The 683,455-nt window shown below is 62.4% G+C and carries 640 protein-coding genes, 4 tRNA genes, 2 rRNA genes, 5 pseudogenes and 2 riboswitches (1 of these 653 only partly in view); of the genes and pseudogenes, 376 read left to right on the forward strand and 275 right to left on the reverse strand.

Annotated features, from left to right (window positions below; all coding sequences use genetic code 11):
* The 10 genes from RPG13_RS26880 (at window position 1) to RPG13_RS26925 (ending at window position 10,258) form a co-directional block, all read left to right on the forward strand.
* Window positions 1-738: an SCO family protein gene (locus RPG13_RS26880; RefSeq protein WP_337126411.1), complete on the forward strand. Its 738-nt coding sequence runs from the start codon at window positions 1-3 to the stop codon at window positions 736-738.
* Window positions 739-794: 56 nt separating this feature from the next.
* The gene (locus tag RPG13_RS26885; RefSeq protein WP_337126412.1) at window positions 795-959 is read left to right on the forward strand and encodes a hypothetical protein; all 165 of its coding nucleotides are present in this window, start codon (window positions 795-797) and stop codon (window positions 957-959) included.
* Window positions 960-1,181: 222 nt separating this feature from the next.
* Window positions 1,182-1,580 (forward strand): Cu(I)-responsive transcriptional regulator, encoded by a 399-nt coding sequence (cueR, locus tag RPG13_RS26890; protein ID WP_095489162.1) that lies wholly within the window; start codon window positions 1,182-1,184, stop codon window positions 1,578-1,580.
* Window positions 1,577-2,128, forward strand: a complete 552-nt coding sequence (locus tag RPG13_RS26895; protein WP_337126413.1) for a cytochrome c — start codon at window positions 1,577-1,579, stop codon at window positions 2,126-2,128. Before cueR ends, RPG13_RS26895 begins: the two co-directional genes overlap by 4 nt.
* Before the next feature lie 123 nt (window positions 2,129-2,251).
* Entirely contained in the window at window positions 2,252-2,920 is a 669-nt protein-coding gene (locus RPG13_RS26900) for a phytochelatin synthase family protein (RefSeq protein WP_292670496.1), read from the forward strand.
* 154 nt (window positions 2,921-3,074) lie between these two features.
* Entirely contained in the window at window positions 3,075-4,046 is a 972-nt protein-coding gene (locus tag RPG13_RS26905) for a helix-turn-helix domain-containing protein (protein ID WP_337126414.1), read from the forward strand.
* 47 nt (window positions 4,047-4,093) lie between these two features.
* On the forward strand, window positions 4,094-6,271 hold the full coding sequence (locus tag RPG13_RS26910) for a TonB-dependent siderophore receptor (RefSeq protein ID WP_337126415.1): 2,178 nt from the start codon (window positions 4,094-4,096) through the stop codon (window positions 6,269-6,271).
* Between the two features lie 22 nt (window positions 6,272-6,293).
* Window positions 6,294-7,175: an ABC transporter substrate-binding protein gene (locus tag RPG13_RS26915; protein ID WP_337126416.1), complete on the forward strand. Its 882-nt coding sequence runs from the start codon at window positions 6,294-6,296 to the stop codon at window positions 7,173-7,175.
* Window positions 7,168-9,165 (forward strand): Fe(3+)-hydroxamate ABC transporter permease FhuB, encoded by a 1,998-nt coding sequence (gene fhuB, locus RPG13_RS26920; RefSeq protein ID WP_337126417.1) that lies wholly within the window; start codon window positions 7,168-7,170, stop codon window positions 9,163-9,165. The genes RPG13_RS26915 and fhuB overlap by 8 nt, the downstream gene beginning before the upstream one ends.
* Complete coding sequence (locus RPG13_RS26925; RefSeq protein WP_337126418.1) at window positions 9,158-10,258, forward strand: siderophore-interacting protein; 1,101 nt, start codon at window positions 9,158-9,160, stop codon at window positions 10,256-10,258. The genes fhuB and RPG13_RS26925 overlap by 8 nt, the downstream gene beginning before the upstream one ends.
* 18 nt (window positions 10,259-10,276) lie before the next feature.
* Here the strand turns inward: RPG13_RS26925 and doeB are convergent, their stop codons facing one another.
* The 10 genes from doeB to ehuR all read right to left on the reverse strand — a co-directional run bounded on the left by doeB (window position 10,277) and on the right by ehuR (window position 20,310).
* The gene (gene doeB / locus RPG13_RS26930; RefSeq protein ID WP_337126419.1) at window positions 10,277-11,278 is read right to left on the reverse strand and encodes a N(2)-acetyl-L-2,4-diaminobutanoate deacetylase DoeB; all 1,002 of its coding nucleotides are present in this window, start codon (window positions 11,276-11,278) and stop codon (window positions 10,277-10,279) included.
* A 5-nt stretch (window positions 11,279-11,283) separates the two neighbouring features.
* Entirely contained in the window at window positions 11,284-12,462 is a 1,179-nt protein-coding gene (gene doeA, locus RPG13_RS26935; RefSeq protein WP_292652096.1) for an ectoine hydrolase DoeA, read from the reverse strand.
* A 38-nt stretch (window positions 12,463-12,500) separates the two neighbouring features.
* Window positions 12,501-13,493, reverse strand: a complete 993-nt coding sequence (gene eutC / locus RPG13_RS26940) for an ectoine utilization protein EutC (RefSeq protein ID WP_337126420.1) — start codon at window positions 13,491-13,493, stop codon at window positions 12,501-12,503.
* Entirely contained in the window at window positions 13,490-14,482 is a 993-nt protein-coding gene (eutB, locus tag RPG13_RS26945) for a hydroxyectoine utilization dehydratase EutB (RefSeq protein WP_337126421.1), read from the reverse strand. Before eutB ends, eutC begins: the two co-directional genes overlap by 4 nt.
* Before the next feature lie 16 nt (window positions 14,483-14,498).
* On the reverse strand, window positions 14,499-15,272 hold the full coding sequence (eutA, locus tag RPG13_RS26950) for an ectoine utilization protein EutA (RefSeq protein ID WP_337126422.1): 774 nt from the start codon (window positions 15,270-15,272) through the stop codon (window positions 14,499-14,501).
* A gap of 223 nt (window positions 15,273-15,495) precedes the next feature.
* Window positions 15,496-16,155, reverse strand: a complete 660-nt coding sequence (gene ehuD / locus RPG13_RS26955) for an ectoine/hydroxyectoine ABC transporter permease subunit EhuD (protein WP_128241337.1) — start codon at window positions 16,153-16,155, stop codon at window positions 15,496-15,498.
* Between the two features lie 16 nt (window positions 16,156-16,171).
* Window positions 16,172-16,831 (reverse strand): ectoine/hydroxyectoine ABC transporter permease subunit EhuC, encoded by a 660-nt coding sequence (gene ehuC, locus RPG13_RS26960; protein ID WP_126105535.1) that lies wholly within the window; start codon window positions 16,829-16,831, stop codon window positions 16,172-16,174.
* Between the two features lie 240 nt (window positions 16,832-17,071).
* Window positions 17,072-17,923: an ectoine/hydroxyectoine ABC transporter substrate-binding protein EhuB gene (gene ehuB / locus RPG13_RS26965; RefSeq protein ID WP_095489142.1), complete on the reverse strand. Its 852-nt coding sequence runs from the start codon at window positions 17,921-17,923 to the stop codon at window positions 17,072-17,074.
* A gap of 91 nt (window positions 17,924-18,014) precedes the next feature.
* Complete coding sequence (ehuA, locus tag RPG13_RS26970) at window positions 18,015-18,800, reverse strand: ectoine/hydroxyectoine ABC transporter ATP-binding protein EhuA (RefSeq protein ID WP_095489141.1); 786 nt, start codon at window positions 18,798-18,800, stop codon at window positions 18,015-18,017.
* Between the two features lie 124 nt (window positions 18,801-18,924).
* Window positions 18,925-20,310, reverse strand: a complete 1,386-nt coding sequence (gene ehuR, locus RPG13_RS26975) for a MocR-like ectoine utilization transcription factor EhuR (RefSeq protein ID WP_095489140.1) — start codon at window positions 20,308-20,310, stop codon at window positions 18,925-18,927.
* 93 nt (window positions 20,311-20,403) lie between these two features.
* On the opposite strand from ehuR, the gene RPG13_RS26980 reads away from it, so the two are divergent.
* From RPG13_RS26980 to RPG13_RS26995, 4 genes are all read left to right on the forward strand, one after another.
* Window positions 20,404-20,886: an Lrp/AsnC family transcriptional regulator gene (locus tag RPG13_RS26980; protein ID WP_164759216.1), complete on the forward strand. Its 483-nt coding sequence runs from the start codon at window positions 20,404-20,406 to the stop codon at window positions 20,884-20,886.
* 131 nt (window positions 20,887-21,017) lie between these two features.
* A complete protein-coding gene (locus tag RPG13_RS26985; protein WP_337126423.1) occupies window positions 21,018-22,511 on the forward strand; it encodes an NAD-dependent succinate-semialdehyde dehydrogenase in 1,494 nt (497 codons plus the stop codon).
* A 35-nt stretch (window positions 22,512-22,546) separates the two neighbouring features.
* Window positions 22,547-23,926 (forward strand): aspartate aminotransferase family protein, encoded by a 1,380-nt coding sequence (locus RPG13_RS26990; RefSeq protein WP_337126424.1) that lies wholly within the window; start codon window positions 22,547-22,549, stop codon window positions 23,924-23,926.
* Between the two features lie 8 nt (window positions 23,927-23,934).
* Window positions 23,935-25,044: an alcohol dehydrogenase family protein gene (locus RPG13_RS26995; protein ID WP_337126425.1), complete on the forward strand. Its 1,110-nt coding sequence runs from the start codon at window positions 23,935-23,937 to the stop codon at window positions 25,042-25,044.
* A gap of 9 nt (window positions 25,045-25,053) precedes the next feature.
* Here RPG13_RS26995 and RPG13_RS27000 read toward each other — a convergent pair whose 3' ends face one another.
* Together RPG13_RS27000 and RPG13_RS27005 are read right to left on the reverse strand one after the other, a co-directional pair.
* Complete coding sequence (locus tag RPG13_RS27000) at window positions 25,054-25,662, reverse strand: YkoF family thiamine/hydroxymethylpyrimidine-binding protein (protein ID WP_337126426.1); 609 nt, start codon at window positions 25,660-25,662, stop codon at window positions 25,054-25,056.
* A riboswitch (TPP riboswitch) is annotated at window positions 25,653-25,764 on the reverse strand. It overlaps the preceding gene by 10 nt.
* A 346-nt stretch (window positions 25,765-26,110) precedes the next feature.
* Complete coding sequence (locus RPG13_RS27005; RefSeq protein WP_337126427.1) at window positions 26,111-27,487, reverse strand: aspartate aminotransferase family protein; 1,377 nt, start codon at window positions 27,485-27,487, stop codon at window positions 26,111-26,113.
* Window positions 27,488-27,761: 274 nt separating this feature from the next.
* Between RPG13_RS27005 and RPG13_RS27010 the strand changes: the two genes are divergently transcribed.
* The 5 genes from RPG13_RS27010 to RPG13_RS27030 all read left to right on the forward strand — a co-directional run bounded on the left by RPG13_RS27010 (window position 27,762) and on the right by RPG13_RS27030 (window position 30,405).
* The gene (locus RPG13_RS27010) at window positions 27,762-28,343 is read left to right on the forward strand and encodes an NAD(P)/FAD-dependent oxidoreductase (RefSeq protein WP_337126428.1); all 582 of its coding nucleotides are present in this window, start codon (window positions 27,762-27,764) and stop codon (window positions 28,341-28,343) included.
* A gap of 329 nt (window positions 28,344-28,672) precedes the next feature.
* Complete coding sequence (locus RPG13_RS27015; RefSeq protein ID WP_337126429.1) at window positions 28,673-29,557, forward strand: hypothetical protein; 885 nt, start codon at window positions 28,673-28,675, stop codon at window positions 29,555-29,557.
* Window positions 29,554-29,778, forward strand: a complete 225-nt coding sequence (locus RPG13_RS27020; protein ID WP_095489135.1) for a hypothetical protein — start codon at window positions 29,554-29,556, stop codon at window positions 29,776-29,778. The genes RPG13_RS27015 and RPG13_RS27020 overlap by 4 nt, the downstream gene beginning before the upstream one ends.
* Complete coding sequence (locus RPG13_RS27025) at window positions 29,775-29,990, forward strand: hypothetical protein (protein ID WP_292711609.1); 216 nt, start codon at window positions 29,775-29,777, stop codon at window positions 29,988-29,990. The genes RPG13_RS27020 and RPG13_RS27025 overlap by 4 nt, the downstream gene beginning before the upstream one ends.
* 55 nt (window positions 29,991-30,045) lie before the next feature.
* Window positions 30,046-30,405 (forward strand): YybH family protein, encoded by a 360-nt coding sequence (locus RPG13_RS27030; protein ID WP_337126430.1) that lies wholly within the window; start codon window positions 30,046-30,048, stop codon window positions 30,403-30,405.
* Between the two features lie 184 nt (window positions 30,406-30,589).
* Here the strand turns inward: RPG13_RS27030 and RPG13_RS27035 are convergent, their stop codons facing one another.
* A complete protein-coding gene (locus tag RPG13_RS27035) occupies window positions 30,590-31,027 on the reverse strand; it encodes a CBS domain-containing protein (RefSeq protein WP_095489132.1) in 438 nt (145 codons plus the stop codon).
* Window positions 31,028-31,263: 236 nt separating this feature from the next.
* Here RPG13_RS27035 and RPG13_RS27040 point away from each other — a divergent pair, with 236 nt between their 5' ends.
* Both RPG13_RS27040 and RPG13_RS27045 read left to right on the forward strand, forming a co-directional pair.
* Window positions 31,264-31,704, forward strand: coding sequence for a hypothetical protein (locus RPG13_RS27040; RefSeq protein WP_127293095.1), 441 nt, complete (start codon window positions 31,264-31,266; stop codon window positions 31,702-31,704).
* A gap of 69 nt (window positions 31,705-31,773) precedes the next feature.
* The gene (locus RPG13_RS27045; RefSeq protein ID WP_127293097.1) at window positions 31,774-32,964 is read left to right on the forward strand and encodes an NADH-quinone oxidoreductase subunit D; all 1,191 of its coding nucleotides are present in this window, start codon (window positions 31,774-31,776) and stop codon (window positions 32,962-32,964) included.
* Between the two features lie 119 nt (window positions 32,965-33,083).
* Here RPG13_RS27045 and RPG13_RS27050 read toward each other — a convergent pair whose 3' ends face one another.
* On the reverse strand, window positions 33,084-33,836 hold the full coding sequence (locus tag RPG13_RS27050; RefSeq protein ID WP_095489129.1) for a metallophosphoesterase family protein: 753 nt from the start codon (window positions 33,834-33,836) through the stop codon (window positions 33,084-33,086).
* Window positions 33,829-34,641: a hypothetical protein gene (locus RPG13_RS27055; protein ID WP_095489259.1), complete on the reverse strand. Its 813-nt coding sequence runs from the start codon at window positions 34,639-34,641 to the stop codon at window positions 33,829-33,831. The genes RPG13_RS27050 and RPG13_RS27055 overlap by 8 nt, the downstream gene beginning before the upstream one ends.
* A 196-nt stretch (window positions 34,642-34,837) precedes the next feature.
* On the opposite strand from RPG13_RS27055, the gene RPG13_RS27060 reads away from it, so the two are divergent.
* On the forward strand, window positions 34,838-35,122 hold the full coding sequence (locus RPG13_RS27060) for an acylphosphatase (RefSeq protein ID WP_095489128.1): 285 nt from the start codon (window positions 34,838-34,840) through the stop codon (window positions 35,120-35,122).
* 246 nt (window positions 35,123-35,368) lie between these two features.
* Entirely contained in the window at window positions 35,369-37,075 is a 1,707-nt protein-coding gene (locus RPG13_RS27065) for an HAD-IIB family hydrolase (protein ID WP_337126431.1), read from the forward strand.
* Between the two features lie 148 nt (window positions 37,076-37,223).
* Here RPG13_RS27065 and RPG13_RS27070 read toward each other — a convergent pair whose 3' ends face one another.
* Window positions 37,224-37,658 carry a hypothetical protein gene (locus tag RPG13_RS27070; RefSeq protein WP_095489126.1) on the reverse strand — a complete coding sequence of 145 codons (435 nt, stop codon included), beginning with the start codon at window positions 37,656-37,658 and terminating at the stop codon, window positions 37,224-37,226.
* Between the two features lie 301 nt (window positions 37,659-37,959).
* Between RPG13_RS27070 and RPG13_RS27075 the strand changes: the two genes are divergently transcribed.
* Window positions 37,960-38,145, forward strand: coding sequence for a hypothetical protein (locus RPG13_RS27075; protein ID WP_095489125.1), 186 nt, complete (start codon window positions 37,960-37,962; stop codon window positions 38,143-38,145).
* Window positions 38,146-38,182: 37 nt separating this feature from the next.
* Here the strand turns inward: RPG13_RS27075 and RPG13_RS27080 are convergent, their stop codons facing one another.
* Entirely contained in the window at window positions 38,183-38,344 is a 162-nt protein-coding gene (locus RPG13_RS27080; protein WP_158302706.1) for a hypothetical protein, read from the reverse strand.
* A gap of 132 nt (window positions 38,345-38,476) precedes the next feature.
* Here RPG13_RS27080 and RPG13_RS27085 point away from each other — a divergent pair, with 132 nt between their 5' ends.
* The 8 genes from RPG13_RS27085 (at window position 38,477) to dhaL (RPG13_RS27120) (ending at window position 47,593) form a co-directional block, all read left to right on the forward strand.
* On the forward strand, window positions 38,477-39,955 hold the full coding sequence (locus tag RPG13_RS27085) for a sugar ABC transporter ATP-binding protein (RefSeq protein WP_337126432.1): 1,479 nt from the start codon (window positions 38,477-38,479) through the stop codon (window positions 39,953-39,955).
* A gap of 35 nt (window positions 39,956-39,990) precedes the next feature.
* The gene (locus RPG13_RS27090; RefSeq protein ID WP_095489258.1) at window positions 39,991-40,995 is read left to right on the forward strand and encodes an ABC transporter permease; all 1,005 of its coding nucleotides are present in this window, start codon (window positions 39,991-39,993) and stop codon (window positions 40,993-40,995) included.
* 118 nt (window positions 40,996-41,113) lie between these two features.
* Complete coding sequence (locus RPG13_RS27095) at window positions 41,114-42,100, forward strand: substrate-binding domain-containing protein (RefSeq protein ID WP_127293101.1); 987 nt, start codon at window positions 41,114-41,116, stop codon at window positions 42,098-42,100.
* Between the two features lie 60 nt (window positions 42,101-42,160).
* Window positions 42,161-42,931 carry an SDR family oxidoreductase gene (locus RPG13_RS27100; protein ID WP_337126433.1) on the forward strand — a complete coding sequence of 257 codons (771 nt, stop codon included), beginning with the start codon at window positions 42,161-42,163 and terminating at the stop codon, window positions 42,929-42,931.
* Window positions 42,932-42,953: 22 nt separating this feature from the next.
* Entirely contained in the window at window positions 42,954-43,946 is a 993-nt protein-coding gene (locus RPG13_RS27105) for a dihydroxyacetone kinase subunit DhaK (RefSeq protein WP_095489120.1), read from the forward strand.
* Between the two features lie 10 nt (window positions 43,947-43,956).
* A complete protein-coding gene (gene dhaL / locus RPG13_RS27110; RefSeq protein ID WP_095489119.1) occupies window positions 43,957-44,619 on the forward strand; it encodes a dihydroxyacetone kinase subunit DhaL in 663 nt (220 codons plus the stop codon).
* A gap of 146 nt (window positions 44,620-44,765) precedes the next feature.
* The gene (locus RPG13_RS27115) at window positions 44,766-46,862 is read left to right on the forward strand and encodes a bifunctional sugar-binding transcriptional regulator/dihydroxyacetone kinase subunit DhaK (protein WP_337126434.1); all 2,097 of its coding nucleotides are present in this window, start codon (window positions 44,766-44,768) and stop codon (window positions 46,860-46,862) included.
* A gap of 53 nt (window positions 46,863-46,915) precedes the next feature.
* Entirely contained in the window at window positions 46,916-47,593 is a 678-nt protein-coding gene (gene dhaL, locus RPG13_RS27120; protein ID WP_337126435.1) for a dihydroxyacetone kinase subunit DhaL, read from the forward strand.
* 48 nt (window positions 47,594-47,641) lie between these two features.
* On the opposite strand, the gene RPG13_RS27125 is transcribed toward dhaL (RPG13_RS27120), so the two are convergent.
* A complete protein-coding gene (locus RPG13_RS27125) occupies window positions 47,642-48,574 on the reverse strand; it encodes a GntR family transcriptional regulator (RefSeq protein WP_185928286.1) in 933 nt (310 codons plus the stop codon).
* Window positions 48,575-48,710: 136 nt separating this feature from the next.
* Between RPG13_RS27125 and RPG13_RS27130 the strand changes: the two genes are divergently transcribed.
* From RPG13_RS27130 to RPG13_RS27155, 6 genes are all read left to right on the forward strand, one after another.
* Window positions 48,711-49,910: a C45 family autoproteolytic acyltransferase/hydolase gene (locus tag RPG13_RS27130; protein ID WP_292220278.1), complete on the forward strand. Its 1,200-nt coding sequence runs from the start codon at window positions 48,711-48,713 to the stop codon at window positions 49,908-49,910.
* Entirely contained in the window at window positions 49,892-50,833 is a 942-nt protein-coding gene (locus RPG13_RS27135; protein WP_095489116.1) for an ABC transporter permease, read from the forward strand. The genes RPG13_RS27130 and RPG13_RS27135 overlap by 19 nt, the downstream gene beginning before the upstream one ends.
* The gene (locus RPG13_RS27140) at window positions 50,830-51,657 is read left to right on the forward strand and encodes an ABC transporter permease (protein WP_127205004.1); all 828 of its coding nucleotides are present in this window, start codon (window positions 50,830-50,832) and stop codon (window positions 51,655-51,657) included. Before RPG13_RS27135 ends, RPG13_RS27140 begins: the two co-directional genes overlap by 4 nt.
* An 11-nt stretch (window positions 51,658-51,668) precedes the next feature.
* The gene (locus tag RPG13_RS27145; RefSeq protein ID WP_337126436.1) at window positions 51,669-53,330 is read left to right on the forward strand and encodes an ABC transporter ATP-binding protein; all 1,662 of its coding nucleotides are present in this window, start codon (window positions 51,669-51,671) and stop codon (window positions 53,328-53,330) included.
* Window positions 53,296-54,093 carry an MOSC domain-containing protein gene (locus tag RPG13_RS27150; protein WP_337126437.1) on the forward strand — a complete coding sequence of 266 codons (798 nt, stop codon included), beginning with the start codon at window positions 53,296-53,298 and terminating at the stop codon, window positions 54,091-54,093. Before RPG13_RS27145 ends, RPG13_RS27150 begins: the two co-directional genes overlap by 35 nt.
* A 506-nt stretch (window positions 54,094-54,599) precedes the next feature.
* Entirely contained in the window at window positions 54,600-55,019 is a 420-nt protein-coding gene (locus tag RPG13_RS27155; protein WP_337126438.1) for a hypothetical protein, read from the forward strand.
* A 140-nt stretch (window positions 55,020-55,159) separates the two neighbouring features.
* Here the strand turns inward: RPG13_RS27155 and RPG13_RS27160 are convergent, their stop codons facing one another.
* The 3 genes from RPG13_RS27160 to RPG13_RS27170 all read right to left on the reverse strand — a co-directional run bounded on the left by RPG13_RS27160 (window position 55,160) and on the right by RPG13_RS27170 (window position 60,101).
* Entirely contained in the window at window positions 55,160-57,307 is a 2,148-nt protein-coding gene (locus RPG13_RS27160; protein ID WP_245467745.1) for a hypothetical protein, read from the reverse strand.
* A gap of 324 nt (window positions 57,308-57,631) precedes the next feature.
* The gene (locus RPG13_RS27165) at window positions 57,632-59,218 is read right to left on the reverse strand and encodes an ABC transporter substrate-binding protein (protein WP_337126439.1); all 1,587 of its coding nucleotides are present in this window, start codon (window positions 59,216-59,218) and stop codon (window positions 57,632-57,634) included.
* Window positions 59,219-59,249: 31 nt separating this feature from the next.
* The gene (locus RPG13_RS27170; RefSeq protein WP_337126440.1) at window positions 59,250-60,101 is read right to left on the reverse strand and encodes an alpha/beta hydrolase; all 852 of its coding nucleotides are present in this window, start codon (window positions 60,099-60,101) and stop codon (window positions 59,250-59,252) included.
* Between the two features lie 347 nt (window positions 60,102-60,448).
* Between RPG13_RS27170 and RPG13_RS27175 the strand changes: the two genes are divergently transcribed.
* On the forward strand, window positions 60,449-61,147 hold the full coding sequence (locus RPG13_RS27175; protein ID WP_337126441.1) for a GntR family transcriptional regulator: 699 nt from the start codon (window positions 60,449-60,451) through the stop codon (window positions 61,145-61,147).
* Window positions 61,148-61,159: 12 nt separating this feature from the next.
* On the opposite strand, the gene RPG13_RS27180 is transcribed toward RPG13_RS27175, so the two are convergent.
* The gene (locus tag RPG13_RS27180) at window positions 61,160-62,308 is read right to left on the reverse strand and encodes a serine hydrolase domain-containing protein (protein ID WP_337126442.1); all 1,149 of its coding nucleotides are present in this window, start codon (window positions 62,306-62,308) and stop codon (window positions 61,160-61,162) included.
* Window positions 62,309-62,660: 352 nt separating this feature from the next.
* Between RPG13_RS27180 and RPG13_RS27185 the strand changes: the two genes are divergently transcribed.
* The 4 genes from RPG13_RS27185 (at window position 62,661) to RPG13_RS27200 (ending at window position 66,562) form a co-directional block, all read left to right on the forward strand.
* Window positions 62,661-64,016 (forward strand): glutamine synthetase family protein, encoded by a 1,356-nt coding sequence (locus tag RPG13_RS27185; RefSeq protein ID WP_337126444.1) that lies wholly within the window; start codon window positions 62,661-62,663, stop codon window positions 64,014-64,016.
* Between the two features lie 330 nt (window positions 64,017-64,346).
* On the forward strand, window positions 64,347-64,712 hold the full coding sequence (locus RPG13_RS27190; RefSeq protein WP_337126446.1) for a hypothetical protein: 366 nt from the start codon (window positions 64,347-64,349) through the stop codon (window positions 64,710-64,712).
* A gap of 170 nt (window positions 64,713-64,882) precedes the next feature.
* Window positions 64,883-65,794 carry an aldo/keto reductase gene (locus RPG13_RS27195; RefSeq protein ID WP_442921397.1) on the forward strand — a complete coding sequence of 304 codons (912 nt, stop codon included), beginning with the start codon at window positions 64,883-64,885 and terminating at the stop codon, window positions 65,792-65,794.
* 102 nt (window positions 65,795-65,896) lie between these two features.
* Window positions 65,897-66,562 carry a DUF6064 family protein gene (locus RPG13_RS27200; protein WP_126105507.1) on the forward strand — a complete coding sequence of 222 codons (666 nt, stop codon included), beginning with the start codon at window positions 65,897-65,899 and terminating at the stop codon, window positions 66,560-66,562.
* Between the two features lie 29 nt (window positions 66,563-66,591).
* Here the strand turns inward: RPG13_RS27200 and RPG13_RS27205 are convergent, their stop codons facing one another.
* From RPG13_RS27205 to RPG13_RS27240, 8 genes are all read right to left on the reverse strand, one after another.
* Complete coding sequence (locus RPG13_RS27205; RefSeq protein WP_337126447.1) at window positions 66,592-67,233, reverse strand: ThuA domain-containing protein; 642 nt, start codon at window positions 67,231-67,233, stop codon at window positions 66,592-66,594.
* Between the two features lie 155 nt (window positions 67,234-67,388).
* A complete protein-coding gene (locus tag RPG13_RS27210; RefSeq protein ID WP_337126449.1) occupies window positions 67,389-68,303 on the reverse strand; it encodes a TIM barrel protein in 915 nt (304 codons plus the stop codon).
* Between the two features lie 59 nt (window positions 68,304-68,362).
* A complete protein-coding gene (locus tag RPG13_RS27215; RefSeq protein WP_337127062.1) occupies window positions 68,363-69,133 on the reverse strand; it encodes a glycerophosphodiester phosphodiesterase family protein in 771 nt (256 codons plus the stop codon).
* Window positions 69,134-69,196: 63 nt separating this feature from the next.
* On the reverse strand, window positions 69,197-70,078 hold the full coding sequence (locus RPG13_RS27220) for an ABC transporter permease (RefSeq protein WP_127293133.1): 882 nt from the start codon (window positions 70,076-70,078) through the stop codon (window positions 69,197-69,199).
* A gap of 11 nt (window positions 70,079-70,089) precedes the next feature.
* Window positions 70,090-71,016 (reverse strand): ABC transporter permease, encoded by a 927-nt coding sequence (locus tag RPG13_RS27225; RefSeq protein WP_127293135.1) that lies wholly within the window; start codon window positions 71,014-71,016, stop codon window positions 70,090-70,092.
* A gap of 10 nt (window positions 71,017-71,026) precedes the next feature.
* On the reverse strand, window positions 71,027-72,007 hold the full coding sequence (locus tag RPG13_RS27230) for an ABC transporter ATP-binding protein (RefSeq protein WP_292220307.1): 981 nt from the start codon (window positions 72,005-72,007) through the stop codon (window positions 71,027-71,029).
* Window positions 72,004-73,017, reverse strand: a complete 1,014-nt coding sequence (locus RPG13_RS27235) for an ABC transporter ATP-binding protein (protein WP_292220309.1) — start codon at window positions 73,015-73,017, stop codon at window positions 72,004-72,006. Before RPG13_RS27235 ends, RPG13_RS27230 begins: the two co-directional genes overlap by 4 nt.
* A 95-nt stretch (window positions 73,018-73,112) precedes the next feature.
* A complete protein-coding gene (locus tag RPG13_RS27240) occupies window positions 73,113-74,741 on the reverse strand; it encodes an ABC transporter substrate-binding protein (RefSeq protein WP_292220311.1) in 1,629 nt (542 codons plus the stop codon).
* 370 nt (window positions 74,742-75,111) lie between these two features.
* Between RPG13_RS27240 and RPG13_RS27245 the strand changes: the two genes are divergently transcribed.
* A complete protein-coding gene (locus RPG13_RS27245) occupies window positions 75,112-76,050 on the forward strand; it encodes a sugar-binding transcriptional regulator (protein WP_292220313.1) in 939 nt (312 codons plus the stop codon).
* A 33-nt stretch (window positions 76,051-76,083) separates the two neighbouring features.
* Here RPG13_RS27245 and RPG13_RS27250 read toward each other — a convergent pair whose 3' ends face one another.
* The 3 genes from RPG13_RS27250 to RPG13_RS27260 are packed head-to-tail and all read right to left on the reverse strand — an operon-like array spanning window position 76,084 to window position 80,091.
* Window positions 76,084-76,542, reverse strand: coding sequence for a hypothetical protein (locus tag RPG13_RS27250; RefSeq protein WP_337127103.1), 459 nt, complete (start codon window positions 76,540-76,542; stop codon window positions 76,084-76,086).
* A complete protein-coding gene (locus RPG13_RS27255; protein ID WP_292220317.1) occupies window positions 76,505-77,680 on the reverse strand; it encodes an acetate/propionate family kinase in 1,176 nt (391 codons plus the stop codon). The genes RPG13_RS27250 and RPG13_RS27255 overlap by 38 nt, the downstream gene beginning before the upstream one ends.
* Window positions 77,680-80,091, reverse strand: a complete 2,412-nt coding sequence (locus tag RPG13_RS27260; protein ID WP_292220319.1) for a phosphoketolase family protein — start codon at window positions 80,089-80,091, stop codon at window positions 77,680-77,682. The genes RPG13_RS27255 and RPG13_RS27260 overlap by 1 nt, the downstream gene beginning before the upstream one ends.
* A 285-nt stretch (window positions 80,092-80,376) precedes the next feature.
* Here RPG13_RS27260 and RPG13_RS27265 point away from each other — a divergent pair, with 285 nt between their 5' ends.
* Both RPG13_RS27265 and RPG13_RS27270 read left to right on the forward strand, forming a co-directional pair.
* On the forward strand, window positions 80,377-82,365 hold the full coding sequence (locus RPG13_RS27265) for a protein-L-isoaspartate(D-aspartate) O-methyltransferase (RefSeq protein WP_292220321.1): 1,989 nt from the start codon (window positions 80,377-80,379) through the stop codon (window positions 82,363-82,365).
* Window positions 82,366-82,461: 96 nt separating this feature from the next.
* Complete coding sequence (locus RPG13_RS27270; protein ID WP_027151394.1) at window positions 82,462-82,668, forward strand: hypothetical protein; 207 nt, start codon at window positions 82,462-82,464, stop codon at window positions 82,666-82,668.
* 21 nt (window positions 82,669-82,689) lie between these two features.
* Here the strand turns inward: RPG13_RS27270 and RPG13_RS27275 are convergent, their stop codons facing one another.
* The 4 genes from RPG13_RS27275 to RPG13_RS27290 all read right to left on the reverse strand — a co-directional run bounded on the left by RPG13_RS27275 (window position 82,690) and on the right by RPG13_RS27290 (window position 88,652).
* Window positions 82,690-83,187, reverse strand: a complete 498-nt coding sequence (locus RPG13_RS27275; RefSeq protein ID WP_127291830.1) for a DUF1772 domain-containing protein — start codon at window positions 83,185-83,187, stop codon at window positions 82,690-82,692.
* A gap of 591 nt (window positions 83,188-83,778) precedes the next feature.
* Entirely contained in the window at window positions 83,779-85,365 is a 1,587-nt protein-coding gene (locus RPG13_RS27280; protein ID WP_126105494.1) for a SpoVR family protein, read from the reverse strand.
* Window positions 85,366-85,375: 10 nt separating this feature from the next.
* Window positions 85,376-86,683 (reverse strand): YeaH/YhbH family protein, encoded by a 1,308-nt coding sequence (locus RPG13_RS27285; RefSeq protein ID WP_126105493.1) that lies wholly within the window; start codon window positions 86,681-86,683, stop codon window positions 85,376-85,378.
* A 19-nt stretch (window positions 86,684-86,702) separates the two neighbouring features.
* The gene (locus tag RPG13_RS27290) at window positions 86,703-88,652 is read right to left on the reverse strand and encodes a PrkA family serine protein kinase (RefSeq protein ID WP_126105492.1); all 1,950 of its coding nucleotides are present in this window, start codon (window positions 88,650-88,652) and stop codon (window positions 86,703-86,705) included.
* Between the two features lie 255 nt (window positions 88,653-88,907).
* Here RPG13_RS27290 and RPG13_RS27295 point away from each other — a divergent pair, with 255 nt between their 5' ends.
* The gene (locus RPG13_RS27295; RefSeq protein WP_126105491.1) at window positions 88,908-89,378 is read left to right on the forward strand and encodes a YbhB/YbcL family Raf kinase inhibitor-like protein; all 471 of its coding nucleotides are present in this window, start codon (window positions 88,908-88,910) and stop codon (window positions 89,376-89,378) included.
* A 111-nt stretch (window positions 89,379-89,489) separates the two neighbouring features.
* A complete protein-coding gene (locus tag RPG13_RS27300; protein WP_095489090.1) occupies window positions 89,490-89,651 on the forward strand; it encodes a hypothetical protein in 162 nt (53 codons plus the stop codon).
* Between the two features lie 61 nt (window positions 89,652-89,712).
* On the opposite strand, the gene RPG13_RS27305 is transcribed toward RPG13_RS27300, so the two are convergent.
* Window positions 89,713-90,150 (reverse strand): DUF2267 domain-containing protein, encoded by a 438-nt coding sequence (locus RPG13_RS27305; RefSeq protein WP_095489250.1) that lies wholly within the window; start codon window positions 90,148-90,150, stop codon window positions 89,713-89,715.
* A gap of 185 nt (window positions 90,151-90,335) precedes the next feature.
* Between RPG13_RS27305 and coxB the strand changes: the two genes are divergently transcribed.
* The 6 genes from coxB to RPG13_RS27335 are packed head-to-tail and all read left to right on the forward strand — an operon-like array spanning window position 90,336 to window position 97,343.
* Window positions 90,336-91,313, forward strand: coding sequence for a cytochrome c oxidase subunit II (gene coxB, locus RPG13_RS27310; protein WP_337126453.1), 978 nt, complete (start codon window positions 90,336-90,338; stop codon window positions 91,311-91,313).
* On the forward strand, window positions 91,310-93,826 hold the full coding sequence (gene ctaD, locus RPG13_RS27315) for a cytochrome c oxidase subunit I (RefSeq protein ID WP_337126454.1): 2,517 nt from the start codon (window positions 91,310-91,312) through the stop codon (window positions 93,824-93,826). The genes coxB and ctaD overlap by 4 nt, the downstream gene beginning before the upstream one ends.
* Before the next feature lie 7 nt (window positions 93,827-93,833).
* Window positions 93,834-94,214, forward strand: coding sequence for a hypothetical protein (locus tag RPG13_RS27320; protein ID WP_095489087.1), 381 nt, complete (start codon window positions 93,834-93,836; stop codon window positions 94,212-94,214).
* Window positions 94,211-94,834 carry a cytochrome c oxidase assembly protein gene (locus RPG13_RS27325; protein ID WP_292647520.1) on the forward strand — a complete coding sequence of 208 codons (624 nt, stop codon included), beginning with the start codon at window positions 94,211-94,213 and terminating at the stop codon, window positions 94,832-94,834. Before RPG13_RS27320 ends, RPG13_RS27325 begins: the two co-directional genes overlap by 4 nt.
* Window positions 94,834-95,919, forward strand: coding sequence for a c-type cytochrome (locus RPG13_RS27330; protein ID WP_337126456.1), 1,086 nt, complete (start codon window positions 94,834-94,836; stop codon window positions 95,917-95,919). Before RPG13_RS27325 ends, RPG13_RS27330 begins: the two co-directional genes overlap by 1 nt.
* 35 nt (window positions 95,920-95,954) lie before the next feature.
* Window positions 95,955-97,343 carry a PQQ-dependent sugar dehydrogenase gene (locus RPG13_RS27335; protein ID WP_442921360.1) on the forward strand — a complete coding sequence of 463 codons (1,389 nt, stop codon included), beginning with the start codon at window positions 95,955-95,957 and terminating at the stop codon, window positions 97,341-97,343.
* A gap of 50 nt (window positions 97,344-97,393) precedes the next feature.
* On the opposite strand, the gene RPG13_RS27340 is transcribed toward RPG13_RS27335, so the two are convergent.
* From RPG13_RS27340 to RPG13_RS27350, 3 genes are all read right to left on the reverse strand, one after another.
* Window positions 97,394-98,524, reverse strand: a complete 1,131-nt coding sequence (locus tag RPG13_RS27340; protein ID WP_292647512.1) for a GNAT family N-acetyltransferase — start codon at window positions 98,522-98,524, stop codon at window positions 97,394-97,396.
* A complete protein-coding gene (locus RPG13_RS27345) occupies window positions 98,521-99,516 on the reverse strand; it encodes a sterol desaturase family protein (protein WP_337127063.1) in 996 nt (331 codons plus the stop codon). Before RPG13_RS27345 ends, RPG13_RS27340 begins: the two co-directional genes overlap by 4 nt.
* Window positions 99,517-99,754: 238 nt before the next feature.
* On the reverse strand, window positions 99,755-101,662 hold the full coding sequence (locus tag RPG13_RS27350) for a heparinase II/III family protein (protein WP_337126457.1): 1,908 nt from the start codon (window positions 101,660-101,662) through the stop codon (window positions 99,755-99,757).
* Window positions 101,663-101,778: 116 nt separating this feature from the next.
* Between RPG13_RS27350 and RPG13_RS27355 the strand changes: the two genes are divergently transcribed.
* Together RPG13_RS27355 and asnB are read left to right on the forward strand one after the other, a co-directional pair.
* On the forward strand, window positions 101,779-103,020 hold the full coding sequence (locus tag RPG13_RS27355) for a glycoside hydrolase family 5 protein (RefSeq protein ID WP_337126458.1): 1,242 nt from the start codon (window positions 101,779-101,781) through the stop codon (window positions 103,018-103,020).
* 124 nt (window positions 103,021-103,144) lie between these two features.
* The gene (gene asnB / locus RPG13_RS27360) at window positions 103,145-105,196 is read left to right on the forward strand and encodes an asparagine synthase (glutamine-hydrolyzing) (protein ID WP_337126459.1); all 2,052 of its coding nucleotides are present in this window, start codon (window positions 103,145-103,147) and stop codon (window positions 105,194-105,196) included.
* Window positions 105,197-105,297: 101 nt separating this feature from the next.
* Here asnB and RPG13_RS27365 read toward each other — a convergent pair whose 3' ends face one another.
* Entirely contained in the window at window positions 105,298-106,416 is a 1,119-nt protein-coding gene (locus RPG13_RS27365; protein ID WP_337126460.1) for a glycosyltransferase family 4 protein, read from the reverse strand.
* Between the two features lie 152 nt (window positions 106,417-106,568).
* Here RPG13_RS27365 and RPG13_RS27370 point away from each other — a divergent pair, with 152 nt between their 5' ends.
* A complete protein-coding gene (locus RPG13_RS27370; RefSeq protein ID WP_337126461.1) occupies window positions 106,569-108,008 on the forward strand; it encodes a lipopolysaccharide biosynthesis protein in 1,440 nt (479 codons plus the stop codon).
* Window positions 108,009-108,106: 98 nt separating this feature from the next.
* On the opposite strand, the gene RPG13_RS27375 is transcribed toward RPG13_RS27370, so the two are convergent.
* From RPG13_RS27375 to wecB, 3 genes are all read right to left on the reverse strand, one after another.
* On the reverse strand, window positions 108,107-108,820 hold the full coding sequence (locus RPG13_RS27375; protein ID WP_292647497.1) for a WecB/TagA/CpsF family glycosyltransferase: 714 nt from the start codon (window positions 108,818-108,820) through the stop codon (window positions 108,107-108,109).
* Between the two features lie 86 nt (window positions 108,821-108,906).
* Window positions 108,907-110,244, reverse strand: coding sequence for a UDP-N-acetyl-D-mannosamine dehydrogenase (gene wecC / locus RPG13_RS27380; RefSeq protein ID WP_337126462.1), 1,338 nt, complete (start codon window positions 110,242-110,244; stop codon window positions 108,907-108,909).
* A complete protein-coding gene (gene wecB / locus RPG13_RS27385) occupies window positions 110,237-111,391 on the reverse strand; it encodes a non-hydrolyzing UDP-N-acetylglucosamine 2-epimerase (RefSeq protein WP_337126463.1) in 1,155 nt (384 codons plus the stop codon). Before wecB ends, wecC begins: the two co-directional genes overlap by 8 nt.
* A gap of 263 nt (window positions 111,392-111,654) precedes the next feature.
* On the opposite strand from wecB, the gene RPG13_RS27390 reads away from it, so the two are divergent.
* A complete protein-coding gene (locus RPG13_RS27390) occupies window positions 111,655-113,034 on the forward strand; it encodes a glucosamine inositolphosphorylceramide transferase family protein (protein WP_337126464.1) in 1,380 nt (459 codons plus the stop codon).
* 17 nt (window positions 113,035-113,051) lie between these two features.
* Here the strand turns inward: RPG13_RS27390 and RPG13_RS27395 are convergent, their stop codons facing one another.
* A complete protein-coding gene (locus RPG13_RS27395) occupies window positions 113,052-114,332 on the reverse strand; it encodes a VpsF family polysaccharide biosynthesis protein (protein ID WP_337127064.1) in 1,281 nt (426 codons plus the stop codon).
* Window positions 114,333-114,536: 204 nt separating this feature from the next.
* Between RPG13_RS27395 and RPG13_RS27400 the strand changes: the two genes are divergently transcribed.
* The 14 genes from RPG13_RS27400 (at window position 114,537) to RPG13_RS27465 (ending at window position 131,740) form a co-directional block, all read left to right on the forward strand.
* Window positions 114,537-116,102, forward strand: a complete 1,566-nt coding sequence (locus RPG13_RS27400; RefSeq protein ID WP_337126465.1) for a GumC family protein — start codon at window positions 114,537-114,539, stop codon at window positions 116,100-116,102.
* 8 nt (window positions 116,103-116,110) lie between these two features.
* Window positions 116,111-117,217: a glycosyltransferase gene (locus tag RPG13_RS27405; RefSeq protein ID WP_337126466.1), complete on the forward strand. Its 1,107-nt coding sequence runs from the start codon at window positions 116,111-116,113 to the stop codon at window positions 117,215-117,217.
* 156 nt (window positions 117,218-117,373) lie between these two features.
* A complete protein-coding gene (gene uxuA, locus RPG13_RS27410) occupies window positions 117,374-118,618 on the forward strand; it encodes a mannonate dehydratase (RefSeq protein WP_337126467.1) in 1,245 nt (414 codons plus the stop codon).
* 199 nt (window positions 118,619-118,817) lie between these two features.
* Window positions 118,818-120,464 carry an ABC transporter ATP-binding protein gene (locus RPG13_RS27415; RefSeq protein WP_337126468.1) on the forward strand — a complete coding sequence of 549 codons (1,647 nt, stop codon included), beginning with the start codon at window positions 118,818-118,820 and terminating at the stop codon, window positions 120,462-120,464.
* Between the two features lie 260 nt (window positions 120,465-120,724).
* Window positions 120,725-121,213: a MarR family winged helix-turn-helix transcriptional regulator gene (locus RPG13_RS27420; RefSeq protein ID WP_128241370.1), complete on the forward strand. Its 489-nt coding sequence runs from the start codon at window positions 120,725-120,727 to the stop codon at window positions 121,211-121,213.
* A 14-nt stretch (window positions 121,214-121,227) separates the two neighbouring features.
* Entirely contained in the window at window positions 121,228-121,938 is a 711-nt protein-coding gene (locus RPG13_RS27425; RefSeq protein ID WP_337126469.1) for an SDR family NAD(P)-dependent oxidoreductase, read from the forward strand.
* A 2-nt stretch (window positions 121,939-121,940) separates the two neighbouring features.
* Complete coding sequence (locus tag RPG13_RS27430) at window positions 121,941-123,272, forward strand: NAD(P)/FAD-dependent oxidoreductase (protein WP_337126470.1); 1,332 nt, start codon at window positions 121,941-121,943, stop codon at window positions 123,270-123,272.
* 145 nt (window positions 123,273-123,417) lie between these two features.
* Window positions 123,418-125,001, forward strand: coding sequence for a peptide ABC transporter substrate-binding protein (locus RPG13_RS27435; RefSeq protein WP_442921398.1), 1,584 nt, complete (start codon window positions 123,418-123,420; stop codon window positions 124,999-125,001).
* A 209-nt stretch (window positions 125,002-125,210) separates the two neighbouring features.
* Entirely contained in the window at window positions 125,211-126,161 is a 951-nt protein-coding gene (locus RPG13_RS27440) for an ABC transporter permease (protein WP_337126472.1), read from the forward strand.
* Between the two features lie 11 nt (window positions 126,162-126,172).
* Window positions 126,173-127,060 carry an ABC transporter permease gene (locus tag RPG13_RS27445; RefSeq protein ID WP_337126474.1) on the forward strand — a complete coding sequence of 296 codons (888 nt, stop codon included), beginning with the start codon at window positions 126,173-126,175 and terminating at the stop codon, window positions 127,058-127,060.
* A 12-nt stretch (window positions 127,061-127,072) separates the two neighbouring features.
* The gene (locus RPG13_RS27450) at window positions 127,073-128,395 is read left to right on the forward strand and encodes an NAD(P)/FAD-dependent oxidoreductase (RefSeq protein WP_337126475.1); all 1,323 of its coding nucleotides are present in this window, start codon (window positions 127,073-127,075) and stop codon (window positions 128,393-128,395) included.
* Between the two features lie 295 nt (window positions 128,396-128,690).
* Entirely contained in the window at window positions 128,691-129,668 is a 978-nt protein-coding gene (locus tag RPG13_RS27455; protein ID WP_337126477.1) for a tripartite tricarboxylate transporter substrate-binding protein, read from the forward strand.
* A gap of 79 nt (window positions 129,669-129,747) precedes the next feature.
* On the forward strand, window positions 129,748-130,221 hold the full coding sequence (locus RPG13_RS27460) for a tripartite tricarboxylate transporter TctB family protein (protein ID WP_128285291.1): 474 nt from the start codon (window positions 129,748-129,750) through the stop codon (window positions 130,219-130,221).
* Between the two features lie 10 nt (window positions 130,222-130,231).
* Window positions 130,232-131,740 carry a tripartite tricarboxylate transporter permease gene (locus RPG13_RS27465; protein ID WP_128285305.1) on the forward strand — a complete coding sequence of 503 codons (1,509 nt, stop codon included), beginning with the start codon at window positions 130,232-130,234 and terminating at the stop codon, window positions 131,738-131,740.
* Between the two features lie 6 nt (window positions 131,741-131,746).
* Here RPG13_RS27465 and RPG13_RS27470 read toward each other — a convergent pair whose 3' ends face one another.
* From RPG13_RS27470 to RPG13_RS27495, 6 genes are all read right to left on the reverse strand, one after another.
* Window positions 131,747-132,823, reverse strand: coding sequence for an ABC transporter ATP-binding protein (locus RPG13_RS27470; RefSeq protein ID WP_337126479.1), 1,077 nt, complete (start codon window positions 132,821-132,823; stop codon window positions 131,747-131,749).
* A 5-nt stretch (window positions 132,824-132,828) separates the two neighbouring features.
* A complete protein-coding gene (locus RPG13_RS27475; protein WP_337126480.1) occupies window positions 132,829-133,875 on the reverse strand; it encodes a carbohydrate ABC transporter permease in 1,047 nt (348 codons plus the stop codon).
* Entirely contained in the window at window positions 133,872-134,990 is a 1,119-nt protein-coding gene (locus RPG13_RS27480) for a carbohydrate ABC transporter permease (protein ID WP_337126481.1), read from the reverse strand. Before RPG13_RS27480 ends, RPG13_RS27475 begins: the two co-directional genes overlap by 4 nt.
* A gap of 92 nt (window positions 134,991-135,082) precedes the next feature.
* Window positions 135,083-136,555: an ABC transporter substrate-binding protein gene (locus tag RPG13_RS27485; RefSeq protein WP_127205247.1), complete on the reverse strand. Its 1,473-nt coding sequence runs from the start codon at window positions 136,553-136,555 to the stop codon at window positions 135,083-135,085.
* A 229-nt stretch (window positions 136,556-136,784) separates the two neighbouring features.
* Complete coding sequence (locus RPG13_RS27490) at window positions 136,785-137,291, reverse strand: SIS domain-containing protein (RefSeq protein WP_337126483.1); 507 nt, start codon at window positions 137,289-137,291, stop codon at window positions 136,785-136,787.
* Window positions 137,276-138,157, reverse strand: a complete 882-nt coding sequence (locus tag RPG13_RS27495) for an orotidine 5'-phosphate decarboxylase / HUMPS family protein (protein WP_337126484.1) — start codon at window positions 138,155-138,157, stop codon at window positions 137,276-137,278. The genes RPG13_RS27490 and RPG13_RS27495 overlap by 16 nt, the downstream gene beginning before the upstream one ends.
* Before the next feature lie 104 nt (window positions 138,158-138,261).
* Between RPG13_RS27495 and RPG13_RS27500 the strand changes: the two genes are divergently transcribed.
* From RPG13_RS27500 to RPG13_RS27510, 3 genes are all read left to right on the forward strand, one after another.
* On the forward strand, window positions 138,262-138,903 hold the full coding sequence (locus tag RPG13_RS27500) for a glucose-6-phosphate isomerase (protein WP_337126486.1): 642 nt from the start codon (window positions 138,262-138,264) through the stop codon (window positions 138,901-138,903).
* Window positions 138,904-138,982: 79 nt separating this feature from the next.
* Window positions 138,983-139,930, forward strand: a complete 948-nt coding sequence (locus RPG13_RS27505; protein ID WP_337126487.1) for a shikimate dehydrogenase family protein — start codon at window positions 138,983-138,985, stop codon at window positions 139,928-139,930.
* 88 nt (window positions 139,931-140,018) lie between these two features.
* Complete coding sequence (locus tag RPG13_RS27510) at window positions 140,019-141,542, forward strand: xylulokinase (RefSeq protein WP_337126489.1); 1,524 nt, start codon at window positions 140,019-140,021, stop codon at window positions 141,540-141,542.
* A gap of 6 nt (window positions 141,543-141,548) precedes the next feature.
* On the opposite strand, the gene speB is transcribed toward RPG13_RS27510, so the two are convergent.
* From speB to RPG13_RS27545, 7 genes are all read right to left on the reverse strand, one after another.
* A complete protein-coding gene (speB, locus tag RPG13_RS27515; protein ID WP_337126490.1) occupies window positions 141,549-142,517 on the reverse strand; it encodes an agmatinase in 969 nt (322 codons plus the stop codon).
* Window positions 142,518-142,529: 12 nt separating this feature from the next.
* A complete protein-coding gene (locus tag RPG13_RS27520) occupies window positions 142,530-143,300 on the reverse strand; it encodes a creatininase (RefSeq protein WP_337126492.1) in 771 nt (256 codons plus the stop codon).
* Window positions 143,301-143,312: 12 nt separating this feature from the next.
* Window positions 143,313-144,020, reverse strand: coding sequence for an SDR family NAD(P)-dependent oxidoreductase (locus tag RPG13_RS27525; protein WP_337126493.1), 708 nt, complete (start codon window positions 144,018-144,020; stop codon window positions 143,313-143,315).
* Window positions 144,014-144,769: an SDR family NAD(P)-dependent oxidoreductase gene (locus RPG13_RS27530; RefSeq protein WP_337126494.1), complete on the reverse strand. Its 756-nt coding sequence runs from the start codon at window positions 144,767-144,769 to the stop codon at window positions 144,014-144,016. The genes RPG13_RS27525 and RPG13_RS27530 overlap by 7 nt, the downstream gene beginning before the upstream one ends.
* Window positions 144,766-145,539 carry an ABC transporter ATP-binding protein gene (locus RPG13_RS27535; protein ID WP_127205257.1) on the reverse strand — a complete coding sequence of 258 codons (774 nt, stop codon included), beginning with the start codon at window positions 145,537-145,539 and terminating at the stop codon, window positions 144,766-144,768. Before RPG13_RS27535 ends, RPG13_RS27530 begins: the two co-directional genes overlap by 4 nt.
* Before the next feature lie 10 nt (window positions 145,540-145,549).
* Window positions 145,550-146,290, reverse strand: coding sequence for an ABC transporter permease (locus tag RPG13_RS27540; protein WP_337126496.1), 741 nt, complete (start codon window positions 146,288-146,290; stop codon window positions 145,550-145,552).
* 122 nt (window positions 146,291-146,412) lie between these two features.
* Complete coding sequence (locus RPG13_RS27545; protein WP_095489056.1) at window positions 146,413-147,405, reverse strand: ABC transporter substrate-binding protein; 993 nt, start codon at window positions 147,403-147,405, stop codon at window positions 146,413-146,415.
* A 116-nt stretch (window positions 147,406-147,521) separates the two neighbouring features.
* Here RPG13_RS27545 and RPG13_RS27550 point away from each other — a divergent pair, with 116 nt between their 5' ends.
* Window positions 147,522-148,448, forward strand: coding sequence for a LysR family transcriptional regulator (locus RPG13_RS27550; RefSeq protein WP_337126497.1), 927 nt, complete (start codon window positions 147,522-147,524; stop codon window positions 148,446-148,448).
* Between the two features lie 297 nt (window positions 148,449-148,745).
* Here RPG13_RS27550 and RPG13_RS27555 read toward each other — a convergent pair whose 3' ends face one another.
* Window positions 148,746-149,339 (reverse strand): DJ-1/PfpI family protein, encoded by a 594-nt coding sequence (locus RPG13_RS27555; RefSeq protein WP_095489053.1) that lies wholly within the window; start codon window positions 149,337-149,339, stop codon window positions 148,746-148,748.
* Window positions 149,340-149,518: 179 nt separating this feature from the next.
* Window positions 149,519-150,220, reverse strand: a complete 702-nt coding sequence (locus RPG13_RS27560; RefSeq protein WP_337126498.1) for a GntR family transcriptional regulator — start codon at window positions 150,218-150,220, stop codon at window positions 149,519-149,521.
* A gap of 145 nt (window positions 150,221-150,365) precedes the next feature.
* On the opposite strand from RPG13_RS27560, the gene RPG13_RS27565 reads away from it, so the two are divergent.
* From RPG13_RS27565 to RPG13_RS27575, 3 genes are read left to right on the forward strand one after another with little or no spacing between them, the layout of a single operon-like run.
* Window positions 150,366-151,592 (forward strand): iron-containing alcohol dehydrogenase, encoded by a 1,227-nt coding sequence (locus RPG13_RS27565; RefSeq protein WP_337126500.1) that lies wholly within the window; start codon window positions 150,366-150,368, stop codon window positions 151,590-151,592.
* An 18-nt stretch (window positions 151,593-151,610) separates the two neighbouring features.
* Window positions 151,611-153,098: an NAD-dependent succinate-semialdehyde dehydrogenase gene (locus RPG13_RS27570; RefSeq protein ID WP_337126501.1), complete on the forward strand. Its 1,488-nt coding sequence runs from the start codon at window positions 151,611-151,613 to the stop codon at window positions 153,096-153,098.
* A gap of 11 nt (window positions 153,099-153,109) precedes the next feature.
* On the forward strand, window positions 153,110-153,934 hold the full coding sequence (locus tag RPG13_RS27575; RefSeq protein ID WP_337126502.1) for an alpha/beta hydrolase: 825 nt from the start codon (window positions 153,110-153,112) through the stop codon (window positions 153,932-153,934).
* Window positions 153,935-154,026: 92 nt separating this feature from the next.
* Here the strand turns inward: RPG13_RS27575 and RPG13_RS27580 are convergent, their stop codons facing one another.
* From RPG13_RS27580 to RPG13_RS27640, 13 genes are all read right to left on the reverse strand, one after another.
* Window positions 154,027-154,968, reverse strand: coding sequence for a choline/ethanolamine kinase family protein (locus RPG13_RS27580; RefSeq protein WP_337126504.1), 942 nt, complete (start codon window positions 154,966-154,968; stop codon window positions 154,027-154,029).
* A 21-nt stretch (window positions 154,969-154,989) separates the two neighbouring features.
* Window positions 154,990-155,955 carry an aminoglycoside phosphotransferase family protein gene (locus tag RPG13_RS27585; RefSeq protein ID WP_337126506.1) on the reverse strand — a complete coding sequence of 322 codons (966 nt, stop codon included), beginning with the start codon at window positions 155,953-155,955 and terminating at the stop codon, window positions 154,990-154,992.
* Window positions 155,956-155,966: 11 nt separating this feature from the next.
* Entirely contained in the window at window positions 155,967-157,247 is a 1,281-nt protein-coding gene (locus tag RPG13_RS27590) for a Zn-dependent hydrolase (protein ID WP_337126508.1), read from the reverse strand.
* Window positions 157,240-158,001 carry a DeoR/GlpR family DNA-binding transcription regulator gene (locus RPG13_RS27595; protein WP_095489242.1) on the reverse strand — a complete coding sequence of 254 codons (762 nt, stop codon included), beginning with the start codon at window positions 157,999-158,001 and terminating at the stop codon, window positions 157,240-157,242. Before RPG13_RS27595 ends, RPG13_RS27590 begins: the two co-directional genes overlap by 8 nt.
* 48 nt (window positions 158,002-158,049) lie before the next feature.
* Window positions 158,050-159,873: an ABC transporter ATP-binding protein gene (locus tag RPG13_RS27600; protein WP_337126510.1), complete on the reverse strand. Its 1,824-nt coding sequence runs from the start codon at window positions 159,871-159,873 to the stop codon at window positions 158,050-158,052.
* Window positions 159,870-160,769: an ABC transporter permease gene (locus RPG13_RS27605; protein ID WP_441338298.1), complete on the reverse strand. Its 900-nt coding sequence runs from the start codon at window positions 160,767-160,769 to the stop codon at window positions 159,870-159,872. The genes RPG13_RS27600 and RPG13_RS27605 overlap by 4 nt, the downstream gene beginning before the upstream one ends.
* A 26-nt stretch (window positions 160,770-160,795) precedes the next feature.
* Window positions 160,796-161,776, reverse strand: coding sequence for an ABC transporter permease (locus RPG13_RS27610; RefSeq protein WP_126105440.1), 981 nt, complete (start codon window positions 161,774-161,776; stop codon window positions 160,796-160,798).
* A 261-nt stretch (window positions 161,777-162,037) separates the two neighbouring features.
* The gene (locus RPG13_RS27615) at window positions 162,038-163,621 is read right to left on the reverse strand and encodes an ABC transporter substrate-binding protein (RefSeq protein ID WP_337126513.1); all 1,584 of its coding nucleotides are present in this window, start codon (window positions 163,619-163,621) and stop codon (window positions 162,038-162,040) included.
* A gap of 380 nt (window positions 163,622-164,001) precedes the next feature.
* The gene (locus RPG13_RS27620) at window positions 164,002-164,811 is read right to left on the reverse strand and encodes a formylmethanofuran dehydrogenase subunit C (RefSeq protein WP_337126515.1); all 810 of its coding nucleotides are present in this window, start codon (window positions 164,809-164,811) and stop codon (window positions 164,002-164,004) included.
* Window positions 164,808-165,716, reverse strand: a complete 909-nt coding sequence (gene fhcD / locus RPG13_RS27625; protein ID WP_337126517.1) for a formylmethanofuran--tetrahydromethanopterin N-formyltransferase — start codon at window positions 165,714-165,716, stop codon at window positions 164,808-164,810. The genes RPG13_RS27620 and fhcD overlap by 4 nt, the downstream gene beginning before the upstream one ends.
* Window positions 165,704-167,335 carry a formylmethanofuran dehydrogenase subunit A gene (locus RPG13_RS27630; protein WP_292711468.1) on the reverse strand — a complete coding sequence of 544 codons (1,632 nt, stop codon included), beginning with the start codon at window positions 167,333-167,335 and terminating at the stop codon, window positions 165,704-165,706. Before RPG13_RS27630 ends, fhcD begins: the two co-directional genes overlap by 13 nt.
* Complete coding sequence (locus RPG13_RS27635; protein WP_126105438.1) at window positions 167,329-168,435, reverse strand: tungsten formylmethanofuran dehydrogenase; 1,107 nt, start codon at window positions 168,433-168,435, stop codon at window positions 167,329-167,331. Before RPG13_RS27635 ends, RPG13_RS27630 begins: the two co-directional genes overlap by 7 nt.
* Before the next feature lie 118 nt (window positions 168,436-168,553).
* A complete protein-coding gene (locus RPG13_RS27640) occupies window positions 168,554-168,934 on the reverse strand; it encodes a 4a-hydroxytetrahydrobiopterin dehydratase (protein ID WP_095489038.1) in 381 nt (126 codons plus the stop codon).
* 159 nt (window positions 168,935-169,093) lie between these two features.
* Between RPG13_RS27640 and RPG13_RS27645 the strand changes: the two genes are divergently transcribed.
* The 7 genes from RPG13_RS27645 (at window position 169,094) to fae (ending at window position 175,662) form a co-directional block, all read left to right on the forward strand.
* Complete coding sequence (locus tag RPG13_RS27645; RefSeq protein WP_292706108.1) at window positions 169,094-170,062, forward strand: beta-ribofuranosylaminobenzene 5'-phosphate synthase family protein; 969 nt, start codon at window positions 169,094-169,096, stop codon at window positions 170,060-170,062.
* A 39-nt stretch (window positions 170,063-170,101) separates the two neighbouring features.
* Complete coding sequence (locus RPG13_RS27650) at window positions 170,102-170,995, forward strand: NAD(P)-dependent methylenetetrahydromethanopterin dehydrogenase (RefSeq protein ID WP_292220433.1); 894 nt, start codon at window positions 170,102-170,104, stop codon at window positions 170,993-170,995.
* Window positions 170,973-172,121, forward strand: coding sequence for an ATP-grasp domain-containing protein (locus RPG13_RS27655; protein ID WP_337126518.1), 1,149 nt, complete (start codon window positions 170,973-170,975; stop codon window positions 172,119-172,121). Before RPG13_RS27650 ends, RPG13_RS27655 begins: the two co-directional genes overlap by 23 nt.
* On the forward strand, window positions 172,118-173,074 hold the full coding sequence (gene mch / locus RPG13_RS27660; protein ID WP_095489035.1) for a methenyltetrahydromethanopterin cyclohydrolase: 957 nt from the start codon (window positions 172,118-172,120) through the stop codon (window positions 173,072-173,074). Before RPG13_RS27655 ends, mch begins: the two co-directional genes overlap by 4 nt.
* Window positions 173,075-173,160: 86 nt before the next feature.
* Window positions 173,161-174,117 (forward strand): ATP-grasp domain-containing protein, encoded by a 957-nt coding sequence (locus RPG13_RS27665; RefSeq protein ID WP_442921399.1) that lies wholly within the window; start codon window positions 173,161-173,163, stop codon window positions 174,115-174,117.
* A gap of 63 nt (window positions 174,118-174,180) precedes the next feature.
* The gene (locus RPG13_RS27670) at window positions 174,181-174,987 is read left to right on the forward strand and encodes a triphosphoribosyl-dephospho-CoA synthase (protein ID WP_337126520.1); all 807 of its coding nucleotides are present in this window, start codon (window positions 174,181-174,183) and stop codon (window positions 174,985-174,987) included.
* A 168-nt stretch (window positions 174,988-175,155) separates the two neighbouring features.
* The gene (fae, locus tag RPG13_RS27675) at window positions 175,156-175,662 is read left to right on the forward strand and encodes a formaldehyde-activating enzyme (RefSeq protein ID WP_127205802.1); all 507 of its coding nucleotides are present in this window, start codon (window positions 175,156-175,158) and stop codon (window positions 175,660-175,662) included.
* A gap of 253 nt (window positions 175,663-175,915) precedes the next feature.
* Here fae and RPG13_RS27680 read toward each other — a convergent pair whose 3' ends face one another.
* Window positions 175,916-176,617 carry a HisA/HisF-related TIM barrel protein gene (locus RPG13_RS27680; RefSeq protein WP_337126521.1) on the reverse strand — a complete coding sequence of 234 codons (702 nt, stop codon included), beginning with the start codon at window positions 176,615-176,617 and terminating at the stop codon, window positions 175,916-175,918.
* A 47-nt stretch (window positions 176,618-176,664) separates the two neighbouring features.
* Between RPG13_RS27680 and RPG13_RS27685 the strand changes: the two genes are divergently transcribed.
* On the forward strand, window positions 176,665-177,699 hold the full coding sequence (locus RPG13_RS27685; protein WP_337126522.1) for a hydantoinase/oxoprolinase family protein: 1,035 nt from the start codon (window positions 176,665-176,667) through the stop codon (window positions 177,697-177,699).
* Between the two features lie 466 nt (window positions 177,700-178,165).
* On the opposite strand, the gene RPG13_RS27690 is transcribed toward RPG13_RS27685, so the two are convergent.
* The 5 genes from RPG13_RS27690 to RPG13_RS27710 form a co-directional block, all read right to left on the reverse strand.
* Window positions 178,166-182,719, reverse strand: a complete 4,554-nt coding sequence (locus RPG13_RS27690) for a hypothetical protein (protein WP_337126523.1) — start codon at window positions 182,717-182,719, stop codon at window positions 178,166-178,168.
* A gap of 504 nt (window positions 182,720-183,223) precedes the next feature.
* A complete protein-coding gene (locus RPG13_RS27695) occupies window positions 183,224-183,814 on the reverse strand; it encodes a DUF447 domain-containing protein (protein ID WP_337126524.1) in 591 nt (196 codons plus the stop codon).
* Window positions 183,815-183,817: 3 nt separating this feature from the next.
* Window positions 183,818-185,212 (reverse strand): DUF6513 domain-containing protein, encoded by a 1,395-nt coding sequence (locus RPG13_RS27700; RefSeq protein WP_337126525.1) that lies wholly within the window; start codon window positions 185,210-185,212, stop codon window positions 183,818-183,820.
* Window positions 185,205-185,756, reverse strand: a complete 552-nt coding sequence (locus RPG13_RS27705; RefSeq protein WP_127205810.1) for a flavoprotein — start codon at window positions 185,754-185,756, stop codon at window positions 185,205-185,207. The genes RPG13_RS27700 and RPG13_RS27705 overlap by 8 nt, the downstream gene beginning before the upstream one ends.
* 3 nt (window positions 185,757-185,759) lie before the next feature.
* On the reverse strand, window positions 185,760-187,586 hold the full coding sequence (locus RPG13_RS27710) for a (5-formylfuran-3-yl)methyl phosphate synthase (RefSeq protein ID WP_337126526.1): 1,827 nt from the start codon (window positions 187,584-187,586) through the stop codon (window positions 185,760-185,762).
* A gap of 223 nt (window positions 187,587-187,809) precedes the next feature.
* On the opposite strand from RPG13_RS27710, the gene RPG13_RS27715 reads away from it, so the two are divergent.
* The 6 genes from RPG13_RS27715 to RPG13_RS27740 all read left to right on the forward strand — a co-directional run bounded on the left by RPG13_RS27715 (window position 187,810) and on the right by RPG13_RS27740 (window position 193,009).
* Window positions 187,810-189,060, forward strand: coding sequence for an ABC transporter substrate-binding protein (locus RPG13_RS27715; protein WP_337126527.1), 1,251 nt, complete (start codon window positions 187,810-187,812; stop codon window positions 189,058-189,060).
* Window positions 189,029-190,054 carry a YVTN family beta-propeller repeat protein gene (locus RPG13_RS27720; RefSeq protein ID WP_442921361.1) on the forward strand — a complete coding sequence of 342 codons (1,026 nt, stop codon included), beginning with the start codon at window positions 189,029-189,031 and terminating at the stop codon, window positions 190,052-190,054. Before RPG13_RS27715 ends, RPG13_RS27720 begins: the two co-directional genes overlap by 32 nt.
* A 53-nt stretch (window positions 190,055-190,107) precedes the next feature.
* On the forward strand, window positions 190,108-190,611 hold the full coding sequence (locus tag RPG13_RS27725) for a hypothetical protein (RefSeq protein WP_337126528.1): 504 nt from the start codon (window positions 190,108-190,110) through the stop codon (window positions 190,609-190,611).
* A 138-nt stretch (window positions 190,612-190,749) separates the two neighbouring features.
* The gene (locus RPG13_RS27730; protein WP_337126529.1) at window positions 190,750-191,502 is read left to right on the forward strand and encodes an ATP-binding cassette domain-containing protein; all 753 of its coding nucleotides are present in this window, start codon (window positions 190,750-190,752) and stop codon (window positions 191,500-191,502) included.
* 35 nt (window positions 191,503-191,537) lie between these two features.
* Window positions 191,538-192,374 (forward strand): ABC transporter permease, encoded by an 837-nt coding sequence (locus tag RPG13_RS27735; RefSeq protein WP_337127066.1) that lies wholly within the window; start codon window positions 191,538-191,540, stop codon window positions 192,372-192,374.
* On the forward strand, window positions 192,374-193,009 hold the full coding sequence (locus RPG13_RS27740) for a hypothetical protein (protein WP_292622882.1): 636 nt from the start codon (window positions 192,374-192,376) through the stop codon (window positions 193,007-193,009). The genes RPG13_RS27735 and RPG13_RS27740 overlap by 1 nt, the downstream gene beginning before the upstream one ends.
* Before the next feature lie 27 nt (window positions 193,010-193,036).
* Here RPG13_RS27740 and RPG13_RS27745 read toward each other — a convergent pair whose 3' ends face one another.
* Together RPG13_RS27745 and RPG13_RS27750 are read right to left on the reverse strand one after the other, a co-directional pair.
* Window positions 193,037-193,237, reverse strand: coding sequence for a hypothetical protein (locus RPG13_RS27745; protein ID WP_095489019.1), 201 nt, complete (start codon window positions 193,235-193,237; stop codon window positions 193,037-193,039).
* A gap of 257 nt (window positions 193,238-193,494) precedes the next feature.
* Complete coding sequence (locus RPG13_RS27750) at window positions 193,495-194,436, reverse strand: LysR family transcriptional regulator (protein WP_292670405.1); 942 nt, start codon at window positions 194,434-194,436, stop codon at window positions 193,495-193,497.
* A gap of 122 nt (window positions 194,437-194,558) precedes the next feature.
* Between RPG13_RS27750 and RPG13_RS27755 the strand changes: the two genes are divergently transcribed.
* The 10 genes from RPG13_RS27755 (at window position 194,559) to gph (ending at window position 204,567) form a co-directional block, all read left to right on the forward strand.
* Complete coding sequence (locus RPG13_RS27755; protein ID WP_095489017.1) at window positions 194,559-195,605, forward strand: class 1 fructose-bisphosphatase; 1,047 nt, start codon at window positions 194,559-194,561, stop codon at window positions 195,603-195,605.
* Window positions 195,606-195,610: 5 nt separating this feature from the next.
* On the forward strand, window positions 195,611-196,483 hold the full coding sequence (locus tag RPG13_RS27760) for a phosphoribulokinase (RefSeq protein WP_127291979.1): 873 nt from the start codon (window positions 195,611-195,613) through the stop codon (window positions 196,481-196,483).
* A 10-nt stretch (window positions 196,484-196,493) separates the two neighbouring features.
* Window positions 196,494-198,515 (forward strand): transketolase, encoded by a 2,022-nt coding sequence (gene tkt / locus RPG13_RS27765; RefSeq protein ID WP_337126530.1) that lies wholly within the window; start codon window positions 196,494-196,496, stop codon window positions 198,513-198,515.
* Window positions 198,516-198,545: 30 nt separating this feature from the next.
* Window positions 198,546-199,625 carry a class II fructose-bisphosphate aldolase gene (gene fba / locus RPG13_RS27770; protein WP_337126531.1) on the forward strand — a complete coding sequence of 360 codons (1,080 nt, stop codon included), beginning with the start codon at window positions 198,546-198,548 and terminating at the stop codon, window positions 199,623-199,625.
* 21 nt (window positions 199,626-199,646) lie between these two features.
* The gene (locus tag RPG13_RS27775) at window positions 199,647-201,140 is read left to right on the forward strand and encodes a ribulose-bisphosphate carboxylase large subunit (RefSeq protein ID WP_370453282.1); all 1,494 of its coding nucleotides are present in this window, start codon (window positions 199,647-199,649) and stop codon (window positions 201,138-201,140) included.
* 18 nt (window positions 201,141-201,158) lie between these two features.
* Window positions 201,159-201,593: a ribulose bisphosphate carboxylase small subunit gene (locus tag RPG13_RS27780; RefSeq protein WP_095489012.1), complete on the forward strand. Its 435-nt coding sequence runs from the start codon at window positions 201,159-201,161 to the stop codon at window positions 201,591-201,593.
* Window positions 201,594-201,601: 8 nt separating this feature from the next.
* Window positions 201,602-202,540, forward strand: coding sequence for a CbbX protein (cbbX, locus tag RPG13_RS27785; RefSeq protein WP_337126532.1), 939 nt, complete (start codon window positions 201,602-201,604; stop codon window positions 202,538-202,540).
* Between the two features lie 62 nt (window positions 202,541-202,602).
* Window positions 202,603-203,289, forward strand: a complete 687-nt coding sequence (rpe, locus tag RPG13_RS27790; protein ID WP_292622890.1) for a ribulose-phosphate 3-epimerase — start codon at window positions 202,603-202,605, stop codon at window positions 203,287-203,289.
* A 22-nt stretch (window positions 203,290-203,311) separates the two neighbouring features.
* Window positions 203,312-203,869 (forward strand): thioredoxin family protein, encoded by a 558-nt coding sequence (locus tag RPG13_RS27795; RefSeq protein WP_337126533.1) that lies wholly within the window; start codon window positions 203,312-203,314, stop codon window positions 203,867-203,869.
* Window positions 203,866-204,567 carry a phosphoglycolate phosphatase gene (gene gph, locus RPG13_RS27800; protein ID WP_292670400.1) on the forward strand — a complete coding sequence of 234 codons (702 nt, stop codon included), beginning with the start codon at window positions 203,866-203,868 and terminating at the stop codon, window positions 204,565-204,567. The genes RPG13_RS27795 and gph overlap by 4 nt, the downstream gene beginning before the upstream one ends.
* A 135-nt stretch (window positions 204,568-204,702) precedes the next feature.
* Here the strand turns inward: gph and RPG13_RS27805 are convergent, their stop codons facing one another.
* Entirely contained in the window at window positions 204,703-205,083 is a 381-nt protein-coding gene (locus RPG13_RS27805; RefSeq protein WP_127291995.1) for a c-type cytochrome, read from the reverse strand.
* Window positions 205,084-205,337: 254 nt separating this feature from the next.
* Between RPG13_RS27805 and RPG13_RS27810 the strand changes: the two genes are divergently transcribed.
* The 10 genes from RPG13_RS27810 (at window position 205,338) to RPG13_RS27855 (ending at window position 212,624) form a co-directional block, all read left to right on the forward strand.
* Window positions 205,338-205,565: a hypothetical protein gene (locus RPG13_RS27810; RefSeq protein WP_337126534.1), complete on the forward strand. Its 228-nt coding sequence runs from the start codon at window positions 205,338-205,340 to the stop codon at window positions 205,563-205,565.
* Window positions 205,549-205,788 carry an RNA-binding protein gene (locus RPG13_RS27815; protein ID WP_337126535.1) on the forward strand — a complete coding sequence of 80 codons (240 nt, stop codon included), beginning with the start codon at window positions 205,549-205,551 and terminating at the stop codon, window positions 205,786-205,788. The genes RPG13_RS27810 and RPG13_RS27815 overlap by 17 nt, the downstream gene beginning before the upstream one ends.
* 74 nt (window positions 205,789-205,862) lie before the next feature.
* Window positions 205,863-206,468, forward strand: a complete 606-nt coding sequence (locus tag RPG13_RS27820; protein ID WP_337126536.1) for a hypothetical protein — start codon at window positions 205,863-205,865, stop codon at window positions 206,466-206,468.
* Complete coding sequence (locus RPG13_RS27825) at window positions 206,465-207,553, forward strand: helix-turn-helix domain-containing protein (RefSeq protein WP_337126537.1); 1,089 nt, start codon at window positions 206,465-206,467, stop codon at window positions 207,551-207,553. The genes RPG13_RS27820 and RPG13_RS27825 overlap by 4 nt, the downstream gene beginning before the upstream one ends.
* A 304-nt stretch (window positions 207,554-207,857) precedes the next feature.
* Window positions 207,858-208,067 carry a hypothetical protein gene (locus tag RPG13_RS27830; RefSeq protein WP_095489006.1) on the forward strand — a complete coding sequence of 70 codons (210 nt, stop codon included), beginning with the start codon at window positions 207,858-207,860 and terminating at the stop codon, window positions 208,065-208,067.
* Between the two features lie 37 nt (window positions 208,068-208,104).
* Complete coding sequence (locus tag RPG13_RS27835) at window positions 208,105-209,109, forward strand: ABC transporter substrate-binding protein (RefSeq protein ID WP_337126538.1); 1,005 nt, start codon at window positions 208,105-208,107, stop codon at window positions 209,107-209,109.
* A complete protein-coding gene (locus RPG13_RS27840) occupies window positions 209,106-209,927 on the forward strand; it encodes an ABC transporter permease (RefSeq protein WP_337126539.1) in 822 nt (273 codons plus the stop codon). Before RPG13_RS27835 ends, RPG13_RS27840 begins: the two co-directional genes overlap by 4 nt.
* Window positions 209,896-210,636 carry an ABC transporter ATP-binding protein gene (locus RPG13_RS27845; RefSeq protein WP_095489003.1) on the forward strand — a complete coding sequence of 247 codons (741 nt, stop codon included), beginning with the start codon at window positions 209,896-209,898 and terminating at the stop codon, window positions 210,634-210,636. Before RPG13_RS27840 ends, RPG13_RS27845 begins: the two co-directional genes overlap by 32 nt.
* 35 nt (window positions 210,637-210,671) lie before the next feature.
* A complete protein-coding gene (locus RPG13_RS27850; protein WP_337126540.1) occupies window positions 210,672-211,643 on the forward strand; it encodes a quinoprotein relay system zinc metallohydrolase 2 in 972 nt (323 codons plus the stop codon).
* Between the two features lie 117 nt (window positions 211,644-211,760).
* On the forward strand, window positions 211,761-212,624 hold the full coding sequence (locus RPG13_RS27855; protein ID WP_127205136.1) for a quinoprotein dehydrogenase-associated SoxYZ-like carrier: 864 nt from the start codon (window positions 211,761-211,763) through the stop codon (window positions 212,622-212,624).
* A gap of 23 nt (window positions 212,625-212,647) precedes the next feature.
* On the opposite strand, the gene RPG13_RS27860 is transcribed toward RPG13_RS27855, so the two are convergent.
* A complete protein-coding gene (locus RPG13_RS27860; protein ID WP_095489000.1) occupies window positions 212,648-213,001 on the reverse strand; it encodes a hypothetical protein in 354 nt (117 codons plus the stop codon).
* Between the two features lie 686 nt (window positions 213,002-213,687).
* On the opposite strand from RPG13_RS27860, the gene RPG13_RS27865 reads away from it, so the two are divergent.
* The 4 genes from RPG13_RS27865 (at window position 213,688) to RPG13_RS27880 (ending at window position 217,725) form a co-directional block, all read left to right on the forward strand.
* Window positions 213,688-215,586 carry a methanol/ethanol family PQQ-dependent dehydrogenase gene (locus RPG13_RS27865; RefSeq protein WP_337126541.1) on the forward strand — a complete coding sequence of 633 codons (1,899 nt, stop codon included), beginning with the start codon at window positions 213,688-213,690 and terminating at the stop codon, window positions 215,584-215,586.
* A gap of 181 nt (window positions 215,587-215,767) precedes the next feature.
* Window positions 215,768-216,292: a c-type cytochrome, methanol metabolism-related gene (locus RPG13_RS27870; protein ID WP_127292010.1), complete on the forward strand. Its 525-nt coding sequence runs from the start codon at window positions 215,768-215,770 to the stop codon at window positions 216,290-216,292.
* Window positions 216,264-217,157 carry a quinoprotein dehydrogenase-associated putative ABC transporter substrate-binding protein gene (locus RPG13_RS27875; RefSeq protein ID WP_337126542.1) on the forward strand — a complete coding sequence of 298 codons (894 nt, stop codon included), beginning with the start codon at window positions 216,264-216,266 and terminating at the stop codon, window positions 217,155-217,157. The genes RPG13_RS27870 and RPG13_RS27875 overlap by 29 nt, the downstream gene beginning before the upstream one ends.
* 10 nt (window positions 217,158-217,167) lie before the next feature.
* Window positions 217,168-217,725 carry a PQQ-dependent catabolism-associated CXXCW motif protein gene (locus RPG13_RS27880; protein WP_128285182.1) on the forward strand — a complete coding sequence of 186 codons (558 nt, stop codon included), beginning with the start codon at window positions 217,168-217,170 and terminating at the stop codon, window positions 217,723-217,725.
* A gap of 58 nt (window positions 217,726-217,783) precedes the next feature.
* Here RPG13_RS27880 and RPG13_RS27885 read toward each other — a convergent pair whose 3' ends face one another.
* Window positions 217,784-217,921: a hypothetical protein gene (locus tag RPG13_RS27885; protein WP_164547143.1), complete on the reverse strand. Its 138-nt coding sequence runs from the start codon at window positions 217,919-217,921 to the stop codon at window positions 217,784-217,786.
* Between the two features lie 220 nt (window positions 217,922-218,141).
* On the opposite strand from RPG13_RS27885, the gene pqqB reads away from it, so the two are divergent.
* The 4 genes from pqqB to pqqE are packed head-to-tail and all read left to right on the forward strand — an operon-like array spanning window position 218,142 to window position 221,246.
* The gene (gene pqqB / locus RPG13_RS27890) at window positions 218,142-219,080 is read left to right on the forward strand and encodes a pyrroloquinoline quinone biosynthesis protein PqqB (RefSeq protein WP_337126543.1); all 939 of its coding nucleotides are present in this window, start codon (window positions 218,142-218,144) and stop codon (window positions 219,078-219,080) included.
* Window positions 219,077-219,835: a pyrroloquinoline-quinone synthase PqqC gene (gene pqqC / locus RPG13_RS27895; protein ID WP_337126544.1), complete on the forward strand. Its 759-nt coding sequence runs from the start codon at window positions 219,077-219,079 to the stop codon at window positions 219,833-219,835. The genes pqqB and pqqC overlap by 4 nt, the downstream gene beginning before the upstream one ends.
* Window positions 219,832-220,128, forward strand: coding sequence for a pyrroloquinoline quinone biosynthesis peptide chaperone PqqD (gene pqqD / locus RPG13_RS27900; protein ID WP_337126545.1), 297 nt, complete (start codon window positions 219,832-219,834; stop codon window positions 220,126-220,128). Before pqqC ends, pqqD begins: the two co-directional genes overlap by 4 nt.
* The gene (gene pqqE, locus RPG13_RS27905; RefSeq protein ID WP_337126546.1) at window positions 220,125-221,246 is read left to right on the forward strand and encodes a pyrroloquinoline quinone biosynthesis protein PqqE; all 1,122 of its coding nucleotides are present in this window, start codon (window positions 220,125-220,127) and stop codon (window positions 221,244-221,246) included. The genes pqqD and pqqE overlap by 4 nt, the downstream gene beginning before the upstream one ends.
* 9 nt (window positions 221,247-221,255) lie before the next feature.
* On the opposite strand, the gene folP is transcribed toward pqqE, so the two are convergent.
* Window positions 221,256-222,089 carry a dihydropteroate synthase gene (gene folP / locus RPG13_RS27910; RefSeq protein ID WP_127292026.1) on the reverse strand — a complete coding sequence of 278 codons (834 nt, stop codon included), beginning with the start codon at window positions 222,087-222,089 and terminating at the stop codon, window positions 221,256-221,258.
* A 106-nt stretch (window positions 222,090-222,195) separates the two neighbouring features.
* On the opposite strand from folP, the gene RPG13_RS27915 reads away from it, so the two are divergent.
* The 13 genes from RPG13_RS27915 to RPG13_RS27975 all read left to right on the forward strand — a co-directional run bounded on the left by RPG13_RS27915 (window position 222,196) and on the right by RPG13_RS27975 (window position 240,276).
* Window positions 222,196-222,666 carry an SRPBCC family protein gene (locus RPG13_RS27915; protein ID WP_095488990.1) on the forward strand — a complete coding sequence of 157 codons (471 nt, stop codon included), beginning with the start codon at window positions 222,196-222,198 and terminating at the stop codon, window positions 222,664-222,666.
* Between the two features lie 23 nt (window positions 222,667-222,689).
* Window positions 222,690-223,106, forward strand: a complete 417-nt coding sequence (locus RPG13_RS27920) for a GFA family protein (protein ID WP_095488989.1) — start codon at window positions 222,690-222,692, stop codon at window positions 223,104-223,106.
* A gap of 161 nt (window positions 223,107-223,267) precedes the next feature.
* Window positions 223,268-226,396: an ATP-binding protein gene (locus tag RPG13_RS27925; RefSeq protein WP_337126547.1), complete on the forward strand. Its 3,129-nt coding sequence runs from the start codon at window positions 223,268-223,270 to the stop codon at window positions 226,394-226,396.
* Between the two features lie 29 nt (window positions 226,397-226,425).
* Window positions 226,426-227,583, forward strand: a complete 1,158-nt coding sequence (locus tag RPG13_RS27930) for a YcaO-like family protein (protein ID WP_337126548.1) — start codon at window positions 226,426-226,428, stop codon at window positions 227,581-227,583.
* Window positions 227,584-227,587: 4 nt separating this feature from the next.
* Window positions 227,588-228,316, forward strand: a complete 729-nt coding sequence (locus tag RPG13_RS27935) for a TfuA-like protein (protein WP_292645987.1) — start codon at window positions 227,588-227,590, stop codon at window positions 228,314-228,316.
* A gap of 64 nt (window positions 228,317-228,380) precedes the next feature.
* Complete coding sequence (locus RPG13_RS27940; protein ID WP_337126549.1) at window positions 228,381-229,580, forward strand: hypothetical protein; 1,200 nt, start codon at window positions 228,381-228,383, stop codon at window positions 229,578-229,580.
* A gap of 29 nt (window positions 229,581-229,609) precedes the next feature.
* Window positions 229,610-230,317, forward strand: a complete 708-nt coding sequence (locus tag RPG13_RS27945) for a hypothetical protein (RefSeq protein ID WP_292645993.1) — start codon at window positions 229,610-229,612, stop codon at window positions 230,315-230,317.
* A 1,645-nt stretch (window positions 230,318-231,962) separates the two neighbouring features.
* Window positions 231,963-233,072, forward strand: a complete 1,110-nt coding sequence (locus RPG13_RS27950) for an efflux RND transporter periplasmic adaptor subunit (RefSeq protein WP_337126550.1) — start codon at window positions 231,963-231,965, stop codon at window positions 233,070-233,072.
* Window positions 233,069-236,251 carry an efflux RND transporter permease subunit gene (locus RPG13_RS27955; protein ID WP_337126551.1) on the forward strand — a complete coding sequence of 1,061 codons (3,183 nt, stop codon included), beginning with the start codon at window positions 233,069-233,071 and terminating at the stop codon, window positions 236,249-236,251. The genes RPG13_RS27950 and RPG13_RS27955 overlap by 4 nt, the downstream gene beginning before the upstream one ends.
* Window positions 236,252-236,934: 683 nt before the next feature.
* Entirely contained in the window at window positions 236,935-237,894 is a 960-nt protein-coding gene (locus tag RPG13_RS27960; protein WP_126105387.1) for a helix-turn-helix domain-containing protein, read from the forward strand.
* A gap of 145 nt (window positions 237,895-238,039) precedes the next feature.
* Window positions 238,040-239,557, forward strand: coding sequence for an aldehyde dehydrogenase (gene adh, locus RPG13_RS27965; protein ID WP_337126552.1), 1,518 nt, complete (start codon window positions 238,040-238,042; stop codon window positions 239,555-239,557).
* Between the two features lie 68 nt (window positions 239,558-239,625).
* Window positions 239,626-239,964, forward strand: coding sequence for a DUF779 domain-containing protein (locus RPG13_RS27970; RefSeq protein WP_292622918.1), 339 nt, complete (start codon window positions 239,626-239,628; stop codon window positions 239,962-239,964).
* Between the two features lie 96 nt (window positions 239,965-240,060).
* Window positions 240,061-240,276, forward strand: coding sequence for a DUF1858 domain-containing protein (locus tag RPG13_RS27975; protein ID WP_128285192.1), 216 nt, complete (start codon window positions 240,061-240,063; stop codon window positions 240,274-240,276).
* On the opposite strand, the gene RPG13_RS27980 is transcribed toward RPG13_RS27975, so the two are convergent.
* The gene (locus RPG13_RS27980; RefSeq protein ID WP_292223811.1) at window positions 240,273-240,977 is read right to left on the reverse strand and encodes a Crp/Fnr family transcriptional regulator; all 705 of its coding nucleotides are present in this window, start codon (window positions 240,975-240,977) and stop codon (window positions 240,273-240,275) included. The two genes, RPG13_RS27975 and RPG13_RS27980, sit on opposite strands and share 4 nt — an antisense overlap.
* Before the next feature lie 226 nt (window positions 240,978-241,203).
* Here RPG13_RS27980 and RPG13_RS27985 point away from each other — a divergent pair, with 226 nt between their 5' ends.
* The 6 genes from RPG13_RS27985 to RPG13_RS28010 all read left to right on the forward strand — a co-directional run bounded on the left by RPG13_RS27985 (window position 241,204) and on the right by RPG13_RS28010 (window position 246,321).
* Complete coding sequence (locus RPG13_RS27985) at window positions 241,204-242,406, forward strand: NnrS family protein (RefSeq protein WP_337126553.1); 1,203 nt, start codon at window positions 241,204-241,206, stop codon at window positions 242,404-242,406.
* 143 nt (window positions 242,407-242,549) lie between these two features.
* Complete coding sequence (locus RPG13_RS27990) at window positions 242,550-242,996, forward strand: pseudoazurin (RefSeq protein ID WP_337126554.1); 447 nt, start codon at window positions 242,550-242,552, stop codon at window positions 242,994-242,996.
* Window positions 242,997-243,296: 300 nt separating this feature from the next.
* On the forward strand, window positions 243,297-244,400 hold the full coding sequence (gene nirK / locus RPG13_RS27995; RefSeq protein ID WP_095489237.1) for a copper-containing nitrite reductase: 1,104 nt from the start codon (window positions 243,297-243,299) through the stop codon (window positions 244,398-244,400).
* Window positions 244,401-244,473: 73 nt separating this feature from the next.
* Complete coding sequence (locus tag RPG13_RS28000) at window positions 244,474-245,346, forward strand: SUMF1/EgtB/PvdO family nonheme iron enzyme (RefSeq protein ID WP_095488976.1); 873 nt, start codon at window positions 244,474-244,476, stop codon at window positions 245,344-245,346.
* A gap of 21 nt (window positions 245,347-245,367) precedes the next feature.
* Entirely contained in the window at window positions 245,368-245,880 is a 513-nt protein-coding gene (locus tag RPG13_RS28005; RefSeq protein WP_245467816.1) for a group III truncated hemoglobin, read from the forward strand.
* Between the two features lie 9 nt (window positions 245,881-245,889).
* Window positions 245,890-246,321 carry a potassium channel family protein gene (locus tag RPG13_RS28010; protein WP_127205142.1) on the forward strand — a complete coding sequence of 144 codons (432 nt, stop codon included), beginning with the start codon at window positions 245,890-245,892 and terminating at the stop codon, window positions 246,319-246,321.
* A gap of 12 nt (window positions 246,322-246,333) precedes the next feature.
* On the opposite strand, the gene hemN is transcribed toward RPG13_RS28010, so the two are convergent.
* On the reverse strand, window positions 246,334-247,683 hold the full coding sequence (hemN, locus tag RPG13_RS28015; RefSeq protein WP_337126555.1) for an oxygen-independent coproporphyrinogen III oxidase: 1,350 nt from the start codon (window positions 247,681-247,683) through the stop codon (window positions 246,334-246,336).
* Between the two features lie 156 nt (window positions 247,684-247,839).
* On the opposite strand from hemN, the gene RPG13_RS28020 reads away from it, so the two are divergent.
* Window positions 247,840-248,568, forward strand: coding sequence for a Crp/Fnr family transcriptional regulator (locus RPG13_RS28020; RefSeq protein ID WP_337126556.1), 729 nt, complete (start codon window positions 247,840-247,842; stop codon window positions 248,566-248,568).
* Here the strand turns inward: RPG13_RS28020 and RPG13_RS28025 are convergent.
* Window positions 248,565-249,023: pseudogene (locus tag RPG13_RS28025) on the reverse strand (hemerythrin domain-containing protein). The gene RPG13_RS28020 and the pseudogene RPG13_RS28025 overlap by 4 nt on opposite strands.
* A gap of 207 nt (window positions 249,024-249,230) precedes the next feature.
* Between RPG13_RS28025 and ccoN the strand changes: the two are divergent.
* The 9 genes from ccoN to RPG13_RS28070 all read left to right on the forward strand — a co-directional run bounded on the left by ccoN (window position 249,231) and on the right by RPG13_RS28070 (window position 258,194).
* Complete coding sequence (gene ccoN / locus RPG13_RS28030) at window positions 249,231-250,841, forward strand: cytochrome-c oxidase, cbb3-type subunit I (RefSeq protein ID WP_127292063.1); 1,611 nt, start codon at window positions 249,231-249,233, stop codon at window positions 250,839-250,841.
* 9 nt (window positions 250,842-250,850) lie between these two features.
* Window positions 250,851-251,582, forward strand: coding sequence for a cytochrome-c oxidase, cbb3-type subunit II (gene ccoO / locus RPG13_RS28035; RefSeq protein ID WP_095488972.1), 732 nt, complete (start codon window positions 250,851-250,853; stop codon window positions 251,580-251,582).
* Between the two features lie 11 nt (window positions 251,583-251,593).
* Window positions 251,594-251,743, forward strand: a complete 150-nt coding sequence (locus RPG13_RS28040) for a CcoQ/FixQ family Cbb3-type cytochrome c oxidase assembly chaperone (RefSeq protein ID WP_065009122.1) — start codon at window positions 251,594-251,596, stop codon at window positions 251,741-251,743.
* A gap of 2 nt (window positions 251,744-251,745) precedes the next feature.
* Window positions 251,746-252,609: a cytochrome-c oxidase, cbb3-type subunit III gene (gene ccoP, locus RPG13_RS28045; protein ID WP_127205957.1), complete on the forward strand. Its 864-nt coding sequence runs from the start codon at window positions 251,746-251,748 to the stop codon at window positions 252,607-252,609.
* Window positions 252,610-252,826: 217 nt separating this feature from the next.
* A complete protein-coding gene (gene ccoG, locus RPG13_RS28050; protein WP_095488970.1) occupies window positions 252,827-254,386 on the forward strand; it encodes a cytochrome c oxidase accessory protein CcoG in 1,560 nt (519 codons plus the stop codon).
* The gene (locus RPG13_RS28055) at window positions 254,383-254,880 is read left to right on the forward strand and encodes a FixH family protein (protein ID WP_095488969.1); all 498 of its coding nucleotides are present in this window, start codon (window positions 254,383-254,385) and stop codon (window positions 254,878-254,880) included. Before ccoG ends, RPG13_RS28055 begins: the two co-directional genes overlap by 4 nt.
* Window positions 254,877-257,159: a cation-translocating P-type ATPase gene (locus tag RPG13_RS28060; RefSeq protein WP_292223792.1), complete on the forward strand. Its 2,283-nt coding sequence runs from the start codon at window positions 254,877-254,879 to the stop codon at window positions 257,157-257,159. The genes RPG13_RS28055 and RPG13_RS28060 overlap by 4 nt, the downstream gene beginning before the upstream one ends.
* Window positions 257,156-257,311: a cbb3-type cytochrome oxidase assembly protein CcoS gene (gene ccoS, locus RPG13_RS28065; RefSeq protein ID WP_126105375.1), complete on the forward strand. Its 156-nt coding sequence runs from the start codon at window positions 257,156-257,158 to the stop codon at window positions 257,309-257,311. The genes RPG13_RS28060 and ccoS overlap by 4 nt, the downstream gene beginning before the upstream one ends.
* A gap of 184 nt (window positions 257,312-257,495) precedes the next feature.
* Complete coding sequence (locus RPG13_RS28070) at window positions 257,496-258,194, forward strand: CBS domain-containing protein (protein WP_126105374.1); 699 nt, start codon at window positions 257,496-257,498, stop codon at window positions 258,192-258,194.
* 60 nt (window positions 258,195-258,254) lie between these two features.
* Here the strand turns inward: RPG13_RS28070 and RPG13_RS28075 are convergent, their stop codons facing one another.
* The 3 genes from RPG13_RS28075 to RPG13_RS28085 form a co-directional block, all read right to left on the reverse strand.
* On the reverse strand, window positions 258,255-258,803 hold the full coding sequence (locus RPG13_RS28075) for a hypothetical protein (protein WP_126105373.1): 549 nt from the start codon (window positions 258,801-258,803) through the stop codon (window positions 258,255-258,257).
* Window positions 258,804-258,885: 82 nt separating this feature from the next.
* On the reverse strand, window positions 258,886-259,155 hold the full coding sequence (locus RPG13_RS28080; RefSeq protein ID WP_095489234.1) for a DUF6455 family protein: 270 nt from the start codon (window positions 259,153-259,155) through the stop codon (window positions 258,886-258,888).
* 228 nt (window positions 259,156-259,383) lie between these two features.
* The gene (locus RPG13_RS28085; RefSeq protein WP_337126557.1) at window positions 259,384-260,196 is read right to left on the reverse strand and encodes a universal stress protein; all 813 of its coding nucleotides are present in this window, start codon (window positions 260,194-260,196) and stop codon (window positions 259,384-259,386) included.
* 291 nt (window positions 260,197-260,487) lie between these two features.
* Between RPG13_RS28085 and RPG13_RS28090 the strand changes: the two genes are divergently transcribed.
* Together RPG13_RS28090 and fixJ are read left to right on the forward strand one after the other, a co-directional pair.
* A complete protein-coding gene (locus tag RPG13_RS28090) occupies window positions 260,488-261,975 on the forward strand; it encodes a PAS domain S-box protein (protein ID WP_337127067.1) in 1,488 nt (495 codons plus the stop codon).
* Complete coding sequence (gene fixJ, locus RPG13_RS28095) at window positions 261,965-262,579, forward strand: response regulator FixJ (RefSeq protein WP_126107381.1); 615 nt, start codon at window positions 261,965-261,967, stop codon at window positions 262,577-262,579. Before RPG13_RS28090 ends, fixJ begins: the two co-directional genes overlap by 11 nt.
* Here fixJ and RPG13_RS28100 read toward each other — a convergent pair.
* Window positions 262,576-262,800, reverse strand: coding sequence for a hypothetical protein (locus RPG13_RS28100; RefSeq protein WP_095488963.1), 225 nt, complete (start codon window positions 262,798-262,800; stop codon window positions 262,576-262,578). The two genes, fixJ and RPG13_RS28100, sit on opposite strands and share 4 nt — an antisense overlap.
* 142 nt (window positions 262,801-262,942) lie before the next feature.
* Here RPG13_RS28100 and RPG13_RS28105 point away from each other — a divergent pair, with 142 nt between their 5' ends.
* The 3 genes from RPG13_RS28105 to RPG13_RS28115 all read left to right on the forward strand — a co-directional run bounded on the left by RPG13_RS28105 (window position 262,943) and on the right by RPG13_RS28115 (window position 265,424).
* Window positions 262,943-263,389, forward strand: a complete 447-nt coding sequence (locus RPG13_RS28105; protein WP_337126558.1) for a pyridoxamine 5'-phosphate oxidase family protein — start codon at window positions 262,943-262,945, stop codon at window positions 263,387-263,389.
* 10 nt (window positions 263,390-263,399) lie between these two features.
* Window positions 263,400-264,650: an MgtC/SapB family protein gene (locus tag RPG13_RS28110; RefSeq protein WP_337126559.1), complete on the forward strand. Its 1,251-nt coding sequence runs from the start codon at window positions 263,400-263,402 to the stop codon at window positions 264,648-264,650.
* 126 nt (window positions 264,651-264,776) lie between these two features.
* Window positions 264,777-265,424: a helix-turn-helix domain-containing protein gene (locus tag RPG13_RS28115; RefSeq protein ID WP_337126560.1), complete on the forward strand. Its 648-nt coding sequence runs from the start codon at window positions 264,777-264,779 to the stop codon at window positions 265,422-265,424.
* 410 nt (window positions 265,425-265,834) lie between these two features.
* Here the strand turns inward: RPG13_RS28115 and RPG13_RS28120 are convergent.
* Window positions 265,835-265,910, reverse strand: a tRNA-Ile gene (locus RPG13_RS28120).
* A 237-nt stretch (window positions 265,911-266,147) separates the two neighbouring features.
* Between RPG13_RS28120 and RPG13_RS28125 the strand changes: the two genes are divergently transcribed.
* The gene (locus RPG13_RS28125) at window positions 266,148-266,858 is read left to right on the forward strand and encodes an SIMPL domain-containing protein (protein ID WP_095488959.1); all 711 of its coding nucleotides are present in this window, start codon (window positions 266,148-266,150) and stop codon (window positions 266,856-266,858) included.
* 356 nt (window positions 266,859-267,214) lie between these two features.
* Here the strand turns inward: RPG13_RS28125 and RPG13_RS28130 are convergent, their stop codons facing one another.
* The 3 genes from RPG13_RS28130 to RPG13_RS28140 all read right to left on the reverse strand — a co-directional run bounded on the left by RPG13_RS28130 (window position 267,215) and on the right by RPG13_RS28140 (window position 269,445).
* Window positions 267,215-267,583 carry a hypothetical protein gene (locus RPG13_RS28130; RefSeq protein ID WP_095488958.1) on the reverse strand — a complete coding sequence of 123 codons (369 nt, stop codon included), beginning with the start codon at window positions 267,581-267,583 and terminating at the stop codon, window positions 267,215-267,217.
* A 329-nt stretch (window positions 267,584-267,912) separates the two neighbouring features.
* Complete coding sequence (locus tag RPG13_RS28135; RefSeq protein ID WP_095489233.1) at window positions 267,913-268,359, reverse strand: YcgN family cysteine cluster protein; 447 nt, start codon at window positions 268,357-268,359, stop codon at window positions 267,913-267,915.
* 432 nt (window positions 268,360-268,791) lie between these two features.
* A complete protein-coding gene (locus tag RPG13_RS28140) occupies window positions 268,792-269,445 on the reverse strand; it encodes a hypothetical protein (protein WP_337126561.1) in 654 nt (217 codons plus the stop codon).
* Window positions 269,446-269,472: 27 nt separating this feature from the next.
* Here RPG13_RS28140 and RPG13_RS28145 point away from each other — a divergent pair, with 27 nt between their 5' ends.
* Entirely contained in the window at window positions 269,473-270,762 is a 1,290-nt protein-coding gene (locus RPG13_RS28145; RefSeq protein WP_337126562.1) for an OmpA family protein, read from the forward strand.
* Window positions 270,763-271,178: 416 nt separating this feature from the next.
* Here the strand turns inward: RPG13_RS28145 and RPG13_RS28150 are convergent, their stop codons facing one another.
* Window positions 271,179-272,045, reverse strand: a complete 867-nt coding sequence (locus tag RPG13_RS28150; RefSeq protein ID WP_126105369.1) for an SDR family oxidoreductase — start codon at window positions 272,043-272,045, stop codon at window positions 271,179-271,181.
* A gap of 165 nt (window positions 272,046-272,210) precedes the next feature.
* Between RPG13_RS28150 and RPG13_RS28155 the strand changes: the two genes are divergently transcribed.
* Together RPG13_RS28155 and RPG13_RS28160 are read left to right on the forward strand one after the other, a co-directional pair.
* Window positions 272,211-272,477 carry a type II toxin-antitoxin system VapB family antitoxin gene (locus RPG13_RS28155; RefSeq protein WP_127292082.1) on the forward strand — a complete coding sequence of 89 codons (267 nt, stop codon included), beginning with the start codon at window positions 272,211-272,213 and terminating at the stop codon, window positions 272,475-272,477.
* A complete protein-coding gene (locus RPG13_RS28160; protein WP_337126563.1) occupies window positions 272,474-272,863 on the forward strand; it encodes a type II toxin-antitoxin system VapC family toxin in 390 nt (129 codons plus the stop codon). Before RPG13_RS28155 ends, RPG13_RS28160 begins: the two co-directional genes overlap by 4 nt.
* Window positions 272,864-272,870: 7 nt before the next feature.
* Here RPG13_RS28160 and RPG13_RS28165 read toward each other — a convergent pair whose 3' ends face one another.
* Entirely contained in the window at window positions 272,871-273,539 is a 669-nt protein-coding gene (locus RPG13_RS28165) for a response regulator transcription factor (RefSeq protein ID WP_337126564.1), read from the reverse strand.
* An 8-nt stretch (window positions 273,540-273,547) separates the two neighbouring features.
* Window positions 273,548-274,420: a S1C family serine protease gene (locus tag RPG13_RS28170; protein ID WP_337126565.1), complete on the reverse strand. Its 873-nt coding sequence runs from the start codon at window positions 274,418-274,420 to the stop codon at window positions 273,548-273,550.
* A gap of 271 nt (window positions 274,421-274,691) precedes the next feature.
* On the opposite strand from RPG13_RS28170, the gene RPG13_RS28175 reads away from it, so the two are divergent.
* Entirely contained in the window at window positions 274,692-275,639 is a 948-nt protein-coding gene (locus RPG13_RS28175; protein ID WP_127206536.1) for a S1C family serine protease, read from the forward strand.
* 103 nt (window positions 275,640-275,742) lie between these two features.
* Here RPG13_RS28175 and RPG13_RS28180 read toward each other — a convergent pair whose 3' ends face one another.
* Together RPG13_RS28180 and RPG13_RS28185 are read right to left on the reverse strand one after the other, a co-directional pair.
* Window positions 275,743-276,654, reverse strand: a complete 912-nt coding sequence (locus RPG13_RS28180) for an arginase family protein (RefSeq protein ID WP_337126566.1) — start codon at window positions 276,652-276,654, stop codon at window positions 275,743-275,745.
* Window positions 276,655-276,767: 113 nt separating this feature from the next.
* Window positions 276,768-277,190: a VOC family protein gene (locus RPG13_RS28185; RefSeq protein ID WP_126105364.1), complete on the reverse strand. Its 423-nt coding sequence runs from the start codon at window positions 277,188-277,190 to the stop codon at window positions 276,768-276,770.
* A 66-nt stretch (window positions 277,191-277,256) separates the two neighbouring features.
* On the opposite strand from RPG13_RS28185, the gene RPG13_RS28190 reads away from it, so the two are divergent.
* On the forward strand, window positions 277,257-277,883 hold the full coding sequence (locus tag RPG13_RS28190; RefSeq protein ID WP_127206537.1) for a TetR/AcrR family transcriptional regulator: 627 nt from the start codon (window positions 277,257-277,259) through the stop codon (window positions 277,881-277,883).
* Here the strand turns inward: RPG13_RS28190 and RPG13_RS28195 are convergent.
* A complete protein-coding gene (locus RPG13_RS28195) occupies window positions 277,825-278,772 on the reverse strand; it encodes a LysR family transcriptional regulator (RefSeq protein ID WP_337126567.1) in 948 nt (315 codons plus the stop codon). The two genes, RPG13_RS28190 and RPG13_RS28195, sit on opposite strands and share 59 nt — an antisense overlap.
* A gap of 110 nt (window positions 278,773-278,882) precedes the next feature.
* Between RPG13_RS28195 and RPG13_RS28200 the strand changes: the two genes are divergently transcribed.
* A complete protein-coding gene (locus RPG13_RS28200) occupies window positions 278,883-279,518 on the forward strand; it encodes an FMN-dependent NADH-azoreductase (protein ID WP_128243297.1) in 636 nt (211 codons plus the stop codon).
* A gap of 167 nt (window positions 279,519-279,685) precedes the next feature.
* On the opposite strand, the gene RPG13_RS28205 is transcribed toward RPG13_RS28200, so the two are convergent.
* Together RPG13_RS28205 and RPG13_RS28210 are read right to left on the reverse strand one after the other, a co-directional pair.
* Window positions 279,686-279,979 (reverse strand): HlyU family transcriptional regulator, encoded by a 294-nt coding sequence (locus RPG13_RS28205; RefSeq protein WP_095488947.1) that lies wholly within the window; start codon window positions 279,977-279,979, stop codon window positions 279,686-279,688.
* Window positions 279,980-280,093: 114 nt separating this feature from the next.
* On the reverse strand, window positions 280,094-280,765 hold the full coding sequence (locus tag RPG13_RS28210) for a PadR family transcriptional regulator (RefSeq protein ID WP_337126568.1): 672 nt from the start codon (window positions 280,763-280,765) through the stop codon (window positions 280,094-280,096).
* A 275-nt stretch (window positions 280,766-281,040) separates the two neighbouring features.
* Between RPG13_RS28210 and RPG13_RS28215 the strand changes: the two are divergent.
* A pseudogene (locus RPG13_RS28215) lies at window positions 281,041-281,299 on the forward strand (DUF2798 domain-containing protein).
* Window positions 281,300-281,377: 78 nt separating this feature from the next.
* On the opposite strand, the gene RPG13_RS28220 reads toward RPG13_RS28215, so the two are convergent.
* From RPG13_RS28220 to RPG13_RS28245, 6 genes are all read right to left on the reverse strand, one after another.
* Window positions 281,378-281,758 (reverse strand): thiol-disulfide oxidoreductase DCC family protein, encoded by a 381-nt coding sequence (locus RPG13_RS28220; RefSeq protein ID WP_337126569.1) that lies wholly within the window; start codon window positions 281,756-281,758, stop codon window positions 281,378-281,380.
* A 113-nt stretch (window positions 281,759-281,871) separates the two neighbouring features.
* On the reverse strand, window positions 281,872-282,507 hold the full coding sequence (locus tag RPG13_RS28225; RefSeq protein ID WP_095488945.1) for a sulfotransferase family 2 domain-containing protein: 636 nt from the start codon (window positions 282,505-282,507) through the stop codon (window positions 281,872-281,874).
* A 97-nt stretch (window positions 282,508-282,604) separates the two neighbouring features.
* On the reverse strand, window positions 282,605-282,898 hold the full coding sequence (locus RPG13_RS28230) for a GYD domain-containing protein (protein ID WP_095488944.1): 294 nt from the start codon (window positions 282,896-282,898) through the stop codon (window positions 282,605-282,607).
* 209 nt (window positions 282,899-283,107) lie between these two features.
* Complete coding sequence (rpoD, locus tag RPG13_RS28235) at window positions 283,108-285,129, reverse strand: RNA polymerase sigma factor RpoD (protein ID WP_095488943.1); 2,022 nt, start codon at window positions 285,127-285,129, stop codon at window positions 283,108-283,110.
* A gap of 371 nt (window positions 285,130-285,500) precedes the next feature.
* A complete protein-coding gene (gene dnaG, locus RPG13_RS28240) occupies window positions 285,501-287,456 on the reverse strand; it encodes a DNA primase (protein ID WP_337126570.1) in 1,956 nt (651 codons plus the stop codon).
* Window positions 287,457-287,615: 159 nt separating this feature from the next.
* Window positions 287,616-287,987, reverse strand: a complete 372-nt coding sequence (locus tag RPG13_RS28245) for an RcnB family protein (RefSeq protein WP_126105360.1) — start codon at window positions 287,985-287,987, stop codon at window positions 287,616-287,618.
* A gap of 387 nt (window positions 287,988-288,374) precedes the next feature.
* On the opposite strand from RPG13_RS28245, the gene RPG13_RS28250 reads away from it, so the two are divergent.
* Window positions 288,375-290,039, forward strand: a complete 1,665-nt coding sequence (locus RPG13_RS28250; RefSeq protein WP_127292098.1) for a Na/Pi cotransporter family protein — start codon at window positions 288,375-288,377, stop codon at window positions 290,037-290,039.
* A gap of 164 nt (window positions 290,040-290,203) precedes the next feature.
* Complete coding sequence (locus RPG13_RS28255) at window positions 290,204-291,385, forward strand: MFS transporter (protein ID WP_337126571.1); 1,182 nt, start codon at window positions 290,204-290,206, stop codon at window positions 291,383-291,385.
* Window positions 291,386-291,395: 10 nt separating this feature from the next.
* Here RPG13_RS28255 and RPG13_RS28260 read toward each other — a convergent pair whose 3' ends face one another.
* Window positions 291,396-291,953, reverse strand: a complete 558-nt coding sequence (locus RPG13_RS28260) for a GNAT family N-acetyltransferase (RefSeq protein ID WP_126105355.1) — start codon at window positions 291,951-291,953, stop codon at window positions 291,396-291,398.
* 237 nt (window positions 291,954-292,190) lie between these two features.
* On the opposite strand from RPG13_RS28260, the gene RPG13_RS28265 reads away from it, so the two are divergent.
* Window positions 292,191-292,643 (forward strand): DUF1801 domain-containing protein, encoded by a 453-nt coding sequence (locus RPG13_RS28265; RefSeq protein WP_337126572.1) that lies wholly within the window; start codon window positions 292,191-292,193, stop codon window positions 292,641-292,643.
* Between the two features lie 13 nt (window positions 292,644-292,656).
* Here the strand turns inward: RPG13_RS28265 and RPG13_RS28270 are convergent, their stop codons facing one another.
* The gene (locus RPG13_RS28270) at window positions 292,657-293,547 is read right to left on the reverse strand and encodes an arginase family protein (protein WP_337126573.1); all 891 of its coding nucleotides are present in this window, start codon (window positions 293,545-293,547) and stop codon (window positions 292,657-292,659) included.
* 211 nt (window positions 293,548-293,758) lie between these two features.
* Here RPG13_RS28270 and RPG13_RS28275 point away from each other — a divergent pair, with 211 nt between their 5' ends.
* A complete protein-coding gene (locus RPG13_RS28275) occupies window positions 293,759-294,208 on the forward strand; it encodes a DUF1801 domain-containing protein (protein WP_337126574.1) in 450 nt (149 codons plus the stop codon).
* Window positions 294,209-294,291: 83 nt separating this feature from the next.
* On the opposite strand, the gene RPG13_RS28280 is transcribed toward RPG13_RS28275, so the two are convergent.
* Window positions 294,292-294,741, reverse strand: coding sequence for a GatB/YqeY domain-containing protein (locus tag RPG13_RS28280; RefSeq protein WP_337126575.1), 450 nt, complete (start codon window positions 294,739-294,741; stop codon window positions 294,292-294,294).
* Between the two features lie 278 nt (window positions 294,742-295,019).
* On the opposite strand from RPG13_RS28280, the gene carA reads away from it, so the two are divergent.
* Window positions 295,020-296,237, forward strand: a complete 1,218-nt coding sequence (gene carA / locus RPG13_RS28285; protein ID WP_292706728.1) for a glutamine-hydrolyzing carbamoyl-phosphate synthase small subunit — start codon at window positions 295,020-295,022, stop codon at window positions 296,235-296,237.
* A gap of 1 nt (window position 296,238) precedes the next feature.
* Here the strand turns inward: carA and RPG13_RS28290 are convergent, their stop codons facing one another.
* The 4 genes from RPG13_RS28290 to mntR form a co-directional block, all read right to left on the reverse strand.
* Window positions 296,239-297,492 carry a TCR/Tet family MFS transporter gene (locus tag RPG13_RS28290; RefSeq protein WP_337126576.1) on the reverse strand — a complete coding sequence of 418 codons (1,254 nt, stop codon included), beginning with the start codon at window positions 297,490-297,492 and terminating at the stop codon, window positions 296,239-296,241.
* Window positions 297,493-297,682: 190 nt separating this feature from the next.
* A complete protein-coding gene (gene ypfJ, locus RPG13_RS28295; protein ID WP_126105348.1) occupies window positions 297,683-298,612 on the reverse strand; it encodes a KPN_02809 family neutral zinc metallopeptidase in 930 nt (309 codons plus the stop codon).
* Window positions 298,613-298,891: 279 nt separating this feature from the next.
* Window positions 298,892-299,080: a hypothetical protein gene (locus RPG13_RS28300; RefSeq protein WP_126105347.1), complete on the reverse strand. Its 189-nt coding sequence runs from the start codon at window positions 299,078-299,080 to the stop codon at window positions 298,892-298,894.
* Window positions 299,081-299,176: 96 nt separating this feature from the next.
* Entirely contained in the window at window positions 299,177-299,632 is a 456-nt protein-coding gene (gene mntR / locus RPG13_RS28305; RefSeq protein WP_164897566.1) for a manganese-binding transcriptional regulator MntR, read from the reverse strand.
* 245 nt (window positions 299,633-299,877) lie between these two features.
* On the opposite strand from mntR, the gene RPG13_RS28310 reads away from it, so the two are divergent.
* The 3 genes from RPG13_RS28310 (at window position 299,878) to RPG13_RS28320 (ending at window position 302,897) form a co-directional block, all read left to right on the forward strand.
* Window positions 299,878-301,245: an Nramp family divalent metal transporter gene (locus RPG13_RS28310; RefSeq protein WP_337126577.1), complete on the forward strand. Its 1,368-nt coding sequence runs from the start codon at window positions 299,878-299,880 to the stop codon at window positions 301,243-301,245.
* Window positions 301,246-301,347: 102 nt separating this feature from the next.
* Entirely contained in the window at window positions 301,348-302,136 is a 789-nt protein-coding gene (locus RPG13_RS28315) for a protein-L-isoaspartate O-methyltransferase family protein (RefSeq protein ID WP_442921362.1), read from the forward strand.
* A gap of 107 nt (window positions 302,137-302,243) precedes the next feature.
* Window positions 302,244-302,897: a dihydrofolate reductase family protein gene (locus tag RPG13_RS28320; protein ID WP_127292133.1), complete on the forward strand. Its 654-nt coding sequence runs from the start codon at window positions 302,244-302,246 to the stop codon at window positions 302,895-302,897.
* A gap of 67 nt (window positions 302,898-302,964) precedes the next feature.
* On the opposite strand, the gene RPG13_RS28325 is transcribed toward RPG13_RS28320, so the two are convergent.
* Window positions 302,965-303,834 (reverse strand): LysR family transcriptional regulator, encoded by an 870-nt coding sequence (locus tag RPG13_RS28325; protein WP_337127068.1) that lies wholly within the window; start codon window positions 303,832-303,834, stop codon window positions 302,965-302,967.
* A gap of 98 nt (window positions 303,835-303,932) precedes the next feature.
* Between RPG13_RS28325 and RPG13_RS28330 the strand changes: the two genes are divergently transcribed.
* Window positions 303,933-304,532: a LysE family translocator gene (locus tag RPG13_RS28330; protein ID WP_337126578.1), complete on the forward strand. Its 600-nt coding sequence runs from the start codon at window positions 303,933-303,935 to the stop codon at window positions 304,530-304,532.
* Between the two features lie 76 nt (window positions 304,533-304,608).
* Here the strand turns inward: RPG13_RS28330 and RPG13_RS28335 are convergent, their stop codons facing one another.
* Window positions 304,609-305,403 carry an SDR family NAD(P)-dependent oxidoreductase gene (locus tag RPG13_RS28335; protein WP_337126579.1) on the reverse strand — a complete coding sequence of 265 codons (795 nt, stop codon included), beginning with the start codon at window positions 305,401-305,403 and terminating at the stop codon, window positions 304,609-304,611.
* A 216-nt stretch (window positions 305,404-305,619) separates the two neighbouring features.
* Here RPG13_RS28335 and RPG13_RS28340 point away from each other — a divergent pair, with 216 nt between their 5' ends.
* Window positions 305,620-306,078, forward strand: a complete 459-nt coding sequence (locus RPG13_RS28340) for a MarR family winged helix-turn-helix transcriptional regulator (RefSeq protein ID WP_292646097.1) — start codon at window positions 305,620-305,622, stop codon at window positions 306,076-306,078.
* A gap of 29 nt (window positions 306,079-306,107) precedes the next feature.
* Here RPG13_RS28340 and RPG13_RS28345 read toward each other — a convergent pair whose 3' ends face one another.
* Complete coding sequence (locus RPG13_RS28345) at window positions 306,108-307,286, reverse strand: MFS transporter (protein WP_337126580.1); 1,179 nt, start codon at window positions 307,284-307,286, stop codon at window positions 306,108-306,110.
* A 192-nt stretch (window positions 307,287-307,478) separates the two neighbouring features.
* Between RPG13_RS28345 and RPG13_RS28350 the strand changes: the two genes are divergently transcribed.
* From RPG13_RS28350 to carB, 4 genes are all read left to right on the forward strand, one after another.
* The gene (locus RPG13_RS28350) at window positions 307,479-307,835 is read left to right on the forward strand and encodes an ArsR/SmtB family transcription factor (protein ID WP_127292142.1); all 357 of its coding nucleotides are present in this window, start codon (window positions 307,479-307,481) and stop codon (window positions 307,833-307,835) included.
* Window positions 307,836-307,937: 102 nt separating this feature from the next.
* Window positions 307,938-308,696 carry a metallophosphoesterase family protein gene (locus RPG13_RS28355; RefSeq protein WP_127292145.1) on the forward strand — a complete coding sequence of 253 codons (759 nt, stop codon included), beginning with the start codon at window positions 307,938-307,940 and terminating at the stop codon, window positions 308,694-308,696.
* A gap of 189 nt (window positions 308,697-308,885) precedes the next feature.
* On the forward strand, window positions 308,886-309,827 hold the full coding sequence (locus tag RPG13_RS28360; RefSeq protein ID WP_337126581.1) for an SH3 domain-containing protein: 942 nt from the start codon (window positions 308,886-308,888) through the stop codon (window positions 309,825-309,827).
* Between the two features lie 200 nt (window positions 309,828-310,027).
* Entirely contained in the window at window positions 310,028-313,525 is a 3,498-nt protein-coding gene (carB, locus tag RPG13_RS28365; RefSeq protein WP_337126582.1) for a carbamoyl-phosphate synthase large subunit, read from the forward strand.
* A 47-nt stretch (window positions 313,526-313,572) separates the two neighbouring features.
* Here the strand turns inward: carB and RPG13_RS28370 are convergent, their stop codons facing one another.
* From RPG13_RS28370 to RPG13_RS28385, 4 genes are all read right to left on the reverse strand, one after another.
* Entirely contained in the window at window positions 313,573-315,378 is a 1,806-nt protein-coding gene (locus RPG13_RS28370; RefSeq protein WP_337126583.1) for an ATP-dependent nuclease, read from the reverse strand.
* 85 nt (window positions 315,379-315,463) lie between these two features.
* Entirely contained in the window at window positions 315,464-316,249 is a 786-nt protein-coding gene (locus tag RPG13_RS28375; protein WP_292548392.1) for a type I restriction enzyme HsdR N-terminal domain-containing protein, read from the reverse strand.
* A gap of 142 nt (window positions 316,250-316,391) precedes the next feature.
* Window positions 316,392-316,856, reverse strand: a complete 465-nt coding sequence (locus tag RPG13_RS28380) for a DUF6644 family protein (RefSeq protein ID WP_337126584.1) — start codon at window positions 316,854-316,856, stop codon at window positions 316,392-316,394.
* Entirely contained in the window at window positions 316,857-317,246 is a 390-nt protein-coding gene (locus tag RPG13_RS28385) for a DUF6152 family protein (RefSeq protein ID WP_337126585.1), read from the reverse strand.
* Window positions 317,247-317,749: 503 nt separating this feature from the next.
* On the opposite strand from RPG13_RS28385, the gene RPG13_RS28390 reads away from it, so the two are divergent.
* Window positions 317,750-318,070 carry a DUF1476 domain-containing protein gene (locus tag RPG13_RS28390; protein WP_126105334.1) on the forward strand — a complete coding sequence of 107 codons (321 nt, stop codon included), beginning with the start codon at window positions 317,750-317,752 and terminating at the stop codon, window positions 318,068-318,070.
* A 123-nt stretch (window positions 318,071-318,193) separates the two neighbouring features.
* Here RPG13_RS28390 and RPG13_RS28395 read toward each other — a convergent pair whose 3' ends face one another.
* The 3 genes from RPG13_RS28395 to RPG13_RS28405 form a co-directional block, all read right to left on the reverse strand.
* Window positions 318,194-318,904: a DUF4142 domain-containing protein gene (locus RPG13_RS28395; protein ID WP_337126586.1), complete on the reverse strand. Its 711-nt coding sequence runs from the start codon at window positions 318,902-318,904 to the stop codon at window positions 318,194-318,196.
* A gap of 130 nt (window positions 318,905-319,034) precedes the next feature.
* On the reverse strand, window positions 319,035-319,778 hold the full coding sequence (locus tag RPG13_RS28400; RefSeq protein WP_337126587.1) for a DUF899 family protein: 744 nt from the start codon (window positions 319,776-319,778) through the stop codon (window positions 319,035-319,037).
* 152 nt (window positions 319,779-319,930) lie between these two features.
* On the reverse strand, window positions 319,931-320,368 hold the full coding sequence (locus RPG13_RS28405; RefSeq protein ID WP_337126588.1) for a lysozyme inhibitor LprI family protein: 438 nt from the start codon (window positions 320,366-320,368) through the stop codon (window positions 319,931-319,933).
* 199 nt (window positions 320,369-320,567) lie between these two features.
* On the opposite strand from RPG13_RS28405, the gene RPG13_RS28410 reads away from it, so the two are divergent.
* Entirely contained in the window at window positions 320,568-320,912 is a 345-nt protein-coding gene (locus RPG13_RS28410; protein ID WP_126105330.1) for a hypothetical protein, read from the forward strand.
* Between the two features lie 30 nt (window positions 320,913-320,942).
* On the opposite strand, the gene RPG13_RS28415 is transcribed toward RPG13_RS28410, so the two are convergent.
* Together RPG13_RS28415 and RPG13_RS28420 are read right to left on the reverse strand one after the other, a co-directional pair.
* A complete protein-coding gene (locus RPG13_RS28415) occupies window positions 320,943-321,431 on the reverse strand; it encodes a GNAT family N-acetyltransferase (protein WP_337126589.1) in 489 nt (162 codons plus the stop codon).
* 5 nt (window positions 321,432-321,436) lie between these two features.
* The gene (locus RPG13_RS28420; RefSeq protein WP_337126590.1) at window positions 321,437-322,288 is read right to left on the reverse strand and encodes a lytic transglycosylase domain-containing protein; all 852 of its coding nucleotides are present in this window, start codon (window positions 322,286-322,288) and stop codon (window positions 321,437-321,439) included.
* A gap of 178 nt (window positions 322,289-322,466) precedes the next feature.
* On the opposite strand from RPG13_RS28420, the gene RPG13_RS28425 reads away from it, so the two are divergent.
* Complete coding sequence (locus RPG13_RS28425; protein WP_337126591.1) at window positions 322,467-323,036, forward strand: methylated-DNA--[protein]-cysteine S-methyltransferase; 570 nt, start codon at window positions 322,467-322,469, stop codon at window positions 323,034-323,036.
* A gap of 4 nt (window positions 323,037-323,040) precedes the next feature.
* Here RPG13_RS28425 and RPG13_RS28430 read toward each other — a convergent pair whose 3' ends face one another.
* A complete protein-coding gene (locus tag RPG13_RS28430; protein WP_127294753.1) occupies window positions 323,041-323,367 on the reverse strand; it encodes a hypothetical protein in 327 nt (108 codons plus the stop codon).
* Between the two features lie 332 nt (window positions 323,368-323,699).
* Here RPG13_RS28430 and RPG13_RS28435 point away from each other — a divergent pair, with 332 nt between their 5' ends.
* Both RPG13_RS28435 and RPG13_RS28440 read left to right on the forward strand, forming a co-directional pair.
* Window positions 323,700-323,912 (forward strand): cold-shock protein, encoded by a 213-nt coding sequence (locus RPG13_RS28435; protein WP_023678332.1) that lies wholly within the window; start codon window positions 323,700-323,702, stop codon window positions 323,910-323,912.
* Between the two features lie 281 nt (window positions 323,913-324,193).
* Window positions 324,194-324,394 carry a hypothetical protein gene (locus tag RPG13_RS28440; protein WP_337126592.1) on the forward strand — a complete coding sequence of 67 codons (201 nt, stop codon included), beginning with the start codon at window positions 324,194-324,196 and terminating at the stop codon, window positions 324,392-324,394.
* Window positions 324,395-324,527: 133 nt separating this feature from the next.
* Here RPG13_RS28440 and RPG13_RS28445 read toward each other — a convergent pair whose 3' ends face one another.
* The 3 genes from RPG13_RS28445 to RPG13_RS28455 form a co-directional block, all read right to left on the reverse strand.
* Window positions 324,528-325,139 carry a glutathione S-transferase family protein gene (locus RPG13_RS28445; protein ID WP_126105325.1) on the reverse strand — a complete coding sequence of 204 codons (612 nt, stop codon included), beginning with the start codon at window positions 325,137-325,139 and terminating at the stop codon, window positions 324,528-324,530.
* Window positions 325,140-325,242: 103 nt separating this feature from the next.
* Window positions 325,243-326,097: an EAL domain-containing protein gene (locus tag RPG13_RS28450; RefSeq protein ID WP_292224283.1), complete on the reverse strand. Its 855-nt coding sequence runs from the start codon at window positions 326,095-326,097 to the stop codon at window positions 325,243-325,245.
* Window positions 326,094-326,987, reverse strand: a complete 894-nt coding sequence (locus RPG13_RS28455) for an EAL domain-containing protein (protein ID WP_127294745.1) — start codon at window positions 326,985-326,987, stop codon at window positions 326,094-326,096. Before RPG13_RS28455 ends, RPG13_RS28450 begins: the two co-directional genes overlap by 4 nt.
* A gap of 206 nt (window positions 326,988-327,193) precedes the next feature.
* Between RPG13_RS28455 and RPG13_RS28460 the strand changes: the two genes are divergently transcribed.
* Window positions 327,194-328,396, forward strand: a complete 1,203-nt coding sequence (locus tag RPG13_RS28460) for a pyridoxal phosphate-dependent aminotransferase (RefSeq protein ID WP_095489222.1) — start codon at window positions 327,194-327,196, stop codon at window positions 328,394-328,396.
* A 64-nt stretch (window positions 328,397-328,460) separates the two neighbouring features.
* Here RPG13_RS28460 and RPG13_RS28465 read toward each other — a convergent pair whose 3' ends face one another.
* Entirely contained in the window at window positions 328,461-329,978 is a 1,518-nt protein-coding gene (locus tag RPG13_RS28465) for an MFS transporter (RefSeq protein WP_337126593.1), read from the reverse strand.
* An 81-nt stretch (window positions 329,979-330,059) separates the two neighbouring features.
* Complete coding sequence (locus tag RPG13_RS28470) at window positions 330,060-330,455, reverse strand: (R)-mandelonitrile lyase (RefSeq protein WP_127294741.1); 396 nt, start codon at window positions 330,453-330,455, stop codon at window positions 330,060-330,062.
* A gap of 347 nt (window positions 330,456-330,802) precedes the next feature.
* On the opposite strand from RPG13_RS28470, the gene RPG13_RS28475 reads away from it, so the two are divergent.
* Together RPG13_RS28475 and RPG13_RS28480 are read left to right on the forward strand one after the other, a co-directional pair.
* The gene (locus tag RPG13_RS28475; protein ID WP_292714820.1) at window positions 330,803-332,854 is read left to right on the forward strand and encodes an elongation factor G; all 2,052 of its coding nucleotides are present in this window, start codon (window positions 330,803-330,805) and stop codon (window positions 332,852-332,854) included.
* Between the two features lie 843 nt (window positions 332,855-333,697).
* Window positions 333,698-334,198 carry a methyltransferase family protein gene (locus tag RPG13_RS28480; protein WP_292624076.1) on the forward strand — a complete coding sequence of 167 codons (501 nt, stop codon included), beginning with the start codon at window positions 333,698-333,700 and terminating at the stop codon, window positions 334,196-334,198.
* Between the two features lie 52 nt (window positions 334,199-334,250).
* Here the strand turns inward: RPG13_RS28480 and RPG13_RS28485 are convergent, their stop codons facing one another.
* Together RPG13_RS28485 and trxB are read right to left on the reverse strand one after the other, a co-directional pair.
* A complete protein-coding gene (locus RPG13_RS28485; protein ID WP_126105318.1) occupies window positions 334,251-335,147 on the reverse strand; it encodes a LysR family transcriptional regulator in 897 nt (298 codons plus the stop codon).
* Between the two features lie 73 nt (window positions 335,148-335,220).
* A complete protein-coding gene (gene trxB / locus RPG13_RS28490) occupies window positions 335,221-336,195 on the reverse strand; it encodes a thioredoxin-disulfide reductase (RefSeq protein ID WP_128243264.1) in 975 nt (324 codons plus the stop codon).
* Between the two features lie 259 nt (window positions 336,196-336,454).
* Here trxB and RPG13_RS28495 point away from each other — a divergent pair, with 259 nt between their 5' ends.
* Window positions 336,455-336,940: an Lrp/AsnC family transcriptional regulator gene (locus RPG13_RS28495; protein ID WP_292714825.1), complete on the forward strand. Its 486-nt coding sequence runs from the start codon at window positions 336,455-336,457 to the stop codon at window positions 336,938-336,940.
* Here RPG13_RS28495 and RPG13_RS28500 read toward each other — a convergent pair.
* From RPG13_RS28500 to RPG13_RS28515, 4 genes are all read right to left on the reverse strand, one after another.
* Window positions 336,937-337,602 (reverse strand): D-glycero-alpha-D-manno-heptose-1,7-bisphosphate 7-phosphatase, encoded by a 666-nt coding sequence (locus RPG13_RS28500; protein ID WP_337126594.1) that lies wholly within the window; start codon window positions 337,600-337,602, stop codon window positions 336,937-336,939. The genes RPG13_RS28495 and RPG13_RS28500 overlap by 4 nt on opposite strands.
* Window positions 337,595-338,167 carry a D-sedoheptulose-7-phosphate isomerase gene (locus tag RPG13_RS28505; RefSeq protein WP_095488895.1) on the reverse strand — a complete coding sequence of 191 codons (573 nt, stop codon included), beginning with the start codon at window positions 338,165-338,167 and terminating at the stop codon, window positions 337,595-337,597. Before RPG13_RS28505 ends, RPG13_RS28500 begins: the two co-directional genes overlap by 8 nt.
* 7 nt (window positions 338,168-338,174) lie before the next feature.
* Entirely contained in the window at window positions 338,175-339,665 is a 1,491-nt protein-coding gene (gene rfaE1 / locus RPG13_RS28510; RefSeq protein WP_337126595.1) for a D-glycero-beta-D-manno-heptose-7-phosphate kinase, read from the reverse strand.
* A 151-nt stretch (window positions 339,666-339,816) separates the two neighbouring features.
* Window positions 339,817-340,449 carry a LysE family translocator gene (locus RPG13_RS28515; protein ID WP_128243261.1) on the reverse strand — a complete coding sequence of 211 codons (633 nt, stop codon included), beginning with the start codon at window positions 340,447-340,449 and terminating at the stop codon, window positions 339,817-339,819.
* Window positions 340,450-340,614: 165 nt separating this feature from the next.
* On the opposite strand from RPG13_RS28515, the gene rfaD reads away from it, so the two are divergent.
* From rfaD to waaC, 3 genes are read left to right on the forward strand one after another with little or no spacing between them, the layout of a single operon-like run.
* Window positions 340,615-341,565 carry an ADP-glyceromanno-heptose 6-epimerase gene (rfaD, locus tag RPG13_RS28520; RefSeq protein ID WP_126105316.1) on the forward strand — a complete coding sequence of 317 codons (951 nt, stop codon included), beginning with the start codon at window positions 340,615-340,617 and terminating at the stop codon, window positions 341,563-341,565.
* Window positions 341,538-342,545, forward strand: coding sequence for a lipopolysaccharide heptosyltransferase II (gene waaF, locus RPG13_RS28525; RefSeq protein ID WP_127294735.1), 1,008 nt, complete (start codon window positions 341,538-341,540; stop codon window positions 342,543-342,545). Before rfaD ends, waaF begins: the two co-directional genes overlap by 28 nt.
* Window positions 342,542-343,516 carry a lipopolysaccharide heptosyltransferase I gene (waaC, locus tag RPG13_RS28530; protein ID WP_095488891.1) on the forward strand — a complete coding sequence of 325 codons (975 nt, stop codon included), beginning with the start codon at window positions 342,542-342,544 and terminating at the stop codon, window positions 343,514-343,516. Before waaF ends, waaC begins: the two co-directional genes overlap by 4 nt.
* 65 nt (window positions 343,517-343,581) lie before the next feature.
* Here the strand turns inward: waaC and greA are convergent, their stop codons facing one another.
* Window positions 343,582-344,055, reverse strand: coding sequence for a transcription elongation factor GreA (greA, locus tag RPG13_RS28535; RefSeq protein WP_065012064.1), 474 nt, complete (start codon window positions 344,053-344,055; stop codon window positions 343,582-343,584).
* Between the two features lie 285 nt (window positions 344,056-344,340).
* The gene (locus RPG13_RS28540) at window positions 344,341-344,877 is read right to left on the reverse strand and encodes a tetratricopeptide repeat protein (RefSeq protein ID WP_337126596.1); all 537 of its coding nucleotides are present in this window, start codon (window positions 344,875-344,877) and stop codon (window positions 344,341-344,343) included.
* A gap of 201 nt (window positions 344,878-345,078) precedes the next feature.
* Here RPG13_RS28540 and RPG13_RS28545 point away from each other — a divergent pair, with 201 nt between their 5' ends.
* The 4 genes from RPG13_RS28545 (at window position 345,079) to RPG13_RS28560 (ending at window position 348,397) form a co-directional block, all read left to right on the forward strand.
* Complete coding sequence (locus tag RPG13_RS28545) at window positions 345,079-345,510, forward strand: DUF3775 domain-containing protein (protein WP_442921363.1); 432 nt, start codon at window positions 345,079-345,081, stop codon at window positions 345,508-345,510.
* Between the two features lie 75 nt (window positions 345,511-345,585).
* Window positions 345,586-346,536, forward strand: a complete 951-nt coding sequence (locus tag RPG13_RS28550; RefSeq protein ID WP_337126597.1) for an extensin-like domain-containing protein — start codon at window positions 345,586-345,588, stop codon at window positions 346,534-346,536.
* A gap of 203 nt (window positions 346,537-346,739) precedes the next feature.
* The gene (locus tag RPG13_RS28555) at window positions 346,740-347,540 is read left to right on the forward strand and encodes an extensin-like domain-containing protein (RefSeq protein ID WP_292224311.1); all 801 of its coding nucleotides are present in this window, start codon (window positions 346,740-346,742) and stop codon (window positions 347,538-347,540) included.
* A 149-nt stretch (window positions 347,541-347,689) separates the two neighbouring features.
* The gene (locus tag RPG13_RS28560) at window positions 347,690-348,397 is read left to right on the forward strand and encodes an LssY C-terminal domain-containing protein (RefSeq protein WP_337126598.1); all 708 of its coding nucleotides are present in this window, start codon (window positions 347,690-347,692) and stop codon (window positions 348,395-348,397) included.
* Between the two features lie 31 nt (window positions 348,398-348,428).
* Here RPG13_RS28560 and RPG13_RS28565 read toward each other — a convergent pair whose 3' ends face one another.
* A complete protein-coding gene (locus RPG13_RS28565) occupies window positions 348,429-349,541 on the reverse strand; it encodes a Gfo/Idh/MocA family protein (RefSeq protein ID WP_292224317.1) in 1,113 nt (370 codons plus the stop codon).
* A 279-nt stretch (window positions 349,542-349,820) separates the two neighbouring features.
* Here RPG13_RS28565 and RPG13_RS28570 point away from each other — a divergent pair, with 279 nt between their 5' ends.
* The 9 genes from RPG13_RS28570 (at window position 349,821) to RPG13_RS28610 (ending at window position 357,864) form a co-directional block, all read left to right on the forward strand.
* The gene (locus RPG13_RS28570; RefSeq protein ID WP_337126599.1) at window positions 349,821-350,735 is read left to right on the forward strand and encodes a LysR family transcriptional regulator; all 915 of its coding nucleotides are present in this window, start codon (window positions 349,821-349,823) and stop codon (window positions 350,733-350,735) included.
* A 76-nt stretch (window positions 350,736-350,811) separates the two neighbouring features.
* Window positions 350,812-352,122, forward strand: a complete 1,311-nt coding sequence (locus tag RPG13_RS28575; protein WP_095488885.1) for a hemolysin family protein — start codon at window positions 350,812-350,814, stop codon at window positions 352,120-352,122.
* 547 nt (window positions 352,123-352,669) lie between these two features.
* A complete protein-coding gene (locus tag RPG13_RS28580; protein WP_206616851.1) occupies window positions 352,670-353,611 on the forward strand; it encodes an AraC family transcriptional regulator in 942 nt (313 codons plus the stop codon).
* Window positions 353,612-353,978: 367 nt separating this feature from the next.
* Entirely contained in the window at window positions 353,979-354,260 is a 282-nt protein-coding gene (locus RPG13_RS28585; RefSeq protein WP_337127069.1) for a putative quinol monooxygenase, read from the forward strand.
* On the forward strand, window positions 354,257-355,000 hold the full coding sequence (locus RPG13_RS28590) for an SDR family oxidoreductase (RefSeq protein WP_095488883.1): 744 nt from the start codon (window positions 354,257-354,259) through the stop codon (window positions 354,998-355,000). Before RPG13_RS28585 ends, RPG13_RS28590 begins: the two co-directional genes overlap by 4 nt.
* A 122-nt stretch (window positions 355,001-355,122) precedes the next feature.
* Window positions 355,123-355,779: a DUF1579 family protein gene (locus RPG13_RS28595; protein WP_128243248.1), complete on the forward strand. Its 657-nt coding sequence runs from the start codon at window positions 355,123-355,125 to the stop codon at window positions 355,777-355,779.
* 219 nt (window positions 355,780-355,998) lie between these two features.
* The gene (locus RPG13_RS28600; protein WP_095488881.1) at window positions 355,999-356,601 is read left to right on the forward strand and encodes a histidine phosphatase family protein; all 603 of its coding nucleotides are present in this window, start codon (window positions 355,999-356,001) and stop codon (window positions 356,599-356,601) included.
* A gap of 58 nt (window positions 356,602-356,659) precedes the next feature.
* Window positions 356,660-357,079 (forward strand): tautomerase family protein, encoded by a 420-nt coding sequence (locus tag RPG13_RS28605; protein WP_337126600.1) that lies wholly within the window; start codon window positions 356,660-356,662, stop codon window positions 357,077-357,079.
* A 143-nt stretch (window positions 357,080-357,222) separates the two neighbouring features.
* Window positions 357,223-357,864 (forward strand): hypothetical protein, encoded by a 642-nt coding sequence (locus tag RPG13_RS28610; RefSeq protein ID WP_292501114.1) that lies wholly within the window; start codon window positions 357,223-357,225, stop codon window positions 357,862-357,864.
* Between the two features lie 141 nt (window positions 357,865-358,005).
* On the opposite strand, the gene RPG13_RS28615 is transcribed toward RPG13_RS28610, so the two are convergent.
* Complete coding sequence (locus RPG13_RS28615) at window positions 358,006-358,986, reverse strand: quinone oxidoreductase family protein (protein ID WP_337126601.1); 981 nt, start codon at window positions 358,984-358,986, stop codon at window positions 358,006-358,008.
* Window positions 358,987-359,083: 97 nt separating this feature from the next.
* Between RPG13_RS28615 and RPG13_RS28620 the strand changes: the two genes are divergently transcribed.
* Entirely contained in the window at window positions 359,084-359,491 is a 408-nt protein-coding gene (locus tag RPG13_RS28620) for a winged helix-turn-helix transcriptional regulator (RefSeq protein WP_128285099.1), read from the forward strand.
* Window positions 359,492-359,553: 62 nt separating this feature from the next.
* On the opposite strand, the gene RPG13_RS28625 is transcribed toward RPG13_RS28620, so the two are convergent.
* Window positions 359,554-360,159: an NADPH-dependent FMN reductase gene (locus tag RPG13_RS28625; RefSeq protein ID WP_127294715.1), complete on the reverse strand. Its 606-nt coding sequence runs from the start codon at window positions 360,157-360,159 to the stop codon at window positions 359,554-359,556.
* Between the two features lie 92 nt (window positions 360,160-360,251).
* Between RPG13_RS28625 and RPG13_RS28630 the strand changes: the two genes are divergently transcribed.
* Window positions 360,252-360,620 (forward strand): winged helix-turn-helix transcriptional regulator, encoded by a 369-nt coding sequence (locus tag RPG13_RS28630; RefSeq protein WP_029350030.1) that lies wholly within the window; start codon window positions 360,252-360,254, stop codon window positions 360,618-360,620.
* A 484-nt stretch (window positions 360,621-361,104) separates the two neighbouring features.
* On the opposite strand, the gene RPG13_RS28635 is transcribed toward RPG13_RS28630, so the two are convergent.
* Window positions 361,105-361,500: an acyl-CoA thioesterase gene (locus RPG13_RS28635; protein WP_023761257.1), complete on the reverse strand. Its 396-nt coding sequence runs from the start codon at window positions 361,498-361,500 to the stop codon at window positions 361,105-361,107.
* Between RPG13_RS28635 and RPG13_RS28640 the strand changes: the two genes are divergently transcribed.
* The 4 genes from RPG13_RS28640 to RPG13_RS28650 all read left to right on the forward strand — a co-directional run bounded on the left by RPG13_RS28640 (window position 361,499) and on the right by RPG13_RS28650 (window position 366,030).
* Complete coding sequence (locus tag RPG13_RS28640; RefSeq protein ID WP_337126602.1) at window positions 361,499-362,260, forward strand: YybH family protein; 762 nt, start codon at window positions 361,499-361,501, stop codon at window positions 362,258-362,260. The genes RPG13_RS28635 and RPG13_RS28640 overlap by 2 nt on opposite strands.
* Window positions 362,261-362,561: 301 nt before the next feature.
* Window positions 362,562-363,029 (forward strand): GNAT family N-acetyltransferase, encoded by a 468-nt coding sequence (locus RPG13_RS35000; protein ID WP_128285101.1) that lies wholly within the window; start codon window positions 362,562-362,564, stop codon window positions 363,027-363,029.
* Window positions 363,030-363,205: 176 nt separating this feature from the next.
* The gene (locus tag RPG13_RS28645) at window positions 363,206-364,822 is read left to right on the forward strand and encodes a GMC family oxidoreductase (protein WP_337127070.1); all 1,617 of its coding nucleotides are present in this window, start codon (window positions 363,206-363,208) and stop codon (window positions 364,820-364,822) included.
* Window positions 364,819-366,030, forward strand: a complete 1,212-nt coding sequence (locus tag RPG13_RS28650; RefSeq protein WP_127206738.1) for a mandelate racemase/muconate lactonizing enzyme family protein — start codon at window positions 364,819-364,821, stop codon at window positions 366,028-366,030. Before RPG13_RS28645 ends, RPG13_RS28650 begins: the two co-directional genes overlap by 4 nt.
* 149 nt (window positions 366,031-366,179) lie before the next feature.
* On the opposite strand, the gene RPG13_RS28655 is transcribed toward RPG13_RS28650, so the two are convergent.
* Entirely contained in the window at window positions 366,180-367,118 is a 939-nt protein-coding gene (locus RPG13_RS28655; RefSeq protein WP_095488871.1) for a diacylglycerol/lipid kinase family protein, read from the reverse strand.
* An 892-nt stretch (window positions 367,119-368,010) separates the two neighbouring features.
* On the opposite strand from RPG13_RS28655, the gene RPG13_RS28660 reads away from it, so the two are divergent.
* Window positions 368,011-368,520, forward strand: a complete 510-nt coding sequence (locus RPG13_RS28660) for a hypothetical protein (RefSeq protein ID WP_095488870.1) — start codon at window positions 368,011-368,013, stop codon at window positions 368,518-368,520.
* Here RPG13_RS28660 and RPG13_RS28665 read toward each other — a convergent pair.
* The gene (locus tag RPG13_RS28665; protein WP_095489215.1) at window positions 368,517-369,488 is read right to left on the reverse strand and encodes a DUF3137 domain-containing protein; all 972 of its coding nucleotides are present in this window, start codon (window positions 369,486-369,488) and stop codon (window positions 368,517-368,519) included. The two genes, RPG13_RS28660 and RPG13_RS28665, sit on opposite strands and share 4 nt — an antisense overlap.
* Before the next feature lie 126 nt (window positions 369,489-369,614).
* Entirely contained in the window at window positions 369,615-370,655 is a 1,041-nt protein-coding gene (locus tag RPG13_RS28670; protein WP_337126603.1) for a CapA family protein, read from the reverse strand.
* Window positions 370,656-370,805: 150 nt separating this feature from the next.
* Here RPG13_RS28670 and RPG13_RS28675 point away from each other — a divergent pair, with 150 nt between their 5' ends.
* The 6 genes from RPG13_RS28675 (at window position 370,806) to RPG13_RS28700 (ending at window position 378,680) form a co-directional block, all read left to right on the forward strand.
* Window positions 370,806-372,059, forward strand: coding sequence for a hypothetical protein (locus RPG13_RS28675; protein WP_337126604.1), 1,254 nt, complete (start codon window positions 370,806-370,808; stop codon window positions 372,057-372,059).
* Window positions 372,060-372,171: 112 nt separating this feature from the next.
* Window positions 372,172-375,636, forward strand: coding sequence for an excinuclease ABC subunit UvrB (gene uvrB / locus RPG13_RS28680; RefSeq protein WP_442921364.1), 3,465 nt, complete (start codon window positions 372,172-372,174; stop codon window positions 375,634-375,636).
* A gap of 246 nt (window positions 375,637-375,882) precedes the next feature.
* Window positions 375,883-377,412: an ABC-F family ATP-binding cassette domain-containing protein gene (locus tag RPG13_RS28685; RefSeq protein ID WP_095488866.1), complete on the forward strand. Its 1,530-nt coding sequence runs from the start codon at window positions 375,883-375,885 to the stop codon at window positions 377,410-377,412.
* Window positions 377,413-377,516: 104 nt separating this feature from the next.
* Window positions 377,517-377,690 carry a hypothetical protein gene (locus tag RPG13_RS28690; protein WP_095488865.1) on the forward strand — a complete coding sequence of 58 codons (174 nt, stop codon included), beginning with the start codon at window positions 377,517-377,519 and terminating at the stop codon, window positions 377,688-377,690.
* 143 nt (window positions 377,691-377,833) lie between these two features.
* Complete coding sequence (locus RPG13_RS28695) at window positions 377,834-378,262, forward strand: VOC family protein (RefSeq protein ID WP_095488864.1); 429 nt, start codon at window positions 377,834-377,836, stop codon at window positions 378,260-378,262.
* Window positions 378,263-378,326: 64 nt separating this feature from the next.
* Window positions 378,327-378,680 carry a DUF1428 domain-containing protein gene (locus tag RPG13_RS28700; protein WP_095488863.1) on the forward strand — a complete coding sequence of 118 codons (354 nt, stop codon included), beginning with the start codon at window positions 378,327-378,329 and terminating at the stop codon, window positions 378,678-378,680.
* Between the two features lie 12 nt (window positions 378,681-378,692).
* Here RPG13_RS28700 and RPG13_RS28705 read toward each other — a convergent pair whose 3' ends face one another.
* The 3 genes from RPG13_RS28705 to RPG13_RS28715 all read right to left on the reverse strand — a co-directional run bounded on the left by RPG13_RS28705 (window position 378,693) and on the right by RPG13_RS28715 (window position 380,971).
* Complete coding sequence (locus RPG13_RS28705) at window positions 378,693-380,276, reverse strand: tetratricopeptide repeat-containing sulfotransferase family protein (protein ID WP_337126605.1); 1,584 nt, start codon at window positions 380,274-380,276, stop codon at window positions 378,693-378,695.
* A 212-nt stretch (window positions 380,277-380,488) separates the two neighbouring features.
* Entirely contained in the window at window positions 380,489-380,752 is a 264-nt protein-coding gene (locus RPG13_RS28710; RefSeq protein WP_095488861.1) for a DUF1488 domain-containing protein, read from the reverse strand.
* 36 nt (window positions 380,753-380,788) lie between these two features.
* Complete coding sequence (locus RPG13_RS28715) at window positions 380,789-380,971, reverse strand: hypothetical protein (RefSeq protein WP_128286122.1); 183 nt, start codon at window positions 380,969-380,971, stop codon at window positions 380,789-380,791.
* A gap of 377 nt (window positions 380,972-381,348) precedes the next feature.
* Here RPG13_RS28715 and RPG13_RS28720 point away from each other — a divergent pair, with 377 nt between their 5' ends.
* The 5 genes from RPG13_RS28720 (at window position 381,349) to RPG13_RS28740 (ending at window position 384,202) form a co-directional block, all read left to right on the forward strand.
* Window positions 381,349-381,615: a hypothetical protein gene (locus RPG13_RS28720; RefSeq protein WP_095488859.1), complete on the forward strand. Its 267-nt coding sequence runs from the start codon at window positions 381,349-381,351 to the stop codon at window positions 381,613-381,615.
* The gene (locus tag RPG13_RS28725; RefSeq protein ID WP_095488858.1) at window positions 381,612-381,860 is read left to right on the forward strand and encodes a hypothetical protein; all 249 of its coding nucleotides are present in this window, start codon (window positions 381,612-381,614) and stop codon (window positions 381,858-381,860) included. Before RPG13_RS28720 ends, RPG13_RS28725 begins: the two co-directional genes overlap by 4 nt.
* Before the next feature lie 49 nt (window positions 381,861-381,909).
* A complete protein-coding gene (locus tag RPG13_RS28730) occupies window positions 381,910-382,047 on the forward strand; it encodes a hypothetical protein (RefSeq protein WP_164547135.1) in 138 nt (45 codons plus the stop codon).
* A gap of 94 nt (window positions 382,048-382,141) precedes the next feature.
* On the forward strand, window positions 382,142-382,366 hold the full coding sequence (locus RPG13_RS28735; RefSeq protein ID WP_126105285.1) for a hypothetical protein: 225 nt from the start codon (window positions 382,142-382,144) through the stop codon (window positions 382,364-382,366).
* 282 nt (window positions 382,367-382,648) lie between these two features.
* Window positions 382,649-384,202, forward strand: coding sequence for an EAL domain-containing protein (locus RPG13_RS28740; protein WP_337126606.1), 1,554 nt, complete (start codon window positions 382,649-382,651; stop codon window positions 384,200-384,202).
* Window positions 384,203-384,285: 83 nt separating this feature from the next.
* Here RPG13_RS28740 and RPG13_RS28745 read toward each other — a convergent pair whose 3' ends face one another.
* The gene (locus RPG13_RS28745) at window positions 384,286-384,696 is read right to left on the reverse strand and encodes a Kazal-type serine protease inhibitor family protein (protein ID WP_095488855.1); all 411 of its coding nucleotides are present in this window, start codon (window positions 384,694-384,696) and stop codon (window positions 384,286-384,288) included.
* Between the two features lie 526 nt (window positions 384,697-385,222).
* Between RPG13_RS28745 and RPG13_RS28750 the strand changes: the two genes are divergently transcribed.
* The 3 genes from RPG13_RS28750 to RPG13_RS28760 all read left to right on the forward strand — a co-directional run bounded on the left by RPG13_RS28750 (window position 385,223) and on the right by RPG13_RS28760 (window position 386,541).
* Window positions 385,223-385,435, forward strand: coding sequence for a cold-shock protein (locus RPG13_RS28750; RefSeq protein ID WP_023799871.1), 213 nt, complete (start codon window positions 385,223-385,225; stop codon window positions 385,433-385,435).
* A gap of 253 nt (window positions 385,436-385,688) precedes the next feature.
* Window positions 385,689-385,901 carry a cold-shock protein gene (locus tag RPG13_RS28755; protein WP_006202521.1) on the forward strand — a complete coding sequence of 71 codons (213 nt, stop codon included), beginning with the start codon at window positions 385,689-385,691 and terminating at the stop codon, window positions 385,899-385,901.
* Between the two features lie 217 nt (window positions 385,902-386,118).
* Entirely contained in the window at window positions 386,119-386,541 is a 423-nt protein-coding gene (locus RPG13_RS28760) for a BA14K family protein (protein WP_095488854.1), read from the forward strand.
* 222 nt (window positions 386,542-386,763) lie between these two features.
* Here the strand turns inward: RPG13_RS28760 and RPG13_RS28765 are convergent, their stop codons facing one another.
* The 3 genes from RPG13_RS28765 to RPG13_RS28775 all read right to left on the reverse strand — a co-directional run bounded on the left by RPG13_RS28765 (window position 386,764) and on the right by RPG13_RS28775 (window position 388,885).
* Complete coding sequence (locus tag RPG13_RS28765; RefSeq protein ID WP_337126607.1) at window positions 386,764-387,405, reverse strand: MBL fold metallo-hydrolase; 642 nt, start codon at window positions 387,403-387,405, stop codon at window positions 386,764-386,766.
* Between the two features lie 123 nt (window positions 387,406-387,528).
* Window positions 387,529-387,846, reverse strand: a complete 318-nt coding sequence (locus RPG13_RS28770; protein ID WP_095488852.1) for a hypothetical protein — start codon at window positions 387,844-387,846, stop codon at window positions 387,529-387,531.
* A gap of 145 nt (window positions 387,847-387,991) precedes the next feature.
* Complete coding sequence (locus tag RPG13_RS28775) at window positions 387,992-388,885, reverse strand: branched-chain amino acid aminotransferase (protein ID WP_095488851.1); 894 nt, start codon at window positions 388,883-388,885, stop codon at window positions 387,992-387,994.
* A gap of 248 nt (window positions 388,886-389,133) precedes the next feature.
* Here RPG13_RS28775 and RPG13_RS28780 point away from each other — a divergent pair, with 248 nt between their 5' ends.
* From RPG13_RS28780 to RPG13_RS28795, 4 genes are all read left to right on the forward strand, one after another.
* A complete protein-coding gene (locus tag RPG13_RS28780) occupies window positions 389,134-389,667 on the forward strand; it encodes a MarR family winged helix-turn-helix transcriptional regulator (RefSeq protein WP_164547134.1) in 534 nt (177 codons plus the stop codon).
* Window positions 389,654-390,373, forward strand: coding sequence for a response regulator (locus RPG13_RS28785; RefSeq protein WP_036261013.1), 720 nt, complete (start codon window positions 389,654-389,656; stop codon window positions 390,371-390,373). Before RPG13_RS28780 ends, RPG13_RS28785 begins: the two co-directional genes overlap by 14 nt.
* 131 nt (window positions 390,374-390,504) lie before the next feature.
* Entirely contained in the window at window positions 390,505-391,917 is a 1,413-nt protein-coding gene (locus tag RPG13_RS28790) for an ATP-binding protein (protein WP_292394525.1), read from the forward strand.
* 281 nt (window positions 391,918-392,198) lie between these two features.
* A complete protein-coding gene (locus tag RPG13_RS28795) occupies window positions 392,199-393,284 on the forward strand; it encodes a glycosyltransferase family 4 protein (RefSeq protein WP_337126608.1) in 1,086 nt (361 codons plus the stop codon).
* A 168-nt stretch (window positions 393,285-393,452) separates the two neighbouring features.
* Here the strand turns inward: RPG13_RS28795 and RPG13_RS28800 are convergent, their stop codons facing one another.
* From RPG13_RS28800 to RPG13_RS28810, 3 genes are all read right to left on the reverse strand, one after another.
* The gene (locus RPG13_RS28800; RefSeq protein WP_337126609.1) at window positions 393,453-393,812 is read right to left on the reverse strand and encodes a tRNA-binding protein; all 360 of its coding nucleotides are present in this window, start codon (window positions 393,810-393,812) and stop codon (window positions 393,453-393,455) included.
* A gap of 18 nt (window positions 393,813-393,830) precedes the next feature.
* Window positions 393,831-394,331: a YbjN domain-containing protein gene (locus tag RPG13_RS28805; protein WP_095488847.1), complete on the reverse strand. Its 501-nt coding sequence runs from the start codon at window positions 394,329-394,331 to the stop codon at window positions 393,831-393,833.
* Between the two features lie 316 nt (window positions 394,332-394,647).
* Window positions 394,648-394,950 carry an accessory factor UbiK family protein gene (locus tag RPG13_RS28810; protein ID WP_095488846.1) on the reverse strand — a complete coding sequence of 101 codons (303 nt, stop codon included), beginning with the start codon at window positions 394,948-394,950 and terminating at the stop codon, window positions 394,648-394,650.
* A 131-nt stretch (window positions 394,951-395,081) separates the two neighbouring features.
* Here RPG13_RS28810 and lgt point away from each other — a divergent pair, with 131 nt between their 5' ends.
* The 6 genes and pseudogenes from lgt to RPG13_RS28840 all read left to right on the forward strand — a co-directional run bounded on the left by lgt (window position 395,082) and on the right by RPG13_RS28840 (window position 400,830).
* Window positions 395,082-395,936 (forward strand): prolipoprotein diacylglyceryl transferase, encoded by an 855-nt coding sequence (gene lgt / locus RPG13_RS28815; RefSeq protein ID WP_128243238.1) that lies wholly within the window; start codon window positions 395,082-395,084, stop codon window positions 395,934-395,936.
* Window positions 395,933-397,021 (forward strand): class I SAM-dependent methyltransferase, encoded by a 1,089-nt coding sequence (locus RPG13_RS28820; protein ID WP_337126610.1) that lies wholly within the window; start codon window positions 395,933-395,935, stop codon window positions 397,019-397,021. The genes lgt and RPG13_RS28820 overlap by 4 nt, the downstream gene beginning before the upstream one ends.
* Window positions 397,022-397,137: 116 nt before the next feature.
* On the forward strand, window positions 397,138-397,932 hold the full coding sequence (gene pgeF, locus RPG13_RS28825) for a peptidoglycan editing factor PgeF (protein ID WP_095488844.1): 795 nt from the start codon (window positions 397,138-397,140) through the stop codon (window positions 397,930-397,932).
* A pseudogene (locus RPG13_RS28830) lies at window positions 397,932-399,082 on the forward strand (M24 family metallopeptidase). Before pgeF ends, RPG13_RS28830 begins: the two are co-directional and overlap by 1 nt.
* A 54-nt stretch (window positions 399,083-399,136) precedes the next feature.
* Complete coding sequence (locus RPG13_RS28835; protein ID WP_337126611.1) at window positions 399,137-399,739, forward strand: hypothetical protein; 603 nt, start codon at window positions 399,137-399,139, stop codon at window positions 399,737-399,739.
* A gap of 155 nt (window positions 399,740-399,894) precedes the next feature.
* Window positions 399,895-400,830, forward strand: coding sequence for a ribose-phosphate pyrophosphokinase (locus RPG13_RS28840; protein ID WP_337126612.1), 936 nt, complete (start codon window positions 399,895-399,897; stop codon window positions 400,828-400,830).
* An 81-nt stretch (window positions 400,831-400,911) separates the two neighbouring features.
* Here RPG13_RS28840 and RPG13_RS28845 read toward each other — a convergent pair whose 3' ends face one another.
* Window positions 400,912-401,796 (reverse strand): AraC family transcriptional regulator, encoded by an 885-nt coding sequence (locus RPG13_RS28845; protein WP_337126613.1) that lies wholly within the window; start codon window positions 401,794-401,796, stop codon window positions 400,912-400,914.
* Between the two features lie 123 nt (window positions 401,797-401,919).
* On the opposite strand from RPG13_RS28845, the gene RPG13_RS28850 reads away from it, so the two are divergent.
* A complete protein-coding gene (locus RPG13_RS28850; protein ID WP_337126614.1) occupies window positions 401,920-403,170 on the forward strand; it encodes an MFS transporter in 1,251 nt (416 codons plus the stop codon).
* A gap of 150 nt (window positions 403,171-403,320) precedes the next feature.
* Entirely contained in the window at window positions 403,321-404,487 is a 1,167-nt protein-coding gene (locus RPG13_RS28855) for an FAD-dependent monooxygenase (protein WP_337126615.1), read from the forward strand.
* An 82-nt stretch (window positions 404,488-404,569) separates the two neighbouring features.
* On the opposite strand, the gene RPG13_RS28860 is transcribed toward RPG13_RS28855, so the two are convergent.
* Complete coding sequence (locus RPG13_RS28860; RefSeq protein WP_128243233.1) at window positions 404,570-405,169, reverse strand: TetR/AcrR family transcriptional regulator; 600 nt, start codon at window positions 405,167-405,169, stop codon at window positions 404,570-404,572.
* Between the two features lie 266 nt (window positions 405,170-405,435).
* Here RPG13_RS28860 and RPG13_RS28865 point away from each other — a divergent pair, with 266 nt between their 5' ends.
* From RPG13_RS28865 to RPG13_RS28895, 7 genes are all read left to right on the forward strand, one after another.
* Window positions 405,436-405,780, forward strand: coding sequence for an anthrone oxygenase family protein (locus RPG13_RS28865; RefSeq protein WP_337126616.1), 345 nt, complete (start codon window positions 405,436-405,438; stop codon window positions 405,778-405,780).
* A gap of 340 nt (window positions 405,781-406,120) precedes the next feature.
* Window positions 406,121-406,762: a 50S ribosomal protein L25/general stress protein Ctc gene (locus RPG13_RS28870; protein WP_126105267.1), complete on the forward strand. Its 642-nt coding sequence runs from the start codon at window positions 406,121-406,123 to the stop codon at window positions 406,760-406,762.
* Between the two features lie 23 nt (window positions 406,763-406,785).
* Window positions 406,786-407,517: an aminoacyl-tRNA hydrolase gene (gene pth / locus RPG13_RS28875; RefSeq protein WP_292224419.1), complete on the forward strand. Its 732-nt coding sequence runs from the start codon at window positions 406,786-406,788 to the stop codon at window positions 407,515-407,517.
* 97 nt (window positions 407,518-407,614) lie between these two features.
* Window positions 407,615-408,718 carry a redox-regulated ATPase YchF gene (gene ychF / locus RPG13_RS28880; RefSeq protein ID WP_292651338.1) on the forward strand — a complete coding sequence of 368 codons (1,104 nt, stop codon included), beginning with the start codon at window positions 407,615-407,617 and terminating at the stop codon, window positions 408,716-408,718.
* A 284-nt stretch (window positions 408,719-409,002) separates the two neighbouring features.
* The gene (gene corA / locus RPG13_RS28885; protein WP_095488832.1) at window positions 409,003-409,977 is read left to right on the forward strand and encodes a magnesium/cobalt transporter CorA; all 975 of its coding nucleotides are present in this window, start codon (window positions 409,003-409,005) and stop codon (window positions 409,975-409,977) included.
* Between the two features lie 200 nt (window positions 409,978-410,177).
* The gene (locus RPG13_RS28890; RefSeq protein WP_292501196.1) at window positions 410,178-410,639 is read left to right on the forward strand and encodes a MaoC family dehydratase; all 462 of its coding nucleotides are present in this window, start codon (window positions 410,178-410,180) and stop codon (window positions 410,637-410,639) included.
* Window positions 410,636-411,106: a MaoC family dehydratase gene (locus tag RPG13_RS28895; RefSeq protein ID WP_292724820.1), complete on the forward strand. Its 471-nt coding sequence runs from the start codon at window positions 410,636-410,638 to the stop codon at window positions 411,104-411,106. The genes RPG13_RS28890 and RPG13_RS28895 overlap by 4 nt, the downstream gene beginning before the upstream one ends.
* A gap of 176 nt (window positions 411,107-411,282) precedes the next feature.
* Here the strand turns inward: RPG13_RS28895 and RPG13_RS28900 are convergent, their stop codons facing one another.
* The 4 genes from RPG13_RS28900 to petA all read right to left on the reverse strand — a co-directional run bounded on the left by RPG13_RS28900 (window position 411,283) and on the right by petA (window position 414,981).
* Window positions 411,283-411,828, reverse strand: coding sequence for an adenine phosphoribosyltransferase (locus RPG13_RS28900; RefSeq protein WP_095484226.1), 546 nt, complete (start codon window positions 411,826-411,828; stop codon window positions 411,283-411,285).
* A 308-nt stretch (window positions 411,829-412,136) separates the two neighbouring features.
* Window positions 412,137-413,009 carry a cytochrome c1 gene (locus RPG13_RS28905; RefSeq protein ID WP_128241929.1) on the reverse strand — a complete coding sequence of 291 codons (873 nt, stop codon included), beginning with the start codon at window positions 413,007-413,009 and terminating at the stop codon, window positions 412,137-412,139.
* 89 nt (window positions 413,010-413,098) lie between these two features.
* Complete coding sequence (locus RPG13_RS28910; RefSeq protein WP_126105262.1) at window positions 413,099-414,403, reverse strand: cytochrome b; 1,305 nt, start codon at window positions 414,401-414,403, stop codon at window positions 413,099-413,101.
* Window positions 414,404-414,420: 17 nt separating this feature from the next.
* The gene (gene petA / locus RPG13_RS28915; protein ID WP_337126617.1) at window positions 414,421-414,981 is read right to left on the reverse strand and encodes a ubiquinol-cytochrome c reductase iron-sulfur subunit; all 561 of its coding nucleotides are present in this window, start codon (window positions 414,979-414,981) and stop codon (window positions 414,421-414,423) included.
* Window positions 414,982-415,283: 302 nt separating this feature from the next.
* Between petA and RPG13_RS28920 the strand changes: the two genes are divergently transcribed.
* A complete protein-coding gene (locus RPG13_RS28920) occupies window positions 415,284-415,640 on the forward strand; it encodes a cupin domain-containing protein (protein ID WP_095484265.1) in 357 nt (118 codons plus the stop codon).
* A gap of 287 nt (window positions 415,641-415,927) precedes the next feature.
* Here RPG13_RS28920 and RPG13_RS28925 read toward each other — a convergent pair whose 3' ends face one another.
* The 8 genes from RPG13_RS28925 to RPG13_RS28960 form a co-directional block, all read right to left on the reverse strand.
* Window positions 415,928-416,740, reverse strand: a complete 813-nt coding sequence (locus RPG13_RS28925) for a methyltransferase domain-containing protein (RefSeq protein WP_128241927.1) — start codon at window positions 416,738-416,740, stop codon at window positions 415,928-415,930.
* A 335-nt stretch (window positions 416,741-417,075) separates the two neighbouring features.
* A complete protein-coding gene (locus RPG13_RS28930; RefSeq protein WP_245457949.1) occupies window positions 417,076-417,324 on the reverse strand; it encodes a VOC family protein in 249 nt (82 codons plus the stop codon).
* A 188-nt stretch (window positions 417,325-417,512) separates the two neighbouring features.
* Window positions 417,513-417,995, reverse strand: coding sequence for a GNAT family N-acetyltransferase (locus tag RPG13_RS28935; protein WP_126107373.1), 483 nt, complete (start codon window positions 417,993-417,995; stop codon window positions 417,513-417,515).
* A gap of 51 nt (window positions 417,996-418,046) precedes the next feature.
* Window positions 418,047-419,774, reverse strand: coding sequence for an adenylate/guanylate cyclase domain-containing protein (locus RPG13_RS28940; protein WP_337126618.1), 1,728 nt, complete (start codon window positions 419,772-419,774; stop codon window positions 418,047-418,049).
* Window positions 419,775-420,184: 410 nt separating this feature from the next.
* Entirely contained in the window at window positions 420,185-420,499 is a 315-nt protein-coding gene (locus RPG13_RS28945; protein ID WP_095484264.1) for a DUF6665 family protein, read from the reverse strand.
* A 33-nt stretch (window positions 420,500-420,532) separates the two neighbouring features.
* A complete protein-coding gene (locus tag RPG13_RS28950; RefSeq protein ID WP_095484219.1) occupies window positions 420,533-422,416 on the reverse strand; it encodes an ABC transporter ATP-binding protein in 1,884 nt (627 codons plus the stop codon).
* Between the two features lie 10 nt (window positions 422,417-422,426).
* The gene (locus tag RPG13_RS28955; RefSeq protein ID WP_126107372.1) at window positions 422,427-424,301 is read right to left on the reverse strand and encodes an ABC transporter ATP-binding protein; all 1,875 of its coding nucleotides are present in this window, start codon (window positions 424,299-424,301) and stop codon (window positions 422,427-422,429) included.
* Window positions 424,302-424,330: 29 nt separating this feature from the next.
* On the reverse strand, window positions 424,331-424,756 hold the full coding sequence (locus tag RPG13_RS28960; RefSeq protein ID WP_126105257.1) for a hypothetical protein: 426 nt from the start codon (window positions 424,754-424,756) through the stop codon (window positions 424,331-424,333).
* Between the two features lie 422 nt (window positions 424,757-425,178).
* On the opposite strand from RPG13_RS28960, the gene RPG13_RS28965 reads away from it, so the two are divergent.
* Both RPG13_RS28965 and soxR read left to right on the forward strand, forming a co-directional pair.
* Window positions 425,179-425,637 carry a tRNA (cytidine(34)-2'-O)-methyltransferase gene (locus RPG13_RS28965; RefSeq protein WP_126105256.1) on the forward strand — a complete coding sequence of 153 codons (459 nt, stop codon included), beginning with the start codon at window positions 425,179-425,181 and terminating at the stop codon, window positions 425,635-425,637.
* 169 nt (window positions 425,638-425,806) lie between these two features.
* Window positions 425,807-426,253, forward strand: coding sequence for a redox-sensitive transcriptional activator SoxR (soxR, locus tag RPG13_RS28970; RefSeq protein WP_126105255.1), 447 nt, complete (start codon window positions 425,807-425,809; stop codon window positions 426,251-426,253).
* Window positions 426,254-426,393: 140 nt separating this feature from the next.
* Here soxR and RPG13_RS28975 read toward each other — a convergent pair whose 3' ends face one another.
* Window positions 426,394-426,651: a hypothetical protein gene (locus tag RPG13_RS28975; RefSeq protein ID WP_006202578.1), complete on the reverse strand. Its 258-nt coding sequence runs from the start codon at window positions 426,649-426,651 to the stop codon at window positions 426,394-426,396.
* 105 nt (window positions 426,652-426,756) lie between these two features.
* Here RPG13_RS28975 and hemF point away from each other — a divergent pair, with 105 nt between their 5' ends.
* From hemF to RPG13_RS28990, 3 genes are all read left to right on the forward strand, one after another.
* A complete protein-coding gene (gene hemF, locus RPG13_RS28980) occupies window positions 426,757-427,671 on the forward strand; it encodes an oxygen-dependent coproporphyrinogen oxidase (RefSeq protein WP_126105254.1) in 915 nt (304 codons plus the stop codon).
* A 249-nt stretch (window positions 427,672-427,920) separates the two neighbouring features.
* Complete coding sequence (locus RPG13_RS28985; protein WP_126105253.1) at window positions 427,921-428,181, forward strand: DUF1344 domain-containing protein; 261 nt, start codon at window positions 427,921-427,923, stop codon at window positions 428,179-428,181.
* A 353-nt stretch (window positions 428,182-428,534) separates the two neighbouring features.
* The gene (locus RPG13_RS28990; protein WP_023799945.1) at window positions 428,535-428,720 is read left to right on the forward strand and encodes a DUF1059 domain-containing protein; all 186 of its coding nucleotides are present in this window, start codon (window positions 428,535-428,537) and stop codon (window positions 428,718-428,720) included.
* Between the two features lie 251 nt (window positions 428,721-428,971).
* Here RPG13_RS28990 and RPG13_RS28995 read toward each other — a convergent pair whose 3' ends face one another.
* The 3 genes from RPG13_RS28995 to RPG13_RS29005 are packed head-to-tail and all read right to left on the reverse strand — an operon-like array spanning window position 428,972 to window position 431,513.
* Window positions 428,972-430,228 (reverse strand): CCA tRNA nucleotidyltransferase, encoded by a 1,257-nt coding sequence (locus tag RPG13_RS28995; protein WP_126105252.1) that lies wholly within the window; start codon window positions 430,226-430,228, stop codon window positions 428,972-428,974.
* 8 nt (window positions 430,229-430,236) lie between these two features.
* Window positions 430,237-430,869, reverse strand: coding sequence for a CoA pyrophosphatase (locus RPG13_RS29000; protein WP_126107371.1), 633 nt, complete (start codon window positions 430,867-430,869; stop codon window positions 430,237-430,239).
* Between the two features lie 14 nt (window positions 430,870-430,883).
* Window positions 430,884-431,513, reverse strand: a complete 630-nt coding sequence (locus RPG13_RS29005; protein ID WP_126107370.1) for a DUF1285 domain-containing protein — start codon at window positions 431,511-431,513, stop codon at window positions 430,884-430,886.
* Between the two features lie 146 nt (window positions 431,514-431,659).
* On the opposite strand from RPG13_RS29005, the gene RPG13_RS29010 reads away from it, so the two are divergent.
* The 4 genes from RPG13_RS29010 to RPG13_RS29025 are packed head-to-tail and all read left to right on the forward strand — an operon-like array spanning window position 431,660 to window position 438,503.
* Window positions 431,660-432,664 carry an AAA family ATPase gene (locus RPG13_RS29010; RefSeq protein WP_095484212.1) on the forward strand — a complete coding sequence of 335 codons (1,005 nt, stop codon included), beginning with the start codon at window positions 431,660-431,662 and terminating at the stop codon, window positions 432,662-432,664.
* Window positions 432,664-433,578: a DUF58 domain-containing protein gene (locus RPG13_RS29015; protein ID WP_337126619.1), complete on the forward strand. Its 915-nt coding sequence runs from the start codon at window positions 432,664-432,666 to the stop codon at window positions 433,576-433,578. Before RPG13_RS29010 ends, RPG13_RS29015 begins: the two co-directional genes overlap by 1 nt.
* Window positions 433,575-436,400: a DUF4159 domain-containing protein gene (locus RPG13_RS29020; protein WP_337126620.1), complete on the forward strand. Its 2,826-nt coding sequence runs from the start codon at window positions 433,575-433,577 to the stop codon at window positions 436,398-436,400. Before RPG13_RS29015 ends, RPG13_RS29020 begins: the two co-directional genes overlap by 4 nt.
* A gap of 3 nt (window positions 436,401-436,403) precedes the next feature.
* Window positions 436,404-438,503 carry a hypothetical protein gene (locus tag RPG13_RS29025; RefSeq protein WP_128241919.1) on the forward strand — a complete coding sequence of 700 codons (2,100 nt, stop codon included), beginning with the start codon at window positions 436,404-436,406 and terminating at the stop codon, window positions 438,501-438,503.
* A gap of 177 nt (window positions 438,504-438,680) precedes the next feature.
* Here RPG13_RS29025 and clpS read toward each other — a convergent pair whose 3' ends face one another.
* The 3 genes from clpS to RPG13_RS29040 all read right to left on the reverse strand — a co-directional run bounded on the left by clpS (window position 438,681) and on the right by RPG13_RS29040 (window position 439,857).
* The gene (clpS, locus tag RPG13_RS29030; RefSeq protein WP_126105247.1) at window positions 438,681-438,986 is read right to left on the reverse strand and encodes an ATP-dependent Clp protease adapter ClpS; all 306 of its coding nucleotides are present in this window, start codon (window positions 438,984-438,986) and stop codon (window positions 438,681-438,683) included.
* 289 nt (window positions 438,987-439,275) lie between these two features.
* Window positions 439,276-439,491 (reverse strand): hypothetical protein, encoded by a 216-nt coding sequence (locus tag RPG13_RS29035; protein WP_095484207.1) that lies wholly within the window; start codon window positions 439,489-439,491, stop codon window positions 439,276-439,278.
* 36 nt (window positions 439,492-439,527) lie between these two features.
* A complete protein-coding gene (locus tag RPG13_RS29040) occupies window positions 439,528-439,857 on the reverse strand; it encodes a hypothetical protein (protein ID WP_095484206.1) in 330 nt (109 codons plus the stop codon).
* Window positions 439,858-440,093: 236 nt separating this feature from the next.
* On the opposite strand from RPG13_RS29040, the gene RPG13_RS29045 reads away from it, so the two are divergent.
* Complete coding sequence (locus RPG13_RS29045) at window positions 440,094-440,810, forward strand: response regulator transcription factor (RefSeq protein ID WP_337126621.1); 717 nt, start codon at window positions 440,094-440,096, stop codon at window positions 440,808-440,810.
* Window positions 440,807-442,210 (forward strand): ATP-binding protein, encoded by a 1,404-nt coding sequence (locus RPG13_RS29050; RefSeq protein WP_128241918.1) that lies wholly within the window; start codon window positions 440,807-440,809, stop codon window positions 442,208-442,210. Before RPG13_RS29045 ends, RPG13_RS29050 begins: the two co-directional genes overlap by 4 nt.
* A gap of 237 nt (window positions 442,211-442,447) precedes the next feature.
* Here the strand turns inward: RPG13_RS29050 and choV are convergent, their stop codons facing one another.
* The 3 genes from choV to RPG13_RS29065 form a co-directional block, all read right to left on the reverse strand.
* Window positions 442,448-443,629 carry a choline ABC transporter ATP-binding protein gene (gene choV, locus RPG13_RS29055; protein WP_095484203.1) on the reverse strand — a complete coding sequence of 394 codons (1,182 nt, stop codon included), beginning with the start codon at window positions 443,627-443,629 and terminating at the stop codon, window positions 442,448-442,450.
* On the reverse strand, window positions 443,626-444,480 hold the full coding sequence (gene choW, locus RPG13_RS29060; RefSeq protein WP_095484202.1) for a choline ABC transporter permease subunit: 855 nt from the start codon (window positions 444,478-444,480) through the stop codon (window positions 443,626-443,628). The genes choV and choW overlap by 4 nt, the downstream gene beginning before the upstream one ends.
* A gap of 123 nt (window positions 444,481-444,603) precedes the next feature.
* On the reverse strand, window positions 444,604-445,539 hold the full coding sequence (locus RPG13_RS29065; protein ID WP_095484201.1) for a choline ABC transporter substrate-binding protein: 936 nt from the start codon (window positions 445,537-445,539) through the stop codon (window positions 444,604-444,606).
* A gap of 267 nt (window positions 445,540-445,806) precedes the next feature.
* Between RPG13_RS29065 and RPG13_RS29070 the strand changes: the two genes are divergently transcribed.
* The 3 genes from RPG13_RS29070 to RPG13_RS29080 all read left to right on the forward strand — a co-directional run bounded on the left by RPG13_RS29070 (window position 445,807) and on the right by RPG13_RS29080 (window position 449,219).
* Window positions 445,807-446,412 carry a thymidine kinase gene (locus RPG13_RS29070; protein WP_095484199.1) on the forward strand — a complete coding sequence of 202 codons (606 nt, stop codon included), beginning with the start codon at window positions 445,807-445,809 and terminating at the stop codon, window positions 446,410-446,412.
* Between the two features lie 91 nt (window positions 446,413-446,503).
* Window positions 446,504-447,703, forward strand: coding sequence for a glycosyltransferase family 4 protein (locus RPG13_RS29075; RefSeq protein WP_128335172.1), 1,200 nt, complete (start codon window positions 446,504-446,506; stop codon window positions 447,701-447,703).
* Window positions 447,704-447,827: 124 nt separating this feature from the next.
* Window positions 447,828-449,219 (forward strand): Mur ligase family protein, encoded by a 1,392-nt coding sequence (locus RPG13_RS29080; RefSeq protein ID WP_292645567.1) that lies wholly within the window; start codon window positions 447,828-447,830, stop codon window positions 449,217-449,219.
* Here the strand turns inward: RPG13_RS29080 and RPG13_RS29085 are convergent.
* Window positions 449,164-450,474 (reverse strand): Mur ligase family protein, encoded by a 1,311-nt coding sequence (locus tag RPG13_RS29085; RefSeq protein ID WP_292645564.1) that lies wholly within the window; start codon window positions 450,472-450,474, stop codon window positions 449,164-449,166. The two genes, RPG13_RS29080 and RPG13_RS29085, sit on opposite strands and share 56 nt — an antisense overlap.
* A 263-nt stretch (window positions 450,475-450,737) precedes the next feature.
* Here RPG13_RS29085 and RPG13_RS29090 point away from each other — a divergent pair, with 263 nt between their 5' ends.
* The 7 genes from RPG13_RS29090 (at window position 450,738) to RPG13_RS29120 (ending at window position 460,157) form a co-directional block, all read left to right on the forward strand.
* A complete protein-coding gene (locus RPG13_RS29090) occupies window positions 450,738-451,826 on the forward strand; it encodes a hypothetical protein (RefSeq protein WP_126105239.1) in 1,089 nt (362 codons plus the stop codon).
* A gap of 35 nt (window positions 451,827-451,861) precedes the next feature.
* Window positions 451,862-453,007, forward strand: a complete 1,146-nt coding sequence (locus RPG13_RS29095; RefSeq protein WP_095484195.1) for a hypothetical protein — start codon at window positions 451,862-451,864, stop codon at window positions 453,005-453,007.
* A 24-nt stretch (window positions 453,008-453,031) separates the two neighbouring features.
* Window positions 453,032-454,942: an AAA family ATPase gene (locus RPG13_RS29100; RefSeq protein WP_337126622.1), complete on the forward strand. Its 1,911-nt coding sequence runs from the start codon at window positions 453,032-453,034 to the stop codon at window positions 454,940-454,942.
* A gap of 162 nt (window positions 454,943-455,104) precedes the next feature.
* On the forward strand, window positions 455,105-456,409 hold the full coding sequence (locus RPG13_RS29105; RefSeq protein ID WP_127293204.1) for a DUF6638 family protein: 1,305 nt from the start codon (window positions 455,105-455,107) through the stop codon (window positions 456,407-456,409).
* Between the two features lie 51 nt (window positions 456,410-456,460).
* A complete protein-coding gene (locus RPG13_RS29110; protein ID WP_127293206.1) occupies window positions 456,461-457,603 on the forward strand; it encodes a DUF2333 family protein in 1,143 nt (380 codons plus the stop codon).
* Between the two features lie 162 nt (window positions 457,604-457,765).
* Entirely contained in the window at window positions 457,766-458,161 is a 396-nt protein-coding gene (locus tag RPG13_RS29115) for an ester cyclase (protein WP_337126623.1), read from the forward strand.
* Window positions 458,162-458,477: 316 nt separating this feature from the next.
* On the forward strand, window positions 458,478-460,157 hold the full coding sequence (locus tag RPG13_RS29120) for a formate--tetrahydrofolate ligase (protein WP_126105233.1): 1,680 nt from the start codon (window positions 458,478-458,480) through the stop codon (window positions 460,155-460,157).
* Between the two features lie 174 nt (window positions 460,158-460,331).
* On the opposite strand, the gene RPG13_RS29125 is transcribed toward RPG13_RS29120, so the two are convergent.
* Window positions 460,332-460,979 carry a cysteine hydrolase family protein gene (locus RPG13_RS29125; protein WP_126105232.1) on the reverse strand — a complete coding sequence of 216 codons (648 nt, stop codon included), beginning with the start codon at window positions 460,977-460,979 and terminating at the stop codon, window positions 460,332-460,334.
* A 130-nt stretch (window positions 460,980-461,109) separates the two neighbouring features.
* On the opposite strand from RPG13_RS29125, the gene RPG13_RS29130 reads away from it, so the two are divergent.
* The 3 genes from RPG13_RS29130 (at window position 461,110) to RPG13_RS29140 (ending at window position 463,204) form a co-directional block, all read left to right on the forward strand.
* Entirely contained in the window at window positions 461,110-462,099 is a 990-nt protein-coding gene (locus RPG13_RS29130) for a helix-turn-helix domain-containing protein (protein WP_337126624.1), read from the forward strand.
* A 119-nt stretch (window positions 462,100-462,218) separates the two neighbouring features.
* Entirely contained in the window at window positions 462,219-462,698 is a 480-nt protein-coding gene (parS, locus tag RPG13_RS29135; RefSeq protein ID WP_370453306.1) for a type II RES/Xre toxin-antitoxin system antitoxin, read from the forward strand.
* On the forward strand, window positions 462,695-463,204 hold the full coding sequence (locus tag RPG13_RS29140) for an RES family NAD+ phosphorylase (protein ID WP_126105229.1): 510 nt from the start codon (window positions 462,695-462,697) through the stop codon (window positions 463,202-463,204). The genes parS and RPG13_RS29140 overlap by 4 nt, the downstream gene beginning before the upstream one ends.
* Window positions 463,205-463,237: 33 nt before the next feature.
* On the opposite strand, the gene RPG13_RS29145 is transcribed toward RPG13_RS29140, so the two are convergent.
* A complete protein-coding gene (locus RPG13_RS29145) occupies window positions 463,238-463,795 on the reverse strand; it encodes a sugar O-acetyltransferase (RefSeq protein ID WP_292712280.1) in 558 nt (185 codons plus the stop codon).
* Window positions 463,796-463,959: 164 nt separating this feature from the next.
* Between RPG13_RS29145 and RPG13_RS29150 the strand changes: the two genes are divergently transcribed.
* From RPG13_RS29150 to RPG13_RS29175, 6 genes are all read left to right on the forward strand, one after another.
* Entirely contained in the window at window positions 463,960-464,421 is a 462-nt protein-coding gene (locus RPG13_RS29150; protein WP_126105227.1) for a DUF4126 domain-containing protein, read from the forward strand.
* Window positions 464,418-465,794: an FAD-containing oxidoreductase gene (locus tag RPG13_RS29155; protein ID WP_337126625.1), complete on the forward strand. Its 1,377-nt coding sequence runs from the start codon at window positions 464,418-464,420 to the stop codon at window positions 465,792-465,794. The genes RPG13_RS29150 and RPG13_RS29155 overlap by 4 nt, the downstream gene beginning before the upstream one ends.
* Before the next feature lie 150 nt (window positions 465,795-465,944).
* Window positions 465,945-467,126 (forward strand): MFS transporter, encoded by a 1,182-nt coding sequence (locus tag RPG13_RS29160; protein WP_095484183.1) that lies wholly within the window; start codon window positions 465,945-465,947, stop codon window positions 467,124-467,126.
* A 73-nt stretch (window positions 467,127-467,199) separates the two neighbouring features.
* On the forward strand, window positions 467,200-468,273 hold the full coding sequence (locus RPG13_RS29165; protein WP_095484182.1) for a succinylglutamate desuccinylase/aspartoacylase domain-containing protein: 1,074 nt from the start codon (window positions 467,200-467,202) through the stop codon (window positions 468,271-468,273).
* A 257-nt stretch (window positions 468,274-468,530) separates the two neighbouring features.
* Window positions 468,531-470,720 (forward strand): anthranilate synthase, encoded by a 2,190-nt coding sequence (locus RPG13_RS29170; RefSeq protein ID WP_095484257.1) that lies wholly within the window; start codon window positions 468,531-468,533, stop codon window positions 470,718-470,720.
* Window positions 470,721-470,767: 47 nt separating this feature from the next.
* Window positions 470,768-471,682: a cation diffusion facilitator family transporter gene (locus tag RPG13_RS29175; RefSeq protein ID WP_292712298.1), complete on the forward strand. Its 915-nt coding sequence runs from the start codon at window positions 470,768-470,770 to the stop codon at window positions 471,680-471,682.
* 123 nt (window positions 471,683-471,805) lie between these two features.
* Here RPG13_RS29175 and RPG13_RS29180 read toward each other — a convergent pair whose 3' ends face one another.
* Window positions 471,806-472,813: a glycosyltransferase family 10 domain-containing protein gene (locus RPG13_RS29180; protein WP_337126626.1), complete on the reverse strand. Its 1,008-nt coding sequence runs from the start codon at window positions 472,811-472,813 to the stop codon at window positions 471,806-471,808.
* Between the two features lie 168 nt (window positions 472,814-472,981).
* The gene (locus tag RPG13_RS29185) at window positions 472,982-474,055 is read right to left on the reverse strand and encodes a hypothetical protein (protein WP_292712272.1); all 1,074 of its coding nucleotides are present in this window, start codon (window positions 474,053-474,055) and stop codon (window positions 472,982-472,984) included.
* Window positions 474,056-474,151: 96 nt separating this feature from the next.
* On the opposite strand from RPG13_RS29185, the gene RPG13_RS29190 reads away from it, so the two are divergent.
* The 10 genes from RPG13_RS29190 to RPG13_RS29235 all read left to right on the forward strand — a co-directional run bounded on the left by RPG13_RS29190 (window position 474,152) and on the right by RPG13_RS29235 (window position 485,323).
* On the forward strand, window positions 474,152-474,589 hold the full coding sequence (locus tag RPG13_RS29190; RefSeq protein ID WP_127293224.1) for a DsrE family protein: 438 nt from the start codon (window positions 474,152-474,154) through the stop codon (window positions 474,587-474,589).
* Window positions 474,590-474,658: 69 nt separating this feature from the next.
* Complete coding sequence (locus RPG13_RS29195) at window positions 474,659-475,459, forward strand: SDR family NAD(P)-dependent oxidoreductase (RefSeq protein ID WP_095484178.1); 801 nt, start codon at window positions 474,659-474,661, stop codon at window positions 475,457-475,459.
* Between the two features lie 45 nt (window positions 475,460-475,504).
* Window positions 475,505-475,813 (forward strand): putative quinol monooxygenase, encoded by a 309-nt coding sequence (locus RPG13_RS29200; RefSeq protein ID WP_095484177.1) that lies wholly within the window; start codon window positions 475,505-475,507, stop codon window positions 475,811-475,813.
* Window positions 475,814-475,884: 71 nt separating this feature from the next.
* The gene (locus RPG13_RS29205; protein WP_126105219.1) at window positions 475,885-476,973 is read left to right on the forward strand and encodes an AbrB family transcriptional regulator; all 1,089 of its coding nucleotides are present in this window, start codon (window positions 475,885-475,887) and stop codon (window positions 476,971-476,973) included.
* 177 nt (window positions 476,974-477,150) lie between these two features.
* On the forward strand, window positions 477,151-477,624 hold the full coding sequence (locus RPG13_RS29210) for a hypothetical protein (RefSeq protein ID WP_337126627.1): 474 nt from the start codon (window positions 477,151-477,153) through the stop codon (window positions 477,622-477,624).
* On the forward strand, window positions 477,537-479,261 hold the full coding sequence (locus RPG13_RS29215; protein WP_442921365.1) for a TonB-dependent siderophore receptor: 1,725 nt from the start codon (window positions 477,537-477,539) through the stop codon (window positions 479,259-479,261). Before RPG13_RS29210 ends, RPG13_RS29215 begins: the two co-directional genes overlap by 88 nt.
* Window positions 479,262-479,919: 658 nt before the next feature.
* Window positions 479,920-481,596: a 2-isopropylmalate synthase gene (gene leuA / locus RPG13_RS29220; RefSeq protein WP_164897627.1), complete on the forward strand. Its 1,677-nt coding sequence runs from the start codon at window positions 479,920-479,922 to the stop codon at window positions 481,594-481,596.
* A gap of 193 nt (window positions 481,597-481,789) precedes the next feature.
* Window positions 481,790-483,568 (forward strand): hypothetical protein, encoded by a 1,779-nt coding sequence (locus tag RPG13_RS29225; protein WP_337126628.1) that lies wholly within the window; start codon window positions 481,790-481,792, stop codon window positions 483,566-483,568.
* A gap of 99 nt (window positions 483,569-483,667) precedes the next feature.
* Window positions 483,668-484,471, forward strand: coding sequence for an alpha/beta fold hydrolase (locus RPG13_RS29230; protein ID WP_292645517.1), 804 nt, complete (start codon window positions 483,668-483,670; stop codon window positions 484,469-484,471).
* A gap of 228 nt (window positions 484,472-484,699) precedes the next feature.
* On the forward strand, window positions 484,700-485,323 hold the full coding sequence (locus RPG13_RS29235) for a hypothetical protein (protein WP_095484170.1): 624 nt from the start codon (window positions 484,700-484,702) through the stop codon (window positions 485,321-485,323).
* On the opposite strand, the gene RPG13_RS29240 is transcribed toward RPG13_RS29235, so the two are convergent.
* Window positions 485,313-486,227, reverse strand: coding sequence for a metallophosphoesterase family protein (locus RPG13_RS29240; RefSeq protein WP_127204895.1), 915 nt, complete (start codon window positions 486,225-486,227; stop codon window positions 485,313-485,315). The two genes, RPG13_RS29235 and RPG13_RS29240, sit on opposite strands and share 11 nt — an antisense overlap.
* 53 nt (window positions 486,228-486,280) lie before the next feature.
* Between RPG13_RS29240 and RPG13_RS29245 the strand changes: the two genes are divergently transcribed.
* Window positions 486,281-486,781, forward strand: a complete 501-nt coding sequence (locus RPG13_RS29245; RefSeq protein WP_337126629.1) for an NUDIX domain-containing protein — start codon at window positions 486,281-486,283, stop codon at window positions 486,779-486,781.
* Window position 486,782: 1 nt separating this feature from the next.
* Here RPG13_RS29245 and RPG13_RS29250 read toward each other — a convergent pair whose 3' ends face one another.
* The gene (locus RPG13_RS29250) at window positions 486,783-487,772 is read right to left on the reverse strand and encodes a glutathione S-transferase family protein (protein WP_337126630.1); all 990 of its coding nucleotides are present in this window, start codon (window positions 487,770-487,772) and stop codon (window positions 486,783-486,785) included.
* Between the two features lie 274 nt (window positions 487,773-488,046).
* On the opposite strand from RPG13_RS29250, the gene RPG13_RS29255 reads away from it, so the two are divergent.
* The 6 genes from RPG13_RS29255 to RPG13_RS29280 all read left to right on the forward strand — a co-directional run bounded on the left by RPG13_RS29255 (window position 488,047) and on the right by RPG13_RS29280 (window position 492,782).
* A complete protein-coding gene (locus RPG13_RS29255) occupies window positions 488,047-488,583 on the forward strand; it encodes a GNAT family N-acetyltransferase (RefSeq protein ID WP_337126631.1) in 537 nt (178 codons plus the stop codon).
* 70 nt (window positions 488,584-488,653) lie between these two features.
* Window positions 488,654-489,415: a 3-hydroxyacyl-CoA dehydrogenase gene (locus tag RPG13_RS29260; protein WP_292645505.1), complete on the forward strand. Its 762-nt coding sequence runs from the start codon at window positions 488,654-488,656 to the stop codon at window positions 489,413-489,415.
* Window positions 489,416-489,435: 20 nt separating this feature from the next.
* Window positions 489,436-490,608 (forward strand): CaiB/BaiF CoA transferase family protein, encoded by a 1,173-nt coding sequence (locus RPG13_RS29265; protein ID WP_095484165.1) that lies wholly within the window; start codon window positions 489,436-489,438, stop codon window positions 490,606-490,608.
* A gap of 39 nt (window positions 490,609-490,647) precedes the next feature.
* Window positions 490,648-491,427 (forward strand): HugZ family pyridoxamine 5'-phosphate oxidase, encoded by a 780-nt coding sequence (locus tag RPG13_RS29270; RefSeq protein WP_337126632.1) that lies wholly within the window; start codon window positions 490,648-490,650, stop codon window positions 491,425-491,427.
* A gap of 155 nt (window positions 491,428-491,582) precedes the next feature.
* Entirely contained in the window at window positions 491,583-491,921 is a 339-nt protein-coding gene (locus tag RPG13_RS29275) for an ArsR/SmtB family transcription factor (protein ID WP_065011891.1), read from the forward strand.
* A 57-nt stretch (window positions 491,922-491,978) separates the two neighbouring features.
* Window positions 491,979-492,782 carry a TrmH family RNA methyltransferase gene (locus tag RPG13_RS29280; RefSeq protein WP_128241895.1) on the forward strand — a complete coding sequence of 268 codons (804 nt, stop codon included), beginning with the start codon at window positions 491,979-491,981 and terminating at the stop codon, window positions 492,780-492,782.
* Between the two features lie 29 nt (window positions 492,783-492,811).
* Here RPG13_RS29280 and RPG13_RS29285 read toward each other — a convergent pair whose 3' ends face one another.
* Window positions 492,812-493,981 carry a hypothetical protein gene (locus RPG13_RS29285; protein WP_337126633.1) on the reverse strand — a complete coding sequence of 390 codons (1,170 nt, stop codon included), beginning with the start codon at window positions 493,979-493,981 and terminating at the stop codon, window positions 492,812-492,814.
* 148 nt (window positions 493,982-494,129) lie between these two features.
* Window positions 494,130-494,666 carry a DUF1134 domain-containing protein gene (locus RPG13_RS29290; RefSeq protein ID WP_245493050.1) on the reverse strand — a complete coding sequence of 179 codons (537 nt, stop codon included), beginning with the start codon at window positions 494,664-494,666 and terminating at the stop codon, window positions 494,130-494,132.
* Window positions 494,667-495,066: 400 nt separating this feature from the next.
* Between RPG13_RS29290 and chpT the strand changes: the two genes are divergently transcribed.
* Both chpT and RPG13_RS29300 read left to right on the forward strand, forming a co-directional pair.
* Window positions 495,067-495,696 (forward strand): histidine phosphotransferase ChpT, encoded by a 630-nt coding sequence (gene chpT / locus RPG13_RS29295; protein ID WP_128286229.1) that lies wholly within the window; start codon window positions 495,067-495,069, stop codon window positions 495,694-495,696.
* 246 nt (window positions 495,697-495,942) lie between these two features.
* Entirely contained in the window at window positions 495,943-496,311 is a 369-nt protein-coding gene (locus tag RPG13_RS29300) for a response regulator (RefSeq protein ID WP_095484254.1), read from the forward strand.
* Between the two features lie 120 nt (window positions 496,312-496,431).
* On the opposite strand, the gene ctrA is transcribed toward RPG13_RS29300, so the two are convergent.
* Entirely contained in the window at window positions 496,432-497,127 is a 696-nt protein-coding gene (gene ctrA, locus RPG13_RS29305; protein ID WP_006203583.1) for a response regulator transcription factor CtrA, read from the reverse strand.
* 451 nt (window positions 497,128-497,578) lie between these two features.
* Between ctrA and RPG13_RS29310 the strand changes: the two genes are divergently transcribed.
* A complete protein-coding gene (locus tag RPG13_RS29310) occupies window positions 497,579-497,956 on the forward strand; it encodes a flagellar export protein FliJ (RefSeq protein WP_337126634.1) in 378 nt (125 codons plus the stop codon).
* A gap of 88 nt (window positions 497,957-498,044) precedes the next feature.
* Here the strand turns inward: RPG13_RS29310 and RPG13_RS29315 are convergent, their stop codons facing one another.
* Window positions 498,045-498,368 carry a winged helix-turn-helix transcriptional regulator gene (locus RPG13_RS29315; RefSeq protein ID WP_245329796.1) on the reverse strand — a complete coding sequence of 108 codons (324 nt, stop codon included), beginning with the start codon at window positions 498,366-498,368 and terminating at the stop codon, window positions 498,045-498,047.
* Between the two features lie 167 nt (window positions 498,369-498,535).
* Between RPG13_RS29315 and RPG13_RS29320 the strand changes: the two genes are divergently transcribed.
* Window positions 498,536-499,462: an NADP-dependent oxidoreductase gene (locus tag RPG13_RS29320; protein WP_337126635.1), complete on the forward strand. Its 927-nt coding sequence runs from the start codon at window positions 498,536-498,538 to the stop codon at window positions 499,460-499,462.
* 72 nt (window positions 499,463-499,534) lie between these two features.
* On the opposite strand, the gene sciP is transcribed toward RPG13_RS29320, so the two are convergent.
* Window positions 499,535-499,810 (reverse strand): CtrA inhibitor SciP, encoded by a 276-nt coding sequence (gene sciP / locus RPG13_RS29325; protein ID WP_006203587.1) that lies wholly within the window; start codon window positions 499,808-499,810, stop codon window positions 499,535-499,537.
* 271 nt (window positions 499,811-500,081) lie between these two features.
* Between sciP and mnmA the strand changes: the two genes are divergently transcribed.
* The gene (mnmA, locus tag RPG13_RS29330) at window positions 500,082-501,272 is read left to right on the forward strand and encodes a tRNA 2-thiouridine(34) synthase MnmA (protein ID WP_127293241.1); all 1,191 of its coding nucleotides are present in this window, start codon (window positions 500,082-500,084) and stop codon (window positions 501,270-501,272) included.
* A gap of 15 nt (window positions 501,273-501,287) precedes the next feature.
* On the opposite strand, the gene RPG13_RS29335 is transcribed toward mnmA, so the two are convergent.
* Window positions 501,288-502,295: a Gfo/Idh/MocA family protein gene (locus tag RPG13_RS29335; protein WP_127203791.1), complete on the reverse strand. Its 1,008-nt coding sequence runs from the start codon at window positions 502,293-502,295 to the stop codon at window positions 501,288-501,290.
* Window positions 502,296-502,637: 342 nt separating this feature from the next.
* Between RPG13_RS29335 and RPG13_RS29340 the strand changes: the two genes are divergently transcribed.
* Window positions 502,638-502,714 (forward strand) — tRNA-Met (locus RPG13_RS29340).
* A 329-nt stretch (window positions 502,715-503,043) separates the two neighbouring features.
* Here RPG13_RS29340 and RPG13_RS29345 read toward each other — a convergent pair.
* From RPG13_RS29345 to RPG13_RS29360, 4 genes are all read right to left on the reverse strand, one after another.
* Entirely contained in the window at window positions 503,044-503,751 is a 708-nt protein-coding gene (locus tag RPG13_RS29345; RefSeq protein ID WP_245493051.1) for an SDR family oxidoreductase, read from the reverse strand.
* Between the two features lie 140 nt (window positions 503,752-503,891).
* Entirely contained in the window at window positions 503,892-504,227 is a 336-nt protein-coding gene (locus RPG13_RS29350; RefSeq protein WP_095484154.1) for a hypothetical protein, read from the reverse strand.
* Entirely contained in the window at window positions 504,227-505,093 is an 867-nt protein-coding gene (locus RPG13_RS29355) for a DUF6772 family protein (RefSeq protein WP_095484252.1), read from the reverse strand. The genes RPG13_RS29350 and RPG13_RS29355 overlap by 1 nt, the downstream gene beginning before the upstream one ends.
* A gap of 58 nt (window positions 505,094-505,151) precedes the next feature.
* A complete protein-coding gene (locus tag RPG13_RS29360; RefSeq protein WP_442921366.1) occupies window positions 505,152-506,276 on the reverse strand; it encodes a mandelate racemase/muconate lactonizing enzyme family protein in 1,125 nt (374 codons plus the stop codon).
* 142 nt (window positions 506,277-506,418) lie between these two features.
* On the opposite strand from RPG13_RS29360, the gene RPG13_RS29365 reads away from it, so the two are divergent.
* The 6 genes from RPG13_RS29365 (at window position 506,419) to RPG13_RS29390 (ending at window position 512,109) form a co-directional block, all read left to right on the forward strand.
* Window positions 506,419-507,177, forward strand: a complete 759-nt coding sequence (locus tag RPG13_RS29365) for a FadR/GntR family transcriptional regulator (RefSeq protein ID WP_095484153.1) — start codon at window positions 506,419-506,421, stop codon at window positions 507,175-507,177.
* Window positions 507,174-507,965 carry an SDR family NAD(P)-dependent oxidoreductase gene (locus tag RPG13_RS29370; protein WP_292712244.1) on the forward strand — a complete coding sequence of 264 codons (792 nt, stop codon included), beginning with the start codon at window positions 507,174-507,176 and terminating at the stop codon, window positions 507,963-507,965. Before RPG13_RS29365 ends, RPG13_RS29370 begins: the two co-directional genes overlap by 4 nt.
* A gap of 78 nt (window positions 507,966-508,043) precedes the next feature.
* Window positions 508,044-509,288 carry an ABC transporter substrate-binding protein gene (locus tag RPG13_RS29375; RefSeq protein WP_337126636.1) on the forward strand — a complete coding sequence of 415 codons (1,245 nt, stop codon included), beginning with the start codon at window positions 508,044-508,046 and terminating at the stop codon, window positions 509,286-509,288.
* Window positions 509,289-509,329: 41 nt separating this feature from the next.
* Window positions 509,330-510,232, forward strand: coding sequence for a carbohydrate ABC transporter permease (locus tag RPG13_RS29380; RefSeq protein ID WP_095484249.1), 903 nt, complete (start codon window positions 509,330-509,332; stop codon window positions 510,230-510,232).
* Window positions 510,229-511,071 carry a carbohydrate ABC transporter permease gene (locus RPG13_RS29385; RefSeq protein ID WP_292500948.1) on the forward strand — a complete coding sequence of 281 codons (843 nt, stop codon included), beginning with the start codon at window positions 510,229-510,231 and terminating at the stop codon, window positions 511,069-511,071. Before RPG13_RS29380 ends, RPG13_RS29385 begins: the two co-directional genes overlap by 4 nt.
* A 12-nt stretch (window positions 511,072-511,083) precedes the next feature.
* Window positions 511,084-512,109: an ABC transporter ATP-binding protein gene (locus tag RPG13_RS29390; protein ID WP_127203793.1), complete on the forward strand. Its 1,026-nt coding sequence runs from the start codon at window positions 511,084-511,086 to the stop codon at window positions 512,107-512,109.
* A 205-nt stretch (window positions 512,110-512,314) separates the two neighbouring features.
* Here the strand turns inward: RPG13_RS29390 and RPG13_RS29395 are convergent, their stop codons facing one another.
* Window positions 512,315-512,530 carry a hypothetical protein gene (locus RPG13_RS29395; protein ID WP_337126637.1) on the reverse strand — a complete coding sequence of 72 codons (216 nt, stop codon included), beginning with the start codon at window positions 512,528-512,530 and terminating at the stop codon, window positions 512,315-512,317.
* Between the two features lie 26 nt (window positions 512,531-512,556).
* Window positions 512,557-513,207: a hydrolase gene (locus tag RPG13_RS29400; protein ID WP_337126638.1), complete on the reverse strand. Its 651-nt coding sequence runs from the start codon at window positions 513,205-513,207 to the stop codon at window positions 512,557-512,559.
* 154 nt (window positions 513,208-513,361) lie between these two features.
* Here RPG13_RS29400 and RPG13_RS29405 point away from each other — a divergent pair, with 154 nt between their 5' ends.
* The 3 genes from RPG13_RS29405 to RPG13_RS29420 all read left to right on the forward strand — a co-directional run bounded on the left by RPG13_RS29405 (window position 513,362) and on the right by RPG13_RS29420 (window position 516,170).
* Window positions 513,362-514,255, forward strand: coding sequence for a LysR family transcriptional regulator (locus RPG13_RS29405; protein ID WP_095484148.1), 894 nt, complete (start codon window positions 513,362-513,364; stop codon window positions 514,253-514,255).
* A 271-nt stretch (window positions 514,256-514,526) separates the two neighbouring features.
* Entirely contained in the window at window positions 514,527-515,462 is a 936-nt protein-coding gene (locus tag RPG13_RS29410; RefSeq protein ID WP_337126639.1) for a pirin family protein, read from the forward strand.
* Window positions 515,463-515,819: 357 nt separating this feature from the next.
* Entirely contained in the window at window positions 515,820-516,170 is a 351-nt protein-coding gene (locus RPG13_RS29420) for an ethanolamine utilization protein (RefSeq protein ID WP_095484146.1), read from the forward strand.
* An 826-nt stretch (window positions 516,171-516,996) separates the two neighbouring features.
* Here RPG13_RS29420 and RPG13_RS29425 read toward each other — a convergent pair.
* Window positions 516,997-517,293, reverse strand: a complete 297-nt coding sequence (locus RPG13_RS29425) for a hypothetical protein (RefSeq protein WP_337126640.1) — start codon at window positions 517,291-517,293, stop codon at window positions 516,997-516,999.
* Window positions 517,294-517,744: 451 nt separating this feature from the next.
* Between RPG13_RS29425 and RPG13_RS29430 the strand changes: the two genes are divergently transcribed.
* The 6 genes from RPG13_RS29430 (at window position 517,745) to RPG13_RS29455 (ending at window position 524,176) form a co-directional block, all read left to right on the forward strand.
* Window positions 517,745-518,833, forward strand: a complete 1,089-nt coding sequence (locus RPG13_RS29430; RefSeq protein ID WP_337126641.1) for a sedoheptulose 7-phosphate cyclase — start codon at window positions 517,745-517,747, stop codon at window positions 518,831-518,833.
* 157 nt (window positions 518,834-518,990) lie between these two features.
* Entirely contained in the window at window positions 518,991-520,220 is a 1,230-nt protein-coding gene (locus RPG13_RS29435) for a family 4 glycosyl hydrolase (RefSeq protein WP_337126642.1), read from the forward strand.
* Window positions 520,217-521,293: an ROK family protein gene (locus RPG13_RS29440; RefSeq protein WP_292500928.1), complete on the forward strand. Its 1,077-nt coding sequence runs from the start codon at window positions 520,217-520,219 to the stop codon at window positions 521,291-521,293. The genes RPG13_RS29435 and RPG13_RS29440 overlap by 4 nt, the downstream gene beginning before the upstream one ends.
* Window positions 521,235-522,344, forward strand: a complete 1,110-nt coding sequence (locus tag RPG13_RS29445; protein WP_337126643.1) for an alcohol dehydrogenase catalytic domain-containing protein — start codon at window positions 521,235-521,237, stop codon at window positions 522,342-522,344. Before RPG13_RS29440 ends, RPG13_RS29445 begins: the two co-directional genes overlap by 59 nt.
* Window positions 522,341-523,252: a sugar phosphate isomerase/epimerase family protein gene (locus RPG13_RS29450; protein ID WP_337126644.1), complete on the forward strand. Its 912-nt coding sequence runs from the start codon at window positions 522,341-522,343 to the stop codon at window positions 523,250-523,252. Before RPG13_RS29445 ends, RPG13_RS29450 begins: the two co-directional genes overlap by 4 nt.
* A 15-nt stretch (window positions 523,253-523,267) precedes the next feature.
* Window positions 523,268-524,176 carry a hypothetical protein gene (locus RPG13_RS29455; RefSeq protein ID WP_245465617.1) on the forward strand — a complete coding sequence of 303 codons (909 nt, stop codon included), beginning with the start codon at window positions 523,268-523,270 and terminating at the stop codon, window positions 524,174-524,176.
* 29 nt (window positions 524,177-524,205) lie between these two features.
* Here the strand turns inward: RPG13_RS29455 and RPG13_RS29460 are convergent, their stop codons facing one another.
* From RPG13_RS29460 to RPG13_RS29480, 5 genes are read right to left on the reverse strand one after another with little or no spacing between them, the layout of a single operon-like run.
* On the reverse strand, window positions 524,206-525,204 hold the full coding sequence (locus tag RPG13_RS29460; RefSeq protein ID WP_337126645.1) for an NAD-dependent epimerase/dehydratase family protein: 999 nt from the start codon (window positions 525,202-525,204) through the stop codon (window positions 524,206-524,208).
* The gene (locus RPG13_RS29465; protein WP_337126646.1) at window positions 525,201-526,079 is read right to left on the reverse strand and encodes an NAD-dependent epimerase/dehydratase family protein; all 879 of its coding nucleotides are present in this window, start codon (window positions 526,077-526,079) and stop codon (window positions 525,201-525,203) included. Before RPG13_RS29465 ends, RPG13_RS29460 begins: the two co-directional genes overlap by 4 nt.
* The gene (locus RPG13_RS29470; protein WP_128241878.1) at window positions 526,076-526,993 is read right to left on the reverse strand and encodes a sugar phosphate nucleotidyltransferase; all 918 of its coding nucleotides are present in this window, start codon (window positions 526,991-526,993) and stop codon (window positions 526,076-526,078) included. The genes RPG13_RS29465 and RPG13_RS29470 overlap by 4 nt, the downstream gene beginning before the upstream one ends.
* Window positions 526,990-528,183, reverse strand: coding sequence for a glycosyltransferase (locus tag RPG13_RS29475; RefSeq protein ID WP_292500895.1), 1,194 nt, complete (start codon window positions 528,181-528,183; stop codon window positions 526,990-526,992). Before RPG13_RS29475 ends, RPG13_RS29470 begins: the two co-directional genes overlap by 4 nt.
* Window positions 528,183-529,046, reverse strand: coding sequence for a class I SAM-dependent methyltransferase (locus tag RPG13_RS29480; RefSeq protein WP_337126647.1), 864 nt, complete (start codon window positions 529,044-529,046; stop codon window positions 528,183-528,185). Before RPG13_RS29480 ends, RPG13_RS29475 begins: the two co-directional genes overlap by 1 nt.
* Here RPG13_RS29480 and RPG13_RS29485 point away from each other — a divergent pair.
* Window positions 529,041-529,382, forward strand: a complete 342-nt coding sequence (locus RPG13_RS29485) for a hypothetical protein (RefSeq protein WP_128284280.1) — start codon at window positions 529,041-529,043, stop codon at window positions 529,380-529,382. The two genes, RPG13_RS29480 and RPG13_RS29485, sit on opposite strands and share 6 nt — an antisense overlap.
* Before the next feature lie 268 nt (window positions 529,383-529,650).
* Window positions 529,651-530,610, forward strand: coding sequence for a DMT family transporter (locus tag RPG13_RS29490; RefSeq protein ID WP_292500891.1), 960 nt, complete (start codon window positions 529,651-529,653; stop codon window positions 530,608-530,610).
* Between the two features lie 81 nt (window positions 530,611-530,691).
* Here RPG13_RS29490 and RPG13_RS29495 read toward each other — a convergent pair whose 3' ends face one another.
* Window positions 530,692-531,930 (reverse strand): ROK family transcriptional regulator, encoded by a 1,239-nt coding sequence (locus tag RPG13_RS29495; protein WP_337126648.1) that lies wholly within the window; start codon window positions 531,928-531,930, stop codon window positions 530,692-530,694.
* 99 nt (window positions 531,931-532,029) lie between these two features.
* On the opposite strand from RPG13_RS29495, the gene RPG13_RS29500 reads away from it, so the two are divergent.
* From RPG13_RS29500 to RPG13_RS29550, 11 genes are all read left to right on the forward strand, one after another.
* A complete protein-coding gene (locus RPG13_RS29500; RefSeq protein ID WP_337126649.1) occupies window positions 532,030-533,295 on the forward strand; it encodes an ABC transporter substrate-binding protein in 1,266 nt (421 codons plus the stop codon).
* A 60-nt stretch (window positions 533,296-533,355) separates the two neighbouring features.
* On the forward strand, window positions 533,356-534,291 hold the full coding sequence (locus RPG13_RS29505) for a carbohydrate ABC transporter permease (protein WP_337126650.1): 936 nt from the start codon (window positions 533,356-533,358) through the stop codon (window positions 534,289-534,291).
* Complete coding sequence (locus RPG13_RS29510; RefSeq protein WP_126105183.1) at window positions 534,284-535,186, forward strand: carbohydrate ABC transporter permease; 903 nt, start codon at window positions 534,284-534,286, stop codon at window positions 535,184-535,186. Before RPG13_RS29505 ends, RPG13_RS29510 begins: the two co-directional genes overlap by 8 nt.
* 10 nt (window positions 535,187-535,196) lie before the next feature.
* The gene (locus RPG13_RS29515; protein ID WP_337126651.1) at window positions 535,197-536,294 is read left to right on the forward strand and encodes an ABC transporter ATP-binding protein; all 1,098 of its coding nucleotides are present in this window, start codon (window positions 535,197-535,199) and stop codon (window positions 536,292-536,294) included.
* 10 nt (window positions 536,295-536,304) lie between these two features.
* Complete coding sequence (locus RPG13_RS29520) at window positions 536,305-537,072, forward strand: SDR family NAD(P)-dependent oxidoreductase (protein WP_185928295.1); 768 nt, start codon at window positions 536,305-536,307, stop codon at window positions 537,070-537,072.
* Between the two features lie 40 nt (window positions 537,073-537,112).
* Window positions 537,113-538,114, forward strand: a complete 1,002-nt coding sequence (locus RPG13_RS29525; RefSeq protein WP_095484247.1) for a sugar phosphate isomerase/epimerase family protein — start codon at window positions 537,113-537,115, stop codon at window positions 538,112-538,114.
* Window positions 538,111-538,923, forward strand: a complete 813-nt coding sequence (locus RPG13_RS29530; RefSeq protein ID WP_095484126.1) for an SDR family NAD(P)-dependent oxidoreductase — start codon at window positions 538,111-538,113, stop codon at window positions 538,921-538,923. The genes RPG13_RS29525 and RPG13_RS29530 overlap by 4 nt, the downstream gene beginning before the upstream one ends.
* A 350-nt stretch (window positions 538,924-539,273) precedes the next feature.
* Entirely contained in the window at window positions 539,274-540,461 is a 1,188-nt protein-coding gene (locus tag RPG13_RS29535; protein WP_095484125.1) for a magnesium transporter, read from the forward strand.
* 428 nt (window positions 540,462-540,889) lie between these two features.
* Entirely contained in the window at window positions 540,890-542,146 is a 1,257-nt protein-coding gene (locus tag RPG13_RS29540) for a tetratricopeptide repeat protein (RefSeq protein WP_127203804.1), read from the forward strand.
* A 95-nt stretch (window positions 542,147-542,241) separates the two neighbouring features.
* On the forward strand, window positions 542,242-542,952 hold the full coding sequence (locus tag RPG13_RS29545) for a FecR domain-containing protein (RefSeq protein WP_337126652.1): 711 nt from the start codon (window positions 542,242-542,244) through the stop codon (window positions 542,950-542,952).
* 15 nt (window positions 542,953-542,967) lie between these two features.
* Entirely contained in the window at window positions 542,968-544,890 is a 1,923-nt protein-coding gene (locus tag RPG13_RS29550; protein WP_337126653.1) for a CHASE2 domain-containing protein, read from the forward strand.
* A gap of 160 nt (window positions 544,891-545,050) precedes the next feature.
* Here the strand turns inward: RPG13_RS29550 and RPG13_RS29555 are convergent, their stop codons facing one another.
* The 4 genes from RPG13_RS29555 to RPG13_RS29570 all read right to left on the reverse strand — a co-directional run bounded on the left by RPG13_RS29555 (window position 545,051) and on the right by RPG13_RS29570 (window position 547,181).
* Complete coding sequence (locus RPG13_RS29555) at window positions 545,051-545,254, reverse strand: hypothetical protein (protein WP_337126654.1); 204 nt, start codon at window positions 545,252-545,254, stop codon at window positions 545,051-545,053.
* Between the two features lie 200 nt (window positions 545,255-545,454).
* Window positions 545,455-545,964, reverse strand: a complete 510-nt coding sequence (locus tag RPG13_RS29560) for a superoxide dismutase family protein (protein ID WP_292712206.1) — start codon at window positions 545,962-545,964, stop codon at window positions 545,455-545,457.
* A gap of 148 nt (window positions 545,965-546,112) precedes the next feature.
* Entirely contained in the window at window positions 546,113-546,889 is a 777-nt protein-coding gene (locus RPG13_RS29565; protein WP_292712204.1) for a sulfite exporter TauE/SafE family protein, read from the reverse strand.
* Window positions 546,890-546,983: 94 nt separating this feature from the next.
* Window positions 546,984-547,181: a hypothetical protein gene (locus RPG13_RS29570; protein WP_292672031.1), complete on the reverse strand. Its 198-nt coding sequence runs from the start codon at window positions 547,179-547,181 to the stop codon at window positions 546,984-546,986.
* A riboswitch (TPP riboswitch) is annotated at window positions 547,176-547,288 on the forward strand. (Overlaps the previous gene by 6 nt.)
* Before the next feature lie 120 nt (window positions 547,289-547,408).
* On the opposite strand from RPG13_RS29570, the gene RPG13_RS29575 reads away from it, so the two are divergent.
* The 5 genes from RPG13_RS29575 (at window position 547,409) to RPG13_RS29595 (ending at window position 553,152) form a co-directional block, all read left to right on the forward strand.
* Window positions 547,409-548,209: an ABC transporter permease gene (locus RPG13_RS29575; RefSeq protein ID WP_337126655.1), complete on the forward strand. Its 801-nt coding sequence runs from the start codon at window positions 547,409-547,411 to the stop codon at window positions 548,207-548,209.
* Window positions 548,206-548,964 (forward strand): ABC transporter ATP-binding protein, encoded by a 759-nt coding sequence (locus RPG13_RS29580; RefSeq protein WP_337126656.1) that lies wholly within the window; start codon window positions 548,206-548,208, stop codon window positions 548,962-548,964. The genes RPG13_RS29575 and RPG13_RS29580 overlap by 4 nt, the downstream gene beginning before the upstream one ends.
* Complete coding sequence (locus RPG13_RS29585) at window positions 548,961-549,974, forward strand: ABC transporter substrate-binding protein (protein ID WP_337126657.1); 1,014 nt, start codon at window positions 548,961-548,963, stop codon at window positions 549,972-549,974. The genes RPG13_RS29580 and RPG13_RS29585 overlap by 4 nt, the downstream gene beginning before the upstream one ends.
* Window positions 549,971-551,266: an LLM class flavin-dependent oxidoreductase gene (locus RPG13_RS29590; protein WP_292500875.1), complete on the forward strand. Its 1,296-nt coding sequence runs from the start codon at window positions 549,971-549,973 to the stop codon at window positions 551,264-551,266. The genes RPG13_RS29585 and RPG13_RS29590 overlap by 4 nt, the downstream gene beginning before the upstream one ends.
* A gap of 176 nt (window positions 551,267-551,442) precedes the next feature.
* Window positions 551,443-553,152, forward strand: coding sequence for an ABC transporter ATP-binding protein (locus RPG13_RS29595; protein ID WP_292500873.1), 1,710 nt, complete (start codon window positions 551,443-551,445; stop codon window positions 553,150-553,152).
* Here the strand turns inward: RPG13_RS29595 and RPG13_RS29600 are convergent.
* Window positions 553,122-554,237: an AI-2E family transporter gene (locus tag RPG13_RS29600; RefSeq protein WP_292500870.1), complete on the reverse strand. Its 1,116-nt coding sequence runs from the start codon at window positions 554,235-554,237 to the stop codon at window positions 553,122-553,124. The two genes, RPG13_RS29595 and RPG13_RS29600, sit on opposite strands and share 31 nt — an antisense overlap.
* 520 nt (window positions 554,238-554,757) lie before the next feature.
* Here RPG13_RS29600 and RPG13_RS29605 point away from each other — a divergent pair.
* Window positions 554,758-555,627 (forward strand): annotated as a pseudogene (locus RPG13_RS29605) (hypothetical protein).
* A 51-nt stretch (window positions 555,628-555,678) separates the two neighbouring features.
* Here the strand turns inward: RPG13_RS29605 and amaB are convergent.
* From amaB to RPG13_RS29645, 8 genes are all read right to left on the reverse strand, one after another.
* Entirely contained in the window at window positions 555,679-557,190 is a 1,512-nt protein-coding gene (gene amaB / locus RPG13_RS29610; RefSeq protein WP_292220575.1) for an L-piperidine-6-carboxylate dehydrogenase, read from the reverse strand.
* A gap of 178 nt (window positions 557,191-557,368) precedes the next feature.
* Window positions 557,369-558,643, reverse strand: coding sequence for an RNA polymerase sigma factor (locus RPG13_RS29615; RefSeq protein WP_337126658.1), 1,275 nt, complete (start codon window positions 558,641-558,643; stop codon window positions 557,369-557,371).
* Complete coding sequence (locus RPG13_RS29620; protein WP_095484111.1) at window positions 558,640-559,014, reverse strand: YciI family protein; 375 nt, start codon at window positions 559,012-559,014, stop codon at window positions 558,640-558,642. Before RPG13_RS29620 ends, RPG13_RS29615 begins: the two co-directional genes overlap by 4 nt.
* A 111-nt stretch (window positions 559,015-559,125) precedes the next feature.
* The gene (locus tag RPG13_RS29625) at window positions 559,126-560,226 is read right to left on the reverse strand and encodes a DNA topoisomerase IB (RefSeq protein ID WP_292500863.1); all 1,101 of its coding nucleotides are present in this window, start codon (window positions 560,224-560,226) and stop codon (window positions 559,126-559,128) included.
* Between the two features lie 147 nt (window positions 560,227-560,373).
* The gene (locus tag RPG13_RS29630) at window positions 560,374-561,258 is read right to left on the reverse strand and encodes a transglutaminase family protein (RefSeq protein WP_337126659.1); all 885 of its coding nucleotides are present in this window, start codon (window positions 561,256-561,258) and stop codon (window positions 560,374-560,376) included.
* Between the two features lie 2 nt (window positions 561,259-561,260).
* Window positions 561,261-563,663 carry a circularly permuted type 2 ATP-grasp protein gene (locus RPG13_RS29635; RefSeq protein ID WP_337126660.1) on the reverse strand — a complete coding sequence of 801 codons (2,403 nt, stop codon included), beginning with the start codon at window positions 563,661-563,663 and terminating at the stop codon, window positions 561,261-561,263.
* Window positions 563,664-563,669: 6 nt separating this feature from the next.
* A complete protein-coding gene (locus RPG13_RS29640) occupies window positions 563,670-567,047 on the reverse strand; it encodes a transglutaminase family protein (RefSeq protein ID WP_292624592.1) in 3,378 nt (1,125 codons plus the stop codon).
* Window positions 567,048-567,157: 110 nt separating this feature from the next.
* Window positions 567,158-568,348 (reverse strand): acyl-CoA dehydrogenase, encoded by a 1,191-nt coding sequence (locus tag RPG13_RS29645; RefSeq protein ID WP_095484107.1) that lies wholly within the window; start codon window positions 568,346-568,348, stop codon window positions 567,158-567,160.
* Between the two features lie 108 nt (window positions 568,349-568,456).
* Here RPG13_RS29645 and RPG13_RS29650 point away from each other — a divergent pair, with 108 nt between their 5' ends.
* Window positions 568,457-569,353: a LysR family transcriptional regulator gene (locus RPG13_RS29650; protein ID WP_337126661.1), complete on the forward strand. Its 897-nt coding sequence runs from the start codon at window positions 568,457-568,459 to the stop codon at window positions 569,351-569,353.
* Here RPG13_RS29650 and RPG13_RS29655 read toward each other — a convergent pair whose 3' ends face one another.
* The 8 genes from RPG13_RS29655 to RPG13_RS29690 all read right to left on the reverse strand — a co-directional run bounded on the left by RPG13_RS29655 (window position 569,354) and on the right by RPG13_RS29690 (window position 580,347).
* Window positions 569,354-571,666 carry a Tex family protein gene (locus tag RPG13_RS29655; protein WP_337126662.1) on the reverse strand — a complete coding sequence of 771 codons (2,313 nt, stop codon included), beginning with the start codon at window positions 571,664-571,666 and terminating at the stop codon, window positions 569,354-569,356.
* A 210-nt stretch (window positions 571,667-571,876) separates the two neighbouring features.
* A complete protein-coding gene (locus RPG13_RS29660) occupies window positions 571,877-573,073 on the reverse strand; it encodes a serine hydrolase domain-containing protein (protein WP_126105161.1) in 1,197 nt (398 codons plus the stop codon).
* 67 nt (window positions 573,074-573,140) lie between these two features.
* Complete coding sequence (locus RPG13_RS29665; RefSeq protein WP_337126663.1) at window positions 573,141-574,568, reverse strand: amidase; 1,428 nt, start codon at window positions 574,566-574,568, stop codon at window positions 573,141-573,143.
* 111 nt (window positions 574,569-574,679) lie between these two features.
* Window positions 574,680-575,714 carry an ABC transporter substrate-binding protein gene (locus tag RPG13_RS29670; protein ID WP_126105159.1) on the reverse strand — a complete coding sequence of 345 codons (1,035 nt, stop codon included), beginning with the start codon at window positions 575,712-575,714 and terminating at the stop codon, window positions 574,680-574,682.
* A gap of 25 nt (window positions 575,715-575,739) precedes the next feature.
* Entirely contained in the window at window positions 575,740-576,546 is an 807-nt protein-coding gene (locus RPG13_RS29675) for an ABC transporter permease (RefSeq protein WP_127203822.1), read from the reverse strand.
* Window positions 576,539-577,459, reverse strand: a complete 921-nt coding sequence (locus tag RPG13_RS29680) for an ABC transporter permease (protein WP_127293326.1) — start codon at window positions 577,457-577,459, stop codon at window positions 576,539-576,541. Before RPG13_RS29680 ends, RPG13_RS29675 begins: the two co-directional genes overlap by 8 nt.
* The gene (locus tag RPG13_RS29685; protein ID WP_337126664.1) at window positions 577,459-578,553 is read right to left on the reverse strand and encodes an ABC transporter ATP-binding protein; all 1,095 of its coding nucleotides are present in this window, start codon (window positions 578,551-578,553) and stop codon (window positions 577,459-577,461) included. Before RPG13_RS29685 ends, RPG13_RS29680 begins: the two co-directional genes overlap by 1 nt.
* A gap of 126 nt (window positions 578,554-578,679) precedes the next feature.
* The gene (locus RPG13_RS29690) at window positions 578,680-580,347 is read right to left on the reverse strand and encodes an amidohydrolase (protein WP_337126665.1); all 1,668 of its coding nucleotides are present in this window, start codon (window positions 580,345-580,347) and stop codon (window positions 578,680-578,682) included.
* A 171-nt stretch (window positions 580,348-580,518) separates the two neighbouring features.
* Between RPG13_RS29690 and RPG13_RS29695 the strand changes: the two genes are divergently transcribed.
* Window positions 580,519-581,550 carry a histone deacetylase family protein gene (locus RPG13_RS29695; RefSeq protein ID WP_337126666.1) on the forward strand — a complete coding sequence of 344 codons (1,032 nt, stop codon included), beginning with the start codon at window positions 580,519-580,521 and terminating at the stop codon, window positions 581,548-581,550.
* 299 nt (window positions 581,551-581,849) lie between these two features.
* On the forward strand, window positions 581,850-583,493 hold the full coding sequence (locus RPG13_RS29700; protein WP_337126667.1) for an MFS transporter: 1,644 nt from the start codon (window positions 581,850-581,852) through the stop codon (window positions 583,491-583,493).
* 20 nt (window positions 583,494-583,513) lie between these two features.
* Here the strand turns inward: RPG13_RS29700 and RPG13_RS29705 are convergent, their stop codons facing one another.
* Both RPG13_RS29705 and RPG13_RS29710 read right to left on the reverse strand, forming a co-directional pair.
* Complete coding sequence (locus RPG13_RS29705) at window positions 583,514-584,926, reverse strand: hypothetical protein (protein WP_292645372.1); 1,413 nt, start codon at window positions 584,924-584,926, stop codon at window positions 583,514-583,516.
* 455 nt (window positions 584,927-585,381) lie between these two features.
* Window positions 585,382-586,494 (reverse strand): TauD/TfdA family dioxygenase, encoded by a 1,113-nt coding sequence (locus RPG13_RS29710; RefSeq protein ID WP_126105151.1) that lies wholly within the window; start codon window positions 586,492-586,494, stop codon window positions 585,382-585,384.
* 433 nt (window positions 586,495-586,927) lie between these two features.
* Here RPG13_RS29710 and RPG13_RS29715 point away from each other — a divergent pair, with 433 nt between their 5' ends.
* Window positions 586,928-587,212, forward strand: a complete 285-nt coding sequence (locus RPG13_RS29715) for an SCP2 sterol-binding domain-containing protein (RefSeq protein ID WP_095484241.1) — start codon at window positions 586,928-586,930, stop codon at window positions 587,210-587,212.
* 63 nt (window positions 587,213-587,275) lie between these two features.
* On the opposite strand, the gene RPG13_RS29720 is transcribed toward RPG13_RS29715, so the two are convergent.
* Together RPG13_RS29720 and odc2 are read right to left on the reverse strand one after the other, a co-directional pair.
* Window positions 587,276-587,839 (reverse strand): GNAT family N-acetyltransferase, encoded by a 564-nt coding sequence (locus tag RPG13_RS29720; protein WP_337127073.1) that lies wholly within the window; start codon window positions 587,837-587,839, stop codon window positions 587,276-587,278.
* A 262-nt stretch (window positions 587,840-588,101) separates the two neighbouring features.
* Window positions 588,102-589,235 carry an ornithine/lysine decarboxylase gene (gene odc2 / locus RPG13_RS29725; RefSeq protein WP_337126668.1) on the reverse strand — a complete coding sequence of 378 codons (1,134 nt, stop codon included), beginning with the start codon at window positions 589,233-589,235 and terminating at the stop codon, window positions 588,102-588,104.
* Between the two features lie 543 nt (window positions 589,236-589,778).
* Here odc2 and RPG13_RS29730 point away from each other — a divergent pair.
* The 4 genes from RPG13_RS29730 (at window position 589,779) to RPG13_RS29745 (ending at window position 593,783) form a co-directional block, all read left to right on the forward strand.
* Window positions 589,779-590,978 (forward strand): amidase, encoded by a 1,200-nt coding sequence (locus RPG13_RS29730; RefSeq protein ID WP_337126669.1) that lies wholly within the window; start codon window positions 589,779-589,781, stop codon window positions 590,976-590,978.
* 1 nt (window position 590,979) lies between these two features.
* A complete protein-coding gene (locus tag RPG13_RS29735) occupies window positions 590,980-591,879 on the forward strand; it encodes a LysR family transcriptional regulator (RefSeq protein WP_337126670.1) in 900 nt (299 codons plus the stop codon).
* A gap of 85 nt (window positions 591,880-591,964) precedes the next feature.
* Entirely contained in the window at window positions 591,965-592,633 is a 669-nt protein-coding gene (locus RPG13_RS29740) for a DUF1007 family protein (protein ID WP_337126671.1), read from the forward strand.
* 4 nt (window positions 592,634-592,637) lie between these two features.
* A complete protein-coding gene (locus tag RPG13_RS29745) occupies window positions 592,638-593,783 on the forward strand; it encodes a nickel/cobalt transporter (RefSeq protein WP_442921367.1) in 1,146 nt (381 codons plus the stop codon).
* A gap of 284 nt (window positions 593,784-594,067) precedes the next feature.
* On the opposite strand, the gene denD is transcribed toward RPG13_RS29745, so the two are convergent.
* The 4 genes from denD to RPG13_RS29765 form a co-directional block, all read right to left on the reverse strand.
* Window positions 594,068-595,039, reverse strand: a complete 972-nt coding sequence (denD, locus tag RPG13_RS29750; protein WP_337126672.1) for a D-erythronate dehydrogenase — start codon at window positions 595,037-595,039, stop codon at window positions 594,068-594,070.
* A 1-nt stretch (window position 595,040) separates the two neighbouring features.
* Window positions 595,041-595,247, reverse strand: coding sequence for a hypothetical protein (locus RPG13_RS29755; protein ID WP_128241839.1), 207 nt, complete (start codon window positions 595,245-595,247; stop codon window positions 595,041-595,043).
* A gap of 63 nt (window positions 595,248-595,310) precedes the next feature.
* Window positions 595,311-596,297, reverse strand: a complete 987-nt coding sequence (locus tag RPG13_RS29760) for a cation diffusion facilitator family transporter (protein WP_292220620.1) — start codon at window positions 596,295-596,297, stop codon at window positions 595,311-595,313.
* Window positions 596,298-596,310: 13 nt separating this feature from the next.
* Window positions 596,311-596,997 (reverse strand): GNAT family N-acetyltransferase, encoded by a 687-nt coding sequence (locus RPG13_RS29765; protein ID WP_127294558.1) that lies wholly within the window; start codon window positions 596,995-596,997, stop codon window positions 596,311-596,313.
* Between the two features lie 83 nt (window positions 596,998-597,080).
* On the opposite strand from RPG13_RS29765, the gene RPG13_RS29770 reads away from it, so the two are divergent.
* Both RPG13_RS29770 and RPG13_RS29775 read left to right on the forward strand, forming a co-directional pair.
* The gene (locus RPG13_RS29770; protein ID WP_292624616.1) at window positions 597,081-598,265 is read left to right on the forward strand and encodes a pyridoxal phosphate-dependent aminotransferase; all 1,185 of its coding nucleotides are present in this window, start codon (window positions 597,081-597,083) and stop codon (window positions 598,263-598,265) included.
* Window positions 598,266-598,390: 125 nt separating this feature from the next.
* Complete coding sequence (locus RPG13_RS29775) at window positions 598,391-598,771, forward strand: YciI family protein (protein ID WP_292624618.1); 381 nt, start codon at window positions 598,391-598,393, stop codon at window positions 598,769-598,771.
* A 9-nt stretch (window positions 598,772-598,780) separates the two neighbouring features.
* Here RPG13_RS29775 and RPG13_RS29780 read toward each other — a convergent pair whose 3' ends face one another.
* From RPG13_RS29780 to trhO, 3 genes are all read right to left on the reverse strand, one after another.
* Window positions 598,781-599,536 carry an SDR family oxidoreductase gene (locus tag RPG13_RS29780; RefSeq protein ID WP_128241834.1) on the reverse strand — a complete coding sequence of 252 codons (756 nt, stop codon included), beginning with the start codon at window positions 599,534-599,536 and terminating at the stop codon, window positions 598,781-598,783.
* Window positions 599,537-599,808: 272 nt separating this feature from the next.
* Window positions 599,809-600,573, reverse strand: coding sequence for a tellurite resistance TerB family protein (locus RPG13_RS29785; RefSeq protein WP_095484085.1), 765 nt, complete (start codon window positions 600,571-600,573; stop codon window positions 599,809-599,811).
* Window positions 600,574-600,926: 353 nt separating this feature from the next.
* A complete protein-coding gene (gene trhO, locus RPG13_RS29790; protein ID WP_337126673.1) occupies window positions 600,927-601,850 on the reverse strand; it encodes an oxygen-dependent tRNA uridine(34) hydroxylase TrhO in 924 nt (307 codons plus the stop codon).
* Between the two features lie 191 nt (window positions 601,851-602,041).
* Here trhO and RPG13_RS29795 point away from each other — a divergent pair, with 191 nt between their 5' ends.
* Window positions 602,042-602,680 carry a 2-dehydro-3-deoxy-phosphogluconate aldolase gene (locus tag RPG13_RS29795; protein WP_126105139.1) on the forward strand — a complete coding sequence of 213 codons (639 nt, stop codon included), beginning with the start codon at window positions 602,042-602,044 and terminating at the stop codon, window positions 602,678-602,680.
* 75 nt (window positions 602,681-602,755) lie between these two features.
* On the opposite strand, the gene RPG13_RS29800 is transcribed toward RPG13_RS29795, so the two are convergent.
* Both RPG13_RS29800 and RPG13_RS29805 read right to left on the reverse strand, forming a co-directional pair.
* Window positions 602,756-604,615 (reverse strand): DUF882 domain-containing protein, encoded by a 1,860-nt coding sequence (locus tag RPG13_RS29800; RefSeq protein WP_292672040.1) that lies wholly within the window; start codon window positions 604,613-604,615, stop codon window positions 602,756-602,758.
* Between the two features lie 378 nt (window positions 604,616-604,993).
* Window positions 604,994-606,535, reverse strand: a complete 1,542-nt coding sequence (locus tag RPG13_RS29805) for a sigma-54-dependent transcriptional regulator (RefSeq protein WP_337126674.1) — start codon at window positions 606,533-606,535, stop codon at window positions 604,994-604,996.
* A gap of 185 nt (window positions 606,536-606,720) precedes the next feature.
* On the opposite strand from RPG13_RS29805, the gene RPG13_RS29810 reads away from it, so the two are divergent.
* The 4 genes from RPG13_RS29810 (at window position 606,721) to RPG13_RS29825 (ending at window position 611,611) form a co-directional block, all read left to right on the forward strand.
* On the forward strand, window positions 606,721-608,559 hold the full coding sequence (locus tag RPG13_RS29810) for a M3 family oligoendopeptidase (protein ID WP_128335176.1): 1,839 nt from the start codon (window positions 606,721-606,723) through the stop codon (window positions 608,557-608,559).
* 375 nt (window positions 608,560-608,934) lie between these two features.
* Window positions 608,935-609,687, forward strand: coding sequence for a proton-conducting membrane transporter (locus tag RPG13_RS29815; RefSeq protein WP_337126675.1), 753 nt, complete (start codon window positions 608,935-608,937; stop codon window positions 609,685-609,687).
* A gap of 167 nt (window positions 609,688-609,854) precedes the next feature.
* On the forward strand, window positions 609,855-611,000 hold the full coding sequence (locus RPG13_RS29820; RefSeq protein ID WP_095484079.1) for an aminodeoxychorismate synthase component I: 1,146 nt from the start codon (window positions 609,855-609,857) through the stop codon (window positions 610,998-611,000).
* Entirely contained in the window at window positions 610,949-611,611 is a 663-nt protein-coding gene (locus RPG13_RS29825) for an aminotransferase class IV family protein (protein ID WP_127294538.1), read from the forward strand. The genes RPG13_RS29820 and RPG13_RS29825 overlap by 52 nt, the downstream gene beginning before the upstream one ends.
* A 133-nt stretch (window positions 611,612-611,744) precedes the next feature.
* Here RPG13_RS29825 and aztD read toward each other — a convergent pair whose 3' ends face one another.
* Together aztD and aztC are read right to left on the reverse strand one after the other, a co-directional pair.
* The gene (aztD, locus tag RPG13_RS29830; protein WP_337126676.1) at window positions 611,745-612,956 is read right to left on the reverse strand and encodes a zinc metallochaperone AztD; all 1,212 of its coding nucleotides are present in this window, start codon (window positions 612,954-612,956) and stop codon (window positions 611,745-611,747) included.
* A 78-nt stretch (window positions 612,957-613,034) separates the two neighbouring features.
* Window positions 613,035-614,021, reverse strand: coding sequence for a zinc ABC transporter substrate-binding protein AztC (gene aztC, locus RPG13_RS29835; RefSeq protein ID WP_292712164.1), 987 nt, complete (start codon window positions 614,019-614,021; stop codon window positions 613,035-613,037).
* Window positions 614,022-614,286: 265 nt separating this feature from the next.
* On the opposite strand from aztC, the gene RPG13_RS29840 reads away from it, so the two are divergent.
* Window positions 614,287-614,667, forward strand: a complete 381-nt coding sequence (locus RPG13_RS29840; RefSeq protein WP_095484236.1) for a Fur family transcriptional regulator — start codon at window positions 614,287-614,289, stop codon at window positions 614,665-614,667.
* Between the two features lie 161 nt (window positions 614,668-614,828).
* Here the strand turns inward: RPG13_RS29840 and RPG13_RS29845 are convergent, their stop codons facing one another.
* Together RPG13_RS29845 and RPG13_RS29850 are read right to left on the reverse strand one after the other, a co-directional pair.
* Window positions 614,829-615,272, reverse strand: a complete 444-nt coding sequence (locus RPG13_RS29845) for a DUF6640 family protein (RefSeq protein ID WP_127294532.1) — start codon at window positions 615,270-615,272, stop codon at window positions 614,829-614,831.
* Window positions 615,273-615,408: 136 nt separating this feature from the next.
* On the reverse strand, window positions 615,409-615,735 hold the full coding sequence (locus tag RPG13_RS29850; protein WP_095484075.1) for a MoaF-related domain-containing protein: 327 nt from the start codon (window positions 615,733-615,735) through the stop codon (window positions 615,409-615,411).
* 194 nt (window positions 615,736-615,929) lie between these two features.
* On the opposite strand from RPG13_RS29850, the gene RPG13_RS29855 reads away from it, so the two are divergent.
* Entirely contained in the window at window positions 615,930-616,979 is a 1,050-nt protein-coding gene (locus tag RPG13_RS29855) for a LacI family DNA-binding transcriptional regulator (RefSeq protein ID WP_337126677.1), read from the forward strand.
* A 254-nt stretch (window positions 616,980-617,233) separates the two neighbouring features.
* Here RPG13_RS29855 and RPG13_RS29860 read toward each other — a convergent pair whose 3' ends face one another.
* Window positions 617,234-617,659 (reverse strand): YybH family protein, encoded by a 426-nt coding sequence (locus tag RPG13_RS29860; RefSeq protein WP_337126678.1) that lies wholly within the window; start codon window positions 617,657-617,659, stop codon window positions 617,234-617,236.
* 141 nt (window positions 617,660-617,800) lie between these two features.
* On the opposite strand from RPG13_RS29860, the gene RPG13_RS29865 reads away from it, so the two are divergent.
* The 7 genes from RPG13_RS29865 to RPG13_RS29895 all read left to right on the forward strand — a co-directional run bounded on the left by RPG13_RS29865 (window position 617,801) and on the right by RPG13_RS29895 (window position 626,201).
* Window positions 617,801-618,736: a LysR family transcriptional regulator gene (locus RPG13_RS29865; RefSeq protein WP_337126679.1), complete on the forward strand. Its 936-nt coding sequence runs from the start codon at window positions 617,801-617,803 to the stop codon at window positions 618,734-618,736.
* A gap of 369 nt (window positions 618,737-619,105) precedes the next feature.
* Window positions 619,106-620,551, forward strand: a complete 1,446-nt coding sequence (locus RPG13_RS29870) for a homospermidine synthase (RefSeq protein WP_337126680.1) — start codon at window positions 619,106-619,108, stop codon at window positions 620,549-620,551.
* Between the two features lie 197 nt (window positions 620,552-620,748).
* On the forward strand, window positions 620,749-621,120 hold the full coding sequence (locus RPG13_RS29875) for a hypothetical protein (RefSeq protein WP_095484234.1): 372 nt from the start codon (window positions 620,749-620,751) through the stop codon (window positions 621,118-621,120).
* 178 nt (window positions 621,121-621,298) lie between these two features.
* Window positions 621,299-623,308 carry a 5'-nucleotidase C-terminal domain-containing protein gene (locus RPG13_RS29880; protein WP_337126681.1) on the forward strand — a complete coding sequence of 670 codons (2,010 nt, stop codon included), beginning with the start codon at window positions 621,299-621,301 and terminating at the stop codon, window positions 623,306-623,308.
* A gap of 146 nt (window positions 623,309-623,454) precedes the next feature.
* The gene (hemH, locus tag RPG13_RS29885; RefSeq protein ID WP_337126682.1) at window positions 623,455-624,519 is read left to right on the forward strand and encodes a ferrochelatase; all 1,065 of its coding nucleotides are present in this window, start codon (window positions 623,455-623,457) and stop codon (window positions 624,517-624,519) included.
* Window positions 624,520-624,772: 253 nt separating this feature from the next.
* Window positions 624,773-625,720: an SPFH domain-containing protein gene (locus RPG13_RS29890; protein ID WP_337126683.1), complete on the forward strand. Its 948-nt coding sequence runs from the start codon at window positions 624,773-624,775 to the stop codon at window positions 625,718-625,720.
* A gap of 10 nt (window positions 625,721-625,730) precedes the next feature.
* A complete protein-coding gene (locus RPG13_RS29895) occupies window positions 625,731-626,201 on the forward strand; it encodes an NfeD family protein (protein ID WP_095484068.1) in 471 nt (156 codons plus the stop codon).
* A gap of 47 nt (window positions 626,202-626,248) precedes the next feature.
* Here RPG13_RS29895 and RPG13_RS29900 read toward each other — a convergent pair whose 3' ends face one another.
* Window positions 626,249-627,250 (reverse strand): KpsF/GutQ family sugar-phosphate isomerase, encoded by a 1,002-nt coding sequence (locus RPG13_RS29900; protein WP_337126684.1) that lies wholly within the window; start codon window positions 627,248-627,250, stop codon window positions 626,249-626,251.
* A 151-nt stretch (window positions 627,251-627,401) separates the two neighbouring features.
* On the opposite strand from RPG13_RS29900, the gene RPG13_RS29905 reads away from it, so the two are divergent.
* Window positions 627,402-629,114 carry an outer membrane beta-barrel protein gene (locus tag RPG13_RS29905; RefSeq protein ID WP_337126685.1) on the forward strand — a complete coding sequence of 571 codons (1,713 nt, stop codon included), beginning with the start codon at window positions 627,402-627,404 and terminating at the stop codon, window positions 629,112-629,114.
* 151 nt (window positions 629,115-629,265) lie between these two features.
* Here the strand turns inward: RPG13_RS29905 and galU are convergent, their stop codons facing one another.
* A complete protein-coding gene (gene galU / locus RPG13_RS29910; protein ID WP_095484065.1) occupies window positions 629,266-630,171 on the reverse strand; it encodes a UTP--glucose-1-phosphate uridylyltransferase GalU in 906 nt (301 codons plus the stop codon).
* Window positions 630,172-630,383: 212 nt separating this feature from the next.
* Here galU and RPG13_RS29915 point away from each other — a divergent pair, with 212 nt between their 5' ends.
* The gene (locus RPG13_RS29915; RefSeq protein ID WP_337126686.1) at window positions 630,384-631,610 is read left to right on the forward strand and encodes a lytic murein transglycosylase; all 1,227 of its coding nucleotides are present in this window, start codon (window positions 630,384-630,386) and stop codon (window positions 631,608-631,610) included.
* Between the two features lie 113 nt (window positions 631,611-631,723).
* On the forward strand, window positions 631,724-632,947 hold the full coding sequence (locus RPG13_RS29920; RefSeq protein ID WP_337126687.1) for an SGNH/GDSL hydrolase family protein: 1,224 nt from the start codon (window positions 631,724-631,726) through the stop codon (window positions 632,945-632,947).
* Window positions 632,948-633,163: 216 nt separating this feature from the next.
* Here the strand turns inward: RPG13_RS29920 and RPG13_RS29925 are convergent, their stop codons facing one another.
* Window positions 633,164-634,618 carry a glutamate synthase subunit beta gene (locus RPG13_RS29925; protein ID WP_337126688.1) on the reverse strand — a complete coding sequence of 485 codons (1,455 nt, stop codon included), beginning with the start codon at window positions 634,616-634,618 and terminating at the stop codon, window positions 633,164-633,166.
* Window positions 634,619-634,761: 143 nt separating this feature from the next.
* On the reverse strand, window positions 634,762-639,498 hold the full coding sequence (gltB, locus tag RPG13_RS29930) for a glutamate synthase large subunit (RefSeq protein WP_128284585.1): 4,737 nt from the start codon (window positions 639,496-639,498) through the stop codon (window positions 634,762-634,764).
* Window positions 639,499-639,967: 469 nt separating this feature from the next.
* Between gltB and RPG13_RS29935 the strand changes: the two genes are divergently transcribed.
* Entirely contained in the window at window positions 639,968-641,020 is a 1,053-nt protein-coding gene (locus RPG13_RS29935; RefSeq protein WP_127294516.1) for a threonine aldolase family protein, read from the forward strand.
* A gap of 77 nt (window positions 641,021-641,097) precedes the next feature.
* Here RPG13_RS29935 and RPG13_RS29940 read toward each other — a convergent pair whose 3' ends face one another.
* Window positions 641,098-641,565, reverse strand: coding sequence for an Hsp20 family protein (locus tag RPG13_RS29940; RefSeq protein WP_095484062.1), 468 nt, complete (start codon window positions 641,563-641,565; stop codon window positions 641,098-641,100).
* Between the two features lie 539 nt (window positions 641,566-642,104).
* On the opposite strand from RPG13_RS29940, the gene RPG13_RS29945 reads away from it, so the two are divergent.
* Window positions 642,105-643,076 (forward strand): alpha/beta hydrolase, encoded by a 972-nt coding sequence (locus tag RPG13_RS29945; RefSeq protein WP_337126689.1) that lies wholly within the window; start codon window positions 642,105-642,107, stop codon window positions 643,074-643,076.
* Window positions 643,077-643,099: 23 nt separating this feature from the next.
* Here the strand turns inward: RPG13_RS29945 and RPG13_RS29950 are convergent, their stop codons facing one another.
* From RPG13_RS29950 to RPG13_RS29960, 3 genes are all read right to left on the reverse strand, one after another.
* Window positions 643,100-643,612, reverse strand: coding sequence for a DUF1579 domain-containing protein (locus RPG13_RS29950; RefSeq protein WP_126105119.1), 513 nt, complete (start codon window positions 643,610-643,612; stop codon window positions 643,100-643,102).
* A 119-nt stretch (window positions 643,613-643,731) separates the two neighbouring features.
* The gene (gene hisN / locus RPG13_RS29955) at window positions 643,732-644,505 is read right to left on the reverse strand and encodes a histidinol-phosphatase (RefSeq protein ID WP_095484228.1); all 774 of its coding nucleotides are present in this window, start codon (window positions 644,503-644,505) and stop codon (window positions 643,732-643,734) included.
* A gap of 409 nt (window positions 644,506-644,914) precedes the next feature.
* Window positions 644,915-645,856, reverse strand: a complete 942-nt coding sequence (locus RPG13_RS29960) for an N-formylglutamate amidohydrolase (RefSeq protein WP_095484227.1) — start codon at window positions 645,854-645,856, stop codon at window positions 644,915-644,917.
* Between the two features lie 162 nt (window positions 645,857-646,018).
* Between RPG13_RS29960 and cpdR the strand changes: the two genes are divergently transcribed.
* Window positions 646,019-646,381, forward strand: coding sequence for a cell cycle two-component system response regulator CpdR (cpdR, locus tag RPG13_RS29965; RefSeq protein ID WP_006199474.1), 363 nt, complete (start codon window positions 646,019-646,021; stop codon window positions 646,379-646,381).
* Window positions 646,382-646,485: 104 nt separating this feature from the next.
* Window positions 646,486-646,560 (forward strand) — tRNA-Val (locus RPG13_RS29970).
* Window positions 646,561-647,230: 670 nt separating this feature from the next.
* Here the strand turns inward: RPG13_RS29970 and fcl are convergent.
* On the reverse strand, window positions 647,231-648,193 hold the full coding sequence (gene fcl / locus RPG13_RS29975; protein WP_095484059.1) for a GDP-L-fucose synthase: 963 nt from the start codon (window positions 648,191-648,193) through the stop codon (window positions 647,231-647,233).
* A 145-nt stretch (window positions 648,194-648,338) separates the two neighbouring features.
* Window positions 648,339-649,493, reverse strand: a complete 1,155-nt coding sequence (locus RPG13_RS29980; protein WP_127205835.1) for a dihydrodipicolinate synthase family protein — start codon at window positions 649,491-649,493, stop codon at window positions 648,339-648,341.
* Window positions 649,494-649,732: 239 nt separating this feature from the next.
* On the opposite strand from RPG13_RS29980, the gene RPG13_RS29985 reads away from it, so the two are divergent.
* The 13 genes and pseudogenes from RPG13_RS29985 to RPG13_RS30045 all read left to right on the forward strand — a co-directional run bounded on the left by RPG13_RS29985 (window position 649,733) and on the right by RPG13_RS30045 (window position 664,399).
* On the forward strand, window positions 649,733-650,776 hold the full coding sequence (locus RPG13_RS29985) for a LacI family DNA-binding transcriptional regulator (RefSeq protein ID WP_337126690.1): 1,044 nt from the start codon (window positions 649,733-649,735) through the stop codon (window positions 650,774-650,776).
* Window positions 650,773-651,789: a Gfo/Idh/MocA family protein gene (locus tag RPG13_RS29990; protein WP_337126691.1), complete on the forward strand. Its 1,017-nt coding sequence runs from the start codon at window positions 650,773-650,775 to the stop codon at window positions 651,787-651,789. Before RPG13_RS29985 ends, RPG13_RS29990 begins: the two co-directional genes overlap by 4 nt.
* Complete coding sequence (locus RPG13_RS29995; RefSeq protein ID WP_337126692.1) at window positions 651,786-653,387, forward strand: acyl CoA:acetate/3-ketoacid CoA transferase; 1,602 nt, start codon at window positions 651,786-651,788, stop codon at window positions 653,385-653,387. Before RPG13_RS29990 ends, RPG13_RS29995 begins: the two co-directional genes overlap by 4 nt.
* Window positions 653,380-654,156: an enoyl-CoA hydratase/isomerase family protein gene (locus RPG13_RS30000; RefSeq protein WP_337126693.1), complete on the forward strand. Its 777-nt coding sequence runs from the start codon at window positions 653,380-653,382 to the stop codon at window positions 654,154-654,156. Before RPG13_RS29995 ends, RPG13_RS30000 begins: the two co-directional genes overlap by 8 nt.
* 19 nt (window positions 654,157-654,175) lie before the next feature.
* A pseudogene (locus RPG13_RS30005) lies at window positions 654,176-655,685 on the forward strand (aldehyde dehydrogenase family protein).
* A 59-nt stretch (window positions 655,686-655,744) separates the two neighbouring features.
* Entirely contained in the window at window positions 655,745-656,998 is a 1,254-nt protein-coding gene (locus RPG13_RS30010; protein WP_337126694.1) for an ABC transporter substrate-binding protein, read from the forward strand.
* A 136-nt stretch (window positions 656,999-657,134) separates the two neighbouring features.
* Entirely contained in the window at window positions 657,135-658,091 is a 957-nt protein-coding gene (locus RPG13_RS30015) for a carbohydrate ABC transporter permease (RefSeq protein WP_128284570.1), read from the forward strand.
* Complete coding sequence (locus RPG13_RS30020; protein WP_095484050.1) at window positions 658,088-659,032, forward strand: carbohydrate ABC transporter permease; 945 nt, start codon at window positions 658,088-658,090, stop codon at window positions 659,030-659,032. Before RPG13_RS30015 ends, RPG13_RS30020 begins: the two co-directional genes overlap by 4 nt.
* Window positions 659,033-659,036: 4 nt before the next feature.
* Window positions 659,037-660,152, forward strand: coding sequence for an ABC transporter ATP-binding protein (locus RPG13_RS30025; protein WP_095484049.1), 1,116 nt, complete (start codon window positions 659,037-659,039; stop codon window positions 660,150-660,152).
* A gap of 5 nt (window positions 660,153-660,157) precedes the next feature.
* Window positions 660,158-661,675 carry a GMC family oxidoreductase gene (locus tag RPG13_RS30030; protein WP_337126695.1) on the forward strand — a complete coding sequence of 506 codons (1,518 nt, stop codon included), beginning with the start codon at window positions 660,158-660,160 and terminating at the stop codon, window positions 661,673-661,675.
* The gene (locus tag RPG13_RS30035; RefSeq protein WP_337126696.1) at window positions 661,672-662,433 is read left to right on the forward strand and encodes a 3-ketoacyl-ACP reductase; all 762 of its coding nucleotides are present in this window, start codon (window positions 661,672-661,674) and stop codon (window positions 662,431-662,433) included. Before RPG13_RS30030 ends, RPG13_RS30035 begins: the two co-directional genes overlap by 4 nt.
* Window positions 662,434-662,445: 12 nt before the next feature.
* A complete protein-coding gene (locus tag RPG13_RS30040; protein ID WP_337126697.1) occupies window positions 662,446-664,074 on the forward strand; it encodes a GMC family oxidoreductase in 1,629 nt (542 codons plus the stop codon).
* 10 nt (window positions 664,075-664,084) lie between these two features.
* Complete coding sequence (locus tag RPG13_RS30045; RefSeq protein WP_292226914.1) at window positions 664,085-664,399, forward strand: Dabb family protein; 315 nt, start codon at window positions 664,085-664,087, stop codon at window positions 664,397-664,399.
* On the opposite strand, the gene RPG13_RS30050 is transcribed toward RPG13_RS30045, so the two are convergent.
* The 3 genes from RPG13_RS30050 to RPG13_RS30060 all read right to left on the reverse strand — a co-directional run bounded on the left by RPG13_RS30050 (window position 664,400) and on the right by RPG13_RS30060 (window position 667,815).
* Window positions 664,400-665,245: an EamA family transporter gene (locus tag RPG13_RS30050; RefSeq protein WP_095484044.1), complete on the reverse strand. Its 846-nt coding sequence runs from the start codon at window positions 665,243-665,245 to the stop codon at window positions 664,400-664,402.
* Between the two features lie 7 nt (window positions 665,246-665,252).
* A complete protein-coding gene (locus tag RPG13_RS30055; RefSeq protein WP_337126698.1) occupies window positions 665,253-666,167 on the reverse strand; it encodes an endonuclease/exonuclease/phosphatase family protein in 915 nt (304 codons plus the stop codon).
* A gap of 97 nt (window positions 666,168-666,264) precedes the next feature.
* Entirely contained in the window at window positions 666,265-667,815 is a 1,551-nt protein-coding gene (locus RPG13_RS30060) for a cation:proton antiporter (RefSeq protein WP_337126699.1), read from the reverse strand.
* A 124-nt stretch (window positions 667,816-667,939) separates the two neighbouring features.
* Here RPG13_RS30060 and RPG13_RS30065 point away from each other — a divergent pair, with 124 nt between their 5' ends.
* On the forward strand, window positions 667,940-668,566 hold the full coding sequence (locus RPG13_RS30065; RefSeq protein WP_337126700.1) for a glutathione S-transferase family protein: 627 nt from the start codon (window positions 667,940-667,942) through the stop codon (window positions 668,564-668,566).
* A gap of 223 nt (window positions 668,567-668,789) precedes the next feature.
* Here the strand turns inward: RPG13_RS30065 and RPG13_RS30070 are convergent, their stop codons facing one another.
* From RPG13_RS30070 to RPG13_RS30110, 9 genes are all read right to left on the reverse strand, one after another.
* Window positions 668,790-669,854 carry an ABC transporter ATP-binding protein gene (locus RPG13_RS30070; RefSeq protein WP_126105102.1) on the reverse strand — a complete coding sequence of 355 codons (1,065 nt, stop codon included), beginning with the start codon at window positions 669,852-669,854 and terminating at the stop codon, window positions 668,790-668,792.
* Between the two features lie 26 nt (window positions 669,855-669,880).
* The gene (locus RPG13_RS30075; RefSeq protein WP_337126701.1) at window positions 669,881-670,672 is read right to left on the reverse strand and encodes an ABC transporter permease; all 792 of its coding nucleotides are present in this window, start codon (window positions 670,670-670,672) and stop codon (window positions 669,881-669,883) included.
* Window positions 670,669-671,658 (reverse strand): ABC transporter permease, encoded by a 990-nt coding sequence (locus tag RPG13_RS30080; RefSeq protein WP_095484039.1) that lies wholly within the window; start codon window positions 671,656-671,658, stop codon window positions 670,669-670,671. Before RPG13_RS30080 ends, RPG13_RS30075 begins: the two co-directional genes overlap by 4 nt.
* A 164-nt stretch (window positions 671,659-671,822) precedes the next feature.
* Window positions 671,823-672,929, reverse strand: a complete 1,107-nt coding sequence (locus tag RPG13_RS30085; protein WP_095484038.1) for an ABC transporter substrate-binding protein — start codon at window positions 672,927-672,929, stop codon at window positions 671,823-671,825.
* Window positions 672,930-673,172: 243 nt separating this feature from the next.
* Window positions 673,173-674,345, reverse strand: coding sequence for an iron-containing alcohol dehydrogenase (locus RPG13_RS30090; RefSeq protein WP_337126702.1), 1,173 nt, complete (start codon window positions 674,343-674,345; stop codon window positions 673,173-673,175).
* Window positions 674,346-674,362: 17 nt separating this feature from the next.
* Window positions 674,363-675,751: an aldehyde dehydrogenase family protein gene (locus RPG13_RS30095; protein ID WP_337126703.1), complete on the reverse strand. Its 1,389-nt coding sequence runs from the start codon at window positions 675,749-675,751 to the stop codon at window positions 674,363-674,365.
* Window positions 675,752-675,836: 85 nt separating this feature from the next.
* The gene (locus RPG13_RS30100; protein WP_128284559.1) at window positions 675,837-677,207 is read right to left on the reverse strand and encodes a glutamine synthetase family protein; all 1,371 of its coding nucleotides are present in this window, start codon (window positions 677,205-677,207) and stop codon (window positions 675,837-675,839) included.
* A gap of 96 nt (window positions 677,208-677,303) precedes the next feature.
* A complete protein-coding gene (locus RPG13_RS30105) occupies window positions 677,304-678,866 on the reverse strand; it encodes an amino acid permease (RefSeq protein ID WP_127294478.1) in 1,563 nt (520 codons plus the stop codon).
* Between the two features lie 19 nt (window positions 678,867-678,885).
* Window positions 678,886-679,704: an N-formylglutamate amidohydrolase gene (locus RPG13_RS30110; RefSeq protein ID WP_337126704.1), complete on the reverse strand. Its 819-nt coding sequence runs from the start codon at window positions 679,702-679,704 to the stop codon at window positions 678,886-678,888.
* Between the two features lie 134 nt (window positions 679,705-679,838).
* Between RPG13_RS30110 and RPG13_RS30115 the strand changes: the two genes are divergently transcribed.
* Window positions 679,839-680,666: a MurR/RpiR family transcriptional regulator gene (locus tag RPG13_RS30115; RefSeq protein WP_095484032.1), complete on the forward strand. Its 828-nt coding sequence runs from the start codon at window positions 679,839-679,841 to the stop codon at window positions 680,664-680,666.
* 198 nt (window positions 680,667-680,864) lie between these two features.
* Here RPG13_RS30115 and RPG13_RS30120 read toward each other — a convergent pair.
* The 3 genes from RPG13_RS30120 to RPG13_RS30130 form a co-directional block, all read right to left on the reverse strand.
* Window positions 680,865-680,941 (reverse strand) — tRNA-Met (locus RPG13_RS30120).
* A gap of 133 nt (window positions 680,942-681,074) precedes the next feature.
* Window positions 681,075-681,189 (reverse strand): 5S ribosomal RNA (gene rrf, locus RPG13_RS30125).
* A 219-nt stretch (window positions 681,190-681,408) separates the two neighbouring features.
* A 23S ribosomal RNA gene (locus RPG13_RS30130) occupies window positions 681,409-683,455 on the reverse strand; it runs 760 nt beyond the window's last position.

Here is a 683,455-nt window from a genome sequence, read left to right on the forward strand (position 1 = left end):
ATGTCCGAGCCAAAGGCTCGCTGCGTCGCGCCGGCTTTGAACGAATGGAGGCGTTTGCTGCTACGCGTAATTGCCATCGCGGCGCTGATCGCAGGCTTTGCGTATCCGGCGCAAGCTCACTCGCTCGGCGAAGTCGATGCCATGCTTCAGAGCGACGAGAAATATTTCCAGACGCTCGACAGACCGGCGCCCGATTTCACACTGCGTACCGCCGACGGGCGTGTCGTGCGGCTGGTCGATTTGCGCGGCAAGGTCGTCATCCTCCACTTCATCTACACATCGTGCCCCGATGTGTGCCCCCTGCATGCCGAGAAGATCGCCGAGATCCAGAAAATGGTGAACGGCACGCCGATGAAAGGCCAGGTAACCTTTGTGACCATCACCACCGACCCTGTGAGGGACACGCCGGACGTGCTGCGCAATTACGGACCGGCGCACGGGCTCGACCCGGTCAATTGGCTGTTCCTGACCACGACCGCGGGTCAGCCTGAGGATGCGACCCGGAAGCTCGCGGAAGCCTTCGGCCACAAGTTCGCCTTGACCGATGGCGGTTACCAGATGCACGGCACCGTCGCGCATGTGATCGACAAACAAGGCCATTGGCGCGCGAATTTCCACGGCCTGAGTTTCGCGGCGGTCAATCTTGTCACCTTCGTCAACGCGCTGACCAACAATGTCGAGCGCCCGCACCATGAGAAGGAAACGGGGTGGTGGGCGAAAATCAAGGGCATGTTCTGAGGCACCATTCGTCTTGACCGAAATTTACGACGAACTAATTCCCATCGGAATCGCCGATGCTCACCGGCGAGGGCGGGCTTCCACCGACCATAGAGGCGACCGCAATGATGAATGGCCCAATGGGTATGTGGATGATGGGCGGCATGGGGCTCACATGGGTCCTGGTGCTTGTCGCCCTTGTGCTCGTGATTGCAGCGCTCCTCAAATACCTGCGAAGCTGACGGGGCTGACGATCGCGACCCGAAGAGCGACAGGACCGCGATAGGAGAAAGGATCGCGGACAGGTGAAATTCCCAGTCCGCAAGCACGGTTTTACCGACGAGCAGATCGTGGACGCGCCGAACCTGTGGGACGGCTGCGGCGGGGCATCCAAATTGCCATACCGGGTTGACCTTCTAGCTACAGGAAGGTTTACTTTCCCACTGACCAAGGAGATTTTCATCATGAACATTGGCATCGCATCCGAAAAATCCGGCCTGCCGTCCAAGACGATACGCTACTATGAGGACATCGGGCTTTTGCGCCCGGCCCGGACGGAGAATGGCTATCGTGACTATTCGGCAGACGACATCCACCGCTTGCGATTTCTGCAGCGCTCGCGCAGCCTGGGTTTTTCGGTCGACGAGTGCCGCCAGTTGCTGTCGCTCTATCAAGACAGGGACCGCGACAGCGCCGACGTGAAGGCCATTGCCAAAGCCAAGCTCGTGGAGATCGACAGGAAGATCGCCGAACTGGTGGGATTGCGCGGCCTGCTGCATCATCTGGTTGAGCATTGCCATGGCGACGAGCGGCCGGACTGCCCGATCATCGACGAACTGGCGGGAGAAGGCCTGGTTCAGTGAAATGGACCGCCGCCACCGTGATGCTGTCGCTTGCCTGCGCCTCCGCGGTGGTGGCCGCGGCTGGACCTGACCCAATCATTGCGACGCGCCAGTCCTCGATGAAGGAGATGGCCGCCGCCGCGAAAACGATCGCCGCGATGTTCGACGGCAAGCTGGCCTATGACGCCGCGGCGTTCAAGGCGGCGGCCGAGACCATCCGCGCCCGCACCGGCCCTACGCTTATCACGGAATTTCCGAGCGCGACATTGGGCGCGCCTTCGGGCGCCAAGTTGGAAATCGATCAAGCCCGTTCGGAATTCGAGGCTCTGGCCCATCACATCGGGACGCTGGCCACCACGCTTGCCGCCAAGGCCGAGCGGGCGCCCGCCAGCATCACCGACGACATGAGGATGGGTACCGGCCCGGCGATGGGCGGCGGCAGTCTGCTTGGCAAGCGGCCGGCAGCGGCGCAAGCCGATCCTGCCAAGGCTCCTGCCGAGCACCTGTTGCATCTTATCCTGCAGGATTGCTCAAGCTGTCATTCGAAGTTCCGGCAGAAGGTCCTGTGAAGGCCCGACCGTTCTGCGGGATCTGTGCCGGACCGGATGGCTGATTGGCGGGATGTGGCGCCTGATTGACGTTGCGGCGGCTTTTCTTCATTGTCCGATTGCTGCCTGCCGCGAGGTTCAGCAATGAAGCGCAGTCTCGCTTTCGGTGTGATTGTGATCGCCGTCGTCGGCGTGCTGGGCGGCACTGCACTTTTGATTGCTGGTCAGTCAAGAGTTTCGCAAGACGCAATCCAGTCATCGGTTATCCGCACCCCTGAATTGATCGACAGCGCCTGGAAGCTGCCCGTGGCTGCCACTTTCAACGCCGACGTCACATGGCAATCGAACGGGTCGAGGTGCGGCCCGGCAAGTGTCGCAAACACATTCCGCTCCATCGGCGAGGAGGAGACAACCGAAGCCGAAGTCCTCGCGGGAACGGGAAAGTGCTGGACAGGCCTCTGCATCATCGGGCTCACGCTGGACGAGCTTGCCGAGGTCGCTCGAACGAACACCAAGCGGAAGGTCTCCGTGCTTCGGGATCTGAGCGCCGATGCGTTTCGCGAGCACATGAAGCGCGCCAACGATCCCGCCCGCCGCTACATCGTCAACTTTACCCGTGAGAAGATTTTCGGCGCCGGCGTTGGCCATTTTTCCCCGGTCGGAGGGTATCTGGAGGCCGAGGACATGGTCTTTGTGCTCGACGTAAACGAGGACTACAAGCCCTGGCTGATCGAGCGAGAGCGCCTGTTCTCAGCCATGGACACAATCGATAGCGACGGCGACAAAAAGCGCGGCTTGCTGCTTATCGAGTAACACCGTTCGCAAGCAGTTTTGCAGGCCGTCAACGAGCGCGGTGCCTTCGGCTCGGGCGCGGAGGCCGAGGTCCTGTTGGACTCGGAAAACTTGATAATTTTCATCATGATATATATCAAGGCGAATGGTTCATGGCACTACAGGGAAACGGGAAGTGGCCTTCGCCCCGCGCATGGAAAGTCGCATTCAGGGTTTTTCCGTCATTGGCGGCCTGAAAGGGCATGTCTGGGACGGCGTCGTCGCCGACCTCTGGGACGTTTCGTGCGGGGAGCAAGCGGGAGGCTATTATGTCTCTCCCGACCCCCGGCTCTTTGTCGCGCTGGATGTGGATGGCGACGGCGCCTTTTTCGTTGAGGGTTCGCAGGGCGAATTGCGCCGTCACGACCGGGCATTTTCGATGGCCTATATACCGGCCGGGGTCCCCATCAGGGGCAGGGTCGAGGGCCTGCGCCGCATCAAGCACCTCGATCTGCACTTCGACGAGGCAGCGCTGACGCGCCGTTTCGGCGGCAGCCTGGACCGCGACGCCTTGCATGTGGCGCGGTTTCAGTTTCGCGACGACCGGATCGCCATGCTTGCCGGCCTGATCGCGGCCGAATGCGACAGCGGCCAGCCGATGCACGATCTCTACGGCGAGGGCCTGCTGAATGCATTGTTCGCCGGGCTTTTCGAAATCGGCCAACCGGACGGACAGCGGCGCCGCACGCCGCTGTCTCGTCGAAAGCTGCGCCTAGTCACCGACTACATCGACGCCCATTGCCTGGGCAAGATCCGTCTTGCCGATCTGGCCGCGCTGACGGGCCTGTCGGAAACTGCCACTAGCCACGCATTCAAGGCGGCTACGGGTATACCGCCGCACCGTTGGCAGATGCAGGCACGGGTTCGAAAAATTCAGACAATGATGGCGCATGAATCCGCCTCACTCGGCGATATCGCGGAAGCAACCGGCTTTTTCGATCAGGCGCATCTGACGCGGGTGTTCAAATCCGTCGTCGGATTGACGCCTGGTGCGTGGATGAGGAGCGCCGGCAGGCGCAGCGATGCAACATCAAGTCGCAATGTCCGCCTTTTGGGACAAAAACCGACAAACCCCGCAAATCCATCCAATGACCCCAACATAAGCTGAGGTAAACAGTCAGGTATATGCGTTTCGATAACCCTGGGGTTTGCCTTATGAACAGAATCTGCCGGATGAAGCTGCTGTTGGGGGGCGCCGCCCTCGCTTTGATCCCGACCATGACCGCGTTCGCCCAGCAAAACGACGTCCAGCTCGAGCCTGTGGTGGTCGAGGGCGAGGCCGGCGACAGCGCGACCGGACCGGTCGACGGCGTCGTTGCCAAGGAGACAAAGACCGGGTCCAAGACCGCGACCAAACTCACCGAGATCCCGCAATCCGTCTCGGTGATCGGACGGCAGGAAATCGACGATCAGGGAGCGCAGAAGATCGACGAGTCGCTGCGATATACGGCCGGCGTTTTCACGCAGCCCTTCGGTCCCGACAGCGATACCAACTGGATTTTCATCCGTGGCTTCCAGGCGACGGACACCGGCATCTACATGGATGGCCTGCAGCTGTTCAGCTATGGCTTCGGCGGATTCTATATAGATTCCTTCGGGATCGAGCGCATCGAAGTGCTGAAAGGTCCGGCCTCGGTGCTCTATGGCGGCAGCAATCCGGGCGGCATCGTCAACTATGTCAGCAAGCGTCCCGACGGCAGGCAGCGCTATGTCGAAACCGGCGTCAACGACGCCGGTAGGGTCTATCTCGGCTTCGACATCGGCGACATGGCTAGCGACGGCGTGGTCAGCTACCGCGTCAACGGCCGCGTCGCCGGCGGCGATACCTATAGCGACCTGCAGGACGGCTGGCGCGGCTTCATCTCGCCAAGCATCACCTGGCAGCCCGACGAGCAGACCCGGCTGACGGTGCTCGCGAATTTCAGCCACATCGACGAGAACCACAATGGCGGCAACTTCCTGCCCTACATTGGCACAGTGGTGGACCGGGTCGTCGACGGCGTGAACTATGGCCGCATTGATCCCGACGCCAACTCCACAGAACCGTCCATCGATCTCTACAAGCGCGAGCAGGGCTCGATCAGCTACGAGTTCGAGCACACGTTAGACAATGACTGGACAGTGCGTTCCAACACGCGCTTCGGCGCGGCATCCATCGACGAGGTCAGCGTCTACCCCAACGGCTGGGCGAGCGCGACGGAACTGGATCGTATCAATTTCGGCCACGATACCGACGTCATGACATTTCTGTCGGACCTCCAGATCGAAGGCAAATTTGAGACCGGCGCGATCGAACATACGCTGCTGGCCGGTATCGACTACAAATATTACAACATCGACCAGGTGCAGTCGTCGGCGGTCTTTGGAACGACCCCTCCCATCGATGCCTTCGACCCTGTCTACGGCGCGCCGTTGACGCCTCGCGTCAGCTATCTCAACCAGGACCTGACGCAAAAGCAGTTCGGCTTCTATGCGCAGGACCAGCTTCGCTTCGGCGATGGCTGGTTGGTGACGCTGAACGGCCGCTACGATCGCGGCTGGCTCGAAGCCGACAACCGTCCGACCTACTATTCGGAGACCTTCGGCCTTCCCGTCATCGACCAGAGCAGCACCGTTGGCGATTTCTCCGGCCGTGCCGGCCTTGCCTATGAGTTCGACAACGGCGTCACCCCCTATGTCAGCGTCGCCACCTTCTTCAACCCGATCATCGGAACCGACGCGAATGGCGATCTGTTCAAGCCGGAAGAGGGCGTGCAGTATGAGGTGGGCGTCAAGTATGAACCGACCTTCATCGATGGCCTGTTCACCCTGTCGGTGTTCGACCTCACACGCCAAAACGTGGCCATCGCCAGCGACACCGATCCTTTTGCCCAGGTCCAGGCCGACGAGCTGCGCTCTCGCGGTGTGGAGCTCGAAGGCAAGGTGAACGTCACCGAGGATCTCAGGGTGACTGCGGCGCTAACCGCCTATGATATCGACTTCACCAAGAGCGACGACCCCGACCTGATCGGCAAGACGCCTTTCATCGTGCCCGAAGTCATGGCCTCGGCGTCGGTTGATTACACCTTCCGCGGTGATTGGTATGACGGCATCTCGCTCGGCGCTGGCGTGCGCCATCTCGGCTCCTCATGGGCTGACAACGAGAACACGGCGAAGGTGCCGGCCGTCACGCTGGCTGATCTGAAGCTCGGCTACGAGAAGGAGAACTGGGGCGTCGACCTCAACATCACCAATCTCTTCGACAAGACATATGTGGCAAGCTGCCAGACGACTCTGACCTGTGCCTATGGCGAAGGCCGGTCGTTCAAGCTGAAGGCCCATACGACTTGGTAGCTATCGGCTGTAGGCCCTGGTGATGATCCACCTCCTCCCCAGCAGACGGCGGGTGCTCGCGCTTGGCATGGCGGCCATGTTGCCGCCGATCGCCGCCAAGGCTGCGCCGCTGCGCGTCGCGGCGATCGACTGGGGCATGCTGGAGACCTTGATCGCGCTTGGCATCGCGCCGGTCGCGGCGACCGAACTCATCCAGTTTCGCAAACTGGCGGTGGAACCCGAGGTGCCCCGATCGGTAACCGATCTCGGGCTGCGCGGCACGCCCAATTACGAACTGTTGCGCATCGTCGCGCCGGATCTTGTCGCCATCTCCAGTTTCTACGAATACCAGCGCCCGATGCTCGAGCGCATCGCGCCAGTCCTTGCGCAAACGGTCTATGAACCTGGCGTGCCGCCCTACCCGCTCGCCGAAGCGGCGACGCTGGCGCTTGGCGAAAAGCTCGGGCGACAGACCGAAGCGAAACGCTACGTCGACGAGACATCAGGCGAAATCGCGCGACGGCGCGCCACGCTGCCGCCCGCCTCCGGGCGGCCGGTCTTCGTCATCAGCCTTGGCGATTCACGCCATTTCCGTGCCTTTGGCCGGGATTCCATGTTCGGCGACGTGCTACGGCGTCTCGGCGTTGAGAATGCCTGGGCCGACGAGACGAGCTACAGCGCCGCCGCTCCGGTCGGGCTGGAGGCGCTGGCGCGCGTTCCCGACGCCTCGATCCTCGTCGTTTCGCCGCTGCCGGCCGATGTCGGCCGCGCGCTTCCCGAAAATGCGCTGTGGAACGCACTGCCGGCGGTCCGGAACAGCCGTGTCGCCCTGCTCGAGCCGATCAATCACTTCGGCTGCCTGCCCTCGGCACGCCGCTTCGCCCGGTTGGCGACGGCCGCCCTTGCCGGGCAGACTCATGGTTGACCGCGCCATGACCGAGCGCGCCACGGCTGGCCGTGCGCTGTCGCCGATCGCGCTCTGGGGCCTCCTCGCGGCGTTGGCGGCGCTGCTGTTCGCATGGCGCATCAGCACGCAGTGGCCGACCGCGCCGGCGGGCGACATCGATCTCGATCGCATCATCCTTTTCTACAGCACGCTGCCGCGTGCGGTGGTGGCGGTGCTGGCCGGCGCCGTCCTTGGCCTGTCCGGGCTTCTGCTGCAGCGTGTGCTGCGCAACCCTCTGGCCGAGCCGTCGACGCTCGGCATCTCGTCGGGTGCGCAACTGGCAATGACGGCCGCCTCCGTCTATGCGCCGTTTCTGATGGAGCGGTCGCAAGGCACGGTCGCCTTTGCCGGCGGCACTGCTGCGGTGCTGCTGGTGCTGTCGCTGACCTGGCGGCGCGGGCTTGAGCCGGTCTCCGTCGTGCTTGCCGGCATGATGGTGGCGCTCACCGCAAGCGCCATCAGCGCCGCCCTGATCCTCGCCAATGGCGACTATCTGTTCTCGCTGTTCATCTGGGGCGGCGGATCGCTGGTCCAGCAGGATTGGGGGCCGGCCATCGCCCTGTCGACCAGGCTTGCGGTCGGCGCCGGCGCCGCCCTGCTGCTGCTCAGGCCGCTGACGATCCTTGGCCTTGACGACGCTTCTGCGCGCAGTCTCGGCATCGCGCGCCACACCAGCCGCTTCCTCGTCATTGCGCTTGCCGTGTGGATGGCGACCACGGTGGTCGCAGAGGTCGGCGTCATCGGCTTCGTCGGCCTTGCAGCACCGGCGCTCGCCACGCTTTCAGGCGCGCGTTCGCTAGGGCAGAAGTTGCTGGCCGCGCCGTTGATCGGCGCCATCCTGCTGTGGCTGACGGATGGGCTGGTACAGCTTGCGGCTGGCGCCGGTGGCGAACGCATTCCGACCGGCGCGGGCACCGCGCTCCTCGGCGGCCCGGTTTTGCTCTGGCTGTTGCCGAGGCTGCGCCTATTGGAATGGCCGAGCCTGAACACATCAGGCACATCCCCGCGCAAGGCCGGTCGGTTCATCATCCTGCTGCTGCTTCTGCTGACCCTTGTCGCGGCGGTGGTGGCGCTTGTCGTCGGGCGCGGTCCGGCGGGCTGGTCAATCGCCGGTGGCGAGATGCTGGCCGATCTCGCCGCCTGGCGCGCGCCGCGGATCGGCGTGGCGGCAGCCGCCGGCGCCATGCTGGCAGTGGCGGGCGTCGTCATCCAGCGGATCACCGGCAATCCATTGGAAAGCCCCGAGGTGCTGGGGGTCGGTACCGGTGCCGGTGCCGGCCTGACCGCGGTCTTGATGGTCAGCGCCACGGCCGGGCTCGGCTGGCAACTCGCCGGATCCGTTTTCGGTTCGCTGGCGGTGCTGATCGCCATGCTAACCATTGCCGCACGGGCGAAATTCGGCTCCGAGCGGTTGCTGCTTGCCGGCATTGCCATGAGCGCGCTGTGCAGCGCCGTGATCACCGCGACGATCGCCATGGGAAATTCGCAATCCTATGTCCTGCTGCGCTGGCTCAGCGGCTCGACCAGCCAGGCGACCGGCGCCGATGCCTGGGTGGCCTTGGCGTGTCTGATGCTGTTGACGCTGCCGCTGTTTCTCGCCGCCCGCTGGCTCGATATCTTGCCGCTCGGCGAGGATACCGCACGCGGGCTCGGCCTGCCGATCGCGGGCGGACGACTGACGCTGATCGTGCTCGCAGCAATCCTCACCGCGCTTGCCGCGATGTTCGTCGGGCCGCTGAGCTTCGTCGGTCTCATCGCGCCGCACCTTGCAGGGCTGATCGGCTTTGCCCGCGCCCGCCTTCACCTCGCCGGCGCGGTCCTTGTCGGCGCGCTGCTGATGATCGTGTCGGACTGGCTGGCGCGCATGGTGGCGTTTCCATACGAACTGCCCGTCGGCCTGTTCGCCTCGCTGCTTGGCGGACCTTATCTCGTCCATCTGCTCGCAAAAGGAGTGCCGCGCCATGGTTGAAATGCCGAGGAACCTCAAGGCATCCGCCGAAATCATGCTGTCTTGTCCGCAAGACATCATGAAGCGGCTTTGCGCGCATTTTGCCGACCATGGCGATGTCGCCGTCGACGGCGCCCGCAGCCGCATCGACACGGCCTTCGGCTCGGCCAGCATGGAAGCCTGCCAAAGCTGCCTGAAGGTTTTTGCCGAAGGCAAGGACGAGACGTCCCTGGCTTATGTGAAGCTCTCCATCGCCGAGCATCTGCTGCATTTCGCAGCGGCGGAAAACCCCAGCATCATCTGGCAGGGCGACGGTGCAGCAGGTCAGCCGCTACCCTATTTCCGCGAGATGCGCGTTGTGCGGACCGCCGATGTGACACCGCATATGCGACGGCTGACCCTGGCCGGAAGCGACCTTGGACGCTTCGCAACGGGCGGGCTTCATGTCCGTCTGCTGCTTCCCAAGGATGGCGCAGTACCCGCCTGGCCGGTCACCGGCGTGGACGGCCGTCCGGTATGGCCGGAAGCGGAACGGCGGCCGGATGTGCGCGTCTACACGATCCGCCGCATCGACGTCGAAAAGGGAGAGGTCGATATCGACTTCGTATTGCATGATGGCGATGGCATGCCCGGCGCGCGTTTCGCGGCCAATGCACGGATCGGCGATATCGTCGGGATGACCGGCCCGGGCGGCGGCGACGTGCCCACAGCCGACTGGTGCCTGCTTGCCGGCGACGAGACCGCCCTGCCCGCGATCGGCCGCATCGTGGAGGCGCTGCCGGCGGGCGTGCACGCCGTCGTTCGCATCGAAGTCGCTGATGGCGACGAGGAGCAGAAGCTGGTTTCCCAGGCCACACTGGACATAAAATGGCTGCACAGGAATGGCGTGGCCCCAGGCAAATCCGCTTTGCTTCAGGACGCGGTCCGGAACGTGCCTTGGCCCGAAGATGGGCGCAGCGTCTTCGCCTGGGTCGGCTGCGAGCACAAGAGCTTCCGCGCCTTCCGGTCCTACCTCAGGCAGGACCGGAAGCTGCCGCGCGACGCGCACCTCGTCGTCGCCTATTGGCGTTGCGGCTTCGAAGGCGATACCGCGCGGCAGAGCGACCAAACCTGAGTTTGGCTGGCTCCGCCTTCAATCGACCAGCACAGCGACCACTGCGGTGCAGTCGCCCGCCTTGACCAGTCCGGGGAAATGCCGCGCGGCCAGAAGGCCGGACATTCTTGCCCTGATCTCCTGCGGTGCGGAACCGGTGCGGCCGATGGAATGGATGCGCGCCAGGACCTGGCCCTCTTCGACGGGCTCGCCGAGATCGATCATCGTTTCGATCATTCCGTCATCCTCGGCAAACGAGAAGCAATCGCCCGACGGCATGTCCAGCCAGCGGGTCGGCTGCATCTCGACCGCACCGGCGACAATGCCGGCATGGCGCAGCACATTGAGCGCCCCGCGACGAGCGATCCGCACCGTTTCCGCGCGAGAAGTCCCACCGCCGCCAAGCTCGGTGGTGATGAACAGCTTGCCCATTTCTTCGGCGGCAGTGTCGAACATGCCGACCGCGTCGATCTCCAGCATCTTCATCGACCACGGTGCCGAGAACGCCTCGACCGCGGCGAAGCCCTTCGCCTCCAGCACCTTGTCGGGCCGGATATGGGCGGCGCAGAACGGCACGAAGTCGAGTGTCTTGCCGCCGGAATGGAAGTCGAGCGCAATGTCTGTGCGCGGCAAGAGTTCGCGCTGGAAGTAGTCGGCGATCTTCTCGGTCACCGTGCCGTCTGGCCGGCCTGGAAAGCTGCGGTTCAGATTACCCTTGTCGATCGGCGAGGTGCGGGTGCCGGCGCGGAACGCCGGATAGTTCATCGCCGGCACGATGATGACCGTGCCGCTGACGTGCTTCGGATCGAGCGTGCGGGCGAGATCATAAAGCGCCAGCGGCCCCTCATATTCGTCGCCATGATTGCCGCCGGTGAGCAACGCGCTCGGCCCGTTGCCGTTACGGATCACGCAAATCGGGATCATCACCGATCCCCAGGCTGAGTCGTCACGGCTGTAGGGCAGCCGCAGGAATCCGTGCTGCACGCCGTCGCGGTCGAAGTCGACGGTCGGCGTGATCGGCGATGGGCGAAGCTGGGACATCGGGCTCAATTCTTCACCACCAGCTTGCGCGGCACGTTGGCCAGGCACTCGACGCCAGTCTCGGTGATCAGGATGGATTCGGTGATCTCGAGCCCCATCGTCTCCAGCCACAGGCCAGTCATGAAATGGAAAGTCATGCCGGGCTTCAGCTCGGTGCGATCGCCAGGGCGCAGGCTCATCGTGCGTTCGCCCCAGTCCGGTGGATAGGAAAGCCCGATCGGATAGCCGGTGCGGTTATCCTTGACGATGCCATATCTCTTCAGCACGGCGAAGAAGGCATTGGCGATGTCTTCGCATGTGTTGCCGGGCTTTGCCGCGGCAAGCCCAGCCTCCATGCCTTCCAGCGTCGCCTTTTCGGCATCGAGGAATTCCTGCGTGGGTTTACCAAGGAACACAGTCCGCGAAAGCGGACAATGGTAGCGGTTGTAGCAGCCGGCGATCTCGAAGAAGGTGCCCTCGCCCGACTTCATCGGCTTGTCGTCCCAGGTCAGATGCGGCGCCGACGCATCGGCGCCCGACGGCAGCAGCGGCACGATCGCCGGATAGTCGCCGCCGATACCGTCGACGCCGCGCGTGCCGGCATCATAGATCTCCGCGACCAGATCGCACTTGCGCATGCCGACTTCGATCTTGTCGACGATGCGCTGGTGCATCGCTTCCACGATGCGGGCGGCCTTGCGCATATAGTCGATCTCGGTCGGGCTCTTCACCGCGCGCTGCCAGTTGACGAGAGCCGTGGCGTCGACGAAGCGCGCATTGGGCAGATGTTTCTGCAGTGACGCGAAGGCAGCGGCCGAGAACCAGTAATTGTCCATCTCGACGCCAATGCTAAGCTTGCCCCAGCCGCGATCGGCCAGCACCTGCGAGAGAAAATCCATCGGGTGGCGTTCGGTCGACTGCACATAGTGGTCGGCATAGCCGACGATGTTGTCGTGGGCGAGATAGGCGGTGCGCTTGGCGCCGTTGGCGTCCTGGCCGCGCCCGTACCACACCGGTTCGCCCGACGGCGGCACGATGACGGCCTGATGCACATAGAACGACCAGCCGTCATAACCGGTCAGCCAGGCCATGTTGGATGGGTCGCTGACAACAAGCAGATCGACGCCCTTGGCCTCCATGGCCTTCCGTGTCTTGGCCAGGCGCTCCGCATATTCGCCGCGCGAGAATTTGAGATTAGGCTGCATTGTTCTTGGTCCTCGTTTGTTGGGCCTTGCGGCCAGCATCAGCTTTCGAAAATCGTACCGGCATTCCCCGCTCGGGCACGGTCGCGGGCGAGCGTGGCGATCGCCGTATCCTGCACGCCGGTGCCGGTGAGGTCGGCGATGGTGATGTCGCTAGCCGAGCGCCGGCCATGTCTTTCGCCGGCGATGATCTGGCCAAGCTCGGTGATCTCGGCATCGGCCGCCATCACGCCCGTCGCGATGGCATGATGCAGTTCGCCCAGCAGCCGCGTCTGTTTCGCGCTGTCGGCGACGTAGAGATCGGCCATGCGCAGGATCGCCGGAGCGATCTCGTTCTTGTGCTCGGCATCCGAGCCCATAGCGGTGATGTGCTGGCCGGCGGAGATGAAGCCGGCCTTGATCAGCGGCTCGGTCGACGGCGTCGTGGTGACGATGATGTCGGCGCCGGCCGCCGCTATTGCCGCATCGGGCTCCGCACGCACGACAATTCCCAGTCTTTCGCGCAATGCATCCACCGCGGCTTCGGCCTTGGCGGCGTCCCTGGCCCAGATGCGGGCCTCGGCGATCGGCCGCACCAGCCTGAGTGCCTCGAGCTGCAGCCCGGCCTGGATACCGGCGCCGAAGATCGCGGCAATCGAGGAGTCCGGCCGCGAAAGGTGTTTCGCCGCGACCGCTCCAGCCGCCGCCGTGCGGACGTCGGTCAGATAGCCATTGTCGAGCAGCAGGGCCTCGACCAGTCCTGTTTTTGACGACAGCAGCACCATCATGCCGTTGACGCTGGGTAGGCCGAGCTTCGGATTGTCGAAAAAGCCGGGACTAATCTTTATCGCAAAACCGTCGATCCCAGGCACATAGGCGGTCTTGACGTCGACCTCGCCGCGATGCTCGGGAATGTCGAGCCGTAGGATCGGCGGCATCGCCACCGGCAAGGTGGCAAGCGCGCGGAAGGCGTTCTCGACGCAGGCGACGGCATCGAGATCGAGCTTAACGATCGCGCGCAATTCGGCTTCGGTGAGTATCGTCATCCGGCTCATGCGGCGCTCTCCTCAATTGCTTCGCCACAAATTACTTTCCTGTGCAGCGTCATGTCGATGTTGCGGCCCGACAGAATGAGCACTGTGGGGCCGCTCGCCCTGACCTTGCCGGCAAGCACGGCGGCGATGCAGACCGCGCCGGCGCCTTCGACGATCTCGCGCTCCTGTTCATAGGAATGGCGGATGCCGGCGGCGATCTCGTCCTCGCTGAGCAGGATCACGTCGTCGAGCAGGTCGCCGCACATCGAAAAGGTCAGCCGGTTGTCGAGGCCGATGCCGCCGCCGAGCGAATCTGCCAGCGTTGGCAGTTCCTCGACCAAAACTGGATGTCCGGCATCGAGGCTTGCCTTCATCGCCGCACCGCGCGCCATCGAAACGCCGATGACCTTCGTGCTCGGGCTTACACCCTTCACGGCAGCGGCGACACCCGCCGCCAGCCCACCGCCTGACAGCGGCACCAGCACCAGGGCGGCGTCCGCAACCTGCTCGATGATCTCCAGCCCGAGCGTCCCTTGTCCGGCGATGATATCAGGATGATCGAAGGGCGGCAGCATGACCAGTCCCTCTTCCGCGACCAATCGATCGACCTCTTGCTGCGCATCGTCCTGACTGTTGCCGACGATGCGGATCTCGGCGCCGAGCCGGCGGATTTCGTCGAGCTTATTCTGCGGCACCAGTCGCGACATGCAGATCGTCGCACGCAAGCCTTCGAGCTTCGCCGCATGGGCCAGCGCCCGGCCATGATTGCCGGTCGAGGCGGCGACCACGCCACGCGCCTTCTCGTCGGTGTTCAGCGACGCGATGGCGTTCGAGGCGCCGCGCAGCTTGAAGCTGCCGGTGATCTGCCGATGTTCGAGCTTGAGATAAACAGGCGCGCCCAAGTGCCCGGAAAGACTCGGGGAAAGCGCGGTCGGTGTGCGCTCGACCTTACCTGCGATACGCTCGCGGGCAGCGCGGATATCGGAGAGGGTGACGTCGTTCGCGGTCATGGCCTTTGCTCTGCAATCAATTCAACGGCAGCGTCATCAGACGGCCGAATTCGGCGCGCGGCTCATCGTCGCCGCAAAGCCGCAGGCAGTTCCAGGCCGTTGCCTGGTTGCTGGTGACGACCGGACGGCCGATCGCCTCTTCCATGCCGACCACAGCAAGCGCGGCCCGCAGCGCCGTGCAGGAGACGAACAGCGCGTCCGCCTTCGCATCGGTCGCCTCGCGCGCCAGATCGACCAGCGACGCCGGCGCAATCCGTGCCATCTCGCGGTCGTCCTCGAAGCCGAGGCAGGTGAAGCTGGCGATCTCGAAACCATGCGCCGCGAAATAGGCCGCCATCGGCCGGCTGGTCTCGACCGTGTAGGGCGTGAGAATGCTGATCGTCCTGGCGCCCAGCGCCTTCAAGCCACGCACCCCTGCCGTCGGCGGCGTGACCACGGGCACGCCGGGCTTGGCTGCCTGCACCGCCGCCTCGATCTCGGCATCGCCGATGACCACCGAGGCCGACGTGCAGGAATAGCAGATCGCGTCGAGCGGCTCGTCGGGCAGGATGAGCGCCGCGCCCGCGGTAAGCGACGGCTGCATCTTGCGCAAATTCTCCTGCGTCGTCGGATTGGCGTAGGGGATGCGCGCGACATAGACGCCTACCCGGTCGCTTGCCACCATGCGGCGAAAATCCGGCTCGGTCGTATGGTCGGTGGCAAGGATGATCAGGCCGACGCGCTTTTCCAGCGGACGCGCGTCGAGCGCCGGCCGTGTCGAGTGCAAGCGGATGTCGACAGGAGTGGTCACCACCCGCTCCTTGCCAACGGTTTGCACTCTACGGCGCCCTCCTCTGTCCTGCCGGACATCTCCCCCACACGGGGGGAGATCGGCAGCTTCGCTGACAGCGCCTGTTCATCAACATTGGAGATTGGCGAAAGCAACGGTGACAGCCAATCTCCCCCCAAGTGGGGGAGATGTCCGGCAGGACAGAGGGGGGCGCCGTAGAGCAAGGGCATTGCAGGAACCACTGTCATGTTTCGATCCGCCCATAGCGGCGTTCCAGCCAACGCAGCAGCACGACCGAGAATAGGCTGATGACGAGGAAGAAAGCGCCGACCAAGGTCATCGGCTCGACATAGCGGTAATAGGTGTTGGCGACGCTCTTAGCCTGGTTCATCAGTTCCAGCACGGTGATCGCCGAAAGCAGCGGCGTCTCCTTGAACATGGCGATGAAGTAGTTGGCAAGCGCCGGGATCATCGGCGGAATAGCCTGCGGCATGATGATGTGGGTCCAGGTCTGCCTGGCGTTGAGATTGCAGGCCTTGGCGGCTTCCCACTGGCCGCGCGGCACATTCTCGATGCCGGCGCGATAGACTTCGGCCGTGTAGGTGCCGTAGTGCAGGCCGAGGCCGATGACGCCCGCCACCAGCGGCGGCAGCAGGATACCGATATCCGGCAGCACGTAGAAGATGAAATAGAGTTGCACCAGCAGCGGCGTGCCGCGGATGAACTCGGCGAGGAAGCCGACGGTGCGCGACAAGCCCTTGTTCGGCGAGCGCCGCGCCAGCGCGATGGCCAGCCCCACGATCGCGGCCAGAACCGAGCCGAGCAGCGTCGCCAGGATGGTGATCTTCACGCCCTGGATCAGCGTCGGCATGATCTCCCAGACGAAATTCCAATCCCACTCCATTATGAGACCCGATCCATCAGACACGCACCCCGTCTAGGCCGCGCGCCATGCGCCTTTCAAGCGATCGAACACCCCAGGAAATGATCAGCGCAAGGACGAAATAGATGATGAGGATGGTGGTGAACGGCACCAGCGTGTTGCCGGTCTGCGAGCGCACCACTTGCGCCTGGAAGGTCAGGTCGGTGAGCGAGATCAGCGAAACCACGGCGGTGGCCTTGAGCAATTCGATGGCGTTGTTGCCGAAGGTCGGCAGCATGACAAGCAGCGCCTGCGGCAGGATGACATGGCGCATGGCTTGCCAGCGGCCGAGATTGAGCGCGGTGCAGGCCTCGTACTGTTCGCGGCCGATCGACTGGATGGCGCCGCGCACTACCTCCGCCGCATAGGCGCCGACATTGAGGCCAAGCGCCAGCACGCCGGCCTGCAGCGGCGTCAGCGAAATGCCGATGAAGGGCAGCACGAAATAGGCCCAGAACAGCTGCACGAAGATCGACGTGCCGCGGAAGAATTCGATATAGGCGGTGGCCAGCGCTCGAATGGCGAAAAAACGCGACAGCCGTCCCAGCCCGGCGAGAAAGGCCATGATCAAGGCAAGCACCGAGCCCATCAGCGTCAGCTCGATGGTGATCAGCGCTCCCTGCAATATCAGGCCGAAATAGCCGGACCATTGGGTCATGAAGTCAAGAGTTTCCAACGTTTACAGTTGTGCGAGGCGGTAGTCTTGGCCCCTTCTCCCCGTTCACGGGGAGAAGATGCCGGCAGGCAGATGAGGGGCAGGGCCAGCTTCGTAAAACTTTGTGCTGTCCCTCATCCGGCCTTGTTTGTGCATGTCGTTATCCCAAAACCGCTGCGCACTTTTGGGCGACATGCATTAGGACCACCTTCTCCCCGTGAACGGCGAGAAGGAAAAAGGCGCCTACTTTGCCGAGCAGAGCTTGTCGCGGCTCGTCGACATCGCCGCCGCCGCCGAGAAGCCGTAAGGCTCGATGATCTTGGCGAACTCGCCGGACTGCTTCAGCTTGGCCAGCTCGACGTCATAGGCGTCGCGCAGCGCCTCGTCGCCCTTCTTGAACGCCGCGCCGTCGCAATAGACCGGCGCGCCGACCACCGGAGCGACGACTTCGAGGTTCGGATCGTTGGCCTTCTTGACCAGATCGTTGATCGACAGCACGGGCAGCGAATAGGCATCGATACGGCCGTCCTGCAGCATTTTCAGGCCGCTCTGGCCATCCGGCACGACGATGACGCGGTCACGCGGCACGCCAGCGGTGAGCGCCAGCTTCTCCTCGGTGCCGCCGCCCGGCGCCCCGATCGTCGCGGTGGCATCCTTGGCGACATCCTCGTAGCTCTTGAAGCCCTTCGGATTGCCCTTCTTCACCAGCATCGCCTCGGCGTCGCACAATACCGGCTCCGAATAGACGACCGCTGCGCAACGCTCCGGCTTCATGAACAGGCCGGCAGTGACGACGTCGAAACGGCCTGCCTGCAGGCCGGGGATCATGGCGCCATATTCCGAGATCGAGGCGACGATGTCGTTGACGCCGAGGCGCTTGAAGATCTCGCGCGCCACATCGGGCGCCGCGCCCGAAACCTTGCCGTCGGCCGCAACCGCCGTATAGGGCGGCTCATTGGCGATGGCGACGCGGGCGAAGCCCTGTGCCTTGAGCTCTTCGAGCTTGCTGTCGTCGGCCGATCTCGCGGTCGATGCGGCCAGAATCGCGGTCAGTGCAACACCGGCCACGCCGGCCAGAATGCCAAGTTTCTTCATTGTTCCCAACTCCTTGCTTCTCTTCTTGGTTCGCTTTGGTCGAGACGGCTTCGCCGCCCTTGAGGACGGCGTTGCCGCCTTGGCATGGCGGTCAGACGCGATGTCCGGCCGCGATGATCTTCTTCAGGAAGCCTTGCGTGCGCTCCTGCTTGGGATTGCGGAAAATCTCGTCGGGCTTGCCTTCTTCGACAATCTTGCCGCGGTCAAAGAACAAAACCCGGTCGGCGAAATCATGGGCAAAACCCATTTCGTGGGTGACGAGCAGCATGGTCATGTCGGTCTCGGAGCAGAGTCGCCACAAGACGTTCAGCACCTCCTCGACCAGTTCTGGATCGAGCGCCGATGTCACCTCGTCGAACAGCATGATCCTGGGCTGCAGGGCCAGCGCCCGGGCGATCGCCACGCGCTGTTTCTGCCCACCGGAGAGCTGTGCCGGCATCGCTTTGGCCTTGTCGGCCATGCCGACCATGTCGAGCAGCTCCATCGCCCGCTTTTCGGCGGCGGCGCGCGGCATGCCCTTGGTCAAGATCGGCGCCAGTGTGACGTTGTCGATGACGCTCTTGTGCGGAAACAGGTTGAACAGCTGGAAGACCATGCCGATCTTCTGGCGCATTCTTGCCAGATGCCGTTCGTCGGCGGCCAACAACTGGCCGTTGCGCTCCATGTGGTAAAGCTGCTCGCCGTCGATCTGGATGTGGCCGCTGTCGATCCTCTCCAGCGTCATCAGGATGCGCAGGATCGTCGTCTTGCCCGAGCCGGACGGGCCGATCAGCGCCAGCTTCTCGCGCGGCATGACCTGCATCGACAGGCCGTCCAGCACCTTGAAGGTGCCGAAGCTTTTCGAAATGCCGTCGATCTTGATGATGGGCGCGGACAATGAATTTCCCCGTGCTGGAGAACCTGGTGCCTTCAACGATGCGGAACGCGCCAAATCATGTCAATCAGGAAAATAATATCATGACAATGTTTCTGGCTCCGCACAATTTCGCGGCAATGTCTGCCTAGATCGCCAGCAGAAGATGCTCCGGATCGCCGAGCAGAAGTTTGGTGACAACGCTCAAGCCGGCGCGCAGTTCCCCCTCGGTGGTCGAGCCCAGCGAGATCCGCACTGCCGGCTGCCATGGCTCCTGCGAAATGCGGAAGGATGTGCCTGGCGCGATCGCCACGCCCTGCAAACGGGCCTGTGAGACGAAACTCTCCTCGGCGCGGTCGCCGGGCAGCTGCAGCCACAGATGCAATCCGTCGCGATGGACACGGTAGTCGACCCCGGCAAGCACTTCGGCGGCGATCTCCTGCCGCCGCCGCAGCGCCGAACGTTGCCAGCGGACGAGCTCCATCGCCGTGCCGTCGGCCACCCATTTTGTGGCGATCTCCGCCACCAGTGGCGTCGCCATCCAGTTGGAGACGAGATGCCGGTTGGCGACGGCGGCTACATAGCGGTCAGGCGCCGCGAGGTAACCGATGCGCAGGCCCGGCACCACGATCTTGGTGAAGGAGGTGACGTAGAGCGTGCGCTCTGGCGCGAAGGCGGCGACCGGCGGCGGCCGGCCCTCGACCAGGGGGCCGAGCACGTCGTTCTCGATGATGGCGATGTCGTGCTTGCGCGCCACCGCGGCGATCTGCTCGCGCCGTGCGGCATCCATCAGTGTTGCGGTCGGGTTGATCACCGAAGGCTGCACGAATACGGCGCGGATATCGGACAACCGGCACGCCTCGTCGAGCGCCTCCGGGATCACGCCATTGTCGTCGATCGGCAGTCCTTCGAGGTTGAAGCCGAGATAGCGCGCCAGCGGGATCAGCGTGTGATGGCCGATCGCCTCGGTGGCGACGGTCGAACCCGGCGGCGCCACGCTCATCAGCGCCACCGTCATCCCGGCCGTGGCGCCGTTGGTCAGGCTGACATTCTGCGCGGACACATCGAGACCGCAGAGCCGCAGCCAGTCGACCGCGACGGCGCGGTGGCGCGGAAACACCATGTTCGGCCGGAACGACAGCGCCGAGCTGGACGGCAGGTTCTCGGCGAGCCAGCCCAGCGCCTGCTTTAGCCGCTCCAGATGCATCGGCTCGCACACCGGCTTCAGGATGGAGAGGTCGATGACCTCGCCGAGGCGCTCCGGCAGGTATGGCGGCTCCGGCTCGCGGCGCTGTGTCTGGACGAAGCTGCCGCGGCCGATCTCGCCGGAAACCAAGCCCCGGCGGATCAGTTCCTCATAGGCGCGACTGACCGTCTGCACCGAAAGCTTCAGGTCGTCGGCCAGCCGGCGATGCGTCGGCAGCCGCGCGCCGTTGGCCAGCCGCCCGTCATGGATCGCACGCGCAAACTGGTCGGCGAGCGATTGATAGGCCGGCCGCCGGATGAGCGCGGGATCTGGACGCCACAATGTCATGACTTATTAGAGATCGAAATCAGTGCAATTGACAATCGAAATAATGCGCCGTCATGGTGTCGGGCAAGAAAAAAGCAGACGCTCATGGCCGCATTGAAACTCGATCAGATCGACCTCAAAATCCTCGACGCGGTTCAGCGCGACGGGCGCATCACCAAGCTGGCGCTGGCCGACAAGGTTGGCCTGTCGCCGACGCCGTGCTGGATGCGGCTGCGCAAGCTGGAAAAGGCCGGCATCGTCTCCGGCTATCACGCCAAGGTTGCGATGCGCGCCGTCGCGCCGGTCGCCACCGTGCTGATGGAGGTGACGCTGGCCAGCCACCGACAAGCCGATTTCGACCGCTTCGAGCGCGTCATCCGCGATGTTCCCGAAATCGTTGCCTGCTGGTCGGTGGGCGGCGGCGTCGACTATCTGCTGAAAGTGATGGCGCGCGACATCGACGCCTATCAGCGGCTCGTAGACGCGCTGCTCGAACGCGAGATCGGCATCGATCGCTATTTCACCTACATCGTCACCAAGACGGTGAAGGAGGAGATTTCCTTGCCGGTGGCGGATCTGCTGCCGGTGTCGTCGTAACGCTAGAGAGATCGTCTACCCGGGCGATGCAATAGAGACAATCTCTCTACGCAACGGCGTTGAAACAGTCTCTCTGTCTGCACCGCGCGCATAGTCTCTCCACATCGCCTCGACATCGGGAGACCTCGAACATGTCCGCGCATTTTGCCCGCCCACACCGCCATGATGCACTCGACCGCCTCGCCGACCGCCGGCTGCTGCGCGAACTCGCCTATGTCGACGGCCATTGGACGGCGAGTGAGGCCGCCGAGAGCTTCGAGGTGACCGATCCTGCCACAGGCGCCACCGTCGCCTTCGTTGCCGCGCTCGATGCCAAACAGACGAGCAAGGCGATCGACGCGGCCTCGCGCGCCTTTCCGGCCTGGCGGGGACTTTTGCCGCAGGAGCGCTCGAAAATCCTGCGAAAATGGTTCGACCTGATCATCGCTGCCAAAGAGGATCTGGCGCTCTTGATGACGCTCGAGCAGGGCAAGCCGCTTAGGGAAGCGCTTGGCGAGATCGACTACGCCGCCTCTTTCGTCGAGTGGTATGCCGAGGAGGCAAAACGCCTTAACGCCGAAAGCGTCACCAGCCATCTGCCGAACGCCGAGATGATGGTGCGGCGCGAGCCGCTTGGTGTCGTCGGCGTCGTCACGCCGTGGAATTTTCCCGCGGCCATGCTGACCCGCAAGGCGGCCGCCGCCCTTGCCGCCGGCTGCACCATCGTCGCGCACCCCTCGTCTGAAACGCCGCTATCGGCACTGGCGCTGGCCGAGCTCGGCGAACGCGCCGGCCTGCCGGCAGGCGTCTTCAACGTTCTCACCGGCAAGGCTTCGACCATCGTTGGGCGGATGTGCGAAGACGCTCGCATGCGGGCCATGAGCTTCACCGGCTCGACCGAGATCGGCAGGCTGATCGCGGCGCAAAGTGCGCCGACGATGAAGCGGCTGGTGATGGAGCTTGGCGGTCATGCGCCGCTGATCGTCTTTGCCGACGCCGATCTCGACAAGGCTGTGACCATAGCCGTCGATGCCAAATTCGCCACGTCCGGCCAGGATTGCCTCGCCGCCAACCGCATCTATGTCCAGCGCCCGATCTACGATCGTTTCTGCGCCGCCTTCGCCAGGCGCATCGACGCGTTGCGTACAGGCAATGGCCTGGCCGATGACACCGACATCGGGCCCTTGATGCACGAGCGCGGCGTCAAGAAGGTCGAGGAGCAGGTCGCCGATGCGCTCGCCCATGGCGCACGCTGCCTCACCGGCGGCAAACGCGATTCTGCAGGACCGCTGTTCTACCAGCCGACCCTGCTGGCCGATGTCACCGACGACGCGCTGATCATGCGCGAGGAAACTTTTGGTCCGGTCGCCGCGGTGACGCCCTTCGACAGCGAAGAGGAAGTCGTCGCCCGCGCCAACGCCACCGAGTACGGCCTCGTCGCCTATGTCGTCACCGAGAACGGCGGCCGCCAGTTGCGCATGGGCCGCGCGCTCGACTACGGCATGGTCGCCATCAACCGGGTCAAGATCACCGGCGCGCCGATCCCGTTCGGCGGCGTCAAACAGTCCGGCATCGGCCGCGAGGGCTCGCGCCATGGGCTCGAAGCCTTTACCGATCTCAAATACCTCTGCCTGGATGTGGCCTAGGCCGCGCCCCACACTTTTCCTTAGGAGTAAAAAAGATGCTCGACCAGTCCAACGAACTCGCCGCTTGGGACCGCGACCACTTCTTCCATCCCTCGACCCATATGGGCACCCACGCGCGCGGCGAGAGCCCGACCCGCATCATCGCCGGCGGCGAAGGCGTCACCATCTGGGACAATAATGGGCGCAAGAGCATCGATGCTTTCGCCGGGCTTTACTGCGTCAATGTCGGTTATGGCCGCCAGAAAATCGCGGATGCCATCGCCGCGCAAGCCAAGAACCTCGCCTACTACCATGCCTATGTCGGCCACGGCACCGAGGCGTCGATCACGCTCTCCAAGATGATCATCGACCGCGCCCCGCAAGGGATGTCGAGGGTCTATTTCGGCCTCTCCGGCTCCGACGCCAACGAGACCAACATCAAGCTGATCTGGTACTACAACAACGTGCTCGGCCGGCCGGAGAAGAAGAAGATCATCTCGCGCTGGCGCGGCTATCACGGCTCCGGCGTCATGACCGGTTCGCTGACCGGGCTCGACCTGTTCCACAACGCCTTCGACCTGCCGCGTGCGCCGATCCTGCACACCGAGGCGCCCTACTATTTCCGCCGCGCCGACCGCTCGATGAGCGAGGAGCAGTTTTCCCAACACTGCGCCGACAAGCTCGAAGAGATGATCCTGGCCGAGGGCCCGGACACGATCGCCGCCTTCATCGGCGAGCCGATCCTCGGCACCGGCGGCATCGTGCCGCCGCCCGCCCTCTACTGGGAAAAAATCCAGGCGGTGCTGAAGAAGTACGACGTGCTGCTGGTCGCCGACGAAGTGGTCACCGGCTTCGGCCGGCTGGGCACCATGTTCGGCTCCGACCATTACGGCATCAAGCCCGACCTGATCACCATCGCCAAGGGCCTGACCTCGGCCTATGCGCCGCTGTCGGGCGTCATCGTCGCAGACAAGGTCTGGCAGGTGCTGGTGCAGGGTTCCGACAAGCTCGGCAGCATAGGCCATGGCTGGACCTATTCGGCGCATCCGATCTGCGTTGCCGCCGGCGTCGCCAATCTCGAGCTGATCGACGAGATGGACCTGGTGACCAACGCCGGCGAGACCGGCGCCTATTTCCGCGCCGAACTGACGAAAGCCGTCGGCGGCCACAAACATGTCGGTGAGGTGCGCGGCGACGGCATGCTGGCGGCAATCGAGTTCGTCGCCGACCGGGACGACCGCGTGTTCTTCGACGCCTCGCAGAAGATCGGGCCGCAGGTCGCGACCGCCCTTGCGGCAAGCGGCGTCATCGGCCGCGCCATGCCGCAAGGCGACATTCTCGGCTTCGCGCCGCCGCTCTGCCTGACGCGCGAAGAGGCCGACATCGTCGTGTCGAAGACGGCGGATGCGGTGAAGAGCGTGTTTGCCAACATCTGAAAACTGACATGAACGCCATGACCAAAACCCTCCCCGCCACCATGGCCGCCGTGCAGCTGACTGGTCACGGCGGACCGGAAAAGCTCGTCTACCGCACCGACGTGAAAGTGCCGTCGCCCGCCCCTGACGAAGTGCTGATCAAGGTCACCGCTTGCGGCATGAACAACACCGATGTCTGGGTGCGACAGGGCGCCTATGGCACGGAGGAAGATGCTGCCGCCGTATCGACCTGGCGGCGTCAGGGCAACACGCTGACCTTCCCGCGCATCCAGGGCACCGACACGGTCGGCCACATCGTCTCAGTCGGCGATGGTGTCTCGCCGAACCGTATCGGCGAGCGGGTGATGGTCGACTTCTCCATCTACAACCGCGACGACGATTCACTCGCCGACATCGACTATATGGGCCACGGCCGCGACGGCGGCTATGCCGAGTATCAGACCGTGCCGGCCGAGAACGCCCATGTCGTCGACACCGAGTTGACCGATGTCGAACTCGCCACCTTCTGTTGCGCCTATCTCACCGGCGAGCAGATGCTGGAACGTGCCGCATTGAAGGCCGGCGAGCGCGTGCTGGTCACCGGCGCGTCGGGCGGCGTCGGCTCCGGCATCGTGCAGCTGGCGCGGGCGCGCGGCGCCGTCCCCTATGCAGTCGTCGGCAAGGGCAAGGAACAGGCCGTGCTCGACATCGGCGCCGAGGCGGTGATCACCCGGGGTGTGGCCGACCTGCCGGCTGCGGTAAATGAGGCAACCGGCGGCCAGCCGATCGACGTGGTTGCCGATCTGGTCGGCGGCGCGATCTTCAACGATCTGCTGCGCATCCTCAGGCCCGAAGGCCGCTACACCACAGCCGGCGCAATTGCCGGCCCGGTCGTGCAGCTCGATCTGCGCACCATGTATCTCAAGCAGTTGCAGTTGCACGGCTCGAGCCAGGGCACGCGGCACGACTTCCGCCGTATTGTTCGCTACATCGAAGACAAGAAGATCCGGCCGCTGGTCGGCGGCGTCTACAGGCTCTCCGATTTCCACCGCGCCCAAGCGGATTTCATCGCCAAGGATTTCGTCGGCAAGCTGGTGGTCGTTCCAGACGCCATTTCGGATCTCGCAGCGACCCGTTGATAGCCAACACTAACAAGGACTCGGGCTGTTCGCCGACACGGTGAGATCGAGCGCGACATGGCCTTGCGGCGCGCCGAAACGAAGGAAGGCTTCCGACAGCGTCGCGAACACCGGTCCGGCATCGCCTCTCAGCTTCGTGCAGAAATTCTTCGACCTGTCGAAGACGCCCGAAATCTTGAGGAAGTCGATGCAGCCGTAGATCTCATCCATGTGATGGCCCTCGCCGAGCGGATAGAGCGAGAACTGCGCGGCGACCTCTTGTCCGAGTTTTTTCGCACCATCGACATGCGCCCGCGCCGCGCCGATGCGCTCGGCCAGGGACAGCTCGTGGCTGCTGCCGGAAATCGGTGTGCAGATCGGATCGTCAGGCTCGCCCGGACAGCCGCGCGACACCGTCGCCGACAACACGCAATGCAAGCCACTCGCCGCCGCCGATGCGAAGAGGTCGCGCATGGCCGGGAAAAGCTGTTCCGGCGGGCCGACGATCAGCGTCGAGATGTCGTCGGTCTCGATGCGGAAATTCGGTCGATACGGATCGAGCGCCGAAAGCGCCCCAAGGATGACGCCGACGAAATCGTCGCACATCGGATACAGGGAAATCTGTGCACCTGAAAACATGGTCGCCTCGCTCCGCTGGCATTACCCAGATCAGCTTGAGGGACCGAAGGCTTGCACCCACCATCTCAGCCCCGGCAATACGGAGCGCCCCTGTCGATATGGGCGACGTAGCACCCGCGCAACGGATGTTCAAGTGTGGCCCAGGGCAATCGTTCCCAGCAATCGCTTCAGACCAATTACCGAGCTTGGCGGCGCCGCCGAAGCTGCCGATCTCCCCCCTTGCGGGGGAGATGCCGGCAGGCAGAGGGGGTGCTTCCCTCCGACCTGTCAATCGATCGCAGCCGCGCCCTCAAGCTGATTCGGGTTGGCAAGGCTGAAGTCGAAAGTTGGCGATCCTTCACACCCCCTCTGTCCTACCGGACATCTCCCCCGCAAGGGGGGAGATTGGATACCGCTTCGGCTTCGCCAATCACCAAGGCCCATTCAGCTCTGGCTTTGGACGACCTGATCAGCTCTGTGATCCGACCTGCTTGACCGCGGCTTCGAGCGATCTTTCAAACGCGTCGATCATCTGATCGACCTGGGGCTCTGCGATGATCAGCGGCGGGCAGAAGGCCAGCGCGTCGCCCATGTTGCGCGAGATGACGCCGTTCTGCTGCATGAAGCCGTTGACAAGCCCGCCCAGCGCGCCGGCCGTCTCCCACGGCGTCTTGGTCACCTTATCGCCGACCAGTTCGACCGCCGCGATCAGGCCGACGCCACGCACCTCGCCGACAAGCGGGTGCGAAGCGAGGTTGCGCAGCCGTTTCTGCATATGCGCGCCGACCGTGCGCGCATTGCCGACAAGGTCGCGCTCCTCGATCAGCTTCAGGTTCTCGAGCGCGACCGCCGCCGCGACGGGATGGCCGCCGCCGGTGAAGCCATGACCGAAGGTGCCGATCCGATTGCTTTCGTCGGCAATCGGCTCGAACATTTTCTCGTTGATCAGCAGGGCCGAGATCGGCAGGTAGGAGGAAGAGATCTGCTTCGACAGCACCATGATGTCAGGCCTGATGCCGAAGGTCTGCGAACCGAACATCTCGCCGGTTCGGCCAAAACCGCAGATGACCTCGTCGGCGACGATCAGGATGTCGTACTTCGACAGGACCGCCTGTATCTTCTCCCAGTAGCCGGCCGGGGGAACGATGACGCCGCCGGCGCCCATGATCGGCTCGCCGAAGAAGGCGGCGATGGTTTCCGGGCCCTCGGCCAGGATCAGCTTTTCCAAGTCGTCGGCAAGCCGGCTCGAAAACTGCTCTTCGCTCTCGCCTGGCAGCGCCTCGCGCCAATGGTGCGGTGTCGACGTGTGCAGCACATTGGCGATCGGCAGGTCGAAGGAAATGTGATTGTTGGGCAGGCCGGTCAGGCTTGCCGAGGCGATGGTGACGCCGTGATAGCCGCGAATGCGGCTGATGATCTTCTTGCGTGCCGGCTGGCCGAGCGCATTCGACCGGTACCAGATCATCTTCATGGCCGTGTCGTTGGCCTCGGAGCCGGAATTGGTGAAATACGCCTTGCTCATCGGCACCGGCGCCATCTGCACCAGCTTCTCGGCGAGATCGATCAGCGGCGAATGCGATTTGGAGCCGAAGTCGTGATAATAAGGCAGCTTGGACATCTGGCGCACCGCCGCATCGACCAGCCGCTTCTCCGAGAAGCCGACCGCGACGCTCCAAAGCCCGGCCATCGCCTCGATGTAGCGGTTGCCGGCCAGATCCTCGACATAGATGCCGTCGCCCTTCTCGATCACGAGCGGCCCTGCCTCCTCATGCTTGCGGGCATTGGTGTAGGCGTGCATGTGGTAGCTGATGTCGCGGGCTTCGGGAGAATTCGGTCGTGCGTCCATGATGGTTCCTGTCCTGCATGCCGGGACTAGGCCCTGCCGCCGTTTCGGCGCGTATCGCCTCTTGCATTATGCTGTTGGATGCATCTGTTTCTCGTAAGGGTGTCAAGCCCTTTCCGAAGGGCTGGCGGGTGGACGCAGACATGCTGAATTTCAGCTTCGAGGTCGCAGAACGCGAGAACCTGCGCGGAGCCGCCTATGCGCATCGCCGGATCGTGATCGTCGAACGGCTCACCGGCAGCACAACAACAAGGCTGAGGTGGCCCGATCATGGACCATGTCGACTGCATCGTGGCCGGCGCCGGCGTCATTGGCCTCGCGATTGCGCGAGAGATGGCGCAACGCGGCCCTGGACAACCTGATCCTCGAAGCCGAGAACGCCATCGGCACCGGGACCAGCTCGCGCAATTCCGAGGTCATCCATGCGGGCATCTACTATCCGGCCGGATCGCAGAAGGCCCGGCTCTGCGTGGCAGGCCGGGAACAGCTTTACCGTTATTGCGAGGAGCGGGCGGTTCCGCATGCGCGCTGCGGCAAGCTCATCGTCGCCACAGATGCCGAACAGGAGCCGGCGCTTGCTTCCATCCTGGCCAACGCCTCTGCTTGCGGCGCGGGCGACCTGACACCCTTGACCGCAGCAGAGGCACGCGCGCTAGAGCCCAAGCTGCGGTGCACGGCCGCCGCCCTGCTGTCGCCCGCCACCGGCATCATCGACAGCCACGCCCTGATGCTTGCTTTGCGGGGCGACGTAGAGGAGCACGGGGGCACTCAGCCTCAACACCCGCATCGTCTGCGGCCGCATCGAGGGTGGGCGCATCGTTCTCGACACGGTCGACAGCACCAGCGGCGAGCGCTTTGAGATCGTCACCGCGCGCTTCATCAACGCCGCCGGGCTTGGCGCCACGACGCTTGCCCGCTCACTTGACGGGCTCGACCCGCAATTCGTGCCGGAACTTCGCTATGCCAAGGGCAATTATTTTTCGGTCGCCGGCCGGGCGCCGTTCTCGCGGCTGGTCTATCCCATACCCGAGCCGACACCGCGCGGGCGTGCCGCTGCCAAAGGCATAATCCAAACGCCCGTAAGCCATCCGTAAGCCGGGGTCGCAGAACCTCGGTCCGTCGATCACAGCCGATCACCGGAAGCCTCGAGCTCTCCGGAACCGTCGGCTCCATGACGAGGAGGGTTCGATGCGATTCGACAACGATCACGCGCCGCTCCGCCGGGACGACGCGCTATCCGAATGGCATACTGCCTCGGCGCTGGCCGAGCTCTTGTCCTTCGAGCCGTCGAGTCTCGACGCGAAACCGAAGGCTGCGGGTCCTGGCCGGACCGCGGAGGCGCTTTCACGATTTGCGGCGGCGATCCGGGCGCGTATGGCCGGTCCTGGCGGCTACTACAATCTTGGCAACGCGCTCGGGCTGGTGATGGGCGTCACGATCCAGCTCGCCGCCCCTCAGGGATCCGGCATGCGCGGCGGCGCCGCGCTGTTCGACTCTTTCGCTGGCAGCAGCAGTGCGGTGGCGCTGACCTTGGCAACGCTGGTCTTCTTCTGCAGCGGCGAGGTCTATCACCGCGCCTGGGCCGGGCGGGATGTCCCCGATCCAGCGCTTAACCGCCTCGCCGATCTCCTGTCGGGGATCGGCGCGATCGGGCTTGGCGCAGCACTGTTCCTGTTCGGCCAGCCGGTGCTGGCGGCGACCGCCGGACTGCTGCATGCGCTCGGCAAGTTCGGCAGCGCCGCCTACAGGCCCGGCGCCAGCGTGCCCGGGTGGCCGGCTGGATGGCCCGATCCGTTCCGCAGTGCGGTGCTGGCCAGCCGCCTGCCGGCGATGCTCGCGGCGGCGCTGTCGATGGGCGCCGCCTTGCCTGAGGTGTGGTTGGGCGGTTCCCCTGCCCTCGTTGCCGCGCCGCTGACATTGCTTGCCTGCTATCTGCTGTGGGCCAGGGCCGACCTACTCCTGTTTGCCAACAGCGCTGGCGAAAGCGCGCCCGCACTGCCCACCACGGCACGGCCCATGCCCTTGCATCCTCGACCGCCCAAGGCAACCAAACGACCGGGACCATCGATATGAAGCACCGTTTCGAAGCTATACCGAACCCAAGCTGCCGGTTCGAGATCTGGGACAATGAGAACGACGAGCCCGTCGTCCATCACGACCGGCTGCTCACCTTCGCCTCGGCGAAGTTGGCGGCAAGGATCGCCGACTTCCTCAACGAGGGCCGCAGCCACCGGCGCCGCGCCGGCGCCGCCAAATGGCGAGTTGCGGACCGCGATGTCGACCGGGGAGGATGATCGCCACGCTGCTCTACCTCGGGGAAATCCAGGTCTCCCTGACCTTGGCGTCCATGCCGGTATTCAAGGCTAGCGCCAAGGATCCACTGCTGGGCTGGATCGCATCCGGAAGCAGTCTTCACATCAACCTCGGCGGCGAATCCACCTACGATGTTTCCCTCAAGGGCAGTGCCCAGGCCGCCAAGGCCTTTGCGGCAGCCTGCAACTCATGAGACCCTGCAGTTCGTGAGAACCTGTAGTTCATGAGAGCGTCGGAGGAGCGTCGCCATGACCGATGAGCCAAGCCGTGAGCCGGCGCGTGATCCCCAGGATTTGGAGCGCCTGCTGGTTTCCCGGCAGTGGGTGGGAGACATCGACGGCATGGCCGCGCTTTTTGAGCAGAACGCCGTCGTCGACAGCGGTGAAGGGCAGCTGACGCGTGGCCGGGAAGCGATCCGGGCACTCTTCGCGGAGATCACCGCAACGGGCCGAAAATTTGCTGCCGGAAATCAGGCCCCGGCTGTTGTCAGCGGAGACCTGGCACTCACCTCAACCCATCTTCCCGATGGCACCGTGACCGCCGAGGTCGCCCGCCGCCAAGGCGACGGAACATGGCTGTGGGTCATCGATCGATTCTCCGTTGCATAACATCGGGCCCGACGCATGATCCACCGGGAAAATCGGAATCGATTTTCCCGGTGGATCATGCGAACGGGCGCACGGCGCTGTAGCGCAAAGGCGTGAAACCGTGCAGTTTTGGATTTCGAAGTTCCCGAGCGACGATGCCGGCGATGGAGCAGGAACTTCGAATTCAATTATGATGTATGATGCATCAGTGCGCTGTCTGCGAATGGTCGCCGCCCGGCTGCGAAATGCCGCCCAGCGCTTCGCCGGCCCAGGCCGCCTCGCCATTCGCGGCGAGATCGCCGAGCGAGACAATGCCAACCAACCGCCGGTCGCGGCTGATCACCGGCATTCGCCGCAGTTTGAGATTGCCCATGTTCTGAAGGACATCGTCGACTTCCTGGTCGTCAAAGCAGCATTGCACCTCCGCGCTCATCACGTCCCTGATCTTGGCGTCGGGGCCTCTGCCCTCCGCGATGCCGCGGACGGCAATGTCGCGGTCCGTGATCATGCCGACCAGCCGGTCATTCTCGCCGACGGGCAGAACACCGGCGTCAAGATCGGCCATGGCTCGTGCGGCATCCCGCAAGGACTGCTCCGGACTGGCGACCTGAACATTCTGTGTCATGCACTCGCTGATTCTCATGGCTTTCTCCTCGAGGTGAAGCGCCCCGCCAAACCTGTGATCAAGGGTGTGATCGGGGGAGAATGAACGCCTTTCGGAATCGTTCCATGTTTCGACCACGCGCGACCGGATGGGCGATGCGGCAGAGCTTCCACCAATGGCCATATCCGTGACGACGGGAACCATAATCCGGCACAATGGTTGAGTGGTGACCAAGTGATCCTCCCCGAGCAAAACGGAAAACGGAAGGAACGATCATGCGCATGTTGACGACAATTGCCGCCCTTTCGGGATTGGCCCTGGCGCAGCCGATCCACGCGCAATCCACCGACCCGCAGCTTCCCCAAATCGCACCCCCGGCCCCGGAAGTCCTGCCCGATCCAAGCCTGCCTAACCAAACGCCGCCCGACCAAGCCCTGCCGGATCAAGCGCTACCGGATCAGGGTTTCACGGACCAGAACTTTACCGGGATTGCGATCGTCGCCCTCGAGGATTTGCCTCCGGAACTCAAGACACAAGCCGAGGCCGTGATCACCCAGACCAGCGTTGAAGATCTGCTCACCCTGCAGAGCTCGATCGATGCGTCGCCGCAGGCAGCAACGGCGCTGGCGGCAAGCGGGCTGGATTCCTCGCAGGTTGTCGCTGCCAACATCGATGGCGATGGCATGCTGACGCTGATCATCCAGACAACGACCTGATCGGGCCGGGCGTGGCTGACCGGAGCACCCGGCTTCGGCCGTAAAGACCCAGTACAGCGGAGCACCGTCATGGTCGAAGCCGCAGTTCGCAACTTCACCCTCAACTTCGGGCCGCAGCATCCTTCTGCTCACGGCGTCCTGCGGCTGGTGCTGGAACTGGACGGCGAGATCGTCGACCGCGCCGATCCCCACATCGGCCTGCTCCACCGCGGCACGGAAAAACTCATCGAGTACAAGAATTATCTGCAGGCCTTGCCCTATTTCGACCGGCTCGATTACGTGGCGCCGATGAACCAGGAGCATGCGTTCTGCCTCGCCGCCGAGAAGCTGCTCGAAATATCGGTGCCGAAGCGCGGACAGCTTATCCGTGTTCTCTTTTGCGAAATCGGCCGGCTCTTGTCACATCTCCTCAACGTCACGACCCAGGCCATGGACATCGGCGCGCTGACCCCGCCGCTCTGGGGTTTCGCCGAGCGCGAGAAGCTGATGGTCTTTTACGAGCGCGCCTCCGGCGCCCGCATGCATGCGAATTATTTCAGGGTCGGCGGCGTGCACCAGGACCTGCCTCCGAAGCTTCTGGACGACATCTGGGCTTTCTGCGACCCGTTCCTCAAGGTCTGCGACAACCTCGACGAATTGCTCACCGGCAACCGCATCTTCAAGCAGCGCAATGTCGATGTCGGTGTGATCGGGCAGGACGACGCCTGGGCCTGGGGCTTCTCCGGCCCCATGGTGCGCGGATCGGGAGCGGCATGGGATTTGCGCAAGGCACAGCCATATGAATGCTACCCCGAGATGGATTTCGACATTCCGGTCGGCAAGAACGGCGACTGCTATGACCGCTATCTCGTCCGCATGGAGGAAATGCGCCAATCGGTCCGGATCATGAAGCAATGCCTGGAGAAATTGAGAGCGCCCGAAGGCCGCGGGCCGGTCGCGATCCCGAACCAGAAGATCACGCCGCCGCCGCGAGCGACGATGAAGCGCTCAATGGAAGCGACGATCCACCATTTCAAACTCTACACGGAGGGTATTCGCGTGCCCGCTGGAGAAGTCTACGCCGCCGTGGAGGCGCCGAAGGGCGAGTTCGGCGTCTATCTGGTTTCGAATGGCAGCAATACTCCGTATCGATGCAAGATCCGGGCGCCGTCCTTTGCCCATCTGCAGGCGATGGATTTTCTGTCGCGGGGGCACATGATCGCCGATGTCGCTGCGATCATCGGGTCGCTCGATATCGTATTCGGCGAGATCGACCGCTAGAGCATTTTGCAGCCAAGCGGAATCACTTGGCGTCGCAGAAATGCGGCTAAAACAAACAGATAGAGCGGGATGTCTAGTTCAACTTGACCGCGTCCCGCTCTAACGACGCGCAGGGAGTTTCAGATTTCGAGCAAGGCGTAAGGACGGCCGGTCGGCTTCGCCACGTGCATGGCGACGTTATATACCGGGGCACCACCGGGTGTGCGGCCTTCATAGACGCCGCGATGCGCGTGGCCATGCACCACGGCGGTGACCTTGAACCGATCGATCGTCTCCGCCAGGCGCGACGAGCCCAGGAACGGAAAAATCTCCAACGGCTCGCCAGCGACCGTCTCGATGACCGGAGCGTAGTGCAGGACGACGAGCGTGCGTTCGGTGCGAACCTGCCGCATTGCGTTTTCGAGCCGCATCGACTCGCTGACGCTTTCAGCAACCATCGCCTTGATCGCCGGCTCACCGAACGAGCCGAGCATGCGTGACCCAAAACCGCCAATGAAACCCTTCACGCCGACAAAGCCGACCTCCTTGATTTCCGTCGTCTGGCCGTCAAGAAGATGGACGCCTGCCTGCCGAAGGATGTGGGCGACGTCTTCGACCGCGCCGGATTCATAGTCATGGTTGCCGAGCACGGCGACGACCGGGATTGCGCAGGCGCGCAAATCCTCCGCAAGGATTTCGGCCTCTCGGGGCTTGCCGAGATTGGTGAGGTCGCCAGTGAGAACGAGGACGTCCGCTTCGCGCGAGACCTCGCCGAAGAGATCACGGCAGGAGGCCTGGCCGTCTTCACGCACATGCAGGTCGCCGACAGCCGCAATCCTGACGGTGCCGCCGTTCCCAACTCTTGCCGTGGCGGTTGTGCCCTTCTCAGCCATCACGAAATTCTCCTGTTCCACCGACGCCGGCAAAGCCCCATTCCTTCACGTCGATCTCGTAGTCGGTCGGCGAAAGCAGGCGTCCGCGGCAGATTTTCATTCGGGGAGTAGGCAACTCCCTCTGCTTGGCGAGCCGGTCAAGCAATTCGTCGAGCAGCCAGGCCGGGATATGATCGCGCTCGCTCGGATAGATCCATCGGAAATTCAGAAGCTGCATCAGCAGCACCTCCCAGTGAACCTCCAGATAGGAAAGCAGCCGGTGCCAATCGATCTGATCCTGCGCCTTGAGGATGGTATGAGCGACGTCGGCGCCGTCGTGGCGGCCTCTGTCCTGGATGAAGCACTTGGACCAGATAAGCTCGGTCGGACCTACGATCCGCACCTGACTGCCCAGCAGCTCGATTTGCCGTGCATGCTCCAGCCACTGGTCGCCGACCGGCATGGTGCCGTTCGCCGATGCGAATATGACGTCAAAAAAATGCGTGCTTTTGAAGACCTTTCCAAGCCATCGGTCGTCCACGATCTCGACCGCATAGCCGGCCTGCTTGAAATGGGCGAGAATGCGCGCGTAGTCGCCGGCCTTGCAGAAAATGTCGAGATCCTTCGTCTGGCGCGTGACGCCCGTATAGGCGCTCACCGCGTAAGTGCCGGCAACAAGAAACGGGATGTCCGTCGCGGCGAGTTCGCGGATCGCCTCTGTGTAGAAGACCTCGGCCTCCGCGTGCTGAAGGGTCGGCGCGGCTTTTGGATCGATCGTCGGAACGGATGCCGGGATGGCGCCTCCCGTTGGAGAATCGTTGGTCATGAAATCGTGGCTCCGAAGCCCAGCAACCTGCAGCTGTCCGTCCTTAACAAAGCCGCCGCCGCAAGGTTCCGTTGCCGATATCATGCGGACCGACGTCTGGCGGCCGGCCGAAGCCCTTGGAAATGCGAAGGCGGAGCCTTTTCCGCCGCCGGGGAGTTGAAGATATGAGAAAACCACTGGCACGGAGGTGATCATGATGGAGGATGGGCGCAAAGCGGTACGCGTCAGGCTCAGTGGAAGGGTGCAAGGCGTCTCGTTTCGCGTGTGGACACGGACCGAGGCCGAGAGGCTCGGTCTGTCCGGATGGGTTCGCAACGAAGATGACGGATCCGTAACGGCACTGATCGTCGGGGCCGAAGGCGCGGTTTCGACGATGATGAACCGGTTGTGGAAAGGGCCGACCGGAGCGTCGGTTTCCGGCGTGACATCCCAAGACGTCGATCCCGGTCAGGAGCCGAACGGATTCAGGATCATCGGCTAGAAAGTGGGTACCAGCTTTGGGAAAACCCAATGCTCAACCAAAAAGCCAGGCCTCCGCGATTCTTGCCTTGCGCCGCTGGGAACAATCGACAGCCAGCGCCGTTGGGACCAATCAGCCATGATTGCGGGCGGCCATGACAAACGATGACGGGATTCGGCCAATGGAAGTCACCGAAACAGATGCCTTTCCGCTCAGTTCGGCGAGAAAGCATCTCGGGTCGGCTTTCGGGCTGCCGACAATGGCTCGATGTATGCCCTTGCGCTAGCCACTGACTACGACGGCACACTCGCGGAAAACGGGATCGTTTCCGATGCGACCCGTGCTGCTCTCGAGCGGCTGAAGGAAACCGGCCGCAAGTTGATAATGGTGACCGGTCGCGAGCTTGCCGACCTCGAAAGCGTTTTCCCGGAGCTTGGCATTTTCGACAAGGTCGTCGCCGAAAACGGCGCGCTCGTCTACACGCCGGCTTCGAAGAAGGAGCGCATCCTTGCGCCTGCCCCTCCGGCGGAATTCGTCGACAGGCTGATGATGCGCAAGATCGCGCCCCTGTCGATGGGACGTTCCGTCGTCGCCACCAGGGAGCCCAACGAGACCATCGTGCTGGAAGTGATCAAGGACCTTGGCTTGGAGCTGGAGATAATCTTCAACAAGGGCGCCGTCATGGTGCTGCCGAGCGGGGTCAACAAGGCGACCGGTCTTGCCGCTGCCCTCGAGGATCTGGAATTGTCCGCCCACAATGTCGTCGGCATCGGCGATGCGGAGAACGATCACGCCTTTCTGCGCGCCGTCGGCTTCGGTGTTGCAGTTGCCAATGCCCTGCCGAAGGTAAGGGAGACGGCGGGCCACGTGACGAATGGTGCCCGCGGCGCGGGCGTGAGGGAGTTGATCGAGGGCCTCATCTCGCATGACGCCGCCTCGCTGGACACAGCGCGGCAACGCATCGAGATTGGCGCGGACGACGGATCGGGCGCAGTGATGCACCTTTCACCACGCGGCGGCAGCGTCCTGCTGGCCGGCACGTCCGGGATCGGAAAATCCACCCTCGCCACCGCCCTGACCGAACGCTTCGTCGAGCGAGGCTTCCAGTTTTGCGTGCTCGACCCGGAAGGCGACTACGAGGAACTGGAGGACGTGCTGGTGGTTGGCGACGCCAAAAGCCCGCCGAGCTCACGCGAAATCTTCGACCTTTTGTCCAAGCCGTCCAACAATGTCGCCGTCAACATGCTCGGGATCAAGACCGGGGAGCGGCCAAACGCCTTCGCCAAGCTGCTGCCGGAGCTTGCCGCGCTTCGCGCCCGCACCGGACGCCCGCACTGGCTGATCATCGACGAGGCACACCACCTGTTGCCGCACGCGCGCGACGGCACATCCTTTGCGCTTCCAAAAAGCCTTTCGGCGACCATTCTGGTCACAGTCCATCCCGATCTGGTTTCGCGCGACGTGCTGACAGGTGTCGACACGGTGCTGGCTCTTGGCCCGGAAGCCGACAAGGTCGTCGAAAGCTTCTGTGCCGCAATTGGCGAGGACGTGCCGGAGGGCGTCGTGCCGCCGCCGGAAAACAAGGTTTTGTATTGGAACCGGTCGACAGCCGATCCCGCGAGGTCGATCTCGGTCGAACGTCCCCGGCAGGAACGCAAGCGCCATATACGCAAATATGCCGAAGGCGATCTTGGCGACAACAGCTTCTATTTCCGCGGCGCTGACGGCACGCTCAACCTGAAAGCGCAAAATCTCATGATGTTCCTCCATCTCGCCGAGGGGATCGACGACCGCACCTGGGAGCATCACTTGCGCGCGGGCGACTATTCGGCCTGGTTCCGCAACCAGGTCAAGGACATGGAACTTGCGGAGGAAGCGGCTATCATCGAGGATGACGATAGTCTCGATCCGCATAGAAGCCGCGCCGCCATCGCGGAAGCGGTCCATCGCCGCTACACCGCGCCCGCCGACTGAATCCCGCCCATGCGGATGGTATCCAAGTCTCGCCGATGGCGGATCGCCGCCGAACGGCATCCGTCATCAACGACCATTGGAGGCGTGAAAATCACTTCGCCGCCTCCATCATCCGAACATGCCGACCTGTAGCGTCAATGCCGATGCTTCAATGCATGAATGTGCCGCGCAGCCAGGCAAAGAAACCGAACCTCTCCGACATTGCCGCACGGACGCGAGAGGCAGCCCACCGCGCTCGTATCGTGGCGCCGACATGGCAATGGCAGACGATTTCGTGCAACTGCCAGTCGGTCAGCTCGAAGAAGCGCCTGGCTTCGCCATAGGTGTCATCTCTCAAGCCTTGTGCGCGAAAAATCGGATCCTCGAAGGCAACGGTGAGAGGCGAGTCGTTGTAGCGCATTTTTTCGCGTATCTCAGGGGATTTGTATTCGGTGCCCGTCAGCGCTTCGAGACGCCGATCGGGATTTTGCTCCAGCAGTTTCGCCCAACGTTCGAGACGCTGGCTTCGAGTCGCCACGAGGTCTGTTGCTTCAGCGTGAACGTCGGCAACGGCATGCAGTTGGTCAAGTGTTTGGTGCTTCACGACCGCCTCCTATTCAGCAGGTGAGTTTGTCCCACCCTGAAATGGAAATTATGGCGCTCCACGACGCCGACAAGGCCCTCATGCGGGGACCATTCGATCAATTTTCTGACGGCGCCGTCCTGCCACGGGCGCCTGATGCCTGCGGGATCGTCGGAGGCTCGTATCGGAACCATAGGCACGCGTGGTCGTTCAGCGTGCATCAGCCCGTAGAGCGAAACCGGTCGACGGGTGGCGTCAGAAATCCCACCCGACGTCGATGACCCGCCAAGGCAGAATGCAGCGAGCGGAAGGAAATCACACCATGGCCATTCTTCCCACTCCCGAACCAACGCCCACTCCGGCGCCCACGCCACCGCCGTTTCCCGAGCCGAAGCCGGTGCGTGAGCCGGATCCGGACAGACTTCCCGACGAAGCCCCCGTCCCCAATCCGGATGAAAACGACGCGCCACTGAAAATTGGCCCCAAAGCGTCCGATCCCGGCATTTGACGGATCGGATCTAGCGTGAAGCGATCGGGGAAAACACTCATTCGAGATCGCCCGACTCCTTATGGATGCCGCAGAAGATGTCGGCGCACTGCGTGGCCGAACGGCCGGCATGCGCGTTGCGGTCGCCGTCGTCTCGGCACCTACCCGGCAAGTGCGATGTTGCGGCCGCTTCGACCCTGATTTCCAGCGCCACGATCAAGCCGAATCCACGACTTGACATTTGTCGAACAAATATTGACTATTGTCACATTGGCACCACGGCGGAGGCTACCCGTGTCGATCGGCTCCCCACCAAAAAGGATTGCCGAATGCCCAAAGGGAGGAAGACTACGTGGAGCTTTTGCTCGAGGTGGAAGGGCTGGCAAAGTCCTTTGGCGGCGTTGCAGCCTTGCGCGAAGGCCGCCTCCAGCTTCGCGCCGGCACGGTCCATGCCCTGTGCGGCGGTAACGGCGCCGGCAAGTCGACCTTTCTCAAGATATTGATGGGTATCTTCAACCGCGATGCCGGCTCGATCCGCCGCCGCGGCAAGGATGTGGAATTCGCAAGCCCCGCCGACGCGCTGGCGTCGGGCATTGCCATTATCGAGCAGGAGCTCAGCCCTGTTCCCCACATGACGGTTGTCGAGAATATCTATCTCGGCCGCGAGCCCAAGGCGCGCTTCGGAGGCATCGATTTCCGTGCGATGAACCGGTCCGCGCAAAGGCTGCTGGACGATCTGGAATTCGATATCCGGGCCACACAGTACATGATGAACCTCTCGGTTGCGCAGATGCAGCTCGTCGAGATTGCCAAGGCGCTCAGTCACGACGCCGAGGTCATCTTCATGGATGAGCCGACGTCGGCGATCGGCGAGCGGGAGGCGCAGCACCTGTTTGCCGCGATCCGCCGCCTGCAGGCGCAAGGGCGTGGCATCGTCTATGTTTCCCACCGTCTGTCGGAGATCTTTCAGATCGCCGATTCCTACACGGTCTTTCGCGACGGCGCCTATGTTGGCAGCGGCGCGCTTGCGGACATCGATCGGCCCGAGCTCATTCGCATGATCGTTGGCCGCGAGCTGTCGGAGGAATTCGCCAAGACCAGCACGCCGACGCAAGAACCCGGTATCGAAATTGCCGGGCTCAGTTGCCCGAACAAGATCGAGGACATTTCGTTTTCGGTGCGAAAGGGTGAAATCTTCGGCATCTACGGCCTGATGGGAGCCGGGCGGACAGAAATCTTCAACTGCCTCTTCGGGCTCGACAAGCCATCGACGGGAAGCATCAAGGTCGACGGTATCGAGGTCACCATTTCAAAGCCGGCGGATGCCATGGCGCATGGGTTGGCTCTGGTCACCGAGGACCGCAAGCTGACCGGTCTCAATCTCTCCGACAGCGTGCGCGCAAACATCTGCATGGCGAGCCTGCCTGAAATGAGCCCCAGCTTCGCCATGGATCGGGCTCGGGAGGCGCAAGCAAGCCGCGACATGCGCGAGCAGTTCCAGATCAAGGCTGCCCGCGACACGATGCCGGTTTCCGGCCTTTCGGGCGGCAACCAGCAGAAGGTGGTGCTCGGCAAATGGTTCCTTCGCAATCCGAAAGTCCTGCTTCTGGACGAGCCGACCCGCGGTGTCGATGTCGGCGCCAAGCGTGAAATCTACCGGATCATCAGCGATTTCGCCGCTGCCGGCGGCACGGTCGTGATGATCTCGTCCGAAATCGACGAGGTCCTCGGCATGGCGGACCGGATCATGGTGATGCGCGCCGGCAGAAGTGCCGGAATCTACAGCCGGGAGGAAACGAATGCCCAATCACTCGTCCACCTTTCAACATGAACAGGGGTGTTCGCTCAGCGGCAAAGGAGCCGGTGATGTCGGTTAGCGACAACAGGAATGCGAGCGGCTGGCTCGGCTCGGAGCAGCGCCGGCTGTTGATTCAGGAATACGGGATCTTCCTCGCGTTCCTGATCCTGGCGGCGGTTCTCTCGGTCTCCAACGAGTTCTTCCTGACGGCCGGCAACATCTCGAACGTGCTGCTGCAGACCTCGATCAACGGTGTCCTCGCCATCGGCATGACCTTCGTCATCCTGACGCGCGGCATCGATCTCTCGGTCGGCTCCGTCGTCGCGCTTGCCGGCATCGTCAGCGCCAGCTTCGTGACCTCCTCCGCGACCGCCGGGATTTCCGGCGCGCCCTATCCGGTCGCCCTGGGTCTCGGCATCGGCCTGCTGGTCGGCATTGCCTGCGGTGCCGTTTCCGGCGTGATCGTGTCGCGGTTTTCGGTGCCGGCCTTCGTGGCGACGCTAGGCATGCTGTCGGCGGCGCGCGGACTGACCCTCATCTATGGCGGAGGTCGTCCGGTTCCCGCGCTGACACCGGCATTCCGCTGGATCGGCACAGGCAACGTCCTTGGCATACCCGCACCGGTCGTCGTTCTCGCAGTCGTGTTCGCGGTCTCCTGGTGGATCCTCAATCGGACCCGTTTCGGCCGTTACATCTATGCCGTCGGCGGCAACCCTCACGCGGCCAGGACCTCGGGCATCAACGTTACCCGCATCCAGTTCGTCGTCTATGTCATATCCGGCGGCCTTGCCGGCCTCGCCGGGATGCTGCTCAGCGCCCGCACCGGCTCCGCGCTTCCCCAGGCCGGCATTGCCTATGAGTTGGATGCGATCGCGGCGGTGGTGATCGGCGGGACCAGCCTTTCAGGGGGCATCGGCCGGGTGACGGGCACGTTGATCGGCGCGCTGATCATCGGCGTCATGAACAACGGCCTCGATCTGATGGGTATCCAATCCTACTACCAGCAAGTTCTCAAGGGCGCCCTGATCGTCGGCGCCGTGATGCTTGACCAGAAAAGAAACTACGGGGCTTAGAGCATCGGACCAAATCCGATGCTCAGACAAAAGGCCTCTTTGCGAAATCGGACCTGCACTGCGCGTGTCCGTTGATAGGCGAACCATGTCGGTCGCTCACTTAAAGTGGAGGTACGGAATGAAAAGATTGATGATAGCGCTCGCGTCCGCGACCGCGCTGCTGGCCTCGTCGGCCATGGCGCAGGAGAAGATCAAGATCGGCGCAGCGCCTTACGGATTGAATGCGGAGTTCATGCAGATCTGGTCGGCAGCGCTTCAGGAGCACCCGGCCGTCAAAAGCGGCGAAGTTGAGCTGACGGTCTTCGACGGCCGCTATGATGCCCTGGTCCAGCAGGACCAGTTCAAGACGATGGTCACCCAGCAGTACAATGCGATCATCTTCGCTCCGATCGACGTCGACGCCGGCGCGGCAGCCGTGCAAACGGCAGCCGATGCTGGCATTCCGGTTGTCGGTTCGAACACCCGCGTCAATTCCGATCTGTTGACCTCCTATGTCGGGTCCGACGACACGATCTCGGGCTACATGGAAGCCAAGACCGTGCTCGACAAGATCGGTTGCAAGGGCAATGTGGTCATCCTCGAAGGACCGGTCGGCCAGTCCGCGCAGATTTCCCGTCTCGAAGGCAACAAGAAAGCGCTTGCCGAGTGCCCGGATGTCAAGATCCTTGAAGACCAGACCGCAAACTGGTCGCGCGCCGAAGCCCAGACGCTCATGGAAAACTGGCTCACCTCGCATCCGAACCAGATCAACGGCGTGATTGGCCAGAATGACGAAATGGCGCTTGGCGCCATCGAAGCGATCAAGGCCGCTGGCCTCGACGTGAAGAGCTTCGCCATTGCCGGCATCGACGGCATTACCGATGCGCTCCACGCCGTCAAGGCCGGTGAAATGACCTCGATCCTTCAGGACGCGCGCGCCCAGGCTCAAGGTGCGCTCGACCTTGCCATCTTCGCTGCCAAGAAGGGGGACTACAAGCCGCAGTCCGACATCTGGGCAACCTACAAGGACATGCCGTGGAACGACGGCAAGGAGAAGATCTACAATGTGCCGTGGACGCCGGTGACGGCGGAAAACGTCGACCAGCTGCTTGCGACGCGCAAGTAATCCAGCCGTGGGGCGGGCTCTCTTGCCCGCCCCACTTTCCAACAAGCCGGGAAGAGCACCATGACGGATTCAATACAGGTTGATCTCAATTTTTCGCTGGGCGGCAAGGTCGCTCTGGTCACCGGCGGCGCCTCCGGCATCGGCAGCGCCATAGCGTCGGCGTTTGCCGCGAAGGGCGCTGTCGTCGGGGTGATCGATATCAATGAATCGGTTGCCAAGGCGAAGGCCGACGAACTCGGCAACGGCGCGAAATCCTTCGTCTGCGACGTGTCGGATCCGCAATCGGTGGAAGCCGTGTTTGCTGCGGCGCAAGCCGCCTTCGGCCATATCGACATCGTCGTCAACAGCGCCGGCGTCGCCCTGCTCGCTCCCGCCGAGGACCTCAGCCTCGATGCCTGGGACAGGACCATCGATATCAATCTCAAGGGAACGTTCCTTGTTTCCCAGGCCGCCGGACGCGTCCTGATCAAAGCCGGCAAGGGCGGCAAGATCATCAACATGGCCTCGCAGGCCGGCACTGTCGCGATCGACCAGCACGTCGCCTATTGCGCTTCGAAATTCGGCGTCATCGGCCTGTCCAAGACACTGGCCGCCGAATGGGGCAAGCACGGCATCACGGTCAACACGATCTCGCCGACGGTGGTGCTGACCGACCTCGGCAGAAAGGCCTGGGACGGGCCGCGCGGGGAGGCGCTGAAGCAACGCATTCCGACCGGCCGCTTTGCCTTCCCGGAAGAGATAGCCGCCGCGGCGGTGTTCCTGGCATCGAACGGCGCCGACATGATCAATGGCGCCGACCTTCTGGTCGATGGCGGCTACACCATTGTCTGACCGGCGCAGGATTGGAGCAACAATGCAGCGGTTCATCAACAATCCCGACGAGGTCGTCGAAGACACCGTCAAGGGCTTCGTCAAGGCGCATGCCGACATCGTCAGGCTCGGCAGCAACCCGCGCGTCATCGCAGCCCGCCATGCGCCGGTCAGCGGCAAGGTCGGCGTGATCACCGGTGGCGGCTCCGGCCATGAGCCTGCCTTCATCGGCTACACCGGCCGCAACATGCTGGACGCGGTCGCGGTCGGCGAGCTCTTCTCGTCGCCGACGGCAAAGAGCTTCCTTGACGCCGCAAGGGAGGCGAATGGCGGCAAGGGTGTCGTTTGCCTCTACGGCAATTATGCCGGCGACAACATGAATGTGAAGATGGCCGTCAAGCTCGCGGCCAAGGAGGACATTACGATCGCAACCGTCGTCGCCAACGACGATGTATGCTCGGCCGGACCGGATGAGCGTGAGAAGCGCCGAGGCGTCGCCGGCGAGATCTTCATGTGGAAATGCGCCGGCGCCAAGGCCCAGCAAGGTGCCAGCCTCGAGGACGTGCAGGCAACGGCGCAGCGGGCGATCGACAATTGCCGCTCCATCGGCGTTGGCCTTGGTCCTTGCACGCTGCCTGCCGTGGGGCATCCCAACTTCCTGATTGAGCCGGGCACGATGGAAGTCGGCATCGGTCATCATGGTGAGCCGGGCGTCAGGGTCGAGCCGCTGAAGTCCGCGGTCGAAATAGCGCAGCAGATGGTCAGGATCGTGCTGGATGATCACGATCTTGCCGCCGGAACCGAAGTTGCGGTTCTTGTGTCCGGCCTCGGCGCAACGCCGGTCAACGAACTCTACATCCTCCACGATACGATCGAGCAGGAAATCACCGGACGCGGGTTAGCCATCTACAAGACCTACATCGGCAACTACTTCACCTCGCTGGAAATGGTCGGCGCCACACTCACGGTCATGGCGCTCGACGCCGAGCTGAAAAGGCTGCTGGACGTGGATGTCGATTGTCCCGCAAGGCTTTAGGAGCAGGCGAATGCAGCAGTTTGACAACGCTTCCGCTGGCGACATCGTTCTTTCGATCGCCGACCGGATCATCGAAAACCGAGCCTATCTGAGCGAGATCGACGGCAAGATCGGTGACGGCGATCACGGCGTCAACATGGCCAAGGGCTTCGGCATGGCTGCGGAGCGGATCAGGGGCAACGACATGTCGCTGGCCACCGCCTTTGATACGCTGGGCACGGTGTTGATGACCGAGATCGGCGGCTCCATGGGGCCGCTCTATGGCGTCATGTTCACGCAATTCGCCGAAACGATCGAGAAATCTTCATCCATCGATGCCCGGACTTTCAGTGCCATGCTCACCAGTGGTCTCGACGGCATCCAGGCGATCGGATCGGCCAAGGTCGGCGACAAGACGCTTCTCGACACGCTCGTGCCGGCGATCGAAGCGTTCGACGGCGCCAACGCCGACGGCAAGCCGTTCCCGGAAGCTCTGGATGCGCTCGTCGTCGCAGCCGAAAAAGGCCGTGACGGCACAAAGGACCTGGTTGCAAGGATTGGCCGCGCCAGCCGCCTGGGCGAACGCTCGCTCGGCGTGCTCGACGCCGGCGCCACATCCTGTGCGTTGATTCTGAAAGCCCTGGCGCTCGGTGCCAAGGAGAAGCTGCAGCAGTCTGCGACTGCGAGCGATTGAGCTACGACTACACTCCTCCCGAGCGCTGGCCTCCGGCTGATTTTACAGCCGGAAGCCAGGTTAACGCCTGATCGAACCAAGATTGTGAGTTCTTCCGTTTGCGCTCATCTTGAGGATCGATTCTGGATTCGGGGAAACCAGGCAGCATGACAGTCAAGACATCATCGACGCGGAAGAACGGAACGGTGCGGACAGGACCCGAGGCTGGCGCCGAACCCATTCCCTTGCGCTATGGTGACGATCCCTATGTCTGGGCCTGTTGGCTTTACTACGAAGACCACATGACGCAAGGCGATATCGCCGAAATCATGGGCATTTCGCGGGCGACAGTGAACAGCTACCTGGCCGATGCCCGCGCCCGCGGCATCGTCAACATTTCCCTCGAGCCATCACGGCTGAGTTCGCTCTCGATCGCACAGGAGCTCAAACGGCATTTCGGGCTGCATGACTGCCTCGTCGTGCCGAGCGACGACAATGCGCGTCCACTGATCGATCGTCTCGGCACCGCGGCCGCGCAGGCTCTGACCAAGCTTCTGAAATCCGGCGACACGGTGGCCGTTGCCTGGGGGCGAACCGTGTTGGCGATTGGCGAGCAGGCCTCCGTGCCCGGCCTTCAGGACGTCACTGTCGTGCAGGCGACTGGCGGCACGCGAGCAAGTTTTGCCTATACTCCGGAACTCTGCGCGGCCGCCATCGCCAATGCCGTCAATGGCAAGCTGATCAACATCACCGCGCCGGCTATCGTTTCCAATGCGGAAGTCCGCGACATTCTTCTGCGCGAGCCGCTGATCGAAAGTCAGTTCGCAGCGCTTTCTAAAGCCAACAAAGCGCTATTCGGCATCGCCTCGCTGCGTCCGAATTCAACGATCCACACCAGCGGTTTTTTCGAATCGGTTTCGGTGCAGCAATATCTCGCCAAAGATGCCGTGGGCGTCCTCGCCGGACGCTTCATCGACGGGCGGGGCAACCCGGTAGCCGGCCCGCTCGACGACCGGACGATCGGAATATCGCTCGACATGCTCAGGGCTATCGGCCTGCGGATCGCGGTCGCCGGTGGTTTCGACAAGGTGCCGGCGATCCTTGCCGCGCTCCGCGGCGGCTACGTCAACGTGCTCATCACCGACGCTGCCACGGGCCGCGGCATTCTGAATGCCGATGGCGTGACGGAGCTCGATCAAAAGCTTTCCCAACGCCCGAAGATCGATAGCTCGGTGGCCCTGCCCAGCAACTTCCGAACCCACATCAAGAAGTTCCTGAACGACCCTGACGATGTCGTCGAGGAGATGCTTGACGGCGTGGTGAAAGCGCATGGCGCCTATATCCAGCCGATCAAAGGCTCGCATCGCGCCCTCGTCGCCCGCACGGGGCCGCGACCTGGCAAGGTGGGGCTTGTGATCGGCGGCGGCACCGGGCACGAGCCCTGCTTTCTCGGCTATGTCGGCAAGGGTCTCGCCGATGCCGTGGCTGTCGGCAATATCTTTTCATCGCCGCCTCCCGGCCCGATCTTTCAGTGCGCCAGGGCGGCATCCGGCGGGCAAGGCGTGCTCTTCGTCTATGGCAACTATGCCGGCGATGTCATGAACTTCGAGATGGCGGCCGAGATGGCGGCGGAAAACAACATCGAGGTCCGAACGGTCGTGACGACCGACGATATCGCCTCTTCGCCGCTGGAGGACAGGGAAGGCCGCCGCGGCGTTGCCGGCAACTTCTTCATGTTCAAGATCGCCGGCGCCGCCTGCGATCGCGGCCTGTCGCTCGATGCCTGCGAAGCGGCGACACGCAAGGCCAATTCGAGGACATTCACGATGGGCGTCGCATTGGAACCCTGCTCCCTCCCGCAGACCCGCCGCCACAATTTCGAGATCGGTCCCGATGACATTGAGATCGGCATGGGCATCCACGGCGAACGCGGCGTCATCCGCGAAAAAATGATGAGCGCCGACGAGATCACCGACCGGGTGATGGACCGTATCTTTTCCGAAATGAAGCCGGCATCGGGCGACCGTGTCGCGGTGCTGATCAATTCATTCGGGGCAACGCCGCTGATGGAACTCTACATTTTGTTCAGGCGCGTCGAGCAGCGGCTGAGCGCCAAGGACATCAAGATAGAGGCGAACTGGGTGGGACATTATTGCACCTCGCTCGACATGGTCGGCGCGTCCATATCGATCCTGCACCTCGACAATGAGTTGACGGAGCTATTGCACCATCCTTGCGATACCGCTGTCCTGCGGGTCGGCTGAGGATACAGGATACGCGCCTGTGGCCGCATCCTGCTGGAACCGGGAGGAACATGATGTCCGAAAACGCGGCGCAATGCCTGAGCAGGATGTTTTATCGCATATCCATCGCGATCGAGGCGGGAAAGGACCATCTCTCGGATCTCGATGGCGCCATTGGCGATGCCGACCATGGCATTACCATGTCTCTCGGCTTCATGGCTGTGAACGCTGAGCTGGCCAAGCTCGATCTCGACCATATGCTGCCGTCAGAGGTTTTCACGGCTGCCGCGTCCGCCTTTCTCGATGCCGTCGGTGCTTCCACCGGGCCGCTTTATGCGACCGCGTTCCGCAGAGCGGCGCAAGCCCTCAAACAGGACGAACGCCTTTCACCTTCAGGCCAGGCGGCGATCATCGAGGCCATGACGACCGGCATTCAGGAGCGCGGCAAGGGACAGCGCGGCGACAAGACCATGCTCGACGCCTGGATTCCAGCAACCGAAGCTGCGGTCAGCGCACAGGCGCGCGCCGCCGGCAGCTGGGAGATGTGGAACGGCATCCTGGCGGCCGCGGAAGCCGGCGCGAATTCGACACGGTCCATGGTCGCTGCCCGTGGCCGGGCGGCACGGCTCGGGGAGCGGTCCCTGGGGCACATCGACCCAGGCGCGGCCTCGGCCGTCATTATCCTGCGCGCAATGAAAGACACCTTTGCTGACAGCGCACCAGGAACGATCAGCAGCAGTGGAACGGACTGATCAGGCTCGAACCTGACCAGCCCAAATAGCGGCCGGAATCGCTGCCCGTCAGATCGAGCGCTGCGGCGCAGCGAACTCGGAGGCCTGCCGTAGATGCTGGCGCAGCAGCGCCTCGGCCCATTCGATCTCGCCCGCCTCGACGGCATCGAGAATGGCGAGGTGTTCCCGGCAGGACTGCTCGATGCGTTCCGCCGGCAGTTCCTCGAAACCCGCCGATTCCTGCAACCGGCGCAGATTGTTCTGCTGACGCACCGCATCGGCCAGGAACCGGTTGCCGGAGCAGGCCGCAAGTCCTTCGTGAAACGATGCGTTGATCCGGAACCATTCATCGCCGCCGATCAGCGTCTTGCCCGTCGACACGATCGCCAGGATGCGCTCGTGTGCGCGGCGGACCGGCGCCAGTTGCTGGGGGTCTGCATTGAACATGGGCGACCGCAGCGCCGCGCATTCGACAGCCATCCGGAATTCATAGCTTTCCCGGTAGGCGTCCTCGCCGACAAGTGTGTCGGCGAAACGCCAGCCATGCCCCGGCAGGCGCTGCACCAGCCCCTCGGCGGCAAAGCGAAGCAAAAGCTTGCGCACGATGCCGCGCGACGCCTGATAGCGCGGCATCAGTTCCGCCTCGGACACCTCCTGGGGCAGTTGGTCGAGCGCGCGTTCCCGCATCATCCTGCGGTAAAGCTCCTCGAGCGGAGAACTTGGCAGGATATCCTCCGGGTCGAGATCGGCGACATCGCGCGCCAGTTGCAGCCCCCTCGTCTCGAAGGGACTTAAGATGCCCTGGGCGACCAGCAGTTCCAGCGCTGCGCTGACGGGAGAACGCGAAACGCCGAACGTGCGGGCAAGGTCCGGCACCGAGACGCGGGTTCCAACCGTCCAGCCCGAATCCCTGATCCGCTCCAGGATCCGCCGCGCCAGATCTATCTGCAGCGGGCTGGCCGCCTCACTGCGTGGCTGCCGGTCGATGATCGTTTCGTTCATATGCACTTCCTCAGGCATTCGCATTATAGATATGCGCCACGCAGTTCGAACTGGCAATCTATCGAATTTTTCTGCTTTTCATTCAATCAAAATGCATTACTATCCGGACTCATACGAGTTTGAGGCTTTCCTTTTGATGACAACAGTCACACCATTTCCGCTTGTCGAAATCGCAGGAGCGCCGAAAGCGCGCGGCACGGCCTACGGCGAACAGGCGCGCGGGCGCATCGGCGCTTCGGTGGCGCTCTACGCTGCGCAGCTCGACCGTTTCGGCTTCAGGCGGGACGATGTCGGGCGGTTCTCCGGCATCTTCCTGCCTCGCCTTCGGCAATGGGCGCCCGACCTCGTCGAGGAAATGGAAGGGATCGCGTCAGGCGCCAATGTCGATCTGTCCTCGATCGTCCTGGTCAATGCGCGCACCGAAATCCTGCAGCTTGCCCGGCGCGAGAAAGGCATTTCCGACGACGAGCCCGACGGTTGCACGGGCGCGGCGATCCTGCCGGAAGCAACCCGGAACGGCAGGCTCATCCATGGCCAGAACTGGGACTGGAAGGCCGAATGCGCCGAGACATCGGTGGTGTTGCGCATCCGGCGAACGGACGGGCCGGACCTCCTCACCTTCACCGAAGCCGGCGGACTGGCGCGCAGCGGCTTCAACGCGGCCGGCATCGGCATCACCGCGAACTATCTCGAATCCGACCGTGACTATCGCGAGATCGGCATTCCGCTTCCCTTCATCCGCCGCCGGGCCCTCGAGGCGCAGCATTTCTCCCACGCCATCAAGGTGGTGGCGACGACGCCGAAATCCGGCTCCAACAACATGATCCTGAGCACCGCCGAGGGGTTCACGGTCGATCTCGAATGCGCGCCGGACGAGGTGTTTGCGATCTATCCGGACAAGGACATGATCGTCCATGCCAATCACTGGCAAAGCCCGGTCGCGCTGTCCAAGCTGCGTGAGACCGGACTTCGCGATGTGCCGGACAGTCTCTATCGTGACCATCGCGTGCGCCGGCATTTGTCGGCGCGGCATGGCGACATCACGATCGACGATGTGAAGGAAGCCCTGTTCGACGATTTCGCTTCGCCGTTCAGCGTGTGCCGTCCAGTGGTCAGGAAAGAAGGTGGCAATCTCTCGGCGACAGTCGCGATGATCGTCTTCGAACCAGCCACCGGCGTCATGGAGATCGCTCCGATGCCGGCTGAAAACCGCGAGTTCACCAGCTACGAGCTCACCATGGACGATGCGGTCCTCGCAAGGGCGGAGAAGGCAGTGCCGGCACGGGAGACATCTTCGATATCAGCACAGGAGAAACGATGGTCCGCTTTGTCCTGACCCGCATCGCCAGCGCCATACCGACACTTATCCTGGTGTCGGTTGCGGTCTTCGTGATGATGCGCTTCATCCCGGGCGATCCCGCGACCTTGATGCTGGGAGACCTCGCACAGCCCGGACAGGTCGAGGCGATGCGGCATCAGATGGGGCTCGACCAGCCCGTGGTGGTGCAATATCTGATCTGGATCGGCAATGTCCTTTCAGGCGATTTCGGGCGCTCGATCGGCAGCGGGCAAGAAGTGCTGCCGCTGATCCTCGACCGTTTCGCCGTCTCCTCGATCATCGTTTTTCTTGCTGTGCTTGTCGCCTCGGCGATCGCCGTGCCCGCCGGCATGCTGGCCGCCTGGAAGCAGGACAGTCTGCGCGATATCGCCGTCGTCGCCACCTCGACCATCCTGCTCTCGATCCCCAGTTTCTGGCTGGGGCTGATGCTCATGCTGATCTTCGGCCTCTATCTCGGCTGGTTGCCGATCGTCGGCTATGTGCCGTTCAGCCGCGACTTCGCGCAAGCCGCTCTGTATGTGATCCTGCCCGTGGTCACCCTGGTGCTCGTCGAGTCCGGCCCGATTGCGCGCATGGCCAGGGCCAGCACGATCGAGGTGGCGCGCCTGGAATACATCACCCATGCGCGGGCAAAGGGGCTTTCGGAAAGCGCGGTGATGTGGCGCCACGCATTCAAGAATGCCTTCGCGCCCACCTGGACCCTGATCGGGCTCGTGCTCGGCAGCCTGCTATCCAGCATCGTCGTCATCGAGACCGTCTTCACCATTCCCGGCCTCGGCCGGCTGCTGGTCGACGCCATCTATGCCCGCGACTATCCCGTCGTTCAGGGAACGATGCTGTTCGTCGCCTTCATCTATGTCGCGGTCAATCTTCTCGTCGACCTCGTCTATCCGCTGCTCGATCCGAGGGTTACCGCATGATCGCCCGTGCTCTCGGCCGGCCCGGTCTGAAATTCAACGCGATCTTCGGGATCATCGTCACCGGAACATTGATCCTTCTAGCCGTGTTCGGTCCGTGGATCGCTCCCTACGATCCGCTCAAGCTCGATCTGCCGTCGCGCCTCAGCGGGCCCTCGTCTCTGCATCTGCTCGGCGCCGACGAATTCGGACGCGACGTGCTCAGCCGCCTCGCCAGCGGCGCGCGTACCAGCGCCTGGATCGCTTTTGCAACTGTTATATTCGCATTGATCACCGGCACCGTGTTCGGCGTTCTCGCAGGTTTCCTGCGGGGCTGGGTCGATCGCATCATCATGATGGTCAACGATGCCTTCCTCGCCTTCCCAGGCCTGCTCCTGGCGCTTGGCCTGATGGCGGTGATCGGTGCCAGCCGCGAAGGCATCATCCTTGCGCTCGGCCTTGCCTATATGCCGATCGTGGTGCGCGTGGTGCGGGCTTCCGTGATGTCCATTCGCGAGCGGGAATATGTCGAGGCCTCGCGCGTGATGGGCAACAGCGAGATCATCACCATGGCGCGGCACGTGCTGCCCAACTGTGTCGCCCCGATCATCGTGCTCGCCACCACCATGTTCGGCTGGATCATCCTGTCGGAGAGCGCGCTGAGCTTTCTGGGACTGGGCGTCCCGCCTCCGGCGCCGAGCTGGGGCAACATGCTGTCGACGGCACGGCCCTATATCGGCCAGGCGCCGCATTTGATCATCCTGCCAGGTCTCTGCATCTCGATCACGCTGCTCGGCATCAACATGCTGGGCGACGCGGTGCGCGACTGGCTCGACCCGAAAATGTAGGTGCTGGAAACATGCTCGTGCCGACCGGGGACAAGAACACGATGCTTTCAGTGCGCAACCTGTCGATCTCGGTCGGGCCATCGGGAAAGCGGATCGTCGACGAGCTGAATTTCGATCTCGCGCCCGGTGACATGCTGGCGCTGGTCGGCGAATCCGGTTCGGGCAAGACGATGGCGGCCCGCTCGATCTTGAACCTGCTCCCTGCCCCGCTGGTCACGACCCCGGACAGCAGCATCCGCTTCGGCGGGCAGGAACTCACCAACCTTGCCCCAAAGGCGCTGCGCCAGATACGCGGTGCGCAGATCGGCATGGTTTTTCAGGAGCCAATGGTCTCGCTCAATCCCGCTGTCACCATCGGCGAGCAGATGGCGGAAGGGCTTCGCCTGCATCGCGACATGTCGCGCGCCGAGATAAAGGACCGCTCGCTGGCAATGCTGGAGAGAATCCAGATCAAGGATCCCGGCAAATGCCTTGCCGCCTATCCGCACGAATTCTCGGGCGGCATGCGCCAGCGCATCATGCTCGCATCGGTCATGCTGCTCAAACCGCGCCTGCTGATTGCCGACGAGCCGACCACGGCGCTCGACACGCTGGTGCAGCGCGACGTGCTCGACCTCATGGTGGAGCTGACGCGGGAGAATGGAACCGCCGTCCTGCTGATCAGCCACGACCTCGGCATGGTGTCGCATTATGTGAACAACGTGACGGTGATGTGCGAAGGCAAGGCGGTCGAACAGGGAAGCAGCACCCAGGTCCTTCACGCGCCGCAGCACGACTATACAAGGCGGTTGGTCGACGCGCTTCCCAAGCGCAGCGCCGGCGGGTCGAGAAAAGCCCTCGACGGCCCTCCCCTGGTCGAGATCAGCAACGTCGTCATCGACTATCCGGGCCGTCCGAGGCTGTTTGCGCGCGCGGAACCGAAGCGCGCCGTCGACGGCGTCGATCTGACCATCCGGCGCGGCGAAACCCTGGCGCTGGTCGGCGCGTCGGGCTCCGGCAAGACGACGCTCGGGCGTGCCATTGTCGGCCTCGTCAGGCCGGCCAGTGGAACGATTTCGTTTCTTGGCAAGGCGATTGCAAGTGATCGATCGGCTGACGCGGGTGAGCAGCGTCGCGACATGCAGATCGTCTTCCAGGATCCCTATTCCTCGCTCGACCCTCGCCAGTCCATTGCTAAGATCGTCACCGAGCCGTTGAAGCTCGACCCCGAATTGGACCGCAAGCGGCGGACCGCGCGCATGGATGAGGTCATCGAGGAAGTGGGGCTGACGCGCGACCTTCTCACGCGTTTCCCGCATCAGCTGTCGGGCGGCCAGCGCCAGCGCGTCGCGATTGCGCGGGCGATCGTCAGGCGACCAGCCTTCGTCGTCGCCGACGAGCCGGTTTCGGCACTGGACATGACGGTGCAGAAACAGATCCTGCTGCTGATCCGGTCGTTGCAGGAACGCTACGGTTTCGCCTGCCTCTTCGTCTCGCATGATCTGGGTGCGGTCGAGCAGGTTGCCGACCGGGTCGCCGTCATGCAGGACGGAAAGATTGTCGAGCTCGGCGACCGCGACGACGTCTTCGACCGGCCGCGCCACGCCTATACGCGCGCCCTCCTCGATGCGGCGATGCTGATCGATCGCCGTTTCGCCGATGGCGCGGGCGCCCGCAAGGCCGTGGCGCAATGACGGCGACACGGCTCGTCTCCGCACCATGACACCGTTCGGCCATATCAAGGAAATCTGGCGATATCCCGTCAGTTCGATGGGCGGTGAACGGCTGGACGGAACGGAGCTTGCGGAAGGCGGTATTCCGGGCGACCGGATCTGGGGCATCGTCGACCGGCGCGACGGAATTGTTGCCGCGCCGGAGAAGCGAAAGCATTGGCGGCCGCTGCCCAACCTTCTTGCAAGGCTGAAGGGCGACCGGCCGGAAATCGGATTGGACGATGGCTCCTGGATCGATGTCGGCTCCAGCCGCGCAGGCGAGCTGGTTTCGGCCTTCCTCGATTTCCCGGCGGCGCTGCACCCGCACGTCCCCTTCGGCTCGGAGGCCCAGGATCATATCGCGCCACGCTATCAGCGCGCCGACATCCACATCGTCACGTCAGCCTCGACGAACAGGCTCGCCGGCCTGCTTGCGGATCCCTCGCAAGTGGATACCAGGCGGTTCCGGCCCAACATCGTGATCGAGACCGACGCTTCGCGGGATGGTTTCGTCGAGCAGCAGATCATCGGAAAAGTGCTTTCGATCGGCGAGGCGCGGATCATGATTTCGGAATCCTGCGCGCGCTGCACCTTCACCGCGCTTGCGCAAGGCGATCTCGCTTTCGAACCGGCAGTGCTGCAAACCATAGCGCGCCATGGTGAAGGCGGCTTCGGCGCGCTCTGTCGGGTCATGCAGCCGGGCAAAGTCAGGATGGGCGACCGGGTCACCTTGAACGAAGCCTGATCTTTATCCAGCTTTCGGTGTTGGACGGCGGCACGTTGCGGCGGCTGATGGGTGAGATGGGCCGTAAGTTTGATGGCGGCTATGCGGAGTATGCGTTGTTTGCCGAACTCGCTGCTGATGCCGGCCACTACGCACCGCGTCCTTGATACACCGGATTCATCCCCTAGTTTAGCTCCGTGGGCGCCTTAGTCGCGAGTTTGCCTGAGGGCGGCGGCGGTCGCGCCGTCCTGACTGCATGCCGCGGAAAGACGGTTCGACCGACGCACTTTATGGAGGTGGTCGTGCGTCAATCCCCTGAATCCAGCTGGGCATATTTCGCATTCGTTTGCTCGATCGCGGTAGCTTGCGTAGGAGCTGCTGCCGGCGGCGAGCGCGGCGAAGGCAATAGCGCTGGCAACCATGGTGGCGGAGGCAATAGCGCTGGCAGCCATCACGGTGAAGGCCGCAAAGGCGGCTCGCACAAAGGGCCTGGCGCCAAGCCCAGCGGCTCCAGCAGTAGTTCACCGGTGGACGACGATGGAACCAGCACCGCCGCAACGGCGGCAGTGCCGGCCACTCCGGCAGCCACTGCCGTCAGTGTCGCCCGGTCCGCAGGGGCCGGACGGTCGCTCGACCTCCCGGCCAACCTCCAGCCTCTCAGCGCCAGCAACAGTCCATCGACGGTCCGTCCAATCAAGGCGCTGCCGGGCGTCCCGGATGAAGTCGTTCGCGCCTGCCATGATGCAATCGAGTCGGCCGCCGCCCCGTTTGGCGCGACCAGTGTGCGCGTCAACAGCGCAGGTTCCATACGTCGGTTGAGCCCGGATACGATCTCGGCTCCCGTTGAGGTCAGCATCGACTATGGACGGCAAGGCAACGTGGAGACGCGGCAGGCGCCGATCAAATGCGAATTGAACGCGACAGGCAGGGTGATCGGGCTGACATAGCGTATCGCGCAGAACTCCCCGCCGACGAGAGCAGGATGAATTCGAAGGGTGATCCATCCGCGGCGTCGTGAGAGGGTGCGAGGCAACGCCTCCCAAAGGCCCTGGGCCTTCGATAGGAGGATGCACATTCGTTTTGGAAATCACTCCAAGGTCACGTGTCTTGGCCTGAGGGAATAGGGAAGTGTGAGAGAACGCACCCGGGCAATCCGCGACGGGTTGCGAACCTTGCTGCGTGCAGTCTTCTGGCTGACAGCCTTCAACCCGCCGGCAGCGGCTGCTGCGCGGCCAGCGCGCGGCTTCGGCGGCCGCTCAATCTGCGCGCTGCGACGCTCAGCCCTGAGCCTGTCATTGTCCGCGCGCGCCGCAGCCAGGTCGCGGGCAAGAGAAACATTGTCTTCACGTTGCTTGTCCAGAGCCTCGTTCAGCCTGGTGACCCGTACCAAAAGTGCTCGAGCGGCGGCGCGTTCGAGGCGAACCTTATCGAGATCCTCATGGGTCGAGGCTGCTGCAGCGCGTTCTCGTGCCAGCGCTTGCGCCGTCTCGGTTGCAGTCTGCTCTGCACGCTCTGTCGCTGAGACTGCTCTGGCTCGTTCCTGTTCAGCCGCGACGCGCTCGAGGCGAGCTTTTTCCAGCTCGTCACGCGTCGACGCTGTTGCAGCACGTTCTCGTGCCAGAGCCTGTGCCGTCTCGGTTGCAGTCTGCTCGGCACGCTCTCTCGCTGACACCGCTCTTGCTCGTTCCTGTTCAGACGCGTCGCGCTCAAGGCGAGCTTTTTTTAGCTCCTCACGAATCGACGCTGCTGCAGCGCGTTCTCGAGCCAGCGCGCCCTCCGTCTGGGCCGCGGTCTGCTCCACTCGTTCTCTCGCTGTGACTGCACCGGTCCGTTCCTGCTCAGCCGCGTCCGCGCGCTCCTTGAGCGCGGCATTGGACAGTTTCACTTCGGCGAGATCGCCACCAAGGTTCTCTGACTTCCGGCGTTCGTCGTCGAGCATTCCGCTCGCTTGCGCCAGCGAAGCCTTGGCCTTGGCGCGATTCTCGGCCGCCTCGGCCTCAAGCTGTTCAATTTTCGCCCGCGCTCGCGACAGATCGCGCGCCCGCCATTCGGCTCGCTGACGCTCCAGATGAGCAGCGGGCATCTCCGTAAAGACATAGTTGGTGGCCTCGCGCAGCATTGTGCGGGCATCTCCCGCTATGCGCCGCAATGCGTCAAGTGTGCGGGCTGCCGCGAGCTCGTTGCGCAATCGCTCCTCGTGTGCGTTGTCGGAGGCTGCGATGCTTGTCCTCAGCGCATCGATCTGCTTGCGCGACTCGAGGAGTGCTCCCTGTAGAGCAGCGCTCCTGGCGCGTTCGCTTTCCGCCACCCGGTGCTCCTGGCCGCCCAATTCCCCTGCAGCGGCTGCCTGACCACCGGCTGCCCCGACTTGCAGCCGGGCAGCCGTGAGATCCGGGCTGAGCAAGTCGACACTCGTGCCTTGGGCCCGCGAAATGGCGGGGGCGCTTTCGACCCAGTTTTGTCTCGTCATCGCATAGCTAAGCGGCACGGCCAGACAGATTGCGGCGACGCCCAAGCGGGGCACAAGACCGATTGGCTTGCCAACGCGAGGAGGGGTGGCCGTTACGATGGTCGGCTCGGGATCCAGGCTGAACCCTCCCCTTTGAGCTGTGACATTCAAACCGCGATGCGCCGGATTGGCCAACTGAGCAACTTTGCGCGGCGAAACCTTATGACCCAATTGGTCCCATGCTGACCCGCAAATTCGCTCCCCACGTTCCGCCGCGGCGAGTTGTGTCGGCATACGGCTCAGGGCCCTCAATACTGGACTACTTACGTTGGCAAGATTAGCAGCCACCTGCCTACGAACATAGCCAGCGATTTCTCTGACCGATGTCGCAAGGCGGCCGGATTGCGGCATGTTCGTCGCGGAAGCGAAAGCGTTGGTCTGGGCCACAGACGAGCTCTCGTAAGCTTCGGAGATCACGTCGAAATACTCGATTCGCACCCCGAACCGAAGGTAAGTGGCATCGTGATGCCGATCATCCAGGTCTGCCGTGTCTGAGGGCACGGCAACCTGAGAAGAAGAAGCAGGCTCGGTTGCAAGGTCGACCGGGCTTTCCCAATCCCAAGATGCCTCCTCGGGGGGATCAGATTCGCCTTCGCTCTCATCTGATGTGAGGCGACGGATACGCCGGAGCATAAGATAGAGGCCCACCGAGGCAAGTGTTGCTATCCCGCCCAGGATAACGAGATCTGCGTTGTTTGCGTAAATTTCGGCAAGATGATTTGGCATTGCCGTGCCTGTGGGCGGTCCGCTTGAGCTTTAAGTTAGGTCACAAAGCTAGGTCACAGACCTCCACGGTCAACCGTCACCTCGTACTAAAGGTCAGAGACACTTCGGCCACGCAGAACGGCCATTGCTGCTCGGATCGCTGTCGAACGATCGCTCCTGGCGCAAACGCGCCATGGGAGAGCTGGTGAGTTTAGGTCTCCTTCCCGCCCTGAGCGGGTTTACGGCCCCGGTACCAAGCGTCAGGTTTTCACCACCAGGTAGCTCAAACAATAGATCGGAGGCCACACGCCTCCGACCTTTCGAGCAACAGGCAACCGCCAGCTCCTATTCGCTTTTCCAGACACCCCATGCGCGGGGGTTTGCCGCGGGCCATACTGAATAGCCTTTCACCTTCGGCGACACGGCGTCGACGGATGGCTCGTAATAGAGGCCAAGGATTGGCACATCCTTTGCCATGAGGGCATGGAGCTGCTTGAACAGCGCCTTGCGTTGCGCGGGGTCGGTCGTGGCCATCGACTTCGTGTAGAGGTCGAGGGCCTCCTTGCTGTCCCACTGCGCTGTCGGATCGGTCGCCTTGTCGCCGAGGATGACGCCATACATCAGTGACGGATCGAGACGCGCCGAATAGCCGAAGGACTGGATCTGGAACTTGCCGGCAAGGTAATTGTCGAGCTGTGCCGCCCAATCCAGCACTTCGAGCTGCGCATTGAAGCCCGCGGCCGTCAGCATCGCCTGCAGCAGCACGGCGTTTTCATACATGCCCTGGTAGCGCGTGTTGGTCTGGATCTTGATCGGCTCGCCCTTGTAGCCGGCCTCGTCTAGCAGCGCCTTGGCCTTGACCGGGTCGTATTCCGGCCATTTGAGAAAATCCCCGTCGAAGAATGAGCTCGCCTGGGCGACGGCAGAGGGGTCACCGGCGGCGACACCGTTGGTGCGAGCGGCGGCGATCTGGTTGATGTCGGCGGCATGCGCCAGCGCCTCGCGTATCTTGACGTTCGACAGCAGCGGATCCTTGGTCTGCAGCAGGATCGCCGTCCACGACAGGCCTTGCGTCGACAGCACCGTCATGCCCCGCGACTTGGCTTCCTCGACACGCGATGATTCAAGATCGGGCAGAACGTCGAGCTCGCCGGCGAACAGCGCGGTTTCCGATGCCGCCGTGTCGGGAATGACCATGAAGCGCACCTCGTCGACATAGGCCTCACGGCTGCCGGCAAAGCCGCTCGGCGCCTCCTTCACCGGCTTGTAATCGGCAAAGCGTTCGAGCGTGACATACTGGCCCTTGACCCATTCCTTCAGTTTGAAGGGGCCACTGCCGATGGCGCTGTCGGCGATCCACTTGCCGTCGGTGCCGACATTCTTCGGGCTGGCGACCCAGCCATTGCACTGGACATTGGCGAGCTGCGCGAGAAAGAGCGCATTCGGCGCGTTGAGCGTGAAGACAACGGTGCGTGGATCAGGCGTCGCCACCTCATCGACCTTGAGCCCCTGGCTGCCGTCGAAGAACGGAATGCAGAACCACTCGTTGGCCGCATGCATGCGGCGGTCCCAGTTCCATTTGACGTCGGATGAGGTCACGGCGTCGCCATTGTGGAAAGCCGCGCCGTCGCGCAGCGTGAAGGCATAGGTCTTGCCGTCGTCCGACACTTTCCAGGATTCGGCCAGTGCCGGGCCGACCGTGAGATCGGCGCGGTAGGCCACCAGCGTCTCGAAGATCTGGTGCAGCACCGTGTCGGTGTTCGCGTCGCGATTAAGACCGTCGGTGGCGCGGATGTCGGCGTTGATACGAACCTTGAGCGTGCCGCCGGTTTTCGGCTGCTCCTGCGCCATCGCCGGCAGCGCACACGCCATCATGGCGATTGCCGCCAGCACCCGGATCAATCGTCTTCCCATTCCCGATCTTGTTCCCATTTTTATCTCCAGTTTTGTTGACTGCAGTTTTTCAGGCGGGCGCGGCAACCCCATTCAATGCCCGCGCAAAGAAGTCCTTGACCTTGGCGATGAGCTCGCGGTCGTCGTGGGTGATGCCGGGCACGACATCCAGCTGCACCTCGACGCCGTGTCTCTCCAGGCTGCCCTTCAACGACCTGATCCGGTCGTTGCGGGTCGCGCCGGCGAGATCGGCGCCGGGCATCCACCAGGCATCGTCCGGCTTGATGGTGATCTCCCAGGTTTCGAGATCGTCACCGCCGATCACCATCTGCACGGCGACCTTGCGCATGGCGTCGAGGTCGACCTTCTTGCCGAACACTTTCTCGAAGTCGCGCACCCCGACCCAGAAATCCTGATCGAAGTCGAGCAGGGTCACGACGCCTGGCGCGCCGATCGATGCAGCCAGCAGGCGTTCGGGATGGAGGAACAGGAAACGATGGGTGAAATGGCCGCCGCCGGAGAAGCCGTACATCAGCACGCGGTCGCCGCGGATGCGGTAGCGCTCCCGCATTTCCTCGACCATGTCGAGCATCACGGCATCGTAGTGGAGGTCGCCCTCGCGCAGCATCTTGTAGGAGGAAAGGTCGCCCGGAAAACAGATATTCGCCGGGAAGAGCGGGGCGTGCACGATCACGCCGTTCTGCTCGGCGAAGTCGGCAAAGGCATCGCGGTAGGCGAGCATGCCGCGTTCGGTGCCATGCACGATCACCGCTAGCGGATATGTCTTGTCGCCGTCCTCGTCATAGTCGTCGGGCACATAGGCGCAATAGGGGAAGCGCTGGTCGAAGCGGGAGGCGTACACCGTCGTGTGGCCGAAATCGTAATAGGACAGGCGCTTGCCATGTCCGCTGACGTTGCGCATCGAATTTTCCCCAGTCTCAATTTTATTGTTTCATCATTTTGTGTGACTGAAAAGCATTTATTTATCTGGGACACCGGGAAAGTACGCATTTTACATCGCGTAACGCCGAGCGCTCCTGGAGCAGGCATGAGCTGTTGTCCGGCCGGCTTTGTGTCGGCGCGGCATTTGCTGGGCGCAACCGGGAAGGCGGCGACGACGCGGCTTGCAGCGTTGCGGTTGCAGCGTCTATCATGTGCTTGAAAAAACGCTGACTTCGGCCTTCATGCCGCGTTCGGCCAGCCATCATTTCTAGCGGCAGATGTAGCCAGCTGCGTAGATTTCAGAACGAATGAAGTAGCGCACCGCCAATGGCCGATAAAACGCTTTTCGGGTTGACCGCCGTCGACACCGTGCCCCTGCATGAGAAAGTCTATCTCGAACTCGTCAGGGCATTGATGTCGGGCCAGTTTGCGCCCGGCCAGAAGCTGACCTCGCGCAAGCTCGCCAAGGAACTGGGCACCAGCGACATGCCGGTGCGCAGCGCCTTCATGCGGCTGCAGGCGCTGCGTGCGCTGAGCCCGATGCCGAACGGCAGCATGGAGGTGCCGGTCATCTCGGCCGAAAGGTTCTCGCAGCTGACCGAGGTGCGAACGATCCTCGAAGGCTCCGCGACCGAGCTTGCCGCAAAGCTGATCAATGGCAACAATCTGCGAGCGATCCGTCGCCACTGCACGGAGCTGACCCTGGCAGCCCGCAAGGGCGACATCGACGATTACCTGCGCAAGAACTACAACTTCAAGTTCTGGATCTATCGCCACTGCGGCAATGAGCAGATGATCTTCCTGATCGAGACGGTGTGGATGCAGGTCGGTCCGTTTCTCAGGAACCTGACCACCGGTTTCGAGGACAATCTCGCCGCCATTCTCGAGATCGATTACCACGAGGAAGCCGTCGCCGCGATCGAGGTCCAGGACGGGCCACGCGCACGGGCCGCCATCGTGCGCGACATAAACGACGGCGCGACGCATCTTTTGCAGCACGTCAAGTTTCCGGAAACCCGGAACTGACTATCGAGGCCGTCACGAGGCAGCGGAAACTGCCTTCATCACCGCGACGACCGTCTGATCCATCCGGTCGTTGACCGGGTCGGGTTCCGAGGACTGCCTGACAATGACGGTTTGTGTCGCCGGATCGATCCAGAGCCACTGGCCATGGATGCCCAAGGCGGCGAGCGCACCCGTGCCGGTGTCGTACCAATAATTGCGGTAGCTTCCGCCCGGATAGGCATAGCCCTGGTCGCCGGCGGCCCAGATGGCGCGGTCGCCGCCGGCCCAGAGGCTGGCGATCCAGTCTGCCGGAACGATGCCGCCGCCACCGGTGCGAACCAGCTCACCGACGCGGGCGAGATCGCGCGCGGTCATCGAGATGCCGCCCGAGGCGCGCGGATTGCCGGCCCGATCGACGGTTATCTGCGCGTCGGAATGGGCGCCCATCGGCTGCCACAGGAGCCGGCTCAGCAATTCGGCGAAGCGTTCGCCCGATGCCTGCTCGAGGATGATGGCCGCCATGTCGACATTGGGTGACCGGTAGGCGTGCCGCGTGCCGTGCGGATGTGCGGCCTTCGGCAAGGTGCACAGGAAAGTCTTGAGATCGGGCGCGGGATCGTCCGCCTTGTCCGGATTCCACAGCATCGCCCGCCTGTAACGATCGAAAGCGCCGTCTCTGCTCAGATAGGCTTCGTCGAAATCGATGCTGATCTGCATGTTGAGGAGATCGCGTAACGTGGCGTCGCCATAGGCCGATCCGGCGGCTTCGGGCAGGTGCTTTGCCAAGCGGTCGTCCAGCGAGAGCATCCCGTGGCCGATCAGGATTCCCGCCAGAAGGCCGGTGATGGATTTGGACACCGAAAACACCAGATGCGGCTTTGCCGGATCGCTTGTCGGGGCATGCCACTCGGCCACGAGATTTCCGCCGCGCATCACCACGAAATTGTCGGTGTCGCTTTCAAGCAGGAAATCCGGCAATGGACGCGGCTTGCCGGCAACGTCGGCAACCACAAGGTCGGACAGCCGCCCGAGGTCGAGTGTCGGCGTTTCCGGCTGGCGCGCGCTGCGGATCGTGGCGGACGGCACCAGTTCCGCCGCGTTCTGGAACGACCAGGCCGAATAGGGCCTTGTCCTCCAGTTCGACAGGTCGATCTCCGCGCGGTGCGACGGCGTATTTGTCATTTTGGCTCATCCCTCTGACTGCTGCGTGGCGGCGAACGGTGTCTTCGCAACCGCCCGCTCCTGTTCTTTCATGTCCCGGCGCGAAGGCCGGCTCGGCCTATTCCCGCTCCTTGCCGAGCCGCCAATAGCCCGGCTCAAATCCGCTTGGCTTTCCCCAACCTTACCACTATATTGCGATCGCAAATCGCGCAATTGGTCCTGAAATGCCACCCGATATCCCAGCTAGTGAATTGAAAAAATAAGCAAAATCCTCTGGTGGCAGCCAGAGCGGTTTTCATAAACTCACAAGCTATCTATAAGAGATATCGTAACCGATCAGGGCCGCGGCACCTTTCGGAACCAGGGGTTGAAATTGGGCGATGCAATCACGGACGTTCTGAATTGGCTTGAAAGCAGGGACGACATCCATAGCCTTCGGGCTGCGGTGTGCGACCTCAACGGCATCATGCGCGGCAAGCGCATACCCGTCGAGCAGGCACGCAAGGCGCTGGAGGGCAAGCTGCGCATGCCTTATTCGCTGGTTGGGCTCGACATCTGGGGCGAGGATATCGAGAACAACACGCTGGTTTTCGGCAACGGCGACGCCGACGGCCTTTGCCAGTGGACGGGACGCGGCATCGTGCCGGTGAACTGGACGGCATATCCGACAGCACTCGTTCCGCTCTGGCTTGCCGATGAGAACGGCGCGCCGTTTCTCGGTGATCCGCGGCGGGCGCTGGCTCGTATCCTCGACCGCTACAAGGCTCTGGGCCTGACCCCGGTCACTGCTACGGAACTGGAATTCTACCTGGTCGACCCACAATCGCAGCGGCCGATCGGGCCTGTCTCGCCGGTGACCGGTCGCCGTCTCGATTCCGATGCGGCCCTGTCGATCGACGAGATTGACGACTTCGAAGCCTTCATCCACGACGTCTGCGACGCCTGCCGCATGCAAGGCATTCCCGTCGACACCGCGATCGCCGAAAACGGTGTCGGCCAGTTCGAGATCAATCTGAACCATGTCGCGGACGCCTTGCGCGCCGCCGACGATGCCGTGCTGTTCAAGCGCACCGTCAAGGGCATCGCCCGTAAGCACGGCTTTGCCGCCTGCTTCATGGCCAAGCCCTATGGTGACCGTGCCGGCAACGGTTTTCACGTCCATTTCAGCCTGACCGACGCCGAAGGCCGCAACGTCTTCGACAACGGCAGCGACCAGGGGTCGGACATCATGCGCCATGCCGTCGGCGGTCTGCTCGCCGCCATGGCCGAAAGCACGCTGGTTTTTGCACCGCACTTCAATTCCTACCGCAGGCTGCGTCCTGGATCCTATGCGCCGAACGCGGTTGCCTGGGGCTACGAGAACCGCATGATCGCGATCCGAATCCCCGGCGGGCCGGCGAGCGCACGCCGGATCGAGCATCGCGTCGCCGGCGCGGACGCCAACCCGTACCTCGTCCTTGCGGCTATCTTGGGCGCCGCACTCATCGGCATCGAAAGGCAATTGTCGCCTGACGATCCGACGGGCAGAGACGGGCAAGGACGTCAGCCGGCGAAGCTGCCGCCTGACTGGGCCTCGGCGATCGCCAGCTTCGAGAGCGGGGCGCATATTGCGGAGATATTTCCGGCCATCCTGCGCGACTCCTTCATCGCCTGCAAACGGCAGGAGCTGAATACGTTCGCGCTCAATGTCAGCGATTTCGAGCTCGAGACCTATCTCGAAAGCGTTTGATCGGCAGGGCGCGCTGGCGACCGCCCAACGTCGAAGATGCTCAGGCGACGCCGCGACCGCCGGCAGCAGATCCCGTCAGTGCAGCCACTGCGCTGAGCGGCACGTCAACGACATCGTGAAGTTGTGCAGGTTGACTCGATTGTCTGCTTGCCTAACTAGGGTCTCGGGTCGGCGCAATTCATCACAGTCGGTATGATATTTTCCAGCATCCGAAAGCCTGTCCTTCTTGTTCTCTTGGCCGGCAGTTCTATCGTGTCCTCCTGCGTCGCCCCTGACGATACGTCGACCATCGCGAAGGAGGACGCAACGACAGCGGCAGCCCGCAAAGAGATGATCGGTCTCAGCGAGGCTGATGTTCGAATGTGCGCCGGCTTTCCGAGTGCCACCGCTGATGCGGGCGGATCAGGTCAGATCTGGACCTATCAGCGTACCGTTCAACGCGGCAATCTCATCGTCGTGATTCCAACCTTGGCGGTGGGTGCGATCCCGACGGTTGGAGGATCCCTCAATGTCAATCCTGGCGGCTATTGCAACACACAACTTCGAATGGTCGATGGCCGTGTTGCCGAGGTTGCCTACGCCGGCGACAACAATACGCCGAACAACCGCGATGCGCTCTGCGTCAGCACGGTAGACGCCTGCGTGGCCTATGCCCGCCAGCACCGTCAGGTCAGGACAGGGGCTACCTCCAGGTAATCGGGCTGGTTGCAGAGCGAGTGACAAACTTACAGCGGTTGGGCGGTTCTATCAAAAGCTGAACCGCTCTTGAGACCGGCCGGCTCCCCGCCGATCGCCCCCAGATCGGCCTTGCGAAGGCCGGTCGCCCGGAACCATTTTTGTGGTCAGGAGTATAGGGATGGCAGATGATGATTATCACCCGCAGGACATTCGTGAAGACTGCCGCCGCTTCCGGAGCGGCCTTCGTGTTGCCGGGAACCGCGCCCGGCGCGCCTGCGCCGCTGATGCGGGCTGTGCCCTCCTCGGGAGAGATGCTTCCCGCAGTTGGGCTGGGCACCTGGATCACCTTCAATGTCGGCGACGATCCGGTGCTGCGCGACGAATGCGCCGAGGTGATCGCGGCCTTCTTCGAGGCAGGCGGCCGCATGATCGATTCCTCGCCGATGTACGGCTCCTCGCAGCCGGTGATCGGCTATGGCCTCGAGAAGCTCGGCCGGCCCAAAGCGCTGTTTTCCGCCGAGAAGGTCTGGACTTCCGCCGCCGACGGAGCCGCGCAGATCGAGCAGTCGCGCCGCTTCTGGGGTGTGCCGCGCTTCGACCTCATGCAGGTCCATAATCTCGTCGGCTGGGAGGCGCATCTCGAAACCCTGTTCGCCATGAAGGCGGACGGGCGCATCCGCTATGTCGGCATCACGACATCCGAAGGACGGCGGCACGACCTGTTCGAACAAATCATGCGCGCGCATCGGCTCGACGTCGTGCAGCTCACCTACAACGTCGTCGACCGTGAGGCGGAGGAACGGCTCCTGCCGCTGGCGGCCGAGCGCGGCATGGCCGTCATCGTCAACCGGCCGTTTCAGCAAGGCGCGCTGACGCGCCAGCTCGAAGGCGAGACACTGCCGGACTGGGCGGCCGAGATCGGCGCCGGATCCTGGGCGCAGTTCATCTTGAAGTTCATCCTTGCGCATCCCTCCGTCACCGTCGCCATCCCCGCCACGACCCGCGTCGACCATGTGCGCGAGAACGTGATGGCCGCGACCGGTCCCTTCCCCGACGCGGCCATGCGCGAGCGGATGGCGGCCTACATCCGGGACCTCTAAGCAGGCATTCGTGGGCTGGCTCACGAATGCCTGCTTAGATTCTGTTGTTTGTCGCAGGTTCTTGTCGCAAAACCGTGGGACACTTTTGCGGAACCTGCTTAGATGTCGGAATGGTGGACCTACCGGCTGGAAGATTTCCTGCTCTTCTCGCCGCGCGTCTACTGGCGCATGTTCGAGTTGCACAATGCAGCCTTCTGGCCGCTGCATCTCCTGGCACTCGCCGCCGGTCTTGCCATTGCCCTGCTCGTGCTGCGGCGGCCGCGTCGCCATGGTCTCTGGATCGCACTCATCCTTGCCGTGCTCTTTGCCCTCGTCGGCTGGTCCTTCCTGTGGAGCCGCTATGCCGTGATCAACTGGGCGATCGCCTATGTCGCGCCGGCCTTCGGCCTGCAGGCGCTGCTGCTGGTAATCGGCGGTGCCGCACGCGGCAGCCTCGCCTTCGACAGGCGGGACATGACGGGTCGGCTCGGGCTGCTGATCATGGCCGTTGGCATCGTTGTCTATCCGCTCCTGCCGCCGCTCTTCGGGCGGCCATGGGCGAGCGCCGAAATCTTCGGCATCGCGCCGGACCCGACGGCGATCGCGGCGCTCGGCGTCCTGCTTGCAGCGAGCGGCGGGCCTGTGCCGCTGCTGTTTCCGATACCGCTGTTGTGGCTGCTGCTCAGCGGCCTGACGCTCCATGCCATGGGCGATCCGCAAGCCTGGCTGCCGCTTCTGGCAGCGGCCACCGCTGTCGCTGCCTTGGCCCTGCGCCGCATTGCCCGATGAAACGACGGTGCGTGCTCCGGCAAGCGCTCTCAGCGCGCCGCCCACACCAGGCCGCGACGAAATATCGTTCGCATCTGCGGCACCGCGAACTCCTTGGCGGCATGGCCGAGCGCCGAATAGAACACCCTTCCCTTGCCGTGCCGGCGCTTCCAGACGACCGGCATGACCACGCCTTCGATCCAGGATGCGTGCTCGCCGGAGAAGGTGGTTGTCGCCAGCACCTCGTTCGACGGATCCACATGCATGTAGTACTGCTCCGAGCGGTACGAAAAATCATCGATGCCGTTCATGATGGGATCGTCGCGCCTGGAGATGTCGATCCGGTAGTCGATGATGTTGCCCGGGTGGGCCACCCACTGGCCGCCGCACATGAACTGGTATTCCGTGGCTTCGCGAAATGCATCGCACATGCCGCCGTGATAGCCGCCAAGGCCGACACCGCCCTCGACTGCTTTTGTCAGGTTGAGCTCCTCGTTCTTCGCAAGCTTGGCCATTGTGTAGATCGGGACGATCAGGCTCAAATCGGCGATCGCGGGGTCGGCGAATATCTCCGTCGTGGTTTCGACGCGCACGCCAAACCCCTCCTCTTCGAGCATCGCCTTGACGACGCGCGCACCCTCTTCCGGCTCGTGTCCGTCCCAGCCGCCCCACACGATCAGCGCTTGCCGCATATCTTCTCCATCAGTTGGTTGCGTCGCCAACACGAACCTTAAGCGGCAGTGCGGCCGGCCGATCCGGCCGGCTGCTCCCCAATTCGAACTATGCCAACGATACCCAGACAGTCTCGACCGTTGCAATGTCCTTCAGGCCAAAATCCAATGGCCTGTCATTCGGCAGCCATGGAACTGCGCGTGCCGTTCAGCGCCATTAGGCGTGTCGCGCGTTCGAGGCTGGCTGGCTGCTCGCTGCGGTAGCGTTCGCCGATCTCCATCATCAGCACCGTTCCCGGCAGGAACGCCAGCTCGCTGAAAATCTCCTCCCAGGCGATGTCGCCCCAGCCGAGCGGCATGTGCAGGTCGCCGAGGCCCAGCGCCGTCGCTTCCTGTAGGAAATAGGGCTTGTAAAAACCCTGTGGGCGGCCGAAGGAATCGTGGACATGCAGATGCCCGGCCACTGGCGCCATGGCGCGGATCTGCTCGCGGAAGTTCAGTCCGCGATAGGTCGCTTCGAGATAGGCATGACTGAAGTCGATCAGCGCGACCAGATTGGGATGGTTGACGGCCTTGACGGTCTCGGCCACCTCCGCTGGCGTTTGCCGGTATTGCCCCGGTTCCGCGGTGAAGATGTTCTCCAGCGCGATGCGCACGCCGTAAGGCTTGGCGAATTCCGCCAGTTCGGACAGAGCCTCGCGCTCGCGCCGGTCCGCATCCGCGCGCAAGAGAGGCTGGTCGGCGCGCAGGAAACCGCCATGCTGGACGAGGATACGGGCGCCGATCCGGTCGCAGATCTCGACCAGCGCCTTGGCAGCCTGCAGCTGGTACGTGCAAGTCGCAGGGTCCATGAAGTTGGAGGAGACGAGGCCATGAACCGTGTAGCGGAAGGAAAACTTGGCCGTCAACGCGACGAGCCTGTCCGCTCTTTCCCTAATGATGCGGCCGCCCGCGATGAGATCGATGCTGGTGAGCGCAAGCTCGACGGTGTCGACGCCGATATTTTCGAGCCGGCGAAGATCGGCTTCGAGGCTATCCAACTCGCCGTCGCGAGACTGCGCGTTGAAGCCGGTTGCGATAAGATTGCTCATTTGCTTTGTCTCCAGGTTGGGCCAGATTGGCATTGTCGTTATGCGGCCGATCGGCGTGATCAGGCCCGGTTGGTTTCGAGCGGCGCTGCCGTCACCACGGCGGAGCGCAAGGCGATGGCGAGGTCCGGGCGGTCCGATGTCAGGCGGCCGATCCGCCGTCCCAGCCAGTGGCGGATCGTCGCCTCCTCGTTCACCGTCCACACGCAAAGCCGGTCGAGCGGCAGCGCGGCGCGAACCAGGTCCCATTGCGCCTCCATCAGCTCGTGATGGATGGCGATGATGTCCACGAGGCCGTCGACCCGAGCAAGGAATGCCGCCAGGCCACCCTGTCTTTCAGCCCAGTCCGCATTGACGGAGACGAGACGCGCGACCTGCGGCGCGTGGCGCCGGCAGTCTTCCAGGACGGAAATGTCGAAGGACGTCAGATGCGTCCTATCCTCCACGCCGAAGCGTCGAAGCTCCTCGGTGACGCGCCGGGCAATGTCGGGACAGGGCGTGCCGGTTTCGTCGGTCTTGATCTCGACATGCAGGTCCGGCCCGGCCCTAGAAGAAAGCGCGGCCAGCACGTCCGCCAGTGTTGGGATGGCTTCCTCCGTGCCTGTTAGTCTCGTGCCTACCCGCGCCTGCGGCGTCAGCATGCGCACCGGCCCGAAGCCTTCCGTCGTGCGTTCCAGCGTCGCGTCATGGATCACCACGAGCTCGCCCGACTCGGCCAGATGGACGTCGAATTCGATGGCATCGACACCGAGCTTCAGCGTGTTGCGGAAGCCGGCAAGCGAGTTCTCGGGCCACAGATTGCGGGCGCCGCGATGGCCGGTGATCAAAGTCATGCCAGTGATCAAAGTCATGCCAGTGATCAAAGTCATGGAAGTCTCCTAGAACTGATCGACATCTCACCGCACCGTGGGATCGAGCCTGTCGCGCAGCCAGTCTCCAACCAGCGAGATGGACAGCGTGGTGAGCATGATGACGGCGGCCGGCGCCAGCATGATCCACGGCGCGCGGGTGAGATATTCGCGGCCGAAGCCGACCATATTGCCGAGGCTGGTCGCCGGCGGCTGGACGCCAAGGCCGAGGAAGGACAGCCCGCTTTCCATCAGGATGATCTCGGGAAAGGTCAGCGTCATCGAAACGATCAGCGTCGAGGCGACATTGGGCAGGATGTGGCGCAGGTAAACCCGCGCCGGCGTGGCGCCGAGCTGCACCACCGAGGCCGCATAGCCCTGCGCGCCCGCCGAGATCGCGAGACCGCGCGCGATGCGCGCATAGCGCTCCCAGCCGTAAAAACCCATCAGGCAGACCAGCAGCACCATGGAGGAGCCGAAGAACGCCAGCACCGCCAGCGACATGATGAGAAACGGCAGGGCCGCCTGGAAGTCGGCCAGCGCCAGCACCAGATGCTCGACCAAACCGCGAAACTGCGCGGCGGCGAAGCCGAGCGCCGTGCCGAACACGGCCGAAAGAAGCGTCGCCCCGAAGGCGATGACGAGTGAAAGGCGGATCGACTGGATGAGGCGCGAAAGCACGTCGCGGCCCAGCTCGTCGGTGCCCAGCAAGTGCTTCAGCATGCCGGGGGGCGAAAGCCGGCTGGTGAGATCCATCTGCGTGATCCCATAGGGGCGGATGCGGTCGGCAAATATGGCAACCAGCACCATGGCGACCAGCCACAGGATTCCGAGACCGACGCTCAGCGGCAGGTTGCGGCGAATGGACGACAGGAAACCAGCCCTTTGCCTCGCGTTTGGCTGTGTGGTCGCCGGATAGATCGAAGCCATGCCGGTTCTCCTCAATGGCTCGCGGGCGAGCGCAGGCGCGGGTCGAGCCAGCCGTAGAGCAGGTCGACGACGAGGTTCGACACCACCATGGTGGCCGCGACGATGAGCAGGATGCACTGGACGACAGCAAGGTCGCGATTGCTGACCGAGACAATCAGCAGCCTGCCGATGCCCGGCCAGGAGAAGATCGATTCAACCACCACCGCGCCGGCGATCAGCGAGCCGACCATGAAGCCGACGATGGTCACGATCGGCACGGCTGCGTTGGGCAGCGCATGGCCCCACACCACGTCGCGCCATTTCAGCCCCTTGGCGGAAGCTGTGCGGATATAGGGTTGCCCCATCACCTCGATCATGGCGCTGCGCGAGAAACGGGCGAGTATGCCTACGCCGCCCACGCTCATGGTGAGCGTCGGCAGGATGCCGTGCACCCATGTCTCCTGACCGCCGGAAGGCAACGCGCCCAGCGTCACCGAAAAGATCAGCACCAGCAGCAGGCCCATGACAAAGGAGGGGATGGTAAAGCCGAGGATCGCCAGCAGGATCACGCCGCGATCGGCGAAGCTCTGGCGGTGCAGCGCCGCATAGACGCCTGCCGGAATTCCGATCAGCAGCTTCAGGATGAGCGCCGGAACGGTCAGTTGCAGCGTGGCCGGCACGCGCTCCAGCACCAGTTGCAGCGCGGGCGCCTTGTCGCGCATCGACACGCCGAAATCGCCGGTGAAGATCGACTTGAGGTAAGCCAGATATTGAATCCAGAGCGGCTGGTCGAGACCCCACGACTTGCGGAACGCCTCGATGACATTTTGCGGCACGTCCGGCCCCAGCATCACCTCGGCCGGGTCCCCCGACATGCGCAGCACGACGAAGGCGAAGGTCATCACCGCAAGGATGGTGATGACGGCCCTCATAACGCGCACGAGAACGAAACGGATCATGCGGGCTCCATCAGGCGGCGATCGCGGTGTTGTCCGCCACGACATGGCAGGCGGCGGTGCGCCCCTTCTCGATCTGGCGCAGCGCCGGCGTGCTGGTGCGGCAGATGTCGCGCGCGACGGGACAGCGGGGATGGAAGGCGCAGCCAGACGGACGTGCGGCCGGATTGGGCGGCTCGCCTTGGAGGATGACGCGTCCCTCCAGCTTCTTGCCGGGGACCGGCATGCTGGAAACCAGCGCCTTGGTGTAGGGATGCCGGGGCGACTGGAAAATCACGTCGGAGGAGGCTTCCTCCACGATCCTGCCGAGATACATGACGGCGACACGGTCGGCCAGGTTGCGCACGACCTTCAGGTCATGGCTGATGAAGATCATGGCGATGCCGTTCTCTTCCTGCAGGTCGCTCAACATATTCACCACCTGCGCCTGGATCGACACGTCAAGCGCGGAGACCGGCTCGTCGCACACCAGGAGCTTGGGCCGGGCGGCCAGGGCCCGCGCGATCACCGCCCGCTGGCGCTGCCCGCCGGAAAGCTCGTGCGGATAGCTGCCGGCCTGGTCGGGGCGCAGGCCGACGGCCGCCATTAGCTCCTCAACGCGACCGGCGCGGCTTTCCCTGGGCCCGAAGCGATGAATGTCCAGCGGTTCGCCGATCTGGGTCGCGATCGTCTGCCGGCGATCGAGTGCTGCCAGCGGGTCCTGATAGACAAGCTGCATTTTGGCGCGCAGCGCCCGCCATTCCGGCGTGCCAAGCCTCGGCATCGGCTGCCCTTCGAAGCGCACCTCGCCGCCCTGGGCCGGATCGATGCCGAGCAGCATTCGTCCGAGCGTCGACTTTCCGGAGCCAGACTCCCCGACAATGCCCAGCGTTTCGCCGGGGAATACCGACAGCGAGATATCCTCCACGGCGCGAACAAAACTGGGGCGGGAGAAGGGTCCGTGCCTGAGCGCGTAAATGCGCACCAGCTCCTTTGCTTCGATCAGCGGCGTCATTGCAGCAGATCTTCGGGGACTTTGCGTTCGGCCTTGCCGGTTACCGCAAGCTCGATCGGGTGCGCGCAGGCGAGCTTGCGGCCGTCCTTTTGCGGCATCAGGAGGGGTGGCGACGTTTCGCAGAAAGCGGTGACGCGCGAGCAGCGCGGCGCAAAGGCACAGCCCCTTGGCAGCGTCTTCGGGTTCGGCACCGTGCCCGGTATCGGGATCAGCCGTTTTCGGAGACCGTCGATGCGCGGGATCGCGTCGAACAGGCCGCGTGTATAAGGATGGCGAGGACTGGAAAACAGCTGCGCGACCGAACCCTCCTCTACGATGCGGCCCGCATACATCACGCAAACGCGTTCGCAGACCTGCGACACCGCGCCGAGATCATGGCTGATGAACACCAGCGCCATGCCGGTTTCGGCCTGCAGCCGGATCAGGAGATCGAGTATCTGGGCCTGGATGGTCGCATCGAGCGCGGTGGTCGGCTCGTCCGCGATCAACAGGTCCGGTTCACCCGCCAGCGCCATGGCGATCATCAGGCGCTGGCATTGTCCGCCGGAAAATTCATGTGTGTAGAGATCGAAGCGGCGGCGGGCATCGGGAATGCCGACCATGTCCATCAGCCTCAGCGCCTCGGTCTTCGCTGCCTCGCCCCGTAGCCCCCGATGAATGGCCAGCGCCTCGGTGATCTGGCGGCCGATCGACAGGACCGGGTTGAGCGAGCTCGACGGATCCTGGAAGATCATGGCAATCCGCCCGCCCCGCACCTGCTCCAACGTGCTGCGCGGGCTGCCGCATAGCTCGCGTCCCTCGAGGCGCACGGAGCCGGTCACGCTTGCCTTGCCGGGCAACAGGCCGAGCGCCGCCAGCCATGTCACTGACTTGCCGCATCCTGATTCCCCGACGAGGCCGAGCGCCTCACCGCGTGCGACATCGAGATCGATGCCGTGCAGCACCTGAACGCCGTCGAAGGCGACTTTCAGGTTGCGCAGTTCCACCAGATTGGCCGTTGCAGCTGTCATCGCCATCCGCTTCCGCTCCGTCCGCCCGAAGGACATCGTGAAAAGAAAAAGCTCCGGCGGGCGTTTCCCTGCCGGAGCCGGTTTGTGGCTACTGGTCAGCTTGCCCAGTTGGTGGAGCGGAAATCCATGGCGAAGGCGGGGGCGGCCTTCCACTTCAGCGATGACTTCATACCGGTGAACACCGCATTCTGGTGAAGGATCTGATAGACCGGATCCTCCCGCTCGCAGATTTCCAGCATGCGGGCGAAGGCCTTCTTGCGGGCGGCGTGGTCGGTGCCGGTTTCCAAGATCGCGGCCATCTGATTGGCCTCGGGATTGGTCCAATCCTTCTTCTGCTGGACTTCACCATTCGGGCCGTACTGGTTGACGATGCCGCCAACAGGATCGTTGAAAGCGCATCCGGCTGACCAGTCGCGCACGCCTTTCACGCCGGCCGGGTCGTGGATCTGTGCCCAGTTTTCCTTCATCTCGATCTGCACGTTGAGGCCGACCTGGTTCCACATCTCGACCATGATCTGGCCGTTCGCAGTCTGGTTCGTGTAGTAATTGTCGAGGAGCCGGAAGGGGATCGCGTCGCCCTTGTAGTTGGCCTGCTTCAGCAGCTCGCGCGCCAGATCGGGGTTATAATCCGGCACCTTCCAGCCCTGCACGAACATCTCGTCATAGAAGGGGAACTGTAGCCCGGCCGGAATCGTCGTCTGGCCTGCCCATAGCGCTTCAATGATCGCCTGGCGGTCGATGGAATGGGTCATGGCGCGGCGCACCAGCGGGTTTTCGAGTATCGGATTCTGGGTGTTGAACACCGAAACCCTGTGATTGAGGATCGTCGAGCCCTGCACCTCGAAGCCGGGGGCGCCCTGAACGGCGGGAATCTGGTCGGGCGGCAGGTCACAGGCAAAATCATACTCGCCAGACAGAAGCCCGTTGACGCGCGAGGCGACCTCCGGAACCTCGACAAAACGGATCTGCTCGAGTGGCGGGCGACCGCCCCAATAGTCGTCGAAGGCCACGAGAGTAAGCGACACGTCCGGCTTGAACTCGCCGACCGAATAGGGGCCGGTGGTGACCGGCTTGCGCGCCCAGTCGACATAGTTCGCCGCCTCGTCCCAGGCACGGCGGTTGGCGATCTGGCTGCCGAAGGCATAGAGGCGGCCCTCCAGCGTCACATCCGAGGTCGCGTTGTGGAAACGCACCGTGTGTTTGTCCACCGCCTCGACGCCGGCGAGCCGGGGCCACAGCCGGCGGCCGATGCCGGGTATCGTGGCAGGCAGTTCCTTTGGCGTTGCGGGTTTGTGGTCGTCCTCGAAGATCGTCTTGCCGCCGACCGGCTGCGTGTCGCCGAAAACGCGCTGGGCCGAGAAGCTGAACACCACGTCATCGGCGGTCAGCTCGTCGCCATTGTGGAACTTCACGCCCTGGCGCAGCTTGAGCTCGACGGTCTTATCGTCGATCCGTTTCCACTCGGTCGCGAGGCCGGGAACCGGGCCTTGGTTGCCCATCCAGTTGCGCAGGATCAGCCCTTCCCAGAAATTGGGGAAGAACACCCGCTCGCCCACATTGGATTGCTCGTTCCATATGTCGAGCGTGTTGTTATTGGTGATCTTCTGCACCGCGATGGTGACGGACGGGCGCGCGCCCTGACCGATCGCAAAGCGCGGCAGCATCATGCTGCCTGCGGTTGCGCCGAGGATACCAAGCGCGCCGCGCCGAGTGAGTGAAAACATCGGAATCTCCTTTTTGCGGGAATGGCAAGTCGTGGCCAAAGCAATCCGACCGGTTTTATGTTCAGCACTGTGTCTGTTTCGCAATGAACAGATGAATTATTTATGACAATCCGCAGATTACACATTTAGGCACAAAGTATTAATATAACTATCTTCTAAATAAGCACGGCGTATCCTGCCCATGCCTAGAGCATTTATCCATGTTGATCTATTCTTGTTGAATCTGCTATCCGGCTAAACGGCCATGACTTCCTTGCTGACATCGGCCAGTCAGCCGGAAACAGATCGCCGGGATTCGTAAGTTACAAATGCTACACTAGTGTGACGTTTGTAACCGAAAGCCGCCACGGCGCGGGGAGGAGGAAAGCGCATGGACCAGCAGGAGCTGATGATCAGGGCCGCATGGCTCTATCATGTGGAGGGTCTGACGCAGGCTGAGATCGGCGAGCGGATGCATCTCACCCGCCGCAGGGTCAACGAGCTTCTTGCCGCAGCTCTTGAGGAAGGGATCGTGCGGATAGGCTTCAGCTCGCCGCTTGCCGCCAATATCGAACTCGAGGCCGAATTGCGAAGCCGGTTCGGCCTTCAGGATGCCGTCGTGGTGCCGACGCCGGGCGACCCGCGGCTGGTGCACTCGGTTATCGGACGGGGTGCGGCCGCCTATCTGGACCGGCTGATTCAAAGCCGCAAGACTGCCTCCATCGGCGTCGGCTGGGGAGCGACGTTGCGGGAAACCGTGCGGCACATGACGGCCGTCAGCGAGCCGCAGATGGAGATTCGGTCGATGATGGGCGGACTGACGCGCGGCTCGGAGATCAACACATTCGAGATCGTCCGCGGCTTCGCGCAGGTCCTGGGCGCGCAATGCTGCTATTTCGCGGCGCCGATCTACGCCGAGAGCCCGCAATCGCGCGAGGCGATCATTTCCCAATCGGTGTTCCAGAGGATATTCCCCCGCACCTATGATGTGGATGTCTCCTATCTGAGCGTGGGGGACGTATCGCGGCAATCGCTGCAAGTGCGTTACGGCCTGCCTGAGGGAACGGATGCGCGTGATCTCATTGCCGCCGGCGCCGTCGGCGACCTCCTGGGCCGCTATCTCGATGCCGAAGGTAAGCCTGTGGACCACCCTCTCAACCGCCAGGTGCTTTCGCCGGAGCTCGAAGACTACCGCAATATCCCCTGCCGCATCATCGCCTCAGGCGGGACGCACAAACATGCCATTCTTCTAGCTGTGGCGGGGGCCGGGTTGGCGACGGTCATCGTAACGGATGCCGATAGCGCAAAAGCCATGCTTGATTGCCGATAGCCAGGCTCGGCACTGCAAGGTGGTCATCTGTCCCTAGAACCACCGCCGCTCAGGCTCGGAACTCTTCGCAATCACAATTCCGAGAAGGACACCGAATACGCCGCCAAGCACCATCGCCGAAGACATTGTGCCTGGGTTCTGCTGGACAGTCTCAGACACGGTGTGCGCCTGGTTGCGCAATTGTCGGGCCGCACGCGAGGCCCGGTCGGCCGCGCTATCGTACCAGCCCTGTGCCTCCTCGGCTTGGTCGGAAAGGGTCCGATTTATTTTGGTGATTTCGCGGCGAAGCTCAGCGATCTGCTTCTTCATCGCCTCCTGGGCTTCGGTTGTCGCCTTTGAGGCGCCTGCCGTACTGGTGGTCTCGGCCATTGGATTTCTCCCTTTGGTAATCAGATGGGGAAACGGGCGCGGGCGCGCAGGGTTCCTTGCGTTGGAAACCGTGCCGTTGATTGCGTTATCGAGCATTCCCTTGCACCCGCGTGTGGCGGGCAATGATGCTCTCCTCGTCGGTCGCGACGACGCGTATTTCGACCTTGCTGTCCGGCCGGCTTATGATCCCGGCATGCGAGGCATTGGATGGCTCGTCGATCGCCACGCCAAGCCAATGGAGCCTTTCGCATATTGCTTTGCGGACCGGCGCCGAGCGCTCGCCAATGCCGGCGGTGAACACGAGGCATTCGAGGCCGCCCAAAGTGTTGGCGAGCGCGGCGGCCTCCCTTGCGGCCCGGAACGCAAAAAGGCTCACCGCTTCGCGCGCGTGGGGGTCGTCGCTCGCTTCCAGCGTGCGCATGTCACCTGAGATGCCGGATATTCCGAGCAGCCCGGATTCCTCATAGAGCATGTGCTGCAGAGCCTCCGCCGCAATGCCTCTTTCCAGGACGAAGTACAAGAGCACGCCCGGATCGATGGCGCCGCAGCGTGTGCCCATGACCAGGCCGTCGAGCGCGGAAAAGCCCATCGTCGTATCGACGCTTCTTCCGTCGTGCATGGCACATAGGCTCGCTCCGCTGCCGAGATGGGCAACGATCGTCCGCTTCGCTGCAAGAGCGGGCGATATCTCCTTGAGCCGCCCGGCGATGTATTCGTAGGAAAGCCCATGAAACCCGTAGCGGCGGATCCCTTCCGCATCGTATTTGCGCGGCAGCGCGAAGCGGCTCACGATCGGATCGATCGTCTGATGGAAAGCTGTGTCGAAACATCCGACCTGCGGCAGATCCGGCCGCAGCGCGGCAAGTGTGCGGATCGGCGCGAGACTGCGAGGCTGGTGCAGCGGAGCGAGCGGCGTCAGCCTGTCCAAGGCCTCGATCACATCAGGCGTCAGACGGACGGGTTCGACGAATTCGCGCCCGCCATGCACGATGCGGTGGCCGGCGGAGATTAGTTTCCGCCCGCCAAGCTCGCTCTCGATCCAGTCGAGCAACGCGCCGATGCCGGCCTCGTGCGCATCCCCGGCAAGCGGCCGATCACGCTGCACCGTTCCGTCGGCCGCTTTCGCGCTGAGCCTCGGTGCGTCGCCGAGATCCAGCGCACCACGCGAGACGAGTTGCAGTTCCCCAGAGGGTTCAAGGTCGTATAGTCCGAACTTGATGCTGGAGGAGCCGGCGTTCAGCGCGAGAATTGCCTGTCGCATCAATCGCCGGCCTTTGTCGCACCGCTTTGGGGCCAGTTCCAATTCTGAATCTCGGGCATGTCTTCGCCGTGCTCGCGGACATAGGCCCTATGTTCCACAAGCTTCGCTTGAAGTTCGACGGCAAGATCTTTCGCCCGTTCGGCGAGCCCAGGCACGTGTTTGATCGCGGCGAGCGCCAGGTGGAAACGGTCGAGCTCGTTGAGCACGACCATGTCGAACGGTGTGGTCGTCGTGCCCTCCTCGCGAAAACCGTGCACGTGCATGTTGTCATGGTTGGCGCGTCGATAGGTCAGGCGGTGGATGAGATAGGGATAGCCGTGATAGGCGAAGATCACCGGCTTGGCTTTCGTGAACAGCGCGTCGAAATCCTCATCGGCGAGGCCATGCGGATGCTCTGAATTCGACTGCAGCGTCATTAGGTCGACCACGTTGACGACGCGAACCTTCAGGTCCGGAAGCGCCGAGCGCAGAATGTCGGTGGCAGCGAGCGTCTCCAGTGTCGGCACGTCGCCGGCGCAGGCCATGACCACATCCGGGTCCTCGCCCTCCGCAACCGTCCCAGCCCATTCCCAGATCCCCGCCCCCGCCCTGCAGTGCGTTTCTGCGTCTTCAGCAGACAGCCATTGCGGCGCCGGCTGCTTGCCGGCGGTGATCACATTGATGCGGTTGTAGGTTCTCAGGCAATGATCGGTGATCCAGAGCAGTGTGTTGGCATCCGGCGGGAAATAGAGCCTGACCGTATCGGCCTTCTTGTTGGCGACGAAATCGGCAAAGCCCGGGTCCTGGTGGCTGAAGCCGTTGTGATCCTGCCGCCAGACATGAGAGGTCAGCAGGTAATTGAGTGAAGCGATCGGCTTGCGCCAGGCAAGCTCTCTGGATGTCTTCAGCCATTTCGCATGCTGGTTGACCATGGAATCGACGATGTGGATGAACGCCTCGTAGCAGGAGAACAGGCCATGGCGGCCGGTCAGCAGATAGCCCTCCAGCCAACCCTGGCAGAGATGCTCGCTGAGCACTTCCATGACGCGGCCGTCACGGGAGAGCTGGACATCATAGGGCTCGATCCGCTGCATCCAGACCCGGTCCGAGACTTCGAAGACGTCGTCAAGGCGGTTGGAGGATGTCTCATCCGGTCCCATCAGCCGAAAATTCCTGGCCTCAGCATTCAGGCGTATGACGTCGCGGAGATAGCTTCCGAGAATCCGCGTCGCCTCGGCCTTGGCGCCTCCTGGACGCGGCACATCGAGCGCCAGGCTTTTCCAATCGGGAAGCACCAGGTCGCGCTTCAGCAATCCGCCATTGGCGTATGGGGTTGCGCCCATGCGCTTGGACCCGGTTGGCGCAAGCGCCGCAAGGTCTGGAAGCAGACGCCCGCTGTCGTCGAACAGCTTTTCCGGTTCGTAGCTCCGCATCCAGTCTTCGAGGATCTTGCGGTGCGCCTCGTTGCCGCGGGCATTCGACACCGGCACTTGATGCGAGCGCCAGAAATCCTCGACCTTCTTGCCATCGACCTCTTTCGGTCCGGTCCAGCCCTTCGGGCTGCGCAGCACGATCATCGGCCACAGCGGACGCTCTCCCTGCCAGCCCGAAGCACGGGCTCGGTTCTGGATCGAGCGGATCCTGTCCAGCGCGGTGTCCAGCTTCGTGGCCATCAACCGATGCATGGGAATTGGCTCGTGACCTTCGACGAAAAATGGTTCGTAGCCATAGCCGGCAAACAGGCTTCGCAATTCCACGTCATCCATGCGGGCTAGGATTGTCGGGTTGGCGATCTTGTAGCCGTTGAGATGCAGGATCGGCAGCACGGCGCCGTCGGATGCCGGGTTCAGGAACTTGTTGGAGTGCCATGCCGCCGCGAGCGGACCGGTTTCCGCCTCACCGTCGCCGACGACGCAGGCGACCACCAGATCGGGATTGTCGAAGGCCGCGCCGAAAGCATGGACCAGCGCATATCCCAGTTCTCCGCCTTCATGGATCGAGCCGGGCGTTTCGGGCGCCACATGGCTAGGCACGCCGCCAGGAAAGGAGAATTGCCGGAAGAGCTTTCTCAGGCCGTCTTCGCCCTGGCCGATTTCGGGATAGATCTCGCTGTAGGTGCCCTCGAGCCATGTGTTCGCGACCATCGCCGGGCCGCCATGACCTGGGCCGCAGATAAACAGAATTTCGAGACTGCGCTCACGGATGACGCGGTTCAGGTGGACGTAGATGAAATTGAGGCCGGGTGTCGTGCCCCAATGGCCGAGCAGCCGCGGCTTGACGTGCTCGGCTTTCAGGGGCTCGCGCAGGAGCGGATTGTCGAGCAGGTAGATCTGGCCAACCGAAATGTAGTTCGCGGCGCGCCAATAGCGGTTCATGAGATTGACCTGATCAAGGCCTGTTGTCTGCGTAATGGTCCGAGCCTCGTCGTTCATCGAAACGTCTCCAGAATGCGTTCGCTTGTCGATATCTGGAGTGGCATCGCCCCGGAGAAAGGATTTTCACGGAAATAAGTTCGGCTGGAACCGTCGTTGCGCCTGCCAATCGCTCTTTTGCAGGAACCTGGAAGCTCGCCAACGGTTAAGGAGACGAGCCGCAGGAAAATGAGATCAAGCGCTGCCGAGGCCAAAGCGCACGCCGATGGAGGGATTGTTGCCGTTTGGGCACGATTGGGGGCACAATCGGAGCGGAGGGCCGTCAGCTGGCAAGAGGAGCAAAAGATGCTCGATCTTCCCGATGCACGCAACCGAATGGTCGAAGTCCATCTCAGTCGCCGTGGTATCCATGACCGCGAGGTGCTGGAAGCGATGCGTGAGGTTCCGCGCGAGGCTTTCGTCGCACCCGGCTTTGAAGAATTCGCCTACGAGGATGGGCCGCTGCCGATTGCGGAGGGCCAGACGATATCGCAGCCCTACATCGTCGCATTGATGATCGAGATGGCGGAGATCGGACCGGGCGACCATGTCCTGGAGGTTGGCACCGGCTCAGGGTACGCGGCTGCCGTGATGAGCCGGATCGTCGAACGCGTTTACACGATCGAACGCCACGCTGGATTGGCCGAAACGGCGAGACAGCGGTTCGAAGAGCTTGGCTATGACAATATCGAAGTTCGCACCGGCGATGGCACCAAAGGCTGGCCCGACGCAGCGCCCTTCGACGCCATTCTGGTCGCAGCCGGCGGACCCGGTGCGCCGCTTGCGCTTCAGGAGCAGCTCGACGTCGGCGGCAGGCTCATCATCCCGGTCGGCGACGAACCGCATGATCAGCGCCTTCTCAAGGTCACCCGAACCGGCGCTGCAACTTACAGCGAGGAGGATTTCGGCGGCGTGCGGTTTGTCCCGCTCATCGGCGAGCAGGGTTGGCCCGAGAATGGCAGCCTCGCGGATCGTCCGTCCGGACGCGCGCGCACGCGCAGCCTGCCGGAGATGATCGCGGCGGCGGCCGAACCGCTGCCGGATTTCGACGATCCGGCGTTCGGCGAATTGTTCGATTGGTTTGGCGACAGGCGCGTCGTCCTGCTCGGTGAAGCGAGCCACGGCACATCGGAGTTCTACCGGGCCCGCGCGGCGATCACCCGCAGGCTCATCGAGAAGCACGGCTTCACCATCGTCGCAGTCGAGGCCGACTGGCCTGATGCAGCGGCGATCGATCGCTACGTCCGCCATCGGCCGTCACGGGCTGACGCCGATCCGCCGTTCCAGCGGTTTCCCACCTGGATGTGGCGCAACACGGACGTTGCAGCGTTCGTCGACTGGATGCGACAACACAATGAAAGGATCAGGATATCGTCCCGACTGGCGGGGTTCTATGGCCTCGACATCTACAATATGAGCGGATCGATCGCCGCGGTCCTGCAATATCTCGACCGGGTCGATCCGCAGGCAGCAAAAATCGCACGTGAACGCTATGGCTGCCTGACGCCCTGGCAAAACGAGCCATCCACCTATGGCCGTGTCGCGCTCACATCGGGTTACGAGAAATGCGAGCAGGCCGTGCTTCAACAATGCCGCGAACTGCTTGCCAAACAGCTCGACTATGCGCAGCAGGACGGCGTCGATTTTCTGGATGTCACCCAGAATGCCCGGCTGATCGCTTCCGCGGAACGCTACTATCGGATCATGTACTATGGCGGCGCGCAGTCGTGGAACCTGCGCGACACCCATATGTTCGAGACGCTCGAGCATCTGCTGGAAGCCCGCGGGCCGAACGCCAAGGCGGTCGTGTGGGCGCATAATTCCCATATTGGCGACGCCCGCTATACCGAGATGGGAATTGTCAGGGACGAAGTGAACATAGGCCAGCTCTGCCGCCAGCGTTTCGGCGACGGGGCAGCCTTGATCGGGCTCGGCACGCATTCCGGGACAGTGGCCGCGGCCTCCGACTGGGACGGCGAGATGGAAATCAAGCGGGTGCGGCCTTCCCATAGCGATAGCTACGAGCGGCTTTGCCACGACTGCGGCGTCTCGCGTTTCCTGCTCGACATCAAGCGCGACGACACGCTGCGCGAACGGCTTCTGGAGCGTCGGCTGGAGCGCTTCATCGGCGTGATCTATCGGCCGGAGACCGAGCTGCGCAGCCACTATGCGGATGCCTCTCTTTCCCAGCAATTTGACGCGTTCGTCTGGTTTGACGAGACCGCCGCGGTGACGCCGCTTGGGCCGGAGCATGTCGGAACGGGCGTTCCCGACACCTATCCGTTCGGGCTTTAGCGCCTCACGGCAGAGCCGCATCAAGGTGCGTTTCGGCGGAACATTCATCGCGCCCTGCTGTTTCTAGAACAGGACCCTTTTCGAAGGAGTTGTGCCATGAGCGGAACCAAACATCCAAAATGGAAAAAGCCGAGCGATGCCGATCTGAGGAACAATCCCGGTATCGGGACCTCCAAGGGCACGATCAAGGAAGGCGACGAACTCGTGCTCGAAGGCGAAAACACGATCGAAGGCGATGTCGAGAACGACACGAACGCCCTTGGCGGGATCAATCCAAGGCAAAAGATGCGGACGAACAAATAGCGTCGCTGCCATCCCTCCGCGCTATTCACTCCCAGCAAAAAATGTCGCGGCGACAGCAATTGAGATCAGGCTCAGCATCGCCAGGCCTGCCCTGGCGACGTGAGAGGCTTCCCAAACGTCGCGCAAGTCCCTCCAGTCGCGGCTTTGCTTCCGAGGGAGCATTGAAAAAAACGTCGCGGCTGGTTTCGATACAGCGATATCTTGCATCCAGAAATTGTTGACGGGATGCGTGACCAACCAATAGGTCGCATGTTCCGCCACCAAGAAGACAAGTGCCATCAAGGTCCACCAGAATCGAGCGCCTGGATAAGGCGTCAGGTAGAGCAGGATGGCGAGCGCAATGATGCCGCCGATCTCGGCGAACCCGCCGACAGTGAAGCCGGGATAGTAGATCGCCTGCACAGATTTGTAGGTTGCCTCCTTGAGGCGCAACTTGCCGGGCAACTCCAACGCGTGCGCGAGCGAGAGAGCCATCGTGATTGCGACCAGAAGAAGGGCGACAATCATGAATGCGCGCATGCTGTTACTCCCTGCCTCGCAATACGCAGCGTACATAGAGTGCTCCCCGACCCGGTAAAGGTGACGACGGTGGAGGCACCGTCCCATTTCCAATGCCGCCTGACATTGAACCGCGCCGAATTTGTCGTTCGGCCGGCGCGCCCGTGCCATCGGCCTTCACCAAAATGGCCACGTCCGTGACGGCAGGGAACCATCGCTAGGCACGATGGTTGTCATCCCAGGTGATCCTCCTCGAGGAACATCCCAGCTGATCCTCCTCAAGGAAACGGACATGCCCGATCCTGATCCGAACAATCCCGTGCCGATACCGGATAATCCCAATCCTGAGCCTGCGCGGCCGCCTGCTCCGCCGGAAACTCCGCCGAATGAGCCTCCGGGCGTTCCTCCGCCTTCGCCTGATCCCGTTCCCAGCCCGGAAAGGCAGCCCGTCGAAATTCCTCCCGATACACCACCCGAGATTCCCACGGAACCGACCTTCCCGGGTCCTACGGCCAGGGCATCGGACCCACAGCAAGCTTGATCACGAGAGGCTGCGCTGACGCATGGCGAAACGGCGCGGACCTTTGCAGCGATTGGCTGTAGACCGGTTGGTCATTCCCCGATTTGGCTGGTCGAACGTTCGTTGAGCGTCCCACCCGTTTGCGCATCGATCGCCGCCAGGCTGACCTCATAGCCCCACAGGCGACGGATATGGCGCAGTGTCGCGTCGCGACTGGCCTCCTCCAGCACGATGCCGTTCTTCACCTTGTGCTCCAGTCGCAACTGTCGGTCGCCGAGCAGGTCCACATCCACCACCTGGATATCCGGCCGGCTGGCGCCGATGTCGTAGCTGTGGGCGAGCCCGGCGCGTATCTTTTCGTAGCCACGCTCATTGTGTATCGACGCGACTTCGTAATGCGGTTCGCTGGCGGCATCGGCGAGGATAAAGAACCGCCATTTCCGCATCAGGGCGGGGCTCAGATACTGGCGGATGAAAGATTCGTCGCGATGGTTCGCCCACGCGTCGAGCAGGGTTTCGCGCCAATTGCCGTTGCCGGCTATATCGGGGAACCAGTCACGATCCTCGGCGGTCGGCTCAGTCGATATGCGCTGGATGTCCTGCATCATGTCGAGGCCCAAGGCATAGGGATTGATGCCGGAAAACCGCGGATCGTCGAAAGCCGGCTGAAAGATCACGTTCGAATGGTTGCGCAGGATTTCCAGCATCGCGCCTTCGGTGATCTGGCCGCGATCGAACAGCATGTTCATGAGTGTGTAGTGCACGAAGGTGGCACAACCTTCGTTCATCACCTGCGTTTGCCGCTGCGGATAAAAGTATTGCGCGACGACGCGGACGATCCTGATGATTTCACGTTGCCAAGGCTCCAGGACCAGGCTGTTTTTTTCCAGGAAGTAGAGCAGGTTCTCCTCGGGCAGCTTGAGCGTTTTCTTCCGCTCCGCCATGCCGAGGTCCGTTTCGCTGGCCTTGGTCCCGTCCTTCGAACGCGGGAGCGTGCGCCACAGGTCGTTGTAGGAACGCTCTTCGTACTCCAGGCGCTCGCGAATGCCTTCACGCTGCCGCTCCGACGACAGCTTCGGCGGCCGATGGTATCTGAACACGCCCTGTTCCATCAGCGCGTGGGCCGAGTCGAGGATCGCCTCCACCGCGGCCACGCCGTGCCGCTCCTCGCAGCGGGCAATGTAGCCTTTGGCGAAATCAAGATAACTCAGGATCGCGCTGGCATCCGTCCACTGCCGGAACAGATGATTGTTCTTGAAGAAATGATTATGGCCAAGTGCTGCATGAGCTGTCACCAGGGCCTGCAGGGCCATGGTGTTTTCCTCCATCAGGTAGACGATGCAAGGATTGGAATTGATGACCAGTTCATAGGCGAGCCCCCGCCCGCCTTTGCGATAGAGCAATTCCTGATAGAGGAAATGCTTGCCGAAGGACCAATGGCGATACATCAGCGGCATGCCGACCGAGGAATAGGCGTCGAGCATCTGCTGGGACGAGATGATCTCCATCTGCACTGGATAGACGTCAAGGTGAAGCTCTTCGATCGCGATCGCCTCGATCGCTTCGTAGGCGCGCGACAATGTCTTGAAATCCCAGTCGGACCCCGAAAAGAGCAAACCTGATTTGCTGGTTTGGCCGGATTTGCTGGTCTGGCCGAATTTGCTGGTCTGGTTCGCCATCAGCTCACCTTCAAGCGCTCTTCTGGAAGGCCGGCTGCCTGGCAAAGAGCTGGCGGAAGACCGGATAGATGTCGGCTGCGTTGGCGATGCGGCTCATCTGGAAATTCGGCCATCTCTGGTTGACAGCATTGTAGGCGCGCCAGAGCGAGGTTCCATTGTCGGTGGTGCCGAAAATATGGCTCTCGCGTTCGTCGATGATCTCGACATAGGCGAAATACTGGCACAGGCGCATGATCTGGCTGTCCATGAGGCCTATGCAGCGCTCGGAATCGGTCACGAAATTGTCGCCATCCGATGCCTGGGCGGCATAGATGTTCCACTCGTTGCTGGGATAGCGTTGCTCGATGATGCGGTGCATCTCTTCGAGGGCCGTGGAAACGACCGTACCGCCGCTTTGCGTATTGTAGAAGAAGGTTTCCTCGTCCACCTCCTGCGCCTCGTGCGTATGACGGATGAAGACGATTTCGGTGCGATCGTAGCGCCGTTTCAGGAACAGGTGCAGCAGCACGAAGAAGCGCTTGGCCAAATCCTTCTCGCGCTCGCCCATTGAGCCGGATACGTCCATGAGACAGAACATGACCGCATTGGCATTCGGCACGGGCCGGAAGTCGAAACGGTTGAAGCGGATGTCGACCGGGTCGACATAGGCGATCCGCTTGCGGCGGCGCTCAAGTCGCTCAAGCTCTTCCCGCAACGCTGTAATGCGCTGGCCTGCCGCCGCGCTCGCGGGCTCTGCCTCCAGGATTGCGAGTTCCTCCGCAATCGCATCGAGTTCCCCCTGCTTGGGACGCCTGAGCGCAATTCGGCGACCATGGCTGTTTCGCATCGTGCGCCCGACATTGATGTTGGTTGGGGCACCGGTCGCGGCGAACCCAGCCCGGCGCGGCTTGAAGGCAAGTATCTCCTTGAGATTGAGCTTGACCATGTCGGGAAGTTCGAGATCCTCGAAGAAGAGATCGAGCACCTCCTCGCGCGAGAGCACGAAACGAAAGTCGTCTTCCGAGACCGCTTTCCCGGGAGACGAGCCGCCGCCGCCCTGGCCGGGCTTGGGAACCCGGTCGCCTGGGGCGAAATGCTTGTTGCCCGGCAGGATGTGCTGCCGCCTGCCGCTGTCCTTCGCATCGCCGAAGCTCGGCTCGGCTGTGCCCCTCGCTGGCATGGAGACGGCATGCTCGGCATCCACATCCGCGATCTTGCCGGTGCGGATCTGATCCCGGATGCTTCGCTTCAGTTCCTCGCGCGCACGCTTCAGGAAGCGCTGGCGGTTGCCGAGGCTCTTGTCCTTCGGGTTCAGTCGGCGATCGATGAAGATCGGCATGGAACCATCCCGGCCGGACTCAACCCGCCTTGTTCACCCGCATGTACCAGTCCACCAGCCGGCGGACCTGACGTTCGGTGTAACCGCGTCCGACCATCCGATGCACGAACTCGGTATGCCGCTTCTCTGTTACGCTGTCCTGCTTGGAGCCGAAGCTGATCACCGGGAGCAGATCCTCGACCTGGCCGAACATCCGCTTTTCGATGACTTCGCGCAGCTTTTCATAGCTTGTCCATGACGGATTGCGGCCATTATTCCTGGCCCGGGCGCGCAACGTGAACTTCACGACCTCGTTGCGGAAGTCCTTGGGATTGGCGATGCCGGCCGGCTTTTCGACTTGCGACAGTTCGTTGTCCAGCACCTCGCGATTGAGGATCTGGCCGGTGTCGGAGTCTTTGTAGTCCTGATCCTCGATCCAGGCGTCGGCGTAGGCGATGTAGCGGTCGAACAGGTTCTGGCCGTATTCGCTGTAGGATTCCAGATAAGCCTTCTGGATCTCATGGCCGATAAACTCGGCATAACGCGGGGCGAGTTCGGACTTTATGAAGTCGAGATAAGCAGCTTCCGTTTCCTTTGGGAACTGCTCGCGCTTGATCGCCTCCTCCAGAATGTACATCAGATGCACGGGATCGGCGGCCACTTCCTTGGTGTCGTAGTTGAATGTCTGCGACAGGATCTTGAAAGCAAAGCGCGTGCTGACGCCGGTCATCCCTTCGTCGACCCCAGCGGCATCGCGGTATTCCTGAACCGACTTCGCCTTGGGATCTATGTCCTTGAGGTTTTCGCCGTCATAAACGCGCATCTTCGTGTAGAGCGGCGAATTGTCGTGCTCGGCCAGACGCGTCGATACGGTGAACCGGCTGAGAATGTCCAGGACCTCCGGAGCACAAGAACTGGAGGCCAACTCGCTTTCGCGCAGCAGCTTTTCGTAGATCTGCCTTTCTTCGGTGACCCGCAGGCAATATGGCACCTTGACCACCAGGATACGGTCGAGGAACGCCTCGTTGTTCTTGTTGTTCTTGAACTGCAGCCATTCCGATTCGTTGGAATGGGCTACGACGATGCCCTGATAAGGGAAAGATCCGAAGTTTTCCGTGCCGTTGTAGCTGCCTTCCTGGGTAGCGGTCAGCAACGGATGGAGGACCTTGATCGGCGCCTTGAACATCTCGACGAACTCAAGCAACCCTTGCGTGGTCCGGTTCAGGCCGCCGCTGTAGGAATAGGCGTCCGGATCGGATTGGCTGAAATGCTCGAGTTGTCTTATGTCGACCTTGCCGACCAGGGCCGAAACGTCCTGGTTGTTCTCATCGCCTGGCTCGGTCTTGGCGATGCCGATCTGGCGCAGCCGCGAAGGCATCAGCTTGACGACGCTGAACTTGGAGATGTCGCCGGACAGTTCATCGAGGCGCTTGGCCGCCCACGGCGAGATCAAGCCGTTCAACCGGCGCCGCGCGATGCCGTATTTGTCCTCCAAAAGGTCAGCCATGCGGTCGGGATGGAAAAGCCCGAGCGGCGATTCGAAAACCGGGCTGATCTGGTCGCCGACCTTCAGCGTATAGATCGGACGCTGCTCCATCAGCTTCTTCAGCCGTTCGGCCAGCGAGGACTTGCCGCCGCCGACAGGGCCGAGCAGGTAAAGAATCTGCTTGCGCTCCTCAAGCCCTTGAGAGGCGTAGCGAAAATAGCCGGCGATACGCTCGATCGTGTCCTCCATGCCATAAAACTCGGCGAAGGAGGGATACACCTTGATTGTCCTGTTCGCGAAAATGCGGCCGAGCCGCTCATCCATGCTGGTGTCGACCAGAGTGGGTTCGCCGATCGCCTCGACCATCCGTTCGGGCGCCGAGGCATACATCGATTTATCCTCACGGCAGGCGAGGAGATATTGCTGGATGCTAATCTCCTCCTGCGCCGCATTCGTGTAAATCTCCGAAAACAGATCGAAGACGTCGGAGTGGTTCTCGCGCATGGTATCCTCGCCCCGGCCGGTCTGGTTGCTGTCGCCTCTTCATTCAACTGTCGGAAAGCCTTTGTGGTTCCCTCTCAACACGTAGTGAGTCTGAGACCAGATGTTAGGGGTCCAGACAGATATCGTCAAAGCCTGAAAACCAGCCAGCCAATGGTTCGCACAATGGAACGTTTCCGAGGGACGTCCATTCCTCCATCAGTGCGCTTGCCGAGCACAAGCACGCCACGAACAAGCCGTTTTTTGGAGGAATGAGCCATGCCGCTTACGCTCAGCAGTTCCGCCTTTGCCGAGGGTGGAAAAATTCCGGAAAGATATACCCGTGATGGAAAGAACGTGTCCCCGCCGCTGAAATGGTCGGGTGTGCCGGATAAGGCGAAGAGCCTCGTTCTCGTCGTGCAGGATCCCGATGCGCCGAACGGAACCTTCGGTCACTGGGCAGTGTTCAACATCCCGCCTGACGTCGGCGAACTGCCCGACGCTGAGAGTGGCAAGCCTGGTCCTGCAGCGCTCAGGCAAGCCACAAACGACTTTGGCAACGCTTACTATGACGGTCCTGAACCGCCGATCGGGCACGGCATCCATCATTACCATTTCCGACTTGCCGCGCTCGACACGCCGAGCCTCGCGATTCCGGGGTCCGCGGGCGTGGAGCGCATCTGGCAAGAAGCCAAAAAACATGTCCTGGAGGAAGCAGAATTGGTGGGGACATACGAACGCAACGGTTGAATTGGCGGCACAGGTCATTCGGTTGAAGATATCTACACCGTGCTGTCCGCCCCTGCACCAGAAGGGAGGAACGGTTCCACCTTCTCGACAATGAGGGAAAGGAGATGTTCCATGTTCGAGAACAGCATGTGGTTGATCGTCGTTGCCGGCGGCCCGCTATTGCTGGCGATCCTGATCGCCTACGCACTCCTCACGCAGCGCGATCGCGGTCCGGCAGAACGCAGAGAAAGCGATCGGGCGACCGAGCGCTTGTATCGCGAGCAAAAGGACTGACCGGCTGGGGCGGAGCCAGTTGAAGATCACATCGGCAGCCCGACCTTTGTCTTTGCTGCCACTACACTCCGACGCTTTCGGGCCAAAGCGCCTGGATGTGTTTCGGCAAAGCGTCTCGCACTTTCGCCGACTGGCCGAGGTCGACATGCCGAGCGAGAACTTTGAACACAGATCTCGTCGCATCCTCGGGATTCACGGGTCGAGTGGATTTCATCTCCTCGGCCACGCGCTGCAGGAATTCCTCCAATGAACGGCTGTTGGTCGGCAGATTATGCGGCCGATACCGATCATAGTAGGCGCCGCGTATGAGAAGCGGCAGCTCCGCTCCCAAATTGGCAGCCAGTTCGATCTGCAGCCAGTCTCGCAAAGTGCGCAAAACGGCGCCCAGCATATGCCAGGCAACGCGCCTATCGGGCCCGTGGTCGGCCATGATCTCGTCCAGCCAGATGTGTGTTGTTTGCAGGGTTTTGTCAAAAACTTCCAGGCCGGTTGCGCTCATCGTCGCCTCCTTAAGCATGGGCAATCCCAATACCCACCATGACGGGCAAACGGGGATCGAGCGCAATTGTTTCGTCAGTGGTTGAAAAATTGCCCAAGAGCCGCGGCGAATGCAGCTTTAGTTCGAAAGCTCAATCGCCCGGAACCTTCCGCCCATCTCGCCGGTTTACCGCGGAGGGGTTGGAAATGGGTCAATATTTCAGCCTGTCCGCTGCGTCTTTTTTGCTCGCGAGCGGCTATGCCGGCGCTCGGTCGGTACTTGAGCCCGCGGGAGAGGAAGCGCAGCAGATAGCCGTGCTGTTCTGGGTAATGCTAAGCGGCGGCGCGCTCATCTGGCTGAGCGTGGTCGGCCTGCTTCTTCATTCAGCCCTGTTCAATCGCCGCAGGCTGGCCGAAAAGTCCGCCAGCAGGATCATCCTTTGGGGCGGCGTGGTCTTCCCGTCGGCCACGCTTTGTGCCCTGCTCGCCTATGCACTGTGGCTGATGCCTGGCCTCCGGCCCTTCGCCCAGGCGAGCTCCGCCGCCCTGCGGATCGAGGTCACCGGCAGGCAGTTCTGGTGGGAAGTTGTCTATCACCCATCTCAGGGGTCACCGGTCGCTTCTGCCAACGAGATCAGGCTGCCGGTCGGCGAGCGGGTCGAATTGACCCTGAAAAGTGCCGATGTGATCCATTCCTTCTGGATTCCACCGCTCGGCGGCAAGATGGACATGATCCCCGGCCGCATCAACAGGCTTTCACTCAAGGCCACGAAACCCGGTGTTTTCCGGGGACCCTGTGCCGAATATTGCGGCACGTCTCACGCGCTGATGGCGTTCTCGGCCGTGGCGATGGAGCCCGAAGCATTCCGGTCCTGGCTGGCCGCCCAGGCGATTCCTGCGCCAAGCGCAGGCGCGAGCGGCAGCGCGCTGTTCCTGCGTCATGGCTGCGGGTCCTGCCATTTCGTCGCGGGCACAGATGCGCGCGGCACGATCGGCCCGGATCTTTCGCATCTCGGATCCCGCGTCACCGTCGGAGCTGGCATCCTGCCCAACACCGAAGACGCCGTCGCCCGCTTCATCGCCCGGCCCGAACTGATCAAGCCCGGCTCCAGCATGCCGGCTTTCGACATGTTGCCACCGGACGACGTTCGCGCCATAGCCGCCTGGCTGAGAGGCCTGCAATGAGCGCTGCGGTCAAGGAGCGTTCGCGGGAAGAATACAAGGCGCAGGAAGAGCGGCTGCGCACCGTGTGGGCCAATCCGACCGGCTGGCGCTACTGGACCTCGGTGAACAATTTCCAGATCGGCCTCTGGTACGGCTCGGCCGCCTTCGCCTTCATGCTGTTCGCCGGCGCGCTCGCGCTGCTCATGCGCCTGCAGCTCGCCGTGCCCGACAACGACTTCCTGTCGGCCGACTTCTTCAACCAGGCCTTCACCCTGCACGGCACGGTGATGATGTTCCTGTTCGCGGTGCCGATCTTCGAGGCGGTCGCGATCTTCCTCCTGCCGCCGATGCTGGGCGCGCGCGAGATGCCGTTCCCGCGCCTCGGTGCCTTCAGTTTTTGGAGCTTTTTCCTTGGCGGTATCTTCGTCTGTGGCTCGATCTTCTTCAATGCTGCGCCGTCGACAGGCTGGTTCATGTATCCGCCGCTCGCCACCGACAAGGAGTTCTCCGGCATCGGCGCCGACATTTGGCTGCTAGGCCTTTCGTTCATCGAAGTCGCCTCGATCGCGGCCGCCGTCGAGCTCATCGTCGGCATCATGAAATGCCGTGCGCCGGGCATGCGCATCAACCTGATGCCGCTCTTCGCCTGGTACCTGCTGATCGTGGCGGGAATGATCCTGTTCGCCTTTCCGCCGCTGATCGCCGGCGACCTCCTGTTCGAGATGGAACGGATGTTCGATTGGCCGTTCTTCGATGCGGCACGTGGCGGCGACCCACTGCTCTGGCAGCATCTGTTCTGGATCTTCGGCCATCCGGAGGTCTACATCATCTTCCTGCCGGCCATCGCGCTGATGGCGATGATCGTGCCGACTTTTTCCCAGCGTCCGATCGTCGGTTATTCCTGGATCGTGCTTGCGGCAGTGGGAACTGGGTTCCTCTCCTTCGGCCTGTGGGTGCATCACATGTTTGCGACAGGCCTGCCGCAGATCTCGCTGGCCTTCTTCTCGGCGGCCTCCGAGGCGGTGGCGATCCCGACCGGCGTGCAGATCTTCGTCTTCATCGCCACCATGCTTGCCGGCCGGGTGATCTTCTCGACGCCGATGCTGTTCGGTGCCGGAGGATTGGCCATCTTCGTCATCGGCGGGCTGACGGGGGTCATGGTGGCGCTAGCACCCTTCGACTGGCAGGCGCACGACACGTATTTTGTCGTCGCGCACCTGCATTATGTGCTGATCGGCGGCATGCTTTTTCCGGTCGTGGCCGGACTCTATTACTATTACCCGCTGATCGACGCGAAGCAGCTTTCCGACCGTCTGGGTCGGCTCGCCTTCTGGCTGATGTTCTGCGGCTTCAACATCGCCTTCTTCCCCATGCATCTGAGCGGCTTGCGCGGCATGCCCCGGCGCGTCTTCACTTATCCGGCTGAAATCGGCTGGGACTGGCTGAACCTCATCTCGACGGCCGGAGCCTTCGTCTTCGCAGCGGGCGTGCTGGTGGTTGTCTTCGACGTGCTCAGGCCGAAGCACCGGCAGCCGCGCGGCGAACTCAACCCGTGGAACGCCGGCACGCTGGAATGGATTTCCGAGCCGGAGGAGAACTGGGGCGTCCGCTCGATACCCCTCGTGCGCAGCCGCTATCCCCTGTGGGACCAAAAGGACCTTGCCCGCAAGGTCAATGAAGGCCGCTATTACCTGCCCGACGCGGAAGAGGGATGGCGCGAGGGACTGGTCACCTCCGTGCTCGACGCCGAACCCATCCAGGTGCTGCGCGTCGGCGGCACGTCCTATGTCACCATCGTCTCGGCCCTCTCGCTCGGGGCCGCCTTCATCGCGCTTACCTTCCACTGGTGGATCGCGACGGCGCTGGCTGCAATTATCTGCTTTTGCGCCGTCCTCTATTGGCTCTGGACGGGCACCGGCGAAATCCCCGAGAAGCCGGAAAAAGATGTCGGCCTCGGCCTTAGCCTGCCGCTTTATGCCTCCGGTGCCGATTCGGTCGGCTGGTGGGCGATGTTCATCACCATGGTGGGCGACGGCACGGCCTTTGCCAGCCTTGTCTTCGGTTATTTCTTCTACTGGACGATCCATGCCGACTTCACCGCGGGGATTGCCGGGCCTGATGCGGTTTGGTCGCTGGTAGCTGCCATCCTGTTTGCTGCGGCGTGGGGCCTGATGGTGGCGGCACGCACATTCAACAGGCGCGGCGCCACGGCCGCTATGCGCGGCTTGCTGGTGCTGTCCTTGCTAACCACCATCGGCGCGTCGGCCGCAGGCTTGGCCGGACCGTGGTCTCCCGGCATGGACCCGACGCGCCACGTCTATCCCGCAATCGTGTGGATCCTCGTGCTCTGGGTGCTCGCCCATGCATCGGTCGGCACGGTCATGCAGGCCTATTGCCTGGCGCGCTCGCTGGCGGGCCGGCTGACGCCGAAGCATGACATGGATCTAGGCAACGTGGTGCTCTACTGGCATTTCCTGCTGGTCACCGCCGTCATCACCTTCACCATCATCGGCCTCTTTCCGGCAGCGATGTGAGGCGGCGATGCGGCTCATCCCGAAACAGATCGAGACACTCTGGACGCTGTTTACCGCGCCCGTGGTCTGGGCTGCGCATTTCCTCGTCTGCTACCTGGGCGCGGCGATCTATTGCGCTAAACCCGAGCTTGTCGGGCTGAGTTTCAGCGCTGTGCGCGCGGGTATCGCCGCCGCCACTGTGATCGCCCTCTCACTGATCGCGCTGTCCGCATGGCTCGCCTGGCGGCAATGGGGCTTCGGCACCGATGATCCGCCCCATGACGATCCGACGAGACGGGACCGGACCCTGTTCCAGGGCTTTGCGACGCTGCTGCTCTCGGGTCTCAGCTTCATCGCCGTGATCTTCACCGCGATGCCCGCATTGTTCCTGACGGAGTGTATCCGGTGAGACGCGCTTGCCTCATCCTCGGCCTCTTCGTCCTCGCCCTGGTCTGGCTCGGGCCGCTGCCCGACGCCTGGCGGGATTCGTTTTCGGCGCACATGCTGGCGCATATGGGAGTGGTAGCGATCGCCGCGCCGCTGATGGCGACTGGGATCCCGCTCGGTCCAACACCAGATGCAAACCGGACGTTCGCCCTACCCCTCCTCGCCTCGCTCGTCGAGCTTGTCATTGTCTGGTCCTGGCACGCGCCGGCCATGCGGGGGCTGGCTCAAAGCTCGCTGTTGGCCACCGCCATCGAGCAGGCCACGTTCCTCGCCGCCGGGCTGTTCTTGTGGTTGGCCTGCCTGCCGCGCCGCGGCTCGGACACCACAGGCAATGCCGCCGGAGCCTTCGCCCTGCTTCTCACATCCATCCATATGACCTTGCTCGGCGCGCTGCTGGCGCTGACCCCAAGGCCGCTTTATGGGAAAGGCGAGGTAAGCTGCTTCGGCATCGCGCTTTCCGCGCAGCAGGATCAGGAGCTTGGCGGCGTGATCATGCTTCTGGTTGGTGCTGCGGTCTACCTGGCCGGCGGCTTGACGCTTTTCGCGCGCATGCTCGCCACTCCGTCGCGGGAGACAGGCTGATGCATATCAGCTGGAAAAAGCTCGCCATAGCGCTGGCCATTCTGCCCTTCGTCGTGGTGCTGGCGGCCTGGATCGGCTTTTTCAATGTCGGTGCCTCAAGCGGCCACTGGAAGATCACGGAATGGTTTCTCCATTTCGCCATGCGATCGGCTGTGCGCACCTATGCGCTGGCGGTCGACGTTCCGGAAACTCTGCCGCGCCATGCGATCCAGCCGGCCGCCGGACATTTCGCGCGCGGCTGCGCCATCTGTCACGGAGCGCCAGGCGAGCCGCGATCTCCTGTCGTCACGAGGATGCTGCCGCAGCCGCCCGACCTTGCCGGGTCCGTCGGCGAATGGACCGACGCGCAGCTTTTCCGCATCGTCAAGCACGGCGTGCGCTTCACCGGCATGCCTGCCTGGCCGACGCAGGAACGCGACGACGAGGTTTGGGCGATGGTCGCCTTCCTGCGCGAGCTGCCGTCGATGGACGAAGCCACCTATCGTGACCTCGCCTTTGGAGAAACGCTAGCGTCTCGCGAAGGCGATGCCGGGCCCCTGCCGCAGGCGCTCGCGGATTGCGTCCGCTGCCACGGTGGGAACGGACGGGGTCGCGGTCCCGCGATACCCATTCTCGCCGGGCAGAGCGAAGCCTATCTCCTTGAAAGCCTGCGTGCCTACGCCGAAGGAAGCCGGGCAAGCGGGATGATGAGCCTGCCCGCCATTGAGGCGGGGCCTCAGTTCTGGCCGGACCTGGCCAGGCATTTCGCCGCCCTGCCGACGACGCACGCCAGCGGCGGGGGCGATCCCGCGCTCATCAGGCGCGGCAAGGAAATCGCCGAGAGAGGCATGAGGCACGCCGGCGTGCCCGCTTGTCTCGGCTGCCATGGAAGACAGGACCGCAGTCCGTTCTATCCCTCCCTCGCCGGCCAGCCTGAGCGCTACATCGCGGCGCAGCTTGGGCTGTTCAGGGCCGGAAAGCGTGGCGGAACGCGCTTCGGCCATCTCATGGCCAATGCCGCAAAGGGTCTGACGGATGACGACATCCGCGCGCTTGCGGCCTATTTCTCGCGATCGGCCGCTCCGTCCGCAACCGGAACGCGATAAGCGCGTTTGCGTTCTTTCGACATTCCGAGGTTCTGGTGAAAAAGTTGCTTACCGCCGTTCTCGTGCTGATCGTTCTTTTCGTCGTCGCCGGCGGAGCGGTCTTCTTCCTGTCCCGCGAAGAGGCGACAGTTCCGATCGCAGAGGGCTATGGCCCCAACCCGACTCTGCCGGAGCCCAATCTGACCTGGCTGCCGACCGTCCATGTCGCCAAGGCCGCGCCGTGGCCGAAGGGCACGAAGCCGACAGCGGCCCAAGGATTTGCAGTCAACGAGTTTGCCGGCGGGCTCGACCATCCGCGCTGGCTGCACGTGCTGCCAAACGGCGACGTGCTGGTGGCGGAGAGCAATGCGCCGCCCAGGCCGGACGAGGGCTTTAACACACGCAGCATACGCGGCTTCCTCATAGATAGCATCCGCAGCATACGCCACTTCTTCACAGACCTCTTCCAGAGCCGGGCTGGCGCGGAAACGTCTAGCGCCAATCGCATCTCGCTGCTGCGCGATCAGGATGGCGACGGGGTGGCAGAAACCAAAACGGCCTTCCTCACTGGGCTGTTCTCGCCATTCGGCATGACCCTGCTCAATGGCAAGCTCTACGTCGCCAATGCCAATGCAATTGTGGCTTTTCCCTACCAGGAGGGCGCGACCGAGATCACCGCACCGGCGGAGAAGATCGTCGACCTGCCTGCGGGGAGGAACCACCACTGGACCAAGGACGTGACCGCCTCGCAGGACGGGACGAAGCTCTATGCAACGGTCGGATCCAATTCCAATGTCGGCGAGAACGGCTTGGAGGAAGAGGAGAGCCGCGCCGCCGTGCTGGAGATCGATCTCGCCTCGAAACAGACGCGTCTCTTCGCCTCCGGGCTGCGCAATCCCAACGGCCTGTCCTGGAATCCGGAAAGCGGCGAGCTTTGGGTCGTCGTCAACGAGCGCGACGAGATCGGCAGCGACCTCGTGCCGGACTACATGACCTCGGTGAAGGATGGCGGCTTCTACGGCTGGCCTTACAGCTACTACGGCCAGCATGTCGATGATCGCGTCGAGCCGCAGCGGCCCGACCTCGTCGCCAAGGCGATCAAGCCGGACTATGCGCTCGGGGCGCACACGGCTTCATTGGGACTGGCCTTCAACACGGGCGACCTGTTCGGCCCTCCATACAGGAATGGCGCCTTCGTCGGGCAGCATGGCTCGTGGAATCGCAAGCCGCGCAGCGGCTACAAGGTGATTTTCGTGCCATTTGCCGGCGGCAAGCCCTCTGGCCCGCCTCAAGACATCCTCACCGGCTTCCTGAGCCAGGACGACAAGGCTTTCGGCCGTCCTGTGGGGGTGGCGATAGACCGGCGCGGCGCCCTTCTGGTAGCTGACGATGTCGGCAATAAAGTCTGGCGGGTCGTTCCATCTCAGACACAATCGGCACTTTGAGCGGTTCGTGCTGCCGGCGACCTGATGAGGCTGGCGCAATCAAGCCGAAATCAAGGTGTCGGTACCACCCCGCGCCCGCGTACATGCCGGACCGTCTGACGCATACGATCGGCAAGAAAAGCGAGCTGGCCTTGCGCCGTGCGCGTCCCAAGAACGGATTGTAGGATAACACCCTGCGTTGCGAACTTGTTCTTGAACGACTCTGCGCCACAGAGGAAATCGACCATGCCCAAGCCATGATCGATCGACCACTGTATGTAGTCCATGATCAGGATTATGCCCGGCGACGCTCGGCTGAAATCCGGATCGAAGGTGGTCACAAACGCCATCATGGTGTGGTGCTGGACGAAGTTGATCGAGACTGCGACCATCACGCCATCGCATTCAAGCACGAAAATGCGCAGCAAGCCGGCGCGCGCCAGCGCGTCGACGAGTGCGGCGAGCACTGGCGCTCCCTCCTCGAAAAGTTGGGATTCACGCGTGTGCTGCACCAGCCATCTGCGCTTCAGGGCAGCGAGCCGCTCCAATACCGGCTGCAGCGGCTCATCGGGCGCAAGCAAGCGAAATTTCACTTTCCCGGTTTCTTCCAATGCCTTGATGCCTCGCCGATAGTTCTGGCGTGTCTTTTTGGACTGGTCCTCGAACCATGCCGCTCCGCTCTTCCACGGTCCGGCGACGCGATAACTGACTTCCTCCCTGTGATTGGGGCGAAGCCTGATGCCGCGTGAGACATCCTCAGTGAAAATTTTGCGCGCCGCCGCACCCGGCAAAAGACGATTGAGAAAGGCAAGATCGAAGCCGCCGGCGTCACATATCTGGGCCCATACGCCCTGCAGGGCCGATAATGAGCATTCCGGAGCAATGAGAATATCCCCGTAATCGGTATAGCTGTTGGCCGCCCATTCAAGAAACCGCAGGCCTTTGCGCTTGCCGATCGCCAGGGGAACGATGGCAACGAGCCTGTCACCGTTCCAGACCAGGCCGATCCGCAGCGCGCGTTGGTCACGGTCCGCTACAGTATTCCACCATGCCGAAACCCAGGCATGACTCTGAAAGATCAGCGCATCGGTGCGATGCCAAAGATGCATCCAATCGGCTTCGACCGCAGCCAGGCGTTCCGCCGAACGGACAACTTCCAGGCGCTCTGCGCTCGAAGCGTCAATCGAAACAATGGTGTTCATGAAGGGGAACGATCCTGTGGCTGTGCGATGACATCGGGACGCCTGTGGAACAGTCTGATAACATGCCCTCCCATCTTCTTGAGCGGCAGGATGTAAAGCCCAAAGAGCGATTGATAGTCGCGCACATCGCGATCTATCAGGCCAAATTTGAGGTCTTCCTCCGGATCCGGGACAAACTGCGTTCCGAAGAGGCGGTCCCAGAACGAAAAAAGCAGGCCAAAATTCTTGTCATAGTGGCGAGGGTCGATGCTGTGGTGCACCTGATGCCAGTGCGGGCACAAGATGATGTTGTTCAACGGGCCGAAGGAAATCTTGAAATGTGTATGGCGAACAAAGTCCATCATCAGGATGTTGCGGATGACATAGACGTTGATGCCGAAGATAGCGATCTCCACCGGATCGAGCGCGATCAGGCTCCAGATGCCGAGGCAGATCCCCGGGATGACGCCATCCCACATACGATTCATCAGATCGTCCAGCGGATGAACCCGATCCTTGGTGATTCCCACCATCACTTCGGCCGAATGATGCACCTTGTGCAATTCCCACAGGAACGGGAAGTGGTGCTGGGCGACATGGTAGAGATAGTATGAGATATCGTAGGCGATCAGCATGGTTGCGGTGAAGATGGCGATCGTCACCGGTCCGGCCGGGCCGCCGATGAGCGGCGCCTGGATGTCGAACAGCCACCCGATTGCCTGGTGTGTCCCATAGCCAACTGCAGCAACGAAGGTGACGCCGGCAGGGATGAGCAGAAAAGGCATCATCAGCCGTTTCGTGACCCAAAATAGGACATCGGCTCGCGCCGACGGGTGTAGAATGACTTCCGCCGGGAACGCGAAATCGAAAAAGTCCCTGAAGGATTTATGCTCGACAGTTCGCCAGTAAGCGACCACCGCGCTCCCCAGTGCCGTGAGAAAAAGCAGGCCGAGCGTCAGCAGATTGAGGTTCGAAAGCTTTTCCACAACCACTCTGGCGAATTCAGAAAACATCGGTGCAGTGGCTCCTGGGCCATGAGATGGCGATCCGGCGAATTGCGAAGCAAAAAGCTTGCCAAACCCACTGCATGTTGCCTGCAACCAGGCGGCTATTGCGGCTGCAACGAGCAAAGCATGCCGGATTTGCGCCAAACTAGCAGATCAACCGTAACAAAACGCTAAATGTCCGAACGTAATTAATCTCGAATACGGCCGGAACAACGGATAGGCCGTTCTGCTGCGGCGCCGGTCGCTATCTTTGCGACGGGGAGATTGGCGCGAGGTGGATCTTGATTCCGTCTTCGCCCACTTCGCCACGCCAGGCGATGCGTTCGGCTGGCTGCCTGGCGCCAAAACACGGTGAAACCCAGCCGCCCTGCCCCGGTGCGTCGCCGCCGGCGCGGATTTCGACCCCAGCGTCAGGAAACCGGATGGCCATCAGCGGCTCATCGCCACGCAATACCGTGACCGTGTTTGCTTGTTGGTTGGCACTGAGGCCGGCTGCAAGTTGGAAGACGACCTCGGCCACGCGCCTGCCGCCGAGCAGTTGGTCGGCCACGAGAATGCCGTCGGCCTGTTGCGTCACGGTGCGCTGGTGGACGACGCCGAAGCGGCTTTTATACCCGTCATGCCGGGCGCGCAGCTTCCAGTGGGTTCCCGGCTCGCTGTCCATCAATGTCGCAACCGCCTTGTGCGACCAGTTAAACTCCCCGGCGATAATGCTTTGGCTTTTGCCCTCGATATTCAGTGTGTTGTGCGCCGGTGTCGAGCGGAACCAGTCGCGCCAGACGCCCCCCGAGCCGTACAGCCAGGTGCCGGGGTCGACCAGCACCGGCTCGCCATCGATGCACAAGGTGAGCGACAGCGCGTCGGCATGGCCGTGAGCCGCGATCGAGAGATAGCCGAGCGGGCCGTGGTCGAATGTCAGATCGATGCTGCGGCCATTCATCTCGCCGCGCCAGACGGAGAGCCCGCCTTGCGTGAACGTTTGCAGCCCGTGTGGAACCGGTGCCGGTTCGGACGGCGTGCCAAAGAAAAGCGCACGAAAATCGTCTGGCTTCGACGCGTCGCCCGGCATCCGCAGAAAACCATGGATGGCGGCGGCGACGGATTGGACATAGCCCGGCTCATCCCCGAGCGTCAGCACGCGACCTTCGTCGTTGTCGCCAAAGCCGGCGGCTGGCGGGAGCCAGCCGACGAAATTGGCAAATGCGGCCAGACGCGCTTCGACGGGCGAGGGAAACGGCGCCCCGCCCTGGCGTGCCGCAGCGGCGCACAGCAAGATGAGTTCGGCCGTGAAGGCGGCGTAGGTCGGGGTCTGCTCGGCACCGGCGCCATCGGCGAGAATCTGCTTGCGCGTCTCGGCCAGGAGGGCTCCGCGTGCAGCGTCGGCCTCGGTCCCCAACGCCAGGCCGATCAGATACTCGCCAGCCAGTTCTGCGACGAGATGGTTGTTGGCGGAGGAAAACCGGGAGGGAAACCGCGGCAGCCAATAGGCGCTTGCCGCCAGGATTTCACCCACTTGCTGCCGTGTCGCCGCGCCCAGTCGGTCGCCGACGAGGTCCAGGGTGACAATCAGGCTGATGGCTCGCAGCGCTACTTCGATGCCGGAAGCCCAGCCGACCCCTCGAAACGGCGGGTTGGCTGAATGCCAGCTGTCGATCGCCGCCTCGATGGCGATCTGGGACCCTTCGTCGCCGGCGAGAAGCAGATGGGCGGCAAGTGGCGGCAACTGCTGCAGCCGATTGATCTCCCAAACATATTTCACATCGCCACGGTCGCCACCATCGCGAAAATCGATATCGAAAGTATGGCTCTCGGGACCCGGCCAAAGCCTGCCGGTTACCGGATCAAGGCGCCAAAGCTCGGGAGGAAACAGCCGATCGCGGTCGCGCGGCGGCCATGTCCGCCCAAGTGCGGAAAACTGGCCCTCAAGCGTTTTTTGCGCCGCCGCCGCTATGGCTTGCCGTTGTGCCGGCGTCGCAGCCAGCGCAGCTTGGCGCCACCCAAGCAGCACCGGATGCAACGGGGGCGAAGCATAACGCTCCCAGCCGTCGTCGCGGCGGCGCGAAGCGATCCTTCGACGCTGCTCGCCCAGCCGGTGCAACACCTCGGCCGGCTCCATGCTGCGCAACCGGTTGATGTACCAGCCGACTCTCATACGCGCTCCGCCAAGGTTTCGATTCTTATATACCATGCTGTCGAAAAGCCGCGCGACGGCAATCATCTTTTCCGATCCTGCGGTTAATATCTCCGACCATGATGCGGAGAGTGGCGATGAGAAGGATTGCGTGTATTGCAGCGTGGGTGCTCGGCATGGCGATGGCCGCCAACGCTGCGCCGATCCCGCTCCAGCGCGGCGTTGGCGTGCATGGATGGCTCAACTGGTCGCCGATAGAGGATGATGGATCCTACCGTTGGCCGCCCTATCGCAGCGAGAAGGAGTGGCGCGCCGGAGATAGGCCGCTCGCCAACTGGCGTGATGGCGAGGCGTTTGCAAGCATTCGATCGATGGGTTTCGACTTCGTCCGGCTGAGTGTCGACCCCGGCCCTCTGCTTGCCAGCGAGGGCGCCAAACGGCAGCAGGCGCTGGACATACTTGCCGCGGCGGTCGAGCGGGTCACGTCGGCCGGCCTCAAGGTGGTTTTCGACCTGCACGGCGTCACCCAGGTTCCGGCCTACAGCATGGAGATGATCTATGACGGTGCCGACAGCGGGGGCGTTGCCAGCTATCGCGAAATGGTCGTGGCGGTCGCCACCATGCTGGTCAAAATCGGCACCGACAAGGTAGCCATCGAGCCTTATAACGAGCCGGCCTACTACCCCTGCGATTCGAGCGGGAGCGATGACTGGCAGCGGATCATGGCAGGCACCATCCGCGATATCCGCGCAGTCAGCAGCGAGCTCACCATCGTCGCAACGGGCGCCTGTGGCGGCAGCATTGCCGGACTGGTCAATCTCACCCCGGGCTTTGACGACCCGAACCTCTACTACAGCTTCCACATGTATGAGCCCCACAGTTTCACGCATCAGCGGTCCGACGGGACAAACACCTTCGCCTCGGGCCTTCCCTGGCCGGCCGACAGCAGCACGCCTGAAGTGGTGATCGAAACCCTTAAGGCGCAGATGGACGCTGCCGGCTTGAGCCCGGTCGAGCAGGTGATGAACATGGTAGCGGCGCGTGAAGCAATCGCCCGATATTTCGAGCAGAATTGGGGCCCAAGCCAACTCGAGGCGAGCTTCCGTCAGGCGGTCGACTGGGCCGAGGCCCATGGCATTCCTAGCCGACGGCTCTTCATGGGCGAATTCGGCGTCATCCTCATGTCTGCGGACGGCCGCATGGGCGCGTTCGACGCTGACCGTCTGCGCTATCTCAAGGCGGTGCGCCAGCAGGCGGAACGCTTTGCGATACCATGGTCTGTCTGGGAATTCTCCAATCCCTATGGAATGACCGTCATCCGGCAAGAAGGGCCTGCGGTCCCAGACTCCGAGATGCTGCGGGCCCTGGGCCTGCCATAGCTGCCGTTACCCTCTTGGCGGGTGAACCAGCCGGGCGGCAACGCCAACCCTCACCCCTGCCACACTGGATCGGGATCGGCCTGGCTTCGTTAAACCGTCTTGCCGCCTCCGGCCGCAACCGCCGGTGGCACTTCATCCGGAACGGGCAGAGCTTCATCGAACCGATCAAGCTCAGCTTCACCACCTTGCGGCCTTTTTCCGCGCGATCCGGTTTGTCAGCAACCAAGTGTTTAATACATTCGTCGTAAATAGCGCCGCAAATACGCGCTCGCCCAAGGGAAAGAAAATGTGTGGAATTGGCGGCTGGGTAGGGCCGAGGGTTGAGAATCCACAAGATCGGGCCGCCAGAATGTCCAACGCATTGCGGCATCGTGGCCCCGATGCCGAAGGTACCGAGTTCTTGGACTTGAACACCGGCGAGAACCAATTGGCATTGGTGCATCGCCGCTTGGCGATTATTGACCTAAATGCCGATTCAAATCAGCCGATGCATGTCGACGACGGCCGCCTCAGAATTATTTTCAACGGCGAAATATACAACTATATCGAGCTGCGCCAGGAACTGATCGGCCTCGGTCATCATTTTCGAACACGCTCCGATACTGAGGTGCTGCTCAGAGCTTATGATCAGTGGCACTTGTCCATGTTTGACCGATTGAGCGGCATGTTCGCTTTCGCGCTCTGGGATGCTCAGAGGCAGGAATTGATCCTCGGCCGGGATCCCTTCGGCAAAAAGCCCCTTTACCTCATGCAAAGCGGAAAATTGCTGTCGTTTGCCTCAGAGATCAATGCGTTGTTGTCGTCGCAGCCAGATGCGCAGCAGCTCGATTTGGACGCTGTCCACGAGTATCTGCGCTGGCGTTATGTGCCTGGACCGCGCACGCTTTTCAAACAAATCCGCAAACTCAACCCCGGAAGCTATGCTGTTTGGTCGCAAGGGACAGTGACGGAAACGCGCTATTATACGCCTCCAGATCAAACCGATCTGACCGAGGATATCGACGAAGAAACCGCCAAGCGACGATTTCTGGAACTGCTCGACCATTCCGTCGAGATTAGAATGCGCAGCGATGCACCCTTTGGCGCCTTTCTCTCCGGAGGGCTCGACTCGTCGGCGATCGTTGCCCTGATGACCAAGCACAGCGACAAGCCCATTCGTACATTTTCGGTCGGTTTCAGCGAGCCGGCTTACAGTGAGTTCCCATTCGCCCGACGCGTCGCCGATCATTTCAAGACTGATCATTGCGAGCTGGTCATTGAAGCGGACGACCTGATCGACCACCTGCCCAAGTTGATTCGCCATTTGGGGGCGCCTGTTTCACAAAGTTCGGACATTCCAATTTACCTGATGTCGGAGCGGGCCTCGCAGGACGTCAAGATGGTGCTCACTGGGGAAGGGGCAGACGAGATTCTCGGCGGGTATCCCAAACATCGCGCAGAATCACTGGCTGGAATCTACCGGTCGCTGGTTCCAGCCTTGCTCCACAACAACCTCCTCGCCCCTTTGATACGCGCGATGCCTGGCGCAACGGCCAAGTTCGATACATTTGCCCGAAGCGCGGGTGAAAGGGACTTTGCCACCCGGATGATCTCCTGGTTTGGGGCCATGACAGCACGGGAACACCATCGCCTCATTGGTGCGCCGGCCAATTGCCGCAGTGGACGCAACAACTTCCCGTTCTCCTCAAGCGCGACGGCGTCCCACCTTCGCCGCGCGCTGTTTTTCGATCAGACATCGTGGTTGCCCGACAATCTCTTGGAACGAGGCGACCGGATGATGATGGCCGGTTCAATCGAAGGAAGAATGCCATTCCTCGATCGCGATCTGGTTGCGTTCGTCAGCACATTGCCCGATCGCTACAAGGTGGGTTGGCGAAAGGGTAAGCTGATCTTGCGCAACAGTATGGCCAACATGCTTCCTGAGGAAATTCTCAATCGCCGCAAGATCGGGTTCAAGGTGCCCGTCGCCGAATGGTTTCGCGGCTCGATGAGGAACTACGTGCACGACCATCTTTGCTCCTCTCAGTCCGTCATTCGCAGCTATTTGAGCGCAAAACACCTTGATCAAATTGTCTCGGAGCACACCAAGGGGGCCGCAGACCACGAAAAGCTGATATGGGCGCTGTTGAATTTGGAGATATTCCACCGCGAGTTCGCGCTTGGAGCGCCGCAGTGACGCCAATGGGATCGATGTCGCGCTCAACCCTCAGCAGCTCGTCATAAGGTCACCTTCCGCAAGCATGGCGCGCACGCTAAGCGTCCATGCATACGACAGCGTCAGTGCTTGACCGATTGAGCCTTTAACGTCACCGACCTCCAGACGTCGCAAATCGCGCCGACAAACGGTGCGAGATCAAGCCGTTCCCGATGCACGGCCATCGCGGCAGCACCAAGCCTGGCTCTCAATGCCGGATTTTCGACCAGCCGTGTCAGCGCATCGGTCAACGCCGCAACATCGCCGGGCGGCACCAGCAATCCGGATTGCTCGTTGGTGATGATATCCTCCACGGCGCCGACAGGCGTCGTCACCACTGCGAGGCCTGCGGCCATGCCTTCGATGACCGAGACCGGCAGGTTTTCGGCAAAGGAGGGCAGCACCAGAATGTCCGCCGAAGCGATCAGCGATGCGACCTCGTCAGGCCCGACCCAGCCAGGAAAGGTAACGCGCTCGGCAAGGCTCAGTTCGGCCGTTCTCATCCGCGCCGCCTCGACGTCGCCATCGCCGGCGATCGTGGCGCGCCAACCCTCGATCGGTTTCATCCGGTGCAGCGCATCGATCAATTGCGGCACGCCCTTGCGGTCGCCGATGCGACCAAGGAACAGGATATGCAAATGGTCGCCGCCGCCGACATGCGCCAAGGTGGGAACCGCGGTGGCATTGGGAACGATGACAATATTGCCGGCCGCCCCCGGTGCCCGGCTGGCGACGAAGTCGCGCCAGAGCCCGCCCAAGACGATCACCCGACCGGCATGCTCGAACAGAGCTTCGATGCGGCGGCTCATGAAACCACGATCGTCTTTCCAGAATGTCTCATACTGCGCCCCGTGCAAATGCAGGACATAAGGTATCGACAGCAGCCGTGCGCAGGCGGCGATCACCATCTTGCGATAGGTGCTGCCGGAGACTGATATATTGATGTGGATGACATCGGCACGCTTGGCCAAACGCGCCGCGAGCATCCGCAAGCAAAAGTCGAACATGTAGAAGATCGAAAGCCCGACATGCCCCGGGCCGCGGCTGGCAAGGAAGCGTACATCGATGTCGGCGATCTCCTGCCGCTCGAACTCGTGCTTCAGCGCCCCCATGATGCGGTCGATGCCTCCCTGCCCCGAAACGCCCGAGGGCGTTGCGACAAGGACATGCACTTTTCGATTGTGAACCAGACGCTGCAACATGACTCCATTTCGGAACTACAAAGCAAAGGTTTCAAACTAGGTTTACGACAAATCCGTTAGTTCAAACTGAATCTGTTCACCCTTTGCCGTCATCGCGCTGGATTTTCCGCCGGTCGACGGTTAATCGAGGGTGAATTTCCGGGGAAAACCCTTTGCTGCTCCGCTCCACGCTCATCTATGCCCCGGCGATCCTGCTGACGCGGATCTCCGCGCTGCTCCTGCTGGTCATCGTGACGCGGTTGATCGACCAGACCGAGTATGGCCTGCTGACCCTGGTGGTGACCGTCGGCGAAATGACCGACGTTGCCGTTACCAACTGGCTGCGCATAGCGTTGCTCAGGCTTGGCGGCAAAGGCGACATCAGCCGCGGCAGCCTGATGCTGGCCGGGCGGGTGTTGCTTGCCAGCACAGCGCTGGCGCTGATTATATCCGTGGTCGCCTCGGCAGTGGTCGTGCCGGAGCGCTGGGTCGAGTTCGCGATCGCCGTCTGCAGCTACCTGATCGCCGGTTCCATCGGCCGCTTCGCGTTGACGGTGCTGCAGATGCAGCAGCGTCATTCGGTCTATTCGATGCTCGAGTTTCTGCGCGCCGTGCTGCAACTCGCGCTGCCGATAGGCGCCGTCGTCCTGTTTCAGGATTCCTTTCTGACGGTATCGCTCGGCTCGAGCCTCGGCGTTTTAATCGCCGGCATCGTGGCGGGCATAATGGCATCGCGACGTGTCGTTGCCGGTCCGCCACGCTTCACCCAAAAGGAGTTCTTCGTCCTCGGTGTGCCCCTGGTCATCATGGCGCTGGTTGGCTTCGGCCTGCACAGCGCAGAGCGCGTATTCCTCAAGATCTATTACGATGCCGGCGCCGTGGCGATCTTCGCCGCAGCCTATGCATTGGCCCGCCAGCCGATCGACATGGTCGCCAACTCCATCAATATGGGCGCCTTTCCCGAGGTGGTCAGCCGGTTCGACGACGACGGGCCTGCGGCATCGGGCCGGCTGCTGTCGCAATTGATGGCCTTGATGACCCGCCTTTGCCTGCCGGTTGCGGCGATGCTGGTCGCACTCAGCAGCGATATCACGCAGCTCCTGCTGCCCTCGCAATATCACGGCCGCTTCGGCCTGCTCTTTCCGATCATCGCCTTCAGCGTGCTGTGTGCCAACCTCGCGAGCTTCGTCTATGGCACCGTGGTGCACGCGCACAAGCGTCCGTGGTTGCTGATCATCGCCAATTCCTTCGGTTCCGTAGTGACAATCGCACTGTCCGTGCTGTTGATCCCTCCGATGGCGGAGGTCGGTGCTGCTTTGGCGCTGGCGGGCGGATCGCTGGTGGGCCTTTTAGCCTGCATCATCATCAGCGAACGGCTCACGCCGGTGCCGGTGCCATGGCGCGACATCGGCGTTTCGATCGTCATCTCGCTCAGCACGGGGTTGGCCGCCAGCCTTGCCAGCGCTCTACTCGGCGACATGCCGGCGATCTTCTCGCTCCTCGCCGGCGGCACCGCTGGCGCAGTGGTTTTCTTCGGGCTGACCTGGCTGTTTTATCCCGCCGCCGCGATGCAATTCGCAGCGAAGTTGTGGGCGCGGCTACGGCTCGCATAAACCTGCGACGGCGCATGTCGTTCTGGAAAAGCGGTTCCGATTTCGCGCCGACGCTGTAGTCCCAGCGCCGGTGCCCTATTTTTTGGGGTAACCGGTGCTTATAGATCGACCTTCCGGCGCCCCCGACGGTCCCAGAACTCCCGGCACAGCAGCCCTGCGTAGGCAGTGTTGGTGTCGTAGTAGCGGCGCCACAAGCGTCGCGGCTCCTGTGCCACGCGAAACAACCACTCGAGACCGGCCGCCTGAATCAGTTTTGGCGCCCGGGCAACCTTGCCACCATAGACATCGAAACTGCCGCCCACGCCCATGACAAAACTCGGAGTGAGTTCGTCACGATAGCGCTTGAGAAAGCGCTCCTTGCGCGGTGTCGGCATGGCCACCAACAGGCAGTCGGCGCCAGAGGCGTTGATCGCCTCGACGATGCCGGCCTCGTCTTCCGGTTTGAAATAGCCATTGCGAATGCCGGCGACGACGAGGCTCGGATGATCCTTGGCAAGTCGCCTTCCGACCGCATCGAGAACGGACTGCTCGGCACCCAGGAGGAAGGGCCTGAAGCCGCGCTTCGCGCAGAGGCTCAACAGATTGGTCATGATATCGACGCCGGCTACCCGCTCCGGCAGCGCGACGCCGCAAAGACGCGCGCCCCAAAGCACGCCGATGCCGTCGACGTTAATCACATCCGCCGTCGCAACATCCTCCCGCAGCTCGGTATTGTTGCGCATGTTCACGAGCTTGGCGACATTCACGACCACATGGTGGAGCGGCCGCCGCAGGGTCATCGCCTCATCGGCGATGGCCAGCGTCTCGGCCATGGTCAGCGCATGGATCGGCGCGCCAAGGAACTCCCGGCGCCGTGACGCCAATAGGCGATGCTGCGCCCATACTGGATCGTGCGCGTTCATGCGGCCTCCTCTGCACCTGCAGGAAATGCCAGGTGCTCGATCGCTGATTTCTTGCCTTCGATGCGGGCGTCGGGCTTGCGTGCCTTGCGCCAGGTCCACAGACCCCGCGTGTCGATGAGCTTCTTGTCCTTGAGCGCTTCGGGATCAACCAGATTGAACTGCCGATGGTCGACCAGCAGGACGACGATATCGCACTGGTCGATGGCGGAAAGTGCATCGGTGAAGACGATGCCCTTGCCCTCGAGCTCATGCGGCAGCCTATGTGTGTTGGGCTCAGCCGCGATGATCTTCAGGTTGGGAATATCTGACAAAAGCTTCACCACCTCGACAGCCGGGCTCTCGCGCATATCGTCGATATTGGCTTTGAAGCTGAGGCCAAGACAGGCGATCGTCTGCTTGCGGGACGGGTCGAGCAGGGCTTCTATATCCCTGACCACCGACAAAGGACGCTCGGAATTGATCCGGCGTGCCGAAGCCATCAGCCGCGTGCTGTTAGGCGCGGCATCGATGATGAAATACGGATCGACCGCAATGCAGTGGCCGCCAACGCCCGGGCTCGGCTGGAGGATGTTCACGCGTGGATGCCGGTTAGCGAGATCGATCACCTCCCAGACGTTGAGCGACAGATCCTGGCACACCGCCGCAAGCTCGTTGGCAAAGGCGATATTGACGTCGCGGAACGCGTTCTCGGTCAGCTTCACCAGTTCCGCGCTTTCGGCCTTGGTCGTGAACAGGTCGCCGGCAACAAAGGTTGAATAGAGTGCCGCGGTTCGTTCCGACGACTTGCGCGACAGTCCGCCGATCGAGCGATCGTTGTTGATCAGCTCGGTAAGGACCTTTCCCGGCAACACGCGCTCGGGCGAATAGGCGACCAGGACATCGGCCTCTTCGCCATGCACGAGAGGAAACTTGAGATCGGGCCGCAACTCGGAAAGCAGTGCCGTCATGATGCGCGTCGTGCCGACCGGCGATGTCGATTCCAGCACCACAAGGTCTCCCCGCTTCAGCACGGAGGCGATGCTTCGTGCTGCCGCGAGCACATAGCTCACATCCGGCTTGTGGTCCTCGGTCATCGGGGTCGGCACGGCGATGATAAAGGCGTCCGCCGGCTGCGGCGTACTGAAAGCCCTGAGCTTGCCGTTGGCCACAACCTTCTGGATCAAACCATCAAGGTCCGGCTCGACGATGTGGATTTCGCCGCGATTGACCTTCTCGACCACGGCCTCGTTGACGTCGACGCCAATGACGTCGAGCCCACGACTGGCGAAAATGGCACAGGTCGGCAGGCCGATATAGCCCATGCCGATAACGGAAACGGTCTTGATCTCAGCCATGATGCAGCAGTTCCTCAACGATCCGGTTACTGGCTCGGCCATCGCCATATGGGTTGTGTCGTTCCGCCATGCCGCGATAGGCGGCCTGATCGTCGAGCAGGCTGTTGGCATTGGACAGGATTTTTTCGATATCGGTGCCGACGAGACGGGCGGTACCTGCCGCGATCCCCTCGGGTCGCTCGGTATTCTCACGCATCACCAGCACCGGCTTGCCGAGCGAAGGCGCTTCTTCCTGCACGCCGCCGCTATCGGTCAGCACCAGATAGCTCTGCTTCTGCAGGAACAGGAACGGCAGATAATCCTGCGGGTCGACCAGATGGATGTTCGGCACACCCCCTAGCTCTGCGTTGACCACCGAGCGCACATTGGGATTGGGATGGACAGGATAGACGATCTGCACGTCCTCGCGCACCGCCAATCGCCTCAGCGCCGCACAGATACGGTGGATGCCGCCGTCGAAATTCTCACGGCGATGACCGGTGACGAGGATCATTTTCTTGGTGGGATCGAGGAAAGGGAAACGAGTGGCGAGCTTCGCGCTCATCAACTTGTCGCCGTCGATCGCGCCGGAAAAATGCAACAACGTGTCGATCACCGTATTGCCGGTCACGAAGATGGTGCTAGCGTCCTTTCCTTCGGCGATGAGATTGTCGCGCGCCTGGATGGTCGGCGCGAAATGCCACGTCGCGATATCGCCGGCAATCTTGCGGTTCAGCTCCTCCGGAAAGGGAGAGTTGATATCGTGGCTGCGCAATCCTGCCTCGATATGGGCGACCGGGATGCGCTTGTAGAAGGCAGCCAGAGCCGCAGTCATCGCCGTGGTCGTGTCGCCTTGCACCAGGACGATATCGGGCTTCGCCTTCTCCAGCACTTCGGCCATGCCCAGCAGCACGCGCGAGGTCACGTCGAACAATGTCTGGCCGGGCTGCATGATGTTGAGATCGTGATGCACCGGCAGGCCAGTCAGTTCGATGACCTGGTCGACCATCTCGCGATGCTGGCCGGTGATGCACGTCTCGGTAATAAAACCTGGATGGGCAAGCGCGGCACGCACCACCGGAAAGCATTTGAGCGCCTCCGGCCTCGTGCCGAACACGATCAGCAGTTTTTGCCTGGACGGCAGTTTTGGATGTGAAAGGACGTTCATTGCTGATCCTGGTCGCCAGAAGGCGTCGCGACCTGCTGATTATTCGCCACAAGAGCTATAATAGCGGCAGAAGCCGCCTTCGTGACCTTAAATCTTAATATATGATTAACAGCCAAGCCTGCGTTCTCCCCGGTAACTCTTATGAAAGCCTAACCCGATAGGTATCCTGGCAGAGTAGTCTTGAAAAAGAACATATTCGATTGACTAATATTTTAATTATCGACCACATCGTTGGATCTCGGCGCTGGGAAAATGAGCTTCTGGTGCGGTTGAACGCAGCTGGCCACGTGGTTTCGAGCTGCCGCGCGCCTACGCCTGGGCCGATCGCTCGCGGACTGGACATTGTGCTGGCGGTCGAGAGCCGGCGCTTCGGACCCTCGTTGGCAAGCCCCTCCGACCCGTTGCCGTCTGGCGGTTCCGGTCCAGCCGACCTCGTGATCGATCTCACCGGCACTTTCGCACGACTCGGCACACCGGTTCTGACGCTCGAATTTTGCGGCCGCAGCACCTTTCCCGCCGGGGTGGCCGAGATGCTGGCGAGCGGGCGATTGCCCGAGCTTGCCGTTCGCCTCGATGGCGTCACGGTCGCCCGCGGGCGACCGATGCTCGGCGACCGGCTCTGGCTGTCTCGCAGCTGCAACGACCTGCTCGCCGGGGCCATCTCGCTGGTTGCGCAAAGCGCCGCCCGTTTTTCCGCGGGCGGACTTGTGCCAATCGCCGATAGCCCGGCGCCGATCCTGAGGAATGGCGGTTTTGTCCGGCACTATCTGCCCTTTTTCTGCAGGGGGTTGATCGATCGCGCCGTGCAAAAACTGAGACTTGGACGGCGCCCCTTCTATTGGCAGGTTGCCTATCGGCTGATCGACGGGCCAGGTGTCGCCGAAACCGGGCAACTCGACGGTACGCCGTTCACCGTCCTCCCGGACGACGGCCAGCGATTCTACGCCGATCCATTCGTCATCGAGCGGGATGGCCGCCACTATCTGTTTGTCGAGGAATTTCCCTATGCCACCGGTCGCGGCGTGATTTCTGTCGCCGAGCTGGGTGACGACGGCACCTTCGGTGCGCCGAGGGTTGTGTTGGAGGAAGCGCACCATCTGTCGTATCCGCAGGTGTTCGCTCACGCCGGCGAGATTTTCATGATCCCTGAAAGTGGAGCGGCGCGCGAGCTCGTGCTCTACCGTGCCGCGCAGTTTCCAGATCACTGGGTACGCGACACCGTGCTGATGACGGACAAGGATTTCAATGACGCCACGCTGCTCGAATCGGATGGGCGCTTCTGGCTGTTCGGGACGGAGCGGTTCGGTTATGGCAGCGCGTCGGATACGATGACGGTCTATTCCGCGCGCTCGCTGCGCGGGCCGTGGATTGGACATGCGCTCAACCCCGTCGCCGTCGATCACTCGGCCGCTCGACCCGGTGGCGCCTTTATCCGCTGGGGTGACGCCCCGGTGCTGCCGGTACAAAACGGGTCGAGAGCCTATGGCGGCGGCCTGGGGTTGATGCGGCTGGATCGGCTTGACGATTTCGATGTCCGTTTTGCGCCGCCCCACCCGATCGGCCCGGGGCCGGCATGGGCCCGCGCCGGCATTCACACGCTTAACCGCGCCGGCAATGTCGAGGTTGTGGATAGCGCCGGCTGACGCGTCTGGAGCCTGCCTTATCCAAGCCGATCCAGTTTCGGCTCGGATGCAACAGCGGTCGAAGATGTGCTCTTCGGCTGATTTCTATACGGCACGTTTCTATAGGCGAGCAGCAACACCACGATAGTCGTGATATCCGGCGCTTTTGACGAGAGCGCGTTGTTCGACAGCGCAGCAAGCAGGAACGTCATGGTGCCGATCCATGCCGGCAGCGGCGCCGCGCGCAGCAGCCGAAAAATGAACCAGAATACCAGCACGATAAAGAGCACGGCTATCGGCAAGCCGAAGAGCATGATGATGACCACCGGCGCGCTCTCGATATAGGGCAGATGCAGCTTCTCGTTGACGATCGCCAGGAGGGCGTCGACGTTCATGCCAAACAGGATGTCTTTCCAGCTAACAAGTCCGAATATCTGGTAGATCGTCACCCGCGCCATGAAATTCTCGTCAAAGATCGTGTTGCCGAATCGATTCAGCAGCCCGCCCGAAAACAGTATGGCCACCAGCGCTGCGCCGCCCGCCAGGGCGAACAGCAGCACGACGGACTTGGCCTGCCGCTGGTGCTTGAGAGTCAGGCGCGGCCAAGGCACGAACATCAGCAGAATGAGGGTTTCTCCGGCAGCGAGCATCAGGGCGGCGCGGGCGCCTGACGCAGCACAACCGACGAGCAACACGAGAATCGATGCCACCCGCACCCATATGCGCCAGCGCGTCAGCGGTACGAATCCGATGGCTGTGGCGCAGAGCGCGCCTAGTGCCAGCGGGTGCGCCGATAGGCCGATTGGCCTGAATTGCAGTTCGTTGAGACCGTAAGGCGTAAATCGATGTTGAGTCACCGCTTCGATCGTGCCGAGCACAGCGCTGAGGATCACCATTCCAAGCACGACGTCGCCCAACGCCCGTCGCACTTCCGCGTTCAAGGCCAGCATCAAAAGGCCTGCGGCGCCCGCCACCAGATAAGTATCGATGATGAACCCGGAGGAGCCCGCACGGCCGGTGATGAACAGATACGGCACCAGCGCGAACATCAGCGCAGAATAGAGTATTAAAGCCTTGAATATTCCAATTTCGTCGCCCTGCAGCAGGAACGGTCGGCTGAAAAGAACGATAGGAAGCAGCAGAAAGATAGCATAGGTGCCGAAATGCAGTTTCTCGTAGAATGAGCCACCGTCGGCCGTATAGTCGACGACCATGTTCATAATCTGCGGTGACACCGTGAGGCGGAGCAGGAACGCAAACGCCGCGCATAGGAAAAACAGAACCGACAGCGCGTTCTGACGGCGCGCCTGGCTGGACATCAATCGTTCCGAAGCGGCAGCGGGATAGCTCATGTCCCATCCAAGTGGCGGTATTCAAACGGCATTCTGACCAACGAGATCCATTCAAGGGACCGCCGAACGGCCGCGGCGCGTGAATAGGCAAAATATGCCAACTTGGAAAATGAGATGTTAACGATCTTTCTGTAGTGCTGGCCCGCATAGCGAATAACCAGAGTTAGCACCATGTCCGCCGCTTCCGACACATCCCTTCCCTCTGTGGCGGATTCCGATATCAGCGCGCTTGAGCGTATCGCCAATGCACGGCGCGCCAGCAGGGCAAGGCTGCAACAGGATGCCCCAGTCATGGCACGCACCTCCGCCCCTGTCACTCCGCACACGCCCGAGCCTGTCCCGACGGTGACGCTTGACAAGATCGGCGATTTCCTTGAGCTCGATTTTCGACGCCTGTTTGTCTGGCTGCGTGCCGGGCTCGCCGTGGCCTGCATGCTGGCAGTGGCCGGCGGCGTCATCGGCGCCGCCTATGGGCTGCTGAGCAAACAGCGTTATACCGTTGCAACGGAAATCCTCATCAATCCTGCCAATTTGCAGGTTGTGGAAAACGACCTCTACTCGCAACCGGGCCAGGTCGACAGCCAAATTCTCAACGCGCGCAGCAAGCAGCGCATCTTGACCTCGGGCAACGTGCTTGCACGTGTGGTGGACGAACTCGGTCTAGCCAACGATCCGGAGTTTTTCGACCCGGACCAGAGTGCCTCCACGTCTGGTGTTGGAGCGAGTGGCGGCAAGTCCGATCCGAAGCTTATCGCCCAGAAGAGCCTGGCGGAGCGGGTCGATGTCACTGCGGATGAAACGTCGTTCGTCACGACCCTCTCGGTATCGGCGGAAACCACCAGCAAGGCGATCCTGATCTCGCAAGCCATAGTAAAAGCTTTCCAGGAAGAACTGGCCAAGGCCGAAGCCGCTGGTGCCAGCCGTGCCGCAGCTGCTCTTGACGGCCGGCTCGGCCAACTCAAGCGCGACGTGCAAGCGGCCGAAGAGAAGGTCGAGAGCTACAGGCGCAGCCACAACCTGTCCTCCAGCAATGGCCAGCTTGTCAGTTCGCAGACGATGACGCAGCTCAATAGCGAAATTGGGGAGGCGCAATCGCGCGTGATCGCTGCGCAGGCAAGTTACGACGCCTTGATTGCGTCCGGTGTCAATGGAGCCAACCCTGACCCGGCGGATTCGGCAGCACTTGCAGCACTGCGCGACAAGGCAAACGGCCTGCGGCAGCAAATCGATTCACAGTCCATGACCTTTGGTCCGCGCCACCCGACGATTGTCAGGCTCAGGACAGAATTCGAAACCGTCAGTTCTCAACTCAGGGCAGAGTTCTCCCGCACGGTCGGCACGGCAAAAGCCAACCTGGACAAGGCCAACGCTTCGTTGGCTTCCCTCAGCGCCAAGATGAACGATCTGAAGAGCAATGTTTTCACCGACAGCGAGTCCCAGGTCGCCCTACGTGAGCTTGAACGGGATGCCGCATCGAGAAGGACGATCTATGAAAGCTTCCTGTCTCGCGCGCGCCAAATCACCGAGCGCGAGCAGATCGACACCACGAATGTGCAGGTGATTTCCACCGCAGTACCGCCAAACGGGCGCTCGTGGCCGCCCCGCACCCCCCTGATGGCAGGCCTGGGGGCTTTCGCTGGCTTTGCTCTAGGCATGCTGCTCGCCTTAGCCATGGGCATCGTGCGCGACATGCGCCAGCCGCCGAACCGATCAGGCATTGGCGTCAGCCAAGCCTGAATCCAGGCATGGCGAAGCGCATCGTTTTTCACATTGCCAGTCTCAGGGGCGGCGGCGCCGAGCGCGTCTTCGTCCTCATGGCAAATGAATTGGCATCGCGTGGGCACGATGTCACACTTTTTACCTGGAACGCGGAAGGACCTAACGCCGCGCTGCGCTCCCCCGCCGTGCACCTGGTCGATTTCGACCTTCCTATCCGGGGCGAGGGCTACGGCAAGTGGGCGACGCTGAAAGGCATCGTGCGAAGCGCGCGTTTGTTCGACCGCCTTGGGCCCCATGCGGTCTATAGCGCCCCGGAATTTGCCAATCTGGTCGTGACGCTGGCGCTTCTCCTGGCGCGAAGCCGAGCGAGGTTCTTTCCAAGCTTCCACGCAGCGGCCTCCCTGCCTTCCGGCAGCCTCGGCGCGAGAATAGCGGTCTGGCTTTCCGCGCTGGTTGCAGCGCGCGCAACCAAAGCCATCGCCGTCTCAGTAGGCGTCGGCCGCGATATTGCGGCCCGCGGCTTCCCCAAATCCAAGGTTGTCGTCATTAACAACCCGCTGCCGCCGGCTGCGGCGCCCCAGGAAGATTCCTATGCCTGGCAGGCAAAGCTGGCGGCGATGGGCGATGGCCCGGTCATTGCCACCGCCGGGCGCCTGGTGCCGGTCAAGGATCATCGGACTTTGCTCCAAGCCTTCGCTATCCTGCGCGCCGGTCGCCGCGTTCGACTTGCCATCTTCGGTGAAGGTCCACTGGCCGACGAGTTGCGCACCTATGCCCAGGAACTTGGCATAGGCGCCGATGTGCTCTTTGCTGGCTACGTCAATGATCCCGCGGCCTGTTATGCCGCAGCCGATCTGTTCGTGCTTTCCTCGACGAGCGAGGGCTTTGGCAATGTGTTGGTCGAGGCCATGGCTGGTGGTGTCCCCGTAGTCTCCACAGATGCACCACATGGCCCGCGCGAGATTCTGGGTGACGGTCGTTTTGGCGCCTTGGTGCCGGTCGGCGATGTCGCGGCCCTGGCAAAGGCGATGGCCGAAATGCTGGACCACCCCACTTCTGCTGCCCTCCTGGAGAGCAGGGCAGCGGATTTCGAAGTTGAAAAGATCGGCGATCTATACGAAGCGCTGCTCTAACCAGGAACTTCGCTTGGCGGTACAGGCGCCAGAGCAGGATCGTCACATACATCGGAATCTGATAGCAGCCGATGAAGAGGAGCAGCGGATCGGTCACCGCGACGGGAAACGCGGGCGCGTAGCCGCATGGCGATTCTTTTCTAACGGAGTATTCGAATGAGACATGTTTGGCGTTGGTTCGGCCCAGTCGACAAGGTGACGATCGCGGACGCGCGCCAAGCCGGTGCGCAAGGCATCGTCTCGGCCCTTCACCACGTTCCTTACGGCGCCGTCTGGCTACCCGCCGAAATCCAAAACCGTCAGCGCGAAGTCGCATCTTTGCCGGATGGAAGCGCAAGCGATCTGAACTGGGAGATCGTCGAGAGCCTGCCGGTTTCCGAAGCGATCAAGACGCAGGTCGGCGAGTGGCGCAGCCATATTGCCAACTACAGGACATCGTTGGAAAACCTGGCGCGGGCCGGCATTTCGGTCATCTGCTACAATTTCATGCCCGTGCTCGACTGGACCCGCACCGACCTCGCCTGGCGCCTGCCGCATGGCGGCACCACCATGCGCTTCGATCTGTTCGACTTCGCCGCATTCGACATCCATATCCTGAAACGCCAAGGGGCGCTCGGCGATTACACGCCGGAGATCGCGTCTGAGGCGGAGCGGCGACACGCGCAGATGGATGATTTTGCACGCAAGGTTCTGGCAAGAAGCGTCAATTCCGGTCTGCCCGGATCGACCGAAGACACGTCTCTCGACGGTCTCGCGGCGCAACTGTCAAGTTATGACCGCATCGACGCAACAACCCTGCGCCGGCACTTCGTCGATTTCCTGGCGGAGGTCGTGCCTACGGCCGAACGCCTCGGCCTGCGTCTCTGCTGCCACCCTGACGATCCGCCGTTTCCGCTGCTGGGCCTGCCGCGCGTCATGTCGACCGAGGCCGACTATCGGTACATTCTGGACGCGGTCGACAGCCCGGCCAACGGAGCGACACTGTGCACGGGATCGCTCGGTGCGAGACCGGATAATGATCTGCCGGGCATGATCGAGCGGATGGGGCCAAAAATCCACTTCGCGCATTTGCGCAATGTGCGCAAGGAAGCGGCCGGCATACCCTGCTCGTTCCACGAGGATGAGCATCTTGCCGGCGACACCGACATGGTGGCGGTGGTGACGGCGCTACTCCACGAGGAAGCGCGGCGCAAGAAGGAAGGGCGCCCGGACGCTCTCATCCCGATGCGCCCCGACCATGGCCAGGATATCCTCGACGACCTGACGCGTGGGGCCCAGCCCGGCTACCCGGCCATCGGTCGGCTCAAAGGATTGGCCGAACTCCGCGGCGTCGAACATGCCATTCGCAAGTCGGCTTCATTCGCCGCGGGCCCGCCTCGCCTCCCCGGCCCCGTTCAATAAACGGCAATATCCAGAAGCAGTTCGGTCGCGGAAGCCAGTCCGAAATTATCGAGATATGGCCGCCCCGGATAAGATCACTATGATTTCGGAGCGATCTCAAGACACACCGGTGCCTATCGCAAAAATGCGGGCTTGCGCTGATGGTAGGACGTGCGGCTAGTATGCGTCGTCAGATCATTGGACTTCGAAAGGCCAAGCAATGCTGCCGAGCGAAATGACCACAGGCGATCCGATCGAGGAAGCTGTTCTCTCCGTTCGAAATCTGACTATCCGCCTGCCCAGGAACATGGAGCGTGAGAACGCGGTCGAAAACATATCCTTCGACATGAAGAAGGGTGAGATGCTCTGCATCGTCGGCGAATCCGGCTCCGGCAAGTCCGTCACCGCAAATGCGATCATGGGTCTGCTGCCATCTTCGGTGCGGATTACGCAGGGAAGCATCTGGTTCAAGGGTCACGATCTGGCCAGCGCACGGGAAGACGTCCTGCGCGGCCTCAGGGGCCGTTCGGTCTCCATCGTCTTCCAGGATCCGCTTTCGGCGCTCAATCCGCTGATGACCGTCGGCCAGCAGGTCGCGGAGGTTATGGAAGCGCACCACGCAGGCACTTCGGCGACCCGCACGAAGGCGGTTGTCGATCTGCTCGGCGAAGTCGGCCTGCCGGAGCCGGAGGTCCTGCGGCATCAGTATCCGTTCCAACTCTCGGGCGGGCAGCGCCAGCGCGTCATGATCGCCATGGCGCTCGCGCTCGGGCCCGATCTGCTGATCGCCGACGAGCCGACGACGGCTCTCGACGTCACCACCCAGGCGCAGATCCTTGCGTTGATCCGGCGGCTGCAACGCGAAAAGAACATGAGCGTCATGTTCATCACGCACGATTTTGGCGTTGTCGCAGAAATCGCCGATCGCGTCATCGTCATGGAGAAAGGCGCGATGGTCGAGCAAGGCGGCGTTTCCGACGTGCTCGGCAATCCTAGCCATCCCTACACCAGGCGACTGATCGCCGCCGTTCCACACATGATCGAGAATGAGACGAAGTCGCGCGGCGATGCGCCTGTCGTGCTGGAGGTGCAGAAGCTCGACAAGACCTACCGGCCAGGCATCGGGTTCTTCTCACGATCGCGCATCGTACACGCCGTCAAGCAGGTCAGCTTTGAAGTCCGCCAAGGCCGGACACTTGGGATCGTCGGGGAGTCCGGCTCGGGAAAATCGTCGCTAGGCCGCGTCCTCCTGAAGCTGCTGGACAGCGATGGCGGCAGCATTCTGTTCGACGGCAAGGATATCGCGGCGCTTTCGGCTTCCGAGTTCCGGCCGATGCGGCCGCATATTCAGATGATTTTCCAGGATCCATTCGCCTCGCTCAATCCGCGGCAGACGATCGCCAAGATCCTCACCGTCGGCCCGATGGCGCACGGCCTGTCCGCTCGCGAAGCGCGCGCGAAAGCGTTGAAGCTGCTTCGGCTGGTCGGGCTCGACGAGGGTGCCTACGACCGGTTTCCGCATGAATTTTCAGGCGGCCAGCGCCAGCGGATCGGCATCGCTCGGGCTCTGATGATGGACCCCAAGGTCCTGGTCGCCGACGAAGCGGTCTCCGCCCTCGACGTCTCCATCCAGGCGCAGATTCTTGATCTGCTGGCCAATATCCAGGAGGAAATGAAGATCGCCATGATCTTCATCACTCACGACCTGAGAGTGGCAAGCCGTATCTGTGACGAGATTCTGGTCATGAACCGCGGCGAAGTCGTGGAGTCCGGCCCGCCTTGGCAGATATTCCGATCCCCGCGTCACGCCTATACCCAGCAACTCATCTCTGCCATTCCCGGCAAGGAATGGGTCCCCGCCGCCTAGGCGGCGATCGAGAACGTCCCGCGATCCATCGATGACGGCGCCGATAGAGGACGCGGATCGCAAGGCCGTGTCTCGATCGAACTGCACGCGCGCACCTCGGACCTTCCTGCAGGGGAGATAGTTGCTTTTGTCCATCAAAAGTAGTTGCAATTGTCCACTACCCGCTCAACTATGGCTTTGAAGGCTCGCGGCAACCTCGATTTTCAAGGCTGCCGGTGATCTCGATGCAGGCTGCCAGGAAAGCCTCAGGAGAGTGTCCGTTGCCGAAGAAGAAGAAAGGCCCTCCTCATACCGTCGAGACGGTAGGGCTCGATGTCCTCGAAGACACGTTGAGCTTCTATATCAGAAGCATCAACATCGCCCTTTCTCGTGATCTCGATGACCGCCTGGAGGGTCTCGATGTCGCCCGGGGAACCGGGAAGATCACCACCTTGCTTCTTGTCGACAGCCATCCCGGGATACGGCCCTCGGTCATCGCGCAGCTCATTATGCGCGATCGTTCCGCCATGGGCAGGCTGGTCGACCAGATGATCGAGCACGATCTTCTGACGCGTGAGGCCGCAGCGGACGACGGACGCGCGCAGGAGCTCCATATCACCGAAAAGGGGGCGGACCTCGCCCGCAAGGTGCGCAAGATCGCTACCAAGCAGTCCAGCGATTTCTTCGCCGGTGTGCCCGAGGAAGACCAGAAGCGTCTGCTCGACATATTGCGGCGCGTCTATCGTCGCACCGTGGGTCTCGGCCAATGAGGGAGCCGGCGGCAATGGGCAGAGTGCAAGCCGCCCAGCGGGTGGCTCTCCTGTCCGGCGCAAGTCGCGGCATCGGCGCGGCTTGCGCCCGGCACTTGTATAAAACGGGCTGGTCACTGTCGCTCGGCATGCGCAAACCGATGCAGCCCGACTGGGCTGACAGAGAGCGCGTCCGCGTATTCCCCTATGAGGCCGCGGCCGCCAACGCCGAACAGGCCTGGGTCGACGGCACCATCGATGGTTTCGGTCGGATCGACGCAGTCATTGCCTGTGCCGGCATCATGATTCCGAAGTCGGTCATCGACGTCGACGACACGGATCTCGATCTGATGTTCGACATCAACGTGAAGGCTCCGCGCCGCCTGGTGCGCGCGTCATGGGAGTCGCTTGCGGCAAGTCGAGCAGGCCGTGTCATCATTCTCGCCTCGCTGTCGGGCAAGCGGGTCAAGTCCGCGACATCAGGCTCTTATTCGATCTCCAAGTTTGCTGCCGTCGCCCTTTCCCACGGCATCCGGCAGGCGGGGTGGGATCTTGGAATTCGAGCCACGGCCGTCTGCCCCGGATTCGTCGCCACCGATATGGCGCGCAGCATCACCGATCGCGCCGATGCACTGATGACCGATCCCGATGATCTCGCACGGACCATCGGGATGCTCCTCGATCTGCCCAATAATGCAAGCGTCGCGGAATTTTCCATCAATTGCCAGCTCGAGGAGCTCTACTGAGCATGCCCGGACCGTTCGTCATCCCCGTTCATGGAGATATTGAACTGCCAAAGGAGGTGGACTGCGTCGTCATCGGCGGCGGCATCGTCGGCGCCTCGACGGCGCTGGAACTCTCAGAAAGCGGTTTGCGGGTGGCGTTGTGCGAAAAGGGCGGAATCGGCCAGGAGCAGTCCAGCCGCAACTGGGGCTGGGTACGCATCTCCCGTCGGGATCCGCGCGAGGTCCCGCTAATGGCGGAAGCACTGCGCATCTGGTCGAGGCTCTCCGAACGAACAGGGCGAGATACCGGCTATGCCCGAGCCGGAATTGTGTTCACCTGCGCGAACGACAAGGAATACGAACAGCACGAACGCTGGGGACGTCACCTCGAAGGCTATCAGCTCGAGTCGCGAATGATCGGTGCGGGAGAATTGCGCGACCTCCTCCCCAGCTCCAATCTCGATGTCAAAGGCGCGCTGTACACACCCGCCGACGGGCGCGCCGAGCCGCAGAAGGCCGCCCCGGCGATTGCTGAAGGCGCGCGCGAGCGCGGCGCCGCCATTCTAACGGAGTGCGCGGTGCGCGGCGTGGAGACAACCAACGGCTCCGTCTCGGGCGTCGTGACCGAACGTGGTTTCATTGCCTGCAAGGCAGTCGTCCTTGCCGGAGGCGCCTGGTCGAACCTGTTTTGCGGAGCGCTTGACCTTGACCTGCCGCAGTTGAAGGTCATGAACACGGTTCTTCGCACGACGCCGGTCGAGAACGGGCCGGAACAGGCCGTGTGGGCAAACAATTTCGCCATGCGCAGGCGCCAGGATGGCGGATATACCATCGCTTCCAGCACCACCAATGTCGTCGATATCGTGCCGAACTCCTTTCGCTACGCGCGCGACTTCCTTCCGGCCTGGAAGATGGAATGGCGATCGCTGAATTTCCGCCTGGGAGGCCGTTTCCTCGAAGAGGCAAGAGTGCCGACCCGTTGGGCAATGGATGAGGCCAGCCCCTTCGAATACTGTCGCGTGCTCGATCCAAAGCCATCGAAGAAAAGCTCCGAGCGTGTCCTTTCGAACGCCCGCAAGGCATTTCCGGTTCTGGACAAGGCAGAGATCGCGCAGCGCTGGGCCGGCTATATCGACGTCACGCCCGACGCCGTCCCCGTCATTTCCGCGGTCGATGCCGTCCCCGGCTTCCATGTCGCCACCGGATTCTCGGGCCATGGCTTCGGCATCGGCCCGGCCGCAGGCAGGCTGATGGCAGACATCGTCACGGGGCGGCCGCCGATCGTCGATCCGACTGATTTCAGATGGTCACGGTTTTCGGACGGATCGAAGGTCGCGCCGATCAATGGATTCTAACCGCTCCGACAAGAGAGCGGGACGCAGCAAAAGTGGAACACTTCAAAAGGAGACTCTTATGTCAAACCAGAGTAGCAGCACCATCTTTCGGCCGACGCGTCGTCAGACGCTTGGAATGGCAATCGCCGGCGCCGCCGGCCTCGCCATGCCCAACCTGACAGGGGCCGGCAAAGCCCTTGCCGCAACCCCGCCGAGCGCACCCAAGGGGCAGGTGATCGTCGGCTTTTCTCAAGAACCCACCGTCTTCAATCCGCACATGGTGCATATCGAGGTCGACGAGGGCATTCACTTCAGCGTCTTCGATCCGCTGTTTGGCGTCGACCCGAAAGGTAATTTCTACCCAGCACTCGCCAAGGAGGTGCCGACCGTCGAAAACGGCGGCATCTCGGCCGACGGGCTTGAGTGGCACGTAAAGCTGCGCGATGACGTCAAGTGGCATGACGGAAAGCCGTTCACGGCTGAGGACGTCAAGTTCACGCTCGAACTCTTGGTCGACCCGAAATTTCTGAGCTGGCGGCGCGCCGGCCACGAACTTATCCAGCATTTGACCGTCGTCTCGCCAACCGAGATCAGCTGGAAGATGAAGGAGCCTTACGCCCCCTATCCATCGATCCTGGCGGCGACCTTCATCGTCCCGAAACATGTGCTCGGTGCGGCGGAGGACAAGAATACCGCACCGTTCAACAATGCTCCCATCGGAACCGGGCCGTTCAAATGGGTGGAACGCACGGCCGGAGATCATATCGAGCTGGCCGCCAACACCGACTACTTTGGCGACGGCCCCTATCTCGAGCGGCTGATCTACAAATACATTCCGGACCTGACGGTTCTCTACACCCAGTTCAAGACCGGCGACATCGACGTCATCGGTCTGCAGTGGATCACGCCCGACCACTATGAGGAAGCCAAGGCATTGAGCGGAACGTCCGTTGCCGTCATTCCCGCCGCCACGGTCGAATCGCTCAGCTTCAACATGGAGCGCCCGCAGTTCAAGGAACTCGCCGTTCGCCAGGCGCTGTATTATGCGCTGGACAAGCAGACTATCATCGACGCCCTCTACTATGGACTGCCGACCCCGACCGAAACCTACATGCCGCAGCAATCCTTCTACTACAATCCGGATCTGCCTAAGCAGGAATACGATCTGGACAAGGCGAAGAAATTGCTGGACGACGCCGGCTGGGTCCCTGGCAGCGACGGTATTCGCGTCAAGGATGGCGTCCGCCTCTCGTTCAAGAACTCGACCACGGCGGGCAATCATATCCGCGAACAGGCGCAGCAGTTCATTCAGCAATCGTATCGCGACGTCGGTGTCGAAGTGGAGATCTCCAACCTGCCGCCTGCTGTCATGTGGGGGGACTACTGGATGAAGTCGGAATTCGATTCCGTTGTCGTCGGCATCAACTTCCTGACAGGATCCGACCCCAATACTTCGGATTACCTCAGTTCGAAATCAATTCCGGCCAAGGGTGGGGCCGGCCAGAATACCTGGCAATATGTCAGTCCGGAGGTGGACAAGCTGCTTGAAGCCGGCGGTGTTGAATTCGTGCCGGAAAAGCGCAAGCAAGCCTACCTGAAAATCCAGGAGACCGTGCGCAACGACCTGCCATTCCTGCCGATATTCCAATACGCGACGGTCCGCGGACACAAGGCCGGTGTCGAAGGCGTCGTCCCCAACATCAATGTGCGCATCGACTCCTGGGACGTAGCCACCTGGTATTGGTCATAGCGCCGGAAATGGCCCCGGGCCGGCAATGCCGGCTCGGCCTGCATCGCCGACTACCGCCTCGACCCGAAAATCGGAATCGATTTTCGGAAAGTACGATGCGTAGATTCAAAGTGTTAGAGCGTACTTTGTGCGTCCAATTGGACGCACGTCGCTCTAAGGCGCGCCCTGGCGCAACCGTATCCGACTGACAGCAAACGGAGGCTACCGGCATGCTTCGCTATCTGCTGGGACGTTTCTGGCAAAGTCTTGTCCTGCTCCTGCTGGTCTCGATGATTGGCTTTGCCGTCCTGAACCTCGCTCCGGGTGGGCCGCTTTCGCAGTTCAGCCTCACGCCGGGGATGACGCAGGCCGATCTCGATCGCATCGCCTCGCAAATGGGTCTCGATCGACCTCTTCCGGTCCAGTACATCGACTGGCTGGGGCATCTGCTTCGCGGTGACTGGGGACGTTCCTTCCGGGACGGCAGGCCCGTGCTCGACATCATCTGGGAGCACCTTCTCGCGACACTGCTGCTGATGGGCGTATCGACCGCGATCGCCATCTTCGTCGGCACTTGGATAGGTGTACTGGGCGCGCTCAAACGGTACTCGATCTTCGACTACGCGGCGACGGTCGGCGCGATGGTGGCATTGTCGATCCCGACCTTCTGGTTCGGGTTGATCGCGATTTACATCTTCTCGCTCCGGCTCAGATGGCTGCCGGCCGGCAACATGTACACGATCGGCGACGGCTCGCTCGGTGACTATGCGATCCATCTCATCATGCCGAGCATCGTTCTTGCGCTGGTCAATATCGCCGTGTGGAGCCGCTACATGCGAACCGCGACGCTCGACGTCATCAATCAGGATTTCGTCCGCACTGCCCGGGCCAAGGGGTTGAGGCGCCGACGTGTGTTGATCCGTCACATCCTCGGAAACGCTCTGCTTCCGATGATCACGCTGCTGGGGCTGCAGCTGCCGACAATACTGGGTGGCGCCCTGGTGACGGAAACCGTCTTCACCTGGCCCGGCATGGGACGGCTGTTCCTCGACAGTCTCGGCTACAGCGACTACCCCGTGGTGATGGGCCTGCTGATGATGTCCGCGGTTCTCGTCCTGGTCGGCAATCTGGCCGCCGACCTCACCGTCGCATTCGTCGATCCGCGCATTCGATTGAGCTGAGGAACGAAAAAATGAGCCCGTCGGAATTACTCGTCTCCGCCCGCTCCACGCAACCCTGGTGGCGCAGCCGCACCGTGCGCCGATTTGCCCGCCATCGGCTGGCGATGTTTGGCTTGGCCACGATCATTATACTGGTCCTCGCCTGCGTCATCGGACCCTTTCTCCTGCCCTTTGACGATCTTTACATCGACCTGCGTGGACGGTTCTCCCCGCCGTTCACCGGCTACCATTTCTTCGGCACCGATCCGCTCGGACGCGACATCGCGGCGCGCCTTCTCATGGCTGGCCGCGTTTCGCTGCTGGTCGGTTTCGCTGCCATGCTCCTCAGCACCGTCTTCGGAACCGTACTCGGGATTGTGGCAGGCTTCTTCGGCGGCCGCATCGGGACCGTGCTGATGCGTTTCGTCGACGCGATGCTGTCCTTTCCCAACATCTTCCTGCTGCTGGCGATGGCTGCCTTCATCAAGCCGAGCCCGACCATGATCACCCTGATCATAGCGGCGACGAGCTGGATGGAAATCGCACGCATTGTCGAGGCGGAAGTGCGCTCCCTGCGCGAACGCGACTTCGTGGTTGCCGCCCGGATGCTCGGGCTCAGTAACAGCCACATCATGTTTCGCGAGCTTCTGCCCAATGCGATCGGCCCGATCATCGTCGCGGCCACGCTTACCGTCGCCCGGGCCATCCTCCTTGAGGCCTATGTCAGCTTCCTTGGCTATGGCATCCAGCCGCCGCTGCCGAGTTGGGGCAACATGCTCAACGGCGCCCAGCAGTATCTCGATAGCGCGCCGTGGCTGGCGATCGTTCCTGGCGCCGCCATCACACTGGCGGTCACCAGTTTCAATTTTATCGGCGATGGGCTGCGCGATGCGCTCGACGCGCGAAGCGACATGCTTTGAGGCAGGCCCGGCATGGCAAGGTTTTCGCCGTTTGAAGTCTCACTCTGGTATGCGACCGCGAAGCGGGCGCCAAAAACCGGCCCGCTGCAAGGACGCACGCGGGCGGACGTCTGCATCGTCGGCGGTGGCTATACCGGATTGACGACTGCGCTCGATCTCGCTCGCGACGGCATACGCGTCATTCTTCTCGAAGCCCAGGAGATCGGGTTCGGCGGCTCGGGGCGCAATGCCGGCCACTGTACGCCAACCTTCACGCATTACAGCCTGCCCGAACTGCGTGCCATGTTGGGCGAGCCGTGGGCCGAAAGGCTGATCGCCCGGCAGACAGGGGCCAACAGACAAGTCGCGGGGATGATCAAGCGTTACCGCATCGACTGCGAATGGCAGCAGAACGGCTACGTCATGGGCGCGCTTACGCCAGGCGCCGTCGCCAAGCTCGAGGCGAAGGCGCAGCAGTACAATGCAGTTGGCGCCAAGACGCGGATGCTCGACAGGCATACTACCGAGGAGATGACCGGCAGCCCGCGATATTATGGCGGCTGGTTTCATTCCGAGGCTGGTCACCTCAATCCTTTGAGCTACGCGAGAGGGCTGGCGCGCGCCGTCATCGAAGAGGGCGGCACTATCCATACCAAGTCGCCTGTCCACGATGTCGTGCGGCAGGACGGCGCCTGGGCCGTACACTCGGGCGAAGGGGTTGTGGTTGCGGACAAGGTCATCTTTGCGACAGGTGCCTACACCGTTGACGGTTGGCCCGGTCTCGACCGGACCTACAAGATCCAGAAGGTGTTCGTCGCCGCGACGCAGCCGCTGACTGGCACGGAACGCCGAACCGTCCTGCCACGCAATACCACCATGCATGACGGCCGCGGCGACATCTTCGTCTACAAGTACAACGCCGAAGGACGGATTGTCGCCTCGATGTTCCCGATGGGTCGGCGCGGCCGGGACATGGCGTTCACACACCGCCTCATGTCCGACCGCCTGCATTGGCTCCATCCGCAGATCAGCAGCGACCTGAAATGGGAGTATTTCTGGTTCGGTGAACTGGACATGCAGAAGCGCACCATCCCACGATTCTACCAGCTCGCGCCCGGCGTCGTCGCGCTGACTGGCCTGTCCGGTCGTGGCGTGCCGACCGGAAGCATGCTCGGCGGCATACTTGGTGAGTGGGCGAAGGGCGTCCCCGAAAAAGACCTGTCGTTGAAGCTCGAACCGCTCCGGCGAGCATCCTTCTTCATGTCGTTCGCTCCGGCTGCCATGTTGCGATACTATCGCGTCTCGGACTGGCTGCGGGCACAGGCGAGCGGATCTCCACTTCCACCCCACGCCTAGTGAGTGCGGAAAAGAGCACCAGAATAGACCGGAGGAAGGTTAAGAGGGGTCCGCAACCGGTATTCGCCAAACCCACGGCCATCAGATTTCGACCATCGGGCATCCCGCAACCCGTCTCTCCGGCTCGATGTCCACCTTTCCACCCATTTTGCGCGGACGGGTTGTGCATAATCGCAGTTTGCGGTTTGAGTCCGATTGCAATCCGCTAGCGTGCGCTAGTTATTGCTCCATCCAGCCGGTGTTGAAAGGAACTCTAGGCAGCGGTGGGGAATTCATATCCTGGGAGGAAATCACGATGAGAAAGTTCGCCGCCGCTCTGGCCGCAGCCGCAGCCGTCACGCTCTATCCGTTCGCCGTGGGCGCGCAAACCTATCCCGAACGCACCATCACCGTTGTGGTGCCGTTTTCGGCCGGCGGCCCGACCGACACGGTCACGCGCCTCGTCGCGGAAGCCATGTCGAAGGATCTCGGTCAGCAGATCATCGTCGAGAATGTAGGCGGCGCCGGCGGCACACTGGGCGCCGGTCGCGTCGCGCAAGCTGATCCCGACGGCTATACGCTGCTCCTCCATCACATCGGCATGGCGACAAGCGCGACGCTATACAGAAAGCTCGCATACGACACGCTAAACGGCTTCGAGTATGTCGGCCTCGTCACCGAGGTGCCGATGACCATCGTCGGCCGCAAGGACCTCGAGCCGACGGATCTGAAAGGGCTGGTCGACTACGCCAAGGCCAACAAGGATACCGTCACCGTCGCCAATGCCGGCATAGGCGCGGCCTCGCATCTGTGCGGCATGCTGTTCATGAGTGCGATCGGTACGCCGCTGGTCACCGTACCCTACAAGGGCACCGGCCCGGCCATGACCGATCTTCTCGGCGGCCAGGTCGACATCATGTGCGACCAGACGACCAATACCACCAAGCAGATCCAGGGCGGCACGATCAAGGCCTACGCCGTCACCTCACCGCAACGCCTCGATGTGTTGCCCGATCTGCCGACGACGACGGAAGCCGGTCTCCCGGAAGTGCAGGTCGGCATCTGGCACGGCCTCTACGCGCCCAAGGGCACGCCGGCCGAGGTCACCGAGCGCCTGTCGAAGTCGCTTCAGGTCGCGCTGAAGGACCCGAATGTCGCCGCCCGCTTCGCCGAACTCGGCACCAAGCCGTCGTCCGACGCAGATGCGACGCCGGCGGCGCTGAAGGCCAAGCTGGAAAGCGAGATCGCGCGCTGGAAGCCGATCATCGAAGCCGCCGGCCAGTACGCCGACTAAGGTTTTGAACGGGGCGCCACTAGCGCCCCGTTTTTCACACCGGCATCAGCGTGCCCCGCGGCGGGCCTGGGAGGACGTCATGAAACCTTTCACGATCGACACGACCAACGGCATATGCGCCGCGCTATTCATCTTTCTTGGCGGATTTTTCGCTCTGCAGTCGCTCGGCCTCGAAATCGGCACCGCCTTCCGCATGGGACCGGGCTATTTCCCTCTGGTCCTGGCGATCGTGCTGATCCTGCTTGGCGCCGTCATACTCGTCGAAGCGGTGCGCTTCGAGAGCGAGCCGATCGGGCATATAGCCTGGCGCGGCATGCTGTTCATCCTCCCTGCCCCGATCTTCTTCGGCCTGACTGTGCGCGGCATCGGCTTCATCCCCTCGATCTTCCTGACGGCGCTGATCGCATCCTTTGCCAGCGGCCGCATGAGGCCGCTGACCGCGCTCGTGCTCTCCGCTTGCCTGACGCTGTTTGCGTTCCTCGTCTTCAGCTATGCGCTCGGCCTGCCGTTCCGGCGCTTCGGCCCGTGGCTGCCTCCATGGCTGGTATGGTGAGAGGATGAACATGGAACTCCTCGACAACCTCGCGCTCGGCTTTTCGACGGCCACGTCGCTGGCAAACCTCGGTTTCTGCCTGATCGGCGTCCTTCTCGGCACGCTGATCGGCGTCCTGCCCGGTATCGGCGCCACCGCGACCATCGCCATGCTGTTGCCGATCACCTTCCAGATCGGCGACCCGGTTTCCTCCCTGATCATGCTCGCCGGCATCTACTACGGCGCGCAATATGGCGGATCGACCACCGCCATCCTCATCAACATGCCCGGCGAATCCTCGTCAGCCGTCACCGCGATCGACGGCTACCAGATGGCCAAGAACGGCCGCGCCGGGGCGGCACTCGCGATCGCGGCGATAGGCTCGTTCTTTGCCGGCACGGTGTCGACGTTCCTCGTTGCCATCTTCGCTCCGCCGCTGACGGCGATCGCGCTGCAATTCGGCGCGGCCGAGTATTTTTCGCTGATGATCGTCGGCCTCGTCTCGTCCGTCGCGCTCGCCCACGGCTCGATTGTCAAGGCGCTGGCGATGGTCGTGCTCGGCCTGCTGCTCGGCATTGTCGGCACCGACATCTACACCGGCACACCGCGCTTCACGCTCGGCATCCGCGAATATGCTGACGGGCTGAATTTCGTCGCGGTGGCGGTCGGCGTCTTCGGCGTTGCCGAAATACTGCGAAACCTTGAAAACGAGCACGAGCGCTCCGTGATGATCCGAAGCGTCTCCGGCCTTATGCCGACCCGCGAGGACTTTCGGCGTATGGCGGCGCCCATCGTGCGCGGCACGATCATCGGTTCGGCGCTCGGCATCTTGCCGGGAGGCGGCGCGATCCTTGCAGCGTTTGCCTCCTACACGGTCGAAAAGCGCGTATCGAAAAACCCCGGGGAATTCGGCAAGGGCGCCATCGAAGGCGTCGCCGGACCGGAATCGGCCAACAATGCCGGCGCGCAGACCTCCTTCATCCCAATGCTAACGCTCGGCATTCCGGCCAACCCGGTCATGGCGCTGATGATCGGCGCGATGATCATCCAGGGCATCGTGCCCGGCCCCAATGTCGCGATCGAACAGCCGGCGCTATTTTGGGGCATCATCGCCTCGATGTGGATCGGCAATCTGATGCTGATCGTTTTGAACCTGCCACTGATCGGGCTTTGGGTAAAACTCCTGACGATCCCCTACTACGTGCTCTTCCCGATCATCATGGCGTTCTGCTCGATCGGCGTTTACAGCGTCAACACCAACATCTACGACCTCTACGCCGTCGCCTTCTTCGGCTTCCTCGGCTACCTCCTGACCAAGCTACGCTGCGAGCCCGCGCCGCTGCTGCTCGGCTTCGTGCTTGGCCCGCTGCTCGAGGAAAACCTGCGCCGCGCCATGATTCTCGCGCGCGGCGACCCGAGCACCTTCCTCACCAGGCCGATCAGCGCCGGCCTGCTCTTCATCGCGCTCGCCGTGCTCGTCATCGTCTTCCTGCCGGCGGTCAAGAAGAAGCGCGAAGAGGTGTTCGTGGAGGAGAATTAGCGAACGTCACGCGGCTGCCTGTCCACGAGCGCGGCCGCCGATGCGACCCCCGGTTTCCGAATCGAACAGAAAGACGGCGGTGTCCTGGAAGGTGATGCCGATCGGCTCATCCATGTCGTAGTGCGCCGATTTATCGGCCTTGACGGTTACGGTGGGCCCACCGAATTGGCAGGTGATCAAGGTATGATCGCCGATCAGTTCCACAGCGTAGACCCGTGCCGCAATCTTGCCCTCCGATGGGCCCGTGACCCGGCAATCCTCGGGCCGAAGGCCGGCAGTGACCTTTTTCCGGCTCTCGGCAACGCTGGTCGCAAATCGTCCTTCCGCACACACGAAGGTACCCTCGACCAGCTCGCCATGGAGAAAATTCATCGGCGGTGAGCCGATGAAGCCAGCGACGAACAGGTTCGCCGGATCGTCGTAGATCTGTCGGGGTGTCGCGATCTGCTGCACGACGCCACGGTTCATGATGGCAACACGGTGAGCCAAGGTCATGGCCTCGATCTGATCGTGGGTGACGTAAATCGTCGTCACGCCCAGATCGGCCTGCAAGCGCTTCAGCTCCGAACGCATGTGGCCGCGCAGCTTGGCGTCGAGATTGGAGAGCGGCTCGTCCATCAGGAAGACGCTCGGCCGCCGCACCATGGCGCGGGCAAGCGCGATGCGCTGCCGCTGACCGCCGGAAAGCTGCCGTGGATAGCGGTCGAGGAACTCCTCGAGGTGGACCTTGACGGCGGCGCTGCGGACGGAGGCGTCGCGCTCAGTGCGCGGCACGCCCCGCAGCTTCAGCGGATATGCGATGTTCTCCGCAACGGTCATGTGCGGATAGAGCGCGTAGGACTGGAACACCATCGCCACGTCGCGATACTTGGGCAACACATGGGTGACGTCGCGGTCGCCGATGAGGACGCGGCCAGAACTCACCGATTCAAGCCCGGCGACCATGCGCAGCGCCGTCGTCTTGCCGCAGCCCGAGGGGCCGAGCAGCACCAGGAACTCGCCGTCCTGGATCTCCAGGTCGAGCCCTTTGACCACCTCGACCGCGCCGAAGGACTTGTAGATATCGGACAGTGTGACCCGCATATCGACTAGCCCTTCACTGCGCCGACCAGCAGCCCGCGCGCAATGTGCTTCTGCAGGATGCTCGAGATGACGATCACGGGGGCGATCATCACGGTGATCAAAACCGACATGTTCCACCATTGCGGCCCGCGCGTCGTGTTCTGTGCCGATACCAGCACCGGCATCGTCTGCGCGTCGGCATTGGAAAGGAAGAGGGCTAGCAGATACTCGTTCCAGGCAAGGATCAGCACCAGCAGAAAGGTCGCGACCAAGCCGGATCGCACCAGCGGCAGCGCGATGGTGAAGAAAACGCGGAACTTGGAGGCCCCATCTATCTGTGCGCTCTCCTCAAGGTCGAGCGGGATGCCGGCGAAGAAATCGCGAGTCAGCCACACGACGATCGGCAGGTTGATGGCGGTATAGGTGACGATCAGCGCCAGCTGCGTGTCAAGCAGGCGCATCTGCTGGAACATCACGTAGATCGGCAACACGGCGACGATCGGCGGCATGATGCGGTTCGAGATGATCCAGAATTCAATGTCGTTGTTGCCGACTGCAAGCCTCGTGCGTCCAACGAGCGTGAACAGGGCGATTATGAAGAGAGCGGCTGCCACGGCAACGGCGATCTCCCACTGCACGCCGAAAGTGGCCACCGCCACGATGATTGCGGTGAGCAGGATCAAGAAGATTGCAACGGCGGCGAGCTTTACCTGGAAGCGGATACGCACCAGCGCATAGGCCGCCAGCGAACCGATCAGGACTGCGAGCAGCGTGCTGGCCACCGCGACCACGACCGAATTCATGTAAGGGCGCAGGGTATAATTCTGCACGAGCATGAAGTTCCATGCCTGCAGCGAGGGGGCAAAGTCGACGAACGGGAGATAGAACGGCCCATTGTCGACCTCCCCAGGTCCCTTGAAGGACGTGATGAACACCCAATAGAGGGGAATCACGACAACAAGCGTCCACAGGAACAGCAGCACATAGGTCACTACCCTGGCGACCGGCGCCTGGCTGTCGATCGAGGCCGGCTCGAACAGCCGGCGCGCCAGCGAGCGCGGCTCGGCGCTCATGCTTCGAACCGGCGCGCCGGCCGGACCACAAAATTGAAGAACGAGACGCATACGATGGTGGAGATGAAGAGAAGCATGTAGCCGACAGCGGCCGAGCCGCCGAGATCCTGGGTGCGCCAGGAAATGAAGGAATGGAGCGTCATCGATTCCGTCGCCAGGCCGGGGCCGCCGCCGGTGAGCACGTTCGGCAGGTCGATGATCTTGAAAGCCTCGATGAGCCGGATCAGCACGACGGTAGCGGCAATCGGCGCGATCGCCGGCCAGGTAATGTCGCGAAAGATCTGGAAGCCGTTGGCTCCGTCGAGCCGCGCCGCCTCGACTTGGTCGCGCGGCTGGTTCTCAACGGCCGCCAGCAGCACGATGAACATGAACGGCGTCCACTGCCAGGTATCGCCGACCAACACCATCAGCCGCGCCGACCAGGCCTCTGTGGCCCACGACCACTCGCTGATGCCGAAAGCGCGCACGAGCGGGGCGAAGGGGCCCTTCTGCATGTCAGCGAGCATGCGAAACGTGTAGGCGATGCCGACCGGGGTCACCATCAGCGGGATGAAGAAGAGGACACGAAAGAAATTCCTGCCGCGGATTGGCTGGCCGCAGAGGAGCGCGAGGCCCAGCCCCAGTGCGAACTGCACGGCCACACCGACGAACACGTAGAGAAGCGTGTTGACGACAGTCCCTGGCACGCCGCCCGGTGCCATGGTGGCCAGCGCGAGAACCGCCAGGCCCATAGCCATTGCCGTCGCGAGAAGGCGACCAATCACGCCGGCGATGGTCGGCCTGCCACGCCAGAGATAGCGGGCGAGAAGAAAAAGCAGCCCTGCCGCGACCAACGCCAGCAAAGCGGATTGGACAAAACCGAACGTGCCGAATTTGCCGAGCAGGTGATACTGCTGCGAACCGACCAGCAACTTGCGGAAGTTCACAAGTCCGATGAATTTTAGCGTGAATCCGCCCGGCGCGAGCGCAAAGCGCGAAAGCGCGAGATAGGCCGAGATGATGAGCGGAAAAATCGCGAAGCAGAGAAGCACGACGACGGCTGGCAGCACCATGATCCGGCCCGAGTGACCGTCCAGCCATTCGGCCCAGCTGCGGCGGTCGGCAGCTTCTGGCATAGTGTCGGTTGCGGTCATCATAACCCGGGAATGTGGGGCAGGCATGAGACCCGGCGCGGACCGATGCCACGCCGGGTCGATTGCCTGGCCGCCTATTTGGCGCCGATAGTCGCCTTGTAAAGTTCGAGCTGCTTGTCTTTGCCAATCTCGTCGTTCAGTTCATTCCAGCCTTCCTCGACCGCCGAAACCGTCGCTTCCTTGTCGATTTCGCCGGCGAGGAAGCGCGAGACCGCTTCATCGAGCACGACCTGCTGGTATTTCTGATTTTGTGGGATGCGCAGATCGAGGATCATGTTCGGGCTGCTCATGCTGTCGTTGATCGCGCCCAGGTATACTTTGGCCTCATCCTCGCTCATGTTGGCCTTCTTCCAAAGGTCGCTGTAGCTGAGCTGTGAGGTGCGATACGGGTTGAAGCCGGTGCCGCCGACGGTCACGTCGGCGTTCGACTGTGCCGGCTGCGTCATGAACGAGAAGTAGGCGTAGGCGGCGTCTTTTACCTTCGGATCGGCCGCCGCATTGATGCCGCCGCCCCAGCCGCCAAAGGCGGCGAATGGTGCATGATTCACGCCGTCGATCGCGTGCGGGCAGTTTTCTGCCGTGCAGGCCTCGAGCTTGCCGGTGTCCCAGTTCAGGACCTCCTTGGATCCGGGCATGATCGCCGCGCCCCATTTGCCCATCACCTTGGACTGAGCCGGATCGATCGAGATCGTGCCTACATCACCCCAGTCGAGGTTCAGCGCGCAGCGGCCAGAAGCGAAGAGCGGCCTTGTATCGCTGACATCGAGGTTTAGCTCGTCCGGCGGGCCGTATTTGGTCGATTCAGACAGGAAGTCGAGGGCCTTGCGGAAGGCGTCGTTGTTGACGAGCGGCGTCATGTCCTTGGTGTTGAAAAAAGTGCCCTGGCTGGTTCCCTTGGACTGGGTCATCGAGCCGACCACATCGGTGACGAACCAATAGCTCTGCGCGTTGCGCTTCTTGGCGATGCACGAGCCGAAATCGGGCGTGCCATCGCCGCTCATGTCCTTGCCATGCGTGGCCTTGGCGACCTCGAGATACTCGTCCCAGGTTTTCGGCACCGCCAGGCCGGCGGCTTCCAGCACGTCCTTGCGGTAGTACATCATGTGGAAGTCGCCATCGAGCGTGATCATGTAGGTCTTGCCGCTGTACTTCTCGGAGAAGTCTCGGAAGAACGCGCCCACATCGTCCTGCTGGATGTCCTTGTCGGCCTCGACCCGCGGCGTCAGGTCCTCGAGGTAGCCGCCGGCAATGTAGTCGACCATCCATTGCGGGGCGAACACCCCGGCGTCGACCGAATTGGTGCCGCTCGCCCAGTCGGTGAGAATCTTTTGATAGAGATCCGAGAAGGGCACCGCGATGACATTGATCTTGGCGCCGGTGAGCGCTTCGAACTCGGGCGCGCGCCTCTGTAGCGGCTCCTGAATCGCCCCGGTCTGGGTAATGACGTTCACGGTAACTCCCGCAAACGGCTTGTCCTGCGCAAAGGCAGGTGCGCCAACCAGCGCGGCAAAAGCCGAGACGCCGGCCAGAAAGACCCCAATTCTCATCAGACTTCCTCCCATATTGACCGGGACCTGTTCCTGCGAACCAAGCCGCCGGCATCTCCCCGTCGGTTGCCGTCGCCAGAGCACGGCACCAACGCTCCTCAAGTACAATATCGGCATCCCGCAGCGAGTCCAGTGCCTTGCCGCAACGGAAGATGAGGTGCTCGGCCGGGCTTCCCAGCTGATGCATGTCGCTCAAAAGCATGCCCTCGGGCGTGCCCGGGGTGCGCGGTCATTGCAAGTTGGTGTGGCGGTGCAACATCAGCTTGTGCGCGTCGGGTATCTGCTGCGCCAGGCCGAGCACAACGCTGTCGAGCAGGATCAGGCAGGATTGCTCGAACAGGCTGCCGCCAAACTGTTTCGATTCCCCGATGGGTATATGCAGCGTGACATCGGCAATGCCGGCCAGGGTCCCCGCTGGCTTATGCGTCAGCGTAACGACCTTGGCGCCTTCCGCCTTGGCGATGCGGGCAAAGCCTGTGCTGACCGGCGTCTCCCCGGAGCCGGAGATGATCAGCAGCGCATCGCCCCTGCGTATCGAGGGCGCCGATGCCTCACCGACGAAATGCACCGTTCGGCCAAGATGCATGAAGCGCATCGCGCCCATCTGCGCGACAAGGCCGGAGCGTCCCTGCCCGGAAAAGAACCATCGCTGATCGGGATCATCGAACGCCTGCACCAGCCTTGCAAAGGCGTCGGCGTCGATCCGGCCAAGAAGGTCGGTTATCTCCTGTCCCACGGCCAGCCACGGCCTGGATTGGGCAATCTGTCGCGAATCCATCGTGCTACCTCTTTTGGGCTTGCGGATTCTGTGATGGCGCTGCCGACCACGAGGATTTCGGGCTCGACTGCGATCACCGCTTCCAGCGTGTCGGGGCCGATCCCGCCGGCGAGCGAAACCAGAAAGCCGCGATCGTGCATCTTTCTCACGGCGTCGATATGTGACGTGGAGGTGTTGCCCGCCAGCCGCGCATCGGTTGGCGAGTGGATCGCGATGTAGCCGAAGCTTTCGGGGAAGACAGCATTCAAGGGAAGCAATTCTGCCTTGCCCGACTCGGTGATGGTGTCGACGATGACCGTCGCGCCGAAGGCGGCGGCACGTTTTCCCACCGCCTCATGCGTGGCGGACGAAGCACACGACAGCACCGTCATGAACGCGGCACCGGCGCCGAATACCATATCGGCCTCGAACTGGCCGCCGTCGACGGTTTTGGTATCAGCCAACACCTTGACGCCAGGGCAGAGCTCGCGCGCCGTGGTGATGGCGGAGAGGCCAAGGCGTTTCAGCAACGGCGTGCCGATCTCGATAATATCGGCGAACGCCTTCATCTGCGGGAGCAGGGCCAGGTGTTCAGGCTTGTCGAAGGCGACTTGGAGGAGCAAGGCGGTTCTCTCGGATTGCTTAAGGCCGGTTATGGCCCGGTTACGGCATTGAGAAGGCTGCCAACCGGCAGTCGGTGCTTTGACAGCGGCTATTTCGACGCGACCGACACGGCTTGACGTGGCGCGGCAGCGGGTGCGACGTGACGACAACGCCCGACCTACTGTCATGTGCCTTGTAGTCGAAATCTGCCATAGTCCAGCAACCTCCAAGCTGGTCCGCATAGGGAGAGCAAATCATACCCTGCAAAGCAAGTGTGGTTCTTGTCGAAAGCAGGAGCGGCCAGATCAGCGCCGACACCAACAGCAAAGCAATATGAGGTAGTCCCTTGACCAGATTGTTTGAGCCCACTGGATGCAACATCGATCTGTCGACTGGCGCGATGGGAAATGCAACCGGCAGCTATCAGAAACGTTTCCGCGATCTGGATGGGCTCTATGCGGACGCCGCCGCCTTCAAAGCCATGTACGCGGAATGGGGCGAGCGCATCGTCTACGAGGTCTCTGAGTTCCGGCCGACCGAGCAGTCGGGCGATCTGATTTTCGGCGTCACGCGCATGGCGCCCGGCAAGGTCGGTGACGAGTATTTCATGACGCGCGGTCACATCCACAAGCAGGCCGACCGGCCCGAGATCTACTATGGTCAGAAGGGCCATGGCCTCATGCTGATGGAATCGCCGGAGGGCAAGGTCCGGATCCTGCCCGTCGAAGCGCAGACCGTCTGTTACGTCCCCCCTTTCTGGATCCACCGCTCGATCAATGTCGGGGAAGACGATCTGATGATGCTGTTCTGCTACCCCGCCGATTCAGGGCAGGACTACGAGATCATCGCAAGATCGGGAGGCATGCGCTCGCGCGTGGTCGCCGGCGATGGAGGCTGGAAGGAAGTCGAGAACCCGGATTGGCGACCGCGTGATGCGAAGCTGATCTCCGCGCTCTACGGGCAACGATCCCGCACGGTGCCGGCATGAAGGCTCGCTTCGAGATCGCTGCTTCACTTCGCACTTCTGCTTCTGTACTGAGCACGAGCGAAATCCGGGAGATCGGCAAATGAGCCGCTACCGCCCGGCTACCCAGCCGACGTTCTATTTTATCGGCGTCACGACGACGAGCAGTTCGATCATGCGGGTTTTCCCTGCATGGGCGCGCCACCTCCGGCTGAAGGAAGCGGTTCTCAAGGGCATCGACTTTCCACTTCATGCCGATCCGGAGGCCTACCGTGAGGTCGTTTCTTTCATAAAATCCGACCCGCTGTCGCTCGGCGCGCTCGTCACCACGCATAAGATCGATCTCTTCAACGCGGCGCGCGACCTGTTCGACGTCATCGATCCGCACGCTCGCCTGATGCACGAGACCAGCTGCCTGTCGAAGCGGGGCGGCAAACTCATCTGCCATGCCAAGGATCCGATCTCTTCGGGCCTTGCGATAGATGGTTTCATCCCGGCGGGATACTTCGCGGACACCAGTGCGGAAGTCCTGTCCATGGGCGCCGGCGGATCGACGATTGCGATCACCTGGCACCTGATGCGCAAGCGCGCCGACGTGCCTTCGCGCATCATTATCACCGACCGTTCGCAGCCGCGTCTCGATGAAATCGAGCGCATCCACAAAGACATGATGTCGACGGTCGAGATCGAATATGTCCTGGCAGACCGGCCCGAGACCAACGATGAGACGTTGGCGGCGCTGAAACCCGGCTCGCTGGTGATCAACGCGACGGGACTTGGCAAGGACGCCCCAGGCTCGCCGATCACCGATGACGGCGTGTTCCCCAAGCGCGGCATAGCCTGGGACCTCAATTATCGCGGCGACCTGATCTTCCTCGGCCAGGCAAGACGGCAGCAGGCCGGACAACAGTTGCAGATCGAGGACGGCTGGACGTATTTCCTGCATGGCTGGACGCAAGTGATCGCCGAGGTCTTCGACATCCCGATCCCGGTGTCGGGGGCGGATTTCGACGAGATTTCGCGCATCGCCATCGAAGCGGCGAAAGGGTAATGCCGTGGAATGCATTCTCGCCACGCCGCGCTCGCTCTGACCGATAGACAGAGGATCACATGTTTGCCCATCTCAGGACCGTGTCGAAATGAACGGCGAGCTTTTCCTCGCCATCGATGTCGGCACGGGCAGCGTCCGCGCCGCACTGGTCGATGTCAGCGGCAAGATCCTCGAACTTGCGTCGCGAGAGCACGACCAGATCGTGCCGGAGTTCGGCTGGGCCGAACAGCGGCCGGTCGACTGGTGGGAGGGGGCGCGAACGAGCGTCAAGACGGTGCTGGACCGCGTCGATGGCGCCCGCGAACACATCTCCGCCATCTGCGTCTGCGGGCAGATGCACGGGCTGGTCCTGCTCGACGCGCACGGAGCGCTGACCCGCGAGACCGCACCGCTCTGGAACGACAAGCGCTCCGTTGATCTCGTACGTCGCTTCGAAGAAGAAAATGAGCCGGACAGCTACTTGCCCGAAAGCGGCAACACGCCTACCCCCGCATGGCCGGCCTTCAAACTGCAATGGGTCCGAGACAACGATCCCGCCGCATACGCCCGCAGCGCCGTCGCCATCATGCCGAAGGATTACATCAATTACCGGCTGACCGGCGAGATTGCCATGGATACTGGCGACGCGTCGTGCAGCTTCCTAATGAACCCAGAGCGGCTCGACTGGTCGCCGGCGATGATCGAACGCATGGGTCTGGACGCCGCCAAGCTGCCGCCGATCCGCAACCCGCTGGATGTCGTCGGCCACGTCACCAAACAGGCGGCGCGCGACACCGGCCTGAAGTCTGGAACCCCCGTGCTGGTCGGCGGTGCCGACTATCCGGTGGCACTGCTCGGTTCAGGCGCTTGTCGGCCGGGAATGGGTTCCGACAGCACCGGCACGGGCGCCATCGTCACGGCGATCGCGGAGAAGCCGCTGCTTGACCCGGAAATCTCGAACGTTGCGACGATCGAAGGCAACTGGGCGCAGTTCGTGCTGCTGGAGACGGGCGGCGACGGCATGCGCTGGGCACGCCGCGCCTTCCACGGCAACGCGCTGTCCTATGACGAGATCGTCGCCCGCGCTGCCGAGGCACCTGCCGGTTGCGACGCATTGCTCTTCATGCCCTTTCTCACCGGTGAGCGTCTGGGGCGCCATCGCAACGCCCGCGCACAGTTCTTCGGATTGGGCGCCGCGCATGGCATGGAGCATCTGCACCGCTCGATCCTGGAAGGCATCGCCTTTGCCATGACGCGTCACATCCGCATCATGGAACACGCATCAAACAAGCCGCTGGAGCGCGTTATCGCCGCCGGCGGCGGGGCGCGCACCGAACTCTGGCTGAAGATCAAGGCGAGTGCCTTCAACATTCCGATCCTGGTTCCGCGGGAGCCCGAATGCGGCATCGTCGGCTGTGCCGCGATGGCCGCGACGGCGACAGGCCGCTTCTCGCGCGTCGAACAGGCGGCCGAGCGTTTCGTGAGCTACGGCGCCGAAATCCTGCCGGACCCCAGATGGGCCGAGACCTACAGGCGCACCCAACCGGTTTTCGACCGGCTCTACCACCACAGCCAGGCGCTCTACGACGACCTCGACGCGCTGGCGGCCGTCACGCAGCCGACGCAGCCGTGACCCATCTCAGGCCAGCCGAACCCTGCCTGCAGCGACGGACTTGGCAATCACGCACAGCAGTTCGAACATCATCGTTGCCCCCGCCAGCGCTGTCATCCCGCCAAGATCGAACGGCGGTGCCACTTCCACGACATCAGCGCCGACTATGGCCACCGTGTCGAGAAGGCGGACCATTTCCTGCGCTTCGCGGGTGGTGAAGCCGCCAAGCTCGGGGGTGCCGGTGCCGGGCGCCATCGAGGGGTCGATGCAATCGATGTCGAAGGTCACATAGGTGGGACCGCTGCTGACAATGCCGCGCGCCTCTTCCATGACGCTGGCCGCGCCTCGCCGGACAAACTCCTCCATGTAGATGATGCGGATGCCCTGAGCGACCGCCCAATCATGCTCGTTGGGCTCGTAGATGGAACCGCGGATGCCGATCTGGACGACACGTTTGGGATCGAGCAGGCCCTCTTCGATGGCCCGCCGGAAGGGTGTGCCATGCGTGTAGGGATTGTCGCCGAAATAGCGGTCATTGGTATCGGAATGCGCGTCGAAATGGATCATGCCGACCGGCGCATCGCGCGCGACCGCACGCAGCACCGGCAGCGTTGTCAGATGATCGCCGCCGGCAGCAAGTGGAATGGCACCGGCTGCGACAATTGCCGCAATGCCGTCCTCGATGCGCTTCAGACCGTCCAGGAGATTGATCGGATTGACCGAGAGGTCGCCGACATCGGCAATGTTGGCGATGCTGAACGGCTCGGTTCCCGAGACGTGATGGGCCCGCCGCATCAGGCTCGACTGGTTACGGATCTCGCGCGGACCATGGCGCGCGCCGGCGCGGTTGGTCGTACCGCCATCCCAAGGTATGCCGACGAGTGCGATGTCCAGCCCCTCGGCGCTTGCCACGGCCGGCAGTCTCATGAAGGTCGAAAGCCCGGCGAAGCGGGGAACTGCGGCCGCATCGACCGGCTGAAAGAAATTGCTGTTCATGTTGTCGTCACCTCAGAAGAATTCACGTTTGACGATGTCGGCGAGCCGCGTCTCGCAGTCGTCGAGCAGCCATCGGCCCTTTTCCGCCGACGAGCCCTCGGTCAAGGACAGGACGCCGGACGGCGGCACGTCCTCGGACGGTCTGGGATAGCGGTCATAGGGCTTGAATTGCGCGGGGCCGTCATGCAGCGCCTTGCCGAGATCGACCAGCTCCGGGCGCAGCGCCAGCATCATCGACGTCTCGATCACGCTCGCATGCTCCAGCTCGATGCCGGGATAGCCGTCGGGGAACACTTTCGCCAGCGTTTCGCTGCGCACCATGTCCCAGTGGTCGACGCGCAGGATCGTCAGGTCCGTCGCACGTTCGCGGCCGATGGCGTCGAGCGCCAATTCGATGCCTTCGATCGACGGGCCGATGTTCTCATAGTGACCGTTGAGCACAACGATGCGTCGGACCTTCTGGCGATACAGGTCGCAAATCACATCCTTGACCAGAAGCGAGAAAGTCTGTGCGGTGATGTTGATCGTGCCGGGAAAGGCTGGGCCGCCGCCTGACCGGGGCTGCGAGCGGTTGCCGTAGGCGATCGTCGGCGCCACTAGCCCTCCGACCTGCGCCGCCACCTTTTCGGCGATAGCGGTCGGGATCACCACATCGACATTCATCGCCATGTGGTGGCCGTGTTGTTCGGTCGCGCCGAGCGGCAGGAAGACGGGAGCGCCGGCGGCGATCCGCTCCTTAGCCTCGGGCCACGACAGCTCAGCCAGGAAAACGCGGTCTTTCATGATCATCTCTTCTCAAAGCATCGCCGCGCCACCATTGGCGCCCAGGCATTGTCCGGTGAAAAAGGTTGCGCCGGGGCCGGCCAGGAACACCACCGCGGCGGCGATTTCATCCGGCCGTCCGATCCGCCCCAGTGGGTGTGTCGTTTCCAGCGCGCGCTGGCTCTCGGTCAGCGCGTCGAAGCCAAGAAGCGGCGTGTCGGTCGGCCCGGGCGCCACGGCGTTGACCAGGATGCGGGGCGCAAGTTCGCGCGCCCAGGAGCGGGTAAGGCCGAGCAGCGCCGCCTTCGTCGCGCAGTAGACCGAAGCGCCCGACCGGCCGAGATAGGCGAGCTCGGAGGCGATGTTGATGATGCGTCCGCCCTCGGGAAGATGCGGCAGGACTTCCCGCGCCACGATGATCGCGCCCCGCACATTGACCGCGAACATGCGGTCGACATGATCGAGCGAAATCCCGCCAAGCGGTGCTTCCTGCAGGATGCCGGCATTGTTGACGAGGATGTCATAGCCGCCAATCCGGTCCCTGCCCTGCCCGACCGCGGCAATGATGTCGGTTTCGCTGGCGACGTCGCAGGCAAGAATGGGGAAATCGCCCTCCGACGCCTCGATATCGAGTCCAAGAACCGTGGCCCCGGCTTCGCGCAAGGCGTGCGCGGTCGCGCGGCCGATGCCGCTGGCTGCGCCAGTGACCAGCGCGCGTTTTCCGTGAAGCGGGCTTACCAAGGCACTTCTCCCCTGTCGACACCAAGCGACTGCCCGGTGATGTTGGCTGCGAGTTCCGACGCCAGGAAGAGATAGGTGCCCGCGATGTCGGCCGGCTCCATCAGGCCCGGCAGGGCCTGTGCGCCGACGATGCTTTCGAGCAGTTTTGCCTCGTTGACGGCGTCTCTCTCGGCCATGCGGCCGAGCGAGCGCATCGACGCGTCCGTGCGAACCCACCCGGGACAGACCGCATTGACGCGGATGCCCCTGGCCCCGAGTTCCTTGGCCCAGGTCTTCGTCAGGCCGATTATGGCGTGCTTGGAGGCGACGTATGCACCGAACTGCGCCTCGGCAACGCGGCCCCAGATCGATGCGGTGTTGACGATCGAACCGCCGGCCTGCATGCGTGGCAGCGCGCGCGCCGTGACGAGCGCCGTGCCGATGATATTGATCTCGATGATGCGCCGGAAGGCGGCTTCGACATCGTCGCCGCTGTCGGTGATCGGCGTCATCAGTTCGAGGCCGGCATTGTTGATGAGCACGTCTATGCGAGCGACAGGTTCGAAAGCTGCCGCGACGGCCGAACGATCGGCAATATCGGCTTCCGTGCTGGTGGCGCCCAATTCACGCGCCCGTTCGTGCACAGCCGCTTCGTTGGCGATGAGATGCAGGCTGGCGCCGGCTTGCGCAAAACCCTTAGCGATGCCGAGCCCGATGCCACGGCTGGCCCCGGTGATCACGACCGACTTTCCGGAGAAGGACAGGCTCATGCGATCACTCCTGTCTGGTTGCGGATCAGATGCAGGACCTTGTTGCGCAGCTCGAAGAATTTCTGCGTTTCCCGGATTTCCAATGGCCGTTGCGGACCAAGCTGGGCCGCCACGTCGATGTCGGCTACGACCGAGGCCGGCCGGCGCGAAAACAGGATGATCCGGTCGGCGAGGAACACCGCTTCTTCCACGTCGTGGGTGACGAAGATGACGGTCTTTTCCTCGCGAATCTGGATCTGCCGCAGCTCGACCTGAAGGCGCTCGCGCGTCAGCGCGTCGAGCGCACCGAAAGGCTCGTCCATCAACAGCACATCCGAACCGGCGGCGAGCGTGCGCGCTATGGCCACGCGCTGGCGCATGCCGCCCGAAATCCGGTTCGGATAGGAGCCGGCGAAGTCGGCAAGCCCGAACAATTCGAGATAATGGCGCATCCGCTCGGCCTTCTCGGCCGCGCCAATATCTTTCCTGTAGCGCATGCCGAAGGCAATGTTCTTCTCGACAGTCAGCCAGGGAAACGACGAATAGGACTGGAACACCATGCCGCGCCGGCGATCCGGTCCGACAACTTTTTCGCCGCCGAGCACGATCGAGCCCGAGCTAGGTTCGTCGAGGCCGCCGACCATCCGCATCAAGGTTGTCTTGCCGCAACCCGATGGGCCTAGGAAGACCACCAGCGAATTGCGGTCGAGACCAAGATCGGTTTTTCGCACGACATCGACCGGGCCGAAGGACTTGGCCGTATCGACGAACTGAATGTAGCCGCTCGCCATGACCTATCCCTCACAGATACCGGAAGAGCCGGCGGTGAAGCAGGCGAAGCAGCTGGTCGGTGATGAGGCCGATCAGCCCGATGACGACGACGCCTGCCATTACTTCGGGCGTTTTGACGAAGCGGCGCGCCGTCCAGATCACGTAGCCGACGCCGGAATCGGCCGCGACAATCTCGGCGATGATCAAATATGTCCAGCACCAGCCGAGCGTGATCCTGAGATTGTCAATCAGGGTCGGCCCCATCCAGCGCAAGGCGACATCGGTCATCACTTGCCTTGAGCTGGCGCCGACGGTGCGGGCGACCTCGACGAACTCCTGCGGCACCCGCCGCATGTCGTCGGCCACGAGAAGCACGAGCTGGAAGAAAGTGCCCAGCCAGAGCAGGAAGATTTTGGTCTCCTCGCCGACGCCGAACCAGATGATGGACAGTGGCACAAGTGCGGGAACCGGAAGATAGCGGATGAAATCGATCATCGGCTCGAGTGCGGCTCCGACAATCCGGTAGCTGCTCATCATGATGCCGATCGGGATGGCCATGGCGGCGGCGAGCAGGAAGGCGATCCACACACGCGTGGTCGAGACCACGACATGCCAGACGAGGTTCTGCTCGGTCAGCATCGTCCACAAGGCGATGATGACGCGGCTTGGTGAGGGGAGGAACTGCGGCGCAATAATGCCCGCGCGTGCCGCCAGCTCCCAACCCGCGACGACCAGGGCGGCCGCCGCAACGCTGACGGCGGATTCCGCCATCGGCGAAGCTCGGCCGCGAAAAACAAACAGACTGCTGAACAAGATCACTATCCCCGGATGCCGGCATGGCATGGCCGCCGGCGGCCGCCGGAAGGCGGGCCGCCGGACCTGGTCCATTGCCGTTACTTAGCCGACACCTTGTTGATCACCGAATTGTCGATCTGGTCCGTCGCCACGAGCTTGTTGTCGGCAGCGCCGTTCTCCAGGTTGAGGTCCATCACCGTATCGAAGATGCCGTGGAGCGTGCCTTTTTCTCCCGGTTTGCCCATGTAGGCGAGAGATTCGGCGAGCGTCGTGTAGGATAGGCTGGAGTCGACGATCTCGGTCACCTCAGCCGGCGTCAGGCCGAAATGCTTGGAGGCCATATCGGCGAATTTTCCCGGCTCGGCCTTCAGGAAATCGACGGCCTCGTAGATGCAGCCGAGAAACTTCGCGTATTTGTCCGGGTTCGCCTTGAAGTCATCGTTGCGGACGATGATCGCATCGATGATGATGCCGCGATGATCCTTGGACGAGACCAGCATGCGAGCACCCGGACGGGTCGAGGCCTTCAGCGCCTGCGACATGAACGGTTCATAGGTCGCGATCGCGGCAATCGAGTCATCGACGAAAACCGCGCCCGTGTCGGCCGTTGCGATGTCCTTGATCTGGAGGTCCTTCAGTGACAGTCCCGCCTGCTTCAGCTCCATCTGGAGCAACAGGCGTGAGGGAATGTTCGGCTCGGCAGCGACGACCTTGCCCTTGAGATCCGCCACCGTCTTGATCTGGTCGTCGGTGATGATGCCGTCGCCGCCGACGGATTCATCGATCGTGCCGATGATGATGCCCGGTGTGGAGGCGTCGCGCGGGCGCCCCTGATATTCGCCGACGGAGCGCATCTGCATCTCGATGTCGCCGCGCGCCATCGCTGCCATGACGTTGGTGAGGTCATCCTCGAACTTGATGCTGACGTCTAGGTCTTTGCCGGCGAAGCAGCCCAGGTCGCCGGCGATGTGGACAGGTGCAAATCCCAGCCACGTCGGAGCAAGGATGCGTATCTGGTCGGCGCTGAAGGCGAACTGCGAACTGGCGAGCACCAGTGCTGCGGACAGCGCTATGCGGAGTGACGATTTCATGATTGTTCCCCATTTTTGTTCCGCGCAGGCTCGCGATTTCAAGTATTGATGTAAATGAGTTTATTTAGAATTTTACATCGAATAATGTCGATGTATCGCCGTTCGAGGGACAAGCCATGCGTCGTTTGGACAACATCGACATCCGCCTGCTGCGCGTCTTCGTGGCGCTGGCCGATTCAGGCGGCTTCGCCGACGCGCAGATCACCCTCAACCTGTCGCAGCCGACGCTCAGCACGCATCTTGCGGAGTTGGAGAAACGCATCGGCGCCCAGCTCTGCCATCGCGGACGCAAAAAGTTCCGCCTGACCGAGGTCGGACAGGCGACCTACGACGCGGCGCAGAAACTGTTTCGCGATCTCGACGATTTCGGGCACCGCATCAGCGCAGCCAGCGGCAGCCTGTCCGGCCGGTTGCGGATCGGCACGTCCGATGGCGTGTTCACAAGCAGTGAATTGGGCATCCAGCATGCCCTCAGACGCTTCATGGGTCCTGATTCCGATGTTTTCATCGACCTATCGCTTGGCACGCCATCCGAGCTTGAGCAGCAAGTCGCTGATGGCGGCCGCGACATCGTCATCGGGCCGCTGTCGCAGAAAGCGCCCGGTGTCGTTTACCGGGATTATTGCGGCGAGCCGCATTTTCTCTATTGCGGCCGACGGCACCCGCTTTTTGCAATGCCAGATTCAAGGATCGACCAAAGCGCCATCCACGCTGCGCGGTTTTCTGTACGCAGCTATCGGTATTTCGACGACCTCTATCTCGTCGGGCATCCCAAGGCCAGCGCGTCAGTGATCCACATGGAAGCACAATTGATGCTGATCCTGTCGGAGAATTTCATCGGCTTCCTGCCGGCTCATTTCGCATCGTCATGGGTCCACGCCGGCGAGTTGCGGGCGATCAAGCCCGGGTCCTATACCTTCAGTTCGCGGCATCTGATCGCGTACCGCAGGGCAGACGAAACAAGAAATCTGGTCCGGGCGTTCCTTCGAGAACTGACCAGAGGATCGGGGACGGTTCCGTTGAAAGAGGGTGGAGCAAAATAGGAAGAATTTCGGTCTGCCCGAGCAATCCAGCAGTCTGTTCGGCCAGATCAATCAACCCGGCGTCGAACCCCGCCCGCTGGGGCAGGCTGCGATCTACTGGAAGGGCCGCTCGACATCGCCGAGATGCGCGTGGGCGGCAAAACAACCCCGTCTGGATCATTTCGGCGGGCGTCGTTGCCAATGTCGGCAGCGATGCGTTCGTCGCCTTGCCCATGAGCACGGAGGCGTTGCCATGAGCCGTGGACGATCTGAGGAGGAACCGATGCATCCCGTCTGGGATGCATCGGAAGGATTGACTCAGTTGTGGCGGATTTCCGTTCCCAGCACCTTCAGGCACTCGCGGATGAACGCGGCAAGTGCGGTCCAGCCCTTTGCCGAGACCATCGTTCCGTCGACATAGGCCTCAGTCGGGGACAGGTCGATATAGGTTCCACCGGCGAGGGTCACTTCCGGCTCGCAGGCAGCCAGCGCACCTACTTTCTTGCCACGCACGACGCCGTCGACCGCGATCAGGATCTGTACGCCATGGCAGATCGTGAAGATCGGCTTCTTGTTTTCGTGGAAATGGCGGACGATCGCCTGCACGCGCTTATCCGTGCGGATGTACTCGGGGCCACGACCGCCCGCGCAATATACGGCGTGATACTGGTCGAGCTGTCTCTCCGCTTCCGAAAAGGTCTTGTTCATCAAAGCATAGTGGCCGGGCTTTTCGGTGTAGGTTTGGTCACCTTCGAAGTCGTGGAGCGATGTCTTGATCAGGTCTCCAGCGTTCTTGTCAGGACAGACAACGTGGACGATGTGGCCGACGGCCTCCATCGCCTGCTGATAGACGAAGATCTCGTATTCTTCGGTAAACTCACCGGTCAACATTAGTATTTTCTTGCCTGGCATGGTCGGTTTCCTCGTTTTGTGGATGGAAGTCAGGCGGGCGTTGCACTCGCCCGGCGGCGCGGCCTCAGAAAAGGGAATCCGGGACGTGGTATCCCCGGCCGTTTGCTTGCGTGATCAACGGTGCATCCAGATTGACGGCGGCGCTCCCGATGTGGACGGTGACTGACATCGTGACAGTCTCAATCGAACGCCAGCAACAAACGATCACGAGAATGCTCGATATGGCGGCGCATCGCCTGTTCCGCCGCGGCGGGGTCGGAGGCAGCGAAGGCGGCCAGGATGGCCTCATGCTCGTCGAGCGCTTCCTCGGTAACGCGCGAATGGAACATCAGGCGAAAGATGTGGAAGTGCGTATGCTGGAACGCGAGAGTCTGGCGCACGAGTTCATTGTTTGCAAATTCCATGATCCTGTCGTGGAAAATGGCGTCCTGCCGCGCAAAGTTGGAGTAACGCAGGCGTTCATCCTTGCCTTCGCGGCGCGCCATGCCCCCTGCGGACTCCTGAAGCACCGCAAGTTTCGTCTCATCCATCAATGCGGCTGCTTTGGCTGCACCATGCGGCTCGAGCAACAGGCGAAGCTCATAGAGCTCGTCAAATCGGCGCTTGGTTATCTGCGGCGCGGCACGGTAGCCGATCAAATGTGTCTTCAGCACAAGGCCTTCGCCTTCGAGGCGGCCAAGCGCTTCACGGATTGGCGTGTGTGATACTTCGAGTTCCTTGACCAGACTGTCGACGGTGATCCGCGAGCCAGGCGCGATCTTCAGCGACATGAGTTGCGCGAAGATCGCTTCATACACGTCTTCCACCAGACTGTTGGATCGCTGGATGCGTCCGCTAGCCGGGTCGACTTCTCGGGCATTGCTTAAGTTCGTGACCTGCATCTTTGCCTCTTGACAGGATCACTGGCTAACACGATGCTTCGCTCAATGCAATCCTATATCATATACGATTTAATAGATGATACCTTTGGATCGAACTCGACGAGCTTTCGCTTTCCACTCCCAACATCATCGAGGGACGCAGAACATGAGCCTTTTCGCTGCCGTAAGGCTCCCGCGTGAGATCCTCTTCGGGAAGGGCCAGCGCCATGTCATTCCAACCGTTGCGGCCAAGCTGGGCCGTCGCGCTCTTGTCTGCACGGACGAGCGCTTTGCCGCGACTGTCGCCTTCGCAGAGATCATGGCGGCGCTCGAAGGCGCATCGATAGACGTGCTCGTGCATGACCGCGTGCTGCCCGACGTCCCCCGAGACACCGTTGCCGTCTGCGTCGAAGTGGCGCGAAAGTTCGCGCCGGACATGGTGATCGGCATTGGAGGCGGCAGTTGTCTCGACATGGCCAAATGCGCCGCATTGCTCATCAGTCACGGCGGCCTGCTCCAGGACTACTATGGCGAGTTCAAGGTGCCTGGTCCGACGCTGCCGGTGATCGCGGTGCCAACGACAGCCGGCACCGGCTCGGAAGTGACCCCTGTCGCGGTGATCTCCGATCCGGATCGCGCCTTGAAGGTCGGCATCTCCAGCCCGCATCTGATCGCGGCAGCCGCCATCTGCGACCCGGAACTGACGATGACATGTCCCCCGGGACTGACGGCGATCGCGGGTGCAGACGCGCTGACACATGCAATCGAGGCTTTTACCGCCGTCAGGCGCGGCACTGACCCCAGCCTCCCGCAACAGCATGTCTTCATCGGAAAGAGCGCGCTGACCGATCATTTTGCGCTGCTCGCGATCAAGCTGCTTGGCCGCAGTCTCGAGAAGGCATACAGCGACCCCGCCGACGAGGACGCTCGGGCCGATGTGATGATGGGCGCGCTTGCTGCCGGCTGTGCGTTCGGTACGGCCGGAACGGCGGCGGCGCACGCGGTGCAATATCCGGTCGGCGCCCTCACCCACACCGCTCACGGGCTGGGTGTCGCCACCATGTTGCCGTATGTCATGAAGTACAACAGGGCCGCCGCGGCCGCCGAGATGACCGAGATCGGCCTCGCCCTTGGTCTCGACGGGAGGGACCGGAGTGCCGGTGAGATGGCCGACGCGACGATCGACGAGATCGGCCGGCTGTTTGGAGCGATCGGGATCACGCCTTCGCTGGCCAAGCTCGGGCTTCCCGCCGACAAGCTCGATTGGACGGCCGAACAGGCGCTCGGCATTGACCGTCTCATCAAGAACAATCCGCGGCCATTCGATCTGGCAGCCATGCGGGGCCTGATCCAGGCAGCCTATGATGGCGACCTCGCCACCTACGTCATGTGAGCAATCGAGGAGCAGGCCATGAACATATCTCATCAGGTGCTGGAGGACGATCAGGACACTGCCGACTTCCATAGATTCTCCCACGGCTTGTATATCGGCGGCCAATGGAGGCAATCCGCCGACGGCAGGGAAATCCAGGTCGTGGACCCTTCCACGGAAGCGGTGATCGCCGCCGTTCCCGATGCGACGATCGAAGATGCCGCGGCCGCCGTGGAGGCTGCGGCCAAGGCCGCCGATGGCTGGCGCACAACGGCACCCCGCAAGCGTTCCGAAATCCTCAGGCGTTGCTTCGAGCTGATGACGCAACGTTCCGAGACGCTGGCAACCCTGATCTCGCTGGAAAACGGCAAGGCACTCCGGGACGCGCGTGGCGAGATCGCCTATGCTGCGGAATTCTTTCGCTGGAATGCCGAGGAAGCCGTTCGCATCACCGGTGAATTCGGGATAGCGCCTTCCGGCACGAACCGGATCGTGGTCGACTACGAGCCCATCGGCATCTGCGTCCTTGTCACGCCCTGGAACTTCCCTGCCGCCATGGCGACGCGCAAGATCGCGCCCGCCTTGGCTGCCGGGTGCACGGTAATTTTGAAGCCAGCCAGCGAGACCCCGCTCACGGCCTACGCGCTTGCCGCGCTCTACCAGGAAGCAGGCGTTCCGCCAGGTGTGGTGAACGTTCTGACAACCTCCAATCCCGGCCCTGTGACGGCCGCTATGCTGGCCGATCCGCGGGTGCGGAAACTCTCCTTTACGGGCTCGACGGGTGTCGGGCGCGTTCTCCTGGCCGAGGCGGCAAAGCACGTGGTTTCGTGTTCGATGGAACTTGGCGGCAACGCGCCATTCCTTGTGTTCGATGACGCGGATCTCGACGCGGCGGTCGACGGGGCGATGGTGGCGAAGATGCGCAACGCCGGCGAGGCCTGCACGGCTGCAAACCGCATCTATGTCCAGTCCGGCGTTTATGACGCCTTTGGCGAAAGCCTCGCCAGGCGGATGTCGGCACTCAAGATCGGCGCTGGCACGGACGCGGCCACGGAGTGCGGGCCGATGATCACCAGGAAGGCCGTCGACAAGATCGGCCGTCTGGTCAACGATGCTGTCGCCCGTGGCGCGCGGGTGCTGTGCGGGGGCAAGGCAGGCTCGGGAATGGGATACTACTATCCGCCGACCGTGCTCTGCGACGTCCCGGCCGAGGCGGAGATGGCGCATGAGGAAATTTTTGGGCCGGTGGCGCCGATCTCGAGATTCGAGACGGAAGCCGATGTCATCGCGCGCGCCAACGACACCGAATACGGTCTTGCCGCCTACATCTACACGCGCGATCTTGCGCGTGGAATGCGGGTGGCATCCAAGATCGAAGCCGGGATGATCGCTCTCAACCGCGGCTTGATGTCCGATCCGGCAGCACCCTTCGGCGGGGTGAAGCAGAGCGGCCTCGGCCGCGAGGGCGGCCAGCATCACGGCATTGCCGAGTTCATGGAGGCGAAATACCTCGCCATCAGCATCTGAGCGGAGGAAGAGTGCAAAGCGATCCGTTTCGCATCCGCGACTACGTCGCGGATTTTGACAAAATCGTGCAGGACATCGTTCACCGCAGCGAGGCCGTTCGCGCAACCATTCCAATGGCTGCGGACGTTGCCTATGGGCCGGATCAGACCGAAACCATCGACCTGTTCTTTCCCACGGGCAAAAGAAGCGGCCTGCCGGTGCACATGTTTATCCATGGCGGCTACTGGAGAATGTTCTCCAAGCGCGACTACTCATACGTCGCGACGACGATTACCCAGGCGGGTGCGATTGCCGTCATCGTCGACTATGCTCTGATGCCCAACGTCAGAATGGCTACGATCGTCGACCAGGTGCGCCGCGCCAAGCAGTGGGTTCTCGCCCATATCGCCGACCATGGCGGAAACCCGGCAGAACTGACTGTCAGCGGTCATTCGGCCGGAGCACATCTTTCAACGTTTCTGTTCAACAGCGAGAATACCCCCTCGAATGTGCGGGCAGCTCTTCTGCTCGGCGGACTCTACGATTTGAAACCGCTCCAGAACTCCTTTCTCGCCAACGAGATTGGAATCACCGATGAGGAAGTCGCCATGTTTACACCTCTTGCCTATCGGCATGATCCTCAAACCAAGGCGACGGTTCTGGTCGGAGCCAATGAGACGCCGCCTTTCCATCAGCAAGCAGATCGATTCAAAGAGAACCTGCTGCAGCAGGGTTCGCCGGTAACGTCGCTTGTTCTCACGAACCGCAACCACATGGACAGTGTCAGAGATCTCGGCGTGCCAGGGAGCCAGGCGGGTGGTTGCCTGACGAAACTGATTGCCAACGACAGCCGCTAGCCCTCCCTGCAGACATGGCGGCCATCACCCATGGCGGCTTAACTGCAATGCCGTCTGCGTCCAACCGGGAATTGCTCCGCCCGTGACACTCGTCAGACCGCCTTGAGATACTCGACCCATTGCGGAGTCTGCATCACCGAGCGCGCGCGCATATATTTCCACGCCCCGTATTTGTAGAAATCGAAGTCGAGCGCCGATACGACGTTCTGCACCATCGCCCAGGTTCCCCACTTCACATCGGCGAGCACCTTGTGCACGACCAGCCGGGCCTTCAACCGAGGGTCAAACCTGCCGAAATATTCCTCGATGACTTCGGCCTCGACCGCATCGGAGAAGAACATTTCCCCGCACCAGATGCCGAGTTCGTAACAGCGGTCGTTGTTTGCGGCATACTCATAGTCGATCAGCATCATCGACCGGTCGGGCGCGATCATGAAGTTTCCGGGCATCGGATCGTTGAAGCATGGAACCAGGTCGATACCCGAAGCCTCGAGCGCCGCCCGTGCCAGCAGGTATTGGCGATGCAGCCACGCAAAATCCGCCGGCAGCGCGCCTCCAAGCTCGCCGACCTGATCGACATGCTCGTCGATCATGTCGAAGACCGTCTTGGTCAGCGACAGAAGGCCCGAATCGTTGAAGCGCCGGTAGAGACCCAGCACCGAGCGGCGTACATCCGGGTCGAGGAAATCACGGTTGGTACAGGAGCGCCGCCCCTCCATGAAATCGGCGATCTCGACGCCGCGTTCGTCCAGATAGCCGTAGACCGCGGGTCCGATACCGAGCGAGTACGCTCGCCGGCTCGCCTCCGCCGCCGCTTTTCGGTCGATGAACATCTCGGTGCCGCGGCCCGGAACCTTCACGAAATAGCTCCCTGACTGTCCCGCGATGCGAACGCGCCAGTTGGAATTGCTGATGCCGCCATGCACCGGCCGGTAGCGGAGATCGCGGCCGGTCCATGGTTCGACGGCACAGATGACGGCCTCGATCTCCCGCTCGGCTTCGCTCACCGCCTCGCCCGGCCGCTTCTCAATCATGTAGGGCCTCCTTGCAGCCGCTCAAAGCCGTCTCAACTTCAGTTCGAAGTCCGGATGGCGAAGAGCCATCCGGCAGCGCAGCAACCGCCACTGCGCGTATTTCAGAAACTCGATGTCGCCGCGCGGCGATGTCGAGTTCAACAACAGACCCCATAGCCCCCACATCAGATCGTCCGCCGCCGCATATGCACGGCAACGGTTGAGGGAAGCCTGACGGAACGACCCCTCGAACATCTCAAGCGCCGGCCGCATCTCTTCTTCGAACGGAAAGGCCTCGTTAAGTAGAATGCCGACCTCGTAGAGGGGATCGATATTGCGGGCGTCGTCGAAATCGACGAGCTGAACCGCCCCGTCCTGGCCTATCATGATGTTGGAGGCGAGGCCGTCGGCGTGGCTCGGCCGGACATCGTAACCCGCAGCGGTGATCGCGCGCTCGATCTCGCCGACGCCGTCGAGCATCCACCAAAGATCGTCCGGGCGCTCGACGCCGGCAGCTTTCCGGGCGTCGTCCAGCACCCGGATCCTATCGAATACCGTCCACGACAAAGTAAATGGCCGCGATCCGTGGATCGCCTTTTTGAGCCCGATGACCTGCTCCATCACGTCCGCCCGTCGCAGATCGTCCATGCGCGCTGTTTTCCAACCGGGCGGCAAGAGATCGAAGACGATCGCGTCGGCGTCTCGCGCAAGATGCCGGGGACTTGGCGTGCAGCCCAGTCCGGCCGCGATGGAGGCGGCTTCAAACACGGCCTCCAGATCGACGAACGCCTTCTGGTCGGAGTTCACGATCTTCAGGAAATAGGCCGGAGACGACTGGTCGACCGCCACCAGCCATGCTTCGCTGTCGACGCCGCGATGCGAGGGCGATGCGATACCCGGAGAGGCGGGCGCAAAACCGATCTGTTTTCCCGTCCAGTTCGCAATAGCGGTGAGCGCCGCCTCGGCACGAACTTCCGCGGGGGTGGAGGCTTCGCCGATCGTCTTCATCGCCTAGTCCTTCAGTTCTTCAGGATGTTGCCGTCGACACAGAACCGCCACAGCATCCCCGCGAGCAATTCCGTCCCCAGGAGCCGGTCCTCGGGCGTGGTAAACTCCGTCGGGTGGTGGATGACACCGCCGACGCTCGGCACGCCGATAACGATCGCCGGCGTAACCGCCGACATGCTGACGGCGTCGTGCCCACCGATCGTGTCGAGCCGCAGGACCGTCTGCCCGAGCGATTTGGCGGTCTGTTCGGCCAGATCGATCAGCCCGGCGTCGAATTCTCCTGCTCGCCTCCGGTCTATGGATCGGACTTCGAACGACGTGTGGGCGCGGGCGGCACAGGTCTCGATCTTCTCCTTGAGTTCCGCTTCGGCCGACGCCAGAAGCTCGGCGCTTCCCGACCGCAGTTCGATGAACATCACCGTTTCTCCCGGCACCACATTCGGTGAATTGGGATAGACTTCCAGCCGCGCCGCCGAGGTGTGCAGATCCGGACCGGCCTTGTCGGCCATGTCCCTGAGTTCGGCGATCAGATAGGCGGCAGCAAGCAGCGCATCCTGCCGCTCGGCCATCGGTGTGGGGCCGGTGTGGGCCTGCCGGCCAACATAGGCGAGGCGATATTTGACGGCACCCCAGAAACGGGTGAATGCCCCGATCCGCAGGCCGGCCTTCTCGAGATGGGCCGAGCCCTCGATGTGGATCTCGATCAAGGCGTCCGGCACCACGCGAGCGGCCTCGCCCGCATAGCCGATTTCCGACAGCGCCTCGGCCACCGAAACGCCGGAACCGTCCCGGCGCGCCAGCGCGAAATCGAGGTCGATCTCGCCGGAATTGACGCTGCTGCCAAGCAGGCTGGGCTGGAACCGCGCACCTTCCTCGTTGGTCCAGTTGACGATGACGAAGTTGCATTTCGGTTTGATGCCGGTTTCGGCCACCCGGCGCCTTATCGCCTCTATCGCGCTGCAGGCGGCGATCACTCCATAAGCGCCGTCGAAACGGCCACCATTCGGCTGACTGTCGAGATGCGACCCGCACATGATCCAGGGCGCATCCTTGCCGGCCCAGTCGAGAAATCCGTACATGTTGCCGATCGCGTCGACCTCAAGGCGCAGGCCTTCCTGCGCGAACCATGCAGCCAGCCAGTCGCGTGCCAGTCCATCCTCGCGGGACAGGGTCAGTCGCGTCATCGAGCCGCCTGGACCACCGCCGAAGGTGGAAACCTCATCCATCATCCGATGGAGGGCTTCGGCGTCAACGCCGGGGAAGGCCGACGGGTCCTTGCGAATTTCAAGCATAGAGCACCTTTACCTGCGTCTGATCCATTTGCGCGGCGAAGTCCGCCTTGAGGGGAGCGTCGGTGATCAGGATGTCGACGTCCCGGAATTCGTATGTGCAGATGGAGCCCTGCCGGCCAAACTTGCTGCTGTCGGCCAGCATGACGCACTGTTTGGAGTGCTTTCGCAGCGCGCGGCGAATGTTCGCCTCGTCCTGTCCGAGGTCCATGAAGCCGAACCTGCTGTCGACGGTTGCAATGCTGACGAAAGCGATGTCGAACAGATGCCGCGTGACGAGATCGACCGGATCCGGACCCATGAAGGCCCGGTAGCTCGGCCTGACGTCGCCGCCGACCGCCACGAGATTGGGATGTCCGGCATCGGCGAGCAGTGCGACGATATCGAGCGAGTTGGTATAGACGGTGATATCGGGCCAGTTCCTCAGATGCTTGGCGAACGCCAGCGTCGTCGTGCCGGCGTCGACGAATATCTTGATGTGGTCTCTGAGCAGGGTCGCCGCACGTTCGGCGATGCGCGCCTTCTCGCGCGCGTTCAGCCGCATCCGGTCGGCGATGGGCTCGTCGGCGTCAGGGCGCGGCTTGACGCCACCACCATAGATGCATCGCAGGTGGCCCTCGAGTTCCAGTTGCTTCAGGTCGCGACGCACCGTTTCCCGGCTGACATGGAAATGCTCGGCGAGTGCCTGCACCGATACGCGCCCGTGCTTCTCGAGTTCGGCAAGTGCGTATTGCATGCGATCTTCAGGATCGCTCATGCGGATTTCGCTTCCATCGATATGTTCCTCCCCGTCTTTTCTTGTCGATCATGCGGCGGCGCGAGTTCCCGTTGTTTCAACGAGGAAGCAGGCCGCCAACTCGCCGTGATTTCGCGCCGTCAGCGTCGGGCTCTCGGCACGGCACCGGTCGAAGGCATGCGGACACCGGCTGGCGAAACTGCAACCCGGCGGCAGGTCGATCGGGCTCGGCGGCTCTCCCTCGAGCAGGCATTCCTCCGGCTTGTAGCGGCGCTCCTCCAGTGTCGGAACCGCGCTCAACAGCGCCTTCGTGTAAGGATGCCCGGGATCGAAGAAAAGACGCTCATTGTGGGCGATCTCCACCACCTCGCCGAGATACATCACAGCGACCCGGTTGCAAACGCGGCGGACCATTGCAAGGTCATGCGAGATGAAGACGTAGGTCAGGCCGTGCTGGGCCTGCAGTTTTTCGAACAGCGCCAGCAGGCGGAACTGCTCGGTCTGGTCAAGCGACGACAGCGTCTCGTCCATGATGAGCACTTTTGGCTCGAGCACCATGGCGCGGGCGACATTGACGCGTTGGCGTTGGCCGGCGCTGAGACCAAGCGGCAATTCATCGTAGAGGTTCGCGGGAAGCTCGACCTCGGCCATGACCGCCAGGACGCGTTCGCGTATCTCCTTCGCATTGCGCATGCCGTGCACCCGCAGCGGATCCTCCAGGATCGCGCCGATGGACGTGCGCGGCGGCAGCGAGTTGAACGGATCCTGCAGCACCAGCTGAAAATCGCGCCGGAACTTCAGCAGCGTCTTTCCCCTCAGTTTCGAAAGATCCTCGCCATTGCAGATGACGCTGCCGCTGTCCGGAAACTCCAGGCGGCTGAGAAGCCGCATCAGGGTGGACTTGCCGCAGCCGGACTCGCCGACCACGCCGAAATTCTCGCCCGGCATGACGTCGAAGGTGACGTTGCGCACGGCGCGAACCTCGCTGTGAGCCGCGAATGTTCCCCGTTTGCGAACACGGTAGGTGCGGGTTGCGTCGCGTATGCTGATCGTTGGCATGGCCGCGCTCGTCGTACGCGGAACGGCGACCGCCTCGCTCGTCCAGATTTTCGGAATCTGGCTGATCAACTGCAGCGTATAGGGATGCTGCGGCGCGTCGATGAGCCGCTGCGGGGTGTTGCGCTCGACGATCCTGCCTTCGGACAGCACCAGGACCTGATCGGCCGCCTCCTTGACCGTCGGCAGCGACGACGAAACGAACACCACCGCGGTGTCGAAACGCTCCGTCAACTCGCGCATCAGACGCAGGACCTGCGCCGCGACTGTCACGTCGAGCGGCTGGGTGACGTTGTCGGCGACGAGAAAGGCTGGATTGCTGATCAAAGCGTCGACGATCAGCGCGCGCTGCATCATGCCGCCGCTGAATTGCGAGGGATACTCGTCGAAGCGCAACCGTGGCGAGGGAATGCGGACCGCTCCAAGAAGGTCGATGACCCGCTTGCGGGCCTCCGATGGATCGATGCCGGGTACCACGGCGCTGAGTTTCTCGACGATCTGGCGGCCGACCGGCAAAGTGGGATCCAGCGCTCCCATGGGATTGGCACCGACATAGGCGATCTCTCTGCGCAGCAGTCGCATCCGTCCGCCGGCCAGGTCGAGGATGTTCTGCGACTTGTACTCGACCGAGCCGGACGAGATGCGCAGCGGCGGGTCGATCCAGTTGACCAGGGCTCGCGCCAGAACGGTCTTGCCCGAACCGCTGGCTCCGATGATGCCGACGATTTCGCGCGGGGCGAGATCGAAGCTCACATCGGAGACGACCGGCCGGGCGCCCGCGCCCGTGCCCACTTCCACGCCGAGATTCTTGACCGACAGGACCGGGCTGCTGTTCACGACACGCCTCCGTAGATCCGGTTGCGGGCCCGCTCGAGCGAAGCGCCCATCAGGTTGATGCTGGTCAGGGTAAGGCACAGGAACACCCCCGGCATAGTGGCGATCCACCATGCATTGAGCAGGTATTTCCTGCCGTCGGCGATGATGTTGCCGAAGGTCGGCGTCGGAGGCTGCACGCCGAGGCCGATGAAGCCGAGGATCGACTCGAAGATCATCATGCGCGCCACGTCGAGCACCGACACGAAGATGATCGGCGGCAGCACCAGCGGCGCCAGCAGCCAGACCATGATGCGAAAATCCGAAGCCCCGCTGACCTGGGCGGCGCGCACATATTCGCTCTTGCGTTCGGTCATCACGACGCTGCGCGTGACGCGGGCATAGACCGGCCAGCTCGAAAGGCCGAGTACAAGGATGATCGCCGGAATCGTCGGCCGCGATACCCCCAGAACGGTAATCGCGAGGATGATCATCGGGATGGAGAGCTGCGCGTCGGTGATCCGCATGATCACCATGTCGATCCTGCCCCCATAGTAACCGGCGAGCGTGCCGAGCGAGCAGCCGATGATCAGCATCACCACCACGGTGGACAGGCCGATCAGCAGGGAATAGCGCAAGCCCACCAGACTGCGCACGAGCATGTCGCGACCGATCTGATCGGTGCCGAGCGGTGCCGCCCAATTCCATTTGTCGCCGAGGAAGGGTGGCGACTGCAAACGGCCGGCGACGTTCATCTTGGTGGGGTCGATGCCGCTCAAGGCCGGGTAGAGCAGCGCCGCGAGACCCAGCAGGGCGAAGATCACGAGGCCGACCCGGAATTCGTTCGACGCCAGCGCCGCCTTCCATATCCGCCGAGACAGCGAAGCGCCGCGCTGCGCTTCCGGCGCGGTTACCTTCATGCTCAGATGGGTTTGCACGACGCTCATCAGTATTCCAGTCTCGGATCGATCAGCGTTGCGACCAGATCGACCGCGATGTTGATCAGGACGAAGATGGCGCTGGTGACGATCGCGATGCCCTGAATCAGGGGAAAGTCGCGCTGCAGCACGGCGTTGATGGTCAGAAGCCCCAGTCCGGGATAATCGAAGATGAATTCGATCACGAGCACGCCGCCGAGCAGGCCGCTGATCTGGATGCCGAGAAGGTTGAGCAGCGGAACCGAGGCATTGCGCAGCGCGTGCGCGAAGATGATCCGACGCTGGCTGAGCCCGCGCACGCGGCCGACGGCAATGAACGGCATCATCATTGCCGAGGAAATCGAGCCGGTTAGCGTCCGGATCAGAACTGGCGAAAGTTCGACAGCCAAGACGATCGCCGGCAGGATAGTGTAGGCAAAGCCCTTGTAGCCGATCGCCGGCAGCCAGCCGAGCTTCACGGACAGCAGCAGCGCAAGCACGATGCCGAGCCAGAAACCCGGCAGGGATATGAAGATCGACGACACGTAAAAGGCGACCCTGTCCGGCCATCGTCCAGGAGACAATCCGGCCGGGATGCCGATCAGGAACGAAAAGAGCATCGCGAACACGATCGCCAGAAAGGCGAGCTGCAGCGTCATCGGCAGGGTCTCGCCGATAAGGGTGAGCACGTCGGCGCGCTCGCCGCGCGTGGCATCCCCGAAACTAGATCCGCCGGTCGAGGCGCCGCTGGCCGGCCGAACGAACGACTGGCCGAGGTCGCCCCTGACGACGCCGCTCATATAGCGCCCGAACTGAACCAGCACCGGGTCGCGAAGCCCCATCTCCTTGGCGATCTGCTCGATCAACGCCTCGGGCGCCATTCCGCCCGCCATCAACCGGACGGGATCGCCCGGAACGACACGAAGCAAGGTGAATATCAGCAGCGTTACAAGAAAAATGATCAGCGCACCCTGGGCCAGGCGGCGGACAAGAAAGCTAATGATGAACATTCCATCTCCTGCGGCGGACGAAGCCCGAGGACTGGTTGCCGGCTCTCCTTCTCCCCTTGTGGGAGAAGGTGGCCGAGCGAAGCTCGGTCGGATGAGGGTGTTCCAGCTTGGTACCAACAGCGCTCCGGCCAGCACCCCTCAACCGTCTTGGCGCTGCGCGCCAATCCACCTTCTCCCACAAGGGGAGAAGGCAAGACAGGGCTGCGCTTCGACGGCTGTCACGGCCCGGGTTTGTTTCTCCCGCGCCGCGGCTGACGCCAATCAGGCGAACGCCCCCTTCGACGCATCCATCGAACCGTCCGGATAGATGAAGAGCCCCGTGAGAGACTTGTCCATCGCGTGGATCATGACGGAAGTGAACAGGGAGAACGACGGCACTTTCGCGGCAATCATCGGCATCGTCTCGGTCTGGAGGATCTGTTTGCGCTCCTCGAGCGACGCCGCGCTGCGCTCCTTGTCGAGTGAGGCGTCCAGTTCGGGATCGACGATGCCGGTGATGCGCTTGGACGAGGAATGGAAATGCGTGCGCAGCACGAGGTCCGGCTCTGGCGATCCGGTCGACCAGCCGCAGTCGACCATATGGCCCGGACCGCCGCCGGGACGGTCGTAGAGACGCTCATTCCATGCCGCGATCTCCAGCACCGACAGCGTGACGGGGAACCCCTGCTCCTGCAGCATGGCAGTGATCACCTCGCCATACTCCTTGGTCTTGGGATAGAACCCGACCGAGGTGATGTATTCGAGTTCGGGCAGGCCCTGCCCCTTCGGGAAGCCTGCTTCGGCGAGCAGAGCCTGGCATTTCTCCGGGCTGTATTCGGGATAATTGGGCAAGTCGACATAGCCGAACTTCACCGGCGAGACATAATTCGCCGAGGCATGGCCGGCTTCGCCGAGGATTTCGAGCAGCATGGACCGGTCGATCGCGTGACAGGCTGCCATGCGCACGCGGGGATCGTCGAAGGGCGGCTTGGAACAGCGGAACCACAGATATTTGTTCTCGACCGAGACCACGCTGCTGATCGCCACATTCTCGTTACCTTTGAGGGTTGCCACCTGCTCCGGTTCGAGCCGCTCCACGATGGACGCCTGGCCGTTCATCAGCGACAGCATGCGGGTGGTCGAGTCGCCGACGAAATTGAAGCTGATGCCGGGGATGGCCGGCGCCCCGAGGAAGTAGCCCGGGTAGGCTTCCAACACCGTGTCGTTGCCTCGCTGCTCGACGAACTTGTAAGGCCCGGTGCCGTTCAGGCGCTGCGAAAGCGGCCCGCTCGGCCCGGCGGCGATGTCGGTTGCCGACAGCATCGGCAGGTAGGAGGCGAGGAAGATGAACAGATGCGCCGGATAGCCGCCCTTCGATGTGTCGACGATCACCGTATAGTCGTCCGGCGTCGTGATCGTCAGCGTCTCAGTCGGGCCTGGATACCATTGCGCCGGCCGGTCGGGCTGCGAGCCGTATTCGAAGGTCGCCTTGACGTCTTCCGCCTTGAACGGCTTTCCGTCGTGGAACTTCACCCCTTCACGCAGCTTGATCTCAAGCTTGGTCGGCTCAAGCAAGGTGATCTTTGTGGCGAGCTCGTAGATGACCTCGTCGGGATTTTCGACGCGCATCGGCGTGCGCGTCAGGAACCCCATGACGAAACCCTCGATGTTCTTCTGCGACAGCGTCGTGTGGGCCGTCGGATCCCAGTTGCCGGTGATGTTCTCGGCCGACAGGAAGACCAGTTGCTTGCCCGCCTGCGCAGCCGCGCCAGAGACCAGGAATTCCGGGTTGATCACCATAAGACCGGCGCCCGCTCCGAACGCCGCCATGCCCTTCATGAAATCACGCCTGCTTGACTCGGTCATATGTCGTTCCCCTTTTTTCATTATGTGGTTTTGTGGTTTTTCTTACGTTAGCCAAAACTCTCCACTTGGCAACACGGATTCTACTGTGCGCTGCTGATACTGCGCCAAAAAAGCGCAATTGCCTTACAATGTTGATATTTTGGGCATATTGACGCGAAAACGTTCTGCTGGAGAAACGCCGAGATAGCCTCATTGCCCAATAAGGCGGCATTGGATTAGGTTGTGGAGTGGTGTGGTTTCTTCCAAAACGTCGCAAAGCCAAACGCTGCGCGAAAATATCTCGCGGGAAGAAAATCAGCTATTCAACCGGAACATGCAGCCGCAATTTGCGGATGTCGGCTGGAGCATGGCGCTGAAGGCATTTGCGTAATCAACACGCCTCAGCGAGGGAAAAGAACCTCACCCATTCCAAGCACCGCGTTGTCGCCGCCATATTTTTGCGGCGCATTGCCCAGAAGCGGCCGTTTCAAAATACCCTCGGCGATCAGATGGCGATCGACGATGGCGGCAAAAACGCTCTCCGGCGCGCCGCATTCGACGAAGCTCGGCGACAGGCTTTTCGGCACGCGATCGAGCAGGATCGAGCCGCGACGCATCAGATAGCCGGGCATTTCGCCGGTGCCGCCGGCCACCACCAGCGTGCCGGCGATCATGCGGCTGCCGGCATTGTCGCCTGAGCCCTTCAGCACCGCGATCAGGCCGCGCCGCATGCGGTCGGCGGCAAAAGCGCCCGCTTTGCCCCTGACGATCAGCACGCCGCCATTCATGCCGGCAAGCTCCCCGGCGAGCGGCGCGCCAAGGTGATCGCCGGCGTTGCCTGTTATTTCAATCCTGCCGCCGCGCATTCCGGAGCCGGCATGTGGACCCGCATTGCCTTCGATCGTCAGCTTGCCGCCGCGCATGGCGCGCCCGGCCTGGGCGCCTGCATTGCCGACAATGCGAACCGAACCGCCCCGCATGCCTTCCGCCACGCGGTCGAGGCGCGCGCTTCCACCTTCGAACACGATGTCCAGCGCATCGTTGCCGGCGACGCGAAAAATATCGCCGACCTGCGATCCATGCTTCGACATGCCGATCTGGATTCTTTCGATATCGCGCCTTTCGATCCCGGCAAGCCGCTCCGGCGTCAGCGGCGACAGGTCGAGGCGCTCGGGCGGCTCGGCGACTAGGGTGAAGGTCAGTGCCCTCATGGCAGCATATCCTTCAGCGAATAGATGAATTTTCCGAGCTTGCCGCCGTAGTTGCCGGCGCTTATGCGAACCGCGCCTTTCTTCGGCCCAAGCCCGATGACGGCCTTGATGCCGGCCTTCATCGCGGCGGCAACGGCGTCGTTGGTCTCGCCATCGATGACGATTTCCAGGACGGCGTTGATGTCGGGACCGAGCTCACTTCTGACGACACCGCGCAGCGTCGGCGCGTAGGCTTCGTTGGCCGAGGCGATCATGCCCTTGTATTTACCGCCGATCTTGGAACCCGAACGGGCAATGCCGCCCGGAAACGGCACGATCGCGCCGGGCACCAGGCCTATCGCGGCGACCGCGGCCTCTGCGGCAACCAAGGCCTTGGCGCTGCTTTCAGCCATGACGAAGAAATTGCCGCCGCCGACGGCATCCTTCGTCAGCCCGGTCGTTGCTTCGCACAGGAATTCGCCATCCATGACGGGAACGCGCCAAAAATGCCGGCCGCCGATTTTCTTGGAGATCTGCCAGCCGTCGCCAAAATAACGCAGCGCCGAACCGAGCTTCAACTCGGCGCTGCCCTCCAGTCCGGCGAAGCAGGCGGACCCCGGCGAGGTCAAGACACACTGGCCGACGCGATTGAGCAGTTGTTTCTGCAGTTCGTCGGTTCCCATCGCGAAGATCATCACGCGGCAGCCGGGCCGGCCATCCGGTGTGGTCGATGGCGGCAGTTCGACATCGATTGCCGCTTCGCAGCCGCAGCCGATCACCGAGGTGGCAAAGCCGGTCATGGTGACCGCCGCCTGGCGAGCCCATTTCCGGTTCGGCGCGGTGATGACGATGGCGGTCGCGCGCATGCCGAAAGCCTCGGCAAAGGTATCGTCGATCACTATGCCATTTACACTCACGTTCGGCATGAAACCTCGCCGAATGGCTGTTCGCGCGCGATCGCGGAATCCGGGAAATTGAACCAGTCCAGCGACAGGCCGTAGCGCTGCTGGTGATAGTCCTCCAGACGCCGCACCATCGCCTTGTCCGGCGACGGATTGAGCCTGAGCGCCTTGCCCCAACGGTAATGGGTGATTTCTCCGTCTTGCACGACGAGATCGCCATCCTTGAAGACGTATGCCGCCTGCCCCAGCATTTTCGCGACATTCCCGTCCCTGCGGTAAACAGCGATGTCGGCTATGGCGCCGGGCCCGAGATGGCCCCGATCCGTCAGCCCGAGCAGCTTGGCTGGGGCGGCGCGCGTCATGATGGCAATTTCCTCGAACGTGTATTCGCGATCGATTGCAGCCAGGGTGGAGAGCGCCATGGCGGATTTTGGAAGTCCGGCAATCATTTCGGTGCGTGCTTCCCTGCTCATCAGCAGCTCGAACAGAGCCGGGTAGACGGTAAACGGCGCGCCGTTCGGATGATCGGTGGTGAAGAAGACACGCCAGGGATCGTCGATCAGGAGAAAAAGCTCGAGCCCGATCGCCCACTGCATCGCGCCATAGAAATCCTTGCCATAGCTGTAGGGCACGATGCCGCCGCCATTGCCATCGCCGTCATGGATGACGGATTTCTTCGGGCTCGCACTGCCACGCGCCGAAAACTGCCGCATGACGTCGGAGGAGACGGTGACCGTCTGGCCGAACATCACCTGGCCGATATCGATGGTAACCTCCGGCGTCGCGTTGACCAGTTCGGCGAGACGCGCCGCGGCCGAGGAAAACCTGCGCTTGCCTTCCGTGCCGTAGCCATAGAACTGGAGATGGGCGAGGTGCAGCGGCAACCCTTCCGCCGCCGCGATCGTCGCGGCCGCCGTATCCGCCGATCCGGGGCTGCCCAGATTGTTGCAATGGACATGCAAAGGATGCGGGACGCCAAGGCTGTCGACGGCGGCCTGCAGCGTCTTGACGATCTTGCGCGAGCTGACGCCATAGGAAGGCACCACATCGTCCAGCGAGAAGGTGCGGACGTTTTCCTTGAAGGCCGCCGCCGCGCCGGCGTTGATCACTTTGACCCCAAGCGCCCGTGTCGAGGCGACTGTCCAGGCGACATAGTCCTCGATCATTTGAGACGAAGCGTCGTCGCGGATCATCGACAGCAGGAAATCGTCGTTGCCGAGAATGGCGAGCGTCGCCTTGTCGATGATCGGGATGTCGGCCAATTCGAGATGGGTGTGAAGTGCCGCTCCCGGCGACATAGCCGGCTCGACGACCGTGGTGAAACCCATCTTGGCGTAGAGGCAGCCGGTCTGGAAGGTCGACCAGCCGGCATTGGAGAGCGGCGTCGTCGCCGGCCGCGCCTGATGCGCGGCATGCTGCTCGGGCAGGAGCAGCCGTGCCGTGTTCACATTGCCGCCACCGATGTGGGAATGGATGTCGATGGCGCCCGCCATCACGACGCAGCCGGCAGCGTCGATGGTCCGGTCGGCAGCGCCCCCCGCCGGCGCCGCAACGATCTTATCGTCCCTGATCCAGAGGTCGCCCTTGCCGAGACGACCGTTGACCGGATCGATGATGTCGCCGCCCGCAATTTTCGTCAGCATGGCAACGCGGCCTCGGCGGAGACATGACTGGCGACCAGGCGGATGACAGTCGCAGCGGAGGGCAGTTCGGACGCCGCTCGCGCATCGATCGACCTTAGCGAACCGGTGCGGCTGGAATAGACCACCGCCTCGTGATCGACGCCCGCTTCGCCGATGGCGATGGTGACCGCAGCGCCCGCGACCGGCTTCTGCGTTTTCGCCAACGCGATCAGCGCCATGCGGTTCCTTTTCTTCTGCGGCTGGACAATTGAGGAGGAGATCCGCAGGTGCAGGTCGGCTTCGCCGGCAGCGATCATGCGCGCGACATCGTAACGCCAGGGATCGAATTCCGGGAAGCCGCGCGCAAAGCCCGTGCGCAGCGGAAAACCCGCCATCCAGGTCGAGGCGAGCGCGCTTCCCCATCCGTTTTCGCGCGCCGGCAGATGAAGGCCGGATGCGCGTGATTTGCGGTTGAGATCGGCGATCAGTCCTTGCAGCATCTCCAGCGCCAGCCCTTCGGTTGCGTCGCCTGAAAACAGGAAGACTGGAAAATGCGCAGCCTCCAGGGCTTTGGCGAAATCGTCGAAGTTCGACACCGGCTGCGAAGTCTGACGCCCCCTGCACTGCGTCCTCAGCGCCGCCAGCGTCGCGCCGAGGCTTGCCTCGCCGCAGGAGAGGAGCGTCGCCGTCCGCCCGTTGCTCAACGGCGGCGCAGACGCCCCGTTCGACCCGACCAGAAAGATTTCACGTTGATTCTTGCCTGTGAGATCGGGGGCCGAGAGATCGGGAACCGTGGCCGAGAGCTCGCCGACAAATTCATGATGGATTTGCGGGAGTTCGCCCACGATCACCACGACATCGGCGCGCCGGCGCGTCTCGCCGGGCGCGACGGTCATCGCGCCTTTGTCGGTAAAAAGCGCGGTCTCCCGGGAAACTGCCGCGCCATCGGCATGATCGTATGCCGCGCCAACCCGCTCAGCCAGCGCGATCGCCGCCCTGGTGCCGTGTATATCCGTATCCAAGCTGAAAACCGGGCACCGGCTCGACCCCAACAACGCAGCGGCATGTGCAGCCGCGCGCTCGACCAGCGTTTCCCGGTTGCCGATCCAAGCAACCGCCATTCACTACGCTACTTTCTGGTGCCGGCCCGATCCTAGACGAAACTGGATCGGCCGTGAACCCCGCCTGCCAGCAGATTAGCGAATGTTTTCATACGCCATCAACAAATTCCGACCGCGCTTAATCATATTTGATGTAAGCGAAGCGCTGATCGGTCGGCGGAGTGCCTTCCAGCGCGCCGCCTTCCTTGGCCGGCTGCCACTGGACAACATCCTCGATCTTTTTGGCCAGCTCGAAGTCTTTGTCGGTGATGCCCTTCGCTGCATGGTTCATCAGGCGCACCTCGACCCAGGCATAGGACGCCGTGATGTCGGGATGGTGCCACGCCGCCTCGGCGAGATGGCCGACCGTGTTGATCACCATCAGTGTCGATTTCCAGCTGTGGGTCTTGTATTTGCGCCGGATCCAGCCGTTCTCGTAGCGCCATTTCGGCAGCTCCTTCTCGAGCCGGTCGGCGATCTCGGCTTCCGAATAGACCTTTTCCTTAGCTGTCTCGCTCATCTCGACCTCCGCGAATGGCCCGGTCCGTTTTCGCGCCGGGGCCAAAGAAGATAAAACGAATGCACTCTCTCCGGCTTGCCCCTTCTACGAAAACAGCTATCATGGCGACGGGCACCTAAACTTCCATGATGCGTCTATGATGCACCCATCGGAGGGTAGATGTCGAATTCTGTCACCATACGAGTGCCCTCCCGCCTGCACCTTGGCTTCCTCGATCTCAATGGTGATACCGGACGTCGCTTTGGCAGCGTCGGGCTACCTCTGAGCGAACCCGAAACCGTCGTCACCCTGTCTCGATCCAGCGAGACCATCGTCGAAGGCCCCGAGAGCCGTCGCGCCGGCGAACATTTGTCGACGCTCTGCAGCCATCTCGGCGTTCGCGGTCAGCACCGGCTGGCGGTCGAGCAGTCGATCCCGAGCCATGCCGGCCTCGGCTCCGGCACGCAGATCGCCCTTGCCGTCGCCTCGGCGCTGCGCACGCTCCACCAACTGCCTCTCGATATCGGCGGCGACGCGACCCTGCTCGATCGGGGCGGCCGATCCGGCATCGGCATCGCCAGTTTCGAAAGCGGTGGTGTCATTGTCGACGCCGGCAAGGACGACAGCGGCAGGCCGCCGCCGGTCGTGGCGCGATTGCCGTTTCCGGAAGAGTGGCGCGTCATCCTGATCCTCGACCATGCCGGGCATGGACTGCATGGCGATGCCGAGATCGCGGCGTTTCGCTCGCTGCCGCCCTTCCCGGCATCCGGCAGCGGCGAGATCTGCCGGCGGGTGCTGATGGGCATGATGCCGGCTCTGGTCGAGCACGACCTTCCAGCCTTCGGCGCCGCCGTCGCCGCGATCCAGATGCTGATCGGCACCCATTTCGCCCCGGCGCAAGGCGGCGTTTTCACCTCCAAGCGGGTCGAGAGGGTGGCCCATGCTCTCAATGAAGCAGGCGCCGTCGGCATCGGCCAGAGCTCGTGGGGACCAACAGGGTTTGCCTTCGCCCCATCGCAAGACGCCGCGGTCAGGTTCGTCAGCGCGGTTCAGCAGACAGTTGAGCACGGCATCGGGATCAGGATCGTCAAGGGCAGGAATTCCGGCGCGAAGATCAGTTCGACCAAACTTGATCTCGTCGGCAGCTGACGGTTCGGCAACGATCAGGTTCAAGAAGAAAGGCGAGAAATGGCCCGCAAACATATCCTGCACATGCTGACGCCGTTGAAGCACATGAGCCCTTTCGACGTGAACATGGCGCTCGATGCAGGCTTCGACGCCGTCGTTCCCTATGTCGATGTAAGCCTCGGCGAGGTGACAGGCCTCGTGCAGGACGCGATCTTTTCGCGCCCGCCCGATGCGGGGGTCGATACCGGCATCTTCATCGCCGGCAAGGATGCCTCGCTGGCGCTCGATATGTTCGATGCAGCGCGAAAGGCGATGGTGCCGCCTTTCCAGGTTTCGGTATTCGCCGATCCGGCTGGCTCGTTCACCACGGCCGCGGCGATGGTGGCCAAGGTCGAAAAAGCGCTGGAGAAGAAATTCGAGCGCGGGCTGAAAGACACCAGGATCGCCGTTTTCGGCGCCACCGGCGTCGTCGGCTTCTGCACCGCCGTCATCGCGGCCAGGGAAGGCGCCCGGGTCACGCTGGTGGGCCATGACGGCATCGAAAGGGTCGAGCAGATCGCGGCCGAGATCAAAAACCGATTCAAGATCGCCGTCGATGCGGCCGACGGATCGAGCGAGGCCCGGAAGACGAAGCTGGTCGAGGCGAGCGAGGTGATCCTGGCTTGCGCCAAGGCCGGCGTCCAGGTGGTCTCGAAAGCCCAGTTGAAAGGCGACGGCCTGCTCATTGCCGCCGACGTCAATGCGGTTCCGCCGGCCGGCATCGAAGGCGTGGCCGTCAACGCCAATAGCGATCCGCTCGAAGCGGCAAAAGCTGTCGGCATTGGTCCGCTTGCCATCGGCAACGTGAAATACAAGGTCGAATTCGGCCTCTTCAAAAGAATGATCGAATCCGAAAAAACCATCACGCTCGATTTCCAGGAAGCATTTTCCCTTGCACGCGAGATTGCCAAGTAACGCCGGATCCCTCCTGATCGCGGCGATTTCAGGCCGGGCGCTGGCTGCCGCTGCGCGCCGCGCCGGCTATCGTCCGCTGGTCGCCGATTTCTTTTGCGACACGGACACGGTCGCGCTCGCCGAACGCGCGACGTTGCTGCCGGGTGATCTGCAAGGCGGCATCAACGGGGAGCGCATCGTCGAGACGCTTCGGCAACTGGCTGGAGACGACCGGCCGGTCGCCATCGTCCTGGGCTCGGGCTTCGAGCGGATGACGGAGACAGTAGACGAGGTCGCGCGCCATTTTCCGCTCGCCGGCAATAGTGGCGCCGCGATCCGCAGGATCAAAGACCCGCAAATGCTGGCCGCCGATTGCGCCGAACTCGGCATCCCGCATCCGGAATTCCGATGGGACCGGCCGCCCGATCCGGAGAACTGGGTGGTCAAGACCGCGGGCGGCGCCGGCGGCACGCATATCAGACGGGCCACCGGAGAAACCCCGATATTACAGTGTCAGGCTCCTGGCGGCCGCTATTTCCAGCGTTTCGTTGCCGGCTGCAGCATCTCGGCTCTGTTCGTCGGCGACGGCCGAACCGCTGATATCGTCGGCTTCAGCCAACAATGGGCGTCCCCCGCCCCGGCAGCGCCCTACCGCTATGGCGGCGCCGTGCGGTTGCGACGCTTCGATCGCAGGCAGGCGGCGATGATCCGCGGCTGGCTTTCAGGTCTGGCGCGCCGCGCCGGCCTGGTCGGATTGTGCAGCGCCGATCTCATTCGCGGACCGGATGGCTACAAGCTCATCGAGATCAATCCGAGGCCAGGCGCCACGCTCGACATTTTCGACGATGCCGACGCGCCCCTGATCGAAGCGCATTTGCGCGCCGCCGCAGGCAAGGCCTACCGCCTGCCGCGCTTCATCGATTCGATGGCATCGATGGTGACCTACGCCGCGGCGCCGATCGCCCAGTTTCCATCGATTGCCTGGCCTGAATGGACTGCGGACCATCAGTCGCCCGGCACCCGTCTGATTGCCGGCGACCCTGTCTGCACCATCTTCGCGCGCGGTCCGAGCGCCAATTTGACCAGGCGGCTCATCAAGGGACAAGCCAGCCGATTGCAACACCAATGGGAAGGAGACCGGACATGAAAGACGGTTCGGCATTCCTGAACGACAATGCGCAGCGCATCATCGACGGCATGATCGGCAACGCCGAACGCCTGCGTATCGCCGTTTCCAGGGGGCCATTGGGCGAGTGCCTGATCGATGCCGGCGCCAAGGCCACCGGCGGCGTCGAGGCCGGGCTGCGCATGGCGGAAGCCGCGATGGGCGGGCTCGGCAGCATTTCGGTCTGCATGGACCGCGCGTCGGAGAAATGGCCGTTGACCATCGAAGTGCGGTCCTCGCAGCCGGTGCTTGCCTGCCTGGGCAGCCAGTATGCGGGCTGGAACCTGTCGAGCCAGGGCTATTTCGCCATGGGATCGGGACCGGCGCGGGCGCTCGCCCGCGTCGAGCCGCTGTTCGAAGCGCTTTCCTATCGCGACACCGCGTCATCCGCCGTGCTTATCCTGGAGACGGCCGAACCGCCGCCCCAAGCGATCGTCGAGAAGGTCGGCAAGGCGACCGGATTGCCAACCGAAAAGCTCACCTTCCTCTACGCGCCGACACAAAGCCTTGCGGGCAGCGTGCAGATCGTTGCGCGCGCGCTCGAGGTCGCCTTGCACAAGAGCAACGATCTCAAGTTTCCGCTGGAGAATATCATCGACGGCATCGGCACTGCGCCTATCCCCGCCCCCCATCCGGATTTCCTGACCGCCATGGGCAGAACCAACGACGCCATCATCTATGGCGGCAGCGTTCAGCTCTTCGTAAAAGGCTCGGCGAAAGACGCCAGGGAGCTCGCGGAGCGACTGCCGAGCCGCGCCTCTCGGGACCACGGCCACCCGTTCGCCGAGGTTTTCAAGCGGTTCAAGGGTGATTTCTATGCCATCGATCCGCTGCTGTTCAGCCCGGCCGAAGTGATCGTCACGGCGATCGAGACCGGCGACACGTTTCGCGCCGGCGAGCGTGATCTGCGGATGCTCGAACGGAGCCTCGGTTAGACCATGGCGGTGCAATGGATTCGTCTGTCATCCGCCTGCCGGGCCGCTCGCTCGCGCTTTCGGTATACCGGTATCCGGAGCGTGACATGATCCCCCGCATCCTGATCGTCAGCGACAATTCGGACGCTCGCGCCAAAGGCCTGGCGGCAAGGCTGGACAGGCGGGGCGCCGTTGTCGCAACCGTGCCGCTGGCGGCGATCGCGTTCGACACCGGCAGCCCGAGCGGACTGTCGATCCCCGGCTTCGACGGCGCGCTGCCCGATGCCGTGCTGGTCCGTTCGATCGCCGCCGGATCGTTCGAAGCGGTCACCCGGCGCCTCGGTGTGCTGCACGCATTCGCCAAGCTTTCCATTCCGGTGTGGAACTCCGCGCAGGCGATAGAACGCTGCGTCGACAAGTCGATGACGACCTTCCTCCTGAAGAATGCCGGCCTGCCGACGCCGCCGACATTCGCGGTCGAGGGACGTGCCATGGCCGAAGCGATCGCCGAACGCGAACTGCCGTTCACGCCGCTGGTGCTGAAGCCGCTTTTCGGCGCGCAGGGCCGCGGCATCAGGCTGATCGAAACATTGTCCGATCTCCCCGCCGACGAGGAGGTGAACAGCGTCTACTATCTCCAGCATTACGTGCCGCGTCCCGGGCCTCCTTTCCGCGATTTTCGCGTTTTCGTCTGCGCCGGCGAAGTCCTGGCGATGATGAGCCGGCGTGGCGACGACTGGATCACCAACATCAACCGCGGGGCGGTGCCCGAGCAAGTCTCGGGGCACGGCGAAACCGAACTGGCGGCGCTGGCAAGAGCCGCCGCCGCCGCTATGTCAGCGGATTTCGCCGGCGTCGATATCGTGCCGGCGGCCGACGGCAAGCTGTTCGTGCTGGAGGTCAACAGCATGCCCGCCTGGTCCGGGCTTCAATCGGTCGTCGCGGTGAACATCGCCGATGCGATTGCCGACGCCCTGCTGAAATTCCTGGCCGATCGCCGAGCTGATCGCCCAGAGGGGGCGGCGGCGCGCCCCTACCGCCTCACCGCGCCGGCGAATTCGTGACGAGCCGGTAGCATGGCGCTTTCGCGAGAACGCCTCCGGGTTGCCTACAAGGACGCCTGCCGGATGGAGATCGAGGCGCTGAAACCGGGCAACGTCCACCTGTTCGCCGACGGGCACGGCATGTCCGCCGCTCAGTTCATGATGAGCGCAGAGGTCTCGTCGGGGCCGCTGACCGATCCTCGCCTGCCGGTCGGACAGCGTATGCTGGAAGCCGTCCGCGCGACACGTCAAGCGGTCGCGACCAACACCAACCTCGGTATCATCCTTCTGGCAGGGCCCCTGCTATGCGCCGCCGAAATGACGGGCGCCCCACTGCACGACAATCGACTGCACGACAATCTCGACGCGGTGCTGCACGCGATGAGCATGGACGATACCAGGGCGGTGTTCGAGGCGATCGTCGCCGCCGCGCCGGGCGGCCTTGGAGAGGCCGCGAACGATGTGCGGCAAACGCCTAAGGTTCATCTGCTCGAAGCCATGCGGGAGGCGGCCGACCGTGACATGATCGCCCGCCAGTATGTTACCTGTTTCGGCGACGTGTTCGGCGTCGGGCTTGCGGCTCTGGAAGCGGCGCTGGCACGCGGGGAAGGCGGCATGTGGCCGACGGTGTTCGCCTATATGGCGTTTCTCGCCGGCTTCCCCGACAGTCATGTGATGCGCAACCATGGCGCTGAAGCCGCAAATCAGGCGCGGCAAGAAGCCCTTGCCGTTCAGGCGGCGCTCCATGCCAACGACGACGAAGCGTCACGCATTCGTCGGCTCATGGAACTCGACCGCCGGCTGAAGGCGGACAAGGTCAACCCCGGCACCTCGGCCGACCTGACCGTGGCTACTCTTTTAGTCCACCTCCTCGGCGTTCAGCTTGCATAATCGCAACGTTGGTGGTTGACTTTCAGGAGCGGAAGCTGGGCTTCCGCGGCTATCCAGCCAACCGGTCCGGATGTCCGGGCGCTGCCAACAAGGATAGCTGTCCATCGAGCGCTCGCTCGGTTTGCGGCGTCTTTGGACACCATAACTGTGTCTTGGAGGAAAATTGGCATGGCAAAGATCTCGAAAGTAATGGTCGGTGAATCGCTGGTAGGAGACGGCAACGAAGTGGCGCATGTCGACCTGCTCATCGGCCCGCGGGGGAGCGCGGTCGAAACGGCATTTTGCAACGCGCTTACCAACAACAAGGACGGCTTTACCTCCCTTTTGGCGGTGATCGCGCCCAATCTTCAGTGCAAGCCCAACACCGTGATGTTCAATAAGGTCACGATCAAGGGCGCCAAGCAGGCCGTGCAGATGTTCGGCCCGGCCCAGCATGCGGTCGCAAAGGCAGTGCAGGATAGCGTCGCCGAGGGGATCATTCCTGCCAGCGAGGCGGACGATCTGTTCATCTGCGTCGGCGTTTTCATCCACTGGGACGCGGCGGACGACGCCAAGATCCAGAAGTACAATTACGAAGCGACAAAGGAAGCCATCCAACGCGCCGTCTCGGGAACGCCGACGGCCGCCGAAGCCACGGATAAGCGGGACCAGGTGAAGCACCCGTTCGCGGCTTAGACAAGAGACAGCCCCGCACAGGCAAAACCCTCCGCTGAGCCGGATGGTCTGTTGCGCCGCCTGAAAAAGCTACTGGGCCTTTAGAGCATCGGACCCAAAGCCTGCCCTCAGGCCTGACCCGAGGGTCGGGAATCGTTTTTGGGAAATCCGATGCTCCAGCAAAGAGATAGAGCGGCGACACGATCGACTTGAGAGTTCGCCGCTCTTAATCTGAGGCACAGTTTCCGAGGCAGAGTTCGAGGTTACGCGAATGTCAGGCGCCAAGCGTCGCGAGGTGTTCGGGCGTGAGCGTGCCGTCGTGCAGCGAGGTCGCGACCAGCGCAGCAGTGATACCGAGTGACGAAAGGGCGCGAATGTCAGCCTCGTTGCGCACCCCGCCGGCCGCGATCACGGAGCGGCTTCCAGCCTTTGCCTTGATCGCCTCGAGCCGCGTGAAATCGGGACCGGAGGCGGAGCCGACCTTGGCCAGTGTCATGACGATCACCTTTTGCGGCCAAAGCTCCGGCTCGTCGAGAAATGATGCCGGACCGCGAAACCCGTCGTCGAAGAAATCCAGCGACAGGATAAGGTCTGGATGATCGCAAAAACGCCGGAACAGCGCGTCGTCTTGCTGCGATTCGGAACCCAGGACCGGGTAAAGACGACAGGGTTCGGCAAGTGCTGCCGAAAGGGTTTTCTCGTCGGCGATGCCGGCATCGACCCAAAGCTCCGGCGGCTCCGCCATCGCCTTCAGCCGGGCGAGCGCGCCACTGTTTGGCGTACCGCCTTCGATGGCATCCAGATCGGCGATATAGAAGGTCGGAAAAGGGTAAAGCCCGCGGAGGCCCTCAGTGACCGCGACGACATCGGAGCTTTGGCTGAGCGGCGTGACGATCGGCCTGTAGCGATCGCGTTTTCCTTGCTGGGCGCGGACCACTTCGCCGCCTTTCAGGTCGAGAACCGGAATGATACGCAACGCTTTTTCTCGCTAACCAACTGTCCCTTGTGATGAAAGCTTGAAGTGTGGAAAAAAGAAAGAGCATCGTTGCCGGCTTCGATATCGGCGGCGCGCATCTGAAGGTGACGCGCGCGGAAGACGGCCGCATCGTCGAGGCCGTAACGATCGCCACGCCGCTTTGGCTCGGGCTCGACAAGCTGACCTCGGCATTCGAGGAAACGGCTCCGATTTATGCGGGCGCCGATCTCAACGCATTCACCATGACCGGCGAACTGGCTGACATCTTTCCGTCCCGCGATGCCGGCGTCGCAGCTCTGCTGGATGAAATTTCAAGCCGTTTCCCCGGCGAAAAACTGATCTATGCTGGGCCGTTTGGCTTTGTCGGGGTCGAGCAGGCAGCGCGGCTGAGCATCGATGTCGCCTCCGCCAACTGGCACGCGACAGCGTCGCTGGTGGCCAAACTCGCCGGCGATGCCCTGTTCGTCGATATGGGCTCCACCACCACCGACATTATCGCCGTCAAGAATGGCGCCGTCGCCAATGACGGCTACACCGATGCCGGACGGCTGCTGACCGGCGAACTGGTCTACACCGGCTTCAGCAGGACGTTCCTGTTCGGTGTGGCCTCGTCGGCCCCCGTCCGCGGCAGGCTGACACCGCTGATGAACGAGTATTTCGCCTCGATCGCCGACGCGCACCGGATCCTGGGGGTGCTCGACGAGAAGGACGACAGGCACTCTACCGCCGACGGCAAGGAAAAAACGGTCGACGGTTCGATCGCGCGGCTGGCGCGCATGATCGGGCGCGACGCCGCCGACCTGACACAGCCGGAATGGCGTGAAATCGCGCGCTGGTTCAGCGAGCAGCAATTGCGCAAGATCCACGACGCAGCATCCCTTGTTGCCGGGCCCCTGGCTCGGGATGTGCCGATCGTCGGCGCCGGAACCGGCCGCTGGCAGATCAGGCGGCTGGCCGAACGCATGGAACGCCGCTTCGTCGATTTCGCCGAGATCATCCCCGCAGATGACGCCGTTCGCGGCGAAGCGAGCAGCGTGGCACCCGCGTCAGCGGTGGCGCTGTTGGCGGGATCTCAATTGTAGGCGCTATATCATGGCCATCCGATCAATCCGGGAGATGAGATACTGCCCGGCTTGAAAGATCTCAACCCGTACCAGTGCATCCAAAATCGGACCGCGCGCAGGGTCGCAGGGTGGAAAGCTGACGTTCGGCACCCGCTCGGCGCGTGTCCGGTTCGCGCCCCTTTCCAGCCGTTCGTCCAACTATCGCAAGTTCCTGAAAGCGGACAGTCTGCTTTCTCGAAGGCGATATCAGCTTGGGGGTGTGAAGCGGTCATTTCCGACAGTTAATCTCAAGCGTATGCTTGCGCCAAAAGCGGACTCACCTCCGACCAGCCTCTGACGGAACTCAGTGAAGCGGTAATCTAGGTCCGACGCGCGAACCCGAGCCGCATCGGCCCGTCAGACACATTCACGTAGTCGAACCCGCCGACAAGGTGGTCTACAGGCTCCAGGTCGACGCGGCCAATTGGATCGAAGATCGGCATGCCTATCGCCCCTTGCGCTGATCAGCGGCACCAAGCAAGGCGACGCCGATGCCGATCGCCAACAGCGCCCAGCCGATCCACCCCGCGATCTCGGGGATGTCGAGCTGAATGCCCAGGTATCTATCGAGGGCCCATTCGACAACGACTTGGAATACGCCGGTGATAGCCGTGACGCCGGCGGTCGCGATCATCGTCCCCAGCCGCAGCAGGGTCGTGCCCCAACGCCAGCGGAGAAAATCGAAGATGCGGTCCCAGATATCCTTCTTGCCCTGCACCGGCGGAATCCGGGTCAGGTCGATGCCGATCACCTCAATGTCATCGAGCGTGGGCACCTGGTCTTCCTTGGCCTCCCACTGCGCCCGAGCGGCCGCAACGGTCTCCTCCAGAGTCGGGGGCGGCGACCACGGCCAGCGCCATCGCTTCGACCGGGCCAGAAGGAACACGGCAAGCACGCCGCGGTGCGACGTGTTTCCGGCCTCAAGAGTGTCTATCCAGGACACGGCCGGCGTGTCCTCGGACGTGCCGGTAACGAGCGGCTGGGCGGCTGCATACCCTATGCCGGATAGCAGCAGCGAAGGCGAAGGCGGTGGCCCGGCCGGCGCAGCCACGCTGTAGGCGTTGTCGGACTGGGCCTCCAGCCGGGCCTGCACCAGCTCCCGCACAGCTTGCGCATCGGCAATGTCCAGCACCCCGGCATCGAGCGATCGGCTGTCCTCGGCCGCCTCCTTCAACTGCAGCAGGCGCAGTCTCGCGGTGTCGCCGAGCTGGCGGGCGCTCCGGGGGCGGCGTTCGAAGTGCTCGCCCAGATAGAGCATGTCCTGGGGCTCGAAGGGTTCGAAGTCGCCTTCGCGCTCGGCCTTGCTGCGCAGCAGTCCCGAGAGCCATTCCCGGCCCGGTTGCGAGGTCGCGATCTCGCGGAGCGCCAGCAGCGCCTCCTTTCCGGGCTGGTCGCGCAACCGATCGAGGATGTTGTCGCGGGCCTCTTGGGCATGGTCGCGCAATCCGGGGCTGTAGACTCCCGAACCGGCGCGGTGAATATCGTCGGCCCGCCGAATGTACTGGTGCAGGATGCCATAGAGCCGGCGCAGCGATCGGGGCTGCATAAAGGCCGACCGGGCCACCGGTCCGGCGTGGAAGTCCCCTCCGAACAAGGCAACCGCCGTGTGCATCGCTAGTTCGGTCGCCTGCTTGGCCGGGAGCGCCGCAAGGTGGCCAGCGAAGGCCGGGATCGCCGCGTCCGGCTCCACGCCCATCCACGCCGCGAACCACTGTCCAAGGTGTGAAACCTCCGCCACGCTCTGGCTTTTCGGCCGCGCCAGGGCGGCGATGGCCGCATCGGGGCCGCTAGCGCCCCTCACGATCCTCAGCACCTTGCTCAAGGCGCCGCTATCCGCCGGCTCATGCTCGTGCAGCAGCTCGATCAGCATCGGACTCAGATCGTCCCAGGCCCATTGGCCCGACCAGCTCACGTCGCCGAGGACGTCGTTGCCCCGGTTTTCAGCGACAGCCCCGGTCAGTTCATACCGGATCTGGGCAAACAGGAAGGCCGTCACTGCCTCGCGATGGTGCTCGTGAAGCGTGGGAAACCAGGTCGGGAAGCCGTTGAGCTCGAACACCGCGTGCCGCGACGCGATCTCAACCTCATCTGGACTCAGAGTTTTGAGGATCGAAGGCGTTTCTCGCGTCTCGATAGCGAGGCCGGCAAGGCCCAGGATGGTGGCGAACGCCGTTTCATTGGCCGGCGCCCCTTCAGACCGGAGCGTCGGCCGGTTGAGGCGCCAGAAACTCTGCGCCGCGTCCCTGAACAGCCGCGCCAGGTCGTCCCCGAAGTCCGCGGCCAGACCACGCCAGTCATAGCTCGACCAGTGGTTCTGGTGCTGGTCGTCTCGGGTGCGGTCGAAAAGGTAACGGATCGCGTTCAGCTGGCCAGCCCGCTCCGGGTGAGAGCTGAGCTCGGTACGCAACTGTTCGAGATGCGCATTGAGATTGTCGCGAGACTCCCTGAGCTCTCTCGCCTCGGCCGCCCGGCGCTCCTTGTCGCGGCGCGTCCATCGCCGCTGTTGGGCCTTCAGTTTGCGCATCTCCGGATCGGCCACCGGGTGCAACAGCGCCTGCAGCCTATCCGCCACTTCCCCATCTGCTGCAGCTCGCTTCATAGCCGTCAGCCAGTGCCGCGGGCGACCATTGTTCTGGTAGAGATGGAAGGCCAGCGTCAGGGCAACGAGTTGATCGTCCAGCACCGGCTTCGACGTCATCGCCTCGACCGTATGATCGAAATCGTCGGCGCCGAACTTCCAGGCCGCACCGTAGTTTGCCGGCCGCCACCAGTCGACGACCCGCCGCCCGCCCTTTGCGGCCTGGTGGCCCCGCAATTGCTCGACATCATGCCAGAACTGCGCCCGGTTGAGCTCCGGCCACGCCGGAACGAGTTCGGCGAACGTCTCCTTCTCCCCCGACAGTACGTCGCTCTGGTAGCTGCGGGCGGTGCTCACACGGCGGATGATGCTGTGAGCGGCAGGCGTCAGCACGATGGTGTCACGCTCCTGGATCAGCCGATCCACCGCCCGCGAGGCCGCGACCAGCACCCACTCGAAGCGCTGCGAGACCTGGTTACTCAGGTTGCTGAGCATCGGCGCGGTGCCCAGCAGCGCCTCCAGGCCGACTACTAGGGCCGGGTCGATGACCGGACTCCGCTCCACATAGGCGGCAAGCTCATGCGACAGATGATCGACGGCGTGCTCCTTTTTCGGCGCCGCACGGCCGATTGCCGCGAGCAACCAGGTGACGCTCGCCGGTGTGCCGGGCAAGCCCGAGATCAACTCGGACAGTAGCCGCCGGTCGAGATCGGGCTCCGCCAGGACCGCCTGGCGCACTGCGTCGATTTCGAGTTCCGTCCCGATCGCATTGAGGGCGCGGAAAGCCGTCAGCCGGCGATAGCCGGCATCGGCGGGATCGCTGGCCAGTTTGATGACTTCGGGGGCGAGGTCGCGAAGCTGTCCGAGCCAGACCATCCTGAGCAGGAAGGGCGCAACTTCCGGATCGTCCGCATAGCGCTGCAGCAGCACCCGAATCTCGTCCGCAATGTCCTCTTTTGCGAATCGTTGTACCGCCGAGTAGTCCTCCACCGAGCGTCTAGACGTGTGCTTGGAAAGTTGCTCGCAAACGTCGGCCAGGATCCTCTTGCGATCGGCCAAAGGCAAGCGGCTCGGGTCCCCGCCTTCGAAGACCACCTCCGGCGCCAAGGCCAGCACCCGCCGGCGGATGCCTTCATCCATCAGCATGAGCCAAGGCAGCACCGGGCGCAGCATCGACGACAGCACCTCGATCCCGTACTGGCGGCGAAAGAACAGCTGTTCCAGGCCAAGGCGCGACGGCGCCTGCCCGAGGCGGTCGGCGAACCATTGCGCCGCCAGGAATTCACGAACCGACCGGTGATGGAACCGGACCGTTCCGTAGATGGCGCCGTCAAACACGGGGCGTTGCAGCAGCACCCCCGCTTCGGCATCAGTCCACTGCGGGAGAACGGTGGAGATGGCAACGCCATCGGTGGTGTCCGCACCATCGGGCACCCGAATGACCGGCAACCCGGTCAGCGTCACGGCAGCTGCCAGGGCCTGTGCACCCAACCTGGCCTTCTCGGGCGACAGGGCGTTGACATCGGCCCGGTTCTGATCGCGCTCCTCCAGCCGGCGGTCAATGCTGGCCGTCAGGATCTCCCACCGCGAGCCTATCCTGCCATTCACACGCCAGAAATCGACCAGCTCGTCCAAATCCTGGGGCCGTCCCGCGAAGCCCTTGGCATCGGCGCGTTCTACGGCATCGACGAACGCTGCAGGATTTTCGACCCCGCGGGCGGCGACAAAGCGGCTGACCTGGTCGTCGCCTAGGTCCTCGAGGGCGACCACTCGGTACCCGGATGTGACGCCGCCTCGGACACGCTCCGTCCGGACAGTGTCGCCGTCCAACGCATCGCCGCTCTCGTTCGTCCGTGTATTGGTGTCCGGTGAAGGATGCGGCAGCAGCTCGACGCACAGGCCCAGGTCGGTGGCAGGTCGCCAGGCGCTGATGCGGCTGGTCAGCACGATGTGGGCGCGGGCCTTCGCCGCACCCAGCACGCTGGCGAACTTTCGGATCGCGATCCCGAAATCGCCAGGATGGCGCAACCGTGCCTCGTCCACGGAGTCGAGGAGCAGCCAGGCTTCTTCCTGGCCGGCCAGCCACGCCTCGAAATCCGGATACTGCTCCGGCTCGAACGCGAGCTCGAAATTCTCCGCCAGCAACTCCAGGCGGATGAAGAACGCCACCTTGCCTTCGTGGCGGAGGCGGCCGGCGAGATTGCGGATCTCCCAGGTCTTTCCGGCTCCCGCCTCGGCCAATACTACCACCCGCATTTCCGGGCAGAGCTCGGCCCAGGTGCTCGAAGCGCCCGAACCCATGCGCCTCTGCAGGTCGAGCTCGTCCGTCAGGTTCTCGCCGACCGGGATGTCACGCAGCGTGCGATCGAGGTCTATGAACTCGGACTGGCCAGTGGTCGAAAGATTGGCGAGGTTTTGCATTCCTCTTGCTAACACGCTCGCGGAACAAGGTGATCGAGCGGACGGCCCTAATTCAGATGTATCTTCCGACAAAAGTCCAGACGTGCGACCCAAAACGTGCCTCTATGACCCGCGAAGATGCGGCCTGGCCGACGCGACAGCATAAGCCCCCTGAATTAGAGGCCTTTTCGTCTTAGGCTTGCCTGCCGCCCATCAGGGACCGCTTAGGGGACGGGGATAAATGAACGGCAGCTTTGGGGCAATCAGGAAAAGCCGAAAGCACTGCTGCTTGAATGAATGGCCAAAAGGAGTCGGAACCTACCGTGCGCCTGATCCAAGCTTATGTCCGCTTCACTAGCATCGCGCACGAGACCGGACGGTCTCCTCACGGCCCCACTCCGGTCATCGTGCATACCGGGCTCAATGACCGCAAGGGGTCGAACACCGCCGTTTGAGAACAGCGCCACCGTGTATCATGCTAAAACGCGTCAGCCCGGACGCTTACCCTGGTTCAGCATACCCCGTTCAGCCGCGCGCATCCTCGCCGCTGGCATCCTCGGCCGCGAGGTGGTCGCCGACGCGCTGCATCAGCCAGCCCCAGGCTTCCTTTTCCCCCTCGCCTGCGGTCTTTTCGACAGCGATCGAAAGGTAGGCGATTTCCGCCTCGATCTTGTCGCGCGGCAGCATGCCGAGCCGGCTGACCAGTATGGCCAGTTCCAGCACCGCCGCCTTGGCGCGGTTGAGGCCGGTGAACGGCGCATGCGTTTCCTCCCGCACCACGCGGCAGAAATGGCGAGGTCGCATAGCGTCGTCATCGACACTTTCGACTTCGAGGACCGAATGCGCGAGCGCCGCCTCGAGCCGCGGCACCGCAAACCCGTCGACCGCAACCGTTGGCCAATCCTTGCGGCCGGTCAGGCAGCCGGCAAAGATACGCACGTCGTCGGTGTAATTGGCGATGGCGAACGGCACTTCGGCGAGATTGTCGAGCGTCACCGACGGCCGGAACGGCGCGATGACCCAGCCGTCCTTCTCGGCGATGATGCCGATCGGCGCGATATGAATGTCGCCGGTCTTGTTGACAGTGGTGATGATCGTTTCGCTGATATAGGGCATGGTTTAGCGCTCTTTCTTCGCGCGAAGCGTGTGGCCCGCTTCCGCAAGGCGGGTGCGATCGGTTTCGGGAGCCGGCGCGGCCACGCCCCATGCGAGCGGCTCGTCCTGCACATAGCGCTTGCCGAGGCGCCACGCGATCTCGGCCTTCATCAGCTCCGCGCCGAGATAGAACGCGTGCGCGCCATCGGACTCAACGCCAAGCCCGGCAAAGAGTTCGAACGCATCCGTGGCAACCGCATGCCCGTTACTGTTGAAGACATGGATGCCGTCTTCCGCGGTCATGATGCGGAAATTGGCGTCGCGTACCTCGGTCGCCAATGCATCGATATCCCCGGTGGAGGCCGTGAAGGGCTTGCGGTCGTGAATCTGCAGGAGCCCTGGATGGTAACTCCGCGGCAGCGCACCGTCGTTCTTCGCGGCAAACAGGATGCGGCGGGCAATATCGTGCTCCTCGATCGTTCGCAGCGTGTGCGGGCTGACATGCACGGCAAGCACGTTCCGGATCTGAAGTTCCGAGCAGAGCCCGGCCAGAACGGCGGTAACCCCGGAACTGTCGGCGTCGGTCAATTCGGTGAGATTGCCGGTGCCCATCAGCAGTTCGACCTCGGGCCAGCGGCGGCGCGCCTCGATGAAGCGCGCAAGTGAGGCGGCAAAGCCGAAATGGATCGGGTCAAGCACGGGATCGGCGATGAAGGCGACACCGGCCTTTTGCGCCGCGTCGATGGCCCGGCCGAGCGAATCCAGGTCGCCGGGCGTGGACGGGATCAACACTGGTACAGCCTTGTGGTCGAAGGCCAAAGGCAGCGTGTTCTCATCGAGGCTGAGAAGATAGTCCGCTCCGGCGCGTGCGCCGATCGAAAGTTCGTCCGTGCTGGCCGAATCGACACTGACCAGAAACCCCTGTGCCTTCAGCTCGAGCACGGCCTTTTCCAGCAATGGAAACGGCGTCTCCGGCAGGCAGCCGAGATCGATGACGTCGGCGCCGGCTGCAGCCAGCGTCCGTGCCCTCGCCACCAGCGCCTCGACCGACAGCATCGGCGCATCGACGATTTCGGCGAAGATGCGCATGTCGTGACGCGAAAGGTCGGGCGGCTCGCCCGCCCGGCCGAGAAAGCCCGGCAGATCGGCGATCTCGTCGGGACCGCGCACAAACGGCACGCCGAAATGGTTCGACAGATGCTCGATGTCCCCCCGATAGCGGCCGGGCAGGATGACGCGGTCGGCGCCGCCCGTCAGGGTGAGCCGCCGCTTGATGATGTCTTCGCTCATCAGCGCCGCGACCTTGACGCCAATGTCGATGATCTCCCACGCAAATTCGGTTTCGCCCAGTCCGGTCAGCAGCCTTTCCAGCCGGACCTTGGCCAGATGACCGGTAAGAAAGGCCAGCCGCTCAGCCATGGCTTGCGAGTTCGGCGTGGCGCCGTCTGACCGAGGCTTCGAGTTCGGCGAGCGACTCGACCACCTGGGTCCGCTCGAAGCTCTTCAATTGTCTGGTATTCTCCAGGTCGATGCTGCGCGGATAGACCTTGACCAGACCGTGCGGCGCCATGGTTTCGAGCTCCGGCGCGGTGTCGCAGGCAAAGACGATGGCCGGCACCCGGCATTTTCCCGCCTGGGCAAAGACATTGGTAGCGAGCGTGTCGGAAATGCCGTGCACGCATTTGGCGACCGTATTGGAACTGGCCGGCGCCACCACGACCGTGTGATAGACGCCGTGATAGAATTCGCCGACCGGGATCGCGCTCGCCGTCTTGTCGTGCAGAACGCGCGTCGTCTCCGGGAAATCGAGCTTGAGCTTGTACATGCGCAGCACTTCGTTGGCGGCTTTCGACACGAAGACATCACAATGCTCGAGCTGGTGAATGAGTGCGAAGCTCTCCGTAAAAAAATGACCGGAACCGGTCAGAACCCATGCCCAGCGCGGCGTATGCAGCTTCGCCATCGCCTACCCTGCTTTTCTTGCCGGCCGGATCGGGGGCGCGATCGCGATGCCGGGCAGATTGCCCGTCGCGAGCAGGGCCCCGGCCTCGGCAGCATCTTTCGGACCGGCGAGATGGACATCGACACCGTCGGGCAGCATGGCGGCAAAGCCGGCATCGACGATGCCTCTGGCCCTCAGGCTGTCGATCGTATCGCTGCCGAAGAATGCGCCGGTTTGCTTGATCAGCAGCAGCGCCTTCGCACCGAGCTTGCCGGCAAGCCAGGCGGCAAGGGAATCGGAAGTCATGTCCCAGGAAGCCGGAATGTCCGGCGCCGGCAGAGCCAATGACGACGGTAGCCACACCGGGACCTTCCCCGCAGCCCACGCTTGCACCATTTCTTCCAGCGACCGTGCCGGCACCAGCCTTTCATGCCGATCGAGGATGATTTGGCCGAACTGCTCCATGGCGAGGATCGCCATGGCGTGGGCAGCGGTATCGGAAAAATCCATGTAAATCTGGCTCTCTCGCACCTGGTCGGCAAACTGCCCGCCGCCGGGCACGATCACGATCGGCAGCTTGGAGCTTGCCAGCGCCGCGATCCAGTTCTCCATTTCCGCCGCACGCGCCGTGCTGCCGCCGAGCTTGACAATGGTTGGCCTGATGACCTCAGGCCTTTCCTGTCGCGGCTGGGAAACAGCGCTTTGCTCTTTTCGGCCGGCAGGGCCGGAGGCAACGCCGCGGCCTGCCGCTTGGCGTTTGCGTTCGATCTCGACGCCGACGCCGCCTGGGCCGAGTTCGAGTTTTTCCACTCTTACCGTGACGCGCACGACCCGCGGGTTCTCCAGAATGTACGTCGCCACCTGCTCGGCCAAGGCCTCGCTAAGCTGGATGTGGCCTCGCGCGACGATGGTGCGAATGCCGTCCATGATGATGTCGTAGGAGAACACATGGCGCATGTCTTCGGGATGGTCGGTGACTTGCAGCACGTCGGCGGTCACGTCGAAACGCACCTTCTGTGTATGGCCGTGCTCGAAGCTGTAAGCGCCGATCTGGACCGGCAGGACAAAGTCCCGCACGAATATCTTGTCCGTGCCCAATGTCGGGTCGGTGCCCGGCGAATAGCCCCTCGCCGCCAGCAGGCGGTAGTCGACGCTCGACGGCCCGCCGGCCCGGGATTCCTCCGGGACCAATTCGCGGATCTGCGAAACCGCCTCGGCGCTGATCGAACCTGCGCGGCCGGCGTGGCCGCACAGCGCCCCGCGAAAGCCGAGAAAATCGGGAGCGAAAGGCAACAGGCGCGGAATGTCGGGGGCTTCCAGCGATCCGCTCAGGCCAACCATCAGACCAAGCGATTTGGCTCGATCGATGAACCCCGGGATACGCTCGGGCGGCAGATGGTCGAGCAGCCGCCCGTTAGCCTTGTTCGCAGTGTCGACCATGGCGCCATGGAAGCGATGTTTGGCAAACACCGGCAAAAGCTCGAAATCCGGCGCCAGATCGGCGAAAAGCACGGCGATCAGCTTCGTTCGCGCGGCGAGCGGCGCGAGCGCCTCTGCACAAGCGACGGCATTTGCCGACGGAAAGAAGCCTATCTTGACGTAATCGGCGCCGGTCGCAGCGATCTCTTCGGCCTTGGCGCGGATCGTCTCGGGTTCCATCGGCAGATCGCCGCAGACCGCGCTGATCGGCGCCCGGCCGGCGATGAACGAGGTGGCCTGGCCAATAATTTCGGAGGCTACCGCCCCAAGGGCACCGGCTTTCGGATCCTTCAGATCTATGATGTCGACGCCGCCCGAAAGCGCGATTTTCGCCTCGTCGACGCCGGTGACACTGGCCAGCATTCTGGTCATTGGACTTTCTCCGGCATGAGGGACAGGACGATCTCGGGCCCGAATACCGACATCCGCCCAGTTGCCGTTCCGGCGACAAGGCATGGCACTAAAGCAGACGCGATAAGTCCACTTTCAGGGTTTGATAAATTTTGCCGGTCAGCTAAGCTCATCATGGGCACCTTGACTTCGCGCCGGTCCGACAACAATCGGACTTTAGCGCAAGAACGGGTAATTTTTATCGATGACGAGCGCGGTGCCGGGCACTCTCGCGGCCTTTTTGTGCTTTTTTTCCCTGACCGTCAACGTTCCGGGCGCGCTAGCCCAAGAGGCGACGGGCGAGCAACCGGCTGCAACGGCCAAGCCGGAAAAAAAGATAACCGAAATCAAGATAGGCTATTTGCGCGCTTATGCGCCGCAGCTGGCCTTGTCGGTGCTCGACGTTCCGCCGCGCGACGAAGGCGTTGCCGGCGGCAATGTGGCGATTGCCGACAACAACACGACCGGCAGCTTCCTCGGCCAGAAATTCAGCCTCGACGTGACCGAGGTAAAGCCGGATGCGGACGTCGTTTCGGCCTTTCAGGACATGATCGCCAAAGGCGACCGCTATGTGGTTGCAGATATCTCGGCCAGGCAATTGCTGTCGATCGCCGATCTTGCCCGCGACAACGGCGTGTTGATCTTCAATGCCGGCGCAACCGACGACAGTCTCCGCGAGGAGGAATGCCGCGCCAACATCTTCCACACCATCCCGACGCGCAGCATGCTGGCCGACGGGCTGGCGCAATATCTCATCTGGAAGCAATGGCGGCGCTGGGTGCTGATCTATGGCTCGCATGAGCGCGACCGGCTTTTTGCCGAGGCATTGCGCCGGGCGGCGACGCGCTTCGGCGGCGAGATGGTCGGCGAAAAGGAATTCAAGGACACCGGCACGGCACGGCGGACCGATTCCGGCGTCGTCCAGATCCAGCGGCAGATGCCTGTCTTCACCCAGGACCTGCCGGAGCACGATGTGTTGCTGGTCGCCGACGAAAGCGAGGTGTTCGGCACCTACGTGCCGTTCCGCACCTGGATTCCGCGGCCGGTCGCCGGCACCGCCGGCCTCACCCCGTCGGCCTGGCATCCGGCCAGCGAGCAATGGGGCGGCACCCAGATCCAGAACCGCTTCGCCAAGGCAAACGGCCGCCGCATGGTGTCGAAGGATATGGCGGCATGGACCGCGGTGCGCATCCTCGGCGAGGCGGCGACCCGCACCCAGGGCGCCGACCCGCGGAAGATGGCTGACTTCATCCGCTCCGACGATTTTTCGATCGCCGCCTTCAAAGGCCAGAAACTGACCTTCCGCAAGTGGAACCAGCAGTTGCGGCAGCCGATCTTCCTCGGCGACGGCCGATCGGTCGTCTCGACATCGCCGCAGGAAGGTTTTTTGCACCAAGTATCCGAGCTCGATACGCTCGGGGTCGATGAGCCGGAAACAAAATGCGTGCTTAAGTAGAACCGATTGGGAGGGAATTTCAGTGCACAGAGGAGCTTACGCGCTCGCCATTCTGGCCACCGGCTTCATGACCGGTCCGGCGTCGGCCTACATGGCCTATATCTCCAACGAGAAAGACAACACGATGAGCGTCGTCGACACCGCGACGATGCAGGTGGTGAAGACCGTCAATGTCGGGCAGCGTCCGCGCGGCATCACCATCTCGCATGACGGCAAGCACGTCTATCTCTGCGCCAGCGACGATGATTCCATCGAGGTGATCGACACGGCAACCCTGGAGATCGTCGATACCTTGCCTTCCGGGCCTGACCCGGAGCTCTTCGTGCTCTCGCCTGACGGCAAGACACTCTACGTCGCCAATGAGGACGACAATCTCGTCACCGTCATCGACATAGAGGGCAAGAAGGTGCTGGCCGAGATCCCGGTCGGCGTCGAACCGGAGGGCATGGGCATCAGCCCGGACGGAAAGACCATGGTCAACACGTCGGAAACGACGAACATGGCGCATTTCATCGATACGTCGTCCCACGAGATCACCGACAACGTGCTGGTGGATGCGCGCCCGCGCTTTGTCGAGTTCACGCCCGACGGCAAGCAGGCCTGGGTGAGTGCCGAGATCGGTGGCACGGTTTCAGTGATCGACAATCAAACGCGCGAAGTTGTCCAGAAGATCACCTTCGAAATTGCCGGCCTGAGGGCCGAATCCATCCAGCCGGTCGGTGTGCGCATCACCGCCGACGGCAAGAAAGCCTATGTGGCGCTCGGACCTGCCAACCGCGTCGCGGTGGTCAATACCGAGACATACGAGGTCGAGAAATACGTGCTGGTCGGCCAGCGCGTCTGGCAGCTCGCCTTCACCCCGGACCAGAAGACCATCATCTCGACCAACGGTGTGTCGAACGACATCACCTTCATCGACGTGGCGACCGACGAGCCGGTTCAGTCGGTGACCGTCGGCGCGCTGCCGTGGGGCGTCGTCGTCTCGCCCAATTGAATCAACCCCAATTTGAATCAACAGACAGAAAAACAGCAGAAGGGCAGGAAATCATGCGGAAATTTCGGGCAGTCGCTTTCGCGGCGCTGGTGGGCATGGCACTCACGCAGGGCCAGGCCTGGGCGCAGGACAACGACGGCGATGACGATGACGCGGCCGCCAGTGCGGCCACCAAGACGGATGCCAGTCCCGAAGCCGAGAAGGCAACCCGGGCCAGCAAGGACGTGCCGGAACTTATCCTCGGCACCAAGGAAGATCAGTTCACCGCCAACCAGAAGGACTTCCAGCTGATCGCCGGCCAGGGCTATCGCTGGAAGATCACCGCAGCGGGCGGGCTGGAGTACAAATTCCATACCGACCTGTTCCGCAATGTGTGGAACAACCAGATCGTCATCAACGACCTCGAGGTGCACATGAACGGCGCACCCGCATGGCTCGAATTCGACGCTGACGGCACCATCCAGGTCCAGTTTACCACCGTGCGGCCCGGCATCTACACATGGTCGGTGCCCGACCTTGCCGACAGGGGCATGAAAGGCACGATCACGATCAAGTAGGGTCACCGGAAAGCAGGACTGCGCGGGTCCGGCGCGCCAGACTGTCGGTGTGTCAGACTCCCGGTGTGCTAGACTATTGTCGACGACAGGGAGCGAGCCGGCGTGCAGCATGTGAGGACAAGCGGACCAGGAGAGGAGGTGGCGGCGCTCGATGTCGCCGGCGTCAGCCATTCCTATGGTTCGAGGCGGGCGCTCAACGACGTGTCATTCTCAATCGCGCCGGCGACGTTCACCGTTCTTCTCGGCCTCAACGGCGCCGGCAAGACAACGCTGTTTTCGCTGATCAGCCATCTTTACGACACGCGCCGCGGATCGATCCGCATCTTCGGCCACGACGTCAGCCGTGCTTCGGGCGAAGCGCTCCGGCGTGTCGGCATCGTGTTCCAGGCCCGCACGCTCGACCTCGATCTCAGCGTCCACCAGAACCTCTCCTACCACGCCTCGCTGCATGGCATTGGCGGACGCGAGGCGCGGCAGCGTATTGCCGCGCTGCTCGATATTGTCGACATGCCGGGCCGTCAGCATGACAAGGCACGCAGTCTTTCCGGCGGCCAGATGCGGCGCATCGAGATCGCCAGGGCGCTGCTCCACCGCCCGTCCCTGCTGCTGCTCGACGAGGCGACCGTCGGTCTCGACATCCAGTCGCGCGCAGGCATTCTCGCCACCATCCGCAAGCTCGTCGAAACCGAGGGCATCGGCGTGCTGTGGGCGACGCACCTGATCGACGAGGTTGAAGACGGCGACCATGTCGTCGTCTTGCGGCAGGGCGACCTGGTCGCCAAGGGCAAGGTGGCCGATGTCGTCAGGACGAGCGGCGCCACGTCGATCCGCGACGCCTTTTCGAGGCTCAGCCGCATCGAGGCAGCCGGCACCGCGGAGATATCGCCATGAGCGCTCCCGCAATGCCCGAAAAAGTCGCAGGCGTCATGCCGGTGAGGTTCGAGAAATTCGGCCTTCGCCACTATCTCATTTGCCTCAAAGGCGTCGTCCTGCGGGAGTGCCTGCGCTTCCTGCATCAGCGCGAGCGCTTCATATCCTCGCTGGTTCGGCCGCTCATCTGGCTGTTCATCTTTGCCGCCGGATTCCGGCAGGTGCTCGGCGTATCGATCATCCCGCCCTACAAGACCTACGTGCTGTACGAGGTCTACATCACGCCGGGCTTGTGCGGCATGATCCTGCTGTTCTCGGGCATGCAGTCTTCGCTGTCGATGGTCTATGACCGCGAGATGGGCAACATGCGCACCTTGCTGGTCAGCCCCTTCCCGCGCTGGTTCCTGCTGGTCTCGAAGATGCTCGCCGGCGTCGCCGTATCGATCGCGCAGGTCTACGCGTTCCTGATCGTTGCCTGGTTCTGGGGCGTCAAGGGCCCGCCGCTCGGCTATCTCATGGTGCTGCCAGCGCTATTCCTGTCGGGCATGATGCTTTGCGCGCTCGGCATGCTTTTGTCCTCGATGATCAAGCAGCTCGAAAACTTCGCCGGCATCATGAACTTCGTCATCTTTCCCGGCTATTTCGCCTCTCCGGCGCTCTATCCCTTGTGGCGCATCCAGGAGGCGAGCCCGCTGCTCTACAAAATCTGCCTCGCCAATCCGTTCACCTATGCGGTCGAACTGATCCGCTTCGCCTTCTACGGCCAGATTGACTGGCTGTCGCTGGGCGTCGTTGCCGGCTGCACACTGCTGTTCCTTGCCGCCGCCATCATCGCCTACGACCCTTCGCGCGGCCTGATAAGCCGGAAACAGGACACGGGAGGAAATGCCTGATGGAACGAATGAGCCTTGCTCGCAGCCTGGCTGTGGCTGCCATGCTCATGCCGAGCATGAACGCCAAGGCGGCGGCGAACAACGATCCGGACTGGCCCTGCATACAGCGCAAGGTGCCGCAGCTCTCGCTCGGCCAAATCTGGAACGGGCCGGAGCTTCCCCCAGCGGCGAAGGACCTGTCGAAGGACCCTGCCGTCTCCGCCCTGGTCGAGGAGGTGGCAGCCCGGCGAATGCCGATTGCCGAAGCCCAAAAGAAGATCAGGGATTTCGCCGCATCGTTGCCGGCCGAGCAGCTTGCGCCGAAAATGGCGATGCTGGTGCAAGGCATGTTCGATCATATGGACACTGAGCGTTCGCACGTGATCTCAGGCATTTCCCGCTACGCCCACAAGCAGCTCGAAATGGCCGCCGCGTTGCGCAAGGAAGCGTCCGACGTCGATGCGCTGCGGGAAAAACCCGATGCAGATCCCGACGAGGTCGAACGGCGAACCGAACAGCTGAAATTCGCAACGCGAATTTTCAACGAACGCGTCCAATCGCTGACTTACGTCTGTGACGTGCCGACGATAATCGAGCAGCGGCTATATCAACTGTCCAAGGCCGTCTCGGAAACGCTCGCCGCGAAGAAGAATTAGAACCTCATTCGATCTTCGCGGCGGATCTCACGATTCCCGGCCGGGCAGCACGCGCCAGCGCCGCACGAAATAACCGGGATGCGTCTCGATCCACTGGGCCACCAGCGGCTGCGCCTGCATGAAGGCGGTCCCGGGATTCATCGCCAGGCCGTCCACCATCTGTTCGCGTTGTTCACAGGTCTGCGGCATATCCGTCAGGCAGACCATCATAACGAGCGTGTAAAGCATTACCCCTTGTCCCCATCGAATTCCCGAACCCCATGCCCGGGAGGTTTCCGAAATACCGACCAGTCTGCAGGGGTCGCACATACAGATCGCTTACGGGTGGAAAGGACGTGGCCCCTGTTCTTTCGCACTGCAACATAACATATCGCTTATCTAACACCAACGATCGCCGGGCGTTCTCCACTCCCTTCTCGGGGCTATCTCGCGATCTCTGGCGTTTGGTATGTCTGTCGTTCAGGTCGAGTTCCGCCCGTCCAACGTCATCCCGCTCTGGTCTGCGGATAGAGCTTGCCGAACAGGGGCAGGTACATCGCGCCCTTGCGCATCAGGAAATCGTGGAATGTCGCCATGGCCGGCGAGATCGCGTGATCGCTGCGCATCACCGAAAACCATTGCCGGCGGATCGGCATGCCGACAACGTCGAGGATGACCAGCCGGCCGGATTCGGTTTCCGCGGCGATGGTGTGGGCAGAGATGAAGGCGATGCCGAGCCCGGCCATCACCGCCTGCTTGATGGTCTCGTTCGAGCCCATCTCGACGCCGAGATCGTCGATGCGGCCGGGCACGTCGCTCAGGAATATTTCCAGCGAGATGCGCGTGCCGGAGCCGGGCTCGCGAATGAGGAAATGCTCTTCGGCGATCCGCTCCTTGGATATCTCGCGTGCCGACGCCAGCGGGTGGTCGGGCGGCGCAATGATGACCAGCGGGTGATCGCCAAACACCGAGGCACGCACCGGGACCTCCTTCGCCGGGCGTCCCATCAGCGCAATGTCGATGTCGTGGTTCTTCAGCCTGTCGATCGTTTCGGCGCGGTTGCCGATGGCAAGCCGCATGTCGATGTCGGGATGCTCCTTCATGAAGCCGGCCATAAGCCGCGGCGCGAAATATTTGGCGGTGGAAACGACGCCGAGCCTCAAGCTGCCGATGCGCACGCCCTTGATCGCATCCATCTTGTCTTCGAGCAGGCGAAGCCGCTCCTCGATCGCCTGCGCCGTCTCGACGAAGGCCAGGCCTGCGGCAGTGGGACGCATGCCGTCCGACGTCCGGTCGAACAAGGCCAGTTGGAACTCCTCCTCCACTTGCCGCAACTGGATTGTCACCGCTGGAGGAGACAGGCCTAACACCTTGGCTGCACTGACGATTTTCCCGTGGCTGATGATTGCTTGGACGGTCTTGAACTGCTTGAGCGTGAGGTTTCTCATATGCCATACTAAAATTTTTTTACTGCGAAAGTAAAGTTATTGAATTTTACTTATCATACACCGTTTGTTTTCATTCCCCAATCCGGCCGATCCGAGGAGATGCGGCTGGATGGGAGGTTACAATGCCAGCGGCAACGCTCGACGCTTTTCTGAATTCCTATCTCGGTCAGCCGGACGAGCTGCGCTCCGCGGTCGTTGCGACTGTCCGCCAGTTGACGCAGGCCGCAACCAAGATCCGCAACACCATCAATCAGGGGGTGCTCGGCACCGCCTTTGCCGGGACCCGCGGCGCCAATGCCGACGGCGACATCCAGAAGGACCTCGACATCTTCGCCGACGACATCTTCCTCGACGCCATGCGCCATGCTCCGGTCGCGCTCTACGCCTCCGAGGAACTGGAGCAGCCGGTCCTGCTCGACAGCAAAGCGCCTCTCGCCATCGCCATCGACCCGCTCGACGGCTCCTCCAACATCGACACCAACGTGTCGATTGGAACGATTTTCTCGCTCCTCCCTGCAACTGGCGCGCCGGACGGAAATCCGGCCGCCTCTTTTTTGCAGGCAGGCGTGAACCAGCTGGGCGCCGGCTTCTTCATCTACGGGCCGCAGCTGGCGCTGGTTCTGTCGCTCGGCAGCGGCACGCATGTCTTCGTTCTCTCGACTAGGCTCGGCACCTTCGTCCAGGCCTACGAGAGCCGGATCATCCCGCAGCGCACCCAAGAGTTCGCCATCAACGCCGCCAATTACCGGCATTGGGACGAGGCGGTGCGGCTCTACATCGACGATTGCCTCGAAGGCATCGAAGGCCCAAGAGAGAAGGATTTCAACATGCGCTGGATCGCCTCCCTGGTCGCCGACTGCTACCGCATATTGATGCGCGGCGGTGTATTCCTGTATCCAGGCGACAAGCGCAAGGGTTATCGCCAGGGACGGCTGCGCCTCGTCTATGAGGCCAACCCGATCGCCTATCTCATCGAGCAGGCGGCCGGTGCCGCCACCGATACGATCACCCGCATCCTCGAAATCGAACCCGAGAGCCTGCATCAGCGCGTGCCCGTGGTGTTCGGATCGGCGCGGGAAGTCGCTCGCATCACCCGCTATCACACCGAGCCCAGCGCCATCGGCGAGCGTGCGCCGCTGTTCAGCCGCCGCGGCCTGTTCAGGGCCTGAGCACCATGTCGGCAAAGCACCCCATCATCACCATCACCGGGTCGTCGGGCGCGGGCACCACCTCGGTCAAGCGCATCTTCGATCTGATCTTCCGGCGCGAGAACATCGAGGCCGCCTTCATCGAAGGCGATGCCTTTCACCGCTACGACCGCGCCACGATGAAGACAAAAGTGGCCGAGGAGGAGAAGGCGGGCAATCCGAACTTCACCCACTTCAATGCCGAGGCCAACGAACTCGCGATCCTCGAAGAGGTGTTTGAGGAATATGGCCGCCGGGGAACCGGAAAGACCCGCACCTACATCCATGACGAGGAAGAGGAGAAGCAGTACGGCACGCCGCCGGGACATTTTACCGAATGGCGCGAATTCCCGCCGAGCGACCTGCTCTTCTACGAGGGCCTGCATGGCTGTGTCGTCACCGACAAGATCAACCTGGCCAAGCACGCGGACCTCAGGATCGGTGTGGTGCCGGTCATAAATCTCGAATGGATCCAGAAGATTCATCGCGACCGCGCAACGCGCGGCTATTCCACCGAGGCGGTGATGGACGTGATCCTGCGCCGCATGCCGGACTATGTCCGCTACATCGTCCCGCAGTTCTCGCAGACCGCCATCAACTTCCAGCGCGTGCCGATCGTCGACACGTCCAACCCATTCATCGCGCGCTGGATTCCGACGCCTGACGAATCGATGCTGGTCATCCGCTTCGCCAATCCCCGCGGCATCGATTTCCCCTACCTGCTCTCGATGATCCACGACTCGTTCATGTCGCGACCGAATTCCATAGTGGTGCCAGGCAACAAGCTCGACCTTGCCATGCAGCTGATCCTGACGCCGCTCATCCTGCAATTGATCGAACGCAAGAACCGTGTGTCGTGAGGAGGACGCCATGAACAGCCAAGCAGCAGCATTGAAGCCCGTCGCCGCCGTCTCGGAGCGCGACATGGCGAACGCCATTCGCGCACTGGCGATGGACAGCGTCCAAAAGGCCAATTCCGGCCATCCGGGCATGCCGATGGGCATGGCCGATGTCGCGACGGTGCTGTTCAGCCGCTTCATCAACATCGATCCGTCGGCGCCCAACTGGCCCGATCGCGACCGCTTCGTGCTTTCGGCCGGGCACGGCTCGATGCTGCAATATGCGCTGCACTACCTGCTCGGCTTTGAAGACATGCCGATCGAGGAATTGCAGCGGTTTCGCCAGCTGGGCAGCCGCACCGCCGGACATCCCGAATATGGCCATGCGCTCGGCATCGAGACGACGACCGGCCCGCTCGGACAAGGCATCTCGACCGCCGTCGGCATGGCGCTGGCGGAGCGTATGCTTGCTGCCCGCCATGGCGCCGACCTCGTCGACCATTTCACCTACGTGATCGCCGGCGACGGCTGCCTGCAGGAAGGCATCAGCCATGAGGCGATCGACCTTGCCGGTCACCTGAAGCTCTCCCGGCTGATCGTCTTCTGGGACGACAATGCGATCTCGATCGACGGACCGACGTCGCTGTCGACATCGATGGACCAGCCGGCCCGGTTCAAGGCCGCGGGATGGCAGGTCCAATCGGTGGACGGCCATGACACGGAAGCCGTTGGAGCAGCAATCGAAGCAGCACAGCAGTCGGATCGGCCGTCCCTGATCGCCTGCCGCACGGTGATCGGCAAGGGCGCGCCCAATCTGGGCGGCTCGGAAAAGACGCATGGCGCACCGCTGGGCGATGCAGAGATCGCCGCGACGCGCGAAAACATCGGCTGGGCCTACGCGCCGTTCGAGGTGCCGGACGACATCCTTTTCACCTGGCGCGAAATTGCCGAGCGCGGGCAAGCGGCGCGGCGCGCCTGGGAGCAGCGGCTTGCCGCCTCGCCGCAGCGCCAGGCGTTTGAGAGCGCGGTCGCCGGCAACCTGCCCGACGCAGTCTTCGAAGCGCTCGGCGCATTCCGCAAGGAGCATGTCGAGAAGGTGACCAAGGTTGCCACGCGAAAAGCCTCCGAAATGGCGCTCGGCGCAATCAACGCCGCAACCGACCTGACCGTCGGTGGCTCCGCCGATCTGACGCATTCGAACCTGACGATCACCAAGGGCATGGATCGCATAGCGCCTGATGACTATGCCGGCCGCTACATCCACTACGGGATCCGCGAGCACGGCATGGCCGCGGCCATGAACGGCATCGCGCTGCATGGCGGCTTCGTGCCTTATGGCGGCACGTTCCTGTGCTTTGCCGACTATGCGCGCGGCGCGATGCGGCTCTCGGCGCTGATGGGCCAGCGCGTCGTCTATGTGATGACCCATGATTCCATCGGTCTCGGCGAGGACGGCCCGACCCACCAGCCGGTCGAGCACCTGGCGATGCTGCGGGCCACGCCAAACCTCAACGTCTTTCGTCCGGCCGACATCATCGAAACGGCGGAGTGCTGGGAATTGGCGCTGAAGAGCAAGAACCGGCCGAGCGTGCTGGTGCTCTCGCGCCAGAACCTGCCGATGCTGCGCCAAGCACACAGCGAGGAGGCACAGAGCGATGAGAACCGGTCGAGCCAGGGCGCTTACGTCCTGCGCGAGCCGGCCGAGCACCGCGCCGTGACGCTGATCGCCACCGGCTCGGAGGTCGAGATCGCCGTGGCCGCCGCCGAACGGCTGGAGAGCGAGCACGGCATCGCCGCCGCGGTCGTCTCGATGCCGTGCTGGGAGCTTTTCGAGGAACAGGATGCGGACTACCGCAAGTCCGTCCTCGGCTCGGCGCCGCGCATCGCCGTCGAGGCCGCCGCCCGGCTCGGCTGGGACCGCTGGATCGGCGATACCGGCGCTTTCGTCGGCATGGCCGGTTTCGGCGCCAGCGCCCCTGCCCCGGATCTCTACCGGCATTTCGACATCACGCCCGAAGCCGTCGCCGCAGCGGCGCTGAAGCTCATCATCTAGCCCAACTTCCGCAGCTAAGAGGACCCGACAATGGCCCGCATCACCCTTCGCCAGCTTCTCGACCATGCCGCCGAGCACGGTTACGGCGTTCCGGCATTCAACATCAACAACATGGAACAAGGCCTTGCCATCATGGAGGCGGCCAAGGCCTGCGACGCGCCGGTCATCATCCAGGCGTCACGCGGCGCCCGTTCCTATGCCAACGACATCATGCTGGCCAAGATGATGGAGGCGCTGACCGAAATGCATCCGGCCATTCCGCTATGCATCCATCAGGATCACGGCAACAACGAAGCCACCTGCCTTTCGGCGATCCGCCACGGCTTCACCTCGGTGATGATGGACGGGTCATTGATGGCGGATGCCAAGACGCCGGCGAGCTACGACTACAACGTCGCCATCACCGAACGTGTCGCCCGCATGGCGCATTGGGTCGGCGCTTCCGTCGAAGGCGAACTCGGCGTGCTCGGCTCGCTGGAAACCGGCCAGGGCGAGGCCGAGGACGGTCATGGCGCGGAAGGTGCGCTTTCCCACGACCAGCTTTTGACCGATCCCGATCAGGCGGTCGACTTCGTCACCGCCACCCAGGTCGACGCGCTGGCGATTGCCTGCGGCACCTCGCACGGCGCCTACAAATTCAGCCGCAAGCCCGACGGCGGCATCCTCGCCATGCAGGTGATCGAGGCGATCCACGAAAAGCTGCCCAACACGCATCTGGTCATGCATGGCTCTTCCTCCGTGCCGCAGGAACTGCAGGACATCATCAACAAATATGGCGGCGAGATGCCCCAGACGTTTGGCGTTCCGGTCGAGGAGATCGAGCGCGGCATCCGCTACGGCGTGCGCAAGGTCAACATCGACACCGATTGCCGCATGGCCATGGCCGGGCAGTTCCGCCGCGTCGCGATGGAGGACCCGCGCGAGTTCGATCCGCGTAAATTCCTGAAACCCGCCATGGACGCCTTGCGCGACCTTTGCCGCGATCGCTTCGAACGCTTCGGCACCGCGGGCAACGCCTCGAAGATCCGGGTTATCGCCATGGACGAGATGGCGAAACGTTATGCCGCGGGAAAGCTCGACCCGCAAATCGCAACCGCGAAAGCCGCCTGAGCGGCAAACAGGAGACCTGTCATGAACAAGATCGACATGCCGTCAGCGGGCACGCTCAAGGAAGGCAGCGAACGCTACAAGTCGGGCGTCATCCCCTACAAGAAGATGGGCTACTGGGAGCCGGACTACCGGCCCAAGGAGACCGACCTGATCGCCATGTTTCGGATCACGCCGCAGCCCGGCGTCGACCACGAGGAGGCGGCCGCCGCCATCGCCGGTGAATCCTCGACCGCGACATGGACCGTGGTGTGGACCGACAGGCTGACCGCCTGCGAGCTCTACCGCGCCAAGGCGTTCAAATCCGAGCCGGTGCCGAACACAGGTCCCGGCACCAAGACCGAGCAGCAGTACTTCGCTTACATCGCCTACGACCTCGACCTGTTCGAGCCGGGCTCAATCGCCAACCTGACGGCATCGATCATCGGCAACGTGTTCGGCTTCAAGGCGGTCAAGGCCTTGCGGCTCGAGGATATGCGCATCCCGGTGGCTTACCTCAAAACCTTCCAGGGCCCGGCGACCGGCATCGTGGTGGAACGGGAGCGGCTCGACAAGTTCGGCCGGCCGCTGCTCGGCGCGACGACGAAGCCGAAGCTTGGCCTGTCAGGCCGCAATTACGGTCGCGTCGTCTACGAGGCGCTGAAGGGTGGCCTCGACTTCGTCAAGGACGACGAGAACATCAACTCGCAGCCCTTCATGCACTGGCGCGACCGCTTCCTCTACTGCATGGAGGCTGTGAACAAGGCGTCGGCCGCCACCGGCGAAGTCAAGGGCCATTATCTCAACGTCACCGCCGGCACGATGGAGGAGATGTACGAGCGCGCCGAATTCGCAAAACAGCTTGGCTCCTGCATCGTCATGATCGACCTCGTCATCGGCTACACGGCGATCCAGTCGATGGCCAAGTGGGCACGCCGCAACGACATGATCCTGCACCTGCACCGCGCCGGCAACTCGACCTATTCGCGCCAGAAGAACCACGGCATGAATTTTCGCGTCATCTGCAAATGGATGCGGATGGCCGGCGTCGATCACATCCATGCCGGCACGGTGGTCGGCAAGCTGGAAGGCGACCCGCTGATGATCAAGGGGTTTTATGACACGCTGCGCGAGGAGCGCACACCGCAGAACCTCGAAACCGGGCTGTTCTTCGATCAGGACTGGGCCTCGCTCAACAAGGTGATGCCCGTCGCCTCCGGCGGCATCCATGCCGGCCAGATGCACCAGCTGATCCATTATCTCGGCGAGGACGTCATCCTGCAGTTCGGCGGCGGCACGATCGGCCATCCGGACGGCATCCAGGCTGGTGCGACGGCCAATCGCGTCGCGTTGGAGGCGATGATCCTCGCCCGCAACGAGGGCCGCGACTATCTGCGCGAAGGGACCAAAATCCTCGAACAGGCGGCCAGATGGTGCACGCCGCTGAAGGCGGCCCTGGAGACCTGGAAGGACGTCACCTTCAACTACGAATCGACCGACACGGCCGACTTCGTGCCAACCGCAACGCCCAGCTTCTAGACGAAAGGAACCGTCGCCATGATGACCAATCCGGGAAACAAGGTCACGCAGGGACAGTTTTCGTTCCTGCCCGACCTGACCGATGAGCAGATTTCGGCGCAGATCAAATACGCGCTGAAAAACCACTGGGCGGTCAGCGTCGAGTACACGGACGATCCGCATCCGCGAAACACCTATTGGGAAATGTACGGCAACCCGATGTTCGACCTGAAGGACCCGGCGGGCATCCTGCTTGAAATCAACAATTGCCGGAAAGCCATGGCCAACATGTATGTCCGGGTCACCGCCTTCGATTCGACCAAGGGCTGGGAAGCGCCGCGCATGTCGTTCATCGTCAACCGGCCGCCCAGCGAACCCGGGTTCCGGCTGCTGCGCCAGGAGCGCGACGGCCGCAGCCAGGGCTATTCGATCGTGCCTTATGCGACCGACAGGCCCGAAGGCGAGCGGAGCTAGGCGAAACCATGCTTGACGCGATAGCAAAGGGCGCTGCCGCGCAGGACGAATCGTTCGATCTGCAGGCCGAGTTCGAGGCGTCCAACATCGACGAGGTGATGGACAAGCTCGACCGCGAGCTCGTTGGCTTGAAGCCGATCAAGACCCGCATCCGCGAGATCGCGGCGCTGCTCCTGGTCGACCGGCTTCGCCGCAAGTTCGGGCTGACCTCGGGCGCGCCGACGCTGCACATGAACTTTACGGGAAATCCCGGCACCGGAAAGACCACCGTGGCGCTGAGGATGGCCGAAATCCTGCATCGTCTCGGCTATGTCCGCGAAGGCCACATGGTTGCGGTGACGCGAGACGATCTCGTCGGTCAGTATGTTGGCCACACCGCGCCCAAGACCCGCGAGGTGATCAAGCGCGCCATGGGCGGGGTGCTTTTCATCGACGAGGCCTACTATCTCTACAAGCCCGAGAACGAACGCGACTACGGCCAGGAATCGATCGAAATCCTGCTGCAATGCATGGAGAACAACCGTGACGATCTGGTTGTGATTCTTGCCGGCTACAAGAACAAGATGGACCGCTTCTTCGACAGCAATCCCGGCATGCGCTCGCGCATCGCCCACCACCTCGATTTTCCCGACTACGGCGTCGGCGAGCTCAAATCGATCGCCGAGATCATGCTGGCGGAACAGAACTACCGTCTCAGCGAGGCGGCGGCCAAGGCGCTCGAAGAGTATCTCCCGATCCGCATGCGGCTGCCGCATTTCTCCAACGCTCGCTCGGTCCGCAATGGGCTCGACCGGGCGCGGCTTCGCCAGGCCAACCGGCTTTTCGCGGCGCGCGACCGGGCGTTGACGAAGACCGACCTTATCACCATTGAGGAATCCGATATTCGCGGCAGCCGCGTGTTCGCGGAAGGTAAGCTCGAAGGCGAGCCGGAGACGAAGGCGCGCTGACAAGGTGACGCCGGTTGGTGTGCAGCGACCGGAAACGGAAGATAGAATGGGAGCCGACGACCATGGGTACCAAGACAATCATCGCGCCCTCGGTGCTTTCTGCGGACTTCTCGCGGCTCGGCGACGAGGTCGAAACGGTCGTCCGGGCGGGCGCCGACTGGATCCATCTCGACGTGATGGATGGCCATTTCGTGCCCAACATCACCTTCGGTCCGCCGGTGATCAAGGCGATCCGTGATCGAACGGACAAGATCTTCGATTGCCATCTGATGATCGCGCCAGCCGACGCCTATCTCGCCGCCTTCGCTGATGCCGGCTGCGACATCATCACGGTGCATGCCGAGGCCGGGCCGCATCTCGACCGTTCGCTGCAGGCAATCAGGAATCTCGGCAAGAAGGCCGGCGTGTCGCTGAACCCGTCGACACCGGAAAGCGTCATCGAATATGTGCTCGACCGGCTCGATCTGGTGCTTCTGATGACCGTCAATCCAGGCTTCGGCGGCCAGGCTTTCATTTCGGCTGTCGTCGACAAGGTCAGGCGGGTCAAGGCGCTGATCGGCGACCGCCCGATCGACATCGAGATCGACGGCGGCGTCACGCCCGAGACCGCTCCGCTGGTCACCGCGGCCGGCGCCAATGTGCTGGTCGCCGGCTCGGCCATCTTTAGGGGTGGCACCGAGGCTGCCTTTCGCGCCAATATCGGCGCCATCAGGCAGGCGGCCGACGGGGCGATCCGGAAAGCCGCGTAAACCGTCACATCGGAGGGCAAATATGGCGGCAATCCCACCTGTCTGCGATTTCGGCTGGCAAGCCATCGATGCCGTTTTGCCCGGCGTTGACGGCAAATCGCATTCGATCTTCAGCCACGCCGGCCCGAACGGGCTGGTGGTGGCCTTCATCTGCCACCACTGTCCCTATGTGAAGGCGGTGATTTCACGCATCGTCCGCGACGCCAACGACCTCAAGGCGCAAGGCATCGGCTTTGTCGCGATCAACGCCAACGATGCCGACGCCTACCCCGATGATTCCTTCGACAACATGAAGCTTTTCGCCAGAACGAACAGCTTCACCTTCCCCTACCTCCACGACGAGCGCCAGACAGTGGCGCGTGCCTATGGAGCCGTTTGCACTCCGGATTTCTTCGGGCTCAACAGCGACTTGACGCTGCAATATCGCGGCCGGCTGGACGCGGCGCGGCGCGACGCCGGACCGCCCGGGCTGAGGCGCGACCTGTTCGAGGCGATGAAGCAAATTGCCCGAACCGGCGACGGACCGCTGGACCAGATCGCTTCGATCGGCTGCTCGATCAAGTGGAAGGACGCCGCATGAACGTCGGCATGGGCAGGCCGTTTCGATCGCCGAAGGCAATCCTATTCGATCTCGACGGCACGCTGGTCGATTCGGCGCCTGATATAACGGCCGCAGTCAACGAGTTGCTGGCCGGCCGCGATCTGCCGCCGCTGCGCCTGGAGCAAGTCAAGGCCATGATCGGCGGCGGCGTCAGGAAACTGATCGAGCGAGCCTTCGCGGCTTCCGGCACGCCGCTTCTCGGCAGCGCGCTCGATGAGGCCAACCGCGTCATGGCGCCGATCTACCGCAGACATCTGACCGGCCTGACAAAGCTGATGCCTGGCGTCAGGGAGGTTCTCACGCACTTCCACTTGAGCGGAATAGCCATGGGCGTGGTGACCAACAAGCCGCAGTTGGCGGCTCGGGAAATCCTGCTGCATTTCGGGCTGACGGACTATCTCGGCGCGATCGTCGGCGGAGATGCGGTGACATGCCTGAAACCGGCGCCCGACGCTCTGCTGCTGGCGCTCGACCAGCTTCAGGTCGAACCGCGTGACACGTTGATGGTCGGAGACAGCAGCGCCGACGTGGCCGCCGCGCGCGCCGCCGGCATGCCCGTCATCCTGCTGCGTGGCGGCTACACCCAGATTGCTGTTGAAGAGCTTGGCGCCGACCTCGTTTGCGACGGTCTGCTCGACCTGCCGTCCGCCATGCAGAGGCTGCAAGACGCCGCTTGACCGGCGGCGCCAACCACCAGGGAGGGCGCCGGCCGAACGCAGTTTCGAACGGCCGGCGAAGTCGCGTTACTTCGTGCGAAGAACCGGGTTATTTCCTGCGGAAAAACCGGGTTATTTCCTAACGGAAAAACCGGGTTATTTGGAGAATTGCTTCAGATAGGCGATGACGTTGGCAAGATCCTCGTCCTTCTTGAGGCCGGGAAACGCCATCTTTGTGCCTTTGATCATGGCCTTGGGATCGCGAAGATAGGTCGTCAGCGTGGCTTCGTCCCATTTGACGCCGGATCCACCCGCCTCGGTCATGGGTTTGGAATATTTGAACCCCGGATGCGTGCCGGCCGTCCGGCCGATAACGCCGCTCAACGACGGACCGATCTTGTTCTTGTCCTCGTCGACGACGTGGCAGGCCTTGCATTTGGCGAAGACCTTCTCACCCGCGGCGGCATCCTGCGCCTGAGATTGGTTCGTGATAGCAGTCGCAACGGACACGACGGCGAAAAATGCGATTGCACGCATGGCATTTCCTCATTGATCGTCAAGGTGCCCTGGACGATTTGCGCAGGCCGTTTGATCATCGGCATGCGTCGTTTTATGGCAGAGCGGAAACTTCTCCCTTGTGGAGTTGCAACGCCTGCATCTTGGAAGCTACCCGGCAGACGAGGGATGTCAACCATACTGAAGTTCAGGTAGTGTCTCAGTTTGAAATTCAGAAAATCGCCGGTCGTGTTTGAAGCCCTAGGCGAAACCGCCTATGCTTAGCGGAAAGCATTTTGGAGGACGGCGCCTTGGAATCGATGGAAGAGTTGATGAAGGAAGCTCGGCAACTGCATGACCAAAACATGCGGAAGCTGGCTGCCATATATTTTGACAAGGTGTCGCCCGCTCCAGGCATCACGAAGGACGACGCTATCGCAATCCTGAAGGAAGACATCCTGCGCATGCGCGCAATGATGAAAAGATATGGCGGTTGGAGCGACAACGATGCCGACCGGACCTAAAGGCCAGAAGCGCCCCGCCGATGTGATCGGCAACGCCGTCCGCGTCATGCGCATTGCGACCGGCGAAGAAGAAGACACCGTGATTGACGACGGCAAAGACCCTGCCGCCAAGGCGCTTGGTGCGAAGGGCGGAAAGAAGCGCGCGGAAAACATGACGCCAGAGCGGCGAGCCGAGATCGCCAAGAAGGCGGCGGCAAAGCGGTGGAATAAGCCGGACGCATAGCATCGCGCATAATTCGGAGTTGCATTCCGGAAAGACCCATGCGATGATTCCCCATCGAATCGCGGGAAACATCTATGCCCAATCCAGATGAAGCGGTAGTTCGGCGTGTGCTCGCTCAAAATGAACGGGACGTGCGAATTCGATCTTGTATTGAGAAAGCTTGGGAGGACTTGAAAGAGAGATACGCTGACCGGGCTTGGTGGCGACGTACATCCACGACGCGGGCGGTCATGTGGGAAAATAGTGTTCAGGCCGTCTTGGCTGAGCTGAGCGTGGATGAAGGCATTCGGCCCGTTCCACATGACGATACTGTTTCGTTCATCGCAGATGATTTGGTCAGATTCCGCCTAAAGAAGGCTGCCCTCAGCCTCTTTACGTCAAATTTTCCGACCCAGCTTGCAGATCTATTTCACATTCACCAAGCAGACATGTTTGGACATGTCGGGCATCACCGCGTGGAAATCGTTCATGTGTTCAATCGCTTTCAGACGGCGCTTGACTGGATCGGCGTAGTCGCTCGCGAAAAAAATGAAATTCTGTGGAAGTTCGAACTTCCTCAAGGTGGCGCTGCCGTAGTGGCTTTGCCGCCTGTGGTGCCGACCAAGCCCGCTTCGGATTCTGTCCTGCGGCCGGCGGCGAAGACGGATCAAGACAAGAAGACGGATGACGATAAGAAGTGACCAACGCCACCTTCAATGCATCGCTACTGCTTCTCGCGAGGCAGTACAGGAGAGCGAGTCAGGGCGAGGTCGCCGCTAAGGCTGGTCTCAACCAAGGTCACTACTCGCGCATTGAAAATGGGCTGCTACCGGATGGCCCCTCTCATGAGAATGTGGAGCGGATAGCGGCTGCGCTCCAATTCCCCTCTACATTCTTCTATCAGACGGACGGTCTCACTGGGTTGCCATTGAGCGTACATCCCATGCACCGCAAAAGGGCTGCGGTCGGCGAGCGCGTTCTCAAACAGATTCACGCTGAACTGAACATCCGCCTGATCCACCTTCGGCGATACCTTCGGGCCGCCGACTTACACCCAGAATTGCCGCTCCCGCATGTGGATGTTGATGAAGGCGGTGGGCCACAGGAAATTGCACATCTGATCCGCCGCGCTTGGTCCATACCAGAAGGCCCCATAGCCAACTTGACGGACTACTGTGAGCGGGCCGGAATTCTCATAATCTGGTGCGATCTCGAAAAGGGCATCGATGGCGTTACGATGCGCGTGCGGGATTTGCCGCCGTGTATTTTTCTAAATCGAAGCGTGCCACCTGATCGAATGCGCGCATCCCTTGCTCATGAGCTCGGGCATGTAATCATGCATCGCATCCCAACGGAAAACATTGAAGATGAGGCAAATGCTTTTGCAGCCGAACTGATGGTTCCTGAAAGGCAGTTTCGACGTCAGTTCATTGGACGGGCGGGCATCTCGCTGGAATGGCTGGCGCTCCAAAAGGCGCACTGGAAAATGTCGATGGCCTTTTTGCTTTATCGGGCTGGCGCAATCGATGCGATTACTCGACATCAAAGTGAGTATGCCTGGAAGAAGATCGCATCCATGGGTTGGAGGCTTAGAGAGCCTCACGAAACTGACTTCCCTTATGAAGAACCGTCGATCTTCCCCGCGCTTTTGAGGATGCACAGCGAGACCCTTGGTTTCGATCTCGAAACCATTGGTCGACTTGTTAGCTGCGACGTCGGCGAGTTGCAGCAGATGTATCGGCCCTATCTCGGTCGCGGCAAGCCCGGCCTCTATGTCGTTAAGTGAACGTTTATGCTTGAAGCGATTGCCCTCGTATTTTCATTGCTTTGTGACGGCAGCTATGCTAGGAATTTATTCATGGTGCTGATTTGCGCCAACGACCCGCCGTCGAGGCGGGTTTTTTTGTTTCAGGCTTCGGCGCCCCGTCCATTCGCCTTTATTGACGGCCATTGGGCGAACGCGTAGCCTAAAACCATTCCGGTTTTCCATGGGCACCTCGGGACTCCGGCAGTTGGCGATTTTGTCCAGGCTCGCAGATCGAGCCGGATCTCGCCGAAGCGGGCGTCTTCAAGCGCGCAAGAGGTGCTGAATGGATATGGTCGACCTCATACTAACGGTTTGCCTGATTGCCAATCCGGGCAACTGCCGAGACGAACATCTCTATTTCGAGAGCCGTGGCTCTCTGTTCCAATGTATGATGCTGGCGCCCAGCGAAATCGCGAAATGGTCGCAGGAACACCCGACCCTCAAGGTCAAGCGCTGGAAATGCGCTTCGCCGAGCAAGGACCGTGCGATCTGATCGGCGCCCGGCTTATCCTGGCCCGGGAGGAGGCATCATGATGATTTCGCGTCGAGGAACGCTCCGTCTGGCAGCTCTTGGAACAGCCGCGGCGCTTGTCTCAAGGCCCTCCTTCGCCACGACCCCCTCCTTCGCCATGGGCAAGGTTCGCATCGGCGTGCTGAAGTTCGGCACCGTGAGCTGGGCGCTTGACACCATGAAGCAGCACAAGTTCGATGCAGCCAACGGCATCGATCTGGAGATCGTCGATTTCGCCGGCGAGGATGCAACCAACGTCGCGATGCTGGCCGGCGCGATCGACATCATCGTCTCCGACTGGTTGTGGGTCTCGCGCCAGCGCTCGGAAGGCGTCGACCTCACATTGGTCCCCTATTCGACCGCCGTCGGGGCGATCATGGTGAAGGAGCAATCGCCGGTCCGGACGATCGCCGATCTCAAGGGAAAAAAGATCGGCGTCGCCGGCGGGCCTCTCGATAAAAGCTGGCTGCTGATCCAGGCGCTGGCCAGACGCGATCACGGCCTCGACCTGCCGGCAACCAGCGACATCGTCTTTGGCGCGCCGCCGCTGATTTCGGAAAAGGCGATGCAAGGCGAACTCGATGCGGTGCTCAATTTCTGGCATTTTTGCGCCCGGCTCGAGGCCAACGGCTTTCGTCGGCTGATCGGCGCGGATGATGCGGCGAAAGCGCTCGGGGCCTCGGGCGCGGTGTCGGCGCTCGGCTATGTCTTTCATGACAAATGGGCGAACGAGAATCCGGACGCTATCAGGGGCTTCATCAAGGCCTCAGCGCAGTCCAAGGACTTGCTGGCCAGATCCGACGATGAGTGGCTGCGCCTTGCGCCGATTATCCGCGCACAAGGCGAGGAATTGGCAAAACTGCGTGACCGCTATCGCGACGGCATTCCCAGACGCCCCGTCGCCGAGGATGCGGCCGACGCAGGCAAGCTCTACCGCGTGCTGGCCGAGATCGGCGGCGAAAAGCTGGTCGGCCGCGCGCCCGAAATGGCGCCCGGCACGTTCTGGCAGGAACCCCCGAAATGACCGCACCCGACACCGGCGATCGCACGCCTGGTGCTGCGGCCGGCAGCCAATCCAGCCTAGCAACGGCGCTGACACCCGTGCTGACGGTCGCGGTCTCTCTGCTCGGGCTTTGCCTGCTGTGGGGTTTTGCGGCAAATGCCTGGCCGAGCCGTGCCTTTCCAGGGCCGGGACAGGTCTGGCAGGTGCTGCTGGCAGAGGCGGCGAGCGGCGACCTTTTCTACCATCTCGGCGCGACACTCGGCCGGGTTGCCGCGGCATATGTCATCGCGATGGTCGTTGGCTCGGTCATCGGCGTTGCCCTCGGCAGCTACCGCAGCGCAGACCGGTTCTTCAGTCCCTGGGTGATCCTGTTTCTCAACATTCCCGCGCTGGTGGTCATCGTGCTCGCCTACATCTGGTTCGGCCTCAACGAAGCGGCGGCGATTGGAGCGGTTGCCGTCAACAAGATCCCGAATGTCGTGGTGACGATGCGCGAAGGCGCCAGGGCGCTTGATCCGAACTATGCCGAAATGGCCGTCGTCTACCGCTTCGGTCTTCTCGACCGCATACGCCATGTCCTGCTGCCGCAGTTGCAGCCCTATCTTGCCGCCGCCTCACGATCCGGCATCGCCCTCATCTGGAAGATCGTCCTGGTGGTCGAGCTGCTCGGCCGTTCCAATGGCGTCGGCTTCCAGATCTATCTCTATTTCCAGCTCTTCGACGTCGCCGCCATTCTTGCCTACACGCTGGCTTTCGTGGCGGTGATGCTTGTCATCGAACTTCTTGTGGTGCAGCCCGTTGAACGACATGCAACCCGTTGGCGCCGTCGTCCCGCTTAGGGTCGACATCGCCGAAAAGACCTTCAGGTCCGCGCAGGGCGTCTCGATCACGGCGCTCCAGGACCTTTCGTTCGAGGTCCGGCAAGGCGAATTCGCCTGCTTGCTGGGGCCGTCGGGCTGCGGCAAGACCACGACGCTGCGCATCCTGCTTGGGTTGGACAAAGATTTTTCCGGCTCCTTCCAACTGCCTGAAGGCGGCTCCAACCGGATCGCCGCCGTATTCCAGGAGCCGATTCTGCTGCCATGGCGGACAGTGGAGCAGAATGTCAGGCTGGCACTGCCGAAAAGCCTGAGAACGAAGAACCTCGACGGGCTGTTCGACACGCTCGGTCTCGCCGGCATGCGCTCGCTCTATCCGGCGGAGCTTTCGCTCGGCCTTGCGCGCAGGGCAGCGCTGGCCAGGGCCTTCGCCACCGAACCGGCAGTGCTTTTCCTGGACGAACCCTTTGCCTCGCTCGACGAACGGACCGCCGAGCGGCTTCGGCACCTGCTTTTGACCGTGTGGTCGGCGCGGCCTACGACCGCCCTGATGGTCACGCACAATCTGCGCGAGGCCCTGATGCTGTCGGATCGCATCATCGTGCTCGCGCAGCGGCCAGCCCATGTGCTCGGCATGTTCGACGTAAGGCTGCCGCGGCACTATCGCAATCCACAGGTGATGAGCGACCTTTTGCGGTCTTTCCACCAAAAATTTCCGGGCGTGGTCTGATCGCCTTACAGCTCGAATGCATATCGGGGGAAGCCATGCCGATCGATAGGGTACGACGCAAGCTTATGAGCGGCTTCGCCTGCACCGCGGTTAGCGCCGCGATGCTGCCCTGTTGCCTCGGGCGGGCCGCTCTTGCCGCTGCCGGCGGCCTTGAAGTCACGGTCAGGAAAGTCGCCGACGGCGTCTTCGCTTTCCAGGGCGTGGATGAATTGATGAACGCCGCCAACCAGGGCGCGATCTCTAACCTGGGCGTCGTCGTCGGGACCGATGCCGTTGCCGTCATCGACAGCGGCGGCAGCATGGTCGAGGCGAACGCCTTCATCGCCGCGATCGGCAAAATAAGCCCCAAGCCGGTTCGCTACCTGATCAACACCCACATGCACCCCGACCACATCTTCGGCAACGCGGCATTCCGGGAGATCGGCGCGACCATCGTCGGCCATCACAATCTGCCGCGCGCGCTTGAGGCGCGCGGCGCGTTCTACCTGCAAAGCTTTCGCCAACAGATCGGCGACGCGCTCATGAAAGGGGTCGAGATCATACCGCCGACGATGCTGGTCGATGATCGCCTGCAGCTCGACCTCGGCGGGCGCGTGCTCGAATTGCAGGCATGGAAAGCGGCGCACACCGACAACGACCTGACCGTCTTCGACAGCGCGACCCGCACGCTGTTTGCCGGCGATCTCGTTTTCGTCGGTTCCTTGCCGACGCTCGACGGATCGCTGCTCGGCTGGCTTCGCCAGATGGATGCGCTCGCCGCGATCGGCGCCGCGCGCGCCGTGCCGGGTCATGGCCCGGTGCCGGCCGACTGGCCGGAGGCGCTGACGGCGGAGCGGCGCTATTTCGAGGTTCTGGCGCGCGACATTCGCAAGGCGATCGCCGACGGGATGCCGCTCAGCGAGTCCGTCAAGACCGCCGGCGCAAGCGAACGGGGCAATTGGCATCTGTTCGACGAGTACAATGAGCGCAATGCAACGGCCGCCTTTGCCGAACTCGAATGGGAATAGACCGCACGACAAGCGCTGGAAGTGGACGAGGTCGATCGATTTGCCAACGCATCGTCAAGGGCTTATCCTCGACATCAGCCTGGGCACCACCTCTCTGACATTGGTGGAGGCATCGAAATGCAGAACCACGCTTACCGGAGCCGGCAGCCCGCCTTGCCGCTCGCAGCCATCCTTGCCGCGATCATCCTGGCTGCTGGCACGCTCGTTGGTTCCTCCGGAGCCGCCAACGCGCAGCAAACAACCGCATCTTCGGACAGTATCTGGCAGGATTTGAAAGGCGACGTGTTCGGCGATCGGGCAATTCTGGTCGATAGCGGCGTCGTCAGGATCGAGGCACCGAAGCGGGCGCAGGATGCCGCCATCGTGCCCGTCGACATCTATATCGACCCCGCCAAGGCGCCTGACGGCATCAAATCCGTCACCTTGATCATCGACGTCAATCCGGCACCGGTGGCGGCGACGTTCCAGATCGGCAAGGACGCCGGCGTGACGCATCTGTCGACGCGCGTGCGCGTCAACGACTATTCCTATCTGCGTGCCATAGCAGAAACGCAGGGTGGCGAGCTCCACATGGCTCAGACCTTCGTCAAGGCATCGGGCGGATGCTCGGCCCCGGCGGTCAAGAACCAGGACGAGGCGCTGGCGACGATGGGGCAGATGAAGCTGCGCCAATTCCCGCCTCAAGAGACGATGACAAAGGCACAGGAATTGCAGCTGATGATCCGGCACCCGAACAATTCGGGCCTGCAGCGCAACCCGCTGACCCAGTATTTCATCCCCGCGCATTTTGTTCAGAAACTATCGATCTCGCAGGCAGACCGGCCGATTCTCTCGATGGAAGGTGGAATATCGATTTCGGAAGATCCCAATTTCCGATTCGATTTCACGGCGCACGGCAATGGCCAAATCCAGGTCGAAGCTATCGATACGGATGGCAAGGTATTTCGCAATCAATGGCCACTGGAGGCTACGGGGCTCTGAAGCCGCGTGCGCAACGCGTTTGTTTAAAAGCAGCGCACGTCGGCTTCCGCCTGCGCGCGCTTCAGTTCCGTGCTCGCGGCTTTTGCCGGCGCGCTTTCGCGAAACAGTCCCGAACGCTCCCCTGTCGTCAGGGACATGCTCTTGAAGGTCTCGGCCCTTTCATAATCCTCGAACGGAAGGATCGAGGCGATGACGTCGATCGAGCAGGAACAGCTCTCCAGCGCCCGACGTGTCTGGCCATTCGTCTGCATGCAGCCGAGCACATAGTCGACAACCGTCACCGTCGGATAATCTCCGGCGGCGCCGGCCGGATTGGCGAAGGCCAGGGCCGATGTAAGCAACAGCGGCAAGGTCGAAAAGCCGACATATCTGAGCATGGGGAACCCTCCGATTGGTCTGGACGCGATAGATCGACCCGATGGATCGAGCCCGATGGATCGAGACAGATCACAGCACCAGTTGGCCTCGTGCCACCACGCCAGTCAAGTTCTCATGCAGGCCGTATAGTACCAAAGGAGCAGGGCCGTGCCGGCCGGCAAAAGGCCTCCTCGACGACACGATCACCCCCTCCGAATCCCGGTGCCGACCTTCATTTCATGTCTCCTCCACTATCGGCACCCCGAGCGACACGCGCATACTTAATTTCACACGATCCAATGAATATTCATAAATAAAACTTAATACATTCCGTCCAAAAAATACGCAAAATTGGGTAACTTATATAAATCCAGCCTCATTCACAGTCGATCAATAGCTTTCTGTATGAGTTTTTTCATATCTATTTCTCTATATTGCAGTGCAACATAGACGGAAGTGATTTTTCTTGCCTTCCGCTTGGGGATGACATAGCTTCATCCTGTTTCCGGCTTCAAGGGCGTCACCGTCATTAGGGAGCGGCGACAGTCTTTCGTAGGCCAAGTGGGATGGGCAGTAACGGTGCCCTCTGCTCATTCGGCTTAGGTCGTGACACGCTGCCGGAAATACTTCCCCCACATGAATCGCTTGGGCAAGCCCTCGTGGGCTCAACGGACGATTCGTCATTGTGAACCCTGGGAGGACTTTGATGCGTGTATTTGCGAAAACTGCCTACCTACTAACGACCGCGGCGCTCATGTCGTTCGGCGCGGTCCACATGACGTCGGCCAATGAAGAACTAATGAAAATGGCCGAAAACCCCAAGGACTGGGTGATGCAGACGGGTGACTACGCCAACACCCGCTTTTCCAAACTTAACCAGATCACCAAGGACAACGTGAAGAACCTGCAGGTCAAGTGGAGCTTCTCCACTGGCGTGCTGCGCGGCCATGAAGGCGGGCCGCTGATTATCGGCGATGTGATGTATGTCCACGCGCCGTTCCCGAACACCGTCTATGCTCTCGATCTCAACAATGACGGAAAGATCCTCTGGAAATACGAGCCCAAGCAAGACCCCAATGTTATTGGGATCATGTGCTGCGACACGGTCAATCGTGGCGTCGCCTATGGTGACGGCAAGATCATTCTAAACCAGGCCGACACCACCGTCGTGGCGCTCGATGCCAAGACCGGCAAGGTCGTCTGGTCAGTCAAGAACGGCGAGCAGACCGACGGCGGAAAGGGCGAATCCGGCACGTCAGCACCCGTAGTCGTCAAGGACAAGGTGCTGGTCGGCGTCTCCGGCGCTGAATTCGGCGTTCGCGGCTGGTTGGCCGCCTACAATCTGGCAGATGGCAAGCTCGCCTGGAAAGCCTATTCGGAAGGTCCGGACGCAGACACCCTGATCGAACCCGAGAAGACCACCCATCTCGGCAAACCTGTCGGAAAGGATTCCGGCACGAACACCTGGGAAGGCGAGCAGTGGAAGACAGGCGGCGGCACGACATGGGGATGGTATTCCTATGATCCCAAGCTGAACCTGGTTTACTATGGTACCGGCAATCCCTCGACATGGAACCCGGTCCAGCGCCCAGGCGACAATCGCTGGTCCATGACAATCATGGCTCGCGATGCGGATACTGGTGTTGCCAAATGGCTCTACCAGATGACCCCGCATGACGAATGGGACTTTGACGGCATCAACGAGATGATTCTCGTCGATGGCATGGAGGTCGGCGGCGCCAAGCGCGACGTGCTGGTGCATTTCGACCGCAATGGCTTTGCCTACACCATGGATCGCGCCAGTGGCGAACTTCTCGTCGCCAAGAAATACGATCCGGCAGTGAACTGGGCGACGGAAGTCAACATGGACCCCAGCAGCGACCAGTATGGCCGCCCGCAGGTCGTGGCCAAATATTCGACCCAGGCGAACGGCGAAGACACCAACACGACGGGCATCTGCCCGGCGGCGCTTGGAACCAAGGACCAGCAACCGGCGGCCTATTCGCCGAAGACCGGCCTGTTCTACGTGCCGACAAACCATGTCTGCATGGACTATGAGCCTTATAAGGTGAGCTACACTGCCGGTCAGCCTTACGTGGGCGCCACGGTGTCGATGTATCCTCCCCCTGGAGCCGACCACATGGGCAACTTCATTGCCTGGGATGCTGCCAAGGGCGAGATCGTCTGGTCGAAGCCCGAGAAGTTCTCGGTGTGGTCGGGCGCGCTGGCAACCGACGGCGACGTCGTCTTCTACGGCACGCTCGAGGGCTACATCAAGGCGGTCGATCATGACGGGAATGAACTCTACAAGTTCAAGACCCCGTCCGGCATCATCGGCAACATCACGGCCTACGAGCATGGCGGCAAGCAGTACATCGCCGTTCTGTCCGGCGTCGGCGGATGGGCCGGTATCGGTCTGGCAGGTGGACTGCTTTCGCCCGAAAACGCCGCTGCCTGGCATGGCGCCGTCGATCAGGGCCGTGAGCAAGGCGACGAGACTGCGGTCGTTGGGACTGCTGGTCTGGGAGCGGTCGGTGGCTACGCAGCACTGGCCGACTACACGACGCTGGGCGGTCAGCTCACCGTCTTCGGTCTCCCGGACTGACACACGGGAACCTTAGGCACACGCCTCGGGTCTTGTGAAAAGACCAAGGCTTGAAAAGCGAGAGCCCGGATCACCGGGAAGCCAGGACCGGGCTCTCGATTTCGCCGCGCCCCAAAACATCGATCAATGCCGCTTCACGACAGAAAAGCCCGTGTCCGTGGCAAATGAAGGAAGATACTGAATGTCCGTTCGCATTGTAATTTCCGCCCTCGCCCTGGCTCTGCTGCCTCTGGCAAGCTCAAGTCTCGCGCAGGCCGAGGACAGCGCGGAAAAAGCCAAGGCGGTGACGGAAGAGGCCGGCAAACATTTCGACGCGGAAGGAAACCCGACCTACAAGATCGAAAACGGAACCGTGGATTGGTACACGTTCAGCGGTTATCGCCGCTATCACTCCGATTGCCATGTCTGTCACGGACCGGACGGCACCGGTTCGAGCTATGCGCCGGCCCTGGTCAACAGCCTGAAAACCATGGATTACGGCACGTTCCTCTCGATAGTCGCCGAAGGCCGCAAGAATGTCGGCGGCGGCAAGGAGAATGTCATGCCTGCCTTTGGCGACAACAAGAACGTCTATTGCTACATGGACGATCTCTACGTTTATCTCCGCGCCCGCGCCGACGGTGCGGCGCCCCGCGGCAGGCCGCCAAAGAAAGCAGACAAGCCACAAGCAGCGAAGGATGCCGAAGCATCCTGTATGGGTGGATGATATGATTGGCCGCGATGCGTTGAAGCTGCGCTTTGTCCTGTCGATCCTCGGCGCACTCGCCTTGCTGCCTTCGAACGCCAAGGCGCAGGACGCCGGCCTTGGTGCCGCAGGAGAACTGGTCGACCCCGATATTCTGCGCGTCTGCGCCGATCCTTCGAACATGCCTTTCACCGACAAGAGCGGCGAAGGCTTCGAAAACAAGCTGGCCGAACTGGTTGCAGCTAAAACCGGTCGGAAGTCCGTCGCCTACACATGGTTTCCCGTTGTCGCCGGCTTCGTGCGCAACACGCTGGTCGCCAACCGATGCGACATCATCATGGGCTATGCCCAGGGCGACGAACTGGTGCAGAACACCAACGCCTACTATCGCTCCTCCTATGTGCTGGTGCACCCGAAGGGCAACGGCATGGAAGGTGTCGAGACGATCGAGGATCCGAAACTCACCGGCAAGAAGATCGGTGTCGTCGAAAGCACGCCACCGACTGCCAACATGGCTGCCAACAAGCTCTTGCGAACGGCAAAAATCTATCCGCTGGCGGTGGATACGCGCCTCACCCCTTCCATGGGGGAGGTCATGATCAAGGACATGCTCGCCGGCAAGATCGACGCGGCGGTCATTTGGGGACCGATGGCAGGCTACTATGCCAAGAAACTCGGCGCCGACCTCACGATCGTTCCGCTGGTGAAGGAAAAAACCGGCTCGCGCATGTCCTATCGTATCACCATGGGCGTGCGTCCATCCGACCAGGAATGGAAGCGGTCGCTCAACCGGGTGATCAGGGAAAACCAGGCGGAGATCAACAGGATCCTGCTGGACTACAATGTGCCGCTGATCGACGAGCACGATAACCCGATCACGCAATGACGATGCCGGTATGAAGGGAAAGGAGACGATTTTGCTGGTCGCTGCAGGCCTTCTCAGTCTGACCGAACCGATGTGGGCTGGCGATATCGCCGAGCCCGGCGGCTACCGGATGGACGAATATCGGGCGCCGGTGCCGCAGACGCTGCAAGGCGCGAGCGTGGTGACGACGGCAGAGGCCGAGGCGCTCTGGCGGGAGAAGAAGGCGGTGTTCTTCGACGTCATGCCGAACACGCCGAAGCCGGCCAATTTGCCGGCAGGAACGATTTGGAGAGAGGCGATCAGAAAGGACATCCCGGGCAGCATCTGGCTGGCCAACGTCGGTTACGGCGCTATCTCCGAGGAGACCGCCAGCTATTTTCGCCAAGGCCTCGCGGCCGAAGCCGGTGCCGACAAGTCGCGCGCTATCCTGTTCTATTGCATGACGAATTGCTGGATGTCCTGGAATGCCGCGAAACGGGCCGTCGAATGGGGCTACAGTTCAGTGATCTGGTATCCGCTCGGCGCCGATGGATGGGAAGGTGCAAACCTTCCGCTGGAGGAGAAGAAGCCTTACGTGATCAGCAATTGAAGCATGAGCATTGTTATTTTCGAACGTCTTGTTTTTCGATTTTTCAGAACCTACCGTTTCATTTGTCCATTTTGAGAGCTGATGGACGAGCCATTGCAATGGTGCCCAGCAATGGTTGACTGAGAAAAGGATCGGCCCCTTCGGGCTGGTAGAAGAGGAGAAATGCCATGAAGAAGAGCTGGACAAAACCGACCATGTGCCAAGTCGCTGCGGGCTTCGAAATTTCGCGGTATCTGCCTGCTGAAATTCCTCCCAAGAAGTAGGCCGCAGAGGTGCGTGTCCCTGGCAACGGGGACACGCACTTTCTTGCCGCGTGAGATCTTCGTGGAAGGCGTTGACGCGTTCGACGCGGGCGCGAAGTCATTCACGGCCGAAAATTTCCTGCTGGTTGAACAAGCCGCAGAGCGGGCATTGCAATGCGCTTGAAGATCATCGGCTCGGCGGCAGGCGGCGGCTTTCCGCAATGGAATTGCAACTATCGCCTGAGCCGCGCGGCTCGCAGCGGGGTGGCTGGCGTGCATTCGCGAACCCAATCAAGCATCGCCGCGTCAGCGGACGGGGCCGGCTGGGTTCTCTTCAACGCCTCGCCCGATATTCGCCAACAGATTGCGCAAACGCCCGAATTGCAGCCCGCGCACGATGCGCCGCTGCGTTCGACGCCTATCCGTGCGGTGGTGCTGACCAATGCCGATGTCGATCATGTCGCCGGGCTGCTCAGCCTGCGTGAGCGGCAGCCTTTCGCTATCTATGCAACGACACAGGTTCTGGCGACGCTGGAGGCGAATTCGATTTTCAATGTTCTCGATCCGGCGCTGGTGCCGCGACGCAGCTTGCCGCCGGCGAAAGAACTGGCGATCTGCGACGCAGACGGCCACGACACCGGCGTTGCTGTCGAGAGCTTTCCCGTGCCCGGGAAGATAGCGCTCTATCTCGAGGAAAGAAGCCAGCCGGACGCCAATTTCAGCTCCGACGCCGGCGACACGATTGGCGTCCGTATCGCCGGCGCCGGCCGGCGCGGCTCCGTCTTCTATGTACCGGGCTGCGCGCGCATCGATGCGACCTTGCGCGCGCGCCTAGCCAATGCCGCCTGCCTTCTGTTCGACGGCACGGTCTACATGGACGACGAGATGATTGCCGCCGGCGTCGGCCAAAAAACCGGTGCGCGCATGGGGCATCTGGCAATGTCGGGAGACGCGGGCTCGATCGCCGGCTTGGCCGATGTGAGGATCGGCCGCCGTGTCTTCGTCCACATCAACAACACCAATCCTGTTCTGGACGAGAATTCCGCCGAACACGCAGCGGTCAAAGCGGCTGGCTGGGAAGTCGCCCGCGACGGGATGGAGATGGAATTTTGAGCAATTTCCACGACGCGGCCAGGAACGGCCTGTCCTCCAGCCAGCTCGAAGCCGTGCTGCGTCAGGTCGGTGCCGAGCGCTATCACAACCGCCACCCTTTCCATCACAGGATGACCAGCGGTGCGCTGTCGAGGACCGAGATGCAGGCCTGGGCGCTGAACCGCTATTGCTACCAGGCCGTCATTCCGCGCAAGGATGCCATGATCCTCGCGCGTGCCGAGGACCCGGCGTTTCGCGCCGCCTGGCGCAAACGCATCGAAGACCACGACGGCGAGGACGGCTGGAGCGGCGGCATTGCGCGCTGGCTCCATCTGGCGACCTCGCTCGGTCTCGATGCCGACGCGGTGAAGAGCGAAAGGCTGGCGTTGCCGGCGACACGTTTCGCGGTCGGCGCTTACCTCTCCTTTTGCACGAATCGGACGCTGTTCGAGGCGGTCGCCTCGTCGCTGACCGAGATGTTCTCGCCGCTCATCATCGGCGAGCGGGTTCCGGCGATGCTGGCCAAATACGACTACATCACCGAGGATACGCTGGCCTATTTCAGCCGACGGCCCGAACAGGCCTCGCGGGACGCCGACTTCGCCCTCGCTTACGTGCTCGGCCATGCCGACACGGCGGAACGCCAGCAGCAGGCGATCGATGCGCTGGTGTTCAAATGCGATATACTCTGGGCCATGCTCGACGCGCTTCAACACGCCTATGGCGAGCCGGGAAACATACCGCCCGGCGCCTTTCGTCCGGAGGCAGCCCTATGATGGCGCTGCGCGAAAGAGCCATTGTGTCGCCGCAGTTGGTGCCATCGCTGCCGCAGCACGTGCGCATACAGCACGACCCGGTGCGGCAGGCGTTCGCCGTGCTTTCGCCCGAAAAAATATTTTGGCCGAACGACATCAGCCTCGACATATTGCGCCGCTGCGATGGGCGATCGACGGTCGGCCACATCATTGCCGACCTTGCGGCGGAATATGACGCCGAACAGGAGGCCGTGGCCGCCGACGTCGTCGCCTTCCTGCAGGAATGGTCGGACAAGCTGCTGGTGAAGCTATGAGCGAGCCCCTTCTCCCTCCGATCGGCATGCTGGCGGAACTGACGCATCGCTGCCCGCTGCAATGCCCTTATTGCTCCAATCCGCTCGAATTGCTGAAGGCCAATCGCGAACTCGACACACAGACCTGGCTCGACCTGTTCTTGCAGGCGGCCGATCTCGGCGTTCTCCAGGTGCATCTGTCCGGCGGTGAACCGACGCTGCGTCGCGACCTCGAGCAATTGATCGCCGGGCTTTCGGCGCGCGGGGTCTACACCAACCTGATCACCGCCGGCGTCGGCATTGCCGAAGGCCGCATCGAGGCGTTTGCCGAAGCCGGGCTCGACCATCTGCAGCTGAGCTTTCAAGGCGCACGGCCGGCGACCACCGACCGCATCGGCAACCACAAAGGCGGCCACGAAAAGAAGCTGGAGACGGCACGCCGGGCTCGCGCGGCCGGCCTGCCGCTCACCATCAACGCGCCGATCCATCGCCACAACATCGAGGAAGTGCCGGAATTCATCGATCTAGCGCTTTCACTGGGCGCGGAGCGGCTCGAGATCGCCAACGTGCAGTATGCCGGCTGGGCGCTGACCAATCGCGATCAACTGATGCCTGAGCGCGATGCAGTTGAACGGCAGGCGGAGATCGTCGCGGCGGCACGCGAACGGCTGACCGGCATCATGAACATCGATTTCGTCCCGCCGGATTATTTCGCCATCTATCCCAAGCCGTGCATGGGTGGCTGGGCGCGAGACGCCTTCATGGTGACGCCGGACGGCACCGTGCTGCCATGCCATGCCGCGCAGACCATCCCGTCGCTCAGCTTCGAGCGTTTTGGACCGCGCAGCCTGGCCGATATCTGGACCGATTCGCCAGCATTCAATGCCTTTCGCGGCACCGACTGGATGCAGCAGCCCTGCCGCAGCTGCGAACGGCGTGAAATCGACTGGGGCGGCTGCCGCTGCCAGGCGATGGCGATCGCCGGCGATGCCGCCGCGACGGACCCGGCTTGCGCGAAATCGCCAATCCATGCGCGCATGGCAATGCTGATCGACGAAGCCCAGCGTGCTGCGGCAGTTCCTTCGAAGGACGAACCATTCGTCTACCGGCGGATCGGCGTCGTGACCGAGCCCGCCTGACGCGCTCTTCTATTCCGCGGTCTCGCGCTCGCGCACCGCGTCGGCGAAAGCCAGCGCATCGCGGTTGACCGCGACATTGTGCACGCGAAAGATCGAAGCGCCCTTCAACCGCAGGATGACGCTTGTCGCCGCTGTGCCGACGTCGCGCCCCTCGTCAGTTCCGCCGACCAGGTGACGGGCAAGACGCTTGCGTGACGTGCCGACCAGCAATGGAAAACCGAGAGCGCGCAATTCGCCGAAGCGAGCCATGAGCTCAAGGTTTTCCTCTCCATCCTTGGCGAAGGCGAAGCCCGGGTCCAGCACGATCCGATCATCCGGGATGCCGGCATGGCGCGCGATCTCCAGCGATCTGTTCAGGAACAGGAACTGGTCGGCGATCACATCCGCCAGTTTTTCACGGCCGCGCCCGGTGTGCATGATGACGAGGCCGGCGCCGGTTTCCGCCGCGACATGCGCGATGTCGGGTTCGCGCTGCAGGCCATGCACGTCGTTGACGATATGTGCGCCCGCCGCGACCGCCAGACGCGCCGTCTCGGCCCGATAGGTGTCGACCGAAACCAGGCTGCCGCCGTCGGACGACAGCGCCTCGACGACCGGCAGGATGCGCGATTGTTCCTCGCGCGCCGAAACGGCCCCGGCGCCGGGCCGGGTGGACTCGCCGCCGACATCGATGATCGCCGCACCCTCGCCGATCATGCGCCGCGCCTGCTGGATCGCCCGCTCCGGCCGATCGAATTCTCCCCCGTCGGAAAAACTGTCGGGCGTGACGTTCAAAATCCCCATCAGCAACGATCTCGCGCCAAGATCGAGATGCCGTCCATGAGCAAGGTGCCAGCGCATCATGCATCAACCTTCTGTCATATCAGAATCCATTCGCGACACGATTGTCACTCACACGATCGCGGTTTCCTCATCTACCTATGCTCGTGAAACAAAAAGGAGCCTAGCAATGACCAAGGAAGCGATCAGCTTTACTTACTATATCGTTTCGACGCCGGGAAAGGTGTTTGAGGCCATAACGAAACCAGACCTCGCACGGCGCTACTGGGGCCACGAGAACGTCTCTGACTGGAAGCCCGGTTCGAGCTGGGAGCATATCCGCGCCAATGATGAGCGGAGCGTCGAGCTCGTCGGCAAAGTCATCGAGGTCTCCGCGCCGACCCGTCTCGTCATCACCTGGGCAAACGCTTCGCAAGCGTCCGATCCGGCGAGCTACAGCCGGGTGACCTTCGAGGTCGAGGAATACGAGGCCATGGTCCGGCTGACCGTCACCCATGACGAGCTCGAAGCCGGCAGCGGGATGGCGAACGGCATCAAGCGCGGCTGGCCGATCGTCCTCTCCAGCCTGAAATCCTTCCTCGAAACGGGTCAAGCGATCGATGTCTTCGCGAAGCCGCGCGCGTCCGAACGGGCGGCCTGACCGCGAAACAGGGAGCCGAGCACATGAGCACTCTCTACACCGGCGGATGCGCGTGCGGCGCGGTTCGCTACGAGGCTAAGGCAACCCCCATCTTCGAGAACCACTGCCACTGCCGTGATTGCCAGAAAAGAAGCGGCACCGGTCATGGATCCTATCTGACGTTTTCGTCGCGAGCGGACGTGACGATCACCGGCACGACGACGGAGTGGCGTGTTGCGGCGGACAACGGGAATGTGAAAATCCATTCCTTCTGCCCGGTCTGCGGAACCCCTGTCTACCTGACATACACCGCCATGCCGGACCCGATCACGGTCCATGCAGCAAGCCTTGACGATCCGGGCCGGTTCAATCCGACCGTGGTGACTTACGGTATCCGGGCCCTCCCCTGGGACACGATGGAAACCGGGTTGAAGACGTTCGAGAAGATGCCATCAGGCTAACCGGCGGTCAGCGAGCGTGACGCACATCGTCCGAAGTATCGCTTATGATGAGGGTCGTCCGAGCGCTCTGGTGAATATTAGCGCATTTGATAGTATCGCTCCCACTCCGCCAGCCAAGGCACCGTAGCATGTCGGAAAAGGGTCGAGTAGAGCCTCCAATCGTGGCCCTTGCCAAGGGCGTTCTGAGCAAGGTCGACGGTAGTGTGTCCGACGTTCGCAGCGAGCGGCGCGTTATGACAGCTCTCTGTTATGATCTGGTCGGATCAACCGACCTGCTCGCAGTTCTGGATATCGAGGACTATGAAGAACTGATGTCGGCCTTTCGGCGTGCGGCAAGACAGGCAATCTCATCGTACTCGGGCGTTGTCGTGAGCGAGGCCGGCGACGGCGGTGTCGCACTTTTTCCAGCAGAGATGGAGGCAAAGGACGCGGCTTCGCAAGCGATCCGGGCAGGACTCGAAATCATTGAAGCGTGCAAGCGGGTCGGGCTGGAGAAAGACCATACGGACCTACATGTTCGGGTCGGGATTGCTACATCCATGACCCTCGTTCACGGGGACGGCGGTGACCCGGCGCATGCCAGCGTCACGGGCCCTGCTTTGGCCATGGCGACGCGGCTCCAGGCTATGGCTCATCCGGATGCAATATTGGTGTCCGATGAGACCCGAAATCTGGCGCGGCGGTCCCACGTTTTCAGTTTTCGTGGCATTCACGTTATTAAGGGTTTCGCGGAGCCGCAGCGGACTTGGCGTGCCATCAGCCACAAGCGGGACGTTGACCGCTTCTTCGCCTTCGGGCGCTTGAACAATACGTTTATAGGCCGTGGGGACGAACTGGCCACCATCGCCGCATGTTGGCATGATGCCGTCGCCGGCAAGGGCGGCGTCATTTTAGTTCAGGGTGAGGCCGGTATCGGCAAGTCTCGCCTGCTTTATGAAGTCCGCAAGAGGACACGCTTTCAGCGGGCAAAATTGCTGCTTTTTCAATGCCAGCCCGGCGGCTCCCACTCGGCCCTTTATCCTCTGCTGCAAAATGTTCGGAGTGACCTCGCTGGCAAAGAGGGTCGGCTGGAGACTTCAGACGTAGCGGAGGTCTTCGCAAATCAAGGCGTTCACGATGACGAAGTGGTCGACATCTTCTCGTTTCTACTTGGGGCTGAAGGATCGAATCCCGCTCTGAAGGAGGCTGATCTCAAGGTCATCCGGGAGAAAGCCGCCTGGGCAGTTCGCAGAAGCATAGAAGCCATATGCGAACGCGGACCACTCATCCTGGTGGTCGAAGACATACATTGGATCGACCTCACGTCGAGGCAATTGCTGGCGGAACTTGCACTCTTCATTCATCGGGTGCCCGTGCTTCTCATAATGACTGCGCGACCTGGATCTGAGACTTTTTCAGGGTTCCGGGACTTGCCGCATATTACTCTGAAGCCGCTCGATCGCGAGGAAACGCGACAGGCAATCATGGCCATGCGGCCGGAAATCGGGTCAGCCGCGCATTCGGAACTCATTAGCATGGTGGAGGAGGTAACCGGGGGCGTGCCTCTTTTCATCGAGGAAATCTGCCAATGGATCGCCGAGAATGCAGCCTCCATAACGGATCGCCTTGCGCCAGCCGGCTCATCGAGCCGAATATCGGTGTTTGAAGGCATCCTTCAAGCCAGGCTGGAAGCCTTGGGCCCTGCAAGGGATGTGGCACGAGCGGCCGCCGTCGCCGGCAATCGTTTCAATCTGGAATTGCTCCAGAAGCTGTTGCCGGAATACAGTGACGAGACGATCGGGAATGCACTGGACACCCTCATCGAGGCGGGATTCCTGATCCGGGTCAGGCCTTCCGGCGAGCCCGACTATGGATTTCGTCATGCCCTGATCCGGGAGACAATCTACAATGCATTGCTGCGGAGGAGACGGCAGGCCCTCCATCAGTCGCTTTTCTCCGCTGTCGGCCGCGACCGAAATCTGGCCCCGTGGCTGGGTACGGCTGAACTGGCAGAACATGCTGAACGCGCTGGCCTTATCGAGGAAGCGATCGATCAGTTCATCGCAGCCGGCCGGGAAAGTTACGTCCGCTCTGCAATGGCCGAGGCGAGACAGATTCTCGACCATGCCATGACCCTTTGCCAGCGAGTGAGAAGGCCGGACAAGCAGGATGTTTTGCGCCTCGCCGCGATGATGCCGCTCGGGCCGATACTTACAGCCACGGAAGGTCCAAACTCGCTGCCGGCCCGCAAACTTTACGAGGACGGGGTAGAGATCGCCAGGCGGCGGCCACCCGGCGAGCGTGCGAAGTGGTTTCCGATCTACTGGGGTTGGTGGTTCACCGGCCCCACCATCGACGGGGAACGCGCACGGACCGTCCTCACCGACCTGAGGGATGTCGACGACCCCGAAGTGCAGTTTCAGGCCCGACACTGCGTTTGGGCAATCGAATTCAATCTTGGGCATCACAAGAACTGCATCGCGGCGGTCGACGAAGGACTTGCGCTCTATGGGACGGGCCAAAGGGCAGGGAATGCCACTCTGTTCGGCGGCCACGACGCCAGGGTCTGCGGCCTGTCGCATAGGGGTCTCTCTCAATGGTTTACCGGCCGGGCCGCAAGCGCAGTTCGGTCGTTGGCTGAAGCCAGGCGCTGGGCAATGCAAACGGCGCATGTTGGTAGTATCGCCCATGTCTACATCAACGAAGCGATGCTTGATTGCTATCGCCGCGATTTCTCGGCGCTGCGAGGCGTCATCGCCGATATCCGCGAATTGACGAAGCGCCACCATCTGCCCTCCCTTGCCGCCTTGGCGCAAATTCTCGAAGGCTGGTGCGAAGGAAATGCTGCTCGGATAGAGCAAGGCAGGGACCAGATCAAGGAGGGTCTCGCGATCCACGGCGAACTCCAGACGCCGGAAGACTATCCTGTCTACTACGGCATGCTGGCAGAGCTTCTGGCCCGGACAGGCGAGACTGACGAGGCCCTTACGCTTGTCTCTTCCGCGGCTGCGGAAGCCGAAGCAGGTGGCAGTCTTTCTTGGCTCGCCGAACTCTATCGGCGAAAGGCCCATCTCCTTCTACTTAGAGGTTCCTCAGGCATGGAAATTGTTGCCGCGCTTTCCAAAAGCCTGGCTACCGCCGATGAGCAAAACGCGGTGCCAATCCTGCTCAATGCATACGAGATGCTCAGGACATGGGGCGTATCAGAGGAACTATCCCGGCAGTACCGCAGTCGCGTCGACCTAGCGAAATCAGCCATCGAGCAAGGCGCGGCGTTGTACGTCAATCTAGAACCGAGCCTGCGCCACTAGCCTGCGCGGCTGGGAGATCGGGAGCCTCCATGCTGGAACGATACGAGCGCTCGGGTCCTCCGCCGCGCGAAGCACTCATGCGGCTAATGACGATGCGCGAGCTCTTGGGCATCACACGGATTGCAGACATCACAGGTCTCGACGTGCTCGACATACCCGTGGTTCAGGCGGTCAGGCCTTTCTCCCTTTTAAATTCCGTTTCGCAAGGCAAGGGGTCGACCAGAACCGAAGCTGCGGTATCGGCCATTCTCGAGGCCGCAGAGTCCTACTTTGCCGAGCGCTTGGCGCACTACGACCCCATCGCGGCCTCCGCAGACTCCCTGAATATTCCTCCTGAAAGATTCGAAGCCCATCTCCAGCCAGGTGTCGACCCGGGCTGGCGCAGCAGGGAGATAGCTTGGATTCATGCCGAGAATATCCTCAAGGGTGGTCTGCAGGATTGGGTCCCATTCGAGCTTGTACACACTGCCTACGTGTTCCCGCCGCGGCCCCACGAGGAAATCTTCGCTTCATCGACGTCCGGCCTGGCGGCCTCCTTCGAGGAAACGGACTCTATTCTGCACGGGATAATGGAATGCATCGAGCGCGACGCACTCACGCGGGCGGAGCGAATCCATGGCTTTTTCCAGCGCCGTCGAATTGACCCGAGAACGATCGACGATCCGACAGTTGCGAGCCTTCTCGAAAGCCTGGAAGCCAAAGGCCTGCTGGTCGGGCTTTGGCACGCCCCCTCACCGCTGGGACTACCGGTGATCTGGTGCCATCTCATGGAGGATCGGCCGCCGGAAACTGCAATTCTTCACCATCCGGCAGAGGGCTCGGCTGCAGGTTTCGATGCCGCGTCCGCGATCGTTCACGCAATCTACGAGGCGGCGCAGTCGCGACTGACGGCGATCTCCGGCGCCCGTGATGACCTGACGCGTGCGTCCTATCCAAAATATCCCGATTGGCAAAAAATTGCGGCGCACCGACGCCTCCTGTCCGACGGCCCTCGCGACGTACATTTCCAAGCGATTGCCGGGCAGAATTACACCAGCGCCGGAAATAGGATGTCCGCTCTTCTCGCACAGATCGAGGGCGCAGGAATCGACACAGTGTACATGATTCAGCTCGATACTAGACCGCTCGGCGACCTGTCGGTCGTCAGGATCGTCATACCGGCCTTAACGCCGCTGTTGCATGGCTAGGCAAATGCGTCCCAAGCTGGTCTTTGCCGGTCCCACCCTGTCACAGGGCGAAGTGCTGGAAGTGGTGGAGGCGATCTGCCTTCCGCCGGCTGTGCAGGGTTCGATCATTGCGGCCGTGCAGCATTTTGATCCGAGTGCGATAGTCATCATCGACGGCGGCTTTCAGTCGGAGCCGGCGGTCAGGCACAAGGAAATCCTTTGGGCAATAGCGAAAGGTGTTCCGGTAATAGGCGCGGCGAGCATGGGGGCTCTTCGCGCTGCGGAACTCTTTCCATACATGCAGGGAGTGGGGCTCATCTACCGGTGGTATCGTCGTTTTGCGTTTGCGCCTGACGATGCAGTGGCCGTGCTGCACGGACCATGGGAGGTAAACTCCGCGCCCATAACCCACGCGCTGATCGATCTTCGCATGACGGTTCGCAGGGCCTGCCGTCGAGGCATCATTTCGGCTGAATACAGAACCAGCCTGGAGCGCGCCGCGCGAGCTCTCAATTTTCGCGAGCGCACGCTCTCCCGCATGGTCGGTGACGCCTTGTCATGCGAAGGTGATCTCGTTGTCGAGAAATATCAGGAGATCCTCGCCGCAGCTTTCGTTCAGCAAAAGAAGCAGGATGCGCGTGATGCACTCCGGCTATTGGATCACGGTTTATTCAAGGAGCCTGCACCCCTGCCAGATTTCCAATTGACGGCGGCTTTCTTTAAGGATCTCGACGAAGCCGGGTTAGAGATTTGAAAGCATCAGGGCGAGAATTTTCAATCTCAATTTACAATACGTAAGATTTTGCTAATGTATTAAAATGAGAGGGGCTGAGCTACTAGGAACGCTCGATCGATCCAACGATGAAAGTCGCTCCGTCGGCACGCGCTTCCTGCTATTTCCGCAGGTGCCCCACCTTGCCAATTACGGCACACCCGAGACCGTCTGGATATCGACCCCGCCGGGCCGGTTACGCCCCGGTCCGGAGGACCATCGCATCTATGTCCGCGATCCGCTCCTCGACAAGGAACCTTACGAGTATCCCTATCTGCCGCCCTTCGTTGGCGAGGTCTTCCCGTCGGCGGAACCCGCCTACGACGGTCACTTCGACCGGATTTCATTGAATTCACGTCAGTTCCTGGCGGCACACGCCTTCGGGGCAGTCAGCCGGGTCCTGGACATCTGGGAAAGCTACCTTGGGCGGCCGATTACCTGGTACTTCGCCGAAACCTATGAGCGGCTGGAGATCATTCCGTGGGTCGACTGGAACAACGCCCAGTCTGGCTACGGTTATCTGGAACTCGGCGTGGACAGGGCGCCCGACGGTCGAAATTATCCCTATGCCCTCAACTTCGATACGATTGCGCATGAGGTCGGCCACGCGATTCTGTTTTCCCTTTTTGGAGTGCCGGCAAATGGCTTGAAGACCGGCGACTTCGCGTCGTTCCATGAGGCGAGCGCCGACATAACGTCGCTTCTGTCCTTCCTGCATTTCGACAGCGGTCTCGACCGGCTGCTGCGCCACAGCAACGGCAACCTCCTCGTCCTGAACGAGCTCAACCGCATTGCCGAACTGATCGGCGACCGGCAGATTCGCCTCGCCAGCAATTCGCGCCGCATGTCTGAGGTCTCCGACGAAATCCATGACAGGTCGCGGCCCTTCACGGGGGCGGTATTCGATACGATCGTAGACACCTACCACGCGAATCTCGTGAGTGATGGACTAGCCGACGAACGGCTTCTCGATATCGACATCAGGGATATCGACGAGGCCGCCATGCACCGCATCTCGGATTTCACGGCGCTGGCCTTCCGTGCCAGGCCGTTCCTGTTCAAGAGCGCGCTTACCCGGGCGCGTGATGATGTGGCGCTGACCCTCGCCCGGACCTGGTCCAGCCTCGAAGCTGACGATCTGACATTTGAGAATGCCGCGATGGCCGTTGCCGAAGCTGGCGGTCGCATCGCGCCGGCGCTGGGCACTAAGTTCGAGGAAAACTTCAGGTGGCGAGAAATTTCATGAACTGAATTGTCAAAGCGAGGAGGACCAACATGAGCGACTGTCATCACCGGCCCACGCTGACTTTCCCAGGTGGCGCTTATAATGCGACGCAGGTTAGACTTTATGGAATAATTCAAAATACATGGGTTCTTAGCATCAGCGAGCCATGGAAATCCAAGGTCATTGGTGGAAGTGTTGCGGTGAAAACAACACTTGAAGCTGCCCACCCCCTTAGCGATGAAGCCGGTACAGAGGTCAAGAGACTAAGGAAAGAAAAAATCAGCGAAGAGGAAATATATCGAAATATGATTGAAAAGTATAGAAATGATATAAATGTAAGACTGCCAATAGGATATTACAGTGAAGTTGTAATAGATACCAAAAAGGCATTCGGAGATGTTTCAATACACGCCTTGCAGCTGAGTAGAGAAGATGAGCTTTCGTGCGGAATTATTGTTGGATACTCATATGAGGGCCATTGCTATGATCTTCCGAAGCCGAAGATCATGCTTCTTCCGACAGTTCCGTGTCCGATACCGATAGATGATTGCGGATATACGGAACAGTATAACTCAACGACCCGGGACAAGTATGTGCTCTGGATCGTAGACAAACTCGATGAGTGTGTTGAATTCGAAATGAACCAAGGCTTTGTCGAACAGCTTGTTCTCGAGGCGAACCTTCCCGGCAAACGCTCGCCGACCATGTACGCGGCCAGGCAGGCGCTTGGGCATCGCAGTGGCAGGCTGACTGAGTAGTGATAAATTCCTGCTACTTCGCGGCCCGTTGAGAGGTTGTGTCAGCCGGCCCGAGCTTGGTGCGGTCGGAAACGATAACCTCGCGGAGCTTGGGACGTCGAGTTGGCTGCGGCGCTGCCCAATCAACTTCGGGCTTGGCACCCGGCTCGGGCCGGGTCGCTTGGCTGCGATTGTAGGAGGCGACGGGTCCGTTTTCGGCAGATGAAACCGGCAAAATACGTCGGAGGCGAGATCCCAAAGCCCATGGCGAAAGCCGCCCGGCAGTGTGCGCACAACCATCGGAAGATCGCCAGCACCGTCGCTGGAGCACTGCACGTCACGGACATGATCGCGCCTCGGTGCCCATGACGGTGCCACGACCGCCATCGTGTTCCTCCTTTGCCGCGAGCCGTGCGGTTCCCAGCCCGGCGAGCGACGTGCCTTGCGGGTCATAGGTATCATGTCATCACAAGCACCAAGGGCAGGTGAGCGGCGCAAGTTGTCTCGGCAACCGGACATTCATTCCGGCAGCAAGCAAGTCTGCAATGGGTCAAACCCGCCTATTCGCACGTCGTTGCCGCCGATCACCGCACGCACTGCAGGGAGGTCTTTCGAAGCCAGAATTCTTGGTTAGATCTGCGTCCAGTGCTTTTGACGAGAAGGAGAAATTGCCGGACAAACCCAACCAGTTCACTGGAACGCTGTGACGTTGGCAGAGATCGATGCATCTACTTGTGAAGATGTAGGTAAGTGGTTGATATTTAATAATCTGGTGGCGCCTCGCTCAGGTTCACGCGTGAGCGAGCAAATCCTGCCAGTGTTTCAGTCTCACATGAGGGGTCGCGGTAGCGTCACTTCTCTGATTGCAGAGTGCATCCTTCACGATTGTCGCGCCACAGTAGCACGCTTCCGATAAGGTGCTTGACCGGTTCGACCTCACCTCGTTCGCGCCATACATGCGCCGCTTGTCGGCGATCTTTTTTCCAAACTGCAGGAGAGACGTGCGGACGTGCGGTTGTCACGTCCCAGTGCTATTCGGATGGTGCAATAGAGCAACTCCAGGAAAAATGTGAAACGGTTTTCCCGGGAAAAGCGCATAGCGCTTTCCCTAGGGAATTGCGCAAAAACAAAGAGATAGGGCGGTTCGCGTTTCCGTGAAACGATGAACCGTTCTAGCGTTTTCGGAGTGTAGCAAATGTCCAATCTGCCGATTTCATCGAAGCCTATATCGCCGCCTATAACCGCAGAATGAGAAGCACGTCGGACCTCTATGCGAGAGCGGCCCTATTCCTCCCGACAGAACCGCCGGACGTCGGGATGCGCAATGGCTCGTCAAATCCGCTTTTAGCTCGAGCGCATGGCGATGCCTACGCAGCGGATAAACGCGAGATGTGCGTTCGCGCTCCCCGGTTAGCAGCTTCCTTGTCAAGGTTGATGATGTTCGATGTTTGTTCTATAGCAAGCTGTCGGTTGTGGTGGTCAGTTCAAAAAATTGATTTGTGCGGCACACCCGCTGCCTAGATGTTACGGACTTCGCATGAAGGGCCGATTACGAGGGGTAACCATGGTTCACACTGCACGCCTCCGCCACGATTCTCTGGCCGCCCCCTCCAGCAGAAACGTCCCCGCAAAATGGCTCGCCGCCGCGGCCTTCGCGGCGATTGGCTTGCTCGCGACCCCGGCCGCACAGGCGCAGGAAGCGCCTCCCGCGCCCGTCGTCACGGTAGCCAAGCCGGTGGTGCGCGATATCGTCGAGGACGATGAGTTCGTCGGCCGTTTCGAAGCCGTCGACCAGGTTTCGCTGCGCTCCCGCGTCGGCGGCTATCTCGACCAGGTCCATTTCCAGGACGGTACGCTGGTCAAGCAGGGCGACCTCCTGTTCACCATCGACCAGCGGCCGTTCAAGGCGGCGCTGAACCAGGCGCAGGCGCAGGTCGACTCGGCCAAGACCCTGGTCGAATTCAGCAAGATGCAGTTCGAGCGCGCCGAGACCCTGTCGCGCGAAGGCAACATACCGGTTTCGACACTGGACGACCGCCGCCGCGAATATCTCGCCGCCCAAGCGCAACTGGACGGCGCGGAGGCGGCACTTGAAAACGCAAGTCTCGATCTCGAATTCACCGAGATCAAGGCGCCGTTTTCCGGCCGGGTCAACCGCCGGCTCGTCTCGCCGGGCAATCTGGTGCAGGCCGACCAGACCGTGCTGACCACCATCGTCTCGATCGACCCGATCGACTTCTATTTCGACATCGATGAGCGGTCCTACTTCGCTTATGCGCGCGACGCCCGCGAGCGCGGCGGCGTCATGCAGGAGGGCGCCGGCGGCGTCGATGTTGTCGTCCGTGTCGCCGACCGTGATGAAGCGACGTTCAAGGGCAAGCTCGACTTCGCCGAGAACCGTCTGGACGAAGCTACCGGCACGATGCGGGTCAGGGCGCGCTTCGACAACAAGGACGGCGTGCTGCAGCCGGGCATGTTCGGCCGCATCAACGTGCCCGCCTCGCTGCCTCATCCGGGCGTGCTTCTGCCTGATGAGGCGATCGGCGCCGACCAGAACCGCCGCATCGTCTTCGTTGTCGACGAGGCAGGCCTGATCTCGGCCAAGCCGGTGCGCATCGGCCCGCGCATTGACGGCTATCGCGTTATCCGCGAGGGCCTCACCGGCGAAGAGACCGTGGTAACCAACGGGCTGGTGCGAGTGCGACCGGGCGTCACCGTCAAGCCCGAGATGACCACGTTGCCGCCCAAGGTTGAAGCCGAAGGGCAGACGCAATGAACTTCGCCCATTTCTTCGTCAACCGCCCGATCTTCGCAGTGGTGCTGTCGATCGTGCTCGTGCTCGTCGGCGGCATCGCCTATACGCAGCTTCCGGTCGCGCAATATCCCGAAATCGCGCCACCGACCATCGTGGTGCGCGCCTCCTATCCGGGCGCCGACGCCGAGACGGTCGCCGCGACCGTGGCGACGCCGATCGAACAGGAAATCAACGGCGTCGAGCACATGCTCTACATGTCGTCCTATTCCTCCGGCGAAGGCTCGATGTCGCTCACCATCACCTTCCGCCCCGGCACCGATCTCGACGCGGCGCAGGTGCTGGTCCAGAACCGCGTCTCGATCGCCGAAGCGCGCCTGCCGGAAGAGGTGCGCCGGCTCGGCATCACCACGGCGAAAAGTTCGCCCGACCTGATGATGGTTATTCATATGCTGTCGCCCGACGACACATATGATCAGCTCTACGTCTCGAATTATGCGCGTTCGCGCGTGCGCGACGTCCTGCTGAGACTGGACGGCGTCGGCGACGTGCAGATCTTCGGCGAGCGCGAATATTCGCTGCGCGTCTGGCTCGACCCGGAAAAGCTGTCCGCCTACGGCATGACCGCAGGCGACGTAGTCCAGGCGCTGCGCGACCAGAATGTCCAGGTGTCGGGCGGCTCGATCGGCGCGCCGCCGATTGGCGACGGCTCGGCCTTCCAGTATACGGTCACCACGCAAGGGCGCTTCGAAGACGCGCGCGACTTCCGCTACGTCATAGTCAAGTCGACCGAGGACGGCCGCTTGATCTCCCTGCAGGATGTGGCGCGCATAGAGCTCGGCGCCAGGGACTACGTCACCAATTCCTATCTCAACAACAAGGCGGCGGTGGCGCTCGGCATCTTCCAGCGGCCGGGCACCAATGCCTTGGCCTCGGCGGAAGAAATCCAGGAGACCATCGCGGCGCTTTCGGAGGATTTCCCGAAGGGGCTGGCCTACGAGATCATCTACAATCCGACCGAGTTCATCGCTGAATCTATCAACGAGGTCTATGTCACCATCGCCGAGGCGATCCTGCTGGTGGTGATCGTCATCATCGTGTTCCTGCAGTCGTGGCGCATGGCGATCGTGCCGATCGTGGCGATACCGGTCTCGCTGATCGGCACGCTTGCCGTGCTGCTCGCCTTCGGCTTCTCGCTCAACATGCTCACTCTGTTCGGGCTGGTGCTGGCGGTCGGCATCGTTGTCGACGACGCCATCGTGGTTGTGGAAAATATCGAGCGGAACATCCGGCTGGGGCTCGCCCCGCGCGCCGCTGCGCACAAGACCATGGATGAAGTGGGAAACGCGGTCCTCGCGATCTCGCTGGTGCTGATCTCCGTCTTCGTTCCGGCGGCTTTCATTCCCGGGATTTCCGGCCAGTTCTACCTGCAGTTCGCCATCACCATCGCGGTCTCCACCGCGATCTCCGCATTCAACTCGCTGACGCTTTCGCCGGCTCTCGCTGGCGTCCTTTTCAAGCCGCACACCGAGGAACATTCGAACTTCTTCCTGGCAAGGTTCGGCTGCGCTCTGGCGAACGGGTTCAACAACGGGTTCGACAGGATGGCGGACGGCTATGCGTGGCTGGTGCACAGACTGGTCGGCACGACTCTGGCGCTTGCCGCCATGCTGCTCGTCTTCGCAGGACTGCTCTACGCGACCTATCACATGCTGCAGACGGTGCCGCGTGGCTTCATCCCGAACATGGACCAGGGTTATGCGATCGTCGTCGTGCAATTGCCGGAGGGCTCTTCGCTCGCCCGAACGGACGCAATCATCCAGAAGGCGTCGGATATCATCCGCGAGACGCCGGGTGTCGCCAATGCCGTCGCCTTCGCAGGATTCAACGGCGCGACATTCACCAACGCCAGCAATTCCGGCGTGATCTTCGCGCCATTCAAGAGCTTCGAGGAACGGCTCGAGAGCGGCGATACTTCCGACAAGATCATCGGCACGCTGTTTGGCAGCCTGCAAAGCATCCAGGAGGCCTTCATCATCGCGCTGCCGCCGCCGCCAGTGCGGGGCATCGGCAACTCCGGCGGCTTCAAGATGATGCTCCAGGAGCGCAACAGCGCCGACATGCGGCCGATTCTGGCGCTGGCCAACGAAATCGCCGGCAAGGCCAACCAGACGCCCGGGTTGATGGGCGTCTTCACCACCTTCTCGGCCTCCAGCCCGCAATTCTTCCTGGCGATCGACCGCGACAAGGCGCGCATGCTGAACGTGCCGATCCCCAACATCTTCGAGACGCTGTCGATCAATCTAGGCACGGCCTACGTCAACGATTTCAATGCTTTCGGTCGCGTCTACCAGGTGCGGGCGCAAGCCGACCAGGCTTTCCGCATCGATCGCGACGATATATTGAAGCTGAAGGTGCGCTCGGCGGCCGGCGACCTGGTGCCGCTCGGCACACTGGTCGAGATCCGCGACGTCACCGGTCCCTCGCTCGTGCAACGCTACAACATGTATGTCTCCGTGCCGCTTCAGGGCAATGCAGCGCCGGGTGTCGCCACGGGCACGGCGCTCGACCTGATGGAGGGGATCGCAGCCGAATCGCTGCCGCAGGGCACTTCCTTCGAATGGACTGAACTCGCCTTCCAGGAGCGGCAGACCGGCAACACGGCGGTGTTCATCTTCGGCCTGTCGGTTCTGTTCGTCTTTCTGGTGCTCGCCGCGCTATACGAAAGCTGGATTACGCCATTCGCGATCGTGCTTATCGTCCCGCTCAGCGTGCTGGCCGCCCTCTTGGGCGTCGCCTTCCGCGGTCTCGACAACAACATCCTCGTGCAGATCGGGCTGATCGTGCTCATCGGCCTGGCGGCGAAGAACGCGATCCTGATCGTCGAGTTCGCGCGCCAAGGTGAGGAGCGTGGCCTTGACGCCGTCGAGGCGGCTGTCGAGGCCTGCCGGCTGCGGCTGCGGCCGATCCTGATGACGGCATTCGCCTTCATCCTGGGCGTGGTGCCGCTAGTGATCGCCAGCGGGCCTGGCGCGGAAATGCGCCAATCGCTCGGCACGGCCGTGTTCTCCGGCATGCTGGGCGTGACATTGTTCGGCCTCTTCCTGACGCCGGTCTTCTACGTTGCTCTGCGCAGGACATTCCGGCGCAGGCGGCCTGAAGCCGGCCCGACCTTGGCTTCCGAGAGCGGCGCAGCCGAGTAGACGCCGAGCCGATGAGGCGCCGGGTTCAGACTGAAGCCGGACCGGCGGGTTCCCGAATCTCGCGGAGGGATGGATCGGCGATCCATCCCTCGAGCGGATCGAGATGTTCCGGCGCGCCGTACGCTCGCTTCGCATCGTCCACGCCCAAGCCGTCTGGATCGCGCAGAAAAGCGCATCTAGCCGATCGCCGCTGGGGTCGTCGGCCGGCCGACGAACAGGAGCGAAAATAGAGGATAGAAACAGGCACAAGATCGCTTCTCCTGCCCTTGGATCGTGGTCAAGTGTTGCCAACTACCCGGCGCTAACCCGCGGAAATGTCGCTGCTATTCTGAGACGGGGGAAAAACCCGGAAATCGAGCAGACTGAATGGTGGGCCCGGAAGATGCATTAAAGCCGTTGATTTCATTGACTTTTTCGTGGGCCAAAATCAAAAAGCTTCCCGTATTGTTCCGCACGGTCCCGCGGCTGGTCATGGTCGTTCCTCTTTGCTCTCGATCAATGAATGCCCAATTCGTGCTGGTAGGCTTTGGGGGCACCGGCGAGGAACGACTATCGATTGGCCAAAATCACTAACTGCCAGGAGAACATAGAGGATTTACCCCATCTGGTTCTTCTGTCGAATTGACAACGCGGTGATTGAAATCGGAACCTGGTGCGACAAGAAGCGGGGATGGGAGGATAGCATGGGCGAGGATCTATCCGGTCATCATGCCGATCGCATTCAGGCCGCGATCGCTTCGGACGCGGCGGCGAAGTCCGCGCTGGTTGCCTCCTGGCGGCGGTCTTCCAGTTTGCACCGGCTCGATCCAGCCGATCGCAGTCCTCCCCGCTACCTAACGGATGCGGAATTGGGGGAGGCCCGACAACGCATCGAGCCGCTCATTCGGGCTGCCCAATCGAGCCTCGACAGACTCTATTTTGCGGTGGGCGGGGTCGGGTGCTGTGTCCTGCTCGCCGATCGCAACGGGGTGCCAGTAGAACGGCGCGGCGCGCCTGTGGATGACGAGACGTTTCATTCCTGGGGTTTGTGGACCGGCTCCGTCTGGAACGAGGAGAGCCAGGGCACCAACGGGATCGGCACCTGTCTGGTCGAACAGCGTGCGCTGACGATCCACCGCGACCAGCATTTTCAAACGCGCAACACGGGGCTGAGCTGCACCACTGCTCCAATCTACGATCATGAAGGGAATCTTGTGGCCGCGCTTGACGTCTCTTCCTGCCGGGCCGATCTGACCGAGGCCTTTGCCAGTCTTATTTCGGTGGCAGTGGTCGACGCGGTGCGTCGGATCGAGGCCGAGAACTTCAGGATGGCGTTTCCCAAGGCGCGAATTCTTTTGGCGCCGGTGACCGACAAGGCGCTGATCGCCGTTGATGCGGACGACCTTGTGGTCGGCGCGACCCGGTCGGCTCGCCTGGCGCTTGGAATTACCCAACATTGTCTCGACAAGCCGATGCCCGCAACCGATCTGCTCGGTTGGGCTGAGAGCGGCCACGAAGTTCTCGCCGAAGCGGAGCGCGGTGTTCTCCAGCGGGCGCTCGCGCGCGCAGACGGAAATGTGTCGGCTGCGGCTCAGGCGCTTGGCATCAGCCGCGCGACGCTTCACCGCAAGCTCAACCGCCTGGATGTCCACCGGTCTCACTGACCTTCGAATCCTCGCCTGACTGTCGCAATTCTGCGACACATCCCGCTCGGCCACTGTCGTCGACACGGTGACAATCGCGGCGGAAATCGCAAGTCTCTCTTCCGAAGCGTCGCATCCCGCGACGTCAGCTTTGGGAGGAAGACACATGAACAAGGTTGAATTCTCACGCTCGGTCAAGGCGCCCTTCGACAAGCGCTACGGCAATTTCATCGGCGGCAAATGGGCCGAGCCGCACTCCGGCCGCTACTTCGAGAACTTCTCGCCGGTGAACGGCCAGCTGCTGTGCGAGGTGGCGCGTTCGGATGCCCACGACATCGAGGCGGCTCTGGATGCGGCGCACGCGGCCAAGGATGCCTGGGGGCGCGCAAGCGTGGCCGAGCGCTCGCTCGTCCTCAACCGCATTGCCGACCGCATGGAGGAAAACCTCGATCTCCTCGCTCGCGCCGAAACTTGGGACAACGGCAAGCCGATCCGTGAAACGACCGCGGCTGACCTGCCTTTGGCCATCGACCATTTCCGCTATTTCGCCGGCGCCTTGCGTGGCCAGGAAGGCAGCCTTTCCCAGATCGACGACGATACCGTCGCCTATCATTTCCATGAGCCGCTCGGCGTGGTCGGCCAGATCATCCCCTGGAACTTTCCGCTGCTGATGGCATGCTGGAAACTTGCTCCCGCGCTCGCTGCCGGAAACTGCGTGGTTCTGAAGCCTGCCGAGCAGACGCCGGCCGCCATCTTGCTGTGGGCCGATCTTGTCGGCGATCTGCTGCCGCCGGGCGTGCTCAATATCGTCAACGGCTTCGGCCTCGAGGCCGGCAAGCCGCTCGCATCGTCGCCGCGCATTGCTAAGATCGCCTTTACCGGCGAGACCACGACCGGCCGGCTGATCATGCAATATGCCAGCCAGAACCTGATCCCCGTCACGCTTGAACTGGGCGGCAAGTCGCCCAACATCTTCTTTAGGGATGTCGTCGCCGAGGACGACGATTTCTTCGACAAGGCGATCGAAGGCTTCGTCATGTTCGCGCTGAACCAGGGCGAAGTCTGCACTTGCCCAAGCCGCGCGCTCATTCACGAATCGATCTATGACACGTTCATGGAACGTGCGCTGAAGCGCGTCGAGGCGATCGTGCAGGGCGATCCGCTCGATCCGGCGACGATGATCGGTGCCCAGGCCTCGTCCGAACAGCTGGAAAAGATCCTGTCCTACATCGACATCGGCCGCCAGGAAGGAGCCGAGGTTTTGACCGGCGGCGCCCGCAATGTGCTGCCCGGCGATTTGGCGGGCGGCTACTACATCAAGCCGACGGTGTTCAAGGGCCACAACAAGATGCGAATCTTCCAGGAGGAGATTTTCGGGCCGGTGGTTTCGGTCACGACCTTCAAGGACGACGACGAAGCGCTGGCGATAGCCAACGATACTCTCTACGGCCTCGGCGCCGGCGTCTGGACGCGAGATGCCAACCGTGCCTATCGCTTCGGCCGCGCAATCCAGGCCGGCCGCGTTTGGACCAACTGCTATCACGCCTATCCGGCACATGCAGCTTTCGGCGGCTACAAGCAGTCCGGCATCGGCCGCGAGACCCACAAGATGATGCTCGACCACTACCAGCAGACCAAGAACATGCTGGTCAGCTATAGCCCGAAGAAGCTCGGCTTCTTCTGATCGCCTTTTGGCTCACAGGCGCGGCCCCCTGCGGAGCCGCGCCCCCAGACTGGAAATCGAAAAAAGCCATGCATGCCAAGGTCACGGCAACGCCGGCAGCGCTTGAATTGATCGCGGAGATCGTTGCCGAGCACGGTCCGGTGCTGTTCCATCAATCCGGCGGCTGCTGCGACGGTTCTTCGCCGATGTGCTATCCGCGTGCCGGCTTCATCGTCAGCGACCATGACGTGCTGCTCGGCCACATCGGCGACGCGCCATTCTATATCGGGGCGTCGCAATTCGAGGCCTGGAAACATACCGACCTCATTATCGACGTGGTGCCTGGCCGCGGCGGCATGTTCTCGCTGGACAACGGGCGGGAGAAGCGGTTCCTGACGCGGTCGACGATCTGCGCCGTTCAACCGTGATGAGGGTGCATCCGCCTGTTTCCTCTTTGTCTCAGCGCAACGAGCATCCCGCGAAGCGGATGCAATATGTCCGCTTCCAAAGCGCGGACAAGCAGCATGAAACACAAATTCAGCGACGATGCGACGATGGACGAAATCATGAGTAGGTCGCCGGCGGCCATCCGGGTCGTGCTCCAGCACGGCATGCTTTGCGTCGGCTGCCCGATTGCTTCGTTTCACACAGTTTCCGACGCGGCACGGGAGCACGATCTGAGTGAAGAAGAACTCCGTTGCGACCTGCTGGCGGTGACGAACGCCGGCGACCCGGATTAGCCTTTTTCTTCACGGCCCTCCGCGATTAGAAGGAGTCGGTGAGGTTCGACCACGGTCACCCGCTGGCGTCCGCTTTTGACCAATCCCTGGTCTTCCCATGCCGAGAGCAGCCGGCTCACCGTATGGAGCGTTGTTCCCGTCATCTCGGCAATGTCCTGACGTGAGATGGGGAAGTCGATCAGGATGCCTTCCTCGGTCTTTTTGCCCGTCTGCTTGATCAGCTTGAGCAGCGCATGGGCGACGCGCTGATCCACCTGCTCGGTGGACATCTCGATGACGCGCGTATGGGCATCCTGCAGCCTGCTGCCCACGGCCTTGTAGGTGTTGGCGCTGAAGCTGGGGAAATCGGCGGCGAATGCCGGCCACAGGCGGCTCGGCCAGGCAAGAACTACGCAATCGACGGCAGTTATCGCATTTGCCGGATACGTGGTGCGGCCAAGCGCATGGGCGATGCCCATCAACTCGCCTGGACTTATGTATCGCACCGTCACCTCGTGGCCGTCAGGCGTCGATTTCACGACGCGCACATGTCCGTCGAGCAGCAGGAAAAACGAATGTGCTTCCTGCTCCTGCTGGAACACCGGGTGGTCCTTGGCAATCCTCTGTGACCGGGCCTGGCCGACAATACGGTCGAGATCCGTGGCGGCTATGCCTTCAAAGACAGACAACCCGGCAATCAGCGAGCGATCGAGGCTACCCAACTCCGTTCCTCCCGAACTTGACCACGGCAACGCATCCAGGTCGCCTGGTCGGAGAATGTCTCATGGGCGACCGATGGGCGGCAAGAGGCGCGCGCCTTTCCTGAAATTCCCGATCTTGTTTGCGCAGCGGCAAATTCCGTCTGCCAGGCCAGGATAGAACGACCGAAGTGGCAGCCGTCGACATGACCTGTCACGTCCGCCCGTAGCTTTCATTTCAGGGGATATCATGGCAATTCCACGCACGCGGCCAAGCGCCTATCCGGCAGTTCTCTCTTACGGTTTCCGGCCATTTTTTCTCCTCGGTTCCCTGCAGGCCGGCGCAGCTATCCTGTTCTGGCTGCCTTTGTTCTACGGCAAGCTCGAAGCCTCCAGCTTCTTCTCGCCCGTGGACTGGCATATCCACGAGTTGCTGTTTGGTTATCTGGCGGCTGTTGTGACGGGTTTCCTGCTAACTGCAATCCCGAACTGGACCGGACGTCTTCCCGTGCAGGGCCCTCCCCTGCTGGCGCTCGCATTGCTTTGGTGCGCGGGACGGTTCGTCGTCTTCTTTTCGGCGGAGACAGGCTGGTTGCTCGGCGCCGTCATAGACTGCGCCTTTCTTCTCGCGGTTGTCGCCGCCGTCGCAACGGAAATCATCGCCGGCCGAAACTGGCGAAACCTCAAGGTCCTTCTGCCTGTGACGGTGCTTCTGGCAGCGAATATGACGTTTCATGCCGAGGCGCACTATCAAGGCGTGTCCGACATCGGCCGCCGCCTCGGTCTTGGCGCAGCGGTGGTCCTCATCATGATCATAGGTGGCCGCATTATTCCCTCCTTCACCCGCAATTGGCTGGCGCGCGAGAGACGGGGACGGCTTCCGGTCCCGTTCGGCAGGTTCGACGTGGGAGCGATTACGCTCTCAGCAGCGGGATTGATGGCCTGGGCCTTTCTTCCAGACAGTGCTGGCACCGGGGCAATGCTGATCTTGGGGGCGATTCTCAATACCATTCGGCTTGCCCGGTGGGCCGGAGACCGAGCGCTGCGCGATCCTCTGGTGCTGATCCTGCATGTCGCGTTCGCCTTCGTGCCGATCGGCCTCCTGATTGCCGGCCTCGCTGTCTTCGTGCCCGAGAAAGTGCCCGCAGTAGCCGGCATTCATGCGTTCGGCGTCGGAGCGGTTGCATGTATGACGCTCGCCGTCATGACCCGCGCCACGCTCGGACACACAGGTCGCGAACTGCGGGCAAGCATCGGCACTTGTGTGATCTTTGTCGCGATCGCGCTTGCGGCCCTCTTTCGCATCGGTGCTGCATTCTCACCGGCGCAAGCGATGCTTCTCCACATTTCGGCGGCGCTATGGGTCGCATCCTTCATCGGCTACGCGGGCCTATTCGGCGGGATGCTCATTCGACCACGTTTGCAAGTGAGGCAGCCGAGAACCGCCGTTTGAAGGCCGACCGGCTCCTTAGACCAGGCAGCTCTCTCCCATGCACATTTCGCATGCCAATTTGCGCCAGCGCAAATTTCCAAGTCTCTCGGTCACGTAGAAGAGCGCAACGGTTGATGCCGTGATGAACAAAGAAAGGATCCCCCATGAAATTGCCACTGATCGCCGCGGCCATCGCCCTGCTCTCCATCGCCGGTGCGGCAAATGCCGAAGAACATGTCGTGCAGATGCTGAACAAGGGAGAGCAGGGCTCAATGGTCTACCAGCCTGCCTTTGTTCGGGCGGCGCCTGGAGACACGATCAAGTTCGTGCCGACCGACAAGTCCCACAACGCCGAAAGCATCAAGGGCATGATCCCGGACGGAGCTGAAGCTTTCAAGGGCAAGCCCAACGCGGAAATTGCCGTGACCGTGACCCAGGAGGGGGTCTATGGCGTGAAGTGCGCTCCACACTACGGCATGGGCATGGTCGCACTGATCGTGGTCGGTAAGCCTATCAACCTGGCAGCAGCGGAAGCCGTCAAGCAGGTCGGAAAAGCCAAACCAGTATTCGCCGAACTGTTCGCCGAAGTGACCAAGACCGCCTCTAACTAACCTTTTTCACAGATCCCCTCCGGTTCGGCGGCCGGGGGAAGGCCGGGTGGACCAGGGGAGAGGTCCAGCCCGGCCTATTTCATTCCCGATTTCATGCAGCAGAGCCGATGCCCTCCGATCTGATGGGAGTTGCCCTCTCTCAGGCGCGGCTTCCCATCCGGTTCGGCGTCCACGTTGGTACATGCAGTCTCCAAAACACAGAAAATTGCATCAACGTTTTGGATTTGCGTTAGCGCAAAGACTTGGCCAGAGCCGAGACTATTCTGACGACATCGAATGGCCGAAACCAAGGAGATGGAAATGCTTACGAGACGCGAAGCTTTGTTGGGTTCTGTTCTTACCGCAGCCGCGGTCGCCACTGTTGGTGCAATGCCGGCCGTGGCAAGCGCCAAGGATGTCGCCGGGCTGCCCCGTGAAAAGGTAACCATGGTCCCGCCGCCGTTCGTCCATGCTCATGATCAGGTCGCCAAGGGCGGTCCAAAGGTCGTCGAATTCATCATGACGATCGAGGAAAAGCCGGTGGTTATCGACGCCGACGGCACGCAGCTCAATGCAATGACCTACAACGGCTCGATTCCCGGTCCTCTGATGGTCGTGCATGAAGGCGACTATCTCGAGCTCACGCTCGTCAACCCCGACACCAGCACCCTCGCCCACAACATCGATTTCCACGCCGCTACCGGCGCGCTTGGCGGTGGCGAATTGACGCTGGTCAATCCGGGCGAGCAGGTCACGCTGCGCTTCAAGGCGACCCGGAGTGGAACGTTCGTCTACCACTGCGCACCCGGCGGCGCGATGATCCCATGGCACGTGGTGTCGGGCATGAGCGGGGCGGTGATGGTGCTGCCGCGCGACGGCCTCAAGGACGACAAGGGCAGGCCGGTCCGCTACGACCGCATCTATTACGTCGGCGAGAACGATTTCTACATCCCGCGCGACGAGCAAGGGCAATTCAAGAAGTACGAGTCGGCCGGCGACAATTACGAAGAAACCATGAGGGTCATGCGCGGGCTGATCCCGACGCATGTCGTGTTCAACGGCAAGGCCGGTTCCTTGACCGGGGACAATGCCATGAAGGCAAAGGTCGGCGAAACGATATTGATCGTTCATTCGCAGGCGAACCGCGACACGCGTCCGCACCTGATCGGCGGGCATGGCGACTTTGTCTGGGAACAGGGCAAGTTCGCCAACCCTCCCGCGAAAGACCTGGAAACCTGGTTCATTCGTGGCGGATCGGCCGGCGCGGCGCTCTACACGTTCCTGCAGCCAGGCATCTACGCCTATGTGAACCATAATTTGATCGAGGCAGTCGAACTCGGCGCGACCGCGCACTTTACCGTCGAGGGAAACTGGGACGACGATCTGATGATGCAGGTCGAACCGCCCAAGGCGATCGCCTCGTAGACGGGAGATCCGATCCTCAGTGCAACCCGGCGGCGGAGCCCAAAGGGTTGTACTCGCAGCCGGACTTGATGCCATGTCCTTCGACCCTGTCTTCACCTTCGGGACAATTGCGGCTGCCACACTGATCAGCATGGGCATAGCCCATACGTTCGGCGAGAGTCCCCTGAAGTTCTCCCAACCGGTCGCCGTAAGCGAACTGGTGGTCCTGGGACCCGGCTCGTTTGAGCACCCACAGGCTGGGGAATTCCTCAAGGAGAACCATCCTGTCGCAGCGCCCGTCGTGCAAACCTCCATCGACGCGCCACTGGAAATCATGAAATACCAAGTCAGTGTATCGGAATATGGACGTTGTGTGGCGGACGGCGCCTGCAAGCCAGCAGACGCACGCAATGTCGGACACCTTCCGGTCACCGGTGTGAGCTATCTCGATGCCGAAGCCTACGCGAGGTGGTTCTCGGCGCGGACAGGAGGGACATGGCGGTTGCCGACAGACGTGGAGTGGGCCTATGCGGCCAGTGAACGGTTCCGAGGTGACATTGAGGGCGGCGAAAGCGACCCGAACAACCCGGCGCGCCGGTGGCTGACACAGTATCGCCTGGAGGCCTCGCTCGGACGGAAACCTGATCCAGAGCCGAGGGCTCAAGGGTCCTTCGGTACCAATTCAAAAGGCCTAGCGGATATTGCGGGAAACGTCTGGGAATGGACCTCGACATGTTATTCCCACGCCACGATAGATATTGATGGTAAGCGGACCGCGAGTTCGATCGACAATTGCGGCGTGCACGTCGTTGAGGGGTTCCACCGCACCTATATGTCGAACTTCATCCGGGACGGAAAGAGCGGCGGTTGCGCAGTCGGCACGCCGCCCGACAATCTGGGTTTCCGGCTTGTCCGCGACCAGCCCAGTCTCGTGCAGGTTGCCCTTCGGCGCCTGGGCTTCTCCTGACAGCATAAACAAGAGTGCATGATGACATTGAAATCAGCTTTGGATCGGGCGCGCCCGATCGCGGAACAGCCTCTGAACCATACTGGCGTCGATCGAAAGTCTGTCGGAAAACTGGTCCGCGAATTCTACGCAAAAGTCAGAAGCGACGAGCGTCTGGGGCCGATTTTCGCGCGCGAGATCACCGGCGACTGGGAGCCCCATCTCGAGAAAATGACGGACTTCTGGTGTTCCGTCATCCTCAAGAGCGGCGATTATCACGGACGCCCGGTGCCGGCGCACCTCAAACTCAAGGACGTTACCGAGGCCGATTTCGAGATCTGGCAGGGCCTGTTCGGCCAGACGGCGGCTGAACTCTTCGCTCCGGAGCTGGCGGCGGTGTTTGTCGACCGAGCCGAGCGGATCGCGACAAGCCTGAAGCTGGCGATGTTCTTTCGTCCCGCTCCCGCCGAGACCGTCTGTGGCGAACAGGCCGGCCTCGGCGAAACTCGGCCGGTTTTGATTTCGCGCAAGGAACGCACCCCGAGAGATTCCTAATTTCGTCGCATGGCCCTCAATCTCTTCGTCGGCACGATCGTCATAAGCATGACGGTCCTGATTCATACCTTCGGTCTGATCGCCGTTACCCATGCGATGGGGCATCTGGTGGCACGGTTTCGCATGCACGGTCGCCGCAGCCGTATAGTCGCGATGATCAGTGTAGTGATGGGGCTGTTTGCCATCATAACCACTGAGGTTTGGCTATGGGCAGGGCTCTACCGATTGCTCGATATCTTTGCCGACTTCGAAACCGCACTGTATTTCTCGACCGTTACCTTTTCGACGGTCGGCTATGGCGATGTCGTACCCGCTCACGGGTGGCGCGTGCTGGCGGCGCTCGAGGGGGTGAACGGGTTTCTGCTCATTGGCTGGTCGACCGCCTATCTGATCGCGGCTGGCACCCGAATCGGCCCATTCAAGACCGGGGAGCATTTCTGATCAGGCCGGTGCTCAGACTGCCACCGAATGCTTGGCTTTACCGGTTTCGAAATATTTGTCGAACCTGGCCGCTATATTGCGAACAAAGGGACGATTTTCCACCGGCACTACGAAACTGTCGCCATTCAGTTCCAGCAACCGAGCAGGATCACGAAGGGCGACGGAACTCGCCTGGAGCAGAAGCTTCTGGCCGATTTCGCCGAAGCGTTCGACCAGATCGATCGCCGAGAAGGCGAAATCGCACATCAGCCTTTCGATAATCCAGCCGCGCACGCGGTCATCTTCCGACAACTCGATGCCGCGCACGGCAGCCAGACCTCCCTGGTCCACCATGCGTCCGTATTCGGCGGTCGCCGGCATGTTCTGTGCATAGCCCTGGCGGAACTGGCTGATCGATGAAGGACCAAGCCCGATCAGTGTCTCACAGCGATCCTCGGTATAGCCCTGGAAGTTCCGGTGCAAGGTTCCGGTCCGTGCCGCAACGGCCAGCGCATCACCGGATCTGGCGAAATGATCGAACCCCACGGGTTGATACCCTGCCTTCAGCATAAGGCCAGCGGCAATTTGCGATTGAGCGAAGCGTTCGACCGAATTCGGCAGCCACGCTTCGTCGATCATCGTCTGGTGCTTCTTGAACCAGGGCACATGCGCATAGCCGAAAAGCGCCATCCTGTCCGGCTCCAGAGTCAGCGCCTGCGCCACGGTGGAGGAGACGCTGTCCCGGGTCTGATGCGGCAAGCCGTAGAGCAGGTCGAGATTGACTGATTCGACGCCGCGCGAACGAACGCCCTCGACAACCGCTTTGGTCTGCAGAAAGCTCTGCTCGCGGTTGATCGCCTTCTGCACCTTAAGATCGAAATCCTGGACGCCGAGGCTCGCCCGCGTCATGCCGATTTCGGCGAGTGCACCGAGGCGAGCATCGTCCATATCGTTGGTTTCGATTTCGACACTGATCTTGGCGCCGGGAAGAAACTCGAAACTGTTGCGCAGGACAGTTCCCAGCGCCACCATATCCTCGGGTTTGAGCATCGTCGGCGAGCCGCCGCCGAAATGGACGGCACCCACACGGCCCTTGCCTCCGACAAGACTGGCGACGGTAGCTATTTCAGCGTGCAGTGAGCGCAGATACGTGGTCACCGGTTCGTAATGGCGTGTCTGCTTGGTGTGGCACGCACAGAACCAACAAAGCTTGTCGCAGTAGGGGATGTGCAGGTACAGCGAGATCTCGCAGCCATCATCGAGCCCCTGCAGCCAACCACGATAGACGGCAGCATCAACGCCTGAATGAAAATGCGGCGCGGTCGGGTAACTGGTGTAGCGGGGGACATTCTCGCCAAGTCTGGCAGCCATTTCCGGTCGCATGTCACCTTCCATCATCCTTGCAAGGCTGAATTCTGGCTGCAGATCCGCACCGTCGCCTTGATTTCGGTCAAGGCCCTCCGCGGACAAACTGCCGCAACAGATTTTCTGCCGCCGATGCTATCTTACGGGCACCTTGGATCCGTCGGGACGATTATGATGACAGTGCGGCAGGACCTTCACAGTGCCGATATTCCTGTGCTTTGCCAGTCTTGCGAGGCACGGCATCGCGGCGTCTGCGGTGCGCTCGATCCCGACCAGTTGGTCGGGCTCGCCAAGACCTCGTCGAGGCACAAGATCGAGCCGGGGATCGAACTGATTGGCGACGCCGAGACCGTCGACAGCTTTTCGAATGTGCTTTCGGGCGTGGTGAAGCTGACAAAGAGCCTTTCGGACGGACGCCAGCAGATCGTCGGCCTTCAGTTTGCGCCCGACTTTCTGGGACGGCCGTTCAAGGTGGAAAGCGCGATCAACGCGGAAGCCGCCACCGCCGTTTTCCTGTGTTCGTTTCCGAAGGCCGCCATCGAACGGATGATGAAGGAATCGCCGGAGCTCGAACATCGCATGCTCAAGCAAACGCTGAACGAGCTCGATCAAGCACGCGAGTGGATGGTGACGCTGGGACGCAAGACCGCTTCGGAAAAGGTGGCGAGCTTTCTGCTGATGATCGCCAGGAACATCGATCCCACGGTCGACCCCACCGCCAAGTCGGCGACTTTCGACCTGCCGATGACACGCTCCGACATTGCCGATTTCCTCGGCCTGACGATCGAGACGGTGAGCCGCCAGCTGACCAGGCTAAGAACGGACGGCGTGATCCGGATCGAGAACAACCGGCATGTGACGGTCGATAGTCTCAGCCGGCTGGAGCGACGCTCCGGCGCCTAGATTACGCCCTGATCGACGATTCCGATCGCCGGCAAGACATGCTCGCGCTCAAACGCGATATGACGGCGCATGCTTTCGAAAAAGCCGCGCAGCATGAAGCCGACCGCTTCGGCATTCTCGACTGTCTCACCATGGCCGACCGCCAGCAGGATTTCAGTCACCTCGCCGGCAAAGCATTCATCTTCGACGTGTTCGGCGCGCAATCGCCGGGTTGAGGCAAGGTTGGCATTGCCGCCGCTTGTAGCGACTTCATAGGCGGGGAAGATGATCGTTTCTTCATATTGATGAATATTGCGCAACAATGGGACGATTGCGTTGGCTGTGCCAAGGCACTTCGGCGATCGACGTTCGGCAAGGCGTCCGCGATTTTCTCCAGAGCACCACAGAGCTGCAGTTTCTCCCTGTGCGCGTACTGCGCTTGGGATTGCCTCTCTGCCGGATTGGCCAGCTAGCATCGAATTCTCGCGGCGCACTTCGAACAGCGACGATCCCCGCTCTTTCTCTTCGTTCAATGGCCGCCTCCAACTCGTTCGCAAAACCAACGCTGCCCAATCCAAAACCATGCAGCTTTGATTTGAATCAAGGCGGCGAGGATGCAGCCGCGGAATTGGTGTTGCTGCGGATTGGCGTCCGCGCATCGGAATCCGACATCGGGGACTGTCATGAAGTTCGGCACAGAAATCGTCGCTTTGGGCCTTTTCGCGTTTGTGGCTCTAGTGGCCGCCGGCTTCGGTGTGGACGAGCCGTTTCGCCAGCACATGTGGGTGCTTTTCTTCTTGCTGCTTGGCTTTGTCATCGTCCTCCTGCGCAACACCAGCTTTGCGCCGGCCGCATCGGTCGATCCTTCTGCCTACATGGACGGGCCAATCCGCTGCGGCGCCATCGCCACCATGTTCTGGGGCGTTGTCGGCATGCTTGTGGGTGTGGTCATCGCGCTGCAGCTCGCCTACCCGGATCTCAACATCGAGCCCTGGTTCAACTTCGGCCGCCTGCGGCCATTGCACACATCCGGCGTCGTTTTTGCCTTCGGCGGCAACGCGCTCATCTGCACGTCCATGTATGTCGTGCAACGCACCAGCCGCGCCCGGCTGTTCGGCGGCAATCTCGCCTGGTTCGTGTTCTGGGGTTATCAGCTTTTCATCGTCATGGCCGCGACCGGCTACCTGCTCGGCATCACCGAGAGCCGCGAATATGCCGAGCCCGAATGGTATGTGGACATATGGCTGACCATCGTCTGGGTCGCCTACCTCGTCCTGTTCCTCGGCACCATCCTGAAACGCAAGGAACCGCATATCTACGTCGCCAACTGGTTCTATCTGTCCTTCATCGTGACCATCGCGATGCTGCACCTGATCAACAACCTATCGATGCCGGCGTCTCTCCTGGGCTCGAAGAGCTACTCGGCCTTCTCCGGCGTCCAGGACGCCTTGACGCAATGGTGGTACGGGCACAATGCCGTCGGCTTTTTCCTGACAGCCGGCTTTCTTGGCATGATGTATTATTTCGTGCCCAAGCAGGCGAACCGGCCAGTCTATTCCTACCGGCTGTCTATCATCCACTTCTGGGCGATCATCTTTCTCTATATCTGGGCTGGGCCGCATCACCTGCACTACACCGCCCTGCCCGACTGGGCGCAAACGCTCGGCATGGTGTTTTCGATCATGCTTTGGATGCCCTCCTGGGGAGGCATGATCAACGGCCTGATGACGCTGTCCGGCGCTTGGGACAAGCTCCGCACCGACCCGATCATCCGCATGATGGTTATGGCCATCGCCTTCTACGGCATGTCGACCTTTGAAGGTCCGATGATGTCGATCAAAGCCGTCAATTCGCTGTCGCACTACACCGACTGGACCATCGGGCATGTCCATTCGGGCGCGCTCGGCTGGGTAGGCATGATCTCGTTCGGCGCGATCTACTACATGGTGCCGAAGCTGTGGAACCGTGAACGGCTCTATTCGCTGCGGCTCGTCACCTGGCACTTCTGGCTGGCGACCCTCGGGATCGTCGTCTACGCCGCGGTGATGTGGGTTTCCGGCATCATGCAGGGCCTGATGTGGCGCGAGTACGATGAGCAGGGCTTCCTGGTCTACTCGTTCGCCGAGACCGTGGCCGCCATGCATCCCTACTACGTCATGCGCGCCGTGGGTGGCGCGATGTATCTCGCCGGTGCTGTCATCATGACCTGGAACATCACCATGACTATCCTCGGCTACCAACGCGAGGAGGAGCCGATGCCAGCCTCCATCCCCTCCCTTCAGCCCGCACAATAAGGAGCCAAAATGGGCTTGATGGACAAACACGCGATCATCGAGAAGAACGCCACGCTTCTTCTCGTTGGTTCCCTCCTGGTGGTGACAGTCGGCGGTATCGTCGAAATCGCACCGCTCTTCTATCTCGACAACACGATCGAGAAGGTCGAGGGCATGCGGCCCTATTCGCCGCTCGAACTCGCCGGGCGCAATATCTATGTGCGTGAGGGCTGCTACCTCTGTCACAGCCAGATGATCAGGCCGTTCCGTGACGAAGTCGAGCGCTATGGTCACTACAGCCTGGCGGCCGAGTCGATGTACGACCACCCGTTCCAGTGGGGATCGAAGCGCACGGGGCCGGACCTCGCCAGGGTCGGAGATCGCTACTCGAACGAGTGGCACGTTCAGCATCTTATCGAACCGCGTTCGGTGGTGCCGGAATCGATCATGCCGAGCTATGCCTTCCTGAAGGATACCGCGATCGAGGTGAAGGACTTCTCGACGCACCTTATCGCAAACAGGCGTGTCGGTGTCCCCTACTCCGAAGACATGATCGCTCACGCCAGAGATGACATGATCGCGCAGGCCGATCCCAATGCCAACACATCCGAGCTGGAAGGCCGCTATCCGAAGGCGAAGCTCGGCGACTTCGACGGCAATCCGCAACAGGTCAGCGAGATGGATGCCCTGGTCGCTTACCTGCAGATGCTCGGCACGCTGGTCGATTTCAAGACCTACGACGAAGCCGCTGGCTACCGCTGAGGAGAAGGACCATGGATTACCACTGGATGAGAGAGTTCGCCGACAGTTGGGCCCTGCTCGCCATGGCGCTTTTCTTCGTCGGAACGGTCGCCTTCGCATTCCGTCCCGGGAGTGGCAAGCAGGCCGATGAAGCCGCCCGCATTCCTCTGAAGGACGACTGATCATGAGCGATGAACATATCGACGAAGTGTCGGGCATCTCTACCACCGGCCACGAGTGGGATGGTATCAGGGAGCTCAACAACCCACTTCCGCGCTGGTGGGTCATAACGTTCTACATCACCATCGTCTGGGCGATCGGCTACACCATCGCCTATCCGGCATGGCCGATGCTGACCTCGGCGACCAAGGGCGTGCTTGGCTATTCGAGCCGCGGCGACGTCAACAACGAGCTTGCTGCGGCCGAGATCGCCAAGGCGAAATATGCCGCAGCGATACAATCGAAAACCGTCTCGGAGATTGCCGGCGACGACGCGTTGCGCGAATTCGCTGTTGCCGCCGGCAGCGCTGCGTACAAGGTCAATTGCGTGCAGTGCCACGCTTCCGGCGCCCAAGGGTCCAAAGGCTTTCCCAACCTCAATGACGATGACTGGTTGTGGGGCGGCACGGCCGAGCAGATCCAGCAAACGATCACGCACGGCATACGCTTCGTATCCGTCCCGGATACACGACTGTCGGAAATGCCGGCTTTTGGCGAGATCATCACCGGGGACCAGGTCGCACAGGTCAGCACCTATGTCGCCAGCCTGTCTGGCCCGGTTCAAGATGCAAAACTGGTCGAGCCAGGCGCCAAGGTTTTCGCCGAAAACTGCGTGGCCTGCCACGGCGACAATGCAAAAGGCAACAAAGAGCTCGGCGCCCCTGATCTGACCGATGCGATCTGGCTCTACGGATCCAACGAAACCGCAATCGCCGCGCAGGTCCGCGCACCCAAGCACGGTGTGATGCCGGCCTGGGTTGAGCGTCTCGGTGAGACCAAGGTCAAGGAGCTCGCGGTCTACATCCATTCGCTTGGCGGTGGGGAATAGAGGGGGGTCCTATTCCCGGCCCTTCGCCAGCCAAGCGACGAGGCCCGGCTTGCGCCGGGCCTCGATTGCATTCGATGTCCGACGATTGACTTGCATCAACGCGCAGCAGGCTGCCCCGCCGCAAAGCTTGAGTTCAACGCGGCATTTCGCGCACCGGCCAAACAACTAAGTCCGACTGCGCGCCCCGAAATCGTAAGCTGCGCGACTGGAGACACTGGTGCTGGATAATACGCAGGTAGAACGGCTCGAAGCCGAGGCGGTCAACTCCGCCAAGGTCCGCCAGCCGCTGTATGCACCGCGCAAGAAGATCTTCCCCAAGCGCGCCTCGGGCAGCTTTCGCCGCTTCAAATGGCTGGTGATGGCGATCACCCTGGGCATCTACTACCTGACGCCCTGGCTGCGCTGGGATCGAGGTCCGTTTGCTCCCGATCAGGCCGTGCTGATCGATCTTGCTAACCGCCGCTTCTATTTCTTCTTCATCGAGATTTGGCCGCAGGAATTCTACTATGTGGCCGGTCTTCTCGTTATGGCCGGCATCGGCCTTTTCCTGATCACATCCACAGTTGGCAGAGCCTGGTGCGGCTATACCTGCCCGCAGACCGTATGGGTCGATCTGTTTCTGGTTGTAGAGCGTGCGATCGAGGGAGATCGCAACGCCCGCATAAAGCTCGACGCCGGACCGTGGACTGCGCGCAAGTTTGTGCTGCGTGTATCGAAACACGCCATCTGGCTGGTCATAGCGGCAGCGACCGGCGGTGCCTGGATCTTCTATTTCGCCGATGCGCCAACGCTGATTGGCGAGGTCTTCACCGGCACCGCTGCGCCGGTCGCCTACATCACCATCGGCGTGCTGACGGCAACCACCTACACATTCGGCGGGCTGATGCGCGAACAGGTCTGCACCTATATGTGCCCGTGGCCGCGCATCCAGGCGGCCATGCTCGACGAAAATTCGCTGACCGTGACCTATAATGACTGGCGCGGCGAACCTCGGTCGCGGCACGCCAAGAAGGTCCAGGCCGCGGGGCAGCCGGTCGGAGACTGCGTCGATTGCAATGCCTGTGTCGCCGTCTGCCCGATGGGGATCGACATTCGCGATGGCCAGCAGCTCGAATGCATCACTTGCGCGCTGTGCATCGATGCCTGCGATAGCGTCATGGACAAGCTCGGCAAGGAGCGCGGGCTGATCTCCTATGCGACGCTGTCCGATTACAACGCCAACATGGCGGTGGCGACAGCAGGCGGGTCTTGCTCGGTGAACCCGTCGCTCGTCCGGACCGACGGCGGCGCTTTCTCCGACAGGTTAGCCCATTTCCATATCCGCAAGATCTTTCGGCCGCGCACCTTCATCTACATGGGTGCATGGTCGGCGGTCGGCATTGCGCTGCTCTATTCGCTGCTGACGCGCGACCGGCTCGAGGTCAATGTTCTGCACGACCGCAATCCGCAGTTCGTCACGCTGTCCGACGGTTCGATTCGCAACGGCTACACCGTCAAGCTGCTCAACATGATCCCCGAGCCAAGGACGATCGTTGTCACGATGCAGGGCCTGCGGGGAGGCGAAATGAGCGTCGTTGGTATCGACCTTCCCGCAGACCGGTCCTTCGCCGTCGCGGTCGAACCCGACCGCCTGAAGATGCTGAAGGTTTTCGTGCGCCAGCCGGCGGACCAGGTCGGAAGCGCAACACAAACCTTCAAATTCCGCGTCGAGGACAAGGCGAGTTTCGAAACGGACGAATACACCGCCACCTTCAATGCCCCGGAGATCACCAGATGAGCGCCAATGCGCGACGGCCCCGCGAATTCACCGGTAGGCATATGTTGGCCACCATTCTCGCCTTTTTTGGTGTGGTCATCGCAGTCAATCTGACGATGGCGACATTCGCCAGCACAAGCTGGACCGGCCTTGTCGTCGAAAACACCTATGTGGCCAGCCAGCAATTCAACCGAAAGGCCGAAGAAGGCCGCGCACAGGCGGCGCTCGGCTGGACTGGCAAATTGACGATCTCTTCGGGGGAAGTCCGCTACAGTCTCAGCGATGCCGCCGGCAAGCCGGTTCCCTTGCGCAGTGTCAAGGTGCTGTTTCGTCATCCCGCCTACGAGGGCGCGGACAAAGCCGTTACTCTCGCCGCTGCCTCGGGCCAGGAATTTGCCGCGCAGCACACGCTAAGGGATGGCGTCTGGATCGTCGAAGTCGACACCGATGCCGGTCTGGCAGAGCCTTATCGCGAAGTTCGCCGGATCATGATTTCCCAGGGAGCACTGCGATGAGCTGCTGTGCGCCGGGCGCTGAAATGGCGCTGGATCTGGACGGAGCGACATCCAGCTTGCCATCGAGCCAGGAGATCAGGTTGGCAAGCCGCTCGCTTGGCAATGACCTTCGCCAGACCGATCTGTCGGTGCCGACGGTTCACTGCGCGGCCTGCATCCAGGCGATCGAGACGGCTCTCGGGAAGCTCGATCGCGTCGAGCGCGCTCGTGTCAACCTTTCGACCAAACGGGTCTCGGTCCAGTGGCGTGGGAACGAGGCTCCTCCCATCGTCGCTGCACTAGAGCTGCTGGGCTACCCGGCGCATCTTTTCGACCCCGAGGTTCATGAAAAAGACAAGACGCTTTCGGAACTGATCCGCGCCGTCGCGGTCGCCGGCTTTGCTGCGGGCAACATCATGCTGCTTTCCGTCTCGGTCTGGTCAGGAGCTGAAGGCGCGACGCGTGACCTGTTCCATTGGGTCTCAGCGCTGATCGCCATCCCGGCGCTCGCCTTCGCCGGCGGAATCTATTTCCGCTCGGCATGGAATGCGCTGCGTCACGGTCGCATGAACATGGACGTGCCGATTGCGGTTGGCGTTTCACTCGCCTACGCGATGAGCCTCTACGAGACCATCAACCATGGAGACCACGCCTATTTCGACGCGTCGGTGTCGCTGCTGTTCTTCCTGTTGATCGGCCGCACGCTGGATCACGTGATGCGCGAGCGTGCCCGGACCGCCGTGAACGGCCTGTCACGGCTGGCGGCGCGGGGCGCCATGGTGCTGCGCGAGGATGGTTCGCGCGACTACCTGCCGGTTGAGGAGATCGAACCCGGCTTGCAGCTGCTGATCACCGCCGGCGAAAGGATTCCCGTCGACGGCAAGATCATTCGAGGCTCTTCGGATCTCGATTGTTCACTGGTTTCCGGTGAGAGCACACCCAGAGCCGTGGCGTCAGGGGAAACCGTGCAGGCCGGCACACTCAATCTCACGGGCCCGCTGACCATCGAAGCAACAGCCGCCGCAAAGGATTCCTTCCTGGCCGAAATGGTCCGGCTGATGGAAGCCGCCGAGGGCGGTCGCGCGCATTATCGCAGGATCGCCGACCGCATTTCAGCGCTCTATGCTCCAGTGGTCCATCTGACCGCCTTCGTGACGTTCCTTGGCTGGATGGCGGCGACCGGCGATTGGCACCAGGCAGTAACGATCGCCATCGCCGTTCTCATCATCACCTGCCCGTGTGCGCTCGGTCTCGCCGTGCCGATCGTGCAGGTGGTCGCTGCGCGGCGTCTGTTCGAAAGCGGCGTCATGGTCAAGGATGGTTCGGCCATGGAGCGCCTGGCGGCGATCGACACGGCGGTGTTCGACAAGACAGGAACGCTTACGCTCGGACAGCCCCGGCTCGTCAACGCGTCGTCCATCGATCCGGCCATGCTGGCAATCGCTGCCGACATGGCGGCGCATTCTCGCCACCCGTTCTCAAGGGCCATAGCCGGCTCTGCGGGCTTTGCCGGCGAGCCGAAGCTCGAGTCCGTCAGCGAGCACCCTGGTTTCGGGATCGAAGCCACCGCCGCTGGCAGCACCTGGCGGCTTGGCCGGCGCGGCTGGGCCGGGTGGAAGGCCCGAACCGGCGGCGAAAGCAGATACGGCGGAACGGTTCTGACCAAAGATGGGATCATTGTCGCGTCCTTTGCCTTCGAGGACGCGCTGCGTGCAGACGCCAGAGCGGCCGTCGGGCAATTGAACAACGCCCGGATTTCCGTGGAAATGCTGTCGGGCGATACCGCAGCTGCCTGCGGCGAGGTCGCGGCGACGTTGGGCATCCATCACTTTGTTCCGGCGCTGCTTCCTTCGGGCAAGGTCGAGTATATCGAAACGCTGTCGAAGGACGGCCACAAGGTGCTGATGGTTGGCGACGGCCTCAACGACACCCCTGCGCTGGGCGCGGCACACGTCTCGATCGCTCCAGCCACGGCGGCCGATGTCGGCCGCAAAGCAGCGGATTTCGTGTTCCTGCGCGAAAGCCTTTCGGCAGTACCCCTTGCCCTCGACATCTCGCGAAAGGCCGGACGACTGATCCGGCAAAACATCGCCATAGCAATCGTCTACAACACCATCGCCGTGCCGATCGCCATCCTGGGGCACGTCACGCCGCTGATCGCGGCAATCGCGATGTCGGCTTCGTCGCTGCTTGTCATTGGCAATGCGCTGAGGCTGCAAGGCTCTGCCGCGAGCCCACCGGAGACGATTCGTACGCGCGGCAAACGTTCCAGTATCGGCGCATTGGCACGATCCTCATGACGACGCTTGTCTATCTCATACCCGTAGCTCTTTTTCTCGGCGCGCTGGGTCTGTCCGGCTTCCTGTGGGCCTTGAGGAGCGGTCAATACGAGGATCTCGACGGAGCCGCCGAGCGGATCCTTATCGATCGGGATGACAAGCTAGACAACTGATCGGGAGCCAAGGTGCGGATAACGCCGCTGGTACCGCAAACTTCGCCACTGCATGTGTCTGGCTCGAATATAAGACAGACCGGATGTTTGGCCGGCCGACGTTGCTGCTCCCAGAAAGTGACTCAGATCAAGGCACGCGACGCAGGGACCTCGATAATCAGGGAAGATGTTTGAGGAGGCAGGTATGCAAGCCGAAGCCATAATGACGACACCGGTCGTCGGAATAGAGCCGTCCGCGTCGATCACCGAAGCGGCCGGGCTGATGCTCTCCAAGAAGATCAGCGGCCTGCCCGTCATTCGCAGGGACGGTACGCTAGTGGGCATCGTCAGCGAAGGTGATTTCTTGCGCCGGGGAGAACTCGGCACGAAGCGTAAGCGCTCGCGTTGGCTGGAGCTTCTTGTGAGCCCCGGGCGAGCCGCTGATGAATATGTTCAAGCCAACGGACGACGGATCGAGGAGGTCATGACAGAAGACCTCGTCACAGCATCCCCCGGGGCATCGATCGCCGAGATCGTCGAGCTCATGACGCGCCGCCACGTCAAACGCATTCCGGTTGTCGATGGGGGAAAAGTCGTCGGGATCATCACCCGCACCGACCTTTTGCGTGCATTGCTCAACGTCCTGCCGGATGCGGGCCCGGCGTTCGTCGACGACGAACAGATCCGTCAGAAAATTATTGCCGAGCTTGCGACTCAGAAATGGGCCGGCAAGGAAATGATCTGCGTCACGGTGGGCAATGGCGTGGTCGAACTGAGCGGCGCGATCTTCGACGAACGCGAACGCCAGGCAGCCATCGTCGCCGCCGAAAACGTCGCCGGCGTCAAAGCCGTAAAGGATAACCTTTTCTGCGCGGAGCCGCTGTCGGTGGTGCTTGTCTCTTAGTTGCGGACTGCAGCATTGCGTGACCCCAGCATTCGAATTGGAAGAATGTCCGCATTGAACCTAAGTCGCAGCTACCGCTATTAATGGTCGAAGCAGCAACAAGGCGAATGCGATAAGCACCGCGCCCGCGACCCTGTCTGCCATCTCTCCGGCTCCGTTCAGACGCCTACCGAGCAAAAGCCACATTGACCCGGTGGCGGCTGTGGTCACCAAGAGTACGATCCAGAAGAAGCCCAGTTCGTACGGCCTCGCGTCCACCGGCACGATTGCCAGACAATAGATAAAGGCTTTCGGATTGAGGGCAGTAGTTACTATAACAGAAAGGCCATCCCCGTCTTCGGATGCGTCGATCTGGTCGCGGCCTATCAGACGCAGGCCAAGAATTACGAGCCATAGGGCTGCGACCAGCTTGAGTACCTGGATGGCGCCGGACGGCAGCAAGGGTCGCAGCGAAAACCAGCAGGCTGCTGCGATCCCGTATCCACAGGCCTGTGCGACCAAGAGTGCGATCGCCTTATCTCGCTTGGCCGCACCCGCCACCAAAAGAGCATTGGTTGGCCCGGGCGCAATAAAGAGCAGAAATGCTTCTAGAAGAAATAGATTGTCCAAACTGCCTGGTCCCATGGGATGCAAATCTATCGGCATAAGTTCCGTTTGCGTTCACTCGTCAGACGCATTTGTGGTGACCTTTCTAGCGTTGGCCGGCTGCGTGTTGAAGCCGTGCGATCAGGTCGCGGTTGCGGCAGTAATCCGGCGGATCATCGGCTTGCTGGTGCTCGTCGAGCCAGGTCGAGCATTCGTCCTGATGGCCGCAGGAGCGGCAGCGATCCACCGCCCGATTGGTGACGGCCGCATGGTCCGCCACGACTTTCAATTGTCTGTCGACGCCGAGCCTCCGCATCATGCGGCCCATCAAGGCCGTCCTGGCGTCAATCGAAATCAGGTAGTCGAGAAACGTCATGTCGTTCACTCCTGCATTTTGGCAATCATTGCTACATTGGCGGCTGACGACATTGATCTTGGTCAACAGGATGCTCCGTTGCCGACTCGACAGTGGATCTTGCAAACGGGTGCGTTGTCGGTTGCCAACTTCAGAGCGCGAAAGCAGCGCCATCTTCGACGAAAACGGGTGCCGGATGGGGTTGATTCCGGCCCCTCGATTAGGGCGGTGAGTGGGTTCGACAGACCTTCAATACGACAGGAAGCGATTGATGCCGTTGTCTTCGATCAGCGTGCGGGTGACGCCGCCGAAGGCCCATTCCCGGAGGCGGCTATGGCCGTAAGCACCGGAGACGATCAGATCAGCGTGGATCGAGCGCGCAAACGCCAGCAGATGGTCGCCATCCGCCTCGCCAGTGAGCAGTTCTGTTTGTGGCATGATGCCATGGTTTTCTAGATAAGCCGCGACATCGGCGAGGCTGTATCGGGCGCTTTCGCTGCGGTCGGTATCGATCGTGGCGACGATGACCTCATTGGCCCGGGCCAGGAAAGGCAATGCATCCGCTATCGCCCGTCGCGCCTCCCTGGTGTCTTTCCAGGCGACCAACACGGTCTTTGCCAAAACATGTTCGACATTGCTTGCGGCGACAAGGACTGGCCGGCCTGTGCCGAGAGCAAGGCTCCCGACATCCACGGCGCGATAGACATTTTCTCCCTCCTCGCCGCTGGTTACGATGAGGTCGGCCGCGCGGGCGGAGACGCTAAGGAAGCGGGTCGGGTTGCAGACTTCCTGCCCCCATTCGCTGCTGATCGAAGCAGGAACCAGCCTCTCGAATTCGGCACGCAGTTCGGCAAGCCGCTTTTCGATTTCCGTCCGCTGGATCTGCATGATGTCGCCTTCATAGACCATGCCGTCGCCGGTCGCGACGAGCGGCGGGACGTCTGCAGCCGCCAGGCCGATAAGGTGAGTCCCGAAGCGTTCCGCAAGCTCGATCCCCAACTTCACCATGGATGTAGGAGGTGCATCTACGGCAAGGTTTAGAATAATTGACTTGTAGGACATCGCGGTCGCCTTTCGCTGGAGCGCTTGAATGCGATAATGAAGTGCATCCGCCGGCACTCGACGCCTTGATGCGAGTCAAAAAACGCTACCTACCCAATCGGCCGCGGCTCGCTGTTTTGATCGGTTTGCATTGCTGGAAGAGATGTGCAGCAAAGCGATGAATGATAACTAGACTGCGTTGCGGGTTCCCCGATCAAAGGACTTCATTTGGACGACAAACAAACACGTGACTTATCAACCGGCGCTCGCGGTGAAGGGCCGGCCACGGCCGATCACGACCGGCTCTCCCTGATGTTCGAGCAGGCCCCGGGGTTCATGACGTTGATGCGTGAGCCGGGTCATGTCTTCGAATTGACCAATGCCGCCTATCAGCGCCTGATCGGTGAACGGCAGGTCATTGGAAAGTCGGTACGCGAGGCTCTGCCCGAGCTTGAAGGCCAAGGCTTCTATGAACTGCTGGACCAGGTATACGCAACTGGTGAACCCTATATTGGCCGGGGGGTGAAAGTCGCTCTTCGCAACAAGGATGACGAGCCGACCGAAGAGCATATCCTCGATTTCGTCTATCAGCCCATCAAGGCCGAGGATGGTCGCATCACGGCTATTTTTGTCGAAGGCACGGACGCCAGCGAGCTTTCCTATGCAAACGCCGCCCTTCGATTGCGCGAAGATCATTTGCGCTCGATCCTGGCGACGGTGCCCGACGCAATGGTCGTCATCGACGAACAAGGCCGTATTCAGTCCTTCAGCACGGCTGCCGAAACACTGTTCGGGTACCAGTCCAGCGAAGTCCTCGGTCAAAATGTCAGTCTGCTGATGCCGTCGCCCTATCGCGAAGAGCATGACGCCTATCTGCACCGCTACCTTACCACCGGAGAGCGCCGGATCATCGGGCTCGGCCGCACGGTGACGGGAATGCGCAAGGATGGCTCGACCTTTCCCATGGAACTTTCGGTTGGTGAGATGCATCCCGGGACCGGCCGCTTCTTTACCGGCTTCTGCCGCGACCTGACCGAACGCCACAAGGCAGAAGCCAGAATACAGGAGCAGCAGCAGGAGCTTCTCCATATGGCGCGGTTTACCGCGCTCGGCGAAATGGCCTCGACGTTGGCACATGAAATCAACCAGCCGCTCACGGCCATTACGAATTACCTCAAAGGCAGCCGGCGGCTTCTCGAAAAGAGCACGGAAGAGAACGCGCCGATGTTGAGGGAGGCCGTCGAAAAAGCAGCGGAACAGGCCTTGAGGGCCGGAGATGTCATTCGCCACCTTCGCGACTTCGTCGCGAGAGGCGAGAGCGAGCGGCAGATCGAACGTCTGCCGGCGCTGATCGAGGAAGCCGCTTCGCTGGCCCTGGTCGGCGCAAGGGAAATTGATGTCCGCGTCACCTACCAACTCGATCCTGCAGCCGAACTCGTCTTGACGGACCGCATCCAGATTCAACAGGTTTTGCTCAACCTGATGCGCAACGCGGTCGAGGCAATGCAAGGCGTCCCACGCCGCGAGTTGCACGTGACGACCGTTGCCAGGGATGACGGGATGGCCGAGGTGAGTGTGATCGACACTGGCACGGGCCTGGCGCCGGAGGTCTCGGCTCAGCTTTTCCAGCCATTTGTCACCACCAAAAAGCAGGGCATGGGCGTTGGCCTCTCCATTTGCCGCACTATCGTCGAATCGCACGGTGGTCACATCTGGGCCGAGGCAATGCCCGCTGGAGGAACCGCTTTCCGGTTTACCCTGCGCATCGTGCAGAAGGAAGAAGTCGCCAATGGCCAGTAACGATCTTGTGCATGTGGTCGACGACGACGTCGAGGTTCGCAAGTCGCTTGGTTTTCTTCTGGCGACGGCGGACTTCGCCGTGCGCCTATACGAATCGGCGTCGGCTTTTCTGGCCACAGCGACGGGCAATCTCGACGGCTGTATCGTGACGGACGTTCGCATGCCCGGCATTGACGGGATCGAGTTCCTGCGACAGCTCAGATCCCGCGGACATTCGATCCCGGTCATTGTCATGACCGGTCATGCCGATGTTGCGCTCGCCGTTCAGGCGATGAAAGAAGGTGCCGCCGATTTCATCGAAAAACCTTTCGACGACGATATTCTGATCGATGCGATCCGCTCTGCGTTGGGCAACCGCAACCAGGTCCATGCAGCTCACCCTCAATCCGCCGAGATACGTGCTCGCTTGTCGACATTGTCGGAGCGGGAGAAGCAGGTGCTGGACGGGCTGGTGTCGGGCCTGCCCAACAAGACGATCGCCTACGATTTGGGGATCAGCCCACGAACAGTCGAGATCCACCGCGCCAATGTCATGAGCAAGATGAATGCAAGCAGCCTGTCGCATCTCGTGCGGATGGCACTGATTGTCGAATCTCAAGCCTAAGGGTGGTCGCTAAGGGCGTCGCTCTTGCCGGCCGCAACCCGCTCCGGCGCCCACTCTCTCCAATGGGTCGGACGGATGTCGATACGCGCACCGGTCGCGGCATTCTTCCAGCCCTCCGTCCCTCGTATGCAGGGAAATACGAGCGCATGCTCGCCATCCTCGTCGAAGACGGCCAGTTCGAGATTGCGACCAAACGGAGCGCTTAGGATTGGCTTCCACATGCGCCTAGGATGCGCAGAGACAGCAAGCGCGCCTTGATCTGGATCATTTTCCGGAGTCGCCGAATGCGCGACTATGCGCCTCGCCGCCTGCGAGCCGGGCCGAAAGCACCCAGCAGGCCGCGAGACGTAGGAGATCGCACCGATGCTGATCCGCACACTTTCCGCGCTGGAATGTACGAAATTGCTGACAGCAAATCGTGTAGGCCGCCTGGCGTGCGCGAAGGACGGGCAACCCTATGTCGTGCCGTTATACTATGCGCATGCAGACAACCATCTGTACGCGTTCTCGATGCCTGGCAAGAAGATCGACTGGATGCGAGCCAATCCGCTTGTGTGCGTCCAGGTCGACGAACACGGCCAAGGTCGAGGATGGAAAAGCGTTGTTGTCGACGCCCGATACGAAGAGCTGCCTGATAGGGTCGGTCACAAGGCTGAGCGCGACCATGCATGGACTGTGCTAAGCAAATACGCGAACTGGTGGGAGCCAGGCGCCCTCAAACCCGTGATACCTCCGATTTCAGACAGCGCGCCGCATGTTTTCTTCCGAATCCTGATCCAGCAGGTGTCGGGCAGGGAAGCAGGCGAGTAAACTGCCGCCCATGGATCCACTCATCGCCCGGCTGGGACTGGCCTTGGCAATTGGCCTGCTCGTCGGACTGGAGCGTGGCTGGCGGGAGCGAGGCGCTCCCGACCGCAGCCGTACGGCTGGAATTCGCACTTTCGGCATATCCGGCTTGCTCGGCGGCATTCTCGCAGCTCTGGCGGAAGCGCTTGGCGCGGTTTCAGTGCTGGTGGGAGGATTTGTCGCCTTCGCCGCGATCTTTGCGTGGTACAAGGCGCGCGAGGCGGCTCATGACAAGGATTTCAGCGTTACGGCAGTGATCGCCGCGCTCGGCGTTTTCGCACTCGGTGCGCTATCGGTCGCCGGTGACTATCGTGTTGCCGCTGCCGGAGGGGCTGCACTTGCGGCGGTCCTTGCCAGTCGCGAGATCCTGCACGGGCTCTTGAAGCGACTGACCTGGATCGAACTGCGCTCGGCGCTGATCCTGGCGGTGATGACGGCGATCGTCTTGCCCTTACTGCCAAACCGGACGATGGATCCTTGGGGCGGCTTCAACCCCTGGGAAATCTGGTTCCTGACGGTGCTGATGGCATCGATTTCGTTCGCCGGCTACGTTGCCGTCCGCGTTCTCGGAACCACACGTGGTCTGCTTGTCAGCTCGCTCGTTGGTGCAATCGTTTCGTCCACAGCGGTGACCGCGGCGCTTGCCCGCAACGCCGCGTCAGCGGGCGACGCTCTGCCACTCGCCGGAGCAGCTTCGCTGGCTGCGATGGTTTCGGTGCTGCGTGTTTGTGCCGTGGTTCTGATCATCGAGCCAAGCGTGTTTACGTCGGTCGGTATCCCGGCCATTGCTGCTGCGCTTGTTTTCGCTGCCTGCGGCGCAATCCTGTTGATCCGCAGCGGCGAGGATAGCAAAAGTGGCGGGCTTGCGCGAAACCCATTCGAATTGGGTCCGCTGCTGCTCTTCGCTCTGCTCTTTGCAATCGTCGCGACTGCGAGTGCAGCGTTGGCAGCTCAATTTGGCGGGCGCGGCTTGCTGGCGACCTCGGCGCTAGCCGGTGCGTTCGATGTTGATGTCTCGGTGCTCGGTGCGTTGCGTCTGGTCAAGCAGTCGGTTCACGCCGAGACGATCGGGCAGGCCGTGCTGGTGGCGCTGGCGGCAAACGCGATCGGCCGCCTGTCATTGGCGGTATCTGCCGGTCCGATCGGGTTCTGGTTGCCTTTGGCCGGTGCAACCCTGATAGCTGCCGCAGTTGGTTATTTCGCCATGGCGCTGTGTGGCGTCTGAGCCCATTCAGATTCTCCACCACGTCTGTGACTTGGCTCTAGGTAGTTCCCCGTAGGGACATAACCGAATTTCGCAGCCTGCGGATTCGGGCGATTGCTGTGACACGGATTAACCGGGGAAACAGCCATGCACGCCTACACGACCTCGCGAATCGCAGCACAGTCACGGACGCCTCAGCCGCACCCGTCGGAGGTATTCCATCCGGCACTGCTGCAGCCACTCAGCTTCTTCTCCGCTGGTGCCGAAATCTATGCTCAGGGGGAAAAGGCTGGGGCCTTCTACCAGGTCGAGTTTGGCGCCGTGCGCATCTATCGCCTGCTCGCCGACGGCCGCCGGCAGATCAGTGCTTTCCACCTGGCTGGAGAGACTTTCGGCTTCGAAGCCGGCACGACGCATCATTTCTTCGCCGAAGCGGTCAACGCCACTGGCATCCGCGTCTTTCGTCTTGCCCCTGGGGCTGACATGTCTGGTCAACTGCTGCCGTTGGCGCTCAAAGGCCTGACAAGAGCACAGGAACACCTCCTGGTTCTAGGTCGCCAGAACGCCACAGAGCGCGTCGCGGCGTTCCTGGTCGATATGGCGGAGCGCCAAGGGGATCTGCGCCAGGTCGAGCTGCCGATGTCTCGTATGGATATCGGCGACTATCTCGGCCTCACCATCGAGACCGTGTCGAGGGTTTTCACCAAGCTGAAGGAAAGAGGCGTCATTCGTTTGATTAACCTGCGTTGCGTCGAAATCGTTAAGCAGGACGCGCTGCACCTTATGAGTGAATGAGTCCAACTCTGGTTATAGCAAGGAAACGCGCGGCTATGGGGGGAGCGAATAGGCTTCGAGCAATACGACCCGGGCCCCTTGCCGTTCCCGGCGGACAAGCCACTTTGCAGCACCATCGGCGACTCGATCGGCCCGAGATCAGCCGAATGACGAGCGCTTTGGAGTCTTTTGAGCCTTCGGCCGAAGGCAGAACCGCCTAATTGCACGTCGTTACCGCCGATTGCCGCATGCATCGTTCCAAGGTCTTTTGAAACCAGGGGTCTGGAGCTAGGTGTGACGGGTGCCATCAACGAGACGGAGAAAATTGACGAACGGGCCCAAAACCATTTCCTTCAAAACTAGCGGACTTAACCGACAACGTTCAATTCGATCTCGAAGAATTAAGCGTAAGTAATTCATATTTAATATTTTGGTGGGCCCGGAGGGACTCGAACCCCCAACCAAGCGGTTATGAGCCGCCGGCTCTAACCATTGAGCTACAGGCCCCACACGCGGCTGGATTAATGTTTTTCCCCGAGCCGCACAAGGCTTTCCTAACTGGCTGGCCGAGATCGCCCAAATCAGCCCATATTCAGACATTAGAGCGACGTGCGTCCACTTAGACGCACAAAGTACGCTCTAACGCTTTGAATCTACGCATCGTGCTTTCCGAAATCGATTCCGATTTTCGGGCCGACGCGGTAGTCGACAAGCGCGACTGGATCGCAGACCGAGGAGATTTTTATGACCAGACATCTTTTGCCCTTGGCGCTCGCCGCCGCAATCGCTTTTCCGGCGATGGCCGGCGCGGCCGATTCGCCGCCCCCGCCCCGCATCATCGTCACCGGCGAAGGCGAAGCGACCGCGGCCCCCGATCTGGCGCTGCTGACGCTCAGCGTCATGCGCGAAGCCAAGACCGCGCGCGCCGCGCTCGATGCCAACAACGACGCCATGGCATCCGTGATCGCAGCTATGAAGTCGGCTGGCATCAAGGAGCGCGACCTGCAGACAGCCGGCATCCAGATCAGCCCGCGCTACAACTATACCAACAAGCCGGACGGCAGCCAGGAAGCCGAACTCATCGCCTACCAGGTGACCAACACACTTTCGGTGCGTATCCGCGACATCGACAAAACAGGCGAGATTCTCGACAAGGCGGTATCGCTCGGCGTCAACCAGGGCGGCGGCATCTCGTTTTCCAACGAGAACCCGGCTGCCACCGTCGCCGAAGCCCGCAAAAAAGCGGTCGCCGACGCCATGGCCAAGGCCAAGACGCTGGCCGAAGCCGCCGGCGTCAACGTCGGGCGCGTGCTGGAAATCACCGACCAGAACGTCGCGCCGCCGCCGATACCGATGAACGCCAAGGCCTTCGACGCGGCCCGCGCATCGGTTCCGGTGGAGGCCGGCGAGAATTCCTACACGGTGCAGGTCACCGTCACTTTCGAGTTGAAGTGACCGTCGCCTGAAGGTCCGGCCCGTAGTTCAGCGTTGCTGAAGCGCGGGCAACCGGCAACATCGATCCTACTGCATCAAAAAACCCCGGAGGACTGATCCTCCGGGGTTTTTTCGAGCCGCACCCTTCCGTCTCAGCGGAAAGGGGCTCTGCTACTCCAGACCGACCTTCGCAGAAGGTCGTGTCTCCAGACCGACCTTCGCAGAAGGTCGTGTCTCCAGACCGACCTTCGCAGACGGTCATGTCCAAGCTGATCTTCGCAGAAGATCATGCTTCTGAGCTGATCCTTTCCGAAGCGGATTCGGAAAGATCATCCTTAAACAAGACCGCCGTTGCCGGTCGGCAACGTGCCGAACACTTACCGGTAGATAACTGGGCAGCCGCGCTCGTTGGCGAACACGATCACCACCCGATCGCCATACTGACGGCCCGCGACCTTGACCGTACGGCGGTTGACGTCGATGATGCGGGCGCGGCGCAGGCCCATGCGCTCGGCTTTGTTGACAGCGCGCTCCGGCGAGCAGGACCGGCGCCAGTAGCGGTCGCGGTCACGGCGGCGTTCGCGGTAGAAACCATCGTCGTCGCCGGTATAGACGCCGACGCGCGGATCGTCGTTATTGCCGAAGCCGAGATAGATGCTATCTGCATGAGCAGTGGCGGGGATAGCGGCAAGCGTGCCGAGGCTGATAAGCGCCGAAAGGGTCGCCGTCTTGATCGTGTTGAACATTGTCTTCTCTCCTTGTTCAGGGCTTCCGCCCGTCTGATCGAACCAATGGGCCGAGAACCAATACGCCTTGGTCGAACCGATGGGGAGGAGAATGCGCCTGCGTATCTGAACTTTTTACGAACCGGCCGTTCATTTCGGGTTCATGTGGCAACAAGAAATCGTTGCGCAGTCTTCTCCGCAATCCGGCTCTGAATCCTGGCCGGTTCTGAATTATCTGGCCGGTTCTGAACCATTTGGCCGGTTCTGAACTGAACTATTTGGCCGGTTCTGAACCATCTCGACAGAAACGCCCTGTCGCGCAGCCGGTTCCGGGACTTAAGGCCCGGAACCTAGGGCTCATCGTCCAGCATGTGCTCGAAATAGTCGTCCGGCTCGGCAAGATCGGTCTCGCTGGCGCTGACGCGGCCGCGCATCGAAATGCCGGCCTCATGCACCGTCTCGGCACTTCCCGACACCAGCCTGTGCCACCAGTAGAGATCGTGGCCCTCGGCGACCAGCCGGTAGGCGCAGGTTTTGGGCAGCCAGCTGATGGTGCGTACATTCTGCGGCGTCAGCCCGACGCAGTCCGGGACCCGCGCCAGCCGGTTGGCGTAGTCCGAGCAGCGGCAAGTTTCGGCATCGAACAGCCGGCAGCCGACGCTCGTCCAGTAGATCTCGCCGCTGTCTTCGTCCTCAAGTTTCGACAGGCAGCATTTGCCACAGCCGTCGCAAAGCGATTCCCACTCGGCCGGCGTCATCGCTTCGAGCGACTTGGTTTTCCAGAACGGCGTTTCCATCGACGGGATGTGGCCCCCACTGGCGTCAAGGTCAAGCACCGCAACAGGCGCAAACCCTGCAGCACCATAGGAATGACACGAAGTCGCCTTCAAAACGCCGGCCAATCGCCCTTCGCGGCCGTTAATGCCCGCTAACCGGAACCAATCCGGTTGATGAACAGTTTGGGCCGGGATGGGACGCCAAAAGGAGGATTTCTAATGAAACGCCAACCACGGATTCTGGCAGGCACGGCACTTGGCCTGTTGATGGCGTCCGCGCCGTTGGGCGCATTCCCGCTGCAAGGCAACGCCGCGTTCGGCCCGCCGCAGCGTGCCGCAACGCCGTTGATCCTGGCGCAATCGAATTGCCCCGAAGGCGAGTCGGCGGAAGGCTGCGCACAGCAGGCGGAACCGGAGCAGAGGCCTCGCAAGAAGCGCGAGCGGCAGAGCGAATCAGCTCCCATGGAGCAGGCGGCGCCTTCCGGGGACGAGCAAGAGGGCAATCAACGCAGAAAGAAGCGCGACCGGCAGCAGCAGATTGAAGCCGCACCCGCCGAACAGGCCGCCCCGGCCGAAGAGCAAAAACCGCGCAGAAAGAAGCGCGACCAACAGCAGATCGAAGCAGCACCGGCCGATCAGCCAGCCGAACAACTCCAGCCGCGCAGAAAGAAGCGCGACCGGCAGATCGAAGCAGCACCGGCCGAGCAGCCAGCAGAACAGGCGGCGCCTGCGAGCGACGAACAGCAGCCCAAGCCGCGCAGAAAGAAGCGCGACCGGCAACAGCAGATTGAAGCCGCACCCGCCGAACAGCCAGCCGAACAGGCCGCGCCTGCGAACGACGAACAGCAGCCCAAGCCACGCAGGAAGAAGCGCGACCAGCAACAGCAGATCGAGGCCGCACCCGCCGAAGAGCCCGCCGGGCAGGCGGCGCCTCGCGAAAAGGCCGCACCTGCAAATGACAACGAGCAGGTCACGCCGCGCAGGAAGAAGCGGGACCAGGATCAGCAGATCGAAGCCGCACCATCCGAACAGCCGGCCAAGAAGGAAACACCCGCCGGCGAGCCTGCCCCGCAGGCCGAGCCGCTTCCCACTCCAACCGACCGGCAAGCGGCTCCTGCCGAGGGCGAACAGCCTTTGGACCAAGCCAGAAAGCGTGGCAAGAAGCCTATCGGCGAACAGCCGGTGACGGGAGAGCAGCCCACAACCGGCGAGCAGCCCGCCGAGGGCGAACAGGCCGCGCCCGCCGAAGAGGAAGGTCCGGCCCAGGGCGAGGCTCCCGTGTTCGACAGCCAGAAGGATGCCGTGCGCAAGCGCAGAGGCGGCAGGGACAACGCGCAAGAGACGGGCGGCCAGGACGCGGGCGGTCAGCCCACCCAGCAGAACGGCGAGCAGGCGGAAGCCCCGAAGCCGGCTCCCGTCGACCAGGGACCGCCGCCCACCGACGACAGGGCGGCCCAGCAGGAGCTCAAGCTTGAGAGGATGGTTCCGGTGACGGAGGAAAAGGGCAAACGCGTTGAGCGTGCGCCCGACGATGAGGACATTCGCCGCCGTCCACGCCCGCGCGGGGTCGACGTCGTCAGGGAACTCGGCGACCGCGTTATCCTCCAGTTCAACAACCAGACGATCGTGGAAAGCGACGATGCCCCGCGCATGCACCGTGGCGCGAGGAACGTCTACTATGAGGAGCTGTCGGGCGATCGCACCCGGGAAATCGTCGAGCGTGACAACGGAATCCAGATCGTCACCATCCGCAACCGCTACGGCGACGTCATCCAGCGTTCACGCATCGCGCCCGACGGACGCGAATATGTGCTGAGCTATGTCGACGAGCGGTACTATGACGACGATAGCGACTGGCGCGATCCGGGCGACGACCTGCCGCCGATTCGGATCGACATTCCGCGCGAGGAGTACATTTTGGACGCCGAAGACATCGAGGATCCGGGCGACTACTATACCTTCCTCGAACAGCCGCCGGTGGAGCGTGTGCAGCGCCTCTACTCGATCGACGAGGTCAAGCGCTCGGCCCGCGTGCGCGACATCGCCCGCCGCATCGACCTCGACACGCTGAACTTCGAATTCGGCTCAGCCTCGATCCCCGAAACCGAGGTGCAGAAACTGGAAGGCGTCGCCAGCGCGATGGAGAAGCTGCTCGAGAAGAACCCGGCGGAAACCTTCCTGATCGAAGGCCATACCGATGCCGTCGGCAGGCCGGAGGCGAACCTCGCTCTATCCGACCGTCGCGCGGAGGCTGTCGCCGAAGCCTTGACCAATGCCTTCAGCATCCCGCCGGAGAACCTGACGACACAGGGCTATGGCGAGGAGTATCTCAAGGTCAACACGTCGGAGCCTAATCGCGAGAACCGTCGCGTCGCCATCCGCCGCATCACCTCGCTGGTGGCGCCGGTCGCTAGCGCGAATTAGGCCATGGTCCCTAAAAGTGGAAACCGGTTTTCGGAAAGACCATGGCCAACTTTAAAGCAACGATTCCAGAAACCTGAACTGGTTTCTGGAATCTATACGGGAAGACGTAGCCCACCCCGGTTTCACCGGGATGGGCGATTTCCGGGAATGAGCCGAGGGTAAAGGAGAATGTAGGTCGCGATTTTGACCAGGGATTGAATCGCGAGGTCGTCCACCCCAGATTCTGTATAGGGCTTCCCTGCCCTGTCCCGACTCCAGCGGGACACATGAGCCCCGCCGGTGTCCCCTCCCCGGCGGGGTTTTCGTTTCGGGCTCGGTGTTGAACTGAAGCCTTGCGAGGCCCAGATAATTCCTCACGGTGGCCCTCCGCCTCGGAGCCAACAAGGCCGAGGAGTGAGAGCGGCGCCCGGTGCCCGTCAGTAGATACTTTTGATGTTGGTTTCCGAATTGGCAAACACCTCGTCGGGCACGAAGAAGTCACCGGCGAGCGGACCTGTCGCATCAGGCGCATAGATCGAAAAATCGCTGACGCCTTCGGCGCGCAGCACCTCCTCGTCGATGTAGAAATTGCCGGTCGCCTCGCGCGACGGCCTAAGCAGGATCGCATGCGCGGCATCGGCCATGATGTCGGGCGAACGGCTCATCGCTGCCACCGTCGCCCCGCCCAGGAGATTGCGCACCGCTGCCGTATCGATCGTCGAGATCGGCCACAGCGAATTGACGGCGATGCCGTCCCGAGCGAACTCCGCGCTCATGCCCAGCGTGCACATGGACATGCCGAATTTGGCCATCGTATAGGCGACATGGTTCTTGAACCATTTGGCCTTCACGTCGAGCGGCGGCGCCAGATTCAAGATGTGAGGATTGGCAGCCAACTTCAGGTGCGGAATGCACATTTTGGAAACCAGAAACGTGCCGCGCGTGTTGATCTGGTGCATCAGATCGTAGCGCTTCATGTCGGTTTCCAGCGTGCCGGTAAGCTGGATGGCGCTGGCATTGTTAATGCAGATGTCGATGCCGCCGAATTTTTCGACGGTCCGGGCGACCGCCTCGGCCACCTGCTCCTCCTCGCGTATGTCGCATAATGCCGGCAGCGCCTTGCCACCGGCCTGCTCGATCTCTTGCGCCGCCGTATAGATGGTGCCCGGCAGCTTCGGGTGCGGTTCGGCGGTCTTGGCCGCGATCGTCACATTGGCGCCGTCGCGCGCAGCGCGCAGCGCGATCGCCAGCCCGATGCCGCGCGACCCGCCGGAGATGAACAGCGTCTTTCCCTTGAGTGACATATCCTTCCGCCTCCCTTGCAAATCTGTTGGTAGCGATCCTTGCCCGCGCCGTCGCAGGATACAAGAGCGGGGAGCATCGAGGGATGGTGACGCTGCGGAGGCACGACGAATCCATGGACTCAACAGCGGAGAGTATATATTCTGTAAAAAGAGGTGGAATATAGAATGGCCCTGTCGATCAAGAACACGGAAGTCGAGCAATTGGCGCGGGAACTTGCCCGCCGCCGTCGCGTGTCGGTGACGGAAGCGATCCGCCAAAGCCTCGAGCGCGAACTTGCGCGCGAGCGGCTTGTGCCGCGCGACGAGGCCGACGACCTTTTTCAGCGATTGATGGCGATTTCCGACAGTGCGGGAAAAATCCCCAAACGAGAAAATGCAATGACCGACGACGAAGTCCTCGGTTACGACGAGTTCGGGATCCCGACGAAATGATCATCGATTCCTCGGCCCTTGTCGCCGTTCTGCGCGCGGAGCCTGATCACGAGCGTTTCGTGCTGGCCATCGCACAGGCCAAAAGGCGGCTGTTGGCCGCACCAACGTTTCTTGAAACGACGATGGTTCTCGCCGGCGGCTGGCAGGATGAAATTCTTGATCGCCTCGACTCCTTCCTGCGCGTGGCCTCGATCGAGACGATCCCTTTTACGGCCGACCACGCCGCTGTGGCCCGTCAGGCCTTTCTGCGCTATGGCAAGGGCCGGCATCCGGCCGCTCTCAACTTCGGCGACTGCATCTCCTATGCCACGGCTCGCCTCGAAGCCATGCCGTTGCTGTTCAAAGGCGACGATTTCCGGCTGACGGATATCGAACCGGCTGTGTAGTCCATCGTCACACCAGCACCAAGCCTTGCCGCATGGCGATGGCGATCGCGTCGGTGCGGTTGGCTGCACCGAGCTTGATCAGGATCGCCGCGACGTGGAACTTCGCCGTATGCACGGAGATCTTCAAGCGCCGCGCGATCACCTTGTTGGGCGCGCCCTCGGCCAGCAGTGCCAGCACTTCGCTCTCGCGCGGAGAAAGCGCCGGCCTGGCGGTTCCATCGTCGACCGGCTCCTCGTCCAACGGGTCGCCGTCATGGAAGGCGAAATCATCATCATGCCGGCCAGGCACGCGGCGGCCGCCGCCTGAAATCCTGTAACCCGCCGCGGCAAGCCGGACGGCAGCGGCAACCAACAGGTCGTCAGCCGCCGGCGGCAGGACGGCGAAAAGATTGTCGTCTGTCGGCTCGTGGCCGGTCCGCCGGGACAGCAGCACTCGAGGTATGGCGGGATCGATGGCCAGGCCTTGCAGGTTCCGCTCGTCGACGACAGCGACGTCCGCTCGCTCGCCGCCATCGCTGCTGCCGGCCGTGACAGGCAGCAGATCCCCGCTCGCGGCGAGCGCGGAAGACAGGTGCTCGGCATGCGCCGCATCGCCAAGCGCGATCAGCACGGTTAGCCGCCGCTCCGCCACCACGCCATCCGCGGTCCTGTCCCTTATGATCGCCTCAACAGCCATCGATCCTCTCAGCTCAGCGGCTTTTCGCCGATGGTCAGCACGACATCGCGCTGTTCGCCGCCGCGCACCACGCCGAGCGTCACCGACGCGCCGGCGCTGTCCGGCCCGAGCCTGCGGATCAGTTCGCGCGGACCATGCACCGCCTCGCCGTTCCACGACACGATGATGTCGCCGAGATGCAGGCCGGCGGCTTTTGCCGGGCCATTGTCGTCGAGGCTCATCACCATGGCGCCATGCGAGTCGCCGCTGCGGATCGGGTGCAGGCCGGCGCCGAGATAGCCGCGCGCGACATGGCCCTTCTCGCGCAGCGTCGCAACCGCCCGTTCGATCGTCTCGTAAGGCATGACCAGCGCCCGCCGGCGCGGCCCGAACAGGAGCATGCCGATCAGTGCGCCCTTGGCGTCGAGCACCGGGCCGCCCTCGAAACGGCCGCCGGCATTGACGGCCAGATTGATGCGCCGGTCGATCGTGCCGCCGCGCATTGAGCGCCAGGCCGGACCGACCTCACCGACCGTGCCGAATGCGGCGAGCGTCGCACCGTCGCTATTGCCCACGGCGATGGCCAGATTGCCCGGCTGCACCGAGCCTGCCTTGGCCAACGGCGGCATGTCCGGCGCGCCGGTCGGCTTCAAAAGTGCGGTGCCAGTGGACGGATCGCGGCCGACCAGCTCAGCCTTCACCTTGTCGCCCGAAAAAAGCGTCAGCTCGATCTCTTCGCCGGCCTCCACCGCCTCCTCGGCAGTGACAAAATAGCCGTCGCGCCAATGGAAGGCGGTCGCCGTGCGATGCTGATGCGTGGCGAAGCTCGCCGTCACCGGCGCCGCTGCGGCGGCGATATCGGCGATGGCGTCGGAAAATGCGCTCAGATTGAAGTCGCTCATGATGGTCTCCTGGGTTTTTATCGCATCGGCCCGAAAATCGGAATCGATTTTCGGAAAGCACGATGCGAGAACTCAAAATCTTAGAGCGTACTTTGAGCGTCCAATGGACGCTCGTCGCTCTACCCCAGATATCGCTTGGCAGCGCATTCGCCGGTACTCGCCTGACGGCTAGTTGGGCGTTGGACTGGCCATCTGGTCAGGTCGCGACCGATCCGGCCGCTCCGCACATATAGGCATCCTTCATCTTGCTCTAAAGACACGGAGCCCTGCCATGTCCCTCCCCGCCCAGCAATTGCAATTCGACGATGCGCTGCTCGATGATTATTCGGCAACGGTTGCCGATGCTGTGGACCGCATCGGCCCCGCCGTCTGCCGTATCGAACGCATCGGTGGTGCCGGCGGCCAAGGCTCCGGCTTCGTTATCACGCCCGACGGGCTGGTCGTCACCAACTTCCACGTGGTCGGCGATGCCCGCACCGTCCGCGTCACCATGCCGGACGGTGCATCCAGGGAAGGCCGTGTTCTCGGCCGCGACCCCGATACCGACATCGCGCTGGTGCGTGCCGACGGCAGCTTTGCCGACATCGCGCCGCTCGGCGATTCCAAGCGCCTGCGGCGCGGCCAGATCGCCATTGCCATCGGCAACCCGCTCGGCTTCGAATGGACCGTCACATCAGGCGTCGTCTCGGCGCTCGGCCGCTCGATGCGTGCCTCCACCGGCCGGCTGATCGACGACGTCATCCAGACCGACGCAGCACTCAACCCCGGCAACTCAGGCGGACCGCTGGTGTCGTCGGCGGGCGAGGTCATCGGCGTCAACACCGCCATGATCCATGGCGCGCAAGGCATCGCCTTCGCGGTTGCCTCCAACACCGCCAATTTCGTCATTTCGGAGATCATCCGCTTCGGCCGCGTGCGCCGCGCCTTCATCGGCGTCTCGGCCGACACGGCAAACCTGCCGCGGCGCGCGGCACTCCTGTCGCAAGTGTCGAGCAGCACGGCCGTGCGCCTGCGCAGCGTCGAGGCGAACAGCCCGGCGGCCAAGGCCGGCCTCAGGGAAGGCGACATCATCGCCGTCATCGACGGACGCCCGGTCACCGGCGTCGACGATCTGGTGCGCATTCTCGATGCCGAGCGCATCGGCCGCGAGACACTGTGCACGGTGGTGCGCCGCTCCGGCATCACTCAGGTCACGGTGACGCCGGTGGCGCGAAACTGACTACCGCATCGGCTCGAAAATCGAAATCGATTTCCGGAAAGCACGATGCGCAGATTCAATGTGTTAGAGCGTGCTTTGTGCGTCCAAGTGGACGCACGTCGCTCTAACGCGGTGCAAAGATCCGGCCGAGCAGCGAAACCAGCAGCACGGCCAGTTCGCCGGTCGGATCGAGGTCCGGATCGAAAATGGTCATATCCATTCCGGTGCAGCGCGGATTCGCTACCAGCGCCGCGAGGATGGCGACGAGATCGTCGGGATCGATGCCGGGGCTGCCTGGTGAATCCACCGCCGGCATCACTGTCTGATCGAGCGCATCGACGTCAAAATGCAGCCAATAGAGCCAGCCGCTTCGCGCCAGCGTGGTCCAGGTCTTTTCCAGAACCTTTGCCGCGCCAAGCTCTCGCACCGCAAAGACGTCGATCAGCGTCATCGCGGCCGAATTGATGTCCGGCCAGGCGAAGTCGGGGTTGCGGTTCTCGCGTTCGCCGATCTGAATCACATGTTCGTCCGCAACAAGTGGGCTTGCGATATCAGGCCAGTCGGTCAGCAGCGGCTCGCCACGTCCGGTGGCGAGCGCAAGGTCCATGCCGGCGGCCGACCCGAGCGACGCGTTGATGTCATAATTGCCCGGATGGCGGAAATCGCTGTGGCCGTCGACATGGACCAGTGCCAGCGGACCGGATCGCCGTGCAGCAGCCAGTGCGCCAAGCAGGACCGCGCAGTCGCCGCCGACGACCAGCGGGAACTCGCCTCGTCCCAGCGCGCCGGCAACAACTTCGGCCAGTCCGAGATTGAAGCTTCGGATCGCGTTGCCGTTGCGCAGCCGGGTGCCCGGCTGCGGCTCCGTGCTATAGGCGGGCCGATCAAGATCAACCACTTTGAGGGGCGAAAGCGTCTCGATCAAGCCAGCTTCGGTCAACGCCTGTGGCGCACGCCACGTCCCCGGTATATGGCCTGGCAGCAGTGGGCGGAGGCCAAGGTTTGAGGGTGCGCGGACAAGGCAGATTTCACGCATGGAATAGGTCCAAGGCTGACGAGCCTCAGCATAGACCGCAAAGACATGACCGGCCACGCGGCTGAAGCCTTCACGTCACATCTACAGACAGTTCCTGCCAGCAGCTATCCCGCTTAGCCCGCCGCCCCTTCAACAAACTGCTCCAGAAACTCCGCGCTCGGCGGGATCGGCTTGATCACGTCGATCAGCACGCCATTGGGATCTCTGGTGATAAAATGGCGCTGGCCGAAGGGTTCGTCGCGGAGCGTTCGCAGGATCGGCAGGCCGGCAGCAAGGATCCGCTCGTAGACTGCATCCGGGTCTCTGACTTCGAAATTGATCAGCAGGCCGGAGGTACGGCCGCGCCCTTCTTCCGGGATCGTTTCGTGATCGCCCTGGACGATGCCGAGATTGACGCGGCGATCCTCGGCGGATTGCAGATGCACGTACCAGTCGCTCTCGAACAGCGGCTTGAAGCTGAAGTGCTTGATATAGAAGGCTTTCGTGCCGGCAACGTCGCCCGTCATCAGCACTGGATAATAGCTCGTCGTCTTCATCTTTCCTTCTCCCGTCAAATAACATACAGTCTGCATGTAAGTTGAATTAACATACAGGCTGCATGTATGCAACAGGAATCCGCGCGCCGCTCCAACCGCGATCGCACCGAAGCGACGCGCGCCGACCTGATCGCCGCGGCGCGAAAGCTGTTCACCGAAAAGTCCTATGCAGAGACCGGCACGCCGGAGATCGTGGCTGCGGCCGGCGTCACGCGCGGCGCTCTCTATCATCACTTTGCCGACAAGCAGGCGCTGTTTGCCGCGGTGGTCGAGCAGGAGGCGGCTGCTGTGGCGCAAGAGATCGAGCGCGCCTCACCGCCCTCGCTGTTTGCCCGCGATGCGCTGATCGCTGGTTCGGATGCCTACCTTGCCGCCATGCGCGCACCTGGCCGCACCCGGCTGCTGCTGCTCGACGGACCGGCCGTGCTCGGCCGCGCCGCAATGGACGAAATCGACAACCGCCACGGCAACCGCTCGCTTCGCGAGGGCCTTGTGGCGGCAATGCGCGCGCAGACCATGGTGAGGTTGCCGGTGGAAGCGCTGACCGCGCTACTCGCCGCCGCCTTCGACCGTGCTGCTCTTGCGGTCGAAGCAGGCGCCGAAACCGGCCCCTATCGCGAGGTGCTTGTCGCCCTTATCGACGGACTGTCTCCAGCTCTTCCTCAGGCAGCTGGCCCGGCTCAAGCTCGTTGAAGCAGCCAAGCTGGCGCTTGAACTCGTAGATCAGCCAAGCCGCCGCCGGTTTCGGATTGCGGTCGGCGCGATGCATGGCATAGAGCGCTGCCCGCACCTCACTGTAGGGCTCTAGGTCGAGTTCGACCAACCGACCGCTTGCCAGATCGTCGGCGATCAGCCAGCGCGGCAGCCCGCCCCAACCCAACCCTTCGCGCATCAGCGCATGCTTGGTGCGCACATCGGTCAGCCGCCAGGTGCGGTAGGCAAAGACGCCGTAGTCGCGCCCCCGCGTGCGCTCCGACTGGTCGCTGACGACAAGCTGGATATGTTCGCGCACCTCCTCGAGCGGCACCGGCCGTGGAAGCAGCGCCAAGGGGTGGCTGGGCGCGGCAGCGGGCACCAAAGTGGTGAAGCCGATCCGCAAAAGGTTGACGTTGGCTTCGCCCAAAATGCCGCCAACGCCGAGATCGGCCTGTCCGCCCACGACATGGTCAAGGATCAGGCCGAGCGAGCCTATATGCAGGCGCAACATCACGGTCGGAAACTGCGCCTCGAATGCCTTCAGCACCCGAACCAGTACCGGCAATGGCAGCGTCACGTCGACCGACATACTGACTTCCGCCTCCAGCCCTTGCTTATGGCCGTCGACACGCGAGCGGATGCGCTGCAGCATGCCGACCATGCGCCGCGCATCTTCCAGCGTCGCCCGGCCGACATCGGTCAGCTGCGGTTCGCGCGTGCCCTCGCGCTCGAAGAGCTTCAGCCCAAGCTGCGCCTCCAGATTGGCGATGGCGTAGCTGATGACCGATTGCGCGCGGTTGAGCTTGCGGCCGGCGGCGGAGAAGCTGCCGGTATCGGCGACGGCCACAAGGATCTGGAGTTGGTCGAGCGTCGGATTGGGTTGCATTGCCTTATCCAGATTGTAGATGGATTATATAGAAAATATACCAGTTTTTCAAATGGGTCGATGGACCCATATCTGGCGGGACAAATCATTCCAATCCTGGAGAGCCCGCTATGTCCATCCTTCTTGTCACGTCGAGCCCGCGCGGCACTGCCTCACATTCCACCCGCATCGCCACCGAGCTCGCGGAAAAGCTGCTCGCCGCCGATCCCTCGGCCAAGCTGGCCGTGCGCGACCTTGTCGCCAACCCGCTGCCGCATATCGATCCGGACTATTCGACCGGCATCTTTACGCCCGTCGAAGCCCGCTCCCAGCGCCAGGCCGAAGTCGTCGGCGTTTCCGACGCCGTGCTGGATGAGCTGTTTGCGGCCGACACCATCATCCTGGCCACCGGTTTCATCAATTTCGGCATCTCGTCGACCCTGAAATCCTGGGTGGATCACGTCGCCCGCTCCGGCAAGACTTTCGCTTATGGCGAGGATGGCCCGAAGGGGCTCGTCACCGGCAAGAAGGTCTACATTGTCCTTGCCTCGGGCGGCATCTATTCGGAAGGCGCCGCCGTGCAGTTGGACCACGCCATCCCTTACCTGCGTAGCGTGCTTGGCTTCATCGGCATAACCGACGTCGACGTCATCCGCATCGAAGGCGTCAGCATGGGTCCCGAGGCCATCACGGCCGCTCTGGCCAAGGCATCCGCCAAGGTGGATGCCTTGGTGGCCTCGACCGGAGCGGTCGCCACTGCCGCGTAGAGCGCGAGCAACTGCTAACCAGAATTGAAAAAGGCAGGCGCCCGGCGCCTGCCTTTTTGCCATCCGCCTGATGCCCGACGAGGCGTCGGCAGATCCTACAGCTCAAGGGCAGCGACAAGGCTTTTCTGACGTCGCTCCGAAGTCGCGCGACATCGCCATTTGCCAGGCTAACCGAACATCTTCTCGCCCTGCTCGTCGACGAGCTGGATGCCCTTCTTGATCGAGATGTCGACAGCGTCGTCGAGCCCGGCAAAACGGTCGGCGCGGATGAATTTGTGTTCCTTCATCACGCCGTCGATTTCCTTCGAAACCACGCCGCAGGTCTGGTATTGGCCCTCCGCCTTGTAGGGCGTGGCGCTGATCAGAAATCCCTTGTGCTCGATCTGCTTTGCCGGTGCAGCGCTTTTTGGCTCGCCCACGTCACTGCCGCCACCGCCAAAAAGACGCTTCAGAAAAGACATGGGGTATCCTCCAACGCAATCATCCTGCATCACATAGCGTGGTGCAGGATGATTTTCACTAGCGGTCCTTAGGCAAACGGGCAAGGGGCCGCATCCGGCCCGGCCTACCAGAGATCAGTCGCGTGACAGCGCTTCCAGGGCTTCGGCGGCCCCTTCCAATATTCTGAACGCCTCGGCCTGTTTTTCAGCCGGCGCATCGACGATGTCACCGAGGGCTGCGCGCAGCCGGTGGCGCACTGCGCGGAATTCGTCGCGCTTTTCCGAACGGCCTCGGCCGCGCCGTCCGCCATCCTCGCCATCGTCGTTCCAGCCGAACCAGTCGCGCGCCTTTGCCATCTTGCGGCCGAAACGCTCGAGATGGTCGAGCACATGGTCGATCATCTCGCGATTGTCGTTGAGATGCGCCTGCCCTGCCTCGGTAATCGAAAACACCTTCTTGTTGCCTTCCGCCGACGAGACGGCATAGCCGGCCTCTTCCAGGAACGTCAGCGTCGGATAGACCACCCCCGGGCTCGGGCTGTAGACGCCGCTGGTGCGTTCCTCCAGCGCCTTGATGATGTCGTAGCCGTGGCGCGGAGCCTCGGCCAGCAGCGACAGCGTGATCAGTTTGAGATCGCCGTCGGCCAGCATACGTCCGGCGCGGAACATGTCGCCCGGCCCGCCGCGGCCGCCGCCCCTCATGCCGTGGCCAAATGGGCCGAAGCCGCCGCCACGGCCGCCGAACTTGCCGGCCATATGCATGAAAACGCGCTCGGCGCGCTCGCCGAAATGATGATGTCTGTGCATTGTCTGCTCCTTGAGTTATGTCTTACGATATATCTTAATTAGGCAGTCAAAGCGATCAGGTCAAGATATATCTTACGATGTATCTGGAAACGGTGCTAGCGGAATTGATTTCGTCAGCGAGCTTGGCTAGAAAGTGCGCGAGGGTCGAAGACCGTTCCGTAAGCGTCTGACGTCAAGCAACGCATCCACCCCGGTTCTTTCCGGGCAGTTACGCCGGAAGACCGGCGAAATGGATGCCATGCGACGGGACCGGACACTTCAGGGAAGAATCCCAAATGACCATAAAAACCGGGCGCAGGAAGCTGCCTGCGCGCTATGCTGCGATCGTCAGCCCGCTGGTATTGTCGCTGCTGATGACCTTCGTCGTGTCGTTCATCTCGACGCTGAAAAGCCTTGGGGTGCAGCCCAACCTGCCAGCCATCTGGCTGGCCGCCTGGGGGCCTGTCCTGGCTGGTGGCGTTTCCGACGCTGCTGCTGGTGCTGCCGGTGGTGCGCCGTATCGTCGACTGGCTGTGCGAGCCCGCAACCAGATAGGCGGATTTAGATGAGGCCCGGAGGCATCTCCGGGCCCTTTCGATGGTTGCCGCGAGCTGCTTTACGGATGAATACCGCTTACCAGCGGCCCTTGCGCCGGTTCCAGGCATAGAGAAGATCGGCGAAGCGATCATAGGCATAGCGCGTCAACGGCAGCGCGACGCGGTTGCCGAACAGCGCCGCCAGCCAGCCATCGCCCGGTGTTGCCAGCCAGACGGCAATTGCGACGTCGGCGCCGACCAGCAGTTTGCCGTCCGCATCGGTTGAATGCAGCCGGCGGCGGATGTCCTCCAGCGACACGCCGTATCCGGCCAGCGCCGACGGCTCGGCATTGATGTCGCGAAACGCTATCCGCCCGGCCTTGATCGCCTCGACCAGCCGCCGCTTCTGCCTGACGATGCCGGCATCGCAAACCGGACAACGGGTGTTGTACCAGATGGTCAGCAGAGGCTTGGGCATGTGTTTAGCGACCTGAAGGGCTGCGCTGACTATCCGGGAAATGTCCTTGCCCCGCAACGGTTCGGACCAGCCTGGCCGCGCGGCATCTTGCCGACGAATTGCGGTCTGAAAAGTCAGAATTTGTAGCCGAAGCGCTCGAAATCCCTGAAATAGAGCCGTCGCACGATGCTTTTCGCCTCGTCATCGTAGACCGCGCGATAATCGTAAGGTGTATTGACGTTTGACCGGGGAAGCTTCACCTCGCCCGGCAGATCAAGTCGTTCGACCAGCGCATTAAATTGCTCGGCCAGTGTTTCAAACCGCAAAATCTCGTCGATGATGAGGTTTCCGTGCCTGTCCGAAATCCAGCTCGTCTGGTCCACCCGCACAAGCCGGTTCTTGCGTTCGAGATAGCGCAGGAAAGCCTTGAAATCCAAGACCCTGGCTCTGTGCCAGCGCCGACCGGAGAGATAGTCGCGGCGGAAATAATAAGTCGAGACCGCAAGTTCGAAAGGGTTGCGCACGACGGCGAATTTGTAGGCGCTATCATAGATCTCCGCCGGCAGCTTGTGCTTCACCCAGCTTGCTTTGTCATGCTGCCTGAGGAACGCATTTTGAGGCGTTTCGCGCACGGGAAGATGTGACAGCAGGCGACGCCACTGCGTTCGCTGCGGTCTCAAGCTCCACGGACTTAGCGCACGGGTGAGCGAGGTCCCGGCCGTCTTCGGGATATGGATGAAAATGAAGTTCTTTTCGAGCGAAAGCAGCATTCTTCCTCATGATCGGCGGATCGGGCGCCGTCAAGCGGCGCCCGACCTTCCGATATCAGGAACTCGGCCTTGCGCGGGTCTGTAGCCGCGCAGCGTCTCACCCGAGCGAGGCGATGATCTCGCGATAGGCCAATTCCGGGAAAGCCTTGAGCGTCCGCGTCCTCACGTTACCGCCTGACGCCAGCATCAGCGAGAAACGAGCGAGCACCGCGTCGTCGGGCGCTTCGACGATCGCCACCATATCGCATTCGCCCATGGTGAGATAAAACGCCCTGAATGAGCCGCCCATGTCTCCCAGCAGCTTCTTGGCGGCATCGAGCCGCTTCGGCGACTCGCGCACATTTTTGGCGCCCTGCTCCGTCCAGTTGATCAGCACGATATAGTTCGTCATGCACACCTCCCTCCGGGGCCTCGGAGCACGGCGTCACTGCCGGGGCGGGCATCCGGGTTTGTCGCCCAGAAAATGCATCCGACACGAGATTATCCTCCCACAGCAGGTGTGCTGCAAGAACAACCGCACCGTCTGCGAGACAATCTCTGTGCCGCGAACGAAAAAGGGCGCCGCAGCGCCCTTCAAATTGCTTATCCGGTACCCCGGCATCAGCTGTCGAGGAAGCTCCGCAGCTTGCGCGAGCGGCTCGGGTGCTTGAGCTTGCGCAGCGCCTTGGCTTCGATCTGGCGGATGCGCTCGCGGGTCACCGAGAACTGCTGGCCGACTTCCTCCAGCGTGTGGTCGGTGTTCATGCCGATGCCGAAACGCATTCTGAGCACGCGCTCTTCGCGCGGGGTGAGCGAAGCAAGCACCCGCGTCGTCGTTTCGCGCAGATTGGCCTGGATCGCAGCGTCGATCGGCAGGATCGCCATCTTGTCCTCGATGAAGTCGCCGAGATGCGAATCCTCCTCGTCGCCTACCGGCGTTTCGAGCGAGATCGGCTCCTTGGCGATCTTCAGCACCTTGCGCACTTTTTCCAGCGGCATGGCGAGCTTTTCTGCCAATTCCTCCGGCGTCGGCTCGCGGCCGATCTCGTGCAGCATCTGGCGCGAGGTGCGCACGATCTTGTTGATCGTCTCGATCATGTGCACCGGAATGCGGATGGTGCGCGCCTGGTCGGCGATCGAGCGGGTGATCGCCTGCCGGATCCACCAAGTCGCGTAGGTCGAGAACTTGTAACCGCGGCGGTATTCGAATTTGTCGACCGCCTTCATCAAGCCGATATTGCCTTCCTGGATCAGATCGAGGAACTGCAGGCCGCGATTGGTGTATTTCTTGGCGATGGAAATGACGAGGCGCAGATTGGCCTCCACCATTTCCTTCTTGGCGATCGCGGCTTCGCGCTCGCCCTTCTGCACTTGGTTGACGATCTTGCGGAACTCGAGGATCGAGATCGCCGTTTCGGTGGCGAGGTTCTGGATCTCGGCGCGCAGGTCGCGGATCGCATCCTTCTCGTTCTTGGTGAATTCCTTCCAGCCGCGCGAGGTCAGATTGCCGATCGAGCGCGTCCAGTTCGGATCGAGTTCCGAGCCCTGATACTCCTTCAGGAATTCCTCGCGGCGCACGCCATAGCTTTCGGCCAGCCGCAACAGCTTGCCTTCATTCTGCACCAGGCGCTTGTTGATGTCGTAGAGCTGCTCGACCAGCGCCTCGATGCGCGCCGTGTTTAGGGATAGCGACTTCACCGCCTTGATCAGCTGGTCTTTCAGCTCCTTCAGCCGGCGGTCCTGGCTGGGCGACAGCGTGCCGGCTGCGGCCAGCCGGTTCTCGACCTGCTGGTCCTGCAGCTTGCGCAACTTCTTATAGGTGTCGGCGATGACGTCGAGCGTCTCCATCACCTGCGGGCGCAGTTCCGCTTCCATCGCCGCCAGCGACAGGCTGGCCTCGTCCTCGTCTTCCTCGTCGTCATCAGTCAGACCGCGCGTGTCGGCGCCGACATTGGTGATGTCGTCCTCGTCCTCGCGTGAACGGCGCGGCTTTTCCTCGGTCTTGGCTTCCTCGATCCGCTCGACCACCGGCGCCTGCTTGGCCTCCGGCCCGGCATAGGTCGCTTCGAGGTCGATGATCTCGCGCAACAGGATCTTCGATTCATTGAGCTCGTCACGCCAGATGATGATGGCCTGGAACGTCAGCGGGCTTTCGCACAGGCCCGCGATCATCGTCTCGCGGCCGGCCTCGATGCGCTTGGCGATCGCGATTTCGCCCTCGCGCGACAGAAGCTCGACCGAGCCCATCTCGCGCAGATACATGCGAACCGGATCGTCGGTGCGATCGGTCGGCTCTTTCTTGGTGGTCGTCGCGGCAACGGCGGTGCCGGTCTGCTCGGCCAGCTCGTTGGCGTCTTCCTCGGCGTCGGCAGCCGCGTCGGCGGCTTCGGGCTCCTCGCCCTGCTCGTCGTCCTCGACCACGTTGATGCCCATGTCGGAGAGCATGGCCATCGTGTCCTCGATCTGCTCGGAGGTCACTTCCTCCGAGGGCAGCACCGAATTCAGTTCGTCCATGGTGACATAGCCGCGCTTCTTGGCGGCCTTTATCATCTTCTTGACAGCATCGTCGGAAAGGTCGAGCAGAGGGCCATCGGTGGCGCCTTCGCGTTCGGTCTCGACCTCTTCCTTTTCTTTTGTCGCCATTCTTTATTTTCTCCAAGCGGCCGAGTATCAAGCCGCGTAAGCTGCCGTTCCGGTTAAATCAGATGCGCTCGCTCTAGAACGCGCTTCCCCGGGCCAGTAACTGCATCTCTCGTTAAGTCCAGATTAACCCTGGTATCTGTGGCAGGCCGAATGCCTGTCCAGTGACCGGTACCTCACATCGCTGCATTTCCCGTCGACGCCGGCGCGGGTTAACGTTTCGAATCGTCCTGATTCCGTCATTCTGCCAGAAGGTCAAGCGCCTCTCGCATGATTCGCATGAAAAAAGCGAATCAATTACCCGACTTAAAGCGCCGCGGCTGATTCGACGCGCAAGCACGGTCCTGCACTTTCACTCTTTCGTAAGCTTCGACCTACGCCCGCCCGGCCCTGCCCGAGGACACACCGAACCCTTCGATCAGCGCTTCCGTTGCTTGCACGTCACGAAATTGCGCCTGGATCTCGATGAGATGCCGGTAATTTTCGTCCGTGGGATCGCTGGCGAGCGCCGCTTCCGCCTGTTTCAGCTCCTTATGTAAGGTGCGCGCGCTGCGCTGCAAGTGGAGCGCCTGGCTGAAGGCGTCACGGGCATCGTCAAGTCCGGCGGTTTCCAGCGCCGGCCATTGCCGCGCTCGTTTGATCAGCGCCACCGCGCGCGCCCAGATTTCGCCGCAGCCGGCCCGTTCGATCGTCGCGATCACCGCGTTGCGGTCGTTGGCCATGTCATGCGCCATCGCATCGAGAATGGCGGCGTGCAGCCGCTTCAGATCGGTGTTGGCGAGGTCGAGGAACTCGACATGGGCGAAATTCTCGTCGATCAGCGCCGGATGATTGACAAGAGCTGCAATGATCGTCGCCTCGCGCACCGACATTCCCTCGCTGCTGCGTTTGACCAGCGCCGAACGGCCGAGGCTTTCGGTGATCGCGGTACGTCCACCGCCGCCACGTGCGAACTGTCCGCCGGGAGTTGAGCCCTTGCCCTGAAAGCGCTCGCCGGGCCGGCCATCTTGACGACCTTGGCGCCCGCGCTGGGCACCAAAAAAGCTTAGCACCCGCTCGCGCATTTCCTGTTGGTAGTGATAGCGCAAGCTCTCGTCGCGGATGCGGCTGGTCAGTTCGCGCAGCGTCTTTTCCAGTTCCGCCCGCCGCTCCGGCGTGTCGAAGATGCCGCCGGCCGTTTCGCGCACCCACAAAAGGTCGGCGAGCGGCCGCGCCTCGGAAAGCACCGCGCGAAACGCGTCCGGCCCATCGGCCTTGACCAGATCGTCGGGGTCCTTGCCTTCGGGTAGAAGAGCAAAGCGCACCGAGCGGCCTGCCTGAACCGCCGGCAGCGCCATATCGGCGGCGCGCCATGCCGCCTTCAGTCCGGCCTGGTCGCCGTCGAAGCACAGCACCGGCTCGCCGGCCATGCGCCACAGGAGCTCGAGCTGGTTTTCGGTGAGCGCAGTGCCGAGCGGCGCCACGACATTCTCGAAACCGGCCTGCGCCAGCGCGATCACGTCCATATAGCCCTCGACGGCGATGACCGTGCCGCCCTTGGCCAGCGCCCCCTTTGCCAGCGCTTGGCGCGCACGGGCGAAATTGTAGAGCACATTGCCCTTGTGGAAGAGCTCGGTGTCGGGTGAATTCATGTATTTGGCGAGCGCATCGGCTGCCAGCGCCCGCCCGCCAAAGGCGATTATCTTGCCTCTGGAATCCGGGATCGGGAACATGATGCGGTCGCGGAACCAGTCATAGGAAACCGGAACGTCGTCGCCATGGCGCACCAGCCCGCATGCCTCGATGTCGGCTTTGGGCACGCCCTTGGCGGCAAGATGCTCCTTCAGCGCGTTGCGGCTGTCCGGCGCATAGCCGAGCCGGAACGATTGCTGCGTCGCCGGCGTCAGCCCTCGGTCGCGCAGATAGGCGCGGGCTTTTGCGCCTTCCGCGCCCTGCAGCCGCTCCTGGAAGAAGGCGGTCGCCATCTCCATGACATCGGTCAGGCTGGCGCGTTCCTTTTCGCGCCGTTCCTCCTGGGCATCGCGAACCGGCATCGGCACGCCGGCCATGTCGGCGATCTTCTCGACCGCTTCGGGAAAGCTCATCCCGTCGAGTTCGGTCAGGAACTTGAAATGGTCGCCCGAAACCGAGCAGCCGAAGCAATGGTAGCGGCCCTTCTTGTCCTCGCAATGGAAGGACGGGCTCTTCTCGCCATGGAAGGGACAGCACGCCCAATAGTCGCCGCGCGGCGCGTTGGTCTTCTTCCTGTCCCACGCCACGCGCTGGCCGATCACCGATGAAATCGGCACGCGGTCGCGTATCTCGTCGAGGAAGGCAGGTGGAAAGCGCATCGGGAACGGCTCGTTTGGCCTCCATATAATCACGCCGGAGAAACCCGACGACTCCTAATGCGGAACCATACCCGGTTTTCACAGGGCACAAAGAAGGCGGCCTCTGCGGGCCGCCTTCTTTTCATGTGTCCGGCACAGCGCCAGTCAGCCGTTCCGCAGTCAGTGCGTAGCGATCGCGCCGAAGATGATGCCGGAGACGACGCTGACCAAGAGATAGTCGTTGCCGACGCGGATCCATTCCTGGCCACGGCCCGGACGACGCAGGCCATAGTGGCGGTAGTCGCGGATTGGCTGGTGGCGCTTCCAGCTGGAATATTTCTGGCCGTTGCGCCAATGGTTCCTCTTTACGACGACTTTCTTCTTCACCACGACGCGCTTCTTCACGTCGACATGCTTGCCGGGCTTCTGCCAGTCAACCTGGCTGTAGGTCGACTGCGGTGCATTCGGCGTGTTCAGCGGCGCTGCCTGGCCCTGCAGCGACGTGGCAGCCAGCATCGAGAGGGCGACTGCGGAAAGAACGATGCGTTTCATGACTGGGTACTCCTTGGTTGTCGATGCCTGAGGAATAGAGCCCGAAGAATGAACCGGAACTGAACGTTCAGATTACGTTTTCGTAATGATTTCTTATATTTAGACTACCTAATTCAACACCCTGCTCAAACTGGATCTGAAGGTGTCGACTGCTCTTGACCACGCGGCCGTCCGCAAGCCGGCCGGCAATGCAACCATTTTGCGATCCATCCATTTCCGACACGCCCTGTCGCGCGCCAACAGCCACCCGAACTGGGCAAAATTTATTATCCGGCTAAAAGTAATCGGAGTAGTATCAGCCCTTGCAATGTCCTTGATTCGCACCCTCTTTTGCCCCTTTGCCATCACGATGCCCGCATCGCTGGCGCGTCGGATTGCGAGCCTGATATGAGCGGCTCTGTCGTTTTGCTGCATCTTGCCGGCGCGGTGGCGCTGATGCTGTTTGCCACCCGCTTGGTCAAGACCGGTGTCGAGCGCGCCTATGGCGATCTGCTGCGCCACAAGCTGCGCGCCACCATGCGCAATCCTTTCATGGCGGTTCTGGCCGGCTGCGGCCTGGCGATCGCGCTGCAAAGCTCCACCGCCGTCACCTTGCTGGTCGGCTCCTTCGCCGGCGCCGGCATCGTCAGCGGCATGTCGGGCCAGCTTGCCGTGCGCGGCGCCGAGATCGGCTCGGCGCTGGTGGTCAAGCTGCTCACCTTCGATCTTTCGCTGCTGGTGCCGATCTGCCTTGTCGCCGGCACCGTCATGTTCATGGCCACCGAGCGCCGCGACTGGCGCCAGTTCGGCCGTATCCTGGTCGGCATCGGGCTTTTGGTATTGTCGCTGGAGATGATCGGCCAGGCGTCGGAGCCGCTGCGCCAGAGCACGCTCATGCCGGTTATCGTCGACTACTTCTCCGGCGACCCGGTCACCGCCTATCTCCTGGCGGCGCTGGTCACCTGGCTGTTCCATTCCTCGATCGCCGCCGTCCTGCTGATGGTGACGCTGGCCGGCCGCGGCTTCATCCCGCCCGAACTCGGCATCGTGCTGGTGCTCGGCGTCAATCTCGGCTCGTCGATCATCGCGCCGCTGCTCACCCGCAACGCGGAACCGGGTGTGCGTGTCGTGCCGATCGGCAATCTCCTGATGCGCGGCATGGGCTCTCTGGCCATGCTGATCCTGTTCCTGTGGTCGAAGCCGCCGGTTGCCTTTCTCGGCGCCACCGTGCCCGACCAGATCGTCAACGCGCATATCCTCTTCAACATCCTGATCCTGGTTGCCGGCCTGCCCCTGGCCGGTCTCGTCTACCGCGCTTCGGAAAAGATCGTGGCGCTCGGCACCAAACCGGCGCCGGCCGACGCGCTTGACGTCGTCGAACTGTCCGCGCTCAACGACAGCGCCCTGGACGTGCCAAGCCAAGCGCTGGCCAACGCCACCCGTGAGGTGGTGCGGGTCTGCGAGACGGTCGAGATCATGTTGAAGCGCATCATCGAGCTCTATGAGAGTGCCGACGCCGACAAGATCAAAGCGCTGGCCGCGCTCGACGACCGCGTCGACAAGAAGCACGCAGCGATAAAGCTCTATCTGGCCAAGGTCACCAAGAACCCGTTGAGCGAGGACGAGGCGCTGCGCTGCCAGGAGTTGATCGGCGCCTGCGTCAAGCTCGAACAGGTCGGCGACATCATCGTGCGCAACATGCTGGTGCATGTCAGGAAGAAGCTCGAGCGCGGACTGGAATTCACGCCCGAGGGCTGGCGCGAGCTTAGCGCCTTCCACGCTTCGGTGCTCGCCAACGCACGGCTTGCCTTCAACGTGCTGGTCTCGCGCGATCCCGAGACCGCCCGCCAGCTGGTGCTGGAAAAGGACCGGCTGCGCGACCGCGAGAAGGAGACCAGCGCCAGCCATTTCGTGCGGCTGCGCGACGGCACCGCCAAGAGCGTCGAGACCAGTTCCATCCATCTCGACACCATCCGCGACTTGAAGCAGATCAACTCGCTGCTCGCCTCGATGGCCTATCCCGTGCTCGAGGAACGCGGCCTGCTCACCGGCTCGCGGCTGAAGGCCGGATAGGCGTTGACGCTGTTTCCTCTCTCCCCTTGTTGTTGGGAGAAGGAAAAACCGCCGCAACCGCCCCCGATCAAGAAAACCTAAAGCGGCGTCGACAATTTCTGGATTGCCCGCGGCTCTCGTTCGTGATTTGAGGCTATCCCATCCAAGGATCGCCTTCCCGCGCCATGCTTCCCCTCATCGCCCTGTTCATCGCCGCATTCGCGTTCGGCACCACCGAGTTCGTCATCGCCGGCGTGCTGCCGCAGGTGGCGGATGGCCTTGGCGTTTCCATCCCGACTGCCGGCTACCTCGTCTCGGGCTACGCCGGCGGCATCGCGATCGGCGGACCGCTGCTGACGCTCGCCACTAAGGCGATTTCCCGCAAGGCCTTGCTGCTTGGCCTTGCCGCAGCCTTCACCATCGGCCAGGCCGCTTGCGCACTTGCACCCGACTTCGCCTCCATGTTGCTGTTGCGGATTGCGGTGGCCGTGGCGCACGGCGCCTATTTCGGCGTCGCGATGGTGGTGGCGGTCGGCCTGGTCCGCCAGGACCAGCGTGGAATGGCCGTTGCGCTCATCCTGTCGGGCCTGACCGTCTCCAATGTCATCGGCGTTCCGGCCGGCACGGCGATCGGCAATGTCTGGGGGTGGCGCGCGACGTTCTGGGTGATGTGCGCGCTTGGCGTGGTGTCTATCGCAGCGATCACCGCCCTGCTGCCGAGCAAGACGGGTTCGTCGCGCCAGTCCGTCAGCTTTGGCAGCGAGGTACGCGTGCTCGCACGCCAGCAGGTCTGGACGTCGCTGATCCTCATGCTGATGCTGATGATCGGCCAGTTCGGCCTGTTCACCTACATCACGCCGACGCTGCTTGAAATCACCGGCCTCGACGAAGACCTGGTGCCCTGGGTGCTCCTGCTCAACGGGGTCGGCGCCACGATCGGCGTCTTTCTTGGCGGGCGGCTCGCCGACTGGAAACTGATGCCGTCGCTCATCACCATGCTTTTCATGCAGGCGGTGACACTTGCCGTCATTTACGCCGTCAGCCCGTACCCGGTGCCGATGGTGGTGGCGATCATTATCTGGGGCGGTCTCAGCTTTGCCATCGGCACGCCGATCCAGACCCGTATCCTGACCTGGACGGCGGATGCCTCCAACCTCGCCTCATCGCTGATCCCGGCCGGCTTCAATGTAGGCATCGCGCTGGCCGCCTCGCTCGGCGCCGCCATGCTCAATGCCGGTTATGGCTATCGCAGCCTGCCGGTGGTTGGAGCCATGGCCATGCTGGTCGCCGTGGCAGTCGCGTTTGCCTCGCATGTCCAGGAGTGGCGCAGCAGCGCGACACCACCTCTACCGGCCGCTGCCGAATAGACGGCAAGCTCTATAAATCGATCCGGTAGCGCAGGCTTTCGGCACCGCCATAGGCAGCGTCCTCGAAGAAACGCCCGACGAGCCGGCCGCCATTGACCAGCACCACCTTCTGCGAGGCGAGATTACCCGGCTTGGCGGTGATCTCGACGAAGGGCAGGCCGAGCGCCCTCGCCTCGCCGAGCATCAGCCGCAGCGCCTCGGTCGCATAGCCGCGCCGCCGCTTCCACGGCACCACCGCGTAGCCGATATGGCCGAGCACATGCGGCGGCAGCTCGGCGGTGCCGCGTTGCCAGCGAAAGCCGATCGAGCCAGCGACTTCGCCGTCCCAGATCCAGCGCCGGAACCCCGGCAGACGTGGCACTTTCGTCCCATCGGGCAAGGTGATCGGACCAGCCCTGGCCTCGGGGTCGTCGAAACCGGCGAGGAAAGCCACTGGATCCTTTTCGATGGCCGCAAGCTGCTCGCGCACCGCCTCCATCAGCCGCACATTGTCCGGCGACCAGCCGCGCTCAAGGGCGGCCTTGTAGGACGGCAGATGTTCAAGCGCCGGTTTGACGAGTTCGATCATGACGTGCGACCGATCCGCTGGGCGTCCCCAGTCATCCAAGTCGATTCCCTGGCAAAAGGATAGACCGCTTGCCGCCGGCAGGCATCCGTGCCGTTCGCCTCCGCGATGTCCGCCTGTGGGGAAGAACCTGTGGGCTTATGGGTTTGGGCAGAGATCGATAGGATTCGGAAGTTGATCTTCAGGGGCGGCTTTCTAAAATCAAGTATCATCGATGGGTCTACCACTGGAGTGAACACAATGGCCGGCAACACGTCTGAGAAGTCGGCGAAGGCCGCCGAGCGGGTCGCGACGAAGCCGACCCTCCTCTCGGGCGGCAACCCTCAGATCCCGAAGGGCTACGGCGATGCTCCCGTGCAGGCCTACATCGCGGCCATGCCGGGGTGGAAAAGCGATGTGGGGCGGCGCCTCGACGCGATCATCGTGCGCACCGTCCCCGGCGTGCACAAGGCAGTCAAATGGAATTCGCCATTTTACGGCATCGAGGGCCAGGGCTGGTTCCTGTCGTTCCATGTCTTCACCCGCTACGTCAAAGTGACCTTCTTCCGCGGCACGTCGCTGCGCCCGGTTCCTTCCGGCGAGTCCAAGCACAAGGAAGTGCGCTACCTCGACGTTTATGAGGACCAACTCGACGAAGCTCAGTTCGCCGCCTGGGTGAAGCAAGCCAGCCAATTGCCCGGCGAACGGCTGTGAGATGCATCTCGAACTAGCCAAGGGCGTCTAGAAGCACCTCATTCAAGCGTTTGAACGCGGTGGACTCGTCTGGCGCATGGGCCGGATTGACCTCCGTGATGGTCAGGCCGCGCCATTGCGGCAGGGCGGTCAACTGCTTTAGCACGAAGGCGGCTTGCTCCAATTTGAGACCGTCGCAACGGCGCACATTCTCGGCTACCGGAAAATCGATAAAGGAGAGAACATCGACATCGAAGTGAATAAGCACGCAGTCAAAGCGCGCCGCCCATTCGGCCGCGCGCGTCGCCGCCGCGTCGATATCGCTCAATGCTTCCTCGCGCGATATCGCCTCAATCGCATAATCCCTCATCGTGATGGCTTCGGGCGCAGTGATATTCTCAACACCGAAATAGAGAAGCTGCCGAGGCACGAGCATCGGATGGGTCGGGCCGAGCCTGGCGAGCGCAGGCTCGCATCCGGGAATGTCGAGCAGATGAGCAACACCCGTCCAGTCCAAGGCGCCATCGCTCGTGTCGGGCGTGTTGAGATCGGTGTCGAAGTCTATGTAGACGAGTCCAATCCGCGCGCCGGCCGCGTTTGCTCCGGCGACCGTTCCCAGCTCCACAGTACAATCCCCGCCTAAAACAAGCACGTCTTCCTGCGCTGCGATCGCCGTCGCCACGTGGCTTGCGACCAAGTCACAGGCGTGGCGCACGGCCTCCAGGTTCATAGCCTGCGGCTGCGAGGGATCCGGTCGCCATCGGAACGATGCAACATCGCCATGATCCCTGATGGTTCGGCCTCGGCTCACGAGCGCCTCTGCAAGCCCATGTCGCCGAAAGGCTGCGGGGGCTTGTTCCTGCCCCGGCGAATAGGCGCCGGCGCTGGTGGCGGCACCGATAATGTTCAACAAACGCGCTGCCAAATCGAAGCTCCATTTTCGGATGATCCTCGTTGCAAAACGTGTCCGGAGGGAGGAAGGTTCCTGCTCGACGTTGAGAGTTTGGCGCCGGAATTGGCATCAGGCCCAATAGGCCAGGCGTTTCGCGCCGGAATGGCAAACGGCTTGCACGTCGATGCCGTCGAGAGACGCCAGACGCCGAGCCTGCACAAAACCACCGGGACCTAGTACAATCATGACCAAAGCGACAACAGCCATGAAGAAGAGCGGCTCGAAGGAAGGAGAAAACACTCCCTCTCAGTTGATAGATGCGAGAATCAACGAGCTGAGCGATTGGCGGGGCGAGGTGCTCGCTCGGGCCCGAGCCCTCATCAAGCAGGCCGACCCCGAAGTGGTCGAGGAGTGGAAGTGGAGAGGGGTTCCGGTGTGGGAGCACGCCGGAATAATCTGCACCGGTGAGACGTACAAGACTGTCGTGAAGATGACCTTCGCCAAGGGCGCCTCGCTGGAAGACCCTGCAGGCCTTTTCAACTCCAGCCTCGAAGGCAACACCCGGCGCGCCATCGATATCCATGAGGGCGACAAGATCGATGAAGAGGCGTTGAAGGCGCTCATTCGCGCCGCCGTGGCACTGAACATGTCGGTGCGAGCTACCGCCCGCCCTCAGAAACCAAAGAGCGCTTGAGGATCATCCGCATCCAGCCAGACTCACTCCTCGCGGTCGCCTCCCTCAAGGCCTTACGAGCATCGCTCCAGCGGGAAAAATCCCTACTGCAGCAGTCCCTTGACCATGCCGCTCGCCTTGGAGAAATCCATCTGGCCGGCATATTTCTCCTTGAGCACGGCCATCACCTTGCCCATGTCCTTGACGCCGCTGGCGCCGGTCTCGCCGATGGCGGCGCGGATCGCCGTTTCGGTCTCGGCCTGCCCCAGTTGCGTCGGCAGGAAATCGCGGATGATAGCCATCTCGTCGCGCTCCTGCGCGGCAAGCTCCGGCCGCTTGCCGTCGTCGAACGCCTTTGCCGACTCCTCGCGCTGCTTCACCATCTTGGCCAGTATCTGCAGGATCTCGTCATCGCTGGCCGGCTCCTTGCCGGCGCCGCGATTGGCGATGTCGCGATCGTGAATGGCCGCCTGGATCAGCCGCAAGGTCGGCAGCCGGCGCTTGTCCTGCGCCTTCATCGCGCTCTTCAGGGATTCGGCGATTTTGCCGCGCATGATGCTTTCTCCTTCGAATGTGGCGGACAATAGCCGTGCCGCAAGCCCAAGGCAAATTCGACAGCGCCCGGCAAACCGCTGATATCGTTCGACGAAATAAATCGCGGCTTCGGGCATGGCCTCATTGACCGCTCTGGCGCCTTATCCTATGTACTGGGCCTTGCATGAGCTGAATTTTTGTTGCGCGCGCTGGCTGCGAAATCGCAGCTGCGCGCGGTTTGCTGCGCAGAGTGGTCCGCCGGACCGATTGAAGGGCGCAGCCTTTTAGGAGTGCCGCCATGGCAACGATGACCGCCGCGTCGACCCCCCCTTGGGCCACAGAGAAGCCGACCGCCTTGCTGGTGCTGGCCGACGGCACCGTCATTGAGGGTCGCGGTCTTGGCGCCACCGGCTCCGCCGTTGCCGAGGTTTGCTTCAACACCGCGCTGACAGGCTATCAGGAAATCCTCACCGATCCGTCCTATGCCGGCCAGATCGTCACCTTCACCTTTCCGCATATCGGCAATATCGGCACCAATGACGAGGACATCGAGGATCTCAACCCGGTTGCCCGCGCCGGCGCCGTCGGCGCCGTGTTCAAGGCCGACGTCACCAACCCGTCCAGCTATCGCGCCGCAGCTGGTCTCGACCAGTGGCTGAAGAAACGCGGCATCGTAGCGCTTTCAGGCATCGACACCCGCGCGCTTACCGCGCTGATCCGTGAAAAGGGCATGCCCAACGCCGTCATCGCGCACGCGCCCGACGGCATCTTCGACATCGACGATCTGAAGCGCCGCGCCGCCGCCTGGTCCGGCTTGATCGGGCTTGATCTGGCCAAAGACGTCACTTCCGGCCAGTCCTCGGTCTGGCGCGAGACGCCCTGGGTCTGGGACGAGGGCTTTGGCGAACAGATCGATCCGTCCATGCATGTCGTCGCCATCGACTACGGCGTCAAGCGCAACATATTGCGCCTGCTTGCCGGTCTTGGCGCCAAGGTCACCGTGGTGCCGGCCAACACCGGCGCCGAGGAGATCCTCGCCATGCGGCCCGACGGCATCTTTCTCTCCAACGGTCCCGGTGATCCGGAAGCCACCGGCGACTACGCCGTTCCGGTCATCCAGGACCTGCTGAAGACCGACATCCCGGTTTTCGGCATCTGCCTGGGCCACCAGATGCTGGCGCTGGCGCTGGGTGGCAAGACCGCAAAAATGCATCAGGGCCATCACGGCGCCAACCATCCGGTCAAGGATCACACCACCGGCAAGGTCGAGATCGTCTCGATGAATCACGGCTTTGCCGTCGATGCCGACTCGTTGCCGAGCGGCGTCGAGGAAACCCATGTCTCGCTGTTCGACGGCTCGAACTGCGGCATCACTCTGACAGGCAGGCCGGTGTTCTCGGTCCAGCATCATCCTGAAGCCTCGCCCGGCCCGCAGGATTCGCACTATCTGTTCCGCCGCTTCGTCAATCTCATCCGCGAAAAGCGCGGCGAGCCGGCGCTGGCCGAGCGCGCCTGATTCAGGTTCGCACCGTCGCCATCGTGACGTCTTTCACCGCTGCCGGTCTTTCGACCCTGAGCATGAATGCGATCAGCGACAGAGCGAGAAAGATGCCGCCGAGCACAAAGGGCGCGCCGCCGAACACCACCGGCGCGCTCGGCCCGGTGAACCAGGCGAAGATCCCCGTATAAAGCAACGGCGTGATGATGCTGGTGATCGAGAACACGCTCGTCATCGCCCCTTGCAATTCGCCTTGCGCGGAGGGCGGCACCTTGGCCGCCGCCAGGCTCCGCAGCGGCGGGTCGGCCAGCGCCTCGAGGCAGGTCGCCACGATCACCGCATAGATCATCCATCCCTTCCATGCCGCAGCATAGCCGAAGGCGGCGAGCGCGGTAAAAGCAAGACCGATGGCGGCGGTCCGCCATTCGCCGAGCCGTGGAATGACGCGCGGCAGGACAAAACCCATCACCAGTGCCCCGCCAAGACCGAAGACGCCGAGCGAGAGGCCGATCTGCTGTTCGCTCCAGCCATAGCGGTAACTGCCGACGAACGACCACACGGCAGGGTACATCATGTGGCCGAGCGTCATCAGGAAGAACACCAGCCCGATCCAGCCGATGCCATGATAGTTGCGCATCTGCTTGAGGGCGCCGAGAGGATTGGCGCGGCGCCACTCGAACCGACGCCGATGGTGCTGCTCCAGCGTTTCCGGCAGGAAGAACCAGCCGACGATGAAGTTGATGAGTGCAAGCCCCGCCGCGCCCCAGAACGGCACGCGCGGCCCGAATTCGCCAAGCAACCCGCCCAGCACCGGGCCGATGATGAACCCGACACCGAAGGCGATGCCAAGCAGGCCGAAATTCTTCGCCCTGTTCTCGTCGGTGCTGACATCGGCGATGAAGGCGGAGGCGGTCGAGTAGCTGGCGCCGCTGATGCCGGCCAGCACCCGGCCGATGAACAGGACCGAATAGGACCAGGCGACCGCGCAGATCAGATTGTCGATGGCGAAGGTCAGCACTGAGGCCAGCAGGATCGGGCGGCGCCCGAAGCGGTCGCTGAGATTGCCGACCAGCGGCGCGAACAGGAACTGCATGGCCGCATAGACGAAGAACAGCCAGCCCCCCTCGATCGCCGCTTCGCTGACACCAACGCCGGTCAGCTCCTGCAGATAGGCCGGCAGCACCGGCATGATGATGCCGATGCCGGTAATGTCGAGCAACAGCGTGGTGAAAACAAGCGCAAGCCCCCGCCTGGCGGTTTTGGCTTCGATCATGACGATATCGACTCCTGGAGCCGCCTCGGAGCGAAGGCGGAAGAACTCGTTGTAGGCGAGTCAGCCGCGCAGAACAATAAGAGAACACGCCAGGAATTTTGTTCCTGACATCAACTGTCGACATGAGTGCGGCCACGGCCTGCAGCGCAGCTCGCCGCTTCAACGGTCATTTCAACGGGGTCCGAACACCTCAGATCGGGGTGTTGAACGTATCGCAATCAGAGAGCTTGCCGCTCCTGTAGCCGCGCGCCAGCCACGTCTGCCGCTGCTGCGACGTGCCATGGTTGAAGCTTTCCGGAATGACATAGCCCTGCATCTTCTTCTGCATCGTGTCGTCGCCGATCTGCTGGGCGGCGTTCAGCGCCTCTTCCATGTCGCCCTGTTCCAGGATGCCTTTTTGCCCGGTGAAATGCGCCCAGACGCCGGCGAAGCAATCGGCCTGAAGCTCGACCTGCACCGACATATGGTTGGCCTGGGCCTCGCCCATCTGCTGGCGCATCTGGTTGAACTTGGGCAGAATGCCGGTGAGGTTCTGCACGTGGTGGCCGACTTCATGCGCGATCACATAGGCCTGGGCGAAATCGCCCGAAGCGCCGAACTGCCGGTCAAGCTGCTGGAAGAAAGTGGTGTCGAGATAGACCTTGTGGTCGCCGGGACAGTAGAACGGACCGGCGGCCGAAGAGGCAAAGCCGCAGGCCGAGCGGATCTGTCCGCTGAACAGAACCAGCTTCGGATCCTCGTAGGTCAGGCCGTTGGCCTGGAAAATGCCGCTCCAGGTATCCTCGGTCTCGGCCAAGACCGTCGAGACGAACTGCTTCATCTCGTCGGAGGCCGGCGCACCTGTGCCCTGCGCGCCGCTGTTGTCGGTGATCTGGCCGCCACCGCCCGGCAGCAGACCGCCGTCGCCGCCGGCCAGGATCTGCAGCGGGTCGATGCCGAAGGCCTTCAGCCCGAAATAGAGGACCACGAGAATGACGATGGTCGACAATGACATTCCGCCGCCGGAGCGGCCGCCGATCGGGATACGGAACCGGCCGGGCCCGCCGCCAGGCAGGCCGCCACCGCTCTGGCTGCGTTCGTCCTGGACATTATCACTCTGACGACGACCCTTCCAGAGCATGGCAACTCCCCGTGGTGCAAATTCCGGTTGATCGGTCTTATCTCGGCCGATCAGACCCAATAACAATTATCCCAACGGTTGCACCAAGTCACAGCATTTTTCGCAAAGGCACCGGCTCCGCAGCGCTGCAGCAGCCAAGGCTGGCGGATCGCAACATCGTGGGTCTTGGCATCAAGCGTAACCGTGAGACGCAGCTCCGGCATCGTGCTCGTGTACAGGTCCATGCCAGCACCGTCGCCATGCTCCCTGCTGCTGCTCGCCGCCTCCCGGCGGTTACGCTCAGATCTTCTGCTTGGTACCCGTGCTCTTGCCGTCCGAGCTTTTCGAGCGCTCCTCGAAGCGGGCCGCACTCTTTTTGAGCGGGCGACCGGTATCCGCTTCCGTCTTGCGCTCGTCCTTCGCCGCAGCTTGCTTCAATCCCTTGGCCGCTTGCTTGCCCTTCGGTGTCGGTGCCTGTTCAACGCCCATCGTATCCTCCTCGGCCTCGCGCCAATCGCGTGGCACGATCTCAAACGCAGCGGCAACGCGGCGGTTCCGGCAGGACTGTCGACAATGGCGGTAGACTTAGCGTGTCGCCGTCATCGCCTTGCGAAACGCTTCAAGCGTCTCGGCGCTGACATGGTGCTCGATGCCCTCGGCATCGATGCGCGCCGTCTCGGCGCTGACCCCGAGCGAGCGCAGGAAGGCTTCCACCGTCTGGTGGCGAATGCGGCTCTCTTCCGCGACCTTGCGGCCGGCATCGGTCAGGAAGACGCCCCGGTAGGGTTTCCTCGAGACGAGCCCGTCCGCGCACAGTCGCGTCAGCATCTTGGCGACGGTCGGCTGGGCGACGCCGAGCCGCGCCGCGATGTCGACCTGGCGCGCCTCGTTGCCGTCCTCAATCAGGTCGGCGATGAGCTCGACATAATCCTCGACCAGCGCGCTGCGGCGCGCTTCACGCGTCTGCCTAAATCCCTCCGAGTGAATTTCGGCGTCAGGCAGCGGCTTTTCGCGTGGAACCGGTCTGTTCTTCAGCGCCAATACGCGCTCCTCCTCGTCTGTCAGCGAATGGGCCGGCATTTGCACATTCATAGCACGGGCTTCCATTCTTCTGGCCGTTTATTTGCATTCGACGGCAGGCGCAACCAGCGTTTCCGATTCACCCGTGCGTCGCCAGCAGGGACACCATTCAAAAGCACAAACAATAAAACATAGCATATTGCATAATGTTCAGCCCTGACATAGATAGAAACGGCAACTTAGACGATCCAGCGGAAAATCCCCCCATGTCAGAAGCCGAAGCCGCAACAGCATCCCGAACCATGTGGCGATTTGCCCGGCCGGAAGACGACGAGCAGCCAAGCCTGCGCGAGGTCAATGCCTCGATCGCGGTGCCGCAGTCCGGCGTCTGGTTCCGCAGGCTGTTCGCCTTCATGGGGCCGGGCTACATGGTTTCGGTCGGCTACATGGACCCCGGCAACTGGGCGACCGACCTCGCCGGCGGCGCCCAGTTCGGCTACACGCTGCTCTTCATCATCATGTTGTCGAACCTCATGGCGATCCTGCTGCAGGCGCTCGCCGCCAGGCTCGGCATCGCCACCGGGCGTGACCTCGCCCAGGCCTGCCGTGCCTATTATCCGCGGCCGGTCAATTTCATGCTGTGGATCGCCTGCGAGCTGGCCATCATCGCCTGCGATCTGGCCGAAGTCATCGGCACGGCGATCGCTCTGCAGCTGCTGTTCGGAATTCCGCTGATCGGCGGCGCTGTCTTGACCGCCCTCGACGCTTTCCTCGTTCTGCTGCTGATGAACAGGGGCTTCCGTTACCTCGAAGCCTTCATCGTTGCGCTTTTGATCATCATCTTCGGTTGCTTCGCCATCCAGATATTTGCCGCCGCTCCCCCGGTCGGCTCGATCCTGCATTCCATGTTCGTGCCATCGTCGGAGATCGTCACCAACCCGGCGATGCTCTACATCGCCATCGGCATTATTGGCGCCACCGTGATGCCGCATAATCTCTATCTGCACTCCTCAATCGTGCAGACCCGCGCCTATGAGCGCACCGAAGCCGGCAAGCGCGATGCCATCAAATGGGCAACGATGGACTCGACCATCGCCTTGATATTGGCGCTGTTCGTCAACGCCTCCATCCTGATCGTCTCGGCGGTGGCTTTCCATGGCACCGGTCATCACGACGTCGCCGAAATCGGCCAGGCCTTCGAGCTTCTCTCGCCGCTGCTCGGCCTCGGCATCGCTTCGATCCTGTTTGCCGTGGCGCTGCTTGCCTCCGGCCTGAACTCCACGGTGACGGCGACGCTCGCCGGCCAGATCGTGATGGAGGGCTTCCTGCGCCTGCGCATTCCGCAATGGGCGCGCCGCCTGCTGACGCGCGGCATCGCCATCGTCCCGGTGGTGGTCGTCACCGCGCTCTATGGCGAGAAGGGAACCGGCCAGCTCCTCGTCTTCAGTCAGGTGATCCTGTCGATGCAATTGCCCTTCGCGGTGATCCCACTCGTGCAGTTCGTGTCGGACAAAATGAAGATGGGCAATCTCGCCATTCCGCGGGGCGTCGCCGCGCTTGCATGGGTGGTCGCCGCCCTCATCCTGGTGCTCAACTTCAAGCTGCTCTACGACACCGTCGCCGGCATTGGCTGAAAGTTTCTCTCAGCCAGGGCGGACGCGACAAATCGTCAATCCGCGCTATCTTGCCAAGCCATGACGCGGATTGCCGAAGCTCGAAAATTCTACGCGCGACTGATGGCTGCCAATGCAGGTTCGGCCGATCCGCGTCTCGAAGGCGTGTTCGCCGCGGTGGCGCGCGAAGTTTTTCTCGGGCCCGGGCCGTGGATGGTCGTCGCCGGCAACGGCAAGGTCGAAACGCCAACTGCCGATCCTGTTCACATCTATCAGAACGTGCTGGTAGCGCTTGACGCTGACAAGGGCATCAACAATGGCGAGCCGTTTCTGCACGCCATGTGGATCGGCAAGGTGGCGCCAAAACCCGGCGAGACCGTCACCCATGTCGGCGCAGGCACCGGCTATTACACAGCTCTGTTGGCACGGCTGGTTTCACCGGGCGGCGCAGTCACAGCGTTCGAACTGGAATCCAGTCTCGCCGACCGCGCGAGAAAGAATCTCGAAGCTTATGACGAGGTGGCCGTCATCCATGGCGATGCGGTAATCAGCGGCCTGCCACCGTCCGACATCATCTATGTCAATGCCGGCGTCGCGGCACCTCCGGCCGAGTGGTTGAAGGCGCTGAAACCCGGCGGCCGCATGGTCTTTCCGTGGCGTCCGGCGGAGCGCGTTGGCCTCGCGGTGATGGTGACCCGCACGGATAAGGGTCTTGCCTGCGATCCGTTCATGCGGTCATGGTTCATCCCTTGCATCGGCGCCTCGCTTGCAAGTTCCGCGGCGAAAATCGACCGCGAAAGCGCGGCTCGCAGCCGTTCGATCTGGCTAACGAGCGAAGCGGCCCCGGACAGGACCGCCACTGCGATCATCGGAGACGTCTGGTTCTCGTCGCGGAGCATCGGGCCTTCGTGAATCGGAATGCCGGAAATTTTTCCGGCCCCTGTCGGACCGGCGTCCATTCGCGCGTCCTTTGGCCGAACTCGGCCTAAACGGCACGGAAAATGAAAAGGGAGAATCCAATGAGGAAGATCATCACTGCGACATTCGTCAGCCTCGACGGCGTCATGCAGGCGCCTGGCGGGCCGGAAGAAGACCCGGTCGGCGGCTTCGAATTCGGTGGCTGGACGTTCCATTACTGGGACGACGTCGGAGGCGCCTTTATTGGTGAGACCTTCGCAAAGCCCTTCGCGCTGCTCCTCGGCCGCAAGACCTACGACATCTTCGCCGCGCATTGGCCGTACCAGAAGAGCGGTCCGATCGCCGACAGCTTCAACGCCGCCACCAAATATGTGGCAACGCACCGGCCCGATACGCTGTCGTGGCAAAACAGCCAGTGGCTCGGCGACGACGTCGTGGCCGCACTGCGCCAGCTCAAGCAGGAGGACGGCCCGGACCTGCTCATCCAGGGATCGAGCGAACTCATCCAGACCTTGCTCGCCAATGACTTGATCGACCAGATCAGCCTGCTGACCTTCCCGCTGGTGCTTGGCAAGGGTAAGCGGTTGTTCGGCAGCGGCGCAATTCCGGCGGCCTTCACGCTGAGCCGCTCACAGGTATCGACCACCGGCGTCATCATGGCGACCTATGAACGTGGCGGTGAGATCAAGACCGGGTCTTTCGCCCAGGAACAGCCGTCCGAAGCCGAGATCGAGAGACGCCGAACCTGGAAATAGACGACCGCGCACTGCGTTAACAACAAGGGGATGGCCGACATCGGCCATCCCTTTGCCATTTTGCCGATCACGCAGCCTGTTGCCGCCGCGCCAGCCCGTCGCGGATGCACGCGGCAAACTCCCGCGCCGCCGGCCCGACACCATGCTTCGGCAGATGCAAATTGATCGAGAAATTCGGCAAGGCCGGCAGCTCCGGATCGGCGGCCAGAATGTCGAGATCGCCCGGCACGGTGGAGGCCAGCCAGGTCGTGACGGCTAGGTCCGAACGCACCGTCGCCGTCGTCGCGTCGAGGTTGCCGTTCTCGAACACGGTCCGCCATTCCAGCCCATGCTCATTGAGCGCCGCCAGCACCGCCGGGCGGAAGGCGCAGGTGTCGGCCACCATCGAAACCGGCAAAGGCCGCTTGCGGCGGGCTATGCCGCCCTTCGCGCCGACCCAGACCAGCCGGTCGATGGCGAGACATTCGCCGGCGGACGGACCGACCGGTTCCTCGATCACGGCAAGGTCTATCGTGCCAGTCGCCAATGCCGCCGAAAGCTCTGGCGACGAGGCGCAGACCAGCGAAATCTCGACCTGCGGATAGGTCTCGGCATAGGTCTTCAGCACCGGCGCAAGCATGGTGCCAACCAGATCATACGGCACGCCGAGCCGCACCTCACCAGCGACCGCGCTGGTCGCCATCTCTGCCCATATCTCGTCATTCAGGGAGAGCAGGCGCTTGCCCTTGCCGAACAGTCGTTCCCCGGAACGGGTCAGTCTCAGCCCGCGCCGGTCGCGCTCGAACAGGCTGCAGCCGAGAACGTCCTCCAGCCGTTTGATCTGCTGGCTGACGGCGCCCTGCGTTAGATGCAGCGCATTCGCCGCCGCCGTCATGCTGGCCTTGTCGGCGACGGTGACGAAGGTCCGGACCAGGGCGGTGTCGAGATTGCGGATCATGGTTTGCATTATATTCTCTAATTCCAACCATGGCAAACATTGCATTTACTGATGCATGACAATGCTTAGCATACTGGATTCCCAACAGAGGAAACAGCATGTTCGAGACCATCCTTCCGCTCGTCCTGTTTGCGCTAGTCTCGACCTCCACGCCCGGCATGGCCACGACCTTGTTGACTGCTTCGGGGGCACAGTTCGGCTTTCGCCGCTCCGTTCCGCTGATGGCCGGAAGTGCGGCCGGCCTGGCCACGGTGGCCGCGGCAGGTGCGGCCGGGCTCGCCGGGCTGCTGGCGGCGGCCCCGTCCCTGCAGCTGGCGATGAAGATAGCCGGATCGCTCTATCTGATCTGGCTCGCCTTCAAGATCGGCCGCAGCGGCCCACCCAATCTGGACGTGACCATCGCAAAGCCGAACAGCTTTTTCGGTGGCGCCGGTCTGCAGTGGATGAACCCAAAGGGTTGGGCGATGGGATTGGGGGCGGCGGCATCTTTTGCCGCACTCGCCAACGGGCCGCTACAGCTTGCCCTTTTGCTCGGCGTGGTCTTCGGCCTGGCAGCCGCGCTGTCACTGTCAGCGTGGTGCGTGGCGGGCACGCTGCTCGCCCGGTTGCTTAGAACCGAGCGGCAGTGGCGGGTGTTGAACACTGCGCTCGGCCTGCTGTTGGCCGCCTCGATCATTCCGATGTGGCGGCCAGCCTAAACGCTTGAGTTCCTCGTCCCACCTGGGTGGGGCGAGGAACCCAAATTCTGCGGGGGCGCCAATCCCACCTCGGCCTTCAAGCCGCGTAGCGTGCCGCCGGTTTGTCAGCATGCAAGCTGCCGTAAAGGGCTTGCCGAGCGCCAAGGAAGATGTCCAGCTTGGCCGCATCGGCAAGCGCCGGTGCGGTGACGGCTTCACCCCTGGCTAGGCCGACAAGTGCTGCATCCACCAGATCGTCGGCCGTCATGATAATCTCCTTCGGGAGGCTATCGATATCGCTGCCCGCAAGTTTCCAGAATTCGGTTCGCGTGGCCCCTGGCAACACCACCTGCGCCCTCACCCCGGTGCCGGCAACTTCGCGCTGCAAGGCCTCGGTGAAGTTGACGACATAGGCCTTGGTGCCGCTGTAGATGCCGCCGAACGAGGTATCGAACGCCAGCACCGAGGCGATGTTGACGATGGCGCCGCGGTTGCGCGACAGCAGTCCCGGCAGGACCGCGCGCGTCAGCCGGGTCAGCGCCACGACATTGACCTTGATCATCCGCTCGGCCACGTCGGCGTCGGCCGTTGCCACCACCTGAGCACCGCCAAGGCCGGCATTGTTGACCAGCAACGTCACGCTGTCGTCGGCCGCAATCGCCTGCTCGACGCGGCGCACATCGTTGTCGTCGGCGAGATCGGCGCTGATCACACCGACTTTGCGGCCGTATTCGGCGCGCAGCTTGCCGGCCAGTTCCTCCAGCCGGTCGGCGCGCCGCGCCACCAGCACCAGATCATAGCCCTGCCCCGCCAGCCGGTCCGCATAGACCGCGCCGATGCCCGACGAGGCGCCGGTGACAACCGCCGTGCCCTTGTTGTTCTGTCCACTCATTGTCCTGTTCCTTTTTTCGGTTGATCTGCTTCGCTTCGAACCGGTGCAGGCACTGTGGGGACCGCCCTCGCCTTGCCGGCAAAGCCGTGCGATTAAATTAGTGGCATATGCCACTGTTTGGAAGTAGGTATATGCCACTATCTTGTCAATGATCGACGCGGGGATTATTTGTGAGGCAGCGGACGGACATCATGTCACCGTCGCCAAGGACACATCATGTCGAAAGACACCCTTCCGGGCCTGACCCTTTGCAACAACGCCGTGCTGCGCCGCGCGACGCGCAAGCTTGGTCAGTTCTACGACGATGTGGTCGCCCCGTCGGGCCTGAAGGCCACTCAGCAAGGCCTGCTCTACCAGATCCATATCGGCGACGAGCCGGCCATGGGCGCGATTGCCGCGGCCCTGGTCATGGACCTGTCGGCACTCGGCCATACTTTGAAGCCGCTGATCCGCGACGGTTATGTCGAGACCTTCACTGATCCGGACGACCGCCGCATCAAGCGCGTGCGGCTGACGCCGCAGGGCCTGATCAAGCTCGAAGAGGCCATGAAGCTGTGGCGCGTCGCCCAGCAGCGTTTTGAGGACATGGTCGGCAAGGAGCAGGCGGCAATGTTGCGCGCGGCGCTGGATGACATCGCCGCGCTGGATTTCGGTATACCGCCGGCAGCGCCCTGAGGTCTCGAACGGCCGGCGGTAGCCAGAACTTATTCCGCCGGCATGGCCACCGCCCGGGCGGCCCGGTGGCCGGCCAGCATGACGCCAAGACCCAGGATCGGGAACGCTGCCGCGACCAGGCCGAGATCGGCCGGCGCGCCATAGCGCAGCACCGCACCGCCTACGACGGCGCCCAGCGCGACGCCGAGATACAGCGCCGAGCCATTGAGCGACAGCACGATGGGTGCTGCGTCGGGCGCCAGCCTGATGATGCGGCTCGCCTGCGCCGGCGGGAAGGCCCAGCCGACAATGCCCCACGGCACCATCATCGCCATCAGCGCCGGCCCGGCGATGCTGTGCGGCAGGAACGCCGGGATGACCGAAAGCATGACCAGCATGACCGCGCTCAGCGCCAGCGACCAGCTGACGGTGCGCGTCGCGCCGAAGCGGTCGGCCGCCTGCCCGCCGGCAATGTTGCCGATGACGGCACCGACACCGAAGGCAAGCAGCATGCCGGGCAGCGCGATCGGGCTCAAGCCTCCGCCTTCGATGGCTAGCGGCGCGACAAAGGCAAAGACCGTGAAGGCGCCGGTGAGCGCCAAAAGCGTGGTCAGCAGGATCGATGGCACGCCGGGGCGAAGGGTTGCGGCCAGCCGTTGCCTGAGCGGCAGCTTGGTGCCAACGATGCCGCGGGGCAGCCGGTACCATAGGATTGCGCCGGCCAATGCGCCGAGCGCGGCGATGGCAAAGAACGTGCCGCGCCAGCCGGCAACTGTCGCGACAAGCGCGCCGAGCGGCGCGCCGACCGCCACCGCCACCGTGGTGCCGCCGACGACGACGGCAATGGCGCGGGCGCGGTGATGATCATCGACAAGCGCCACGGCCGTCCCTTGCGCCGTCGCCGCGAACAGGCCGGACGACAGCGCCATGACGATGCGCGCGATCAGCAGCAGTTCGAACGACGAACTCAGCGCCGCCGCCAGATTGCCCAGCACGAAAAACACCAGCGTCCACAAGATGACGCGCCGCCGGTCCCATTCGCCGGTGAGCGTCGCCAGGATCGGCGTGCCGAGCGCATAGGCGAGCGCGAAGGCGGTGATCAGCGTCCCGGCGAGTGGAACGGAGATGGCGGCATCGGCTGCGATGTCGGGCAGCAGGCTTGAAATGACGAAGCCTTCGGTCGCGATCGTGAATGATCCGAGCGCAAGCCAGATGAGGCGCTTGTCCATGGATTCTTCCTTAGTTCAAAATTTATTGAACAATTGAACATAACAGGGCATGATGTCAATGTAACCTCGCGAAAATAGCTGACCCCTGCTGACAGCCCTGTGTCAGGACAGGGCATGAATGTAGAAACTATGTGCACTCGCCAAAGGAGGAGATGCGTTGAAATCGGCCCCGATTGCGCTTAATTCCTGGGCATGACCCTGCCCCATCCCACCGCCGACCAGATCAGTCTGCCGAACGTGCTTGCCGTGCTCGGCGATCCCACGCGGCTGGCCATCGTGCGCTATCTCGCCAGCAAGGAAGGCGTGCCGCTGAACTGCAGCCAATTCCTCGATCTCGGCTCGAAGACCAATCTGAGCTATCATTTGGCCAAGCTGCGGGAGGCCGGCGTTACCCGCGCCGAGGTGCTCGGCACCAGCCGGCTGATTACACTGCGCCGCGACGACCTCGATGCCCGCTTTCCGGGCCTGCTCGACAGCGTCATTGCGGCTACCGTCAACGATACGGCGCTGCCCGCGATCGGCGCCCCCGAGATCGAAATCCAAGCATAGCCGTCTCCCGGCACCCGCCAGTACCGAGCACAACTCGCCAGGATTGGTTGGTGTCCTGGCAGTCCTCCTGCTATGCCTCGCTTCGACCCAACGGAGTTTCCCATGCGCATTGCCGTCCTCGCCGATATCCACGGCAACGTCCTCGCCCTGGACGCTGTGCTCGACGATCTGCGGCAACGCGGCGGCGCCGACCTCCTCGTCAATCTCGGCGATTGCGTCTCCGGCCCGCTCTGGCCGCGCGAAACCATGGAGCGGCTTGAAGCGCTCGCCCTGCCGACGGTGCGCGGCAATCACGACCGCCGCGTCGCCCGCGACACCGCCGATGAAACCATGTGGCCGTCCGACCGCTACGCACAGGAGCGGCTGACATCGGCGCAGCGCGAGGCGCTGTTCGCCTTGCCCCTCACGCTGGAGATCGCACCTGGGGTAACCGCCTTCCATGCCCGGCCCGACCATGACGAAAAATATCTGACCGATACGATAGCCGACGGCCAGCTGGTGCGCGCGCCGCTGGCCGCCATCAAGCGGCGGCTGGGCGCGCTCGATCCCGCTTGCCGCATCGTGCTGTGCGGCCATAGCCACCGCAGCGAGCTGGTCCGTATCCCCGACGGCCCGGTCGTCTTCAATCCGGGCAGCATCGGCTGTCCCGCCTATGACGATTCGACACCACCGGCGCATGTTTCCGAGCAAGGTTCTCCGCATGCACGCTACGGCATCGTAGAACTGGGCGAGCGGGGCCGCCCCGACCGCTTCGAGGCCATCGCCGTCGATTATGACCACGAGGCGGCGGCGCGGCAGGCCGAACAGGCGGGACGGCCGGAATGGGCCCACGCGCTACGCACCGGATTTATGCCAGGCTGAACGCGGAACGCGTTCATGCCGGCTGAACGAGGTACGAGCTCATGCCCGGCTGAACCGTCTTCATGCCAGGGTCGCATTTTCGGGCTTACATAGCGCCATGTCGTCCCTTATAAAATCGAGCTGGCGTCCGGTGGCGTTTCGGTGCCTGGCCGCGCCTTCGGAAATGCATCTATCGCCACGGCCAAAATGATGAGGCGCACAGTTACGCTCCGAACGACGCTGTACGCGCTGATTGCCGCCCCTCTCCTGCTGACGGCGCTGCCGGCCAGGGCCGAGGAGGCGCCTTTCGTTTCCATCGTGACCGACCTCGCACCAGGCGATCTCCTGAACGTCCGCGCCACGGCATCGGCGATGGGCAAGATCAAGGCTCGACTGCCGAATGGTACGAGCGTGAACAATCTCGGCTGCAATGACGTCAATGGCTATCGCTGGTGCAAGGTCGCAGAGATCGACAACCCGCAACTGACGGGATGGGCTCCCGCGCGCTACCTGAACCCCGAGAATCCGGCGGCCGTTGCGGATGAGGATACCGAAACGGCCGGCGAAGGCACGGCCCCTGCAGCCGAGGCTTCGAACCCGGCAACTGCAGATCAGCCGCTGCCCGACCTGACAGCGCGCCTGGGCGCGGCCGGTCAGGAAACCACGATGACAGCGGCTGAGGCAATCGGCAGGGCCGCCATAGAGGATGCCTTGGCGCTCGCTGCCAGCGGAAATCCTTCGACGGGGGAGATGCAGGTGTCCGCAGCGGCGGAGCCCATCCAGAATCGCGCCGCCAATGCGGCGCCTCCGGCCGACGCACAAACCGTTGCGCGGCTGCAGCCACCAGGGCCGCCAGCCCCTGGTATCCGCAACGAGATTCCTTGCGCGCGCTATGTCGGCCAGCCGATGACCAGATGCGGAGCCAATGTCGAGCGGCTGGCCGACGGCAAAGCCAATGTGACGGTGACCTGGCCCGACGGCGGCACGCGCGTCATCAGCTTCGCCGCCGGCCTGCCGACCAGTTCCGATGCATCAGGCGAATTCCGCTTCACCCGCGAGGGCCCCCTCTACATGATCCGCGTAGGCGTCTCCGAACGCTTCGAGATCACGGATCAGTTGGCTGGATTAGGGAATAAGGGAATAAGGCAGTAGGGCAGTATGTTTAAAGGCGCTCGAACCTCTGCCCTACTGCCCTACTCCCCTACTCCCCTACTCGCATTTTAGGGGGTTACATCAGGCAAAACTCTTCCCTATAAGGCCCTCCTAGCCTGATACCAGAATCGCGAGCACAACCGGCCGGGTCTTCCCGTCCGGTTTTTCGTGCAAAGCCGCCTGCCGAACGGACCCTCGATATGCCAAGACGCACCGACATCAAGTCGATCCTGATCATCGGGGCCGGCCCCATCGTCATCGGTCAGGCCTGCGAGTTCGACTATTCCGGCACCCAGGCCTGCAAGGCGCTCAAGGAAGAGGGTTTTCGCGTCATCCTGGTCAATTCCAATCCGGCCACCATCATGACCGACCCGGAGCTGGCCGACGCCACCTATATCGAGCCGATCACGCCGGAAGTGGTGGCCAAGATCATCGCCAAGGAGCGGCCCGACGCGCTGCTGCCGACCATGGGCGGCCAGACCGCCCTCAACACCGCTCTGTCGCTGCGCCGCATGGGCGTGCTCGAACGCTACAATGTCGAGATGATCGGCGCCGACGCCACGGCAATAGACAAGGCCGAGGACCGCGCGCTGTTTCGCGAGGCGATGAAGAAGATCGGCCTGGAAACGCCAAAGTCGATGCTGGCCAATGCCACCGACGTCAAGAACGCCGACCGCAAGACGCATGAGGCCGAGCGCGCCGCGCTGAAGGCCGAGAAGCCCGAAAACCTCGACGCCGCGCTCGACGCGCTGGAGACGCGCTGGAACCTCGGCGAAGGCGACCGCAAGCAGCGCTATATCAGCCATGGCATGGCGATCGCCGCGCAGGCGCTCGACCATGTCGGCCTGCCCGCCATCATCCGCCCGTCCTTCACCATGGGCGGCACCGGCGGTGGCATCGCCTACAACCGCGCCGAATTCTACGAGATCGTCCAGTCCGGCCTCGATGCCTCGCCGACCACCGAAGTGCTGATCGAGGAAAGCGTGCTCGGCTGGAAGGAGTATGAGATGGAGGTTGTTCGCGACAAGGCCGACAACTGCATCATTGTCTGCTCGATCGAGAACATCGACCCGATGGGCGTGCACACCGGCGATTCGATCACCGTCGCCCCTGCCCTGACGCTGACCGACAAAGAGTATCAGATGATGCGCAACGCCTCGATCGCGGTGCTGCGCGAGATCGGCGTCGAGACCGGCGGCTCCAACGTGCAATTCGCCGTCAACCCGGCCGACGGACGCCTGGTGGTCATCGAGATGAACCCGCGCGTCTCGCGCTCCTCCGCACTAGCCTCCAAGGCGACCGGCTTCCCAATAGCCAAGATCGCGGCGAAGCTCGCCGTCGGCTACACGCTGGACGAGCTGGAGAACGACATCACCGGCGGCGCGACACCCGCCTCGTTCGAGCCGTCGATCGACTACGTCGTCACCAAAATCCCGCGCTTTGCCTTCGAGAAATTTCCCGGCGCCGAGCCGACGCTGACCACGGCAATGAAGTCGGTCGGGGAGGTCATGGCCATCGGCCGCACGTTCCAGGAATCGCTGCAGAAGGCGTTGCGCGGACTGGAAACCGGCCTGACCGGCCTGGACGAGATCGAGATCCCCGGCATCGCGCACGGCGCGGCCAGCCACGCCGACGACCGCAACGCCATCCGCGCCGCCCTCGGCACGCCCACGCCGGACCGGCTGCGCATGGTGGCGCAGGCGATCCGCATGGGCACCTCGCTCGAAGACGTGCACGCCATGTGCAAGATCGACCCGTGGTTCCTCGAGCAGATCGCCGGCATCCTGGCCATGGAAGACCGCATCCGCGAGCACGGCATTCCCGAGGACGCCGCCAATCTGCGCATGCTGAAGGCGATGGGTTTTTCCGATGCCCGCCTCGCCTCCCTGGTCAGGAAGGACGTCGAAGAGATCCAGAAGATACGCGACAAGCTCGACGTTCATCCGGTTTACAAGCGCATCGACACCTGTGCGGCCGAGTTCGCCTCGCCCACCGCCTATATGTACTCGACCTATGAGGTGCCCTTCGCCGGCGCGCTCGCCAACGAGGCGCAGGTCTCGTCGCGGAAAAAAGTCGTCATCCTCGGCGGCGGCCCGAACCGCATCGGCCAGGGCATCGAGTTCGACTATTGCTGCTGCCACGCAGCCTTTGCGCTGCGCGACGCCGGCTTCGAGGCGATCATGGTCAACTGCAACCCGGAAACCGTGTCGACCGACTACGACACGTCGGACCGGCTCTATTTCGAGCCGCTGACGCCGGAGGATGTGCTGGAGATACTACGCGCCGAACAGGCCTCAGGCGAGTTGGTCGGCGTCATCGTCCAATTCGGCGGCCAGACGCCGCTGAAGCTGGCGGATGCGCTGGAGAAGGCCGGCATTCCGATCCTCGGCACCTCGCCCGACATGATCGATCTGGCCGAAGACCGTGACCGCTTCCAGAAACTCTTGCACAAGCTCGGCCTCAGCCAGCCGAAGAACGGCATCGCCTATTCGGTCGAGCAGGCCCGCCTCGTCGCCGGCGAGCTCGGCTTCCCACTGGTGGTGCGCCCGTCCTATGTGCTCGGCGGCCGCGCCATGCAGATCATCCACGACGAGAGCATGCTGCAATCCTACCTGCTCGACACCGTGCCCGGCCTGGTGCCGGAGGACATCAAGCAGAAATACCCCAACGACAAGACAGGCCAGATCAACACGCTGCTGGGCAAGAATCCGCTGCTGTTCGACACCTATCTGTCGGGCGCCATCGAAGTCGATGTCGACTGCCTGTGCGACGGCAAGTCCACTTTCGTCTCCGGCATCCTGGAACACATCGAGGAGGCCGGCATCCATTCGGGCGACAGTGCCTGCTCGCTGCCGGTGCACTCGCTGCCCTCGGAGCTTGTCGACGAGCTGGAACGCCAGACGGCGGCCCTTGCTCGCGCGCTCAATGTCGGCGGCCTGATGAACGTGCAGTACGCGATCAAGGACGGCACCGTCTATGTGCTGGAGGTCAACCCGCGGGCATCGCGCACCGTGCCTTTCGTCGCCAAGACCATCGGGCGTCCGATCGCGAAGATTGCCGCCCGCATCATGGCCGGCGAGAGCCTGGAAGATGCCTTCGCCCATTACGGCGCCATGCCCGACCCGCGTAACCCCGGCCACATCGCGGTCAAGGAAGCGGTGTTCCCCTTCGCCCGTTTCCCCGGCGTCGACATATTGCTCGGACCGGAAATGCGCTCGACCGGCGAGGTGATGGGCCTCGACCGCGACTTCGCGCTTGCCTTCGCCAAGAGCCAGTTAGGGGCCGGCGTCGACCTGCCACGCTCCGGCACGCTATTCGTCTCGGTGCGCGACGAGGACAAGAAAGGCATCCTGCCGGCGGTCAAGCGCCTGGCTGGCCAAGGTTTTAAAGTGCTGGCCACGTCAGGCACCGCCCGCTTCCTCGCCGAGAACGGCGTCGCCGCCGAGAAAATAAACAAGGTGCTGGAAGGCCGCCCGCACATCGAGGACGCCATCCGCAACCGCCAGGTGCAGATCGTCTTCAACACCACGGACGGCCAGAAGGCGGTGTCGGACTCAAAGTCGCTGCGCCGCGCGACGCTGATGCAGAAAGTGCCGTATTACACGACGCTGTCGGGCGCAGCCGCGGTGGCGGAGGCAATCGCGGCGCTGAGGGCTGGGAGCCTGGAGGTCAGGCCGCTGCAGGAGTATTTCAGCTAGTTTCAATTTGAATTGAGCGAAACCTTTGGGTTCGGATACATAGCGATCTATTTCTCGTCGACCTCCTCATTAACGCCTGAGCTCGAAAAAACCGATATACCTTTAATGAGCTCTTTCATCTCAATTGAAATTTCCTCGTTTCGCAATGCGTCTATTATGGCAGTCGGCGTCACGCTTATTTTATATTCATCTTGCAGGGCCTGATTTACGGAACTTAGCGCATCCTTCCCAGGGATAAGCCCCATTCTCAAATCTGGGTTATCCCAAAATTTATCAAACTCATTCATTGCAGCCTCGCTCACCGTCGCGTCGTTCAAATTTGGAGAGTTCTGCCTTTCAAATCGCCGGCGATTAGAAAGAAATTGCCCAGCCACGTAGTTCTTTTTCTCCAATGAGAACTTATTCAGCACAGACTCCGCAATTGGGACATATGCCTTCGCGCTTCCACCGCGACGCAGCACCTCTGAAACTTTATTGGCCGCCGCTCTATCTATCGCGGCAGGGACTAGTAAAAAGTTCTCAATCTCTTTCCGGCGATGGAGCGTCACCAGTTCCGAAAACTTCCCACAAGCTTCCTTAATAGCGGTGCATTCATCTTCGCTTCGATAGTCCCGATCAAAAACGATCGCTGATGCTATCTTCCCACCTAGGGTCAACTCCATACCAGCCTTGATATTCTTTGCTCTCTCCGGATTAAAACCCTTCACAGGTATGACCGCAAAATTTCCGCGATTACCCACCTCCGCAAACCCAAGCTTGCTGGCAAATTTCCCGAGTATCTGGAAATCCTTTCCTTCAACAAATAGCGCTCGCCGCGTTTTCGCCAATTGAGTAAGGATAGGGTTCAAGTTGGACCCAAGAGACGAGAATACATCTCCCAATTGCGAAGGGTTTTTTACACGCTGCGCCTGCCGTCTTTTCTTGTTTATGACGACGATATCGTCTGCCTCCGCCTCAGTTATTATCTCAGTTGAATGGGTGGCAATAAGTATGTCGGGACCGATATTCCTTAATAACGTAAGCAACTGACGCTGAAGTTCAGAATGAAGATAAATGTCAGGCTCATCTATCAGGAATAGAGAGTTATTGCTGGACTGAATCAAATGAGTTAACATCTGGCACCAGACTTGAAATCCGAACCCAGCCCAAAAAATCTCCCTCGGAATTCTCGATTCCGGGCAAAACATATATAGTCTCGCGTTCTTGTGCGAATAGTCGACTATTGGCTTTTCGATATCCATACCAGGCCAAGTCCGACTCAGGACTTCGCGGAATTCGTCAAACTTCTCCGGATAGTGATACCAAATATTTCTAAAGTTTCTGGCGGATCTATAATTAAAAATGGCCAATCTAGCGGCCTCTTTTTCATATAGGACTTCATTATGGTCAACAGGACCCAATATAGGGACGAAACCGATCGGGCAATTAAAGTGTCTTGTAAATTCCTTTGGAGAATGGGGCGTCTTACCGTTATTGTTCGTTGCTATTAAATGGCAGGACCCAGCTTCAGGAAAAAATAGCAGAAGTTCGTTCTTGTTAGATAAACTAAATTTGATAGAAGCGGGCTGACTGTCATCATAGTTGTAAAAAATGTTTTCTTCAGCAATTGATATGGCGGCAAGATCCACAACATATCCATAAACCGACCCCTGAGGGCCACTTACGACTTCCGCCTTTCTTGATGTCGCTTTTCGCAAAGCAGAAGCCAATATCCTGAACGCAGCTAATATAGTTGATTTTCCGGCGTTATTAGGACCGACAAGTATATTAAAATTTCGAAGATTTATAATAAATTTCTCAAAAGCTTTAAAGTGGTTGAACTCCACTCGAGTGAATCGATGCAGGTCGATCATTTCGAAATCCATAATTACGGCTATAAATGGAGCGATCGCGGGATCGAAGTCTGTTGACCGACTTTACAGCCAACTTCGGGACGCCCTAGGTCAGTTCGGCGGTAGCTACCTTCGCAGCCTTGGTCTTCGCTCTTTCCAATTTATTCATGGCTTTTCGCATCCTAGCGAAGGCTTCCTTCGCCTTCTCACCTTCGATCGTGTCCCGCTTGATCACTTCATTCTCGACCAGTTGCGACAGGTTTTCGTTGCCAACCTTGATGTCAGGAAAGAGCTTCCGAATCTCCCGCCGCACCATTGAAATCACCGGCTCCGACCGGATGATCGCTGAAACGGTAAACTTGTTGAACAACTGCGCCTGTTGGTGAAAGGCGTCCATCGCGTCGATTGTCAGCCCTTCCTTGGCAAACAGGAACAGGCACTGCAAATGATCCTCATTCTTAGGATTCATGTCGGCAAAGACGATGCGGCACACTTCTTCATGGCTGATCTGATTTGCCACGTAAATCCGGACGAGCCGCCATTCGACCGCATTGGTCAGGATCACCCAGTGAATACCTTGATGAGCCCCGTAATCGATGACTTGTCTCAGATGATTGTCGGCTAGGCTGCTGCCGGCCGATTTCACTTCAACAAGCAATCGCAGCTTTCCTCCGATCTTAATCGCAAGATCGCAGTATGTCGCTTTGATCTGATGCTCCGACGTGAGTTCATCATATTTGTCGTAGCCAAACACCTCAGCCAGGATGTCCTTGATCAAGGTAACCGTGTCAGCTTCCGCCACATCGGACTTTTGCTGAGCCAAGGCAATCCGTTGATATTTCTTGAGATTTGATGCAATTCGTTCGACGAATTTCTTCGGCAATTTATTCAAGGACTCGCCCTCCCTATCCCCGGCGGGATTTGAGGACGAGTTTACTTGAAAGACAAGCGGAAATTGTCGCCTCTCCCCTACCGTGCCATCCCTGTCTGTATGCGAGTGAGACTGGCAGACATGTAAGGCAGCGCCGCTCGGCTCAGTTCAGAAAACCAATAAACCGTCCGGCGAAAAGCACGGACGTCCACAGCACCAGCGAAAGCACCGCCAGGATGGTGACGGTCCAACCGGCCGGCTCGTCACTGCCTTTCGCGCGACGCAAGAAGATGAGGAAGTTGGCGCCGGCGAGAAGGATAAGCGTCATCTTGGCGAGGAAAATCGGCATCGCCGCATATTCCCTAGCCCTTACTGAGAAGAGCAGCGAGCCCGTGACAAGCGCCCCAGTGAACGCGCTCAACGCCACACGACGCAGCAGCGCGAGGAACGGCGCCTGCGGCAGCGAGCGGAAGGCGCCCAGGATCGTGAGGTCCATGAGCCAGACGCTGGTCAGCAGCGCGCCGATCGACATGATGTGCAGCGCATTGACTATGGGGTAGGCGACGAATGAGGCCTTCAATGCCCGCACGAAGGCGAGTTGCTCGATGCCGGCGAGGAGCCCGTCCATTCAAGCCGGTGGCACGCGGTCGGGATAGACATCGTAGTTCTTGCCGCCGACGATGATCCGGACTGCCTTCATGCGCTTCTCGGTCTCGTCGAGCGAGCGGTTGCCGATCGCGGTCACCTCGTCGCCGATCTTGGCAACCTCCTCCGTGAAGCCGGCGGCAATGGTGCGGGACGGCGGCGCCATCTCCACCCGCCAGACCTCTCCCTCTGCGTCGACATCCAACGTGGCGTGCGGATTGCCGATATAGATGGCCGTGATCTTGCCCCGGAGCTCGAAAAACCCGTCCTGCGTCCACGACCAGCCGTGATGGGCATAGGCTGCGGTGGCTGCGGCAAGGATCACTGCCGCTGTCAGCGTGACGTTCCGAATCCCGTTGAAAGGTGACTGCATCGCTCGTCTCCTCGGACCATCCCGCCAGTATTCGAGAGTAGGTCGCCGCGCGGTAACGTCAAATCACATCGGTGCGAAGGCTGTCGGCCATGACCGCTATGGACCGTTCGCCCAGGCGCCGGCCGATCGATCGCCGACAGGCAATCGCTTCAGGTTGGCGCTGCCCCTCATTCCCTGCCGGGCATTTCTCCCCGTATAGTGACGGGGAGAAAGACGCTTTCGCAAAGGATTTCGCCAATCTCCAGCGATGCAGAAAACGTGCCGAGGTTGCGGCCAGCCTCTTCTCCCCGTCCCTATACGGGGAGAAGGTGCCGGCAGGCGGATGAGGGGCGGCACCGACATCGACAATTGGTCAGTCGAGCGCCAGTTTTGTCTGCAGCGATTGTCCCGCGGAATGAACGGTCCGGTCTTGCTTATGACGTATATGCACGCCATGTTCGGCCTGCCGCTCTTCTTCTCCATCGGATGAAGGTCGGAGACTTAACACCTGAACGAGGCAAACCATGAGCAGTATTAGAGACCGTCAGGAAGGCTTCGAAAAGAAGTTTGCGATGGACGAGGAGACGAAGTTCAAGGCCATGGCGCGCCGTAACAAGCTGCTCGGCCTATGGGCCGCCGAAAAGCTCGGCAAGACCGGCGAGGACGCCGACGCCTATGCGAAGGAGGTGGTGCGCGCGGACTTCGAAGAGGCCGGGGACGACGACGTGTTCCGCAAGATACGCGCCGATCTCGACGCAGCCGGCGTCGCCCAGTCGGACCATCAGATTCGCAGCGCCATGGCCGAACTGTTGGTGACTGCGGTCGAGCAGATCAAAACCAGCTGAGAGCAGCGCCAGCTTAAAGCGCATCGCGACGCGCTTTAAGTTCTTGTTTTATGCATGTCGTTATCCCAAAACCGCTGCGCACCCTCGGGTCAGGCCCGAGGGCATGCTTTTGGGCGACATGCACTAGCTGTGGGCGGCCACCAAATCCTTTATGCGCTCTTCGTGCATCCGCAGCGTCGGTAGCGTCTTCTTGGCGAATTCCTTCAGCGCCGGGTCTTCGCCCGACCGCGCATAGGTGGAAAACAGCGCCAATGCCTGCTTGTGCGCCTCGGTCTGCAGGACGATGTATTTCGCTTGGAATTCATCGCCGTCGAGGGTCTTTAGCTGGTCCAGCATCGCCTGGTCTTTCGGCAACAAAGCGGGGCCGCTCGGTGTCACCGAGGCCGTGGTCTGGCTCTGTTGTAGGGCTGCCTTGAAATCCTCAGCAGCCTTGGTGTGATCCTTGATCATCAGCGAGGCGAAATCCTTCACATCGGCGGCGACATTCTTTTGTTCGGCCAGCTTGCTGCTTTCAATCTCGAACCGGTTGGCGCTGGGGACCGTTTTGGAGAAGGTCTCGGTCTCGATCTTGGTTTCGCCGACAGCAGGTAGATCTGCCGGCGCGGTGGACTGGGCGAAGGCCGCCGGCGTTGCAGCAAGCAGGGCAAGTGCGGCAATGGCAAGATGCGGTCTCATTGGAACCTCCGGGGTTTCATGTGTCCTCGGAGTTCCAACGCGACTCAAGCGGCGAAGTTGCGCGGAGATTGGAGCGTCCTCCCTTCTCCCCCTGTGGGAGAAGGTGGCCTCGCGCAGCGAGGTCGGATGAGGGGTGTTCCAGCTTGGCGTTACGCCCACTCACAACCGCCCATCAACGCCGAGACGGCGCATATTTGCCAACGCCTCATTTCTTCCAACACCCCTCTACCGTCTCGGCGCTAACGCGCCGATCCACCTTCTCCCACAAGGGGAGAAGGGAAGGCCCGCCTCAGTGGCAGCACGCGCCGGCATACTGCAGCTGCTCGTCCCAGTTCGGCCGGCCCTCCGGCGTGAAATCCATCAGGTTCCACAAGGGCTCGCAAGTGCCGATGGCGCGCGGATCCTGGCCGGGTTCGGACGGCGCGAAGCCGAGCTCGGAACTCCAGAAATGGCAGATGCCGTCGGCATCGCGATGGAACACCGACAGCATCGGCAACTGCGCGCCATCGTCGGCCTCGGCGTGGTAGTCGCGCTTGAAGCTGTTGCCGGCCGAGGAGACCAGCCGCATGTTCGTCCAGCCGCGGTCGCGGCCAAGCGTGATCAGGTTTTCGAGCGCGGTCTTGCCCACCACGGCGAAATTGAAGCCGGCGGCCTCCAGATGGCCAATGGCGCCATCGAACTGGTCGAGCAGCGCCGTGCACGACGGACATGGCTGGTCGGCCCGCGCGAGCTTGGCCGTGCCGCCGCTCGTCGCCACGTCGCGCGTCTCCTGCGGATGGCGCGGAAACATCATCGAGTAGACGATCAGCGTGTCCTTGCCAGGCGAGAACAGCTCCGACAGTTTTATGCGGGCCGGCTTGGCATCGGCGCCAAGCCCGTCGAACACATAGTCCTCAGGCACCAGCCCGCCCGGCGGCAACGCACGACGGGCGACCGCCACATCCTCCATGGCGCGGCGCAGCTCGATCTCCTTCTGCAAAAGGGTTTCGCGGGCGGCGCGGTATTCCTGGGATTCGTTGGGAAAGCTGATCATCGTCATCTCCATCTGTGGGGATTTTGACGACGCGCGCCAAGGTTCCGGCAACGCGCCTTGCCTCTCAAGGACGCATGGCGAAGGACGGTTCCGACATTTTGCGCGCCTAGGTCGGCGATGAGGCCTTAATCGGACTTCGCTAAAGACAGACGTCACCGCGGCGGCACCGGGCAGCTCGTGTCGCCTTCCTGGCAGTTGAGGTAGCCCTGAAAATCCTTCAGCCGGTCGTTGGTGAGGCTCTCCTTGCAACCGGCGACCACCATCGGATACATGCTGCCGGCCATATCGGGCGGGCCGCCCTGGAAAGCGCATTCGGAATCGCGGAAGGCGACCCAGGCGCGCTGCGCGCCTACCAGCAGCTTCTTCGTCGCCGCATCGTCCTTCAGCCGCTCCTCGATCTGCCTGTAGGCGTAGTTGAGCTTCTTGTCGGCTTCGGTGAACGACTTGCCGGCGCATTCGTTCATGGTCGCCTGGTCCTGCGCGTTGGCGCAATCGTCGGCACGCGCCGCGTTGGCAAGCAGTGGAACGGCGAGGATCAAGGTGGCGAGACCGGTTTTGGCCAGACCCGTTTTGGAATGCAAAAGCCGCATCGTGTTTCTCCGATTTCGAAAGCTCCCGCTGTAACAAAGCTTAACCGTGAGACGAATACAGGCAAGACGCAGTCTGTCGCCTTGGTGGACAGTTCCTTTCAGGCCGGCTCCGACGGCTGCGAAGCAATAGTGTTGCGGGGACGGGATGCATCTCACCGCATTCTTCGTTCAGGACTATAAGTCCATATCGGAAAAAACCATGCGCGAAGCCGACAATGACGAAATCGACCTGTGCTGCCCGCAGATCGTCGCAGACAATGCCGCCATGGGCCTCAGGCTGCGCGGCATATTTGGCCGCGGCGGGACCGAGATCGGCGTGGCGCGGGCCACCCAGCTCAAGAATCGACAAAAGCTTTCGCCCTCCACCGTTCGGCGCATGGTCAGCTATTTCGCTCGCCATAAGGTCGACAAAAACGGCCGCAATTCCGGCAATGAGGAGGATCCGTCGGCCGGCTATATTGCCTGGCTTTTATGGGGTGGCGACGAGGGCCGCGCCTGGGCGCTCGGCGTCAAGCAGAAGATCGGCAACGCGCCCGACATCTGAACGGCAAACAAAGCAGGTTCGTCTCGGGCTCTAGCCCTCCCAGTCGACTTCGAACATCCCCAGCCGCTCGTAGAGCCTGACGGCGGCGGCATTCTCGACCGTGCTGGTTTTGAGATCGACATGCGCAGCGCCCCGTGCGTGAAAGGCGGCGAAGACGTGCCACATCAGCGCTTCGGCGATGCCTCGGCCGCGCGCCTCGGGGTGGACGGCAAGGTCTTTCACGAACGCCCTCGTCCAGCACAGTGCCGCGCCCGCCAGCCGACCCTTGCTGTCGATGACCAGGAAACACAAAGCGGGGTCGAATTCCGCGTCGCTTGAAATGCGCGGCCACCATTCGTCGAACGGCCCATCGGCGCCATCGTCGAACACGGTGGTCAGCAGCGCATGCAAAGCGAGCGCGTCGGCGGCCTCGAAGTCGCGCATGACGAAGCCTTCCGGCCAGCGCGGCGAAGCAAGCGTGTCGTCGAGGATCTTGCGCAGCCTTATGTCGTTTGGCGCCGGCGGGCGCGGCTCAGGCATGGTGGTCAGGCATCGGGCTGCAGGCGACGCCGAGCGCGGTCGCGGCCAAGGCCGGTTTCTGCCAGCATGCCTTTGCGCTTGGCGTCGTAATAATAGCCGCTCTGGTAGAGCCGGTCGGCGCGGTTGGCGTTGCCGCCGGCCACCAGCCAGGCGCCGCGCAGGTATTTCACCGCATATTTCAGATTGGTTTCGGCGTCGAACAGCCCGCTCGCCGGCCCGACATAGCCCATGCCGCGCGCCGTCGCATGCTTGATCTGCATCAGCCCCCAATGGCCGCGATTGTAGGCTTTGGGATTGAAGGTGCTCTCGCGCTTGACGACGCGGCGCACCAGATCGACCGGCACCTCATAAAGGGCGGCGTATTTCTCGATCAGTCGCTCGATCTCGCCGCGCGGTCCCGTCGCGTACTCCTTGGCAGGGCTGGTCGAAAGCAGGGCGGACGGATCTTCAGGCACGACATAGGCGGCCTGCTGCACGCCGGGCATCGTCTTGCTTGTTTCGCCAGTGACCGGCATGGCCACAGCGGCCGTCGCATGGACAGGTGGCGTGGCGTCGCCCGCCAAGGCCGCAGGCGCAGTTGCGGCCAGCGGGGTCGGGCCGGCAAAGGCAGCTGGCTGGGCAGGCGTTGCGGCGGGGTCGACAGCCAGCGCCGCCGTCTGGACAGGCGCGACGCCGGACGATTCCGGCAGCACCGAAACCATGTCGGGCAGCACCAGTGTAAAGCCGGCATCAGAGCCTGAGGCGGCGGTTTCAGTCAGGGAAGGCACCGGCTTCGTCTGCGAGGTCGAGGTGCAGCCGCTGAGGCCGGCCGCAGCGAGCATCACGCCGATCGCGGGAAAGATGATTTTTGCTGGCAAGCCGCGCTCGGGTCCGGTTCTCTGTTAAGAAAATCCTTACACCAGCGCCTTTGCCCCGGCAATCCGCAGCCTGTTGTGGACTTCGGATGGTTTTCGGGTGGCAACCGCCACCTGGAAATGCGATATCTCGTTCTCGATATGTACTGGATTCCCGTCCGTTATCGGAAAGGAGCACATCATGGAAAGCACATCTCAAGCCACCGCCGGCCACGCGGTCTTCGAAACCGTGATCGGCTTCATGGGCATCGCCTGGAGCGAAGCCGGACTGACAAGGCTCTGCCTGCCCCAGCGCAACCGCGACGCGGTGGAACGCCGGCTCTTGCATCATGCCGGCAGCGCCGCTTCAAGCGCCCAACCGCAATGGGTTGCCGAGCTGATCGCATCGATAAAGGCCTATGCAGCCGGCGAAGACGTCGATTTCTCCGGTGTGCCGGTCGATCTCACCGGCGTCGACGATTTCCGCCTCGCCATCTACGACGCGGCGCGCAAGCTCGCCTTCGGCGAGACCACCACCTATGGCGAACTGGCCAAGCGCGCCGGCCATGCCGGTCTGGCGCGCGAGACGGGCGGCGCACTCGGCGCCAACCCGGTGCCGCTGGTCATCCCTTGCCACCGCATTCTTGCCGCCGGCGGCAAGATCGGCGGTTTTTCCGCGCCGGGCGGCTCGACCACCAAGGAAAAGATGCTGGCGATGGAAGGCGTGCGCGTCGGCCCGCCGCCGCCCGCACAGGTCTCATTCGGCTTCTAGGGTGTTAGTTAGGAAAGATGCGCCGGCGGAAACGCCGATCAGTGTCCACCCGCTTGCATTTGTAGACGATACAGGACTTCGTGTCGGCGCTCGGCACCGACGCTCGTGCCCTGACCTCACCCATGTTGCAGAAACGCTGGCTCCGCACATAGCGGTCGTAGAGCGGCAGCCCCGGCGTGCGCGTCGACTGGTAACGCAGGATGACGGCACCTTCCCGCGCAATCGTCGCCTGCACCCCGTCGCAGCTCATGCGGCTCGGGTCATAGCGCGAGATCGCCTGCGCCTCGGCGGCCACCAGCATCAGGCAGGCGGCAAGCAGAACAGTTTTCATGGTCCTCTCCCAAAACAGGACCGGACGCTCGAAGGCGGCACGATCCTTCCCCGCAGCGTGCGCGATAAGCGATACGATCCTCCGCAACGCGCGACGTTACAAGGCTTTCACGCGATTGGGGCGGCCGTTGGGCAGCGCCGCGTCAGCGCCTTTTTTCGCGCAGTCTTGTTTTTTGCGGAGAAGCGGACTATATGAGGTCCATTGATATTTCGGCCGATCGATCCGGGCCTCGCGATATTCGCGTTTGCTGACGTCTATCTCCAAAATCTCGATACAAACCGGCTGGACTTCGGTTCGGTCAAGCTAAAGCAAACGTAATAAGGACTATCGAAATGGCAACAGGTACGGTCAAGTGGTTTAACTCCACCAAGGGTTTCGGCTTCATCCAGCCTGACAGCGGCGGCGCGGACGTTTTCGTGCACATCTCCGCAGTCGAGCGCGCTGGGCTGTCAACCCTGGTCGAAGGCCAGAAGATCAACTTCGAGATCGAGCAGGACCGCCGCACTGGCAAGTCGTCCGCTGGGTCTCTGAGCAAGGCAGCCTGATTTTGCGAATGGCGCGCGCCGGGCGACAGCTCGGGGCGCGCGGCAAGTCACGGATGTACTGACGGTCGCGCGAGAAGCGCACCGGAGCGGAAAGACCCCGACAAGCCGAAGCAGCAGATTGCTGCCGGCCCGGACCGAACGCTCCCGATCAGGCTACCAAGCATGGGAAGGCGGGATTTTGTCCCGCCTTTTTGCTGTGTGCTTTCCAGTGAACCGCTGCCTCGGCCCTATAACAGTACCCACTCGTGGTACTTTTAACCCACTTATGGTACCATTAATCCATGAGCAAGCTCGAACAGATCGAAAAATCCGTCGCCGAATTGAGCCCTGAAGAGCTGAAGGCGTTTGCCGCTTGGTTCGAGGCGCTGAAAGCGGACATGTGGGATCGGCAGATCGAAGCCGACGCCAAGGCTGGCAGGCTGGATAATCTTGCCGAGCAGGCCTTGGCTGACCATCGCGCCGGCCAGACCCGCTCCCTCTGAATCACACCCACTGCGCCTCACCCAATCCGAATACGCGTCGCGGCCGAAGGCCGCAAAGCCGACCGGGCGTCGCGCCTCGTGGCGCGCCCCGTCCGGAACGAGCCGCGAAGCGGCGACGAGCGTGAGGACAGAATTAAGGCAGCCATTCCATCGGTACGTGCCCCGGATCGGCCTCGACCCGTTTTAGCCAGGCCGCCACCGCCGGATAGGCGTCGAGCTGAAAACCGCCCATCTCGGCCGTATGCGTATAGGCGTAGAGCGCGATGTCGGCGACGCTCAATGTATCACCAGCAAAGAACGCACTGCCCGCCAGATGCTTGTTCATCACGCCGAGCGCCTTGTTGCCGCGCTCCAGCGTCACCGCCAGCCGCTCCGGAGTCGCGTCCTTGGCCCGTTCGGGAAAGGTCAGCAGCGCCTTGCGCACTGCGATATAGGGCTCGTGGCTGTACTGCTCGAAGAACAGCCACTGATAGGCCAGTGCGCGCTCGTATTTGTCGGCGGGCAGGAACCGCGTGTCTTCGGCGAGATAGAGCAGGATGGCGTTGGATTCGGCAAGCCGCCTGCCGTCGTCGAGCTCGAGCAGCGGCACCATGGCGTTCGGGTTCTTGGCGACGTAGTCGGGCTTGCGCGTGTCGCCGGTATGCGAGCTCACCTCGACATTGGTGAAGGCCATGCCGAGCTTGGCCATCAGAAGGCGCGGTTTGTAGCAATTGCCGCTGTCGATCATTCCATAAAGTATGGTCATCTTTGCTCCCATCGCTCGTGCAACGACAGCCCAGGCTCTATCCCGGTGTCAACGACTTGATCCAGTGATTTGTTTTGGCGCAACCATCAGCGCCGCTGATAGATCACCCAAACAACGGCACGACGTTGTTGTCCATGCCAAGCAGCCGGTCGATGGGCAGCGGCTCCTCGTCGAAGACCGTGCCGGCCAACACCGGCCGCGCCAGATGGTAACCCTGCAAAAGGTCGACGCCGCCGTCCAGCGCGACGCGCAAACGAGTGGCATTCTCGATTCCTTCGACCAGCACCTTGGTGCCGCGGTCGTGCAGCGCGGAGACCAGCGGCCGGAAAAATCGTTCGGCGGCGGCATGGCGACAGAATTCCGCAAACCAGGTGCCGTCGATCTTGACGATGTCAGGCCGGACAAGGGCGACCCGTTCTTCCGTCGAATGCCCGGTGCCGAAATCGTCGATGGCGATGCGAATGCCGTCACGCCGCATCTCGCGCACCAGGCTGACGAGCACCTTGTCGTCGGCTGCCTGCTCGGTGATCTCGCAGACCAGCATGCCGGGGTGCAGGTCGAACTCGGTGAGATGCCTGGTCATCAGCCTGATCTCAGCCAGCGCTCGCCCGGGGTCATCATTGATCAGCGGATTGTAGTTGAAGAACAGGTCGAGCCCGTCGACACCGATGTTGCGGAAGTTCCGGAGATGCAGCACCCGGCACATCGTCTCGACGAACAGGCGATCCGGCAGGGGCACGCCCTCGAAAAACACGGGTGGTGCGACCGACCTGCCGGCGCGGTGCGGCTCAATCAGGCCTTCGACCGCTACGGCCGTCAAAAACCTGCCGCGTGGCGCAAAAATCGGCTGGTAGGCGCTCCTCAGCCGGAACGCGCCATAGACGCCATATTCGATCCCGACCTCGTCGGCGAAGATCGCCTCACCGACATTGCGCCGCCTGTCGTGCCGTCCGGTCATGGCGCCACCTTGCGGCCGAAAGCCCGTTTCGGCCGCAGCGAGGACGATACAGTCGCAGGCGCATCGCCGGCATTGGACACTGCCGCGGGCATCTGCCTGTCCTTGCCGAAAACGTGAAAGCTGGTCGGCGCAAGCTCCGGGCGCGCCAGCGCGAATCCCTGCACCATCGAGGCTCCCGATTTCTCGGCCAATTCAAGCTGCCAGCCCTCCTCGATGCCCTCGAACACCGTGCGGATGCCTTGCTCTTCGAAACTTGCCACCATGGCGGTCAGCAGCGCGAAGCCGGCGCCGGACTCCATCAGTTGCATGATCCAGCGTGCGTCGAACTTGACGATATCAGGCCTGAGCTCCTTGATGCGGTTGATGTCGGACTCATCGGCACCATAGTCGTCGACGGCGATGCGAAACCCATTGGCCCTGAGCGCCTCGACGAAATTGTAGAGGGTTTCCTGCGACGCCGATTTCTGCTCGGTCACCTCGCAGACGACGCGGTTCGCATCGATATCAGCCTCATGCAGCACCAGCCGCATGTCGCGCAGCGCCTTGTCGGCGATGCTGCGATCGGTGAACACGGACGGGTCGAAATTGATGAAGATGGACGCCTCTGGCGGCAGGCTGGCACCGGCGTTCAGAAGGTGCAGCGTCCTTGTCAGCGCCTCGATATGCAGGCGGTCGACCGTCGGACAGGTGTTGAAAAAACTCATCGGCGACTGCGGCTCGCCATCGCGGAACGGCCGGATCAGCCCCTCGAATGCGGTGACCGACAATTTTCCGTTGCTGAAGGCGAAGATCGGCTGGAAAGCGCTCTGCAGCGTATGGGTGCCCCAGACACCGCTGGCGGTGCCGTCGTCATGACGGACGATATGGGCAAGCCCGATGCTGCGCGACACGGTTCCTCGCTTTGCGAGACTGGCGGAATGGGTCGTGATCCAGCCACTCGGGGTTTTACCGCCGGTAAGTGAATTTATTGTTGCCGGATTTGCCGGGGATTTGAGATCTGGCTCATCCGACAGTGCTTGCGCTTGGCGGAATGATGCGACATGAGATGCGCCGCGGTTGGATGGACCGCCTGCATCCCAAAGGAGACAATATCGTCATGGCCTTTCTTGCCGACGTCCTTTCCCGCGTTAAGCCTTCCGCGACCATCGCAGTGACGCAGAAAGCGCGCGAGCTGAAAAACGCCGGCCGTGACGTGATCGGGCTGGGTGCCGGCGAGCCGGACTTCGACACGCCGGACAACATCAAGAACGCAGCGATCGACGCCATCCGCCGCGGCGAAACGAAATATCCGCCGGTTTCCGGCATTGTGCCGCTGCGCGAGGCGATCGCGAAAAAATTCAAGCGCGAGAACAATCTCGACTACCGGCCGGAGCAGACCATCGTCGGCACCGGCGGCAAGCAGATCCTGTTCAATGCCTTCATGGCGACGCTGAACCCCGGCGACGAGGTCATCATACCGAGGCCGTACTGGGTCAGCTATCCCGAGATGGTGGCGATCTGCGGCGGCACCTCAGCCTTTGCCGACACCTCCATCGACAACGGCTTCAAGCTGACGGCGGCGGCGCTGGAAAAGGCGATCACACCGCGCACCAAATGGCTGTTGATGAACTCGCCGTCGAACCCTTCGGGCGCCGCCTATACCGAGGCTGAATTGCGCGATCTGGCCGACGTGCTGTTGAAGCATCCGCATGTCTGGGTGCTGACCGACGACATGTACGAGCACCTGATCTATGGCGACTTCGTCTTCAAGACCATCGCCGAGGTCGAGCCGAAGCTTTATGAGCGCACGCTGACCATGAACGGAGTGTCGAAGGCCTATGCCATGACCGGCTGGCGCATCGGCTATGCGGCCGGGCCGGTGGCGCTGATCAAGGCGATGGACATGATCCAGGGCCAGCAGACGTCCGGCGCCTGCACCATCGCGCAGTGGGCGTCGGTCGAGGCGCTGAACGGTCCGCAGGATTTCATTGCGAAAAACAAGGCGATCTTCCAGGCGCGGCGCGATCTCGTCGTGTCGATGCTCAACCAGGCGCGCGGCATCACATGCCCATCGCCCGAAGGCGCCTTCTATGTCTATCCGTCCTGCGCCAAGCTGATCGGCAAGAAGACCAAAGCCGGCAAGGTGATAGACAGCGACGAGACCTTCTGCTCGGAACTGATCGAGGCGGAGGGCGTGGCGGTCGTGTTCGGCTCGGCTTTTGGCCTCGGCCCGAACTTCCGCATCTCCTACGCCACATCCGAGGCGTTGCTCGAAGAGGCCTGCACGCGCATCCAGCGCTTCACCGCCTCGCTGACCTGATCAGGGCATCCCGAACGCCAAAACCCGGCCGCGAGCCGGGTTTTCGAGGCGATAGGCACCAGCCTCATCCCTGCTCATTGGTTTCGCGCGCCGAACGTGCCTCGGCCGGCGCCAGAATGGCGACCAGAAGCCCGGCCGTGACGAACGAGACGATGGCCGCCGTCAGCATCGCCGCATGGAAGCCGCCGGCATAGGCGGCTGCGAACAGAGCGCGCAGGCCGTCCTCTCCCATCGCCGCATCGGCTGCGAAATCGTGTCTTGAAACGGCGGCGCGAGCCACCGCTCCAGCATTGGCGACCCCAGCATTTTCAAGATGCCCCGTCAGCAGGGTTGCTGCCCGCATGCTCATCAGGGCGCCGAGCAGCGCGATGCCGATGGCGGTCCCGCTCTGGCGGGTTGCGTTGATCACCGCCGACACCATGCTCGACCGCTCGCGCGGCGCAAACGACATCGCGGCGGCGCTGCCGGTCGGGATCGACAGCGCGTTGCCGAGGCCGCCGACGGCAAACAGCAGGCCGATCGTCACATAGGGGCTTGAGGCTTCAACCCAGCACATGCCCAGCATGGAAAACCCGCTCGAAAGATAGCCGGCGGCCATCAGCGCCGAATGTCCGTAGCGCTGACTGAGCCCGCCGATCGCCGGCGACACGACCATCTGGACAAGGAACAGCGGCGCCATGCGCAAGCCGGTCTGTGTCGGCGACCAGCCCTGGGCCTGCTGCAGGAACATCGAATAAAGGAAGACGCCGGTGTAGGAGGTGAGGCCGAGCGCGAACGATGCGACATTGGCGACGGCAAAGCGAATGTCGCGAAACAGGCCAAGCGGCAGCATCGGCCGCGGCGTGCGCGCCTCGAAGGCAAGGAAGACTGCCAAGCCGGCCAGGCCGGCAACAACGGCCGCGACCGTCCGCGGATCGCCCCAACCGTTTTCACCTGCCGATATCAGGCCAAAGGTCAGCGCACCCAGCCACAGAATGCTGAGCGCCAGGCCGACAAGGTCGAGATGAGCATGCTCGGGGTGGGAAGTCTCTACGATCGAAGCTGCACCCAGCACGATCGTGGCCAAGCCGAGCGGCAGGTTGATCAGGAAAATGCTCTGCCATCCGGCGGCTTCGACCAGGATGCCGCCGACGACGGGGCCGGCGAGCAGCGAGATGGCGGCAAACGACGCCCAGCCGCCAATGACGCCGGCGCGCTCGCGGGCATCGGGAAACGCCTGCGTCAGGATCGACAGCGCGCCCGGAATGATCAGCGATCCGGCGATCCCCTGCACCACCCGGCCTGCCAGCAGCACCGGCAGGTTGGGCGCGATTGCACAGATGGCAGAACCAGCCACGAAGATGCCGATGCCTGCCAGCCAGGAGCGCTTGCGCCCGTAGCGGTCACCGATCAGGCCTGCCGACAGCATGAAGGCAGACAGGCAAAGCGTGTAGGCGTCGATCACCCATTGCAGCCCGGCGAAGTCGATGCCGAGCGCAATCTGGATCGTCGGCAGGGCGACATTGACGATGCTGATGTCGAGCAGCGCGACGAATGTGCCGAGATAGACGGCGGCAACAAGAGGCAAGCGACGATTCGACATGACGACTCCAAACCTAAGTGTTGAAATCACCTATAATGACCAGACGCGACGCGCTTTTAGGACCGATCAAAAGCGCCCGGCTCAGCCGCCATACTGCTCGTCCGTCACCTTCTCCAGCCAGTCGGCATGGACGCCGTCGAGCGCCTCCTGCATGGCGATATGCTCCATCGCCGATTTCGGGGCAGCGCCGTGCCAATGCTTTTCATCAGGCGCAAACGAGATAACGTCGCCGGCCCGGATCTCCTGTATCGGCCCGCCCCAGCTTTGCGCGAGGCCGGCGCCTGATACGACGTAGAGCGTCTGCCCAAGCGGATGCGTGTGCCAGTGGGTACGCGCGCCGGGCTCGAAACTGACCATGATGGCGCGCAGACGCGCCGGGGCTTCCTTCTCGATGATCGGCGTCTGCAACACACGGCCGGTGAAGTACTTTTCCGGCGCAATGACGGTCGGCACGCTGCCGCAGGCAATGATCTTCATCGTCGCGAATCCTCAAGCTGATGGCGGACCGGTCGGCGACGGCCGTTCCTTTTTTGCGGCAAGAAACGGGCACTTTCGTCCGATAACCATCATGGCGCAACCGCTTTTGCGGCTGTTCGGTGACGGCTCGGTCGCGGGATTTGATGGGGAACCTAGGCTCGCACCCGTCGGCCCCACCGATCACGGCTCAGCATCCGCGACGTCAGGCAGCCCTCAAATCCCTTGCCCTCCCGGCTAACCCGTGGGACGATGCTTTTGGGCAGGTGGCGAACTGAAAAAAAGCCCCGCCCGCGACGGTCGACAGGCCGGCCGCCGCTCCCAGGGAAACGCCTGAGTGGAGGTCAGTCATGGGAACTCGCGCCGGAGGACGACGCACGGGACCGAAATGCATTGCCATAGTCGGTCCCTTTGCAAGCGGTAAGACGACACTTCTCGAAGCCATATTAGCCCGCACGGGCGCCATTGCCCGCCAGAATCCCGTTTCCTCGGGAAACACCGTTTCCGACCATTCGCCCGAGGCACGCGCCCACGCCATGAGCGTCGAGGCAACCTTTGCCACCACCGAATTCATGGGCGAGCAACTCACTTTCGTCGATTGTCCCGGCTCCATCGAATTCTCCTTCGAGGCAGAGCCGGTGCTTGCCACCTGCGACATCGCGGTGGTCGTCGCCGAGGCCGACGAGAAGAAGATTCCTGCCCTGCAGCTGATCATGCGCAAGCTCGACGATCTCGGCGTGCCGCGCATCATGTTCCTCAACAAGGTCGACAAGGCGATATCAGGCGTGCGCGACACGCTGAAGATGCTGCAGCCGGCAAGCTCGGTGCCGTTGCTGCTTCGCCAGGTTCCGCTGCGGAAGAACGGCGTCGTCATCGGCTCGATCGATCTCGCTCTGGAGCGCGCCTACATCTATCGCGAATATGCCGAAAGCGAGGTGGCCGAGATTCCGGGCGACGACAAGGCGCGCGAGTTGGAGGCTCGCTTTTCCATGCTGGAGACGCTCGCCGATCATGATGACCAGTTGATGGAGCAGCTCCTCGAAGAGATTGAGCCGCCGAAGGACGCGATCTTCGACGATCTCGCCGCCGACCTGCGTGACGGCGCGGTCACCCCCGTGCTGATCGGCACTGCCGAGAAGGGCAACGGCGTGCTGCGCCTGTTGAAGACGATCCGCCACGATGCGCCCGACATCGAGGCGACCCGCAAGCGCCTTGGTGCACCGGACGGAAATGCGACCGTGGTCCAGGTGATGAAAACCATTCACACCGCGCATGGCGGCAAGCTGTCGGTCTCGCGCATCCTTTCCGGCCAGCTTGCCGACGCCTCCGAGCTCTTCCTTTCGAATGGCGCCACGGCAAAAGTCTCCGGCATCTACAGAATGCTCGGCAAGGATCAGTCCAAGCTCACCTCGGCCAAGGCCGGCGACACGGTCGCGCTCGGCAAGCTGGACGACGTCACGACCGGCCAGACGCTGAGTTCGGCCAAAGGCGGCATCAAGCCGCTGGTAACGCTGGCGCCGCCGCAACCGGTCTTTGCCTTCGCGCTGCGCCCGAAGGAACGCAAGGACGAGGTGAAGATGTCGGCGGCCATCCAGCGCCTTGCCGAGGAAGACCCCTCGCTCAGCCTGCGCCACAATCAGGATTCGGCCGAAACCGTGCTGTCGGGCCATGGCGAGATGCATCTGCGCGTCGTGCGCGAGCGGCTGGAAGGCAAGAACCAGATCCCGATCGAAGGCCATCCGCCGGCCGTGCCTTATCGCGAGACGATCCGCAAAACGGCGCAGCAGCGTGGCCGCCACAAGAAGCAGTCGGGCGGCCATGGCCAGTTCGGCGACGTCGTGATCGAGATCAAGCCGCTGCCGCGCGGCTCCGGCTTCCAGTTCACCGACACCATCACCGGCGGCGCCGTGCCGAAAACCTATATCCAGTCGGTCGAGACCGGCGTGCGTGATTATCTGAAATCCGGCCCGCTCGGCTTTCCGGTGGTCGATGTCGCCGTCAATCTGTCCGACGGCTCCTATCACGCCGTCGATTCATCAGACATGGCCTTCCAGATGGCGGCGAAGCTGGCAATGAAGGAAGGCATGGCGGCCTGCTCGCCAGTGCTGCTCGAACCGGTCATGAAGGTCGAGATCGTCACGCCGTCCGACGCGACGTCGAGGATTATCGCCCTGATCCCGCAACGGCGCGGCCAGATTCTCGGCTACGATGCGCGGCCTGGCTGGCCGGGATGGGATGTGGTCGAGGCGACCATGCCGCAGGCCGAGATCGGCGACCTGATCATCGAGTTGCGTTCGGCCACCGCAGGCGTGGCCAGCTATCGTGCCGCCTTCGACCATATGGCCGAACTCACCGGTCGCCTGGCCGACGAGGCGTTGAACGCCAATGGCAAGGCCGCCTGACACTGGATTTGGCGCCAGTATCGCAGGCTGCTGAACACAAGGAAACGGCGTCCGGAATGATCCGGACGCCGCTCTCTTGCGGACCGTCTTCGTGGGAGGCGAAACGGCAGGTCCGCCGCACATGCCGCCAGCGCCTGACGGCCTCAGCGGAAGAATGGTTCGGACGCGGTAGCCGCCTGAGCCCGGATCGTCCGAGTGATGCCCCCATCTCCCGCACGAACCACACCGCGTCCTATGATCTGCTTAGTCGATGCTGAGCGCCTGTGACAGGTTACCTGAGGTTACATGTCACTGTTACGTGACAATTTCGGTCGGCTTTCCCTCAGCGCCAGCAGGTTTCGGGCAACAAAAAAGCCGGATCAATGAAGATCCGGCTGAGTTTGATTGGAAGTGCCTGTCAGGGCTAACCTCCAGAGGGGAACACTCGAGGGCGCTAATGGGAGGAGAACGCGCCCAGGAGATGATCTATATATGTGCTCATCATGCCCAAGAAACAAGCATCTATTTTGCAACACACGCATGCAAAATGACACAGGCTGTGGTCTAACCCATTCCTTGCCTTCGTAGGACCAGCAAAATCGTCGAAATGCGATGCACAGTCAGGCAAAAATCATTGTCAAGCAGCGAATCAGAGCAGATTCTCAGCCCAGAACGCAGAAACAGCGAATGACGTCGAAGCAGGCAGCACGCGTTTATTTTTGCGGCAGCCTCGCATCGGCCCGAAAACCGGAATCGATTTTGCTGCGCTGACCTTCGGTTCGGAAACACGATGCGCAGATTCAAAGTGCTAGAGCGTACCTTGCGCGTCCAAGTGGAAGCACGTCGCCCTGGAAGGAGGCCTCAATGAGGACACCTTGGGCGATCGCCGGCAGCGCATTATTCTTCGTCGCAGCGCCCGGCGTGGTCGCGGGATTGCTGCCCTGGCTGTTGACCGATCGCTATCGTCTGCCATGGTCGACCCTGCCCGGCTTGGTCCCGGTCGGCTGGGTCGTGATTGTCGTCGCAGCGGCCCTGCTGCTTCATGCCTTCGCCCGTTTTGCTCTCGAAGGCCTGGGCACGCCCGCCCCGGTCGCGCCTACCGAACGGCTGGTCGTCGGCGGCATCTACCGCCATGTCCGCAACCCGATGTATCTGGCGGTGCTGTCGATCATCCTTGGCCAGGCGCTGCTGCTTTCGAGCTGGGCTCTGGTCGCCTATGCCACTATCGCCGCCATCGCCATGGTCTCGTTCGTGAAGCTCTACGAGGAACCGACGCTCGCCCGCCGCTACGGCGCCGACTACGAGGCCTACCGCCACGCCGTTCCAGGCTGGCTGCCCCGACTGACGCCATGGTGCGGCCAGTAGGAGATGATCGCCCGCGCTGCAAAGCGGGAGGCGATTTGCAGAAGGGATTAGTCTAGAACGACCAGCTGCGCGCCTTGGCGATGATGAAATCGCGGAAGACATGCAGTTTCGCCTGGTTCTTCATCGCATCGGGATAGGCGAAATAGGTGTCGAAGGACGGCACTTCGGTCTCCGGCAGCAACTGCACCAACCCTGAGTCCTTGCTGACCACATAGTCGGGCAGCATGGCGATGCCGGCGCCGCCCTGTACCGCGCGCTTGATCGACAATATGTCGTTGATCTGCAGCGTCGGCACCCTTTGCCCGCCTTCGAAATCGCCAACCGTTTCCAGCCAGTTCAATTCCGACAGATGCGCCGGCACCGGCACGCCGAAGGTGACGATGCGATGGGCCTTCAACTCGGCGATCGACGCCGGCTTGCCATACTTGTTGACGTAGGAGGGCGCCGCGTAGAGATGAAAATGCACGGTGAACAGGCGGCGCTGGATGAGATCAGGCTGCTGCGGCTGGCGCAGCCGGATCGCGCAGTCCGCCCGGCGCATGGTGAGGTCGAGTTCCTCGTTTGCCAGGATCAACTGCAGGCTGATCTCGGGATAGAGCTCGATGAATTCCTGCACGCGCTCCGTCAGCCAGCCGGCGCCAAGCCCCACCGTGGTCGTCACCCTGAGCACGCCGGAGGGCCGGTCCTTGGCCTCGGTCAGCCGCGACTTGATCGTCTCCAGCTTCATCAGCACGTCATGAGCCGTGCGGAACAGCATTTCACCCTGCTCGGTCAGCACCAAACCGCGGGCATGACGATTGAACAGCGGCACGCCGACATCATGTTCGAGCGCGCTGACCTGCCGTGAAATCGCCGATTGCGACAGATGCAGTGTCTCGGCGGCATGGGTAAATGACCCAGCTTCCGCGGCAGCGTGAAACACGCGTAGCTTGTCCCAGTCCAACGCCATGATGCCCCTCGTTCTGTTTTTTGGCGTCTGAATGAAAAATCAGGCTTTTGCGCGGCTTTTCTCGGCCGCTTCCTTACTCCGCTGCTTCGCGGTGAACTTCGATCCCGGCAAGGTACTTTTCCGCCTCGAGCGCCGCCATGCAGCCGAGCCCCGCCGCCGTCACCGCCTGGCGGTAGATGTCGTCGGTCACGTCGCCGGCGGCAAACACGCCCGGCACGTCGGTGCAGGTCGAATCCGGCGCCGTCCACAGATAGCCGTTCGGCTTCTGCTTCAGCTTGCCGGCGAACAGCTCGACCGCCGGCGCATGGCCGATCGCCACGAACACGCCGTCGACCGTCAGATGCATCTCCTGGCCGGTCACCACATTGCGCAGCTTCAGCCCTTCCACCGACGGCGGCAGCGGCATCTTGCCGGACTGGCCGGTGATCTCGTCGACGACGGTGTCCCAGATGACGCGGACATTGTCCTTCTTGAACAGCCGCTCACTCAGGATGCGCTCGGAGCGGAAGTCGCTGCGCCGATGGATGACCGTCACGCTCTTTGCCAGGTTGGACAGATAGAGCGCCTCCTCCACCGCCGAATTGCCACCGCCGATCACCGCAACATCCTTGCCGCGATAGAAGAAGCCGTCGCAGGTGGCGCAGGCCGACACGCCGAAGCCCATGAAGGTCTGTTCACTCGGGATGCCCAGCCATTTCGCCTGCGCGCCGGTGGCGATGATCAGGGCGTCGGCGGTATAGGTGGTGCCGGAATCGCCCTTGGCTCGGAACGGCCGCACATTGAGGTCGACCTCGGTGATGATGTCGTTGATGACGTCGGTGCCGACATGCTCGGCCTGCTTCAGCATTTGTTCCATCAGCCACGGACCCTGGATCGGATCGGCGAATCCCGGATAGTTTTCGACATCGGTGGTGATCATCAACTGACCGCCCTGCTGCAGACCGGCGACCAGCATCGGCTTCAGCATGGCGCGGGCGGCGTAGATTGCCGCCGTATAGCCGGCGGGACCGGAGCCGATGATGAGAACGGGCGCGTGCTTGGTGGTCATAGCAGGGCTTTCACAACAACCGGACGCGAATGAAGCGTCCGGCACAGGGATCGATATCGGCCCTAATCTAGGTGTTGCAGGCGACGCCAGCAAGACGACCTGGCCTTCGTCCCCGGAAAGCTTCGGCACAAACAGACGATCCATGAACATCTTGCGCAGTGACTGTCCGAAAATCACCGGCTGAAGGGATGGAATGGACACCGAAGTCGTTTAATTACAAGATCACGAAAGATTCTTGCGTGAAGCGCCGAAGGTATCCATGCCGCTCAAAGCCGATCTCGATGCCATCGACTGGAAGATCCTGCGCGAGCTTCAGCAAGACGGGCGCATGACCAATGTCGAGCTGTCCGGCCGGGTCGGCATTTCGGCGCCGCCATGCCTGCGCCGTGTCAGGCGACTGGAAGAGACCGGCATTATCCGCGGCTACCGCGCCTTGCTCAATGCGCCGGCGCTCGGCCTGGACGTCGTCGCCTTCTGCCTCATCGGCCTGCACCACCAGGCCGACGCGGAGCTGAAAACCTTCGCCGAACGCACCCGCGGTTGGCCGATCGTGCGCGACGCCTGGATGGTGTCGGGCGAATCCGATTTCCTGCTGCATTGCGTGGCGAGCGACCTCGGCACCTTCCAGACATTCGTAATCGAGGAACTGGCCTCGGCGCCGAATGTCGACACGGTGCGCACTGCACTGACCATCCGCCGGGTCAAGGACGAGGGCCTGGTGGCTTTCAGCGAAATAAGAACCTAATCCCCGCCGAGTCCAGCGATGGTCTCGCATAGTTTCCTATGGTCGCTGCCGGTCGTCAGCTTGCGGGTTGTGAAAGTACCGTCGCTAGAAGTCCGATTGAATCTGCCGTGCACCAACCAGCCCTCGCATAGCCCGGCTCGCCGTCCGGCTTCCATGTCATCAGCCTTGTCGCCGACGATTATCGATCGGCTGATATCCACGCCCAGCAGATCGCGGGCGCGCAGAAGCATTCCCGGATTGGGCTTCCGCATCGGATGATCACCTGCTGCCAGTTCACCCGTCCCGCTCGAATGGTAGGCACAGGCGAGCACCAGATCGATCCGGCAACCCTGCGCTTCGAGAAGCGCCAGCAGCCGAGCATTGACGGCGGCGAAATCCGGCCAGCCGAAATAACCGCGAGCTATGCCCGACTGGTTGGAGACCACGATCGCAGGAAGGCCTGCAATGTTGGCCGTTCGGATCACCGGCAGCATCTCCGGCCGCAGCACGATGTCAGCCGGATCGCTGGGATAGCCGCTATCGACATTGATGGTGCCGTCACGATCGAGGAACAGCGCCGGCGTGCCGGCTGGAAAGACCGAGGTATCGATCCGCTCGACCCACAGGCCCGGCTCTTCGAGCGGGTACGGATTCGACCTTACCACAGGGCCGATGTCAGCCATCGCAGAGGCGCGCTTCGACCATTTCGCACAGATGATGATAGAGGCACAGATGCCCCTGCTGGATGATCGGCGTCGAGGTCGAGGGCACGTTGAGCAGGATGTCGGAGAGCGGCTTGAGCTTGCCGCCGGTGTCGCCGGTCAGGCTGATCACCGTCATGTCCATCATGCGCGCCTGTTCGGCGGCGGCGAGGATGCTGGCCGAGTTGCCGCTGGTCGAGATGGCGAGCAGCACAGCACCCGCCGCGCCATGCGCCTCGACCTGGCGTGAAAACACCGTGTCGAAGCCGTAATCATTGCCCCAGGCGGTCAGCACCGCCGCATTGGCCGGCAGCGCGATCACGTTGTAGGCCTTGCGCTCCTTCAGGAAGCGGCCGACCAGTTCGCCGGCGATGTGGATTGCGTCGCTCGCCGAGCCGCCATTGCCGCAGATCAGCAGCGCCTTCCCTTGCGAAAGTGCGGCGACGACAGCGGTAACCGCCCGCTCCATCTCGCTGCTGAGGTCGCGCTCGACCATCGCGGTGATCGCGGCCGCCGAGCGGACCAGGTAATCGTTCAGTTCGGACATGAAACCCTCAGTTTGTACTGCCGGCGCGCAACTTGCCGATGGTGCCGGTGGTGCTCTTGCCGGCGACGAGATCGACCAGCACGACGCGGCCGCCCGCCTTCTGCACCACTTCGGCGCCGACCACCTGATCGATCGTATAATCGGCGCCCTTGACCAGTATGTCGGGCTTCAGCGCCTCGATCAGGCCGAGCGGCGTGTCTTCCTCGAAGACGACGACGGCATCGACCGAGGCAAGCGCCGCCAGCACGCAGGCGCGGTCATGCTCGTCGTTGACCGGGCGCCCCGGCCCTTTCAGCCGGCGCACCGAGGCATCGCTGTTGAGGCCGAGAACCAGCCGGTCGCACTGGCTGCGCGCCGCGTGCAAAAGGCTGACATGGCCAGCGTGAAGGATATCGAAACAGCCATTGGTGAAGCCGACGCTCAGGCCTTCGTCCTTCCACGTCGCCACCAGCCGGGCAGCGGCGGCGGCATCGAGGATTGCATCCTTGTGAGCAATCGGTCCGTGCGAGCGAAACAACGCGCCGGTGAGTTCCTCGACCGTCAGCCGCGCGGTACCGCGCTTTCCCACCACCACGCCACCCGCCGCATTGGCGATGGCGGCGGCCATGATGCGGTCGGCGCCCGCGGCAAGAGCCAACGCAAACGTCGCAATGACAGTGTCGCCGGCGCCGGAAACGTCGAACACTTCCCGCGCCTGCGTGGCGATGTGCCGGGCATCGTCCGCGCCGACGACGCTCATGCCTTTTTCGCTGCGCGTCGCGACGACGAAACCGAAGCCATGTGCCGAGATCAACTCACGCGCCGCGGCCACGATCTCGTCATCGGCAAATACCGCGCGTCCGACCGCTTCGCCAAGTTCCTTGCGATTGGGCGTGATCGCCGTCGCCCCGGCATAGCACGCATAGTCGCGGCCCTTGGGATCGACCAGCACCGGCTTTCCCGCTTCGCGGCAGATCGAGATCAGTTCGGCGGCGACGCCGTCGAGCAACATGCCCTTGCCGTAGTCGGACAGGATGACGATGTCGGCTTGCACGAGCGCGGTGCGGAAATACCGGACCAGTGTCGCCCGCTCTGCGTCGCCCAGCGGCTTGATTTCCTCTTCGTCGAAGCGCAGCACCTGCTGGTTGAGCGCGCTGAACCGGCTTTTCGAAGACGTCATGCGGTTCGCGTCCTGTGCGAGGCCGCCGGTGTCGACACCAAGCTCGGCGAGCATGCGCATGAGATTGTCGCCGGCCTGATCGTCGCCGATCACCGAGACTGGTATCGCGGCAGCGCCGAGCGAGACGATGTTGGAGACGACATTGCCGGCGCCGCCCATCGCCGACGTTTCGCCGCGCCCGCGCAGCACCGGAATAGGCGCTTCAGGCGAAATCCGCTCGATGACGCCGTTGACGAAACGGTCGAGGATGAAGTCGCCGACCACCAGCACGGTGACGCCGCTGAACCGCGAGATGGCGCGGTGAAGGGGTTCGGGAGAAGGCAGGTATTGCTCGCTCATGTCATCCGCGACGTGCAATGGGAACCGGTCCCGGTGCTGCGAAAGCACTGGACTGGCAGGGCTGGTCGTTCATGGCGAAGCCGATATACCGCAATTCGGCCCAACGCAACGGCGGGCGCCGAGCGGATCAGAGTCAACGCCGGTTGGCGGATCAGCTTTTCTGCAAAGCCACATGAACGCCCAATCCGACGAGCACCGCACCGCCCGCACGCCGCATGAGGCGCTGCGCGTGGCTCGAGCGCCGCAGCCTGGTGATCAGCGCGCCTGCCAGCACCACGCAGATGACATCCGCCGAGGAGAACATCAGATTGACGATCGTCCCGAGAACGAGGAATTGGAGCCAGACGGGAAATGTCGCCGACGCGTCGATGAATTGCGGCAGGAACGCCATGAAGAAGATCGCCGTCTTGGGATTGAGCACCTCGACGGTGATGCTCTCGAAAAAGGCGCGGCGGGCCGATTTCGGCACAATGCCCGGGATGACGGCATCGTCTTGCGCCTTGGCGCGGAACAGCGAGACACCCAGCCAGATCAGATAGAGCGCGCCGGCCAGCTTGACCGCCACGTAGAGCGTCGGCACCGCGTGGAAAAGCACGGACAGCCCGGCAGCAGCGGCGATGACATGCACGTAGCCGCCAAGATGAATGCCCAGCGCCGCCGTCAGGCCGGACCAGCGGCCGCGCGCCATGGTTTGCGCAGCAGCGTAAAGCATCGCCGGACCGGGAATGTAGGCAAAGATCGCCGTGGTGGCGAAGAAGGCGATAAGCAGTTCGGTCGACGGCATTGCCTTGCTCCTGTCGCGCTTCGCCGGTGAGTCGCCGACTGAAGCGATTGCTTTGCGGCGGCACTGTGACGCTCACCCAGCCGCCGGATTGCGACCTGCTTTATCGACAGCCTCGCCAGCCTCCCCTATAAGGGCCGGAATCGGCACAAGATACCAGAGGCTTTCATGATCATCGTCACGGGCGGCGCCGGCATGATCGGCTCCAACATCGTTGCCGCCCTCAACGCCGAAGGGATTAGCGACATCCTCGTCGTCGACGACCTGACCGACGGCCACAAGATCGCCAATCTCGCCGATCTGCAGATCGCCGATTATCTCGACAAGGACGATTTCCTGCCGCGGATGGAGGCGGGGGACCTTGGCCGCATCGAGGCCGTCTTCCACCAGGGCGCCTGCTCGACCACCACCGAGTGGAACGGCAGGTTCATGATGGAGGTCAACTACGCCTATTCGAAGCGGCTGCTGCATGCCTGCCTCGCGCTGCGGGTGCCCTTCCTCTACGCCTCCTCCGCGTCGGTCTACGGCGGTGGCGCCGAGTTTCGCGAGGAGCCGGAATGCGAACGCCCGCTCAATGTCTATGCCTATTCAAAGAAGCTGTTCGACGACTATGTCCGCCGCACCGTCTTCGATACCGATCATTCGCCGGTAGCGGGCCTGCGCTATTTCAACGTCTACGGACCGCGCGAGGCGCATAAGGGCGCCATGGCCTCGGTCGCCTTCCACTTGTTCAATCAGGTCGAGCAAGGCCAAAACCCGAAGCTGTTCGGCGCCTATGAAGGTTTCGGACCCGGCGAGCAGAGCCGCGATTTCATCCATGTCGGCGATGTCGCCGACGTCAATCTGTGGCTGTGGAAACGCGGCTTAAGCGGCATCTTCAACTGCGGCACCGGCCTTGCCCAGCCGTTCCGCGCCATTGCCGAAACGGTGATCGGCGCGCTGGGCAAAGGCGAGATCGAGTTCATCGACTTCCCCGACCACCTCAAGGGCAGCTACCAGAGCTTTACGCAAGCTGATATGTCCCGGTTGCGCGCCGCCGGCTACAATGGTCAGTTTCGCACAGTGGAAACCGGCGTCAGAGACTATGTCGAATGGCTGAAAGCCCAACGATCCTCGTGATCGGCCCACGCTGGGTGGGCGACATGGTGATGGCGCAGTGCCTGTTCTCGGCGCTGAGGGAGCTTCACCCGAACGCCGCGATCGACGTGCTGGCGCCGGCATGGGCGGCGCCACTGGTCAAGCGCATGCCCGAAATACGCCAGCAGGTCGAACTGCCGCTGAAATCCGGCGCACTGGAATTCCGCACCCGAAGGCGCTTCGGCCGCCTGCTGCGCGGCCATTACGACATGGCCTATATCATGCCTGGAAGCTGGAAGTCGGCGCTGGTCCCGTTCTTTGCCCGCATTCCGCGCCGCATCGGCCATCTCAAGGAAATGCGCTACGGGCTGCTGACCGATATCGTTCCCTTGCCCGACCAGGTGAAACGGCGCACGGCGCAGGCCTATTTCGGCCTCGCCCAAGGGGGCACGTTCCGGGCCCCGAGGCTCGCCATCGACACAGAAAACCAGGCGGCACTGCTGGGCCGTTTCGGGCTGGAGGCGAACAAATTCGTGGCACTTATGCCCGGCGCCGAGTTCGGGCCCGCCAAACGCTGGCCGAGCGAACGCTATGCCGGTCTTGCCGGCGACATGATGGCGAAAGGTTTTAGGGTCGCACTGTTCGGATCGAAGAACGACGCCGAGGTGACGGCGGAAATCGCTACGCTTGCACCAGGCGCTGTCGATCTCGCCGGCCAGACGCGGCTGGAGGACGCCATCGACCTGATCGCCGCGGCCAGGCTTGCGGTATCGAACGACAGCGGGCTGATGCATGTCGCCGCCGCGGTCGGCACGCCGATCGTTGCCGTCTATGGCTCGACCTCGCCTGAGAATACGCCGCCGCTCGCCGAGCAGCGCGAACTGGTCTGGCTCGGCCTGTCCTGTTCGCCCTGCCACCAGAAAATCTGCCCGCTCGGCCATCTCAATTGCCTGAAGACGCTCGAGGTGTCACAGGTCGCGGCAGCAGCGGAACGGCTGCTGGAAATGCCGGCCGCCGCATGAGGGTGCTCATCGTCAAGACATCCTCGATGGGTGACGTCATCCACACGTTTCCGGCCGTCGAGGATGCTCGCCGCTACCGGCCGGACGTATCGTTCGACTGGTGCGTGGAAGAAGCCTTTGCCGGCATCGTGGCGCTGCATCCAGCCATCGCAACCATCCACACCGTGGCGATCCGGCGCTGGCGCACAGGCCCACTCGGCCGCGGCACATGGCGCGAGGCGGCAAGATTGCGTCGCGCCTTGCGCGATTGCCGCTACGATCTCGTCATCGATGCGCAAGGATTGCTGAAATCGGCCCTGGTGGCGAAACTGGCCGCGGCGCCGATCGCCGGCTTCGACCGCTCGAGCGCCCGCGAGCCTTCGGCGACTTTGTTCTACGACCGCCGCTATGCCGTGCCGCGCGATCTGCACGCCATCGAACGCACAAGGCGCCTGTTCGGGCTGGCGCTCGGCTATGAACCGGATTTTTCCAGGCTTGAGTCCGGCATCGTGCCGCCAGCCGGCGGTTCGACCTTTGTCGGCGAAAACCCCACCTTGCTGCTGCACGGCACCAGCCGCGAGGACAAGAAATGGCCGGTAGGCGACTGGATCGAGACTGCCGGGCTTCTCGTGGAGAGAGGAATGACGCCGGTCACCACCTGGTCTAACGACAGAGAAAAGGCGGTTGCCGAAGCGATTGCCGCGGCCGTTCGGCAGACCGTGCTGGTGCCGAAATTACCGCTTGCCGAGATCGCCGCGATCATCGGCCGCTCGGTGCTGATCATCGGCGCCGACACCGGCCTCACTCACCTCGCCAGTGCCTTCGGCCTGCCCACCGTCGCCGTGTTTCTGGCGACAGAACCCGGCCTGACCGGCCCGCGCGGGCCGTTCTCGTCAACGCTGCTGGCTGCGCCTGGCGGTCACGTCGCGCCTGCGGAGGTGGTGGCGGAGGCCGAGAGGCTGCTGGCGCTCAAATCGCAGGCCGCGACATAGGACCTTTTCAGAATTCGCTCTGGCGAGTCGCTAGTCGGCCGCCAGAGTAGAATTATCAACAGGCCCTAGATGAACTGCACCTGGACGATCTCGTAGCCCCGCGCACCGCCTGGCGCGTTGACCTCGATCGCATCGCCGACTTCCTTGCCGATCAGCGCCCGCGCGATCGGCGAGGAGATCGAGATGCGGCCGGACTTCACGTCGGCTTCCTGGTCGCCGACGATCTGGTAGGTCTTCTTCTCTTCCGTATCCTCGTCGACCAACACCACGGTCGCGCCGAACTTGACCTTTTCGCCGCTGAGCTTGGTGACGTCGATCACTTCGGCACGCGCGATGAAGTCCTCAAGCTCGTTGACGCGGCCTTCATTGAGGCTCTGCGCCTCTTTCGCCGCGTGGTATTCGGCGTTTTCGGAAAGATCGCCATGCGAGCGCGCTTCGGAGATCGCTTCGATGATGCGCGGCCGTTCTTCCTGCTGCCGCCAGCGCAGTTCTTCCTTCAATGACGCGAACCCCTCGCCTGTCATCGGGACCTTGTTCATGATGCCTGACCTTTCCTGCCGCCGCCCCCGCATTCCGGGAGCGACCTTGTCGATGGGTACAAAAAGAAAACGGTCCGGCAGCCTCGGGCTAACGGAACCGTCTCACCGCAATTTCCCCCAATATAGCAATCTTCGCGGGTTTTTCACGCCAAAAAAATCGGTTTTTAAAAATTCACCCGCCCATTTGTGGAAATGCCGTCACGGCAGCGCGGCCGGCAGGGCGAGCGGTAACAAAAAACCGGCTGCGATTGCTCGCAGCCGGTATGAGAGCGTTTTGAAGTCGAATCAGCTCTTCATGAAATGGTCTATCTGCTCAGACAGCATGCCGTATTCACGAGATCCCTTGCCGGTGCGCTTCTCGATCTCGCGGAGCTGTTTCTGGGCGCCGGCGAGATCGCCGATCTGCAGATGCGCCTCGCCGAGATATTCACGCACCAGCGTGTAATCAGGATCGATGCGCAGCGCTTCCTCGTAGTAGCCGAGGCCGACGGTGACGCGCCCGGAATGGCGATGCGAGTAGCCGAGATAGTTGAGGATGCGTGGGTCCTGCTTGTTGGCGGCCAGGCTGAGCACGGCGATAGCCTCACCATAACGTCCGGCCATCGCCAGCGCGTGGCCGGCTTCATAGATGTTGTCGTCGTCCAGCATGCCCTGCTTGGGTGCAACGCACTTCTTCAGCTTCTTGTCCCAGACCGTGCCTTTCTTGCACTGGGTGGTGGTCTGGTCGCTCCCGCCCCCACCTTCACCGGCCGAAAACACCGGAACAGCAAACAGCGGCAAGGCGGCAACCGCCAGAACCTGAATCAGCAATCGTCTGCGCATCGAAGCCTCCTTGAAGCATGACAATGCAGGACTAACGCCGGGCAAAAGCCGTTTCATCCCGGAAAAACTCGTGGCCTGCTGAAACGTTTTGGAAACGGTCCGTGCCGGCCGCAAAAATTGAAGAGCCGAACATGACGTGACGAGCGCTGCAAATTCGCTATCATCCAACATACGGCAAACGGCAAACGGAGTATACGGAGAATGCCAGTGCGGCGGCCTCTTGAAAAGGAATGGGAGCTTTCGATCGGTCCCGACACGGTGCGCCTGTTCATCCTCAAGGCGAAGGCGCTGAGCGCCGCCGTCAACGAAGACTATGCCGATGGCGCCGAGCACGAGGTAGAGCTCGACGGCCAGGCGCACGACAACCACCACCATGACGGTCTCGTCGAGGAAAGCTCCGAAAACCTCACCGAAGAAGAACTGCGCGAGCTGATCAACGATCTCAATGTCGACGAGGCAGCCGAACTCGTAGCACTCGCCTGGGTTGGCCGCGGCGACTATGACGCCTCGGAATGGGCGGACGCGCTGGCGGCCGCGCGCGAGCGCGCCAACAAGCGCACGGCGAAATATCTGCTCGGCATGCCGCTGCTGGCCGACTGGCTGGAGGAAGGGCTGGAAGCGATCGGTGCGTAACGCCGCGGTTACCGTTCGTGATCGGCCAAACCCTCATTCAGGGCAACTTCCGCATTCGCCCGCCGTTAAGATCGAATGGCGGCGCTCACCCTTCCCGGATTGCTCAGATTGGCGCTGCCTTTGGCGGCGGCGATACTGTTCGCAGGAACGGCGCTGGCCCAAGCTCCGGAATTGCCTGAAACCGTGCCCGTCCCGGAGTTCAATCGATCGCAATCGGCGCAAGAAGCCGCACCTGCCGACGTGCCGGTTCCCGAGCCGCGCCCTGATGTGCCAAAGCCTCCCGCGACCGACACGCTGAACCAGCAGGACCAGCCTAAGGAAACCCGGCCGGAGCCACCGGCAATCGCTCCAGCGCCAAGCCAAAAGCCCGCCGAGGCGGAACCGCCGGCCACCGCCCCGAAACCGCCGGAGAAGCCGACGCAAGCGCAGGGGAAAGAAATCCCTCCCGACCCGCGCTCGGCCTCTGTGCCGCAGGAAAAAATGCCGGAGGAGGAACTTGCCTGCCGCAGGCGGCTAAAGTCGATGGGCGTCGACTTCGAGGAACGCAAGGCCGAGCACGATGCGGCGGTCGGCTGCTCGATCCCCTATCCGATCGCGCTCAAGACGTTGGGCAGATCCGTTGCTATCGGCCCCGAAACCGAGCTGAACTGCCAGATGGCCGAGGCCGCCGCGCGCTTCGCCATCGATATCATCCAGCCGGCGGCCAAGGCCGAGCTCGGCGCCAATCTCAAGTCGCTCAGCCAGGCATCCGCCTTTGTCTGCCGGCCGCGCCATGGCGGAGGGAAACTGTCGGAACATGCTTTCGGCAACGCGCTCGACATCGCCAGCTTCACGTTTTCGAGCGGCAGAAAAATCGACGTCGGCCCAGCGCTACCGGAGAAGGACGCGAAATTCCTGAATGCGGTGCGCAAGGCAGCCTGCGGACCGTTCAAAACCGTGCTCGGCCCGGGCAGCGATGCGGATCACTCGCTGCATCTCCATCTCGACCTTGCACCGCGCCGCAACGGCGGCACCTTCTGCCAGTGACATGATCCCGGACCGGCATGCGTGCCGCAATTTGGCCGCAGCCGTAAACGCGGCCGCTGATTTTTCCTTTACTCTTGGCGGTTAAGCTCTGTCTCATCTGATCATGATCCCGAAAAGTGGGATCCGGTTTTCGGAGAAAGATCAGGATCAAACAATTAGGCAGAGCCTGATCGGGATCAGGCTCTGGGACAGGGATCTTGTCGATGGCCGGGATATTTCGCGCCGCGTTTGTCGCCGTGCGGCAAACCAGACGCGCGCGCATGATTGCCGGCGCGCTTGCGATCGCGGCGATCTCAGCCTGCACCACAGGCAGCGTGCTTTCGCTGGAACCGGCCGTCGATGTCGGCAGCCAGACATCAGCTGTCCCGAAATATGCCGGCATGCAGAGCCTCGTCCCGTCCAACCCGTACATGACCGCCGCCTATCCACGCATGGACGAGCCGATGGCGCCGACCGAACAGATGCCGGCCAGCGAGATCGACTGCCGCAAGGAGTTGAAACGCCTGGGCGTCGTCTACACCGACCTTGCGCCGATCCACGAAGGCCAGTGCGGCATCGACTATCCGGTCAAAGTCTCGGCCGTCGGCAGCATCGGGATGAAGCCAGCCGCGACGCTGACCTGCGACATGGCCGCCACCTTCGCCGGCTGGACCAGGAATGAACTGGTTCCGTCCGCCCGCTGGCGTTATTTCTCCGGCGTCAAGACCATTCGCCAGGGCTCGAGCTATTCCTGCCGCAGGATCGCCGGCGAAGGCGTGCTGTCGGAGCACGGCAAGGGCAACGCCCTCGACATCATGAGCATCGAGCTCAGCAATGGCAACGACATCGACGTGCGCAAGCCCGGGCTGTTCGCCTTCCGCACGCGCGGCTTCCTCAACACTGTGCGCGCCGACGGCTGTCAGTATTTCACCACGGTGCTTGGTCCCGGCTACAATTACGACCACCGCAACCATTTTCATTTCGACATCAAAAACCGCAAGAACGGCTACCGCGCCTGCCGCTAGAGCATCGGACCCAAAAGTGGATACCGGTTTTGGGATAACCCGATGCTCCAAACAACATGACACCGAACGCATGCCCACTGCCCAAGGTCTGCGCCGCCGCGTAGAATGACGCCACATAAAGTGATGCCATATCACCGGGGTGGTACCTCGTGAGCCGACGAAGCCTTCGACGACGCGCAACGACCTGGCTGGTGGCGTTCTGTGCCGGCTATCTCGTGCTCGCCTATTTCGCCGCGCCGGAATTCTGGACCCTGCGGGACCGCAACTTCCGCACACAGCGCTTCGAGATGGTGACGCACACGCCGCAAGGCATTGCGGGCGATCCGATCAATGTCGGCCTCGTCGGTACCAGAAAAGAGCTGGTCCATGCCTTCGCGGTCGCCGGATGGGACACGGCCGACGCCATCACGCTGAAGACCGCGATCGAGATCGGCGAAAGCGTGCTGTTCGATCGGCCCTATCCCGACGCGCCGGTCAGCCGGTTGTTATTCGAAGGCCGAGCACAGGATCTGGCCTTCGAGAAGCCGGTCGGCGACAGTGCCGACCGGCGTCATCACGTCCGCTTCTGGCAGACCGATGCGACCGGAGACGATGGCCGGCCGCTCTGGCTGGGTTCGGCAAGCTTCGATCGCGGCGTTGGGCTCAGCCACGACACCGGCGCGATCACTCACCATATCGGTCCCGACATCGACGCCGAGCGCGACTTCCTGATCCACGACCTGTCCGCCGCAGGCATGCTGATCTCGACCAGCGAGATATCAGGCATCGGTGCGACAAAGGCTGGGCGCAATGGCGGTGGCGACCCTTACTTCACCGACGGCAAGGCGGTGGTGGGCGTGCTCAGGCAGCTGCCGTAGGAGCGTCGCTGGCGATCCTTGGCCGGCCCGATCACGCCAGCGCGGTGCGGCTTCCGCTTTCGGCTGCTCTCTCGATCGCGGCGATGATGCGATGCACTGCGACCGCATCCTCGAAGCTCGGCGCCGAGCGGGTACCCTCGCGCAGATCCTGGGCCATCCTGGCATAAACGCGGGCGACGTTCCCCGGCTCCACATCCTCCGGCCAGCCGGAACGGTATGAGGCGGGGACCTCCAGCGGCCGGAACACCTTCTCCCCGTTCCGCGCGCCTTTGAGGGAAAGCTGCACCATCTGCGTGTGGCCGGAAGGACCCGATATCAGGATATCGCCTTCCGTGCCGTTGATCTCCCAGACCAGGCCTTCGTCATATCGAGCTGCCCCGCCTCGATAATGGATGGACAGGGGCGCGCCGCTGGCGAGGACCCCGCTGACCAGCACCTGGTCAGGGGCGGACACGGGCAGCGTTTCCCCGGTATCGACGGCGAGCGCCGTGGGCCGCCGCGTGGCCAGCACCGCGGATACCTCCGCGACTTCGCCGAGCACATCCCTGAGCGCCGCCAGCGTGTGCCCCACCGGGATCGTCAGCATGGTGGCGCCGTTGGCGCGATCCAGCAGATAGGCGTAGATCTTCTTTTCGGAGATGGAGCCTCCCCAGCCGCCGCCCCGCGCTACCAAGGTGGTCGACAGCACCTCGCCGACGAACCCGTCGGCGATCAGATGTCGCAGATACTCAATTTCGGGAGCAACGCGCGCTTGGGTTCCGACCACGCCCAGGACGCCCTTGGCCCGGGCAAGCGCGGCGAGTTCCTCAGCCTCGGCCAACCCGTTGCCAAGCGGCCATTCGCAGTAGACGTGTTTGCCCGCGCCGATCGCCGCTTTCACGATCTCCAGGTGAGGAGGCACCTTCACCGTAACAGTGACGATGTCGATCTCCGGCGCCGCGATCAACTCGGCAACGCTGGCGAAGGCCCGCGGCAGTCCGGTCGCGCCGGCCGCCTTCTCGGCGCTGGCCAAGTTGGTGTTGGCGACGCCGACGATCTCGAAGCTCTCCGATAGTGCATTGAGCGCAGGAATATGGGCCCGTGCCGCCCAACTCCTGCCCGGTTGCAATCCGACGATACCGACCCTGAAGCGTTGTCCTGGCATGGTGTTCTCCTTCACGCAGCTTTGGCTTTGCCGCTAGGATCGCGAGACCGGCCGTTCCGGAATCCTGCCCGGACAGGCTTCGACCTGGACAGTCCGAATTCGCCCGTCTGCCAGGATCTGTTGATGCCGGACCTGCTGATATCGAGGCTCATCTCGTTCCGTGCTCCGCGTTTGGTGACTACGCCGGACATCTATGCGGTTTCGCTATGGAATAAAACTCTCCGGTAGCGCATATTTGGAAACAGATTGACGAGAAAAAATATACAACGGAGAGCGGCGTTGGAACCAGCCAGCCTGCAAGGCATTCTCGCATTCGTTCAGGTGGTCGAGGCCGGCAGCTTCACCGATGCCGGCAGACGGCTGCATGTGACGAAATCGGCGGTCGGAAAATCGATCGCGCAATTGGAACAGCGACTGGGTGTTCGCCTGCTCAACCGCACGACCCGCAGCCTGAGCCCGACCAGTGAAGGCTTGGGCTATTATGAAGCCTGCGTCAGGGCACTGTCCGAAATCGAAGCCGCCCAGTCATTGCTTGCCGCACGTCGGCTGGTGCCTTCCGGCCGGCTTCGCGTCGACGTGCCCCTGGCCTTCGGCCGCAGATGCGTGGCACCTGTGCTCTTCGAGATATCCAAGCGGTTTCCGGATCTGACGATCGAAATCTCGTTCAACGACCGGCGCGTCGACCTGATCGAGGAAGGCATCGATCTGGCGGTCCGAATGGGCGACCTGGATGACAGCCTGTCGCTCGCCGCGCGCCGCATCTACGCCCAGCGCTCGGCCATCTGCGCGGCCCCCTCCTATCTCGAAAAACACGGCAGGCCGCGATCGGTTGATGATCTCGCAAACCACGGCGTCATCGGCTACGGCCGCGACGGCGTTGTCCGGCCCTGGACCGTAAAGCATGCCGACGGCCATATTGGAAAATTCCTGCCAAGGGCGCGGCTTGTCCTCGGTCACGGCGAACCGATGCTGGATGCAGCCCTTGCCGGCTGCGGCATCGTCTTTCTGCCGACCTGGCTGGCGGCCGACAGCCTCAAGAGCGGCGAACTCGAGACGGTCCTGTCGGACTGTCTCGTCGAAGACATCGTGGTGCATGCCGTCTGGCCGGTGACACGCAGCCTGACGCCAAAGGTCCGTGTCGTCGTCGACGCCCTGATCGAGCATTTTTCGTCGCCGACATGGGACGCCGCATGAGATGGTTGCCCCCGCCGCCATGAAAAATGACGTCCATCTATTTTCGAAGACCTCGCCGCAATGCTATTGACCCCTCATGCTTTACGTTGAAATCGCTATCGTGGTCGTCCTCATCTGCGTGAACGGCCTTCTGGCAATGTCCGAGCTTGCCATTGTCTCGTCGCGGCCTGCCCGTCTCAAGGCAATGATCGACCGCAACGTCACGGGTGCCGGCCGTGCCTTGGCGCTCGGCTCCAATCCCGGCAAATTCCTGTCGTCGGTGCAGATCGGCATCACCCTGGTCGGTGTTTTATCAGGCGCGTTTTCCGGCGCCACGCTGGGCGAGCGGCTGTCTGTGTTCCTGGAATCGACGGGTGTGCGCGAAAGCCTTGCCGACCCGATCGGCGTCGGCATCGTCGTCGCCCTCATCACCTACTTCTCGCTGATCATCGGCGAACTGGTGCCCAAGCAGATCGCGCTGCGCGATCCCGAGCGCGTCGCCGCCAAAGTTGCTCCGGCGATGACCATCCTTGCCACCGTCTCGGCACCGCTGGTGTTCCTGCTCGACATCTCCGGCCGCGCCATGCTGTGGCTGCTCGGCCAGCGTGGTGAAAGCGAGGAGAAGGTCACCGACGAGGAGATCAAGATGCTGGTCGCCGAGGCCGAACATCACGGCACCATCGAATCGGACGAGCGGCGCATGATCGCCGGCGTCATGCGGCTCGGCGACCGAGCCGTCCGCGCGGTGATGACGCCGCGCACCGAGGTCGACTGGATCAACCTGCAGTCCGACGACGCGGCGACCCGCAAGCTCCTGATGGAGACGCAGCATTCGCGCCTCCCAGCCGGCGATGGCAGCGTCGACGCCATGATCGGCGTCGTCCAGACCCGCGACGTGCTGGCCGCGATGCTTGGAGGTCGCGCGCTCGACCCGCGCCGGCACGTGCGCGCCGCTCCCATCGTCCATGACCAGGCCGACGCGCTGGATGTCCTTTCGACACTCAAGGAATCCAACGTGCCGATGGCGCTGGTCCATGACGAATACGGCCATTTCGAAGGCATCGTCACCCCGGCGGATATACTGGAGGCCATCACCGGCGTCTTCCGGGCGGATCTCGACGCCGGCGACGAGGAGAACGCCGTCAAGCGCGAGGACGGCTCATGGCTGCTCGCCGGATACATGCAGGCCGACGAGATGGCAGACGTTCTCGGCATCGACCTGCCCGAGAACCGCGACTACGAGACCGTCGCCGGTTACGTGTTGTCGCACATGCACCATCTGCCGGCGACCGGCGAATGCGTCGATGCGCAGGGCTGGCGCTTCGAGGTCGTCGACCTCGACGGCCGCCGCATCGACAAGCTCATCGCCACGCGCCTGCCCGGCGGCCACCGCGAGATCGTGCGGTAACAATCAACACGATTGTAGGCCTGTTCGAGTGTCAGCTCTGTGGCCGCATAGCGGACAGGCAGCTTCTAGTGTGAGATGTAAGTGAGCAGACATTCAGCTCGGCGCAGGCTCGGGCCTAATCTTGACCCGAGTCGACCTTCATGAACACATTTTGCTATCGGATAACCGACATTCGCGGCAACCAGCGCTGATGTCCCGTTGCGGACTTTCCATTGCGGACTTCCCATATCTCGCACGAAAGAGCTGGACTTGATTGAAACTCTACCGTTCGAGCAGATCAGCCACACGACCTAGCCTGCCAAATACCGGACATTGCGCCGTCGCTTCGGCATGGGAACGCGCGAGCCGGAGAAAATTCGGTGGTCGCGCAGCCGCATCATGCAGACCTATTGGATTTAGGACCCTAGAGGATCGATTCGCAGCAGTTTCTGCTTGCCGACCGAGAGTTAACGGGATGCATAAAGAGTATGCAAAGGTTCGAGGCAAAGGAATGCATATGGACGATCCGCTTAGATCCATGAATCGGCCCGGTCTTGGACGTGGAACGATGGACTACCAGCCGGCCGAGAGTGACTTGCTGAGCGAAGTTCTGCGCGACTTGCGTCTTGCCCATGCTCGATATGGCCGCAGCGAATTGACGGCGCCCTGGGGCATCGCCGTGCCGTTCAGGGAGGGTGTACGTTTTCATGCGATGCTGGAAGGTCATTGCTGGATACAAGCCAAGAGCTTGCCGCCGCTGCTGCTCGAAAAGGGCGATGTGCTTCTTCTGCCCCATGGAACAGAGCACACCATGTCCGACCTGCCCAAACGGCGAGCCTTGCCGCTTGCGGATGTCAAACCGGCGTTGATTGGGAACGGAACTTACGAGTTGAAGTCTGGCGGCAGCGGTGCGCGATCGTTGATCGCATGCTGCACGATCGGCTTTGAGGGGCCGACGGCAAATCCGCTGCTGGAACTGCTGCCTCCGGTGATGCATATCCGTCATGCCGAGCACGGCGATACCGACCTACCAATCCTCGTTGCGATGATGGCGCGCGAGGCTGAAGGGCAAAGAATCGGCTCGGCAACGGTAATGGCGCGCCTCGCCGATATTGTCATGACGCAGGTAATCAGAACCTGGGTCGAGACGTGTTCCAACGATCTGACCGGTTGGCTGGCGGCCGTGCAGGATCCACAAATCGGGGCGGCGCTTGCAAGAATCCATCGCTCCCCCGGGGAAGACTGGCCAGTCGATCGCCTGGCGGCATTGTCTGGGCTGTCGCGATCGAGGTTTTCGCAGCGATTCAAGAGTCTATTATCCGTATCCCCCGCCCGCTATCTCCTGCAATGGAGGCTTAGGCTGGCGGAATCCTGGTTGCGGAACGGATATATGTCGCTGTCACAGGTCGCGTCGGAGTTGGGATATGAGTCCGATGCATCCTTCAGCAGGGCATTCAAACGCTTCATAGGCGTCTCGCCAGGTGCGGTCCGAGATTCCGGCCGCGGGTGAGCATAACAGAGACGACATCGGTCCTGCATATCGCCTGATCCGACCCACAGCCGATGTAATCGGCGCGACAAACGGCCAGACATTCAAGCGTTTCTGCCATAGCGGCGCCGCACCAGGATCTGCAAATTCCCAAATGCCGTAACCACTTCGACCGATTCGCGAGCCAGCAACGACCGTCGCGGTGGATTATCGAAGGAGCAATAGCCCGCACTCGCATGCGCCATGAACGCATGACGCGTGAATGCAGAATACCTCCTAGGCCGCTACCAGAAGGAGACTCATATGGCGTTGGTGTTGCCTGATCTTCCCCCACCAGCCACTGGCGAACACACGCCCTATTGCATTATCGCCAAGCATTGCGCCGCTCCTGGTCAAAGGCGAAGCGCTCGTTACCCGGATGCTTGAGGATCTCGAAGCGACGAGATCAGAAACGGGCTGTCTACAGTCCCACATCCATCGTGATCGATCTGACCCTGATCTCATCGTCATCTACGAAGTCTGGCGCAGTATCGCTGCACTCAAAAGTCACTTCGGCGAGGCCTATGTCCAGAGGTTCGTCGCCGATGCCGGCGAATATGAGCCTGGCGACATGGAGACGCAGTGGCTCGAGATGCTGAGCCCATATGCCAGCGGCAGAGATCCGCGATGATCGGTGACGCGCAGCCTCTTCTGAATCAGCGCGTCGTGATCGTTGGCGGCACAAGTGGCATGGGTATGGGGGCGGCCCGGGCAGCCTCTCAAGCAGGCGCCGAGGTCATTGCGCTCGGGCGGCGCCCGTCGGCAAAATTGTCTGCAGAGCAAAGCGCCCACGGTTCGATCACGTTCCAGTCGCTGGACATGACCGATGATGCGGCGGTCGAGCAAGCGTTCGAAACACTGGGAGCGCTCGACCACCTTCTCATCACCGCAACTCCACCGAGTCCTGGAGGAACCTTCCTCTTCCAAACGATGGCCGACGCGCAGGCCGTTCTGTCTGGCAAGTTCCTGGGCAGTTGGTCTTGCGCGCGGCACGCGGCGCCCAAGATGCGGAAAGGCGGTTCGATCACATTCACTACTGGTGGCTTGGTGACCAGGCCTCGCATGGGCGCTTCGATGATGATGGTCGCGTTCGCTGCTCTGGAGGCGCTGACACGAGCCCTTGCGCTCGAACTCGGTCCGATCCGCGTCAACACAATCCGTCCAGGCGTCATAGACAGTGAGATGTGGGCCGGCATGCCGCAAACCAAGCGCGAGGCGTTTTTCGCGTTGGTACGCGAGCGCTTCCCAGCGGGTCGGGTTGGAAAGGTCGACGATATCGGCAAGGCCGCACTTTTCCTGATGACTAATGATTTCGTGACCGGCGCTATTCTAGAAGTGTCAGGAGGCGAAACACTGGTCAGCATCGAATGATCTAACAGATTAAGTCTCAGGGGTTAAGAGATCAGTATCCATCGGATTCATGCGGCAAGTTCACAACGGTGACCATCAATCAAGCGCGTTACTGACATTTCAAATAAACAAATGGACCGCAGATGAAAAGAATCATTGAGACACTACACGTTGCCCTATTTGTCGTTGCGTTCGCCCTGCCCGTTCCTTTCGGCGCATTGGCTCAAGATGGCTCGGCCGCGGCCGCGCCCCCGACGCAGTCCGAGTTGCCGAAATGGCTTAGTCGCGGATTGCCGGGTCAGGCGCATGAGGTTTTGGCGCCACTAGTTGGCACCTGGCGGGTCCAGTTGAGCTTCTACGGCACGCTCGGCCGCAGCCCCGATCAGCCGCCGCTCGTGACGGACGATCTCACGAGCCGTCGGCAGTGGTTGGCAGGCGAGCGTTATATCGAAGATACGATGGAGGGGACGCTGGACGGAGCGCCAATCTGGCGCAAAGGCTGGCTCGGCTACAGCATCATGGACGACCGATACGAGTGGATCACGATCGATCCTGTCAATACAACCATGATGTACTACAAAGGCGCCGCCGGATCGGGAAATCAAAGGCCGATCAGCATGTCGGGGGCCTTCACCGACCAAGGCGTCGCGGGCGAAGACACGGTAGGCAAGCGGGTCGGCATGCGCACAGTAATCAAAATCGAGAACAACGATCGCCATGTCTTCGAACTCTATTTCACACGTCCCGGACAGCAAGAGGCCTTGGCCACGCGCGGCGTCTATACACGGCTGAAAGAGTGAGCGTCCGCTCGAGGGCGGCCCGGCGTCTCATTAGCTCGCTCGGTGCTTGACGGCGCCGGGTCTGAACCATGGAGCCGAGAGTTTGTATGCAGATAGCGGCAAAATACCCGCAAGGCCAATAATTGTCGAACCGGCAGCAATGTCCAGGTTCACGTCCTGAACCCCTGATTTAGAATGTGTGAGCGGGGGGTTCACCAACATCTAAACTCAGGATGCATCATGCCTAGGACTGTTCGCTATTTGACCCATCCGCAGGTTCGGATCGAGCCCGAGAAGACCGTGCCAAACTGGTCGCTGAACGAGATCGGCGCGGGGCGGGTCGTCGCCTTGGCATCGCGTCCTGGATTGCTCGCCCTGACACGGCGGGTAGTTTGTAGCAACGAAACCAAGGCGATCGAGACCGCGCAACCGATTGCAAATGCTCTCGGCGTTGATCTGGAAATGCGCCCTCGCATGCACGAGAATGACCGCAGCGCGACCGGCTTCCTCCCTCCAGAAGAATTCGAGAACACCGCAGATGCCTTCTTTGCCAACCCGTCGCAAAGCGTTCGCGGCTGGGAGACGGCTCAGGATGCGCAGCGCAGGATTGTGGAAGAGGTCGAGACCTGCCTCTCCAGCCCGGGGGTAGGCGATGTGCTGTTCGTCGGGCATGGCGGCATCGGCACGCTCTTGTTTTGTGCCTTATCGGGCTTTGCCATTGATCGCCGGTTCGACCAGGGACCGGGCGGTGGCGGGTGCTGGTTTGAGTTTGAAATTGAGAAGCGCAAACCGTTGGGCGGCTGGCAGCCAATGGAAGTACTGTCGAGGATTCCTAGCCCCTGATATCGCGTCCAGTGGCTGACTTCCGCCCAGATATGCCGCCATCGAGGAGACCAGTCCAATGCCAATCATCACCGTCCGATACGCAACAAGCCACGAGGTGAGGCCCGAGGACGTGGCCAGTGCGGCGTCGGCAGCATCCACCAGCTTTTTGCGCAAGCGCGCTGACCTGACAGCCGTCATCGCCGAGCCCGTAGATCAATCTCGGTGGTTCATTGCTGGCAAAAGCCTTGCAGAGCACGCGCTGGCGAGCTTCTGGCTAGAGATCCGGATCGTTGAAGGCACCAGCACCAAAGAAGAGCGGGAGCGCTTCATAACCGGCATTTTCGAGGCGATGGGCCAACTGCTGGGACCCCTCCATCACGAAAGTTACGTGCATGTCCATGAGGTCAGGGCCGATGCCTATGGTTTCGGCGGACGCACGCAGGAGCGGCGCTTCATCGAGGCGCGACCGCTCCCTGCAGTCCCTGGGGCGGGCTGATGGTGTCTCCGGCGCCATTTAAACGGAATTCCCAAGTTGACGCACACTCTTTGAACATCTGCACAATCGCGTAGGCCTGTGTCGACGGCTCTGTCGCTCAGGATGCGCCAGCGGCGGCATGCTCACCACAGGAGATATATGCAATGGCCGACACGACAACACCCCACACCGCGCTTCTCACGGCCCTCACGACAGAGCATTTCGTGCAGCAATCGGCGATCAGCGCAACCATCAGCGAAATGGCGTCGCGAACGACCATCTACATCATGTCTCTATCGAGCGCTCTAGTGGCGACGGGCTTTGTCGCGCAGTCGCCTGAATTCCTTCAGCCGTTTCTCCTAGCCGTGCTGCCATCGCTCTTTTTACTGGGTAGCTTCACCGTCCTAAGGTTGATCGATATAGCCGCCGAGAACATGCAGGCCCATATCGGCATCGCCCGGATCAGAGCCTACTATCGAACGCTGGGGGACGATGCTGCTTTTCAGTTTTCCAAAGAGTTCGGCCGTTGGCCAGAAAACGACGCCGAACCGTCGCTGCGTTCCGGGCCGCTCCTGGCGCATCTGACCACAGCCGCGACGATGATCGCTTTCGTAAATGGCATTGTCGCGGCGGCGGGCGTGACCCTTCTAGCACTATATGTCGGATCAGCATTGGCGCCTGCACTGTGCCTTGGTGCCGGCACAACAACCGGCTTGATGATACTTTTCTATTGGTACCAACGCCTTCGAACGAAAGGCATGGTCCGTCTCGCCAAAGCTTATGGCCCTGAAAAGAGCGTTCTTTGAGCGGGAGGTCAATGCAGTATTGGCGCAACCACGACTTCCAGCGCGGTGACCGGCGCTGTCTGCTTCCAGGAATCCGCAAAGCTGATCTTTACGGCCGACATAGACAAATTCCAACGTGTGGCAATTTAATTGACTACGATACTAAGGTATCAACACGACCTTGCCGGTCGAGCGGCGCTTGTCCAGAACCCGGTGTGCTTCGCTGGCCTGGTCGAGCGCGAAGCGGCTGCCTGTCGTCACCAAAAGCTCTCCGCTGGCGGCTAGATGGAAAAGCTCTGACAGGCTACCGCGGAGCACGTCTGGAGAAAGCAGCGGCAGCAGGGCAAACCCTCTCTGCGATTGGTTTCGATTGATCATCGCCTCCAGATCGGAGGCGCCGAGCGCGTATCTGCCCAGGGCGGCAAACACCAGTTCGCCGCAAGGCGCAAGCGCGGCGAGCGCTGCCGCCGTCATCGAGCCGCCGACAGTATCGTAGACGATATCGACGCCAGCGCCGCCTGTTGCTTCCCGGACCCGCGCTACCCAATCCACACTGGAATAGTCGGTGCCCGCATCGGCTCCAAGCGACAGGGCAAGATCGAGCTTGGCCCGGCTGCCGGCGGCAGCGATCACTGCGCCGGCGCCTTGGCGCTTGGCCAGTTGGACCAGCAACGAGCCAACACCGCCGGCGGCGGCAAGGACCAGCACCGACTTGCCCTTGGGCGGGCTTTGCCGCAGCAGATGGAAGGCCGTCAGTCCCTGCACCATCAAGGCCGTCGCGGCTTCGAATGAGAGCGTGTCCGGCAGAGGCACGGCCAGCTTTGCGTCGATCGTCGCATAGTCGGCATAGCCGCCAAAGGGACGCGTTGAAGCGAACAGCGGCGCCGCGACGCGTCTCCCGGTCAGCGACGTGTCCACTCCTTGCCCGACCGCCTCCACGATCCCGGCAGCCTCGACGCCGAGGACCATCGGCAAGTCCGGTGTCACCGCGTAGCGATCCGCGCGCATCAGCACTTCGAAGAAATTCACGCCGGCTGCATGAACGCGGATCAGCACCTCGCCTGGTTGCGGCTCAGGCTTCGGCATTTCGACGACGTCGAGGACGTCGGGAGCGCCGAAACGATTCAGTTGAATGGCTCTCATGGCATGCACCCATCGCTATGGCATCGGCTGCTGTTTGCCACTATCTGCCTGATCGCGACTACACACTCATTTGTCCGCTGCTGACCAGAAGGTGACCATGGCCAAGCTGACCAAGAAGCTGCCAACCAAAAGACTGCCGATGCTGCCGGCGGAACGCGCCCTGAAAGTGATCTCGGGTCGATGGAAGGCTGTCATTCTCTACCATCTCTTCGACAGCCCCAGGCGACTGTCGGTGCTGAAGACGCTGGTGCCCAACATCACGCAGAAGGTGCTGATCCAGCAGCTTCGCGAAATGGAAGAACATGGACTTGTCAGACGCGAGATCTTTGCCGAGATTCCCTCACGCGTCGAATATTCGGCGACGAGCCTCGGCCTCAGTCTCGAGCCTATCCTTCTAGCGCTCTGTGAGTGGGGCCAGCACCATGCAGATGAGCTAAATGAGGTAGACCGCCTTGCCGACTGCATCATCAGGCCACGGCAGACACAGCAGCCGGCCATCGCCTGAATCAAAAGGGGCGACGCAAGCGCCGCCCCGGAATCCTTGGGAGGATTGTTCTGGTCTGCGGTTCAGGCCGCCTTGACTTCCTCGGCCACGGCATCGGCCTGGCGCGCCGCCTTCAGTACCTTGGCCCACCATGCGACGTCGTTGACCAGCGCGGTGGCCGCCTGATTCAGGTGCTCTAGTTCCTCGAGCTTCTTTTCACCTTGCCTGACGGCAAGGAAATCGCCCCACGCAATGTGGACGGCGGACTTGACCGGCGCCATCTGCAATTCCACGGCATACAATCTGAGCTGCTCGACTGCGCGCGAGCCACCGACGCTGCCATAACCGACGAAACCGGCAGGCTTCTTGTTCCATTCATTGGCAGCGTAGTCGATGGCGTTCTTCAGCACGGCAGTCGGGCCATGATTGTATTCGGCGGCGGTGAAGATGAAACCGTCGAATTCCGCAACCTTCTTCTGCCAGCGCTGCGCCACTTCATTCTGCGACGGCGCCCAGGCGGACGATGCGACCTCGTCGAAGAACGGCAGCGGGAAGTCGCGCAGGTCGACTACTTCCACGTCGATGTCGGCATGCGACTTGGCGATCTTGGCGATCCACTGGGTCGGAACGTCGGCAAATCGTGCGGCGCGGGTCGAACCGACGACAATGGCGATTTTGGGCTTGGACATAGAGGGGCTCTCCTTTAGGCAAATTTCTGGTATCGTTTAGATACCTGAGCTATATGAGTGACCGAGCTGATGACGCGCAAGGAGGCACCTTTTTGTTACCAAGGCACCCGCACCGCACCGAGGACTGCCGCGCCATCTCGGAAATCCTGCAGCGCGTCGGCGACAAATGGACCGTGCTGGTCGTCGGCAAGCTCGGTGACGGGCCGCTGCGCTTCAACGAGCTGCGCAGCGCCGTTGGCGGTATTTCGCAGAAGATGCTGACCACCACCTTGCGCGGGCTGGAGCGCGACGGCTTCGTCACCCGGACCGTGTTTCCAACCATTCCGCCGCGCGTCGATTATGAGCTGACCGATCTTGGCTACGAGCTTCTTGTGCCGGTCGGTGCGCTCGGCGAATGGGCGCGCAAGAACACCGAGCGTGTCAAGGCCGCGCGGGCGAGGTTCGATGGGATTCATGCCTGAAACTCTTGCGCTGCAAGGGTTTGCGCGCGGCGCGTAGCGCAGACGAATTCTTCGGCTGCATCTGCATTCCGGCCCGCAGACGGCTTTCGGTGCGTTTCGACTTCGGGCCCGATTGACCACCCTGCATGGCGCAGGCCGCCTCTTTGCCGTCACCGCGCCGGTGTCCCACGTCGTTGCAACGCGGATTCCGCTCCTGATCACTTGCCGCTTGAGAGTGTGGTTTTCGGAGGCGCCACTGGCTTCGGCCTCGTCTCGTTTGATCTCGGTTTAGGCGGTTGCGGCGAACTGGCCGAACAAGGCTACAAGCGCCTGCCAATGCGCCGTTCAGCAATCGTTGACGCATTGTCTTTTCCCCCATGCCCTACCGGACATGGTCACGGAAACGTGCAAACGCGAAGCATCACACAGCATCGCTATTCGCATCTCTTTGCGGGAGGCTGGCAGCGGCGGTGCCGTTGACTTCCAGCTGACTACATCCAGCCGATCAGCCTTCCGCCGGAACCGCCTTCGGCTTGCCTTCGCCGTCCAGCGCCACCATGACGAAATCGGCATGGGTGACCTTCTCCATCAGGTCGGAGAGGTAGCGCTGCGCCCATGCCTCGACCTTGAGCGTCATCGAGGTACGGCCAACGCGCTCGACATGCGTATAGATGCACAGCGTGTCGCCGATCTTCATCGCTTTGGCGAACGACATTTCCTTCACCGCTGCCGTCACCACGCGGCCCTTGGCGCGCTCGGCGGCGCGGATGCCGCAGGCAAGGTCCATCTGCGCCATCACCCAGCCGCCGAAGATATCGCCCGCCGCATTGGCGTCCGAAGGCATGGCCAACGTCCTGAGCGTCAGATCGCCGATCGGCCGTCCATCCGCATAATGCACCATGCGCCAAATTTCCCTCGATATCGATCTTCTCCCGATCCCGTATCGGGATGGCAACGGTGCGTCAACGCGCCGCCAGCCGGCAATGTCGCAGTTTGAAGCTCGGCTATTGGCGTCCGTTGCCAATGAGCGCGTAGCGGATGGAGCCGACCGCGGGAAGTCTCGGCGCTTGTGCCACCGGATTCGCGCGTCGCCCGCCAGGATGATTTCCGTGATTGTTTCAAGTGGTGAACGCTGGTTGTCGGGGAGCACCATCGGTGGTTACCTTGATGGCAATTTGGGAGGACAGCCTCATGCCCGGCAAGCGGGCGAAACGATGAGATTGGAGGAGACGATGCCAGGCGTTGAAGCCGCGATTAGGGAACTGCTGGAGAGTCGATCGGCCGCCACGGGCGCCAAAGACATCGAGTGGCTTATATCCCTTTACTCCAGCGACATAGTCTATTTCGACCTCGTACCGCCGCTTCGCTATGTGGGATCCAACGCCCTTCGCGAGCGGTTCTTAGATTGGTTTCCCCGCTGGTCTGGTCCGATCGGCCAGGAGCTTGGCCAACTGGATGTCGCAGCCGGCGACGCGGTTGCCGCCGCATGGATGCTTATCCGAGCGCATGGCGCCCTGAAAACAGGCGCGAATGTCGACTACTGGGTGCGCGTGAGCAATGCATTTCGTCGATCTGGAGACAGATGGACGATCACGCACGAGCACGTTTCCCTCCCCGTCGACATGCGGAGCCGGACAGCAGTCTTGGACTTGACCCCATAGCGTCGCTGGAACAACGTTCGAGAGGGGATTTTGACGTCCTTTCTACACGCCTAAAAGCAACAGGACTTGAGGGCCAGTCACCTTTTTCACAAGGGAAGCCGGAAGCCTCAGTGACGCCAGAGGCGTGCGCCGTCTATGGTAGAGCCTGAATTCCGAAGCCGCCCGCGTCCATCATGCAGACCTGTGGTTTCATCGTGAAGCACCTGACATGAAGCTTACCTTTCACCCTCTGACGCCTGATCTATGGCCCGCGCTCGGGGACCTGTTCGGTGAGAGCGCCGTCTGCAGTCGCTGTTGGTGTATGTACGGGCGTATTGGCAGTTCTTATCGAAAGCGACCAGGTGAGGAAAACAAGGCCGCGTTCCGGCAAGCCGTCGAGAATAGTCCCTCCCCAGGCATACTTGCTTTCGACGGCGAGACTGCTGTCGGCTGGTGCCAGGTGACACCGCGAGATGCCGTGCCTTGGCTCGATCGGCTGTGGCAGCTCAGGCGGGTGGATGATGCGCCGGTTTGGTCCTTGTCCTGCCTCTACGTGCGAAAAAGGTACCGCCGGCATGGCGTCACGTCACACCTGATCGCAGCGGCGCTGGAAGCTGCAAGGCGTGCGAATGCCCCTGCGCTCGAAGCCTATCCTTTTGATGCCGATGTATCGCCCAGCGCCTCCGGCTGTGGATACGCCTCCACCTTCGCTCGCGCCGGGTTCAGGGTCGTCGCCCGCAGGGTGCCAGCCCGCCCGATCATGCGTTATGATCTCAAGCAAAATGCTTGATGATGGCGTGCGATGCTTGGACCGCTTGCCCACGAGGCAAAGGCCGCTTCGGCCAGGACCCCGAAGGCAAACGATGTGCCGGTCGCTTTTTTCACAAGCGATGCCGGAAGCTCCGGTGATCGCGGCGGCTTGCGGCGTCTAGGTTGAGCAAAAATTCGGAGCCGGCCGCATCCATCATGCAGACCTATGATTTCATCGTCGTCGGCTCCGGCTCGGCCGGCTCGGTTCTTGCCGAAAGACTATCGGCCTCGGGCCGCTTCTCGGTTCTGGTGCTCGAGGCCGGCGGCACCGACCGGCGCTTCTACGTGCAAATGCCGCTCGGCTACGGCAAGACCTTCTTCGACCCGGCCGTCAACTGGAACTACAAGGCCGAGCCGGACCCCGGCCTCGCCGGCAATGTCGATCACTGGCCGCGCGGCAGGCTGCTCGGCGGCTCGAGCTCGATCAACGCCATGGTCTGGATCCGGGGCGCGCGCGAGGATTTCGACGCTTGGGCAGCGGCCGGCAATCCCGGCTGGGGCTTCGACGACCTGCTGCCTGCCTTCAAGGCGCTCGAGGACAATCAGGCCGGCGCCAACCAGTGGCGGGGTGTCGGCGGTCCGTTGCACATCACCGATTGCGCTAAGGCTGTCCACCCGCTGACCAAGCGCTACCTCGCGGCTGCCAGCCAGGCCGGCCTGCCGTTCAACCCGGATTTCAACGGCGCGTCACAGGAAGGCGTCGGCATTTATCAGATCACCACCAGGAACGGCCGCCGAATGTCGGCCGCTCGCGCCTTCCTGCGCCCCGCCATGAAGCGCAAAAATGTCCGCGTCGAGATCAACGCGCTAGCGACCAGGATCCTGTTCGAGGGCAAGCGCGCCGTTGGTATCGAGTACCTGCAGAACGGTGAAACGAAGACCGCCCGCGCCGGCCGCGAGGTCATCCTGTCGGGTGGCTCGATCAATTCGCCTCAATTGCTGCAGCTTTCCGGGGTCGGCCCATCGGCGCTCCTTGGCGCGCTCGGCATTCCGGTCGTCGATGCCAATGAGAATGTCGGGGCGAACCTGCAGGACCATGTCGGCGTCAACTACACCTTCAAGGGCAGGCTGCCGACGCTCAACCAGATCCTGCGCCCTTGGTGGGGCAAGCTCATGGTCGGCATGCAATACATGCTGATGCGCTCCGGCCCGCTGTCGCTGTCGATGAACAATGCCGGCGGCTTCTTCCGCACCGACCCGGCGGCGGCACGGCCCAACATGCAGCTCTACTTCCAGGCGTTCTCGACCGTCATCCCGAAGAGCGGTGAGCGCCCTATCCTGACGCCCGACCCGTGGCCGGGCTTTTCCATCGGCCTGTCCAACTGCCGACCGTCGAGCCGTGGCGAGATCATGATCCGCTCCAGCAATCCGCGTGAATATCCGAAGATCGTCGCCAACGCCTATTCGACCGAGGCGGACGTGGCCGAAATGCTAGCGGCAGTGAAGTTCGTGAGGAAGATCGCCTCCATGCCGGCGATGGCCGACATCATCAAGGAAGAGGTGTTGCCGGGCCCGTCAATTACCTCCGACGCGGATTTGATCGAGGATTTCAGGAAGCGCTCCGGCACCGTCTACCACCCGGTCTCGACCTGCCGCATGGGGCCGGACGCTGCCCAAGCCGTCGTCGACCCGCGCCTGCGGGTTCACGGCCTCGCTGGCTTGCGCGTCGTCGACGCCTCGATCTTTCCCGATAACATCACCGGCAACACCAACGCCGCCTCGATCATGACCGGATGGAAGGGCGCCGAATTGGTTCTGGAGGATCAAAAATGAAAATCACCGACGTCAAAACCTGGGTCGTCGGCAATCCGCCGCCCGGCATCGGCGGCAAGTATTTCATCTTCGTCAAGCTCACCACCGACGGCGGCGTCGTTGGCTATGGCGAGGCCTACAACGCCACTTTCTCCGCGCATGTCACCGCCAGGATGGTCGAGGATATGGCCGAGCGCTATCTCGTCGGCCGCGATCCGCACGACATCGAGAACTTTTTCCGCCGTGCCTATTCCTCCGGCTTCACCCAGCGTCCGGACGTTTCCGCCATGGGCTGTTTCTCGGCGCTCGAAATGGCCTGCTGGGACATTATCGGCAAGGAAGCCGGCAAGCCGGTCTACAAGCTGCTCGGCGGGCAGGTGCACGAGACGCTGCGTTCCTACACCTATCTCTACCCGCACACCGGCAGCGTCCATTCGGAGGATGCGCGCGGCAAGAACGTCTACAACGATCCCGACCTGGCGGCCGAATGCGCGCTCGAATATGTCGAGCAGGGCTTCAATGCCGTCAAGCTCGACCCGGCTGGCCCCTACACCGCCTTTGACGGTCATCAGCCGCGCCTCGTCGACATCGATCTCTCCGCCCGCATGGTCAAAGCGATCCGTAAGGCGGTCGGCACAAGGGCCGACATCCTGTTTGGCACGCACGGCCAGTTCACCGCATCGGGCGCGCTGCGCATGGCCCGCGCCATCGAACCCTACGACCCCCTGTGGTTCGAGGAGCCGGTGCCGCCCGATATGCCAGAAGTGATGGCGCAGGTGGCGCGCGGCACGTCGATCCCGATCGCCACCGGCGAGCGGCTGACGACCAAGTTCGAATTTGCCCGTGTCATCGAGAACCGCGCCGCGAGCATTTTGCAGCCGGATCTCGGCCGCTCCGGCGGCATTCTCGAAACCAAGAAGATCGCCGCCATGGCCGAGGCCTATCACATCCAAATCGCGCCGCACTGCTATTGCGGGCCGATCGTCGGTGCAGCCAACATCCAGCTTGCCGTGACCTTGCCCAACTTCCTCATCTTGGAATCGCTGAAGCAGTGGGACGGTTTTCACGAAAAGCTGCTGAAGAAGAGGATCGAATGGCAGGACGGCAACGTCATTCCGTCGAAGGAGCCAGGCCTTGGCGTCGAGCTCGACGAGGCCGTCTGCGAGGCGCATCCCTGGACCGGCACGGACCTGCATTTGCAGATGATGCAGACGCCGTTGATGCCGTGATCGCGCGAGAGCTATGCCTTCATCGCACGCCGGGTTTCCGGCTAAGATCGAGTTCTGCCATCAGGTAATTGCCACGCAATTCCAGCATGTTGGCCGGATCGCCGGAATCACGCCCTAAAGGACTTGAATCAGTCTCTCAGCACGTTGATTCAATATCTGAGCGTCAGCGTGCCGGGCAGGATCTCGAAGGTCGCTGGTATGCGCCCCGGCGATTCACCGTCTATGTCGACGAGCGCGGCGTTCTTTTGCACATCGCCGAGCGGTTCGACAACCACTTTCTTGCCGCGCAAAATGGTGATTGCCGGATGGTCGCGATGCCGCCCGCCATAGAGCAGCCGGATGTCCCAGATCAGTTTCAGCTTGCCCGCCGCGCGCAGGATGACGATGTCGAATAGTCCATCGTCCATTTCGGCATCCGGCGCGATCATCATGCCGCCGCCGAAGAATCTTCCGTTGGCCACCGCCACCAGCGCCACCCGCGCCTCGACCGGGACGCCGTCGTCGACGGTGATCACAACGTCCTGAAACCGGTAGCGCATGAATTCCCACACGGTGCGCCAGTAGAACAGCGCCTTGGCCGACACCCTGCCCTTGCGCTTGTCGGCGTTGACCGCGCGGTCGGTGGCGCCCGAAAGACCGAGGCTGGCGATGTTGATGAAATGGCGGCTGGCCAGCGCGCCATGATCGTCGACATAGGAGATGCGGCCGGCATCGACCTTGCGAGCTTTGGCCTGGGCGATACGCTTCAGCGTCAGGTCGACCTCAGCAGGCAGGCCGAGCCCGCGGGCGAAATCGATGCCGGCGCCGCAAGGCAGCAGGCCGAGCTCGGCCGTCCGGCCGCTTTCTGCGAACGCCTGCAACAGCCCGTCGGCCACTTCGCTGGCGGTGCCGTCGCCGCCCGCCGCGATCACCAGGTCGAAGCCGCTGGCGGCAAGGACGAGCGCCAGCCGTTCAGCGTCGCCGGTCGCCTGTGTTTCGCGCAGCTCGAAATCGCCGAAATGTCTCTTGAGCGAAGCATTGACCTCGGGCCAATGCCGTTTGAGCCAGCCGCCGCCGGCAATCGGATTGAGAATCACCCCGACCTTCAAGAACGTCCTCCCCAAAGGCCAGCAACGACACTGCTGTCCTAAAAGCCCTTTGCCGGCATTGAAGCCCGCGCCGCTCTGCGGAGCAAGGGCCGAATGTCTGATCATGCTGCTCGCCGCAGATCAGGTCGTGTCCGCCCCCCTGCATCTCGTCCAAAAAAACGCTGCGCCGCCGAGCTCAGTCCCCGATAATCCCGCTATTCACAGGCTCGTCGCTGTTTCGCCGAACGCTTATCCCCCGTATATTAAACCCATCTCAGGCGGCTACCGATCGCCAAGTCGAAAGGCAAGGCGAAACGGCGGATTTCCTGAGGCCCGTACGGCCCCGAATGAAAGCAGGCTTGCCTGTTTTGAGGAGGGATGCCGAGACCTACGGGGCCGCGGAAAGCGTGCGAACGCCTACGGCGGACCGATGCTGCCATGAAGGACGGCAAAAACCTTCGATGGCGCGCTGGACGAAGCTCGCAAGGGTAGAGACTGGCGAGGTCCCGAACGGACGCTGCCCTCGGGCAGTGGCTGGCAGGACCGTCAACATCAAGGCCGGCATGGCGCGACGTCTTTACGGAAGTTGCTGCCGCGACCGTGTCCTGATCTGACAGGGAGGCGCTGGGAGAAATCCCGGCGCCGACTGTCTTTGGGCTCCTGTCGCTATCCGACCGTCTGCTTCATTTGAACCAGCCGTCAGGTTCGAACACGTCTACGATTGGTGAGACCTTTCGGCCACAGTCAGCGGCCGTGAAAAATTACGCGGCGCACCGTCACGCTCATTCCACAATCGCGGCCAAATCCCGCCTTGATCCACAGCGATTGATGAGCTTTCAGCGTCGCGTGTCCTTTTCGGCCACGCGAACGATCCCAGTGATATTTGGCAGAGCAACTCAAAAGGCATAAAACCGTGATCAAGACCGCCCTTGTCGCGATGACCATCGTCGGTTGCGACTGCGACGCCAAGCTTTGCGAATATATCGGTGAGACGCCGGCCAAGTGGTCGACCATCGCCGATTGCGAAGCGGCCATGAAAAGCCAGATGCTGCACCAGCGTAATTTCAACTATCCGCTCGTCTCCGGCATCTGCCGCACGACGCAGACGCCGTCGTCACAGCTTGCCACGACGGCCTCCACGCCTGAGTTGACGACGGCAACGCAGAACGCCACCGACCGGCTCCCCTCAGAATTGAGCCGTCGCCCCAGCGTTGCGGTCGGGGCGCAGGCAACGGCGATGGAAACGGAGGCTGCCAGGCCGGTTGCCTATGAAGCGGCGGTCGATGGCGGTCGCGCCGTGCTCTATCGCACGAAGACCGGCTACGCCGTGGTCAAGACCGACCTCGGCCGCGCCGCATCCGCAACGATCGGCCTGGCGAAGCGGTCGGCTGACTGGCTGGCGGCCAAGATGCCCAGCGGCTAACTCGCCGCCTCGTCCCTTGCGCCGATCTTGCGCACCAGCGCGGCCGTCGCCAGCATCGTGCCCATGTCTGATATCATCGGCGCGACATGCTTGGCATAGTCGAGCGGCACGGACATATCAGGCAGCTCGAAGAAGTCCTTGGTCTGCGGCAACAGCAGAAAACCGTCGCTGCCATTGAGCGCAACCCGCGCCGGATCATCAGGCCGTGTCTCGCTAAGCCATGTCAGTGCCTGCGCCAGCCGGCCGCTTACCAGTGGCTGCGCCGCCTCGACATTGTCGGTGCGGAAGTCGTAGGCGGCATCGAGCTCGGGCACGCCGCATGACAATTCCTGCATCTTGCTAGCGAACATGCCGCGGAAGAAACCGACGGCCATGTTGGCCCGCCGCGCCGCCACCAATATGCCGGGAAACGGCACGACGGTCTCGAAGGCGACGACGACCCCCTTGAATGCTATCGTTCCGCTCTTGCCCGTGCCTTGCCGGAGATCCACTTCGTAAAACTCGAACGGAAATCCCTCGTAGCGGCCGGATATGACGTCGTCGAAGCGCTTGCTGTTGAACGTGCCGATCGTCTCGCGCGGCAGCCGATCGAACGAATTCGGTGTCACGTCGTGCTCGTAGCGCATATCCCTGATGAAACCGAAGATGATCGGCAGCAGTGTCTTGCGGAACGATTGCTGCAACGTGCTCGTCGGCTTGACCGCCTGGAAATAGAGCAGGATCGCCGCCACGAACCCGACGACATAGAGCAGCACATGCGGCGTCGAGAACCATCGCTCGTAGGGATCGGCGACCATATTGAAGAGCCAGGCCATAAGCGCCACGAACACCAGCACCAGGCCGACGAACAGCGGCACCCGCCAGCGGACTTGCCGGTAGGCCGAAGCCCGCCTGGCCTCATAGGCCTCGAGATTCCTTTTGATGTCGGCGATGTCAGTTTCGTCAGGCATGAAATCCGCTGCTTCCATCGCCATCCCCGTCGAAAGACCGATCACCCAGCTCGGACAATAGCTGATTTTGCCGAAAGTCGCGCGACTACAGCGGTGGGATGGTGAGCCCGCACGATTTGTCTGAGCCACCAGTCAACACAGCCATCAATTCCCGTTACCAAAAACCGTATCCAGACGCGCCAAAACCTTTTGCCTTAATGCACCCTCCAGCGCCTCGACTGGAACCAGCCGCTCGTGGTCACCAGCCCGCAGCCGCATGAAGGTATGCAGCCGGTAGGCGACAATGGCGCCACGCGTGCCGGCGTCAGCGCTGATATCCACGGTCAGGATGCCCCCGATGCGGCCGGGCCAGGGCTGGCGCGCAAAGGCGGTGCCAAGAAAATCGCCGAGCCCATAGGCGACGAGCGCCTTGCCGATCCGCTCCACCGGCTGCAAGACGTGGGCATGGTGGCCGGCTATCAGCCCGACGCCTTGCGCGGCCAAATGCTGTGCCAGTGCCCGCGTTGCGGCCTGGGGGAAGTGCCGGAACTCCCAATCCCAATGTGGCACCGCGCAGGCGAGGTCAACATCGCTGCCGCGTGGCCATTGTGCCGGGTCGCCTTGCATTGACACACGGCCCGCGAACGCAGCCGCGCCGGCATTGCGCCACAGCGTGAAAGCGGCAAAGCCTATTGTCAGCGGCCCGACCGCAAGGCGCTCGACCGGACCGGCGGCGGCGGTACCGATGCTGCGGATGCCGAGACGGTTCAGCGCCGCCACGGTCTTGTCGAAACCCTCGACGCCCTGGTCGAGCACATGATTGTTGGCGAGCGACAAAACCAGCTTCTCATGCGAGATGCCGGCGGCCGCCAGCGCCTCGGCGAGAAACCGCTCGGTCATGGCATGATGGGTGCCAAGCTTCGTGCCCATCGCCGCGCTCGGTCGCTCCACCACCGGGCTTTCGCAATTGCCGACCACAAGGTCAGCGGAGGCGAGCAGCGCCTTGATAGCCGGGTCGCATTGCGGCGCTGTTCGATTGGCCACCGCCGAGATATCACCGACAAAGGCGAGCCGCACCGTTCGCGCCGGTGGCGGCTCGATCATCGTTCCTGCCGCTGGCGCAAAACCATCGCCGTCGCCACTAAGCGTCGGCTTCAGGAAACGTGGCAGCCAAGACAATTTGTAGGAAAGCGGATAGTTCGACACGCGCAGCCTGCACCGGAATGAACGGCCACGGTAGACGATGAGCCCGATATAGCGAAGCGCTTCCGTTCGGATTCATATGGGCGAGGCGCCTGCGACAGGCGCGACACGCGAAATGCATGTATGGTCGGCATGAAGCCCTGGAGGACCAAGATGACGCGATTTTCGAGCCTGCTGGCATTCGCCCTTATTCTGCTGCTGCCGGTTGCTTCCGCTGGTGCCGCATCCCCCGAACCGGCCGCCCTGTTCGAGGCAAAAACCGTAGCGGACCGCAACAGCACGCTTACCGCACTCGAAGCCGCCGCGCCCGGTGATCCCGCGTCGGCTTACGCCGCCGGCGCCGGCCAATTCTTCACCGCGCTGGAGATCCTGGCCGGCGGCCTGCATCGCCACGGTTTCGAGAGCCCGCAATCGTTCATGCTGCCGCTGATGCGGCTGCCGGTGCCGGACAATCCCAATCCCGAACCGCTGACCTACGATGACTTCCGCGCCATCCTGGTCGCCTTCCGCGACCGGCTGCAGAAATCCGCCGCCACACTTGGGTCCGTGCCTGCCGGTGCCGATATCGGCATGGAGGTCGACCTCACGCGTCTCGGCATCGATCTCAACGAGGACGGCCAGATCGCGCCGAACGAAAGTGCCGCCGCGATCATGGCGTCTCTGTCACGCGGCGGCGGTGCGCCAGACGCGGCCGCACCTGCCCTCACCTTCCGCTTCGACCGCGCCGACGGCTACTGGCTGCAGGGCTATGCCGAGTTCCTGATGGCGCAGGCGGACTTCTGGCTGGCGCATGACTTCAGGACCATGTTCGACGGCTCCTTCCACATGCTATTCCCACGCGCCAAGCTGCCGCTGCAGGACACGCTCGTTCCGCCGGACGGCGGCATGGGCGGAAGCATGTTATCGTCCGAATGGCGCTTGGCCGATTTCATCTCGCTGGTGCATCTGGTTAACTGGCCGGTGGTCGAGCCGGAGCGCCGGCAGGCGGCACGCCGCCATCTCATGGAGATGATCCGGCTGTCGCGCGAGGACTGGAAGGCGATCCGCGCCGAGACCGACAACGACCGTGAATGGCTGCCCGGGCCGCAACAGAAAGGTGCCAGCCCGCTCACCGGCCTGGAGGTCGGCGAGGAGCAGGTCCAAGCCTGGCACGCCGCGCTTGATATGGCCGAGGATCTGCTCGAAGGTCGCACCTTGCTGCCGCATTTCCGCATCGCCGACAAAGGCATCAATATGAAGCGCTTCTTCGACGAGCCGAAGCCCTTCGATCTGGTGCTGTCGATCACCGGCCCGGCGATCGCACCCTATCTCGAAAGCGGGAAGATCCTCACCGGCGAGGAATTTGACCAGATCCAGCGCCAGTTCGGCGGCGCCGGGTTTTTGACATTTGCGCTGTGGTTTAACTGAGGGCGTGTTTCAACATCGCTCCTGACACCCTTGTGTCAGCAGCTTAAGTTCGTCCCGCGCCCCTCGTCACTCCGCTCTTTCCATTTCGGCCGATACCTCCCATATTCGGGGCATGGCCAAACTTCCTGACAAAAAGACGCCGCCGCCGGCGCGTGATGATCGCGCTTCGCCGCCCAAGCGGCGCAGCCCGCTGACCGATTTCCTCGATGCATCGGAGCCGTTGCACAAGGGCGGCTTCGCCGAGGCGCCGCAGGCCGAATTCTCAGGCACGCCGCTGACCGGCTCGATCGCCGATTGGGCCGAGCAGATCGAGCAGGAAGCCGAGCGCCAAATCTCCCCCCTTGAGGGGGAGATGTCGCCGAAGGCGACAGAGGGGGTCGGCAAAGGAAGTGCTCAGCATAAGGAACCGTCGAGCCCGGCCGCACCGACCCCACCCGACGGCTCCGCCGCCACCTTCCCCTCAAGGGGGAGGGAAGGCGCCAAGGCGAAAAAAATCCCCGAGCGCTCCTCCTCCCCCGGCCGCACGGCGCGAGGCACCTCGATGGGCGGCGCGGCTTCGGCCAGGGAGCGCACCGCGGCCGGCCTCAATCCGGTCGCCGGCCTCGATGTTTCGCTGGAGGAAGCCGAGACGATGGCCTCCGGCGGTGTCACCGCCACTGTCGCCGCGCTGTCGGCGCTGATCGAATCCGGCAACCCGCTGCACAAGGACGGCGTGCTGTGGACACCGCACCGCCCGGCCCGGCCCGAAAAATCCGAAGGCGGCATCGCCATCAAGATGGTGTCGGATTTCGAGCCGGCCGGCGACCAGCCGACGGCGATCAAGGATCTTGTCGAAGGCGTCAACGACAATGACCGCACCCAGGTGCTGCTCGGCGTCACCGGCTCGGGAAAAACCTTCACCATGGCCAAGGTGATCGAGGAGACGCAGCGTCCTGCTCTGATCCTCGCCCCCAACAAGACGCTGGCCGCACAGCTCTATTCCGAGTTCAAGAAATTCTTCCCGGAAAACGCCGTCGAGTATTTCGTCTCCTACTACGACTACTACCAGCCGGAAGCCTATGTGCCTCGGACGGATACCTTCATCGAGAAGGAATCGTCGATCAACGAACAGATCGACCGCATGCGCCACTCGGCGACGCGCTCGCTGCTGGAGCGCGACGACGTCATCATCGTCGCCTCGGTGTCCTGCATCTACGGTATCGGCTCGGTCGAGACCTATACGGCGATGACCTTTCAGATGCAGATCGGCGACCGGCTCGACCAGCGGGCGCTGCTCGCCGACCTCGTCGCTCAGCAATACAAGCGTCAGGATATCAACTTCGTCCGCGGCTCGTTCCGCGTGCGCGGTGACACGATCGAGATTTTTCCGGCTCACCTTGAGGATCGCGCATGGCGCATTTCGCTGTTCGGCGACGAGATCGAGGCGATCACTGAGTTCGACCCGCTGACCGGCCAGAAGACCGGCGAGTTGAAGAGCGTCAAGATCTACGCCAATTCGCACTATGTCACGCCGCGCCCGACCCTCAATCAGGCCATCAAGTCGATCAAGGAAGAGCTCAAGCACCGGCTGGTCGAACTCGAACGGTCCGGTCGCTTGCTCGAGGCGCAGCGGCTGGAGCAGCGCTGCCGCTTCGATCTGGAGATGCTGGAAGCGACCGGCTCCTGCGCCGGCATCGAGAACTATTCGCGCTATCTCACCGGCCGCCAGCCGGGCGATCCGCCGCCGACCCTGTTCGAATACATTCCTGACAATGCGCTGGTCTTCATCGACGAAAGCCATGTCACCGTGCCGCAGATCGGCGGCATGTATCGCGGCGACTTTCGCCGCAAGGCGACGCTGGCCGAATACGGCTTCCGTCTGCCGTCCTGCATGGACAACCGGCCGCTGCGCTTTGAGGAGTGGGACGCCATGCGCCCGCTCTCCGTCGCGGTTTCGGCGACGCCCGGCGGCTGGGAAATGGAGCAGTCCGGTGGCGTCTTCGCCGAGCAGGTCATCCGCCCGACCGGCCTGATCGATCCGCCGGTCGAGGTGCGTCCGGCCAAGACCCAGGTCGACGACGTCGTCGGCGAAATCCGCGACACGACAAAAGCCGGCTACCGCACGCTGGTCACAGTGCTGACCAAGCGCATGGCCGAGGACCTCACCGAATATCTGCACGAGCAGGGCATCCGCGTCCGCTACATGCACTCCGACATCGACACGCTGGAGCGCATCGAGATCCTGCGCGACTTGCGCCTCGGCGCCTTCGACGTGCTGGTCGGCATCAACCTTTTGCGCGAAGGCCTCGACATCCCGGAATGTGGTTTCGTCGCCATTCTCGATGCCGACAAGGAGGGCTTCCTGCGCTCGGAAACCTCGCTGATCCAGACCATCGGCCGCGCCGCCAGAAACGTCGACGGCAAGGTCATCCTCTACGCCGACCAGGTCACCGGCTCGATGGAGCGGGCGATGGCGGAAACCAACCGCCGTCGCGAAAAGCAGATGGAGTGGAACGCGGCCAACGGCATCACCCCGGAATCGGTCAAGTCGCGCATCTCCGACATCCTGGACTCGGTCTACGAGAAGGATCATGTCCGCGCCGACATCTCGCAGTTCACCGACAGCGCCGGCGCGATGATGGGCAACAACCTGAAAGCCCATCTCGACGCGATGGACAAGCAGATGCGCGACGCCGCCGCCAATCTCGACTTCGAGAAGGCGGCCCGCATCCGCGACGAGATCAAGCGACTGCGCGAGATGGAGCTGTCCATCTCCGACGATCCGCTGGCCAAATATGCCGACATGGAAAGCCCGGTTTCGGGCCGCGAGAAGGGCAAGCACAACAAGGGCGTGGCCAAACATCGTACATCAGAGGAACAAGAGCGTTTCCGCAAACTGGACGCGGCACGTGCCGCCGAAGAGGCGGCCAAGGCTGCCCGGCCCAACCTCTTCCGCAAGCCGGAGCTCGACGAAATGGGCGCTGACGGCGCTGTGCCGGTGAAGAAGCCGTTGTTCGCCAAGCCGTCGCTGGACGATATGGGGCCTGGCACCGACATGCCGAAGCCGTCAGGCGCGGTGTCGCGTTCGCTGTTCAAGAAGCAGTCGGCGCAGGAGGCGCACGGCTCGGATTTCGGTATACCGGGTGAACCGACCAAGCCGCTGTTCAAGAAGAACTCGCTGGACGAGATGACAGTGCGCCGCACCGAAAAGCCGGTCGAGGGAAAAGTGCCGGCCAAGCCACAACCGATCTCCCCCCAAGTGGGGGGCATTCCGCCAAGCCGATCGTTCGCCAGCGCGCTGGCATCGGTTCCTACGAAGACCCCGCCGACGCCCGCCGCGAAAAACGCCGGCCGGGCAAGACAGGGCGGCCGGGAAAGTAGCGCCTTCCCTTCTCCCCCTGTGGGAGAAGGTGGATCGGCGCGCAGCGCCGAGACGGTTGAGGGGTGTTCCAGCGGAGTGAGACGTTTGCGTTCCCTGGAACACCCCTCATCCGACCTCGCTTTGCGAGGCCACCTTCTCCCACAAGGGGAGAAGGGAAGGACTCCACTGTCATCGCTTGAAGCAGTCCGCTTGCCACCAGCCCCGCCTTTGGTGTAATCGCTCCGCACACTCGAACGTCTTGAAAGGAGGGCTGCGTGTCTTTCGACCACCACCGTCAGCGCGGCCCTGTCGCTGCCCTGCGAGCTTGCTTGCAGGGCTGACCAGAGACGGTCCGGGTTCTCCCGCTTCGATTTTCTTGGTCTGCCCTTCGTGGTGCCGCAACGCCTGTTCTGATGGCCAGCCTGCGCACCGTTAAAGTGCATCGAACCGGACCTTTATTCCGGGCAGACCAGAGAAATCCACATGGCCCTGATCAGCCTCAAATCCCTCGGCGTCACCATGAGTGCGCCGCTCTTCTCCAATCTCGATCTCACCATCGGCACCGGCGATCGGCTCGGCATCGTCGCCGCCAACGGCCGCGGCAAATCTACCTTGCTGAAGTGCCTGACTGGCGAAATGGAGCCGACATCAGGCGACATCACCCGCACCCGCGGCCTCCGGGTCGGCTATGTCGAGCAAGCCGTTCCCGCAATGCTGGCCGAGCGCGGCTTTCAGCAGGTGGTGGCCGACGCCTTGCCGGCCGAGCAGGCCGAAAGCGAGCAATGGCGCGTCGATGTGGTGCTCGACTCCCTCGACGTGCCTGAGCCGATGCGCGAGCGGCCGATGCGGGCGCTGAGCGGCGGCTGGCAAAGGCTGGCGCTGATCGCCCGAGTCTGGGTCACCGATCCCGATGTCCTGCTTCTCGACGAGCCGACCAACCATCTCGATCTCGCCAAGATCAGCCAGCTCGAAACCTGGCTGAACGCGCTGCCGCGTGAGGTGCCGGTGGTGATTGCCAGCCACGACCGCGCCTTCCTCGACGCCACGACCAACCGCACGCTGTTCCTGCGCCCTGAGCAGTCGTCGGTGTTTGCGCTGTCCTATTCCAGGGCGCGCGACGCTTTGAGCGAAGTCGACGCCTCGACGGAGCGCAAGTTCCAGCGCGACATGAAGGTGGCGCAGCAATTGCGCCGGCAGGCGGCCAAGCTCAACAACATCGGCATCAACTCTGGCAGCGACCTGCTGACGGTCAAGACCAAGCAGCTCAACCAGCGCGCCCAGCGCCTCGAGGAGGTCGCGGCACCGGCGCACCGCGAAAGATCGGCGGGCGCGATAAAGCTCGCCAATCGCGGCACCCATGCCAAGGTGCTGATCACGCTGGACGACGTGGTGGTCGAGACGCCTGACGGCAGGCTGCTGTTCAGGACCGGCAAGCGCCATATCTGCCAGGGCGACCGCATCGTCCTGCTCGGCCGCAACGGTGTCGGCAAGTCGCGGCTCATCAGCCTGATCAGAAATGCCATCGTCGAGCCGGATATGGCAGCGCAAGGCGTGAAGGTAACGCCGTCGACGGTGCTCGGCTACAGCGACCAGGCGCTGTCAGGCATCAGTGGCGAAGACACGCCGCTGGCGATGCTCTCGCGCAGCTTCGATGTCGGCGAGCAACGCGCCCGCTCGCTGCTCGCCGGTGCGGGCGTCAGTATCGACATGCAGGAGCGCAGGATCGGCGTGCTGTCGGGCGGACAGAAGGCGCGGCTGATGATGCTGGCGCTGAGGCTCGCCAATCCCAATTTCTACCTGCTCGACGAGCCGACCAACCATCTCGACATCGATGGCCAGGAAGCACTGGAAGCAGAATTGCTGGCCCATGAGGCAAGCTGCCTGCTTGCCTCGCACGACCGCTCCTTCATCAGGGCGATCGGCAACCGCTTCTGGCTGATCGAGAAGCGGCGGCTGGTCGAGGTCGACAGCCCGGAGGATTTCTTCCGATCGGTGGCAGAAACGCGCGGTTGAAGCTTTGCTCCAAAAAATTCCGACGGTCTGTCGGATCATGGCCGCGCGCCACGTCCTTGGGATGCCGACACGATGATGCCGGCGCCAATCGAGGAGAGAGCATCATGTCTATTCTGTCATCCGTAGGTCGCATAGCGACCCGTTACTCGGCGGCTCGCGCCCGCTACCGCAGCGAGCGCGCCATCCTTTCGTTGCCGATCGAACTGCGCAAGGACATCGGCTGGCCGGAAATCGTCATCGACCCACAGAACAGCCCGCGGATTGGCCTGGCTCCTTGACAAGAGGGCTCCTTGACAACGGGGCTCCTTGACAAGAGCCGGCCGTCGCACGGTCGGCACCAAAAAAGCGCGTCGGCCATGTAGGATCGCCGCTGCCGCATTCGTCCTGTGGTTCGCAACGCCTAACCAAAGAGGAGCAAGACATGAACGATCAGCCCCAGACCCAGCCTGCCGCGAAAGTCCTCGGTGGATTGACGCCCTACCTTCAGCTGGACGGCGCCTTCAAGGCTTCAGAATTCTATCAGAAGGCCTTCGGCGCCGAGCAGGTCTTCTTCTACCCGCCGGACGAGAAGGGCCGGACGATGCATATCCATCTCCACATCAACGGTTCGACGCTGATGATTTCCGATTTCTATCCCGAGCATGGAATGGCGGCGGTGAAGCCGCAGGGCTTCACAATGCAGCTGCATCTCGGCAGCGACGACATCGACGCCTGGTGGCAGCGCGCCGTCGACGCCGGCTGCACGGTCGGTACGCCGCTGCAGGTGATGTTCTGGGGCGACCGCTGGGGTCAGCTGACTGATCCTTTCGGCGTCGAGTGGGCGATGAACGCGCCGGTGAAGGCAGCGTAGCGCATTCCTTCCTTCTCCCCTTGCTTGTGGGAGAAGGAAAATCCCACAATCAAGGAGAACCACAATGTCCTATGTCGATGGCTTCGTACTCGCCGTGCCGAAGGCAAATCTCGATGCCTACAAGAAGATGGCGCAGCTCGGCGGCACCGTCTGGAAGGAGCATGGCGCGCTCGCCTATGTCGAATGCATAGGCGACGACGTGCCCTATGGCGAGGTCACCTCGTTTCCGCGCGCCGTGCAGGCCAAGGACGACGAGGTCGTCGTCTTCTCATGGGTCGTCTATGAATCGCGGCAGAACCGCGATGCAGTGATGGCCAAGGTAATGGCCGACCCACGCCTGAACGGAGAGCTATCGGCGATGCCCTTCGACAGCAAGCGCATGATCTTTGGCGGCTTTCAGCCCTTCATTGAGCTGTAGGCCCGCAACGCATTACGCTAGCCGGTCAAGCAGCGGCTTGAGCCGATCGCCGTAGCGCTTCCACAGATCGACCGAGCCCTGGTACATCGGCTGGCGCACTTGCGCCGCCGAGGCTGTACGCACGGGACGGTCGGTCTCGTGGAACGACAGCACTCTATCGTCCCACGGCAGGCCGAGATGAGCGATCAGCGCCCGCGTCTGCCCTTCCTGGTCGGCGACGAAATCCTCATAGCGCACATCGTGCACGACACCGGGCAGCACGGCGTGCCAATGCGCCATGATGTCGGTGTAGAGATTGTGGAAGTCGGCGAGCTCGCCGAGATCGTAGCCATAACGGTGAGTGTCGCCGCGGAAATGCACCTTGTAGATCGACAGGCAGGTCGCCGCCGCATCGCGCACGCAATGGATGATCCTGGCCTTCGGCAGCATCAGACGGATAAAGCCGATAAACAGAAAGTTGCCTGGCATTTTGTCGGTGACATGGCGGATATGCGGATAGCGGGCATGCAGCATATCGAGGTAGGCCTGCCCGGCATCGGCAAAATCCGTGTCGGGTACATCGGATACGCCCCAGGGAAAGCCACCTGGCATGGTTGACGGAAACTGCTTGCCGACCACCGTCTTTAAAATACTGAGCTCGCCGGCGCCATAGACCTGGGGATGGCTGGCGATGATCTGTTCGACCAGCGTCGTGCCCGAACGCGGCATGCCGACGATGAAGATCGGCGCATCGTCGGCGGTTGCGCTTGGCTTATGCTTTTCGAAGAAGCTGGCATCGAACACCGATTTCATCGCCTCGAATTCGGCCCGCGTCCTGACCGGATCATAATCGATGCCCTTGCGGCGGATGGCATTACCTTCGGCGAAATAATCAAAGGCGCGCGGGTAATCTTTCAGGTCGTCATTGGCCTTGCCGAGGCCGAAGGCAAGCTGCATGCGCGCCAGGCTGTCTTGCGGCGCCTTGGCATGCTGCGCCTCCATGCCGGCAAGCTCGGCGTCGCGCTCCTTCTGGCGCTTGACCTGCGTCAGCATCAGCCAGGCCCGCGCCAGGCCGGGATTGACGGTCAGCGCCTGGCGGAACAAGTCAGTCGCTTCGTCGAGCTTGCCCTTTTCCATCAGCCCGACGCCCAGCCCGTGCAGCAGGTCGGCGTCCTTAGGCCGGATCGTCAGCGCTTCCCGGAAGATGGCAAGCGCCTCATCGAGCCGCCCGGCCTCCTGCAGCGTTTCGGCAAGCCCGATGCGGGCGCGAACATGGAACGGGTTGCGACCGATGGTGCCGCGATAGATCTCCTCTGCGTCCTCGAACTGTCCCATCTGCTTTAGCGACGAGCCGAGATTGTCGCGCGCCGCAAGCTGGTCCGGGCGCAGCGCCACCGCGCCACGGAAGAAATCGACGGCTGCACTGACACGGCCGAGGTCGCGCATCACCGTGCCGAGGTTGTTGAGGAAATCCGGATTCTTGGGTTGCAGACGCACCGACTGTTCGAGGAGATCGAGGCCTTCGGCGCTGCGCCCGGTCTGGTGCAGCAGAAGCCCGAGAAAATGCGCCGCCGCCGCGTGATTGGCCTTCTGCGCCAGCACCTGCCGGTAGAGCATCTCGGCTTCCTGCCGGCGCCCCGCCTGATGCAATTGCAGCGCCTGCTGCACACGCTGGTCGAGCCCCAGCGGCGGCTGTCCGCCTGAGCCGAAATTGGCGCCCGCGCCTGCCGGTCTTCTCGGATCTCTGTTGATGGGAAACCTGCCGTGTTTTGTCCGCCTGCCGCGATCTAGGCCATCGGCGCGACAGGTTCAAGGGGTCGCAGGCCAGCTTACCTGAAATCGGCCCGGGTCAATACATACATGTTCCTGCGGCCGTGCGAATAGGCTTCGCGCGCGACATCCTGGATCGACGAGCGCTCCGCATCGAACGCGCTGAGATACTCGGCTTCGGCTCCGCTCGTGGCCGTTGCCGCCGAAAGCGCTGCAATCTCCACAAAGAACGGCACTTCGAACATGCCGTCATGGCCGACGAAACGAATGCGCTTGGCCGCCGCGTCGTAGGAGCGGCTGCGGTTGGGAAAATTGAGCGTCACACTCAAGCTCCTTGGTTTGTGGCAAAGCCGGCCACGTCAGATCAGGCGGTGGGTTTCGGCGAGCTGACGTGCCCGCCGCAGCGTGCCGTCGGTGTCGGCGATCTTTCGCCTTGCTGCCTCGTCACTTCTTATCGTCAGCCGCGCCGATATGACTTTTGTGGGCTTGATGATCGGCTTGATTGTTACGGTCGAGCCATCAGGCGTTTTCACGGAAACCATGGGCTTTCCTTTCAGACATAAATAAAAATCAATACCAGGATGAAATTTTCCGATACAATTTCAAACAATTCTTGTGAAGAGTTTGGACCGTATCATCATTCTGCAAATATCACTAGAAAAGTAATTTCGCCGCAAGATCGGCATCAGGCAGAAATCTTCTTGAATAAACCGCAATCTTGGATTAATGAATTGAGATCGTTTTTTGGGCCAAGCTTGGCATCTCGCGGCGTCAAAGGTTCTCGACCCGCCAAACTCATTCCAGATCGCCGATACCCAAATTGCCGATATAGGGACGCACGACACTCTAAGTCCCAGTGCCGCAAAGCGGGCACTACTTTATCGGAATCACGCCGGGAACGAGACTTCGAGGCACGAGAATGTCTGGCCGAACTACCCATTCCATCGCGCATTTCGAGGCGCCCTTCATGCTTGGCGGCCTGGAGGGAAAGTTGCCGGCCGGCGACTACGACATCGACCACGATGAGGAGCTTATCGATGGCATGTCATGGCTTGCCTGGCGCCGTGTCGCCACCTTCATCCATCTGCCGGCGAGAACGGTGAAAAGCCAGACCAGCCAATTGGTCGCCATCGACCTCGCCGAACTCGAAACCGCGCTGAGGCGCGACCAGGAGAATGCCGCATGATCCGCTTCCAGCAGAACGCGCGCCCGCGCACCGACACGCCCGCGCATCTTTTCGCAATCGGCCAGACCGTTCGCATGAAGAGCCGCACCGGCCTTGTCCAGAAGACCGCGGAGCTGTTCCAGATCAAGAGCAAGCTGCCGGTCAAGGACGGCTCGCCGCAATACCGCATCCGCAGCGACGAGGAGACCCATGAGCGGGTCACCACGGAAGATAATCTCGAAGTGGCCGACAATCCGAGCGCCTAGGCCCTCGTCGACCGCCACCACCACGTTCATCAATCACGAGGACCAAGAAATGGCCAAGGGTCAACAGCGCAGCAACCGCGAGACACGCAAGCCCAAGAAAGACAAGGCGGCGGCAAAGCCGGCCTCGCCCTTCGGCTCGGCCGTCAAGCAGGCGGAAGCCGGTTTGAAGCCGAAGTCCAAGGGCTAGCGCTCCGAAGCGCCGCGCGCGCCTCACCATGCTTGTGCACCTAAGCGGCTTTGGTGCACCCGCAGGACTGCGTCGCCGCAACACGGAGGCGTGTTTGAACTTCGTTGTCGAGTTCTATCGATCGCGCGACGCCGACGAAGCGATCCTCGACAGGGTATCACTCGAGGCGCCGAACCTGCGCGCCGCCCTGCAGGGCGCCACTGAGCTGTTCCGCTCGCTGGCGATGCCGCAGATCCCGGACCGCCTGCGCATTTCCGACGAAGACGGCAGCGAGCTCTATGCCGGCCCGGCCGATGGAGCGTATCCAGCGCACGGATGAGCAACACTGCATTCATTCAGCCACTAGCGGTTCTGCTTTTGATAGAATCGCCGAACCGCTCTAAGTATTTGTTCTTACGCAATTCCCCAGGGAAAGCGCTACGCGCTTTTCCCGGGAAAACCGCCACGCACCTTTTCCTGGAATTGCTCTAGCGGATCCAATTAAAGATCACGTAACGTCAAAAGCCATATAAGGTCCGCTGGAACCGGGCCCGATCACGGTTGGCTGCCCGGCAGGCCGCGCACGAAATCGTCGCTCGCAGCCAAAGGCAGGGAGGCGCACATGGACAGGCCGCGCATCATCGTGACTGCGGTGGTGTTGGCCTTGCTCGGCGCCATCGTGCCTATCGCGGCGATGTTCCACTTTTCATGGGTTCTGGCGGTTCAAGAAGAACATCAACGGCTGGATCTGTTCGCCAACCGCGCGATCGCCAGGGCCAGCATATCGCTCAAGGATGCAACCGACTCATTGCGTGAGATCGACCGGTTCACCGGCGACCGCTGTTCGGTGGGCCACATTGCCCGCATGCGGCAGCTCACCATCAACACCCGCTCGATCGAAGAGATGGGCTATTTCGAAACCGGACTGCTCAAATGCACATCCTGGGGCTCGACCGAAGGACGCGTTGCGCAAGCCGCACCGGATTTCACCACCGCAGACGGCGTTGCCGTCACTGCCCGGATACAGCCCCTGGCCGACCAGGCCCATCCGCTGATGGCCCTGCACTACAAGCACCATAATGTCCTTGTCGATCCTCTGCGCTTTGTCGACATTGTCGTCGATCCCGACATTCAGCTTGCCCTCGCGACCGACACCGGCGTCCTGCTCAGCGCGTTGAACGGGCCTGATCCCGCCCGCATCGCCAAAATCATCGCCACCCCGGGCAAAGGCCTGGATGACGGTCATCTGTTTGCCACGGCGCGCGGGACGGACTGGATCGCCGTCGCCACCGAACCGGAAAGCCAGATCGTGGACAGCGTACGCAGCCGGCAATTGCTGTTGCTTCCTCTCGGCGTTTTCATTGCCGCCTTCATCATCGGCATGGTTGCCTGGTTGTCGCGGCGGCGGCTGTCGCCGCTGGGAGAATTGCAGATTGCCGTTCGCAAGCACGAGTTCATCGTCCACTATCAGCCGATCGTCGAGCTCAGGACCGGCAATTGCGTGGGGGCCGAAGCGCTGGTTCGCTGGAGACGGCCCGACGGCTCGCTGGTCCGGCCCGATCTTTTCATCCCGCTGGCCGAAGAGAGCGGCCTGATCGCGGCAATCACCGATCAGGTCATAGCCCTTGCCGTTTTGGACCTGAAAAAGCTTCTTGTCGCCAATCCTTCCCTCCACATCGCGATTAATCTCAGCCCGGCCGACGTCAGAACGGCAAGGGTCCTTCCGGTCATCGAAAAGGCCCTGCAACACACCGGAATTCAGCCTCGGCAGATCTGGCTGGAGGCGACGGAGCGCGGTTTCGTCGACGTCGATTCAGCACGCTCGACCGTCATTCGCGCCCGCGAGCTTGGCCACGCGGTCGCAATCGACGACTTCGGCACAGGCTATTCCAGCCTGTCCCACCTCGAAGGCCTGCCGCTCGATGCGCTGAAGATCGACAAATCGTTCATCGACACGATTGCCACGGATTCCGCCACCAGTTCCGTAACGCCGCATATCATCGACATGGCCAAGACGCTGAAGCTGAAGATCATTGCCGAGGGCGTGGAGACGCAGGCACAGGCCGACTATCTGATGGAACGCGACGTCGACTATGGTCAGGGCTGGCTGTTTGCCAAACCCATGCCCGCAGCCGAGTTCATCGCCTATTGCCGCAAGGCGAGGCTGTCGGCGTAGAGGCAAGTGGCTGCCCTTCGCCCGCCTATGTCCAGTTGCTAGATGGGCCCCTCCCCGTCGCCGGACGGGGAGGAAACCAGCCCTTAGCAGGGACCGTCGTCGACGATGCGATAATCGGCGGCGCGGGCCTCGCATGCGTTGGGGAAGGTGCGCAGGTCGCCACGGCGGCGTGCACAGACAGGGGCATACTCGCGGGTGCAGAATGTCTGCTCCTCATCACCACCGCCACCGCCGCCGCCGTCACGGCACTGGCCGTCGCGGATGATGCGATACCCGGCTCGCTCGGCAAGGCAGGCATTGGCGAAGGTCTGGCGGTCGCCGCCACGCCGGGCGCAGACCGGATCATATTGCTTGGTGCAGAATTGCGGCCCGGGCCTTGGCGGACGGTACCCCGGTCCTTCGTCCACCACCACCGCGGTACAGGCCGCAAGAACTGCCGACAGCAACAGGATGGCAAAACCCTGCCGCGAGAAGATTGCCGCAAGAAATTTCATGACTATACCTCCCTCAAGCCTCGCTCCAATGCATGTCGCCCAAAGCATGCCCACGGGCCTGATCCGAGGGTGCGCAGCGGTTTTGGGATAACGACATGCACAAGAAAATGCAAAACGCGCTCTACTCCAAGCCGATCCTCGCCATTCCACCGCCAAATGCAACCCCTGTTTGCAAGCTCTCAGCCCGCTGGACCATGCGTGGGCGGGCACTGGCCGATGACCGGACGAGCACCCCAGCCTATCGGTGCCATGCGTTGGAATGCGCCCGTCGGGAGGCCCGCGGGCGCTACCTTGCAACGATCACCTTTCCGTGCGATAAATTTCGTGTTCGGGCATTTGCGACCCGGAGAGCGGAACGTTTTGGACGACCTTTCCCCGATACTGTGAATCTCTGACGGCCCCGTTTTTCGGCGGGGGGTTTTGACCATGCGCCAATGCATGACTGCCGAAGCAACCACCGGGACTTGCCCACGGCGTCAGGCGGCGGGCAAACCACAAGACTGACACGGGTGAAGGAGTTTCCCCAATGGCCCAGACCGGCACCGTTAAGTTCTTCAACGCAACCAAAGGCTTCGGCTTCATCACGCCAGATGACGGCGCCAAGGACGTGTTCGTCCACATCTCCGCGATCGAGGCTTCGGGCCTGCGCACGCTCGTTGATGGCCAGAAGGTCACCTTCGATGTCGAGCCGGACCGGATGGGCAAGGGGCCGAAGGCGGTCAATCTCCGCGCCGACTGAACTCGCGCGCACGTCCGCTCGGACGTGCTCAGGGACTGTGCCTGAGGTCTCCACAGGCCTTGTGCCGGCTTTCAGCGCCGGATCCGAGTTTTCGAAGGCGCGGCGGTTTTCGTCGCGCCTTTTTTCGTGCCCGGGTGGGCAAGCCAATGCGCGCAAAACTTTCTCTTGCCGATGACGCTAAAATAAACGACAAATTTCCACTCGGGCATTTGCCGGCCCGAGACTGGACTTGATGGGATCAAAGGAGCTTCCCATGCCGCAGACCGGCACCGTCAAATTCTTCAATCATGCCAAAGGCTTCGGCTTCATCACGCCGGATGATGGCGCGAAGGATGTCTTCGTCCACATTTCGGCCGTGCAGGCGTCGGGTCTTCCCGGTCTTGAGGATGGGCAGAAGGTAACATTCGACACCGAGCCGGACAAGCGCGGCAAGGGTCCGAAAGCCGTCAACCTGTCGATCGGCTGAGCCGGGATCGAGACAGCATCGGACGGATTCCGCAGGGCAAGTCCGCTCCTTGTTGAGCGTGCGATATTTGTGGCTCGCGCCAAGCCTGATCGATGAATGTCGACTGCTCCCAGCCCGCCAATTTCGTTCAGCCCCCGTTCAGCCACGGTCGCCTACTAGTCTTCGATAAGCCGGACCGCATCCCCAAATTACCCGGGCCGGCACGAAGGAGACCGAGATGAACCGAATTTTCAAGACCACCATCCTGTCCGCCGCGATTGTCGCGACCACGCTCGCGACCTTGCCCGCGGCCAGCGCCGGCGACTGGCGCCACCGGCACCACCATCGTGGCAATGGCAATGGCGACGCGATCGCGGCAGGCGTCCTTGGCCTCGCGGCCGGCGCCCTGATCGTTGGTGCGCTCAACAACCCGCAGCCCAGCTATTACGATCCCGGCTATGATGATTATGGGCGTTATCCACGGCCAGCCCCGGTGCGCCGCTACTACGCGGAACCGCGGGTCGCCTATAATGATGGTTACGCCGAGCCATGGACCCGTGGCTGGTATGAATATTGTTCGGATCGCTATCGCTCGTTCAACTCCCGGACCGGCACGTTCACCGGCTATGACGGCGAACAGCATTTCTGCACCGCCAACTAATACATGTCGCCCAAAAGCATGCGCACGGGCCTGACCCCAGGGTGCATAGCGGTTTTGGGATAACGACATGCACAAAGACAAAGGCCTTAAAGCGCAAAGCGCTTTAAGGCCTCCCCAGCCCTAAAAAAGCGCTGTCCGCATGGCCAGCGCTTTTTTGTTGTCGGCATGCGCAAGACAAGGGCCTGACGCGCATCGCATGAGGCGCCTCAGATGCGACGCGCTTTAAATCAGGAATGGATTGCTCCGGCGCTCCTCACCGAAGCGACCGCCGGGACCATGGCCGCAGATGAAGCCGACGTCGTCGCCGAGTGGCAAAAGCTTGTCTTTGATCGACGCGATCAGCGCGGCGTGGTCGCCGCCCGGCAGGTCGGTGCGCCCGACAGACCCACGGAACAGCACGTCGCCAACATGGGCGAACTTCGCAGCGCGATTGTGGTAGACGACATGGCCGGGCGCGTGGCCCGGGCAATGAAAGACCTCGAACGCGTGCTGGCCGAACGAGACGGTATCGCCTTCGCTGAGAAAGCGGTCGGGCATGCAATTGCGCACCGGATCGGTGATGCCGTAGAGTTTTGCCTGGTTCTCGAGGTTGGCAAGCAATGGACGGTCGGCCTCATGCGGGCCGATGATCTGGACGCCGAGCGCCTCCTTCAGCTCCATGGCGCCGCCGGCATGGTCGATATGACCATGCGTGATCCAGATCGCGCCGGCGTTGATCGCGTTATCCTTTAGCACCGCCAGCACCTTGTCGATGTCGCCGCCCGGATCGACGACGACGCCTTGTCTGTCGTCCATGTCGAAGAGGATGGTGCAGTTTTGCTGGAAGGCCGTGACCGGCACGATACTGGCATTGAGCTGACCCATGATCGTCCTTTCGCTGTGTCGCCCCTGATGTAGAGACACATGCAAACGGCGTCCACCGTTGGCACGGACACAAAAGAAATGGGCGGCCGAAGCCGCCCATGCGAAAGCCCGAAACCGCCAAGCTTACTTCTTCATCGCATTCATGACCGCGCCGATGATGGCCGTCAGAATGGCGCCACCACCGGCACCGCCGACGATGTTTTGCAGATTCAGCGCGCTGCCCAATCCGCTAGTTGCCGCTGCGGCTGCAGCCGGATCGATCGTACCGCCGCCGAGCAGGCTGCCGAGGATCGCCGCGCCGCCGACGCCGCCAACGGCGCCGCCCAGAATTTTGGGAAGCTGACCCATTGCCGCTGTCTTGATCGCCGCGCCAACCGCCTGACCACCGATGATACCCGTAATCACCTGAATAATGATCGGAAGAAGCGTGTTCATGTCCATGTTACCAGTCCCTCCATAGCTGCCAGCCTCCCGGGCCGACACCATCATGAGACGCCGAATTGGACGAAAGTCAAATGCAGAAGTGCTTAAATAAAAGGGGCAGCCCGAAAACTGCCCCTACTTGTTAAAAAAGCTGTGACTTTCGTTATTCTGCGGCGATCGCATGCTTGGGTTGAACGGCCGCAGAATAGTCGTTCATCAGAGTCTTGGCGATTTCACCCACCTCGAATCGGTATTGACCGATCTCTGAAACGGGCGTCACCTCGGCCGCGGTCCCGGTGAGGAAGCACTGCTGGAAGCCTTCGAGCTCTTCCGGCATAATGGTGCGCTCGATCACCTCAAAGCCGCGATCCTTGGCAAGACCAATGACTGTACGGCGGGTGATGCCGTCGAGGAAGCAGTCGGGGGTGGGTGTGTGGATCTTGCCGTCCTTGACGAAGAAGATATTGGCGCCGGTCGCTTCCGCAACCTGGCCGCGCCAGTCGAGCATCATGGCGTCGGCATAGCCCTTGGCTTCGGCGGCATGCTTGGACATGGTGCAGATCATGTAGAGGCCGGCAGCCTTCGATTTCGACGGCGCAGTGCGCGGATCGGGGCGGCGCCATTCGGCCAGATCGAGACGGATGCCCTTCAGCTTCTGTGCCGGATCGAAATAGCTCGGCCACTGCCAGATGGCGATGGCGCAGTTGATCCGGCTGTTTTGCGCCGAAACGCCCATTTGTTCGCTGCCGCGCCAGGCGATCGGCCGGACATAGGCATCCTGAAAGCCCTGCTTCTTCAACAGCGTGCGGCAGGCGTCGTCGATCTCGGCAACCGAATAGGGAATCTTGAAGCCGAGCAGGCGTGCCGATTCATGCAGGCGCTCGCTGTGGTCGGTCAGTTTGAAAATCTCGCCGCCATAGGCGCGCTCGCCCTCGAACACCGCGCTGGCGTAGTGCAGGCCATGGGTCAACACGTGGATCTTGGCGTCGGCCCATTTGACGAACTCGCCGTTCATCCAGATAAAGCCGTCCATTTGGTCAAAGGGAACGGATGCCATGGTAACCTCCCGCGGGCGGCCGCCCGCACATCGTTGTGTCGTTGCGCGTTTCTTATCAGCCGCACCGGGCGGCCGGTATCTCGAAGCGTAGGCGGATATATAAGGTCTGGCAAACACAGGAAGTTCCGGAAAAACGGCTTTCCCTTGCCTTTTCGTTCGCAATCCGCCGAAAAGCTTGTCAAAAATTACCATTGCCGGGAAATTACGTCAATAGTACTGACATAATTTCCCTTTCGCACGGAGAAAAGATGACGGATCGCAGCCACCCAGCCGGAAAACCGATCAGGACGGCGGTCACCGACGAGGACGGCATCGACTTTGCCATCATCGAATTGTTCTTCTTCGCCTATCGCGATTTTACCTCCGATCCGGACCAGATCCTGTCCGATTATGGCTTCGGCCGCGCCCATCACCGGGTTCTGCATTTCGTCAATCGCAGGCCGGGCCTGACGGTCGCCGAACTCCTCGACGTGCTGAAGATCACCAAGCAGAGCCTGGCACGCGTGCTCAAGCAACTGATCGACACCGATCATGTCGTCCAGTTGCAGGGCCCGCGCGACCGCCGCCAGCGCGAACTCTATCCGACGGCCAAGGGCCGCGCCTTGGCGCTGGCGCTGGCACGGCCACAGTCGCGCCGCATCCATGCTGCATTGGAAGATTTCGGAGCCACCGAACGCGCCTTGATCGAACGCTTCCTGGAAGCGATGGTCAATCCGGAACTAAGGGCGCAGATCGACATTGTGCCCGCAAAAATGTCAGGGAAAAGCCATGGAGACCATTGAAAGGGTTGATCAACCGGCGGCACCGGATGATGATGCGCCGCATCTGCTGGTGATCGATGACGATACCCGTATCCGCAATCTTCTCAAACAATATCTGACCGAAAACGGCTTTCGCGTCACCGTTGCCGGAAATTCCGGCGAAGCGCGGCGCAAGCTCGCCGGCCTCGATTTCGACCTGCTCGTGCTCGATATCATGATGCCGGGCGAAACCGGCGTCGACCTCGCCAAGGCGCTGCGGGCGACCAAGAACGTGCCGATCCTGATGCTTACCGCGCTTTCCGAGACCGACAGCCGGATCACCGGGCTCGAGGCCGGCGCCGACGACTATCTGCCGAAGCCTTTCGATCCCCGCGAATTGATCCTGCGCATCAACAACATCCTGCGCCGCGGCGGTCCGGCAACGACCCCCAAGGTCGAGCAACTGGTCTTCGGCCCTTACACCTTCCAGATCGCCAGGCGGGAGCTCAAGCGCGGCGGCGAGGCTCTGAAGCTGACGGACCGCGAGCAGGAGATCCTGGCGATCTTCGCGGCGCGGGCCGGCGAAACGATACCGCGCCATGAACTTGTCGGCGACGAGTCCGAAGTCGGCGAGCGCACCATCGACGTCCAGATCAACAGGCTGCGCCGCAAGATCGAACGCGATCCGTCCAACCCGGTCTGGCTGCAGACCGTGCGTGGTATTGGGTATCGGCTCAGCGTGGAATAGACTGCCGCAATGCATGTCGCCGAAAAGTGCGAAGCGGTTTTGGGACGACGACATGCATAAAGTCGAAAATTGCAAGCGCAGCACTGCGCTTGCGGGTCCCTTGTTGAGCTGCAGATGGGCAAAAAGGGCGAATGGCGACCACGCAACTGGAACGGCCGGAAGATAGCGGCTTGAGCGCTCGCGCCAGGCGGGCGCTGAAGGCGGTGCCGCTTGCCTGGAAACGGTTCTGGCGCCTCGTTTCGCTTTACATGCCGAAGCGGCTCTATGCCCGCTCGCTGATCATCGTCATTGCACCGATGATCCTGCTGCAATCGGTCCTCGCCTTTGTCTTCATGGAACGCCACTGGCAGACTGTGACGCAGCGCCTGTCGCAGGCCACGGTCCGCGACATTGCCGCGATCGTCGACCTGGTTGAAACCTATCCGAACGACGCCGACTACGCCAATATCATCCGCATCGCGCAGGATCGCATGCAGCTGAAGATCGACTTGCTTCCGCCCGATCCGCTGCCAGCGCCCGGTCCAAAGCCGTTCTTCTCGATCCTCGACGAAATTCTCTCGTCCGAGATCACCCATCAGATCAACCGGCCGTTCTGGATCGACACGGTCGGCAATTCCAATATCATCGAGGTCCGCGTCCAGCTCGAGGGCAAGGTGCTGCGCGCCTTCGTGCGCCGCAGCCAGGCCTATGCCTCGAACACGCACATTTTCCTGATCTGGATGGTCGGCACCTCGCTGGTGCTGCTGATGATCGCCATCCCTTTCCTGCGCAACCAGATCCGGCCGATCCTGACGCTGGCCGAGGCCGCCGAAAGTTTCGGCAAGGGCCGGCCGATGCCGCGCGATTTCCGTCCGCGCGGCGCCGAGGAGGTCCGCCGCGCCGGCTTTGCCTTCATCCAGATGCGCGAACGCATCGAACGCCAGCTCGAACAGCGCACCGCCATGTTGTCCGGCGTCAGCCACGATTTGAGAACCATCCTGACCCGCTTCAAGCTGCAGCTTGCGCTGACCGGGACCAAGGCCGACACCGAGGCGCTCGGCCAGGACATCGATGACATGCAGTCTATGCTGGAAGGCTATCTCGCCTTTGCCCGCGGCGAGGCAGCGGAAGACGCCGGCCGTTTCAATCTTGAAGCGTATTTCGAAAAGCTGGGCGAGGAGGCCACGCTGCGCAAGCGCAAACTGTCGACCGCGCTCGCCGGCGATCCAAATGTGCATGTGCGGCCCCACGCCTTTGCCCGGCTGTTGTCCAATATCGTCGGCAACGCCTTCCGTTACGCCAAGACGGTTGAAATCAACGCCAATCATGGCCGCGGCTCGCTGCTCGTCACCATCGACGACGACGGTCCGGGCATTCCGCCCGAAAAGCGCGAGGACGTGTTCAAGCCTTTCGTGCGGCTTGACGAGGCCCGCAACCTCGACGCCAGCGGCACCGGCCTTGGCCTTGCCATCGCACGCGACATAGCCCGCAGCCATGGCGGCGATATCATGCTGGACAAGAGCCCGCTCGGCGGCTTGCGCGCCGTCATCAAGGTTCCGGCCTGATTAGAGCGACGTGCGTCCAGTTGGACGCACAAAGTACGCTCTAACACTTTGAACCCACGCACCGTGCTTTCCGAACCGAAGGTCAGCGCAGCAAAAATCGAATTCGATTTTCGGGACGACGCGCTGCTTTTCTGGCAGCTGCGGACGACCGCCGGTTTGCGCCTTCATCGGCCCGTCATGAAACCATGCTGAAGAGCGCGCATGAAGCGTGCGATCCTGATTGATTCGGCCTTGCGGCCTCGCATCAAGGAAACCGACGACATTTCAAGCAAAGGGCTGCTATGCGCATCCTGATGGTCACCGACGCCTGGCGCCCGCAAGTCAACGGCGTCGTCCACACGCTGGAGCGGCTTTCGGAAACCCTGAAATCCTTCGACGTCGAGACGGACTTCCTGACCCCGAACATCTTTCGCACCTTGCCCCTGCCTACCTATCCGGACATCCGGCTGGCGCTGACGACGCCGGGCCATGTCGCGCGCCTGATCGAAGCGCGCAATGCCGATCATATCCATATCGTCACCGAAGGCCCGCTCGGCATCATGGCGCGGCGCTATTGTCGCAAGGCAGGCCGGCCGTTCACGACGAGCTATCACACGCGCTTCCCGGAATATCTTAGCGCGCGGCTGCCTATACCGGAGGCCTGGGCCTACCGCTGGCTTCGCGATTTCCACAATTCCGGACAGGGCACGCTGGTCGCCACCCAGTCGCTGGCGGACGATCTATCGGCACGCGGCTTCACCAAGCTGAGGCCATGGACGCGCGGCGTCGACACCGACCATTTCCGGCCGGACAAGAGGAAGGAACTGGGGCTCAAGGGACCGATCTTCCTCTGCGTCGGCCGCGTCGCGATCGAAAAGAACCTAGCCGCCTTCCTCGATCTCGACCTGCCCGGCAGCAAGGTGATCGTCGGCGAGGGGCCGGAGTTGGCCAGGCTCAAGGCCAGATACCCCGCTGCCCATTTCCTTGGCCACCGCCCGAATGACGAACTGGCCGAGATCTACGCCTCGGCCGATGTCTTCGTCTTCCCCAGCCGCACCGACACATTCGGCAATGTCATCATCGAGGCGCTGGCCAGCGGCACGCCGGTCGCAGCCTATCCGGTGACGGGGCCAATCGACATTGTCGGCGACGGGGTTGGCGGAGCGGTGTCGAATGATTTGCGTGAGGCAGCGCTCGCCGCGCTCCACGTCGACCGCGCCGAGGCGCGCGAACGGGCAATGCGCTATAGCTGGAAAGCCTGCGCGGAAATGTTTCTGGAGACGGTTGAAGAGGTGCTGGGCACCACGCGCAAACTGACACCACCTTTCGTCATCCACGGGCGAAGCGGCGGCGAAGCCGACGCGCAGACCCGAGGATCCATGCCGTGACCTGCGAGCGACCCCTTCGGTGAAGAACTTGTTGGGTTGAGGCGACGAGCCGCACTTGCCCCACAGGAGCGGCCAGAACAACGCGATTCTGGACCGTCCTACTCTTCGACCACTGCTACCGCATGGATTCTCGGGGTTGCGCGTCCGCTTCGCCCGTGGATGACGAAGCTAAAATAATCGGCCGCCATCCGGCACCTTGCGTTCGATCGCGCCAAGCACGACGGCGCCCTCCTCGTCGGGAAAGCCAAGCGTCAGCACTTCCGACATGAAGGGGCCGATCTGCCGCGGCGCAAAATTGACCACCGCGAAGACCTGCCGGCCGACCAGCGTCTCGGGCGCATAATATTTGGTGATCTGCGCCGACGATTTCTTCACACCGATGTCAGCGCCGAAATCGATCTTCAGCTTGATCGCAGGCTTTCGCGCCTCGGGAAACGGCTCGGCTTCGATAATCGTGCCGGCGCGGATATCGACACGGTCGAAATCGGCGAAGCTGATCTCGGGCTTGCGCTGGCTGCCCGAGCTCATTGATGGTCAGGACCTGGCTCAGGCGTTTCCATAGGTCTCGAACAGGACGCCGGCCAGCGCTTCCTTGGCCGAGGTTCCCGACCAGACGACGAACTGGAACGCCTGGAAATAGCACTCACAGGCTTCCAGCGCCGACGACAGCAGCACCTCGACCTGCTGGCTCGACGGCTCGACCCCACCGGCAAGCAGCAGCGACTGGCGGAACATGATCGCGCCTTCCTGTTCCCAGAGGTCGAAATGGCCGAACAGCATCTGCTCGTTGATCAGCGAAAGCAGCCGCATCACCTCGAGCGCGCGCGCCTCCGGCACCTTGATGTCGAAAGCGCAGGCCAGATGCAGCGCCTCGAAATCCTCCATCCAGGAAAATGAGACGTGATAGTCGGTCCAGCTTCCGGCAACCGAAATCGAAATCTCGTCGTCGCCGGCCCGTTCGAAGGACCAGTCGTTGTTGTGGGCCACCTGCTCGATAACATCCACCGGATGGATTTCGCGAGAGAGGTCGAGTTCGAGAAGTTCCATGGAATGCTTCCTGTCGTTCAGGGGAGCGCCACACGCTCCGCGGGCACACACAACGAACAATCTTGTCTAGAACTCGGACGGCCGGGACTTCGTCAACGCAAAGACCCCAGACCGGACCCCACCGCCCGGCGCATGACCCTGCTTCGAATCATGCAACAAATTCAGTCTATTGATCGGGAGTCGCGTGACCAGCCCAATTTTTCGCACCGCGTCATTCGCATGTGGAAAGCCGCTGTCACAAAGATTCACGCAATGCCGGTAAGCGATTCACGACAAAGCGCTTTTTGCGATTGTGCTTTGTGGAAAAGTTTAACGATTATTTTTTTGATCTGGGCTTTGCCGCAGCCGCAGGCGCGGCCTGCCCGGTCAATTCGGTGAGCTTTGCCTCAAGCGCTTCGAGGCGCGCAGCAAGGCGGGTGTTTTCTTCCCTGGCCTTCGCCGCCATATCGCGGGCGGCCTCAAATTCTTCGCGCTGCACCAGGTCCATCGAGTTGAGAACGCGCTCGGCCTGCCCCTTGAAAGCGGTTTCCACTTCGCGCCGCACCCCTTGCGCGGCACCCGCGGCGTCGGTCATCAGCTTGGCGAATTCATCGAGAATGCGGTTCGGTCCGGTCGACATGGCAAATCCTCGCTTGGTCGATTTGACGTAGTGGCGCGCGACCCGGAATGCAAGCATCCACGTCGCCTTGACCCCGCCAAAACCCTGCCGCATGGTCGCGCCCGAACGTGATCCGCAACCGGGAGATCCTGTTGAGCGAGTATCTTATGCTGCCGCTGGCGGCCCTGCCCTTCCCCAACATCGACCCGGTCATCGTCCGGATCGGGCCGCTGGCGGTGCATTGGTATGGTGTCGGCTACATCGTCGGCATTCTCTTCGCCTGGTGGTATGCCAAGCGGCTCGTCACCAATGCAAGGCTCTGGCCCGACGGCACCGTGCCTATGAAGCCCGAGGATCTCGACGACTTCATCGTCTGGGCTGCCATCGGCGTGGTGCTTGGCGGGCGCACCGGCTACGTGCTGTTCTACGACCTGCCGCGCTACATCGCCCACCCGCTCGACATTCTTGCCGTCTGGCAGGGCGGCATGTCGTTCCATGGCGGCCTGCTCGGCGTCATTCTCGCCATGACGCTGTTTTCCTGGTCGCGCGGCATCCGCACATGGTCGCTGTTCGACGTGGTTGCAGCTGGCGTGCCGGTCGGCCTTGGTCTCGTCCGCGTGGCGAATTTCATCAACTCCGAGCTCTGGGGCAGGCCGACCGATGTTCCATGGGCGGTCGAATTCCCCAATGGCGGGCCATTTGCGCGCCATCCGAGCCAGCTCTACGAGGCGCTGCTCGAAGGCCTGGTGCTGTTCCTGATCCTGCGCTTCCTCACCCATTCCAGGCTCAAGCTGAAGACGCCGCGCTTCGTCGGCGGCGCCTTTATCGCCGGCTACGGTCTGTCGCGCACCTTCGTCGAATTCTTCCGCGAGCCCGATCAGCAGCTCGGCTACCTCCTCGGCACCGGCTGGCTGACCATGGGCATGGTGCTGTCGCTACCAATGGTGCTTGCCGGCGTCTGGGCGATGGCGACTGCAAAGCCGGTAACACAGCCCCAGCCGGTATGACCCGGCTGAAAACCCGCATCGTCGAGCTGATCGGTGCGGCGGGACCGATCCCGGTCAACCAATACATGGCGCTTTGCCTGTTCGATCCGCAGGACGGCTACTATACGACGCGCGAGCCGTTCGGGGCTGCCGGCGACTTCGTCACCGCGCCGGAGATCAGCCAGATGTTCGGCGAGCTGGTCGCTGTCTGGCTCTACGAAGCCTGGCTGGCGACCGGCCGGCCGATGCCGGTCACCATCGCCGAGATCGGCCCTGGCCGCGGCACGCTGATGAAGGACATGCTGCGCACGCTTTCGCGGCTCGATCCGGCGCTGACCGCCGGCGCATCCTTCGCCATGGTCGAGACCAGCCCGCGGCTGATAGATGTCCAAAAGCAAACGCTTGCCGCCACGCCGTCCACGATCGGTTGGCACGAAAGCATCGGCACGCTGCCGCAGACCCCGCTTTTCATCGTCGGCAACGAATTGTTTGACGCAGTGCCCATCCGACAGTTCGTCCACGCTGGAACAGGCTGGCGCGAACGGATGATCGGCCTCGACGGCGCGGACGAATTGCACTTCTTCGCCGGCGCCGGCTCGGTCGATCCGACGCTGTTGCCGAACGACGCCGAAAATGCGCCACAGGGCGCGATTGTCGAGGTCGCGCCGGCCCGAGCCGCGCTGATGGCGACCATCGCTGAGCGATTGGCCGGGCTCGGTGGCGCTGGCCTATTCCTCGACTATGGCTATCTCCGGCCAGGGATCGGCGACACGTTGCAGGCCTTGCGCAAGCACGATCACGAAGATGTGCTGGCCAATCCGGGCGAAGCCGATCTCACCGCCCATGTCGATTTCGCCGCCCTTGCCGCGATTGTGCGGGCGCACGGCCTCGATGCCCATCTCTCCACGCAAGGCGAATTCCTGGTGGAAATGGGCCTTCTCGAACGCGCCGGCCAACTCGGCGCCAATGCCGATGAGGCGGCTCGCGAAAAGATTGCAGGCGAGGTCGAGCGCCTCGCCGGCCCGCAAGCCATGGGTGACCTCTTCAAGGTGCTTGCCGTCCTGCCTGCCGAAATCGCCGTTCCGCCCTTTGCACCAGCGGATTGACTTTTCGCTGCCGCCTCTCCCACTCTCCCAACTTCCGACTGTCGCCCAACTTTGGACTTTCGCCCATCTTTGGACTGTAGCTTGACGAAATCGCCCACACGGACAACAACGCCGCCATGCTGAATCAGACCAAACCGGATCCCGTTCGGTCGCACTTGCTGGAGAAGGCGCGGGCGCAAGGCATTCGCCACGGCTATTTCACCCGCGTCGGCGGCGTCTCCAGCGGCATCTATCAGGGCCTCAATATCGGCACCGGCTCGAGCGATGACCAGACGCAGGTAGCCGAGAACCGCCGCCGCGTCGCCGACTGGATGGGCGTGCCTTCAACCCATCTCTTGACCGCCCACCAAATCCATTCGCCCGACGTCGTCATCGCTAGGGAGCCTTTTCCCGGCGAGCGCCCAAGGGCCGACGCCATCGTCACCGACCGGCCGGGCATCGCCGTCGGCGCCTCGACCGCCGATTGCGGACCGGTCCTGTTCGCCGATGTGGAGGCGCGTATCATCGGTGCGGCCCATGCCGGCTGGAAGGGCGCCTTGTCAGGCGTGCTGGAAAATACCATTGCAGCGATGGAAGGCCTCGGCGCCCGGCGCGAGCGCATCGTCGCCGTTCTCGGTCCTTCCATCGGCCCAGAAAACTATGAGGTCGGGGCGGAATTCGTCGCCCGCTTCGTCGAGGCCGATGCCAACAACATCCGCTACTTCGCGCCGTCGGCGAAGTCGGGACATGCAATGTTCGACCTGAACCTCTATACGGTCGATCGGCTAAGCCGGGCTGGCGTGACCGCCGACGGGCTTAGCCGCTGCACCTACGCCGAGGAGGATCTGTTCTATTCCTACCGGCGCACCACGCATCGCAACGAGCCGGATTACGGGCGGCAGATTTCGGCAATCGTTTTGGAGACAGAATAATGGCGCTGCATTTCGAACGGTCGGAATTTGACGCGCGGCGCGATCGGCTGATGATCGAGATCGCCGAAAAGAAGCTCGATGCCGTCCTGCTGTTTGCGCAGGAGAGCATGTACTGGCTGACCGGCTACGATACGTTCGGCTTCTGCTTCTTCCAGTGCCTGGTGGTGAAGGCAGACGGTTCGATGATCCTGCTGACGCGCTCGGCCGATCTGCGCCAGGCGCGCCACACCTCGATCATCGACAACATCGTGCTGTGGACCGACCGCGACGGCGCCAATCCGGCGATTGACCTGCGCAATTTGCTCAACGACCTCGACCTGCTCGGCGCCCGCATCGGCGTCGAATACGACACCCACGGCCTGACCGCCTACAATGGCCGGCGCCTGGACGAACAATTGCAGACCTTTGGCCAGATCGCCGACGCTTCCGGCATCGTGAGCCGGCTGCGCCTGTTCAAGAGCCCGGCCGAGATCGCCAAGGCGGAAAAGGCCGCGAGCCTCGCTGACGACGCGCTGGACGCGGCCCTGCCACTGATCAAGCAGGGTGGCGACGAAGCCTTGATCCTTGCCGCCATGCAGGGCGCAATCTTTGCTGGTGGCGGCGACTATCCGGCCAATGAGTTCATCGTCGGCTCGGGGTGGACGCACTGCTTTGCCGCTACAAGGCCGGCCGCCGCAAGCTGACCAAGAACGACCAGCTGACGCTCGAATGGGCCGGCGTCTTCCACCACTATCATGCGGCGATGATGCGCACGGTGCTGACCGGCAAAGTGTCGAAACGTCACCAGGAACTGTTCGATGCGGCGCGCGCCGCGCTTCTGGCCGTCGAGAAGGCGATGACGCCCGGAAATACCTTCGGCGACGTGTTCGACGCGCATGCCCGCACGCTCGAGGCGCACAATTTGACCAAGCACCGGCTCAACGCCTGCGGCTATTCGCTCGGCGCCCGCTTCACCCCGTCATGGATGGACATGCCGATGTTTTATCAGGGCAATCCCGAGCCCATCGCGCCAAACATGACGCTGTTCGCCCACATGATCATCATGGACTCCGAAACCGAGACCGCGATGACGCTTGGCCGCACGTATCTGACGACCGAATCTCAGCCGAAGCCGCTGTCCCGCCATGATCTCGACTTGATCGTGCAGTGAATCCATAATGATAGGGATTCAAAGGGCGTTCATCGCCAAGGAGTTTTGAGGCAAATGAGGCGATCGCATGTGACGACCGTGTCATTGCTCGCGGCGCTGGCGTTGGCCGCCTGCACCAATGCGAAGGACGTTCTCGAACCCTCGGCCATAGCCCCGCAGTCGACACAGGCCGTGCCCGCAGCCGGCACGGCTGCAGCACCGCAGCCTTCCGCGACGGCACAACCTTCCGCCCCTGCACAGCCCGCAACCACGACCGTGCCGCCCGCAAAAAGCGCCGCCGTCATCGCACGAACCCGCCTGCAGGTGGCGCCGATCGTCGGCGCGTCGGTAGAAGCCGCCACACCGTTGACCGCGGAGCTTCAGACGCGAGCCAAGCAGCGCGGCATCACGCTGGCCGGCAGCGCCGGCCAGACCCCCACGCACGTGCTTAAAGGCTATTTCTCGACGATGTCGGAAGGCAAGGACACGACCGTCATCTATGTCTGGGACGTCTACGATCCGGCGGGCAACCGGCTGCATCGCATCAATGGCCAGCAGAAGGCGCCGTCGGTCAATGGTGGCGACGGCTGGGCTGCGGTCGCGCCGGAGACCATGCAGGCGATCGCCGACCAGACGATCGACCAGTTTGCCACCTGGCTTGGCAGCCAAGCGGGCTGACATGTTGCCGGCTTTCTCATCGCAAACGTTTATTGAGATTAGCCGGCGGATTCCCGATCACGACGCTTGCAATACCGGCACGGGCCGCTAAAAGCCCGACTAAGAGGCTCAAGAGAGTCTGTCGGAGTCTCTCAATCCTTCACCAGGAACGGTGCATGAAGCTTTTCGCGGGCAATTCCAACAGGGTGCTAGCCGAAGCGGTCGCCCGCTATCTCAATATCCCGCTGGGCAAAGCCAGCGTCAGGCGCTTCGCCGATCAGGAAATCTTCGTCGAGATTCAGGAGAATGTGCGCGGCGAGGATGTCTTCGTCCTGCAGTCCACCTCGTTCCCGACCAACGATCACCTGATGGAACTGCTCATCATGATCGATGCCTTCATGCGCTCGTCGGCCAAGCGCATCACGGCGGTCATTCCCTATTTCGGCTACGCCAGGCAAGACCGCCGCGCCTCGGGCCGCACGCCGATCTCGGCCAAGCTGGTCGCCAACATGATCACGCGGGCGGGCGTCGATCGCGTGCTGACGCTGGATCTCCATGCTGGCCAGATCCAGGGCTTTTTCGACATCCCGACCGACAATCTGTTTTCAGTGCCGGTCATGGCCCGCGACGTGAAGGCGAAATACAAGCAGCTTGCCAATGTCATGGTCGTGTCGCCGGATGTCGGTGGTGTGGTCCGCGCCCGTGCGCTCGCCAAGCGCATCGACGCCCAGCTTGCCATCGTCGACAAGCGTCGCGAACGTCCCGGTGAATCGGAAGTCATGAACGTCATCGGCGATGTGCGCGGCAAGGACTGCCTGCTGATCGACGACATCATCGATTCGGGTGGTACATTGTGCAATGCGGCCGATGCGCTGCTCGCCGCCGGCGCCACCAGCGTCACCGCCTATACCACACATGGCGTTTTGTCCGGCGGCGCTATCGCCCGCATCGGCGCCTCGAAACTGCAGGAACTGGTCATCACCGATTCGATCCAGCCGACCCAGGCGGTGCTCGACGCCAGCAACATCCGCGTCATCTCCATCGCCGACCTGATGGGTGAGGCGATCTCGCGCACGGCGACCGAGGAATCGGTGTCGAGCCTGTTCGACTAGCGCACCGACCACGAAACGATTTTCAGCCCTCGATAGGGATGCTCTCGCACGTATCAAAGCCCACCATCGGGCGCGCCGCTCCTAGGCTACAGGACCTTCCAGCCGCGCCGGCACATTGGGCCGGCGAACGCCTTCGCCGGCATCCCGCGCGCCGCGCATATAGCCGCGCGGCGATGCTCCCAGCATGCGCTTGAACATAGTGATGAAGGCCGGCACGCTGTCATAGCCGAGATCAAGCGCCACCCTGGTGATCGGCTCGCCGTCCGCCAGCCGCGGCAAGGCCGCGAACAGGCAGGCCTGCTGGCGCCACGTCGATAGCGACAATCCAGTCTGGCGATGAAAGGAACGGGTGAAGGAACGCCGGCTCATGCCGACGATATCGGCCCATTCGTCGATCGTCGCATGCGGCGAGGGTGCTGCGACGAAGCGCCGGCACAGCGCCGCAAGCCTTGGATCTGAAGGAAAAGGCAGGCCGAGCGGCCGTTCCGGCAGGTTCGGGATTTCATGCAGCAGGAGGCTCATGATCAGCCCGCCGCGCCCTTCCAGTTCGCCGCCCTGTGGCAGCTTTTCCGATTCCACGATCAGGCTATGCATGAGGTCGGTGACGCCGACGACCCGCAGCCCTTCAGGCAACCCGGGGATCGCCTCCGGCATCACATAGACCGAACGCATGCTGACGTCGCCAAGCATCTCGACGGAATGCTCGGTGCCGGCGGGAATCCACATGGCATGATCGGGCGGCACCATCCAGCGCCCATGTCGCGTCGTCACCAGCACCACGCCGACAAGCGCATGCAGCAACTGGCTGCGGCTATGGCGGTGCTGCGGCACGTGGTAGCCGTCGGAATATTCGGTCGGCAGGGCCACGGCCGGCCCGACGGCCTGCTCCAGCCACTGCCAGCGGCGCTCATGCAACTGCCCGAGATCGGTGTCGCCCGCTTTGAAGATTTCATTGCCGTGCGGCATTGGGTAATGGCCCACTCGCGAAACTATTGGACCAAACCACGAAAGAAGTCGCCCGGCAAGTGACTTATAAGGCAACCGGCTACGCCTGCGGGAGCGCCCGCCAAAAAGACCACGGAGCACGCCTTGACCGACACGACAGCCACCACCGTCAACACGCCTGCGCCGGCCAGCCACGCTTCTGCGCAAGCGACGGCCTTCACCGTCATCCTTGCGGTGAGCTTCTGCCACTGTGTCAACGACATCATGCAGTCGCTGCTGTCGGCCATCTATCCGCTGCTGAAGGACAATTACGGCCTCGATTTCTGGCAGATCGGCCTTTTGACCTTCACCTTCCAGGTGACGGCCTCATTGCTGCAACCGCTGATCGGCATGGTCACCGACAAGCGGCCGATGCCCTATTCGCTGCCCTATGGCATGGCGGCCTCGCTGATCGGCCTGATCGTGCTGGCCTATGCCGGACATTATTCGCTGCTGCTGATCGGCGCGTCGCTGATCGGCATCGGTTCGGCGATCTTCCACCCGGAATCCTCGCGCATCGCCCGTTTCGCCTCGGGCGGCAGGTTCGGCCTGGCGCAATCGCTGTTCCAGGTCGGCGGCAATCTCGGCCAGGCCATCGGACCGCTGCTGGCTGCCTTCATCGTCGTGCCCTTCGGCCAGACCAGCATAGCCTGGTTTGCCGTCGGCTCGCTGGTCGGCATCATCGTGCTGTGGCGGGTCGGCGGCTGGTACAGCCGCCTTCGCGCCTCGCTCGCCAACCGCAAGGCGGCAGCCTTCGTCTCGCCCTTTCCGCATCACAAGGTGATGGGCGCGCTGGCGGTGCTGACCTTGCTGGTGCTGACCAAGAACGCCTACGTCGCCAGCCTCGCCAGCTACTACACCTTCTACGCCATCGATAAATTCGGCGTTTCGGTGCAGATGTCGCAGGTCATGCTGTTCCTGTTCCTCGGCGCCTCGGCGCTGGGCATCCTGCTCGGCGGTCCGTTCGGCGACCGCTACGGACAGAAGCCGATGATCTGGTTCTCGATCGTCGGTGTCCTGCCCTTCACGCTGGCCCTGCCCTACGCCAATTTCGAATGGACGATGGTGCTGACCGTGCTGATCGGCCTGATCCTGTCCTCGGCCTTCTCGAACATCGTCGTCTTCGCGCAGGAACTCGTGCCGGGCCGGGTCGGCATGATCGCCGGCATCTTCTTCGGCTTCGCCTTCGGCATGGGCGGCATCGCCGCCGCCGTGCTCGGCGTCGTCGCCGACATGAAAGGCATCGATTTCGTCTTTCAGGTCTGCTCGTATCTGCCGCTGCTCGGCCTGCTGACGGTTTTTCTTCCCAACATGAAGGAAGCGACGAAGCTCGAGGACGAGTCCACGATCGGGTGAAGCTTGGGTTGGACCTCGGCTTTCCCCCAAGTCAGGCCGCGCGAAATGGCAACTCGATGGGAACTCGCGCTGTAAGGCGCTCGTTAAGAACGAGGCCAGGATTGGATACACCAATCACAGCGCTACTCAGAATTCTCAGGGATGGAGGTCATGCGGACAGTCATCGTTGGCGCCGGGATCGCGGGACTTTCGATTGCCAAGGGGCTTCGGCTCCTCGGCTGGGAGGTCGAGATTTTCGAGCAGGCGAGCGAATTGAAGCCTTTGGGCGCAGGTCTCAGCCTGAGCGCCAACGCGCTTCGGGCTCTGCGCACGCTTGGGCTTTACGATGCGGTTGTGGCCAATGCGCAGGCGATACACCGGCTCGACCTTCTTGACGACAAAGGTCAGGTTCTTCAATCGACGGATTTTCAGCGCTTTAGCCAGCGATACGGTCATCTCAGCATGGCTGTGCTGCACCGAGGCGACCTTCACAAGGCCCTTCTTTCGCAGCTACCCCACTCGATAATTCACACCGATATGGAATGCGTCGATGCACGTGACTTGGGTGATTGCGTCGTTCTACGCTTCGCGAATGAGGAGAGCGTGGAGAGCGATCTGGTGCTCGCCTGCGATGGCATTCACTCCGTGGTTCGCAAGGCGCTGTTTCCGCAATCGAGGGAGCGCTTCGCGCGTTATGTCTGCTGGCGCGCAATCGCGCCCGGCCTTCCGCAAGGAATGGACCCCACCCGCCTGACCGAAAGCTGGGGGGCCGGCAAACGGATCGGCCTAGCGGCGATTCCCGGCGAAAGAGTCTACTGGTTTGCCTGCAGCGGCGCCGACCGCGTCGGCGATCCCAAACTGGCGCAGGCCGATCTTGCCGAGGTGCGCGCAATGTTTTCCGGTTTCCACGATCCGATTCCGGAAATCTTCGATCGGACACCTGCCGGCTCGATGATCTGGACGGACATTCTCGATCTCGATCCAATGCCTGCGTTCACCCGCGGCAGAGTGGTCCTGCTTGGCGATGCCGCCCATGCGGTCACCCCTGATCTGGGACAGGGAGCGGGACTCGCGATTGAAGACGCGGCGGTGCTTGCGGCTTTGTTCGGACGGCATCCGATCGGGCAGGCAATCCGCGAATATGACAAGCGTCGCCTCGAAAGGGCGCATCGCGTTGCATCCGAATCGCGTTTTTACGCCGGAGTTGCGCAATTGCGGAACCCGCTTGTCGTCCCTCTCCGCAACTTGCTGGTGAAGAGCATCCCTGAGCGTTTCATGGACCGGCAGTTGGATTCGGTTCTCGACATAGACTTCGAGCCGGTCAGGATCGCCGCGTAGCGCCAAGCCTCCATGCATGGCCTTGGAAACCGACCTATTCCTGCTCGCCCTATGCATAACCACAGATCGAGCAATTTTGCCGTCATGTGCTGCAGAGCTTTCTAAATGCACTGATCGCGGCAACCACTCTCGAATGGACATCCTTGTCTGAAGGAACCGGCAGCGTGCTAATGACCCGCCGGATCTGCAGATCACCAATCAGCAGGTTCAAGAACCAATCGGCCGCGATGCGCGCAGATGGGCCGGTCAGCGCGCTGCTCTCCAAGCCGCGCTGGATCAGTTTCTCGATCAGCGGGAATACCGAATCGCGACCACCTGCGGCAATCGTCGCACCCAATTCGCCACTTTCGTCAGAAGCAGCCGCGCGGTTAAGGGAAATTGCCCGCTCGCCAAGCAGCATCGAAAGGAGGATCGGAGCAACATCCTCAAGGGTTACCAGAGGATCGGCTTCGTCCCTGATTGCCGCATCCAGTGCCGCTTTCGTGGTCCTTGCATTGTTCTCGACCATCGTCTTGAACAAGCCCTTCTTATCGCCATACCAGCGATAGAGAGTTTCGTTTGACGCCTTTGCCTCTTTGGCTATGCCAAGCATGGAAGTCCCGCCATAGCCTCTCTCCTTGAGAAGCTTGTAGGCTGCCCTCTCGATCTGTGCTCGACGCGCAGCCTTGGTGTCCTCGCGCATTCCAATCTCCGAAACTGCCAATCTGCGAAACTGCCAAGCTTCGAAACTGCTTGACCAAAACCGTACACGTTTGTACGCATATGTAAAAGCGTACACGGCGATACGGTTTGGTGGAAGCAGCGATGCCTGGGATAGTGGTAGGACTGTCGATCACATCGATCATCTTTTGCGGAGCGATTTTTGGATTTTTCTACGCTTGGGTCTGCTCCACAATGTGGGGCCTCGATCAGACTGATCCGCGCGTGGCAATCGAGGCAATGCAAGCCATGAATGCGTCGGTTCGCAACGCCGTGTTCTTTCCGGCATTCTTTCTGACGCCGGTCGTCCTGGGGCTCACGGCTGCCGCGATGCGTTTCGATGGCCGCAAGTCGCCTGCGTTTTGGTTCGCGGCGGCAGCGCTCGTCTATCTGACATCAGGCCTTTTCCTCACATTGACGGTGAACGTGCCAATGAACGAGGCATTGGCCGCAACTGCCATTCCCGACGATATCGAGACTGCGCGCCATATCTGGCAGGATTATTCACAACGATGGCAGTTCTGGAACCAGGCGCGAACCATCGCCTCAGGAATCGCCTTGGCTTTTGCCGGCCTCGGTCTGGTGAGAATGTGACCGGGATCACCTGAGCCGGACGACGCAGCGGCTGGGCGCTTATTCCTGTTCGTTTCGGTCGTATTGCTCCCGGTCACAGAGCCTGGGCCCCCGCACCGCCGAAAATTCAGGTGAGATACTGCCCACCCCCAACGGCTTGCACCCCGCCCCGCCTTCCGCTATAGAGCCGCCACCCGCGTAGACACCCTTGGAGGCAACGCGGCGGAAGGCTGTCCGGGCCTGCGTGATCCCAAAAAAAGATTTTGGACCAGATCATGTAAGGCCATGACGGCTTTCGACGTTTACGGCCCAGGCACCTCGCCGGCCGCGAACGCTCCAGAACAACGCGAAAGGAAATGCCATGAGCCAAGCTTCTTACGAGCTCAAGGCCGAAGCGCGCGAACAGGTCGGTAAGGGGTCCGCCCGTGCAGTTCGCCGTAACGGTAAAGTGCCTGCAGTAATCTACGGTGACAAGCAGCCTCCCCTGGCGATTGCGCTGACCTACAAGGACATCTACTACAAGATCCATGGCGGCGGGTTCCTGACCACGATCGCCACGATCGATGTCGACGGCAAGAAGATCCAGGTCCTGCCCAAGGACTTCCAGCTCGACCCGGTCAAGGATTTCCCGGTCCATGTCGACTTCCTGCGCATCGGCAAGGACACAGAAGTCAATGTCGACGTGCCGGTCCACTTCATCAACGAGGACAAGTCGCCCGGCATCAAGCGCGGCGGCGTGCTCAACATCGTGCGTCACGAGGTCGAGTTCCACTGCCCGGCCAATGCGATCCCGGAATTCATCACCGTCGATCTCACCGGCACCGATATCGGCGATTCGATCCACATCTCGGCGGTCAAGCTGCCGGCCGGCGTCAAGCCGGTGATCTCCGACCGCGACTTCACCGTCGCGACCATTGCCGGCTCTGCGGCGATGAAGCCGGAGGCGGAAGAGACGGTCGAAGCGGCTGAGCCCGAAGCGGCTCCTGCCGCCGAAGAGAAGTAATCCCTTTCCGTCCGGAGGTGACGATGCTGCTGTTTGCAGGCCTCGGCAATCCGGGCGCGAAATACGCCAACCACCGGCACAATGTCGGCTTCATGGCGGCGGACGCAATCGCCCGCCGCCATTCCTTTTCGCCCTGGTCGAAGAAATTCCAGGGCCTGATCGCCGAAGGCACGCTTGGCGGCGAAAAAATCATCCTGATCAAGCCGCAGACCTTCATGAACAATTCCGGCCAGTCGATCGGCGAAGCGCTGCGCTTCTACAAGCTCACGCCCTCGGCGCTCACCGTCTTCTATGACGAGATCGACCTCGCCGACGGCAAGGTCCGCGTGAAGACCGGCGGCGGCGCCGGCGGTCACAACGGCATCCGCTCGATCGACGGCCATGTCGGTAACGCTTACCGCCGCGTGCGCATCGGCGTCGGCCACCCCGGCGTCAAGGAATTCGTCCAGCATCATGTGCTTGGCGATTTTGCCAAGGCCGATCGCGAATGGCTGGAGCCGCTGCTCGACGCCATCGGTGATCATGCCGACTTGATCGTGAGGGGTGATGAGCCCGGCTTCATGAACAAGGTCAGCGTTGCCGTCCAGCGCAAGACCGGTGCTGCGCCCGAACGCGAAAACGCGGGGTCGAAACAGCAGAGCCCGAAACAGCAGAGCCACGTCCGTCAGGCGCGGCCGCAGCAGCCGGCGGTCAAGCTGCCTCAAACCGGCCCGATGGCCGCCATGCTGAAGAAGCTCTTCGGCGGCAAGGATTGAGCCTCGCGACGGATCGGGGCGGGAGGGCTTGACGATCGTCGGCGCTTTCGCCCATAGCCCTCATCAAATTTCGATTTCCCGATAGGACCGGATAAAAATGGGTTTCAAATGCGGCATCGTTGGCTTGCCCAACGTCGGCAAGTCGACGCTTTTCAACGCGCTGACCAGGACGGCGGCGGCGCAGGCCGCCAACTATCCGTTCTGCACCATCGAGCCGAACACCGGCGAGGTGGCGGTGCCCGACCCGCGCCTGCAGAAGATCGCGGCGATCGGCAAGTCGAAAGAGATCATCCCAACCCGCATCTCCTTCGTAGACATCGCTGGCCTGGTGCGCGGCGCCTCGAAGGGCGAAGGGCTGGGCAACCAGTTCCTGGCCAACATCCGCGAGGTTGACGCCATCGTCCATGTGCTGCGCTGCTTCGAGGATGACGACATCACCCATGTCGAGGGCCGCATCGATCCCGTCGCCGACGCCGAGACCGTCGAGACCGAGCTGATGCTCGCCGACCTCGACAGCCTCGAGCGCCGCATCGTGCAGTTCCGCAAGCGCGCTTCCGGCAAGGACAAGGAGGCGCTGACCGTGCTTCCGATGATGGAAGCCGCTCTTGAACTCCTGCAGGCCGGCAAGCCGGCCCGCATCCTGCTCAACGGCGTCGCGCCTGAGGATCTGCGCATCCTGCAGGGGCTGAACCTGCTGACGTCGCACCCCGTGCTCTATGTCTGCAATGTCGCCGAGGCCGATGCCGCCACCGGCAACGCGCACACTGGTGCGGTCGAACAGATGGCTGCCGCGCAAGGCGCCCGTACCGTGGTGATTTCGGCAGCGATCGAAGCCGAGGTCGCGCAGCTCAGCGACGACGAGGAAATGGAATTCCTGGCAACGTTGGGCCTTGAGGAGCCAGGCTTGAACAAGGTGATCCGCGCCGGCTACGAGCTTTTGCAGCTCATCACCTATTTCACCGTCGGGCCAAAGGAAACGCGCGCCTGGACCGTGCACAAGGGCGCCAAGGCGCCGCAAGCGGCAGGCGTCATCCACACCGATTTCGAGCGCGGCTTCATCCGCGCCCAGACCATCGCATACAACGACTTCGTCACGCTGGGTGGCGAAGTCGCGGCCAAGGAAGCCGGCAAGGCGCGCGACGAAGGCAAGGAGTATGTCGTCCAGGACGGCGACATCATGCTGTTCAAGTTCAACACCTGACCTGACCGACGGCGCCAAGACGGTTGAGGGGTGTTAGCCGGAGCGCTGTGGGTGCCAAGCTGGAACACCCCTCATCCGACCGAGCTTCGCTCGGCCACCTTCTCCCACAAGGGGAGAAGGGAGAGACCGCACGGGCCCTTTCCGCGTGGCTTGACTGCCCGCAATGCCCGGTCTAAGGGGCGTCTGCACCGGCCCGCGCTTTCGTCGAAAGCCTGTCCCGTGCAATCCGAAACGACACGCCCGCTCGAACCCATCCTTTTGGCCTCAGCAAGGGAGACCCGGCGATGATCAAGGCATTCGTCGTGGACAATGATCGCCTGCGCGTTGCCGACGATCTCTTGGCAAACAGCGACAAGGTCGTCTGGGCCGACCTTATGAACCCTACCAAGGAAGAGGAAACGGCCATCGAGACTTGGCTCGGTGTTGCCATTCCGACGCGCGAGGAGATGGAGGAGATCGAGATTTCGAGCCGCCTCTATATCGAGGACGGCGCCTATTTCATGACCGCCACGCTGCCGGCTCAGACCGAGGCCGACGATCCGCTAATGTCGCCGGTCACCTTCGTGCTGGCCGGCAATAGGCTGATCACCGTGCGCTACCACGAGCCGAAGGCCTTCAAGACCTTTCCGCTGCGCGCCGAGAAGGTGGCGACCGGCTGCACCAGCGGCGACACCATCCTGATCGGCCTGCTGGAGGCGATCGTCGACCGCCTCGCCGACATTCTGGAGCGCGCCGGCCGCGACATAGAGACGATCTCGCGCGACATCTTCGAGGCACGCTCGACCAAGGCTTCCAAGCGCAACCGCGACTTCCAGGAATTGCTGAAGGCCATCGGTCGCAAGGAGGACATCGCCTCCTCGATCCGCGACAGCCTGATCTCGCTGCAGCGGCTCGCCGGCTTCCTCACCCACGCCTCGACCCAGACCAAGATGAGCAAGGACATCCGCGCGCGCATCAAGACCTTGTCGCGCGACGTGCTGTCGCTCGCCGACCACGCCACCTTCCTGTCGCAGAAGATCAACTTCCTGCTCGACGCGACGCTCGGCATGATCTCGATCGAGCAGAACGCCATCATCAAGATCTTCTCCGTCGCCGCGGTCATCTTCCTGCCGCCGACGCTGGTCGCGTCGATCTACGGCATGAATTTCAATGTCATGCCCGAGCTGAGCTGGCATTTCGGTTATCCCTTCGCCATCGGCTTGATGATCCTGTCGGCGATCCTGCCCTTCTGGTATTTCCGCCGCCGCGGCTGGTTGTAAAGCCTTCGGACCTTCTGTTTCGTTGGCTGTTCCGTGGGGCGCGCGATGGCCTGGCGCACCAGAAATTACTTGACCAAATCCCGTCCCACCTGCATCCGGGAACCCCGATCCGTGGCGATCGTGCAATCTTGAACCGGATTCCAGACCATGACCGGAAAGAATTCCAGACCATGACCGGCCAGACCATGACCGGAAAGACCATGACCGGAAAGACTTGGGCCTATGAGGATTTCGTCGAGGGCGCCTCGCTCGACCTCGGCACGAAGCTGGTGAGCGCGGCCGAGATCATCGAATTCGCGCAAGAGTTCGATGCGCAGCCGATGCATCTCGACGAGGCGGCGGGCAAGGCCAGCATCCTTGGCGGGTTGGCGGCCTCCGGCTGGCACACCTGCGCGATGTTCATGCGCATGCTGTGCGATGCCTTCCTGCTGGACTCGACCTCGCAGGGCGCCCCCGGTGTCGACCTCGTCAAATGGAAAAAGCCGGTGCTGGCCGGCGATATGTTGACCGGCAACACCACCGTCCTTGCCAAGCGCCTGTCCAGATCGAAGCCCCAGCTCGGCCTCGTCACCATGCGCAGCGAGCTTTTCAACCAGCGTGGCGAAGGCGTCTTCGAACTTGAGAACACCGTCATGTTCCTGACCCGAGGGGCCAACGCGTGAGCCTCGACGAATTCTTCTGCATCGGCGTCACCGTCACGCTCGGTTCGCATAAATTCGAATCCGAGGCGATCAAGGCGTTCGCCAGGAAATACGATCCGCAGATATTCCATCTCGACGAAGAGGCGGCGAAGAGGAGCGTGTTCGGCGGCCTGTGCGCCTCGGGCTGGCACACAGCGGCAACCTGGATGAAATTGAACCTCGAGACCGGCGTGGAGGCCAACGGCGCCCGCTGGGCCGGCGCTGGGCCCGCGCCCGAATTCGGCCCCTCGCCCGGCTTCAAGAACCTCAAATGGCTGAAGCCCGTCTATGCCGGAGAAACCGTGACCTTCACCCGCACCGCGCTTGCCCATCGCCCCATCGCATCACGGCCGGGCTGGCGGTTGCTCACGCTGCGCTCGGAGGCCTTCGATTCGACCGGCGACAAGGTCATCGAGTTCGAAAGTGCCGTGCTGGTGAAGGTGGGGTGAGCTTTCTTCCTTCTCCCCCTGTGGGAGAAGGTGGATTGGCGCGCAGCGCCAAGACGGATGAGGGGTGTTGGAGGGAACTCAACGCCTCACTCTGTCCAGCACCCCTCATCCGACCGAGCTTCGCTCGGCCACCTTCTCCCACAAGGGGAGAAGGCAGTGCGCGCCTCACAGTCCGCTCAATGCCCCTCAAACCCGATCAGCGTCCTGACTGGCACGCCGAGCGCTTCGAGCTTCTCGCGACCGCCGAGGTCCGGCAGGTCGATGACGAAGCAGGCGGCGAGGATGTCGGCGCCGATCTGCCGCAACAGCTTGACCGCTGCCTCCGCCGTGCCGCCGGTGGCGATCAGGTCGTCGACGAGGATGACCTTCTCGCCCGGCGACACGCCATCCTTGTGCATCTCCATCTCGTCCAGCCCATATTCGAGGCTGTAAGCGACGCGCACCGTCTCGTAAGGCAGCTTGCCCTTCTTGCGGATCGGCACGAAGCCGGCCGAGAGCTGGTGCGCGATGGCGCCGCCAAGGATGAAGCCGCGCGCCTCGATGCCGGCGATCTTGTCGATCTTCTGGCCGGCGTAGGGATGCACCAGCTCATCAATGGCGCGGCGAAAGGCGCGCGCATTGCCGAGCAGCGTGGTGATGTCGCGAAACAGGATGCCCGGCCTGGGATAGTCCGGAATGGTGCGGATCGCGGCAAGCAGCGTGTCTTCGAGCGAAGGTTTCATGGGGCGGCTCTCCGAAATATTCGTCCGATTCGACTTGAAGACGTGAAAGGAACTCGGGCCGATCGTAACCCGGGGCGGCCGGCGACGGCTACCGCGATGTGGCGCCTTGAAGAAAATTGTCCGGCAAAGGACTTAGCCGACGGTCTAGAGCGACATGCGTCAACTTGGACGCACAAAGCACGCTCTAACACTTTGAATCTACGCATCATATTTTCCGAAAATCGATTCCCGATTTTCGGGCCGATGCGGTAGGGAAATGCAAAAGGGCGCCTTTCGACGCCCTTTCGATCTCGTGGCTCTTCTGTAGCTCAGTGCGCCACGCCGGCCCACACCTTGCGCTTGGTCAGATAGACTAGCGCGCCGAACAGCAGCAGGAAGACCAGCACGCGAAAGCCGGTCTTCTTGCGGGCTTCCAGATGCGGCTCGGCTGCCCACATCAGGAAGGCCGACACGTCGCGGGAATACTGGTCGACCGTCTGCGGCGCGCCGTCGTCATAGGTCACCTGATCGTCGGAAAGCGGGTTGGGCATCTTCAGCGACACGCCGGCTATGAAGTACGGATTGTAGTGCGTGCCTTCCGGTATCTCCATGCCCGCCGGCGGCTGCTCGTCATAGCCGGTCAGCAGCGAGTGGATATAGTCGGGACCGCCCTGGGCGTATTGCGTGAAGATGTCGAAGACGAAACGCGGAAAGCCGCGCTCGACGCCGCGCGCCTTGGCCAGCAGCGACATGTCGGGCGGGGCAGCCCCGCCATTGGCGGCCGCTGCTGCCTGATCGTTGGGGAACGGCGCCGGGAAATGGTCGGACGGTATGCCGGGACGATCGAACATGTCGCCGGCATCGTTGGGACCATCATTGATCGTGTACTCGGCCGCCAGCGCCTTGACCTGCGCTTCCGAATAGCCAAGATCTTCCAGCGTGCGGAACGCCACCAACTTCATCGAGTGGCAGGCCGCGCAGACTTCCTTGTAGACCTTCAGCCCGCGCTGCAACTGTGCCTTGTCGTAGGTCCCGAACGGCCCGGCGAAGCTCCAGTCCATCTCCTTGGGCTCGTGTATCGGGAAATGCGTCGGCTGGGCTTCGCTGTGCGCCTCCTCCTGGGCGATGGCCCCGGTGGTCGCGGCCGCAGTGCCCGCCAATACGAGGCCGAGCAGCGCCAGCGAGGTGAGAATCGTCTTCATGCCAAATCCCCTTGAGATTCTCTGCCGCGCGGTCGTCGTCTCGAGCATGATCTTGTCCGGAAACCGGTCTCCACTTTTCGGGATCATGCTCAGCCCTTGGTTTCCGGTGCGGCTGTCGCGCGAGCCGGATGTCCGCCACCGCCACCCTTGTTCTTCTCGAGCACCGCCTCGGTGATCGAATTCGGCAACCGCCGCGGGGTCTCGATCAGGCCGAGCACCGGCAGCACGACCAAGAAGAAGGCGAAGTAGAACAATGTCGCCATCTGCGCCATGAAGACATAGCTGCCTTCGGCTGGCTGCGAGCCCAGCCAGCCAAGCAGGACGGCATCGATCACGAACAGCCAGAAGAACAGCTTGTACCAGGGCCGGTAGACCGCCGAGCGCACCTTCGAGGTGTCGAGCCACGGCACCAGGAACAACATGGCGATGGAGCCGAACATCGCGAGCACGCCACCGAGCTTGGAGTTGATCGGCCCGATATTGAAGGTGATGGCACGCAGGATCGCGTAGAACGGCAGGAAGTACCATTCCGGTACGATATGGGCAGGCGTCTTCAGCGGGTCGGCGACTACGTAGTTGTCGGGGTGACCGAGAAAGTTCGGCAGGTAGAAGACGAAATAGGCGAAGATGAACAGGAACACGAGCATCCCGAACGCGTCCTTGATGGTCGCGTAAGGGGTGAAGGCGACGGTATCGGTCTTCGACTTGACCTCGATGCCGGTCGGGTTCGACTGGCCGACCACATGCAGCGCCCATATATGCAGCACGACGACGCCGGCGATCATGAACGGCAGCAGATAGTGCAGTGAAAAGAAGCGGTTCAGCGTCGGGTTGTCGACAGCGAAGCCGCCGAGCAAAAGCTGCTGAATCCAGTCGCCGACCAGCGGGATGGCGCTGAAGAAGCCGGTGATGACGGTCGCGCCCCAGAAGCTCATCTGCCCCCAAGGCAGCACATAGCCCATGAAGCCCGTCGCCATCATCAGCAGGTAGATGATGCAGCCGAGGATCCATAGAAGCTCGCGCGGCGCCTTGTACGAACCGTAGTAGAGCCCGCGGAAGATGTGGATGTAGACGGCGACGAAGAAGAACGACGCGCCGTTCGAATGCATGTAGCGCAACAGCCAGCCCGAATTCACGTCGCGCATGATCTTCTCGACCGAATCGAAGGCGAGAGTGCTGTCCGCCGCATAATGCATGGCCAGCACGATGCCGGTCAGCATCTGCGCCGTCAGCATGATCGCCAGGATGCCGCCGAAGGTCCACGCATAGTTGAGGTTGCGCGGCACCGGATAGGCGACGAAGCTGTCATAGACCAGCCGCGGCAGCGGCATGCGGGCGTCGAACCAGCGTCCGATACCGGTCTTGGGCGTGTAGGTCGAGTGGCCCTCGCTCATCGAAATGTCCCCTAGCCTCAGCCGATACGGATCTTGGTGTCGGAAATGAACTGGAACACCGGCACCGACATGTTCTCCGGCGCCGGCCCCCCGCGGACGCGGCCGGCGGTGTCGTATACCGAACCGTGGCACGGGCAGAACCAGCCGCCGAACTCGCCTTCCTGGCCGAGCGGAATGCAGCCGAGATGGGTGCAGACCTGGACCATCACCATCCAGGCCTCTTTGCCCGGCATGGTGCGGTTGGCGTCCGTCGCCGGCGCATCGGCCGGCAAATTGGCGTTGCGGGCGAGCGGATCCTTGAGCTGGGCCAGATTGACCGCCTCGCCGTCCTTCATCTCTTGTTCAGTGCGGTTGCGCACGACCACCGGCTTGCCGCGCCATTTCACGACAAGCGACGTTCCCGGCGTCAGCGAAGAGACGTCGACCTCGACCGAGGCCAGCGCCAGCGTCGAGGCATCCGGGCGCATCTGGTCGATGAATGGCCAGACGACGGCACCCGCGCCGACCACTGCGGCCATGCCGGTGGCGACGTAGAGAAAATCACGACGGTTGGGATCCTGGATGTCGGTTGCGCTCACGGGTGCCTGATCCTTTCGCCTCTTCCGTGCCGGTGGCCGAGCCTTATTCCCCGCTCATTCACGCCAACCCGACAGCGCATGGCGAACAGGCTAGCGAATTCCTCCGGCATTTGGACTTCGGTTTATGCGTGAAGCCTGTTTTTGTCCAGACGGGTGAAGGCACAAGGGCAGATTGTCGCGGGGACGCAATTCGGCGTCGGACCGCATGGCAACGAAGACGGCGAAACCACAGGAAAACAACGGCAAAATCGGAGCCTGCGTTTGCCTCGACAGGAGACCCGGCCTCGGTCTATCCTCGGCCCATGGCGCATGTCATCGACCGCGACAAATGGGCCGGGGCGACCGACCGCTGGCCCGACCATTGGCAAGGCGAGCTGCAGTGCGGCGCCTACGGCTCCAAAAGCTGCCTGATCTTCAACTATCTGCCGGAGATCGGTGGCGGCCCGCGGCTGCACATGCATCCCTATTGCGAGATTTTCATCATTCGCGCCGGCACCGGGCTGTTCACCGTCGGTGACCGGCAGATCGAGGCGTCGGCTGGCCAGATATTGATCGTGCCGCCGAACACGCCGCACAAGTTCACCAATCTCGGCCCAGGCCCGTTGGAGACCACCGACATCCACGAAAACGGCAGCTTCATCACCGAATGGCTGGAGTAGGCCATGATCACGAACCGAAGGTCCGCGTCAGCGAAAACCGGAAACCGGTTTTCGGAAAAGATCATGGTCGAACTAGTGGTGAAAATCTGACGCTTGGTACCCGAGGTGAGACAACCGCTTTGGATGGTTTTCTGCCTTCCGTATCGCCGATCGGAACGCACAGGCAGCGCCATTTCGCGACATTCATGGCCCGTCTCAAAACTGGTCGTTCGCTGTACCGCCCGAATCGACCCTTTGCGGACGGCTCTCCGGTGTGAGAAAGGGCGCGTTCTCACCCATTTCAGACGTCAGGCACTCGAGGGCTTGGTACCGGAAGCCACCACCACGGGCCTTCGGATTACAACAGTACCGTCGAAGACGTGCGCTTTCGCGGCACCGAGAATCGCGTCATGAATCCGGGCGCGCCGAGCTGGCTCTTGTGCTTCCAGCATCATGGCAACTCGCACAGCGCCGCCATAAATGAGATCGAGCAGCGCTTTCGGTCGCTCGTTCGTCCATGTCGTTTCAATGAGATCGTCACGCACTTCGGTAAAGCCGCTGGCTTCAAGCACCCGACGGCATTCGCGCGGATCACTGAATCGTAATGGCGGAGGTGCATCCGGCAGATCTGAGATCGGCGTTCCGTGGTCGGCGATCGCCGATAGTACGATATTCAGCACCTCATCGTCCTTGCCCCACTGCGTAAACACAAATCGGCCCTTGGGGCGGAGCACGCGAAAAGCTTCTGCAATGGCCGACTCGGGGCGCCTGAGGTGCATCACCCCGAATGCGCATACGACATGATCGAATGTGTCGCTCGCGTGGGGCAACGCTTCGGCGTCACCCACCTGGAAGGTGAGTCTTGGATAGTTCTCTCCCGCTTTCGCTATCATGGAGGCTGCAAAATCAACGCCCTCAACGGCAGCCCCCTCGGCTGCAAGCGATCCAGCGAGATGGCCCGGTCCGCAACACACGTCCAACACCCTCCTTCCGTCCAGCGGTCCCAAGGCTGCAATGATGGGCGCGATGACCTGGTTGGTAATCGGAGATAGGTGCTGATCGTAGCTTGCTGAGCGGGTGGACCAGCCGGCGAGTTCTGCCTCCCGAAACGACGTTGTCATCCAGATACCCTCCACGCTCCGGTGCCTGCTTTGAGCTTATCACGCTGCGTGGACTGTCTGCTAATGACACATTCCGGGTCGTTGGTGCCGCTATGCTCGATGACCGCGCCTTCCACCCAACCGCGACGTGGAGAGCTCGGTGGCCGTGTGGCAGAGCCGAATCCTTCGGCCGGCTCCGTCGCGCCAGATCCGGTCATTCGGCGGGATTCCCCATTGCCGACCTTCGCTCAACCGCAGGATTCGAACCGTTGCAGTCGATGACGGCAGAACTGGCATGAGGCAGGGTCAGCCCGATGCGGACCTTCGCGATTTTCCGCCGGAAGTTCTGACCATTGTTAATCTTGCCAAGTCTCCTGCTTGCGTTCATGAAAGCCGAGCACGCGTTTGCTATCGGTCCACCGTGCGACCTCACCTTCCATTCCATCCGGGTCCTTGAAGCTGACAAGACGGATAGCGCCGAAATCCGTAATGGTCCCATCCGAAGCGCCGGCCTTCACTAGACGTCGCCTGACTTCCTGCAAGCGCTCTTCATCGTCTACCTTCAGTGCGAGATGATCTATGTGACCTCTCTTCCCCATCTGCATCGAGCCACCCTCATACCCCGTCGGTTCTGGCATTTGGAACGGATGAAGGGCAAAGCCGCCTCCAAGGTCGACAAGCGAGTGACGAAGAGTGCCGCCACCCGGACCGGGCTCAGAAAGATCGAACGTCGTATCCGCGTCGAAGATCTCTTCGTAACGTATTAGGGCAGCTATGCGCCTGCGCAAGGCAGTCAGAGCGATCGGTGCATTACCAGCGTGTCCACGAACCCCAGAACCGGATGCTCGAAACCTTGCGGAATCGTTCCGACAACGTCGAATCCAAGATGACGCCAAAGCTTGACCGCGCGTTCGTTGGTGCTGACCACACAGTTGAACTGCATGGCCCGGAAGCCTCGCGCAGCCGCGTGACCCAGAGAGTGCTGGCACATCGCCGTTGCAACACCCCGGCCGACCGAGTCCGGCGCGGTTATATAACCGCAGTTGGCGACGTGGGCACCGCCGCCCCGTTGGTTCGCGTGCAGATAATAAGTTCCCATCACCAGTTCGTCCGTTCCTGCGACGAACACCTCGTGATCCGGGGAAAACCAGTATGACAGCGCGTCGGATCGGCTCCAGTCAGGCGGCAGCGCGTAGGTTTCGCCTGCCCGCAAGATGGGCTCGAGTATGCTCCAAATGGCGTCTGCGTCGGCAAGTGTGGCTGTGCGAATGGTCAGCAAGGCTAGATATCCAAATTTGCACGGTTGGGATTGTGGCCACGTCCGGCCCTACTGTGGCAGGCCGGCGTCTTCATAGCCATCGATGAAATGCTGTCGATCGGCCTCGTGCCGGAACGGTTGTGTGCTTGCCCAGTGCTGTATCGAGAAATCTCGATTCGAGGCGAGGAATTGCCTTGCTTCCTCCTTGGCCTCTTCCATATGCCCGAGCCGCGCCAGACTTGCAGCCAAGATACGTTGCGAGCCGAGCCGGTGCGTGGCCTCATGCCGGAGTGTTTCGACGGCATCGGCGTATTGACCCGCTGCGTATTGGGCGAGCCCGAGAAGCCAATAGTACCACCCCGGCGGGTGCGGATTGAGGCGAATGGCGTGGCGCAAATGTCCGATGCCCTCGATAGCCTTTCCCTCGAATGCCTTCAGTTGCCCCAGGAATGCCCAGGCATCGGCATGATTGGGGTTGACCCGAAGGGCAGTGGCCAGCTCCGCCGCGCCTTCATCCGGCTTGCCATCATAGATCAGCACGTCGCCGAGGATTGCATGGGCCACGGCATTTTCCGGATCAAGCGATACGGCGCGCCAGGCTGCCGCCAGAGCCAGCGAATGATGGCGCTCTGGAGCATCCAGCCAATACGCCCAGGCAAAATGGTGGCTCATCGCAAGCCAAGCATGAGCATCGGCGAAGCCGGGATCGAGTTCGATGGTCCTTTCCAAGAGCGCGGGAGCCGCCCTGTTGCTTTCGGGCGACTGAATCACCAGCACGCGGCCGCGGACGAAGAGGTCATACGCTTCGAGACTTGCTGTCCTACGTGTGCTGGAGGTCACAGCGGTCGGCAACACGCCGGACAGGGCACTTACAATCGTATGGACGACCTCGTCCTGCAACAGGAAGACGTCCGCCAAATCGCGGTCGAAGCGATCAGCCCAGAGATGACTGCTGTCCGTGGCGTCGATTAGCTGGGCATTGATCCGCACCCTAGCCTTCTCCCTGCGCACACTTCCTTCAAGCACATAACGCACCGTCAGCTCCTTGGCGACTGAGCGGACATCGACTGACCTCCCCTTGTAAGCGAATGTGGAGTTGCGTGCGATCACCAACAGACCAGGCACTTTCGACAAGTCAGTGATCAGGTCTTCCGCCAGACCGTCAGCGAAGTACTCCTGCTCGGGATCGCTGCTCATGTTCGTGAACGGCAGAACGGCAATCGAAGGCTTGTCGGTGATGGCCTTGGATGTGGAAATCACAACAGGCGGCGTGCCGGAAACGCGGTAGATGCGAACTGGCAGGGCAATGTTTTTCACGGTCTGGGCCCCGAGATCCTCGAAACCAACCTCGATCTTGTTTCGGACGTGGTCGTAGATCGTTCCGGAGATGAGGATGCCGCCTGGCTCGGCGGTGGTTTCCAGTCGCGCAGCGATGTTGACGCCATCGCCATAAAGGTCACTGGCCTCGACCATCACATCACCTAAATTGACGCCAATGCGCAGCACGATACGGAGCTTCTCCGGCAGAGCGGCATTGGCGGCAGCCATCGCATGCTGCACGTCTATGGCGCATTGCAAAGCATTGACGGCGCTGGCGAACTCCACCATCACGCCGTCGCCAGTCACCTTAAAGACCCGGCCATGGTGCCTGGCGACCAACGGCTGCAGCACTTGCTTGCGTCGGGACTTGAGCGCGGCCAGCGTGCCGGCCTCGTCCGTTTCCATGAGGCGGCTGTAGCCAACGACATCGGCCGCCATTACGGCGGCGAGTCGACGCTGGATGCGTTCGTCGGTCATGTGCGGCGATTGCTCTCATCTGAAAGCAGTCCGGCAGTGTACCGACGCTTCGTGAACGAGTCTATCAGTCCAACCCCGGAGCCTACCTCGTAGGAAAGTTCAGGAACGGATCATGAGCACTGGTCGCGGCCAATGTCTGCTTTCTGCCAAGAGCACCGGCTCAAGAAGGTCAGCAACGGGTCAGAGCGGCTGGTTCAGCCGAACGTCCGCTATCCGGCACCAAAATGAGTTCGGGAAGGTCCGAGAAGGGTCATCAGACTGGTTGCGCTTAACGTCCGGTTCCGGGAAGGAAAATCGGCCTCGGAGAGTCTCGAAAGGGTCACGACGTTCCCTTGAACTCCCATCAGGGATGGTCCGCAAAGGGGTCGAAATCGGTATTTCGTCTTCGGTCAGATTTTCAACACTATTGTCTATTTCGCGCCGAGCCTGGCCAGCACGGCCTTGGGAATGTTGTATTCCCGGATCACCGCGTCGTGCTTGCGTAAGCCGCACAATTCGCGCTGGATGAAATAGCCGTGGACCGCCTCCGCCGCGTCCTTGAGCAGCCGGGCACGATGTTCGCCATCGTCGCCATGTTCACGCAACCTCGCCAGCGTTTCATCCACGCGCCGGCCGGCGCGGCCGAGCGCCGCCGCCTTTTCGCCGAGGATCTCGTGGCCGAGCAGGTCGAGCGCCGACTCCTGCGCGCCGGACCGTCCGAAATTCGATGGCATTCGCATCGACATGATCAACTCCGGTTTTTTGCCGAAAATCCCGCCCTATTCCGCCGGCCGCGTCTCCTCCAGCACGCTCTCCTCGTTGAACAGGAAGCCGCCGGATTGCCGCTTCCACAGCCGCGCATAAAGCCCGTCGAGCGCGACCAGTTCGTCATGCGTGCCTTGTTCGACGATGCGGCCGCCGTCGAGCACCACCAGGCGATCGAGTGCCGCGATGGTCGACAGCCGGTGCGCGATGGCGATGACCGTCTTGTTCTCCATCAGCCTCGCCAGGTTCTCCTGGATGGCCGCCTCGATGTCGGAATCGAGCGCCGACGTCGCCTCGTCGAGTATCAGGATCGGCGCGTCCTTGAGGAAGACGCGGGCGATCGCCACGCGCTGGCGCTGGCCGCCCGACAGTTTCACGCCGCGCTCGCCGACAAAGGCCTCGTAGCCCTGGCGATCACGATTGTCGCGCAAGTCGAGGATGAAGTCGTGCGCCTCGGCCTTCTTCGCGGCCGCGATCACCTCGGCGTCGGTGGCGTCCGGCATGCCAAGCTTGATGTTGTCGCGCAAGGAACGGTGGAAAAGCGCGGTATCCTGGCTGACGACGCCGATGTTGGCGCGCAGCGAGTTCTGCGTCACCTTTGAAACGTCCTGGCCGTCGATCGTGATCTTGCCGGCCTCGAGGTCGTAGAGGCGCAGGATCAGATTGGCCAGCGTCGTCTTGCCGGCGCCGGACGGCCCGACCAACCCGACCTTCTCGCCCGGCCGCACCACGAGGTCGATGCCGTTGAGCACGCCGAACCCCTTGCCGTAGTGGAACTCGACCTTCTTCACGTCGATCCGGCCGCCGCCTACCACAAGCTCCCTGGCGTCGGGTGCGTCGGTCAGGCCGAGCGGCTGCGAGATCAGCGCCTTGGAGTTTTCCAGAACGCCGAGATTGCGCAGGATGCTGTTGAGCTGCATCATCAGCCGGCCGAGCAGCATGTTGAGCCGCAGCACCAGCGACAGCGTGAAGGCGACGGCGCCGACGGTGATCGAGCCTTCGACCCAGAGATAGACGGCAAAACAGGCGATCGCCGTGATCATGATCCCCGAAAGTGTCGTCAGCGCCATGCGCACGCCGGTCAGCCGGCGGGTGAACGGGCGCAGCGCGTCGAGATAGATATCGAAACCGCTCCTGATGTAGCGGTCGTCGCCGTCGGCGGAGAACAGCTTCAGCGTCTGCACGTTCGAATAAGAATCGACGATGCGGCCGTTGATCATCGAACCGGCCTCGGCGGTTGCCTCGGCATGCTTGCGGATCGCCGGCAGATAGCGCTTGGCCAGCCAGCCGAAGGCGGTGATCCAGATCACCACCAGCACTGCCAGCCTGAGATCGAGGCCGGCGACCAGCACCAGCGTCGTCACCGTATAGACGACCATGAACCAGACGACCTCGATGAAGCTTTGCATCAGATCGCCGGTCGCCTGCCCCGCCTGCCAGACTTTTGTCGCGATACGCCCGGCGAAATCGTTCTGGAAGAAGGCGTAGGACTGGCGCGAGACATGGCGGTGAGCCTGCCAGCGCACCAGATTGTAGAAGCCGGGCGTGATCGTCTGCTCGTCGACCAACGCCGCCAGGCCGACGACGATGGTACGGATGACCAGCACCACGGCGGCCATGAAGACAAGTTCGGGACCGGCGGCAGTCCACAGCGCGTCCCAACTACGCTCGCCGGGGAGCTGGTCGAGAATGTCGACCAGCCGCCCGACGAAGTAGAACAGTCCGGCCTCGACCAGCGGCGCGATGCCGCCGATGACAAGCATGGCGAAGAAGGCGAATTTCGCCTGGCCGACATAGTGCCAGAGGAACCCCCTGACGCTGACCGGTGGCCGAAGGACCGCGGGCTCCCTGAATGGATAGACCCAGTTCTCGAACCAGCGATAGACGGCAGTCATCATTCGGCGGCTATCATTCTGCTGCTTGACCCTTGATCATGGCATCGTTGGCGGCGGCACCGTCGTCGAGCAGGAAGCCGCCCGATTGGCGCTGCCAAAGCTGCGCATAGAGCCCGCCGCTGGCGACGAGTTCCTCATGCGAACCTTCTTCGATGACGCGGCCCTTGTCCATGACGACGAGCCGGTCCATCGCCGCGATGGTCGAGAGCCGGTGCGCGATGGCGATGACGGTCTTGCCCTGCATGAGCCTGTAGAGGTTCTCCTGGATGGCCGCCTCGGCCTCGGAATCAAGCGCAGACGTTGCCTCGTCGAGAATGAGGATCGGCGCGTCCTTCAGCATAACGCGGGCAATGGCGATGCGTTGCCGCTGGCCGCCGGACAATTTGACCCCGCGATCGCCGACATGCGCATCGAAACCCGTGCGGCCACTGGCGTCCGAAAGCCTTGATATGAAATCAAGCGCTTCGGCGCGGCGTGCCGCTTCGATCAGCATCTCGTTGCTGGCGTCCGGCCGGCCATACAGGATGTTCTCGCGCACCGAACGATGCAGCAGCGAGGTGTCCTGGGTGACCATGCCGATCTGGGCGCGCAGCGAATCCTGCGTCACCGCCGCGATTTCCTGGCCGTCGATCAGGATCCGGCCAGTTTCGAGGTCGTAGAAGCGCAAGAGAAGGTTGACCAGCGTCGACTTGCCGGCGCCGGAGCGGCCGACGATGCCGACCTTCTCGCCCGGCTTCACCGTCAGCGACAGGCTTTCGATGATGCCCTTCTGCTTGCCGTAGTGGAAGCGTATGTCCTCGAAACGGATCGCGCCCTTGGTGACGGCAATGTCCCTGGCCCCGGGCCTGTCTTCGACGAGGCGCGGCAGCGAGATCGAGCTGATGCCGTCCTGCACCGTGCCGATATTCTCAAACAGGGTGGACATCTCCCACATGATCCATTGCGACATGCCCCAGAGCCGAAGCACGAGGCCGATGACCAGGGCTACGGCGCCGATCGTCACCGCCTGGCCGAGCCACAGCCACAGCGAGATCGCGGTGACCGAAAACAACAGGAGCGAGTTGAGGACGTAGAGCAGGCCATAGAGCTGCGTTACCAGCCGCATCGACCGGTAGACCGTATCGAGAAAGCCGGCCATGCCTTCCCTGGCGAAGGACGCCTCGCGCCGGGCATGCGAGAACAGCTTGACCGTCTGGATGTTGGAGTAGCTGTCGACGACGCGGCCGGTCATGGTCGAGCGCGCATTGGCCTGCTCCTCGCCGACCTTGCCCAATCGCGGGATGAAGTAGCGCAAGAGCAAGATATAGCCGGCAAGCCAGACGGCGAGCGGTGCCGCCAGCCGCAAGTCGGCCGAGCCGACGATGAACAGCATGCCGAGGAAATAGACGACGATATAATTGAGCACGTCGATAAGCTTGATGACGCACTCACGCACGGCAAGCGCGGTCTGCATCAGCTTGGTCGCGATGCGGCCGGCGAACTCGTCCTGATAGAAGCTCATCGACTGCTTGAGCAGGTAGCGATGCACCTGCCAGCGGATACGCATCGGATAATTGCCCATCAGCGTCTGCTGGTTGAGGAGCGAATGGAACCAGACCGTCGCCGGCAGCACGAACACCACGATGAAGGCCATTCCGGCGAGTTTCCAGCCCTCGGTCTGCAGGAACGTCTCGCGATTCTGCACCGACAGCCAGTCGACGATCCGGCCCATGAAGCCGAACATCCAGACCTCGGCGACGGCGATAGCCGTCACCAGCACCGCATCGAGAGCGATGTAGGGCCAGGCGCCGCGCGTATAGTGCACGCAGAAGGCGATCAGCGTCTTCGGCGGCTCGACCGGCTCCTCGGCGGGGAACGGATCGAGCCTTCTTTCAAACCAGCGGAACATTGTCTTGGTACTCACATGCTTGGTTTCGCTCACGCGGCGCGGGAACGCGTAGCGTCCCGGGAGCGGGTAGCGTCATGGGATCGCGTGGCGACAAAGACCGGCGTCCCGGAATCACCCGGGCCGCCGGTCCTGCTTCGCGCAGTATAAGGTGTTGCGAGCTTTTCGCCGACAGGCTCGTTTGACGATCCTGACAGCGCTCTGTCGACGACCCGGAGTTTCGCGCCTGTTTTTGCGCCAGGGCGGATCAGCCTGATGATCCGGCGCACCAGCGACGGCCGGCTGCGGTCGGGGACCGCGCGCGAGAAATCGACGTCCGGCAGCATACCGCGATGCGGACGCCGACGGGTCTCGGCGTGAACCGCCGACGAATAGGTTTCGCCGATCAAAAGCGCCCAGGTCGCCATCCTGCGCTCGTGCAGGCTTCTTGAACCGGGAATTTTGCAGGGATCGAACATCGGTCCGTCCTCCATATGAAAATACGGGTAAAAGGGTGAATCCGGCCTGCTCGCGGGCGAATGGCCAGCGAAAGGCAGGGATTGCCCAGAGGCGTGTTCAGGTGGGGCGTTCAGCCCCTTCGACAGCTTGAAAAACATCGCAGGATTCCTTCGAAGACCGAAAAAGGTTTCGGCTAAGAATCGGTGCGATCGAAGTCTAAAAGGTCAGGAGAATCGTCGTACCGAAACCGCCGGCAGGCTGGTAAGCCCACAAGAGGGGCGCTGGATGTACATGGTCATCATGAATTACCCCTCCATCGGTTCGGGTTGACAATGCCCGGCGTATAACCGACTTCGCAGAAAATGACCACCCGCCAGTCCAGCATTTTCCAAAACCGCGCGGCCCCTGTGGCCGATCTGCCACGGATCAAAATGGCGTGGAAATGAACGATCGTCTCCGCATCGCGCTCTACCAGCCGGATATCGCCGGCAACACCGGGACAATCCTGCGCTTCGCCGCTTGCCTCGGTCTCGGCGTCGACATCATCGAACCGGCCGGCTTCCCGCTCTCCGACCGGGCGCTGAAACGAGCCGGCATGGACTATCTCGAAATGGCGCGGCTTTCCCGGCATGTCGACTGGCACGCCTTCGAGAGCTGGCGCAAAGGCGAAGCGCGGCGGCTGGTGCTGCTGTCGACCAAAGCCGCGACCGCCTACACGGATTTCGCCTTCGCCGACGCCGACGTTCTTCTGTTCGGCCGTGAATCCGCAGGCGTGCCGGATCCTGTCCGCGAGGCGGCGGATGCGCGACTGATCATCCCGATGCAGCCCGGCGCGCGCAGCATCAACGTCGCGCTCTCCGTCGCCATGGTGGCCGGCGAGGCGATCCGGCAGCTCGGATAGGATTTGCAGGCCCTCAGTGGGCGCAGCGATTATCGCCGCTTTCTGGCCGGCGACCACACCCTCTCTTGTCATTCTCACCCAGGCGCACATCGCCTTCTCCTGCGGTTTGCATGTCCAGGATTTCTTCGTTACAAGCTCAACTTAACTTGAGGTCAAGCGGAAAATTCGAATGGCTGCGGTGACGGAATTGACGGTCGGCCAAGTGGCGACGCGAAGCGGGGTGGCGGTATCGGCGCTGCATTTCTATGAGGCGCGCGGACTGATCCGCAGCCACCGCACATCGGGCAACCAGCGGCGCTACGGCCGCGATGTGCTGAGGCGTGTGGCGATCATCAGGATCGCGCAGGAGGTCGGCATCTCGCTGGCCGAGATCGGTGCTGCACTTGAATCACTGCCTGAAGGCCGCACACCGACGCGCGCGGACTGGAACCTACTTTCAACGGCCTGGCGCGACCAGCTCGATCAGAAGATTGCCCAGCTGAAAAAGCTGCGTGACGGGCTGACCGACTGTATCGGCTGCGGGTGCATGTCGATCGACAAGTGCCCGCTGAGGAACAAGGAAGACCGATTGAGCGCCCAAGGCCCGGGCGCAAGGCGGTTGTTGGTCGCGCGCTAGAGTGTATTGAGATTCAGGTCAGGCCGAGTCGAAAACGGTGGTTTCCGAGAACCGGAGCGGAGCGTACTTTTGGTACGTGAGCACCGGAAGCGCAGGAACCCGCCGTTTGCAGGCCGGCATCACCTGAATATCAACACACCCTAGTCCGCCGCCGGCAATCGCCTGATGGTGAATTCGATGACGTCGCCCGGCCGCTCGAACCAGCTTTCGATCTCGGTCCAGTAGGCCTGCTTGGGAAAGCGCTCGAACCACTCCTTCGCCTTGAGCCGCGCATCGGAGCGTGGCAGCACGAAGGTCTCGCGCAGGAACCCGTCGCGCGGCATGCGCTCGCGCTCGGCGCGCGAACGGTCGAGCCTCTTCTTCAGGCCATCCAGCGGCGGTCTTGCCGGAGTGCGCACGAAAGAACTCCATTCACACTTGACCCTTGCACCCAACAGATTAGGGATCGCGGCCGGAAAAGACGAGTCATTTGTCGGGGTGCGCCCCGCAACCGGAGACGGCATTTGCAACGACCCGAAATACCGGCGGGGCTGCCGGCCGACATCGAGCAGAAGAAGATGAAGGCGCGGCTGTGGTTCGAGACGTTGCGCGAGCGCATCTGCGCCGCATTCGAGCAGATCGAGCAGGACCTGCAGGGACCGCAGGCCTCATGGTCGCCCGGTCGCTTCGAAAAGACGCAGTGGGAGCGTGATGCCGGCAAGGGCGGCGGCGGCATCATGTCGATGATGCGTGGCCGCGTCTTCGAGAAAGTCGGGGTCCACACCTCCACCGTCTATGGCGAGTTCTCGCCGGAGTTCAGGAAGCAGATGCCGGGCGCCGAGGAGGACCCGCGCTTCTGGGCGAGCGGCATTTCGCTGATCGCGCACCCGTGGAACCCCAACGTGCCGGCCGTGCATATGAACACGCGCATGGTCGTCACCTCGCGTCAGTGGTTCGGCGGCGGCGCCGACCTGACGCCGGTGCTCGACCGTCGCCGCACACAGGAAGACCCGGACACGGTTGCCTTCCATCGTGCCATGCAGTTCGCCTGCGAGAAGCATCCGGCGGTGGCCGACCACGCGAAATTCAGGGCTTGGTGCGACGAGTATTTCTATCTCCCGCACCGCAACGAACCGCGCGGCACCGGCGGCATCTTCTTCGACTGGCTGCATTCGGACGAGGACAGAGGCGGCTGGAACGCCGATTTCAACTTCGTCCAGGATGTCGGGCGCGCTTTTCTCGTCGTTTACGGACATCTGGTGCGGGCCAATTTCAACGACAACTGGACCGACGGCGACCGCGACGAACAGCTGATCCGCCGTGGCCGCTACGTCGAATTCAACTTGCTTCACGATCGCGGCACCATCTTCGGGCTGAAGACAGGCGGCAACGTCGCCTCGATCCTGTCCAGTCTGCCGCCAGAGGTGAAATGGCCGTAAAATCTCGGTGAGTTGGACGTGAGCCGCAATCAGGTCCAAATCGCCTGATTTTGGCGGTGAATGTGGCGCACAGGATATCTTTTTCGTCCAATATCCCTTTGAAAAAACAGGACTATTTTTCGTTTCCGGGCCGGGAAGCGCCAGCGGTTCTCGCCTCCTCTAGAACCGCGACCCGACGCGACCGGACGGCCCATAATTGAGTGGGGCACCTCCCCAATCAGGTGCCCTCATTTTCCAGGAGAGCATGCCATGCGCAAGCTTATTATGTCGGCTGCGGCTGCTGCCGTTCTTGCCTCTGGTGGCGCTGCCTTCGCGGCGGTCAAGCACACCACGGGCACGGTCAAGACCTATGATGGAACGGCCATGAGCCTTGTTCTGGATGACGGATCTACCTTTACGCTGCCCAAGGCCTTCAAGGATCCTGGCCTGAAGGCCGGCGAAAAGGTCCGCGTTTCGTGGGACATGAGCGGCAACAACAAAATTGCCGAGGCAGTCAGGATCGTGAAGTGACGGCCTGCCCGCTGGAGCAAGACACAGTCTTGTCTCTGGGGTAGCGTAAGAGGGCGGAGCAGCGCTGCTCCGCCTTTTCGATCTTTCGCGCATGACCCCGAAAACCGAATCGGTTTTCGGAAAGGATCATGCGCAGATAACAAATAATGTTAGAGCGTCTTTTGCGCGTCCTCCGGACGCGCGGCGCTCTAACGCAACCAAAACCAGTCGATCGTGTTATGCTTGCTCGGCCAGCGCATGACCCGAATACCGATACCGGTTTTCGACAGGGATCATGCGTCGATCAAAGGTGCTGGAGCTTCCGTGCCCAAGCAAATGCGCGGAGCTCCGAGGAGGAAAAGGGAGAAAATCCGATGAAGGAATTCCACTGCGGCTCGCTCGTTCCGGGTTGTGACTGGCATACGCGCGCCGACGAGGAAGCCGAGATCATGCGTCGCGCGGTCGAGCACATGCGTGAGACGCATGGCGAGACGATCATCCGCGAGACGATGATCGAAGCGATCCGTTCACGCATCGAAAAGGCCCGCGACGCGGCCTGATTTACCTAAGAGACTGTTTCGAAATTCGCTCTGGCGAGTCATATGGTGGTGGTTTCGAGAACCGGAGCGCAGCGGACATTAGAGCGCCGCGCGTCCATTGGACGCGCAAAGGACGCTCTAACACTTTGGTTGACGCATGATCCTTTCCGGAAACCGATTTCGGTTTCCGGGGTCATGCGCTGGGTCCGTGAGCACCGGAAGCGCAGAAAACGCCACCAGATGGCCGCCAGAGTAGAGTTTCCAAACGGTCTCTAACTTTCGAGTGCTTCTGCGGCGCGATTGAGGAGCGCGCCGCGATCCAGCGCAAAGCCGGACTCGATCCACTCGTTTTCGAGGTTTTTCAAGGTTGCGCCGAGTTTCGGCCCGGGCGACGCGCCAAGCGTCGTCAGATCGGCGCCCTTGAGCGGAAAGTCGGGCTTTTTCCATTTTCCGGCGAAGGCCAGCAGGCGCGAGAAGCCGCCGGCTTCGAGCAACGCGTCATTGTCCTCGACCGCGCGGGCTCGAGCCGAAGCAAGCGACAGCCGCAAACGATCGACAAAGCCCTGACGATCGCCACGGTAGAGCCGTTTTGCGAGTTCCGTTTCGGTCGTCTTCGGCTCGACAGGCGCGGTCAGCGCCCACTGCCTGAGACGGACGGCTTCGCTGATGGAGAATCTCAGCCGCTCAGCCAGCGTCTTCATTCGCGCGACATCCGGCGGCACGATCGCTTCCAGCCTGAGCAGCGGGTCCGGCGTCCAGCCCAGATCCTTCTCGGTCCTGGTCAGCGCATGGATCGCATCGATGCCCCATTTCTCGCTCTCCGGCAGAACGCTGGTGAGCACGCTGGCTTGGCGCATCCACAGCAAGGCGCGCGATGGATCGGGCGCTGCCAGCAGCTTTTTCAGCTCGGACCAGACGCGCTCGACCGAGAGTTGGCTGAGCCCCTCCTTGAGCCGGGCGCAAGCCTTCAGTCCTTCGGCATCGGGCCGGCCGTCGCCATACCAGGCGAAGAAGCGGAAAAAGCGCAGGATGCGCAGATAGTCCTCGCGGATGCGTGCCTCCGGATCGCCGATGAAGCGCAGCCGGCGCGCCTCGATATCGGCGATGCCGCCGACCAGGTCGACGACCGTGCCGTCGGCCTCGGCATAGAGTGCGTTGATGGTGAAATCTCGCCGTTGCGCGTCGGCCTTCCAGTCGCGCCCGAACGACACCTTGGCTCGCCGTCCGTCGGTCTCGATGTCGGCGCGCAGCGTGGTCACCTCGAACGGTTTGCCGCCGGCGACAATCGTGATGGTGCCGTGCTCGATGCCGGTCGGCACGGCCTTGAAGCCCGCCGCCTCGGCACGGCGGATGGTTTCATCAGGCAGGCAAGTGGTGGCGATATCGACGTCGGCGACCGGCTGGCCGATGAGCGCATTGCGCACCGCGCCGCCGGCGACACGCGCCTCCTCGCCGCCATCCGCCAGCGCCGCCAGCAGGCGCTGCAGGTGCTTTTCGCCGAGCCAGTCGGCTTTGCCCGCGAGCGACATCCGGCCGCTCACGTATAGAGCCTTTCATAGAGCGTGCGAATGATGCCAGCGGTGACGCCCCAGATGCGCTGGCCGCCATAGGGCATCTCGTAGAAGACCCATTCCAGGTCGTTCCACATGCGACTGTCGCGGCCATGGTTGGCCGGGTCCATCAGGAAGCGCAGCGGCACCTCGAAGACGGCGTCGACCTCCTCGGAATTCAGCGTCAGTGAAAAACCCGGCTGCACGATCCCCAACACCGGGGCGATGCGATAGCCGCTGCCGGAGACATAATCGGGCATGCGGCCGATGATCTCGATCCGGTCCTGGCCAAGACCGATCTCCTCGAACGTCTCGCGCAATGCCGCCGTCTCCGGGCTCGCGTCGGTCGGGTCGATCGTGCCGCCTGGAAAAGCCACCTGCCCCGAATGGTTGCGCAGGTTTTCCGCCCGTTTGGTCAGGAGAACCGTGGCGTCGCGTCCGTGATCGACCACCGGGATGAGCACCGCGGCATCGCGCAGGGCCTTCGCGAGCTTTAAACGCGGATGGCCGGGATTGAAGCGATGGTCGCCGTAATCGTCTGCGGCATGCGCTAGCGGCTGTGCCGCGACACGGGCGCGAAAATCCTCGGCGGAAAACGGCACCGGCGTCACCTGATCCATCATACGCTGCCCCATCACGCGCTCAGCCGCTGCAGTTTTTCCGCCGGCATGATCGGATAGACCGCGCCCTTCGAGCGGACGGCAAACATCCTCCTGCCGCCGACCTCGATCTCTTCGCCATGCTCGACCAGTTCGTACATGACCGGCCGCGCCACCAGCGCCTCCAGCCGTCCGCGCACCAGCACATAGGGTTTCAGGCCACCGGTCGCATCCTCGTCGACGAAGCGCAGCGGATGGTCCGGCCCGGCCTCGACCACATCGCCGACATTGGTGCGGAAGGTGATGACTTGGCCATCGCCGGTGCCGCAAACGTCCATCTCGACGGCGATGAAAGGCGCATCGGCGACGCGGATGCCGACCCTTTCCACCGGCGTCACCAGATAGGTCTTGCCGTCTTCGTCCTTGCGCAGCACGGAGGAAAACAGCTGCACCAGCGGCATGCGGCCGATCGGTGTGCCCAGGTAGAACCAAGTGCCGTCCTGTCTGATCTCCATGTCGAGATCGCCGCAAAAGGCCGGATTCCAGCGCTCCACCGGCGCCGGCCCCTTACCTGCGCGGGCGGCACGCGAGATCAGCGCCTCCAGTCCCCGCGCCTCAGCGACGGCCGTCAAACTCTCTTCACGATCCTCGGCGCGTTCTGTCATGGTCACGAAATAGTCACTGTTGTTCCGCTTGTCAGCCTAAGTCTGTGATTTAAGTTCAAAGACAGGCGCCATGCGAGGCCGAATCGCGGCATTCTGCGGCGTCGAAGGTGCAAGCCGGTATTTCCAACGAGAAGGATCGATGCTGCATGAGCGTGATGATCAAGGAAAGCCCGATCAGCGAAAAGGATATGATCGACCAGGCCGAGACGGCGCTGGCCGACATTTCCAGGGTTCGCGATGGCGTCGGCCGCGTCATCTTCGGCCAGGAAAGCGTCGTCGAGCGCACGCTGGTGGCCTTGCTGGCCGGTGGCCATGCGCTGCTGGTCGGCGTGCCCGGCCTCGCCAAGACCAAGCTGGTCGAGACGCTGGGCATCGTGCTCGGCCTCGATTCCCGCCGCATCCAGTTCACGCCCGACCTGATGCCGTCCGACATTCTCGGCTCCGAGGTGATGGAGCAGGACGAATTCGGCAAGCGTTCCTTCCGCTTCATCTCCGGGCCGATCTTCGCGCAGCTGCTGATGGCCGACGAGATCAACCGCGCCTCGCCGCGCACCCAGTCGGCGCTGCTGCAGTCGATGCAGGAATATCACGTCACCATTGCCGGTGTCCGCCATGACCTGCCGGCGCCGTTCCACGTGCTGGCAACGCAGAACCCGCTAGAGCAGGAAGGCACGTATCCGCTGCCCGAGGCGCAGCTCGACCGCTTCCTGATGCAGGTCGACATCCTCTATCCCGAAATCGAGGCGGAGCGCCGCATCCTCCTGGAAACCACCGGCATCGAGGATGCTAAGGCGCAGAACGTGCTGCAGCCGTCGCGGCTGAAGGAGATCCAGACCTTGATCCGCCGCATGCCGGTGCCGGAAAGCGTCGTCGAGGCGATCCTCCAGCTGGTGCGCTCGGCGCGCCCCGGCCAGGGCAATGCCGAGACCGATAAACACGTCGCCTGGGGCCCGGGCCCACGCGCCAGCCAGGCGCTGACGCTGTGCGCCCGCGCCCGCGCCCTTTACGACGGACGGCTGGCGCCGTCGGTCGACGACATCAGAGCGCTGGCCGAGCCGGTGCTGCAGCACCGCATGGCGCTGACCTTTGCCGCCCGTGCCGAGGGCACGACCGTGCGCGACGTGGTGGCGAAACTGGCAAAAGGCATCTGATGGCGCGTGTAGGCGAGGCCCAGGCACCGGCAGCGACGCGTGACGCGCTCGCCCGCGGCCGGTTGCGGGCGTCGCTGGTCCCTGACCTGCTGGTCGAGGCGCGCCGCATCGTCAACACGGTGATCGCCGGCTGGCACGGCCGCCGCAAGCGCGGCATCGGCGAGAATTTCTGGCAGTTCCGGCCCTATGTCGAAGGCGATTCCTCACGTATCGACTGGCGCCGCTCGGCTCGTGACGATCACATCTATGTGCGCGACCGCGAATGGGAAGCGGCCCATACGGTGTGGCTGTGGGCAGATCCCTCGCCCTCAATGCTCTACAAATCGACCGGAGCCACCGTCTCGAAGGAATCCCGCGCGCTGGTGCTGGCGCTGGCCATGGCCGAGCTTCTGTCGCGCAGCGGCGAGCGTATCGCCTGGCCCGGGCTGACCGATCCGTTCACCGCCCGCAACGGCGCCGAGCGTATCGCGGCGCAACTCACCCATGCCGGCGAATTGCCGGCAAAGCCCGACCTGTCCGGCATTCGCCGCTTCTGCGACATCGTCATCGTCAGCGATTTCCTCGATCCGGTCGAGGACACCATCGCCTGGCTCGACGTGCTCGCCCGCCACGGCGTGCGTGCCCATCTGATCGAGGTCGCCGACCCGGCCGAGGAGAGATTTCCCTATGCCGGCCGTACCGAATTCACCGATCCCGAGACCGGCGACAAGCTGACCGCCGGCCGCGCCGAAACGCTGGGTGATGAATACCGACTGCTTTACATCGCCCGCCGCCAGGAGCTGACCGACTGGTGCAAGCGGCTCGGCTGGAGCTTCACGGTCAACCACACCGATCGCCTCGCCTCCGATGCGCTGGTGCGTGTCCATATGGCGATGACCGTCGATGGCAGCTCAGCCGGGAGGATCCGCGCATGAGTTGGCTGCCGCTCTCCTTCGGGGCGCCGATGGTGCTGTGGGGCCTTCTGGCGCTGCCGGTGATCTGGTGGCTTTTGCGGTTCACCCCGCCCAAGCCGCAGACCGAGATATTCCCACCGCTGAAGATCCTGGCCCGGGTGCTGAAGCGCGAGGAGACGCCGCAACAGAGCCCATGGTGGCTGACGCTGCTCAGGCTGCTGATGGCGGCCCTTATCGTTGCGGCGCTGGCCGAACCTGTCTTCAACCCGCGTGAAAAACTGCCGGCCGAAGGCGCCGCCCTTGCGCTGGTGATCGACAATGACTGGGCAAGTGCCGCCGACTGGGGTCAGCGCGTCGCCACGGCCGAACGGCTGATCGCCGATGCCAGCTCCAACGAGGTGCCTGTCATCATCGCCTTCACCGCCGAAAAGCCGAATGCCGAGATCGGCCCCTTCGACGCCGCCGCCGCGCTCGACCGGCTGCGCGCGGCAAAGCCGCGGCCGATCCCGACCGACCGCCCTGCCGTCTACGCCCGCGTCGCGGCAACCCTGGAGAGCTTGCCGGGCGCCAGCGTCGCCGTGCTCGCCGACGGTCTGGCGGCGGAAGGTGACGAGGCCGCCTTCAACACGCTTTTGTCGAAGAACGCCGCCCGTGTCGTCTGGGCCGTTTCCGACCGGCCTGCCTTGATCGGCCTGACCGGCGCCGACAACCAGGTGGACGGCTTCGAGCTGACCGCCATCCGCGCGCCGGGCGATCCGGCGCCGGCTCAGGTGACCGCCGGCGCCTTTGACGATAAGGGCCGCCGCATCGCCGACGCCACGCTGACCTTCTCGCCGGGCGAATCCACCGCCACCGGCACGATGGCGGTGCCGTTCGAGCTGCGCAACGACTTCGCCTCGATCACGCTCGACGGCCAGCGGCAGGCCGGCGCCGTCCGCGTGCTCGACGAGAATTCCAAGCGCCGCCGCGTCGGGCTGCTGTCGCAGGCCGAGGCCGACCAGGCGCAGCCGCTTCTGTCGCCGCTCTACTATATCAGACGCGCGCTGCAGCCCTTCGCCGATCTGGCTGAGCCGTCGAGCGCCGATCTCGCCGACGCCATCCCGCAGCTTCTCGACCAGAAGCCGGCGATGATCGTCATGGCCGATGTCGGCACCATTCCGGAGCAGGTGCGGCAAAGGCTGGTCGACTGGGTCGACAATGGCGGCACGCTGGTGCGGTTCGCCGGCTCGCGGCTGGTCGCCGGCGGCAATGACGACGATCTGCTGCCGGTCAGGCTGCGCACCGGCGAGCGCTCGCTCGGCGGCGCGCTGTCGTGGACGACGCCGCAGGCGGTCACCGATTTTCCGAAGACCGGTCCCTTCGCCGACCTCGCTCCGCCCGCCGAGGTCACCGTCACCAGGCAGGTTCTGGCTGAGCCGACGCCCGATATCGTCGAGCGCACCTGGGCCACGCTTGCCGACGGCACGCCGCTGGTGACCGGAATGAAGAAGGGCAAGGGCACGCTCGTCCTGTTCCATGTCACGCCGGAGGCGACCTGGTCGAACCTGCCGATCTCCGGCAGCTTCGTCGAGATGCTGCGCCGCATCGTGCAACTGTCGCGCAACCAGGGTGCGGCGGTCGCCAATGCCGAGGCCGCCGCCACTTCGCTGGCGCCCTACCGCATGATATCGGCCGACGGCACGCTGGTGCCGCCGACGCCGGATGCAAGGCCGCTGGTGCCGGGTGCCGGCCCGCTGCCGGTGACGTTCGAGAACCCGCCCGGCCTGTACGGCTCCGAAACCGGCGTCTTCGCCCACAATCTGCTCAATGCCGAAAGCAGCTTCGCGCCGCTGGTCCGTCCTCAGATCACCGTGCCGGTCACCACCATCCAGTACGCTTTCGACGAATCGCACAATTTGAAAGGCCCGCTGGTGGCGGCAGCACTGTTGCTGATGGTGCTCGACACGCTGGCCGTGTTCTGGATGGGTGGCCTGTTCTCGCGCCGGCCGCGCCGCGCCGGCACTGCTGCCGCAACCACCGCCGCCCTGCTGATTGCGCTCGGCGCCCTGGGCGGCCACACCGACATCGCCCGCGCCGACGATGCCAAACCGGGCGATGACCGGGCGATCGAGGACATTTCGAAGACCCGGATCGCCTATGTGCAGACCGGCGAACAGAGCGTCGATTCGATCAGCCGGGCCGGGCTGGAGGGCCTGACCCGCTTCCTGATCGAGAAGACCGCGCTCGAGCCGGGGGCGCCGGCCAGCGTCGATATCTCGAAGGACCAGCTGTCCTTCTACCCCCTGATCTACTGGCCGATCGACCCTGCCGCGCCGATGCCGAGCCAGGCCGCGATCGCCCGCGTCGACGCCTATATGCAGCAGGGCGGCACGGTGCTGTTCGACACGCGCGACCAGTTCGCCACCGGCATCGGCGCGGATTCGGCCAGCCCGGCGACGGAGCGGCTGCGTGACATCCTCGGCAATCTCAACGTGCCGCCGCTGGAACCGGTGCCGTCGGATCATGTGCTGACCAAATCCTTCTACATCCTGCCTGAGTTTCCCGGACGCTTCGCCGGCAGCCCGCTCTGGGTCGCGGCGTCGCTCGAAGCCAGCAACACCGAGAACCGCCCGGTTCGCACCGGCGACGGCGTCTCGCCGATCATGATCACCGCCAATGATTTCGCCGGCGCCTGGGCGGTCGACGAGAATGGCGATCCGCTTTTGCCGACCGTGCCGTCGGATCCGATGCAGCGCATTTACGCGCTGCGCGCCGGCGTCAACATCATGATGTACATGCTGACCGGCAACTACAAATCCGATCAGGTGCATGTGCCGGTGCTGCTCGAACGGCTGGGGCAGTAAGCCATGAACTGGTCGCTTGCCTTCGAACCGCTCATCTCCTGGCCACTGCTTGGCCTGGTGCTGGCGCCGCTGTTGCTGCTGGCACTGGTCGGCCTGTGGTTTCGCCAGCGCGGCGCGGTCTTCCGTTTCGCCGCCCTGCTCGCGCTGGGTGCGGCCCTGCTCAACCCTGTGGCCCTCGACGAAGAGCGCGAGGCGCTGAAAAGCGTCGTCGCCGTCGTCGTCGACCGCAGCCAGAGCCAGGACATTGGCGAACGCACCAAGCAGACCGACGAGGCGCTGGCCGGGCTTCAGCAGCGCCTCGGCCGCTTCAAGCAGTTCGACGTCCGCGTTGTTGAGGCCGGCAAGTCGGAAGCCGCCGAGGAGCGCACCGAAACGCGGCTTTTCGGTGCGCTTGAAAGCGCTTTCCGCGACGTGCCGCCTTCGCGCATCGGCGGCGCCATCATGATCACCGATGGCGAGGTGCATGACGCCCCCGCCGGCACACCCGACTTCCACGCCCCGCTGCACGCGCTGATCACCGGCAACGACCAGGAAAAGGATCGCCGCATCCGCTTCGAGAATGCGCCGCGCTTCGGTCTGGTCGGCAAGCCGCTCGAAATGACCTATCGCGTCATCGGCACCAACAATGAGGCCGGCTCGGTCGATGTGCGCGTGTCGGTCAATGGCGAGCAGGTTTCGGTCGAGCGCGCCACCATCGGCCAGGCCATGCCGCTCCAAGTGACCATTCCCGGCGCCGGCCGCAACATCGTCGAACTCGCCATCGATCCCGAGCCCGGCGAACTCACCGACACCAACAACCGCGCCATCGCGCTCATCGACGGCATCCGCGAGAATTTGCGCGTGTTGCTAGTCTCCGGCGAGCCGCATGCCGGCGAGCGCACCTGGCGCAATTTGCTGAAGTCCGACGCCTCGGTCGATCTGGTCCACTTCACCATTCTGCGGCCGCCGGAAAAGCAGGACGGCACGCCGATCAACGAATTGTCGCTGATCGCCTTTCCGACGCGCGAGCTATTCGTCGAAAAGATCAAGGATTTCGACTTGATCATCTTCGACCGCTACCAGCACCGCGACGTGCTGCCGATCCTCTATTACGACTACATCGCCGAATATGTCGAAAAAGGCGGCGCGCTGCTGATCGCGGCAGGGCCCGAATATGCCGGTGAAAGCTCGATCGCCCGCACGCCTTTGATGTCGGCGCTGCCGGCGATGCCGACCGGCGAAGTTGTCGACAAGGCCTTCTATCCACGCCTCACCGAGCTCGGCCAGCGCCATCCGGTGACGCGAGGGCTCGACGGCTCCGCCACCGAGCCGCCGCACTGGAGCCGCTGGTTCCGCACCATCGGTGTCGAGAACCCCGAGGGCGAGGCGGTGATGAAGGGCGCGGACAACCGTCCGCTGCTCCTGCTTGACCGCAAGGGCGAAGGCCGCGTCGGCATGTTTCTGTCCGACCAGGGCTGGCTGTGGGCGCGCGGCTTCGAGGGCGGCGGCCCGCATGTCCAGCTCTACCGCCGCATTGCCCACTGGCTGATGAAGGAGCCCGAACTCGAAGAGGAACGGCTGACCGCCGACGGCCGCGGCATGATGCTGGAAATCCGCCGCCAGACGATGAGCGACGACCCCGGCCCGGCGCAAATCATCACCCCGTCCGGCAAGGCGCTGACCGTCAAGCTCGAGAGAGCCGAACCCGGCGTCTTCCTGGGCAGCATCGAGACCAATGAGATCGGCCTCTACCAGGTCGGCAATGGCGACCTGAAGGCGCTTGCCCATGTCGGCCCGGTCAATGCGCCTGAATTCACCGACGTCGTCTCCACCGAGGGCCGGCTGAAAGCGCCGGCCGAGGCCACCGGCGGCAGCGTGCGCCGGCTGGCGCCATCATCGGCGCTTGGGTCGACCGTCGGCAACCTCACAGGCGGAGTGACGCTGCCCTCGGTCGTCCCGGTCCGCGCTTCGGGCGCCGCGAGCGGCAACGACTGGATCGGCCTGCGCACCACCGACGACAGCGTGCTGAAGGCGGTCTCGCGCGTGCCGCTGTTCGGCGGATTCCTCGGCCTCGGCCTGCTGCTTCTGGCATTGGGCTCGATGTGGTACCGCGAAGGGCGGTAGCAGCATCGTCTTTCCTTCTCCCCTTGTGGGAGAAGGTGGATTGGCGCGTAGCGCCAAGACGGTTGAGGGGTGTTGGACGGAGTGTCGGCAGTGCCAAGCTGGAGCACCCCTCATCCGACCGAGCTTCGCTCGGCCACCTTCTCCCACACAAGGGGAGAAGGAAGAACGCGAACCGCACTACTCCTCCGGCTCCGTCGTGAACATCAGCGGATAGCCCTTGGCTTTGCCGGCATCGGTCGCCCGCGTCGCCTTGGTCTCGGCGACGTCCCTGGTGAAGACGGCGACGACGCAGACGCCGCGCTGATGAGCGGTGATCATCACCCGCCGCGCCTGGTCTTCGCTCAGCTTGAATTCGCCCTTGAGCACCGTCACCACGAACTCGCGCGGCGTGAAGTCGTCATTGAGGAGGATGACCTTGTAGAGCTTCGGCCGTTCGATCTTCGGCTGCGTCTTGGTGCGGGGTTTTGTCGTGATTTCAGGCATCGGAACCCGGCAGTTGCGCGCAAGAATTTCGCTTTTATTCTGACATGAACGAAAGCGATCGTCCATTTTGAGCCGCACACAAACCGCCTTCCAAGCGGGTGCGGCCGTTCACAAGTCCATGCCTATGTGGGAACTGCCGGTTGCCGTTCAACGGCTTGGTGCAGCGAAGCCCGGCGGGAATTTCGATTGGCTCCGCGACAGAGGCCGCCCATCTGGGACGAAAAAGAAGACCGCTCCAGGCGCATCGCAACTGGAGCGGTCTTCTTAGTGGACAAGAGATGTCGCTGGATCAGGCCTTCGGAGCTGCCTTGACTGCGTGCTTCTTGTGCTTCTTGACGGTCTTCTTGGCGGCGACCTTCTTCACCATCTTGGCCGGCGCAGCGGTCGTCGCGGTCGTCGCAGCCGCGGTCGTGGTGGCGGCGTTGGCGCTGCTGGCGCCGAGAACCGGCATCGAGAAGGCAAGCGCGATGGCGAGACCGAGAGCGGAGAGGAGGGACTTTTTCATGGCTTCGTTTCCTTGTTGTGCAGATCGGATTGAGCGTCACTGAACGGGGTCGATCGGTGTCACTCCAAGCAGCTTCAAAGCGTTGGCGAGCATCCGGATTCCCTGTGCCTGTTTCTTGTTGGCGCAGAACCGGTTTCCCTTCCTTTGAAGTGCCTTCGCCGCGGTGACCTGCGTTGCCGCGGCATGGGTTTCGAGGGCTTCGTCGAATTGACGGCTCAGATCGCTGCAACGCTCGCTCCGGGTGATCGCCGCCTTTGTATCGGCCACCTTTGCATCGGCCACCTTTGCATAGGATTGTTCGACCGCGGCGGTGATAAGCGAGATGCCGAGCAACACACCCATCAGGCTGATCGAGAACCTTTGCATTGGTTTGTCCGTAATCCCGTAACGCGTGCCGCAGCCGATGACCTGACCGCCACGGCACCACTTATGCCTTTGATTTTTTTCGGGAGTTTTTCCGAACTGTAGAATTTTGTTTCTGGATTGTTTCTGAGCAACCTGTTCGGGATCGCTTATCGTCACCGGCCAACATATGGCCTGAATTCTATCGTGTGGGTGATTATCGAACGGCGGTTTCGCCATCAATGACGGCAGGGCTCTCAGTGAAATCCGACGCGCACATACTGATCGTCGACGACGACAAGGGCATTCGCGACCTGCTTCAGGAGTTCTTCCAGAAACGAGGGCTGCACACGTCGGTCGCCGCCGACGGTACCGAGATGGAAGCCGTGCTGCGCCGCGCGCAGGTTGACCTTATCGTTCTGGACGTCATGCTGCCCGGAAAGAGCGGGCTGGAGCTTTGTCGCGATCTTCGCGCCAACCATGCGACGCCGATCATCATGCTGACCTCCGTCACCGAGACGACCGACCGCGTCGTCGGGCTGGAAATGGGCGCCGACGATTACGTGCCGAAACCTTTCGATCCGCGCGAGCTGCTGGCGCGGATCCGAGCCGTGCTTAGGCGCAACGGCGCCGCCGAGCCGCGGCGGCCCACCTCGCGGCAGATGTACCATTTCGCCGGCTGGACGATGGACTGTTCGCGCCGTCGGCTGATGGCGCCGGGCGACGTCAGGGTCGAGCTGACCATGGCGGAGTTCAACCTGCTGCAGACGTTCGTCAAGAGCGCGCAGCGCGTGTTGAGCCGCGACCAGCTCATCGAACTGTCAGGCGGCGACAGCGGCTACAGCTTCGATCGCAGCGTCGACATTCTGGTCAGCCGGCTGCGGCGCAAGATGGAGGACGACCCGAAAACGCCGAAACTGATCCTGACCGTGCGCAGCGGCGGCTATCAGTTCCTGCCCGAAACGACCTCCGAATGAGACGCGTCCTGCCGCAGACCCTGCCCGTCTGGGTGCTGCTCATCGTCATCGCCGGCCTGCTGATCAGCCAGATCACGACGCTTTACATCGTCTCGCGCGACCGTGCCGCCGCCAACGGCGTGGTCGATCTCTACAGGCTCAATGATCGCGCCTTCTCGCTGGTGCAACTGATGCATGCCGCCTCGCCCGAAGCACGCAAGGCCACCGCATCCGGCCTGTCCAACGCGACCTACGCGCTTACCGTTTCGGACACGCCCGCCGTCGCCTCGTCGATAGCGGGCGACGACGAACTGGCCGAACTGGAGGACATACTGGTCGGGCGGCTGTCGAAATTCGGCATTACCGATGCGCGGGTTCGGCGCGATCCGGCGACACGGGAAGCCGACGACGGGGGCGCGATCGAGGGTCGCGATGTCGGCGAGGTCGAGCGAGACCTCCTAGTGCTGGCCGCCGATTTCGCCCAGAGCGACAAGCTGACAGCGTCGCTCCGCTTCGCCGACGGCCAATGGCTGAACTTCACCGAGCCGAACACTCCGATGGGGCCGATATTGAGCTTCGACAGCCTGCCGCTCTATGCCTTGATCGCCGGGCTGGTGGTGGCCATGTCGATATGGTCGCTGCGCCGGCTGACCGCGCCCTACCGGATGATGGAAACCGCAGTGAAACGGATCGGCAACGACCTGAAGAGCCCGCCGATCATCGAGACCGGCAGTCGCGAGATCCGCACCGCGGCAAAAGCGGTCAATGCCATGCAGGCAAGGCTGCGCGACTATGTCGAGGATCGCGAACATCTTGCAGCAGCGCTCGCGCACGACCTGCGAACGCCGCTGACAAGAATGCGGCTGCGTCTCGAACTGCTGCGGAAATCGGCGGTTCGCGCCGCGCTGACGCATGACCTCGCCGACATCGAGGAGATTGCCAGCTCGGTGATCGACTTCGCCACCTTCGAGGTAACCGAGGAGAAGAGCGAACGGATCGATTTCTGGTCGCTCGTGGAATCGGTCGCCGACGGCTACGAGGAGGTCTCGTTCGACAATGACGACACGCGCTCGCGCGGCGTCATCTGCCTTGCGCGGCCGGTCGCGCTCAGGCGCTGCGTCACCAATCTCGTCCAGAACGCCGTGACCTACGGCAAGAGGGCGCATCTCAGCCTGCATCGATCGGGAAAGACGATCACGCTAGCCATCCGCGACGAGGGGCCAGGCATACCGCAGGCCGAGCTCGACGCCGTGTTCGGCTCGTTCGTGCGCTTGGAACAGTCCCGCAACCGCCAGACCGGCGGCCTCGGCCTTGGCCTGACGATCGCCCGCAACATCGCCCGCAGCGCCGGCGGCGAGGTAAGCCTGTCCAATCACCCCGGCGGCGGCTTGCTGACGGAGCTAAGATTGCCGCTGGCGTAGCTGGCGGTATCGGGCCAAGGCAGCGTTCCTTCGCGCCCCCCTCTGGCCTGCCGGCCATCTCCCCCACTTGGGGGGAGATCGGCAGTTTCGCAGACGGCTCTCACATTCCAACGTTTGTAGTTGGCGAAATCGGCAATGACAGCCAATCTCCCCACCTGTGGGGGAGATGTCCGGCAGGACAGAGGGGGGCGCGAAGGAGCGCGGCAGTTGTTTTTCTCTCTCCTCCCGAGGAGAAAACTACCGCCTCAACACCGCGCTCAACACATCCCTGATGCCGATGGCGCCGACGAAGCGCGACTGATCGTCGAACAGCGCCACGGGCGCGGTCTGCGAGCGGTGCATGGCCAGCATCACGGTTTTCAGCGAGGTGCCGGGATTGGCCCAGAACACCTGCGCCGTCTCCTCCGGCTGCGCCTCGACATCGGCGCAGGACACCCAGAACGCCGGCTTGCCGTCACGCTCGGCCGCCGCCACCAACCCGTGCTCGTCGATCTTGAAACGCGTCGTCTTGCGGCGGTCGAGCCACACCCAGCCGTCCTCGCCGTGGTCGAGGTCGCGGCGGTCGCGCATCACGTTCCAGGCGGTCAGCACCGAGAGCGGATTCACATTGGCGATGAAGTCGCGGACATAGTCGTTGGCGGGGCGCAGCACGATGTCTTCCGGCGCGCCGGTCTGCACGATGCGCCCGCCTTCCATGATGGTGATGTGGCTGCCGATCTTCAGCGCTTCCTCGAGGTCGTGGCTGACGAAGATGATGGTCTTCTTCAGCTCGGCCTGAAGCTGCAGCAGCTCGTCCTGCAGCTTGGTCCGGATCAGCGGGTCGAGGGCCGAGAACGGCTCGTCCATCAACAGGATCGGCGCTTCGGTGGCGAACGCGCGCGCCAGCCCGACGCGCTGCTGCATGCCGCCGGAAAGCTCGTGCGCATATTTCTTCGACCATTGGTCGAGATTGACCAGTTTGAGCTGGCGATGCACGCGCTCCTTGCGCTCGGCTTCGGGCACGCCGGCGAGCTCGAGGCCGAGGCCGACATTCTCCTCCACCGTGCGCCACGGCAGCAGACCGAACTGCTGGAACACCATCGCCACCTGCTTCTGCCGCAGCCGCCGCAGGGTGGCCTCGTCGCAGGTGACGACATCGACGGTCTTGTCGCCGTCCTTGACCAGAACCTGGCCGCGCGAAACGACGTTCAGCCGATTGACGGCGCGCAACAGCGTCGACTTGCCGGAGCCGGACAAGCCCATGAGCACGGAAATCTCGCCTTCGTGCACGGTGAGGCTTGCCCCGGCGCAGCCCAGCACGTTGCCGGTCTTTTCGAGGATCTCGGCGCGGGTGGCGCCGCTGTCGATGAGCGCAAGCGAGCCGGCCTGGTCGCTGCCGAAGACGATATCGACATTCCTGAAATCGACGGCGACGGTCATTTCTTGCCTCCAACGCCAATGCGGGTCATCCGGTCGAGCACGATGGCCAGCACGACGATGGCGAGGCCGGCCTCAAGCCCGAGGTCGATCCTGCGCGAGCCGAGCGCCCGGTTGATCTCGGTGCCGAGGCCGCCGGCGCCGATAAGGGCCGCGAACACCACCATCGACAGCGACAGCATGATCGACTGGGTCAAGCCGGCCATGATGGTGGGCAGGGCCGAAGGCAGCTCGACCTTCCAGAGCAGTTGGCGCCTGGTGGCGCCGAAGGCCTCGCCGGCCTCGATGATCGATTTCGGCACCGAGACGACACCGAGATGGGTGAGACGGACCGAGGTCGGGATGACGAAGATGATGGTGACGATCAGGCCGGGCGCGTTGCCGAGCCCGAACAAGGTCAGCACCGGGATCAGGTAGACGAAGGTCGGCAGCGTCTGCATCAGGTCGAGCACCGGCAGCATGATGCGGTAGACCTTCGGCTTGTGCGCGGCCCAGATGCCGAGCGGCACGCCGATTGCCATCGAGGCGGCGGCGGCGGCAACCACCAGCACCAGCGTCTCCACTGTCTGCTTCCAGAGGTTCTGGTTGAGGATGAACAGCAATCCGATGAAGACGGCGAGCGCCAGGCCCTTCGAGCGCTGCAGGACATAGGCGAGCAAAGCGATCAAAGCGATGAGCAGGACGGGCGGCAACAGAAGAAGTCCGTCGACCATCCCATCGAGCAGGAAATTGAGACCGTTGGAAAAGGCCCTGAGGACGGTGTTGAAATTGTCGGTGAGGAAGGTGAAAAAGGCCTTTCCCCAAGCGCCTATCGGAATCTTGTAGCTGACCAGGAATTTGGAGATCGGATCCATCTAGCCCCTCTTCTGTCGGCGCCGTCCTTGCCGGGCGGTCATCTTGTCACAGGATATGAAAAAGGGCAGCCTTTTCTACGTGGCTGCCCTCGTTCCAATTATCCCGAATTCAAGGTTATCGGCTCAGCTTCCGAGCGCGGTCTTGACCGCCGCCGCCGCATCGCCGCCGTCGAAAGTGGTCACGCCGGCAAGCCAGGGGGTGACCGCATCCGGGTGCTTCTTCAGCCAGTCGGTCGCGACCGTATTGGCGTCGCCGCCCTTCAGGATCGCGTCCATCATCTCGCCTTCCATGTCCAGATTGAACTTCAGATTGGCGATGAACTTGCCGACATTCGGGCATTCGGTCATGTAGCCCTTGCGCACGTTGGTATGGACGGTGGCGGCGCCGAAGCCGCTGTCGCCCATGCCGTCGAGATAGGCGAGTTTCATGGCGCCCATCACCGGATGCGGCGTCCAGCCGAGGAAGGCGATCCATTCGTTGTTCTTCATCGACTGCTCGGCCTGGGTGAGCATGCCGGCCTCGGAGGATTCGACCAGTTCGAAACCTTCGAGATTGGTCGCCGGGTCCTTGATCATGTCGAGGATGATGCGGTTGCCGTCATTGCCGGCCTCGATGCCATAGATCTTGCCGTCGAACTTGTCCTTGAACTTGCCGAGGTCGGTCAGCGTCTTGACGCCGGCGTCCGCCACATAGGTCGGCACGACGATGCCGTAACCGGCGCCGCTGAGGTTTTCGCTGACGGTCTCGACCGAGCCGTCGGCGGTGTACTCCTTGATGTCGGCGGTCATCGACGGCATCCAGTTGCCGAGGAAGACGTCGAGGTCCTTGTTCTTCAGCGACGCGTAGGTCACCGGCACCGAAAGCTGGATCACTTCCGGCTCGTAGCCGAGCGCGGTGAGCAGCACCGAGGCGACGCCGGTCGTCGCCTGGATATCGGTCCAGCCGACATCGGAGAGACGCACCGTCTTACAGCTTTCCGGATCGGCGGCGAAAGCTGCACTGGTGGACAGGAAAGCCGCCAGGCCGAGGCCGGCGACGAAGGAATTGAGACGCGACATAAAAATTCTCCCATTTCGATTCTTTGGCGAAGCGAAGTTACGGTTTTTATCTCCGCTTTGTTTCGTCAGCCAAACACCATTCTGGTGCGGTTTCAAGCAATAAGGCAATCGCGATCAACGGCGCGGACTGGCCGATCAGCGACACGCTGCCTGCTGCTCCAGCCGCTTTTCTGCTGGCCAGCCGCTTTTCCGATGAAATGCGCCTTTCCGGTGGAATGTGAGGACGCCCCCTCCCCGCGCCATGCGAACTCGGCTTAAAAGGGCGGCATGGCCAAGCTGTACTTCCACTATGCGACGATGAATGCCGGCAAGACGACGATGCTGCTGCAGGCTTCCTACAATTACCGCGAGCGCGGCATGACGACGATGCTGTTCGTCGCCGGCCACTACCGCAAGGGCGATACCGGGCTGATCTCGTCGCGCATCGGCCTTGAGACGGAAGCCGAGATGTTCCGCGACGGCGACGATCTGTTCGCCCGGGTCGCCGAGCATCACGACCATACGACGGTGCATTGCGTCTTCGTCGACGAGGCACAGTTCCTCGAGGAGGAGCAAGCATGGCAGCTCGCCCGCATCGCCGACCGGCTGGACATCCCGGTGATGTGCTACGGCCTGCGCACGGATTTCCAGGGCAAGCTGTTTTCCGGCTCGCGTGCGCTTCTGGCGATATCAGACGAATTGCGCGAGGTGCGCACCATCTGCCGCTGCGGCCGCAAGGCGACGATGGTCGTGCGCCTTGGCGCGGACGGCAAGGTGGCGAGACAGGGCGAACAGGTGGCGATCGGCAAGGATGTCTATGTCTCGCTCTGCCGCCGCCATTGGGAAGAGGAAATGGGCCGCGCCTCGCCCGACGATTTCATCGGCTTCACCTAAAGCGCACATGCTTTTGTGCGACATGCATTGAGCCTGACCAGCCCTATTTCGCTTTCATCGGTGCCCAGCTACGATCCAGGCGGGGGCCAAAATGAAAATTCTGCAATTCACGGTCGACTGTCCGTATCCGCCGGTTTCAGGCGCCGAAATCAGGAACGCCGCCAATGCGCGGGCGCTCACCGCGCTCGGCGAAGTTCTGACCGTGAGCTTCACTGGCGGGCCGGCGCCTTCCCCGCCGCTCAACATCCGGCACCGGATCATCGAGGCGGCCCGCGGTCGCGGCCCCTGGCAGAAGCGCAGCGCGCATCCGACCGTGCATTTGATCCCGGCCGACGAACTGGCCGAAGCGGCCGCGATCTGGAAAAATTTCGCGCCCGACCTCGTCGTGGTCGAAGACATCGCGCTTTCGCAATTGCTGGCGTTGGCCCCGGAGCATGGCGGTCGGACCGTCGTCGACCTGCACAACATCGATTCGCGCACGCTGGCGGACCGCATCGGCGCGCTGTCCTTGTGGCAGCGTCTGCGGAGTTTTCGCGAGCATCGGGCCAAGATTGCCCAGGCACGCGAAGCCGATATCCTCGCCGCGAAGACGGCCGACCAGGTCTGGGTCTGCTCCGAAGCGGACCGGGCGACGCTGGCACTGGGACCGGCCCCTGCCCCTGACTTCGTCAAGGTGATCGCCAATCCCATCCCCGACGAGACCGTGCTTTCCCTGCCGATTGCCGACCGGCGATACCAGGAAATCCGCCTCTGCTTTATCGGCCACCTCGGTTACTTCCCCAACATCGACGCGGTCAAGCAGATCGGTCGCAAGATGGTGCCGCGCTTTGCGGCGTCCGGCCGCGACTGGTCGATCACCGTCGCCGGCAAGAACCCGCGGGGAATCGTGCGCCACTACTGCGCTAAGCACGGGCTCAATCTCGTCGAAAACCCACCGCGCCTGCCGGACCTGCTGGCCGCCGCCGGCTATGCGCCGATCCCGCTGAGGTTCGGCGGCGGAACCCGCATCAAAGTGCTGGAGGCGATGGCCGCCGGACTGGTCATCTGCGCCACGAAAAAGGCTGTCGAGGGGCTCTGCCTGGAAGCAGGCACGCACTTTCTGTCCGGCCGCGATGCCGGCGAGCTTGCCGCGAAAATCGTGACCTTCGCCGCAGAGCCGCAGAAGGCCGCCAAGATGGCCGATGCGGGGCGGGCGTTCGCGCGCGACAGGCATTCCTTCGCGGCGATCGAACGGTCGATCCTGCAGGCCGTCGACGGCCTGTCGGCGCGGCGGCCGGCCGCCAAGCCATAACCTCACATTGGCAACGCCGGTGCAGACTCCCTCTGGCGCAACGTTGCAACGGGCTGTGGACAAGGTAGAAGATGAACGCCTGTCCGGTCGTCCCGCCGGGCCGCAGGGGGGAAGTGTCGACAAGATGGAGCAACTTTCCGCACGAGCAAAGCGCCTGCTCGGTCTCGACCGCGCCGGACCTTTGCGATCCAATTTGCGGCGATTGAAGGGCAAATATCGCGTAGCGATGGCGCGCTTGCGCCGTCGACGAACGAAAGCCACCGTGATCGGCATCACCGGCAGTTCGGCCAAGACCACGACGGCGGAGCTTCTGGCTCATATCCTTGAAGGCAGCGGTTCCGTCCACAAATTGACGGTGAGCAACACATTCAACCGGCTGATCGAAAAGCTTTGGCGCTTGCCGCGAAATTCAGCCTATGCGGTGATGGAACTAGGGGTCATGGCCAAGGGGGACATGGCGCGGATGGCTTCGGTTCTGAAACCTGACATCGCCATCATGACGCTGATTGCCGACGAGCACCACTCGGCATTCGGCGGCAGAGCTGCTGTCGCCGCAGAGAAACAGGCGCTGGTCGAGTCGCTGGCACCGGACGGCCTCGCCATCCTGAACGTCGACGATGATCTTATCGCGGCGATGGCACTGAACACCGTTGCGCCGTCCGTGACCTTCGGCCGCTCGGAGCGCGCCCGATACCGCGCATGCGACATTCATGCCGCCTATCCCCAGCGACTGAGCATGACGATACACTGGCCAGGCGGCGCACTTGCGCTCAGGACACGCCTCATCGCCGAACATTTCTGGCTTGCCGTGGCGGCAGCGGCTGCGGCGGCGCTTGAGCTCGGGGTCGATGCCAGGATTATCGCCGAAAGGGTCTCTACCTTCGAGCCGATGCCGACCCGGTGCGGCGTATGGCAGGTGCGTGAGGGGCCGACGTTCTTTGTCGACACGGCGAAGACGCCATTTCATTCGCTCGGGCTGGCCTTCGACATGCTTGGGCATGCCGATGCCGGTTACAAGCGCGTGGTGCTTGGTCATATCGCCGACTATGCCGGCAAGCCGGCAAAGGCCTATGGCAGCGCCTATCGCGCCGCGCGCGCGATTTGCGACCAGATTGTCTTCGTCGGCGAGCATGCCCATCGTTCGGGCGCGACACAAGAGGATCGCGACAGTGGCCGCTTCCTCGAAATGCGCTCGGTCCGCCAAGTCGCCGAGCACGTCAGGGCCACGCAACGGCCGGACGAAGTCATTCTGGTCAAAGGCTCACGCAATCTGCATCTCGAGCGCATAGCCCTTGCCGCAGACCACGATGTTCGCTGCTGGGAGCCGGTTTGCGGATATCCCAGAAGCTGTCTGGAGTGCGGGAAATACCTGATTCCATTCGAGCAACATCGGGAGATACGCGCAGCCGAGAAAGATGAACTGCGCGCGGTACGAAAACGCGCGAGCCTCTGGCGGCGCTTCACGCCCTTCCCGCGTCGTCCTTCAACCCGACTGGGCCGAAGACGTCGTCCATGACCGGCTTGATGTCGCCGACATGCGCGCCGAGCACCAGCAGGAGATCGTCCGCCGTGGCGAGGCTGGCCGCCAGCCGCAGCCCTTCCTCGTAACTGCCGGCGTTGTGGATCCGGGTTTCCGCCACGCCGCAGTTCATCAGACCTGCCTTGAGCAACTCGACAATCTTGGCTGGCGGCCGTCCGCGCCGGAAGATCGGCTCTTCGTAGCATATGAAAATGTCGAATCCCGGCGTGATCGCAGCGGCGACCCGCTCGTAGTTGAACCCTGGGCGATTGCCCCAGCAGCTGACCATGCAAAGACGCCGGCCCGAAACCGGGATTCGGGCCACTGCCGCAACCAAAGCCCGCGTGGCGGGCGGACTGTTGGCCCGGTCAACCACGATCCGGAACGGATACTGGTCAAAAATGTTGAACCGGCTGGGCAAATCTTCTGCCGAATTCGATAGCGAAAGCAGCGCCTCGGCAATGACGGCCAAAGGGACGCCGAGGGCGTCGGCAAGTGCGGCCGCAGCCATTGCGTTGGCTATGTTGTGGCGCAGGGCTCCGTTCATCGAGGAAGGCAGTTGCCAGGCGTCGACGACCAAATGGCGTGCGTCGCCCTGGCGGCGAACGATCCATTCGCGGCCCGCTTCATGTTCGACCACGAAAGCGACGTGACCTCCAGCAATGTGACGCCTGACCAGATCGTCTTGTGTCTCGAAGCCGAACAGCGTGACCCGGCCCGGGCGATATTGCTCCGCCAGCAAACGGCACGACGGGTCATCAGCACCAAGCACGACGCGCCGAGCGGCGTCTGTCACCTTGCGTTTCAGCCTGGCCATATCGGCAACGGTTTCGATGCCGTCCATGCCGATCTGCTCGTCCTGCACGTTGAGCAGTGCCGCCACGTCGCAGCGTCCGAGATAAAGCCCTCGCCGGTTAAGGCCGCCGCGCGCCGTCTCCAGAACCGCGGCGGTCACGTCGGGCCTGGCGAGCACAGTGCGCGCGCCGCTGTAGCCAGCGCGGTCGCCACTCTGGATCATCTGTCTGCCGACATAAATGCCGTCGGTCGTCGTCAGGCCGACGACATGCCCCTGACATTCGAGAATACGTGCCAGCATCCGGCTCGTCGTGCTCTTGCCGACGGAACCGGTGATCATGGCGACCGGCATCCTTGACCGCATCAGGCCACGCACTTGCGCGCGCAGCCGCCGCCGGAATTGTTTCAGTCCATTGCCGAAGTTCAAGGCGCCGCCCAGCCAGATTCCATGCGCCATTGTCGCGTCGGCTGACCAAATGTCCAGTGGCAGCCTGTCGACCGTGAAGAAACGCGATTGGTTGCTTTGTGACGGCAGATATGCTATTGATTTGGGCATGGTGCTGATTGCGCCAACCACCCGCCGCGAGGCGGGTTTTTTGTTTCAGGCTTCGGCGCCATCCTTTATCGGCCTGCTAATCTTCCACCTTCCCTTCCCCCCATGCCACACATATATTCGCGGCGGTTCGCGACACGAAACAGATGCCGAAGCGGGAGGCCCCTATGGCGACATTGCAGAATTTCGATGCCGAAATTGCCAAGACAAAGCAGGTCGTGCAGGACATGCGCACGAAAATCGAGCAGTCCGGCACGGTGCTCGACACGCTCGCCAAGACCGACAAGAAGATCGGCGACGCCAATTTCGACCTCGAGAACGCCCGCATCGAGGATGTGCTGAAGCAGCAGAAGGTGATGGAAGGCAACATCGCCGACCTGATCATCGGGCTGGAGGACGCCACCAACGTCTTCGGTGCCGAATTCGAGAGCATGAAGAACTACACCGGCTGGGAAAGCTTCATCGGCATATTTTCCAGTCAGAGCAAGCAGCGCATGCGCACCGACCGTGTCCGCAACATGTCGCTGGCCGGCAATCTGCAGGAGCTGCTGGCGAAATCCGATACCATCGTCGGCATCCTCAAGGCGCAGAAGCAGGTTCTCGACCAGCGCTACAAGACCTCCGAGGCCAGCCTGTCGCAGGTGATCGAACGCCGCAAGACAACCATGTCCAATCTCGAGACCGTGCAGAAGCGCATCGAAGAGCTCAACCCGATGCTGCTCGACATCGAGAACAAGATCGCCGCCTCGACCAGCCAGAAGGAGCGCACGCAGCTTGAAGGCGAGCGTTCGAAACTGGCCACGGAATACAACGAAAAGCAGGCCAAGGAGCAGGAGCTGCTGGCCGAAAGCCAGACGCTGGAACGCTACACCTCGATGTTCCAGACCTTCGTCGATTCGCTCAACAACCAGATCGCGGCACAGTCGACGCTGATCAACAAGCTGACCATCGATACCGAGCAGCGCATCGTGCTCTACAAGGCGCTGGAAGACTCGCTGAAGACCGCCGCCCAGCAGGACGTCGCCCACAAGATCAACACGCTGGGCAGTCAGGTCGACAACACCGCCGAAGAGACCATGGCCGGCATTGGTGCTGCCTCGCAGAAGCACATTGGCGATCTCCTCGAAATGCACGAGAAGAACATGGTGGCGACCGCCGACATCCAGCGCCGCAAGAAGCTGGCCGACGATGCCTTTGCCCGCCGCTTCGACGACGTGCTGAAGAAGCACAATGCGGCAAACTACGTGCAGTCGTAATTGCTGCGCTCGCATACCTCCCAAGGGCTGGCTGCATGACCCCCGAAAACGAAGCGGCAACGCGTTATTTCTCGGCGATCACGGCAGCGCTCAGCGGCCTCGAAGTGTTCATGCGCGACGATCGCTCGCCGCTCTACCGGCACGGCATCGTCGCCAAGATCGTCGCCGAATATATTGCGCGGCTCGACAACTCCTTTGCCTGCTGGCGCAACCGGCTGGGTTTCATGGAGACGTTCCGCATTTCGCGCGCCGAAAGCGGCTTTCCGGTTTTCCAGAACCTGCTCGAACTGGAGAACGACCGCCGCCAGGCCGATACGCGTCTCGCCAACATACCGCTGGCCGACGAGTTGCGCGAGGAAATGGCCGACTTCATCCTGCGCCACAAGCAATTCCCCGAAGCGCTGCAGAAGTCGATGGCCGAGCGGCTCTATCTGGAGGGCGTCAAGAGCGAGACGACCTTCGGACCCTTCACATTGGCGCAGACGGCAAAAGTCTCGGTCAATCCGAAGACGGGGCGGCCTTACTACCTCGTCCATTGGGCCACCTTCGACGGCAGCGCCAACCTGCCGCTGGTCTACATGGTGACGGTCGAGGATTCCTCCGAAGAGATGATCGAGCAGCTTGTCGACCGCAACGGCAAGCTCAACGAGAAGGTCGACATTCCGCTTCCCGTTGAAGGGCTGCTCAATCCCGAGCTTGCCCATCGCTTCGATGACTTCACCGAGAAGAATTCCGCCTACACGCTGTCGCCGGCGACGATCGCCGTCAACCTCGACAAGGATTTCGAGCCGCTCCACCCGAAGCAGCTGCGCCGCGTCGTGCTCGGTCCCTTCTATTCGGCAGGGATCACCGAGAACAATTCGACGGTGACCGACGTTCTGGCCAAGGTGCGCAAGCCGGAAAACGCCTGGCTGCTGACCTGGACCATCCAGGAGGTCTATTCCAAGGCCGAGAAGCCAGGCCGCAAAGGTCTGTTTTCAAGCGAGAAGACGACGCAGGAGTTCTTCATCGACACCGACGACCTGGAGGCTGCGCGGCAGGGCGTGTCGAGCTACGAGAACCACGCGCTGATTCCGCATGAGGCCTATCAGGCGCTCTACGCCGCCGGCGAGGCGCAGAAGATCTTTTCGGGCTACAAGGTCCACATCCTGTCCAAAGGACAGGTCATCAGTGACGTCTGACCGTCAAACCGCGGAGTATCCTTCATGGACACCGGCCTGACCACGATTTCGGAAGCGGCAATCGAAAAGCACCGCGCCACGGCGCAGAGCTTCATCACCCGCATCGTCGTGCTGGAGGACCCGTCGCGTGAATCCGGCACCCCACTTGCCGGCACCAACCGCCGCTTCGTCTCGACCGTCTCGGTCGGCTCGGTCAGGCGCACGCGCGAGGTCGAGCTGGCCAAGACAGTCGCTGCCGTCCATCCCGGCGATCAGCTGCTGAGCATTGCGCAGCACATGCTTTTGTTTCGCACCCGGCGCGGGCTGGCGATCGCCCTGGCCATATCAGACGTCTTCGCAGAAGGTTCCGACCTCGAAAGCCTGCAGGCGAAAAACGCCCGCGCGCCGCTCGAAGGCGACGAGGCCGCCACCTTCAAGAAGCTGCTGTCGGCCTCGGCCTATATTTCGGCCTTCAGCCTCGCCTCCTACCTGTTCCAGCTGATCGACAGCGACGGCGAGGCGCCGAACGACACGCCCGAGCCGGACTTTTTGTTCGACACGCCACAGGACGCGGTGAAGTCGATCGTGTCCGGGCTCGACAGGGCGATTTCAGGCGCGAAGGACGACGCCGATCTGATGACACGGGGGCGCGCCTTTGCCCGTGTCGCCATCGACGGGCTTTTGGCGCGAAAGGGCCGCTTCGACGGCATCGGCCCGTTCGAGAACGCGCATATCCGCATCGACGTCGACGACTTTACCCTGGATGGCTTCGACGTCGCGCCGGGCAAGCGGTCGAAGCCGCTGGTGATGACCTTCAAGAAGCCGGAGGAGGTTGTGGGCAATCACATCGCCAAATACCAGTCGGTCAAACTCGCCAAGATGCTGATGGCTTACGATTTCGAGCGCGAGCTGAACCCGTTCGTCGAGCTCGGCGGCTTCCTGTTCACCTTCATCGGCGATGGCGCGCCCGGCACCGGCAAGACGACGCTGATCCAGATGATCGCCGGTCTCGTCAACGGTTACTGTCAGGTCGCCGGATATCCCTTCGCCTACGAGAATTTCGGCGTCGATCAGATCTCCTCCTACCAGGGCAAATCCGGCCAGAACTGCCGTCAGTTCATCAACAATGTGCTGAACCCGCGCGTCATCGGCTTCGGCACCATCGACGACATCGATCAGGTGGCGGCGCGCCGCTCCGACGATCGCGCCTCGGCCGGCCAGCAGGAAATCACCGGTGTGCTGATGGACGCGTTCGCCGGTGCCGGCACCGTGGTGCGCGGCAACTGCTCCTTTGGCATGTTCTCCAACTACCCCGAAAACGTCGACGACGCGTTGCGCCAGCGCGCCGGCGCCCGCTGGCTGGTCGACGGGCCGCAGAGCCGCGACGACTATATCGACATTTTCGTGCTGCTCGCCGGCAAGAACCACAAGATCCCGCTCGGCGACCACAAGCTCTACGCCGCCCAGGAGATCAAGCGCGCGGTGATGGAAGCCTATGAAGAGCACGAGAAACCCAGGGAAGACGGGCTGATGAAGGTCTACGAGCGCTACATGAAGGAGAATGGCGCACCGAAGTCGATGGCCGACATCGGCACCTATCTGCACATGATCAAGGAGGCCGAGCCGCGTTTCACCGGCCGCGCCATCAAGAACGTCACCGACGCGATAAAGATGCGCGCCATGGACATCGAGCTGCCGGACGAATGGTTCGAGAAGCCGGAAGTCTTCATGCACAAGGGTTACGACGACAAGAAGGCGATGATCGAGGAACTGCGTGGGCCGTTCTCGATGGACATGGTCATGCAGGAGGTCAACCGCTACGCCGACTCGGAGTTCCGCTACTCCGACAAGTCCGACGACGCGGCGGTGACCAAGATGATCCGCGACACCCGCCTGCGCGACCGCGCGGTGCGCGAGATCGAGGAGCTGAAGGCCAAGGGGAACTGGAATGCGTGAGGTTCTCCGACGCCCCCTTCTCCCCTTGTGGGAGAAGGCGTCGCCGAAGGCGACGGATGAGGGGTGCTCCAGCTTGGCGCGGATGGCGCTCCGTCCAGCACCCCTCAACCGTCTCGGCGCGGCGCGCCGATCCACCTTCTCCCACAAGGGGAGAAGGGATAGATGAGCCCCGCCAAGAAATCCGACCTTTTGCGCGAGAACGAGCTGATCTACGGCCGGCTGTTGACCATCGAGGAGCCGCATCTCATCCAGCGTTATAACAAGGCTTTGGTCGCCTTCGGCCTGAAGCCGACGAAGCTGAAGAGCTTCGACATCGACCGCACCGGCTTCTCGCCGCAGGTGGCCGAGGAATGCGGCGACTACAACTACCTCGACCCCAACGAGATCAACCGCCGTTTCATCATCCTGACGCCGTCGCAGATCGATCTGCCGGTGGTGCACACCGCCTTTTCCAACACCTCGCAGCTGATGTTCGAGTTCATGTCGAAGAACCAGCGCGCCATCGACGCGCTGACCATCAAGGATGTCATCTACGGCGAGATCGAGGATTCGGTCCCAAAAGTCGACGACATCGAGGATCTGCTGTCGATCAACCAGGTCGAGTTCAAGGTGCTGTCGGCGGAGGACGTGCTGGGCAAGGCCGCCGAACTTGGCAAGCTCGTCGACCAGTTGAAGCAGGAGCCGGACGCCTGGCGCGACAACGCCATGCTCACCCGCATGGTGGAGCTTGCCAAGATCTGCGGCGACATCCGCGAGAACGCGCTGGTGCCGGATCAGGTGATCTTTCGCCACAGCGCCTATTGGACCAGCCATTTCGGCGGGCTCTATGTGTTCATCGATCCGGACATGACGACGGTGATCAGCGACCCGGCAGCACCCGGCTTCCGTCGCTCGCGGCCGTGGCAAGTGAGCTACCTCTCGATCAACGATGCCGACAAGGTGTTCAAGTTCCTCGCCGCGACCGGCCGCATCGAACTGCCGCGCGCCTCATGGATCGAAACATCAGGCTATCTCGAACATCGCGCCGAGATGGTGGTGCGCGCGCTGATCCGCGACGCCGAGCCCGATCGCAATCTGACCGACGTCGACAAGGTCTGGCTGCAGACCTGGATCCATGGCCATGCCGACCTGATCACCAGGGACGGCAATTTTCCCTTCCTCAACGCCGCCAAGCGCGAGATCGCTCACCTCGGCCGGCTCAAGATTGAGGACGTCTTCCCGCAGCAGCGTTTCCTGGTGATCCGGGCCAAGCCCGACCATCCCGACGCTTGGCTGACCAACCAGCTGATCTCGGATTTCGTGCCGCAGGATTTCGTCTCGCGTTACGTCTTCAACAAACCAGGCTTCTACAGCGACTATGACGGCTTCAGCGACGCCTGGCGATCGCATGTTGTGGACGTTCTGAAAACCACATATCTGAAAGACAAGGTGGCGTTTCGCACACGCCTCTACGGCCTTACTGATTGAATGCCTAACCTTATCGAATTCTTGGCTGACTGACGAGGGGGTGACATCGCCATGCTTGATCCGATCGTGAATTTCTTCACACGGATTTTCCAGTGGATCGGCCGCGGTATCGGCTTCGCCATCGGTGTGATCCTGTGGCCGTTCATGTGGGCTGGGCGCTGGTACACACAGCGCGGCTGGATCCTGAAGGCGGTGCTCGGCCTCGCTCTGCTCTTGCTGGTCGGCCTCTACGGCTACTTCATCTGGAACACGCAGGTCTGGAGCAATTTCAATCCCGCCTATGCGGAGGCGTATAATTTCACCCAGCCGGCCGGAACCGCCCCGGCGCAGCCCGCTCCTCCTGCCGTCGGGGAAACCGCTGGCGTCGAGGGAGAGGTCAAGACCTGCACAAACTCGGCCATTGTCCAGGTCGCGGCCGATCTCATCGATTTCAACGTCAACGAGAACGCCTGGATCTCGTCGATGATACTCTACAAGCTCGGGTTCTTCGGGATGGACTGGGACCGCACGCCGTTTCTCGACAACAAGGCCTCCTTCCAGCGCGGGGTCAATCAGGCCATCCGGCGCACTGCGGTCGAGCTCGTCGACACACTCGGCCGCGTCCGCGGCACCAGCCAGATCGACCAGAACCTGCAGGATGCGCGCGGCGCGATCACCTTCGACGAGGAAACCTGGTATTTCGGCCTCAGGCCCTTTGGTCCGAAAACCCCGACGCCGAGTTTCTATCGCACGGCGGCGACCAGCCTTCGCGCCTTCAACGACCGGCTGATGAAATGCGAGGTTGTCTTCAACGCGCGCGCCGACAATCTGATGCAGTTCGTCGACCGGATCGCGAGCGACATAGGCTCGACATCGGACATGATCCGCGACCGTTCGCAGAACTTCAACAGCGGCTGGTTCGACACACGCGCTGACGACCGCTTCTGGTTCGCCTATGGCCAGCTCTACGGCTATTACGGCATCCTCACGGCGGCGCATCACGACTTCCAGCAGATCCTCGACAATCGCGGCCTCACACCGCTGTGGACCAGCGTGGAAGGCCAGCTCAAGGCAGCGCTCGCCATACGGCCATTCATAATCTCCAACGGCCGCGAGGATGGCTGGATCATGCCCACCCACCTCACCACGATGGGATTCTATGTGCTTAGGGTGCGATCGAACCTCGTCGAGGTCAGGTCCGTTCTGGATCGGTGAAGGAAGCCAATAGTGAAAGACGTCTTGGCTTGAAATCACCGCTGTCCCTGATCGAGATCAGCAACGTGCTGTCGCAGTAGCTCGGCTGCGCACCGCGGGGATGCGGAACCTGATCGTCTCGTCGTCGTTCAACCGCTGGGCGGCAGCCAGCGAGGACATGAGATGGATATCCGGGAAGTTGCTCGAAATTTCTATGCCACGATCGACGCGCAGGACTGGGATAAGCTGTCCAGTCTGGTTTCTCCAGATCTCGCCGTTCATCTCGGCAGCGCCACTCCGATCGGCTTCGCTGACTGGCGCAAATCCCTGACCGAGTTCTTTGTTGGATTCCCGGATGGACATCACGTCATCGACGACTATGTCAGCGATGCCGATAAGGTGGTCACGCGCTGTCGCTTTGAGGGCACGCACACCGGCATCTTCCATGGCGTCGAACCGAGCGGAAATCGAGTCTCGGTTGGCGTGATTCACATCGATCGTCTTGAGAATGGCGTCGTGGTCGAACATTTCGGCCAGCTTGACGGCTTGGGGCTGATGCACCAGATCGGCGCATTCTAGCGCAACTACCCGAGGCGCAGGCCGGCGCTCGAACCCTGTCGCATTCGGTGCATTCCGCGGCTGTTTTGAGACGGCAAAACGGCGCGTGCTCTGGCTTCTATACGGCGCGACAACCGGGCGCGAAGACCCGGGACAGATCGCCCGGGAAACAGAACCGCCTTTCTCTAGAGGAAACATAGTTGCATGCAAGTTGACGCCATGGCAGCGACAGGGCTAGAACGTGCCCTCGCCTGCAGTGCCGGGCTGTCTCGAACAGGCTTGCGACCATACTGATCAAACCCGTCCCCTCCACCGTCCAATCCAGAGGAAAGCCGCCATGGCCGAAGTGAAGTCCGACATCGAGATCGCGCGCGCCGCCGAAAAGAAGCAGATCCAGGAGATTGGCCAGAAGATCGGCATTCCAAGCGAGCATCTTTTGCCTTACGGCCACGACAAGGCGAAGATCTCGGCCGAGTTCATCAAGTCGGTGAAGGCGAACAAGGACGGCAAGCTGATCCTCGTCACCGCCATCAACCCGACGCCGGCCGGCGAAGGCAAGACGACGACGACGGTGGGCCTCGGCGACGGTCTCAACCGCATCGGCAAGAAGGCGATCGTCTGCATCCGCGAGGCCTCGCTCGGGCCGAATTTCGGCGTCAAGGGCGGTGCTGCCGGCGGCGGCTATGCGCAGGTCGTGCCGATGGAAGACATGAACCTCCACTTCACCGGCGATTTCCATGCCATCACCACGGCGCATAATCTGCTTTCGGCGCTGATCGACAACCACATCTACTGGGGCAACGACCTCGGCATCGACAACCGCCGCGTCGTCTGGCGCCGCGTCATGGACATGAACGACCGGGCGCTGCGCGAGATCATCTGCTCGCTCGGCGGCGTCGCCAACGGCTTTCCGCGCGAAGGGGGCTTCGACATCACCGTCGCCTCGGAAGTCATGGCGATCCTGTGCCTCGCCACCGACCTGAAGGACCTGGAAAAGCGCCTCGGCGACATCATCGTCGCCTATCGCCGCGACAAGTCGGCCGTCTACGCCCGCGACCTCAAGGCCGACGGCGCCATGGCCGTGCTGCTCAAGGACGCCATGCAGCCCAACCTGGTGCAGACGCTGGAGAACAACCCAGCCTTCGTTCACGGCGGTCCGTTCGCCAACATCGCGCATGGCTGCAACTCGGTCGTCGCCACCACGACGGCGCTGAAGCTCGCCGACTATGTCGTCACCGAAGCCGGTTTCGGCGCCGATCTCGGCGCCGAAAAATTCTTCGACATCAAGTGCCGCAAGGCCGGCCTGAAGCCGGCGGCAGCCGTCATCGTCGCCACTGTGCGCGCCATGAAGATGAACGGCGGCGTCAAGAAGGAAGATCTCGGCAAGGAGAATGTCGAGGCGGTCAAGAAGGGTTGCGCCAATCTCGGCCGTCACGTCGAGAATATCAGGCAGTTCGGCGTGCCAGCGGTCGTCGCCATCAACCATTTCTACTCCGACACCGACGCTGAAATCCAGGCGATGAAGGACTACGTCGCCTCGATGGGCGAAGAGGCGATCCTTTGCAAGCACTGGGCCCACGGATCGGCCGGCATCGAGGAGCTCGCCAGCAGGGTGGTGGCGCTTGCCGAATCCGGCGCGTCGCAGTTTGCGCCGCTCTATCCCGACGCCATGCCGCTGTTCGAGAAGATCAACACCATCGTCCAGCGCATCTATCGCGGTTCCGAAGCGATCGCCGACAAGTCGGTGCGCGACCAGCTCCACGCCTGGGAGCACGCCGGCTACGGCCACCTGCCGGTCTGCATGGCCAAGACGCAATATTCGTTCTCGACCGACCCGAACCTGCGCGGCGCGCCGACCGGCCACACCGTGCCGGTGCGCGAGGTCAGATTGTCTGCCGGCGCCGGCTTCATCGTCGTTATCTGCGGCGAGGTCATGACCATGCCCGGTCTTCCCAAGGCGCCGTCCTCGGAAAAGATCTTCCTGAACGAGATGGGCCAGATCGAAGGCCTGTTCTGAGATTTTGAAGGCCGGAATGACAAGGGCGCAGCGTCGCTACGGCGCCCTTTTGCTTGCCCGAGACAAATTTCCAATGCATGTCGCCCAAAAGTGCGCAGCGGTTTTGGGATAACGACATGCATAAGAACAAGAACTTAAAGCGCGTCGCATGAATCCTGTCAGGCGCGACGCGCTTTAAGCGGCGCTCCGTGCCAGCGCGCGCTGGTTGGAGGCGTAGATCGTGTCGCGTTCGGGCAGCGTGCCGGTCTTCAGGCAGTCGATCCATTCGGCTGTCTTGAGAACGGCGGCGAAGCGCGACTGCAGGATAACAGTCACCACGCGGTGGATGTCCTCGGCCGAAGCATAGCCAGCGCTGTTGGCATAGGGCACCGAGCCGGTGGCGTCGGACAGGAACTCCACCGCAAAGCCCATGTGGACGGCGTGGATGATGGTCGAGAGATCGCAATTGTGCGTCATATAGCCGACGACGGTGATCGTATCGATGGCGTTGGAGCGCAACCAGTCCTCGAGGTCCGTGCCGGTGAAGGCGCTCGGCAAGGTCTTTTCGACGTAATGGTCACGGCTACGCCTTGATATCTCGGGATGCAATTCGGCGCCGTGGCTGCCTTTGGCGAAAATCGGCGACGTTTCTGGCGCCAGCTGCTTAATGACCACGACCTTGACGCCTGCCTCGGCGGCCGCGTCCATCGCTCGTGCCGCGTTGACGACGCTGTCGCGAAACGGCGGATATTGGATGGCGAGGTTGCCGCCGTCATAGTCGTTCTGGATGTCGACGACGATGAGGGCACGGCGTGGCGCCTTGCCTTTGACTGGTTCAGACATCAAATTTTCCTTTCTCGTTTGGCTTCGATTGGTCGAGGATAGGCCTGCTGCCGGATTGCAAAAAGTGTCCCAATTGACATTATTCGAAAGAATTGGGACAATCCGGCTTTAACCCTCATTGGTGCTCCTCATGGCCGATCCGATCGTTGCCGCCATCGCCTTCGATGGCATCAGTCCGTTCCACCTCTCCGTGCCATGCCTTGTATTCGCAGAGGATCGCGCCGCGCTCGGCTTGCCGCGCTTCGACTTCCGCATCTGTGCAATCGAAAGCGGGCCTATCCATACCGAAGCAGGGTTGACCGTGACTGCGCCGCACGGGCTGGGCAGCCTCGATGGCGCAGACATTGTGATCGTCCCAAGCTGGCGAGACCTCGACGATCCGCCACCGGCGTTTCTGGTAGAGGCCCTGCTGCGAGCGCACCGGAACGGCGCATTGATTGTCGGACTGTGCCTCGGCACATTCGCTGTTGCGGCGACAGGACTGCTTTCGGGGCGGCGAGCCGCGACGCATTGGGCCTATACCGAGCAGCTACAGGCGCTTTATCCCGACATGATCGTCGACCCGGACGTGCTTTACATCGACAATGGTGATGTCATGACATCTGCCGGCGTCGCCGCCGGGCTTGACTGCTGTCTCCATATCGTGCGGGCCCGCTACGGCGCGGAGGCGGCTCTTCGGCTTGCTCGGCAGATCGTGCTTTCTCCCCATCGGCAAGGCGGGCAGGCGCAGTTCATAGAACGTCCCATCGCTAGGACCGGCAACGCGGATCGCTTCACACAGGCACTCGACAAGGTGCGCAAAACGCTGGATGAGACGCATAGCCTGGACAGCGTCGCCGCCGCCGCCGGCCTCACCCGACGGACATTCACGCGCCGCTTTCAAAAATCGATCGGCACCAGCTTCGGCGACTGGCTGATCGACCAGCGCGTCGCGCTGGCACAGCGGCTGCTGGAAGCGACGGAAAAATCGATGGACACGATTGCCTTCGAGGCCGGGTTCGGCAGCGCCACATCGCTGCGCCAGCATTTTGCGGCGCGGCTCAGAACCTCGCCCGCGCAGTACCGGCGAGAGTTCTCTAAGAGCACTCAGGAGGAGCGCGTGGCGTACGCGCCGAGGTGAGGCAATCGCTTCAGGTTTGCGCTGCCTTTCTCTGCTCCCGCCCCTACCGTCCTTGAAAAGGCTTGCGTCATCTGTCATATATTAAAGTGACAGATGACGCTAAGAGGCACGCCGTGGCGATGGCATTGGAAAAGACTGCACCAGCAGCAAAAAATAATGAACTTCAGAAGGTGGCCAGGTTGCTCGGCGGCACTCGCATTCTATCGCGGCACCTCAGGAGCGCATTGGATGCCCATGAGCTGCTTGTGCACGGCCTGCCGGGTTCGGCGCTGGACCATCTCCTTGGGCAGCTCGTCTTCATCCAGAAGACTGATTCGCTCGAGAAGGCCGTCGGTATGAGCTTGCGCACCTACCAGCGCCGTAAGGATGCTCCTTCCAAGCCTCTCAGCCAGGACCAAAGCGGACGAACCTGGAAATTCGCGGAGATCCTGTCGAAAGCGACCGATGTGTTCGGTTCGCAAGCGGAAGCGGAGCAATGGCTGGAGCGCCCGGCGATCGGGCTCGACCAGCGCCGTCCCATCGATCTTCTGGCAACCCCGGCGGGTGTCGAGCTTGTGGAAGACTATCTCGAGCGGCTTGAATACGGCGTTTATGCATGACGCCGCTCCCGGCCGCACTTGGCGGCTCCGACCTCGTTGGCTGGCGTCTCGATCAGGCTGCGTTTGCGCCTACATGGGACAGTGGCGAGGGCGCATACAGGGTCGGCGGTCGATGGAACAGCAGAGGCGTGCGCGCAGTCTACTGCTCAATCGATCCTTCGACTGCGATTCTCGAAGTCGCAGTCCATAAGGGCTTCAGGGCGCTCGACACGATCGCGCATGTGATGACCGCGGCGATAATCAGCGATGTCACGGAAGTGCATATCGTCAACCCTGGCGCCGTTCCCAACCCTAATTGGCTGCGTCCGGGCATCCCGAGCTCTGGGCAACAGGCATTCGGCGATAATCTTCTCCAACGACATCGGTTCGTGGTGATTCCGAGCGCGGTGTCCCAGAATAGCTGGAACCTGATCTTCGACGCGAGCGTCGCGAAGGGCGCATATGCCATGAAGATCCAGGAGGCCTTTGCGCTCGACACACGATTGCATCCACCTCCTGCCAAATGACCGGGCTTACCTCGCTCTAATACCCGCTCATGCTCAGCCGCGCCTGACCGACTGCGCCGGGTTGCCGACGACCGTGGTGTTTGGCGGCACGTCGCGAGTCACTACCGCGCCGGCGCCGACAATGGCGCCGTCGCCGATGCTGATCCCGCCGAGGATGATGGCACTGCCACCGATCCAGGCATTGTCGCCGATCTCGACCGGCTTCGCGATCTCCAGTCCTGCCTGTCGACCCGCCGCCTCCTTGTGATGCTCGGCGCAATAGATCTGCACATTGGGGCCGAGCAGCGTTCCCTTGCCGATGCGGACTGGCGCGGTATCGAGGATGGTGCACCCGGCATTGAGGAACACGCCGTCGCTGAGAACAATGTTGAAGCCATAGGCGCAGTGGAACGGCGCCTCGATCCGGGCGCCCGGGCCTACTACGCCGAGCAGCGACTTCAGGGCCGGTCCGATGTCACCGCGCTGCCGGGGCGGCAGCGAATTATGCTCGAACACCGCGTCGCGCGCCATGACCCGCAGCGCCTCCAGCTCCGGATCGAGACAAGTATACCACTCGCCCGCCGCCATTTTTGTGCGCTCGCTTCTGTTCAAGGCGATGTCCTCCTGCCTTTGCCATGCTGTTTCAACGTGGTGTCAAAGCACAGTCCATAAAGATCGGGTAACGCCACAGATCGCAGGCCTCTGGTCAAATGCCGCGCCTATGCTAGCCTGCTCTGGCAGGGTTGTCCTGAGCCCGGCCATCGAGGGGATCAATCATGCTGTATATTCTCGCACTCCTGATTGGCGTCGTTGCGGGCCTTCGTACCATGACAGCGCCCGCCGCCGTCGCCTGGGGCGCTTGGCTCGGCTGGCTGCCGGTCGCCGGCACCTGGGCTGCTTTCATGGGTCACTGGGTCGCCGTCGGCATCTTCACCGCCCTGGCCATCGTCGAGCTTGTCGCCGATCAGTTGCCGTCGACGCCGAGCCGCAAGGTGCCGCAGCAGTTCGGCGCGCGCATCGTCTCGGGCGCCTTCACCGGCGCTGTGATCGGCGCGACCGCCGGCGCCACCATCGGCGGCCTGATCGCCGGCGCAATCGGCGCGGTGATCGGCACGCTGGGCGGCGCCGAGCTGCGCAAGCGCCTGGCCATCACCCTCGGCAAGGACCTGCCAGCCGCCCTTATCGAGGACGCGGTGGCAATCACCGGCGGCCTGCTGATCGTGGCGGCAGTGGCATGACGGCAAAGACATTCGACACCATCATCATCGGCGCCGGACAGGCCGGCCCGCCGCTCGCCGGCCGGCTGACGGCGGCCGGCATGAGCGTGGCGCTGATCGAGCGAAAACTGGTCGGCGGCACCTGCGTCAACACCGGCTGCATGCCGACCAAGGCCATGGTGGCAAGCGCCTATGCCGCGCATCTCGCTCGCCGCGCCGCCGACTACGGCGTGACGCTCTCCGGTTCGGTCGGCGTCGACTACAGGGCGATCAAGGCACGCAAGGACAAGGTGTCGAACGACGCCCGCGGCAATCTCGAAAGCTGGATTGCCGGCATGGACCATTGCACGCTCTATCGCGGCCATGCACGCTTCGTCACCGCCAACACGGTGCGCGTCGGCGATGATCTTCTGACCGCCGAAAAAATATTCCTCAACACCGGCGGCCGCGCCTCGGTGCCTGACCTGCCAGGCGTCAACGACATTTCGTACCTGACCAACTCATCGATGATGGACCTCGACGTGCTGCCGCGCCATCTGGTCGTCGTCGGCGGCAGCTACGTCTCGCTCGAATTCGCGCAGATGTTCCGCCGCTTCGGCTCAGAAGTCACGGTGATCGAAAAGAGCCCGCGGCTGATCGCCCGCGAGGACGAAGATGTCTCGGCCGCCATTCTGTCCATCCTCGAAAACGAAGGCATCACGGTCCATCTCGGCGCCGACGAAATCAGATTCGCCAAGCAGGGCAACGAAATTGCTGTGACCTTCACCGCCGGCAAGGCGCCGGCGGTCGGCTCGCATGTATTGCTGGCGCTGGGCCGGACGCCCAACACCGACGATCTCAACCTCGACAAGGCCGGCGTCGAGGTCGACAAACGCGGCTTCATCGTCGTCGACGATCAGCTGCGCACCAGCGTGCCCGGCATCTGGGCGATGGGCGACTGCAACGGCAAGGGCGCCTTCACCCACACCTCCTACAATGACTACGAGATCGTCGCCGCCAATCTGCTCGACAACGATCCGCGCAAGGTGAGTGACCGCATCGAGGCCTATGCGCTCTATACCGACCCGCCGCTCGGCCGCTGCGGCATGACCGAGACAGCGGTCAGAAAGTCCGGCCGTCGCGCGCTGGTCGGCCTGCGGCCGATGACCCGCGTCGGCCGCGCCGTCGAGAAAGGCGAGACGCAAGGTTTTATGAAGATCCTGGTCGACGCCGACACCAAGGAAATCCTCGGCTGTTCGGTGCTCGGTCCCGGTGGCGACGAGGCGATCCATTGCGTCCTTGACCTGATGTACGCCAAGGCGCCGGTCAGCACGCTCGCGCGGGCAACCCATATTCACCCCAATGTCTCGGAACTTCTGCCGACCATCGCCCAGGAGCTGAAGCCGCTGGCATAGGCCGCTCTGCATTCACCGCAGGCGGCAAACGCGCAACGCAGTCGCGATCCGCTGTCCATTTTTGCAATGCTGCATTGCAGCAATCGCGCTTGTGCACGGGGCAGCTCTGCCGACAGTCTCAATTTTGAACCGATTCAGTCCGGACCTCCCATGCCCCTGCCGATCCTAGCGCTTGCCATTGCGTCCTTCTGCATCGGCACCACCGAATTCGTCATCATGGGCCTGCTGCCCGAGGTCGCCGCCGACCTCGGCGTCTCGATCCCCTCGGCCGGCCTGCTGGTCACCGGCTATGCGCTCGGCGTCGTCTTCGGCGCGCCGGTGATTGCGGTGGCCACCGCACACATGCCGCGCAAGCCGGTGCTGATCGGCCTGGCAATGTTGTTCGTCGTCGGCAATCTATTGTGCGCGATCGCACCCAATTATTGGCTGCTGATGGCGGCGCGCGTCTTCACCGCTTTCGGCCATGGCGCCTTCTTCGGCATCGGCTCGGTCGTCGCCGCCAGCCTGGTGCCGCGTAACAAGCGGGCCAGCGCCATCGCGCTGATGTTCGCCGGTCTGACCCTGTCCAACATCCTTGGTGTTCCCGGCGGCACAGCACTCGGCGAAGCCTACGGCTGGCGCGCCACCTTCCTGGCCGTGGTCGGGATCGGCCTTATCTCGGTCGCAGCCATTGCCTGGCTGGTGCCCGCCGGCATCACCCAACCGAGCGGCGGCGGCCTGCTTGGCGAGGTGCGCGTGCTCGGCAAGCTGCAGGTTTGGCTGGCGATGCTGATCTCGGCGCTGGCGTCGGCCAGCCTGTTTGCCGTCTTCACCTACATAAAGCCCTATCTCACCGACGTATCCGGCCTGTCGACCGCGACCGTGACCTGGGTGCTGCTGCTATTCGGCGGCGGCATGACCATCGGCAACATCATCGGCGGCAGGCTGGCCGACTGGAAATTGATGCCGACGGTGATCGGCACGCTTTTGATGCTGGCGCTGCTGCTCGTCGGCTTTGCCGAATTCGGCGCCATCGCAGCCGTGGCCGTCTTCATCGTTTTCCTGTGGGGTCTGCTCGTCTTCGTCATCGTGCCGCCTTTGCAGATCCGCGTCGTCGAAGCGGCCTCCGAAGCGCCGAACCTCGCCGCCACGCTGAACCAGGGCGCCTTCAACATCGGCAATGCCGCGGGCGCCTGGGTAGGCGGCGTGGCACTTTCGCTGGGCGTGTCCTATGCCAATCTGCCGCTGGTCGGCGCGGCGCTCGCCCTGCTGGCGGTCGCCGTGGCGGTGATGTCGCAGACGTTGGACCGCCAGTTGCTGGTGACGCACCCCGCGCAACAGTTGCGCCCATAGCGCAGCAGACTGGACCAATCGACAGCGTATCGGCGAAAGGGCATGTGTTCGGCCTCTTTCCTGGAGGAGTATCATGCAGAAATCGATCGAGCGCATCGCCGGCGACAGCGAGGGCGTTTCCTACGAATTCCCGGTCTTCCGCTTTGACGGCAGCGACAAGGCAGCACCCTCAGCCTATCTGCAGGCCGCACTGCATGCCGGCGAACTGCCGGGCGTCGTCGCCATCGACGCGCTGATGCCGATGCTCGAAAGGGCCGGAGCGGAAGGCCGCATCAAGGGCAATATCACCGTCGTGCCCCAAGCCAATCCGATCGGCCGCGCCCAGTATCATTTCGGCGAGCATCAGGGCCGTTTCCACTTGGGCACGCGCACCAACTTCAACCGCGGCTTTCCGCTGCTGGCGGCGCCGGACACGACGCTCTTGCCGGACACCACGCTTGGCACGGCCGATCAGCGGCTGAAGACGCGGCTGCTGCAGCTGTCGATCGGCCACGACATCGTCCTCGACCTGCACTGCGACGACGAGGGCCTCGCCTATCTCTATGTCCACACCAGCCTGTGGCCTGAAATGGCGGATTGTGCGGCCGCCATGGGCGTCGACGCGGTGGTGCTGTGGGATGAGGACACCGACGGCACCTTCGAAGGCGCCTCGATCACGCCGTATCTGAACGTCCCCGCCGATGTGGCGCGGTTTGACCGGCGCGTCGCCACCACAGTCGAGTATCGAGGCATGCTCGACGTCGATGGCGCTCTGGCCGCTTCCGATGCCGAAGGGCTCTATCGGCTGCTGGTGGCGCGCGGCGTGATCGTGGATCAGGCCCTGCCCGCGCCTGGCAGCCTTGCCGGCCCCAATTCTTTCACCGGTATCGTCGCACCGCTCGAGAACATCGACATGATGCCAGCGCCCCGGGCGGGTGCGATCCTTTATGACGTGAAGCCCGGCGACCGTGTGGAAAAAGGCGCACTGCTCGCCAGCATAGTCCATGCGCCGGGTGAAGCCGGTGGCCGCACGCAGGTGTTCGCGCCGCAAGCGGGCATCATCCTGACGCGGCGGTCCCGGCGCATCATCCGTGCCGGCGAAGATCTGCTGAAGCTGGTCGGCGACAGGAAGAGCGCCGATGCAAGGTCGGGAACGCTGGAGGATTGAGGGCTCATGCCCTTCTCCATGCCCTCCATTGAATCCAGTTGCGCGGCCGTTCAATCGCCGCTATTGGAATCGCCATGAACATGCGCTCGATCAAGACCGTTTGGTGGTGGGCTCGCTGACAGCGGCCTGTTCGAACGCGTGCGCGTGAAAATAGAAGGTGGCCGCAACGGAATGTCCGGGCGGCCATTTGTTTTTTCAAGCCATGCCCGGGTCCGTTGCCCCAAGACGCTGATACCCAGACGCTGATGGAGACGGCAATGACGACGAAAATTCTGGAGAACGGGGCGGAGCGCTTCGTCACGGCGGGTGGCGTGACGATTACCCGCGAGCGCCACGACCGGCCCTATGAAGGCGCGATCGACGGCTATATCGACGGACTGAATGCGCGCCGCGGCGCCGTGTTTTCCTCGAATTACGAATATCCCGGCCGCTACACGCGCTGGGACACCGCCATCATCGACCCGCCGCTGGTGATCTCGGCGCGCAGCCGCGCCATGCGCATCGAGGCGCTGAACAGCCGTGGCGAGATGCTTCTGCCGGTGATCGGCAAGGCGCTCGGCGGCCTTGACGACGTGACGATCGCCGAGACGTCGAAGAGACTGATCCGCCTCGATGTGGCCAAGCCTGGCCGTGTCTTCACCGAAGAAGAACGCAGCCGCGTTCCCTCCGTCTTCACCGTGCTGCGCGCCATCACCGCTCTGTTCAAAACGGAGGAAGACGCCAATCTCGGCCTCTATGGCGCCTTCGGCTACGATCTCGCCTTCCAGTTCGATCCGGTCGACTACAAGCTCGAGCGCCAGCAAAGCCAGCGCGACCTGGTGCTGTTCCTGCCCGACGAGATCCTGGTCGTCGACCACTATTCGACCAAGGCCTGGACCGACCGCTACGACTATTCGGGCGAAGGGTTTTCGACCGAGGGATTGCCGCGCGACGAAATCGTCGAGCCGTTCAAGACCGCCGACCGCATCCCGCCGCGCGGCGACCATGAGCCCGGCGAATATGCCAATCTGGTGCGCAAGGCGATGGAGAGTTTCAAGCGCGGCGACCTGTTCGAGGTGGTGCCCGGCCAGATGTTCTATGAGCGCTGCGAGACGCCGCCTTCCGCCATCTCCCGCAAGCTGAAGACCATCAACCCCTCGCCCTATTCCTTCTTCATCAATCTCGGCGAGGGCGAATATCTGATCGGCGCCTCGCCCGAAATGTTCGTGCGCGTCAACGGCCGCCGTGTCGAGACCTGCCCGATCTCCGGCACGATCAAGCGCGGCGACGACGCCATTTCCGATTCGGAGCAGATCCTGAAATTGCTCAATTCGAAGAAGGACGAATCCGAGCTGACCATGTGCTCGGACGTCGACCGCAACGACAAGTCGAGGGTCTGCGACCCAGGCTCGGTGCGCGTCATCGGCCGCCGCCAGATCGAGATGTATTCGCGGCTGATCCACACCGTCGACCACATCGAGGGACGGCTGCGCGAAGGCATGGACGCCTTCGACGCGTTCCTGTCCCATGCCTGGGCGGTCACCGTCACCGGCGCGCCGAAATTATGGGCTATGCGCTTCATCGAGCAGAACGAGAAGAGCCCGCGCGCCTGGTATGGCGGGGCGATCGGCATGGTCAATTTCAACGGTGATATGAACACCGGCCTGACGCTTCGCACCATTCGCATCAAGGACGGCATCGCCGAGGTGCGCGCCGGCGCCACGCTGCTCTTCGACAGCATTCCCGAGGAAGAAGAAGCCGAAACCGAATTGAAGGCATCCGCCATGATCTCCGCCATCCGCGACGCCAAGTCAGGCAATGCCGCCGACACCGAGCGCGCCACCGCGCGCGTCGGCGACGGCGTCAACATCCTGCTCGTCGACCACGAGGACTCCTTCGTCCACACGCTGGCCAATTATTTCCGCCAGACCGGCGCCAATGTCTCGACGGTGCGCACGCCTGTGCCGGACGAGGTCTTCGACCGGCTGAAGCCAAACCTGGTCGTGCTGTCGCCTGGCCCCGGCACGCCGAAGGATTTCGACTGCGCCGCCACCATCAAGCGGGCCCGCGCGCGCGACCTGCCGATCTTCGGCGTCTGCCTCGGCCTGCAGGCGCTGGCTGAAGCCTATGGCGGGGAGCTGCGGCAATTGCACGTGCCGATGCATGGCAAACCGTCACGCATCCGTGTGTCGAAGCCGGGCATCATCTTTTCCGGCCTGCCCAAGGAAGTGACGGTCGGCCGCTACCACTCGATCTTCGCCGATCCGGTCCGCCTGCCCGACGGCTTCATCGTCACCGCCGAGACGGAGGACGGCGTCATCATGGCTTTCGAGCACACCAAGGAGCCGATCGCCGCGGTGCAGTTCCACCCGGAATCGATCATGACGCTCGGCCACAATGCCGGCATGCGCATCATCGAGAACATCGTTGCGCATCTGCCGCGCAAGGCCAGGGAAAAGGCGGCTTAGCCCGAGGGGTTCGTGTTGGGATTTCTTCCCCAGTGACCACAGCTGAAATCAAGTCGACGGCGAAGAAGAGGGTCGCCAGCCTCGCCTTCTGGTCGATCATCGTCGCTTGCGTCGTGCTCGGCCTGAAGCTGGCGGCCTGGCACGTCACCGGTTCCGTGGCGCTGTATTCGGACGCGCTGGAATCGATCGTCAACGTCATTGCCTCGGCCGCCGCCTACTGGGCGATCCAGGTCAGCTTCAAGCCGGCCGACCAGGATCATCCGTTCGGCCACCACAAGGCCGAATATTTCTCGGCTGTTCTGGAGGGCGTGCTGATCGTGCTGGCAGCCCTTCTGATCCTCAACGAAGTGTGGTGGTACTGGCAGCATCCCGCCCCGCTCGAACAGCCCTGGACCGGCCTCGCAATCAACGGCGTCGCGACGGTGATCAACGCCTTCTGGGCCTGGACGCTGATTCGTGCCGGCCGTGCCGAGAAGTCGCCGGCTCTGGTCGCCGACGGCAGGCACATCATGACCGACGTGGCGACCTCGGTCGGCGTGTTCATTGGCCTGGTCGGTGCCGTGCTGACCGGCTGGCAAATTCTCGACCCGGCACTTGCGGTCATCGTGGCGCTGAACATCCTGTGGCAAGGCTGGCACGTGATCGGCTCGTCGATGAACGGACTGATGGACCGCGCCGTCGACACGCAGGAGCACATGCACATCCGCGACGTCATCTCGGCCAATTGCAAGGGAGCGCTGGAGGTTCACGATCTCAAGACACGCATCGCCGGCCGCGCCACCTTCATCGAGTTCCACCTGGTCGTCGATGCCGGCATGTCGGTGGGCGCCAGCCACGTCATTTGCGACCGCATCGAGGACGCGCTGAAGGCGGAAATCCCCTCGGTGCGTGTCACCATCCATGTCGAGCCCGATGACGAGGCAAAACTGCCCAAGGGCACGACGGCCGTGCCGTTCGCGTGAGGCGGCGAACGTCGATGGTCCCTTTCAGGGACGATCGCACATCCTAGGGATTGGTCGCACATCCATCCCTTCCTCATCCCAGGCCTGCGCTCCGCTTTGCGTTCGTTCCGCCCTAACTCAGGCTCAGCTAGGCACTCTCTTCCTCCACTTTCGCAGCCGCGTGCTGAAGTAGGCTCGCGGACCAAAAGGCAATGTCGGCCGGCCGGCGGGCCGTTCCTGACCGCGCTCGTCGGTCACCTGATGCACGAATTGCATCAGTCGATAAAACACCGGGGGGTCGCGATCCTTCACGAGGCGGGCGAGTTCGTCAGGTAATGGTTTCGAGCGCCAGGCAAAGTATGCCTCGTATGCCTCGGGCGTCACGATGAGGTATTTCAGATATGCTGCCAGCTCTGCATAGCTGCTGAAGTCTGCAGCGTTGATGTAGGAGCCGGGCGGGGCGAATTCGTGCACGTTCGATGTGCCCAGATAGATCGGCACTGATCCGGCTTCGAAGGCATCGAACAGCTTTTCGGTGACGTAGTCGGTCTCGGTCGAGTTCTCCAATGCGAGGCAGAATTTGTAGCGGGAGACTGTCTCGATCTTCGTCTTGCGGCCGCGATCGGGGCCTTCGACTGTCCTGTTGCGGAAATACCGACCGTATGAATCTATCTTGATGTGTTCGGCCAGGCTCTTCAAGAGATCGAGCCGGCCGCTATAGTTCAAGGGCGCCGATTGGAAGGCTACCACCGGAGCCGCTTCTGTCTTGGCGCCTATAGGCTTTGCGCGCACCGTGTCCCACCACCGGGAATTGGGCAAATAGGGGCACCAAATCTCAGAGCTGCGCTCGTGCGACATCGTGAAGTCGAAGTGCCGCATGAGTTTCTGGTCCTTTATGATTTTGTAGTTTGAGCGGGCTTCCATATACCAGGCTATCCAGTACTGGCCCGGATATCGCCATGCGTCACCAATTTCGCGGAAGTTCGGAATGTGGAAGACGACCGCTGTCGCTTCAGCAATTCTACGCTTGTCTAGGGTAAATTCGCCCGGCAGATCGCATTGAATGGACGCGACGTCGACGGGCTTGCTGAAAAAAGTCGTGTAGAAGAGGACGAGCGGCTCTTTTTTAGGCACGGCAAGCAATGTGGACATCTCAATACTGCTCAATACTGCGGCCTGGGCTGTGTAGCGGTCGACGCTAAAGGCAATTGCGTGTTGCTTGAGCCACCCGCGCGACGATGGCGGTTTTGGTCTGATCCTGATTGCATCCAGGTCCTCGTCATATCCCGCCAATCCCCAAACCGAGAAACGGACCCCTAATCAAGGCGTGCAGGCAGATTGCGGCATCGGCTCGAGCCGGTAGACCTTGTCGTCGGATGCGGTCTCGCCTTCGGCCGCCTTCGAGCATAGGTCGACGATCGGCAGGCTGCTGTTGGGATTGGCCAGCATCATCGTGCCGTTGGCGCCGCGGCGCAGATAAATCTCCCTGGCCGCGATGTCGCAGGAAAAGTCGCTCGTCTTCGCGCTCGCCACACAGCGCCACTGGTCCGCTTCCCCTTCACAACTGTAGCTCTGCGTGACCTTGGCAGCCTTGTGGCGCGTGGTGACGGAAACGGCAATGTCGGCACCATCAGGCCAGCTTGCCGGATCGCCATCCATAGCGAAGGAGGCCAGCTCGATCGGGCCTCGGAAAACCCGGATAGTCTGGGTAGACTGAGCGGGATGCGAGCCAAGATGCGCGGCATCGTAGTCGCGCCCGTAGCAGAAGGGCTGGTCCGGCTTCAGCCGCTCACGCAGCGGTGCTCCCAGCGCCGGATCGATCGGATCGATGCGCGCGAATTCGACCTTGCAGGTCTGCGCCGGCATGGGGTCGAGCCGAAAGCCGTCGTCTTCTGTGCCGAGTGCCTGCCTGGTAAACTCCTTTTCGCCAAGTTCATCCTCGGCGCCGGCATCGAGATAAAGGTTGCGCTGCACGCCGGAGATGATCAGCCGGCCTTTTTCATCGAGGTTGAGCGAGGCCATGGTGCGGTCGCATTCCATGCCGCAACGGATCTCGCTCGACTGCGGATCGTCCTTGCCGCACCAACCGCCGACCCACTCGGGCTTCTTGGCGCCGCGCACCGTCGTGGCCACGAAGCCGTTGTAGCCGGACGGACCGCTACTCGGCTCCTCGTTCGGATGGCTAACCGGATAGCTGCCATAGTAGAAGAAGATCCGTGCCACCTTCTGGTTCGGATGCGCCTTGAGATGCGCGGCATCGTAGACGCGCCCGAAACAGGCATCCTTGCCGTCCGGGCTGAGTTCGGTAAGCTTGTCGTCGGCAAGGGCCGTGCCGGCAAGTGCGGCAAGCAAGGCGACACCAAGTCCGGCGCCCATAGTGGTCTTCGACGTCATGTGCCCCTCCTCGCCCGACAGGACGTGGCTTCAATTTATGCTAGGATCGGGGCCGAAGCCACGCAATTTGCGAGGCCGGCACAGGAGGATGAAGCCATGCGACGCCGCGATATTTTCCGCGTAGGCCTTGCCGGAGCCGCTGGCCTTTTCGGGCTGCGCCAGGTCGAAGCGGCGGCTGTGGAAGAGGAAAGGCAAAAGGTCGCCTACCACCTCAGCGATCTCGACAAGGTCGGTTTTGTGCTGGGCAACATCAAGAACCACTATGACGGCACCGGCGGCAAGGTCGACATCGTGCTGGTCGTGCATGGACCGGCACTCGCCGCTTTCAAGTCGAAGAGCGCGTCGGCTGGCATTGCCAGCCGTTTTTCCGGCCTCGTTCGCGACGGGCTGACCCCGCATGCTTGCGCCAACACAATGCACGGCATGGATGTTGCGCTCACTGATCTGCTCGATGGCTTCCATGCCGCCGAGACCGGCGGCGTCGTCAAGCTCGCCGAATTGCAGCGCCAAGGCTACGCCTATTTGCGGCCGTGAGCCTCTACGGACTTGAACATCAGGGCGGCCAGGCCCTACGAAGAGTAGATACTCGCCGGAGGAATAGACGTGCCAGCCACCACAACCAGCCTTGTCACCCCCGCCCTGGTCATCCCCGACCTCGCCGGCAAGGCGGTGCTGATCACCGGCGCTTCGACAGGCATCGGGGCCGCACTTGCACTGGCTTATGCCGCGCAGAAATGTCGTGTGGCGCTGCATTACAATTCAAGTCGGGCGGCTGCCGAAAACCTGGCCGGGACCATCCGCAACGGCGGCGGCGAAGTATTCCTCGTCCAGGCCGATTTCTCGATCCCCGCCGATGTCGAGCGCGTCGTCGAGGACAGCGCGCAACACTTCGGCCGGCTCGATGGCCTCGTCAACAATGCCGGCGGCATGCTCGGCCGCGTGCCTTATGCCGAGCTGACCGAAGCGCATTACGACGCGGTGATGGACCTCAACGCGCGCTCCGTGCTGACTGCCTCGCGCAAGGCGATGCCATGGCTGAAGCGCCAGGGCGGCTTCATCGTCAACACCTCGTCGATCGCCGCGCGCAATGGCGCCGGCGGCGGCGCCGGCCTTTACGGATCGGCCAAGGCCTTCGTCTCCAATGTGACTCGCGGCATGGCCAAGGAACTGATCGGCTTCAACGTCCGCGTCAACGCGGTGGCTCCGGGCACCATCGCGACGCCTTTCCATGAGCGCTATTCGACCGACGAGCAGATGAAGGGCATGGTGGCCACCATTCCACAGGGCCGCGCCGGCACGCCCGAGGACTGCGTCGGCGCCTATCTGTTCCTCTCGTCCGCTCTGTTGAGCGGTTACATCACCGGCCAGGTGATCGAGGTGAATGGTGGCCAGTTGATGCCGTGAGCGGCGACCTGCATACTTGTCGCGGAAGCCAACGGAGAATCTGCAATGTACGGTCTGATCGGCAAGATGCGGGCGACGCGCGGCCAGCGCGACGCAATGATGGACGTTCTGCTTGCCAGCACCGGCTCCATGCCGGGCTGCCTGAGCTACATCATCGCCACCGATCCGGCCGATGCCGACGCAATCTGGGTGACCGAGGTGTGGACCGACCAGGCAAGCCACAAGGCTTCGCTGCAACTGCCGGAAGTCCAGGCAGCGATCGCCAAGGCGCGGCCGATCATCGCCGGCTTCGAATTCCAGGTCGAGACCCAGCCCGTAGGCGGCTTCGGCCTGCCCGCCGTCAAAACCGCCTGACGCCTGAGAGCGGACGCATTTTTCGCCATCGCGGGGTTCGCATCTCCCCGCTTCAGGTCTAAGACCGAAAAATGGATTCCCTGCCAGACCAGCCGACCGTCGAACGCATGGCGCGGATGCCCAAAGCCTGGCAGTGGCTGGCCCTCCTGATCTTCTCGATCCTCTTTGCCGGTGCGCTGGAATTCGCCGCCTTGCCGGCGGCGCTGCTGATCGGGCCGATGCTGGCGGCGATCCTGGCCGGCACCAACGGCGCCACGGTGCGTGTGCCGCGCCCTTCGTTCGGCGCCGCCCAGGCGATCATCGGCTGCCTTGTCGCCGGCTCGATCTCTGCCGACATCTTCCCGGTCTTCTACAAGGAATGGCCGCTGTTCCTCGGCACCGTGGTGGCGACCGTCGCGGCATCCAGCCTGCTCGGCTGGCTGATCAGCCGCTGGCGTATCCTGCCCGGCACCACCGCGGTCTGGGGCTCATCGCCGGGCGCGGCCACTGCCATGGTGCTGATGGCCGGCGCCTTCGGAGCCGACCAGCGCCTCGTCGCCTTCATGCAATATCTGCGCGTCATCTTCGTCTCGATGACTGCGGCGATTGTCGCAAAGATGTGGGTCGACACATCGGGCATCGAGATCCCGGCCATCATCTGGTTCCCGCCGATTGATCCAATGGCCTTTGCCGCGACACTTGGCGTGGCGCTCGTCGGCAGCCTCATCGGAAAGCTGCTCAGGCTGCCGTCACCCTTCTTCCTCGGCACCTTCGTTTTCGGCACCGCGGTGCATCTAGGATTAGGCGTGACGATGCAGTTGCCGCCCTGGCTGCTCGCCCTCGGCTATACGATGATCGGCTGGACCATCGGCCTGAATTTCACCAGGGCGATTCTGCGGCACGCGACGCGGGCGCTGCCGCAGATCGTTGGCTCGATCATCATTCTCATCGCCTTCTGTGGCGGCCTCGGCTTCATGATCAGCCATGTGCTCGGCATCGATCCGCTGACCGCCTACCTGGCGACCAGCCCCGGCGGCATGGACAGCGTCGCCATCATCGCCGCCGCCGCACAGCACGTCGACATCTCCTTCGTCATGGCGCTGCAATCGGCCCGCTTCCTCGTCGTGCTGCTGATCGGGCCGAGCCTGGCGCGGCTGGTGGCGCGAAGTCTGAGGGAATAAGGACCTGCCGCGTCTTCCCCGGTATTCGTAGTCGGCTTCACCAAAACCGGACGAGTTTTTGCGACCCGGCGACAGCACCGGCCAGCCCGAGCGCGAGCCGCAAAAAATACTTGACTCAAATACTCAAATTTGAGAGCGCGGGACCGCAATCCTGTACCGAACAGTGGAGACGAGTTGATGCGGACGCGACCGACGACATGGCGCTTGGGGATATCATTGCTGGGCAGCGCTGCGATGCTCAGCCAGTTCGGGCCGGCTCGCGCTCAGGACGGCGGAAACATCACCGTCCTCGATAAAATATTGGTGGACGCCGAGAGCGACGAGATTCTGCTGCAAGATGGCTATGTCGCCAAGAAGGACCGCATCGGCACCAAGACCGACACGCCGATCGTCAGGATTCCGCAGGCCGTTTCGGTGGTGACGCAGAAGCAGATCGAGGACCAGAAGCCGCGCACGCTGAACGAATCGCTCGGCTATACAGCCAGCGCCAACCCCACCGCTTCGGCTTCGACACCCGTTATGACGCCTTCTTCCTGCGTGGCTTCCAAGCCTTCTATAACGGCATGTTTCGCGATGGGCTGCGCCAGTACAATGGGCCATCGGCATGGTTCAAGACGGAGCCTTACGGCATCGAAGGCGTCACCATCCTGAAAGGTCCCGCATCTTCCCTTTATGGCGTCAGCGGTCCGGGCGGCATCGTCAATGTCGTCACAAAGCGCCCCAAGGAGGAGCAGTACCGCGAAGTCGAAATGCTTATGGGCGAGCATAATCGCTTCCAGGCCGGGCTTGACGCATCCGGGCCGGTGAACGAGGACGGCAGCATTCTGTACCGCTTCACCAGCCTCGGCCGCAAAAGCGATACCGACCTGCCCGGCTACTCCGACGACAAGATCTATCTGGCGCCTGCGATCACTTTCAAGCCGGACGAGGACACCAAGCTCACTATTCTCGGTGAATATTCGAAATCCGTCACCGGCGGCACGGCTGCGTTCTACAATCCGACCTATGGCAACCTGTCGGACGTCTACGAGGGCGATCCCGCCTGGAACGACTTCGCGCAGAGCCAGGGCCGTATCAGCTACGAATTCGAGCACCGTTTCAACGACGTGCTGACGGTTCGGCAGAACCTGCGCTACAACGCTGTCGACGCGGACATCGAATACAGCGGCAATTATTCGATCGGCCCGGATCAGCCGCTGCAGCGCTACTGGGGCCACTATACCGAGGACATGAGGAACTTCGTCGTCGACAACATGGCGCAGTTCGAGTTCGACATCGGGCCGGTCAAGCACACTGCGATAGCCGGCATCGACTACGCCTGGTCGGACTATGATGCCGGCAGCGGGTTGTCCTACGTTTCCATCGACGACATCAAGGCCGCTCCGGTCCCCTACGTCGGCGGGCAGGAGATGAACCAGGTCGGCGTCTATTTGCAGGACCAGATGGAGTGGAACGATTTCACCCTGTTCGCCAGCGGTCGCTACGACTGGGTCGACACCACTTCCACCGCCGCCGACTTCACCAAGTCCAAGCAGGATGACAGCGCCTTCTCCGGCCGGCTTGCCCTGTCCTACCAGACGGAATGGGGCATCACGCCCTATGTCAACTATTCGACGTCGTTCTCGCCCAACATCGGTTTCGTCTATGATGACGTCAACAGCGACATCACCCGCGTCGCCCGCCCGACCAAAGCGACGCAGAAGGAAATCGGCGTCAAATACGAGATTCCGGATTACAACGCGACCATCAGCGCCGCCCTGTTCGACATCGACCAGAAGGATGGCGTCGTGTTCGATGCCTCGACCGGTATCAACAAGCAGCGCCAGCTCGACCTGAATTCGCGCGGCATCGAACTGGAAGCCAATGCCTCGCTCGACAACGGCTTCAGCGTCATCGCCTCTTACACCTATCTGCGCGTGAAAATCGAACGCGGCGCCGAGGGAACCGTGGGCAAGGAACTGTCGGCGACGCCAAATCACATCCTGTCGCTCTGGGGACACTACCAGTTCGAGAACGGCACGCTGGAGGGCCTGGGGCTGGGCACGGGCGTTCGCGTCGCCAGCAGCAGCTACGGCGATGACACCAACACTTTCAAGAACGAGGCGCGCGCCTTCGTCGACGCCTCCCTCTCCTATGATTTCGGCTACCGCAATCCCGACCTCGAAGGCGTGAAGCTGCAGGTCAACGCCAAGAACCTGTTCGATAATCAGAGGACCATCTGCTCGGCCGGCTATTGCTATCGCGACGAGGGCCGCTCGCTATTCGCCAGCTTGCGCTATCGCTTTTGATGTCCATCGTCGCCGGCGCAGTCCTGCAGTGCCGGCCTCGCGCCCGTGCCGATAAAGCCAGGTAATGTCGATGATCTCCCCCGTGGCGAGCGGATTCCGGTCTTCGGAACCGTCGACTTCGACAAATGCCTCGGCACGTGTTGACGGCGAAACATTCGCCCTGGACACGCAGGCAGAACGCCGTGATCTCTTTGGTGACGGCGGAGCACGCCAGGACGCTGCCCACTGGACGCCGCCCACTTGCCTCTCCTTGGCCGCTCCTATATGAGAACCACCATGACTATCCGCGCCACCTCCGTCGCTTCCCGTCAGACCGGCTTTGCTGGCGAGACCGTGCGCGCGCTTGCTTCCACCCTGCTGCTTCTCGGCCTTATCGGCGATCGCCGGGTTCGCTGAAGGAGCGCCCGGCGGTCGAACCGCCGCTCACGCGCACGCTCCTTGGCCAGTCTCAAAATTGGCAAGTCACATCAAGCGAATGAACATCTGATAAAGGCGCCGCTCGGCACCAAATCCGTCTGAAGGCGGATCCCGCGAGCCGCCGGGAGAGACGACAATGAACGCACGAGAAGAAATCCACGCAGATAGTGGGGAGATGGGCAAGGGTGCCGCAAAGGCCATGCCAGAGGCAGCCCGGGGCATGCCAGAGGCAGCCCGGGGCATGCCAGAGGCAGCCCGGAAATACCAACCTTACCCGACCGTCGGCCTCACCGACCGGATTTGGCCGTCGAAGGTCATCGACAAGGCGCCGATCTGGTGCTCGGTCGACCTGCGCGACGGCAATCAGGCACTGATCGACCCGATGGGCCACGAGCGCAAGGCGCGCATGTTCGCCCTGCTCCTCGACATGGGCTTCAAGGAAATCGAGATCGGCTTCCCGTCGGCCTCGCAGACCGATTTCGATTTTGCCCGCTGGTGCATCGAAGAGGGCAATGTATCAGCCGACGTCTCGCTGCAGGTGCTGGTGCAGTGCCGGCCGGAACTGATCACCCGCACCTTCGAGGCGCTGCAGGGCGCCACCAACCCGATCGTGCATTTCTACAATTCGACCAGCGAATTGCAGCGCCGCGTCGTCTTCGAGAAGGATGTCGCCGGCATCAGGCGGATCGCCACTGATGCGGCCAAGATGATCACCGACATGGCGGCCAAGGCTGGCGGCGGCTACCGTTTCGAATATTCGCCGGAGAGTTTTACCGGCACCGAGCTCGAAGTGGCGCTGGAAATCTGCAACGCCGTCACCGAGATCGTGAAGCCGACGGCAGAAAACAAGCTGATCATCAACCTGCCGTCCACGGTCGAGATGTCGACACCCAACATCTATGCCGATCGTATCGAATGGATGTGTCGCAACCTCGACAACCGCGAGAACCTGCTCATTTCGCTGCATCCGCACAACGACCGCGGCACCGGCATCGCCACCACAGAACTTGGCCTGATGGCGGGCGCGGACCGCGTCGAAGGCACGCTGTTCGGCAATGGCGAACGCACCGGCAATGTCGACATCGTCACCCTGGCGCTCAACATGTACACGCAAGGCGTCGATCCCAAGCTCGATTGCTCCGACATCAACCGGATGAAGGACGTCTACGAATATTCGAACCAGTTGAAGATCCCCGAGCGTCATCCCTATGTCGGCGAGCTCGTCTACACGGCGTTTTCCGGCTCGCACCAGGATGCCATCAACAAGGGCATGAAGGCGTTGCGCAAGGCCAACACACCGTACTGGGAAGTGCCCTATCTGCCGATCGACCCGGCCGATGTCGGGCGCAACTACGAGGCGATCATCCGCATCAACTCGCAGTCCGGCAAGGGCGGCATAGCCTATGTGCTGCAGGCGGACTACGGCCTCAACCTGCCGCGCAACCTGCAGATCGAGTTCAGCCAGGCGATCCAGGCGATCACCGACGCCGAAGGCAAGGAGGTGCCGGTCAAGCGCATCTACGAGCGCTTTCTCGACACCTATGTCGACCAGCCCGGCGCGCGGCTGAAGTTCCTCGACCACCACACCTATCCGGACATCGAGACCAAGGGCCGGCGTGCGGTAGAGGCGGTCATCCTCGACAGCGGCAAGGAGGTGACGATATCAGGCTCCGGGACTGGGCCGATCGACGGCTTCGTCGACGCGCTGTCGCGCCATGTCGGCGTGCCGATGTCGGTGCTCGACTATTCGGAGCACTCCATGCAGCGCGGCTCGAATGCCTCGGCCATCTCCTATGTCGAGATGGAGCACCCCGACGGCAAGCTGTTCGGCGCCGGCATCAACACCAACATCGTGGCCGCTTCGCTGGAAGCCGTGGTTTCCGCCGCCAACCGCATCATCGGCCGAAAGGTCGACTAGACAAGCGTCGAAAGCTCACAGCTGGAGCAAGATGAACCAAGATGGTATCATCTTGCTCCGGTCTTTCGCACCATTAACCACCGGAGAATTATCCGGTGGGGTACGCGATCGCATAATGGATGCATGCTTGTATGGCAGTGCAGGCTCTATATGATTGCGTCTTAACCTGTGCCGACTTCGAAAGGATCGACACTTGCAGCATGCCACGCCTGCCGCCCCCGCAGTGCGCGAGACGTTGGAACGATTGCTAGCCAGCGAAACGTTCGGACGATCCGAGCGAGCGCGTAAACTGCTTCGCTATCTGGTCGAGCGCGAGCAGGCAGGCGAAGCCGACAAGCTCAAGGGCTTTTCCATCGCGATGGATGTTTTCGGCAAGGACGGCGATTTCGATCCGTCGACCGACGCCGTCGTGCGGGTGCAGGCGGGCAGGCTCCGCGAGCTTCTGCAGCATTACTTCGCCAATGAGGGCGTTGCCGAGCCGATCCGCATCGCCATTCCGCGTGGCGGCTATGTTCCATCCTATGAACTCAACGCGATCCGCCTGCCGCTCGAGCCGGCGCCGGAGGAACACGCCGAGGCGGCGGCGACCTTGTCGGGATCGCTCGAAGAACCAGGTATGGCCGCTCGTACCGCATCGTTGATGTCCCCTGTCGTTCGCGAGCCGGCGCCCTCGCTGCTGCGCCATCTCCAGTTCTTCTGGTTGGCGATCGCTCTGGTCATCGCCATGCTGGGAGTGCTGATCCTTCGTCAGGGAAGCGGCGCATTGCTGGCGGGAAGCGATACCGCGTCGACGATCGAAAACGCAGTGGCAACCGGCAGCATTGCGCCATGGGCTCCGATTGAAACCCTTCCGCTCGTCTACATTGCAGTGAAAGCCGACAGCGCCGAGGCTGCCCGCGTCGCGGCATCGCTGCGCGCCGGCCTCAGCGGCTTCGATACGGTCAACTTCATCGGTCGGGACGCCGACGGCCCGCCCGATCCGGTCACCGATGCAATCAGCTTCGTATTCGATGTCTTGCCGGGACCAACGGCAGGCGATGTCACCCTGGAGCTTCAAAGCGTGGCGACCGGACGGGTCCTGCTGTCACGCAATTTGACTGCCGCCGACAGCACACCCACCACCGTCGAGGACAGTGTGGCCGGCATTTTGAGTTCGGCCATTCCCGCCTCGGGCACGATCTACAACTATATCGAACAGAGCGGCCTTCAAACCGGCCTGACGGAATGTCTGCTACTCAACGACAAGTACTATCTCGACCAGGGCGCCAAAACCCATGAGGCTGCCTATCGCTGTCTCGAAAACCTGGTCAATCGGGATGCGAAATCGTCGCTCGTCTATTCGGAACTCGCGGCCCTGCATCTCGAGACGGCGACAGATCACTACGCCTATCCAGCCGGTGCAACGATCGAACAGGCGCTGTCGCTTGCCCGTCGCGCCGTGCAGATGGGGCCGACCAGCCCTTATGCGCACCGTGCCTATGGCTATCTCAATTCCCGCCTCGGCAATTCGGAGGAATCGATCCGCTGGATGCATAAGGCCTACGAACTCAACCCTTACGATCTCAGCATGGCGGCAGCTTACGCCTATGGGCTGATTTTCGCCGGTAGGTACAGGGAGGGAACACCGATCCTTGCGCACGCCGCCGAAACCTCCAGCGCCCATCCGACCTGGTGGGACTACGGGCTTTTCGTCGGCCAGTTCATGACGGGCGATATGAACAAGGCCGCGCTTGCCAGCGAGGCGTTGCAAGCGACGCCGACGAAATCGCACTATCTGGCTGCGCGGCTGATCGGCGCGAAGGCAGCCGGCCGCGATCAACTGGCGCACGAACTCGTGAACCAGATGACTGTCAAATTCCCGAAATTCGCTGCCGATCCGCGCGCGACCTTTGTCGAGAGGCGATACCCCGCCGATCTGACCGATCGGCTGGTCGAGGCCTTGCGTGCCGCCGGGCTCGGCAACGCCAGCTAGAAAATTGCACGGCAGATCGCAAAAATTTTACTGGCCATCGTCTTAGACAAGGCGCAATCCAGCCACAATTCGCAATTCGCATAAAAACCATAAATTTTCATGATTTCATCCCTTTACACTGCCGAACGGGGCGCCGGCCCGAGGACAGTTGTCTTCCTGCATGGCTTCGGCGGCTGCCACGACGACTGGCACGAGGTGATTTCGACACTGGCGTTTGGTTCACGGACGCTGGCCTACGATCTTCCGGGCCATGGGCTATCCCTCGATTTCCCGGGTGGCGGTCCGGCCAAGGCGGCCGCTCGGGCCGTTCTTGCGGATCTCGCCGCGCGCAGAATTAAGAGGGTGCATCTCGTCGGCCATTCTATGGGCGGAGCGGCGGCAGTGCTGATGGCATTGGCCGAACCCGAAAGGATAGCGTCGCTGACGCTTCTGGCGCCGGGCGGTTTTGGGACTGAGATCAATGGGCCGCTGTTGCGCCGTTATGCCGCCGCTGCCGGCAAGAGTGAAATCCGCGCCTGCCTCGCCGCCATGTCCGGACCGCAAAGCCTGCCCTCGGAGCGCATCGTGGATGTTCTTGGCGAAATGCGTGCCCGTCCCGGCCAGTTGCAGAAACTTGTCGACATCGCTGCAGCCATGACCAGGGGCGATCGGCAGGGCGTCATCCCGCGCGAACGGCTCGAAACGCTTGATATGCCGGTGATGGTGGTTTGGGGGATAGATGACGCGGTGCTGCCCTTCACCCAGGCAGACGGTATGCCGACGCATTTCCACCTGCACCACGTGTTGGAGGCTGGCCATATGCTGATCGAGGAAGCGCCCGGCCTGATTGCCGAGATCGTCCGCCGCAATATGAAACGCCGCAGCAGGCCGTTTCGTTCGAAATCCGCCGCCGCGGCGAACTGATCCGCCCCTGCCAAAGCGCGGCTTCCAGCCTGGTTTGTCCGCTCAATGCATGTCGCCCAAAAGTGCGTTGCGGTTTTGGGATAACGACATGCATAAAAACAGGACTTTAATGCGCGTCGCATGAGCCCTTTCAGACGCGACGCGCATTAAACGCCTATCGATCACACAAGTGCATTTTGCCAACGGCTGTGTTAATTCGATGTTAACCAAACCCGCGAGGCAACGCCGATGAAGGACGCAGGCGAGAACATCACACAGATCGATCAGTCGCGAAAACTGTCCGATGCCATCCGCGACGTGAAGAACGCCTTCGCCGACCGCGACGACGTCGTGGTCGACATGCGCGAGGCGCATCGTATGCGGCTCGATTTGCTTGCCGCCGAACTCGCGCCCATCTTTGCCGACGTGCCCGCCGACATGGACAATTTCGACTTCGCCGTCTCGTCCGGGCTGCAGCCGCGCCTGTGGATCGACGCCGTCAGCCATGTCGCCATGGGACGCGACCGCCGCACCTATCGCTTCCTCAGGGATACGCGCATCGGCCGCGTGGTGCTCGCCGAATCGACCGAGATGAAACCGGTTGCCGATCAGGTGACGCGCTACGTCGCGGAGCGTGTCGTCGAACGCCAGAGAATGATGGAAGGCGGAGTCGAGCAGGCTGTCGCCGGCCTGAAACGTGCCTTGGTCCCTGAAGCCGAGCCGCCGCTGCAATCCGTCCGGCGCGGCAAGGGTTGGTCGGCCTTCCTCTCCGGTCTCGGCCTGATCGCCGCCGGCGCCCTGGTCGGACTGGCTGTATCGATCGTGTTGTTCTGGGACCGCCTCGTTGCGATGGGACTGAGCTTCAGGCCATAGCGTTCGCGCCAAGTTCCAGAACCTCCAGATCGGAAGGCGGGATGGCCGGGCCGGTCAGGCCGCGTCGCGTCAGCCTGATCCGCCAGTTGTCCTTTTCGCCATCGATCTCCAACAGATTATATTGCGCCGCTGGGTGCCTGCCGCCTGGCGCCTGCCCTGCGGCGGCGACGCCGACCACCGGAATTTTGGCGCCGCGCCCGCCGATGAAGAACAGCGTCGGCTCGTGCGAGTGGCCGTGCAGCACAAGCTCGGCCCCGTGCCGCTGAACGAGCTTGTGGAAGCGGGCAATGCCAAACAGCCGCTTGGGCTGCGAAACGGCGCCGCGCACCGGCGGATGGTGGATCATGATCACCCGGAACAGCCCGCGCTTGGCGGTGGCATCGAGCACTACGCGCAGCCTTTCCGCCTGATCCTCCAGAAAGAAGCCGTTGGCCATGAACGGAGCCGTGGCCCGCGCCGTCGTCACACCGATCAGCGCGACGTTGCCACGCACGCGCAGATAGGGAAAGGCGTCGCGGTCTACCGGCGTATTGACGCCGTCGCCGGTCATCCACGCCGTCCACGACCGGCAGGCCTTGTCGAAGGCGCCAGGCACATAGGCGTCGTGGTTTCCCGGAACGACCGACACATCATCGGGAGAACCCAGCGTCTCCAGCCAGTGCTTGCCCATCTCGATCTCACCGTCGAGCGCCAGATTGACCAGATCGCCGGTGACCGCAAGGTGATCCGGTGCGCTCGCCTTGATATCGGCGACGATGGTGTCGATGACGGCATCGCGCATGTGGCGGCGGCGGTTGCGCTGCCAGTTGACGTAACCGACCACGCGCTTGGAGGCGAGATCGCGATAGGTTACACCGGGGAGCGGTCCCAGATGGATATCGGAAATATGCGCGAGCCTGAACATCCTCTCTTCATAAGCGACGCGCGCGCTGCTTTCCACCCACGGTTTCGTGGGTGATGACGCGGCCCGAACCGAAGCAGGCCTTCCGCCAGACCGGCTGGCCGGGTCTCAGGGCAAGGCTGTTTCATCTGTATTTCGTGCTGCGGCGGCCGATGACGCTCGGGGTGCGCGGCCTGGTCCACGACCGCATGTTCAATTCCGTCTTCCTCATTCGCCACACCTATGTACCGGGCTGGCAGCTTCCCGGCGGTGGCGTCGAGCTGGGCGAGACGATGATCGAGGCGCTGGCGCGCGAGCTCTCCGAGGAGGCCAATATTGCATTGACCGCGCCGCCGGTGCTGAAATCGATGCACTTCAACCGGCGGGCCAGCCGCCGCGACCATGTCGGACTCTATTTGGTCGAGCAGTTCAATCAGACGGCGCCGAAGCTCCCGGACCGCGAGATCGCCGCGGCCGGTTTCTTTCCGCTTGACCGCCTGCCGGAAGGAACGACGCCGGCCACGTTGCGGCGGATTGCCGAGATTTTTGGCGGCGCGGCGGCGTCGCCCTACTGGTAGATCACGCCGCTTTCCTGAACCGCACCCGATCATGTGGCGCCGCGTAGTCCAGCTCCGGTCCGACCGGCACGATGCCCGTCGGGTTGATCGTTTCGTGGCTGCCATAATAGTGCGCCTTGATGTGGTGCAGGCTCACCGTGCCTGCAACTTCAGGGACCTGATAGAGGTCGCGCAGATAGTTCGACAGGTTCGGATAGTCGGCGATGCGGCGCAGGTTGCACTTGAAATGGCCGACATAGACCGGATCGAAGCGGACCAGCGTGGTGAACAGCCGCCAATCGGCCTCTGTAATGCGGTGACCGACGAGATAACGCTGGCGAGACAGACGGTCCTCGAGTTGGTCGAGCGCCGAGAACAGTTCGCCAAACGCTTCCTCATAGGCCGCTTGCGTGGTGGCGAAGCCGGCCCGGTAGACGCCGTTATTGACTGAGGGATAGACCAGCGCATTGACGGCGTCGATCTCGCCGCGCAGTGCTTTCGGATAGAAGTCGAGGCTGGCATCGCCCCATTCGTCGAAGGCTGAATTGAGCATCCGGATGATCTCGGAGGACTCATTGGAGACGATTGTTTGTTCTTGCCTGTCCCATAGAACCGGCACCGTCACGCGGCCGGAATAAGCGGGATCGGCCTTGGTGTAGATCTGATGCAGGAAATCGAGCCCGTAGAGCGTGTCGCCGGTGGCGCGGTCCTCGGTCAGGAACGTCCAGCCATCGGCGCCCATGAAGTGGTGGACGACCGAGACTGAAATCACGTCCTTGAGCCTCTTCAGCGCGCGGAAGATCAGCGTCCGGTGCGCCCAGGGACAGGCAAGCGAGACATAGAGATGGTATCGACCGGGCTCGGCCATGAAGCCGCGCTTGCGGCCCTCGGCTGGTGCGCCGTCGCGAGTGACCCAATCGCGCCATTGCGACTGTGCCCGCATGAACTTGCCACCACTGTCCGCGGTGTCGTACCCGCGATCATGCCACCTGCCTTGGACCAGCAGTCCCATACTAAATCTCCTTGCGTCCTCCTCATCATTTAGGCGCAAGGCGGCGCTGCCGAAGTCGTCATGTGCTGAACAGACCGTCACTTGGGCGAAACGGCAGGCGAAAACGGCCGATTGCAGCGGCTGGAAATTGATGCTAGCGGACAATCCGCATGTTCGACTTTGCTTTGATCCGGTTCGACCGACGACGAAAGGGCGCCCGCGCTTGATAAAGCGCTGACTGGCGAACGCTGCCGTTTGCAGCAAACCTTTCCCCGTATACCGGAACGCAAAGACCATGAGCCTTGCCGACGTGAAATACCTGCCGGAAACTCCGGCGCATGACCTCGAAATCGAAGCCATCAACGGCGAAGCCTTCGGGCCGGGCCGTTTCGTGCTGGGCGCCTACAAGATCCGCGAGGGCGGCCCGCATGAACGCGCCCTGTCCTTCGTGGCCGTCGATGGCGATATCGTTGTCGCCTCGGTGCGCATGACGCGTATCGCGGCAGGCGCCGGCCGCGCGCTGATGCTCGGACCGCTTGCCGTGCGGCCGGCCTTCAAGAATCTCGGTATCGGCCGCCGGCTGGTGGCAATCGCGCTGGAAGCCGCCGCCAAGGCCGGCATGCCTGCCGTGATGCTTGTTGGCGACGAGCCCTATTACGGCCCGCTCGGCTTCAAGAGAATCCCGCGTGGGCAAATCTCCATGCCGCGCCCGGTCGATCTCGACCGGCTTTTGTCGCACGAGATCGCGCCGGGCGCGGTGTCAAGGCTGGTGGGGGAGGTTTGCCACGCCGATCAGGCAAGGGTTGCCGCGCACGTCGCCGCGATGGCGTGACCATCCGGATGCTGTTGCGCCGTTCTGTCGGGCTTCGTAGCATGTGCGCGGCAGGATGGAGGACGCCGGCATGAACCCTAACGGCCAGATTGCGATCGTCACCGGCGGTGGCTCCGGCCTCGGCGAGGCGACGGCGCGGGCGCTGGCCGCGAAGGGCGCCGGCGTTGCCATCCTCGACCTCGGCATCGACCGTGCGGCGAAGGTTGCGGCTGATATCGGCGGCATCGCCGTCCAATGCGACGTGAGCAGCGCCGACGGCGCTGCTGCTTGCGTGGCGGAAGTGGCAAAAACGCTCGGCGAGCCCCGTATCCTGGTTAATTGCGCCGGCATCGCCATCGGCGTGAAGACAATCGGCAAGGACGGCCCGCATCCGCTCGACCAGTACCGCAAGGTGATCGAGGTCAATCTGATCGGCACCTTCAACATGATCCGCCTCGTCGCCGACCGGGCCGCGAAGCTTGCGCCGCTGGAGGGCGGCGAGCGCGGCGTCATCGTCAACACGGCATCGGTCGCCGCCTATGACGGTCAAATCGGCCAGGCGGCCTATTCGGCCTCCAAGGGCGGCGTCGTCGGCATGACGCTGCCGGTGGCGCGCGACCTCGCCCGGTCGGGCATTCGCGTCTGCACCATTGCGCCCGGCATCTTCAAGACGCCGATGATGGCCGGCATGCCGCAAGAGGTGCAGGATTCGCTGGGCGCCGCGGTGCCCTTCCCGTCCCGTCTCGGCGAGCCTTCCGAATATGCAGCCCTTGTGCTGCACATCATCGAAAACCAGATGCTCAACGGCGAGACCATCCGCCTCGATGGCGCCATCCGCATGGCGCCGAAGTAGCCGACCATGAGTGCCCGACCATGAGTGCCGAGGTCTCCCCGCTGGCGAAGACCGGCCCGCTCGCCGGTCTGACGGTGATCGAGATGGCCGGGATTGGACCGGTGCCGCTGGCCGGCCTGATGCTGTCGGAGATGGGAGCCGAGGTGCTGCGCATCGAGCGGGCTGGATCAACCCAGCCGTTTCTGTCGCTACCGGACGAATATGACATCGACCGTCACGGCCGCTCTATGCTGCGGATTGACCTGAAGCGCCAGGAGGGTGTCGAACTGGTGCTGCGCCTCGCCGAAAAGGCCGACATGCTGATCGAAGGGTTTCGTCCTGATGTCATGGAGCGGCTTGGTCTCGGGCCCGATGCCGCAGTGGCGCGCAACCCGGCGCTGATCTACGGCCGCATGACGGGGTTCGGCCAGAACGGACCGCTATCTGGTCGTGCCGGTCACGACATCACCTATCTCGCCTATTCGGGTGTGCTGCACGCTATCGGCCAGGAAGGAAGCCGGCCAGTCCCACCGCTCAACCTCGTCGCCGACTATGGCGGCGGCGCCATGATGCTGATTGCCGGCGCGCTGGCCGCGCTGTTTGAGCGTTCGCGCTCCGGCAAGGGCCAGGTGATCGACGCCGCGATGACCGAGGGCGCTTCGATGCTGACGACACCTATGCACGCCTTGATGGCGGCGGGCCTGTGGAGTGACAGGCGCGGCGCGAACCTGCTCGATTCCGGCGCGCCCTTTTACGACACCTATGAGACGGCGGACGCACGGCACGTCGCCGTCGGCTGCCTTGAACCCCGGTTCTTCGCCGAATTCGCAAGACTGCTACCGCTCGACGAGCGTTTTGTACGCGGCCAATACGACAGGACCTTGTGGCCAGAGATGCGTGCCGCGATTGTCGATCGGGTCCGGCAGAAGACACGGGACGACTGGGACCGGCTCTTTGCTGCGACCGATGCTTGCTTTGCGCCGGTTCTGTCGCTGAGGGAAGCCAGGGATCATCCGCACAATCGCGCTCGCAACGCCTTTGTGACGTCGGGTGCGCTTGAGCGCCCCGCCCCAGCGCCGCGCTTTTCGCGCTCCCGGCCGACGCTTGCCGCCGTGCCGGCCGTTCACGATCGTCAGGCGGCGACCGTGCTGGCACGCTTCGGCCTTTCGGCAAGCGAGACTGAGGCCCTTGTCAAATCCGGTGTGATAGGTTGATAACTGGAGAGCAAAAATCAGCTTAAGACGGTGAGCATTTTGGGTGATCGAAAGAAGGACGTGATTCGCGAGACCGACGCCGAAGCGACCAGGCTGGCGAAGACGCTGATCCGCAGTGCCCGTTTCGGCGCGCTGGCGGTGATCGAGCCTGGGACCGGTTCGCCGCTGGCCAGCAGGGTTGGTGTCGCCACCGATATCGACGGCACGCCGCTGATCCTCGTATCGATGCTGTCCGCCCACACCGGCGCGATCCTTGCAGACCCGCGCTGTTCCCTGCTTGTCGGCGAGCCAGGCAAGGGCGACCCGCTGGCGCACCCGCGGTTGACGCTCGTCTGTCGGGCAGCACGGCTTGAGCGCGGATCCGACGAGCACGCCCGCGCCGAACGGCGTTATCTCAACCGTAACCCCAAGGCGAAGCTCTATGCCGGGCTTGGCGACTTCTCGGTCTTCCGCCTCGAGCCGGAGCGCGCCAGTCTCAACGGCGGCTTTGGCAAGGCCTACTTGCTCGAGCGCACCGATCTGGTCATGACCGCGCCGATCGTCGAAGAGCTTGCCGCTGGCGAACAATCCGCCCTCGACCACATGAATGCCGACCATGGCGATGCAATTGCCGTCTACGCCCGCCATTTCGCCAAGGCCGCAGGCGACGGCTGGATCATCACCGGCTTCGACGCCGACGGCATGGACCTGGCGTTGGGCGACGATGTCTGCCGGGTCTTTTTCCCCGAGCCACTGAGGACGGCGCGTGAGCTCAGGCATGTTCTGGTCGACATGACAAAGACCGGCCGAGTGGCAGACGAAACACAGTCCGACAGTTAATCGCGTCGGGTCGAAAGCAAGTCTTGAGGTTTGAGTGAAATGTTCTACCCTTTCGCGGGAGCGTTGAATCGTCAGCGCACATTCGCGAGTGAGTCTATGGAATCAGACGCTATTGCCCCCATAGCGCCGGATGAGCAGGAAGGTATGGGGGATCAATGGTCTCGAAAAAGCTAATCGCCAACGCCGAATCAGCGGCTGCGTTTCTGACGCTGATGGGCAACGAGAAACGACTGTTGATCATGAACTATCTGGCCGATGGTGAAATGTCGGTCGGCGCTATCGCCGAGAAGGTTCTGCTCAGCCAATCCGCCTTGTCACAGCATCTGGCCAAACTGCGGGCGCTCGATCTCGTCGAGACCCGGCGCGACCGGCAGATGATCTACTATTCCTGTAAATCCGATGCCGTGCGCGAACTTCTCAACACGCTGGACGGGATTTTCGGCGAGGGTGAGCTGTCGCAGATGGCGTACCGCCCGCGTCGCTCCGGGACTTGACCGGCCGGCCCAAGTTCTTCTTCCCTCGCTGACCCTATTTCGTCTGCCGAGGAACGCATGCGTCCCATTCATATCGACGACCCGCAAGACCCGCGCGTCTCCGCCTATCTCGATATCCGCGAGCGCGATCTTGCCGGCCGGCAAGGCCGCTTCATTGCCGAAGGCAAGGTGGTGCTCGAAATGCTGTTCGCCGCCGAACGCTTCACGGCCGAATCGGTGCTCATACTCGAAAACCGGCTGGCCGGCCTCGATGCAACCCTGCGCCGGGCGCCCGCGGACCTTCCGATCTATGTGGCGACCAGCGAGGTCATGGACAGGATTGCCGGCTTTCACATGCATCGCGGCATATTGGCGATCGGCCGCAAGGGTGCGGCGCAGCCTGCCGAGGCCTTGCTGGACACCCTGCCCGCCCGTGCGTTGATCGTCGTGCTGGTCGGCATCGCCAACCATGACAATATGGGCTCGATCTTTCGCAATGCCGCTGCTTTCGGCGCCGATGCGGTGTTTCTGGACACGACCTGCTGCGATCCGCTGTACCGCAAGGCGATCCGCGTCTCGGTCGGCGCCGCGCTGAAAGTTCCCTTCGCCTCCTTCACTGAGACCGGCGGCTTCACCGCAGCGCTCGACCGGCTGGGCTTCGGCCAGTTCGCTTTGTCGCCACGCGGGCGAACCGAGATCCGTAATGCGAAAAGGACCGAACGGCTGGCGCTCTATCTCGGCACCGAAGGCGAAGGCCTGCCTGAGAGCCTGCTCGCCCGCCTGCGGACGGTGCGGATCGATATGGCAGAAGGCTTCGACAGCCTGAATGTCGCCGCCGCGTCAGCCATCGCCTTGCATCATTTTTCGGCAGGCAGGACCTGAGCCGCAGAGGTCAGCATCACTGCCTGGGTTCAATGCGCCGACTCGGCCTTCTGCAGCGCCCGCACGCGATCGGCAAGGCTGCGTTCACCGCTTCCCGATTGCTTGGGTGCCGCAAGAACCTTTGCGATCGGCGAATCCGGCCCGTCGAGCTTCGCCGTCAGGGCGACGACCTGCGCCGCCAGGTCGCTCATCTGCTCGCGCAACGCAGCGTTGGCGCGGCGCGCATCGCTGCCGCCTTCCGATTTGGACGCCTCGAAGGCGGCAATATCCGTTTTCAGTTTCTTGTTCTCGCGGGCCAGTTCCGTCAGCCTCGCCTCCAACCGCTCCCGGTCGCTGTCGAGCTTGGCGATGGCTTTTTCGATGTCTTGGTCGCCCTTGACGGCCGCATCGACCTGACTGCCTTGCACTCCGACGAGACGCACCGCCGACGCGTTTTCCACGCTTTCGCCTTTTGACTTTTCGCGAAGCCGCGCGATTTCCTTTTCGCGGCGATCAAGCTTGTCCTCGCGATCGGCAAGCGTGGCGAGCAGGCGCTCGACCTTTTTGACCAGTTCGCCGGTCCTTTTCTTCTCGGCTTTCAGCGCGTCTCGCACGGCCTTGCTCTCGGCCGCGATCTCCTGTTGGCGCCTGTCCGCCTCCTTGCGTTGGCCGCGCAGCACCGAAATGTCGTCGGCCAGCTTTTGCAGTTCGGATTCGCGCGCCACAAGTTCGATCTGACGGCTGCTGGAAGAAAAGCTGGCGTCGTCATACATGTGCTCCAGCTTTTTCAGCTCGAGCACACGCTTTTCCAGGGCATGCTCGGCTTGAGCGAGCCGATCCGACAAAAGCTGCAACTGGTCTTCGCGCTGCCGAAATTCTTTGCCCTTGGCCTCGAGTTCGGAAAGGGCCTGTTCCTTGTCCTTCCGCTCGACCGCCAGCTCCTTCAGTGCCTCGCGGCCGCGGCCGATCTCGACAAGCTGTTCGGCCGATTTCTCGCGCAGCGATTTGACGGTCATCTCAAGCCGGCGCGTCGACATGGCGAACTCGGCGCGGATGCGATCCTTCTCCGCTTGGATCTCGGCCAGCGTCAGCGGCATCGAGCCCTCGACGCGCTTGCGCGTCAGCATCACGGCCCGCCGCCAGATGGCCGGGGCAATCATCAGCGCCAGAAAGCCGGCGCAGAGAAAGCCGAGGACAAAGAACAGGACCGACTGAACCAAGGTGACTATCCGTTATGGACGGCAAACAACCGTTATGGACTGTGCCACGTTCGCATGACGGAATTCCAGTGCTGCGGCAAGGGTCTGCCGCAGCAATGTCCAGATCGTCAACCCTGGAACCAATCGAGATCGCGAGGCAACCGCTTGCTCAGAACGGATTCCAGGTGGCGCGCTGGGTAAGCTTGAGATAGCCGAGATTGACACCAAGCCGGGCGCCGACGCCGGTACGGATCGGCACCAGCAGCACATTGTTGTTCTTCATCACGTTGAAGCCGACGCCAGCCACGATATAGGCCGAGCCGGCAACGCCGCCGAAACGATTGTAGAGGCTGTTCACATCATCGAGATTATAGACCAGCATCATCACCCGCGAGCCTTCGCCGCCAAAATCCCAGCCAAGCGACGGGCCCTGCCAGAACACTTTGTGATCACCGGCATTCTTGGTGTAGAGCGTGCCTTCGCCATAGGTCAGGCCACCGATCAGCGCGCCCGAGCCCTCTTCGCCAAGCAAATAGCCATTGGGCAGGCCGTAGGAGGCGAAAATCTTTTCGACGACGGTAGCGAGCCCGCCCGATGTCGCGCCGAAGAATTTATGACCGGAATCGACGATCTCCTGAGCGGTGTACTCCTGGGCCCGCGAAGCCGAGGTTGAAAAGACGACAAGGCCCATGAGAGCGATCGCCATCGAGATGACACGGAAAAAGCTCCGGTCGTAGTATCGGGAATACATGCTTCCAATCTCCGTCAGGGAGCACCTTCGCCGACGCCTCGCATCCGTGCGGCTCTTTGGCGGCCGTTAAGGATGGCTGTTATAGGCAAACTATGCCGTAATCCTTTTTCAACCATTAAGCTTTCACATGAAGATGGCGGTTAGAAGGCTGGTTCGAGCCGGTTTCGCGTCGCCCGCGCAGTATCCGCACCCTGCGTGAACACACCATTTTCGATAACGACAATTCCGGATTTGTTGCTGCACGCTCAGGCGCTGTGTATTCAGTAGGCCTTGGGAGAGAGCGTGATTCGTGTGGGCAGGCGTGATCATCGATCGCCCGGCCATTTTTAGTGAAATTTTGCAGGGACTTTCGCCGATGGCCGAGCTTTTCACCCTTTCCGCACCCGATCTCGCAGCGCTTTTGTGCAGCCGGGTCTGCCACGACATCATTTCGCCAGTCGGCGCCATAAACAACGGGCTCGAGCTGCTCGATGAAGGCGGCGCCGACGAAGACGCCATGAAGTTGATTCGCCAGAGCGCCAGAAACGCTTCGGCTCGCCTGCAATTCGCCCGCATCGCCTTCGGCGCGGCCGGCTCTGCCGGCATGATGATCGACACGGGAGACGCCGAGGCCGTTGCGATCGCCTTCCTGAAGAACGAGAAGCCGGAACTGGTCTGGAACGGAACCCGCGCACTGCTGCCCAAGAACAAGGTCAAGCTGCTGCTCAACCTCATTCTCGTCGCCAACGCCGCCATCCCGCGTGGTGGCAAGCTTACGGTCACGCTTGAAGACCTCGACACCGAACCACGCTTTGCGCTCGCCGCGAGCGGTCCGATGCTGCGCGTGCCGCCCAAATTCCTGGAACTTCATTCCGGCAACAAGCCTGAGGAGCCGATCGACGCGCATTCGGTGCAGCCCTATTACACACTGCTTCTGGCGCGCGAGGCCAATATGACGATATCGATCCACGCGACCGCGGAAGAAATCGTGCTTTCGGTTGCCTGAGGCAGCCAAGCTGGCCGAAAAGGACAGATAAGTATTTTTCTAGACAATATTTACTACTCCACCACAGTCGAACGAAATGAGTCTTCCCACCTAGATCGGATGAAGCATCGACCAAGTAGTTTCTGTATAAGCCGTTCTTGCAAAAATTTTACCTAATGGCTTTTCGGCTTCTTTACCGGATTGACCTACAGTGCCCTTCAGTACCGCGACGCTGCCGGATTGCCGCATGGCAAAGAGGGCCCGGAAATGAAACGCTGCATGTTCATCGACGATTCGAGCGTCATCAGGAAGGTTGCAAAGCGCATCCTGGGTGGATCCGACATGCTGGTCATCGAAGCCGCCAGCGGATTTGATGCGGTCGAGATGTGCACTGCCGACATGCCGGACATCATCGTCATCGACGGCGCCTTGCCGGACATGCAGGCGGTGGACGTCATCCGCCGCGTGCGCGCCATGGAAAGCCCGGTTCAGCCCCAGATCCTGATTTCGCTGGTTGAGGTCGACGTCGCTTCGATCATGCGGGCAAAGCGCGCCGGCGCTCAAGGCTATCTGCTGAAGCCGTTCAATCGGCCGCAACTTCTCGAGCGCTTCCGCACCTTGACCGTTGCAGCCTGATTCGCCGAACCCCTCGCGCATGATCCCGGAAATCGGCGCTCTAATATCTGCGACATGAACGCAAAATCCGGCCGAAGCCGGATTTTTGTCGGAAAAATCGATCGGATCGACGTTGTCGGCTCAGGCGCTGACGCGGATATCTTCCGGCTCGCGCAGCACATAGCCGCGACCCCAAACCGTCTCGATGTAATTCTGGCCGCCGGAAGCAGCGTCGAGCTTCTTGCGCAGCTTGCAGATGAAGACGTCGATGATCTTCAGCTCCGGTTCGTCCATGCCGCCGTAAAGGTGGTTGAGGAACATTTCCTTGGTAAGCGTGGTGCCCTTGCGCAGCGAGAGCAACTCCAGCATCTGATATTCCTTGCCGGTCAGATGCACGCGCTGGCCACCGACCTCAACGGTCTTGGCATCGAGATTGACCACCAGGTCGCCAGTGGTGATCACCGACTGGGCATGGCCCTTGGAGCGCCGCACGATAGCGTGGATGCGGGCGACCAGTTCGTCCTTGTGGAACGGCTTGGTCATGTAGTCGTCTGCGCCGAAGCCGAGGCCGCGTACCTTGTCCTCGATGCCGGCCATGCCGGAGAGGATAAGGATAGGCGTCTTCACTTTCGAAAGGCGAAGTGTTCTCAAGACCTCATATCCCGACATATCGGGGAGATTGAGGTCGAGAAGGATGATGTCGTAGTCGTAGAGCTTGCCTAGATCGACACCTTCTTCACCAAGATCGGTCGTATAGACATTGAAACTTTCCGATTTCAGCATCAGCTCGATGCTTTGTGCGGTCGCACTGTCATCTTCTATCAGCAGAACACGCATTTCATTCCCCTTTTCTGCTGCCGGACCATTTCACGACCCGTCCAGGACCGGAGCAGTGATTGCCTGAGCAGAGGCTGCCATCGAATGGTTAACAAAACCTAATTCCGTGCCGTTGACGGTACCAGATTTTTTAACCCCTTTCTACACCTTGTTGAATCTAATAATGAATCACAGAACCAAACGGCTAATGCAGAACATTAAAAAGCCAGACTAAGTGACTCCAGGGACTCGTCGGCCGCGTTTCCGTATCGAGAGCCGGAATTTTTACCCGGCCTTAAGTCCTGAGCCGTATGATTAACAATGCCCGTAAACGAATGGTTACCGCCGGCAAAAAACTTTAGGAATTTGTTTCCCATAGTTCCGGTAAAGTCGGTGGAAACGGGTGAAGCCTGAGGTTTGCCAGGTGGATTGGGCGATATGTGCAGGTGTGCGTTTCCAGGAGTACCGAATCATGAAGTCACGTGAAAACCTCGTTCGGCTGAAGCAGTTTCAGGTGAACGAGAAGAGGCGGCAATTGCTGCAATGCGACATGATGATCGCTGAATTCGAGCGCATGGCTGTCGAACTGGAACTTCAGATCACTGCCGAAGAAAAGAAAGCCGGCATCACCGACATCAACCATTTTGCCTATCCGACCTTCGCCAAGGCAGCGCGCCTGCGCCGCGACAACCTCAGAAATTCGCAAAGCGACCTCGCCCAGCAACGAAGCGTCGCCGAATCACTGCTCGGCGAAGCCGAAGCGGAGCTTTCCAAAGCGGAAATGCTCGAATCGCGCGACACCAAGATCCGCGACGCCGAGACCGGCGGCCGCAGCGCCATGATCGGCTGAAAACAAGGCTTTAAGGGCCAATCAAAGCCCAGCGATCCGGGCGTTGCTCATCTGGAACGTCGCCGCTCATACCGGGCCGTCAGCAGGCTTACGCCACCAAATCCCCTTCATGTTCCGCGACCGCCCGCGCCCGGGCATCCTTGATGTCGGGAGCATGCTGCTCTGACCAGGACCTGATCTGATTGAGCAGCCCCGCCAGGTTCTGGCCGAGCTCGGTCAATTCATATTCGACCCGCGGTGGGATAACCGGAAAGATCTCGCGCCGCACCAGGCCATCGCGCTCAAGCACGCGCAGCGTGTGCGTCAGCATTTTCGGAGAAATGCCTTCGAGCTTGCGCGCCAATTCGCCGTTGCGCAGCCGGCCCCGGCGCAACGCGCAGATCACCAGATAGACCCATTTACTGGCGAGCATTTCAAGCACGGTGTGCGAGGGGCACGTCCGCCGGAATGCGTCGTAGCCAAATGGGGATTTATCTTCGCTATCCATAAGGTGTCTATATATCGAAAAGGTACATACTAGACAAGCGGATATTACTATCCAAATGATAGTGGCACACCAACAAGCAGGAGAGCCTCCCAATGCGTGCCGTTATCCAGAATTCCGTCGGCGGACCCGAAGTCCTCGTCATCGCCGACCGTCCGGCACCGTCGCCCAACGCCGGCGAGGTGCTTATCCGCGTCGGCGCCTCCGGCATCAATCCGGTTGATGGCGCGGTTCGCGCCGGCCGCTATCCGCTGCTCGGCGAGCCGCCCTTCATCCTCGGCTGGGATGTTTCGGGAACCGTCGAGGCGCTGGGGTCTGGCGTAACCGGCCTAAAGGTCGGCGACGCCGTATTCGGAATGCCGCGCTTTCCCAAGCAGGCGGCCGCCAATGCCGAATTGGCCGCCGTCCCGGCGGACGAGATCGCGCCGAAGCCGAAAGGCATCGATCACCTCCATGCCGCGGCACTGCCGCTGGCCGGCCTGACGGCCTGGCAAGGTCTGGTTCGCCATGGCGGGCTCGAACAAGGCCAGCGCGTATTGGTCCACGCGGCGGCCGGTGGCGTCGGGCATTTGGCGGTGCAGATCGCCAAGGCGCGCGGCGCTTATGTCGTCGCCACCGCGAGCCCTGAAAAGCTCGACTTCGCACGCTCGCTGGGAGCCGACGAAGTGATCGATTACACAAAGGATGATTTCGTCGACAAGGCCCATGACATCGACCTCGTCCTGGAGATGTTTGGCGGCGATCATGCGCAGCGCTCGCTGAAGGTTCTCAAGGCCGGCGGCGTGCTGGTGTCATTGCTCGATGTCAGCGACACCACAAAGGCAGAAGCCAAGGCGCAAGATATCCGCGTCGAGCGGATGTCCGTCGTGCCCGACCGCGCAGGCCTTGTAGAACTTGGCAAGCTTATCGAAGCGAAAAAGCTTGCCGCCCATGTGGCAAAGGCCTTTCCGCTCGAAGAAGCAGGCGCTGCCCATGCCTTTCTCGCCACCAGGCCGATCGGCAAGGTGGTGCTGACGGCCTGAAGCAGAGAAAACCGTTCCGGCAAAACAAAAAGGGCGCGGATTATCGCGCCTTTTGACGTCCTCGAACCAGCCTTAATGCCGATATTGCTGGATGCGCGTCGTGCGCAGCCCGGCAAGGCCATATTCGTCGATCGACGCCTGCCAGGACAGGAATTCCTCGGTGGTCAGCTTGTAGCGCTGGCACGCCTCTTCGAGGCTCAAAAGCCCGCCGCGCACAGCCGCCACCACTTCCGCCTTGCGTCGGATAACCCAGCGGCGTGTGTTCGTCGGCGGCAGATCGGCAATCGTAAGAGGGCTGCCGTCAGGCCCGATAACATATTTGACTCGCGGTCTAACAAGATCGGTCATCGTACTCTCTACTAAAAACTCAAAGACCCAATCCCCACCACATTACCGCCACAGCTTTAAAAATTGCCTAAGCAGACCCTAATAGCTAGGTAAGGATCATGAACGCCGCGTTAGTCTTTTCGTCGGCATTTGAGATATCTGCCGGCAAGCGTCGCATCCGTTCAAAAAAATCGGCCAGTTCGCGAAGCTGGCGTACCTGGAAAGCTTGACCTATATTCCGGCCATTGGCATTCAAGCGCCGTCGTCCAGGCGCATGCAGAACGAAAGAACCATGAACAGCCTCGACCTTCCCCGACGTCCCGAAGATACCCGCATCGTTGTCGCCATGTCGGGCGGAGTCGATTCGTCGGTCGTTGCCGGCCTTTTGAAGCGCGAAGGCTATGATGTCGTCGGCGTAACGCTACAGCTCTACGACCATGGCGCGGCAACGCACCGGGCCGGCTCGTGCTGCGCCGGCCAGGACATCGACGATGCCCGTCGCGTCTCCGAGACGCTCGGCATTCCGCATTATGTGCTCAATTACGAGGAGCGCTTCCGCAAGGCGGTGATCGACCCCTTCGCCGAGAGCTATGTGGCCGGCGAAACGCCGATCCCTTGCGTTTCCTGCAACCAGACGGTGAAGTTCGCCGACCTTCTGACGACCGCCAAGGAGCTTGGCGCCGACGCGCTGGCCACCGGCCATTACATTCGCTCCGGCGCCAATGGCGCCCATCGCGCACTGTACCGGCCGGTCGACGCGGACCGCGACCAGAGCTATTTCCTGTTCGCCACAACACAGGCGCAGATCGATTATCTGCGCTTTCCGCTCGGCGGCCTGTCGAAGCCGCAGGTTCGCGCTATCGCCGAGGAAATGGGACTGACGGTCGCCGCCAAGCAGGACAGCCAGGACATCTGCTTCGTGCCGCAGGGCAAATATTCAGACATCATCGCCAAGCTGAAGCCGACTGCTGCCAATCCGGGCGATATCGTCCATATCGACGGCCGCGTGCTCGGCCGCCATGAAGGCATTTTGCGCTACACGATCGGTCAGCGCCGCGGCATCGGCATCGCCTCGGGCGAGCCGCTCTACGTCGTCCATCTCGACGCCGACCGGGCCCGCGTCGTCGTTGGCCCGCGCGAGGCGCTGGAGACGCACAAGATTTATTTGCGCGACATGAACTGGCTGGGCGACGCTGCGCTGTCCGACATCCAGGCGGCCGGGCTGGAGCTTTTCGCCAAGGTCCGCTCGACACGCCCGCCGCGCCCGGCGGTGCTGCATCACAGCGCCGGCGTCACTACGGTGGAGCTGGTCGACGGTGAGTCCGGCATCGCGCCCGGCCAGGCCTGCGTGCTCTATTCCGACGACGGCAACGAGGCTCGCGTGTTCGGCGGCGGCTTCATCGAGCGTTCCGAGCGAGGCGCCGAGGCTGAGGCGATGCTGACGCGGCTGGCGGCCCGGCCGGCGCAGGTTCCCGCCGAATAGACGGTGATCCCGATTCTATCGGGATGGATCAGGCTCTAATACAGCGGCGCTTTTCTCTCGGGAAGACGATCCGGTGTGGGTAATCGTGCCAGCGGTCAGGATGCGCAGCACCCTGATGGCTTCCTCGCCGCCGGTGCGCGGTTCTGCCCGCGTCTCGATGCACTGGATGAAATGCTCGAGCTCTCGCGTCAGCGGCATGCCCTCGCCCACCGCCACGTAGGACGGCTCGTTGGTGGTGAAGGCCCATTGGCCGCTGTCTTGCCACACCGCGTGGCGGTAGACGGCGAGCTTGCGCTCCCACGGCTCGACATCGTCGAACACCGCCATCGCCTTGGTGCCGACCACGGTCAGCCGCCGTTCGCGGTAAGGATTGAGCCGCGACGCGAAGAGATGGCTGCGCAGGCCGTTGGGAAAGCGCATATGCAGATGCGCGAAATCACTGAGATTGTCGAGGAGCGCTGCCCCTTCGCCGCGCACCTCGATCGGCTCCGTGCCCGTGATGGCCAGGATCATCGACAGATCGTGCGGCGCCAGATCCCACAGCGCGTCGTTCTCGGTGTGGAACTTGCCGAGCCCGAGCCGGTGCGAATGGATATAGCGGACTTCGCCGAGCTCGCCATTGTCGATCAGCGCCTTCAACGTCTCGAAGGCTGGATGAAAGCGCAGCACATGGCCGACCATGAAGACGCGGCCATTGTCGGCCGCCGCCTTTACCGAACGCTCGGCATCCGTCACCGTCAGCGCGATTGGCTTTTCCACCAGCACGTCCTTGCCGCCCTGGACGGCGCGCACCGCCATATCGGCGTGGAACTGCGGCGGCAGCGCCATGACGATGGCGTCGATGTCTTTTCGAGCAAACAGCGCCTCCGGCTCGATCGCCAGGCAATCCTGTTCACTGGCGAAGCCTTCAGCGCGGGCTGGGTTGACGTCCGAGACCGCGTGAAGCGCGCCGAGCGCCTTGAGGGTGCGGATGTGGTTGCTGCCCCAGTATCCGCAACCGAGGACTGCAATGCGCGGTTTCATCAATTCCAACTCTAGAATTTCGTGGCCGAGACATAGCGGCGCACTCCGCCGAACTCAACCCCGGCATTTCAGCTCAAATTCCTGCCCGGTAGAGCTTTTCGCCCATTGGAGCGACGCACGTCCGCTTGGACGCACAAAGTTCTCACCTCATGACTTTGACCCTTCGCACCGTGCTTTCCGAAATCGATTCCGATATCCGGCCCGAAGCGATAGAATATGCCAATATGCCGGCTGCATCGATGCTTGACAGGCTTGGCCTCCCAACCTTATATCCGCCCGACCTTGGCGAACGCTTCGACATGCCTTCTGATTTAAGGCGGATTTCGGGCCTTTCGCCGCCCTGGCGGGGTAGCTCAGTTGGTTAGAGCACGGGAATCATAATCCTGGGGTCGGGGGTTCAAGTCCCTCTCCCGCTACCAAAATCTGGTTAACTCACTGAAATCTATAATAAATCTCCCCCTCGATGGTAGCGCCATCGGACGGAATTTCATAATGAGATCAAAGGAGCACTCGACTCGGAAGTAGCCTTAGGGCAGCCGTCGCAACACGCATCGAATGGCGGAGCCGGAGAACTGCTCCTGCCGCGTGAACACGCCCAACTTAAGCGACCGGCCGGAACGCTCCGGGATGCCTGACCTCAAGGTCCGTATCGATCTTGGCGGCAGCTTGCGTCTCGTTGGGCGGACTTCTGGCCAAAGCGACTGAGAGCCGCGTAGGGCGTCTGAAGGCCTTGGCCGTTGCACGCTGCTCAGCGGAACATCGAGCCACCATCCACGTCGAGCGCCGCGCCGTAGATAAAACTTGCGGCATCGGAACAGAGGAACAGGATCGCGGCAGCCATGTCATCGGGCTGGCCCATGCGGCGAATCGGCAGGTTGGCTGCGATGCGATCCTTGAGGGCCTGATCGACATGCGAGTGCATCGGCGAATCGGTCGGCCCTGGATTGAGGGCGTTGATGCGCACTTTCTTTCCCGCCAGCTCGCGCGCAACGGACTTCACCAGCGACAGCGTGCCGGCCTTTGAAGCTGCATAGGCCGTGTCGGCGATGAGGCCACCGCCACCGTGCACGCCAGCATCAGAAGCCACGCAGACAATGTTTCCACCGTTGGGACTGCCTTGCATGCGCTGCACGGCCCCCTGAACGGTGAAGAAGGTGCCCAGCAGATTGACGCCGAGCACACGCTGCCAGTGCGCCCAATCCTGTTCCGGGATTCTCTTGGCGGTAATGATCGCGGCGCAGGTGACGACATTGTCGAGCCGCGCCAGATTGGCGTCGCAATAGTCGAACATACGCCTAATGCTGTTGGGATCGCCCATGTCGGCCACCACCTCATGCGACGTTGCGCCTATTCCTTTCAGTTCGTCGTGACGCTTGCTGAGGCCCTCCGCATCGCGGTCGCAGAGCACGACCTCGGCCCCCTTGGAAAGGAATGCACGGGCGGTCTCGAAACCCATGCCGCTCGCGGCGCCGGTCACCAGCACGGTTCTGCCGGCAAAGCTGTCTTGGGCGAATGTGGCGTATGCGTCAGTCATGGTTTCTCCGAGAACAAGCGGGATAGCCGGCCACAGGCAGAGCCTCTGGCGAGGCGCTGGATTCAGGCCTTCAGATGCAGCGTCACCAGCACTGTACATTCCGCACCATCATCGAAATGCGCCGCGACACGCAGCCAGTTGCCGAAATGGGCGAGCCGCGCCATTGCCACGCCGTCGCGTTTGTCCGGCATTGGAAATTCGGTGCCTTCGCGCAGCCAACGCATTCCGTCCGGCGAAACCTCAATCCACGCCGTCGTAGTGGGTCCGACAGGTTCTTTAAGCGCGCGCACGAAGAAAATCGCCTCGCGCGCCCACCCTGCCTCATAGGGCTCGCTGGCGGCTTCACCACGCCAGCATTCATTGCGCGAGACGACCGCGGTGAAGTTCTCGGGCAGCATCAGAAGTCTCCTGAAATGCAAATGGAGTCGACGTAGAGGAAGGCGCGTTTGGCAACGTCGGTTTCCGCGAACAGGGCGAAGTTGAGCATGCACCAAAGGTTCTTCATCGCCGGAATGCGGATCGAATCGAACCCCGAGAGATCGAAGCTGCGATCGTTGCAGCGCAGCCCGAGCGCCGTCATCGATTCCAGGTCGAAGTCGAAGCACAGATAGGTCCAGTTCACCTTGGTGGGGACCTCGTTGTAGCAGAGGCGCTGCGATCCACCGGGAAGATCGAGCCAGTTCTCCGACGCCAGATGGTAGTGGCTGATCGTCTTGTTGTCGGTGCCGATCGGGATGATTCTCTCGGTCTCACGCTTGTATTGCCATTTTTGCAGATGTTGGCCGTCGAGCGCATTCAGGAAGCGCAGATGCGGCATGACGCGGTCGTCATGGCTGTCTTTGTCTCCACCCTGCAGGTCGAACAGGAAGCCGACGGAGCGCACATCGGTCTCGGACAGTTTCAGCTCGCTGGCCTCAGGCTTGAAGGTAAAATACATTTCGAAACGGATCGGCCCGCGTTTCCTGAACGTGTGGCGTTTGATGGCGACGTTGCGTGCGCCAGGCACCGGACGTGTTGCGACCTTCAAGGCGTAGGAAGAGCCCATTCCCCCGTGCGAGCCGGCATCCCAGTGTCCGAGCGTCGACAGCATTGCGCTTGTATGCTGCGCGTAACCGGGCAGCATGGTGTCAAGATCGTCCTCGTAGTTGCCGACAAGCTGCGACCAACCGCAGTGGCCACGCGAGAAATCGTCGAACGACAGAATCCGCGGCAGCGGGTCGAAGCGGCTGAGCGCCGGATCGGCGCGCAGCAGCGCCAGCCGCATCGCCTCTGTCAAGGTATCGGGTGGGTTCGGAGCCTGGATTTTCATCTGGTCGTCGGCCTCATTCGGCTTTTAGTTTCTTGACGGCATCCCAGTCGATTTCGATGCCGAGTCCCGGCCGATCCGGGACGTCGAGCGTTCCGCTCTTCTGCCGGCGGCACCCGGGAGCGAGATCGGCCAAACTCGTCTTGAACGGACTGGCGTCACATTCGCATTCCATGACGGCGAAGTTCGGCATCGCTGCAGCCAGATGGACGCTCGCGGTCTCGCAGACGATGCCCGACATGCCGATGTGCGGCGCATAGCGGATGTCATGGGCGGCGGCGTAATCCGCCATGCGACGTGTCTCCGTGATGCCGCCCGCGCGCGCTACGTCTGGTTGCAGCACGGACAGCGTCCGATTGGCGATCAGGCGTTGCGCCTGGTCGAGGGTGAAATTGCTTTCGCCTGCAGCCAGCGGCACGTCACAGCGCCGGCGCAGTTCTTCGTAACCCTGCTCGTTCTCCGGCTGCAGCGGCTCCTCGAACCAGAAATAGCCGTATGCCGAAAGCGCACTGCCGACCTCGACAGCCTCATCCATGTTGTAGGCCCAGTTTGCGTCGACACAGAGCCCGATCACGTCGCCGGCCCGCTTGCGGATGCGCTCGATACGTTTGCAGGCGTCACGCACAGGCCGCGCTATCTTCACCTTGATGCGCGTAAAGCCCTCGTCAACATAGCGATCGAGTTCAGCGTCGGCGGCCTTGTCGTCGACCCAATTGACAGCGGCGGCGTAAACGTCAATGCGATCGCGTCCAACGCCCCCAAGAAGCTTCGCGACCGGCTGCCCGGCCGCCTTGCCAAGGATATCCCAAAGCGCAATGTCCACGCCGGCGATGGCCTCAATCAGCATGCCCCCCGCCCTGCCCGACAGCGCGCGGCGCATGGACTGCCACAGAGCGCCGATGTTGCGCGCGTCCTGGCCGAGAAGGCGCGGCGTCAGCGAGCCTTCGATCAATTCGACATAGGCCTTGGGTGAGAACCGCGCCAGGGTTTCGCCGACGCCGACGATACCCTCGGTCGTACGCACCTCAACAAGAACCAGCGAAACCTTTTCATAAACGCCCCAGGACGTGACCGTAGGCTTGGGCAGCGTCTGGCTGAGGGGATGAGCAATCACCTCGGCAATCTTCAACGACTCCGCCACGATTGGATCGCTCCCGCGCATCGACTCCAGACTTCCTCCTTCGGACGATTTCTCATAGCGCCAACGTCGCAACATAGCAACTGGCAAACTTAGTTGCTATGTTGGCTGCAATTGTGCTAGGCAGCCGTTGAGAGGATGCCGAATGCCCGCAGACGCCGAACGCAAGTCGATTTTCGCCGCAAAACTCGCGAGCCCTTCCCGCCTGGCGGACGGCGTCTCGGATGCCATCGCCGCGGCCCTGTTCGACGGACGCATTGCCCCGGGCGAGGCGCTGCCGCCGGAGGGCGAGATCGCCAGGGAATTCGGCGTCTCCAAGCCGATCGCGCGTGAGGCGCTGCGCCAGTTAACCAGCGCAGGTCTGGTATCGACGCAGCAGGGGAAGGTCGCCCGCGCCAAGGCGCTCAGCGGCGAACCGATGGACCGTATCTACGCCTATGCGGTCCGCTCCAGCCTGACGCGGCTTCAGGAAGCCAACGAAATGCGCCGCGTCATCGAGGTGGGCATCGCCCGGCTCGCCGCCGAGCGCCGCGATCCGAGAGGATTGGAAGTAATGCGCCAGGCCGTGCTCGACATGCACGCCGGCATTGGTAAGCCCGGCGATTTCACCGAAGCCGACATACAGTTCCACCTCGGCCTTGCCATGGCCACGGGCAACGCCATGATCCGCATCCAGATGGAAGGTATGCGGTCGGTCCAGCGGGAGGTTTCGGAGCTGTTCTCGCGGCGCTCCAATCGCACAAACGCGGATTGGCTGGCCACCGTCGAACGGCACCAGGCAATCTACGATGCGATCGCAGCGGGCGACACCAACCTCGCCGACCGGCGCATTCACGAGCACTTTGACGCTGCCGACATTGCCTCGCTCGAGGTGGCCGGCAAACTCGGGGGGCAGTCGGCTTGAGTCACGACCGTTTCTCCCTCGCTGGCCGGCGGGCGCTGGTGACCGGCGCCAGTTCCGGTATCGGTCGGGCGGTTGCGATTGCCCTCGCCCAGCATGGAGCGTCAGTCGCGCTGCATCATTTCGGCGACGCCGCTGGCGCGCGCGACACGGCGGCCGCCATCGGCGATGGCACCGCCATCTTTGAGGTCGATTTTACAGACGGCAAAGCGATGTCGGCTTTTGCGGACGAAGTCGCCTCCAGTGCCGACCCCATCAACATCTTGATCTCGAATGGTGCTATCGAACGACGCCGTGCATGGGGCAAGGTCGACGAGGCACATATACAGGCGCATGTCGCGGCAAACTTCACAGCGCTGCTCACCTTGGCTGCGCGGCTTGTTCCAGCCATGGCGAAGCGCGGATGGGGACGCGTGGTTGCTACCGGCAGCGTCATGGCCACGCGCCCACGCGCCGAAACAGTCGTCTACGCGTCACTGAAGGCGGCGCAACTGACGGCAGTGCGCGCCATCGCACGGGATGTCGCGCAGCATGGCGTCACAATGAATGTGGTATCGCCTGGCGCCATCGAGACCGAGGCCACGGCCGAGCGCTACCGGGACGCCGCTTTCCGCAAGGCGGTTGCGGCAAAAATTCCCGCCGGCCGCCACGGCCAGGCCGACGACCTCGTCGGAGCTTTCGTTTTCTTGTGCAGCGATGCTGCCCGCTACATCACTGGAGCCGACATCCCCGTCGATGGCGGCTGGACGATTGGCGACGCACCCGGCGTCTCGCCCGGAGTGACGGCATGACAAGACGCCGCTGCTTGCCAGGCCACTCAGATCGCATTCGCAGTTGTTGATTGGACCATCAGCGTTTTGGAGGAGACTATGAAGACCGCAATGAAGCTCGCAGTTTCGGCCCTGGCCCTGTGCGCCATGTCGACCCTGGCGCTGGCTCAGGAACTCCGGGTAACCGTATGGACCGGCAGCGAGGCCCATCTCAAGATGTTAAACGGCATCGCCGCGGGCTTCATCGCCAAGCATCCGGGCGTCACGGTGAAGTTCGAGACGGTTCCGGTCGCGGACTATACCCAGAAGCTTACCTTCCAGGTCGCCGGCGGCAACGCCCCGGACGTCGCCTGGATGATGGAAGATGCGGCACCGGCATTCGAGAACGCTGGGCTGCTGATGGACATCGGCCCGGCGCTCAAGGCGACCGAGGGATACAATTTCGACGATTTCTCCCAGCCGGCGATGGCGCTTTGGCAGAAGGACGGCACGGTCTACGGCGTGCCGTTCTCGACCTCGCCGTTCCTGATCTACTACAACAAGGACATGTTCGACAAAGCGGGTCTCGAAGATCCCAATCAGCTCGCTGCAAAGGGCGAGTGGAACACGCAGAAATTTCAGGAGGTCGCCAAGAAGATCACCGAGGCCAATCCCGGAAAATGGGGCTTTGAGTTCAAGGACGGCGAAGGCTACGCATCGCGGATGACGCACGCCCTGCTGCCGCCCGTGCGCGCCTATGGCGGAGAGCTGTGGGCGAACGGCCAGTGCGGCCTGGACAAACCGGAAGCGGTGGCTGCGGTCAAGCAACTTTATGACATGGTGTTCAAGGACAAGTCGATTGTGCCGCCTGGAGAACAGGGCGATTACTTCTCAGGCAATTCCGCGATGACCATAAACCAGATCTCGCGAGCGTCGAAGATGCCGGAGGCGGGCTTCAAATGGGGCATCGCGCCCCTGCCCTCGGGACCGGCCGGTGAGGCTCCGGTCATCGGCCAGGCCGCCCTAACGGTCTTTGAATCGGGCAAGAACAAGGACCTCGCCGCTCAACTGGTTGCCGAAATGACCAGCAAGGACAACGTGGCGATCATGGCCCAGTTCTTCCCGCCGGCCCGCAAAAGCGTTCTGGAGAGCGACGCCTTCGTCAATTCCAACAAACTGATCCCGCCCGAGCAGATGAAAAGTGTCGCCGCCGCAATCGTTAACGGCCGCGTTCATCCGTCGCATGAGCGGGTGCCGCAAATATTCGCTGCTATGTCGCCGCGGGTCGACGCGCTGTGGCGGGCCGACGCCAATGTCGAAGAAGCCGTGAAAGGCGTCTGCGCCGCCATTCAGCCTTTGCTCTGACCGGGCTCTGTTCGGTGGCCGACTCGGCATCGCGGGACAATATGGCGCGCTCGGTAAGCGCGCCGCGGTTGACCTTGAAAACCAGGGAAATGCTGGAAGCGTGGCTGTTCGTCAGCCCCACTTTCATCGGGTTCCTGATTTTCTTCCTTGGGCCGCTGGTCGCCATCTTCTACTATTCGACGACCGAGTGGAACCTGCTCAGCCAGCAGGCGACATTCGTTGGGCTTCACAATTTCCAGAATGCCCTGCTGGAGAACCCCGACTTCTGGCATGTCGTCCGAAATTCCGTGATCTTTGCGCTGGGGCTTGTTCCCCTGAACATGGCGCTGGCCCTATCGCTTGCACTGGCGCTTTCGCGGCCGTTCTTCGGCGTCGTGTTCTTTCGGACGATTTTCTTCGCACCTGTGATCACTTCCGCGATTGCCTGGGCGATCGTCTGGAAATTCATGCTGCAGGGTGAAGGTGGCGCAGTGAACCAGATGCTCGCCTGGGTCGGCATCGATGGTCCGAATTGGCTGCGCGAGCCCAACTGGGCGATGGCGGCAGTCATCGTCACCCGCGTCATCAAGATGGTCGGGCTCAACATGATCCTCTACATCGCCGCGCTTCAGTCGATACCGCGCGACTACGAGGAAGCGGCGAAATTGGAGGGCGCTTCGCGCCTGCAGATCTTCCGCATGATCACCTGGCCGCTGCTTGCGCCAACGACGCTCGTCATCATGGTTCTGACGACGATCGGTTCGTTCAAGGTGTTCGACCATATTTACCAGATGACTGGCGGCGGCCCTGAAAACGGCACCCTGGTGCTGGCGTTCTACATCTACCAACAGGGCTTCAAGTTCTTCAACGTCGGCTATGCAGCGGCACTGGCTCTGATCATGTTCGCCATCGTAATGGCGCTCACCCTTGTGCAGGTGATGTTGCGGCGGAGGGAGATGGAGTGACCCCACGTCAGACCGAGATCCTCTATCGCATCTGCTGGACCATAGCCCTGCTGCTGCTGGCGGTGCCTTTCGTGTTTCCCTTCCTGTGGATGATCTCCGGCGGCTTCAAGAGCACCACCGAAATCTTCGGCGCGCCGACCTTGATCCCCCGAGTCTGGCGTATCGAGAACTTCGCCGAAGTGTTCACCTACCAGCCCTTCGCGCGGCAGTATTTCAATTCGCTTTACATCGCCGTGACGGTAACGGTACTGACCTTGTTCATTGCATCGCTCACCGGGTATGCGCTGGCGCGCATCCGCTTTGCCGGCGCTGGCCTTTTGATGCTGTTTCTGGTGATGGCGCTGATGGTGCCTGAAGAGGTCACCATCATCCCGAACTTCTTCCTGATCCGAGCGATGGGACTGATCGACACACATTGGCCGCTCATCCTTCTGCCTGTCTTCGGCCCGCAGGGCGTGATGGCGACGTTCTTGATGCGCCAGTTCTTCCTGGCGTTGCCCCGAGAACTCGAAGAGGCCGGCAAGATGGATGGGTTGTCGAGGTTCGGCATCTGGTGGGCAATCGCCCTACCCATGTCGCGGCCGGCACTTGCCGCGGTTGCGGTGATCACGTTTCTGCATTCGTGGAACCTGTTCCTCGAGCCATTGATCTTCCTCAGCTCGATTGAGAAATTCACGCTGCCGCTGGCGCTGTCCAACTTCAACGACAGCTACGGCCTGCCTTTGTGGAACCTGCAATTGGCGGCGACAAGCCTGGCCGTGGTTCCCATCCTCATCATCTATCTGATCGCCCAGCGCCAGATCGTCGAGAGCTTCGCCCTCTCCGGCGTCAAGGGATAAGGGAAGCCCGCCATGACAAAAGTTCTTCTCAAGGACATCCGCAAGCGGTTCGGGACGGTCGAAGTCATCCGTGGTGTCGATCTTCAGATCGAGGATGGCGAGTTCGTGGTCTTCGTCGGTCCGTCGGGATGCGGGAAGTCCACGCTGCTGCGGCTGATTTCCGGCTTGGAGCACATCAGCGACGGCGAACTCCACATCGGCGACCGCCTGGTCAACGAGGTTCCGGCGGCCAAGCGCGGCGTGGCAATGGTGTTCCAGTCCTACGCGCTCTATCCCCACCTCACGGTACGCGACAACATGGGCTTTGGCCTCAAGGTTCGCAAAGTGCCGGCCAAGGAGCGCGCCCGACGCGTCTCGGAAGCCGCCGCAACGCTGAAGCTCGAGCCATTGCTTGACCGCTTCCCGCGTCAGTTGTCGGGCGGACAGCGCCAGCGCGTGGCCATCGGCCGCGCCATCGTCGGCAATCCCGAAGTTTTTCTCTTCGACGAGCCGCTTTCGAACCTCGATGCCGAACTGCGTGTCCACATGCGCTCGGAGATCGCGGCGCTGCACCAGCGCCTGTCAACAACGATGATTTATGTGACGCACGACCAGATTGAGGCCATGACCCTCGCCGACAAGATCGTCGTATTGCGCGAAGGGAAGATTGAGCAGGTCGGTTCGCCCCACGAACTCTACAACGAGCCCGGAACCATCTTCGTCGCCCAGTTCATCGGCAGTCCGAAAATGAACATCTTGCCGTTATTCGGCGGCCAGCCAATCACCCACAACTCATCCGTGCCTGCCACGGCTGCATCGGTCGGCGTTCGACCTGAGCACCTGTCGCTTGTCGCGCCCTCAAACACCGCGCTACGTGGTAAGGTAAGGCTGGCTGAATACACTGGCGCTGTCACGCTCATTCACGTCGAACTGGACGGAGGCCAGACTTGCCTCGCCATCCATAACCAAGGGATAGCGCCCGAAATTGGCGCCGAGGTCGGACTGAAGACTGCACCCGAGCACCTGCATTTCTTCGACAACGAAGGACGCACAGTCTGACACGTCATGCTGGCCACTGTGTCGGGTAAACGCATACGTCGGCCAGTCGCAAACCGTCGCAAATTGAGGCCGTTCCAATGCTCTAATCTCTGTCACCAAAATTGAAAATTTCGACTAAGCTGCGTGCCGCCGATAGTAGAAGAACGCCTCTTCGACAGTGGGTCTCGCGATGTAGCGGTCTCCCGCTACCACTTGATCAATAAGATCAATCGGTTATGCAGACAGCCGCTACCATCGACCACTTGCCGGCCGTCAGTATCCGTCCGCGCCTCGCAAGCTCTGGTGGCTTGCGGAGCAGTCGGACGACGTGCCAGGCTTCGAGCGCATAGCGGCCGAGAACCACGAGCTTCACGACCACGAAGGGTGAAGCCAGAAGGGCGAGGATGGCGAGGCCGGCAAACGGATCGATCCCGACCCTCACCGAAGTGCTCGCCATCCCGGCCCGGATCAGCCTTCGCTCGGCACAGGCGTGTTGAGAAGCTGCTGCTCCCAAAGATACGCGATGCCGCTGCCGCCGAAGTGCTGGATGAGAATCTCGGTCAGCTCCTCGACATGCTCGGTGCGCGCCCAATCGCGTTGCCATTCGCCAGCGAGCGCCATCACGGTCATCACGTTCGCGCCGGCCGTGATCATTCGCTGGATGGCAACTTCGTGAGACTCCGTCGAAATCCCGCCCGACGCGTCGGTGATCACGGTCACGTCCCAGCCTTCGCCGGCGGCCTGGATCACAGGCATTGCGACGCAGACCTCGGTCCACAGGCCGGCGATGATCAGCTGCTTGCGGCCGGTCGCCTTGACGACGTTCACCACATTCTCGTCCTGCCAGGTGTTCACCCAGGTGCGATCGATGACTTCCTGGTCCGGAAATACGTCGGTGATCTGCTTAAAGAGAAGTCCACCGCGCGCCGCGATCACGCTGGTGAGAATGGTCGGAACATTGAAGGCTTTTGCTAGCTTCGCCAGCGCGGTCGTGTTGTTGACCACCATGTGCGGATCGTGGCTGTTCAGGCTTGCGAGCTGATAAGGTTGGTGATCGATCAGAACGAGCACCGAATCTTCAGGACGAAGAAGCGAATCAAGGCCGTTACGAGGGGTCATCAAGACTTCCTTTCTCTGCCGCTATGGACGGCGATGGGTTTACGGGAGACATGCGCCAGCGGGCGACGTTGCCTGGACGCAATTTGCTGTTCCTTTTGGTGATGCGGTAGTGCCATAGTCAGGCAAGCTGTGTCGCGAAACGAGGAACGCCGAATTGGACATCGAAGATCTACAGACGTTCGTCGCAGTGGCCGATGCAGGGGGCGTATCGGCCGCCGCGCGCCGGCTCGGCGTCTCCAAGTCAATCGTCAGTCGGCGGCTCTTTCGGGTTGAAGCGGAGCTTGGCGTCCAGCTTCTTGCACGAACGACCCGCGGCGCCGCGCTCACGGAAGCGGGAATCACGTTCAGAGACCATGCGGCCCGAGCCAGCGCCGAGATCGATACGGCCAGGGAAACGATCCTCCCCAGCGGTGAGCTGCGCGGCCGCCTGAGGGTTGCCATGCCGCTTTCTTTTGGACCGACCCACTTCGCCCCCGTGCTTGCGGAAATGGCGCAATACCACCCGCAGCTCCACATCCATACCTCCTACAGCGATCGCTTCGTCGATCTGATCGCCGAAGGTTTCGATTGCGCGATCCGGGTTGGTTACCTTCAGGACTCCAACCTGATCGCCAGACGTGTCGGGCCGATCTATGGAAAGCTTGTCGCAAGCCCGGATTACATCAAAGCGCACGGTTCACCTGAGACGGTAGAGCAGCTCGTCAACCACCAGGCCCTCATGCAAGGAACGGAAGCCTGGCAGTTCATGGACGGCGACAAGATCGTCACGGTTCAGCCGCAGGGCAGGTTCAAAGCCGACAACGCCACGGCGCTCGCCGCCGCCGCGGCGGCAGGGCTCGGCATCGCTTGGCTCCCTGATTGCATCACGTATGACCATGTGACCTCCGGAGCGCTCGTTCCGATTATGACACGCTATCCCCCACCTTCGGCAGGCGCGTATGTCGTCCGACCGCCGGGTAAGCACCCCACACGGAAAGTCCGGGTCCTCACCGAGATGCTGATCGAGTACTTCGCACGAAATTCGGACGTTTGGGGTCTCGACCGTTAAAACACGAACGGGGCGAAGCCTTATTAAAGAATCGCGTTCGACGGTCGCTCTACTGCGAGCCGCTGAGCTCGACGACATTGCCCGCACGTTCCACTTACTGCGACACAGCTTGACGTATCACAGGACTAGTTGGGCAGACGATCGCTCGCCAGTTTAGGCATTCGTCGGGCCGAAAGCGCTGTTCCCGCTCGCGCGGTCCGGATTAATCGAAATCGGGCATTCGCATCGGCAAGGGCGAGGCCCCCCGGAAACCCAAGAGAGGATGAGGCGCATGAGTTGGAACCCGGCAATCGAACCGGGCTGTCCCGATGAGGTTGGCCTCGACGCGATCGAAACGCTCATCGTCCCGCGCGCTCGAGACCTGGGCGGCTTCGAGGTTCGGCGCGCCCTGCCCGCACCCAAGCGGCAGATGGTCGGACCGTTCATCTTCTTCGATCAGGCCGGCCCGGCCGAGCTGCTGACCGGGCAAGGCGTAGATGTCCGACCGCACCCGCATACCGGTCTCGGCACCGTTACGTACCTCTTTCGCGGCGACTTCCATCACCGGGACAGCACCGGGGCAGACCAGATCATCCGTCCCGGCGAATTGAACTGGATGGTCGCCGGGCACGGCGTGACCCATTCGGAGCGCACTTCCTCGGCCGCCCGGAGCGGTCCGAACAGCCTGTTCGGAATACAGACCTGGGTTGCGCTGCCCGACCGCCACGAGGACATGGCGCCCATGTTCGAGCATTATGGCCAGGAGGCGCTCCCGGTGATCGAGGATCGCGGCGTCTCGGTCCGGCTGATCCTCGGGGAGGCCTATGGTGAGAAGGCCCCCGCGACAATGTACTCGGAGACGTTCTATGCCGACGTGGCGCTCGAAGCAGGAAGCCGATTGCCGATGCCGCACGATCACGAGGACCGGGGCATCTATATCGTCGAAGGCTCGATCTCCATCGCCGGGCAGGAATACGAGGCATCTCAGATGATGGTCTTCCGCCCCGGCGACAGGATCACGGTCGCGGCCGGCGACAGAGGCGCGCGGCTGATGATCCTCGGCGGCTCGACCCTTTCGGGTCCCCGCTACATCTGGTGGAATTTCGTCGCCTCATCCAGGGAGCGCATCGAAGAGGCCAAGGCCGAATGGCGCGCTGAGGACTGGGGCAAGGGACGTTTCGATCTTCCCGCCAATGACCGGGATGAGCACACTCCACTTCCGGACTGACCGGTGTGCGGACAAGTCGATCGCCCATATGCGACCGGGGCGATCGCAGAAGACACGAACGACGTCGCGTGCCGGCTGAATGCTGGATGGAGACAGGGAAAATGAGCAACAAGTGGCCCCTCCTCGACTGCCTCAGTTGGCGCGAGACGTGTTCTGCCTGCATCTATACTTGCAGATCGCCGGCAAGTATCGGCTGACTCATACCCGTGGCTCAACTATTCCTGGAATGCGACCTTCTATGTCACGCCTAGTGGCCTGACATCACGGGTCACAGTCGATCCTGGTGGATGGCGGCGTGACAATCCCAAGGCCGCGCTGAGGACGTCGCGTTGACACGCCGCTAGAGGAGCAGTTCCCATGAAGGTTCGCAAGTTCACCATCACCGACGCAGTGCTGGAGCGTTCCCCGGGACAGGACGGAGACGTGTTTGTGGGCAATCTGGTCGACCAGCGCCATGCCTCCCCGATCACCATCGGGTACGGGCGCTATGGACCGGACCAGACACTTGAGGAGACAATGGCCGTCGATGATGTGATGGTCGTCCTCGAGGGGCGGCTTTCGGTGTCCGGAAAGTCAGGCAGCGTCACCGCAGGGCCGGGCGAGATCGTCCATATGCCCAAAGGGCAGAAGGTGACGATCCGCTCGCACGAGCAAGGCGCGCTCACCGCCTATGTCACCTATCCCCACTGGCGGGAGGCACGCCAGTAAGTCCTCCCCGCAACGCCGCAGGCTCGACGTCCACGCGGATCATGCTCAACCGAGTAGGCGTTGAGGTCTTGCCTGTGCAGATCTGGCGCGAGTCCTCTCCGCTTTGTCCCAGCGACGCCTCGCGCCCGCAGGCTCACAGCTGTGCAAATCCGCCGTTCACGAACACCTCGCGCCCGTCTGGAAGCTGCTGTCGTTGAGGCGGCGACGGCAGTGATAACGGGCGGCAACATTCGGATGCTGCCGCGGCGAACTGAACGGCGGACTCGGGCGCAAAGCTGCGATCCAACGCCGACGCGTGAGCTCCGCCTTGGGCCAAAATACGTTATTCGACCGTAAGCGATCCGAACTTTTCACCGCCGATCACCGCCGTTACCACGCTTTTCGCCCCCTGGTTGTTATCCGCTCTTTGCGCAAGCGTAGTTCCGGCGGCGATTGGCGGTAATTCTTGGTGTTGGCGTGGTGGAAATGACAGAATTGGCGCGCTGGAGAGATTCGAACTCCTGCCCCCAGATTTCGCAGTTAGATGGGTTCAAACCGCTCAGCCGTAGCAGCGAAGTCTGAACTGGCCGTTCAATGGGTATGGGGAAAGACGGTGCGCGCTCCCGCTACCACTTGATCAATAAGATCAATCGGTTACCTGAATGTCCGCTACCATCGACCACACGTCGATAGTGCTCACTTCGACCCGTCTAGCCTTGCAATAGCCTCTCACAGAGCCGCAAAACGCCCTCTGGCGAAACCAGGTGGGATCTCCAGGAGCCAGTGTCGCGAACACGCTCCGTGCGGACGCTCCACGAGGAAGCGAGACGGACGGGATTGCTTAAAACTACAGGAATTTGCGCTTGTCGTATCTCAGCGCGCCGGCGAAATTCCTTGTCCAGCTCGCGATTTGCAGCCCACATGCCATGCCGACACAGCCAGCAACCCAGTCCCAAGCATCCCGATAGCGCCCGATCGTTTGCAAGCCTTGAAGAACTTCGATCGCGGCGGCGGTCAGAACGAGGAGCACAGTCAGCTTTGCCCTGTGATCCGGCCAAGCAAAATATCCGATGGTCGCCAGCACGACAAACGCAGCGGCGTGATCGAGTTTGTCATAACCAAGGGTGATGGCGATGCCAACCATCTGCAAAAACCACCCAGGCGAAAGGGTTAGCAGGATAATGCCAGCCAGCGCGGCCAGAAAAGCAGTCCTTGCTGTGACGATATGTGATCTTACATGCGACAAAGGTTTTGTCGGTCTTTCATTAAAAAGCGCAGGCTCTCAGGCTCACTGCTGTGCTTGCTAGGTGTAAGTTCACTTCCCAATGACCTGGCGCATCGGTCGAACGGATGAAGCCTAATAAATTCTTACACAGTATACGGGTAGAGGATGCGGAACGACTTTTGCCGGGTTGCTCTTAAGCATGCCGGTGAGCTGTTCTGCCCGAACATCGGGCTCGATCATGTGGACACCCAGCCAAGAGCAGCTTTCCCTCCGGTCTTCCAGTGACCACACCTTCAATGTCACTCTGTTTGAGGGTCTCCACTCGTCAGATTTTTGCGGGTGGATCGAGGCCCATGCCCGCAATCGGACTGTGCTGGCGGTCACCACTCCTACTGTCGAAAGGCTCTATGGAAACGCAATCCGTGCAGCCTTCGCAAGCGTCGGTTTGAAGCCGTCCTGGCTCGTGTTGAACTGCACCGAGCGGACGAAGACCATGAAATCCGTGTTGACCGTTTGTCGCGCAGCCTCAGACGCCGAGATCGATCGCCGGGGTGCGTTGGTGGCAATCGGGGGTGGCGTCTGCTCAGATATCGTTACGCTGGCGGCTTCGATGCTACGCCGGAGTTTGTCTCACCTTCGCATCCCCACCACCTTGATTGGGCAGGTGGATGCCGGAATCGGACTGAAGGGTGGCGTCAATTTCGGAGAAGGCAAGAACTACCTTGGTTGTTTCCACCCACCGGAAGCTGTCGCGGTGATCCCGTCATTACTCAAGACCCTGGGCGTCGATACGGTCAGGCAGGGGGTGGCCGAGATGATCAAGGTCGCCTGCACCTCCGACACAGATCTCTTCCGGATGATCGAAGAGATTCGCGGAGGTGGGCTGCAGTCCTGGGTCCGAAACGGCGACTCGTTGGCTCACGAGCCCATCCAGCGCGCCATCGCCGCCATGCTGGGAGAGCTTTCGAAGAACCCCTTCGAGATTACATCCTACGAGAGGGCGGTAGATCTGGGTCACACGATCGCCCATCCGCTTGAAGCTTCGACCCATTACGAGCTCCACCACGGCTTTGCCGTCGCGATCGACCTCGCTTTTTCCAGTGTTCTCGGTTGGCACCTCGGTTGGCTCAGGGAGCAAACGGCCCTGCGCATAGTGGATCTGTTGGTGGCAGTTGGCTTGCCGATCTGGCACGAGCATCTGAACGAAGACTTGGTTTCGAGGTCGTTCCGGGCCGCCGCCAAGCATCGAGGTGGCAATATAAATATGGTGGTGCCGACCGACCTTGGCCGCTATCGCTTCCTCAAGCGGGAAGATCAGTGTCCGCCGGGATTGATACCCGAGGTTCTCAGCTATTTGCGCGCTCGGAGCTGGCAGGAAGCTGTTTCCAATAGCGGTTCGGCTCAATATGGGGTGGAACTTCCTGTTGGGGGAAATCCTGCCAGGATTGGCCTGCAATGAGCGTAGGGCCTTTCCTTTCAAGGCCAAGTCCGGACCGAATTTCAGTTCATGCTGAGGCGCTTGCCGGCGAACTGCTGGCGCTGCCGATTCGGCCGTGCATGCCCGACGGGGAGATCGCCTACGTTACCGCGATCGTCGGCTCGTCCCGGACGTACTGATGACGCGGGTCTGCGTCCTTGGCGGGAGCTCGCCCTTCACGGTAGCGCTCGTCGATGCGATTGAGGGAAGCAAGGCGTTAAGCCACCGGCTGGGCGAGTGGGTATTAGTCCTCCAAGGGCGCAACGTGCAAAACGTTGATGCGGTTGCACATTATGCCCGGCACCGGCTGGGAGCATTCGGAACCTCGGTCATATCCACGACGGACCTCGATGCGGCCCTGGCCGATGCGGAGATCGTCGTTGTCCAGACGCGCTTCGGCGGGCTTGAGGCGAGGGCCGATGACGAACTCTTCGCAAGCGAGCTGGGATGCATAGCTGACGAAACGTTGGGACCCTGCGGCCTGCTCTCTGCCTTCCGTCAAATACGGCCGGTAGACGATCTCGCGATCCGCATGAAGGCAATATGTCCCGGTGCCTTCGTCGTGAACATGATCAACCCGCTGAGCCTGACGACGGCCATGATGCTCCGCCGCGGCTTGGCTGCGGTCGGCATCTGCGAGCTTCCCCTTGCCACGCTCCAGGCTTTCGCGCGGGCGCTGCGCATCGATCCGACCGAACTTTGCTGGAGTTACGAGGGCCTCAATCACAGAGGCTTTATCCCCATCGCCAGGACCCGTGACGGGGAGGATCTCCTGCAGCGCGTCCTCCGGTTGGCCCCAGATAGCGCAACGCAGAAGTACCGGGACGATATTCTTCGCCTTGGCGCAATATCCACGAAATACTTCGCTCTTTTCGACGGCGGGGCTTCGCACAACAAGGGTCGGGCGGTCGCGCTGATATCTCTGCGAGATGCGATTGCCAAGGATCTTATCGCAGATCCTACACAGTGCCCGGCGCAAATAGCAAAGCGTGATATGCCTTGGTATGCGCAAGCTGTCGTGCCGCTCGTCGCCGCACGCGTCGGAGCGCAGGGCTACGATGCCACCATAAACGTCGCAGTGGATGGACCTCTCGTTCACGAGCGACGAGTCCGCGTCCTCGGTGATCGCATCGATATTCTTGAATCCGAACCAGCCAACGGTCCATTCCGCGACTGGCTCGCGGCGTTCGAACATCACGAACGATTGTGCCTGGCAGCGCTCGCCGATCCTACGCCGTATACGATCGGCGCAGCGCTTGAGGCCGATCGGATCACGCCTTCCGACAAAGTTCAGACTGCAGCTGCGCGAATTTTCCGGACCTGGCGCGATGCTGCCAGCAATCCGCCAACCGTGCGAGGCCCGCAATGATCAATAAGGACATTGCTGTCTTTGATATCGGCGGCACGCATTTTCGTTCGGCGCTGTGGACAAATGGAAGGCTGGGTCCAGTAAAGCGACGACCTGCGATCAACTACCTTAACACGGCCCACCACAGCCCCGTCGAACTCCAGGAAGCGTTGGCCGACTATCTGGTGGCCGAGACTGAGCGTCTGCAACTGGAGAGCGGAACCGCGATAGATCATGCCGGCATCTCACTTGGAGCACCCTTGAATGCTCGTAGCGGTCGTGTGCTGCAATCTGGCCCACTCTGGGGCCCGAGATCAGGACCCTTCGAGCTCCAGGCGGCGTTGACACGCCGTCGGCTGGACACCCGCTGGACGATCGCGAATGACGTGACCGCTGGACTGGCATCCTACATACAGACCTGCGATGCGGGGAGCCATTCGCGTATCTTGTTCGTCACGGTGAGCACCGGGATCGGGGCGAGGCTCTACGATTTCGCGCGAGGCGGCGTGCCGGTCGATCCCGTGCACGGGATACAGGGCGAAATTGGCCATATCAAAGTAGAGGCTTTCTTCCGCGGCACGCGTCTTAAGTTTACCTGCGATTGCGGTGGATGCGACCATCTGAACGCCTATTCGTCCGGACGCGGCGTGTTGAAACTGCTGCGCGAGTTGTCAGCTTGTTCCCCCGACGCGCTGGCAGCCTCGACGATGGCCGCGGCACGCGACGAGGACGATGATGCCATGCTCGCGGAGTTCTCGCGTGGGGTGGCGGCCGCTGATGCCCTCGCCTTAGACGTCCTCGCTACGATCACGCGACCGCTGGCAACTATTTTCTCGGCGCTCCTGACGCACGATCCGCTACTCGATTCAATTGTTCTCACCGGGGGTGTCGTGGATGCACTCGAACCGGCCTATTCGGCCAGCCTTGATCGGCAATTCCGCGACCATGGATTGTTCCAGATCACTGAATGCGATTCGTCCTATTTCGCCCGCCGGCTCCGTGTCGTCGCGCCGGGGGACCTGTCTGGACTTATCGGTGCTGGCCATCTCGCCGAAATGGCGGATCAGGGGCGAAGCATCCATGTTTTCCGGTGATCGGATCAGCTTGACCGGATCGAAGTCGCACCTCGCTCTTGTGCGGCCGTCGGGCATGGGTGCCCCAAGACTGGAGCAGGTCCGGACACCCGTGGCGCTACCGGGCGATTTTGTCTGCCGGACCCTCATTGCCGGCGTCTGCGGGACCGACCTCCAGATTCTACGCGGCGTGCGCGACGATCCAGCCCGGATCCTTGGCCATGAGGGCGTAGCGGTTGTCGAGGAAGTGGCCGCGAAAGCGGATCAACGCTGGCTAGGTGCGACGATTGCAGTGAATCCAACGCCTGACTGGGGCACCGCTGAACTTGGCCATACTCTCGACGGGATGATGCAGCAGCGCTTCCTCGTGCCTGCTCGGTTGCGGTCCTTGGTCGTTTCGTCGCCCGCGGAACTGGCTGCCGATCTCGCTATTCTCGCTGAGCCGCTCGCATCAGTCCTAACTTGCGGAGACATTCTCAAGCGGGTCGCGGAGCCGATCCGTGTATTGGTGGTGGGACGAGGTACGATCGGCCAACTGCTTCGTATTGCGCTCAAAACTGCCTGCGCGTCGGTTCGGGACGTAGTCGTCACAGGGACGAAAGAGACGGCCGGTGTTGAGCACAGAGCATTCGACACGGTGATCCTATGTTCCTCGCGGCAGGATGTAGCGGCCGCCCTCAGTATCGGGCTAGGCGCCTTGTGCGATGGCGGCATCCTCCATCTCTTCGGAGGTCTCCCCTCTGAGGGTCGGGACCCGCGTCTGCCCGGGGTCAATCTCAGCGAGATCCGCGCGCGAAATACCGGCGGACGTGTCGGTTGGCCGCTTGCCGAGCAATGCCAGACAACTATCGGCCACAAGCGGGTGGCGATCACGGGGCACCGCGGTTCTTCCAACGCGATGCTGACACGGGCAATGCTCGAACTCAGCGCCCGCCCCAATACCTATCGGCCGCTTCTTACGATCGTGACAAACCCGGAGGAAGCTATCCATACATTACGCGACGCTGTCGGCTATCCGCCGGTTAGATCCTGGACCAAGCTTGGGATCGACTTTCGGAGGTGGCGAACTTGAAGAAACGTCCGTTGACGAGCAACGCGCATTTGACTGTCGCGCAGAGTATCTATCGCCCACAAATCGGGGTCGCGCTGTGGAAGGTAGGCGATCGGGGCCTTACCGGCTTTGAAACCGCCGCCGCCGCGGGTCTCGATCACGTTCACGTCGACTTGGGTGGCCCGAACCGCGGTCCCGATCTCACAGATATCGGAATACTGGCGGCGTTCGACACAACGTCACGCCGTTTCGCGCTTCCGATCACCGCCCTTGCAGTCAATCGGCTCAACGATCTCGGCCTGACCGCGCCAAAGGGCAGCAAGGAAGCATTGGAAGTCCGGCGAAGTATCTTGCATGCAATTAGAGTGGCGGACCGTCTGCGGGTGCCCAGGATCATCATTCCGGGTTTTCGCCAGAGCCTCGTTCGGACGTCGCGGGACATGGCTAGAACGGCTGAAGTGCTGCGTTTCGCGCTTGGTCCCGCCCAAGCCGCAGGGATTACTTTGGCATACGAAAGCGGGATTGACTCCGAAAGAACCCTCCAGATTCTTCAAGCTGTTGGCCAGCCGGGCATCTGCGTACAGTTCGACACGGGAAATCCCGCTATCTACGGGCATTCTGCGGCCTCCAATTGGGCGCGACTTGCTGACGTCGCCTCGCCGGACGTCCACCTTAAGGATGCTTTGTCGGTCGAGGGGGATGTGCCGCTGGGCGACGGTGTAGCCGAACTAGAGCTTACGTTCATTGCATTCGCGCACCAGCCGACGCCTACATCCTTCACACTCGAGGGCGACTACAGCGACGATCCTGGACCTCGCATCAGTCGCGACCTCGCTCGCCTGAAGACACTCATCAGAAGGTCGATGTTGTCGAACTGCCTGGACTGCCCAGATGAGCGACGGCACGTCTCTGCTTCAATGTATCGATAGATGGGTGGCTGTATAATGAAACCTGCCATTGCGAACGCCTACAGGCTGATTTTTTTCGGCGGCTCGATGATTGCTCGCATGGGCATCCTGTGCGTCTCAGCCCTGCTCATTCTATTGATTTATGGCCAAGCCAAACTGTCAGCAGAGGAGAATGGCATAACCCTGCATTACACCTCTGGCGGTTCGGCTGCTGCAATCGCGGCCGCGGGCTTCAACCTCGCTGACGTGCAATATGTCGAGCAACTCAATGCGCTTCCTCCCGGGATGAAGGGGCTGATCTGGCTTGACGAGAGCAGCGGCGTCACGCCGCGTTTCATCGCCAAGGTCAAGCCGTTCATCGGCAACCCGAAGCTGTTCGGCTTTCGCCTCTGTGACGAGCCTGACATCACCGGCAAGTACCACTCCCCGGCAGTCAGCCCGGCAGCCCTCAAAGCCGAGGCTGACTGGATCAAGGCCAATGTGCCCGGGGCCGTGACGTTCGTCACGCTGATGGACATGGGGTCTTTTGAAGCCCCCCACTTCATGAACACCTTCAATCCCGCCAACACCGGGATCGATCTCTTCGGCCTCGATCCGTATCCGGTACGCGGCAAGATTTTCGATTTGGACTTCATCGACAGGACGGTCGAGGCAGCCGTTGCCGCGGGCATCCCGCTCAACAAGATCGTGCCTGTGTTCCAAGCCTTTGGCGGCGGCAACTGGAGGACCTATACCGGCGGGGTCAGAGACGTTTATAAACTGCCGACACCGGACCAGGCCAACCAGATATTCGCGCGCTGGGCCACTTACGCTCCCAATCCCGTGTTTGACTTTGCCTACGCGTGGGGATCGCAGAACGGGGACACCAAGCTGGGCAGCGCCAGTCCAGAGGCACTAAGCCTTCGCGCGGCGTTCAAGGCACACAACACGGCGCATTCGCGGTAGGCCCGATATCCGTGGACCCGTGTCCACGGTCACGTTTGAGTCTCCAGTTCGAGATAATAATGCATCACGTCGCCGAGGCTCTGCGGAAGATCGACACGGGGCTGCCAGCCGAGCGCGCGCAACCGGCTGACATCGACCACCTGCCGCCCGATATCCACCGCCCGTCCCGGCAACTGCGCCAGCGCCGGATCGGCAATCCCAGCCGCGGCGACGAGCAGATCGTAGACTGTGGCGATCTGCGTCTCGCGCCCTGAGGCGACGTTATAGAAAATATCGCCGGCCCCGGCAAAACCGATCGCGACCAGCGCACTCGCCACGTCGCGCACGTCGATGAAATCGCGCCAGGCGGTCAGCGGACCGAGGGCGATGCCATTGCGGCGCCCCACCCTTAGCTCTGTGAGTTGGCTGGCGATGCGGCCGGCGACATGGCGCTCCTCCTGGCCCGGACCGACGACGTTGAAGATGCGCGCCACACGGCCGTCGATCCTTCCCGCGCGCGTTGCGATCCGCACGATGTCCTCGCTGGTGCGCTTGGTCGCGGCATACAGGTCGATCGGCTCGGTGGCGCCGGTTTCGACCAGCGGCAGTCCCCCACCGCCGAGTTCGCCATAGATCGAGCCAGAGGATCCCAGCACCAGCACCGCGCCCCGCCCGGCCAGCGCATCGCAGAGACGGCGCGTGACGACGATGTTGTTGGTCACCAACCGATCGAATGGTTCGTCGCGCAACGATCCGGCAAGATGGAAGACGATGTCAGGCGCGGTTTCCGCGATCAGCCGCGCCGCTGCCGCCGCGTCCGACAGGTCGGCGGCGACATAGGCATAATTCGGCCCGTCGGGCACCAGAGCATTTGGCAGCGGCGCGGCGTGCTCGGCACCGCCGGGATGGATGTGGTGCGTGAAGCGTGTCGCATTGCCCGGCGAACGCCCGGCGCCGACCACCCGGCAATCGCCGCGATCGCACAAAGCGCGCACCAGATAGCGGCCAATGAACCCTTGTGCGCCGGTGACCAGGATCGTCCGCGTCACGCCATCTCATCCAGGCAATCGCGCACGCCATCGGCCAGGGTGATCTCCGCCCGCCAGCCAAGCGTCTCGCGCGCCAGCGACACATCGGCGACGAGATGCGCGATGTCGAGGGCGCGCGATCGGTCGCCCTGTTCCTCAACGATAAGCGCGTCCGTTCCGCCGCCGATCCTCGCGAAGGCGGCGGCGAGCGCGGCGACGTCGGTCCCGATGCCGGAGGCTATGTTGAGCGTCAGGAGGCCAGGCTCGTCGCGCGCGGCGGCCATCAGCAATCCCCGCGCCAGATCGTCGACATGCACGTAATCGCGCGTCGTATCGGCCGAGAAGACGCGCATCGGCTGTCGCAGGCGCGCCTGCGCCGCCAGCCGGCCGACCAGCCCGTTCGCGCGCATGCCCGGGCCGTAGACAGAGAAGGGCCGAACAATGATTGCCGACCCCAGCGCTCCTCGCCGCACCGCAGCCGAGACAAGTTGCTCCGCCGCCGCCTTTGCCGCGCCATAGGGCGAGAGCGGCAGGAGCGGCGCGCTCTCCGATACGCACGCGGTGTCTGGGCGACCATAGACCTCGGCCGACGACACATGGACGAAGCGCCGCACGCCGATCCGCTCGGCGGCGGCGAGCAACGTCGCCGTGCCCAGCACATGCGCGCGGGCGAATGCCGCCGGCGCGTCGAACGAAGCCGCAACGGAACTAGGCCCGGCAAGATGAACGATGGTGTCGATCCCGGCGAACAACGCCTCTAGCGCCGGCTGATCGCAAATGTCGATCGCTCCCGCTTCCCCGTCGATCGGGCCGACATGCGCCACGCACGCATCCTCGCCGATCCGGCGCAGCACCGCCCGGCCGATAAAGCCGTTCGCACCGGTGATGCCGATCACGCCTCGTACCCCCGTGCGGCGAGGCGACGGCGCACTGGCTCCGGCAGCTCGTCGCTACTGAGCGCACCTGCCGCGCCGACATGGACCCGCAGCACGCCGGCTTCCGTCATCGCGTCGCAGACATAGTCTTCATTGCCGCCCGCGACCCGGATCTCGCGCGCGACCTCCCCCGGCCACCATGCTTCGAAGGCGGTGTCGCCCAAGAGCAAGGCTTCGGCGGCAGCCAGCTTGGCGGCGTCATTGACGTCGATCCATGAAGCCTGGTGGCGATAAAGTCGCACCACCGCGCCACCAGCTATCAACAGATTGGCGGCATCGACCAGGCCGAGCGGCGTGCCCTGCGGCAGGCTGCTCAATGCGGCAGCGGTCACCACCGCCAGCCCGCTGCCGACCAGGATCGGATAGACCGGCTTCTCGCGATAGGCGGTGAGCCGATCAGGATCGTGCGCGTCCACCTCGAGCGCGCCGTAGGGCATGCGGAATGGCTCGTCATGCGCCGCCAGCGTCATCGCCGCGCCGGACGCACGATGCGCAGCGGCCAGCGCCGCCAGATCGAGCGTGGTGAGATTGTCGGCATACACCACCAGCACGTCGCCGGCGTCGCCCGACAGCATTGTCGCCGCGCCGAAATTGCCCTGCGGCACTTCCTCGATCAAGGGAGCTAACGCCACGCCGATGCCGGCGGCGCGTGCGGCGAAATCGGCGATCCTGTCCGCCTCACGCGCTGCATCGGCACGGGTCAGCGCAATGAAGATGCGCCGGCATCCGCCACGCGCCATCATCCAGATGTTGCGCTCGAGCAGGCTGACCCCGCCGACTTCGACCAGCGGCTTGCGCCCGACTACGCCGGAGCGCGCCATGCGCTCGCCCTGCCCGCCGGCCATGATCAGACCGGTCCATGCGCCACTGCTCATCGCGGCGTCTCGATGCCGGTGCCGCGCATCGCTGCCAGCGTCGTCTCCACCATGTGCTGCCGAGTGAAGCCGGACAGGAATCGGGCATAAGCTGCGGTCCGCAGCCGCTCGGCGAGGCCGGGTTCGCGGATCATCCGCTCCAGCGCATCGGCCAGCCGCGCCGGCGCGTGCGGCGGCACGACCAGTGCGTCGATTTCGGGCCGCAGGAAATCGCGCACCCCGACATTGTCGCACGCGACAATCGGGCACCCAGAGGAGGCGGATTCGAGCAAGGCGGTCTGCAATCCCTCGCGATACCACGATGGGATGCAGGCGATGTCCGCCCCGGCGTACAGCGCGGTGATGCTTGGCTGGTACCCGATGAACGCAACATCGGGATAGGAGCGTGCCCGCGCCAGTTCCGCTTCCGTCAGCGCGTCGGCGCGGCCGCTCATCGGGTTCGAGGTGAACACCATGCGATGCGCCACGCCGCGTTCGGACAGGATGCCCGACGCAGCGGCCGCGTCCAGCACGCCCTTGTCACGCAACAGTCGCCCGGGAACGAGTATCGTTGGCCGCGCGCCGACCGCGCGCGCTTCCTTGTAGGGGAAGTCCTCCGGCATGACGCCGCAGCCGCCGGTGACGATCACGCGGTCCGCTGCGACGCCGGTGCGCCTGATCAGTTCGGCCTTGTCCTCGTGATTGTGGACGATGACGATCGCGCGACGGCTAGCGAAGGCGAAGCGATAGACAATGCAGATCAGCCGGGTCGTCAGGCTGCCGCGCTGCGACTCCGAGAAGGACGCGCCGAGTCCAGTGACCAGATAGATCGCATGCCGGTTGCTGAGCCTGACCCACGGCCCGGCCAGCAGGATCGACAGTGCCGACCACAGGATGAACACACTGCCCGGACTGAACAGCGCCGCTCGCGCCGCCATCAAGCTGGCGCGCGCCAGCCGCAATAGGCTCGGCCGCCCGCGATTGCGCGAGAACGGCATCGTCCGCGTCGCGATGTCCGGCGCCAGCGCATCGCGTGCGGCATCGATCGCCGGCCTGGAATCCCAGCCGGCGGTGGCGAGCCCGTTGTCGTCCGGCGACCACACTTCCACGGCGTGGCCCGCCTCGGCCAACGCGGTGCTGACGTGGTTGAAATCGGAAATCCAGCGCGGCAACGCGGTGACGACGACGATGATGCGGCGTCCCTTGCGCATCACGCGCTGTCGGTCTTGTGCCGTGCGGCGACGAACGCGGTTTGCGGACCGCCCATCGGGAGCCACCGGCCTATCCCGTAGCGCAGGAACATGTGCAGCCGGTAGTAAGGCGCGGCCGCCCAGCCCTGCGCGAGAGGGGCGTGGCTGTCCGGTGCCGCTGCGACGCGCCGGCTGCCCAGCACCGTGCTGAGCGCGGTCGACAGCCCGGCCGGATAGCGCCGCATCGCGATCATCTTGAGCCCGGCTGCGTCCAGCAACCGCTCGATCGCCGGCGCATCGAAGAACCACATATGCGTCGGCATGTTCGGCCGCCCGACAAGCCGCTGCCAGAAAGGCGACAGGTTGGAAAACAGCCCGACCTCGAAGCAGACCGTGCCGCCAGGCGCCACCTTCGCCGCGATCGCCCTTAGCGCCGCCACCGGATCGGGGAAGTGACTCAGCAGATCGACATGGAAGCTGGTGTCGTAGCGCCCTTCGGGTAGACGGCTGTCCTCGATCAGAGCGCGCTCCACCGTGATGCCCAGCGTGCGTTCCACGCGCGTGGCGCGTTCGTCGGACGGCTCGACCGCCTCGACCGTGAAACCGGCCCGGATCGCCGCCGCGGTGAACTCGCCGTCACCGCAGCCGATCTCGAGCAGCCGTCCACGCTGCGTGAATGCCTTCACCCAGCCGACCCGCGCGCGCGCCGGCGCGGAATAATAGACGCGGTGGTGATGATCGATCGGCGCGTCCACCGGATGGGCCGGCAACGGATCGATATAGATGACCCCGCACACACACTGCCGGCCGCTATACTCCCCTTCGCGCAACGCCACCGGACCGGCATTGGTCCGGCAGATTGGACAGGCGCCCGATCGTTGCAAGTTGCTTCCCTCCATACTGCCATCATCATACAGGCAGCGGGACGCTTCTCTGACATCTATCTGGATGATGCCGTCGCCTATAAAGGCGTCTTTATCGGCGGCGTTCAGACGAGCCCGATCCGCGCTGGATCAGAGTTCATCGGCAGGCGTCGCATGCCAGCCCTGGTCCCGTCCGGTCCAGTGGATGCCGACGACGGCAACGTGAAGCTGGCCAGGTGCTTCATCATGCGCAGCGGAGCATCAACGGCCGCAGCCTGTGAATTGAAAAAGCCCGCGCCTCCGGGAGAGGTCGCGGGCAAAGGTCTGTTGGGATCAGAGGGACTGATCCAGCTGTAATGTGGGTACCTTCCATGATCAGCGCATCGGTCAAGTGGATGAAAGCCCGCGCCCCGAGGGAGAAGGACGCGGGCTCTGATCGGCGGGAGGATCCGATCTCGCAGCATTTGCCTACGGGAAGAATGCTGCAGAAGCCGAACTTTCGTCGCCGGCCTGTGTTCCACACGGAAAACAAAAAAACGTCGCACAAGGATTGGTGAAATAGGTGGCGTTGCTGCTCGGCAAGACGCAGCAATCTTGCTAAAGTCGGCGGTGGGAGGAAACGGACATGCAATCGCTGCCGATAGTACATCCAGGCGTAGCGAAGGCGACAGCCGGCGCATCGCTTCCGCTCGCCTATTCCACCGCGACGCTCTGCTGGCTTTTGTCCGCCGGCGTCTACATCGCAGCCAAATGGGTTGCCCCCGAGATGCCGCCTTGGGCGCTCTGCTTCTGGCGGCTGGCACTCGCCTGCGCGATCCTGCTGCCTATCGTCCATCGCCATCATGGGGCGATGCTCGCGCTGATCCAATCCCGGGCGATCGAGGTGCTGGCCATCGGCGCCATCGGGCTGACCCTCTGTCAGGGCATGATCTACACGGGCCTCAGTTACACCAACGCGACGACTGCCGGCATCATAATGGCCCTGTCGCCGATCATGACCATGGTGCTTGCCCGCTTCGTGCTCGGCGAGCCCCTCGGTGTCTGGAAGGCGCTTGGCGCGCTGCTCGCTCTGGTCGGGATGGTGGTGATCGTGGCGCGCGGCGACCTTACCGCGCTGATGCGGCTCCAGTTCAATCCCGGCGAGTTGTGGATCGTCGGCAGCGCATTTTGCTGGGGCCTCTACACCGTGCTGCTGCGTCGTTCCAAATTCGCTATCGAGCTTCTGCCGATGGTGGTCCTGCTGCTAGCAGCCGGCGCGCTGGCCGCACTGCCCCTCTATCTCTGGGAACTGTTTTCCGGGGAGCGTTCGGCGCTGCATGCGAACGGCCTTCTGGCACTTGCCTATGTCGCGGGCCCGGGCGGCGCTCTGATGTATTACCTCTACAACCGCAGCGTCGAGACGCTAGGCGCCGGGCGCGCCAGCATGCTGCTCTATCTGCAGACTGTCTTCGTCGCCGTGCTCGCTTACCTTTTCCTCGGGGAAAGCTTGCACGACTACGATCTCGCCGGCGCTGCCTTCATCGTCGCCGGCCTGCTGCTCGCCACCGCGATCAAGCCCAGGCAGCGCACAGTGCATGTCGCGTAGGGACTTGCTGACCACGTACTCGGTTACATCTGCACGATCAGGTCGATTTCCTTGCGATAATGCTTGATATGCAAGGGCAGATCATTGCAGTCGGCTGTTGTGTCGCAGCACGAGGCCGACCGCGCCGAGCAATGCGTCGTTCTCTGTGTGCTTACCAACAATTATCCGCGTGCGCAGGGCGGGCGCGATATCGCGGGACTTGATGAGCGTGTGGCGTTCATATGACGCGATCAGCGGTGCCAGGAGAATGTCGCCTGCCAAAGCCATGCGGCCACCGATGATGATGAGCGGCGGATTGATCACCGAGCCGATCAAGCCAAGGCCGCGGCCGGCGAACTCGGCGGTGTCCTCGATCATCCGCAACGCCCCGACGTCGCCCTGTTCCGCCATCATGATCACGTCGTCCATCGTGACCGGCCGCCGCACTATGCGCGAAATCTGCTCGAGCGGCCGGGCAAAACTCGCATAGAGCTCTAGGCATCCGCGATTGCCGCACCGACAAAGATCGCCGCCGGGATCAATGCTGATGTGCCCGAATTCGCCGGCGCCGCCGGCGATGCCCGTCACCAGCCGGCCATGCTGGACAATGGCCCCGCCGACGCCCAGATCGATCTTGAATAGCACGAAATCGTCTTGGCCGACCGCCGCGCCCCACATCAACTCCGCGATGGCCGAGCAGTTGCTCTCGTTATCGGCGAAAATCGGCTGTTCGAGAACCGGCCCGAACACATTGCGGATGTTGACCCCGGCCCAGGTCGGAACAATACTCGCACGCAGCACCACTCCTTCGCGGCTGACAGGGCCAGAGACGGAAACCCCAACCCCCAGGAGCCCCGCCATCGGCAGACCGTTCTCGTCGTAACATTGGGCAATTGCTGACTTGGCGAGCTGGGCCGCCTGTTGCGGCTGGTAGTCCAGACCCATAGGGATAGTTTGTTCGGCAATGACAGAATGCGACACGTCGGCAACGACGCACCGTATCTCGTCGAGGCCCAGATGGATTCCGACGCAGGTGCCCGCAGCGGGATTGAGCGTCAAGGTCGCAGCAGGCCTGCCGATACCCCTGATCCCGTCATGATGGGCCGAGGATTCGATCACCATTCCGGATTTTCTCAAGCCATTGAGCGCGGTTGAAACCGTCGACCGCGCCAAACCGGTGATATGCGCGATTTGCGACGCGGAAAGCACGCCACGCTCACGCAGGCATCGCACGATCAGGCTCTCCGGTGATGCGGAGGGCTTGTCGATCAGCCAATTTCTAAGCGAAGGTTTGTTCATGATGAGCACAAAGGACGTTGACTGATAGCTCAAATATGTCATCTTGGAAAGAACAGAGATACCTGCATCTCATCGGCCACGACCTCAAATCGCAGCCATAAGCGGTCGATACGAACCGTGCTCACATCTGGGAGTGAAACGATGCAATACCTGAGGACGGCCCTTGCGGCCGCTACGGCGTACACCCTTGTTGCGGGAGCCGCATTCGCAGAGCCCAAGACCAATCTATTGCATCAATGGGCGACCGGATCGGACGCCCAGGCTATTGCCAAGCTCGGCGAGATGTTTACCGCGAAAGGTGGCACCTGGCAGCAGACTTCCATCGCAGGCCACACGGCCAACACGCTGGCGAAACTGCGCGCCGACGTGATCGCCGGCAACGCACCTCCCGCGGTGCAGCTCAAGGGGCCCGAGATCGCCGAATGGAACGAGACCGGCATGACAGCCAATCTCGACGAACTGGCGACAGCGGAAAATTGGGAGAAGGTCGTCGCTCCCGAATTGCTGCCGGTGATGAAGCCAACCGGAAGCTGGGTAGCGGCGCCGATGAACATCCACCGCATCAATTGGCTGTGGGCATCGCCGAAGGTCATGAAGGACGCAGGGGTCGCCGAGGTGCCGAAGACATGGGCGGAATTCAACGCCGCCTGCGACAAGGTCGTGGCGTCGGGCAAAATCTGCATCTCGCACTCGACCGCCGACTGGACCGATTCGACGGTCTTCGAGGTCGTGGTCTACGGAATGGATCTCGATCTCTTCAAGAAGGCCTTCGTCGAGGGTGACGTCGAGGCGATGCGCAGCGACGGCATGGTCAAGGCTTTCGAGCAATTCCGCACCATGACGACGAAGTACATGGACCCCGGCATGAACGGGCGCGACTGGGATACCATGTCGCATCTGGTCGGCCGCGGCGAGGCCGCCTTCCACATCATGGGCGACTGGACGCTCGGCCTACTCACGGCCGGCGGCTTCAAGGAAGGCACCGACTATGTCTGCGCCCAGGCGCCGACTGACTGGGGCAAGCCGGGCTTCATCCTGAATTCCGACTCGGTCGTGTTCTTCCAGCAGAAGGATCCGGACTACGTCGAGGGGCAGAAACTGCTCGCCAGCACGATCCTGTCGCCCGAGTTCCAGACGATTTTCAATCAGACCAAGGGCTCGATCCCGGCCCGTCTCGACGTCGATCTTTCGAATGGCTTCAATCCCTGCCAGCAGCTCTCCCAGAAGGATCTGCAGGCGTCGATCGATGGCGGCACGCTTGTCCGTTCGATGGCGCATAACATGACGATCCCGCAGAAGGTGCGCGGCGCGATCATGGATACCGTCACCGAATTCGTAGCGACGCCGGACATGACCGCGCAGGACGCAGCTAGTGCGATGGCTGATGCGGCCGAAGCGCAGATGTGAAGAAGCTGCCGATGATGGCCTGGCGCGCGTCGCCCGGCCTGACCTTCGCTGGAGCAGCCGATGTCCACGCGTGACCTGACTGTACCGGTTGCGGCTCCCGCGACCCCGTGGCGGGAGCGCCTTGGCACGATGGTGCCCATTTTGGTGCTGGCGCCGTCGCTTGCGGCGAGTTTCATCTACGTTTTCGTGTTCACACTCTGGACGCTGTATCTCTCGCTTTCCAATTCGTCGCTGATGCCGACCTATGGGTTCGTCGGTCTGGACAATTATGCTTCGCTCTGGGCGAACCGGCGCTGGAACATCGCCTATACCAACCTCTTCCTGTTCAGCGGCTTCTATATCGTCGGCTCGATGGCCATCGGACTGCTTCTCGCGATCCTGATCGACCAGCGCGTTCGCGGCGAGGCGGTTTGGCGCACGATCTTCCTCTACCCGCTGGCAGTGTCCTTCATCGTCACCGGCACGGTGTGGAGCTGGCTCTATAATCCCGTCGACGGCATCCAAGCCTTCGTGCGGGGGCTCGGTTGGACCGACTTCGGCTTCGCCCTGACGGCCAACCGCAACACTGCGATCTATGCGGTGATCATAACCGGTATCTGGCAGTCATCCGGCTTCGCAATGGCGCTTTTCCTGGCTGGCCTGAGGTCCGTCGATCCGGATCTCGTCAAAGCGGCGCAGATCGACGGTGCGTCGGTTTCCCGGATCTATCGGAGGGTCATCCTGCCGACGATCGCCCCGATTTTTCTGGCAGTGGCGGTCATTCAGATCCAGTTCGCCATCAAGACGTTCGACCTGGTGGCAGCGTTGACGCGGGGTGGGCCAGGTGTGTCCACCACCTTCCCGGCGATCTACGTCTACGACCTCATGTTCCAGCGCGGGCAGATCGGCGAGGGCGCCGCTGCGGCGATGATGATGCTCGCGGCCCTTGCGGTTGTGCTGGTGCCCTATTCCTTATGGATCGTTTGGCGCAGGCGGGCGGAGGGCCGCAATGGCTGAAATTGCCCTCACCGCCCGGCATGATCCCGAAGCGGCCGCGGCTACGCGGCGATATTTCTGGAACCGCTTTCTTATCTATGCGGTGCTGACGCTTTTTGCTGTCATCTACCTTGCCCCACTGCTGGTCGTGGTCTTCAACTCGTTGCGGGAGCAGTCCGAGATTGCCCGCAACGGCCTCATCTCCCTGCCGCGCAGCTTCCGCCTCGATGCATGGGCGGAGGCTTGGGGCACTTATTGCGTCAGCGGCACCTGCGAAGGCATGAAGCGCAATTTCTTCAACTCGCTCTGGATGGCGATCCCCGCGACGGTCATCTCCACGCTCCTCGGCGCCATGAACGGCTACGTGCTGTCGAAATGGCGCTTCAAGGGCTCGGAAATCCTGTTCAATCTGATGTTGCTCGGCGTCTTCATGCCCGGCCAGATATCGCTAATGCCGTGGGCGTTCCTGCTCGGCAAGCTCGGCCTAACCAATTCGACCTACGGGCTGGTCTTGATTCACGTCGTCCAGGGCATCTCGTTCACGACCCTATTCTGCCGCAATTTCTACGTCAGCATACCGGACGACCTTATCAAGGCAGCACGCATCGACGGCGCCGGCTTCTGGCGGATTTTCCGCAAGATCATCCTGCCGCTGTCGCCGCCGATTTTGATTGTCACCGTCATCTGGCAATTCACCGGTATCTGGAACGAGTATCTGTTCGGCGTTGTCTTCACCTCCGGCCAGCAGCAGCCGATCACGGCGGCATTGGTCGCGCTCACTGCCGGCGGTACGACCGCCCGCGCTTACGACGTGATGAGCGCAGCCGTGCTGATCGGCGCGCTGCCACCGTTGCTGATCTACCTGTTCGGTGGAAAATACTTCGTGCGCGGCCTGACACAGGGCGCCATCAAATGAGGCGTCGCCCGTGTCCACACTGACCATCCGCAACCTTCACAAGAGCTATGGCGGGCTCGAGATTCTGGCCGGCATCAATCTCGAGGCGCAGACCGGAGAATTCGTCGCCCTCGTCGGCCCCTCCGGCTGCGGCAAGTCAACCTTGCTAGCCATGATCGCCGGCTTGGAAACCGTCACGTCGGGCGAGATCTGGATCGGCGACCGGCTGGTGAACTCCGTGCAGCCCAAGGACCGCGACATAGCGATGGTGTTCCAATCGTACGCCCTCTATCCCACGATGACGGTGCGCGAGAACATCACCTTCGGCATGGAAAGCCGGGGCGTGCCCAAAGCGGCGCAAGAGGAAGCGGTAAAGCGGGTTGCCGCGCTCCTGCAGATCGAGCAGTTGCTCAAACGCAAGCCCGGCCAGCTTTCAGGCGGCCAGCGGCAGCGCGTTGCGATGGGGCGCGCCCTAGTCCGCGACCCGAAGCTGTTTCTGTTCGATGAGCCCCTGTCCAATCTCGACGCCAAGCTGCGCGTCGACATGCGCACCGAAATCAAGAAGCTTCACCACCGCGTCGGCAAGACCACGGTCTACGTCACCCACGATCAGGTCGAGGCGATGACGCTCGCGTCCCGCATCGCGGTGATGAACCAGGGCTCGGTGCAGCAGTTCGACACGCCGAAGCGGATATATGACCGGCCGACCAACATATTCGTGGCCGGTTTCATGGGATCGCCGGCGATGAATTTCATCCCCGCCAGGCTTACGGGCTCAACCAGCATCGCGGTGCGCGCCGCTGACGGCAGCGACGCTACTCTCACCCTTGCCGCTCCGCTGCCCGCCGGCGCGCCAGAAGACGTAGTGCTCGGTGTTCGGCCAGAACACATCTACCGTTTCACGACGGACCTGAAGTCGCGAAAACCGGCCGTGGAGTCCATGCAGGCGCCGGTCGAATTGGTCGAGCCGACCGGGGCCGAGACGCTTGCCGTCCTCAGGCTGGGTGACCTGGAGATCACCGGCCGTTTCGAGCCGGATGAGGCTCCCGTCATGGGCGAGACGATAACGCTTGGCATCGACATGTCGCGCGCCTGTCTGTTCGATCCAACAACCAAGGCGCTTCTGTGATCTGATGTCCATGCAATTCGCGACTTACCCGAGCTTGACCGATCGCGTCGTGCTGATCTCCGGCGGCGCCTCCGGGATCGGGGCCGATATGGTCCGCGCCTTCGTCTCGAATGGCGCGCGCGTGGGCTTTCTCGATGTGCAGGATGGACCCGCGGAGGCGTTGGTGCGCGAGCTTGATAGCGTCGCCGGGCGGCCCCCATTATACCTCCGTTGCGATGTGACCGACGTCGATGCACTGCAGGCGTCGGTCGAAGCCGTGCGTGCGCGGCTTGGTCCGGTCGCCGTCCTGGTGAACAACGCTGCCGATGATCAGCGCCATCCCGTTGACGCGGTGACGTCAGAATATTGGGACCGCAGCTTCGACGTCAATCTCCGGCATCACTTCTTCGCCGCGCAAGCGGTTCATCCGCATATGAAGGAACTCGGCTTCGGCTCGATCATAAACTTCTCTTCCATCGCCTGGCGTTTCGGAGCGGACCAGATGGTGGCCTATGCCACCGCCAAGGGGGCTGTGGTGGCCCTGACCCGCGCACTGGCGCGGTCGTTTGGACCTGACAACATCCGCGTCAATGCAGTCGAACCCGGCGCTGTCATCACCGAGCGGCAGCGCGAGCTGTGGTTCAAGACGCAGGACGCGATCGACCAGACGGTGCAGCGACAATTGATCCGCCGCGTCCTCTTGGGCGAGGAGATTGCGCGGACCGTGCTCTTCCTTGCCGCAGATGACAGCCGCATGATCACCAAGCAGTCCATCGCCGTCGATGCCGGTCTGCGCTGATGCGATCGCTTCCACATCTTTCAACGGGACTGTCACGCTGATGCTTCGTCTCGGCCTCAATCCTTACGGACTGACCTACTATCTCGGCCTACAGGGTCGCGGCACGCCGCGGCACAATCCGGATGGGGCGGGGCTGGAAGGCTTCATGGCGCTCGCGCAGGAACTGGGCGCACGCACGCTCGAGATCTATGAACCGTGGTTGACCGACTTGCCGGACGCCGAGGTCGTCGATCTGCGCAGGCGTCTGGCCGCGCGTGACATCGTCCCGGTGGTGAGCGGCGGTCTTATCGTGGCCGGTCCCCTGGATAATGCGTTTCGGGCGGCGCGCCTGCTCGAGGCGACAACGATCCGTATCGCGCTGACCCCCGTCCTGTGTGGCGACCGCAACGCATGCGGCCAGAAGTGGAGCGAGTTCAATGCGACGATCCGCGCTGCCTTGACGGAATGGGGACCGCGTGCGGCGGCTGAGGGCCGGGTGCTCGGCATCGAGAACCATCAGGACTTCGGCAGCGATGAACTGGTCGCGTTCTGCGAGCTCGGCGGGCCCGGTGTCGGCATCACCTACGATACAGGCAACACGTTCCCAGTCGGCGAGGCACCGCTTGCCTTCACGCGGCGGATCGCGCCGCATGTCCGCCATGTCCACCTCAAGGACTATCGCGTGCAGTTCACGGATGAGGGCTACCGTCTGGTCCGCTGCGCGATCGGCGACGGCGCCGTGCCATTCGCCGAACTGGCAGCCATCCTCGCCGAGCACCACGACACGCTGACGGCCGTGCTCGAGCCGGGCGCGCTGGAGGCCCGCCACGTTCGCTGTCTTACCGACGACTGGTGGAACGGATATCCGCCGAAGACTGCGCGCGAGTTCGCGGCCTGCCTGAGTGCTGCGCACGTGAACCGCCTTGCGGACGATGCCGACTACCGGACGCCATGGGAGCGCGGCGATGACGGCGCGCTCGTTTCGTATGAGCTCGACATGATCCGGCGCAGCGCCGCCAACATGAAGAAGCTCGATTTCATTGCAATGGAGAAATCAGCATGACTGCCCGAGAACTCAGCGGCCTGACTGCCTTCGTGACCGGCTCAGGACGCGGCCTAGGCCGCGTGATGGCCGAACGCCTGGCCGAGCTTGGCGCAAACGTCGCGATCCACGATCTCGATTGGACCCGGCCATCCCAATATGGCGAATTCGCGGACCTCGGCGAATCCGCAAGGGGTTTGGAAAAGCATGGGACACGGGTGACCGCGGTCACGGGCAACATCGGCGACAAGCAAGCCGTCGCCGAAATGAAGCGGAAGATCGAGGCGGACCTCGGCGATGTGCACGTTCTGGTCAACTGCGCCGGCGGCGACATCGGCGCCAAGGGAGTAAAGCCCAGTCCCAACAACGCGCTCGACATCGACTATGACGACATCAAGGTGCTGACCGAGAACAATCTCATCGGCACGATGCTGGTCTGCCAGGCGTTCATTCCGCCTATGGTCAAGCGCGGCTCTGGCTCGGTGATCAACATAGCCTCGGCGGCAGCGCATATCGGATGCTCGCCGGAGGTGGTCTACTCCACGCTTAAGGCGGCCGTCGTCCATTATACGCGCTGCCTCGCCAAGGAATTGATCGACGATGGCGTGCGCATCAATGCGGTGAGCCCCGGCGCCACCAAGACGGCACGGTTCCAAGCGAGCCGCGTGGTCGATCCGGAACGCATGGATTCGAGCAAGAAATCGCTAAACCGGTATGCGGAGCCTGAAGAGATCGCCGAAGCCGTGGCCTTCCTCGCCGGTCCACGCGCGCGCTTCATCAACGGGCAGGTCATCCGCGTCGATGGCGGTTTCACAATCTTCCCAGGTTAAATCGCGGCCGTTCACACGGCGAATTGTCGGGCTGAGCGCACCCCAATGAGCAGGGCCACCACGGCCCATTGCCGACCTTACTTCGTTGATGGGTTGCAACCTGCTCGCAGAGCCCACGAAGCGACGGGCGAGTTCGGCAACCGAAAATTCTCTTGGCGACACGCTGACGTTACAGCCCGCTTGTATGCACCCACGCAATGGCTCAGATTGTTTGGGTCCGGTCTACTCTGCGCCCTGAGAAGGCGAAGATTTCCGGATCGAGGCGCTGGGGCACTGCGCGCCACGGCAGAGCGGGCGAACCGCTCCCGTCTACACGTTCAGAGGCGGAACATTAGAGGTTGGGGGCACAGATGAGGCAAGAGAACGACGTTGAGAAGTGGGTGCGCACGCTGCGTGCTCGAGCACCTGACGACGCGGCCGAATTGCTTGCCCGAGAGTCTCCCGAGTTCATCCGGGACCTATTGAAGTTGTTGCCGGATAGGCACGCCCGGAAGGTGGCGGAGCATTTGCCATCGCATATGAGGCCTGTCACGCCTTATGGCGACGGCAAGGATATCGCGTTCCCCGGGTCTGTCATCGAGCTGATGGACCCGATCCCCGCCAGCGTTCCTGTCGGAACGACGGTAGCCGCCGCGGTCGAGGCCGTCAGGCGCGCGCAGGTGCCGACCGAGTTGACTTACCTCTACATCACGGACGCGGGCGACAAACTCGTTGGCCTGGTGGTCCTGCGCGATCTGATGCTGAGCGAACCGGCCGCCACGGTCGATCAGATCATGCTGCCGAAACCGTTCGCCCTTCACGTCGATATGCCTTTGGGTGAAGCCTGCACGGCGGCGGTACGCCGTCACTACCCCGTCTATCCCGTGGTGAACGTGGAGAACCGGCTGCTCGGGCAGGTTCGCGGCTGGCGGCTGTTCGAGCAGCAAATCATCGAGATTTCTGCCCAGCCTGGCCAGATGGTGGGTGTCCAGAAGGAGGAGCGTTCTTTCACGCCCCTGGTTTCAGCCTTCTTGAAACGTCATCCGTGGCTGCAGCTCAACCTGCTGACGGCCTTCATAGCCGCTTTCGTGGTCGGGTCGTTCACAGGCACGATCGAGAAGATCGTCGCTTTGGCGGCGTTCCTCCCGGTGCTGGCCGGGCAAAGCGGAAACACCGGCTGCCAGGCACTGGCCATGACGTTGCGTGGTCTCGCCTTAGGGGATGTGGACAAACGACCAAAGCTGCACCTGGTGCTGAGGGAGGGGGTGCTCGGGATCGCCAACGGCGTCCTCGTCGGTCTCGTGGCGGCCGCGGCCATGTGGTTCTACGCGTCGCGGCAACCGGAGTCGGCAGCCCAGGCGCCCATGCTGGCGCTTGTGATCCTGCTCGCAATGTCCGGATCGTGCCTCATGTCCGGGATCTCCGGCGTGCTGATCCCGTTGGGCCTGCGGCGGGTCGGCGCCGATCCGGCCGTGGCTTCCGCGATCTTCCTTACCACGGTTACCGATATTGTAGGCATGGGCCTGATGCTGGGGCTTGCCACTACGCTCGTGCTGTAGTGGCGCACATTTACGCAGGCCGTCCTGAGAAGCATCGCCCGCCAGCTCTCCGAGCGCTTGCGCAACGCGGCGGAAGACCTTCGGATGAGCTGCATGCGACCCTGATGCGTCAAGCGGCGACCAGATACGTGCAGAATCGCGCAAACAATATTGATCTTGTCGGCTGCGCAATCCACGGCTCATTATGATTTGGCTTAGTTTCCGTTTGTAGCGAATACTTAATCGAAGTCCAGCAACGCTGAGAAGATGTTTGACCAACCAGCGTAGGCGAAATGCGAATGAACCCGATAGTTTGTTGCGCAGCTGCAACAGCTACTGAAGACTCGGAGATCTCGTGACAGTTCCGTCGCTTTTTTTCGTGCAGGCGTGCTAGATCCGCTGCACTAGTCGGGTTGGGTGGGGTTCTCGGCATGCATTCCTCGTTTTCAATGATCTTCGGCTTCGCCGCGGCGCTGCTCTGTGCCGGCATATTGCCGGCCGGCGCACAAGGTCTCTATCCGGCCTACGACGATGCGTTTTCGGCCCGCGTTGCCAATCCGACCGACAACGGGACGCTAGCTCAATTCGTCACAGTTGCCGTCAACGCAGGGCAGTACGATCAGGCGATCTCGTCGATCGAGCAGTATCTGATCAAATATCCTCGCGATGCGCGCGCGCGCCTCGCGGCCAGCCGATTGTACTATTATGTCGGATCCTATGAATTGGCCCGGCGGCAGGTGCAGTACGGCCTCGAGGTCGGGGACCTGCCCGCGGATGAGCAGCTGGACGCCGTTCGCCTGCTCGCCCGCATCGAGCGCGCGTTACTTGGCGTCACCTGGGAACTCGCTCTGACTGGCGGCATGTTCAGCGCATCCACCGATTTTGAGCCGGGCGGGGCCGAAGACGACCGCACCTTGGTCTCGCCCTATGGGCGGGCGGACGGCTTTGTCCGGTGGGATCTCGGCACGCCAAGTGCTGATGCACTTGTCCTCTCGGGCTCGTTGACGGCGACACAGCGCTTTTTCACAGAAGACCTGTCGGTTCCCGGTGCCGAGGAGACTTTTATCCACGGTAACGCCGCCATTACCCTGGACAAGGGGCTGCCCAACAGCGGGATCGATTCCCTGCGGCTGCTACTTTCCGCGTTTACCGTTACAGATCGCTTCGACAACGATGTCCACGAGACCGGCGTCGGCCTCAGTGGACGCTTCCTCGTTCGCCCCACAGTCGAGACGACGCTTTTCGCAGGTGCTGGCTACATCGATCTAAGCGGCTCGAAAGGCATCTTCGCCGATAGCAGGGTCTTCTATGAGGCAGGCGGCAGCTACCGCTTCCGCAATGGCCAGGCGCTCGGACTGCGCCTGGTCGGCTCGAATGACTTCGCCTCCGGATCTGGCGAAATCGGCCGCAGCTATATGGGAGAGGTCCGCTACGGCGGCGTACTGATGGAAGTACCGGACCTGTTCGTATGGTCTCACCAGGTCGCCGTCTCGGCCGGCCACAGCGACACTCCCGACTTGTCCGTCGGCATCGGCACGAACATAGAAAGTGACTTCTGGCGCATTGCCTCGGAAAGCGATTTTCAGCTCACTGATTGGCAGAAGGTCAGTGTCGACCTCGCCTATCGCGAAACCGACTTCGATATCGCTAGCGGCGACCGGAATTCATTCGAATTGCTCGTGAGCTACACGTTGACGCTCAACTGAAAGAGGCCGCGATGAGGACCCTGTATCGTCAGATAGCCACTTGTATCGCCTGCCTTGCCTTTGCGGCACCATCTGTCGCTGAAACGGTCGGGTCCATGACGGCCTACCAGACCAACATCATCCGTAATGACGGCGAGGCGATGAACGTCGGCGCTGGCGTCGAACTCGGCGACCACCTGCGTAGCAATGTCACCGGTCTCGGAATGCTCGTGTTCCGGGACGAGTCGAGCGCCAAGATTGGTCCGAACACCAGCCTGACGATCGATGAATTCGTCTACAATCCGGGGTCCCGATCAGGAAAGATCGACATCAGGATGAACAGCGGCCTGGCCCGTTTCTACGGCGGTCAGGTTTCGAAGGGCGGCGACATGCGAGTTGCGACGCCACACATGGTGCTCGGAGCCAGAGGCGGCATCATTGAAGTGCTTGTGATAGCTGGTCAGACCGTCGGCATACTGCGCGCCGGCCGCATGACCTGCATGATGAATGGCCGCAAGCTCGTGGTCACAAACCCGGGCCACGCCTGCACGTCGGACAATGACAAACTGCTGACCGGCTACGGCGGTATCGACGCCTTCCCGATATTGGACAGCATCGAGCGGATAGCCGGCACCGGCCTCCCAGGCAAACCGGGTCCGGGGCTGGACGTAAACGCGATTTGTGCGTCATCACTCGGCAACTCGCTCAAGGCCTGCAAGTCCACCGACGGCGCATTGCCCGGCGTGGCCATGGAGTTCCCTGACAGCCCAGCGCCCCCTGTAGGCAGCGGGGTGGATGAGGATGACTGCTATCCCGACTGCCGGTAGGCCCGGCCGGCCGGCATGAGCCCCTTGGCTGATTGGCGGCGGGCTGCCCGGCGCAAGCTTCCGGGTCTTGCGGTCGTACTCTTGCTGCTCGCTTGCCATTTTGCTTTCGACGGGCCGCTATCGCGCCTGCGCGAGCGTACGTATGACTTCTACCAGTTCCTCGCCCCGCGCGAGGCGACGAGCAATCCTGTTGTCATAGTCTCGATAGACGACGCGAGCCTTAAGGCATATGGGCGATGGCCCTGGAACCGTGGCCTTTTGGCCGATCTGGTCGACGGTGTCGCCGAGTCCGGTGCCGCGGTGATCGGGCTTGCGCTGGTGCTGCCTGAGGCTGACATCTCTCCTGATGGTATCGCCGGAGACAAGCGCCTCGCGAGCGCACTGGCGAAACATCGAACGGCGCTCGCCGTCAGCCTGGGCAATGAGGCGACCGTATCAGAAGCAGAGCCCAAAGCCGGTTGGTCGATCGTCGGGCAAGTACCCGAGACGCTTCCTGGCTTCACCGGTCTGACAGGCTCGCTTCCAGATTTCTCGACCGCCGCTGCAGGTCTCGGCGTCATTCGCACTTCGCCGGATCCCGACGGCGTATTACGCCATGTGCCGCTGCTCTGGCTCCGAGATACGGCTCAAGGCGTGCAACTCTGGCCGTCCTTCGCGCTCGAACTCCTGCGCCTCTACGCCGGAGAGAACGGCTACGTGGCTCGGATGAATGCCGCCGGGTTTGACGCGCTCAGGATGGCCGGGTCCATTGTGCCACTCGAGCCGCAGGGCAGCATCCGCCTCTGGGAAACCGACACTAACACGCCGCGCATATCTGCCAGTGATATCCTTTCGGGCCGCGGCAATCCGCTGCTGCGGAACGCCATCGCCATTGTTGATCTGTCGGCCGTGGGATTGACCCAGTATCTGCCCACGCCGACGCGTCCGGCGCGACCAGGCGTGGACATCCACGCTGATGCAATCGGCCAGATCCTTGCCGGGCGCTATCTTGTAGAGCCAACGCTAGCGCGTACGCTGGAGCGGCTGTGGTTGGTCCTCAGTGGCATCGTTTTCATCGGGCTTTCAGGAGTGCTCGCCGAGCGTGTCGCGCTCGGCGCACTCGCTCTGGCGCTCCTGGCTGCCACGCCCTTCGCGTTCGGCGCTCTCGAATACAGCCTGCAGGGTGCACTCTATGATCCATTGCAGCCGGCGCTTGCGACGATCCTCGTAGCCGGCTTCGAAGGCTATGTCCTCTACAGGCGCAGCGAGCAGCGTCGGTCCACCCTGGCACGGCAGTTTTCCCAATATCTGTCGCCCTCCGTGGTGCAGCGCCTCGCAAATTCGGACACCGAAGCGATCCTGTCCGGAGAGAAGCGCGAGATCACAATCCTGCTGAGTGACATACGCGGCTTCACGACGATGAGCGAACAACTCGGTGCCCAAGAAATCGGAAAGGTGGTCAATCACTTTCTCGGCCTTGCGACCGATGAGATACTCAAGCGCGACGGGACGATCGACAAGTTCATGGGCGATGCCGTGCTAGCCTTCTGGAACGCGCCGCTTGATCAGCCAGATCATCGCGAGCGCGCGCTCGAGGCGGGGCTTGCCCTGATCGAACGGGTGAAGCGCGAAAATGCCGGTTTCGCCGGGCGCGGGCATCCCTCCATCGAAATCGGCGTCGCCATCGAGACTGGCATCTGCTCCGTAGGGAATTTCGGCTCCGAACGGCGCTTCGACTACACCGCGATCGGCTCGCCGGTGAACCGCGCGGCACGGCTCGAGTCAACGACCAAAAAGCTGAGGATCCCTCTGGTGCTTGGTCCCGGATTTGCGCAGGGAGCATCAATGCCGGTTGTGCAGGCGGGTGTGTTTGAACTGCAAGGCTTCAAGGGCGAGGTGTCGATTTTCACCGTTCCGGAGATATACCCCTCGTCGCGATCTGCCGAGGAAGTCGTATGATGTTTGGCACCGGCTCAACTCGCTACCTCATTGGCAGCCGGCGAGCGAAAGCCAAGGGCGGCGGAAATCCGATGGGCCGCCTGGGCTACCATGTCGCCCAGTTCGCTAATGCGTTCTTCCGGCACCCGGTTTTCCGGGGCAGCGATGTTCAGAGCCGCGATTATCTTACCCGGTGCCACGAAAACCGGTGCGATTGATCGGCGCCGTTCGGGCCCAGGATGGCGAAAATCATGCCGCGCGGCACATCCAGATCGACACCATCGACGGCGCGCAGTTTGCCGAACGTTTTGACCAGGCCGCGGGCGGAAATGGCTGACTGGGCAAGACCCGTGGAGGACAAGCCCATAGGAGAAGTATCGTTCATGGCAATCATCCGGCAGTCGCAAAAAACCAAGGACCGAACTTCGGCCTTCGGCTGTCGTCAATTCCTCGGCAGGCGCACGAGCTTATCGTCTGGCTTGTCGTCATGCCACAGGCTCCGACCATGGACCACTACCTCGCCGCTGAGGCTGAAGAGCCGTTCAGATCATACGTCGGACGGATCTCTACTCATCGCTGGGTTTCTCATTCGATCACGGCGCAGGCCTGACGATTTCCGGCATCACCGGCAGGCTGGCTTTTGTAGTCATCCTGTCCGCCGTGGATCATCAATGCCTTGCCTCGTATTGCCGTTTCTCCACCGTCCAGTTTGACCATGCTGTTGAAAGCCTGGGCACGCAAAACGCCGTCGGCGCCGACTCGCTGATTTGGCATGTCGCCCGCGTGCGGGCCTTTTCCAGTGAGATATCCATGTTGGGCACTCGTCGGATTGAAGTGCCCACCGGCCGAGTCATGGCCGGTCTGATGGTCGCACTTTCCGGTTTCATGAACATGGAACGCGACCCATTCACCCGCCGGCAGTCCTGTTACGTCCAACGCTATCAGCACACCCTGCGCTGTCTCGGTCAGCGTGGCCGTTCCGTTCTTCTCGCCAGCCATGTTGACGAATTCGGCTTTCGCGGTCGCGGTGTCCTGAGCCGCTGCAGGCATCGCGACCGCCAGCGCCAATCCTGTTGTTGCAAGCAAATTTTTCATCAGTTGGCCTCCGGTTGTACAAGGACCCCAAACAACAACGGGGCCTCTTCGTTCCATTTGGGAATGTCTCCGGCACGGCCGCCAGAGAAGCGGGTGATGCGTAGAACTCGATAGTCTCCGTGTATAAGTGAAATTTCACGACGTTGGTTTACACCAATTCGAAGAGTTCCGCGGTTTGCCAACCTGCCAGCAGCATGATGACAACGCCAACGAGTCTGAGAAGCGTCTTTTCTGCGATTGTTTTCACTACCAATCCGGCCATCGGCGCTGCGACTACGCCGCCAACGATCAAGCCGGCAACGGAGAGTAGATTTTCCGTTAGCTCTCCTGCCTCCTCCCAATGGCCCGTTAGTAACGCAAACAAGAAGGTCAGAGACACCGACAACGTGATGAGGAACTCGCTGGCATTGACCGTACCAATAACGTAGCGGGGCGTGCCGCCAAAACCGAGAAGGCCCGTCGTTACGATGGGTCCCCATCCGCCGCCCCCTGCGGCATCGAGAAATCCGCCACCAAGCCCAAGGGGAGGTACCACGCCTGCAGGGACCGGATTGCTTGGGATCCGCCGGAATGAACGGAACAGGAGCCAAGCTCCGACAAGCGCAAGGTATGTGGTCACATATGGTTTCATGATGGCTCCCTCGAACGAGGTGAGAACAAAAGCGCCGAGAACGCCGCCGAGCACGCCAAATGGCATCAGCCGCCAGAAAAGCTTCCAGTCAATGTTGCGGTGATAGAGGTGAGCCGAACCTGAGGCCGCGGTGGTAAACAGTTCAGCTGCGTGAACTGACGCCGAAGCGTGAGCAGGAGACACGCCAAACCCCAATAGTGTAGTCGAGGAAACCACGCCGTAGGCCATGCCGAGAGCCCCGTCCACAGCTTGGGCTACAAACCCCACAATCGCAAAAAGAATGAATTCTTGCATTTGACTCTCCGATAAGGCGCGGGGTCACAATTGGCGATAGAGAAACCCGCTGCCTACAACGTATGCAATTATATCTACACGCTTCCACAATTCATCAAACGCGTGGCATCGATAATGGTGACGACGAACGGAAAACGATCCGCTCGACCGACGCCTTTCCCAATCCCGACAGGATGCCGGTTTCTGTTTTGCTCAAATGTCCCTGCTGGAACCGCAACCTCCTCTGACGTGAGGTTTCACTGGCCGGACGCAGGCTTGCAGCTCCACCCTTTATCTGTTTAATTGCCGCCATCCACAGGGGTGCTCCGTATCGTCGGGGCTGAGAGATGGGCTGCAAGCCCGTAAACCCTAGAGCTGATCTGGATAATACCAGCGGAGCGAGGCGGGCGATGTTTTCTGGCGCACAGATCTTTCTTTTTCCGATGTCCGGCGATTTCGTCGGCCCGCTCGATGGCCATAACCTCAAGGTCTCGGCCAACGGCCCGACCCCGCGCTGATCTTTCGCGCCAGAGGTCTCGCATGTCCCAGCCTTTCTCCGCCGCGCCGCGAATCGCAGCCTTGTTCGCCAAGGTCGGACCGGCCTTGTTGTCGGTCGGCACGCTGGTTTTGGTTTGGGAGCTCTATGCGCGCATCTCGGGCATCTCGCCCACGACGTTGCCCGCGCCGTCACGAGTCCTCTTCCAGGCCATCCTGCAGCGCCAGGCGCTGTTCGACAACACCGTGCCGACGATCAGCGCCACATTGGCGGGTTTCGCGTGCTCGCTGGCCGTTGCCTTCATCCTTTCGGTGCTGATCGACTTCTTCAAGCCGCTGCGCCTCGCCCTGTTCCCGGTGTTCGTCATCAGCCAGACCCTGCCGCTGGTGGCGATCGCCCCCCTGGTCGTTCTTTGGTTCGGCTTCGGGCTGACGCCGAAGATCATGCTGGTCGCGCTCGTGACCTTCTTTCCCATGCTGGTCGCGCTGGTGCAGGGTTATGAATCGACGGATCGGGACATCTCGGCGCTTCTGAGTTCGATGGGCGCTTCCCGCATGCGCATTTTCCTGCTGGCCCGCCTGCCCTCCTCGCTGCCCTATTTCTTCGCCGGGCTGCGCATCTCGATCACCTATGCCGTGGTCGGCGCCATCTTCGCGGAATATGCCGGCGCGGCCAAAGGGCTCGGCATCTACATGCTCAACGCCAAGAACAATTTCCGGCCCGATCTCGTGCTCGCGGCGGTGCTGGTCAGCGCCTTGCTCACGCTGGCCCTGTTTGCCGCCACGGTGCTGATCCAGCGCGCCGCCATGCCATGGGAGCGGCTCGATGCCGCACGAAAACCATGAGCAGGCGGCTGGAACTGCGCCAAGTCAGCAAGAGTCTTGGCGATATCGACGTGCTTGCCGGCATCACCCTGCACGTCGAGCCGGGCGAATTCGTTTCAATCCTCGGCCCCTCCGGAGCCGGCAAATCCACGATCTTCAGGTTGCTGACGGGCGATCTCGATGACTACGGCGGCGATGTCGACTTCGACGGCCGGCCACTGGCCGAAGCGCGACGACCGTTTGCCTTCATGCCGCAGCGCGATGCCCTGATGCCTTGGCGCACGGTTATCGACAACACCGCGCTCGGTCTTGAAGTGCAGGGCATGTCCCGCAAGGCGGCCCGCAGCAAAGTAGCACCGCTCTTCGGGGAATTCGGCCTTGCCGGCTTCGAGCATAAGTATCCCGCACAGCTCTCGGGCGGAATGCGCCAGCGCGCTGCGCTGCTGCGCACCGTCGTGCAGGACCGCGCCATGCTGTTGCTCGACGAACCGTTCGGCGCACTCGACGCCCTCACGCGCACCGGCATGCAGCGCTGGCTTCAGACGATGTGGGACCGGCACCGCTGGACCGTCGTGCTGATCACCCACGATGTCCGCGAGGCGGTCTTCCTGTCCGATCGCATTTATGTGTTGAGCGGCCGCCCTGCCCGCGTGCTGCGCGAAATCGCCATACCTCTTCCGCACCCGCGCAAAGGTCTTGCCTCGGCGGAAGCCACCGCCATCGAAGCCGACATCCTCGATACCCTTCTCGATCCACAGCTCGCCCAAAGGACATGACCATGCTTTCCAGACGCCTCTTCATCGCTGTCGCATTAATCGCCGGGCTCGGACCCGTCACGCCCGTCTTCGCCCAGCAGACTGTCACCGTCGCTCTCGACTGGACGCCGAACACAAACCATGTCGGACTCTATGTCGCCCGGGCGAAAGGCTTCTACGCTGAGGCCGGGCTCGACGTGCAGATCCTGCCCTACGTCGACACTGCGGCCGGTACGCTGATCGCCAACCGCGTGGCCGATTTCGGTATACTGGGATCCATAGGATTGTTCACCCAACGCACGGCCGGCGCCGACCTCGTCGCCACCTACGCCATCATGCAGACGGAAACCGGCAGGCTGGCCTTCAATGCGGACCGCGCCGATATACAATCCCCCAGGGACCTGGACGGCCTGACCTATGGTGGTTTCGGCAGCGCCTGGGAGAATGCGCTGATCGGCACCATCATCCGTCATGACGGAGGCGAGGGCAAATTCGAAACGGTGACGCTGGGCACCTCTGCCTATGAGGCCTTGGCCAATGGCGCAGTCGATTTTACGCTCGAAGTCTACACTTGGGAGGGGATCAAAGCGGAGCTTGACGGCAAGGCCCAGCGCGCCTTCCGCTACGCGGATTTCGGCGTGCCCGACCAACACACCAATTTCATTGGCTCGAGCCGCGCCTACCTCGAGAAAAACAAGGACACGGCAACCGCGTTCATCGCCGCGACTAGGCGCGGCTACGCGTTCGCCGTCGAACATCCGAAAGAAGCGGCTGACATGCTGATCGGAGCAAACAGCGACGTGCTGACCAACCGTCCGTTGATCGAGGCATCACTGAAGGCGCTGGTCGACGGCCACTATCTACAAAGCCCCGCCGGGGCGATCGGCACGATCGATCCCGCAAAGATGGAGGCTATCGGCGACTACCTGTTCAAGGCCGAAATCCTGCGCGACGGCGATGGAAACCCGGTCAGCGAACGACCCGATTTCGCGGCCTATTACAGCAACGCCTATCTGGCCGACCAAAAATGAGCCCGCCGCGGCGCATGCATCTCAATGCCGTGATCTTCGGCCTCGGCAGTCACGAGGCCGGTTGGCGCATGCCCGAAAGCGACCCGCTTGCCTCGACCAGCCTGGCCTACTGGGTCGATATCGCCCGGCGCGCGGAGGCTGCCGATTTCGACGCTCTGTTCCTCGGCGATGTGCTGGCCTTGCAGGGTGGTGCCGATCGGCATCTTTCCGACGCGATGGATCCGCTGCTGATCCTATCGGCGATCGCTGCCGTCACCAGCAGGATCGGACTGATCGGGACTGCATCGACCAGCTTCGATCACCCTTTCCACCTCGCCCGGCGCTTCGCCTCTCTCGACCACATCAGCAAAGGCCGTGCGGGCTGGAACATCGTCACCTCGTCCAACGTGCTCGAGGCCCGTAACTTCGGACTGGACGCCATGCCGGAGCATGACGAGCGCTATGCCCGCGCAGCCGACGTGGTCGACGCAGCCATAGCGCTCTGGCAAAGTTGGGCTCCCGATGCGCGGACGCCGGACAAGGCCGCCGGGCGATACTTCGATCCTGACAAGGTCCGGCCCGTCGATCACGCCGGTCCGTTCGTGCGCACCGCGGGCCCGCTCAACGTGCCGCGATCGCCCCAAGGTCGGCCGCTCCTGGCGCAGGCCGGCTCGTCGGAAGCTGGCCGCGCCTTCGCCGCCCGTTACGCCGACATCGTGTTCACCGTCCAGGCGACGCTGACGGAAGCGCAGGACTTCTATCGCGACATCAAATCACGAGCGGCCGCCGTCGGGCGCGATCCAGACACGGTCCTGGTCTTTCCGGGAATCGTTCCGATCGTCGCTCATACCAGGCAAGCAGCCGAAGAGCGGCTGGCCGCGCTGAATGGCTTTACCGTGACCGGCCATGTCCTTGCCAAGCTCGGCGAATTCCTCGGCGAGGATCTAGCCGATGCCGAGCTCGACGCGCCGCTACCGCCCCTGTCGAGCGCACGGCCGAACCAGTCCAGCCAGAGCCGGGTCGGCGTGCTGGTCGGAATCGCAAGGCGGGACAGGCTGACACTAGGCCAGTTGCTCATGCGCCTCGCAGCTGGCCGCGGTCATCTGCTCGCCGTCGGAAATGGCCGCGACATCGCCGACACGATGCAGCAATGGTTCGCGGGCCGAGCGGCCGACGGCTTCAATGTCATGGCGCCCGTCATGCCCGCCGACCTGCAAAGCTTCGTCGACGAGGTAATGCCTTTGCTGGAGCGTTCGGATGTTTTCGGCGCCGGGCGCACTCTTCGCCAGCGATACGGTCTTCCGACGCTTTAGGGTCCAGAGTCCAGATCCAATCCCGTTCGTCCGATCAGAGCGCCGTAAGCCGCCAGGCGCTGCTTTGCTGCGCGGACAGGTCATCACCGTCCCGCCCTTTCGAGCATGCCGGAATTGACACCCTCGCACAGGCATGCTCCTGGCAATCCAGACCTTCGAACAGAAAAAGCGTCCCAATGCTTCGTAGATTTTTCTCCTACTACCGCCCCTGGAAGGGTCTGTTCATCCTGGATTTCTGCTGTGCGGTTCTGTCTGGCATGCTGGAACTTGGGTTCCCGATGGCAGTCAAGGTGTTCGTGGACGACCTGCTGCCGACGCAGCAATTGCTGCTGATCCTTGCTGCGTCGGCCGGCCTGCTTGCCATCTATGTGCTGAACACCGGACTGATGGCGGTCGTGGTTTACTGGGGTCATATGCTCGGCATCAACATCGAGACCGAGATGCGTCGGAAGAGCTTCGATCACCTGCAGAAGCTCTCGTTCCGCTTCTATGACAACCACAAGACCGGCCACCTCATCGCCCGCGTCACCAAGGACCTGGAGGAAATCGGCGAGGTCGCCCATCATGGTCCCGAAGACCTGTTCATCGCGATCATGACCTTCCTCGGCGCCTTCGCACTGATGTTCCTGGTCAATCCGCAGCTTGCATTGATCACAGCGGCAATTGTGCCGCTGGTCGCCTGGGTGACAAGCCGCTATGGCGCGCGCATGACGCGCAACTGGCAGGCGCTTTACGGGCGGGTCGGCGATTTCAATGTTCGCATCGAGGAGAATGTCGGCGGCATGCGGGTGGTGCAGGCGTTCGCCAATGAGGACCACGAACGCAATCTTTTCGCGCGCGACAACGCCAGCTACCGCAAGACCAAGCTCGATGCTTATCGCATCATGGCCGCCAGCACGTCGCTGAGCTACATGAGCATGCGGTTGATCCAACTGGTGGTAATGATCGCCGGAAGCTACCTCGTGCTGCGTGGCGAACTTTCCAGTGGCGGCTTCGTTGGCTTCCTGCTCCTGGTCAATGTGTTCTTCCGGCCGATCGACAAGATCAATTCGGTGATCGAAACCTATCCGAAAGGCATCGCCGGATTTCGCCGCTATGCGGCTCTCCTCGATACTGAGCCTGACATTGCGGATCGGCCTGGCGCAGTTGATGCACCGACGCTCAAAGGTGACATCAGCTACCGGGATGTCACCTTCGGCTATAGCGGCGAACGGCCGGTTTTGAAGAACATCGATCTTGACATAACAGCAGGACAGACCATCGCCTTCGTCGGGCCGTCAGGCGCCGGCAAGACGACCCTGTGCTCACTACTGCCGCGTTTTTACGAGGTCGACAGCGGCGCCATCACAATCGACGGTTTGGATATCCGCGACATGACGCTGGCCTCGTTGCGCGGCCAGATCGGCATCGTGCAGCAGGACGTGTTCCTGTTTGGCGGCACGATCCGCGAGAACATCGCCTATGGCCGGCTGGACGCGGTCGAAAGCGAGATCGTCGAGGCCGCGCGCCGCGCGCGCCTCCACGAACTCATCGCTTCCCTGCCGGAAGGCCTCGATACGATCATTGGCGAGCGTGGCGTAAAACTGTCGGGCGGTCAGAAGCAGCGCCTGGCGATCGCGCGTATGTTCCTGAAAAACCCGACAATCCTCATCCTGGACGAGGCGACGTCGGCACTCGACACGCAGACCGAGCGGGAGATCCAGCAGTCGCTGGCAGAGCTTGCGCAGGGCCGAACGACACTGGTGATCGCGCATCGGCTGGCGACGATCCGCAATGCCGATCGCATCGTGGTGGTCGCCGAAACGGGCATCGTCGAACAAGGTCCGCATGATGAACTGGTCGCGCGTGGCGGTGCCTACTCACGGCTGGGCGCGGCTCCGGACTGACGTGATGGCTTTGTGTCGCGCCTTGGCCCCGGTTCCGCCTCGGGTTGGTCGTTCAATCGTTTCTTGAGGATGTCAATGAGGCTGATGGTGACCGCGATCACCGCAGGGCCGAGGACGAGCCCGGATGCTCCAAAGAGGACAATGCCACCGACCGCGCCGATAAAGGTCACCACCGTGTGGAGCCGCAGCCGGCTCCCGACAAGCATCGGATAGAGCAGATTGTCGATGCCGGCGACGATGACGCCACCCCAGATGGTCAGTAACGCCGCGCTCGCCCATGCTCCTTCCAGCGCGAGATAGATCGCTGCCGGCACCCAGATCACGAATGCGCCGAGCACTGGCACGATGGCGAGAAGTCCCATTACCAGGCCCCAGAAGACCGGCGTGGGCAGGCCGAGCCACCAGAACATCAGGCCGCCCAGCGTTCCCTGCACAGCGGCGATAAGCACTGTGCCTATCAGGATCGCATGTACCGTCTCGGCAAGGCGGGACAGCATGTATGCCGTCTCCGGCGCGCGCAGGGGCGAGAGACCCTCGATCCCGCGCAGAGCGGGTTCGCGGTCCCGCAGAAAATAGAACAGCAGATAGAATGTCAGCACGAACATCACGGCCTGATTGATCGAGCCGCGCAACAGCGATGTGCTTTGTCCCGTCAGCCATTGCACAAATGCGGCGACCGTGCCGGCCGGATCGAGTTGATTCTCAATCCACTGGGCAATGGCCGAAAGCCTGGGATAGTCCGACATGAAGGCATCTGCGTTCCAACCCCGGATGACCTCCTCTAGGTAGGTAGCGCCGTTTACCGCCTCGCGAACAAGCTGCTGTGCAACGAAGATGAGCGGCAGGCCGACGGCAACCGCCGCGACGCTCACCGATACCAGTGCAGCCAGGTTTTGATTCCTGAGCCTTTCCCCGACCCGCCGATGAGCCGGATACAGGATGATTGCCAACACCAGCGCCCAGGTCAATGCGGGCAAAAAAGGCAACGCCAAGAGATAGCAGACATACAGACCGATCGCCGTCGCAGATACGATGCCGAGCAATCTCATCTGTTTCATATCGGGCATTTGTTTCAGGTCGGGCATCTCTCGCCGTCTCGCAAACCAGCCGAGCCTAGTGGATTTCCTGACAAAATGGCAGCTTCCGTTGCCGCACCTACGTCGCTGTCGAGTGTGACGAAAATGGCCCGGCCATTTTCTCGCTCTTCGAGCTCATTATGCTGATTGGGCGCCCGTGCGCGCTGGCTTCACAGGACCAATAGAAAAAAGGCCGGACTGTAAAAGTCCGGCCAAGCATGAAGGTTTAAAACCTCCAGAGGGGAACGCGCCGGACGCAATGGGAGGAAAACATCCGACGCAATCGGTATATGGGTCGGCACAGGTGACGTTTCAACGACATACTGTGGGCCACGTCAGCCGCTGCATAGAGCCACCAGCGCCGATTAAAAGTGCTCACGGCCCGCGTATCAGTTTTAGCGTGACAGCCATAACGGTTGGCAACTTTTTGCGCTATATGGCAGTTATCCGCCAGCCTCTGGACATAGCCGTGAAGGCTGAAGCCGTGATCGGTGTTCGCCATTGGAAGGCTTGATTGGGCTCGGCGAGGATGGCGCTAAACTTGGAAGATATTGCCTGCCGTCCGGCATTTCATCGGTCTGTTCGGGCTCAGTCGCAGATGCTGCTCCAGACCTACGAAGCCAACCCGCGGCTCGCTTCCGTGTTCGCTACGCAGCAGCGCTGGCTGATGGCTCACATCGGTCTTGCCTTGCACTTCAGACGGCAACCACATGACGATCGCACCGGACTGACGACCACACGTTTCATCGACATGATACACCGCTGTTCGGTGGCCAGCCGCAACACCGCCGACGCTTTCATAAAGGAGATGCTGCACTACAATTTCATTCGTGATCTGTCGACGAATAGAGACAGAAGGGTCCGCCCCCTGCAGCCGGCTGCGACCACTCTGGAAACGCTCGCCGGATGGGTCTTTGCCCATCTGAGAACGCTGGACAGTCTCGACGGCGGAAGTCGACTGACCACATTCGCCGCGAGACCGGACGCGCTTGCCAGATTGCAGCCGCTGGTGGCGGATGGCCTGCTTTCGTCCCACGCCGTGCGCGAGCCGAAACAGAACCTTTCCCTGTTCACCTGACTTAACAATGGCGGCGTCGTCATGGATTGGCTGATGTCCGGCGTCGATCCCGACCATGCCGGCCTCGACCGAATTCCGACCGGCATTGTCTCGATCGGAGACTTCGCAAACTGGCTCAAGCTTTCCCGCACCCATCTTTCACGCAAATTGCGCGACGCCGAAAACCTCGGCAGCATCGGCTGGCTGGGTCAGCGGGGCCATTCGGTCATGTGGGTGTCGAACCATTTCTATCAGGAATACATGACCGCACAGGCCGTGAAGCTCGCGATCATCGATGCGGCCTTCCAGAATTGCTTTCACAATCCAGGAACCCCGGAATAGAGAGCAACATGGCGATCGTGGCGGCCATTGCGACCGCCACGATCGGAGTTCTCAGTCGATGTCGAAGGATACGCCTTGGGCCAGCGGCAGCGCCTTGGAATAGTTCACCGTGTTGGTGGCGCGCCGCATATAGGCCTTCCAGGCATCGGAGCCGGATTCACGGCCGCCGCCGGTCTCCTTCTCGCCACCGAAGGCACCACCGATCTCGGCCCCCGATGTGCCAATATTGACGTTGGCGATACCGCAGTCGGACCCGTCGACGCCGAGGAAGCGCTCGGATTCCTGCAAGTCGCGGGTGAAGATCGACGACGACAGCCCCGCGCCGACTGCATTGTGCTCGTCGAGCACGGCGTCGAAGTCCGAATATTTCATCACATAGAGGATTGGCGCGAAGGTTTCTTCGGTAACCGGTGAGACCTGCTTGGGCATCTCGACCAGCGCCGGATGCACGTAATAGGCGTCGGGATGGCCGTTCTCCACCCGCGTGCCGCCGGTCACCTTGCCGCCGTGCGAAGCCGCCTCCTGCAATGCCTTCTGCATGGCATCATATGCTGCCTTGTCGATCAACGGTCCGACCAGCGCTGATGTCTCCAGCGGATTGCCGACCGAGACGCTTTCATAGGCCTTCTTCAGGCGCGGAACCAAGGCATCATAGACGCTGTCATGCACGAACAGGCGCCGTAGCGTCGTGCAGCGCTGGCCGGCCGTGCCCATGGCGCCGAAGGCGATGGCGCGCAAGGCCATGTCGAGATCGGCCGTCGGGCAGACGATGCCGGCATTGTTGCCGCCGAGCTCCAGCACGGCGCGGGCAAAGCGCTTCGCCAGCCGCGGACCGACATCCCTGCCCATGCGGGTCGAGCCGGTGGCCGAAACCAGCGGCACCTTGGGATGATCGACCAGGATTTCGCCGACGGCGCGGTCGCCGATCAGCACCGACGTCAGGCCTTCCGGAGCATCGCCGAAACGTTCTGCCGCACGCTTGAAGATCGCCTCGCAGGCGAGCGCCGTCAGCGGCGTCTTTTCCGACGGCTTCCACACCACCGCGTCGCCGCAGACCAGCGCCAGTGCCGCGTTCCACGACCACACCGCGACCGGGAAATTGAAAGCGGAGATGACGCCGACGACACCCAGCGGATGCCAGGTTTCCATCATGCGATGGCCGGGCCGCTCGGTGGCGATGGTCAGGCCGTACAATTGCCGGGAGAGGCCGACGGCGAAATCGCAGATGTCGATCATCTCCTGCACTTCGCCGAGCCCTTCGGACGGGATCTTGCCGACCTCGATCGACACCAGCCGGCCAAGCTCGGCCTTATGTGAGCGCAGTTCCTCGCCGAGCAGCCGCACCAGCTCGCCGCGCTTCGGCCCCGGCACCAGGCGCCACGCCTGGAAGGCCATATGGGCCTTGTCGATGGTCTTTGCCGCATCGGCCGGCGAGATCGTCTTCAGCGCGGCAATCTGCTCGCCCGTGACCGGGCTGCGCACGATTAGATCACCGCCCGAAAGCGCGGCCTCGGCAACACCCAGTTTCGCCAGTAGCCCGGCTGTTTCCTTCGCAATCGTCATTCTCTGTCCCTTTCAGATGCCGTCGCTCATGTGGCGTCGGTTAAAGCCTTGTGCCATGCCGTCCCTGTGCCGATCGGCACATCAGGCGCTGTCAAGGCGTGGCATTACTCGTTTCAGGGAAAAATCTCCACCCCGGCATGGTCTAAGCCAAGGTCGGACCGTTGAACCAGCGAGTCGTTCAGCGCGCTGTCTGCGCGGTTCCCCGCGCGGCGCCTTCCTTCATCAACTGGTCGATATGCATGCGGATATGCGCGGCCTCGGCTGCCGTGTTGGCAAGCGCGATGGCACGGTCGAAGGCGATGCGCGCCTCCTCGCCACGACCAAGCTGCATCAGCAGGCCGCCCTTGAGGCCGAAGAAATGGAAATAGCCGGAAAGCCTCTGTTCCAGCGGCTCGATCATGGCAAGTGCCGCTTCCGGCCCGCGCACCTTGGCGACCGCGACGGCGCGATTGAGCGTCACCACCGGCGACGGCTGCATCTGTTCAAGCAGGCTATAGAGCAGGTCGATCTCGTTCCAGTCCGTATCCTCTGGCCTTGCCGCCCGCGCATGCAGGGCAGCGATCGCCGCCTGCACCTGGTAGGGACCGGGCTTCTGGTGGCGCAATGCCTTGTCGACCAGCGCTAGCCCCTCGTCGATCATCTTGCGGCTCCACAGGCTGCGGTCCTGGTCCTCGAGCAGCACGATCTCGCCGCTCTCGTCGAAGCGCGCCGGCGCACGCGCATGCTGGAGCAGCAGCAGCGCCGTCAGGCCCATGATCTCCGGCTCGGTCTGGAACAGCCGCAGCAGCAGCCTGGCCAGCCGGATCGCCTCTTCGCAAAGCGGGGCGCGGGCGGGAGCCTCACCGCTGTTGGTCGAATAGCCTTCGTTGAAGATCAGATAGACCATGGCGGCGACGGCGGCGAGCCGTTCCGAGCGCTCGACCGCACCGGGCGTCTCGAATGGCACGCCGGCATCCGCAATACGCGCCTTGGCGCGGGTGATGCGCTGCTCCATGGCGCTTTCGCCGACGAGGAAGGCGCGGGCGATCTGCTTGACGCTCAGGCCGGAGACGATGCGCAATGCCACAGCGATCTGCTGCGTCGCCGGCAGGTCGGGATGACAGCAGATGAACAGCAACCGCAAGATGTCGTCGCGGTAATGCGCGCCGTCGAGCCGTTCGGCGATGTCGGTCTCGGCATCCTCCAGATCGGAGATCTGGTCTTCCTCCGGCAGCGGCGCCTGCTTGGCGCGCTTGCGCACCGCGTCGATGCCGCTGTTGCGGCCGACGAAGATCAGCCAGGCTGCCGGATCGCGCGGCGGGCCGTTTGTCGGCCAGTTCTTCAGAGCTCGCAGGCAAGCGTCCTGGAAGGCTTCCTCCGCCGCATCGAGATCGCGGAAGTAGCGCAGCAGCGCGCCCATCGCCTGGGGGCGGGCGGTGCTGATCGCCGTGCTGATCCAGGTAAGGTCGGTCATGCGGAAACCTTGGCGGGATTGAAGAGCGAAACCGGCCGTATCTCGTAAGAGCCGCCGCTCGGGTTGACCTCGGAAAGCTCGCGCGCAAAGTCGACGGCCTCGTCGAGATCGGCGCATTCGAGCGTGTAGAAGCCGAGGAATTGTTCCTTGGTTTCGGCAAACGGGCCGTCGATGACGACCGCTTCGCCCTTGACCTTCCTCAGCGTTGTCGCAGCGGTCGTCGGCAGCAGCCGCGCCACCGGGCCAAGCCGGCCCGCCTGAGCGTATTTTTCCTGCACGCCCAGGAGTTTTTCCATGACAGCGTCATCTTGTTCCTTGCTCCAGGAGCAGACGACGTCTTCGGAGGCATAGCAGAGGATCGCGTAGAGCATGGGTGGTCCTTTTCTCTGTCAAAGGACGAAACACTAGGACCTATCCCGACATGACGTCGACAAAAAATTACGTCCTGCACGGATCACGAAACTGCGGCTGCTCTGTCCGGTTCAGCTTTCCTGCGCCTTCAGCCATCTCAGTACGAGAGCCTCTTCGTCATCGAGACCGGGTATCGATCGTTTCCGCTTGTTCGCATCCGCTATTTCGCTGAGCAGCCGTCCTTCGGACCAGGCATCGAAAACTTGCGGGTGGATATAGCATCTGCGGCAGATGGCGCGCGTGTTGCCCAGCCGCTCGGCGACCTTGTCGATGAGGCCGTTCATCACCCGCTTCTGTTGTGCCTGGCTTTCGGGTCGTTCGGTTTGCGCAAACAGCGACGCAGCATGGATGGTGCCGCCCCAGGTTCGGAAATGCTTGGAGCTGAAATCGGCCCCTGCCATCTCCCTGATGTAGCGGTTGACGTCGTCGGAGCGGATCGGTCGCCTGCTTCCGTCCTCGTCTAGATACTGGAACAGCTTCTGGCCCGGCAGATCCTGCGCCCCGCGCACGATCCTGGCGATCCGGCGATCGGCGAGCTTTAGCTTCCATTCCTTGCCGGACTTGCCTTTGAAAGCGAAACGCAGGCTCGAGCCATTGATGTCGACATGACGGTCGCGCAGCGTGGTCAGCCCAAAGCTGTTGTTGTCGCGAGCGTAGGCGGAATTGCCGACGCGGATCATCGTATTGTCGAGCAGCCAGACCACAGCGGCGACAACCCGCTCCAGCGGCAGTCCGTGACGGCGCAGATCGGCATCGATCTGGCGTCGCAGCTCGGGCAGGATTTCTGCAAAGGCAACCAGGCTCGAATATTTGACGCCGTCACGCTCCTCCGCCCATAGCGCATGGTAGCGATATTGCTTGCGTCCGCGCTGGTCCCGGCCGGTCGCCTGGATGTGACCGTCAGCAACGGGCGAAATCCACACATCTGTCCACGCCGGTGGAATGGCGAGCGCCTTGATGCGGGCCAAAGTGTCCTCGTCGACGCCCTGCCCGTCAGGCCCTTTGTATGAAAATCCCTTGCCAACCCTCAGACGGCGGATACCGGGCTCGGCGTCAGTGATGTAGGTGAGTGAGGCTCGATCGGCAGAGGCTTGCGACCCATTTGTCGGCGCCCCTGGAGCAACCTTCCTGCTAGCCGACCGGCCAGGCGACGACCCGGATTTGTCCAGCATGTCCTCTCCACGGAATTTCCCGTAGATAAGCGACGGATCGGCCGCTGGTTCCGCCATGGCTTCCACAAAGATACCAGGCTCACCACATCCGCGTTCGAGAAGCAGCCTTCTGCCGATGTTCAAGATCGAGTGTGGCCTCGCTTGCCGTCATGCCTTTTCAAGCACGACCGGAATGACGTCGACTGCTTGCTCGCCGACCTGCCCTCCCGTCGTCTTCAGGACGCCGACGATCGGCGCTACATCCGAATAGTCGCGGCCATGGCCGACGGTGATATGGTCGTTGCTTGCCCGCATGCCGTTGGTCGGATCGAATTCCTGCCATCCGGTGTCGCGCCCACACCACACCTTGACCCAGGCATGCATGGCGTCGGCCCCTTCGAGCCGCGGTTTGCCACGCGGCGGAATGGTGCGCAGGAACCCGCTGACATAACCGGCGGGAATACCGAGGCCGCGTAGGCCGGCGATCATGATGTGCGAAAAATCCTGGCAGACGCCCCGCCTCAGGTCGAAGGCATCGCTCGCCCGGGTCTGCACCGTGGTCGCCTCGCCATCATAGGTGAAATCGCGATGAATGCGGTTGCACAGGTCCACCGCAGTGCTGACAGCCGAGCTGCCGGCACTGCCGCGCGCGTAGGCCGTGATCGCAGCGTCGATGCCCGCGTGATCGCTGGCGGCCAGGAAATGATGCGGCGATCCGGGCGACAGCGACCGCACCGCGTCGAGTTCCTCACGCAGCCGGCGAATGTCGGGCGACACATCAAGCCCAGGCTCCGGCCGCGAGACGGCGACGCGCGCGCTCATCCTGATGTCGAGCGCATCATGGGCATCGCGAAAGGCGATCGACGTGACATTGTTGCCAAAGAAATCGGAAAAGTCGGAGCGTTCGCTCAGCGCCGGCGCGAAGGACAGCGAAGCGGCGATCACGCGCTGCACGCCCGATATCGTCGGCGGCAGCACGCGCACCTGATGGCGGCCACCGCCCGCCGCCGCATCGTAATCGTAACGCAGATTGAGCCTGATGTCGTAGAGCATGCTCACCCGAAATAGGCTTTGGCGAGGCTGTTGTAGAGGCCGCCGATCTCGGTGGCGAGATCGTCCAGGGCCTTGGCCGTCATGTCCGAGGGTTCCTTGATGGCGATTGCCGTGTTGAGTTGCAGGATCTCCTTCGCCGCTGGCGACATATGCCCCTCACCGACAGCAGGCAACAGCGCGATTTCGGCCTTCAGCCGCTCGAGCTGGAACAGGATGGAGCGCGGGTTGAGCGGATCGAGCACCAGGAGATCGATCACCGTGCGCCGGCCGGCCTGCACCGGATACTGCCGCCGGTGGGTCATGACGCTGTCGCCGATCTCCAGCATCATGTCGAGCGCGCCATCCGGCGCCGCAGCCCTCGTCAATCGGGCGAGCGTGCGGGCGATCTGGATGCCGCGTTCCAACCGCCGGCCGATCTCCAGGAAGCGCCAGCCGGTGAAGCGGTACATATTCTCATGCAGCAGGCCCGAAAACCCGGCGAGCTTGCGCAGGATGACCGTCATCGCCCGCGTCGCGTCATCGCCCGGCGCCACCGTTGTCGCGAATTGGTGAATGGTCTTCGACAGATCCTTCAGCGCCAGCCAGCCATCGGGCGAGAAGCGGTCGCGGATCTGTCCGGCGCTGTAGACGGCGCTGTCCAGCGTGCCGATCAGCCCCGGCGGGATCGCCGTCGCGACGTCGATGCCGAACGGTTCGAGATAGTCTCTGATATCGGCAAGCAGCGGCATGTCCGGGTCGGAGGCCTCGGCCAGCCGCACGTGATAGGCGCGCAGGATGCGCACCGTGTCTTCCGATCGCTCGATGTAGCGGCCGAGCCATGTCAGGTTTTCCGCCGCGCGGCTGGGCAGGCTCCCCGGCAAGGTGCGGGTGAAGCTGTCGTGCTCCTGCGGCAGCAGCGTCTCGCGCTCCACCGGTCTGTCGCTGACCACCCACACATCCGCCGCCTGGCCGCCGCGCTGCATGGCGATTGCCGTCGGGTCGAGCGAAAAGCCGACACGGGCAAAACCGCCGGGCATCACCGACCAGCCTTCGGGCGTTCGCGCCAGGTAGACGCGCAGGCTTGCCGGCCGCGGCTCCAGCCAGCCGCCGACATAGACCGGCGTGGTCGAAAGCGTCACCGCTTCCTGTCCGACGAAGTCGCCGCCGCCCCGTTCGATCTGGGCTATCAGCTCGGCCCGCTCCCCGGCACCCAGCGCCGAGCCCAGCCTCGTGCAATCGTCATCCTCGAAGGCAAGCCGCGTCGACAGCGCCGGACCGATCACCATGTGGTCGAGGTTAGCCAGCACATGGTCACGGTCCGTGTCCCGGCCGCACCACCATGTCGCGACGCTCGGCAGCAGAAGCTCCTCGTTGCGCAATTCGCGCGAAATCTTCGGCAGGAAGGCGGACATCGCCCGTGTTTCCATCAGCCCGGAGCCGAGCGCATTGACGGCCGAAACGGCTCCCCGGCGGATCGCCTCGACCAGCCCTGGCGTGCCGATCTGCGACTCCGGCCGCAACTCCAGCGGATCGGCGAAGGCGGCGTCGAGCCGTCGCCAGAGCACGCTGACCGGCATCAGCCCCGAAACGGTGCGTACCATGAGCCGGCCGCCGGAGACGGTCAGATCCTCGCCTTCGAGCAGCATGATGCCGAGATAGCGGGCGATATAGGCATGTTCGTAATAGGTTTCGTTGAGCGGCCCCGGCGTCAGGATGGCGACACGGCCGCCTGATACCTTGGCCATGCCGTTCAGCGCGTCGCGAAAGCGGCGGAAGAAGCCGGCAAGACGGTGCACATGCATCTCGCCATAGATGTCGGACAGCGCGCGCGTGGTGGCGACGCGGTTTTCCAGCGCAAAGCCGGCGCCCGACGGCGCCTGCGTGCGGTCGCCGAGCACCCACCAGCGGCCGTCCGGTCCACGGCCGAGCTCGAAGGCGCAGAAGTGCAGGAAATGGCCGCTGGCCGGCCTGGTGCCGACGACCGGCCGCAAATATTCCGGGCTGGCGGCGATCAGCCCCGCCGGCAAAATGCCTTTCTCGACCAGCCGGTTCGGCCCATAGATGTCGGCGATCGTTTCCTCGAACAGCTCCGCCCGTTGAACCAGGCCGGCACTGATCGCAGCCCATTCCTGCTCCTCGATCAGCAGGGGCACATGCGCCAACGGCCATTCGCGCTCATTGGCGCCGGCCTTGTCGTAGACGCGGTAATAGACACCGGCGTCGCGCAGATACTGGTCGGCGCGAGCGAAGCGCTGGGCGAGCTTTTCAGGCCCCAGCTCTTCCAGTGCCTCGATGAAGTCCTTCCAGACCGGACGAGGATTGCCTGATGCGTCGACCATCTCGTCGACGACACCGTCGATCGGCTGGTAGTGCTCCAGCAGGTTATGCGGTCTGCCGCGTATTTTCCTGTGATTCCCCTTTGCCATGGCTGATCAGAGTCTTGCAGGCCGCCGCAGGTCAAGGGTCATCGGGAAATCCTCAGAGGCTTGTTCGTCGCGCAGCACGTAGCCGGACGGCGTATGGCCGCGCGGCTCGAAGCGGGCGAGCCGCCGCGCCTCCGCTTCGTTGCCGTTGACCGGGAAGGTGTCGTAGCTGCGCCCGCCGGGATGCGCGACATGGTAGACGCAGCCGCCGACCGCCCGGCCCGACCACCGATCGTAGATGTCGAAGACCAGCGGCGTGTTGACCGGCAGCGCTGGATGCAGGCCCGATGCCGGCTGCCAGGCCTTGAAGCGGACGCCTGCCACCGCGACCTCTCTGGTGTCGGTCACCTTCATCGGCACGATACGGCCGTTGCAGACGACGGCATGACGCTCCGGGTTGAGCCCTTCCGTCTTTACCTGCAGCCGCTCGACCGAGGAATCGACAAAGCGCACGGTCCCGCCGATGGCGCCCTGCTCGCCCATGACATGCCACGGCTCCAGCGCTTGCCGCAGCTCCAGCTTGATGCCGGCATGCTGGACCTCGCCGCAGAACGGAAAACGGAATTCGAGCTGCGCGTCGAACCATTCGGGGCGGAATTCAAAGCCGTTCAGCTTGAGGTCGTCCAGCACGTCGAGAAAGTCAGCCCAGACATAGTGCGGCAGCATGAACCGGTCATGCAGCGACGTGCCCCAGCGCACGAAACGGCCATCGAGCGGGTTCTTCCAGGCGCGGGCGATGATGGCGCGCACCAGCAATTGCTGCGCGAGGCTCATGCGCGCATTGGGCGGCATCTCGAAGCCGCGGAATTCGACCAGCCCCAGCCGGCCGGTCGGGCCGTCGGGCGAAAACAGCTTGTCGATGCAAATTTCCGAACGGTGGGTGTTCCCCGTCACATCGGTCAGAAGATTTCGGAACAGCCGGTCGACCAACCACGGCAATGGCGCATTGCCCTTGTCTGGATGCGGCACCTGCGCCATCGCGATCTCGAGCTCGTAGAGCGAATCGTGGCGCGCCTCGTCGAAGCGCGGCGCCTGGCTGGTCGGGCCGATGAACAGGCCCGAAAACAGATAGGACAGCGACGGGCGGCGCTGCCATTGCAGGACAAGGCTTTTCAGCAGATCCGGACGGCGCAGGAACGGGCTGTCGTTGGGCGTCGCGCCGCCGACGACGACATGGTTGCCGCCGCCTGTGCCGGTGTGGCGCCCGTCGATCATGAACTTGTCGGCGCCAAGCCGTGTCTGCCGCGCCTCCTCGTAGATCGCTGTGGTCGTCGCCACGCAGTCCTGCCAGTTCGCAGCCGGATGGATGTTCACCTCGATGACACCGGGATCCGGAGCCACCCGGATGACGTTGAGGCGCGGATCGTGCGGCGGGCCGTAGCCCTCGATATGCACCGGCAGCCCGATAGCCTTTGCCGCGTTCTCGGCCGCCGCGACCAGTTCGAGATAATCTTCCAACGCCTCGACCGGCGGCATGAACACACAAAGCCGTCCGTCGCGCGGCTCGACCGATAGCGCGGTGCGCACCGCGCCGCCGATCTCGGTGATCTCCTGTTCGACACGGTCCTGCTGGCCGGTCGCGGCGGTGAAGGACGCCGCATGCTGGCGGCGCGCCATTTCGTCGGCGCCTTCCAATTCGGCCGGGGCAGCGTCCGGCAACGGAGCGGCCTCAGGCAAGATAGCCTCGCGCGCCGGCAGTGGCCCACGCGGCAGCGACGGGTCGACCGGCACGATATAGGGAAACTGCGCCGGCGGCACATGGGGCAGCGTGCCGAGCGGCAGGCGGTAGCCGACCGGTGAATCGCCCGGCACCAGGAACAGCTTGCCGCGCCGTGTCTTCCATTTCTCCGAACGCCAGCGCGGCCCCAACGCCTGGCTGTTCCAGCGCTGGACAGGCAGCACGTAGCCCGACGGCTTGGTCAGGCCGCGCTCGAATACCCGCGCCATGCGGCTGCGCTCCTCGGGGTCCTCCAGCTTCGAATTGGACGGATCGACATTGTCCGGTAGCTTGCCTTCCTTGAGCAGCCACTCAGCCGGGTCCTCATAAGCTTCGCTGACCATGGTCTTGTCGATGCCGAGTTCATCGGCAATCGTCGTCAGCAGGCTTTCAGCCTGCTTCGGTCCGACATCTGCTTCGCTGTTTTCCCGTGCGATCAGCGACGGGTCGCTCCACACCGGCTCGCCGTCGGTGCGCCAGTAGAGCGAGAATGTCCAGCGCGGCAGGGTTTCGCCCGGATACCATTTGCCCTGACCGTAATGCAGGAAGCCACCCGGCGCGAAACGCTCACGCAGCCGGCGGATCAGCGCATCGGCCTTTTCGCGTTTTGTCGGGCCGACGGCGGCGGTGTTCCATTCGTCCGCCTCGAAATCGTCGATCGACACGAAGGTCGGCTCACCGCCCATCGTCAGCCGCACATCGCCTGCCTTAAGCGCGGCATCGACCTTGTTGCCCAACACATCGAGCGCCAGCCAGCTTTCGTCGGAGAATGGCTTGGTGATGCGCGGGTGCTCGGCGATGCGATCGACCCGCATGTCGAAGCCGAATTCGACATTGGCGAAGCTCGCCATGCCGGAAATGGGCGCGGCGTTGCGGAAATGCGGCGTTGCGGCGAGCGGCACATGGCTTTCGCCGGTGAGCAGGCCGGAGGTCGGGTCGAAGCCGATCCAGCCGGCCCCCGGCAGATAGACCTCGCACCAGGCATGGAGATCGGTGAAATCAACGGCAGTGCCGGGCGGCCCGTCAAGCGCGACGAGGTCGGGCTTCAGCTGGATCAGGTAGCCGGAAACGAAGCGCGCGGCGAGGCCGAGGTTTCTTAGGATCTGCACCAGCAGCCAGCTCGTATCGCGGCAGGATCCCTTGGCGGCGGCCAGCGTTTCCTCGGGTGAGAAGACACCGGTTTCCATGCGCACGATATAGGCGATCTCGCGCTGCAGCCGCGCATTGAGGTCGACGACGAAATTGACGGTGTTGGTTGGGTGTCGCACGATGGTCTGCAGGAACGCCGACAGCAGCGGTCCAGCCGGCTCCGGCGTCCGGTAGATGGCGAGATCGTCGCGGATCTCTTCTGGGTATTCGAACGGAAAGATTTCGGCCGACGGCTCGACGAAGAAATCGAACGGATTATAGACCGTCATGTCGGCGACGAGGTCGACCTCGATCTTCAGCTCCGTCACCGGCTCAGGAAACACGAAGCGGGCGAGGAAATTGCCGTAGGGGTCTTGCTGCAGATTGACGAAATGGTTTGCGGGCTCGACCTTCAGCGAATGACTGAGCACCTTGGTGCGGGAATGCGGCGCCGGCTGCAGCCTGATGACCTGGGGGCCAAGGACGACCGGCCGGTCATATTTGTAATGGGTCAGGTGGTAGACGGCTGCCAGAATTGCCATGGTGCCCCGAAAGTCGGCGTTTCAAACGAATTCGCCGAACCCTGACACATCAGGCGGGCATTCTCCAAGCAGATGTTGCGGTGCACCTAATTTAAGCGACAGTTGCCGGCTCAGAAAAACGCCTGCAACCCGGTCTGCGCCCGCCCGAGGATCAGCGCATGCACGTCATGCGTGCCCTCATAGGTGTTGACCGTTTCAAGGTTCTGCGCGTGGCGCATGACGTGGTAACCGATCTGGATGCCGTTGCCGCCATGCATGTCGCGGGCCTGGCGGGCAATGTCGAGCGCCTTGCCGCAATTGTTGCGCTTGACGATCGAGATCATCTCCGGCGCCATCTTGCCTTCGTCCATCAACCGCCCGACCCGCAAGCTGCCCTGCAGCCCCAGAGCGATCTCGGTCTGCATGTCGGCGAGTTTTTTCTGGAAAAGCTGCGTCCCGGCCAGCGGCTTGCCGAACTGCTTGCGGTCGAGGCCGTATTGGCGGGCCCGGTGCCAGCAATCTTCCGCTGCACCCATCGCGCCCCAGGAGATGCCGTAGCGCGCCCGGTTGAGACAGCCGAATGGCCCCTTCAGGCCCGACACATTGGGCAGCAGCGCGTCTTCGCCGACCTCGACGCCTTCCATCACCACTTCGCCGGTGATCGAGGCTCGCAGCGACAGCTTGCCGCCGATCTTCGGCGCCGACAGCCCCTTCATGCCCTTCTCCAGCACGAAGCCGCGAATCTCGTTGTCATGCGCAGCCGATTTCGCCCAAACGACAAAGACGTCGGCGATCGGCGCGTTGGAAATCCACATTTTCGAGCCGGAGATCTTGTAGCCGTTCGCGGTCTTTTCGGCGCGCGTCTTCATGCCGCCCGGGTCGGAACCGGCATCCGGCTCGGTCAGGCCGAAGCAGCCGATCCATTCGCCGCTGGCGAGCTTCGGCAGGTATTTCTTGCGTTGGGCCTCCGAGCCATAGGCATGGATCGGATACATCACCAGCGACGACTGCACGCTCATCATCGAGCGATAGCCCGAGTCGATGCGCTCGACTTCCCGCGCCACCAGCCCATAGGTGACATAGTTGGCGCCGAGCCCGCCATATTCCTCGGGGATGGTGATGCCGAGCAGACCCGCCTCGCCCATCTCGCGAAAGATGCCGGCGTCGGTCTTTTCCTCGAGATAGGCTTCCTCGATCCTGGGAGCGAGCTTGTCGGCAGCGAATGCCGCCGCGCCATCGCGCACCATCCGCTCGTCTTCCGAAAGCTGGTCCTCGATCAGGAAAGGATCGTCCCAGACGAATGCGTTCTTATCGGCGGCCATGGCTCTCGGTTCCCAGAACAAAATCTTGAAGTGCCCGGCTTATCGACCCCCGCTTAAAAAAAATCAAACGAAATTGCATCACCAATCAATGAGCGTTAGTAATGGATCATGAACGTCCAGCGCCGCCTTTTGCCTAACATCGGCGCCCTTACCGCCTTCGAGGCTGTGGCGCGCCTCGGCTCTTTCACCGCCGCCGCCCGCGAGCTCGATCTGACTCAGGGTGCTGTAAGCCGGCAGATCGCGTTGTTGGAGGACCAGTTCGGCCGTCGGCTGTTCGAACGCGACAGCCGCAATGTCCGGCTGTCGACGGCAGGCGAGATTTATGCCGAAGCGGTGCGCGCCGCCCTAGGTCAATTGCGCGACGCGGCCCTTGGATTGATGAGCAATCGGCATAGTGGCATCTTGAACCTCGCCATCCTGCCGACCTTCGGCACACGCTGGTTGATGCCGCTCATCCCGGATTTCGTCGAAAACAACCCCGATATCACCATCAACTTCGTCACCCGCATCGGCCGCTTCGACTTCGCCCGCGAGAGGCTCGACGCCGCCATCCATTTCGGCCTGCCCGACTGGCCGGATGCCGACTCGACGCTGCTGGTGCGCGAGACGGTGATGCCAGTGGTCTCGCCCGAATTTCTGGCCGGCCGCGCCATTGCCACACCCGCCGACATCGGCCGTCTGCCGCTGCTGCATATGGCGACGCGGCCCGGCGCATGGACCGAGTGGTTCGAGCATCAGGGTTTGAGCGCGCCGACTGGACCGGGCATGCAGTTCGAGCAGTTCGGCACCGCCGCCCAGGCCTGCATGGCCGGGCTTGGCGTCGCGCTGCTGCCGCAGGTCCTCATCTCAGGCGAGTTGCAGCGCGGCCAGTTGGTGCCGGCGCCGGGCCGGCCGATGCAAAGCCGCAGCGCCTATTACCTCGTCGTGCCGCATGACAAACGCGGCCATCCGCCGGTCGCCAGTTTTCGCGACTGGCTGCTGGACCATGTACCGCCGGAGAAGTAGCTACTTCCGCTTCAGCGCATCGGCCAATGCGGCACCGAATGCGCCCTGTTGCGCCGGCCGCTCTGGCTGACGCTGCGGCGCCGGCGCGCGCGACACCGGTCTGTTGCCATTGTCGCGCGGCTTCGGTGTACCACCGTCGCCATCCTTTCGCATCGACAGGCCGATGCGCTTACGCTTGATGTCGATGTCGACAACACGCACCTTGACCACGTCGCCGGCTTTTACCACCTCATGCGCGTCCTTGACGAAACGGTCGGCCAGTTGCGAGACGTGCACCAACCCGTCCTGGTGCACACCGATATCGATGAAAGCGCCGAACGCCGCGACATTGGTGACGGTTCCTTCCAGCAGCATTCCAGGCTTCAAATCCTTGATGTCGTCGACGCCGTCGGCGAAGGTCGCGGTCTTGAAACCTGGTCGCGGATCGCGGCCGGGTTTTTCCAGTTCTGCCAGTATATCGCGGACCGTCGGCAGGCCGAAGCGTTCATCGACGAAAACCCGCGGATCAAGCGCCTTGAGGGCGGCACTGTCGCCCATCAGCGAGCGGAGGTCGCGCCCACAGGCGGCGACGATCTTTTTCGCCACGCCATAGGCTTCCGGATGCACGGCCGAGGCATCGAGCGGTTCGGTGCCGTTGGGAATTCGCAGGAAGCCGGCGCATTGCTCGAACGCGCGAGGTCCGAGGCGGGAGACCTTCAACAGGTCACGACGGCTGGCGAAGGGGCCGGCCGCATCGCGATGCGCGATGATGGCCTCGGCCAGCGATGTGCCAAGACCCGAAACCCGCGCCAGAAGCGGCGCAGAGGCGGTGTTGAGGTCGACGCCCACGGCATTGACCGCGTCCTCGACCACCGCTTCCAGCGAGCGGCCGAGCCGGTACTGGTCGACATCGTGCTGATACTGGCCGACGCCGATCGACTTCGGCTCGATCTTGACCAGTTCGGCGAGCGGATCCTGCAGTCGCCGCGCGATCGACACCGCGCCGCGCAGCGACACGTCGAGGCCGGGGAATTCCGCCGCCGCCGTTGCCGAGGCGGAATAGACCGAGGCGCCCGCCTCGCTGACGATCACCTTGAGCGGCTTCGGCCCGGAATCAGCCGGCATGTCGGACAGCATGTCGGCCACCAGCCGTTCCGTCTCGCGGCTGCCGGTTCCGTTGCCGATCGAAATCAACTCGACCTTGTGCAGGCGGATGAGCTTCGCCAATTCGGCCTGCGTGCCGCGCACATCGTTCCGTGGTGGAAACGGATAGACCGTCGTCGTCGCCAGCAGCTTGCCGGTGCCGTCCACCACCGCCACCTTGACCCCGGTGCGGATGCCGGGATCGAGCCCCATCGTGGCGCGCGAGCCGGCCGGTGCTGCGAGCAGCAAATCCTTCAGATTGCGGGCGAAGACGTGGATCGCTTCCTCCTCGGCCCGCTCGCGCAGATCGCGCATCAAATCGAGCGTCAGATGCAGCGACAGCTTTATGCGCCAGGTCCAGCCAGCAACCTCCATCAGCCAGCGGTCGCCCGGCAGCTGGCGGCCGATGGCGTAGGCATCGGCAATCATCCGTTCGATCGGCTTCACCGGCGACGCGTGGTCGGCATCGACTTCGATGTCGAGCGACAGCACCTCTTCGTTGCGGCCGCGCAGCATCGCCAGCGCGCGATGGCTCGGCACATTGGCCCAGCGCTCGACATGGTCGAAATAGTCGGAGAATTTCGCGCCGGCCTCCTGCTTGCCGTCGACGACGCGTGACCGCATGAAAGCCCGTTCCTTCATGTAGGCCCGCAGTCTGCCGACCAGGTCGGCATTTTCGGCGAACTGTTCGGACAGGATGTCGCGCGCGCCGTCGAGTGCCGCCTTGGCGTCGACCACCTCTTCGCTGATGTATGCCAGCGCCAGTTCGGCGGGCACCGCCGCACGGTCGGCAAGGATGGCCTCGGCCAGCGGTCCCAGCCCGCGCTCTCGCGCGATCTCCGCCTTGGTTCGGCGCTTCGGCTTGTAGGGCAGATAGATGTCTTCGAGTTCCGCCTTGGTGGCAGCCGCAGCGACCTTGGTTTCGAGCTCCTCGGTCAGCTTGCCCTGCTCGCGGATCGAACCGAGGATTGTGTCCCGGCGCGCGTCGAGCTCGCGCAGATAGGCGAGCCGCTCGGCAAGCAGGCGCAGCTGAGTGTCGTCCAGGCCGCCGGTGACCTCCTTGCGGTAGCGCGCCACGAACGGCACTGTCGCGCCTTCGTCCAGCAGTCCGATCGCCGCCGCGGCCTGTTCGGGCCGGGCAGTGATCTCGGCTGCGATGATTGCTGCGATGCGCTTGATGTCGGATGCCATGTCGTTCCTGCTGTCCTTATCGAAAAGAGCGGCGACCATAGGCGCAGAGCGTCGCTCCGCCAACCGCGGCGTTTTCGATCAGCCTGACAGGTCCACAGGAAAGCTGCGGCGCTACGGGCGCCTGGATCGGGTCAGACTATTCGGGCAAAGCCATATCCGGTCTCGAACGCAGTCTCGCCGGTCATGGCGTTTCCTTCCGATTTTTGGAACTTAGGCCAGAGCGGCGGCGATCGCGTGCACGGCCTTCATCGTCGCCACCGAATAGGCGATATCGGTGAAATCCGGGTAGCTCGAAAGCTTCACAACGACCATTCTCGTGTTCCAGTCGATATGGATCAGCTGACCGAACACGCCCCGGCACATCAGCGCGCGTGAGCCCGGATCCTCGATCCAGAACTGGTTGCGGTAGCCGCCTTCCGGCAGGCTGGGATTGAAGTCCGGTCCATGCCTGCCGCTGCGCGTCGCCTCGATCCAGTCGGCCGGCACCACGCCGCCGCCGTTGTCGAGGATCAGCTGCCCGAAACGGCCAAAGTCGCGCAGCGTGGCGTTGAAGCCGCCATCGGCGATGGCGTAGCCGGCGCTGTCGACGGTGAAGCAGGCGCTTTCATCCGCCCCGAGCTTTTGCCAGAGTTCCTCGGAAACCAGCTGCGCCAGCCGCTGGCCGGTCACCCGCTCCATGATGAAGGCGAGCACGTCGGTCTCGATCGAACGGTATTCGAACGCAGCGCCATGCGGCCGGCTTTTCTCCTTGAGGCCCAGGATCAGCTCGAACATATGCGACGGCCACTCGAAGGCCGGATCGCTGCCCGGCGGCACCGGTTTCCAGCCGCTGGCGACATCGACCTGACCGATATCGGAATAGCGGTCGGTATATTCCTCGGAAAAACGCACCCCGCTCGTCATATCGAGCACATGCTGCACGCTGGCGCCGGCCCAGCCAGTGACGCCAAGCTCCGGCAGATACGTCGTCACCGGCAAGGCCGGGTCGATCAGGCTGCGCCCGACCAATATGCCGAACACCGAAGCGGTGACGGACTTCGCCATCGACTGCGACAAATGCAGCGTGCGGTCGGTCATGCCGTTGAAATAGCGCTCATAGGCGATCTTGCCGTCCTTGAGCACGAGGAACCCGTCCGTATAGGTCTCGTCGAGCAGCCCGGCCAGCGTCGCAGGCTGACCCGTGCTGTCGCCCACCGGCAGCGCATCGAGATCGACCTCGGCTCGCTCGAGCCGGCGGCGATGGCCATTGCCGCGCCAGACTTCGACGGTCGGCAGAATTTCGCGGATGTGCTGGAATGCCCACCGGTTCCAGGGCCCCCTGTCCCAGTCGAGCTTTGGAGGCACCATCTTGGGCGGCGAGCCCTGCATGATCGGCGGCACCGGTTCGCTGTTGCGGTAGGATGTCATTTTATGCTCCGGGAAGTGTCCCGCGGTGTCGCGACAGTTTTTGCTTTCAGTGCGGTCGTGCCGTCCGTCATAGTTTCGGCCGGCGCGCCTTTTCTCCGTACCAGCCACCACCTGCTTTTTCATAGGCCATGCCGGCGCGGAACACATCTTCGTCACTGTAGGTGCGGCCGACGATCTGGATACCGGTCGGCACGCCGTTCTTCGCGTGGCCGGATGGAACCGACAGCACCGGACAGCGGCTCATCATGTTGAACGGCGTCGTCATCACCCAGCCCAGCGAGGGATTGACCAGCTTGCCGTTGATCCTGACTTCGTCCTTCGACTGGTCATGGTCGGCCGGCACCGACGGCAGCGCCGTGGTCGGGCAGATCAGCACATTGTATTTTTCGAGCAGCGGCCCAAGCGTCGTATACATGCGGCCAGCCACCTCCAGGCTGTCGACAAAATCGGTTGCCTTGGAACCCGCTCCCTCCTCGGCGAACTTGCGGGCGTAGGTCGTCATCTCGTCGGCATGGTCGGGCAGCAGCTTCGACAGGAACGCGCCGAACAGATGGTTCAAATAGGCGAGCCCGGCCTCCAGGACCTCCGGTCCCCAACCTAAATCGACCTCCTCGACCTCAGCACCCAGTGAGCGGAACACGTCGAGCGCTTTCTTCGTGTTCTTCACCACTTCCGGATCGACCTCGAAGCCGCCGAGATCCATCGAATAGCCGATCTTCCAGCCCTTGATCGGCTTGAACCTGGTCGGCAGGGTTAGCTTTGGCCGGAGCGAGGCTATGTCAAGCGGACTGGGACCGGTCATGACGTTCTGCAGCAGGATCGCGTCCTCCACCGTGCGTGCCAGCGGTCCGGTGTGGCAGTAGAAGTCGAGGTTGAACGGTGGGTCGTCCGGGTTGCGGCCATAGGGCGGCTTGTAGCCGACGATACCGCAGGCCGACGCCGGGATGCGGATCGAGCCGCCGATATCGGAGCCGGTGGCGATCGACGATGTGCCGGATGCGAGCGATGCGGCCGAGCCGCCCGACGAGCCTCCGGGCGTGAACTTGGGATTCCAGGGATTGCGGGTGACACCCCACAACCTGGACCATGTATAGGCCGCGCAGGAGAATTCCGGCGTCGCCGTGCGTGCATGGACGATGCCGCCAGCTCGAATGATGCGCTCATTCATGGTCGAACTGATGTCGGCAACGAAATTCTTCATAATCAGCGAGCCGCCGGTGGTCGGCTTGCCCTTGATATAGCTTTCGTCCTTGATGCCGACGGGCAGGCCCTCGAGCGGGCCCGTCTTCTTGCCCTTGGCGTATTTCGCCTCGGCTTTTTTGGCCAGTGCCATCGCCTCGTCAAAATGCGTGTTGGTGAAAGCGTTGACCTTGTCCTTCGTCGCCTCGGCGCGCCCGATGACCGCTTCCATCAGCTCGACCGGTGAGAGCGTCTTCGCCTTGAAGCGCCTAAGGGCCTCGCGTGCCGGCATGTAGCAGAGATCGAGATCGGGCATTTGCAGGCAAACTCCGGGTGCGTCAGGCGACAGCCGGACGTCGGTCCTTGGCGAAGATTTTTTTGATTCACGGACCCGGCAGCCATGGCTGCCGGGTCCGTGGTACTGCGATCACTTCTGCAATTCGGTCCAGATCCTGGTGTAGAGCGCCTGGACGTCGGGCGCGCAGTTCAGCATGAACTTGCCCTTGTCGGCGAACTCGGCGGGGATGTTGACCTCCGGCGCCGTCTTCATGTCCGCAGGCATGAAGGCCTCCGATCCCTTGATGCCGTTGGCGTAGCGCGCGAAAGACGAGATCAGCGCCGCGTTTTCGGGATCCATGATGAAGTTCTGGAACAATTTGGCGTTTTCGACGTTCTTGGCGTCCTTCAGCACCGCAAGATTGTCCATCCAGATCGGATAGCCCTCCTTCGGATAGCCATAGACCATGTCCTTGTTCTGCAGGCGGGCGCGGAAGGACGCGCCATTCCAGTCGACGCTAGCTGCGAAGTCGCCCTTGGCGAACTTCTCGACCGTGCCGTAGTCCATGGAGATCCATTTCGGCTTTGCCGCCACCAGCGCATCGCGCACCTTCTTCAGCACCTCCTTGTCGCCGGTGCAGGGCTCGCCGCCGACATATCTGATGGCGAGATGCATGACATCGGCCATTTCGGGAACGACGTTGACCTTGCCGACCAGTTCCGGCGGCGGATCCAGGAAGATGGCCGAAGTGTTGACGTCACCCTTGTAGACGGAGGTGTTGACCGTCACGCCGGTCGTTCCCCATTGCCACGGCACGGTGTATTTGCGGCCTGGATCGAAGGGAACATCGACCCATTTCGGGTCCATGTTCTTGAAGTTCTCCATCTTGCTAGGCTCTGTCTCCAACAGCAGCCCTTCCTCGATCCAGATCGGCACGAAGCTCGCAGAGGGCACCACGATGTCGAAGCCGCTGCCGCCCTGGCGGATTTTGGCGAGCGCGGTGTCGTTGGAATCGTAGTCGGTGACTGTCACCTTGACCTTGTATTTTTCCTCAAATTTCTTGATGAGGTCGGGGCTGGTGTAATTGCCCCAGTTGTAGATGTTGAGCTCGCCATCGGCGCGGGCAATACCCGCCGAGGCGAGGAGCGCGGCGCCGAGCGCCGTCGCAGCCAGTTTCCACTTCATCGTTTTTCTCCTGTTACAGCTGATATCATTCCTGATCCTTTTTCCTGCTGATGAAAAAGAAGACGGTGACGATCAATATCGAGATCAGCAGGAACACCGTCGAAATCGCGTTTATTTCCGGCGTGATAACGCGCCGGAACTGGCCGAGCATGTAAGTCGGCAACGTGTCCTGGCCGCCGGACTTGACGAACTCCGTGATGACGACATCATCCAGCGAGATGACGAAGGCCAGCATCAATCCAGCAAGGATGCCTGGCCAGAGCAGCGGAAAGGTGACGCGCCGAAAAGCCTTCCAGGGTGTCGCGTAGAGGTCGGCCGCAGCGACCTCCAACGTCAGATCCATGTTCTCAAGCCGCGCCCGGATCGGCAGATAGGCAAAGGGGATGCAAAAGGCCGTATGCGCGGCCATCAGGTAGCCCAGCCCCGAATAGCCGGTCCAGATCTTGATGCGCGAAAAGAAGATCAGCAGCGCCACCGCGGTGACGATTTCCGGCACCATCAGCGGCTGGTTGATGAAGGCGTATTTGAAGCCGAGGCCGGGATATGGCTTCGTCCGGGTCGTGGCAAGCGCGGCCATGGTGGCGACGATCGTGGCAATAGTCGCCGCGACTGAAGCAATCTGCAGCGACCGGATCGAGGCGTCGACAACCTGGTTGTTGTTCCAGGCCTGGTAGAACCAGCGCAGCGACACGCCTTCCCAGATCGCGATCGAACTGCCGGCGTTGAAGGCATAGACGACAACCGTGATGATCGGCAGGTAAAGCGCGAAGAAGCAGACCATCGCGATGGCCGTGAAGCCGGTCTGCCGGCGGATGTCGAAGCGGCTACCCATGCGTGCCGCCCTGACGCCCGGCGGAGCGGACATAGAAGAGCAGCGCAACCATCACGATCGCCATCAACGAGATCGACAGCGCCGAGCCGAGCGGCCAGTTACGGCCTTGCCCGAACTGCAGCTCGATCAGATTGCCGAGCATCATATTCTTCGAACCGCCGAGCACGCGCGGGGTGACATAGGCGCCCAGCGCCGGGATGAAGACGAGGATCGAGCCGGCGATGATGCCAGGCTTGACCAGCGGGATGATGACCCGCCTCAGCACCTGGAAGCGGTTGGCGTAGAGGTCGTAACCCGCCTCGACCAGCCGGAAGTCGATCTTTTCCATGCTGGCATAGAGCGGCAGCACCATCAGCGGCAGATAGACATAGGTCATGCCGACCATCAGCGCGAAATCGGTGAACATCATCTGGATCGGCTGGCTGATGATGCCGAGCTTGATGAGCACCGTGTTGACGATGCCCTCGTTGCGGATCACCTCCTGGATGGCGAAGGTGCGGATCAGCAGATTGGTCCAGAACGGGATGGTGATCAGGAACAGCCAGATCTCGCGCTGCCGCGCGGGCCGGGTGGCGATGAAATAGGCGGTCGGGAAGCCAAAGAGCAGCGTGAAGATCGTTGTCATGAACGACAGCTTGGCCGAACGCCAGAAGATCGACAGATGCGCGTCGGCGAAGGCCAGCGTGTCGTCGAAGATGTCACGCTGCATCAGCACCGACAGCCAGCCGTCGGTGGAGAATTTCCACACCACGTCGCCATAGGGCCCCGGCGTCAGGAACGAATAGATCACGACGATCAGCAGCGGGCCGGTCGCCGCCAGAAAGATGATGATCAGTGCCGGCGCTGACAGAAGCCAGCGATCGCGGATATCTCGGCGTTCGGCTTCCTTGGCGACTTCTTCCGCGCTCGCCATCAGTCCCTCAGCACTTGTGCGGCATCGTTGCCGATCGAAATGCCGACCTTGTCTCCCCGCTCGAAACCGCAGCCTGCGCTGCGCGTGTTCTGCTGGCGCACAGTGAAGGCCTCGCTGCTGTCCAGGCGAACATGGATGTGCGTGTCGGTGCCGAAATAGACGATGTTTTCGACCGTGCCCGACAGGTCGCCCTTGCCGCTGGTCAGCTTGGCATGTTCCGGCCTGACCACCACGGTGGCGTTGTCCGTCGGCTGAAAGCCCTCAGCCACGGTTGCGTCGATCGTCGCGCCGGATTTGAGCGTTGCTCGTGCCTTGCCGTTGGCCATGCCTGTTATGGCCGCGGTCAGGAAATTGGTCTCGCCGATGAAGTCGGCGACGAAGCGCTCCGCCGGCTTGTCATAGATGTCCCAAGGCGTGCCGACCTGCAGGATCTTGCCCGACGACATCACCGCGATGCGGTCCGACATGGTCAGCGCTTCTTCCTGGTCGTGGGTGACGAAGATAAAGGTGATGCCGGTCTCGTGCTGCAGCCGCTTCAGCTCGATCTGCATCTCCTTGCGCAGCTTGAAGTCGAGCGCCGACAGCGGCTCGTCGAGCAGCAGCACCTTCGGCTGCGGCGCCAGCGCCCGGGCCAGCGCCACGCGCTGCTGCTGGCCGCCCGATATCTGGCTGGTGCGGCGGCCGCTGAGCGCTTCCATCTTGACCAGCTTCAGCATCTCGGCGACCCGCGCCTTCACTTCGGCTTTGGGCTTGCCGAGCATTTCGAGGCCGAAGCCGATGTTCTCGGCCACCGTCATATGGGGGAACAGCGCATAGTTCTGGAACACGGTGTTGACCGGCCGCTTGAATGGCGGCAGCGGCGCGATGTCCTGACCATGCAGCAGTATCTCGCCGGCGCTAGGGAAATCGAAGCCGGCAATCAGCCTTAAAAGCGTCGTCTTCCCGCAGCCGGACGGACCAAGCAGCGTGAAGAACTCATTTTCGCGGATCGACACCGAAACCGTGTCGAGGGCGGCGACCTGTGACTCCCCGGTACCGAATACCTTGCGGACGCCACGAACCTCAATTGCACTTTTACCCGGTTGTTCCGGCACGATTACCCCATTCTTGCGTCCGCTCTTCAGGGCGGATCCAGTTCCCACTCGATTGTCAGCACACGGCGTGTGGCTTGGCAAGCATGCATCTGAATGTCGATTCAGAACGCAATTCCCGTGCCATCGTCATGCCTGGTAAGTGATCTTGCCGCCGCAGATCGTCGTCACTGGCCGCACCATATGCAGCGCTTCCGGCGCGGTCGCCTCGATATCGGCAGAGAGCACCACGAGATCGGCCATGAAGCCTAGCTTCAGACGGCCTTTGCGATGCTCCATGAACTCGGCATAGGCGCCTTCCACCGTGTAGCCACCGAGTGATTCATGCAGCGAGAAGCTCTGATCGGGATCATCGTCTGCCCATGGTTTGCGCAGCACTGCCGCCTGAACGCCCAGGATCGGATCGATCGGCGACACCGGCCAATCCGAGGCGAAGACGACACGCGCGCCGGCGTTCTTCAGCGTCCGCCACGCATAGCTCAGCGGCCAGCGGGCGGGCCCGATGCGCGACACCGTCGGCTCCAGCGGCAAGCCCATGCTGCCCGGCGGATGCGGCGGCTGCATCGAGGCAATGACGCCAAGCTTTGCGAAGCGTGGCACGTCGGCGGCGGTGATCACCTCGATGTGCTCGACCCGATGCCGGCTGTCGCGCGTGCCGTTTTGTTTCTGTGCCGCCTCGTAGCCGTCGAGCACGGCGCGCACGGCGCCGTCGCCGATCGAGTGCACCGCAATCTGCAGCCCGCGCCTGTCGACGGCCACGGCAAGGTCGATGAATTGCTGCGGCGTGAACAGCGGCTCGCCCAGCCAATCCGGACGGTCTGCATAGGGCTCGACCATCACCGCCGTCCATGAATCGAGCACGCCGTCGTAGAACACCTTGACCATGCCCGACGATAGCCATTCGCCCTTGTAGCGCTCAGCCATCATCGACGCCTTGTCGAGCATGTCGAGCGTCATGAAGTTCTTGTAGTGGAACGGCACCTGCACGCGGCACAGCAAGCCGCCTTCGGCCTCGATCTCGGACAAGAGTTCGAGCTGATGCAAATTGCCGTCCATGTTTTGGATCGAGGTGATGCCATGCCTGGCACACCATTCCAGCCCGCGGCGCATGATCGCCCGGTCGGAGGCCTGCTCCGCCGGCGTCGGCCTCGGGTCCGGCTCGCCGCCGGTGGCTAGGCCGAGCCGCACGCGATCCTCGCCGGCCAGCGCGATCAGCGGCCCAAAAGCCTCGCCCTCGCGCAATTCGCCGCTGGCCAGCCCGTCGTCGCCCATGACGATCTCATTGCCCGGGCCAAGCTGCTTGCCTCTAAGCAGGCCGGCCAGTTCCAGCGCTTTGGTGTTGGCCCACATTGTGTGGTGATCGGGCGCCGCCATGACGAAGGGCCGGTCCGGCAGGATGCGGTCGAGATGACGGCGGCTGACCCGCTCAGTCGCCGACAGGATGGTGTAGTCGGCGCCTTGCGCCTGCAGGATGGGCAGGTCCGGTCGCATTGCGGCATAATGGCGCACAGCGTCGGAAAGCGCCTCGAAACCGTGGACGCCCATCAGCTGGAGATGATCGAGCTCGGCCGCGCCGCCGAAAAGATGCATATGCGCTTCGATGAAGCCGGGGACGACGGAGCCGCGGCCGGCATCGATGACGCGCGTGCCGGGGCCTTTGTGCTCCAGCACGGTCGCGCGATCTGCGATCGCAATGATTTCGCCGCCCTTGATGGCTATGGCTTCGGCACGGGGGTTATCGGGATCCATCGTCAATATGCTGGCATTCTCGACGATCAGATCGGCCGATGGCGGCATAATTTTCTCCCGTTTGAGCTTAGGCTAGCAGAGTATTGGCGTCTGGCAAGCCGTCCGCTGCTACTTGCAACAACGATCTGGAACGCCTCTTGGCGGCGCTGAAACTCTCTGCCACAAAGCAGTTCCGTCAATGACAGATACGCAACTCGAAGAGCGAGCCGGGCCCGCAAGATGAAGACTGTTTTCTCCCCTCTCCACGTCGGTCATGCCGGCAACTTCGAACTCATTTCGGGCGCCATCGTGCCGGCCTTCGAGAAGCCCTCGCGCGCTGAGTTCATCCAGGCGAGGGTGGAGAGCGAAAAGCTCGGCCCGATCCTGCCACCCGACACCCACGATCTCGCTGCCGCCAGGAAGGTGCACACCAGCGACTACATCGATTTCCTGCCGACCGTGTGGCCGCTCTGGGAAGCGTCCGGCCGGACGGGCTCGGCCATCCCCTTCACCTGGCCGACGCGCGGCCTGCGCGGCGATGTGCGCCCCAGAACGATCGATGCGCTGCTTGGATTTTACTCCTTCGACGGCGGCGCCACCTTCGTCGAAGGCACCTGGGAGGCGATCAAGTCGTCCTATGACGTGGCGCTGACCGCGGCCGCCCTGGTCAAGGGCGGCGAGACGTCCGCCTTCGCGCTCTGCCGTCCGCCCGGCCATCATGCCGGCGCTGCTTTCATGGGCGGCTATTGCTACATCAACAACGCCGCCGTTGCCGCGCAATGGTTCCGCGACCAGGGCGCCAAGCGCGTCTCGATTCTCGATGTCGACTACCATCATGGCAACGGCACGCAGGAGATCTTCTACAGCCGCGACGACGTGCAGGTGCTGAACCTGCATGGCGACCCGATGACCGAATATCCGTTCTTCCTTGGCCATGCCGACGAACGCGGTGCCGGCCCCGGCGAAGGCTTCAATCTCAATTATCCGATGCCGTTCGGCACCTCATGGGACGCCTGGAATGCTTCGCTGGAAGACGCCTGCGCGAAACTTGCGGCTTACGCTCCCGATGTCGTCGTCGTCTCGCTCGGCGTCGACACGTTCGAGAAGGACCCGATCAGCAAGTTCAAGCTGAAAAGCGCCGACTATCCCAAGATCGGACGTCGCATCGCCAGGCTCGGCCTGCCGACGCTGTTGGTCATGGAAGGCGGCTATGCCGTCGAGGAAATCGGCATCAACGCCGTCGGCGTGCTGACCGGATTCGAGGATCGGTAATGCATGTCGACCAGAGCCTGCCCTCGGGCGTTTGATCCGAGAGAGCGCAGCGGTTTTGGGTAACGACATTCGTGGCAATTTAGTAGGCAGCGGGCACAAAGTCGGCCACCTCACCGAAGCGCTTCACGCCGCCTGCAAGGACGTCCGCGGACCTGTTCCGGCCTCCGCTATCCTGTTGTTGGACCATGATGTTCTTCGAAAAGGCGTTCGCCCTTTGCAAAGTGATGCTCTACTTTGAAGGGACGGTATGAGGGACCGATTCACCGGAAGAAGGCAGCATTGAAGTCGGGGAAGCATCCATGATCGACGACGAGCCGGACAGCGAACGCGTCTCGGCGCTGGCGCCGTTCCGGCACGGCATTTTCCGCGCCGTATGGTCCGCCAGTCTGGTTTCGAATTTCGGTGGCTTGATCCAGGGCGTCGGCGCCGCCTGGATGATGACGACGATCGCCACCTCGTCCTATCAGGTCGCGCTGGTCCAGGCGTCGACCACCTTGCCGATCATGCTGTTTGCGCTCGTTGCCGGTGCGATCGCCGACAGCTTCAACCGGCGCAAGGTCATGCTGATTGCTCAGATCTTCATGCTGGTCGTCTCGGTTCTGCTGACCGTCTTCACCTACCTTGACTTGATAACGCCATGGACGTTGCTCGCCTTCGCCTTCCTGATCAACAGCGGCACGGCGCTTTACAACCCGTCATGGCAGGCTTCTGTCGGCGACATGGTGCCGCGCCCCATGCTGCCGGCTGCTGTTGCGCTCAATTCGTTGGGCTTCAACCTGACCCGCAGCGTCGGCCCGGCGATCGGCGGCATCATCGTTGCCGCCGCAGGAGCGGCCGCGGCCTTTGCCGCTAATGCGCTGAGCTATGTCGCGCTCATGATCGTGCTGGCCCGCTGGAAGCCGGATCTGCCGGCCTCGACACTGCCGCGCGAGACGCTGGGCGCGGCGATGGGCGCCGGCCTGCGCTACGTCGCCATGTCGCCCAATATCGGCAAGGTGCTGGTCAGGGGTGCGGCTTTCGGCTTCAGCGCCGGCGCGGTTCTGGCGTTGCTGCCGCTGGTGGCGCGCGACGTCGTCAAGGGCGATGCCTTGACCTACGGCATCATGCTCGGCGCGTTCGGCATCGGCGCGGTCGGCGGCGCGCTGATCAGCGTCCGGCTGAGGCAGATCCTGTCCAGCGAGACGATGGTGCGCATGGCATTCGCCGGCTTCGCGCTCTGCGCCTTCAATGCCGCCGTCAGCGACCACGCCTGGCAGACGTCGCTCGGGCTGCTCATCGGCGGCGCCTGCTGGGTGATCGCGCTGTCGCATTTCAACGTCACGGTGCAGATGTCTACGCCGCGCTGGGTGGTCGGCCGGGTGCTGTCGGTCTATCAGACGGCGACCTTCGGCGGCATCGCGCTCGGCAGCTGGATTTGGGGTGTCGTCGCCGATGCGCATGGCGCCGAATTCGCGCTGATCGCGGCTGCTGTCGCGATGCTGGCGGGCGGCGCGATCGGCCTCTTGCTGCCCTTGCCGCAGCAGGCGGTGCTCAATCTCGATCCGACCAACCGTTTCAAGGAGCCGCATCTTGCGCTCGACCTCAAGCTGCGCAGCGGCCCCATCGCTATCATGATCGAGTACATCATCCGCGAGGAGGACGTGCCGGAATTCCTAGCCACCATGGCCGAACGCGGCCGCATCCGACGCCGTGACGGCGCCCGCAACTGGACGCTGGCGCGCGATCTCGAAAATCCCGCAATATGGATCGAGCACTACCACACGCCGACATGGCTCGAATACATCCGCCACAATAAGCGGGCCACCCATGCCGACGCCGTTATCGGCGAGCGCGTACGCGCGCTGCACAGCGGCGACGAGCCGCCGCGCGTCCGCCGCATGATCGAGCGTCCGACAACCGCCGGCACGGCGATCGTCATGCCGAAAGGCCCGATCGAGCACTAGGCGGCGGCCCACCCTGCGCCTTAGGATGCAGCGCGCAGGCTCGTACGGACACGCCGCCTGCTTGTAGCGCGGGCCTTCTCCGCCACGACACCGGTGATCTCGACCACGCCGTCCTCACGCGGTCTGGCGTTTGTGACCTTGTGGAGACGCTCATAGGGCAACAGTTCCTTGACCCGAGCATCGAGCAACGCGACTTCGGCTCGCAGGTCCTCGCATTCCTGCCTCTGGACATCGAACTGTATCTGTTCGGATGCCTGCTGCAGGGAAAGCTGCGAAAAATTCGCGTTCACCGTCGAAAGGTTCATCTTGTCGTTTTCGTTCTCCTTTCTGAGAGCAGACAACCTTTCCTCCGCGATTTGCTTTTCAGCCACAGCGTCGCTCCATTGAGCCTTGAGCTTGGCGATCTCGCTGGCGGCTTCACTGTTCTCGTTCAAGGCAACCTCCAATCGCGATTGGAGGTTCCGAATTTCGGAACGCAGGCCGCCGATCTCCGTGAAACTACGCGCACGCTCGGCTTCTCTGTCACCTTCCATGATACGGGCCGCTTCCGTCATTTCCGACAGCTTCGCTTGCGCGACATCGAGCGATTTCTGCAGCCGCATTTCCTCTTTCTCGCTCTTGCCAAGCGCAGCCAGCACTTCCGAAAGTCGCGCCGTCTCATTGGCATGAATCGTCGAGAGTTCATCCAGCCTGTGCCGCGCCTCAACTTCCCGTTTCAGCGCCTTGTCGAGGTCGATCGACAGGCTGACATGTTTTTCCCGCAGTATCTCGTTCTCGCGCGAGCATCTGTTGGCCTCGGCCGTTCTGGCCGAAAGCGTTGTGACGAGGTCACCGAACTCCGCTTCGCGTTCTGCGCTCGCATTGCCTGCCACGACGAGTTCCAGCCTTGCTGCAGCCAGCGCACGGCGAAGTGCCTCCTTGTCCTCGATCAGGCCTGTCTCGCGCTGCTGCAGGGCCTCGACAGCGCTTTCACGCTCACGCTGCTTTCTGGTAGCATCGTGGAGCTGCTCCGACAGCACTCTTTGCTGGGTGGTCAGGCCGACATTTGCCAGTTCCAGTTCGTTGGCGCGAAGAATGTCCCCGTGAAGCAGCTTCAGGAATTCGCCTGTCAGATGATGCGAGGTCGCGATCTCCGACAGTTTCGTATTGATCTCCTCCAGATACTCCCGCGCATCGTCAAAGAGCCCATCGACGGCATTTAACGCAGCCAGTCGGGTTTGTGTGTGAGAGGTCAGGCGTCGAGCGGTGCCAGCGTCGTCCTCGGGCTGAGAGTTGTCATTCTTTGCCGCGAGATTCTCATCCGGGACGGCCTCCAACGGCGACTGGTCGTCCAGGTTGAGGCACTCATCGAATGCGTCCGCCAAATCGGCTTCAAGCTCCTTGAATGCTCTGTCCACCTTCTCGGCGCGCTTCATCAGACTTTTGATTCTCATGACTGAACCTCCCCCTCGTGTAGCGCCATCATGGGGTCTTGATCCTCGCCTCCCGGATACGGGTTCATCCTATCTCCCCTGACGCGGTCGACGCGTGAGATGACCGCTCTAGAATCTGCTGTCATGGCCCGTTTACCCACTCGGAGCGCAGGGGGCCGAGTCCAAGCTAGGGACAGGCTTGACCACTGTCCTCGTCTGTTTGAATGACGCAAACCGTGTAACTGCCCTGATTGTAGCCGGCTTTGGAAACAACCCACCGGAGGAACGTCCGCCAGAGTTCCAGATTGACCGCCGCGACCATCGTCGTGCTCCCTTGTTGTTCACGACGTGACATGCCGGCCGGTAAGCCTAGCCCTCGCCCGATAGGTCCCGCCTCGCCTTGTCGAGCTCCTCGGCATAGCGCCGCATCAGATGGCCTTCGGTCAGCAGCCCGACGACGACGCGGTCGTCGTCCGCTATCGCGAGAGGACGCGAATACGACTCTGAAACTCCCCACGATCGACATAACATCCGCGCAAATGTCGCCGCCCCGTGTTCGGATTGAACGATTGGCGGCCGTGGAGCACCCGGCGATTGTCGAACACCGCCATTTCGCCGGCCTTGAGGCGGTAGGCTATTTGGAAACGCGAGCCGCGGATCATCATCATCAGCTTGCGATAGGCCGCGTAAAAGGGCGCGCAAATGTCGGAGGGAAGGTCGATGACATCGACAAGATGGGCGTTGAACCGTAACTCTGTCACTTCTCCATCGCGTCGCGTTACGATCACAGGAAACCTACCGCGCAGATCGTAGTTTTCGTCGTGAAAACGATAGGGTATCTCGACCTCGCACAAGAGACGGTAGGCTTCAGGATCTTCCGCCTGTAACGCGGCCACGATCGCAAACCCATCGGCAAAGACCGATCCACCGCCTTCAGCTTCGTTCGCGATACAATGAAGGAATTGATAGCCGGGCGGCACCTCCTGGTTCGCGAGATCGGTGTGTAACGGCAGGGCGACCGGCGTATAGGCCAGGTTGTTCGGTTTCGGCATCGACACGACCTCGAACATGGTGCCGAAATTTGTCTGGCGCAGGAACCCTATCCGCTCGGCCGCGCGCCGCCCGGCGTCGGGATCATCGTCAAGCCCATCGACGATGGAGAGCCCGTATGCAGCCGTTGCCTTCAGCCAGGCGAGCAGATCGGCATCGCTTTGCAAGATGTCTCCGGCGGAGTGACGCGGTATGGTTTCAAGATCGATCGAGCCGTCCCAGAGTTTTGGAGCGATGTCAGCCGGATCGTTTCTCTTTCTGCCCGGACGATAGGATTCAAAGAACTGGCCCGGGAATTCCTCCTCAGCCTGGTCGTTCAGCCAGACAATGCTCACAGTGCCGCCTCTGTCTTGCACGCTGATCGGTCTGAGTGAGGGCTCCACCCTGGTCAGGTCGAATATCCGCTCTTCGGTCTGCGGGTGAAACGCCGATGGCGCATTGTCCTTTAGCCAGAGCCAAGGATAGCAGACTGTTTCGCCTGACGAGAAAGTTACGGCAAGCGCGGTCTCCCGGGCTTCCACGGAAAGCATGGTATTCATGACGGTGTCTCTCTGAACACAGAATTTGATTTTCAGCTCGGATCAGGCCCGCAGGCCATCAACCCAACGGTGGTGGCCACCACAAGCTCGGCTTCCCATAGCGATGGGATCCGGGATTTCTGTTCGGTTCTTCGAGCACTCGATCTCCAGGTAGAAACCTGATTCAAGCAACATGGCGATGGTAGCGGTCATTTGCCGGCAGTGTCCAGCTAAATGCAATGGGACCGCCATCCCCCTCTGGGCTGGCCTCGCGGACAGCCCGGCTTCACTGCGGCGATAAAACCCATCTTCATCTCGGGGAACCGCGTTGACGTAAACGTCAACCCAAAGCTATATGCGCCAGCGACCGTGATCGCGAAATGCGCAAGGCGGCGACTTCGGCCGGACCGAAGTGCCAATGTGCGACAAACGCAACGAGACGAGGAGAACGGCCATGGGCGTTCAGGAAATTGCCGACAAGATCAGCGCGCGCGTGGCGAGTGCCGGGTTCGATCGTTCCGTGAAATTCGATACCGGCGGCGACGGTGTCATCGTCATCGACGGCGCTAATGTCTCGACCACCGACGCGCCGGCCGACTGCACCATAAAGCTTTCGCTCGACGATCTGGAGTCGCTGATCGCAGGCGATCTCAACCCGACCATGGCGTTCATGTCCGGCAAGATAAAGGTCGAAGGCGACATGAGCGTCGCCATGGCGCTGAGCCAGTTGATCGGCTGATCCACTCCAATCCGGGATGAAAAGAAGACGCCGCCCGATGGGCGGCGGCTTGTTTCCGATCCGTCAGGCCGCGAGCGGCAGCCGCTGTGCCTTCAGCTTGCGCCCTGCCGCCTTCAGCGTGCCCTGCGCGTCGGCGAGCGCGCCTTCCACCAGTTCCAGCGCCAGCAAGCGGTGCCGTTCGTAAGGTCCCGGCATGGCCAGCGAGCCGGTCTTCTCGGCCGAGAACCCGAAGCGATCGTAATAGGGCGCATCGCCGACCAGCAGGATCGCCGCATGGCCGAGACGCGCGGCTTCAGTGATTGCATGGCGCATCAGCGCCGAGCCGATGCCGGCATGCTTGATTGTGGGATCGACGGCGAGCGGGCCAAGCAGAAGGGCTGCCCGACCGCCCTCGCCCAGCACGACATCCCATAGCCGCACCGTGCCACTCACAGCGCCCGAAGCATCGTGCGCGACAAAGGCCAGGCCTTCCGAAGGCCGACGGCCGCGCCGCAGCTTTTCCGACGATTTTTTCCTGCGCTTCGGCCCCATGGCGCGATCGAGCAAAGCCTCGCGCGCCGGAACGTCGGCAGCGGTCTCGGCGGTGATGGCAAAAGCACCAGCAATCTCCCCCCTCGAGGGGGAGATGTCGCCAAAGGCGACAGAGGGGGTCGCCGCGCGTGAAGCGCCGACGCCGTGCGGTCCAAGAGAGGTCGCGTCAGCCGGACCGACCCCCTCTGGCCTGCCGGCCATCTCCCCCTCGAGGGGGGAGATTCCGCGCGCAGCGTCTTCAACAATGAAATCTACAATTTCCATTTCCGCGATCCTTCACGAGCGGATTGTTCCACAGGCGAGCCCGGGCGGGCGACAGGCGCCCACCTGGGATGATCTGAGCGGTTCTTTCGAACCGTCAGATCACGTAGGATCGGAGAGGCTCGAAGCCGTTGAAGGCGACCGAGGCGTAGGTCGTGGTGTACGCGCCGGTGCCCTCGATCAGCACCTCGTCGCCGATGGTCAGCGACAAGGGCAGCGGATACGGCGTCTTCTCGTACATCACGTCGGCCGAATCGCAGGTCGGGCCGGCGAGCACGCACGGTGCGGTCTCGGTGCCGTCATGCGCGGTGACGATCGGGTAGCGGATCGCCTCGTCCATCGTCTCGGCGAGACCGCCGAACTTGCCGATGTCGAGGAACACCCAGCGCACATTGTCGTTGTCGGCCTTCTTCGAGATCAGCACGACTTCCGACTTGATGACGCCGGCATTGCCGACCATGCCACGGCCCGGTTCGATGATGGTTTCCGGGATGGCGTTGCCGAAGTGCTTGCGCAGCGCCGAGAAGATCGCCTGGCCATATGCCTGTGCCACCGGCACATCCCTGAGATAACGGGTCGGGAAGCCGCCGCCCATATTGACCATCTTGAGCACGATGCCTTCCTCGGCGAGCGCCGCGAACACCTTCTTGGCATCGCCGAGCGCACGGTCCCAGGCGGTCAGGTCGGTCTGCTGCGAGCCGACATGGAACGACACGCCATAGGCGTCGAGCCCGAGCGTCCTGGCATGGCGCAGCACGTCGACCGCCATCGCCGGCACGCAGCCGAACTTGCGCGACAGCGGCCATTCGGCACCTTCGCCGTCGGTCAGCACGCGGCAGAACACACGGGCGCCGGGCGCAACGCGGGCGATCTTGTCGACCTCCTCGACGCAGTCCACCGCGAACAGCCGAATGCCGAGCTGATAAGCGCGCTGGATGTCGCGCTCCTTCTTGATGGTGTTGCCGAAGGAGATGCGGTCCGCCGGCGCACCGGCGTCCATCGCCATCTCGACTTCGGCAACGGAAGCGGTGTCGAAGGACGAGTCCATCGCAGCAAGGAGGCGCAGGATCTCGGGCGCCGGATTTGCTTTCACCGCATAGTAGATTTTCGAATCGGGAAGCGCCTTCTCGAAGGCGCGGAAATTGTCGCGCACGACATCGAGATCGACGACGAGGCAAGGGCCGTTCGGACGTCGGGTGGCGAGGAAGTCAAGGATGCGCTGGGTAGCCATCGGGGTCTCTCCATCAGCGCCTTTCGGCGCGCACAAAGGCTGCGGGACGCGGGTCATCGACCTCGCGAACACGCGGTGGACAAAGGCGGGACGTCAAATCCATGGAACCAGCCGGTGGAGACCCCGGAACCATGAAACGCCGTCTCGCGGCGGTGAACCTTGGCCTTGCCCGGCCTCGGTTCGCTTTGTCTGCCTTGGCTTGGATGGGAGACCCGTCCGCACTGCCGGCAATGAAGGTGTGCCTCTTCAGTAACCCCGGTCTTTGGACGACCGGCAGAACACCAGAAAGGCCCGCACCGTCGTTGCTTCAAGGTGTCCTCGGTCTGGCGGTTGGCCGCTAAACCGACTGGAGGGGTTGGCTCCAGTTACCTTACCGATATCCCTCACCATTTTGAGGATCGGCGGACACCCACAGGCACGTGCGACTTTGGGCAAGCGCGATATAAGGTCGAAGGATTTCACAATCAATAAAAATCGTACGTCAGGTTGTAAAATTCCTAGCATCGAACAATGTTGCAACAGCTGTATCCGGATATCGAACGAATGACAGGCACTCGCGGCCCCCTGAACGCTTTTCTCGACCTAGACGATATCCCTGTATCCAATGCGCAGTCCGGCCCGCTTGCCGGCCTGCGGCTGGCCGTCAAGGATATTTACGACGTGGCCGGCTACCGCACCGGCTGCGGCAATCCGCAGAAATACCAGGAGGTTTCACCCGCCCCCGCGACAGCGCCGGCCGTCCGGGCGCTGCTTGATTCGGGCGCGCGCTTCGTCGGCAAGACGCAAACGGATGAACTGGCCTTCTCCCTGATGGGGCTGAACGCGCATTTTCCGTCGCCGGTCAATCCGGCAGCGCCGGACCGCATCACCGGCGGCTCGTCCTCAGGTTCCGCCGTTGCGGTCGCTAGCGGGCTGGCCGACATCGCCGCCGGATCCGACACCGGCGGCTCGATCCGCGCCCCGGCAAGTTTCTGTGGCTTGATCGGCCTCAGGGTCACGCATGGCCGCATTTCGCTCGATGGCACCATGCCGCTGGCCCCCTCCCTCGATACGTTCGGGTGGTTTGCCAAGGACATGACCACCTATTACAAGGTCGGCGCGGTGCTGCTCGGTGACGATCTGCACCGCCACCAATTGCAGCGTCCCATCGCCCTGGATGCACTGGACGGACTCATGCTCGGCCTGCAGGAGGCGGACGAGTATCGCGGCGTGGTCCAGCATGTCTCTTCGGTGATCGGCACGCCGCGGATGATCGCGCCGCTCTCGCATTCGACCGACGATCTATACTGGTGCTTCCGCAAGCTGCAGGGGTACGAGGCCTGGCAAAATCATGGTGCCTGGATCTCGCAGAGCAACCGGATGCTGGGCCCCGGCGTCAAGGAACGCTTTGAGCATGGCGCGACCATCGACGCCGCGACGGCGCGACATGAAACGGAGCGCCGCGACGCCTTCCGCCTCGAACTCGCCGAGCGTCTTGGCGAGGATGGCGTTCTTGTACTGCCGACCGTTCCGGGCGCCGCCCCGCTTAAGGCCGATTCCTTCGACGATTTACAGACGTACCGTGAACGCGCGCTGAGACTGTTGTGTCTTTCCGGCCTGTCCGGCTTTCCGCAAATCACCCTACCGCTAGGCCAAGTCGACGGCGCTCCATTCGGCCTGTCGCTGCTTGGACCGAAGAACAGCGACCGGCAACTGATTGCGCTCGCCGCGCGCATCCTTTCAGCCCGCCAAAGGAGCGCATGACATGGATACGCTGACCCGCATGCGCGCCTTCATCGACGTGGTCGAGGCCGAAGGTTTTTCGGCAGCGGCGCGCAAGATCGGCCGCTCCAAGGCGCTGCTGTCGAAATATGTGCGCGAGCTGGAGGACGAGCTCGGTGCGCTGCTGCTCAACCGCACCACGCGGCAGTTTTCGATGACGGAGGCCGGCCATACCTATTATCGCCGCGCCTCGGAAATCGTGCGCGAGGTCGACAGCCTGGCCGATGCGGTGCGCGAATCCTCCGGCGACGTTCGCGGCAGGATCAAGCTTTCAGCGCCGCGCACCTTTGCTGACGCACCGATCGGCCAATCGCTGATCGACTTCGCCAAGCAGCATCCCGACATCGTGCTCGACATCCATCTCGACGACCGCTTCGTCGATCTGGTCGAGGAAGGTTTCGATCTCGCCGTGCGCATTTCGCGGCTGGAAAACTCCTCGCTGATCGCGAGGCGTCTGGCGCCGTTTTCGGTGCGCCTCTGCGCATCTCCCGAGCTGATCGCCAAGCATGGCATGCCGGTGCGGCCGCAGGACCTTGGCCGCGTGCCCTGCATCATAGACACCAATGGCCGCTGGCTGACCAACTGGCCGTTCAAGGGCGACAGTGGCGATACGGTAACCGTCTCGGTCTCCGGTCCGATCGAGGTCAACAGTCCGATGGCCGCAAGAGCCGCCGCGGTGGCTGGATTGGGATTTTCCATCCTGCCCGATTTCATCGCCGCTCCCGACATCGAAAGCGGCCGGCTGGTGACTGTGCTGGATGACCGCATCCTTTCGGGTAGCGGCATTTTCGCAGTCTATCCGAACCGGCGCTATTTGCCTGCCAAGGTTCGCGTTTTTGTCGATTTCCTGGTGCAGTGGTTCAAGACGAATGACAGCGCATGAGCTTTCAGCCGCTTGGCGGTCCTATTTTCGCCCCCTTTCTGGTAACTCTCGATATTTACCGAAGTCGATGGAATCGCGACCGAGAATGCATCTGAAACGGCAAGCAATCATGATGGCTTCGGCCATGGCGGCGACATTTGCCATGGTCGTGCCGGCCGAAGTGCATCCCCACGTCTTCGCCGAGGCCCGCCTCGAAGTGGTTCTCAGCCCGGATCACCAAAGTGTGAAGGCGTTGCGCCATCTCTGGCGCTTCGACGATTTGTTTTCGAGCACGGTGATGATGGAATTCGACAAGAATTCTGACCTGAAGCTCGACGACAAGGAGCTGAAGGAAGTCGCCGACACCGTCCATGCTTCGCTGGCGGAGTTCAATTATTTCCAACTCGTCACCGTCGACGGCAAGGACGAGGCGATGAACCCGCCGCCGCAGCTGATGGCCAATTTCGAGAACGACCAACTCATCATCCTGTTCGAATCCGAACCGAAGGCGCCGATGAAGCTGGCCGGCAAGATCGATATCGGCGTCTACGACCCGACCTTCTACACGGCGATCGATTTCACCGAGGATGCCAATCTGCAGGTCGACGGCATGCCGTCGAAATGCACGAGCAAAGTCGTTCGTCCGAACCCCGACGAGGCGATCGCCGAGAACCAGAAGACCCTGACGGACGCCTTCTTCAACGATCCGACAGGCACCGATATGAGCAAGATCTTTGCGACCAAGCTTGAAATGAACTGTCAGCCAGAAGGATAATCCGGTGACGAAACCGTCCCTGCGTTTGGCTTTCGGCCTTTTGGCCGTCGCCCTTGCGATGACGCATTTCCTCGGCGCCGCCCACGCCCAGAGCTCGCTCGGCATCGGCACCAATGACGGGATAGCTCCCACCACCGGCCCGTTCGCCCATGTCCTGATGTGGATCAATCTGCGCCAGCAGGAATTCTACCGCGCGCTTGCCGGCGCGATGAAGGCGATGCGCGAGGACGGCAGCAAGTTGTGGCTGCTTATCGGCCTGTCCTTCGCCTATGGCATTTTCCATGCCGCCGGCCCCGGTCACGGCAAGGCAGTAATCTCGTCCTACATGGTGGCGAACGAAGTCGCGCTCAAGCGCGGAATCATGCTGTCCTTCGTCTCGGCCCTGCTGCAGGCGCTGACGGCCATCCTGGTAATGATGCTCGCCTACTTCGTCTTGCGCGGCACCGCTATATCGATGACCGATGCGGCATGGTTCCTCGAAATCATGAGCTATGTCTTCGTCACTCTGTTCGGAGCCTGGCTTTTGTGGCGCAAGACCGGCCCCGCCATTCTTCGCCTGTTCGGCGCGAGCCCTGCCTACAGCCTCTCGGCGGCCCATGCCGGCCATTCGCACGCAGGCCACTCACATTCTGCACATGCACATTCGGCGCATTCCCACGCGCTTCACGCCAATGCGAATGACGACCATGATAGCCACGATCATGGCGCACACGACCATCACCGTGACCGTGGCGGGCACGAGCATCATCACCATGCGGCGGGCGAAGTCTGCGAGACGTGCGGACATTCACACGCGCCCGACCCGGCGCTGCTTTCCGGCGACCGCTTCGACTGGCGCACCGCCTGGACGGCGGTGGCTGCGGTCGGTATCCGGCCCTGCTCGGGCGCGCTGATCGTGCTGAGCTTTGCCATGCTCAACGGGCTGTGGTTCGGCGGCATCCTGTCGGTGCTGGCCATGGCGCTCGGCACCGCGATCACGGTCTCGGTCTTGGCGACGTTGGCGGTGACGGCCAAGAACTGGGCGGTCTATTTCGCCGGCGACGGCCGCATGGGCAACCGCATCCACTCGATCGTCGAGATCGGCGGCGCCGCTTTCGTCTTCCTGTTCGGGTTGCTGCTGCTTTCGGCGAGCCTAGCGACTGGCGGATGACGCCTTGATCGGACGCGCAGCCCTCCAGTACTGACTACGAATTGTCGATCTCAGCGCCGCCCCTCATCGCCCTGCCGGGCACTTCTCCCCGCATAGTGACGGGGAGAAGGAGCTGGCCGCGCTGCTTCTGGCAGCGCTGGCGATTGGCGAAGCCGTCGATGAGAGGACCCCTCGCCCCGTTTACGGGGAGAGGATGCCGGCAGGCAGGTGAGGGGCAGTGCCGAGGTCGACAATGGCGTAGTACCGAAGGCGGCAGCCCACCATGACCTGAATATCAACGTAAGTTAGATCTTCCCGTCCAGCTCGTCCTCGATATGGGCGCGGATGATGTCGTCGAAGCTGGTTTCGGCGGCAAAGCCAAGCTCCCTTGATCGCCGCGCCTCGAACCGTGTCGGCCAGCCCTTCACGATCGCCCAGATCGTGTCGTCGGGCTCCTCGCGGATCAGGTTCACCGCCTTGGCGCCGGCAATGCGCTCCAATGCCTCGATCTGCTCGCCGACCGTGACGGCGACGCCGGGCATCGTCAGATTTCGGCGCGGACCGACGGCGCTGCCGTCGATCCCTGCTGCGTGGATCAGAAAATTCACCGCCGAGCGCGGGCTGGCATGGGTGTGCAAGACAGAGCGCGGCACCGGCAATATCGCTTCCTGGCCGCTCAACGGCTCACGGATAATGCCGGAGAAGAAGCCCGATGCGGCCTTGTTCGGTTTTCCGGGCCTGACGCAGATGGTCGGCAGCCTGATGCCGATGCCGTCAAAGAAGCCGCGCCGCGTGTAATCGGCGAGCAGCGCTTCGCCCATCAGCTTCTGCGTGCCGTAGGAGGTCAACGGCGTCGGGTGGAATTCGTCTGATATAACGTCCGGAAATGGCGCGCCGAACACGGCGATCGACGAGGTGAAGACGATGCGCGGTGCAAACCCGGTCAGCCTTATGGCATCGAACAGCGCCCTGGTGCCGTCGAGATTGACGCGGTAGCCGAGATCGAAATCGGCTTCCGCCTCGCCCGATACCACACCTGCCAAGTGGAAAATCACGTCGGAGCGCGACGCGACCAGCCTTTCCGTCGCGCTCGGCGCAGCAAGATCGCCGGTGTGGATGACAACATCGACGCCTTCCAGGACCGGCGCCCGCGGCGGCACGATATCGTGAAGGTCGAGCGCGGCGATCTTCCGGCCGCTGAGCGTTCCGTCTTTCGCCAGCCGGGCGATGAGCTTGCGGCCGACCATGCCTGCCGCACCGGTTATCAGGATACGCATATCATTTTCCTCTTTTGCGCTGGCTGCGACCGCGCAGCCAGAACACGACAAAGATCGCCACCATGAAGACAGCGGCAATAGCAGCCGCAAGAATGGTCGAGACGCGGCCGACCGCCAGCATCACGGTTGGCAGATAGTAGGCGGCGATGCCGAACAGCAGCAGCACCCAGAGGGCGCCTATCGCCGCATTGCGCGTGTCGCGGTCCATCAAGTCGTCCCGACGCGGCGGGAATTCATCAAGTTCGTTACCAATGCCATGGAACTCCCGGTGTCAGTGATAGTGGCCACGATGCGGAGCCGCATCGTGCGCATGGTCGTGCTCGCCGTGGTGCTCATCATGGCTGTCGGCGCATTGGCCGAATTCCGGTTCCACGGTGGCGTGGGCAATTCCATGCTCGGCGGCAAGCCGCTTCTTGATGGCGCTGACCGCTTTATGGGCATCGACGCCGTCGTTGAGACAGGCATGCAAGGTCGCCATGTTGCTTGACCCGTCGAGCGACCAGACATGCATGTGATGGACCTCGCGCACGCCCGTGATTGTCCCCTCTATATCCCTGGCGATCAGGTCGCGATCGAGCCTTGCCGGCACGCCTTCGAGCAGGACATGGGCTGCTTCGCGCATCAGTGACCAGGCCGTGGACAGGATCAGCAGCGAGACAAGGACGGACAGGATCGGATCGATAGGCGTCCAGCCCGTCGCCAGGATGATCAGGGCAGCTATGATCGCAGCCGCCGAGCCAAGCAGATCGCCGAGCACGTGCAGGATGGCGCCGCGCATGTTCAGGCTGTCGCGGTCGCCGCCATGCAGCACGAAGAAGGAGCCGACATTGACCAGCAGACCGGCGACCGCAACGACCAACATCGGCCCGCCGAGCACGGGCGCAGGCGTCAGCAAGCGTTCCCAGGCCTCATAGATGATCCATAGCGCAATGGCGAAGATCGCGATGCCGTTGGTATAGGCGACCAGCGTCTTGACCCGGCCGAAACCATAGGTGAGACGAACGGTGGCCGGCCGGCCAGCCAGATGAAAAGCATACCAGGCAAGGCCGAGCGCGATGCAATCGGCAAGCATGTGGCCGGCATCCGCCAGCAGCGCCAGCGATCCGGTGAAGAGACCGCCAAGCGCTTCCACGACCATGAAGCCGGCAGTCAGGCAGGCCGCGATCAGCACCCGTTTCTTGTCGGTAGAGCCGTGCACATGACCGGCGCCGTGGCTGTGGTCGTGCCCCTGCGAACCGTGATCATGGGTATGCGCCATTCACGAACTCCCGCTACGCACCGAACTCGGCACGGAAATCCTCGAGCCGTCGCTTCTGCCGGCCGTCGCCCTCGAAATTGGCCGGATCGAGCCATGCCTCATAGGCTCTGCGCAATGCCGGCCACTCCTTGTCGATGATCGAGTACCACGCGGTATCGCGGTTTTCGCCCTTGACCACAAGATGCTGGCGAAAAATGCCCTCGAACTTGAAGCCGAAACGTTCCGCCGCGCGCTTCGACGGCTCGTTACGGTTGTTGCATTTCCATTCGTAGCGGCGATAGCCAAGCTCGTCGAAGATGTATTTCATGAACAGGAACTGCGCTTCCGTCGCCGCCGGCTTGCGCGAGATCAGCGGACCCCAATAGATGTTGCCGATCTCGATCACGCCATAGGCCGGATCGATGCGCATCAGCGTCTGGCGCCCGGCAATTTTTCCGCTGGCCTTGTCGATGACGGTGAAGAACAGCGGATCTTCGCTGGCTTCGGCCTTGTCCAGCCAAGGCTGGAAGGCGGCACGGGTCTGCGGTGGGTAGTCAGGCAGCCAGGCGAAGCGGCCATCCACGTCGGGCACCGAGGATGCTTCAAACAAGCCGCCGCCGTGCTTTTCAGCGTTGAGCGGTTCCAGCCTGACATAGCGCCCCTCCAGCACTTTGCGTTCGGGCCGCGGGCGCGGTTGCCAATTCTCGAGATTTTCCGACACCAAAAACTCCAATCCGTTTGACTTTTGTGAGCGGACGCTCACAAAAACGGTCGCTCGGCGAAAGAACCACACGGACGGGAAAAATGCTCCACACGATTTCGGCCTTCGACCGCCTCGGCGAGGAAAATGCCTTCGCGGTGCTGGCGCGTGCCACCGCGCTTGCCCATCAGGGCCGCGACATCGTCAATCTCGGCATCGGCCAGCCCGACTTCAAGACGCCGCAGCACATCGTCGAGGCTGCGATCAAGGCGCTGCGCGACGGCCATCACGGCTATACGCCGGCCAACGGCCTGCTGGCGACACGCGAAGCGGTGGTGCGCCGCACGCTGACCACCACCGGGGTCGAGGTGTCGCCTGAGTCGGTGATGATCCTGCCCGGTGGCAAGCCGACCATGTTCGCAGCGATCCTGATGTTCGGCGAACCGGGCGCTGAAATTCTCTATCCCGATCCCGGCTTTCCCATCTATCGCTCGATGATCGAGTTCACCGGCGCCGCCCCGGTACCGGTGCCAATGCGCGAGGAGAACGGCTTTGCCTTCTCGGCGCAGGAGACGCTGGCACTGATCACGCCGAAGACCAGGCTGCTGATCCTCAACTCGCCGGCCAACCCGACCGGCGGGGTCACCCCCCGCGCCGAGATCGAGAAGCTGGTCAAGGGGCTGGAAGCGCACCCTGATGTCGCCATCCTCTCTGACGAGATCTACGACGTGATGACCTATGACGGCGAGACACACTGCTCGCTGCTCAATTTCCCTGAAATCCGTGACCGGCTGATCGTGCTCAACGGCTGGTCCAAGACCTGGGCGATGACCGGCTGGCGCATGGGCTGGTCGATCTGGCCGAACGGCGACAAGGGCGCCCACCTCTACGACAAGGTGCGCAAGCTGGCGGTCAATTGCTGGTCCTGCGTCAACGCGCCGAGCCAGTATGCCGGCATCGCCGCCATCGACGGCCCGCAGGACGACGTCGACAAGATGATGCGCGCCTTCGACCGCCGCAGGAAGGTCGTGGTCGAGGGACTGAACGCCTTGCCTGGCGTTTCCTGCATCACGCCGAAGGGCGCATTCTATGCCTTCCCCAACGTTTCGAAGACCGGCTGGAAGGCCAAGAAGCTGGCGTCCGCCCTGCTCGAGGATGCCGGCGTGGCGCTGATCGGCGGACCTGATTTCGGCATTCTCGGCGAAGGCTACATCAGGCTGTCCTACGCCAATTCCGAAGAGAACATCCTGCGCGCGCTGGAGCGGATCGAGGCGTTTCTGGGCAAATGAGGACAAGCGCATCCCCAGGGAAAATCGGAATCGATTTTCCCTGGGGATCATGCGCAAATCAAAGTGCCACAGCGCTCTTTGCGCGTTCGGCGATAGAATTCACGACCGAAGAAAGGTGACGTCAGATGTTCTATGCCATCCTCGCCTATCACGTGGAAGAAGCGATCACGGCGCTGACGCCGCAGGAGGATGCGGCGTTGATGACCGACCTGCTCCAGATCAACGAGCGGCTATACCGGGAAGGTAGCCTTGGCCCGGCGGCGCGGCTCGGGGCGACACAAGACGCGTGTACCTTGCGCGGGCCGGGCGCCGGAATGGTCATTGACGGACCCTTCGCCGAGACCAAGGAGCAATTGTTGGGACTCTACGTCGTCGACTGCGCCACGCGTGATGCCGCGATCGCGATTGCACGCGACCTTCGTCGCGTCAATCCGACCGCCGTCTACGAAATCCGTCCAATCTCGCTATATCTTCCCGGCGTGGCGCTTCCGGTCACGCAGTCCTAGAGCGGCTGCTCACCCTCGCCCGACGTACGGCATTTTCGTCGCCATCACAGTCATGAACAGCACATTGGCGTCGAGCGGCAGGCTGGCCATATGAACGACGGCATCGGCGACGCGCTCGACGTCCATCACCGCTTCGGCGGCGATGGAGCCATTGGCTTGCGGCACCCCGACCGTCATCGCCTGCGCCATGTCGGTCAAGGCGTTGCCGATGTCGATCTGGCCGCAGGCGATGTCATAAGGCCGGCCGTCCAGCGCCAGCGTCTTGGTCAGCCCGGTAATGGCGTGCTTGGTCGCGGTATAAGGCACCGAGCCCGGCCGCGGCGCGTAGGCCGAGACCGAGCCGTTGTTGATGATGCGGCCACCCATCGGCCGCTGCCTGCGCATGGCGCCAAAGGCGGCGCGGGCGCACAGGAACGAGCCGGTGAGATTGACCCCGACGATGTCGTTCCACACCTCGACGGGGATCTCGTCGATCAACGTCGACTTGTAGCTCGTGCCGGCATTGTTGAAGAGCAGGTCGACACGACCGAAAGCCGCCGCCACCGTCTCGAACATCTCGTCGACCTGGTCGGCCTTGCTGATGTCGCAGGCAACCGCCAACGCTTTGGCTTGTGTCGATCCGGCCTCGGCGATCGCCTCTTTCAGCACCTGCTTGCGGCGTCCGCAGAACACCGTATTCCAGCCGGCCTTGAGCAGCGCCGTGGCGACGCTTTTACCGATGCCCGTGCCGGCGCCGGTGACGATGGCGGTTTTGTAGTCTGTCATAACTGTCCTCCTACAGCGCCGTATGTCCGCAAGGACGCTATAGCACCTTGATTTTGAGCAATTTGATTTTGCGCATGATCGCGTCCAAAAATCGATTCCGATTTCGGGTTATGCGCTAGCTGCGCCGACAAAAAGGGCGGCCATTGGCGGCCGCCCTGATCTGAACCGGGCTTGGGAGGAGGAAGCCGATCCGACTGCCTAAAATCATGCGCTCGCCGGGTTAACGAGACGTTAGCGCGAAATCTGGCCAGTCAGCTCCCTACGGTTGCAGCCTACCAGCGCGAATTGGGAGCGGTCTTGCTAGCCGCCTTTGCTGCCTCGCTGGCGCCCTCCGCTGGCACCTTTGCCGCCGACACCGTCGCCTCGACATGGTCGACCAGCGCGTCCGGCAGGCCGAGGCGGCCGGCGAGCAGATCGAGATAGCCGCGTTCGGCACGCGTATCCGGATCGATGGTGAGCCGCGAGGCGGTGTAGAGTTCGAGCTTCTGCGCGTCGGTTTGGGCGCCAGCGACCAGCGTATCCAGATCGAGCGGCGTTTCCAGCTCCGACATCAGGAATTTCTCAGCGTCGGAGCCGATGCCCGCGAGGCTGAGCTTGCCGGCGATCTTCTGCCGCTCGCCGTCGTCTATATGGCCGTCGGCCTTCGCCGCCGAAATCATCGCCCGCACCAGCGTCAGCGTGAATTCGTCCTCGCCTTGCGGCGCCTGCGAGGGATGGAAGGCGGTGTCAGCGGGCGGCGGCAGCAATTCCGGCTCACCGGCAACCTGCGTCTCAGCCGGCGCACTGCCGCTCTTGTAGTTCTGGTAGGCCTTGTAGGCGAGGCCACCGATCGCGGCCAGGCCACCGAGCTTCACCGCAGTGCCGGTGATCTGACGGCCAGCGCCGGTCCCGAGCAGCACCGCGGCCAGCGCGCCGGCCGCCAGGGGATTGTCCTTGGCCATCTGCACAGCCTGCCCCCCTTTTTCGCGGACGGTCGACCCCGTCCCGGGAATTTGCGAGCCGAGCAGATCGTCGAGGAGCTTCTTGGGATCGAACATCAATGCCTCCAGAATTGGCCCGGCCGAACGTGCACGGGCAGGTTTCGGACGTTGAAGAGGTAGGCCCCGCATATTGACATTACAATGACGGGTGGGCGCCTTGCCAGTGATGACGCAAACGAGCAGGTGGTGTCAGGATATGCGTGTTCCTAACGCATCGGCCCGAAAATCCGAATCGATTTTCGGAAAACACAATGCGTAGATTCAAAATGTTAGAGCGTACTTTGTGCCTCCAAGCTGACGCACGTCGCTCTAGAGCAATTCCAGGAAAAGTGTGAAACGGTTTTCCGTCCGGAATTGCGCAAAACAAAGAGATAGAGCGGTTCGGCGTTTCCGTGAAACGATGAAGCGCTCTAACCGCCGATGTGCGGGTCCCTGCCTTGCGCTTGCGCAAGCTCGACCTGGCGCTGGCGCTCGGCGTAGCGCGCGCGATCCTCGTCGGAACGGGCATCGAAGCAATGCGGGCATGAGGTGCCGGCGGCGTATTTCGGCGACAGCCGCTCCTGCCCGGTCAGCGGATGCCGGCAGGCGCGGCACAGTTCAGCCTCACCCTCGACCAGGCCGTGAGACACCGAGACGCGCTCGTCGAAGACGAAGCACTCGCCCTGCCAGAGGCTCTGTTCGGCGGGCACCTCTTCGAGATATTTCAGGATGCCGCCCTTGAGATGGAACACATCCTCGAAGCCGAGCGACTTCACATAGGCTGTCGCCTTCTCGCAGCGTATGCCGCCAGTGCAGAACATCGCCACCTTCCGGCCGACGAGTTCGGCCCGATGCTGATCGACCCAGGCCGGGAATTCGCGAAAGCTCGTCGTGGCGGGATCGACCGCGCCCTTGAAGGTGCCGATCGACACCTCATAGGCGTTGCGCGTGTCGATGACGATCGTGTCCGCATCCGAGATCAGCGCGTTCCAGTCGGCTGGCGCGACATAAGTGCCGGCGCTTGCCGCCGGATCGATATCCCCAACGCCCATGGTGACGATCTCGCGCTTCAGCCGCACCTTCATACGGTGGAACGGCATCTGCGCGGCGCTGCTGTACTTGACCTCGAGACCGGCGAGACCTTCGATGGATTCGAGATGCTCGATGAGCGCGGCGATATCAGCTTCGCTGCCGGCGACCGTGCCATTGATGCCCTCATGCGCCAGAAGCAGCGTGCCTTTGATACCGCGTCCGCAGCAGAAGACGGCGAGCGGCGCACGCAACGCTTCGAAGTCGTCGAGCCGGGCAAACCTGTAGAGCGCGGCGACGCGGAAAGTTTGATTGGGCAGTGTCATCGCCGAAGCCACTAAACGCTCATGAAAGCCGATTCAAGGCTGACGCGTGGACCAGCCTCTCCTTGGTGGCTTTGACAGTCGGGCTGACGGCATTGCCGGCAGTGCGTGACATCGCGACACGCTTCGTTTCGTGGACAGAAAAACGGCCTTCTGCTAACCGGTTGAACGGATCAATACCGGAGAGACGACAAATGCCCAGCAAGACCGAAAAGCTCCTGTCGCTCCTTAACGGCCAGCCAGTCATCCCGGTGCTGAAGATCGCCAATGTCACTGACGCCGTGCCGCTGGCGCGCGCCCTGGCGCGCGGCGGCCTGCCGGCGATCGAGATCACGCTGCGAACCGCTGACGCGCTGGAGGCGATCCGGCTCGTGGCAGGCGAAGTCGAGGACGCCATCGTCGGCGCCGGAACCATTCTGGACGCACGCCAGTTCGGCGAGGCGGCAGCAGCCGGCTCGAAGTTCATCGTCAGCCCCGGCATCACCCGTGAGCTTCTGGCGGCGGCGAAGGACAGCGACGTGCCGTTGCTGCCCGGCGCCATCACGCCGGGTGAGATCATGGCCGCCCGCGAGGCAGGCTTGCGTTTCCTGAAGTTCTTCCCGGCGGAACAGTCAGGCGGCATCGCCTCGCTCAAGGCATTCGCCTCGCCGCTCGCGGACGTCAAATTTTGCCCGACCGGCGGCATCACCGGCAAGAACGCCGCCGACTATCTGAGCCTGCCCAACGTCATCTGCGTCGGCGGCTCCTGGGTGGCGCCGGACGATTTGGTCAAGGCCGGCAAGTGGGATGAAATCGAAGCCCTGGCGCGAGCCGCGAGCAAGCTCGGGCGATAGAGACACCTTGAACCCAAGTGGATTGGCTGCCGCGCGGATTGCGCGGCGCGGCTTTTGTAATGCTTGGTCGATCCGCTATTTGGTCTGGAAGCGGGCGACCGACAGGAACTTGACGGCATTGCCGGTGAACCGGTTGGCGTCGGCCATCTGATCGTTCGGCTGGAAGCCCGCGGTGTAGACCTCGCTCGGCGGCGTGTGCACGATATTGTAGGCATAGCGCGGCGCCGTCGTTGCGCTGGAGACAGTGGCAACATTCTCGCCGCTGTTCAACGCCCAACGCGCAGCCTTCGGCTCGGCGGCGACCACCACGGATTTGGGACCAGGCTTCAGGTCCCGGGCGGTTGCCCTGGCTGCCTTGCGCGTAGTCTTCACACCCGCACCGATCGCCGCAGCCGGATCGGAGCCGGCCGGGCGGGCAAAGACGGCCTCGCGCGGCGATGCGGCATTGACGTTCGCCGCGTCGCTGAAGACCGAGCTCGGCTGGGAGAGCGAAGCGACCTGGTATTCGTCGGTTGCGCTGACCCGCTCAAGGACGGCCTTGACCGCGTCGGGTTGGACTTGGTCGGGCTGGGCCAAGTCGGGCTGGGCCAAGTGGGGGCGCGCCGACGGCAGCACCGAGAACGCATCGGTAGCGGTCTTGCCGTGCCCGGCCGTATCCGCCAGCGCCAAAAGCACGTCCTTGTCCTGCGGCGCAAGGTCGGCCGCAGCAACGTCGGCCGGCAGCGAGTGATTGGGACGCCAGGTCGGCAACGGAATGTTGTTGGCCACAGCCTGCGCCGGATCGGCGACAGCGGACGGGTCGGCCATGCCAAACGGAGCGCTTGCCGGCGCTTGTGCGGTCGCCACCGCCTGTTCGGTGGTAGCGGTGGCATCCGCCACGCCGAACGGAACGTTTTCGGGTGGCTGGGCGCCGACATCGGTCTTCGGACGCGGGGCGAAATCAGGCAGCGGAATGCTGCGCGCCGGCAGCGCCGCGATGATCGTTTCCGGCGTGTCCTCCTCCGGTTCCGGAGCAGGCGCATCGGCGATTTGCGGAATCTCGGCGCGCTTGGCATCCTCAGGCGACACGATGGCAATGCCCGGAAGCTTGCTGTCCTTGGCGGCCGGCGCCGGCTTCGCGTTCGCCAGTTTCACGGTCTTTGGCTTCGGCGCCGGCGCGGCTGCCACATCGGCGCTGTCATCCGCCTCGTCTTCACCGCCGCCGAAGAAAGCCGCCAGCAGACCGCCGGATCTTTTGGAACCGCCACCTGCGCTGGCCAGTTCAATAGCGGGGCTGCCGGCGCCCTTGCGCGACTTGTAGGAGGCGAGCGCCTGTGAATAGCCGGGCAGCGGCTTGCCGTCGCTCGGCACGTGCAGCGTCTTGCCATTGGGGAACACGCGCGCCAGCTCCTGGCGGCTGATGCCCGGCCAGTGGCGCACATTGCCGACATCCATGTGGACAAAGGGCGAGCCGGACGACGGATAGTAGCCGACGCCGCCGCCCTGCATCCGCAGACCGATGTCGCGCAGTTTCTTCAGCGGCACACCGGGAATGTAAAAGTCCATCGCCTTGCCGAGCATATGCTGGCTTTTCTTGGCGACGCCCCTGCTGCGACTGCGCAGCATCGAGTTCGTGGACGACGAGCGATAACCGCACACGACCTGGATATAGTCGCGGGCGCCGCTCTGCCGGTAAGCCTCCCAGACCAGGTCCAGCAGGCGCGGATCCATCTTGGTCGGCTCGTTGCGGCGCCAGTCGCGCAGGATGACGTTGATCTTTTTCAGACCCGCCTGGTCGTAGCGGCCGCCGCGCTTGAAGACGATCTCCGCCTTCTCTTTGGTGTGGAGGTTATAGAGTTTCAGCGAACGTGTCTGGGCGCTGGCCCCGGTCGCAGCCGCTGCAAGGAAGCCAAAGGCGAGAATCACCGCTGCCAGCCATCTCGGCCAGACGCTCATGTGATAGTGCCGCCCGTTTGTGTGTCGTTCGACTTTGTTCAAATCAAAAGGCCTTGCAGGCTGCCGTTTGTCCCCGGATTTGACCAACGGATGCGATGATGTTTGCATCCGAATATCGATCCTAATGGTTAATCATCGCTTATTGAAGCCGAAATGCGGTAACACCGTGGCGATATCCCGTCAAAAATATTGCGCAGGGTTTCTTGGTAAACTGCTGGTTTAGATCATGTTTCGGGCTTTGCCATGAACACGATCTGTTACCGACCGCCTTAATGCGTGAACACTGCCGCAAGCATGCCGTCTGATGCGCGTCACGCCCTCATCGATGATGTCAAACGTCCTGACGCCGGGCTGGCAAGCTGGTTCGAACTTGCTTTGTCAGGAAGCAAGCCGGTCGACACGGCCTGTTTCCGGATCGATGCCGTATTCCTTGAGCTTCCTGTAGAGCGTCGAGCGGCCGATGCCGAGGCGGCGGGCAACTTCGCTCATCTGGCCGCTGTAATGGTCGATGGCGAGCTTGATCATTTCGAGTTCGACATCGGCCAGCGCGCGTACATTGCCGCGTTCGTCGAGCGCCCGCAGCGTGCCGAAGCGGGGCTGCGGACTGGCCGGCGGATCGGTCTCGGTCGCAGCGATGCCGTTATTGGCCGGCGCGTCCTCGCCAAGCGGCCCGATGATCAAGGGCGATGCGGGATATGGCAACGCGCCATGCGCATCGAGGTTGACGGTGCCCTCGACCTGCGCCCGGATCTGCGGAAACTCCTCCTCAGTCAGCACATCGCCTTCGCAAAGCACCGAGGCCCGGAAGACGGCGTTTTCCAGCTGCCGGATGTTTCCCGGCCAGTCGTAGGCCTGCAGCATAGCGAGCGCCGCAGCCGAAATGCCGTGCAGACGGCGACGTGGATCGGTGGGCGCAACCTTCTCCAGGAAGTGCTCGACCAAATACGGGATGTCTTCGCGACGATCGCGCAGCGGCGGCACGAAAATCGGATAGACGTTCAGCCGGTAGAACAGATCCTCGCGGAACTTGCTGTCCTTGACCTGCTGCAGAAGATTGCGGTGCGTCGCCGAGATCAGCCTGATGTCGACCCTGACGGTCGAACGCCCGCCGACCGGATCAACCTCACCGTCCTGCACGGCGCGCAACAGCTTGACCTGCACGTCGAGCGGCAGGTCGCCGATCTCGTCGAGGAAGAGCGTGCCCGAATGCGCCTCGACGAACTTGCCGGTGTGTTTTTCGGTGGCGCCGGTGAACGAGCCTTTCTCGTGGCCGAACAGGATCGATTCGACCAGATTGTCGGGAATGGCACCGCAATTGACGGTGACGAAGGGTTTTGAGCGGCGGTCGCCGCTGCCTTGGATGGCGCGCGCCACCAGTTCCTTGCCGACGCCGGATTCGCCCTCGATCAGGATCGGGATGTTGGACGCGGCCGCCTTCTGGCCGAGGCGGATCACCCGGTCCATCGCCGGGCTGTGCGTGATCATGTCCTTGAAGGTCAGATGGCCACCGCGCCGCCGCGACGTGCGCTTCATCTCGCCCTCGACCGCCTCGACTTTGAGCGCATTGCCGATCGATGCCTGCAGCCTGTCGGGAGAGGCCGGCTTGACGACGAAATCGAAGGCGCCATGACGCATGGCCGAAACGACGGTCTCGATGCCACCCTGGGCAGTCTGCACGATGACCGGAACATGGATGCCGCGCTCGCGCATCGCCTTCAGCACGCCAATGCCATCGAGGCCCGGCATGACAAGGTCGAGAATGACCACCGACACGTCGCGCGCATTCGGCCCGTCGAGCGCGTCGAGACCCGCCTCGCCGCCATCCGTGATGATCGCGCTGTGGCCGAATTTCGTCACGGCCGCCTCGAGCAGCCTGCGCTGCACGGGATCGTCATCGACTATGAGTATGGAACCTGTCATGACTGGTTCAACTCTGCCCGCCCAATTTGCCCACCCAAGGGGAGACTCCGCCCTGTGGACCATCTTGGCACAGGGTTCTAAACAAGGTTTCAAAAAACCCGGTGAACGAATTCCTTAGGATTTGACCGGCTTCCTGTTCCCCTCGAATTTTGGCCCCTTGAATCTTGGTTCTGGAAGATATGGCAATGCGCAAAGTTTTTGGTCGGCAGCTTGCGGCGGCATCGTCCGGTCAGGGCGCGGCGGAGCTCGGCGATCTGCCGGAATGGAATCTCACCGATCTCTATCCGGGCATGGACGCCCCCGAGCTGACGCGCGATATCGCCAAGGCGGCGACCGATGCCGTTAGCTTCGAGAGCCGCTGGAAAGGCACGCTCGCCGCCGAGGCGGAGCGCGGCGACAGCGGCAGGCTGGGCGAGGCGCTTGCCGCCTATGAAGCGCTGGAGGAACTGATCGGCCGGATCGTCTCCTATGCCGGGCTGGTCTATGCCGGCAACACCGCGGATCCGCAGCGCGCCAAGCTCTATGGCGACATTCAGGAGAAGATGACCGACGCTAGCGCGCATCTCCTGTTTTTCGCGCTCGAGCTGAACCTCATCGACGATGCCGCGATCGAGACGGCGCTTGCTGCCGATCCCGCCTTCGCTCACTACCGGCCGTGGGTGCTCGACCTGCGCATGGACAAACCCTACCAGCTCGAGGATCGGGTCGAGCAGCTTTTCCACGAGAAGTCGATTACCGGACGCGGCGCCTGGAACCGCCTGTTCGACGAGACCATGACCGATCTGCGCTTCGACATCGATGGCGAGGAGCTCACCCTGGAGCCGGCGCTGAACCGCCTCCAGCACGCCGATGGCGAGGTGCGCCGCCGGGCCTCTGAAGCGCTGGCCGCAACCTTCCGCAAGAATTTGCGCACGTTCACGCTGGTCACCAACACGCTGGCCAAGGACAAGGAGATTTCCGACCGCTGGCGTGGCTTTGAGGACATCGCCGATTCGCGCCATCTCGCCAACCGCGTCGAGCGCAGCGTGGTGGATGCGCTCGCCTCAGCCGTTCGCGATGCCTATCCTCGCCTGTCGCACCGCTACTACGCGATGAAGGCGCGTTGGCTTGGCATGGACGTGATGAACCACTGGGACCGCAATGCGCCATTGCCAGAGACCCCGCAGGCGATCATCGGTTGGGACGAGGCCAAGAACACGGTGCTTTCCGCCTATCAGCGCTTTTCACCTGACATGGCGGAGATCGCCCGGGTTTTCTTCGACCGCAACTGGATCGACGCGCCGGTCAGGCCGGGCAAGTCGCCGGGCGCCTTCGCGCATCCGACCGTGCCGTCGGCGCATCCCTATGTTCTGCTCAACTACATGGGCAAGCCGCGCGACGTGATGACGCTGGCGCATGAGCTTGGCCATGGCGTGCATCAGGTGCTGGCCGCAGGCCAGGGCGCGCTGATGGCTTCGACGCCGCTGACGCTGGCCGAGACGGCATCCGTCTTCGGCGAGATGCTGACCTTCCGCTCGCTGCTCGACCAGACCACGGACAAGCGCGAGCGCAAGGCCATGCTCGCGCAGAAGGTCGAGGACATGATCAACACAGTCGTGCGCCAGATCGCCTTCTACGAATTCGAGCGCAAGGTGCATGCCGAACGCAAGAACGGCGAATTGACATCCGACAGGCTCGGCCAGTTCTGGTTGGAAGTGCAGGCGGAAAGCCTCGGGCCGGCGATCAAGCTGCGCGACGGCTATGAGGTGTTCTGGACTTACATCCCGCACTTCATCCATTCGCCCTTCTACGTCTACGCCTATGCTTTCGGCGACTGTCTGGTGAATTCCCTCTATGCGGTCTACCAGAATGCAGAGCGTGGCTTTCAGGAGAAATATTTTACCATGCTGCGCGCCGGCGGCACCAAGCATCATTCCGAACTCCTTGCGCCCTTCGGCCTTGACGCCACCGACCCTGCCTTCTGGCAGATCGGACTTGGCGTGATCGGCGGCCTGATCGACGAGCTCGAAGCTTTGGACAATTGACACACAGCGCTGAACATCCGGGGCCGACAGAACAGTTTAGCCGCAATGCATATTCGGGCCGTTCTATTCTTGCCCTAAATATATGTTCTTAAATAACTCTCCGTGAAATTTTCCGTTAGCTTTCCGGAATCTGTATGATAGCGTCCCGCCTCAAGCTCAGTCGGGCGCGGGGCTCAGGCCAGGAAAAAATCTCCGGCCGGTCACGGCGCTTCGGCGAATGCGACAGCGGCCGTTGGCCATGGCAAGAAAAGCCGGTCGCCGACAGCTCGATTTAAGCCGGCTGTTCCGCGAACAGCGGAGCCACCATCGAATGGTCCTTGTGCCAAGGTCACCACTCCAGGCCACGGCAGATGGATCGGACTGGAGAGAGAGACAATGGGCACTTTTTTCTACATGCTCCTGGCGTTCTTGGTAGGTGTGTTGGTTGGCTGGTTCATCTGGGGACGCCTGCGTGGCGAGCTCGACAGCCTGCGCGGTGACATGGACCGCACGCGCAGCGAGCGCGACAGGCTGCGCGCCGATGCCGACCGCCTGACCGGTGAGCTGGATGTATGCCGTGGCGCCCGCGCCGACCTGGAGCGCCAGTTGGCCGAGGCACAAGGCGCCAAGACCGGCGCGACAAAGGCAGCAGTCCCGGCACCGTCGGCATTGATGTCGACATCCGCGCCGGCCAAGACTTCGACGGCCAAGACCGCGCCGGCCAAGTCGACGCCGGCAAAGACCGCGCCCAAGAAACCGGCGGCCGCCAAGGCGGCAGCCGCGCCAACGGCAAGTGCGTCGAAAGCGGCCGCGTCGAAAACGAGCGCCACAGCCAACAAGGCTGCGCCGGCGGCAAAGAAAGTCACCGCAGGCAAGGCAACAGCGCCAGCGGGCAAGTCCGACAGTCTGCGTCGCTTGATCGGTATCGGCCCGGTCAACGAGCGGAAGCTGCACGGCCTTGGGGTCAGAACCTACGCTCAGATCGCCGCCTGGACGGCGGCGGATATCAAGCGGATCGAAGACGTTCTCCAGTTCGACGGCCGCATCGAGCGTGAGCGCTGGATCGAGCAGGCGAAACTGCTTGCCGCCGGCGATGAGAAGGAATTTGCGCGCCGCTTCCCGACCGCGGGGACTGCGAGCAACACCTGAATTGCCTGCCGGCATCGAGCACAGACTGGCGGCGCCTCGAGGTGCCGCCAGTTTGCTTTTGCACCAAGGCTGCCTTTGCGTCTTGAGACGCCGCTCTCTCGATTGCGCGCGATCGAGCCCCCATATAGAGCGATAGCTTGCGTTATCGATCGCAGCATCCGAGCCCCATGTCCCTGCCCTCTGCAATTTTCCGGAATGACGAGCGCGCGCATCAGCTCGTTTTCGACCGTCCGTCCGGCATCATCGTGGCGCATGAGGCGGAGGATTTCCTGCCGGCGCTGGAAATTGCGCAGGCCGCGCATGACGCCGGCAAATGGCTGGCCGGATATTTCTCCTACGAGGCCGGCTACCTGCTCGAGCCGAAGCTCGTTCCACTGCTGCCTGGTGGACGCCGCGCCCCGCTTGTCTGCCTGGGGATCTTTGACGCGCCTGTCGAACAGACGGTCGTGCGCAGCCACGCGCCGGCGACCAACGGTCCGATCTTCGACGCAAAGGCTGCCTGGTCTTCAGAAGATTACGCAAAACGCTTTGCGCGGCTCCACAATCACATTCGCAAAGGTGATTGCTATCAGGGCAATCTGACCTTTCCGGTTCATGCGCAGTGGTCGGGCGACCCGCTGGCTGCCTTCGATGCGCTGACGGACCGCCAGCCGGTGAAATACGGCGCGCTGATCGCGCTCGGCGATCCGGTCGTTTTGTCGCGGTCGCCGGAACTGTTCTTCGAGATCGATGCCGAAGGCATGATCGAGACCCATCCGATGAAGGGCACCGCCCCGCGCGGCGCGACCAAGGCGGAAGACAAGCGGCTGAAGGCGTTCTTGCTCAATGACGAGAAGAACCAGGCTGAGAACCGGATGATCGTCGATCTGTTGCGCAACGACATCTCGCTGATCAGCGAGGTCGGCACGCTGGAGGTGCCGGAGCTTTTCCGCATTGAGAGCTACCCGACCGTCCACCAGATGGTGAGCCGCGTGCGGGCCAAGCTCTTGCCCGACCTCACCATCCGCCAGATCTTCGCTGCGCTGTTTCCATGCGGATCGATCACCGGCGCCCCAAAAATCCGTGCCATGGAAATCCTGCACGATCTGGAAGGCACGCCGCGCGACGTCTATTGCGGCGCCATCGGCTGGATCGCGCCCAGCGGCACGATGCGCTTTTCGGTAGCGATCCGCACGATATCGCTCTTTTCCAGTGGCGAGGCCGTCTACAATATCGGTGGCGGCGTCGTCTTCGATTCTACGGCCGAGGAGGAGTATCAGGAGTGCCTGCTGAAAGCGCGCTACGCGACGGGAACACCGCCGATTTCGACCTGATCGAAACCATGCGCTGGCAGCCGGGCCAGGGCTTCCTCCGTTTCGACCGCCATTTGGCACGCCTTTACAGCTCGGCAGCCGAACTGGGTTTTGCCTGCGATCCGCAGAAGGTCGGCGAGGTGCTCAGGAACGCCGTCGACCGGCCGGACATAGCCTTGCGCACACGGCTTGTCCTGTCGCGCAGCGGCAAGGTGACGGTCTCGGCGCTGCCTTATGAGCCGCATGCAGCCGACAAGGTGTGGAGACTGCAACTGGCGCGGGTGCGGCTCGATTCGAGCGACACGCTGCTGCGCCACAAGACGAGCCGCCGGGATACCTATCAGCGGGCGCGAGCCGAATATCTGATTAGCCGCGCCGACGAGGTGCTGCTGGCCAACGAGCGTGGCGAAATCTGTGAGGGCACGATCACCAATCTCTTTGCTGATTTCGGCGACGGAGTGCTGGCAACGCCGCGGCTCGATTGCGGCCTGCTGCCTGGCGTGTTGCGTGGCGAATTGCTGGATGAAGGTCGTGCCCGCGAAGCAATCTACACCTTGGATGACTTGAAATCGGCCAAGGCGCTGTTTGTCGGCAATTCGCTGCGCGGATTGATCCCGGCGCGGCTGGGCTGAAACGCAACCGATAAGGCACCGGACGACGCCGATGGCTGTGTCTCGATCATGGCTTTCCCTTGCGCGTCGGGGAAAATGCGTCCGGCCCGGGATAGAGTGGGCCGGACGCGCGGCAGCCGCTTGGGAGGAGCGACTATTCGCCTTCGTGGGTCTGACCGGAGCCGCCGACGGAAACGATGTTGAAGGGTTTGCCTTCGACAGCAATGTCACCGGTCTTCTCGAACGACGTCGCGTCAACGAGATGCAACACACCTTGCAAAGGATCCGTGACCACGATCCTGTCGCCGGCGACCGCGACACGCGGCCTCGGGTCGCTCCAGTGGCCATCCATCGAATAGGGATCGGTCAGCTTGAGTGAGTTTGCGATCTCCCCCTTCACCACGTCGATCTGGTGAAGCTGGCCGTCCTCGGTGAAGACGTAGGCGAACTTCGCACGAACGGGATCGACCGCGAAATGCACGCGGCGCGTTGGAAGGCCGATCAGCCGGAATGCGTCGCTCTCGAGTGTCGGATCGATCAGCACCACCTTGTCGGCACCGTAGTTGCCGAGGAAATATTGCAGGCCTCTGCCGCCGATCAGAGTTGTCGTTTTGCCGTCCGGCAGGCTGTCGGCATAGGGCAGATGGCGGATCGCCGGGGTGCCGTCGCGTTGGGTGACGACAAGCAGGCCGGTCGCACAGGCGAAAGCCAGGATATTGCCGGAAGATGCCTCCCCGTGAAGGTCGGGGCAGGCGTGGATGCCGCCGACCTGCGCGCCAGCTTTGTCAGCGACCCTGATGCCGACCGGGAGTTCGTCCGGCTTTTCCCTGTTCGGCTCCGACAGGAGGACATGGGAGCCATAGGCGACTGCGACGCCGTGCTGCGGCGCGTCCGTCTTCACTTCCCTGAAATCCGATTTGCCTTCCAGGACGGCCTTCTCGGAGATGATACGGGCGACACCTTCGCCGTCGAAAAAAACGGCGAAATCTCCGTCATGCTCGACGAAATGCGACGGCTTCTCGCCTGCGATCTCGACGCCGGCAAGCTTCGGCGCTTCGACGTCGATGTCGCCGTGTTCGCCGTGATCCTCGAAGGAAATGCCGCTCGCGATCCCGGTAACGACGCCGGCTGAGCCCTGCACGGCGAACACGGTCCGGCCGCTTTCGCTGCGATGGAGCGACGCCGGCCCTTTGATCTGGAACGTGTCGAGCTTTCCGCCATTGACCGCATCGATTACGGTCACCTTCGGATCCGCGTGGTCCGAGATAAAGAGGTGCCAGGCGGTTACCTCCTCGGCATGGGCAGCACTTGTTGATAGAGACAGAAGCAGCGCGATGGCCGTGGCTGACGCCCAATTTGTGCTCACGATATTCTCCTTGATGTTATTACATAACCGATTGTGGTCAACGAAAAGGCGGATTGCTCCGCCTTTCCATCGTGGCGATCAGCTTGCGAGAATCGCGCCTTTGATCGTCGTGATGTTGTGCCGCATCATCTCGATATAGGTCGCGGCCGGGCCGTTCTCGCCCGACAGGGCGTCGGAGTAGAGTTCACCGCCGACTTTCAGGCCTGTCTCGCTGGCGATCTGCTCGATCAGGCGGGGATTGGTGACGTTTTCCACGAAGATTGCCGAAGCCTTGTCTTGCCTGATCTGTTTGATGAGGGCCGCGACGTCGGCGGCTGAGGCTTCAGATTCGGTGGAGACGCCCTCCGGCGCGAGGAATTTTATGCCGTATTCGTGCTCGAAATACCCAAAGGCGTCGTGGGAGGTGATGATCGTGCGCTTGCCCTCGGGGATTTCGGCTACAGCAGCCTTGATCTCCTCTTCCAGCGCCTCAATCTGCTCGCCATATGATTCAGCATTGGCCCGATAGGTGTCACAGCCGGCTGCATCGGCGGCACAGAAGGCGTCGGCGATGTTCTTCACATAGACCTCAGCGTTATGCACGGATTGCCATGCATGGGGATCGGACTCGCCGTGATGGTGGTGCGCTTCCTCATGGCCCTCTTCCGCCTCCGCAGCGTGCCCTTCCTCGCCCTTGGCGGCTTTATCGTGATCACGGTGATGCTCTTCCTCGGTGTTGCGCAACACCTCGCCGCCTTTGGTCAATTCCACGATCGGCGCCTTCGTGGCGCTCGCCTCGACGAGACGCTGGAGGAAGCCCTCGAACTGGAGGCCGTTGACGAGCACCACGTCGGCCGAACCAACGGCGGCAGCATCCGCCGGCTTCGGCTCGTAGACATGGGCGTCACCATTCGGACCGACCAGCGTGATGATGTCGACACGGTCGCCGCCGACATTCCTGGCGAAATCGGCGATGATCGAGAAACTCGCGACAACCTTGAGGTTCTCGGCCGCGGCCACCGACGGGGTGATTGGCAACGATGTTATGACGCCCACCAAGGCGGCAAGCTTCAGCGTCCTGGACATTCGATCAACTCCTTCTGTTCAAGCGGTTCTGTGGGGGACATGCCGGACGCACATGGCAGGCCGGACGATCCCGTCGAGGTGATGCATGGCGGGGTGACCGTTGTAGCTCAGCGTCAGGTCTTGAAAGGTCACACAGCCACCATTCGATCCCGCTCTTGACGATCCGTTATGTTATGTTATCACGTTCGTCAACCGAAAAATGTTATACTATAACAATTGGTCGCCATTTGTGCTCGAAACTGCGTGGAACACGAAGGAACAACGGATGCCTGGACGTAATCAGCAGTTGGTTCTCGACGCGCTGACGCGCTCCGACAGACCGATGGGGGCCTACGAATTGCTTGGGCTCCTTCGCCAGGAAGGACTCCGCTCACCGCTACAGATCTATCGCGCCCTGGATCGGCTCATCGAGGAGGGCCTGATCCACCGGATCGAGAGCCTGAGCGCGTTCGCGCTTTGCGTCCATGGCGAATGCACCCACGGGCGCGCCGCCTTTGCTATCTGCGCGAATTGCGGGCGAGCAAGTGAAGTTCACGATCCGGCATTGGAGCGGGTGCTGCGCCGGATTGCCCGACGGCAGGGCTTCCGAACCAAGTCGGCCACGGTGGAGCTCTCGGGTCTATGCGAGTCTTGCGCGCATGGATGAGATGCCCGTCTTCGTGCTCACCGGTTTTCTCGGCGCCGGCAATGCTCGCCGCATCTTTCGCCGCGCAACTGCTGGCGCTCGACCCTTGCCCAACTCGACTAGAAGGGCATGACCGACGAGCGTCACCGGCTGGCCGCTCGGCTCAAGGCGCTGGCGCTGTCCTAAATTGCGGCCAGGCCTAGCAGCAGGATCGCCGACATCGCGGTAAAGACCGTGACATTGACATCCCACCGCCAGCCTGCTGGTCCGAACGGCGGTCGGAATGGCAGGTAGCCGTTCTCGTCATAGAGCACGCCGCCATAGATCGGTCGTGAGAGCATGGCCACGAAGAACGCTCCATACATGACGGCGCCCAATCCGCCGGCGAGATAGAGCCGCTCGGCTTCGAGTGGCCCTGCAATCCAGATAAGTCCCAGCGCAATCAGCGCGACCCCGGTATAGCTCAGCACCTGCCAGACGACGTGAAACCGGGCGTGCGGAGTCCACAGCGGATTAGTGGCGTGTGTTGCGTTCAAGTCGGCTTTGATTGTCACCACACCGTAACCCACCGTCGCAACGCTCAGAAGAATTCGGGCAAGCAGATGACTGTCGTAGGCAAGTTCCATCGCACTTTCCTCCTTCATTGGCGAAATCGATGACGGCACTTCAGCAGTTTGGCCTCCGGACTGCCCTCAACGGGAACCGACGGTACGTCGGGCCGCAGGCCGACGTCCACCTTGCCGGGCAGCGGCGCGGGTAGCGTCATGCCGGAACGGATTGAATGGCGCCTTGGGCACAGAAAAGCTGCCCATCGGCCAGACGCGCATAATTATGGACGATCCCATTCTCGTGATCCTGCAACTGCACAATGAAGTTGCCGCTTCGCTCCGTCCAGCTCATGAGCACGAGGTTCGGGCGTACGCTGGTCATGTCGATCTTGACCACCTCGTCAATTTCGGCCGCTCCGATCGACGCCTGCACATGCAATTCCTCAGGCGAGAAAAACGTCAGCCGAGGCACGAATGCGCCGAAAACGCAGTCGAAAGTCTTACCGATAAGCGAGGCTGGAAAAATATTGGTTTCTGCCATGACTCCTCCACTGGCTTGGCCTTTGTGACCAAGGCTATTTGCAATCTACCGGTGCTTCAGTTGCAAAAAAATGCCATATATACCAATTTGGAGCGCTCCAAGAAAAACGATCTGCCTTTTCCACTTTCGAGTCAACAAAATTCTTGGAGCGCTCCAAATTGTGGTCTAACTGAAAGGAAACGAGTGAACCGCCAATGCCAACCCTAGCCGATGTCGGCAAGGCTGCCGGAGTTTCCCGGGGGACTGTTTCCAACGTCTTCAACCGGCCGGAGCTGGTCAGGCCTGAATTGCGCGAGCGCGTCGAAGCGGCCGCGCGGGCGCTCGGGTTTGGCGGCCCCGACCCGAAAGGACGTTTGCTGCGGGACGGCAAGTTCAATGCCATCGGCTTCATGCCGCCTGGCGCCTACGCCATCGCCGAGGTGATGAGAAGCCCCTATGGCCGCGAGCTGGTGCTGGGCGCTTCGCTTGCCTGCGACGAGGCCGGAACGACGCTAAGCCTTGTGAACGGCACCGACAACACGCGCTTTGCCAGCATCCGCGAGGCCCTCGTTGACGGCTTCATCCTTGGTCACAGCGCGGATATCGGTCTCATAACATCGGCACAACGACGGCGCCTGCCCTTCGTCATTCTCGAAAGCGATGCAGGTCCCGACATCAATTCGATAAAGATCGACGGCAGAAGTGGCGCGGTAGCTGCCGTCCGGCATCTGACTGGGCTGGGGCACCAGCATTTTGGCATCTTATCCATACGGAGGACTCCGGGCCCTCCGATCGTCCACATGCCCGGACAGGCAAAGCGCCCGCTTCTGGCCGGCTTCCCGCTCGACGACGAAAGGCTCGACGGTTTCAAGCAGGGTTTGGCGGAGGCGAATTTGTCGATCGACGATGTCCCGATCATCGAGACGACGCCGGGCGATCCGTCTGTTGGAGCAGTGGTATTCGACAATGTGCCGGAAGCCACCGCAATCCTGACCATGTCGGACTGGCAAGCGATCACAATACTCGACGAGGCGGTTCGGCGCGGCATAGAGGTGCCGGGCCATGTATCGGTCATTGGCTTCGATGGCACTGCCGAATCCGCACGCACCAGGCCGCCGCTGACGACTATTGCGCACGACGTGATCGGAAAAGGCAGGCTCGCCGCTCGCATGGTTCTTGACAATGAACCACCCCGCCAAGTCGTTCTGCCTGTGGAACTGGTGGTTCGGGCGTCCACAGCCGCGCCGAGGGCAAAAATCCGCTGAACGGGCGCGCGCGTTGCTGGCGTGGTGCGCACGCCGCGGTTACGCAGCCACTGGCGAGACTGAAGCCTATCCTTCGCGACATTCGCTTTTGGTCATCCAAGCGTGACGATCTGTATTTTTGCCGTGCTGTGCAAGCGGCTTTGAACGTATGGGCGGATCGAACGGAAGTTACCGCATTTGTGCACGCCGCGAATGGAGCCCGATCCCGAAGGGACGCGTCCGTGCCAAGCGTGAGGCCTTAAAGTGCGGCAAGCCTAGTCCGTTTTTGGTGGCGCTTCGACCGCCCAATCGGGGTCTGCGCCGAAGGGATGGTCGATAAAAAAGGCCCAGGTGCCATCCGGCAGCTTCCGGTGCACCTCCATACCGTGATGATGCACTTCGATCGGCTTGCCATTTTGATCCACGCCTTTGATCAGCCATTGCGATCGCGTCATCGCGAAGTCGCCGGTAATCGTGGTGTGGTGTGTGACGACATCCATATGCGGGTTCATGCCGACGTAGGCGGCCATGGTTTCGCGAATGGCGTCGGCGCCGCGCGCGATCGTTGTGCCACCGTGGACCTGATCCACCTGAACGATTGATGCGGCAGGATGATACATCGCTATTGCTGCACTCACGTCGTGCGCATTGAAGGCGCGTGCCAGCCACAGATTGCAGAGTTCTTGCGAGGGAGCGCCCATGTCGATCTCCTTCCGTGGTTATGTGCTACAAGCTATATTTGTCTTCATGTTTTGCAAAAACACCCGGCAAGAATGAAAGCAGAGCTTGCAGTTTCCGCAAGAACGAGCGGACAGAGGCAATCGGCTTGATGAGGCATCCCGTTGGATTCCGGACTTGGAGGTCTGGCTGTGCTGACTCAAAGACTCTTTGAACTGTCGGACCTGCGCCTGATACGCGCCATCGGAGAGGCCGGCAGCCTGAGTGCGGCGGCCCGCCATTTGGGCGTTGACCACTCTACTGCTTTTCGACGGTTGGGCGCGATGGAAGGGCGTTTGGGAGCACATCTGTTCGAGCGTGCTCGTGATGGATACACGCTCACCCTGGCCGGCGAAGTCGCCCTCATTACAGCCACCCGCGTCTTGGACGATCTGACCGATCTTGAGCGCCGCCTGGCTGGCCAGGATTTGCGGCCGTCTGGAACAGTAAGGGTGACCACCGCGGACACTTTAGTCGAGCTGCTCGGCCCGATCTTTACCGTATTGGCCCAGGAACGACCGGAGATCATGATCGAACTCATTGTCGACAACTCGTTCTTCACGCTGTCGAAAAGAGACGCCGACATCGCAATCAGGCCGGTTAGCGCACCGCCCGACAACTTGGTCGGAAGGAAACTCGCCAAACTGGCGACTGCGCCATACGCTTCGCCAGCCTATCTGGCGCGGCGCCCCCTTGACGCCCCCCTGCCGGACTTCGATTGGATAGGTTTTGAGGAGAGCCTTGCCCATCTCCAGTCGGCGAGATGGCTTAAGCAGAACGTCGCCGAGGATCGGATCGTCCACCGCGCAAATTCGCTCCTGGCCCTGCAGGCCGCCGCACATGCTGGCATGGGGGTCGCCGCGCTACCTTGCTACCTGGCAGATCAGGATCCCGACCTTAGGCGGGTGCGTGGACCTCTGGCGGACATGGAGGCGGCCTTGTGGCTGCTCACCCACCCGGACCTCAGGCGAGTGACCCGGATTCGTACGGTTCTCGACTTCCTGGCCAACCAGCTTGCTCGGCGCAAGACTTTGATCGAAGGACAAGCGCCAAGGGATTGAGCTTCCCGTGAGCGGGGCGTTTGCAGGAACAGGCGAAATGCCACCCTAATGCAGTCCGGCGTGCGAAGATGAAGCTCCGGACTCCGCGAACATCCGTTCGACCTCATCACGGTTGCCCGGATAGGCTCCCCGCCATTGCGGCCTAACGGACGTCGGTTGCTGCGGAAGCGAGAAAAGCCGATCTTGAGCTTCGCCCATCCACGGTTTCGGCCTTAACCACGTCGCCAACGCAGCGTAGCCGCGGTTGGCGCTTTTCACTGGTTTATGACAATGATCTGTGGTTGTAGCGCGTGGCGGTCGGGCAAAAAAATGCTCCGCTTTGCGTCTGTTTGCCCGGCTTTTCAGCCTATCTGAGGGAGTAATCAATAAATGGCGAATGAAAACTGGCCCGTTTACGGCGAGATCACCGGCCCTGTCGTGATGATCGGCTTCGGCTCGATCGGACGGGGAACGCTGCCGCTGATCGAGCGCCATTTCAAGTTCGACAAGTCGCGCATGACGGTCATCGACCCACGCGATACCGACCGCAAGCTGCTCGACGAGCGCGGCATCACATTCATGCAGGATGCGGTGACAAGGAAAAACTACAAGAAGCTGCTGACGCCGCTGCTGACCAAAGATGGCGGCCAGGGCTTTTGCGTCAACCTGTCGGTCGACACCGGCTCAGTGGATTTGATGCGGCTCTGTCGCAAGCTGGGTGTGCTTTACATCGATACCGTCGTAGAGCCATGGCTCGGCTTCTATTTCGACGCCAAGGCCGACAATGCCAGCCGCAGCAATTACGCGCTGCGTGAATCCATGATCGAAGAAAAGCACGCGCACCCCGGCGGTGCGACCGCAATCTCCACCTGCGGCGCCAATCCCGGCATGGTCTCGTGGTTCGTCAAGCAGGCGCTGGTCAACCTCGCCACCGATCTTGGCCTCGAGTTCTCGGAGCCCGCGCAGCAGGATCGCGAAGGCTGGGCGAGGCTGATGAAGAAGGCCGGCGTCAAGGGCATCCACATCGCCGAGCGCGACACCCAGCGCACCAAGAAGCCGAAGCCGATGGATGTGTTCTGGAACACCTGGTCGGTCGAAGGTTTCATCTCGGAAGGGTTGCAACCGGCAGAGCTCGGCTGGGGCACGCATGAGACGTGGATGCCGAAGAACGCCAAGAAGCACAAGCACGGCTCGAAGGCCGCGATCTTTCTGGAGCAGCCGGGCGCCAACACGCGCGTGCGCAGTTGGTGCCCGACGCCTGGACCGCAATACGGCTTCCTGGTGACGCACAACGAGTCGATTTCGATCGCCGACTTCTTCACCCTGCGCGGTAAGAAGGGCAAGGTTCAATATCGCCCGACCTGCCACTACGCCTACCACCCCTGCAACGACGCCGTGCTGTCGCTGCACGAGATGTTCGGCGCCGCCGGCAAGGCGCAAGCCGTGCATCACGTGCTCGACGAAAATGAACTGGTCGACGGTGTCGACGAGCTCGGCGTGCTACTCTACGGCCACGATAAGAACGCCTATTGGTACGGCTCGCAACTGTCGCTGGCGGAAGCGCGCAAGCTGGCGCCTTATCAGAACGCCACGGGCATGCAGGTCACGTCTGCGGTGCTGGCGGGCATGGTCTGGGCGCTGGAAAATCCCGAGGCCGGCATCGTCGAGGCCGACGAAATGGACTACAAGCGCTGCCTGGAAGTGCAGTCCCCCTATCTCGGGCCGATCAAGGGCTACTACACCGACTGGACGCCGCTCGATAACCGCCCTGGTCTGTTCCCGGAAGACCTCGACAAAAACGACCCATGGCAATTCCGCAACATCCTCGTTCGATAGTGCAGCATCCTCGCTCGGTAGCAATCTCTCACAGCCTTGCAATCGCCTGGAAATCGGGCGATTGAAGGAGGGCGGCCTAGAGCGACGTGCGTCCACTTGGACGCACAAAGTACGCTCTGGCGCTTTGAATGTACGCATCGTGCTTTCCGAAAATCGGATCGATTGTCGGGCCGATACGAAAGGAGAGGATTTTGATGATGACGATTGCGCGCAAACTGCTTTCGGCCGGCATTGTCGCGGCCGCTGCCGCCTTGGCGGCATGCACCACCGCCGGCCCGGGCGGGCCGCCATTGGCCGCACGGAGCCCGGTCGAAGGCTCATGGATCGATGCGCAAGGCACGGGCCTGTCGACCTTCGCCGGCGGTGGCTTCAACACCGTCGCGACCGACACCGGCCAGAAACTTGCCGACGGTAGCTACACGATGACCGGCGGCACTTCGGTCGAGATCAAAGGCACTTCGCTGATCCGCCAGACGCCGATCAGCTTCAACTGCTTGTTGATCTCCACCTCCCAGCTTAATTGCACCAGCGCGAGCGGGCAGAATTTTGTGCTGACGCGGCGCACCTGAGCCCACACTGAACTGCTTTTGCAAAGGACGGCGGCCTCAGGCCGCCGTCTTTTTTGCGCCGGCAAAGCTGACCCCGATTCTGCTTGCATCGGCCGAAACGCGATGTGAACATGGCAAAAAGCTGGCTGTTATGTTGCGGTCAAGCAAGGGCGTTAAACAGGTCATCGGGGAGACGAAAATGAAGAAGATCGCCGCCATTGCCGCCCTTTCGGCCTCCGCGCTTGGTCTGTCGGCCGGCGTGTCCTTTGCCGACTACACACTGAACATCCTGCACATCAACGACTGGCACAGCCGCATCGAAAGCAACAATAAATATGAATCGACCTGCTCGGCCGAAGAGGAGACCAAGGGCGAGTGCATCGGCGGCGCGGCGCGGCTGATCACGGCGATCGCCCAGGAGCGCAAGAAGCTGGAAGGCCAGAATGTGCTGCTGCTCAGCGCCGGCGATAATTTCCAGGGCTCGCTCTTCTACATAACCTACAAGGGCAAGACCGAAGGCGAATTCCTCAACCAGATGAAATTCGACGCCATGGGGGTCGGCAATCACGAGTTCGACGACGGCGAGGCGGCGCTTGCGCCGTTCCTCGACATGATCCAGTTTCCGGTGCTCGGCGCCAATGTGAAGGCCAACGCGCAATCCAAACTCGGTGACCGCGTAAAGCCGTCGATCGTCATCGAGGTCGGCGGCCAGAAGATCGGCATCGTCGGCGCGGTCACCAACGACACGCCGGAGCTCGCTTCGCCAGGCCCTAACGTCAAGATCGAAGACGACGTCAAGTCGATCACATCAGAGGTCGAAAAACTGAAGGGAGAAGGCGTCAACAAGATCATCGCGGTCAGCCATATCGGTTACAAGCGCGAGCGCGACGTCATCGCCAAGATCCCAGGTGTCGACGTGGTGGTCGGCGGCCACAGTCACTCGCTGCTGTCCAACACCGACCCCAAGGCTGAAGGCCCCTACCCGACGATGGTCGACAATCCGGACGGCTACCAAGTGCCCGTCGTCCAGGCGGCGTCCTATTCGAAATATCTCGGCGAATTCAAGGTCGTGTTCGACGACAACGGCATCGTCAAGCAAGCCAGTGGTGACCCGATCTACCTCGATAAGTCGATCACACCTGATCCCGCCGTGCTTGCCCGCATTAAGGAGCTCGGCGCGCCGATCGAGGCGTTGAAGAACCAGGAGGTCGCCGAAACCACCAAGGCGATCGACGGCAGTCGTGAGAATTGCCGCACCCGCGAGTGCGAGATGGGCAACCTCGTCTCCGATGCCGTCCTCGACCGCGTCAAGGACCAGGGCGTCGAGATCGTCATCTCGAATGGCGGCGGTCTGCGCGCCTCGATCGATCAGGGCACCGTCACCATGGGCGAAGTGCTGAACGTGCTGCCATTCCAGAACACATTGGCGACCTTCCAGATTTCCGGCAAGGATCTGGTTGCCGGGCTCGAAAACGGTCTCAGCCAGATCGAGGACGGTGCCGGACGCTTCCCGCAGGTTGCCGGCCTGAAGTATTCATTCGACAAATCGGCTGCCCCGAATGCCGGGCGCGTCAAGTCGGTCGAGGTCATGGAAGGCGGCGCGTGGGTCCCGATCAATCCAGACAAGGATTACCTGGTCGCCACCAACAACTATGTGCGCCAGGGCGGCGACGGCTACAAGGTGTTCGCCGACAAGGCCAAGAACGCCTATGATTACGGTCCGGGCCTCGAACAGGTGGTCGCCGATTATCTCAGCGCGCATCGGCCCTATACGCCGAAGCTCGATGGCCGCATCACCGAGGCCGCGGTGGCCGCCGCTGCGGAACCGGCCAAGCCAGCAGAAACGGCTCCAGCCGCAACTGCGGAGCCGGCGATGCCCGAACCCCCGGCGGGTTCAAGCGACATCGCCACGACGCCGCCGGGGGTCCCGGCGGAACCCGCCCCGCCAACGCCGGCACCTGCCGAGCCCGCAAAACCAGCCGAGGCAGCGCCTGCGGCACCGGCTCCTGCAGCGGAACCGGCCAAGCCAGCCGAGGCCGCACCGGCCGAAAGCAGCCATGTGATCGTTGCCGGCGATACCTATTGGGATCTGGCGGAGAAGGCCTATGGCGATGGCGCCAAGTGGAAAACGATCTCCGACGCCAACAAGAACTACGAACCGCGCCGCCTTCCCGTCGGCGCAACCTTGACTATGCCGGCCGCAAACTAAGTTCTTCCGTCATTGTCGGAAAACCCGTCCGGGTAACCGGGCGGGTTTTCTGCTTTCCGCCTGAGGTTAAGATAAGGTGCGGCCAGACGCTGCATTGAAAACCGGCGTGGCATCGCTAGTTTCGCGCGGTGTCCGGAGATCCCTTTATGACGCTTTCCAACCCTGTCGATCCCAAGGCTGCGAAGGCCCTCGGCCCGCTGCCGGCAGGGCAGCCGCCGGTCGGGGCGGGCAGGATCGGTGTCATGCTGGTCAATCTCGGCACGCCCGACGGCACCGAATTCAAGCCGATGTGGCGTTACCTCAGGGAATTCCTGTCCGATCCGCGCGTCATCGAGCTCAATAAGGCGATCTGGTACCCGATCCTCTATGGGCTGGTTCTCACCACGCGGCCGAAGAAGTCGGGCGCCAACTATGCCAGGATCTGGAACCGGCAGCGCAACGAGTCGCCGCTGCGCACCTACACCCGCGCCCAGAGCGAAAAGCTGACCGAAGCGCTGCGCGACCTCCCCAATGTCGTAGTCGACTGGGCGATGCGTTACGGCAACCCTTCGACCGAGAGCGTCGCCAAGGGGCTGGTCGCGCAAGGCTGCGACCGCATTCTCTCTTTTCCGCTCTATCCGCAGTATTCCGCGACCACAACCGCGACCGCCAACGACCAGCTGTTTCGCGCGCTGATGAAGATGCGCCGCGCACCGGCGATCCGCAGCGTGCCGCCTTACTATGCCGAGCCGATCTATATCGAGGCGCTTGCCCGTTCGATCGAGCGCCATCTGGCGATCCTCGATTTCGAGCCTGAGGTGGTCATCGCCTCCTACCACGGCATTCCGAAGCCCTATTCCGATAAGGGCGACCCCTATCAGGCCCATTGCCTGGAGACGACCCGGCTGCTGCGCGAAAAGCTCGGCTGGGATGAGAAGAGGCTGATTACCACGTTCCAGTCGCGCTTCGGTGCGCAGGAATGGCTGCAGCCCTACACCGACAAGACGGTCGAGAAATTAGCCGGAGAAGGCGTGAGATCGATCGCCATCGTCAATCCGGGCTTTTCTGTCGATTGTATCGAGACGCTGGACGAGATCGGCAGGGAGGCGGCCGAGACTTTCCATCACGCCGGCGGCGAAAAGTTCGCGCACATTCCCTGCCTCAACGACAGTGCCGAGGGTATGGCGGTGATCGAGGCGATGGTGCGGCGCGAACTGTCGGGCTGGATCTGAAGCTGACACAATCGAGCGCCGCCAGCCCGTCTGTCTATACACCGGCAATCCGCGATCACCTGATTGTAACATTTCTGAAACACACTTAAGTGTTTGGTGAAGTCGGTTGTATGGAAGCGACTATCGCATCGGCACGAAAATCGAAATCGATTTTTGGGAAGCACGATGCGCAGGTATAAAAATTAGAGCGTAATTTGCGCGTCCAGTGGGACGCGCGCCGTTCTAATGTGCTCGGCATCTGAGGGAGAGCCAAATGGATTTCAGTGGTTTCGATATCGCGCTTCTTGTTCTTGTCGCCCTTGTTGTGCTCGTGCTTTTCAAAGGCATCCGGACAATCCCCCAAGGTTATAATTATACCGTCGAACGCTTTGGCCGCTATACCAAGACGTTGAGTCCCGGCCTCAACCTCATCGTGCCGTTCGTCGACCGCATCGGCGCCAAGTTGAACATGATGGAGCAGGTGCTCGACGTCCCGACCCAGGAGATCATCACCCGCGACAACGCCACCGTCGCCGTCGACGGCGTCGCCTTCTACCAGGTGCTCAACGCCGCGCAGGCCGCCTACCAGGTCGCTGGTCTGCAGAACGCCATCCTCAATTTGACGATGACCAACATCCGTACCGTGATGGGCTCGATGGACCTCGACGAGCTTTTGTCGAACCGCGACGCCATCAACGAACGCCTGTTGCGCGTCGTCGACGAGGCGGCGCATCCGTGGGGCATCAAGATCACCCGCGTCGAGATCAAGGACATCAATCCGCCGGCCAACCTTGTCGAATCGATGGGTCGCCAGATGATGGCCGAACGCAACAAGCGCGCGCAGATCCTCGACGCCGAAGGCCTCAAGCAGTCGCAGATCCTGGAAGCCGAGGGCCGCAAGGAAGCCGCCTTCCGTGACGCCGAGGCGCGCGAACGCTCGGCCGAGGCCGAGGCCCGCGCCACACAGGTGGTGTCGGAAGCGATCTCCAAGGGCGACGTGCAGGCGCTCAACTATTTCGTCGCGCTGAAATACACCGAAGCGCTGACCAAGATCGGCTCTGCCACAAACAGCAAGGTCGTGCTGATGCCCATTGAAGCGTCATCACTGATCGGCACGCTCGGCGGCATCGGCGCAATCGCCAAGGAAGTCTTCGGGAGCGAAGGCACTGCCGGCGCGCGGCAAGCTTCACGCCCGCCCGTGGTTCGCCCCAGCCAGACCTGAGGCCGATCCCATGTTCAACCGCATCATTTCCGAACTCGGCCCCTGGAATTGGATGGTTCTCGGCTTCGTCCTCCTCGTAATGGAGGTCATCGCGCCGGGCATCTTCATGCTATGGATCGGCATCGCCGCGTTGCTGATCGGTGCAGTCTCCCTGCTCATCTGGGACGCGGGTTTCTGGACCTGGCAGGTCCAGGTCCTCGCTTTCCTCGCGATGTCGCTGGTTTCAACCTATGTCGGCAAGAGACTGGTGGGTGGGCGCCATGACCCGACCGACCAGCCACTGCTCAACCGCCGCGGCGCACAGATGATCGGCAGGATGGCGACGCTTGCCGAGCCGATCAAGGACGGGCGCGGCCGCATAAAGCTCGGCGACACGCTATGGCGCGTCTCCGGCCCCGATCTGCCGGCCGGCACGCAGGTGCGGGTGACAGGCGCGGCCGATACCGATCTGGAATTGACGGTCGAGGCGGTTCAGGGCTGACCCCACCCATCTCTGCGGGGTGATTTTCTGACAAACCCTGAGGTCTGTCAGGCCGCGCCGATACGCAGCAGGTCGTGCAGATGGACAAGTCCGATCGGCCGCCTGCCCTCGACCACCATCAGGCTGGTGATGGCGGAAGTGTTGATCGTCTGCAGCGCCGTCGCCACCAGCGTGTCCGGCCCGGCCGTCTTCGGCTCCTTGGTCATGACCTGATCGACGCTCATCGCCAAAAGATTGCTGCCGATGTGGCGCCTGATGTCGCCGTCGGTGATGATGCCGATCAGCGCACCGTCCTCGGCGGTGATCGCCACGCAGCCAAACCCTTTGCGCGACAATTCGAGAATCGCTTCGCGCATCCCGGTGCCGGAAGGCACCAGCGGCAGCCTGTCACCGACATGCATGATGTCGCGGATCTGCGTCAGATTGGCGCCAAGTTGCCCGCCTGGATGGAAGGTGCGGAAATGATCCGGCGTGAAGCCGCGCGCTTCGAGCAGGGCAATGGCCAACGCATCGCCGATCACTAGTTGCAGCAGCGTCGATGTCGTCGGCGCCAGGCCATGCGGGCAGGCTTCCGATGCGCGCGGCAGAAGAAGGACCACATCGGCCTCGCGCGCCAGCGCCGATCGTTCTCCGGCGGTGACCGCGATCAGCGGAATCGAGAAGCGCCTGGAATAGGCGATGATGCCCTTGAGCTCCAGGCTCTCGCCCGACCACGACATGGCGATGATGGCATCGTCCCTGGCGATCATGCCGAGGTCGCCGTGATTGGCTTCGGCAGGGTGGACAAAGAACGCCGGTGTGCCGGTCGAGGCGAGTGTCGCGGCCAGCTTCGAGCCGATATGACCGCTCTTGCCGACGCCGGTGACGATGACGCGGCCTTCGATCTGCGACACCATGTCGACGGCGCGCGCGAACGGTTCGGCCAATCCGTTTTCGAGCGCGGCCGCCAGCGCCGCGACACCGGCCTGCTCGGTTGCCACCGTTCTGAGCGCCGAGGCTATCGAAGCTTGCCCGTCGAGCCGCTTCTTGTCTGGGGATCCCGCATGCATGGCTGATGCGATTAGCGCTTTGCCATGCGCCTGTCCAACGGAATTGCCATTCAGTGCGGCCTGATGAACTGTCGCCTCAACCCTCCGTTAACCATCCCCGTTTACGGTTCGGTAAGTATGGCGCGCGCGCGCCGCGCAAGCAGTGGTGGCGATGTCCGGGGCCCAGCCTGAAAAGAAAAGAAGACGAAACGGCAAGGCGGTCTGCGCCTTGCTGCTGGCGACCAGCGTCTTCGCCTTGCTGCGACCAGCGCAGCCCTATGCCCAGGTAACCGAGCTGCGCGGCGAGGTTTCGGAATCGGCGATTCTGGCCGGCGCCCAGGATCAGACGGCACAGGCCAGCGCAACCACCCAAAGCGATGCGCCGGCGCCCACCTATCAGCCGGCCAGCCCGGGCGCCGTACTGGACGACGACACCGCGCCCGCGACCGGCAGCATTTTCGATCCGCCGGAAGCCACCGACGATCCGTTTGCGGAAACGCCCGCTCCCGTCCCGCCGCGCCGGCCATCAAGCGAAAGGCAACGCACGGCCGACCAAGACGAGGCAGAGGCCGCCAAGGCAGAAGCCACCGCCGCGACTGCAGCCACGATGGACGACACGGACACCGCCGGGACGGACCAGGACGCCACCAACCGCCGGGCCGTGACAATTGATTCCGCCGACAGGCAGGAGCTCGATCCGGGCGCCGAGCGCACCGAAGCCATCGAAGGTCGGGACCGGAAGGCCGAGGACGACCCGTTCGCCGCCACCGGCATCAAACTCGGCTCGTTCGTGATCAGGCCGACGCTCGAGCAAGGCCTGACGGCCTCGTCGAATGCCGATTCAAGCGCCGACGGCAAGCCGGCACTGCTGTCGGAAACGACGCTGCGCTTCAATGCCGTCTCCGACTGGCGAGAGAATTCGGCTGTCATCGACGGCTACGGCACTTTTCTCAAGACCATATCGGGCGACGAGATTCAGGAGTTGCGGGGCCGAGTCGACGGCACGCTCAATGTCGACCTCGACAACGATCTGCGCGCCATCGCCAAGCTCGGTTACGAGGCGGCGCCGGAATCGGCTTCGTCGCCGGTCGTTGTCGAAGGCACCATCGAGCAGCCAGTGCGCCAGACCATTGATGGCAGCCTCGCGGTCGAGAAGGATGCCGGCAAGATGCGCTTCGCCCTGACCGGCGCAGTCGAACACGACATCTACGGCGACGCCAAGCTTTCGACGGGCGGAACGGTGTCGCAGAAAGACCGTGACTCGACGCTCTATACCGCCACCTTGCGCACCGGCTACGAGATTTCCCCCGCTATCACCCCCTTCACCGAAGTCGAAGTCGGCCGCCGGGTCTATGATTTGCGCGTCGACACCAATGGTTTCGAACGATCCTCGACGCTGCTTGGCATACGGGCCGGCGCCGAGCTCGACCTCGGCGAGAAGCTTGCCGGCGAATTCTCGGCCGGCTGGCTGCGGGAGGCGATCGACGACGACCGGCTGCCGGCAATTTCGGGTGCCACGGTGAACGCCGACCTCAGATGGTCGCCGGAACGCGGCACCACGATCGGCCTCATCGGACAAACGACCGTCGAGGGCACAACAACCCCCGACGAAAGCGGCGACATCCTTTACTCCGGCCTCCTGACGGGCGAGCGGGAAATCCGTGCCAACCTGATCGGGAATGCAGCTCTCGGCGTAGGCTGGCGCGACTACATCGGGTCCGACGGCCATGATCTGACGCTGAGCGCCGAGGCCGGACTGACATGGTGGCTGAACCGGTATGCCGGACTGACCACACGCGCCAGAACCGAAAAACAGACCAGCAACCTGGAGGGCCGCGACTACACGGCCCACAGCATCTTCGTCGGGGTAACGCTGCAGCCGTAAAGCAAGCCGTTGAAGGTTTGGGGATTGCCGAGATTCGGGTCAGGCCGGGGGGAAAACGGTGGTTCCGCGAGCCTGAACGCAGCGGACATTGGAACACGTGTACCGGAAGCGCAGGAATCGCCGTTCGCAGGCCGCGCTGAATGTCAGCTCCCTAGAACGCCGCGCCCCGCTGCTCTGACGGTTTCAACTCGTCGAGAAGCTTGCGGATGGCGCCCGCCATGTTCCCGTTCACGTCGCTGCGCCACAGTGCGAAGGCGACGTTGGCCTCGACAAAGCCTTCCGGCGATCCGCAATCGAAGGTGCGCCCCTGGTAGTGGCAGCCATAGAAGGGCTGCTGCTTCTCCAGCTTCAGCATCGCATCGGTGAGCTGGATCTCGTTGCCGGCGCCCTTTTCCTGGCCCTCGAGAATCCCGAATATCTCCGGCTGCAGGATGTAGCGCCCGTTGATGTATAGATTGGAGGGTGCCGTGCCGGTCTTCGGCTTCTCCACCATGCCGGTGATGCGGAAACCGTGATGCGTATCCTCGCCGCGACCGACGATGCCGTATTTATGGGCCTCGGCGGGGTCGCATTCCTGAACGGCGACGATGTTGTTGCCGGTCTCGGCATAAAGCTCGACCATCTCCTTCATGCAGCTTTTTTCCGACTGCATGATCATATCAGGCAAAAGCAGCGCGAAGGGCTCGTCCCCGACGAGCTCGCGGGCGCACCAGACGGCATGGCCAAGGCCAAGCGGGACCTGCTGGCGCGTGAAGCTGGTCTGCCCCGGCGAGGGTTGCAGCCGCTGCAGGCGGGCGAGCTCGTCGTTCTTGCCGCGCTGGGCGAGCGTATCATAGAGTTCGAACTGGACGTCGAAATGGTCCTCGATGACCGCCTTGTTACGGCCGGTCACGAAGATGAAATGCTCGATGCCGGCTTCGCGTGCCTCGTCGACCACATACTGGATAACTGGCCTGTCGACGACAGTCAGCATTTCCTTGGGTATGGCCTTGGTGGCCGGGAGAAACCGGGTTCCGAGACCGGCGACCGGGAAAACTGCCTTGCGAACTCTCTTCATGCTGTCAATTATCCGTTTGTAAGCCTGTTCGGCAATCCCGCTTCGAGACATTTTCGTGCCGGAATCGAGGATTATGGAACGGCTGGTCAGAAAAAATTTGTAGTTCGTAAAGCACCGACGCGGCTTTTCGTTCCCAACGGCACCTATGGTAAACCAATTGCTAACCGGCTTCGGCGATGAATGATCTTCCTGTGATGATGAAGGAGGAAAAGATGTCCGTTCGCAACGCCGCAAAGCGCTTCACAAGCGTCGTTGCGGCCGCCAGCCTTTCGCTCGCCTTGCTGATGCCCGCCGGATCTGCTTTTGCCGACGCCGGCTTCCGGCAATGGGTGGCGAGCTTCCGCGCCACCGCAGTGCGGAGCGGCGTTTCCGGCGCCGTTTATGACCAGGCGTTCCAGGGGATCAGCGATGCCGATCCGGTCGTGCTGGAAAAAGCGCGTTATCAACCCGAATTCACCGCGCCCGCCTGGGATTATTTCGACAACCGCGTCCATGACCAGTCGGTCGCTGTCGGCCAACAGATGGCCAGGAAGTGGAAGCCTTGGCTGGACAGGATCGAGGCAAAATACGGCGTCGACCGCTACATCCTGCTGGCCATCTGGTCGATGGAATCGAACTACGGCGAAATCCTCAAGCGCGACGAGGTCATGCGAAATGTCGTGCGTTCGCTGGCAACGCTTGGCTATGCCGACCGCAGGCGATCGAAATTTGCCCGCACCCAGTTGATCGCGGCGCTGAAGATCCTGCAAAGGGGCGACATCGACAAAAGCCACCTCAGCGGCTCATGGGCCGGCGCAATGGGCCATACCCAATTCATTCCCACCAGCTATCAGGCCTATGCGGTCGATATGGACGGCGACGGCAGGCGCGACATCTGGAATTCAATTCCCGATGCATTGGCAACGGCCGCCAATCTACTCAGGAAGAACGGCTGGCAGGCCGGCAAGACCTGGGGCTATGAAGTCAGCCTTCCCGATGGGAAGAAGTTCCCGGCCGGATCGAAGTCGCTGTCGCAATGGCAAGCGCTGGGTGTCACGCGTGTCAACGGCAAGCCCTTCAAGAGTGGTGCGGAGAAGGCCACGCTGAAAATACCGGGCGGCCGCGGCGGCCCGGCCTTCCTGATGATCAAGAATTTTTCGGTCATCAAGCGCTACAACAATGCCGACAAATACGCTGTTGCCGTTGGCCTTCTTGCCGACGAAATCGCCGGCTATGGTGGGCTTGTGCAGGACTGGAAGCGGCCTTTCACGAAGCTCTCCTTCGAGGAGAGGCAAGAGCTTCAGCAGCGGCTTTCCCAGTACGGCTACTATGACGGCAAGTTCGACGGCAAGATCGGCGAGGGATCGAAGGCCGCCATCATGGCCTTCCAGGCGAAGGCTGGCTTGACCCAGGACGGACATCCGAGCATGGAAGTGCTCAAATGGCTCAGGCAGAACTAGCCTCGCATAGGGAGAAGACCTGGAGCATCGGACCCAAAACCGTTGGGAATCCGATGCTCAAGCGGCGGCACGGTTGGACTTGGTCCGGCGCTCTTAAGGGATGGAGAGGGTGATTGGTTTCGGCTGCGCATATCCAGGTGATCCTTCGTCGCGTGCCGATCCTGATTCTGGCTGTTGCCGTTCTGGCCGTCAGTACTGCCGCCGCCTTTCATACGCCGGCCGTGGCGCAGGAAGAACAAAGGCGTGGCTGGTCGCTGCGCGACCTGTTGTTTCCGCGCCGAAGCGAGCGGGTGGAACCGCCGCCGCGACAAATTCAGAGGGCCAGGCCGCCGAAGGCCAGGGCAAAAAAGCCCCGCGCCGCGCCGCGCCGGCCGGCTGAGCCGACAACCCCCATTGTCGAGAAGGCGCCGGATGCCCGCACCGTTCTGGTAGTCGGTGATTTCATGGCGAGTGGCCTTGCCGAAGGTCTGGATACTGCCTTTGCCGAAAACAACAAAATCAGGATCGTCGTTCGCAGCAACGGTTCGTCCGGTTTCGTGCGTGACGATTTCTACAACTGGCCCGAACAGATCAAGTCGCTGATCGAGACCGAAAAGCCCGCCGCCGTAATCGTCATGCTGGGCTCCAACGATCGGCAGCAAATGCGCGTGAACGATGAGCGCGAACAGCCGCGGTCCGAAGGCTGGGACAAGGAGTACGAACGCCGGACCGAAGCGTTCGGCAAGGCCATTGCATCGGCCAAGGTGCCGTATCTGTGGGTCGGCATGCCGGCATTCAAGGCGCCGAAGATGACCTCCGACATGCTGGCTTTCAACGACATCTACCGCTCGACGGCCGAAAGTCACGGCGGTGAATTCGTCGACATCTGGGACGGTTTCGTCGACGAGGACGGCGCCTTCGTCACCAGTGGGCCTGATATCAACGGCCAACCGGTGCGCCTACGCACCGACGACGGCATCTATGTGTCGAAAGCCGGCAAACGCAAGCTCGCCTTCTATGCCGAAAAACCCTTGATGAAGATGCTTGGAATGACCGCGCCCGCGGGCACACCGGCGACTTATGCGCCGGCGGGCGCTCCCGTCGAGGCGCCGGCACCGGCACCCATGGCCGTCGATCGCACCGTGCCGATGTTGCTCAACGATCCGGCGCTCGATGGCGGTTCGGAGCTTCTCGGCGCAGCGCCGCCGGCAAAGGCGGACGGGCTCGGCGAAAAACTCGTCGTCGAGGGCAAGGCATCAGATGCTTCGCCCGGCCGCGCCGACGACTTCCATTGGCCGCCCAGGGCGCAGCCTGCGGCGGCGGCCGCAAACGAAACGACAACGGCGATCAATCCTTGATACGAGGCTCGGAGACCGTTTCGAAACTCGCTGCTGTGAGTCATATAAGGGTGTTTTCGAGAACCGGAGCGGAGCGTACATTCGAGTATGTGAGCACCGGCCTACGCCGGCCGTAGCCTTAACTGCCACGACCGCTCATGAGTGCTTCGGACGGCAAAGGCCGGAAGCGCAGAAAACGCTCTCAGATGGCCGCAGGAGTAGAGTTTCCAAACGGTCTCAGCGCGGTAGCACGCTCGATCCCATCAGTGCCTCGTCGATCGAGCGCGCCGCCTGCCGGCCCTCGCGGATCGCCCAGACGACCAGCGACTGGCCACGGCGCACATCACCCGCCGCATAGAGCTTTTCGACGCTGGTCTTATAGTCGCGGTCTTTGGCCTCGACGTTGTTCGAGCGGCGGCTGTCGATGGCGATCTTCATCTGGCCGCCCAGCTCCGACACCGGTCCGACGGCGGCCGGCCCGGCAAAGCCGATGGCGATGAAGGCGAGATCCGCGCGGATGACGAATTCCGTGCCGGCGACCGGCTTGCGCTTTTCATCGACCTCGCAGCATTTGACGCCAGTCAACGCGCCGTCCTCGCCGATGAATTCGAGCGTCGCCACCTGAAACTCGCGCTCGGCGCCTTCGGCCTGCGAGGACGAGGTGCGCATCTTCGTTGCCCAGTAGGGCCAGACCGAAAGCTTGTCTTCCTTTTCCGGCGGCTGCGGCCGGATGTCGAGTTGGGTGACGCGGACGGCGCCCTGGCGGAACGCGGTGCCGACGCAGTCGGATGCGGTATCGCCGCCGCCGACGACGACGACATGCTGGCCGCCGGCGACGATCGGTTGGGAGGGCCACGCCACCGATTGGATCGGCTCGCCGCCGACGCGCTTGTTCTGCTGCACCAGATAGGGCATCGCGTCATGGACGCCGTCGAGATCGTCGCCGGGAATGTTGGCCGGACGCGGTGTTTCCGATCCGCCGCAATAGAGCACAGCATCATATTCGGCGAGCAGCTCCGCCACCGGCTTGTCGACGCCGACATTGATCCCACAATGGAAGCTCACGCCCTCGCCCTGCATCTGCTCGATGCGCCGATCGATATAGTGCTTCTCGATCTTGAAGTCGGGGATGCCATAGCGCATCAGCCCGCCCGGCCGGCTCTCGCGCTCATAGACGTGGACGTCGTGGCCGGCACGGCCAAGCTGCTGGGCGGCGGCCATGCCGGCCGGCCCCGAGCCGATGATTGCGACGCGCTTGCCGGTCTTCTTTTCCGGCGGATATGGCCGGATATGACCGGTTTCATAGGCCTTGTCGGCGATCGCCTGTTCGATCGTCTTGATGGCGACCGGAATGTCCTCGAGGTTCAGCGTGCAGGCTTCCTCGCAAGGTGCCGGACAGATGCGGCCGGTGAACTCCGGGAAATTGTTGGTCGAATGCAAGTTGCGGATCGCATTGTCCCAGTCGCCATTGTAGACGAGGTCGTTCCAGTCCGGGATCTGGTTGTGGATCGGGCAGCCGGTTGGCCCATGGCAGTACGGAATGCCGCAATCCATGCAGCGCGCGGCCTGTTTCTCGACCTCCTTGTCCGACATCGGCAGCGTGAACTCGCGAAAATGCCGGATGCGGTCGGAAGCCGGCTGGTACTTGTGCACCTGCCGGTCGATCTCGAGAAACCCTGTTACCTTGCCCATAGTCCAGTTCCTGCTGTCCAGATGGTGCGGTTTTCGCCGCACCCGTTAACCTCTTGAGGCAGCCATAGCAACCTTCAGCACGAGGTCAGGATTGTTGATGAGACCCGTGCCGGGAAGCCAGGCTTCCCGGCAACTCCCAAAGCCTATTCTGCCGCTACGCCCATGCGCATGCGTTCCATCTCGATCAGCGCGCGGCGATATTCGACCGGCATGATCTTCCGGAACTTCGGCCGGAAAGTCGCCCAATTGTCGAGGATCTCGCGGCCTCGCGCCGAACCCGTGTAATGGACGTGGTTCGAGATCAACTGATAGAGCCGCTCCTCGTCATGGCTGGTCATATCGCCCGACACGTCGACACGACCTTTGTGGTCGAGGTCACCGCCATGATGGAGCAGTTTCTCCATCAGATCGTCTTCCTCCGGAACCGGCTCCAGTTCGACCATCGCCATGTTGCAGCGCGCGGCGAAGTCGCCTGCCTCGTCGAGCACATAGGCGACGCCGCCCGACATGCCAGCTGCGAAGTTGCGGCCGGTCTGGCCGATGACGACGACGATGCCGCCGGTCATGTACTCGCAGCCATGATCGCCGACGCCTTCGACGACGGCGGCGACGCCCGAGTTGCGCACGGCAAAACGCTCGCCGGCGACGCCGCTGAAATAGGCCTCACCCTCGGTCGCGCCGTAGAGCACCGTGTTGCCGACGATGATGGACTCGGCGGCAACGATCTTCGTGTTCTCTGGCGGGCGGATGACGATGCGTCCACCCGACAGACCCTTGCCGACATAGTCGTTGGCGGCACCGACCAGCTCGAACGAGACGCCGCGCGCCAGGAAGGCGCCGAAGGACTGACCGGCCGTGCCAGTGAGCTTCACCGAGATCGTGTCCTCGCGCAGGCCCTTGTGCTTGAAGCGCTTTGCCACCTCGCCCGACAGCATGGCACCCGTCGAACGGTCGACATTGCGGATCGGCAGCTCGATGCTGACCGGCTGCCTGGCGTCCAGTGCCGGCTTGGCGAGTTCGATCAGCTTACGGTCGAGCACATCGTCGATTGGGTGCTTCTGCCGTTCGGTCCAATGCACCGCCTCGTGCGGGGCATCGGGCTTGAAGAACATCTTGCTGAAATCGAGTCCGCGCGCCTTCCAGTGCTGGATCAGTGCGCGCTTTTCCAGAAGGTCGGTGTCGCCGATGATCTGGTCGAGATGGGTGTGGCCCATCTCGGCGAGCAGCGCCCGCACCTCTTCCGCCACATAGAAGAAGAAGTTGATCACATGTTCCGGCGTGCCCTTGAAGCGCTTGCGCAACACCGGGTCCTGCGTCGCGACGCCGACCGGGCAGGTGTTGAGATGGCACTTGCGCATCATGATGCAGCCGGCCGCGATCAGCGGCGCGGTCGAGAAGCCGAATTCGTCGGCGCCGAGCAACGCGCCGATGACGACGTCGCGGCCGGTGCGCAGGCCGCCATCGACCTGCAGCGCGACGCGCGACCTGAGGCCGTTGAGCACCAGCGTCTGGTGCGTCTCGGCAAGGCCCATTTCCCACGGACTGCCGGCATGCTTGAGCGAGGTCAGCGGCGATGCACCCGTGCCGCCGTCATAGCCCGATATGGTGATATGATCGGCACGCGCCTTGGCGACGCCGGCCGCAACCGTGCCGACGCCGACTTCGGACACCAGCTTGACCGACACATCCGCCGCCGGATTGACGTTCTTCAGGTCGTAGATGAGCTGCGCCAGATCCTCGATCGAGTAGATGTCGTGATGCGGCGGCGGCGAGATCAGGCCGACGCCCGGCGTCGAATGCCTGACCTTGGCGATGGTGGCATCGACCTTGTGGCCGGGCAGCTGACCGCCCTCGCCCGGCTTTGCGCCTTGCGCGACCTTGATCTGCATCATGTCGGAGTTGACCAGATATTCCGCCGTCACGCCAAACCGCCCGGAAGCGACCTGCTTGATCGCCGAACGTTCCGGGTTCTTGCCACCGCCCGGCAGCGGCAGGTAGCGGTCGGCTTCTTCGCCGCCCTCGCCGGTGTTCGACTTGCCGCCGATCGTGTTCATGGCGCGCGCCAGCGTGGTGTGCGCTTCCCTGGAGATCGAGCCGAAGGACATCGCTCCGGTCGAGAACCGCTTGACGATATCGGCCGCCGGCATGACTTCGTCGAGCGCGACCTTCTTACGCCCGCTTTCTTCGGCGAGCCTGATCTTGAACAGGCCGCGAATGCTCTGCGCCCGCGCCGTCTCGCTGTCGATCTGAGCGGAATAGTCCTTGAACGTCTCCCATGAGCCCTGGCGCACGGCGTGCTGCAAGGTGGCGACCGCATCGGGCGACCAGATATGAGCTTCGCCGCGCATGCGGAACATGTATTCGCCGCCGACTTCGAGGCTATTGCGCAGCACCGGGTCGTTGCCGAAGCCGTCGGTATGGCGGCTGACCGTCTCGGCCGCGATCTCGTCCAGCCCGACGCCTTCGATCAGCGTCGCGGTGCCGGTGAAATACTTCTGCACGAAATCCGACTTCAGTCCGATCGCGTCGAAGATCTGTGCGCCGCAATAGGACTGATAGGTCGAAATGCCCATCTTGGACATCACTTTGAGGATGCCCTTGCCGATCGACTTGATATAGCGGGTAACGACTTCGTAGGCGTCGACCTCCGCCGGCAGCTCGCCGCGCTTGTGCATGTCGAGCAACGTGTCGAAAGCCAGGTAAGGATTGATCGCCTCGGCGCCATAGCCGGCAAGACAGCAAAAATGATGCACCTCGCGCGGCTCGCCGGACTCGACCACGAGCCCCACCGACGTGCGCAACCCCTTGCGGATCAGATGATGGTGGACGGCCGCCGTCGCCAGAAGTGCCGGAATGGCGATACGGTCCGGCCCGAGCTGACGGTCGGACAGGATAATGATGTTATAGCCGCCGGCGACCGCCGCCTCGGCGCGCTCGCACAGCCGGTCGATGGCGCCCTGCATGCCGGCCGCGCCTTCGCTCGAAGCATAGGTGATGTCGATCGTCTTGGTGTCGAAGCGATCCTCGGTGTGGCCGATGGAGCGGATCTTCTCGAGATCGCCATTGGTCAGGATCGGCTGGCGCACTTCGAGCCGCTTGCGGCGCGAATTGCCGACGAGGTCGAAGATGTTCGGCCTCGGCCCGATGAAGGACACCAGGCTCATCACCAGCTCCTCGCGGATCGGGTCGATCGGCGGATTGGTGACCTGGGCAAAGTTCTGCTTGAAATAAGTGTAGAGCAGCTTCGATCTGTCCGACATCGCCGAGATCGGCGTGTCGGTGCCCATCGAGCCGACCGCTTCCTGGCCCGTCGTCGCCATCGGCGACATCAACAGCTTGGTGTCTTCCTGGCTGTAGCCGAACGCCTGCTGGCGGTCGAGCAGCGAAACGTCCCTGCGCAGCGCGCGCGGCTCGACCGGCTTCAGGTCTTCGAGGATGAGCTGGGTGTTGGCGAGCCAGCTTTTGTAGGGATGCCTGGTTGCGATCTCCGACTTGATCTCCTCGTCGGAAACGATGCGGCCCTTCTCCAGGTCGATCAAAAGCATGCGGCCTGGCTGCAGCCGCCACTTCTTGACGATCCTTTCCTCCGGCACCGGCAGGACGCCGGCTTCCGAGGCCATGATGACGCGATCGTCGTCGGTGACGATGTAGCGCGCCGGGCGCAGCCCGTTGCGGTCGAGTGTGGCGCCGATCTGGCGTCCGTCGGTGAAGGCTACCGCCGCCGGCCCGTCCCACGGCTCCATCAGGGCCGCGTGGTATTCGTAAAAAGCCTTGCGGTCTTGATCCATCAACTTGTTGCCGGCCCAGGCTTCCGGGATCAGCATCATCATCGCATGGGCGAGCGAGTAGCCGCCCTGCGTCAGGAATTCGAGCGCATTATCGAAACAGGCGGTGTCCGACTGCCCCTCATAAGAGATCGGCCACAGCTTGGAGATGTCGTTGCCGAACAGTTCGGAATCGACCGAGGCCTGCCGCGCCGCCATCCAGTTGACGTTGCCGCGCAGCGTGTTGATCTCGCCATTGTGGGCGACCATGCGATAAGGATGCGCCAGCTTCCACGACGGGAAGGTGTTGGTCGAGAAACGCTGGTGGACCAGGATCAGCGCCGTCTCGAAGCGCGGATCGGTCAGGTCCTTGTAATAGGCGCCCACCTGATAGGCCAGGAACATGCCCTTGTAGACAATGGTCCGTGACGACATCGACACGACGTAGAAGCCATTGTCGACGCCCTTGGTCTCCTCATGGATGCGACCGGAAATGACCTTGCGCAGGATGTAGAGCCGCCGCTCGTAATCGTCGTCGCTCTCGATCTCGGCGCCGCGACCCAGGAACACCTGCCGCTGGACCGGTTCGGAAGCAGCGATATCCGGCGCCTTGGACAGCGATGAATTGTCGACCGGCACATCGCGAAAGCCGAGCAGCGGCTGGCCTTCGAGCTGCGCCACCTCGGCGATGATGCCTTCGATATGCGCCTGAAGCTCAGGATCGCGCGGCATGAACACATGGCCGACGGCGTAATGGCCGGGCTTGGGCAATTCGACGCCTTGGTTGGCCATTTCCTCGCGGAAGAAGCGGTCGGGAAGCTGCACCAGCACGCCGGCGCCGTCGCCCATCAGCGGATCGGCGCCGACGGCGCCGCGATGCGTCAGGTTCTCGAGCACGGCGAGCCCGTCCTTGACGATCTGATGCGACTTCACGCCCTTCATGTTGACGATGAAGCCGACGCCGCAAGCATCGTGCTCGTTGCGCGGATCGTAGAGGCCTTGCGCGGCAAAGCCGGTATGGGTTCGCCCGATATTGGTCAGAGACGGATTTTTGACGGCTGGCGCATTCGTCTGCGCGGCCGGGCCGTTCGTCGCAGATGGCGTCATTTCCGTCATCATCCTGTCCTCCATTCCCAGCCCTTAGGGCGCTGGTTTGCGTCGGGAAGCGCTTGGCTCCCCCTTCATCCTTGCGGCACGTCTTGCGAAATCCTTGCGAACCAGGCGACCTGGTTCGCATCCGGTAATCGTACAGGCCAGAGCCAGGCTGTCTACCTGTCGCTCACGGCAACGGCCGGAGAGGCCCAATGATACGCCAATCCAGCCAGATGTGTGCGACAAAATAAGACAGCACTACTGTCCTAAATTTTTTATGACAGAAATCCCGGACGCGCACAAGACCGATTCATGAAAATCTTGGACATTCCACGACAGAAAATTACGCATAGCCATATCAGCACGTAACCTTCGGTCGTTTATCTCCACCGTCGTCTCTCCCTGGCTTTACCGGTTTTCCGGCACTTGGCACTTGCGAGCAGGATGCGAAAGCGGCCAAGGTTGCATAGATTTTCCCAGCACAGGCAAACGCATGAATTTCGCTTCCGACAATTGGGCAGGCGCCCATCCCAGCATCGCTGCGGGGCTATCGGCCCATGCCGGCGGCTTTTCCACCGCCTATGGCGACGGCGCCCTCGACCAGGCCGTCTACCAGCGCTTCAACGAAATTTTCGAGCGCGAGGTCGCGGTGTTTTTCGTGGCGACCGGCACCGCCGCCAATTCGCTGTCGCTGACCACCTACAACAAATCAGGCGGCATTTCCTTCTGCCATCGCGAATCGCATGTCATCGAGGATGAATGCGGCGCACCGGAATACTTTACCGGCGGCTCGCGGCTCTATGCCGTCGACGGCGCGCTGGGCAAGATCGATCCGAACAAGCTGGAAGCGGCGGTGGACCGGTTCGCGCCTGAAATCGTCCATTCCGGGCGTCCGATGGCGGTGTCGATCACCCAGTCGACCGAGGTCGGCACCATCTATTCGCTGAACGAGATCGCCAGGATTTCAGCGATCGCCAAGCATCACAAATTGCCGCTGCACATGGATGGCGCCCGCTTCGCCAATGCGCTGGTCGCACTCGAGACGACGCCTGCGGAAATGACCTGGAAGCGCGGCGTCGACATCCTCTCCTTCGGCGGCACCAAGAACGGCTGCTGGTGCGCCGAGGCTGTCGTGCTGTTCGATCTGGACCGCGCCAGGGAACTGGCCTTCCTGCGCAAGCGCGCGGCGCAATTGTTCTCGAAATCGCGCTTCGTCGCTGCGCAGTTCGAAACCTATTTCAAGGACGGCCTGTGGCTCGACACGGCCCGGCATGCCAACGCCAAGGCAGCTCACCTTGCGGCAATGATCGAGGATTCCCGGTCGGCGCGTCTGGCCTGGCTGCCGCAAGCGAACGAGGTCTTCGCGGTGATGAAAAAGGCCGAGGCTGAAAGGGTGCAAATGGCCGGCGCCGCTTTCTACGATTGGCACAAGCCGCATGACTTCGACGGTCATATCGGCGAGGACGAGGCGCTCTACCGTTTCGTCACCAGCTTTGCGACCACGGCCGAAGAGGTCGACCGCTTTGGCCGGCTAATTGCTGGATAACGGGGACCTCATTCACCAACGAAAAAGGGCGGCGCCAAGCGCCGCCCTCCGTCCCTGAGATCGTATGTGTGACGCAGCTACGCGGCGGTCTTGGCTTCGATCTGCTTGGCCTTGGCCGAAGACGCGGTGATCGCGATCTTGCGGGGCTTCAGCTCCTCGGGAATGTTTCGCTTGAGGTCGACGAAGAGCAGGCCGTTCTTCAGCGAGGCGCCGACGACTTCAACATGGTCGGCAAGCTGGAAGCGGCGCTCAAAGGCCCGGCTGGCGATACCGCGATAGAGCAGTTCGGAGCCTTCGCCATTGCCCTCTTCCTTGCGCTCACCCTTGACGGTCAGCACATTGCGGTGAGCTTCGATCGAGAGCTCGTCGTCCGAGAACCCGGCGACGGCCATCGAGATGCGGTAGGAATCCTCAGCCGTGCGCTCGATATTGTAGGGCGGGTAGGTCTGCGCGCTTTCAGGCTGCGCAAGCGAATCGAGCATCGTGAACAGCCGGTCGAAACCGACGGTCGAACGATAGAGCGGGGAAAAATCAACGTGACGCATGGTGTGTTCTCCTGTTGAGCAACAAGGTTTGCGTATGGCCGGTGCGAAACCCGTAACGGCGTTCCGGATAGGCCAGCGGCCCCGACATTGGCGGCCGCAACAGACATTTGGGGAACACGTGAAAGCATTTCAAGATTTCTCGATGAACGGCAGATGAACCGGGGCTTCGGCGGACGTTCAGCTAGGCGGCGCTAGACTGCTTCCAGGATTAGGGAACAGGCGGCGGTTACGGCGCCGCGCGTCCTCTCGGACGCGCAAAGCACGCCGTAACACTTTGATTGCGCATGATCCCAGCGAAAATCGGGTCCGATTTTCGGGGTCATGCGCGAGGCGCCGCAACGAGGCCGACCGGGTGTAACGTCCCTTCCTCCCGGATCGACAGAGGCCGGAAGCACGCCGCAAGCTGCTTCCGGCCTCACTCGCTGGCTGCCCCGTTCAGCCCTTCCAACGCGTCCAGAATTCCTTTGCTTTTGGTGCATGGGCGTCTATGCCTACCAAAGCTTGCGCATGCAGGCAGCGACACACAAACGCAGCGCCGAATGGACCTCTTCAACGAAATTCCCCTCTTCCGCGAAATTCCGGGCAATCCGCTGCCGGAAAATGCGGTAGGTGGTTTCTTCACAACGCGCGACGGCAAGAATATCCGCTACGGCCTCTTTCCCGCCGTTGCGCGCCCCATGAAGGGCACCGTGGTCGTTCTGACCGGCCGCAACGAGTGCATCGAAAAATATTTCGAGACCATCCGCAATCTTGCCGACCGCGGCTTCGGCGTTGCCACCCTCGACTGGCGCGGCCAGGGCGGGTCCGACCGGCTGATCGGCGACCGCGAGCGCGGCTATGTCCGCAGCTTCTTCGACTACACCAGCGACCTGGAACAGTTCTTCGAGGAGATCGTGCTGCCCGACTGCCGGGGGCCGTACTACATATTGGCCCATTCGGCTGGGGCGGTGATCACGCTGCTTGCTGCGCCGTCAATGGTGAATCGCGTGCGGCGCATGGTGCTGATCGCCCCATTCCTAACCGTGCCCGACCTGCCGGTTTCGATAACCACCGTTCGCCGCGTCTGCTCGCTGTTCTGTCTGCTGGGCCTTGGCAAGCTTTATGCCGCCTGGGGTCCGCGGCCCAGGAAAACCATACCCTTTGCCGCCAACATGGTGACATCAGATCCGGAGCGGTATCGGCGCAACACGCTTATCTACGAGACCTACCCGCAACTGGCGCTCGGCGGCCCGACGATCCGCTGGCTGAAAGCGGCGGCGGAGGCGTCCGAGGCCATCAGCGATCCCGACTTCATCGCCAGGATCCAGGTTCCCTTGCTGGTGATCGCCGCTGGCGCCGACCAAGTCGTCTCGACCAAGGCGGTGGAAACCTACACCCGACGTCTGCGCCTCGGTTCGCTGCTGGTGATCGATGGCGCGCGCCATGAAATATTGCAGGAAGCCGACTTCTATCGCGAGCAGTTCCTTGCCGCCTTCGATGCCTTCATCCCGGGAAGCGACGACGCGGCCTGATTGGAACGCCGCGTCTCTTGGCTTTACGCCTGGCGAGCGAAATCCATGATCCAGTTGGTCTCCCAGTTCTTACCACCATCCGGTGAAAAAGCCTGCTCCCAGCGCGCCGAGTTTTCAGTGATCCGCGACCAGAGGAAGCGAACCTGGATCGGGCGGCCGTCGAATACGTCTTCGCACAGGAATGTGCCGACGCCTGCATCGAAGGTGCCGCGCATCGGGATATCGATGGTCGCCGGATTGCGGCCGTCGATCCACCAGATCGACCATTGTCTCGCCGCAGGATCGAACGTCCGCAGCGTGGCGGCGCGATAGGCGCCGCCGGGCAATTCAATGACATTGTCGTCGAAATTGCCGAGGCCGCCAAGGATCGAGTGCACTTCGCATGTCCCGCCAAACACGTCCCAGTTCGTGTCACTTTGCAGGCGCTTCTGCAACCTTCGATGGCTGACGTTCCAGCGTCCGAAGAAGAAATCGAAGTCGGCCCGGCCGTCTGCCGGAGCATCTTCGGAACGGCTGGTTGTTGATTGCGTCGGCATGTGAACCCCTCCCGTGACAGTATCTCCATAGCAGAGGGCTACTGACATCCTCCTGTCAGGAGCGTGGACTATCATCGCCCTGGGCGCTTTGGGCCGCAATGGCCAGCTGCCCAGCCGGTTCAGCCACGCAGCGCGGCCATCGCGGCGGTGTGAAGCTCCGGCGTTGCCGCAGCCAGGATGTCGCCGCCACCTTCCGCCGGTCCGCCTTCGAAGGTGGTGACGACGCCACCAGCCTTCTCGATGATCGGGATCAGCGCGACGATATCGTAGGGTTTCAATCCGGGGTCGGCGACGATGTCGACGCTTCCCGCCGCGACCATGGCGAAAGCATAGCAGTCGGTGCCGTAGCGGGCGAGCTGGACCTGTTTTTCGAACAGGTCGTAGCGCAGGCGCGCGTCTCCCTTGAATAGTGCCGGCGTGGTGGTGAACAGCGTCGCCTCGGCAAGGCTTGTCGTCTTGCGTGTCGTCAGCCTCCGCGGCCCGCCCGGACCTTCATAATGAGCACCGGAAGCGTTGGCGTAGAAAAGCTCGCCGGTGAATGGTTGCGACATCATGCCGGCGACGGCATCGCCATCGACCGTCAGCCCGACCAGCGTTCCCCACACCGGCAGGCCGGAAATGAAGGCGCGCGTCCCGTCGATCGGATCGATCACCCAGATATGCCTGCTGGAAATGTTCTCGCTGCCATGCTCCTCGCCGAGGATGCCATGATCGGGATATTCCGCTGATATCAGCGCCCGGATGACTCGCTCAGCCTCGCGGTCGGCCTCGGTGACCGGGTCGAAGCTGCCTTGCTCCTTGTTGGCGACCGCGCCCTGGCTGCGGAAGCGCGGCAAGGTTTCGGCTGCGGCGGCAAGCGCAATGCGCCGCATGAAATCGATGCTGATGTCCAACTGATTCTCCCGCGTTGCAGCGTGCTGGAACCGTCGTTTGCCTGTGGTTTTCCGCCAAAACAAGGGCGTGCGAAGATTTTTGCGCATCCACGACTGTTGCTCGAATGCAACGCTGGCGTCCTCGAAATACGATTTCCACATCACAGTGAATTAAAAACGCCTTTCGGCGGCTTGACATTTGTGCAGCGCACAATAGATTTGTTCTCGGACAGGTTTTCCTGTCCATGCCCTCCTTGGGCGTTTCCTCCCTAGACTTCGACCGTGTCGTGCAAACGATGCGGTCTTTTTTTCAGCGCGGCATCCAGCGCACACGCGCCTTTCCCGACCCGCACGCTGACGCCTTTATCTGGCACAAGATCTCTTTATTTGGCGCAGAATCCTTTGCAAAAATCGATTCCGATTTTTGGCATCATTCGGCGGCAAGCGGCAGATCGATAAAATCGTGATCGGGCATCGCCATCAGGTCGGCCGAGAATTGCGCCAGATCGTCGGCGAGCGCATCGAAGCCGGCGGATTTCTGGAACGTCCGCTCGTTCATGTAGAGTCCGCGATTGACCTCGATTTGCAGTGCATGGAGATGGCGCACGGGGCGGCCGTAATGCTCGGTGATGAAGCCTCCGGCGTAAGGCTTGTTATGGGCCACGGTATAGCCCATGCCGATGAGCAGGCCGATCGCCGTCTCGGTCAACGCTGCCGAGGCGGACATGCCGAAACGATCGCCAACGATAAAATCCGGCCTGAGACCGCTGTCACCGACCCTGATGCTCGCCGGCATCGAGTGGCAATCGATCAGCACGGCAAAGCCGAACCGTGCATGGGTCCTGGTCAGAAGCCGTTTCAGCGTCTCGTGATAAGGCTTGTAGACAGCCTCGATACGCGCGACGGCTTCCGCCAGTGGCAAGCGGCCGGCATAGATGTCGAGCCCCTCTCCCACCAACTTGGGCACGGTGCCAAGCCCGCCGGCCACGCGCGCCGAGCGGATGTTGCAGAAGGACGGCACGGGCTCGGCGAACATGCGCGGGTCGAGTTCCCAAGGCTCCCGGTTGACGTCGAGATAGGCGCGCGGGAAGTTTGCCGCCAGCATCGGCGCGCCGAGCGCAACGGCGCCACCGAACAATTCGTCGACGTAGCAATCCTCGGACCGGCGGATGGCGTTTCGGTCCAGCCTTGCCATGGCCAGGAACCGGTCCGGATAGTGGCGGCCGCTATGCGGCGAGTTGAAGAGGAAGGGAACGCGCTGTTCGGCGCCCGACCGGATTTCGAAGGCTGGAACGACCGAAAAATCTTCGGCTGCCGTTTTCAATTTGAACGAACCCAAAAAAACCAATGCATCATGATTGGAAAGTGCCACCTCGCCGGCCGCATGTCCAGCATTTCGGCGGCTGAACCGCTTTGTTAAATGCGGATTGGGCTCTTCATCGTTCACTTGATGTTTACCGTCACCTCCTCATATACAGGATGGTTAACGGGCTGCCCCACGGCAGTTTCGGGTGGGTGATTCGGACGGGATAAGATGGCACGCATTCTACTGGCGGAAGACGACGACGACATGCGCCGGTTCCTCGTCAAGGCGCTGGAGCGTGCCGGCTACCAGGTCAGCGATTTCGACAATGGCGCCAGCGCCTATGAGCGGCTGCGCGAAGAGCCCTTCTCACTGCTCCTGACCGATATCGTCATGCCGGAGATGGACGGCATAGAACTCGCCCGCCGCGCCACCGAGATCGATCCCGACCTCAAGGTCATGTTCATCACCGGCTTCGCCGCCGTTGCGCTCAATCCCGATTCCAAGGCGCCGAAAGACGCCAAGGTGCTGTCCAAGCCGTTCCACCTGCGCGACCTCGTCAACGAGGTCGAGAAGATGCTGCAGGCAGCCTGACACGCTTTTAGGCGCATCTTGATCGACGAGACAGACCGGGCATTCTTTCCCTTTTCCCACTATTGACGCGATGGACCAAAAGTGGTGTATGCGCGGCTTCGGATGGGCGTGTAGCTCAGCGGGAGAGCACTGCATTGACATTGCAGGGGTCACAGGTTCAATCCCTGTCACGCCCACCATCCGAACTACAGTCCATCTCTCATAACTGCTTCGCTTTCGCCTCGGGTTCAAATCCGATCGTCGCGTCCGGCTAATGCATGTCGCGCAAAAGTGCGCAGCGGTTTTGCGATAACGACATGCATAAAAACAAGAACTTAAAGCGCGTCGCATGAATCCGTTCAAACGCGACGCGCTTTAGTGCCGGCGAGAAGCCATGAACGGGTCGGAGAGCGCGCGCCCGAAGCTTGGGAAGCCGTCCCGGCTCGAACCAGGACGGGCGATATCGGATCGGATCATTGTGGTGTTGGGTCTGGCGTATTTCCCGGCCTGCCTCCCCCCTTGCCTTCCCGGCACGGCACGTCGCCTGCACCGCAGCATTTGCCGCTGTAGACCGTTTTCGAATTTAACTTGTCGCACTCTCTCGTCACCGTTGTTTGACAACCCGCCAGCACCGAAGCTGAAACGACAGCAAGAAAGATGTTTCGTATCGCAATAGACATGAGAAGCTCTCCAAGATTGCCCGCGCTTTGCAAACGCAGTGCTTGGTCGCTTCTCGGCCCGTATTGGTTCACAAGAAAAATTGAAGGACAGTTGGAACGTCCGCGACGGTCGTTCGCTTCCGGGCGCCTTGCGACGCGCTTCAGGGCCGCCTAGGCGGTTATCTCCGGCGGCAATCAGCGTCGATTGAGATCAGGCCGCGCCGAGGCGGAGATCGCCCTTCTCGATATGCCGGAGAAACCAAGCATAGGTCTGCTCCAATCCACTCTGAAGCGAGTACTGTGGGCGCCAGCCCGTCGCAAACAGACGCGACACGTCCATCAGCTTGCGCGGCGTGCCGTCCGGCTTGGTCGCATCGAATGTGAGCACGGCATCGGCGCCGACAACGGAGAGCATGGTGCGGGCCAGCTCGGCAATGGTGATGTCTTCGCCCGAGCCAACATTGACATGGCTGTCGCCGGAATAGTTTGTCAGCAGCCAGACCAGAGCGTCGGCGGCGTCGTCGACATGCAGGAATTCGCGCATCGGCGTGCCCGATCCCCAGACCTCGAGGGTTTTGTCGCCGGCGCGCTTGGCCTGGTGCGCCTTGCGCATAAGGGCCGGCACGACATGGCTGGTGGAGAGGTCGAAATTGTCGCCGGGGCCATAGAGGTTGGTCGGCATCGCCGAGATGTACTCGACACCATATTGGCGCCGATAGGCTTGGCAAAGTTTCAGTCCAGCGATCTTGGCGATCGCATACCATTCGTTGGTGGGCTCGAGCGGACCGGTGAGCAAAGCATCCTCGGAGATCGGCTGTGCCGCAAACTTCGGGTAGATGCAGGACGAACCGAGAAATAGCAGTTTCTGCACCTCGTTGCGAAAGGCGCTCTCGATGACATTGGTCTGCATGATGAGATTGTCCTGCAGAAAATCGACCGGCAACCTGTCGTTTGCCAGGATACCGCCGACCTTGGCCGCCGCCATCACCACCGCATCCGGCCTGTGGTCAGCCATCCAGCGTCGCACGCCGGCCTGGTCCATAAGATCGAGTTCATCGCGGGATGCGGTCAGGACCTCGCAGTCCTCGCCCGCCAGCCTGCGCAATATGGCGGAGCCGACCATGCCGCGATGCCCGGCCACGAAAACGCGCTTGCCCTGAAGGTCGAAACTCATTGGCGTATCCCTATGCAGAAAACGGCCGCTATGACCATCTGGCGGCGGCGCGCCGGATGGGCCTGCGTCGGACGCATACCGCATACAGATTTGCCCAGACAAGGCAAATCGGAGATTTGGGCGAACTCTTCTAGTGGGATGGCGATCAGACGCCCGCCACGGCACACAGGCTCTTCATTCTTGCGATGGCAAGCTCCGGGTCGGCCAGCAATCCGGCCTGGTCGGCAAGACGGAACACATCGGCATAGTGGCAAATGCCGCGCGCCGATTGCATGCCGCCGACCATCGAAAAATGCTCCTGGTGGCCGTTCAGCCATGCCATGAGGACGATACCGGCCTTGTAATACTCGGTCGGCGCCTCGAAGATTTTCCGCGACAGAGGTACCGTCGGCGCCATCATCGCGTCATAGCCGGCGCGGTCGCCGTCGGCCAGTTTCGCCAGCGCGGCATTGGCGACCGGCGCGATGGCGTCGAAAATGCCGAGCAGCGCGTGCGAGTGCCTTTCGCCATCGCCCGCGATCAATTCGGGATAATTGAAATCGTCGCCGGTGAACATGATCACCCCTTCTGGCAGCCGGTTCCTGAGCGCGATTTCCTTGTCGGCATCGAGCAGTGATATCTTGATCCCCTCGACCTTGCCGGCGTGGCGTTCGATGATGGCGACCACCGTGTCGAGCGCGGTCTCGAAATCATGGCTGCCCCAATAACCCTTCAGAGCCGGATCGAACATGTCGCCCAGCCAGTGCAGGATGACCTTGCCGGATGCCTGAGACAGAATGCGGTCATAGATGCTGATATAATCGTCGGGACCCTTGGCGACAGTCGCCAGCGCGCGGCTGGCCATCATGATCGCCTTGCCGCCCAGGCCTTCGATGAAACCGAACTGCTCCTCATAGGCCGCGATGACATCGTCGAGCGTCCTGGCGGCGCCTGGCGCCAGATGGTCTGTTCCGGCACCTGAGGCGAGATCGGCGCCCTCGACGGTTCGCGCCTCGGCGATCGAGCGGCGGATCAATTCCCTAGCGTTTGCCCAGTCGAAACCCATGCCGCGCTGCGAGGTGTCCATCGCCTCGGCGATGCGGAAGCCTAGACGCCACAGATGATGGCGGAATGCCATCGTGCACTCCCAGTCGACCGCGGGATGGGACCACGGATCGGTCATCGCGAGGGGATCGGCAACGACATGGGCGGCGGCATAGGCGATGCGCGAAAACCGTGCGCCGATCACCGGCTGTGCCGGCTGGCCGACAAGGCGGTAGCGAGTGCTGCGACCGCCCTCTTCGGGCAAGGCAATGTCCATAGATCTCTCCCTTGGTCGCGCCTATAAATGGAACGTTCCAATAAATCAAGAACCTTTATGTCCCCGATCTCGGTCTCGCCGAATGCTGCATCGCAGCGACAAACCCTTGAAGAGCACCGGCTGCACCCGCTAAGCTCCCGTTTTTCTAGCTCGGAAAAAATCCCGATTGACTCAAATCCAACACAGGGATTAGAACGTTCCAATAATTCGACCAGAAAATACCGGGAGGACGGATCTGGATGGCCAGCAGGCCCAAGGCGACGATACTCGACATTGCCCGCGAGGCCGGCGTGTCCAAGTCGACGGTGTCGCTCGTGCTGCAGGGCAGCGGACTGATCCGGCCTGAGACCGCGCTGAAGGTTCGCAAGGCGATCGAGGATGTCGGCTATGTCTACAACCGCGGCGCCGCCAATCTGCGCAAGGCCCATTCCAACGTCATCGGCATGGTCATCAACGATCTCACCAACCCCTTTTTCGCCGAAATGGCGGTCGGCATGGAGCGCGTCTTCCAGTCGGCAGGCATCGTGCCGTTCATCGCCAACACCGCGGAGAACCCGGTGCGCCAGGAGGAAGTGCTGAAATCGCTGATGGAACAAGGCGTCGCCGGGCTGATCGTGTCGCCGGCGCGCGGCACGACCTCAGGTGCTTTCCGCCGCATCGAGATGGCGGGCCTTCCGATCGTCTTCACCATGCGCCGCCTTCCCGAAAGCCGCATCCCAGTGATCGCGCCCGACAATCATCGCGGCGCCTGGCTCGCCACCGCCCATCTGATCGGCAAAGGGCATCGCCGGCTGGTCTTCTTCGGCGGCTCATCGGACCTGGTGGTCTATCACGAGCGGCTGGGCGGTTTTCGCGAGGCCTGCGAAGCGCTCGGCATCGCCAAACGCGATACACTCGTCGTCGAAGGCGAAACCAGCCGCAAGGGCGGCATTGCCTGTCTGGAGACGGCCCTCGCGATGGCCGAGCCGCCGACCGCGGCACTGTGCTTCAACGATGCGGTCGCCTTCGGCGTCATGCTGGCGCTGCGCAAGCGCGGACTCGAGCCCGGCGCGGATTTCGCCGTTGTCGGCTTCGATGACGTGGTCGAAGCCCAGCATTACATGCCGGCGCTGACCAGCGTCGCGGTGGATTCGGCGGGCCTCGGCGAGCGCGCCGCCCACGTCATGCTGAAGATGATCCAGTCGCGCACCACGCGTGCCGAGGATCATATCGGCGCCGTCAACCTCGTCGTCAGGGACAGTTGCGGTCCTGATCGCAGCGCGGGAATGGGAGACGCGGCATGACCGTGAAATGGGGCCTGGTCGGCGCGAGCACGATCGCCAGGCAGTTCATGATCAGCGCCATCCGCGCGCAACCGAACAGCGAGATCGCGGCGGTGATGAGCTCCAGCCGGGAGCGAGCCACGGCCTATGCCAAGGAGAACGGCATCCCGCTCGCCGTCTCGACGCTCGATGAATTGCTCGCCCCCGACATCGACGCCGTCTACATCTCGACCACCAACGAACTGCATCTCGAACAGGCATTAGCCGCCATCAAGGCGGGAAAACATGTGCTGTGCGAAAAGCCGCTGGCGCTGACCAGCGCCGATGCGCGCACAATGGTCGCCGCCGCCAAGGCCGCCGGCATCGTCCTCGGCACCAACCATCATCTGCGCAATGCCGGCTCGCACCGGGCGATGCGCGAAGCCATCGCCGCCGGCCGTATCGGCAAGCCGATTGCCGCGCGCGTCTTCCACTCCGTCTATCTGCCGGAAAACCTGCAGGGCTGGCGCATCGCCAGGCCGGAAGCGGGTGGCGGCGCAGTGCTCGACATCACCGTGCACGATGCCGACACGCTGCGCTTCGTGCTCGGTGACGATCCGCTGGAGGTTTCGGCGTTCACGCAGGCCGCAGGCATGGCCAGCGGCGGGCTGGAAGATGGCGCCATGTGCATCTGGCGCTTCAGATCGGGCATCATTGCCCAGTCGCATGAGGGCTTCACCACCAAGTTCGCCGGCACCGGCTTCGAGGTGCATGGCAGCGAAGGCTCCCTGATCGCGAAAGATGTGATGACGCAGATGCCGATCGGCTCTGTACTGCTGCGCACGGCAAAGGGCGAGGAAGAATTGAGCTTCGACCGCGAGGATCTCTATGTCACGTCTTTGCGCCAGTTCCATGCGGCGATCGGTGGCGAAGACCAGCCGTCGGCCACCGGCGAGGACGGCGTCTGGTCGCTGACATCAGCCGAGGCGGCGTTGCAATCCGCAAAGTCCGGCAAATCGGTCGCGATCGATCCGAAACTCGGGGGCGTAGGGTGAGCAAGCTCGTCTCCGCCGCGCAAGCCGCCAGCCTAATCAGGGACGGCATGGTCGTTTCCGTGTCGTCGTCGAGCGGTCTCGGCTGCCCGGATGCGGTGCTTGCCGCCATCGGTGAGCGCTTCGACGCGGAAGGCCATCCGAAGGGTATCACGACGCTGCACCCGATCGCCGCCGGGGACATGTACGGCATCAAGGGCATCGACCATCTGGCCAAGCCCGGCCTGTTGAAGCGCACGCTGTGCGGCTCCTATCCCTCCGGCCCGTCATCCTCGGAGCCGCCGCAGATCTGGAAGATGATCGGCGACAATTCGGTCGCCGCCTACAATGTGCCTTCAGGCATCCTGTTCGACATGCACCGGGAGGCTGCTGCCAAGCGCCCCGGCGTGCTGACAAAGGTCGGGCTCGATACGTTCGCCGACCCGCGCCATCAGGGCTGCGCCATGAATGCGGCGGCCAGCGAGCCGATCGTTTCGGTGCAGCAGTTCGACGGTGATGAATGGCTCTATTTCCGCTCGATCGTGCCCAATGTGTCGATCATCCGCGCCACGACCGCCGACGAGCGCGGCAACCTCACTTATGAGCACGAGGGCGCCTATCTCGGCGGGCTGGAACAGGCGCTCGCCGCCCGCAACAATGGCGGCATCGTCATCGCGCAGGTCAAGCGGGTGGTCGAGAACGGCACGCTGAAGCCGCATGACGTGCGCGTGCCAGGTGTGTTGGTCGACCACATCGTGGTGGCGCCCGACCAGTTGCAGACAACGCTGACGCCATATGACCCGGCGATCTCGGGCGAGATCTTCCGGCCGCTGTCGACCTTCCGCAATGCCGAGATGAGTGTCCAGAAGGTGATCGCGCGACGCGTCGCCATGGAGCTTGCCGACGGCATGGCCGTCAACATTGGCTTCGGCATCTCGGCCAATGTGCCGCGCATCCTTCTCGAGGAAGGCCAGCACGGCAAGGTCACCTGGGTTATCGAACAGGGCGCGGTCGGTGGCGTGCCACTGCTCGACTTCAAGTTCGGCTGCTCGTCGAATGCCGACGCATTCATGCCTTCGCCACACCAGTTCATCTACTTCCAAGGCGGCGGTTTCGACGCCTCGCTGCTGTCCTTCCTGCAGATCGACCGCCATGGCTCGGTCAACGTGTCGAAGCTTTCGGCGCGGCCGCATGTCACCGCCGGCGCCGGCGGTTTTGTCGACATCACCGCGCGGGCGAAGAAGATCGTGTTTTCCGGCTTCTTCAATGCCGGGGCCAAGCTGTCGCTGGCCGATGGCGGCATCCGCATCGATGGGGAAGGCAAGATCAAGAAAGTGGTCGGCGAGGTCGAGCACATCTCGTTCTCGGGCAAGCGCGCGGTCGCGCAAGGACAGGACATCACCTATGTCACCGAGCGCTGCGTGATGAAGCTGACGTCGGATGGGCTGATGGTGACTGAGCTGGCACCGGGCATCGACCTTCAGCGCGATGTGCTGGCGCAGGCCGAGAGCCCGCTCGGTATCGCCAACGATCTGAAAGTGACACCTGACGCACTCTACCGGGATCGGCCGATCGGTCTGTCGCTCAATGGCTCTGCCTCGCTCGGAGGCGCGCATGGCTGAGCATCTTGTCACCTTCGAAATCGACGGCGCTCTCGGCATTGTCACGCTGCGCCGGCCGGAGAAATTCAACGCGCTCGACATCCCGATGCTGCGCACCCTGGAAGCCGCGCTCGACACGGCGGAAGCTGCGGACGGTGTCCGCGCCGTGCTGCTGTGTGGCGAAGGCAAGGGTTTTTGCTCGGGTGGCGATGTCGAAGCGTGGTCGCAAATGAGTGCCGCCGACTTCCAGGTGCAATGGGTGCGCTACGGCCATCGCGTCTTCGACCGGCTGGCGCGGTTGCGGCAGCCGACGATCGCCGTGCTGTCCGGCCATGCGCTGGGCGGCGGGCTGGAACTGGCGGTCGCCTGCGACTTCCGTGTAGCCGAGGCGCATGTGAAATTGGGCTTCCCGGAAACCTCGATTGGCGTGGTGCCCGGCTGGTCCGGCACGCAGCGCGCGGTGCGCCGTTTCGGCGCGCAGACGGTGCGGCGCATGGCAATCGGCGGCGAGATTTTTCTCGCCTCCGAGGCGCTTGCTCTGGGCATCGTTGACCGCGTGGTCGAAACTGGCAACGCGTTCGCCGCAGCCAACGCGTGGGCCGCCAAGATCGCCGAGCGTGGCCCGCTGGCAACCGAAGCCGCCAAGCTGATGATCGCGGTCGCCGAGGGCGAGGAAAGTGCTGCCGCCACAGAGGCGTTGGCCAGCGGCTTCATCGCGCTGACCGGCGATCTCAAGGCCGGCGTCGGCGCTTTCAAGGCCAAGCAGAAACCAGCGTTTTCAAGATCCTAGAATGCAAGCGGAACCTCACATGAACTTGACCCTCGAGATCGCCATGCCCGCCGAGGCATCCGCAGCGCCGAAGACTTACCGGCTGCTGATCGACGGCAAGTTTGTCGATGCCCGCGACGGCCGGACGCTGGAGCGCAACAGCCCCGGCCATGGCTTCACCGTTTCGCGCTATGCGCAAGCCGGCGCGGCAGAAGTCGAGGCGGCGGTGACCGCCGCGCACAAGGCTTTCGAGGTCGGCCCCTGGCCCCGCATGAAGGCAGCAGAGCGCGCCGCGATCCTGCTCAAGGCAGCGGATCTGATCGAGGCGCGGCTCGAGGACATCGCCAGGCTCGACGCGCTGGAATCCGGCAAGCCGATCGCCCAGGCGCGCGGCGAGATCGGCGGCGCCGTCGACATCTGGCGCTATGCCGCGGCGCTTGCCCGCACGCTGCATGGCGAAACCTACGCCAATCTCGGCGACGCCATGCTGGGCGTCGTGCTGCGCGAACCGATCGGCGTCGTCTCGATCATCACGCCATGGAATTTTCCGTTCCTCATCGTCAGCCAGAAACTGCCGTTTGCGCTCGCCGCCGGCTGCACGGCGGTGGTCAAGCCGAGCGAGATGACCTCGGCCTCGACCTTCGTGCTCGGCGACATCCTGATGCAGGCCGGCTTGCCGGATGGCGTCGTCAACATCCTCGCTGGCCTGGGCGCCGATGTCGGCGCGGCGATGGTCAGCCATCCGCTGGTCGAGATGGTGTCGTTCACCGGCTCCACTCGGGTCGGCAAGATGACCATGGGATCGGCTGCGAGCACGCTGAAGAAGGTTTCGATGGAGCTCGGCGGCAAGAACGGCCAGATCGTCTTTCCCGACGCCGACCTCGAAGCCGCCGCCGACGCAGCGGTGTTCGGCGGCTTTTTCAACGCCGGCGAATGCTGCAACGCCGGCAGCCGGCTGATCGTCCACGAGGCGATCGCCGACGACTTCCTTGGCGCAGTGAAGGCGCTCACCGCCCGGGTCACCGTCGGCGATCCACTCGATGACGGCACCAAGGTCGGCGCGATGATCTCTTCCGAGCACCTGGCCAAGGTCACCGGATACGTGACGGCGGCGGCAAACGACGGCAGCAGCGTCTATAGCGGCGGCAAGCAGATCGCCTCCAGTGCCGGTCAATATCTCGACCCGACCATTCTTCGCGGCGTAACCGAAGACATGGCCATTGCACGCGAGGAAGTGTTCGGCCCGGTGCTCTCAGTGCTGACCTTTGAATCGATTGAAAAGGCGTTGCGCATCGCCAACAACACGCCCTATGGTTTATCGGCGGGCGTGTGGAGCGCCAGCATCGACACCTGCATGTCGGTGGCGCGGAATGTGCGTTCGGGAACCGTTTGGGTGAACACGTTCATGGAAGGTTATCCCGAGCTGCCTTTCGGAGGCTACAAGCAGTCCGGTCTCGGACGCGAACTCGGCAAGCGCGCCGTCGAGGATTATACCGAGGAAAACAATCCAGTTTCATCGTGGCCAGCGCACCGGATGGTGGGTCGGCTGAGTTGGGAAGAACCCGGCGGGCAACCGCCGGTCGTGTAGATGTAACAAGGGAGGAAGTACATGTTGCGCAAACTGCTTATCGGAACGGCTCTCGGGTCGGGCCTTGCGTTCGCGGCCCACGCCCAAGACGTCAAGGAAGTTGAGATGCTGCATTGGTGGACGTCGGGCGGCGAAGCGGCTGCTTTGAACGTGCTCAAGGAAGATCTGTCCAAGCAAGGCTTTGCCTGGAAGGACGTGCCCGTGGCTGGCGGCGGCGGCGACGCCGCCATGACCGCGCTGAAGGCGATGGTCGCGGCCGGCAATTACCCGACCGCCTCGCAGATGCTCGGATATACCGTGCTCGATTATGCCGCAGCCGGCGTGATGGGCGACCTGACCGAGACGGCGGTAAAGGAAGGCTGGGACAAGTCCGTTCCGGCCGCCCTGCAGAAATTCTCGGTCTATGACGGCAAGTGGGTCGCGGCTCCGGTCAACGTCCACTCGGTCAACTGGCTGTGGATCAACAAGGCGGTGATGGACAAGATCGGCGGCACCGAGCCCAAGACCTTCGACGACTTCGTCGCGCTGCTCGACAAGGCCAAGGCGGCGGGCGTCATCCCGCTCGCGCTCGGCGGCCAGAACTGGCAGGAGGCCACCATGTTCGATTCGGTCGTGCTGTCGACCGGCGGACCTGAGTTCTACAAAAAGGCCTTCAACGACCTCGACGAAGAGCAGCTGAAGTCCGACACGATGAAGAAGTCGTTCGACAACCTCGCCAAGCTCGTCACCTATGTCGACCCGAACTTCTCGGGCCGCGACTGGAACCTCGCTACCGCCATGGTCATCAAGGGCGATGCGCTGGTGCAGGTCATGGGCGACTGGGCCAAGGGCGAATTTAACGCCGCCAAGAAGGTCCCTGGCACCGACTTCCTGTGCTATCGCTTCCCGGGCACCGACGGCAGCGTGGTCTACAACTCCGACATGTTCGGCATGTTCGACGTTCCGGACGACCGCAAGGCCGCCCAGGCCGCCTTGGCCACCGCCACTTTGTCGAAGAGCTTCCAGTCGGCCTTCAACGTCGTCAAGGGCTCGGTCCCAGCGCGCACCGACGTGCCTGACACCGACTTCGACGCTTGCGGCAAGAAGGGCATGGCCGACCTGAAGGCCGCCAATGAGGGCGGCACGCTGTTTGGTTCGCTCGCGCAAGGCTATGGCGCGCCTCCGGCGGTCGCCAATGCCTATAAGGACGTCGTCTCGAAATTCGTCCACGGCCAGATCAAGACCTCGGACGAGGCCGTGACCCAGCTGGTCAACGCGATCGAAGACGCCAAGTAAAACCAGGCATGGAGAGACCTTCCCTGCTCCGGTGGGGAAGGTTGCACCAAGGCAGAATGGTCGGCCTCGCGTCGGAAATGCCTATCACCTGGCGCCGGCGATCAACCAACACGCCCGACCCGAAAGGGAGGAGCCCATGACTACGGTCGCGACCCAGATCAAGCTGACGCCGGAGCATAACGCGCGCCCGGGCGCCTCGGTGCGCTCGCGCCTGCAGGACGCCTTGCCGAAGATCGTGCTGGCGCCAAGCTTTGCGATCACCATCGTCTTCGTCTACGGCTTCATCCTGTGGACGGTCTATCTGTCTTTCACCAACTCCAAGACGTTCCCGTCCTATGCCATTACTGGGTCACGCGCCTATCAGCGGCTGTGGCGCTGGACCTTCGAGAGCGACCCGCCATCGAGCTGGTACACGTCGATCACCAACATGGGCATTTTCGGTTTTCTCTACATCTTCATCTGCCTGGCGCTCGGCCTTTTCCTGGCCATCCTGCTCGACCAGAAGATCCGCGGCGAAGGCGTGTTGCGGCCGATCTATCTCTACCCGATGGCGCTATCCTTCATCGTCACCGGCGTCGCCTGGAAATGGTTCCTCGATCCCGGCCTCGGCCTCGAGCAGACGCTGCACCAATGGGGCTGGACGAGCTTCCATTTCGACTGGATCAAGAACAAGGATTTCGTCATCTACACCGTGGTGATCGCCGGCGTCTGGCAGGCCTCGGGGTTCATCATGGCGATGTTCCTCGCCGGCCTGCGTGGCATCGACGGCGAGATCATGAAGGCGGCGCAGATCGACGGCGCCACCACGTTCCAGCTCTATCGCCGGATCGTCATCCCGCTGCTGCGGCCGGTGTTCCTGTCGGCCTTCATCGTGCTCGCCCACCTCGCCATCAAGTCCTACGATTTGGTCGTCGCGCTGACCAGTGGCGGACCGGGCGGCTCGGCCTGGCTGCCGTCGAACTTCATGTATGAGTACACCTTCAAGCGCAACGAAATGGCTGTCGGCTCAGCCAGTGCTGTGATCATGCTGATGACCATCACCGCGATCATCGTGCCCTATCTCTACTCCGAGCTCAGGGAGAAGCCGCGATGAGCGTCATTGCCACTCCCGCTCGCCAGAGCACTGGCGGCATCAGCGCCAGGACCGTCAACCGCGTTGTCATCTACGGCCTGCTGGCGCTGTTCGCGCTGTTCTACCTGATGCCGCTATTCGTCATGCTGGTGACCTCGTTCAAGACCATGGACGAGATCCAGAACGGCAACATGCTGGCGCTGCCGCAGGCGCCGACCTTCGAGCCATGGCTGAAGGCCTGGGGCGAGACCTGCGTCGGCCTCACCTGCGCCGGCATCAAGGGCTATTTCTGGAATTCCATCAAGATGGTGGTTCCGGCGGTGCTGATCTCGACGCTGCTCGGCGCGCTCAACGGCTATGTCCTGACCAAATGGCGCTTCCGCGGCCACACGCTGGTGTTCGGGCTGATGCTGTTTGCCTGCTTCATTCCGTTCCAGTCGGTGCTGTTGCCGATGGCGACGATCCTCGGCAGCCTCGGCCGTTTCGGCGTGACGTTGCGGAACGCAACGGGGCTGTCATTCGGCTTGGGCAACCCGACGGTCAACCTGGTCTTTGTCCACGTCGTCTACGGGCTTGGCTTCACCACTTTGTTCTTCCGCAACTATTACGAGGCGTTCCCGACCGAACTGGTCAAGGCGGCGCAGGTCGACGGGGCCAGCTTCTTCCAGATTTTCCGGCGCATCATGCTGCCGAATTCGATGCCGATCTTCGTCGTCACCGTCATCTACCAGTTCACCAACATCTGGAACGACTTCCTGTTCGCCTCCGCCTATGCCGGCACCGGTGACGCGATGCCGATGACCGTGGCGCTGAACAACGTCGTCAACACCTCGACCGGCGTCGTCGAATACAACGTCAACATGGCGGCGGCGATGATCGCCGCACTGCCGACCCTTCTCGTCTACGTGGTCGCTGGCCGCTATTTTGTGCGCGGCCTGATGGCCGGCGCCGTCAAAGGATAATCGAATGGCTTTTCTCGAAATCAATGGGCTGAGGAAGCGGTTCGGATCGGTCGAAATCCTGAAGGGCATCGACGTCGATCTCGAAAAGGGCGGCTTCCTCGTGCTGGTCGGCCCGTCCGGCTGCGGCAAGTCGACCTTGCTCAACACCATCGCCGGCCTGGAAACCATCACCGAAGGCGAAATTCGCGTCGACGGCCGGACGATCAACGATCTTCATCCCTCGAAGCGCGATATCGCCATGGTGTTCCAGAGCTACGCGCTCTATCCGAACATGACGGTCGCCGGAAACATCGCCTTCGGCATGGAGATGCGCGGCGTGCCGGCTCAGGAGCGCCAGAAGGCGATCGACAAGGTGGCGAAGGTGCTGCAGATCGGCCACCTCTTGCAGCGCAAGCCGAGCCAGCTTTCCGGTGGCCAGCGCCAGCGCGTCGCGATGGGCCGCGCGCTGGTGCGCGACCCCAAGCTCTTTCTCTTCGACGAGCCGCTCTCCAATCTCGACGCCAAGCTGCGTGTCGACATGCGCATCGAGATCAAGCGCCTGCACGCGACCACCGGCACCACGATCGTCTACGTCACCCACGATCAGATCGAGGCGATGACGCTGGCCACCAAGATCGCGGTGATGCGCGACGGCGAGGTGCAGCAGTTCGGCACGCCAGCCGAAATCTACAACAACCCGACCAATCTGTTCGTTGCCGACTTCATGGGTTCACCGGCGATGAACCTGATCCCGGCGACGATCGGCGGCAATGGCAATGCGCTTTCCGTGGTGCTGCAGCGCGAGGCGCGCGAGCCGATCTCGCTGCCGCTGGCCGATGCGCCGTCGGGCCTGTCGGCATTCCACGACAAGCCGATCATCTTCGGCGTCCGCCCCGAAGCCCTGACCGATCCGGAAGGGGCCGAACGCAACGCATCGAACATCGCCACCGCCGACTGTCACATCGAAGTCGTGGAACCGGCCGGCTCCGACACTTTCGCGGTCACCAATCTGGGCGGCAAGGCGGTGGTGGCGCGGCTGCGCGCCGACGCCAACATCCAGCCGGGCACCAGCACGCCGCTCGCCTTCAACCTGACCAAGGCGGTGTTCTTCGATCCGGCGACCGAGAACCGTATCCTCTGACAGCCATGACAAACCCGGACATCGTCATCATCGGCTCCGGCATCGGCGGCGCCACGATCGCCTCCGGCCTTGCCGGCAGTGGCGCCTCGATCCTGATGCTGGAGCGCGGCGAGAAGCTGCCGGCGACCCCGCACACGCGCGACACACGCGCCATCTTCGTCGACGGCCATTACCGGCCGAAGGAGATGTGGCGCGAGGCCGGGGGTGCTGCGTTCAATCCCGGCAATTACTACTATGTGGGCGGCAATTCGAAATTCTATGGCGCGGTGCTGATCCGCTACCGCAGGCAAGACTTTTCCGCCATGGAGCACTATGGCGGCGTCTCGCCGGCCTGGCCGTTCTCCTACGAGGAGTTCGAGCCTTGGTACTCCAAGGCCGAGCAGCTTTTTCGCGTGCGCGGCGCACTCGGCGAAGACCCGACCGAACCGTTCCACTCGATCCCCTATGCCTTCGGGCCGGTGCCGGACGAGCCGCCCATCGCCCGCGCCCGCGCCGAGCTCAAGCGTCTCGGCCTGCACCCCGCATCGCTGCCGCTCGGCGTCGACATCGATGCCTGGCTGAAGGACGGCAAGACAGGCTGGGATGCCTTTCCCAACACCGGGACCGGCAAGGTCGACGCCCAAACAGGGCCGCTGGCGGCAGCACTGGCCGACCGGAACATCAGGCTAGAGACCAGTGCCCACGTCGAATATCTCGAAGCGTCATCGGATGCCAGGACGATCGCCGCCGTTCACTATCGCCAGAATGGCACGCTGAAGAAAGTGACGCCGAAACTGGTCATCCTCTCGGCCGGCGCGGTCAATTCAGCGGTCATCCTGTTGCGCTCGCCCTCTCCCAACAATGGCAAGGGAGGCGGCAAGGGCCTCGCCAACCGTTCCGACCAGGTCGGCCGCAATTTCATGAACCACAATTCGAGCGCCATGCTGGCGATCGATCCGCGCCGCAGGAACACATCCGTCTACCAGAAGACGCTGATGCTCAACGACTATTATCTGTCCGACGGCAAGGGCGGCAAGCCGCTCGGCAACGTTCAGCTTCTGGGCAAGATCGACGGCCATATTCTGAGGGCCAACGTCAAGCTTGCACCCAAATTCGCGCTGGACTTCATGGCCGGCCACGCCGTCGACTGGTATCTGATGTGCGAGGACCTGCCCGATCCCGAAAGCCGCATCATGGTCGACGGCAAGGACATCGTCATGCAGTGGCGGCGCTCCAACATGCAGTCGCTCGACGGGCTGACCAAGGTGATGCGCGAGAACTTCCGCGCCTGCGGCTATCCGATCGTCCTGTCGCGGCCTTTCGACAAGCGCACGCCGTCGCACCAGTGCGGCACGGTTAAGATGGGCGACGATCCGGCGACCTCGCCGCTCGACCCCTTCTGCCGCTCATTCGATCACCACAACCTGTTTGTTGTCGACGGCAGCTTCCTGCCGAACTCGGCCGCGGTCAATCCGGCGCTGTCGATCGCTGCACAGGCATTGCGCGTCGCCGACCATATCCGCAAGACGGAGCTTGTCGCATGAGTCGCCCGGGAGCGATCGTCACCGGCGGCGCACGCGGCATCGGCCTTGCCTGCGCCGAGGCGCTGGCCGATGCGGGCTTCGACATCCTTGTCGTGGACCTCGCCGACAACGCGACCGACGGGCTTGCCGCTGACATCGCCGCCCGCGGCGCGGCGTTCGCCTACTATGGCGGCGACATCGCCGATCTCGACAGCCATGCAGCGCTGGTCGATGCCGCATTGAATGCCTTCGGCCGCATCGACTGCCTCGTCAACAATGCCGGCATCGGCGCGGTCGAACGCGGCGACCTGCTGGAATTGAAACCGGAGAATTTCGACCGGATCCTCAGCATTAATCTGCGCGGCACCGTCTTCCTCAGCCAAGCCGTTGCCAAGGTGATGCTTGCAGCGCCGGGTGATCACCCAAAATCGATCATCACCATCACCTCGGTCAGCGCCGAAATGGCCTCGCCCGAGCGCGGCGACTACTGCATCTCCAAAGCTGGGCTTTCGATGTGGGTGAAGACCCTGGCACTGCGGCTCGCCGCCGAAAATGTCGGCGTGTTCGAGGTGCGGCCGGGCATCATCCGCACCGACATGACCGCCGGGGTAACCGCCAAATACGACGCGCTGATCGACCGCGGGCTGGTACCGGCAAAGCGCTGGGGCGAAGCCGCCGATGTCGGCGCCGCGGTGGCGGCACTCGCCGGCGGCAAGCTCGGCTTTTCGACCGGCTCGATCGTCAATGTCGACGGCGCGCTGTCGGTGCCGAGGCTGTGAGCAGGTGACGCCATGACCGACTACATCATCGTCGGCGCCGGCCCGGCCGGCTGCGTCCTCGCCAACCGGCTGAGCGAAGAGCCATCGAATTCAGTGCTGCTGCTCGAAGCCGGCGGCAAGGACTGGCATCCGCTGATCCACATGCCGGCAGGTTTCGCCAAGATGACCAAGGGGATCGCCGCCTGGGGCTGGTCGACCGTGCCGCAAAAGCACATGAAGGACCGCGTCTTCCGGTATACGCAGGCCAAGGTGATCGGCGGCGGCTCCTCCATCAACGCCCAGATCTACACGCGCGGCAACGCCCGCGATTACGACGCCTGGGAGAGGGAAGAGGGCCTTGCCGGCTGGGGCTACCGCGACGTGCTGCCCTATTTCAAGCGGGCCGAGAACAACCAGCGCTACGCCAACGATTTTCACGGCGACCAAGGCCCGCTCGGCGTCTCGAACCCGATTGCGCCGCTGCCGATCTGCGAAGCCTATTTCCGCGCCGGGCAGGAGATAGGCATTCCCTTTAATCCGGACTTCAACGGGGTAGCCCAAGAGGGCGTCGGATATTACCAATTGACGCAGAGAAACGCGAGACGCTCCTCTGCCTCGGTCGCCTATCTCCGGCCGATCCGCGAACGCAAGAACCTGACCGTCAGGACAGATGTGCTGGTGACGCGCATCGTCATCGACAAGGGCCGCGCCATCGGCGTCGAGACCGTCGACGGGCCGGGCGGCGAGAAGAAAATCCTGCGCGCCGAGCGCGAAGTGATCGTCTCGTCCGGCGCCATCGGCTCGCCGAAGCTTCTGATGCAGTCGGGCATCGGCCCGGCCGACCATTTGAAGTCGGTCGGCGTGACGCCGGTGCACGATCTGCCCGGCGTCGGCTCCAACCTGCAGGACCATCTCGACCTGTTCGTCATTGCCGAATGCACCGGCGACCACACCTATGATAACTACGCCAAGCTGCACCGAACGGTGTGGGCCGGCCTGCAATATCTGCTGCTCAAAAAGGGACCGGTTGCCTCCAGCCTGTTCGAGACCGGCGGCTTCTGGTACGCCGACCCGACCGCCGCCTCGCCCGACATCCAGCTCCATCTCGGCCTCGGCTCTGGCATCGAGGCCGGCGTCGAGAAACTCAGGAATCCAGGGGTGACGCTGAATTCGGCTTTCCTGCGCCCACATTCGCGTGGCACGGTACGACTGAAGAGTGCGGATCCCGCCGACCACCCGCTGATCGATCCGAATTACTGGTCCGACCCTTATGACCGAGACATGTCGATCAAGGGGCTCAGGCTGGCGCGCGAGATCATGCGGCAGAAGGCACTTGCCCCCTATGTACTACGCGAGGTGCTGCCGGGACCGACACTCACCAGCGACGACGAGCTGTTCGACTATGCCTGCCGCAGTTCCAAGACCGACCATCACCCTGTCGGCACCTGCCGCATGGGCCATGATGCGATGAGCGTGGTGACGCCCGATCTCAAGCTGCGCGGCATCGAGGGCTTGCGCATCTGCGACGCCTCGGTGATGCCGCGCATTCCCTCCTCCAACACCAATGCACCAACCATCATGGTCGGCGAAAAGGGCGCCGATCTGATCCTTGGCCGCGAGCCGTTGCCGCCGGCCGTGTTTTCAGGCAACCAGGCTGCATAGGAACCCAAAAATGATCAGGCACTGTGTTTTCATCAGGTTCCGCAATGACGTCACCGACGACGAGCGCGCGGCGATCCATGCCGACCTCGAAGCGTTGCGGCGGGTGATCGAAGGCATGAGCAAGGTCGAATTCAGCGCCAATGTCAGCCCAGAACCGTTCGCACGCGGCTTCACGCACGGCTTCACCATCGATTTTCGCGATGCCGCCGCGCGCGATGCCTATCTAGTGCATGAAGCGCATCAGCGGGCCGGCGCCCGGCTGGTTGCTGCACTCGAAGGCGGAACCGACGGGCTGATGGTGTTCGACCTGGAAATAAGCGCTTAGCTACCCGAGCCTCAGCGCGACGACGCCGGCAACAATGCTGAGCACGGCGGCTCCCCGCCAGCCCGTCATCTTCTCGCCGAGCGCGAACACCGAGATCATCATGGCGAACAGGATCGACGTTTCGCGCAACGCCGCGACCGAGGCGATCGGCGCCTTGGTCATCGCCCACATCACGATCCAGTAGGCGGCGCCGCTGAGCACACCGGTGTACACGCCCGCCTTCCAGTCGCGCGCCAGCACCGGCAGCGCCTTTGGCCCGCGAAAGATCAGGCACAGCACCAGCGCCCAGAGCGCATCGCAGACGAACAGCCATGCCGCATAGCTCGAGGCGGTGGCGGCGAGCCGCGCGCCGCTGCCGTCGGACAGCGTATAGCTGGCGATGAAGATCGAGGTGCCCAGCGCAAAGCCGACCGCGCGCAGGTTCAATCTCTCTAGATGCGCGCCACCGCGAAACGACAGCACCAGCGTGCCCGCCGACAAAAGAAGGATCCCGAGAATGGCGAGCGGCGCCGGCACCTCGGCGACGACCACCATGCCGCCAAGTGCGGCCAGCAGCGGCGCCGTGCCACGCGCCAGCGGATAGGTCTGGGCGAAATCGCCGGCCTTGTAGGCGCCAATCAGGAACGTCCTGTAGCCCATGTGGAAGATCACCGAGGCGATGATGTACGGCCACACTTCCGATTTCGGCACCTCGACGAAAGGCAGCGCCAGAAGCGCCACGGCGCCCATGCCGAGCGTCATCAGCGTGATCGACAGAAAGCGGTCGAGATGGACCTTGACCAGCGCGTTCCATATCGCGTGCATGGCGGCGGCGGCAAGCACCGCGAAGAAGACGAACAAGGTCATCGGTGGCTCATGCGCCTCCGGTCCCTGTCGCGAACGGCGTTTCCAGGTCGATGTCGACCCGCAGCGGAAAGTGGTCGGAGGCGATTTCGCCGATATCGGCGCCGACCGAGCGCACGCGTCCCGCAAACATGCCGCCGACGAAACAATGGTCGAGCCGTCGCTTTGTCAGCCTGCCATCGATGGTCTTCACATGGGTGTGGAAGTCCCCCGCAGGTTCGCTGGCGACGGCGGCGGCATCGACAAAACCGTCGAGGTAGGCGGCACCGCGATGGTAGGGCGTGCTGCCGACGATGCGCCGGTACTCGGCGCTGCCCGGCTCCATGTTGAAATCGCCCATCCAGATCGCTGCCAGCGGGTTTTCCGGCTGCGGCTCGCCATTGCTCCAGTTGCGCACGGGTTCGTCGTCGGCGCCACTCCACGGGCCGCCGTCGGACGGCGCCCGGCGATGCTCGGCGAGCAGATAGTCGATCTGCTCCAGCCGCTCCTCGGCGGCGATATGCGCGAGATGCAGCGACAGCACCCGCACCGGTCCGGCAGGAGTGCGGATCATGCATTCGAGCGCGGCGTTGCGGGTGTTGAGCGGACGCACGGTGCGGCGCAGCGGCAACGTGTGCAGGCGCGACCAGACGATCGGCAGCCTCGACAGCACCATGGTGCCGAATTGCCGCCGCCGGTTGACGATCCGGCCTTCACGCCGTTCGCTGGCGTCCATGTCGAAGGCCGGGCCATAGACCCAATGGTATTCGGGCAGCAGCCGAGAAAGGATTTCCGGCTGGTCGTCCTCGTTGCTGCGCAGCCAGTGCCGTTCCACTTCCTGCAAGGCGATGATGTCGGCGCCAGCGACAACCATGGCGCAGCGCGCGAGATCGTACCGGCCGTCGCTGCCGAAACCGTACTGGATGTTGTAGCTGACCAGCTTCATTGCTTAACCGGCTCAATTTCGTGATGGCAGTAGCGGTTTGGCGGATTGGTTGCAATGTGCAGCCGGATGGAGAGAGCTTGGGCCAGATAGCGCGCGGCTAAGTCGTCAGCGGCTGGAAACGTCCTGGCGGAGAAGCGGCCAGTTCCGACCAGTCGATTTCCTCCTCCAGGCGATGATAGGCTTCGTCGCCGATCGTCCCATCGATACGCAGCTGTTCCAACGCGTCACGCTGGCTCTTGATGGCATAGAGACGCAACCTATCGTACTCGGTTGCAGCCTGGGCATCGTCAGGATTTTCGGCGATCACGCGCTGCGCGGCAAATTGCTCGCGGACCGCGGCCGCCGCATTCGATGTCTTGCCGCTCAACACGTCCAGTGCGGCCTGCATGATGGCGACGCGTGCCTGCGCGACCTCGCGGTCGACAGTTTCGTCCGGATCGAGACGAAGCAAGCCCAGCAGCGGCTTCAGGCTCATGCCTTGCAGCACCAATGTGCCGAGGACGACCGAGAAGGCAGCGAGCACGATCGGGTCGCGGCCGGGAAAGTCGGCCGGCAAGGCAAACGCTGCCGCAAGGGTGACCAGGCCGCGCATGCCGCACCAGCCGATCAGCACGCCGCCGCGAAACGACGGGGCTTCGGCCTTCCGATCCGCGTCACCGAAGCTGGCAAGCCACCTCATGATCGCGCCGCATCCCAGCACCCAGACGAGACGCGAGACGATGACGACTGCCAGCACGGCTGCGGCGAAGACGAACGCTTCGACCTGCCCCTGCTCGGCAAGCCGGCCGACGATCGATCGCGCCTGAAGTCCCATCAGGACGAAGGCCAGCACGTTGAGCACGAAGACCGCCGTCTCCCAGACCGAGTAGGAGCTGACGCGATTCCTGGCCGGCATGCGGCGCGGCGCGGTGCGCGCGATGGTCATGGCATAGACGACGATCGTTATGATGGCGGAGAGCCCGATCCTATCGGCCAGGATCCAGACGCCGAATGTTCCGGCGAATTGCACCACCGTACCGCTCGCCGGGTCTTCGATGCGACTGAGGGTGACGAGAAACAAGCGGCCGAGCACATAACCAGCGGCAAGGCTGCCGACCGTCGACAGCAAGATCATCGGAACCGCACTGCTCAGCAGGATAGAGCCGGCAGCTGCGGAAACCGCCATGCGGTAGATCAGGAGTGCCGTGGCGTCGTTGAGCAGGCTTTCGCCTTGCAGGATCGCGGTGATGCGGTGCGGCACCTTGAACTGTCCAAGCACGGCCGACGCCGCGACGGCATCGGGCGGCGCCACGATCGCGCCGAGGGCAATGGCCGCAGCGATCGGCAGGCCTGCCATTGCCCATCCGGCGAGCGCCACGGCCGCAGTCGTGAAAACAACGGCGCCAAGCGCCAGCAAGACAAGCGGCAGCCTGTAGCGATTGAGATCGCGCAGCGACGTGTCGTAGGCAGCGTCGAGGAGCACCGGCGCGACGAACAAGGCGAGCGCCAGTTCGGGATCGATCTCGATGGTCGGCGCAAACGGCAGGAAGGCGATACCTACGCCTGCCAAGGCCAGCAACGAAGGATAGGGAACCTGGAGACGCCGCGACAATGCCGTCAGCGCGACGGCGATCAGCAGGAGAACTAGGGTCAGCTCGAAAAGCGCCATGCCTCATCGTAGCGGCGAAGCGCGATTATTGGCAGCGGTAAAAACCATGAGCTGCTGTGATTGGCCGTTGTGCTCTGACTTGGCAGTATGCGTTGAGGCGGTTGTCTGCGTATAAGCTTGGGTCATGATCCTCATCGGCCAATATGACTCGCCCTTCGTCCGTCGCGTTGGCATTGCGCTGACCCTGTACAACCTGCCGTTTGAACATCGTCCCTGGTCGACCTTCGGCGATGCGGACAAGATCAGGCCCTACAATCCGCTGACGCGCGTGCCAACCCTGGTGCTGGACAATGGCGAGGTGCTGATCGAGAGCCACGCCATGCTGGACCATCTGGACAGCCTCGTAGCGGCCGAGCACAGGATGTTTCCGACCGACGAGCCGGCGCGCCGCCAAGCGCTGAAGATAGCCGCTTTGGCAACCGGGCTGGGCGACAAGGCGGTCAGCCTGTTCTACGAGAGGCTGCTGCACGAGCCGATCTCCGACCTCTGGGTCGAGCGCTGCCGCAAGCAGATAGAAGGCGTGATGGCTGTACTGGAAGCCGATCGCAGCACAAGGCCTGAATCCTACTGGTTCGGCGATCGGATCGGCCATGCCGACATCGCGGTTGCCGCCGCGCTTCGCTTCCTTGGCGAGGCACATCCCGGCCTAGCTTCGCTCACCGCGTTTCCGGCGCTCGCCGCCCATGCCGCGCGGCTGGAAGCGCTGCCGGTCTTCAGGACGGTGAGCCAGCCGTTCATCCCGCCGGCCTGACTTCGACTTCCGGGATACTGCCGCTGTTAGAGCATGTCGCCCAAAAGTGCGCAGCGGTTTTGGGATAACGACACGCATAAAAACAAAGGCTTAAAGCGCGTCGATTGAATCCGTTTCAACGCGACGCGCTTTAGAGCATTTGCAGCCAAACGTCTTCGTTTTCGCGTCCGACAAAATGCGTCAAACAAGACCTGGAGCGCGGTTTTGGTTCCACCAAAGCGCTCTAGTGCAGCACCAGCATGTCGCCCGACGAGAAGGAAATCTCGGCCTTCTCACCGACGGCGGGCGGCGGGGCGGCCGGGCTGTTGAACGTGTCGAGCGACACCGTGCTGCCGCCGATGCCGACGCGAACCCGGATGACCGAGCCGAGGAAATGGACTTCGGCGATCTCGCCCGAAAGGCTGGAATCGCGGCCGGGATGGCGGCCGAGCGAAATCGCCTCGGGCCTCAGCGCTAGGGATAGCTTGTCGCCGGTTTTCGAACCGTTGAGCTTGCCCTTGAGCGCGACCTCCTGCGTGTTGACGCGCACTTTGCCCGAAGCGGCATCGGTGACGGTGCCTTCGAGCACGTTCAGCGTGCCGACGAAATTGGCGACGAACTTGGTCGCCGGCCGGTTGTAGATCTCGAACGGCGTGCCGACCTGCTCGGCCTTGCCGCCATACATGACTGCGATGCGATCGGAGATCGACAGTGCCTCTTCCTGGTCGTGCGTGACGAAGATCGTCGTGATGCCGAGCCTCTTCTGGATCGAGCGGATTTCCTCGCGCAGCGACACGCGGACCTTGGCGTCGAGCGCCGACAACGGCTCGTCGAGCAGCAGGAGCTTCGGCTTCGGCGCGATCGCCCGCGCCAGCGCGATACGCTGCTGCTGGCCACCGGAGAGCTGATAGGGATAGCGATCGCCCATCTGCGGCAGCTTGATGAGGTCGAGCATCTCGGCAACGCGCCTGTCAGCATCGGCCTTTGGCATGCCCGCGACCTTCAGTCCGAAGCCGATGTTCTGCGCCACCGTCAGGTTCGGAAACAGCGCATAGGCCTGGAACACCATGCCGACATTGCGCTGGTTGGGCTTGAGCCGGGTGATGTCCTTGCCGGCCACCACGATCTTGCCGGCGCTCGGCTCCTCGAAGCCGGCGACCATGCGCAGCACTGTCGTCTTGCCGCAGCCCGATGGCCCGAGGAAGGAGACGAATTCGCCCGGCTCGACGTCGAGGTTGAAATCCTGGACCACGGTGGTGGGGCCGAAGGATTTTCGCACATGCTGGATGGAGAGGAACGGCTCGGCCATGGCTTTTTTTCCGTCAGTAATTTCGATCAGTTTGGCCGGTTCGCCGATCGCGGCGCAAAACGCGACAGGATCTGGATCAGCGACATGCACGCCCAGGTAATGGCGAAGGCGATGATGGCAAGTGCCGCCGGCTCATAGGCGCGATTGGCGCCGATGTTCTGCAGGTAGGGACCGAAGGCCGGCCGATTGAGCAGGCTGGCCATGGTGAATTCGCCGAGGACGATGGCGAAGGTAAGGAAGGCGCCCGACAATACCGCGATCAGCACATTGGGCAGAATGACGCGGGTGATGATCGTGCCCCAGCCGGCGCCGAGGATCTGCGCCGCCTCCGTCAGCGTGCGCACGTCGATGGTGCGAAGCCCGGTGTCGACGGCGCGGTACATATAGGGCAGCGCCAGGGTCGCATAGCCGATGACCAGCAAGGCGTTGGTGCCCGTGTCACTCGCCAGGAACGGCAGCGGCGAGTTCGATCCGTACATTCTGATGTAGCCGAAGACGATGACGATCGCCGGGATGACCAGCGGCAGCAGCGTGATGAACTCGACGACCGGCCTCAGTTGCGGCAGCCGCAACCGGATCCAGTAGGCGGTGGGCACGACGATCAGCACGCCGAGGATGATGGTGAACACGGCGGCAAGCACCGAATAGCCGAAAGTCGCCTGGAAGCGGGGGTCGCCAAGCACGACCTCGTAGGCATCGAAGGAATAGACGCCGCGCCGCATGCGCATTGAGAATTCCACGGTTGCAATCAGCGGAATGAAGAAATAGGCCGCGCCCAGCACGAAGACGACCCAGGCCCAGAAACGTCCGCTCTTCATTTGAGCCACCTTTCGCTGCGCGTCCGGAACCAGATGTAGAAGACGTTGGCGAGGCCGGTGATGACGATCATGCCGAAGGCAATGGCATAGCCGAGATGCGGGTTGTGCAACACGTCGCCGCGGATCTGCGCGTAGAGCACGATGGGAATGATGTTGAGCGATGAGCCGGTCAGCGCATAGGCGGTGGCGATGGCGCCGAAGGCATTGGCAAACAGCAGGATGACGGTGCCGAGAAAACTCGGCCAGATCACCGGGATGACGACCATGCGCCAGTATTGCGCGGTGGTGGCGCCAAGCGTGGCGGCCGCCTCGCCCCATTCCTTCTTCAGCCCGTCGATCGCCGGTGTGATGATGACCACCATCAGTGGGATCTGGAAATAGACATAGGTCAACGTCAGGCCCCAGAACGACAGGATGTTGAAGCCGTGGGCGTAGATGTTGAAGCCGAACACGGTGTTCAGGATCACCGTCGCGAGGCCGAGCCGGCCGAGCGTGGCGAGGAAGGCGAAGGCCAACGGCACGCCGGCGAAATTCGAAGCCACGCCGGAAAAGGTCAGCGTCGCCGACCGTATCCAGTTCGGCAGGCCGCCGCGCACGATGGCAATGGCAATGGCCAGACCGGCAAATGCGCCGATGAGCGACGAAGCAAGGCTGATCTTGATCGAGATCCAGTAGGCGGCAAGGATGCTGGGCAGCTTGCAGTTTCCGTCGACCCAGGAAATCCAGGAATCATATTGGCACTGCATGTAGTTCGACAAATTGGGTGGGTCGAAGATACCGACGATGTTGTCGAAGGTGAATGCGCCGGCATCGTTCTGGAACGCGCCCAGCACCAGATAGAGCGTGGGCAGGACCAGGAACATGATGGCGAAGATGAAGAACGGCGCCACGCCCAGCCATTGCGTCGGCAGCCGAAACGCGCGCGCCTCGCTGGGCGGCGCCGTCTTCCCGGCAATCGCGTGATCGGAAAGCGAGAGATCGGTCATGCGCCGGCTACCGTCTTATCGCATCGGCCCGAAAATCGAACTCGATTTTCGGAAAGCACGATGCGAAAATTTGAGTTCTAGAGCGTACTTTGTGCGTCCAAGTGGACGCACGTCGCTCTAGTGGAATGCCGGGCGGCAGTGAAGCCGCCCGGCGGTTTTCAACCTTACTGAACGTTGGCGCCGACGACGGCGTCCCAGTTCTTGGTGATGGCTTCCTTGGCCTTGCCCTGCTCGTCGAGCGTCGGGAACACTGCGGCCTCATAAGATGCGGCCGGCGGCAGCTTGGCCAGCACGTCCTCCGGGATCTTGCCGTTCTTGGCGAGATCGTTGAAGCGGATCGGGTGGCAGTAGCCCTTCAGCCAGCCAATCTGGCCTTCGTCGGAATAGAGATATTCCAGCCAGAGCTTGGCAGCGTTCGGATGCGGCGCGTAGGCGCTGATCGCCTGCACGTAGACACCGGCGACGACACCGGTCTTCGGCACGACGACGTCGACCGGCGGATTGCCTTTCAGCGTGTCGCGGCCGGCAAGCGCATTGTAGTCCCAGTTGATCAGGATCGGTGTCTGACCCTGTGCAAGCGTCGCCGGCTTGCCGATGACCGGCACGAAATTGCCGGCGGCGTTGAGCTTCTTGAAGAACTCGAGGCCGGCAGTACCTGCGGCTTCACCGGCCGCGGCGCCGCTCGAAAGGCCGGCGGCGTAGACCGCCTGGATGGCTTGGTTCGAGGCGCGTGGATCGCCGGCGAGCGCGACGGCGTTGGCATATTCCGGCTTCAGGAGATCGGCCCAATCGGCCGGCACTTCCTTGACCAGATCCTTGTTCACCATCATCGCCAGCACGCCGTAATAGTCGCCGGTCCAGTAGCCTTCGGCATCCTTGGCGCTGTCGGGGATCGAGTCCCAGGTCGACACCTTGTAGGGCATCAGCAGGCCGTCGGCTTTGGCGGTGGGGCCGAAGGATAGGCCGACGTCGATGACGTCGGGCGCCTGCGGGCCCTTATTGTCCTTGTTGGCCTTGATCGCCTCGATCTCGTCGCCGGAGCCGGCATCGGGGTTAAGCTCGTTGACGGTGATTTCGGGATATTTCGCCTTGAAGCCGGCGATCACGGCGCCATAGCCGCACCAGTCATGCGGCAGGGCGATTGTGGTGAGCTGGCCTTCCGCCTTGGCAGCGGCAACCAGTTCATCCATGGACTGAGCCGACGAGATGGCAGAGGTCGCCATCAGGGCGACGGCCGTAAGGGAAAGCACTTTTCCCGTGAATTTGAACATGTGTTCTCTCCGTTGAACTGACGCCGTTGGACGCCTGCGATGCGGTATCGTTTTCGTGTGACAGCCAGATGAAAGCTTTGTGAAAGCGATGCCCCGCAGTACGAAAAAGTAAACTCTTTTTAACCGGCTGTAGCAATCGCCCCGCGATTATTTTTCCGGCTAATTAATTTCGGTCTTACCTTTCATTTTTCCCCTTTCTTTGCCCTCAATTCCCAGATCAATTTTTCGGGTGCGAAAACCGTCTCAGACGGTGCCGGCAATGGCGTTTTCAAGCAGCGTCAGAGCCGCTTTCCTGGTCAGCTTGACCGGGTTGCCGCCGGCGGTCGGATCGACCACTGCCATGTCGGCGATCAGGCCCTTGCGCTTCTTGTCCATCTCGAGCCCCTTGATCAGGCCCGGCAGCGCGTGCGGCACCTTCAGCTCCTTGCGCAGCTTGACGATCGCCTTGGCGAAACCGTCGAAGCCACCCTTGATGCCGCAATAGGCGGCGAGCCGGGCGATGCGCACCTCGATGGCGTCGCGGTTGAAGGTCAGCACATAAGGCATGAACACGGCGTTGGTCATGCCGTGATGGGTGTCGTAGAGCGCGCCGATCGGATGCGACAGCGAGTGTATGGCGCCCAGCCCCTTCTGGAAGGCGGCGGCGCCCATCGCGGCCGCGCTCATCATATGGGCGCGGGCGACGAGATCCTTGCCGTTGGCGTAGGCTTTCGGCAGGTTTTCGAACACGAGCCGCACGCCTTCGACAGCGATGCCATCGGCCATCGGATGATAGCCCGGCGCGCAATAGGCCTCGAGGCAGTGGGCGAGCGCGTCCATCCCGGTTCCGGCGGTGATGAAGCCCGGCATGCCGACCGACAGTTCCGGATCGGCGATGACGATGGCCGGCAACAGCTTCGGGTGGAAGATGACCTTCTTGGTGTGGGTCGCCTCATTGGTGATGACGCCTGCGCGGCCGACTTCCGACCCGGTGCCGGCGGTGGTCGGCACGGCGATGATCGGCGCGATCGCATCCGAATTGGCGCGCGTCCACCAGTCGCCGACATCCTCGAAATCCCAGACCGGCCGCGTCTGGCCGGCCTGGAAAGCGATCAGCTTGCCGAGATCGAGCGCCGAGCCGCCGCCGAAGGCGATGACGCCGTCATGCTTGCCTTTCTTGAACACGGCAATGCCGGCGGTCAGGTTCGAATCCACCGGGTTCGGCTTGACCTCGGAAAACACGCCATAGGGCACCTTGGCGTCGTCGAGGATCTTCAACGTCGAAGCGACGACCGGAAGTTTGGCCAGCCCTGGATCGGTGACGAAGAGCGGCCGCTTGATTCCGGTCGCATCAAGCACATCAGGCAATTCCTTGATGCGCCCTGCACCGAAGCGGACGGTTGTCGGGTAGTTCCATTTAGAAATGAGTTTTGTCATTTTTGACTTTCAGAAAATCAGATGGTTTCACGCAGGTGATATGATTTCGGCCTCGTCAGATTGTCGTAGCCAATGGCCGACAGCGCCGCGCCCTTGCCGGTGTCCTTGACGCCGGTCCAGACCAGCGCCGGATCGAGATAGTCGCAGCGGTTCATGAACACGGTGCCGGTCTCGACGCGGTCGCCGATCGCCGCCGCATGCTCGGTGTCGCGCGTCCAGATCGAGGCCGTCAGCCCGTAAGGGCTGTCGTTCATCAGTGCGATCGCCTCCTCATCGTTGCGCACCTTCATGATGCCGACGATCGGCCCAAAGCTTTCCTCACGCATGACGCTCATCTGATGATCGACTTCAGTCAGCACTTCCGGCGACAGATAGGGCGAGCCTGGCTCGTCGTTGGCAACCTTCATGTTGATGAGCGCCTTGGCACCCTTGCGCAGCGCCTCTGCCTTCTGCTCGCGGATCAGGTCGGCAAAGCGCGCCTGTGCCATCGGCCCCATCGTCGTCGCCTGGTCTAGCGGGTTGCCGACGACGTAGTTCTTGGTTTCGGCGATGAAGCCTTCGACGAACTCGTCATAGACCTTCTCGTGAACATAGACGCGCTCGATGCCGCAGCAGCACTGGCCGGAATTGTAGAAGGCGCCGTCGACCAGGTTGGCGACGGCATGATCCATCTTGGCATCGGCCAGGACATAGGCCGGGTCCTTGCCGCCGAGCTCAAGGCCGAGCGTCATGAAGGTGCCTGCCGCAGCCTTTTCGATGGCGCGGCCACCAGCAACCGAGCCGGTGAAATTGACATGGTCGATCTTGCCCGAGCCGAGCAGTCTTTCAGTCTGGGCGTGGTTCATGACGAGGTTCTGGAACAGGCCCTTTGGCAGGCCGGCCTTGTCGAAAGCCTGCTGAAAGCGTTCACCGACCAATAGCGTCTGCGCCGCGTGCTTGAGGATCACGGCGCTGCCGGCCATCAGCGCCGGCACGATGGTGTTGACGGCGGTGAGATAGGGATAGTTCCACGGCGCGATCACCATGACCACGCCGAGCGGCACCTTCTTCACATAGCGGCGAAACCCGTCCTTGGGATTGGAGGCCATCACCGGCTTCAGTGCCGCTTCGGCAATCTCGACCATGTAGTTGGTGCGTTCCCTGACGCCGCCGAACTCGCCGCCATAACGCACCGGACGGCCCATCTGCCAGGCGATTTCCGGCACGATCTCGTCGGTCATGGCGACCAACGCTTCCAGCATGGCAAGCATATATTTGCCGCGCTCGACGACCGGGGTCTCAGCCCATTTCTCTTGCGCTGCCTTGGCACGCTCGACCGCGGCATTGATCGCCTGATCCGTGGCGATCGGTCGCTCGGCATAGAGCGAGCCATCGACGGGGGATTTTATCTTGACCGTTTCGGTCATTCCTTGAGTCCTCGCAGCTTATGACAATCTCGGTTTTGAGCTACCCGCCTCCGCACCAAAGGCTGAACGGCAGCGCTGGCGTAGTTTAGTACCGCTCAAACCCCCTGTGCAGTTCCCAGTCCGTAATCCGGCGGTCGTATTCGAACTGCTCCCAGCGTGCCGTATGGACATAATGTTCGAGCACGCCGTCACCGAACGCCTGCTTCAGCATCTCCGAATTCGCCAGCGTCTCGGTGGCATCGCGCAGGGTTTTGGGAATTTCCGGCAGCTGCGAGGCCTGATAGGCATCGCCGACGAAGGGCTTCTGCAGCTCCAGCTTTTCATCGATGCCGGCAAGGCCGGCCGCGATCAGCGCGGCGAAGGCGAGATAGGGGTTGAGGTCGGCACCACCGATACGGCATTCCATGCGGATGCCCTTGGTGCCCTCGCCGCACAGGCGGAAACCGGCGGTGCGGTTGTCCTCGCTCCACATGATCTTGGTCGGCGCGAAGGTGCCGGCCTGGAAACGCTTGTAGGAATTGATGTAGGGTGCCAGGAACCAGGTGAATTCCTTGGCGTATTTGAGCTGGCCGGCCGCCCATTGCTGACCGAGCGTCGACAGCGTCCATTCGGCTTGTCTGTCGTAGAAAAGCGGCGTCTTGCCGTCGGCGCTCCACAGCGAATTGTGGATGTGGCTGGAATTGCCGGCCAGCCCATAATTATACTTGGCCATGAACGAAATCGCCTTGCCTTCGGACTCAGCGATTTCCTTGGCGCCGTTCTTCAGGATGACGTGGCGGTCGGCCATGTCGATCGCCTCGGCATAGCGCACATTGATTTCTTCCTGGCCCGGACCCCACTCGCCCTTGGAGTTCTCGATCGGAATGCCGGCTGCTTCCATCTCGTTGCGCAGCCGGCGCATGACGCCTTCTTCCTTGGTGGTGATGCCGATCTGGTAGTCGCCGATATAGGGGGAGGCGGTGTCGAGGCTCTGCCAGTGCTTCTTGCGGGCGGAATCGTAAGTTTCGCTGAACAGATAGAATTCGAGCTCGGAGGCGAAATAGCCGATATAGCCACGCTCGCTCAGCCGCTTGACCTGCTTCTTCAGGATGGCGCGCGGCGAATGCGGCAGGTCGTCATGGGTGTGGTGGTCGAGCACGTCGCAGATCACCAGCGCCGTCTTTTCCAGCCATGGAATGCGCCGCAGCGTCGCCAGGTCCGGCTTCATGACGAAGTCGCCGTAACCCTTCGACCAGCTCGCCGCCTTGTAGCCTGGCACCGGTTCCATATCGATGTCGGCGGCCAAGAGATAGTTGCAGCCATGCGTCTCGTCATGGGCGGACTCGACGAAATACTGTGCCAGGAACCGCTTTCCCGCCAGCCGGCCCTGCATGTCGACAATGCAGGCCAGCACCGTGTCGATCTCGCCGCTGGAGACCGCCTTCTTCAACTGATCGAACGAGAAATTTCCGGCCATTCCTTTGGCACTCCAGTGCTTGTCGTTTAGGGCTTGTCGCCTTGAATATGTGGAAAGCCATGGCCGGCAGGCGCCGGCCATGGCGATGGAGAGGTGTCAGGCGCCGGCTTCGCCTATGGCTACCTCGGCAGCCTTGATCGCTGCCTGACGCTTGGCAATCTGGTCGCCGATCGGCGGGCCCTTGAAGCGACGGTTCTCGAAGCCGAACCAAAGCACGGCGGTCAGCACAATGAAGCCCAGGGTGATATAGAGCACCTTATCGTTTGGCGGCTGGATGGCGATGTAGAAGATGATCACCATGCCGATGACCGACAGGATGCAAAACAGCTTGAACAGGCCGGCGCCGAGATTCCACGGGCCGGGATTCGGCCATTTCTCCGTTCCAAAAGCCAACATGCCGAGCACGATCGGAATGATGAAGGACAGGAACAGGAACACCAATGTCGAATTGACGACGATGGTATAGATGTTCGTGCCACCGATCGAAATGAACTGGGCAAGAAAGACATAGATGATCTCGAGGACCGCAGCCGTCCAAATCGCATTGACCGGCGTGCGCCAGGCCGGGCTGACCTTGGCTAGCGAGGCCGAGCCGACCGGCATGCCACCGTCACGCGAGAAGGCGAAAAGCATGCGCGAGGCAGAGGTGACCGTTGCGAGACCGCAGAGGAACTGCGCGATCAGGATGGCCAGATAGAGCAGCGTCTTAAGCCACGACGGCAAGATCGCGTCCATCGTCGCGAAGAACACGCCCCAGCCCTGCTTGGCGCCGGCCGCCAGATCGGGGATCGCCAATACGATCGCGCATAGCATCACCCAGCCGATCAGCGATGACCAGAGCACGGACGAAACGATCGCCCGCGGAACCGAGTGCGCTGCCTTCAACGTCTCTTCCGAAGTATGCGCCGACGCGTCATAGCCAGTGATGGTGTAAACCGGCAGTAGCAGGCAGAGCAGGAAGAGATACCCCATGGAATCGGACTGCGGGAAAACGCCGCCGCCCGCATCACCCGAATAGTTCGTGAACGTCCACAACCGTGTGATGTCGATCGCAGGAGCAAACATCAGGCAAGCGACGATCAGCACGGCTGTCGTTGCCAGGATCAGGAAGCCGGAGGCGTCCGTCAGCATAGCCGTCAACTTGATGCCGAAATGGTTGAGCAGCGCCTGCAACACGGTGATGAAGGCGACAAACCCGACGATCTCGCCAGGCGTGCCAGTCATGCCGAAGGCTCCGCCGAAAGTGCCGACGAAGAAGAAAGCAGTGCCGATGTTGATCGCGCCGAGCACCGTAATCAGGCCAAGCAGGTTGAGCCAGGCGGTGAGCCAGCCGGTGAAGCGGTTGCCGAGGATCGACGCCCAGTGATAGAGGCCGCCGGCGGTCGGAAACGCCGAGGCGATCTGCGCCATGGCGAGCGCAAAAAATCCGGAAACGGCGCAGCCGACGATCCAGCCGATGCCGGCGCCTGCGCCGCCGATCGACGACGTGGCTTGCGCGAAGGAGTTGATGCCACCCGACAGGATGCAGATGATCGAAAACGAGATGGCGAAATTCGAGAAGCGGCTCATGCTTCTCGACAGTTCCTGGGCATAGCCCATTCCGTGAAGGACCTTCAGATCCTCCTTCTTGTCGACGTCCGAATAGTCTTGCGCTGACATTTTTGTCCCCTTCTGGTTCTTAGTTGGCCGATTGTGCTGACTTTCCCACTGCGCTTGCTCGGGAGCCCCTGGCCGCCTCGGGCTCCAGATCTAGAAAAATGCCTGTGAGCAGATCCGCCCATTTTCGCTGCCCGGCCTCGCCGGAGATCTCGTCGTTGCGGATTTCGATCATCGCGCAGGGTAGCCCCCGCGGGCGCGCGTGGCGTTCCAGCGTGAAATAAACGCGGTCGGCCGGCGAATAGGGTTCGTTGACGCCGACTGTGACGCCGGCGAGCCGCCGCAGCGCGGCGATAAGTGGCGCCGCGAGCCGGCGGTCCTCGTCGTGGATGATGCCGATATGCCAGGGCCGGTTCATACCCTTGTAGACCGGGGTGAAGGAATGGATTGAAACCAGCCGCGTATCGAGCCCGCGCGCCAGCCTTTTCTCGATGATGCTCGCGAGCGTGTCATGGAAGGGTTGCCAAGACAGAGCGATGCGCGCGGCGCGCTGCTTTTCCGACAGGCCAGCATTGCCCGGAATGGCCGTGGTCTCGCTGACCGGCGGCATCAGGTCGGGCGCATCCAGTGGCCGGTTGCAGTCGATGACAAGGCGCGAAATGCGGGTCTCGACCAGCGTCGCGTCGAGCGCCTCGGCCATGCGGTGGGCGACTGGCAGCGCGCCGGGGTCCCAGGCGATGTGGCGGGAAAGCTGCTCGGCAGCAAGGCCGAGCGTTCCGAATTCCGGCGGCAGGAAGTTGGAGGCGTGGTCGCAGGTCAACACGAATGGGCTCGAACCGCCGGGGTTTGTCACCCTCACGGTTTCAGGCAATGCAAGGCTGGCGGGCCGTGCTGTCTCCATTGTCCTGTCGTCCCCGGGGAGCGCTGTATCGTATGTTACGTATTTTACCTCATTGCGTCCCTGTGGATGATTTCATACAGTTTGTCGGGCTTTGTCAAACGCGATTTCGGCAAAGCGGCCAGGGTGGGGAAAAGATGATTTCGAGCATCGCCGAACTGATCTCGGACCGCATCGGCATGATGCCGGCGGGCGAGCGCCGCGCAGCGCAAACGCTGATCGCCAACTATCCGCTGATCGGCCTGAAGACGGTCGCCGAGTTCTCAGCTGTCGCCGGCGTCTCCTCGCCGACGATCCTGCGTTTCGTCGCCCGGCTCGGCTTCCAGAACTACCCGGAATTCCAGTCGGCGCTGCAGGACGAGCTGGCGGCGCAATTGCAATCGCCGGCATCGCGGACGCTCAATCCGCCGGCGCTGGGCGGCGGCGCGGTGTCGCCGATGCTGGAGGCAACGCTCGACAACATGCGCGAGACGTTCCGACATCTGTCCGACAAACAGCTTGCCGACATCGTCGCAAAGCTTGCCGACCGGCGCGGCAAGACGTTCCTGATCGGCGGCCGCTTCACCGATCCGCTGGCGCGCTACATGGCTGCCCACCTCGCCATCGTCCAGCCCAACGTCTTTCATCTCGCCGGACAGGAAAGCGTCTGGCGCGATCGGCTGATCGACATGGGCAAGCGCGACGTGCTGGTGATCTTCGACATCAGGCGCTACCAGGACAGCCTGATCCGCTTTGCCGAAACCGCGCATCAGCGCGGCGTGCAGATCGTGCTGTTCACCGACCAGTGGCTGTCGCCGATCGCCCGCTTCGCCCGCCATGTCATCGCCGGGCGCACCGCCGTGCCCTCGGCCTGGGACTCCTCGGCGGCCCTTTTCGTCGTTGCCGAAACCCTGATTGGCGCCGTCACCCGGCAGCTCGAGGCCGACGGCGCCAAACGCATCCGCGAGCTGGAAAGCCTGCGGTAGGGCGACGCGGCCTGAACCTCGCCGACATTCTCACCCGGATCGTCAACGGCCATGCCAACGGCCAGATCGACGAACTCCTGCCGTGAGCCTACGCCATCGGCTGAAAGCAGGCCGTGGGCTGAGAACCGCGGTTACAAGGCGACCCCGTGCCAGGCCGCAAACGCAAAACGGCCCGCGCGATGCGGGCCGTTTTTGATTTGGTTGCGGGGACAGGATTTGAACCTGTGACCTTCAGGTTATGAGCCTGACGAGCTACCGGGCTGCTCCACCCCGCGTCAATCTTAGAAGTAAGCGCTGGCTTACTGGGTTCAAGCTTCCGCCAACTGAAAGGGCCGCTTGCGCGGCCCGGGCTCCCGTATGGCGGGCCTGTTTTGTAAGGAGAAGATTTTTTCAACGTGCGTTTTGCAGACCTGGCAGCGACCTACTCTCCCGCGTCTTGAGACGAAGTACCATCAGCGCTGGAGCGTTTCACGGCCGAGTTCGGAATGGGATCGGGTGCAGCCGCTCCGCCATAACCACCAGGTCGGCAAAGCGCACGTTGCTCGAGAAGCTGTTTTCTGTGCCAAGGCGACATTGCAGTTCGTTACGGGCGAAGCCCGCAAGTGCGACTGCACGTCGCCGGTCGTCCGGCGCCCTCGCGGAGCATAGGCCCGTAAGGGCCGCTCATGCGTGAGCGCTGGTAAGACCATCGTGTCAGGCGACAATCCTTCAGATTGCGCCGAGATGGGCATAAGGAATGAGAACGATCAAGCCGATCGAACTATTAGTACCGGTAAGCTTCAAGCGTTGCCGCTCTTCCACACCCGGCCTATCAACGTGGTCGTCTTCCACGGTTCTCAGGGAATACTCGTTTTAAGGTGGGTTTCCCGCTTAGATGCCTTCAGCGGTTATCCCGTCCGGATATAGCTACCCTGCTATGCGGCTGGCGCCACAACAGGTCCACCAGAGATCCGTCCATCCCGGTCCTCTCGTACTAGGGACAGATCCTTTCAATATTCCTACACCCACGGCAGATAGGGACCGAACTGTCTCACGACGTTCTGAACCCAACTCACGTACCGCTTTAAATGGCGAACAGCCATACCCTTGGGACCTGCTCCAGCCCCAGGATGCGATGAGTCGACATCGAGGTGCCAAACAACCCCGTCGATATGGACTCTTGGGGGTCATCAGCCTGTTATCCCCGGCGTACCTTTTATCCGTTGAGCGATGGCCCTTCCACGCGGGACCACCGGATCACTATGACCGACTTTCGTCTCTGCTCGACTTGTCAGTCTCGCAGTCAGGCAGGCTTATGCCATTGCACTCAGCGAACGATTTCCGACCGTTCTGAGCCCACCATCGCGCGCCTCCGTTACTCTTTAGGAGGCGACCGCCCCAGTCAAACTACCCACCATACATTGTCCCGGACCCGGATAACGGGCCGCGGTTAGACATCCATAGTGATAAGGGTGGTATTTCAAGGGTGGCTCCACCTGAGCTGGCGCCCAGGTTTCAAAGCCTACCACCTATCCTACACATGCCACTACGAATGCCAATGTAAAGCTATAGTAAAGGTGCACGGGGTCTTTCCGTCTAACCGCAGGAACCCCGCATCTTCACGGGGAATTCAATTTCACTGAGTCTATGCTGGAGACAGCGGGGAAGTCGTTACGCCATTCGTGCAGGTCGGAACTTACCCGACAAGGAATTTCGCTACCTTAGGACCGTTATAGTTACGGCCGCCGTTTACTGGGGCTTCGATTCAGAGCTTGCACCCCTCCTCTTAACCTTCCAGCACCGGGCAGGCGTCAGACCCTATACGTCGTCTTGCGACTTCGCAGAGCCCTGTGTTTTTGATAAACAGTCGCTACCCCCTGGTCTGTGCCACCCTCCTCCACTTGCGTGGAAAAGGGTCACGCTTCTTCCGAAGTTACGCGTGCAATTTGCCGAGTTCCTTCAGCATAGTTCTCTCAAGCGCCTTGGTATACTCTACCAGTCCACCAGTGTCGGTTTCGGGTACGGTCTATAAGGAGGAGCTATTTCCTGGAACCACGCAGCAGCCCTTTCAATCCGATAAGATTGGACTACCTCAATGATCCGTCACTTCCTCCAGGCCCACGAATATTAACGTGGTTCCCATCGTCTACGCATTTCTGCCTCGACTTAGGGGCCGGCTAACCCTGCTCAGATTAGCTTTAAGCAGGAACCCTTGGACTTTCGGCGGGGGAGTCTCTCACTCCCCTTACGTTACTCATGTCAGCATTCGCACTTCTGATACCTCCACCACCCCTCACGGGTATGGCTTCATCAGCTTACAGAACGCTCCGCTACCGCTTGCATTGCTGCAAACCCTAAGCTTCGGTGTATGGCTTGAGCCCCGTTACATTTTCGGCGCAAAGACCCTTATTTAGACCAGTGAGCTGTTACGCTTTCTTTAAATGATGGCTGCTTCTAAGCCAACATCCTGGTTGTTTTGGGATCCTCACATCCTTTCCCACTTAGCCATAACTTGGGGACCTTAGCTGTAGGTCAGGGTTGTTTCCCTTTTCACGACGGACGTTAGCACCCGCCGTGTGTCTGCCGACTAGTACTCCCAGGTATTCGGAGTTTGGTTAGGTTTGGTAATCCGGTGAGGACCCCTAGCCCATCCAGTGCTCTACCCCCTGGGGTATTCGGTCGACGCTCTACCTAAATAGATTTCGCGGAGAACCAGCTATTTCCGAGTTTGATTGGCCTTTCACCCCTAGCCACAAGTCATCCCGAACTATTGCAACAGTTATGGGTTCGGTCCTCCAGTAAGTGTTACC

The sequence above is a fragment of the Mesorhizobium sp. ISC15 genome, assembly GCF_037162615.1.
In the GTDB taxonomy this organism is placed as follows: domain Bacteria; phylum Pseudomonadota; class Alphaproteobacteria; order Rhizobiales; family Rhizobiaceae; genus Mesorhizobium; species Mesorhizobium mediterraneum.

Excerpts from the sequence above, each read along its gene's own strand:
- RPG13_RS27835 (WP_337126538.1), top strand. The coding sequence starts at position 208,105 with ATGATGATTTCGCGTCGAGGAACGCTCCGTCTGGCAGCTCTTGGAACA.
- RPG13_RS29275 (WP_065011891.1), top strand. The coding sequence starts at position 491,583 with ATGGTCTCGAAAAAGCTAATCGCCAACGCCGAATCAGCGGCTGCGTTT.
- RPG13_RS28110 (WP_337126559.1), top strand. The coding sequence starts at position 263,400 with ATGGATCCACTCATCGCCCGGCTGGGACTGGCCTTGGCAATTGGCCTG.
- RPG13_RS29795 (WP_126105139.1), top strand. The coding sequence starts at position 602,042 with ATGCCCAGCAAGACCGAAAAGCTCCTGTCGCTCCTTAACGGCCAGCCA.
- RPG13_RS27875 (WP_337126542.1), top strand. The coding sequence starts at position 216,264 with ATGCCGAAGCATCCTGTATGGGTGGATGATATGATTGGCCGCGATGCG.
- RPG13_RS27145 (WP_337126436.1), top strand. The coding sequence starts at position 51,669 with ATGCTCGTGCCGACCGGGGACAAGAACACGATGCTTTCAGTGCGCAAC.
- greA (WP_065012064.1), bottom strand. The coding sequence starts at position 344,055 with ATGAACAAGGTCCCGATGACAGGCGAGGGGTTCGCGTCATTGAAGGAA.
- RPG13_RS30100 (WP_128284559.1), bottom strand. The coding sequence starts at position 677,207 with ATGGCCGGAAATTTCTCGTTCGATCAGTTGAAGAAGGCGGTCTCCAGC.
- RPG13_RS28480 (WP_292624076.1), top strand. The coding sequence starts at position 333,698 with ATGAGGACACCTTGGGCGATCGCCGGCAGCGCATTATTCTTCGTCGCA.
- RPG13_RS29375 (WP_337126636.1), top strand. The coding sequence starts at position 508,044 with ATGAAGACCGCAATGAAGCTCGCAGTTTCGGCCCTGGCCCTGTGCGCC.
- RPG13_RS29150 (WP_126105227.1), top strand. The coding sequence starts at position 463,960 with ATGCTGTATATTCTCGCACTCCTGATTGGCGTCGTTGCGGGCCTTCGT.
- mch (WP_095489035.1), top strand. The coding sequence starts at position 172,118 with ATGAAAGACGGTTCGGCATTCCTGAACGACAATGCGCAGCGCATCATC.
- RPG13_RS29005 (WP_126107370.1), bottom strand. The coding sequence starts at position 431,513 with ATGACAGAACGCGCCGAGGATCGTGAAGAGAGTTTGACGGCCGTCGCT.
- fba (WP_337126531.1), top strand. The coding sequence starts at position 198,546 with ATGGCCCGCATCACCCTTCGCCAGCTTCTCGACCATGCCGCCGAGCAC.
- RPG13_RS26925 (WP_337126418.1), top strand. The coding sequence starts at position 9,158 with ATGGTTGAAATGCCGAGGAACCTCAAGGCATCCGCCGAAATCATGCTG.
- RPG13_RS27885 (WP_164547143.1), bottom strand. The coding sequence starts at position 217,921 with ATGGTCGGTTTTGTCCAGCTCTTCTTCATGGCATTTCTCCTCTTCTAC.
- RPG13_RS29985 (WP_337126690.1), top strand. The coding sequence starts at position 649,733 with ATGGCCAGCAGGCCCAAGGCGACGATACTCGACATTGCCCGCGAGGCC.
- RPG13_RS29820 (WP_095484079.1), top strand. The coding sequence starts at position 609,855 with ATGTCCCTGCCCTCTGCAATTTTCCGGAATGACGAGCGCGCGCATCAG.
- RPG13_RS27340 (WP_292647512.1), bottom strand. The coding sequence starts at position 98,524 with ATGAACACCATTGTTTCGATTGACGCTTCGAGCGCAGAGCGCCTGGAA.
- RPG13_RS28405 (WP_337126588.1), bottom strand. The coding sequence starts at position 320,368 with ATGCGGCTTTTGCATTCCAAAACGGGTCTGGCCAAAACCGGTCTCGCC.
- coxB (WP_337126453.1), top strand. The coding sequence starts at position 90,336 with ATGGGTCAATATTTCAGCCTGTCCGCTGCGTCTTTTTTGCTCGCGAGC.
- chpT (WP_128286229.1), top strand. The coding sequence starts at position 495,067 with ATGGCCGAGCTTTTCACCCTTTCCGCACCCGATCTCGCAGCGCTTTTG.
- RPG13_RS29105 (WP_127293204.1), top strand. The coding sequence starts at position 455,105 with ATGAGCCCCGCCAAGAAATCCGACCTTTTGCGCGAGAACGAGCTGATC.
- rfaD (WP_126105316.1), top strand. The coding sequence starts at position 340,615 with ATGATCATCGTCACGGGCGGCGCCGGCATGATCGGCTCCAACATCGTT.
- RPG13_RS29775 (WP_292624618.1), top strand. The coding sequence starts at position 598,391 with ATGTTCTATGCCATCCTCGCCTATCACGTGGAAGAAGCGATCACGGCG.
- RPG13_RS27345 (WP_337127063.1), bottom strand. The coding sequence starts at position 99,516 with ATGTTTTCTGAATTCGCCAGAGTGGTTGTGGAAAAGCTTTCGAACCTC.
- RPG13_RS29660 (WP_126105161.1), bottom strand. The coding sequence starts at position 573,073 with ATGACATCCTACCGCAACAGCGAACCGGTGCCGCCGATCATGCAGGGC.
- RPG13_RS27945 (WP_292645993.1), top strand. The coding sequence starts at position 229,610 with ATGAGCGACTGTCATCACCGGCCCACGCTGACTTTCCCAGGTGGCGCT.
- RPG13_RS27935 (WP_292645987.1), top strand. The coding sequence starts at position 227,588 with ATGCGTCCCAAGCTGGTCTTTGCCGGTCCCACCCTGTCACAGGGCGAA.
- RPG13_RS27535 (WP_127205257.1), bottom strand. The coding sequence starts at position 145,539 with ATGGCGAGCGGCTACATTCAGTTCGTCGATACGGCCAAGTCCTTCGGC.
- fcl (WP_095484059.1), bottom strand. The coding sequence starts at position 648,193 with ATGAGTTTCGACCTTCAGGGCAAGCGCGTTTTCGTGGCCGGGCATCGC.
- RPG13_RS27585 (WP_337126506.1), bottom strand. The coding sequence starts at position 155,955 with ATGAAGACGATCGGCGAAGCCTCCACCCCCGCGGAAGTTCGTGCCGAG.
- RPG13_RS27915 (WP_095488990.1), top strand. The coding sequence starts at position 222,196 with ATGACCAAGGAAGCGATCAGCTTTACTTACTATATCGTTTCGACGCCG.
- RPG13_RS28785 (WP_036261013.1), top strand. The coding sequence starts at position 389,654 with ATGGAGACCATTGAAAGGGTTGATCAACCGGCGGCACCGGATGATGAT.
- RPG13_RS27040 (WP_127293095.1), top strand. The coding sequence starts at position 31,264 with ATGCGCATGTTGACGACAATTGCCGCCCTTTCGGGATTGGCCCTGGCG.
- RPG13_RS28965 (WP_126105256.1), top strand. The coding sequence starts at position 425,179 with ATGAACGATCGTCTCCGCATCGCGCTCTACCAGCCGGATATCGCCGGC.
- RPG13_RS27015 (WP_337126429.1), top strand. The coding sequence starts at position 28,673 with ATGCGATTCGACAACGATCACGCGCCGCTCCGCCGGGACGACGCGCTA.
- RPG13_RS27375 (WP_292647497.1), bottom strand. The coding sequence starts at position 108,820 with ATGGCCGAGACGCTGGCCATCGCCGATGAGGCGATGACCCTGCGGCGG.
- RPG13_RS27180 (WP_337126442.1), bottom strand. The coding sequence starts at position 62,308 with ATGACAAATACGCCGTCGCACCGCGCGGAGATCGACCTGTCGAACTGG.
- RPG13_RS28765 (WP_337126607.1), bottom strand. The coding sequence starts at position 387,405 with ATGGGTCAGCTCAATGCCAGTATCGTGCCGGTCACGGCCTTCCAGCAA.
- RPG13_RS27300 (WP_095489090.1), top strand. The coding sequence starts at position 89,490 with ATGTTCGAGAACAGCATGTGGTTGATCGTCGTTGCCGGCGGCCCGCTA.
- RPG13_RS27205 (WP_337126447.1), bottom strand. The coding sequence starts at position 67,233 with ATGCGGCAAGCGCTGATCGTGTGGGGCGGCTGGGACGGACACGAGCCG.
- RPG13_RS28675 (WP_337126604.1), top strand. The coding sequence starts at position 370,806 with ATGACGCGATTTTCGAGCCTGCTGGCATTCGCCCTTATTCTGCTGCTG.
- RPG13_RS29585 (WP_337126657.1), top strand. The coding sequence starts at position 548,961 with ATGACCATGCTTTCCAGACGCCTCTTCATCGCTGTCGCATTAATCGCC.
- RPG13_RS28900 (WP_095484226.1), bottom strand. The coding sequence starts at position 411,828 with ATGAAACCTTCGCTCGAAGACACGCTGCTTGCCGCGATCCGCACCATT.
- RPG13_RS29650 (WP_337126661.1), top strand. The coding sequence starts at position 568,457 with ATGAACGTCCAGCGCCGCCTTTTGCCTAACATCGGCGCCCTTACCGCC.
- RPG13_RS29840 (WP_095484236.1), top strand. The coding sequence starts at position 614,287 with ATGCCTGGACGTAATCAGCAGTTGGTTCTCGACGCGCTGACGCGCTCC.
- RPG13_RS28555 (WP_292224311.1), top strand. The coding sequence starts at position 346,740 with ATGGCCGGGATATTTCGCGCCGCGTTTGTCGCCGTGCGGCAAACCAGA.
- RPG13_RS28475 (WP_292714820.1), top strand. The coding sequence starts at position 330,803 with ATGGGAACTCGCGCCGGAGGACGACGCACGGGACCGAAATGCATTGCC.
- RPG13_RS29590 (WP_292500875.1), top strand. The coding sequence starts at position 549,971 with ATGAGCCCGCCGCGGCGCATGCATCTCAATGCCGTGATCTTCGGCCTC.
- RPG13_RS27445 (WP_337126474.1), top strand. The coding sequence starts at position 126,173 with ATGAGCCCGTCGGAATTACTCGTCTCCGCCCGCTCCACGCAACCCTGG.
- RPG13_RS27260 (WP_292220319.1), bottom strand. The coding sequence starts at position 80,091 with ATGAACGACGAGGCTCGGACCATTACGCAGACAACAGGCCTTGATCAG.
- RPG13_RS26910 (WP_337126415.1), top strand. The coding sequence starts at position 4,094 with ATGAACAGAATCTGCCGGATGAAGCTGCTGTTGGGGGGCGCCGCCCTC.
- RPG13_RS29185 (WP_292712272.1), bottom strand. The coding sequence starts at position 474,055 with ATGACGTCGAAGACCACTATGGGCGCCGGACTTGGTGTCGCCTTGCTT.
- RPG13_RS26900 (WP_292670496.1), top strand. The coding sequence starts at position 2,252 with ATGAAGCGCAGTCTCGCTTTCGGTGTGATTGTGATCGCCGTCGTCGGC.
- RPG13_RS27530 (WP_337126494.1), bottom strand. The coding sequence starts at position 144,769 with ATGAGCCTGTCCTTCTCCGGAAAGTCGGTCGTGATCACCGGGGCCAGC.
- RPG13_RS27365 (WP_337126460.1), bottom strand. The coding sequence starts at position 106,416 with ATGTTGCAGCGTCTGGTTCACAATCGAAAAGTGCATGTCCTTGTCGCA.
- RPG13_RS27055 (WP_095489259.1), bottom strand. The coding sequence starts at position 34,641 with ATGACCAACGATTCTCCAACGGGAGGCGCCATCCCGGCATCCGTTCCG.
- RPG13_RS29410 (WP_337126639.1), top strand. The coding sequence starts at position 514,527 with ATGAGTTGGAACCCGGCAATCGAACCGGGCTGTCCCGATGAGGTTGGC.
- RPG13_RS28550 (WP_337126597.1), top strand. The coding sequence starts at position 345,586 with ATGGCGGCGCTCACCCTTCCCGGATTGCTCAGATTGGCGCTGCCTTTG.
- RPG13_RS29555 (WP_337126654.1), bottom strand. The coding sequence starts at position 545,254 with ATGAACGATACTTCTCCTATGGGCTTGTCCTCCACGGGTCTTGCCCAG.
- RPG13_RS27670 (WP_337126520.1), top strand. The coding sequence starts at position 174,181 with ATGGAGATCGAGGCGCTGAAACCGGGCAACGTCCACCTGTTCGCCGAC.
- RPG13_RS29070 (WP_095484199.1), top strand. The coding sequence starts at position 445,807 with ATGGCCAAGCTGTACTTCCACTATGCGACGATGAATGCCGGCAAGACG.
- RPG13_RS28425 (WP_337126591.1), top strand. The coding sequence starts at position 322,467 with ATGGAAAGCACATCTCAAGCCACCGCCGGCCACGCGGTCTTCGAAACC.
- wecB (WP_337126463.1), bottom strand. The coding sequence starts at position 111,391 with ATGAACGTCCTTTCACATCCAAAACTGCCGTCCAGGCAAAAACTGCTG.
- tkt (WP_337126530.1), top strand. The coding sequence starts at position 196,494 with ATGAACAGCCAAGCAGCAGCATTGAAGCCCGTCGCCGCCGTCTCGGAG.
- RPG13_RS28130 (WP_095488958.1), bottom strand. The coding sequence starts at position 267,583 with ATGTTCAACACGATCAAGACGGCGACCCTTTCGGCGCTTATCAGCCTC.
- RPG13_RS27210 (WP_337126449.1), bottom strand. The coding sequence starts at position 68,303 with ATGAGCAATCTTATCGCAACCGGCTTCAACGCGCAGTCTCGCGACGGC.
- RPG13_RS27010 (WP_337126428.1), top strand. The coding sequence starts at position 27,762 with ATGTCGACTGCATCGTGGCCGGCGCCGGCGTCATTGGCCTCGCGATTG.
- pqqE (WP_337126546.1), top strand. The coding sequence starts at position 220,125 with ATGAGCGAGCCCCTTCTCCCTCCGATCGGCATGCTGGCGGAACTGACG.
- RPG13_RS29770 (WP_292624616.1), top strand. The coding sequence starts at position 597,081 with ATGCTCCACACGATTTCGGCCTTCGACCGCCTCGGCGAGGAAAATGCC.
- RPG13_RS27750 (WP_292670405.1), bottom strand. The coding sequence starts at position 194,436 with ATGAGAAACCTCACGCTCAAGCAGTTCAAGACCGTCCAAGCAATCATC.
- RPG13_RS29525 (WP_095484247.1), top strand. The coding sequence starts at position 537,113 with ATGCTTCGTCTCGGCCTCAATCCTTACGGACTGACCTACTATCTCGGC.
- RPG13_RS27620 (WP_337126515.1), bottom strand. The coding sequence starts at position 164,811 with ATGAGGGCACTGACCTTCACCCTAGTCGCCGAGCCGCCCGAGCGCCTC.
- RPG13_RS27605 (WP_441338298.1), bottom strand. The coding sequence starts at position 160,769 with ATGAAGGTAACCGCGCCGGAAGCGCAGCGCGGCGCTTCGCTGTCTCGG.
- RPG13_RS29595 (WP_292500873.1), top strand. The coding sequence starts at position 551,443 with ATGCTTCGTAGATTTTTCTCCTACTACCGCCCCTGGAAGGGTCTGTTC.
- RPG13_RS27130 (WP_292220278.1), top strand. The coding sequence starts at position 48,711 with ATGACAACAGTCACACCATTTCCGCTTGTCGAAATCGCAGGAGCGCCG.
- RPG13_RS27075 (WP_095489125.1), top strand. The coding sequence starts at position 37,960 with ATGGCCATTCTTCCCACTCCCGAACCAACGCCCACTCCGGCGCCCACG.
- RPG13_RS28870 (WP_126105267.1), top strand. The coding sequence starts at position 406,121 with ATGAGCCAAGCTTCTTACGAGCTCAAGGCCGAAGCGCGCGAACAGGTC.
- RPG13_RS29320 (WP_337126635.1), top strand. The coding sequence starts at position 498,536 with ATGCGTGCCGTTATCCAGAATTCCGTCGGCGGACCCGAAGTCCTCGTC.
- RPG13_RS29015 (WP_337126619.1), top strand. The coding sequence starts at position 432,664 with ATGGCGCGTGTAGGCGAGGCCCAGGCACCGGCAGCGACGCGTGACGCG.
- cpdR (WP_006199474.1), top strand. The coding sequence starts at position 646,019 with ATGGCACGCATTCTACTGGCGGAAGACGACGACGACATGCGCCGGTTC.
- RPG13_RS28695 (WP_095488864.1), top strand. The coding sequence starts at position 377,834 with ATGAACGATCAGCCCCAGACCCAGCCTGCCGCGAAAGTCCTCGGTGGA.
- RPG13_RS28000 (WP_095488976.1), top strand. The coding sequence starts at position 244,474 with ATGTCCTTCGACCCTGTCTTCACCTTCGGGACAATTGCGGCTGCCACA.
- RPG13_RS28430 (WP_127294753.1), bottom strand. The coding sequence starts at position 323,367 with ATGAAAACTGTTCTGCTTGCCGCCTGCCTGATGCTGGTGGCCGCCGAG.
- RPG13_RS27475 (WP_337126480.1), bottom strand. The coding sequence starts at position 133,875 with ATGAGCGCCGAGCCGCGCTCGCTGGCGCGCCGGCTGTTCGAGCCGGCC.
- RPG13_RS27930 (WP_337126548.1), top strand. The coding sequence starts at position 226,426 with ATGCTGGAACGATACGAGCGCTCGGGTCCTCCGCCGCGCGAAGCACTC.
- RPG13_RS27240 (WP_292220311.1), bottom strand. The coding sequence starts at position 74,741 with ATGTTTTCACTCACTCGGCGCGGCGCGCTTGGTATCCTCGGCGCAACC.
- RPG13_RS27560 (WP_337126498.1), bottom strand. The coding sequence starts at position 150,220 with ATGCAGGTCACGAACTTAAGCAATGCCCGAGAAGTCGACCCGGCTAGC.
- RPG13_RS28200 (WP_128243297.1), top strand. The coding sequence starts at position 278,883 with ATGTCCATCCTTCTTGTCACGTCGAGCCCGCGCGGCACTGCCTCACAT.
- ccoN (WP_127292063.1), top strand. The coding sequence starts at position 249,231 with ATGAAGTTCGGCACAGAAATCGTCGCTTTGGGCCTTTTCGCGTTTGTG.
- RPG13_RS26990 (WP_337126424.1), top strand. The coding sequence starts at position 22,547 with ATGCTCGACCAGTCCAACGAACTCGCCGCTTGGGACCGCGACCACTTC.
- RPG13_RS27000 (WP_337126426.1), bottom strand. The coding sequence starts at position 25,662 with ATGTTTTCAGGTGCACAGATTTCCCTGTATCCGATGTGCGACGATTTC.
- RPG13_RS28805 (WP_095488847.1), bottom strand. The coding sequence starts at position 394,331 with ATGGAACTTCTCGAACTCGACCTCTCTCGCGAAATCCATCCGGTGGAT.
- RPG13_RS27855 (WP_127205136.1), top strand. The coding sequence starts at position 211,761 with ATGCAGAACCACGCTTACCGGAGCCGGCAGCCCGCCTTGCCGCTCGCA.
- RPG13_RS29990 (WP_337126691.1), top strand. The coding sequence starts at position 650,773 with ATGACCGTGAAATGGGGCCTGGTCGGCGCGAGCACGATCGCCAGGCAG.
- choV (WP_095484203.1), bottom strand. The coding sequence starts at position 443,629 with ATGACCGTCGCCGTCGATTTCAGGAATGTCGATATCGTCTTCGGCAGC.
- folP (WP_127292026.1), bottom strand. The coding sequence starts at position 222,089 with ATGATGCGCTGGCACCTTGCTCATGGACGGCATCTCGATCTTGGCGCG.
- RPG13_RS27960 (WP_126105387.1), top strand. The coding sequence starts at position 236,935 with ATGGGCGAGGATCTATCCGGTCATCATGCCGATCGCATTCAGGCCGCG.
- RPG13_RS27815 (WP_337126535.1), top strand. The coding sequence starts at position 205,549 with ATGCCGACCGGACCTAAAGGCCAGAAGCGCCCCGCCGATGTGATCGGC.
- doeA (WP_292652096.1), bottom strand. The coding sequence starts at position 12,462 with ATGCAGCCTAATCTCAAATTCTCGCGCGGCGAATATGCGGAGCGCCTG.
- RPG13_RS28810 (WP_095488846.1), bottom strand. The coding sequence starts at position 394,950 with ATGTCGACCGGACCGAACCGCATTCTCGATGAATTCGCCAAGCTGATG.
- ehuB (WP_095489142.1), bottom strand. The coding sequence starts at position 17,923 with ATGAAGAAACTTGGCATTCTGGCCGGCGTGGCCGGTGTTGCACTGACC.
- RPG13_RS27330 (WP_337126456.1), top strand. The coding sequence starts at position 94,834 with ATGCATATCAGCTGGAAAAAGCTCGCCATAGCGCTGGCCATTCTGCCC.
- RPG13_RS28005 (WP_245467816.1), top strand. The coding sequence starts at position 245,368 with ATGACATTGAAATCAGCTTTGGATCGGGCGCGCCCGATCGCGGAACAG.
- RPG13_RS29675 (WP_127203822.1), bottom strand. The coding sequence starts at position 576,546 with ATGGGTAGCCGCTTCGACATCCGCCGGCAGACCGGCTTCACGGCCATC.
- RPG13_RS29390 (WP_127203793.1), top strand. The coding sequence starts at position 511,084 with ATGACAAAAGTTCTTCTCAAGGACATCCGCAAGCGGTTCGGGACGGTC.
- RPG13_RS28610 (WP_292501114.1), top strand. The coding sequence starts at position 357,223 with ATGGCCGACACGACAACACCCCACACCGCGCTTCTCACGGCCCTCACG.
- parS (WP_370453306.1), top strand. The coding sequence starts at position 462,219 with ATGGCATTGGAAAAGACTGCACCAGCAGCAAAAAATAATGAACTTCAG.
- RPG13_RS27225 (WP_127293135.1), bottom strand. The coding sequence starts at position 71,016 with ATGATCCGTTTCGTTCTCGTGCGCGTTATGAGGGCCGTCATCACCATC.
- RPG13_RS28775 (WP_095488851.1), bottom strand. The coding sequence starts at position 388,885 with ATGGCATCCGTTCCCTTTGACCAAATGGACGGCTTTATCTGGATGAAC.
- RPG13_RS28170 (WP_337126565.1), bottom strand. The coding sequence starts at position 274,420 with ATGAGCGACTTCAATCTGAGCGCATTTTCCGACGCCATCGCCGATATC.
- RPG13_RS29245 (WP_337126629.1), top strand. The coding sequence starts at position 486,281 with ATGACGCGGCCCGAACCGAAGCAGGCCTTCCGCCAGACCGGCTGGCCG.
- RPG13_RS28835 (WP_337126611.1), top strand. The coding sequence starts at position 399,137 with ATGAGGCGATCGCATGTGACGACCGTGTCATTGCTCGCGGCGCTGGCG.
- RPG13_RS29630 (WP_337126659.1), bottom strand. The coding sequence starts at position 561,258 with ATGCTCTACGACATCAGGCTCAATCTGCGTTACGATTACGATGCGGCG.
- RPG13_RS26885 (WP_337126412.1), top strand. The coding sequence starts at position 795 with ATGCTCACCGGCGAGGGCGGGCTTCCACCGACCATAGAGGCGACCGCA.
- RPG13_RS27985 (WP_337126553.1), top strand. The coding sequence starts at position 241,204 with ATGGCAATTCCACGCACGCGGCCAAGCGCCTATCCGGCAGTTCTCTCT.
- RPG13_RS28175 (WP_127206536.1), top strand. The coding sequence starts at position 274,692 with ATGTCCCTCCCCGCCCAGCAATTGCAATTCGACGATGCGCTGCTCGAT.
- RPG13_RS27405 (WP_337126466.1), top strand. The coding sequence starts at position 116,111 with ATGGCGAAGCGCATCGTTTTTCACATTGCCAGTCTCAGGGGCGGCGGC.
- RPG13_RS27650 (WP_292220433.1), top strand. The coding sequence starts at position 170,102 with ATGGCCCGCAAACATATCCTGCACATGCTGACGCCGTTGAAGCACATG.
- RPG13_RS28790 (WP_292394525.1), top strand. The coding sequence starts at position 390,505 with ATGGCGACCACGCAACTGGAACGGCCGGAAGATAGCGGCTTGAGCGCT.
- RPG13_RS29290 (WP_245493050.1), bottom strand. The coding sequence starts at position 494,666 with ATGGCGATCGCTCTCATGGGCCTTGTCGTCTTTTCAACCTCGGCTTCG.
- RPG13_RS29780 (WP_128241834.1), bottom strand. The coding sequence starts at position 599,536 with ATGACAGACTACAAAACCGCCATCGTCACCGGCGCCGGCACGGGCATC.
- RPG13_RS29010 (WP_095484212.1), top strand. The coding sequence starts at position 431,660 with ATGAGCGTGATGATCAAGGAAAGCCCGATCAGCGAAAAGGATATGATC.
- RPG13_RS30060 (WP_337126699.1), bottom strand. The coding sequence starts at position 667,815 with ATGGCGCTTTTCGAGCTGACCCTAGTTCTCCTGCTGATCGCCGTCGCG.
- RPG13_RS28545 (WP_442921363.1), top strand. The coding sequence starts at position 345,079 with ATGCCAGTGCGGCGGCCTCTTGAAAAGGAATGGGAGCTTTCGATCGGT.
- waaC (WP_095488891.1), top strand. The coding sequence starts at position 342,542 with ATGAGGGTGCTCATCGTCAAGACATCCTCGATGGGTGACGTCATCCAC.
- RPG13_RS29440 (WP_292500928.1), top strand. The coding sequence starts at position 520,217 with ATGATCAATAAGGACATTGCTGTCTTTGATATCGGCGGCACGCATTTT.
- rpoD (WP_095488943.1), bottom strand. The coding sequence starts at position 285,129 with ATGGCGACAAAAGAAAAGGAAGAGGTCGAGACCGAACGCGAAGGCGCC.
- RPG13_RS29215 (WP_442921365.1), top strand. The coding sequence starts at position 477,537 with ATGTTTCGCGATGGGCTGCGCCAGTACAATGGGCCATCGGCATGGTTC.
- RPG13_RS28380 (WP_337126584.1), bottom strand. The coding sequence starts at position 316,856 with ATGGACGGGCTCCTCGCCGGCATCGAGCAACTCGCCTTCGTGCGGGCA.
- uvrB (WP_442921364.1), top strand. The coding sequence starts at position 372,172 with ATGGCCAAACTTCCTGACAAAAAGACGCCGCCGCCGGCGCGTGATGAT.
- RPG13_RS28230 (WP_095488944.1), bottom strand. The coding sequence starts at position 282,898 with ATGACGAACTATATCGTGCTGATCAACTGGACGGAGCAGGGCGCCAAA.
- RPG13_RS28955 (WP_126107372.1), bottom strand. The coding sequence starts at position 424,301 with ATGTTCCGCTGGTTTGAAAGAAGGCTCGATCCGTTCCCCGCCGAGGAG.
- RPG13_RS27355 (WP_337126458.1), top strand. The coding sequence starts at position 101,779 with ATGAGAAGGATTGCGTGTATTGCAGCGTGGGTGCTCGGCATGGCGATG.
- RPG13_RS29025 (WP_128241919.1), top strand. The coding sequence starts at position 436,404 with ATGAACTGGTCGCTTGCCTTCGAACCGCTCATCTCCTGGCCACTGCTT.
- RPG13_RS29490 (WP_292500891.1), top strand. The coding sequence starts at position 529,651 with ATGCAATCGCTGCCGATAGTACATCCAGGCGTAGCGAAGGCGACAGCC.
- RPG13_RS28590 (WP_095488883.1), top strand. The coding sequence starts at position 354,257 with ATGATCGGTGACGCGCAGCCTCTTCTGAATCAGCGCGTCGTGATCGTT.
- RPG13_RS28180 (WP_337126566.1), bottom strand. The coding sequence starts at position 276,654 with ATGCGTGAAATCTGCCTTGTCCGCGCACCCTCAAACCTTGGCCTCCGC.
- RPG13_RS29905 (WP_337126685.1), top strand. The coding sequence starts at position 627,402 with ATGTCCGGGGCCCAGCCTGAAAAGAAAAGAAGACGAAACGGCAAGGCG.
- RPG13_RS28320 (WP_127292133.1), top strand. The coding sequence starts at position 302,244 with ATGAGGAAGATCATCACTGCGACATTCGTCAGCCTCGACGGCGTCATG.
- RPG13_RS28890 (WP_292501196.1), top strand. The coding sequence starts at position 410,178 with ATGACCGGAAAGACTTGGGCCTATGAGGATTTCGTCGAGGGCGCCTCG.
- RPG13_RS29420 (WP_095484146.1), top strand. The coding sequence starts at position 515,820 with ATGAAGGTTCGCAAGTTCACCATCACCGACGCAGTGCTGGAGCGTTCC.
- RPG13_RS29625 (WP_292500863.1), bottom strand. The coding sequence starts at position 560,226 with ATGCTGGACAAATCCGGGTCGTCGCCTGGCCGGTCGGCTAGCAGGAAG.
- RPG13_RS29400 (WP_337126638.1), bottom strand. The coding sequence starts at position 513,207 with ATGACCCCTCGTAACGGCCTTGATTCGCTTCTTCGTCCTGAAGATTCG.
- RPG13_RS28155 (WP_127292082.1), top strand. The coding sequence starts at position 272,211 with ATGGCCCTGTCGATCAAGAACACGGAAGTCGAGCAATTGGCGCGGGAA.
- RPG13_RS29085 (WP_292645564.1), bottom strand. The coding sequence starts at position 450,474 with ATGGCGCATGGAATCTGGCTGGGCGGCGCCTTGAACTTCGGCAATGGA.
- pth (WP_292224419.1), top strand. The coding sequence starts at position 406,786 with ATGCTGCTGTTTGCAGGCCTCGGCAATCCGGGCGCGAAATACGCCAAC.
- RPG13_RS28330 (WP_337126578.1), top strand. The coding sequence starts at position 303,933 with ATGTTCGAGACCATCCTTCCGCTCGTCCTGTTTGCGCTAGTCTCGACC.
- RPG13_RS27590 (WP_337126508.1), bottom strand. The coding sequence starts at position 157,247 with ATGCTTGAAATTCGCAAGGACCCGTCGGCCTTCCCCGGCGTTGACGCC.
- RPG13_RS27235 (WP_292220309.1), bottom strand. The coding sequence starts at position 73,017 with ATGACAGCTGCAACGGCCAATCTGGTGGAACTGCGCAACCTGAAAGTC.
- RPG13_RS29100 (WP_337126622.1), top strand. The coding sequence starts at position 453,032 with ATGGACACCGGCCTGACCACGATTTCGGAAGCGGCAATCGAAAAGCAC.
- RPG13_RS27630 (WP_292711468.1), bottom strand. The coding sequence starts at position 167,335 with ATGCTGACGAAAATTGCGGGCGGCGACATCATCGATCCGGTCAACGGT.
- RPG13_RS30000 (WP_337126693.1), top strand. The coding sequence starts at position 653,380 with ATGGCTGAGCATCTTGTCACCTTCGAAATCGACGGCGCTCTCGGCATT.
- RPG13_RS27450 (WP_337126475.1), top strand. The coding sequence starts at position 127,073 with ATGGCAAGGTTTTCGCCGTTTGAAGTCTCACTCTGGTATGCGACCGCG.
- RPG13_RS28415 (WP_337126589.1), bottom strand. The coding sequence starts at position 321,431 with ATGCCTGAGCCGCGCCCGCCGGCGCCAAACGACATAAGGCTGCGCAAG.
- galU (WP_095484065.1), bottom strand. The coding sequence starts at position 630,171 with ATGAAGAGAGTTCGCAAGGCAGTTTTCCCGGTCGCCGGTCTCGGAACC.
- RPG13_RS27690 (WP_337126523.1), bottom strand. The coding sequence starts at position 182,719 with ATGCAAAACCTCGCCAATCTTTCGACCACTGGCCAGTCCGAGTTCATA.
- RPG13_RS29350 (WP_095484154.1), bottom strand. The coding sequence starts at position 504,227 with ATGCTGCCCGAGAACTTCACCGCGGTCGTCTCGCGCAATGAATGCTGG.
- RPG13_RS27705 (WP_127205810.1), bottom strand. The coding sequence starts at position 185,756 with ATGGCGAAGCTGCATACGCCGCGCTGGGCATGGGTTCTGACCGGTTCC.
- RPG13_RS29130 (WP_337126624.1), top strand. The coding sequence starts at position 461,110 with ATGGCCGATCCGATCGTTGCCGCCATCGCCTTCGATGGCATCAGTCCG.
- RPG13_RS29870 (WP_337126680.1), top strand. The coding sequence starts at position 619,106 with ATGGCGAATGAAAACTGGCCCGTTTACGGCGAGATCACCGGCCCTGTC.
- RPG13_RS28615 (WP_337126601.1), bottom strand. The coding sequence starts at position 358,986 with ATGAGAGCCATTCAACTGAATCGTTTCGGCGCTCCCGACGTCCTCGAC.
- RPG13_RS27460 (WP_128285291.1), top strand. The coding sequence starts at position 129,748 with ATGAAACCTTTCACGATCGACACGACCAACGGCATATGCGCCGCGCTA.
- RPG13_RS28665 (WP_095489215.1), bottom strand. The coding sequence starts at position 369,488 with ATGGAAGCAGCGGATTTCATGCCTGACGAAACTGACATCGCCGACATC.
- soxR (WP_126105255.1), top strand. The coding sequence starts at position 425,807 with ATGGCTGCGGTGACGGAATTGACGGTCGGCCAAGTGGCGACGCGAAGC.
- RPG13_RS29880 (WP_337126681.1), top strand. The coding sequence starts at position 621,299 with ATGAAGAAGATCGCCGCCATTGCCGCCCTTTCGGCCTCCGCGCTTGGT.
- RPG13_RS29875 (WP_095484234.1), top strand. The coding sequence starts at position 620,749 with ATGACGATTGCGCGCAAACTGCTTTCGGCCGGCATTGTCGCGGCCGCT.
- RPG13_RS28995 (WP_126105252.1), bottom strand. The coding sequence starts at position 430,228 with ATGTCGCTCGCGGGCAAAGCCGACTGGCTCGGCGAAAAGCACCTGCAG.
- RPG13_RS29690 (WP_337126665.1), bottom strand. The coding sequence starts at position 580,347 with ATGCCGCCATCGGCCGATCTGATCGTCGAGAATGCCAGCATATTGACG.
- RPG13_RS28780 (WP_164547134.1), top strand. The coding sequence starts at position 389,134 with ATGACGGATCGCAGCCACCCAGCCGGAAAACCGATCAGGACGGCGGTC.
- RPG13_RS29280 (WP_128241895.1), top strand. The coding sequence starts at position 491,979 with ATGCGTCCCATTCATATCGACGACCCGCAAGACCCGCGCGTCTCCGCC.
- RPG13_RS30115 (WP_095484032.1), top strand. The coding sequence starts at position 679,839 with ATGATTTCGAGCATCGCCGAACTGATCTCGGACCGCATCGGCATGATG.
- RPG13_RS29090 (WP_126105239.1), top strand. The coding sequence starts at position 450,738 with ATGGCGACATTGCAGAATTTCGATGCCGAAATTGCCAAGACAAAGCAG.
- RPG13_RS29230 (WP_292645517.1), top strand. The coding sequence starts at position 483,668 with ATGATTTCATCCCTTTACACTGCCGAACGGGGCGCCGGCCCGAGGACA.
- aztC (WP_292712164.1), bottom strand. The coding sequence starts at position 614,021 with ATGTCCAGGACGCTGAAGCTTGCCGCCTTGGTGGGCGTCATAACATCG.
- RPG13_RS27435 (WP_442921398.1), top strand. The coding sequence starts at position 123,418 with ATGCCCAACCTGACAGGGGCCGGCAAAGCCCTTGCCGCAACCCCGCCG.
- ychF (WP_292651338.1), top strand. The coding sequence starts at position 407,615 with ATGGGTTTCAAATGCGGCATCGTTGGCTTGCCCAACGTCGGCAAGTCG.
- pgeF (WP_095488844.1), top strand. The coding sequence starts at position 397,138 with ATGCTGAATCAGACCAAACCGGATCCCGTTCGGTCGCACTTGCTGGAG.
- RPG13_RS28470 (WP_127294741.1), bottom strand. The coding sequence starts at position 330,455 with ATGAAGATCATTGCCTGCGGCAGCGTGCCGACCGTCATTGCGCCGGAA.
- RPG13_RS27940 (WP_337126549.1), top strand. The coding sequence starts at position 228,381 with ATGAGAGGGGCTGAGCTACTAGGAACGCTCGATCGATCCAACGATGAA.
- RPG13_RS28685 (WP_095488866.1), top strand. The coding sequence starts at position 375,883 with ATGGCCCTGATCAGCCTCAAATCCCTCGGCGTCACCATGAGTGCGCCG.
- RPG13_RS29205 (WP_126105219.1), top strand. The coding sequence starts at position 475,885 with ATGGATTCCCTGCCAGACCAGCCGACCGTCGAACGCATGGCGCGGATG.
- RPG13_RS28750 (WP_023799871.1), top strand. The coding sequence starts at position 385,223 with ATGGCCCAGACCGGCACCGTTAAGTTCTTCAACGCAACCAAAGGCTTC.
- RPG13_RS29495 (WP_337126648.1), bottom strand. The coding sequence starts at position 531,930 with ATGACATATTTGAGCTATCAGTCAACGTCCTTTGTGCTCATCATGAAC.
- RPG13_RS28650 (WP_127206738.1), top strand. The coding sequence starts at position 364,819 with ATGAAAATCACCGACGTCAAAACCTGGGTCGTCGGCAATCCGCCGCCC.
- carB (WP_337126582.1), top strand. The coding sequence starts at position 310,028 with ATGCCAAGACGCACCGACATCAAGTCGATCCTGATCATCGGGGCCGGC.
- RPG13_RS28725 (WP_095488858.1), top strand. The coding sequence starts at position 381,612 with ATGATCCGCTTCCAGCAGAACGCGCGCCCGCGCACCGACACGCCCGCG.
- RPG13_RS27695 (WP_337126524.1), bottom strand. The coding sequence starts at position 183,814 with ATGCCCTATATCAGCGAAACGATCATCACCACTGTCAACAAGACCGGC.
- RPG13_RS29635 (WP_337126660.1), bottom strand. The coding sequence starts at position 563,663 with ATGGCAAAGGGGAATCACAGGAAAATACGCGGCAGACCGCATAACCTG.
- RPG13_RS28940 (WP_337126618.1), bottom strand. The coding sequence starts at position 419,774 with ATGACCGACGAACGCATCCAGCGTCGACTCGCCGCCGTAATGGCGGCC.
- ypfJ (WP_126105348.1), bottom strand. The coding sequence starts at position 298,612 with ATGCTCTGGAAGGGTCGTCGTCAGAGTGATAATGTCCAGGACGAACGC.
- RPG13_RS28860 (WP_128243233.1), bottom strand. The coding sequence starts at position 405,169 with ATGCGCGAGGACACCAAGGCTGCGCGTCGAGCACAGATCGAGAGGGCA.
- RPG13_RS27565 (WP_337126500.1), top strand. The coding sequence starts at position 150,366 with ATGAGCCTTTTCGCTGCCGTAAGGCTCCCGCGTGAGATCCTCTTCGGG.
- RPG13_RS28055 (WP_095488969.1), top strand. The coding sequence starts at position 254,383 with ATGAGCGCCAATGCGCGACGGCCCCGCGAATTCACCGGTAGGCATATG.
- RPG13_RS27105 (WP_095489120.1), top strand. The coding sequence starts at position 42,954 with ATGCAGCGGTTCATCAACAATCCCGACGAGGTCGTCGAAGACACCGTC.
- RPG13_RS29535 (WP_095484125.1), top strand. The coding sequence starts at position 539,274 with ATGAGGCAAGAGAACGACGTTGAGAAGTGGGTGCGCACGCTGCGTGCT.
- RPG13_RS29335 (WP_127203791.1), bottom strand. The coding sequence starts at position 502,295 with ATGAAACCGCGCATTGCAGTCCTCGGTTGCGGATACTGGGGCAGCAAC.
- RPG13_RS28440 (WP_337126592.1), top strand. The coding sequence starts at position 324,194 with ATGAGCAAGCTCGAACAGATCGAAAAATCCGTCGCCGAATTGAGCCCT.
- RPG13_RS29380 (WP_095484249.1), top strand. The coding sequence starts at position 509,330 with ATGGCGCGCTCGGTAAGCGCGCCGCGGTTGACCTTGAAAACCAGGGAA.
- hemN (WP_337126555.1), bottom strand. The coding sequence starts at position 247,683 with ATGCGACCGGAAATGGCTGCCAGACTTGGCGAGAATGTCCCCCGCTAC.
- carA (WP_292706728.1), top strand. The coding sequence starts at position 295,020 with ATGGCAACGATGACCGCCGCGTCGACCCCCCCTTGGGCCACAGAGAAG.
- RPG13_RS29470 (WP_128241878.1), bottom strand. The coding sequence starts at position 526,993 with ATGAGCAGTGGCGCATGGACCGGTCTGATCATGGCCGGCGGGCAGGGC.
- RPG13_RS30010 (WP_337126694.1), top strand. The coding sequence starts at position 655,745 with ATGTTGCGCAAACTGCTTATCGGAACGGCTCTCGGGTCGGGCCTTGCG.
- RPG13_RS30080 (WP_095484039.1), bottom strand. The coding sequence starts at position 671,658 with ATGACCGATCTCTCGCTTTCCGATCACGCGATTGCCGGGAAGACGGCG.
- RPG13_RS28515 (WP_128243261.1), bottom strand. The coding sequence starts at position 340,449 with ATGCCGTCGACCGAACTGCTTATCGCCTTCTTCGCCACCACGGCGATC.
- RPG13_RS28625 (WP_127294715.1), bottom strand. The coding sequence starts at position 360,159 with ATGTCCAAGCCCAAAATCGCCATTGTCGTCGGTTCGACCCGCGCCGCA.
- wecC (WP_337126462.1), bottom strand. The coding sequence starts at position 110,244 with ATGGCTGAGATCAAGACCGTTTCCGTTATCGGCATGGGCTATATCGGC.
- RPG13_RS29520 (WP_185928295.1), top strand. The coding sequence starts at position 536,305 with ATGCAATTCGCGACTTACCCGAGCTTGACCGATCGCGTCGTGCTGATC.
- RPG13_RS29735 (WP_337126670.1), top strand. The coding sequence starts at position 590,980 with ATGGATACGCTGACCCGCATGCGCGCCTTCATCGACGTGGTCGAGGCC.
- RPG13_RS29020 (WP_337126620.1), top strand. The coding sequence starts at position 433,575 with ATGAGTTGGCTGCCGCTCTCCTTCGGGGCGCCGATGGTGCTGTGGGGC.
- RPG13_RS28945 (WP_095484264.1), bottom strand. The coding sequence starts at position 420,499 with ATGTCGATGCGAATGCCATCGAATTTCGGACGGTCCGGCGCGCAGGAG.
- RPG13_RS29645 (WP_095484107.1), bottom strand. The coding sequence starts at position 568,348 with ATGGCCGCCGATAAGAACGCATTCGTCTGGGACGATCCTTTCCTGATC.
- RPG13_RS27135 (WP_095489116.1), top strand. The coding sequence starts at position 49,892 with ATGGTCCGCTTTGTCCTGACCCGCATCGCCAGCGCCATACCGACACTT.
- RPG13_RS28165 (WP_337126564.1), bottom strand. The coding sequence starts at position 273,539 with ATGGCTGTTGAGGCGATCATAAGGGACAGGACCGCGGATGGCGTGGTG.
- RPG13_RS26915 (WP_337126416.1), top strand. The coding sequence starts at position 6,294 with ATGATCCACCTCCTCCCCAGCAGACGGCGGGTGCTCGCGCTTGGCATG.
- uxuA (WP_337126467.1), top strand. The coding sequence starts at position 117,374 with ATGAGACATGTTTGGCGTTGGTTCGGCCCAGTCGACAAGGTGACGATC.
- RPG13_RS29345 (WP_245493051.1), bottom strand. The coding sequence starts at position 503,751 with ATGGGTTTCGAGACCGCCCGTGCATTCCTTTCCAAGGGGGCCGAGGTC.
- RPG13_RS27255 (WP_292220317.1), bottom strand. The coding sequence starts at position 77,680 with ATGCGACAGGCAATTCTCGCGCTGAACGCCGGCTCCTCCAGCATCAAG.
- RPG13_RS28445 (WP_126105325.1), bottom strand. The coding sequence starts at position 325,139 with ATGACCATACTTTATGGAATGATCGACAGCGGCAATTGCTACAAACCG.
- dhaL (WP_337126435.1), top strand. The coding sequence starts at position 46,916 with ATGTCCGAAAACGCGGCGCAATGCCTGAGCAGGATGTTTTATCGCATA.
- RPG13_RS27480 (WP_337126481.1), bottom strand. The coding sequence starts at position 134,990 with ATGCCAGAAGCTGCCGACCGCCGCAGCTGGGCCGAATGGCTGGACGGT.
- RPG13_RS29210 (WP_337126627.1), top strand. The coding sequence starts at position 477,151 with ATGCGGACGCGACCGACGACATGGCGCTTGGGGATATCATTGCTGGGC.
- RPG13_RS28990 (WP_023799945.1), top strand. The coding sequence starts at position 428,535 with ATGAAGGAATTCCACTGCGGCTCGCTCGTTCCGGGTTGTGACTGGCAT.
- cbbX (WP_337126532.1), top strand. The coding sequence starts at position 201,602 with ATGCTTGACGCGATAGCAAAGGGCGCTGCCGCGCAGGACGAATCGTTC.
- RPG13_RS28715 (WP_128286122.1), bottom strand. The coding sequence starts at position 380,971 with ATGGTTTCCGTGAAAACGCCTGATGGCTCGACCGTAACAATCAAGCCG.
- RPG13_RS28640 (WP_337126602.1), top strand. The coding sequence starts at position 361,499 with ATGCGCCAAATTTCCCTCGATATCGATCTTCTCCCGATCCCGTATCGG.
- RPG13_RS30030 (WP_337126695.1), top strand. The coding sequence starts at position 660,158 with ATGACAAACCCGGACATCGTCATCATCGGCTCCGGCATCGGCGGCGCC.
- RPG13_RS29200 (WP_095484177.1), top strand. The coding sequence starts at position 475,505 with ATGTACGGTCTGATCGGCAAGATGCGGGCGACGCGCGGCCAGCGCGAC.
- RPG13_RS29845 (WP_127294532.1), bottom strand. The coding sequence starts at position 615,272 with ATGGAACTTGCCTACGACAGTCATCTGCTTGCCCGAATTCTTCTGAGC.
- RPG13_RS28300 (WP_126105347.1), bottom strand. The coding sequence starts at position 299,080 with ATGGGCGTTGAACAGGCACCGACACCGAAGGGCAAGCAAGCGGCCAAG.
- RPG13_RS29570 (WP_292672031.1), bottom strand. The coding sequence starts at position 547,181 with ATGGCGGCAATTAAACAGATAAAGGGTGGAGCTGCAAGCCTGCGTCCG.
- RPG13_RS28645 (WP_337127070.1), top strand. The coding sequence starts at position 363,206 with ATGCAGACCTATGATTTCATCGTCGTCGGCTCCGGCTCGGCCGGCTCG.
- RPG13_RS30085 (WP_095484038.1), bottom strand. The coding sequence starts at position 672,929 with ATGTTCAAATTCACGGGAAAAGTGCTTTCCCTTACGGCCGTCGCCCTG.
- RPG13_RS27880 (WP_128285182.1), top strand. The coding sequence starts at position 217,168 with ATGAAGGGAAAGGAGACGATTTTGCTGGTCGCTGCAGGCCTTCTCAGT.
- RPG13_RS28115 (WP_337126560.1), top strand. The coding sequence starts at position 264,777 with ATGCACGCCTACACGACCTCGCGAATCGCAGCACAGTCACGGACGCCT.
- RPG13_RS29945 (WP_337126689.1), top strand. The coding sequence starts at position 642,105 with ATGGACCTCTTCAACGAAATTCCCCTCTTCCGCGAAATTCCGGGCAAT.
- mnmA (WP_127293241.1), top strand. The coding sequence starts at position 500,082 with ATGAACAGCCTCGACCTTCCCCGACGTCCCGAAGATACCCGCATCGTT.
- RPG13_RS28985 (WP_126105253.1), top strand. The coding sequence starts at position 427,921 with ATGCGCAAGCTTATTATGTCGGCTGCGGCTGCTGCCGTTCTTGCCTCT.
- RPG13_RS29680 (WP_127293326.1), bottom strand. The coding sequence starts at position 577,459 with ATGGCGAGCGCGGAAGAAGTCGCCAAGGAAGCCGAACGCCGAGATATC.
- RPG13_RS29715 (WP_095484241.1), top strand. The coding sequence starts at position 586,928 with ATGGGCGTTCAGGAAATTGCCGACAAGATCAGCGCGCGCGTGGCGAGT.
- RPG13_RS29435 (WP_337126642.1), top strand. The coding sequence starts at position 518,991 with ATGACGCGGGTCTGCGTCCTTGGCGGGAGCTCGCCCTTCACGGTAGCG.
- RPG13_RS27455 (WP_337126477.1), top strand. The coding sequence starts at position 128,691 with ATGAGAAAGTTCGCCGCCGCTCTGGCCGCAGCCGCAGCCGTCACGCTC.
- ccoO (WP_095488972.1), top strand. The coding sequence starts at position 250,851 with ATGGGCTTGATGGACAAACACGCGATCATCGAGAAGAACGCCACGCTT.
- RPG13_RS30040 (WP_337126697.1), top strand. The coding sequence starts at position 662,446 with ATGACCGACTACATCATCGTCGGCGCCGGCCCGGCCGGCTGCGTCCTC.
- RPG13_RS27150 (WP_337126437.1), top strand. The coding sequence starts at position 53,296 with ATGGCGCGGGCGCCCGCAAGGCCGTGGCGCAATGACGGCGACACGGCT.
- RPG13_RS29705 (WP_292645372.1), bottom strand. The coding sequence starts at position 584,926 with ATGAGAATCAAAAGTCTGATGAAGCGCGCCGAGAAGGTGGACAGAGCA.
- RPG13_RS28795 (WP_337126608.1), top strand. The coding sequence starts at position 392,199 with ATGCGCATCCTGATGGTCACCGACGCCTGGCGCCCGCAAGTCAACGGC.
- RPG13_RS29260 (WP_292645505.1), top strand. The coding sequence starts at position 488,654 with ATGAACCCTAACGGCCAGATTGCGATCGTCACCGGCGGTGGCTCCGGC.
- ehuD (WP_128241337.1), bottom strand. The coding sequence starts at position 16,155 with ATGGAGTGGGATTGGAATTTCGTCTGGGAGATCATGCCGACGCTGATC.
- RPG13_RS27520 (WP_337126492.1), bottom strand. The coding sequence starts at position 143,300 with ATGAAAGACCGCGTTTTCCTGGCTGAGCTGTCGTGGCCCGAGGCTAAG.
- RPG13_RS27295 (WP_126105491.1), top strand. The coding sequence starts at position 88,908 with ATGCCGCTTACGCTCAGCAGTTCCGCCTTTGCCGAGGGTGGAAAAATT.
- RPG13_RS29925 (WP_337126688.1), bottom strand. The coding sequence starts at position 634,618 with ATGGGCAAGGTAACAGGGTTTCTCGAGATCGACCGGCAGGTGCACAAG.
- RPG13_RS28370 (WP_337126583.1), bottom strand. The coding sequence starts at position 315,378 with ATGATCGACCTGCATCGATTCACTCGAGTGGAGTTCAACCACTTTAAA.
- RPG13_RS27545 (WP_095489056.1), bottom strand. The coding sequence starts at position 147,405 with ATGAAATCGTCACTCCGCATAGCGCTGTCCGCAGCACTGGTGCTCGCC.
- cueR (WP_095489162.1), top strand. The coding sequence starts at position 1,182 with ATGAACATTGGCATCGCATCCGAAAAATCCGGCCTGCCGTCCAAGACG.
- pqqD (WP_337126545.1), top strand. The coding sequence starts at position 219,832 with ATGATGGCGCTGCGCGAAAGAGCCATTGTGTCGCCGCAGTTGGTGCCA.
- RPG13_RS27100 (WP_337126433.1), top strand. The coding sequence starts at position 42,161 with ATGACGGATTCAATACAGGTTGATCTCAATTTTTCGCTGGGCGGCAAG.
- RPG13_RS27265 (WP_292220321.1), top strand. The coding sequence starts at position 80,377 with ATGCTCGATCTTCCCGATGCACGCAACCGAATGGTCGAAGTCCATCTC.
- RPG13_RS29500 (WP_337126649.1), top strand. The coding sequence starts at position 532,030 with ATGCAATACCTGAGGACGGCCCTTGCGGCCGCTACGGCGTACACCCTT.
- RPG13_RS27850 (WP_337126540.1), top strand. The coding sequence starts at position 210,672 with ATGCCGATCGATAGGGTACGACGCAAGCTTATGAGCGGCTTCGCCTGC.
- RPG13_RS28605 (WP_337126600.1), top strand. The coding sequence starts at position 356,660 with ATGCCAATCATCACCGTCCGATACGCAACAAGCCACGAGGTGAGGCCC.
- RPG13_RS29170 (WP_095484257.1), top strand. The coding sequence starts at position 468,531 with ATGACGACGAAAATTCTGGAGAACGGGGCGGAGCGCTTCGTCACGGCG.
- RPG13_RS28930 (WP_245457949.1), bottom strand. The coding sequence starts at position 417,324 with ATGCAGATGGGGAAGAGAGGTCACATAGATCATCTCGCACTGAAGGTA.
- RPG13_RS28310 (WP_337126577.1), top strand. The coding sequence starts at position 299,878 with ATGTCAGAAGCCGAAGCCGCAACAGCATCCCGAACCATGTGGCGATTT.
- RPG13_RS27280 (WP_126105494.1), bottom strand. The coding sequence starts at position 85,365 with ATGGCGAACCAGACCAGCAAATTCGGCCAGACCAGCAAATCCGGCCAA.
- RPG13_RS28010 (WP_127205142.1), top strand. The coding sequence starts at position 245,890 with ATGGCCCTCAATCTCTTCGTCGGCACGATCGTCATAAGCATGACGGTC.
- RPG13_RS28905 (WP_128241929.1), bottom strand. The coding sequence starts at position 413,009 with ATGAAGACGATTCTCACCTCGCTGGCGCTGCTCGGCCTCGTATTGGCG.
- RPG13_RS26995 (WP_337126425.1), top strand. The coding sequence starts at position 23,935 with ATGAACGCCATGACCAAAACCCTCCCCGCCACCATGGCCGCCGTGCAG.
- RPG13_RS28720 (WP_095488859.1), top strand. The coding sequence starts at position 381,349 with ATGTCTGGCCGAACTACCCATTCCATCGCGCATTTCGAGGCGCCCTTC.
- RPG13_RS28265 (WP_337126572.1), top strand. The coding sequence starts at position 292,191 with ATGGCCGGCAACACGTCTGAGAAGTCGGCGAAGGCCGCCGAGCGGGTC.
- RPG13_RS29065 (WP_095484201.1), bottom strand. The coding sequence starts at position 445,539 with ATGTCGCGTCTCAATTCCTTCGTCGCCGGCCTCGGCCTGGCGGCTTTC.
- RPG13_RS27200 (WP_126105507.1), top strand. The coding sequence starts at position 65,897 with ATGTCGGAATGGTGGACCTACCGGCTGGAAGATTTCCTGCTCTTCTCG.
- RPG13_RS27970 (WP_292622918.1), top strand. The coding sequence starts at position 239,626 with ATGCATGCCAAGGTCACGGCAACGCCGGCAGCGCTTGAATTGATCGCG.
- RPG13_RS28400 (WP_337126587.1), bottom strand. The coding sequence starts at position 319,778 with ATGATCAGCTTTCCCAACGAATCCCAGGAATACCGCGCCGCCCGCGAA.
- RPG13_RS28105 (WP_337126558.1), top strand. The coding sequence starts at position 262,943 with ATGCTGATCCGCACACTTTCCGCGCTGGAATGTACGAAATTGCTGACA.
- RPG13_RS27700 (WP_337126525.1), bottom strand. The coding sequence starts at position 185,212 with ATGGCTGAGCGGCTGGCCTTTCTTACCGGTCATCTGGCCAAGGTCCGG.
- ccoS (WP_126105375.1), top strand. The coding sequence starts at position 257,156 with ATGACGACGCTTGTCTATCTCATACCCGTAGCTCTTTTTCTCGGCGCG.
- RPG13_RS27270 (WP_027151394.1), top strand. The coding sequence starts at position 82,462 with ATGAGCGGAACCAAACATCCAAAATGGAAAAAGCCGAGCGATGCCGAT.
- RPG13_RS28500 (WP_337126594.1), bottom strand. The coding sequence starts at position 337,602 with ATGGCTGACATCGGCCCTGTGGTAAGGTCGAATCCGTACCCGCTCGAA.
- RPG13_RS27160 (WP_245467745.1), bottom strand. The coding sequence starts at position 57,307 with ATGCCAAATCATCTTGCCGAAATTTACGCAAACAACGCAGATCTCGTT.
- RPG13_RS29080 (WP_292645567.1), top strand. The coding sequence starts at position 447,828 with ATGGAGCAACTTTCCGCACGAGCAAAGCGCCTGCTCGGTCTCGACCGC.
- RPG13_RS29035 (WP_095484207.1), bottom strand. The coding sequence starts at position 439,491 with ATGAAAAAGTCCCTCCTCTCCGCTCTCGGTCTCGCCATCGCGCTTGCC.
- fhuB (WP_337126417.1), top strand. The coding sequence starts at position 7,168 with ATGGTTGACCGCGCCATGACCGAGCGCGCCACGGCTGGCCGTGCGCTG.
- RPG13_RS27470 (WP_337126479.1), bottom strand. The coding sequence starts at position 132,823 with ATGCGGGTCACACTGTCCGATATCTACAAGTCCTTCGGCGCGGTCGAG.
- RPG13_RS27645 (WP_292706108.1), top strand. The coding sequence starts at position 169,094 with ATGTCGAATTCTGTCACCATACGAGTGCCCTCCCGCCTGCACCTTGGC.
- RPG13_RS29180 (WP_337126626.1), bottom strand. The coding sequence starts at position 472,813 with ATGTCCACATTGCTTGCCGTGCCTAAAAAAGAGCCGCTCGTCCTCTTC.
- RPG13_RS28495 (WP_292714825.1), top strand. The coding sequence starts at position 336,455 with ATGCCGCTCAAAGCCGATCTCGATGCCATCGACTGGAAGATCCTGCGC.
- RPG13_RS28730 (WP_164547135.1), top strand. The coding sequence starts at position 381,910 with ATGGCCAAGGGTCAACAGCGCAGCAACCGCGAGACACGCAAGCCCAAG.
- RPG13_RS30035 (WP_337126696.1), top strand. The coding sequence starts at position 661,672 with ATGAGTCGCCCGGGAGCGATCGTCACCGGCGGCGCACGCGGCATCGGC.
- RPG13_RS28740 (WP_337126606.1), top strand. The coding sequence starts at position 382,649 with ATGGACAGGCCGCGCATCATCGTGACTGCGGTGGTGTTGGCCTTGCTC.
- RPG13_RS27485 (WP_127205247.1), bottom strand. The coding sequence starts at position 136,555 with ATGAGAATTGGGGTCTTTCTGGCCGGCGTCTCGGCTTTTGCCGCGCTG.
- RPG13_RS28910 (WP_126105262.1), bottom strand. The coding sequence starts at position 414,403 with ATGAGCGAGGGCCACTCGACCTACACGCCCAAGACCGGTATCGGACGC.
- RPG13_RS27820 (WP_337126536.1), top strand. The coding sequence starts at position 205,863 with ATGCCCAATCCAGATGAAGCGGTAGTTCGGCGTGTGCTCGCTCAAAAT.
- RPG13_RS29940 (WP_095484062.1), bottom strand. The coding sequence starts at position 641,565 with ATGCGTCACGTTGATTTTTCCCCGCTCTATCGTTCGACCGTCGGTTTC.
- RPG13_RS29615 (WP_337126658.1), bottom strand. The coding sequence starts at position 558,643 with ATGACCGACCTTACCTGGATCAGCACGGCGATCAGCACCGCCCGCCCC.
- RPG13_RS27090 (WP_095489258.1), top strand. The coding sequence starts at position 39,991 with ATGTCGGTTAGCGACAACAGGAATGCGAGCGGCTGGCTCGGCTCGGAG.
- clpS (WP_126105247.1), bottom strand. The coding sequence starts at position 438,986 with ATGCCTGAAATCACGACAAAACCCCGCACCAAGACGCAGCCGAAGATC.
- RPG13_RS28565 (WP_292224317.1), bottom strand. The coding sequence starts at position 349,541 with ATGCCAGGACAACGCTTCAGGGTCGGTATCGTCGGATTGCAACCGGGC.
- amaB (WP_292220575.1), bottom strand. The coding sequence starts at position 557,190 with ATGACGATTGCGAAGGAAACAGCCGGGCTACTGGCGAAACTGGGTGTT.
- RPG13_RS27745 (WP_095489019.1), bottom strand. The coding sequence starts at position 193,237 with ATGCTTTACACGCTCGTTATGATGGTCTGCCTGACGGATATGCCGCAG.
- RPG13_RS28185 (WP_126105364.1), bottom strand. The coding sequence starts at position 277,190 with ATGAAGACGACGAGCTATTATCCAGTGCTGATGACGGGCGACGTTGCC.
- RPG13_RS27245 (WP_292220313.1), top strand. The coding sequence starts at position 75,112 with ATGGACCAGCAGGAGCTGATGATCAGGGCCGCATGGCTCTATCATGTG.
- RPG13_RS29140 (WP_126105229.1), top strand. The coding sequence starts at position 462,695 with ATGACGCCGCTCCCGGCCGCACTTGGCGGCTCCGACCTCGTTGGCTGG.
- RPG13_RS29670 (WP_126105159.1), bottom strand. The coding sequence starts at position 575,714 with ATGAAGTGGAAACTGGCTGCGACGGCGCTCGGCGCCGCGCTCCTCGCC.
- fixJ (WP_126107381.1), top strand. The coding sequence starts at position 261,965 with ATGGCCAGTAACGATCTTGTGCATGTGGTCGACGACGACGTCGAGGTT.
- rfaE1 (WP_337126595.1), bottom strand. The coding sequence starts at position 339,665 with ATGAGCGAGCAATACCTGCCTTCTCCCGAACCCCTTCACCGCGCCATC.
- trhO (WP_337126673.1), bottom strand. The coding sequence starts at position 601,850 with ATGACACTGCCCAATCAAACTTTCCGCGTCGCCGCGCTCTACAGGTTT.
- RPG13_RS27285 (WP_126105493.1), bottom strand. The coding sequence starts at position 86,683 with ATGCCGATCTTCATCGATCGCCGACTGAACCCGAAGGACAAGAGCCTC.
- RPG13_RS35000 (WP_128285101.1), top strand. The coding sequence starts at position 362,562 with ATGTACGGGCGTATTGGCAGTTCTTATCGAAAGCGACCAGGTGAGGAA.
- RPG13_RS28465 (WP_337126593.1), bottom strand. The coding sequence starts at position 329,978 with ATGTCGAATCGTCGCTTGCCTCTTGTTGCCGCCGTCTATCTCGGCACA.
- RPG13_RS27720 (WP_442921361.1), top strand. The coding sequence starts at position 189,029 with ATGAGCCGGAAACAAAATGCGTGCTTAAGTAGAACCGATTGGGAGGGA.
- RPG13_RS29160 (WP_095484183.1), top strand. The coding sequence starts at position 465,945 with ATGCCCCTGCCGATCCTAGCGCTTGCCATTGCGTCCTTCTGCATCGGC.
- RPG13_RS28690 (WP_095488865.1), top strand. The coding sequence starts at position 377,517 with ATGTCTATTCTGTCATCCGTAGGTCGCATAGCGACCCGTTACTCGGCG.
- RPG13_RS29730 (WP_337126669.1), top strand. The coding sequence starts at position 589,779 with ATGACAGGCACTCGCGGCCCCCTGAACGCTTTTCTCGACCTAGACGAT.
- RPG13_RS28080 (WP_095489234.1), bottom strand. The coding sequence starts at position 259,155 with ATGACGTTTCTCGACTACCTGATTTCGATTGACGCCAGGACGGCCTTG.
- RPG13_RS30105 (WP_127294478.1), bottom strand. The coding sequence starts at position 678,866 with ATGTCAGCGCAAGACTATTCGGACGTCGACAAGAAGGAGGATCTGAAG.
- sciP (WP_006203587.1), bottom strand. The coding sequence starts at position 499,810 with ATGACCGATCTTGTTAGACCGCGAGTCAAATATGTTATCGGGCCTGAC.
- RPG13_RS29455 (WP_245465617.1), top strand. The coding sequence starts at position 523,268 with ATGAAACCTGCCATTGCGAACGCCTACAGGCTGATTTTTTTCGGCGGC.
- RPG13_RS29310 (WP_337126634.1), top strand. The coding sequence starts at position 497,579 with ATGAAGTCACGTGAAAACCTCGTTCGGCTGAAGCAGTTTCAGGTGAAC.
- RPG13_RS27955 (WP_337126551.1), top strand. The coding sequence starts at position 233,069 with ATGAACTTCGCCCATTTCTTCGTCAACCGCCCGATCTTCGCAGTGGTG.
- RPG13_RS27795 (WP_337126533.1), top strand. The coding sequence starts at position 203,312 with ATGGCGGCAATCCCACCTGTCTGCGATTTCGGCTGGCAAGCCATCGAT.
- RPG13_RS28125 (WP_095488959.1), top strand. The coding sequence starts at position 266,148 with ATGACCAGACATCTTTTGCCCTTGGCGCTCGCCGCCGCAATCGCTTTT.
- RPG13_RS27175 (WP_337126441.1), top strand. The coding sequence starts at position 60,449 with ATGGCCGATAAAACGCTTTTCGGGTTGACCGCCGTCGACACCGTGCCC.
- RPG13_RS27095 (WP_127293101.1), top strand. The coding sequence starts at position 41,114 with ATGAAAAGATTGATGATAGCGCTCGCGTCCGCGACCGCGCTGCTGGCC.
- corA (WP_095488832.1), top strand. The coding sequence starts at position 409,003 with ATGATCAAGGCATTCGTCGTGGACAATGATCGCCTGCGCGTTGCCGAC.
- RPG13_RS29095 (WP_095484195.1), top strand. The coding sequence starts at position 451,862 with ATGACCCCCGAAAACGAAGCGGCAACGCGTTATTTCTCGGCGATCACG.
- RPG13_RS28255 (WP_337126571.1), top strand. The coding sequence starts at position 290,204 with ATGCTTCCCCTCATCGCCCTGTTCATCGCCGCATTCGCGTTCGGCACC.
- RPG13_RS27350 (WP_337126457.1), bottom strand. The coding sequence starts at position 101,662 with ATGAGAGTCGGCTGGTACATCAACCGGTTGCGCAGCATGGAGCCGGCC.
- RPG13_RS29980 (WP_127205835.1), bottom strand. The coding sequence starts at position 649,493 with ATGGACATTGCCTTGCCCGAAGAGGGCGGTCGCAGCACTCGCTACCGC.
- RPG13_RS29155 (WP_337126625.1), top strand. The coding sequence starts at position 464,418 with ATGACGGCAAAGACATTCGACACCATCATCATCGGCGCCGGACAGGCC.
- RPG13_RS29235 (WP_095484170.1), top strand. The coding sequence starts at position 484,700 with ATGAAGGACGCAGGCGAGAACATCACACAGATCGATCAGTCGCGAAAA.
- ehuR (WP_095489140.1), bottom strand. The coding sequence starts at position 20,310 with ATGACATTGTGGCGTCCAGATCCCGCGCTCATCCGGCGGCCGGCCTAT.
- RPG13_RS30070 (WP_126105102.1), bottom strand. The coding sequence starts at position 669,854 with ATGGCCGAGCCGTTCCTCTCCATCCAGCATGTGCGAAAATCCTTCGGC.
- RPG13_RS28135 (WP_095489233.1), bottom strand. The coding sequence starts at position 268,359 with ATGGAAACGCCGTTCTGGAAAACCAAGTCGCTCGAAGCGATGACGCCG.
- RPG13_RS29740 (WP_337126671.1), top strand. The coding sequence starts at position 591,965 with ATGCATCTGAAACGGCAAGCAATCATGATGGCTTCGGCCATGGCGGCG.
- hemH (WP_337126682.1), top strand. The coding sequence starts at position 623,455 with ATGACGCTTTCCAACCCTGTCGATCCCAAGGCTGCGAAGGCCCTCGGC.
- RPG13_RS28705 (WP_337126605.1), bottom strand. The coding sequence starts at position 380,276 with ATGCTCTACCGGCAGGTGCTGGCGCAGAAGGCCAATCACGCGGCGGCG.
- RPG13_RS29810 (WP_128335176.1), top strand. The coding sequence starts at position 606,721 with ATGCGCAAAGTTTTTGGTCGGCAGCTTGCGGCGGCATCGTCCGGTCAG.
- RPG13_RS27005 (WP_337126427.1), bottom strand. The coding sequence starts at position 27,487 with ATGGACGCACGACCGAATTCTCCCGAAGCCCGCGACATCAGCTACCAC.
- RPG13_RS29915 (WP_337126686.1), top strand. The coding sequence starts at position 630,384 with ATGTCCGTTCGCAACGCCGCAAAGCGCTTCACAAGCGTCGTTGCGGCC.
- RPG13_RS28920 (WP_095484265.1), top strand. The coding sequence starts at position 415,284 with ATGGCGCATGTCATCGACCGCGACAAATGGGCCGGGGCGACCGACCGC.
- gltB (WP_128284585.1), bottom strand. The coding sequence starts at position 639,498 with ATGACGGAAATGACGCCATCTGCGACGAACGGCCCGGCCGCGCAGACG.
- RPG13_RS27845 (WP_095489003.1), top strand. The coding sequence starts at position 209,896 with ATGCAACCCGTTGGCGCCGTCGTCCCGCTTAGGGTCGACATCGCCGAA.
- RPG13_RS28840 (WP_337126612.1), top strand. The coding sequence starts at position 399,895 with ATGAAGCTTTTCGCGGGCAATTCCAACAGGGTGCTAGCCGAAGCGGTC.
- RPG13_RS29575 (WP_337126655.1), top strand. The coding sequence starts at position 547,409 with ATGTCCCAGCCTTTCTCCGCCGCGCCGCGAATCGCAGCCTTGTTCGCC.
- RPG13_RS28085 (WP_337126557.1), bottom strand. The coding sequence starts at position 260,196 with ATGTCCTACAAGTCAATTATTCTAAACCTTGCCGTAGATGCACCTCCT.
- RPG13_RS27215 (WP_337127062.1), bottom strand. The coding sequence starts at position 69,133 with ATGACTTTGATCACCGGCCATCGCGGCGCCCGCAATCTGTGGCCCGAG.
- leuA (WP_164897627.1), top strand. The coding sequence starts at position 479,920 with ATGCCAGAGGCAGCCCGGAAATACCAACCTTACCCGACCGTCGGCCTC.
- RPG13_RS30015 (WP_128284570.1), top strand. The coding sequence starts at position 657,135 with ATGACTACGGTCGCGACCCAGATCAAGCTGACGCCGGAGCATAACGCG.
- RPG13_RS28225 (WP_095488945.1), bottom strand. The coding sequence starts at position 282,507 with ATGCTGCTTTCGCTCGAAAAGAACTTCATTTTCATCCATATCCCGAAG.
- RPG13_RS28540 (WP_337126596.1), bottom strand. The coding sequence starts at position 344,877 with ATGCGCAGACGATTGCTGATTCAGGTTCTGGCGGTTGCCGCCTTGCCG.
- RPG13_RS29580 (WP_337126656.1), top strand. The coding sequence starts at position 548,206 with ATGAGCAGGCGGCTGGAACTGCGCCAAGTCAGCAAGAGTCTTGGCGAT.
- speB (WP_337126490.1), bottom strand. The coding sequence starts at position 142,517 with ATGAACAGCAATTTCTTTCAGCCGGTCGATGCGGCCGCAGTTCCCCGC.
- adh (WP_337126552.1), top strand. The coding sequence starts at position 238,040 with ATGAACAAGGTTGAATTCTCACGCTCGGTCAAGGCGCCCTTCGACAAG.
- RPG13_RS27045 (WP_127293097.1), top strand. The coding sequence starts at position 31,774 with ATGGTCGAAGCCGCAGTTCGCAACTTCACCCTCAACTTCGGGCCGCAG.
- RPG13_RS28315 (WP_442921362.1), top strand. The coding sequence starts at position 301,348 with ATGGCTGCCAATGCAGGTTCGGCCGATCCGCGTCTCGAAGGCGTGTTC.
- nirK (WP_095489237.1), top strand. The coding sequence starts at position 243,297 with ATGCTTACGAGACGCGAAGCTTTGTTGGGTTCTGTTCTTACCGCAGCC.
- RPG13_RS28250 (WP_127292098.1), top strand. The coding sequence starts at position 288,375 with ATGAGCGGCTCTGTCGTTTTGCTGCATCTTGCCGGCGCGGTGGCGCTG.
- denD (WP_337126672.1), bottom strand. The coding sequence starts at position 595,039 with ATGCGTATCCTGATAACCGGTGCGGCAGGCATGGTCGGCCGCAAGCTC.
- RPG13_RS28820 (WP_337126610.1), top strand. The coding sequence starts at position 395,933 with ATGACCCGGCTGAAAACCCGCATCGTCGAGCTGATCGGTGCGGCGGGA.
- RPG13_RS28855 (WP_337126615.1), top strand. The coding sequence starts at position 403,321 with ATGCGGACAGTCATCGTTGGCGCCGGGATCGCGGGACTTTCGATTGCC.
- RPG13_RS29355 (WP_095484252.1), bottom strand. The coding sequence starts at position 505,093 with ATGCGGCTGGCGCTGCTGCGCGCCGATCCGGCGCTCAGCCGCTTCGAC.
- RPG13_RS27830 (WP_095489006.1), top strand. The coding sequence starts at position 207,858 with ATGGATATGGTCGACCTCATACTAACGGTTTGCCTGATTGCCAATCCG.
- RPG13_RS29365 (WP_095484153.1), top strand. The coding sequence starts at position 506,419 with ATGCCCGCAGACGCCGAACGCAAGTCGATTTTCGCCGCAAAACTCGCG.
- RPG13_RS28575 (WP_095488885.1), top strand. The coding sequence starts at position 350,812 with ATGCTTTACGTTGAAATCGCTATCGTGGTCGTCCTCATCTGCGTGAAC.
- RPG13_RS29540 (WP_127203804.1), top strand. The coding sequence starts at position 540,890 with ATGATCTTCGGCTTCGCCGCGGCGCTGCTCTGTGCCGGCATATTGCCG.
- gph (WP_292670400.1), top strand. The coding sequence starts at position 203,866 with ATGAACGTCGGCATGGGCAGGCCGTTTCGATCGCCGAAGGCAATCCTA.
- RPG13_RS30020 (WP_095484050.1), top strand. The coding sequence starts at position 658,088 with ATGAGCGTCATTGCCACTCCCGCTCGCCAGAGCACTGGCGGCATCAGC.
- RPG13_RS29760 (WP_292220620.1), bottom strand. The coding sequence starts at position 596,297 with ATGGCGCATACCCATGATCACGGTTCGCAGGGGCACGACCACAGCCAC.
- RPG13_RS27125 (WP_185928286.1), bottom strand. The coding sequence starts at position 48,574 with ATGAACGAAACGATCATCGACCGGCAGCCACGCAGTGAGGCGGCCAGC.
- RPG13_RS29050 (WP_128241918.1), top strand. The coding sequence starts at position 440,807 with ATGAGACGCGTCCTGCCGCAGACCCTGCCCGTCTGGGTGCTGCTCATC.
- RPG13_RS26880 (WP_337126411.1), top strand. The coding sequence starts at position 1 with ATGTCCGAGCCAAAGGCTCGCTGCGTCGCGCCGGCTTTGAACGAATGG.
- trxB (WP_128243264.1), bottom strand. The coding sequence starts at position 336,195 with ATGACCACCAAGCACGCGCCCGTTCTCATCATCGGCTCCGGTCCCGCC.
- ehuC (WP_126105535.1), bottom strand. The coding sequence starts at position 16,831 with ATGACCCAATGGTCCGGCTATTTCGGCCTGATATTGCAGGGAGCGCTG.
- RPG13_RS28635 (WP_023761257.1), bottom strand. The coding sequence starts at position 361,500 with ATGGTGCATTATGCGGATGGACGGCCGATCGGCGATCTGACGCTCAGG.
- RPG13_RS27170 (WP_337126440.1), bottom strand. The coding sequence starts at position 60,101 with ATGCGCAACGTCAGCGGACATGGCAAGCGCCTGTCCTATTACGATTTC.
- RPG13_RS27760 (WP_127291979.1), top strand. The coding sequence starts at position 195,611 with ATGTCGGCAAAGCACCCCATCATCACCATCACCGGGTCGTCGGGCGCG.
- RPG13_RS27840 (WP_337126539.1), top strand. The coding sequence starts at position 209,106 with ATGACCGCACCCGACACCGGCGATCGCACGCCTGGTGCTGCGGCCGGC.
- RPG13_RS29640 (WP_292624592.1), bottom strand. The coding sequence starts at position 567,047 with ATGGCAATTCTGGCAGCCGTCTACCACCTGACCCATTACAAATATGAC.
- RPG13_RS27415 (WP_337126468.1), top strand. The coding sequence starts at position 118,818 with ATGCTGCCGAGCGAAATGACCACAGGCGATCCGATCGAGGAAGCTGTT.
- RPG13_RS29265 (WP_095484165.1), top strand. The coding sequence starts at position 489,436 with ATGAGTGCCGAGGTCTCCCCGCTGGCGAAGACCGGCCCGCTCGCCGGT.
- RPG13_RS28220 (WP_337126569.1), bottom strand. The coding sequence starts at position 281,758 with ATGCCCAAGCCTCTGCTGACCATCTGGTACAACACCCGTTGTCCGGTT.
- RPG13_RS27220 (WP_127293133.1), bottom strand. The coding sequence starts at position 70,078 with ATGGCTTCGATCTATCCGGCGACCACACAGCCAAACGCGAGGCAAAGG.
- RPG13_RS30110 (WP_337126704.1), bottom strand. The coding sequence starts at position 679,704 with ATGGAGACAGCACGGCCCGCCAGCCTTGCATTGCCTGAAACCGTGAGG.
- pqqB (WP_337126543.1), top strand. The coding sequence starts at position 218,142 with ATGCGCTTGAAGATCATCGGCTCGGCGGCAGGCGGCGGCTTTCCGCAA.
- RPG13_RS28505 (WP_095488895.1), bottom strand. The coding sequence starts at position 338,167 with ATGTCCGAACTGAACGATTACCTGGTCCGCTCGGCGGCCGCGATCACC.
- RPG13_RS29255 (WP_337126631.1), top strand. The coding sequence starts at position 488,047 with ATGAGCCTTGCCGACGTGAAATACCTGCCGGAAACTCCGGCGCATGAC.
- RPG13_RS28410 (WP_126105330.1), top strand. The coding sequence starts at position 320,568 with ATGCGCGAAGCCGACAATGACGAAATCGACCTGTGCTGCCCGCAGATC.
- RPG13_RS28385 (WP_337126585.1), bottom strand. The coding sequence starts at position 317,246 with ATGCAGTCACCTTTCAACGGGATTCGGAACGTCACGCTGACAGCGGCA.
- RPG13_RS28335 (WP_337126579.1), bottom strand. The coding sequence starts at position 305,403 with ATGAGTGGACAGAACAACAAGGGCACGGCGGTTGTCACCGGCGCCTCG.
- RPG13_RS27635 (WP_126105438.1), bottom strand. The coding sequence starts at position 168,435 with ATGGCGGTTGCTTGGATCGGCAACCGGGAAACGCTGGTCGAGCGCGCG.
- RPG13_RS27030 (WP_337126430.1), top strand. The coding sequence starts at position 30,046 with ATGACCGATGAGCCAAGCCGTGAGCCGGCGCGTGATCCCCAGGATTTG.
- RPG13_RS27870 (WP_127292010.1), top strand. The coding sequence starts at position 215,768 with ATGTCCGTTCGCATTGTAATTTCCGCCCTCGCCCTGGCTCTGCTGCCT.
- RPG13_RS28435 (WP_023678332.1), top strand. The coding sequence starts at position 323,700 with ATGGCAACAGGTACGGTCAAGTGGTTTAACTCCACCAAGGGTTTCGGC.
- RPG13_RS27555 (WP_095489053.1), bottom strand. The coding sequence starts at position 149,339 with ATGCCAGGCAAGAAAATACTAATGTTGACCGGTGAGTTTACCGAAGAA.
- RPG13_RS29895 (WP_095484068.1), top strand. The coding sequence starts at position 625,731 with ATGTTCAACCGCATCATTTCCGAACTCGGCCCCTGGAATTGGATGGTT.
- RPG13_RS26985 (WP_337126423.1), top strand. The coding sequence starts at position 21,018 with ATGTCCGCGCATTTTGCCCGCCCACACCGCCATGATGCACTCGACCGC.
- RPG13_RS28755 (WP_006202521.1), top strand. The coding sequence starts at position 385,689 with ATGCCGCAGACCGGCACCGTCAAATTCTTCAATCATGCCAAAGGCTTC.
- fhcD (WP_337126517.1), bottom strand. The coding sequence starts at position 165,716 with ATGCCGAACGTGAGTGTAAATGGCATAGTGATCGACGATACCTTTGCC.
- RPG13_RS29125 (WP_126105232.1), bottom strand. The coding sequence starts at position 460,979 with ATGTCTGAACCAGTCAAAGGCAAGGCGCCACGCCGTGCCCTCATCGTC.
- RPG13_RS29115 (WP_337126623.1), top strand. The coding sequence starts at position 457,766 with ATGGATATCCGGGAAGTTGCTCGAAATTTCTATGCCACGATCGACGCG.
- RPG13_RS29250 (WP_337126630.1), bottom strand. The coding sequence starts at position 487,772 with ATGGGACTGCTGGTCCAAGGCAGGTGGCATGATCGCGGGTACGACACC.
- RPG13_RS29620 (WP_095484111.1), bottom strand. The coding sequence starts at position 559,014 with ATGCTCTACGCGATCCTCTGCTATGCCTCCGAAGACGTCGTCTGCTCC.
- RPG13_RS27615 (WP_337126513.1), bottom strand. The coding sequence starts at position 163,621 with ATGACCGAGTCAAGCAGGCGTGATTTCATGAAGGGCATGGCGGCGTTC.
- RPG13_RS28060 (WP_292223792.1), top strand. The coding sequence starts at position 254,877 with ATGAGCTGCTGTGCGCCGGGCGCTGAAATGGCGCTGGATCTGGACGGA.
- RPG13_RS28350 (WP_127292142.1), top strand. The coding sequence starts at position 307,479 with ATGACCCTGCCCCATCCCACCGCCGACCAGATCAGTCTGCCGAACGTG.
- RPG13_RS29785 (WP_095484085.1), bottom strand. The coding sequence starts at position 600,573 with ATGTTCGATCCCAAGAAGCTCCTCGACGATCTGCTCGGCTCGCAAATT.
- RPG13_RS28245 (WP_126105360.1), bottom strand. The coding sequence starts at position 287,987 with ATGAAACGCATCGTTCTTTCCGCAGTCGCCCTCTCGATGCTGGCTGCC.
- RPG13_RS28770 (WP_095488852.1), bottom strand. The coding sequence starts at position 387,846 with ATGGACATGAACACGCTTCTTCCGATCATTATTCAGGTGATTACGGGT.
- RPG13_RS27990 (WP_337126554.1), top strand. The coding sequence starts at position 242,550 with ATGAAATTGCCACTGATCGCCGCGGCCATCGCCCTGCTCTCCATCGCC.
- RPG13_RS27395 (WP_337127064.1), bottom strand. The coding sequence starts at position 114,332 with ATGTCCAGCCAGGCGCGCCGTCAGAACGCGCTGTCGGTTCTGTTTTTC.
- RPG13_RS27305 (WP_095489250.1), bottom strand. The coding sequence starts at position 90,150 with ATGAGCGCAACCGGCCTGGAAGTTTTTGACAAAACCCTGCAAACAACA.
- RPG13_RS28340 (WP_292646097.1), top strand. The coding sequence starts at position 305,620 with ATGTCGAAAGACACCCTTCCGGGCCTGACCCTTTGCAACAACGCCGTG.
- RPG13_RS28210 (WP_337126568.1), bottom strand. The coding sequence starts at position 280,765 with ATGCACAGACATCATCATTTCGGCGAGCGCGCCGAGCGCGTTTTCATG.
- RPG13_RS27165 (WP_337126439.1), bottom strand. The coding sequence starts at position 59,218 with ATGGGAACAAGATCGGGAATGGGAAGACGATTGATCCGGGTGCTGGCG.
- RPG13_RS29120 (WP_126105233.1), top strand. The coding sequence starts at position 458,478 with ATGGCCGAAGTGAAGTCCGACATCGAGATCGCGCGCGCCGCCGAAAAG.
- RPG13_RS29665 (WP_337126663.1), bottom strand. The coding sequence starts at position 574,568 with ATGCCCGATCTCGATCTCTGCTACATGCCGGCACGCGAGGCCCTTAGG.
- RPG13_RS28600 (WP_095488881.1), top strand. The coding sequence starts at position 355,999 with ATGCCTAGGACTGTTCGCTATTTGACCCATCCGCAGGTTCGGATCGAG.
- RPG13_RS28925 (WP_128241927.1), bottom strand. The coding sequence starts at position 416,740 with ATGACAACGTCGTTTCGGGAGGCAGAACTCGCCGGCTGGTCCACCCGC.
- RPG13_RS27975 (WP_128285192.1), top strand. The coding sequence starts at position 240,061 with ATGAAACACAAATTCAGCGACGATGCGACGATGGACGAAATCATGAGT.
- RPG13_RS28325 (WP_337127068.1), bottom strand. The coding sequence starts at position 303,834 with ATGATCCGCAATCTCGACACCGCCCTGGTCCGGACCTTCGTCACCGTC.
- RPG13_RS27115 (WP_337126434.1), top strand. The coding sequence starts at position 44,766 with ATGACAGTCAAGACATCATCGACGCGGAAGAACGGAACGGTGCGGACA.
- RPG13_RS27495 (WP_337126484.1), bottom strand. The coding sequence starts at position 138,157 with ATGCGGACCAGCTTGGAGGTTGCTGGACTATGGCAGATTTCGACTACA.
- RPG13_RS28845 (WP_337126613.1), bottom strand. The coding sequence starts at position 401,796 with ATGCCGCACGGCAATGAAATCTTCAAAGCGGGCGACACCGATCTCGGG.
- RPG13_RS27550 (WP_337126497.1), top strand. The coding sequence starts at position 147,522 with ATGCGTCGTTTGGACAACATCGACATCCGCCTGCTGCGCGTCTTCGTG.
- RPG13_RS27805 (WP_127291995.1), bottom strand. The coding sequence starts at position 205,083 with ATGCGTGCAATCGCATTTTTCGCCGTCGTGTCCGTTGCGACTGCTATC.
- RPG13_RS27775 (WP_370453282.1), top strand. The coding sequence starts at position 199,647 with ATGAACAAGATCGACATGCCGTCAGCGGGCACGCTCAAGGAAGGCAGC.
- RPG13_RS27430 (WP_337126470.1), top strand. The coding sequence starts at position 121,941 with ATGCCCGGACCGTTCGTCATCCCCGTTCATGGAGATATTGAACTGCCA.
- RPG13_RS27595 (WP_095489242.1), bottom strand. The coding sequence starts at position 158,001 with ATGAGCGATCCTGAAGATCGCATGCAATACGCACTTGCCGAACTCGAG.
- RPG13_RS28190 (WP_127206537.1), top strand. The coding sequence starts at position 277,257 with ATGCAACAGGAATCCGCGCGCCGCTCCAACCGCGATCGCACCGAAGCG.
- RPG13_RS27050 (WP_095489129.1), bottom strand. The coding sequence starts at position 33,836 with ATGGCTGAGAAGGGCACAACCGCCACGGCAAGAGTTGGGAACGGCGGC.
- RPG13_RS30090 (WP_337126702.1), bottom strand. The coding sequence starts at position 674,345 with ATGACAAAACTCATTTCTAAATGGAACTACCCGACAACCGTCCGCTTC.
- RPG13_RS29190 (WP_127293224.1), top strand. The coding sequence starts at position 474,152 with ATGCGACGCCGCGATATTTTCCGCGTAGGCCTTGCCGGAGCCGCTGGC.
- RPG13_RS27725 (WP_337126528.1), top strand. The coding sequence starts at position 190,108 with ATGCGGAAATTTCGGGCAGTCGCTTTCGCGGCGCTGGTGGGCATGGCA.
- RPG13_RS29565 (WP_292712204.1), bottom strand. The coding sequence starts at position 546,889 with ATGCAAGAATTCATTCTTTTTGCGATTGTGGGGTTTGTAGCCCAAGCT.
- RPG13_RS29240 (WP_127204895.1), bottom strand. The coding sequence starts at position 486,227 with ATGTTCAGGCTCGCGCATATTTCCGATATCCATCTGGGACCGCTCCCC.
- RPG13_RS27465 (WP_128285305.1), top strand. The coding sequence starts at position 130,232 with ATGGAACTCCTCGACAACCTCGCGCTCGGCTTTTCGACGGCCACGTCG.
- RPG13_RS29900 (WP_337126684.1), bottom strand. The coding sequence starts at position 627,250 with ATGCATGCGGGATCCCCAGACAAGAAGCGGCTCGACGGGCAAGCTTCG.
- RPG13_RS28070 (WP_126105374.1), top strand. The coding sequence starts at position 257,496 with ATGCAAGCCGAAGCCATAATGACGACACCGGTCGTCGGAATAGAGCCG.
- RPG13_RS30075 (WP_337126701.1), bottom strand. The coding sequence starts at position 670,672 with ATGAAGAGCGGACGTTTCTGGGCCTGGGTCGTCTTCGTGCTGGGCGCG.
- RPG13_RS28450 (WP_292224283.1), bottom strand. The coding sequence starts at position 326,097 with ATGACCGGACGGCACGACAGGCGGCGCAATGTCGGTGAGGCGATCTTC.
- eutC (WP_337126420.1), bottom strand. The coding sequence starts at position 13,493 with ATGAGCCGGATGACGATACTCACCGAAGCCGAATTGCGCGCGATCGTT.
- RPG13_RS29000 (WP_126107371.1), bottom strand. The coding sequence starts at position 430,869 with ATGGATCAGGTGACGCCGGTGCCGTTTTCCGCCGAGGATTTTCGCGCC.
- RPG13_RS29550 (WP_337126653.1), top strand. The coding sequence starts at position 542,968 with ATGAGCCCCTTGGCTGATTGGCGGCGGGCTGCCCGGCGCAAGCTTCCG.
- RPG13_RS30045 (WP_292226914.1), top strand. The coding sequence starts at position 664,085 with ATGATCAGGCACTGTGTTTTCATCAGGTTCCGCAATGACGTCACCGAC.
- RPG13_RS27025 (WP_292711609.1), top strand. The coding sequence starts at position 29,775 with ATGATCGCCACGCTGCTCTACCTCGGGGAAATCCAGGTCTCCCTGACC.
- RPG13_RS28960 (WP_126105257.1), bottom strand. The coding sequence starts at position 424,756 with ATGTTCGATCCCTGCAAAATTCCCGGTTCAAGAAGCCTGCACGAGCGC.
- RPG13_RS28160 (WP_337126563.1), top strand. The coding sequence starts at position 272,474 with ATGATCATCGATTCCTCGGCCCTTGTCGCCGTTCTGCGCGCGGAGCCT.
- RPG13_RS29110 (WP_127293206.1), top strand. The coding sequence starts at position 456,461 with ATGCTTGATCCGATCGTGAATTTCTTCACACGGATTTTCCAGTGGATC.
- RPG13_RS27320 (WP_095489087.1), top strand. The coding sequence starts at position 93,834 with ATGCGGCTCATCCCGAAACAGATCGAGACACTCTGGACGCTGTTTACC.
- RPG13_RS28290 (WP_337126576.1), bottom strand. The coding sequence starts at position 297,492 with ATGATCGAAGCCAAAACCGCCAGGCGGGGGCTTGCGCTTGTTTTCACC.
- RPG13_RS27195 (WP_442921397.1), top strand. The coding sequence starts at position 64,883 with ATGATTATCACCCGCAGGACATTCGTGAAGACTGCCGCCGCTTCCGGA.
- RPG13_RS30055 (WP_337126698.1), bottom strand. The coding sequence starts at position 666,167 with ATGAAGCTGGTCAGCTACAACATCCAGTACGGTTTCGGCAGCGACGGC.
- RPG13_RS29850 (WP_095484075.1), bottom strand. The coding sequence starts at position 615,735 with ATGGCAGAAACCAATATTTTTCCAGCCTCGCTTATCGGTAAGACTTTC.
- RPG13_RS30025 (WP_095484049.1), top strand. The coding sequence starts at position 659,037 with ATGGCTTTTCTCGAAATCAATGGGCTGAGGAAGCGGTTCGGATCGGTC.
- RPG13_RS28150 (WP_126105369.1), bottom strand. The coding sequence starts at position 272,045 with ATGTCACTCAAGGGAAAGACGCTGTTCATCTCCGGCGGGTCGCGCGGC.
- RPG13_RS29860 (WP_337126678.1), bottom strand. The coding sequence starts at position 617,659 with ATGGGCGCTCCCTCGCAAGAACTCTGCAATCTGTGGCTGGCACGCGCC.
- RPG13_RS28355 (WP_127292145.1), top strand. The coding sequence starts at position 307,938 with ATGCGCATTGCCGTCCTCGCCGATATCCACGGCAACGTCCTCGCCCTG.
- RPG13_RS29815 (WP_337126675.1), top strand. The coding sequence starts at position 608,935 with ATGGGCACTTTTTTCTACATGCTCCTGGCGTTCTTGGTAGGTGTGTTG.
- RPG13_RS29800 (WP_292672040.1), bottom strand. The coding sequence starts at position 604,615 with ATGAGCGTCTGGCCGAGATGGCTGGCAGCGGTGATTCTCGCCTTTGGC.
- RPG13_RS27505 (WP_337126487.1), top strand. The coding sequence starts at position 138,983 with ATGAGCCGCTACCGCCCGGCTACCCAGCCGACGTTCTATTTTATCGGC.
- fae (WP_127205802.1), top strand. The coding sequence starts at position 175,156 with ATGGCAAAGATCTCGAAAGTAATGGTCGGTGAATCGCTGGTAGGAGAC.
- RPG13_RS29600 (WP_292500870.1), bottom strand. The coding sequence starts at position 554,237 with ATGCCCGACCTGAAACAAATGCCCGATATGAAACAGATGAGATTGCTC.
- RPG13_RS30050 (WP_095484044.1), bottom strand. The coding sequence starts at position 665,245 with ATGACCTTGTTCGTCTTCTTCGCGGTGCTTGCCGCCGCCGCCATGCAC.
- RPG13_RS27440 (WP_337126472.1), top strand. The coding sequence starts at position 125,211 with ATGCTTCGCTATCTGCTGGGACGTTTCTGGCAAAGTCTTGTCCTGCTC.
- RPG13_RS29165 (WP_095484182.1), top strand. The coding sequence starts at position 467,200 with ATGCAGAAATCGATCGAGCGCATCGCCGGCGACAGCGAGGGCGTTTCC.
- RPG13_RS27860 (WP_095489000.1), bottom strand. The coding sequence starts at position 213,001 with ATGCTCAGATATGTCGGCTTTTCGACCTTGCCGCTGTTGCTTACATCG.
- RPG13_RS28040 (WP_065009122.1), top strand. The coding sequence starts at position 251,594 with ATGGATTACCACTGGATGAGAGAGTTCGCCGACAGTTGGGCCCTGCTC.
- RPG13_RS27060 (WP_095489128.1), top strand. The coding sequence starts at position 34,838 with ATGGAGGATGGGCGCAAAGCGGTACGCGTCAGGCTCAGTGGAAGGGTG.
- RPG13_RS29315 (WP_245329796.1), bottom strand. The coding sequence starts at position 498,368 with ATGCTCGCCAGTAAATGGGTCTATCTGGTGATCTGCGCGTTGCGCCGG.
- RPG13_RS27275 (WP_127291830.1), bottom strand. The coding sequence starts at position 83,187 with ATGCGCGCATTCATGATTGTCGCCCTTCTTCTGGTCGCAATCACGATG.
- RPG13_RS29950 (WP_126105119.1), bottom strand. The coding sequence starts at position 643,612 with ATGCCGACGCAATCAACAACCAGCCGTTCCGAAGATGCTCCGGCAGAC.
- RPG13_RS27920 (WP_095488989.1), top strand. The coding sequence starts at position 222,690 with ATGAGCACTCTCTACACCGGCGGATGCGCGTGCGGCGCGGTTCGCTAC.
- RPG13_RS27190 (WP_337126446.1), top strand. The coding sequence starts at position 64,347 with ATGATCGGTCTCAGCGAGGCTGATGTTCGAATGTGCGCCGGCTTTCCG.
- RPG13_RS27740 (WP_292622882.1), top strand. The coding sequence starts at position 192,374 with ATGGAACGAATGAGCCTTGCTCGCAGCCTGGCTGTGGCTGCCATGCTC.
- RPG13_RS28950 (WP_095484219.1), bottom strand. The coding sequence starts at position 422,416 with ATGATGACTGCCGTCTATCGCTGGTTCGAGAACTGGGTCTATCCATTC.
- RPG13_RS30065 (WP_337126700.1), top strand. The coding sequence starts at position 667,940 with ATGATCCTCATCGGCCAATATGACTCGCCCTTCGTCCGTCGCGTTGGC.
- RPG13_RS27540 (WP_337126496.1), bottom strand. The coding sequence starts at position 146,290 with ATGGCGGAATCCGCCGTCAGCGTTGCGGCGGCCGCCCTGGTCGTCGCG.
- RPG13_RS28205 (WP_095488947.1), bottom strand. The coding sequence starts at position 279,979 with ATGTCTTTTCTGAAGCGTCTTTTTGGCGGTGGCGGCAGTGACGTGGGC.
- RPG13_RS29300 (WP_095484254.1), top strand. The coding sequence starts at position 495,943 with ATGAAACGCTGCATGTTCATCGACGATTCGAGCGTCATCAGGAAGGTT.
- RPG13_RS28360 (WP_337126581.1), top strand. The coding sequence starts at position 308,886 with ATGAGGCGCACAGTTACGCTCCGAACGACGCTGTACGCGCTGATTGCC.
- RPG13_RS29475 (WP_292500895.1), bottom strand. The coding sequence starts at position 528,183 with ATGCGCAAGGGACGCCGCATCATCGTCGTCGTCACCGCGTTGCCGCGC.
- RPG13_RS27230 (WP_292220307.1), bottom strand. The coding sequence starts at position 72,007 with ATGACGCCGCTGATCGAAGCAAAGGAGCTGGTGCGCATTTACGCGCTC.
- RPG13_RS28460 (WP_095489222.1), top strand. The coding sequence starts at position 327,194 with ATGGCCTTTCTTGCCGACGTCCTTTCCCGCGTTAAGCCTTCCGCGACC.
- RPG13_RS29505 (WP_337126650.1), top strand. The coding sequence starts at position 533,356 with ATGTCCACGCGTGACCTGACTGTACCGGTTGCGGCTCCCGCGACCCCG.
- RPG13_RS29935 (WP_127294516.1), top strand. The coding sequence starts at position 639,968 with ATGAATTTCGCTTCCGACAATTGGGCAGGCGCCCATCCCAGCATCGCT.
- RPG13_RS28800 (WP_337126609.1), bottom strand. The coding sequence starts at position 393,812 with ATGAGCTCGGGCAGCCAGCGCAAGCCCGAGATCAGCTTCGCCGATTTC.
- RPG13_RS27865 (WP_337126541.1), top strand. The coding sequence starts at position 213,688 with ATGCGTGTATTTGCGAAAACTGCCTACCTACTAACGACCGCGGCGCTC.
- RPG13_RS29545 (WP_337126652.1), top strand. The coding sequence starts at position 542,242 with ATGACGGCCTACCAGACCAACATCATCCGTAATGACGGCGAGGCGATG.
- RPG13_RS27400 (WP_337126465.1), top strand. The coding sequence starts at position 114,537 with ATGTCCGCCGCTTCCGACACATCCCTTCCCTCTGTGGCGGATTCCGAT.
- RPG13_RS27780 (WP_095489012.1), top strand. The coding sequence starts at position 201,159 with ATGATGACCAATCCGGGAAACAAGGTCACGCAGGGACAGTTTTCGTTC.
- RPG13_RS28195 (WP_337126567.1), bottom strand. The coding sequence starts at position 278,772 with ATGCAACCCAATCCGACGCTCGACCAACTCCAGATCCTTGTGGCCGTC.
- RPG13_RS27425 (WP_337126469.1), top strand. The coding sequence starts at position 121,228 with ATGGGCAGAGTGCAAGCCGCCCAGCGGGTGGCTCTCCTGTCCGGCGCA.
- RPG13_RS27610 (WP_126105440.1), bottom strand. The coding sequence starts at position 161,776 with ATGTTCATCATTAGCTTTCTTGTCCGCCGCCTGGCCCAGGGTGCGCTG.
- dnaG (WP_337126570.1), bottom strand. The coding sequence starts at position 287,456 with ATGCGCTTTCCACCTGCCTTCCTCGACGAGATACGCGACCGCGTGCCG.
- RPG13_RS27710 (WP_337126526.1), bottom strand. The coding sequence starts at position 187,586 with ATGACCAGAATGCTGGCCAGTGTCACCGGCGTCGACGAGGCGAAAATC.
- RPG13_RS27140 (WP_127205004.1), top strand. The coding sequence starts at position 50,830 with ATGATCGCCCGTGCTCTCGGCCGGCCCGGTCTGAAATTCAACGCGATC.
- RPG13_RS29695 (WP_337126666.1), top strand. The coding sequence starts at position 580,519 with ATGAAGACTGTTTTCTCCCCTCTCCACGTCGGTCATGCCGGCAACTTC.
- RPG13_RS28345 (WP_337126580.1), bottom strand. The coding sequence starts at position 307,286 with ATGGACAAGCGCCTCATCTGGCTTGCGCTCGGATCATTCACGATCGCG.
- RPG13_RS29510 (WP_126105183.1), top strand. The coding sequence starts at position 534,284 with ATGGCTGAAATTGCCCTCACCGCCCGGCATGATCCCGAAGCGGCCGCG.
- RPG13_RS27510 (WP_337126489.1), top strand. The coding sequence starts at position 140,019 with ATGAACGGCGAGCTTTTCCTCGCCATCGATGTCGGCACGGGCAGCGTC.
- RPG13_RS28275 (WP_337126574.1), top strand. The coding sequence starts at position 293,759 with ATGACCAAAGCGACAACAGCCATGAAGAAGAGCGGCTCGAAGGAAGGA.
- RPG13_RS29040 (WP_095484206.1), bottom strand. The coding sequence starts at position 439,857 with ATGCAAAGGTTCTCGATCAGCCTGATGGGTGTGTTGCTCGGCATCTCG.
- dhaL (WP_095489119.1), top strand. The coding sequence starts at position 43,957 with ATGCAGCAGTTTGACAACGCTTCCGCTGGCGACATCGTTCTTTCGATC.
- rpe (WP_292622890.1), top strand. The coding sequence starts at position 202,603 with ATGGGTACCAAGACAATCATCGCGCCCTCGGTGCTTTCTGCGGACTTC.
- RPG13_RS28280 (WP_337126575.1), bottom strand. The coding sequence starts at position 294,741 with ATGCGCGGCAAAATCGCCGAATCCCTGAAGAGCGCGATGAAGGCGCAG.
- RPG13_RS28090 (WP_337127067.1), top strand. The coding sequence starts at position 260,488 with ATGTTCGAGCAGGCCCCGGGGTTCATGACGTTGATGCGTGAGCCGGGT.
- odc2 (WP_337126668.1), bottom strand. The coding sequence starts at position 589,235 with ATGGCTACCCAGCGCATCCTTGACTTCCTCGCCACCCGACGTCCGAAC.
- RPG13_RS27035 (WP_095489132.1), bottom strand. The coding sequence starts at position 31,027 with ATGAGAATCAGCGAGTGCATGACACAGAATGTTCAGGTCGCCAGTCCG.
- RPG13_RS27715 (WP_337126527.1), top strand. The coding sequence starts at position 187,810 with ATGACGAGCGCGGTGCCGGGCACTCTCGCGGCCTTTTTGTGCTTTTTT.
- eutB (WP_337126421.1), bottom strand. The coding sequence starts at position 14,482 with ATGACCGCGAACGACGTCACCCTCTCCGATATCCGCGCTGCCCGCGAG.
- RPG13_RS29755 (WP_128241839.1), bottom strand. The coding sequence starts at position 595,247 with ATGGACCGCGACACGCGCAATGCGGCGATAGGCGCCCTCTGGGTGCTG.
- RPG13_RS27735 (WP_337127066.1), top strand. The coding sequence starts at position 191,538 with ATGCCGGTGAGGTTCGAGAAATTCGGCCTTCGCCACTATCTCATTTGC.
- RPG13_RS28595 (WP_128243248.1), top strand. The coding sequence starts at position 355,123 with ATGAAAAGAATCATTGAGACACTACACGTTGCCCTATTTGTCGTTGCG.
- RPG13_RS29075 (WP_128335172.1), top strand. The coding sequence starts at position 446,504 with ATGAAAATTCTGCAATTCACGGTCGACTGTCCGTATCCGCCGGTTTCA.
- RPG13_RS27065 (WP_337126431.1), top strand. The coding sequence starts at position 35,369 with ATGTATGCCCTTGCGCTAGCCACTGACTACGACGGCACACTCGCGGAA.
- RPG13_RS28620 (WP_128285099.1), top strand. The coding sequence starts at position 359,084 with ATGGCCAAGCTGACCAAGAAGCTGCCAACCAAAAGACTGCCGATGCTG.
- RPG13_RS29530 (WP_095484126.1), top strand. The coding sequence starts at position 538,111 with ATGACTGCCCGAGAACTCAGCGGCCTGACTGCCTTCGTGACCGGCTCA.
- RPG13_RS29710 (WP_126105151.1), bottom strand. The coding sequence starts at position 586,494 with ATGAATACCATGCTTTCCGTGGAAGCCCGGGAGACCGCGCTTGCCGTA.
- RPG13_RS27665 (WP_442921399.1), top strand. The coding sequence starts at position 173,161 with ATGATCCCCCGCATCCTGATCGTCAGCGACAATTCGGACGCTCGCGCC.
- RPG13_RS27640 (WP_095489038.1), bottom strand. The coding sequence starts at position 168,934 with ATGAGCGAGACAGCTAAGGAAAAGGTCTATTCGGAAGCCGAGATCGCC.
- ctrA (WP_006203583.1), bottom strand. The coding sequence starts at position 497,127 with ATGCGTGTTCTGCTGATAGAAGATGACAGTGCGACCGCACAAAGCATC.
- RPG13_RS28020 (WP_337126556.1), top strand. The coding sequence starts at position 247,840 with ATGACAGTGCGGCAGGACCTTCACAGTGCCGATATTCCTGTGCTTTGC.
- choW (WP_095484202.1), bottom strand. The coding sequence starts at position 444,480 with ATGGATCCGATCTCCAAATTCCTGGTCAGCTACAAGATTCCGATAGGC.
- RPG13_RS29855 (WP_337126677.1), top strand. The coding sequence starts at position 615,930 with ATGCCAACCCTAGCCGATGTCGGCAAGGCTGCCGGAGTTTCCCGGGGG.
- RPG13_RS29805 (WP_337126674.1), bottom strand. The coding sequence starts at position 606,535 with ATGACAGGTTCCATACTCATAGTCGATGACGATCCCGTGCAGCGCAGG.
- RPG13_RS28100 (WP_095488963.1), bottom strand. The coding sequence starts at position 262,800 with ATGTGGAAGCCAATCCTAAGCGCTCCGTTTGGTCGCAATCTCGAACTG.
- RPG13_RS28485 (WP_126105318.1), bottom strand. The coding sequence starts at position 335,147 with ATGGCGTTGGACTGGGACAAGCTACGCGTGTTTCACGCTGCCGCGGAA.
- ctaD (WP_337126454.1), top strand. The coding sequence starts at position 91,310 with ATGAGCGCTGCGGTCAAGGAGCGTTCGCGGGAAGAATACAAGGCGCAG.
- RPG13_RS28700 (WP_095488863.1), top strand. The coding sequence starts at position 378,327 with ATGTCCTATGTCGATGGCTTCGTACTCGCCGTGCCGAAGGCAAATCTC.
- RPG13_RS27755 (WP_095489017.1), top strand. The coding sequence starts at position 194,559 with ATGCCAGCGGCAACGCTCGACGCTTTTCTGAATTCCTATCTCGGTCAG.
- RPG13_RS28745 (WP_095488855.1), bottom strand. The coding sequence starts at position 384,696 with ATGAAATTTCTTGCGGCAATCTTCTCGCGGCAGGGTTTTGCCATCCTG.
- RPG13_RS29890 (WP_337126683.1), top strand. The coding sequence starts at position 624,773 with ATGGATTTCAGTGGTTTCGATATCGCGCTTCTTGTTCTTGTCGCCCTT.
- RPG13_RS29700 (WP_337126667.1), top strand. The coding sequence starts at position 581,850 with ATGATCGACGACGAGCCGGACAGCGAACGCGTCTCGGCGCTGGCGCCG.
- RPG13_RS29560 (WP_292712206.1), bottom strand. The coding sequence starts at position 545,964 with ATGAAAAATTTGCTTGCAACAACAGGATTGGCGCTGGCGGTCGCGATG.
- RPG13_RS28260 (WP_126105355.1), bottom strand. The coding sequence starts at position 291,953 with ATGATCGAACTCGTCAAACCGGCGCTTGAACATCTGCCGTCCTACAAG.
- ccoP (WP_127205957.1), top strand. The coding sequence starts at position 251,746 with ATGAGCGATGAACATATCGACGAAGTGTCGGGCATCTCTACCACCGGC.
- RPG13_RS27290 (WP_126105492.1), bottom strand. The coding sequence starts at position 88,652 with ATGCGCGAGAACCACTCCGACGTCTTCGATCTGTTTTCGGAGATTTAC.
- RPG13_RS27020 (WP_095489135.1), top strand. The coding sequence starts at position 29,554 with ATGAAGCACCGTTTCGAAGCTATACCGAACCCAAGCTGCCGGTTCGAG.
- RPG13_RS28865 (WP_337126616.1), top strand. The coding sequence starts at position 405,436 with ATGAATGCGTCGGTTCGCAACGCCGTGTTCTTTCCGGCATTCTTTCTG.
- doeB (WP_337126419.1), bottom strand. The coding sequence starts at position 11,278 with ATGTCCCAGCTTCGCCCATCGCCGATCACGCCGACCGTCGACTTCGAC.
- RPG13_RS30095 (WP_337126703.1), bottom strand. The coding sequence starts at position 675,751 with ATGACCGAAACGGTCAAGATAAAATCCCCCGTCGATGGCTCGCTCTAT.
- RPG13_RS29655 (WP_337126662.1), bottom strand. The coding sequence starts at position 571,666 with ATGGCATCCGACATCAAGCGCATCGCAGCAATCATCGCAGCCGAGATC.
- RPG13_RS29425 (WP_337126640.1), bottom strand. The coding sequence starts at position 517,293 with ATGGTTGGCATCGCCATCACCCTTGGTTATGACAAACTCGATCACGCC.
- RPG13_RS27580 (WP_337126504.1), bottom strand. The coding sequence starts at position 154,968 with ATGATTGAGAAGCGGCCGGGCGAGGCGGTGAGCGAAGCCGAGCGGGAG.
- RPG13_RS27570 (WP_337126501.1), top strand. The coding sequence starts at position 151,611 with ATGAACATATCTCATCAGGTGCTGGAGGACGATCAGGACACTGCCGAC.
- RPG13_RS28760 (WP_095488854.1), top strand. The coding sequence starts at position 386,119 with ATGAACCGAATTTTCAAGACCACCATCCTGTCCGCCGCGATTGTCGCG.
- waaF (WP_127294735.1), top strand. The coding sequence starts at position 341,538 with ATGGCTGAAAGCCCAACGATCCTCGTGATCGGCCCACGCTGGGTGGGC.
- RPG13_RS28390 (WP_126105334.1), top strand. The coding sequence starts at position 317,750 with ATGAGCAGTATTAGAGACCGTCAGGAAGGCTTCGAAAAGAAGTTTGCG.
- RPG13_RS28580 (WP_206616851.1), top strand. The coding sequence starts at position 352,670 with ATGGACTACCAGCCGGCCGAGAGTGACTTGCTGAGCGAAGTTCTGCGC.